At 58.5% G+C, this 922746-nt stretch carries 797 protein-coding genes, 11 tRNA genes, 1 other RNA gene, 23 pseudogenes and 1 riboswitch (2 of these 833 cut by a window edge); of the genes and pseudogenes, 344 read left to right on the forward strand and 488 right to left on the reverse strand.

Going from position 1 to position 922746, the window contains the following annotated elements:
* The 3 genes from ACYZT9_RS14920 to ACYZT9_RS14930 form a co-directional block, all read right to left on the reverse strand.
* A protein-coding gene (locus ACYZT9_RS14920; RefSeq protein ID WP_462006199.1) for a (2Fe-2S)-binding protein crosses the window boundary here: on the reverse strand, positions 1 to 318 show its 5' portion. Its footprint begins 138 nt before the window's first position; 318 of the gene's 456 nt are visible here — the first part of the coding sequence; it begins with the start codon at positions 316 to 318; the stop codon falls past the left edge of the window.
* 155 nt (positions 319 to 473) lie between these two features.
* The gene (locus ACYZT9_RS14925) at positions 474 to 1628 is read right to left on the reverse strand and encodes an NnrS family protein (protein ID WP_462006200.1); all 1155 of its coding nucleotides are present in this window, start codon (positions 1626 to 1628) and stop codon (positions 474 to 476) included.
* On the reverse strand, positions 1628 to 1876 hold the full coding sequence (locus tag ACYZT9_RS14930; RefSeq protein ID WP_462006201.1) for a transmembrane sensor/regulator PpyR: 249 nt from the start codon (positions 1874 to 1876) through the stop codon (positions 1628 to 1630). Before ACYZT9_RS14930 ends, ACYZT9_RS14925 begins: the two co-directional genes overlap by 1 nt.
* A gap of 260 nt (positions 1877 to 2136) precedes the next feature.
* Between ACYZT9_RS14930 and ACYZT9_RS14935 the strand changes: the two genes are divergently transcribed.
* Both ACYZT9_RS14935 and ACYZT9_RS14940 read left to right on the forward strand, forming a co-directional pair.
* Positions 2137 to 2640: a VOC family protein gene (locus tag ACYZT9_RS14935; RefSeq protein ID WP_462006202.1), complete on the forward strand. Its 504-nt coding sequence runs from the start codon at positions 2137 to 2139 to the stop codon at positions 2638 to 2640.
* A gap of 35 nt (positions 2641 to 2675) precedes the next feature.
* Positions 2676 to 3509 carry an AraC family ligand binding domain-containing protein gene (locus ACYZT9_RS14940; RefSeq protein ID WP_462006203.1) on the forward strand — a complete coding sequence of 278 codons (834 nt, stop codon included), beginning with the start codon at positions 2676 to 2678 and terminating at the stop codon, positions 3507 to 3509.
* Between the two features lie 169 nt (positions 3510 to 3678).
* On the opposite strand, the gene ACYZT9_RS14945 is transcribed toward ACYZT9_RS14940, so the two are convergent.
* Both ACYZT9_RS14945 and ACYZT9_RS14950 read right to left on the reverse strand, forming a co-directional pair.
* Complete coding sequence (locus ACYZT9_RS14945; protein ID WP_462006204.1) at positions 3679 to 4266, reverse strand: LysE family translocator; 588 nt, start codon at positions 4264 to 4266, stop codon at positions 3679 to 3681.
* 85 nt (positions 4267 to 4351) lie between these two features.
* Positions 4352 to 5683 (reverse strand): aminotransferase-like domain-containing protein, encoded by a 1332-nt coding sequence (locus tag ACYZT9_RS14950; protein ID WP_462006205.1) that lies wholly within the window; start codon positions 5681 to 5683, stop codon positions 4352 to 4354.
* A 103-nt stretch (positions 5684 to 5786) separates the two neighbouring features.
* Here ACYZT9_RS14950 and ACYZT9_RS14955 point away from each other — a divergent pair, with 103 nt between their 5' ends.
* From ACYZT9_RS14955 to ACYZT9_RS14980, 6 genes are all read left to right on the forward strand, one after another.
* On the forward strand, positions 5787 to 6686 hold the full coding sequence (locus ACYZT9_RS14955; protein WP_462006206.1) for a DMT family transporter: 900 nt from the start codon (positions 5787 to 5789) through the stop codon (positions 6684 to 6686).
* Between the two features lie 241 nt (positions 6687 to 6927).
* Positions 6928 to 7548: a LysE family translocator gene (locus ACYZT9_RS14960; RefSeq protein WP_462006207.1), complete on the forward strand. Its 621-nt coding sequence runs from the start codon at positions 6928 to 6930 to the stop codon at positions 7546 to 7548.
* 199 nt (positions 7549 to 7747) lie between these two features.
* Complete coding sequence (locus tag ACYZT9_RS14965; RefSeq protein WP_462006208.1) at positions 7748 to 8830, forward strand: bifunctional transcriptional activator/DNA repair enzyme AdaA; 1083 nt, start codon at positions 7748 to 7750, stop codon at positions 8828 to 8830.
* Positions 8831 to 8867: 37 nt separating this feature from the next.
* On the forward strand, positions 8868 to 9485 hold the full coding sequence (locus tag ACYZT9_RS14970; protein ID WP_462006209.1) for a DNA-3-methyladenine glycosylase family protein: 618 nt from the start codon (positions 8868 to 8870) through the stop codon (positions 9483 to 9485).
* 167 nt (positions 9486 to 9652) lie between these two features.
* A complete protein-coding gene (locus ACYZT9_RS14975; RefSeq protein WP_462006210.1) occupies positions 9653 to 10141 on the forward strand; it encodes a GFA family protein in 489 nt (162 codons plus the stop codon).
* Between the two features lie 456 nt (positions 10142 to 10597).
* The gene (locus ACYZT9_RS14980) at positions 10598 to 12097 is read left to right on the forward strand and encodes a trypsin-like serine peptidase (RefSeq protein WP_462006211.1); all 1500 of its coding nucleotides are present in this window, start codon (positions 10598 to 10600) and stop codon (positions 12095 to 12097) included.
* A gap of 76 nt (positions 12098 to 12173) precedes the next feature.
* Here the strand turns inward: ACYZT9_RS14980 and ACYZT9_RS14985 are convergent, their stop codons facing one another.
* Positions 12174 to 12791 (reverse strand): MiaE family protein, encoded by a 618-nt coding sequence (locus tag ACYZT9_RS14985; RefSeq protein ID WP_462006212.1) that lies wholly within the window; start codon positions 12789 to 12791, stop codon positions 12174 to 12176.
* Between the two features lie 160 nt (positions 12792 to 12951).
* Here ACYZT9_RS14985 and ACYZT9_RS14990 point away from each other — a divergent pair, with 160 nt between their 5' ends.
* Entirely contained in the window at positions 12952 to 13815 is an 864-nt protein-coding gene (locus tag ACYZT9_RS14990) for a universal stress protein (protein ID WP_462006213.1), read from the forward strand.
* Positions 13816 to 13943: 128 nt separating this feature from the next.
* Here the strand turns inward: ACYZT9_RS14990 and ACYZT9_RS14995 are convergent, their stop codons facing one another.
* Positions 13944 to 14414 (reverse strand): DUF1289 domain-containing protein, encoded by a 471-nt coding sequence (locus tag ACYZT9_RS14995; RefSeq protein WP_462006214.1) that lies wholly within the window; start codon positions 14412 to 14414, stop codon positions 13944 to 13946.
* Between the two features lie 408 nt (positions 14415 to 14822).
* On the opposite strand from ACYZT9_RS14995, the gene acnB reads away from it, so the two are divergent.
* On the forward strand, positions 14823 to 17432 hold the full coding sequence (gene acnB / locus ACYZT9_RS15000) for a bifunctional aconitate hydratase 2/2-methylisocitrate dehydratase (protein WP_462010228.1): 2610 nt from the start codon (positions 14823 to 14825) through the stop codon (positions 17430 to 17432).
* Positions 17433 to 17553: 121 nt separating this feature from the next.
* On the opposite strand, the gene ACYZT9_RS15005 is transcribed toward acnB, so the two are convergent.
* Together ACYZT9_RS15005 and ACYZT9_RS15010 are read right to left on the reverse strand one after the other, a co-directional pair.
* Positions 17554 to 18834: a serine/threonine transporter gene (locus ACYZT9_RS15005; RefSeq protein WP_462006215.1), complete on the reverse strand. Its 1281-nt coding sequence runs from the start codon at positions 18832 to 18834 to the stop codon at positions 17554 to 17556.
* Between the two features lie 149 nt (positions 18835 to 18983).
* Positions 18984 to 19199 (reverse strand): hypothetical protein, encoded by a 216-nt coding sequence (locus tag ACYZT9_RS15010; RefSeq protein ID WP_462006216.1) that lies wholly within the window; start codon positions 19197 to 19199, stop codon positions 18984 to 18986.
* Positions 19200 to 19225: 26 nt separating this feature from the next.
* Here ACYZT9_RS15010 and ACYZT9_RS15015 point away from each other — a divergent pair, with 26 nt between their 5' ends.
* The 5 genes from ACYZT9_RS15015 to ACYZT9_RS15035 all read left to right on the forward strand — a co-directional run bounded on the left by ACYZT9_RS15015 (position 19226) and on the right by ACYZT9_RS15035 (position 23305).
* Entirely contained in the window at positions 19226 to 19609 is a 384-nt protein-coding gene (locus tag ACYZT9_RS15015) for a tautomerase family protein (RefSeq protein WP_462006217.1), read from the forward strand.
* A gap of 29 nt (positions 19610 to 19638) precedes the next feature.
* Positions 19639 to 20223, forward strand: a complete 585-nt coding sequence (locus tag ACYZT9_RS15020; protein WP_462006218.1) for a TetR/AcrR family transcriptional regulator — start codon at positions 19639 to 19641, stop codon at positions 20221 to 20223.
* A gap of 112 nt (positions 20224 to 20335) precedes the next feature.
* Positions 20336 to 21301 carry a 2-hydroxyacid dehydrogenase gene (locus ACYZT9_RS15025; RefSeq protein WP_462006219.1) on the forward strand — a complete coding sequence of 322 codons (966 nt, stop codon included), beginning with the start codon at positions 20336 to 20338 and terminating at the stop codon, positions 21299 to 21301.
* Between the two features lie 143 nt (positions 21302 to 21444).
* Complete coding sequence (locus ACYZT9_RS15030) at positions 21445 to 22512, forward strand: phosphotransferase family protein (RefSeq protein WP_462006220.1); 1068 nt, start codon at positions 21445 to 21447, stop codon at positions 22510 to 22512.
* Between the two features lie 25 nt (positions 22513 to 22537).
* Positions 22538 to 23305, forward strand: a complete 768-nt coding sequence (locus ACYZT9_RS15035) for an SDR family oxidoreductase (protein ID WP_462006221.1) — start codon at positions 22538 to 22540, stop codon at positions 23303 to 23305.
* Positions 23306 to 23864: 559 nt separating this feature from the next.
* Here ACYZT9_RS15035 and ACYZT9_RS15040 read toward each other — a convergent pair.
* The 3 genes from ACYZT9_RS15040 to ACYZT9_RS15050 form a co-directional block, all read right to left on the reverse strand.
* The gene (locus ACYZT9_RS15040) at positions 23865 to 25001 is read right to left on the reverse strand and encodes a hypothetical protein (protein ID WP_462006222.1); all 1137 of its coding nucleotides are present in this window, start codon (positions 24999 to 25001) and stop codon (positions 23865 to 23867) included.
* Complete coding sequence (locus tag ACYZT9_RS15045; protein ID WP_462006223.1) at positions 24983 to 27079, reverse strand: hypothetical protein; 2097 nt, start codon at positions 27077 to 27079, stop codon at positions 24983 to 24985. The genes ACYZT9_RS15040 and ACYZT9_RS15045 overlap by 19 nt, the downstream gene beginning before the upstream one ends.
* A gap of 629 nt (positions 27080 to 27708) precedes the next feature.
* Positions 27709 to 28473 carry a hypothetical protein gene (locus ACYZT9_RS15050; RefSeq protein ID WP_462006224.1) on the reverse strand — a complete coding sequence of 255 codons (765 nt, stop codon included), beginning with the start codon at positions 28471 to 28473 and terminating at the stop codon, positions 27709 to 27711.
* Positions 28474 to 28770: 297 nt separating this feature from the next.
* Here ACYZT9_RS15050 and ACYZT9_RS15055 point away from each other — a divergent pair.
* Positions 28771 to 29067: pseudogene (locus ACYZT9_RS15055) on the forward strand (SDR family oxidoreductase); the annotation flags it as partial.
* Between the two features lie 288 nt (positions 29068 to 29355).
* Here the strand turns inward: ACYZT9_RS15055 and ACYZT9_RS15060 are convergent.
* From ACYZT9_RS15060 to ACYZT9_RS15080, 5 genes are all read right to left on the reverse strand, one after another.
* Positions 29356 to 30384 carry a hypothetical protein gene (locus ACYZT9_RS15060; RefSeq protein ID WP_462006225.1) on the reverse strand — a complete coding sequence of 343 codons (1029 nt, stop codon included), beginning with the start codon at positions 30382 to 30384 and terminating at the stop codon, positions 29356 to 29358.
* A gap of 514 nt (positions 30385 to 30898) precedes the next feature.
* Entirely contained in the window at positions 30899 to 31162 is a 264-nt protein-coding gene (locus tag ACYZT9_RS15065) for a DUF1652 domain-containing protein (RefSeq protein WP_462006226.1), read from the reverse strand.
* 176 nt (positions 31163 to 31338) lie between these two features.
* Entirely contained in the window at positions 31339 to 32835 is a 1497-nt protein-coding gene (locus ACYZT9_RS15070) for a PAS domain S-box protein (RefSeq protein WP_462006227.1), read from the reverse strand.
* Between the two features lie 193 nt (positions 32836 to 33028).
* A complete protein-coding gene (locus tag ACYZT9_RS15075) occupies positions 33029 to 34312 on the reverse strand; it encodes a Zn-dependent hydrolase (protein WP_462006228.1) in 1284 nt (427 codons plus the stop codon).
* Positions 34313 to 34452: 140 nt separating this feature from the next.
* Positions 34453 to 35937: an NCS1 family nucleobase:cation symporter-1 gene (locus tag ACYZT9_RS15080; protein ID WP_462006229.1), complete on the reverse strand. Its 1485-nt coding sequence runs from the start codon at positions 35935 to 35937 to the stop codon at positions 34453 to 34455.
* A gap of 549 nt (positions 35938 to 36486) precedes the next feature.
* Here ACYZT9_RS15080 and hydA point away from each other — a divergent pair.
* The 3 genes from hydA (at position 36487) to preA (ending at position 40729) form a co-directional block, all read left to right on the forward strand.
* On the forward strand, positions 36487 to 37926 hold the full coding sequence (hydA, locus tag ACYZT9_RS15085; protein ID WP_462006230.1) for a dihydropyrimidinase: 1440 nt from the start codon (positions 36487 to 36489) through the stop codon (positions 37924 to 37926).
* A 160-nt stretch (positions 37927 to 38086) separates the two neighbouring features.
* Complete coding sequence (locus tag ACYZT9_RS15090; protein WP_462006231.1) at positions 38087 to 39454, forward strand: NAD(P)-dependent oxidoreductase; 1368 nt, start codon at positions 38087 to 38089, stop codon at positions 39452 to 39454.
* A complete protein-coding gene (gene preA / locus ACYZT9_RS15095) occupies positions 39455 to 40729 on the forward strand; it encodes an NAD-dependent dihydropyrimidine dehydrogenase subunit PreA (protein WP_462006232.1) in 1275 nt (424 codons plus the stop codon). It abuts the gene before it with no gap.
* Positions 40730 to 40870: 141 nt separating this feature from the next.
* Here preA and ACYZT9_RS15100 read toward each other — a convergent pair whose 3' ends face one another.
* On the reverse strand, positions 40871 to 41491 hold the full coding sequence (locus ACYZT9_RS15100; protein ID WP_462006233.1) for a TetR/AcrR family transcriptional regulator: 621 nt from the start codon (positions 41489 to 41491) through the stop codon (positions 40871 to 40873).
* Between the two features lie 253 nt (positions 41492 to 41744).
* Between ACYZT9_RS15100 and ACYZT9_RS15105 the strand changes: the two genes are divergently transcribed.
* The 5 genes and pseudogenes from ACYZT9_RS15105 to ACYZT9_RS15125 all read left to right on the forward strand — a co-directional run.
* The gene (locus tag ACYZT9_RS15105; RefSeq protein ID WP_462006234.1) at positions 41745 to 43046 is read left to right on the forward strand and encodes an OprD family porin; all 1302 of its coding nucleotides are present in this window, start codon (positions 41745 to 41747) and stop codon (positions 43044 to 43046) included.
* Between the two features lie 332 nt (positions 43047 to 43378).
* A complete protein-coding gene (locus ACYZT9_RS15110) occupies positions 43379 to 44197 on the forward strand; it encodes an NAD-dependent epimerase/dehydratase family protein (RefSeq protein ID WP_462006235.1) in 819 nt (272 codons plus the stop codon).
* Between the two features lie 53 nt (positions 44198 to 44250).
* Complete coding sequence (locus ACYZT9_RS15115) at positions 44251 to 45138, forward strand: SMP-30/gluconolactonase/LRE family protein (protein WP_462006236.1); 888 nt, start codon at positions 44251 to 44253, stop codon at positions 45136 to 45138.
* Between the two features lie 68 nt (positions 45139 to 45206).
* A pseudogene (locus tag ACYZT9_RS15120) lies at positions 45207 to 45305 on the forward strand (aldose 1-epimerase); the annotation flags it as partial.
* Between the two features lie 2 nt (positions 45306 to 45307).
* Positions 45308 to 45427, forward strand: a pseudogene (locus ACYZT9_RS15125) (aldose 1-epimerase); the annotation flags it as partial.
* A gap of 3 nt (positions 45428 to 45430) precedes the next feature.
* Here ACYZT9_RS15125 and ACYZT9_RS15130 read toward each other — a convergent pair.
* Entirely contained in the window at positions 45431 to 46231 is an 801-nt protein-coding gene (locus ACYZT9_RS15130) for a sulfite exporter TauE/SafE family protein (protein WP_462006237.1), read from the reverse strand.
* Between the two features lie 163 nt (positions 46232 to 46394).
* Here ACYZT9_RS15130 and ACYZT9_RS15135 point away from each other — a divergent pair, with 163 nt between their 5' ends.
* The gene (locus tag ACYZT9_RS15135; protein ID WP_462006238.1) at positions 46395 to 47258 is read left to right on the forward strand and encodes an MBL fold metallo-hydrolase; all 864 of its coding nucleotides are present in this window, start codon (positions 46395 to 46397) and stop codon (positions 47256 to 47258) included.
* A 25-nt stretch (positions 47259 to 47283) separates the two neighbouring features.
* On the opposite strand, the gene bkdR is transcribed toward ACYZT9_RS15135, so the two are convergent.
* Positions 47284 to 47772 (reverse strand): Bkd operon transcriptional regulator BkdR, encoded by a 489-nt coding sequence (gene bkdR, locus ACYZT9_RS15140; RefSeq protein WP_025111414.1) that lies wholly within the window; start codon positions 47770 to 47772, stop codon positions 47284 to 47286.
* 185 nt (positions 47773 to 47957) lie between these two features.
* On the opposite strand from bkdR, the gene ACYZT9_RS15145 reads away from it, so the two are divergent.
* The 5 genes from ACYZT9_RS15145 (at position 47958) to ACYZT9_RS15165 (ending at position 54200) form a co-directional block, all read left to right on the forward strand.
* On the forward strand, positions 47958 to 49193 hold the full coding sequence (locus ACYZT9_RS15145) for a thiamine pyrophosphate-dependent enzyme (RefSeq protein WP_462006239.1): 1236 nt from the start codon (positions 47958 to 47960) through the stop codon (positions 49191 to 49193).
* Between the two features lies 1 nt (position 49194).
* Complete coding sequence (locus ACYZT9_RS15150) at positions 49195 to 50253, forward strand: alpha-ketoacid dehydrogenase subunit beta (RefSeq protein ID WP_462006240.1); 1059 nt, start codon at positions 49195 to 49197, stop codon at positions 50251 to 50253.
* A complete protein-coding gene (locus ACYZT9_RS15155) occupies positions 50254 to 51525 on the forward strand; it encodes a dihydrolipoamide acetyltransferase family protein (protein WP_462006241.1) in 1272 nt (423 codons plus the stop codon). It begins immediately after the preceding gene.
* A gap of 3 nt (positions 51526 to 51528) precedes the next feature.
* Entirely contained in the window at positions 51529 to 52911 is a 1383-nt protein-coding gene (gene lpdA / locus ACYZT9_RS15160) for a dihydrolipoyl dehydrogenase (protein ID WP_462006242.1), read from the forward strand.
* A 269-nt stretch (positions 52912 to 53180) separates the two neighbouring features.
* Positions 53181 to 54200: a branched-chain amino acid aminotransferase gene (locus ACYZT9_RS15165; protein WP_462006243.1), complete on the forward strand. Its 1020-nt coding sequence runs from the start codon at positions 53181 to 53183 to the stop codon at positions 54198 to 54200.
* Between the two features lie 54 nt (positions 54201 to 54254).
* Here the strand turns inward: ACYZT9_RS15165 and ACYZT9_RS15170 are convergent, their stop codons facing one another.
* The 3 genes from ACYZT9_RS15170 to ACYZT9_RS15180 all read right to left on the reverse strand — a co-directional run bounded on the left by ACYZT9_RS15170 (position 54255) and on the right by ACYZT9_RS15180 (position 57199).
* A complete protein-coding gene (locus tag ACYZT9_RS15170) occupies positions 54255 to 55097 on the reverse strand; it encodes a TIGR03915 family putative DNA repair protein (protein ID WP_462006244.1) in 843 nt (280 codons plus the stop codon).
* A complete protein-coding gene (locus ACYZT9_RS15175) occupies positions 55094 to 56314 on the reverse strand; it encodes a putative DNA modification/repair radical SAM protein (RefSeq protein WP_462006245.1) in 1221 nt (406 codons plus the stop codon). The genes ACYZT9_RS15170 and ACYZT9_RS15175 overlap by 4 nt, the downstream gene beginning before the upstream one ends.
* 117 nt (positions 56315 to 56431) lie before the next feature.
* The gene (locus ACYZT9_RS15180; protein WP_462006246.1) at positions 56432 to 57199 is read right to left on the reverse strand and encodes an ArsR/SmtB family transcription factor; all 768 of its coding nucleotides are present in this window, start codon (positions 57197 to 57199) and stop codon (positions 56432 to 56434) included.
* Between the two features lie 82 nt (positions 57200 to 57281).
* Between ACYZT9_RS15180 and ACYZT9_RS15185 the strand changes: the two genes are divergently transcribed.
* Positions 57282 to 58409 carry a cytochrome P450 gene (locus ACYZT9_RS15185; RefSeq protein WP_462006247.1) on the forward strand — a complete coding sequence of 376 codons (1128 nt, stop codon included), beginning with the start codon at positions 57282 to 57284 and terminating at the stop codon, positions 58407 to 58409.
* A gap of 35 nt (positions 58410 to 58444) precedes the next feature.
* Here the strand turns inward: ACYZT9_RS15185 and dmeF (ACYZT9_RS15190) are convergent, their stop codons facing one another.
* A complete protein-coding gene (gene dmeF, locus ACYZT9_RS15190) occupies positions 58445 to 59371 on the reverse strand; it encodes a CDF family Co(II)/Ni(II) efflux transporter DmeF (protein WP_462006248.1) in 927 nt (308 codons plus the stop codon).
* Between the two features lie 12 nt (positions 59372 to 59383).
* Positions 59384 to 59659: a metal/formaldehyde-sensitive transcriptional repressor gene (locus ACYZT9_RS15195; RefSeq protein WP_149661361.1), complete on the reverse strand. Its 276-nt coding sequence runs from the start codon at positions 59657 to 59659 to the stop codon at positions 59384 to 59386.
* 254 nt (positions 59660 to 59913) lie between these two features.
* Between ACYZT9_RS15195 and ACYZT9_RS15200 the strand changes: the two are divergent.
* Both ACYZT9_RS15200 and ACYZT9_RS15205 read left to right on the forward strand, forming a co-directional pair.
* A pseudogene (locus ACYZT9_RS15200) lies at positions 59914 to 61151 on the forward strand (S-type pyocin domain-containing protein).
* Positions 61148 to 61483 (forward strand): hypothetical protein, encoded by a 336-nt coding sequence (locus ACYZT9_RS15205; RefSeq protein WP_462006249.1) that lies wholly within the window; start codon positions 61148 to 61150, stop codon positions 61481 to 61483. Before ACYZT9_RS15200 ends, ACYZT9_RS15205 begins: the two are co-directional and overlap by 4 nt.
* Positions 61484 to 61585: 102 nt before the next feature.
* Here the strand turns inward: ACYZT9_RS15205 and ACYZT9_RS15210 are convergent, their stop codons facing one another.
* Positions 61586 to 61924 (reverse strand): FKBP-type peptidyl-prolyl cis-trans isomerase, encoded by a 339-nt coding sequence (locus ACYZT9_RS15210; protein WP_462006250.1) that lies wholly within the window; start codon positions 61922 to 61924, stop codon positions 61586 to 61588.
* Between the two features lie 144 nt (positions 61925 to 62068).
* Here ACYZT9_RS15210 and ACYZT9_RS15215 point away from each other — a divergent pair, with 144 nt between their 5' ends.
* The 5 genes from ACYZT9_RS15215 to ACYZT9_RS15235 all read left to right on the forward strand — a co-directional run bounded on the left by ACYZT9_RS15215 (position 62069) and on the right by ACYZT9_RS15235 (position 67859).
* The gene (locus tag ACYZT9_RS15215) at positions 62069 to 63133 is read left to right on the forward strand and encodes a M4 family metallopeptidase (protein WP_462006251.1); all 1065 of its coding nucleotides are present in this window, start codon (positions 62069 to 62071) and stop codon (positions 63131 to 63133) included.
* Positions 63130 to 63453, forward strand: coding sequence for a protealysin inhibitor emfourin (locus tag ACYZT9_RS15220; protein WP_462006252.1), 324 nt, complete (start codon positions 63130 to 63132; stop codon positions 63451 to 63453). Before ACYZT9_RS15215 ends, ACYZT9_RS15220 begins: the two co-directional genes overlap by 4 nt.
* Positions 63454 to 63538: 85 nt before the next feature.
* Positions 63539 to 64612: a diguanylate cyclase domain-containing protein gene (locus tag ACYZT9_RS15225; protein WP_462006253.1), complete on the forward strand. Its 1074-nt coding sequence runs from the start codon at positions 63539 to 63541 to the stop codon at positions 64610 to 64612.
* Between the two features lie 178 nt (positions 64613 to 64790).
* Complete coding sequence (locus ACYZT9_RS15230) at positions 64791 to 66599, forward strand: monovalent cation:proton antiporter-2 (CPA2) family protein (protein WP_462006254.1); 1809 nt, start codon at positions 64791 to 64793, stop codon at positions 66597 to 66599.
* A gap of 150 nt (positions 66600 to 66749) precedes the next feature.
* Positions 66750 to 67859: a DNA alkylation repair protein gene (locus ACYZT9_RS15235; RefSeq protein ID WP_462006255.1), complete on the forward strand. Its 1110-nt coding sequence runs from the start codon at positions 66750 to 66752 to the stop codon at positions 67857 to 67859.
* Here ACYZT9_RS15235 and ACYZT9_RS15240 read toward each other — a convergent pair.
* Positions 67840 to 68412 (reverse strand): cytochrome b, encoded by a 573-nt coding sequence (locus ACYZT9_RS15240; RefSeq protein ID WP_462006256.1) that lies wholly within the window; start codon positions 68410 to 68412, stop codon positions 67840 to 67842. The genes ACYZT9_RS15235 and ACYZT9_RS15240 overlap by 20 nt on opposite strands.
* A gap of 202 nt (positions 68413 to 68614) precedes the next feature.
* Between ACYZT9_RS15240 and ACYZT9_RS15245 the strand changes: the two genes are divergently transcribed.
* From ACYZT9_RS15245 to ACYZT9_RS15275, 7 genes are read left to right on the forward strand one after another with little or no spacing between them, the layout of a single operon-like run.
* Positions 68615 to 69292: a thermostable hemolysin gene (locus tag ACYZT9_RS15245; protein ID WP_462006257.1), complete on the forward strand. Its 678-nt coding sequence runs from the start codon at positions 68615 to 68617 to the stop codon at positions 69290 to 69292.
* Positions 69282 to 70763: an AMP-binding protein gene (locus ACYZT9_RS15250; protein ID WP_462006258.1), complete on the forward strand. Its 1482-nt coding sequence runs from the start codon at positions 69282 to 69284 to the stop codon at positions 70761 to 70763. The genes ACYZT9_RS15245 and ACYZT9_RS15250 overlap by 11 nt, the downstream gene beginning before the upstream one ends.
* Entirely contained in the window at positions 70760 to 71434 is a 675-nt protein-coding gene (locus ACYZT9_RS15255; protein ID WP_462006259.1) for a TenA family transcriptional regulator, read from the forward strand. Before ACYZT9_RS15250 ends, ACYZT9_RS15255 begins: the two co-directional genes overlap by 4 nt.
* On the forward strand, positions 71421 to 72230 hold the full coding sequence (locus ACYZT9_RS15260) for an SDR family oxidoreductase (protein WP_462006260.1): 810 nt from the start codon (positions 71421 to 71423) through the stop codon (positions 72228 to 72230). Before ACYZT9_RS15255 ends, ACYZT9_RS15260 begins: the two co-directional genes overlap by 14 nt.
* Complete coding sequence (locus ACYZT9_RS15265) at positions 72227 to 72871, forward strand: tetratricopeptide repeat protein (protein WP_462006261.1); 645 nt, start codon at positions 72227 to 72229, stop codon at positions 72869 to 72871. The genes ACYZT9_RS15260 and ACYZT9_RS15265 overlap by 4 nt, the downstream gene beginning before the upstream one ends.
* 11 nt (positions 72872 to 72882) lie before the next feature.
* A complete protein-coding gene (locus tag ACYZT9_RS15270) occupies positions 72883 to 73545 on the forward strand; it encodes a response regulator (protein ID WP_462006262.1) in 663 nt (220 codons plus the stop codon).
* On the forward strand, positions 73542 to 74918 hold the full coding sequence (locus tag ACYZT9_RS15275) for an ATP-binding protein (RefSeq protein ID WP_462006263.1): 1377 nt from the start codon (positions 73542 to 73544) through the stop codon (positions 74916 to 74918). The genes ACYZT9_RS15270 and ACYZT9_RS15275 overlap by 4 nt, the downstream gene beginning before the upstream one ends.
* Positions 74919 to 75020: 102 nt before the next feature.
* On the opposite strand, the gene ACYZT9_RS15280 is transcribed toward ACYZT9_RS15275, so the two are convergent.
* On the reverse strand, positions 75021 to 75917 hold the full coding sequence (locus ACYZT9_RS15280; protein ID WP_462006264.1) for a LysR family transcriptional regulator: 897 nt from the start codon (positions 75915 to 75917) through the stop codon (positions 75021 to 75023).
* A gap of 120 nt (positions 75918 to 76037) precedes the next feature.
* Here ACYZT9_RS15280 and ACYZT9_RS15285 point away from each other — a divergent pair, with 120 nt between their 5' ends.
* The 3 genes from ACYZT9_RS15285 (at position 76038) to lldD (ending at position 80927) form a co-directional block, all read left to right on the forward strand.
* Positions 76038 to 77684, forward strand: coding sequence for a GMC family oxidoreductase (locus ACYZT9_RS15285; protein WP_462006265.1), 1647 nt, complete (start codon positions 76038 to 76040; stop codon positions 77682 to 77684).
* 216 nt (positions 77685 to 77900) lie between these two features.
* Entirely contained in the window at positions 77901 to 79523 is a 1623-nt protein-coding gene (locus ACYZT9_RS15290; protein ID WP_462006266.1) for an MFS transporter, read from the forward strand.
* Positions 79524 to 79772: 249 nt separating this feature from the next.
* Positions 79773 to 80927, forward strand: coding sequence for an FMN-dependent L-lactate dehydrogenase LldD (gene lldD, locus ACYZT9_RS15295; protein ID WP_462006267.1), 1155 nt, complete (start codon positions 79773 to 79775; stop codon positions 80925 to 80927).
* Between the two features lie 36 nt (positions 80928 to 80963).
* On the opposite strand, the gene ACYZT9_RS15300 is transcribed toward lldD, so the two are convergent.
* Positions 80964 to 81332, reverse strand: a complete 369-nt coding sequence (locus ACYZT9_RS15300) for a DUF427 domain-containing protein (protein ID WP_462006268.1) — start codon at positions 81330 to 81332, stop codon at positions 80964 to 80966.
* A 288-nt stretch (positions 81333 to 81620) separates the two neighbouring features.
* Between ACYZT9_RS15300 and ACYZT9_RS15305 the strand changes: the two genes are divergently transcribed.
* The 4 genes from ACYZT9_RS15305 (at position 81621) to ACYZT9_RS15320 (ending at position 85401) form a co-directional block, all read left to right on the forward strand.
* Positions 81621 to 83570, forward strand: a complete 1950-nt coding sequence (locus ACYZT9_RS15305) for a DNA topoisomerase III (RefSeq protein WP_462006269.1) — start codon at positions 81621 to 81623, stop codon at positions 83568 to 83570.
* 53 nt (positions 83571 to 83623) lie between these two features.
* A complete protein-coding gene (locus ACYZT9_RS15310; RefSeq protein WP_462006270.1) occupies positions 83624 to 84127 on the forward strand; it encodes a GNAT family N-acetyltransferase in 504 nt (167 codons plus the stop codon).
* Between the two features lie 520 nt (positions 84128 to 84647).
* Positions 84648 to 84977 (forward strand): hypothetical protein, encoded by a 330-nt coding sequence (locus ACYZT9_RS15315; RefSeq protein WP_462006271.1) that lies wholly within the window; start codon positions 84648 to 84650, stop codon positions 84975 to 84977.
* A gap of 121 nt (positions 84978 to 85098) precedes the next feature.
* A complete protein-coding gene (locus ACYZT9_RS15320) occupies positions 85099 to 85401 on the forward strand; it encodes a hypothetical protein (protein WP_462006272.1) in 303 nt (100 codons plus the stop codon).
* 130 nt (positions 85402 to 85531) lie between these two features.
* Here ACYZT9_RS15320 and ACYZT9_RS15325 read toward each other — a convergent pair whose 3' ends face one another.
* The 3 genes from ACYZT9_RS15325 to glsB form a co-directional block, all read right to left on the reverse strand.
* Positions 85532 to 85819 carry a helix-turn-helix domain-containing protein gene (locus ACYZT9_RS15325; RefSeq protein WP_462006273.1) on the reverse strand — a complete coding sequence of 96 codons (288 nt, stop codon included), beginning with the start codon at positions 85817 to 85819 and terminating at the stop codon, positions 85532 to 85534.
* Between the two features lie 139 nt (positions 85820 to 85958).
* On the reverse strand, positions 85959 to 87461 hold the full coding sequence (locus ACYZT9_RS15330; RefSeq protein WP_462006274.1) for an aldehyde dehydrogenase family protein: 1503 nt from the start codon (positions 87459 to 87461) through the stop codon (positions 85959 to 85961).
* Positions 87462 to 87544: 83 nt separating this feature from the next.
* Positions 87545 to 88453 (reverse strand): glutaminase B, encoded by a 909-nt coding sequence (gene glsB, locus ACYZT9_RS15335; protein ID WP_462006275.1) that lies wholly within the window; start codon positions 88451 to 88453, stop codon positions 87545 to 87547.
* A 390-nt stretch (positions 88454 to 88843) separates the two neighbouring features.
* Here glsB and ACYZT9_RS15340 point away from each other — a divergent pair, with 390 nt between their 5' ends.
* Genes ACYZT9_RS15340 through ACYZT9_RS15350 form a run of 3 tightly spaced genes read left to right on the forward strand, consistent with a single transcriptional unit; the run spans position 88844 to position 90369 of the window.
* On the forward strand, positions 88844 to 89047 hold the full coding sequence (locus ACYZT9_RS15340; protein ID WP_046048963.1) for an HvfA family oxazolone/thioamide-modified RiPP metallophore: 204 nt from the start codon (positions 88844 to 88846) through the stop codon (positions 89045 to 89047).
* Positions 89048 to 89099: 52 nt separating this feature from the next.
* Positions 89100 to 89615 carry an HvfX family Cu-binding RiPP maturation protein gene (locus tag ACYZT9_RS15345; protein ID WP_462006276.1) on the forward strand — a complete coding sequence of 172 codons (516 nt, stop codon included), beginning with the start codon at positions 89100 to 89102 and terminating at the stop codon, positions 89613 to 89615.
* Positions 89616 to 89670: 55 nt separating this feature from the next.
* Entirely contained in the window at positions 89671 to 90369 is a 699-nt protein-coding gene (locus ACYZT9_RS15350) for a dienelactone hydrolase family protein (protein ID WP_462006277.1), read from the forward strand.
* A 78-nt stretch (positions 90370 to 90447) separates the two neighbouring features.
* On the opposite strand, the gene ACYZT9_RS15355 is transcribed toward ACYZT9_RS15350, so the two are convergent.
* Entirely contained in the window at positions 90448 to 91383 is a 936-nt protein-coding gene (locus tag ACYZT9_RS15355; protein ID WP_462006278.1) for a Ppx/GppA phosphatase family protein, read from the reverse strand.
* A 109-nt stretch (positions 91384 to 91492) separates the two neighbouring features.
* Positions 91493 to 92113: a cell wall hydrolase gene (locus ACYZT9_RS15360; protein WP_462010229.1), complete on the reverse strand. Its 621-nt coding sequence runs from the start codon at positions 92111 to 92113 to the stop codon at positions 91493 to 91495.
* A 199-nt stretch (positions 92114 to 92312) separates the two neighbouring features.
* On the opposite strand from ACYZT9_RS15360, the gene ACYZT9_RS15365 reads away from it, so the two are divergent.
* Positions 92313 to 93164 (forward strand): CAP domain-containing protein, encoded by an 852-nt coding sequence (locus tag ACYZT9_RS15365; RefSeq protein WP_462006279.1) that lies wholly within the window; start codon positions 92313 to 92315, stop codon positions 93162 to 93164.
* Between the two features lie 114 nt (positions 93165 to 93278).
* On the opposite strand, the gene ACYZT9_RS15370 is transcribed toward ACYZT9_RS15365, so the two are convergent.
* Together ACYZT9_RS15370 and pdxR are read right to left on the reverse strand one after the other, a co-directional pair.
* Positions 93279 to 96074: an amino acid adenylation domain-containing protein gene (locus ACYZT9_RS15370; RefSeq protein WP_462006280.1), complete on the reverse strand. Its 2796-nt coding sequence runs from the start codon at positions 96072 to 96074 to the stop codon at positions 93279 to 93281.
* 102 nt (positions 96075 to 96176) lie between these two features.
* Complete coding sequence (pdxR, locus tag ACYZT9_RS15375) at positions 96177 to 97649, reverse strand: MocR-like pyridoxine biosynthesis transcription factor PdxR (RefSeq protein WP_462006281.1); 1473 nt, start codon at positions 97647 to 97649, stop codon at positions 96177 to 96179.
* A gap of 148 nt (positions 97650 to 97797) precedes the next feature.
* On the opposite strand from pdxR, the gene ACYZT9_RS15380 reads away from it, so the two are divergent.
* The gene (locus ACYZT9_RS15380) at positions 97798 to 98556 is read left to right on the forward strand and encodes a sulfite exporter TauE/SafE family protein (protein WP_462006282.1); all 759 of its coding nucleotides are present in this window, start codon (positions 97798 to 97800) and stop codon (positions 98554 to 98556) included.
* 16 nt (positions 98557 to 98572) lie between these two features.
* Here the strand turns inward: ACYZT9_RS15380 and ACYZT9_RS15385 are convergent, their stop codons facing one another.
* Positions 98573 to 99496, reverse strand: a complete 924-nt coding sequence (locus ACYZT9_RS15385; protein WP_462006283.1) for a LysR family transcriptional regulator — start codon at positions 99494 to 99496, stop codon at positions 98573 to 98575.
* A gap of 142 nt (positions 99497 to 99638) precedes the next feature.
* Here ACYZT9_RS15385 and ACYZT9_RS15390 point away from each other — a divergent pair, with 142 nt between their 5' ends.
* Both ACYZT9_RS15390 and ACYZT9_RS15395 read left to right on the forward strand, forming a co-directional pair.
* Entirely contained in the window at positions 99639 to 100076 is a 438-nt protein-coding gene (locus tag ACYZT9_RS15390) for a RidA family protein (protein WP_462006284.1), read from the forward strand.
* Positions 100077 to 100141: 65 nt separating this feature from the next.
* On the forward strand, positions 100142 to 100636 hold the full coding sequence (locus ACYZT9_RS15395; protein ID WP_462006285.1) for a PaaI family thioesterase: 495 nt from the start codon (positions 100142 to 100144) through the stop codon (positions 100634 to 100636).
* A 50-nt stretch (positions 100637 to 100686) separates the two neighbouring features.
* Here ACYZT9_RS15395 and arsJ read toward each other — a convergent pair whose 3' ends face one another.
* The 8 genes and pseudogenes from arsJ to ACYZT9_RS15435 all read right to left on the reverse strand — a co-directional run bounded on the left by arsJ (position 100687) and on the right by ACYZT9_RS15435 (position 108582).
* A complete protein-coding gene (arsJ, locus tag ACYZT9_RS15400) occupies positions 100687 to 101907 on the reverse strand; it encodes an organoarsenical effux MFS transporter ArsJ (RefSeq protein ID WP_462006286.1) in 1221 nt (406 codons plus the stop codon).
* Positions 101908 to 101916: 9 nt separating this feature from the next.
* Positions 101917 to 102921 (reverse strand): ArsJ-associated glyceraldehyde-3-phosphate dehydrogenase, encoded by a 1005-nt coding sequence (locus tag ACYZT9_RS15405; RefSeq protein ID WP_462006287.1) that lies wholly within the window; start codon positions 102919 to 102921, stop codon positions 101917 to 101919.
* Positions 102922 to 103068: 147 nt separating this feature from the next.
* A pseudogene (locus tag ACYZT9_RS15410) lies at positions 103069 to 103143 on the reverse strand (arsenical resistance protein ArsH); the annotation flags it as partial.
* Positions 103144 to 103146: 3 nt separating this feature from the next.
* Positions 103147 to 104220 (reverse strand): ACR3 family arsenite efflux transporter, encoded by a 1074-nt coding sequence (gene arsB / locus ACYZT9_RS15415; protein WP_462006288.1) that lies wholly within the window; start codon positions 104218 to 104220, stop codon positions 103147 to 103149.
* A gap of 17 nt (positions 104221 to 104237) precedes the next feature.
* Positions 104238 to 104708 (reverse strand): arsenate reductase ArsC, encoded by a 471-nt coding sequence (locus tag ACYZT9_RS15420; RefSeq protein WP_462006289.1) that lies wholly within the window; start codon positions 104706 to 104708, stop codon positions 104238 to 104240.
* 27 nt (positions 104709 to 104735) lie between these two features.
* Complete coding sequence (locus ACYZT9_RS15425; RefSeq protein WP_462006290.1) at positions 104736 to 105107, reverse strand: metalloregulator ArsR/SmtB family transcription factor; 372 nt, start codon at positions 105105 to 105107, stop codon at positions 104736 to 104738.
* A 455-nt stretch (positions 105108 to 105562) separates the two neighbouring features.
* The gene (locus tag ACYZT9_RS15430; protein ID WP_462006291.1) at positions 105563 to 106960 is read right to left on the reverse strand and encodes an MFS transporter; all 1398 of its coding nucleotides are present in this window, start codon (positions 106958 to 106960) and stop codon (positions 105563 to 105565) included.
* 608 nt (positions 106961 to 107568) lie between these two features.
* On the reverse strand, positions 107569 to 108582 hold the full coding sequence (locus ACYZT9_RS15435) for a GlxA family transcriptional regulator (protein WP_462006292.1): 1014 nt from the start codon (positions 108580 to 108582) through the stop codon (positions 107569 to 107571).
* Between the two features lie 227 nt (positions 108583 to 108809).
* Here ACYZT9_RS15435 and ACYZT9_RS15440 point away from each other — a divergent pair, with 227 nt between their 5' ends.
* The 8 genes from ACYZT9_RS15440 (at position 108810) to ACYZT9_RS15475 (ending at position 120472) form a co-directional block, all read left to right on the forward strand.
* Entirely contained in the window at positions 108810 to 109235 is a 426-nt protein-coding gene (locus ACYZT9_RS15440) for a hypothetical protein (protein ID WP_462010230.1), read from the forward strand.
* Between the two features lie 637 nt (positions 109236 to 109872).
* A complete protein-coding gene (gene wecB / locus ACYZT9_RS15445) occupies positions 109873 to 111045 on the forward strand; it encodes a non-hydrolyzing UDP-N-acetylglucosamine 2-epimerase (RefSeq protein ID WP_462006293.1) in 1173 nt (390 codons plus the stop codon).
* A 41-nt stretch (positions 111046 to 111086) separates the two neighbouring features.
* Complete coding sequence (locus tag ACYZT9_RS15450; protein WP_462006294.1) at positions 111087 to 113300, forward strand: hypothetical protein; 2214 nt, start codon at positions 111087 to 111089, stop codon at positions 113298 to 113300.
* 12 nt (positions 113301 to 113312) lie between these two features.
* On the forward strand, positions 113313 to 115427 hold the full coding sequence (locus tag ACYZT9_RS15455) for a glycosyl transferase family protein (protein ID WP_462006295.1): 2115 nt from the start codon (positions 113313 to 113315) through the stop codon (positions 115425 to 115427).
* Positions 115424 to 117967: an NfrA family protein gene (locus ACYZT9_RS15460; protein ID WP_462006296.1), complete on the forward strand. Its 2544-nt coding sequence runs from the start codon at positions 115424 to 115426 to the stop codon at positions 117965 to 117967. Before ACYZT9_RS15455 ends, ACYZT9_RS15460 begins: the two co-directional genes overlap by 4 nt.
* An 8-nt stretch (positions 117968 to 117975) precedes the next feature.
* Positions 117976 to 118629: an alginate O-acetyltransferase AlgF gene (locus ACYZT9_RS15465; RefSeq protein ID WP_462006297.1), complete on the forward strand. Its 654-nt coding sequence runs from the start codon at positions 117976 to 117978 to the stop codon at positions 118627 to 118629.
* Positions 118626 to 119615: an alginate O-acetyltransferase AlgX-related protein gene (locus tag ACYZT9_RS15470; protein ID WP_462006298.1), complete on the forward strand. Its 990-nt coding sequence runs from the start codon at positions 118626 to 118628 to the stop codon at positions 119613 to 119615. Before ACYZT9_RS15465 ends, ACYZT9_RS15470 begins: the two co-directional genes overlap by 4 nt.
* Entirely contained in the window at positions 119612 to 120472 is an 861-nt protein-coding gene (locus ACYZT9_RS15475; protein ID WP_462006299.1) for an alpha-amylase family protein, read from the forward strand. Before ACYZT9_RS15470 ends, ACYZT9_RS15475 begins: the two co-directional genes overlap by 4 nt.
* A gap of 44 nt (positions 120473 to 120516) precedes the next feature.
* Here the strand turns inward: ACYZT9_RS15475 and ACYZT9_RS15480 are convergent, their stop codons facing one another.
* From ACYZT9_RS15480 to ACYZT9_RS15530, 11 genes and pseudogenes are all read right to left on the reverse strand, one after another.
* On the reverse strand, positions 120517 to 122286 hold the full coding sequence (locus ACYZT9_RS15480) for an ABC transporter ATP-binding protein (RefSeq protein WP_462006300.1): 1770 nt from the start codon (positions 122284 to 122286) through the stop codon (positions 120517 to 120519).
* Positions 122276 to 123433 carry a beta-glucosidase gene (locus ACYZT9_RS15485; RefSeq protein ID WP_462006301.1) on the reverse strand — a complete coding sequence of 386 codons (1158 nt, stop codon included), beginning with the start codon at positions 123431 to 123433 and terminating at the stop codon, positions 122276 to 122278. The genes ACYZT9_RS15480 and ACYZT9_RS15485 overlap by 11 nt, the downstream gene beginning before the upstream one ends.
* Positions 123434 to 123476: 43 nt before the next feature.
* Positions 123477 to 124658 (reverse strand): UDP-galactopyranose mutase, encoded by a 1182-nt coding sequence (glf, locus tag ACYZT9_RS15490; RefSeq protein ID WP_462006302.1) that lies wholly within the window; start codon positions 124656 to 124658, stop codon positions 123477 to 123479.
* Positions 124646 to 125821: a glycosyltransferase family 1 protein gene (locus tag ACYZT9_RS15495; protein WP_462006303.1), complete on the reverse strand. Its 1176-nt coding sequence runs from the start codon at positions 125819 to 125821 to the stop codon at positions 124646 to 124648. Before ACYZT9_RS15495 ends, glf begins: the two co-directional genes overlap by 13 nt.
* A 462-nt stretch (positions 125822 to 126283) precedes the next feature.
* Positions 126284 to 126493: pseudogene (locus ACYZT9_RS15500) on the reverse strand (alpha/beta fold hydrolase); the annotation flags it as partial.
* A gap of 267 nt (positions 126494 to 126760) precedes the next feature.
* Positions 126761 to 127708: an AraC family transcriptional regulator gene (locus tag ACYZT9_RS15505; RefSeq protein ID WP_462006304.1), complete on the reverse strand. Its 948-nt coding sequence runs from the start codon at positions 127706 to 127708 to the stop codon at positions 126761 to 126763.
* A 134-nt stretch (positions 127709 to 127842) separates the two neighbouring features.
* A pseudogene (locus ACYZT9_RS15510) lies at positions 127843 to 128145 on the reverse strand (isochorismatase family protein); the annotation flags it as partial.
* A gap of 288 nt (positions 128146 to 128433) precedes the next feature.
* Positions 128434 to 131589, reverse strand: coding sequence for an efflux RND transporter permease subunit (locus ACYZT9_RS15515; RefSeq protein WP_462006305.1), 3156 nt, complete (start codon positions 131587 to 131589; stop codon positions 128434 to 128436).
* Complete coding sequence (locus ACYZT9_RS15520) at positions 131586 to 133070, reverse strand: efflux RND transporter periplasmic adaptor subunit (RefSeq protein WP_462006306.1); 1485 nt, start codon at positions 133068 to 133070, stop codon at positions 131586 to 131588. Before ACYZT9_RS15520 ends, ACYZT9_RS15515 begins: the two co-directional genes overlap by 4 nt.
* Positions 133067 to 134323: a TolC family protein gene (locus ACYZT9_RS15525; RefSeq protein WP_462006307.1), complete on the reverse strand. Its 1257-nt coding sequence runs from the start codon at positions 134321 to 134323 to the stop codon at positions 133067 to 133069. Before ACYZT9_RS15525 ends, ACYZT9_RS15520 begins: the two co-directional genes overlap by 4 nt.
* Positions 134324 to 134422: 99 nt before the next feature.
* A complete protein-coding gene (locus ACYZT9_RS15530) occupies positions 134423 to 134764 on the reverse strand; it encodes a hypothetical protein (protein WP_462006308.1) in 342 nt (113 codons plus the stop codon).
* Positions 134765 to 135275: 511 nt separating this feature from the next.
* Between ACYZT9_RS15530 and ACYZT9_RS15535 the strand changes: the two genes are divergently transcribed.
* Entirely contained in the window at positions 135276 to 135845 is a 570-nt protein-coding gene (locus ACYZT9_RS15535) for a GNAT family N-acetyltransferase (protein WP_462006309.1), read from the forward strand.
* A gap of 39 nt (positions 135846 to 135884) precedes the next feature.
* Here ACYZT9_RS15535 and ACYZT9_RS15540 read toward each other — a convergent pair whose 3' ends face one another.
* Positions 135885 to 136841 carry a threonine dehydratase gene (locus tag ACYZT9_RS15540; RefSeq protein ID WP_462006310.1) on the reverse strand — a complete coding sequence of 319 codons (957 nt, stop codon included), beginning with the start codon at positions 136839 to 136841 and terminating at the stop codon, positions 135885 to 135887.
* Between the two features lie 97 nt (positions 136842 to 136938).
* Here ACYZT9_RS15540 and ACYZT9_RS15545 point away from each other — a divergent pair, with 97 nt between their 5' ends.
* The 4 genes from ACYZT9_RS15545 (at position 136939) to ACYZT9_RS15560 (ending at position 141325) form a co-directional block, all read left to right on the forward strand.
* Complete coding sequence (locus ACYZT9_RS15545) at positions 136939 to 137748, forward strand: helix-turn-helix transcriptional regulator (RefSeq protein ID WP_462006311.1); 810 nt, start codon at positions 136939 to 136941, stop codon at positions 137746 to 137748.
* Between the two features lie 167 nt (positions 137749 to 137915).
* Complete coding sequence (locus ACYZT9_RS15550; RefSeq protein WP_462010231.1) at positions 137916 to 138611, forward strand: tRNA (adenine(22)-N(1))-methyltransferase; 696 nt, start codon at positions 137916 to 137918, stop codon at positions 138609 to 138611.
* Positions 138612 to 138757: 146 nt separating this feature from the next.
* The gene (locus ACYZT9_RS15555) at positions 138758 to 139066 is read left to right on the forward strand and encodes a hypothetical protein (RefSeq protein ID WP_462006312.1); all 309 of its coding nucleotides are present in this window, start codon (positions 138758 to 138760) and stop codon (positions 139064 to 139066) included.
* A 132-nt stretch (positions 139067 to 139198) separates the two neighbouring features.
* Positions 139199 to 141325, forward strand: coding sequence for a TonB-dependent receptor family protein (locus ACYZT9_RS15560; RefSeq protein ID WP_462006313.1), 2127 nt, complete (start codon positions 139199 to 139201; stop codon positions 141323 to 141325).
* A gap of 58 nt (positions 141326 to 141383) precedes the next feature.
* Here the strand turns inward: ACYZT9_RS15560 and ACYZT9_RS15565 are convergent, their stop codons facing one another.
* Complete coding sequence (locus ACYZT9_RS15565) at positions 141384 to 141812, reverse strand: arsenate reductase ArsC (protein ID WP_462006314.1); 429 nt, start codon at positions 141810 to 141812, stop codon at positions 141384 to 141386.
* Positions 141813 to 142003: 191 nt separating this feature from the next.
* On the opposite strand from ACYZT9_RS15565, the gene ACYZT9_RS15570 reads away from it, so the two are divergent.
* Entirely contained in the window at positions 142004 to 142825 is an 822-nt protein-coding gene (locus ACYZT9_RS15570; protein ID WP_462006315.1) for a DeoR/GlpR family DNA-binding transcription regulator, read from the forward strand.
* An 80-nt stretch (positions 142826 to 142905) separates the two neighbouring features.
* Here the strand turns inward: ACYZT9_RS15570 and otnI are convergent, their stop codons facing one another.
* The 13 genes and pseudogenes from otnI to ACYZT9_RS15635 all read right to left on the reverse strand — a co-directional run bounded on the left by otnI (position 142906) and on the right by ACYZT9_RS15635 (position 156944).
* A complete protein-coding gene (gene otnI, locus ACYZT9_RS15575; RefSeq protein WP_462006316.1) occupies positions 142906 to 143688 on the reverse strand; it encodes a 2-oxo-tetronate isomerase in 783 nt (260 codons plus the stop codon).
* Between the two features lie 21 nt (positions 143689 to 143709).
* Entirely contained in the window at positions 143710 to 145170 is a 1461-nt protein-coding gene (locus ACYZT9_RS15580; RefSeq protein ID WP_462006317.1) for a GntT/GntP/DsdX family permease, read from the reverse strand.
* 188 nt (positions 145171 to 145358) lie between these two features.
* The gene (otnC, locus tag ACYZT9_RS15585) at positions 145359 to 145997 is read right to left on the reverse strand and encodes a 3-oxo-tetronate 4-phosphate decarboxylase (RefSeq protein ID WP_462006318.1); all 639 of its coding nucleotides are present in this window, start codon (positions 145995 to 145997) and stop codon (positions 145359 to 145361) included.
* Positions 145994 to 147286, reverse strand: a complete 1293-nt coding sequence (gene otnK, locus ACYZT9_RS15590; RefSeq protein WP_462006319.1) for a 3-oxo-tetronate kinase — start codon at positions 147284 to 147286, stop codon at positions 145994 to 145996. Before otnK ends, otnC begins: the two co-directional genes overlap by 4 nt.
* Before the next feature lie 10 nt (positions 147287 to 147296).
* Positions 147297 to 148202, reverse strand: coding sequence for an L-threonate dehydrogenase (gene ltnD, locus ACYZT9_RS15595; protein ID WP_462006320.1), 906 nt, complete (start codon positions 148200 to 148202; stop codon positions 147297 to 147299).
* Positions 148195 to 148356, reverse strand: coding sequence for a hypothetical protein (locus ACYZT9_RS15600; protein ID WP_462006321.1), 162 nt, complete (start codon positions 148354 to 148356; stop codon positions 148195 to 148197). The genes ltnD and ACYZT9_RS15600 overlap by 8 nt, the downstream gene beginning before the upstream one ends.
* 447 nt (positions 148357 to 148803) lie before the next feature.
* On the reverse strand, positions 148804 to 149667 hold the full coding sequence (locus ACYZT9_RS15605; RefSeq protein ID WP_462010232.1) for a methyl-accepting chemotaxis protein: 864 nt from the start codon (positions 149665 to 149667) through the stop codon (positions 148804 to 148806).
* A pseudogene (locus tag ACYZT9_RS15610) lies at positions 149662 to 150444 on the reverse strand (MCP four helix bundle domain-containing protein); the annotation flags it as partial. The gene ACYZT9_RS15605 and the pseudogene ACYZT9_RS15610, both read right to left, overlap by 6 nt.
* 193 nt (positions 150445 to 150637) lie before the next feature.
* Complete coding sequence (locus tag ACYZT9_RS15615) at positions 150638 to 151957, reverse strand: OmpP1/FadL family transporter (protein WP_462006322.1); 1320 nt, start codon at positions 151955 to 151957, stop codon at positions 150638 to 150640.
* A 162-nt stretch (positions 151958 to 152119) separates the two neighbouring features.
* Positions 152120 to 154021 (reverse strand): acyl-CoA synthetase, encoded by a 1902-nt coding sequence (locus ACYZT9_RS15620; RefSeq protein ID WP_462006323.1) that lies wholly within the window; start codon positions 154019 to 154021, stop codon positions 152120 to 152122.
* The gene (locus ACYZT9_RS15625) at positions 154021 to 154977 is read right to left on the reverse strand and encodes a fumarylacetoacetate hydrolase family protein (protein WP_462006324.1); all 957 of its coding nucleotides are present in this window, start codon (positions 154975 to 154977) and stop codon (positions 154021 to 154023) included. The genes ACYZT9_RS15620 and ACYZT9_RS15625 overlap by 1 nt, the downstream gene beginning before the upstream one ends.
* A gap of 175 nt (positions 154978 to 155152) precedes the next feature.
* A complete protein-coding gene (locus ACYZT9_RS15630; protein WP_462006325.1) occupies positions 155153 to 156244 on the reverse strand; it encodes a VOC family protein in 1092 nt (363 codons plus the stop codon).
* Between the two features lie 85 nt (positions 156245 to 156329).
* Positions 156330 to 156944 (reverse strand): TetR/AcrR family transcriptional regulator, encoded by a 615-nt coding sequence (locus ACYZT9_RS15635; RefSeq protein ID WP_462006326.1) that lies wholly within the window; start codon positions 156942 to 156944, stop codon positions 156330 to 156332.
* Between the two features lie 221 nt (positions 156945 to 157165).
* On the opposite strand from ACYZT9_RS15635, the gene ACYZT9_RS15640 reads away from it, so the two are divergent.
* The gene (locus tag ACYZT9_RS15640; protein ID WP_462006327.1) at positions 157166 to 158434 is read left to right on the forward strand and encodes an NADH:flavin oxidoreductase/NADH oxidase family protein; all 1269 of its coding nucleotides are present in this window, start codon (positions 157166 to 157168) and stop codon (positions 158432 to 158434) included.
* Here the strand turns inward: ACYZT9_RS15640 and ACYZT9_RS15645 are convergent.
* A complete protein-coding gene (locus ACYZT9_RS15645) occupies positions 158423 to 159070 on the reverse strand; it encodes a TetR/AcrR family transcriptional regulator (RefSeq protein WP_462006328.1) in 648 nt (215 codons plus the stop codon). The genes ACYZT9_RS15640 and ACYZT9_RS15645 overlap by 12 nt on opposite strands.
* Before the next feature lie 2 nt (positions 159071 to 159072).
* Positions 159073 to 160731, reverse strand: a complete 1659-nt coding sequence (gene mhpA / locus ACYZT9_RS15650) for a bifunctional 3-(3-hydroxy-phenyl)propionate/3-hydroxycinnamic acid hydroxylase MhpA (protein ID WP_462006329.1) — start codon at positions 160729 to 160731, stop codon at positions 159073 to 159075.
* 406 nt (positions 160732 to 161137) lie between these two features.
* Here mhpA and ACYZT9_RS15655 point away from each other — a divergent pair, with 406 nt between their 5' ends.
* The 7 genes from ACYZT9_RS15655 (at position 161138) to ACYZT9_RS15685 (ending at position 172372) form a co-directional block, all read left to right on the forward strand.
* Positions 161138 to 164035 carry an ATP-binding protein gene (locus ACYZT9_RS15655; RefSeq protein ID WP_462006330.1) on the forward strand — a complete coding sequence of 966 codons (2898 nt, stop codon included), beginning with the start codon at positions 161138 to 161140 and terminating at the stop codon, positions 164033 to 164035.
* Positions 164036 to 164159: 124 nt separating this feature from the next.
* Positions 164160 to 164375: a hypothetical protein gene (locus tag ACYZT9_RS15660; RefSeq protein WP_462006331.1), complete on the forward strand. Its 216-nt coding sequence runs from the start codon at positions 164160 to 164162 to the stop codon at positions 164373 to 164375.
* A 117-nt stretch (positions 164376 to 164492) separates the two neighbouring features.
* Entirely contained in the window at positions 164493 to 166010 is a 1518-nt protein-coding gene (locus tag ACYZT9_RS15665) for an efflux transporter outer membrane subunit (protein ID WP_462010233.1), read from the forward strand.
* 30 nt (positions 166011 to 166040) lie between these two features.
* Positions 166041 to 167159: an efflux RND transporter periplasmic adaptor subunit gene (locus ACYZT9_RS15670; RefSeq protein WP_462006332.1), complete on the forward strand. Its 1119-nt coding sequence runs from the start codon at positions 166041 to 166043 to the stop codon at positions 167157 to 167159.
* Positions 167156 to 170254 carry an efflux RND transporter permease subunit gene (locus tag ACYZT9_RS15675; RefSeq protein WP_462006333.1) on the forward strand — a complete coding sequence of 1033 codons (3099 nt, stop codon included), beginning with the start codon at positions 167156 to 167158 and terminating at the stop codon, positions 170252 to 170254. The genes ACYZT9_RS15670 and ACYZT9_RS15675 overlap by 4 nt, the downstream gene beginning before the upstream one ends.
* Before the next feature lie 448 nt (positions 170255 to 170702).
* Positions 170703 to 171767: an alpha/beta fold hydrolase gene (locus tag ACYZT9_RS15680; RefSeq protein WP_462006334.1), complete on the forward strand. Its 1065-nt coding sequence runs from the start codon at positions 170703 to 170705 to the stop codon at positions 171765 to 171767.
* Between the two features lie 185 nt (positions 171768 to 171952).
* Complete coding sequence (locus ACYZT9_RS15685; RefSeq protein ID WP_462006335.1) at positions 171953 to 172372, forward strand: short chain dehydrogenase; 420 nt, start codon at positions 171953 to 171955, stop codon at positions 172370 to 172372.
* 70 nt (positions 172373 to 172442) lie between these two features.
* On the opposite strand, the gene ACYZT9_RS15690 is transcribed toward ACYZT9_RS15685, so the two are convergent.
* Positions 172443 to 172823, reverse strand: coding sequence for a RidA family protein (locus ACYZT9_RS15690; RefSeq protein ID WP_462006336.1), 381 nt, complete (start codon positions 172821 to 172823; stop codon positions 172443 to 172445).
* A gap of 392 nt (positions 172824 to 173215) precedes the next feature.
* Here ACYZT9_RS15690 and ACYZT9_RS15695 point away from each other — a divergent pair, with 392 nt between their 5' ends.
* From ACYZT9_RS15695 to ACYZT9_RS15745, 11 genes are all read left to right on the forward strand, one after another.
* Positions 173216 to 173434 (forward strand): PLD nuclease N-terminal domain-containing protein, encoded by a 219-nt coding sequence (locus ACYZT9_RS15695; protein ID WP_462006337.1) that lies wholly within the window; start codon positions 173216 to 173218, stop codon positions 173432 to 173434.
* 794 nt (positions 173435 to 174228) lie between these two features.
* Positions 174229 to 175539, forward strand: a complete 1311-nt coding sequence (locus ACYZT9_RS15700) for a nucleotide sugar dehydrogenase (protein WP_462006338.1) — start codon at positions 174229 to 174231, stop codon at positions 175537 to 175539.
* A gap of 59 nt (positions 175540 to 175598) precedes the next feature.
* Positions 175599 to 177080, forward strand: coding sequence for a glycosyltransferase family 2 protein (locus ACYZT9_RS15705; protein WP_462006339.1), 1482 nt, complete (start codon positions 175599 to 175601; stop codon positions 177078 to 177080).
* A 115-nt stretch (positions 177081 to 177195) separates the two neighbouring features.
* The gene (locus ACYZT9_RS15710; RefSeq protein WP_462006340.1) at positions 177196 to 178410 is read left to right on the forward strand and encodes a PilZ domain-containing protein; all 1215 of its coding nucleotides are present in this window, start codon (positions 177196 to 177198) and stop codon (positions 178408 to 178410) included.
* On the forward strand, positions 178407 to 179807 hold the full coding sequence (locus ACYZT9_RS15715) for an alginate biosynthesis protein AlgK (protein WP_462006341.1): 1401 nt from the start codon (positions 178407 to 178409) through the stop codon (positions 179805 to 179807). Before ACYZT9_RS15710 ends, ACYZT9_RS15715 begins: the two co-directional genes overlap by 4 nt.
* Before the next feature lie 41 nt (positions 179808 to 179848).
* The gene (locus tag ACYZT9_RS15720) at positions 179849 to 181237 is read left to right on the forward strand and encodes an alginate export family protein (protein WP_462010234.1); all 1389 of its coding nucleotides are present in this window, start codon (positions 179849 to 179851) and stop codon (positions 181235 to 181237) included.
* Positions 181238 to 181321: 84 nt separating this feature from the next.
* Complete coding sequence (algG, locus tag ACYZT9_RS15725) at positions 181322 to 182839, forward strand: mannuronan 5-epimerase AlgG (protein ID WP_462006342.1); 1518 nt, start codon at positions 181322 to 181324, stop codon at positions 182837 to 182839.
* A gap of 11 nt (positions 182840 to 182850) precedes the next feature.
* Complete coding sequence (locus ACYZT9_RS15730) at positions 182851 to 184245, forward strand: alginate O-acetyltransferase AlgX-related protein (protein WP_462006343.1); 1395 nt, start codon at positions 182851 to 182853, stop codon at positions 184243 to 184245.
* Entirely contained in the window at positions 184245 to 185336 is a 1092-nt protein-coding gene (locus tag ACYZT9_RS15735) for a mannuronate-specific alginate lyase (RefSeq protein ID WP_462010235.1), read from the forward strand. Before ACYZT9_RS15730 ends, ACYZT9_RS15735 begins: the two co-directional genes overlap by 1 nt.
* 133 nt (positions 185337 to 185469) lie before the next feature.
* Entirely contained in the window at positions 185470 to 186891 is a 1422-nt protein-coding gene (locus ACYZT9_RS15740) for a mannose-1-phosphate guanylyltransferase/mannose-6-phosphate isomerase (RefSeq protein ID WP_462006344.1), read from the forward strand.
* A gap of 489 nt (positions 186892 to 187380) precedes the next feature.
* Complete coding sequence (locus ACYZT9_RS15745) at positions 187381 to 187812, forward strand: hypothetical protein (protein ID WP_462006345.1); 432 nt, start codon at positions 187381 to 187383, stop codon at positions 187810 to 187812.
* Positions 187813 to 187939: 127 nt separating this feature from the next.
* On the opposite strand, the gene ACYZT9_RS15750 is transcribed toward ACYZT9_RS15745, so the two are convergent.
* The 6 genes from ACYZT9_RS15750 to ACYZT9_RS15775 all read right to left on the reverse strand — a co-directional run bounded on the left by ACYZT9_RS15750 (position 187940) and on the right by ACYZT9_RS15775 (position 194204).
* On the reverse strand, positions 187940 to 188389 hold the full coding sequence (locus ACYZT9_RS15750) for an NUDIX hydrolase (RefSeq protein ID WP_462006346.1): 450 nt from the start codon (positions 188387 to 188389) through the stop codon (positions 187940 to 187942).
* 49 nt (positions 188390 to 188438) lie between these two features.
* Complete coding sequence (locus ACYZT9_RS15755) at positions 188439 to 188864, reverse strand: hypothetical protein (RefSeq protein ID WP_462006347.1); 426 nt, start codon at positions 188862 to 188864, stop codon at positions 188439 to 188441.
* Positions 188865 to 188910: 46 nt separating this feature from the next.
* Positions 188911 to 189459: a cupin domain-containing protein gene (locus ACYZT9_RS15760; protein WP_007946335.1), complete on the reverse strand. Its 549-nt coding sequence runs from the start codon at positions 189457 to 189459 to the stop codon at positions 188911 to 188913.
* 371 nt (positions 189460 to 189830) lie between these two features.
* A complete protein-coding gene (locus ACYZT9_RS15765) occupies positions 189831 to 191114 on the reverse strand; it encodes an NAD(P)/FAD-dependent oxidoreductase (protein ID WP_462006348.1) in 1284 nt (427 codons plus the stop codon).
* Positions 191115 to 191166: 52 nt separating this feature from the next.
* A complete protein-coding gene (locus ACYZT9_RS15770; protein WP_462006349.1) occupies positions 191167 to 192657 on the reverse strand; it encodes an aldehyde dehydrogenase in 1491 nt (496 codons plus the stop codon).
* 170 nt (positions 192658 to 192827) lie between these two features.
* A complete protein-coding gene (locus ACYZT9_RS15775) occupies positions 192828 to 194204 on the reverse strand; it encodes a glutamine synthetase family protein (protein WP_462006350.1) in 1377 nt (458 codons plus the stop codon).
* 279 nt (positions 194205 to 194483) lie between these two features.
* Between ACYZT9_RS15775 and ACYZT9_RS15780 the strand changes: the two genes are divergently transcribed.
* The 5 genes from ACYZT9_RS15780 (at position 194484) to ACYZT9_RS15800 (ending at position 199813) form a co-directional block, all read left to right on the forward strand.
* A complete protein-coding gene (locus ACYZT9_RS15780; RefSeq protein ID WP_462006351.1) occupies positions 194484 to 195245 on the forward strand; it encodes a gamma-glutamyl-gamma-aminobutyrate hydrolase family protein in 762 nt (253 codons plus the stop codon).
* A 351-nt stretch (positions 195246 to 195596) separates the two neighbouring features.
* Entirely contained in the window at positions 195597 to 196739 is a 1143-nt protein-coding gene (locus ACYZT9_RS15785; protein ID WP_462006352.1) for an ABC transporter ATP-binding protein, read from the forward strand.
* Between the two features lie 29 nt (positions 196740 to 196768).
* Complete coding sequence (locus tag ACYZT9_RS15790; RefSeq protein WP_462010236.1) at positions 196769 to 197650, forward strand: ABC transporter permease subunit; 882 nt, start codon at positions 196769 to 196771, stop codon at positions 197648 to 197650.
* Positions 197647 to 198531: an ABC transporter permease subunit gene (locus ACYZT9_RS15795; RefSeq protein ID WP_462006353.1), complete on the forward strand. Its 885-nt coding sequence runs from the start codon at positions 197647 to 197649 to the stop codon at positions 198529 to 198531. The genes ACYZT9_RS15790 and ACYZT9_RS15795 overlap by 4 nt, the downstream gene beginning before the upstream one ends.
* Positions 198532 to 198715: 184 nt before the next feature.
* Entirely contained in the window at positions 198716 to 199813 is a 1098-nt protein-coding gene (locus ACYZT9_RS15800) for a polyamine ABC transporter substrate-binding protein (protein WP_462006354.1), read from the forward strand.
* A gap of 251 nt (positions 199814 to 200064) precedes the next feature.
* On the opposite strand, the gene thpR is transcribed toward ACYZT9_RS15800, so the two are convergent.
* On the reverse strand, positions 200065 to 200604 hold the full coding sequence (gene thpR, locus ACYZT9_RS15805; protein ID WP_462006355.1) for an RNA 2',3'-cyclic phosphodiesterase: 540 nt from the start codon (positions 200602 to 200604) through the stop codon (positions 200065 to 200067).
* A gap of 60 nt (positions 200605 to 200664) precedes the next feature.
* Between thpR and ACYZT9_RS15810 the strand changes: the two genes are divergently transcribed.
* Entirely contained in the window at positions 200665 to 200859 is a 195-nt protein-coding gene (locus ACYZT9_RS15810) for a hypothetical protein (protein WP_462006356.1), read from the forward strand.
* Between the two features lie 15 nt (positions 200860 to 200874).
* Here the strand turns inward: ACYZT9_RS15810 and ACYZT9_RS15815 are convergent, their stop codons facing one another.
* Positions 200875 to 201228, reverse strand: coding sequence for a DUF1428 domain-containing protein (locus ACYZT9_RS15815; protein ID WP_462006357.1), 354 nt, complete (start codon positions 201226 to 201228; stop codon positions 200875 to 200877).
* Between the two features lie 16 nt (positions 201229 to 201244).
* On the reverse strand, positions 201245 to 202312 hold the full coding sequence (locus ACYZT9_RS15820; protein ID WP_462006358.1) for a hypothetical protein: 1068 nt from the start codon (positions 202310 to 202312) through the stop codon (positions 201245 to 201247).
* A gap of 390 nt (positions 202313 to 202702) precedes the next feature.
* Between ACYZT9_RS15820 and ACYZT9_RS15825 the strand changes: the two genes are divergently transcribed.
* Entirely contained in the window at positions 202703 to 202963 is a 261-nt protein-coding gene (locus ACYZT9_RS15825) for a hypothetical protein (protein WP_462006359.1), read from the forward strand.
* Here ACYZT9_RS15825 and ACYZT9_RS15830 read toward each other — a convergent pair.
* From ACYZT9_RS15830 to ACYZT9_RS15855, 6 genes are all read right to left on the reverse strand, one after another.
* The gene (locus ACYZT9_RS15830) at positions 202935 to 203882 is read right to left on the reverse strand and encodes an NAD-dependent epimerase/dehydratase family protein (protein ID WP_462006360.1); all 948 of its coding nucleotides are present in this window, start codon (positions 203880 to 203882) and stop codon (positions 202935 to 202937) included. The genes ACYZT9_RS15825 and ACYZT9_RS15830 overlap by 29 nt on opposite strands.
* A 2-nt stretch (positions 203883 to 203884) precedes the next feature.
* Positions 203885 to 205000, reverse strand: a complete 1116-nt coding sequence (locus tag ACYZT9_RS15835; RefSeq protein ID WP_462006361.1) for an HlyD family secretion protein — start codon at positions 204998 to 205000, stop codon at positions 203885 to 203887.
* Between the two features lie 6 nt (positions 205001 to 205006).
* A complete protein-coding gene (locus ACYZT9_RS15840) occupies positions 205007 to 205837 on the reverse strand; it encodes a hypothetical protein (RefSeq protein WP_462006362.1) in 831 nt (276 codons plus the stop codon).
* Position 205838: 1 nt separating this feature from the next.
* A complete protein-coding gene (locus ACYZT9_RS15845) occupies positions 205839 to 207167 on the reverse strand; it encodes a glycosyltransferase family 2 protein (protein ID WP_462006363.1) in 1329 nt (442 codons plus the stop codon).
* 4 nt (positions 207168 to 207171) lie between these two features.
* Positions 207172 to 208560 carry a TackOD1 domain-containing metal-binding protein gene (locus tag ACYZT9_RS15850; RefSeq protein WP_462006364.1) on the reverse strand — a complete coding sequence of 463 codons (1389 nt, stop codon included), beginning with the start codon at positions 208558 to 208560 and terminating at the stop codon, positions 207172 to 207174.
* A gap of 441 nt (positions 208561 to 209001) precedes the next feature.
* Positions 209002 to 209910, reverse strand: a complete 909-nt coding sequence (locus ACYZT9_RS15855) for a LysR family transcriptional regulator (RefSeq protein ID WP_462006365.1) — start codon at positions 209908 to 209910, stop codon at positions 209002 to 209004.
* Positions 209911 to 210046: 136 nt separating this feature from the next.
* Here ACYZT9_RS15855 and ACYZT9_RS15860 point away from each other — a divergent pair, with 136 nt between their 5' ends.
* Complete coding sequence (locus ACYZT9_RS15860; RefSeq protein WP_462006366.1) at positions 210047 to 211465, forward strand: MFS transporter; 1419 nt, start codon at positions 210047 to 210049, stop codon at positions 211463 to 211465.
* Between the two features lie 58 nt (positions 211466 to 211523).
* Here the strand turns inward: ACYZT9_RS15860 and ACYZT9_RS15865 are convergent, their stop codons facing one another.
* Positions 211524 to 211973 carry a cupin domain-containing protein gene (locus ACYZT9_RS15865; protein ID WP_462006367.1) on the reverse strand — a complete coding sequence of 150 codons (450 nt, stop codon included), beginning with the start codon at positions 211971 to 211973 and terminating at the stop codon, positions 211524 to 211526.
* Positions 211974 to 212283: 310 nt separating this feature from the next.
* On the opposite strand from ACYZT9_RS15865, the gene ACYZT9_RS15870 reads away from it, so the two are divergent.
* Together ACYZT9_RS15870 and ACYZT9_RS15875 are read left to right on the forward strand one after the other, a co-directional pair.
* Positions 212284 to 213660, forward strand: a complete 1377-nt coding sequence (locus ACYZT9_RS15870) for a pyridoxal-phosphate dependent enzyme (RefSeq protein ID WP_462006368.1) — start codon at positions 212284 to 212286, stop codon at positions 213658 to 213660.
* Complete coding sequence (locus ACYZT9_RS15875) at positions 213657 to 214835, forward strand: cystathionine gamma-synthase (protein ID WP_462006369.1); 1179 nt, start codon at positions 213657 to 213659, stop codon at positions 214833 to 214835. The genes ACYZT9_RS15870 and ACYZT9_RS15875 overlap by 4 nt, the downstream gene beginning before the upstream one ends.
* Positions 214836 to 214837: 2 nt before the next feature.
* On the opposite strand, the gene ACYZT9_RS15880 is transcribed toward ACYZT9_RS15875, so the two are convergent.
* Positions 214838 to 215920 carry an alkene reductase gene (locus ACYZT9_RS15880; protein ID WP_462006370.1) on the reverse strand — a complete coding sequence of 361 codons (1083 nt, stop codon included), beginning with the start codon at positions 215918 to 215920 and terminating at the stop codon, positions 214838 to 214840.
* Positions 215921 to 215953: 33 nt separating this feature from the next.
* A complete protein-coding gene (locus ACYZT9_RS15885) occupies positions 215954 to 216703 on the reverse strand; it encodes an SDR family oxidoreductase (protein ID WP_462006371.1) in 750 nt (249 codons plus the stop codon).
* Positions 216704 to 216820: 117 nt separating this feature from the next.
* Between ACYZT9_RS15885 and ACYZT9_RS15890 the strand changes: the two genes are divergently transcribed.
* Positions 216821 to 217750 carry a LysR family transcriptional regulator gene (locus ACYZT9_RS15890; protein WP_462006372.1) on the forward strand — a complete coding sequence of 310 codons (930 nt, stop codon included), beginning with the start codon at positions 216821 to 216823 and terminating at the stop codon, positions 217748 to 217750.
* A 47-nt stretch (positions 217751 to 217797) separates the two neighbouring features.
* On the opposite strand, the gene ACYZT9_RS15895 is transcribed toward ACYZT9_RS15890, so the two are convergent.
* A complete protein-coding gene (locus tag ACYZT9_RS15895; protein ID WP_462006373.1) occupies positions 217798 to 218898 on the reverse strand; it encodes a polyamine ABC transporter substrate-binding protein in 1101 nt (366 codons plus the stop codon).
* Positions 218899 to 220053: 1155 nt separating this feature from the next.
* Between ACYZT9_RS15895 and ACYZT9_RS15900 the strand changes: the two genes are divergently transcribed.
* The 9 genes from ACYZT9_RS15900 (at position 220054) to ACYZT9_RS15940 (ending at position 230348) form a co-directional block, all read left to right on the forward strand.
* Positions 220054 to 220353 (forward strand): hypothetical protein, encoded by a 300-nt coding sequence (locus ACYZT9_RS15900; protein ID WP_462006374.1) that lies wholly within the window; start codon positions 220054 to 220056, stop codon positions 220351 to 220353.
* 517 nt (positions 220354 to 220870) lie between these two features.
* Positions 220871 to 221299, forward strand: coding sequence for a nuclear transport factor 2 family protein (locus tag ACYZT9_RS15905; protein ID WP_462006375.1), 429 nt, complete (start codon positions 220871 to 220873; stop codon positions 221297 to 221299).
* Between the two features lie 231 nt (positions 221300 to 221530).
* Positions 221531 to 222661, forward strand: a complete 1131-nt coding sequence (locus ACYZT9_RS15910; RefSeq protein ID WP_462006376.1) for a PAS domain-containing protein — start codon at positions 221531 to 221533, stop codon at positions 222659 to 222661.
* Positions 222658 to 224085, forward strand: a complete 1428-nt coding sequence (locus ACYZT9_RS15915) for a sigma-54 interaction domain-containing protein (RefSeq protein ID WP_462006377.1) — start codon at positions 222658 to 222660, stop codon at positions 224083 to 224085. The genes ACYZT9_RS15910 and ACYZT9_RS15915 overlap by 4 nt, the downstream gene beginning before the upstream one ends.
* Positions 224086 to 224413: 328 nt before the next feature.
* A complete protein-coding gene (locus ACYZT9_RS15920) occupies positions 224414 to 225016 on the forward strand; it encodes a dimethylamine monooxygenase subunit DmmA family protein (RefSeq protein ID WP_462006378.1) in 603 nt (200 codons plus the stop codon).
* On the forward strand, positions 225013 to 225981 hold the full coding sequence (locus ACYZT9_RS15925; protein ID WP_462006379.1) for a PDR/VanB family oxidoreductase: 969 nt from the start codon (positions 225013 to 225015) through the stop codon (positions 225979 to 225981). The genes ACYZT9_RS15920 and ACYZT9_RS15925 overlap by 4 nt, the downstream gene beginning before the upstream one ends.
* A 17-nt stretch (positions 225982 to 225998) precedes the next feature.
* The gene (locus ACYZT9_RS15930) at positions 225999 to 227039 is read left to right on the forward strand and encodes a heme-dependent oxidative N-demethylase family protein (protein ID WP_462006380.1); all 1041 of its coding nucleotides are present in this window, start codon (positions 225999 to 226001) and stop codon (positions 227037 to 227039) included.
* A gap of 181 nt (positions 227040 to 227220) precedes the next feature.
* Positions 227221 to 228759: an APC family permease gene (locus ACYZT9_RS15935; protein WP_462006381.1), complete on the forward strand. Its 1539-nt coding sequence runs from the start codon at positions 227221 to 227223 to the stop codon at positions 228757 to 228759.
* A 164-nt stretch (positions 228760 to 228923) separates the two neighbouring features.
* Entirely contained in the window at positions 228924 to 230348 is a 1425-nt protein-coding gene (locus ACYZT9_RS15940) for a gamma-aminobutyraldehyde dehydrogenase (protein ID WP_462006383.1), read from the forward strand.
* A 118-nt stretch (positions 230349 to 230466) separates the two neighbouring features.
* Here ACYZT9_RS15940 and ACYZT9_RS15945 read toward each other — a convergent pair whose 3' ends face one another.
* Positions 230467 to 230703: a hypothetical protein gene (locus ACYZT9_RS15945; RefSeq protein ID WP_462006384.1), complete on the reverse strand. Its 237-nt coding sequence runs from the start codon at positions 230701 to 230703 to the stop codon at positions 230467 to 230469.
* 180 nt (positions 230704 to 230883) lie between these two features.
* On the opposite strand from ACYZT9_RS15945, the gene ACYZT9_RS15950 reads away from it, so the two are divergent.
* The 5 genes from ACYZT9_RS15950 (at position 230884) to ACYZT9_RS15970 (ending at position 237718) form a co-directional block, all read left to right on the forward strand.
* Positions 230884 to 232647 (forward strand): L-lactate permease, encoded by a 1764-nt coding sequence (locus ACYZT9_RS15950; protein WP_462006385.1) that lies wholly within the window; start codon positions 230884 to 230886, stop codon positions 232645 to 232647.
* A gap of 864 nt (positions 232648 to 233511) precedes the next feature.
* Complete coding sequence (gene glcD, locus ACYZT9_RS15955; protein ID WP_462006386.1) at positions 233512 to 235011, forward strand: glycolate oxidase subunit GlcD; 1500 nt, start codon at positions 233512 to 233514, stop codon at positions 235009 to 235011.
* Positions 235011 to 236075, forward strand: coding sequence for a glycolate oxidase subunit GlcE (gene glcE, locus ACYZT9_RS15960; RefSeq protein ID WP_462006387.1), 1065 nt, complete (start codon positions 235011 to 235013; stop codon positions 236073 to 236075). Before glcD ends, glcE begins: the two co-directional genes overlap by 1 nt.
* Before the next feature lie 3 nt (positions 236076 to 236078).
* Positions 236079 to 237320, forward strand: a complete 1242-nt coding sequence (gene glcF / locus ACYZT9_RS15965; RefSeq protein ID WP_462006388.1) for a glycolate oxidase subunit GlcF — start codon at positions 236079 to 236081, stop codon at positions 237318 to 237320.
* Positions 237317 to 237718: a heme-binding protein gene (locus tag ACYZT9_RS15970; protein WP_462006389.1), complete on the forward strand. Its 402-nt coding sequence runs from the start codon at positions 237317 to 237319 to the stop codon at positions 237716 to 237718. Before glcF ends, ACYZT9_RS15970 begins: the two co-directional genes overlap by 4 nt.
* Before the next feature lie 39 nt (positions 237719 to 237757).
* Here ACYZT9_RS15970 and ACYZT9_RS15975 read toward each other — a convergent pair whose 3' ends face one another.
* From ACYZT9_RS15975 to ACYZT9_RS15990, 4 genes are all read right to left on the reverse strand, one after another.
* Complete coding sequence (locus tag ACYZT9_RS15975; protein ID WP_462006390.1) at positions 237758 to 239260, reverse strand: bacteriocin immunity protein; 1503 nt, start codon at positions 239258 to 239260, stop codon at positions 237758 to 237760.
* Positions 239261 to 239324: 64 nt separating this feature from the next.
* Positions 239325 to 239600: a bacteriocin immunity protein gene (locus tag ACYZT9_RS15980; protein WP_462006391.1), complete on the reverse strand. Its 276-nt coding sequence runs from the start codon at positions 239598 to 239600 to the stop codon at positions 239325 to 239327.
* Between the two features lie 2 nt (positions 239601 to 239602).
* Entirely contained in the window at positions 239603 to 241177 is a 1575-nt protein-coding gene (locus ACYZT9_RS15985; protein WP_462006392.1) for an S-type pyocin domain-containing protein, read from the reverse strand.
* Between the two features lie 38 nt (positions 241178 to 241215).
* Positions 241216 to 242139, reverse strand: a complete 924-nt coding sequence (locus ACYZT9_RS15990; protein WP_462006393.1) for a hypothetical protein — start codon at positions 242137 to 242139, stop codon at positions 241216 to 241218.
* 175 nt (positions 242140 to 242314) lie between these two features.
* Here ACYZT9_RS15990 and yghX point away from each other — a divergent pair, with 175 nt between their 5' ends.
* From yghX to ACYZT9_RS16005, 3 genes are all read left to right on the forward strand, one after another.
* The gene (gene yghX, locus ACYZT9_RS15995; protein WP_462006394.1) at positions 242315 to 243202 is read left to right on the forward strand and encodes a YghX family hydrolase; all 888 of its coding nucleotides are present in this window, start codon (positions 242315 to 242317) and stop codon (positions 243200 to 243202) included.
* Positions 243203 to 243269: 67 nt separating this feature from the next.
* Positions 243270 to 244097 carry a glycosyltransferase gene (locus tag ACYZT9_RS16000; RefSeq protein ID WP_462006395.1) on the forward strand — a complete coding sequence of 276 codons (828 nt, stop codon included), beginning with the start codon at positions 243270 to 243272 and terminating at the stop codon, positions 244095 to 244097.
* A gap of 60 nt (positions 244098 to 244157) precedes the next feature.
* On the forward strand, positions 244158 to 244961 hold the full coding sequence (locus ACYZT9_RS16005; RefSeq protein WP_462006396.1) for a 2OG-Fe(II) oxygenase: 804 nt from the start codon (positions 244158 to 244160) through the stop codon (positions 244959 to 244961).
* 11 nt (positions 244962 to 244972) lie between these two features.
* Here ACYZT9_RS16005 and ACYZT9_RS16010 read toward each other — a convergent pair whose 3' ends face one another.
* On the reverse strand, positions 244973 to 245791 hold the full coding sequence (locus tag ACYZT9_RS16010; protein ID WP_462010237.1) for an aldo/keto reductase: 819 nt from the start codon (positions 245789 to 245791) through the stop codon (positions 244973 to 244975).
* A 443-nt stretch (positions 245792 to 246234) separates the two neighbouring features.
* On the opposite strand from ACYZT9_RS16010, the gene ACYZT9_RS16015 reads away from it, so the two are divergent.
* Positions 246235 to 247023 (forward strand): alpha/beta hydrolase, encoded by a 789-nt coding sequence (locus ACYZT9_RS16015; protein WP_462006397.1) that lies wholly within the window; start codon positions 246235 to 246237, stop codon positions 247021 to 247023.
* A 9-nt stretch (positions 247024 to 247032) separates the two neighbouring features.
* Here the strand turns inward: ACYZT9_RS16015 and ACYZT9_RS16020 are convergent, their stop codons facing one another.
* From ACYZT9_RS16020 to ACYZT9_RS16040, 5 genes are all read right to left on the reverse strand, one after another.
* Positions 247033 to 247362 carry a hypothetical protein gene (locus tag ACYZT9_RS16020; RefSeq protein ID WP_462006398.1) on the reverse strand — a complete coding sequence of 110 codons (330 nt, stop codon included), beginning with the start codon at positions 247360 to 247362 and terminating at the stop codon, positions 247033 to 247035.
* Positions 247363 to 247532: 170 nt separating this feature from the next.
* Complete coding sequence (locus ACYZT9_RS16025) at positions 247533 to 248573, reverse strand: GGDEF domain-containing protein (protein WP_462006399.1); 1041 nt, start codon at positions 248571 to 248573, stop codon at positions 247533 to 247535.
* A gap of 291 nt (positions 248574 to 248864) precedes the next feature.
* Positions 248865 to 249497, reverse strand: a complete 633-nt coding sequence (locus tag ACYZT9_RS16030) for a Vgb family protein (RefSeq protein WP_462006400.1) — start codon at positions 249495 to 249497, stop codon at positions 248865 to 248867.
* Positions 249498 to 249529: 32 nt separating this feature from the next.
* A complete protein-coding gene (locus ACYZT9_RS16035) occupies positions 249530 to 250750 on the reverse strand; it encodes a helix-turn-helix domain-containing protein (protein WP_462006401.1) in 1221 nt (406 codons plus the stop codon).
* 50 nt (positions 250751 to 250800) lie between these two features.
* Positions 250801 to 251001 carry a hypothetical protein gene (locus ACYZT9_RS16040; protein ID WP_462006402.1) on the reverse strand — a complete coding sequence of 67 codons (201 nt, stop codon included), beginning with the start codon at positions 250999 to 251001 and terminating at the stop codon, positions 250801 to 250803.
* Between ACYZT9_RS16040 and ACYZT9_RS16045 the strand changes: the two genes are divergently transcribed.
* A complete protein-coding gene (locus tag ACYZT9_RS16045) occupies positions 251000 to 251278 on the forward strand; it encodes a Rho-binding antiterminator (RefSeq protein WP_462006403.1) in 279 nt (92 codons plus the stop codon). The two genes, ACYZT9_RS16040 and ACYZT9_RS16045, sit on opposite strands and share 2 nt — an antisense overlap.
* Before the next feature lie 55 nt (positions 251279 to 251333).
* Here ACYZT9_RS16045 and ACYZT9_RS16050 read toward each other — a convergent pair whose 3' ends face one another.
* Positions 251334 to 251534: a YbdD/YjiX family protein gene (locus ACYZT9_RS16050; protein WP_462006405.1), complete on the reverse strand. Its 201-nt coding sequence runs from the start codon at positions 251532 to 251534 to the stop codon at positions 251334 to 251336.
* Between the two features lie 481 nt (positions 251535 to 252015).
* On the opposite strand from ACYZT9_RS16050, the gene katG reads away from it, so the two are divergent.
* The 8 genes from katG (at position 252016) to ACYZT9_RS16090 (ending at position 263258) form a co-directional block, all read left to right on the forward strand.
* The gene (gene katG, locus ACYZT9_RS16055) at positions 252016 to 254277 is read left to right on the forward strand and encodes a catalase/peroxidase HPI (protein WP_462006406.1); all 2262 of its coding nucleotides are present in this window, start codon (positions 252016 to 252018) and stop codon (positions 254275 to 254277) included.
* A 466-nt stretch (positions 254278 to 254743) separates the two neighbouring features.
* A complete protein-coding gene (locus ACYZT9_RS16060) occupies positions 254744 to 256177 on the forward strand; it encodes an NAD(P)/FAD-dependent oxidoreductase (protein ID WP_462006407.1) in 1434 nt (477 codons plus the stop codon).
* A complete protein-coding gene (locus ACYZT9_RS16065) occupies positions 256174 to 257025 on the forward strand; it encodes a HemK/PrmC family methyltransferase (protein WP_462006408.1) in 852 nt (283 codons plus the stop codon). The genes ACYZT9_RS16060 and ACYZT9_RS16065 overlap by 4 nt, the downstream gene beginning before the upstream one ends.
* A gap of 22 nt (positions 257026 to 257047) precedes the next feature.
* Entirely contained in the window at positions 257048 to 258319 is a 1272-nt protein-coding gene (locus ACYZT9_RS16070) for an aminotransferase class I/II-fold pyridoxal phosphate-dependent enzyme (RefSeq protein ID WP_462006409.1), read from the forward strand.
* A gap of 43 nt (positions 258320 to 258362) precedes the next feature.
* Entirely contained in the window at positions 258363 to 258698 is a 336-nt protein-coding gene (locus tag ACYZT9_RS16075) for a chorismate mutase (protein WP_462006410.1), read from the forward strand.
* Positions 258695 to 260764 (forward strand): aminodeoxychorismate synthase component I, encoded by a 2070-nt coding sequence (pabB, locus tag ACYZT9_RS16080; protein WP_462006411.1) that lies wholly within the window; start codon positions 258695 to 258697, stop codon positions 260762 to 260764. Before ACYZT9_RS16075 ends, pabB (ACYZT9_RS16080) begins: the two co-directional genes overlap by 4 nt.
* On the forward strand, positions 260761 to 261633 hold the full coding sequence (locus tag ACYZT9_RS16085; protein WP_462006412.1) for a prephenate dehydrogenase dimerization domain-containing protein: 873 nt from the start codon (positions 260761 to 260763) through the stop codon (positions 261631 to 261633). The genes pabB (ACYZT9_RS16080) and ACYZT9_RS16085 overlap by 4 nt, the downstream gene beginning before the upstream one ends.
* Positions 261634 to 261728: 95 nt before the next feature.
* Positions 261729 to 263258: an MFS transporter gene (locus tag ACYZT9_RS16090; protein ID WP_462006413.1), complete on the forward strand. Its 1530-nt coding sequence runs from the start codon at positions 261729 to 261731 to the stop codon at positions 263256 to 263258.
* 383 nt (positions 263259 to 263641) lie between these two features.
* Here ACYZT9_RS16090 and ACYZT9_RS16095 read toward each other — a convergent pair whose 3' ends face one another.
* From ACYZT9_RS16095 to ACYZT9_RS16105, 3 genes are all read right to left on the reverse strand, one after another.
* Positions 263642 to 264790, reverse strand: coding sequence for a carboxylate-amine ligase (locus tag ACYZT9_RS16095; protein WP_462006414.1), 1149 nt, complete (start codon positions 264788 to 264790; stop codon positions 263642 to 263644).
* A gap of 29 nt (positions 264791 to 264819) precedes the next feature.
* Positions 264820 to 266886: a maltose alpha-D-glucosyltransferase gene (gene treS, locus ACYZT9_RS16100; RefSeq protein WP_462006415.1), complete on the reverse strand. Its 2067-nt coding sequence runs from the start codon at positions 266884 to 266886 to the stop codon at positions 264820 to 264822.
* Between the two features lie 127 nt (positions 266887 to 267013).
* Positions 267014 to 268141, reverse strand: coding sequence for a GGDEF domain-containing protein (locus tag ACYZT9_RS16105; protein WP_462006416.1), 1128 nt, complete (start codon positions 268139 to 268141; stop codon positions 267014 to 267016).
* Between the two features lie 367 nt (positions 268142 to 268508).
* Between ACYZT9_RS16105 and ACYZT9_RS16110 the strand changes: the two genes are divergently transcribed.
* The 4 genes from ACYZT9_RS16110 (at position 268509) to ACYZT9_RS16125 (ending at position 276118) form a co-directional block, all read left to right on the forward strand.
* The gene (locus ACYZT9_RS16110) at positions 268509 to 270503 is read left to right on the forward strand and encodes a type VI secretion system Vgr family protein (RefSeq protein WP_462006417.1); all 1995 of its coding nucleotides are present in this window, start codon (positions 268509 to 268511) and stop codon (positions 270501 to 270503) included.
* Complete coding sequence (locus ACYZT9_RS16115) at positions 270500 to 271366, forward strand: DUF4123 domain-containing protein (RefSeq protein WP_462006418.1); 867 nt, start codon at positions 270500 to 270502, stop codon at positions 271364 to 271366. Before ACYZT9_RS16110 ends, ACYZT9_RS16115 begins: the two co-directional genes overlap by 4 nt.
* Complete coding sequence (locus ACYZT9_RS16120) at positions 271363 to 275004, forward strand: toxin VasX (RefSeq protein WP_462006419.1); 3642 nt, start codon at positions 271363 to 271365, stop codon at positions 275002 to 275004. The genes ACYZT9_RS16115 and ACYZT9_RS16120 overlap by 4 nt, the downstream gene beginning before the upstream one ends.
* A 463-nt stretch (positions 275005 to 275467) precedes the next feature.
* Positions 275468 to 276118 carry a hypothetical protein gene (locus ACYZT9_RS16125; protein ID WP_462006420.1) on the forward strand — a complete coding sequence of 217 codons (651 nt, stop codon included), beginning with the start codon at positions 275468 to 275470 and terminating at the stop codon, positions 276116 to 276118.
* A 107-nt stretch (positions 276119 to 276225) separates the two neighbouring features.
* On the opposite strand, the gene dapF is transcribed toward ACYZT9_RS16125, so the two are convergent.
* The 4 genes from dapF to mqo all read right to left on the reverse strand — a co-directional run bounded on the left by dapF (position 276226) and on the right by mqo (position 281296).
* The gene (gene dapF, locus ACYZT9_RS16130; protein ID WP_462006421.1) at positions 276226 to 277041 is read right to left on the reverse strand and encodes a diaminopimelate epimerase; all 816 of its coding nucleotides are present in this window, start codon (positions 277039 to 277041) and stop codon (positions 276226 to 276228) included.
* A gap of 49 nt (positions 277042 to 277090) precedes the next feature.
* Entirely contained in the window at positions 277091 to 278209 is a 1119-nt protein-coding gene (locus ACYZT9_RS16135; protein WP_462006422.1) for a glycosyltransferase 61 family protein, read from the reverse strand.
* A 39-nt stretch (positions 278210 to 278248) separates the two neighbouring features.
* Positions 278249 to 279403, reverse strand: coding sequence for a hypothetical protein (locus ACYZT9_RS16140; protein ID WP_462006423.1), 1155 nt, complete (start codon positions 279401 to 279403; stop codon positions 278249 to 278251).
* Between the two features lie 246 nt (positions 279404 to 279649).
* Entirely contained in the window at positions 279650 to 281296 is a 1647-nt protein-coding gene (gene mqo / locus ACYZT9_RS16145) for a malate dehydrogenase (quinone) (RefSeq protein WP_462006424.1), read from the reverse strand.
* A gap of 384 nt (positions 281297 to 281680) precedes the next feature.
* On the opposite strand from mqo, the gene ilvD reads away from it, so the two are divergent.
* Positions 281681 to 283363: a dihydroxy-acid dehydratase gene (ilvD, locus tag ACYZT9_RS16150; protein WP_462006425.1), complete on the forward strand. Its 1683-nt coding sequence runs from the start codon at positions 281681 to 281683 to the stop codon at positions 283361 to 283363.
* Between the two features lie 140 nt (positions 283364 to 283503).
* Here the strand turns inward: ilvD and ACYZT9_RS16155 are convergent, their stop codons facing one another.
* From ACYZT9_RS16155 to ACYZT9_RS16170, 4 genes and pseudogenes are all read right to left on the reverse strand, one after another.
* Positions 283504 to 284367, reverse strand: a complete 864-nt coding sequence (locus tag ACYZT9_RS16155) for a methyl-accepting chemotaxis protein (protein ID WP_462010238.1) — start codon at positions 284365 to 284367, stop codon at positions 283504 to 283506.
* Positions 284362 to 285117 (reverse strand): annotated as a pseudogene (locus tag ACYZT9_RS16160) (HAMP domain-containing protein); the annotation flags it as partial. The pseudogene ACYZT9_RS16160 and the gene ACYZT9_RS16155, both read right to left, overlap by 6 nt.
* A gap of 109 nt (positions 285118 to 285226) precedes the next feature.
* Complete coding sequence (locus ACYZT9_RS16165; RefSeq protein WP_462006426.1) at positions 285227 to 285973, reverse strand: DUF72 domain-containing protein; 747 nt, start codon at positions 285971 to 285973, stop codon at positions 285227 to 285229.
* Positions 285970 to 286401, reverse strand: a complete 432-nt coding sequence (locus tag ACYZT9_RS16170; protein ID WP_462006427.1) for an HhH-GDP family DNA glycosylase — start codon at positions 286399 to 286401, stop codon at positions 285970 to 285972. The genes ACYZT9_RS16165 and ACYZT9_RS16170 overlap by 4 nt, the downstream gene beginning before the upstream one ends.
* A 170-nt stretch (positions 286402 to 286571) precedes the next feature.
* Between ACYZT9_RS16170 and ACYZT9_RS16175 the strand changes: the two genes are divergently transcribed.
* Positions 286572 to 287381, forward strand: a complete 810-nt coding sequence (locus ACYZT9_RS16175) for a DUF1206 domain-containing protein (RefSeq protein ID WP_462006428.1) — start codon at positions 286572 to 286574, stop codon at positions 287379 to 287381.
* Between the two features lie 52 nt (positions 287382 to 287433).
* Here the strand turns inward: ACYZT9_RS16175 and ACYZT9_RS16180 are convergent, their stop codons facing one another.
* The 4 genes from ACYZT9_RS16180 to ACYZT9_RS16195 all read right to left on the reverse strand — a co-directional run bounded on the left by ACYZT9_RS16180 (position 287434) and on the right by ACYZT9_RS16195 (position 291754).
* The gene (locus ACYZT9_RS16180; protein ID WP_462006429.1) at positions 287434 to 288432 is read right to left on the reverse strand and encodes a bile acid:sodium symporter family protein; all 999 of its coding nucleotides are present in this window, start codon (positions 288430 to 288432) and stop codon (positions 287434 to 287436) included.
* A 326-nt stretch (positions 288433 to 288758) separates the two neighbouring features.
* Positions 288759 to 290267 carry a tripartite tricarboxylate transporter permease gene (locus tag ACYZT9_RS16185; protein ID WP_462006430.1) on the reverse strand — a complete coding sequence of 503 codons (1509 nt, stop codon included), beginning with the start codon at positions 290265 to 290267 and terminating at the stop codon, positions 288759 to 288761.
* A gap of 24 nt (positions 290268 to 290291) precedes the next feature.
* Positions 290292 to 290786, reverse strand: coding sequence for a tripartite tricarboxylate transporter TctB family protein (locus tag ACYZT9_RS16190; RefSeq protein ID WP_462006431.1), 495 nt, complete (start codon positions 290784 to 290786; stop codon positions 290292 to 290294).
* Positions 290783 to 291754 carry a Bug family tripartite tricarboxylate transporter substrate binding protein gene (locus ACYZT9_RS16195; RefSeq protein ID WP_462006432.1) on the reverse strand — a complete coding sequence of 324 codons (972 nt, stop codon included), beginning with the start codon at positions 291752 to 291754 and terminating at the stop codon, positions 290783 to 290785. Before ACYZT9_RS16195 ends, ACYZT9_RS16190 begins: the two co-directional genes overlap by 4 nt.
* A gap of 158 nt (positions 291755 to 291912) precedes the next feature.
* Here ACYZT9_RS16195 and chrA point away from each other — a divergent pair, with 158 nt between their 5' ends.
* The 3 genes from chrA (at position 291913) to ACYZT9_RS16210 (ending at position 294137) form a co-directional block, all read left to right on the forward strand.
* Positions 291913 to 293118, forward strand: a complete 1206-nt coding sequence (gene chrA, locus ACYZT9_RS16200) for a chromate efflux transporter (RefSeq protein ID WP_462006433.1) — start codon at positions 291913 to 291915, stop codon at positions 293116 to 293118.
* A 156-nt stretch (positions 293119 to 293274) separates the two neighbouring features.
* The gene (locus ACYZT9_RS16205) at positions 293275 to 293625 is read left to right on the forward strand and encodes a DUF6152 family protein (protein WP_462006434.1); all 351 of its coding nucleotides are present in this window, start codon (positions 293275 to 293277) and stop codon (positions 293623 to 293625) included.
* On the forward strand, positions 293625 to 294137 hold the full coding sequence (locus tag ACYZT9_RS16210; protein WP_462006435.1) for a DUF6644 family protein: 513 nt from the start codon (positions 293625 to 293627) through the stop codon (positions 294135 to 294137). The genes ACYZT9_RS16205 and ACYZT9_RS16210 overlap by 1 nt, the downstream gene beginning before the upstream one ends.
* 3 nt (positions 294138 to 294140) lie before the next feature.
* Here the strand turns inward: ACYZT9_RS16210 and ACYZT9_RS16215 are convergent, their stop codons facing one another.
* Both ACYZT9_RS16215 and ACYZT9_RS16220 read right to left on the reverse strand, forming a co-directional pair.
* Positions 294141 to 295229 (reverse strand): polyamine ABC transporter substrate-binding protein, encoded by a 1089-nt coding sequence (locus tag ACYZT9_RS16215; RefSeq protein WP_462006436.1) that lies wholly within the window; start codon positions 295227 to 295229, stop codon positions 294141 to 294143.
* Positions 295230 to 295280: 51 nt separating this feature from the next.
* Complete coding sequence (locus ACYZT9_RS16220) at positions 295281 to 296582, reverse strand: NAD(P)/FAD-dependent oxidoreductase (RefSeq protein ID WP_462006437.1); 1302 nt, start codon at positions 296580 to 296582, stop codon at positions 295281 to 295283.
* 144 nt (positions 296583 to 296726) lie between these two features.
* Between ACYZT9_RS16220 and ACYZT9_RS16225 the strand changes: the two genes are divergently transcribed.
* A complete protein-coding gene (locus ACYZT9_RS16225; RefSeq protein WP_462006438.1) occupies positions 296727 to 297632 on the forward strand; it encodes a LysR substrate-binding domain-containing protein in 906 nt (301 codons plus the stop codon).
* A gap of 3 nt (positions 297633 to 297635) precedes the next feature.
* Here ACYZT9_RS16225 and ACYZT9_RS16230 read toward each other — a convergent pair whose 3' ends face one another.
* Positions 297636 to 297857 (reverse strand): hypothetical protein, encoded by a 222-nt coding sequence (locus ACYZT9_RS16230; protein WP_462006439.1) that lies wholly within the window; start codon positions 297855 to 297857, stop codon positions 297636 to 297638.
* Between the two features lie 288 nt (positions 297858 to 298145).
* On the opposite strand from ACYZT9_RS16230, the gene ACYZT9_RS16235 reads away from it, so the two are divergent.
* The 3 genes from ACYZT9_RS16235 to ACYZT9_RS16245 all read left to right on the forward strand — a co-directional run bounded on the left by ACYZT9_RS16235 (position 298146) and on the right by ACYZT9_RS16245 (position 303494).
* Positions 298146 to 299330: an acetyl-CoA C-acyltransferase family protein gene (locus ACYZT9_RS16235; protein ID WP_462006440.1), complete on the forward strand. Its 1185-nt coding sequence runs from the start codon at positions 298146 to 298148 to the stop codon at positions 299328 to 299330.
* 127 nt (positions 299331 to 299457) lie between these two features.
* Complete coding sequence (locus ACYZT9_RS16240; RefSeq protein ID WP_462006441.1) at positions 299458 to 301845, forward strand: DUF3772 domain-containing protein; 2388 nt, start codon at positions 299458 to 299460, stop codon at positions 301843 to 301845.
* A gap of 224 nt (positions 301846 to 302069) precedes the next feature.
* Entirely contained in the window at positions 302070 to 303494 is a 1425-nt protein-coding gene (locus ACYZT9_RS16245; RefSeq protein ID WP_462006442.1) for an undecaprenyl-phosphate glucose phosphotransferase, read from the forward strand.
* A gap of 86 nt (positions 303495 to 303580) precedes the next feature.
* On the opposite strand, the gene ACYZT9_RS16250 is transcribed toward ACYZT9_RS16245, so the two are convergent.
* The 12 genes from ACYZT9_RS16250 to ACYZT9_RS16305 form a co-directional block, all read right to left on the reverse strand.
* Positions 303581 to 304723, reverse strand: coding sequence for a hypothetical protein (locus tag ACYZT9_RS16250; protein ID WP_462006443.1), 1143 nt, complete (start codon positions 304721 to 304723; stop codon positions 303581 to 303583).
* Between the two features lie 243 nt (positions 304724 to 304966).
* Complete coding sequence (locus tag ACYZT9_RS16255) at positions 304967 to 305701, reverse strand: WecB/TagA/CpsF family glycosyltransferase (protein ID WP_462006444.1); 735 nt, start codon at positions 305699 to 305701, stop codon at positions 304967 to 304969.
* Positions 305701 to 306888, reverse strand: a complete 1188-nt coding sequence (locus tag ACYZT9_RS16260; protein ID WP_462006445.1) for a glycosyltransferase family 2 protein — start codon at positions 306886 to 306888, stop codon at positions 305701 to 305703. Before ACYZT9_RS16260 ends, ACYZT9_RS16255 begins: the two co-directional genes overlap by 1 nt.
* Positions 306885 to 308087 carry a glycosyltransferase gene (locus ACYZT9_RS16265; protein ID WP_462006446.1) on the reverse strand — a complete coding sequence of 401 codons (1203 nt, stop codon included), beginning with the start codon at positions 308085 to 308087 and terminating at the stop codon, positions 306885 to 306887. The genes ACYZT9_RS16260 and ACYZT9_RS16265 overlap by 4 nt, the downstream gene beginning before the upstream one ends.
* A gap of 11 nt (positions 308088 to 308098) precedes the next feature.
* Positions 308099 to 309100 (reverse strand): DUF535 family protein, encoded by a 1002-nt coding sequence (locus ACYZT9_RS16270; RefSeq protein WP_462006447.1) that lies wholly within the window; start codon positions 309098 to 309100, stop codon positions 308099 to 308101.
* 7 nt (positions 309101 to 309107) lie between these two features.
* Positions 309108 to 310085: a glycosyltransferase family 2 protein gene (locus tag ACYZT9_RS16275; protein WP_462006448.1), complete on the reverse strand. Its 978-nt coding sequence runs from the start codon at positions 310083 to 310085 to the stop codon at positions 309108 to 309110.
* A 5-nt stretch (positions 310086 to 310090) separates the two neighbouring features.
* Positions 310091 to 310642, reverse strand: coding sequence for a serine O-acetyltransferase (locus ACYZT9_RS16280; RefSeq protein WP_462006449.1), 552 nt, complete (start codon positions 310640 to 310642; stop codon positions 310091 to 310093).
* Positions 310643 to 310650: 8 nt separating this feature from the next.
* Positions 310651 to 311607, reverse strand: a complete 957-nt coding sequence (locus ACYZT9_RS16285) for a glycosyltransferase family 2 protein (RefSeq protein ID WP_462006451.1) — start codon at positions 311605 to 311607, stop codon at positions 310651 to 310653.
* Complete coding sequence (locus ACYZT9_RS16290) at positions 311600 to 312217, reverse strand: acyltransferase (RefSeq protein ID WP_462006452.1); 618 nt, start codon at positions 312215 to 312217, stop codon at positions 311600 to 311602. Before ACYZT9_RS16290 ends, ACYZT9_RS16285 begins: the two co-directional genes overlap by 8 nt.
* Before the next feature lie 163 nt (positions 312218 to 312380).
* Positions 312381 to 313508 (reverse strand): glycosyltransferase family 4 protein, encoded by a 1128-nt coding sequence (locus tag ACYZT9_RS16295; protein WP_462006453.1) that lies wholly within the window; start codon positions 313506 to 313508, stop codon positions 312381 to 312383.
* Between the two features lie 63 nt (positions 313509 to 313571).
* Positions 313572 to 315014: an FAD-dependent oxidoreductase gene (locus ACYZT9_RS16300; RefSeq protein ID WP_462010239.1), complete on the reverse strand. Its 1443-nt coding sequence runs from the start codon at positions 315012 to 315014 to the stop codon at positions 313572 to 313574.
* 228 nt (positions 315015 to 315242) lie between these two features.
* The gene (locus ACYZT9_RS16305) at positions 315243 to 316619 is read right to left on the reverse strand and encodes an oligosaccharide flippase family protein (RefSeq protein WP_462010240.1); all 1377 of its coding nucleotides are present in this window, start codon (positions 316617 to 316619) and stop codon (positions 315243 to 315245) included.
* Positions 316620 to 316717: 98 nt separating this feature from the next.
* Between ACYZT9_RS16305 and ACYZT9_RS16310 the strand changes: the two genes are divergently transcribed.
* The 3 genes from ACYZT9_RS16310 to galE are packed head-to-tail and all read left to right on the forward strand — an operon-like array spanning position 316718 to position 321888.
* Positions 316718 to 318244 (forward strand): O-antigen ligase family protein, encoded by a 1527-nt coding sequence (locus ACYZT9_RS16310; RefSeq protein WP_462006454.1) that lies wholly within the window; start codon positions 316718 to 316720, stop codon positions 318242 to 318244.
* 4 nt (positions 318245 to 318248) lie between these two features.
* On the forward strand, positions 318249 to 320864 hold the full coding sequence (locus ACYZT9_RS16315; protein ID WP_462006455.1) for a glycoside hydrolase 5 family protein: 2616 nt from the start codon (positions 318249 to 318251) through the stop codon (positions 320862 to 320864).
* A gap of 46 nt (positions 320865 to 320910) precedes the next feature.
* On the forward strand, positions 320911 to 321888 hold the full coding sequence (gene galE / locus ACYZT9_RS16320; RefSeq protein ID WP_462006456.1) for a UDP-glucose 4-epimerase GalE: 978 nt from the start codon (positions 320911 to 320913) through the stop codon (positions 321886 to 321888).
* Between the two features lie 42 nt (positions 321889 to 321930).
* On the opposite strand, the gene ACYZT9_RS16325 is transcribed toward galE, so the two are convergent.
* The 5 genes from ACYZT9_RS16325 to ACYZT9_RS16345 form a co-directional block, all read right to left on the reverse strand.
* The gene (locus tag ACYZT9_RS16325; RefSeq protein ID WP_462010241.1) at positions 321931 to 322659 is read right to left on the reverse strand and encodes a CpsD/CapB family tyrosine-protein kinase; all 729 of its coding nucleotides are present in this window, start codon (positions 322657 to 322659) and stop codon (positions 321931 to 321933) included.
* A 68-nt stretch (positions 322660 to 322727) separates the two neighbouring features.
* A complete protein-coding gene (locus tag ACYZT9_RS16330; RefSeq protein ID WP_462006457.1) occupies positions 322728 to 324293 on the reverse strand; it encodes a GumC family protein in 1566 nt (521 codons plus the stop codon).
* A 20-nt stretch (positions 324294 to 324313) separates the two neighbouring features.
* Positions 324314 to 325369 carry a hypothetical protein gene (locus ACYZT9_RS16335; protein WP_462006458.1) on the reverse strand — a complete coding sequence of 352 codons (1056 nt, stop codon included), beginning with the start codon at positions 325367 to 325369 and terminating at the stop codon, positions 324314 to 324316.
* Positions 325370 to 325456: 87 nt separating this feature from the next.
* A complete protein-coding gene (locus ACYZT9_RS16340; protein ID WP_462006460.1) occupies positions 325457 to 326014 on the reverse strand; it encodes a polysaccharide biosynthesis/export family protein in 558 nt (185 codons plus the stop codon).
* Positions 326015 to 326335: 321 nt separating this feature from the next.
* Positions 326336 to 326833, reverse strand: a complete 498-nt coding sequence (locus ACYZT9_RS16345) for a hypothetical protein (RefSeq protein ID WP_462006461.1) — start codon at positions 326831 to 326833, stop codon at positions 326336 to 326338.
* A 385-nt stretch (positions 326834 to 327218) separates the two neighbouring features.
* Here ACYZT9_RS16345 and ACYZT9_RS16350 point away from each other — a divergent pair, with 385 nt between their 5' ends.
* Positions 327219 to 327620 (forward strand): hypothetical protein, encoded by a 402-nt coding sequence (locus ACYZT9_RS16350; RefSeq protein WP_462006462.1) that lies wholly within the window; start codon positions 327219 to 327221, stop codon positions 327618 to 327620.
* Positions 327621 to 327822: 202 nt separating this feature from the next.
* Complete coding sequence (locus tag ACYZT9_RS16355; RefSeq protein WP_462006463.1) at positions 327823 to 328104, forward strand: DUF3303 domain-containing protein; 282 nt, start codon at positions 327823 to 327825, stop codon at positions 328102 to 328104.
* 62 nt (positions 328105 to 328166) lie between these two features.
* On the opposite strand, the gene ligD is transcribed toward ACYZT9_RS16355, so the two are convergent.
* Genes ligD through ACYZT9_RS16370 form a run of 3 tightly spaced genes read right to left on the reverse strand, consistent with a single transcriptional unit; the run spans position 328167 to position 333161 of the window.
* Positions 328167 to 330764 carry a DNA ligase D gene (ligD, locus tag ACYZT9_RS16360; protein WP_462006464.1) on the reverse strand — a complete coding sequence of 866 codons (2598 nt, stop codon included), beginning with the start codon at positions 330762 to 330764 and terminating at the stop codon, positions 328167 to 328169.
* Positions 330765 to 330772: 8 nt separating this feature from the next.
* Positions 330773 to 331765: a methyltransferase gene (locus ACYZT9_RS16365; protein WP_462006465.1), complete on the reverse strand. Its 993-nt coding sequence runs from the start codon at positions 331763 to 331765 to the stop codon at positions 330773 to 330775.
* A 10-nt stretch (positions 331766 to 331775) separates the two neighbouring features.
* A complete protein-coding gene (locus ACYZT9_RS16370; RefSeq protein ID WP_462006466.1) occupies positions 331776 to 333161 on the reverse strand; it encodes an iron-containing redox enzyme family protein in 1386 nt (461 codons plus the stop codon).
* Positions 333162 to 333353: 192 nt separating this feature from the next.
* On the opposite strand from ACYZT9_RS16370, the gene ACYZT9_RS16375 reads away from it, so the two are divergent.
* The 4 genes from ACYZT9_RS16375 to ACYZT9_RS16390 all read left to right on the forward strand — a co-directional run bounded on the left by ACYZT9_RS16375 (position 333354) and on the right by ACYZT9_RS16390 (position 336199).
* Entirely contained in the window at positions 333354 to 333785 is a 432-nt protein-coding gene (locus ACYZT9_RS16375) for a cupin domain-containing protein (protein ID WP_462006467.1), read from the forward strand.
* A gap of 331 nt (positions 333786 to 334116) precedes the next feature.
* On the forward strand, positions 334117 to 334839 hold the full coding sequence (gene pcsA / locus ACYZT9_RS16380) for a phosphatidylcholine synthase (RefSeq protein ID WP_462006468.1): 723 nt from the start codon (positions 334117 to 334119) through the stop codon (positions 334837 to 334839).
* Between the two features lie 6 nt (positions 334840 to 334845).
* Positions 334846 to 335232, forward strand: a complete 387-nt coding sequence (locus tag ACYZT9_RS16385) for a DUF488 domain-containing protein (RefSeq protein ID WP_462006469.1) — start codon at positions 334846 to 334848, stop codon at positions 335230 to 335232.
* Between the two features lie 40 nt (positions 335233 to 335272).
* Positions 335273 to 336199 (forward strand): universal stress protein, encoded by a 927-nt coding sequence (locus ACYZT9_RS16390; RefSeq protein ID WP_462006471.1) that lies wholly within the window; start codon positions 335273 to 335275, stop codon positions 336197 to 336199.
* Positions 336200 to 336334: 135 nt separating this feature from the next.
* Here ACYZT9_RS16390 and ACYZT9_RS16395 read toward each other — a convergent pair whose 3' ends face one another.
* On the reverse strand, positions 336335 to 337147 hold the full coding sequence (locus tag ACYZT9_RS16395) for a class I SAM-dependent methyltransferase (protein WP_462006472.1): 813 nt from the start codon (positions 337145 to 337147) through the stop codon (positions 336335 to 336337).
* Positions 337148 to 337461: 314 nt separating this feature from the next.
* Complete coding sequence (locus ACYZT9_RS16400; protein ID WP_462006473.1) at positions 337462 to 338691, reverse strand: cytochrome c biogenesis protein DipZ; 1230 nt, start codon at positions 338689 to 338691, stop codon at positions 337462 to 337464.
* 65 nt (positions 338692 to 338756) lie between these two features.
* On the opposite strand from ACYZT9_RS16400, the pseudogene ACYZT9_RS16405 reads away from it, so the two are divergent.
* Positions 338757 to 338837 (forward strand): annotated as a pseudogene (locus tag ACYZT9_RS16405) (outer membrane lipoprotein carrier protein LolA); the annotation flags it as partial.
* A 33-nt stretch (positions 338838 to 338870) separates the two neighbouring features.
* Here ACYZT9_RS16405 and ACYZT9_RS16410 read toward each other — a convergent pair.
* On the reverse strand, positions 338871 to 339083 hold the full coding sequence (locus ACYZT9_RS16410; protein WP_462006474.1) for a hypothetical protein: 213 nt from the start codon (positions 339081 to 339083) through the stop codon (positions 338871 to 338873).
* Between the two features lie 32 nt (positions 339084 to 339115).
* Complete coding sequence (locus ACYZT9_RS16415) at positions 339116 to 339376, reverse strand: DUF2790 domain-containing protein (RefSeq protein WP_462006475.1); 261 nt, start codon at positions 339374 to 339376, stop codon at positions 339116 to 339118.
* Between the two features lie 306 nt (positions 339377 to 339682).
* On the opposite strand from ACYZT9_RS16415, the gene ACYZT9_RS16420 reads away from it, so the two are divergent.
* The 5 genes from ACYZT9_RS16420 (at position 339683) to ACYZT9_RS16440 (ending at position 344004) form a co-directional block, all read left to right on the forward strand.
* Positions 339683 to 340423, forward strand: a complete 741-nt coding sequence (locus tag ACYZT9_RS16420; protein WP_462006476.1) for a response regulator — start codon at positions 339683 to 339685, stop codon at positions 340421 to 340423.
* Positions 340420 to 341727: an ATP-binding protein gene (locus tag ACYZT9_RS16425; RefSeq protein ID WP_462006477.1), complete on the forward strand. Its 1308-nt coding sequence runs from the start codon at positions 340420 to 340422 to the stop codon at positions 341725 to 341727. Before ACYZT9_RS16420 ends, ACYZT9_RS16425 begins: the two co-directional genes overlap by 4 nt.
* A 114-nt stretch (positions 341728 to 341841) precedes the next feature.
* Positions 341842 to 342474: a CDP-alcohol phosphatidyltransferase family protein gene (locus tag ACYZT9_RS16430; protein ID WP_462006478.1), complete on the forward strand. Its 633-nt coding sequence runs from the start codon at positions 341842 to 341844 to the stop codon at positions 342472 to 342474.
* Positions 342461 to 343060: a lysophospholipid acyltransferase family protein gene (locus ACYZT9_RS16435; protein WP_462006479.1), complete on the forward strand. Its 600-nt coding sequence runs from the start codon at positions 342461 to 342463 to the stop codon at positions 343058 to 343060. Before ACYZT9_RS16430 ends, ACYZT9_RS16435 begins: the two co-directional genes overlap by 14 nt.
* Positions 343057 to 344004 carry a phosphatidate cytidylyltransferase gene (locus ACYZT9_RS16440; RefSeq protein ID WP_462006480.1) on the forward strand — a complete coding sequence of 316 codons (948 nt, stop codon included), beginning with the start codon at positions 343057 to 343059 and terminating at the stop codon, positions 344002 to 344004. Before ACYZT9_RS16435 ends, ACYZT9_RS16440 begins: the two co-directional genes overlap by 4 nt.
* 142 nt (positions 344005 to 344146) lie before the next feature.
* On the opposite strand, the gene ACYZT9_RS16445 is transcribed toward ACYZT9_RS16440, so the two are convergent.
* Together ACYZT9_RS16445 and ACYZT9_RS16450 are read right to left on the reverse strand one after the other, a co-directional pair.
* On the reverse strand, positions 344147 to 344905 hold the full coding sequence (locus ACYZT9_RS16445; protein WP_462006482.1) for an HvfC family RiPP maturation protein: 759 nt from the start codon (positions 344903 to 344905) through the stop codon (positions 344147 to 344149).
* Positions 344898 to 345752, reverse strand: a complete 855-nt coding sequence (locus tag ACYZT9_RS16450) for an HvfB family MNIO-type RiPP peptide maturase (RefSeq protein ID WP_462006483.1) — start codon at positions 345750 to 345752, stop codon at positions 344898 to 344900. Before ACYZT9_RS16450 ends, ACYZT9_RS16445 begins: the two co-directional genes overlap by 8 nt.
* A 322-nt stretch (positions 345753 to 346074) precedes the next feature.
* Between ACYZT9_RS16450 and ACYZT9_RS16455 the strand changes: the two genes are divergently transcribed.
* Complete coding sequence (locus ACYZT9_RS16455; protein ID WP_462006485.1) at positions 346075 to 347121, forward strand: class I SAM-dependent methyltransferase; 1047 nt, start codon at positions 346075 to 346077, stop codon at positions 347119 to 347121.
* Positions 347122 to 347250: 129 nt separating this feature from the next.
* Entirely contained in the window at positions 347251 to 348093 is an 843-nt protein-coding gene (locus ACYZT9_RS16460) for an NAD-dependent protein deacetylase (RefSeq protein ID WP_462006486.1), read from the forward strand.
* 122 nt (positions 348094 to 348215) lie between these two features.
* Here ACYZT9_RS16460 and ACYZT9_RS16465 read toward each other — a convergent pair whose 3' ends face one another.
* Positions 348216 to 349118, reverse strand: a complete 903-nt coding sequence (locus ACYZT9_RS16465; RefSeq protein WP_462006487.1) for a LysR substrate-binding domain-containing protein — start codon at positions 349116 to 349118, stop codon at positions 348216 to 348218.
* Positions 349119 to 349268: 150 nt separating this feature from the next.
* On the opposite strand from ACYZT9_RS16465, the gene ACYZT9_RS16470 reads away from it, so the two are divergent.
* From ACYZT9_RS16470 to ACYZT9_RS16480, 3 genes are read left to right on the forward strand one after another with little or no spacing between them, the layout of a single operon-like run.
* The gene (locus ACYZT9_RS16470) at positions 349269 to 349967 is read left to right on the forward strand and encodes a CoA transferase subunit A (protein ID WP_462006488.1); all 699 of its coding nucleotides are present in this window, start codon (positions 349269 to 349271) and stop codon (positions 349965 to 349967) included.
* 36 nt (positions 349968 to 350003) lie between these two features.
* On the forward strand, positions 350004 to 350669 hold the full coding sequence (locus tag ACYZT9_RS16475) for a CoA transferase subunit B (protein WP_462006489.1): 666 nt from the start codon (positions 350004 to 350006) through the stop codon (positions 350667 to 350669).
* Between the two features lie 11 nt (positions 350670 to 350680).
* Positions 350681 to 351862, forward strand: a complete 1182-nt coding sequence (locus ACYZT9_RS16480; protein ID WP_462006490.1) for an acetyl-CoA C-acetyltransferase — start codon at positions 350681 to 350683, stop codon at positions 351860 to 351862.
* Positions 351863 to 352179: 317 nt separating this feature from the next.
* Here the strand turns inward: ACYZT9_RS16480 and ACYZT9_RS16485 are convergent, their stop codons facing one another.
* Together ACYZT9_RS16485 and ACYZT9_RS16490 are read right to left on the reverse strand one after the other, a co-directional pair.
* Positions 352180 to 352710 carry a DUF3833 domain-containing protein gene (locus ACYZT9_RS16485; protein WP_462006491.1) on the reverse strand — a complete coding sequence of 177 codons (531 nt, stop codon included), beginning with the start codon at positions 352708 to 352710 and terminating at the stop codon, positions 352180 to 352182.
* Between the two features lie 9 nt (positions 352711 to 352719).
* Complete coding sequence (locus ACYZT9_RS16490) at positions 352720 to 353253, reverse strand: chalcone isomerase family protein (protein WP_462006492.1); 534 nt, start codon at positions 353251 to 353253, stop codon at positions 352720 to 352722.
* A gap of 207 nt (positions 353254 to 353460) precedes the next feature.
* Between ACYZT9_RS16490 and ACYZT9_RS16495 the strand changes: the two genes are divergently transcribed.
* Entirely contained in the window at positions 353461 to 354021 is a 561-nt protein-coding gene (locus tag ACYZT9_RS16495) for a DcrB/PsbP domain-containing protein (protein ID WP_462006493.1), read from the forward strand.
* A gap of 3 nt (positions 354022 to 354024) precedes the next feature.
* On the opposite strand, the gene ACYZT9_RS16500 is transcribed toward ACYZT9_RS16495, so the two are convergent.
* The 3 genes from ACYZT9_RS16500 to ACYZT9_RS16510 form a co-directional block, all read right to left on the reverse strand.
* Entirely contained in the window at positions 354025 to 354741 is a 717-nt protein-coding gene (locus ACYZT9_RS16500) for an alpha/beta hydrolase (RefSeq protein ID WP_462006494.1), read from the reverse strand.
* 191 nt (positions 354742 to 354932) lie between these two features.
* Positions 354933 to 356045: a succinylglutamate desuccinylase/aspartoacylase family protein gene (locus tag ACYZT9_RS16505; protein WP_462006495.1), complete on the reverse strand. Its 1113-nt coding sequence runs from the start codon at positions 356043 to 356045 to the stop codon at positions 354933 to 354935.
* A gap of 199 nt (positions 356046 to 356244) precedes the next feature.
* On the reverse strand, positions 356245 to 357024 hold the full coding sequence (locus tag ACYZT9_RS16510; RefSeq protein WP_462006496.1) for an ABC transporter substrate-binding protein: 780 nt from the start codon (positions 357022 to 357024) through the stop codon (positions 356245 to 356247).
* A 162-nt stretch (positions 357025 to 357186) separates the two neighbouring features.
* Here ACYZT9_RS16510 and ACYZT9_RS16515 point away from each other — a divergent pair, with 162 nt between their 5' ends.
* Positions 357187 to 357843 carry a type 1 glutamine amidotransferase gene (locus ACYZT9_RS16515; protein ID WP_462006497.1) on the forward strand — a complete coding sequence of 219 codons (657 nt, stop codon included), beginning with the start codon at positions 357187 to 357189 and terminating at the stop codon, positions 357841 to 357843.
* Positions 357844 to 357849: 6 nt separating this feature from the next.
* Here ACYZT9_RS16515 and ACYZT9_RS16520 read toward each other — a convergent pair whose 3' ends face one another.
* Complete coding sequence (locus tag ACYZT9_RS16520; protein ID WP_462006498.1) at positions 357850 to 358284, reverse strand: rhodanese-like domain-containing protein; 435 nt, start codon at positions 358282 to 358284, stop codon at positions 357850 to 357852.
* Positions 358285 to 358385: 101 nt separating this feature from the next.
* On the opposite strand from ACYZT9_RS16520, the gene ftrA reads away from it, so the two are divergent.
* Complete coding sequence (gene ftrA / locus ACYZT9_RS16525; RefSeq protein WP_462006499.1) at positions 358386 to 359360, forward strand: transcriptional regulator FtrA; 975 nt, start codon at positions 358386 to 358388, stop codon at positions 359358 to 359360.
* A 117-nt stretch (positions 359361 to 359477) separates the two neighbouring features.
* On the opposite strand, the gene cobF is transcribed toward ftrA, so the two are convergent.
* Together cobF and ACYZT9_RS16535 are read right to left on the reverse strand one after the other, a co-directional pair.
* Positions 359478 to 360233, reverse strand: a complete 756-nt coding sequence (gene cobF / locus ACYZT9_RS16530; protein WP_462006500.1) for a precorrin-6A synthase (deacetylating) — start codon at positions 360231 to 360233, stop codon at positions 359478 to 359480.
* The gene (locus ACYZT9_RS16535) at positions 360233 to 360805 is read right to left on the reverse strand and encodes a histidine phosphatase family protein (RefSeq protein WP_462006501.1); all 573 of its coding nucleotides are present in this window, start codon (positions 360803 to 360805) and stop codon (positions 360233 to 360235) included. The genes cobF and ACYZT9_RS16535 overlap by 1 nt, the downstream gene beginning before the upstream one ends.
* Positions 360806 to 361343: 538 nt before the next feature.
* Here ACYZT9_RS16535 and ACYZT9_RS16540 point away from each other — a divergent pair.
* From ACYZT9_RS16540 to hglS, 8 genes are all read left to right on the forward strand, one after another.
* Entirely contained in the window at positions 361344 to 362360 is a 1017-nt protein-coding gene (locus ACYZT9_RS16540) for an arginine N-succinyltransferase (protein ID WP_462006502.1), read from the forward strand.
* 55 nt (positions 362361 to 362415) lie between these two features.
* The gene (astA, locus tag ACYZT9_RS16545; protein ID WP_462006503.1) at positions 362416 to 363450 is read left to right on the forward strand and encodes an arginine N-succinyltransferase; all 1035 of its coding nucleotides are present in this window, start codon (positions 362416 to 362418) and stop codon (positions 363448 to 363450) included.
* Between the two features lie 154 nt (positions 363451 to 363604).
* Complete coding sequence (locus tag ACYZT9_RS16550) at positions 363605 to 364474, forward strand: isocitrate lyase/PEP mutase family protein (RefSeq protein ID WP_462006504.1); 870 nt, start codon at positions 363605 to 363607, stop codon at positions 364472 to 364474.
* Positions 364475 to 365030: 556 nt separating this feature from the next.
* Positions 365031 to 365810, forward strand: coding sequence for a hypothetical protein (locus ACYZT9_RS16555; RefSeq protein ID WP_462006505.1), 780 nt, complete (start codon positions 365031 to 365033; stop codon positions 365808 to 365810).
* Positions 365807 to 366475 carry a transposase gene (locus ACYZT9_RS16560; RefSeq protein WP_462006506.1) on the forward strand — a complete coding sequence of 223 codons (669 nt, stop codon included), beginning with the start codon at positions 365807 to 365809 and terminating at the stop codon, positions 366473 to 366475. The genes ACYZT9_RS16555 and ACYZT9_RS16560 overlap by 4 nt, the downstream gene beginning before the upstream one ends.
* Positions 366476 to 366599: 124 nt before the next feature.
* Positions 366600 to 368054 (forward strand): flavin-containing monooxygenase, encoded by a 1455-nt coding sequence (locus ACYZT9_RS16565; RefSeq protein ID WP_462006507.1) that lies wholly within the window; start codon positions 366600 to 366602, stop codon positions 368052 to 368054.
* Between the two features lie 22 nt (positions 368055 to 368076).
* Positions 368077 to 369033 (forward strand): alpha/beta fold hydrolase, encoded by a 957-nt coding sequence (locus tag ACYZT9_RS16570; protein ID WP_462006508.1) that lies wholly within the window; start codon positions 368077 to 368079, stop codon positions 369031 to 369033.
* A gap of 109 nt (positions 369034 to 369142) precedes the next feature.
* A complete protein-coding gene (gene hglS / locus ACYZT9_RS16575; protein ID WP_462006509.1) occupies positions 369143 to 370525 on the forward strand; it encodes a 2-oxoadipate dioxygenase/decarboxylase HglS in 1383 nt (460 codons plus the stop codon).
* Positions 370526 to 370603: 78 nt separating this feature from the next.
* On the opposite strand, the gene ACYZT9_RS16580 is transcribed toward hglS, so the two are convergent.
* From ACYZT9_RS16580 to ACYZT9_RS16615, 8 genes are all read right to left on the reverse strand, one after another.
* Positions 370604 to 371281 (reverse strand): type 1 glutamine amidotransferase domain-containing protein, encoded by a 678-nt coding sequence (locus ACYZT9_RS16580; protein ID WP_462006510.1) that lies wholly within the window; start codon positions 371279 to 371281, stop codon positions 370604 to 370606.
* A 550-nt stretch (positions 371282 to 371831) separates the two neighbouring features.
* Positions 371832 to 372218, reverse strand: coding sequence for a phosphotransferase (locus ACYZT9_RS16585; protein WP_462006511.1), 387 nt, complete (start codon positions 372216 to 372218; stop codon positions 371832 to 371834).
* 395 nt (positions 372219 to 372613) lie between these two features.
* Complete coding sequence (locus ACYZT9_RS16590; protein WP_462006512.1) at positions 372614 to 372787, reverse strand: hypothetical protein; 174 nt, start codon at positions 372785 to 372787, stop codon at positions 372614 to 372616.
* An 11-nt stretch (positions 372788 to 372798) separates the two neighbouring features.
* Complete coding sequence (locus ACYZT9_RS16595) at positions 372799 to 373041, reverse strand: hypothetical protein (RefSeq protein ID WP_462006513.1); 243 nt, start codon at positions 373039 to 373041, stop codon at positions 372799 to 372801.
* Positions 373042 to 373103: 62 nt separating this feature from the next.
* Complete coding sequence (locus ACYZT9_RS16600; RefSeq protein WP_462006514.1) at positions 373104 to 374168, reverse strand: lipocalin-like domain-containing protein; 1065 nt, start codon at positions 374166 to 374168, stop codon at positions 373104 to 373106.
* Positions 374158 to 376629 carry an FtsX-like permease family protein gene (locus ACYZT9_RS16605; RefSeq protein WP_462010242.1) on the reverse strand — a complete coding sequence of 824 codons (2472 nt, stop codon included), beginning with the start codon at positions 376627 to 376629 and terminating at the stop codon, positions 374158 to 374160. Before ACYZT9_RS16605 ends, ACYZT9_RS16600 begins: the two co-directional genes overlap by 11 nt.
* A gap of 1 nt (position 376630) precedes the next feature.
* On the reverse strand, positions 376631 to 377299 hold the full coding sequence (locus tag ACYZT9_RS16610) for an ABC transporter ATP-binding protein (RefSeq protein ID WP_462006515.1): 669 nt from the start codon (positions 377297 to 377299) through the stop codon (positions 376631 to 376633).
* Positions 377300 to 377579: 280 nt separating this feature from the next.
* Positions 377580 to 378386: a class I SAM-dependent methyltransferase gene (locus tag ACYZT9_RS16615; protein ID WP_462006516.1), complete on the reverse strand. Its 807-nt coding sequence runs from the start codon at positions 378384 to 378386 to the stop codon at positions 377580 to 377582.
* A 171-nt stretch (positions 378387 to 378557) separates the two neighbouring features.
* On the opposite strand from ACYZT9_RS16615, the gene ACYZT9_RS16620 reads away from it, so the two are divergent.
* Positions 378558 to 378953, forward strand: a complete 396-nt coding sequence (locus ACYZT9_RS16620; protein ID WP_462006517.1) for a hypothetical protein — start codon at positions 378558 to 378560, stop codon at positions 378951 to 378953.
* On the opposite strand, the gene ACYZT9_RS16625 is transcribed toward ACYZT9_RS16620, so the two are convergent.
* The 5 genes from ACYZT9_RS16625 to ACYZT9_RS16645 form a co-directional block, all read right to left on the reverse strand.
* Positions 378944 to 380374 carry a sigma-54-dependent transcriptional regulator gene (locus tag ACYZT9_RS16625; RefSeq protein ID WP_462006518.1) on the reverse strand — a complete coding sequence of 477 codons (1431 nt, stop codon included), beginning with the start codon at positions 380372 to 380374 and terminating at the stop codon, positions 378944 to 378946. The two genes, ACYZT9_RS16620 and ACYZT9_RS16625, sit on opposite strands and share 10 nt — an antisense overlap.
* Positions 380343 to 381839, reverse strand: coding sequence for a sensor histidine kinase (locus ACYZT9_RS16630; protein ID WP_462006519.1), 1497 nt, complete (start codon positions 381837 to 381839; stop codon positions 380343 to 380345). The genes ACYZT9_RS16625 and ACYZT9_RS16630 overlap by 32 nt, the downstream gene beginning before the upstream one ends.
* Before the next feature lie 96 nt (positions 381840 to 381935).
* Positions 381936 to 382946: an SCO family protein gene (locus tag ACYZT9_RS16635; RefSeq protein ID WP_462006520.1), complete on the reverse strand. Its 1011-nt coding sequence runs from the start codon at positions 382944 to 382946 to the stop codon at positions 381936 to 381938.
* A 17-nt stretch (positions 382947 to 382963) separates the two neighbouring features.
* Positions 382964 to 385771 carry a multicopper oxidase domain-containing protein gene (locus ACYZT9_RS16640; protein ID WP_462006521.1) on the reverse strand — a complete coding sequence of 936 codons (2808 nt, stop codon included), beginning with the start codon at positions 385769 to 385771 and terminating at the stop codon, positions 382964 to 382966.
* A gap of 182 nt (positions 385772 to 385953) precedes the next feature.
* Complete coding sequence (locus tag ACYZT9_RS16645) at positions 385954 to 387399, reverse strand: ATP-binding protein (protein WP_462006522.1); 1446 nt, start codon at positions 387397 to 387399, stop codon at positions 385954 to 385956.
* Positions 387400 to 387683: 284 nt separating this feature from the next.
* Here ACYZT9_RS16645 and ACYZT9_RS16650 point away from each other — a divergent pair, with 284 nt between their 5' ends.
* From ACYZT9_RS16650 to ACYZT9_RS16665, 4 genes are read left to right on the forward strand one after another with little or no spacing between them, the layout of a single operon-like run.
* Positions 387684 to 389030 carry a hypothetical protein gene (locus ACYZT9_RS16650; protein ID WP_462006523.1) on the forward strand — a complete coding sequence of 449 codons (1347 nt, stop codon included), beginning with the start codon at positions 387684 to 387686 and terminating at the stop codon, positions 389028 to 389030.
* A gap of 35 nt (positions 389031 to 389065) precedes the next feature.
* On the forward strand, positions 389066 to 391312 hold the full coding sequence (locus ACYZT9_RS16655) for an Ig-like domain-containing protein (protein ID WP_462006524.1): 2247 nt from the start codon (positions 389066 to 389068) through the stop codon (positions 391310 to 391312).
* A gap of 60 nt (positions 391313 to 391372) precedes the next feature.
* Positions 391373 to 391834: a curlin gene (locus ACYZT9_RS16660; RefSeq protein WP_462006525.1), complete on the forward strand. Its 462-nt coding sequence runs from the start codon at positions 391373 to 391375 to the stop codon at positions 391832 to 391834.
* Positions 391835 to 391861: 27 nt separating this feature from the next.
* Positions 391862 to 393307 (forward strand): curlin, encoded by a 1446-nt coding sequence (locus ACYZT9_RS16665; RefSeq protein ID WP_462006526.1) that lies wholly within the window; start codon positions 391862 to 391864, stop codon positions 393305 to 393307.
* 119 nt (positions 393308 to 393426) lie between these two features.
* Here ACYZT9_RS16665 and ACYZT9_RS16670 read toward each other — a convergent pair whose 3' ends face one another.
* The 21 genes from ACYZT9_RS16670 to ACYZT9_RS16770 form a co-directional block, all read right to left on the reverse strand.
* Positions 393427 to 393747 carry a DUF6124 family protein gene (locus tag ACYZT9_RS16670; protein WP_462006527.1) on the reverse strand — a complete coding sequence of 107 codons (321 nt, stop codon included), beginning with the start codon at positions 393745 to 393747 and terminating at the stop codon, positions 393427 to 393429.
* A 1158-nt stretch (positions 393748 to 394905) separates the two neighbouring features.
* Complete coding sequence (locus ACYZT9_RS16675; RefSeq protein ID WP_462006528.1) at positions 394906 to 395760, reverse strand: CsgG/HfaB family protein; 855 nt, start codon at positions 395758 to 395760, stop codon at positions 394906 to 394908.
* Between the two features lie 31 nt (positions 395761 to 395791).
* The gene (locus tag ACYZT9_RS16680) at positions 395792 to 396226 is read right to left on the reverse strand and encodes a curli assembly protein CsgF (RefSeq protein WP_462006529.1); all 435 of its coding nucleotides are present in this window, start codon (positions 396224 to 396226) and stop codon (positions 395792 to 395794) included.
* On the reverse strand, positions 396223 to 396612 hold the full coding sequence (gene csgE / locus ACYZT9_RS16685) for a curli production assembly/transport protein CsgE (RefSeq protein ID WP_462006530.1): 390 nt from the start codon (positions 396610 to 396612) through the stop codon (positions 396223 to 396225). The genes ACYZT9_RS16680 and csgE overlap by 4 nt, the downstream gene beginning before the upstream one ends.
* A complete protein-coding gene (locus tag ACYZT9_RS16690) occupies positions 396609 to 397148 on the reverse strand; it encodes a type II secretion system protein (RefSeq protein ID WP_462006531.1) in 540 nt (179 codons plus the stop codon). Before ACYZT9_RS16690 ends, csgE begins: the two co-directional genes overlap by 4 nt.
* Positions 397123 to 397497, reverse strand: a complete 375-nt coding sequence (locus ACYZT9_RS16695; RefSeq protein ID WP_462006532.1) for a type II secretion system protein — start codon at positions 397495 to 397497, stop codon at positions 397123 to 397125. The genes ACYZT9_RS16690 and ACYZT9_RS16695 overlap by 26 nt, the downstream gene beginning before the upstream one ends.
* Before the next feature lie 4 nt (positions 397498 to 397501).
* On the reverse strand, positions 397502 to 397975 hold the full coding sequence (locus ACYZT9_RS16700; RefSeq protein WP_462006533.1) for a type II secretion system protein: 474 nt from the start codon (positions 397973 to 397975) through the stop codon (positions 397502 to 397504).
* A gap of 2 nt (positions 397976 to 397977) precedes the next feature.
* Entirely contained in the window at positions 397978 to 399813 is a 1836-nt protein-coding gene (locus tag ACYZT9_RS16705) for a secretin N-terminal domain-containing protein (RefSeq protein ID WP_462006534.1), read from the reverse strand.
* Complete coding sequence (locus tag ACYZT9_RS16710) at positions 399810 to 400328, reverse strand: hypothetical protein (protein ID WP_462006535.1); 519 nt, start codon at positions 400326 to 400328, stop codon at positions 399810 to 399812. Before ACYZT9_RS16710 ends, ACYZT9_RS16705 begins: the two co-directional genes overlap by 4 nt.
* Positions 400328 to 400876, reverse strand: coding sequence for a GspMb/PilO family protein (locus tag ACYZT9_RS16715; protein WP_462006536.1), 549 nt, complete (start codon positions 400874 to 400876; stop codon positions 400328 to 400330). The genes ACYZT9_RS16710 and ACYZT9_RS16715 overlap by 1 nt, the downstream gene beginning before the upstream one ends.
* Complete coding sequence (locus tag ACYZT9_RS16720; protein ID WP_462006537.1) at positions 400863 to 401408, reverse strand: pilus assembly protein; 546 nt, start codon at positions 401406 to 401408, stop codon at positions 400863 to 400865. Before ACYZT9_RS16720 ends, ACYZT9_RS16715 begins: the two co-directional genes overlap by 14 nt.
* Before the next feature lies 1 nt (position 401409).
* Positions 401410 to 402213 (reverse strand): hypothetical protein, encoded by an 804-nt coding sequence (locus tag ACYZT9_RS16725; RefSeq protein WP_462006538.1) that lies wholly within the window; start codon positions 402211 to 402213, stop codon positions 401410 to 401412.
* A complete protein-coding gene (locus tag ACYZT9_RS16730) occupies positions 402194 to 403900 on the reverse strand; it encodes a GspE/PulE family protein (protein WP_462006539.1) in 1707 nt (568 codons plus the stop codon). Before ACYZT9_RS16730 ends, ACYZT9_RS16725 begins: the two co-directional genes overlap by 20 nt.
* Positions 403901 to 403984: 84 nt before the next feature.
* A complete protein-coding gene (locus tag ACYZT9_RS16735) occupies positions 403985 to 404515 on the reverse strand; it encodes a response regulator (protein ID WP_462006540.1) in 531 nt (176 codons plus the stop codon).
* A 219-nt stretch (positions 404516 to 404734) separates the two neighbouring features.
* A complete protein-coding gene (locus tag ACYZT9_RS16740; RefSeq protein ID WP_462006541.1) occupies positions 404735 to 405688 on the reverse strand; it encodes a peptidylprolyl isomerase in 954 nt (317 codons plus the stop codon).
* 15 nt (positions 405689 to 405703) lie between these two features.
* Positions 405704 to 407254: a cytochrome c/ABC transporter substrate-binding protein gene (locus tag ACYZT9_RS16745; protein WP_462006542.1), complete on the reverse strand. Its 1551-nt coding sequence runs from the start codon at positions 407252 to 407254 to the stop codon at positions 405704 to 405706.
* 9 nt (positions 407255 to 407263) lie between these two features.
* Positions 407264 to 407884: an SCO family protein gene (locus tag ACYZT9_RS16750; protein ID WP_462006543.1), complete on the reverse strand. Its 621-nt coding sequence runs from the start codon at positions 407882 to 407884 to the stop codon at positions 407264 to 407266.
* Positions 407881 to 408537 (reverse strand): SCO family protein, encoded by a 657-nt coding sequence (locus tag ACYZT9_RS16755; protein WP_462006544.1) that lies wholly within the window; start codon positions 408535 to 408537, stop codon positions 407881 to 407883. Before ACYZT9_RS16755 ends, ACYZT9_RS16750 begins: the two co-directional genes overlap by 4 nt.
* A gap of 13 nt (positions 408538 to 408550) precedes the next feature.
* Positions 408551 to 410503, reverse strand: coding sequence for a YncE family protein (locus ACYZT9_RS16760; protein ID WP_462006545.1), 1953 nt, complete (start codon positions 410501 to 410503; stop codon positions 408551 to 408553).
* Between the two features lie 80 nt (positions 410504 to 410583).
* On the reverse strand, positions 410584 to 416409 hold the full coding sequence (gene mnxG, locus ACYZT9_RS16765; RefSeq protein ID WP_462006546.1) for a manganese-oxidizing multicopper oxidase MnxG: 5826 nt from the start codon (positions 416407 to 416409) through the stop codon (positions 410584 to 410586).
* 376 nt (positions 416410 to 416785) lie between these two features.
* Positions 416786 to 417394, reverse strand: coding sequence for a lytic transglycosylase domain-containing protein (locus tag ACYZT9_RS16770; protein ID WP_462006547.1), 609 nt, complete (start codon positions 417392 to 417394; stop codon positions 416786 to 416788).
* 194 nt (positions 417395 to 417588) lie between these two features.
* Here ACYZT9_RS16770 and gspG (ACYZT9_RS16775) point away from each other — a divergent pair, with 194 nt between their 5' ends.
* The 3 genes from gspG (ACYZT9_RS16775) (at position 417589) to ACYZT9_RS16785 (ending at position 419930) form a co-directional block, all read left to right on the forward strand.
* Positions 417589 to 418038: a type II secretion system major pseudopilin GspG gene (gene gspG, locus ACYZT9_RS16775; protein ID WP_462006548.1), complete on the forward strand. Its 450-nt coding sequence runs from the start codon at positions 417589 to 417591 to the stop codon at positions 418036 to 418038.
* A 12-nt stretch (positions 418039 to 418050) separates the two neighbouring features.
* Complete coding sequence (locus ACYZT9_RS16780; RefSeq protein WP_462006549.1) at positions 418051 to 419238, forward strand: type II secretion system F family protein; 1188 nt, start codon at positions 418051 to 418053, stop codon at positions 419236 to 419238.
* Between the two features lie 149 nt (positions 419239 to 419387).
* Complete coding sequence (locus ACYZT9_RS16785) at positions 419388 to 419930, forward strand: hypothetical protein (RefSeq protein ID WP_462006550.1); 543 nt, start codon at positions 419388 to 419390, stop codon at positions 419928 to 419930.
* A gap of 90 nt (positions 419931 to 420020) precedes the next feature.
* On the opposite strand, the gene ACYZT9_RS16790 is transcribed toward ACYZT9_RS16785, so the two are convergent.
* Positions 420021 to 420917: a LysR family transcriptional regulator gene (locus ACYZT9_RS16790; RefSeq protein WP_462006551.1), complete on the reverse strand. Its 897-nt coding sequence runs from the start codon at positions 420915 to 420917 to the stop codon at positions 420021 to 420023.
* Positions 420918 to 421078: 161 nt separating this feature from the next.
* On the opposite strand from ACYZT9_RS16790, the gene ACYZT9_RS16795 reads away from it, so the two are divergent.
* Both ACYZT9_RS16795 and ACYZT9_RS16800 read left to right on the forward strand, forming a co-directional pair.
* On the forward strand, positions 421079 to 422098 hold the full coding sequence (locus tag ACYZT9_RS16795) for an alpha/beta hydrolase (protein WP_462006552.1): 1020 nt from the start codon (positions 421079 to 421081) through the stop codon (positions 422096 to 422098).
* Between the two features lie 206 nt (positions 422099 to 422304).
* A complete protein-coding gene (locus ACYZT9_RS16800) occupies positions 422305 to 423738 on the forward strand; it encodes a mechanosensitive ion channel domain-containing protein (RefSeq protein WP_462006553.1) in 1434 nt (477 codons plus the stop codon).
* Positions 423739 to 423802: 64 nt separating this feature from the next.
* On the opposite strand, the gene ycaC is transcribed toward ACYZT9_RS16800, so the two are convergent.
* The 4 genes from ycaC to ACYZT9_RS16820 all read right to left on the reverse strand — a co-directional run bounded on the left by ycaC (position 423803) and on the right by ACYZT9_RS16820 (position 427334).
* On the reverse strand, positions 423803 to 424429 hold the full coding sequence (gene ycaC, locus ACYZT9_RS16805) for an isochorismate family cysteine hydrolase YcaC (RefSeq protein ID WP_462006554.1): 627 nt from the start codon (positions 424427 to 424429) through the stop codon (positions 423803 to 423805).
* Between the two features lie 70 nt (positions 424430 to 424499).
* Positions 424500 to 426338: an amidohydrolase gene (locus ACYZT9_RS16810; protein ID WP_462006555.1), complete on the reverse strand. Its 1839-nt coding sequence runs from the start codon at positions 426336 to 426338 to the stop codon at positions 424500 to 424502.
* Entirely contained in the window at positions 426335 to 426925 is a 591-nt protein-coding gene (locus tag ACYZT9_RS16815; RefSeq protein WP_462006556.1) for an antibiotic biosynthesis monooxygenase, read from the reverse strand. Before ACYZT9_RS16815 ends, ACYZT9_RS16810 begins: the two co-directional genes overlap by 4 nt.
* Entirely contained in the window at positions 426918 to 427334 is a 417-nt protein-coding gene (locus ACYZT9_RS16820; RefSeq protein WP_462006557.1) for a DoxX family protein, read from the reverse strand. The genes ACYZT9_RS16815 and ACYZT9_RS16820 overlap by 8 nt, the downstream gene beginning before the upstream one ends.
* Positions 427335 to 427669: 335 nt before the next feature.
* On the opposite strand from ACYZT9_RS16820, the gene ACYZT9_RS16825 reads away from it, so the two are divergent.
* A complete protein-coding gene (locus tag ACYZT9_RS16825; protein ID WP_462006558.1) occupies positions 427670 to 431293 on the forward strand; it encodes a toxin VasX in 3624 nt (1207 codons plus the stop codon).
* The gene (locus tag ACYZT9_RS16830; RefSeq protein ID WP_462006559.1) at positions 431277 to 432407 is read left to right on the forward strand and encodes a hypothetical protein; all 1131 of its coding nucleotides are present in this window, start codon (positions 431277 to 431279) and stop codon (positions 432405 to 432407) included. The genes ACYZT9_RS16825 and ACYZT9_RS16830 overlap by 17 nt, the downstream gene beginning before the upstream one ends.
* A gap of 80 nt (positions 432408 to 432487) precedes the next feature.
* Here ACYZT9_RS16830 and ACYZT9_RS16835 read toward each other — a convergent pair whose 3' ends face one another.
* Entirely contained in the window at positions 432488 to 433411 is a 924-nt protein-coding gene (locus ACYZT9_RS16835; protein ID WP_462006560.1) for a LysR family transcriptional regulator, read from the reverse strand.
* 270 nt (positions 433412 to 433681) lie between these two features.
* Between ACYZT9_RS16835 and ACYZT9_RS16840 the strand changes: the two genes are divergently transcribed.
* Positions 433682 to 434098 (forward strand): helix-turn-helix domain-containing protein, encoded by a 417-nt coding sequence (locus tag ACYZT9_RS16840; protein ID WP_462006561.1) that lies wholly within the window; start codon positions 433682 to 433684, stop codon positions 434096 to 434098.
* A 60-nt stretch (positions 434099 to 434158) separates the two neighbouring features.
* On the opposite strand, the gene ACYZT9_RS16845 is transcribed toward ACYZT9_RS16840, so the two are convergent.
* The 3 genes from ACYZT9_RS16845 to ACYZT9_RS16855 all read right to left on the reverse strand — a co-directional run bounded on the left by ACYZT9_RS16845 (position 434159) and on the right by ACYZT9_RS16855 (position 437106).
* Complete coding sequence (locus ACYZT9_RS16845) at positions 434159 to 435601, reverse strand: catalase (protein ID WP_462010243.1); 1443 nt, start codon at positions 435599 to 435601, stop codon at positions 434159 to 434161.
* 73 nt (positions 435602 to 435674) lie between these two features.
* Positions 435675 to 436499 (reverse strand): alpha/beta fold hydrolase, encoded by an 825-nt coding sequence (locus ACYZT9_RS16850; protein ID WP_462006562.1) that lies wholly within the window; start codon positions 436497 to 436499, stop codon positions 435675 to 435677.
* Between the two features lie 31 nt (positions 436500 to 436530).
* Entirely contained in the window at positions 436531 to 437106 is a 576-nt protein-coding gene (locus ACYZT9_RS16855) for a flavodoxin family protein (protein ID WP_462006563.1), read from the reverse strand.
* A gap of 275 nt (positions 437107 to 437381) precedes the next feature.
* On the opposite strand from ACYZT9_RS16855, the gene ACYZT9_RS16860 reads away from it, so the two are divergent.
* Positions 437382 to 440186, forward strand: coding sequence for an ATP-binding protein (locus tag ACYZT9_RS16860; RefSeq protein ID WP_462006564.1), 2805 nt, complete (start codon positions 437382 to 437384; stop codon positions 440184 to 440186).
* Between the two features lie 123 nt (positions 440187 to 440309).
* On the opposite strand, the gene ACYZT9_RS16865 is transcribed toward ACYZT9_RS16860, so the two are convergent.
* Both ACYZT9_RS16865 and ACYZT9_RS16870 read right to left on the reverse strand, forming a co-directional pair.
* Positions 440310 to 441755: an ATP-binding protein gene (locus ACYZT9_RS16865; RefSeq protein WP_462006565.1), complete on the reverse strand. Its 1446-nt coding sequence runs from the start codon at positions 441753 to 441755 to the stop codon at positions 440310 to 440312.
* A 177-nt stretch (positions 441756 to 441932) separates the two neighbouring features.
* Positions 441933 to 442883, reverse strand: a complete 951-nt coding sequence (locus ACYZT9_RS16870; protein ID WP_462006566.1) for a GlxA family transcriptional regulator — start codon at positions 442881 to 442883, stop codon at positions 441933 to 441935.
* Positions 442884 to 443210: 327 nt separating this feature from the next.
* On the opposite strand from ACYZT9_RS16870, the gene ACYZT9_RS16875 reads away from it, so the two are divergent.
* Together ACYZT9_RS16875 and ACYZT9_RS16880 are read left to right on the forward strand one after the other, a co-directional pair.
* Positions 443211 to 443933 (forward strand): pirin family protein, encoded by a 723-nt coding sequence (locus ACYZT9_RS16875; RefSeq protein WP_462006567.1) that lies wholly within the window; start codon positions 443211 to 443213, stop codon positions 443931 to 443933.
* Between the two features lie 188 nt (positions 443934 to 444121).
* A pseudogene (locus tag ACYZT9_RS16880) lies at positions 444122 to 444271 on the forward strand (alpha/beta hydrolase); the annotation flags it as partial.
* A gap of 3 nt (positions 444272 to 444274) precedes the next feature.
* Here ACYZT9_RS16880 and ACYZT9_RS16885 read toward each other — a convergent pair.
* The gene (locus tag ACYZT9_RS16885) at positions 444275 to 446086 is read right to left on the reverse strand and encodes an ABC transporter ATP-binding protein (RefSeq protein ID WP_462006568.1); all 1812 of its coding nucleotides are present in this window, start codon (positions 446084 to 446086) and stop codon (positions 444275 to 444277) included.
* 60 nt (positions 446087 to 446146) lie between these two features.
* Positions 446147 to 447175, reverse strand: a complete 1029-nt coding sequence (locus ACYZT9_RS16890) for an AraC family transcriptional regulator (protein WP_462010244.1) — start codon at positions 447173 to 447175, stop codon at positions 446147 to 446149.
* 166 nt (positions 447176 to 447341) lie between these two features.
* On the opposite strand from ACYZT9_RS16890, the gene ACYZT9_RS16895 reads away from it, so the two are divergent.
* The 10 genes from ACYZT9_RS16895 (at position 447342) to ACYZT9_RS16940 (ending at position 457548) form a co-directional block, all read left to right on the forward strand.
* Entirely contained in the window at positions 447342 to 448193 is an 852-nt protein-coding gene (locus tag ACYZT9_RS16895) for a 3-hydroxybutyryl-CoA dehydrogenase (protein WP_462006569.1), read from the forward strand.
* Positions 448180 to 448782, forward strand: a complete 603-nt coding sequence (locus ACYZT9_RS16900; RefSeq protein WP_462006570.1) for a TetR/AcrR family transcriptional regulator — start codon at positions 448180 to 448182, stop codon at positions 448780 to 448782. Before ACYZT9_RS16895 ends, ACYZT9_RS16900 begins: the two co-directional genes overlap by 14 nt.
* Before the next feature lie 164 nt (positions 448783 to 448946).
* Positions 448947 to 449360 carry a VOC family protein gene (locus ACYZT9_RS16905; RefSeq protein WP_462006571.1) on the forward strand — a complete coding sequence of 138 codons (414 nt, stop codon included), beginning with the start codon at positions 448947 to 448949 and terminating at the stop codon, positions 449358 to 449360.
* A 338-nt stretch (positions 449361 to 449698) separates the two neighbouring features.
* A complete protein-coding gene (locus ACYZT9_RS16910) occupies positions 449699 to 451768 on the forward strand; it encodes a type VI secretion system Vgr family protein (RefSeq protein WP_462006572.1) in 2070 nt (689 codons plus the stop codon).
* Entirely contained in the window at positions 451765 to 452619 is an 855-nt protein-coding gene (locus ACYZT9_RS16915; RefSeq protein ID WP_462006573.1) for a DUF4123 domain-containing protein, read from the forward strand. The genes ACYZT9_RS16910 and ACYZT9_RS16915 overlap by 4 nt, the downstream gene beginning before the upstream one ends.
* On the forward strand, positions 452616 to 453389 hold the full coding sequence (locus tag ACYZT9_RS16920) for a hypothetical protein (RefSeq protein WP_462006574.1): 774 nt from the start codon (positions 452616 to 452618) through the stop codon (positions 453387 to 453389). Before ACYZT9_RS16915 ends, ACYZT9_RS16920 begins: the two co-directional genes overlap by 4 nt.
* Before the next feature lie 13 nt (positions 453390 to 453402).
* Complete coding sequence (locus tag ACYZT9_RS16925; RefSeq protein ID WP_462006575.1) at positions 453403 to 454197, forward strand: hypothetical protein; 795 nt, start codon at positions 453403 to 453405, stop codon at positions 454195 to 454197.
* A 12-nt stretch (positions 454198 to 454209) separates the two neighbouring features.
* Positions 454210 to 456396 (forward strand): lipase family protein, encoded by a 2187-nt coding sequence (locus ACYZT9_RS16930; protein WP_462006576.1) that lies wholly within the window; start codon positions 454210 to 454212, stop codon positions 456394 to 456396.
* Between the two features lie 341 nt (positions 456397 to 456737).
* Positions 456738 to 457085 (forward strand): DUF6124 family protein, encoded by a 348-nt coding sequence (locus ACYZT9_RS16935; RefSeq protein ID WP_462006577.1) that lies wholly within the window; start codon positions 456738 to 456740, stop codon positions 457083 to 457085.
* Positions 457086 to 457347: 262 nt separating this feature from the next.
* On the forward strand, positions 457348 to 457548 hold the full coding sequence (locus tag ACYZT9_RS16940) for a hypothetical protein (RefSeq protein WP_462006578.1): 201 nt from the start codon (positions 457348 to 457350) through the stop codon (positions 457546 to 457548).
* A gap of 70 nt (positions 457549 to 457618) precedes the next feature.
* Here the strand turns inward: ACYZT9_RS16940 and ACYZT9_RS16945 are convergent, their stop codons facing one another.
* The 15 genes and pseudogenes from ACYZT9_RS16945 to gspG (ACYZT9_RS17015) form a co-directional block, all read right to left on the reverse strand.
* A complete protein-coding gene (locus ACYZT9_RS16945; RefSeq protein WP_462006579.1) occupies positions 457619 to 459619 on the reverse strand; it encodes a peptidase U32 family protein in 2001 nt (666 codons plus the stop codon).
* A 246-nt stretch (positions 459620 to 459865) separates the two neighbouring features.
* The gene (locus ACYZT9_RS16950; protein ID WP_462010245.1) at positions 459866 to 461920 is read right to left on the reverse strand and encodes a TonB-dependent siderophore receptor; all 2055 of its coding nucleotides are present in this window, start codon (positions 461918 to 461920) and stop codon (positions 459866 to 459868) included.
* Between the two features lie 254 nt (positions 461921 to 462174).
* A complete protein-coding gene (locus ACYZT9_RS16955) occupies positions 462175 to 462372 on the reverse strand; it encodes a hypothetical protein (protein ID WP_462006580.1) in 198 nt (65 codons plus the stop codon).
* A 113-nt stretch (positions 462373 to 462485) separates the two neighbouring features.
* Positions 462486 to 463436 (reverse strand): peptidylprolyl isomerase, encoded by a 951-nt coding sequence (locus ACYZT9_RS16960; RefSeq protein WP_462006581.1) that lies wholly within the window; start codon positions 463434 to 463436, stop codon positions 462486 to 462488.
* Positions 463433 to 463903 carry a YbjN domain-containing protein gene (locus ACYZT9_RS16965; protein WP_462006582.1) on the reverse strand — a complete coding sequence of 157 codons (471 nt, stop codon included), beginning with the start codon at positions 463901 to 463903 and terminating at the stop codon, positions 463433 to 463435. Before ACYZT9_RS16965 ends, ACYZT9_RS16960 begins: the two co-directional genes overlap by 4 nt.
* Before the next feature lie 20 nt (positions 463904 to 463923).
* On the reverse strand, positions 463924 to 464553 hold the full coding sequence (locus tag ACYZT9_RS16970; RefSeq protein ID WP_462006583.1) for a DNA repair protein: 630 nt from the start codon (positions 464551 to 464553) through the stop codon (positions 463924 to 463926).
* Positions 464554 to 464570: 17 nt separating this feature from the next.
* Positions 464571 to 466271: a putative porin gene (locus tag ACYZT9_RS16975; RefSeq protein WP_462006584.1), complete on the reverse strand. Its 1701-nt coding sequence runs from the start codon at positions 466269 to 466271 to the stop codon at positions 464571 to 464573.
* Positions 466272 to 466310: 39 nt separating this feature from the next.
* Entirely contained in the window at positions 466311 to 467015 is a 705-nt protein-coding gene (locus tag ACYZT9_RS16980; protein ID WP_462006585.1) for an energy transducer TonB family protein, read from the reverse strand.
* Between the two features lie 2 nt (positions 467016 to 467017).
* A complete protein-coding gene (locus ACYZT9_RS16985) occupies positions 467018 to 467443 on the reverse strand; it encodes an ExbD/TolR family protein (RefSeq protein ID WP_462006586.1) in 426 nt (141 codons plus the stop codon).
* Between the two features lie 11 nt (positions 467444 to 467454).
* Entirely contained in the window at positions 467455 to 469263 is a 1809-nt protein-coding gene (locus ACYZT9_RS16990) for a DUF2341 domain-containing protein (protein ID WP_462006587.1), read from the reverse strand.
* Positions 469264 to 469282: 19 nt separating this feature from the next.
* Positions 469283 to 470878 (reverse strand): ShlB/FhaC/HecB family hemolysin secretion/activation protein, encoded by a 1596-nt coding sequence (locus tag ACYZT9_RS16995; RefSeq protein WP_462006588.1) that lies wholly within the window; start codon positions 470876 to 470878, stop codon positions 469283 to 469285.
* A gap of 53 nt (positions 470879 to 470931) precedes the next feature.
* Positions 470932 to 471543, reverse strand: coding sequence for a transposase (locus ACYZT9_RS17000; protein ID WP_462010246.1), 612 nt, complete (start codon positions 471541 to 471543; stop codon positions 470932 to 470934).
* Between the two features lie 369 nt (positions 471544 to 471912).
* Positions 471913 to 484524, reverse strand: coding sequence for a filamentous haemagglutinin family protein (locus ACYZT9_RS17005; RefSeq protein ID WP_462006589.1), 12612 nt, complete (start codon positions 484522 to 484524; stop codon positions 471913 to 471915).
* Between the two features lie 211 nt (positions 484525 to 484735).
* Positions 484736 to 485686 (reverse strand): annotated as a pseudogene (locus ACYZT9_RS17010) (substrate-binding domain-containing protein); the annotation flags it as partial.
* A gap of 9 nt (positions 485687 to 485695) precedes the next feature.
* Positions 485696 to 486154: a type II secretion system major pseudopilin GspG gene (gene gspG, locus ACYZT9_RS17015; RefSeq protein WP_462006590.1), complete on the reverse strand. Its 459-nt coding sequence runs from the start codon at positions 486152 to 486154 to the stop codon at positions 485696 to 485698.
* 147 nt (positions 486155 to 486301) lie between these two features.
* On the opposite strand from gspG (ACYZT9_RS17015), the gene gspI reads away from it, so the two are divergent.
* The gene (gene gspI / locus ACYZT9_RS17020; RefSeq protein ID WP_462006591.1) at positions 486302 to 486682 is read left to right on the forward strand and encodes a type II secretion system minor pseudopilin GspI; all 381 of its coding nucleotides are present in this window, start codon (positions 486302 to 486304) and stop codon (positions 486680 to 486682) included.
* Between the two features lie 44 nt (positions 486683 to 486726).
* On the opposite strand, the gene ACYZT9_RS17025 is transcribed toward gspI, so the two are convergent.
* Positions 486727 to 487158, reverse strand: a complete 432-nt coding sequence (locus tag ACYZT9_RS17025) for a type II secretion system protein N (protein WP_462006592.1) — start codon at positions 487156 to 487158, stop codon at positions 486727 to 486729.
* A 119-nt stretch (positions 487159 to 487277) separates the two neighbouring features.
* Between ACYZT9_RS17025 and gspH the strand changes: the two genes are divergently transcribed.
* Positions 487278 to 487745 (forward strand): type II secretion system minor pseudopilin GspH, encoded by a 468-nt coding sequence (gene gspH, locus ACYZT9_RS17030; protein ID WP_462006593.1) that lies wholly within the window; start codon positions 487278 to 487280, stop codon positions 487743 to 487745.
* Positions 487742 to 488350, forward strand: coding sequence for a PulJ/GspJ family protein (locus ACYZT9_RS17035; RefSeq protein WP_462006594.1), 609 nt, complete (start codon positions 487742 to 487744; stop codon positions 488348 to 488350). Before gspH ends, ACYZT9_RS17035 begins: the two co-directional genes overlap by 4 nt.
* Before the next feature lie 53 nt (positions 488351 to 488403).
* On the opposite strand, the gene ACYZT9_RS17040 is transcribed toward ACYZT9_RS17035, so the two are convergent.
* Genes ACYZT9_RS17040 through ACYZT9_RS17050 form a run of 3 tightly spaced genes read right to left on the reverse strand, consistent with a single transcriptional unit; the run spans position 488404 to position 490608 of the window.
* Positions 488404 to 489345 carry a FecR family protein gene (locus ACYZT9_RS17040; RefSeq protein WP_462006595.1) on the reverse strand — a complete coding sequence of 314 codons (942 nt, stop codon included), beginning with the start codon at positions 489343 to 489345 and terminating at the stop codon, positions 488404 to 488406.
* A 37-nt stretch (positions 489346 to 489382) separates the two neighbouring features.
* Entirely contained in the window at positions 489383 to 489928 is a 546-nt protein-coding gene (locus ACYZT9_RS17045) for an RNA polymerase sigma factor (RefSeq protein ID WP_462006596.1), read from the reverse strand.
* Positions 489925 to 490608 (reverse strand): TonB-dependent outer membrane receptor, encoded by a 684-nt coding sequence (locus ACYZT9_RS17050; RefSeq protein ID WP_462006597.1) that lies wholly within the window; start codon positions 490606 to 490608, stop codon positions 489925 to 489927. The genes ACYZT9_RS17045 and ACYZT9_RS17050 overlap by 4 nt, the downstream gene beginning before the upstream one ends.
* A 190-nt stretch (positions 490609 to 490798) precedes the next feature.
* Between ACYZT9_RS17050 and ACYZT9_RS17055 the strand changes: the two genes are divergently transcribed.
* Positions 490799 to 491146: a hypothetical protein gene (locus ACYZT9_RS17055; RefSeq protein WP_462006598.1), complete on the forward strand. Its 348-nt coding sequence runs from the start codon at positions 490799 to 490801 to the stop codon at positions 491144 to 491146.
* Positions 491147 to 491292: 146 nt separating this feature from the next.
* On the opposite strand, the gene ACYZT9_RS17060 is transcribed toward ACYZT9_RS17055, so the two are convergent.
* The 8 genes from ACYZT9_RS17060 to ACYZT9_RS17095 form a co-directional block, all read right to left on the reverse strand.
* Complete coding sequence (locus tag ACYZT9_RS17060; RefSeq protein WP_462006599.1) at positions 491293 to 491730, reverse strand: SRPBCC family protein; 438 nt, start codon at positions 491728 to 491730, stop codon at positions 491293 to 491295.
* Between the two features lie 110 nt (positions 491731 to 491840).
* Positions 491841 to 492227, reverse strand: coding sequence for a nuclear transport factor 2 family protein (locus ACYZT9_RS17065; protein ID WP_462006600.1), 387 nt, complete (start codon positions 492225 to 492227; stop codon positions 491841 to 491843).
* 59 nt (positions 492228 to 492286) lie between these two features.
* Positions 492287 to 492667, reverse strand: coding sequence for a nuclear transport factor 2 family protein (locus ACYZT9_RS17070; protein WP_462006601.1), 381 nt, complete (start codon positions 492665 to 492667; stop codon positions 492287 to 492289).
* Positions 492668 to 492738: 71 nt separating this feature from the next.
* A complete protein-coding gene (locus ACYZT9_RS17075) occupies positions 492739 to 493482 on the reverse strand; it encodes an SDR family oxidoreductase (protein WP_462006602.1) in 744 nt (247 codons plus the stop codon).
* A 74-nt stretch (positions 493483 to 493556) separates the two neighbouring features.
* Complete coding sequence (locus ACYZT9_RS17080; RefSeq protein ID WP_462006603.1) at positions 493557 to 494660, reverse strand: alkene reductase; 1104 nt, start codon at positions 494658 to 494660, stop codon at positions 493557 to 493559.
* A 57-nt stretch (positions 494661 to 494717) separates the two neighbouring features.
* Positions 494718 to 495299 (reverse strand): TetR/AcrR family transcriptional regulator, encoded by a 582-nt coding sequence (locus ACYZT9_RS17085; protein ID WP_462006604.1) that lies wholly within the window; start codon positions 495297 to 495299, stop codon positions 494718 to 494720.
* 120 nt (positions 495300 to 495419) lie between these two features.
* The gene (locus ACYZT9_RS17090; protein WP_462006605.1) at positions 495420 to 496679 is read right to left on the reverse strand and encodes a cation:dicarboxylate symporter family transporter; all 1260 of its coding nucleotides are present in this window, start codon (positions 496677 to 496679) and stop codon (positions 495420 to 495422) included.
* Between the two features lie 113 nt (positions 496680 to 496792).
* Positions 496793 to 497218, reverse strand: coding sequence for a VOC family protein (locus ACYZT9_RS17095; protein ID WP_462006606.1), 426 nt, complete (start codon positions 497216 to 497218; stop codon positions 496793 to 496795).
* Between the two features lie 347 nt (positions 497219 to 497565).
* On the opposite strand from ACYZT9_RS17095, the gene ACYZT9_RS17100 reads away from it, so the two are divergent.
* A complete protein-coding gene (locus tag ACYZT9_RS17100) occupies positions 497566 to 498444 on the forward strand; it encodes a LysR family transcriptional regulator (protein WP_462006607.1) in 879 nt (292 codons plus the stop codon).
* Here the strand turns inward: ACYZT9_RS17100 and ACYZT9_RS17105 are convergent.
* The 4 genes from ACYZT9_RS17105 to ACYZT9_RS17120 all read right to left on the reverse strand — a co-directional run bounded on the left by ACYZT9_RS17105 (position 498441) and on the right by ACYZT9_RS17120 (position 503275).
* Positions 498441 to 499079: a response regulator transcription factor gene (locus ACYZT9_RS17105; RefSeq protein WP_462006608.1), complete on the reverse strand. Its 639-nt coding sequence runs from the start codon at positions 499077 to 499079 to the stop codon at positions 498441 to 498443. The two genes, ACYZT9_RS17100 and ACYZT9_RS17105, sit on opposite strands and share 4 nt — an antisense overlap.
* Entirely contained in the window at positions 499079 to 500143 is a 1065-nt protein-coding gene (locus ACYZT9_RS17110) for a sensor histidine kinase (protein ID WP_462006609.1), read from the reverse strand. Before ACYZT9_RS17110 ends, ACYZT9_RS17105 begins: the two co-directional genes overlap by 1 nt.
* Positions 500144 to 500227: 84 nt before the next feature.
* Positions 500228 to 501532 (reverse strand): ABC transporter ATP-binding protein, encoded by a 1305-nt coding sequence (locus ACYZT9_RS17115; protein WP_462006610.1) that lies wholly within the window; start codon positions 501530 to 501532, stop codon positions 500228 to 500230.
* A gap of 12 nt (positions 501533 to 501544) precedes the next feature.
* The gene (locus tag ACYZT9_RS17120; RefSeq protein ID WP_462010247.1) at positions 501545 to 503275 is read right to left on the reverse strand and encodes an ABC transporter permease; all 1731 of its coding nucleotides are present in this window, start codon (positions 503273 to 503275) and stop codon (positions 501545 to 501547) included.
* A gap of 621 nt (positions 503276 to 503896) precedes the next feature.
* Here ACYZT9_RS17120 and ACYZT9_RS17125 point away from each other — a divergent pair.
* The 3 genes from ACYZT9_RS17125 to ACYZT9_RS17135 all read left to right on the forward strand — a co-directional run bounded on the left by ACYZT9_RS17125 (position 503897) and on the right by ACYZT9_RS17135 (position 505922).
* Complete coding sequence (locus ACYZT9_RS17125) at positions 503897 to 504610, forward strand: MgtC/SapB family protein (RefSeq protein ID WP_462006611.1); 714 nt, start codon at positions 503897 to 503899, stop codon at positions 504608 to 504610.
* A gap of 115 nt (positions 504611 to 504725) precedes the next feature.
* Positions 504726 to 504908, forward strand: a complete 183-nt coding sequence (locus ACYZT9_RS17130; RefSeq protein WP_462006612.1) for a hypothetical protein — start codon at positions 504726 to 504728, stop codon at positions 504906 to 504908.
* A 42-nt stretch (positions 504909 to 504950) separates the two neighbouring features.
* Entirely contained in the window at positions 504951 to 505922 is a 972-nt protein-coding gene (locus tag ACYZT9_RS17135) for a CorA family divalent cation transporter (protein WP_462006613.1), read from the forward strand.
* Positions 505923 to 506464: 542 nt separating this feature from the next.
* On the opposite strand, the pseudogene ACYZT9_RS17140 reads toward ACYZT9_RS17135, so the two are convergent.
* The 4 genes and pseudogenes from ACYZT9_RS17140 to ACYZT9_RS17155 form a co-directional block, all read right to left on the reverse strand.
* Positions 506465 to 507042, reverse strand: a pseudogene (locus ACYZT9_RS17140) (transposase); the annotation flags it as partial.
* 173 nt (positions 507043 to 507215) lie between these two features.
* Positions 507216 to 508178 carry a magnesium/cobalt transporter CorA gene (gene corA / locus ACYZT9_RS17145; protein WP_462006614.1) on the reverse strand — a complete coding sequence of 321 codons (963 nt, stop codon included), beginning with the start codon at positions 508176 to 508178 and terminating at the stop codon, positions 507216 to 507218.
* Between the two features lie 362 nt (positions 508179 to 508540).
* The gene (locus tag ACYZT9_RS17150) at positions 508541 to 509125 is read right to left on the reverse strand and encodes a TMEM165/GDT1 family protein (RefSeq protein ID WP_462006615.1); all 585 of its coding nucleotides are present in this window, start codon (positions 509123 to 509125) and stop codon (positions 508541 to 508543) included.
* An 88-nt stretch (positions 509126 to 509213) separates the two neighbouring features.
* Positions 509214 to 509339: riboswitch (yybP-ykoY riboswitch) on the reverse strand.
* A gap of 49 nt (positions 509340 to 509388) precedes the next feature.
* Positions 509389 to 509689: pseudogene (locus tag ACYZT9_RS17155) on the reverse strand (methyltransferase); the annotation flags it as partial.
* A gap of 199 nt (positions 509690 to 509888) precedes the next feature.
* On the opposite strand from ACYZT9_RS17155, the gene ACYZT9_RS17160 reads away from it, so the two are divergent.
* From ACYZT9_RS17160 to ACYZT9_RS17200, 9 genes and pseudogenes are all read left to right on the forward strand, one after another.
* The gene (locus tag ACYZT9_RS17160) at positions 509889 to 510164 is read left to right on the forward strand and encodes a metal/formaldehyde-sensitive transcriptional repressor (protein WP_462006616.1); all 276 of its coding nucleotides are present in this window, start codon (positions 509889 to 509891) and stop codon (positions 510162 to 510164) included.
* Positions 510165 to 510183: 19 nt separating this feature from the next.
* Positions 510184 to 511110, forward strand: coding sequence for a CDF family Co(II)/Ni(II) efflux transporter DmeF (gene dmeF / locus ACYZT9_RS17165; RefSeq protein ID WP_462006617.1), 927 nt, complete (start codon positions 510184 to 510186; stop codon positions 511108 to 511110).
* Positions 511111 to 511217: 107 nt separating this feature from the next.
* Complete coding sequence (locus tag ACYZT9_RS17170) at positions 511218 to 511592, forward strand: hypothetical protein (protein WP_462006618.1); 375 nt, start codon at positions 511218 to 511220, stop codon at positions 511590 to 511592.
* A 2-nt stretch (positions 511593 to 511594) separates the two neighbouring features.
* Complete coding sequence (locus ACYZT9_RS17175; RefSeq protein ID WP_462006619.1) at positions 511595 to 511777, forward strand: DUF1289 domain-containing protein; 183 nt, start codon at positions 511595 to 511597, stop codon at positions 511775 to 511777.
* A gap of 145 nt (positions 511778 to 511922) precedes the next feature.
* Positions 511923 to 513230: an MFS transporter gene (locus tag ACYZT9_RS17180; protein ID WP_462006620.1), complete on the forward strand. Its 1308-nt coding sequence runs from the start codon at positions 511923 to 511925 to the stop codon at positions 513228 to 513230.
* A 124-nt stretch (positions 513231 to 513354) separates the two neighbouring features.
* Positions 513355 to 513606: a hypothetical protein gene (locus ACYZT9_RS17185; protein WP_462006621.1), complete on the forward strand. Its 252-nt coding sequence runs from the start codon at positions 513355 to 513357 to the stop codon at positions 513604 to 513606.
* Between the two features lie 64 nt (positions 513607 to 513670).
* Positions 513671 to 513769, forward strand: coding sequence for a hypothetical protein (locus ACYZT9_RS17190; RefSeq protein WP_462006622.1), 99 nt, complete (start codon positions 513671 to 513673; stop codon positions 513767 to 513769).
* Positions 513766 to 513888: pseudogene (locus tag ACYZT9_RS17195) on the forward strand (IS66 family transposase); the annotation flags it as partial. The gene ACYZT9_RS17190 and the pseudogene ACYZT9_RS17195, both read left to right, overlap by 4 nt.
* Positions 513868 to 514136: pseudogene (locus tag ACYZT9_RS17200) on the forward strand (DUF1348 family protein); the annotation flags it as partial. The pseudogenes ACYZT9_RS17195 and ACYZT9_RS17200, both read left to right, overlap by 21 nt.
* Here the strand turns inward: ACYZT9_RS17200 and ACYZT9_RS17205 are convergent.
* Both ACYZT9_RS17205 and ACYZT9_RS17210 read right to left on the reverse strand, forming a co-directional pair.
* Positions 514136 to 515365 (reverse strand): nucleoside recognition domain-containing protein, encoded by a 1230-nt coding sequence (locus ACYZT9_RS17205; protein WP_462006623.1) that lies wholly within the window; start codon positions 515363 to 515365, stop codon positions 514136 to 514138. The pseudogene ACYZT9_RS17200 and the gene ACYZT9_RS17205 sit on opposite strands and share 1 nt — an antisense overlap.
* Positions 515366 to 515469: 104 nt before the next feature.
* Positions 515470 to 515562, reverse strand: a pseudogene (locus ACYZT9_RS17210) (DUF1328 domain-containing protein); the annotation flags it as partial.
* Between the two features lie 305 nt (positions 515563 to 515867).
* Between ACYZT9_RS17210 and ACYZT9_RS17215 the strand changes: the two are divergent.
* Positions 515868 to 517199 carry a tyrosine-type recombinase/integrase gene (locus tag ACYZT9_RS17215; RefSeq protein WP_462006624.1) on the forward strand — a complete coding sequence of 444 codons (1332 nt, stop codon included), beginning with the start codon at positions 515868 to 515870 and terminating at the stop codon, positions 517197 to 517199.
* A gap of 59 nt (positions 517200 to 517258) precedes the next feature.
* Positions 517259 to 518287, forward strand: coding sequence for a hypothetical protein (locus ACYZT9_RS17220; RefSeq protein ID WP_462006625.1), 1029 nt, complete (start codon positions 517259 to 517261; stop codon positions 518285 to 518287).
* Positions 518288 to 518300: 13 nt separating this feature from the next.
* On the opposite strand, the gene ACYZT9_RS17225 is transcribed toward ACYZT9_RS17220, so the two are convergent.
* The 4 genes from ACYZT9_RS17225 to ACYZT9_RS17240 all read right to left on the reverse strand — a co-directional run bounded on the left by ACYZT9_RS17225 (position 518301) and on the right by ACYZT9_RS17240 (position 521481).
* A complete protein-coding gene (locus ACYZT9_RS17225) occupies positions 518301 to 518900 on the reverse strand; it encodes a YagK/YfjJ domain-containing protein (protein WP_462006626.1) in 600 nt (199 codons plus the stop codon).
* 33 nt (positions 518901 to 518933) lie between these two features.
* Positions 518934 to 519401, reverse strand: coding sequence for a hypothetical protein (locus ACYZT9_RS17230; RefSeq protein ID WP_462006627.1), 468 nt, complete (start codon positions 519399 to 519401; stop codon positions 518934 to 518936).
* A gap of 273 nt (positions 519402 to 519674) precedes the next feature.
* On the reverse strand, positions 519675 to 521186 hold the full coding sequence (locus ACYZT9_RS17235; RefSeq protein ID WP_462006628.1) for a YfjI family protein: 1512 nt from the start codon (positions 521184 to 521186) through the stop codon (positions 519675 to 519677).
* 28 nt (positions 521187 to 521214) lie between these two features.
* Positions 521215 to 521481, reverse strand: coding sequence for a helix-turn-helix transcriptional regulator (locus ACYZT9_RS17240; RefSeq protein ID WP_462006629.1), 267 nt, complete (start codon positions 521479 to 521481; stop codon positions 521215 to 521217).
* Positions 521482 to 521856: 375 nt separating this feature from the next.
* Between ACYZT9_RS17240 and ACYZT9_RS17245 the strand changes: the two genes are divergently transcribed.
* From ACYZT9_RS17245 to radC, 5 genes are all read left to right on the forward strand, one after another.
* Positions 521857 to 522186, forward strand: coding sequence for a hypothetical protein (locus ACYZT9_RS17245; RefSeq protein ID WP_462006630.1), 330 nt, complete (start codon positions 521857 to 521859; stop codon positions 522184 to 522186).
* Between the two features lie 70 nt (positions 522187 to 522256).
* On the forward strand, positions 522257 to 523225 hold the full coding sequence (locus tag ACYZT9_RS17250) for a DUF932 domain-containing protein (protein WP_462006631.1): 969 nt from the start codon (positions 522257 to 522259) through the stop codon (positions 523223 to 523225).
* Between the two features lie 81 nt (positions 523226 to 523306).
* On the forward strand, positions 523307 to 524311 hold the full coding sequence (locus tag ACYZT9_RS17255) for a YqaJ viral recombinase family nuclease (protein ID WP_462006632.1): 1005 nt from the start codon (positions 523307 to 523309) through the stop codon (positions 524309 to 524311).
* A 106-nt stretch (positions 524312 to 524417) separates the two neighbouring features.
* Entirely contained in the window at positions 524418 to 525338 is a 921-nt protein-coding gene (locus ACYZT9_RS17260; RefSeq protein WP_462006633.1) for a recombination directionality factor, read from the forward strand.
* A gap of 53 nt (positions 525339 to 525391) precedes the next feature.
* The gene (radC, locus tag ACYZT9_RS17265; RefSeq protein ID WP_105523309.1) at positions 525392 to 525889 is read left to right on the forward strand and encodes a RadC family protein; all 498 of its coding nucleotides are present in this window, start codon (positions 525392 to 525394) and stop codon (positions 525887 to 525889) included.
* Between the two features lie 233 nt (positions 525890 to 526122).
* Here the strand turns inward: radC and brxL are convergent, their stop codons facing one another.
* The 12 genes from brxL to ACYZT9_RS17325 all read right to left on the reverse strand — a co-directional run bounded on the left by brxL (position 526123) and on the right by ACYZT9_RS17325 (position 542934).
* Positions 526123 to 528225, reverse strand: a complete 2103-nt coding sequence (brxL, locus tag ACYZT9_RS17270; protein WP_462006634.1) for a BREX system Lon protease-like protein BrxL — start codon at positions 528223 to 528225, stop codon at positions 526123 to 526125.
* Positions 528226 to 528237: 12 nt separating this feature from the next.
* Complete coding sequence (pglZ, locus tag ACYZT9_RS17275) at positions 528238 to 530745, reverse strand: BREX-1 system phosphatase PglZ type A (protein WP_462006635.1); 2508 nt, start codon at positions 530743 to 530745, stop codon at positions 528238 to 528240.
* A gap of 7 nt (positions 530746 to 530752) precedes the next feature.
* Entirely contained in the window at positions 530753 to 532489 is a 1737-nt protein-coding gene (pglX, locus tag ACYZT9_RS17280) for a BREX-1 system adenine-specific DNA-methyltransferase PglX (RefSeq protein ID WP_462006636.1), read from the reverse strand.
* A gap of 328 nt (positions 532490 to 532817) precedes the next feature.
* Entirely contained in the window at positions 532818 to 533351 is a 534-nt protein-coding gene (locus ACYZT9_RS17285; protein WP_462006637.1) for a hypothetical protein, read from the reverse strand.
* The gene (locus ACYZT9_RS17290) at positions 533348 to 534493 is read right to left on the reverse strand and encodes an AAA family ATPase (RefSeq protein WP_462006638.1); all 1146 of its coding nucleotides are present in this window, start codon (positions 534491 to 534493) and stop codon (positions 533348 to 533350) included. The genes ACYZT9_RS17285 and ACYZT9_RS17290 overlap by 4 nt, the downstream gene beginning before the upstream one ends.
* The gene (gene pglX, locus ACYZT9_RS17295) at positions 534490 to 536298 is read right to left on the reverse strand and encodes a BREX-1 system adenine-specific DNA-methyltransferase PglX (RefSeq protein WP_462006639.1); all 1809 of its coding nucleotides are present in this window, start codon (positions 536296 to 536298) and stop codon (positions 534490 to 534492) included. The genes ACYZT9_RS17290 and pglX (ACYZT9_RS17295) overlap by 4 nt, the downstream gene beginning before the upstream one ends.
* A 73-nt stretch (positions 536299 to 536371) precedes the next feature.
* Complete coding sequence (gene brxC / locus ACYZT9_RS17300; RefSeq protein ID WP_462006640.1) at positions 536372 to 539932, reverse strand: BREX system P-loop protein BrxC; 3561 nt, start codon at positions 539930 to 539932, stop codon at positions 536372 to 536374.
* An 11-nt stretch (positions 539933 to 539943) separates the two neighbouring features.
* Entirely contained in the window at positions 539944 to 540600 is a 657-nt protein-coding gene (locus ACYZT9_RS17305) for a DUF1788 domain-containing protein (RefSeq protein WP_462010248.1), read from the reverse strand.
* Positions 540597 to 541208 (reverse strand): DUF1819 family protein, encoded by a 612-nt coding sequence (locus ACYZT9_RS17310; protein WP_462006641.1) that lies wholly within the window; start codon positions 541206 to 541208, stop codon positions 540597 to 540599. The genes ACYZT9_RS17305 and ACYZT9_RS17310 overlap by 4 nt, the downstream gene beginning before the upstream one ends.
* Entirely contained in the window at positions 541201 to 541404 is a 204-nt protein-coding gene (locus ACYZT9_RS17315) for a helix-turn-helix domain-containing protein (RefSeq protein WP_462006642.1), read from the reverse strand. Before ACYZT9_RS17315 ends, ACYZT9_RS17310 begins: the two co-directional genes overlap by 8 nt.
* Positions 541405 to 541612: 208 nt before the next feature.
* Positions 541613 to 542665: an ADP-ribosylglycohydrolase family protein gene (locus ACYZT9_RS17320; protein WP_462006643.1), complete on the reverse strand. Its 1053-nt coding sequence runs from the start codon at positions 542663 to 542665 to the stop codon at positions 541613 to 541615.
* Positions 542666 to 542676: 11 nt separating this feature from the next.
* On the reverse strand, positions 542677 to 542934 hold the full coding sequence (locus ACYZT9_RS17325; RefSeq protein WP_047227874.1) for a hypothetical protein: 258 nt from the start codon (positions 542932 to 542934) through the stop codon (positions 542677 to 542679).
* 119 nt (positions 542935 to 543053) lie between these two features.
* On the opposite strand from ACYZT9_RS17325, the gene ACYZT9_RS17330 reads away from it, so the two are divergent.
* Positions 543054 to 543926, forward strand: coding sequence for a WYL domain-containing protein (locus tag ACYZT9_RS17330; RefSeq protein WP_010463608.1), 873 nt, complete (start codon positions 543054 to 543056; stop codon positions 543924 to 543926).
* Between the two features lie 156 nt (positions 543927 to 544082).
* Here the strand turns inward: ACYZT9_RS17330 and ACYZT9_RS17335 are convergent, their stop codons facing one another.
* The 5 genes from ACYZT9_RS17335 to ACYZT9_RS17355 all read right to left on the reverse strand — a co-directional run bounded on the left by ACYZT9_RS17335 (position 544083) and on the right by ACYZT9_RS17355 (position 550759).
* Positions 544083 to 545711 carry a GTPase gene (locus ACYZT9_RS17335; RefSeq protein WP_462006644.1) on the reverse strand — a complete coding sequence of 543 codons (1629 nt, stop codon included), beginning with the start codon at positions 545709 to 545711 and terminating at the stop codon, positions 544083 to 544085.
* A complete protein-coding gene (locus tag ACYZT9_RS17340; protein ID WP_462006645.1) occupies positions 545698 to 547557 on the reverse strand; it encodes a P-loop NTPase family protein in 1860 nt (619 codons plus the stop codon). The genes ACYZT9_RS17335 and ACYZT9_RS17340 overlap by 14 nt, the downstream gene beginning before the upstream one ends.
* A 6-nt stretch (positions 547558 to 547563) precedes the next feature.
* Positions 547564 to 548028, reverse strand: coding sequence for a hypothetical protein (locus tag ACYZT9_RS17345; RefSeq protein WP_047227872.1), 465 nt, complete (start codon positions 548026 to 548028; stop codon positions 547564 to 547566).
* Between the two features lie 12 nt (positions 548029 to 548040).
* On the reverse strand, positions 548041 to 548907 hold the full coding sequence (locus ACYZT9_RS17350) for a GTPase (RefSeq protein ID WP_052915314.1): 867 nt from the start codon (positions 548905 to 548907) through the stop codon (positions 548041 to 548043).
* A gap of 577 nt (positions 548908 to 549484) precedes the next feature.
* The gene (locus ACYZT9_RS17355) at positions 549485 to 550759 is read right to left on the reverse strand and encodes a DUF445 domain-containing protein (protein WP_462006646.1); all 1275 of its coding nucleotides are present in this window, start codon (positions 550757 to 550759) and stop codon (positions 549485 to 549487) included.
* Between the two features lie 314 nt (positions 550760 to 551073).
* Here ACYZT9_RS17355 and ACYZT9_RS17360 point away from each other — a divergent pair, with 314 nt between their 5' ends.
* From ACYZT9_RS17360 to ACYZT9_RS17380, 5 genes are all read left to right on the forward strand, one after another.
* A complete protein-coding gene (locus tag ACYZT9_RS17360) occupies positions 551074 to 551724 on the forward strand; it encodes a HEPN domain-containing protein (protein ID WP_047227870.1) in 651 nt (216 codons plus the stop codon).
* Between the two features lie 30 nt (positions 551725 to 551754).
* Positions 551755 to 552846 (forward strand): helix-turn-helix transcriptional regulator, encoded by a 1092-nt coding sequence (locus tag ACYZT9_RS17365; RefSeq protein ID WP_460112233.1) that lies wholly within the window; start codon positions 551755 to 551757, stop codon positions 552844 to 552846.
* 108 nt (positions 552847 to 552954) lie between these two features.
* On the forward strand, positions 552955 to 555570 hold the full coding sequence (locus ACYZT9_RS17370; protein WP_460112649.1) for a PD-(D/E)XK nuclease family protein: 2616 nt from the start codon (positions 552955 to 552957) through the stop codon (positions 555568 to 555570).
* Positions 555571 to 555572: 2 nt separating this feature from the next.
* On the forward strand, positions 555573 to 558758 hold the full coding sequence (locus ACYZT9_RS17375; protein WP_462006647.1) for a UvrD-helicase domain-containing protein: 3186 nt from the start codon (positions 555573 to 555575) through the stop codon (positions 558756 to 558758).
* Between the two features lie 85 nt (positions 558759 to 558843).
* Entirely contained in the window at positions 558844 to 559149 is a 306-nt protein-coding gene (locus tag ACYZT9_RS17380) for a hypothetical protein (RefSeq protein WP_047227866.1), read from the forward strand.
* Between the two features lie 338 nt (positions 559150 to 559487).
* Here the strand turns inward: ACYZT9_RS17380 and ACYZT9_RS17385 are convergent, their stop codons facing one another.
* The 3 genes from ACYZT9_RS17385 to ACYZT9_RS17395 form a co-directional block, all read right to left on the reverse strand.
* Positions 559488 to 560465: a hypothetical protein gene (locus ACYZT9_RS17385; RefSeq protein ID WP_462006648.1), complete on the reverse strand. Its 978-nt coding sequence runs from the start codon at positions 560463 to 560465 to the stop codon at positions 559488 to 559490.
* Positions 560466 to 560546: 81 nt separating this feature from the next.
* Positions 560547 to 560909 carry a hypothetical protein gene (locus ACYZT9_RS17390; RefSeq protein ID WP_230682624.1) on the reverse strand — a complete coding sequence of 121 codons (363 nt, stop codon included), beginning with the start codon at positions 560907 to 560909 and terminating at the stop codon, positions 560547 to 560549.
* Positions 560910 to 560983: 74 nt separating this feature from the next.
* Positions 560984 to 561865 (reverse strand): hypothetical protein, encoded by an 882-nt coding sequence (locus ACYZT9_RS17395; protein WP_047227863.1) that lies wholly within the window; start codon positions 561863 to 561865, stop codon positions 560984 to 560986.
* Between the two features lie 100 nt (positions 561866 to 561965).
* Between ACYZT9_RS17395 and ACYZT9_RS17400 the strand changes: the two genes are divergently transcribed.
* The 4 genes from ACYZT9_RS17400 to ACYZT9_RS17415 all read left to right on the forward strand — a co-directional run bounded on the left by ACYZT9_RS17400 (position 561966) and on the right by ACYZT9_RS17415 (position 568269).
* Entirely contained in the window at positions 561966 to 563039 is a 1074-nt protein-coding gene (locus ACYZT9_RS17400) for a helix-turn-helix transcriptional regulator (protein ID WP_462006649.1), read from the forward strand.
* A 241-nt stretch (positions 563040 to 563280) separates the two neighbouring features.
* Positions 563281 to 565083, forward strand: coding sequence for a DUF262 domain-containing protein (locus ACYZT9_RS17405; protein ID WP_462006650.1), 1803 nt, complete (start codon positions 563281 to 563283; stop codon positions 565081 to 565083).
* Positions 565080 to 567353, forward strand: coding sequence for a DUF262 domain-containing protein (locus ACYZT9_RS17410; protein ID WP_047227861.1), 2274 nt, complete (start codon positions 565080 to 565082; stop codon positions 567351 to 567353). Before ACYZT9_RS17405 ends, ACYZT9_RS17410 begins: the two co-directional genes overlap by 4 nt.
* A 586-nt stretch (positions 567354 to 567939) precedes the next feature.
* Positions 567940 to 568269, forward strand: coding sequence for a hypothetical protein (locus ACYZT9_RS17415; protein WP_137806499.1), 330 nt, complete (start codon positions 567940 to 567942; stop codon positions 568267 to 568269).
* 665 nt (positions 568270 to 568934) lie between these two features.
* Here the strand turns inward: ACYZT9_RS17415 and ACYZT9_RS17420 are convergent.
* From ACYZT9_RS17420 to thrS, 9 genes are all read right to left on the reverse strand, one after another.
* Positions 568935 to 569011 (reverse strand) — tRNA-Pro (locus tag ACYZT9_RS17420).
* 89 nt (positions 569012 to 569100) lie between these two features.
* Positions 569101 to 569457, reverse strand: a complete 357-nt coding sequence (locus tag ACYZT9_RS17425) for a MerR family transcriptional regulator (protein ID WP_003179985.1) — start codon at positions 569455 to 569457, stop codon at positions 569101 to 569103.
* Complete coding sequence (ihfA, locus tag ACYZT9_RS17430; protein ID WP_002553164.1) at positions 569438 to 569740, reverse strand: integration host factor subunit alpha; 303 nt, start codon at positions 569738 to 569740, stop codon at positions 569438 to 569440. The genes ACYZT9_RS17425 and ihfA overlap by 20 nt, the downstream gene beginning before the upstream one ends.
* 3 nt (positions 569741 to 569743) lie before the next feature.
* Complete coding sequence (gene pheT / locus ACYZT9_RS17435) at positions 569744 to 572125, reverse strand: phenylalanine--tRNA ligase subunit beta (protein ID WP_462006651.1); 2382 nt, start codon at positions 572123 to 572125, stop codon at positions 569744 to 569746.
* A 26-nt stretch (positions 572126 to 572151) separates the two neighbouring features.
* Entirely contained in the window at positions 572152 to 573168 is a 1017-nt protein-coding gene (gene pheS, locus ACYZT9_RS17440; protein WP_007905876.1) for a phenylalanine--tRNA ligase subunit alpha, read from the reverse strand.
* 109 nt (positions 573169 to 573277) lie between these two features.
* A complete protein-coding gene (gene rplT, locus ACYZT9_RS17445; RefSeq protein WP_007905879.1) occupies positions 573278 to 573634 on the reverse strand; it encodes a 50S ribosomal protein L20 in 357 nt (118 codons plus the stop codon).
* A gap of 28 nt (positions 573635 to 573662) precedes the next feature.
* Positions 573663 to 573857, reverse strand: coding sequence for a 50S ribosomal protein L35 (rpmI, locus tag ACYZT9_RS17450; RefSeq protein ID WP_002553160.1), 195 nt, complete (start codon positions 573855 to 573857; stop codon positions 573663 to 573665).
* A 60-nt stretch (positions 573858 to 573917) separates the two neighbouring features.
* Positions 573918 to 574469: a translation initiation factor IF-3 gene (gene infC, locus ACYZT9_RS17455; protein ID WP_176469887.1), complete on the reverse strand. Its 552-nt coding sequence runs from the start codon at positions 574467 to 574469 to the stop codon at positions 573918 to 573920.
* The gene (gene thrS / locus ACYZT9_RS17460) at positions 574469 to 576391 is read right to left on the reverse strand and encodes a threonine--tRNA ligase (RefSeq protein ID WP_462006652.1); all 1923 of its coding nucleotides are present in this window, start codon (positions 576389 to 576391) and stop codon (positions 574469 to 574471) included. Before thrS ends, infC begins: the two co-directional genes overlap by 1 nt.
* 373 nt (positions 576392 to 576764) lie before the next feature.
* On the opposite strand from thrS, the gene ACYZT9_RS17465 reads away from it, so the two are divergent.
* Both ACYZT9_RS17465 and ACYZT9_RS17470 read left to right on the forward strand, forming a co-directional pair.
* Positions 576765 to 577067, forward strand: a complete 303-nt coding sequence (locus tag ACYZT9_RS17465; protein ID WP_462006653.1) for a hypothetical protein — start codon at positions 576765 to 576767, stop codon at positions 577065 to 577067.
* A gap of 291 nt (positions 577068 to 577358) precedes the next feature.
* Positions 577359 to 577571: a cold-shock protein gene (locus ACYZT9_RS17470; RefSeq protein WP_003179963.1), complete on the forward strand. Its 213-nt coding sequence runs from the start codon at positions 577359 to 577361 to the stop codon at positions 577569 to 577571.
* Between the two features lie 72 nt (positions 577572 to 577643).
* Here the strand turns inward: ACYZT9_RS17470 and ACYZT9_RS17475 are convergent, their stop codons facing one another.
* Positions 577644 to 577964, reverse strand: a complete 321-nt coding sequence (locus ACYZT9_RS17475; RefSeq protein WP_462006654.1) for an I78 family peptidase inhibitor — start codon at positions 577962 to 577964, stop codon at positions 577644 to 577646.
* A 164-nt stretch (positions 577965 to 578128) separates the two neighbouring features.
* Complete coding sequence (locus tag ACYZT9_RS17480) at positions 578129 to 578434, reverse strand: hypothetical protein (protein ID WP_462006655.1); 306 nt, start codon at positions 578432 to 578434, stop codon at positions 578129 to 578131.
* A 132-nt stretch (positions 578435 to 578566) separates the two neighbouring features.
* On the opposite strand from ACYZT9_RS17480, the gene ACYZT9_RS17485 reads away from it, so the two are divergent.
* The gene (locus ACYZT9_RS17485; protein WP_462006656.1) at positions 578567 to 578779 is read left to right on the forward strand and encodes a hypothetical protein; all 213 of its coding nucleotides are present in this window, start codon (positions 578567 to 578569) and stop codon (positions 578777 to 578779) included.
* 31 nt (positions 578780 to 578810) lie between these two features.
* On the opposite strand, the gene ACYZT9_RS17490 is transcribed toward ACYZT9_RS17485, so the two are convergent.
* The 8 genes from ACYZT9_RS17490 to ACYZT9_RS17525 form a co-directional block, all read right to left on the reverse strand.
* Positions 578811 to 579839: a nucleoside hydrolase gene (locus ACYZT9_RS17490; protein ID WP_462006657.1), complete on the reverse strand. Its 1029-nt coding sequence runs from the start codon at positions 579837 to 579839 to the stop codon at positions 578811 to 578813.
* Between the two features lie 43 nt (positions 579840 to 579882).
* Positions 579883 to 580287: a D-ribose pyranase gene (gene rbsD / locus ACYZT9_RS17495; RefSeq protein ID WP_462006658.1), complete on the reverse strand. Its 405-nt coding sequence runs from the start codon at positions 580285 to 580287 to the stop codon at positions 579883 to 579885.
* Positions 580284 to 581201, reverse strand: coding sequence for a ribokinase (gene rbsK, locus ACYZT9_RS17500; RefSeq protein ID WP_462006659.1), 918 nt, complete (start codon positions 581199 to 581201; stop codon positions 580284 to 580286). The genes rbsD and rbsK overlap by 4 nt, the downstream gene beginning before the upstream one ends.
* Positions 581202 to 581253: 52 nt before the next feature.
* Positions 581254 to 582279: a LacI family DNA-binding transcriptional regulator gene (locus tag ACYZT9_RS17505; RefSeq protein WP_462006660.1), complete on the reverse strand. Its 1026-nt coding sequence runs from the start codon at positions 582277 to 582279 to the stop codon at positions 581254 to 581256.
* Between the two features lie 3 nt (positions 582280 to 582282).
* Complete coding sequence (locus ACYZT9_RS17510) at positions 582283 to 583260, reverse strand: ABC transporter permease (RefSeq protein ID WP_462006661.1); 978 nt, start codon at positions 583258 to 583260, stop codon at positions 582283 to 582285.
* Entirely contained in the window at positions 583257 to 584810 is a 1554-nt protein-coding gene (locus ACYZT9_RS17515; RefSeq protein ID WP_462006662.1) for a sugar ABC transporter ATP-binding protein, read from the reverse strand. Before ACYZT9_RS17515 ends, ACYZT9_RS17510 begins: the two co-directional genes overlap by 4 nt.
* A gap of 55 nt (positions 584811 to 584865) precedes the next feature.
* On the reverse strand, positions 584866 to 585822 hold the full coding sequence (locus tag ACYZT9_RS17520) for a substrate-binding domain-containing protein (RefSeq protein WP_462006663.1): 957 nt from the start codon (positions 585820 to 585822) through the stop codon (positions 584866 to 584868).
* Positions 585823 to 586005: 183 nt separating this feature from the next.
* Positions 586006 to 586455 carry a hypothetical protein gene (locus ACYZT9_RS17525; protein ID WP_462006664.1) on the reverse strand — a complete coding sequence of 150 codons (450 nt, stop codon included), beginning with the start codon at positions 586453 to 586455 and terminating at the stop codon, positions 586006 to 586008.
* Between the two features lie 350 nt (positions 586456 to 586805).
* On the opposite strand from ACYZT9_RS17525, the gene ACYZT9_RS17530 reads away from it, so the two are divergent.
* The 3 genes from ACYZT9_RS17530 (at position 586806) to ACYZT9_RS17540 (ending at position 589035) form a co-directional block, all read left to right on the forward strand.
* Positions 586806 to 587894 carry an asparaginase gene (locus tag ACYZT9_RS17530; protein WP_462006665.1) on the forward strand — a complete coding sequence of 363 codons (1089 nt, stop codon included), beginning with the start codon at positions 586806 to 586808 and terminating at the stop codon, positions 587892 to 587894.
* Positions 587895 to 588071: 177 nt separating this feature from the next.
* Positions 588072 to 588341 (forward strand): DUF1654 domain-containing protein, encoded by a 270-nt coding sequence (locus ACYZT9_RS17535; RefSeq protein ID WP_462006666.1) that lies wholly within the window; start codon positions 588072 to 588074, stop codon positions 588339 to 588341.
* Between the two features lie 4 nt (positions 588342 to 588345).
* Entirely contained in the window at positions 588346 to 589035 is a 690-nt protein-coding gene (locus tag ACYZT9_RS17540) for an endonuclease (protein ID WP_462006667.1), read from the forward strand.
* A 112-nt stretch (positions 589036 to 589147) separates the two neighbouring features.
* Here the strand turns inward: ACYZT9_RS17540 and ACYZT9_RS17545 are convergent, their stop codons facing one another.
* Positions 589148 to 589513, reverse strand: coding sequence for an SPOR domain-containing protein (locus tag ACYZT9_RS17545; protein WP_462006668.1), 366 nt, complete (start codon positions 589511 to 589513; stop codon positions 589148 to 589150).
* Positions 589514 to 589763: 250 nt separating this feature from the next.
* On the opposite strand from ACYZT9_RS17545, the gene csrA reads away from it, so the two are divergent.
* Positions 589764 to 589955, forward strand: a complete 192-nt coding sequence (gene csrA, locus ACYZT9_RS17550; RefSeq protein WP_059404395.1) for a carbon storage regulator CsrA — start codon at positions 589764 to 589766, stop codon at positions 589953 to 589955.
* Positions 589956 to 590134: 179 nt separating this feature from the next.
* Here csrA and ACYZT9_RS17555 read toward each other — a convergent pair whose 3' ends face one another.
* Together ACYZT9_RS17555 and ACYZT9_RS17560 are read right to left on the reverse strand one after the other, a co-directional pair.
* Entirely contained in the window at positions 590135 to 590590 is a 456-nt protein-coding gene (locus ACYZT9_RS17555; protein ID WP_462006669.1) for a DUF2214 family protein, read from the reverse strand.
* Positions 590591 to 590810: 220 nt separating this feature from the next.
* Positions 590811 to 590887, reverse strand: a tRNA-Val gene (locus tag ACYZT9_RS17560).
* Between the two features lie 183 nt (positions 590888 to 591070).
* Between ACYZT9_RS17560 and ACYZT9_RS17565 the strand changes: the two genes are divergently transcribed.
* Positions 591071 to 592354, forward strand: a complete 1284-nt coding sequence (locus ACYZT9_RS17565; protein ID WP_462006670.1) for an NAD(P)/FAD-dependent oxidoreductase — start codon at positions 591071 to 591073, stop codon at positions 592352 to 592354.
* Between the two features lie 216 nt (positions 592355 to 592570).
* On the opposite strand, the gene ACYZT9_RS17570 is transcribed toward ACYZT9_RS17565, so the two are convergent.
* The 19 genes from ACYZT9_RS17570 to leuC all read right to left on the reverse strand — a co-directional run bounded on the left by ACYZT9_RS17570 (position 592571) and on the right by leuC (position 611760).
* Positions 592571 to 592647, reverse strand: a tRNA-Asp gene (locus ACYZT9_RS17570).
* An 89-nt stretch (positions 592648 to 592736) separates the two neighbouring features.
* Positions 592737 to 592813: transfer RNA gene (locus ACYZT9_RS17575), tRNA-Asp, on the reverse strand.
* Positions 592814 to 592867: 54 nt separating this feature from the next.
* Positions 592868 to 592943 (reverse strand) — tRNA-Val (locus tag ACYZT9_RS17580).
* 254 nt (positions 592944 to 593197) lie between these two features.
* Positions 593198 to 593974 carry an SDR family oxidoreductase gene (locus ACYZT9_RS17585; RefSeq protein ID WP_462006671.1) on the reverse strand — a complete coding sequence of 259 codons (777 nt, stop codon included), beginning with the start codon at positions 593972 to 593974 and terminating at the stop codon, positions 593198 to 593200.
* Positions 593971 to 595182 (reverse strand): O-succinylhomoserine sulfhydrylase, encoded by a 1212-nt coding sequence (locus tag ACYZT9_RS17590; protein ID WP_462006672.1) that lies wholly within the window; start codon positions 595180 to 595182, stop codon positions 593971 to 593973. Before ACYZT9_RS17590 ends, ACYZT9_RS17585 begins: the two co-directional genes overlap by 4 nt.
* Before the next feature lie 64 nt (positions 595183 to 595246).
* Positions 595247 to 596752 carry an amidophosphoribosyltransferase gene (gene purF / locus ACYZT9_RS17595; RefSeq protein WP_007935163.1) on the reverse strand — a complete coding sequence of 502 codons (1506 nt, stop codon included), beginning with the start codon at positions 596750 to 596752 and terminating at the stop codon, positions 595247 to 595249.
* A gap of 41 nt (positions 596753 to 596793) precedes the next feature.
* Entirely contained in the window at positions 596794 to 597354 is a 561-nt protein-coding gene (locus tag ACYZT9_RS17600) for a CvpA family protein (RefSeq protein WP_462006673.1), read from the reverse strand.
* Between the two features lie 99 nt (positions 597355 to 597453).
* The gene (locus ACYZT9_RS17605; protein ID WP_462006674.1) at positions 597454 to 598119 is read right to left on the reverse strand and encodes an SPOR domain-containing protein; all 666 of its coding nucleotides are present in this window, start codon (positions 598117 to 598119) and stop codon (positions 597454 to 597456) included.
* Entirely contained in the window at positions 598103 to 599410 is a 1308-nt protein-coding gene (folC, locus tag ACYZT9_RS17610; RefSeq protein WP_462006675.1) for a bifunctional tetrahydrofolate synthase/dihydrofolate synthase, read from the reverse strand. Before folC ends, ACYZT9_RS17605 begins: the two co-directional genes overlap by 17 nt.
* Positions 599407 to 600327, reverse strand: a complete 921-nt coding sequence (gene accD / locus ACYZT9_RS17615) for an acetyl-CoA carboxylase, carboxyltransferase subunit beta (RefSeq protein ID WP_462006676.1) — start codon at positions 600325 to 600327, stop codon at positions 599407 to 599409. The genes folC and accD overlap by 4 nt, the downstream gene beginning before the upstream one ends.
* A 209-nt stretch (positions 600328 to 600536) precedes the next feature.
* Positions 600537 to 601160: a phosphoribosylanthranilate isomerase gene (locus ACYZT9_RS17620; RefSeq protein ID WP_462006677.1), complete on the reverse strand. Its 624-nt coding sequence runs from the start codon at positions 601158 to 601160 to the stop codon at positions 600537 to 600539.
* 64 nt (positions 601161 to 601224) lie between these two features.
* Entirely contained in the window at positions 601225 to 602049 is an 825-nt protein-coding gene (gene truA / locus ACYZT9_RS17625) for a tRNA pseudouridine(38-40) synthase TruA (RefSeq protein WP_462010249.1), read from the reverse strand.
* A gap of 303 nt (positions 602050 to 602352) precedes the next feature.
* Positions 602353 to 604980 carry a FimV/HubP family polar landmark protein gene (locus ACYZT9_RS17630; RefSeq protein ID WP_462006678.1) on the reverse strand — a complete coding sequence of 876 codons (2628 nt, stop codon included), beginning with the start codon at positions 604978 to 604980 and terminating at the stop codon, positions 602353 to 602355.
* 208 nt (positions 604981 to 605188) lie between these two features.
* Complete coding sequence (locus ACYZT9_RS17635; RefSeq protein WP_462006679.1) at positions 605189 to 606199, reverse strand: aspartate-semialdehyde dehydrogenase; 1011 nt, start codon at positions 606197 to 606199, stop codon at positions 605189 to 605191.
* 255 nt (positions 606200 to 606454) lie between these two features.
* The gene (gene asd, locus ACYZT9_RS17640) at positions 606455 to 607567 is read right to left on the reverse strand and encodes an aspartate-semialdehyde dehydrogenase (protein ID WP_046026895.1); all 1113 of its coding nucleotides are present in this window, start codon (positions 607565 to 607567) and stop codon (positions 606455 to 606457) included.
* Positions 607568 to 607635: 68 nt separating this feature from the next.
* Complete coding sequence (gene leuB / locus ACYZT9_RS17645) at positions 607636 to 608718, reverse strand: 3-isopropylmalate dehydrogenase (RefSeq protein ID WP_462006680.1); 1083 nt, start codon at positions 608716 to 608718, stop codon at positions 607636 to 607638.
* Between the two features lie 50 nt (positions 608719 to 608768).
* Positions 608769 to 609536, reverse strand: coding sequence for a class I SAM-dependent methyltransferase (locus ACYZT9_RS17650; protein WP_462006681.1), 768 nt, complete (start codon positions 609534 to 609536; stop codon positions 608769 to 608771).
* 149 nt (positions 609537 to 609685) lie between these two features.
* Complete coding sequence (gene leuD, locus ACYZT9_RS17655; RefSeq protein WP_462006682.1) at positions 609686 to 610330, reverse strand: 3-isopropylmalate dehydratase small subunit; 645 nt, start codon at positions 610328 to 610330, stop codon at positions 609686 to 609688.
* Between the two features lie 11 nt (positions 610331 to 610341).
* Positions 610342 to 611760: a 3-isopropylmalate dehydratase large subunit gene (leuC, locus tag ACYZT9_RS17660; RefSeq protein WP_462006683.1), complete on the reverse strand. Its 1419-nt coding sequence runs from the start codon at positions 611758 to 611760 to the stop codon at positions 610342 to 610344.
* A 148-nt stretch (positions 611761 to 611908) separates the two neighbouring features.
* Here leuC and ACYZT9_RS17665 point away from each other — a divergent pair, with 148 nt between their 5' ends.
* Both ACYZT9_RS17665 and ACYZT9_RS17670 read left to right on the forward strand, forming a co-directional pair.
* Positions 611909 to 612799 carry a LysR family transcriptional regulator gene (locus ACYZT9_RS17665; RefSeq protein ID WP_462006684.1) on the forward strand — a complete coding sequence of 297 codons (891 nt, stop codon included), beginning with the start codon at positions 611909 to 611911 and terminating at the stop codon, positions 612797 to 612799.
* 66 nt (positions 612800 to 612865) lie between these two features.
* Positions 612866 to 616144 carry a PAS domain S-box protein gene (locus ACYZT9_RS17670; protein ID WP_462006685.1) on the forward strand — a complete coding sequence of 1093 codons (3279 nt, stop codon included), beginning with the start codon at positions 612866 to 612868 and terminating at the stop codon, positions 616142 to 616144.
* 166 nt (positions 616145 to 616310) lie between these two features.
* Here ACYZT9_RS17670 and ACYZT9_RS17675 read toward each other — a convergent pair whose 3' ends face one another.
* The 11 genes from ACYZT9_RS17675 to uvrB all read right to left on the reverse strand — a co-directional run bounded on the left by ACYZT9_RS17675 (position 616311) and on the right by uvrB (position 624385).
* On the reverse strand, positions 616311 to 616757 hold the full coding sequence (locus ACYZT9_RS17675; RefSeq protein WP_462006686.1) for an Hsp20 family protein: 447 nt from the start codon (positions 616755 to 616757) through the stop codon (positions 616311 to 616313).
* A gap of 132 nt (positions 616758 to 616889) precedes the next feature.
* Positions 616890 to 617849, reverse strand: a complete 960-nt coding sequence (locus ACYZT9_RS17680; protein WP_462006687.1) for a tRNA dihydrouridine synthase — start codon at positions 617847 to 617849, stop codon at positions 616890 to 616892.
* A 154-nt stretch (positions 617850 to 618003) separates the two neighbouring features.
* Positions 618004 to 618459 (reverse strand): acyl-CoA thioesterase, encoded by a 456-nt coding sequence (locus ACYZT9_RS17685; protein WP_462006688.1) that lies wholly within the window; start codon positions 618457 to 618459, stop codon positions 618004 to 618006.
* A 48-nt stretch (positions 618460 to 618507) separates the two neighbouring features.
* Complete coding sequence (locus ACYZT9_RS17690; protein WP_462006689.1) at positions 618508 to 619341, reverse strand: alpha/beta fold hydrolase; 834 nt, start codon at positions 619339 to 619341, stop codon at positions 618508 to 618510.
* A 31-nt stretch (positions 619342 to 619372) separates the two neighbouring features.
* On the reverse strand, positions 619373 to 619912 hold the full coding sequence (locus tag ACYZT9_RS17695) for a TetR/AcrR family transcriptional regulator (protein WP_462006690.1): 540 nt from the start codon (positions 619910 to 619912) through the stop codon (positions 619373 to 619375).
* A gap of 182 nt (positions 619913 to 620094) precedes the next feature.
* Positions 620095 to 620170, reverse strand: a tRNA-Glu gene (locus ACYZT9_RS17700).
* Between the two features lie 80 nt (positions 620171 to 620250).
* Positions 620251 to 620326: transfer RNA gene (locus ACYZT9_RS17705), tRNA-Ala, on the reverse strand.
* A gap of 53 nt (positions 620327 to 620379) precedes the next feature.
* A tRNA-Glu gene (locus ACYZT9_RS17710) sits at positions 620380 to 620455 on the reverse strand.
* Between the two features lie 79 nt (positions 620456 to 620534).
* A tRNA-Ala gene (locus tag ACYZT9_RS17715) sits at positions 620535 to 620610 on the reverse strand.
* A gap of 170 nt (positions 620611 to 620780) precedes the next feature.
* The gene (gene gltX / locus ACYZT9_RS17720; protein ID WP_462006691.1) at positions 620781 to 622262 is read right to left on the reverse strand and encodes a glutamate--tRNA ligase; all 1482 of its coding nucleotides are present in this window, start codon (positions 622260 to 622262) and stop codon (positions 620781 to 620783) included.
* Positions 622263 to 622369: 107 nt separating this feature from the next.
* A complete protein-coding gene (gene uvrB / locus ACYZT9_RS17725) occupies positions 622370 to 624385 on the reverse strand; it encodes an excinuclease ABC subunit UvrB (protein ID WP_462006692.1) in 2016 nt (671 codons plus the stop codon).
* Between the two features lie 337 nt (positions 624386 to 624722).
* Here uvrB and ACYZT9_RS17730 point away from each other — a divergent pair, with 337 nt between their 5' ends.
* Entirely contained in the window at positions 624723 to 625919 is a 1197-nt protein-coding gene (locus tag ACYZT9_RS17730; RefSeq protein ID WP_462006693.1) for an amino acid aminotransferase, read from the forward strand.
* Positions 625920 to 626159: 240 nt separating this feature from the next.
* Positions 626160 to 626360 (forward strand): hypothetical protein, encoded by a 201-nt coding sequence (locus ACYZT9_RS17735; RefSeq protein WP_462006694.1) that lies wholly within the window; start codon positions 626160 to 626162, stop codon positions 626358 to 626360.
* Here ACYZT9_RS17735 and ACYZT9_RS17740 read toward each other — a convergent pair.
* Positions 626357 to 626587, reverse strand: coding sequence for a hypothetical protein (locus ACYZT9_RS17740; protein WP_462006695.1), 231 nt, complete (start codon positions 626585 to 626587; stop codon positions 626357 to 626359). The genes ACYZT9_RS17735 and ACYZT9_RS17740 overlap by 4 nt on opposite strands.
* A gap of 228 nt (positions 626588 to 626815) precedes the next feature.
* Between ACYZT9_RS17740 and ACYZT9_RS17745 the strand changes: the two genes are divergently transcribed.
* Positions 626816 to 626891: transfer RNA gene (locus ACYZT9_RS17745), tRNA-Asn, on the forward strand.
* A 96-nt stretch (positions 626892 to 626987) separates the two neighbouring features.
* On the opposite strand, the gene ACYZT9_RS17750 is transcribed toward ACYZT9_RS17745, so the two are convergent.
* The gene (locus ACYZT9_RS17750) at positions 626988 to 628505 is read right to left on the reverse strand and encodes a nucleobase:cation symporter-2 family protein (protein ID WP_462006696.1); all 1518 of its coding nucleotides are present in this window, start codon (positions 628503 to 628505) and stop codon (positions 626988 to 626990) included.
* A gap of 256 nt (positions 628506 to 628761) precedes the next feature.
* Between ACYZT9_RS17750 and ACYZT9_RS17755 the strand changes: the two genes are divergently transcribed.
* Positions 628762 to 629043 carry a BrnT family toxin gene (locus ACYZT9_RS17755; RefSeq protein WP_462006697.1) on the forward strand — a complete coding sequence of 94 codons (282 nt, stop codon included), beginning with the start codon at positions 628762 to 628764 and terminating at the stop codon, positions 629041 to 629043.
* 3 nt (positions 629044 to 629046) lie between these two features.
* Entirely contained in the window at positions 629047 to 629364 is a 318-nt protein-coding gene (locus ACYZT9_RS17760; RefSeq protein WP_462006698.1) for a BrnA antitoxin family protein, read from the forward strand.
* On the opposite strand, the gene ACYZT9_RS17765 is transcribed toward ACYZT9_RS17760, so the two are convergent.
* The 4 genes from ACYZT9_RS17765 to ACYZT9_RS17780 all read right to left on the reverse strand — a co-directional run bounded on the left by ACYZT9_RS17765 (position 629361) and on the right by ACYZT9_RS17780 (position 634691).
* Entirely contained in the window at positions 629361 to 630188 is an 828-nt protein-coding gene (locus tag ACYZT9_RS17765; RefSeq protein WP_462006699.1) for an arylamine N-acetyltransferase family protein, read from the reverse strand. The two genes, ACYZT9_RS17760 and ACYZT9_RS17765, sit on opposite strands and share 4 nt — an antisense overlap.
* Before the next feature lie 110 nt (positions 630189 to 630298).
* Entirely contained in the window at positions 630299 to 631093 is a 795-nt protein-coding gene (xth, locus tag ACYZT9_RS17770) for an exodeoxyribonuclease III (protein ID WP_462006700.1), read from the reverse strand.
* Between the two features lie 109 nt (positions 631094 to 631202).
* Positions 631203 to 632771 carry a sensor domain-containing diguanylate cyclase gene (locus ACYZT9_RS17775; protein WP_462006701.1) on the reverse strand — a complete coding sequence of 523 codons (1569 nt, stop codon included), beginning with the start codon at positions 632769 to 632771 and terminating at the stop codon, positions 631203 to 631205.
* A 180-nt stretch (positions 632772 to 632951) separates the two neighbouring features.
* Entirely contained in the window at positions 632952 to 634691 is a 1740-nt protein-coding gene (locus ACYZT9_RS17780) for a L,D-transpeptidase family protein (RefSeq protein ID WP_462006702.1), read from the reverse strand.
* Positions 634692 to 634772: 81 nt separating this feature from the next.
* On the opposite strand from ACYZT9_RS17780, the gene ACYZT9_RS17785 reads away from it, so the two are divergent.
* The 7 genes from ACYZT9_RS17785 to ACYZT9_RS17815 all read left to right on the forward strand — a co-directional run bounded on the left by ACYZT9_RS17785 (position 634773) and on the right by ACYZT9_RS17815 (position 641625).
* Positions 634773 to 635477, forward strand: a complete 705-nt coding sequence (locus ACYZT9_RS17785) for a murein L,D-transpeptidase catalytic domain family protein (RefSeq protein WP_462006703.1) — start codon at positions 634773 to 634775, stop codon at positions 635475 to 635477.
* 113 nt (positions 635478 to 635590) lie between these two features.
* Positions 635591 to 637291, forward strand: a complete 1701-nt coding sequence (locus tag ACYZT9_RS17790; protein ID WP_462006704.1) for a copper resistance system multicopper oxidase — start codon at positions 635591 to 635593, stop codon at positions 637289 to 637291.
* Positions 637292 to 637301: 10 nt separating this feature from the next.
* A complete protein-coding gene (locus ACYZT9_RS17795; RefSeq protein WP_462006705.1) occupies positions 637302 to 638189 on the forward strand; it encodes a copper resistance protein B in 888 nt (295 codons plus the stop codon).
* A gap of 48 nt (positions 638190 to 638237) precedes the next feature.
* Positions 638238 to 638609 carry a copper homeostasis periplasmic binding protein CopC gene (gene copC / locus ACYZT9_RS17800; RefSeq protein WP_462006706.1) on the forward strand — a complete coding sequence of 124 codons (372 nt, stop codon included), beginning with the start codon at positions 638238 to 638240 and terminating at the stop codon, positions 638607 to 638609.
* A 3-nt stretch (positions 638610 to 638612) separates the two neighbouring features.
* Positions 638613 to 639545, forward strand: coding sequence for a copper homeostasis membrane protein CopD (gene copD / locus ACYZT9_RS17805; RefSeq protein ID WP_462006707.1), 933 nt, complete (start codon positions 638613 to 638615; stop codon positions 639543 to 639545).
* 81 nt (positions 639546 to 639626) lie between these two features.
* The gene (locus ACYZT9_RS17810) at positions 639627 to 640442 is read left to right on the forward strand and encodes an alpha/beta fold hydrolase (protein WP_462006708.1); all 816 of its coding nucleotides are present in this window, start codon (positions 639627 to 639629) and stop codon (positions 640440 to 640442) included.
* On the forward strand, positions 640432 to 641625 hold the full coding sequence (locus tag ACYZT9_RS17815; protein ID WP_462006709.1) for a PAS domain-containing sensor histidine kinase: 1194 nt from the start codon (positions 640432 to 640434) through the stop codon (positions 641623 to 641625). Before ACYZT9_RS17810 ends, ACYZT9_RS17815 begins: the two co-directional genes overlap by 11 nt.
* Before the next feature lie 171 nt (positions 641626 to 641796).
* Here the strand turns inward: ACYZT9_RS17815 and ACYZT9_RS17820 are convergent.
* A pseudogene (locus ACYZT9_RS17820) lies at positions 641797 to 642015 on the reverse strand (hypothetical protein).
* Between the two features lie 420 nt (positions 642016 to 642435).
* Between ACYZT9_RS17820 and ACYZT9_RS17825 the strand changes: the two are divergent.
* From ACYZT9_RS17825 to tal, 5 genes and pseudogenes are all read left to right on the forward strand, one after another.
* A pseudogene (locus tag ACYZT9_RS17825) lies at positions 642436 to 642642 on the forward strand (hypothetical protein); the annotation flags it as partial.
* Positions 642591 to 643577, forward strand: a complete 987-nt coding sequence (gene dusA, locus ACYZT9_RS17830; RefSeq protein WP_462006710.1) for a tRNA dihydrouridine(20/20a) synthase DusA — start codon at positions 642591 to 642593, stop codon at positions 643575 to 643577. The pseudogene ACYZT9_RS17825 and the gene dusA, both read left to right, overlap by 52 nt.
* 142 nt (positions 643578 to 643719) lie before the next feature.
* The gene (locus tag ACYZT9_RS17835; protein ID WP_462006711.1) at positions 643720 to 643962 is read left to right on the forward strand and encodes an AbrB/MazE/SpoVT family DNA-binding domain-containing protein; all 243 of its coding nucleotides are present in this window, start codon (positions 643720 to 643722) and stop codon (positions 643960 to 643962) included.
* Entirely contained in the window at positions 643959 to 644354 is a 396-nt protein-coding gene (locus tag ACYZT9_RS17840; protein ID WP_462006712.1) for a PIN domain-containing protein, read from the forward strand. Before ACYZT9_RS17835 ends, ACYZT9_RS17840 begins: the two co-directional genes overlap by 4 nt.
* Positions 644355 to 644607: 253 nt before the next feature.
* The gene (gene tal / locus ACYZT9_RS17845) at positions 644608 to 645534 is read left to right on the forward strand and encodes a transaldolase (protein ID WP_462006713.1); all 927 of its coding nucleotides are present in this window, start codon (positions 644608 to 644610) and stop codon (positions 645532 to 645534) included.
* A 113-nt stretch (positions 645535 to 645647) separates the two neighbouring features.
* Here the strand turns inward: tal and rssC are convergent, their stop codons facing one another.
* The gene (rssC, locus tag ACYZT9_RS17850; protein ID WP_007935262.1) at positions 645648 to 646130 is read right to left on the reverse strand and encodes an anti-sigma factor antagonist RssC; all 483 of its coding nucleotides are present in this window, start codon (positions 646128 to 646130) and stop codon (positions 645648 to 645650) included.
* A complete protein-coding gene (gene rssB / locus ACYZT9_RS17855; RefSeq protein WP_461987902.1) occupies positions 646130 to 647311 on the reverse strand; it encodes a two-component system response regulator RssB in 1182 nt (393 codons plus the stop codon). The genes rssC and rssB overlap by 1 nt, the downstream gene beginning before the upstream one ends.
* Positions 647312 to 647587: 276 nt before the next feature.
* On the opposite strand from rssB, the gene ACYZT9_RS17860 reads away from it, so the two are divergent.
* Positions 647588 to 647887: a PilZ domain-containing protein gene (locus ACYZT9_RS17860; protein ID WP_462006714.1), complete on the forward strand. Its 300-nt coding sequence runs from the start codon at positions 647588 to 647590 to the stop codon at positions 647885 to 647887.
* A gap of 61 nt (positions 647888 to 647948) precedes the next feature.
* On the opposite strand, the gene ACYZT9_RS17865 is transcribed toward ACYZT9_RS17860, so the two are convergent.
* Positions 647949 to 648638 carry an MlaA family lipoprotein gene (locus ACYZT9_RS17865; protein ID WP_462006715.1) on the reverse strand — a complete coding sequence of 230 codons (690 nt, stop codon included), beginning with the start codon at positions 648636 to 648638 and terminating at the stop codon, positions 647949 to 647951.
* 199 nt (positions 648639 to 648837) lie between these two features.
* Here ACYZT9_RS17865 and ACYZT9_RS17870 point away from each other — a divergent pair, with 199 nt between their 5' ends.
* Both ACYZT9_RS17870 and ACYZT9_RS17875 read left to right on the forward strand, forming a co-directional pair.
* Positions 648838 to 649458, forward strand: a complete 621-nt coding sequence (locus tag ACYZT9_RS17870) for an HAD family phosphatase (protein WP_462006716.1) — start codon at positions 648838 to 648840, stop codon at positions 649456 to 649458.
* Positions 649459 to 649567: 109 nt separating this feature from the next.
* Positions 649568 to 649831, forward strand: coding sequence for a DUF4404 family protein (locus ACYZT9_RS17875; protein ID WP_462006717.1), 264 nt, complete (start codon positions 649568 to 649570; stop codon positions 649829 to 649831).
* Positions 649832 to 650004: 173 nt separating this feature from the next.
* Here the strand turns inward: ACYZT9_RS17875 and queF are convergent, their stop codons facing one another.
* Both queF and copI read right to left on the reverse strand, forming a co-directional pair.
* Positions 650005 to 650835, reverse strand: coding sequence for an NADPH-dependent 7-cyano-7-deazaguanine reductase QueF (gene queF, locus ACYZT9_RS17880; protein ID WP_462006718.1), 831 nt, complete (start codon positions 650833 to 650835; stop codon positions 650005 to 650007).
* Positions 650836 to 650896: 61 nt separating this feature from the next.
* Positions 650897 to 651418, reverse strand: coding sequence for a copper-resistant cuproprotein CopI (gene copI, locus ACYZT9_RS17885; RefSeq protein WP_462006719.1), 522 nt, complete (start codon positions 651416 to 651418; stop codon positions 650897 to 650899).
* Between the two features lie 155 nt (positions 651419 to 651573).
* On the opposite strand from copI, the gene ACYZT9_RS17890 reads away from it, so the two are divergent.
* Positions 651574 to 652254 (forward strand): heavy metal response regulator transcription factor, encoded by a 681-nt coding sequence (locus tag ACYZT9_RS17890; protein WP_462006720.1) that lies wholly within the window; start codon positions 651574 to 651576, stop codon positions 652252 to 652254.
* A complete protein-coding gene (locus ACYZT9_RS17895) occupies positions 652254 to 653603 on the forward strand; it encodes a heavy metal sensor histidine kinase (protein ID WP_462006721.1) in 1350 nt (449 codons plus the stop codon). The genes ACYZT9_RS17890 and ACYZT9_RS17895 overlap by 1 nt, the downstream gene beginning before the upstream one ends.
* 106 nt (positions 653604 to 653709) lie before the next feature.
* On the opposite strand, the gene ACYZT9_RS17900 is transcribed toward ACYZT9_RS17895, so the two are convergent.
* The 3 genes from ACYZT9_RS17900 to ACYZT9_RS17910 all read right to left on the reverse strand — a co-directional run bounded on the left by ACYZT9_RS17900 (position 653710) and on the right by ACYZT9_RS17910 (position 656961).
* The gene (locus tag ACYZT9_RS17900; protein WP_462006722.1) at positions 653710 to 654954 is read right to left on the reverse strand and encodes a lipoprotein-releasing ABC transporter permease subunit; all 1245 of its coding nucleotides are present in this window, start codon (positions 654952 to 654954) and stop codon (positions 653710 to 653712) included.
* Between the two features lie 65 nt (positions 654955 to 655019).
* Positions 655020 to 655703, reverse strand: coding sequence for a lipoprotein-releasing ABC transporter ATP-binding protein LolD (gene lolD, locus ACYZT9_RS17905; RefSeq protein ID WP_167362922.1), 684 nt, complete (start codon positions 655701 to 655703; stop codon positions 655020 to 655022).
* 7 nt (positions 655704 to 655710) lie between these two features.
* Positions 655711 to 656961 carry a lipoprotein-releasing ABC transporter permease subunit gene (locus ACYZT9_RS17910; RefSeq protein ID WP_462006723.1) on the reverse strand — a complete coding sequence of 417 codons (1251 nt, stop codon included), beginning with the start codon at positions 656959 to 656961 and terminating at the stop codon, positions 655711 to 655713.
* A 94-nt stretch (positions 656962 to 657055) separates the two neighbouring features.
* On the opposite strand from ACYZT9_RS17910, the gene ACYZT9_RS17915 reads away from it, so the two are divergent.
* A complete protein-coding gene (locus ACYZT9_RS17915; RefSeq protein WP_462006724.1) occupies positions 657056 to 657634 on the forward strand; it encodes a PilZ domain-containing protein in 579 nt (192 codons plus the stop codon).
* Positions 657635 to 657648: 14 nt separating this feature from the next.
* Positions 657649 to 658371, forward strand: coding sequence for a glycerophosphodiester phosphodiesterase (locus ACYZT9_RS17920; RefSeq protein WP_462006725.1), 723 nt, complete (start codon positions 657649 to 657651; stop codon positions 658369 to 658371).
* Between the two features lie 42 nt (positions 658372 to 658413).
* On the opposite strand, the gene sthA is transcribed toward ACYZT9_RS17920, so the two are convergent.
* The 3 genes from sthA to ACYZT9_RS17935 all read right to left on the reverse strand — a co-directional run bounded on the left by sthA (position 658414) and on the right by ACYZT9_RS17935 (position 662718).
* Positions 658414 to 659808, reverse strand: coding sequence for a Si-specific NAD(P)(+) transhydrogenase (sthA, locus tag ACYZT9_RS17925; protein ID WP_007984277.1), 1395 nt, complete (start codon positions 659806 to 659808; stop codon positions 658414 to 658416).
* A 207-nt stretch (positions 659809 to 660015) separates the two neighbouring features.
* Entirely contained in the window at positions 660016 to 661041 is a 1026-nt protein-coding gene (locus ACYZT9_RS17930) for an FAD:protein FMN transferase (protein ID WP_462006726.1), read from the reverse strand.
* A 213-nt stretch (positions 661042 to 661254) separates the two neighbouring features.
* Complete coding sequence (locus tag ACYZT9_RS17935) at positions 661255 to 662718, reverse strand: glyceraldehyde-3-phosphate dehydrogenase (protein ID WP_462006727.1); 1464 nt, start codon at positions 662716 to 662718, stop codon at positions 661255 to 661257.
* A 363-nt stretch (positions 662719 to 663081) separates the two neighbouring features.
* Here ACYZT9_RS17935 and mfd point away from each other — a divergent pair, with 363 nt between their 5' ends.
* Genes mfd through ACYZT9_RS17950 form a run of 3 tightly spaced genes read left to right on the forward strand, consistent with a single transcriptional unit; the run spans position 663082 to position 669810 of the window.
* Positions 663082 to 666531 carry a transcription-repair coupling factor gene (gene mfd / locus ACYZT9_RS17940; RefSeq protein ID WP_462006728.1) on the forward strand — a complete coding sequence of 1150 codons (3450 nt, stop codon included), beginning with the start codon at positions 663082 to 663084 and terminating at the stop codon, positions 666529 to 666531.
* Between the two features lie 10 nt (positions 666532 to 666541).
* Positions 666542 to 667108 carry a CsiV family protein gene (locus tag ACYZT9_RS17945; RefSeq protein WP_462006729.1) on the forward strand — a complete coding sequence of 189 codons (567 nt, stop codon included), beginning with the start codon at positions 666542 to 666544 and terminating at the stop codon, positions 667106 to 667108.
* An 11-nt stretch (positions 667109 to 667119) separates the two neighbouring features.
* Positions 667120 to 669810 carry an SNF2-related protein gene (locus ACYZT9_RS17950; RefSeq protein WP_462006730.1) on the forward strand — a complete coding sequence of 897 codons (2691 nt, stop codon included), beginning with the start codon at positions 667120 to 667122 and terminating at the stop codon, positions 669808 to 669810.
* 137 nt (positions 669811 to 669947) lie between these two features.
* Here ACYZT9_RS17950 and ACYZT9_RS17955 read toward each other — a convergent pair whose 3' ends face one another.
* From ACYZT9_RS17955 to psrA, 3 genes are all read right to left on the reverse strand, one after another.
* Positions 669948 to 670685: an S-methyl-5'-thioinosine phosphorylase gene (locus ACYZT9_RS17955; RefSeq protein ID WP_462006731.1), complete on the reverse strand. Its 738-nt coding sequence runs from the start codon at positions 670683 to 670685 to the stop codon at positions 669948 to 669950.
* Between the two features lie 12 nt (positions 670686 to 670697).
* Complete coding sequence (gene nagZ / locus ACYZT9_RS17960) at positions 670698 to 671696, reverse strand: beta-N-acetylhexosaminidase (protein ID WP_462010250.1); 999 nt, start codon at positions 671694 to 671696, stop codon at positions 670698 to 670700.
* A gap of 170 nt (positions 671697 to 671866) precedes the next feature.
* Positions 671867 to 672574: a transcriptional regulator PsrA gene (gene psrA / locus ACYZT9_RS17965; protein ID WP_462006732.1), complete on the reverse strand. Its 708-nt coding sequence runs from the start codon at positions 672572 to 672574 to the stop codon at positions 671867 to 671869.
* A 229-nt stretch (positions 672575 to 672803) separates the two neighbouring features.
* On the opposite strand from psrA, the gene lexA reads away from it, so the two are divergent.
* Both lexA and sulA read left to right on the forward strand, forming a co-directional pair.
* Entirely contained in the window at positions 672804 to 673412 is a 609-nt protein-coding gene (gene lexA, locus ACYZT9_RS17970) for a transcriptional repressor LexA (protein WP_462006733.1), read from the forward strand.
* A gap of 10 nt (positions 673413 to 673422) precedes the next feature.
* Positions 673423 to 673896, forward strand: coding sequence for an SOS-induced cell division inhibitor SulA (sulA, locus tag ACYZT9_RS17975; protein ID WP_462006734.1), 474 nt, complete (start codon positions 673423 to 673425; stop codon positions 673894 to 673896).
* Positions 673897 to 673982: 86 nt separating this feature from the next.
* Here sulA and ACYZT9_RS17980 read toward each other — a convergent pair whose 3' ends face one another.
* From ACYZT9_RS17980 to ACYZT9_RS18010, 7 genes are all read right to left on the reverse strand, one after another.
* The gene (locus ACYZT9_RS17980) at positions 673983 to 674216 is read right to left on the reverse strand and encodes a hypothetical protein (protein WP_462006735.1); all 234 of its coding nucleotides are present in this window, start codon (positions 674214 to 674216) and stop codon (positions 673983 to 673985) included.
* A gap of 156 nt (positions 674217 to 674372) precedes the next feature.
* Positions 674373 to 674897, reverse strand: coding sequence for a DUF6586 family protein (locus ACYZT9_RS17985; protein ID WP_462006736.1), 525 nt, complete (start codon positions 674895 to 674897; stop codon positions 674373 to 674375).
* A 138-nt stretch (positions 674898 to 675035) separates the two neighbouring features.
* On the reverse strand, positions 675036 to 677663 hold the full coding sequence (gene topA, locus ACYZT9_RS17990; RefSeq protein WP_462006737.1) for a type I DNA topoisomerase: 2628 nt from the start codon (positions 677661 to 677663) through the stop codon (positions 675036 to 675038).
* A 114-nt stretch (positions 677664 to 677777) separates the two neighbouring features.
* A complete protein-coding gene (locus ACYZT9_RS17995) occupies positions 677778 to 678014 on the reverse strand; it encodes a DUF1653 domain-containing protein (protein WP_046047845.1) in 237 nt (78 codons plus the stop codon).
* A gap of 99 nt (positions 678015 to 678113) precedes the next feature.
* A complete protein-coding gene (fadA, locus tag ACYZT9_RS18000) occupies positions 678114 to 679289 on the reverse strand; it encodes an acetyl-CoA C-acyltransferase FadA (RefSeq protein WP_008028488.1) in 1176 nt (391 codons plus the stop codon).
* A 29-nt stretch (positions 679290 to 679318) separates the two neighbouring features.
* Positions 679319 to 681466: a fatty acid oxidation complex subunit alpha FadB gene (gene fadB / locus ACYZT9_RS18005; protein WP_462006738.1), complete on the reverse strand. Its 2148-nt coding sequence runs from the start codon at positions 681464 to 681466 to the stop codon at positions 679319 to 679321.
* A gap of 526 nt (positions 681467 to 681992) precedes the next feature.
* The gene (locus tag ACYZT9_RS18010; protein ID WP_462006739.1) at positions 681993 to 682430 is read right to left on the reverse strand and encodes a hypothetical protein; all 438 of its coding nucleotides are present in this window, start codon (positions 682428 to 682430) and stop codon (positions 681993 to 681995) included.
* A 103-nt stretch (positions 682431 to 682533) separates the two neighbouring features.
* On the opposite strand from ACYZT9_RS18010, the gene ACYZT9_RS18015 reads away from it, so the two are divergent.
* Positions 682534 to 682974, forward strand: a complete 441-nt coding sequence (locus tag ACYZT9_RS18015) for a universal stress protein (protein ID WP_008028495.1) — start codon at positions 682534 to 682536, stop codon at positions 682972 to 682974.
* 193 nt (positions 682975 to 683167) lie between these two features.
* On the opposite strand, the gene ACYZT9_RS18020 is transcribed toward ACYZT9_RS18015, so the two are convergent.
* Positions 683168 to 685087, reverse strand: a complete 1920-nt coding sequence (locus ACYZT9_RS18020) for an ATP-binding cassette domain-containing protein (protein WP_462006740.1) — start codon at positions 685085 to 685087, stop codon at positions 683168 to 683170.
* 213 nt (positions 685088 to 685300) lie between these two features.
* Here ACYZT9_RS18020 and ACYZT9_RS18025 point away from each other — a divergent pair, with 213 nt between their 5' ends.
* The gene (locus ACYZT9_RS18025; RefSeq protein WP_462006741.1) at positions 685301 to 687229 is read left to right on the forward strand and encodes a transglycosylase SLT domain-containing protein; all 1929 of its coding nucleotides are present in this window, start codon (positions 685301 to 685303) and stop codon (positions 687227 to 687229) included.
* 70 nt (positions 687230 to 687299) lie between these two features.
* On the opposite strand, the gene ACYZT9_RS18030 is transcribed toward ACYZT9_RS18025, so the two are convergent.
* Together ACYZT9_RS18030 and ACYZT9_RS18035 are read right to left on the reverse strand one after the other, a co-directional pair.
* Positions 687300 to 688334 carry a Fic family protein gene (locus ACYZT9_RS18030; RefSeq protein WP_462006742.1) on the reverse strand — a complete coding sequence of 345 codons (1035 nt, stop codon included), beginning with the start codon at positions 688332 to 688334 and terminating at the stop codon, positions 687300 to 687302.
* Positions 688335 to 688401: 67 nt separating this feature from the next.
* Positions 688402 to 690168 (reverse strand): ABC transporter transmembrane domain-containing protein, encoded by a 1767-nt coding sequence (locus tag ACYZT9_RS18035; RefSeq protein WP_462006743.1) that lies wholly within the window; start codon positions 690166 to 690168, stop codon positions 688402 to 688404.
* 257 nt (positions 690169 to 690425) lie between these two features.
* Between ACYZT9_RS18035 and ACYZT9_RS18040 the strand changes: the two genes are divergently transcribed.
* On the forward strand, positions 690426 to 690605 hold the full coding sequence (locus ACYZT9_RS18040; protein WP_462006744.1) for a PA1571 family protein: 180 nt from the start codon (positions 690426 to 690428) through the stop codon (positions 690603 to 690605).
* A gap of 115 nt (positions 690606 to 690720) precedes the next feature.
* On the opposite strand, the gene pdxB is transcribed toward ACYZT9_RS18040, so the two are convergent.
* Positions 690721 to 691863, reverse strand: coding sequence for a 4-phosphoerythronate dehydrogenase PdxB (gene pdxB / locus ACYZT9_RS18045; RefSeq protein ID WP_462006745.1), 1143 nt, complete (start codon positions 691861 to 691863; stop codon positions 690721 to 690723).
* Positions 691864 to 692181: 318 nt separating this feature from the next.
* On the opposite strand from pdxB, the gene ACYZT9_RS18050 reads away from it, so the two are divergent.
* On the forward strand, positions 692182 to 693591 hold the full coding sequence (locus ACYZT9_RS18050) for an MATE family efflux transporter (protein WP_462006746.1): 1410 nt from the start codon (positions 692182 to 692184) through the stop codon (positions 693589 to 693591).
* On the opposite strand, the gene tusA is transcribed toward ACYZT9_RS18050, so the two are convergent.
* Together tusA and rlmM are read right to left on the reverse strand one after the other, a co-directional pair.
* Positions 693588 to 693839 carry a sulfurtransferase TusA gene (tusA, locus tag ACYZT9_RS18055; protein ID WP_054054315.1) on the reverse strand — a complete coding sequence of 84 codons (252 nt, stop codon included), beginning with the start codon at positions 693837 to 693839 and terminating at the stop codon, positions 693588 to 693590. The genes ACYZT9_RS18050 and tusA overlap by 4 nt on opposite strands.
* A gap of 104 nt (positions 693840 to 693943) precedes the next feature.
* On the reverse strand, positions 693944 to 695017 hold the full coding sequence (gene rlmM, locus ACYZT9_RS18060; protein ID WP_462006747.1) for a 23S rRNA (cytidine(2498)-2'-O)-methyltransferase RlmM: 1074 nt from the start codon (positions 695015 to 695017) through the stop codon (positions 693944 to 693946).
* 222 nt (positions 695018 to 695239) lie between these two features.
* Between rlmM and acnA the strand changes: the two genes are divergently transcribed.
* Entirely contained in the window at positions 695240 to 697981 is a 2742-nt protein-coding gene (gene acnA, locus ACYZT9_RS18065) for an aconitate hydratase AcnA (protein ID WP_462006748.1), read from the forward strand.
* 277 nt (positions 697982 to 698258) lie between these two features.
* A complete protein-coding gene (locus ACYZT9_RS18070; protein WP_462006749.1) occupies positions 698259 to 699824 on the forward strand; it encodes a methyl-accepting chemotaxis protein in 1566 nt (521 codons plus the stop codon).
* A gap of 204 nt (positions 699825 to 700028) precedes the next feature.
* Here ACYZT9_RS18070 and ACYZT9_RS18075 read toward each other — a convergent pair whose 3' ends face one another.
* On the reverse strand, positions 700029 to 700706 hold the full coding sequence (locus ACYZT9_RS18075; protein ID WP_462006750.1) for an alpha/beta family hydrolase: 678 nt from the start codon (positions 700704 to 700706) through the stop codon (positions 700029 to 700031).
* Positions 700707 to 700816: 110 nt separating this feature from the next.
* On the opposite strand from ACYZT9_RS18075, the gene ccoN (ACYZT9_RS18080) reads away from it, so the two are divergent.
* From ccoN (ACYZT9_RS18080) to ccoP (ACYZT9_RS18115), 8 genes are all read left to right on the forward strand, one after another.
* Positions 700817 to 702241: a cytochrome-c oxidase, cbb3-type subunit I gene (gene ccoN, locus ACYZT9_RS18080; protein WP_462006751.1), complete on the forward strand. Its 1425-nt coding sequence runs from the start codon at positions 700817 to 700819 to the stop codon at positions 702239 to 702241.
* A gap of 10 nt (positions 702242 to 702251) precedes the next feature.
* A complete protein-coding gene (ccoO, locus tag ACYZT9_RS18085) occupies positions 702252 to 702860 on the forward strand; it encodes a cytochrome-c oxidase, cbb3-type subunit II (RefSeq protein WP_462006752.1) in 609 nt (202 codons plus the stop codon).
* A gap of 3 nt (positions 702861 to 702863) precedes the next feature.
* Entirely contained in the window at positions 702864 to 703079 is a 216-nt protein-coding gene (locus tag ACYZT9_RS18090; protein ID WP_462006753.1) for a cbb3-type cytochrome oxidase subunit 3, read from the forward strand.
* On the forward strand, positions 703076 to 704029 hold the full coding sequence (ccoP, locus tag ACYZT9_RS18095) for a cytochrome-c oxidase, cbb3-type subunit III (RefSeq protein WP_462006754.1): 954 nt from the start codon (positions 703076 to 703078) through the stop codon (positions 704027 to 704029). Before ACYZT9_RS18090 ends, ccoP (ACYZT9_RS18095) begins: the two co-directional genes overlap by 4 nt.
* 481 nt (positions 704030 to 704510) lie before the next feature.
* Positions 704511 to 705953, forward strand: coding sequence for a cytochrome-c oxidase, cbb3-type subunit I (ccoN, locus tag ACYZT9_RS18100; protein WP_462006755.1), 1443 nt, complete (start codon positions 704511 to 704513; stop codon positions 705951 to 705953).
* A complete protein-coding gene (ccoO, locus tag ACYZT9_RS18105) occupies positions 705953 to 706561 on the forward strand; it encodes a cytochrome-c oxidase, cbb3-type subunit II (protein ID WP_462006756.1) in 609 nt (202 codons plus the stop codon). Before ccoN (ACYZT9_RS18100) ends, ccoO (ACYZT9_RS18105) begins: the two co-directional genes overlap by 1 nt.
* A 5-nt stretch (positions 706562 to 706566) precedes the next feature.
* Positions 706567 to 706752 carry a CcoQ/FixQ family Cbb3-type cytochrome c oxidase assembly chaperone gene (locus ACYZT9_RS18110; protein ID WP_003175465.1) on the forward strand — a complete coding sequence of 62 codons (186 nt, stop codon included), beginning with the start codon at positions 706567 to 706569 and terminating at the stop codon, positions 706750 to 706752.
* Positions 706749 to 707732, forward strand: coding sequence for a cytochrome-c oxidase, cbb3-type subunit III (ccoP, locus tag ACYZT9_RS18115; RefSeq protein ID WP_462006757.1), 984 nt, complete (start codon positions 706749 to 706751; stop codon positions 707730 to 707732). Before ACYZT9_RS18110 ends, ccoP (ACYZT9_RS18115) begins: the two co-directional genes overlap by 4 nt.
* A gap of 73 nt (positions 707733 to 707805) precedes the next feature.
* On the opposite strand, the gene ACYZT9_RS18120 is transcribed toward ccoP (ACYZT9_RS18115), so the two are convergent.
* Positions 707806 to 708819, reverse strand: a complete 1014-nt coding sequence (locus tag ACYZT9_RS18120; RefSeq protein WP_462006758.1) for a metallophosphoesterase family protein — start codon at positions 708817 to 708819, stop codon at positions 707806 to 707808.
* Positions 708820 to 709113: 294 nt separating this feature from the next.
* Here ACYZT9_RS18120 and ACYZT9_RS18125 point away from each other — a divergent pair, with 294 nt between their 5' ends.
* The 9 genes from ACYZT9_RS18125 (at position 709114) to ACYZT9_RS18165 (ending at position 718094) form a co-directional block, all read left to right on the forward strand.
* Complete coding sequence (locus ACYZT9_RS18125; protein WP_462006759.1) at positions 709114 to 709305, forward strand: hypothetical protein; 192 nt, start codon at positions 709114 to 709116, stop codon at positions 709303 to 709305.
* Between the two features lie 205 nt (positions 709306 to 709510).
* Positions 709511 to 710926 carry a cytochrome c oxidase accessory protein CcoG gene (gene ccoG, locus ACYZT9_RS18130; protein WP_462006760.1) on the forward strand — a complete coding sequence of 472 codons (1416 nt, stop codon included), beginning with the start codon at positions 709511 to 709513 and terminating at the stop codon, positions 710924 to 710926.
* Between the two features lie 11 nt (positions 710927 to 710937).
* The gene (locus ACYZT9_RS18135; RefSeq protein ID WP_462006761.1) at positions 710938 to 711477 is read left to right on the forward strand and encodes a FixH family protein; all 540 of its coding nucleotides are present in this window, start codon (positions 710938 to 710940) and stop codon (positions 711475 to 711477) included.
* Positions 711478 to 711651: 174 nt separating this feature from the next.
* Positions 711652 to 714102, forward strand: coding sequence for a heavy metal translocating P-type ATPase (locus ACYZT9_RS18140; protein ID WP_462006762.1), 2451 nt, complete (start codon positions 711652 to 711654; stop codon positions 714100 to 714102).
* Positions 714103 to 714126: 24 nt separating this feature from the next.
* Positions 714127 to 714345, forward strand: coding sequence for a cbb3-type cytochrome oxidase assembly protein CcoS (ccoS, locus tag ACYZT9_RS18145; protein WP_462006763.1), 219 nt, complete (start codon positions 714127 to 714129; stop codon positions 714343 to 714345).
* Complete coding sequence (locus tag ACYZT9_RS18150) at positions 714338 to 715021, forward strand: sulfite exporter TauE/SafE family protein (RefSeq protein WP_462006764.1); 684 nt, start codon at positions 714338 to 714340, stop codon at positions 715019 to 715021. Before ccoS ends, ACYZT9_RS18150 begins: the two co-directional genes overlap by 8 nt.
* Positions 715022 to 715223: 202 nt before the next feature.
* Entirely contained in the window at positions 715224 to 716606 is a 1383-nt protein-coding gene (gene hemN / locus ACYZT9_RS18155; RefSeq protein WP_462010251.1) for an oxygen-independent coproporphyrinogen III oxidase, read from the forward strand.
* Between the two features lie 125 nt (positions 716607 to 716731).
* The gene (gene fnr, locus ACYZT9_RS18160) at positions 716732 to 717466 is read left to right on the forward strand and encodes a fumarate/nitrate reduction transcriptional regulator Fnr (RefSeq protein ID WP_462006765.1); all 735 of its coding nucleotides are present in this window, start codon (positions 716732 to 716734) and stop codon (positions 717464 to 717466) included.
* A 79-nt stretch (positions 717467 to 717545) separates the two neighbouring features.
* Positions 717546 to 718094 (forward strand): adenine phosphoribosyltransferase, encoded by a 549-nt coding sequence (locus tag ACYZT9_RS18165; RefSeq protein ID WP_462006766.1) that lies wholly within the window; start codon positions 717546 to 717548, stop codon positions 718092 to 718094.
* A gap of 141 nt (positions 718095 to 718235) precedes the next feature.
* On the opposite strand, the gene ACYZT9_RS18170 is transcribed toward ACYZT9_RS18165, so the two are convergent.
* The 6 genes from ACYZT9_RS18170 to ACYZT9_RS18195 form a co-directional block, all read right to left on the reverse strand.
* Positions 718236 to 719384, reverse strand: coding sequence for an acyl-CoA dehydrogenase family protein (locus tag ACYZT9_RS18170; RefSeq protein WP_462006767.1), 1149 nt, complete (start codon positions 719382 to 719384; stop codon positions 718236 to 718238).
* A 173-nt stretch (positions 719385 to 719557) separates the two neighbouring features.
* Positions 719558 to 720160 carry a recombination mediator RecR gene (gene recR, locus ACYZT9_RS18175; protein WP_462006768.1) on the reverse strand — a complete coding sequence of 201 codons (603 nt, stop codon included), beginning with the start codon at positions 720158 to 720160 and terminating at the stop codon, positions 719558 to 719560.
* Positions 720161 to 720226: 66 nt separating this feature from the next.
* Complete coding sequence (locus tag ACYZT9_RS18180; RefSeq protein ID WP_462006769.1) at positions 720227 to 721261, reverse strand: NADP-dependent oxidoreductase; 1035 nt, start codon at positions 721259 to 721261, stop codon at positions 720227 to 720229.
* Positions 721262 to 721524: 263 nt separating this feature from the next.
* Positions 721525 to 721863, reverse strand: coding sequence for a YbaB/EbfC family nucleoid-associated protein (locus tag ACYZT9_RS18185; RefSeq protein WP_008028561.1), 339 nt, complete (start codon positions 721861 to 721863; stop codon positions 721525 to 721527).
* Positions 721864 to 721929: 66 nt separating this feature from the next.
* On the reverse strand, positions 721930 to 724008 hold the full coding sequence (gene dnaX / locus ACYZT9_RS18190; RefSeq protein WP_462006770.1) for a DNA polymerase III subunit gamma/tau: 2079 nt from the start codon (positions 724006 to 724008) through the stop codon (positions 721930 to 721932).
* A 199-nt stretch (positions 724009 to 724207) separates the two neighbouring features.
* On the reverse strand, positions 724208 to 725908 hold the full coding sequence (locus ACYZT9_RS18195) for a putative bifunctional diguanylate cyclase/phosphodiesterase (RefSeq protein WP_462006771.1): 1701 nt from the start codon (positions 725906 to 725908) through the stop codon (positions 724208 to 724210).
* A gap of 405 nt (positions 725909 to 726313) precedes the next feature.
* Between ACYZT9_RS18195 and ACYZT9_RS18200 the strand changes: the two genes are divergently transcribed.
* Positions 726314 to 726628: a helix-turn-helix domain-containing protein gene (locus ACYZT9_RS18200; protein ID WP_462006772.1), complete on the forward strand. Its 315-nt coding sequence runs from the start codon at positions 726314 to 726316 to the stop codon at positions 726626 to 726628.
* Between the two features lie 186 nt (positions 726629 to 726814).
* Here the strand turns inward: ACYZT9_RS18200 and ffs are convergent.
* The 6 genes from ffs to ACYZT9_RS18230 all read right to left on the reverse strand — a co-directional run bounded on the left by ffs (position 726815) and on the right by ACYZT9_RS18230 (position 736129).
* Positions 726815 to 726911: signal recognition particle sRNA small type (ffs, locus tag ACYZT9_RS18205), an RNA gene on the reverse strand.
* 160 nt (positions 726912 to 727071) lie between these two features.
* A complete protein-coding gene (locus ACYZT9_RS18210; RefSeq protein ID WP_462006773.1) occupies positions 727072 to 728238 on the reverse strand; it encodes a zinc-binding metallopeptidase family protein in 1167 nt (388 codons plus the stop codon).
* A gap of 166 nt (positions 728239 to 728404) precedes the next feature.
* Positions 728405 to 730762, reverse strand: a complete 2358-nt coding sequence (ligA, locus tag ACYZT9_RS18215; protein WP_462006774.1) for an NAD-dependent DNA ligase LigA — start codon at positions 730760 to 730762, stop codon at positions 728405 to 728407.
* Between the two features lie 103 nt (positions 730763 to 730865).
* Positions 730866 to 731720, reverse strand: coding sequence for a cell division protein ZipA (gene zipA, locus ACYZT9_RS18220; RefSeq protein ID WP_462006775.1), 855 nt, complete (start codon positions 731718 to 731720; stop codon positions 730866 to 730868).
* Positions 731721 to 731978: 258 nt separating this feature from the next.
* On the reverse strand, positions 731979 to 735467 hold the full coding sequence (gene smc / locus ACYZT9_RS18225; protein ID WP_462006776.1) for a chromosome segregation protein SMC: 3489 nt from the start codon (positions 735465 to 735467) through the stop codon (positions 731979 to 731981).
* Positions 735468 to 735469: 2 nt separating this feature from the next.
* Complete coding sequence (locus tag ACYZT9_RS18230; protein ID WP_462010252.1) at positions 735470 to 736129, reverse strand: GntR family transcriptional regulator; 660 nt, start codon at positions 736127 to 736129, stop codon at positions 735470 to 735472.
* 269 nt (positions 736130 to 736398) lie between these two features.
* Here ACYZT9_RS18230 and xdhA point away from each other — a divergent pair, with 269 nt between their 5' ends.
* The 4 genes from xdhA (at position 736399) to guaD (ending at position 742536) form a co-directional block, all read left to right on the forward strand.
* Positions 736399 to 737853, forward strand: coding sequence for a xanthine dehydrogenase small subunit (gene xdhA, locus ACYZT9_RS18235; protein WP_462006777.1), 1455 nt, complete (start codon positions 736399 to 736401; stop codon positions 737851 to 737853).
* Entirely contained in the window at positions 737846 to 740245 is a 2400-nt protein-coding gene (gene xdhB, locus ACYZT9_RS18240; protein ID WP_462006778.1) for a xanthine dehydrogenase molybdopterin binding subunit, read from the forward strand. Before xdhA ends, xdhB begins: the two co-directional genes overlap by 8 nt.
* Positions 740246 to 740370: 125 nt before the next feature.
* Complete coding sequence (gene xdhC, locus ACYZT9_RS18245) at positions 740371 to 741216, forward strand: xanthine dehydrogenase accessory protein XdhC (protein ID WP_462006779.1); 846 nt, start codon at positions 740371 to 740373, stop codon at positions 741214 to 741216.
* 15 nt (positions 741217 to 741231) lie between these two features.
* Positions 741232 to 742536, forward strand: a complete 1305-nt coding sequence (guaD, locus tag ACYZT9_RS18250) for a guanine deaminase (RefSeq protein WP_462006780.1) — start codon at positions 741232 to 741234, stop codon at positions 742534 to 742536.
* A gap of 177 nt (positions 742537 to 742713) precedes the next feature.
* Here guaD and ACYZT9_RS18255 read toward each other — a convergent pair whose 3' ends face one another.
* The gene (locus tag ACYZT9_RS18255; RefSeq protein ID WP_462006781.1) at positions 742714 to 743478 is read right to left on the reverse strand and encodes a GntR family transcriptional regulator; all 765 of its coding nucleotides are present in this window, start codon (positions 743476 to 743478) and stop codon (positions 742714 to 742716) included.
* Between the two features lie 358 nt (positions 743479 to 743836).
* Here ACYZT9_RS18255 and ACYZT9_RS18260 point away from each other — a divergent pair, with 358 nt between their 5' ends.
* Complete coding sequence (locus ACYZT9_RS18260) at positions 743837 to 745033, forward strand: benzoate/H(+) symporter BenE family transporter (RefSeq protein ID WP_462006782.1); 1197 nt, start codon at positions 743837 to 743839, stop codon at positions 745031 to 745033.
* Positions 745034 to 745085: 52 nt separating this feature from the next.
* On the opposite strand, the gene ACYZT9_RS18265 is transcribed toward ACYZT9_RS18260, so the two are convergent.
* The gene (locus tag ACYZT9_RS18265) at positions 745086 to 745430 is read right to left on the reverse strand and encodes a YggL family protein (RefSeq protein ID WP_007896965.1); all 345 of its coding nucleotides are present in this window, start codon (positions 745428 to 745430) and stop codon (positions 745086 to 745088) included.
* A gap of 233 nt (positions 745431 to 745663) precedes the next feature.
* On the opposite strand from ACYZT9_RS18265, the gene dacB reads away from it, so the two are divergent.
* Positions 745664 to 747124 (forward strand): D-alanyl-D-alanine carboxypeptidase/D-alanyl-D-alanine endopeptidase, encoded by a 1461-nt coding sequence (dacB, locus tag ACYZT9_RS18270; protein WP_462006783.1) that lies wholly within the window; start codon positions 745664 to 745666, stop codon positions 747122 to 747124.
* 164 nt (positions 747125 to 747288) lie between these two features.
* Here the strand turns inward: dacB and ACYZT9_RS18275 are convergent, their stop codons facing one another.
* Positions 747289 to 749679 carry a sensor domain-containing diguanylate cyclase gene (locus tag ACYZT9_RS18275; RefSeq protein WP_462006784.1) on the reverse strand — a complete coding sequence of 797 codons (2391 nt, stop codon included), beginning with the start codon at positions 749677 to 749679 and terminating at the stop codon, positions 747289 to 747291.
* A gap of 143 nt (positions 749680 to 749822) precedes the next feature.
* Positions 749823 to 752093, reverse strand: a complete 2271-nt coding sequence (rlmKL, locus tag ACYZT9_RS18280; RefSeq protein ID WP_462006785.1) for a bifunctional 23S rRNA (guanine(2069)-N(7))-methyltransferase RlmK/23S rRNA (guanine(2445)-N(2))-methyltransferase RlmL — start codon at positions 752091 to 752093, stop codon at positions 749823 to 749825.
* A gap of 530 nt (positions 752094 to 752623) precedes the next feature.
* Between rlmKL and rmf the strand changes: the two genes are divergently transcribed.
* Positions 752624 to 752839, forward strand: coding sequence for a ribosome modulation factor (gene rmf / locus ACYZT9_RS18285; RefSeq protein ID WP_003223300.1), 216 nt, complete (start codon positions 752624 to 752626; stop codon positions 752837 to 752839).
* A gap of 144 nt (positions 752840 to 752983) precedes the next feature.
* On the opposite strand, the gene ACYZT9_RS18290 is transcribed toward rmf, so the two are convergent.
* Entirely contained in the window at positions 752984 to 754012 is a 1029-nt protein-coding gene (locus ACYZT9_RS18290) for a quinone-dependent dihydroorotate dehydrogenase (protein WP_462006786.1), read from the reverse strand.
* Between the two features lie 389 nt (positions 754013 to 754401).
* On the opposite strand from ACYZT9_RS18290, the gene ACYZT9_RS18295 reads away from it, so the two are divergent.
* Positions 754402 to 755709, forward strand: a complete 1308-nt coding sequence (locus ACYZT9_RS18295; protein WP_462006787.1) for a hypothetical protein — start codon at positions 754402 to 754404, stop codon at positions 755707 to 755709.
* Positions 755710 to 755775: 66 nt separating this feature from the next.
* Here the strand turns inward: ACYZT9_RS18295 and ACYZT9_RS18300 are convergent, their stop codons facing one another.
* The 28 genes from ACYZT9_RS18300 to ACYZT9_RS18435 form a co-directional block, all read right to left on the reverse strand.
* Positions 755776 to 756219, reverse strand: a complete 444-nt coding sequence (locus ACYZT9_RS18300; protein WP_462006788.1) for a hypothetical protein — start codon at positions 756217 to 756219, stop codon at positions 755776 to 755778.
* Positions 756209 to 756925, reverse strand: a complete 717-nt coding sequence (locus tag ACYZT9_RS18305; RefSeq protein WP_462006789.1) for an oxygen-regulated invasion protein OrgB — start codon at positions 756923 to 756925, stop codon at positions 756209 to 756211. The genes ACYZT9_RS18300 and ACYZT9_RS18305 overlap by 11 nt, the downstream gene beginning before the upstream one ends.
* Entirely contained in the window at positions 756897 to 757466 is a 570-nt protein-coding gene (locus ACYZT9_RS18310; RefSeq protein WP_462006790.1) for a secretion system protein, read from the reverse strand. The genes ACYZT9_RS18305 and ACYZT9_RS18310 overlap by 29 nt, the downstream gene beginning before the upstream one ends.
* Entirely contained in the window at positions 757450 to 758172 is a 723-nt protein-coding gene (locus tag ACYZT9_RS18315) for an EscJ/YscJ/HrcJ family type III secretion inner membrane ring protein (protein WP_462006791.1), read from the reverse strand. The genes ACYZT9_RS18310 and ACYZT9_RS18315 overlap by 17 nt, the downstream gene beginning before the upstream one ends.
* Complete coding sequence (sctI, locus tag ACYZT9_RS18320; RefSeq protein WP_462006792.1) at positions 758169 to 758477, reverse strand: type III secretion system inner rod subunit SctI; 309 nt, start codon at positions 758475 to 758477, stop codon at positions 758169 to 758171. The genes ACYZT9_RS18315 and sctI overlap by 4 nt, the downstream gene beginning before the upstream one ends.
* Before the next feature lie 59 nt (positions 758478 to 758536).
* Entirely contained in the window at positions 758537 to 758797 is a 261-nt protein-coding gene (gene sctF, locus ACYZT9_RS18325; protein ID WP_462006793.1) for a type III secretion system needle filament subunit SctF, read from the reverse strand.
* 10 nt (positions 758798 to 758807) lie between these two features.
* A complete protein-coding gene (locus ACYZT9_RS18330; RefSeq protein ID WP_462006794.1) occupies positions 758808 to 759980 on the reverse strand; it encodes a PrgH/EprH family type III secretion apparatus protein in 1173 nt (390 codons plus the stop codon).
* 92 nt (positions 759981 to 760072) lie between these two features.
* Positions 760073 to 760585, reverse strand: coding sequence for a transglycosylase SLT domain-containing protein (locus ACYZT9_RS18335; protein ID WP_462006795.1), 513 nt, complete (start codon positions 760583 to 760585; stop codon positions 760073 to 760075).
* Entirely contained in the window at positions 760582 to 761817 is a 1236-nt protein-coding gene (locus ACYZT9_RS18340) for a winged helix-turn-helix domain-containing protein (protein WP_462006796.1), read from the reverse strand. The genes ACYZT9_RS18335 and ACYZT9_RS18340 overlap by 4 nt, the downstream gene beginning before the upstream one ends.
* A gap of 418 nt (positions 761818 to 762235) precedes the next feature.
* Positions 762236 to 763390: a hypothetical protein gene (locus ACYZT9_RS18345; RefSeq protein ID WP_462006797.1), complete on the reverse strand. Its 1155-nt coding sequence runs from the start codon at positions 763388 to 763390 to the stop codon at positions 762236 to 762238.
* A gap of 125 nt (positions 763391 to 763515) precedes the next feature.
* Positions 763516 to 763773: a phosphopantetheine-binding protein gene (locus ACYZT9_RS18350; protein WP_462006798.1), complete on the reverse strand. Its 258-nt coding sequence runs from the start codon at positions 763771 to 763773 to the stop codon at positions 763516 to 763518.
* A gap of 101 nt (positions 763774 to 763874) precedes the next feature.
* Entirely contained in the window at positions 763875 to 764963 is a 1089-nt protein-coding gene (locus tag ACYZT9_RS18355) for an IpaD/SipD/SspD family type III secretion system needle tip protein (RefSeq protein WP_462006799.1), read from the reverse strand.
* Between the two features lie 13 nt (positions 764964 to 764976).
* Positions 764977 to 766077: an IpaC/SipC family type III secretion system effector gene (locus ACYZT9_RS18360; RefSeq protein ID WP_462006800.1), complete on the reverse strand. Its 1101-nt coding sequence runs from the start codon at positions 766075 to 766077 to the stop codon at positions 764977 to 764979.
* A gap of 24 nt (positions 766078 to 766101) precedes the next feature.
* On the reverse strand, positions 766102 to 767865 hold the full coding sequence (gene sctE / locus ACYZT9_RS18365) for a type III secretion system translocon subunit SctE (protein WP_462006801.1): 1764 nt from the start codon (positions 767863 to 767865) through the stop codon (positions 766102 to 766104).
* 2 nt (positions 767866 to 767867) lie between these two features.
* The gene (sicA, locus tag ACYZT9_RS18370) at positions 767868 to 768350 is read right to left on the reverse strand and encodes a type III secretion system translocator chaperone SicA (protein ID WP_462006802.1); all 483 of its coding nucleotides are present in this window, start codon (positions 768348 to 768350) and stop codon (positions 767868 to 767870) included.
* A 117-nt stretch (positions 768351 to 768467) separates the two neighbouring features.
* Positions 768468 to 769502 (reverse strand): EscU/YscU/HrcU family type III secretion system export apparatus switch protein, encoded by a 1035-nt coding sequence (locus ACYZT9_RS18375; protein ID WP_462006803.1) that lies wholly within the window; start codon positions 769500 to 769502, stop codon positions 768468 to 768470.
* Positions 769477 to 770283, reverse strand: coding sequence for a type III secretion system export apparatus subunit SctT (sctT, locus tag ACYZT9_RS18380; RefSeq protein WP_462006804.1), 807 nt, complete (start codon positions 770281 to 770283; stop codon positions 769477 to 769479). Before sctT ends, ACYZT9_RS18375 begins: the two co-directional genes overlap by 26 nt.
* Positions 770284 to 770287: 4 nt before the next feature.
* A complete protein-coding gene (locus ACYZT9_RS18385; protein ID WP_462006805.1) occupies positions 770288 to 770542 on the reverse strand; it encodes an EscS/YscS/HrcS family type III secretion system export apparatus protein in 255 nt (84 codons plus the stop codon).
* A gap of 9 nt (positions 770543 to 770551) precedes the next feature.
* Positions 770552 to 771211: an EscR/YscR/HrcR family type III secretion system export apparatus protein gene (locus ACYZT9_RS18390; protein ID WP_462006806.1), complete on the reverse strand. Its 660-nt coding sequence runs from the start codon at positions 771209 to 771211 to the stop codon at positions 770552 to 770554.
* Positions 771204 to 772115, reverse strand: coding sequence for a FliM/FliN family flagellar motor switch protein (locus ACYZT9_RS18395; RefSeq protein ID WP_462006807.1), 912 nt, complete (start codon positions 772113 to 772115; stop codon positions 771204 to 771206). Before ACYZT9_RS18395 ends, ACYZT9_RS18390 begins: the two co-directional genes overlap by 8 nt.
* Positions 772112 to 772975: a SpaN/EivJ family type III secretion system needle length determinant gene (locus ACYZT9_RS18400; RefSeq protein ID WP_462006808.1), complete on the reverse strand. Its 864-nt coding sequence runs from the start codon at positions 772973 to 772975 to the stop codon at positions 772112 to 772114. The genes ACYZT9_RS18395 and ACYZT9_RS18400 overlap by 4 nt, the downstream gene beginning before the upstream one ends.
* On the reverse strand, positions 772972 to 773427 hold the full coding sequence (locus ACYZT9_RS18405) for a type III secretion protein (RefSeq protein ID WP_462006809.1): 456 nt from the start codon (positions 773425 to 773427) through the stop codon (positions 772972 to 772974). Before ACYZT9_RS18405 ends, ACYZT9_RS18400 begins: the two co-directional genes overlap by 4 nt.
* Positions 773411 to 774697 (reverse strand): type III secretion system ATPase SctN, encoded by a 1287-nt coding sequence (gene sctN / locus ACYZT9_RS18410; RefSeq protein WP_462006810.1) that lies wholly within the window; start codon positions 774695 to 774697, stop codon positions 773411 to 773413. The genes ACYZT9_RS18405 and sctN overlap by 17 nt, the downstream gene beginning before the upstream one ends.
* Positions 774694 to 775101: an InvB/SpaK family type III secretion system chaperone gene (locus ACYZT9_RS18415; RefSeq protein WP_462006811.1), complete on the reverse strand. Its 408-nt coding sequence runs from the start codon at positions 775099 to 775101 to the stop codon at positions 774694 to 774696. Before ACYZT9_RS18415 ends, sctN begins: the two co-directional genes overlap by 4 nt.
* 13 nt (positions 775102 to 775114) lie before the next feature.
* Positions 775115 to 777166, reverse strand: coding sequence for an EscV/YscV/HrcV family type III secretion system export apparatus protein (locus tag ACYZT9_RS18420; protein ID WP_462006812.1), 2052 nt, complete (start codon positions 777164 to 777166; stop codon positions 775115 to 775117).
* 23 nt (positions 777167 to 777189) lie between these two features.
* Positions 777190 to 778296: a type III secretion system gatekeeper subunit SctW gene (gene sctW, locus ACYZT9_RS18425; RefSeq protein ID WP_462006813.1), complete on the reverse strand. Its 1107-nt coding sequence runs from the start codon at positions 778294 to 778296 to the stop codon at positions 777190 to 777192.
* A complete protein-coding gene (sctC, locus tag ACYZT9_RS18430; RefSeq protein WP_462006814.1) occupies positions 778293 to 779948 on the reverse strand; it encodes a type III secretion system outer membrane ring subunit SctC in 1656 nt (551 codons plus the stop codon). Before sctC ends, sctW begins: the two co-directional genes overlap by 4 nt.
* Before the next feature lie 4 nt (positions 779949 to 779952).
* Positions 779953 to 780681, reverse strand: coding sequence for a helix-turn-helix domain-containing protein (locus tag ACYZT9_RS18435; RefSeq protein ID WP_462006815.1), 729 nt, complete (start codon positions 780679 to 780681; stop codon positions 779953 to 779955).
* A gap of 229 nt (positions 780682 to 780910) precedes the next feature.
* Between ACYZT9_RS18435 and ACYZT9_RS18440 the strand changes: the two genes are divergently transcribed.
* The 7 genes and pseudogenes from ACYZT9_RS18440 to cobA all read left to right on the forward strand — a co-directional run bounded on the left by ACYZT9_RS18440 (position 780911) and on the right by cobA (position 791144).
* Positions 780911 to 782122, forward strand: a complete 1212-nt coding sequence (locus ACYZT9_RS18440; RefSeq protein WP_462006816.1) for a CmpA/NrtA family ABC transporter substrate-binding protein — start codon at positions 780911 to 780913, stop codon at positions 782120 to 782122.
* Between the two features lie 15 nt (positions 782123 to 782137).
* On the forward strand, positions 782138 to 782713 hold the full coding sequence (locus ACYZT9_RS18445) for an ANTAR domain-containing response regulator (RefSeq protein ID WP_042558507.1): 576 nt from the start codon (positions 782138 to 782140) through the stop codon (positions 782711 to 782713).
* Between the two features lie 390 nt (positions 782714 to 783103).
* Positions 783104 to 784315 (forward strand): nitrate/nitrite transporter, encoded by a 1212-nt coding sequence (locus ACYZT9_RS18450; RefSeq protein ID WP_462006817.1) that lies wholly within the window; start codon positions 783104 to 783106, stop codon positions 784313 to 784315.
* A gap of 7 nt (positions 784316 to 784322) precedes the next feature.
* Entirely contained in the window at positions 784323 to 785993 is a 1671-nt protein-coding gene (locus tag ACYZT9_RS18455; RefSeq protein ID WP_462006818.1) for a protein kinase domain-containing protein, read from the forward strand.
* Positions 785994 to 786370: 377 nt separating this feature from the next.
* Positions 786371 to 787570: pseudogene (locus ACYZT9_RS18460) on the forward strand (NAD(P)/FAD-dependent oxidoreductase); the annotation flags it as partial.
* A 20-nt stretch (positions 787571 to 787590) separates the two neighbouring features.
* On the forward strand, positions 787591 to 790308 hold the full coding sequence (locus ACYZT9_RS18465; protein ID WP_462006819.1) for a nitrate reductase: 2718 nt from the start codon (positions 787591 to 787593) through the stop codon (positions 790306 to 790308).
* Between the two features lie 11 nt (positions 790309 to 790319).
* Positions 790320 to 791144 (forward strand): uroporphyrinogen-III C-methyltransferase, encoded by an 825-nt coding sequence (gene cobA / locus ACYZT9_RS18470; protein WP_462006820.1) that lies wholly within the window; start codon positions 790320 to 790322, stop codon positions 791142 to 791144.
* Between the two features lie 83 nt (positions 791145 to 791227).
* Here cobA and ACYZT9_RS18475 read toward each other — a convergent pair whose 3' ends face one another.
* From ACYZT9_RS18475 to ppsA, 8 genes are all read right to left on the reverse strand, one after another.
* Entirely contained in the window at positions 791228 to 792262 is a 1035-nt protein-coding gene (locus ACYZT9_RS18475) for an OmpA family protein (protein WP_462006821.1), read from the reverse strand.
* Positions 792263 to 792369: 107 nt separating this feature from the next.
* The gene (sigX, locus tag ACYZT9_RS18480; protein WP_017337463.1) at positions 792370 to 792960 is read right to left on the reverse strand and encodes an RNA polymerase sigma factor SigX; all 591 of its coding nucleotides are present in this window, start codon (positions 792958 to 792960) and stop codon (positions 792370 to 792372) included.
* An 87-nt stretch (positions 792961 to 793047) separates the two neighbouring features.
* Entirely contained in the window at positions 793048 to 793872 is an 825-nt protein-coding gene (locus ACYZT9_RS18485) for a mechanosensitive ion channel family protein (RefSeq protein WP_008027407.1), read from the reverse strand.
* A 2-nt stretch (positions 793873 to 793874) separates the two neighbouring features.
* Complete coding sequence (locus ACYZT9_RS18490) at positions 793875 to 794123, reverse strand: hypothetical protein (protein ID WP_007944521.1); 249 nt, start codon at positions 794121 to 794123, stop codon at positions 793875 to 793877.
* A gap of 63 nt (positions 794124 to 794186) precedes the next feature.
* Positions 794187 to 795182 carry a zinc transporter ZntB gene (locus ACYZT9_RS18495; protein ID WP_462006822.1) on the reverse strand — a complete coding sequence of 332 codons (996 nt, stop codon included), beginning with the start codon at positions 795180 to 795182 and terminating at the stop codon, positions 794187 to 794189.
* Between the two features lie 26 nt (positions 795183 to 795208).
* Positions 795209 to 795700, reverse strand: a complete 492-nt coding sequence (gene rraA / locus ACYZT9_RS18500; protein ID WP_258621015.1) for a ribonuclease E activity regulator RraA — start codon at positions 795698 to 795700, stop codon at positions 795209 to 795211.
* 121 nt (positions 795701 to 795821) lie between these two features.
* Positions 795822 to 796811: an alpha/beta fold hydrolase gene (locus tag ACYZT9_RS18505; RefSeq protein ID WP_462006823.1), complete on the reverse strand. Its 990-nt coding sequence runs from the start codon at positions 796809 to 796811 to the stop codon at positions 795822 to 795824.
* Between the two features lie 215 nt (positions 796812 to 797026).
* Positions 797027 to 799402: a phosphoenolpyruvate synthase gene (gene ppsA / locus ACYZT9_RS18510; RefSeq protein WP_462006824.1), complete on the reverse strand. Its 2376-nt coding sequence runs from the start codon at positions 799400 to 799402 to the stop codon at positions 797027 to 797029.
* A gap of 174 nt (positions 799403 to 799576) precedes the next feature.
* On the opposite strand from ppsA, the gene ppsR reads away from it, so the two are divergent.
* A complete protein-coding gene (gene ppsR, locus ACYZT9_RS18515; protein ID WP_462006825.1) occupies positions 799577 to 800395 on the forward strand; it encodes a posphoenolpyruvate synthetase regulatory kinase/phosphorylase PpsR in 819 nt (272 codons plus the stop codon).
* Positions 800396 to 800533: 138 nt separating this feature from the next.
* Here ppsR and prpD read toward each other — a convergent pair whose 3' ends face one another.
* The 6 genes from prpD to ACYZT9_RS18545 form a co-directional block, all read right to left on the reverse strand.
* A complete protein-coding gene (gene prpD, locus ACYZT9_RS18520) occupies positions 800534 to 802018 on the reverse strand; it encodes a 2-methylcitrate dehydratase (protein ID WP_462006826.1) in 1485 nt (494 codons plus the stop codon).
* A 213-nt stretch (positions 802019 to 802231) separates the two neighbouring features.
* Positions 802232 to 803422 carry a 2-methylaconitate cis-trans isomerase PrpF gene (gene prpF, locus ACYZT9_RS18525; RefSeq protein WP_462006827.1) on the reverse strand — a complete coding sequence of 397 codons (1191 nt, stop codon included), beginning with the start codon at positions 803420 to 803422 and terminating at the stop codon, positions 802232 to 802234.
* A gap of 56 nt (positions 803423 to 803478) precedes the next feature.
* Positions 803479 to 806076 (reverse strand): Fe/S-dependent 2-methylisocitrate dehydratase AcnD, encoded by a 2598-nt coding sequence (acnD, locus tag ACYZT9_RS18530; RefSeq protein ID WP_462006828.1) that lies wholly within the window; start codon positions 806074 to 806076, stop codon positions 803479 to 803481.
* A gap of 204 nt (positions 806077 to 806280) precedes the next feature.
* Positions 806281 to 807408, reverse strand: a complete 1128-nt coding sequence (gene prpC, locus ACYZT9_RS18535) for a bifunctional 2-methylcitrate synthase/citrate synthase (RefSeq protein WP_462006829.1) — start codon at positions 807406 to 807408, stop codon at positions 806281 to 806283.
* Positions 807409 to 807554: 146 nt separating this feature from the next.
* The gene (gene prpB, locus ACYZT9_RS18540) at positions 807555 to 808445 is read right to left on the reverse strand and encodes a methylisocitrate lyase (protein WP_008027432.1); all 891 of its coding nucleotides are present in this window, start codon (positions 808443 to 808445) and stop codon (positions 807555 to 807557) included.
* Positions 808442 to 809161 (reverse strand): GntR family transcriptional regulator, encoded by a 720-nt coding sequence (locus ACYZT9_RS18545; RefSeq protein WP_462010253.1) that lies wholly within the window; start codon positions 809159 to 809161, stop codon positions 808442 to 808444. Before ACYZT9_RS18545 ends, prpB begins: the two co-directional genes overlap by 4 nt.
* Positions 809162 to 809539: 378 nt before the next feature.
* Here ACYZT9_RS18545 and rloA point away from each other — a divergent pair, with 378 nt between their 5' ends.
* The 5 genes and pseudogenes from rloA to ACYZT9_RS18570 all read left to right on the forward strand — a co-directional run.
* The gene (gene rloA / locus ACYZT9_RS18550; RefSeq protein WP_462006830.1) at positions 809540 to 810076 is read left to right on the forward strand and encodes a retropepsin-like aspartic peptidase RloA; all 537 of its coding nucleotides are present in this window, start codon (positions 809540 to 809542) and stop codon (positions 810074 to 810076) included.
* Between the two features lie 5 nt (positions 810077 to 810081).
* Entirely contained in the window at positions 810082 to 811617 is a 1536-nt protein-coding gene (gene rloB / locus ACYZT9_RS18555) for an osmotic stress tolerance membrane protein RloB (RefSeq protein ID WP_462006831.1), read from the forward strand.
* A complete protein-coding gene (locus ACYZT9_RS18560; RefSeq protein ID WP_462006832.1) occupies positions 811617 to 812603 on the forward strand; it encodes an alpha-L-glutamate ligase-like protein in 987 nt (328 codons plus the stop codon). Before rloB ends, ACYZT9_RS18560 begins: the two co-directional genes overlap by 1 nt.
* A 216-nt stretch (positions 812604 to 812819) precedes the next feature.
* Positions 812820 to 814157: an aminodeoxychorismate synthase component I gene (pabB, locus tag ACYZT9_RS18565; RefSeq protein ID WP_462006833.1), complete on the forward strand. Its 1338-nt coding sequence runs from the start codon at positions 812820 to 812822 to the stop codon at positions 814155 to 814157.
* Between the two features lie 30 nt (positions 814158 to 814187).
* Positions 814188 to 814265: pseudogene (locus ACYZT9_RS18570) on the forward strand (outer membrane lipoprotein carrier protein LolA); the annotation flags it as partial.
* 11 nt (positions 814266 to 814276) lie between these two features.
* On the opposite strand, the gene thrH reads toward ACYZT9_RS18570, so the two are convergent.
* Positions 814277 to 814894, reverse strand: a complete 618-nt coding sequence (gene thrH, locus ACYZT9_RS18575; protein WP_462006834.1) for a bifunctional phosphoserine phosphatase/homoserine phosphotransferase ThrH — start codon at positions 814892 to 814894, stop codon at positions 814277 to 814279.
* 173 nt (positions 814895 to 815067) lie between these two features.
* Between thrH and ACYZT9_RS18580 the strand changes: the two genes are divergently transcribed.
* On the forward strand, positions 815068 to 815808 hold the full coding sequence (locus tag ACYZT9_RS18580; RefSeq protein ID WP_462006835.1) for a phosphoadenylyl-sulfate reductase: 741 nt from the start codon (positions 815068 to 815070) through the stop codon (positions 815806 to 815808).
* Between the two features lie 130 nt (positions 815809 to 815938).
* Here the strand turns inward: ACYZT9_RS18580 and ACYZT9_RS18585 are convergent, their stop codons facing one another.
* Positions 815939 to 816862 (reverse strand): LysR family transcriptional regulator, encoded by a 924-nt coding sequence (locus ACYZT9_RS18585; protein ID WP_462006836.1) that lies wholly within the window; start codon positions 816860 to 816862, stop codon positions 815939 to 815941.
* Positions 816863 to 816987: 125 nt separating this feature from the next.
* On the opposite strand from ACYZT9_RS18585, the gene ACYZT9_RS18590 reads away from it, so the two are divergent.
* Positions 816988 to 817734 carry a 3-oxoacyl-ACP reductase family protein gene (locus ACYZT9_RS18590; RefSeq protein ID WP_462006837.1) on the forward strand — a complete coding sequence of 249 codons (747 nt, stop codon included), beginning with the start codon at positions 816988 to 816990 and terminating at the stop codon, positions 817732 to 817734.
* 120 nt (positions 817735 to 817854) lie between these two features.
* Here the strand turns inward: ACYZT9_RS18590 and ACYZT9_RS18595 are convergent, their stop codons facing one another.
* Positions 817855 to 818550, reverse strand: a complete 696-nt coding sequence (locus ACYZT9_RS18595) for an HAD-IA family hydrolase (RefSeq protein WP_462006838.1) — start codon at positions 818548 to 818550, stop codon at positions 817855 to 817857.
* A 262-nt stretch (positions 818551 to 818812) separates the two neighbouring features.
* Between ACYZT9_RS18595 and ACYZT9_RS18600 the strand changes: the two genes are divergently transcribed.
* The 4 genes from ACYZT9_RS18600 to ACYZT9_RS18615 all read left to right on the forward strand — a co-directional run bounded on the left by ACYZT9_RS18600 (position 818813) and on the right by ACYZT9_RS18615 (position 825020).
* The gene (locus ACYZT9_RS18600) at positions 818813 to 823684 is read left to right on the forward strand and encodes an RHS repeat-associated core domain-containing protein (protein ID WP_462006839.1); all 4872 of its coding nucleotides are present in this window, start codon (positions 818813 to 818815) and stop codon (positions 823682 to 823684) included.
* Entirely contained in the window at positions 823681 to 824094 is a 414-nt protein-coding gene (locus ACYZT9_RS18605) for a hypothetical protein (protein ID WP_462006840.1), read from the forward strand. The genes ACYZT9_RS18600 and ACYZT9_RS18605 overlap by 4 nt, the downstream gene beginning before the upstream one ends.
* A 111-nt stretch (positions 824095 to 824205) precedes the next feature.
* Positions 824206 to 824607: a hypothetical protein gene (locus ACYZT9_RS18610; RefSeq protein ID WP_462006841.1), complete on the forward strand. Its 402-nt coding sequence runs from the start codon at positions 824206 to 824208 to the stop codon at positions 824605 to 824607.
* Positions 824604 to 825020, forward strand: a complete 417-nt coding sequence (locus ACYZT9_RS18615) for a hypothetical protein (protein WP_462006842.1) — start codon at positions 824604 to 824606, stop codon at positions 825018 to 825020. Before ACYZT9_RS18610 ends, ACYZT9_RS18615 begins: the two co-directional genes overlap by 4 nt.
* A 27-nt stretch (positions 825021 to 825047) precedes the next feature.
* On the opposite strand, the gene ACYZT9_RS18620 is transcribed toward ACYZT9_RS18615, so the two are convergent.
* From ACYZT9_RS18620 to ACYZT9_RS18655, 8 genes are all read right to left on the reverse strand, one after another.
* Entirely contained in the window at positions 825048 to 825242 is a 195-nt protein-coding gene (locus tag ACYZT9_RS18620; RefSeq protein ID WP_462006843.1) for a hypothetical protein, read from the reverse strand.
* Between the two features lie 105 nt (positions 825243 to 825347).
* The gene (locus tag ACYZT9_RS18625) at positions 825348 to 825536 is read right to left on the reverse strand and encodes a hypothetical protein (protein ID WP_462006844.1); all 189 of its coding nucleotides are present in this window, start codon (positions 825534 to 825536) and stop codon (positions 825348 to 825350) included.
* Positions 825537 to 825663: 127 nt separating this feature from the next.
* Entirely contained in the window at positions 825664 to 826092 is a 429-nt protein-coding gene (locus ACYZT9_RS18630) for a glycine zipper domain-containing protein (RefSeq protein WP_462006845.1), read from the reverse strand.
* A gap of 188 nt (positions 826093 to 826280) precedes the next feature.
* Positions 826281 to 826652 (reverse strand): hypothetical protein, encoded by a 372-nt coding sequence (locus tag ACYZT9_RS18635; RefSeq protein ID WP_017337435.1) that lies wholly within the window; start codon positions 826650 to 826652, stop codon positions 826281 to 826283.
* A 300-nt stretch (positions 826653 to 826952) separates the two neighbouring features.
* Positions 826953 to 827141, reverse strand: coding sequence for a hypothetical protein (locus ACYZT9_RS18640; RefSeq protein WP_462006846.1), 189 nt, complete (start codon positions 827139 to 827141; stop codon positions 826953 to 826955).
* 179 nt (positions 827142 to 827320) lie between these two features.
* Positions 827321 to 827641, reverse strand: a complete 321-nt coding sequence (locus ACYZT9_RS18645; protein ID WP_462006847.1) for a YbjQ family protein — start codon at positions 827639 to 827641, stop codon at positions 827321 to 827323.
* A 24-nt stretch (positions 827642 to 827665) separates the two neighbouring features.
* Complete coding sequence (locus tag ACYZT9_RS18650) at positions 827666 to 827848, reverse strand: hypothetical protein (RefSeq protein WP_462006848.1); 183 nt, start codon at positions 827846 to 827848, stop codon at positions 827666 to 827668.
* 141 nt (positions 827849 to 827989) lie between these two features.
* A tRNA-Ser gene (locus ACYZT9_RS18655) sits at positions 827990 to 828079 on the reverse strand.
* 307 nt (positions 828080 to 828386) lie between these two features.
* Between ACYZT9_RS18655 and ACYZT9_RS18660 the strand changes: the two genes are divergently transcribed.
* From ACYZT9_RS18660 to ACYZT9_RS18670, 3 genes are all read left to right on the forward strand, one after another.
* A complete protein-coding gene (locus tag ACYZT9_RS18660; protein WP_462006849.1) occupies positions 828387 to 829076 on the forward strand; it encodes a crotonase/enoyl-CoA hydratase family protein in 690 nt (229 codons plus the stop codon).
* Between the two features lie 212 nt (positions 829077 to 829288).
* Positions 829289 to 830011, forward strand: coding sequence for a 1-acylglycerol-3-phosphate O-acyltransferase (locus ACYZT9_RS18665; protein ID WP_462006850.1), 723 nt, complete (start codon positions 829289 to 829291; stop codon positions 830009 to 830011).
* Between the two features lie 158 nt (positions 830012 to 830169).
* A complete protein-coding gene (locus ACYZT9_RS18670; RefSeq protein ID WP_462006851.1) occupies positions 830170 to 831141 on the forward strand; it encodes a magnesium and cobalt transport protein CorA in 972 nt (323 codons plus the stop codon).
* 111 nt (positions 831142 to 831252) lie between these two features.
* On the opposite strand, the gene ACYZT9_RS18675 is transcribed toward ACYZT9_RS18670, so the two are convergent.
* The 3 genes from ACYZT9_RS18675 to ACYZT9_RS18685 all read right to left on the reverse strand — a co-directional run bounded on the left by ACYZT9_RS18675 (position 831253) and on the right by ACYZT9_RS18685 (position 835459).
* Positions 831253 to 831975 (reverse strand): amidotransferase, encoded by a 723-nt coding sequence (locus ACYZT9_RS18675; protein WP_462006852.1) that lies wholly within the window; start codon positions 831973 to 831975, stop codon positions 831253 to 831255.
* A gap of 95 nt (positions 831976 to 832070) precedes the next feature.
* Entirely contained in the window at positions 832071 to 834215 is a 2145-nt protein-coding gene (locus ACYZT9_RS18680) for a 3-hydroxyacyl-CoA dehydrogenase NAD-binding domain-containing protein (RefSeq protein ID WP_462006853.1), read from the reverse strand.
* A 38-nt stretch (positions 834216 to 834253) separates the two neighbouring features.
* Positions 834254 to 835459: an acetyl-CoA C-acetyltransferase gene (locus ACYZT9_RS18685; protein WP_462006854.1), complete on the reverse strand. Its 1206-nt coding sequence runs from the start codon at positions 835457 to 835459 to the stop codon at positions 834254 to 834256.
* 268 nt (positions 835460 to 835727) lie between these two features.
* Here ACYZT9_RS18685 and ACYZT9_RS18690 point away from each other — a divergent pair, with 268 nt between their 5' ends.
* Together ACYZT9_RS18690 and ACYZT9_RS18695 are read left to right on the forward strand one after the other, a co-directional pair.
* Positions 835728 to 835940, forward strand: a complete 213-nt coding sequence (locus ACYZT9_RS18690; RefSeq protein WP_462010300.1) for a hypothetical protein — start codon at positions 835728 to 835730, stop codon at positions 835938 to 835940.
* A 109-nt stretch (positions 835941 to 836049) separates the two neighbouring features.
* The gene (locus ACYZT9_RS18695; protein ID WP_462006855.1) at positions 836050 to 836868 is read left to right on the forward strand and encodes a c-type cytochrome; all 819 of its coding nucleotides are present in this window, start codon (positions 836050 to 836052) and stop codon (positions 836866 to 836868) included.
* Between the two features lie 119 nt (positions 836869 to 836987).
* Here the strand turns inward: ACYZT9_RS18695 and ACYZT9_RS18700 are convergent, their stop codons facing one another.
* The 8 genes from ACYZT9_RS18700 to ACYZT9_RS18735 form a co-directional block, all read right to left on the reverse strand.
* Entirely contained in the window at positions 836988 to 837797 is an 810-nt protein-coding gene (locus tag ACYZT9_RS18700) for a transglutaminase family protein (protein ID WP_462006856.1), read from the reverse strand.
* A complete protein-coding gene (locus tag ACYZT9_RS18705; RefSeq protein ID WP_095945245.1) occupies positions 837794 to 838744 on the reverse strand; it encodes an alpha-E domain-containing protein in 951 nt (316 codons plus the stop codon). Before ACYZT9_RS18705 ends, ACYZT9_RS18700 begins: the two co-directional genes overlap by 4 nt.
* A 12-nt stretch (positions 838745 to 838756) precedes the next feature.
* Positions 838757 to 840166 carry a circularly permuted type 2 ATP-grasp protein gene (locus ACYZT9_RS18710; protein ID WP_462006857.1) on the reverse strand — a complete coding sequence of 470 codons (1410 nt, stop codon included), beginning with the start codon at positions 840164 to 840166 and terminating at the stop codon, positions 838757 to 838759.
* A gap of 509 nt (positions 840167 to 840675) precedes the next feature.
* A complete protein-coding gene (locus ACYZT9_RS18715) occupies positions 840676 to 841017 on the reverse strand; it encodes a ribonuclease E inhibitor RraB (RefSeq protein WP_017337348.1) in 342 nt (113 codons plus the stop codon).
* Positions 841018 to 841234: 217 nt separating this feature from the next.
* Complete coding sequence (locus tag ACYZT9_RS18720) at positions 841235 to 841468, reverse strand: hypothetical protein (RefSeq protein WP_462006858.1); 234 nt, start codon at positions 841466 to 841468, stop codon at positions 841235 to 841237.
* A gap of 156 nt (positions 841469 to 841624) precedes the next feature.
* Entirely contained in the window at positions 841625 to 842500 is an 876-nt protein-coding gene (gene speE / locus ACYZT9_RS18725) for a polyamine aminopropyltransferase (RefSeq protein WP_462006859.1), read from the reverse strand.
* Positions 842501 to 842773: 273 nt separating this feature from the next.
* Positions 842774 to 842965: a PLDc N-terminal domain-containing protein gene (locus ACYZT9_RS18730; RefSeq protein WP_262169451.1), complete on the reverse strand. Its 192-nt coding sequence runs from the start codon at positions 842963 to 842965 to the stop codon at positions 842774 to 842776.
* A 67-nt stretch (positions 842966 to 843032) separates the two neighbouring features.
* Positions 843033 to 843563 carry a hypothetical protein gene (locus ACYZT9_RS18735; RefSeq protein WP_462006860.1) on the reverse strand — a complete coding sequence of 177 codons (531 nt, stop codon included), beginning with the start codon at positions 843561 to 843563 and terminating at the stop codon, positions 843033 to 843035.
* A 180-nt stretch (positions 843564 to 843743) separates the two neighbouring features.
* Here ACYZT9_RS18735 and ACYZT9_RS18740 point away from each other — a divergent pair, with 180 nt between their 5' ends.
* Both ACYZT9_RS18740 and ACYZT9_RS18745 read left to right on the forward strand, forming a co-directional pair.
* Positions 843744 to 845225 (forward strand): methyl-accepting chemotaxis protein, encoded by a 1482-nt coding sequence (locus ACYZT9_RS18740; protein WP_462006861.1) that lies wholly within the window; start codon positions 843744 to 843746, stop codon positions 845223 to 845225.
* Between the two features lie 226 nt (positions 845226 to 845451).
* A pseudogene (locus ACYZT9_RS18745) lies at positions 845452 to 845819 on the forward strand (terminase).
* Here ACYZT9_RS18745 and ACYZT9_RS18750 read toward each other — a convergent pair.
* The 3 genes from ACYZT9_RS18750 to ACYZT9_RS18760 form a co-directional block, all read right to left on the reverse strand.
* A complete protein-coding gene (locus tag ACYZT9_RS18750; RefSeq protein WP_462006862.1) occupies positions 845820 to 846617 on the reverse strand; it encodes an acyl-CoA thioesterase in 798 nt (265 codons plus the stop codon).
* 262 nt (positions 846618 to 846879) lie between these two features.
* Positions 846880 to 847647, reverse strand: coding sequence for a CHAD domain-containing protein (locus ACYZT9_RS18755; protein ID WP_462006863.1), 768 nt, complete (start codon positions 847645 to 847647; stop codon positions 846880 to 846882).
* Between the two features lie 43 nt (positions 847648 to 847690).
* On the reverse strand, positions 847691 to 847969 hold the full coding sequence (locus ACYZT9_RS18760) for a hypothetical protein (RefSeq protein ID WP_462006864.1): 279 nt from the start codon (positions 847967 to 847969) through the stop codon (positions 847691 to 847693).
* A 222-nt stretch (positions 847970 to 848191) separates the two neighbouring features.
* On the opposite strand from ACYZT9_RS18760, the gene ACYZT9_RS18765 reads away from it, so the two are divergent.
* A complete protein-coding gene (locus ACYZT9_RS18765; RefSeq protein ID WP_462006865.1) occupies positions 848192 to 849238 on the forward strand; it encodes a patatin-like phospholipase family protein in 1047 nt (348 codons plus the stop codon).
* A 58-nt stretch (positions 849239 to 849296) separates the two neighbouring features.
* On the opposite strand, the gene ACYZT9_RS18770 is transcribed toward ACYZT9_RS18765, so the two are convergent.
* The 6 genes from ACYZT9_RS18770 to kdpF all read right to left on the reverse strand — a co-directional run bounded on the left by ACYZT9_RS18770 (position 849297) and on the right by kdpF (position 857414).
* A complete protein-coding gene (locus ACYZT9_RS18770) occupies positions 849297 to 849995 on the reverse strand; it encodes a response regulator (protein WP_462010254.1) in 699 nt (232 codons plus the stop codon).
* Positions 849996 to 850057: 62 nt separating this feature from the next.
* Positions 850058 to 852709 (reverse strand): DUF4118 domain-containing protein, encoded by a 2652-nt coding sequence (locus tag ACYZT9_RS18775; RefSeq protein ID WP_462006866.1) that lies wholly within the window; start codon positions 852707 to 852709, stop codon positions 850058 to 850060.
* 145 nt (positions 852710 to 852854) lie between these two features.
* On the reverse strand, positions 852855 to 853400 hold the full coding sequence (gene kdpC / locus ACYZT9_RS18780) for a potassium-transporting ATPase subunit KdpC (RefSeq protein ID WP_462006867.1): 546 nt from the start codon (positions 853398 to 853400) through the stop codon (positions 852855 to 852857).
* A gap of 153 nt (positions 853401 to 853553) precedes the next feature.
* Positions 853554 to 855611, reverse strand: a complete 2058-nt coding sequence (gene kdpB / locus ACYZT9_RS18785) for a potassium-transporting ATPase subunit KdpB (RefSeq protein WP_462006868.1) — start codon at positions 855609 to 855611, stop codon at positions 853554 to 853556.
* A gap of 10 nt (positions 855612 to 855621) precedes the next feature.
* Positions 855622 to 857316 (reverse strand): potassium-transporting ATPase subunit KdpA, encoded by a 1695-nt coding sequence (gene kdpA, locus ACYZT9_RS18790; RefSeq protein ID WP_462006869.1) that lies wholly within the window; start codon positions 857314 to 857316, stop codon positions 855622 to 855624.
* 8 nt (positions 857317 to 857324) lie between these two features.
* On the reverse strand, positions 857325 to 857414 hold the full coding sequence (gene kdpF / locus ACYZT9_RS18795; protein WP_007899818.1) for a K(+)-transporting ATPase subunit F: 90 nt from the start codon (positions 857412 to 857414) through the stop codon (positions 857325 to 857327).
* A gap of 403 nt (positions 857415 to 857817) precedes the next feature.
* Between kdpF and eat the strand changes: the two genes are divergently transcribed.
* Together eat and ACYZT9_RS18805 are read left to right on the forward strand one after the other, a co-directional pair.
* Positions 857818 to 859182: an ethanolamine permease gene (eat, locus tag ACYZT9_RS18800; protein ID WP_462006870.1), complete on the forward strand. Its 1365-nt coding sequence runs from the start codon at positions 857818 to 857820 to the stop codon at positions 859180 to 859182.
* 124 nt (positions 859183 to 859306) lie between these two features.
* Complete coding sequence (locus tag ACYZT9_RS18805; RefSeq protein WP_462006871.1) at positions 859307 to 859474, forward strand: DUF2897 family protein; 168 nt, start codon at positions 859307 to 859309, stop codon at positions 859472 to 859474.
* 153 nt (positions 859475 to 859627) lie between these two features.
* On the opposite strand, the gene ACYZT9_RS18810 is transcribed toward ACYZT9_RS18805, so the two are convergent.
* Positions 859628 to 860479: an urea carboxylase-associated family protein gene (locus ACYZT9_RS18810; protein WP_462006872.1), complete on the reverse strand. Its 852-nt coding sequence runs from the start codon at positions 860477 to 860479 to the stop codon at positions 859628 to 859630.
* A gap of 15 nt (positions 860480 to 860494) precedes the next feature.
* Positions 860495 to 860602 (reverse strand): annotated as a pseudogene (locus ACYZT9_RS18815) (GntR family transcriptional regulator); the annotation flags it as partial.
* A 156-nt stretch (positions 860603 to 860758) separates the two neighbouring features.
* On the opposite strand from ACYZT9_RS18815, the gene ACYZT9_RS18820 reads away from it, so the two are divergent.
* Entirely contained in the window at positions 860759 to 861316 is a 558-nt protein-coding gene (locus ACYZT9_RS18820; RefSeq protein ID WP_462010255.1) for a TetR/AcrR family transcriptional regulator, read from the forward strand.
* Here the strand turns inward: ACYZT9_RS18820 and fabF are convergent.
* From fabF to mtnA, 30 genes are all read right to left on the reverse strand, one after another.
* A complete protein-coding gene (gene fabF, locus ACYZT9_RS18825) occupies positions 861313 to 862587 on the reverse strand; it encodes a beta-ketoacyl-ACP synthase II (RefSeq protein WP_462006873.1) in 1275 nt (424 codons plus the stop codon). The genes ACYZT9_RS18820 and fabF overlap by 4 nt on opposite strands.
* A 32-nt stretch (positions 862588 to 862619) precedes the next feature.
* A complete protein-coding gene (locus ACYZT9_RS18830) occupies positions 862620 to 863414 on the reverse strand; it encodes an SDR family NAD(P)-dependent oxidoreductase (RefSeq protein WP_462006874.1) in 795 nt (264 codons plus the stop codon).
* A 195-nt stretch (positions 863415 to 863609) separates the two neighbouring features.
* Positions 863610 to 863945, reverse strand: coding sequence for a ComEA family DNA-binding protein (locus ACYZT9_RS18835; protein WP_462006875.1), 336 nt, complete (start codon positions 863943 to 863945; stop codon positions 863610 to 863612).
* A 470-nt stretch (positions 863946 to 864415) separates the two neighbouring features.
* The gene (locus ACYZT9_RS18840) at positions 864416 to 866410 is read right to left on the reverse strand and encodes a polysaccharide biosynthesis protein (protein ID WP_462010256.1); all 1995 of its coding nucleotides are present in this window, start codon (positions 866408 to 866410) and stop codon (positions 864416 to 864418) included.
* A 177-nt stretch (positions 866411 to 866587) separates the two neighbouring features.
* On the reverse strand, positions 866588 to 867763 hold the full coding sequence (locus ACYZT9_RS18845) for a DegT/DnrJ/EryC1/StrS family aminotransferase (protein ID WP_462006876.1): 1176 nt from the start codon (positions 867761 to 867763) through the stop codon (positions 866588 to 866590).
* Positions 867764 to 867903: 140 nt separating this feature from the next.
* Complete coding sequence (locus ACYZT9_RS18850; protein WP_462006877.1) at positions 867904 to 868539, reverse strand: acetyltransferase; 636 nt, start codon at positions 868537 to 868539, stop codon at positions 867904 to 867906.
* Complete coding sequence (locus ACYZT9_RS18855) at positions 868536 to 869129, reverse strand: sugar transferase (protein WP_462006878.1); 594 nt, start codon at positions 869127 to 869129, stop codon at positions 868536 to 868538. Before ACYZT9_RS18855 ends, ACYZT9_RS18850 begins: the two co-directional genes overlap by 4 nt.
* Before the next feature lie 11 nt (positions 869130 to 869140).
* The gene (locus ACYZT9_RS18860) at positions 869141 to 870355 is read right to left on the reverse strand and encodes a glycosyltransferase family 4 protein (RefSeq protein WP_462006879.1); all 1215 of its coding nucleotides are present in this window, start codon (positions 870353 to 870355) and stop codon (positions 869141 to 869143) included.
* A gap of 17 nt (positions 870356 to 870372) precedes the next feature.
* Positions 870373 to 872142, reverse strand: coding sequence for a hypothetical protein (locus ACYZT9_RS18865; protein WP_462006880.1), 1770 nt, complete (start codon positions 872140 to 872142; stop codon positions 870373 to 870375).
* A 244-nt stretch (positions 872143 to 872386) separates the two neighbouring features.
* Positions 872387 to 873526, reverse strand: coding sequence for a glycosyltransferase (locus ACYZT9_RS18870; RefSeq protein ID WP_462006881.1), 1140 nt, complete (start codon positions 873524 to 873526; stop codon positions 872387 to 872389).
* A gap of 55 nt (positions 873527 to 873581) precedes the next feature.
* A complete protein-coding gene (locus tag ACYZT9_RS18875; RefSeq protein ID WP_462006882.1) occupies positions 873582 to 874844 on the reverse strand; it encodes a hypothetical protein in 1263 nt (420 codons plus the stop codon).
* A 132-nt stretch (positions 874845 to 874976) separates the two neighbouring features.
* Complete coding sequence (locus ACYZT9_RS18880; RefSeq protein ID WP_462006883.1) at positions 874977 to 876380, reverse strand: polysaccharide deacetylase family protein; 1404 nt, start codon at positions 876378 to 876380, stop codon at positions 874977 to 874979.
* The gene (locus ACYZT9_RS18885) at positions 876380 to 877339 is read right to left on the reverse strand and encodes a GNAT family N-acetyltransferase (protein WP_462006884.1); all 960 of its coding nucleotides are present in this window, start codon (positions 877337 to 877339) and stop codon (positions 876380 to 876382) included. The genes ACYZT9_RS18880 and ACYZT9_RS18885 overlap by 1 nt, the downstream gene beginning before the upstream one ends.
* On the reverse strand, positions 877336 to 878286 hold the full coding sequence (locus tag ACYZT9_RS18890) for a methionyl-tRNA formyltransferase (RefSeq protein WP_462006885.1): 951 nt from the start codon (positions 878284 to 878286) through the stop codon (positions 877336 to 877338). Before ACYZT9_RS18890 ends, ACYZT9_RS18885 begins: the two co-directional genes overlap by 4 nt.
* The gene (locus ACYZT9_RS18895; RefSeq protein ID WP_462006886.1) at positions 878283 to 879566 is read right to left on the reverse strand and encodes an oligosaccharide flippase family protein; all 1284 of its coding nucleotides are present in this window, start codon (positions 879564 to 879566) and stop codon (positions 878283 to 878285) included. The genes ACYZT9_RS18890 and ACYZT9_RS18895 overlap by 4 nt, the downstream gene beginning before the upstream one ends.
* A 4-nt stretch (positions 879567 to 879570) precedes the next feature.
* On the reverse strand, positions 879571 to 881412 hold the full coding sequence (locus ACYZT9_RS18900; RefSeq protein ID WP_462006887.1) for an acyltransferase family protein: 1842 nt from the start codon (positions 881410 to 881412) through the stop codon (positions 879571 to 879573).
* A gap of 69 nt (positions 881413 to 881481) precedes the next feature.
* Positions 881482 to 882561, reverse strand: coding sequence for a DegT/DnrJ/EryC1/StrS family aminotransferase (locus ACYZT9_RS18905; protein WP_462006888.1), 1080 nt, complete (start codon positions 882559 to 882561; stop codon positions 881482 to 881484).
* A complete protein-coding gene (gene wbpD, locus ACYZT9_RS18910) occupies positions 882558 to 883142 on the reverse strand; it encodes a UDP-2-acetamido-3-amino-2,3-dideoxy-D-glucuronate N-acetyltransferase (RefSeq protein WP_462006889.1) in 585 nt (194 codons plus the stop codon). The genes ACYZT9_RS18905 and wbpD overlap by 4 nt, the downstream gene beginning before the upstream one ends.
* Positions 883143 to 883145: 3 nt before the next feature.
* Positions 883146 to 884096 carry a Gfo/Idh/MocA family protein gene (locus ACYZT9_RS18915; RefSeq protein ID WP_462006890.1) on the reverse strand — a complete coding sequence of 317 codons (951 nt, stop codon included), beginning with the start codon at positions 884094 to 884096 and terminating at the stop codon, positions 883146 to 883148.
* 65 nt (positions 884097 to 884161) lie between these two features.
* Complete coding sequence (gene wbpA / locus ACYZT9_RS18920; protein ID WP_462006891.1) at positions 884162 to 885475, reverse strand: UDP-N-acetyl-D-glucosamine 6-dehydrogenase; 1314 nt, start codon at positions 885473 to 885475, stop codon at positions 884162 to 884164.
* Positions 885476 to 886346: 871 nt separating this feature from the next.
* Positions 886347 to 886643, reverse strand: coding sequence for an integration host factor subunit beta (gene ihfB / locus ACYZT9_RS18925; RefSeq protein WP_008031786.1), 297 nt, complete (start codon positions 886641 to 886643; stop codon positions 886347 to 886349).
* Between the two features lie 133 nt (positions 886644 to 886776).
* Positions 886777 to 887055 (reverse strand): hypothetical protein, encoded by a 279-nt coding sequence (locus ACYZT9_RS18930; RefSeq protein ID WP_462006892.1) that lies wholly within the window; start codon positions 887053 to 887055, stop codon positions 886777 to 886779.
* A 217-nt stretch (positions 887056 to 887272) separates the two neighbouring features.
* Positions 887273 to 888967, reverse strand: a complete 1695-nt coding sequence (rpsA, locus tag ACYZT9_RS18935; RefSeq protein WP_461951209.1) for a 30S ribosomal protein S1 — start codon at positions 888965 to 888967, stop codon at positions 887273 to 887275.
* Between the two features lie 119 nt (positions 888968 to 889086).
* Positions 889087 to 889776, reverse strand: coding sequence for a (d)CMP kinase (cmk, locus tag ACYZT9_RS18940; protein WP_462006893.1), 690 nt, complete (start codon positions 889774 to 889776; stop codon positions 889087 to 889089).
* Positions 889773 to 891980 (reverse strand): bifunctional prephenate dehydrogenase/3-phosphoshikimate 1-carboxyvinyltransferase, encoded by a 2208-nt coding sequence (locus tag ACYZT9_RS18945; RefSeq protein WP_462010257.1) that lies wholly within the window; start codon positions 891978 to 891980, stop codon positions 889773 to 889775. Before ACYZT9_RS18945 ends, cmk begins: the two co-directional genes overlap by 4 nt.
* A 28-nt stretch (positions 891981 to 892008) precedes the next feature.
* The gene (gene hisC / locus ACYZT9_RS18950) at positions 892009 to 893121 is read right to left on the reverse strand and encodes a histidinol-phosphate transaminase (RefSeq protein ID WP_462006894.1); all 1113 of its coding nucleotides are present in this window, start codon (positions 893119 to 893121) and stop codon (positions 892009 to 892011) included.
* Positions 893122 to 893131: 10 nt separating this feature from the next.
* Complete coding sequence (pheA, locus tag ACYZT9_RS18955; RefSeq protein WP_030128742.1) at positions 893132 to 894226, reverse strand: prephenate dehydratase; 1095 nt, start codon at positions 894224 to 894226, stop codon at positions 893132 to 893134.
* Positions 894226 to 895311, reverse strand: a complete 1086-nt coding sequence (gene serC / locus ACYZT9_RS18960) for a 3-phosphoserine/phosphohydroxythreonine transaminase (RefSeq protein ID WP_462010258.1) — start codon at positions 895309 to 895311, stop codon at positions 894226 to 894228. The genes pheA and serC overlap by 1 nt, the downstream gene beginning before the upstream one ends.
* Positions 895312 to 895557: 246 nt before the next feature.
* Entirely contained in the window at positions 895558 to 898209 is a 2652-nt protein-coding gene (gene gyrA / locus ACYZT9_RS18965; protein WP_462006895.1) for a DNA gyrase subunit A, read from the reverse strand.
* 447 nt (positions 898210 to 898656) lie between these two features.
* Complete coding sequence (gene mtnA / locus ACYZT9_RS18970; protein ID WP_462006896.1) at positions 898657 to 899733, reverse strand: S-methyl-5-thioribose-1-phosphate isomerase; 1077 nt, start codon at positions 899731 to 899733, stop codon at positions 898657 to 898659.
* A 107-nt stretch (positions 899734 to 899840) separates the two neighbouring features.
* Between mtnA and ACYZT9_RS18975 the strand changes: the two genes are divergently transcribed.
* From ACYZT9_RS18975 to ACYZT9_RS18995, 5 genes are all read left to right on the forward strand, one after another.
* Positions 899841 to 901175: a TRZ/ATZ family hydrolase gene (locus ACYZT9_RS18975; RefSeq protein WP_462006897.1), complete on the forward strand. Its 1335-nt coding sequence runs from the start codon at positions 899841 to 899843 to the stop codon at positions 901173 to 901175.
* A 57-nt stretch (positions 901176 to 901232) separates the two neighbouring features.
* Positions 901233 to 901931 carry a bifunctional 2-polyprenyl-6-hydroxyphenol methylase/3-demethylubiquinol 3-O-methyltransferase UbiG gene (ubiG, locus tag ACYZT9_RS18980; protein ID WP_462006898.1) on the forward strand — a complete coding sequence of 233 codons (699 nt, stop codon included), beginning with the start codon at positions 901233 to 901235 and terminating at the stop codon, positions 901929 to 901931.
* A gap of 4 nt (positions 901932 to 901935) precedes the next feature.
* Entirely contained in the window at positions 901936 to 902607 is a 672-nt protein-coding gene (gene mupP, locus ACYZT9_RS18985) for an N-acetylmuramic acid 6-phosphate phosphatase MupP (RefSeq protein WP_462006899.1), read from the forward strand.
* Positions 902608 to 902791: 184 nt separating this feature from the next.
* A complete protein-coding gene (locus tag ACYZT9_RS18990; RefSeq protein WP_008031809.1) occupies positions 902792 to 903532 on the forward strand; it encodes a YciK family oxidoreductase in 741 nt (246 codons plus the stop codon).
* A gap of 372 nt (positions 903533 to 903904) precedes the next feature.
* Positions 903905 to 904831, forward strand: coding sequence for a GGDEF domain-containing protein (locus ACYZT9_RS18995; protein WP_462006900.1), 927 nt, complete (start codon positions 903905 to 903907; stop codon positions 904829 to 904831).
* 48 nt (positions 904832 to 904879) lie between these two features.
* On the opposite strand, the gene ACYZT9_RS19000 is transcribed toward ACYZT9_RS18995, so the two are convergent.
* Both ACYZT9_RS19000 and ACYZT9_RS19005 read right to left on the reverse strand, forming a co-directional pair.
* The gene (locus ACYZT9_RS19000; RefSeq protein ID WP_462006901.1) at positions 904880 to 906754 is read right to left on the reverse strand and encodes an MFS transporter; all 1875 of its coding nucleotides are present in this window, start codon (positions 906752 to 906754) and stop codon (positions 904880 to 904882) included.
* A gap of 87 nt (positions 906755 to 906841) precedes the next feature.
* On the reverse strand, positions 906842 to 907993 hold the full coding sequence (locus tag ACYZT9_RS19005) for a TDT family transporter (RefSeq protein ID WP_462006902.1): 1152 nt from the start codon (positions 907991 to 907993) through the stop codon (positions 906842 to 906844).
* A 460-nt stretch (positions 907994 to 908453) separates the two neighbouring features.
* Here ACYZT9_RS19005 and ACYZT9_RS19010 point away from each other — a divergent pair, with 460 nt between their 5' ends.
* Positions 908454 to 911924, forward strand: coding sequence for a hybrid sensor histidine kinase/response regulator (locus ACYZT9_RS19010; protein WP_462006903.1), 3471 nt, complete (start codon positions 908454 to 908456; stop codon positions 911922 to 911924).
* A 97-nt stretch (positions 911925 to 912021) separates the two neighbouring features.
* Here the strand turns inward: ACYZT9_RS19010 and ACYZT9_RS19015 are convergent, their stop codons facing one another.
* A complete protein-coding gene (locus tag ACYZT9_RS19015) occupies positions 912022 to 913386 on the reverse strand; it encodes a DNA recombination protein RmuC (RefSeq protein ID WP_462010259.1) in 1365 nt (454 codons plus the stop codon).
* A 175-nt stretch (positions 913387 to 913561) separates the two neighbouring features.
* Complete coding sequence (locus ACYZT9_RS19020) at positions 913562 to 913885, reverse strand: sel1 repeat family protein (protein ID WP_462006904.1); 324 nt, start codon at positions 913883 to 913885, stop codon at positions 913562 to 913564.
* A gap of 985 nt (positions 913886 to 914870) precedes the next feature.
* Between ACYZT9_RS19020 and ACYZT9_RS19025 the strand changes: the two genes are divergently transcribed.
* The 3 genes from ACYZT9_RS19025 to ACYZT9_RS19035 all read left to right on the forward strand — a co-directional run bounded on the left by ACYZT9_RS19025 (position 914871) and on the right by ACYZT9_RS19035 (position 917267).
* Entirely contained in the window at positions 914871 to 915095 is a 225-nt protein-coding gene (locus ACYZT9_RS19025; protein ID WP_462010260.1) for a hypothetical protein, read from the forward strand.
* Positions 915096 to 915369: 274 nt separating this feature from the next.
* Positions 915370 to 915852: a hypothetical protein gene (locus tag ACYZT9_RS19030; protein WP_462006905.1), complete on the forward strand. Its 483-nt coding sequence runs from the start codon at positions 915370 to 915372 to the stop codon at positions 915850 to 915852.
* 146 nt (positions 915853 to 915998) lie between these two features.
* Positions 915999 to 917267, forward strand: a complete 1269-nt coding sequence (locus ACYZT9_RS19035; RefSeq protein WP_462006906.1) for an OmpP1/FadL family transporter — start codon at positions 915999 to 916001, stop codon at positions 917265 to 917267.
* Between the two features lie 91 nt (positions 917268 to 917358).
* Here ACYZT9_RS19035 and ACYZT9_RS19040 read toward each other — a convergent pair whose 3' ends face one another.
* The 8 genes from ACYZT9_RS19040 to cobU all read right to left on the reverse strand — a co-directional run.
* On the reverse strand, positions 917359 to 917910 hold the full coding sequence (locus ACYZT9_RS19040) for a glutathione peroxidase (RefSeq protein ID WP_462006907.1): 552 nt from the start codon (positions 917908 to 917910) through the stop codon (positions 917359 to 917361).
* Positions 917911 to 917965: 55 nt separating this feature from the next.
* On the reverse strand, positions 917966 to 918088 hold the full coding sequence (locus tag ACYZT9_RS19045; RefSeq protein WP_462006908.1) for a hypothetical protein: 123 nt from the start codon (positions 918086 to 918088) through the stop codon (positions 917966 to 917968).
* A complete protein-coding gene (locus ACYZT9_RS19050; protein WP_462006909.1) occupies positions 918085 to 919293 on the reverse strand; it encodes an MFS transporter in 1209 nt (402 codons plus the stop codon). The genes ACYZT9_RS19045 and ACYZT9_RS19050 overlap by 4 nt, the downstream gene beginning before the upstream one ends.
* Before the next feature lie 52 nt (positions 919294 to 919345).
* Entirely contained in the window at positions 919346 to 919750 is a 405-nt protein-coding gene (locus ACYZT9_RS19055; RefSeq protein ID WP_462006910.1) for a MarR family winged helix-turn-helix transcriptional regulator, read from the reverse strand.
* Positions 919751 to 919934: 184 nt separating this feature from the next.
* Positions 919935 to 920669: an adenosylcobinamide-GDP ribazoletransferase gene (locus ACYZT9_RS19060; RefSeq protein WP_462006911.1), complete on the reverse strand. Its 735-nt coding sequence runs from the start codon at positions 920667 to 920669 to the stop codon at positions 919935 to 919937.
* Positions 920670 to 920671: 2 nt separating this feature from the next.
* Positions 920672 to 921247 (reverse strand): alpha-ribazole phosphatase family protein, encoded by a 576-nt coding sequence (gene cobC / locus ACYZT9_RS19065; RefSeq protein ID WP_462006912.1) that lies wholly within the window; start codon positions 921245 to 921247, stop codon positions 920672 to 920674.
* On the reverse strand, positions 921244 to 922299 hold the full coding sequence (gene cobT, locus ACYZT9_RS19070; RefSeq protein WP_462006913.1) for a nicotinate-nucleotide--dimethylbenzimidazole phosphoribosyltransferase: 1056 nt from the start codon (positions 922297 to 922299) through the stop codon (positions 921244 to 921246). Before cobT ends, cobC begins: the two co-directional genes overlap by 4 nt.
* Positions 922296 to 922746: the 3' portion of a bifunctional adenosylcobinamide kinase/adenosylcobinamide-phosphate guanylyltransferase gene (gene cobU / locus ACYZT9_RS19075; protein ID WP_462006914.1), read on the reverse strand. Its footprint extends 71 nt past the window's final position; only the last 451 of its 522 coding nucleotides appear in the window; the start codon falls outside the window, past its right edge; its stop codon occupies positions 922296 to 922298. Before cobU ends, cobT begins: the two co-directional genes overlap by 4 nt.

The raw sequence follows: 922746 nt of genomic DNA on the forward strand, positions 1-922746 counted from the left end.
CATGATCTGCCCGGACTGACAATAACCGCACTGGACCACGTCGAGTTCGGCCCAGGCCTGTTGCACCGGATGCGATCCATCAGTGGAAAGGCCTTCGATGGTGAGGATTTTTTGTCCGTGGGCCACAGCGGTGGCGGGCGTGATGCAGGAGCGAAGTGGCGCGCCATCGACGTGCACGGTGCAGGCGCCACACTGGGCGATGCCACAACCGAATTTGGTACCTGTCAGGTGCGCGACGTCCCGCAGGACCCAGAGCAACGGCATGTCCGCGGGGACGTCCAGCTCCTGATCCTTGCCATTGATGTTCAAGGTCAGCATGGTGAATTTCCTCAGACTCACCGTATAGCTAAGCGCAAATTGCCGGGCGATACCGGTTCATCGACCACCGGTACTATCAAGACCGCCGCAAACTTATATCGGAGCAAACTCGCTTCTACAGGGTAAACACCCGGTGCATCGCCGAACGGGAGGCGCTAAACCCTCGGTTTGAGCAACACGCCGGTGTAGCGCACCAGGAACAGTCCGAACGCGGCACACCAGAACAGCGCGGACAGTGCCAGTCCATCCCCGGAAAACGGCACTAGAAACACCCGGCACCCGCCAGCGATCATCAGCAGAAAAAACCCGACAACAACCGTTTTCGGCGGCTGCAATAGCCGCCCGGTATGTCCGAGGCTGACACGCGCAATCATCGCCAGGATCAACCCGCCGATCCCGCCGACGGCCAATGAATGTGTGGCCAGACTCTGTTGTGGCATTGCACCCGCGTGCCACAGCGCCATGGCCAGTGCAGCAATCGCCAGCCACGCATACGCCAGATACATCGACCACAACAGCGGCACCCGCCAGATCCCCCTGTCATGCCAACGCCACAGGCGCAGCAGGTGCAAACCGCCGATCAACAGAAACAGCGCAGCGAGCCAGCCTCGGGTGACATCGTTCAAACCGCTGGCAAACGAAATGGCGGCCAGCAAACTGCTCGCCAACAACACTCTGGTTTGCATCGGATGTGCAGGGTTGGCCGCAGGACGATTCAAGCCGCGCTGGATAAAGAACGGGATGACGCGCCCGCCAATCACACTCATCAACGCGCCGATCAACCACACAGCAGCCAGCACACCGCGCCGTTGCAGACCGGCGTCATCAGTGGAAATCCCCCACAGCGTCATGGCCTGAGTCGCGGCCAGCAGCGCGACGACCAGCAGAATCGGATAATTGTCGCGTTTACCGGCGGCCACCAGATCCCGCCCCAGCACCCACGCCAGCAACGGCAGAAAAGGAATCTGCAGCGCAACCAACACGATCGCAGGGATCGGCATCAGCCACGCCAGCCGCGCCAACAGCCATACCAGCAGCAGACCGAACAGAGGCCAACCGTTAAGCCCGGGACGCCCGGTCCAGTTCGGCACCGCCGTCAGCAAGAATCCGGCGATGATTGCCGCTGCGAACCCGAAAGGCATCTCGTGCCGATGCCAGTTCAGCATGCCGCCCTCCGGTTGCGCGCCGGGCAAGCGCCCGTACAACCATAACCCCCAGACCGCCACGGCGATGGCCGCAAACCCGGCGCCGGCGAGAAAGAACGGACGAAAGCCGAGACTGAAAACCGGTGCAGCGGCGAACTTGCGCATCAAGCGGCCGCCCAGACTGGGTCAGTGCCGATCCGGTACTGGGCCAGCAGGCGCATGACGTAGCCGATCTTGATCAGGGTCGGGCCGATGATGGTCATGGCATGCATCGAAACCAACGCCACGATCGGCAGATGCCCCACGTGAAGATAAGCGCCGTAAATTCCCGCCAGCAGCAGCGCCAGGCCGGCGACCAGGACTTTGCTTGACAGGTGCAAGACATTTTGAGGATTGCTGAAGTAAGCGAACATTTTTTCGTACTCCTGAAGCAGACAAGTTGTACGTTCGTCACATCAGGTTTCGTGCCAGGATTGTCAGGCCTGTAAATCAACGAGTTAAATCGAAAGCAGTCAATTTGACCTAACCTGCAAATAGTCAATAGGACTGCATTAGAGGTCATATTGACTCGCGGCTGTCTGACCGGCAATTTGTCGATCTACGGTAGTCCCGGACGACGACAGGCTGGCTACGCTGAAAGCTCAGCATGATTCCCGAGTAGAGGAGCAGCGCCATGCAACGCGTTCAAAAACTCACGCCCTGCCTGTGGTTCGATAACCAGGCTGAAGAGGCCGCGAAGTATTACTGCGGCATTTTCGATCATTCAAAAATCACCGCCATCACCCATTACGGCAAGGCCGGTCAGGAAATCCACGGTCAACCCGAAGGCTCGGTCCTGACGGTCAGCTTCGAACTCGACGGGCAAAGCTTCACCTGCCTCAACGGTGGCCCGGCCTTCACATTCAATGAGGCGATCTCGTTTCAGGTCAATTGCCAGACCCAGGAAGAAGTCGACCATTTCTGGGGGCGGCTGTCGGCGGGCGGACCTGTCGAGGCCCAGCAATGCGGCTGGGTCAAGGACAAGTTCGGAGTGTCGTGGCAGATCGTGCCCATCGCAATGATGGACATGCTGAAAAGCCCCGACACGGTAAAATCCCAGCGCGCCATGGCGGCGATGATGCAGATGAAAAAACTCGACATCGCTGCACTGCAACGAGCCTTTGACGGCGAGAGCTAATACACTCCAACGCTGACCTGCCGAGGACAACGACGATGAAGCCCACCGCTGCCAAAGACGCTGACAAGGCCCCACGCTTCTGGCGCGACGACGCCCTGCCCTTCATCGAAGCCCGTTCCATCGCCGACGGCCGCGAGGTCTGCTACACCCGGCATGCTCACGAGCATTTTTCCATTGGTGCGATTACCGCCGGACGCAGTACCTATATCCATGAACAATCGGCGTTTGAGGTCAGCGCCGGCACGGTGGTGCTGATGAATCCCGGCGATGTCCACGCCTGCAACCCGATCGACGACCAGCCGTGGTCGTATTTGATGTTGTATGTCGACACGCCGTGGCTAACCGATTTGCAGCATCAACTCGGGTTCAGCCACGACCTGGCGTTTCGGCGGTTCTCTATCACCCATACGTGTGATGCCAGCCTGTTTACCGGCCTGAAGGCGTTGTACGAAATACTGGTCGACAGCGAGCAGGACGTACTGCGCAAACACAGCGCGGTGGTGGAATTTTTCACCGAGGTGCAGCAACGACTGAACCCCGGCGAACAACCGCTGCGCGAGCCCAATTTCAAACTGGAGCGCGCAGCGGATTTCATCCGCGACCACTGCACGCAACAGCTCAAGCTCGAGGACATTTGCGACGCCGCGCAACTGTCGCCGTCGTACCTGATCCGCGCGTTCAAGCAGCATTACGGCATGACACCCCACGCGTTTCTGGTCAATCGACGCATCCAGTTCGCCCAGGATCGACTGCGCAGCGGCCAACTGATCGCCGACGTGGCGCTGGAAGCAGGGTTCGCCGATCAGGCGCATTTTCAGCGGGCGTTCAAACAGCATCTGGCCGCGACACCGGGGCAGTATCGGGGTTGAGATCAGTGAGTTAGCTGATTTCTGTGGTGAGTGGGTAATCTGTGGCGAGGGGATTTATCCCCGTTGGGCTGCGCAGCGGCCCCAGCATTTTATCTGGCAAATCGCACATACAGGGCTTGCGACGGCTTCGCCGCCGAACGGGGATAAATCCCCTCACCGCAAAATCCGATTAGGGCAGCAACAGATAGATCGCACTCATCACCAGCAACGCCGCCATGATCCGGTTGAACAGGCGCATACCCGCCGGGTTGTTCAAGTAACCGCGCAAAAACGTCCCGGCGTACGCCCAACAGCCGATGGACAGGTAGCAGATCACCAGATACACCGCCGCAAACTGCCAGACCAACCGCGCTTCGCCGTCGGCGACAAACGCGCCCATGCCGGCAACGCAAGCCAGCCAGGCTTTCGGATTGAGCCATTGCATGACCGCGCCGTACACCATCGACGGCGCCCGTGCTGAATCCTTCGCATCGAGCTCACCGTTGTCCGCCGCCAGTTTCCACGCCATGAACAGCAAAAACGCCACACCGCCCAGTTGTACCACCCGCGTCAGCGCCGGCCATGCTTGCAACACCTCATGCAGCCCCAGCCCCATCAACACCAGCAACAACACAAAGCCCAGCGTCGCCCCAGCCACGTGTCGTTGACTGGCGCGAAAACCGAACTGTGCGCCGGAACTCAACGCCACAATGTTCACCGGCCCCGGCGTGATTGACGCTACCAACGCAAACGCCGCCATCGAAATAATCAGACTCATCGCATACCTTCTTCAATTCAGTTGAACCAGCGCTCAAGGTAAAGAGCGGTCCGGGCCATGTATTGAAGAAAACTGCCCACCCGCGTCAGGCATACGGGCCGACCACCCGTTTCACTTTGATCAGCGCTTCTCGAAGTGAAGCCATGTCCACCGACCCCAACGCCAACCGGATCGCATGCGGTACGTGCACAGAGGTTGCAAAAGGTTCGGCGGTTGAGACGGCGACTTGCTCGCGCATCAACTCCACCGCGATCTGGTCCGCCCGGGCTTCTTCCGCCAACGGTAACCAGAGAAAATACGAAGAGGGATGAGTCATGCAGCGCAACCCGTTCAGCAGCTCGGCGGCCATGAATTGCCGGGCCTGTGCGTCCGCACGTTTTTGCGCTTCCAGTTTGCTCACGGTTCCATCGTCCAGCCATGCGCAGACAATCGCCGTCATCACGCCCGGAGTGTTCCAGGTGGTTGCCCTGATTGCGCGCTCCAGCCCAGGCACTTTCTCGACGGGCGCGGCGACGAAGCCGACGCGCAGTCCCGTGGCGACATTCTTGGAGAACCCCGAAACGTAGACGGTCCGTTCCGGCGCCAACTCGGCCAAGGGTGCCGGGGCGTTTTCGACCAGGAAGGCGTACGCGGCGTCTTCAATGATCAACAGGTCATGCTGCCGCGCAATCGACACGAACTGATTGCGCCATTGCGCGTCCATGACCCAGCCCAGCGGATTATGCAGCGTCGGCATGGTGTAGACGGCCCGCACCGACCGGCGTCGGCAAAGCGCTTCGAGCGCCTCAAGATCAGGCCCGGTGTCCGTGGCGGGAATGGGCACGATTTCCAGGTGCAGCGAATCGGCCAGCACCTTGAAACCGGTATAGGTCAGCGCATCCGCCGCGATCACATCGCCCGGTTTCAGCAATGCCATCATCGTCACCGCCAAACCATGCTGAGCACCGCTGACGATCAACACCTGTTCGGCCTGTACGCTCAACCCGCGCGACGTCAAATGGTTCGCGATCGATGCCCGCTCATGCAGGCGCCCGGCATGGGGCTGATAGCGCAGATGGGATTCGAGGTCGCCGGACAAGGCGAGTTGGCGCAAGGCGATTCGCAACAGGTCGGCTTGACCGGGTAATGACGGGTAGTTGAAGTTGAGATCGGCCATGCCCACAGCCACCACATGCTGGCTGACGCCTTGGCCGAGCGGAAGCGAGGTCTCCCTGACGAATGTGCCCCGCCCGGTTTCGCCACTGACCAGTCCCATCGCCTCAAGCTCTGCGTATACCCGGCTGGCGGTGACCAGCGCCAACCCATGCGCAGCGGCGAGCTGACGATGGGTTGGCAGGCGCGTACCGGGCGGCAAATGTCCTGACCGGATGTCTGCGGCAAAGGTATCGACCAGCGACTTGTACCGTAGGCGAGGCATAGGGCGATGTATCCATGACAATTTTTTGATTGTCCCAATAGTCGGTCATACGATGCGTTCAAGGCAACCCGCCGCTTAAACCCTTTGTCGAGTGTGACCCGCAATGGAACGAGTATCGAATCTCAACACCCAGCCGCTGGAAAACACCACGAGCGGCTGGGTCAACGGACTGATCGGCGTGTTGATCTTCAGCGGCTCGCTGCCCGCCACGCGGGTCGCGGTGCTGGAATTCGATCCGGTTTTCCTGACGGTTGCCCGGGCAACCATCGCCGGCGCGCTGGCGCTGTGCCTGCTGTGGCTGTTCAAGGAAAAACGTCCTGCGCGCAACCAACTAGTGTCGCTTGTTATTGTGGCCATGGGCGTGGTGGTCGGGTTTCCGTTGCTGACGGCGCTGGCGCTGCAATACGTGACTTCGGCGCACTCAATTGTTTTCGTGGGTCTGTTGCCGCTCGCGACCGCCGTGTTTGGTGTGGTGCGCGGTGGCGAGCGGCCCCGCCCGGTGTTCTGGTTTTTCTCGATACTGGGAAGCTTGCTGGTGGTGGGATTTGCCGTGTCCCAAGGCCTGACCGCCTCGCCTGAAGGCGACATGCTGATGCTGGCGGCGATCCTGGCCTGCGGCCTCGGTTATGCCGAGGGTGCGAAGCTGTCCCGGACACTGGGCGGCTGGCAGCTGATTTGCTGGGCGCTGGTGCTGTCGCTGCCGGTTATGGCGCTTCTGACCTTGTGGCTCACGCCCGCCTCATTCGCCGGAATCAGCACGCCAGCGTGGTTCAGCCTGGGTTACGTCTCGCTGTTCAGCATGTTGATCGGTTTTGTGTTCTGGTATCGCGGACTGGCGCAAGGCGGGATTGCAGCCGTGGGGCAGTTGCAACTGCTGCAGCCGTTTTTCGGATTGGCGCTGGCGGCGACGTTGCTTCATGAGCAGGTCAGCATCGGGATGCTGGCAGTGACCGTGTCTGTGATCCTGTGCGTGGCTGGCGCGAAGAAGTTCGCGAAGAAGTGATCGATACAAGGAGTGCATGCGAGCTATCGGCACACCCAATCCTGTAGTAGCCGGCTTGCGGGCGATAGCAGTGGATCAATCGACATGTTTATCGCCCGAATCGACGCTATCGCCAGTAAGCCGGCTCCTACAGTTGATCGGTGTTATGACCGATTGCCGGGTCATTATTAGCTGCTGACTGTACGGGTCGTGCCGCACGGCACCTGTGTTAAAAATATCGCTCTGGTTACTGGAGCCGATCATGGACCTCGCCACCCTCACCCTCTTTCTCCCGGCCTGCTTCGCCCTGAACATGGCCCCCGGCCCGAACAACTTGTTGTCGGTCAGCAACTCGACGCGTTACGGTTATCGGACCGCTTGTGTGGCGGGGATTGGTCGACTGCTGGCGTTCGCCGGGATGATCGCCCTTGCCTCGGCCGGGCTGGCGGTGGTGCTGCAAACCTCGGAGTTGTTGTTCTACGGGATCAAGATTGTCGGGGCCGCGTACCTGTTCTACCTCGCCTGGCAATTGTGGCGCGCGGATCCGGGGACGGAAAGTGGTGTGGCCGGTGCGCCAGCGGGGATGCTGACCTTGGCGCGACAGGAGTTTCTGGTGGCGGCCGGCAACCCGAAAGCGATCCTGATCTTCACCGCCTTCCTGCCCCAGTTCGTCGACCCGAGCCAGGCCGTGACGCCGCAATTTGCAATGCTCGGCGCACTGTTCCTGATGCTGGAATGGATCGCCATCGGCGCATACGCCTACATGGGCCTGCACATGCGCCGCTGGTTCGCCAAGCCGCGGGGCAAGCGGATTTTCAACCGTTGCTGTGCAGGATTGTTGTCGGCGGCGGCTTCGGTGTTATTGATGGCGCGCCGCGCCTGAACACCCCCAACTTCCTGTAGGAGCGAGCTTGCTCGCGATGAATTCAAGCGCGCCGCGTGTAGCCAGAAAACACGCGTTATCCTTAAGACCATCGCGAGCAAGCTCGCTCCTACAGGGGCTAACCAGTAATGACAGACATCAAAAATTTCCTGTCGATTTTCCGGTGGAGGCCTGAGGCAGCGCATTCTATGCTCATCCCATGAACCTACAAAACGCCATGCTTCCGCCCCACGCCGAGATGGTTCGCGCCATGCTCGAACGAGACACCACCTACGAGGGGGTGTTTTTTACTGCGGTCAAAACCACCGGCATCTTTTGTCGCCCCAGTTGCACGGCGCGCAAGCCGAAACCGGAGAACGTCGAGTTCTTCGCCCATGCCGATGAGTGCCTGTCCGCCGGCTATCGCGCTTGCCTGCGTTGCAAACCGCTGGACGCCGCCGCCATCGCGCCTGACTGGGTGCAGACGCTGCTCAAGTCGGTGGACGCCGATCCTGACCTGCGCTGGACTGACGCCCAGCTGCTGGCCGAAGGCATCGAGCCGCTGACACTGCGGCGCTGGTTCAAGCAGCATTTCGGCATGACCTTCCACGCCTGGCTGCGCACCCGACGCCTCGGCATGGCGCTGGGCGGAATCAAGCGAGGCGATTCCATCGACCACGCCGCGTTCGATTCCGGTTACGAGTCCCTGAGTGGGTTTCGCGACGCCTTTCAAAAATCCTTTCACATCACCCCCGGCCGCGCGGTCAACAGTGAGCCCTTGCTGTTCACGCGCCTGACCACGCCGCTGGGGCCGATGATTGCCATGGCCGAACGGCGCGGGCTAGTGTTGCTGGAGTTTCTCGACCGGCCGGCGCTGACCCGGGAAGTCGAAGCGTTGCAGAACCGTCATGGCTATGCGGTAGCGCCCGGGCACAATGGTCACCTGCAGCAAATCGAAGAAGAGTTGGCGCAGTATTTCGCCGGCAAGCTGACTGAATTCAAGGTGCCGCTGCACTTGCCCGGCAGCGAGTTCTCCCGACAAGTCTGGGCCGAACTGGCGAAAATCCCCTACGGCCAGACCAGCACCTACGGCACCATCGCCGCGCTGTTAGGCAAACCCGGCGCCAGCCGCGCCGTGGGCCTGGCCAACGGGCACAACCGGATTTCGATAGTCTTGCCCTGCCACCGGGTGATCGGTGCGGACGGCTCATTGACGGGCTATGGTGGCGGACAACCGCGCAAGGCGTTTCTGCTGAGGCTGGAAAATGCTGCGGTGCAGGTCACCCGACAACTCGCGTTCTGACGCTCCGGTGTTTTTCATATTGAACGGTTGACCCGACATGCCCGATCCATATTTGCCCGCGACGGCGTTTCTCGCGTCCATTGATGAAGACTGGGCGCGCCACATCGCTGCCATCGGCCGCTGCCTGCACCAGCCGCATGCGGCGCGCGATCCGTATGAATCGCTGGTGCGGGCGATCGCCTATCAGCAACTGCACGCCAAAGCCGGGGATGCGATTGTCGGCCGGCTGCTGGCGTTGTTTCCTTCTACGGCGTTTCCGCAGCCTGAACAGATTCTGGCAACCGGGTTCGATCAACTGCGCGGGTGCGGCTTCTCCGCGAGCAAAATCGCGACCATACAAGGCATCGCTCAAGCGGCGCTGGATGGCGTGGTGCCGGATTACGCGACGGCGCTGGCCATGGACGATGAAGCGTTGATCGGACGGTTGACCACGTTGCGCGGGGTTGGGCGCTGGACGGTAGAGATGCTGCTGATCTACAGCCTTGAGCGGCCAGATATTCTGCCGGCCGATGATTTCGGGGTACGTGAAGGCTATCGGCGGTTAAAAAGACTGGAGGTGCAGCCGACGCGCAAGCAGATGGTGGAGATCGGGTTGGCGTGGAGCCCGTATCGGACGGTGGCAGCGTGGTATTTGTGGCGGATGCCAGCCAGATAGACCGCGTTATCGTTCTTCGTCGGAACGCCGCCCCGTGCAAGCCCGCACACACATTCGACCGAGCTCTCCCATGAGAATGCGGCCGAATGTGGGGGCTTGCTTGCGAAGGCACTGGCACCGCAAATCCTCCAGGCTGAACCGGACACTTCAATTCACCGGAGGTCCCCATGCTACTCGAAGGTTCGTGCCATTGCGGCGCCGTGTCGTTCAGCCTCACCAGCGCCCACCCCTACCCTTATCAACGTTGCTACTGCTCTATCTGCCGCAAGACCCAAGGCGGTGGTGGTTACTCGGTCAACATCGCGGGTGATGCCGTTAGCCTGAAAGTGCGCGGTCGAAAATCTATCGCGATCTACCACGCACGACTCAAGGATGAAGGCGACAAACGCGCCCACCGCAGCACGGCAGAGCGCCACTTCTGTTCAGTATGTGGCTCAGGGTTATGGCTGTTCAGCCCTGAATGGCCGGAGCTGATTCACCCGTTCGCCTCAGCCATCAATACGGCGCTACCCGTACCACCGGAGTACACGCACGTGATGCTCGAATCGAAAGCGTCGTGGGTGGAGGTTGTGGCGCATGCCAGTGATTGTCAGTGCGAGATCTGGCCCGAGGAATCCATCGCGCAGTGGCACGAACGCCTGGATTTGGTCCGCTGAATCCGGGAAAAACACGGACATCGGTTGAGAGCAAACCGGCTACAAAAGACGACGGCGTGCTATAACTGGATGCGAGGAATATCTCTGGCCAGGGCCTGGGCGAGACCACCGAGGATGTTCACCGACTGCGATGTCAGACCCATATGCGCGCACACCGGGATGCCGCCTGGCATGGATGCATCCAATCTCTTCCAGGGTGCATCATGTTGCGTTCGTTGTGTTTGTCGTTAGCTTCATTTTGCCTGTTTCTCCCTTTTTAAGATTTTTTTTAAAAACCCACATCGCAGTTCTCCGCACCAAACCAACTCCTTGCAAAAGCATGCAATCATTCAAATCGTCACCGCGCGCATTGCAACTTGCCGAGTTCGACTAAAGCTTTTACCTTTCAACGAAAAGCGCAACACAAACATTTCAATATCATAAGTTCATCACACCCAATACAACCAAGGACTGGTTATGAAAGACAAAAAAGTTACTACCTCATGTTTATTAGCTGGAACTTTATTTTTATCAGCATGCACATCCGCCTACGATCTTGGTGAAGACCTTGCCAATGAGTCCGATTCGGTATTACTAAAAAACCAAAATAATAACTACACACATTGGAATGGCATTGGAAAGATATTCTGGAACGCCGCGCCAGTCTGCACCGCAACCCTTCTGGACACCCGAGATAGTAACAACGAGGCCGCTGGCCCGGCTTATTTGCTGACAAATGCACATTGCGTAGTCGGTGTCAGTGGGCCGCGGCCTCCCCCACCGTTTAAAGAAGCCGTGACATTCAATTACTTCAATGACACGCCGGACACTCATAAAAGCTACACAATCAAAGAAACCGTGTGGAAAGATTATAAATATGCCGATCTGGCAATCATGGAGCTTGATGTTCCACTCGCTACGTTGCTAGAAGATGGAATTACCCCTTTGCGATTGGCCTCCGAACGAGCAAAGGAGCCTTCTGACATCCTGATTGTCGGCGCTCCCGGAGGTTTACCGCAAGCCGGGTTGCGGTTGGCAGCCTGCGCTCAGGAGCCTACAGCGGGTACATTGGTTGAACAAGAACGTGCGTATCAGACCACCCTGAAGAATCGCTGCAAGGAAATACGCCCAGGCTCATCGGGAAGCCCCGTACTTGACCGAAGAAGCGGTCACATCCTCAGTGTCCTGGCAACGAGTACCTACGGCGCGACGATTGACGAAAAATGCTTCAAGAATGCTCCATGTGAAGTGAAAAGCGGGCAACCCGAATGGTCGCCCGACACTCATTATTCCCACCCTGTCAATTATTTATCGAGCTGCTTTACCGGCGGTGTATTTAGCAGTGACTCAAACATGTGCACGACCGGCAGTAAATTAGAAGCGTATTTAAAATATTGGCCTACTCAATATATAGCCATGCCTAGAACCGCCACCAGTCCGGATCCATTTATAACTGCAGAGTTTTCGTTAAATAAATCGCACCTTCGATTCAAGACCGTACGAGACGTGGCGCACTGCGAGCTTCCTGACGATTACAGCGCCGCTATTGGTGCAACAGATGCAGAGATCAATGCTCTATTAAGCAGAGACCCTGGCATGCACTTTCTCTGTGTTGTTGGCGTAGAGTCCGCGAATCAGGAGCTTAGTGAGGCGGTTTTGAAAGACGCCTGGATAACTCCCGCGCAACTTGTAGAAAGAACACCAATCAGGATGCCGGAACCCACCATCACGCTGACAGCCCAGTGGAACTACGAAGTCAAATGGAAGTACCTGAGCCCGCTCTATTCAGGCACGCTGTATTATGCAGGCCCGACAAAAGATACAGACTGCAGCACAATAAAAATTGCCGACTACATCGACAATCACAACGGCGTGACTTTCAGAGCAGAACAGCTGCCCTTGACGCTGTGCAGTCGAAATCTGGATTCAAGTGATCGTTACTCGAAAGTCAGGACTGATCTGCTCGCATTGCCGTGAATGATCAGACTTCTCCGAGGTGTGCTAAACAATGTCACCCGTTAATCTCACAAGATTAACGGTGTGTGTGTCTTTATCAGCTCACGGGCATCAGCGTCGGTACACCGCTGTGAAAGCGGAACTCCACATCGGGTGATTCGATCAGTTCCTGCTCGGCAGCGCGAACCCGGTCGATCACCTGGGCGATATCCTTGGCGTCACCGTACTGATAAGCCAGTTTCAGATAACCCTGAAAATGCCGGGCCTCGCTTTTCAGCAAACCGAAGTAAAACTTGCCCAGTTCTTCATCCAAATGCGGCACCAGCGCCTCGAAACGCTCGCAACTGCGGGCTTCGATGAACGCGCCAACCACCAAGGTATCCACCAGTTTCACCGGTTCGTGACTGCGCACCACTTTGCGCAGCCCCGAGGCGTAACGCCCGGCGGATAGCTGGCGAAGCTCGATCTTGCGCTTTTTCATCAGGCGCATGACCTGTTCGTGGTGCACCAGTTCTTCCCTGGCCAGGCGCGACATCAGATTGATCAGGTCGACGTGGGAATGGTATTTGGCGATCAGGCTCAATGCCGTGCTGGCGGCCTTGAATTCGCAGTTCTTGTGGTCGATCAGCAGCGTTTCCTGATCGGCCAGCGCGGCCCGGACCCAGCCGTCGGGGGTGCGGCAGCCAAGGAACTCGTGAATTTCGGGAAGGATCATGGGGCTCACGGATAAAGGGTTCAAAACGAAGGGCGCCGATTATACCGGCCCGTCGCCAGACCACCAGCCGCGACCGTTGATATGCATCAAGTCCCGGATGCGCGACCAGCAACTATAGTTGTCCAACGCCAAGCGTTTTTACTCTCTGGAGATCCCGATCATGCAAGCCATTCGCAGCATCCTGGTGGTCATCGAACCCGAACACTCGGAAAGCCTGGCGCTTAAACGGGCCAAATTGATTGCCGGGGTAACCCAGGCACATCTGCATCTGCTGGTCTGCGACCGCAAACATGACCACAGCGGCATGCTCGGCGTGCTCAAGGCGGCGCTGCTCGCGGACGGCTACAGCGTCACCACCGAGCAGGCGTGGAACGAAAGCCTGCACGAAACCATTGTCGATGTGCAGCAGGCGGAAGGCTGCGGGTTGGTGATCAAGCAGCATTTCCCCGACAGCCCATTGAAAAAGGCCCTGCTGACCCCGGCGGACTGGAAACTGCTGCGTTATTGTCCGACGCCGGTGCTGCTGGTCAAAACGTCCAAGCCATGGACGGGCGGAGTCATTCTGGCGGCGATCGACGTAGGCAACACCGATGGTGAACACCGCACATTGCACGCCGCCATTGTCGATCACGGCTATGACATCGCCAGCCTGGCCAAGGCTCATCTGCACGTGGTCAGCGCCCATCCGTCACCGATGCTGTCGGCGGCTGATCCGACCTTGCAGCTCAGCGAAACCATCGAGGCGCGCTATCGAGAACAGTGCAAGGCGTTTCAGGCTGAATTCGACATTGACGACAAGCATCTGCATATCGAGGAAGGGCCGGCGGATGTGTTGATTCCGTTCATGGTGCACAAATTGGGTGCGGCGGTGACCGTGATCGGCACTGTCGCGCGATCCGGGTTGTCCGGGGCGTTGATCGGTAATACGGCGGAAGTGGTGCTGGATGCGGTGGAGAGTGATGTGCTGGTGCTGAAGCCGGATACGATCATGGATCATCTGGAGGAGATCGTTACCCAGCATTGAGACCTGTGGTGCCGATAGATGGCCTTCGCGAGCAAGCCCGCCCCCACATTGGGTCGATGTCGTTCACACATTCTGTGTCCGCATCAAATTCAATGTGGGAGCGGGCTTGCTCGCGAAGCTTTTAAGATTTAGCCGCCAAAGGCGTCCTTGAGGAAACCGGGCGTTATGTAGCGCTGGTAATGCGCCTCCGAGAGCAAAAAGAACTCCCGATCAATCGCATCCCGCAGTTCCGGCAGGTTCCAGTCGCGAAACTCCGGCAGCAGCACCATCCCGTAGGCCTCCAAATTATTGATCACCCGCGCGCCACGAGCGATCAACTGATACGCCCAGCAATATTCCGACTGATGCGGCACGAAGCGAATCTTGCGCTGTTCCAGCTGCAACCTCAGCAGCGACGGATCAAAAACTTCTACCTTGGCGGCCATCACCTGGGACAACAGCTGCTCAAGACGCAGCCAGACCGCGCGTTTTTCCTCCTCGTTGTAACCGTTCCAATGAATCACTTCATGGTGGAAACGCTTGCAGCCACGACAGACCAGGTCACCGTAAACAGTGGAGCAAAGGCCGACGCAGGGGGTCTTGATGGTCTGATTGGGCATAGGTCAGGAGAACACGGGAAAGCAGAACAGGTCGGCATGTTAGCCCTTTGTCTAACATTCATCACCCCTCAAAGTTTGGGGCCTAACTTACCTTTAATTTTTTTTTGCCGTAGAATCAGCCAGCCTTTTAAGGCGCCAATGTCCGTTAGAAGCTGTTTTCAAAGCGTCACGAGCACAGTCGTTCCTTCAGAGCGGTGTTGGCGAAGGGTTTTTCCAGCGGGGAAAAGCCCAACGCCAACCCTCATCAGCTCCCCGTTCTGCAGGCGTAAAACTTTGAAAGCAGCTTCTGTAAGGAATTGTCGGTAATTCTGGCTAAGCGGCCCAAAACGCCACGCAGCGCATGAGTACGGCAATTTCGGGATGAGCGTCCCGGACACCCATTTGGGACCACTGATGAGGGTAATAACTGTGCTTGAAGCCTACCGCAAACATATCGAAGAGCGTGCAGCACTGGGTATCGTTCCCCAGCCGCTTAACGCCGAACAAACTGCAGGCCTGGTCGAGCTGCTGAAGAATCCCCCGGCTGGCGAAGAAGCATTCCTCGTTGACCTGATCACCAATCGCATTCCGCCTGGTGTGGACGAAGCGGCCTATGTAAAAGCCGGCTTCCTCTCTGCCCTGGCCAAAGGCGAAGCCACCTCCCCTCTGATCGACAAGAAGCGCGCTGTTGAACTGCTCGGCACCATGCAGGGCGGCTACAACATCGTGACCCTGGTTGACCTGCTCGACAGCGCCGAACTGGCCCCTGTCGCTGCCGCTCAGCTCAAGCACACCCTGCTGATGTTCGATGCGTTCCACGACGTCGCGGAAAAAGCCCGCAACGGCAACGAACACGCCAAAGGCGTGATCCAGTCCTGGGCTGACGGCGAGTGGTTCCGCAACCGCCCTGTCCTGGCCGACAAGATCAGCCTGCGCGTATTCAAGGTCACCGGCGAAACCAACACTGACGACCTGTCCCCTGCTCCGGACGCCTGGTCCCGCCCGGACATCCCGCTCCACGCCCTCGCCATGCTGAAAATGGCCCGTGAAGGCATCGTGCCGGACGCCCAGGGCGTCACCGGCCCGATGAAGCAGATCGAAGAAATGCGCGGTCAAGGCTTCCCTATCGCTTACGTTGGCGACGTGGTCGGTACCGGTTCCTCGCGTAAATCGGCGACCAACTCGGTGCTGTGGTTCTTCGGCGACGACGTTCCTTACGTGCCGAACAAGCGTGCTGGCGGTTTCTGCTTCGGCAGCAAAATCGCTCCGATCTTCTACAACACCATGGAAGATGCGGGCGCACTGCCGATCGAATTCGACGTCACCAACATGAACATGGGCGACGTGATCGACCTGTATCCGCATGCTGGCAAAGTCTGCAAACACGGCACTGACGAAGTCCTGACCACCTTCGAAATGAAGACCCCGGTTCTGTTGGACGAAGTACGTGCCGGCGGTCGTATCCCGCTGATCATCGGTCGCGGCCTGACCGACAAGGCCCGTGCCGAGCTGGGCCTGGGCCCTACCGATCTGTTCAAACTGCCGGAAGCACCTGTCGACACCGGCAAGGGCTACACCCTGGCACAGAAGATGGTCGGCAAGGCTTGCGGCCTGCCAGAAGGCAAAGGCGTCCGTCCAGGTACTTACTGCGAACCGAAAATGACTACCGTCGGTTCCCAGGACACCACCGGTCCGATGACCCGTGACGAACTGAAAGACCTGGCGTGCCTGGGCTTCTCGACCGATCTGGTGATGCAGTCCTTCTGCCACACCGCGGCCTATCCAAAGCCGATCGACGTGACCACCCACCACACCCTGCCAGACTTCATCATGACCCGTGGCGGCGTTTCCCTGCGTCCGGGCGACGGCATCATCCACAGCTGGCTGAACCGCATGCTGCTGCCGGATACCGTCGGTACCGGTGGTGACTCGCACACCCGTTTCCCGATGGGCATTTCGTTCCCGGCCGGTTCCGGTCTGGTTGCGTTTGCCGCCGCCACCGGCGTTATGCCACTGGACATGCCGGAATCGATCCTGGTGCGCTTCAAAGGCGAAATGCAACCGGGCGTCACCCTGCGTGACCTGGTTCACGCCATTCCTTACTTCGCGATTCAGGCTGGCCTGTTGACCGTTGAGAAGAAAGGCAAGAAGAACGCCTTCTCCGGCCGCATTCTGGAAATCGAAGGCCTGGACAACCTGAGCATCGAGCAGGCTTTCGAGCTGTCCGACGCTTCGGCCGAACGTTCGGCTGCCGGTTGCACCATCAAGCTGTCGAAAGAGTCGATCACCGAGTACCTCAACTCCAACATCACCCTGCTGCGCTGGATGATCGGCGAAGGCTACGGCGATGCGCGTACTTTGGAACGTCGCGCTCAAGCGATGGAAGCCTGGGTCGCCAATCCTGAGTTGATGGTTGCCGATGCTGACGCCGAATACGCTGAAGTCATCGAAATTGACCTGGCCGATATCAAAGAGCCTGTGCTCTGCGCGCCGAACGATCCGGACGATGCTCGTCTGCTGTCCAGCGTTGCCGGCGAGAAGATCGACGAAGTGTTCATCGGTTCGTGCATGACCAACATCGGGCACTTCCGCGCTGCCGGCAAGTTGCTGGATCAGGTCAAAGGTCAGCTTCCAACCCGTCTGTGGCTGTCGCCGCCGACCAAAATGGACGCTCATCAGCTGACTGAAGAAGGCTACTACGGCATCTACGGCAAGGCTGGCGCACGCATGGAAATGCCAGGCTGCTCGCTGTGCATGGGTAACCAGGCACGTGTAGAGCCGAACTCGACTGTGGTGTCGACGTCGACCCGTAACTTCCCGAACCGTCTGGGTGACGGCGCGAACGTTTACCTGGCTTCGGCCGAGTTGGCGTCCGTTGCGTCCATCCTGGGTCGCCTGCCGACTGTCGAGGAGTACATGGAATACGCTGGCAAGATCGACAGCATGGCGGCCGATGTTTACCGCTACCTGTCCTTCGACCAGATCGCCGAGTTCCGTGAAGCTGCTGCGAACGCCAATATTCCGGTGGTTCAAGCCTAACGTTACAACGCAATAAAAAACGCCGCCATCGTGAGATGCGCGGCGTTTTTTTATGCCGTACAACGATCAAATGTGGGAGCGGGCTTGCCCGCGAAGACGGACATACAGCCCCGCAGATCAATCAGGCACTCAGCGAATAAATCAACGCTGAAATAGCCACCAAACCAACAGCCGTCACAAACACGTTGGACGCCTGACCACGAAAGCGTGCCATCGCCGGCACCTTGCGAATCGCGTACATCGGCATCAGGAACAGAATCGCCGCAATGACCGGGCCACCCAAGGTTTCGATCATCCCGAGAATACTCGGGTTCAGCGTCGCAACGATCCAGCACACCACCAACATGAACGCTGCAGTCATACGGTCCAGCGTCTTCGGTGCCGGACGCTTGCCACTCTTCACGATCAAGCCTTTCAAGCCTTCACTGGCACCGATGTAATGCCCAAGGAACGACTTGGAGATCGCCACGAACGCGATCAATGGCGCCGCAAACGCGATGGTCGGGTTGCTGAAGTGGTTGGCCAGGTACGACAGGATCGACAGGTTCTGCGCCTTCGCTTCCGCCAGTTGCGCCGGCGACAGGGTCAGCACGCAGCTGAACACGAAGAACAGCACCATCACCACCATCAACACGTGCGCGCGGGACAGGATCTGCGAGCTGCGCGCTTCGGCGTGGTCACCATAGCGGCGCTTCTGGTCCACCGCGAACGCCGAGATGATCGGTGAATGGTTGAACGAGAACACCATCACCGGAATGGCCAGCCACAAGGTGTGCAACAGCGCCGACGGCTCAGGCAGCGTCGATGCGGTGGACAGGATGCCACCATTCCAGTGCGGAATGAGGAACGCCGCCAGAAACAGCAAGGCCACGATAAACGGATAGACCATCAGGCTCATGGCCTTGACAATCACTTGCTCACCGCAACGCACCACCGCCAGCAAGCCAAGGATCAGTACAAACGACAACACAGCGCGTGGCGGCGGCATGATGTGCAACTGGTGCTCAAGGAAACTGCCTACGGTGTTGGTCAGCGCCACGCTGTAGATCAGCAGGATCGGAAAGATCGCGAAGAAGTACAGCAAGGTGATCAGCGCACCGGCCTTAATGCCGAAGTGTTCTTCCACCACTTCAGTAATGTCTGCGCCTTCGCGTCCGGACAACACGAAGCGGGTCAGGCCACGGTGTGCGTAAAAAGTCATCGGGAACGCCAGCAACGCCAGGATCAGTAACGGCCAGAAGCCGCCCAAACCCGCGTTGATCGGCAAAAACAGGGTACCGGCCCCGATGGCCGTACCAAACAGGCCGAGCATCCAGGTGGTGTCATGGCGACTCCAGCCCTCAAGGCTGACAGGGTTCGCCGCTACATAGCGTTCATTGACACTATTGGCCTGATCATTCATCCGGTGGGATCTCCGCATTCCGGTCAGTTGCTACCCGACCAAGGCGAGTCGGAAAAATCCGACAGGCAGCGCCATGGCCGAAACAGGGGCGCGATTGTCCGGGATTAATGAGCAGAAGCAAAGACTTAGCTGAGAAGTGGGTGTACGGATCAGATGATGATACGAATACGCCCCACCTGTGGGAGCGAGCTTGCTCGCGATGGCGGCGAGTCAGTCGACAGCAATGTTGAATGATTAACCGCAATCGCGAGCAAGCTCGCTCCCACAGGGATATTCAGCGCATTGGAGATTTGGGGCACCTGCGTTTCATCGTCAAACGCAGCTTCAGCTTGATAAAGGTCTGACGTCATGTATTTTAAAGTCATCTTCATGACTCATTGAGGGTAACGCCATGCCACTCGTTCGCGTCGACATCAAAAAGCATCAGGACCCCACGCACGCCAAACGCATCGGCCAGCTGATTTACGCCGCCATGCATAGCGCCATCGGTGTGCCGGAAAACGATAATTTCCAGATCCTCGCCGAACACGATGAGCAGCACTTCATCTTTGATCCGCAATACCTGGGGATCAATCGTACCGACCAACTGGTGGTGATTCAGATCACCCTGAGCGAAGGCCGAACCGTCGAGCAGAAGAAGCTGCTCTACAAAACCATCGCCGAGAGTCTGAACGCAGAGTTGGCGGTGCGGCTAGAGGACGTATTCATCAATCTGGTCGAAGTGAAAAAAGAAAACTGGTCGTTCGGCAACGGAATTGCCCAGTACGCCTTCTGACCGCCATCCTTCATCTTTGTGAGCCGCCAATGCCCCGTGTTTCCCGCAAGCAAGCCGAACTCAACCGCGAGATCATCGTCGAAGCGGCCACGCGCCTGTTTCGCGAACGGGGGGTTCACGGCATCAGCGTCATCGACGTCATGGCGGCAGCGGGCCTGACCCATGGCGGTTTCTATGGGCATTTCGAGTCCAAGGAAGCCTTGGCTCAGGAGGCCAGCGGCCGCGCATTCCAGCAATCGGCAGACCGCTGGAAGGAATGGATCGCCGCCAATGAAGACAAGAACGCCGCCCGCCAAGCCGTGATCGCACCCTACTTGTCGGCCGCCAGCCGCGACAATCCGGGCGACAGTTGCCCGGTGGCGGCGTTTGCCGGGGACATGTGCCACGAAACTGCGGAAAGTGGCCTGCGCACAACTTTCATGGAAGGCCTCGGCTCATTGCTCGACACGTTCGCTCCCCTGATGAACACCGGCGATGACGCCTGTGATCGTCGGCAGGCGCTGGTGCAATTTTCCCTCATGGTCGGCGCGCTGACCTTGGCGCGCGCCTCCCGTGGCGACCCGTTGTCCGATGAAATCCTGCAGGCTGCACGCACCTTTTTGACAGCTGAGTAACCTCTCGCTCCTGTTCCGCTATGATCATCTGGCAGTGCTGCGATCTTTGGTCGTCGCCAATGCGTTTTTAAGCCAGCAATCTCTAAGGATATTCAAGCCACAGGAGCCCAGCATGCCCGCAAACGTTCTGGTACTGGTCGAAACCATCAATGATTACTTGCCGATTCTCGAACATCAGGGCTTTCACCTGATTCTGGCGCCAACCCCCGCCGAGCGGGCGGAGGCCATTTCGACCCACGGCGCGCGTATCGATGCAGTGCTGACCCGCGGCCCGCTGGGCCTGTATGCCGATGAAATCGCTGCACTGCCGGCGCTTAAAATAATTTGCGTGATGGGTGCAGGTTACGAACAGGTCGACCTGCAGGCCGCTGCCGACCGGGGTATTACGGTGACCAGTGGCGCGGGGGTCAACGCCTCTTCGGTGGCCGACCATGCAATGGCCATGCTGCTTGCGATGGTGCGTGACATCCCCCGCTGCGATGCTGCCGTGCGCCGAGGCGAGTGGCCGAAAATCATGCGCCCTTCCCTGGCCGGCAAACGCCTGGGCATTCTCGGCCTCGGCGCTGTCGGAATGGCCATCGCCAAACGCGCGGCCAACGGTTTCGACATGACCGTCAGCTACCACAACCGCCAGCACCGCAGCGACGTACCGTACAGCTTCTGCTCGACACCGACGGAACTGGCCCGCGCCTCGGATTTCCTGGTGGTGGCCACGCCCGGCGGGCTCGGCACCCGAAGCCTGATCAACCGATCTGTGCTGGATGCCTTGGGGCCCAACGGATTCATCGTCAACATCGCCCGGGCCAGCGTAGTGGTGACCGCCGATCTGATCAGCGCTCTGGAGCAACGACGCATTGCCGGCGCGGCGCTGGATGTCTTCGATAATGAACCGCAGGTGCCGGACGCCCTGAAATCACTGAGCAACGTGATTCTCACGCCGCACGTCGCGGGCCTGTCCCCCGAAGCGACTCGGGGCACCGTCGAGCTCGTCGGGCGCAACCTGATGGCGTACTTTTCCGGCGAACCGGTGCTCACCCCCATCGACCTGCCGGTGTCCGAGAACAAAGCCGTTCTGTAGGACCATTCAAACAGGTGTATCAAAAGCAATGATTGCCCGGCAACACCCTCACCTATAAGGGGCGATCATGGTTGTGGGGGCCGGGTGTGCGCATTAGATTAGCCAATAGTTTCAGGCCTCCAGAATAAGCAGAAGGGATAAGCATGGCGCTTACTGACCAGTCCACCCGTATCCGCACCGGCGAAGAACTCGATGCCAGCCTGATCGATCCGTACCTGAAGGCCCACATTCCTGGCCTCAGCGGCTTGCCGCAGATCAGCCAGTTTCCCGGCGGTGCGTCGAACCTAACCTACTTGCTGGAATACCCCGAACAGGAATTCGTCCTGCGCCGGCCGCCATTTGGCCACAAAGCCAAATCCGCCCATGACATGGGTCGCGAATTTCGTATCCTCAATCAACTGCGCGACGGCTTTCCATACTGCCCTAAAGCCTACGTGCACTGTACCGACGAATCAGTGATCGGCGCCGAGTTCTATGTGATGGAACGGGTCAAGGGGATCATCCTGCGCGCCGAACTGCCACCGGAATTGGGCCTGGATTCGGCGAAAACCGAAGCCCTGTGCAAAAGCTTCATCGACAAGTTCGTCGAACTGCACCAGGTCGACTACAAGGCCTATGGCCTGGGCGACCTCGGCAAACCCGAAGGCTATGTGGCGCGGCAGATAAAAGGCTGGAGCGACCGTTACGAGAAAGCCCTGACCCCTGACGCGCCGCAGTGGGAAGCGGTCAAGGCCTGGCTCAACGACAAGATGCCCGCCGATCACCCGACGTCGAGCATCGTCCACAACGACTATCGCTTCGACAACGTGATCCTCGACCCGAACAACCCGATGCAGATCATTGGCGTGCTCGACTGGGAACTCACCACCCTCGGCGACCCGCTGATGGACCTGGGCAACACCCTCGCCTACTGGATCGAAGCCGACGACCCGGCGCCCGTGCAACTGATGCGCCGTCAGCCGAGCCACGCTCCGGGCATGCTGACCCGCCGCGAGTTCGTCGATTACTACGCCCAACGTTCGGGCATCCAGATCGACAACTTCGACTTCTACTACACCTACGGCCTGTTCCGCCTCGCCGGCATCGTGCAGCAGATCTACTACCGCTTCTTCCATGGTCAGACCCAGGACAAACGCTTCGCGCAGTTCATTCACATGAACAAATTGCTCGAGCAAATGAGCGTACAGGTCATCCAGAAATCCAGCCTCTGATCCAGGCCCTCTAAAAGGAAAACCCATGTCCAAGACTCAGTTGTTCGACCTCGACGGCAAAATCGCTTTCGTCTCCGGCGCCAGCCGTGGCATCGGTGAAGCCATCGCCAAACTCCTGGCCCAGCAAGGCGCCCATGTCATTGTTTCCAGTCGCAAACTCGACGGCTGCCAGCACGTCGCCGACGCGATCATCGCTGCCGGTGGCAAAGCCACTGCTGTCGCCTGCCACATCGGTGAAATGGAACAGATCAGCCAGGTCTTCGCCGGCATCCGCGAACAGTTCGGCCGCCTGGACATCCTCGTCAACAACGCCGCGACCAATCCGCAGTTCTGCAATGTGCTCGACACCGACCTCGGGGCCTTCCAGAAAACCGTCGACGTGAACATCCGTGGCTACTTCTTCATGTCCGTCGAAGCCGGCAAGCTGATGCGCGACAACGGTGGCGGCAGCATTATCAACGTGGCGTCGATCAACGGCATTTCACCGGGGATTTTCCAGGGCATCTATTCGGTGACCAAGGCTGCGGTGATCAACATGACCAAGGTGTTTGCCAAGGAATGTGCGCAGTTCGGGATTCGTTGCAATGCGTTGTTGCCTGGGTTGACGGATACCAAGTTTGCTTCTGCGCTGGTTAAGAATGAGGCGATTTTGAAGACTGCGCTGGCGCAGATTCCGCTGAAGCGAGTGGCGGACCCGAGTGAGATGGCGGGGGCGGTGTTGTATTTAGCGAGTGATGCTTCCAGTTATACGACTGGGGTTTCGTTAAATGTGGATGGGGGGTTTTTGTCCTGATTACCTCACAGGCTGAACAAATGGTTGGTTTGTGTGACCAATGCCAATCATGTGAAGCGTGTATATCGCGCTTTACATGTTATGAGCTTAGTGCGAAAAACGCGCTGCATTGATGAGCTAGGAGCAGCACCCTGAAGACTGGCTGAGAAAATAATTTTACAACCGCTCTGGCCGTTAATGCGGAATGATTATCCAACAAAACATTCATATCTGGCAGTGAAGGGGGAAGTCCTCAAAAAGGTATCTATTTAATGCACAGTGATCCGGCATTCACTATACATAGAAGTAGTTGCTCCATAATCTCTATCGCAGGCAATACTATAACTGCAGATCTTGCCCCGTAAACAAATAGAGATGCACCAGGCGAAAGTCTTGGCGCTCAGCGATCTAATTCATCAAATAGTTAAAAGGCAGCCAAGCCTGCCTTTTAACTATAACTTAACAAACCACCCATCACAAAAGTCAGATTAAACCTGCCCTGCATGACTTGACTGTGACGGAAATCCCTCACACCAACTATCACTATTTCAATACCCCACCTCAAAAGCTTCTCGCCCGATTATTTAAATTCAAAAACCATTTTGTACGAATCTGGATAGTCTTGACAAAAAAACTCCAAAATGAACGTCGTTGTATTATTGTTTGCGTCAAAATTCCATTTCAATCCGTTACTATCTATCGTTCTGAGAGTCTCTAACGCCGGGCTAAACACCGGAGCTGGAACCAGAGGAGAAATCCTAATCCCGACTTTTTTACCACTAACAACGTTTTCACCCACGTTCAAATCGATAATTAACACCCCCCGCATATTACGTGGCAGTAGATAATATCCCAAATGACTGAGAACAATTGGATAAGTGCCTATGTTCGTAAGTAGCAAATACGTGTTGTTTCGAAAAACCGAAGGATCAGGATTGGCACTTACTTCAAAATCATAAAAAACTACAACCGGATCATCCTCCGTTTTTACATTCGCGCGAACCTCCAGCGTATATGCTTTTGGTGTAGGCGGCCTTATAGGAATCAACGCGACGCCGTTACTGTCGACCGGAAAGCTTAAGGGAATACCCAAAACGACCGCTCTTACTTGAGCATTCTTCACAGGAAAATTAGGATCAGCTTCGAATACAATTCTCGCCTCGAAGGTTATAAGTGTTTTTGCAACTAACTCGTCCTCAGTGGATATAGAAGCTATTATAATACGGTGATAAGCCAAACTAAATTTCGATTCCAGCTGCTGGGCAAAACCCTCTATTGAAAACTTAACAGAAAACAATCCATCCCTAATATCCCCTCCCTTGACTTTCCATTCAGTGCGCTCCCTTAGAGTTACTTCAGTGCCGATTGCCGGTTCTAGAGTGACGCCCAGGTTGGCACCCGATGCGCCCCAGACGGGGGTGACTTTTTTCCCAATTAGCAGGCTGTCTTTCGGAAGTAATAGTCCAAATGTATACTCAACGCCTCGATACACTAAAGCAGTGGTGGTAGTCGGTATTTTCCTGCCATCGAACGAAAATTCAAACTCATCAAGACTACTTGATTTCACTGTAAAAGTAGGCAACGGCCATGGCGTCTTCATATTGTCGCCCGACAAGCGAAGAGCAAATGTTCCGTTTTTTGGTGCAGGCAGAATCGTCCAGCGATAAGTCGTCGTTTTAATATCAAATGCCGGGGTAGTTACGATATCCGCCTCCACCAAATCGACGCCCCCCCCCACTGCAACATCATCGGATGACCGACCACCGGGCTCCCGGCCTTGGGTGTTAGCGTGAGTGTCCTAGCTGTGCCTCCAGTGAACTCAACTCCTTCCTCTGGAATCAACACATTGTCGATTTTTGCGTCGAACTCATGAGCCGGATTGTCCGACAGCAACGTGCTCACTGGCCCAGTGATCGGGGTGGTCATATCCTTGCCCGCGAGGCTCAACTGAAAGGTGCCGCTCTTGGTGGACCCGGTCACGCCCCAGCGATACGTCGTTTGCGGGGTGCCGAAAGCTGGCGAACTCACGACGTTGGCAGGGTCCAGACCTGTTTTGATCGCACATCTCAGTGTGACGGGCCATCCAGCCACCGGACTGCCGGCGCGGGGTACAAATTCGACAGTCCGCGCTTTCCCCCTGAAGAATAGGTGGTTAGCTTCCGGGACCACGCCGTCGATTTTCAATACCCCCTCGTCTGTAAGATTCTGCGATAACACTCTGGTGTCGGGTAGCGTCAAGTCGCTTATTATGTCCGGCCCCGACACCACTATCTTGAAAATGCCGCTTTTGTTGACGACCTCAGCTGTCCAACTATTTGGATTGGCAGGAACCGGCGTAACCTTCATGTCGGCGGGTTGCAAATTGGAGACCGGAACAGCATTCGCCACATACGGATAGCCTCCCGCGGGACTGTTCGGTTTGAATTTCAAAGCGACAGTCCGAGGCTCGTCTCTGAAAAGCACTGCGTCACCTAGGTAGGGCTTATCGTCTAACAGAACCGACTCCACTTCATCTCCCACGGCGCGCGACATCACCTTGCAAACTGGCAGCGTGATGCCGCGGGTACCTTCAAGTCCTTTCAACTCCAATTGGAAGGTACCGCTGTCGGTGTGAGATTTAACGATCCAGGTATGATTGGGACTTTCTTCGGTTGGGGTCACTACCAGATTGCCAGGTTGCACTCCGGTGAGTGGCGTGCCAACCAATTGCAGCGGAAGACCATTAAGGGGACTGCCTGGCTTGTACGTCAATGCAACCGTCTGAGGCTCATTCCTGAAAAAAAGGATTTCGGCGGGCGGCGACGCGACACCATCCACCACAATATTTTTTACTTCGTCCGCTAGGTTGCCTGATATAACCCAACACGGAAGCTCCCATGGAATCAACACTTCGCGACTAAAAAAAACCAGTATAAGAAAGCCACTTATACCTGCGCCCGTTATGATCTGCCAAGTGAACTTGCCACCTTCTGGGTTGACGGGCGTTTCGAAGTCGGGAGATGCCTGGACGTTCAGGCCTCCCGCATCAGCCAGACCGAGCATCAGCTGCTGCGCAATCTCCAGAGGCGCTTCTACAGTGATCTCGTTTGCGACCCCGCGAATCAATCCGACAGGAGCGCCGAACTTCACTTCCTTACCGTTGATGAACAACTTGGCCTGTTCCCAAGGACTACTCGAATACCCCTTGAATGAAAACTCCTCCGTTTTTGTTTCGTCGTTATACGGGTTGTAGAGGGTTGCCGTGATCGTCTGCGTGCCCTCGTTGGCGACGGTGTGAGTGAACTCACTGACACCTGCTGAGGATGTTGGGACGGTGATCACCTGTTCTCCAATCGTCCACACAACATTGACGTTTTCCACCGCTGCTTTTGTGTAAAACGATTCGACCGTGACGGCTGCCGTCACTTTTTGCCCAATCACCGGAGCACCGATTGGGGGGCGCTTGCTCTTAAAGTCACAACGGTAATGCCCCAATTTCAAAGCAATCACGTAGGGCTTGGCCGTAAACTCGCTGCGCAATCGCAATTCCAAATCGCGATCCTGGCCATTCGCCGGGCAGTGGAGTTTCAATTCGGCCCCGGCCAGTGGGAAGTTTTGAAACTCACCGCGTTCAGGCTCCACCCTAATTAAGGACGACGGATCACCGACGATGTCATGGCAGCTGAATTGTTGATTGACCCAAGGGCTGTCGACGTCAGGCTTGATACTTAAGGTGTGGCATTGCTCGCCTTCGGCCCCGTGGCAGATATACATAGGAACGGGGGCGGATAATCCGGTATTGATTTTGATGGTCATGGCGAATCTCGATAATCGGGATGATGTGGGAAGGCTGACCACCCCACTATCGAGAAGAAAAAGAGATTGCATAACTGTCAGATTTGACAGTTTTATTAGAACGAATTGCGATAAATAATTGGGTACAGTATACGCACCGCCTATTAGCCGATCCCAACGGAACGGCTTGCGTCGGAATTGGATTTCATTGGGTGACGCAACGCGTCAACGTAGTTTTCCAGGACACCTGCCTTCAGTTCTTGCATCACCCAATACATCGGTATTTTCAGACGTTTTCCACGTGCGCTGGGGAACAGGCGGCGGCGCGGCTGGCGGCGGAGGCGGAGGACTGGCGCAACCGCCGAGAACGGCGGCACAGAAGGCTAACGACACTGGTAAGAAAACGCGGTTTCCAAGACAATTCATAGGCTGACGCGTGGCAAATGATGGTCAGGTATCTGTGACATTTCTGGATTTCCGCCATCTACGGTCCGATCACAGAGTAATACCCCACCTGTTTCTTATAGCTCAGCCAACCGCACACACCACCCATCCCGACATTACTTGCACAATCTGCCAGTAAAAATGCCTGCGGTCATTGAGGTGAGCACGCCATGCAGCAATCCTGGAATGCCCACGCGATTGTAGTTCTAGTCTCTTCGTGAACTCATAAACTCCTGAAGTACCGCTTGATAGTCCAACTCTCCAGAAGAGGCCATTTTCTCATTTGAGCTGGGAACAAAGGTGAATCCGGTTGACAAATCAACAGTAGGGCTCGTTATCACTACCGCTACCTGCGTGAGATCTGAAAAGTAAACTTTCCAGGCAATGCCTTCTGTTTTCATCACCTGAGGTGCCGTTGGCGTCACGACAGGCAAAACGCCCGTCCCACTCACTTTCAACACCATTTCTTTGCCTAGCAGACTATCCCCTTGCGGATGTAAAACGACTGTATAACTACTGCCATGGTTTTTAACGGGAATAATTGCCAAGTGAGGTATGGGCATGAACCAGCTCGGTCCAAATATGAAAAATGAAGAAGCAAAATACCAAGGGTGCGGAGGCGGCAAGACAATACATGGAAACTCCAATACCTCTGCAAAGCTCTGAGCATAGAGTATGAGCGTGGCTCCTCCGAAAAGACTTTTCGGAGTGACTGTAAATTCCGCTACGCCCTCGATTACACGCACCCAACCCTCGGGCTTTATTTCAATCCTGTCGCCTTGGCTGTCGACAACCGCCAGTCTAATGTCCTCGCCGTCCAAAGAGTCCGAAACAATTTCCAAAATGCTTGTTTTAGTAGAGTTAAATTGAATCGTCGTACCCGGCGGCTGCTCGTTGCCATCCTTGCGTATGGTTGCATCTTCCCACCCGTTAGTTTTTTTTAACGATTTAGAACCCGTTCCCGTTTTCATGATCAAAACCCCTCTGACAATAGCGTGCTAAAAGACACGGCCTACTATGAGAAAGGATGAACGAATTAGCTACTGTCAAACATGACAGTTCAACTAGATCAAAGTGCGATAACAAATTTCAATCTCGCTTAGCTCCTAGCTTAACTGTCAGATCTGACAGTGCACCTAGAACGTATTTCGATAAGGCGATTACCGTACTCCACACATCAGCGTCATAGCAAACCGCCGGCGCTTCATCTATGCGGAATGCGTTTCATCGGCGCATTTCGACGCTTATTAAAACGGACCGAGCTGACGATAACGCCGGGAATTTACCAGGGCATCTATTCGTGATTAAAGCGGCTGTAATAAACATGATTGGCAAGGAATGTGCGCAGTTCGGGATTCGCTGCAGCGCGTTGTTGACGGATACCAAATTTGCTTTCCGCACTGGTGAAGAATCAGGCAATTTTGAATATTGCGCTGGCGCAGATTCCGCTGAAGCGGGTGGCGGATCCAAGTGAGATGGCGGGGGCGGTTTTGTATTTTGCGAGTGATGCTTCCAGTTATACGACTGGGGTTTCGTTGAATGTGGATGGTGGTTTTCTGTCCTGAGAGCTGAGTTGAATTTATGACGACTCGACTTGCCGACGAATGGCCTTCAGCGCTTTTGTAGGCAAGCCGAGGTCGATCAGTTTTACGATGGAAAGAAGCTTTCGAACACCCGATTCGTAGCTAATTTCATATTTTCAGCATCGACCAAACCTCAACGCAACTGTTAACGATGACCATCCTGACAAAGCCACTAACAGTCTCATTGATCGTGAAATACGAAGTGAACTTGCGATCCAGGCATTCTATGTCTGTTCCCCACTCCGGAACTGCGTCAACTTTAATTGCTGACTAACCCCCTGTAGCTCTAACTAGTAACTTTATCGTTCGTTCCCCATCTGGAAGTGATGCCACCCCAACCACTTCATAAGTACGGCCGACGTCAGGTCTATCATTTACAAGAAAAATAACCGTCCTCCCAGTGGATTTCGTTTTCCAAACCATATTTTCAATATCTGGCTGCTGGACGGTTATAGTCACATCGCTCAACGGCACACCCCGCGAGTCCTTGATAATAGCTCCACAGCCCATAATCAAGGTCTTGTCAGGCCACAAAAGCTCGTCAGGGGGAACCGGAAGAATCTCAGCCTCGTCGCTGTCATAACTTTTCAAGAACTTAAAGTCCACCCTCTCCAACTCTCCCCGAATACAAATAGTCGGAGTTTGTAGCGAAGTCGTCGCATGTCTGCTGTACAGCTTAAGTTTGAACGATCCAACTTTTTCGGGAATTATTAGATCCCATTCATGCTCTACCGTTAACTCCCCGTGCTCTGGTTCACTGGGTATGTCATCGGGTACAAGTGGAGCATCAGGAACTACGCCCAACGCCAGGGGGAAGCCTTTCAACACCTCGCCGTTGAGGTACCGCAAGCTGAGTTTTATGGTTCTCCCCCCTATGAAGTCTTTCCCGGCTGGCGGTATTGGGTCACCATTTAACAAAACCTCCACTTGTTGATCTATATTCGATGGCAGCACATAACTCTTAAGCACCATTGGTAGTGATATATCCTTGCTCACAACGACCCAATTCAGCTGACCACTGACAGGGTCATCCTGTTTTATCGTCCATTTGGCAATACCGTCGATAAACTTTACCGAAGTACGATATGCCGGATCAGGCTCGACTAGCTCATCATTATTATCCGCATTATAGAGAGTCACCTCACGCCCATTCAAAGACTCCGACCTCAACTCCACGATGGTTGTCTGTCCACTTCTTAAATGTAACGGGGCGTCAATCGGTCCTTCTGTATCGTTGACGAACAGCTTTACATCATCCCAGGAACTGGGATTGGCTGACGATCTAATTTCGTTGGTCATGGAGTCGTCCCGATAATTGTAATGGCGAGAAAAAGGTTGGCCACTCGACTATCAAGACAAATCCATTTTTGTGGAACTGTCAGATTTGACAGTTCGATTAGAACAAATGGCGATAAAAAATTAGATTTGCACAGCGCACCTAAACTCCATGCCGAACTCGTATCGAGATCTGCCCGAAACGGATTATTGAGTTACGCAGCGGGTCAAGGTGGTCTCCCTTGTCACCTGCCCTTCGGCTCTTGCATCACCCAAAACATCTGTCTTTTCAGACGTTTCACAGGTGCGTTGGGGAACAGGCGGCGGTGCGGCTGGTGGCGGAGGTGGAGGACTGGCGCAGCCGCCAAGCAAGGCGGCGCAGAAGGCGAGTGATAACGGTGAAGAAACGCGTTTCCCAAGACTGTTCATTAGGCTGACCTGCGAGAAATGATGTACTCATTTTTTGTGACAACAAAACTACGCTGGAAAGTCCACGATCGGGCCACAGAAAAAATAATCTGCTCTTCCCGCTGAACTGTCAGTCATTTCCGAATGCACGGGGGGCACATTGATGCAGCGTGTTGCTTTCGAGTTCGTAGCGCAGCTCTTCGATCAATGCCTGCACGGCAACCGGGTTGCCGAGCGTGCTTACACTCAAACCGCTAACCACCAGATCCACCTGCCCCGACACCGGGTGATAGAGTTTAACGGTCAACGAATGATCCCCCGTGAGCGTGCACTCACAGGCCAGCGGCGAAAAACTGCTTTCCAGTTGCATACGCAATTGCGCCAGGGAAATCATTGCGACTCACCTTGACGGGGACGCGGAAGCCAATGCGCTCTGTAGGTGATCATGGGGGAGTTTCCTTTCGTGTTTCGAAGGCGACCTGAGGAATCGTGTCTCACCGCCACAGCTTAAGAACTACTGCCCACCACCTGAACATTAATTTGCACTGGTCCTGTTAGTGCATTTGCACCTTACGGCGTCCCTTTCTGCCGCCATTCGCCGGAGAACAATCCCCGCTCGCGCGCCCAGACGATCGCCTCGCTGCGACTGTGTACATCGAGCTTGGAATAAACCGTCGACACGTGGTTTCGCACTGTATTGGGGGCCAGTTTCAGGCGCGCAGCGATTTCCTTGTCGGCCAGGCCTTCACAGATCAGGCCAAGTACGTCGCGCTCCCGGGCGGTAAGCTCGGTGAAGGAAATGCTGGGCAACTTCGGCGAGTTGACGCTTTTCACGTTGGCGAGTTTTTCGATCAGCGTGCGACTAAACCAAGAGGCATCTTTCATCACCTCTTCGACGGCTGCCACCAACTCCAGCTCCGTGCGTTTGCGTTCGGTGATGTTCATCAACACCACTAGATAGCAAGGGTTATCCTGAATGTTCACGGTGTCAGCCGAAATTGAGCATTCGATCAGTTCGGAATCTTTTTTACGCACCCGAACATCGATGCGATCCAGGCTGCCGGTTTTCTCCAGCGTCGCGAACAGTCGTGTGCGTGCGCCCGCGTCATAGATGAAATCGATTTCGGCAATGGTCTTGCCAAGCACTTCTTCACTTGGATAAGCGAGGGTTTCGAGGAACGCTTCGTTGACGTCCAGCACCACCTGATCAACCGCGCTGCACACCAGTATCGGCATTGGCGTCAGGCGGAAAGCCTTGGCGAACCGTTCCTCGCTTTGGCGAAGGGCAACTTCGGCTTTATGCCGGGGTTCCATGTCGACGAAGGAAAACAGCATGCAGTCTTCGTCGTTGAGCTCAAGAGGCTGGCCCGCGACGATCACCTGTTTGCTGCCGCCTTCCGGCAACTTCAGCTCAGCCTGCATCTGGGGAATGGTGGCGTGTTCGCGCAAACGCTCGATCGCCAGCTCTTTCTTTTCGGCGCCTTCGAGAATGTCCAGCTCGTAAGTCGATACGCCGATGACCTGATCGCGGGTGTAGCCGGTCATTTCCAGAAAACCCGCATTGACCTTGATGTAGCGTAAATCGCTGAGGCGGCAGATCACTGCCGGAGCCGGGTTGGCGTTGAAGGTCCTTTCGAAGCGTTGCTCGGCGCTGGCCCACTCGGTGACATCATCCATGATCAGCGCCAGTAACTCCGGTTCGCCGTGACTGTCAGAGAGCACCATGCTGCGCACCTTGTGGACCCAAACGCGATCCTCATCTTCAAGCTGAGTCACTTCCACCAGCACATCGCTGAACGTCTCACCACGGGCCACACGATTGATCGGGTAGTTGTCGGCCGGGACCGGATGATTGTTGCGATAACGCAAGGCGAAGCGTTTTGCGTACTCCTTGGCATCGGCGCCTAACTCGCTGATCCGGCTGACGCCGTGCATGGCCAGCGCGGCTTTATTGGCCCACAGAATGGTCCTGTCGAGTTCCAGCAGAATCACGCCGTCGGATAGCCCGGCGATGATCTGCTGCAACTGACGGCGATTGGTTTCGGTGGTCAGGACGTCCTGGCTCATTGGGTCTCCACAATTGCGGTGGCGCCAACGGGTGGCGCCCTGTGAAGATTACGACCGCTGGCGTTGGTGATCGTGCAGAAGGAGATCAAAAGATCGCAGCCTTCGGCAGCTCCTACATAAACCGAATACACCCGTCATTATGCGGATGCATGCCGTTCTGTAGGAGCTGCCGAAGGCTGCGATCTTTTGCTTTTCAAGCCGCCAGTTGACCACCCGCAATCGCCGCCGAAGCCGCCAGCATCGCCCGCAACAGCACCGCACACCCCGCCGCCAGATCGTCCGGCGCGGCGTTTTCGATTTCGTTGTGGCTGATGCCGCCTTCGCACGGTACGAAGATCATCCCGGCCGGGCCGAGTTCCGCGAGGAAGATTGCGTCATGCCCTGCTCCGCTGACTATGTCCATGTGCGACAGGCCGAGCCCTTGCGCGGCACCGCGGACTGCTTCGACGCAGTCTTTATCGAAGTACAGAGGCGGGAAATCTGCAGTCGGTGTCAGTTCGAAGGTCAGGCCGTGTTCTTCGCAAGTGGTTTCGATGACGTCGCGGACTTCGGCGATCATCGAATCCAGGCGTGCCGGTTCCAGGTGACGGAAGTCGAGGGTCATGCGCACTTCACCGGGGATGACGTTACGTGAGCCCGGGTAGGCTTGCAGGCAACCGACGGTGCCACACGCGTGAGGTTGATGGCCGAGGGCGGCGCGATTGACGGCGCCGACGACCACGGCGGCGCCGACCAGGGCGTCCTTGCGCAGGTGCATCGGCGTCGGGCCGGCGTGGGCTTCGACGCCGCGCAGTTTCAGGTCGAACCATTTCTGGCCGAGGGCACCCATCACGACGCCTATGGTTTTATGTTCGTCTTCGAGGATCGGACCTTGTTCGATGTGGGCTTCGAAATAGGCGCCGACGGCGTGACCGCTGACCGCGCGTGAGCCGGCGTAGCCGATGGCATTCAGGGCTTCACCGACGCTGATGCCTTCGGCGTCGACTTTGGCCAGGGTTTCTTCGAGAGTGAATTTTTCTGCGAACACGCCGGAGCCCATCATGCACGGGGCGAAGCGCGAGCCTTCTTCGTTGGTCCAGACCACCACTTCCAGCGGTGCTTCGGTTTCCACGCCGAGGTCGTTGAGGGTACGAAGCACTTCGACGCCGGCCAGCACGCCGAAGCAGCCATCGAATTTACCGCCGGTGGGCTGGGTGTCGATGTGGCTGCCGGTCATCACCGGAGGCAAGTTCGGGTTGCGGCCGGGGCGGCGGGCGAAGATGTTGCCGACGGCGTCAATGCTGACGGTGCACCCGGCCTCCTCGCACCATTTGACGAAGATGTCGCGGGCCTGGCGATCGAGGTCAGTCAGGGCCAGGCGACAGACGCCGCCCTTAACGGTGGCGCCGAGTTTTGCGAGTTCCATGAGCGACTGCCACAGGCGGTCGCGGTTGATGTGCTGATGGGTGGATTGCAGAACGTCAACTGCAGCGTTCATGGTGATCTCCTCAGGCTGTTCTTATAGGTTTGTTCCGGCATTTTTTTGTGTTTTTGAGGCCGTCATCGCGAGCAAGCTCGCTCCCACAGGGAAATGCATTCCAAATGTGGGAGCGAGCTTGCTCGCGATGGGGGCATTCCTTACACCGCAGATTTTGCGACGGATGGACTGGGCCGCATCGAGCACAACCCGTAATAGATCAACCCGCCCAACAACGAGCCGGTGAACCAGCCATAGCTGTAAAACCAGCTGAAGGCATCGCTGCCGAGCGACAGCAGCGTCAACACCACCGGCACACCGAAGGCGATAAATCCGAACCAGTTCCACGCCGGATAAACGTCATCGCGATACAGACCGGCCAGATCCAACTGCTGTTTCTTGATCAGGAAGTAGTCCACCACCATGATCCCGGCGATCGGGCCGAGCAGGCTGGAATACCCCAGCAACCAGTTCGAATAGACCGTCTCCAGGCTCACGTCCGAGACAATCAGCCCTAGCTTTTTCAGCAGTTCATGGCCCATCAACAACAACCCCACAAGCCCGGTGAGCAATACCGCTTTGGTGCGGTTGATCACCTTTGGCGCGATGTTCTGGAAGTCGTTGGTCGGCGAGACAATGTTGGCGGCGGTGTTGGTGGAGAGCGTGGCGATGATGATCAACGCCATGGCCAGCGCGACCCAGACCGGGCTCTGGATATGGCCGATCAACGTCACAGGATCGGAGACAGTCACGCCCACCAGTTTCACCGATGCAGCGGTCATCACCACGCCCAGCGAGGCGAACAGGAACATGGTCAGTGGCAAGCCCATGATCTGCCCGACGATCTGGGCCTTCTGACTTTGCGCATAACGGCTGAAGTCCGGAATGTTCAGCGACAGCGTAGCCCAGAACCCGACCATCGCAGTCAAACCGGCGGCGAAGTAACTGACCACACTCGCCCCTTCGGGACGCTTGGCCGGAATCGCCAGCAATTCGCTCATCGACACGTTAGGCATCGCCCATACCAGAAGCCCGACACCTACCAGCACTAACAGTGGAGCGGAGAGCGTTTCCAGCCACTTGATCGACTCGGCGCCGCGGATCACCACCCACAGGTTCAGCGCCCAAAAGATCATGAAACCGATGACTTCGCCGGTGCCACCGAGGGATTTCCAGCCTTCGAACACGGAGCCCAGGAACAGGTGAATCGCCAGCCCGCCGAACATCGTCTGGATACCGAACCAGCCACACGCCACCAGTGCGCGGATCAGGCAGGGAATGTTGGAACCCAGAATGCCGAATGACGAGCGCAGCAGCACGGGAAACGGGATGCCGTACTTGGTGCCGGGGAAAGCATTCAGTGTCAGGGGGATCAGCACAATGATGTTGGCAAACAGAATTGCCAGCAGCGCCTCACCGACGCTCAGGCCGAAATACGCGGTGAGCACCCCGCCGAGCGTATAAGTCGGCACGCAGATCGACATGCCGACCCACAGGGCGGTGATGTGCCATTTGTTCCAGGTTCGTTCGCGCACCTTGGTCGGTGCCATGTCGTGGTTGTAACGGGGACTGTCGAGGACGTCGCTGCCGGCTTCGAGCTCGAACAAGCCGTTGCGCTCGGTCACTTGCGATCTGATCTGTTGCATGGCCGCTCCACTGTTCTTTGAATTATTTTTGCTCATCAGAGGCTGGCGGCATCAATAAACGTGCCGGGCTCCCTGATTGCGCATCGGGCAGTTCCATAAAAACTTTGTAAATCACTGATGTTTATCAGCTTTATTTATGTACCTAGTGAGTCCTCGGGGACTTGTCTGTTCACCCAGGCTAAAGGCCAGCCAAGTTGTCCGAACCGTCAGGACTCAATCTGGTGCATCGATCTTTTTTTTAAGTTGCGCATCAACCATAGACCATCCTCAAGCGGCTGATTTCACATAAGAAATCTTGACCATTTTTGGAACCTGTCAAGTGCGTCAAAATGGTTCGACGCCTAACCATTTTGGTGATTAATCATTTAAGTCTTTATATTTCAATTAGTTAATTAAGTTATATGTTTATGAAAAATATTCTTGCTGATTCTCATAACTCATACTAGCTTCTATTCCTGACAGCATTGACAGGAATATTCCTGTTACGTCTGCTTCATATAAAACATTTAGAACCGGCACCAGTCGGTCATTGCCTGCGAGGAACTCGGAATGTCTCTGTTGATCCGTGGCGCCACCGTTATTACCCATGATGAAAGTTATCGCGCCGAAGTCTATTGCGCCGACGGCGTGATCAAAGCCATCGGTGAAAATCTGGATGTTCCTGCGGGTGCCGAAGTGCTCGACGGCAGCGGCCAATACCTGATGCCCGGCGGCATCGATCCACACACGCACATGCAACTGCCCTTCATGGGCACCGTGGCCAGTGAAGACTTTTTCAGCGGCACGGCGGCAGGTCTTGCCGGGGGGACCACATCGATCATCGACTTCGTGATTCCCAACCCGCAGCAGTCATTGATGGAGGCCTTTCATCAGTGGCGCGGCTGGGCGGAGAAGTCGGCCTCGGATTACGGTTTCCACGTCGCGATCACCTGGTGGAGCGAGCAGGTCCGCGAGGAAATGGCTGAGCTGGTCAGCCATCACGGCGTCAACAGCTTCAAGCATTTCATGGCTTACAAGAACGCGATCATGGCGGCCGATGACACGCTGGTGGCAAGCTTCGAGCGTTGCCTGGAGCTGGGCGCCGTGCCGACCGTGCATGCGGAAAACGGTGAGTTGGTTTATCACCTGCAACGCAAGCTGATGGCGCAGGGCATGACCGGGCCTGAGGCGCATCCGCTGTCGCGCCCTTCTCAAGTTGAAGGTGAAGCGGCGAGTCGAGCGATCCGTATCGCCGAAACGCTGGGCACGCCGCTGTATCTGGTGCATGTCTCGACCAAGGAAGCCCTCGACGAAATCACCTACGCCCGCAGCAAGGGCCAGCAAGTCTATGGTGAAGTGCTGGCCGGGCATCTGCTGCTGGACGACAGCGTCTATCAACACCCGGACTGGCAGACCGCCGCCGGTTACGTGATGAGCCCGCCCTTCCGTCCTCGCGGTCATCAGGAGGCGCTTTGGCATGGGCTGCAATCCGGCAACCTGCACACCACCGCCACCGACCATTGCTGCTTTTGCGCCGAGCAAAAAGCCGCGGGGCGTGATGACTTCAGCAAGATCCCCAATGGCACCGCCGGCATCGAAGACCGCATGGCGGTGCTGTGGGATGAAGGGGTGAACACCGGGCGTTTGTCGATGCAGCACTTTGTGGCGCTCACCTCCACCAACACCGCGAAGATCTTCAACCTTTACCCGCGCAAGGGTGCAATTCGCGTCGGTGCCGATGCGGATCTGGTGCTGTGGGATCCCGAGGGTACACGGACGATTTCGGCGAAGACGCATCACCAGCAAGTCGACTTCAACATCTTCGAAGGCAAGACCGTACGCGGTGTACCGAGCCATACGATCAGCCAGGGCCGGGTGGTCTGGGCCGATGGTGATTTGCGCGCCGAGCGTGGGGCCGGGCGGTATGTCCAAAGACCGGCGTATCCGGCGGTGTTTGATTTGCTGAGCAAGCGGGCGGAGTTGAATCAGCCGGTTGCAGTGAAACGCTGACAGCGGCCTTCGGCCTATCGCGAGCAAGCTCGCTCCCACAGGGATCTCAGGCGTTCACAAAACCTGTGGGAGCGAGCTTGTTCGCGATGGGGCCGGTCCAGACAACAAAAAACCAATGCCCGATAGAGGCAGCACCTCAAATAACCGTGAGGCCAACACCGTGATCAAGACCCTGAACCACCTCCCGCACCCCTATGAAAATGCGGGCACCCTCGCCGGTCATTTCACCGATCTGGCGCCGCCGCTCAACGACCGCCAGGCGCATCTGGAAGCTTCGCGCTGCCTGTATTGCTACGACGCGCCGTGCGTGAATGCCTGTCCGAGCGACATCGACATTCCCTCGTTCATCCGCAATATCCATCAGGACAACGTGCAAGGCGCGGCGCAGAAAATCCTCTCGGCGAATATCCTCGGCGGCAGTTGCGCCCGGGTCTGTCCGACGGAAATCCTCTGCCAGCAAGCCTGCGTGCGCAACAACGCCCATGAGTGCGCGCCAGTGTTGATCGGCCTGTTGCAGCGCTACGCGGTGGACAACGCGCACTTTCGCGAACACCCCTTCCCTCGCGCCGCAGCGACCGGTAAGCGCATTGCAGTGGTCGGAGCCGGCCCGGCCGGTTTGTCCTGCGCCCATCGCAGCGCCATGCGCGGGCATGACGTGGTGATTTTCGAAGCACGGGAAAAGGCTGGCGGCCTTAACGAATACGGGATCGCCAAGTACAAACTGGTGGACGATTACGCGCAGAAGGAACTCGAGTTTTTGCTGCAGATCGGCGGAATCGAAATCCGTCATGGGCAAAAACTCGGTGAAAACCTGACCCTCAGCGAACTGCATCAGCAATTCGACGCGGTGTTTCTCGGCCTCGGCCTCAACGCCAGCAAACAGCTGGGACTGGCCCACGAAGATGCGCCAGGCTTGCTCCCCGCCACCGAGTACATCCGTGAATTGCGCCAGGCCGATGACCTGACACAACTGCCTTTAGCCGACCACTGCATCGTCCTCGGCGCCGGCAACACCGCCATCGACATGGCCGTGCAAATGGCCCGCCTCGGCGCACGTGATGTGAATCTGGTGTATCGCCGCGGTGTCGAGGACATGGGCGCCACCCACCACGAACAAGAGATCGCCAAAGCCAATCAGGTGCGATTGCTGACGTGGGCGCAACCCGAAGAAGTGCTGCTCGATGATCAAGGCAACGTGCGCGGCATTCGCTTCGCCCGCACACATTTGGTGGAAGGTCGTCTGCAAACCACTGGCGAAACCTTCGAACTGGCCGCCGATGCGATCTTCAAAGCCATCGGCCAGGCCTTCGACTCAAGCGCCCTCAGCGATCCGCTGGCTCGCGAGCTCAAGCGTCAGGGCGATCGGATTCAGGTCGATGAAAACCTGCGCACCAGCATTCCGGGCGTGTACGCCGGCGGTGACTGCACCAGCCTCGATCAGGACCTCACCGTGCAGGCGGTGCAGCACGGCAAACTGGCCGCCGAGGCCATCAACGCTCAACTGATGCTCAACGTGGAGGCAGCGTAAATGGCCGATCTTTCGATTGTCTTCGCTGGCATCAAAAGCCCCAATCCGTTCTGGCTGGCCTCCGCGCCACCGACCGACAAAGCCTACAACGTGGTCCGCGCCTTCGAGGCCGGTTGGGGTGGCGTGGTCTGGAAAACCCTGGGTGAAGACCCGGCGGCGGTCAACGTGTCGTCGCGCTACTCGGCGCACTTCGGTGCCAACCGTGAGGTGCTGGGCTTCAACAACATCGAGCTGATCACCGACCGCTCGCTGGAGATCAACCTGCGGGAAATCACCCAGGTCAAAAAGGACTGGCCGGATCGTGCTCTGATCGTGTCGCTGATGGTGCCCTGCGTCGAAGAATCCTGGAAACACATCCTGCCACTGGTGGAAGCCACCGGTGCCGATGGCATTGAATTGAATTTCGGCTGCCCGCACGGCATGCCGGAGAGGGGCATGGGCGCAGCGGTCGGTCAGGTGCCGGAGTATGTCGAGCAGGTCACGCGCTGGTGCAAGAGCTATTGCTCGTTGCCGGTCATCGTCAAGCTCACGCCGAACATCACCGACATCCGCGTCGCCGCCCGGGCGGCCCATCGTGGTGGTGCCGATGCGGTGTCGCTGATCAACACGATCAATTCGATCACTAGCGTCAATCTGGAGCGCATGGTCGCCAACCCAACAGTAGGCAGCCAAAGCACCCACGGCGGTTATTGCGGTTCGGCGGTGAAGCCGATTGCGCTGAACATGGTCGCTGAAATCGCTCGCGATCCGCAAACTCAGGGCCTGCCGATCTCTGGCATCGGCGGCATCGGCAGCTGGCGCGACGCGGCGGAATTCATCGCGCTGGGCAGCGGCTCGGTGCAGGTGTGCACGGCGGCGATGCTCCATGGTTTCCGCATTGTCGAAGAGATGAAGGACGGTTTGTCACGCTGGATGGACAGTCAGGGCTACGCCAGGGTGTCGGATTTTTCCGGACGGGCCGTGGGCAATACCACGGACTGGAAGTACCTGGACATCAACTATCAGGTGATTGCGAAGATTGATCAGGAAGCGTGTATTGGCTGTGGGCGTTGCCATATCGCCTGCGAAGACACCTCGCATCAGGCGGTGGCCAGCGTCAAGCAGACGGACGGCACACATAAATATGAAGTGATTGATGAGGAGTGTGTGGGGTGCAATTTGTGCCAGATCACTTGCCCGGTGCAGGATTGTATCGAGATGGTGCCGATGGAGAATGGCAAGCCGTTTCTGGATTGGAACCATGATCCGAGGAATCCGTATCACGTCGTAGTCTGAAATTTGCGGTGCCTTAACTCGCGCCATCGCGAGCAAGCTCGCTCCCACAGTGATCTCTGGTGTACACGGAATTTGTGTACGACATACAACCACTGTGGGAGCGGGCTTGCTCGCGAAGGGCCGGCAGCTACACCCGAGAAATCAAGGTTCCAACCCAATCCCCCGCAAAATCACACTCGTCACCGTCTGCACCGCCCGCTCGAACTGCATGTCCGACAGCGGCTGATGATCGTTCAGGATATTTATCTGATGGTCAAAGTCAGCGTAATGCTGGGTCGAGGCCCAGATCATGTACAACAGGCTTGAAGGCTCCACCGGCAGGATGCGTTTGTCGTCCACCCACTGGCGAATCTTCGCCTCTTTCATCTTGGCCCAGTCGTAGAGGCTGGCGTCCAGCGCTACGCCCAACGTCGGCGCGCCGTGGATGATTTCGTTGGCCCAGACTTTCGAGCCGTAAGGCCGGCTGCGGGAGTGGTTCATCTTGGCGCGGATGTAGCTGCTGAGTACTACGCGTGGGTCATCGAACATCTCGAAACACAGGGCATCCTGCTTCCACACCTCCAGCAAATCGAACAGCACGGCGCTGTACAACTCGGTCTTGGTGCTGAAGTAGTAATGCAGATTGGAGCGCGGCAATTGCACTTCAGCGGCGATGTCGGCCATGGCGGTGCCGCCGAAGCCTTTTTCGGCAAAGACCTTTTCGGCCCCGAGCAGAATTTTTTCGACGTTACTGCGGCGAATCTCGATCTTGTGATTGCCCATGAGGGCTCCCGGACACCAGCGTTGCTCAAGACTAGCATCCGCTCTACCTCGCGGCGACAGGTGCAAACGAAACTTCGTACAGCCGCGCGCGGGCGGCGGGCCTGCAAGCCCGCTTCACCCAGGTTGATACGTCACCGCCAAGTCATCGTACAACTTCTGATTGACAATCCCTGAAACCCTCGCAAATAATCGCCACAATGTTGTACGACGACGTATAACGAAAATAAAAACAAGAAACAACGGGAGCGTCACTGTGAGCAAGCACGTCCGTCATTCCTTCGCCTGCACCCCTCGCCCAACCTTCGCTCGCCGTCATACCCTGAGCCTGATCGGTTGCAGCAGCCTGGCCGTACTCGCCATGCCCATGACCAGCAACGCCGAAGGTTTCGTCGATGACGCCAAGGCCACGTTGAACCTGCGTAACGCCTACTTCAATCGCAACTACACCAACCCGGCTTACCCTCAGGGCAAGGCTGAAGAATGGACACAGAACTTCATCCTTGACGCCAAATCCGGCTTCACGCAGGGGCCGGTCGGTTTCGGCGTGGATGTGCTCGGTCTCTACTCGCAGAAGCTCGATGGTGGCAAAGGCACGGGCGGCACCCAGTTGCTGCCGATCCACGACGACGGACGCCCTGCCGATAACTTCGGCCGGATGGGCGTGGCGCTGAAAGGCAAAATCTCGAAAACCGAACTGAAGGTCGGGGAATGGATGCCGGTGCTGCCGATTCTGCGCTCCGACGACGGCCGCTCGATGCCGCAAACCTTTCGCGGCAGCCAGGTGACGTCCACCGAGATCAACGGCCTGACGCTCTACGGCGGTCAGTTCCGTCAGAACAGCCCGCGCAACGATGCGAGCATGGAAAACATGTTTATGAACGGCAAATCGGCGGCGTTTGCCTCGGACCGTTTCAACTTCGGAGGCGGTGAATATGCGTTCAACGGTAAGCGTACCCAGGTCGGGGTCTGGTACGCGGAACTCAGCGACCTCTATCAACAGCAGTATTTCAACCTGAGTCACAGCCAGCCGATTGGCGACTGGACCCTCGGCGCCAACCTCGGTTACTTCATCGGCAAGGAAAACGGCAGTGCCCTGGCCGGTGACCTCGACAACAAAACCGCGTTCGCCATGCTCTCAGCCAAGTACGGCGGTAACACCTTCTATGTCGGCCTGCAAAAACTCAGCGGCGACGATGCCTGGATGCGCGTCAACGGCACCAGCGGCGGCACCCTTGCCAACGACAGCTACAACTCCAGCTACGACAATGCCAAGGAAAAATCCTGGCAACTGCGCCATGACTACAACTTCGTGGCACTCGGCATTCCCGGTCTGACGATGATGAACCGCTACATCAGCGGCGATAACGTGCACGCAGGAACGATTACCGACGGCAAGGAATGGGGCCGTGAATCGGAACTGGCCTACACCGTGCAGAGCGGACCGCTGAAAAACCTCAACGTAAAATGGCGCAACGCGAGCATCCGTAAATCCTTCAGCACCAACGAATTCGATGAAAACCGCCTTTTCGTCAGCTATCCGATTTCGTTGTTGTAAAACTTTTGCAAGCTGACACAACTCGTGTGGAAGGGGTTTGCCTGTGGCAGGGATGAGTGTGGTAAAGGAGATCCCTGTGGCGAGGGGATTTATCCCCGTTGGGCCGCGAAGCGGCCCCCAAAAACGGACCTCCATTTCTTCAGGCAAACCGCGCAACCGGATTGACGACTGCTTCGCAGCCGAACGGGGATAAATCCCCTCGCCACAGAACCCTCCGTCATTTTCAATCAAAGTCGCGTTGACAAGACTTGAAGCCCTACCAATACTTCGACAAAGTCATACGACAACCTACAACGAATTCAACAATAATAATTTCGCGAACAGGAATTTCCATGATCACCACTTCCCAAGCCCCCTTCAATCGCCTGCTACTCACCGGCGCCGCCGGTGGCCTCGGTAAAGTCCTGCGCGAAAGCCTGCGGCCTTATGCCAACGTGATTCGCCTATCTGACATCGCCGACATCGCGCCCGCCATCGACGATCGCGAAGAAGTCGTGACCTGCAACCTCGCCGACAAACAAGCCGTGCATCAACTGGTCGAAGGCGTGGACGCGATCCTGCACTTCGGCGGCGTCTCGACGGAGCATTCGTTCGAAGACATCCTCGGCGCCAACATCTGTGGTGTGTTCCACATCTACGAAGCCGCGCGGCGCCATGGCGTGAAGCGCGTGATTTTCGCCAGTTCCAACCACGTCATCGGTTTCTACAAACAGGATGAAGTGATCGACGCCCGCTCTCCTCGCCGCCCGGACAGCTACTACGGCTTATCCAAGTCTTACGGCGAAGACATGGCCACTTTTTACTTCGATCGCTATGGCATCGAGACCGTCAGCATTCGCATCGGCTCTTCGTTCCCGGAACCGCAAAACCGTCGAATGATGAGCACCTGGCTGAGCTTCGGTGACCTGACCCAATTGATCGAACGTTCCCTGTACGCCCCGAACGTCGGCCACACCGTCGTCTACGGCGCGTCCGACAACAAGAACGTCTGGTGGGACAACCGCTACGCCACTGCTCTAGGTTATGCACCCAAGGACACGTCTGAAGTGTTCCGCGAAAAAGTCGAAACCCAACCGATGCCGGCTGCAGATGACCCGGCCATGGTTTACCAGGGTGGCGCCTTTGTCGCAGCCGGCCCGTTCGGCGACTGAACCACAGTGTTTCACTTGATCCCCATAACAAAAGCCCAAGGGAATGAGTCGCCATGCAAGCCGAATTGATTGTCGATGCCCGTAACACGGTCGGTGAGAGCCCGGTCTGGGTCGCCGAGGAAAACGCCCTGTACTGGGTCGACATTCCTGCCGGGGGTCTGCAACGCTGGAGCGCCGAAAGCGGCCATGTCGAGGCGTGGACCGCGCCGGAAATGCTCGCCTGCATCGCCCGTCACCGTGACGGCAGCTGGGTCGCCGGGATGGAAAGCGGATTTTTCCGCCTGCAGCCGCACAACGATGGCAGTCTCGACAGTGAACTGTTGGCCCACGTCGATCACCCTCGCACCGACATGCGCCTGAACGATGGTCGTTGTGACCGTCAGGGGCGCTTTTGGGCTGCCAGCATGGTCTTGAACATGGGCGCCAACGCGGCCAACGGCGCGTTGTATCGCTACAGCGCCGGTCAACGCGGGCCGCTCGATGCGCAGCTTTCTGGATTCATCGTGCCCAACGGGTTGGGATTCAGCCCGGACGGCCGGACGATGTACCTGTCGGACTCTCATCCCCTGGTCCGGCAAATCTGGGCCTTCGATTACGACATCGACAGCGGCACGCCTTCAAGCCGGCGGCTATTCGTCGATATGCATCAGTTTCCCGGTCGCCCCGATGGCGCCGCCGTCGATGCTGACGGCTGCTACTGGATCTGCGCCAACGACGCCGGGCTGATTCACCGTTTCACCCCCGAAGGGCGTCTCGATCGCTCCGTTGCCGTTCCGGTGAAAAAACCGACCATGTGCGCCTTCGGTGGCAGTCGGCTGGAAACGTTGTTCGTGACCTCGATCCGCCCCGGTGACGATCAGGACCCACAGTCACTGGCCGGGGGGGTGTTCGCTCTCGATCCTGGTGTAAAAGGTTTGCCGGAACCTCGTTTCAACCACTGACTGAAACCGCTCATGACGCCAACCCTGCTCGAACTCAACGACGAACTCACCCACCTCATCCTCGCCCCGGTGGTTTCGATCGCCCGGACGGCTGGCTGACAATCGAGCCCAACAGCCTCACCGATCCGCTGTCGATTCACGGCAGCGCCTGGCAGCAGCCGTGGCAGGCATCGAACCCGTAAGCCATCCAGTCAATGCGCACCATTTGCCCGGCCGTCCGGGGCTGGTGTTGCTGGAGCAGGATCAGTCCGCTGAACTGGCTTTCAGTCTGCAGTATCGCCCGTTGTAGACCTCAGGCCCGAACCAGCATATACACCGCGACGATCAGGCAGACGCTGGCGAAACCTACCTGCAACGCCCGGGCCGGTACTCGTGCGCAAAGCTGTCGACCAATGATCATGCCGACCACGCTCGCGATGATGAACGCCACACCTAGACCATCGATTCTGACCCCGGCCTGAAACGCGCCGATCACACCGATGGCGGAAATCAGACTGATCACCATCAGGGACGTCGCGACAATCCCGCGCATCTGTACGTCAGTCAGTTGCTTGAACGCCGGGACGATCAGAAACCCGCCGCCAACTCCCAGCAACCCGGAAACAACACCCGTCACCGCGCCCAATGCCGCCAGCGTCGCGGTGCATCTGGCGGTCCACGAAAAACGTCCGGTCTGGTGATCGAGCATGCAGTTTTTCTGGCCCCAGTTGGCGTGACCATGGTCGTTCGGGCCTTCTTCCTGTCGCTCGCGGCGCAGCATCCGCCAGGCCACCATGACCATCAGCAGGCTGAAGAGGATCATCAGAATTTTTTCCGGCAACTGATGGGCTAAGTAGATGCCGACCGGCGAAAAAATCGCCCCCAGCAAGGCAATCAACAGCGCTGCGCGATAACGCACCAAGCCGTGGCGCAAACCGTCAATCGCCCCGACCGCCGCCGCGCTTCCGACTGCAAACAAGGCAACGGGTGCTGCCTGAGTCATGGTCATACTTAACCCCAACACCAAGGCCGGAACAGCCAGAATACCGCCACCGGCACCGGTCAATCCGAGGACCAGCCCCATGACCAGGCCAAAAAAACTCGCCAGCAACATAAAACACTCATGATCCGCGGAAAAAGGCCGGGGAACGCCCGGTATCGATGACTGACAGGATAGAGCCCGCGCAGCTTTTTACATCAATTGAATTGTTGGGGGGCTGGTCAGCGCAGGGAAAATGACACTACCCTCAATGCCTGTCCCAGAAGAAACGGCCACCATGCCTGCCTTGATTGAAGCCTTCCTCGACCCTGCCTCGTCGACCTACAGTTACGTGATCCATGAAGCCGACGGCGGCCAGTGTGCGGTCGTCGATCCGGTGCTGGATTACGATCCGGCAGCCGGGCGCACCGCCACTTTCCAGGCCGACAGGATCGTGGCCTTTGTCCGCGAACACCGCCTTCAAGTGCAATGGCTGCTGGAAACCCACGCCCATGCCGATCACCTGTCCGCCGCGCCTTATTTGCGTCGGGAACTGGGCGGAAAAATTGCGATTGGCCAGTCAATCAGCAAGGTTCAGGGGGTATTCAAAAGCCTGTTCAACCTCGAACCGGAGTTTGCGGTGGACGGTTCGCAGTTCGATCATCTGTTCGCCCCGGACGAATCGTTCATGATCGGTAACCTTAAGGCCACGGCCCTGCATGTACCCGGTCACACCCCGGCGGACATGGCTTACCTGATTGACAGTCATGTGCTTCTGGTGGGCGATACGCTGTTCATGCCGGATGTAGGCACCGCACGCTGTGACTTTCCCGGCGGCAATGCCAATCAGTTATTCGCCTCGATCCAGAAGTTGCTGGCCTTTCCGGCAAGCGTGAGTCTCTACGTCTGCCACGATTACCCGCCCGAAGGCCGCGAATCCCGGTGCATGGCGACGGTGGGCGAGCAGCGCAAAAGCAACATCCACGTTCGCGACGGTATCAATGAAGCCGCGTTCGTCGCCATGCGCACCGAGCGTGATGCCGGATTGGGCATGCCGGCGCTGTTGCTGCCGGCGATTCAGGTGAACGTGCGGGCGGGGAATTTGCCGCCTCCCGAAGACAACGGTGTCACTTACCTGAAAATTCCGATCAACAAGCTCTGAAAATCGATCGTGCCCACGCTTCGCATTAAGCGCCCAACGTCAACCCATTCGCCGGCAACGGTAGCGCGGTTTTATAGCGCACTTGCTTGAGCGCAAAACTTGAACGGATGTTGGCCACGCCAGGGACTTTGGTGAGGAAGTCCATCATGAAGCGCTCCAGCGACTGAATGGTCGGCACCAACACCCTGATCAAATAATCCGGATCCCCGGCCATCAAGTAGCACTCCATCACTTCCGGGCGATCCGAGATCGCTTCCTCGAAATGCTGCAACGCCTCCTCCACCTGTTTCTCCAGGCTCACGTGAATAAACACATTTACATGCAGCCCGAGCAGATCAGCATCCAGCAGCGTCACTTGCTCACGAATCAGCCCCAGTTCTTCCATCGCCTTGACCCGGTTGAAGCACGGCGTCGGGGACAGGTTCACCGAGCGCGCGAGGTCGGCATTGGTGATGCGCGCGTTCTCCTGAAGGCTGTTGAGAATGCCGATATCGGTACGGTCCAGTTTGCGCATGAGACAAAACCACCTGCTTTTTATGTTTACGCAGATTTTTTATCCTCAAATGATCTCAAGCGCAACGAAACAGAGAGAAATATTCTTCTTGGCCGGGCCTATGATTGTTGTAGGACAAGATTTCCCCTACAGAGGAATGACGGTCAGCTCACTACAAGAAATTCACAAGATCGAGCGTAGAAGCCATGAACCAAGCGTACGAACCGCTGCGCCTGCACGTCCCCGAACCTTCGGGCCGCCCAGGCTGCAAAACCGACTTCTCCTACCTGCGTCTGACCGACGCCGGCACGGTGCGCAAACCCGCCATTGACGTAGAACCCGCCGACACGGCCGACCTGGCCAAGGGCCTGATTCGCGTGCTCGACGATGAGGGCAATGCCCTCGGCCCATGGGCCGAAGGCGTCCCGGTCGAGATCCTGCGTAAAGGCATGCGCGCCATGCTCAAGACGCGGATCTTCGACAACCGCATGGTCGTCGCTCAGCGTCAGAAAAAAATGTCGTTCTACATGCAAAGCCTTGGTGAAGAAGCCATCGGCAGCGCCCAGGCCCTGGCCTTGAACATCGACGACATGTGCTTCCCGACTTACCGCCAGCAAAGCATCCTGATGGCGCGCGAAGTCCCGTTGGTTGACCTGATCTGCCAACTGCTGTCCAACGAGCGCGATCCGCTCAAGGGTCGTCAGTTGCCGATCATGTATTCGGTAAAAGAGTCCGGCTTCTTCACCATTTCCGGCAACCTCGCCACTCAATTCGTACAAGGTGTGGGCTGGGGCATGGCTTCGGCGATCAAGGGCGACACCAAAATCGCCTCGGCCTGGATCGGCGACGGCGCTACCGCTGAGGCCGACTTCCACACCGCCCTCACCTTCGCCCACGTCTACCGTGCGCCGGTGATCCTCAACGTGGTCAACAACCAATGGGCTATCTCCACATTCCAGGCCATTGCCGGCGGTGAAGCAACCACCTTTGCCGGTCGTGGCGTTGGTTGCGGCATTGCCTCCCTGCGGGTTGATGGCAACGATTTCGTCGCGGTCTACGCCGCCTCTGCCTGGGCCGCCGAACGCGCCCGCCGCAACCTCGGCCCGACCATGATCGAATGGGTCACCTATCGCGCCGGCCCACATTCCACCTCTGACGACCCGTCCAAATACCGTCCTGCCGACGACTGGAGCTACTTCCCGTTGGGCGACCCGATTGCGCGCTTGAAGCAGCATCTGGTGAAAATCGGCCACTGGTCCGAAGAGGAACACCTCGCCGTCAGCGCTGAACTGGAAGCCGAAGTCATCGCCGCACAAAAAGAAGCCGAGCAGTACGGCACCCTCGCCGGCGGCCAGATTCCGAGCGCCGCGACCATGTTCGAAGACGTCTACAAAGAGATGCCGGAGCACTTGAAGCGCCAGCGTCAAGAGTTGGGGATCTGACATGAACGACCACAACAACAATATTCAGCCGGAAACCGCCATGACCACGACCACCATGACCATGATCCAGGCCCTGCGCTCGGCCATGGATGTGATGCTTGAGCGTGACGACAACGTCGTGGTCTTCGGCCAGGACGTCGGCTACTTCGGCGGCGTGTTCCGTTGCACCGAAGGCTTGCAGAACAAGTACGGCACCTCCCGTGTATTCGATGCGCCGATCTCCGAAAGCGGCATTGTCGGCGTCGCCGTGGGCATGGGCGCTTACGGTTTGCGCCCGGTGGCCGAGATTCAGTTCGCCGATTACGTTTATCCGGCGTCGGACCAGATCATTTCCGAAGCCGCGCGCCTGCGTTATCGCTCGGCCGGCGAGTTCACCGCACCGATGACCCTGCGCATGCCCTGCGGCGGCGGCATCTACGGTGGCCAGACCCACAGCCAGAGTATCGAGGCGATGTTCACTCAGGTCTGCGGTTTGCGCACGGTCATGCCGTCCAACCCGTACGACGCCAAGGGCCTGTTGATTGCGTCCATCGAAAACGATGACCCGGTGATCTTCCTCGAACCCAAACGCCTGTACAACGGCCCGTTCGATGGTCACCACGAACGTCCCGTCACCCCGTGGTCGAAACACCCGGCCGCGCAAGTGCCGGACGGTTATTACACCGTGCCACTCGACGTCGCTGCCATCACTCGTCCCGGCAAGGACGTGACCATCCTGACCTACGGCACCACCGTTTATGTGTCGCAAGTCGCGGCGGAAGAGACCGGTATCGACGCTGAAGTCATTGACCTGCGTAGCCTTTGGCCGCTGGACCTGGACACCATCGTCAAGTCGGTGAAGAAAACCGGCCGTTGCGTGATCGTTCACGAAGCGACCCGCACCTGCGGTTTCGGTGCCGAACTGGTTGCCTTGGTGCAAGAGCACTGCTTCCACTACCTGGAAGCGCCGATCGAACGCGTCACTGGTTGGGACACCCCTTACCCGCACGCGCAAGAGTGGGCGTATTTCCCTGGCCCGACCCGTGTGGGCGCGGCTTTGCATCGGGTTATGGAGGTCTGAATGGGCACGCACGTTATTAAGATGCCGGACATTGGCGAAGGCATTGCAGAAGTTGAATTGTCGGTGTGGCACGTTAAGGTCGGCGACATGGTCGTCGAAGATCAGGTGCTGGCCGATGTGATGACCGACAAGGCGATGGTCGATATTCCTTCGCCGGTGCACGGCAAGGTGATCGCGCTGGGCGGTGTGCCCGGTGAAGTCATGGCGGTCGGCAGCATCCTGATCAGCATTGAAGTCGAAGGCGCGGGCAACGTTAAAGAGTCGGCTCAGCCTATGGCTGCCGCCGTGAAAGAAGCACCGGCGCCGAAAGTCGAAGCCGTTGTCGAAAGCAAACCCGCCCCTGCCGCAGCGCCGCGAGCAACCGTATGCCAAGGCCCAATGGTGGCTCGTGAAGCCGATGAGCGCCCGCTCGCTTCTCCGGCCGTGCGCAAACATGCACTCGATCTCGGCATCCAGTTGCGTCTGGTGCGTGGGACCGGTCCTGCCGGTCGAGTTCTGCATGAAGATCTGGACGCTTATCTGGCACAAGGTCAGTCAAATGCATCGACCGCCCCCGCCGCTTACGCTCAGCGCCACGACGAAGAGCAAATCCCGGTGATCGGCATGCGTCGCAAGATTGCGCAACGCATGCAGGACGCCACTCAGCGCGCCGCTCACTTCAGTTATGTCGAAGAAATCGACGTCACCGCCGTGGAAGAACTGCGCGCGCACCTGAACGAAAAACACGGCGCGAGCCGCGGCAAGCTGACCTTGCTGCCGTTCCTGGTCCGTGCGCTGGTCGTCGCCCTGCGCGATTTCCCGCAGATCAACGCCCGTTACGACGACGAAGCCCAGGTCATCACCCGCCTTGGCGCGGTGCATGTCGGCATCGCCACCCAAGCCGACATCGGCTTAATGGTGCCAGTGGTGCGTCACGCGGAAGCTCGCAGTTTGTGGGACAACGCTCAGGAAATCTCCCGTTTGGCCACCGCCGCGCGCAAAGGCAAGGCCAGCCGCGATGAATTGTCCGGCTCGAGTATCACCCTGACCAGTCTTGGCGCGCTGGGAGGCATCGTCAGCACCCCGGTGTTGAACCTGCCGGAAGTGGCGATCGTCGGCGTCAACAAAATTGTCGAACGCCCGATGGTCGTCAAAGGCCAGATCGTGATCCGCAAGATGATGAACCTCTCCAGCTCCTTCGATCACCGCGTGGTCGATGGCATGGACGCGGCGCAATTCATCCAGGCCGTGCGCGGTTTGCTCGAACAACCCGCCACCCTGTTCGTGGAGTAGGAAATGCAAACTTTAAACACCACACTGCTGATCATCGGCGGCGGTCCTGGCGGTTATGTGACGGCGATCCGTGCCGGCCAGCTGGGCATCTCGACCATTCTGGTAGAAGGCGAATCCCTGGGCGGTACCTGCCTGAACATCGGCTGCATTCCCTCGAAGGCATTGATCCACGTTGCCGAGCAATTCCATCAGACTCAGCACCACAGTCAAAACTCGGCGTTGGGCATCAGCGTTTCCGCGCCGACCCTCGACATCAGCAAAAGCGTGGAGTGGAAGGACGGCATTGTCGATCGCCTAACCACCGGCGTCTCGGCGCTGTTGAAGAAAAACAAGATTCAAGTCATTCAGGGCTGGGCGAATGTGATCGACGGCAAGACCGTCGAAGTTGGCGACACGCGTATTCAGTGTGAACATCTGGTGCTCGCCACCGGCTCGAAAAGCGTAAACCTGCCGATGCTGCCGATTGGAGGACCGATCATCTCCTCCACCGAAGCCCTGGCGCCGACTTCTGTACCGAAACGGCTGATCGTGGTCGGTGGCGGTTACATCGGTCTGGAACTGGGAATTGCCTATCGCAAGCTCGGAGCCGACGTCAGCGTGGTTGAGGCTCAGGATCGTATACTGCCAGCTTACGACGCCGAACTGACCCAACCTATTCACGATGAGCTGAAAAAACTCGGCGTGAAGTTTTACTTGAAGCACAGCGTTCAAGGCTTTGATTCCAATGGTAATACATTGCAGGTTCTCGACCCGAGTGGCGACACCTTGAACTTGGAAACCGATCAGGTGCTGGTGGCGGTCGGTCGCAAACCGAACACTCAAGGCTGGAATCTCGAAGCGCTGAAACTGGACATGAACGGCTCGGCGATCAAGATCGACAACCGTTGCCAGACCAGCATGCGCAATGTCTACGCTATCGGCGACCTGAGCGGTGAACCGATGCTCGCGCACCGGGCCATGGCTCAAGGCGAGATGGTGGCCGAGTTGATCAGCGGTAAAGCCCGCGAGTTCAATCCGACCGCAATCGCCGCGGTGTGTTTCACCGACCCGGAACTGGTGGTGGTTGGTAAGACCCCCGACGACGTCAAGGCGGCGGGTCTGGACTGCATCGTTTCGAGTTTTCCGTTCGCGGCCAATGGTCGAGCGATGACGCTGGAGTCTAAAAGCGGCTTCGTGCGGGTCGTCGCTCGTCGGGACAATCATGTGATTGTGGGTTGGCAGGCTGTCGGCGTGGGTGTTTCGGAATTGTCGACCGCATTTGGCCAGAGCCTGGAAATGGGCGCTCGGCTTGAGGATATTGCTGGCACGATTCACGCGCATCCGACCCTGGGTGAAGCGGTGCAGGAAGCGGCGTTGCGGGCTCTTGGCCACCCGTTGCACCTGTAACGCAGGGGGATTGATGGGGTCAATGATGGCCTCATCGCGAGCAAGCTCGCTCCCACAGGGGATTTGTGGTGTTTGTAGATTTCAAGGCAGACCGGGATCAAATGTGGGAGCGAGCTTGCTCGCGATTTTCGAAGGCGACATTATTTATCTGCCAATCACCCGATAGTCCGGGCTGCGAAACAGGCCCGGAATGAAGTATTGTTGTCCCCATCCAAAAAACGTCAGAAGCCTTGAACCGTTTCGGCGGTTGTTAAGTGATAGAGGGTGTCATGGGTAACGAAAGCATCAATTGGGACAAGCTGGGTTTTGACTACATCAAGACCGACAAGCGCTATCTGTCGCACTATCGTAATGGTGAGTGGGACAAGGGCACCCTGACCGAAGACAACGTGCTGCACATCAGCGAAGGCTCGACTGCCCTTCACTATGGCCAGCAATGCTTCGAAGGCATGAAGGCCTACCGTTGCAAGGACGGTTCGATCAACCTGTTCCGCCCGGACCAGAACGCCCTGCGCATGCAGCGCAGCTGTGCACGCCTGCTGATGCCGTTCGTGGAAACCGAGCAGTTCATCGAAGCCTGCAAAGCAGTGGTCCGTGCCAACGAGCGTTTCATCCCGCCTTACGGCACCGGCGGCGCACTTTACCTGCGTCCGTTCGTGATCGGCGTGGGTGACAACATCGGCGTGCGTACCGCACCGGAATTCATCTTCTCGATCTTCTGCATCCCGGTCGGCGCTTACTTCAAAGGTGGCCTGACCCCGCACAACTTCCTGATCTCCAACTACGACCGTGCCGCCCCACAAGGCACCGGCGCGGCCAAGGTTGGTGGCAACTACGCTGCCAGCCTGATGCCAGGTTCCCAGGCCAAGAAAGCGCATTACGCTGACTGCATTTACCTGGACCCGATGACTCACACCAAAATCGAGGAAGTCGGCTCGGCCAACTTCTTCGGGATCACCCATGACAACAAGTTCGTGACGCCGAACTCGCCATCGGTACTGCCGGGCATCACCCGTCTGTCGTTGATCGAACTGGCGAAATCGCGTCTGGGCCTGGAAGTGGTCGAAGGCGACGTGTTCATCGACAAGCTGTCCGACTTCAAGGAAGCCGGCGCTTGCGGTACAGCTGCCGTAATCACCCCGATCGGCGGCATCAGCTACAACGACCACCTGCATGTGTTCCATAGCGAAACCGAAGTCGGCCCGGTCACTCAAAAGCTCTACAAAGAGCTGACAGGTGTGCAGACTGGCGACATCGAAGCGCCAGCGGGCTGGATCGTCAAGGTTTGATCTGACATCCGTGGCATCGAAGCCCTCCATTGCCTTGGGTGATGGCGGGCTTTTTTATGAGCCTTGACCGCGTTCGGCGCCCCCTGAAACAATGCGTTTTCCACTCCTGCCCTTGATCCCGCTGGCCTGACCGTCCTGTTGCTTGCCGGTTCGAGCCTGAGTGATCAACCCCGGAATCAGCGCGCCTTCAGGCAGGTTCTTCCAGAATCGCGTCGGCAAATGCCCCTGCATGACCTTCGGGTTCAGCCGCGCCGGGTTGAAGATGTGGCTGTAGTAGGTCAACCACATGTCGCCATGCGGATCATCAACGTTTTGCGCGAGCTGCTGCCATTCAACCGGGCACTGGCGATGGTGAATCAATTGCTCGCCATCATAGTAAACCCCGTCCCGTGGCGTAGCGATCAACCAGCGGTGGCGGCCCATTCGGCCAATGAAGTGTTCACTGGCGCTATGCAGTATGTCGTGGGCCGGTTCATGCCAGGCAACGTAGTGCGGCCCGTCGTTTTCCGGCAGAGCGACAAATCTAACGAATGCATGTAAATGATGAGCCTCTCGCTGTATCTGCTTGATTCTTCTCTGTAACTCACTGCCAAGCTTGTCACCTGCCATCATGGCAGTACGGTCGCCATGGCTGACCCGCCACAGCACCTCGTACAACACACTCCAACGTTGATCGCCGCGATAACGGGCTGCGCGCTCAAGGGTGTCGAGTAACGTTCGCGGGATTCGTGCCTGAAAGGGTCCTTGCGTCTCAGGCAGCGATTCGTCGCTGGCAAACAGATCGGACACGCCTTCACTGGCCCAACTCACCCGACTGGGATCAACCTCATGACTCAGCAGCCAACGTGCCTGTTGGCGCCAGATGTCGAACAGGTCATCGCAATCGAGATTGATCATCCCCACAACCCCATTTGCTGCGGTTGCGGCCGGTCGCGCAGTTGCTGGTACAACAGATGGCTGGTGACCTCGGCTTGCTGCGGGTGGTAGTCACTGGTGATGAAAAACGGTTTGGCCTTGGCCAGAACACAGCGCATTCGGGCCAGGTCTTCATAACGAATACGTCGCTGACGGCGAAGCTCCACCAATCGCTCGGTGGTGCGCAGGCCGATACCGGGAATACGGGCGATCAACGACGCCTCGGCGCGATTGAGATCCAGCGGGAAAACATCACGATTTTCCAGCGCCCAGGCCAGTTTCGGGTCGATGTCGAGCGCCAGATGCCCCGGTCCTTTGAACAATTCGCCCGCAGTGAAACCGTAACTGCGTAACAGGAAATCCGCTTGATACAAGCGGTGCTCACGCATCAGCGGCGGTGCGGCCAGCGGCACACTTTTCGGGCTGTTGGGGATCGGGCTGAACGCCGAGTAATAGACTCGGCGCAAGCGGAAGTTGCCATACAGCGCCTGGGCACTGTGGAGAATGGTGCTGTCGTCGGTGTCATCGGCACCGACAATCATTTGCGTGCTCTGCCCGGCCGGGGCGAATTTCCGTGCACGCGGTTCGTTGAGGACGGTTTGCTCGCCGGTGTAAATGGTGTGCATCGCTTGCTTGATCGAGCCGAGTTGCTTTTCCGGGGCGAGGGTCTGGAGGCTGGCGTCAGTGGGCAATTCGATATTGACGCTCAACCGGTCGGCATAGCGCCCCGCTTCCTCGATCAGCGCCGGATCGGCTTCGGGAATGGTCTTGAGGTGGATGTAACCGCGAAATTCATGGTCTTCGCGCAGCAGCTTCGCGACGCGGATCAACTGCTCCATGGTGTAGTCCGCCGAGCGAATGATCCCGGAACTGAGAAACAGCCCGCTGACGCAATTGCGCCGGTAGAAATCCAGAGTCAGCGTCACGACTTCTTCCGGCGTGAAGCGGGCACGAGGCACGTCGCTGGAACGCCGGTTAACGCAGTATTGGCAATCGTAGAGACAGAAATTGGTCAGCAGAACCTTCAGCAACGACACACAACGCCCGTCCGGCGTGTAGCTATGGCAGATGCCCATCCCATCGGTGGCGCCCAACCCGCTCTTGGCCTCGGAGCTGCGCTTGGGTGCGCCACTGCTGGCGCAAGACGCGTCGTACTTGGCGGCGTCGGCGAGGATGCCGAGCTTATCGATGAGTTCCATTGGGCGGACCTTTTACTGTGTGCATATACAGTATAGAGTCCGCCTCTGAGGCACAAGCCATAAACCGACCCTTGGTCGAGAAGCCCAGGATCAAAGGATCGCAGGCTTCGCCAGCCCCTACGTCGAACGCGTACCGCCCGTAGGAGCGGCCGAAGGCTGCGATCTTTCGATTTTGATCTGCTCAATGACGACAGGGAGAACAATCTCAAAACGCGCGCTGATTTCCTTGCGCCCCAGCGGGGACAAAGCTAACGCCCGGCTGTCCAGATCCTGTGTCACCCACTTACGCTTGATCGCCGTTTGCAGTAACGCCGCGCCCAACGAACCACCCAGATGCGGGCGGCGCATGCTCCAGTCCAGACACGGGCAGGCGAACCGTCGGCGCTGCGTGGTCAGGTCGTTGACTGCGATGCCCAATCCTTCCAACAACGCCTCGCCGCTGTCGCTCAACCGATAAGCCTGCTCATCGGTTTCCAGCAGCCAGCCTTTTTCCAACAGCCGGTCATGCAGTAACACTCCCAGCGTACCGGCCATATGGTCATAGCAGGTACGGGCAAATTGCAGGCGGTCCGGGGTGCGTGGGTTGAAGGTCGGCGCGGTGTTCTGGCCGATCACCATCAATGCTTCCAGCGCCTGGGCCACGCGTTTGTCCGCCAGGCTGTAATAGCGATGACGCCCCTGAACGTGCAGACGAACCAGCGCCAGGTCCTTGAGTTTGGCCAGGTGCGCGCTGGCGGTGGAAGCGCTGACCTCGGCAATCGCCGCCAGCTCGGTACTGGTGCGGGCGTGGCCGTCCATCAACGAGCACAACATTCTGGTCCGGGCCGGTTCGGCAATGGCGGCCGCCACGTGCGAAACCCCAAGGTCGTGTTGTTCTGCGTTCATATTTCGCTCCCGGACGAATCAAGGCCTTTTCGGACTGGGGATAGTAGCAACACTTTTCCCTCCACGAACAAGGCTGCCAACCATGGACCCGGTCATCGCTGCGACTCATGCCGACCCTTATCCCTATTACGCGCAGTTGCGCGCTCAAGGCGGACTGGTATTTCACCAGGGACTGCAACTGTGGGTTGCGAGTAGCGCCAAGGCGGTCGCTGCGGTGCTGGCGCATCCTGACTGTCACGTGCGGCCGACTCATGAGCCAGTGCCTAAGGCCATTGCCAGCGGTTGGGCCGGCAAGGTCTTCGGTCAGTTGATGCGGATGAACGAGGGCGAACGGCAGCGCTGCCCGAGGTCAGTGATTCAGCCGGGGCTGGCGCTGATTGACGTGGGGGAAGTCAATGCGTTGGTCGGCGCGCGTTTGCTCAGTCCGGACGCTGATGGGCTGCATAAGGCGATGTTCCATGGCCCGGTTTGCGTGGTCGCGGCGTTGCTGGGGTTCACGCCTGCCCAGGGCCGGGTTATCAGCGCGCTGACCGCAGACTTCGTCGCGTGCCTGTCGCCCCTCAGCGCTCAGGCACAAATGGACGCAGCCCACTTCGCGGCGGAGCAACTCAGCGGTTGTTTCATTGAATTACTGGATGACCCGGACAATCACAGCACCCTGCTCGCCGGTATTCGCCAGCGGTTTGCGGCGACATCCTCCGACAGCGATGCATTGATCGCCAATCTCATCGGTCTGTTCTCCCAGACCTATGAAGCCACCGCCGGCCTGATTGGTAACGCGTTGTTGGCGTTGATTCGAAATCCGCAGTGGCTGAACGATTCGATCAACATTGAGGACCTGTTGGCCGAAGTTCAGCGCTTCGATCCATCGGTGCAGAACACCCGCCGCTTCGTCGCCGCAGATTGTGAGATCGATGGCGTAAAGCTGAATGCCGGCGATGTGATCCTGGTGCTGCTGGCTTCGGCCAATCGTGATTCGCAGCTCAATGAACAGCCTGACACGTTCATGTTCGAACGTCCGAAGCGTCGCAGCTTCACCTTTGGCGCAGGGCGTCATCAATGTCCGGGGCAGGTGCTGGCCATGAGCATCGCCAGCGCCACGTTGACTCAGATTCTGGTGTTAAAACCCGCGCTGGACCGATTGGCCTGGTGCTACCGCCCTTCCCTCAACGGCCGGATCCCGCTGTTTTCCGTGAAGGTCACCTATTAGTTACGTCAGCAGCCGATCCCGAGTCAGCACCTCGCTCAAGCGTTACGATGTTCGACCGTCAGGTGGGACAATTCATGTACCGGTGCAAGACGTTTGCGGATGGCGTCGGCGTCCACACCCGGCGACGCCACCACACTGACAATCGCCGCTCGCGCCTGTGGGCCGACTTGCCAGACATGCAAGTCACTGATCCTCACATCACCGTTCGATTCCAGCAGGTCACGAATCTCCGCTGCAACTTGCTCATCGGTGGTGTCGAGCAGCACGGCGGCACTGTCGCGCATCAAGCCATATGCCCATCTTGCAATCACGATCGCGCCGACAATGCCCATGACCGGATCCAGCCAGACCCAGCCCAGATACCGGCCGGCCAGCAACGCGGCGATGGCCAGCACGGATGTCAGTGCATCGGCGAGCACATGGACGTACGCGGAGCGCAGATTGTTGTCGTGATGGTGATGATGTTCATTCGAGTGGTTGTGATCATGGTCGTGATGCCCGTGATTACCGGCCAGCAACACTGCACTGATGATGTTCACTACAAGCCCTGCCACTGCAATCAGCGTCGCTTCGGTAAAGGCGACGGTGGTCGGCTGAAACAGGCGCAGAACGGATTCTCCGGCAATCCCGAGCGACACCAGCCCCAACACCATGGCCGAGGCAAAACCGGCCAGATCACCGACCTTACCGGTGCCAAAACTGTAACGGGCGTTGTTGGCATTGCGTCGGGCAAAAGCGTAAGCCGCCGCCGCGATACCCAAGGCGCCGGCATGCGTTGCCATGTGAAAACCATCGGCCAGCAACGCCATGGACCCGGTGATGTAACCGGCAGCAATTTCGCCGATCATCATCACGAAGGTCAACGCCACGACCCATAGCGTGCGGCGGGCATTTTCATCGTGGGAATCGCCGAGGAACATGTGGTTATGGCTGAAGGATGCAGCCTGAGGTGTCAGTGTCATGGTGATTGGACTCTACTTCGAGTAACGGCGAATGGCTTGCAGCAACTCTTCAACGCCTTGCGCGCGTTCCTCGTTGCTGAGATCAGGGTGGGCCACGTGTTCACGGGCGTGGGCGTCGATGAACTGATCCATCAAGCCATTGACCGCACCACGGATGGCCGCGACCAGGTGCAAGGTCTTGGCGCAATCGGCGTCGGACTCGAGGGCCTTTTCCACCGCCTGAACCTGGCCGGCAATGCGCCGCACCCGGTTGAGAAGATCGTCTTTGTGTTCGTGAATGTGCGACATACCTATACCCCCTACCCCTATGTTGCGAGCATGATCAATGATTGGGCCGGCGGAGGCAAGTCTGGTTTGAGGTTCTTCAGGTTGGCCGCGTACTCAGGTGGATCAATTTGATCCAGCACCCAGTTCGCCGTGATTCCCTCAGCAACATCCTCATTTGTAACAACGCCGCGAATGTCAGACCTGTCGTACAGCCTCGAAATACCTTTTCAAGATAGCGTCCGCATCATTTCCAAAACGATGAAACAAGGACGCTCATATCTCGCAAAACAGACATCCCTCGGGTTCAAAACCCACCGTCAGGCGACGGGCACCACATCACCAGCCGCTACATGACCGCAACTGAACTGGCGGAGCGGGACGCCAGACAAAGATCCTATGACGACATGATGGCTCGACAGCAAGCATATGAAGACCGTCTTGTCAGGCAGCCGCGGCGGAAAAAACAAAACGCTAAGGGTTGCGTGTTTATCAAAAGCTGCAATCTCTCGGACGGGGTAATCAACCATGACAACCCTGCCGGGTTTGTCCCTGTCGAGAAACTGTCCGACTTCGGAAAGTTCTCGCTCTTGGGTGGTCGCGAAAGGGACGCAGCGGGGAATATTCCTCTAAAAAAAATCACTGGAAGCGCCCTACCTGGTGCCGTTGGAACGCTTCTCCTGGGCGGGGCAGGGATTGCTGGTTCCGGGGCCACCGTTGCCGGTGGATCAGCGGCAGTGACGGCTGGCGTTGCCGCCGGCGCTGTGGCGGGCGTAGTTGCATTGCTTTGGCCATCGAGTCTAGGGGACAGCTCGCTGTATTCGGAGTACAGCTCAATTCACTCAAGGAAGGTCGTACACGTGTCCGCCTGCATGTAGAACAACAGGCCGATGGCACCTTGAAAGGCTATGGGTACAACACTCAAACGCGTAGCGACTGGGAAATGATCCCTGTCGTGCAGTTTGTAGATCAAGGTTTTCAAAAGGTGGCTGACTTTGGTAACGGGATAACGCTGATATGGACACCAGCGGTAGATCCGTCCAGCACTTCGGGAATCCCTCCGCTGGAAAGTGCTCCACAAGTCCCGAATATCTGGATTTATCCGCCTACACCTGCCGCAGATAGCATCATCGTCAATCCGATCTATCCGCCTGAGTACAGGGATTTCATTCTTGTATTCCCGGCTGATTCCGGTATCAAGCCTCTTTACATTGTCTTGACCCTGGAATTCGATGCAGCCAGTTACCACGGAAAAACGAATACACCAGTGAAAAGCAAGGGACCCGCCAATGGACAGGAAGCGCTCGACAACTCGGTGCAGGTAAAACCTACATCGGCACGCCGGATTGGTGTTGACCCAGAGACCAAGGAGTTTGTCGTCTTTGATCGTACGGGAGGGGACGTTTACCACGGCCATGTCAGACCTTGGGATAAACTCCATCAAGATATGAAAAATGCTCTGGTCAAGGCTAAAAAAGCCGACAACAAAGGAAATATTCTGGGAGCTGAAAAGTGAGCCTTCTTTACCAAGACCCATCAATAAACCACGACGAAGCGGTCAATCTTCTTGATAGCGGCTTAGAAACGAATATTGTCACCGCGTTGATTTCAATTGGTTTGAATGAGCAGGACAGAATCTGGGCTCAGACCATTTGCTTGAAATACCTCGACAGCAGCACCGAACGGGTCGCGGCATCGGCTATCACGTCACTCGGTCATATAGCCCGCAGACACGGGACATTGGATATGAACGCTGTGATGCCCGCTCTCGATACTGCGAAGAAAAAATTTCCGGCACTTGAAGCGACTGTTGCTGACGCGCTTGATGATATTGAAGCTTTCATCTGACTCGCAAAATCACAATCAGAAATCTCCCACTCCAGAACAGGAAACCCGCCACCTCCTCTAACAGAGATGCCAGGTTTATCTTTTCAGGTCGCGACCAGCAAATCAATCATCCCGCGTCAGCACTTCCAGCAATTCAATCTCGAAAACCAGGTTCGAATTCGGTGTGATCTTGCCCATGGTGCGCTCGCCATAGGCCAGGTGCGCCGGCACCAATAACTTGCGCTTGCCGCCGACCTGCATCCCCATGATTCCCTGATCCCAGCCCTTGATGACCCTCCCCGTACCAATCACACATTGAAAAGGTTTGCCTCGGCTGTAGGAAGAATCGAATTCGGTGCCGTCTTCCAGCCAGCCGCGATACTGGGTGGTGATCAGTGCGCCTTTGACGGCGGCTTTGCCGTCGCCCTGTTCGATATCGATGATTTGCAGTTCGTCGTTCATGCGTCTACTCGTTTACGGTCGCCCGGGTCCGGGGCGGGGACGGAGGTTTTCGCAGAATTCGGCGCCGAAGGCAATCCATGGAACCGATGCCCTTGGCGCCCGATCACATGAGTATCGACCTCGCGCTCAGTAAAGGATGCTCTGATGACCGACCCACGATCACTGCGCAGTTTCATTCCGCCCTACATTCTCAATCGAATCATCGCTTACGGTTCCGAGCATCAGCGCTCCAGCGCGATGGTCACTCTGACCCATGTGCGCACGCTTCGGCACACGCCGGGCAAACCGGTGCCTTCTGCTGCGGCGACGATCCTGCCCCCCTCCGTCCAACCCGGCCAGGTTCAGCGCAGCATTCATGACGCGCAAGGAAAAATGCTTCTGCCGGGAATGCCCGCGCGCCTTGAAGGTCAGCCGGCGACGGGCGATCCTGCGGTTGACGAGGCTTACGATGCCTTGGGCGCCAGTTATGATTTCTTCTGGGAGGTGCTGGGCCGCGACTCCATCGACAATCAGGGTTTTGCACTGATCGGCAGTGTGCATTACGGCGTTGAATACGAAAATGCGTTCTGGAATGGTGCACAAATGGTCTTCGGGGACGGCGACGGCGAGATCTTCGAGCGCTTCACCCGCTCGCTGGATGTGATCGGGCATGAGTTGACTCATGGTGTGATCGAAAGCGAAGCCGGCTTGATCTACGCCAACCAGTCCGGCGCATTGAATGAGTCGATATCCGACGTTTTCGGCGTTCTGATCAAGCAACATGTACTGGGCCAGACAGCTGCTGAGGCAGACTGGCTGATCGGCGCCGACCTGCTGACGCCACGCATCAAGGGCATTGGCTTGCGTTCGATGGCCCACCCGGGCACGGCTTACGACGACCCGTTGCTCGGCAAAGACCCGCAACCGGACCACATGCGCAAGTTCGTCATCACTCAGGAAGATAATGGCGGTGTGCACATCAACTCCGGCATTCCCAACCGGGCGTTTTATCGGGTGGCTGTTGCATTGGGCGGCTTTGCCTGGGAGAAAGCCGGGCGCATCTGGTACGACACGCTGTGCGACAAACGTCTGGGCAGTGAAGCGTCATTCGAGCAGTTCGCGCAATTGACCTTCGCCCACGCTCGCAATCGTTTCGGCGCCGAAGAGGCACGGGCAGTTGCGCAGGGATGGGCCGGGGTGGGCATCAAAACGAGTCAGGAGGGTTCATGAAAACGCTGCCGACATTAGGCGATGAAGCAGTCGTTCGTCTCTCCCGCCAGGGCGGTTTCGCGGTGATTCACGCGTTGACCCGCCCCCGTGAAATCGAGTTCGCGCAATGTGATCTCGATCAGCGCGCGCGTATATGCACATTGCTGGAGAGTTGTCTGCCCCTGACCCGCGAGTCCTCCGGCCAGGGCGATCAGCGTTTTTATCAAATCGAAGTGCGTTACCGCCTCAATGAGCAAGACGACCGGCTGGTGCTGAAAGTGCCCGAGGATCAGGCGCCGGGAGACCTGGTGCATTTGTGGGATAAGGGAGAAGTTCTTTAGAGGCTAAGTGCTATTAAGCCGGTCTTTGAACTAACCTACGCACACCTTTCCCGGAATGATGGCTCGCCATGATGGCAAACCCTGAATGATATCCGTCTCGACCAGCGCAGCCCTCGGTTCGGTGCTGCTAGCCGCGATCGTCGCGCTGATTTGCCGCGAGCGCTGGTTGCGCAAGCGGCTGGCCGAATGTCGGACGCTGATTGCCAGCCTGTCCGAACGGCAAACCATTCTCCAGGACAGCGACGCCGAACGCTTCAAACGCAGCCAGTATTTCGCCCGAATCGGCACCTGGGACTGGGATGTCGATACTGAGCGGCTCTACTGGTCGGACGCGATCTACGGCATGTTCGGCTTCAAGATCGGAGAAGTGACGCCTTCCTACGCCTTGTTTTGTGCCTGCGTACACCCGGACGACCGGATCAAAGTGCGGGCCGGTGAGCTGCGGTGCCTGGAAACCGGTGACAACCATGATGAGGAATATCGGGTTATCTGGCCCGACGGCACGATTCGCTGGCTACGCGAGACCGGCAACGTGGTGAAGAACGACCACGATGAAACGATCAAGATGATGGGCGTGGTCCGCGACATCACCGAGGAAAAAGCTTCCGCCAGTTACCTTCAACACCTGGCCCATTTCGACCGGTTGACCGGCCTGCCCAATCGTCTGGTGCTCGAACAACGCCTGTCCGACGCGCTAGAACAGGCCCGAATCACCGCCACCCGAGTGGTGCTGGTGTTCGTCGATCTCAATGGCTTCAAGGCAATCAACGACCATTACGGCCATGCCGCCGGTGACCGGGTCCTCGTCACCACCGCCACGCGCCTGAAGCGAATCCTGCGTTCAACCGACACCGTCGCCCGCATCGGCGGCGACGAATTCGTGGTCATCCTCCAGGGCCTGCCTCAAGGCAGCAGCCTGCAAGACGAAGCCCGCAGCATCTGCCAGAAAATCTTCGTCGAACTCTCACCCCCCGTGACCATCGGCACCGACCAGCGCCACATCGGCACCAGCCTGGGCGTCGCGGTGTTCCCGGATCATGCGCCGAGCATGGACCGGTTGATTCATATTGCGGACCTGGCGATGTATGAGGCCAAGCGCAGCGGGAACAATCAGTATCGGTTGGGTGAGCAGACGTTGAGTCATAGTCGGGTGGAATGACGTGTTCTACTTGTGATCAAAGGTCTGACGCGCCACCGGTGTGATGTCCACTGCTTATTGTTGCGAGTGAAGTACGCAACGACGCTCCCTCCATACAATCATTGCCTGCAAGGCTGACGCCCGTCGTCGCAGCCTTTATCCTTGTGCCCCCCGCCGTGCCGAGTTCTGGAGTTTCCCCATGCCCCATGAAGGCAACCTGTTGCAAGCCGCTGTCGTGTTTCTGTTCGCGGCGGTGCTCACCGTTCCCTTGGCCAAGCGTCTGCAACTCGGGGCGGTGCTGGGTTATCTGTTTGCCGGGGTGATCATCGGGCCGTCGGTGCTGGGCCTGATCGGCAATCCGCAAAGCGTCAGCCATATTTCCGAACTCGGCGTGGTGTTGCTGCTGTTCATCATTGGTCTTGAGCTGTCGCCACGGCGCTTGTGGGTGATGCGCAAATCGGTGTTTGGCGTCGGCCTGGCGCAGGTGCTGCTGACAGGGTCGGTGATTGGCGTGGTGGCGCTGTTCGTGTTTGGCCAGTCGTTGAACAGCGCGATTGTGCTCGGCCTGGGGTTGGCCTTGTCGTCCACTGCGTTTGGCCTGCAAAGCCTGGCTGAACGCAAAGAGCTGACCAGTCCGCATGGGCGACTGGCGTTTGCGATTCTGTTGTTCCAGGACATCGCCGCGATCCCATTGATTGCCATGGTGCCGCTGTTGGCGGGAGGCGATCACACCACTAGCGGCGCCGAGGATTTGAACCACGGCTTGCGGGTGTTGGGCAGCATTGCGGTGGTGGTGATCGGTGGACGCTATCTGCTGCGACCGGTGTTTCGCGTGGTGGCCAGGACCGGTTTGCCGGAAGTCTCCACCGCCACGGCGTTGTTGGTGGTGATCGGTACGGCGTGGCTGATGGATCTGGTCGGCGTATCCATGGCCTTGGGCGCGTTCCTCGCCGGTTTGCTGCTGGCGGACTCCGAGTATCGCCACGAGCTGGAAGCGCAGATCGAACCCTTCAAGGGTTTGCTGCTGGGGCTGTTCTTTATCAGTGTCGGCATGGGCGCGAACCTGAGTTTGCTGCTCAGCGCGCCGATCACGGTGCTGGGGCTGACGCTGCTGCTGATCGCCATCAAGCTGCCGCTGTTGTTTGTGGTGGGCCGGTTGGCCGGCGGTCTGGGCAAGGTCAGTGCGATTCGCCTCGGCATCGTGCTTGCCGCCGGTGGTGAATTCGCGTTTGTGGTGTTCAAGATCGGCCGGGATCAGGGCTTGTTCGAGCCGCGCCTGTATGACCTGCTGGTGCTGACGATCACGCTGTCGATGGCCGTGACGCCGCTGTTGCTGCTGATCTGCGCACGACTGGTCAGCCCGAAAGTGCAGCCGGTGGTGGTGCCAGAGACATTCCGCGAGATCGACACCGACGAACCCCGTGTGGTGATCGCCGGCATGGGCCGGATGGGGCAAATCGTCGCGCGTATCCTGCGCGCGCAGAACATCAAGTTCGTCGCCCTCGACACCTCGGTGGAGACCATCGAGCTGTCGCGCAGTTTCGGCGGCGTCCCGGTGTTCTATGGTGACCCGATGCGCCCGGAAATCCTCAGCGCGGCCAAGGTCGAGCAGGCGGAATACTTCATCATTGCCACCGATGACCCGGACACCAACATCAAGACCGCCGAGGTCGTGCACAGGCTGTACCCGCACATCAAAATCATCGCCCGCGCCCGTAACCGTCAGCATGTGCACCGGTTAGTGGACCTGGGAGCCGAGGCGATTCGCGAAACCTATTATTCGAGCCTGGAAATGAGCCGGCGCACGCTGGTCGGACTGGGCTTGACCCAGGCTCAGGCCGATGCGCGGATCAAGCGGTTCAAGCATCACGATGAACAGGTGCTGGAAGCGCAGCACGCGGTGTATGACGATGCGGCGAAAGTATTGCAGACCGCACAAGAAGCCCGTGCGGAACTGGCGAAGCTGTTTGAGTCGGATCAGCTGGAAGAACAATCGGGCAAGCCTTGAGTCATGGGGCGATCTTCAGACCGTCATCGCGAGCAAGCTCGCTCCCACAGGGGATTTGTGAACGACACATATTCAATATGGGAGCGGGCTTGCTCGCGAAGAACGATAACGCGGTGTATCTGAATAAATAACGACTTCAAGGAATCCACAATGGCTGCCGACCAACCCGCCCCCGCCCTCAAGGAAATCTTCAACCCCGAGCGCCTCAAGCATATCGCCACGGAGATGACCGCGGTTTACCCGGAATTCAACGCCAGGGCGTTCCTGAAAATGGCCAACGAGGGACTGGCTGAGCTGTCGATCATGCAGCGCATGGCCCGGGTCAGCGAGTGCCTGCACGCGGTGCTGCCGCTGAGCTATGAAGCGTCGCTCGAGGTGCTGCGCGCCCTCGCACCGCGCCTGAACAGCGGTTTTGTCAGCATCTCGCTGCCCCATTACGTTGCGACCTATGGCGGCCACGCGTTCGAACAATCCATGGACGCGCTCAAATACTTCACAACCTTCGGCTCCGCTGAATTCGCGATCCGCTATTTCCTGCGCAGTGATTTCAAGCGCGCGTTGGCAGTGATGCACGATTGGTCGCTGGACGAAAACGAACATGTACGGCGTCTGGCCAGCGAAGGCTGCCGTCCGCGTCTGCCGTGGTCATTTCGACTGGAGCAGGTCCAGTCTGACCCGACCCTCGCCGCCGCAATCCTTGACAACCTCAAGGCCGACGACAGCCTTTATGTGCGCAAATCGGTGGCCAATCACCTCAACGACATCACCAAGGACCATCCCGAATGGGTGCTGGACCTGATCGAAGGCTGGTCGCTGGACAACAGACATACCGCGTGGATCGCCAGGCACGCCCTGCGCAGCCTGATCAAGCAGGGCAATCAGCGCGCGTTGGCGATCATTGGCGCAGGGGGCAAGCCCGAGGTCGAGATCATGGACGTGAAGGTTGATCCGGCGGTGATTGCGTTGGGGCAGAAAATCACCTTGTCCTTCACAGTTAAATCCACGGTCGAGAACAGTCAGCGCCTGGTGATCGACTACGCCATCGATTACGTCAAGGCTAACGGAAGCACCTCAGCGAAGGTGTTCAAGCTCAAGACCCTGACGCTGACCGGCCACGCCACCGCCCGCCTCAGTCGTGGACAGCACATCAAGGAACTCACGACTCGCAAGCATTACGCCGGCCGGCACGCCGTGCACATTCTGGTGAACGGGGAACGGCTGGCCGGCACGCAGTTCGACATTATCGCTGATGCTGATTGACCTTGTTGCCCGACCGGCCGGGCAGCATGCGCGTCAGGGTGTTGTCACGGACCCAATAGTGATGAAACAAACCCGCCGCCGCGTGCAATCCAATCAGCCAGTAACCGCTGCTGCCGAGCAGCTCATGCCAATGCTTGAACTGTTTGGCGAGGTCCGGATCCACTACCATCGGCGACGGCAGAAAGAAACCGAACCAGGGCATCGGCTTGCCACCGGCCGACAGCATCAGCCATGCCAGTAACGGTGTGCCGATCATCAGCACGTAAAGCGCCAGGTGCACCAGATGCGAAACGCCGACCTGCCATTTGGCAAGCGCCGGAGTGACCGGTGGCCGGGGCGTCAAGCGTCCGAGCAAGCGCAGCCAGACCAGCACAAAAATACTCAGCCCGAACAGACCGTGCAGGCCCAGGAATATTCCTCTCAACGTGTGCCCCTTGGGTAGCAGGCCCTTGATTTCGATACTGGCATAAACGCCGACAAACAACGCCAGCATCAGCCAGTGCAAGGTGATCGAGAGTTTTCCATACCGATGGACGACTGGGTTGGTGTTCATAGAAGGGCCTCGTGAAATCAATGATCGACTGCCGAGTCATTCGGGCAGCCTGACCCGGGTGGGTCACCGACTGGCGCCACCCTGCCCTGTCAGTCTTAAGGCAATCTGAAGACGGCCTCGCTGCAACCTTTTGCCACCTTCAGATTCCGTTAAGAAATGCCGCCGATACTCCTCCCGAACTCACCCTGGGAGGCCTCTTTCAATGCCCGATTACGACTGGAACATCCCTTTACCCCTGCATTTCGGCCATGCCGAAATTCCGCAGCTGAGTCTGGCCAGAGCCCTGCCGGACGAACCCCAGCGTCCAGTCTTCGAAGCCTTTATTCAACAACGATTCCGCAAGGCCCACGGGGCTGACATCCGTCATTTCATGCCGGAGCTGTTTGGCATGCGCAATGCTGCGGATGAACTCTGCGCGGTGGCCGGTGTGCGTCTGGCGGACAGCGGGCATTTGTTTTTAGAGCGTTACCTGGATGAACTGATCGATCCATTGATCAGCGTTGCGGCCGACCGCCCCGTGAACCGCGCCGACATCGTCGAAGTAGGCAACCTGGCCGCCAGCGACACCGGCAGCGCGCGAATGAGCATCATCGCCATCACCTACCTGCTGGCCATGGGCGGCCTGGAATGGGTGGCGTTTACCGGCAACATCGGGCTGGTGAACAGCTTTCATCGTCTGGGTTTGAAACCTGTGACCCTGTGTGCAGCCGATCCGGTGCGGCTCGGCGACGACCGCCACAACTGGGGCAGCTACTACGAGAGCAAGCCGTGGGTTCACGTCGGTAACATCCGCGCCGGTTTCATCCATCTGCAAAACACCGGGATGTTCAACCGCCTGGGTTTGCCGTCGTCCATGGAGGAATCCAGCCATGTCGCCTGAAATGGAGCGCTTCAGACAGACTCTGCGCAGCCATGCCGAACGCAAGACTAATGCCATCGCTCTGTGGGGCGATCAGTTGAAACTGGACTACGCCACGCTGTACGCCGAAGTCACGTATCGCCAGCAACGCCTGCGCGATGAAAACGTCAACGTGGTTGCACTGGCGCTGGACGATGGCGTCGAAGCCATGCTTTGGGACCTGGCCTCGCTGTTCGAAGGCCTGACCTGCCTGACGTTGCCACCTTTCTTCAGCCCGACGCAACGCCGCCATTGCCTGGAACAAAGCCAGGCCGAGCTGGTGATCGCCGAGCCGGAGCAGGAAGACGAACTGCCAAGCGCCGGCTACGAGAAGACCGGTGAATTCTGGCGCCGCCGTTTCAGCGGTCCGAATCGGCTGCCTGAAGGCACCGCCAAACTGACGTTTACCTCCGGCACGACGGGCACACCAAAAGGCGTGTGCCTCAGCGCCGAGAGCTTTTTGCGCGTCGCCCGTGAGCTGGATCAGGCCAGCCAATCCACCCACCCTCAGCATCACTTGGCCTTGCTGCCGCTGGCCATCTTGCTGGAAAACCTTGGTTGCTACGCCGCGCTGTACGCTGGCGCAACGTTGAGCCTGCCCAGCCAGAAAACCCTGGGCATCCAGGGCGCCAGCGGTGTTGATGTGGCACGCCTGCTCGGCTGCCTGGCCAGCCGAGTACCCGAAAGCCTGATCCTGGTGCCGCAACTGCTATTGATGCTGGTCAGCGCCGCCGAACAAAAAGCGTTCAATCCCTATGCGTTACGTTTTGTCGCGGTGGGTGGCGCACGGGTTTCCGAGGAATTGCTGCAGCGTGCACAGCGTATCGGTCTACCGGTTTACGAAGGTTACGGACTATCGGAGTGCGCGTCGGTGGTGAGCCTCAATCGACCAGAAGCACATCGCCCCGGCAGCGCCGGCCGACCCTTGTCCCATGTGCAAATCCGGCTGGCCGAAGACGGTGAAGTGCTGATCAAGGGTTCGACGCTGCTCGGTTATCTGGGTGAAGCACCGTACGTTGATGAATGGTGGCCCAGCGGCGATCTCGGCGAGTTCGATCCCGAGGGTTTCCTCTACCTCAAGGGGCGCAAGAAACATCAATTTGTCACCAGTTTCGGTCGCAACGTGAACCCGGAGTGGGTCGAGGCCGAATTGACCCAGCGCCGTCACATCGCTCAAGCCTTCGTCTACGGCGAAGCCATGCCGCGTAACCATGCGCTGCTCTGGCCGCATCGCCCGGATTGCACCGACGAAGAGATTGCCGCCGCCGTCGCCCAAGCCAACGAAGCCTTGCCCGATTACGCACAGGTCCATCACTGGACCCGCCTGGATCAACCGTTCACCGCCGCCACCGGCCTGCTGACCGCCAATGGCCGTCCACGCCGTGACGCCATCGTCGAACGTTATCGGGCGCAATTGACTGAATCCGCACTTTCCGAGGAATGCGCATCATGAGTTTTTTCGACACCCTGCAAGAAGCTACCCTGCAAGAACGACACGAACTGTTCAACCTTCCGATCATTCGCGATGCACTGGAGGGCAAGGTCAGTCTGGACAGCTACCGGGCCTTTTTGGCGCAAGCCTATTACCACGTGCGCCACACCGTACCTTTGATGATGGCCTGCGGCGCGCGTCTGCCGTCGCGTCTGGAATGGTTGCGTGAAGCCGTGTGCGAATACATCGAGGAAGAATACGGCCACGAAAAATGGATCCTCAACGATATTGAAGCCTGCGGCGGCGACAAGAATTCGGTGCGCGACGGTCGCCCTTCCCTGCCCATTGAACTGATGGTCAGCTACCTCTACGACCTGATAGCGCGGGACAACCCGGTCGGCCTGTTCGGCATGGTCAACGTACTCGAAGGCACCAGCATCGCCCTTGCCACCCACGCCGCCGGCAGCATTCGTGAGCGCCTGGAGCTGCCGGAAAGCGCCTTCAGCTACCTCAGTTCCCACGGCTCACTGGATATCGAGCACATGCAGACCTATCGCCGGCTCATGAATACCCTCGACGACCCGGCCGACCAGGCCGCGGTGATTCATGCCTCCCGGGTCGTGTACAAACTTTACGCCGACATGTTCCGCGGCTTGCCGTGCGACGGGGAGAATCCGCATGCGCCTGTCTGAGGCTCGCGTGGTATTGACCGGTGCCAGCGGTGGCATTGGTCTGGCAATCGCGACTGCTTTGTGTGCCAGCGGTGCCCGGTTACTGGCGGTGTGTCGACATCGGGAGCCACTGGAGCCGTTACTCGAACGCTATCCGCAACACCTTCGTTGGGTCGGCGCGGACCTTACCAGTGTTGCCGACAGACGCAAGGTGCTGGCCGCGGCCGAGGCCATCGGTGGTATCAACCTGCTGATCAACGCCGCTGGGATCAATCATTTCGCCATGCTCGAACAGCTGGATGACAGCGACATCAATGCGATGCTGGCGGTGAACATCAGCGCACCGATCTGCCTGACCAAAACCTTGCTGCCGCTACTCAAGCAAGCCGAGAGCGCGATGGTGGTCAACGTCGGTTCGACGTACGGCTCCATCGGCTACCCCGGTTACGCCAGCTATTGCGCCACCAAGTTTGCCTTGTGCGGTTTTTCCGAAGCGTTGCGCCGGGAACTGGCGGATACCCGCGTCGGTGTTCTGTACGTTGCCCCGCGCGCGACTCGCACGAGCATGAACAGCCCGGCGGCGCAGGCCCTGAATGACGCACTCAAGTCCAATGTCGACGACCCGCAAACCGTCGCCGAGGCCGTGATCCACGCCATTGCCGGCGACCGCCGCGACCTGTACCTGGGCTGGCAGGAGCGCTTTTTCGTGCGCCTGAACAGCCTGCTGCCGAACCTGGTGGACCGGGGATTGCGCAAGCAGTTGCCGTTGATCCGTCACCTGAGTCAAAAGCCCGACAATGAGAACCTCAAGCCATGAAAAAACTCACCGTTTGCCTGCTGCTCGCCGCTCTGAGCCAAAGCGTCTGGGCACTGGACGCTGCTGACCAGCAACGCCTGACAGGCATCCAGCAAAGCTGGGCACACATTCAATACGAACTGCCGGCAGATCAACGCACGACGGCGTTCGAAAAACTTGCCGCACAGACCTCGGCCTTCACTAAAGAGCGCCAATCGGTGGCCGAGGCCTGGATCTGGTCCGGCATCGTCACCAGCAGTTGGGCCGGTGCCCAAGGCGGCCTCGGTGCGTTGAGCAAGGTCAAGGACGCGAAGGTCGATCTGGAAAAAGCCCTGGCCCTGGACCCCAAAGCCTTGCAAGGCTCGGCCTTCACCAGCCTTGGCGCCCTGTACGACCGCGTTCCGGGCTGGCCCATCGGTTTTGGCGACTCGGACAAGGCCGAGCAGCTACTCAAACTGGCCTTGCAACTCAACCCGAATGGCATCGATAGTCTGTACTTCTGGGGTGATCACCTCTACCGTCAAAAGCGTTACGTTGAAGCCCGGACAGCGCTGCAAAAAGCCCTGCAGGCCGCGCCACGGCCGGGTCGGGAAATCGCCGATGCCGGGCGTCGCAAGGAAATCGACGCGTTGCTGGTGGACGTGAACAAGAAACTCGACTGACAGGAGACCGTGTGCGCTTACTACTGATTGAGGATGACGTGGCGCTTGGCGAAGGCATCCATCAGGCGCTGGGCCGCGAAGGCTATACCGTCGATTGGTTGCAGGACGGCAGCAGCGCGTTGCACTCGCTGCTCAGCGAAACCTTTGACCTGGCGGTACTCGACCTCGGCCTGCCCCGCATGGACGGGCTCGAAGTGCTGCGACGTTTGCGCGACAGCGGTTCCAACCTGCCCGTGCTGATCCTCACCGCACGGGATGCCACCGAGGATCGCATCGCCGGGCTCGATGCCGGCGCGGACGATTACCTGATCAAGCCCTTTGATCTGGCAGAACTCAAGGCTCGCCTGCGAGCCTTGTTGCGGCGCAGCGCTGGCCGCGCCCAAGTGCTGATCGAACACGCCGGCATCAGCCTCAACCCCGGTACTCAGCAAGTCAGCTATCAGGGTGACCCGGTGGCACTGACGCCCAAGGAATATCAACTGCTCCACGAGTTGCTCTCGCCACCGGGCCGGGTCATGACCCGTGATCATCTGATGCAGCTGCTCTACGGCTGGAATGAAGAAGCCGAGAGCAACACCCTCGAAGTGCACATCCATCACCTGCGCAAGAAATTTTCCACGGACCTGATCCGCACCATTCGCGGTGTCGGTTATCTGGTGGAGGAGCGTCGATGACGTCGATCCGTCGCCGTACGCTAACGTTGATCATCGGCCTGATGCTGGCCGGTCTGGCCGTGATCAGCGCGCTCAACCTGCATGACAGCAATCATGAGATCGCCGAAGTCTACGATGCACACCTCGCGCAAAACGCCCGTTTGTTGCAGGGTGTCATGCGCATGCCCTTGGCGAGCAAGGAACACACCGAGCTGTACCAGGCGTTCAACCAGGCCTTGAGCGAAGCGGTGCCGAGGGTCGACGGCCACCCGTATGAAAGCAAGCTGGCGTTTCAGGTGTGGAATCAGCAGGGCGAAGTGCTGGTGCACACCGCCAGCGCCCCCTCCTTCACCGCCCCCCCGTCGAAAACCGGATTCAGTGATGTCGTGGACCTGAACGACCGCCACTGGCGCGCCTTCCTGCTCGAAGACAAACAGAACCACCTGCGCATCTGGGTCGGCGAGCGAGACGATGTGCGGTCGGACCTGGTGGACCGGATCGTGCGGCACACCTTGTGGCCCAATATTCTGGGCAGCCTGATTCTGGCGGCGATGGTCTGGATGGCTATTGGCTGGGGCCTCAAGCCGCTGGCGGACATGGCGGAGACCTTGCGGGCGCGGCATAGCGGCTCACTCGAACCGCTGCAATTGAACCCACTGCCCAGCGAACTGGAACCGATGCAAGCGGCGCTCAACCGCATGCTCGCGCAGATTCAGGAAGTCCTCGGTCGAGAGCGCCGCTTCATCGCTGACGCAGCCCATGAAATGCGTACGCCCCTGGCGGTGTTGCGGGTGCATGCGCAAAACCTGCTGGAGGCCGGCACCGAACAGGAACGTCGCGAATCACTGCAATTTCTGATCGTCGGCGTCGACCGAACCAGCCGTCTGGTGAATCAATTGCTGACCATGGCCCGTCTCGAGCCCAAAGCCGTAGCGCCGGCGCTGCATCGCATCGATCTGACCGAAACCGTACGTGACAGTCTGGTTCAATTGACACCGTGGCTGTTGAGTAAAAACCTTGAGCTGGCCTTCGACGCCAACGACCAGCCCTTGCCCGTGGTGGCCGACGCCGCCGCTATCGACATTGCCCTGAACAACCTGATCACCAATGCCGCGAATTTCTCACCCATGCGGGGCGTGATTACCGTGCAACTGAGCCAGGCCGACGGGTTCTACAACCTCAGCGTTGAAGACCAGGGGCCCGGCATCGATGAAGCGGATCGCGGGCGATTGTTCGAACGTTTCTACAGCCGCGGCAATGCTCAAGGCGCCGGTTTGGGGCTGACGATCGTCAACACCATTGCCACTCGGCTGGGTGGCCGAATCACTCTGGTCAACCGACCGGAAGGCGGGTTGCGTGCCACGTTGTCAATTCCGGATCGCGGCAAACTGTAGGAGCAGCGGTCGTCGCTCGATTGCTCGCGATGGACGTTAACGATAACACTGCAAGCCTGATACCCCGCGGCGCTCTCGGGTTTTTCGCGAGCGAGCTCGCTCCTACAGGGATTCGGGGCCCAGCAGTAAGGTTTGCTCGCGTTCGCATAACTCCACCACGTAATCCCACAACACCCGCAGCCGCACGGATTTGTGCAGCTCGCGGCGGGTGCTGATCCAGTAGCTGCGCTGGAGGCTTTCATCCGGCAACAACGGCACCAGCTCTGGATCGGCACTGGCCATGTAGCACGGCAACACCGCGATCCCCAAACCCGAGCGCGCCGCCTGTTGCTGGGCGATGACACTGGTGCTGTGGAAGACCACCTGGGGGTTGCGGCAGAAGCTGTTGAGGAACATCAGTTCCTGGCTGAACAGCAAATCGTCGACGTAGCCAATCCAGGCATGGCGACCGAGGTCTTCGCGGCTGCGCAGCGCTGGCGCCCTGTCGAGATAAGCCTTGCTGGCATACAGCGCCAGGCGATAGTCGGTGAGTTTGCGCGTGACCAGCATGTCGGCGGACGGGCGTTCAAGGTGGATGCTGATCTCGGCTTCGCGGTTGAGAATACTGACAAACCGCGGCACCGCCACCAGTTCCACTTCCAGCCCCGGATAGCGTTCGAACAGCCCGTTCATGCGGCTGGCGAGGAACATGATGCCCAGCCCTTCCGTCACGCCGACGCGAATCTTGCCCAACGGCGCGGTCGATTGGGTGATCTCTTCCTGAGCCAGCAGCGCAACGTTCTCCATCGCCTCGGCGTGCTTGAGCAGCGCCTCCCCGGCCGGGGTCATCTCGTAGCCTTGGGCGTGCTGGACAAAGAGCGCCGTGCCCAGGCTCTTTTCGATCGCCTCGATGTGCCGGGCCACCGTGGCGTGGGTGGTGTTCAAACGGCGGGCGGCGGTGAGCAAACGCCCGCTGCGTTGCAATTCGAGAAAAAACCGCAGGTCATTCCAGTCGAACATGAACCGTCCTTAGGGCTACGCTGTTTAAAAACGCACAGCGGCTGCGCAAAAACTAACATTCTTTTGACGAAAGCTAACAACTAGGATGACCGGCAACAAGAACAACAATAGAGGTCAGGGATGCAGACTTCCCTTGATGGATACGATTACATCGTGGTCGGGGCCGGGCCGGCCGGTTGCTTGCTGGCCAATCGGTTGTCGGCCAACCCACAACACCGGGTGCTGCTGCTTGAAGCCGGCGGCCGCGATAACTACGCGTGGATTCACATTCCCGTGGGTTACCTGTTCTGCATCGGCAACCCGCGCACCGACTGGTGCTTCAAGACCGAAGAGCAACCTGGTCTGCAAGGTCGTGCGCTGAGCTACCCTCGCGGCAAGGTGCTCGGCGGCTGTTCCTCGATCAACGGCATGATCTACATGCGCGGCCAGGCCCGCGACTATGACGTCTGGGCCGCCGACGGCAATCCCGGCTGGAGCTGGGACGACGTGCTTCCGCTGTTCAAGAAAAGCGAAAATCACTTTGCCGGCGACTCGGCATTTCACGGCGCAGCCGGCGAATGGCGGATTGAGCGTCAGCGTCTTTCATGGCCGATTCTCGATGCTTTCCGCAGTGCGGCCGAGCAAAGCGGCATCGCCAGCATCGACGACTTCAATCAGGGCGACAACGAAGGGTGCGGCTACTTCCAGGTCAATCAGAAGGGCGGAATTCGCTGGAACGCAGCCAAGGCGTTTCTCAAACCGGTCCGCCACCGCTCCAATCTCACCGTGCTGACCGGCGTCGAAGTCGACCGCGTCCTGCTGGAAAACGGCCGCGCTTCGGCGGTCAGCACTCGTTGGCAGGGCCAGGCGAAAACGTTCGAGGCGCGCAAGGAAATCATCCTCTGCGCTGGCGCCGTCGGTTCACCGACCATCCTGCAACGCTCCGGCATCGGCCCTCGCCCACTGCTGGAAAAACTGGGGATCGGCGTGATCCATGAGCTGCCCGGCGTGGGTGGCAATCTGCAGGATCACCTGCAACTGCGGCTGATCTACAAACTGGAAAACGCCCGGACCCTGAACCAGATCGCCGGCAGCGTCTGGGGCAAGATGGGCATGGGGTTGCGTTACCTGTATGACCGCAGCGGCCCGTTGTCGATGGCGCCAAGTCAGCTCGGTGCGTTTGCCCGGTCAGGGCCGGAGCAAACCTCGGCGAACCTCGAATACCACGTGCAACCCTTGTCACTGGAGCGTTTCGGCGAGCCGCTGCACGCCTTCCCCGCTTTCACCGCCTCGGTCTGCGATCTGCGTCCGCAAAGCCGTGGTCGAATCGACATTCGTTCGGCCAATCCGCAGGAAGCACCGCTGATTCAACCCAATTATTTGAGCCACCCGGAAGACTTGCGCGTCGCGGCCGACGCCATCCGCCTGACCCGTCGTATCGTTTCCGCCCCCGCGCTACAAGCGTTCAAACCGGTGGAATACCTGCCCGGTGACAGTTTGCAGAGCGAAGAAGAACTGCACGAAGCCGCCGCCCGCATCGGCACGACGATCTTCCATCCGGTCGGCACCTGCCGCATGGGCAACGACGCCGAGGCGGTGGTCGATGCGCAACTCAAAGTCCACGGCCTACCCGGCCTGCGCATCGCCGATGCGTCCATCATGCCGCGCATCACCTCGGGTAACACTTGTTCGCCTACGCTGATGATTGCAGAAAAAGCCGCGCAACTCATTCTTGACCCCAACACAAGGAGCCTGAGCACACCCATGGAACTGGTGACGAATGCCTGAACGCAACACACGGACACTGTAGGAGCGAGCTCGCTCGCGATGAGCCTGAGGACGCCGCTGGGTGTCAGGCTTTCAGCGTGATTGTTCACGACCATCGCGAGCAAGCTCGCTCCTACAGGGAACGAGTACACCCGATGCATCGAAGTAGCGGCGCCCGCCTACAAGGCAGGCGCCGACAGTGGAACAACAAAAACAATCACTGTGAGGGATATCGATATGTCAGAACATGTACAGCCTCTGGAAATCACGCGCAGCGTCGACACGAGCCGCGACACCCGCAAAGTCATTTTCGCGTCGTCACTCGGGACGGTGTTCGAGTGGTACGACTTCTTCCTCTACGGCGCCCTCGCGGCAGTCATCAGCAAACAGTTTTTCGCCGGGGTCAACGACACCACCGCGTTCATCTTTGCGCTGATGGCGTTCGCCGCCGGTTTCATCGTGCGGCCCTTCGGCGCGCTGGTGTTCGGGCGGCTGGGGGACATGATCGGGCGCAAATACACGTTCCTCGCGACCATCGTGCTCATGGGCGTTGCGACGTTTTGCGTCGGACTGCTGCCGACCTACGCGAGCATCGGCATCGCCGCGCCGATCATCCTGGTGGTGCTGCGCATGCTTCAGGGTCTGGCCCTGGGCGGTGAGTATGGCGGGGCTGCGACCTATGTCGCGGAACATGCGCCCATCGAAAAACGCGGTTTCCACACTAGCTGGATTCAGTCCACCGCGACCCTCGGGCTGCTGCTGTCGTTGCTGGTGGTGCTCGGCTGCCGCTACTTCACCGGCGACCAGTTCGAAGTCTGGGGCTGGCGGATTCCATTTCTGTTTTCGATCGTGCTGCTGGGCATCTCGACCTGGATTCGTCTGAGCCTGCACGAATCACCCGCGTTCGTGAAAATGAAAGAGGAAGGCAAACTCTGCAAGTCGCCGCTGCGGGATTCCTTCGGCAAATGGGAAAACCTCAAAGTCGTGCTGATCGCCCTGTTCAGCATCAACGCCGGGCAAGCGGTGACGTTTTATGCGGCGCAGTTTTATGTGCTGTTTTTCCTCACCCAGTTCCTGAAAATGGACCCGGCACTGGCCAACAGCCTGTTGATCGTCAGCGTGATCATCGGCGCACCGTTCTTCATTTTCTTTGGCTGGCTGTCGGACAAGGTCGGGCGCAAACCGGTGCTGATGATCGGCCTATTGCTGGCTACCGCACTGTACTTCCCGATCTTCAAGACCCTGGCCCATTACGCCAACCCCGCCATCGATCAGGCCAGCCGTCAGGCGCCAATTACCGTCCTGGCCGATCCGGCCACCTGCACCTTTCAGTTCGACCCGGTGGGCAAGGCGAAATTTGACAGCCCTTGCGACAAGGTCAAAACCTTCTTGGTGAAACAGGGCCTGCCCTACCACAGCGAAGCCGCACCGGCCGGCAGCGGCGTGCAGGTCAGCGTTGGTGACGTCAAACTCGATGGCTACGACGAAGCGGCGTTGCGAGGTGCGGTGACCCTGGCCGGGTATCCGTCGCAAGCCGACACGCAGCAGATCAACAAGCCGATGATCGTGGCGCTGATCGTCGCACTGATCATCATCTCCGCCATGTGCTACGGCCCGCTGGCGGCGTTGATGGTGGAACTGTTCCCTACTCGCATCCGCTACACCTCGATGTCCCTGCCGTACCACATCGGCAACGGTTGGTTCGGCGGGTTCCTGCCGACGGTGTCGTTTGCGCTGGTGGTGTACACCGGGGACATTTTCTATGGGCTCTGGTACCCGGTGGTGATTACCGCGGTGAGTCTGGTGGTGGGAATGATCTGTTTGCGTGAGACCAGGAATGTGGATCTGGATACCAACTGAGGCCTGCCTGGTGGGCTAAGCGTGCGCATTTCCCTGTGGGAGCGGGCTTGCTCGCGAAGGACGACAACGATAACGCGGGCGGTCTGAATGAACGCGTTGTTCGGACGTTCTTCGCGAGCAAGCCCGCTCCCACAATGATTTCCGGGAGCAGCCGCCCCTCAAGTGAACAGAACTACCGCACACCCACGGCGTTTTAGTTACTCTGACTCGAAGCAACCACCGCCCCGCCACTCACCCGACCGAGGCACCATGATCATTTCATCCGCATCCGACTATCGCGAGGCAGCCCGTCGCAAACTCCCTCGATTCCTGTTTGATTACATTGATGGGGGCGCTTATGCAGAACACACACTGAGGGCCAACAGCACCGACCTGACGGGCATCAGCCTGCGTCAGCGCATTTTGAAAAACGTCGAAACCCTGAGCCTTGAAACCACCCTCTTCGACCAGCCCCTTTCGATGCCGATCATCCTCGCGCCAGTCGGCCTGACAGGCATGTTCGCCCGTCGGGGTGAAGTGCAGGCGGTCAAAGCCGCACAAAACAAAGGCATTCCCCTGTGCCTGTCAACGGTCTCGGTGTGCTCGATCGAAGAGGTGGCGAGCCAAAGCCAACAATCCATCTGGTTTCAGCTATACGTGCTGAAAGACCGAGGCTTCATGAAAAATGCCCTGGAGCGGGCCAAGGCCGCCGGGGTGCAAAACCTCGTATTCACCGTCGACATGCCCACACCCGGCGCCCGCTACCGGGATGCGCACTCGGGCATGTCCGGTCCGTTTGCGTCTTCGCGACGAATGTTGCAGGCCATGACCAGACCCGACTGGGCCTTCAACGTCGGCGTCATGGGGCGCCCCCATGACCTGGGCAACATCTCCAAATACCTCGGCAAAGCCGTCACGCTTGAAGACTACATGGGCTGGCTGGCCAACAACTTCGACCCTTCGATCAGCTGGAGCGATCTGGAGTGGATTCGGGATTTCTGGAAAGGTCCGATGATCATCAAAGGCATTCTCGATCCTCAGGATGCCCGCGACGCGGTCAGCTTTGGCGCGGATGGCATTGTGGTGTCGAACCACGGCGGAAGGCAGCTGGACGGCGTGCTCTCCACCACCAAGGCGTTGCCGCCTATCATGCAAGCCGTGGGCAATGACCTGACGGTACTGGTCGACTCGGGCATCCGCTCAGGGCTGGATGTCGTACGGATGCTGGCACTGGGCGCGAAAGGCGTATTGCTGGGGCGTTCGATGGCGTATGCGCTGGCCGCCGACGGCCAACGCGGGGTGGAAAACATGCTGGATATTTTCGCCAGGGAAATGCGCGTGGCGATGACATTGACTGGGGTGACCTCGATTGGTCAGATTAACGAATCGACGCTGGTGCAGGCTGTTCGCGAGCTGAATGCTTGATCGCAACAACGCCCCGCCAATACAGGACGTTTCCAATCACTCTACATTTTTGAGAATTTCAAATGTCACTTGATCGGGATAGAACGCTACGTAGTTCTTGATCTGCTCTACCGACACTTTGGGGTCTTCATAGCTCCACACCGCATTGGCGCCCTCATGCCCGGGAATCTGAAGGCTGAAATAGCTCGCGTCGCCCTTGTAGGGGCAATAACTCGTGTGATCGGTGCGGGCGAAATACTGCTCGGCGATGTCCTCCCGAGGCACGTAATACACCGGAGGATAATTGGCCTCCAACAGCACCAGAGCGCGCGTGGATGCAGCCACCTGGATACCATGAAACTTCACTAACAGGCAGCCGGGCTGCTCTGCGATGGTGATCACTGGACTGGGACCGGAGCTTTTCATGAAATGCGTTCCTCGGCACGATGATGGGTGATCGCAATTGTCAGGTATAACCCAGATTTCATCATCACGATGGCTTCGCAGCCGAACGGAAAGACATCGACGCCGATGGCCGCGGCGTGGACCCTCGACTTCGCCAAACTTCCACAGCCAGCGATTAACCCGAACGACTGAACCTAGTCGCAATTAATCGAAACGCACGAGCTGTACATCCATACAGATAAAGATTGCTCCATCGCTCATCAGCCGCCATTCTGTGCACCTCCCGGCAACTGATGAACGATGGTGGTTATGCGCTTGTACCTCTGTGAAAAACCTTCCCAGGCCAAAGACATTGCGGCCGTGCTCGGCGCCCGGCGTCGCGGCGACGGCTGCTGGCTGGGAACGGACGTCACGGTGACCTGGTGCATCGGCCATTTGCTGGAAACAGCACCACCGGATGCCTACGACGCACGCTACAAGCGCTGGGTGCTGGCGGATCTGCCGATCATTCCGGACAAATGGAAGATGACGGTCAAACCGCGCACCGCCAGTCAGTACAAGGCCGTGAAACGCTTGCTTGGCGAAGCCGATGAATTGGTGATCGCCACCGATGCCGACCGTGAGGGCGAAATGATTGCCCGGGAACTGGTCGAGCATTGCCGTTATCGCGGGCCGATCCAGCGGTTGTGGCTGTCGGCGCTGGACGATGCGTCGATTCGCAAGGCGTTGGCCGCACTGAAACCGGGCGCCGAGACGTTCAGCCTTTATCATTCGGCACTGGGCCGTTCACGCGCCGACTGGCTGATCGGGATGAACATGAGTCGCTTGTTCACGTTGCTGGGGCGTCAGTCGGGTTATCAGGGTGTGTTGCCGGTCGGCCGGGTACAAACACCGACCCTGCGGCTGGTGGTGGATCGCGACCGCAGCATTGCCGACTTCGTCCCCGTGGCTTACTGGGCCATCGACGTGCAACTGCTGGACGATGGCACGGCGTTCACCGCACAGTGGCGCGCGGCTTCCGACGCTTGCGACGATCAGGACCGATGCCTCGATCAGGTGCTGGCGCAAAAAGCGGCAGCGGCGATTGGCAGCGCGGCGAGTGCCAGGGTGATCAAGCTGCGCACCGAGCGGATGCGTGAAGTGGCACCGCTGCCGTTCGATTTGGGCACCTTGCAGGAAGTCTGCTCGAAGAAGCTTGGCCTCGGCGCTCAGGAGACGCTCGACATCGCCCAAGCGCTTTACGAAACCTACAAAGTCATTACCTATCCGCGCAGTGATTGTGGCTACCTGCCTGTCAGTCAACACAGCGAAGCGCCAGGTATTCTGACGGCGTTGAGGCAGGCTGATCCCGCCCTCAACGCGTTGCAGGATTATCTGGAACCCCAACGACGCTCACGGGCGTGGAACGATGCGAAAGTCAGCGCTCACCACGGCATCATTCCCACTGCCGCCGCGAAAAACCTTGATCGGCTGGCAGGCAAGCAGCGAGCGGTCTACACACTAATCCGGGCGCGCTATCTGGCGCAATTTCTGCCCAATCATGAATACGACCGGACTCAGGCCGACTTCGACTGTGCAGGTGAAGCCTTGCGTGCAGTCGGCAAGCAGATCATCGAGCCCGGCTGGAAGCGCGCCCTGCCCGAGGCCCTCGCACCGGCAAAGGGTCGCGAAACACCGGCGCCGCAAACATTGCCGCTTTTGGCCGAAGGCCGTGAGTGCGCGGTGGCCGACGCGAAGCTCAAAGACCTCTGGACCCAACCACCCAAGCCGTTCACCGAAGGCGATCTGATCAAGGCGATGAAGAACGTCGCCAAACTGGTGGAAGATCCCTTGCTCAAGCAGAAGCTCAAGGACACCACCGGGATTGGTACCGAAGCCACCCGCGCGTCGATCATCCAGGGCTTGCTCGACCGTGGTTACCTGATCAAGAACGGCAAGGCCCTGGCCGCGACGCCAGCCGCTTTCAGCCTGATCGATGCGGTGCCGCGCGCGATTGCCGATCCGGGTACCACGGCAATCTGGGAACAGGCGCTGGACATGGTGCAAAGCGGCGAAATGAGCCTGGAAGAGTTCGTCACCAAACAAGCCGCGTGGATGAGCAAGCAGGTCGCCCGCTGCGCAGGCCTCAGCCTGATCATCAGCGGCCCCGCAAGCCCTGCCGGACGCGGCGCCGCACCGTGGAAAAACAAACGCAAGCCGGCCAAGCGCAAACCCGCGACCGCTGGCAAACGCGCGGCAAAACCGGCGAGCAAGGCTTGATCGGGCGATGGTCTACTGTTCAACAGGTCCGGCAACATCAGGAGCGAACCCGCATGCCGACGATAGAACTGCACGCCGCACAACGCGATGAACTGGAAACCATTGAAAACCTGATGCAGTTCTACCTGCACGACTTCAGCGAATGGCTGCCGCTAAAACTCGGTGCAAATGGTTTCTTCAACATCCAGGTCCCACAAGACTACTGGCGAAACCCTGCCACCCGCCCCTGTCTGATCAAAGTCGAGGGGGAACTGGCTGGTTTCGTGACCGTGGATGACCACACCCATCTACCCGGTGCCGAGTACAACATCGGCTACCTGTTCGTCTGCCGCCGCTTTCGTGGCCAAGGTGTCGCGACGTTTGTCGTTTCCACCCTCTTGAGCCAGCTCCCTGGTCAATGGCAGATTTTCCACATCGACGCCAATCAGACCGCGCGATTGTTCTGGGCAGGTGTGATAGACGATCTCACCGGTGGCGCATACACACGGCATCAGCAGCCGGTGGACGACTTCCCCTGCACCTTTTACCGCTTCCAAAGCTCGCCGCCACCGTCCTGAGGGGCGCTTCCCGGTTTCTCTTTCTCATTCCAAACAGCTTTGTCCGACAATATGTAGTGCTTGAAAATAATCACTACAAAACCGTTGACGCCTCCGATTTGCCCTTGCATGATGCAGACATCTCCCCGATCGGGAGTACTGCAACATGTTTGAGCAAGCTCGTCTGACCGCCGAGCTGTTTTTCCCGGATACACGCTGCCCACAAGGCAGATTGAAGAAGCTGACCTGGCCTGAACGTCCAGTACAAGGACGAGAAACGCTGGCGATCAATCCTCATGAAGCTTGTGGCCGACCCTGAAAACGTCGGTAGTGGCCTGAAGGTTATCGCTGCTTCTCTTCGTTGTGACGCTATTGCGTAGCAGTTATTCAACACGACTACATGCAACAGACGCGGGATCCCGTCATTTCGACGACCGACCGCTGACGTCCTGGTTTCGGTGCCAGGGATCAACTAACCGATGGGCTACCTGTATTAGCGAATCAACTTTGAAAGATCACCAAATGGTCAAGGGGCTTTATTATGAATCTGAACAATCAACCAACCATCGATGAACTGGCTCGTATGTTCGCTGAGCAAAAAGACAGCCATGACAGCCATATCCTCTGGATCAGCAAGTCGGGCCAGGTGCATATCGACTGCCTGTCGCCGCATGCCCATGAAGCCGAGTTCGACCAGAACAACCAGAACCTGCTGGCCCGACTGAAAATGTACCGTCGCGGCCAGGGTTATGTCGGCAAGAAAGCCGCCGCCGACAAGGACTTCATCGGCAATGTTCTGCAAACGCTGAAACAGGCCTGGGCCGCGATGCAGAACCAGAATGAAGTTCGCGTGATTGACCGGTTCTACTGATCATCCAACAATGTAAAAAAGGCCCCGCTCGAGTGATCGAGCGGGGCCTTTTTGTTTAACTCCACTGCGCCAAACAAAGCTATTGTTAAGCGCATGCGCTGTTTGTCTCTGGAGACGTGCGATGAAAAGTAACCTGATATTCCTGCTGTTGCTGGTTATGACGAATGCTGCCCAGGCAAACAGCGTCGCCGGTGTCCCGTCATTCGCGGTGGAGTGCCCCGGTAATTTTCTCGTCCAGGCGGATCAAGACGGGCCGGTGCTGATCAACAACAAGGAAGCCGATACCAAAGCCATCAATGATCGCCGCTTCGAAGCCAAGGGGTCCGGCATCACGCTGTCCATCGTCCTCGCTGATGACGACTCGGTGGCAGTGTCCTCCACCGGCAAGGCGCCCAATGGGGTGTGCCAGTCAGTCGATGACTGACAGCATCAAAATAATGAAGGCGTTTGTAATGGCGTCAGTGAGATCGCCATCGCCGATACGAGCGCGTTTAGGAGGATCGTACTTCTTGAGAGCTATCGTCGAACCGACTTGAACCTGGAGGTGGGCGGGCTCATCGGGTGCCTCGTTTGCGTTTGAGATTCTTCAGCTCTTCGATAGAGCCTGGATGCGAGGGCTTGAAAAGTTTCATCACCGGGGTGAGCTCATCGAGCGCCGTAGCCAGCAGAATCATGGATTCAAGCGTAATCGAGCCAGAATGCTCAAAGCGCTTGATGGAAGACTCCGAAACTCCGGATTGCTCCGCCAGGGTTTTACGAGAAAGGTTTTTGGCTAAGCACAATGACTCGGCGTTCTTTCCCAGTTCGCGAGCGATTTCCGCAGGAGAGTATAGAAAATGCATGAGCTACACTGTCCACTCCAAATGCTATTGGTCATAATTGACCCACGGTAGCATCTAAACGTTAATTAATGGTCATATCTGACCATTAATTAAAACGCACGCACCAAGGACGGGACGTGCGTTAAATAACGCTCAAACCTCAGCGTTTAACCGCCAAATCAGTCTGGGTCATGCGACTGCGAATCGTGAACACACCATCTCCCGAGAGAATCGCGCTACGGGCAAACAGTCGCCCGCTCTCCCAGTTCGAAAGCCCCAGTTCCGGCTTGTTCAACGCGTACTGCCCGTCGACCCAACGGGTGATGCCGTTGCCGACAAAGGGCGCGTTGACCGCGTTGTAGAAATGTTCATGGGCCTCGGCATTTTCGCTGATCAACGACACGGTGAATTGCGGGCTGTAGCGATTGAACAAGGCAATTGCTGTGTCCAGGTCGTCGACGATTTTCAGGCTGACTTCCGGGGTTTCTTCCCATTCCCACTCGCGGCCTAATTGATCCTCGGGCAACGGCTCGGCCAACGCTTCAGTTTGATAACCTTCAGCGCGGCAGACGTCGACCGTCGCGTGTCGCCAGTCGAAAGGCAGATACGTTTCGCTGCCCTCCACGATGTGCAACTTGCAGCCCTCGTCCCGTGCCGCGCCAGCCTTTTTCAAGGCGTGCAGAAACAGCGGCACCAGTTCGGCGGCGCGGTCGCGGTGAATCAGACAAACGTTCAGGGTGTTGCAGACTTTGCGGTCCAGGGAATTGCGCACGACGGCGGCAAACCGCGTGGCGTCGGCGTCCTTGTCGGCGATCAGCCAGGCGCCACCGGTGCCATGCAGACTGACGGCGGTGCCGGCCTGTTGGGCGATGCTGCCCAGTTGGCTGACGGCACGCCCCGAACCACGAGCCACCGCCAGCGACAGGCGCCGGTCGGCGAACATCGCCCAACCGGCGGCGTGATTGACACTTTCCACTAGCGACACCGCGCCCTCCGGTAATCCGGCGTCATTCAAGGCCGGGTTCAACGCGTGGGTGACGATGGCTTGCGCCGTGCCCAAGGCATCGCTGCCAATACGCAGCACGGCGGTGTTGCCGGTACGCAGCACGCCCGCGGCGTCGGCAAAGACGTTAGGCCGGCCTTCAAAAACGAAGGCGACGATGCCCAGGGGCGACACCACCTGCTCGACTTTCCAGCCGTCATGCTCGACGCAACTGATCACCTTGCCGCGCGAGGCTGACGCATCGCGCCAGGCCCTGAGGCCCGCGATCATGTCGCGGCGCATGCGATCATCAGCCAGTAACCGTGTGGTCGAGCGTCCTCGCGATTTGGCCCATTCGATGTCGGCGAGGTTGGCAGCCTCGATCAAGTCCCAGCAGTCCTGATTTTCAAGGCGCTGGGCAAAGAAGTCGAAGAACGCGCTGATCGCCTGGTCGGAAACGGCGGACATCGCCGTAAACGCTGCTTCGGCCCGCTCGATCGCTACTGCCGCCGCTTTCTGGTCCGCGACCGGAATCAACAACAACTCACCGCTGACCTGCTCCACCAGAAGGTGGTCCCCGGGCTGAAAACGCAAAGCCAGTTCGGGGCTGACCACGGTGACGCGGTTACCAGCGAAAGGGATTGGCGTGCCAGCGACTAGACGTTCGAGCGCAAGAGACATGAAGCGGTTTCACCATGCAAGGGGCGGTCAGAAAATGTATAGGAAAATCCATGGAGCGTCATTAACCCTGCCACCGGTATGCCTTAAAACACCGACCAGCCAATCCGCTGGCTCAGCAGTTCCAGCGCCGCCATGCCCGCGAGGGAGTTACCGGCCGTGTTCAGCTCCGGCGACCAGACGCACACCGTGAACTGCCCCGGCACCACCGCGACGATCCCGCCGCCCACGCCGCTCTTGCCCGGCAAACCGACGCGATAGGCGAAGTTTCCGGCCTCGTCGTAAAGGCCGCTGGTGGCCATGATCGAGTTGACTTGCTGGGTCTGGCGGGCGCTGAGGATCTGCTCGCCGCTGTGCTTGCAAAAGCCATCGTTGGCGAGGAAGCAGAATGCCCGGGCCAGGTCCACGCAGTTCATGCGCAAAGCGCAATGACTGAAATAACTGCGCAAGACCGCTTCGACGTCATTGTGAAAATTGCCGAAAGATTGCATCAGGTAGGCCATGGCGGCGTTGCGCGCACGGTGCTGGTATTCGGAGTCGGCGACCTTGCCGTCCACCATGACTTGCGGGTTGCCCGACAGGCGCCGGACGAAATCGCGCATCGACAAGGCCGGTGCGGCAAAACGCGACTGGTTGATGTCGCAAATGACCAGCGCGCCGGCATTGATAAACGGATTGCGCGGGCGCCCGCGCTCGAACTCCAGTTGCACCAGCGAGTTGAACGGCTGGCCGGAAGGTTCGTGTCCCAGTCGCTGCCAGATGGCTTCGCCAGAATGGTCGATGGCCTGCACCAGGCTGAACACTTTGGAAATACTTTGCACCGAGAACGGCGTGTGGGCGTCGCCGGCGCAAAACAGTTCGCCATCGTTGCCATACACGGCAATACCCAACTGATGGGCAGGCACGGTGCCGAGGGCAGGAATGTAATCAGCCACCTTGCCCTGACCGATCAGTGGACGAACTGCGTCAAGAATCTCGTTCAACAGCGCTTGCATGCCGGGTTCCGAAGTCTCGCCCCATGGGATTGCGGGGACACTGACGCTAGACGCTGTCGGTCAGCAGCGGATCACAGTTTTGTAAAATCTGGCTGGGATGAAGCCAACCCCCAAAACACCACTGCCCCCTGTGGGAGCGAGCTTGCTCGCGATAGCGGTGTGTCAGGCAACATCAATATCGACTGTTAGTCCGCTATCGCGAGCAAGCTCGCTCCCACAAGGGATCGCCGGTTACGTATCAGAGTGTGTACAGCCCCGCCGTTGACACACCCCGCCCCTAAAACCCCGCCCCCGCGACACACCGCAGATACACCCGATTGATGAAATGTGCCTGTCGATTGGCCAAGCCGATCAAAGCGCTCAACTCACTCAATGCTACGGAGTATCACCATGTTCAAACTCTCGACTTCTTCCCTGACCCTCGGCCTGATCATCGCGGGCGGTCTGGCTCTGTCCAACGTCGCGTCGGCTTCCGAGTCCGAAGCATTCAGCATGAAACAACTGGCCCACGGCTACAGCCAGGTCCAGGCCGACACTGCGGAAAAACCGGCTGAAGGCAAGTGCGGCGAAGGCAAATGCGGCGCCAGCGAGTAACCCTGCCTGGGGCCGCAGGGCCCCGCATCCTGACTGAACGGAGACCACGTCCATGAACGCTGCAATCTCGTCGGCCGTGAAAGGCCTGCACCTGAACCTTGATCGTGCCGGTCGCTGGCTCGCCCCCCTGACCTTAAGGGTGTTCATCGCCTGGGAATTTTTCGAGTCCGGCCTGGAAAAGTGGAATGGCGAAAACTGGTTTGCCGACATCCAGGAACGCTTCCCCTTTCCGTTCGACCATGTGCCGGCCACGCTGAACTGGGGACTGTCGATGTGGGCCGAACTCATTTGCGCTATCGCCATTCTCGTCGGGCTGGGCACACGGATTTCCGCCATCGTGTTGATCGTCGTGACCGTCGTGGCGACCGCTGCCGTTCACTGGCCGGCCGATTGGTCTACATTGAGTGAGCTTGCCCAGGGTTATGCCATCAGCAACAAGGGGCACGGCAACTTCAAGCTGCCGCTGATCTACCTCGCCGCCCTGATGCCGCTATTGCTCTCGGGTGCCGGCAAGCTCAGCCTCGATGCGTTGCTGGCTCGATTCTTCTGGCGTCGCAACAATCGCTGAAATGTTAACGTGGCAAGCTGCACCTCCCACCTCACTTGCGTAGACAGGAGCCACCATGAGCGTGACCACCCAATGGATCGAGATTGACAGCGCCGAAGGTAAATTCGACGCTTACCTGGCCATTCCGCATACCCAAAAGGGCCCGGGGATCGTGCTGATCCAGGAGATCTTCGGCGTCAACGAACATATCCGCTCCGTCGCCGAACAGTACGCCGCCGACGGCTACCTGGTGATAGCGCCGGACCTGTTCTGGCGCAGCGGCCACCGTATCGAACTGACCTACGATGAAGCCGGCTGGAAACGCGCCGTCGAACTGATGAATGCCACCGACGTCGACAAGGCGCAGAAGGACATCGAACTGGCCATTGATGTTCTGAAAGCCCAGCCGGGCCTGGACGGCGGGATCGCTTCCATCGGTTACTGCTTTGGCGGCCTGCTTTCGTACCACACCGCCGCCAACGGGCTGGTGGACGTGGCCATCGCCTATTACGGTGGCGGCATCCAGAACCAACTGGACCGGGCCGATGAAATCGAAGTGCCGCTGCTGATGCATTTCGGTGAACAGGACAGCCACATTCCGCTGGAAGCCGTCGAAAAAATCGCCGAGCGCTTCGACAACAACGATAACGTGGAAATCGTCGTGTATCCGGAAGCCGAACATGGCTTCAACTGCTCGCATCGCGACAGCTACAACCAGCGTGCAGCGGCCGAGGCCCATGGCAATACGTTGATCTTTCTGGGTATGGAACTGTAAGGCCGATGCCCACGAAAAAGGCACCTTCATCCGACGATGAAGGTGCCTTTTTTGTTCGTGGCGAGTCGCGATGAACGATCAATGCCTGGTCATTAACCCATGCAACACACCGAACCGCAAACCCGGCTCGGAAGGTGTCATGTGCGAAACGCCAAAGACCTTGAACGCCGCCAGCATCAGCACCAGTCCGCCGGGCAGGATGCTCAGGCGATGGCTTTGCAAACCGGCAAGTCTGAGCTGTTTGACGTGCCCCACTTCCAGCAGGCGCAATGACAGGCGCAACAGGCCGCTGTAGGTGATACCGCTTTGGCCATCGTCGTTCAAGCCGTTGGCCTTGAGGACTTTTGCCAGCATCCGTGCGGTGCCTGAAGAACCGATGACCTGCTGCCAACCCAGCGTGCGATAACGGCGCGCCACGCGCTCGAACTGGAGTGTGGCGACACGCTCAGCCTCCAGCAGTGCCGGGGCCGTGATGCGGCCACCTTGAAAGTAACGCGCGCCAAAGGTGCCGCTGCCGATGGCGATGCTCTCGGTCAACAGCGGTTGAGCGCCCTGCCCCAGAATCAATTCCGTGGAGCCGCCACCGATGTCGATCACCAGTCGCTTGCGCTCGGTGCCGGGAACCGTATGGGCCACACCGGCGTAGACCAGCCGGGCTTCTTCATGCCCGGAAATCACATCAATCCGGAATCCCAGATGCCGCTCCGCGCTGGCCAGAAACAGCTGGGCATTGTCGGCTTCGCGCACTGCACTGGTAGCCACCGCCCGAACGCGCCCGGGCTCGAAGCCACGCAGCTTTTTGCCAAAGCGCGCGAGTGCCTGCCATCCGCGATCCAGCGCCATTTCGTCCAGCGCGCCGCCCTGAAACCCCTCCGCCAACCGAACCGGCTCACGTAGGGTCTTTACTTCCTGGATCACCAGTTGCTGGTTCCGTTTGACCGACTGGCCGATCATCATGCGAAACGCGTTGGAGCCCAGGTCAATGGCTGCAAACAGGGGGGCGTCTCCTTTCATGGAGTTATTCCTTGCAAAATTCATCTGTCAGCAGACCCGGGTCCGCTGAACGCTCAAGACGGTTTGCAAGAATTTTTACATGGGTTCGATGACACCCGGATGACACCCGCTACCGAGCGTCCCCACCCTTGGGCTTATAAAAGAGAAACATGCTGGTCTCGGTGGTCTTGATGTACTTCCTCGCCCAATCGGGTTTCACATGGCGGTCGTGAAAATATATCGCCCCGTTGGTTCGATCGTTGAGCTGCTTGTTGAGTGCCTTGCGCGCGATTTCCTTGGCGATCGCGTATTGGGTTTCTTCCTGGACCTGATCGGAACGCCCGTCACACCACCAGGAAAACTGGCAGTTCTTCGTTTCAGAACCCTGTTTGACCACCGCGCACACCGTGTCCGGAAAGCCTTCATGCCCCAGGCGATTCATGACTACACTGGCGACAGCTTCCATGTCGGCGGACGATTTGCCTTTGGCTTCCCAGTAGATCGAGCGCGCCAGGCAGGTGATTGCATCGTCGAGCGGTGACGCTCCGGCCGGATCGACCGCCTGCACTTCGGAGGTGGTGATGGCTTCGGATTTTGGCACCGGTGCATCGGCGCCCTTTTCCGCTGCTTTTTGTTCAAGGACCTCGGCTTTGTTTTCGGCCACTTCCTTTTTTTGTTCCTGTTCGGTCGCCGATGCCTGGCCGCCGAGTAGCGTGATCGCAAAGCAGGCTGCTATCCAAATAAATCGCATGATCGACCCTTCTTGGTGGACTGGATTCAAGCAACATAATGTCGGCGCACAACGCGTCTTCCGGGCGACATGGCTTGATTGTAGTTGCCAGATTTCATTCCGACAGACGGCCAACGAACTGTATTTCGATGCGAAAAGGCATTGCGCTCACGGGGGTGAAATCGCGCATCATGGGCGCAGTCAGATCAAGGAGATTTCCATGCGTGTCCTGTCATCCGTTTTGCGTCTTGCCACGTTGTCATTGGGTATGTTGTTCGCTGCGAAGGCGCTGGCGGTCGACGAGAAACAACTGATCGATTCGATCAACGACTACCGCAGTCAGATGCAGCGTTGCGCGGGCCAGGTATCGGCAGAACTGCCGCCGCTGGCGGGTGATCCACGTTTAGCGCTGTCCCCCACCAACCTTGGCAATCTGCAGCAGGCCATGGTGACCGCGGGTTATCCCATGAAGAACGTGCAGGCGATCAGCCTGTCCGGGCCGCGTGATGTGCCCTCGGCGATGAAAGCGATTCAGGAAAGCTTTTGCCAGATCGTGCTGGACCCGCAATTTGTCGATATCGGTGTAACCCGCCAGGACCGTGAGTGGCGCATCGTGCTGGCCCGCCCGCTGTTGAGCGCACGGTTGGGCGATTGGCAGGCCGAAGGCCAGAAATTGCTGGCCGAGCTCAACGTCGCACGCGGTCGGCCGCGCCAATGCGGCACACAATCCTTTGCCGCCGCCACGCCGCTGACCTGGAACGCTACCCTGGCCACGGCGGCCGAAGTCCACTCGCGGTCGATGGCCAACAACAACTATTTCGATCACAAGGACCGCGATGGCCGAACGCCGGGGGATCGGGCAGAACTGGCGGGTTACAGCGGCCAGCAGACTGGCGAGAACATCGCCGCCGGGCAAGACACCGTGCGCAAGGTGGTCGATGGCTGGGTCGCCAGCCCCGGTCACTGCGCCAACCTGATGAACCCGCAGTACCAGGAGTTGGGTGCGGCGTATGCGGTGGATCCAAAGAGCGATTCGGGGATTTACTGGACGGTGATGTTTGGTACGCCGTGAGCCTCCGGGAATTCACGCAGTTTGTCCGCCGTGGTGACGGCGGTCATCTGCGAACCACTATCAATCAGCGCCTGCTCGCAACCTGAACCACACCCTCTCAAAACCAGTCCTTACTCACGCCACCCGCTCGATCGTATCCGCAGTGGTTTTCTTCTTCCCCCTGTTCCAGCGCATCAAGACAATTCGAACCCCCTTGCTCCAGGCATAACCCACCCCGACGCCACCGACTATGGCGATGACGACCGCGAGGGCCGGCAGATCAACGATGTGGCGGGCAAGGGACCGGAATTGAAAATGCGTCAAATAGATGTACAGCGTTGACGAGGCTATTAACGCAAGCCCTCGCGCGATGATACCTGGCACAGGAATGGACTTGATCCAGATCACCGCGAGAACGGCAGGCAGGGCGATATCGATATACCCCCTCGCTTCCCCCCCGAAGATGACTTGAAGATCCTGCCCGCCCAGCAAAATGACGGTCACCGCACTGGCAACCCACTTCTGGACGTTTGAGTTGGCGTAATGAATGGCCATTCCGAGCACCATGATCGAAATAGTGTGTTGCGGCACTCTTTCATAGAGTGCCGTAGCATCAAACAAATACGCATTAATCAGAACATCAGCTATCGCCAATAGGCAGGACGCAATGATCAGATTCATAAACGGGTTTGACATGATCGTTTTTCTGACTCGCTCGAACGAGAGGGCGAATCCAATGATTATTATCATTTGCAGAAGAACTTCGATGTACCAATACGTAAAAACGCCTACTTCACTTTCTGAAAACCAATTTGAAACGAGCAACACCGTCTGCCAATGAATCCTGTCGAAGAGGAATTGAACCAACATGGCGTACAGTATGGTAGGTATCGCGATACTGACAATGGACTTTCCAAGTGTACGCACGTTACCACGCTCGATGATGGCTTGAAGTTGAAACCTTGCCAGACTGATGCCGGAGACGATAAACAACACCTTCGTCTCGCCTGCAATCACCCACTTTGAAAAAACATCAAGATGCCCGATAACAATAAAAAGAATGGACATGACGCGTAGAAGGACAGGAACTTCCATTGCCCGCAGTGAAAACCTGGACGAGTTGGCTTTATGGGTCAGCTCACACAAATCGCGTACCGGTATCATTTCCCATTGATCCGGGAGATGGCCACTCAGGTCTTCGAGTGCCATGGAAGCTTGTACGAACGAGAGCGAATCCCCACCCAGCTCAACGAACGACAAATTTGAATCTATGCGCGGGACTTCGAGTATTTCCGACCATGCGGCCACCAGCTTCAGTGTCAGCGGCGAGAGGGACTGGCCCAACTCCGGCGACGTTACATCCGTTTCAATCGAGGGCAACGCGCGCTTATCAATCTTTCCGTTCGGCGTCAGTGGAATGGCCTCCAGAAAAACGAACAACGCCGGGACCATATAGTCGGGGAGCTCCCTACTGACATGGTCACGCAGTTCAATTGATGAAACCGGCGCTGTCGCAACGCAGTAGGCAACCAGCCTGGCGAGCGACGTGTCATGGTTGGCGAGCACCACGCACTGCTTGATGCGGGGATGCCGTGAAAGTGCGCCCTCGATTTCCGTCAGTTCGATTCGATGGCCACGAATCTTGACCTGGCTGTCGCCCCGCCCCAGGAAACTGACACTGCCATCTGAAAGATAGGTGCCAAGATCGCCGGTTTTGTAACAAATGTCGTGCTCGACATTCGTAAATGGATTCACCACAAACTTTTCTCTGGTTTGCGAGGTGTCGTTCCAGTAGCCCAACGATAAATAAGGGCTGCGTATCAGTATTTCTCCGACATCGCCTTCACTGACCAACTGATTGGAGCCATTTACGACCAGCAGTTGTGCGCCTTCGATCCCTTTGCCCAGCGGAATTTTTACATTGGCGGCTTCCGGATCCAGATGATGGTACGCCATGGCCTGCGGTGTTTCCGTCGTGCCGTAAAAGTTGACGCTGACGGCATTCCTGGCGATCACGCATATTTGTTTGTAAAGCGTATTACTTAATGCATCTCCGCCCCAGAACAGATAGCGCAAGGCGTTGAATTCAAGCCCTTTAAGTTTCGCTCCCGTTTCAATCAGTTTCCCCAACGGGGGCGTCAGATGAATGATGGATAGGCCATTTTGATGTATCCACGTCGCCAACGCTGAAGGATCTATGACGATTGATTGCGCCGGAATAATAACTTTCGCGCCAATGGACAGCGGCGTAAATACGTCCCTGTAGACAGGGTCATGACCAAGTCCGGACAGTAAGGAAAAATGATCGTCTTTCGATAACGAATGACACTGGGTATGCCATTCAATGAAGTGAACCAAAGGCGCGTGGTGAGTCACAATCCCTTTCGGCTCACCGGTGCTGCCCGAGGTGAAAGTGACATAGGCCGGATCGGCCGGATTGACTTCAGGCAAGCTCGTTTGATCACAGGCGAACGCCCGCAGCGCATCGGTGGGACTTTCCGGTATTTGAACGATTCGAGGATTTGACTCAAGGCGCTCAAGCTGGAGTTCGACCGTCGCCTCGCCGCACACCAGCACAAAAGAGGGCTCAAGCGCCCGAATGATTTGACTTACACGCGCTGGCGGGTAGGCGACATCGGCCACCGTGAACATCAATCCGGCACGCGACACACCGAGCATTGCATAGACCAGACCCGCACAGCGACTCGAAACAAGAACAACCCGGTCGGATGGTTTAGCGCCATCCCTGATCAGGAAGGACGCAATGCCCCGGCTTATTTCCTCAAGTTGTCGATAGCTGCACATCGCATCTTGAGAGATGACAGCGATTGCATCAGGTGAACAGCTCGCCTGCTGCAAGAAGTCCATGAATATCGGGCGTTCGGCACAGTATTCCAGACTGAGCGTTGGGTCTGGGCGAAGTTCGTGCATTTATCCGTATGCTCCGCAGTTGACGACGAATGCATGAACGTTAGTGCAGAGTGGCCGGTGGCGCCGATAATTTTAAGGGCAACGAAGGCCGGTCCGGTGCAATCAATATCCGGCGATCACCAAGGCAAGAAGCCGAATGCCTTCATGAATTTCCTGCACCGTCAGGCCCGCGTAGCCCAATATGAGCCCTGCCGGTCGCTCGACCGCTGTCGATTCGGGGCGGGCAAACAGCGGCGAAAGCGGGTAAACCCCAACCCCGCATTCAAGCGCGGCTGCCTGCAACGAGGGCTCATCCTGAGCACGAAATCCCGGCAACAGCAGCACGCCATGCAGACCCGCCGCCATGCCCACCAGTTGCCCTTGCCCCACCAGGTGCTGTTCAACGGCATCCAGCAGCGCTCTTCGCCGCCGTTCGTTCTCTCGACGCAGACGGCGAACGTGGCGTTCATACATACCACTTTCGATCAACGAGGCCAGCACGTTTTGTTCCCAGCGCGGTGAGTGACGATCCGTCAGCCGTTTGGCTTCGCGGAAAACGTTAATCAACTCGCGCGGAAGAACCAGATAACCCAGTCTGAGTTGTGGCGACAGAGCCTTTGAGAACGTTCCGACATAAATCACGCGCGCCTGCGTGTCCATGGATTGCAGCGCATCGATGGGACGCTGGCTATAACGAAACTCGCCGCCGTAGTCATCCTCGATGATCCACGCACGTTGTCGGCTCGCCCACCTCAGCAGTTCCAGGCGCCGTGCAACGGGAATCACCGCGCCCATGGGAAACTGGTGCGATGGCGTCACATAGGCCAACCGCACGCTGTCTTCTTCAGGCAGCCCGCTGGTATCCAGCCCGGAGGCGTCGACGGGGGTTGGCAACGCCATCGCACCCGTGGCCTCAAAGCAGTATCTCGCCATGCGGTAGCCCGGTTCTTCGAAGACAAAGGTGTCCCCCGGGTTCAGCAAAAGCCGCGCGCACAGGTCGAGCCCCTGTTGCGAGCCATGCACCACGAGGATCTGGTCCGCATCGCAGGTCAGACCTCGCGCACGTCGCAGATACCCTTGAAGCGCGTTGCGCAAACGCTCTTCCCCTTGGGGCTGGCCGTAATAATGGTTGGGCTGACGCTTGACCAGTTCGGCGCGGTACGCGCGCTGCCAGCCCAAAGCAGGAAAATCTCTCGAGGCGACCGAACCGTATTTGAAGTCGATACGGGCAAGCGGTGTCGTCATGGCGTATGGCTTCAAAGCGGCGACACGCTGTCCGTACAGGGAAAGCGCGGGCGGCAAACTCTTCTTCGGCGCCGAGTCCGCTTGGACCGGCCCCGTCGGGATAGGCCTCACGACGCCTACCCGGGCGGCCTTTCCTGCCGATGTCACGACAAAGCCCTCGGCGGCCAGCTGCTCGTAGGCCGCCGTCACCGTGGTGCGTGACACGCCGAGCTCGGCCGCCAGTGCGCGGGTCGATACAAGCTTCGCGCCTGGTGCGAGCGTGCCGTCCTCTATTTGCGCGCGGAGCCTGGCGTAGATACGGCGTTCCGCGCCGCGTGCGGCTGCATCCGGGTTTGTTGAAAACTGGCCCATGGGAAAACCTCAAAACTGGCACTTTTTATCGGGCAGGTCGTGATTGAGATTATGGGTTCTCATCATTGTGAGTGAAATCCCCCATGTGTCCGCACCCGGGTCCAGCTCAAAAGGGTTTTCAGGCCGATAAACATTGGGAGGCAGCACCGTGGAACTGACCGCGACAACACTTCTCGTCACGTTCGCCGGCGTCTTTCTGATCTGTTTCATGAAAGGCGCGTTCGGCGGTGGCTTTGCCATTGTCGGTATTCCGCTGCTGTCGCTAGTGATGGACCCAATCACCGCCGGCGGCCTGCTCGCGCCGTTGTTCATCGCCATGGATTTGTACGGCCTGCGCTACTGGAAGCCGTCCACCTGGTCAAAACCGGACCTGAAGTTGCTTGTACCCGGCCTTGTCGTTGGTATCGGCGTCGGCTATCTGCTTTTTCGCGTGCTGGACCACCGCGCGATTGCCATCGTGATGGCAGCGGTCACGCTGTTGTTTGTCGGCCTTTGGTTCAAGGCTGGCGGAGAAGTCAGGGTACGGCCACGCTCATCGTCCAAGGCGGTCGCCGCCGGACTCACATCGGGCATCACGACCATGGTTGCGCATTCAGGCGGACCGCCGCTGGCGATGTATCTGCTGCCGCTCGGCCTGAGCAAGCAGGTTTATGCCGGAACGACCAGCCTGTTTTTCACAGTGGGCAATCTTCTCAAGGCCACGCCCTGGCTGCTGCTGGCCAGACCGACAGGCAACGTGCTGAGCCTGATGCTTATTTGTCTTCTCGCCGTTCCTTGCGGTGTCTGGCTGGGCTGGCGTCTGCACGCGAGACTGGACCAGCGTCAGATGTACCGCGCCTGTTACGGCTTGCTGGTCGTCACGGCCCTGAAGCTTCTGTGGGATGGTGTCGGTGGCTATATCGGCTGAATCGGGTTCGACGACTTTATCCTTGTCGGTTGCTGACCGGCGCATGGTGCGCCATCACCTCAACCACCCAATCGATGAACACGCGCAGCTTGAGGCTGATATGCCGGTTCGGCGGAAACGCCACGTAAAGCGGCATCGTTTCGAGGTTCCAGTCTTCAAACAGTGGCACTAACTCGCCGCGCGCCTCAAAGGCCCTGGACATGTACTTGGGCAACCAAAGAACACCCAGCCCGGCCAGACCGGCCGCAAGATAAGCATTGCCATCGTCGACGGCCAACACGTAGCGACCTTTGATCTGCACTCGCTCGCTGTGGTTGTGCATCGCATAGGGCACCGGTTTGCCGGTGCGCGCCCACAGGAAACCGACGATTCGATGATCCGACGCTTCCAGTTCCTGCGGATGCAAGGGCATGCCGACGCGGGCCAGATAACTCGGCGCCGCAAAAACGCCAAGCGGCAGATCAGCGACGCGCCGGGCCATCAGCGACTGATCCGTGAGCTCTCCGCCGCGCACCACGCAATCGACGTTCTCATCGATCATATCGACGATGCGATCACTGACGCCCATGTCGATCTGGATGTCAGGGTATCGCGCGTAAAACTCAGGCAATGCCGGCATCAGAATCATGCTCGCCAGCGGGCTCGGCACATCGACTCGCAGCCGACCCCGGGGTACCGCCGAGGCACCGGACAGACTGGTTTCAGCGTCGTCGATGTCGGCCAGCAGTCTTATCACCCGCTCGTAATAAACGGCGCCATCGGCGGTGACGTTGACCTTGCGCGTCGTGCGGTTGAGCAACTTGACGCGCAACCGCGCCTCCAGTTGCTGCACCAGTTGGGTCACGGTGGTCTTGCTCATGTGCAGTGTTTCGGCGGCCTTGGTGAAGCTGCCCGCCTCCACCACACGCGCGAACGCCTGCATCGCATCAAAACGGTCCATCGTCACCCCTTACATCAACCAGATTGTTTGGATTTACCAAACAGTGAACGCCAAGGTTGCTCGTTTATCGCCCGGGCGCAAGTCCTTACAGTCCCTTTAACGTTAGTTCCGGGTCAGCTCTGACCCCTTGATGGAGTACTTTATGACAACGCGCGATGTGGTTTTTCCGTCCGGGCGCCAGGCGCTTTATGAGCGCAATCGTTACTCGCCGGCGATTCGCTCCAATGGTTTTTTATTCGTGTCGGGACAAGTCGGCAGCAAGGAGGATGGATCACCCGAGCCCGACCTCGAGGCTCAGGTCCGGCTCGCCTTCAATAATCTGAACGCAATCCTGGCCGCAGCCGGTTGCACGTTCGACGATGTGATTGACGTCACTGTCTTCATCGTCGATCCCGAATCGACGTTCGAAACAATCTGGAAGATCGTGCCGGAGTTCTGGGGCAACGCGCCGCACCCGACGCTGACCGGGATTGGCGTCACGTGGCTTTATGGTTTCCAGTTCGAGATCAAGGTGATCGCCAGGCTTCCAGAAGCCAGCGAGGTTGATAATCTGTCGTCTACGGCGGGGATGAATTTCTAGCGTTCACTGTTATGGGTTCAGCGTTAGAATTCGCCAGTGTTCAGATTTTTAAGGATGATCCAGGTATGTCCACACTCGACACTTCCCTGCAAGACGCCGCCGCCCCTGACGGCGTGTGTTACGGCTGCGGCGGCAACAATCCGCACGGCCTGCACATCAAGAGTTTTTGGCATGAGGACGGCGTACATGTCATCGCCGAGCACATGCCCGAAGCCAGGTATTGCGGCTGGCCGGATCTGGTTTACGGTGGATTGATCGCGATGCTGGTTGACTGCCATTCCAACTGGACGGCGATGGCCTATCACTACCGGATGGACAACCGCGAAGTCGCCAGCCTCCCGCGCATCAACTGTGTCACTGGCAACCTGGGCATCAAGTTCATCAAGCCGACGCCGATGGGCGTACCGCTGACCCTGCGTGCGAAAGTCGAAGGTGAAGTCGGACGCAAGACCCGCGTTATCTGCGAGGTCTACGCGGGTGAGCTGCTGACGGCGGTTGGAGATTCCGTTTTCGTGCGCGTTGACACCGAGCAATTGGCGGCGGTTGCTCATGGTCGGTAGGCCTGCCTGGATTCACCGCAACCATTAAAGTGGAGCGGTCTCCAAAAGTGTCACACACGTTCGCCATGCCTCGGCAAACCGAAGGAAATCAGTGCGGCCAGCAACACGAATGCGCTCGATATCCACAAGCACGCCCCCAGCCCATACACCTGATAAACCCAGCCGGACAGCACCGTGCCGATCAACCGTCCCATGGCGTTGGACATGTAGTAAAAACCGACATCCAGCGACACGCCATCTTCCTTGGCGTAGGACACGATCAAGTAGCTGTGCAGCGACGAATTCACTGCGAACAACACGCCAAAAACCATCAATCCGCCGAGTAGCACCGCCTTTTGCGACAGCTCGGTGTTCAGCCCGAAAGCGATTGCCGCAGGCAGGCCCGCCAGGGCAATTGCCCAAAGAAACGCTGCACGACCATCCGGTACATGCCCACGTTTCTTTCCGGTGATGTGGGGGGCGAAGGACTGCACAATGCCGTAACCAATCACCCAGGCTGCGAGGAAGCCGCCAACCTTCCAGAAGTCCCAACCAAAGACGCTGCTCAGGTACACCGGTAAGGCCACCACGAACCAGACATCGCGGGCACCGAACAGGAACATCCGAGCCGCCGAGAGGATATTGATCGCCCGGCTCTTGGACAGGATGTCGCGAAACCTGGGCTTGGCTTTCGCTTTGCCCAGGTCCTTCTTCAACAGCATCAAGCTGCTGATCCAGATCAGCGCCAGGACACCCGCCATGGCCAGCAATGCACCTTTGAAGCCGATCAATGCCAGCAACGCTCCGCCGAGAAAGAAGCCAACACCCTTGAGTGCATTCTTCGAGCCGGTGAGGATCGCCACCCACTGATAGAGCTTGCCCTGTTGCCCTTCCGGAACCAGAAGTTTGATGGAGCTTTTAGCACTCATCTTGTTCAGGTCTTTGGCAATCCCGGACAACGCCTGAGCGCCCATCACCCAAGGGATGGTGAGCCAGGCCGCCGGAACCGTCAGCATCAGCAGCGCAACAACCTGCATGCCCAGACCGATGTTCATGGTTCGGTTCAGGCCCAGCCGGGCGCCGAGGTAGCCGCCTAGCAGGTTGGTGATCACGCCGAAGATTTCATAGAACAGAAACAACGCCGCGATTTGCAGTGGGCTGTAGCCCAACGCGTGAAAGTGCAGCACCACCAACATGCGCAAGGCGCCGTCGGTGAGGGTGAAGGCCCAGTAGTTGCCCGTCACGAGCAAGTACTGCCGCACCTGCGGGGCGAGGGCTGACAACGCTTTCATGACCGCTCCTTAAACTGCCAGCCCGACCATTTTGGCCAGCTCGACGGTGCGGTTGGCATAACCCCATTCGTTGTCGTACCAGGCATAGAGTTTGACCTGGGTACCGTTGATGACCATGGTCGACAGCGCATCGATGATCGATGAGCGCGGGTCGGTACGGTAGTCGATAGACACCAGCGGGCGCTCTTCAAAGCCGAGGATGTCTTTCAGCTCGTTCTCCGAAGCATCTTTAAGGAACTGATTCACTTCTTCGACAGTGGTGGCGCGCTCGACTTCAAAGACACAGTCAGTCAGCGACGCGTTGGCCAACGGCACGCGTACGGCATGACCATTCAGGCGTCCACGCAGCTCCGGGAAGATCTCGGCGATGGCGGTGGCCGAGCCGGTGCTGGTCGGAATCAAGCTCATGCCTGAAGCACGTGCACGCCGCAGATCCTTGTGCGGCTGATCGAGAATGCTTTGGGTGTTGGTCAAGTCGTGGATCGTGGTGATCGAACCGTGGCGAATGCCCAGTTTCTCGTGGATGACTTTCACCACGGGCGCCAGACAGTTGGTGGTGCATGAAGCGGCGGTGACGATTCGATGTTGAGCCGGTTTGAACAGTTGATGGTTGACGCCCATGACGATGTTCAACGCACCCTTCTCTTTCACTGGCGCACTGACCACAACCCGCTTCACACCTTGGTCCAGGTAAGCCTGGAGTGCCGCGACCGTCTTCATTTTGCCGCTGGCTTCGATCACCAGATCGCAACCTGACCAATCGGTATCGGCAATGGCCTTATTGGCGCTGACCTTGATCCGCTTGCCGTCGATGACGATGCTCTCGCCCTCGGATTCGGCCTGATAATTCCAACGGCCATGCACCGAATCAAAGTTCAGCAAGTGCGCATGAGTTGCCGCATCCCCTGCTGGATCGTTGATCTGCACGAATTCAAACTCTGGCCAGCTCCAAGCGGCTCGCAGAGCGAGGCGACCGATCCGGCCCAAACCATTGATGCCAACTTTGATAGTCATGTTGTTGTGCTCTGTACCTGTTGTCCGTGGGCGTTCGACGGGATGTCGAACTGGCCGATGTATTCAATATGGGCGGGATGCTGAATGACGCGTGGACGCAACCCAGGGCTGTAGGAAATAGGCGTGTCGTGGCACGGTGAAAAACCCTCAGATGGAGCGCTGATTGACACGTTTCATGAGTTCTTCCGCCGACTCCTTGCGCTCGCAATAGCGGTCGACCAGACATCAAACATAGTCTTTGTCCTGCGCAGCAGCGCTCTTGGATTCATCGAACCAGCGACGCTTCAGCCAGAGGGCAACACCAACCAGGGAAATCAGTACCGGCACTTCCACCAACGGGCCAATCACCGTGGCGAAAGCGACCGGAGAAGCCAGCCCGAAGGTCGCAATGGCGACGGCAATCGCCAGTTCGAAGTTGTTGCTCGCGGCGGTGAAAGCCAGTGCGGTGGTGCGTGGGTAGTCAGCCTTGAGCAGCTTGCCCATCCAGAAGCTGATGAAAAACATGACGACGAAGTAGATCGTCAGAGGAATCGCGATGCGCAATACATCCAGCGGCAATTGCAGCACCACGTCCCCCTTGAGGCTGAACATGGCCACGATGGTCAACAGCAGTGCCACCAGCGTCAGTGGGCTGATCTTCGGAATGAAGCGCTCCTGGAACCAAGCTTCACCTTTACGGGCGATGAGGATCCTGCGGGTCAGGAAACCCGCCAGAAATGGCACACCCAGGTAGATCAGAACCGATTCGGCAATGCTGACAAAACTGGTCTCAATCACACTGCCTTCCAACCCAAACAGCGGCGGCAGCAGACCAAGGAAGACCCAGGCATACACACTGAAAAACAGGATCTGGAAGATGCTGTTGAATGCCACCAGCCCGGCGACGTACTGATTGTTGCCACCCGCGATCTGATTCCAGACAAGCACCATCGCGATGCAACGCGCCAAGCCGATCAGGATCAGGCCTGTCATGTATTCCGGCTGGTCCCGCAAGAAGATGATCGCCAGCGCGAACATCAACACCGGGCCGATGACCCAGTTCTGGACCAAAGACAAAACGAGGATGCGCTTGTCCTTGAAGACTTCCGGCAGCTCCTCATAACGAACCTTGGCCAGAGGCGGATACATCATCACCATCAAGCCGATAGCGATGGGGATGTTGGTTGTGCCCACAGAAAGACTGTTGAGCCACTGCGGCCAGCCTTCGAACAGGCTCCCCAAACCGATGCCCAGGACCATGGCGAGAAAAATCCATAGCGTCAGGTAACGGTCCAGGAATGAAAGGCGGCTTTTACTCATGATCATTGCTCCTGAGATTACAGCGTGCCAATCAGGGCCAGCTCTGCCTTGAGCTGTTTGGCACTCAGTTGGGATAGCGGTAAAGCCAGGAAGGCTTCAATGCGGGTTTTGATCTGCTCCAACGTGGCTTCAAGAGCCGCCTCGATTTCTTCTTGAGTCCCGTGGTATTCCGAGGGGTCAGCCAGTCCCCAGTGGGCCTTGGTGGCCGGCCCGAAAAATACCGGACAGGCTTCACCGGCAGCCTTGTCGCACACCGTGATGACGAAGTCTGGTGCCAAATTCACATGGACATCGCTGGACTTACTGAACAGCCCAAGCGTCGACATACCTGCGTTTTCCAAAGTTTTGAGACTCAGTGGATGCACTTCACCTTTGGGCTGACTGCCCGCGCTGTAGGCTTTCAGGCCTTCCGGTGCCAAGTGATTGAAGACCGCTTCACAAAGGATGCTGCGGCAGCTATTGGCAGTGCAGAGGAACAGGATTTTCATCGAGCGGTCTCGTAGTCGAAAGCGGAATCAGGCGATCTGGCTTTCACAGCAAGCGAGTGCCCGCTCGGGACGGTCACCCATCTCATCCAGGCGTTTGGCATCAGGGCTCAACCAGTGCTTGTTGCTTTCGAGCACGGTGGTCAGTACGTGATGAACCCAATCCGGGAGATTCGGGTGCAGTCGGTAATACACCCATTGGCCTTGCCGACGGTCCGACAGCAAACCGCAACCGCGCAGCTGCGCGAGGTGTCTGGAAACTTTTGGCTGACTCTCATTCAACGCACAGGTCAGCTCGCAAACACATAGCTCTCCTTCGCGGGTGATGAGCATCATCGTGCGGACCCGAGTGTCATCAGCCAGGCATTTGAAAACAGTGGTCGGTGTCAAATGGTCAGCCATATCGTTTCTCAGTGTTTGTTTTTGACCAGGACGAACATCTTGATGCGCTCTGGGCCAGCTGAGAGCGGGCAGCGTTGGCGGTACAACGAACAGGACACGGGCTTTGCTGGTCATGATGAAATCTCAGCTCATATGCGGTTAGGCGAATATATGTGTTTCCGCATACAAGGTAAAGAATCGGCGGTAAATTCATCTATTGAAGGGTTGTGCTCCACCGACCACCTTCACTGGGTGGCATATTTTACGGCGCTGGATACGTGAATTGCTTAGCGCTGCTGCTCAAAATAATTGCGCCCTTCATATATGGATTTTGTAATGAGTCTCCCAGTCCGGGCGATGCATATCCGTTCTGCTCATGCGTTGCCCAGAGGATCGCTTGCTTCGCTTGAGCAGCCACGGGTGGCGAGGAACGACGAAATTGAACCTGGCCGGTTCAACTTCGTCGGGCGATTCATCTACAGGTCAGTGATTTCCTTATGACGTGGCACCAGCAGCTTCATGACGCTCCACGCCACCAGATAAGCCACCGCACAGATGGCGAACATGATCATGTAACCGGTGTGAATATCGTTGATCGATTTGTAGTAGTCGAACACCCAACCGCCAACCTTGGTCATCGCGACCCCGCCCATACCGCCAGCCAGACCGCCAATGCCGACTACGGAAGCGATGGATTTTTGCGGGAACATGTCAGACACGGTGGTGAAGATGTTGCATGACCACGCCTGGTGCGCCGACGCGCCTATGCCGATCAACAGCACCGGCACCCAGAAACTGATGTAGCCGAATGGCTGCGCCAGCAGAACCAGCAGCGGGAAGAAAGCAATCACCAGCATGGCTTTCATACGACCGTCATAAGGCGCGTCGCCACGCGCCATGAAGTAGCTGGGGAACCAGCCGCCGCCGATGCTGCCCACCATGGTCATGCTGTACAGCACGGCCAGCGGCCATACGATGGCCTGGCCCTTCATGCCGTATTGCGCCGACAGATAGGTCGGAAGCCAGAACAGGAAGAACCACCATACGCCGTCGGTCATGAATTTGCCGAAGGCGAACGCCCAGGTCTGGCGGTAGGTCAGCAGCTTGAACCACGATACTTTTTTCTCGGCGACGCCCGGCTCCGGGGTGGCGATCACCTGCGAATCACTGCGGATATAGGCCAGTTCCTGCGCCAAGAGGCGTTTTTGGTTTTCCGGTTTTTCGTAGAGCGCAATCCAGAAAGCCACCCAGACGAAGCCCAACCCGCCTATCACGATGAACGCCATTTCCCAGCCCCACAGGCTGGCAATCAGCGGTACGCTGATCGGTGCGAGGATGGCACCGACGTTGGCGCCCGAGTTGAAGATACCGGTGGCGAAGGAGCGTTCCTTCTTGGGAAAGTATTCGGCAGTGGCCTTGATCGCGATCGGAAAGTTACCCGCTTCACCAATCGCCAGCACCGCGCGAGACAGCATGAAGCCTGCGATCGAAACCGGGATAACGGCCAGACCGAAGGCACTGGATACCGCAGCGATGCCCTCGCCCATCGGCACTGAAAAGGCATGCATCATGGCGCCGGTCGACCAGATAACGATCGCGATGATGTAGGCCTTCTTGGTGCCGATCTTGTCGACGAACCGGCCGGCAAACAACATGGAAATCGCGTACACAAACTGGAAAACGGAAGCGATGTTGGCGTAGTCGCTGTTGCTCCAGCCAAATTGCGTCGACAAATCCGGCGCCAACAGGCTGAGCACCTGGCGGTCCAGGTAATTGACGGTGGTGGCAAAGAACAACAGCGCGCAGATGGTCCAGCGATATTTGCCGACGGCCTGGCCGACACGTTGCGCATTGATGGGCTCGTTCAGATTCATGGCATCACTTTATTATTGGATTAGGGTGATGATCTCTCGGTTTCAAGCGAGATCACTTCTTGCGCGCAGCACACTTTGCGGCGGCGCGAGCAGGACGGGCAATGCGTGTTATCGGGGGTATCGCAAGACAGCCGCGGACAGCAGCAATGACGGTGCTGACGGACAAGCAGTCAAGACCGGCCCGCAGGAAGCGGCATTCGGGGAGGTGCGTATGCGGATTGATTTCATGATGGGGTGCCGGTTTTTTATTTTTAGGATTTCAGTAGTTGTATCGTATGTCATCGTACAACTGTAGCTTTTATAACGAGTCCACTACCCCACTGTCAATTGGCAAAATCGCCGTTCGTCTTGGTTGAACGTCAATGCCGGCGCGGCGCGGTGAGCGGCACGGGGAAGCTGGCGAGTTTTCGGGCGACGTTGTTCGATCTGAAGCTTAGCGTAGTCATACGACAACGCAACTCTGTCAGTAAAATCGGATGGCGCGGACTTACACCGATTCCTACAGGTGATTGGCGTACATCCGGAGGAACGCGGTGTCCGTACGTTTTTCGCGAGCAAGCTCGCTCCTACAAGGGAGATGCGTACATCCGAAGCCAGGCGTGAAAAATCTACTTCACCAACCGCGTTTCCTTCGACGGTCGGTAGCCGAAATACGAGCTGTAACACTTGCTGAAATGACTCGGCGACACAAAACCGCACGCCACCAGCACATCCACTTGGGACAGCTCCGTGTGTTGAAGCAATCGACGCGCCTCGGTAATCCGCAGCTCCATGTAATAGCGCTGCGGCGTGGTGCCAAGTTGCTCCTTGAACAAGCGCTCGAGTTGTCGACGAGAACGACCTGCATAGACCGCCAATTGCTCCAGCTCCAGCGGTTCTTCGAGGTTGGCGTCCATCAGCTTCACCACCTCACGCAAGGGTGCGCTCACACAGACATTTTCCGTCGGTTTAATGCGCCGGTAGCGGGACTCTTCGAACGCGAGGATGTCTTCGATGCCCTCGACGAGCGCCTTGTCGTGCAAGCCCTTGATCCAGTCCAGCGCCATATGGAAAGCACCTGACGGACTGGACGCCGTCAGCCGGTCCCGGTCGATGACAAAAGGCTCGCTGGTGACGTGCGTGGCCTTGGCAATTTCCGCGAGCGCGGGGCGATGTTCGGGGTGAATCGCGCAACGGTACCCGTCAAGCAAACCGGCGACCCCGAGGAACCATGCACCATTCCACAATCCGGCCAGGCTGACACCGTGTTCGGCGGCCGCTCTCAACAGACTGATCAACTCATCCGTCGCTTTCAACTCGGTCCGGTAACCACCGCAAATGACCAGCAGATCGAGGTCGTTAATCACCGAGCAATCGATGCGCGCATCCGGCCGAATGACCAGCCCCAGATCACTGACGACCTCGCCGTCGTTCAAGCCGAACGTACGGGATGAGAACAACGTGGGTCGTAGCAGATTCGCGGTGACGATCGTGTCCAGCGCCTGTGTAAAAGCAGGCAGCGAGAAATGTTCGAGCAGCAAAAAGCCTGTCCGTGTCATTTGAACAGGCTCGTTGGGGTTGTCGTTCAGATAGCGAAGATTTTTCCCCTTCATGCCTCCGCTGAATTGGCGTCGTTCGATCAATGTTTTTTGGCACTCGGTTGCGTTAACGAACAGGGAGTCTGGTACATCAGGATATCGCAAAGGCCTACAGGCCTCCCATCGGTTCCCCAGGAGACAGCGCCATGATGCGCAGCTTGCCGGGCAGGCGACAGATCAAAAACGAATTGAACCCTGCGCCTCACCGTGTTTTCGAAACTTTATCAGCGCTCATCCCTGATCCGGCGAGGCGCATTGGAGAGGAAACCCCGATGAACAGTAAAGCTCTGCTTCTGATCGCCAGCCTCAGTCCGACCCTGGCTGTCGCTGAAGGCTGCGACGTGCTGACCCGCTCCCAAAGCCCTTCCGTGCCCGTGGTCGAATCCCACAGCTGCTATGAGTACGAAGGCATGCCGGTGAATTCCATCGATTGGTCATGCAGCAATGAAAGCAAGGAAATGATGACCAGCACCAAGAAAAAGGTCGAACAATGTGACGATCATTATCGGGCCACCTGCATCGCGACCTTGACTCAGGAATCGCTGGCCAATCCTCATTCCACCAGTAAAGACAAGAACGCCAAGTCGCTCAACATTCCCGACAAGGCTCAGGTCACGACGTATTACTACGATACCGAGCACTTAAGCCAGGTGAAAGTTGATTGCGAGTCTGGCGGTGGTCACTGGAAAGCGAAGTAATCAAGCAAGTTTTTTTCGAAGACCAACGCACTGGCCTTAGAGATGCGCAGTCGGGCATTTATATACCCGCTGTAACTTCGCAAACAAAAAATTATTGCGCACGACAATATACAGGCGTCACTAAAGTGACTATCACAGTCTATACTCCAGAAACCGACGGCTGACCGCGCAGGCCACGACTCTTATATGGCCGGAATGATTCATAAGCGCCGACGAACGGTTCGTAAGAATATTACATTCTTTAAATTCAAATACTTATGACGACTAAAACAAACAACACCCATATTGGCAAAATGACCAAAAACTACAAAAAGACCGGCCATAAATATAAAAGTTTCATACTTTTTAATTAAATAAAAAAACATAGATAACACTTTTAAATATTCTTTATGGATGCTAATAATCCGGGCGATTCCGGGTTACTGGCAATGCGCTCTATTGCATAAAGTGAACACCAGTTCACTCGCCGAGCACCGGACCCAACCTAAATTCAAATACCGCTAGCTTGCTCGGTTTCAATAAAACCGGGCCGCTGTTGCGTTGCGCACTGATACTGCGCAAGGAAGACATCGTCGTGCGCCATCAGTCAAAGATTAAAATTCTGTCGATCTTCGGAACCCGTCCAGAAGCCATCAAGATGGCGCCTTTAGTCAAAGCCCTTGCTGCGGAACCTGGCATTGATTCGCTGATCTGCATCACCGGCCAGCACCAAAGCATGCTGAAACAGGTATTGGATCTGTTCGACCTCAAGGCCAATCACACCCTCGATGTGATGACGCCGCACCAAACCCTCAATTCCCTGACGGCGGCGTTGTACGAGGCGATTGACCCGGTGCTGGAGTTGACGCGTCCGGACCGGGTGCTGGTGCATGGCGACACCTCTTCGGCCATGGTCGCTGCCATGGCGGCGTTCCATCGGCGCATTCCGGTCGGTCATGTGGAAGCCGGTTTGCGAACCGGGGATATCTATAGCCCGTGGCCGGAAGAAATGAACCGTCGTTGCATCGACCTCGGTGCGGACATGCTGTTTGCGCCAACCCAGGAGTCGCGTCAGAACCTGCTCGATGAACGCCTGCAGGGACGCAGCTTCGTGACCGGCAATACGGTGATCGATGCGTTGCAGATCACCGCGCGACGGATTGAACAGGACGCTGATTTGCGCGCCAGCCTGGACCAGCAGTTCTCGTTCCTGCAAACCGGCCGCAAGGTCCTGCTGGTCACCGGACATCGTCGGGAAAATTTCGGCGAAGGCTTCCTGGACATCTGCAAAGCCCTGAGCCATCTGGCCCGGCGCACGGATATCCAGATCGTCTATCCCGTGCACTTGAACCCCAACGTCATGGGCCCGGTCACCGAGCAACTGGGTGACCTGCCCAACGTGCACCTGATCAAACCGCTGGACTATCTGGCCTTCGTGCGTCTGATGCAACGCGCCCACGTGATCCTCACCGACTCCGGTGGCGTGCAGGAAGAAGCACCGTCGCTGGGCATTCCGGTGCTGGTCATGCGTGATGTGACCGAACGCCCGGAAGCGGTGGCAGCGGGCACTGTGCGTCTTGTCGGTACTTCACCGGACTCGATCATCGCGGGCGTCAACGCGCTGTTCGATGACGACCTGCTGTGGCGTCGCTGCTCCCAGGCAGCCAACCCTTACGGCGACGGCCATGCCAGCGTGCGCATCGTCGATGCGCTGATGGGCCGTCCGGTCGATGATTTCATCGTGGCTCGTTTGCCTTTGCCCGAGTTCATGCACTACCCGTCAGCGCTGCCTGTGTCCGAGAAAAGTTACCCGGCTTTCACCTCTCAATAAACCGAACCGCTTATCCCCTTATCAGCTCGAGATCTACCTGAATGAAGTCTTCCGTTGCCATCCATACGGGTGCGCTCAGCGCCCTTGCCTGTGGCGTGAGCCTGCTCGCGCTCATGCCGACCTTTGCCCTGGCCGCGGACAGTCCGCTCACCCAGGCGATCAACCGGCTCAATACCGACACACGCCAAGAGCGTGAGGTGAGTTTGCGCGATCTGGGAATCGACACACCGATCATCCTCGGCTCCACCGATGCCCGCCGCGAACTGTATCTGCCGGTGCCGGCAGGTGTGCCGCTGACGGATGCTACCCTGAATTTCGACGCCAGCTACCTCAATGGCGAAGGCGGTCGCAACACGCTGCTGCTGTCGCTGGACGGCTATCCGGTACGCGCCGAAGGGCTCAGCGAGCCTCAAGGTGATGCCAGCGCCACGCTCGGCGTGGACAAAAAAGCGCGTGACAGCGGCTCGCTACGTCTGGGCGTTGCCTGGTCGTCCATCGTGTCACGCGTGTTGTGCGAAGACGAACGCGCCATCGGCAATGTACTGCGGATCGAACCGGACACCCGCCTCACCTACAGCTACGACGCCAGCCAGTTGCAGGACGTCGGCGCCGCCTGGACGGCATTGCCCGCCAAACCGGGAATCATGGTCGCGTCCGGCACCTTGTCCGCCGAAAGCTACGATGCGGCCTGGCGCCTCGGCGTAGCACTGGAACGGATCGGCAAGCACAGCCGCATCCTGCCCTTCCCTGCCCTTCAAGACAGCGTTGATCTCAGCCGCCTGCGCATTCCGGCCGAATTGCTGAGCATTCCAGCGTTCGCCAGCCTCAACGGCAAAGGCCCGCATGTTCTAAAAGACCCGGCGCAAATCGGTGCGCTGTTGATGCTCGGGCAGACGCCGAACGTCCAGGCAGACCTGGCCATCAATGACCCGCAACTGCTCAAGGCCGTCAATGAATCCCTGGATGCTTTGCAGAGCCAGGTTCAAGGCCTCGATGCCACGGCAGCGAGCGCCTTCACGCAGTGGCGTGGCCGGCATATCAATGCAGGTCTGGCCGCCGCCGGGACCGACAATGTGCGTCTGGCATTGCTGGGCACACGCCCGGTGTTGATGATCGCGCCACAAGCCACCGGCAAGGCGTTAGCCTTGTTCAGTTCGGCTTGGAACACCCTGGCGCGCAGTCGCCAATTGACGGTCAGCGAAGCACAGTTGCCCTTGAGCGCCGACGGCCGCGTGGCCTTGTCGCGATTGGGCGGCAATTCCGGCGCCATCGACGTGCTGGCCAAATCCGACTGGAGCACTTCGTTTCCTCTTGGCAGCGTGGCCTATGACGGTCGCTTGCCGGTCAAGGCGGTGATCGATGTATCTGCCGCACCTGGCGCCTCGGACACTGCGCCGGTCGCCTCGCTGTTTCTCAATGATTACCTGATTGGTGCGCAACAGCTGGTGGCCAACGGTGAAAAGCAACGCATCGAAGCGCGGATCCCGCGTTATGCGGTGGGGGCGACCAACGTGTTGCGCGTGTCGTTCCAGCGCCAGCCCGTGAGTGATCGTTGCCTGGAAACGCCACAAGCGTTTCCGGTCTCGGTGCTGCCGACCAGCCACATCGTGCTGGAAAAAACCGCGCTGGATGATGACTTCTCCGGCATGGCCGCGCGCTTTGCCATGGACACGCAACTGCTCGTGCCCCAGTCCTACCTCGAGCATCCGGCCAGCAGCTTGCCGCAAGTGATTTCGGTCGCTGACGCCGCCGGCGTTTCGCCGTTGCGGGCGCAGCTGAAGATCAGTGCCGATCCAAAGGCCTCGGTCACGCCGGACAAGGCTTTCCTCGCCTTCGAACTGCCGGTCAAGGACAGCAAGGAATCGGTGCAAGTCGATGAGCAGGGTCGCCTGCGCATCAATCACAAGGATCAGCTGTTGCTCGACGTGCATCCCCTCAATCACCTGGCCTCGCTGCAAGTGGTGGATGCCGGCGGTCAACACGGTCTGGTCTATCGCACCTTGGGCAACGACGCACCGCGCTTCGCCAAACAGATTCTGCTGAGCCGCGGCGACGTGGCCATCCTCGGTGACAACGGTGCACTGACCACCTTCGACACCCAGGACCCAAGCGGCAGCCAATTGATCGACAACGAAGAACCCAAGGGCCTCGACGCTTGGCGCACGGTGTCGCTGTCGTGGCTGATTCCGGGTGGCATCCTGTTGGTTCTCATCCTGTTGCTGGCCGGCCGTAACGCCCGTCGCAATCGCCAGTAACGGTAACTTTCGATGACGTCGCTTTATTGGCCCTATTGGCTGGCCCACTACTACAGCTTTCTGGAGATCTCGACCATCGTGGTCGCGGTGCTGATCCTGATCTCCAGCCTGGACGATCTTTTCATTGACCTGTGGTACTGGTCTCGCCGCCTGTTTCGCAAGTTCACCGTGGACCGAAAATACCGGCCGCTGACCGCCGAGCAATTGATGGCCCGGGATGAACAGCCGCTGGCAATCATGGTCCCGGCCTGGCTGGAATACGACGTCATTGCGCCGATGATCGAGAACATGGTGTCGACCCTGGATTACCAGAACTATGTGGTCTTCGTCGGCACCTACATCAACGACCAGCGCACCATCGATGAAGTGGAGCGCATGCGTCGGCGTTACAAGCAGTTGCATCGCGTGGAAGTCCCGCATGCCGGGCCGACCTGCAAGGCCGACTGCCTGAACTGGGTGATCCAGGCGATCTTCCTGCACGAGAAAACCCATGGCATGACCTTCGCCGGCGTGGTGCTGCACGACAGCGAAGACGTGTTGCATCCCATGGAACTGCGTCTGTTCAATTACTTGCTGCCGCGCAAGGACATGATCCAGTTGCCAGTGGTGTCGTTGGAGCGCAACTGGTACGAGTGGGTGGCCGGCACCTACATGGACGAATTCGCCGAATGGCACGGCAAAGATCTGGTGGTGCGTGAAAGCATGACCGACACCGTGCCGTCCGCCGGGGTCGGCACCTGTTTCTCCCATCGCGCCCTGCAAGTGCTGGCCGGGGAAACCAACAACCAGCCGTTCAACACTGACAGTCTCACCGAGGACTATGACGTCGGCGCTCGCTTGGCCAAGGTCGGCATGAATGCGATTTTTGTGCGCTTTCCGGTGCAGTTTCGCGTGTTGCGCAAATCATGGTTTCGCAAGCCGTACGAATCGACCCTGAAGATGCCGTTGTGTGTGCGCGAATTCTTTCCCGATACCTTCCGCACCGCGTTCCGCCAGAAAGCCCGCTGGACGCTGGGCATCGGCCTGCAAGGCTGGGAACAAATGGGCTGGAACGGTTCGCTGGCCAACCGGTATCTGCTGTTTCGTGACCGCAAAGGCGTGGTGACGGCGTTCGTCAGCATCATCGCCTATGTGATTCTGGTGCAACTGCTGGGCCTGATCATTTTGCGCCAGAGCGGCCTGTGGGACGTGAGCTTCCCGACGCCGTTCGACACCAACGGCTTCATCAAATACTTGCTGCTGGCCAACGGTATCGCGCTGGCCTGGCGCATCGCCCACCGCTGCTATTTCACCACCGTGCTGTATGGCTGGCAGCATGGCTTGCTGTCGATCCCGCGCATGGTTGTCGGCAACTTCGTCAACTTCATGGCCGCGTCACGGGCCTGGCGCATGTTCCTGGTCGGTAAGGTGATGAACCGCAAACTGGTGTGGGACAAAACCATGCACGACTTCCCGTCCACCGACCTGGTCGCCATCGCACCGCGCAAGTTGGGCAGTGTGTTGCTGTCCTGGCAGGCGATCAACGACGCCGACCTGCAAAGCGCCCTCGCCGAACAGGAAATCCGGCACATGCCATTGGGGCGGATCTTGCTCAGCAACGGCTGGCTGGACGACGAGACGCTGGCGGAAGCCATCGCCTTTCAGAACGACCTGCCGCGGGTGTTCGATGTGGCCGCCAAGGCGCAGGATTCGAACCTGACGCTGGACGATGAATTCGCCCTGCGTTGGCGTGTAGTGCCACTCGGTCGCAATGCTGAAGGTCGCCCGCAAATCGCCGTGGCCAGCCCGTTGCCGGTTGAAGGTTTGCAACAGGTCAGCGATGAACTGGGCAGCGAGCCGGTGCAACTGATTGCCCGGGAAAGCGAAATTGTCGCGCAATTGCGTCAACTGAACGTGCGTGATGGCCAATCCGTGCCGGATGCCCGTGCGCCGCTACTGGGCGATCTGTTGATTGAAATGGGCCTGCTGGATCGCGAGGTGTTCAACCGCGTCATGTTGAAGTACCGACCTCAGCACCACGGACGCATCGGCGACTATCTGGTCGACAGCGGCGTGCTGCCCCGCTCCACCATCGAAAAGGCCGTGGCACGTCAACACAGCCACTACCCTGCGGAGCTTCCGGCATGAATCGCCCCTTTCTGACCCTCATGGCCACGGGGCTGAGTCTGATTGCCGTCGCGGTTCACGCCGAGACACTGCCGCTGCCATTGACCGGCCCCGCCTATGTCACAGCGAACGAGGCGTACAGCGCCTACGAGCGCAAAGACTACGATGTGGCGATCGCCAAAGCTCGCGAAGCCTTGCGTCAACGAGCCGATATCACCCGCTTGAATACGTTGATTGCCCTGGCTCAGCGCGACAAGGAATTGCGAGATCATCCCAAGCGTTACCCTCAGTCACGTCAGGCGCCAGGCTTCGGCGCTGCGGCCCAGGCCTTCAAGGCCTATGATCGCGATGACTTCGGCGCAGCGGCTCAGGCCGCACGCAAAGCCATCGCTCAGGCGCCCAAACGCATGGATTATCGGTTGCTGCTAATCGAGTCCTTGCAACGCCAGCAACAACTGCAAGAGGCGGATCAGGCCACCACCCAGGCGTTGGCCGTGTTCCCGGACGACGATACGTTACTGATGCGCCGCGAAGCGATTCGGCGTCAACTCGCGGCGCCGCTGGCGGTCGAGGGTTATCGCGCGCTGGAGCAAGGCCAAGTACCACTGGCCGTGGACCGGGCCCGAAAAGCCGTGGCCTGGGCTCCGGAAATCGGCGCCAATCAGCAACTGCTGATCAGTGCCCTGCTCGCCGCCAAGGATTATCGAGGCGCCGAGCTGGCCGCATCAGGCGCATTGGCGCAGGACGACGGGGAAATCGCACCGTGGATTCTGCGCAGTTACGCCCTTGATCGTCAGGGTAAAACCCAGGCGGCCCAGGCGGACCTGAATCACGCTCTGGCCATCGAGGGTCTTCTGGAAGCGGAAACCCGCGACATTCGTTTCTTCGCCGCCGACGCTGCCTTGGCCCACGGCGAGCCGCAGCAGGCGCTCGATCATCTGCAGCCATTGGCCGACGATGACAGCGGCGAAGTGGCTCGCCGACGCACCGCCGCCCGCCTGGCGCTGCGGCAGAAAAAAAACGGTCTGAATGCCGTTGCGCACTTTCCCGCACCGGCCTTGAACTGTCAGGAAACCGCCTTCGGCCTGGTCTGTGATATCTGGCCCGGCAATCAGCGCGATGGTGGAACCGACATGGCCGGCCAAGCCTACGCGGCCTTGGCCCGCAAGGACGCTGCAACAGCGGTTGCCCTGGCGCAACAAGCCATCGACCGCGCGCCGCAAAATCCTGCATACCGGCGCCTGTTGGTCAGTGCCCTGAGCGAGCAAAAACAAGTGCCTGAAGCCATTGCGGCGGCCAGTGACGGCCTCAAGTTCACGGGCGACGACGCCCGGTTGCTGGCCCAGCGTGGACGTCTGCGTCAACAATCGGGCAATGATGCCGGGGCGCGCAAGGATTTTACCCAGGCCCTCGCGGTGGGCAGCCTGCCCGCGTACGAAGAGGCCAGTCTGTATGCCGCCATCGGCCAGCGCCGGACCGCGCGCGAACGGTTGCAACTAGCGCGGGACACCGGCGAACTGGAGTCGATGAGTGATCTGCAAATCGCTTATTTGTCGGTCCAGGCCGGCGACGATGACGGCGCCCTCGGGTCGTTCCGCAAGGCCGATGCCGATACCCGGCTGACGCCGACGGCCACTCAGGATGCGGCCTACACCGCGATGCGCGCCAATGAAGACGAGCAAGCCGTCGCCTACTTCAAGCGAGTCATCGACGCGCAAGCCTCAGGCGACCTGGACATGCCCTCACAGCAACTGTTCGACACCCGCCGCGCGGTGGGTGATGTCTCGCGCAGAATCGGTTTGACCAGCACCACCAGTTATCGCGGCAACAATTCCAGCAGTGGCCTGAGTTCAGCGCCAAGCGGCGGCAGCAGCAGCAATGACAGTCTGCAAAACAGCACCGAGCTGTCCTGGCGCCCGCTGGGCTATCGCAACGCACGTTTTGTCGAACTCTACGGCCGCGTCACCGACACGCTGTGGAGCAAGAACGGCGATTCGGATACCGGTTTCGATGCGCTGCAAGGCGCCGTGGGGGTGCGGGTCAAACCGTTCACCTCGCTGAATGTGATGGCCGCCGTCGAACGCACATTCCCGTTGGGATCCTCGGACGTCGATGGCGACTGGCTGGTGCGCCTGGGTTATGGCTCAAGCGTCGGCACTGATCTGCGGGTCGATGCGTCCAGTTGGTGGACCTCGCAGTTCTTCGCTGAAGCCGGTCACTACATCAACGACTCGCGGGACTACTTCAACAGCGAATGGCAGGTCGGTCGCAGCTACGCCATTGGTGGCGCAGGTTCGCGCTGGGTGAGTTTCCCCCATGTCGTCGCCGCGTTCGACTACGACTCCAAGATGAACAGCGGGACCGATGCCGACGGCAGCGACGACTCATCATCGGGCAAGGCCGGTGGCGTTGGTGTCGGTAATAACGTGCGCTACTGGTTCCGCGAAGATGCCTACAACGCCCCCCGTTCCTACGTGGATTTTTCCCTGCAGTACCGCGTGAAGGTGCTGGGCGATGACCGGGCTCAGGGCGTATTCGGTCGCCTGACTTATTCCTATTGAGGACTTGCATGAACATTCGAATCTGTTTGTGGCTGGGGGCTGGTCTGCTCTCGACCGGCGCTCACGCGGCCCCTGAAATCGCCCAGCTGTACGCGCCGAAATTGCCCGAAGGCTCGGCGTGGGTGCGGGTGGTCAATCCGTCCGACACCGCGATGCAGGTTCAGGTGGGCCAAGGCGCCAGTTTTACACTGTCCGCCCAGAACGAGGTGGCCAGCCCTTTCCAGATCGTGGACTCGCGTCAGCCGCTGCAACTGAGCGTTAATGGCCGCGAGATAAAGGGCCTGAGCGCACCGAAAAGTGCGTGGGTCACGCTCATTCTCGACAAGGACCCGGCACTCGCGCCACGCCTGGTCATCGACCCGCCGCTGCGTGGCAAAGACCTGCGCGCCGAACTCAACCTCTATAACCTGAGCAGCGGGTGTGAAAAGGCTGAAGTCAAACTTGCCAATGGAGCCCCGGTCTTCAAACAACTGCCGTTCAACGGACAGGCCCAGCGCACGATCAATCCGGTGCAGGCGACGCTGGTTGCCAGTTGCGATCAGAACAGCAGCCTCCCGATGAAGCTGGCGCCTTTCAAGGCGGGCGATCGCTACAGCCTGTTCCTGATCGGCTCTCGCCAGGCGCCGCGCCTGATTGGCCTTGTCGACCAGAGCGCGCCATGAACCCCGCATTCCACTCCAAACGTTTTGTCCGCCGATTACCGATGTCCACCCTGATTACCGGCCTGCTGTCGGGCCTGTTGAGCACCGGCGTGCAAGCGGCCTCGGCGGTGATCACCGGCGACGACGGCTGGCTGTTCCCGGCCTGGGAAAGTCTGAGCAAGGTCGACAACCCCGGCACCGCCCGCAATATCGCGTTGGTGAAACAACTTCAGCAGCAACTGGAGCGCAAACACATCGGGTTGATCGTGCTGGTGGTGCCGATGAAAGCGCCGTTCTACGCCCAACGTTTGCCCGCCGCTCAGCCGCTGAGTCCTGCCGTGATCCAGCGCTATGAACAGGTGCAGAACGACCTGACCCGAGCGGGACTGACCACGCTGAACATCAAGCCGATTCTGCAACGAACCGAACAAGGCAAACAGACCGCGTTTTATCGCGCCGACTACCACTGGACCGCCTGGAGCGCCGAAAACACCGCAGACGCCACGGCGAAGCTGATTACCGAGCGTTACCGCCTGCAGGGCGATCCCGGTGGTGGCGCCGCGCTCGGCCAGTGGTTCGACCGCCGCGCATTCGGCGATCTGGCGAGCAACTTTCTGCCGGCGGTGAAGCGCAAGGCGATTGGCCGGGACATCTACACCGTTCGCCATCAGGCAGAAAAAGATTTGTTGATCGACGATGCACCAGCACCGGTGCAGGTCATCGGCAACAGCTTTGTCCAGCCGTACCTGGGCTTTACGCAGAAGCTTTCCAATGCGCTGGACCGCCCCGTCGCGCTGACCTGGAATCCCGGCGACGTCGGCCCATGGGCTACGCTGCTGCAATATCTGGAATCGGCGGATTTTGCCCAACATCGGGCGCAAGTGATCGTCTGGCAATTCAATGAAGGCCAGTTCCATCTCGGCCCTGACGCGGCAGGCAACTGGAATGCCAAGGGCGTCACCTCGCTGAGCCAATGGCATCTGCGCATCAACAAGGTACTTCCGTGAACATTTTCGGCTACACAGTCAGTCGTGCGACCCTGGCCGGTCTTTTGTTTACCGTCACCCTCGGTGCAGGGACCGGCACGCTCTACATGACGAACAAGCCTCTGGACCCAGGCATTGTCGGCATCGTCTGGCAGCCGGACAACAAGACGGTCGGCATCAACGGCCATTGGGAAAAACTCGGCGCTCGCGAACTGCTGGTGCAATGGACTGTCGTCGACGACCAGGCTTTCATCGCCGGTACGGGCCTGCCGAGCGTGCCGGTCATGCCCGATTGGGCACGCATCGCCAAGGCGCCTTGGGCGCAGGATGTGATCCTCGGCCTGGCGGGCTACTTCAGCGAAAATCGTTCGCGGGACAACATCGAGCAATTGGCCAAGGCGTCGGAGCGCATTGCCAGACTGCCGACGCCGTTACATGTCACCGGCTGGTATTTCCCTGCCGAAGTCGACCCCAGCTGGACCCGCGCCAAAGAGCTGCCCGCCCTGCTCGCCAAGCTGCCGCGTCCGTTGTGGATCAGCGTCTACGACGGCGCCAATATTGGCCCCGCCGCCACCGCCGACTGGCTCAAACAGTGGCTGCCGAATGACATTGGCGTGTTCTTCCAGGACGGCGTCGGTGTCTACGCCCGCACCGCCCCCGTCGCCAGAACCTACGCCGATGCCTTGCGCAAACGCCTGGGCAAAGATCGTGTGCGAATCATCGTCGAAGCCTTCCGCCCCAACTTCGGTGGCGGATTCCGCTCCGCCACCGCCGCCGAGCTCAAAAAGCAATTGGCGGCCTATGACGGTTATCCGCTCTACCTGTTTGACGGGCCGCACTATGTGACGCCTGAGTTGGTGGAACAATTGGGACGATAACGTATCGCGCCGCTTCGACATTGCAGGAGGTTTCTTGCTCGCACTCACTCAAAGCGCGATGCCATTGCCTGCGCCTGCCACAGCGCCTTGAAGGGACCGTCGCGTTTGAGCAAGTCTTCAGGAATGCCGTCCTCGACAATCTGCCCGTCGTGAAGAACGATGACCCGGTCAAAACTCGACAAGGTCGATAGGCGATGCGCAATAGCGACCACCGTACGACCACGCATCAGAGCCGTCAGTGCCGTGCGGATGACCGACTCCGTCTGCGAGTCAAGCGCTGACGTGGCTTCGTCCAGCACCAGAATCGGTGCGTTTTTCAGAAACGCCCGTGCCAGGCCAAGACGTTGACGCTGCCCGCCCGACAGCATGGCGCCGCGCTCTCCGATCAACGTGCCGTAACCGTGGGGCAAGGCGCGGATAAACACATCGCAATAGGCTTGTTTGGCGGCGTCCATGACTTCCTGGTCGGTGGCTTTCGGCTGGCCGTAAGCGATGTTCTCGAAGATGCTTCGATTGAACAGCGCCGCTTCCTGCGGCACCACGGCAATCTGCCGGCGCAGACTGTCCTGACTGACGGTGCGAATGTCGCGGTCGTCGATCAGGACGATGCCGCTGCGCACATCATCCAGGCGTTGCAGCAAATTGATCAGGGTCGATTTGCCTGCGCCGGAGGAACCGACCACGCCCACTGTTTGCCCCGCCGGAATGTCCAGGAACAAGTGCTTGAACACCTCGCGGCCATCGGGGTAGCTGTAGCTGACGTCGATGAATTTAATCGCGCCGCGTGGAGCCTGCATTTCCTCCGGCTCGTCGGACAAGGCATGGGGCTGGACGATGATGCGCAAAGTCTCGGCGATGTCCCCGAGTTGCTGCGAGGTGTCGACCAGCGCCAGGGCCAGATCCCGTGAGCCGTGCAAGATGCGAAACGTCAGCGCGCTGATCATCACCACATCGCCCGCCGTGATGCCGGCCTCACGCCAGAGGCTGATCGCCCAGATCAGCATCCCGCCGGCCATCAACGACAGGAAAATATCGTGCAGCACGCGTGCCTTTTCCAGGTAGATCCAGCTGCGTCGCTGGGCCTTGGCCTCGACGCCGATGGCGCGCTCCAGCCTTTGCCGTTCGCGGTTGCGGGCGGAGAAAGCCTTAATCGTCCAGACATTGGAGACCAGATCGACAATCTCGCCACCGACCCGCGCTGATTGCGAAGCAAAATCGATGTGCCGTTTGCGCCCGCGAATACCGAAAAAAGTGATCAGCAGGCCAACAACAAACACACAGCCAATCAATGCACCGGCCATACCGATGCTCACCGTGGACAGCACGATCACCGCACCGACAAAATCGACGCACGGCGGAATGATCTTCCACGCCAACCCACCGTAAATCGAACCGGCTGCCGCGCCCGCCGACGATATCCGGTTGGCCAGCGCGCCAGCGAAATGCTGGGAGAAATAACGCATGGGATGGCCCGTCAGGTGACTGAACAGGTCGACACGCAAATCCGCGCAACTGGCGACCACCGTGCGACACCCGAGCCAGCCACCCAGCCGCCAGAAGATGTTTTCCAGCACGATCAAACCGATGAACAGACTGAACGGAAACCAGATGTGCGCACTGGCCCGATCCCCCAGGGTCATGACATCCACCAGCAACTTCATCCCGTACTGCACAGCAACCGCACAACTGGCCGCACCGACGACCAGAAACAGCATCCCGCCAAAATGCAACGGGCGCCGACGCACGTAACGCCAAAGGAACGCGATCGGTTGGTCCGGTAAGGACTGCTCTTCGTCTTCCTCTTCACGTTCCATGGGAGTCAGTACCAAAAGGGGTTTCGGCGCGGGGTCGGCTGAACCGTTGCGTCAGCTGTTGCATCGCCACTCCCACCGGGTGGCACGGCGCGCGTCGCCCTTCGCCATCGGCATAACCGAACAGGCCGGCCGGGCAATACCGATCATTGTCCCAGCCGGGATAGTCGAGGATGGGGTACCAGCAGATGCCCTCGATCGGCACGCCACGGAGCATCGCCAGCTCGACTTGATCGCTGATATACGCCAGCCACGGGACACGTTCATCGCCTTCGGCACCGGTTTCCGAGAGAAACATGGGGCGCCTGTAGCGTTGATGCACTTCGCTGAGCATGCCGGCCAGCGGTCGGTATTCGCGAGCGCCTTGCGGGATTTTCGGGCCGTTGAGAATCCACTGATTATGCGGGTAGTAATTGACCCCGAGGATGTCCAGATTGGACTCCTGCCCGCCCAAGCCTGGCCACTGTCGACCGGTCAGCAAATCCCAAGCATCGAACTGGGACTGGCGATAATCCTCGGCGGCGTTGACCTGGTCCACACGGTGAGAACCGGCGATGACATTGATCAGCGGTTCGCATTGCACAAACCGCGCTGTCGGTGCTTGCTCACGGATGGCTGCGATGGCCGCAATGCTTGCGCGCACCAATTGATGCTTGAGCTCCAGTCCCCGCCCGTGCGCCGACGGATTGAAATACCCGACAGCACCACCCGCCCAGCTCCAGAATGAGATTTCGTTGAGCGGTGAGTAAAAGGGTAAATCGATCCCCTCATCCCGCACCAGCCGGGCGACCGCCGCACAGAATCTGGCAAACCGCTCGACGAACGCCGGCCGCCAGATATCCAGATCGTCGGGATACCCGTAATGGCACAGGTCCCAGATCACCTGCAAATTGCAGTCCCGGGCAGCGCGAAGCATCGGCAGGAAACTGCTCCAGTCGTACTGGCCCGGACGCGTCTCGATCAAGTGCCAGCGCAAGCCGTCGCGGATACTGCGAATGCCCGTCGCCGCCAGTTGCCGGTAATCACTCTGCACCCAAAGGGCATGGCCAGTGCTGGCAGACAGATCGAGGCGTCGCCCGTCACTGCGGCGATGGGAGGAGCATTCGTAGCCGGCCAACAGAAAGCTGTCGAACGTGCCCGGAGATTTCATAACGTACGGACCTAACCAGAGGTTACAACCGGCGTGCCGGTGGTCACGATTGCACTCCACCGGCGGAAACATTCGCGTCGACGGCAGCTTCGGCAATGCGCTGATAAAGTGCCAATGCCTGACCCACTACCTGATCCATGTTGTAGTACTTGTACGTCCCCAGCCGACCGAGAAAGGTCACGTTCGGCGTACGGTCGGCCAAGACTTTGTAACGCTTGTACAGCTCAGCGTTTTCCAGACGCGGGACCGGGTAGTACGGATCGCCTTCGGCACATGGAAATTCATAGCTGATGCTAGTCTGCGGATGCACTTGCCCGGTCAGGTGCTTGTATTCGGTAATACGCGTATAGGGCACCGCTTCGTCGGGATAGTTGACCACTGACACCGGTTGGAACTGCGGCTGGCCGATAGTCTCGTGTTGAAATTTCAATGATCGATACGGCAACTTGCCAAAGCAGTAGTCGTAATACTCATCAATCGGACCGCTGTACACCAGATGGCCGTAACTCACCCGATCACGTACGTCGGTAAAGTCGGCGCCGAGCAGGATGTCGATGTTCGGATGGTCGAGCATGCGCTCGAACATTCGCGTGTAGCCTTCAAGCGGCATCATTTGATAGGTGTCGCCGAAGTAACGGTCGTCGTTGTTAGTGCGTGTCGGCACGCGGGAGGTAACGGATTTGTCGAGTTCCGACGGATCGAGGCCCCACTGTTTTCGTGTGTAACCGCGAAAAAAAATCTCGTAGAGTTCGCGACCGACCTGATTGACCACTACATCTTCCGAAGTGCGAATGGTCTCCACCGGTTCCGCACGGCGAGTCAGAAACTCGGCGGCTTGCGACTCTGTCATGTTCAACCCGTACAAGGTGTTCAGCGTGGTCAGGTTGATCGGAATGGGTATGAGATGCTCGGCGACCTGCGCCAGCACGCGGTGCTCGTAGGGACGCCACTTTGTGAACCTCGACAGGTATTGCACGATGCGTTCGGCATTAGTGTGGAAAATGTGCGGCCCATAACGATGAACCATGATGCCCGCCTCGTTGTAATGATCGTAGGCATTGCCGCCAATATGCTCGCGACGATCGATCAGCAGGACTCGCTTACCGAGCCCGGCGGTCAGGCGTTCAGCCAGGACGCTGCCGGCAAACCCGGCGCCCACGATCAAGTAATCGTATGTATCCGCGAAGGAGCCAGAGAGGGCAGATTCAAGCGTTATCTGAGGCATTCGATTTGCTCCTTCATCACCGCGCAAGTCTTGTCCCAGGACATGCCGTCGAGCACGGCATCGACACGATGGGCGAATGCCGCCGGATCTTGATCGTCATTGAGAATGCTCTCGATGGCGGCAATGAACTCAACGACCGACGCAGCAATTTTCACCACGCCGCTGTCGCCATAAACCCTGACCACATCCGCAATGGGCGTCGATACAACGGGACATCCGCCCGCCAGGTATTCGGGTGTTTTGGTCGGGCTGATGAAACGTGTCGATTCATTGAGGGCAAACGGCATCAAGGCAACATCCCAACCGGCCAGATACGCTGGCAACTGCGAGTAATCCTTACTGCCCAGGTAATGGATGTTGGGATAGCGCGGCAGTGCCGCCGGATCGATTTTCACCACGGGGCCGATCAACACGAGCTGCCATTGCGGCCGCCGGCGGGCAAGTTCGCTTACCAGTGCAATGTCGAATCGTTCATCGATAACGCCGAAGAATCCAAGACGTGGATAGCCGATGCCGGCTTGATCCATAGGCTGTGGCAAAGACTGTCGCGCGGCACCGAAGTGCTCAAGGTCGACGCTGCTAGGAATGGGATGCGCATTGCCGTGGAGCTTGCGTTTGGCCTCCCAAAGGCTGAAACCGCCTGTGAAGACCACGTCAGCCCGCTGCATCAGCCTGCGTTCATTTTCCACCAGTTTATTGGGTGCCCCCTTGAAAGCCGACAGTTCGTCCATGCAATCAAAAATCGTGACCTGACCTTTTAGGTGAGAGGTGAAATCAAGGCTCATCGGCGTGAAATACCACAGCAGCAAAGGCAGCGGAGCCTGAATCGCCAGGTAATCGTCGAGCAATCGGCGCTGGGCAGTATTGGTTTGCCGAGGGTCGAGGCCCGCGGGCAAATGCGGCACTAGTACCGTCACACCGTCCGCAGGTTGGGTATGCTCCAGCCAGGGCTCGTCGATTGCGTCATGCACAGGCTCTTCGAAAAAAAACACGTCGTAGTCTTTTGCGAGGCGAGACATCACATGTTGCGGCCTCTGATAAACAAATCCCCAGCGCAAGTGAGACAGGCATAACAGAACAGGACGCTGAGATTGAGCAGGATGTGTTTCAGCGTCAAAACAGGTGGGGGTCAACAGCGAGTCGGGTTGCTCTATCAGGTTCATAATAATTTCCTTTCGGTCGTTACCAAAACAGAATTCAAAGCACATTGACGACTTGGCTTCGAAGCCAACTCATGCGGACACATCGCGTTGAGGGATGTCCTGTTTTGCTCGCTTCTAAGGCGTTGGAGATATGACATATCAAGGGCGTTCAATCGCGTTCCATCTAAGCCGATGAAGGGCATGTAACGCGAGCGAACACTCTGAACTATCCTGCAGCTTCGTTCCCGGAAAGGGTCGCTGTATTGGCGGGAAAATGACCAATCGTTTTAACGGCGATCTGCACTAACACTTGCAACTGCTCACCGCTTAAAGTGCCATCCCTAATCAGTGGATTGCCCACCAGAAATGGCTGATATCTCTCAAGGCAGTTGCCTTTGCGTCTCAGGCTGACATACCCAGCCTAAGGCTATCTCCTCGTCAGGCGCGTCAGTGGGCCGACGCGCTTGTTCGGCAATGTGCCTATCAAGACTGTACGAACGCCAAAAGGTCAGCATTCAATCTTTCCTTGTGTGTATCGGTTATACCGTGGGGCGCACCTTCATAGTCGATCAGCTTGCTGTTCTTGATCAGTTTCGCCGAAGCCCTGCCCGCTGCATCGATCGGGACAATTTGATCGTCGTCACCGTGAACGATCAAAGTCGGTATGTCGAACTTCTTCAGACCCTGCGTAAACTGACACGCGCAAAGCATGCGCAAATCGATCGGGGGCGGACTACGTAAATCCGGCAAGCTGGAAAGTTGCAGGGGATTTTCGGAGACGCACGATTCCCATGGAATATGCAGCACTGTCGATCGCTAATCCAGATACCGAGTCTGTCAGCCAGATCGCCCTGCGATTCGGTTTTTCCGACAGCGGATGTATGGCTTCCGATTATCACAGGCTATTCGGCGAATACCCCCGTCAAACGCTAATGCGGTCCCTGCCGTGAGCGCCTGCGCCTAGGGGTGCGGCAATGTCTTCGCGGTTTTGAGTGATTGCGCCGGCAACGTACCAAAAAACTGGCGGTACAGGCCGGCAAATCGCCCAAAGTCCCACACACCGAAGCGCGCGCAAATGCTGGTGATCGTATCTTCCGGGCCAGCATGACGGATGGCGGCACGGATCCCATGCAAGCGGCGGATCATCAGGTAACGATGGGGACTCATGCCCAGGTATTCGTTAAAGACATTGCGCACGGTGCGTTCCGAGGCGCAGGTCGCCTGACAGATGTCTTCGGTGTAAACGGACTGGATATCCAACGTATCCAGCAATTCAAGCGCTCGCTTGAGTATCTCTTTATGGTCCCGATGGTGCCGCGGCGCGGCTTGCAGCGGGTCGACGGGCAGGAGCGTGCGGAACACCACATCCATCACCTCCCGGCGTGCGGCCTCCTCCGCCCCCTCGGTGTGCAGAACCTCCGCTGCGTGGGCCTCGATATGGAACAGACGACGTGCCAGCCACAGTAACGGACCAAGGTTGCGCTGGGCGTTGCTGACCATGTTGCGATGCAAAACGAAAAAGTCGAACTCATCTTCGCGTACGGCTGCCCAGCGCAACACTAACTCACAGGACATCGCGACCGTCAGCCAACTGGCCGGACTTTTCGCGTTGATATGAAACATGGCATTGGGCACCATCCAGCCAATTCGCTGGCGATTGAATGGATGGCCGTCGACCACCGTCGACTCATGCCCCGTCAGCGGCAGGAAAATATTGAAATAACCTGGCAGGCCGATGCCCGTATACACCGTACCGGCGCCCTCTCGGCCACTCATCAGTGCCACGCCGTCCAGGTCAACGACGTTGAGTTGCCAGTCGCGCTGCTGCCGCGTGCGGAGCACGTAACGGCCCTGCACCCCGTACAACGCTTCTTCGAATTCATCGAACTCCGAGCAGATCAGCTGCATCGACGCACCTCACTGCCCCCGAACAGTTGAAGGCAGCCTCCCGGCCAGATCAGTCCAGGTAATCAGCGTAGCTCACAAAAACCGCAGGCAAATGAACGCGTATGGCCGTCCATCTGCCCAATCTGCGCAACAGATCAACGACTCAGGTATTCAGTGGTGGAAATGACCGGCGCATAACCGAAGCTGAGGGCGGCCATGAACGCCGCATGCACCTGCGCGGCGGGGACCTTGACCCCGTTAAACTCAAGGTCAAGGGTGGCGCACGCATCGTGCAGGACGGTGGTGGTATAGCCGAAATCCACCGCCGCGCGGGTCATTCCGTCCACGCACATGTGGCTCATGTTGCCGACGATGACGACCTCGTTGATCCCGTGGCGGTCGAGGGTTGCTTTCAACTCGGTTTCACGGAAAGAATTGATGAAATGCTTGAGCACCACCGCGAATTCGAGAAGTGACGTGACTGATATCGAAGCTCTCGATTGCTCGCAGCGCTCCACCGTCCGGCACTGTTCGAAGCTTCATGAACGAACGCATCATCTGAAAAATGCCGCAACGCAGACTACGTAAAACGGCAAATCGGGAGCGGAGATGGAGCTATGCGATGGGTAGAGTCAGTGACTTTGAGGACAACCTGCGCGCGGCGGATCGACGATGGTTGGGATGCAGCCCTTCGCGAGAGGCGGCAATCGGTTGTGGATTCAACCGGTCGACGCAACATCTCAGAGTTACCGGTTTCCTTGAAGGTTGATGGGTTCAACTGAAAGGTGCCGACGACGCATCAGGCGATAGGCTGCCGGAATGACAAAAAGAGAGAGCAAGGGGGCTGTGATCATGCCGCCTACCATGGGCGCGGCAATGCGGCTCATCACTTCGCTACCAGTCCCACTGCCCAACAGGATGGGTAACAGGCCGGCAATAATGACGGCCACAGTCATGGCCTTGGGTCGAACGCGCTGCACAGCGCCTTCACGAATCGCCGCGACCAGACCGCGTTCGGTGCTGTCGCCGAGGTCTTCTCGTTCCGCCCAGGCGTTCTTCAGATAGAGCAGCATGATCACACCAAACTCGGCAGAAACACCGGCCAAGGCTATAAACCCGACCCCGGTGGCAACCGACAGGTTGAAACCCAACAGATAGAGGAACCAGGCTCCGCCAGTCAGTGCGAATGGCAGAGTGGCCATGATCAACAAAGCCTCATCGAAGCGGGCGAAAGTGAGGTAGAGCAACACGAAGATGATCAACAGTGTGGCAGGCACCACCAGCTTGAGTCGTGCGTTGGCCCTTTCCAGAAATTCGAACTGCCCTGAGTAACTCAGACTCATGCCGGGCTGCAACTTGACTTGCTCATTGACGACCCTGCGCAGATCGGCGACCACCGAGGCGATGTCCCTTCCCCGCACATCGATGTACACCCAGCCTGAAGGCCGTGCGTTCTCGCTCTTGAGCATCGGAGGACCGTCCGTGACCTTGACCTTCGCCACTGTGCCGAGTGTGATCTGGCTCCCTAACGGGGTGTAGATCGGTAATTGCTCCAGGGCGCCGATAGAGTCACGCCACTCACGCGGATAACGTACGTTGATCGGGAAGCGTGCAAGCCCTTCAATGGTCTCCCCGACATTTTCACCACCGATAGCGCCAGCCACAATGGACTGCACATCGGCGATATTCAGTCCGTAGCGGGCGGCGGCGTTGCGGTCGATATCCACATCAATGTAGCGGCCACCGGTCAGTCGCTCGGCCAGAGCCGAACTGACACCGGGTACGCCCTTGGCCACACGCTCGACTGCCTGAGTAGCGGCATCGATCTCCGTTAGGTTGGTGCCGGCAACTTTCACTCCGATGGGACTCTTGATCCCCGTGGCAAGCATGTCGATACGGTTGCGAATCGGCGGAATCCAGATATTGGTCAGCCCAGGGACTCGTACCACTCGATCCAGTTCTTCCACCAATTTTTCCTGGGTCATGCCTGCACGCCATTGCTCATGTGGTTTGAACTGGATCGTGGTTTCGAACATTTCCAGCGGTGCCGGGTCGGTGGCGGTTTCGGCACGCCCCGCTTTACCGAAAACGTGTTCGACTTCAGGCACCGTTTTAATTAGACGATCAGTCTGTTGGAGCAACTGCGCCGCTTTCTGCGCCGATAATCCCGGCAAAGCAGAAGGCATATAGAGCAGATCGCCCTCGTCCAAAGGCGGAAGAAACTCACCACCCAGGCGCGACAATGGCCATAACGCACTGACAAAAACCAATAGCGCCACCAGCAGGGTGACTTTGGGACGACGCAGCACCGCATCCAGCGCTGGCTGATAGAGTCGAATCAACCACCTATTCAATGGGTTCTGTTGTTCACTAGGGATTCGCCCCCGAATCCAGTAGCCCATCAGCACTGGCACCAAGGTTACTGACAATCCCGCTGCTGCGGCCATGGCGTAGGTCTTGGTGAAAGCCAACGGGCCGAACAGCCGCCCCTCTTGCGCTTCCAGGGTAAACACCGGAATGAAAGACAGGGTGATGATCAACAAACAGAAGAACAGCGCCGGGCCTACCTCTGCCGCTGCTTCGGTCATCACATGCCAATGACGCTCACCCTTCAGCTCCTCTCCTGGATTGGCCACGTGCCACGCCTCAATTTTTTTGTGGGCGTTCTCGATCATCACCACGGCGGCATCGACCATGGCGCCGATGGCGATGGCAATCCCACCCAAGGACATGATGTTGGCGTTGATGCCCTGGTAGCGCATGACGATGAAGGCAATCAACACACCAACCGGCAGGGAGATAATCGCCACCAGCGATGAGCGCAGATGCCAGAGGAAGATGCCGCAGACCAATGCTACGACAATGAACTCTTCGATGAGCTTGTGGCTGAGGTTTTCCACAGCGCGGTCAATCAGCTTGCTGCGGTCGTAGGTGGTAACGATTTCCACCCCGGCCGGCAAACTGCTTTTCAGTTCGTCGAGTTTGGTTTTGACCGCTGCAATGGTCTCGCGAGCATTCTTGCCGCTGCGCAAAATCACCACGCCGCCGACAGTCTCGCCTTCGCCGTCGAGTTCAGTAATGCCACGCCGCATTTCCGGTCCCAACTGAATCGTGGCGACATCGCCAAGGGTCACCGGCACACCGCCCGAGCCGAGCTTGAGCGGGATCGCCCGAAAGTCATTGAGCGTCTTCAGATAGCCGGTAGCGCGCACGATGAACTCGGTCTCTGCCATCTCCAGCAAGGCACCACCGGTTTCCTGGTTGGCCTTGCCGATAGCTTCGGTCACCTCAGCCTGAGTGATACCGAGGCTGGCCAGTTTGAGCGGATCAAGCTGTACCTGATACTGCTTGACCATGCCTCCCACGGTGGCCACTTCCGCAACGTTGGGCAGGGTCTTGAGTTCGAACTTGAGGAACCAATCCTGAAGTGCGCGCAGCTGCGCCAGGTCGTGTCCTCCACTGCGATCCACCAGTGCGTACTGATAGATCCAGCCCACCCCCGTCGCATCCGGTCCCAACGCCGGCTTGGCGCTGGCCGGCAACCGACTTTGTATTTGGCTCAGATACTCCAACACCCGCGAGCGAGCCCAGTACAAGTCAGTACCGTCTTCGAACAGCACGTAAACGAAGCTGTCACCGAAGAAGGAATAACCACGCACCGTCTTGGCTCCCGGTACTGAGAGCATGGTAGTGGCTAGCGGATAGGTTACTTGGTTCTCGACAATCTGCGGCGCTTGTCCCGGATAAGGGGTGCGGATGATCACCTGAACATCGGAGAGATCTGGCAGCGCATCAATGGGTGTGCTTTGCACCGACCAAATGCCCCATGCCGTGACAAACAGAGTCGCCAGTAGCACTAGGAATCGGTTGGCCACTGACCAACGAATGAGGGCAGCAATCATGGCTGGCTCCCCGATTTATCCAGGCGCTCAACACGCAGACCATCATCGGTCTGGCTCACCGCAATCCGAACCTTGTCGCCCGTTTTTAGGCCCTGCATCAGCGCCGGACTGGCGAGTGGGAACGTCATCGTCATGCCAGGCATGCCCAGCGTCTTGAAAGGGCCATGGGCGAGCGTGACTTCTTTATCGTTGATCAAAACGATCTGCCCATCCGCTTCATGGAAGCTGGAGGCTGCTGCGCTGGGTGGTGACTCTTCCTCCGTGTTTACAACAATGCCCTTGAGACTGGCCTCCGAGTCCAGCAAGAACTGGCCAGAGGTAACCACCTTCTGGCCTTCTTCCAGTCCTTTCAAAATAGCAGTCTTGCCATCGCTCTCCTGCCCGAGTTGCACCTCCACTGGACGGTAGCGGCCGGCGTCTTCGGCGAGCATCACCAAGGCACGTCGGCCCGTGCGAATCACCGCCTCGCTCGGCACCCACAACACACTCTGCTCGGTCGAACGATTCAGGCGTACCTGCGCTGTCAAACCCGGCCTGAGGCGTGCGTCCGGATTAGGTATTTCAACACGTACGCGAAGGGTGCGGCTGTCCGGATTGGTCTCGGGCAAAATCGCGCTGATCGTGCTATTGAGCATTGTCCCCGGGAAGGCTGGCAGGCGCGCTTCGACCGCCTGCCCCACGGTGATCGATCCGGCCTCCGATTCTGGAACGGCCACGGCTAGCCAGACACTGCTCAGGCCATTGACGCGTGCCAGAGTATCGCCAGTCGCCACAGTCATACCCGCACGGACATTCAGTTCTTGCAGCACACCACTAATGGGGCTGGTGAGCGTCAGGTAGGGCTGAACCTTACCGCCACGCTCTACCTGAGTAATCAGTGTTGCCGGCATCCCTGTGAGCCGCAGTCGCTGGCGGGCCGCAGCCAACAGGTCAGCATCACTGTTGAGCTTGAGGGCAAGAAACTCTGTCTGGGCGGCGGCCCACTCCGGCACCAGGATATCCGCCAGTGCCGCATTGGCTTTGAGCACATCGCCTGGAGCATGGGCATAGACCCGCTCCACAAAGCCGGTGGTGCGTGCCTGAATCACAGCGACGTCACGTTCGTTGAACGCCAAGACACCTGTCACATCGAGGCTGGAGTCAAAGACTCCACGGGTGACTGTTGCAAAACGCAGACCGAGATTCTGGCTGAGGCTTGGATCGATAGTGACGGTCGCACGATCCCCTGCGCCACTGGCGTACTGGGGGACCAGTTGCATGTCCATGAAGGGGGACTTACCCGCTTTATCGAACTTTTGCTGCGGGTACATGGGGTCGTACCAATACAGAGCCTTGCGTTCATCCGATAAATTGAGGCTCTGATCTGGGGCGGTAACTGGTACTCCACTCATGCGCTGGTGAGCGAACCAGTAGCCACCGGCAACACCCAATGCCAGCGAGATGCCTACCAGCAATGCCCCGTTCCATTTTTTAAGGATCATTGGCTGGACTCCCCATATGCAAAATGCAGACGCGCACTGGTCAGTGCTCGCTGCTCCTCCACGTCGACCTGTTTGAGGCGGGCTTCGATGAGTTCACGTCGGGCGGCAACAACGGCGTTTAAATCGCCTTTGCCGGCACGATAACTGGCCATGCTGAGTTCGACCTTTTCCTCGGCCAGCGGCAACAGGCTTTCCTGGTTTCGACGCACGGCAAGATTCAGGCGCTCATAGTCAGCGAGTTCGTTTTCAAGTTGCTGTGTGTGCTCGCGTGACAGGGCTTCGCGCTCGGCCTCAAGTTGGCTGACTTCAGCCTGTTTGGCCACGATTTTGGGGTTTTGGCGAGAGTCAGGAAACAGCGGTAGGTCCCAGGAAAATTGCACGCTGACCATATCGCCAAACTCACGGCCACGGCGCTGGTAATCCAGTTCCCAGCTCCAGTCCGACTGCTTCTCCGACACGGCTTCACGAACCTTGGCTTGTGCTTCGCGGGTCATCGGCGCAAACGCTGCCAACTCGGGGTGGTTTTGCAGTTTATGAGGGTAGTTTGAGGAGTCGACGCTCCATTCAGGCAAGCTGCCCACAGGCTTGTCGTTGGCGGCGGAGCCAATCCAGCGTTTGAGGGCTGCTCGGGCCTGCGCTCTCTGGAGAATCAGATCGTCCTGTTGCTCCGCCAGTTGAGCCGCTTCTTGCTTAGGTGTCACCGCATCGACGGGTTGAGCGCGGCCACCGGCAATCTGTGCCCGGACGGTATCGGTCAGCAGGCGGTTTTCTTTGTAGAAGTCCTGGAACAGCGCATCTTTTCGCTCAACCGAGTAGCTGCTGATCCAAGCCAACGCCGTGGACTGGCGTACCTTCAGACGTTCGACTCGACGCTCCGCAGCGGCGCGATCAACGGCCGCATCGGCGACCTCGATGCGGGCTTTGCGTTTTTCGCTGTTCGGCATTTCTTGCCTGACTCCGACCATTTGCATGGTCATGAAGTCTTGGTCGATGCTCCAGCGATCCGGACCACCAATGGGGTAGTTCTGAACACCGAGCAACAGTTTGGGGTCAGGAAGCTCCCCGGCTGGAATAGCCGAGCTGCTGGCAGCCTGAATTTTGGCGTCTTGTGCGGTCAGCGAAGGTGCATTGTTTTCGGCCAGCCGCAACGCTTCATCGAGTGTCAATGCAGCAGCGAAGCTCGGCAATGCCAGTACACTTGCCGCCAGACCGGCCACGAGTGACCAACCTGTGCAATAGCACTTGGAGTTCATGTTTACGATTCCTGTGATCATCCACTGCACGCATCAAATGACATGCGCGCAGCTAGTCCACCCCGCTAATACGGAATGAGGCTCAATGTGGGACAGGAATCAAACGCGAGGCGGTCGCCATACCCCGGACGGGGTATGTACAGGTAGGGAATCTCTGAAAAAAGACAGCGCTACGGGACTGAACACGGTTACAGGAGGCTTGAGGATCGAGACTTGCAGCATCCCGCTCGACTTGCATTCCTGGCCCGGCTTACAAGGTTTGCCGTGCTCGGAAGGGCTTTCCATATCGTTGCAGCAGTCCATTCCCATGTCGTCCATCATCGCCATGCCCATCGTCTTCATTGGGCACGGTTCTGTCGGTGCCTGAACGCCCGCCATCCCACTAAGGGGAAGCGCCAAGCTGATCATGAAAATGATGCAAAACCGCAGATAGCGTTTCATGGGCTGGAGTGTAGTCGCTGGAAATGGCTCTTACAATTGGACTCGTGTCATCAACAACCTGTTGGCAGGCTCCGACGTCGGCGATAACACCGGACATGAATTAAGCCAGCATTATGTGTAAAAAATAGACGTTTATGCGAGCTGTTGACCAAACGCTTCGTAGTCATTATCGGTAGCGAGCAGGCTTGAGGTACGGAGCATTTCATCTCTACTACCAAGCGAATGGCTTCTGCTTTTTCCTCGGCGTTAACAACCCGATATCCCATGATGCTTCCTTAGGTCGATACTCCTGCATCATGGTCCAAAATCATTGAGCCACAACAGATTGCAGGCATCCGCGAAAGCGCCCTCCCATAACCTGCCGTCGTCACGACAAGCGATGCGTTCGAATTGATTGCCGGTGGCGATACCGGCTGTCCCTTAAACCTGTCAGTGAGCGGATAACGCTCCGGTCAACCTCGCACAAGACTAGGGTGAACAAGCAGTCCCATTAATTGCCGGAGTTCGTCGCATGTCTTATGACACAAGCATCAACAAGCGCTTCAAGGATGAAACCGATGGGCTGACCGGCGAATACTGGGTGGAATCCATGTCGGATGGTACTCCTATGCTGATTCGTGAGTTGGCAGAGGCGGATCGGGATCGGGATTTAGCCTTTTTCAACGACCTCGGCAAAAGCAAACCGCATTTTCGTTTTCTAGCCTCGTTCAGCAATCTGGTAGAACCCCACGACCAGCTCATGGACATCAATCTGCACAATCGCATGGCCTACATTGCTCTGGCATACGAGGGCAAGCAGCTCATTGAAATCGGTACCGCCCGTTATGGGGCGTACGAAGGCGATGCTCATTGCGAGTTCGCCGTTGCTGTTGGTGAACGGTGGCAACGACGGGGTGTCGCCACTGCACTGTTACAACATTTGATGGATACCGCATCACGCCAAGGCTTCAGCAAAATCTCGTCAATGGATTCGTCAGGTAATGAGGCGATGCACGGCTTGGCAGTGAGTATGGGATTTACCAGCAGAAACGATGACCAGCATGGGCCACAGATTTTTCATGAATATGTTTTAACGCCCTAGTTTCAAAGCGGCAGCCGAGGTCGCCGATGCGGCCATTGATCACCCAATCACTCTCGCATACACCGCTCGGTCAACATTCCCGCCGGACAAAATCACCCCCACCCTTCTGCCCACCATTGCTTCACGCTCCTGAATGAGCGCTGCCAGGGCCGCCGCGCCTGCCCCTTCAGCGAGGTTGTGGGTATCGGTGTAATACACGCGCATGGCCTCGGCAATCTGGTCTTCGCTGACGGATACGATTCGTGCCGCCGCCGCCCCGTAGAGGGCAAAGGCCTCGGGAATTGGCTTGCGCACGGCGAGGCCGTCGGCAAAGGTATTCGCCGAAGCGGTTTCGCATAGGGCTCCAGCCTCAAACGATAACTTAGCGGCCGCAGCCTCTGTGGAAACCACGCCCACCACTTGGGTGTTCAAGCCCAGCGCGTCGCGGGCAGCAATCACCCCACAGATTCCCGAGCCACAGCCTATCGGCACGTAGACGGTATCCAGATCCGGTGCAGCCTGGAACAGCTCCAGCGCATAGGTGGCCACGCCTTTGACCAACTCAGTGTGGAATGGCGGCACGAGGTAGAGGTCATGTCGTTTCGCCAGGCGTGCGGCCTCTTCGCGGGCCTCATCGAAATCGCGGCCATACTCAACCACTTCGCCGCCAAAGCCGCGCATGGCGTTGTTTTTTTCAACCGAATTGCCTTCCGGCACGACGATCAGCGCCCGCAACCCCAGCGCGCTGGCCGCCAGCGCCACGCTCTGGCCATGGTTGCCACGGGTAGCGGAAACAATGCCCTTCACGCCCGGGTGGACGCGTTTGAGCCAGTGCATGAAGGTAATGCCACCGCGCACCTTGAAAGCCCCCGTCGGGGTGTGGTTTTCATGTTTGACCCATACCGTGCAACCCAACCGCTCCGCCAGCAATGGCCAAGCGTACTGGGCGGTGGCGGGCATGACCTGGTATACGTGGCGAGCCGCTTGTTCGATTTCGTCGCGAGTCAGTCTGTACATAACGCAGCCTCCCTGAGATTTTGCCCAGTCTAGACAGCGGTGCAATACGCTGGCTTTCAAAAAACCGACCTGACTTTTGTGCCCGCTCTTCACTACTATGGTGTTTATGAGCCATCGAAACTGTCTGCAGCCATCGTTCGTTCCTGAACCGGTCCGCCGTGTCGAGGCCGGGCCTTGGGCGATCGAATTGTTGCCCGGCTCCGCCTACGCTACCCGGTACGTAGCGACTCATGCGGCGATTGGTTTTGCCTTCGACAGCCAGCGAGGCCTGCACGCCATCGGCAGCGACCGAGTGCAGCCCTTCGTTGCCACGCCCAACAGCCTGGCGTTCGTCCCGGTCGGTTGTGACGTGTTGTCCGAGTCATCCAGAGGCGGTGAATACCTGCGGATCATGCACGCAGACAGTAAGGAATTGAGGGGGGATCGTGCATTCAACAATCGCATTGATCCGCAGGCCATTACCCTCGCGCTCCGAATGCGCAGCGCGCTGTTGCATGCCTCGGTGGATGACGATTGGGAAGCCTGGGCACTCGCCCTGGCTGAACGGGCGAAGGGGCACCAGGCGATGCCGGCACCGTCCCAAGGGTCTATCACCGGCAGCCGGATGCGCTTGCTCGATGAGTTCATTGACGCTGGCCTTGATGGCCCGCTCAGTGTGCAGGCGATGGCAGGATTGCTTGAACTGTCCGAAGGTTTTTTCACGCGAGCATTTAAGAGTTCGACGGGTAAAAGCCCGCATAGCTACCTGATCGATCGACGGCTCGCCAAGGCCCGGGACCGTCTGCGCGACTCAACAGCCAACCTGTCGGAGATCGCCCTCATCTGCGGTTTCAACTCCCAGGCGCACATGACAACCACCTTCAAGCAACGCCTGGGCGTGAGTCCGGCGCAATTGCGTAAATCTTGAAGTTGCGCGGTCCATGTCCAGAGTTCGGGTTGGACGGATATGCGAGCGGTAGGACGGGTCGAACCATGTCCTGGTCGCAGTCATTTGAAATGTACAGCGTTCCTCGACACAATCGCGTCCCGATCCGGCCGAAGGCGCTGGACGTTCGTGGTGAAAAGGGGCAGCAGTTGAACGAACAGACATTGTCCATGCGCCTGGAGCGCGTGGCGGCGCATGTGCCAGCAGATGCGCGCCTGGCCGATATTGGCTCGGATCACGGTTACCTGCCGGTGGCGTTGATGCGCCGTGGCGCCATCGCCGCTGCGGTGGCCGGCGAGGTGGCGTTGACGCCGTTCCGCTCGGCCGAACGCACCGTGCGCGAGAACGGCCTGAACCAGCGGATCACCGTGCGCCTGGCCAATGGCCTGGAGGCGATCGAGCCGGGAGACGGGATCACGGCGATCAGCATCTGCGGCATGGGCGGCGAGACGATCCGCGACATCCTCGACAGCGGAAAGGCGCGCCTGAGCGGCCAGGAGCGTCTGATCCTGCAGCCCAACGGCGGCGAGCAGCCACTGCGCCAATGGCTGATGGACAATGGCTACCGCATCGTGTGCGAGGAACTGCTGCAGGAAAATCGTTTCTACTACGAAATCATCGTCGCCGAGCGCGACGGACCGGTGATGTACACCGCCGAGCAGTTGTACTTTGGCCCGCTGCAGATGCAGGCCCGCAGCCCGGAGTTCCTGTTCAAGTGGCAGCGCATGTTGCGCCAGAAGCAAAAGACCCTGGCCGACTTCGCCCGGGCGCGGCAGGCCGTGCCCGTGGAGAAGGCGCAGGACATCGCCCGACAGGCCCGATGGATCATCGAGCTGCTGGCTTGAGCCTGGTCCAGGGTTTCTCCAACCCTGGGCGCAACCGACAAAATGCGAAAAACGATGGACTGCGGTTCTCAACGTCAGCCTGGCGTCTAATCTGATGAGTACACGACTGCACAAACGCTGCTAGCCGCCTATTGCAGGAACATGCCATGACCGGACAATCAGCACGCCAATGCTCGTCATGGATTCTGTCCTCCCTGTTTGCCATTAACCTGGCATTGTTCGCGGGATGTTCAGGTAACGCGTCGACGGCTCGCTATTCAGCGTTGAGCACAGGCTCAAGCTGCTATGCCAAAGCGCTACCCACCTCCGGTGAGGGCGGCCTCGCTTGGGGGGACACCTTGAACATGGCGCGCCAGAAATCCCTGAGTAATTGCATTCGCTATGCCGGCCGTTCCGGCGGCACGCCGGATACCTGCCAGGTGGTGTTGGCCGAGTGCAGAAATCAGGCGCCGTGAGGCCGCTCGGTAATTTGATTTCTGCCGCCCCCCGTTTGCCCCGCCAAAATACAAAATCCCCATGTGTTCTCTTCGTTCTTGCCTGCGTCGCAGTTCTTCACTGCCCGTTCCTGTTCGTCTGGAGTTTTCTCAATGCCCTCGTCCAGATCCCTGCCCACTGCACTGCTGGGCCTGGCCCTTGTTTGCCCGGTAACGGCCGACGCACAGGGCCTGGAGCTCGGACAAGTGCTGATTGAGGCTGAGGACCGGAGCGGCGAAGACGCGTCGGTCGAGGACGCCAAGGCACGCCTTGCCGAAGTGCCCGGCGGCACCAATGTGGTTGACCTGCGCCGCCCCCTGCAGGGTCGCGTGGCCAGTAACCAGGATGTGCTGGCGTATCAGCCAGGGGTTTATGCCCAGTCTGCGGGTAACGAAGGCGTGAAGATCTCGATCCGCGGATCGGGGGTCAACCGTGCACCGGGCGCCCATGCCTCGGGGTTATACACCCTGCTCGACGGTCTGCCGCTGACCGGCCCGGGGGGCACGCCCTACGAATTGCTGGAACCACTGTGGCTCGACCACGTGGAAGTGCTGCGCGGCGCCAACGGTTTCGACAGGGGTGCCCTGGCTTTGGGCGGGGCGATCGATTACGTCAGCCACACCGGCTACGACGCGCCGCTGTTGCAGGTGCGCTATGCGATGGGGAGCCACGGTTACATGCAACGTCAGGTCAGCTCCGGGCAAGTGCTGGGCGACTTCGACTACTACGCGGCGACGACCGACGCACACTCCGATGGCTACCAGGATCACACGGCCAGCGAGAGCCAGGGCGTCATCGCCAACTTCGGTTATCGCTTTAACCCGAACCTGGAAACGCGTTTCTACCTGCGCTATCGCCAGACCGACAACGAGCTCGCCGGGCGGGTGAGCAAGCATTCCATCGAGCACAACTCTGTGGCGGCCAACCCCGCTTACGTGACGCGGGACGACAGCCGCGAGCAACCGGGCAGTACCTTCGTCGGCAACAAGACCACCTACTACATCGATGACGATTCGAGCATCCAGACCGGCCTTGCCTACCACGACTATCCGATGGAATTGCGCGAGGGTCCCAACCGTTTGAAGGTGGCGTATACAGACGTCAGCGGCACATTCGACTATAAGCGTCGCGACACGCTCTGGGGCCTGGAAAGCCATAGCACGCTGGGTTTGCGCACGACCAGACACCTGCCGAATGCCGGCGCCAGCGAGCTAGTGCGCATCCCCACCGGCAACACCGCTGGCTATGCGCCGGGCACGCACATACGCAACTTCACTTACCAGGGTTCGGACAACGTTCTGCACGTGGGCAATGATCTTAAGATTGCCGACGACCTGTGGCTGACGACCGGCCTCGCCGCCCTCTACACCCGCCGCGAAAGCGCCGTGACCTACCCGCAAGGAGGTGGCAAGACCAGCCTGAACGATTGGGACTATGCACCACGACTGGGCTTGCGTTACCAGCTGACACCTGAGGTGCAACTGTTCGGCAATCTCAGCCGCTCGGTCGAAGCGCCACACCCCTGGTCGCTGATCTACAGCTCCAACATTCGATTTCCGGCAGGCAGTGGCGTCGCCACAGGTGCCCAACGCGATCCGGTCAAACTGCAAAACCAGACCGCGACCACACTGGAAATCGGCGGCCGTGGCGACAGCGCGATGGGGCAATGGAGCCTGGCCTGGTACTTCGCCCAAGTGCGCCACGAATTACTCTCGGTGTTGCCGGACGCAAACGCCACCACACCCTACGAACTTAACGCCAGCCCTACCGTGCACCAGGGCATGGAAGCCAGCCTGCAGAGCAACCTGTGGACGCGGGACGATGGCGGCCAACTGAGCTTGCGCCAGAGCTATACCTTCAGTGACTTCCACTACCGCGACGACGACCGCTTCGGCGACAACCGCCTGCCGGGCCTGCCGATGCACTACTACCAGGGCGAACTGCGCTACGACTGGCCTCTCGGCTTTTTCGCCGCGCTCAACACGCAGTGGGTGTCCAGGGTTGCGGTGGATTACGCCAACAGCTATTACGCCGATCCCTACGCGCTGTTCGGCGCGACTCTGGGCTACAACGCGCCCAAGGGCGACTGGCAGACCTGGCTGGACATGCGCAACCTGACTGACAAACGCTACGCCGCCACCGTCACTCCCGGCTATGACGACAAAGGGCTGGACGCAGCACGATCCACACCGGGTGAGGGTTTCGGAGTCTATGCCGGGGTGTCGTGGAGTCTGCGCTGAGGCCTTGTGCGCAGACTCATCGACGGGTCAAAACTCAACTCAGCGATCGATTCGAGCCTCAAGCATCCGTGCTTGAATGTCTCATTTTCACAGTGACGAACATCTTGATGCGATCGTGAATTTCCTGGAGAGCGTGCCGAAAAGGCTCATGCCTTTCACTGGTTGCGGGATTCTCGAAATTCCACGTCATCACTTCCTCCGAGAACGGCATCTTGCCTGCCTCTTCCGATGACTTGTCACACAGCGTGATGACGTAGTCGAACGGCTGACCTTCAAACTCGCCGATTGATTTGCTGCGCAACCCGGTGGCGTCGACGCCGATATGTTCGAGCGACTCGAGCGTTCGCGGGTCGACCTCACTGGGTTCGAGACCCGCACTGAAGGCTTCGAAGTGCTGGGAGTCGGTATTTCTCAGGAGCGCTTCCGCCATCAGCGAACGAATGTCATTTTGCGCACAGACGAACAGCACCCGGGATTTTTCGGTCATGAACAAAGCCCTCTCTCGATACAATGAACGGGACAACGGTTGCTGTTATTAGAGCAGTGTTTTTGACTATGGGGAGTCTTGGCCGATGGGGAGCACCAATATCGCTGTACATTGGCACTACTGGTCGGGGAGTGGATTCGCTACTATGAGAGTCATTCGAACCTGCACGTTTTAGCCCTTTGGAGCCCCGAATGCCAAGTCAAAAGGACATCGCAGCCGACAGCGCCGCACCGGTAATTCCTGACCAGCGTCGTGAGCTTATTTTGCGGCAATTGCGCAAGCACCAAGTGCTGAGCGTTCACCAGTTGATGGAGATGTTCGACTGCTCGCACATGACCGTGCGGCGCGATATCGCCCTGCTTGAGCAGGAAGGACGCGCCTATTCGGTAACCGGTGGGGTGCGTATTGCCAGCCAACTTCACAGTGAGCCCAGCCATCAGCTCAAGGCAGTGGTCGAGTTGCCGCAAAAGCAAGCCATGGCCAGGCTCGCTGCCCGATTACTGCAACCCGATATGACGATATATCTGGATGCCGGTACCAGCACGCTGGAGATCGTTCCCTACATAAAGACACTGCCTGGCATGACCGTGGTGACCAACGATTTCGGGGTGGTACAGGCCTTGCTGGACGCGCCGCAGGTGACAGTGATTCACACTGGCGGACAGCTTGATCACTCCAACCATTCCTGTGTCGGCGGACTCGCAGTTGCCACCTTGCGTCAGGTGGTAACGGACATCGCTTTCATCTCCACCAGTTCCTGGGATCTACGGCGCGGTATTACCACCCCCTCTGCTTTGAAAGTCGAGGTCAAACAGGTGGCGATGCAATCGGCCTCGCAAGTGGTACTGGTTGCCAGTAGCTCGAAGTACGGAACATTCAGCATGTACAAGATCGCCGGGCTTGAGCAGTTCGACATCATCATCAGTGACGATGAACTGGCGGCGGCTGCGGCCGATGGGATTCGCAAGCAAGGTGTCGAGTTACTGTTGCCGGCTGATCAGAAACCGACCTGAGCAAAAGGCTACGGCACTGACCGGGGCCTCCCCCGCTGACATTGCCTCCAGGCAACGCAGCGGCAAATAAACATCGAGGGTCAGAGCGCCTTCCAGTCCCGCAACCACTGCAGACCCGCGGAGGTATCACCCTTGGGGCGGTACTCGCAGCCGACCCAGCCGTCGTAACCCAGCTGATCCATCAGGTCGAACAGGTAGGGATAGTTGATTTCCCCCAAACTTGGCTCATGCCGATCAGGTACACCGGCAATCTGAATGTGGCCGATACCGTCAACGTCGCGACGAAGCTTGGTGGCCAAATCCCCTTCCACGATCTGACAGTGATAGCAGTCGAACTGCACTTTCAGATTACTGGCGCCGACTTCCTTGCAGATCGCCTGCGCCTGATCCTGACGATTGAGAAAAAACCCTGGCATGTCTCGTGTATTGATCGGTTCCAGTAACACCGTGATGCCCGCCTGACTCGCCTGAGCCGCCGCGTACGCGAGGTTATTTAGGTACACGGCGTGGTGGCGTGGGCGGTCGCTTTCCGACGGCAGCAAACCGGCCATCACATGAATACGCGTGTTGCCCAGCACTGCGGCGTATTCCAATGCGCGATCGAAGCCGGAGCGAAACTCAACCTCGCGGCCAGGCAAGGTCACAACGCCCCTCTCCCCTGCCGCCCAGTCACCGGGCGGCGCGTTGAACAGGGCCTGAACCAGTCCGTTATCACTCAGTCGCTGCTTGAGTTCTTGCGCGCTGTAATCGTAAGGGAAGAGATACTCCACCGCTTCGAAACCGTCGGCAGCCGCCGCCGCGAAGCGATCCAGAAATTGATATTCCGGGTAGAGCATGCTGAGGTTGGCAGCAAAACGAGGCATGTTAACTCCTTGGAGAATGGGTCAGACAAAAGGCCAGATCACCAGCGTGATGCAGAAGCCGAGCGTTCCGAGCAGAGTAGTGATCACTGTCCAGGTGCGCAGACCGTCAGCCACATTGAGTCCGGCCAGTTTGGTGAAAATCCAGTAACCGGCGTCGTTGATGTGGGACATGGCCAGCCCGCCACCGCCCATGGCAAGGCATAGCAGTGCCATGTGATTAGGGGTCAGGTCAAGGGTGGCGATTAGCGGACTGATGATACCCGCAGTGGTTACCAGCGCCACGGTAGTGGAACCCTGCACCGCGCGCAGCAGCATGGTCAGTAGAAACCCCAGAGCCAGCACTGGCAACCCTGTGGTACGTAGCAGGTCTGAGACCACTGCGCCGATCCCGGTGTCCACCAACACTTTACCGAACACACCACCGGCACCGGCGATCAGGATCACCATGGCCACACCGGGCAACGCCGAACCGATGACATCGGACACTTGGGTGCGACTCCAGCCACGCCGGGAACCGAGCAACCAGGCGCAGAGCAAAGTATCCAGCAACAGCGCCACCAGCGGTGCGCCGAGCACGGTCAAAATTGCGCGCAGCGTCGATTCGGGCGGTAGTAATGAATTGGCCAGGGTACCTAAGAGGATCAGGACGATCGGCAACAGGATCAGACCTGAGATCAGCGCGAAACCGGGCGGCGGTGCGGGCGGCAGCTTGGCAACAATACTGCTGGTGGATTCCTCAAGCCCCATGTGAGCCACCGCAGCAGCGGCTTGTACGGTGTTGCTTCCATTGCCGTTTGACCAAGCAGCCAGGTCTTCGTTGGTCACATGGGGGCCATAGACTTCAGCGCGGATATCATCGGTCATTGGATAAAAGCGACGAGTCATGCGCCCCGCCACTCGGTAGCCGACGTAGCACAGGAATGCCGTGATCGGCAGGCCGAACATCAACACTCGACCGAGGTCGGCACCCAATTGACTGGCAGCGGCCACGGCCCCCGGATGAGGTGGCAGGAACGCATGCACGGTGAGCAGAGCCGCGCACATCGGCAAGGCAAACATCAGCAGCGGTTTGCGTGCTCTACGAGCGACTCCGTAGGCCAGCGGCATGAGAATGATCACCCCGACCTCGAAGAACACCGGTACACCGATGATAAAGCCGGCAACTGTCAGCGCCAGTGGCGTACGGCGATTACCGAATCGCTCGATCAAGGTTTTTGCCAAGGCCTCGGCGCCGCCCGAGAGTTCGATGATCCGTCCGATCATCGCGCCCAGGGCAATGATGATCGCGATGTGGCCGAGGGTCTTGCCCATGCCGCCTTCAATGGTGGCCACCAGATCCGCCGGTTTCACCCCGGCCACCAATGCCACCAGAATGCTCACCAGCATCAGGGCCACGAAAGGTTGAAACTTGTACTTGAGCACCAGGAAAAGCAGGAGTGCGATCCCAACCCCGGCGGTTATCATCAGAATGAGCGGGCTCATAGCTGCTGCCCTCCACGCCGAACCTGGGATAGGTGGTTGCCACTGAAAACATAAGAAGTACGGTCGGGGTACATCATGCTGGTAAGTCCTATTGTTTTTGTTTTTCAGGCAAGCCGATGCCCACGGGAGTGGTACTGCGTCTCCTGGGCATAGCCTGCGTTAGCGGTGTATCGGATAAATCCGGCGCCCTACCAATGGACGCCGAAAACCTCTCGCAACTCGTCCAGGGCGTCCTGATCCAGAGGCGCGGGACGCGGGTTGCTCATCAGCCATAGTCGCGCCGTTTCTTCAAGTTCTTCCAAGGCATAGCTGGCCCTGGACACGGAGCTTTCCCAAACCACCGGCCCGAGACGTTCGAGCATCACGCCGCGCACACTGTTGGCGAGTTGAGCGACTTGCTCGGCTACCTTGGGGGAACCGGGCCGTTGATAGCCAATCAATGGAATGTGCCCAACCTTCATCACCTGGTACGGCGTCAGCGGTGGCAGGATGTCATTCGGCTGCCAGACACTGGCCAGGGTCAACGCAACCAAATGCGTGGAATGGGTGTGCACCACGCCACCGACTCCCGGGTTGCGATCGTAAACCTGGCGATGCAGGGCCAAGGTCTTCGACGGCTTGTCGCCAGACACCCACTCCCCCGCCAGATTGACCTTGGCGATGGCAGTGGGATCAAGACGACCGAGGCAGGCATCAGTGGGGGTAATCAGCCAGCCATCGTCGAGACGGGCGCTGATGTTGCCCGCGCTGCCCACGGTATAGCCGCGCTGGTAGAGGCTGTGACCTACGTCGCAAATCTCTTCGCGCAGGGCATTTTCATGACTCATTTCGTACCTCCGGCCAGTTGCTTCAGTGCCTTGTCGAAGAATTCCCGACAACCGAAGTTGCCCGATTTAAGTGCCAGCGCCAAAGGCTCGTCGGTACTGCTGACGGTCGCGGGTACGCCCGGATCAATCTGCGCGCCAATCTGCAGCAGTTGCACCCCCAACGCCTGAACCACGGCGCCCGACGTTTCCCCGCCAGCAATCACGAAGCGACGTACACCACTTTGCAGCAGCCCAAGTGCGATTTCGCCAAAAGCGTGTTCCACCAAACTGCCTGCTTGCTCGACACCCAGCTTCTGTTGGACAGCCTTGACCTCATCAGGCGAACTGGTGGCGTATATCAGTACGGTCTGTTCATTGTCCTTGGCGAAAGCCAATGCGTGCGCAACAACCGGTTCGCCGACAGCCAACGCCAACGGATCAATCCGCAAAGCGGGCCGACCGGATTCAAGCCAGGCCGCGACCTGTCCGTTGGTGGCGACAGAGGCGCTACCGGCCAGCACCACTTCCCCACCCGCCACCTCAGGCAATGAAGAGGCATCCAAATCCCGTAGTTTGCCGGCACGGCGGAAGTTTTCCGGCAGCCCCAAGGCCAGACCTGAACCACCGGTCAGCAAGGGAAGATCGGCACAGGCAGTCCCGAGGGTGTAGAGGTCCTGGTCGCACAGTGCATCGGCGATAGCCATACCGATGCCTTGCGCCCGCAGTTCAGCGATCTTTTTGCGTACATGTTCAACGCCCAGAGCGATGCTGTCGTAGCGCAACAACCCGACGTTCAAAGTGGTTTGTGATTGCAGAACCCGCACCAGATTGGCATCAGTCATGGGCGTTAGCGGGTGGTGCTGCATGCCCGACTCATTAAGCAACTGATCCTGCACAAACAAGTGCCCGCGAAAAATGGTTCGACCGTTTTCCGGGAATGCCGGGCAGGCCAGCGTGAAATCACCGTCCAGCGCTTTGAGTAACGCCTCGCTGACTTGGCCGATGTTCCCGGCAGCCGTCGAATCGAAGGTGGAGCAATACTTGAAGAAAATTTGCTCGCAGCCTTGCGCCCGCAACCAGTTCAACGCAGCCAGAGACTCTGCGACCGCATCCGTGGTGGGTGTGGTGCGAGATTTCAGCGCTATAACGATCGCATCTGCGTCGAGACCGGCCGCCACTTCGCTGCTCGGAATACCGATGCTCTGCACCGTGCGCATGCCGCCGCGCACCAGCATGTTGGCTAAATCCGTGGCACCGGTGAAGTCATCGGCGATGCAGCCCAACAAGGGGCGTGCAATGGAAGTTTTCATGGAGCGTTCCTCAAACGGATTCAGGCTTGGCAGTCGGTAGCTCTATGCCCGGGAAAATCTTGATCACTGCCGAGTCATCCTCGCGTCCGAAGCCGGCACTGGACGCCTGCATGAACATCTGGTGCGCGGTGGCCGACAAGGGCAGCGGAAATTTGCTGGCCCTGGCGGTATCCAGCACCAGGCCCAGATCCTTGACAAAAATATCGACGGCGGACAATGGCGTGTAATCAGCCTTCAGAATGTGCGGCACGCGGTTCTCAAACATCCACGAGTTACCCGCGCTGTGGGTGATCACTTCATACAACGCATCGGCATCGACCCCTTCGCGCAACCCCAATGCCATGGCTTCAGCAGAGGCGGCAATGTGCACCCCCGCGAGCAACTGGTTGATAATCTTGACCTTGGAGCCCAAGCCATGAACATCTCCCAGGCGATAGACCTTCCCGGCCATGCCCGCAAGGAACGCGTCGGCCTTGGCATAGGCCGTAGCCGGACCGGATGTCATCATGGTCATCTCGCCGGCCGCAGCTTTGGCAGCTCCACCGGAGATCGGTGCATCCAGATACAGCAGACCGCTTTCAGCCAGGCGTTGGCCAAGATCCACGGCATAGGTCGGAGCGACGGTGGCACAGCCAATCACCAAGCTCCCGGGACGTAGTGCACTCACCGCTCCGCCTTCACCGAACAACACGGCTTCGGTCTGTTCGGCATTGACCACCACCGTGATGATTACATCGCACTGACCCGCCATGTGTGCCGGCGAGGTGCAGGCGACACCTCCCTCGCTGGCGAACTGCTGGGTGACGGCTTCACGCACATCACAGGCATGCACATCGAAGCCGCTACGCAACAACGAACGGGCAATGCCCAGTCCCATCGCGCCGAGACCGATAACGCCGACATTTTTGTTATTCATGGGGTGCTCCTGAGAAAAGCAGCGGTTGCGTCCACGCCAGAAAGGCATAGGCCACTGTCCACTTTAGAAAGAGGGGGATGCGGGGATCGATCGTGACCGAGATGCCGGTCCCTTGAGTGGGACGCAGTAAACCGGTGGGTGTCTTGTCGAACATCGTCGCAATCCTGTTTTGTCTTGTTTTCAGGTTGTCATACGGGTCGAGTAGATAATCCTCCAATGATCAGATTATGTGAAGCTGTTTTTTAAAAATAACATTTTTTAACACTGCTTCAATGGGATCGGATGAGAGCTCAAGTGAGAGAAGACCTCATCATCTGAGGCAGAACCATTGAGCATGGCCTCAAGCGCGGATCCCATGGGCTGCCGTTATTGGGGGGGGGGGAGACTGGAATGACGGAATGAATCGAGTTGGCGAACAAGGCCTTGGTGAGAGCGTATGGCGTGGCTTCTTCTGCTACGAGGTGCTGCAACTTTCTAGTACTGGTACACCGGATCGGCGGGCTGGATGTATCGCCTGATTGTCAAATCACTACTGGACTGACAACTCGGGTGCGGCCCCTGGACGCGGGCCAAGGGGTGACATAGACCCGTCCTCGGGCCCCTAAAGCTTGAACTGCGTTACCAGGGCATTGAAGGAGACGGCCAGCCGCGACAGCTCCTGGCTGGAAGCGCTGGTCTGATTGGCACCCGCAGCGGTCTGGGTCGAGAGGTCCTGGATGTTCAGCAGATTACGATCCACCTCGCGGGCGACCTGGGCCTGTTGTTCGGACGCCGAAGCGATCACCCGGTTGCGCTCGTTGATGGTGACGACACTGTCTGTGATCTTCTGCAGCGCCGCGCCGGCGCTCTGGGCCAGTTCCTGAGTGCTGGAGGCCAGCGACAGGCTCTTGCCCATGGCAGTGACGGCCCCGTTAGCACCCGATTGCACGGTACTGATCATACCTTCGATTTCCACGGTCGAGGCCTGGGTGCGGTGGGCGAGCGCGCGCACTTCATCGGCTACCACCGCAAACCCGCGCCCCTGCTCGCCAGCACGGGCGGCTTCAATGGCGGCGTTGAGCGCCAACAGATTGGTCTGTTCGGCGATGCTGCGGATCACGTCCAGTACCTTGCTGACTTCCCGAACTTGCCCGGCCAGCTCGGTCACCGTTTCGGTCGACTCGGTGATTTCTTCCACCATGGTGCTGATACCCATGAGCGTGTGATCGACCTGACTGCGGCCATGAGCAGCATCTTCGGTTGCGGTTTCAGAGGCCAAGGAGGTTGACATGGCATTGCGCGCCACTTCCTCGACTGCCGTAGTCATTTCATTGACTGCGGTGGCCGCCTGCTGGATTTCGTTATTCTGCCGCGTCAGGCCCCGGGTACTTTCCTCGGTCACAGCGCTCAGCTCTTCGGCCGCCGAGGCCAACTGATTCGAGGCATCGGCGATCTGCTGCATCGTGCGTTTCAAGCCGCCCTGCATGTCCGCCAAGGCGTTGAGCAGTTGCCCCGCTTCATCGCCACGGGCCGTGGAGATGCTCTGGGTCAGATCGCCAACGGCGATGCGCTGGGCGCTAGCGACCGCCACCGCCAGTGGGCGAGTGATCGTTCGTGTGATCAGAATGCCCAGAGCGACAGCCACCAGAAAGGCAATCACGATCCCGACCAGCAGGATCAGCGTCGAGCTGGCTTCGAGTTCCTGCGCGCCCTCGGCACCTTCTTTGATCTGCCGCTTGTTGGAATCGATCATAACCCGCAGGTAATCGCGGGCATGAATAAACACGTCAACCGACAGCGCGTTCAAGCGAATGCGTGCCTGAGCAAGATCGCCGGCGTCCACCGATTCGATGACCTTTTGGGTCCCTGCCACATAACCGGGCCACAGTTCCTGGTACTCGTCCCCCGCTGCCCGCTCATCTACCGCCAGAGGTGTGGCACGGTAGGTCGCAAAGGCATCTTCCGCCCGACCCAGGTCTGTCGCCAGGTTCTTGCGAACACGCACCTTGTCCGCTTCGGACACGTCGCCGGCGTGAGCATCCAGCAACCGGTAGAGCCCGCGGTTGTGAGCGACCAGGCTGGTCATGGTTTCGTTGATATTGCCCACTGAGACCAGGCTGTTGGAAAAGGTCAACGACAGCGCAGTGGCCAAACGGCTGATCCCCACCATTCCCAACCCACCCACGGCCAGGGTGATCAGGGCGCAGATGACGAACGAGGTCAAAAGCTTGGTCGAGAATCTGGTCTGGTTCAGAAAGGTCATGGGGCAAAACTCGATGGGTTGGGGGGTAAGGAACTGAAAAACCACCCGCTGCCGCGAGAGTACTCGCGGCAGTGGGTGCTGATCGAAAGGCTGAAGTGCTTCATGCTCCGTTGGAATTATTGATATCGATTAAAGGTGAACCATCAGGGGAGGCTCGTATCAATCGACTCTATTGAAAATGGAGTCCTGTCGCTTAGAACCGATAGGTTGCCTGCACGGAAACCCCATTCGCACTATTGTCGTAATTGGCACTGTATTCAGGTTGAAGACCAGAGTTGTTCGCCTGCTTTACCGAGACCTTGGAATCCCAGAGATACCCATAAGCAAAGTCTATTGTCAGGTCGGAATTCGGCGAATAAGCGCCGCCCAAAGTCACGGCCTGGCGATTGCCAACCGGAATGCGCACGCTGCGATCGGCATTCCTGATTGGCGACGGATCATAGGCGTAGCCTGCGCGCAGCAGCCATTGCTGGTTCACTTGATAGGAGGCGCCAACTGCGGTGCTCCAAGTGTCGCGCCAGTTCATTTCTTCGATCACCGTGCTCATGCCCATCGCCTGGCCCACGGGGGAAAGACCGCTGTTTTCTGCCTCGACCTTCTGGATCCGGCTCCAACGCTTCCAGGTGGTCCCCAGGTATCCCGTCCAACGATCATTGAAATGATGGGTGATAGACGTGTCCACGGATTCAGGCATCGTGAGGTCTATCTTGTTGTCATAATTTCCGTCCAGCGGGATAACGCTCGGGGAGCCAGAAACCTGAGTATGCCCCTTGAGTTCATAGTCCACCTTCGAGTGATAGTTAATCCCCCAACTGGTTGCCTCAGTAAAGTCAATCAGGATGCCTACGTTGTAGCCAAGTGCCGTGTCATCGCCTTTGATGGTGACTTGTGTGTCAACGCCATTGTTCAGGGCGCCGGTGGCCAGGTCATTCTGAAGCTTTGCAGTGAAACGGTTTATGGTCGGTCCACCACCAATAGACACGTAATCATTGATCCGATAGGCAATGGTGGGCTGAAGGGTTACTTCCTTGGTCGTGCTGTAGGAGCCATGGTAGCGGCCCTGAAAACTGCTCTCGTAATCATTGATCAGGCCACTCGGCGCATAGAGGCCCAGGCCAATCGAAAAACGATCATCAAGAGGCGTCGACATGTAAGCGAAAGGTACGACCCCCAAAGGTACCGAGTCCCCCTCATTCGTTCCTGGCGCACTGCTCTGCGCATCACTGATGTCGTCGCTCACCGAGACGACCGCTGCCCCGCCGGAGATCTCCGTGCGTTTCAACTTCGTCAGGCCTGCGGGATTTCCAAAAATGGTGCTGGCGTCCAGCGCGGAAGACGACCTTCCCGCATAAGCAGTCCCCGCACTGCTTGCACTTTGTTCGTTTAATGCAATGCCATTGGCGCTTGCGATTGTAGAGGCGCTGAGCAGTGCCATGGCACTGCTGAATTTAATCCAGACAGCACACTTTCGCTCAATAGAGAGACGCGGGATCACGAGGCTATTCCGTTTCATTTTTCCACCTATTGTTTATTGTTTTTGTAGATTTCACGCAGGCAAGGCTTCGCCATCCTGTGCACCTGCCAGTGCTGGCTGGAGTTGATCGAAGTTGTGTAAAAGACCCTGGCTTATCAGTGCCAGGGCATGACGCTGGACTTACAGATGTGAATCAGTGACTCATTTAAGCCATTCAATTTGAAAGCTATAGCGCCCCAAGAGCGGAGCCAGTACTTCCTGGTCAGTTCCGGCCCTGATGCAGGCGACATGCCCTCGGCGATTATCCTGAACAACCTCCACTGCTATATCCGAAAGTCCCAGACGTTCCACTTCCTGCTGGACTACTTTGGCAATCTCTCGCTGTTGCAATGCGGGCTTGAATATCTTGCCCACAGCGGTCAGTGGCAACGCTTCGAGGATTTCAATGCGCTTGGGAACCGCTGCCCGCTCGCTGATGTTGAGATGAGCAAACGCCTCAAGTTCTTCGGTGGTGCAAACGTGCCCCGCGCGCAGTTGAACGTAGGCAACCGGCACCTCGCCCGAGTACGCATCGGGGCTGCCGATTGCAGCGGCCAAGGCGACGGCGGGATGCGTCTGCAGAGCCTCCTCGATCTGCTTGGGATCGATGTTGTGGCCGCCGCGGATAATCAACTCCTTCTTGCGTCCGGTCAGCCAGAAATAACCCTGCGCATCCTCGCGACCCAAATCACCCGTGTTCAGCCAGCGCTGACCGTCAATATCGATCCAGAGGCCCTGGTTATGACGCTCCTCCAGATAGCCATTGAAGAGGTTCGGACCGGTGATCGTGATGAGGCCGATCTCATCCACGTTGGCATCGCGCAGGTACTCTCCAGAATCATTGAGCAAGACCGCGCGCATATTCTGGTAGGCGATCCGTATCCCGATAGAGCCGATACGGCGCTCGCCATGGGGCGGATTGACTGAGGAAGCACAGGCGCCCTCAGTAAGACCATAACCTTCAAGGATCTTCAGCCCGGTCCGGCGCTCAAACTCTCGGAAAAGCTCGGCCGGCATGGGTGCGGCGCCACACATTGCATAGCGAAGGCTTGAGAGGTCGTGGCCCTGACATTCATATTGCAGAAGTGCTGCATAGACCGTTGGCACACCGGAAAAGAAGTTGATGCCGAAGTGCTCGACCATCTCCCAGAATCGTGGGATCACTCCCTCGCCCCGATACCCATTTGGCGTCCCGAGGATCACATGGTCCCCTTGAGTCCAAGGCATCAGTCCGGTCACCAGTTGTCCATTGACATGAAACAGCGGCAGGCCACAAAAGATAACCTGGCCACTGCTGCGTGGCTGCAAGTGAGCGGCCATGGCCCATGCATTGAATACTTCCGAGCCATGGGTACGCGCGGCGATCTTGGGCAGCCCGGTGGTGCCGCCCGTACAGATGTAGGAGGAGCACTCATCCTGACGGATTTGCCGACCGCTTTTCAGATGTGTATGCGGCTGGGTACTCATCAGCGATGACCAATCGTGGATCGCGACGCCGCTGTGCAGGTCGCGTTCCTTTAGCGCCATGGCTTTCAACACACCACGCAAAGGTTCCGCGACGTAGGGATCCATGCTGACCCAAACGACAGACTTTACCGTGGGCAACTGGTCCAGTTGCGAAGCCAGTTTGGTCCACAGATCACTGCCCGGAGTCGGCGCGAGTGTCACCACCACGGATGCCTTCGCGGCGTTCAGCAAGCCAGCGATTTGCTTGGCTTCAAGCAGAGGATTGATCGCCATGACGATGCCCGCCGCTTCCCCGCCCCAAATAGTGAAGTGGGTTTCCGGCAGATTGGGCAGGATGAAGGCAACTACATCGCCCGGTTTTATACCCAAGTCATCGAAAGCATTTGCCGCGCGGGTGATATCCGCGAAGAGCTCGGAATAGTTCCACTCGCAGGTGCGTTTGAAATCCGCGGCATCGGAGAAAAAACTCAGCGCCGGTGCCTCAGGGGTGCGTTCGGCCGCCTGTCGCAGCGCTTCATAAGTGCTGGAAGCCAGGCCACGCTCCGACAAGGGGACTCGTTCGAGACTTTCGATGTCGCTCAGGGTCTTTACAACCATCAGGCTTCCCCCACGACTCGGTTGCGTTGCACGCCGAGGTCGATCACACCATCGGCGCTGCGAATGCGAGCCTCGACCACGTCACCGGCCTTGAGGTACTGCGTCCGGCCTTCCTGCGCCTTGAGGAAAAGCTTCCACTTGGTGGCTTCGGGCAGCATGGCGGCAATGCGCATTTTGGCAGGCGAAGGGATCGTCAGAGCACAGCCGGCAGGCGTACCGGTGGCGATCAGGTCTCCAACGGCGAGATCTTGCACACCGGAGAGCTCGGTAAGGGTTTCAGCGGGGCCGTAAACCAGGTTGGCCGTGCTGTCGTTCTGCCGCACCTGATCGTTGACCGTCAGGCGCAACTGCAAATCTTTCAGGTAATGAATGCTCTTGTCATCCAGAAGGCAAAGGTACGGGCCAACCGGACCGAAAGTGCGGAAGCTCTTGCCCTTGTAGAACTGCATCTGCGGAATCTGAATGTCACGAGCCGAGTAGTCATTGACAATGACGACGCCTGCAATGAACTCATGCAGATTGGCGTCTGTGACAGAAACAGAGCCAGTGATCGCGCGTTTCATCACCAGCCCCAGTTCGATCTCGTAGTCAAGGAAGCGCACGGTGCGCGGCTTGATCAAGTCACTGTCGGCTGCCACCAGGCAACTCGTCGCCTTGGTGAAGATCATGTTGAATTTCTTCGCATCAGGGTCCATGCCTGACTCGATCATGTGCTGACGGTAATTGGCGCCCTGGCAGACGAACTGCTGGTTACGGGTCACCGGCGACAACAGTTTCACTTCGCTAGCATCCAGCTCCGTACCTTTCAGTTGAGCGAGGTCGTCGATACTGTTCCGGCTGATGAAGTCACCGGTGGTATCAAAAGTACCGGGAACAACCGTGATACGGCCCTGGCGAAGTACGCCCCAGTGGATACCGTTCTGAAACTCAAAGCGAACTACGTGTACAGCAGACATTGAAGGTACTCCTGGAGCGGTGTTTGTCTCGCGCTCGGTGGCGCGGGAATTGTGGTGTTGTTCTGAAGTGGGGCTGACAACGGTGTAGACCAGCGTGCCGCCAGCAATCAAAGCGCCGGCTTTAAGCACGTCCCGCCGGCCATACCGGGTTGATTTTTCAGGCATGGCGGCAGCTCTACCCGAACATCCGCATGAGTGTTACCAGCTTTCGAATGGTCAGGTCCGGGCTGCGTCGCAGGTTGCGGACCAGCAGCAGCAGATTGGCCAGGCTCAGCTTGGGTTTTGTAAAACTCTTGGGCATGCGCTGCCCCCACTGGGCCATTGCCTCGGGACTCACCGGATGAATGCCCGTTGGCTGAGCGGCCGTGAAAACGTCGCCGTCGCAGTAATGCTCGTGCTTATCGCCCCAGGGGTCTTGCCAGTAATCGAAGATCTGACTGCCCAGAATGTGTCGGCCGATGCCCCATGAGTGTTCCCAACCGCGCTCGCGCAGGACGCGCTGCCCCATGCCTACGGCGTCGGTATCTACGACCTCGTAGGCGCTATGGCTATAGGTCGCCATGAACCCTTGCGCAATCGCGAGCGTATGGTGTGCCGCAGGCATGTCACCGAGATCCAGGCGCATGAAAGCGACGATAGGCGTTCCGTCGGGAAGCACCTGCACATCGCTGGGAATTAACCCGAAATGCTGCGTGTACCAGGCACAGGTCGCCTGATAGTCGGCCACTTCCAACACGATATGACCCAGTCTGAGCACTTCAGGCGGAGCAATCGGCGGGCGCTGTGTGGCGTTGATTCGCGGTTGATCCTGCACTAGATTCCAGGCAAGAGGCGCCCGGTGTGCCAGCGTTTTACCTGGGGTCTGGTCACAGACAGCTTCCACCATGAAACCGGACGGATCGGTCAGTCTGACGTAGTACCCGCCACCCGGATGGTCCGATTTCGCGACCGGCGACGCACCCGGGATTCGAGTGAGCTTTTCCAGATCCTCACGAGACTGCACTGCCAATCCGAATCCGATAAAACGTGCCTGTTCTGCAAGATGAATGCGGTAGCAGTATGAAGTAGGGTCGGTGGCGCGCAGGTAGAGCGTATCGGCATCCTGACGACTTACCGTCAGGCCGAAATCGGTCAGGAAACGCGCGGCCTCGTTCAAGTCCGGTCTCTGAAAGATCAGGTGAGTCAGCGCCTGGGCCTTGACCGTCGGCTGCGGATGCCGGGCAGGTTGTGGTGTCGCCAACCGGTGCAATTCATTTCTGTTGTTCATTGTTCTTGTTTTCCGGGTTTTTAGGGCAAAGCTGTCCCGAACCCCTGAAAAACCAGGGGCTTGTCTAGCCAAGTCAGTTACAAGCTCAGTCGAGTGCTGGAAGTGCCGGCAACTCTATGGTCGCCAATGCACGCGCCTCCTCTGGCGGCACACCCAATGCCCGCAGAATCAGCTCGGCGGTGTCCGAGCCCGATTCGCGCCACGTTCTGTGACCTTCCAGCACGAGAAAAATCGAGCCAAGGACACTGCTCGATATCAGCGTCATTACCGAGAGCAATTGCTCCTGCTGAAACCTGTACTGTCCACTGGAAAGCCCACTGAGAAGATCCGTGGTCGCCTGACTGCTGAACATTTCGCGTAACGCGGAATTGCTCATGGCGAACTTGTGTATGAACGCCCCCCACTGAGAGTCCTCGTGAGCTCGACGAATGAACAGACGAATACCATTGGCAAGGCGCTGTGCCGGATCGGAGATGGAATTGAAGCTCTTGTTGACGCGCTCATGCATCTCCCTCGCGAGATGGCTGGCGACCGCCTCGAACAGGCTTTCCATGCTGTCAATGTTGCTGTAGACCGTTCCGCGCGCTACACCCGCCTCTTGCGCGAGGTCGAGGATGTTCACTTGTGAAGTGCCTCTTTCAGCAAAAAGGCGAAAAGCGGCTTGATGAATGCGGCGCTGTGTTGGATTCAGGGATTCCACGGCTCTCTCCAGGATTACCTAATAACCCGATTGAACACGCGTGTTCTCTTGCCGTCAACTATGTTTTTTGAATAAGTACGTTCTCATCAATGAAAACCGCTCTGTACTTAAACAAAATCGACGGATGGATTAACGCTCACGGGCCAGGCGAGGGGTCTTTCATTGACATAAATGAACACGCGTGTTCAGCTCTGTAGTATTGCTTAGCTGAAGGACAGAACATGACCGGCTCAAATCTTTTCAAACCGCTTCGATTGCCTAACGGCACGGTGATTCAGAACCGAATCGCCAAGGCTGCCATGGAAGAGAACCTTGCAGATGAGAACCACGCTCCAGGGGACGCGCTCATCAAGCTCTATCGGCACTGGGCGGAGGGTGGTGCCGGTCTGATCATCACTGGTAACGTGATGGTTGACCGCCACGCCTTGACCGGACCCGCAGGCGTAGTGCTTGAGGACGATCGGAACCTGGGCAAATTCAGACTATGGGCCGAGGCTTGCCGCAGCCGTGGAGCTCAGGCCTGGATGCAAATCAATCATCCTGGACGACAGCTATTGGCATCCATGGGGCAGCCGGCACGGGGACCCTCCGCAGTTGCTGTCGACATTCCCGGACTGTCCAAGGCCTTTGTACTGCCCAGGGCCTTGAATGAGCAGGAGATCGAAGAGCTGATCGGGCGTTATACCCACGCCGCAGCACTGGCCGAGCGTGCCGGATTCACCGGCGTGGAGATTCATGCCGCGCATGGCTACCTGTTCAGCCAGTTCCTTTCGCCCTTGACCAACCGGCGTAGCGATCGCTGGGGTGGCAGCCTGGAAAATCGTGCGCACATTCTCCTGCAAACCATCGACGCAATACGTCAGCGAGTGACACCGAGCTTTTGCGTCGCCGTGAAGCTCAATTCCGCGGACTTTCAGCGCGGCGGTTTCGATGCCGAGGATGCGGCTCGCGTGGTGCAAATGCTCAACACCAAGGCGGTCGACCTGGTCGAGTTGTCGGGTGGCAGCTACGAAAGCCCTGCAATGCAGGGACAAACACGCGATGGCAGCCGACTGGCTCGAGAAGCCTATTTTCTCGAGTTCGCCGAGAAAATAGGAGAAATAGCGCACATGCCGCTGATGGTCACCGGCGGCGTACGTAGAAAAGAAGTCGCGGAGCGCGTAGTGAGCGGCTCGGTGTCGATGGTGGGGCTTGCCACTGCATTGGCAATCGAGCCGGCTCTACCCGGCCAGTGGATGGCGGGACAGGACACCGAAGTGGAACCCATCGTCGTCCGCTGGAAGAACAAGGCGCTGGCATCGCTTGCAGTGGCGTCGGTGATCAAGAAGCAGCTCGGCTTGTTGAGTCAAGGGAAACGCACAAAACCCGGAACGTCGCCACTGATGGCATTGATCGGCAATCAACTGAAGTCTCGTCGCCAGGCGAAGAGCTATCGGCAATGGATTGATCAAACCAGGCAGATCAAGGATGACATCGGATCAAACCGGTAGCGGCTTGCAGGCGATTCTCCTGGCTCTGGCAGGTGTTGCACCCAGAGCCTGGAGAATCATTTCGGCGACCCGCAGATCGTGCTCCGCCACTGCACGCCCCTCGACAACTGAGCGCATTGCTCCGATTGTGCACGAAAAGACTATATCCAGCGCGACCCCTTCGTCCCGGTAAGCAAAAGTACCCGCACGCACTCCCTCACGCAAATCGTCAAGTACATGGCCAGCCAGACGCGAGCGCATTGCCTGGTCGAAATGGATGATGCGCAACAGTGCATTCGCCCATTGGTGGTCGGCCGCGGCACGGCACACAAACATGCGCACGCCGATCGAAAGCCGCTGTGCCCCGCAGTGCACGTCCGTATTCACTGTGGAAATGGCATCGGAAAATTCGGCGGCCATGGCGATGCCCACCGCCTCCAGCACTTCGTCGCGCGTTCGAAAATAGTTGTAGATGGTACCGTTGGAAACCGCTGCTTCCGCGGCCACCTCGAGCAGTGCGATCTCCCCCACCTCCTTACGCGCGATCAGACGCAATGCCGCGTCCACCAGGCCGCGACGGGTGCGCTCACGTTTCTTATGACCTCGCGTGAGAGGTTGTGGCGTAGCAGCTTCTAAAGGAAGAGTGGGGGCATGCATTATCAAGCTCGCAATCTAGTGGGCTCGTTAATAGTAATGGAAACGCTCTCAGCAGTGGCGTCTTCGCTAGCCAGCAGGCCCCTGCACTCTCGAAGGAGGCTGCCTGCCTCGGCGCCAGGAGCGTGGTGCATGATGATACGGTCTGGACGAACCGCGACGAGCGTTCCTTTAGCCGCCAGCGGCAGGATGTCATGGTTAATGTCTTCGATGAAGTCACAGCGGCCGCCGGAGCGTTGGCCGCGTGTTCTGACCTCCAGGAAGTGGCCTCCCACTTTTTCCCAGGAAACGATCTGATCAGGGGTCAGCAGTGACAACGGGTCAACACCGAATCCAACCAAAGTAAGGTTATCTCCAAGCGCATCGTCGCTCAGTTTGATCTGCTTTTGCATATTGCGAATCCAGGCCTGGGGAAACAGGCTGCCACGTACCAGTTTGTCGCCACGACGATGCTTCACGAACAGGCCGTGTTTGAAGATGTTCTTCGGCTTGATATCCAGCTGTTCGAAGTACTTCCTGGTAGCGGGAGTCAAGCCCAGCGTACGCATCAGGCCGTGGATAAAGAAAGCCGCGATCTTGTTCTTGGGCATCACCAGGCGGCCCATGAGTTTCGCGAGATTGATCATCGCCTGGGCATGAGGGCGGCGCTCTTCGTCATAGGTCTCGAGTATCGCAGGCGAAGCATGGCCGCGAAGGACCCACGCCAGCTTCCAGGCCAAGTTGGCGCCATCTCGAAGTCCGGCTACGAGACCTTGCCCGACAAAAGGAGGCGTGATGTGCGCTGCGTCGCCAGCGAGAAAGACGCGACCCTGGCTGAACTTGTTGCAGCAGCGCGCGTGGAATCGATACACCGCCTTGCGCTCGATTTCCAGCTCCTGCGGGTTGATCCATGGCGCGATCAGCCGGGCTATGCTTTCCGGGCTTTCCAGTTCTTCCCGGGATTCGCCGGGGTGCAGCATGAACTCCCAACGCTCCCTGCCACCGGGTGCAGGCATGTGCGGCGTCGGGCGCCGCGGATCACAGATAAACTCAATGTGATCAATCGCGGACTTATGGCGGTTCATGACATCGACAATCAGCCAATCCTCCGCATAGGTCTGCCCTTCGAACTCCTGGCCAATCATTGCTCTGACCCGCGAGCTTGCGCCATCCGCACCGATCAGGTACTGAGCGCGAACGGAATGCGAGTGCCCATTTTGATCCCGTACCGAAGCGAAAACGCAATCCGACACCTCGACCAGACTCTCAAGCTCGAAGCCACCCAGGCTGGTGACGGACTGCAGCCGGGAAACCTGGCCGCGCATCGCTCGTTCGAGGTCGGGCTGATAGAAAGTCACCAGCTTGGGATGGCCGTCGATACATCCTTCAGTGTTGGCGCGACCGAACTGCCCGAGTACCGGTGAGTGCATCCTCACTTCAGGAATAGCGATCTTCTCAAAAGCGTCTTCCGACAATCCGGCGAGTTGCAGGATGCGCAGGGCCTCGTTGTCCAGAGCAATGGCGCGAGGCATCAGCAGGACGTCATGGACCTTGTCCAGCACCAGGGTCGTGACCCCATAGCGGCCGAGCAGCGCCGCGATTGTCGCACCTACCGGACCGTAACCGATGACCAGCACGTCGACCGCGGCGGGAGGTAATTCGGAAACTTTCTTGTTGTTGTTCATCTCGAGCCCTTGTTGTGATTGAAGTCGTGAGACGCGAAGTCCCATCGTCAGGCAAGGTGAAGGTATTAAAAATTGAGAGATATTTCAATATTGATGTTCTTGTCATTATTTTTTTGGGATCATTGCCCCGCCGCGAAAATGCCATGAGACATGAAGTCTGCGGTGTCAACTGAAGTTGCCCGTGTGCCAGTTTTCCGACAGGCGACGCTTGGCTTCAGAGCCGATCAGCGTTGTCATTGGGACAATGGCCCAAGACTTAAGCGCCAAGGCGCTCGAACCGAGGCTGGAGAGCCATTGCTTAAAAGGTTGGCCGATAAGACCAGGACGTCGGGCGCACCGGTTTCAGTATCAAGCCCATGTGAAGCTTCGCAGCACACACCCCTGTTTTTGTCTTTAGGAATCAACCGTGGCACGTCCGCAGCCCCATCCGAACCCAGTCCTGCTCTGCTTCGTCGAATTCGAGCTTGACGAGTCCAATGCCTGTTTGTCGCGTAATGGGGAAGCCGTGGCAGTGGCACCGACGCCTTTCACGTTGTTATGCGTGCTGGCACGCCAGCCAGGATCGCTGGTGACCAAGGATGCGTTGCTTGATGCCGTGTGGGGGCATCGGTTCGTCAGCGATTCGGTCTTGAAGACGGCCATCAGCGATCTGCGCAAGGTGTTGGGCGACGACCCCAGGCATCCTCGCTTCATCGAGACCGTGTCGCGGCGCGGCTATCGCTTCATTGCCCCGCCCTCCTCCGCAGTTTCGCGGCCACCTGCATCCGCGCCGGTTACGGCGAGCGGCACGCCTTTGTCAGCGTCATTCATCGGTCGCACCGACGAGGTCTCCAGGCTGCAACGGGCCTGGGAGCGGGCGTATGGCGGCCAGCGCGCAGTGGTCTGGCTCGCTGGAGAACCGGGGATAGGCAAGACCACGCTGATCGAACATTTCCTTGCCGGCCTTGGCGACATCGCCTGCGCACGCGGCCATTGCGTGGAGCACTACGGTACCGGCGAGCCGTACCTGCCAGTGCTCGAAGCGCTGGCTGATCTGTGCCGCAGCGACCCCACTCTGCCGGCGCTGATGCGCACCGTGGCACCGACCTGGCTGCTGCAACTTCCGTGGCTGAGTCCCACACAGGAGAGAGACGCATTGAGGCGCGAGCTTGCCGGCGTCGGTCCGGATCGCATGCTGAGGGAAATGGGCGAATTGCTGGACCGTTACACAGAGCAGCGCCCGCTAATGCTGGTGACTGAAGACTTGCACTGGAGTGATCGCGCTACGGTTCAGCTAATCAACTATATGGCGCGGCGACGTGGCCGCGCGCGGCTTATGTGGTTGTCTAGCTTCCGCCTTGCCGAGGTTGTGGCGCTCGAGCATCCGCTCAGCTCGTTGCGCCATGAACTGCGTCTGCAACGTCTGTGCGAGGAAGTGGTGCTCGATCCGTTCTCGGAAACCGAGGTCGCTGACTATGTCGCGTTGCGTTCAGCCTCGCTGGCAGGCGATGAAACCTTCGTGCGCGCCCTGCACGAGCGAACTGATGGTGTGCCGTTGTTTGTCTCCTCAATCATCAGTGAAGTGATGGACCCAGCGGACGACGACGCCACCATCGAGGCCAGGCTTGCGGGTGTGGAGGTTCCCGAAAACCTTGCGGCCATCATTGAACACTACATTGCCAGGCTTGAGCCGGAGCACCGCGAGCTGCTCTCGGCAGCGGCAGTGTGCGGGGTCGAATTCCGGGTCGAGACGGTTTCACTGGCCCTTGAACGCGATCTTGCTTCGGTGGCGCACGCCTGCGAGACGCTGATACGCGAGCAGATCTGGCTCATACGATCGCGAGCGACAGAAGACGAAGAAACGGTCGAGCTACCTCACTCATTCCGGCACGCTCTCTTTCGCCAAGTGCTGTACGACCGAACGCCGCGTTCATTGCGCGTCCACCTCCACCGGCAGGTTGGGGCTGCCCTTGAACGCGAGCGCGCGGCCGGTGTGCCGGTTGCGGCCTCGGAGCTGGCAATGCACTTCGACCGGGCTCGGCAGCCGATGATTGCGCTGCGTTACTACGCCGAGGCCGCGGAAGCGGCGCTGCTGCACTTCAGCCCGGTCTTGTGCATCGGTCTCACTGAGCGGGCGTTTGCCGTGCTGGCGCAGGCACCGGAAGGAATGGAGCGCGATGCGCTCGACATCACCTTGTCCACGCTGCGCGGGGTATCGGCTTTTCACACGCTCGGTGTCGGCAGCGAAGCCAGGAACGCGTTCGAACGCGCGTACGCGCTGCTAGCAAATGTACCCGAGCATCCCATGCGCGGGCGCCTGCTGCACGGATTTGGCTATCTGCTCGGTTTGCGTGGCGACTATGCGCGGGCGCTGGAGGTGGCGGAACGTGCTGAAGCCCTCTCGTCGGCAGCGAACGATCCAGCGCTCATGCTGGCGGCGTGCATCGTGCAGGGCGAGGTGCATCACCTCCAGGGACGCACTCAGACCGCCCGCCTTTTGCTGGAGCGCGCCCTCGCGATCGCCGAGCCACTGGACATCGGAGCGAACGAGATCTTTGCGACCGATCCTCAGGTCATGCTGCACGGCATGCTAGCCATAGAACTCGTGCGTTCTGGCCTGGTTGAGCAAGGCCGAACCCACATACAGCAGGGGCGGACCCGCGCGCAGGCCCTTCGCCAGCCGATGACCTGGCTGGTCGCGGCCTGGCAGGAGGTGTTGATCGAGGTGCGGCTGGGGAACCCTCTGCGTGTAGCAGCGCTGGCCGATGACATGCAAAAGTTGGTCGAAGAGTATTCACTTGCACTTGGGCGGACGGCTTGCCGCTGGTGGCGCGGCTGGGCTGACGCACGCAGCGGTGCGCCGTGCGCTGGCTACCGCCGCATTCGTGCGGCCTACGAAGAGCACACCGGGCTCGGCATGCACTCCGGCGCCAGCGAGGTACTCGGCTACGCCACCGAGGCGCTGCTGCTCGCAGGTGACTGCAATGCAGCGCAAGTGGAACTGCAGGAAGCACTGCGGGTGGGAGAGGACCTGGGCGAGCGCGTGTACCTGCCGCAACTGTTGCTGTTGGAGGCTGCGATCGCCCGAGCACAGGGTCGACCGGACGCCAGCAGCAACGCGGTACGGCACGCGGTGGCGGAGGCTCGCGCCCAGGAAGCACCGTGGCTGGAACTGCTCGCGCTGGTCGAACTGTGCGAGCACCACGACGTCGCGGCCGAGGACCACCAGGCATTGTCGACGCTGATTGACCAATTGCCCGAAACTCACGGAACCGAGCTGGCGAAACGTGCGCGCTCGCTGATTCACGCTGCCAGGTCGGCTTGAAGGGAGCAGGAGGCACCCTCCATTGACGAGTGCGGTCCCGACCGAATTCTGACCTTTCGCTTACGACTCGACTCAGGGGGCGGCTTACGCTGTTCGTCGAACTTTCCTTATCCCCTGGTCTGCCATGAGCCTGAACCCTGAATCCAAATACCCGAGCCGCCGCTCGTACGTAGTGAAGCTGCGCAGCGATGCCACGCCCGGGGCCCTCGTGGGCCGCCTCGAAAATCTGGTCACCGGGCGCCAGCTCGAGTTCTCGTCCGCCGAAGAATTGCTGGAGTCGATTAGCTCGGACCTCGCGTCCGCGGCCGGTGAGCACGCGGCAGATGCCGACGGCGAGTGACGTCTCCCATCTGAATGAACGCTCGATATGGCGACCGAACGGCGACGCTTCGCTGACGACTTCGCACACACCGGGCTCTACGCTGATGCCATCTCGAATCCACCCGAGTCTAATGCGATGCCGCGACTTCCTGTTTCCTTTTTACTGCCCCACCACACTGGCCGGACGACCTTGCAACGGGCCGAGCGCCCGGCAGGACTCGCCATTGCGGCCGCCCTTGCCATTTCGATCGCCCTCGCCCTGACCGGTTGCTCCACGCCGGTCGTCAAGCCGTCGGTCGACGTGCCCGGCAACTTCGCCGCGAGCACGGCCTCCGAGATGGAACCCGAGGCGGCATGGTGGGAGGTCTACCACGACCCGGTGCTGACGGATCTGGTGCGCCGGGCAGCGCGCGAGAACCGCGACGTCAAGATTGCCGCCGAGCGCCTGCGCGCCGCGCGTGCCGGCGAAACGGTCAGCCGCTCATGGCTGTTCCCGAGTGTCGGCGCATCCGCCTCCGGCAGCGATCGCAGCAGCGGCTACAACTCGACCACGAAACAAGGTTATCCGGACACCAAGACCACCAGTGTGGGCCTGGACGTCTCGTGGGAGCTCGACCTGAGCGGCCGCCTGCGCGCCGGCGCAGCAGCGGCCGACGCCGATGCGCTGGCCGCAGAGCACAGCATGCGCGGCGTGCGCCTGTTGGTGATGAGCGACGTCGTCAGCAATTACTTCACACTGGTCGGCGCGCAGCGCCAGGTCGCGACGCTGCGCGCCATCTCGGCGATGCAGGACGAGACGCTGCGTCTAGTCGCCGCGCGCCAACAGGTGGGGTTGGCATCCGCCTTCGACGTCGAGCGCGCGCAGACCGACGCCTTGTCGGCGCGGGCGCAGATTCCGCCACTGGAAACGCAGGTGGCTGTGGCGCGCCATCGTATCGCCGTGCTGGTCGCCGACCCGTCCTTCAATACCGCGAACATCCAGCCCGCGAGTGGCGATGTAGCGGCGGTGCCCCAGGCCAAGCCCGGTCAGCCCGCCGAGCTGCTGCAACGCCGACCTGACGTGCTGGCGCTGATGGCGCAGCTCGACGCAGCCAATGCGCGCCGTCAGCAGGCTGCGGCCGAGTGGTTCCCGCGGCTTTTCCTCGGTGCCTCCTTCGGTCGCCAGGGCCTGGAACTGAATGGCGTCGATCTCGGCGCTGCGCGCTACACCAACGTGGCGGGCCTGCTGGCGATGCCGCTCTTTAACGCCGGACGCACGCAAGCAATCAACGAGGCTGCCGAAAGTGCTCAACAAGAGGCGCTGCTACGCGCCGAAGACGGCATCGTACGGGCGCTCGAGGATGTGGAGAACGCTCTCGTCACGCTGGCGCAGGAGCGCCGCCGCGCCGGGTCGCTGCAATTGGCCGCCGCGTCCGCGGAGGCTGCGCAGAACCGCGCCCAGTCACTCTATAACCGCGGGCAGATCGACCTGTTGCCACTGCTGGATTCGCAGCGAGCGCGCCTGGCGGCACGCTTGAACTCCAACGAAAGCAACACCCGCCTGCTGCTCGATAGCGTGCAGCTCTACAAAGCATTGGGCGGAGGCTGGCAGGTGTTCGAGCAATCAGACAAATCCACCGCAGCCACTGACGCCAACCGTCCGCCACTTTCCTAAGAATCTGTCGCTTTCCAAAGAGGAACCGTCTTGAAGAACTCCCTTACTGCGGCCAGCGCCTTGGCCGTCGCCGTCCTGCTTTGCGCATGCAGCCCGCAGGAGCCGGCCGAACAGGCACCACGACCGGTACGCACCGTTGAAATCAGCTACGGCAATGTGCGTGAAATCAATCGATATGTGGGCGCCGTGCAGTCGCGGCATGAAGTCGACCAGGCATTTCGCGTGGACGGCAAGGTAGCCCAGCGCAAAGTCGATGTAGGCCAGCAAGTGCGCGAAGGCGACATATTGGCAGTGCTGGATGACAGCGACTATCGCCTTGCCGAAGAGGCGTCGCGGCAGCAGTGGACGGTTGCCGTCGAGCAGACGCGCCAGGCCGAATCGGACAGCCAGCGACTGACCGCGCTGAAAACTGATGGCTCGGTCAGTGCGGCCGACGAAGAACGCGCGCGCACCAATGCTCAGACCGCGCATGCGACTGCCGAGGCTGAGGCGCGAAAACTTGAACTCGCGCGCAACCGGCTCAAGTACACGGTGCTGCGCGCCTCGCGGAGCGGCGTCATCACAGCCGTACGCTTCGAGGCCGGGCAGGTCGTGGCGCCAGGCCAATCGGTTGTCTCCATCGCGAATCCGGGTGAGCCCGAAATCGTCGTCGATGTGCCCGAGGATAACCTTGCCGCTTTCAAGGAGGCGCGTTTCAAGGCTTCGCTGGCCAGCGCGCCGAACGAGTCCTTCGATGTCACGTTGCGCGAGCTGTCGCCCCAGGCCGCAGCGCAGACGCGCACCTATCGCGCGCGGCTGAAGCTGGTGAATGCGCGGGGGCTGCCGCTGGGCGCTACCGCCACGGTAACGGCCGAGCGCGTGACGGCAAACATCTCGGTGGCGGCCGTGCCGGCCACGGCACTGACGCAAAGCGGCGGACAGCCGGCGCTGTGGGTGGTCACGCCCACAGGCAAGGATCCGGTAGGCATCGCCGAGCTGGTGCATGTGGAGGTGTGGGGCTACCGCAACGACGAGGTACTCATCTCCGGCCCGCAGGCTGGCGCATTGGTCGTCACCGCCGGTGTGCAGAAAATGGCGTCCGGACTGAAGGTCGCGCTTCCCGGCGCAGCCATTGTTGACGCGAACTCCACTCAGCAGGCCGCCCGATGAACAACTTCAACCTCACCGACTGGGCGCTGCGCCATCGCGCCATCGTGCTGTTCATGCTCATCGTTGTCGCGCTGGCCGGCGCCTTCAGCTTCACCAAGCTCGGTCAACTCGAGGACCCGAACTTCTCCGTGCCCTCAATGACGGCCATTGTCATCTGGCCGGGAGCCACCGCCCAGCAATTGCAGGACCAGGTGCTCAACCGCATGGAGAAGAAGTTCGAGCAGATCGACAACTTCGAAAAGGTCGTCACCTACGCTCGGCAAGGCTACGCGGGCATGACGCTCACTGTCCGTGGCGGCACCTCCAAGGCCGACCAGCGCGAGGCCTGGTACCAGGCGCGCAAGAAACTCAACGACCTGAGTCTTGAGCTGCCTGACGGCGTGATCGGCCCCATCGTAAACGACGAGTATGGCGACGTTTATGGCCTGATGTACGCGGTCAAGGGCGACGGTATTGGCCACGCTGAACTGTCGGACGCGGCGGAGAACATCAAGCGCGCCATGCTGAAAGTACCGATGGTCAAGAAAATCGACCTCATCGGCAAGCAGGCCAAGCGCATCTATGTCGAGTTCTCGCAAGAGCGACTGGCCGCGCTGGGCATCACCCCACTGACCATCGCCGAGAGCCTCAAGAGCCAGAACGCGATGCTGCCCGCAGGTCAGATCGATACCCGCGGCGACCGCGTCATGGTACGCGTGAGTGGCCAGTTCGACAGCGTAAACGCCATCCGTGATTTGCCTATCGCCGCAGGCGGCCGGCAGATCAAACTCGGCGACATTGCGACCGTGACAAGTGGCTTTGAGGATCCACCGACCTACACAGTGCGCCACAACGGCCAGCCCGTGCTGATGCTCGGCATCACGATGACCAGTGACGGCAACATCGTCGACCTTGGCAAGGAGATGAACAAGGCAGTCACCCAGATCCAGTCGGAACTTACGCATGGCGTGGAGCTGGAGCTCGTGGCCGACCAGCCCACCACGGTGAAGGATGCCATCCTGGACTTCGGACGCGCGCTGGCCGAGGCGCTGATCATCGTGATCGCGGTAAGCCTGGCGAGCCTGGGCTGGCGCGCCGGCATCGTGGTCGCGACCACGGTGCCGCTGGTGCTGGGCGGCGTGGCGCTGGTAATGCTGGCGATGGGCTGGAACCTTGAGCGCATCTCGCTCGGCTCGCTGATTATCGCGTTGGGACTGCTGGTGGATGACGCCATCATCGCTATCGAGATGATGGTGGCGAAGATGGAAACCGGCATGGACCGCGTGAAGGCAGCCGCCTTCTCTTATCAGTCCACCGCGATGCCGCGCCTGACCGGCGCACTCATCACTGTGGTGGGCTTTCTGCCGATCGGCCTTTCGCAGTCCACCACCGGCGAGTATGCGGGCGGCATCTTCTGGATTGTCGGTGCAGCGGTACTGTTCTCATGGATCTGCTCCGGCATATTCACGCCTTACCTGGCAGTCAAGATGCTGCCGAACGACTTGGGCAAACACCAGCACGGCGCTGATCTGTACGACACCAAGTTCTACCGCACCCTGCGCCGCCTGATTGACACCGCCATCGAGCGCCGCTGGGTGGTCATCGGTGTGACGTTTGGCGCTCTGGCGCTTGCGCTGGCCTGTATCAAGTTTGTGCCACAGCAATTCTTCCCCAACAGTTCGCGTCCTGAACTGGTCATTGATCTGCGCGTCAAGGAAGGCGCCTCGTTCGCCGCGACGACCGAGCAGGTCAAGCACATGGAGGAGATCCTGGCGAAAGACGAGGACGTACGTTTCTATACCGCCTACACCGGCGCTGGCGCACCGCGCTTTTATCTCTCGCTCAACCCCGAGCTGCCGAATCCGGGCTTTGCACAGTTCGTTGTGATGACCAAGGACCTGGATGCACGCGAGCGGGTACGTACGCGACTGATGACCTCGGCGGACCAACAGTTTCCGCAGGCGTGGATACGCGTGACGCGGCTCGAACTGGGGCCGCCTGTCGGTTACCCGGTGCAGTTCCGCGTCGTAGGCCCCGACACCCAGGTGGTACGCAAAATCGCCCGCCAGGTGGAGCAGGTAGTCGCGTCCAGCCCGAAGGTGCGCGACGTCCAGCTCGACTGGAACGACCCGGTTCGCACGCTGAAGGTCGAGCTTGACCACGACAAAGCGAACCTGCTGGGACTCACGCCGACCGACGTGTCGCTGGTGACACAGACCGTCATGAATGGCGCGACCCTGTCGCAACTGCGTGAGCGCGAAGATCTGATCGACATCGTCGCCCGTGCTGTGCCCGAAGAGCGTCTGAGCCTCGACACGCTGAAAGACATTAACCTCTACACGCGCCAGGGTACGGTAGTGCCGCTGTCGCAGGTGGCGCAGGTGCGCAACGAACTGGAAGAACCCGTGCTTTGGCGCCGCAACCGCGACATGGCAATCACCGTGCGCGCCGATGTGAACGATGGCGAGCAAGGTGTATCGGTAACGCAGGAAATCCAGCCGTTGCTCAAGGATATCGAAGCGAAGCTGCCATCGGGTTACCGCATCGACGTGGGCGGTGCAGTGGAGGAAAGTGAAAAAGCCAACAAGGCGCTGCTGGCGGTGGCCCCGCTGATGCTGGTCAGCATCCTGGTGCTGCTCATGCTGCAACTGCAGAGCTTCTCTCGCATGTGGATGGTGGTGCTGACCGCGCCGCTGGGCTTGATCGGCGTGGTGCCGGCGCTGCTAGTGTTCCAGTCGCCGCTGGGCTTCGTCGCGATCCTAGGCATCATCGCGCTGGGCGGCATGATCATGCGCAACTCGGTGATCTTGATCGACCAGGTACAAACCGAGATCGCCGAAGGACGCGACTCATGGAATGCGGTGCTGGATGCCGCCATTCATCGGGCCCGTCCGGTGATGCTGACGGCCCTGGCCACTGTGCTCGCCATGATCCCGCTAACGCGCAGTGTGTTCTGGGGACCGATGGCCATTGCGATCATGGGCGGCCTGACCGTGGCGACGCTACTGACGATCTTCTTCGTCCCGGCGTTGTATGCTGCATGGTTCAAGGTGCGCCGCCAGACAGCCGCTGACACTAAACAGTTACGGGGGGATGCCGCGCTTGCTTCTGAGTGATGCAATCTCGGTAAGCGAAAGCTGACTCTTGTAGGAGCGAGCTTGCTCGCGATGGACGCCAACGATAACGCGTATTCTCTGGATACACGCGTCGTCCTGAAGTCCTTCGCGAGCAAGCTCGCTCCTACAAATTCTCTTAACTGACAGGCATCAGCCGTTTCGGCGCCTGACATTATCAAACGATCTTGATGATTACTTCCCCCCTGTCGAGCCTCTCGCAGGCTTCACGTGCCTGTTCAAACGGATACCGCACAGTAGCTCCGGATCGAAGATCAGGTGGCAGCGATCCTGTGTATCACAGTGTCTTTGGCTATCATCTTGATACATGAGTTTTCACCCGCCCGCCGATTCGACACAGGCCAGATACGTCGCCGCGTTCAAATGCACGCCAGGTTTCAAGGGGATCAGCCAGAACCCCTGGCCAACGGCTTGCAACGGAGACATCACGATGAAGATGGCACTGCACAACAACACCGGCGCTGGTCGCCGCCGTCTGGTCGGCTCGTCGATCCTCGCCTTTGCCCTGCTCGGCGCGGTCGGTGCAGCCCATGCACAATCGACCGCCGCCGCACAACCCGCCACGATCAAGGCTGACGCCGCCCACCAGACATCCTTGCCGTTCGGCCCGCTGAAGCATGTCAACGCCGGACTGCTGAACGTGGCGTATGCCGAAACAGGCCCGGCCGACGGACCGGTGGTGATTCTCCTACACGGCTGGCCGTACGACATTCACAGCTATGACGAGGTCGCACCGCTGCTGGCGGCGCAGGGCTATCGAGTGCTGATGCCGTATGCGCGTGGCTTTGGCGACACGCATTTTCTGTCCGAGAAAACCGTGCGCAATGGCCAACCGGCCGCGCTGGCCAGTGACGTCATCGACTTCATGGATGCGCTGAAGATCAAACAAGCTGTGCTCGGTGGCTATGACTGGGGCGCGCGCTCGGCCGCCATCGTCTCGGCGCTGTGGCCAGACCGGGTCAAGGCGCTGGTCTCGGTCAGCGGCTATCTGATCGGTAATCAGGCGGCCGGCAAGAACCCGCTGCCATCCAAGGCTGAGTTGCAGTGGTGGTATCAGTTTTACTTCGCCACCGACCGCGGTCGCGCCGGGTACGAAAAAAACACCCGCGACTTCGCCAAATTGATCTGGCAACTGGCTTCGCCGAAATGGGCCTTCGATGACGCCACCTTCGACCGCAGCGCCAAGGCGCTGGACAACCCCGACCATGTCGAGATCACCGTGTTCAACTACCGCTGGCGTCTGGGCATGGTTCAGGGCGAACCCCGATACGAAGCCTTGGAGCAGAAACTGGCCACGGCGCCGTCCATCAGCGTGCCGACCATCACCCTTGAAGGCGATGCCAACGGCGCCCCCCACCCGGCTCCCGAGGATTATGCCAAGCGCTTCACCGGCAAATACGAGTTCCGGCTGATCAGCGGCGGCATCGGCCATAACCTGCCGCAGGAAGATCCAAAGGCATTCGCCAAGGCGGTGATTGATGCGGATCATCTTTGAGGCTGATCTGACGTCCGGACGCTGTTCCCGATAAGCACCTTCACAACGACGTCAGCGTCACCGGCAGTTAGAAGCGCCTGCGCCCCGCGCTGCCGGGATTGAGGTACAGCCGTTCAGTCATTTCGATGGAACATTGGTTCAGGCTCATCCTCTATCGAAACACCAGCGAATGTGAGGATGTCACCATGATCAACTCATTGACCGGCATGAAGCCTGGCGAGCGATACGCTGTCGAGAACCTTGGGAGCGCACGGAGTTTTCCGGGGTTCTTTCTCGACGGAAAGTATTACCTGAAACCCGAACTGATGACGGCCGTCGGTTGGCTGGAGGGTCAGCATTTTTTGTATGACGAACTTGATCGTGCTGGTAAGCCGGTTTTTCCGGATCGGGTCGCCGGTATCATCGATGACCTGACGTTGATCCTGGTCGACGGTGCGCGCTTGAAACTGAACAAAGTGCGCTACAGCGCCCCAGTGGATCTTCCCACATCAGAACTGCAGCATCCGCGCGCTGGCAAATACCGACCTTCGTTACTGGTGGCGCTAGCCTCGACGTTATTGCTGGGTGGCAGCCTGTTTGCGCGTCAAAAGCGCCGCGATCGCTGAAGAGTGACGGAGGACTCCCGGCTGCCCCCGTGGGAGCACGAATTTGTGAATGTCGCAGGCTCTTGTAATCTCAGCCCTTAGCCGCCATCGCGGTCACTTCCACACGCATGCCTTCAACCGCCAGCGACGCCACACCCACTGCAGCGCGAACCGGCCACGGTTTGGCGAAGAAACGCTTGTAAACCTCGTTGAACGCAGCGCGATCAGCCATGTCGGTGAGGTAGATGGTCAGGTGCATCACGCGGTCCATGGAACTGCCCGCGCGCTCCAGTGCAATCTTCAATGCCTGCAACGTGCATTCGCTTTGCAAGGTGATGTCGCCCAGTTCCAGGCTGCCGTCAGCGCGGGTCGGGATCTGGGTGGAGACCAGGATGCCGTTGAAGCCGGCTACGTCGGAGGAGATGGAATCCGCATCGGGATCGGGGGTGAAGGCGATGTCTTGGTTAGCCATGGGGTTCTCTTGTTTGAGGGTGTGAAAGGGGCGGCCAGTTTACAGAATCGGGGCTCTGCCTCAGTTATTTATACTCAGATGGCAGCTTGATAATATAGGCAGCCGCAGTGGTTAACGGAGATTGATGTGATAGCGGTAATTCCCGAGTAGACCGAGTCGCGCCCTTCGCGAGCAAGCCCGCTCCCACAAGGGAATGTCGGCGAACGCAAAGTTTTTGAAACAACCTGGATCAAGTGTGGGAGCGGGCTTGCTCGCGAAGGCGCCAGAACAGACACCTCGTGCCAAGGCAAACCAAAGAGCAAAACCCCCATCGGGTCACCCCCTGCCCTCTGAAATTAAATGAACCCTGCCCACACCAGACCACCTAACGCCAGGACCTTAGGAGGTGACCCATGCAAACCGAAACCATCTGGATCGTTCTCGCCGCAATTCTCGTACTGTTCGAGTTATGGGCAATCAACAAAGTGCGTAAAGCTGAAGGCAAATCCAGCAACAAACTGGTATGGATGGTGGTGATCGTGTTTGTACCGCTGTTCGGGCTGATAGCGTGGGCATTGGCGGGACCGAAACACACCAATCACAACCCCCACTCACCGCAAGCCAGGCAATGACGTCGAAGGACCCGCGACAGCGATCTGACAACTGAACGATGTGAAACAACAAAGCCCCGATCATTCGGGGCTTTGTTGTTTTTGCGCCGGGTTGTGAGCGGTGTTGTCGAGTGATTGAGCCGCGTGGGTTTCGGGCTTTTTGCGGTAGTCGCCCCATCGAGAGGCCGAGTGCTTAAGTAAACAGCATTACACGCTGAAGCGGTTTGTTGTTCCAGAATGAGAACGGTTTATTGGAGGACCAACTACGGATCCAAGAGATAACTATGTTTTTCAAAACCAGAAACTACCACGCCCAACAGCAGCGCCAAAAAACAGTTATTGGAAAATTGACATGTCTTAAAAATTTTACAGTGCGAGAATAAATTTAGATCGTCGCGCTTGCAAAGTTGTAACGTTGGCGTTGCACCGCGACAGGGCATTATGCGTTGGCGTCAGAAAAACATTGTAAGTATTTGCCTGATTTTGGTGCAAATATGCGTCTTGTGCCTATATTTCTAATCGCAATAACACTTCTATGTAACTGTTTTTATTATTATTTTTTTATTATATTTTCAGCTCTTTAATCTGGCACTCACTTTGCTGGATCAAACTATGACGCTGTCGCTGCGAGGCGTTCGAAATTCTGTCAAAAAAAATGACAGTGCCTGATTAATGTTTGTCTACACTCTTAAATCTTCGGAGCTTGGTCGAGTTCAAGTTGTAACAAACAGCCGCTTAGTTGGCCCGACAGACAACTGTCGGCCTGCGCGGCATGCCATGGCCTGACTGAATCAGGGTATACGGGAGATTCACCGATGCGGATCAGCATATTTGGTTTGGGCTATGTAGGCGCTGTATGTGCGGGTTGTCTCTGTGCTCGCAACCATGACGTAATCGGGGTGGACGTTTCGCAAGTCAAGATTGACCTGATCAATCAGGGTAAGTCGCCTATCGTTGAACCCGGCCTGGAACCGCTGCTTGAGCAAGGGGTGAAATCGGGGCGCCTGCGGGGTAGCAGTGATGTGAAAGCTGCCGTGATGAGCACGGATATGTCCTTCCTCTGCGTCGGTACACCCAGCAAGAAGAACGGCGATCTGGATTTGGTCTACATAAAATCCGTCTGCCGCGAAATTGGCGAAGCCCTGCACACCAAGGACAGTTGGCATACGGTGGTGGTGCGTAGCACGGTGCTGCCGGGCACCGTGAAGAACGTGGTGATCCCTATTCTTGAAGACTGTTCCGGCAAGAAGGCCGGGGTCGATTTCGGTGTGGCGATCAACCCGGAGTTCCTGCGCGAAAGTACGGCGATCAAGGATTACAACTGTCCGCCCATGACGGTGATCGGCGAACTCGACCAGCGCAGCGGGGACATGCTCGTCGCGCTCTATCAAGAGCTGGACGCGCCGCTCCTGCGCAGGAGCATCGAAGTGGCGGAAATGATCAAGTACACCTGCAACGTCTGGCACGCGACCAAAGTGACCTTCGCTAATGAGATCGGCAATATCGCGAAAGCCGCCGGCGTGGACGGTCGCGATGTGATGGACGTGGTCTGCCAGGACACCAAACTCAACCTGTCGCGGTATTACATGCGCCCCGGTTTCGCGTTCGGCGGTTCCTGCCTGCCCAAGGATGTGCGTGCGCTGAACTATCGCGCCGGGCAAATGGATGTCGAGCATCCGCTGCTGGCCTCAATCATGCACAGCAACGCGGTGCAGATCCAGAGAGCCTTCGACATCATCACCAGTTACGGCAAGCGGCGTATCGCGCTCCTCGGCCTGAGCTTCAAGGCGGGCACCGATGACCTGCGCGAAAGCCCGCTGGTGGAGTTGGCCGAAATGTTGATCGGCAAGGGCTACGACCTGCATATCTTCGACCGCAACGTTGAATACGCGCGCATCTATGGGGCTAACAAGGACTACATCGAGTCGAGGATTCCGCACCTGGCTTCGCTATTGCGCGCTGATTTTACGAAGGTGATCGAGGAGGCGGAGGTGATCGTGCTGGGTAACGGTGACGAGTCCTTCAAAGCCCTTGCGCTTGAGGTGCCCGAAGGCAAGCAGGTGGTTGATCTGGTGGGCTTCATGGAACACGCCAGTGGCGATCGGCTCGAGGGTATCTGCTGGTAAGCGAGGCGCGGAGCTGGCGCGCCCTGAGCAATCCGGGTTTTCAAACAGGGGTCACATGCATGGCTGATTCCAGGGTTTACTTGCGTGAAGCGGCGGGGTGGCTGTTTTACCTCACCGCGCTGATGGGGCTTGCACTGTTGCTGCCACGCTCAGTGTTCGATCCCCAATCCAGGGACTTTCTCCTGTTGCTGGGGGCGGTCGGTATCTGGCGTTACTCGATGGGCGCGATCCATTACCTGCGGGGGTTACTGTTCCTTTATCTGGTGTTCCCTTACTACAGACGCAAAGTCACCCGGCTCGGCAGCAGTGCCGATCCATCGCACGTGTTTTTGCTGGTGACCAGTTTTCGTATCGAGGCATTGACCACCGCGCAGGTTTATCGCTCGGTGATCGAAGAAGCCATCGGTTGTGGTTATCCGACCACGGTGGTCTGTTCCATCGTCGAGCTGGCCGATGAACTGCTGATCAAAGCGCTCTGGGACAGCTACACCCGGCCGGAACATGTCAAGTTGAGCTTCGTGCGGATTCCCGGCACCGGGAAGCGCGATGGCTTGGCCCATGGTTTTCGAGCGATCTCGCGGCACGTGCCGGACGCCGATGCGGTGGTGGCGGTGGTCGATGGCGACACTGTGCTCTCCTCCGGACTGGTGCGTCAGACCGTGCCCTGGTTCAAGCTGTTTCCGAACGTCGGCGGGCTGACCACCAATGAGTTCTGCGAGGTGCGCGGAAGCTACCTGATGAGCCAATGGCACAAGCTACGGTTCGCCCAGCGGCACATCAATATGTGTTCGATGGCACTGGGCAAGCGAGTGTTGACGATGACCGGGCGGATGTCGGTGTTCCGCGCCCAGGTGGTGACAAACCCCGGTTTTATTCAAGACGTCGAGAGCGATTATCTGCAGCACTGGCGTCTGGGGCGTTTCCGATTCCTGACCGGTGATGACAAGTCCAGTTGGTACAGCCTGATGCGGTTGGGCTACGACACCTTTTATGTGCCTGATGCGGCGATCAACACCGTCGAGCATCCTCCGGAAAAGAGCTTCTTCAAGGCCAGCCGCAAGCTGATGTTCCGCTGGTATGGCAACAACCTGCGGCAGAACTCTCGGGCCCTGCACCTGGGCGTGCGGCGGTTGGGCTGGTTCACTTCGCTGGTGCTGTTCGACCAACGCGTATCGATGTGGGCCAGCCTGCTCGGACCGTCGATCGCAATCATTGCCAGCGTCAAATACACCGCGGCCTACCTGCTGATCTATGTGCTCTGGATCGGCGTGACTCGCTTGATCCTGAGTCTTCTGTTGATGGCGTCGGGGCACCCGGTGGGTCCGGCGTATCCAATGATTCTCTATTACAACCAGTTGGTCGGCGCCATCGTGAAGATCTATGTGTTCTTCCGTCTCGACCGGCAATCCTGGACACGCCAGAAAACCAGACTCGACCGCGGGCTGGCCAGCTATCAGCGCTGGTTCAATACCTGGTCGTCGCGGGCCATGACGTTTTCGGCCGGCAGTGTGTTTTGCGCGTTGCTGATGTGGATTGTGTAGCGCAGGTGCCAGGGCAAGGGACAAGCCGTGCCGTTTACATAGCGGTAACGGATAACAGTAACACCGGCTGTGATCTGCCGGATCGGTCTGAATCGTGGATGGGAAGGGACGCGTTATGAACACAGCCGTTATTGCTGTTGATGACAATGTCGTGCATGAGTCAGAGGTGCAGCGCCAGCATGCGCGGCTGAATCTACCGGCACGGATCAAGTTTAACGGGCCGGGTCGGGAGAAGTTCGATTGCGAGCTGATCGACCTGTCGGCCGGTGGCTTCAGCCTGAATCAGCCAGACACACCACTGATCGCGGGCCGCCATTACAAAGGCAAACTGGTGTTCCAGGTCGATGCGCTTGGGTTTGCCATCGACGTGGAGTTTGTCGTGCGCTCGATCAGTAGCGAGGAATTGCGGGTGGGTTGCGAGTTCCACAACCTGCGCCCGCGCGCGATCTCGGCATTGCGTTATGTGATCACCTCCTACCTCTCGGGAGGGTTGATCAGCCTGGGCGACATGCTCGCGACCCAACAGCGCGACAACTTTACCAGGCCGCGAAAACACGAACACGGCCACGGCATGGGCTTTTTCACTCGTTTGCGGGCGACCTCGGTGAGCCTGTTGATGTTCCTGGTGGGGCTGGCTGCCTTTGGCTATGTACTGCAGCAGTTGTATGGCATTTATTTCGTCACTCATGCCGAATCGGCACGCGTCAATGTGCCCGGCCAGTTGATCGGCCTGCCGCGCGACGGCAGCGTCAATTCGTTGGTCAAGGTCGGCGCGGTGGTGTCCAAGGGCGCCCCGCTGGCGACCTTTTCCGCCTCGCTGCTGGATGTGATGAAAGGCAACCTGCCGCCTGGGCAGGCGACCCCGGAAAACCTTGAGCGCCTGTTCAGCCGAACCCTGCAAGGATCGCTGACCAGCCCTTGCGATTGCCGGGTGGTGGCGCAACTGGTGCCGGACGGCCAGGTCGTCGGCAAGGGCACCACGGTATACGAGTTGATGCCGATCGACGGTCTGGCAACCATCGAGGCGCGCTTCCCCTACAAGAATTTTGCCAAGATCCAGCCTGGCACGTCAGTGAGCTTTCAACTGATGGGAGAAGAACAGCCGCGCACGGGCAAAATCGCCGCGGTAGCACTGGACAACGGCGGCCTGGCCTCCGACCTGCGCGTCACCATAGAGCCTGACAGCCCGTTGCGCACCGATCTGGCCGGGCGCCCGGTGGAGGTCAGTGTCAAAGACCTGCAGGACAATGTCTGGGTGCAGAGTGCCGTGGCGGCCAATACCTGGGTGAAGAACGCTTGGGAAAATAAAGTCATGGCGGCCGGAAAATGAACGGCGCATGGCGATCAGGGCTGCGGTTTTCTGCGCTGGCCGCTGCTCTGACAATGATCCACGGTTGCGGCACCCTGCCCGATCAAGGGTTGGCGCGCGAGGCCATGGCGCGCGGCGATTATGAAACGGCACGCAAGAACTACGCGGCGCTGGCCGAGGACGGCTATGCCGATGCCCAGGCCGGAATGGGCGACTTGACGGCCTCGGCGGGCGACCCGGCAAGCCTGAAAGAGGCTGAAGTCTTGTACCGGCAGGCAGCGCCGGAATCGGTCAAGGCGCAGGCACGTCTGGGCCGTTTGTTGCTGCGTCAGAGCCCGGGTGATCCCCGGCAAGTGCACGAGGCCCGGCAATTGTTGGAAGGCGCGCTGGATAAAGGCGAGTTCAGTGCGGTGGTGCCACTGACGTTGTTGTACCTGGGCTACCCGCGAATGGCGCCTGTGGTGGATCCGCAGCAGAAAGTCGACAGCTGGCGTGCCCAGGGCATTGTCGAGGCCGACCTGGCGCAGATTCTGATTTACCGCAATCAGGGCACCTATAACGCTCACCTGACACAGATCGAACAGATGTGCCGGGCTCGGTTGGCGGTACTCGATGCCTGTTATGTGGAGCTGGCCACCCTCAACCGAATGCGTGCCCAGCCCAAGGCACAAGCGGACCTGCTGGTGCAGTTGCGCCAGGGTTTGCGCGAGGGACGAGTAGCGCCCTTGCGGGTCGAGTCGGTGGCGCGCGTTCTGTCGTCGCCCGCCCTCGCAGGCCCGCCCGATCCGCAAAGCGCCCAGCGCCTGCTCGAAGAACTGGCACCGGTCTATCCGCCGGCCTGGACCAGCCTCGCACGGTTGATCAACGACTACCCCGTGCAAGGCGATGCGCCGCAATTGCTCTCGGCCTTGCAACGCGGACGCGAAGCGGGCGATCCACGGGCGGAACTGCTGACCGGTCGACTGTATTACCTCGGCAAATGGTTGCCACAGGATCCGCGCCTGGCTGAAGAGCATTTGCTCAAGGCGGCCGCGGCCGGTGAAGTCGGGGCGCATTACTACCTGGGCCAGTTGTACCGGCGCGGTTATCTGGGCCAGGTCGAACCACAGAAAGCGCTGCTACATTTGTTGCTGGCCGCCCGCAACGGCTCGCCCAACGCCGATCTGGCCCTGGCGCACATGTTTTTCGACTCCCGCGGTGTCAAGGTCAATCGGGTCAATGCTTTTGTCTTTGCGCAGCTCGCGCAACGCCAAGGCGTGGTAAATGCGGAGCCAGTGCTGTCGGCCCTGCAGTCGGGGCTGACCCCGGCAGAAAGGAAAATCGCGCAGCCCTTGCTTGAGGAAGAAGCCCAGGCCCGTCTGACGGGCGCTGCTTTAGCCAGGCTGCAAACTCCGGAAAATGGACAGGACTTACTATGAAGCAAGCATTGTTGGCTGGTTGTGGTCTTGGGGTTTCGCTGATGTGCAGCGTCGATTTGGTGCTCGCGGCGGAAGTGGCACCGAAGAACTTTGGTCTGGATGTGAAGATTACCGCTGAGTCGCAGGAGGACCGTGACCTGGGCACCGCGTCCGGTGGCACGGTCAACGGTATCGGCATCGACTTGCGCCCTTGGGCCTTTGGCCAATGGGGTAACTGGAGTGCTTATGCGATGGCGCAGGCGGTGGCCGCGACCGATACCATCGATACCGATACGATCAACAACGGTGTCGACGCCACTAACGCCCGTGAGACGGATGACAGTTACCTTGCGATGCGCGAGTTCTGGGTCGATTATTCCGGCATCACGGCCTATCCGGGTGAGCATCTGCGCCTCGGGCGCCAGCGTCTGCGTGACGACAGTGGCGAGTGGATGGACACCAACATCGAAGCGCTCAACTGGACCTTCGAAACCACCCTGCTGCGCGCCCACCTCGGCGCCGCTCAACGCTTTTCCGACTACCGCACCGATGTGGACGACCTGTCGCCCGAAGACGAAGACCGTTCCCATGCCTTCGCCGACATCTCGACGCAGTGGACGCCCAATAATTGGATAGGCCTGCGTGTCCATCACGCAGAGGACAGCGGCAATCTGCCCGACCCCGGCGAGCAGGTCGATGCCCTCGACAAGACCAACACCGGCAGCCTGACCTGGGTCGGCCTCGAAGCGAACGGTGACGGCTACAACTATCGCTCGACGATGCCAGTCAATTACTGGATCAACGCAACCTGGCTGACCGGCGATCGCGAGAACCTCACCAGCGTGGTCGACCCTGTCGGCGATCGGGTCGCGACGGGCCATACCAGTGGCGACGTCAACGCCTGGGCCGCGGACCTGGGCTTGCGCTGGAACATCGATGAAAGTTGGCGCCTCGGTGCTGCCGCCGCCCGCGGCGACGGCGGCGGTGACGACGATGAGAACCAGTTCCAGCAGACCGGCCTGCAGAGCAACCGCTCGAACTACACCGGCACGCGTTCGCGCGTACACCGTTTCGGCGAAGCGTTTCGCGGTGAACTGAGCAACCTGCAGTCGGCGACTCTGTTCGGCTCCTGGCAGATGCGCGAGGACTACGACGCCAGCCTCGTCTACCACCGCTTCTGGCGGGTCGACGACCAAACGGAAACCGGCGACGACGGGATCATCAATGCGGCACTGGTGGATGGTGAGAAGGACCTGGGCCAGGAAGTCGATCTGGTCATGACCAAGTACTTCAAACAAGGCCTGTTACCTGCGAGCATGGTGGACTGGGTTGACGAACCCTCGGCGCTGGTCCGCTTGCGCCTCGGCGTGTTCTTCCCGGGTGACGCCTACGCCAACGACACCGATTCGAGCATGCACCGGGCATTCATTGATTTTGTCTGGAAAATCTAGGACCAGGTGGTTGCCCGCGGTGATGCCATCGCGGGCAACGGCGCACTGCACACCAGGTTGCATTTATTTAGATGAGTGAGACTTATGGACAGTGTCGTCAAGATAGGGTTGTTGCTCGCCGGACTGCTGTTGATGCAGGCCGCAGGGGCCAATGCGGCAAATGAGATCCTGGCGCCGCGTTACACCATCAGCGAGGCACCAGGAAAGCCGTTGCTGATCAAGGAGCCGAAAATGCCCGACCTGTCGGGCTATACGGCCGAGGCAGTCGCAGCAAAGATTTCCTACAAGCCCGTCGGCCGCGCCTTGATCCAGCCGATGCTCAAGGAAAACGCGCTCGATGAGTTCATCGGCGGCGAGGATCGCCTGAAGGAATGGGTGGTTCGCCAGAAGCGAATGCCCGTGGCGATCTTCATCGACCGTGGCTACATGACCCTGACGCAACTGGCGCGCAGCCTGCCACCGACCGCCTTGCGTGAAACCGCGCCGGGGGTGTTTCTGGCGCGCCTGCCGATCGTCATACGTCCGGGCGGGACCCTGCATATCGGCAAGTCGGTCAAGGAGTTGCGATTGTCCCAGGAGGCCGGGTCATTCCTGGTCAATGACGGCAAGCTGTTTATCACCGACACCAAAGTCAGCGCCTGGAGCGAGAAGAATGACAGCCCGGCCTGGTACAAAAAAGAGGGTGAGTTCCGGCCCTTCCTGGTGTCTTGGGGGGGCACCGAAACCTACATCGTCAACAGCACCATCACCAGCTTCGGCTACACCGCGAGCAAGAGTTATGGTGTGAGTATTTCCCAGTACAGCCCGAGCATGGCGCCGAGGATGAAACGCAAGCGGCCGACTGGCTGGCTGCTCAATTCCGAGTTCGTCGACAACTGGTACGGCTTCTATTGCTATGAGGCCGACGACGTGGTGATTCTCGCCAATTCCTATCGCGACAACATCGTCTATGGCATCGACCCGCACGACCGTTCGCGCCGGCTGATCATTGCCCACAACGATGCCTTCGGCACTCGCAAGAAGCACGGCATTATCGTATCGCGCGAGGTCAATGACAGTTGGATCATCTACAACCGCGCCTACGACAACCACCTGTCGGGCATCGTCCTGGACCGCTCCAGCGTCAATAATCTGGTGGCCTACAACGAGACCTACAAAAACCTCTCCGACGGCGTAACCGTCTATGAGAGCAGCAATAACCTGTTCTGGCGCAACCGCGCGAGCGACAATGGCCGGCATGGTATCCGGGTTCGCAACAGTACCGGTGTGCGGCTTTATGAAAACGAGCTGATGGCCAATGCCCTGACCGGCATCTACGGCCACATCAAGGATTTGCGCGGCACTGACCGCGATCTCAAGGAAGATCCCTACGACGCCAGGCTGTCGCTCACCGTGGTCGGCGGCAAGCTGATCGGCAACGGCTCCAGCCCCATTACCGTGTTTTCTCCCTCGCGTCTGGAACTCTATGACTTGACCTTTCTGGCGCCGCAGAAACAGGACGGCCTTGCCTTCAGCGGTTTGCTGGGAGAGGTGCAAGGCGACTTGATAGACATTCTCCTGCGTCGCCGAGAAGCCGTATTGATTCTGCCGGTGAAACTTTGAGGAGCCTGCTGATGAAGACAATCCATGGATATGCCGCGCTATGCATTCTGTCTGTGCCGGCGTGGGTCCAGGCGCAGCCGGAGTACACGGCCGAGGCCTGCTGCAAGCTGTGCCCACAAGCGGCGCAGGCAACACTTTACGAGCAGCCGACGCTGAAAAACTTCGCGACCCTGGTGGAGACCAAGGACCAGTGGCTTTTCCGCACCCGCAGCGATTTTCGCACTGACTTCGGCCTGGATGAGAGCGGTTACAAGGCCCTCAAGCGCCTGCGCGATGGCCTGGCCCAGCGCGGGGTCGAGCTGGTGCTGGTGCTGCCACCGAGCCGCGGCTTGCTGCACGCCGACCGACTGACGCCGTTGGAACTGGCCAGCTTCGATCAGGCCGGGGCCCGGCAGAACTATTTGCAAACACTGGACCGGGTGCGCCACTTGGGAGTTCTGGCCCCCGACTTTACCAACCTGTTGAGTGCGCCACAGCCCGCCGGGCAGCCCTTCTACTTCAAGGGCGACCACAACTGGACGCCCTATGGCGCCGAACGCAGTGCCCAGTTGGTGGCCCAGACGCTCAAGGGCAACAATGTGCTCAAGGCGTTGCCGCATCAAGTCTTCGCCAGCCAGCCGGCCGGCCTGCTGGGACGCTCTGGCTCGTTGCAAAAAGCCGCTGCACAGATCTGCGGTAACGGCTATGCGGCGCAGTATGTCACCCGTTATCAAACCCGGGCCCAGGTCGATTCCAAGGTCCCCGCCAAAGTTGCCTTGATTGGTACCAGTGCCAGCGGCGAGGCGTTCAACTTTGCCGGTTTCCTCGAACAATATCTGGAGACACCAGTCAGCAATTTCACCGTACCGTCCGGTGGCTACGATGATTCGTTGATCGCCTACCTGCTCGGCGACGTCTTTCAGAAAGACCCGCCGAAGGTACTGGTATGGGAGACCGACAATCTCGACAGCCTCGGCAAATCCAGTTTCTATCGGCAGGCGATGGCGGCGCTGGGCGATGGCTGCGACAACCAGGCGCCGCTGCTCAAAAGCCAGTCGACCCTGCACAGCGGGCGCAATCAGGTGTTGTTCAACGGCGGTGGCGGCAATGTGCATCCGATCAAGGGCAATCGATATCAGGTCGACCTCAGGTTCGCTGATCCCGGCGTGCACATAATGAACGCGACCCTGACCTACATGAACGGTCGCCAGGAAAACATCAGCCTGAGCCGTTCGCCAACGGTCAATACCCAGGGTCGCTTCGCCTTCGAGCTGCGCGACGATCAGGACTGGGACGAACAGACTTTTCTTTCCATGGACGTGCAGCCACCGCCTGGAACGAACTCCATGGAGCTCTCGACCCGCTTGTGTGCCAAACCCGTCCTCACGGCACCTTCCCTGCGCACCGCGCAGACGGAGGTGCAATGATGCGTCAGGCGCACTGGGCCGCCTTCGGCGTGTCCTTCATTCTGGCGGCGACGAGCGTGCAGGCGGCCGCCTCTCCACTTCGTCCGCCGCAGGGCTATTACGCGCCGGCCGTGGACAAGAAAGGCGATGCGCCGAGCTGCCCGGCGGCGCCCAAACCCTATACCGGCGACCTGATGATCCCCAGCAAGTACGAGGGCTCGGGCAAGGCGCGTGATCAGCTCAACGTGGAGTCCAACAAACGCTACAAGCAATTGTCAGGCGATATCAACGAACTGGAAAAGGGTGTCAACAAGCAAGTCGCCGCCTATTTACGGCTCGGCCGCGCAGGTCATGTCGACTGCACCCTGAGCTGGCTGGGCGATTGGGCCAAGGCACAGGCACTGCTGAGCACCACTTACACCCATACCGGCAAGTCGATGCGCAAATGGGCGCTGGGCAGTATTTCTTCGGCCTGGCTGCGGCTCAAGTATTCGAGTTCGCAGCCGTTGAAGGGCCGCGAGGCGCAGACCCGGCTGATCGAGGCCTGGATCGGCCAGGTCGCCGATCAGGTGGTGCGGGATTGGCGCGACCAGCCGCTGGACCGACTCAACAATCACCAGTATTGGGCAGCATGGTCCGTCATGGCGGCCTCGGTGGTGGTCGACCGGCGCGACCTGTTCGATTGGTCAGTCGCCCAGTTCCGCATCGGCGCGTCCCAGGTCGATGCCGACGGCTATCTGCCCAACGAACTGGGCCGCGAAACCCGCGCACTGGCTTACCACAACTACGCGATGGGGCCGCTGATGATGATCGCTGCCTTTGCCCAGGCCAACGGCGTCGACCTGCGCGAAGAAAACCGTGGCGCCATGCGGCGTCTAGCGGCGCGGGTGGAAGAAGGCATCAAGGATCCCCGCTCGTTTGAACGCAAGACCGGCTACAAGCAAGAACTCGAGGACCTCAACGAGGATGGCAAGTTTGCCTGGCTGGAACCCTACTGCGCGTTGTACGCCTGCTCGGCGCAAACCAACCGCTGGCGCCAATCGATCGAACCGATGAAAACCTACCGCCTGGGCGGCGACATCACTCAATTGTTTGCTGACCAGAAGAAATGAATGCAACAGCCAACACGCCCTGGATACCGGTGAGGCCGTCCTGAGTTGCGCTTGTGTTTTAAATAATGGAAGGCAGTCCTTCGCTGTTCGAAGCGCCTTCATGTCGAGTGATGAAGGTGCGGGAGAACGTAAAATGATTCCAGTCATTCTGTCCGGCGGCAGCGGTTCGCGTTTGTGGCCTTTGTCGCGCAAGTTGTACCCCAAACAGTTCCTGAGTCTGGCAGGCGAAGGATCGCTGTTTCAGCAGACCCTGCAGCGCCTGACGTTCGAGGGTATCGGCAAGCCGATTGTGGTCTGCAATCAGGAGCATCGTTTCATCGTCAATGAACAGCTCGCCGCCATCGGCTGTACACCGCAGGCGATACTGCTCGAACCCTTCGGCCGCAACACCGCACCGGCAGTGGCATTGGCGGCCCTCAAGCTGATCGCCGAAGGCCGCGATGAGTTGCTGCTGGTGCTTCCGGCCGACCATGTGATCAGCGACGAGCCCGCCTTGCGCACCACGCTGGCCCACGCGCAGGAAGAGGCGCTCAAAGGCAATCTGGTGCTGTTCGGCATTCCAGCGACGCGTCCGGAAACCGGCTTTGGCTACATCAAAGCCGACTGCAGCGATGCAGGCGCCAACGCCTTCAAAGTCGAAAAGTTCATCGAGAAACCCGACACGCAAACCGCCAGCGAATTTGTCCGCTCCGGCGAGTACTTCTGGAACAGCGGCATGTTCCTGTTCCGCGCCAGCCGCTACCTCGAAGAATTGCGCACTCACGAACCGGACATGTACGACACCTGCGTACTGGCCCTGGAGCGCAGCCGCAGCAGCGAAGGCGTGACCAGCATCGATCGCGTCACCTTCGAATGCTGCCCGGACAACTCCATCGACTATGCGGTGATGGAACGCACCAGCCGCGCCTGGGTCGTCCCGCTAAGCGCCGGCTGGAATGATGTCGGTTGCTGGTCTTCGCTGTGGGATGTGCACGACAAGGATGCCGATGGCAACGTGCTCAAGGGCGATGTCGTCAGCTACAACAGTCGCAATTGCTTCGTGCATGGCAGCAGCAAACTGGTGACCCTGCTGGGGCTGGACGATCTGGTCGTGATAGAAACCCAGGACGCCCTGATGGTCGCGCACCGCGACACCGTGCAAGACGTAAAAAAACTGGTCAACGCCCTCGACGCCAAAGGCCGCTCGGAAACCCAGAACCACTGCGCGGTGTACCGCCCTTGGGGCAGCTACAACTCCGTGGACAGCGGTCTGCGCCATCAGGTCAAACACATCACCGTCAAACCTGGCGCGCAGCTGTCCCTGCAAATGCATCACCACCGCGCTGAACACTGGATCGTTGTCTCCGGCACCGCCCAAGTGACCTGCAACGAAAAGGTCTTCCTGCTGACGGAAAACCAGTCCACCTACATTCCGATCGCGTCGGTGCATCGCCTGGCCAACCCCGGGAAAATTCCGTTGGAGGTTATTGAGGTGCAGTCCGGGAGCTATTTGGGGGAGGACGATATTGAGCGGTTGGAAGATGTCTATGGGAGAAATCAGCAGATCAAGAGTTGAGCCTGTAACGATCTGGAAACTGCACGACCACTGTAGGAGCGAGCTTGCTCGCGAAGGACGACAACGATAACGCGTGCTGTCTGAATGAACACGTTATCAGGGCATTTTTCGCGAGCAAGCTCCCTCCTACAGAAAACGGGGCCTATGTCGTTTTTTGCCGCTCCGACTCATAATCTTGAAGTCCGAAAACCATGTAGCAAATCACACCTTGTGGCGAGAGGATTTATCCCCGTTGGGCTGCGAAGCAGCCCCAATACCTGCCCCCAATTTCCCAATACACTCCACCCCTCCCCCCGCGAAATAGCGTTAGAGCCCACAAACAGTGGCAATCAGCACCGGTAATGGTAGCTGCGTCCCATGCACCTGCACCCCGTCTTCCCCCTCGGAACCTTTCCATAAAATGATGTCAATTTGATAGCGCTCTACACCACCCATTCATCGTGGAGCACCCAGTACCAGGCTGCCCCTGGCAAACCATGGAAGTGTGATATGAGACTGATCCTCGCAGTGATGCTGATGTTCAGCAGCTACGTTTACGCCAGTTGCGAAAACATCAGCAACGATGACCAGCGTAACTATTGCAAGGCCCGGGAGGGCCGGGGCGGTTGTCAGAATATTAAAGACGACGACCAGCGCAATGCCTGCAAAGCCGAAACGGAAGGTACGGGTGATTGCGGAAACTTTCGCGACGATGACCAGCGCAATTATTGCAAGGCCAAGCAAGGCTGGGGCGGTTGCCAAAATATCAAGAATGACGACATGCGCAACGCCTGCAAAGCCGAAACGGGAGGCACGAGTGACTGTGGAAACATTCGCGACGATGACCAGCGCAACTATTGCAAGGCCAAGCAAGGCTGGGGCGGTTGCCAAAATATCAAGAACGACGGTCTGCGCAATCAGTGCAAATCCTTGGGCCACTAGTTGAACGACGCGCCGACAGGGGGCTATCGAACTGCCGTCGAGGCATCGTCTGATACCCGGGCGCTCAACGTAGCGTCCGGTTTGACTTCTTTTAAACCCAGGTCCCGTGCCGGGAATTCAATGTGGTTCAAGACTCCGGCAGCCCGACTTTTTTCAGCAGTTCGTGAAGCCCATCAGGAACCAACGGCGCTTCGTCAGTAAAGCTTGCGCACGGGAGCCATTTTGCGGTGAAGGTTGCGCCATCGCTTTCTTGAGCGTCCACGTGCGGCAACTCATAGACGCTGGCATCCACAAACTTCGCATCGTAGACCTGCACGATTTCGTGCCCTGGTGTGCCGGCATAGGTGAAGAGGCTTTCGAGCGTGCCTAGCAGGCGAACATCGGTGATGGATAAACCGAGTTCTTCTTCTACTTCACGCACAACGGCTTGGGCACTGGTTTCGCCGAATTCTATACCGCCACCGATTGGGCGGAAGAATCGCTTTCCAGTGATAGGGTCGCGAGCTTCGTTGACCAGTATCTTGCCATCGTGATGGAAGACGCAGAGTGTGATGGGGCGGATGCGGTGTGCAGTCATGAGGTGAAGTCCATTTACTGGGTGGGGAGCGTAGCGGTCAGGGCGCTAATCAATGTCTGCGGCCCGGCTTCCAGACATAGTGAGAAAAAACAGACACGGAACACGCGAAAACAAGAAACAAAATTCCAACGGAGCCCCAATGCGGCAACCCTCTCAAAAACCCGACTTTATCAATGACCGGAAAACTGAGAACGGTCCCAATCGAAGCCCCGACGACAATACCTACCCTCGAAGCCCACACACTCGTGTACCGACCCTCCTCGCCGAATTCAATCCGTTTCAACTTCGGCGCCACGTAACACACGCCGAAAATGCAAAAGACCACGAAAGAGACAAGTCCTACCGCGTTGAGATACGCGTCATCCACACCAAAAATTTGCTTCAGCCCCGCCACCAATATCACGGAGTAAAAACCTGAACTGGCAAAGACCATCGGCCATGCCCAGAGGTAGTAGCAAAACGTTCGAGCATCCATACGCAAACGATCCATTAGGGGGTACAGCGTTCAAGCCCCGGAGAAATCAGAAGTTCGCCGGGGTGTTGGCGCTGATGATTTCCGCTTCGTCCTGGCCGATGTTGCGGAACTTATGCGGCAAGGTCGTTGGAAAGTAGTAGCCGTCACCCGCGTTGAGCACGCTGATCTGGCCATCAACCGTCAACTCAACAGTGCCACGGGTGACAAGCCCACACTCCTCGCCTTCAGAATGCACAATCGGCTCTTCCCCCGAACTCGCCCCAGGCGCGTATTGCTCGCGCAACAAGCGCATCTGCCGACTCGGCACCGAAGCGCCAATCAACAACAACCGCAACCCATGACGCCCGAGATCCGGTTGTTCATTGGCCCGAAACACGTATTGATGTTCACGCGGCGGTTGGTCGAAGGTGAAGAAGTCCGCCAGGGACATGGGGATGCCTTCGAGCAGTTTTTTCAGGGAGCTGACGGAGGGACTGACACGATTCTGTTCGATCAGGGAGATGGTGGCATTGGTGACGCCGCTACGCCGGGCCAGCTCGCGCTGGGAGAGTTTGTAGCTTTCGCGTACTAGTTTGAGTCGTGAGCCCGTGTCCATGACAGCCTTATGCGAGGAAAACTTAAGGGTTATGGGGGTGGATGGCGGGCGACTTTTGGCCGCGAAAGTACCGCTTCCCTGTCCCGGATATTTGAAAGTCGGGTATTAAATCACGTTTGTGGGGGTTGCTGTAGGCGCATGCTTGCTTGTGACAGCGGTGTATCAGGCAGCATCGATTGTGACTGCTAGGGCCTCTTCGCGAGCAAGCCCGCTCCCACAGTTTGATCTGCGAAGGCCACAAATTTTGTGCCTGCTGTAGATCCTCTGTAGGAGCTGAGCTTGCTCGCGAAGGCGGTGTGTCAGGCTACATCGATGCTGGATGTGCCGGCCTCTTCGCGAGCAAGCTTTGCTCCTACAGGATTCTGCCAGGCCTAGATGCCGAACCGATCGCGCAGCGCGTAATACGCGGCGCCCATGGCGGTGAGTGGGGCCTGGAAGGTGCGGCCGCCGAGCATGGGCATATGCGGGAGCGAGGCGAAGGCGTCGAAGCGTTCGGCGTCGCCGCGGATCATTTCCGAAATCAGTTTGCCGGCCAGGTGTGAGCAGGTGACGCCGTGGCCGCTGTAGCCTTGCATGTAGTAGGCGTTTTTCTCGATGCGGCCGAATTGCGGCATGCGCGACATGGTCAGCAGGAAGTTGCCGGTCCAGCGATAGTCGATCTTCACGTCCTTCAATTGCGGGAAGGTCTTGAGGATTTTCGGTTTGATCAGCTGTTCGATGTCGTCCGGTTCCCGCGCACCGTAGACAACGCCACCACCATAGAGCAGCCGGTTATCGGCAGTGAGGCGGTAGTAGTCGAGCAAGTAGTTGCAGTCTTCGACGCAGTAGTTGTTTTTGATCAGGCTGCGCCCAACCTTCTCCGACAACGGCTCGGTGACGACGATTTGCGAGCCGCACGGCATGCTTTTGCTGGTCACGCGATTGTCGAGGCCCTGCGGCAGGTAGGCGTTGCCGGCGATCAGCAGGTACTTGGCGCGGACCAGGCCTTTGGCGGTACGTACGGTGATCGGTTCGCCGTAGGTGATTCCCACGGCGGCCGATTGCTCGTAGATTTTGCCGCCCAGGCCGATGATGGCCGAGGCTTCGCCGAGGGCGAGGTTCAGCGGGTGGATGTGGCCGCCCTGCATGTCGAGCAGGCCGCCGACGTAGTTGTCGCAACCGACTTCGCGCTTGATGTCGGCCGCGTCGAGCATTGTCAGGTTTTTGTTGCCGTAACGTTCCCAGCTGCTTTTCTGTTCAGCCAGGCCTTTGAGTTGCTTTTTGTTCAGCGCGGCGAAGATGCCGCCCGGGCGATAGTCGCACTGAATGTCGTAGTGTTGTATGCGCTGACGGATGATGTCGGCGCCCTCGAAGATCATGCTGCCGAGGACTTCAGCGGTCTTGTCGCCGTAGCGTTCTTCGATGACATCAACGTCGCGACTGTAGGAGTTGACCAGTTGGCCGCCGTTGCGACCGCTGGCGCCGAAACCGACTTTGGCGGCTTCGAGTACGGTCACGCTGTAGCCGGCTTCGGCAAGGAACAGCGCCGAGGACAAACCGGTGTAGCCGGCGCCTATCACGCAGACGTCGCAGTCCACCTCGTGCTCCAGCACCGGGAATTCGCCGATGCGGTTGGTGGTTGCGGCATAGTAGCTGTTTACATGTGCTTGTTTCATAGGTTTCTCCGATGACCGCCAGCACTTGCCGGGGGCCACCGTTGTAGAAGTATTAGAGCTTGATCCAGGTCGCTTTGAGTTCGGTGTATTTGTCGAACGCGTGCAGCGATTTGTCCCGACCGTTACCCGACTGCTTGTACCCGCCGAACGGCGCAGTCATGTCGCCGCCGTCGTACTGGTTGACCCAGACGCTGCCGGCACGCAAACCACGGGCGAAGGTGTGGGCCTTGCTCAGGTTGCTGGTCCACACGCCTGCGGCCAGGCCAAAGATGCTGTCGTTGGCGATGACCAGGGCTTCTTCTTCAGTATCGAAGGTGATCAGCGAGAGCACCGGGCCGAAAATTTCTTCACGGGCAATAGTCATGGCGTTGGTCACACCGTCGAAAATCGCCGGTTCCACGTACAAGCCGCCAGTGGCTTCGAGCGTGCGGCTGCCGCCCGCGATCAGTTGGGCGCCCTGGTCTTTGCCAACCTGGATGTAGCGCAGCACGTTGTCCAGTTGACGCTGATCGACAACCGCGCCGACGGTGGTTTGCGGATCGAGGGCGTGCCCCGGTTTCCAGGCTTGCAGCGCTTCCACCAGCAGCGGAATGAACTGCTCGCGAATCGAGCGCTCCACCAGCAAACGCGAACCGGCCGTGCAGACTTCGCCCTGGTTGAAGGCAATCCCGCTGGCCGCTGCTTGTGCTGCCGCGCGCAGGTCCGGCGCGTCGGCGAACACCACGTTCGGGCTCTTGCCCCCGGCTTCGAGCCAGACGCGTTTCATGTTGCTTTGCCCGGCGTAGATCAGCAGTTGCTTGGCAATCGCTGTCGACCCGGTGAAGGCCAGCACGTCGACGTCCATGTGCAACGCCAGCGCCTTGCCGACGGTGTGACCGTAGCCCGGCAGAACGTTGAACACGCCTTTCGGGATGCCCGCGTCCAACGCTAACTGGGCGATGCGGATCGCGGTCAACGGTGACTTTTCCGAAGGCTTGAGGATGAACGAGTTGCCCGCCGCGAGGGCCGGGGCGAACTTCCAGCTGGCCATGATCAGCGGGAAGTTCCACGGCACGATGGCGGCGACAACGCCGGCGGGTTCGCGGGTGATGAGGCCGAGTTGGTCGTGCGGCGTGGCGGCGACTTCGTCGTAGAGCTTGTCGATGGCTTCGGCGGTCCAGCGGATCGCGTTGGCGGTCGCCGGGATGTCGATGTTCATCGAGTCGTTGATCGGTTTGCCCATGTCGAGGGTTTCGAGCAGGGCCAGCTCTTCCTGGTTGTCCAGGATCAAATCGGCGAAGCGAATTAAGATGCGCTTGCGCTCGGCCGGCGCCAATCGCGCCCAGATGCCGGACTCGAAAGTGCGGCGTGCGACGGCCACGGCTTCGTTGGCATCGGCTTCATCTGTGCTGGCGACGTTGGCCAGGAAGCGGCCGTCTACCGGGCTGATGCATTCGAAGGTGTCACCGCTGAGTGCTGCGCGGTACTGGCCGTCGATGAAGGCACGGCTTTCGATGGTTAGAGACTGGAAGCGTTGTTCCCAGTCGCTGCGAGTGATTGTCATTGTTGTGACTCGACGCAGAGGAATAGGTGATCGTCAGTTAAAACTTGCAATGCGATTCCCTGTGGGAGCGCGCTTGCTCGCGAAAGCGGTGTGTCCGGCGACATTAATGTTGAATGTGCCACCGTCTTCGCGAGCAAGTCCGCTCCCACAGTTGATCGGTGTTGTTTGTTTTAGACCGTGTGCAAATACCAGTTGTACTCAAGGTCCGAGATGGAGTTCTCGAACTCCGCCAACTCGCTTTCCTTGCACGCCACAAACACGTCGATGTACAGCGGGTCGATGTAGCGCGCCATGACTTCGCTGTCGTCCAGCTCACGCAATGCATCGCGAAGGTTGTTCGGCAAGCTCTGTTCGTTTTGCTCGTAACTGTTGCCTTCCACCGGAGCGCCCGGTTCGATCTGGTGGGTCAGGCCGTGGTGAATACCCGCCAGCACCGACGCCATCAGCAAGTACGGGTTGGCGTCCGCACCGGCTACGCGGTGCTCGATACGCACGGAGTCCGCCGAACCGGTGGGCACACGGACCGCGACGGTGCGGTTGTCGATACCCCAGCTCGGCGAGTTCGGCACGTAGAACTGTGCGCCGAAACGACGGTACGAGTTGACGTTCGGGCAGAGGAACGCCATCTGCGCCGGCAGGGTCTCGAGCACACCGCCGATCGCGTGTCGCAGCGCGGCGTTCTGCTCGGGATCCTCGCTGGCAAAAATGTTGTTGCCTTCTTTGTCGAGAATCGAAATGTGCACGTGCAAACCGTTGCCCGCCTGACCCGGATACGGCTTGGCCATAAACGTGGTGTCCATTTCGTGGTCATAGGCGATGTTCTTCACCAGACGCTTGAGCAACACCGCGTAATCGCAAGCCTTGATCGGGTCGTTGACGTGATGCAGGTTCACTTCGAACTGCGCCGGGGCGCTTTCCTTGACGATGGCGTCGGCAGGAATGCCCTGCTCCTTCGCGCCTTCGAGAATGTCTTGCAGGCAATCGACGTATTCGTCGAGGTCGTCGATCAGGTAGACCTGGGTCGACACCGGACGCTTGCCCGATACCGGCGAACGCGGCGACTGCGGACGACCGTTCACATTGTCCTGGTCGATCAGGTAGAACTCCAGTTCGAACGCCGCGCAGATGGTCAGGCCAAGTTCGTCAAATTTGCGCACCACGTTGGCCAGCACTTCGCGCGGATCAGCGAAGAACGCCTCGCCCTCCAGTTCGTGCATGGTCATCAGCAACTGAGCGGTTGGGCGCTTTTGCCACGGCTCAATGCTCAGGGTGCCTGGGATGGGGAAGCAGATCCGGTCAGAGTCGCCGATGTCCAGACCCAGGCCGGTGCTTTCCACCGTGGAGCCGTTGATGTCCAGGGCAAACAGAGACGCCGGGAGGTTGATGCCTTTTTCGTAAACCTTATGAAGACTGGTGCGCTCGATGCGCTTGCCGCGCACCACACCGTTCATATCCGCAATCAGAAGGTCGACGTACAAAACCTCAGGATATTTCTTAAGGAATGCGTTTGCTTCGTTGAGTTGAACGGCACGCAGAGGGACCGACATTTTGCACCTATTAGCTGTTAATTATTATGTTCACCGCTGTTTCGCCGAGCCAGTCAACCCGAACGGCAAAGTGAAGTCAATAGCGAACACCCAGCCTCTCATCCTTTATTTTCCGGGCTTTTTGGGGCACGCGAGTGCCAGATCAGTCCCGTGCACCGCGTAAATACGGAAGATCGGACGCGCAGCGTTTAGAATTTTTTACATGAGAGTTGTTAATTAAAATCAACAAGGCTAAGCTCCGGAAAAGCTCGTTCAAGTGTGAAACTTCGAGGTGATAAAATGGCATTCAAGCCATTGATCGGCGTTACTGCGTGCGTCAAACAGATTGGCCTGCACCCCTACCACGTCAGCGGCGACAAGTACTTGCGTGCTGTCAGCGTCGCGGCTTTGGGGCTGCCCGTCGTTATTCCTTCCCTGGCTGAACTCACCGAAATCGAGGATGTGCTCGCGCATCTCGATGGTCTGTTGCTGACCGGCTCGCCGTCGAATGTGGAACCCTTCCACTATCAAGGCCCGGCCAGCGCTCCCGGCACGGATCACGATCCGGCGCGGGATGCCACTACCCTTCCTTTATTGCGTGCGGCCATTGCGGCGGGCGTTCCGGTGCTCGGCATCTGCCGCGGCTTTCAGGAAATTAACGTGGCGTTCGGCGGCAGCCTGCATCAGAAAGTGCATGAACTGCCGGGCATGCTCGATCACCGCGAAGCAGACAGCCCCGAGCTGGCGGTGCAATACGCCCCGGCGCATGCGGTGAAGGTGCAACCGGGTGGCGTGTTCGAGGCGCTGGAGTTGCCGGCCGAGTTCAGGGTCAATTCGATTCACAGCCAAGGCATCGACCACCTCGCTCCCGGTCTGCGCGCCGAGGCGATTGCGCCGGACGGTCTGATCGAAGCGATTTCGGTGGATCACAGCCCGACCTTTGCGGTCGGCGTGCAATGGCACCCGGAATGGCAGGTGCTTTCGAATCCGCCCTATTTGAGAATTTTCCAGGCGTTCGGCGATGCCTGCCGGCGACGGGCCGCGCTGCGTAAAACCCGCTGAGCTAAACACGAAAACCCAACTTACTGCCCCCGTGAGTCAGGCGGGCGTGCCTTTGCGCGTCCGAGACTCGCGACAACAACACACTGCAATAACAACAAGTACGACCCAGGCAGCCAGGACGGCGGCGCCGAATAAGCCCGAGCGGACCGGCAACGCAATTCCCTGTAGGAGCGAGCTTGCTCGCGATGGATGTCCGGATAACGCGGGCATTCAGACAGCCCGCGTTATCGTTGGCGTCCATCGCGAGCAAGCTCGCTTCTACAGGGGGTGGCAGCGCACGCCCCGGGCTTGCAATCCACTCTTAAGTCAGGCCGCGTTGGCCCGACGACTGAAACCTGTTGGGAGTTTCACATGGCAAACGCCTCCAGCATTTACAGGAAGGCTCTTGAAGGTCACCCGTCACCGAAAAAGGTGCTGGTGAAAGTCGACCGCGTCACCAAGAAATTCGACGAAACCACCGCCGTGGACGATGTCTCGCTTGAGATTCATCAAGGGGAAATCTTTGCCCTGCTCGGCGGTTCCGGCTCCGGAAAATCGACCCTGCTGCGCATGCTCGCCGGCTTCGAGCGCCCGACCGAAGGACGAATCCTGCTTGACGGTGTGGACATCACCGACATGCCGCCGTACGAACGGCCGATCAACATGATGTTCCAGTCGTACGCCCTGTTCCCGCACATGACTGTGGCGCAAAACATTGCCTTCGGCCTCAAGCAGGACCGCTTGCCCGCCGCCGAAATCGACGCCCGCGTTGAAGAGATGCTGCGCCTGGTGCACATGACTCAATACGCCAAACGCAAACCCCATCAACTGTCCGGTGGTCAGCGTCAGCGTGTAGCCCTCGCCCGCTCCCTGGCCAAGCGTCCGAAGCTGTTGCTGCTCGACGAACCGATGGGCGCACTGGATAAAAAGCTGCGTTCGCAGATGCAACTGGAGCTGGTAGAAATCATCGAACGCGTCGGCGTGACCTGCGTCATGGTGACCCACGACCAGGAAGAGGCCATGACCATGGCCCAGCGCATTGCGATCATGCACCTGGGCTGGATCGCGCAGATCGGCAGCCCGGTCGACATTTATGAAGCCCCGGTCAGCCGCATGGTCTGCGAATTCATCGGCAACGTGAACGCTTTCGACGGCACCGTGATAGAAGACCTTGAAGGTCACGCGATCATTCACAGCAAGGATCTGGAGCAGAAAATCTACGTCGGTCACGGCGTCAGCACATCGGTGCAGGACAAGTCGATCACCTACGCGATCCGCCCGGAAAAACTGCTGGTCAGTACGACCCAACCCGAAAGCCGCTACAACTGGTCCAGTGGAAAAGTGCATGACATCGCTTACCTCGGCGGTCACTCGGTGTTCTACGTGGAATTGCCCGGCGGCAAAATCGTCCAGTCGTTCATGGCCAACGCCGAACGCCGTGGCGCGCGCCCGACCTGGGACGACAAGGTCTACGTGTGGTGGGAAGACGACAGCGGCGTGGTATTGCGCTCATGAAAACACTCAATCAGCAGTTCATGCGGCTGATGCCGAGTGGTCGAAAGCTCGTCATCGGGATTCCGTTCCTGTGGCTGTGCCTGTTTTTCCTGTTGCCGTTCTTCCTGGTGATGAAGATCAGCTTCTCGGAAGCGGCGCTGGCCATTCCTCCTTACTCCGAGATCTACACCTTCGCCGAACAGAAATTCCAGCTGTTCCTGAACGTCGGCAACTACCTGCTGCTGAGCCAGGACGAGTTGTACATTTCGGCCTACTTCGGCTCGTTGAAAGTCGCGTTTTTCAGCACGCTGATGTGCCTGGTGATCGGCTTCCCGATGGCCTACGCGATCACCAAAGCGAGCAAGGAATCGCAAAACGTCTTGCTGCTGTTGATCATGATGCCAACCTGGACGGCGATCCTGATCCGCGTTTACGCGTGGATGGGCATCCTCAGCAACAACGGTTTGCTCAACGGATTACTGATGTGGACCGGGCTGACCGATCACCCGATCGAGATCCTCAACACCAACATCGCGGTGTATATCGGCGTGGTGTATGCCTACCTGCCGTTCATGGTGTTGCCGCTGTATGCCAACCTGGTCAAGCACGATCAGAGCTTGCTGGAAGCGGGTTCGGACCTGGGTTCGAGCAATTTCAACAACTTCTGGAAAATCACCGTGCCGCTGGCCAAGAACGGGATCATTGCCGGCTGCATGCTGGTGTTCATTCCGGTGGTCGGTGAGTTCGTGATTCCGGAACTGCTGGGCGGCCCGGAAACCCTGATGATCGGCCGCGTGCTGTGGCAAGAATTCTTCAACAACCGCGACTGGCCGGTGGCATCTGCCCTGGCGGTGGTGATGCTGTTGATCCTGATCGTACCGATTCTGCTGTTCAACCGTAGCCAGGCCAAAGAGATGGAGGGTCGGGGATGAAACGCTTCGGATTTTCAAAGTTCATGCTGATGTTCGGCCTGTCGTTTATCTACTTGCCGATGCTGATTCTGGTGATCTACTCGTTCAACGCTTCCAAACTGGTCACGGTGTGGGGCGGCTGGTCGTTAAAGTGGTACGCCGGTTTGCTCGACAACACGCAACTGATGGGCTCGGTGGTGCGCTCGCTGGAGATCGCCTGCTACACCGCGATTGCGGCGGTGGCGCTGGGGACGCTCGCGGCGTTTGTGCTGACGCGCGTCACACGCTTCAAGGGTCGTACGCTGTTTGGTGGTCTGGTCACAGCACCGTTGGTGATGCCGGAAGTGATCACCGGTCTGTCGCTGCTATTGCTGTTCGTGGCCATGGCGCAGCTCATCGGCTGGCCGATGGAGCGCGGCATCGTCACCATCTGGATCGCCCACACCACGTTCTGCGCCGCTTATGTGGCGGTGGTGGTTTCTGCCCGCCTTCGCGAACTGGACCTGTCCATCGAAGAAGCGGCCATGGATCTTGGGGCAAAGCCGTTGAAGGTGTTTTTCCTGATCACCATCCCGATGATCGCGCCATCGCTGGCGGCGGGCGGCATGATGTCGTTTGCCCTGTCGCTGGATGACCTGGTGCTGGCGAGCTTCGTCTCGGGACCCGGTTCCACGACCCTGCCGATGGAAGTGTTTTCGGCGGTGCGTCTGGGTGTGAAGCCTGAGATAAACGCCGTTGCCAGCCTGATTCTGCTCGCCGTTTCACTCGTGACGTTCATGGTCTGGTACTTCAGCCGCCGCGCCGAAGCCACCCGTAAACGTGCGATCCAGGAAGCGATGGACCAAACCGCCAGCGAATCCTGGCAACAACCGAAAAAACAAATGGCAGAAGCGACGGCTTAGTGCTGCCCCTGTAGGAGCGAGCTTGCTCGCGATGAACGTGAACGATGACGTGGGCTACCTGAATTAATGCGGCGTCCTTGAGTTTTTCGCGAGCAAGCTCGCTCCTACAAAGGAGTGCGCAAGCGTTCCCGCCACAAATGTTTGCCGTGTGATTTTGAATAAAAAGAAAATTGGAGTTGTACCGATGAAAATGTTTGGCAGGACTCTGCTGACACTGTCCTTATTGGGCGCGATCACCACCGGCGCCCAGGCCAATGACAAGGTACTGCGCGTCTACAACTGGTCGGATTACATCGCCCCGGACACGGTTAAGAAGTTCGAAGACGAGACCGGCATCCGCGTGATCTACGATGTGTTCGACAGCAATGAAACCCTTGAGGCACGTCTGCTCGCGGGCAAATCCGGCTACGACATCGTCGTGCCGTCCAACAGCTTTTTGGCCAAGCAGATCAAGGCCGGCGTCTATCAGGAACTGGACAGGTCGAAGCTGCCGAACTGGAAAAACCTCAACCCGGTGCTGCTGAAAAACGCCGCCGCCAGCGACCCGGATAACGGTCACGCGTTCCCGTATATGTGGGGCTCGATCGGCATCGGGTTCAACCCGCAGAAGGTCAAGGAAGTGTTGGGTGCCAACGCGCCAACCAACTCCTGGGACTTGCTGTTCAAACCGGAAAACGCGGAAAAACTCAAAGCCTGCGGCATCAGTTTCCTCGATTCGCCAACCGAGATGCTGCCCGCGGCCCTGCATTATCTGGGCTATCCGGTGAACTCCCAGGACAAGGCGCAGATCGCCGATGCTGAAGCGCTGTTCATGAAGATTCGGCCATCAGTGGCGTACTTCCATTCGTCGAAGTACATCTCCGACCTGGCCAACGGCAACATCTGCGTGGCGGTGGGTTATTCCGGCGACGTGCTGCAGGCCAAGGCCCGCGCGCAGGAAGTGGGGGACAAGGTGAAGATCGATTACAGCATTCCGAAAGAAGGCGCTGGCAGCTTCTACGACATGGTCGCGATCCCACGGGATGCGGCGAACGTCGAGAATGCTTACCTCTTCATGAACTTCCTGATGCGCCCGGACATCATTGCCGAGATCACCAACAACATCGGCTACAGCAACGCCAATTCGGCGGCGACGCCGTTGGTGGATGAGGCGATTCGCAATAATCCGGGGTCGTATCCGTCGCAGGCGGTAATGGCGACGTTGTATGCGATTCCGGACGTACCGATTGGTGTTCAGCGAGTGATGACCCGGGGCTGGACGCGGGTGAAGCTCGGGAAATAGCCGCTGAATCTGAAATCGCTATCGCGAGCAAGCTCGCTCCCACATTTGATCTGTTGCGATAACAGATCTTGTGTCCGACACAATTCCCCTGTGGGAGCGAGCTTGCTCGCGACGAGGCCATCACTGGCGACACAAATTTTACCGTTTTCCGTTCACGCAGCGCCTTACCACCGCTGCACTCCTCTCTGTCGAACGGCCTCACCTGGCTTCCTCGGTTAAGGTGAGTTTCGCGCCCTCCTCGGGCGCTTTTTTTATGCCGGAACGAGCGGCCATTCGGCCAGCGCTCGATAGCGCCCCTTGTGGGATTCAAACAGGAAAAATCGGTCAGCTCGCAGGAAAAACTCGGGTGGCGTGGCCGATTCAGGTACCGGTTCTCGATAATCGCGCATCAACGTCAAATGCGGCCGAAACTCCTTCGGCGCCTCCTCAAACCCGAGCGGCAACATCGCCTGCTCCAGCGCATATACCAACCGTAACAACGCCGGCGGCGCCTGCTCTGCCGCGAGCACCAACACCCCTGCCCTGCGCCAGACATCCAGCCGATCCAGGGCAACCCGCAACGCCACGCCCGGCACACGAACCTCAGCGGCCGCCGTACAGATGCCTGCCATCTGCGCCACCTCCACAGCCCCCAAAAACAACAACGTCAGGTGAAAGTTTTCAACCGGCACTGGCCGGCCCGTGCGCAACTGCAGCGCGCTGCGCCATTGGCCGATGGCTTTGCGTTGCTCGAGCGGGCAGTTCAACGCAAAAAACAGCCGTTTGACCGGCTCCGGGGTTTCGTCGCTCACGCCTGGCACCTCCTGACATGCACGTTATAGTTGAACCAACCGAATGAACGGGACAGGTCCATGCGAGAGATCATCAGCAGAGAGCCATGGTGGGCCATGCCACCGCAACCGGGTCAGGATGAGTCAGAGCTGGAATGGGGCTGGCTGGTTCACTATAGCGAAGGTGAGCCGCGTTTCGAGTTCGTCAGGGAGCGACCCACGCACAGCGAGATCCGCAATCGAAAAAGTTGCAGGATCACCCCGACGTCGGAGTGATCCCGTGGTTGATGTTCAAGCCTTCACGATCATTTCAAAACCACCAAACACCAGGCGCTGACCGTCGAATGGCATCGGATTGACGTCTAACTGCATTCGCGGGTCGTTCATGAGTTTTTCCATCCCCGCGTCGCGGGTCGTCTTGTCCGGCCAGATGATCCAGGAAAAAACGACGGTTTCGTCTTCCTTGAGTTTCACCGCCATCGGAAACGAAGTCACCTTACCGTCGGGCACATCGTCACCCCAGCACTCGGCAAGGCTCAGCGCGCCGTTTTCCTTGAAAATGGCTGCGGCGGTTTCAGCGTGTTTTTTGAATTTTTCGCGGTTGGCGGTGGGTACGGCTGCGAGGAAGCCATCAACGTAGGACATGGTCGTTCTCCTTGGGTTATGGGCCGATCTGCAGGTTAGTCGGTTCGGGCGGACTCCAATCGACAGCGCCGCTGCCCGAACTGACCGACGGTACTTCAGCGCTCCCCGCCAGGTTGCCCTCGATTTGCCCTGCCATGTACAACGTTCCCGCCATCACACCGGTGGTCGGGTTTTGCACCATTTTTATCCAGGCCTTGTCGAACGTGTTGCCCAGACTGCTGCGAATCAGCGCCTCGCTGTCGGGCCGATCGCTGGATTGAATCAGTGCGCGAATCCCCGCCACGCCCACGGTAATCAAACCGCCAGCGAGTTTGCCCGCCGCCGCGGCCACGGCACTGGCGGCACCGCGCGGGGCCATTTCGGCTTCCATCCGCTGGCTGGCGCGCTTGGCCACCGGAGCCATGGCGGTGTCGGTCGAATCAACCCCCTTGCTACCGCCGGCCTTGTGGATCTTGTCGATCAGCGCCGCGTATGCCGGCAGTGTGTTCAGCGGTTGGGTGTGCACAACCTGAAACAGCGACGCGTCCCGGGCAGGTGGCGGTCCCAGCGCGATGGCGGGGATTTTCTGGATGCGGCCGTTGAGCTGCGCCATCGGCACGCCGTGGCGCTGGGAGATTTTCTGCAGTTCTTCTTGAAGGATATCCACGTAGAACGCGGTCGCCAGGCCAAGGATCTGGTCGGGATCAATCTCTACCGCGACCGGTGCCAGCACGCGTTTCTGGTATTGCTCCAGCAGATAGGCCGCCAGGCGTTTCTCCGAAGCATCCTGCTCGCCTTTGGCACTGATGGTGTACCAGCTGACCTTCATCGACAGCCATTCCTGGGTCCAGTAACTGCTGAACCAGGGAATGAAGTTTTCTTCGGTCAGTTGATAGACCCGGCTTCGCCAGTAATCCATGGCACCGCGCGAGTAGATTTTTGCCTGTTCGGTGGCGGACTGGGACGCTGCCACGATGTCCCGATCCACCTGCTGCCAGGTGCTCTGGGAAATGATCACCGGCGGTGCTGGCGCCGGCGCGCGCGCAGGCATGGCGCATCCCGCCAACAGCAGCAGCACGGCGACGATCAGCGAACGCAGGTTCAAGATCGCAGTTCCCAGAGTTGAAATCAGATAGAAGGTTTCATCCCTGAGTATAGGTGCTGGACCGCAAGAGCATCGCGAGCAAGCTCGCTCCCACAGTGGTCCGCGTTGAAATGTAGTTTTGTGAACGTCGCTGCCCCCTGTGGGAGCGAGCTTGCTCGCGATGGGGCCTTCGAAACACTTCGAAACCCGACCATCACTCACATCGATACTCACCATCGCCGCGAATGCCTTCCGCTCAAAATCCGTCAGCGTAGGATCGACCTCAACCCGACACAAAACCCCGAACCGGAGGGGCAAAATCATGTTGATCCATCTGCTGACCTGCCTGGCCCTGACAGCCTTCACGCTGACCGTTTTTTCGTGGTACGTCCTGACCGAGGAGCGCACATCATGATCCACTCCGTCACCCTCGCCGTGAGCTTTCCGGTGTTCGGCAGCAACTACTACTCGCAGCAGGTTGTCTCGCGAAAAGAGCTCTCGCTGGTGTTCGACGAGAATTTCGAGGCGCTGCTGATGCCGGCCGCCGCCAACCACTTCAGCAACGAAGTAGTAGGGTTCAACGATCAGTTCCGGTTTCTCAACGATGTGTTGGCCGAGCATTTGCTGGAGACAGAGCTCGCCTCTAATGCCCCTCGGAATCAATACTTCTGAGCAGTTGACTCAGACCCTCTGCAAAACAGGTTGGAGGCCCCGAGGAAAAACACTCAAGCAAGCGACTGTTGTCGGCACGCGAATGCTTGATATCACCTGACCGCGGCGCATCGTAATTCAACTTCAGGGGCCGTCCCAAGAGCTCGCTTAACGTCGTCGCAAGATCGTTCACGCTGGTGGATCGATTGAACCCGACATTGACCGGTTTGACGCTCGGCGCTGACTCACCAACGGCCTGCACCAAGACCTTCACCAAATCATCGACGTAGACAAAATCCCGCGTTTGCTCACCGTCGCCATACACCGTGATGGGTAGATTCTTTTTGGCCCTCTCGCTAAAGATGCTGATGACACCGGAATAAGGCGATGACGGATCCTGCCGTGGCCCGTAGATATTGAAGAAACGCAGGGTTACCGGTTCAAGCCCGTGCTGACGGCGATAGAAATCAAGGCAATGTTCGCCCGCCAGCTTGTCGGCTGCATAGGGGGTCAGCGGGCTCTTGGGCGTGTCTTCGGTAATCGCTGCACCCTCGCCATTGTTGCCATAGATGGCCGCACTGGAGGCATACACCACTCGTTTCACGCCCGCTTGGCGCATGGCTTCGCAAATCGTCAGCGTACCGACGAAGTTGCTTTGATGAGTGGCGACCGGGTCATCGACAGAGGCCTGCACCGAGGCGACTGCCGCCAGATGAACCACCGCACTGCAATCTTTCATCGCCCTGGCCACCGTCACAGCATCCGCGACATCCCCGATCACCAGCGTCAAATGGCAGCGATCCACCGGCAGGTTCGACAATTTTCCAGTGGAAAGATTGTCCAGAACCCGCACGCTATACCCTTGTTCAAGCAGCGCTTCGACCAGGTGCGAGCCGATAAAACCGGCTCCGCCCGTCACCAGAATTCGATCAGCAGTCATGATTAGTGGTTCTCCTGGGCAATAGCAGTGGTCCGATCCAATGCGATGAGGGCCCCCAGTTGTTGGAGAAGTTCGCGGGGGCCACTGAACATCGCTTGCCAGTCAGTGGGAAAGCGCACGTTCAGCGGCAGTTGGTCGATTCGCCAGCGCGGCGGCAGGGGGTCGTCAAACCGGGCAGCGACCTGCAAACCCATTTCGCTGGCAGCGAAAGGGCCGCGCAATACCGTGGGGGTACGCCCCGCGCTGTCTACCGCCTGAACCACGTGGGCAGCAAGCCACTTGCCATCCGGCATGCGCACGCGAATGGGTTGGCCAATCGCGGCATAACTGATGTTCATCGGTTCCAGATAGATCCACAGCAGGGGGTCTTCCAGTCGCTCAACGCGCATCAGCAACGTGCCGGCACCCACGTTTTCGCCGGGCGTGACCAGTACTTCCGCCACTCGACCGTTCTGCGCGGCCTTCACCGATAACGCGGCGAGACGGGTTTTCAACCACTGTTGCTCGGCGTTCAGTTGAGCTATCTCACGTTCGGCGCTCACCGGTGATTGACGCGCCTGTTGCTCGCGACGCTCGTAAGCCAGCAAGTCCGCTCGAAACGCATCGAGTTCAGACTCGGCCGCCAACACTTCACCCCGAGAGACGGCGCCTCGAAATACCAGCTCTTCCAGCGTTCGCACCCGTTGCTCCGCCCTGCCGATTCGGGTCCTGAGCAGCTGACGCTCCCGGCCATCCAACTTGGGGCTGGCGACCAGCCCCTTGCTCGCCGGCATCGCCGCAATCTGCAAGAGCCGGGCTCGCCATTCCGGATTGTCCAGATTGACCAACGGCTGATCGGTCTGGACCTGGTCGCCTGCCGTGACAAACAGTTGCTCGACCCGACCGGCATCCCGTGCGCGCACCTCAAGAATCGGCAAGCGCAATTGCGCCGGGGCATCAATCATCAACATGCCGTAAGCCAGTTTGCCACCCAGCCAGATCAAGGGGCTTGCCACCAGTAGCAGGATCAAATACCAGCGTACCCGAAACGCCATGCGCTTCCCCGGTGCGTAGAGCACCGTCAATCCTTGTTCCTGAGTGGGGTTCAGTTCTTTGCGACTGTCGAAACGAATCTTCATGACGGCTCACCGTTTTGGAAAGTCTCGCCAGGCTTGCCAGTCAATTCCGGCAATTCCTAGTGGTTGCAGCTGCTCGCGCCAGACGCGGGTCTGATGTTGCAACTGTTCAGTGGAGGCGCCAGCCCAGGACTCCGTGGCGTCCAGTTGTGGCTCCGTGCTTTGCGCCAGACGAAATTGCAGCTCGGGCCAACGCTTGGCGATCTGCTCGGCCATGCGTGCGCTGTTTTTCGGGTTGCGGGTGTAAATCATCAGGCTCACCTGGCGCACACCCGCGTCAGGTAGCTTGCAAGGTAAACAGGTCTGACCGGGTCTGGCGTCAGCGAACCAGCGATGATGGCTGGAAATCTCCACCGGCCACGGGCTCGCTGCGGAGGCTGCTTTCAAGGTGGCTAGCAGGTCCTTCAGGCGTTGATCCGGGACCGGCACGCCCAGTTGCTCGAGTTCCAGGTCCAGGTGCAGGCTGGTGAAGGGCAGCCCCTTGAGGTTCGCCAGTAAATCGATGAGCTGATGGCGTTCCTGCGGCTCGATCCAGGCCGGATCGCCCAGCAACAGGCTGACCTGCAATTCCGCGCCGGTTGCAGCCTGCAACAGTTGCTCGAGCTGTTGGCGCGTGTTGCCCAGGTCCTTCAACTGAGCGGACGTGAGCCCCAGGTAGATCTTGTTCATCCCCGCGGTGTGCAAGGCCGCAAGCTCGCTCGCGCGGTGTTCGGGATCGAGCAATGCCTCACTGTCCCACACATAACTGGCCTGAGACCAATCACGGGATTGCGCCTCCAATACCGGAGCTATCAGCAACGGTACTACCATCAGTGTCAGCAACCTTGGAATCGGGCGCATATCAAAACCTCGTGGCTCGTTTAAGTACCCACCACGGCGCCATCGATGTTTCCTCATGACCCCGACGAAACATTTCGTTGAGCATGGCCACTGCGCTCCAGCAGCGCAGGAGCAGCATGAACAGAGGGAATAGAGGCACCAGTAACCCGAGGGTCATGTCCTGCCGAGGCCGGTCGGACACCATCATCAACATGGCGCCAAACATCAACAGGGTGATCATCAGGTAGAGCAGGTAGATGAGGACTGTCAAAAACAACAGGGTGTTGCCCGGCAGCACGAACATCGCGGCCAATGTGTAGAAGAAAATGAGAAAAGGCAGCACCAACTGAAAAAAGAAGCCGCTGACCAGGATCATCAGAAACGTCTTCCATCCCAGGAGACTGGGGCTGATGTTGCGGCTATGTTTTCTCATATAGAGAAAAAACAGGTCGCCATCCCAACGCAGGCGCTGCATCAGAAACTGGCTGAGCGTCGCCGGTGCGTCGGTATGGCCGATGGCTTCCGGCTCGAAGGGAATCCGCAAGTCGTGACGTTTGAAATAACTTTTGATGCGCAACGTCAGATCCAGATCCTCTGCGGTGTGGGTGTTCCAGCCACCGATCTTGACCAGAAAACTGCGGCGAAAAGCCCCGAAGGCACCCGAGACGTTATTGACCAGGTTCCACTCGGCGAGACCGATTTTCGACATGTGAATGGACAGCAGGTACTCCAGCGCCTGCATGGCGGTGACCCAGGAGCTCCAGACATTGCGCACCCGCAGGCTGCCGGCGACCGCAGGCACCAAGGGGTCCTCGAAATTCCGCACGATGGCGCTGACCATGTTGTTATCAAACGAAGTGTCACCGTCGAGCGCCATCACGATTTCACCGCTGGCCAGCGACAGGCCGGCGTTCAACGACGACACCCGCCCACCCCGCTGCCATTTGGCGATCGGGCGTAAATGCCGTCTGGGGTACAACTGGGGATCGACGCTAAAGCTGCGCACGGCACTGAGGGTTGGATGATTCGCCGTGGCCCCGTCCACCACCGGAATCATCTCGATGTGGCCGAGGTACGTCTGCTCGCACAGGCTTAACAGCGTGGTCTGCACATCCATCCCCTCGCTGTAGCAGGTAATGATGCAAGAGACTCTTGGCCGATAGGTGCTGACCTTCGGCACCGCTGTGCGCCGACGGACAAACCAGCGCAATACACCCAGCAGCACCATGATCATCATCGGCAGCTCAAAGATCAGGAATACCGGGAACAGCATGAAAAACACCCGGCTCAAGCCGTCGGGGCCCGTGATGACGCCGAGTGTGTAATAGAGTTGTTCTATTAATGGGCCCATGGTGTCACCCCAGTTCACTGGCCAGACGAGCCAGCAGCAGCTCACCGTCTTCCTGATCAAGCAGATCGTGAGGCGCCGTGATGCTGAGAACCCGCAGCGAAATATCACTGACTTCCGGGGCTGAAAACAGCTCGGCAACCTGACCCAGACGCTGTTTGACGCACTCCAGCCCCTTGCCTTCCGTGTGCGGAAGCATGATCCAGAAAAATTCTTCCGTGCTGCGGGAACAGCGATCCGTATCCCGAACCGATTCTTTCAAGCGTTCAGTCAGGCTATCGATGAAGGCATGACCTCGATGCTCACCCAGGCGAGCCAGCGTACCGGCCAGGTTGACAAAGCGCAGGCCGATCAAGGAGAACGCCGGTTGCGGGTAGCGCCGTACGACCTGAATTTGCCAACTCAGAAGGTCATAAAAATCCTTGCCACCTAACAGACTGAGTCGACCAAAGTGCTGAACCGATCGGTCATCGAACTCCTGACGGCAGCGGAAACGTCCGGCCTCGGCCAAGCGGAAATCCCGGACCTCGCGCACCCGCAATTTGTCGGGCGCGTGTGACAGACCGCAATCAAGGCAACGCGCCTGCACCTCTGCATCGACAAAAAACGCCTGACAGGACCGACACCGATAGTTTTCCATCGGTCGATCGTAATCAGTGCCAATGTGGCGCAAACGGTTCAGGCAGTTGGGACACAACAACACGTTGTCTTTGAGAAAGGATTCCTGCGGCCCCACATGGCCGCACGTGAAACAGTGCAACGAAGGCTGCCGCGAAATGTCCAGAGCGTGGCATTCGGTGCACACATCGATGTAGTTGAGTCGGCCTGAGCCGCAGTCCGAACAGAGGCGGACGCGATCGACCAGCACGCCTTCTTCCAGCCAGTTCTGTTGCACCATCAGGCTGAGCCAGACAAACGGATTGACCGGCTCGTCATCCGCCAGGGCATCCAGCAACGGATACCGGTAATGCTGAGGCACTTGCGGATCGCGCAGGGCAAAAAGGTGGGCTTTGTCGCGTAACCACAACCAGGAAAGCACCCGACTTTCGAACCGCTCGGGAACCGATCCCTGACTGAACGTGCGGAAGCGCTCCTTCCATATCCCCCACAGACTTTTTATCTCGGTGGATTCTACCGGGCACGCCCCGTCACCCAAGGCTTCACACCAGTCATTCTGATCACGGCAACAAAAAATCAGGGAGTAGCGATAGGCAGGCACCGTGCGCAGCTTTCGAAGCGCTCGCCCGGCATAAGCCGCCGGCATGTCGAGCAACACCACATCAAAAGCCCTGGCGGCCACCAGGCTGCTCAGATCAGAAAAGTGCTCTAACTCCGGAAGATTCAAACCTGTCACTCTATTACCCAGCACCGCAATTCGTGGATTTAGAATAGGCATGACGCTCGACCTGCAGGCAGTTAGCGTGGAGTTACCGAGAGACATGCAACATAGCACTGCAATGGCGAAATGCACTTGCTTTTGGCTCAGGTTTATTATTTACACGACGAACGCGATAGGCCGATCTGCGCCCACGCGCGAAGACATTCATTCAATTGAGCGCGCAAGTAAAAATAAATGCTTCTGTATTCAAATAGTTACAATGATAAGCCAGAACACTCAATAACTATTCAGCCTAACTTTATTTGCCATCAGCGATAGCGTTGAGCCACACTTCAAATCACCACGCTGCCCACACACAACGGAATACATTTATATGCCGAACAAGTTCAAACAATCTTTATACCAAAATAATTTATTATTATTCCCCTATTACAATTGACAGCCATACCGTCTCATAAACTTAACACTTTCGTAAGTATCGGACACTTTCAATTGATATCAATTTGATAACTTAATGCCTTCATTACAGACCTCGCGCATACAATTTCGCAACCAGCGATGCACCGGATCGGCGTCCATTCGAGGATGCCAGAGCAGCGCAACCGTAAACTCCGGCAAGGAAAACGGCAGCGCAAAGCCGTGCATGCCCGCCCGCAGGTTTTCGGTGTGGCGTTCGGGCACAGTGGCAATCAGGTCGGTGGCCCTGGCGAGCGCCAGCGCTGTCGAGAAGCCGGCGACGATGGTCACGACTTGCCGGTCCAGTTCCAACGCCGCCAGTGCTTGATCGACAGGCCCCTTGTCGAGCCCGCGCCGTGAAACGCTGATATGAGCACCCGCCGCATAACGCGCGGCGGTGATTTCGCCCTGGCTAAGGGGATGGTCCCCGCGCACCACACCGATGAAGCGGTCGCGAAACAACCCCTGCGTGCGCAGCTCTGGTCCGGTGGCCTTCCCCACCACACCGGTTTCCAGATCAATGGTGCCGTCACGAAGTGACGTGCTGTCTTTGTCAGGTTTGTGCATGAAGCGCAGGCGCACACCGGGCGCTTGTTCGGCAACGCGAGCAATGAGCGGTGCGCCGAAATTTTCTACAAAGCCTTCGCTGGTGCGCAACGTGAACGTGCGAACCAGTCGCGCCAGATCGGGCTGTTCGGCTGGACGCAACACCGCCTCTGCATCCTGCACCAATTGACCGACCCGCTCGCGCAGTTCCAAAGCCCTGGGCGTGGCGACGAGCCCCCGTCCGGCCCGGACCAGCAGCGGGTCGCCCGTGGTTTCCCGCAAGCGCGCCAACGCTCGACTCATTGCCGACGGGCTCAGTCGCAAGCGCTTGGCGGCGCGCGCCACGCTGCCTTCGGTGAGCAGCACATCGAGGGTGACCAGCAGATTGAAATCGGGAGTAGACATTGGATCGCCCCGCGGCAAGGTGAGATGGCGTCTAACGCACGAGTACAGTGCAACCCGTGCGCCTTCCGCCATGTTAGGCGCCGGCGTAGATTTGTGACAGCTCCGCTTCGGGAGTGGCCAGATCAAGAGAGACAACATGAAGCCGACTATTGCCCTCATGGACAGCGCACCACAGACACCCGCCGTGCGGTGGGTGCTGATCAGTCTTTCGCTGTCGATGCTGCTGTCTTCGCTCGGCACCAGCATCGCCAATGTGGGGCTGCCGACACTGGCGCAGGTGTTCGACGCGACCTTTCAGCAAGCGCAGTGGATCGTCATTGCCTATCTGCTGGCGATCAACACGCTGATCGTCAGCGTGGGCCGTCTGGGTGACCTGATCGGTCGTCGACGGTTGCTGCTCGGTGGCATCGGCGTGTTCACCCTTGCCTCGGCGCTGTGCGCGTGGGCACCGACACTGGGGATGTTGATTGGCGCCCGAGCACTGCAAGGGCTTGGTGCGGCAATCATGATGGCGCTGACCATGGCCTTCGTTGGCGAGACGGTGGCGAAGGCCAAGACCGGCAGCGCCATGGGGTTGCTCGGGACGATGTCGGCGATTGGCACCGCGATGGGGCCGTCGCTAGGCGGCATCTTGATTGCCGGTTTCGGCTGGCGGGCGATGTTCCTGGTCGCCGTGCCGTTGGGCCTGATGACGTTGCTGCTCGCGTATCGCTATTTGCCCGCCGACCGCCAGAAGCCAACCCGCGGGAGTGCCCGTTTCGACGCGTGGGGAACGCTGGTGTTGGCGCTGACGTTGGCGGTGTATGCGCTGGCGATGACCCTCGGGCGCGGCCATTTCGGGCTGTTGAATATGGGGTTGCTGTTGGCGGCGGGGTTCGGCGTGGGGCTCTTTGTGTTCGTCGAGACGCGAGTCGCCTCCCCGCTGGTACGGCTGGCGATGTTTCGCAACCCGGTGTTGAGCGGTAGCCTGGCGAGGAGCACGCTGGTAGCGACGGTAATGATGGCGACGCTGGTGGTCGGGCCGTTTTACCTTGCCCACGGACTCGGACTGGAAGCGGTTATGGTGGGCCTGGTGCTGGCGGTCGGGCCGTGTGTCGCGGCATTGACAGGTGTGCCCGCCGGCCGGATCGCCGACCGCTTCGGCGCACAACGGATGACGGTCGCCGGACTGATGGCGATGGCCATCGGTTGTCTCACGTTATCGGTGCTGCCACAGACATTCGGTATCGGCGGCTACGTTGCGCCGATGGTGGTGATCACGCTCGGCTATGCGGTGTTTCAGACGGCCAACAACACCACGGTCATGACCGACGTCGCGCCAGACCAGCGCGGTGTTATCTCGGGCATGCTCAACCTGTCGCGAAACCTCGGGCTCATCACCGGAGCCTCCGCGCTGGGCGCCGTGTTCGCGTTCGCCTCGCAGACCGCCGACGTCACCGCTGCGCAGCCAGAAGCCGTCGCCCGCGGGATGCAAATCACCTTTGCTGTAGCGCTGGGGCTGATCGTTGTTGCACTCGGCATCGCGCCGGACCGTCGAGCGCTGAAACCCTTGTAGGAGCCGGCTTGCTGGCGCCTACAAGGGATTTGCGGCGTCTTTGAATTCCGGCAGGGCCTTACGGCTTGATCACAACCAGCGGCTCGCCTTTTTTCACGATGTAGGTCGCCAGCTCAGAGGCTTTGGTTGTGCCGATATTCTTGGCGATATGTGCAGTGCCGGCCGGAATGTACAGGGAATCACCGGCCTTGAGCGTGACCGGAGGCTGTCCCTCAAGCTGGTATTCAAACGTGCCATCGATCACGTAAGCCACTTCTACCCCAGGATGAGTGTGATTAGGCGAGGTGACACCCGGCTCGAAATCAACCCGCACCTGGAGCACCTCACGCCCTTCGACGTCGAGATCCTTGCGCAGCAGATCCGTGCGGTGCAGGCCCGCCTGCCAGTTTTTGGCGGGAGCCTTCACTTCCTCGGCCTGAGACGCGCCCGAAAACGCGGCGAGGGAGACGGTGGCGACAGCAACAGCGCCGAGCATTCTGACGGTGTGACGAGCGTTGATGCGGAACATGACATTTCTCCGATTGATACCGTTGTGGTGCCCCATTAGGCGACCACCATGTATCGCGTTCGTGTCTCGGACGCCCCGGTTTGTAAGCGTAATTGGCTGTGGGCCCTGCGGATACGTAGCGATACAAACAGATCGCGTGTTGCCGAGAGCGGGTTCTCTCCAGCGGTAACGTGACCGGCTGGTCGCACAAGGTTGCGGACGACGCAATCGCGGCCTATGGTCCAAGCGATGCATTGCTGGCGACTGGCACGCGATGACTCGCCGCCGGTTGCTGTCCTTCCAGTGCGAAGTTTCCCAAAGAGGTGACTACATGCCGAACGACTCCCGCCCTGCCGTGCTTGAACTGATCGGCAATACGCCGCTGGTGCGCGTCAGCCGTTTTGATACCGGTCCGTGCACGCTGTTTCTCAAGCTCGAATCGCAGAACCCCGGTGGCTCGATCAAGGACCGCATCGGCCTGGCGATGATCGACGCCGCCGAGCGCGACGGTCGGCTCAAGCCCGGTGGCACCATCGTCGAAGCCACGGCCGGCAACACCGGACTCGGCCTGGCGCTGGTCGGCCGCGCCAAGGGTTATCGGGTGGTGTTGGTGGTTCCGGACAAGATGTCGACCGAGAAGGTCCTGCACCTCAAGGCCGTGGGCGCCGAGGTCCACATCACCCGCTCCGACGTCGGCAAGGGCCATCCCGATTATTACCAGGATGTCGCGGCGCGGTTGGCGCTGGAAATACCCGACGCGTTTTTCGCCGACCAGTTCAACAACCCGGCCAACCCGCTCGCCCACGAGTGCAGCACCGCGCCGGAGATCTGGGCGCAGACCCAGCATGACGTGGATGCCATCGTCGTCGGTGTCGGTTCGGCCGGAACGCTGACCGGGTTGACCCGTTTCTTCAAGCGCGTGCAGCCGGACCTGGAAATGGTGCTGGCCGACCCCATCGGTTCGGTGATGGCCGAATACAGCCGCAGCGGCACCATGGAGAAGCCCGGTTCGTGGGCCGTGGAAGGCATCGGTGAAGACTTCATCCCTTCGATTGCCGACCTGTCCAGCGTGCGCCACGCCTATTCCATCAGCGACGAAGAAAGCTTCGATCACGCCCGCCAACTGTTGCGCGCCGAAGGCATTCTCGGCGGTTCTTCTACCGGCACCTTGCTGGCTGCGGCGCTGCGCTACTGCCGAGAACAAACCGAGCCGAAGCGTGTGGTCAGCTTCGTCTGCGACACCGGCACCCGCTACCTCTCGAAGGTCTACAACGACCAGTGGATGAACGATCAGGGGTTGCTGGCACGCAAACCCTATGGCGATCTGCGTGACGTGATCGCACGGCGGTTCGAAGATGGCCGGGTGATCAGCGTCGGCCCGGACGACACCTTGCTGACGGCATTCCAACGCATGCGCCTGGCGGATGTGTCGCAATTGCCGGTGCTGGTAGACGGCCAGAAACTGGTCGGCGTCATCGACGAATCCGACATTCTGCTGGGCATGCAAGAAGACCCGACGCACTTCCGCTTGACCGTGGCCAGCGCCATGACCGACAAAGTAGAAACCCTGCCAGCCAGCGCCAGTCTCGCCACACTGCAGGCAGAACTCGATCGCGGGCTGGTCGCGATCATCGCCGACGCCTCGGGCTTCCACGGCCTGATTACCCGCGTGGACCTGCTCAATCATTTGCGGAGATCCCTCGCATGAGTGAACACGATGAAAACGCCGCGTCACGCGCCTTCGCCACGCGGGTGATCCACGCCGGGCAAGCGCCAGACCCGACCACCGGGGCGTTGATGCCGCCGATTTATGCCAACTCCACCTACTTGCAACAAAGCCCCGGGGTGCACAAGGGCTTCGACTACGGCCGCTCGCACAACCCGACGCGCTTTGCGCTGGAGCGTTGCGTTGCCGACCTTGAAAGCGGCACCCAGGCCTTCGCGTTTGCTTCAGGGCTGGCGGCGATTTCCACGGTGCTCGAACTGCTCGACGCCGGCTCCCACATCGTTTCCGGCAACGATTTGTATGGCGGTACCTTTCGCCTGTTCGACGAGGTGCGTAAACGCAGCGCCGGCCATCGCTTCAGTTTCATCGATCTGACCGACCTCGCTGCCTTCGAAGCGTCTTTGCAGGACGACACGCGGATGGTCTGGGTCGAAACGCCGAGTAACCCCTTGTTGAGCCTCACGGACCTCGCCGCTGTCGCGCGCATCTGCCGCGCGCGCGGAATCATTTGCGTCGCCGACAACACCTTCGCCAGCCCGTGGATCCAGCGTCCACTGGAACTGGGCTTCGACATCGTGCTGCACTCGACCACCAAATACCTCAACGGCCACTCCGACGTGATCGGCGGCATCGCGGTGGTCGGGCAGAACCCGGAACTGGCGGAGCGCCTGGGCTTTTTGCAGAACTCGGTGGGCGCAATCGCCGGGCCGTTCGACGCGTTTCTGACCCTGCGCGGCGTGAAAACACTGGCGCTGCGCATGGAGCGTCACTGCAGCAACGCACTGGAACTGGCGCAATGGCTGGAACGTCAGCCGCAGGTCGCGCGCGTCTATTACCCGGGCCTGCCTTCGCACCCACAACATGAATTGGCGCAGCGGCAGATGCGCGGTTACGGCGGGATGATTTCTGTCGATCTGAAGAGTGATCTGGCCGGCGCCAAGCGTTTCCTCGAGAGCGTGCAGATTTTCGCTTTGGCCGAAAGCCTCGGCGGCGTGGAAAGCCTGATCGAACACCCCGCGATCATGACCCACGCCACCATCCCCGCCGACACCCGCGCACAACTTGGCATTGGCGACGGGTTGGTGCGTTTGTCGGTCGGGGTCGAGGACGTCGAGGATTTGCGTGCGGACCTGGCTCAGGCCCTGCGGAACATCTGAACTCAGCGCGCTTCGATGCCGGGATAGTCGATGTACCCCTCAGGCCCTTGGGTGAACCAGTTGACCATCGCGTCTTCAGCCAGGGGCCGCCGCTGCGCCACGCGAATCGGCAAGTCCGGGTTGGCGATAAACGGCCGGCCGAAGGCGATTGCGTCGGCCAATCCGCTGGTCAACGCGGCCTCGGCCCGGACGATGTCATAGTCCGAGTTGAGGATCAGCACGCCGTTGAAGGCCTGGCGAATCAACGGCGCGATGGCTTCGCGCTCGCCCTTGCCGAACGTGCCGTCCAGCGGCGGTTCGCGCAGCTCCAGGTGCGCGATGCCGATGTCGGACAACACTTCGGCAATGCGTACAAACAACGGCTCCGGATCGCTGTCTCGCACGCCTTGATCGTAGCTGCTCGGGGTCAGACGCACGCCGGTTCGGTCAGCGCCGACGGTATCGACCACGGCTTGCGTGACTTCTTTGAGCAGGCGGATTCGATTCTCGATCGAGCCGCCGTAGCCGTCGGTGCGAAAGTTACCGCTGTCGCGCAGAAACTGATCGATGAGGTAGCCGTTGGCGGCGTGAATCTGCACGCCGTCGAAACCGGCTTCCATGGCGTTACGGGCGGCGTGGCGAAAGTCCTCCAGCAGCGCCGGAATTTCATCCAGCGGCAGCGCCCGCGCCTGGGTATACGCTTGTTTGCCGGCGTACGTATGGGCGTGGCCCGGCGCCGTGGTGATCGACGCGGAGATCGGCTGAGCGCCTTGAAGAAAACTCGGGTGAACGACACGCCCCATGTGCCAGAGCTGGGCGATGATCCGCCCGCCCGCCGCGTGCACCGCGTCAGTGACCAGACGCCAACCGGAGACTTGTTCCGCCGACCAGATGCCAGTGGCGTAGGGCCAGCCAAGCCCTTGCTGACTGATGCCGATGGCCTCGCTGATGATCAGCCCGGCGCTGGCACGCTGGGCGTAATAGTCAATCATGATGGCGGTGGGCAAATGGTCCTGAGTGCCGCGTGCGCGGGTCATCGGCGCCATGAAGATACGTTGGGGCGCGTCAATCGCGCCCAGGCGCAGGGAGTCAAAAAGCGTGGTCATAACGGTTTCCTTTCGAGGTAATAGAGTCGGGGATCAGACCAGGCGTGCGCCGCCGTCGATGTTCAGCGTGGAGCCGTTCATGAAGGTGTTGGTGATCAGGAACATCACCGCCGCCCCCGCTTCTGTTGCGGTGCCCAGACGATGCAGGGGCAAGGACTGCTCCAGCGCAGCGACGAAGCCGTCACGGTTGTCACCCAACGCCTTGCTCAGAATCGGCGTGTTGATCGGGCCGGGGGACAAGGTGTTTACGCGGATCGGCGCCAGCTCCAGCGCGAGGCCACGGGCCAGTGCTTCCATCGCGGCTGAAGCAGCGGCCAGCACCGCAGTGCCGTAGGCATTCGGCCGATCGGACAATGAACCGGAAATGAACGTGATCGAGCCGTCTTTCGACAAGCGATGACCCAGTGCGCGAATCGCATGCACCGACGCCCACATCCGCTCCTCGAATGCCCGACGCAGGTAATCGATATCGGTGCCCAGGACGGTGCCAGCGACGAAGGTTCCCGCCAGCAAAACCAGATGATCGACCTGAGGAATATCCGCCAGTGCGGCGTAAATCGCCTCGCTTTGGGTCACGTCAGCAGCGCGCCATCCGTCAAGGCCATGGTCAGCGGCCGCTTGCTGCGCACGATGGGCATCCGAGCCGATCACAATCACGCTCGCGCCTGCGGCTTTGGCTTGAATGGCCGCCGCTAGGCCGATGCCGGACGTTCCGCCGAAGATAACCACGGTGCGGCCATCAAGTACGGCGGGCAATGGTTGGGTGAATTGAATCTGGCTCATGCTGTTGTCTCCTTGAAACGCCGATGCGGCGTTGATGGGTAGAGACTAAAGCCTCGGGTGCCAGTTGATAATTGGGGCGGAAGTCGCTTTACTAGTGCCATGAAGGAACAAATAGGTTTGGACAGGCTGACTGGCCTGATTGCGTTTGCCCGCGCGGCTTCTCTGGGAAGCTATACTGCGGCGGCGCGCGCATTATCCGTCTCGCCCTCGGCGGTGAGTAAAAGTGTGCAACGGCTTGAAGAACATTTCGGCCTCAAGCTGTTCAGTCGCACCACACGCTCGTTGACGCTGACGCCTGAGGGGCGGGATCTCTACGAAAGGGCGTTGCGCATTTTGCGCGAGGTCGAGGACATTGATCAGGCCGCGGTGGCGTCCCGCGCTGAACCGTCAGGCACATTGAAAGTCACGGCGCCGTTGCCCATCGGCCTGAATATCCTGGCCCCGGCGCTGCCCCGATTTCGCGAGCGTTACCCGAAACTCGGCATCGACTTGCGCCTGGGCGATCAATTCTTTGACATCATCGAGCAAGGCATCGACGTCGCGCTCCGGGTCGGCAACCTGGCTGATTCGCGCCTTATTTCCCGTCCCCTCGCCCCCCATCGAATCGGCGCTTTCGCCTCACCGGACTATCTGGCCAGGCGAGGCACACCGCGCGAGCCTGCGGACCTGATGCAGCATGACTGCGTGAATTTTCGCTATCAGAGTTCGGGACAGATGCTGCGCTGGCCCTACCAGGCAGGCGAGCGCACCGCGGAAATCACGCCGGACGCGGCGATCGTGGTGGACGTCAGTGATGCCGTGGCTGCCGTGCTGGCCGCGGGCGGAGGGGTCGGCATATCGCCAAATTACGTGGCCGCGCCCTACGTCCAACGCGGGGAACTGATCCCGGTGTTGCCGCAGTTCGCGCTCGAACGTTCCACCATCACGGCACTTTGGCCTGAAAGTCGTCGAGGTAGCCCAAACGTGAAAGTCTTCGTGGAGTTTCTGCTGGAGCTGTTCCCCTCGCCCACTGCCTGGGACGAAGTCGTCAGGAACGCTTTTCAGTAGAAAGGTTGTACGCCCACACCGTTACGCCACAGGTGTGGGCGCACGCTTTACTTGTCGGACTTGATGCTGGTCCAGACCCGCGTACGAACCCGCTCAAGTTTTTGCGGCAAAGGCTGCACCACATAGAGCGTTTTCAATGCTTCGCTGGTCGGTGTCAGGTTCGGGTTGCCGGTGATGTCTTTGTTGATCAGCGCAATCGAATCCTTATTGGCGTTGGGGTAGCCGAGGAAGTCGCTGATGGGGGCGATGACTTTCGGGTCCAGCAGGGTGTTGAGGAACTCGTGGGCTTCTTCGACGTTCTTCGCACTTTTCGGGATGGCGAAAGTGTCAAACCAGATCGGCGCGCCTTCCTTCGGCAAGCGCCAATCGACCACCACGCCGTTGCCGGCCTCTTTGGCGCGATTGCCGAACTGGTAGAAGCTGCCGGAGTAGCCGATGGCGACGCAGATATCGCCGTTGGCGATGTCGGTCATGTATTTGGCGGAGTTGAAGTAGGTGACGTACGGGCGAACCTTCATCATCAGCGCTTTGGCTTTTTCGTAGTCGTCCGGGTTTTGACTGTTGGGGTCCAACCCGAGGTAGTGCAGCGCGATCGGCAGGATTTCCGTCGGGGAATCAAGCATGGCCACGCCGCAGGATTTCAGTTTCTCCATGTACTCGGGTTTGAACACCAGGTCCCAACTGTCCACCGGCGCATTCTCGCCCAGCGCGGCCTTGACCTTATCCGGGTTGAAGCCGATCAGCACGGTGCCGTACATGTAAGGCACGCCGTACTGATTGCCGGGGTCGTTCTTCTCCAGCAGCTTGAGCAGTGCCGGGTCCTGGTGCGACCAGTTAGTTAGCTTGGACTTATCCAGTTTCTGGAACACACCGGCTTTGATCTGGGTTTCGAGGAACTGATTCGATGGCACCACCAGGTCGTATCCCGAGTTGCCGGTGAGCAACTTGGCTTCCAGCGATTCGTTGGTGTCGAACGTGTCCCAGGTCACTTTGATCTTGGTTTTCTCGGCGAAGTCCTTGGGCACGGACGGCAGTATGTAGTCTGCCCAGTTGTACACCCGCAGTTCGCGCTGTTCGGCGTGCACGGCGCTGGCCAGTAGCGTCAGCCCACAAACGGTGGCGCCCAGTGTGCGTTTCATCGTGACCATGAATGAATTCCCCAAGTGTGTCGCTTGTTGGTTTTTATGTTCTGTACACGGCAGGCCTTGAAAACGGCTCGAGGCAAGGAAGACTGGATTCTAGTTGTGGTTTCGCGAGCGTGCTTGAACAGCAGTGCTGCTTTGATTCTTGCTGATGGTCTGGCTGGTTCACAGTGCGAGGTCGGCCAAAAGGGGATTGATATGGCCAATATCGGTGTCCCGGTGGATCCGGTTGATCGGGGTGATCCGGGTGTATATCCATTGCTGCGGCAAGGGCCGCAATTGGTTTCGCCCTTACGGCGAGTCACTTGGAAAAGCGCCAAGTAACCAAACGCTCTTGCCCCTTTCGTTCGGTGCCTCGCTGTGGCTCGGCATGCCCTCGCTCCGGTCCTGCTCCGTGGGCCCGCCGCGATCGGCCATCCTTGGCCGTGCGCAGCTAACCCGGCATCCATGCCGGGTTGCCCACTGCGCAGAACCTCCACTCGGCCTCTCGAGGGGGCGGTGCGTCAAAGTCAAAAGCTGCAGGCGAGCTAACGCTCGGCCTGATGAGTGGTGAAGAGCAAAAGCGTACGCCGATCCATTGTGGGAGCGAGCCTGCTCGCGAAAGACGTCAACGATAACGCGGGCTGTCTGGATGACGCGTTATCCTGACCTCCTACGCGAGCAAGATTCGCTCCTTGGAACAACAAAAATCCGGTGGGAGCGGGCTTGCCCGCGAAATGGCCGGCACATCAGCGAATTTCTCACCTGCCCCCCCGAAAAGGTTCCCCCAGAAGTCCAACGTATTGCACGTAGGAACGCCCCTACAGACATCTAGCGTTCAGCTCGCGAATAAACGCGAAGCATGGAGTCATCATTGTGCCGCGCACAACTTTTAAAGACGTTTCCTACAATGTACCCTGTTGCCGCGTTTCGGCATCGACCTCTATAGTTTGGGCTCGCGGAATACACCGCGGACGACCTTGGCCGGTCGATCATAGGAGCGCATTAGCGTCCAGAACATCACGTCGGAAGCTTTATTCCTGACGTGATTTTTATGGCGGCTTTGCGGGGGACACCTTCGGGTGTGCCGGGCTTCCTATGACCGGTCGGCCAACCCACGTACGGCTGCCACCTTTTCGTTTGGCCGCGAACGGTGGAAGCTCTGCTCATAGGAGTTACACAATGTTCCAAGTGATGCCACGCTATCTCCCAATCGACACCCACGACGCCGAAAATCCGGTGCTGTTCGTAAACACCCACAAGGAACTTAGCGAACTGGCCGCTTGCGCCATGCATCGTTTCACCGTGGTGCGCGATCTGATGGACACCTTGTCCAGCCTCAACCTCAAAAACACTTCTGACTGTGATCTAACTCGTATCACCCGTGCGGTGCATTTACTGACGCGCGAAGGTTGCGCCGTGCTGAACGTCGTTCAGGCGCGGGCGTTACAGCGGGAGAACGAGTACAAAACGCCGATTTAGCGGTGTGGCCGCCGGCCGCTTCGCGAGCAGGCTCGTTCCCACAATGGTGCCGAAAACATCCACAAGAAAAAGCCCGCTCAAGGCGGGCTTCGGGATTTGAGTAGGTGGCCGGTGCTGGTCTCCGGCTTACAAGGTTTATCAGGACTCTCACAGAACAGTTTTGTGCTCTTCTGCTTCACACGGCATAAGGGCTGGATCTCAGCGCGGAGATCTTTCTAACCGTGTACCCTTCGGAACGCGCCCCACGTGTCCTTGCCATCCGCTTGCGCATCAGTCTGCGTCTTCACCTACATTTTTAAGCGTAGTACACCGTCGGCGTTGCAGGTCAGGATTTTTTAGATCAATTGGGGCCAATGGGAAGCCTGGCAGAAAGCAAAGCAGCTAACCGGTTAAACACGCCATCATCCTGAATTGTCCTCGCATCAACTGCTTGAATGCACCGCCATAAGCAAAGCTATGGACCCATTGATATACAGTCGCTGCCAACGCTTGTAGAACAAAAACAACAGGAGTTGACATGTCAGAACTGAAGCTGCACCCCAACGCCGCCGCCTCCCTGATCCAATGGCACGCAATGATCCGCGAGGGTGACCTGCAAGCCCTGTCCACCTTGCTGGCCCCGAACGCCGTTTTTCGCTCGCCGATGGCGCACACACCTTATCCCGGCGCGCCGGTGGTCACGATGATTCTGAGCACGGTGTGCAAGGTATTTGAAGATTTCACCTACCACCGTGAACTGGCGACTGAGGATGGCTTGAACGTCGTCCTCGAGTTCAGCGCCAAGGTCGGCGGAAAAGAGCTCAAGGGCATCGACATGATCCGCTTCGACGAGCAAGGCAAAATCGTTGAATTCGAGGTCATGGTCCGGCCAATGAGCGGCTTGCAGGCCTTGGGCGAAGAGATGGGCCGTCGCCTCGGCGCTTACCTGGCCGCCAGCAAAGCCTGACGATGATCGGGTCACCAATCGGATTGACCCCACCAATCCCCGTCAGCGGACTACGCTCAACGTGAGCGCTGCAAAAATGCACATTCTGTTGCATTATCGCAGCGCTCTACGACCCGCTTTCCCTCGTGCGGCCCGGTTTATAACGCTTTTCGGTTGGCATGCGATATGCCCCGCTTTGACTGCCTGAGTGATGTCCGCCAGGTCCCATTAGCCAAATCGAGCGATCAACCGATGGATATCCTGAATTTACTGGCCAACAAGGCGCAGCCACTGTCCAGCACCGTCAGCGCTGACGGACAACTGATCAGCTTGTCCGCTAGCCTCAGCGATCAACTGGGCTATGCCCCCGAAGCGCTGCTGAATCAGCCGATCGAGCGCATCTTCAGCGTCGAATCGCTGCGCGTCGTGCAGTCGCTGTTTGCCAATCCGCCTGCCGATGAGCAAGTCCATAGCCTGGAGTTGACCCTGATTCGCCACAACGGCGGCCTGCTGCCAGTGGTCGCCTGCGGACTGCTGGAATGGCGCTCGGTGCAACCGGCACGTCTGCATTTGCTGAAAATCCCTCTCGGCGCGCTGGGCCATCGGCTGCGGGAAATGCACAACGCCAATGAAGTGATGAGCCAGATGCTGCAGAGCGCCAAGGTCGCGTACTGGTGCATCGAGTTTGCCGAGGCAGTGGACATCAACACCTCGCCGGACGAGATCGTGCGTCAGGTGTTCGAAAATGACTCCCACTGGCGCCTGTGCAATCGCGCCATGGCTGAGGTGTACGAGATGCCCTCAGATGTCGATTTCAACCAGCAACCCGTGCGCCTGTACTGGCCGCGCAGCCCGGCGAATGAAGAGTTTGTGCGGCGCCTGATCGAATCCGGTTTCCACGTGGACTGCGCGCTTTCCGTGGATCGCCGGCACGACGGCTCGCCGGCCTACGTCGAGAACGATGTTCGCGCGACCATCGTCAACGGACACCTGTTGCGCATGTGGGGCAGCATCCGCGATGTCAGTCAGGAACTGCGCATGCAGCACGACGCCGAGCAGCGCATCGACGCTTTGCGCCGGGTGTTCGATGCAGTGCCGGATGCGGTGCTGGTGATCGATGAGCACCTGCAACCGCAATGGCGCAACGCAGCCTTCGAAGAGACCTTTGGCATCACCCACGGCGACGGCATCGCTCGCCTGCTGCTGGATAAGGCCCTGCCCGAGCGTACTTGGCACAGTCTGCCTTTGCCGGACTTGAGCGGACGCCCTGTGAATTTCAATGTGCATTGCTCGCGCATTTTGATCCGTGAAGGCGTGGCCTGGCGCGTTGCAGTGTTTCGTGAAAGCCAGGGTGTGCGCCGCGCCGAAGAGTTGCACCCATGAAAGACAAGAATCTGCCGCCCACGCTGCAGATGGGCATGCGCTCTTCGGTCAACGTCAGCAGTGAAGTACTCGGCGCATTGCTGGAAACCCCCGCGCTGCACGCCTTACTCGACAGCTTCAGCGACGCGCTGATCGTGACGGACGGCGAAGGTCGGGTGCGCTTTCTCAACCTGGCCGCCGAGCGCGTCAACCGACTGTCCCGACAGCAAGCCAGCGGTTTGTCCGACAGTGAGTTTTTCCAGCGTTCGGCGTTGAACTACGAAGACTTTCAGGCGGCGCTGAATCGCGGCGGCAACAGTGCGCTGACCCGCTCCCGGGAAGGCCGGGTGCTGCTCAGTAGCACCCACGCCATTCCCACGGGAGCCTACGAAAAACCTTTCAGGATGCTGACTCAGAAAGACTTCGACGGCAGCCAGCCACAACGTCGAGCTTCGCTGGGTAACCGGCCTGTGGAGCCTCAAGGTCTGCGCGACCCTCAGGACAACGCCCTGCACCTTTCACCACAGCTCTCGAGCATTGCCGACACTGGCGTGCGTGCATTCCGGCGTCGCGCGAGGTTGTTGTTGCTGGGCGAACCGGGCGTCGGCAAGACCGCCATCGCGCGACATATCCATCGAGCCGCCGGCTGGGGCGACCGGCCTTTCATTCACGTCAACTGCGGGAGCATCCCGGAAAGCCTGTTCGAGTCGGAAATGTTCGGCTATGAACGCGGCGCCTTCACCGGTGCACTGCAGGGCGGCAAGCAAGGCTATATCGAAGCGGCTTCCGGGGGCACGCTGTTCCTCGACGAGATCGGTGAAATCCCCTTGCACGTGCAGGCCAAGCTGCTGAAATTCCTTGAGGACAGCACCATCCAGTCGGTCGGCTCACCGCTGAGCAAAACGGTGCAGGTGCAAGTCATTGCCGCCACCAACAAAGACTTGCGTCATCTGGTGAGCATCGGTGAGTTTCGCGCCGACCTCTACTATCGTCTGGCGGTCCTGCCGGTGGAAATCCCGCCGCTGCGCCAGCACCGGGATGACTTGCCGTTTCTCATCGACATCCTGCTGAGCCGCATCAACAGCGATCGCGAGCCGTCGCTGAGTCTGTCCGCGAGTTGCCGCAAGCGGCTGCTGGGTTACGACTACCCCGGCAACGTCCGTGAACTGGTGAACATCTTCGAACGGCTGGCGGTCCTCGCCGATGATGAAGCGCAGGAACATCATCTGCCGGCCGAACTGCTGGAACCGATGCGCCCTCAGGAACACGTAAAACCGGCGGCTACCTACGAAGATGATCCGGAGCAAAACCTCAAGCTGCAGGTTCAGCATTTCGAACGCCAGGTCATCCTCAGGGCCGTGCATCTGTGCGGCAGCAAACGCAAAGCCGCGGTGCACCTGGGCATCGACATCGGTACGCTGATTCGCAAACTCCAGCGCGATTGAGTTCAGGCCTATGTAGGAGCGAGCTTGCTCGCGATGTATTTGCGGGCGACGCGTTTATCCAGACTGTACGCGTTATCGTTGACGTCTTTCGCGAGCAAGCTCGCTCCTACCAGGGTTCTCGTCTCACCTACAAGCGCTGCAAAAACGCCTACATACCTAGTTACTTTTGCCTGCACCCTCCCTCCATAAATTCAACAAATCCTTTTATTTCAATAGTTTAAATAACTGGCACGACCTGTGCTCCTGCTATCTGCAACCCACCATCGTTGGGCTTTGCATCAGGGCCGGCTTTCATCAGCCGCGCCGGTAGCCAGGAGGAATAATAAAAATGTTGATCACCGGGATCAAAAGCCGGCCGGTTTATGACCGGTTGCAACCGCTGCCGGGAGGTATCCGGCACATCATTGCCGGGCAAGGCAGCGGCGGTCGCGCCATGTTGCGCTTGCTGGAAGAAATGGCTGGGCTGGATCGGCCGATCACTCTGCTGTACTCGCAGGAGTCTTTCTCCGGCCAGGATTTTCTGGCCGGGTTGCAGCAGTATCCACGTCATCAATTGAAGGTGTATGCCAGTAACCAGGCATTGATCGACGAACTGAATGACCTGCTTTTTGATGCGCGGATGGGCACTCGGTTGTACCTCGCCGGGTCCGAAAGCTTCCTGGGCAGTGCCATGCAAGTGGCCACCCGCTTTGACCTCAATCGCGACGAAGTCCTGCGGGAGCACTCCGGCACCCTGGTCCGCCGCGTCTGGTGCGTGCACTGCGACACCTACACCGAAAACGTTACTCAACGCGTCTATGACTGCCCGGGCTGCGGCTTGACGCTGGTGGTGCGCGATCACTATTCCCGTCGGCTGGCAGCGTTTCAAGCGGTCAAGGCCGATGCCGAAGTCCCGGGTGAACTGCCCGAAGCCGAGGAGCTCGACACATGAGCCAGAACAATGGGACGTTGAATCTGCGCGTGGCCCGAATCGAAGAGGTGACCCCGGAAATAAAACGCTTCACCCTGGTGTCGCCGACCGGCGCGCACTTGCCGGCCTTCTCCGGTGGCAGCCATGTCGTGGTGCTGATCGCCAATCAGCTGAACACCTTGCGCAACCCGTATTCGCTGCTGAGTTCGCCGTACGACACCAGCACATATCAGATTGCCGTGCGCCGCGTCGACAGCGGTCGCGGTGGTTCCGCGTCGCTGCATGACAACGTTGCTGAAGGGGATCTGATCGAGGTCACGCCGCCGGTGAACCTCTTCCCGCTGATCAAACAGGCACGTCTTCACCTGTTTATCGCCGGTGGCGTCGGCATCACGCCGGTGATTTCCCAACTGGAAGAACTGCGCCTGAGCAAGGTGCCGTTCGAGCTGCATTACGCGGTGCGCGGCGAAGAGCATGCGCATCTGGGCAAGGAGTTGCAGGCCACCTACGGCGAGCAGGTTCACCTGTACCGCAAGGGCATTGAATCGCGCATGGAGATCGGCCGGGTGCTCGCCGACCGTCCATTGGGCAGCCACGTCTATGTGTGCGGCCCGGACAGCATGATCGACGCCACACTGGCCTGCGCTCGCGACCTCGGCTGGACCGACAGCCACGTGCACTTCGAGCGTTTCCTCGAACAAAACAGCGGCGGCGAAGCCTTCAGTTTCACCCTCGGTCGCAGCGGCGCGACGATTGAAGTCTCGCCCGACCAAACCATGCTCGAAGCGGTCGAAGCGGCCGGCTACACAATGCCTTACTTGTGTCGTGGTGGCGCCTGCGGGCATTGCGAAACCGAGGTGCTGGAACTCGATGGCGAGCTGCTGCACAGCGATGACTGGCTGTCCGACGAAGACAAGGTCGGCTGCAAAAAAATCATGCCCTGCGTATCCCGTGCCAAGTGCAATCGCCTGGTCATCGACCTCTGATCGACGGAGACATAACAATGAATATCAAATTCAATCCCGACGAAACCTATCGCGACGACTACACCTTCGCCAACAGCCCGGAAACCATCGCACGCGCGCCCTTCCCGTTCCCCGATGACGACTACATGTACTCGATGAACCTCGAACCGCATGTGTCCGTGGGTGACGGTGCGTTTCGCGCCGCGTTCGATATCGACGAGCACTACATCAGTGAATGCCGGGACCGCGCCATCACCCTGGAGAAAGACCCGGGCATGCACTACGTTTCGGCGCCACACATGATGGAGGCGCAGTGGGATTTGCTGGAGCTGATCATGGAATCCTACGCCCGGGACTATCCGCAGTATTTCAGCCTGGCGCGCGAAGGTCGGCAGTGGCACTGGACCAACCGTTTGCTGGACATCGACGACCACTTCACCTTCGGCGACCCGGCCACCCTGCCCTACGAGCCGATGGAGTACGTGACCCGTCAGGCCCAGGGCGATTGGGTGTTGCAGGAAGAGCGCGATGGCACGCTGTACTGGGGCGCGGGAATTGCGACCCAGCGCGCCGATTATTCCCTGCGTTTCAATCTCGGCATGAGCTGGGAGGAGTTCCACGGGCCAGTGCCGCTGGTGAAAGAAATCGGCATGCTCGACCGCGCCTTGAAGTTCCTGCTGCGCCTGCGCACTGGCCATCCGGTGCGTCGTCTGAACTGGTCGCTGACCGTCAACCCGCGCCTTGAAGTCTCGGCCGAAAGCCTGCCGGAATGGGCGCCGGACCGGACCATCGTCACCGCGCAAAACGCCGGCAAACTGGTTTACCTGCGCATTGAATTGCAACCACTGCATCGGTTGCCGCGCAGCAACGCTATCGTCTTTCCGATCCGCACTTACTTGCTCAGCCTCGAAGACATCGCCACCAACCCGGCGTGGGCCCGGCGCATGCATCGAGTGCTGCGGGATTTGAATCAGCAACTGGTCGATTACAAGGGCTTCAGTCGCTACCGCGATGCCGCCGTTGAATGGCTTTCGCAGTACGACGATGGGCGCGGCAGCGAGACCAAAAAACAGGCTTGAACCAGCCAGACGTATATCCCTGTAGGAGCGAGCTTGCTCGCGAAGAACGTGAGGGCGCCGTGTTTATCCTGGCTGCCCGCGTCATCGTTAACGTCCATCGCGAGCAAGCTCGCTCCTACAAGAGCATTGGCGGGGCAACCCGTTAGCACTAATCCACTGCCATTGATAAAGAGGAAATAAAATGAGTGGCTCAACCAACGCGCGTGCAAGCGTCAGCGCCGATCAGGACGCGGAACAACTCCGCGCCCTCGGCTACAGTTCGGATTTCAACCGCAGCATGAGCCTCTGGGAGAACTTCTCCCTGGGCTTTACCTACCTGTCGCCGGTCGTCGGCGTCTACACCCTGTTCGGTTTGTGCCTGGCCGCCGGCGGCCCGCCGATGTTCTGGTCTTACCTGCTGATCGGCGCCGGGCAATTGCTGGTCTGCCTGATCTTCGGTGAAATCGTCTCGCAGTTCCCGATTTCCGGCGGTGTCTATCCGTGGGCCCGTCGCCTGGTGGGCAAGCGCTGGGCGTGGATGGTCGGCTGGGTGTATGCGTGGGCCTTGTGCGCCACCATCGCTGGCGTTGCCGTGGGTGCAGGTCCGTACCTGGCGATCATGCTGGGCTTCAATCCCGGCCCTGAAGCCAACATCTACATTGCCCTGACGATCATCCTGCTCTCGACCGCCCTCAACCTGGTGGGCACCAAGCTGCTGGCGCGGGTGGCGATGTTCGGCTTTCTCTGCGAGCTGGTCGGGGCGATTCTGGTCGGCGGCTATCTGCTGATCTTCGAGCGCCATCAACCGTTCAGCGTGCTGTTCGACACCTTCAACCTTGAGGTCAACGGCTCGTATTTGCCGGCGTTCCTCGCGGCCTCGTTGGCGGGTCTGTTCCAGTACTACGGTTTCGAGGCTTGCGGCGATGTCGCCGAAGAAACCCCGAACCCGGGCAAGCGTATTCCGAAGGCCATGCGCATGACCATTTACATCGGTGGCGCGGCGGCGATGTTTGCCTGCCTGGCGCTGATCCTCTCGGTGCCGGACATGGCCAAGGTTTTGGCCGGTGAAGACACCGACCCGGTGGCTACCATCCTCGCCAATGCTTTTGGCCCGGTGGGTTCGCGACTGGTCATGGCGGTGGTGATGGTGTCGTTCATCTCCTGCGTACTGAGCCTGCAAGCGGCGGCCAGCCGTCTGTTGTTTGCCTATGCCCGTGACGAAATGATCATCGGCAGCTCGCTGCTCAAACGCCTCTCGGGCAACCACGTACCGTCGTTCGCGCTGCTGATCAGCGGTGTGGTGCCAGCAGCGATCGTCTGCCTGGGTATGTTCATGGCAGACGCCGTGGCGACCATCGTTGGCTTCGCGGCGATCGGGATCTACGTGGCGTTCCAGTTGATCATCGTCGCGGCGTTGATCGCCCGCGCCAAGGGCTGGCGCCCGAACGGGCAGTTCACCCTCGGCGCCTGGGGTTTGTGGGTGAACCTCGCCGCGCTGATCTATGGCGTGTGCGCCATCGTCAACATGGTCTGGCCGCGCTCGCCGGACGCGCCGTGGTACATCAACTATTCGATGATCCTGACCACGCTGGTGGTGATGGGTGCCGGGCTGGTCTACATGCTGCTGGGCAAGCCGTACGACAAAGGCACGGCGCCGGCGGGTGATGCGTGGAAGTTCTCGAAACCTCTGGTTAAGGCAACTGGCGTCTCTGACGCAGCGGTCAACAGACCCACAATCTGATAACGACTATCCCTGTCGAAACCGAATCTAATGTGGGAGCGAGCTTGCTCGCGATGACTGACTGACATCCAACACAGATGTCGCCTGTCAGACCGCTATCGCGAGCAAGCTCGCTCCCACAGGGGCCGGTTTCAAAACAAGAAATGTTTGACGAGGACCATGCCATGCAAACCCAACTCTTGATCAACGGCCAACTCATCACCGGCGAAGGCCCCGCCCAACCGGTGTTCAACCCGGCCCTCGGCCGTGTGCTGGTGGAAATCAACGAAGCCAGTGAAGCTCAGGTCGATGCTGCCGTGCGTGCTGCCGACGCTGCCTTTGCAGGCTGGTCGCAAACCCCGCCGAAAGAACGCTCGCTGCTGCTGCTCAAACTCGCCGACGCCATCGAAGCCCACGGCGAAGAACTGGCGAAACTCGAATCGGACAACTGTGGCAAACCCTACAGCGCCGCGCTGAACGACGAGATCCCGGCGATTGCCGACGTGTTCCGCTTCTTCGCCGGCGCCAGTCGCTGCATGAGCGGGTCGGCCGGCGGTGAATACCTGCCGGGCCACACCTCGATGATCCGCCGCGACCCGGTGGGCGTGATCGCCTCGATCGCGCCGTGGAACTACCCGCTGATGATGGTCGCCTGGAAAATCGCCCCGGCCCTCGCTGCCGGTAATACCGTGGTGCTCAAGCCGTCGGAACAAACGCCGCTGACCGCGCTGCGTCTGGCCGAACTGGCGTCGGAAATCTTCCCGGCTGGCGTGCTCAATCTGGTGTTCGGCCGTGGTCCTACCGTCGGTAACCCGCTGGTCACCCACCCGAAAGTGCGCATGGTGTCGCTGACCGGTTCCATCGCCACCGGTTCGAACATCATTTCCAGCACCGCCGACAGCGTCAAACGCATGCACATGGAACTGGGCGGCAAGGCTCCGGTGATCATCTTCGACGACGCCGACATCGACGCCGCTGTTGAAGGCATTCGCACTTTCGGTTTCTACAACGCCGGCCAGGATTGCACCGCTGCCTGCCGCATCTACGTGCAGGCCGGCATCTACGAACAATTCGTCGAGAAGCTCGGCGCGGCGGTCAGCAGCATCAAGTACGGGCTGCAGGACGATCCGGCGACCGAGCTGGGGCCGCTGATCACCGCGCAACACCGCGACCGCGTGGCCGGGTTCGTCGAGCGCGCCGTGGCGCAATCGCACATCCGCCTGATCACCGGCGGCAAGGCGGTCGAGGGCAATGGCTTCTTCTTCGAGCCGACGGTGCTGGCCGATGCGCAGCAGGACGATGAGATCGTGCGCCGCGAAGTGTTCGGGCCGGTGGTGTCGGTGACCCAATTCACCGACGAAGCACAGGTGCTGGGCTGGGCCAACGATTCGGACTACGGCCTGGCGTCATCGGTGTGGACCGCCGACGTCGGCCGCGCGCATCGCCTGTCGGCCAGGTTGCAGTACGGCTGCACCTGGGTGAACACGCACTTCATGCTGGTCAGCGAAATGCCCCATGGCGGTCAGAAATTGTCCGGTTATGGGAAGGACATGTCGATGTATGGGCTGGAGGATTACACCGTGGTTCGGCATGTGATGTTCAAGCACTAAAAGCAAAGGCTTCGCGAGCAAGTCGAATCGTCGCACCGCCGCTCCCACAGTTAATCGCATTCCTCCTGTGGGAGCGGGCTTGCTCGCGAAGGCGTCACCGCCAATCCAGCGCCAGGCCCTACAACGTCCGCTGCCCATTGCCGATCTTTTTGGCCTCCTCGATCCCCCACTCCATCGCCGCCTCCATGTCGAGAAAATGCAGCGCTGGATGGTCATTCTCCTCAATGGCCGTGTCATCAGGTCGGTAGACACCTATGAACATTCCCAACGAACCGTCCCGCAGGATCTCGGCCTTGACCTTGATGTTGCATCCGTTCGACAGCGTTTCCGTGTGGACCAAATGGCGTTCAGTCATCGTTGCGTTCCTCCGGGTAGTGAAGTCGGTTAACGCGTACCGCAGTCCTTATTTCTAGTTCAACAAAACCGCCAAAGGCGTTATTTGTGGGGCACAAGACAGCGGCGCAATGCCACCTATACTACAAGCCACCGCCCCTTCGGGGTCTGCACTCCCAACAATAAAAAGCAGAGGTGGAACATGGTCTGGCAGCAAATCTACGATCCGTTCGGCAACCCGGTCTTTTCAACCATCATGGCAGCAGTGCCGGTCGTGGTGATGCTGGCGGCCCTGGCGTTCTTCCACATCAAAGCACATCTGGCGGCGTTGCTCGCCCTCGCCTCGGCCCTGGTCATCGCGATCTTCGCGTTCGGCATGCCGGCGAACATGGCTGGCTCGGCCGCCCTGTATGGCGCCGCCAACGGCTTATTGCCGATTGGCTGGATCGTGCTCAATATTATTTTCCTGCACCGACTGACCACCGAGAACGGTTCGTTCAAAGTGCTGCAGGACTCGCTGGCGCGCATCACCGACGATCGGCGCCTGCAATTGTTGCTGATCGCCTTCTGCTTCGGCGCCTTTTTCGAGGGAGCTGCGGGTTTCGGTACGCCGGTGGCGGTAACCGGGGCGATTCTGATCGGTCTGGGTTTCTCGCCACTGGCCGCGTCTGGTCTGGCATTGATCGCCAACACCGCGCCCGTGGCGTTCGGCGCCCTGGGCACGCCGATCATTACCCTGGCCAAGGTCACCGGCCTGGATGAAATGGAGCTGTCGATGATGGTCGGTCGGCAATTGCCGTTTTTCTCGGTGATCGTGCCGTTCTGGTTGATTTGGGCTTTTGCCGGCTGGCGCAAGATGCTGGAAATCTGGCCGGCCATTCTGGTCGCCGGCGTCAGTTTTGCCGTGCCACAGTTCCTCGTGTCCAACTATCACGGGCCGATGCTGGTGGACGTGATCGCCGCGCTGATTTCCATGGCCTGCCTGACCGGTTTCATCAAGGTCTGGAAACCGGCCACCATTCACACCTCCGCAGCGCTGTCTGGACGCGTAGACAACTCCAAAATAGACGATGAGCACGAGGTTGAACCGACGGCCACCTCGACGTTCAACAGCGAAAACCGCTCGGCGGTGATGCGCGCCTGGATGCCATGGATGATCCTCACTGTGTTCGTGTTCGCCTGGGGCACTCAGGGTTTCAAAAACATGTTCGACACCCGTGCGGCGATTGATCCGGTGACCCAATCGGCGAAACTCGACCCCCAGGGTAAACCGATGCGCGAGGCCAACCCGATCTTCGCCCCGACCGTGACCTTCACCACCATCCACCAGCAGATCGAGAAGGTCCCTCCGGTAGTGCCGGCTCCTAAAACGGAGGAAGCGATCTACAAGTTCAACTGGTTCACCTCCACAGGCAGCGGCATCCTGCTGTCGGCGATCATTGGCGGATTGCTGATGGGCTATTCCATCCCACAACTGATCCACCATTATCTGCGCACGATTTGGTTGGTGCGTTATTCGCTGATCACCATCGTCGCCATGCTTGCGCTCGGCTTCCTGACCCGCTACTCCGGTCTTGACGCCACCATGGGTCTGGCGTTTGCCGCGACGGGTATCTTCTACCCCATGTTCGGCACCCTGCTCGGCTGGCTCGGCGTGGCGCTGACCGGTTCGGACACGGCGTCCAACGTGCTGTTCGGCGGACTGCAACGAGTCACCGCCGAGCAACTGGGGCTCAGCCCGGTGTTGATGGCGGCGGCCAACAGTTCCGGCGGGGTCATGGGCAAGATGGTTGACGCTCAGTCGATCGTTGTGGCCTCAACCGCGACGCGCTGGTATGGGCATGAAGGGGAAATTCTGCGTTATGTGTTCTTTCATTCCATCATTCTGGCGATTCTGGTGGGTGGATTGGTGACGTTGCAGGCTTATGTGTCGCCGTTTACGCAGATGGTCGTGGGTGGGCATTGAGTTAAGTGGGCATATCCGTTTCTGCGGTAATGGCTGCTGGCGGTTTCGCTTTTACAGCGAGTCACTTTCGAAAAGCCGGAATGCCGGCCCAGGCGAAAGTAACCAAAGCGCTCTTGTCCCTTTCGTTCGGTGCCTCGCCCAGGCTCGGCATGCCCTCGCTCCGGTCCTGCTCCGTGGGCCCGCCGCCATCGGCCATCCATGGCCGGGGGCGGCTAACCCGGCATCCATGCCGGGTTGCCCACTGCGCAGAACCTCCACTCGGCCTCTCGAGGGGGCGTGTACCTCAAGATCAAAAGCTGAAGGCGAGCTAACGCTCGGCCTGATGAGTGGTGAGAAGCAAAAGCGTACGCGGATCCTTTGTAGGAGCAGCCGGTCGACGCTCGATTGCTCGCGAAAAACGTCCAGACGCCGCTTTCATCCAGACAACCCGCGTTATCGTTAACGACCATCGCGAGCAAGCTCGCTCCTACAGGGGAGATGCGTACGACTGAACAGCCAGGTCGGCTGGCAGGCCGCCTCGGCGGCTGTGGCGGTAGTCGCCCCCTCGAGAGGCTGAGTGCAGGTTCTGCGCAGTGGGCAAACCGGCATGGATGCCGGTTTAGCCGCGCACGGCCATGGATGGCCGATCGCGGCGGGCCCACGGAGCAGGACCGGAGCGAGGGCATGGCGAGCCTAGGCGAGCCACCGAACGAAAGGGGCAAGAGCGCTTGGTTACTTGGCGCTTTTCCAAGTGACTCGCCGTAAGGGCGAAACCAATAGTGGCCGTTACCGCAGAAATGGATATACACCCAAACGCTTGAACAAAGACCTAAGTGATACAGACCGCTGCCCGGACTTTCACGAACGGAGTATCGTAAAACGACTATGAACATCCTCTACGATGAACGCGTTGACGGTATGTTGCCCGACGTCGACAAGGCCGCACTGCTACAGGCCCTGCAAACCCGCTTGCCAGGCCTGGAAGTGCTGCACCAGCAGGAAGAACTCAAACCGTACGAATGCGACGGCCTTTCGGCGTATCGCACCACGCCGCTGCTGGTGGTATTGCCGCGCCATCTCGACGAGGTGCAAGGCGTGCTTCGGCTCTGTCATGAGTTGCAGATCCCGGTGGTCGCCCGTGGCGCCGGCACCGGTTTGTCCGGCGGCGCGTTACCGCTGGAAAAAGGCGTACTGCTGGTGATGGCGCGGTTCAACAACATTTTGCACATCGACCCCGCCGCCCGCACTGCACGGGTCCAGCCAGGCGTACGCAACCTCGCAATCTCTCAGGCTGCCGCGCCGTTCGGCCTTTACTACGCGCCGGACCCTTCATCGCAAATTGCCTGCTCCATCGGCGGCAACGTCGCTGAAAACGCCGGTGGCGTGCATTGCCTGAAATACGGCCTGACTGTGCACAACCTGCTCAAGGTCGACATTCTGACGGTTGACGGCGAACACCTGACGCTGGGCTCCGATGCCCTAGACTCGCCCGGCTTCGACCTGCTGGCACTGTTCACCGGTTCCGAAGGCATGCTCGGGGTGATCACCGAAGTCACGGTCAAACTGCTGCCCAAACCGCAGACCGCGAAAGTGCTGCTGGCGGCGTTCGATTCCGTCGAAAAGGCCGGTCGCGCCGTGGGTGACATCATCGCCGCAGGCATCATTCCCGGCGGCCTGGAAATGATGGACAACCTGGCCATTCGCGCCGCCGAAGACTTTATCCACGCCGGCTATCCGGTGGACGCCGAAGCCATTCTGCTGTGCGAACTCGATGGCGTGGAAGCCGATGTCCATGACGACTGCGAGCGCGTGCGCCAGGTGCTGGAACAGGCCGGCGCCACGGAAGTGCGCCAGGCCAGGGATGAGGCTGAGCGCGTGCGTTTCTGGGCTGGGCGCAAGAATGCCTTCCCGGCGGTCGGTCGCCTTTCGCCGGATTATTACTGCATGGACGGCACGATCCCGCGCCGCGAGCTGCCCGGCGTGTTGCGTGCGATTGCAGCGCTGTCCGCCGAGTACGACTTGCGCGTGGCCAACGTTTTCCACGCCGGTGACGGCAACATGCACCCGCTGATTCTGTTCGACGCCAACCAACCGGGAGAGCTCGACCGCGCCGAAACCCTGGGCGGCAAGATCCTCGAATTGTGTGTGAAGGTCGGCGGCAGCATCACTGGCGAACACGGCGTGGGCCGCGAGAAAATCAATCAGATGTGCGCGCAGTTCAACAGCGACGAGCTGACCGTGTTCCATGCGGTCAAGGCCGCCTTTGATCCGAGTGGTCTGCTCAACCCCGGCAAGAACATTCCGACCCTGCACCGCTGCGCCGAGTTTGGCGCCATGCACGTGCACATGGGCCAGTTGCCCTTCCCTGAGCTGGAGCGTTTCTGATGCGCAGTGAACGGGATATCGATGACAGCGCCGTGCTGCTGGAGCAGGTCAACCAGGCCCTGGAAAACGCTACGCCGCTGCGTATTCAGGGCTCCAACAGCAAGGCGTTTCTGGGTCGTATTGTGGCGGGTGAAGTGCTCGACACGCGCGCTCATCGCGGCATCGTCAGCTACGACCCGACCGAATTGGTGATCACCGCCCGCTGTGGCACACCCCTGTCAGAACTGGCGCAGGTGCTGGATGAGGCGCAGCAGATGCTGCCCTGCGAACCGCCCTCCTTCGGTGACGACGCGACGGTCGGCGGGATGATCGCCTGCGGGCTGTCGGGTCCGCGACGACCATGGTCAGGCTCGGTGCGCGACTTCGTCCTTGGTACACGGGTCATCACCGGGCATGGCAAGCACTTGCGCTTCGGTGGCGAAGTGATGAAAAACGTCGCCGGCTATGACCTTTCGCGTCTGATGGCGGGCAGCTTCGGTTCCCTTGGCGTGATCACCGAAGTCTCGCTCAAGGTTCTGCCAAAACCGCGGCAGTGTCTAAGCATCAGCCTGGAAATGGACAGTAATGGCGCCTTGCTGCGCCTCGCACAATGGGGCCAGCAACCGCTGCCGATCAGCGCCGCCTGCCACGACGGGCAGCGCCTGCACCTGCGGTTGGAAGGTGGCGAAGGTTCGGTGGCGGCGGCCCATGACCGATTGGGTGGCGAGCGGCTGGACAGTGCTTATTGGGCGGATCTGAACGAACATCGGCTGAATTTCTTCGACGAGGATCAGCCGCTTTGGCGCTTGTCCGTGCCGCACAACACCGCCCGGTTGTCCCTGCCTGGCCGGCAATTGATCGATTGGGGCGGTGCCCAGCGCTGGCTCAAGTCTGACGCCGAAGCGGCGTTCATTCGCAAAGTCGTCGATGAGGTTGGCGGCCACGTCACCTGCTATAGCCACGGCCTGATCGACAGCCCGTTCCAGCCATTGCCTGCCGCATTGATGCGCTATCACCGCAGCCTGAAGCAACAACTCGACCCAAGGGGCATCTTCAACCCCGCACGCCTGTACGCGGAGCTTTGAACCATGCAGACGACCCTGAGCGAAACCGCCCGGCACCTGCCCCGCGCTGAAGAAGCCGAAAGCATCCTGCGCACCTGCGTGCATTGCGGGTTCTGCAATGCCACGTGCCCGACCTATCAATTGCTCGGCGATGAACTCGATGGGCCACGGGGTCGCATCTACCTGATCAAGCAGGTGCTGGAAGGCAACGAGGTCACGCAGAAAACCCAACTACATCTGGACCGCTGCCTGTCTTGCCGCAATTGCGAAACCACCTGCCCCTCCGGCGTCGATTATCACAACTTGCTCGACATTGGTCGCGCGGTGGTCGATGCGGCGGTTCCGCGTTCCATCGATCAACGACTGTTGCGTGAAGGATTGCGCAGCGTTGTGCCCAATCCGGGACTGTTCAAGGCGCTGGTCAGCAGCGGTCAGGTTTTTCGGGCGCTGCTGCCCAACACCTTGCAGGCAAAGTTGCCTCGTCATGTTTATCGCGCCAGACCTCGCCCCGTCACGCGCCACGCCCGCCAGGTGCTGATGCTTGAAGGCTGCGTGCAACCAAGCCTGTCGCCCAACACCAATGCGGCGGCTGCGCGGGTGCTGGATCGACTGGGGATCAGTGTCACTTCGTGCAGTGAGGCGGGCTGCTGCGGCGCCGTGGATTATCACCTCGACGCACAGGCCGCCGGACTCGACCGCGCCCGGCGCAACATCGATGCGTGGTGGCCGAGAATCGAGAACGGCGCCGAAGCCATCGTGCAAACCGCCAGTGGCTGCGGCGCCTTCATCAAGGACTATGGCCATTTACTCGAACGCGACCCGGCCTATGCCGACAAGGCGAAAAGGGTCAGCGCGCTGGCCCTGGATCTGGTGGAAGTGTTGCGTGACGAACCGCTGGAAACACTCGGCATTCACAGCGACCAACGCCTGGCCTTCCATTGCCCCTGCACGTTGCAGCACGCGCAAAAACTCGGCGGCGCGGTGGAAACGATGTTGGCTCGCCTCGGTTTCAACCTCACGACCGTGCCCGACAGCCACTTATGTTGCGGTTCGGCGGGCACCTATTCGATCACCCAACCCAAACTGTCTCGGCAACTGCGCGATAACAAGCTGAACGCGCTGGAAAGCGGACACCCCGACGTCATTGTCACGGCCAATATCGGCTGTCAGTCCCACCTCGACGGTGCCGGCAGAACCCCGGTCCGGCACTGGATCGAACTGGTCGAAGCCGCGCTGCCCTCACCGATCACCGGAGAAACCCCATGAAAAGCAAAGCCGTTCTGAGTCAGGCCGAAGTCAGCCAGATCCTCGCTGCCGCACGCACCGAAGCACAGAACAACCAATGGGCCGTGACCATCGTGATCGTCGACGACGGTGGCCATCCCCTCGCCCTCGAACGCCTCGATGGTTGCGCGCCCATCAGCGCTTACATCGCCACCGAAAAGGCCCGCACCTCGGCTTTGGGCCGGCGTGAGTCCAAAGGCTATGAAGAGATGGTCAATGGCGGGCGCACGGCGTTTTTGTCGGCGCCGCTGCTGACGTCCCTGGAAGGCGGCGTGCCGATCATCGTGGAGGGTCAGGTGATCGGCGCGGTCGGGGTGTCCGGCGTCAAGGCCGAGCATGATGCGCAAGTGGCGAGGGTTGGGGCGCAGAGTTTGCATTGATCGATCGTTCCCACGCCCCGTGTCACTCGCTCAAACCTTTCAGGTCAACTGTCCGGTTCGATCGTTGAAAACGATGTAAAGCGGGTCAAGCCCTGACTCGACGGGAAATACGAGGATGTAATCGTCAAACCGGTCATGCGTCCGGTCTGCAAAGGCTTCAATGGTCGGTGCTGGCGCAGAGTGAACAAACCCTATGCGGCGCAGTTGGGCTGACTCCAGGGAAACCGGGGCCGACCAGTGAACGGCAACCGCTGCCGCACCCTCGGGGGTAAAACTGAAGCTCTTGAGGTGCTGATCCTGCTTCACCGCTCTGACCCTGACGCCGGAGATCGAAGGGCATCCCCTGCACGCTGTGAGGTAAACCTGCGACAGCGATTTGATCTCGCGCAACCCCTGGAACATTTTGCCGGGTTGGGCCGGGACTATCGCGGTGCTCATACGAAACGGTAGATCGACCTCGGCCCGGTTCGCGGCCAGGTGTTGCCAATCCTGACCTTCGATGGGCAGAAGCTCGGCCAGGGGCACGCTCAAACCGTAAACCTGAGTGTCTGCCCGACTGGAAAAGGCGAAACTCAATACGGCAGCCTGCCGGTTTCCAGTGTCCGGTTCGCCTGAGGTGTTCTGCCAGGAAAACTCCGCCACAACGGAGCGTATCGCTTTAAGCAGAGCCTCCCGTTGGGACACCAACAATGCGGGCGAACCGCCTGTCAGTAAAAGATCGGGACGCTTATCGGCAAAAGCGAGCGAAGCGCTGATCGTGTGCATCGTTTGTGAAGAACTACGCGAATGAATCAAGTGTTGCTGCGCCGCGGTCAGCAGTGCTTCCGCTTCATCATGCAGCGTGCGATGTCGTTGAGTAATGCTTGCCAGTCGGGTGATGTAGCGATCGTGGGTGGCGTTGATCTGCTGCACAAGGCTCTGCCATTGCGCTTGCCCGGATTGCGCATAAGTCAGGTTGCGCTGAGCGCCGCTTTGGACAAACGCCACTCTCATTTTCCAGAACTCAAACTTTCTGACGGCTATCAGTGCTTCATGCTGGGCATGTTCCAGGGTGCGGATACCTGCTTCCTGTTTGGGGATGTCCCGATGAGTGTTCTTTTGACTTTGAAGGTTCTTGATCTGCTGCTCGAAATGGCTGAAAGCCTCTTCAAGAACCTGCCCTGAGACCGCCACATCTGCCATGATTTTGTCGATTTCTGCCAGACTCCTGGCCAAAGGGGTTAGCGGCGCAACAGGTATTTTCGCGACTGGAACATCCTCGCCTTTGAAAGCCGGAATTCCTTGCTGGTGATGCCATGTCCTGACGTGGTGTAAAACGGCTTCCGGGCTGTTGGAGTTGTATTTGTCCGTCGGGTAGAACAGCAGATCTGCCCCTCGGGGATGACCGACGATCCGGTCGAAATGGTTGATCAGTTGGTCATGATCCGGTTTGGATAAATCAACGGCCCAGATTCTATTGACCAGTGCCTGGAATTCCAGTGCTGTGTAATCGTGAAGTGTTGCTTTAAGTTCCAGCTTGAGTTCTTCCTTGTTCTTTCGCACGACGAAGACAGTGCACCTGCTCACTCCTTATGAGCAGGTGCCATTTTAGTATTGCGGGTATAGGTTATTCCGGCTTGAATCCTGGTTTGTTGTTGGCTGCGCGCCATTCTTTGACTTCTTTCAGGATGCCTTCGGGGCTGTCTTCCTGGCCTTCCTTTGGGTAGAAGATGACGTCTGAACGGTCTGGATGTTCTGATACCACCTCAAAATGCTCCACGCGTTCAATCGAATATTTATCAAACTCGTCCCCTGTTAAACCTTCCCCTCCATCAAAAAGCTCTCTCAGGAACTCCAAAAATTCAGACTCTGTGTAATCTTCGAGACGTGTAGTGTTTTTCATAGTTAATTACCTCCTTTATGTACCAGAACATGCCGTCTCGGCGTCATCACGGCAATATTTTCCATGTCGTAAACCGCCCCTCCCTGTGCAATCTCCAATTGATGATGAAGCTCGAATTTGACTCGACCTCCATACTGGTCATTTACGCTCGGGTAAGGCGCCAGCCCCTTGCGCATAAACTTTAGATTTCTAGCACTGAATTGTGTGTTCAAGCTCATGTCTGCCGCGACCGCCATCCAAAATGCCTCCCTGAATCGATGGAAATTGGCAAACTCCTTTCCTCTTAATTGGTCCGCAATCTGCCCAGGTATTGGGGCTCCTGCCGCACGCGTGGCTTCACCTAACCATAATCCTGAAACCGGCATGCCGAACCCTGTCGCAACACCCGGATCATCCCGTCGATCAAGAAACAGAACATCCGGAGAAGGCAGATCCATATCCCCCGGAAACCCAGGAATACTCGCACCAGCCTCCCCTTCGTCAACCGCCGGAAACGTCTCGTTTTGCGGTAGGACCGGGATGGCCGGGTTGCCGGTATAGACCACTGGGACGGTGGGTGCGATTGGCGATGTCGTCGAACCCAGATGTTCGCTACCCGGCGGCACCAACGGTGTCCAGGTGCCAACAGGCGGAATCGGCCAGGGCACAACCGCTGGAACGATGCCCAACCACCCTTCGGCACTTTGCGGCGTTTTGATGCTGACTTTGTCGAGATTGAAAGGATCGGCCCAGAACTCCGGCCGCTCCTGATATCGCAGTTCGAACTCGCGGTTTTCACCTACCCAGGTGCTTTTCGGCGCGTACGGGGCGAAACCTTGTGCAACACGTTTTTTGTTCACCTCATCGAGTTGACTGGTGAGCGTCGCGTGTTCACCAAGCGTTCGCCACAACGCCTCATCAAACGCCCCGAACGACTTGAACTCCCTGCCCCGGAACTGATCGCCAATCTGATTCGGGATCGCTGCGCCTGCTGTCTGGCCTACGCCTTTCCACCAATTAGCCGTCGGCGGTTGACCGGTTCCGGTGACAACACCAGTGCCCATGGGCGGAACGTTGAAGGACAGGTATGTCGGCGGCAGACCAGGAACGCAGACAATGCAATCCTGAATGCGCCAATCAACACCCGTCGGAATATCCTGAATCTGCGGTTCCGTGACGGTCAGACGAGTCTCGCTGACCAAGGTCGCTTGAGGCGTGACGTCTGGGGTGAACTGCACATGCCTGGCCGGCGATCCAGGAACCTCGGCGGTGTAGACGCCTGTCTGCGGGTCGAGCACTGCATTCACGACCGGGACGCGAGCGTCGATATCGCCACCCGTCGCGGCGACAACGATCGCGGTTCCTTGCGGTGTCGCTACAGGTTTGAGCCGGTATTCAACCTCTACCGAGCCGCCTGCGTCGGCAACGGACTGCAGTTCTTGAGGGTCATGAGGTTCGAGTGCGTGAGCGGGGACTGCGACAGCCTCAAACAATCGATGTCGTTGCTCGGGAGTCAACTCGCCGTTGCCCAATTCTCGAGTGGGATAAAGCACTCCCGCCATAAACAACGCAGCATGCGGCCGCGTGACCGTGCTCAAGACGCTGCCTATGATGGTGGTTGCGCGCGTTACAGCGGTCACCAGCTTTTGTACGTCAACCCATTCGACGCCGTGGCTGGGCAATACCCCGGCAGAAAGCGCTGACGATGTGGCAGGTAATTGAAAGGTGTTGGCCTGCCTGCCCCGTTCGAGGCGAGCATCTTCGTCAACCTGTTGCTTGAATCGAACCCGCGCGTCACGTTGCTCGGCGTGCTGTCGATGACGTCCCAAAGTGCCTCACGCTCACGCCAGACGATGCTCTGTTCTGCATGGTGAGCAGCCAGCACGTTGGACTTGTCGTGGAGCGCGTCGAGTTGCGTTGACAGCAACCGGGCTTCATGAGCCGCGTTGTAGGCGGCTTCCCAAAGCTGATGGCCACTCTGGAGCGCATCACCGAACTGCTCGAGTCGGGTCAGGTAATCGTCTGCGGTGCGCGTGAGTGGATCGTGCCCGTCGAATGCTGCGGCAATCGCGTTTCTGTCGTTGAGCTGTGCGGTTTTTTGGGTGATCAGGCCATCGATTTCGTTCTTGTCTTTTGTGATGAGATAAAGCTGCCAGCGTTCACTGTGCTGACCGTCATGGTGGCGTCTGGCCCCAGAGATTTCGTGTTCAAGTGATTGCGTGAGTTGTTCGGCCTTGGCTGTAAAGCTTCGGTCAAGCTCGGTGCTGAAAGTGCTGTGACGTTGTGCCAGTGCCGCGAGCAGTTGCTGTCGCGACTGGATGCGGGCTTGTTCCTGCGCTAGCGCCGCAGCGTCGGCCTTGCCTTTCGCTGCCTTTTCTTCGCGTGCCTTGTTGGCGGCTTTCCTTAGCGCTTTGGTCTTTGAACTGACGCCACCAAAACTACCGGAAGCGCCAACCCGATTACCTCCGCCACTCCCGCCACCCCAGCCGCCGCCGGAAGCAGGTGGGCCGGACCTGATGTTGACGTCACCTGACGTTCCATCGTTGAATCGTTGTGCCATACAGTCTCTCCTTGTCTGTAGGGCACAGCTTGTAGATGGGGGAATGGCGAGGTGCGGTACATATTTATCGCGCGGAATTTATTTCGAGGATTGGCGCTTTCTGAACGCCTACAAAAAGACCTGTTCGTACGCTTAACTGACAAGGGATCGTCAATGTCAAAGAGGAAGCGCACCGATGACCCGTCTAACTGCGAAAGACTTAGCCCCGGAACTGCTCGAACTCTACGACTATTACGCCCACGGCAAGATCAACCGCCGCGAATTCCTCGACCGTGCGGCGTTGTTCACCCTGGGTGGTTTGACGGCCAGCGCGTTACTCGCTGCCCTGAGTCCGGATTACGCACTGGCCGAGCAGGTTGAATTCACCGACCCGGACATCCTCGCCGAGTACATCACTTACCCTTCCCCCAAAGGCAACGGCCCGGTCCGCGGTTACCTGGTGCGCCCGGCCAAAACCACCGGCAAGGTGGCGGCGGTGGTGGTCGTGCATGAAAACCGTGGGCTTAACCCGTACATCGAGGATGTAGCGCGGCGTGTGGCGAAGGCGGGTTTCATCGCCCTCGCTCCGGACGGACTGACATCGGTGGGCGGCTATCCCGGTAACGATGACAAAGGTCGGGAGCTGCAGGCGACCGTTGACCCCGAAAAACTCATGAACGATTTTTTCGCGGCCATCGAGTGGCTGATGAAACACGATGTTACCAACGGGAAAGTCGGGATCACTGGTTTCTGCTACGGTGGCGGCGTGGTCAATGCTGCGGCCGTGGCCTACCCGGAACTGGGCGCTGCCGTGTCCTTTTATGGCCGGCAGGCAGAGGCGAAGGATGTCGCTCGAATCAAGGCGCCGTTGATGCTCCATTACGGCGAACTGGATACGCGCATCAACGAAGGATGGCCGGCCTATGAGCAAGCTTTGAAGGCGGCAGGAAAGACCTATGAAGCCTACATCTACCCTGGCGCCAACCACGGATTCCATAACGACTCCACGCCTCGATACGACGAGGCCGCGGCGAAACTGGCCTGGGACAGGACGCTGGGGTGGTTTCGGCGTAATCTGGTTTAGCGTGGGCGCGTTGAGTGGACATTGGTTTTTATAGCTGCTCCCAAACCTTTACAAAGAGTCGAGTGCCATGAGCGACACTGATTTTTTACCGGCAATGCCTCCACCCTTCAGCATTGTTCTGGTCAACTACAAAACCATCGAAATCACCCGAATTTGCCTGGATTTGTTGCGTCAGCACCTGGCCGGCAGCAACATCCCGATCTGGGTGGTCGATAACGATTCTGCCGATGAAAGCACCGAGTATCTGCGGACACTGGACTGGATCAATCTGATCGAGCGCACCGCTCCCGGACCGGAGCACGGTCATATAGCGCATGGCAAGGCACTCGACCTGGTGCTGGAACGCGTCGAAACCGACTATTTGTTTCTTCTGCACACGGATACGTTTATTTTCGACAAGAATGTCTTTTCGATGATGTTGAACAAATGCACCAAGGACCCGAACGTTGTCGCCGTCGGCTGTGTAGAACAGATCAACCGCGGCACTGCGAGAACTCTCTGGCGCTTTGGTTCACGACTGGTAAAACACCATGTCAGACGCCTGAAGCTGTCCCTTGGATTACGTTCCAGAGAACCAAAGCCCTACAGGGAAGTGTATTTGAAAAGCTTCTGTACCTTATGGAACTGCAAGCTGATGAAACAGCACGGCATGCACTTCCTGATGGATGATCGCGTACCCGGTTATACCCTTCAGGACCGCATGACCGAATTAGGCTACGTTGTTGAAATGCTGTCGGCGCGCCAGATATTCAGCTACCTCGACCATATTCAGGCCGGCACCGTCGCGGCCGCTGGCGGCTACGCAACAACGCATCGACGTACGAAGATGTACAACGACATTCTCAAGCGCTTGAACAACGACAGCGGTCACGTCTCGTCATCACAAAGCAAGTAATGCGCGCGACGCTGCCGGAAGGTATCACCAGGTCGTTATGAACAATTTATTGGAGCGTTAATGACACCCATCACGCAGACACTGCCCATCGTCGTTACCCCGGAGCTTGATTTCGACCAACAGGCCGCCACCTCATTGGGTCAGTCACTGGCGGAGACTTACAATACGGCCACCCCCTTCCCGCACATCGTCATCGACGACTTCTTGCCGCAAGAGCTGATTGCAAGTATCTGCTCGCACTTTCCCGTCGAGCCGACCAGCAACGAAATGCTCTACGAACGCGGCTACAAGGGGCAACACAAACGGCAAATCAGCCCCAACGAATGCGACCCCTGTTTGAAGACGATTTTCAATGCCTTCAACTCGGCGCCCATGTTGCAGTTTCTTGAAAAACTCACCGGAATCGACGGCTTGATACCCGACCCCTACTTTACCGGCGGCGGACTGCATGAAACGAAAAAGGGTGGTTTTCTGGGGGTACATTCGGATTTCAGACTCAACAAGAAGCTGAACATCGAGCGCAGACTGAATGCGATTATTTACTTGAACAAGGATTGGCAGGAGGCGTATGGCGGCAACCTGGAACTATGGGATGTCGAGATGAAAACCTGCCTTAAAAAAGTCCTGCCGATTTACAACCGTTGCGTCATTTTCAACACCGATAAAGACAGCAACCACGGCCACCCGGAGCCTTTAACGACGCCGGACCACATTACTCGCCGGTCCATCGCGCTTTACTATTACACCGCGGCGACTGTGGCGGCCGATCCCACGCAAAGAAACAAGACCCACTACAAGCCAAGGCCCAAGGATCGTTTGAGCCTCAAGTACTACCTCAACAAACTCATCAGGAAAAAGAACTGACAACTGCGGCGCTACCCCACCACATCAATCAACTGCTCGCGCTGCGCGCCGGTCAGCATCGGGCCGAACCCGGCACCGGCGTTTTCCGCCATGTAACGCGGATTGCCGGTGCCGGGAATGACGCAGGTCACCGCTGAATGGGCCAGTAAAAACTTCAGCGCCAGTTGCGCCCAACTGGTGACGCCCACTTGCGAGGCCCAGCCCGGCAGCGGCTTGCCTTTCAACCGGGCGAGCAAATCACCACCGCCGAACGGCCGATTACAGATCACCGCCACACCACGTTCGCGACACAGCGGCAGGATGCGCTTCTCGACGCCGCGATCGTCCAGCGCATAGTTGATCTGCAAGAAATCCAGCGGCTCGGCTTTCAGCACCGCTTCCACTTCGTCATAAGCCGACGCGGTGTAATGGGTGATGCCGATGTAGCGAATGCGCCCTTCTTCCTTCCATTTGCGCAGGGTCGGCAAATGGGTTTTCCAGTCCAGCAGGTTGTGAATCTGCATCAGGTCGATCCGGTCGGTCTGCAGCAGTTTGAAGGATTGCTCCATTTGCGCGATGCCTTCTTCGCGGCCACGGGTCCAGACTTTGGTGGCAAGAAACGCATGGGAGCGCGGCTTGTGGATCGACAGCAGTTCGCCGGTGGTCTGCTCGGCGCGGCCATACATGGGCGAGCTGTCGATCACCGTCCCGCCTTTTTCGAACAACGCGCTGAGGACGGCGTGCAGGTTCTTGTAGGCCGGATCGGAAGGCGCGACATCAAAGCCGCGATAGGTGCCGACGCCGACAATCGGCAATGGCTCGTTGCTGGAAGGAATGGCGCGGGTCAGCATGTTCTTGCCTCCTGTTTCCTTTGACGGCTCGGTAGCTGCAAAGGCCGGATCGAAAGTGAGCACCGCCGAAGCACCGGCAGCCAGCGTGAGTATATGTCGACGTGTGTATCCGTCAGTGTGGCTCATGGTTGTGTTCTTCCACAGCTGGCTAACGTGAACCCGATGCTTGAGACGACACCGATCAACTGTAGGAGCGAGCTTGCTCGCGAAAAACGTCAGGACACCGCGTTCATTCTGACTGCACGCATTAACGTTGACGTCCATCGCAGGCAAGCCAGCTCCCACCGGGAACGCGTACACCTGAAATCAGGTCGGCTGGCAGGCCGGCAGTTACTTGGGGCTTATCCAAGTGAGTCGTAAAAGCAAAACCAGGTGCGGCGCTGTCGTTCAACTACACTCTGACAGCGAACAAGCCGATACGGTTTTCAGGCCCTGTACAGTCAATGCCACCCACTAACGTTAGCCGAATGTCGCGCCTCCTGATGTATCTCATCGTCATCGTTGCCGCGCTATACCTGGCGCTGTGTCTGGCGCTGTTCGTGTTCCAGCGCGCCCTGATCTACTTCCCGCAACCCGCCGCGATCGTGGCGCCCGAAACGCTGCTCACGCTATCGGTGGCGGACACGCAGGTGCAGGCCACCGTCAGACCGCACGACGGGCCTAATGCATTGATATATTTTGGTGGCAACGCCGAGGACGTTTCGCGAAACCTGCCGGTATTCTCGAAGGCGTTCCCCGACCACGCGCTCTATTTGCTGCACTATCGGGGTTTCGGCGGCAGCACCGGGTCGCCTTCCGAGGAAGCGATTTCACGCGATGCCATGACGTTGTTCGACAAGGTCTACGACACACATCCGCACATTGCAGTGGTGGGTCGCAGCCTCGGTTCGGGCGTCGCCGTGCGCCTCGCCAGCCAGCGTCCGGCCACGCGCTTGATCCTCATCACACCCTACAACAGCCTTGAAGATCTCGCTGTTCGCCAGTACCCGATTTTCCCGGTGAAGTGGCTGCTGCAGGACAAGTTCGAATCGTGGAAATACGCCGCGCATATCTCGATACCGACACTGCTGCTCGCGGCCGGGCAGGACGACATCATCCCGCGTTCGAGCACGGAAGAACTCTACGGACATTTCGCCAAAGGTGTGGCGACCCTGAAGGTCCTTCCGGACGTGGGGCACAATTCGATCTCCGACAGTCCCGAGTACTTGAAGCTTATAGAGGACGGGTTGTAGGTCACCCGATCATTTGCGCGCCAGCTTATAGCGCACGCAATCTTCGTAGAAGCTCTGCCGCAGCGCCGCGGGTTTGATCCGAGAGGGGCTGTCGTAGGTTTGTTCGGTAATGCCCATCGCCATCATGCGCATCCAGGCCTTGCTGAACTTGTAGGTCTGCAATTTCTGACGAGCGGCGTACAGTGAAACGCCCGCAAGCTTGAGTTCCTGGGCTCTTGCTGCGGTGCCCGCGCCCCAACTGCACATATACCGGTCATTGGTTTGAAGCTCTTTGGCTTGGGCCGAGATGGCGATGCCTGCCAGGCCCAACGAAATCAGTGCAATCCATACATTGCGCATTTAAAGCCAGCCCTAACCACCTGAAAGTAAAGTGATTTTGGCGTTAACTTTGCGGGTCCGGGGCCAGCAAAATGCCTTACATCCATTACGGGAGCTGTCGCTGCCGTCAGGCGCATGGCAATCAGGCGCTCGAAGACACTTTTACTCGCAGTACGAGAAGGCGGAGTGCGCTAGTGATGCACCCGGTTACGCCCATTACGCTTGGCTTGGTAAAGCGCGTCATCGGCACGGGTCAGGAGGCTGTCCGGGCTCTCACCGGATTGCGCGAAGGCCACGCCGAAGGACGCCGTGATCGTATCGAGCACCTTGCCGTCGACACGCGCCTTGATCCGCAACGACTGGATTTTCACCCGCAGTTGCTCGGCAAAAACCCCGGCACTCGCCAGGTCGGCGCAGGGCTCCAGAATCACGCAGAATTCTTCGCCACCGTAACGCGCGGCCGTGGCGTGGGGTGGCAGCGAGCTGCGCAGTACCTGCCCGACATGTTGCAGGACACGGTCGCCCAACGGGTGACCGTACTGATCATTGAATTGCTTGAAGTGATCGATATCCAGCATGACCAGCGCCACGCCTTGGGCGGTATTGCTCAGCGCCTGCTCCAGCAAACGGGTGAAGGCGCTGCGGTTGAGCAGTTCCGTCAGGCCGTCGAGTGTCGCCGCCAGTTGTGCACGTTCAAGTTTGCTGCGCAGGCTTTTTATCTCGCTCTGGGCCGAGTGCAACTGGGAGAGGAAGCGTTCCTGCTGGTTTTGCATGAGCTGGGTGCTCTCTTGCAGTTCACTCAAAATATCCGGCAAACGCTCGTTGCTGGGCAACTCAAGCAGCTCCAGGCAACGTCCCAGGCTGCTTTGAAAGTTGAGATTGCCCTCAACGCTGCGCGACACGTCGCGCTGCATGTCATCCACCAGATTGATTGCCTGTTGCTGCCCGGCGCTGGCTTCCGCCAGTTCGTCGCGAATAATGTACTCGCGAAACAGCCGGGCAGCGGATTCCGGCGGAAAACCATCGAAGTCTTTGACGACCCGATCCAGGTGACGATTGAGCTCGGGGTCCAGGCCTTTGCTGTAGGTGTACCAGAGCGCGTAATGCACGGGATTGGGTGGGATGTTGTGACGAACCATCAGCGGGATGGCTTGTTTGAGCAGCGCCGCGGCCTCGCGGGAATCTTCCGGATACAGCGCCAGGGCAGTCGCACGCGTCTCTATTTGGCTCATGACATCACTGTGATTGTTTTATGAATGGCAAATGCAAACGCTGTGAGCATAACCAGACGCGTGGCAAAGGGCTATGCCCGTGTGCAGTGAAATGCAAAAGCCGCGGCGCTATGCCTCACATTCCCCTGTAGGGGCGAACTTGCTCGCGAAAGACGTAAACGATAACGCGTGCTTGCTAAATAAACGCGATGTCCAGACGTCTTTCGCGAGCAGGCTCGCTGCCACAATGGTTCGGTGTACATCGTAAGAACAGGGTTGACTGTAAGAAAGCCATCCATTTCAGGCATTGCTTCATTCTGGCCGCCGCACCGCCCTCACCTTTCCACTGCCACCACCGCCACAAAAGAACTGATCACCGCCATCGGATTCAAGTCCCGACACGCCGACACCGACCGGCATCCTGATGCTATGCAGCACTTCCCCGGTTTCGCAATCAACGCGGCGCAGTTCGCTTTCTTCTCCTTCCCACGTGCCGTGCCATAGCTGCCCTTCAACCCAGGTCACTCCGGTGACAAAACGGTTGGACTCGATCGTGCGCAAAATCGCTCCGGTTTCGGGATTGATCTGGTGAATTTTCCGATCGCGATAGCGGCCGACCCACAGCGTTCCTTCAGCCCACGTCAGCCCGGAATCATTGCCACCGCCGGGTGCCGGGATGGAGTTGAGCACCTTGCCGGTCTGCGGGTCGATTTTCTGGATGCGGTCGGCGGCGATCTGAAACAGATTTTGGCCATCGAAAGCCGTACCCGCATCCGCGGCGACATCAATTGAACGCAGGGTCTTGCCGCTGGCCGGGTCGAGGGCCATGAGTTTTTCGCCACTGGCAAACCAGACGCGCTCACCGTCCCAGGTCACGCCATGCACGCTGTCGACACCGGTAAACGGGCCGTACTCACGGAGGATTTCTGCGGTTGAGTGTTTCATCTCGGTTTCCTCTTCTGGGGTTCGCACTCATCCTAGTCACTCGGCAGGAGCGCCGGGAGTAACAACGTCGTCGTGCAACCCGGCACCGGAGGTGCCATCCAGCGCCGTGTGCGTCCAAGCCCGAATGACTGCACCTTGCCGGCTGCCGCCAGCGCGTCGAGTGTGCGTTGCACGGTGCGCTGACTGGTGCCGAGCGCCAGCGCCAGAGCCGAGCTCGACCACGATTCACCGTCGGCAAGGAAGGCAAACAGCGCCGCGTACTTCTCTTCGACGGGTTGCGCCAGCACCACAACGTCGGATGAAACCAGTGCCACCAGGGCAAAGCCATGTCGGGTGGCGATGACGCCGGCCAAAGGTTTCAACGCCGCGCGCAACCGCCCGATCTCAACGCGCAACCGCGCTCGATGGGATTCATCAGAGAGCTTCAGGCGGAACGCCCGGTAAATCAGGTTTTCCCTTGATACGTCACTCGGCCAGGCTTCGGCCAACGCCCGAGCGAGGGTGAACAACACCGGTCGCGTGGCGAGAGAGACCGACATGCCGGCGCCGCGCACGACGTACCGGCACGCGTCCACCACCAGCGAGGTTGAACCGAGCAAGGTTTCAACTTCTTCCAGCAGTAAAGGTCGCTCTTCACCATGGACAATCAGGCGCGCTGCCGGAGTGTTCAGGACGAGGAATGCGTTTTCGACCTCTGCAGTGAGCGCCGGGATTGCGGCCTCACGCGCAGCGTGCCCGGCCCTCGTCAGGGCATGACGTGCCGTCTGTGATTGCAGACGCCGGATGGCAATCCCCGCCACCACCAGTTCATGGGCAGCGCGCAGTGCCGGTGGCATCGGTGCAGGATCAAGCGTGACCAGCAGAACGTGAGCCTCATCGAGCCGCCCGATCAACAACAATCGTCGAATCTGCAGATAGCGTGCATGAGCCGCGTTGACGCGGTCACCGCGCGCCTCAAGTGTCACCCGCGCCGCCTCGAGCGCCTTCACCGGCCAGCTCAGGTTTCGCGATGCCAGCGCGATTTCCGCCTCGGCCACCACGCACCGCGCCCGCGCCAACGTCTCCTTTGGCCCGAAGGCACGCGTCGCACGCTTGATCAGGACCTTCGCCCGAACCAGATCGCCGAGCTGCGCCATCGCGATGCCGCGCAACGCAAGCGCTGGCGCATCGTCGCGCAACGCCACCCGGTCCAGCGCCCCGAGCGGATCACCTGCCGCCAGTGCTCGCGCTGCTACAGTGATCAATGAGTCCATGGGAGTGGCGCCACGGTTGTCGCTCCTGCCGTTTGATAACCTTGGTTAGTCTAGTCGCGCGGCGTGATGAGGACGGGGCCGGGATTTTCTACGCACGTCGGTTCCTTGATGAACAGGGCTTTCAGGAACAAGATGTTTCCCAGAATAAATGGCGGTTCCGCCACGTCGAACCGACGAACACCGTCGTGGCCGCGATCAGCAAGCAACGTCACTGCATCATCAAACTGCAAGGTTTTGAGGAGAAATGACATGAACGCGTATCAGCCTTTGAATTGTGATCTGCACGACTATCTGGAGATCGCCTGCCTGCGCGGATATCGACTGCATGTCGAGTTGATGAACAGCGAAAGCCTGACGGCCAAAGCGCTGACGACGCGAACTTCCAGCGATAAGGAAGAGTTTCTCTGCGTTGAAACGGCTGACGGTCAACAGGAGATCCGCCTGGATCAACTGCTGGCCATAACGCCGCTGGACGACAATGCGCAGTTCGGGCGCATCGTGTTGCAGGGCACGGTCTGCGCCTTCTAGCCTCGGGTTGCTCGGCCCTGAGTTCGGGTCGAGCAAACCGCCGATCAACCGGTGTTCAGCAGCAACGCGTCGTGCAGCTGCGTTTGCCGTAGCGTGCTTCCTGACGCTCGCGGAAGAACGCTGAATAACTCATGACCGGCTGGCCCGGGTGATTCAGCGCCATCTGCGCGACGTAATTGTCGTAATCCGGAACGCCGACCATCAGGCGCGTGCTCTGGCTGAGGAACCTGAAGGCATGTTGCAGTTTGCGGAACATGGCAAAAGTCTCGTGTGGTGTTGGGACGGTCCCATGAAACCGCGCTTATGTATCTGCAATGTGTCCACGCTGGGGCTATTTGTAGCCTGGACATGCTGCACGTAGCGTATGCACGACCCCGGAGCGGTCATAAGCCGCGTCATTTCTACGAGTCCAAAGAAAGATTTTGCCTATCAAGCCCTAACACTCCCCCTATTAGCTGACTTCCCCACTGGGGTCTAACCTTAGTCTGCGCTGGCGTCACAAGCCGGCCGGATCAGCGCTGGAAAGGAGACAGGAATGAGCCCGAAGCTTGACTAGGCCCCCGTGGGTCACCGCGCAGGCAATCTGATTGCCGCTGTTCAGAATCCCCCGCGTGGTCACCTCAATCAGTTGATCCAACTGCTGGCCCTTCAGCCTATGTCATTGATCTCGCTCATCGCTGTTTAACGCCCGCTTCGGGCCCGATAGCCGGATGAACACGACCGAAGGTAGCTCGCACATGGCAAATGAATCGAAATGCCCGTTCAATCACGCCGCTGGCGGTGGCACGACCAACCGTGACTGGTGGCCGAACCAGCTGAATTTGAAAATCCTGCACCAGCACTCGTCGCTGTCGGACCCGATGGACGAGGGCTTCAACTACGCCGAAGCGTTCAAAAATCTCGACTTTGCGGCGGTCAAGCAAGACCTGACTGCACTGATGACCGACTCGCAAGACTGGTGGCCGGCGGACTTCGGTCACTATGGCCCGCTGTTCATTCGCATGGCCTGGCACGCCGCCGGCACTTATCGCACCGGCGACGGGCGTGGCGGCGCCGGTTCCGGCCAGCAGCGCTTCGCCCCGCTCAATAGCTGGCCGGACAACGTCAGCCTGGACAAGGCGCGCCGGCTGCTGTGGCCGATCAAGCAAAAGTATGGCCGCAACCTCTCCTGGGCGGACCTCATCGTCCTCACCGGCAACGTCGCGCTGGAATCCATGGACTTCAAGACCTTTGGTTTTTCCGGCGGCCGTGCCGACGTTTGGGAACCGGATGAGGACGTTTACTGGGGTTCGGAAAACAAATGGCTGGGTGGCGATTCCCGCTACGGCAAAGAAAACGAACCGATGCAAGAGCCAGGCGAAGGCCCGCTCGTGGCCGAGCCTGGGGAAAACGAGGAAAGCCGTACCGAACAGGGGCGCAACCTGGAAAACCCGCTCGCCGCCGTGCAAATGGGCCTGATTTACGTCAACCCGGAAGGCCCTGAAGGCAACCCGGACCCGGTCGCGTCGGCCAAGGACATTCGCGAAACGTTCGGACGGATGGCGATGAACGACGAAGAAACCGTGGCCCTGATCGCCGGCGGCCATGCGTTCGGTAAAACCCATGGCGCCGGGCCTGCCGACAATGTCGGCGCCGAGCCCGAAGCGGGGGGTCTCGAAGCCCAGGGCTTTGGCTGGAAAAACAGTTTCGGCACCGGCAAGGGCCCGGACACCATCACCAGCGGACTGGAAGTGACCTGGACTACCACCCCCACAAAGTGGAGCAACAACTACCTGGAAAACCTGTTCGGCTTCGAGTGGGAACTGAGCAAGAGCCCGGCCGGCGCGAACCAGTGGATCGCCAAGAACGGCGCTGGCGCCGGGACCATTCCGGATGCACACGACCCGTCCAAGCGGCGTAATCCAACGATGCTGACCTCGGACCTGGCCCTGCGCTTCGACCCGATCTATGAACCGATTGCGCGACGCTTCCTCGAGAACCCGGATCAGCTCGCCGACGCGTTTGCCCGCGCCTGGTTCAAGCTGATCCACCGTGACATGGGCCCCCTCTCCCGCTACCTCGGCCCGGAAATGCCCAGCGAAGAACTGCTGTGGCAGGACCCGATTCCGGACGTTGACCATGCACTGGTCAACGACAGCGACGTGGCCGCGCTCAAGAGCAAAGTCCTCGCCTCGGGCCTCAGCGTCGCGCAACTGGTATCAACAGCGTGGGCGGCGGCTTCGACCTTTCGTGGCTCTGACAAACGCGGCGGCGCCAACGGCGGCCGCCTGCGCCTGGCCCCGCAGAAATTCTGGCAGGCCAACCAGCCTGAGCAACTGGCCAACGTGCTGGGGAAACTCGAAAGCATTCAGAGCGAGTTCAACGGCCAGGGTGGCGGCAAGAAAATTTCGCTGGCCGACCTGATCGTGCTGGCCGGCAGTGCCGGTGTCGAGCAGGCCGCGAAAAATGCAGGGCACAGCGTGACGGTTCCGTTCACACCGGGACGGATGGACGCCTCGCAAGAACAGACCGACGTGGAATCCTTCGGCTTCCTTGAGCCTATCGCCGACGGTTTCCGCAACTACACCAAATCCCGCTACCGCGTATCGCCCGAGCATTTGCTGATCGACAAAGCGCAACAACTGACCCTCAGCGCACCGGAAATGACCGCGTTGATCGGCGGCCTGCGTGTGTTGAACACCAATGTCGGACAAACGAAGCATGGCGTTTTCACCCAGCAGACGGAGGCGTTGACCAACGATTTCTTCAAGAATCTGCTCGACATGGGCGTGGAATGGAAACCGGTCTCGGAGGCTAACGATGAGTTTGAAGGGCGGGACCGCAAAACCGGTGAGGTGAAATGGACCGGGACGCGGGTTGATCTGGTCTTTGGCTCGCATGCGCAATTGCGTGCGTTGGCTGAGGTCTATGCCTGCAGTGATGCGAAGGAAAAGTTTGTGAAGGACTTCGTGGCGGCTTGGACCAAGGTGATGAATCTGGATCGGTTTGATTTGAAGTGACATCGTAAAAACTGCAACGCCTCTCAAGTCAGATTGTGTGAATACGCATTCTGAAGGCCAAGAAAATGCCCCGACTTGTTCGGGGTGTTTTCTTTTTGTGGGTGTAACATTCGGCGGAAGTGCGCCAACACCAACCGCCTTTCGGTAAGTGCAGCAATCGCCAGCAAAAATGTGGAGCAACTTATCAGCAGCGTCCTTTAATCGGGAGTTAGCTTTCAATAAAAAATGTTTCCCCCAATCGCTCGTTGCCTGAAATGACCAAAGTCGCCTTTTCTCGACTGCTCATCGAGGCTCATCTCCTGATATCTGAAGTCTTATTCCTACGTTTATCTCGACGACGTTTCGAGTTGTTTCACGGGAATAATATGAAACAAATTGTCAATTGAACTGTGATGGCGCGAAATTATAGAAAAGAATTGTTTTCTAATTGTGAGAATAATCCTCTACAAATTTCTGGAGGTCGGGAATGGAATTCGACGTCATTGTTGTAGGTGCAGGAGCAGTGGGTGGGTCAATCGCGTATGAATTGTCCACCCGAGGGCTGAGTGTCTGCCGGGTCGGTGAGATTGATCGTACAAATGCAGCGTCAAAGGCTGCTGGGGCGATGAATGGATGTTTCGGGGAAGTAACCAGCGGTCTACTTGCAAGTGATTTTGGTCGATTGAAATTAGACATGGATCGAAAAGCCCAACGCCTGTGGTCAAGTTGGGCGCAGCGCCTGGCAATTTCTTCAGGTGATTCTAGTTCGTTATTTACCGCTATCGGGACCCATGTGCTGCTCAATACCGCCGGCATGGATGAGGTGGACAGCGTTAACTACGACACCATCGAGAGTACCCTACGTGAGTATGGTGAACCGTTCGAAATTGTTGATCCACGCCAGATGGAGTGGCTTAAGCCCAACCATCTGGTTCGTCCTCTGAGAGGGTTGTACATTCCAAACGAACATTCAGTGAATTCGCATCTTTTACTGGAGAAACTGGATGCTGCATTTGTCACCGAAGGCGGCACTCTGAAAAATGAAAATGCTAAGCGAGTGTTGGCTGAGGGTGGTGTAGCAACGGGTGTCGAGTTGTGCAGTGGGGAGGTTCTCTGGGCAAGGAAGGTTGTGGTTGCCGCAGGCGTTCAATCTCTGGATTTGCTCAGCGATTTCGACGAACTCGTGAAGAAAATACCACCGCTGTTCAGTGGTTACGGCGTTTCCATTCTCGTAAAGATGCCAGAAGGGGTCGATTTGCCGAGTTCGGTCATACGGACGCCAAATCGTGCCTTTGCATGCGGCTTACACTGCGTCCCTCGTGGGGATGGAGTCTTGTATCTGGGGGCAACTAACATTATTTCGGAGCGGCCAAAGCAACAGGCTCTTATATCAGATGTTCAGTTTTTGCTTGATTGTGCTGTTGACCAATTGAACCTGGACCTTCATGGCGCTGACATAATTTCCATACAAGTTGGCAACAGACCAATTCCAGCAGATGGTTTCCCATTGATTGGTGAGTGCCGCATCGAAGGTCTTTGGCTTGCAACAGGTACCTACCGGGATGGCCTGCACCAATCGCCATTGTTGGCGCGGTATATAGCTGATTGTCTGACCGATATAGAGACTCCCGATCTAGATCTCAGCCCTTTCAAACCAGTCCGTGCGCCGTTATCTGGGTTTGCCCGCGAGCATACGGTCAGGGAAACGGTGCAGCAGATGTTTGCCACTGGATATGAGTATCGTTGGGATATAAAGCCTTATTGGTTTCCTCTGCTGGATGAAGGGCTGTCGCGTAATTATGAAAAGCTGATAAATGACTTGCATCCGTCATTTACGCCTCCGCCGGAGTTGGTGGCATTCTCCTATCTTTATGAGTCAATCTTGAAAAGACTTTCGCAGTATTACAAGGAGTGGTCATGAGTCTTACTGATCGTGAGTATCTTGCTATTAGTCAAGCGCGGACCTTGTTGCAGGAATCTGGCATCTGGGACTTGGAAGAAGATTTAAGTTGTCTTATAGATCGCTATATCGAACGGGTGGATAAAGGTCGTGCGCTCGAAGAATTTATGTTGGCGGTTCAAGAGCGCTGTAACCGAATTCCTCTCGGGCATATTGTTGGCATGGTGGAGTTTGACGAAATGCCGCTGGTGGTAGGTAGCGGCGTGTTTATCCCTCGTCCTCACAGCCAAATCATTCACAAGTGGCTGGAGACCAGCGGCGCGCTGCGATCGGGAGCGAGTGTTCTCGATTTGTGTGCTGGAAGTGGCGCGATTGGCCTGGCGATCGCACGGCGCAGACCAGACCTGAAAGTGACATGCGTGGAGTTTGATGATTTAGCGGTGCAGTACCTCAAGCGCAACATCGACCGGCTTGCCTGCAAAGGGATACGAGTCAATCACTTGCAGGCAGACATTCGCGACGAACAGGCATTTAGGCGATTCACACATGAAGTTGGTTTGATTGTCGCTAATCCTCCGTACGTCCCACAGTCCCAAGAGTTGCTGCCTGAATGGAGTGATCACCATCCACAGGCGTCAGTCTATTCCGGGGCCGATGGTCTTGAACTGATACGGCAAATCATCTCACTCGCGAACCAGCTACTAAGTCGCGAAGGTTGGCTAGTCATTGAGCATGGCGAAGAGCAGGCCCAAGTGGTACGCGAACTGTTTAAGCAGAATCAGCTGACAAATATTCAGACGATAATCGATACGGAAGCGTCCGATGCGTCGGGCAGTTCAGTAATGACTGTCGGATGCAAATCTCGTTGATTTTCATAAAGGAGTTTTAGCAATGGATGCGCAAACTAAACAAGACTGGATGAGCGTTCGTCGCGGTAACACTACTGGTGCGCTGGCGAAGGCTTACGAGGAAGGACTGACAGGTTTTACCGTTGCGCGTCGTGTGGGTAAGGACATTACCTTGCAAGACGGAGGTACGTTCACAGAGTTCGTTTCCTGTTCGTACTTGGGCTTAGAAACCCATTCGGCATTGATCGACGCCGCACACCACGCTATGGAAACTTCCGGACTGCACCTGTCGGCTTCTCGAAGTGCAATGCGCCCGAGTTACCTGCCTCAACTAGAAGAGTTGCTTGGTCAGGTTTACAGAGGTAGCGGCGTCGCGGTGTTTACCTCTACCAGCAGTGTCCATTTAGGTGTTTTACCGTTGCTGGGGAGTGGTTCGTTGAGTAGGTATCCGGTCAAAAAACGAATCCACTGGCTGATGGACAAAACCGCCCATGCTTCGATGCAGGTGCTTAGGGGGATTTTGGAGCAGTTCGGTTCTGTTTCTAGAGTTGAGTCCACCAATCCAGAATCGCTGACAAGAGCGCTGAAGGACTGCACCGACAAAGATGAGACTCCTGTGCTTTTGATCGATGGAATTGGTTCGATGAGTGGTCTTGTACCCATCGCCGAGCTCTCTCGGCAGCTAGAGTCGGCGCGGGGATACCTATACGTAGACGATGCTCATGGTATTTCGATCGTCGGACGTCATGGTGCGGGATATGCCTTTTCAGCGGTTGATCACTCGTTACCAGCAAATATTATTCTGGCGGGGTCTCTCTCCAAGGCCTTTGGTGGCTCGGGTGGTTTTGTCGTGGTTTCGGATCCACGGGATATTGAAGTTATTCGAACCCTGGCGAATCCACTGATATTTGGTCATTCCATTATGGTGCCCATGCTGGCGGCGAACGTTGCCTCGGCGAAAATCCATCTCAGTGAAGAGCTCGATGTACTGCAACAGCGACTTTGGGAAAACGTCAGCCTTTTAGATTCCCTCACCGATAACCGGTTGCTCAACGCAGGTATTCAGTCACCTGTCAGAGGAGCCTTCTTTGAGACAGAGGAGGCCGGTCTGCAGGCTGCGAGAATCCTGCGTGACCAAGGCATGCTGCTCTTCCCGGTGTTTTATCCAATTATTGCCAAAGGCAAAGCGATGCTGCGTTTTGCGATATCAGCAAGCCACAGCGACAAAGACATCAGGTTGTTAGGGGGGGCTCTGGAGGCTATGACGAGCAAAGGGTTATGGACGCCTGCTATCAATGAACTGGATCACGCCTGACTGACAACTCTCTTCCAGAAATTGGCTAACGGAGGTGCAAAAGATGAAGCAACAGGGACAGTTATCACAGACAGGCACGTCTAACATTTTGCAGCCGCAGCGGGAGCGGCTTGACTTGATAAATTTGCAAGTTGTCGACCTGCTTTCTGAGCGAATGAAGGTATGTATGGGCATTGCCGAACTTAAAGCCGTCCATGGCATTGCGATGATGCAACCCGGACGAATTTCCTACGTGCTCGATATGATTAAGGCTAGATCGGAGGCGGTGGGATTGAGGCCGGAATACACCGAGTCGATATTCAAACTGATTATAGAAGAGACGTGTATTCAGGAAGACGTTGTGATCAATCAGTGTCTGGCCCCAGGGCAATCCTCATGAAAATACTGCTGATTGATAACTTCGATTCCTTCACCCAGAACATCGCTCAATATTTGTATGAGGTGACAGGAATTTGCGCAGATGTAGTCAAAAATACCGTTCGGTACGATGACCTGGGCATCGGAAAATATGACGCTGTAGTTCTGTCGCCCGGTCCAGGGCACCCCGGAGATGAGGGGGATTTCGGGGTTTGCGGTGACGTTATTCTCCATTCTCCTGTCCCGTTGCTCGGGATTTGTCTGGGACACCAAGGTATCGCTCAATTTCTTGGGGGGACCGTGGGGCACGCCCCCAATCCTGTGCATGGCTACCGCAGTCGCATTACTCATTCAGGTAAAGGGCTCTTTCGAGATTTGCCGGATCAGTTCGAAGTGGTCAGATACCATTCGTTGATGTGTACAAGCCTACCAGCAGAGCTCCAATGCACGGCCTGGACGTCTGAAGGTGTGGTCATGGCAATCGAACACGTCACCAGACCGGTTTGGGGGGTCCAGTTCCACCCTGAATCCATCGATTCAGAATATGGCCATGCGCTATTGAGCAACTTCATACGCATGGCACTAAAGCATAACGACAGTATTAGAACTCGCTTAGAGTCTGGCACAGAATGTACGTCGTCAAAAAATGCATACGTCGCAGTAGGGGGGATGCTGAATATGCAGCTTGCTTATCGCGAGTTCTCCGAATGCACGGATCCACAATCAGTATTTTCAACGCTCTATGCAGATGATCGTCATGCTTTTTGGCTAGACAGCGAGAAGTCGGAAAGACCTAATGCTCGGTACTCGATCATGGGAAGTGGGGAGACTCAAGGAGCGATAAGGCTTGAGTACGATGTCAACGATGAGTGCCTGAAACTTGAGGGCCCTAAGGGTAAAAAAAGCATCAAAGGAGACTTTTTTACACTGACTGCACAGATCTTCGAATCTGTGCAGGTGGCAACCCCTCAGTACTTGCCGTTTGTTTTCAAGGGTGGTTTTGTCGGCTACCTCGGTTACGAGTTAAAAGCACTAGCGGGTGGATGCAAAACTTATCGTTCGGTTTATCCGGATGCTTCATTCATGTTTTCACCACATTTCTTTGTCTTTGATCATCATGAAGGCAAGGCCTATGAATGCATGATGACTGCGACTGGCGATGCTGTTGTTTGGCCGTCCTTGCCTGATTTTCTCAATTGTGATGAAGAGTCATCAGGTCATTGCAGTACTTTTATTCCAGGTGCTGTAGATCAGCTGAAGCTCTCGCTTGAGGACGGGCCAGATGATTACATCAATAAGATCAATCAATCTCTCAAGTACATCACCGATGGAGAGTCGTATGAGATCTGCCTGACCAACAGGGCAAAAATGGCGTACGGCGGTGCGCCTTTGAGTGCTTATCGGCGAATGCGCCAGGCCAGCCCCGTACCCTACGGCGCCTATCTCTCGTTTTCAGGATTTTCAGTATTGAGCGCTTCGCCCGAAACCTTTCTCAGGATCGATGACAGCGGCTTGATCGAATCCAGACCGATCAAGGGAACCCGTCCCCGTAGTGAACAATTCGCTGAGGACCAAATACTGCGCGATGAGCTATGCAGCTCGGCCAAGGACAGGGCCGAAAACCTGATGATTGTTGATTTGGTGCGCCATGATTTGAATCAAGTGTGCCGTCCAGGGAGCGTTCATGTTCCTGAGATTTTCTCGGTGGAAAGCTTTTCTTCGGTTCATCAACTGGTCTCAACAGTTCGTGGGCACCTTCGCTCGGATGTTTCAACGATCGAAGCTATTCGAGCCTGTTTCCCGGGCGGCTCAATGACGGGAGCTCCGAAGAAACGCACGATGGAAATTATTGACGTATTGGAGTCTTCTGCCCGTGGTGTCTACTCAGGCGCATTAGGCTGGTTATCTTTCAGTGGTGGAGCGGAACTGAGTATTGTCATCCGAACAGCAGTGCTCCAGGGTAACGAGGCGAAATTTGGAATTGGTGGCGCGATTGTTGCGCACTCCGATCCACAGCAAGAGCTTGAAGAAACTTTGGTCAAGGCTAGCGTGCCTTATTACAGTTTTGTCGCTGGGAGCGAATCATGATGAGCGACACGGTTGTCGTATTGGGTGGGGCGGGTTTGGTTGGCTCGTTGATCAGCCGAATTTTTTTGCAATATGGATACGATGTCCGGGTGGTGGATCGCAGGCCTTCGGAACAGGAAAGTGGCTTCTATGAAGTTGATGTCACAAGTCCGTTCAGCAGCACCGAATACATCTTCCAAGGGGCGGTTGCAGTAGTCTTTGCGCTACCCGAAAGCGTGGCTATCCGGGCAATACCTTGGGTTGTTGGCTCTGTTTCGAGCGATGTTGTGTTTATACCGACTTGTTCTGTTCAGGAGCCATTTTACAGAGCATTGAAGGATGCCTCGCCCCAGCAGCCTTTCGTCGGTGTCAATCCGATGTTTTCACCCAAGCTCTCCGTTCAGGGACGCACCGTGGCAATTTGCCTAGAAGACGGCGATTCGCCTTCGACCTTCATCGAGCAACATCTGATGGGGGCTGGGATGAAGATAAAGCGAATGACACCGGTGGCCCATGATGAACTCATGGCTCTCTGTCAGGCACTGCCCCATGCCGCAATTCTCGGGTTCGGTCTAGCGCTGGCAAGGTCTTCGCTGGATCTGGAAAGCGCTCTTGAGGTGATGCCGCCTCCAATGCGCACAATGATGGCGTTACTGTCCCGGGTTCTGGTAAATCCGCCTGAAGTCTACTGGGACATACAGCTAGAAAATGACCAGGCCAGCCATCAGCGCGCTGCGCTAGCGGAAGGGATGGAGCGATTGATAAAAAATGTCCGTAATCAGGATTACGACGAGTTCAGAAATGACCTACAAGGCATTTCAAATACATTGGGCAATCGTTTGAATTCTGGAGCTGTCGATTGTCAGCACGTTTTTTCATTGCTGAACTGATTAAATCCTCGCCAAGGAAGCGCGTAGGAAACGTTTCACGGGCGCATTGAAAAATGTCCCGTGAATTTTTTTGTGTGCAGTAAGGAGTTTTACCCATGGCATTCGTAAGTGAGGCGACACACCGCGGATCGAGATCAAAACGTTGGTTAGGCTTAAGTGTGCTGATGCTGCCAGTGTTGCTGGTGACCGTTGACAATACGGTACTTGGATTCGCGTTACCAAAGATTGCCGAGGCCCTGCGTCCGAGCGCTAGTCAGCAGCTGTGGATGATCGATGCATATTCGCTGGTGTTGGCGGGATTGCTGGTCTCGATGGGTAGCCTAGGAGATCGAATCGGTCATCGTAAGTTGTTGCTGGCTGGGTCTTTGGGTTTTGCCCTCGTGTCAGTACTTACCGCGTATTCCGACACCGCTATCCAACTGATTACTGGTCGAGCGTGTATGGGCGTTTTCGGTGCGATGCTAATGCCCTCAACGTTGGCGTTGATACGTTCGGTGTTCGAGGATCGAGAAGAACGGAGACTAGCAGTCGCGATCTGGGCCACGACGTTGACGGTAGGATCGGCACTTGGCCCCTTGGTGGGTGGAGTGTTGCTGGAGTTCTTTAGTTGGGGGTCGATTTTTCTGTTGGCAGTGCCCGTGCTGGTGCCACTGCTGATATTGGGACCGGTGTTGTTGCCTGAGTCCGAGCGAGACGCTTCGGGGCCGCTGGATCCGATCAGCATTCTGCAATCGATGGTAGCCCTTGGAGCTATTGTTTACGGCATTAAACACAGTGCCAGTCATAGTATCGATTGGATGGCTGTGACAGCCTTTGCAGCAGGCACAGTCGCGGGCTGGCTGTTTGTGCATCGGCAGCTACGTCTGCCAGTACCGCTCATGGATCTGAGTCTGTTCCGCAACGGCACCTTTAGCGGTTCAGTGCTGATCAATCTGATGAGCCTCGCATTCCTCATAGGCTTCGTATTCTTCACCACACAGTTCCTGCAGATCGTCCTTCAGATGTCGCCATTGAGTGCCAGTCTTGCTTTGATACCGGGTCAGATCATGGCGATTATCGTGGGGATGGCAGTCGTGCCTGTCGCGCAGCGGTTACAGGTACATGTGCTGATACCGATTTTGATGGCGTTTGCTGGAGCGGCATTTTTGCTGGTCGCTAGCATGGGCAGTAGCCTGACCGTTCTAGTGGTGGCTTTTGCCTTGCTGAACATTGGCGTGGGCGCGATCGCGACGGTGTCCAATGATGTGATTTTGTCGGCGGCGCCACCGGCAAAGGCCGGTGCCGCGTCGGCCATTAGCGAAACGGCCTATGAAGTGGGCGTAGTTTTGGGGACGACCGTGCTTGGCGGGCTTGTCACTGCCTACTATCGCAGTGCATTGCAGCTTCCGGAGTTTCTGAACGAAGTGCAGACCATGCTGGCGAGTGAGACGCTATCGGGCGCGCATAATGTGGCCGCAGACTTGTCGAGTGACCAGGCGAGAGAGCTGATGGCGCAGGCGGCATGGGCATTCGAAGGCGGTATCGGTTTGGTTTCGTGGGTCACTTTCGGTTTGGCATCCATGGCGATGTTGATAGCCTGGTGCTCTTTGCGGATACCGGCGAGACAGCTTGCGGACGGGCACTGAAAAAAACCGAAAGGGGCGTCTGTTGCGGCCGCTTTTGCTAGCGCGAAAAAATCTGATCAGGCTGGAAAACTGCAACGCCTCCCAAGTGGAGGCGTTGTGCTTTTGCGGACTGGAGAAATGGACTAAACGGGAGAGATCGTCGCCAAGGCACCGATCAAAAGGGTTAACACCAGAAAACCACCCAGGAAAAGGGACATCTTGGCCATGGAGCCTCCTACGGAATGAGAGTGCGGTGCAAGCGCTACTGCGAATGCGGACCGTGCTGTCATTGTGAGGCGCACGCCAGGTACGTAACAGATGCAGATCGCGCAGAAAAATACGGATCAGAGCACCTGCACTGTCAACGCCCTGCCGGGATTGCCGCTGTTGGGATGAAGGCGGGGTCACGGCCCACCTTGATCGAAACACGGCGCTTGCGACGTTTCCATCAGCAACTGGTCCACCACTTGCGACAGTGCAACATGAGCATCTTCCCTACTGCGCAAGGCTCGCCGGTAGACGCCAAGTTGTCGCTGTGCACTGGTCCCTTCACGGAGCATTTGCCTGATGTGAGCAAAAACGGACTCTGCGCCCAGTGTTCGCGCCGCATCGCTCAATATCTGTTCAGCCATGAAAAGCCACTGCTCCATTGAGAACGGCCGGTCGTAACCTTCAATAATGAACGACGCCTGAGTTCCATAGCGTTTCGCACGCCAGCGGTTTTCCTTGAGAATCCACTGGGATGATTGCGAATAGGCCGCTCCGGGATGCGCTTGATCAATGGCATATGCCACCAGCAAGCGAAAAAAAGAGGCGATGCACAAAGCATCACCCAACCGTGGACACGCATCCGTCATTCGCAATTCCAGTGTCGGATACTTCGCCGCAGGTCGCAAACCCCACCAGATATCGCCCGCCTGCCGGACAGCGCCACTGCGGATCAAAAGTGCGAGGTAAGCGTCATAGGCGGATTGGTCTTCAAGAAACTCCGGAATGCCCATCCGCGGCCATTCATCACAGGCCGTTTGCCGGTAGCTCGCAAAACCGCTGTCGGCGCCCTCCCAAAACGGTGAAGAGCTGCTCAAGGCCAGCAAAAACGGCGTCCACGGCAAGACCTCGTTCATCACGTGGATACGGTCCAGGTGACCCGGAATTTCAACATGCACATGCAGACCGGACAGCAGGCTACGGCGGGCTACGCGCTGGTAGTCTTCGAACAGTTGAAGAAAATGGTCCTGCTCTGTGGCCTGTTGCAGACGCCAGTCCGCCAGCGGATGGCTGCCGACACTGAGCAGTCCCAGGCCATAAGGATCAAGCGTTTGTCGCAAGGTTTGGCGAACGGTGCCCAGATACTCCGCAGCTTGCGCAACGTCAGTAAAAACGGGAGAAGCGACCTCGACCTGCCCTTTAAACATTTCATAGGCAAAGCACGGGCCCAATTCAATCTTGCAGGCTTCAATCGCTGCGCCGGGCGGCCCCTCCGACATGCGCCGAGTGCGCAGGTCAGTGATGAAGTATTCCTCTTCAATGCCGAACGTCAGATCTGAATTCATCGAAGCCCTCCCGGCGTCCGCAAAACGGGCTAGATCATCGGCGAGCTACTGACCACGCGCAGCGCCAACCCCTCATAGGCATCCAGCGTGATAGTGAATTCGCCCTCGGGCGTGAGATCGCCTTCGACCCGCTCATTGATGATGTCGACAACCGGTCCCGGGGCAATATTGGGCAGGTGCAGGGTTTCGGTGATCGCTGTCGAGCCGAAGTTCAGCGCGGTGATTTGGGTGCCTTTGCCGGCCGGCAGTTCGTGGACCATGATCAGCAACCCCGGATGCTCGACATCCGGGACCAGAATCTGGCGACTGGCGGCAATATCGTAGGAACGGCGCGCCGCCAGGATACGCTTTAACTGCGAGGCAAACGAGTCATGATCTTTCAGTTGACTGGTCAGGCTGCCGTACAACGTTTTCGGGCGCGGCATCTGCCCGTCCGACAGCTCCGCTTCCGGATTGAGGTCAACCAGATCATAGGCGCCGCGATGAATCCAGCGGGTATCGCCATCGAGCATCAGGTGCGCGATCTGTTCTGCCGGCAGCGGCAGTGCGCCGACAAGATCCCAACCCGACAACGCGAAAACGCCCGGCTGCATCGCGTTGTACATCACCAGCAGCACATGAATCTGGCGTATACGCTGAATATCCGCCGGGGTAATGGCATCGAGGTCGCGAATCCCCAGCGCTGCGGTGATGATGCTGGCGGTGGTGCAGGACACGCCGTTTGTGACAAATTTCAGGTTGTACGGCGCGTGCTCGCCGGCCAGGCGTTCGTACATCTGCTCGCGAATGTGCTCACGCAAAATGTTGCCGGGGAACGTCTGCCCCTGATAGAGGAAGTTGTCATGGGCGTGCAGGGTCCAGAAATGCACCAGTTCGAGGGTCAGTTCGTCATGGTTCTGCAACGCATGGATCAGCGAGCCCGGATCGATGCCGAGGGTATGCATCTGACGCAGCATCAAGCGCAGGAATTCGGTATCGCCCATCAGCAACGCATGCTGGTACGCGGGTCGGGTGATGAAGTCATAGGAAAGGTCGGCGCCGCCGTGGGACATGGCGGCAATATCGTCAACGGTCAAGTTCAGTTCCTGAAAACTGAAACCGCCGGCCTTGCGAATCGCGCCGGCCAGTAACTGGTTACCGGTGATCGACAAGGGATGGCTTTCCGACCAGGCGGTGCCATCGAGCTTGCGTTCAACGCCGAGAAACCCGTTGGCGTCCAGACGCAGGATTTTCGCGCCCATGACGTCGATGGCATGCAGCGCATCGCCGATAATCATCTGCTGCGCGGCGAAGGTCGGGTCCAGCCAGTTCAGCGACGGCTGCCCTTCCTTGAAGTAATGCAGATAAACCCAGCGTCGCGGCTTGCCGTCGACCCCGATCACGATCGGCGTCGCGCTCCAGTCGGTTTCCTTGACCCCGGGCTCGAAGAAGATCACCCGTTGCAACTGGCCGACAATGTAATGCTTGTCGCGCAGAACATCGACCTGCTGCGGACTGAGGTTTTGGGCGTCGCGCCCTTCGGTAACCTCGGGCAGCAGCGGCCAGTCTTCCTCGCGGATTTCCACCATGTGGTAGAGCCCCGGGTAGTCTTCATACGCCATCTCGGCCAGGCGAAAATCCGCGCCTTTGCCGGTATGCGACGGAATGACGTCGTCGATGATCACCGCGTTGTGCGCGGCGGCCATGCGCGTCAATGCCTGAAGTTGCGCCTCGGTGCCCAACTGCGGATCGATGTCGAAACTGATGCGGTCGAAGTTGCCGTCAATGGTGGGCGTGTGCCTGGCGCCCGAAAGGCCGCCAGACCTTTTCAGCGGGCCGTTGTGAATGCCCTGGATGCCGATTCTCGACAAGGCGTGCCATAAGGTTTCTTCCCCCAAGGCTTCGAGCACCGTGCCATTTTCACGGGTGACGATAGACGCCGGGTACGCGGTGAACCACACCGAAGCCAGCGCCGAGGCGTCACGGGGCCGGGTATGAGCGAAGGGCTGTTGCCACAGGCGACCTTGCCCGGAGTAGAGCTTGGCCCGTTGTCTCGCGGCATGAAGCATCGATTGTTCGACCAGCCAGTCCACATGGTTTTTTTCAGCAGCCGTCATGGAAACAATCACCTCTCGTCATGAAAAAATGGCATCCGCCCTTCTGCATTAAAGGCGCCGCTCGTTTTCATATGAGGCCATGACGTGGCATTCGTTGCATCGTGCTGCTTTTCGAGGGCTTGCGGGCTTATTCGGAAATCACGACCTGGTTACGCCCGCGTGCCTTGGCGCGATACAGCGCCTTGTCGGCGTTGTTCATCAAACTGTGCAGATCGTTATCCTCGGTATTCATTGACGCCACGCCGACGCTGGCCGAGATGCGGTGAACCGGACCGGTCATCAGTCCCGCGATCGACTGGATGAGTTCCTCGGCAATGTTCTGCGCGACCTCGATCGAGGTGTCCGGCAACAAAACAGCAAACTCCTCCCCACCCAACCGGCCATAAACGTCGGCTTCGCGGAAAGACCGGCTGATAACCGTCCCCATTTGCCGCAATACCTGATCCCCGACCTGATGCCCGTAGGTGTCATTGATCAGCTTGAAGTGATCCATGTCCAGCATCACGGCACACAGCGGCAATTGGCGGGTCTTACAGTGGGCGTACAGTTGCTGGGCGTGCTCGAAAAAAGCCCGGCGATTCTTCAGACCCGTGAGTTCATCAGTCTGGGCGGCACGGGTGGAAACACTGTGGGCCTGCTCCATTTCACGGGTTAAACGAAAAGCGGTTTCCAGAGCGTCGGACACGCTGCGCGTCGCGCTGAACACAAAGGAGGCGAACACGAGGACCGCAACGCCCATACCCACTTGCAGGGAAGTGGGTTGAAACAACAGCCAAATCGTACAAGGCAACAGCACCAGGCCAATCGACACCATCGTCATGTAGCGATAGGCCGAGTAACAGGACACCGCACTGACAGACATCCCGACGCAAAAAAGCATGACCAGTGCCTGGGCCAACAGGTCATCGGCCGGCATGACCGCCAGCGCGCCGCCGCCCCAGATACCGGCGGACAAGACGAGCGTCCCCCAATAGATACGCTCCCAGCGCACAGGGGTGCGTTCACTGTCCGGGCTGCGGAAATAGGCAATGAACATCGAGACGCGCAACAACGACGACGCCGTCAGCAGCGCTATCCACCACGCAATCACCGTGTGATCGAAACGGTCCCAGCACAACCAGCACAGCATCAGCACCGCGAGAAAGCTGCCAAATACCGCCGAAACCGACTGGCGGAACAGCTGGTGCAGTCGGTCCGAGTGCACCTGCCTTACGATTAAATCTTCCGTTTCGTACCGCAATCCAAGGCCATCCATTTCATCCGCCTGATCATCATGCCGCGACGATGGCGATTGTGGCACATTGCTGATGGCCGTTCGCCATTGATCCTTGCAGAAACAGGTCAGTGCTTAAATATCACTGGCTACTTCGGGGGTGAGAAAGTACGCCTCGGGCAGGCTCAGACGCCGGGTTCAATGCACAGGCCGGCAGTGACGCGTCGGCGTTGCTCATCCCTACAGATCGTTCTTACAACCAGGTGGTTTGTGATGAAGGCAGTTCGCGCCTGAGCACAGATTGCAACTTAACGGACCCGTCCTACGCCAAATATCGATTCGTCTGACATCGCCAGTTTGCAGATTTCCGGAAAGTGCAATGTCTTGAAATAGACACAAGGAAATGTGGATGTTCAGCGCAGTCGAACCTGTCGTTTTCACACTCGACATTGAAGGTTGCTCCCGCAACTTTCAGGTACTCGAATTCCGCGCCAGGGAAGCGCTGAATCAAACCTACGAAGTCAAACTCGAACTGGTCAGCGACCCCCAGCCTGACCTTGAGTCCCTGATGCATCGCTCGGCTTTTCTGCGCTTCGGATCTGACGGCGCCGGCATTCACGGGCAGGTCTATGCAATTGCCGAAGGTGATTCAGGCAAACGCCTGACCCACTACCAGATGACTCTGGTTCCCTACATCGCCTATCTCTCTCACTGCCACAACCAGCGCATTTTTCAGAACCTGAGCGTGCCGCAAATCATTGCCAAGGTACTGAAAGATCAAGGAATGCAGGCCGATACCTGGCGCTTTCAACTCAGTACCGAGTACCGGCCCCGGCTGTATTGTGTTCAGTATGAAACCGACCTGCACTTTCTTCAAAGGCTGTGTGAAGAAGAAGGTTTGCACTTCCACTTTGAGCACAGCCCCGATGGGCATGTGCTGGTGTTCGGCGACGACCAGACCAGTTTTTCGAAACTCGACCAGCCAACCGCGTACAGGCAAGCCAACGGCATGGTCGCCGAAGCGCCGGTCATTGATCAATTCAAGCTGAAACTGAATACCCGCCCGACCCACGTCAGCCGTCGTGATTACGACTTCGAGAAACCGCGCGTGCAACTCGACAGCGAGGCTAAAAAATCGCTGATGCCGCACCTCGAGGACTACGCCTTTCCTGGGCAGTTCACCCATCGCGACCGTGGTAAACACCTGGCCAATCGGGCACTGGAACGCCACCGTGCCGATTACCAGCTTGCCAACGGGCGCAGCGACCAAAGCGCCCTGCGTAGCGGCCATTTTTTTGAGATGACCGAGCACCCACTCGGCGGTAATGGCCTGTGGTTATTGACTGAAATCAAGCATGTCGGTTTGCAACCCCAAGTGCTGGAGGAAGCGATTACCGACACCACTGCACAAGATGGTTTCACTCAGGGTTACCGTAACCACTTCGTCGCCACACCGTGGGACGTGATATTCCGGCCGCCCCTCGAACACCCTAAGCCTCGAATGACGGGCAGCCAGCACGCAGTGGTCACCGGTCCGTCAGGTGAAGAGATTTACTGTGACCAGTACGGCCGGGTCAAAGTCCAGTTGCTCTGGGACCGAGAGGGTGAACACAACGAACAATCGAGTTGCTGGTTGCGAGTTTCGACTGGCTGGGCCCATGACGGTTACGGCAACGTGCAAATCCCCCGAGTCGGCATGGAAGTGCAGGTAGGTTTCACCGACGGCGACCCAGACAAACCCTACGTTCTCTGCTGTCTGCCCAACGCCTCGACCCCCGTGCCACTGGATTTGCCCGCTGAGCAAACACGCAGCATCTTCCGCAGCCAAAGCAGCCCCGGCGGTGGCGGCTACAACGAGCTGCGCATCGAGGACAGAAAAGGCGCCGAGGAGATTGCCCTGCGTGCGCAGCGCGATTTCGTGCAGCACGTTCTGAACGATGAACGCATTCAAGTCGACAATCAACGCTCCGTCCTGGTCGGCGGTGTCTCCAGCCACGACCTGCGCGGCGAAGAACGCCACTTGACTTATGGCAACCGCCTGACCGAACTCAAACAGGATGACCACCTGTTGGTCCTTGGCGATCAGCATGTTCGCGTCGCCAGTCAACTACTCAGCGCCCTGCAAAAAATCCACCTGAACGCCAGGCAACAAATCGTCGTCAATGGCGGAACCTACCTCGGGCTGATAGGTGGGGGCCAATGGCTGGTGATGATGCCGGAAGGCATTTTCAGCAGCGTACCCATTCTGCAGGGCGGCACCCCGCCTGTGTGTCTGACGGCGGAGCCGCTGATGCCGGGCGCCCTGCCCTTGCTGAAAGTGACGTTCGATGCGGCGCGGCAACGCCATGCACTGATTTCAACCCGCGCCTCGCGGTGCCTGATCTGTGAGGGTGCCCAAGCATGAGCCTCTCGACTTCCCTGCCTGAAGACCTGCCCTGGAGCGAGCAACAGGCGTTTGTGTTGCTGGACGGTGCGACGCTGAGCAATTTGCCGGAGCGCCTCAAACAACTGAGTCCAGGTGCAAGCAGCCTTGCGCTGTATGACTGTGCGCCCTTCACCGCGTTGCAGGATATCTCACCGCTGTTGGTGGCGATCCAACGACCTGACGAAGCAGTTTTCCAGTTCTATCTGCATCAGGCGCACGAAGAATGCGGTGTGCTGTTGTTCAGCCCGGCGCATGCGCACGATGTCGCACAACACCTGCGCCAACTGCTGACCGTTGAATTGCCCGACGGTCAGCCTGTTGTCCTGCGTCTGGCCGATGCGGCCGTGATGAATGCACTGTTCGGCAGCGGTGATCAGCGCTTATTTGGCCCGCTGTCTTGCGTTGTCATTGCCGATTGCCTCAGCGCGAATTGGCAGCGTCACAGCCCCCGGTTGCCTGAATGCCCTGAATTACCGACGCCCTATCGCTTAAGCCCTGAGCTGAGCGCCGCGCTGGACAGCGTTGACCGACGCCGTGCACTGCTGGAACTCGACGCCCATTTGCTCAAGTATTTTCCCGAACACCATGGCGGTGAAACTGTGGCCCAGCGTTGGCCGATGCTGGTGCAACGGGAGACCGAAGCGAGTGCTTTGGGTCTGAGCAGCCAATCCGAGCTCTTCTATTACGCCAACCTGATGGCCTGGCTGGGCGGTACTGCACTCGAACAACACCCCGCTATCGCCCAACTACTCCACTCGCCATCCCTGCAACCACCCGGCGAGCGCGTGGCGCTGGCCGCTGATCTGGCCCACCGCTCGGCCATCCAGCGGGGGCGCCCATGACGCATCCCGCCAACCTCGCGGCGGCGGCCGCGTCGAAAACCGCCATCGGCTCACTTGGTGCCTGCCCGCTACAGAAAACCCATGTGCAGCTGTTGCCTTTGCGTTATGGACTGGTGGAAAAGCCCCTCGACCCCAGTGCCAAACTGAAGCTGCCCTACGCCCTCACCACGCGTCCGTTGGGCATTCGATTACTGCGCGATGGCTGGTTGTATGTCATTGACAGCGTTACCGGCCACCTTCACGAATACCAGGTCCTCAACGGGCTGATCAGCGCTCTGCTGCACAAGGGCGCCAAGGTCGATGATGATCAGCGCACGCCCATCGAGGAGCGGCCGGCGCTGGTGTTTTCAAGGCGCAGCACGCTGTATGTGACCTTCGCGGAAGTGCAATGGACGGCGGCGAAATGCGCGCAAGTGTTCGACAGTCGCGAGGAACGCGAGCACTTCATGCAGGTTATCGATCTCGGCCCGGTGGATTGTGAAACCGGGGGTACGCATTTGCTCACGGTCGGGCAAGGCAAACAGTGGCTGGCGGAGATCGCGACCGTTCCGGCGCAACAGGCGCAACAGGCGCAAGCCGCGCAAGACCGTGCCGAGCAGGAAGCCGCGTCGCCGCCAGACGCGGTTCGGCTGCCGACGGTGCACGTCAGCGACACCCCCGCGCACGAACGTGAACCTTACTTGTGGGAACAACCAAGACGTTTTCGCGAGGCGCACATGGGCGAGTTGCTGGGTCAGGTGCGCGGGCCTTATCAGGACGACACGCTGTTTCTCGTGGTGCAGGATGACCTCGGCGTGTTGCGTGATCTGGCCGAGTATCAAGACACTGTGGTCGGCTGGGTCGATGAGTGGAGCAATGCCGGCACCCACGAACGTGATTATTTGCTGGCCTGTTACATCGAATCCCTCAGCCAGCTCAGCGTGGCGGACTTCGGCAACCTGGGCGACGCTAGTGATCACCCGGCGAACAAGGGGTTGTTCGCCGATCTGGAACAGTTGCGGGAACCGGATCGGGAACACACCCGTCAAGCCTTGCTGGATTATTTGAACAAGGGTGGCAAGACCGAGTCGCGGGACGCCCCTGTGCCCGCGGAACTGGAGCAGTTGCGCAAAGAAGCCCATGCCGAGGCGTTTAAATTCGCCAAATACCAGGGCGCCGCCCCCGACTTCACCGCGCACAGCCGCGCCAGTGACGAGGCCGACCGCCGTTACTACACTCGCCAGCACTTCAACGTGGCACCTGACGACTTCGTCGAACGTCACCTTGATACCCTGATAAAGCTCGGCCAAGAGCAGGACAAACGCATCATCGATGTGCTCGAAGGTTCCAGTTTCAGTGGCAAACGCGGGATCAATGATTTCATCGACCGCCCGGCCATGGACGCGGCGCTGTCGCAGCATCGCGACAACCTGAGTCGCTGGAACCGGATGCTCGATCGCCTCACCGCCGACCGCACGATGCTGGTGGTTGCCGGTCGCTTCCACCGCTCGGCCTGGTACTACGACGCGCAAGATCAACAACAACTGCACCAGGCCTTGACCGCCGAATACGCCTGCCTCAAGGACATCTGCCGCAGTGACCACGCCAGCGAAGTCCTGCTTGGGTATCTGGAGAAACACCCGGAACTGACCCGACCGCTGTTCTACACTTTGCCCTTGCGCCTGCAGCCTGAGAAAGCCGCGCAATACGCCACGCTGTTCAACGCCGGCATGGGTATGTTCAACAACCTGGCGCACTGGTTGGCCGAGTTGGAGAAAATCGAACAGCCGGGATTGCCGGCGCTCGACGACTTGCCCGATCACACCCGTGTCGTCGCCGACGCCGCCCAGCACAGCCTCAGCCCCGCGCTGAACCTCGGCCTGAGTCGGGCGCTGCAAAGGTTCGATCTGACGGGCGAGAAAATACCCGACCTCGACGAGCTGTTTCGGCAACTGCCCAAGGCCTTGTCGGTGCGGATCCTCGACGCCGCGAAAACCACCGGCGTGACCTTCACCGTCGCCAGCCCGGCGGAGCACGCGGCGTTGCAAACCACCCTCAAGGAACTGCTCAGGGAGCGCGACTACCTGAAAACCCTGATCCGCGAACGCAACCAGCTCACCCACAACAAAAACCGCCAGGGTCACAAGACGCCACGGGCGGTGGAGTTGCAGGGCGAGATCGTGCGGGTGCGCGGGCAGTTGAAGCAGCTTGAAGGGCGACTGGCGGGGGCGTTGAGTCCGATTGCGGAACTGCCGGATCAATCGGTGCGGCTGTACGGCGCGACGCAAGCCCGGGCGGGGGTGACGGCGCTGTTTCCGCCGGCGCAGCAGCTGGAGGTGCGGAGTTTGTTGAAGGATATTCGGATTGGGGTGAGTTCGGTGCCGAATGGGAAGTTGATAAGAAGTGAAGGGATGGGGTTGTTGGTGTTTTTGGTGCAGGGGGTGAATTTGGTTTCGGTGTATCGGGAGATGCTGCGACAACCCGGTAACAAGCGAGTATGGACGCCATTTTCGAATGCGGCGGCGGCTACCGCAGCGGCTGGATTTACGGCCGCGCAAAGTCTGGCGGATACCGCTCTGAAGGCGCGCAGCGTGGAGCTCGTCGCGGGGCTTCAACACCATGCTTTGCAGAATGTGCATGTGCAGTTGGGGAAGATGCATGTGGGGTTGGGTTTCTTCACCTACCTTTTTGGTTTTGCATCCTCATGGTTCAGCTTCAATTCTCAACAGGAGAAATGGCAAGAGGCGACGCGCAGTGGGAATCACTCGGCACAGAGCAGCGCCGCGTTGGCCACACTGGGTGCAGGCGGTATGACGGCTGCTAACGCCTACGGCCTAAGCCACACCGTGCATGCCACCTTCAAAGTACTGACGGCACGGGGTGCCGCAGCCCGAACAGCTGCCTGGGCGGCGGCGGGAACGAGACTATCCACGGTGTTTTTCCGCTTCAATCTGGCCGGCGCCCTATTCACCGTATTGGAACTGGGGGGAACCTGGCTGTACAACCGCTACAACCTCAGCGCCCACGACAAATGGCTGAAAACCACGCCATGGAGTCTGGATGCCGATGAGCGCGGCAACCACACCCTGGATGAATATCAGCGCTATCTGGACTATTTACTCAACGCGCCGTATGCGCAACTCGGCCCGAACGAACATGACTCGTGGCTGAAAAACTTGCTGTTGAAAGCCAAACCCAGTGAGATTCATCTGGTCCTGCCAAGGTTCAATCTCAGTGACTTTCAGCCACCCCTGAATGGAAAACCAATACACCGTCTGGGGATCGGTGCCCGGCGCCTTGCCGTGCCCCTCCACAGCCGGAGTGTGGCACAGGAGCGCAAAGACGTCATCAGCGATGAAGTGCTGGCCAGCCTGCGCATCGTCCAAGCAGAGCCGGATCGGCTGGTGCTGTGTCTGCGCTATCCCGTGAATCCTGACGCTGAGTTTACCCCGGCGTCTGAAACGCTGGAGTTGGCGGTCTGTGTCGAGACCCTGAGCGCCAATGGGGCTTGGGAGCCAAGGACTCAAGTCATTCGAATCAACCCACGCGGTAATGGGCGTTTCCCGGTACTGCCACTTCGATCCGTCAGCGAACATCCGCCGCTGTTGCTGGTTGAGACTCATCTGTTGGAGATGGCCGACCATGCCCACCAAGAGTGATGCCCCCATGCCTGACCCGGTTCCCGAGCAGTCCCGCAACGCCGGTGATGTCGAGCCGTTTCCCAGCGGCAGGGTCACCTATCTCGCACCGTTACCCTTGCCAACAGCAATGCCGCCGCATGGACCTCACATTGGAGAACTGAATAATGTGTACATGGACTTTGGGCTGGGATCGCCGCAGATATTTTCATGGCAGGTCATATTAGGAGGACCATTCAGCGGCACCTGTATGGTTGCATTCCTATTTCCGTTGCTTGGAGGTTTTCTTGGGTTAGTACTTGGATATGGTTGGGAGGATATTTCTGACTCAATAGTAGGGATCTACCACGCGTCCTACCCACTCGCCTTGCAAACCGGCTTTTGCTCCCTACTCATCGGCCTAGCCGTCTGGCACCACAACCACAAAAAACGCCTCACCATCATCCCCACCCGCTTCAACCGCCAACGCCGCGAAGTCTGCTTCATGCCCGAAAACGCCACCGAACCCGTCTTCGTCCCCTGGGAGTCCCTCTCCGCTTGGGTCATCGAAGCCCAAGGCGCCACCCAATACGGCATCCACCGCCAATACGGCATGGGCATCGGTTTCCAGCACGGCGAGACCCTGACCAGCGTCGAGTTCCCCTGTTTCGGCCTCTCCATCGCCATCAGCCACTGGGAAGCCATTCGCGGCTACATGGAATACGAAATCCACGACCTCAAATCGATCCAGGACCCGCAAGACCTGCAAGGCCCCGACGACCCACCCCGCGAAGGCCTGCACACCTTCCACAACGCCCGAGCGCGAATGCACCAGCAAATACGCGACGGCCAGCGCAACCGGATCTCGGGATTTTTCTGGTACCTGTACCACGTCATGACGTTGTGGACGATTCCCAACCACCTGGTCGAATGGGAGGTCCGCCGCCTTCAGAAAATCGGCCCGCAGGCCATGCCCGACGTGATGCGTGAATGGTCCGAGCCGCTGCCGAAGGAACAATGGGCGAAACCGAGCGAAGAGTTGCTGCACCTGAGCGAACAGGTCCGAGCCCTGCAAAAACGTCAGCCACGACGGCCGATCACTGAGATTTTTGTTGAAGTGCAGCGTTTGAATCCTACCGACAAGCGTCGCGCATGAGTCGCTTTCCAGCACCCGCGCCGTCGCAATCTGAGGTTGCGACGAAGCGGCTAGCTGCCACTTTCACGAATGGACACTTTCAATTTGTAATCGCCACGACCGTCGCCTTATCCCTTCAACAAGCCATCCGCGATTGTCCCCGAAAAAGTTTTCTCCACCGGCCCAATAAGAAATACCGGCCCCATCCCATCCCATTGAACCGTCACCACTCCGCCATCGCATTCAACCTCAACGGTACTGTCCAACAAGCCACGACGAATCCCGTTAACAACCGCGCCACAAGAGCACGAACCCGAGCCGAGTGGAATACCGCCCCCGCGTTCCCAGATCCGCAGCCGGATGTGCTTGCGGTCAATGATCTGGACGAAGTGCACATTCGTTTTGAGTGGAAACAGGGGGTTGGTTTCAATAGTCGAGCCGAATGTTGCGATATCAATCGCCGTCAGATCATCGACGAAATAAGTGCAGTGTGGATTGCCCATGCTGCACGCTGTCGGACCACCCTCAAGGGGCAACTCAGCCGTATCCAGCTCCAGAGCCAGGGGAATATCCGACCAGCCGATAAGCGGCGCCCCCATGTTGACCGAAATGGCGCCGGTTGAGGTTCGTTCGCAGGTGAGTAGTCCGCGGCTGGTGCGAAGTGTTATCGAAGTAGAATTCGATTCGCGCATCAACATGTCCGCTGCACCGCGCGTTGCGCTGCCACAAGTCTCCAGCGGGGAGCCATCGGCGTTCCAGAACATCAAGCGCGCCGCTGCGTCATCACAGTCGAGCAGCACCGCGAGTTGATTGAATCCGACGCCTCGGTTGCGATCGCCCATTCGCCGAGCCAGGGTACTTGTCACCGGATTGACCGAGTTTCGCGCGTCCACAACAACGAAGTCGTCGCCATTGGCGTGCATCTTGTGGAAGCTCAACGGCATTAACAGATCCTGCGACGAGAAATACGGACGATTAAAGGCGATTCAGCCATCACGACGGCAACAGATCCAGTGTGCGCTCCACCTCGTCAATGTCGATTTTGAAGCCATCGCCCTCAGGCGTTCCGACCACAAAGCCAAAATTCTGCTGGTCGCGATCCGTCAGGTACTTGAAATAACTGACGAAGCGGTTCGGTGGCTGCAGCGTCAGCAACGAACCGCCCTGCTTCAGTACATTGACACCATGTACGAGCTGACTGCCTTCGACCCCGATGACGGTCTGCGCGCCGGCACAGGTCGCCACAATGGTGGGAACGTCTGTTTTCAGAGGATCGAGTACTCGAAACCCCCGAGTCGTGTGCAGATGTTCGGCGATCTCGAGTTCGTTGCGCAAAAGGCGCAAGTCACCGGCGCTACCGCGAAGAATGAACACGCCAGGGTGATCCTCATGGCTCACGTGCGACAACAGTTTTTCACCCATGGCGCGGTAACGCAGGTGCCTGCTTTGGTTGTTGCTGAAATCGTCGAATAGCACGAGTTCATGAAAAAACGCGCCGTTCAAGCGAACCGGCTTCATGCCAAGCCAGTCTTCGTACGCGAGGGTTTGGGCAGACAGAGGAAATCTGGCGGATGGCGCGGTGGTCACCGGGACGCCTTCGTCGCAGGCCAATGAATAGGTCGGGAAGTCTTCCATCAACCGGGTACCAAACCAGGTATTGCCATTTTGCGTGCAGAAGACGGCCGCGCGGTCTATTTCGTTCTCCACGATAACGCGCGGAAACATACCAGGCTTGAGAGACAACCAGAAACTCGCCTTGTCCTTGTAGAGCGCCCCATCGATCAGCCAGACATTTTCGAGCAAGTAACCCCGTGTCGGGCCTTGTACCACGTCACCCAGCCCTTCCATGGTGCGCGCGGGATGTTCGAACGGAAAAAAACGCTTCGCCTCCCAACCGGTCACACGATCCATTTGACCGGGCAGGAAGAAAGCCGGCGGAGAATGCGACATCCCACCCGGTGCAACGTCCCAGCGTTTCACCGCCAGGCTTTTCAAGTTGATCTCTGCGTTGCGTGCGAGTCTTTTTCTTGCCATGTACCTGTAAGCGGCAAGGGTCCATTTCTTTCGATGACCAGCGGTTGAAGTGCTGATTTGCGAGACATCGCTTTCCATGAAAAGTCCTCCCTTCGGGACAGAATGTCCTGAAAATATTCAGCTGGATGGAATCCTTTCCATAACGGGTGGGGTCTGCAAGTTAGCGTAGCGAACGCGCAAGGTTTCGAGAAACTGTTCGCCCGAATTGTTTGCGCAATAGAGGTAAATCTTGTGCAGTCCGCCAAATACCATTTCATGGTAACGGCTGGCGACCTCTTCATCGCTTGGCCCGTCAGGCAAGCCCAGGTGAAGGGTCAATTCCTTTCCTTCGGCAGCGAAAAGCGGCGTATCCCAAAGGAATCGGGCTACACCGGACTTGGGGAGTCGCAGAAACATGTAAGCGTGGTTTCCCAGGGAATCAACGTCACCGCCGCGCCTTCTTTTCCATTTCAGCAGTCCGTCATCCGGCCGTGCCACGCACAGACCGATGTCGTAATAATCGAAGCCGTTATCGATCGCGGATTCAAGCGCCATGAAAGTGGTAATCGCGTTGACTTCGCCCAGTCGTTTGGCATCTGAAAAAACCGCCTCGGTGTATCCGAAACGCAGCGTGCTCCAGTAGCGCTTTCCCCCGCGCGTTATGACGCAGCCAAGGTGACAGGCAACCACCTCGTCACCGCGCATGATCAGGTCGAGACGCCCGACAGTCCTGGCTAGCCTGAACACTTCCTCGGTAGGAAATTGCGCGACGTGGATGCCTTGCCTTGCTGCCGCATAAGGGCGAAGCATTTCCCTGTCGGCCTTTTCTATGTCTTCATCCAGCAGCGCCTGTCTCATGTGATAGAGCGGTCGGTTCTTGCGAATGTTTCGACGCAACTCACTATCGTATTTTGCGGTGATGTCCGCGATGGATCGCCCCAGCGGCACGACGGCACTCAGATACAAGGGGACAGACAAGGCTCCCGGGGTCCGCACTTCACTGACCACCACCACATGCTTCGACGCGGCAGGTTCGGGCTCGCCCTCGGCCATGGAGATATTCCCCAGAGACTTCCCGCCGATGAGCAGCTTGGCCATCTCCCGCTGCTGTTTCCTTCCGATATAGAGGATCTCGTAAGAACTGTCCTTCTGCAGCCTGAACCTGGCAATTTCCCAACGCCAGACACATGCACGCCCAAGAATGTCTCGCCACCAGTTTGAAGCTTGTCTCATCTCATAGCGCATTGAAGGAGAGATGAGTTTTCGGATAACGGCCGCCACGTTCTCTTTCATTGCTTCGTCATCCTTGTGAATTTTCTGTTGTGCAGATCAGAAAAAGATCATGGCTGAACTTCAAGAGGCGTACTTAGACCTTGATATTTAAGACATATTTGGTGAGACAAGGCTTGCAGATTCAGTACTATTAAAGATCAAGGCCGTGGGTTTGCAAGCGGCACACCGGTAATTGTGATTGACACCGCCCACAAAAAAGCCCACTGACCGTCACCGGATCAGTGGGCTTTTCGATCAAGCCCCTGGTTACAGAGCCATATCACTCGCGGCATTAGCCTTCGGCGCCTTTGGCGCTTGCGCCGGAACAGCAGCCGGAGCCGCCACCTGACCAATCGCTGGCGGCGGAGTCAGCTGCAGCACCTTGGCGGTGTAAGCCCACTCTTGAGCCACTTTTTCAGGGCTACCGTTCAGCTGAGTGCCATAGCTCGGCACGATCTGATGCAGTTTTTCCTGCCAGGCAGGCGAAGCAACCTTGTCCTTGAACACTTTCTGCAGCACGGTCAGCATGATCGGCGCAGCAGTCGAGGCACCCGGCGATGCGCCCAGCAAGCCGGCGATGGTGCCGTCAGCGGAAGCAACGATTTCAGTACCCAACTTCAGCACGCCACCGGCAGCTTCATCACGCTTGATGATTTGCACGCGCTGGCCGGCTTGCCACAGGCGCCAGTCTTCAGCCTTGGCGTTCGGGAAGTATTCTTTCAGGGCGTTGAGGCGGTCTTCGTCAGACAGCATAAGCTGGCCCGCGAGGTACTCGACCAGCGGGTATTCCTTGATGCCGACCTTGGTCATTGGCCACACGTTGTGTGTGGTGGTGGTGGTCAGCAGGTCCAGGTACGAGCCTTCTTTGAGGAACTTGGTGCTGAAGGTCGCAAATGGGCCAAACAGGATGACGCGCTTGCCGTCCAGGACTCGGGTGTCCAGGTGCGGAACCGACATCGGCGGTGCGCCGACGGAGGCTTTGCCGTAGGCCTTGGCCAGGTGTTGCTCGGCGAGGGTCGGGTTCTCGGTCACGAGGAACGAGCCGCCTACCGGGAAGCCTGCGTATTCCTTGGCTTCAGGAATGCCCGACTTCTGCAGCAGATGCAGTGCACCGCCGCCCGCGCCGATGAACACGAACTTGGCGTCGGTTTCGGTTTTAGTGCCGTCTTTCAGGTTTTTGTAGCTGACGCGCCAGGTGCCGTCGTCGTTCTTGGTGATGTCTTGCACTTCGCTAGACAGTTTCAAGTCGAATTTCGGGGTGGTCTGCAGGTGCGCAACGAACTGACGGGTGATTTCGCCGAAGTTCACGTCGGTGCCGATCGGACTCCAGGTGGCCGCGATTTTCTGGTTCGGGTCGCGCCCTTCCATCATCAGCGGTACCCACTTCTTGATCACAGCCGGGTCTTCCGAATACTGCATGCCGGCGAACAGCGGGCTCGCTTGCAGGGCTTCGTAGCGCTTTTTCAGGAACTTGATGTTGTCGTCGCCCCACACAAAGCTCATGTGCGGCGTGGAGTTGATGAACGAACGCGGGTTTTTCAGCACGCCCTGCTGAACCTGCCAGGCCCAGAACTGACGGGAGATCTGGAACGCTTCGTTGATTTCAACGGCTTTCGGGATCTGAACGTTGCCCTTGTCGTCTTCCGGCGTGTAGTTCAACTCGGCCAGGGCGGAGTGACCGGTACCGGCGTTGTTCCAGCCGTTGGAGCTTTCCTGGGCGACGCCATCGAGGCGCTCGACCATTTCCATCGACATGCCGGGTTCCAGCTCGTTGAGCCAGACACCGAGGGTCGCGCTCATGATGCCGCCGCCGATAAGCAGCACATCGACTTTCTTTGCCTCTTCCGCGTGAACGGACGTGATCCCCATCGACAAAGCCAGCCCCAGCAGGGCTGTGTTCATTTTCTTAAACATCTGTAGCACCTATGATAAAACGCCATCCGCCCTTCCATCCCGATGACGAAACCCTTTCTCACACGGCATTCAGGCAGGATGTCGTGGGTCTCGCACATAAGAACCGGAGGGTGGGCACACAAGGCCGACGTGTTCCATCGACCTCAGTTTATATGTCCCTTCTGAACTGACTTTTTATCTTTATTGGCTTCAGCTACTTGAGCGACAGTGATTCTGTTGGCGCGTCTCGAGGACACGCAAACTGAATAGTTCAAACCAAGTTGCTGCGAAGAATATCACGACATCGCAAACCCGCGCGTCTGTTGCCGACCTGATAGTCCGAACACGCGTGCCGGGGACACTATACTGATCCTGATTTTTTCGACGAGCCGGTGAGGAGCAGTTATGAGCGACACAGACAATCTGCGCAAATATTCCTCGCAAGTGGTCGACGGCGTGGAGCGCGCGCCCGGCCGCTCGATGCTGCGAGCCGTGGGTTTTACCGACGAGGATTTCAAGAAGCCACAGATCGGCATCGCCTCTACCTGGGCGATGGTCACGCCGTGCAACATGCACATCGACAAGCTTGCGCTGGAAGTGGAAAAAGGCGCGAATGCCGCCGGGGCCAAGGGCGTCATTTTCAACACCATCACCATTTCCGACGGCATCGCCAACGGCACTGAGGGCATGAAGTATTCATTGGTGTCGCGCGAAGTGATCGCTGATTCTATTGAGGTGGTGACCGGTTGTGAAGGTTTTGACGGTCTCGTGACGGTGGGCGGCTGCGACAAGAACATGCCGGGGTGCCTGATCGGCATGGCACGCCTGAACCGCCCTTCTATCTTCGTCTATGGCGGGACGATCCGGCCCGGCGCCGGCCACACCGACATCATTTCCGTGTTCGAAGCCGTGGGACAGAACGCGCGCGGCGACATCAACGAGATTCAGGTCAAGCAGATCGAGGAAGTGGCGATTCCCGGACCCGGTTCCTGCGGCGGGATGTACACCGCCAACACCATGGCCTCGGCCATTGAAGCGATGGGCATGAGCTTGCCCGGTTCCAGCTCTCAGGACGCCGTCGGCAGCGAAAAGGCCTCGGACAGTTTCCGCGCCGGTCAACAAGTCATGGAGCTGCTGAAGCTGGACCTCAAGCCGCGGGACATCATGACCCGCAAAGCGTTCGAAAATGCAATTCGCGTGGTGATCGCCCTCGCCGGCTCGACCAATGCGGTGCTGCATCTGTTGGCCATGGCACACGCGGTGGACGTCGAGCTGACGCTGGATGATTTTGTCGAGCTTGGCAAAGTGTCGCCGGTGGTGGCCGACCTGCGCCCCAGCGGCAAATACATGATGAGCGAGCTGGTCGCCATCGGCGGCATTCAACCGCTGATGAAGCGCATGCTCGCGGCCGGCATGTTGCATGGCGATGTGATGACGGTGACCGGTAAGACCCTTGCGGAAAACCTCGAAAACGTGGCGGATTACCCCGAAGGCCAGGACGTGATCCTGCCGTTCGACCAGCCGGTGAAAAAGGACTCGCACCTGGTGGTGCTGCGCGGCAACCTTTCGCCCACCGGCGCGGTGGCCAAGATCACTGGCAAGGAAGGCCTGCGCTTCGAAGGCACGGCTCGGGTTTATCACGGTGAAGAAGGTGCGCTGGCCGGCATTCTCAACGGCGAAGTGAAGGCGGGCGACGTGATCGTGATCCGCTACGAAGGGCCCAAGGGCGGCCCCGGCATGCGCGAAATGCTCTCGCCGACGTCGGCGGTCATGGGCAAAGGCCTGGGCAAGGACGTTGCGTTGATCACCGACGGCCGTTTCTCCGGTGGTTCGCACGGTTTCGTGGTGGGCCACATTACGCCGGAAGCCTTTGATGGCGGGCCGATTGCGTTGATTGAAGACGGTGACAGAATCACCATCGATGCCGAAACCCGGCAGATCACGGTCGATGTTAGCGACGCTGAACTGGCCGAGCGCAAAACCCGCTGGGTGCGGCCGGAATCCAGATACAAACGCGGGGTGTTGGCGAAGTATGCGAAGACGGTGTCCAGTGCCTCGGAGGGGGCGGTTACGGATAAGTATCTTTAACTTTGGATCTGTTGCGTCTGAGTGATTGCCATCGCGAGCAAGCTCGCTCCCACAGTTGATTTCAGCGTTCACACAATCAATGTGGGAGCGAGCTTGCTCGCGATGGCGTCCTGTCAGCCAACATCAATGTTGAATGGGCTTCACAGTCGAAAGCGATCAACCGATTGCGACAACTCACCCGCCAACGAGGACAACTCGTCAGTCGTCGAAGCCGTCCGGCCAATCACCTTGCTGTTCCCTTCAGACATCCCCGCAATCATTTCCACCTGATGCGCGATTTCATTACTGGCCAGGCTCTGCTCGCCGATCGTGCGGGAGATATCATTCACCAGTTGCGTGGTGTTCAACGTGGCCTCGAGGATTTCGCGGATGGCGCGCTCGACGTCGGCGGTGACGGCCATGCCTTTGTCGACCTGAGCCACGCCCGCCTCCATGCTGGTGACCGCCTCGCGGGTGCTTTGCTGGATGCGCGCAACCATGGTGGCGATTTCCTGGGTGGAGGCGCTGGTGCGCCCTGCCAGACTGCGGACTTCGTCGGCCACCACGGCGAACCCGCGGCCCTGCTCACCGGCACGCGCGGCCTCGATGGCGGCATTCAGCGCCAGCAGGTTGGTTTGATCGGCGATGCCCTTGATCACCTGAATGATGCTGAAAATGCCTTCGGATTCCTTGTCCAGCGTGCGAATGACCTGGGCCGACTGCTGCGCCGAACGCGCAATCCCGTCCATGTCGTTGACCACTTGATGGATCACCCGACCGCCATCCTTGGCCAGAGCCTCAGCCTGGTTGGCCATGTTCAGCGCGCGCTCGGCGTGGCGGGTGATTTCCTCGATGCTCGCGGTCATTTCGCTCGCAGCGGCGGCCATAGTGCTGGCGGCGACGCTTTGCTGCTGGCTACTCCCCGCGACTTCGTGGCAGCCATTGCTCAACTGCTCGCTCATGCCACTGACGCCATGGGCGTTGCTGCGCACGACTTCGATCATGCCGCGCAAATCGCGCTGCATGGTCGCGAGGCTGCGGATCAACGCACCGGCTTCATCCTTGCGGGTGGACTCGGCAATCGGTTCGCTCAAGTTGCCGTGGGCGATGCTCTCGGCAATGCGGCTGGCGGTTTGCAACGGCCCCAGGATGCTCAAAATCACCCAGCGGCCTTGGGCGAGCAGCAGCAACAGGCTGGCGATGAGCACGATACCGATTGTGAGGTTGGCGTTGCTGATGGCCTGCTGAGTGCTTGCGCTGGTCTGCTGGGTGTTGGTCTCGATCAACTCGCTGAGGTCGGCCATCTGGTCTTCCAGTTGGCTGAACGCAGTGTTGAACTTGCCCAGTTCTTTTTGCGCGGCATCCGGGTTTTCCAGGGCCAGCCCGATAATGCGCTCGGCGGCGCTGATGTAGGTATCGAGGCTGGGTTTGATCTTGTTCAGGCCCGCCTTGATGGTGTCGTTGACCGGCAGCTTGAGATTCTCACCCAGCACTTCACGAAAATGCGAGGCGTGTTCCTCGATGGAACTGCGCACCTCAGCGGGAGTACTGGTGCTTTTTCCCAGCCCGACCAGCATGGCGGACAGGACGTCTGCGCGCAACGCGTCGTGCATCATGTCGGCTTCGAGATGATTGCGCAGCGCGGCCATGCTGACCTCGTTGTCATTCACTGCGGTCGCCATTTTCGAATTGCCCAGGTAACTGACCAGGCTCATGATCAAGGCCGTGAGCAGACCAGTGCCAATCAGCAGGATCAAGCGTAATTTTATCGACACTCTGTGGGTCTCCTGTCAGTTGGGTACAACCATTCGCGCGGATGGCTTCTGAACAGGTTATCGACTGCTGAAAGCAGGAATTGAAGGCGAAATCCGTATACGCCGTTTTTTACGACATGCGGTAATTCTCGCCCAGCAATGCTTGCAACGTCAGCGCATTGCCCACTGCAAAACCACTGGCGGTGTTATCAAAGATGCACCAGTTGACAGCGCCCGCCTGCTCCGCGTTGTGCACGTGCCGTGCCAGCACTTCCAGTCGGGTCGGGTCGTAACTGCTGTGATAAATGCGCGGTGAGCCGTGCCAGCGCCAGTAATGGATCCCCGGCCAACCACCCGGCCTGTCGCCACCGGTAATCGCCGATGGATCGGCAGCCACCCGGCCGATTTTCTGCTCGATCAACAAAGCCTCAGCGTCCAGCCAGCTTGCATGCCGGGGCTCAAGCACCACCGGTCCGGTGTATCGTTGACGTAGCGCCATGAAAAACGCCGAAGCGATCTCCTCCTCATAAGCCAGCGACGGCGGCAGTTGAATCAGAATACAACCCAGGCGCTCACCCAGCGCCGTGCACTGGGACAGAAACTCGTCCAGCAAACACTCGCAGCCCTGCAAGCGTTGAACATGGGTGATGAGCTTGGGCATCTTCACCGAAAAACGAAAGGCAACCGGCACCGACTGCGCCCAGCGCAAATAGGTTTGTGGCCGATGAGGACGATGAAACGAGCTGTTAATTTCAACCGCCGTCAATTGCGACGCATACCGCTGCAAGTGCGTGCCATCGACAGGAAACTGCGGCCAGTGGTCGCGAGGCAGGTTCCAGCCAGCGCAACCGACGTAAATCTGATTCCCCTCGTTCAATAGAGCACTCCGGCAGCATCGCGCATGAAAATCTCCACGGTCTTGGGCCCTACGCCGTCGAACTCGCGCAAGCGCTGTTCAAAGGCCTCGCGATCCTCGCTGGCCTCGCGGATGTGTCCGATCTTGCCTGCATACTCGTCGCAGAGCTTTTTACTCAGGTTCAACAAGCGTGTGGCGGTGGTTTCGTCGTATCGAACGTAGTGAGCTTCGCCCAACATCATCACCAGTTCGCGATGGGTACAGCTTCCAAGCTTGCGCGCAGTGTCACGGCCGTGCTTTTCCACGATGACGCGGTAAGCCTGCGCGGCGATTTCAGCCTGGATGCGTTTACCCATCAGGAAGCTGGCGATTAACCATTTGAACATGGCGCTTTCATCATCCCGTTGAACATGAATGCCGAGGTCGCTGGCGTTGATCGTTTTGCCCATGAGCGGCGTCCCCGTCCGGAACAAGATGCGGTTCCTTAACTTCGAGAAACCCTCGCCCCGCAAGTTCGATCTGGAGGAGGCAAAAGGGCAAATGGCTGCTGGTCCGGCAAATCGAACCCCTCCCGCCTGGATAGGTCTGTTCCTGTATGACTTCTCGGGAATACGATCCTATGTCCACCCATCACAACCTTGTCGTACTCGCTCGGGGCGGATATGCCGCTCGAGGCGTTCTTTATCTCGTCATTGGTATCTTCGCTCTGCTGGCGGCTCTCGACTCGACTAAACCGAAAGATAGTCAAAAGAGCTTGGAGGCGTTGTTAAGCCAGCCATTCGGTTATGTTTTAGTCGGGCTGGTGGTGGCTGGTCTACTCGCCTTCGCCGGTTGGCGAGTGTTGCAAGCAATACGCGACGTTGATCATCACGGTAAAAAACTCAAGGGATTGGTCATTCGTGCAGGATTGTTGGTGGGAGGCATCGTCAACGGTGCCCTAGCGTTTTTTGCCTTGGGCCTACTCATTAGCGGCATCAGAAGTTCGGGCAATACCGGAGGTGGGCAAACCAAGGATTTACTGGCGCATCTGTTGTCCTGGGAGCATTCGGATTTAATGCTGTACCTCGTCGCACTCGTACCACTTGGCGTAGGCATTGCTCATATCATCAAGGGTTGGAAGGCGTCGTTCGAGAAGTATTTTGAAGCTGACGAAGACGTTATGCGGTACGTCCGTCCGGTGTCTCGGCTTGGCCTTATAGCTCGTGGAATCGTCTTTATCGAGATTGGCCTGTTGCTGATATTCAGTGGCTCGAATTACAAAGCCCTGGATCCACCGGGTATGAAGGACGCCCTCGATGCTCTGCAGAACCTGCCGGCTGGAGGTATGGTCTTGATGGTAATGGCCTCGGGGCTGATCGCCTTTTCGGTTTACAGCTTTGCTGAAGCCGCCTGGCGCAAGATCAATATGGATGTGCCGGGCATAGCCTGAGGCATTGCGCGAGCGCAACCCGCCTCGCCTTGTGGACGGGCGATAACCGTCTTCAAGGATCGACTTGAGTCATCAGTTCAGCGACCGTTTCCGGGCGGTTGGCGAGGCGCTGCGCAAGCACTGCGCAGACCATCAACTGAATCTGGTGGAACAGCATCAACGGCAGGATCAATACGCCAATGGTGCTGCCGGCGAACAACACCTGAGCCATCGGCACGCCGGTGGCCAGGCTCTTCTTTGAACCACAGAACAGGATGGTGATGCGGTCTTCCTGATTGAAGCCAAAGGCCTTGCCCAGCACGGTGGATGCCAGCAAGACCAGACCCAGCACGATGCAGCAAACCACCACCAACCCGGCCAGTTCCCAAAGCGGTATCTGCTGCCAGATGCCTTCGATCACCGCCTCGCTGAACGCACCGTAGACCACCAACAGGATCGAGCCGTGGTCGACGAACTTCAGCCAGCTCTTGTTGCGCGCCACCCAGGCGCCGATCCAGCGTCGGGCGATCTGCCCGGCAACGAAAGGCAACAACAGTTGAATACTGATTTTTACGATGGCATCAAGCGTCGAGCCACCCTCGCCGTGTACGTCGAGGAGCAACGTCACCAACAACGGCGTGAGGAAAATCCCGAACAGGCTAGAGGCCGCCGCACTGCAAATCGCTGCCGGAATATTCCCGCGAGCCAAGGACGTGAAAGCAATCGCCGACTGCACGGTGGCGGGCAGCGCGCAGAGGTAGAGCATGCCCATGTACAGATCGTCGCCGACCAGCGGCGAGAGCAAGGGTTTGAGCGCCAGGCCGATCAGTGGGAAGAGGATGAAAGTAAGACTGAACACCAGCAAATGCAGGCGCCAGTGTCCGGCACCGGCGATGATCGACTCGCGCGACAGTTTAGCGCCATGCAGGAAAAACAGCAGGGCAATAGCGATGTTGGTCAGCCAGCCAAAACCGACCGCGACCTGGCCGCTGGCGGGCAGCAGGCTGGCGAGAACCACCACGCCGATCAAGGTCAGGGTAAAGTTGTCGGGCAAGAAACGGGGGCGGGTCATCGGTATCATCCGGCGGTGGCGAGGAACGTTGTGTCAACTCTAACGCGCCTGCCGAATGCCGACCAACGCAAATAGGCCAGTAAATGTCGTCTAACAGACATAACGCTGAGGCGAATGCATTCGTTAATAAACACAACGGCAGCGGCAACTTCATCCGAACGCGGTACTCGCCATTACACAAATCAATTGTAGGAGCCGGCTTGCTGGCGATAGCGGCCGAAAGGGCAATGCAAGGCTCGAGGCCCAATCGCCAGCAAGCCGGCTCCTACAGGGGAACGAGTACATCCGAAGAATCAGCTCGGCTGTCAGGTATTCACCGCGCCTGCTCAATCATCCTCATGCAACTTGATGCCCCGGGCGTGTAGCAGATGCGGTACCGCCAGCACCAGCAGCGTCAATGCAAGTAACGCAGCGGAAATCGGTTGCGTCAGAAACACCGTCCAGTCGCCCTCGCTGATCGACAAGGCGTTGCGCAGTTGTTTTTCCGCCATCGGCCCTAGCAACATGCCCACGATCACCGGGGCGACAGGGAAGTCGAAACGACGCATCAATACCCCGCCCCACCCGATCGCCAGCATCAGCAACAGGTCGAAGGAAGAGTGGCGCATGCCGTAGACACCGATGGTGGCGAACACCAGGATCCCGGCGTTCAAGTACGGCCGGGGGATTTGCAGCAACTTCACCCAGAGCCCTACCAACGGAAGGTTCAATACCAGCAGGATGACATTGCCGATGTACAGCGATGCCACCAGGGTCCAGACCAGTTCCCCCGAGGTTTCAAACAGCAGGGGGCCCGGCTGCAAGTTGTAATTCTGGAACGCGGCCAACAGGATGGCTGCCGTGGCCGACGTCGGGATACCGAGGGTCAGCAACGGCACCAGAGAACCGGTCGCACTCGCGTTGTTCGCCGCTTCAGGACCGGCGACACCCTCGATGGCGCCCTCGCCTTTGCTGGCGGCAAATTCTTTCGGGTATTTGCTGAGTTTGCGCTCGGTCGAATAGGACAGAAACGTCGGAATCTCTGCACCACCGGCCGGAATGGACCCGAAGGGAAACCCGATCAGCGTGCCCCGTAGCCACGCCGGAACCGAGCGTTTCCAGTCGGCGCGCGTCATCCACAAGGAGGTCAGGCGATGCTGGCCCGTCGCCTCTTCTTTATGATAAAGCAGGCTGTACAACGCTTCGCCCACGGCAAATAACCCGACCGCCACGAGCACGACTTCTATGCCATCGACCAACTCCGGTACGCCCAGGGTGTAGCGAGCAATACCCGAGGTCGAGTCCAGGCCAATCAAGCCAATGGTCAGGCCTATACCCAGCGATGCAAAGCCGCGCAACATCGACGCCCCGAGCACGGCAGACACCGTCGTGAACGACAGCACCAAAATCGCGAAATACTCCGCAGGACCAAAATTGAGCGCCAGCTTGGCCACAACGGGCGCAAACAAGGTCAGCATAATCGTGGCAATGGTGCCGGCCACAAAAGAGCCGATGGCCGCCGTGGCCAAAGCCGGTCCCGCTCGGCCATTGCGCGCCATGAGGTTGCCTTCCAGGGCCGTCACCATGGAAGACGATTCCCCGGGCGTATTAAGCAGAATGGATGTCGTAGAGCCCCCAAACTGAGCACCGTAATAGATACCGGCGAACATGATCAGGGCTCCGGTAGGGTCGACCTTCGCGGTGATCGGCAGCAGCAGTGCCACCGTCAGCGCCGGCCCGATGCCCGGCAAGACACCGATGGCGGTGCCGAGCAGGCAGCCAATAAACCCCCACATCAGATTGATCGGCGTCAGGGCCGAGGAAAAACCCATTGCCAGGCTTGCGAGAATGTCCACCCTGTTGATCTCCTTCGGCCCGGATCAGATCCAGGCGTTGACAAGCGGCGGAAGGGAAACCCCCAGCCCGGCATTGAACAGCCAGTAAATCGGCAACGTCAGGGCGATGCCGATGGCGAGATCGCGCAGTGGCTGGCGACTGCCAAAGCCCCGCGCCGCACAGACAAACAACAGCGCGGCGGCCAGGACGAATCCGATCAGATTGATCAGCACAGCCACCCCCAGCAGCCCCGCCGTCACCCAGGCCACACCCGCTTTGCCACCCGGCAACACTTTGGCGGACTCGTCATCGTGGTCGGCCAGTTCGCGAAAACCGCCGGTGACGGCTTGATAGCACAGCATCACGCCCACCCCGGCCAGAAACACCGCAACGGCATAGGGATAGACATGCGCGCCAAGGATGACGAATCCCATCTCTTCGGGAAACAGAAAGGCGCCGTACGCCAGCACGGCGCTGATGGCTATCACACCGACGCCTATCGTCAGTTGCACCGGCAAGATGCGCTGCGATCGAGTCATGGCTTGACCAGCCCGACCTCGACCAGCATTGCACGCAGCCGCACGTGTTCCGCGTCGACGAATTTGCCGAAGTCGTCACCGGTCAGAATGTTGGGTGACCATTTGTTGGTTTCGATGTTGTCTTTCCAGACTTTGCTGTTGGCTGCAGCCACCACGGCATCGGTGACTTCCTTGCGCTGTTCTGGAGTGAGGCCCGCAGCACCATAGACGCCACGCCAATTGCCGATGACCACGTCATACCCGGCTTCCTTCAACGTCGGCGCGTCGATGCCTGCAACGCGTTCAGGTGCGCCGATGGCGAGCACACGGAACTGACCGTTCCTGATGTATTGGCCAAGCTCGGCATAGCCGCCGGTGATCACCTTGATCTGCCCGCCCAATGCCTGGGCAACCACTTCGCCGCCACCGGCGAAAGCGACGTAATTGACCTTGTTGACGGGAACGCCCATCTTCGCGGCCAATTCGGCGATGCCGATGTGATCGATCGACCCTTTCGAGCCACCGCCCCAAGCAATGCTGGTCGGTTTCTCTTTGAAAACTTTCAGCAAGTCCTCAAGTGTTTTGAATTCGGACTCCTTGCGCACGGCGAGCACGTTGTACTCAGTGAAAAGCCGGGCAATCGGCGTCACCTCCTTCAAGGTAATCTGCGGGGCGTTCTGCTCGATGCCGGTGACCATGATCGCGCCCATGGTGAGGAGTGCATTCGGATCGCCTTTGGTGCTGTTGGCAAACTGCGCCAGCCCGAGCGTGCCCCCCGCCCCACCCTTGTTTTCGAAGGTGGCGGATTTGGCTGCCTTGGCTTCGATCAAGGCTTTGCCCAGGACGCGAGCGGTCTGGTCATAACCACCGCCAACCGAACCGGGGGCCATGAACTTGACGGTATCCAGCGCAAAGGCAGGTGTCGTGAGCGCGGCGGTAATGGCTACAACCGCTAGATAACGGGTGGATCGACGTAACAAAGCGAACATGCGTTTTCTCCCGAGACTTTTGTTTTTATGGGCCACCGGTTGAACGTCGATCGGGACGTCTACCCCGATCAATGGACATCCATCTCGAGATAAGCGTAGGCCATGGTTAGAATGGCGGCATACAACAGTGAATCACTTCTTTTCAGGAAGATGCCTACATGGATGACCCTCGTGCCGGCAACCGCAGCAGCGCGTGGTCGGTGTTTATCATTTTCCTGCGCCTTGGGCTGACCTCTTTCGGCGGCCCCATCGCTCATCTGAGCTACTTCCGGGATGAATTCGTCACACGACGGCGCTGGCTGACGGAACGCAGTTATGCTGATCTGGTCGCGCTATGCCAATTCCTGCCGGGGCCAGCGAGCAGCCAGGTCGGCATTGCACTGGGCATGTCTCGATCCGGGTACCTCGGGGCACTCGCCGCGTGGGCCGGTTTTACCCTGCCTTCGGCCATCGCGCTGGTCCTGTTTGCACTGGGCATTTCCCGATACGGCACGGCCCTGTCGCCCGGTGCGCTGCACGGGCTCAAAGTGGTGGCTGTCGCGGTGGTTGCGCAGGCGGTGTGGGGCATGGCGCGAAATCTGTGTGCGGATGGACTGCGCGTCGCCCTCATGATGATTTCGGCCTGCGTCGTCCTGCTTGAACCGTCCGCCTGGGCACAGGTCGGCGTGATGGTCGTCGCTGGCGTCTGCGGCCTGCGGTTGTTCAAACCCGCGCAGAGTGGCGGGCACGATCCTCTGCCCATCCCCCTCAGCCGGCGAGCCGGAGCGAACTGGCTGTCGCTGTTTCTGGCATTGCTGATCGGTCTGCCGATCTTGAACCAACTGATGCCGAGTCAAACCCTGGCGCTGGTGGATGCCTTCTACCGGGCCGGTTCACTGGTTTTCGGTGGCGGCCACGTCGTACTGCCGCTGCTGCAAGCCGAGGTGGTGCCTTCGGGTTGGGTCAGCAATGAAGCGTTTCTTGCCGGGTATGGCGCTACGCAGGCCGTACCGGGCCCACTGTTCACGTTCGCCGCGTTCCTTGGCGCGTCAATGAGTTCGGCTCCGTCCGGCTGGCTCGGCGGACTGATCTGCCTGCTGGCGATCTACGTGCCGTCGTTCCTGTTGGTCCTGGGCGCCTTGCCTTTTTGGGAACGGTTGCGCAGCAGTGTGCGCACGCAGGCTGCACTGGCCGGGGTGAATGCAGCGGTGGTCGGCCTTTTGCTGGCCGCGCTGTATCAACCGGTGTGGACGAGTGCGATTTTCACAGCACAAGACTTCGGCCTGGCGCTGGTCGCCCTCGTTGCGTTGATGTTCTGGAAGCTACCGCCGTGGCTGGTGGTGCTCGGCTGTGGAGTTGCGGGGTGGCTGTTGAGTGCCGGGTAATTAAACTGGACAGTAACCGTCTGATTTTCGCGCAGTTACTCTTTCAGAAACATTAATCCTGAGACTCTCGACGTAGCACTGAAAATGGCCGGGCTATTCTAAAAAGCCAACTGTACGACTTGAGTTTTATTGATGGAGCGCATCAGGAGACAGAGTATGAAAAGCATGTTCGGCGGCATTGGTTTGTCACTGCTACTGGCGGCAACCACGGCGTTCGCCCACCACGGCTGGAGTGAATACGACTCCGGCAATCCCTTGCAGTTGAACGGCACGATCGAAGATTCGGGTTACTCCCATCCCCATGGATTCGTGCGCCTCAAAACAGCGGACAAGACCTGGAACGTGGTGTTGGCACCGCCCTCGCGCATGGAAAACCGTGGCCTTTCCCGGGAGATGCTCAGTGTCGGTAGCAGCGCCAGCGTGGTCGGCTATCAGAATCGCAACAAACCGGATGAGCTGCGCGCCGAGCGCATCACGGTTGGCGGCAAAACCACAGAGTTACGCTGATGCAAACCTTCACTACTGGCGCTGGTCCGGGTGCGGATACTTGGCTGGACTGGCTGGGTGACTCGCAACTGGGGGCCGCCATGCGGGGCGACCTGTGGTTGTATCCGATGGTGGAGGTGGTTCACATCATCGGGTTTATAGTGCTGGTCGGCTCGGTGTTGATGTTCGATCTGCGGGTGCTCGGGTTGTCGAAAAACATTGCCGTGAAGGATCTGGCCCGCCATCTCCTGACCTGGTCAGCCGCTGCACTGCTGTTGATCGTGCCCGCAGGATTGATGATGTTTTCAGCCCACCCCCATGACTTCGCCTCCAACGGCGTTTTTATCCTCAAGCTTTGCCTGATTGCGACGGCAGGCCTCAATGCAGCGCTGTTCCACGTTGGTGTCTATCGTTCAGTCCATCAATGGAACACCGTCGTCGCGGCGCCCGGCATCGCAAAATGCCAGGCGCTGCTTTCAATCGCGTTATGGCTCACCGTGGTGTCGTGCGGTCGGCTGCTGGCCTACACCTGATCATCAGGTATTGGTTTTCAGCTTGGTCCACAGACGCGTACTCAACCGTGCAATCGCCGCCGGCAATTCCTCGACGGTAAACAGCTTGTCCAGCACGCTCATCGGTGGGTAGATCGCCAGGTCCTGCTTCACGGCCGGGGTCACATAGTGATCCGCGGCGAGGTTGGGGTTGGCGTAATGAATGCTGTTGCTGATGTTCGCAATGACTGGCGGCGTCAGCAGGTAGTTCATGTAGGCGTAGCCGTTCTTCTCGTGCGGCGCGCTTTTAGGCATGACCACCATGTCGAACCACAGGGTCGAGCCTTCGTCAGGAATCGAATAGGCGATGTCGATGCCGTTGTTGGCTTCCTTGGCGCTGGCGGCCGCCTGAACGATGTCGCCATTAAACCCGATCACCGCGCAGACATTGCCGTTCGCCAGGTCGCTGATGTATTTGGAGGCGTGGAAATATTGCACGTATGGCCTGATTTTCAGCAGCGCCTGCTCGGCTTTTTTGTAATCCGCCGGCTCGTGGCTATGGGGCGGCAAGCCCAAATAATTGAGGGTGATCGGCAGTATCTGCGTCGGGTTATCGATAATCGCCACGCCGCACTGGCTGAGCTTCTTGATGTTTTCTTCAGCAAAAAACAGTTTCCACGAATGGGTGACATCGGTGTTGCCAAAAATCGCCTTGATCTTCTCGACGTTGTAGCCAATACCCGCTGTGCCCCACATGTACGGATAGCCGTACTGGTTGCCCGGATCATTGACTTCGAGTTTTTTCATCAACGCCGGATCAAGGTTTTTCCAGTTGGGGAGCTGGCTCCTGTCGAGTTTCTGAATGGCCCCGGCCTTGATCAAGCGCGACAGAAAATGGTTCGAAGGGCTGACCACGTCGTAGCCGGTGTTGCCGGTCATCAGCTTCGATTCCAGCACTTCATTGCTGTCATGGATGTCGTAAGTCGCCTTGATCCCGGTTTCCCGGGTGAAACCGGGCAGGGTGTCGTCGGCGATGTAGCCGTTCCAGTTGGAAATATTGACGACTTCGTCCGCGTAAGTGGCGGCCGACAACGTGGTCAGTACAACCATCAGGGGAATTGTGTTCACGCGCATGTTCAATCACCTTGTTGATGAGCTTTTGTTGTTTTTTGATTGCCGGGGTTTCTAGATTTCTGTTCTGGCCCTGACCGCCTCCACGCGCATTCGAAGCATGGCACCGATATCGAGCAAGGGGCGTGGCGGCAGCCAGCCCGGTTGCGCCCTGCGTATGACCGACTCGAGGATTGGCGAGCTGGCACCCGAGGCCATTTCGGCAAGCAACCGGCCCCACAGCGTGCCGCGCGCAACGCCGGAACCGTTGCAGCCGGCCACCGCAAAAACACCCTCTTCGACCTTGCCGAAATAGGGTTGCCCGGTGCGCGAGGCGCTCAAATGTCCGGTCCAGGTGTACTGGATGTCCTGTTCGCCCAGAAACGGAAAGCGCCGTTGCAAGCCGAGTACATGGTGTTTGCGCCGACGCAGAAGCTCGCTGTCGGTCAGGTCTCGGGAACGGTATTCCGCGGTGTTGCGGATCATCACGCGACGATCCGGTGTCAGTCGCACCGTGGCGCCGAGCGGCCGGGTGGACAGCACGCCCCACGGCTCGACAGCGCCTATGGCTTGGAACTCTTCATCTGTGAGGGGCCGGGTAAGACTGGCGCTGAGCTCCATCGGGAAGGTGCCGCTGTCGTCTATCCCCGAGCGAGGAATGAACGCGTTCAAGCACACCATGACTTGCTTCGCCTCGATGCTGCCGACGGCGCCATTGGCGCGAATACGACCGATGCCCGAACGCTCAAGGCCGGCGATGTCGGTGTTCTCGAAGACGGTCACGTTGTCCGGCAGCGCATCCAGCAAGCCCTTCACATAGTTCGCCGGTTGCAGCAACGCATTGCCGTGACCGCACCAGATCGCGGCCTGGTAATGACGGGTGCCGAGTCTTTCGTTCAGCTGTTCACCTTGCAGAAACTCCGCAGAAGCGCCGACGGCACGCAACGTCGCCAGTTTGTCCTCGACAGCGGTCAACTTGCCTGGATCGCTGACGGCGAAGAAATAGCCGGAATCCCGGAAATCGCATTCGATGCCGTGACGCGCAATGCGCTGGCGTACTTCGTCACTGGCGGCGCGTGAAATCGAGGTGTCCACTTCATAACCGGCAAAGCCGCGGTTACCGATCAGTTCATCCCTTGTCGGGTGTTCGTGGCCCACCACAAAACCCGAATTACGCGCCGAGGCGCCTTGCGCTGCGCGCTGCCGGTCAACGATCACGATCCGCGCCTGAGGGTGCATTTGCGCGAGAGAGTGCGCGGCACTCAACCCGGTGATGCCGGCACCGATAATCAGCCAGTCGGTCTTTTCCTTGCCTTTGAGAGACCGGCGAGCGGGGGAATTTCCCGCCTGCGCAATCCAGCCACATTCATTGATCATGCCTCACCTCATTGGACTGTCGTTCTGCGAGCGCATGCTGTAATCGCATGATCGTTTCCCGAAAACGCTCGCCAGAGCTAGAATCTATAAGGCCTGCAGTGATACAACCAACGTTATAAAATCATCGAGTCATTCAGAATACGCATGGATAAACTTCGCCACGTTCCCTCGCTCCAGGCCTTGCAGGCGCTGGTGGAGGTGTCCGACTCGGGCAGCTTCACTCAAGCGGCGCTCAAGTTGTGCCTGACCCAAAGTGCAGTGAGCCGAAAGATCCAGCTGTTGGAGAGCCACTTCGGCGTGCCGATGTTCGCGAGGAACAGCCGCAATGTCCGACTGACACCGGAAGGCGAACAGGTGCTGGGCACCGCCCGCAATATCCTGGCGCAACTGAAAACACTGGAGGACCGGCTCGCACCGCAGGAACGCCCCTTCCGCATCCGCATGCACGTATCACTGGCGGTACGCTGGTTGTTGCCGAAATTGAGCGAGTTCTATCGAAGTCACCCGCAGGTTTCGCTGTCGATCGAAACCGTGGCGACGGAAGTGGTAGAGCCCGCCAGCGACAGTGATGCCTACATCCTCTATCTGCCTGAACCGTCCCCTGATCCGGATTGCCTGAACCTGTTCAAGGAAGCATTGGTGCCGGTGTGCGCCCCCGGACTGGGCAACTCGACACAGCCACTGGCAACGGTGGAAGACCTGGTGAGCTTCCCGCTATTGCATCGCTCGGCGGACCGGTATGACTGGGTCCAGTGGCTGTCAGCCAATGGCGGAAGACCACTGGAGGATTACCGCCACATACCCTTCAACCTCGACGAACTGGCGCTCGACGCCGCAGCGCGAGGATTGGGCGTGGCGATGACGGACAGGACGCTGGCAGGGGAATCGATCGAACGGGGCGTGCTGGTCATCCCGTTCGGCCGCCCGTTGGAAACACGAGGTGTATATGCGTTGAATCTGCAGCCTTCAGCTACCTCCCATCCGGCCTGCGCGCTGATCCTGCAATGGTTCGCGCAGCAGGCCGAAAAGGAAGCCGACGGTGTCGATTGAGCACTAGGTGCCTCTGCCTACTCCTTCTGTCGCATTGGCAAAAGCCACACCAGCCTCGCGCACCAATGTTCGCCATTCCGCACTGCTGATCAGCCCTGCGCGCTCCATCTCATCGGCAGCCTTGAGCAACTCGTCGTACTGCTCTTCCACATCCATGCGAATCTCGGGTTGTGAAAGAAGCTTGTACCAGGCCGCCAGGGCATCCCGTCTCAGATCATCGGTCATGGTCGAACTCCCAAGGATTGTTTTCGTTTGGAAGTTCATGAGCGTGTGGCCGTTCCGGGCTCCCGACATACGGCAGAGGCAGCACGCGTTATCGTTGACGTCCATCGCGAGCAAGCTCGCTCCTGCAAGTGAATGCGTACGATCAAAAGCCAGGTCTGCACTAAACCCAATGGCAAAAAACACCACCCCCCTTGAGCACTTTCGACATAGGCCAACACCCCCGCCCCCCCTAGACTCTGTCCCCAATAACAGCGCCAACGCGCAACAGACTAAACCAGGGAAACCCTCATGAACCCATCCGACATTTTCGTTATCAGCGCCGTCCGTTCCGCCATCGGCAGCTTCGGCGGCTCGCTCAAGGATGTGCCTCCGATTCAACTGGCCACCGACGTCTGCCGCGCCGCTATCGAGCGCTCGGGGCTGGCGCCTGAACATATTGGCCATGCGGTAATGGGTCACGTGATCCCGACCGAAGCGCGTGATGCCTACATTTCCCGGGTGGTGGCGATGAATGCCGGGCTGCCGAAAGAGACGCCAGCCTTCAACGTCAACCGCCTCTGCGGTTCCGGTTTGCAGGCGATCGTCAGTGCCGCGCAAAGCCTGATGCTGGGTGATGCCGGGGCGGCGCTGGCCGGTGGCGTCGAGTCCATGAGCCGTGGCGCTTATCTGCTGCCGCAGGCGCGTTGGGGCGCACGCATGGGCGACATGCAGGCCATCGACTATATGCTCGGCGCCCTGCAAGACCCGTTTGCCGGGTTCCATATGGGCATCACCGCGGAAAACATCGCCGAGCGTTACGGCATCACTCGCCAGCTCCAGGATGAACTGGCCATGGTCAGCCAACAACGCGCAGCGCGGGCGATTGCCGAAGGCCGGTTCAACAGTCAGATCGTGCCGATCGAAGTGGCGTCGCGCAAAGGCACCGTGACCTTTGCGACCGACGAACACGTGCGCGCCGAGGTCAATGCCGAACAATTGGCCAAGATGAAGCCAGCCTTCAAGAAAGACGGCAGCGTCACCGCCGGCAACGCCTCCGGCCTGAATGACGGCGCGGGTGCGCTGATCTTGGCCACCGGTGAAATGGTGCGCGCACAAGGCCTCAAGCCGATGGCCAGGCTGGTGGGTTATGCCCATGCAGGGGTGGAGCCGGAGTTGATGGGTCTGGGTCCGATTCCCGCCACCCGACTGGTCCTCAAGCGCGCCGGTCTGACCGTGGCCGACCTGGATGTCATCGAATCGAATGAAGCCTTCGCCGCGCAAGCCTGTGCCGTGGCGCAGGAACTGGGCTTCGACCCGGAGAAGGTCAACCCCAACGGTTCGGGCATCTCGCTGGGCCACCCGGTGGGCGCCACCGGCGCGATTATCGCGACCAAAGCCATTCACGAACTGCACCGCGTTCAGGGCCGTTATGCCTTGGCGACCATGTGCATCGGCGGCGGCCAGGGCATCGCCGTGTTGTTCGAGCGCGTCTGATACGTCCACCCTGCCCCCCGTTCAGCGGGGGCAGGGTCGCGTGCCGTCGACCAAACTATTTTTCAAAGGTTTACCTGATGACCTAACCTCATAGGCTGAATGTCTAAAAACAGAGTCGGACACTCTTATGCGTCATGCACTGAAAGCCATGATCCTCGTCGCTTTCACGCTTTTCGGGGCAGGTCCCGGAATGCTGTCGGCGGCCGATCTTCCAGACGCTTCAGCGCCAAGGGCCGCAAACGCGACCCTCGCCGTTTCCCACAGCGATCTCCAGGCGCTGCAACTTCGGCTGGACAGCCTCAAACAGCAGATTTCGCTGGTCGATAACTTCAACCAGCTTGAGGGCCCGCAAGACCTGGTCCAGATGTTCATGCTGGATGTAGATCGCCTGTCGGCCTCCCTACTTCCCCTGCAGACGCAACTCCACACGCAATTGAGCGTGCTGGGACCTGTCCCTGTCGATGATGCCGCGTCCGAGCAACCCGATATCGCTGCGCAACGGACGGCGCTTACTGAGCAAAAAAACAGGATCGACACCCTCCTGAAAAACCTGGCCGCACTGAAAGCGAGTGCTACCGACCTGATCACCCAGATCGCCGTCCTTCGCCGCAACCTGCTGGAAAGCGAACTGACCCTGAGCACCCGAAGCATCCTGACCCCTGATTTCTGGTCACCGATCATCAATCCCTCACTGGACGACCGGCTGCGTTTCGGGACTTTTTTCGATCAGGCCAAAGAGGTCGTCAAATCCATCTGGCAGCCGGGCGAACGTCTCTACACCTGCACATTGTTGCTGCTGACCCTGCTCATCTGGACGCTGGGCCGCCGGATCACCGAACGAGGATTGACCTGGCTGTGCATTCACCGGATGCCGGAGGGACGCCTGCGCCGCAGCTCACTCGCGTTCGCCTCTGTTTTGGCCACGGTGCTAATGGTCGGCCTCTCCCTGCAACTGCTGTTTTATGTCTTCACGCGCCAGAGTCCGCTGACGCCGATGTTGACGACGTTCTCCCAAGAGTTCGAAAAACTCGCCTATACCTGCGTCCTGATCACCGCGCTGAGCAGCGCCCTGCTGTCCACGCAACACCCGTCCTGGCGACTGCCCGCACTGGCTGATCCGGTGGCACTGGCGCTGAAACCGTTTCCGCGGATTCTGGCCGGCGTCCTGCTGGTGCTAGTGACGCTGGTCCAGATCACCAACGCAACCGGTATGAGCAGTGATGTGGTGATCGCCGGCCGAGGAGTCGTTGCACTGGTGGTCGCGTGCATTTTCATTGTTTTGTTAGTACGCACCGGCAAAGTCCGGCGATCCGTTGTCGAGGCCGGTGCCGCCGCCGAAGCGGGCACCACGTTCGCCGGGCTGACCTACAGCTTTGCCAGCCTCGCGATGTTTGTGTGCCTGATTGCGCTGCTGACCGGCTACGTGTCCCTGGCCAGATTCATCACCTATGAACTGGTCTGGGGATTCATCATCCTCTCCGGTTTCTACCTGCTGATACAGTGCTTCAGAGACGCCTGCGAGTACCTGTTTTCAAACAAAAGTCCCAGTGGCAAGGCGCTCAAACAATCGCTGGGCATTGAAGACCAACGCCTGGAACAGATCTCAATCATCCTGTCGGGGGCTGGCCGGGCCGGACTGTTGCTGCTGGCGGTCATCACACTCTTCGTCGGCGGCATCGGCACGACCCTGGAACAACTGCTCAGCAACGTCTTTGCCATTCTCGGCGGCGCCGGGCTGCGCAAGTTCAACATCATTCCCGGTCACTTGCTCAACGCGGCACTGGCCCTGCTGATTGGCATCTACCTGATTCGCACCCTCGGTCGCTGGCTGGACAAGGAGTTCCTGCCGAAGACCGACATGGACCCGGGCATGCGCGCCTCGCTCACCACGTTGTTTGCCAACATTGGCTACGCCCTGGTCATTCTGATGACGCTGTCATCACTGGGCGTACAGTGGACCAACCTAGCCTGGATCGTCAGTGCGTTGTCGGTGGGAATTGGCTTTGGTTTGCAGGAGATCGTCAAGAATTTCGTGTCCGGCCTGATTCTGCTGACCGAACGTCCGGTGAAAGTCGGCGACCTGATCAGCATCAGCGGGGTCGAAGGCGACATCCGCCGGATCAACGTGCGGGCCACCGAAATCCAGCTCAGTGACCGCTCGATCGTCATCGTCCCGAACTCGCAGCTGATCTCGCAAAACCTGCGCAACGTGACGTTGGGCGGCAGTGCCCAAGGGGTCGCGACACTCGAACTCACCTTCCCCCTGGACATCGACCCCGAACAAGTGAAAAACCTGCTGTACGACACGTACTGCGAGCACGAAACCATTCTCGACAAACCGGCGCCGATGGTTCGGTTCAGCAAACTGACGCCCGAAGGCATCACACTGACCATCACTGGCTATGTCGGTAGCCCGAGGATTGTCGGTGTCACCAAAAGCGACTTGTTGTTTGAAATTCTCAAACGATTGGGCGCCGCCGGTATCGAACTGGCGAAGCCGGCGCCCGCAGTGTAATTGGCAGTGAAGAAACGCAAAACCTCAGCGATTCAGTGAAGGATTACAGGGTGGTGCTAGAGTGAAAGCACCCGTCTTCGTCTCACCAGATTTACACATTGGAGGATGAAGACCTGTTACGAGTATGCGTAGTTTGCCGATGACGCCTACGCTATCAAACGAGGGCTGCTTTGACCTGAATCCCGTCATTATCGAGCGCAAGGGAAAGCAAATGAGGTCTAAATATGGTATTTGAGCCCAACAGTACCCGTTCCGTTCTCCAGCGAAGAAGCAGCACCAGTATCGTCGTTCAGGCCGGTCTCGATTGCGTTGCAGTAACCGGTGTCGCGTGGTTCTTGATCAATTATCATATCGGCTTCATTTCACAAGACTACGTCATCATGCTCCTGCTACTGCTCGGGGCATTAGCCGTTGTGTATGACCATTACGCTATTTACCGCAGCAACGTTGGTTTTACCGTCAAAGCCTTCAAGCTCCTAAAGGCGTGGACTGCGACGTTTGGCTTTCTCGTGGCCATGGCTTTTCTGACCAAAACAAGCGAACAGTATTCGCGGCTGTTGGTTGGGGAGTTATTTGTTCTTGGTTACTTTGCGCAGCTGCTGTTGCACCTGGCGACACGCGAAATGCAGAAGAAGTTTCTGGCTCATCCGACGCAACTGGAAAATTCGCTGATTATTGGCTCTGGCGAACTGGCCAATTACCTTCACAAGAAAATCAGCAATAACCCTTGGCTGGGTGAGCGCATCGTCGGATGTGTGTTGATTGGCGCGAACGATGATCGGGGAAAGGAAGGTCCGGAAGGCGCCCACCGGTTATCGATACTGGGCAATATCGCCGACCTTGATGAGCTGGTTGTCAAACACGCCATTCGTACCGTCTACTTTGTGACCCCTGTCGGTGGCTCAGAAGTTATCCAGGATGTTTATTTAAGGCTGTTCGATAAACACATCGCGGTTAACTGGGTGCCTGACATTTTCGCCTTGCAGTTGATCAACCACAGTGTTCGCGAGATTGCCGGCATCCCCGTGCTGACGTTGTCTGAAACTCCGCTGATGGGGATGCGACTGTTTCTGAAGAATCTTGAGGACAAAGTCGGGGCTTTTCTCATCCTGCTTTTTGCGGCACCCGTGCTTGCGCTTGTCGCCCTCGCGATCAAGATCGATAGCCCTGGCCCGGTGTTCTTCCGTCAGGAACGCATGGGATGGAGTGGGGAGTCGTTCCGGATCTGGAAGTTCAGAAGCATGGTCGTCCATCAGCCGTCAGACGGCACCGTCAAGCAGGCGCAAAAGAATGATCCACGCGTGACCCGGGTTGGCGCCTTTATCCGACGGACCAGCCTGGATGAGCTACCGCAGTTGTTTAACGTGTTAATGGGAGAAATGTCGCTGGTGGGGCCTCGCCCGCACGCGATTCAACACGACGTGCAGTACTCGCCCGACGTCTCGGGCTACTTCGCTCGCCACAACATCAAACCCGGCATCACAGGCCTGGCTCAGGTCCGTGGCCTGCGCGGTGAAACCAGGGATATTGAGCAGATGATTCGGCGAGTTGACTCGGACATCGAATACATCAACAACTGGTCACTCTGGCTTGATTTCGTGATTCTGGTCCGGACAGTGTTGGCCTTCTCCGGCAAGCATGCCTACTAGTCCAGCCTGCTTGCGATGGACGTTAACGATAACGCCTGTTCCCCTGGATAACACGCCGCTCCTGAGTCCATCGTCGGATTGTGTTTTCAAGTGGAAACAATAATTTCGAAGACAGGGGGCAGGTTCAGATGAGAGTAGCGACTGCGCAAAGTACCGAGCAGCGCGTCTCCCGGCTCGCTGCAACAATGCAGATAGACTTTGGCAAGTCCACCAAAACCCATTTCACGGTATCGGCTTGCGACTTCTTCGTCACTCCGACCATCCGGAAACCCAAGATGAAGGGTCAGGTTTTTTCCTTCGACAGCAAATAAAGGCGTCTCCCAAAGAAACTGCGCAGCGCCTGATTTTGGAAGTCGAATAAACAAGTAGCCATAATTACCCAGCGTATCGACATCACCGCCACGCCGTCTTTTCCACTCGAGAAGTCCATCGTCCGGGCGCGCCAGGCAAGTTCCGATATCGTAATAGTCGAAGCCGTTTTCTATCGCCCACTCAAGTGCCATGAACGTCGTAATCGAGTTAATTTCACGTAACTTTTTAGTGTCCGTAAATACCGTATCAGGGTAGCCGAAACGCACCGTACTCCAATAACGCTTGCCGGCGCGAGTCACTACGCAACCAAGATGGCAAGCAACAATTTGGTCTTCCAGCAATACAAGATCGAGTCGCCCGGCAACTTTTGCCACTCTTTGAACTTCATGTGATGCAATTTGCGAGGCGGCCGAACCATGCCTTGCCGTGGCGTAAGGTTGAAGCATGTCACGGTCTGCGCTGCCTATTTCGTCATCGTTCAGCGCTTGCTTCATGCGATAACGCAGACGGTTCTTGCGCAAATTTCGACGTAACTCTGCGTTGTATCTCGCAGTAATTTCGTCAAGTGATCTGCTGAGCGGCACCACGGCACTTAGATAGTGCGGCACATATAACGCCCCAACAGTCGGGATTTCACTTACAACAACAGTGTGGTCTGACCTGTGTAGTTTCAACTGGCTATCAGGCGCTTTAGCATCAACGCCCAGTAGAACTTTCACAAATTCACGCTGGCTTTTCCTGCCCGCATAGAGAATGTCGTAATTGCTGTCTTCCTGCAGTTTGAATCTGACAATTTCCCAACGCCAAAAGCACGCTCGCCCAAGGCTGTCCCGCAGCCATGCGGCCACTTTCCTCAGTTCAAATCGCACCGAAGGAGATAAGAGTTTACGCAGTGACCCTGCCACAAATTCTTTCATTTGGTTTTCAGCACGATTAGAGGTGAGTCAATTGTGTCTGTAAAGTTACAACCAAGTGCAGGAAAACTTTCATTGGCTCGATAGTGTTCGACACCCTCAATCCAAATCAAAGAAAACAACGACGCCTATGCTCGCGACGTTGCCATTTCCAACCTGAGTAAAGGTAGAACATCGAAGTTTTGCAAGATATTTCATGAGTGTTTTTTATGACGCCAGAAGACTAGCGAAGTGTCTATGCCGGCGTCAGGAATCTCTATAGATAAGCGAGCGCAGCAAGAACATCGGATTACCCACCACATAGCGATGAAATAACCGCTTTGGTTCACTGATCAGTCTGAACACCCATTCACAGCCCAGACGTCGCATCCATTGCGGAGCGCGAGTCACCTTGCCACCGAGAAAATCCAGAATCGCTCCGCCGCACACAATCACGCATGGCGCGCCAGTGGCGGCCAACCTGACGGCGACGGCTTCCTGTTTGGGCATGCCCATCCCCAGCACAATCAGTTCGGGCTGCGACTGCCGGGCAAGATTCACGTAGACGTCCACCGGTGCGAATCCATGATGAGCAGACACCACGTTGACCGAATATTGCGCTTGGCTGTGGTGTACCGCATTGGCCAAAAAAGGCTCTTCGGTGCCCCAGAATGCCACGCGCCGCCCGCTGAAGGCTGCCAATACTTTGGGAATAAAATCGGTGCCATTCATATTGAGCCCCGGCTCCAGGCCGAGTCGACGAAACAGCACGGCCATGCCGGAACCATCCCGTAATAACACGTCAGCTGACGACAGCGCGTTGCAGTAATCCGTGTTGCGCGTCACCAGATTCATGGCATGGGCGTTGACGAATCCAAGCACTGTCGCCCCTTCTGCTCTGGACAACGCTGCAAGCAACGCCTGTTCATCACCCGAATCACGGACTACCTTGAGTTTCTGAATAAGCGTCTGCCAACTGTGCTGCCAGGACGACGCGTGCATTAGCTGTCATCTCTCTTCGAACGCACCCACCCAACCTGGCGCTTGAGCACAAAGCCTATGTACAGGGGAATTTTTTTCAACGCGTAGAACGGTGCATACAACAATGTGGAAAAAGCGATGATCCCCCGACCAAACCGACTCCATGCCAACAGGATCGTCACGCCCAAGGTTGCCAGCCCCGCCGTCGCTATCAATGCCGGCGCCAAGGGTCCGCCCAGCAGGACGAACAGCCACGACAAACCAAAGGCAGCCACCAGTATCAACGTCAGCAACGCCAACGGCGGAACCACCAAATCCACGGTCATCGCCAGCAGGTTCCCGTTGAACCGGCCAAGCGACTCCACGAACAGCTTGGGCGCATCACCGAGGATGACCCCGAGATGACCATGTTCCCAGCGCGTGCGTTGCGTACTCAAGCCTTCATCGCTGCGTGGAAAATAACTGCTCACGAGCGCATCGGGGCAAAACAACGGCGGCTTGCCGCTACGGCAGAAATCCAGACCCATCTTCAAATCTTCGACAATATGGCCACTGGCCAAATCGATCAACGCCAGGTCCCTCCACACGAATGCCATGCCCGTACCCATCAACGGACAAGGCAATCCGAGCCGGGCCCAACCCAGCGCCCGAACCCGATTCTTCACACACCAGGCAAACTCGGCAATCTGCACTTTCAGTCCGGAACCCTCGGGCGCATGCATCAAATTAAGCGCCTGCGTGGGCCGCCCCGAGTCGATGCAGCACATTGCCAGACGCTCAATAAAGCCTTCACTCACCACACAATCCGCATCGACGATGATCAAGACGTCCGGCGCATTGGCGGCCAGATGACGCACGCCAAAGTCCAGCGCATAGCCTTTGCCACGTAGTTGATCATGGTGGCGCTCCACCGCTTCGGCACCAGCAATCAGGGCCTGGGCGGCGGTGTCGTCAGAGCAGTTGTCCGCCACCACCAACAGACGATCGCCTTCTACCAACTGCGGCCGAATACTGTTTAACGTGGCGACAATGAGCGAGGATTCATTGTGGGCCGGCACCAACACCGCCACCCGCGGTCGCGGTCCCTGCGCCAGCGTGCGGGGCCGCGCAGGCAGGCACGCGAGCAGCACCTGCGCAAACAGCACCAACACCGGCAGGATGATGAGCACCAGCAGCGCACTGAACAACCAACCCAATAACGTGATCATGCGTGCGCCCTCAACAAATTGGCCAACTTGACCGCTTCGGTATCGATATCGTGGCGCTCCAGCACTTTCTGATAAGCCGACTCGCCCATCCGCTGCAACACCTCGGCAGGTTGCGCGAGGCAGTCCTTCATCGCCACTGCCAACTCATCCACGGCGCCAGCAGGAACCAACCAGCCGTTTTCATTCTGAATCACCAGCTCGGGAATGCCGGCCACATAGGTCGTCAACACCGGCCGGCGCAACGCCATGGCTTCCATGATCACCACCGGCAGTCCCTCGGCGAAGCTCGGCAACACCAAAGCGCGCGCCGCAAGGATTTCTGCCCGCACTTGCTCGCTGCTGATCCAGCCGGTAATGCGTACCCGCGTCTGCAGGCCATGCAGGGCGATGAGGGCCTCGATTTGTCCACGCATTTCCCCATCACCGGCCAGCACCAGCTCGAACTCTACGCCTTGCACCGCCAGAATGCGCGCGGCCTCGAGCAACAACAGCTGGCCTTTCTGCTCGCACAAGCGACCGACACACACCAGTCGCGGTACGGACGAAGGAGCAACAGCCAGCACATCGTGAAACGCCCGCTCCAGCCCGCAATGCACCACCTTGACCTTTTCCCAGTGCGTATGCGCCACCCAGCGAAACAACTGGCTGCGCCCATAAGAGCTGATCGCGACGACAAACGCCGCACGCCGGACTTTCTCGCCCAGATAAATGGATTGAGGTTTGTCGAATTCTTCCGGGCCATGCACGGTAAAACTGTACGCAGGCCCGCCGAGGGCATTGGCCAGCATCACCACCTCGGTTGAGTTGGTGCCAAAATGCGCATGCACGTGCTTCGCGCCAAACGCCCGTAACCAGCTCAACAGAAGGCACGCTTCGGCCAGATAGATCAGATGGTAGGGCCACGGCCGATCAGCTCGCCGCCCCATGCGCAGTGCAAGCCACAATGCCGAGAAAAAGCGTCGCGGCTGGGCGCGCACCACCTCTAGCACAGGCACTGCCAGCCCTTTGACTCCGCCCTGCAGCACATACTGGGTCTTATCGCGTTCGGACACATCCTCGGCATCCACCAACTCGGCGTCCCAACCGCGCAGGGCGATGCGCTGCACCTCAAAGCCCTGACGCTCCAACGCCAATATCTCGCGACGAATGAAGCTATGGCTGACCTTGGGGTACTGATTGATGAAATAAGCGATGCGCATAGGGACCAGGTTCAGTTGTCGTTTGGGGAAATGGACACTGCAGGCGATACTCCAGCAGTAAACGTGTCAGGAACGTCAAAACCCGCATCGCGTGGTCGGCTATAACTGCCCTTCAAGACGCTGTCTATCTTGTTAAATGTGCTTTCGAGCAGCTCATAGCGTCTGCGGTACATGGCGCGTTTTTTTGCAGCAATACTCTCGAGCGGCTTTCGGGACGGGCTCATCGGAATGTCAAAAAAGTCTGCGCGCTCTGACGGCGTCGCACCATGCTCCAGCCAGATCACATCGTAATTGGCCGCCAGCTCCTGAGATTTTTCAGCGCCAAAATACGGATGACGGTGGTGGCGACAGCCGTCCCCTACCGCATATATTTTTTTAACGCCGATGTTTGCAGCGATGTATTTCATCACTTCAATCAGAAAGCTTCTTGGCCGAAGTCCTTCGAAATCCTTGGTCAGGTCCCTGTAGATCGTCAATGACAGATCACTCTCGACACCTTTGTGAATCCCTTGGACGGCGCCGATGAAAATACACAATTCAGTGTCCGTGCGGCTCAAGGTGAACGCCAGAGAGGCAATGCGTAAATCCCCTTGGAACAGGTTCAGTACCAACTCCCCTTCACGCATGAACCAGATCGGGCGATCCAGTACCAGTGAGCAACCCGCGGAAAACGCCGACAAGTCACTCAACACCAGACGTTCACTTCGCCCGAAGAGCAGTAACGGCGGGCAGTTTTTTGTGATCACTTCGTAATGCGAGGCCAGTACATCCAACCTCTCCTCGGCGGTCCAGTGGCTACTGATATAGGGCCAATGAACAACGCCTACGGAATCGCCGCCCAACTTCTCGACGCCGGATTGACCCAAAGTGTTCGACATACGCCGCAAAAACACATTGAGCACCGACCAGTTCTTTCCAACCAGCGCCAGAAACTTGAGCTTGTTTTTCAACGCCCTGAATGAATAGCCTGGATGGAGGAAAAGTACGCTTTTGATGATCAGCCGAGTATTCATGGAAGGCTCACTTGTATTCGATCAACGCGGTCTTGCCGTTGCCGAATCTGTTCAAAAGAAACCTGAGTTGCCCGAGCATCTCGGGGAATTTTCCCAGCACGAGAAAGAACGCCAGCAGCCAGTTTTCGCGGACCGATCGATCGCCTCGACGCGCCAGGCGCAGCACTTGCAATGGATAAACCAGTAGCAAAAGCAGCCCAGGCCACCCCGCCATCAAAGTCGCGATAACTGTCGCCAGCGGGATTCCCAACCCCCAGAACCAGGCTCGTCGCGACTCACGTTGCCAATGGTGTTCCGGGGCGGCCCCGTGCAAAAATGCGCCCTCGGCAAAGGCATGACCGCCGCGCAATGTCCGCCGCCACCATTGGCCAAAGCGGGTCATGGCCGCATCGTGCAGGGTCATTTCCTCAGCCAGGCGCCAGACCTTCCATCCTCGCGCCCGCAGACGCACACACAACTCGGGCTCTTCCCCGGCAATCAGATCCGATCGAAACCCGGCCACAGCAGCAAAGGCGTCCACCCGCATCAGCGCATCACCGCCACAAGCCTTGGCCTCACCGATCGGCGTGTCCCATTCAAGGTCGCACATCAAGTTGTAAACCGAGCGCTGCGGAAAGCGCTCACGGCGCCGTCCACACACCACCGCAACGTCGGGCCGCGCGTCGAGAAAAACCTGCGCCCGGGACAGCCAGGTATCGACTACTTCGCAGTCACCGTCGACAAATTGCACATGGCGCATCGTCGGCAACAAGCCCTGCGCGCGGACAAATCCTTCATTGCGCGCGCGCGCCGCCGTAAACGGAATCGTCATATCCAGCTCGACTATCTCAACCCCGAGGCCCAGTGCCAGAGACACCGAACCGTCCGTTGACCCAGAGTCGACATACACTACTTTGTCCGCTGCACCGACCAGCGAAGTCAGGCAACGCTCAAGCCGCTGGCCTTCATTGCGACCGATCACCACGACGCCAATGCCCGTGTCCATGGGGCTCACTTGGCGTCGAAGTCGGAGGTTTCCAATGGGGCAGCCTTTGCTCCCGCGGACTGCTTTCGCTTGATAATCGCGGGCACACCCACTGCCACCGAATCATCCGGCACATCGGTCAGCACCACGGCATTGGCACCAATGATCACATTGTTGCCAATGCGGATGTTGCCCAGCACCTTGGCCCCGGTACCGATATCAACGTTGTTCCCGATCACCGGGGCGATCGGCTCGTTCACATTCTTCAGGCCCACGACCACGCCATTGCGGATACGGCAATCATCGCCGAACTGCGCATAACCGCTGATGATGATGCCGCCGAAATGATCGATGACAAAGTTGCGCCCGACCACCACTTCGCACGGCAGCTCGATACCGGTGACGATTTGCACCAGTTTGAACAGCACTTTGTAAATGAAGGAGAACAGTTTGCGTAACGGCGCCGGGCGCACGGTGTAGCGCCAGCGTCCAAAGCGATAAACCAGCATCACCCAGAATCCCTGAGCGCCCCAATCACCCGCGTAGGCACGCAAGTCTGCACGTATGTTTTCGAACATGAATGGCTCTACCGTGTGGGTTGGGTAGCGAATTGGGTATCACGCAGCAGCGCCCAGGTCGCGCGAGTATGTTGCCAGCATGCGCCAATGGCAGCACGACCGCGGCCCTTCAGTAATGCCTTGAGTGCCAGAATCAGGTCACCCAGCACCACCAGTAGCATGTGGAAGACCAAACCCGTCAAGCCGTGATGCTTGCGGAAATACAACAGCTCACTTTCGATTTGCATCTTTGGTATCTGCCGACTGACTGCATTGAGCTGGTCAACTGATTTGGCACTCTCACCGCCGATATGCACCACGGTGGTATACGGGTAATACACCACCTTCCAACCGGCCTGCTTGACGCGTTTGCAGTGGTCTATTTCCTCGTAATAAAGGAAGTAGCGCGGATCGAACAAGCCAACCTGGTCGATAACTTCTCGGCGAATCAGGTAATAGCAGCCTGGCACCCAGTCACATTCACGAACCGAGGCATGATCCCACTCCATGTCATCGACTCTCTTTACCACCGGGAATAAACGTTCTAGTCCGGTGCGTGAAAGAAAGATATTCAACGGCGTCGGAAAATAGCGACAGGACGGTTGCAAATCCCCGTCTCGCCCGACCAGCCGGACGCCGAGAACACCGCAATCCGGCTGCGCCTCCATGTAGTCGAGGGTTTTTTTCAGGGTGTCTGCGGCCACGAAGGCATCGGTATTCAGGAGCAACGCGTACTTGCCCTGCAAGTGTTCGACCAATTGATTGTTGGCACGACCAAAGCCGACATTATCTTCATTGGCCAGCAACAACGCTTGCGGACAAACAGTTGCCAGACACTCCAACGAATTATCGGCGGAGGCATTGTCCACTACCAAATAGCGCGCTTGATCCGCACCGTTCGGCTGGCGCAACGCGTTGAACATGGGCTGCAACAGACCTGCGGTATTGTAATTAACGACCAACACATCAAGGGGAGCACTAACCATTGGGTTGTTCGCCAAAAAAATAAGCCGACCTCATTGCTTGCAGCTTCGGTTCAAGTTCCGGGTCATACACCCCCTCGCGCTGTCGAATCAGGTCAATCCACGGATAAGTGGCGCTACGCTCCTCGATATTCTTCAACAGCGTTTCCATCGTACAGATAACTCTGGCTGGATTACCCCCGACCACCACCCCGGGCGGAACGTCTCTCAGTACAACCGCGCCAGCGGCCACAAGTGAATCCGGGCCAATCGTGACGCGCGGCATGACTATAGCGCCATGGCCAATAAAGGAATTATCACGGATATCGACGGGGCCGACAGAATCGAGTTTCAGTCCATCACGCGCATTAAATAACGCGACGCTGCCATCGTGGCCGAATATTGTGCAATCGGATAAACCTACGTTGTTCCCACATCGAAGCATCGAAGGGTCGGTGATGTTGCAACCGAGATTGATCCATACGCCTTTACCGATGGAATGCAGCCCCCCCCATCGCGCCAGATGCTCAGCCCATTCATAACCGTTTGGTTTACAAAGCTTTTTGTAGAGCGAGGTTCCACGTCCTGTCGTTTTGGCGTAGTGAGCAATAGCGCGCTTAAGTAGACTAATCATCCTGTCAGCCTCGAAAATTCAAATAGACGTCTGTGCCAAGGTCAGGTCCACCCTGATTCTTGCTTACCGCGACCTTTAGCGTAGCCTCCTCCCTGAAATCCGACACGCCGATAATCTACAAATGCTTCCACTCAGGACTAATGGCCCACCAAGGGCCTGATGCTCACTGCGTGTGCCCGGCAACCCCCACTGGCGAACTGCTGCTCCCACGACTCTTCGCAAAAGCATCGGCGAGGGTAGTCTCAAATAATTGTGCAGAGCTCTCCCAAGTACTTGAGGCTACGGTTTGATAAGCCATCTCCGAAACCGCGCGCCACTCCAAATCGTCTAGCGTCAAAAGGTATTCAACCCCACGAGCCAAGCCATCAAAGTCATCAATATCGGTGAGTACACCGTTTTTGAAATTAACTATCGCCTCTACAGGCCAGCCAGTACGCGTTGAAACGACTGGCGTCCTGCACGCCATTGCTTCCATCGCCGTCAGATTGAAGCCTTCACTCCGGCTTGCGGTGAGCCATACATCACATTGCGAATAAAAATCACGAATAGAATCCTGGTCAGGAGACAGATAAAACTCAAGATTCTTGGGGAACGTGTAAGCACCCGTAGGAGGGAAACTCCCGAAGGCGATAACTCGAAGCGTGGGAAATTTTTCTTCGAGCGAAGAAATCACCTGAAGCGCAACATCGACCCCCTTTAACGGTGTTTCATGGTACAAAATTCCGATTGTTGGCCGAGGCTGTTTCCCCCTCGGCGCGGCGAAAAACTGCTGATGATCAACACTGTTTTCCACCAGGGCAACATCAGCATCGCCATACTCCACGCGCATTAAATCTGCCAACCACTTCGAAATGATTATTTTATGCAAAGGCATTTTGTACGTTGCCACAACCCTATCCACCGGGCAGAACGGAAACACTTCATGCCCCTGTATAAAATACATTTTTACACCCTTGGCCGGACTCAGAGCATTGACCCACTCAGCCGTTTCCCACCACGTTGCAATGACAACATCAGCATCTGGAATATCCGATTCCACCATTGGCCTGTATTTGTCTATCATCCGGTGATCAAGGCCAAGACCGTCTAAATGCGATGGAATTGTCGGGATTGGCGGCCAGCCCTTTCCCGTGACGAAACTCTTTATCTTCTTGCGCAGCGAAAGAGAAGGCATAGGCTGGGAAACCAGTTTCACCTCATGCCCCCTTTCAGCCAATGCCTTGGCGTAAATCGCAACGGTGCGAATCCCGCCAGACAGGCTCGCCACAGATAATACAAACGTCACTTTCATTAGAACCACTCCAATCCCCCCCCTGAAAATCAGAGGCGACCTATTCAAATCCGATCCGACACACTAACTTATATTATTCAAATGCTCAGCCAACCTGAGAGCAAGCTGCAAAAGAGGCATGGTGGGATTAGAGGCGCCGCCGGTAGCAAAAACACTACTCCCCGCAACATGAAGATTCTCGACACCAAATACCTTGCAGTTTTCGTCGACCACCCCAAATTCCGGCGCCGTCGCCATCCGCGTGGTCCCCATGTGGTGAGCATGGGGGTTGAGCTTCAGTGGCACGGACACGTCATAAACGCACTCTTCCAACCTGACTAAACCCAGTCCCGTTTCGGCAAAACACTTGGCCATTTCCAGCCCTATGCATTTGACGGTATTGCGGTCTGCCGGGCCCAGTTCCCAATGCACCGTTGCCTTGCGCATCCCTAATGCATCGCGCTCTGCGAGCAACGAAACGCGGCTAGCGGGGTTGGGAAACTGCTCGATCAACGTGCCGATTACGCCATCCCCAGGGCAATCGAACCGGGTAATGAATTCAATTTTTTTCTCCCAGCCTACCTCGCAAACGAGATTCTCGAAAAAACTCTTGATGGCAGCTGTTCGTCCATAGGCTCGCACTTCAGCTAGCAGTGAGGCACTCACGTTTCCTTTTCCCGACCCATACTCCATCACGAATGCATCGGTCGTGAAGTACTGGCGAGCATCCGTTTCCTGCCCCTCTCGGAGGATGAAGGTGCCGAGCTCAACATTCAGATGCTCCATGAAACACCTGCCGACCAAACCATCCTTGCTCACGATGCCGCCCGCTGCCAGCGACTCACTGTTGAGCAGTTGCCTGGCATTCTCGATTGCGCCTGTCGCCAGAATGAACTGTTTTGCCGCCACTCGTTCTCGGTGCAACTCGTAGTCCGAGACGACTATCGTCGCTATGCGGCCGGTCTTGCTGTCGAATTCAAAATCGACGCAGTTGCAGTTGATGAAGACATCAAGCCCCTCAGTCTCATTGAGCTCCTTGGCATATTTCTGTGCAAAACGCGTCGGCGGACTGAGCAGGAAACGATCAGCGTTAAACTCGGCACCGTCCAAAGAAGCATTGGTCGTCTTGAATCCGGAGTCCGGTGACAGATCCAAAATAGCCATGGCCTGCGGTAAATGACGCTCCATCTCGGGAAACGCGATGGGCCAACCGGGCAAGTGCACAGGAGGGCCCACGGTGAAGTCGGACGGTTCAAAGGGACGGCAGCGACCGGCCCAGTGATTGGAAGTCCCGCCAAGATAGCGCAGGCGTGTTCCCTCTGCGTAGACCTCGAGACCTGTCGATGGGCACTGGTAGAGGCTTTGCGAGTTCTGCGAATACTCGTGTCCCCCGCCCTCAAGAAGCAGCACGCGCCTGCCGTTGCCGGCCAAACGCAAGGCCAGCGTAATGCCGGCGGGCCCTGCGCCGATGATGCAGACGTCATAAAAGTCGCGGAGTTCTTTGTGCGTTTGGTAGTCTTTGATCATGCTGGCGTTGGCCGAAAATGCCGGGCAGGCAGCACCCATCCGTTGATCACAACGTACGCCGACTTATCGACGGATTTAACAACAGAAGGCCGCGCAACGGCTTCTGAAAATCCAGCTATGAGCCCCCCGAGACTCAACAGGGCAAACGCCTCGAGAAAGACCCTGCGGCCCATATTAGAAGTATTCAAATCAAGTTCGTGCATGATTTAAAGCTCCCCGACATTAAAGTCAAAACCCGTTAGCAAGTCCCAACACTAATTCCCCGCACAACACCCCTACCAGCACCATCGGCAGCACTATCAGTTCACGCTTGATGTCGAACAAACCCACCTTGCAATTGACATACACCACCAGGACCAGCGTAGGAACGGCATGCAGGGCGACACCCCAAATCGCATATTCCACGCCGCCAATCGCCAGCAGAAGTGGCAGTAACACCCATAACGAGACGACACGAATAATGTTATCCATGGCTTGGTACTTCGTAAGTCCCAAGGCCAGCCAGGCTTGATGCGCCACGACGAAGCGATACGTGAAAAAGGACAGTGAAAGAATCGCCAGCATGTTGCCCGCATCGGCATAACGCTCGTCGTACAAGAGGCTGATGAGCAGTGGACTGCCGGTCCAGAACAGCCCGCAAAGAAACAGCGAGGCCAGATCGAACATCAACTTGAAGCGGTAATACAAAGCGTGGAGCCGTGCGGTGTCATTGGTTCGTGCGGCCTCACTGAAGGCCGGCAGGGCCACGGCCCCGACCAACCTTTGCATGCCCTGTTGAAGAGCGCCCAAAATCAGCACGGCAATGGAGTAGACACCCAGTTCCGTGGCCGACATGCTGCCGCCGAACCAGATACGATCACCGTTCATGGCCAGTACGCCCACGGCCGAAGACAACAGCATCCAGCGCCCGAAGACCATCACCTCCCGGAGCGCCGAACGATCCCAGTGCAGACGGTTAGGCGACCCCGCAAACCAGACATGACCCAGAAGTGTCATGACCAAAGCCGAGGCCAGGCCGGCCCCCACCAGCGACCAGATAGACCGGGTGAAATAACCGATGACCAACATTAGCAGCAGGCCGAAAAGCTGGGACACGAACTCGGCGAGCACGACTTTTTTCTGCTGGAAGTCGCGAACTGCCACGTCGACTTTGGTCGACTGGAAACCATAGATGAGCGCGGAAAAACCAGTGAAGGCCAGCACCAGTGGCAACTCCGGTGCTGCATAAGTGGAATGGGCCGACCACACATTGATAACTTGAGCGAACCAGGCAAAGCCTGCGATCAGCAATGTCGAGGCAAAAAGGATAAAGCCGCGGATGATCTGTACCGTCCACACGGTATTGAGAAACGCCGGATCGTCACCCCGCGGGCTCTGAACGATGTTTTGGCGCAAGCCGACATCGGAAAGCAGATGAAGCACCACCGAAACGGTGGTGGCGATGACCATGATGCCAAACATTTCCGGCATCAGCAGCCGAGCCATGATCAGGTTGCCACCCAAACGAATGGCTTGAGACGTCACCAGCGCCCCCAGATTCCATGCACCGGCGGATATCGCTCGCCTGCGCAGGCTCAACGATGGCAACAAATCAGCTGGCGGCATCACAACAACCCCGGACTCAACGACACGAAAGGTACTATAGTCGCAATTTGCCATTCCACTAGTACCTGTCATTCACCCACCAATAAGCCTGACAACCCATGCCTGAGCACTTTCGCGCGTTAGTCGTCATCCTGGTTCTTGCCGGCGTTGTTTTCGCCATGGCACGCCGAGCTGCACGAGACCTGATCCCTTACAACGACTTCACCCGTCGGCGTAATCTGTGGTTCGTGCTGACCATTCTGGCCTTTGTCTCGCACAGCTTCTGGGTGTATGTGGCCGTGACAGTCGTGGTGTTGAGTGTCGCAAGAAAGCGCGAGCACAATCCCGCGGCCCTGTTTTTTATTCTGCTGTTTCTGGTCCCGCCGGCCTCGGCGCAGGTGCCAGGCTTCGGTCTGATCAATTATTTTATCGACCTCAACTATGTTCGCCTGCTGTCCTTGTGCGTCTTGCTGCCGGCTTTTTTCGTTCTGCGCGGGCGAGCAGATACGCGTGCGTTCGGGCGGACCTGGCCGGACAAACTGCTCGCCGCGTACCTGATACTGACCAGCCTGCTTTTACTGCGCGAAACCACCGTCACCGACACGTTGCGCCAATCGCTCTACCTGTTCACCGACATTTTTCTGCCTTACTACGTCGCCAGCCGGGCACTGAAAAACCTCAGCGACTTTAAGGACGCCCTGCTGGCTTTTGTCCTCGCGGCCATGGTGATGTCGCTTATCGGACTCTTCGAATTTTCCCGCAGCTGGCTGCTCTACAATGGGCTGATCAGCGCCATGGGCATGCACTGGGAAATGTCCAGCTACTTGAACCGGGGTGGCTTGCTACGTGCCAGTGTCACCACCGGCCAGGCCATTGCGCTGGGAATGGTGATCAGCGTGGCCATCGGTTTTTACCTGTTTTTGCAAGAAGGTGTGCGCAGTAAATTCCAGCGCCTTCTGGGTGCACTGCTGCTCGCCGGCGGTCTGTTTGCACCGCTGTCGCGCGGCCCGTGGATCGGCGCAGCCAGCATGCTCATGGTGTTCGTCGCCACCGGCCGGAGCGCGATCAAACGCCTGATGCTGTTGGCGCTCGCCGCAGTGCTTGCCCTCCCCCTGCTGCCCATCGTGCCGGGCGGGCAAAAAGTGCTGGACCTGCTACCGTTCATCGGCACGGTAGAAGTCGAGAACATAACCTATCGCCAGCGCTTGATTGATAACTCATTGATCGTGATCCAGCGCAACCCTTGGCTCGGCTCCGTTGATTTCCGTAACACTCCAGAAATGCAGGCCATGATTCAGGGCGAGGGGATCATCGATATCGTCAACACCTATATCGGCATAGCACTTTCGTCCGGACTGATTGGATTGACGATTTTCGTGGCTTTTTTCGGCACTGTTCTGTTCGGTATCCGCAAGGCGATGCGTACGTTCCCCAACAAAGACGATGAAGCGCGTCGACTGGGACGCGCACTCCTCGCGACACTGGCCGGAATTCTGGTGACCATCGTCACCGTCAGCAGCATCACGGTGATCCCCGTGGTGTACTGGTCAGTCGCCGGACTGGGCGTCGCCTATGCTCAGATGGCCCGCAGCCTTAAACATACCTCCAATTCAGTCACTGCGAGTGCCCACCTCCAACTCCGGTAACCCCATGGCCAGTTTTTTTCGCCGCACCCGTTTGCTGATTCCGATTATGTTGCCTTTTGTTCTTTGGCCGTTTAGCACCTGGGCGTCTGACTGGGTCGCCAGCGTCGATGATAAAAGCGGTCTGCCAGTGCTGGTGCGTGGCGGTAGCCCCGTCGTTGCTTCTTCATTCGTCTTCTTTGGGAGCAATTGGGGCTGGACGTATTTTCCAACGGAGTTCAAGACAAACGCCCCCTACAGTTACTCGCTCGCAGGCCAGAACAAAACGCTGGATTTCGACCTGACTGCAAAAATCCAGAAGGAAGGCGAGCAGAAAATAACCTGGGATTTTGCCCTCGAGGCACACAGCACGAAGCCCGGCGTGATGGGTGGGGGGGTCGTCTTCAATTTCGACCCGGCCCTTTTCTCGGGAGAAATGGGCGAGCCGGTTTTGCTTCCTGGCAACACAGGCTGGTCCTGGGGAAATGCGCAAGGGCGACAAATTGAGATGCGTTTCGAGCCTGCGCTGGCGGGTGTGTACTTTGAACCGGGTGATAAATCTGAAGTGCGCGCTTTTTTCTACAAGAACACGATCAAGCCCGGCCGTCAGAATATCAAAGCTACCTTGACCCTATCCGGCGATGTGGCACTGGGCCCCACGACTACCGAGCGCTTCGGCATGGTCGACCCGAAGAGCTGGCCGAGTGACAAGCTCGACTGGAAAACCTCCCCGGTCGATCTGTCCTTCCTGAACGCCAATGAAAAACCTGCCGGCAAACGCGGCTTCGTCAAAGCGTCCGGCGAGCAGTTACTGTTCGCAGACAACACCCCGGCGCGCTTTTGGGGTACTAACATGTCCGCTTATGCACTGTTCCGCACGCCGGACGATGACATCAAGCTGCAGGCCAAACGCCTGTCGGCACTCGGTTTCAATCTCGTGCGCCTGCACCACCATGATTCTCCATGGGTCAGCCCCAATATTTTTGGCGACCCTGCCCTCCCTCATGACACCCAACAGCCCAGCCCGGAATCACTGAAGAAAATCGACTGGTGGATAAAGTGCCTGAAAGACGAGGGCATTTACGTATGGCTCGATCTGCACGTCGAACGCGCCTTGACTGAAAAAGACAATATTTATGGCTTCGAAGAGATGCCGAAAAACAGCGCCAACAGCGCCGATCTCAAGGGCTATGCCTATGTGAATATCACCATTCAGCAGGCGATGAAGCGCTTTGCCGCCGCCTATCTGACCCACGTAAATTCCTATACCGGACTAGCCTACAAAGACGATCCGGCGATCGCGGCGGTACTGATTACCAACGAAAACGACGTCACCCATCACTTCGGCAATGCCTTGCTACCAGACAAGAACGTTCCAAAACACAGCAAGATCTACATGGCCGAAGCCGAGGCGTTTGCCAACCAGCACAACCTGCCCGCAAGCAAAACCTGGCGTTCCTGGGAGCATGGCCCCTCCAAACTGTTCCTCAATGATTTGGAGCGACGTTTCGACGTAGACATGATCAAGCACCTGCGTGATGTGGGCGTGAAAGTCCCCATCGCCACGACAAGCAGTTGGGGCGGCGATGGCCTTAGCTCCCTGCCCGCTCTTACTTCCGGCGACGTCATCGACACGCATAGCTACGGAGGCTCCGGGCAGTTGGAGAAAAACCCGCTCAGCAGCGCCGGCATCGTCGACTGGATTGCCGCAGGGCAGGTCACAGGCAAGCCCCTGACCGTCACCGAGTGGAACAGTGAGCCCTTCCCGACACCCGACCGCCACTCGCTGCCTCTCTATGTAGCCGGCACCGCCAGTCATCAAGGCTGGGATGCGCTGATGCAATATGCCTACAGCCAGGAACCACTTTCCGGAGGATGGATGACGGGCGGCAACTGGAACGCCTATAACGACCCTGCAACCCTGGCCACGCTCCCGGCCGCCGCCCTGCTTTATCGCCGCGCCGACGTCAGCGAAGCCAGCACGACTTATGTCTTCGCGCCGACGTCAGCAACCCTGTTCAACCAATCCATCACACCGGCCAATTCTGCTCTGCTGCGCACCGCCAGGGAGAAAGGCAAGCTGCAAATCGCCATGCCTCAAACGCCGGAATTGCCCTGGTTACAGACGGGCGCCAGCGCCAGCAATGCGCAGGTGTTTCATGACCCTGACCAGTCGCTGCTGGACGCCAATGCCAGCGAGGCCACGACCGATACCGGTGAACTGAAACGCAACTGGAAACAAGGCATCTACACCATCAATACGCCGCGCACCCAGGCAGCAACGGGATGGATCGGCGGCGAGGCGATCAGCCTCGGCAACGTTCAGGTTCAAGTGAAGACCCCTAATGCGAGCGTGGTGGTGCAAAGTCTGAACGACACACCGATCGGCCAATCGCAGGATCTGATGATTTCGCTGGGCACCCGCGCCATCCCCAAAGAAGACGAAAAAACGCCTTTTCATGTGGAGCCTATTGCAGGCACGCTGGCTATCCAGGCGCCGCCGGGTTTGACACTGTTCACCCACGGCACCCTTGCACAAATGAAGAAGCTGCCGGCTACCTACCTTGATGGCCGTTATACGATCAAGTTCGACGACCTGCAGGCTTCCAATTGGTTGTTCTTAAGAAAGAGTGCCACTCGCTGACGGTACAATCTGCGTTTGCACAGCGACAGTTTTCCAGGAGGACAGGATGAATTTTCTGGTGGTTGGCGGTGCAGGCTACATCGGCTCGCACATGGTTAAACAGCTGCTGCGCGCCGGTCACGATGTAGTGGTCGCCGACAATTTTTCCACGGGCTACCGCAGCGCCTTGACGGGCGGGAAGCTGGTCGAACTGGACATCGCCGACGCGCAAGCCCTGGATGCCTTGTTTGCCACTCAGCACTTTGATGCGGTGTTCCACTTTGCCTCATTCATACAGGTCGGCGAATCCGTTACCGAGCCGGCCAAGTACTACCAGAACAATCTGGCCGCCACCCTGACGCTGCTACAAGCCATGGTTCGCGCCGACATCAAGCACTTCATTTTCTCCTCGACGGCCGCTGTCTATGGCGATCCGGTGTATGTCCCCATCGACGAAGAACATCCCAAGGCGGCGATCAATCCATATGGTCGCAGCAAGTGGATGGTGGAACAGATGCTTGAAGATTTCGATCGCGCCTACGGACTGAAATCCGTCTGCCTGCGTTACTTCAACGCTGCCGGAGCAGACCCGGAAGGACAGTTGGGTGAACGCCATGAACCGGAAACCCATCTGCTGCCACTGATCCTGCAAGCGGCCTCCGGTCGGCGCGCGAGCATCACCGTCTACGGCCGCGATTACGACACGCCCGACGGCACGTGTATTCGCGACTACGTCCACGTTGTCGATCTGGTGACCGCTCATGCACTGGCCGTGGATTATCTGTTGGCCGGTGGTGCAAGCACGGCGTTCAACCTCGGCAATGGCCAGGGTTTTTCAGTGCAGGAAGTGATCGAGACCGCACGCCGGGTGACCGGTCAGCCTATCTCTGTGTGTGACGCGCCGCGCCGTGCGGGTGATCCCCCACGCCTTGTGGCCGACCCTGAACGGGCGTACTCGTTACTGGGCTGGCGACCACAATTTGCCTCACTCGAACAGATCGTGAAGCACGCCTGGAGTTGGGAAAAGAAACACCCTTGGCATTGAAGTCGGCGCTAGCAATAGCACCGACAACCTGAGGAAGCTGCTCTAGTAGTAGGTGCGGTTTTGGGGTTCGGCCTTGTTCAGCACCGTGCCAATCAAATTGGTCGCGCCAAGCAGATACAGGCTTTCCTCGATCTCTTTCTTGCTGTTCAAGCCGTTGGCGACTACGAGCAGGACACAGTCGAACTTGGGCAGGACGTTGATCGCATCATCGGAGCTCAACAAGGGCGGCAAGTCGGCAATCACGATGCGCGAGCTGTAGCGGTCGCGCAGGTCGGCAATCAAATGACTGACCTTGGGCGATGACAACACCTCGGTGGAGAGCGGAATTGGCTTACGCGTCGGCAGGACCACAAAGCGCGGCAAGGTCGGATTGACCAGTACCTCTTGCAGTTCAGCTTCATCTGTAAGGTATTCGTTGAGTGATTTGTCCATCGGCAGCCCCAGATACGCGCCCACCTTTGGCCGACGCAAGTCGAAGTCGACCAGCAACGCCGTCTTGGTAGTGTGATGCGCGATACTCATTGCCAGGTTGATCGCCAACACCGTCTTGCCCGCCTCCGGCGTCGGCGAGGTGATGGCAAGCGTGCGCCAGCCATTTTCTTCCATGGCCTTCAGAACTTGCGTGCGCAGCAGATCGAAGGCGCCGCCCATGTTCGAATTCTTGTTGTACGCCACAATGCGGTTGCGCTCGAGATGGTCCGGACGCAACGGTACAACCTTGGTTTGCACATAACTGAGCGCATTCAGACCTGACTTCGCGGTGGGTGTCATGGCTTTTGACGAGGTCTGTGGCTCGTTGTTTTCGGTATCAGGCTTGATTGTTTCCATGGCTGTATTCCTTATGCGAACCGGCCCAGCGCTTTGAACGCCAGAAGATCCAGAGGCATGTAGAGGAAGTGCACGAGCACCAGAAGGAGCACGAATAGCACGACTCCACAGAGGATCAACCGCGTTCGCAACTTCCTGCGGCGCGCCAGTTCGGCCTTTGTGTGAATGTAAGGAATGGAAACCAGTACGCGTCTGCCAAGCACACTGGCCAGGGCTTCAGCACCGCGCACACGCGAACTCATCATTTCGAGAAGCATTACCAGTGCGCCAGCGCCGACCGGGGCAAGCACGAAGCCCATGGCAACCACCTTTTTACGGTTCGGCCGTACCGGCTTTTCAGGCATCATCGGCGATTCCAGGAGAACAAAACGCTCCGCTTTGTTTTCCTGTTCCAGGCTTTCGGAAATCCTCGCACTCATCTCCTTGGCGCGCATCTCCTCATACTTCTTTTTGGCGTTTTCATGGTCGCGCATCAAAGTGATCAGGCCGCGCTCGACTTGTGGTGTTTCAATAATCTGCGCTTCGTATTCGGCTATTTTCCTGAGCGTCTGCTGCTTCTGATCGGCCAGTGACTTGATACGTGCCTCGGTCGCGGCGATCTGCGCCTGGGCCTTCGCTACATCCATGTTGACAGGGACTGCCGCACTTCCCGCCACCGCCTTGTTCGCCTTAAGTGCCGCAATCTTGCGCTTCACTGCACGCACATCGGGGTGGGCTTCGGTATACAGCGTCTGCAAACGGGCGTACTCCGCCTTAAGGCTGCCCAGATCCTGCGGCTTGTCAGCGGCTGCACCCACCACGCCAGGCTTGGTCGCTATGCCAGCATTGGCAGCGACAAGCTCCAACTCGTTGAAGCGCAATTCCTCACGAGCAGCCTTGTAGTCACGGTCAACCTCCTTGAGCTCGGTTTCGGCGCGCGTCAACATGTTCATGCGCAACTCCTGATGCTCGGGCAGCGCGTCACTGTGCTTCTGCTTGTAGTCCGCCACGAGATTATCCTGGGCATTCAGGGCAGCCTCGAGCTTGTCTGCCTCCTGCTTTGCGAACTCTGTGTTTTCATTGGCGCGCTCGGTGCGCTGTCTGATGTTTTCATTCAGGAACAGCGTCACCAGCTCGTTGGCTACTTTGTTGGCAATCTCTGGCTGGCGGTGCTCAAAGGAAAGACGAAATGCAATCGTCACTTCCCCGCGCCCCTTGATCGCAGCGCTGACCAGGGTGACTGCAATCGCATTGCGCATCTCCTCGATCTTATCGGAAACGCTCAACTGCCGGCCTTGCGCAGCGAACAAATCGTATTTATCGATGATCGCTGCCAGATTCTCACGGGTCATCACACGCTGGCGAATGACTTCGATGCGCTCATCGGCATAGGTGCTGTTGTTCACCGCGACCAGGTCAGGTGAGACCTGCTGAGACTCGATGAGAATCGTGCCGGAGGACTCGAAAGTAGGCGGGAGAGAGATTGCGACCGCCACGCACACGCCGAGAATGACCATGGCACTCACGATCAACAGCAGCGCATGGTGCTTGACGATAGCAATGTAGTCGTTGACCGACATTTCGTATTCAGAGGCCATATTTCTCACACAAGAGAATTTCAGAGACCGGGATAACTATAAGTCAGTGTAAGCCCGACTATGTTTGCAGTTGCATCCGGCAAGTCATCTTGCTGGCGTTGTTTGTATGTGTAGGATAGGCGCGCAATCCAAAAAGGCGAGAGTTCCTGACTAAACCAGGCACCGTAATTTCGCAGGGTATTTGGCGTCTGGCCTTTCGTGTCTTGCCAGGAGCCTTCAAAACCGGTGCGCCGGGTCTCATCGATGGCATAACTCCAAGTACCCCTCACGCTGTCGACCTCGACAAACCCACCGTCCCCGCTGGCGAGAGTGGTACGACCGGCGTCGATGCCCGTATCCACACGTTCACCGGTGTAGTTCAGGGTAAAACCGCCCTGAGCACTCGGACCACCGTCAGAGCCGGAGACTTCATTGGCGCCCACGTATACCGAACCCCTGAGCCGCTCGGATAATTGGTAGTTCATGCCAATATCGGGGGTGTAGCTGTTCGAGGAAGCCAGTGTAGATCCTTCTTCGGGCTCATAACGCTTCACGCCCAAACGCGTGAATAGCTCCACACGCTCGCTCCATGCATAGGTATAGCTCAAGCGGTTCGACAACTCGTCATAGTCAGTCAGCGTATCGATGTCGTAAGTGACATGGTTGTAGTCAATCTCGTTAAGCAGAGCACTGCGCTCACTCAGGGCTATCCGCCAGTTGGCGCCCAGCGATGCCAGCTTTTGGGTGGCATCAGGGGCAACTACGCCGGTTTCCAGGACCGTCGAGGAAAGCGTGGAGCTTTCTTCATACCTTGCCGTGAGCCCAAAAGCGCCTGTTTCGGTCTCGCGCTGCCACCCCAATCTCAGTCGTGGATCTTCACGATCCGAGACGATTGATGTATCAGACGAGCGCACGACGTACACGCCGAGACCGAACCTGAATTCATCCGGTCCAGAAGTACCCACGAGGCTGTAATCAGGAGCGATGATGGTACGGGTCACACCCTTCTCGCCGTTGCCAATTAGCGTAGGGTTGCTGTCGTACTCGACCGTCGAAGGCACCGCAATAGCCGATTGCCAACTGGCAGCGTAGGCCATACCGGAGCACGGCAGAATGAAAATTGCCGTCGCAATCCCGGTGGTTCGCAGCGTAAACACTATATTCCCCAATGTATTGCGCACAGGCTAAGGCACCACCAGCGTATCGCCGGCCTTGAGTAGAAAATTGGTGGACATGTCATCCCCGGACATCAACTGGCTGTAGTCGACGCGAAGGATCTGTTGGGTGGTGCCAGTGAGTCGCACGACCTTGATGTCATCCGTGTCGGCGAATTTGTCCAGCCCGCCCGCCTGGCTCAACACCTGTAGCACTGTAGTTTTACCTGACAGATGGACACTGCCGGGCTTCAGCACTTTGCCTTGCACGTACACGAGATTGCCATCGGTGCCCGTGACAACCACGCTCACCTGCGGATCAGGTATGAACTTTACAAGCTTGGCGGCAATTTTCTCTTCGACTTCGGTGGTATCGAGACCCGCCACATCGACCTGCCCTGCCAGCGGGAAAGTGATACTTCCATTAGGAAGAACGATCACGTCTCGCAGGAGCTTCTCTTCGCCCCAGACAGAAACATTGAGCTTATCGCCCGGACTCAACCGGTAAGCTGCATCACCTTCCGCGGCACTCGAAACGCCAGGCCAAACAACCAGCGCGCAGACTACAGGTAGCAAGATACGTAACATCGGGATCCCTCCGCTTAAACAGCCTTGAAATGAGTTTCACATAAAAGCCGAGGCAAATCACGCCCGCTCGCTTTCATTTCAATGGAAGGTTCAAAGAGCAATTTCCCGAGCTTGCGGGCTGCCCATTTTGGTCTACCGGGCGTCTCGGTGGCCCGTTGTGTAGTCTCTGATGCGGGAAGATTTTTAGTTAACAACAACTTAATGTTAAACATACCGCCCCCGATGTCTGTCCGCCAAATTAATAGCACTTCCTTATTCAGCGACACTCGCCTAACAGGTTTTTGCTATACGTGTTAGCGCATGCAAAAACAACAACATTCCTTACACCTTCCGCCGATTGGCGACCACGATGAATCCTAGCAAAGCCGACGAAAACAGCCAGGCTGCCGCCGATAGCGGAACGGCAATGGGTTGATGAGCATCAGTGTTCGTTACCGCACCCAAGACTTTATTCTGGGCGTCCGGATCAACTACAGAGTTATCAATGGTAACTTCCGCCATTAAACCGTCACAGGCAGAAGTATTGACGGCAGCCACTGCTCCAGAAGCTGATTGAATCAGGTTGCCAAGTTGGGCTGCCGGGGTATTTTGCAAGTAACGTTCGTCGATGGAGGCAGATGAACCCGCACTGCTTCCGACCGTAGAGGGTGCACCGCCCTGATCTTCAGAGGCTTTGCCATGTTGCGACCGAGCTTCTTCGCAAGAACTACCTATGCGACTAATTTCATAGGCCAAACTGCTCGCCTGCGCGCTGGAAAACGCTGCACCCTGCGAGAACATCAAAAACAAGACGTATCTGACGAGACGTGTTGAGCGCATGATGCCGCCTCCCTGCACAGGTTTTTTATTCAGTCATCGAATGATGGTTTTGTGACCCGGCTAATTGAGCCTATAAGCACATCGCCATTACGTCAATGGTCCGTCACCACATTAAATAAAAATAAAAATTCGCAGAGAATGACGTCAAATAAACGACATAAAACGCCTATCCAGACCGCGCGCTCTATCTCCATGAAACGCCTTGGATAGCGACGTCAGCGATCCTGTTTACAGGCCCTAACCGTTTTTTTGCCTCCCCTGGCCAACTGCCGACGACAAAAAACCAGCAACTCTTCCCGCAGCTTTTTACTACTGGCGAACATCGGAAAACAGCGCCCACCACCCTATGGGCAAACAATCCCGGGGCGCTCTATGATTGAATCCTATGACGACCTCGCTGCCGATCCGCCAACCCTGCCCGCCCGGTGCCTGCATCTGCGAGCGTGAACCGCTGCTGGAAACACCGGGCGCGGACCTGCGCATCCTGTTTCTGACCAAAATCGAGGAAAAGCGCCTGATCGAACGGCTGGAAAACCTCCAGAGCCTGAGCGACCTCGAACGACTGCAGCAGCGGATGTACGAGCAACTGGGTATCCGCATGGAAATCGCCCCCGGTTTCAACGAGGTACGCACCATGCGCGGCATCGCCATCTCCATCGGCGAATTGCCGGGGCTGTGCCGCAAAACCCGTCAGGCGATCCCGGCTGCGATTCGCCGCGGGCTCGAGAAACGTCCAGAGATCGCCTACGAACTGCTCAACGCCAACGACCTGTTGCGCGACGCCTGACGGAAAAACGCCCTAAACAATTCCGAATCGACGAAAGAGGATCAGCGGTCGTACGCGAATCTCCGCGCCCTGCTATGCCTTCTCATGGGAGAAAGGGTTTCGAGCCCGTCAGGATGAAACGGGAAACAGGCGTGGCCGTGGTCACGGCGCCAGCACGGCGCGCGAAAAACAACAGGCGCCCATCCGCAACAGGAGGTGGCAAATGTTATTCATGGTCAGTTGGTCGATCTGCTCGGAAAACCGTAATAACGTGATCAAGCGTTTCCTCGAGACCAAAGGAGCACCGCCCCCAGGCGTAAAGATGCTGGGGCGCTGGCATGCCGTGGGTGGTTCGACCGGTTTTGGTATCGCAGAGACCGATGATGTCGTACAGATTCAGAAGTGGGTCCTGCAATGGAATGATCTGATGGAGATGCACGTCCATGCAGCGCTGACAGATGAGCAGGCGGGGCCGCTGCTGGCAGCGGCTGTCGGCAAGCAATAAACGTCGAGGCGGCGAGTACAGCTCGCCGCCCGATGCCTGTGATGTCAGCGTTTTCACCGCTATTACTTCATGCCTACGCGCCGTCGCATCTGGGCGGTGATTGCCTGTTTCGTTTTCTTCAGATCAGCCCAAGGTTCGTTCCCGACTTCGGCCAGACGTTCATGCACATTGTGAACGTTCCATTGATTGCCGCCCTTGAGTTCGGCCACCTCCTCGCGAAAAATCGGCACCGACACCGGCAGCCCTTCGCGTGTGCGCGCGGCGTAAGCACAGATCGTCGTGGCGCCGAGGCCGTTACGCAGGTAGTCGATGAAGATCCGCCCCACCCGGTTCTTCGGACCCGACACCGCGGAAAACCGCTCCGGCAGCAGTTTGGCCATGTGGCTGACGATGGCGTGGCTGAACTCCTTCACTTCATCCCAGCCCAGCTTGCGGGTCAGCGGCACCACGAGGTGAATGCCTTTGCCGCCGCTGGTCTTCAGAAACGCCTTGAGCCCCAGTTCATCCAGCACAGACAGCGTCAGTTGAGTGGCCTCGACCATGCTTTTCCACGGCAGCGACGGGTCCGGGTCGAGGTCGAGAATAAAGCGGTCGGGCTTGTCGAGGTTGTCCGAGGTGGCGTTCCAGGTGTGCAGCTCCACGGTGCTCATCTGCACAGCCCCGATCAGTGCATCGGCGCTGTTGATGATCATGATCGGCTGGCCGGTAAGCTCCTTGTCGAGGGTGGTGATCTCTGGAATGGCCAGTCGCTCGGCGTTTTTCTGGAAAAACAGTTCACCGGCAATGCCGTCCGGCGCACGAACCAACGCCACTGGACGGTCTTTCAGTTCTGGCAGAATCCATTCAGCGACACAGGCGTAATACTCCGCCAGTTGCACTTTGGTGGTGCCGCTGCTGGCATCGATAACCCGGTCCGGGTGCGTGATCCGCACCTTGCCTTCGCCCAGACCGAGCTGCGAAGGTGCCGTCGCGGCTTTTTCCGCGCTGCTCTTTTTACTAGCGGCCGTTTTACTGGCGGCAGGTTTCTCTGAAGTTCTTTTGTTCACCACTTTGGGAAGCTCCTCGGTGATGTCTTCGGCCGGTTTGTCGTCGCGCAGGCCATGGAACACGGCATGGCGCACCGAGCCTTCCTTGGTCATTTCCGCGAAGGCTATTTCAGCCAGCAGAGTCGGTTTGAGCCAGTGCACACCTTTGGCGTCAAAACCGGTGGGTGGATTGACCACCGACGGCTTCCTGGTCTGCAACGGTTTCAGTTGTTCGTAAATGCTTTTAAGCGTCGTCTCGTTGAAGCCGGTGCCGACCTTGCCGGCATAACGCAGCTCTGCGCTGTCCCGGTCATGCAGGCCCAGCAGCAACGCGCCAAACGCATTGCGCGAACCTTTCGGATCGGTGTAGCCGACCACTACAAACTCTTGGCGGTGCTTGCACTTGAGTTTGATCCAGTCGCTGCTGCGTCGCGACACGTAAGGCGAGCCCAGACGTTTGCCAATCAGCCCTTCCATCTGCATCTGGCAGGCGGTGTTGAGCAGGGCGTCGGGTTCTTCGGCGAACGCGTCGGAGAACCGCAATAACGGATCTTCGTTTGGTTTGAGCACCGTCGCCAGCGCGACCCGTCGCTCTTCGACCGGCACCTCGCGCAGGTCTACGCCGTTGAGGTAAGGCATGTCGAAGAGGTAATAAAGAATGTTGCCGCTGCGACCCGAGTCAAAAGCGTTTTGCAGCGCTTGAAAGTCCGGAACACCCTGCTCGTTGGCGACCACCATCTCACCGTCAAGCCAGGCTGATTCCAGTTGCAGCGAGGCCAGCGCCTCAACTTGTTTTGGCAGTTTGTGGGTCCAGTCGTGACCATTGCGAGTGAAGAGTCTGACTTCGCCATGATCGATCCGGGCCATGATCCGGTAACCGTCGAATTTGATCTCGTAGCTCCACTCCCCGCCCGGCGCTTTTTCGACCAGTGTCGCCAGTTCGGGTTTGATCAGGTCCGGCAGTTTCGCTTTGTGCGCACCGGTCAGTTGCGCCGACTGTCGTTTAGCCGCGACTTTGCGCGCCGGTTTCTTGATGGGCTTGGGTTTGTCCGTCGCTTTTGATTTTTTCGCAACGATGGTCCGGTCACTGATCACGCTGTCCGGCTCGGCCGAAACGACGTCGTAATCGCATTCGGGTTTGGCCGCGCTGTCCTGATGCTTGATCAGGAACCACTGTTCCTGCTTGCCCGGCATGTGCGTGCGCACCAGGTTCCACAGGCCGCCGAGCTTCTCGCCTTGCAGTTCGAACTTGAGCTTGCCCTTGGCGTAGGCCTTGGCCGGATCTTCCTGTGGAATCCACACGCCACGGTCCCAGACAATCACATCACCGGCGCCGTAATGCCCTTCGGGAATGCTGCCCTCGAAGGTCGCATAATCAATCGGATGATCCTCGACATGCACCGCCAGGCGCTTGACCTTAGGGTCCAGCGATGGGCCTTTCGGCACCGCCCAACTCTTCAGCGCGCCATCGAGTTCAAGACGAAAGTCATAATGCAGGCGCGAGGCGTCATGCTTCTGGATGCAGAACTGCAAGGCGTGATCTTTCGCGGCTTTCTTGCCCGAAGGTTTGGCGGCCGGTTCAGCGGTCGCCGAAAAGTCGCGCATGCGGTTGTAGTCGTCCAGATTCTTGTTCATGGCTGACTTCACTCACTTCCAGCTGATTCAACACGTCCCCCAAGGCCCGGAGCGATCCGCGTAACGATCAGCGCGACCACTGCAATTCGCTCCACCCGCTGATAGCCGGGCGTCAACAGTTCTTCGCCGAACACGTCGGGATCGATTTCTTCATAGGTCCAGCCGAAGCGCGCCGAATCCAGGTACGGCGCCAGCGCGTCCAGAAACGGATCGCAGCCATCGATCATCGCCACGCCGGTGTACAGCACCAGCGAACCGCCGGGGGTGAGTCGGTTCAGTGCCTGCCCGACAATGCGCACCGACAATTGCGCGCCGAACGCCCCGCCGCCGTGGCGATAGGCACGCTCGGCCGGATCAGCCATGTAGGGCGGGTTGGCGACGATCAAATCGAAGCTGCCATCGACATCCTGCAGCACATCACTGGCCTCGATGCTGACGTTGGCCACTTCGGCAAGCGCAGCGTTGACGGCCGTCAGGCGTAACGCAGCCGGGTTGATGTCGACCGCCAGCACCTCGGCTTCACGGCGTGCGCGAGCAATCACGATGGCACCGACACCCGCGCCGCAGCCGATGTCCACGGCGCGTCTGACCGGCGCGAAGCTCTGTTGCAGATGGGCGTGAATCAACCGGGCAAAACGGTAGGTGTCCGGGCCGAAGAACACCGCGTCAGCCGCCTCCGTGGGGAAACCCGAATGCACGAACAGCAGGTCATCGAGGCTGGACCAGCGTACGTGGCTTTTCAGCCGTCCATTGCTCTCTTCGAGAACGCCCGCCTGTTGCAGCTGACGCTGTTCGTCCGCTGATAGCAGGCCTGGCTCGAACGGCCGCGACCAGCCGAACACCTCGCGAAGGGTTCGGGCGCTTTGCCCGAATGAGCGGTCATTGACCCGCTGATGGGTCAGAGGCGTTGGCGTGATGAAGCGGTAACCATCCGCCTGCAAGCGGCGCCCCAACTGCAGCAAGGCCAGATCCGCGGCACCCAGTTGTTCTTCCTGATTCATGCCGTGCTCCCTAGCGAAGGCTGGATTTGAGTTCAATGAACCGCCGCGTGGCCATCAGGCCGGCAGGATGGGCGTGTCGATGGGCGGACAGCCACGGAATCAACACCTGCATCTGCTCGCTAGCCGGCAATTCTTCCAGGGCGGCTTGCAGGCTCTGGATATCCGGGTCGCTGGCGGGTAACGGCGGTTCGATTGCACCACTGCTGAAGCGGCGAGCCGCTGGCGTTGAACGCTCCGGTGTCCAGTCACCCGAGATCCAGTCGCTCAACAGTTGCTTTTCATAAGGGCTGAACACACCGAACATCGCCGCGCCGTCACCCTCGATCAATTGCCAGAAGCGGCTTTGCTGCGGATCCTGGTGACGTTTGATCCAGCCCTTGGTTTCCAGGGCAGCGAGAAAGCCCGGCAACTGCTCCGGCGAGGACAGCCATTGATTGACGGTCTTGCCTTCGAACCGACAGTAGTCGGAATGCATGTGCTGGCCGAACGGGCGTTTGCGCTCCAGCATGTTCAATACTTCAGCGTAAAGGTCGAATGACTCGATGATCGCGCAACTGCCCTGCCCCAGGTCATTGAGGCGATAACCCAGGGCGACCCTGCGTAAGAAGTCCTCGCGATCACCTTCGATCGGCAACAGTTGCAGCACCGCCTGCACGGCTTTTTGCGCGTGCCCGGTGCTGGCGTTGTCGATGGTCACATGCAGGGTGAAATAATACGGATCGATGCCCAGTTCGCTGAGCTCGTACGCACTGATCAGCAAGTGCAGCGGCAGTTGTTCGTAACCTAGGTTGTAGCCGATCACCTCTGGCAAAAACGCGTCGGCGCATTCGCCCAGTGCCAGTTGAATCGCGCCTTGCAGGTAATGCTCATCGGCGATTACACCGGTGTCCTGCAAACCTAGCTCGGCGAGAAGCTTGCGGTAAATCACCACGTGATTTTGTGCCGGGTTACCGTCGCCCAACTCTTCCAGATAGGTGCAGATCAGCCCCTCGAAACGCGGGTCGCGCCAGTGCTGCAGCAGGCCGTACAACCAGGCACCGTCCACCAGTTTGGTCGGGCTGACGGCTTGCAGGAAGAACAGCGCGTGCGCCTTGTTGCTGAAGTACTGCCGGGCCCCACCTTCCTTGCGGGCACTCAGATAGTCAGCGTATTGGCGCGCCACTTCAGTGCTGTGCTGTTCGACGAAGGTTTGCAACGCCGATACATCCTCCGGCAGCTCTTCAGACAGGTCTGCCGCTCGTTGCAGTTGCGCATCAAGGAAGGTTTTGCCGAGCGCGCGGCGTTGCTCGGCATCGTCGCCCAGCAGCAACTGTTCATAGCATTGTTTCAGGCTGCCGGCAGTCGTAATGGCGTGCTCGTGGGCGGGCCGGGATTCGAGTCGTGTCAGGGCAGTCATGGGCGCATCTCTCGGTCTGTGGCCAGTGGCAGGACGCTGAATCAACGCGTCTCTACATCAGCAGAGCGATTTGCCCGGAGAAAAATTCAATCGGGGTTGAAATTGCCCTGACAAACGGGCCTGCGACGCTGCACCTTGCGTGCGTTCGAGTGAATATACTCAACTGGTGCGGACATCCTCGGGAGACCAATCATGCGAACGGTTCACGTCATCGGGCCCGGAAAAACCCCCAGACCGGTCAATGTCGTGGGTGAGGTGATCACGATTCTCGCCGGCGGCGATTTGAGCAAACCCTTTGAGATGCATATCCAGGAAGGCGTGCAAGGCGGCGGGCCGCCACTGCATTTTCATCCGTGGGACGAGGCGTTTTACGTGATTGACGGGCAGGTGGAAGTGACGGTCGAGGGCACCTCCACCACTGTCTCGGCCGGTGGTTACGTGCATATTCCCGGAGGGTCCATCCATGCCTACAAGAACATCAGCACCACGGCGAAGATGATCGGCGTGGTGTCAGATCCGCGGGGCGGCCAGTTCTTTGCGGCGGTGGACCGGCTCAAGGTGCCGGAGGATTTGCCGCGGATACTGGAGATTGCCAAAGCGCACGAGGTGACGTTTCTGGTGTAATCCATCTGTCAGGCCGCCCCCTCAAGGGGTGTAGGAGCGAGCTTGCTCGCGATGGAGGACAACGATAACGCGGGCTGTCTGGATGAACACGTTGTCTGCACGTTTTTCGCGAGCAAGCTCGCTCCTACAAGGGGTCGCGCGCGCCACACAAAACCAGGCGGGACAGGCCCAGGATTAATCCGCAGTATTTTTTGACGACCCAGCTAAGATTCATGAGTGGTGAACCTTATCCCCCGATTTCCGGTCGATACCTGCAACCCGACCCGGTTTGCCGCCGCCCTCGATCTACGAGGGTGATGACTGGCTTGCTTCACTTTTTGGAGAACGCCCCGTGATTTCGACTCTACACATCGCCAGGCTCAAAGCATGGGGCGCCCATGGTTTTACCGCCACTGGCGTGGTGACAGCCTTCCTTGCCACCCTCGCCCTGCTGGAAAACCAGCCCACCAATTGCCTGCTGTGGCTGGGCGTCGCTCTGATCGTCGACGGGCTGGATGGTGCATTGGCGCGCAAGGTCAATGTCCAGTCGGTGCTGCCGAGTTTCGACGGTTCGATCCTCGATCTGGTGATCGACTACCTGACGTATGTGTTCATCCCGGCGCTGTTCATCTATCGCTATATTCCGTTGCCGGATTACACGCTGCTGCTGAGCGTGTCGCTGATTCTGGTCTCGTCGCTGTTTTGCTTCTGTAACGTCAACATGAAAAGCAAGGACAACTACTTCCAGGGCTTCCCCGCCGCGTGGAACGTGGTTGCGTTGTGCCTGTACATCATCGCCCCGCCGCCGTGGGTCACCCTGCTCACCGTCATCGGCCTCGCGCTGCTGACCGTGACCCGGATGAAGTTCCTGCACCCGTTCCGCGTTCGCAGATTCATGCCGATCAACATTGCCGTGACGGCCATCTGGTTGTTGTGCAGCTTGTCGCTGGTGATCAACCACCCGGTGATCAACCCGATGGTCATGGGGCTTTGGCTGCTGATGTCGGCGTACTTCCTGGGGATTTGCATCTGGCGTACGGCGATGGAGTGGTTTGACGGGTCGCGACATCGGTAAGTCGTCATGCCCGTCCATATCGTGCGACTCGGTTCTCCCCGCCTACCCGATGAAGGCCTGCGCCTAGGCACGGTGCGCCGCCCGCCTCGCGGCGTGCCGAAAGGCGAATTCGCCAGCCGGGATTTCTATGATGTGTGGCAGCCGCTGCTGTCGCCCAGCGCGGAACTGGTTGCAGAGGCAAAAGCGGCGGCCGATGTGAAAGCCTGGGAGGCTTTTCGGCGCAAGTTCAAGGCTGAGATGAATCACCCTGCCGCCAGCCAACTGCTCGATTTGTTGGCAGCGCTGTCTCACCACACCTCGATGGCCGTCGGATGTTATTGCGAGGATGAAGCGCACTGCCATCGCTCCGTCTTGCGCGAACTGCTGGAGGCACGCGGCGCCAACGTTATATAGGTGGCGCTAATACCAAAAATCCCCCTGCGGGAGGTTTGTCATGTCTGAGCAACCACGTTTCATGCTGGTCGCCTCGCCCCTGATGGAACACAGCCCCGCCTTCGACCGGGCCGCGGCGTTGGCCAGGGCCGAAGACGCGGCGCTGCACATTGTGGCGTTCGATTATCTGGAAGGCCTGGCCACCGCCAGCCTGGTCAACGAAAAGGCCCTGGAGCAAATGCGCCTGGGCTATGTCGATCGACACCGGCAATGGCTTGAGGAGCAGGCCCGGCCTTTGCGCAAGATCGGGGTGCAGGTCACCACCGAAGTGGCGTGGGTCGAACGTCCGCTGGAGGAAATCCTGATTCACCTGAAAGAGCAGCCGATGGACGTGCTGATCAAGGCGCTGGAGCCGCATTCGATGCTTTCAAGACTGATGTTTACCCCGCTCGACGTGCATTTGCTGCGTGAATGCCCGGTGCCGCTGCATTTCGTCAGCCATGCCGTGCATGCCCTGCCCCGCAGGATTGTCGCGGCGGTCGACCCGTTTCATCGGGATGATCAGTACAAAAGCTTCAACGACCGGATCCTTCACGAAGCGTCGAAACTGGCGAGCGCCTGCAATGCCCAGCTGGATGTGGTCTACGCCTACGACCTGTCATCCATCAGCGCCGACGAATTCGGCTTCGACAATGGTTCTGCGTTTTTCTCTTCGGCCAAGGCCAGAACCCTGTTCGACTACCAGGAGGAAGCCTTCCACGAGCTGGGCGAACGCAACGGCATCGCGCCGCAACAGCGGCACATGATCATGGGCAACCCGGCCAAAGTCCTGACCCGTTACGCCGATGCCTTTGACGTCGACGTGATTGTCATGGGCCGGATCGGCCATCGCGGCCTGGGGCGGCTGATCGGCAGCACGGTGGAGCATTTGCTGTACAAAATGCCCTGCAGCGTGTGGGTGGTGTACACCGAGCGGCTGGATGAGTAACGAGGTCAGTCAATCACGCACGAAACCTGTGGGAGCGAGCTTGCTCGCGATGGCGGACATTGAGTCAACATCAATGTTGAATGTAAGGCCCTCATCGCGAGCAAGCTCGCTCCCACAGGTTTTTGTGTGGGCAGTTCAGCGCCTTGTGATCACCACTTCAAGGTATTCACTCGGCACCACCAGTGACGTATCTCCCGCCCGGTTCATGCTGTTTATCAGCGCGGTCAGGTCGTCTTCAAAGGCTTTGCCACCTTCCGGAGGCAGCGCCGCGAACGCCTTGTGGACCGGGCCGTACCAGGTGCGGAACGTGTCGATGAAATGCGCCGCCGAACGGTAACGAAAGTTGAAAAACCGCCGGGTGACCTGGAGCAGAAAATTCCGCTCATCGAAGTGCGAGTGTAACCAGGCCTCAGTGCCCCAGTTCGACGGCGGTTGTGCGCCCGGCGGTGGCGGCAGGTGGCGGCCCAGGGTTTTGAACATCTGGCCGACGAAGCCTTCGGGCGTCCAGTTGGCCAGGCCGATCCGACCACCGGGCCGACAGACCCGCGCCAGTTCCGCAGCCGCTTTAGCCTGGTCCGGCGTGAACATCACACCGAACGTCGACAGCACGGCGTCGAAACTGGCGTCCTCGAAGGGCAGCGCTTCGGCGTCGGCTACTTGGAAGGTCACCTCCAGTCGTTCAGCGCGGGCCCGATCTTCGCCGCGCTCAAGCAACGCGGCCACATAGTCGGTTGAGGTGACGTGAGCGCCACGCCGTGCGGCCGCCAGCGTCGCATTGCCGTTACCGGCGGCAACATCCAGCACACGCTCATCGCAGAGCAGGTCGCAGGCTTCGGCGAGCTGTTCGCCGACAATCTGTAAGGTGGTGCCGATCACGGCGTAGTCGCCACTGGCCCAGGAGGCCATCTGACGGTTTTTCAAGGCAGTAAGATCAATGGGAGTACTCATTAATTCCGCTCCGTTACGGGTTGGAACATCCTCGGCTTGTTCTTCCGTGGTGGGATCGATGATGGTCGTGACCCGGGAAATGCTGTTGGCCGGCGCCCGGAATCTCGCTTTCGATCACGAACTTCGGCATGGCAACCTCTCATTCTTGTTACTGATGACAGGGTCGGCAGACCCTGTTTGACAACTATCGCGCTGCTGGCCGAGGGCGTCCTGCCCGATCGTCGGCCAACCCTGTCCGATCGTCCGGAGGTTTTGCATTGGGGAAAAGAACAATGGCTCATGGTGCGAGACCTGTGAGCCATTGATTTGCACAGTTACGCGGCTGGCGCGGGGGCTTTGGCGTCTGCCTGGGCCTCTTCCAGCAGCTGCTGGATCATCTTCTCCTGAGTTTCATAGCGACCTTCTCCGAAGTGGGTGAAACGCACCTGCCCCTTGGCGTCGATCAAGTAGTGAGCGGGCCAGTACTGGTTTTCAAAGTTGCGCCAGATCGCGTAGTTGTTGTCGATGGCCACCGGATAGGTGATGCCCAGCTTCTTCACCTGATCCTTGACGTTACCGATGATGCGTTCATAGCCGTATTCCGGGGTGTGGACGCCAATCACCACAAGGCCATCCTTCTCGTATTTCTTTGCCCAGTCCTTCACGTAAGGCAGGGTGTTCTGGCAGTTGATGCAGTCGTAGGTCCAGAAGTCCACCAGGACGACTTTGCCTTTGAGCGAATCGTTGGTCAGCGCTGGCGAGTTGAGCCATTCGACGGCGCCGGACAGCGACGGCATCGCACCGTGGGCATTTTCCAGGCTCGTGTCGGCCTTGACCTTGGTGACCAGGTAATCCACCACTTTTGGCACGGTTTCCAGCACGCGTTTTTCGAGGCTGCTGACACCTTCGGACGAGGTGCCGGCCAGCAGTGTCTTGTCGGCGCCGGTGGAAATCCCCACCGCAGCGGCCAGGACAGCGAACCCGGCACCCCGACGCAGCCAAACGGTGACCGGAATCGACGCTTTCAAGCGATTGACCAGGCCGCGGCCGGCGAAAATCAAGGTCCCCAGCGACAATGCGCTGCCCAGGCCATACGCTACCAGCAAAAGACTGGTTTGCGCGTTGGCGCCTTGCAGCATGGCACTGGTGAGGATCACGCCGAGGATCGGCCCGGCGCACGGTGCCCAGAGCAGACCGGTAGCGACGCCGATCATGACCGAACCCAACGGACCGGACATCTTGCGGGTTTGCGGGTCGAGACGATTGCCCAACAATACGAATGGGCGCGCCAGCCAGTCACCGACCCGCGCCGAAATCAGCGACAGGGCAAACAGCCCCATTACGATCAGGGCAACGTGACGACCGGTGTTGTTGGCTTGAACCACCCATTCGCTGCTGACCACGGCCAGACTGGAAATCAGGGCGAAGGTCAGGACCATGCCGCCGAGGGTGAGCAGGATCGAGGAGCGCGTGCGGTCAACGCCGGCGAACAGAAACGGCACAACCGGGAGGATGCAGGGGCTGAGGACGGTCAATATGCCGCCCAGGAAAGCGATGAGGAACATGAGATCACCTTGAAAATAGAGTGAGCGACACACCGCGATCCACTGTAGGAGCGAGCTTGCTCGCGATGATCGTCAACGATTACGCGGGAAGACTGGATCTCCGCGGTGCTCTCAGGTTCATCGCGAGCAAGCTCGCTCCTACAGTGGATGCATGGTGTTCACAGAAACCGTGTTTGACCTCAGGCCGTCTGGTTATCCAGCAACTGCCCATGCGGCGTGCGGTCTGAGCCGTCCTGCACCAGCAAGGCATTGGCGCCCTGCCCGGTCACGGGCGTCAGTTGGAAGCAAGTGCTGCTGCCGCAGGTGTTTTGTTCAACGGCAGCGTTGGCGTGGGCAGCGGCGCCGGCCAGGGCGAAGGCCGTGGCGGTCAAAAAGCGCGTGAGGTTGTTCATGGCGTTTTTCCTGTAGTGGGAGTGGCAAGGACTCAGTTGTCTGAGTTGCAGTCAGCAAATTTGCGGTAATCCAGGACCTGGGTTTTGCCTTGGGAGTCCAGGTAGGTCAGCTGGGCGTCGACAATCCCGCAGGAATGGGTAGCGTCCTGTGTCAACGACACCACTTTCTTGATGTCCAGGTGCGTGCCGTAGTTGTAGGTTTTCGAGGTGACGTCTGCTTCGGCACGGGCCGACAAGGTGCAGATGTTCAGTGCGGCAAACAGGCAAGCGGCGTAGATGGCTTTGGTGTTCATGGCGATTTCCTCAAGGCTTCAATGGGTAGGTCGTTCAATTGAGCCGAGGCGGTTGGGTTTGCCTCGATGGAACCTATTAGAAGCCTGTGAGGTATCTCGTCTGTGTCGAAAACAGGTGCGTGTAAATCGGTACGTATCAAAGCGGCCTGCCGATACACAGCGATACAAAACCCTTGGAATCTGGTGTTTTTGCGTCCATGTGTATCCGCCGACACAGCGGATACACTGCAATACAAAGGGCGGCGGGCAAGCGGGCCAAGGCTCGATAGACTGTGCGTCATCCCCCATTTGAAGAGGCTTGGCCCCATGGAACACGTCGATCACATTCTCATCGTGGACGATGACCGCGAGATTCGAGAGCTGGTAGGCAACTACCTGAAGAAGAATGGCCTGCGCACCACCGTCGTCGCGGACGGCCGGCAGATGCGGGCGTTTCTGGAGACCACGCCGGTGGACCTGGTCGTGCTCGACATCATGATGCCGGGCGATGATGGCCTGATGCTGTGCCGCGAGATCCGCGCCGGCAAACACAAGGCCACGCCGGTACTGATGCTCACCGCCCGCAACGACGAAACTGACCGCATCATCGGCCTGGAAATGGGCGCCGACGATTACCTGGTCAAGCCGTTCGCCGCCCGTGAACTGCTGGCGCGGATCAACGCGGTGTTGCGCCGCACGCGGATGCTGCCGCCGAATCTGGTGGTTACCGAAAGCGGACGCCTGCTGGCCTTCGGTCGCTGGCGCCTCGACACCTCCGCTCGCCACTTGCTCGATGGCGACGGCACCATGGTTGCACTCAGCGGCGCGGAATACCGGCTATTGCGGGTGTTCCTCGATCATCCGCAACGGGTGCTCAATCGCGACCAGTTGCTGAACCTGACCCAGGGCCGCGACGCCGACCTGTTCGACCGCTCCATCGACTTGCTGGTCAGCCGCCTGCGTCAGCGCTTGCTCGACGACGCGCGCGAACCTGCCTACATCAAGACCGTGCGCAGTGAGGGCTATGTGTTTTCCCTGCCGGTGGAAGTCCTCGGTGCGCCATCATGAAGCGCTCGTTGCGCTGGCCTCGCACCCTCGCCTCGCGGCTGTCGCTGATCTTCCTGATCGGTCTGATTCTGGCGCAGGCGCTGTCCTTCGGCGCGCAGTATTACGAGCGTTACGAAACCGCGAAAACCACCATGCTCGGCAATCTGGAAACCGACGTCTCGACCTCCATCGCCATCCTCGACCGCTTGCCGGCCGAGGAGCGCATGAGTTGGTTGCAACAGCTGGACCGGCGCAACTATCGCTATTTGCTGGATGAAGGCTCGCCGGGCACGGCCATGAGTGACACACCGATTGCGGTGACGTCGATCAAGGACGCGATCGGCAAGGATTACCCGATGACCGTCACCGACATTCCCGGTCCGATCAAACACTTCCAGGTCCATCTGAAACTGGCCGATGGCAGCCCGGTGACTATCGACGTGCGCCCTTCGATGGTGCCGTTGTCGCCCTGGTTGCCCATCGTCTTGCTGGGCCAACTGTTGCTGATGATTCTCTGCACCTGGCTGGCCGTGAGAATCGCCATCCGCCCCCTCACCCGCCTTGCACAGGCCGTGGAAAACCTGGACCCCAACACCCACCCGGTGCATCTGGATGAAAAAGGTCCGACCGAAGTGGCCCACGCCGCCATGGCGTTCAACGCCATGCAGGCGCGCATCGCTGCCTATTTGAAAGAACGCATGCAACTGCTGGCCGCGATTTCCCACGACCTGCAAACCCCGATCACCCGGATGAAACTGCGCGCCGAGTTCATGGACGACTCCAGCGAAAAAGACAAACTCTGGAACGATCTTGGCGAAATGGAGCACTTGGTGCGTGAAGGCGTGGCCTATGCCCGCAGCGTCCATGGCGCCACCGAGGAAAGTCGCCGTACCGATCTGGATTCGTTCCTCGACAGCCTGGTGTTCGACTATCAGGACATGGGCAAGGACGTTCAACTCAGTGGCAAAAGCGACGCCGTCATCGACACCCGGCCGCACGCATTGCGCCGCGTGTTGGTAAACCTGACGGACAACGCGCTCAAATTCGCCGGCGCGGCGCAATTGCAGGTGGACTCGCAGCCAGGCGGCAGTTTGTCGGTGAAGGTGATGGACCGCGGCCCCGGGATCGCCGAGGCGGAACTGGCCCACGTGATGGAGCCGTTCTACCGCGTGGAGAATTCGCGTAACCGCAGCACCGGCGGAACCGGTCTGGGCCTGGCGATTGCCCAGCAACTGGCGCTGGCGCTCGGCGGGTCGTTGACGTTGAGCAACCGTGAGGGCGGCGGGTTGTGTGCGGAGCTGAGGTTGCCGGCTCGACCTCTGTAGGAGCGAGCTTGCTCGCGATGGACCAAAGAGCGCCGCGTTCATTCAGAAAAAACGCGTTATCGTTATCGTCCATCGCGAGCAAGCTCGCTCCTACACTTGATATGGATATTGCACATGGATGAAAACAGAAGACCCATCAAGACGCGTTCTGCGGGGTGGGCCAAACGCATCACCGATGTTCTGGTGAAAAAAGACTTCTCCCCCAATCAGATCTCCGTCGCCAGCATCGCTTTTGCGCTGGCGGGCATCTTGGCGCTCAATATCGATACCGGCATCATCGGGTCAATCCTCTGCGCGACCGGCATTCAGTTGCGCCTGCTGTGCAATCTCTTCGACGGAATGGTGGCGATCGAAGGCGGCAAGAAATCCGACATCGGCAGCCTCTACAACGAATTCCCGGACCGGATTGCCGACAGCCTGCTGATTGTCGGGTTGGGGTATGCCATCGGCTACCCGGACCTTGGCTGGTTTGCGGCACTGGCCGCGGCACTGACGGCTTATGTCAGGGTGTTTGGCGGTTCGATCGGTCTCAAGCAGAGCTTCATCGGCCCGATGGCCAAGCAGCACCGGATGGCCGTGATGACCGCAGGCCTTCTGCTGAACGCTGTCGAAGCGAGCGTTTATGGCAGTCATTACGTACTGTTGATCGCGCTGGTCATTGTCGCCATCGGCTCCGTCGCCACCTGCGCCACGCGAACGCTGGACATTTCCAGGCAACTGAAAGGTGCCCTCCATGTGGATCAGTAATGCGCTGATTTCTGTTCTTCGCTTTCTTATTGGCGTCACGGCGAGGTGGGAAAGCCCTCCAGATCTTTCACGCCAGCGCATCTATTTCGCCAACCACACCAGCCATATGGACACCCTGGCAATCATCGCCGCCCTGCCCCCCGAAGCCCGGGTGAATGTGAAACCGGTGGCCGCCGCTGATTACTGGGGCAAGAACCGGTTTCTGTCGTACATCTCTCAGAAAGGTCTGAATGCTGTGCTGATTGACCGCAACCCGGCGCCAGGCGTCAACGTGCTCGAGCCGATCTTCGATGTGGTGCGCGCCGGTCATTCGATCATCATTTTTCCGGAAGGCACACGATCCAGCCAGGCATTGCCCGGGGAATTCAAATCGGGCTTGTACCGGTTGAGCGAGACTTTCCCCGATGTCGACCTCGTGCCCATCTACCTGGAAAACCTGCACCGCTCCATGCCCAAAGGCAAACACGTGCCGCTGCCGATTATCTGCACGATCCGGATCGGCAACCCGTTGGAGCGGATTGCCGGCGAAGAAAAACAGGTGTTTCTGGAGCGCGCGCGTGACGCGATTGTGAGGCTGTCGAAATGAGTCTTGAAGCAAAGTTCCTGTGGTTCTTTTTTGCAATCGCCTGCCTGCTGGCGGTGGCGTCGCTTACCGGTCGACTGCTGGCCCGGCGAGCAAAAACGGAAAGCTCGGTCTCGACCATCGAAAACCTCAATCAGCGCGTGAATGCCTGGTGGGGGATGGTGATCATCTTCTTCGTATCCTATCAATTGGGTGGCCATGCAACGGTCGTGCTCTTCGGCTTCATTTCGCTGTTTGCGCTCCGGGAATTCATCACCCTGACACCGACCACCCGAGGCGATCACAACGCGCTGTTTTCGGCGTTCTTCATCCTGATTCCGCTGCAATATGTGCTGATCGGAACGCACTGGTATTCGATGTTCACGCTGCTGATTCCGGTGTATGCCTTCCTGCTGCTGCCGGCGATTGCGGTGCTGAGCCAGGACACCGAAGGCTTTCTGGAAAGGACCGCCAAGATTCAGTGGGGCGTGATGATTTGCATCTATTGCATCAGCCACGCGCCTGCGCTGTTGCTGCTGGATCTGGAAGGCTTCCAGGGCCAGAACGCGCTGCTGCTGTTCTACCTGGTGTTCGTCGTTCAGTTGAGTGATGTGTTGCAGTACGTGTTCGGCAAGCTGTTCGGCAAGCACAAGGTTGCGCCGCTGGTGAGTCCGTCGAAAACCGTGGAAGGCCTGGTGGGTGGCGGTTTGTCTGCCACGCTGATCGGCGGCTGCATGTTCTGGATGACGCCGTTCAGTTTCTGGCAGTCGCTGATGATGTCATTCGTCATCGTGGTGATGGGTTTCCTGGGGGGGCTGGTGATGTCGGCGATCAAGCGCAGCCTCAGCGCCAAGGACTGGGGCACCATGATCAAGGGCCACGGCGGCATGCTCGACCGGATGGATTCGATCTGCTTTGCAGCGCCGATCTTCTTTCACCTGACGCGGTACTTCTTCTCCGCCCAATAAGAACGGGCACCACCCATCCCCTGTGGGAGCGAGCTTGCTCGCGATGAGGCCGGCACATCCAACATCGATGTGACTGACACTCCGTCATCGCGAGCAAGCTCGCTCCCACAGGGTTAATAGGTGTTTGGGGGATTGCGTTCGATCAGGCGGCGACGCCAACCACCCCTTCCCCACGCATCTGCCGCAACAGCGCCGCCCCGCTGTCCAGGAAATCCTGCGAACCGGCTGTTCCTGCCTCGACGGCCAATCCTTCCAACTGCTCACGCCCGCTCAGCGCCGGAAACTCGCCGATCCGCTGCAACAACCGCCACGCCAACGGACTCAGCTCGGAAAACTTCACACTCCAATCCTCCTCCCGACGAACCAGCAGCAACGTTGGCTGAGCCGGTGTAGCGTCCGGTCGATAATCCGGGCCGACCAAGTGCACCGGCCAGGCATACGCCAACGGCAAGGCCAGCGGTGAAATCTGCAACGGTCGATCCAGCAGTGCCCCGGCATCGCTCGCCGGCAAGGGCTCGGCTTCGGACTGCTGCAACGCCATTTCGACCCATTCGTAATGCGCCAGCTCCACCATGAAGGGCGGCCACGGCCCGTCGCTCAGCGCTGGCGGCTGTGCGGCAAGAAACTCGACAAATTCCTGGGCGATCTCGCCGAATTTCGGCGTGCGCGCGCGGTAGTCCCGCAGGAAGATTCGCACCAGCGAACGCCAGTGCTCATCGCCGAGAATCTTGATCAGCACCGGAAAGGTGCCGCTGAGCAACATCGACAGGTTGTTGAAAATCAGGTCGCGATAAACCTGAGCCCGCGCCACATCCATTCCGGCCGACGGAGCGCAGTGATCAGGGTCGCGCAGGTAAAGCCCTAATGTGGTTTGCTGCTGAAACAGGCCTGATTTATCCACGGTTCACCGCCTCGGCCAGGCGGCGGATGGTCTGCAATTCGGCGAGCAGCTCCGCGAAAGCCGGGAAATTGAAGTCGCGCTCAAGCAGCGTCGGTTGCGCGCCGAATCGAGCGTATGCCTCGGCCAGCAACGACCAGACCGCCGGTTTCACCGACGCGCCGTGGGTGTCGATTTTCAAGGTGTCGGACTCATCGAAATGCCCGGCCACGTGCATCGCCACCACCCGGCCCGAATCGATACCGGCCAGAAAGGTCTGCGGATCGAAACCGTGGTTGATCGAGTTGACGTACACATTGTTGACGTCCAGCAGCAGGTCGCAATCGGCCTCGCGCAGCACCGCATTGGTGAACGTCAACTCGTCCATGTCTTGCTCTGGAGCCGCATAGTAAGAGACGTTCTCCACGGCCAGACGCCGACCGAGAATGTCCTGGGACTGACGAATGCGCGCGGCAACGTGATGCACCGCTTCTTCGGTAAAGGGCAGCGGCAACAGGTCGTAAAGGTGACCATCATCGCTGCAGTAGCTCAAGTGCTCGCTGTACAGCGGCACGTTGTAATGATCGAGAAAAACCCGAACCTCCTGCAAAAAACCGACGTCCAGCGGCGCCGGCCCGCCCAATGACAGCGACAAACCGTGACAGGACAACGGATACCGCTCGGCCAGCGCCCGCAATGCCGCGCCATGGGCGCCGCCGATGCCGATCCAGTTCTCCGGCGCGATTTCCAGAAAGTCGAAATCGCCCGCCGAGGCGGCCTGAAGGTCCTTCATTAAACCGCGACGCAGGCCAAGTCCTACGGTGGCTGCGGCTGCAGGCTTCAGGTCGTTTTCAGACAGGAGTGTGGTCATTGTTGTCCCCTTAAGGTGGATAGGGTGCCAGACGGCCTCAGCAGTTCATCGCAGGTTTGTATCTGGGCTGTGTTCGGCAGTGGCCCTGAGTTAGAGGACTCTGTATCGAAAAGGGAGCTAGATACAATGCGATACACACACCCCTGCAGGAGACGGGTAAGGCGCTTTCGTCGCTAGAGGCTGCGGGACACGGCACCCGGACTAAACTTAGAGCACTCAGGACGCACTCATCGTCCTGTTCATTCCCACGACCACCGCCCAGAGCTGAATACCTCGAACCACAATGCCCCTGAGCCGTGGTCCTGTTGAAGGAGCACACATAATGGACGAAGCCAGACTCAACGATTTCATGGGCAAACTGGTGAACGACATGGGCGGCGCGGCCATGCTCGCCAACGTTATCCTCGGCGAAGAGCTTGGGTTGTACCGGGCCATGGCCGACAGTCAGTTGATCAGCCCTGAAGCACTCGCCGACAAGACCGGATGCAACCCCCGCCTGCTGCGCGAATGGCTCAGCGCCCATTCCGCCTCCGGCTATATGGAACACATCGACGGCCAGTTCCGTCTGCCCGAAGAACAAGCACTGGCCTTGGCCATCGAAGACTCGCCGGTCTACATCGCCGGGGGTGTCGGGGTGGTCGCGTCGTTTTTCCATGATAAGGACAAACTGGTCAACGCCATGCGAGGAAACGGCGCCCTGGCCTGGGGCGATCACCATCCGTGCATGTTCAGCGGCACAGAACGATTCTTCCGCCCCGGCTACAAAGCGCACCTGATCGCCGAGTGGCTACCGGCCCTCGACGGCGTTGTCGCCAAACTGGAAGCGGGCGCCAAAGTCGCCGACATCGGCTGCGGCCATGGCGCATCGACGGTGATCATGGCCCAGGCGTTTCCGGATTCGCGGTTCGTCGGCTTCGACTACCACGCCCCCTCCGTCACCGTCGCCACTCAAAGGGCCGAGGAAGGAGGCGTGTCTGGCCGGGCACGATTCTTTCAGGGCACAGCCAAAAGCTACCCCGGCGACGACTACGATCTGGTCTGCTATTTCGACTGTCTGCACGACATGGGCGATCCGGTGGGCGCGGCAAAGCACGCTTATGATTCGCTGAAACCGGACGGCACGGTGCTGCTGGTGGAACCGTTCGCCAACGACAAGCTTGACGACAATGTCACCCCGGTTGGCCGGTTGTTCTACGCGGCCTCGACCTTTATCTGTACGCCGAACTCCCTGTCCCAGGAGGTCGGTCTCGGACTCGGTGCCCAGGCGGGTGAGGCGCGGTTGCGCAAAGTGTTTACCGAGGCGGGTTTCAAGACGTTCCGACGGGCCACGGAAACGCCGTTCAACTTGATTCTGGAGGCCCGCAAATAACTTAATGCAGGAGCACAGCTTGCTGGCGATGGCGTCCTTGAAATCGCCATCGCCAGCAAGCTGTGCTCCTACAGGGGTAAGCGGCAAATGCTACCCTGCACACACTCAAGATTTTCCGGAGTGGTGATCATGCTCGACAGCCGCACCCGCGAACAACTCGACCGGCTCCGGCAGCTCATGGCCGACCAACCGTTTGTGGTGCTGACCGGTGCCGGCATCAGCACCCCGTCGGGCATTCCGGACTACCGCGACAATCAGGGCGTACGGCGTGGCCGGCAACCGATGATGTATCAGGAATTTCTCTCTGCCCCGGAATCCCGGCGCCGCTATTGGGCGCGGGCGATGCTCGGCTGGCCGCGTGTGCGCCTGGCACAGCCGAATGTGGCGCACGAGGCGCTGGCCAGCCTGCAAAGCGCCCGACAGATCAGCGGGTTGATCACCCAGAACGTCGACACCTTGCACGATCAGGCTGGCAGCCATGACGTGATTGAACTGCATGGCAGTCTGCACCGGGTACTGTGTCTGGACTGCGGACAACGCAGCGAGCGCGATTCGATCCAGCAATTGATGGAAGCGCAGAACCCTTACCTGGCCGGTGTCGACGCGGTACAGGCACCGGATGGCGATACCTTGCTCGATTCGGCGTTCGAGGCGCGGTTTCAGGTGCCGCAATGCCCGCATTGCGCGGGTGAACGGATGAAACCGGATGTGGTGTTTTTTGGTGAGAACGTGGCACAGCAGACGGCGGCCAAAGCGATGGCTGCGGTGGAAAAAGCTGCGGGGTTGTTGGTGGTCGGGTCTTCGTTGATGGCGTATTCCGCGTTCCGGTTGTGCCGGGCGGTGGCGGATCAGGGCAAGCCGTTGCTGGCGATTAACCTGGGGAAGACACGGGCGGATGACATTCTGGATATGAAAATAGAAGCGTCCTGCGAACAGCTTTTGCCATTGCTGGCTCAGCGACTGACAAATTAGCAACTGAAGAAAATCAATAACTGTGGGAGCGAGCTTGCTCGCGATGAGGCCAGCACATTCAACATTAGTGTCGCCTGACACACCGCTATCGCGAGCAAGCTCGCTCCCACAGGAGACCGTCTTCAGTGCAGTGAAATTTGTAGCCCCAGGTTTTCCTCTTTAAGAATATCGAACAACGCTTGCGCCGCCGCCGACAGCTCAACCCCTGGCTTGGTCAACACGCCAATCGCCCTTTCCACCACCGGATCGCGCAAGGTAATACACCGCGCGCCCAACTCGCGCATCTGCCCGGCACACAATGCCGGCACCGCACTGACCCCAAGGCCGCTGGCTACCATCCTTCCGACCGTCGCCAGTTGATGACTTTCAAACTCCACCGGCAACTTCATCCCGCGCGCTTGCAGGTGCTCTTCCAGCATCACCCGCACCGTCGACGGTCGTTGCAAGGTAATGAACGGCTCCTTGAGCAGCGCTGGCCAATCAATGTCTTGCCGCTCAGCCAACAGAGAATCTTTTGGCACCACGGCAACGAAACGGTCGATATAGAGCGGCGTGAACGCCAGCGACGAACTCTGCGTCGGCTCAAACGCCACCCCCAGCTCGACCTGCCGATCACGCACCATTTCCAGCACCTGTTCGTTGATCACGTCATTTACTGTGACGTTGACCTTCGGATAGCGCGCACGAAACGTTTTCAGGATGGGCGGCAACAGGTTGCCGGCAAACGACGGCATCGCCGCCAGCGTCACCCGTCCGCGTTGCAGGGTAAAACGCTGGCGCAGTTCGTCCTCGGCATTGTCCCAGTCAGCGATCAGTCGACGGGCCAACGGCACCAGCGACTCACCTTCAGCGGTCAGCGCCACATTGCGCGTGTTGCGCGTAAACAGCCGCCCGCCCAGCCCCTCCTCCAGCGCCTTGATGGTCAGGCTCAGCGCCGATTGCGACAGGTGCAACCGCTCGCAGGCCACGGCAAAACTCAGGCTCTGGGCCACGGCCAGAAAGGCGCGGATTTGCTTGACTGTCATGACCTGTGACTCCAACGTAGTACGGACAAATGATTGGTGAGTTTTATCTATCAATCAACCTTAAAAATCAACTTAACAAATTAATTCACCGGCGAGACACTTCATCCCATACGGCTAGCCAGCCGCCCACAAAGAATAAAAGAGGTGCATATGGCAGGTTTCGACAAGCGCGTGAGTTCCTACGAGGAAGCCCTGGCAGGTCTTGAAGACGGCATGACCGTGATTGCCGGGGGCTTTGGCCTGTGCGGGATTCCGGAAAACCTGATCGCCGAGATCAAGCGCAAAGGCACACGCGACCTCACTGTGGTCTCCAACAACTGCGGCGTCGACGGTTTTGGCCTCGGCGTGCTGCTGGAAGACCGGCAGATCAGCAAGGTGGTGGCGTCCTACGTCGGCGAGAACAAACTGTTCGAAGACCAACTGCTGAAAGGCGAAATCGAAGTCGTCCTGACCCCCCAAGGCACCCTCGCCGAGAAAATGCGCGCGGGTGGCGCCGGCATCCCGGCCTTCTTCACCGCCACCGGCGTCGGCACTCCGGTCGCCGAAGGCAAGGAAGTGCGCGAATTCCATGGCCGCCAGTACCTGATGGAAGAATCCATCACCGGTGACTTCGCCATCGTCAAAGGCTGGAAAGCCGACCATTTCGGCAACGTCATCTATCGCCACACCGCCCAGAACTTCAACCCGCTGGCCGCCACCGCCGGCAAGATCACTGTGGTCGAAGTCGAAGAAATCGTCGAACCCGGCGAGCTGGACCCGTCGCAGATCCACACCCCTGGCATCTACGTCGACCGGGTCATTTGCGGCACGTTCGAGAAGCGCATCGAACAGCGCACCGTGCGTAAGTGATCCCCTGCCCCCGGACCGAATGAAGGAATAACAACAATGGCTCTTTCCCGCGAACAAATGGCTCAACGCGTCGCCCGCGAAATGCAGGACGGCTTCTACGTGAACCTGGGCATCGGCATCCCGACCCTCGTCGCCAACTACATTCCTGAAGGCATGGAAGTCATGCTGCAGTCGGAAAACGGCCTGCTCGGCATGGGTCCTTTTCCTACTGAAGAAACCATCGATGCCGACATGATCAACGCCGGCAAGCAAACCGTGACCGCGCGTATCGGCGCTTCGATCTTTTCCTCGGCCGAGTCCTTCGCGATGATTCGCGGTGGTCATGTCGACCTGACCGTGCTGGGCGCCTTCGAAGTAGACGTGCAAGGCAACATCGCCTCGTGGATGATCCCCGGCAAACTGGTCAAGGGCATGGGCGGTGCCATGGACCTGGTGGCCGGCGCAGACAATATCATCGTCATCATGACCCACGCGTCCAAGGACGGTGAGTCCAAGCTCTTGTCCAAATGCAGCCTGCCGTTGACCGGCGCCGGTTGCATCAAGCGCGTACTGACGGACCTGGCTTATCTTGAAATCGACAACGGCGCGTTCATTCTCAAAGAACGTGCGCCGGGCGTCAGCGTCGAAGAGATCGTCGCCAAAACAGCCGGTAAACTGATCGTGCCGGACCACGTTCCGGAAATGCAGTTCGCTGCCCAGTGAGGAATCATTCCATGCAAGAAGTCGTCATTGTCGCCGCCACCCGTACCGCCATCGGCAGCTTCCAGGGTTCGTTGGCCAATGTGTCCGCCGTTGACCTGGGCGCCGCGGTGATCCGTCAGTTGCTGGCGCAAACCGGTCTGGACCCAGCTGAAGTCGATGAAGTGATCATGGGCCAGGTGTTGACCGCCGGCGCCGGCCAAAACCCTGCGCGCCAGGCCTCGATCAAGGCCGGCCTGCCCTTCGCTGTGCCGGCGATGACCCTGAACAAGGTCTGCGGCTCAGGCCTGAAAGCCCTGCACCTGGGCGCCCAGGCGATTCGCTGCGGCGACGCCGAGGTGATCATCGCTGGCGGCCAGGAAAACATGAGCCTGGCCAATTACGTCATGCCCGGCGCGCGCACCGGTCTGCGCATGGGTCACGCGCAAATCGTCGACACCATGATCAGTGACGGCCTGTGGGATGCGTTCAACGATTACCACATGGGCATTACCGCCGAAAACCTGGCTGAAAAGTACAGTCTGACTCGCGAGCAACAGGATGCCTTTGCCGCCGCCTCGCAGCAGAAAGCCACGGCGGCCATCGAGGCCGGGCGGTTTGCCGATGAAATCACGCCGATCCTGATCCCGCAGCGCAAGGGCGATCCGCTGTCCTTCGCCACCGACGAGCAGCCACGGGCCGGCACCACCGCCGAATCCCTGGGCAAATTGAAAGCAGCCTTCAAAAAGGACGGTTCGGTGACCGCCGGTAACGCCTCGTCGCTGAATGACGGCGCGGCCGCCGTGATCCTGATGAGCGCGGAAAAAGCCAAGGCCTTGGGCTTGCCAGTGCTGGCTAAAATCGCCGCTTACGCCAACGCGGGCGTAGACCCGGCAATCATGGGCATCGGCCCGGTATCGGCCACGCGCCGTTGCCTGGACAAGGCCGGCTGGTCCATCGATCAACTGGATCTGATCGAAGCTAACGAAGCGTTCGCCGCGCAATCCCTGGCCGTGGCCAAGGACCTGGAATGGGACTTGAACAAGGTCAACGTCAACGGCGGCGCCATCGCCCTGGGCCACCCGATCGGAGCCTCGGGTTGCCGGGTGCTGGTGACCTTGCTGCATGAAATGATCAAGCGTGATGCCAAGAAAGGCCTCGCCACCCTGTGCATCGGTGGCGGTCAGGGCGTGGCGCTGGCGCTCGAACGGGCATAAAGCGTTCTACAGACGGCGCGGTGGCCCACGAAGATCCGCGCAGTCTGGTAACAACCCCGGTGTTTCTGTAGAGGCTTGCGAGCTTTTGTGGCGAGGGAGCTTGCTCCCGCTAAGTTGCGAAGCAGCCCCAAAATCTCGGCAACTGTCGTAGATTTTGCGAGCGCTTCGCACTCGAGCGGGAGCAAGCTCCCTTGCCACAATTGGTCAGTGTCTATAAGAACTGACTGTCATCAGAAACATCGGGTTCTTTTTGCCGGGACTTCTGGCAATTTCACCAGGTTCAAGGCCGGTGCCAGCTTCACCGCGTCCATCGCGGGTTATCCGGCGCCTTGTCGACGGAAGAACAAAGTCACCTGGCCTACCTCAAAGCCAAACTTGGTCATGGCTGAGCGATTGGCCAGGGTGTTTTCATCAATCAGGTACATCCAGTCATCCAGATGCACCTGATAGACCTTGTCGTCCACCGGCAGGTTCAGCACATAGCGCCAGTGCAGGGCGTTGCCGGCCACCTCACCGCTGGACTCGCCGACCACATCGCCGGCCGTGCCGCGCCAACGGCCAGGGCCGTCAGGGCGCAACGTCCAGACGCGGGTCTGTTTAGTGCCATCGCTGTAGGTAAAGTCTTCATGCATGATCAGGTTCTGGCCTTCCATACGGCTGTTGATCAGCACATGAAAGCGCTTGATGACCTCCCCCGAACGTTTCTGGAACATCCCCCAACCGTCCACCCGGCCGACAAAGAATCCGGGCAAATCAAGCTTGGGATTTTGTGCACTGTACTGCTGCACATCGACGCCCCCGCAACCGGCCAGGCAGACGAACATTACCAAAAGCAACTTCTTCAGCATGACATTCCCTCAATTTTTGGCATTGCCCAGCAACTGCTGGCGCAACTCGGGATTACGCGTACGCGGGTCGAGCCAGATATCGAAAAACGCCTTGGCAAATTGCGGGTCTCTCACTTCATGTTGCTGATGCTGGCCAACAAAAAAACGGGCACCCTGCTCCGGTAAATACATACCGGTGATCCGGGTGCCGGCGTGCACATCGACAAACGACTGTTGCATCTGCACCCTCCAGCGATCGAGTTGCTCGGCGCTGACCGAGGCGCCGGACAATCGCTTGATTTCGTCGACGCTGGCCTGCACCAGATCGTCCCGGGAAATGCTGCGCTGGTAGATCAGTTCCAGCGCGAACGGCTGGCCGGGCGCTAATGGCCTTGTTGCACTCCAGAGCCGAGCGTTGTAAACCCCAAACCCAAATACCCGAAACTCACCGACCCCAATGATCTGCGCGCCAGGCAATGCCTCCTGCCAATTGGCCAAAGCTTGCGTGCACAGCAATCCCAGAAGCAGCAAAGCGTGATGCAAGCGCCATCGTGGTCTGTTCATGGTGTTTGACTCAGGTTAAACACTTACTAAAAACTTATACGCAATGGAGGTATTTGTACAATTTTTTGAAAAGCAATTTTTGTATACCATATTCAGCATCCCCGCCTAGCTCACATGAACCTGACCGTCCGTTAGCCCACGCTGGAATGCGTCGCAAACTCCATGGGATGATCGCCCCCCACCGCGAGACCACCCTGGAGATTTTGAATGTCACTGTTGAGTAAAAAAGCCGTCGTCCTGTTGCTGGTAGCGGTTTCCAGCCTGGGGGCTTTGAATGCACAGGCGGCCAAAGAGGCGGCGTCGACGCAGAAAGTCTCGATGCTGGGCAACAAATTCACATTCACCCTGCCTAAGGGTTTCATTGCCAACCCTCTCCCACCGGGTCCGACCGGCGCGAGTGGCACCATGTACACCAATGAAACAACGAAAACCGTAGTCATTGCCGCTGAAAACGCCATCCCCGGCGGCGTCAACGCCAAGGACAACGACGGTCCGTTCCTCGACGCCACGGCATCCGACTTCGCCACTGAGCAAGCCAAGGCACTGCCGGATTTCACCAGGCTCAGTGAAAAAAGCATCACTCAAAAAGGCACCGGCCTGGGGTTGCGACAGATTGACAGCATCGCCACACAGGGCGGCGGCAAAACCCTGGACACCACGCTGATGGCCGCCTCGGGCACGCGCATGGCGCTGGTTCAGGTGATATCCCGCCTCAGCGACAATGCCGGCCACGAAGCGTTGGTTAAACAGATCGTCTCCGGCAAATAAGGCTCAGGGATTGAGTCGCTGCAACCAGGCGCTCAGGTCCTGCATCTCGGTGGCACTGATGCTGTGACCGACGCCGGGATAGGCATGGAACTCAGGCTTGAGTGAGAAGCTCTGCAACAGGCTGTCAGCCTCGGTGCCATCGATATAGGGCAGGCGTTTGTCAGCCGTGCCATGCCCGATGAAAATAGCCAGTTTTTGTCGCTTTTCATCCGGTTTCAGCTCGGACTTGAGCACCGGCAGGATCCGCCCGCTCAACGCGGCAATCCCGCCCACGGCCTCGGGGTGACGCAACGCCACCTCGTAGGACATGATCGCGCCCTGGCTGAAGCCCACCAGAAAAACCTTGTTCGGCTCTGTGAGATATTTCTTCGCAGCCTGTGCGACGAAATCCAGCAACACTCGGCCGCTGGCCTTCAGATCATCCGTCTCACCGTCGTAGGCACCTGTGCCTTTCTGGCGAAACCACTGATAACTGCCCTCTTCCATCACTATCGGTGCCCGCACCGACAAGTAGTTGTATCGGGCCGGCAATTCATCCTTGATGCCGAACAGATCCTGTTCGTTACTGCCGTAGCCGTGGAGAAAAATCACCAGAGGCTGATTGACGGATTCGGGGTTGGCCTGCTCCAGGTACTTGAGCGGCAGATCAGTGTGCAGCGGGGTTTGAGCGTGGACGGCGGCGGAGGCCAGGAGTGTCAGTAGAGCGAGAACCTTAAACATAAGCCTTCCTTCACAAAGCGCAGGATTCGGGGCAGAGCCTAACACCGTGAAGCTAGCCGAGGACATTCGGTGCTGCTGATGCCGCTTTCGCGAGCAAGCCCGCTCCCACAGAGGTTGTGTAGACAATGGAGATCTACTGTGGGAGCGGGCTTGCTCGCGAAGAGACCCTATGAGACACCGACAATTCCAGGTCAGTCGTTGATCAACTTCCCGACCCGAATCGGCTCGCGCCCGGCGACCTTCGCCTGCCAAGTGCCCGGTTGCGTATACCGCCCGCGATCGATGGCAAACAACACGCCACTAGTCCCGGCACGCACGATCGTCACCCGGTCGCTCAACGGATCAACCACTTCAAACAGCGCATCACCCTGTTCCACCCACTCACCGGCCTCGCGCAGAAAACTGACCACGCCATGATGCGGTGCAAACAGATACTCCGTGCCTTCGAACGGCATGCCTTCACAACATTCACTCGGTGCCGCTGGCCAGGTGCCTTTGATGAAACCCTGCTCGGCGAGGAACCCGAGAATGGCCTCGCAATTGGCCTGGGCCTGATCGACGCGAGTATCCCCCATGCTGCCCAATTCCAAGGTTGTCGCCAGGTTGGCCGGTGGAATTGCCGCCTCAGGGAAAGCCCTGGCCAGTCGCAGCCACGGTGAAGAACAGGACTCGTCGAACGAACTGCCGCCAGAATCTTCACACAGCAGCGCAACGCCCGCCTTCAAGCGCGCCGCCAAAGGTTTCCACTGCGGCCAGTGTTGCGGCAAGGCATAAATATGAATCGCCGCCTCGAAATCGCAATGCAGGTCGAGAGTGATGTCGGCGTCACAGGCGTGTCGCAGCAACAAGCGGTGCATGGCTTCCAGTTGCGACGTTGGTGCAGGCAAATCGTCGAGCACCTGGCCCATGGTCTGACGAATCAGCGCGATATTGGCTTGTGCATCGCCACCTAACTGATTGCCGATCAGCTCACCTACCGGCGCGCCCAGTTCGACGAATGATCGGTTGAAATTCTTGCCGCTGCCAATTTCGAAACGGCCCATGTGGCTGCCTTGCAGGTGTTGATCCAGACCGATGGGATTGGCCACCGGCACCAGTTCGATCACACCTTGCAACTGGCCTTGGTTTTCGAGTTCGGTCAGGCGTTTCTTCAGTTCCCACGCCGTGCGCATGCCCGGCAGTTCATCCGCGTGCAGGCTGGCCTGGATGTAGACTTTGCGTGTGCCCGCACCATAACGAAAAACGCTGAGGGTGCGTTCGGTGCCCAGGTGGCTCCAGGGCAGTGGATGGTCGATGCGTTGCATGAGAACTCCTGAAATTCAGAACACTGAGGCCCCCTGTGGGAGCGAGCTTGCTCGCGATAGCGACCTGTCAGTAGACACTAATGTTGAATGTCAGTCCGCCATCGCGAGCAAGCTCGCTCCCACAGGTTCCTTGTCAAACATAGAAGGCAAAAAAAAGTGGCAACCGCATCAACGGTTGCCACTTTTTTGCACAGCGTGATTACTTGCCGTAAACGTCAAAATCGAAATACTTGTCCTGCACTTGCTTGTACTTGCCGTTGGCGCGGATTTCAGTGATGGCGGTGTTGAATTTGTCCGCCAGCTCTTTATCACCCTTGCGCACCGCAATACCGGCGCCGCCGCCGAAGTACTTGGCGTCTTCGTAGGTCGGGCCGACAAACGCGAAGCCTTTGCCGGCGTCGGTTTTCAGGAAGCCGTCGTCGAGGTTGACCGAATCGGCCAGCATCGCGTCGAGGCGGCCAGCGACCATGTCCAGGTTGGCTTCCTGCTGCGAGCCGTAACGCACCAGAACAATACCCGCCGGTTGCAACACTTCAGTGGCGAAGCGATCGTGGGTACTGGCGCGCAGTACACCGACTTTCTTGCCCTTGAGTTCGGTCAGCGGGTCTTTCACGTCGGTGCCTTCCTTCATCACGAAGCGCGCCGGGGTGTGGTAATACTTGATGGTGAAATCGACGTTCTTCTTGCGGTCGTCAGTGATGGTCATGGACGACAGGATCGCGTCGATTTTCTTGACCTTCAGGGCCGGGATCAGGCCGTCGAACTCTTGCTCGACCCAAGTACATTTCACTTTCATCTGCTCGCACAGCGCGTCGCCGATATCGACGTCGAAACCGGTGAGTTTGCCGTCAGGGGTTTTCATCGAGAATGGCGGGTAACCGGCTTCGATACCCATGCGGATCGGCTTGGCGTCATCGGCCACAGCGGTCAGGGACAACATCGACAGTGCCAGGGCACCAAACATCACTAGCTTCTTCATTTACAACTCCTGTGTGCGGAGGTTTTTATTGGCAGCGTTCGATTGGTCGCGTTCGGTCAGCGCTTTGTAATTGGAAAAGACCGAAGTCGCGGGCAGTCTAGAGCGGCTTCAGGCGCGCCAATTGTGCATAGGCGACAAATACTTATAAAAAAGGCGAGTTGAATGAACGATGTAATTTGCGGGTTGAACCTGATCCAGCACCACCCTGCCGAAGGGCCGGGCGCAATTGCCGAGTGGGCCGAGTCGCGGGGATTGCCATTGACTGTCTTTCGGGCCGACCTTGGCCAGCTACCGCCAGTGAGTGCGCAACCGCTGATTTTGTTGGGCGGGCCTTATGAGTCCAACGCCGGGCCGGCGTGGCTGGAGACCGAACGGCAGTGGCTGGCGGGCAACCTGGATCAGGGCGCGCCGGTGTTTGCGATTTGTCTGGGAGCGCAGTTATTGGCGCTTGGTCTGGCCGGAAATGTGCGGCGAATGGACCGGATCGAAACCGGTTGGACCTCAGTGACATTTGCCGATGGTCAGAAACTGAACGTGCTGGAGTGGCACGAAGACGCGATCGACTTGCCGCCCGGTGCGCAGTTGCTGGCCAGCAGCGATAAGTGCGAGCAGCAGATGTATTGCGCAGGGCCAACTCGGGTGGGAGTGCAGTTTCATCCGGAGTGGAATGCAGCATCGGTGGCAACGCTCAATGCACACTTTGCCGATGAGTCGCCGCTGCCGCGGGGTGAACCGGACAGCGTCGCTCATGCGGCCGTTTCTGAATGGTTGCGGGCGACGCTGGACGCGTGGTGGGCAGTTTCAACCGCTACTGATTAATGCTGATCAGCACTCACAACCGATGACGGTCGCGGCAGGTCGTTGCGACACTGTGCTCAACTCAAACCCTTCATCCAGCCACCCAATCACCCCGCCGATCATTTCCTTGACCGGGTAACCCAGCGCCGCCAGTTTCACCGCGGCCTTGTTGGCACCGTTGCAATGCGGCCCGGCGCAATAGACCACGAACAGCGTGGATTTCGCGTAGCCCGCCAACCCTTGCGCGGTGAGCGACCGTCCCGGCAGGTTGATCGCGCCCGGCACATGGCCGCGCTGGAACGCCTGCGAACCGCGCACGTCCACCAGGACAAAATCCACGTCCCCCGCCTGCTGGCTGCCATAGACGTCGGAACAGTCGGTTTCAAAGGTCAGACGGTTGCTGAAATGCATCAGGGCAATAGCAGATGGTGCGGCGGGGACATTGCGGACCAGGCTGGTCATGGGCTGTACTCCAGAGTCTCGGTGGGTGTGAGAAGACTTTATCCGCCGCTCGCTTGCGGCTAAAGTGGCGCACAAGACACTCACCGGGAACTTTCCGCCAAATGCAGCCCACCCCTGGATTGGTCGCCATTCTGGCCTATGACGGCCTGTGCACTTTCGAGTTCGGCATCGCCGTGGAGATCTTCGGCCTGGCACGGCCGGAATTCGATTTCCCTTGGTACGAACACCGTATCACCGCCGTCGATCAGGGCCCGATGCGTGCTACGGGCGGTATTCAGGTGCTGGCGGATGGCGGCATGGAACTGCTTGGCGATGCCCGCACCATCATCATTCCCGGCTGGCGCGATCGCAGCGCCCCAGTGCCCGAAGCGTTAATCGCAGCCCTGCGCCAGGCCCATGCCCGGGGCGCACGGTTGCTGTCGATCTGCTCGGGCGTGTTTGTGCTGGCGGCGACCGGGTTGCTCGACGGTCACGGTGCTACCACGCATTGGCGCTACACCGCGGAACTGGCCGAGCGATTCCCGAACATTCTGGTGGACCCCGACGTGCTTTACGTCGACTCGGGCCAACTGATTACCTCGGCGGGCAGCGCTGCCGGTATCGATGCCTGCCTGCACCTGGTGGCGCGGGATTTCGGCACGCAAGTGGCCAATTGCGTGGCGCGGCGGCTGGTAATGTCGCCGCAACGCACCGGCGGCCAGGCGCAGTTCATTCCAACACCGGTCAGTCCTGCGCCGCGCAGCGATCTTTCACGCGTGATGCAATGGGCTCGGGAGCGCTTGCATGAACCACTGGAAGTCCGCGACCTGGCGAGCGAGGCGGCCATGAGTGAACGAACGTTCCTGCGCCGGTTTACACAAGCCACGGGCATGCCGCCCAAGGCCTGGTTGCAGCATGAACGCCTGGCGCGGGCGCGGGAGTTGCTGGAAAGCACGGGCCAGAACACCGACCGGATTGCCGAACAGTGCGGTTATCGCTCAGTGGAAAGTTTCCGGGTGGCGTTTCGCAACGTGGTCGGCGTGCCGCCGTCTGTGTATCGGGAGCGGTTTGGCCGGGCGTTCAAAGCGACGATTTAAGGTGCGTTCAAGGGCCTCATCGCGAGCAAGCTCGCTCCCACAGTAGATCTCTGATATTCACGAACTCCTGTGGGAGCGAGCTTGCTCGCGATGGCGTCAGGTTAGACACCTGATCTCTCAAGGCTTACGCAACAGGTAGGTATCCATAACCCACCCATTTGCCAACCGCGCCGCCTTGCGCACCCGTTCGATTTCATCCCCGACATCCTTGAGTTTGCCGCTGATGAGAATTTCATCCGGCGTCCCCAGATAAGCGCCCCAGTAGATCTCTGTCTCCTGATCCGCCACCTGATGGTAGGAATCTTCCGCATCGAGCATCACCACCAGGTTGTCGGCATCACTCACCTGCCCGGCCGCCAACCGCCGGCCAGTGGTGATTTCAATCGAACGACCGATACCGTTCAGCGGCACCTTGTGCTGCGCCGCCAACGCCTGAACGCTGGTGATGCCGGGGATCACGTCAAACTCGAAGACACATCGGCCCGACGCCAGAATCGCCTGCAGGATCCGAAGGGTGCTGTCATACAACGCGGGATCGCCCCACACCAAGAATCCGCCACACTGGCCGTCGGACATTTCCTCATTGATCAGCCGCTCGAAGGTCAGCTGCTTGGCAAGGTTCAGCGCTTCCACACTGACCTTGTAGTCCACATCACCGCGCTCACGCTCCGGGCTGTGCGCTTCAACGAAACGGTAATCGTGGCCGCTGATGTAGCGTTCACACATCTCGCGACGCAGGTCGATCAGCTTGTCCTTGCTCTGGCCTTTGTCCATCAGGAAAAACACATCAACCAGGTTCAGCGCCTTCACGGCCTGTATCGTGATGTAGTCGGGGTTGCCGGCACCGATGCCGATGACCATCAGTTTTTTCATTAACAGGCTCCCTCAACGCCAGTGCCCGACAAACGCAAGCGCCAGCAACCGTTGAACCGCAATTCGATGGCCGACAGCGGTTCGACGTCAACCAAATTAAACGACGGGCTTTGCAACACGTGGGTCAACGCCGCACGAATGACAAATGGATGGGTGATGGCAACGACGTGCCCCGATGTCGCTTCCAGTGTTGCGATCCATGCGGCCACCCGTTCACCAAGTTGCGCAACCGACTCGCCACCATGAGGGGTTGAGTGCGGATCATCGAGCCAGGCCTGCATTGTCTGCGGATCGGATTTCTGCAAGTCGTCGATTCGCAGGCCATTCCAGCGCCCGAAATCGCAATCCCTCAGCGCCTCGACAATTTCCACATCGCTGCCAAACAACCCGGCGGTTTGCCGGGCGCGACGTTCCGGACCGCTGAACAGGCGCGGCATCCCCTTGAACCGTGAACGAAGGGAACCCTGCGCCGATTGCCAATCCATCTCTACAGGCTCATCCGTAGGAAAGCGCGCCAATTTTTGTGCGACGGTTCGAGCGTGGCACATCAGGGTCAAACGGGTTGCCTGCACTAAAGATCACTCGGTTATATGAAGAGAAAACGCCATGAAGCCACCATCCATGCGCAATTGTGCCGCAAGAAATGGGATCGGGGGCGTTTCATTACGCCGATCCTCATTAAAAAACAGCTATCTCTGACACCACTGTCAGCGAGTGCCTACAGGGCTGATCGACATCCGTGTAGCCCCGAACCTACGGGCATTTCGCCCCATATTGGGGCTGACCAGGACCGTGCAAAAATTCACTAGACATGGGACGCGGGATAAATAAATACTGCTGTAACGGATTATGAAATGTAAACAACACGCCCCATCCAGCAGGAGCCCGGATGCCCTTCCCCAGTGACATGAACCACCGCCTCCGCTGCCAAAACCCCGCCCGGTCTCTCGATACATGGGACGCCGAAACAGTGCTGTCCCGAATAACGGCTGACTAGAAACAGAGCGGCGCTGGCAAGCCTTCAAGCGACCGCCGATTAAACGCGTGGAAACCGACAGTGATAGTCAGGTTCGAGCCAATCGCCGAACCCTTTGATACAGGAGTGCATCCATGCTGGTCTTACGCCCAGTGGTGTTAACCGACCTGCCCCAGTTGCAGCGACTGGCGCGCGAAAGCCTGGTCGGCGTCACGTCCTTGCCGGATGATACCGAACGCTTGCGCGAGCGGATTCTCGACTCCTGCGCCTCGTTCGATAAAGACGTCCAGGGTCATGGCCCGGAAAACTACTTCTTTGTGCTGGAGGACCTGACGAACAAGCGCCTGGCGGGTTGCTCGGAAATCCTCGCCACGGCCGGTTTCAACGAGCCCTTCTACAGTCTGCGCAACCGCCATTTCACCAGCGCCTCGCGAGAACTGAACATCGAGCATGGCGTGCCGGCGCTGTCGTTGTGTCATGACCTCAGTGGTCATACCTTGCTACGCGGTTTTCACATCGATGCGGCGCTGGTGCGCTCGCCCTCCTCCGAACTGCTGTCACGGGCGCGACTGATGTTCATCGCCACTCATGCGCAGCGCTTTGCCGAAGCGGTGATCACCGAGATCGTCGGCTACAGCGACGATGAAGGACGGTCGCCATTCTGGGATGCGCTGGGCAAGCACTTCTTTGACCTGCCCTACGCCGAGGCCGAGCGCCTTTGCGGTCTGGAAAGCCGGACGTTCCTGGCCGAACTGATGCCCCAATACCCGATCTACGTGCCGATGCTGCCCCAAGCAGCACAAGACTGCATCGGCCGCATCCACCCCGACGGCCAAGAGGCCTTCGATATCCTTGAACGCGAGGGGTTCGAGACCAACAGCTACATCGACCTGTTCGACGGCGGCCCGACTTTATATGCGCGCCTCGCCGGCATCCGCTCCATCGCGCAAAGCCAGACCGGCACGGCAACACCGGGCGACATCATCGATGCTCGCGGGCGCTACCTGGTGAGTAACGATTCGTTGAAGGACTACCGCGCCATCGTCGCCGATCTGGACTACACCGCCGGACATCCCGTGGCCCTGAGCGCCGAGATGCGCACGGCCCTGAACGTGACCGAAGGCAGCCCGATCCGGTTGGTCGCCCTGTGAGCATCATCCGGCCCCCTGTCCAACGACTGCGTCGGCCCGTAGAAGGAGCTGCACCATGATTGTCCGCCCGGTTCACGTCACCGACCTGCCCGCCCTGCTGGCACTGGTGCGGCACGCCGGCCCGGGGTTTACCACCCTGCCCGCCAACGAGGAACGCCTGGCCCACCGGCTGCGCTGGGCGCAACGCACCTTCGCCGAACAGGTCGAGCGGGCCGACGCCGACTACTTGTTCGTGCTGGAAGACGACGACCAGCAAGTGGTGGGGGTCAGTGCCCTGACGGGGGCCGTCGGGTTGCGCGAGCCGTGGTACAACTATCGGGTCGGGCTGACGGTCAGCTCATCACCGGACCTGGGCATCCAGCGGCAGATTCCAACACTTTTCCTGAACAATGAAATGACCGGGCAATCGGAGATCTGCTCATTGTTCCTGCGACACGATCAACGCCAGGGCAGCAATGGCCGATTGCTGTCGCTGGGACGTTTGTTGTTTGTGGCCGAATTTGCCCACCTGTTTGGCGAGAAGCTCATCGCCGAACTACGTGGCAGCGCCGATGAGCAAGGCTGTTCACCGTTCTGGGACAGCCTGGGCCGGCACTTTTTCAAGATGGACTTCAGCCACGCCGATCACTTGTCGGGGCTGGGCAGCAAAGCGTTCATCGCCGAACTGATGCCACGCCAACCGCTGTACACCTGCCTGCTCACCGAACAGGCCCAGGCAGTGATCGGCAAGGCTCACCCCAACACCGAGCCGGCGCTGAAAATTCTCACGGCCGAAGGTTTCACCCACAAAGGCTACATCGACATCTTCGACGCCGGCCCGGTCATCGAGGCACCGCTTGCGAACATCCGCACCGTGCGCGACAGCCAGGCGCTGGTGCTGGCCATTGGCACCCCGGACGACGAGGCTCCGGTCTGGCTGATCCACAATCGTCGACTGGAAAACTGCCGCATCACTGCCGCCCCGGCCAGGCAGGTGGGCAACAGTCTGATGGTCGACCGGATCACCGCCAAACGCCTGCAACTGCAACCCGGCAACTCCGTACGCGCAGTGCCACTGCTCAATCGACAACAGCAGGCAGCGGCGGCCTGAAAAACTTGTCTCCCGGCGTACAGGATGGGTTTCGATCAAGACCGTCCTGCAAATTCGTCATCATTCTTCCCCCTGTTGCGTGATAGCCTTTTATATCTTCGGCGTTGACACTCTTGCTCAAGCCCTTCCATTCCTTTGTATTGGTGGAACTCATATGTCCAGGCTTTCCCATCAGGATTTGCGCCGTAACTTCCGTGAACTGTTCGTTTCCAAAAAGTGCTATCACACGGCGTCGGTCTTCGACCCGATGTCGGCACGCATCGCGGCGGACCTGGGTTTTGAAGTGGGGATTCTGGGTGGTTCGGTTGCTTCATTGCAGGTTCTGGGCGCCCCCGACTTCGCCCTGATCACCCTCAGCGAATTCGCCGAGCAAGCCACTCGTATCGGCCGCGTTGCCCAATTGCCAGTCATCGCCGACGCCGATCACGGCTACGGCAACGCATTGAACGTCATGCGCACCATCGTCGAACTCGAACGCGCCGGCGTGGCGGCCCTGACCATCGAAGACACGCTGTTACCCGCACAATTCGGCCGCAAGTCCACCGACCTGATTGGCGTCGCCGAAGGTGTCGGCAAGATTCGCGCGGCGCTGGAAGCCCGGGTCGACACGGAGATGGCAATCGTTGCTCGCACCAATGCCGGGATTCTGCCGGTGCAGGAGGTCATCAGCCGCACCCAGCAGTATCAGAAAGCCGGGGCGGACGGGATTTGCATGGTGGGCGTGCGCGACTTCGATCACCTCGAACAGATTGCCGAACACCTGAGCGTGCCACTGATGCTGGTCACCTACGGAAACCCGCTGTTGCGTGACGACAATCGCCTGGCCGAACTGGGCGTGCGCGTCACCATCGACGGGCATGGCGCCTATTTCGCGGCGATCAAGGCGACTTACGACAGCCTGCGGGAACAGCGGCAGATTTTCACTCAGGCGTCGGATTTGAGCGCGACTGAACTGACGCATACGTACACGCAGCCTGAGGAATACATTCGCTGGGCGGAAGAGTTTATGAGCGTCAAGGAGTAATTTCACCTGGTCTGGTGTGGCTATTGTTAATAGCCACACCAGGCAACATTTCAACTAACTTGATTAATAACGATACACCCTCTTAAAGCCCGCATTTAAAAGCCACCAATTCATATTTTCTTACAGCATCTACCTTGCCCTTTCCCCAATGGCGATGCAACTATACTTACGTCATCAAGACAAAAAACTTATCACTAAAAACAATATCTGAGAGATCAACATGCACACAACAATAAATAATTGGAGCAATACACCACTCTTTCACGCTGCAACCAACGTGATTAATACTTCGACTCATGTGCTAGCTGCAGCATCTTGCCTCGTCGCATACACCCCTCGCCTGAACGTAGGTAACATTCACGAAATCAAGCGCTATTGGCAACTGACGGACATTCCACAGCGCACGAAGTAATGTCACGCACAAAGGGATGATCAGGTGCCCACCTCAATATTCGCGAGGCCGGGCACCCGTTTTAACAACCACCCCCCCTTTGTAAGTTGCCTTTTCGTCAAAAATAATAACAAGTCGCACCTGCTTAAATTCATGAGCAAAATTATGATAAAGACCCTTGTGAGCGCCAACCTGCCTCCCGAACAAATATTAGCAGCTCTCAAAAATATTGATCTGACCGCCGAAATCAAAAAACTAGCCAAATCAATACACCAACAAGTCGTCAACAGTCCTGAACTTCTCAGGGCCTCTACGATCTTGAACTCGACCAACATCCAAACCGGAACAATGACACTTTACTGCAACGAAAGTGGCAATATAAGTCTCAAAGCGCCCGATAACGCGCCAGCGTCACCACACCTCTATTCTGTTCCCGGAAACAGCATTTTATTTGCAATAAACGCGGAGTCGTATTGCGTTAGGCTTTACGAAATGGCAGATGACAATTTGACTCCCGGGGCGACGATCATCATTGACGCAAAAAACCCCTTGCTCATCGATGGCACAAAGTTTCTGTACGACAGCGATCCCGAAGGCAACGGGCATCCTTCCTTTAGGGGCAGCATCAATTTCCCGGACAGGAGTGCCGACATCAAAGTTTTCGAACGGGAGTCTTTACGCAAAATCGCCTGGTTTCCCCACGACAATAGTGCTGCACGCTACCTGGTCGCTCTCGGGTTGCTTGAGGCAGTAAAGGACCCAGGTACCAGCAAAGTGGCCGAAGAATTGATTTATCACTACCATCCAGCCGTAGCGTGGAAGACGTTCCAGATCCTGCAGGAATCCGATCCTCAAACAGCGCAGGGGTATGTGCCCCAACTGAGGAAATTGCAAAGCATTCCCCTTGACCGCCTGCTTGACCAGCATCTGGGTGAAGTCGCATGAAATTGAAGACCTTTATCGAGCGCATGGACGGGTACGACCTGGACCATGACAAATCACAGATCATCGCTGACCTGCGCGAGCTCGCCACCAACAGAACATTGTTGAGCGAGCATCTTTACAACACCCTTCAACGTGACGGGTACAGCACCAAAAACAGTTTGTACAACGCCTACGCCTTTGTGCTGCATTACTCGGATGCCTACACCGTCCGCCTCGGTTTCTGGGCTCCGGTGTCTAGCCAGGACGAAAGCGAAACGTTTATCTACCACTTGAACCACACCCACGATTTCGAGATTTATGCGGTGGGTTACAGCGGCGACGGCTACACCACCGTCAAGCGCAAAATCCTTGATCACACGCCATTACGCGCTGGCATTCGCCCTCACTTTGGCGACGAAACAACACTTAAACTCGCCCAAGGCGAAGTGCTGCACATGCAACCTTATTACGAAGTACATCGACAACTGCCGCCCAGGTACATGTCTTCTTCATTAAGCCTGATCATTCATGCGCAGCCGTCAACGACCACCGCCCAAGCCTGGTGTTTCGATAAGGATTACTTGCCCACGTATCCGGGCATAGCGACGCAGGAAATAGCATTTTATGAACACACGTTGTCGTTGCTGGGTCTGGCTAGCGATCAGACCGAGTCGAGGACTTCATGACGGGGCTTGCCATCACCGCAACATATCACTCGATTGCGCCCGTTAGTCTTGGCTTCAGCGAAGCGGGCGTCGAATGTTTGGCTATACAGAGGGTTCAACAGAACAACGATAAAAAAGGAGGCCCATGCAGACTTTTCAAGTGTTGATCATCGGCAGCGGTTTTGGCGGACAGTGCGCGGCGATCAATTTGCTCAAGGCCGGCATCGATGATTTTCGACTGCTGGAACGGCGAGACTTCTTCGGCGGCACCTGGTGCCAGAATACGTACCCCGGCGCGGCGGTCGATGTGCCCTCGCCGCTGTATTCGCTGTCCTTCGCTCCCTACCAATGGACACAAATGTTTGCCGATCAGGCCGAACTGCACCGCTACACGCTGTACGTGGTGAAGCAATTCGGTCTGCGCGACCGAGTGGAACTTGACGCGAACGTCGAACGCATCGAGTGGGACGATGATGGCAAACGTTGGGCGGTGCACACCGCGAGCAAAGGCATGTTCTATGCCCGGTTCCTGATCAATGCCACGGGGCCGCTGAGCCAGCCCGTCATCCCACACTTCGAGGGCCAGGAGCGCTTTCGGGGCAAGACTTTTCATACCAACAACTGGGATCACGCCTACGACTATCGGCAAAAACGCGTCGCCATCGTCGGCAGCGGCGCCAGCGCGGCCCAGGTAATTCCGGCCATTGCTCCAGACGTCGAGCATTTGCACGCGTTCCAACGCACGCCGCACTGGGTGCTGCCACGGGCGGATCGCGCCTTTGGCCCCTTCCAGCGCTGGTTGCTCGGCCTCAAACCGGCCTACAAGCTGCTGCGCTGGATGATTTACTGGCAATTCGAAACCCGGGTGATTGCCTTCAAATACTCGAAACCGGCGATCCGCATGGTTCAGCAACACGCCCTGCGCTTCCTCAGACGCCAAGTCCCCGACCCTGAACTCAGACGAAAACTGACACCGGACTACACCATCGGCTGTAAACGGGTCATCGTTTCAAGCACCCTGTACCCGGCACTCGGTCGCAGCAATGTGACGTTACACAGTCGCGAACAGGGCATCGCGTCCATCGACGAAACCGGCATCGTCACGCAGGACGGTCAGCACATCGACTTGGACCTGATTGTCTGGTCCACCGGTTACGACGCCACCGACGGGGTGATTTCCTACCCGGTCAGCGGAAAAAACGGTAAACAACTCAGGGAATTCTGGGCGACCTACCCACGCGCCTACCTCGGCACCAGCCTGCCGGACTTCCCCAACCTGTTTATCGTCACGGGGCCCAACACCGGCATCGGCCACACTTCGGCGCTGTTCATCATCGAATCCCAAATGAACTACATCCTCGATTGCATTCGCACGCTGAAAAAACAGGGTTTGCGCAGCATCGAAGTTCGCCCCGAGGCAGAACGTACCTACACTGAAATGATCCACCGGGAAATGGAACGCACGGTGTGGAAATCCGGAGGCTGCCACAGTTGGTATCAAAGCAAGAGTGGTCATGTGATTGCCATGTTTCCCGGGTTCAGCTTCAGCTACCACCGATTGACCCGGACGCTGAAACCCGCCGATCACATCATGTCCTGATCAGAAAGAAGGGAGACGCCTGATGCTTTTGTTGGTTGTCGCAATCGCGGTTTTCGTGGCCTGGAGCTGGTTGAGCTATCCGGCCATCGGTCACTGGCTCTATGACTTGAACATGGCGGCCGAAGCCAGGCTGTATCGGCTGCACAAGATCGTCGTGCCGATTGCCGAAATGACCGTTTCGACCTGGCAAGGCGGGCCGTACGAAGCTTCGAGCAGCGTGCTGATGCTTCACGGCTACAGCGCCGACAAGAACATCTGGCTGCGCTTCGCCCGACATTTTGTCGGCACTTATAGGGTGATCATCCCCGACATCGCCGGGCATGGCGACACGGGCTTCAAGGCCGGCGGCGGTTACGACATTCCCTTGCAGGCGAAGCGGATGATCCAGTTGCTCGATGTCTGCGGCGTCGAGAAGGTGCATGTAATCGGCAACTCGATGGGCGGCTACATGGCGGCGTGGCTCGCGGCGACTTACCCGGACCGCATCGCGTCGCTTGCCCTGATCGACCCGGCGGGTGTCACCGCGCCCGAAGTCAGTGACCTGGAGCGCCACTTGGCCAAAGGCCACAACCCGTTCCTGATTAACTCCCGAGAAGAATTCCGGCGTTTCTACGCCATGACCATGGCCGAACCTCCGTGGGTGCCCGGGGTGGTGCTGGACGCCATCGCCCAACGTTATGAACAGTCCCGGGATGAGCTGGAAGAAATCTTCAGGGACTTTCGTGCGAGCCCGCCGATGGAGCCGAAACTGGCCGACATCAAGTGTCCGGCGCTGTTGCTGTGGGGGCGCAAGGACCGCCTGATCGACGTCAGCAGCGTGGCGATCTGGAGCAAAGGCATCGAAGATCTGCGGGTGGAGATCTGGGAAGGTGTCGGCCATATGCCGATGGTCGAAGCACCGGCGGGCACGGCGCGGCTGTATCGTGAGTTTTTGGCATCCCGGCGCCTGGAAAGCCCTCAGGATCAGCGAATGCATTGACGATGCAGTCCTTTGCAGAATGAAGTCCGTAAGATTCTTCGTTTGTCGGCGCCGCTGAAGGCTGCGATCTTTTCCCCATCCTTCACGTCACCGCGCCTGGAATTCTTTCATGAGCCACCCAAGCTTTATCAACCCTGACCTGATCCGCCAACGCTTCTCCAAAGCGATGTCCGACATGTACCGCGAAGAAGTGCCGCTGTACGGCGCGTTGATGGAACTGGTGGAACAGACCAACCGGCATGTGCTGGACAGCGAGCCGCAGATCGCCCGGCAGTTGAACAGCACGGGCGAAATCCAGCGACTGGACCTGGAACGTCATGGCGCTATCCGCGTCGGCACTGCCGCTGAATTGGCGACCCTCGCCCGGCTGTTCGCGGTGATGGGCATGCAGCCCGTCGGCTATTACGATTTGACCCCGGCCGGCGTACCCGTGCATTCCACGGCGTTCCGCGCGGTGCATGAGGCCGCGTTGCAGGTCAGCCCGTTTCGGGTGTTCACCTCGCTGCTGCGTCTGGAACTGATCGAAGACCTGGAACTGCGTGCCTTTGCGCAATCGGTGCTGGATAAACGCTCGATCTTCACGCCGACTGCGCTGGCCCTCATCGCACGCGCTGAATCCGAGGGAGGCCTCAACGAACAAGACGCGCGGGACTTCGTTCTGCAGGCACTGGAAACCTTCCGCTGGCATCACAGCGCCACCGTCACCGCCGAGCAATACCAGAAACTCAGCGCCCAGCATCGCCTGATCGCCGATGTCGTGGCGTTCAAAGGCCCGCACATTAACCACCTGACACCGCGCACCCTGGACATCGACATTGTGCAGGCGCAAATGCCTGCCCACGGCATCACCCCCAAGGCGGTGATCGAAGGCCCACCCCGCCGTCAGTGTCCGATCCTGTTGCGCCAGACCAGTTTCAAGGCGCTGGACGAACCCGTTGCGTTCACCGATCAAGCGGACAGTCACGGCAGCCATAGCGCTCGTTTTGGCGAAATCGAGCAGCGCGGCGCCGCACTCACACCCAAGGGCCGGGCGCTTTACGACCGCTTGCTGAATGCCGCCAGGGACGAACTCAAAGACTTCCCGAATGAAGCCAATGCCCCCCGCTACAACGCGCTGATGACGCAACACTTCAGCGAATTCCCTGACACCCTTGAGGGAATGCGACAGCAGAAACTGGCGTACTTTCGCTATGTCCTGACGGAAAAAGGGCTGGACTCAGAAGCGCTTAAATCTTTGTCGCTGGAAGATTTGCTCAGCAACGGCTACCTGCGAGCGGAACCGCTGGTGTACGAAGATTTCCTGCCGGTCAGCGCGGCGGGGATTTTTCAGTCGAACCTGGGGGATGCGGCGCAAGCCCACTATGGCGAGCATTCGAACCGGCAGGCATTCGAGCAAGCGCTGGGGCGATCGACCATTGATGAGCTGGGGTTGTATGCCGAGACGCAGCGGCGTTCGATTGAAGAGTGTTTCGCAGCCCTCAACGCACCTTGAACCGTAGGAGCACGGCTTGCCGGCGAAAGCGATCTGACGTACGCCATCGCCGGCAAGCCGTGCTCCTACAGCTCGGGTTTATTTCAGCTTCGCCAACAGCGCTTCAGCTACGGCCTCCGACGACGCTGGATTCTGCCCAGTGAGCAAGTTGCCATCCGTCACCACATAACTCGCCCAGTCATCACCCTTGGAGTAAATCCCGCCCTTCTCCTTGAGCATGTCTTCCACCAGAAAAGGCACAACCTGGGTCAGTTGCACCGCTTCTTCCTCGGAGTTGGTGAAGCCCGTTACACGCTTGCCTTTGACCAGCGGTTGGCCATCCGCACCTTTGACGTGACGCAACACACCTGGCGCATGACAAACCAGCGCGACGGGTTTATCCGCCTTGTAAAACGACTCGATCAGCGCAATCGAAACCTTGTCTTCAGCCAGATCCCACAGCGGGCCATGGCCGCCCGGGTAGAAAACCGCATCGTAATCTTCGGCCCTCACGCTGCTCAGCAGCGCGGTCGACGCCAATGCCGACTGGGCCGCGGAGTCTTTGCGGAAGCGGTCAGTGGCCGCGGTTTGTGCGTCCGGCTCGTCGCTCTTCGGGTCAAGCGGCGGTTGACCACCCTTGGGCGACACCAGCGTCAGCTGAGCGCCGACGTCTTTGAAAGCGAAATACGGCGCGGCGAATTCTTCCAGCCAGAAGCCGGTTTTCTTACCCGTGTCACCCAATTGATCGTGGGACGTCAGAACCATCAGGATTTTCATGTCGCGCTCCTTGAATTCGGGGAATGTTCGGTCACCTCGGCGCTGGATTTGACCACCGGGCTGCGCAGTTCGTTGCACTTGTAAACCGGCTCTCGCGAACCATGGCCAGTTTTCGCTCTGGGCTCCAGCGGCGCCGCCGCTCCTGGCCCAAATGCTCCCCACTCTTATCGTTGCTGTTAGTCATAAGCATAACCGTTTGCCTATCCCTTATCGTAAGGGGGAAACGGTAACTAGCGACTCCCTGCAGTTGACTAACCCGCCTACATACTGAGTAGCGGAATGGGACCACCGCTACAGCATTAAGTCACTTCCTGAATCAATTGCTGAGTGGTCCAAACCTTTACCGCCTGAGCAATGGGCAACACCGAACTGACCTTTGAACGAGCAAACCGCGAAGATCGAAAAAGCCTTGCGCAAGGTCAGGATTTCACGACGTACTTCAAGGCGATCCTAAACGAAACCAAGACAGAAGAATCAACAAATAGCTGAACTATGCAAGTGTGAAACATCACGTAGCCCACTTTCAGTCCGCCAAAAGCAAAAACAACTTCTAGTCACAGAGATCGCCGTGACTGAATACCGTCTCCTCTCTTGGTAGCGTGGAGTGCAGGCGGACCAGTAGTTCCTCAGGTGTGCTCAGGTTCGACCACTGTTGGAGGTCGTACTCTTTCTCACACAGATCACGCGCGAACAGATACTCCAACTCATTCAGGCGAAACGAAGCACTGGAATCGAACGGGCAATCGGTGATGGGTACTGCTTGTAACTGAAGGAGCGCCTCGCGAAACAGTTCTAACACGGCGCCCTGATGAGGGCTGCGAGCCTGGATCGGTTTACCTGGCACACAGCGTGTGATCATGAACTCGCCTTCAGTGCTCTCGGCATGTGGGGCATCGCCAACAAATCGAGAAATGACCATGGGTACTTCGAATGGCATTTGCAATGACATGTGCTCGATACGGTGAGTTCAAGGTGACACGTAAACACAGAAGGTGTTCGCCCAGTGTAATGGCCTCGGCAATCCATGCACTGGTAAAGAGCCCTGCCACTGGGCGAACGGAACGTATATTAATTGAAGTTTTTGAACATGTCCGCGCCTGTTACATGAAATTTTATGAAAATTATTAAATGTCAGGCCAAATACCATTTACATACACGGCTTAAACCCACCAGTTCGGCCATTAAACCTGATTATTCTTGTACAAACAGTTGTACAAGAATAATCAATATATAGAGCTAATACTCAAATCCGATTCTGACGGGCCACCGTTAATATATCGATGCAGTTAACTTTCACGCGCTAATTCACAACTTTGGCTCTATAAAAGCCACTCAGGGCGTGTCCGCCGTTTCCTGCGCGGTGGATTCGCCGCTGTCAGTGCCTTTGCCACTCTCCTTGCGGCGGGTCGGATCGGTGGGGCGCAGGGCGTCGTTGTCGCGCTCGACTTCTCCGGGTGGACGCGGTTCGTCGGGGTGTACCGAGGTGTCAGGCGATTTGCGTTTCACGATGGTTCTCCTCAGGCTTCGGGGTCGTCGACCTCGTGGGCGACGTTCACGGCGGGCGAGTCTTTGTGGGATTGTTCTGCTTTGGCCTTCAAGGCCTGCCATTGGGCGAGGTCGATGGCGCCCTGCCCCAACAAATCGTCGGCCACTCGCAGCAGTTCGGCGTAATGGGCGTCGGGGGATTGCTGCCAGTAGGTCTTGTCTTCAAACAGGCGCTGCCACGAGGCAAGATCGGGTGGTTTGAGGTCGTCGATCATGGCGCGCTCCTGTGAACGGGATTCATAGCGTAGGAGGACGGCGTTCTGCCGAGAGTTCCGACTTAATACCCGGTCATTTCCAGATAGCCCTGCCCCGCGTGACTGCCGCTCAGGCGCACGGGGCCTTCCCAGTACGGAATGCGCAAATTCATCCAGGCATTGGGGTTGAGCGCGCTGATGACGATATCGAGGTGCTTGGCGGGAATTTTGATCGACCAGCTCACGGGCATCGAACGCCCGGCGACTTTCGCGGTGTCTTGCGGTGTGAGGCTGATATCGGCGGCTTGAAGTAACTGTGTCTGGCCCTGAGCGTCGATCCAGGTGCCGGTGAGATACGGTTCGCCGTTCTTCTGCCGCATGCGGTAAAGCATGACCTGTTCGCCGCTGTCCAGGTGCAGGGAGAACCAGTCCCAACCCGTCTGGTTGGCGGTCAGAGGCTGGCTGCTCCATTCGCGGTCGAGCCAGGCCGGGCCGCTGACCTGATAAGTCTTGCCATCGATGTCCAAGGTACCGCTGGCCTGAAAAAACGGCTGGCTGTAGTAGTACGACGCCTGGCCCTGTTCGGATTTCTGGCTGAAACCTTTGTCGCCTTGCAGCACCGGCGGACGTGTGGACGTGAGCCGCAGTTGGTAGCTGAATAGCTTGTCGCGGGCGCTGAGTTGAAGATCGGTCAGCGCATCGCCCCCCTGACTGCTGAACCGCCAATCATCGATCCACGCATTGAATGGTTGCACGCTCACTCCTGCTTGCCCGACGCCGCCACGGGCATAGCGTTCCGCCGCGTGATGCGCCGTCGCCGAGGTCGCGGCCGCATGGCCCAGCCAGATCGTCTGGTTACCCCAACCCGCCACCTCGGGCGCGGCTTTCAACGCACTGCGAAACAGCGTCCATTGCACACCGAACTCGCGACCCTGATCGTCCTTGAGGTTGGCGGTGACGTACCACCACTCGATGCGAAAACCGTCGTGAGGTCCGTGATCCGCCGGAAATCTGAATTCCCGTCCAGGCGCCACCGGAGTAAAGGTGACGGCTTCACCACCGAGGCCAGCGAAGCCTTTCTCGACAGGTGCCGAGTTGTCGCAACCACACAACACCATACACACCAGCAAAGCGACCTTAATCCTCATGAGCAAACGTCCTCAGCAGATCAGCCGGTTGCGAGCGATACAGCGAGTACAACGGCCATGCCGAGGCGAGCAAGGTCGCCAGCAACGCCAACCCCATCAACTGCGCCAACTGCAACGGAAACACACGCAACGGCAGGCGCCAGCCAAATGCCTGAACGTTGATGACCGTGTTCAGGCACCACGCCAGCGCAATGCCCAACGGCAACGCCAGCACCAGCGTCAGCACCGCAAGCAACCAGGTTTGCCCGAGGTTGAGCAGCATCAGTTGCCGGCGCGTCACGCCCAACGCCCACAGCGGCGCCAGTTGCCCGAGGCGGCTTTGGCTCTGGGTCAGCAGGCTGATGAACAGCGCCACGCCCGCGACACCAAGCGTCAGGCTGTTCAACGCGGCAGTGGCGGCGAAGGTGCGTTCGAACACTTGGGTGGACCAGCCTTTGAGCCGGGCCTGATCGACGATGCGGCTGTCGTCGAGGGCGAAGCGTGTTTGCAGCGTTTTCAGGAACGCCGGGATCAGCGGTGGCTCGATGCGCAGGTTGAAGCGGTTCGGCGTCAGTTGCGGCCAACCAAGTAGCAAGTGGTCGACGTTGACCAGAATGTGGCCTTTGGGATTGCCATAATCAGCGTAGATTCCGACGATTCGCGGCGACCACGGGCCGGTCGGTGTGGGGAGTGAGAGGTGGTCGCCGAGACGCACCCTCAGTCGCCGCGCCAGTTGTTCGCTGAGCATCAGCGCGTCGTCCCTGGCCAATCGGTCCCACGGGTTATCGCCCATGGCTTCCAGTAACGGCCAATGCTGGCGATAGCCAGGGTGGTCGATCACGCCAGAAATGTCCGCCGGCCAACCCTGCAACTGGATCGACACCTGCCAGTTGGGCAACACTGCCGTAAGTGACGGCTGCTGTTTGAGCCAGCTCTGCAGTTCTCTGGCCTGCGCCGGATTTTGCGGGTTCACGTACAGCTCGGCGGTCAGCCGTTGTTCGAGCCAGTCGCTGAAGGTCTGGCGAAAACCGGCGGTCATGCTGCCGGCGCCAATGTTCGCCGCCAGTGCCAACAACAGCGCCATCAAGGCCAGGCTCAAGGCCGGCAGTTGCTGGCGGCAATCGGCGAGAAACCATTGGCCGAGCACCGAACGGCTGCGATGCGGCACCAGGTTCAGCACCGTATCGAGCACCACCGGTAGCGCCAGCGCAGCGCCGATCAGCAGCGCAGCCATCAGCACGAATCCACTGGCGAGGCTGTCGCCGAAGATCAACGCCAGCAGCGCGATCACACCCGCAATCGCCGCGACCCAACCCTGGCGCCGCAGCCAGCGCGCGTGGGCCTGATGCCAGGCTTGCGAATCGGCCAGGGCCAGCAATGGCAAACGCGCTGCACGCAACAGGCTGTTGGCACCGGCCAGCAACGCACCCAGCAGACTCAAGCCAACACCGCTGAGCCACCACCCTGGGCTGAGGCTCAACTGTCCCGCCACTTCGGCGCCGTACAACCCGCGCAGACTGGCGGCGACGTCTGGCAACAGCACGCTGGCCAGCAGGTAGCCGCTCGCGACGCCGAAGAGACCGCCGATCAGCGCCAGCGCACCCAGTTCAATCGCGAGACCGGCGATCAGCATCCGTGCACTGACACCACAAGCACGCAAGGTTCTGAGCAAGCCACGACGCTGCTCCAGTGCCAACCCGATCGCGGCATGAACGATGAACAGGCCAACGACAAAGGAGAGAAAACCCAAGGCATCGAGATTCAGGTGAAAGCTTTCGGTCAGGCGCGCGAGATTGTTTTCTTCGCCGCTGCTCTTGAGTTGCAGTTGCCCCTTGAACTGATCCGGCAAGGTCGCGGTGAAATCCTTGGGCAACAGCAGCCGCGACAGTTGATCCGGTAACCCCAGAATCTGCTGAGCGAAGCCGATGTCCACCAGCAAAACGCCGGGGGCCATGTCGGCTTGCACCTGCAATGGCGGTAGCGCCACACCGTTCAAACCGGAAGGACGCTCGCCTTCGCGCAACCCCAACGCCTGCAAGGTTTGTGGCGAAACCCAGGTGCTACCCGGCGGGCTGAAAAACCCGACGATCTGCTCGATCGCCAACGCCCGCCCCGCTATGGAGGAACCGGACGGCAACGAAACCGGCTCAATGCCCATCAACTGCAATCGCTGCTCTTCATGGCCCTTGAGCGTCACCCGCCCCTGCAACACTGGCGACACCGGCCAACCCGCACGCCGCAGCTCGACAAACAACGCCTGGGAAAACGTCCCGCCACCCGGCGCACTGAGGCTGGCCTGGGGTTCGCCGCCGATCAACTGACTGGCCCGCGCGTAGCTTTCCCGCGCCTGGCTGTTCAGCGCCTGCACGCCAGTCAGCAGGCTGGTGGCTAGCCAGAGTCCGGTCAGCACACTGAAAAACTGCACCGGGTGCTGCCGCCAATGACTGAGCAGCGCCCGCAATGTTTCACGAAAAACCCGCACCTCAGCGTTCGTCCGCGCCAGCCAGACGACCACGGTGCAGCACCACTTTCTCCGCCAGTCGCGCCGCCACTCTCGGGCTGTGAGTGACCATCAACAACGTCGTGGGACTGTCATCGAGCAACTCCAGCAACAATTTCAGCACGTCATCGCTGGTGGCTTCATCGAGGCTGCCGGTGGGTTCGTCGGCCAGCAACAGTTTGGGTTGCGAGGCCAGCGCCCGGCCCAGCGCGACCCGCTGCTGTTGACCGCCGGACAGTTGCTCCGGGTAACGCTGTAGCAAATCAGCCAACCCCAGACGCTGCACCAGATACGCCTGCCAGCGCGGATCGTGCCGCCCGGCCAGTCGCGCCTGAAACGCCAGATTGTCCTCTACACGCAAACTGCCGATCAGGTTGAACTGCTGGAACACCAGACCGATTTCAGTCCGCCGCCAGTTCGCCAGTTGCCCTTCACTCATCCGTTCAAGCTGATGCTCGCCGCTGCGAATGCTGCCGCTATCAACCCTGTCCAGCCCGGCGATCAGGTGCAGCAAGGTGCTTTTGCCACTGCCTGACTCACCCATCAGCGCCAGGCTGCTGCCGGGCTTCAGCGTCAGGTCGACACCTTGCAACACCGGCAGCGGACCTTGCGGTGTGGCGTAGCTTTTGAAGACGCCTTGGACCTGAAGCATGGGTGAACCTGATTGAGGGGCGTGGGGCAAGGATAGCGGGCCTGCGTGGATTTTGTCCGTTGGGGATTGCGTCCCTTCTCCGCCGATGAAGAGGTCCTGGGGTCGATGTGGTTCATTGGCGAAGAGGAGGGAAGCCTAGGGATTTTAGGTGAATCGGCCGCCGCCATCGCGAGCAAGCTCGCTCGCTCGCTCGCTCCCACATTGGATCTTCGTCATGTCACAGATCCATGTGGGAGCGAGCTTGCTCGCGATGGCGTCAACTCATTTTCGGCTCAAAACCTTAGCGCTTTACCGCCACCCACGTAAAACACAACGGCAACTGCGCTTCACGCTGCTGATACTGATCATAAAGCTCTTCACGATTGGAATGCGGATACTCCTTGAAATGGCTGATCTGCAACCCCGCCTCGATGGCGCCGGTGAAGATCGCGCCCAACGTGTGGACGAACCAGTAGGACGTCGCGGCCTGCTGCTCGACTTTGCCTTCGTAGACGATCGGCTGGTCCTGCACGAAAGGCTCACTGCGAAAGTACGAACTGGCCAGACGGTAAGGATCATCAGACTCAGGGTCGAACATTTCCAGGAACGGGTGAGTTTCGTACACCACCAGCGCGCCGCCGGGCTTGAGGGTTTGTGCGACGTGGCGGAAGAATTCGCCGATGTCCGGCATCCAGTTCAAGACGCCGATGGTGATCAGCGCCACGTCGAAACGCTTGTGCAGCCCGCTTGGCAAATGATGAATGTCGGCCTCGATGAATTCAGGCGCGTGCGGCGAACGGGACACCAGTTCCCGCGCCTGGTCGAGAAACGCCACGGACTGGTCGACGCCCACGACGCTGCGGGCACCCAACGCGAACAGTGAAAGACTTTCGCGACCATTGTTGCAGCCCAGTTGCACCACGTCTTTACCGTCGACGCCTACTTGCTCCAACACACCGCGCAAGGTGTCGTCGATGCAGCAAAAATCGCCATGAGTGACGGCCGTCACTAGTGACGGCCATTCGGGATTGTCTTTGTGGTGTCGAGCAGAGTCGTTCCAGGCATCGCGGTTGCTGGCGATGGCGGTTTCTTTTGTCGGCATGTCCATTGCACGCTCCAGAGTTCGGGTCTTGATTGACCGGCCCGAGTCTAGATCAGCGTTTTTGAAAAACCCATGTGGCGTTTGTTGGAATGTTGTAAGCCCGGCATCGCCCACGTCCGGCAGCTATAGTTAATGTCCTTGGGGAAATGCAGGAAAACCGATTTCGCAGGTACAGCCATGAAACACACCAATCTGCCGCTGTTGTTCGCCCTCTGCCTGACCGCCGCTCCCGGCGTTCTTGCGCAAGACAGCCTGACACCCACGTCCGAGTACAGCAGCGAGTTCAACTATTACGGGGAAAACCAGCCCTTCGCCCACCCCGTTCCGCCGACCCTGAGCACGGTGCCGCCGCGTTCGTACATCCCGACACCCCCTCTGGATTTCATCCCGATCGCCAGCCAGCATGAGTTTTCCGACTCACGGTTGCCGACGGTCGCGGACGCCACCGTCCGGGTGTTCATCCGATCCTACGATCCCGAACGCGGCGTGTACGTCAACGAAGAAGTCGTCGACCCGACTTGCCTGCTGGCCTGTCTCAGTCGCCAGGGGCCGGCGACGCCCGTTTACCACTGACGTCTGTCCGGGCGCGCGAGGCCGAGTTTTTCGATGCGGTAACGCAGCATGTCGCGGCTCAGGCCCAGCAGCCGTGCGGATTTGGTGACGTTCCAGTCAGTCTTGTCGAGCATTTTGCGCACCATGTCACGTTCCACCTCCGGCAGGTTCATCGACTCGTTGCCGTTGCAGGTCTGGCGCGACTCGCTGTGGTGTTGCGCATGCGGCATCACCGGCGGGTCATCCACCAGGCTCAGGCAAACGTTCAACTGGTGCGCGGCGATCGTGTCGGTCTGGGCCAACAGCACGGTTTGTTCGAGCATGTTGCGTAATTCGCGGACGTTGCCCGGCCAGCTATAGCTGAGCAGTAATTCTTCGGCCAGATCGCTGAAATGCAGGTTCGGTTTCCCATAGCGTTTGCCATGGATCGCCAGGAAATGCCGGGCCAGCAGCAGGATGTCCTCGCCACGGGCGTACAGGCGCGGCACTTTGATCGAAATGATGCGCAGTCGGAAGAACAGGTCGCGGCGGAACTTGCCCTGCTGGACCATTTGCTCGAGGTTGCAGTTAGTGGCGCTGATCACCCGCAAATCGACCTTGCGCTCTTTCACCGAACCCACACGGCGAATAGTCCTGTCTTCGAGCAGCTTCAGCAGTTTGGCTTGCAGCAGCAAGTCCATTTCACCCACTTCATCAAGAAACAATGTGCCGCCATCGGCCGCTTCCACCAGGCCGACACGACGATCCTTGGCGTCGGTAAACGCGCCCTTTTCGTGGCCGAACAACTCCGATTCCACCAGGTTGGAAGGAATCGAGGCGCAGTTGAACTCAATGAACGGTCCCTTGCTGCGCGGACCATCAAAGTGAAGTGCACGGGCCACCAGTTCCTTGCCGGTGCCGGTCTCGCCCTCCACCAGCACGGGCGGCAGATCGGTGTTAGCCATCCGGCGCTCGGCGTCGAGTAGCTGCGCAATGGTGCCTTTGAGATAGAGCATCGGCTCCGATTCGCCGATCAATGCCTGCACCCCCGATTTCTGCGCTTCGCGTTCCTGATAGAACGACAGCGTGCGCTCCATCCGGTCGGTGGCCAGGGCCTTGTCCAGCAACAACTTGAGCTCCGGCAACGCCACCGGTTTGGTCACGTAATGGAACGCGCCCTCCTTCATCGCCACCACGGCGTCTTCGACATTGCCGTAGCCGGTCATCATGATCACTTTTAGGTCCGGCGCGCTGATGCGCAGCTTCTGGATCAAATCGTGACCGCTCATGCCCGGGAGCGAGTTGTCGGTGAGCACCACGTCCGGAGCAAACGTGCTCAAACGCTCGAGCGCCTGTTCAGCCGAGTGGCAGACCGTCACCTCGTAGTCTTTGCGCTCAAGGAAAGTCTGAATGTTCTCGGCGAGGAGTTCGTCATCCTCGACCAGCAGAATGCTGTGCTCCATATTCCCCTCCCGTTGCCACTTTAAAGTTAAGACTGACGCAGGTTCCTTCCAGCTCCTGACTGGTCAGTTCGACCGAGCCCTCGAAGCGTTCCATGATTCTTTTGACCAGGGCCAGACCCACGCCCAACCCACCTTGTTTGGTGGTGAAGAACGGCTTGAAGACCATTTGTTGCTGCTGTTTTGTCATGCCCTTGCCGGTATCGCTCAGGGTCATGCGCACGAGCCCGGACGGCGTCGATTCAATGTCGATGCTCAACACACCGCCTTTGGGCATGGCCTCCAGGGCGTTGGCAAAGAGGCTATTGAGAATTTGCGTCAGCAGCACTTGTTGGCTGACGACCCGCGGGCAGGCTTTGGGCGTAAATCGGACTTCAACACCGGAACGTTTGATCAGCGCGTCGAAGGCACTGAGGGTGTCGTCGATGGTCAGTACCAGATCCACCGTTTCGAACTCGTCATTCATTGGCCGCAACGACACCAGCAGCTCGCGAACCCAGCGCGACATGCGATCGACCTGATGGATGATGTCACCGATGTTTTTCTGCGCGTTCTGGCTGGCGATGTCATGGGCCAGTTCGGCGCTGGAGCGAATGTTCGCCAGCGGATTGCGCAAACTGTGGGCCACGGCCGAAGACATTTCCCCCAGGGCCACGAAGGTTTCGTTGGCGATCAGCTGTTTCTGCTGGCTCTCCAGCAGCCTGGCCGCACGCCGCACGATCCAGAACAACCCGAGGTAGATGGCCGCACCGCCGAGCGCGGTCGCCAACCAGATGGCCTTGAAGCCGCGCTGAATGCGCTCCACCAGGTCCGTCGGCTCCTTGTAGACCTCGACCATGGCGATCACTTTGCTTTTGTCGGCATTGAACATCGGAATGTAGTTCTCGATGAAGAGGTACTGAGGCTCACGCAGCAGCCTTTGCTCGGGACGCTCTTCATCGATCTCGTGGTAGCTGGTAGACACCAGTTCCTTCATTTTGAAGGATTCATCCAATTCATCGTCGTCTTCGATGCGGATCCCGATCAGTTCCAGGTTGGTCGACCAGACCACGGTGCGATCCTGCGCATACACGGTGGCCAATAGCAGGTCCGGCAGATGTTCCACATGGTCGAGAAACTCGGCACGCGAAGCGGCACGGGTCCCCGGATCAACATCGGGGTAGGCATTGTCCTGGCGTGGGTCGAGCATCTCGCCCATGGTTCTGTTGGGGTCAATTGAAGCGTGACGGATCTCGGCATCGCCAATGGCCTGGATAAATTGCGCGGTCAGCATGGAATCGCGCTCGATGCTCTCCTCGACCACGAAACGCGTGGAAATGTAGCCCAGCCCCAACGCCACGGCGGCAATGATCAAAAAGCTGCCGAAGGAGAACCAGCGCAGAAGATTGAACTGTCCACGCCAGGCCGTACCTCGTATTGCCGGTATATTCGGCGGCGCAGGTACTTTTTGTTGTACCAGTATCTGCATGGCGGGTTCCTGGATGATGAAGCCTATTCAGTGGTATTCGGGATCAGTGTAGGTGCCAATGATCGAGTCCGACTGCTCAATGATTTTATTTAACCGCTATGGCACCTGCGCTGCCTGCAAGGGTTGCTGACGATCGGTTTCCTCCTGCAAAAAATCCATGATGGACTGCGCCGCGTTCTCATCCAGACGCAGGTTGGGCATCGGCACTTTGTCAAAGCGTTCAAACAGTTCCAGCGCAATCGGGTCCTTTTCGGCGAGCATGCGGTCCGGTTCCCGGATCCAGCGATTGAGCCAGGCGGAATCCCGCAGACGGGTTACGCCGATCAGGTCCGGGCCGATACTGCGCATGACGATGCCCTGTCCGTCTTGCGGCCCGAGGCTGTGACACGACGCGCAACGGGTGCGAAACAACTCTTCGCCGTTGCTCGGCGGGCGGATCTCGGGCGCATTGGCGTAGCTGTCTTCGGTACTGGGCTGCTTCCAGTTATGCAAGGTGTTGGCCAGTTGATCCGCGAGGATCCACGGGTTTTCGAACGGTGAGGCTTTCATCCAGCGGCCAGTGGCCTGGTTGCCGATGATCAGGCTCAGGTTGTGGTCCCTGTTGCGGCCGTTGTCGACGCCTTCGATGAACAGCCCGAGTTTTTTGCGCAGGTCGGTGACAGCTTCGAACTCCCCGGTGAGGAACTGCCACCCTGGCCCGACCTTGAAGCGTTGCGCGTAGGCTTTGAGCACTGGCGGTGTATCGCTCAACGGGTCGATGCTGATCGAGTAGAAAAAGATGTCCTGGCCGACCCGGTCCCCCAGCAACTGTTGCACCTGGCGCAGGCGCGCGGTTTCCAGCGGGCAGGAGTCGCTGCACGTGGTGAAGACAAAGTTGATCACCACCACTTTGTCCTTGATCAGGTCATCGAAAAAACGCACCTGCCGACCGTCCTGATCGGTCAGCAACGTGTTGGGGAAGTAATCGCCGCCCCAGGGTGTCGCCGATTCCGTCGGCGACGGTGTACCTTCATGAGCGAGCAGCACCCAAGCGGCCAGCCCACAGGTGACCAGCAGCAAAATCAGGTGCATGCCCAGGGCGCGGGAGCGCGGCGTACGGGATGTCATGCCGGCGCCCCTGCGAATCATGGTTTGACCTCTGCTTTGGTGCCGTAGCCGTCGCCGGTGCGGAAGGTCGGCAGCGCAGCAGAGTTCACGTAGCGCACGCCATCCCAACTCGGCAACGGAGTCGGCATCAACTGCATTTGCCCCGGTTTCTCAAGGTCCCACCGCAGCAACATGGAGTTGTCCTCATGTTGCGTGTTGTGGCAGTGCTCCATGTAGGTGCCGGCGAATTCGCGGAACTGGATCGCAATCTCGACATTGTCCGTACCATCCTTTTCCGAACCGACGCGATACACGTCCTTGCGTGCCCATTTTTCCCATTCCGGTGGTGGCTTGCCGCCACGGCTGAGGATGATCCCTTCCTCGAAGTGCACGTGCACTGGGTGGCCCCAGCCCGTGTCATTGCCCTTGATGAGCCACACTTCCAGCGTGCCGAAACCCGTGACGCCGGCGTCGGTCGGACCGCTGGCCAGTTTGGTCGAGACGTTCAGGCGGCGCGGATCCATGCGATACCCGAAACCGCCGTCGGTCTTGACCGTCCAGGGCGCTTCATCGGTGCCATCGGAACGGCCAAAGGTAAAGGTGCGGTGGCGGGCTTTGGCCAGCAGCGCCTTGTCGGCAGGATTGTCGTGGTGAATCTTCAGCGGGATCATAAACAGGCCTTCAGCCTTGCCCGGTTTGGCCGGTTCATAAGCGGCCGGGTCCATGGCCAGGTCCTGACCGGTGTAAGCCTTGACATTGAATTGCAACACCTTGCCTACCGCCGGATCACCGTCCTCCCATTTCGGCCCTTTGCTGGTTTGCTTGATGATCGCCTTGTATTTCTCGGACAGCACGTCAGCCAGGGCGACGGGTTCTTCAGGACCCTTGCCGTCTTGGTGCACCAGCAGGTTGACGAAGAACAGCTTGTCGCCCGGTTTGATCCCGTGTTTCGAGAAGTTAACGATGATGTCGTGACGCTCGGCAATGCCCAAGGTTGGCAGGACCGCATTGTGGTTTTGTTTATCACCGTCGGCATCCAGGTCCATGCTGCCGTCGAACGGTACGCTGTGTTCCATGATATTGCCGTCGTTGGCAATCATGTGGAACGGCACGCGGGCATACGACACGCCCGACCCGGCAGGCCCTGGAAACTCACCGGTGGCGCCCTTGATCTCGCGCACCAGCGCCATTTTGAAATAGCGCGACACGGAACCATTGAGTACGCGCAAGCGATAGCTGCGGGCGCGCACATCCAGGACCGGTTTCCATTTCCAGTTGACCAGCACCTGGTCACCGAGGAAGCCGTCAGTGTTGAAGGGGTTGAACCACAGTTGACCGTTCTTGTCCCACGCCTTGTCCGAAAACATCAGATTGACGTCGTAGTCGCGGTTACCCCAGGGCAAGGCGCTGCCGCTGGGGAGGCGCAGGTTGACGCCGTCATTCACCGATTCATTGCCGCGGTCCAGGGCGCTGTAGTAGTTCATCATCGCCGCGTTGCCCTTGTAGACGTTCTGCGCGGTGAAATCGAGCATGTGGTCGTGGAACCAGTGGGTGCTCATGGTTTCGCGCCAGTCGCCGCGGATTTTGATGGTGCCGTTGTCGCAGGTCTTGCGGCTGGGGTTGAGGTCGTTGGTCCACAGGGTTTCGCCCGGCGTGCACGGGAACGCTGCACGCGGGTCTGCAGCCGTGGTGTTGATGCTGTCGTAGCCCGCCAACTGGATCGGCCAGCGATAGTCGTAAAATTGCCCGGGAAAGAAAAACGCGTTGGTATAACCGTCGCTTTCCGCTGGCACGTGGCCGTTGTGTTCGTGGGTGGTGATGGTATGCAAGCCAAACCCCATGTTCGCCGACGGGTCGATTGGCAAGCCGTTGTAATGGCGCATCAGCAGCGGTTGCCCATAACGCACCATGAGCAATTTGGGCGGCAGGGTGCCGTCGAAGGTCCACATCGACGTGTGTTTCTGCACCGGCATTTTCGGGTGCAAACGCGGTTCGACGCCTTTGGCGGTGCCAGCGGTCGCCGGCACGCCAGCCACATTGTAATAGAGGCCATTGGGTCCAAACTCGCCCATTGCATAGCGGTGCATCTGACGACTGTCACGCAAACCGGTATTCACCCGTGCGCCGGTTTGCACGGTCTTGTAGGCCACCTGCGGGTAAAACTCGTTCCAGCGCTGGTGCGACCAGCCTTTTCCTGGCGGACGGCCTTCAGCCGACGATCCGATACGGCGGTTGAGGAAAAATTCAATCTGCTTCTGCCACGGGTTGCGGTCGACCACGTTGGAATACTGGCTCGGGAACGGGGTCAGGCCCGGCTGACGCAAGAACGCGTCGAGCGCCGCACTTGGCGGGGCGCTGCGAGCGACGCTGGTGGGGTCTTGTTGCGGCAGCGGACCGATGGCGGCGGGTGGAAACGGCAACATACCCGCGGGTGTCGTTGGGTCGAGTTTTTCCAGACCGAATTCTTCGAACAGCATCAGCGGCTGAGTGAACGGAAGAGCACCGTACAGTGGGCTGGGTTTCCCGTTACTGGGGTAATTGAAACTGGTCTGCAGCGCCGGCGGCAGGATGTTTTCCTGGAGCGGGGTTTTTCGGTTGCCTTTGACGCCCCCCGGCAAGTCGAAGGAATCCAGGTTAGCCGGCGGCATGGTCAAAATGGCGTTCAAGGCTCCTGCTTTGTCAGCCGGTTCGTCGTGATACGCTGAAGGGTCGGACGGTTCGGGCTGTCGTTCGTCGTCGATCGGAGCGGCGCGCACGCTCGTTGTGCCGAGCGTCATTGTCAGAAGTACGCTCAGGGGCGTCAGAAGGCCAAACCATTTGCAGGGGTGCCGCGCTTTTTTGTCCATCACCAGCCGCCTCGAAGTCGTGAAGGGGGTAATGGGGTTTTGCAAGGAGCTCGCCAGACTTGTAATAGCCTTGAAAAAAGCATCAACACTCAAGGAAACAATGGCTTATCAACATCAATTTGCCATAGCCGAAAATACGACTGGGGCATGACACCCGCTACCGGGGAAAGTTCATCCCCGCTTCAGGGAATCCGCTTGAACGAAAGGAGGACACTCGTGCCCTCGCCCTCGCGACTTTCCAGGCTGACTGCACCGCCGCACCGCTCCATCAATCGCTTGACCAGCACCAGGCCGACACCCAGCCCACCTTGTTTGGTGGTGAAAAACGGCCGGAACGCTATGCTGCATTGCTCATCGTTCATGCCTTTGCCGGTGTCGCTCACCACCACGCGGACGCTTCGGGCATCGGCGGGTTCCAGGGTGATGGTCAGCGTGCCGCCCTCGCCCATCGCTTCCAGCGCATTGGCCAGCAAACTGTTGAGGATTTGTGACAGCTGCACATGCTGGTTCAGGACCATGGGCGTTTCCATCGGCTCGAACACCACGTGAACCCCGGCCGTGGCAATCTGCTGTTCGAAGGCCATGAGGCTGTCATGCAATGCCGCCACCAGGTTCACCGGTTCAGGCTCATCATGGAGCGGGCGCAACGATTGCAGCAGTTCCCTGACCCATTTCGACATGCGATCTACCTGGCCGATGATGTCGGTAATGTTCCTGTGCGCCGCGCCGCTGTCAAACTCCAGCGCCAGCTCGGCGCTGGAGCGAATGGTCGCCAACGGGTTACGCAAACTGTGAGCCACCGCTGACGACATCTCGCCCAAGGCCACGAAAGTCTCGTTGGTGATCAATTGTTTTTGTTGCACCGCTAGCAGAATTGCCGCTTGGCGCACGATCCAGTACAGCCCCAGATAAATCAGCCCGCCACTCAGAGCGGTGGTCAGCCAGATCAACACAAGACCCCGCTCCATGCGGTCGATCAGGTCCTCGGGTTCCTTGTAGATCTCCACCATCGCGGTGACGTTCCTGCCATCGGCATCGAACAACGGGACGTAGTTTTCGATAAAGATGAAATCCGGCGGCGTGACGAACTTCTGCTCCATGCGTGTCTTGTCGACATTGTGGTAGCTGGCCGACACAGGTGTCTTGGAAGAAAACGCCTTGTCCAGGTCTTCGTCGGCGTGGATCGTCGTACCTGTCAATGCCGGGTTGGTCGACCAGATCACCCTGCGATCGGGTGCATAGATGTTGGCCAGGATCACGTCCGGCAGGTGCTCGATATGATCAAGAAATTCGTCCCGGGCAATGGCCCGGGCCATCGGGTCAACGTCGGGAAAATCCCGGTCCTTGCGCGGGTCCAACAGCTCGCCCATGGTTCGCACTTTCAACATCGACACACGACTTACCTCGGCCGCGGCAATCGCCTGAATGAACTGCGAAGTCAGCAACGCATCGCGCTGCACGCTTTCGGTAATCACGAATCGCGTGGACACAGCGCCCAGCGCCACCGCCACCGTGCCGATCACCGCCATGCTGATGAGTGAAAACCAGCGCAGCAGGTTTAACGTCTGCTTACTCGAGTTCAGGCGAGTGCCCTCCTCGGACTGGAGCGTTTTTGTCGGCATGTTCATGCGCGTACTTCTCGGCGATTCCCCCCTTTCGTTATAGCCCACTCAAGGCTATTTGCCCGACATTGGGTCCGCACTTCGCTCGAACGTCCCGCCCTCCCCATCTACCCCCAATGCTGGGGACAGTCGCCCGCATGCTCTGTCGGCACGGAACGTCTGCCTGAGCTTGGAACACTTTGGATCCGGACTTTTCCCGGCGTTTTTCAACGCTTGGTACGGAAGTTGCCGAAACCCCCGTCAACTGACCCATCTCCCACGCGAAAGGGTCTCCGATAGAGGGAACACTCATGCACCCTTTACTGTTCAAAACCACGATCGTGCTGGTCGTGTCCACTCTGGCTCAAGGCGCCGTCCACGCGGCAATGTTTGCTGTAGACCCCGGCCCTTACCTGCCGGCCAACGGTTCGTTCGCTGCCTGGTATCAGGACACCCATGGTCGAACCCTCGACCTTTGCCTGTCGAAGGCAGTCAGCTCAAGGGTGCCCAGTGCGCCGGGCGCACCGACCTACATGTGCAACCTGCTGCCGACGCCGGGCGTATTCGACGACGCGCAACCGGTCGTCTTCCCGAGCAATTTCCCCGATGAAGCGTTCTGGTTCACCGGCGACGGCACAATTGTCGACGCGGCCCGGGGTATCGACCTGACCTATGTCAGCGCCGTTGAAGCCGCCTTCAGTGGTGGAGATCCGCTGGAAGGTGACCAGATCAGCTTCGCCCGTATCCGTATTCGCGTCGACGTGCCCACCGCTGGCACCTATGTCATCACACACCCCTACGGCGTCGATGTATTCAACGTCGACACCCCCGGGCGGCGCGCGATCAACATGACGCGGGACATCGGAATCGGCCTGCCGAAAACCTATGACGGCGCGCTCAAAGGCGATATCGGGCCGTTCCTGCGTGCCGTCAATGGCCCCTACACTGAGACCAATCCGGTCACCGGTGCGGCAGAGCAGTTCGTCGGCGATCCGAACCTGACGGAAGCGTTCACCGGCAGCCCTTTCAACACCAACTACATCCGCATCGAAGGCCCCAACGGGCTCGACTTGCGCACGACGGTCATGGCCATCTCCGGCAAACTGTCGACCGTGGTTCGGCCGACTCCAATGATTACCCAGCGCGGTACTTACTCGCGGCGTGTCGGCACCAGTGCACCGGTGGCGCAACAGGACGTTTTCGTCACGGCCCCACCACCTCCCGCCACCGTCACGCTGGACAGCAACAACCCGGTGTTGAATCTGCGGGAGGCCGACACCACCGGCAACTGGTACGCGCAATCGGCGACCAACCCGAGTTTGCCGAGCACTTTGCAGGTGACCGCTGACAATCACCTGGCCATCCCCAGTAGCACGCCAACCACCTTGTCCATGCCGCTCACGGACCTGGTGGTGATCTCCCGTGCCGAGTACAGCTTGAGCACCGGGCAGATCACGGTGGAGGCTTCGACCAGTGATGAAACATCGCCACCGATACTCACCGCCACCTCTGGCACCGGAGCCGCCATTGGTGCGCTCAACGGTGACGGCGCGTTGAAAAGCCTGGCCACCGGGATCTCGCCGATTCCACCGGCCAAGGTTCAGGTGACTTCATCCAATGGCGGCAGCGATACCGAAGAAGTGGTCATCGTGCAATGAACGCAAACATGCCCAGATCCTCATCAGGAGGCATCATGAACAATTGGCCACGCCTGGCGCTCAACGCCCTGGGACTGACTCTATCGCTGTCCGGCAGCGCGTACGCGCAACTCGCCGCCGTCGACCCGGGCCCTTATACCTTTGCTTCGGGGAAATTCCCGATCTGGTATCAGGACAACAACTTGCTGTCGATGGAACTGTGCCAGTCCCGAGCCGCGAGTTCGCGGGTGCCAGCGACCGTTCCGCCGGCCTACATGTGTACCTTGCTGCCGGAACCGGGCATTTTCGACGACACCTTGCCGATGGTGTTCCCGGATAACTGGCCGCCGGAAGCCTTCTGGTTCCTCGCCGAAACCGCCATTCCCAACAATGCTGCCGGCTATGGAATGGATTCCTACGTAGCCGGGATGGAGGCCGCCTTTGCCAGCGGGAATCCGCTCGATGGTGACCAGGTCAGCTTTGCGCGGATTCGTATGCGGATCAATGTGCCCGTCGCCGGAACCTACACCATCACTCACCCCTATGGTGTCGAAACCGTCACTGTCACCACCCCCGGTCGTCGCGCAATCAACATCACCCGTGACGTCGGCGTCGGCGCGCCAGGCGTTTTCACCGGTGCATTGAACGGCGCGATCGGACCCTTCCTGCGCAGCGTCAACGGTCCGTACACCGAAGTGAACCCGGACACCGGCGCAATCGAAACCTTCATCGGCGACCCGAACCTCACCGAACAAGTGACCGGCAGCCCCAACAACACCAACTTTGTGCGCATTCAGGGGCCGGCCGGGACGATCGAGTCCAACCTGTTCACCCTGTCCGGCAAAGTCCTCGATAATCGCGCACAAACCCAGGTGGACCTCAGTCGCGCCACCTACCGGCGTACCACCTCGGGCACCGGCATCAGCACCCGCATCGAAGTCTTTGGCAAAGCGGACAACAGTTCGACGTTGTGCTTCCGCGAAACCGTCGCCCTTGTACCCGGCCCGCCGCCTACGCCTTGCCTGACCAGCATGATCGGCGACAACAACGGGTTGTTCTTCGGCCAGCATCTGATCACCGGCCCCGTGCCGCCGGTCGTGGTGCTCACCGCCACCAATCCGACCGGCACCACCCGGCCGACAGCGGTGTCGAGCAAGCTCTCCGATGTGGTGAAAATCAAGACCGCTCGTTACAACTGGAGCAACCACAGCCTGTTGATCGAGGCTTCCTCGACTGACGAAGTGACGGTGCCGGACATGGTCGCTCAGGGCTACGGTCGTCTATCGAAAACCGGCGTCCAGCAACAAATGACCGTGGCCGACTTGCCGCAGCCACCGGCCAGCGTCACGGTCAAATCCGCCGCGGGCGGCAGCGACACCGAGCCGGTGGTGGTCGTCGGCACGGCACCGGATAGTGGTGAGAACCAGGCGCCACTCGCCGTGGCCGACACCGGCGGCACCAGCTTCGGCGTGCCGATCACCCTCAACCTGCTGGCCAACGACAGCGACCCGGACGGCAACACGCCGCTGAGTATCGCCGCGTTGACGCAACCGGCCGCCGAGCAAGGCACCGTCGCGTCGAGCGGCTCGACCGCCGTGGTCTACACCCCGCCCGCCGTGGTCAACACGCCGCTGACGACGACCTTCACCTACAGGGCTCAAGACGCCAAAGGCATGGCCTCGACCACCCCGGCGACCGTGACCATTACCGTGGCGCCTAACCAACCTCCGGTGGCAGTCGCCGACAGCATTGCAACACTGGGCGTGGCGGTGCCGATCAACGTGCTGGCCAACGACACCGATCCGGAAGGCAACGTGCCGCTGGCCGTCGCCAGCTTCACTCAACCACCGGAAAATCGCGGCGCTGTCAGCAGCAACGGCACGGTGATCACTTACACCCCACCGACCACCGTCACCACGGCGTTCACCACGACCTTCACCTACATCGCCCGGGACAGCTTCGGCGCCCTGTCGGCGTCGCCGGCCACGGTCACGGTGCAAGTCTCGCCAAGACCTGCCGCGGAAACCTTCGCGGTGACAGCCGCTACGGTGACGGCGCGTTCCAACAACCGTTTCAACTGGGACTTCACCGGCACTTCATCGGTGACCACCGGCAACACCATCACCATTCAGGTCACCACCCCGACCGGGCTGGTGACGCTGGGCAGCACCACAGTGCCGCTGACCGGACGCTGGAGGTTGACGGTGAGCAACAGCACCACGGTGATTCCGTCAGCGAATCCGACGGCGACGATCCGCTCGTCCCAAGGCACCGTGCGCACGGTCGCTGTCACCGTGCAATAAGCCCTCGCCCCACTGATTCGGCCGATCGGTGGGGCAGGCCTTTTCTCAAAGGACAACACCATGAAAACGCCGACCGCCGCCCTGCTCTGCCTGCTTCTGCTCTGCAGCAGCGCGGGCGCGCGCGCCGACGATTTGTTGGACAACGATGACTTGGCCCCTGGCGCCGACCTCGGCGAATTGCCACCGCCGATTGGCCAGCACGCGCTGATCGACCAGAACGGTCAAGCCAACGTAGCGCTCGTGCAACAGAACGGCCAGTCGTTGCTCGGCACCATCGTCCAGTCGGGGAGCAATCAGGAAGCCTACATCCTGCAGCAAGGCAGCGACCTGATGGCGATGATCACTCAGCAAGGTTCCGGTAACGCCGCCTCGATCACTCAGGCCGGCAGCCAGAACCGCGCGCAGATTTCCCAGAACGGCAACAACAACGACGCCAGCATCGACCAGGCCGGCACGGGGCTCTCAAGCGCCGTGACCCAGTCGGGAAACGGCATGAGCGTTTCGGTCAAACAATACCGCTAAAGCACTGCACTCTCTGGAGGTTTCATCATGTTCAAACTGACGCCCCTTACCGCCGCCATCCTGGTCATTGTCAGTGCCCAGGCAATGGCCGACGACAGCGTTTCCATGCAGGACCAGACCGGCACCGCCAACGTCGCCGATGTGAAGCAGACTCTCGCCCCGTTCAGCACCGCCACCCAGCAGCAACTCGGCGAGGGTAACGACGCGGCGGCGGTGCAAGACACAGCAACCGGCACCATCGACCAGAATCAGGTCGGTGATTACAACGCCGGTTACGCCGAGCAGCTGTTCGAAGACAACAGCAAAATCACCCAGCAACAGACCGGCAGCTTCAACACCAGCCACGCCAGCCAGTCGATCGGCCTGGGCGGCAATGAAGCGCTGCAGCAGCAGCAAGGCACCGGTAACTTCTCGTTCATCTATCAGGAAGAACAGGAAGGCAACACGGCTCACACCTTCCAGTTCGGTGACAGCAACGAGGCCAATGTCGAACAGCTCGCGCTGGGCAGTGGCAACAACGCAACGGTGACTCAGTTCGGGACCGCCAACTACGGCACCGCCGAGCAGGTCGGGCACATGGCCGGCCAGATCGACATCAACCAGACGGGCGAAGGCAACTACGCCTATGCCGATCAGAGCTTCGGCGACGGCGGCAGCGCGACCATCAACCAACTGGGCGAATTCAACGGCACCGAAATCTGGCAAGACTCCCAGCTCGCCAGCCAGGTCACTGTTGATCAGATCGGCTCGACCAACGAAACCGTGGTCGACCAGAGCTTCGGCGAAAACAACGTCGCGCAGGTATTCCAGGTTGGCGACCTCAACGCCATCTACGCCGACCAGTTCGAATCCGTCGGTTCGACCCTGGCGCTGTACCAGACGGGCGCGGGCAACGTGCACTTCACCTACCAGACCGGCGAAGGCCATTCACTCACCGCCACTTCGGTGGGTAACGACAACAAGGTCCACGCCAGCAACTGGAAAGGCCCGGAAAAAGGTGGCCAGTTCGGCAGCAACCAGCACGCAACCATCAACCAGACCGGCAACGCCAACATCGCCAACTTCACGCAGGACGGCGTCGGCCACATCATGACCACCCACCAGACCGGCACCGGTAACAAAACCACGGTCAGCCAGGCCGACAGCTACAACGAGCTGTACTTCGACCAGAACGGCAGCGACAACATCCTCATCGCCGACCAGCGCGGCAGCACCAACCTGGTCGAGGGCAGCAGCAACGGCACGGCCAACCGCAGCGAATTCGACCAGTCCGGCACCGGCAACCAGGCGTACACCACCCAATGGGGCAGCGACAACCAGATCACTCTGAAACAGGCTGACACCATGAACGTGGCGTATGTGACCCAGGGCGGAACGGGGAACATTGCCAATGTCGATCAGAGTGGTGTGACGCAAATGGCGACGATTCAACAGCTGGGGACGGATAACCGGGCGACGGTGTTGCAGCAGTAATTGGGGGGCAATAAAAAACCGCGATCATCGGAGGATGGGCGCGGTTTTTTTACGTGCTGAGCGCAGTGCGAGCCTGCTCGCGAAGAACGATAACGGGGTTGCGCTGCAAGGTTCAGTGCCTAAGACTGCGGATCGATGTTATCCAGCGCTCGATTTACCGCTAGATCGGCCAGCATTATGAGCTGCTGGATACCCAGCACCATTCTTCGCTGTGGCCCATTCACAAACACCGAAAAATCACTGGCCATGACACTGGCTGAAGCCAGCGTTTCGCAGGCGCTCGCCAACAGGCTTTCAGTGTCGATGCCTGGAGTGATTGAATACATTGTTTTGGGGGAGGAGGTTTTTAAATCGGAGGAATCTAAACCGAGGTTGGAAGCGGAATTGGCTGAATCGTTTTGGGGGGATGATTCTGGGGGATTGGGGGTAGGTTTTGGCATGGTGAAAGCTCCTTGATCAATGGAGCCGCCAAATATTGCTGCTAAACAAAGAGGTAGCGACTGTACGCGGGTTAGCAGACCAGGGATCAAGGAACCCGGCGCACCGAAGTGCCCCACGCACAGCCACCATAAACGCAGACCTGCCGCGCAACATCTGCGGAATAGGGTCAGGGGCGACACTGCGTGCCTTGAAATTGTCCGAGCTGCTAAACCCGATCGCTGAATTGGTAGCGACGCGGAGAACGATAGAGCTCAGAGACAAGGCACACAAGCCGGCGGATTCTGGCGTAGTTGTAGGCAAAGGCGCAAGGCGATGTAATTGTGGATTAGTCCTACAGGTGAAAGCCCTTTCTCAATCATCGGGTGACTGTCCCGTCATCATCGCCTTGCCCTGTAGGGGCAGCCGGTCGACGCTCGATTGCTCGCGAAGGACCGTCTAGACAACAGGTTTATCCAGATAGCCCGCGTCATCGTTAACGTCCATCGCGAGCAAGCCCGCTCCCACAGGGTTACGGGTACAGAAAAAAAACAGGTTGGCTGTCAGGCCGCCTTCGCAGCGATGCGGCGACCCGACAAGCCAGCTCCCACAGGGGGTCGGGTACATCCGCGAGAACCGGTCGGCTGTCAGGCCGCCTTCGCGAGCAGGCTCGCACACAAAAAGCAAATTCGCGTACACACACCTACCAAACCACAAGGCCGAGCGTTAGCTCGCCTTGCGCTTTTGATCCGCCCGCCCCTTCGGGAGGCTGAGTGGAGGTGTTCATCCGGGGAGTGGCGCGTAGCGCCGTTCGACGCAGTCGAACACGCTGCATGTAGGTCGTCGCGAAGCAGACCGGAGGGCAGTGTCCCCGGATGGATACCGGAGCGAAGGAACGCCGAGCCTTTTTGGGTACTTTTTTGGCGTCTGAAAAAAGTGCCTCGCCGTAAGGGCGAAACCATAAGTGGCCGTTACCGCAGCAATGGATATGTACACCCGCAAAAGACAGGTCGGCTATCAGGCCGCCTTCGCAGCGATGCGGCGACCCGACAAGCCAGCTCCCACAGGGGCTTGGGTACATCCGCGAGAACTGGTCGGCTGTCAGGCCGCCTTCGCGGGCAAGTCGGATCGCCGCACACGTACATCAGGGAAAACCAGGTCGGCCCGAAGGCCGCCTCGGTTCACTCATCCTCAGGAATTTTGTTCTGGGTCAGATAGTGATCAAGCGTTTCACTGTTCTGCGGCGAATTATCCCCCGCCACCTGCCACAAATGCCGCTCAATCCCCTGAGCCAGAAGGTGCCCCACCGCCGCCTCGATCGCCGACAACACACACAACTGCGCCGGCTCGTTGGTGGTATAGCCAACCTCCGCCTCGAGCAACTTCTTGAACTCGATAAACTTGAACACCCCCGCACTGCGACCGACCGAATAAATGGTCTTGCTGGTCATCACATTGGCCAACACCTGCCCGCTGCGCACATCCACCGCCCGCAGGTTCACCGTGACCTGATCCACGCGATACTCCCGGGAAATGTCGATGCCCAAATAACGCGCCCCTTCCCCGCCGCTTTTCACATTGGTGTCGTAGGCGATGATCCCGCCCTCAAGCATCATGTTCGCCGCTTGCAGCGGGGGCAATTCAGCCTGGATGTTCACCGGGGTGTTCTGTTTTTTTTGCGAGGCGCGAATGATCTTGCGCTCGGTCAACAGGTTCTGCAGCCCTTCGCGTTCCAGTACCACAAACCAGCCACTGGCCTGCAACGCATCCATCAGCATGCTCGCCGCGCCCTGGGTCACGCTGGTTGAAAACGAGCTGGCCGGCGTTGGTTTGTACTGACCGGTCTGGTCGCGAAAACCATACACCACCGCCATCAACCGACCCTTGGGTCGCGGCATGTTGATCAAGTCGTAGTAGGTCGACGCCCTCGGGGTCAGCGTCGGGGTTTCGGTGTCCTGCTCAGCCCCGATCGGATCGCGCAGACTGCACCCTTGTAAAGCCGCCAACATCAGCCCTAACACCATTATTTTTTTCATGTCCCTGATTCCCCATCAACCCGAATCCCCGTCAAGGGGCCAGGCCGCTCACCTGAATTTCGGAGACCTCACCGGTCGCTCGGTCAGTCACGACGATGGTCAATTGCCCGGAGTCGTCGACGACGTTGACGATAAAGGCGTCGGTGGTCAGGCTCCCCGTATTGCCCGCGGAAATGCTGTCGAGCAACTGCCCGAGCAACCGCGACTGCAACTGACTGCTGAACCGCTCCAGCGCCGATGTACCGGCCGCAGCGGTGCGTTTTTTCAAGTCGGGATCGTCGTAGTCGTTTTGTGCCTGGGCGTTGTTGAGCAGCCAGGTCCCGTTCAGCGGGTTACCGCCAAACGACGGGTTGATGGGCGTGTAGACCAGTTCCGTGGCCTGAACCAGGCCACAACTGCCGAGCCCGAACAACCAGATGCCCGCCCTGGAAAACAGGGGGCGCTGCGAGAACGCTTTTGTTTTCATAATTCGTCCTTCTCAAGGTCCGTTGTGTCCTGCAACATGGCTTCCAGCTTGCGCTGGACGATCTGCCCGCGAACCCAGTCGGCGGCGCTATAGGCCTCTTCCTTGAGGTCCACGGTGTTCGGCGGCAGGAACCGCCGATAAACCAGACGCTGTTGATATTCCACCGTCACCAGGGCGCCCCAGCGCGCCGAAGGTCGTTCGCGCACTACCAGATTGAAATCCATCGGGCTGGTGGCGCGCAGGCGTTCACTGAACGAGTAGTAAAAGTCATGGCCGATGTGCGAGATCGTGTCATCGACGATGAACCCCATCATTTCGTCCTCTTCGCTCGCCGGGGCGGCAATGGACATCAACATCAGGATCGCCGCCACACAGAATCTGTTCATGGCTGCAACGCCTGAGGCGATGTCGACGGGTCCTTGGCAGGTCCCGATGTGCCATCGAGAAAGGCTTTCTCAGCCACGAACTGCCAGTCCTTGTAACTGGCCATGCCGGCAAAGTCCGACCACTGGGTGGGAAAATCCGCCTGCTTCAGCGGCTTGCCCGTCGAAGCGCTACTGAGGCCGGTAATGCGCCCGTCGAAACCACGCATCAAGGCCCATTCGCCGCCGCCAATCGGATCCGGGTACAGTTGCCGCAGATGGCGTTTGGGGCTGGGAAAACGCTCGTCCTGCAACAGGTCTTCGAGGGCTTGCGGGTACTGCGCCAGCCCTGGCGAACTGCGGTAATAGCTGCGCAATGCCTGGGCGTATTGCGTGCCGACCCAGAGTAACTGGCGTTCCCGGTCACGGCGCGACGCGGTCGACCACAACTCGCCGGCACTGGCCAGGCCCATGCCCATCACCACGATCAGGAACAGCACACCCAGGTAGGTGAAACCACCCTCGCCCGCAGGCTTACCACTCGGAATACAGGCTGCCATCACGCGCCCTCCCTGTGGCTCCGCTCTTGATATCGGCGACCCCGCCCGGTACGCCGTCGGGCGGCGCGACCATGACCCAGAGGTCCTTGCGCTCGGCAATCGGGTCCATTGGCGGGTTGCGCAGATAACGCTGCTCCACCAACTGCTCGATCGAATCGGGATAACGCCCGGTGTCGCCGTAGTAGTGATCCAGTGCTTCGCGCATTGCCGACAGGCTCTGACGCAGCGTGGTCTCTTTCGAGGCCTCCAGGCTGTTGAAATAGCGTGGCAGGGCAATGGTCATCAGGGTCGCGATGATTGCCATGACCACCATCAATTCCAGTAGGGTAAAACCCTTTTGCCGGCGCATATACTCACCACTCCCGGTACGCGATGCCGTTGAGTCCCTTGCCGCGCGCTGTCGAATAAACGTCAAAGACGTCCACCCCTTCCCGCGGGTTTTGAGCCGTACTGTCATAGGCGCGCAAGCCCCAGCCGCCGTCGTCGTCACGCTTGACCGGCTTCAGCGGGTCATGGGGTACGCGGCGCAGAAAATAGAACTTGGCGCCCTTGGCGCTGCGCACATCGCGCACGCCCTCTACCAACACTTTCAGGTTCGGTGGATAACCACTGCTGTTCAGCGATTTCTCGATGTAACCGGCATCGAACGCACGTTTGTAGGCGTCGATGGCATCACGTATCTGGTACAGCGCCGTGCGCAGCTCCTGCTCTTTGCCCCGGCGCACCACGGTCTCGGTTAGCGGCGCGGCCATGCCGGCCAGCAGGCCGATCAGGGACAGCGTCACCACGACTTCGATCAGGGTGAAACCACGTTGCGAGGCGTTCATGATCAAGGCTTTCCAATGGAAACCTGGGTAGACGCAGCCGCCACCGGCCGGTCGACGGGTGGGTTCTGAACCGACGAATCCAGCCGACGATCCGGTGCCTGAATGTGCATGCTGGTTTCGGTGCCGGTCGGGAACTCCATGTCCGACGGGCTCTGGTACGGCAGGTTGCGCACGATTCGCGGGGTGATCGACAGCACCAGTTCCGATTTGCTGACGTTGTCCTTATTGCTGCCGAACAACCGGCCCAGGCCAGGGATGTCGCCAAGGCCCGGAATCTTGTTGCCGGTGGAGCCATGGTCGTTGCGCATCAGCCCGGCGAGGATCTGGGTTTCGCCGTCATGCAGGCGCAGGGTGGTCTGGGCGTTACGGGTGTCGACCTGAACCGGAATCGTGCCTTGACGAGTGGGTTCCAGCGGCGTGGCGTTACTCACTTCCAGCGCGATCTTGATCGCCACTTCGTTGTTCAGGTGCACGGTCGGTTGCACTTCGAGTTTCAGGCCGACGTCCAGGTAAGTGACGCTTTCAGTGATCACGGGGCCTTGGGTTGACGGCACTGAGGTGGCACTGATGATCGGCACACGCTGACCGATGTGGATGCGCGCCTGCTCGCGGTTGCTGACGCGAATCACCGGGCTGGCCAGGGTGTTGATGTCGTTGTCCTGGGCGTTGATCTTGAGCTGGGGCGATGGCGAGATGGTGATCCGGTTGGAGTTGATGCCTTTCAATTGATCGAGAATTGTCACCGCCGAACCATCGCTGTTGACCACGCCAAAGGTGTTCGGCCATTGCAGGCCAAGGTCGAGAATCCGCTGGGTCGCGACTTCCATCACCTCCACTTCCAGCACCACTTCAGGGTTGGACTGGTCTTGCGACTGCAAAAGTTTTTCCGCCATGCGGATCGCGTCTTCGGTGTCGCGCATGGTCAGGGTGTTGAGGCGCTCGTCGACAAACACGTCGCGGGTCTTGAGCATGGTCTTGATCATGTTCAGCGCGGTGTTGGCATCGATGCTGGTCAGGTAAAAGGTGCGCATCACCAGTTCCTGGTAATCCTTGAGTTTTTGCGGTGAATCCGGGTAGATCAGCAAGGTATTTTCGTTCACCACTTTCTGATGCAGCTGGTTCTGCTGCAGCAGCAGTTCCACGGCGTCTTCGATGCGCACGTCACGCACGAAAATGGTGGCTTTCATGTCCGGACGCAGGTCCTTGTCGAAGATGAAATTCAACCCCGCGACCTGGGACAGCACTTCGAAAATGGTCTTCAGGTTGGCGTCGCGAAACTCCAGGGTCACAGGCCTCTCCAGGCGGGTGCGCAGCTGTGGATACGGAATCACGTTGCGGCTCTGGACCAGACGGATGCTGCTTTGCAGTTCCAGCGCCCCCTCATTTTTCGGGTCCAGCTCGAGGATCTGTCTCACCTGACGGTCGGCACCGTAGATGTCGCCGCGACGCAGGTCGCCACGGGCCAGTTCAAGTTTTTCATCCAGGCTGCGCATGTAGTCGAGTTGGCGCATCGCATCCTGGGCGCGACGGTTGTTCGGCTCGATGGTCAACACCCGGCTGTAGGCCATCCGTGCCTGGGGAAAATCACGGTGTGCACGGTCCGCATCGGCCTCGGTCAGCAGCGCGGTAATCGCTTTGGCGCGGGCGGTATTGAGGGCCATGTGCAGTTCGGTATCACGAGGGTTCTCGCGCAATCCTTCCTCGATACGCGCCAGGCCCGCTTCGTATTGTCCCTGCTCGATCAGCTCGGAGGCCTCCTGGTTGGCCACCTGCGCCGAACTGCACGCGGCCAGCGCTGTACACAAGCACAGGCTTGTCAGCAAACGGGATCTGTTCATGGCGCGCTCCCCACAGACAAGGTCTGGGACACATGCAAAGGCAGGTAGACGAAGCTCAGTTCCACATCGGAAATGCCCTCGATCCGCCAGGTTTCGTCGATCACATCCCCTTTGCGTACGACGTATATTTTTTCCCCATTCTGCAAAAACACTTGCAGGTCAGAACGGTCATCCATCCGCCCGACAAACTGGAAAGGCATCGGTGGTGCGCTGGGGACTTGCACCACCGGGGTGACGTTGACGGGTTGTTCGGTGACGCTGGCGAGGGTCGGCGCCGGTTTCCAGCTGCGGGCGGCGAACAGGTCGCCCGCCGGGCTCAAGTCCTTCACCACTGCCGGTTTGCCAGAGGCTGGCGCGGCTGGCAGGGCGCCGCGGGTTTTGCTGTTGGCCGGCGTGGCGACGACGGCGACAGAAGCATCGCCCTCGTCCGCCGGCATAAAGTAATCGGGCAACCAGGCCAGTGCCGCCGCGACGCCTAAGAACCCCACCCACCCCGCTACGCGCTTGCTATTCATCATGACCTCGACAGGTAAAGGGTCATGCGGATCCGCCCGGTCAGGTCGGTGTCGGCGATTTTCTTGCGCTGGAACTCCACGTCCTCGACCACCACCGCCGGCAACTGGCCGAGCAAGGCATGCAGGAAACGCCGCAGTTGCGGGTAGCTGCCGCGCACCGGCAGCAGAATCTGATAGCGGGCCAGGTGCGTCTTGGGGTCGATGCCCAGCGCATATTCACCCCGTGCCAGGGTGATGTGTTCCTGCGCCGCCAACGCATAGATCTTGTCGATGGCCACAGTGGCTTGAGGTTGCGAAGGCAGCTTGCTGCGGAAGTCGTCAAGCTGACGTTGTGGCACCACCGGGGCGGCGACGCTGCCGTCCTCAACCCTGGCCAGGTATTCGCCCGCTTCGCGGGTCTGCTGGCTGAGCTGTTGCAGCGACTGCCAATCCGGCACCAGGCCCGCCAAGCCATAGACCAACGCCAGCGCCAGCATCGCCAGCCCCGCCAGACCGGGAATGCCCAGGCCTTGCAGATATTCGTGGACGATCAATCTAGGGATTTGCATCGCCAATCTCCCAGGTAGCCGACAAGTTGAATTGCACCGGATGCTCCGGCACGTTGGCCACGATTTCGTGGCTGAGCAGCGACACATCGGACAGTTCTTCGCTAGCCTCAAGGTGGCGGTGGAAGTCGAGCATGGCCTCCAGATCTTTCGCCTCGGCGCTGATGCGCACCTGGCCTTTGCGGGCGTCGGGCGTCAGGGTCAGCAAGGCGATGTTGTCGCGAGGCATGGCTTCGAGCATGGCGAACAGGTTTTCCCAGGGCCGGCGCAATTGCTGCGAGACCTTGCGCATTTCGGCGAGGTTTTGCGCCTGCTCGCGGATTTGCGCCGGGGTCAGGCTGACCTTGCCACCGGTGTCGCCGGTGAGGACGCGTTGAGCGGTTTGCAGATGGCCATGTTGTTGCGCGGTTTCAGCACTGAGGTGCTGCTGAACCAGGGCGCAACTCAGGGTCAGCAGTACGCCCACGACCAGCAGGCTCCAACCCATCGGGCCCGAGCGACGGCGCGGCTGAAAATCGAGGTTCAAGGCGCGCATCTCAAGCCACCGCCCGGGACATGACGTACAGGCAATCGCGTACGGGTGTCCGGCCTTCTTCGAGCGTGCGCAAGTGCACGTCGGGTACGTCAGGCTGCACGTCGATGCGCGCAGGGGCATGCAGGTAAACGTTCAACGGCCGCTCGCTGGTGGAAGCCTGCAGTTGGCTTTCGCGGCCGATCAGCGCGGTCAGTGCGGCGTCACTGTCGCTGCTGCCCACCGAACGCACCGATGCCCAGCGGCCTTCCCGAGCCACCAGTAACACGCTGCGCACCGGCTCGGCGACCACGAACAGGAAGTCGCCTGCATCGAGGCTTTTGTCGAAGTGGTTGAACGCTGCCATCAGGTACGGCTGCACCGAACGCAAACGCAGGCCACGGGCGCTGGCCAATCCGCGCAAACGGGCCAGCAAGTCCTGCGGCAAAGCGGCGGCAATCCGGTCGTGGCCCGCCGGTTCCGCCGAGAGCACCAGGCTCCAGGGTTGAGCCGGCGCACCGTAAAGGTCTTCGAAGCACAGCCGGGCATAGCCGAGTAATTCGTCGGGGCTGCTGATCTGTTCGCTCCAGGGCACCAGGCAGAAGCGGCTGAAGTGCCCGGAAATCACCACGCTCAACTCGGCCCCTGCACGGGTGTGGTCGGTCAGCAGATGGTCGAGGGTCTCTAGCGCCACTGCCCAGGCATGAAAACCTTCGTCGATAAAACCGACGCTGCCCAGCCACAGGTCTTCGCTGCCACGGCGCTGGCCGAGGCCGACACCACTGGCGCCGATGACGGCGACAAAACGATCACGAGACAAAAGTGACACGATTGATCTCCTCGAGCGTGGTGCGTCCATCCGCAACCAGTTCCAGTGCTGACTCGCGCAGCAGGCGCAAGCCGCGTTTGCACGCATGGGCCTTGATTTTCGAGATCGATTGGCGCTCGACGATCATCTGCCGCAGTTCGTCGTCCAGGTGCAGCAACTCGGCAATCGCCGTGCGACCGCGATAACCGGTGCCCCGGCAATGACCGCAGCCTTTGCCGTGAACAAAGTGGTAGTGATCGACAGCGTTCGGGTCGAGTCCCGAGGCGCGCAGCTCGTCGTCGGTCGGGTGGCTCGGCGCGCCGCACGTGGTGCAGACCAGGCGAATCAAGCGCTGGGCCAGCACGGCATTGAGCGCGGAGACGAGGCTGTAGGGGTCGATTTCCATCTGGGTGAAACGGCCGATCACGTCGAACACGTTGTTGGCGTGGATGGTGGTGAAGACCAGGTGTCCGGTGAGCGCCGACTGCACGGCGATCTGCGCGGTGTCGGGGTCACGGATTTCACCGACCATGATCTTGTCCGGATCATGGCGCAGGATCGAGCGCAGACCACGGGCGAAGGTCAGGCCTTTCTTCTCGTTGACCGGTATTTGCAGCACGCCCGGCAATTGGTACTCCACCGGGTCTTCGATGGTGATGATCTTGTCCACGCCGTGGTTGATTTCGGTGATCATCGCGTACAGCGTGGTGGTCTTGCCGCTGCCGGTGGGGCCGGTCACCAGCACCATGCCATAGGGTTCAGCGGCCAGCCTGCGCAGTTGACGCAGGGTTTCGTCTTCGAAGCCCAGGGCTTGTAACTGAACGCCGCAGACCTTGTCCGCCAGGTCCTGCTTGTCGAGGACCCGCAGCACCGCGTCTTCACCGAATATGCTCGGCATGATCGACACCCGGAAGTCGATCTGCCGGCCACTGATGCCGATCTTGAAGCGACCGTCCTGCGGCACGCGTTTCTCGCCGATGTCCAGTTCGGCCATGACCTTGACCCGTGAAATCACCTGTTCGGCGAACTCGCTGCCCTGGATCTTGCTGATGTTGTTGAGCACGCCATCGATGCGGTACTTGATCACCAGACCGCTGCCGGTGGTGCCCAAATGGATATCGCTGGCGTGCATTTTCAAGGCGTCGTACAGGGTCGAGTTGACCAGTTTGACGACCACGCTGGCGTCTTCGCTGATGCTGGTCAGGGACAGGCTTTGCAGGGTGTCGGTTTCGATGTTGGCGTCAGCCTGGGCGTTGAGCGACTCCACGGCGTGGAAGCTCTCTTCGTGGCGCGCCAGATAAGCCTTCAGGTCGTCGGCATGCACCAGGTACAACGGCGCGCCGTGCAGACAATCATCGATCCAGGCCAGACGCGAAGTATTGAAGGGGTCGGCAAACACACCAATGACTGCATCGTCATGGCGCAGCAGGATGAATTCGCGCTTGAGGCATTGGGCCAGGGTGACCCGGTCGAATACCGGGGTGGCCTTGAACAGGCTGTCGGTGTCGAGCACCGGGTAATGCAGGGTTGCGCCGAGGCACTGGATGAAGGGCATCGGGGCCAGTTCGCACAGCTCTCCAAGGGCTTCAAGAATACGTTCGCCGGAACTGACGGCCAGCGATCGTGCCCGGGCCAATTGCTCACAGGTAAAACGGGACGGTACAGATTCCAGCTGCGCCGGCTCGACGGCAAGGGATAGACGGTCCATGGCTTGCTCTCCAACGCCGGGGGCTTTAAGCCCTGTCGACGCGGCGAGCAATTACGGTGGTTACCGGAACGGCTTGACGCGCCACTACTCCCCGGTGAGCAATTGTTCGTCGTCCGGTGCCATGGAGGTCGAATTGCGTCGACGATCTGCCAGCACCCAACTGCCGTCGTACAACTGCAGCGGGAAACTCTCGGTCCTGCTCTGGCGTCGTTCGACAAAACCTTCGGATGTGCTCATGCCTGCTTTGAGTTCGCGCTCCACTCCCAGAAGGTCACAGACTGCACGGGCCAGTTCCGCCAATGGAAAGGGTTTGAACAGGATATGGCTGACTCCCAGCTGCCGGGCCCGCTCACAGACTTCAGCGGTCGGGTGCCCGGTAATCAGCACAAAATGGCAGTTCCTGTTCCGGCGGACGGCATCGAGCACCTCAAAGCCTTCCATATCGGGCAAGCGGTAATCGAACACCATCACATCCGGTGCAAACCCTTCGGCTTCGCCGATACCCGTCGCACCGTCATGTGCAATCCGGACGTCCAGCGTTTGCGCCTGAAGGTAATCCTTGAGGTTTTGTGCAAGCAGCTGTTCGTCTTCGACAACCAGTACTTTGTTTAACAAGGTGGACTCCTTGAAACCGCAGGTCCGATTTCCGAACCTGGCAGAGAGCGCCTTACTGAGGCTAACGCACACTTCATGCCAGGCTGAGCGGCGGTTTTTTACCGCTGCATGTAATTGATTTCCATGGAAAAGCCTTTTCGTCCAGACACCTCGCCCCCCAAAGTCGGGGAAGCGCACGGTTTTGCACTGAAGCTTTTCCCCACTATTGGGGAGAAACCTTCAATCATCGTCAGTCCGTTCGATTCGATTGCGCGATCGCAGCTGCGCAAGCACCTGCAGACGAACTTTGGCCTGTTGCTGTCGGGCAAGGTACGCCCGAACGCTGTCAAGTCCCTGTTGCTCTGAGACATCGGCCGCCTCCATGTGGTTCTGTACGCCGATCAAGTGCCAGCCCAGCGGTGTGCGAACAGGTTCACTGACCTCGCCGGGCGCCAGGGCAAAGGCTGCCGTTTCGAATTCGGGCAGCAGGCGTCCACGAGGAAAATAGCCCAGGTTTCCGCCTTCGCTGGCGGACGCATCTTCTGATCCGGTCCGGGCCACGTCGGCAAAGTCGGCGCCTTGTCTGATTTTCACCTGCATCTCCACTAAGCGTAGTCGTGCCGCTTCGACGGCGGGGGCATCGGCGTCCTGAGCTACTTTGATGAGAATGTGCCGCGCTTGCACTTCTTCGGGCCGGCTGACTTCGGTGCGGTGTTCCTCGTAGAACGCGCGAACCTGTTTTTCATCCGGTGCGTCCACCTTGGTCAGCTCGGCAAACACCTGCTGAGCCCCGAGCTCACGGCGGGTGTACTCGACAAAACCGGCCTCGTCGAAACCGGCGTCTTCCAGGCGTCGGGCGAATTTCTCGGCACCACCGATGGCTTGCCGGGTCTGTTCAACCTGGCGTTGTACCGTGGCGTCGCTGATCACCACCCCGCGCTTGACCGCTTCCTGCCACAGCAACTCGCGGTCGATCAACGCGTCCAGCGCCTTCTGGCGCAGTTGCTTGTACGCGTTGGGATTGCGAATGCTGCCCAGCGCCCGACCCTGATCTTCCAGGTACTCGGCGAAATAACGCTCGAGGCGCAATTCGGAAATCTCCTCGCCATTCACCCGCGCAGCGACCGGGCCGTTGCTGCCGAAGGCCACGGGCATCCACAGTATCAGCAGGATAAGCAGAGTCTTGAGCTTCATGATCGAGGCCTCCGGTCAGGGTGTCACGGCAATCGGTTTGTAAGGGGCGACCAGGTAGAAGCGCTGGTCGGACAGGTCCACGGTGACGATATGCGCGCCGCTCAAACCCAGACGACGACTGGGTCCGAAGCTGATCAGCGGGGTCAGCCCGGTATCGAAGTCATGCAGACCTTCCAGTGCATTGATCAGCTTCTCGCGGCTGGCGTCGCGCCCGGCTTGTTTCATGCCTTCGCTGAGTAGCAGCATCGAACTGAACGCGCCGACTTGCAGCACCGCATGCTGGCCGCCGAGCCCCTGTTGCTCACGAAGTTGAGTCAGGGCCCGGCGTCCGGCCAGCGTCCAGTCACTGGGCACGAACGGATAGGACAGAAAGACCCGCCGGGAAAAACCGCTAGGCACCTGCAACAAGTCACTCGCCACCTGATTCGACGTGGCGAACAGGTAAGGCACTTGCCCCGCGGTCTGCAAACGTTCGGCGAGCCGAATGAAACCGCCGCCGCTGCCCAGGTAAAACACCGAGCGCGAGCCCAGCGGCAGTTCGTCCAGCGTCGGGTCGTAGGCTTTCAGGCTGACCTTTTCCCAGGCGCGATCTTGCAGGTACTGGCTGAGGTTTTGCGCCGCCTGCCGCTGGCCGGGTTCATCCGGGTAGGTGATCAGCGTCGGGCCCTGGAGCACGCGCAAACTGTCGGTGGCGTAATCGGCCAGGGCCATTAGTTGTTCGCGTAACCCTGGCATCGGTTCAAAGATCTGCCGACTGCTTTGGGCCGTGCCCTGTAACGAGAGCGGACCGATCAGCGGTATGCCCGCCCGCTCCAGACGCGAGACCAGTTGCGTGTCGAGTGCCGGTGCCAGGGGTGCGATCAGGGCGAACACTTGCTCCTGCTCGATCAACCGGTCCAACGCCTGGCTGGCACTGGCAAGGTCCGGCCCCGGATCGAGGATGGTCAGGCGCAACCGCCGACCATGAATACCGCCCGCCTCGTTGATCCGCGCCACGCTGCCGTTGAGCACCGCCTCCACCGTCGCGCCCTCCTCGGCCAACGGTCCCTGGCCCGGCAACAAGGTGCCCAGGTGCAGGGTGTCCGGCGTCAGGCCGGGGTCGCGCTCATCGACCAGGCGTTTGAGGTAGGCCGTGAGGTTGCGCTGATCATTGATCGACAGCACGAACCGTGGCATTGCCGGGTCGAGACGATTGTTGCCGGGATCACGTCCTTCCTGGACCGCCCGCGCCAGCGTACCTTCGGTGTACGCCGGATAGTTGCGGCCATTGATTTGCTGCTGGCCGTGGGTGCTGGTCAGCCGCGACCAGCTCAGGTCCGGCGGCCGCACCCCGCCCTCGGGCCTGCCGAGACCATCGGCGCCGTGACAGTTGACGCACGGCAGGCTGGTGGCCGGCAGCAACATTCCCGCCGCCCCGACCCGCGCCATGATCGGCTCCCCGCTCCCCGACACGCCCTCTCGGTACAGCCGCTTGCCGGCACTTTCCTCAAGACTCAGGGGTACTGCATCGGCGGCAAAATGAAGGCCGCCAATCAGTAGCAAGCCTAGGGGGAGGGAGTTTTTCATGGCGCAGGCTCAGCGGCCAGCCACGGGCATTGTCAGCAACTGCAAGCGCTGGGCAATGGCGGCGGCCGGGGCATCGGGACGGATTTTGCTCCAGCGTTTGTTGGCCACGTCACCCACGATCAGCTGCGTTGAATGTTGCTCGGGGGTCGGTACGATCTGGCCGATGCGTCCCAGCACCAGGTCCATTTGCGCCTTGTCGCCAGTGAGAAAAAGCCAGTGGGGGCCATCGACGCCCTGCTTCAAGGTGTAAGCCTTGAGTACCGCCGGGGTGTCCCGCAGCGGATCACTGGTAAGGGAAATAAAGGTGATGCCGTCCGCCTTGTCGCCCAGCAACTCACGCACTTCCTTGAGCTTGCGGGTGATCAGGGGGCAGGCATCGTTGCAACGGGTGAATATCACGTTCAGCAGCACCACGCGGTTTTGCAGGGCGTCGCTGTAGAAACGCAGCGTTTCGCCGTTCTGGTCCTGTAACGGTGTGTCGGTAAACCAGGTTTTCGCATCGCGCGTGCCGCTCGCCGGTTGTTCGGTAGCCACCGCAGGCGCAGGTTCTTCGTGGCCTTCGTGGGCAAATGCCGTCGAGCTGAAAATGCAGAAGCACATCGTCAAGGTGATCCAGTCGATGGCTTTCATGGCTGTTGCTCCATGGCGATGGCGGTGTGCTTGGCGTGTACGTTGCGCTGGCCGCTGAGTTTTTCCACTTGACGTGTCAGCACGACCGGGTCGGTGAAGCCGTAATAGCGTGTCCAGTGGCGGCTATTGCCGTCGCCGACAAGGATCAGTGGCTGATGGTTTTGGAAGTCACCACTGAAGTTGCCGAGGCCTTTGAGGGTGGCGTTGATCGACTGCGAGCTGCCGGTCAGCCAGCTCCAGCCCGGACCGTTCTGGAAATTGCGGGCGTAGTCTTTCAGACGCTTGGCATCATCGCGCTGTGGATCGATGCTGATCGACACCAGCTGCACTTCGGTACCCACCCGCGCGCCCAGTTGTTTCTGCACCTTGCCCATGATCGACGACACCACCGGACACACCGTCGTACAACTGGTGTAGATGAAACTCATGACCACGATTTTGTTGGTCACCAGGTCTCTTTCCAGACGCACCGGTTGGCCGTTCTGATCCACCAGCGCCACGTCGGCGAATTTGACCCGGGTACTTTCCGGGCTGGCGCTTTTGGCCGGCATGTCATGCCCGGCATGTTCATCCGCCGAGTGCGCCAGGGCTTGTCCGATACCGGCGGCCAACAGGCAGAAGGTCAGCAGTCCACGGTGTGCGAATCGGTTCATGTCCATTTCCTTTTCAGTGGGCATCGCCGGGCAGGACCCGAACGCTTGCAAAAGTCTTGTCATCGAAACTCGCGCCGAGGGATGCGGCCCGCACATGCAGGTACCAGGCACCGTTCTGGTCGAGGGTCACCGGAGCCTCATAAACCCCGTTGCCGACCTCCCTTGCAGCGACTTCCCGAGCTCGGGACGTCGGGGCGCGGAAGTAGCGCACCTGGACGTCTTTCACGCCGCTGCGCAGGGTCTTGTGCTGGCCTTGAACGATGCGAAAGCGCACGGTGTATGGACTGCCGAGGGCGGCGATGGACTTGTCGAGCATGAACTCGACTGTCGCCACGCCGGGGGGGTGGGCGAGGCTTCTATCCGGCTCGACCCGTGCCGTGAAACAGTGAATGATGTTCGGTTGGTTGAGCAGGAACGCCACGTCGAAACGCCCGGCGCTCGGCAGTTTGATCCGTGCGCTGTACACCCCCGGCTCCACTTCACGCAAACTGCGGTCGATGACCATCGCCGCTCGAGCGACCTGCCCGCGATTGGGGTAACCGGACATCGGCGCGTTCATGCCTTCGGCGTAGAAGTAAGTCGTGTTGTCCACCGGGTTGACCACGAACACCGCGTTGTCGTCTCGCGATACCGCGAGGCTCGACGCCAGTGGCAAATCACCGGCCAGCCGTGGCGCCTGCGGCCCTGCTTCAAAGCCCTGACTGATCGGCGTGCGGCCTTCACCGAGGGACGACAGGTTGATCATCGTGACTTTGGCCGAGGCCAGTCCGCGTACGTAGGCGTAGGCCTTGGTGAACACCACCTGATAAGGTTCTGCAGACACGTCTAGTTCATGGATAAGTACATCGGTGGCGACATCGATGACGGCAGCCTGGTTCTCCAGGGTGTTGAGGACGATGCCGAAACGACCGTCCGTGCTGAAGCCCATCGGGCCCAGGCCCTGTTTGATTTTGATCACTCGGCGCACGTCGTGGCTGGCGCCATCGACCACCGTAACGGTCCCATCCTTGCCGTCGGCGACATACACCGCCTGGGACAGCGCCGAGTACGCCACCGACAACGGGTTCGAGCCGGTCTTGAGTTGCTTGCTGATCGTCAGGCTGGCAATGTCGATGATGCTCAGCGTGCCGTCGTCGCGGTTGCTGACGAAGGCAAAACGGCTGTCCTTGCTGAAGGCGATTTCGTGATGCCCGCGGCCGGTGGCCAGATAGGTGAGAGGTTTCAGGCTGTGGCTGTCGATCACGCTGACGCCGGATTCCTCAGCCTTCGAGGCGTTGTTGCCGACCCACAGCAGGCGCTCGTCCGGTTGCAACGCCACGCGCACCGGGTGGTTGCCGGCGGTTACCGAGTCGATCAACTTGAATTGCTCGCTGTCGATCACTGCCACTTCGCCGGCGGTGGGCATGGAGATGAACACGCGTTTGTTGTCCTTGGGGGTGACCCAATCCATCGGCGGCTGCTTGATGTCGATGCGGGCCCTGGTGCTGGTGATGCCGCCCACCGAGACCGACGGGTCGACCACGGAAACGCTGGCATCGCGGTTCATCACCAGCAGGAAATAGCTGTTCAGGTCGAGCAGCGGCCGCGCGCCGATGCTGGATTTGAGGAACACCCCGACCCGCGATTTGCAGCTCCGCTCCCTGCCCTGGGCCTGGTCGGCGGCGACGGCTTCCGGGTCCAGCCAGGCTCCGGGATTGACGCCGGACAGCGGTTGGCCCGACGTGCTGTCACTGACCCGGAAACGTACGTCGGCAAACTCGCCTTCACGCAGTACGCCGTCTTCGGCCAGCGGCCGCACTTCCAGTGCCACGGACACGCCGTCGCGTTCAAGCTTATGGCTGCTCCAGGTGTCCGGCAGCGCCACCTCGCTAAGCAACGTCGGCGGCGCCGTCCGCCAGACGCCCAGCCAGACCAGCGCCACGCCGACTACAAACGCACACCCGGCAATCCCGATGGTCCTGCTCATATCACCTTCTCCTTACAGATCTGTGCCTGTCTGAGGCATCGCCCTTGCGGACGCGAACCTTGTGGTGAGGTGGATCACCCCTACGGCGCCGGTTCGGGTTCGTTGGTCACCCGCAGCAATCCCCACAGCCCGGCGGTGTTGCCGTACGCGCCGTAGTCGCGGAACAGGTAGTCGCCCGGTATCGCATTGCTGCCCCCGGCGCTTGGGTGCATGAAGCTGAAGTGCGCCGCCGGCAGGATGCTTTCGCGGGCGCCGATGTACATCGACATCGGGTTGTAGCCGAACCGCACCGAACCCACGCCCGGCGTACCCATCGGGTAACCCCCGGCGTCGCTCTTCTCCGACTGGAACGGGTTGACCGACCACACGTGTCCGTCCAGCTGGAAAGTCGTGCCGCGACTGCCACCGCTAGGCATCAGGATGTGGGTGCGGAACGGTTGCCCCGGTTTTACATACAGCACCGGCGTTTGTGGATCGCCCCCGATCAGCGCATTGCTGTAGGCCATGTGCGCGTTGGGCACGTCGCCGTAGCCGGCACCGTCGGCGTGGCCGAACGGCGCGTCCGGCGCCAGCCCGAAGCGGAACCACAGCGGCTCGGCCTTGTAGTTGATGGCCATGCTCGAGTTGTCCTGTGGATCGGTCGGCACACCCATGCCTTCGGCAGCGATGCCTTCCACCGGCCGGCCATTGGCCCAGCGCATGTTCAACGCTTTCTGCCAGACCATCGCAAAGTCTCGGTAAACGGCCTGCCCTGGCGCCGTGACGGTCGCGTTGGTTTTGCGCGCATCTTCGACCCAGGTGGCGCCGATGGGCAGGATGCTCATCGCACCGCCCAAGCCTTTCTGCGGTTGTTTGATCAGGTCCGCCGGCGTGATATTCAGCCCGCCGAATTCCACCGCCGTGGCGTTGATATTGTCGACGCTGCGGCCCAGTTGCGTGATGGGTTTTCCTTCGCGCTCCAGGTGCCCGGCGTAATACTGATACGTACGTGTCGGATACGCGCCGCTGTTGCCGACCCGTGGTGGCACGGTCTGGATCGGGTTAGCGCCGACGTTGGTGCCGTCGGATTTGGTGATGTCATAGGACAGCAGTTGTGCATGGAAACCGACGTGACTGGACGGCCGGATCAGGTTGTTGGTGAAGATGGTCGAGCCCTGACCACTATTGCGATCACGCTTGACCAGGCCTTGCATCACGGCGGTCTGTGTCAGGTCCGGCATGATCAGTGGCAAGCGGTTTTCCAGGGTGACGTTGATGCAATCACCCGCTGCCGCGCGCAGCACCAGCGGCTCTACCGGAACGCCCGCTTTGAGTTTGCCGGTGTTCGGATCGAGATCAGACTTGCGCACGTACAGGATCGCGGTCGGATCATGCAACGGCCCGCTTTGCCCGCCGATGGTGATGGTCTCGCCATCTTCCGGATCGGTCACGCTGACCTGTGGAATATTCACCGCCCGCGAGTTGAACACCAGGGTGCCGCCCGCCGGATTCAATGGCCCACCGACGTGTTGCCCGACGCCACCCGGATCGCCGATGACCAGGTTCAGCGGGTTGCGCAGGATGTCGTTGGCGAGGGCCGCCACCACCTCATAGTTGCGTTGCACCGTCGGCCGGGTACCTATGCCATTCGGGTTGGCGCTGTACCGTGGGCAGGAGCCCTCGAACGCCACGGTGTTGCGCATGCCCGCCGGTTTCGGGTTGTTTGGCACGGCGAACAGGTCGCTGCGCTGGGCCGTGTAGTTGCGCATCACGCCCCAGATGCCGTTCCAGTAACCTTCGATGGAAGCGTCCATCGAGTACAGGTAATCCCCGGTGGTCGCGGCCGAACTGGAGAGCATCGAAACAGGCGCGTTGAAGCCCATCTGTTCGGAGATACCGACCATCTGCGACGCCCGCCAGCCGGAGTTGGAGCTGTTGCCGAAACCGGACCCGCTTTGTAGCCATTTGACGCCGTGCAAGGTCACGTTGTGCTCTTCTTCGTGACCGCCGGCATGCACCCGCAACCGCACGTTGTCACCGGTGTAGGTGCGCAGCATCGGCGTGAACGGATCGCCCGGTTCGGCGCCGCCACGGTTGATGTGCGGCGGAAACAGCGTGGTGCCACCCGTGGGGCCAGTCGCCGCGGTGACGAGATTAGGCGCCAGGTTCATCGCCGGGATGGCACGGTCGGTACGGCTTTGCATGGCGTACGCAAGGTCGCCGCCCAGGCCGTCGGCCTGCATGCCGCGCTTGCCGTCCGGGCCGACCTTGTTCGGGTCATACACCCGCAGGGCCAGCGGTTCGTTGCGGTAATTGACCACGAACATGCCCGGGTCATCGACCGAGATTGCCTGCGGGCATGGCCGGGTCGGGCAACCCGGCACCAACCCGCCCTGCACTTCGATGATGCCATCGAGCAAGTTGCTGGCATTGTTGCGCACCGGTGGGTTGATCGCGTAGCGGAAGCTATCGGCAGTGGCCGGGAACGCTTGTGCGTTCGGTATGCCGTTGGGTCCGGCACCCACGTAAACACCGGCTTCATAGGCGTGCTGGAAGTCGCTGTATTCGAGGAAGAATTCACGGAAGCTGTCATTCTTGCCATCGCCGTCCAGGTCTCCCGTGGAGATTACCGCTTGCCATGAAGTCGGGCCGCCGTCCTGCCGTGCGCCGCTGTACAACGGCTCGCCGGTTTCAGCGTGAAACCAGGTGGAACCGGCCGGCTCAGCCAGTACGGTGGCGTACAGACCAATCTGTTGGTGCGTCGATGGGCCGAGGTGGTCGTGGGTGAAGATGGTCCCCAGGCCACGGTCGATGCCTTTGGTGTTTACCACCGGGTCGACAAACCAGCGCTGCATCGCCGTGCGCGCCCCGACCCAGTCGGCCCGGCCAAACTGACCGAAGTACGGGTGATTCTTGGCTTTCGGGCAGGCCGGCGTGCCGTCACGCGGATCAGCGCTTTCACACTGGTTGAACTCGCGTATGGCGAGGATCCGTTCCTGCACCGCGCCGGGAGAAAGCACACCGTCTTCGTAGTTCCAGCCGTTGGCCGAACCGTCGGCCGCCGTCAGGTCCCATTTCGGCAAGTGAATGTGCTGGCCGATCACGTCGGTCGGCGTGCGCACCTGATAGTCGTCCATCTCGTAGATGGCCGGCACCAGGTTGGTTTGCTGGTACTGCACGCAGTCGAAAGTGTTCATGCGCATCACCAGTGGTTCTGGCGGACGCTGCTTGGTGATCACTGGCCAGGCGTCTTCCCACAGTGCCAGAATGCGCGCTTGCGGGAAGTGATAGCCGACCTTGTTGTATACCGCATCGAACTGGATGTTCGCGGCTTTGTAGACCCGTGGACGGTCGGCAGTGAAGGTCGACGAACCAATAAAGGACATGCCGTCGATGCGTTCGCCACTGGCGAACTCGCCGCTACCGGCACTGCTGGTCAGGCGTTTTTGCCGGTCATCCATGCAAGGTTCGTAGTAGGGGGCACCGGGCACCGGCAAGGCGCCGTTGGTGCGAAAGTTGCGCGCCACAATCTGGTTGCCCGGCAGCAAGGCGAAACTCGGGTGTTCTTTTTTGGCGTGGAAGGCCATGGCGGCCTGTTCGACTTCGGTGCCCTCTTCCGGCAGGTAAATCGGCTTGGCGCGGGTCACCTCCTTGGAGAAGTCCAGCGACGTGGTCACGGTGCGCGCTTCGCCACCGGAGGAGAACCCGTCCAGGGAATGTCGCCCCAGGCCACCGTCCCAGCCACCGGATTGCGCCGGGTCGAGATTCGCCCACAAAGCATTGCCGCTGCCTTTTAACACTTGCGCCGTGGCGGCGTCGAGCATGTCCAGCGGTGGGGTCGGTGGGCGTTGGCCGACCGAACTTTCCATGCCGCCGATCCAGAACGGATAGCCAGGGTTTTTCAAGCTGCCGTCGGCATTGCGATTGGCCTCGCTGCGATCCACCAACGCCAGGGAACCGATGGCCCGGATGCTTCCGCTGCCGCCATGGTGTTCACCGTTGTCGTCGTCTTCTTCATCGTCGTCATCATGACCGGCCACCAGGGTCTCACCGATTTTCGGCACGACCGCGACTTTGCCTGGCATTGGTGGCATGGCTTTGCCGGGCAGCGGCACCACCGCCGGAATCGGCGTACCAGCAACGATTTCGCCATCGGGCAAGGCTCGTGCCCCCGCCGCCGGTTTACCGCTGCGCAGGGCGAAAGGTTCGCTGTGGAAGCCGTCGTCACCCTGTTCCGAAACTTCAAGTTTGGTGCCTTCTTCAAACACATCATGCACCCGCCACATGGCCCACATGCCCTGGGCAAAGTGCGGGTAGAAGTGGCAGTGATAGATCGCATCGCCGGCAACACGATTGCGGTTACCCGATCCGCCGTTGGCGATTTCATAGGTGTAGCCGGCGCCCGGACCGATGCCTTGGGCGTCCACATAGTCGGAGTTGTCGTCATTGGGATTGAACAGCCACTGATGGCCGTGCAGGTGGAAGATGTGTTGCTCGTGGCCGTTGTGGGTGTTGCGGAATTTGACGAAATCGCCGATGTAGCTGTGATTGACGTTGGACGGCTCGGACGGATACAGCGCCATGGTCGCCTTGACCCCGACCTGATCGGCGCGTGGCACTTGGCCCGGCAGAATGCCTTCAAGGCCAGCGTTGGCTGGTACGTCTACCAGCATCGCCACATCACCGACGGTATGGGAACTGAGGAAAAATTCTTCATAGGCGCAGGACAGGCAATCGTGCATCGGCCCGACGCCCAGACGGTTGGCCACCACCTCGGCGCCCATGCCACCGGAGCCGTAGTTGATCATGAACGAATCGCGAGTCGGCTCCAGCACATGGGCCATGACCGGGTCTGCCCAATACGCGGGGAATGCCTGGGTCGCGGCGGTTTCATCCTGGAACTGTGATGCGAAATCGCGGAATGGTTCCAGCCGGTTGGGCAGCGCGGGGTTGCGTTTGCCGATGGCTTCCAGCGGATAAGTCGACGGCGGGAAGCTGCCGTCGGCGTTGCTGCCCATCACAATCGCATCGCTTTCGCTGGATATGATTTCGTTACCGTCGACCATGCTGATGATCGGCGTACCGGCTTTGCCTTCACGGATCCACGGCTCGCGCTGCGGGTAGCGCGCCTGATAATCCACGATCGGTTGACCGGCCGGGGTACGGCCGCTGCTGGCCAGGCGCATTTCTTCTTCGGTGATGGTGTTGCGATAGGTGCGACCGCCCTTGGGCACCACCACCACTTCGCCGAACAGTCCGTTGGCGACGTTGCCCGCATCGCCTTCACCGCCGAACGTTGCACCCCGGCTGCTGGCGGCGAATGCGCCTTCACGTTCGGCGTACAAGGTGTAGGAACGGGTTGCGCCAGGAGCGATCAACGTATTGGCATTGCGCCCGGTGTATGACGCAATGTCGTCAATGCTGTTGACCGCTTGCAGGCCGTTGACCTGGAAGCCGACGTGGCGGTCGGTGACCTGCTCATCGACTTTGAATTCGTCTGCGTCGCCAATGGCGACTTCACCTTCTATCTCACCCTCTTCTCCACCGTCTTCATGGCTGCCGGGGTTGGCCTGATACGCCAACAGGTTTTGCAGATTGATGGTCAGGCAGTCACCGGCAGCAACACGCAGCACCAGCGGACGCGGACGCTTGTCAGGCCGCAGCGAGACCTTGCCCGGTACCGCCGCGCCACCATGGGCCAGAGACATGTCATGGTCATCGACCACGTCACGACGCAGGGCGAACATCATGCCGTTAGCGTTCTGCGCACCGAGGCGGTTGAACATCAGCGGCTGATCCAGCGCCACAACGTTTGCCACCAGGTTGCGCTCGCAGCGTATGGCCGCTTCGGCCATCTCGACGCCCAGCATCGGCGCCAGAAACAGCAGCAGGTTAACCAGGTGATGAGCGTGGGGTTTGCCGTTCATGATCGCGGGTCTCGCTGTGGGTGCTCACAGGGAATAATTCTCGATAAATCCCGAAGAGCAATCCGCATGCCATAAATATTGTTGTTATTTTTTAGTTAGTTACGTAAACGACTTGATAACTCGGGGGATATTCCCCCACCCATTCCCCACACATTCCGGGCCGACGCCAACTCCCCGCCAAACGCATATCCCTGTAGGAGCCGCGCTGTCAGACGTACGCATTCCCCCTGTGGGAGCGGGCTTGCTCGCGAAGGACGACAACGAAAACGCGGGCTGTCTGAATGAACGTGTTGTCCGGACGTCCTTCGCGAGCAAGCCCGCTCCCACAGGGGGAACGCGTTGGCGTCGTTGCCCCATTTGTGGGGCAACCCCCAATTCATAGCGGAGCATCCACGGCCAGGCCCTGCAAGCGGCGGTATTGGCGAAGCACGCTGGGTACATAACGCTGGGTTTCGGCGAACGGCGGGATCACACCGCCACGGCTGAGCACCGCTTGCGGCCCGGCGTTGTAGGCCGCCACGGCGAGAGCGATGTCGTTGTCGAATAGCGTCATCAGACGCTTGAGGTATCTGGCGCCGCCCTGGATGTTGGCCTTGGGGTCATAGACGTTGGTCACGCCCATCTCCCGGGCGGTGTCGGGCATCAATTGCATCAGCCCTCCCGCCCCTTTGGCCGACCGTGCGCGGGAGTCGTAGGCAGACTCGGCCTGGATCACCGCATGCAACAGCGCCGCCGGTAGTTCATTGGCCGTGGCGGCCGCCGAGACCAGCTTGGCGTAGGGCTGCCGGGCAATCATCTGCGGCTGTTGATCAAGGCTGACCAGCGACGATTCGGGTTCGTGAATCACCCGTTCATAGGTACGACCGGGACGGTGGACATTGGACAAAACGTAGGTGCCCTTGCTGTCCACGGAAACGAATACATCAGCCTGAGCGGTGCCTGCCAGCAGCACACAGCCGAGCAGTCCTGTGGTGAGTGTTTTCATTATTCTGTCTCCCCGACCGGCCCCGAAAAATGGGGCTATTGCCCCAATGACCGGTAGTGAAGCAGTGCTACGCAAGCACTGTGCCGGATGCGCAAAGGCCCGTCATTCAGGGGTTGCAGAAGGACGTCCGACGGTGAGCATGGCAATTGCATGAGCCGCTGTGGCGACCCTTCTGCCGACTGTGTGAGGTCATCATGAATCAGCGTCTGTGTAATGCCCCGCGTAACTGTTCACCGCGAGCTCAGCGCGGGTTCACGTTGCTCGAACTGTTAGTGGTGCTGGTGGTGCTCGGGTTGTTGGCCGGCATCGTTGCACCGAAGTACTTCGCCCAGTTGGGCCGCTCCGAAGTGAAAGTGGCCAAGGCGCAAATCGAAGGCCTGAGCAAGGCCCTGGATTTGTACCGTTTGGAAGTTGGCCATTACCCGTCGACCGAACAGGGTTTGCAGGCGCTGGTCACCGCGCCGAGCGACGAAACCCGCTGGACCGGTCCGTACCTGCAGAAAAAACTGCCGCAGGATCCGTGGGGGCGCAACTACACCTACCGCCACCCCGGCGAAAACGGCGAATACGACCTGCTGTCCATGGGCAAGGACGGCCAACCCGGCGGCGAAGGCGAAAACGCCGAAGTCACCAGTTGGCAATGACGGGAGCCGACCATGCGCTTTCACCTGAAAGCTGTCGGCAAGGCTGGCGTAGTCTCAATGACCGTCGAAGCGCAAGGGGATAGCGAAGCCCGACGCATCGTCGAAGACCAGGGCCTGCGAGTGGTCAGCCTGCATGCCGAACGGCATTGGCGCGCCTTGGGGATGCGCCAGCGCGAGCATTTCAATCTGGTGCTGTTCAGCCAGGAACTGACCACGCTGCTTAACGCGGGCCTGCCGTTGATCGATGCGCTGGAAAGCCTGGCGGAAAAGGAAACCGCGCCACAGGCTCGCAAAACCTTGAGTGAACTGGTGCGCTTGCTCTACGAGGGCAAATCGTTCTCCCAGGCGTTGGGCCAGTTGTCGGCAGTGTTCCCTCCTCTGTACGTGGCGCTGGTCCAGTCCAGCGAGAAGACCGGCGCCGTGGGCGAGGCCCTGGGCCGCTATGTGAGCTATCGCCAGCGCATGGACGAGGTTCGCCAGAAGATCCTCAGCGCTTCGATCTACCCCATGCTGTTGCTGGTGGTGGGCGGTGGCGTGGTGTTGTTTCTGATGGGCTATGTCGTACCGCGATTCAGCCTGGTGTTCGAAGGGCTGGGCAACAACCTGCCGTGGCTGTCACAAGTGCTGATGAGCAGCGGGATGTTTCTTCACGCCCATCAAGGCGAATTCTTCGGAGCCCTGGCGGCGATCGTCATCGCCCTCGCCTTTCTCCAGCGCCAGCCGGCCTTTCGCCGCAGCGTGGACCGGGTGATCGAGAAACTCCCGGCGGTCCATCAACGCATCTTCATGTACGAATTGGCCCGTTTCTACCGCTCGCTGGGGATTCTGCTGCAAGGCGGCATCCCCCTCGTCACCGCCATGGGCATGGTCCGCGGCCTGCTCACCGTCGCCTCACGCGTACGCCTGGACCAGGCCTGCGAACGGGTGCGCGAAGGGCAATCGCTGTCCACCGCGCTGGAACTCAATCACCTCGTCACCCCGGTGTCCCTGCGCTTGCTGCGTGCCGGCGAACAGTCCGGCAACCTCGGGCAAATGATGGAACGCAGCGCCGATTTCTACGACGAAGAAATCAGCCGCTGGATCGAATGGTTCGTGCGCTTGTTTGAACCCTTGCTCATGACCTTCATCGGCCTGTTGATCGGGGTCATCGTCATCCTGATGTACATCCCGATATTCGAGCTGGCCTCGAGCATTCACTGACCGCTGAAACGGGGTCGAGCCGTACCGTTCATCGTTCATCGCCGTTGCAACTGAATAAATCAGTACGTTGCGGTGTTTATCCACTGAATCGAGCAGCACGTTGCATTGTTCATCAACGTTCCAACCTGAATAAAAAGACGGAGAACGACATGCACATCAACAAGCTTTTACTTGCAGTAGCTATCGGCGCAGTTCTATCGGCGTCTACCGTACTGATTCCGGACAGCCTGTCCAGCGTGTCGAGCGCTCAGGCCAAGGATGGAGGGAGTGGTGGTAGTGGGGGCGGCGGAGGCAGTGGCGGAGGTGGTAACGGTGGCGGTGGTAATGGCGGTGGAGGCAGTGGCGGAGGTGGGAGCGGTGGCGGTGGTAATGGCGGTGGCCACGGTGGCAGCGGCGGCGGACACGGCGGTAGTGGCAGTGGACACGGTGGTAGCGGCGGTGGTCACAGCGGCAGCGGTCATGGCGGCGACGGCAGGGGTCACAGTGGCAACGACCATGGCTCAGGGCATTCCGGCAACTCCGCCTCATCGTCATCCGGACGCAGTGGCACCCACGCCGAGCCTGGTGACGATCATGGGGTGCACCGTTCCGGTGAAATGGGCGATGACCACGGAGTCCATCGCTCCGGTGAAGTTGGCGACGACCACGGCGTACACGTCGGTGGCGAACCGGGTGATAACAAAAGGTCCTGACCACTCTGAACTCAGGAACCCCATTAATCCAATGTGGGAGCGGCGGTACGGCGATCCGACTTGCTCGCTCCCTCAGTGATCGCGTGAAACCTATAGAACGCTATCATTCCGATCCAGCCGTTCACGCAAAAACTCGATCAACGCCTGCACCGGTCTCGAGCTCTGGCGATGCTGCGGGTACACGGCCGACAGCGTCAGCGGTTCCGGGCGAAACCCATCCAGCACCGGCACCAGCCTGCCCTCCCTCAACGCCGCCCCGACGATGAACGTTGGCAGGTAAGTAATCCCCATCCCCGCCAGCGCCGCCTCCTTGAGCAACTCCCCGTTGTTGACCCGCATCCGCCCGGTGACATTGACCGTCAGCGGCTTGCCCTGCCCTTCAAAACGCCATTGCACCTGACGCCCGTGGCCATACGGCAGGCAGTCATGCGTGTGCAAATCTTCAGGTTTGAGCGGCGTACCACGCTCGGCCAGGTAAGCCGGGCTGGCGCAATACACGCGCTGGATGGAAGCGATGCGGCGGGCGATCAGCGTCGAGTCTTCCAGTTTGCCGATGCGCAAGGCCAGGTCGTAGCCCTCGCTGAGCAAATCCACCGGACGATCGCTCAAGTCCACTTCCACCGTGACATCGCGATAACGCTGCAAGAACACCGGCAGCAAACACCCCAGATGCGCCAACGCAAACGACAACGGCGCACTCACGCGAATGGTGCCGCGCGGCTCGATGGTCTGGCCAGCGATGCCCTGTTCCACTTGCTCGACTTCGCCCAGCAGGCGCAGCGCCGACTCGTAGTAACTCTGGCCCAACGGCGTGACGTCCAGCCGCCGCGTCGAACGGTTGAGCAAACGCACGCCCAGACGCTCTTCAAGTTGCATCAAGCGTCGGCTGACGAACTGCTTCGAAAGCCCCAATTGATCGGCGGCCGAGGTGAAGCTGCCGGAGTCCATCACCTGGCAAAAAATACGCATGTCTTCGAACGGGTTCATTGTCACACCTTAGTTGACAGTCAAACGCTTTATAGCCGCTTTTTCCCTTGGGGGCATCCCATTAATCTGTGTCCACGGTGTTGCTGAGGCCTGAACCCCAGCGCCAGCAGCAACCTGACCCTTAGGTAATCGACGTCTAACTAACTAAAAAGGATTTCCCCATGAACATCGTCAAAAAAACCCTGACCGCTTCCCTCCTCGCCCTTGCCGTAGGCAACGCATTCGCCGCGGGCAGCCCGGGTGTCGAACACAACACCCAGGCTTTCCTCCAAGCCCTCGCCGCCGGCGGTGGCAAACCGCTCGAGCAATTGAGCCCGAAAGAGGCCCGCGCAGTGCTGACGGGAGCGCAAAACTCGGTGAAGGTTGACCTGTCGGGTGTAGACGTCAGTGACCGTGCGATCAAGGTCGATGGGCAAACCATCAACCTGAAGATCGTGCGGCCAGCCAAGGTCAAAGGTGAGTTGCCGGCGTTCATGTTCTTCCACGGTGGCGGGTGGGTGTTGGGCGACTACCCGACTCACCAGCGCCTGATCCACGACCTGGTGGTCGGCTCCGGCGCCGTCGCGGTGTATGTCGATTACACGCCATCGCCGGAAGCCCACTTCCCGACCGCGATCAACCAGGCTTACGCCGCGACTCGCTGGGTGGCTGAACACGGCAAGGACATCGGCGTCGACGGCAAGCGCCTCGCGGTGGCCGGCAACAGTGTCGGCGGTAACATGGCAGCGGTCGTGGCGTTGATGGCCAAGGAACAGAAAACCCCGGCGCTGCGCTTCCAGCTGTTAATGTGGCCGGTGACCAACGCGAAGTTCGATACCGGTTCGTACCAGCAATTTGCCGAGGGTCATTTCCTTACCAAAGGCATGATGAATTGGTTCTGGGACAGCTACACCACCGACCAGGCCGAACGTGCGCAAATCCATGCCTCGCCGTTGCAGGCCAGCACCGAGCAGCTCAAAGGCTTGCCCGCCGCGTTGGTGCAGACTGCCGAATTCGACGTGCTGCGTGATGAAGGCGAAGCCTATGCCCGCCACCTCGATGCGGCCGGTGTGCCGGTCACGGCGGTGCGCTACAACGGCATGATTCACGACTTCGGCCTGCTCAATCCGCTGAGCCAGATTCCGGAAGTGAAAGCGGCGGTGCGTCAGGCGGCACTGGAACTCAAGACTCATCTGAACTGAGTACCCTGGCTTCGCCACACCGCAATGTGTGGCGAAGCTGCTTTTGTGGCGAGGGAGCTTGCTCCCGCTGGGTTGCGAGGCAGCCCCAAAATCGTCGTGACAACGCAGATTTTGGGAGTGCTCTGCACTCCAGCGGGAGCAAGCTCCCTCGCCACAGTTAGTGGTCAGTCAACAAGAATAGTTAGCCCCTCCTGCGGAGTTCTCCCATGTCTTTCATCTACGCCCATCTGCTGTCCTTGAGCGCCCTGCTGCTGGTGATCGACGGGCTGCTCTGGCACCTCGCGCCGTTCCGGCACCGCGTCACGCGGGTCGGTGTGCGCCTGGGACTGTTCGTGATGTTCAGCGCGCTCATCATCAACGCTGGCGTCAGTCCTTTGCAGGCGCCGCTGTTCGCCGACGACCGTGTGGCACAACTGGGCGCCACGGCGCTGGGGATTCTCTGGTGGCTGTACGCAGCGCGGGTGCTCACCGAAGTCATCGGTCTGGTGCTGATGCGTCGCATAGGGCACAGCGGTCGGCTGTTGCAGGACGTCATCGGCGCGCTGGTGTTTCTGATCGCCATCGTCGCGGCGGCCGGTTATGTGCTGGAACTGCCGGTGAAAGGTTTGCTGGCGACGTCCGGCGTGGTGGCCATCGTTGTCGGTCTGGCGTTGCAAAGTACCTTGAGCGATGTGTTTTCCGGGATCGTGCTCAACACCACCAAGCCGTATCAGGTGGATGACTGGATCGTGATCGACGGCGTCGAGGGCAAAGTGCTCGACATCGACTGGCGCGCCACCCACATGCTGACCAGCACCGGCAGTACCGCGGTGGTGCCGAACTCGGTGGCGGCGAAGGCGAAAATCGTCAACCTGAGCCGGCCGAACAACATGCACGGCGTGTCGATCAGCATTCAGGTGCCCAATCACATTCGCCCGCGCCGGGTGCTGGATGCACTGGATCGTACGCTTCAAGGCAGCAGCCAGTTGCTGCTCAACCCAGCGCCGAAAGCGGTGTTGAAAGAGGCCGGCGAAACCATGTCCGAGTACGTGGCCAGCGGGTTCATCGCCGAGCTCGGCAAAAAAAGCGAAGTGCGCAATCAGCTGTTCGACCTGGCCCATCGGCACCTTGAAGCGGCGGGTATATCCCGGCAACTCGATGGCGTGATCGAACCCACGACCCGCGCACGGGCGTTGCTGGACGAAGTGAAAATCTTCCGCTCCCTGAGCGAGGACGAACGCGATCAACTGGCTGCATCCATGGTTGCGCAGCAATACGCGGCAGGCCAGGTGGTACTGGAAGTGGGGGACGTGCCGGACAGCCTGATGGTCATCGCCACGGGCGTGGTCAGCGCGACAGTGCCGGACGGTGCCGGGCAAACCGAAGCAGGCCGCATGGGCCCGAGCGAGGTGATGGGTGAACAGAGCATCCTCACCGACACGCCGTCGCAAGCGACGTTCACGGCATTGACCTCGTGCATCATCTACCGGATCGAAAAATCACTGACCCGCCACTGCATGGAACAGCGGATTGAAGTGGGTCGGGCGTTGAACAAGTTGCAAGCGGTAAGGCAGCAGAACAGTCGGTTGGCACTGATGGCCAAGCCAATGCCGATCAAGAAAGGTGGCTTCCTGAGCTGGCTGCAAAAACGCCAGGCATAAACACATCTCAATGTGGGAGCGGGCTTGCTCGCTCCCACAGGTTATGCGTGTTGCTTGACGGGACTTACTTCGCGGAGAGCACCGAATAGCTGTTCATCAGATTGCGATAGTTAGGAATACGCGGCGACAGCAGGTTCGCCAGGCCTTCCATGTCGTTGCGCCAGTCGCCCTGCAACTCGCAGGCCACCGAGAACCAGTTGACCAGTTGAGCACCGGCCGCCGCCATGCGCGCCCAGGCGGCTTGTTGCACGGTTTCGTTGAAGGTGCCGGAAGCGTCAGTGACTACAAACACATCAAACCCTTCAGCCAGTGCCGACAGCGTCGGGAAGGTTACGCAAACGTCAGTCACCACACCCGCGATGATCAGTTGCTTACGGCCAGTGGCTTTGACGGCCTTGACGAAATCTTCGTTGTCCCAGGCATTGATCTGGCCAGGGCGCGGAATGTACGGCGCGTCCGGGAACTGCTCTTTCAACTCCGGAACCATCGGGCCGTTCGGGCCGTTTTCAAAACTGGTGGTGAGGATGGTTGGCAGTTTGAAGAACTTGGCCACATCGCCCAGGGCCAACACGTTGTTCTTGAATTCATTCGGCGAGAAATCCTGAACCAGCGAGATCAGACCGGTCTGGTGATCGACCAACAGGACAACAGCATCGTCTTTGTTCAGGCGTTTGTACGGAACGTTGCTCATGTGAAACTCCTAGAGGGATGGGTGTTACTGATGGCGCCGACAAGCGTGTGCCGGCGCTGTTTGTTGATCGTCAGAACGCGAAGCACGAGCAGCCAAAAGCACCCCAGAAACCGGCAAAATCGCTGACCGGCGCGTTCGACAGGCGGGCCTTTTCATGACGGTGAGAATGCACACCGCACGGACCGCTGCAATGGTGGACCTGCGCCTGCATCGGCGACGTCGGGCGCCAGTGACCCGGCACCTTCACCACCGGCGACCAGTCCGGCAGCACCGGCACGCTGGCCGGTCCGAGTTTTTCGAAATCACCGGCGGCATACACCACCTTGCCGCCGACCACGGTCAACACCGACTCGATCCACTTGATCGCTTCTTCGTCGACGCTGAAAAAGTCCACGCTCAGGGCCGCGACGTCAGCCAGTTGGCCGACCTTGATCATGCCTTTCTTGCCCTGCTCGGAAGAGAACCAGGCGCTGCCGTGGGTGAACAGCTCCAGCGCGGTTTGGCGCGACAAGCCTTCGGCGTGCAGCTCCAGCCCGCCGACGGTGCGCCCGCTGACCATCCAGTACAGCGAGGTCCATGGATTGTAGCTGGACACCCGCGTGGCGTCGGTGCCGGCGCCGACCGGTACGCCTTCGGCCAGCATGCGTTTGATCGGCGGCGTCGCTTCAGCCGCTTTGGCGCCGTAACGCTCGACGAAATATTCGCCCTGAAACGCCATGCGGTCCTGAATCGCAATACCGCCGCCCAGCGCCCTCACCCGCTCGATGTTCTGCGGCGTGATGGTTTCCGCGTGATCGAAAAACCACGGCAAGCCGTTGAACGGAATGTCGCGATTGACCTTCTCGAACACATCGAGCATACGGCTGATGGATTCGTTGTAGGTGGCGTGCAAACGGAACGGCCAACGCTGCTCGACGAGGTGGCGGACCACTGGTTCCAGTTCGTCTTCCATGGTTTGCGGCAGGTCCGGGCGCGGCTCGAGAAAGTCCTCGAAATCCGCCGCCGAAAACACCAGCATTTCCCCGGCACCGTTGTGCCGCAGGAAGTCATCGCCCTGGTGCAGGGTCACGCTGCTGGTCCAGTTCTTGAAGTCGGTCAGCTCTTCCTTGGGCTTCTGGGTGAACAGGTTGTAGGCAATGCGGATGGTCAGTTGCTGGTCCTTGGCCAACTGTTCGATCACCTGGTAATCGTCCGGATAATTCTGGAAACCGCCACCGGCATCGATGGCGCTGGTCAGGCCCAGACGATTGAGTTCACGCATGAACTGACGCGTGGAGTTGACCTGATACTCCAGCGGCAGCTTCGGTCCCTTGGCCAGCGTCGAGTAGAGAATCATCGCGTTGGGACGCGCGACCAGCATACCGGTCGGCTCACCGTTGGCATCACGCACGATCTCGCCACCCGGCGGGTTCGGCGTGTTGCGGGTATAACCGGCCACACGCAATGCGGCGCGGTTGAGTAAAGCGCGGTCGTACAAGTGCAGCACGAACACCGGGGTATCCGGCGCGGCCTGGTTCAGCTCTTCCAGGGTTGGCATGCGTTTTTCGGCGAACTGGAATTCGTTCCAGCCACCGACCACCCGCACCCATTGCGGCGTTGGCGTACGGTCGGCCTGCTCCTTGAGCATGCGCAGGGCATCGGCCAGCGACGGCACCCCTTCCCAGCGCAGTTCGAGGTTGTAATTCAAGCCGCCACGGATCAGGTGCAAGTGCGAGTCGTTAAGGCCGGGGATGACGCAGCGACCCTTGAGGTCGATGATCTGAGTACCCGAGCCACGCAGGGCCATGGCTTCAGCATCGGTGCCGACCGCGACGAAACGACCATCGCTGATGGCAACGGCGCTGGCGAGCGGGTTTTCACGGTCAACGGTATGAAACTGGCCATTGAAGAGAATCAGATCGGCGTTCATCGCGTTTCCTTAGGCTGAGTGGAGGGGGACAGCCAAGGCGCGAACAAACGCGTCGCCATCGGCATGAACAGGTACACCACCGAAACGACGATGGTCAGCGTGATCAGGAACGTGGCAACCACGTAATTGGACAGGAACGCGTTGAGCCGCAACAACGGGCCCCAAATCAGCGGCACCAGCAAGGTGTGCGGCAGAATCACCAACAACGTCACCACCGCCTGCTTCCAGCGCGGGGGCGGTGAACTGGTTTCAGCCTGCGGGGCGAACCAGAATTCATTGACCGGATTGACCTCGGTCTGGTCGCCGTCCGCCAGCATCGGCGTGGCTTCGTTGACCAACGCCAGCCGCTGCGACGAATCGAGCCAGCGCTGCATGGCATCGGTGGAGCAAAAGCGCAGCACGCAGGTGTACGTGTCGAGGCCGTCATTTTTACCGCGCATTACGTCCACGCCCAAGTGCCCATCCTGCTGCCCGGCGATGCTGACGATGTTGCGCAACCAGGCTTCGTAAGGCACTTCAAAACCAGCCTTGACCCGGTGTTTGATCACCAGGGTCACGACTTCCTCGAAACGATGGGATTCAGGCATAACGCAAAGCTCCGGCGAATCTGACATTGAGCGCCAGCCGTCCCGGCCCGGCGATAAGAATGCTGGTGAACAGAATCAACAGCAGCCAACCGAACTGCCCTTCATCAAGGCTCCATTGCGGGTGCACCACCAGCAACGCGATCAGCAGCACAGACAAAATCGGCAGGCACGCCAGACGCGCCAACACCCCGCTGATGATCAGCAGCGGACACACCACCTCGGCAAAAATCGCCAGCATCAGCGTGATATTCGCGCCCAGGTGAAAAGGGTCTTCGATGACTTGCAGTTGAGCGCTGTAGTTAAGCAGCTTCGGCAAACCGTGCACCCACAGCAGAAACAAACCGCCGCTGACCCGCAAAAAAAGCAGCCCGATATCTTGGACCCGTCGATCCCATTGCGAATTATTCATGAGCATCCTGCACAAATGAAAAACCACCGGCGTCAATGCACCGGGACGTCATTCGATAGTGCCGGGATGGCGGTGTGGGAAATTGGATGTACGTGCTCTTTTTCGGCCAACTCTGCGGCAAGGCTTACGGCCTCTTCCTACATGTGGATGCCAGAGCTTGCCACACGCTCAGTGCGGCCCCGGACGCAACGACTTAACGGAGCCGTCCTACACCAATTATCGATTCGTCTGACATCACAGCGGAGTAGATCCAAGCAAAGTCCTCGGTCTTGAAATAGACACAAGGAAATGTGGATGTTCAGCGCTATCAATCCAGTCGATTGCGGGGGGCGCCCATGACGCATCCCGCCAACCTTGCGGCGGCGGCCGCGTCGAAAACCGCCATCGGCTCACTTGGCGCCTGCCCGCTACAGAAAACCCATGTGCAGCTGTTGCCTTTGCGTTATGGACTGGTGGAAAAGCCCCTCGACCCCAGTGCCAATCTGAAGCTGCCCTACGCCCTCACCACGCGTCCGTTGGGCATTCGTTTACTGCGCGATGGCTGGTTGTATGTCATCGACAGCGTTACCGGTCACCTTCACGAATATCAGGTCCTCAACGGGCTGATCAGCGCTCTGCTGCACAAGGGCGCCAAGGTCGATGATGATCAGCGCACGCCCATCGAGGAGCGGCCGGCGCTGGTGTTTTCAAGGCGCAGCACGTTGTATGTGACCTTCGCGGAAGTGCAATGGACGGCGGCGAAATGCGCGCAAGTGCTCGACAGTCGCGAGGAACGCGAGCACTTCATGCAGGTTATCGATCTCGGCCCGGTGGATTGTGAAACCGGGGGTACGCATTTGCTCACGGTCGGGCAAGGCAAACAGTGGCTGGCGGAGATCGCGACCGTTCCGGCGCAACAGGCGCAAGCCGCGCAAGACCGTGCCGAGCAGGAAGCCGCGTCGCCGCCAGACGCGGTGCGGCTGCCGACGGTGCACGTCAGCGACACCCCCGCGCACGAACGTGAACCTTACCTGTGGGAACAACCAAGACGTTTTCGCGAGGCGCACATGGGCGAGTTGCTGGGTCAGGTGCGCGGGCCTTATCAGGACGACACGCTGTTTCTCGTGGTGCAGGATGACCTCGGCGTGTTGCGTGATCTGGCCGAGTATCAAGACACTGTGGTCGGCTGGGTCGATGAGTGGAGCAATGCCGGCACCCACGAACGTGATTACTTGCTGGCCTGTTACATCGAGTCCCTCAGCCAGCTCAGCGTGGCGGACTACGGCAACCTGGCCGACGCTAGTGATCACCCGGCGAACAAGGGGTTGTTCGCCGATCTGGAACAGTTGCCGGAACCGGATCGGGAACACACCCGTCAAGCCTTGCTGGATTATTTGAACAAGGGTGGCAAGACCGAGTCGCGGGACGCCCCGGTGCCCGCGGAACTGGAGCAGTTGCGCAAAGAAGCCCATGCCGAAGCGTTTAAATTCGCCAAATACCAGGGCGCCACCCCCGACTTCACCGCGCACAGCCGCGCCAGTGACGAGGCCGACCGCCGCTACTACACTCGCCAGCACTTCAACGTGGCACCTGACGACTTCGTCGAACGTCACCTTGATACCCTGATAAAGCTCGGCCAAGAGCAGGACAAACGCATCATCGATGTGCTCGAAGGTTCCAGTTTCAGTGGCAAACGCGGGATCAATGATTTCATCGACCGCCCGGCCATGGACGCGGCGCTGTCGCAGCATCGCGACAACCTGAGTCGCTGGAACCGGATGCTCGATCGCCTCACCGCCGACCGCACGATGCTGGTGGTTGCCGGTCGCTTCCACCGTTCGGCCTGGTACTACGACGCGCAGGATCAACAGCAACTGCACCAGGCCTTGACCGCCGAATACGCCTGCCTCAAGGACATCTGCCGCAGCGACCACGCCAGCCAAATCCTGCTCGATTATCTGGAAAAACACCCGGAACTGACCCGGCCGCTGTTCTACACCTTGCCCTTGCGCCTGCAACCGGAGAAAGCCGCGCAATACGCCACGCTGTTCAACGCCGGCATGGGGGTGTTCAACAACCTGGCGCACTGGTTGGCCGAGTTGGAGAAAATCGAACAGCCGGGATTGCCGGCGCTCGACGACTTGCCCGATCACACCCGTGTCGTCGCCGACGCCGCCCAGCACAGCCTCAGCCCCGCGCTGAACCTCGGCCTGAGTCGGGCGCTGCAAAGGTTCGATCTGACGGGCGAGAAAATACCCGACCTCGACGAGCTGTTTCGGCAACTGCCCAAGGCCTTGTCGGTGCGGATCCTCGACGCCGCGAAAACCACCGGCGTGACCTTCACCGTCGCCAGCCCGGCGGAGCACGCGGCGTTGCAAACCACCCTCAAGGAACTGCTCAGGGAGCGCGACTACCTGAAAACCCTGATCCGCGAACGCAACCAGCTCACCCACAACAAAAACCGCCAGGGTCACAAGACGCCACGGGCGGTGGAGTTGCAGGGCGAGATCGTGCGGGTGCGCGGGCAGTTGAAGCAGCTTGAAGGGCGACTGGCGGGGGCACTGAGTCCGATTGCGGAACTGCCGGATCAAACGGTGCGGCTGTACGGCGCGACCCAGGCCCGGGCGGGGGTGACGGCGCTGTTTCCGCCGGCGCAGCAGCTGGAGGTGCGGAGTTTGTTGAAGGATATTCGGATCGGGGTGAGTTCGGTGCCGAATGGAAAGTTGATAAGAAGCGAGGGGATGGGGTTGTTGGTGCAGGGGGTGAATTTGGTTTCCGTCGTGAGGGAGCTGACTCATCAATCGAGGAACAAGCGGGTATGGATGCCTTTGGCCAACGCGCTGGCGGCTACCGGTGCTGCGGGATTCACGGCGGCGCAGAGTCTGGCGGATACAGCATTGAAGGCGCGTACCCCAGAACTCGTTGCGGGGCTTCAATACCATGCTTTGCAGAATGTGCATGTGCAGATGGGGAAGATGCATGTGGGGTTGGGTTTTTTCACCTACCTTTTTGGTTTTGCATCTTCAGCCGTCAGCCTCCATTCCCGTCAGCAGAAATGGCAAGAAGCGACGCGTACCGGAAATCGCGCCAAGCAGAGTAGCGCAGCGCTTGCCACACTGGGTGCGGGAGGTATGGCGGCCGCTAACGCTTACGGCCTAAATCATACCGTTCGCGCTACTTTCAAAGTGCTGACGGCACGAGGTGCCGCGGCCCGAACAGCCGCCTGGGCCGCAGCGGGTACGCGTCTATCCACGGTATTCTTCCGCTTCAACCTGGCCGGCGCGTTGTTCACCGTATTGGAGCTGGGGGGAACTTGGTTATACAACCGCTACAACCTCAGCGCCCACGACAAATGGCTGAAAACCACGCCATGGAGTCTAGGTGCCGATCATCGCGGTAACCACACCCTGGATGAATATCAGCGCTATCTGGACTATTTACTCAACGCGCCGTATGCGCAACTGGGTCCGAATGAACATGACTCGTGGCTGAAAAACTTGCTGCTGAAAGCCAAACCCAGTGACATTCATCTGGTCCTGCCAAGGTTCAATCTCAGTGACTTCCAGCCGCCTCTCAGCGGTAAACCGGCTCATCGATTGGGGATTGGTGCCCGGCGCCTTGCCGTGCCCTTCCACAGTCGAGGTGTGCCACAGGAGCGCAAGGACGTCATCAGCGATGAGGTGCTGGCCAGTTTGCGGCTCGTGCAAGCAGAGCCCGATCGGTTGGTGGTGTGCCTGCGCTATCCAGTCAATCCTGACGCCGAGTTTACCCCGGCGTCTGAAACGCTCGAGCTGGCGGTTTGCGTCGAGACCCTGAACGCCAATGGGGCTTGGGAGCCACGGACCCAAGTCATTCGGATCAACCCTCGCGGTGCAGGGCGATTCCCGGTACTGCCGCTTCAATCCGTCAGCGAGTATCCACCGCTGTTACTGGTTGAACCCCATCTGCTGGAGATGGCTGACCATGCCCACCAAGAGTAATGCCCCAATGCCTGAACCAGTTCCCGCGCAGTCCCGCAACGCCGGTGATGTCGAGCCGTTCCCCAGCGGCAGGATCACTTATCTCGCACCGTTGCCTTTGCCGACAGCAATGCCGCCGAATGGGCCTCACATTGGGGAACTCAATGACGTATTCATGGACTTCGGGCTGGGATCGCCGCAGATATTTTCATGGCAAGTCATATTGGGTGGCCCCTGTAGCGGCGCCTTCATGATTGCATTTTTATTCCCACTAATTGGCGGCTTCCTGTTTTTTTTGTTTGGAATGGGTTGGGACGATATCTCTCACGCCATCGAAGGGATCTTCCATGTGTCCTACCCGCTCGCCTTGCAAACCGGCTTTTGGACGCTACTCATCGGCCTAGCCGTCTGGCACCACAACCACAAAAAACGCCTCACCATCATCCCCACCCGCTTCAACCGCCAACGCCGCGAAGTCTGCTTCATGCCCGAAAACGCCACCGAACCCGTCTTCGTCCCCTGGGAGTCCCTCTCCGCCTGGGTCATCGAAGCCCAGGGCGCCACGCAATACGGCATCCACCGCCAGTACGGCATGGGCATCGGTTTCCAGCACGGCGAGACCCTGACCAGCGTCGAGTTCCCCTGTTTCGGCCTCTCCATCGCCATCAGCCACTGGGAAGCCATCCGCGGCTACATGGAATACGAAATCCACGACCTTAAATCGATCCAGGACCTGCAAGACCTGCAAGGCCCCGACGACCCATCCCGCGAAGGCTTGCACACCTTCCACAACGCCCGAGCGCGAATGCACCAGCAAATACGCGACGGCCAGCGCAACCGGATCTCGGGATTTTTCTGGTACCTCTACCACGTCATGACGTTGTGGACGATTCCCAACCACCTGGTCGAATGGGAGGTCCGCCGCCTTCAGAAAATAGGCCCGCAGGCCATGCCCGACGTGATGCGTGAATGGTCCGAGCCGCTGCCGAAGGAACAATGGGCGAAACCGAGCGAAGAGTTGCTGCACCTGAGCGAACAGGTCCGAGCCCTGCACATACGCCAACCGCACCGGCCGATCACTGAGATTTTTGGCGAAGTGCAGCGCTCGAATCCGACGGACAATCGCCGTGCATGAGATACATTGCCAACACAATCAGCGAAGCACTCAACGACGAACAGTTCAGACCGCCGAGAACAAGATCAAAAGAGCACTTCCTACAGGGTTGGAACGTTCAAAGGCCTCGACATGAACTCACTGATCCGCGACCGCAACCAACGCTCCGCCGGATCATTATCATGCACCCCACTCCAGGCCATCGACAGCTGCGCAGCTTCAATCGGAAACGGCGGATCCTCCGCCCGCAACGCACAGCCCTCAACCAGCGCACACGCCGCATAATCCGGCACAGTGGCGATCATCTCAGTGCCAGCGAGTAAAGCGCGCAACCCGCTGAACTGCGGAACGCCCAGCACCACACGTCGACTGCGCCCGATCTTGGCAAGGTCCAGATCGATATTGCCACTCAAGTCGCCGGAGAACGACACCATCGCATGCGGCCGTTCGCAATATTCGTCGAGCGTGAGCGTCCCCGGCCGCTTGTCCCCGCGCAACACTTTGCAGGGAATGTCCCGCAACTTCTTGCACTTGGCATTCGCCGGCAAATCCGTGGTGTAGCTCACACCCACTGAAATTTCCCCCGAAGCCAGCAATGCCGGCATCAGCAGATAGTTGGCGCGGCGCACCACGACGACTATCCCCGGCGCCTCTTCTTGCAGTTGCCGCAGCAACGGCGGAAACAAGCCGAACTCAGCGTCGTCCGACAAGCCAATACGAAAGACATCGCAGCTGGTTGTCGGATCAAACTCTTTAGCTCGGCTCACCGCCCCGGAAATCACATCCATCGCCGGCTGCAACTCCTTGAGAATCGCCAGCGCCCGCCCGGTCGGCTCCATGCCGCGACCGTTGCGCAGCAATAACGGATCGTCGAACAGGTCCCGTAACCGTCCCAGCGCAGCGCTCACCGCCGGTTGGCCCATGAACAGTTTTTCAGCGACACGGGTCAGGTTCTTTTCGAACATCAACGCCTCGAAAATCACCAGCAGGTTCATGTCGACGCGGCGCAGGTCGTTACGGTTCATAGGCACGGTTCCCTTATGTATGTGGCGAACTTTACTCGATCAACGGTACTTTGGCCGCACGTTTGTAAGGACCGTATTCCACCGGCACCACTGGAAGTGCTCGCCCTCCGCGGCGAGTCGATTGTGCACGGACACTGGCGGCAGAAATTGCAGCAATGTGCTGAGTTAGCGCCGTGGCACGCTATTGTGCAGAGGCAGAATTAACAACGTTTAACTCGCCCGCCAGAACCCCGCGACCAAGAATGAAGCTCACCGACACGGACATTTGTCATGGCCCATTCTCAACAAAACATCGCTTGCGCAACGGTCACGCAAACGCCAAAAAAGAACACGGGCGGCCTGACGCCGTGGCGCGAAAGCCTGGCCAAGCAACTGATCCTCGAGCGCCTCGGTGAAACCATTGAAGTGACTGAACTGGCGCGCGCCTGCGCGCTCTCCCGCAGCCATTTTTCCCGCGCGTTCAAGTGCAGCACCGGCCTCTCGCCCCAGGACTGGATTCGTCACCAACGCATCGCCCGGGCCAAGCAACTGATCCAGAGCACCGATCTCAGCCTCACGCAAATCAGCCTCGAATGCGGTTTCTGCGACCAGGCGCATTTCTGCCACATCTTCACCCGTAGCGAAGGCATCAATCCGTTTGCCTGGCGTTGCCGGGCTGTGCGTTCCCTCCCCCGCATAAACCTGTAGGAGCACGGCTTGCCGGCGATGGCGGACATGAATTCGCCATGGCCGGAAAGCCGAAATGGTTTACCGCAACGGAACCAACCGCTCCAACGCCTCGGCCACACCAAATCCATACGCCGGATCAGCCTTGGTGCAGTTGTCGATATGGCGCTGACGAATCGCCTGAGGCACGCCATTCATGGCCCGTGCGGTGTTGTCGAACAGCAGCTGTTTACGCGCAGAGTCAAGCAAACGAAACAGATTTCCCGGCTGCTCGAAATGATCTTCTTCCAGCCGATGATCGTAGTGCTGGGCAAAGCCTTCCAGCGGCAACGGCGGCTCGGCGAGTTCCGGCGAATCCTGCCACTCGCCGACGCTGTTCGGGAAGTAACTCGCGGTGCCACCCAGGTTGCCGTCCGTGCGCATGGCGCCGTCGCGGTGGTAACTGTGATGCGGGCAGCGCGGTGCGTTGACCGGGATGTGATTAAAGTTCACCCCCAAGCGATAGCGCTGGGCATCGCCATAGGAAAACAGCCGCGCCTGGAGCATGCGGTCCGGCGAAAAACTCACGCCCGGCACTACGTTGGCTGGCGAAAACGCCGCTTGCTCGATCTCGGCGAAATGGTTCTCGGCGTTGCGATTGAGCTCCATGATGCCCACTTCAATCAGCGGAAATTCACCGTGCGGCCAGACCTTGGTCAAGTCGAACGGGTTGTGCCGATAGTTGAGCGCCTGCTGTTCTTCCATCACCTGAATGCACAGTTTCCAGCGCGGAAAGTTGCCCTGCTCAATGACTTCGTACAGGTCGCGCAGATTGCTTTCGCGGTCCTTGCCAACCACTGCTTCAGCCTCGGCGTCGGAGAGGTTTTCGATGCCCTGCTGGCAGACAAAGTGAAACTTCACCCACACCCGCTGGTTGTCGCGATCGATCAGGCTGAAGGTGTGACTGCCAAAACCGTGCATGTGACGGAAACTGGTGGGAATCCCGCGGTCACTCATCACAATGGTCACCTGGTGCAGCGCCTCGGGCAGCAGGGTCCAGAAATCCCAATTGCTGGTGGCGTTACGCAGGCCGGTGCGGGGGTCACGTTTGACCACGTGGTTGAGGTCGGAGAAACGCAACGGGTCGCGAAAGAAAAACACCGGCGTGTTGTTGCCGACAATGTCCCAGTTGCCTTCGTCGGTGTAGAACTTCACTGCGAAGCCGCGAATATCGCGCTCGGCATCCGCCGCGCCGCGCTCACCCGCCACCGACGAAAAACGCACGAACAGCGGCGTTTCCTTGCCCACGGTGTTGAAAATGCTGGCCTTGGTGTAGCGGCTGATGTCGTGAGTGACGGTAAACGTACCGTAGGCGCCTGCGCCCTTGGCGTGCATGCGTCGCTCGGGGATGAGTTCGCGGTCGAAGTGGGCGAGTTTTTCCAGCAACCAGATGTCTTGCAACAGCGCCGGTCCACGAGGTCCGGCGGTCTGGATGTTGAGGTTGTCGGCCACGGGCGCACCGGTGGCGTTGGTCAGCTTTTTCATGGTGATGTACTCAAAGGATCGGCTCATCAGGAGCAAAAAAACCGGCGCGAATCGACGTCCGCGCCGGGGCACATCACCCCTTGAGGAACGCCAGCAGGTCGGCGTTGAGCTGATCCTTGTGGGTGTCAGTCAAGCCATGGGGCGCGCCGGGGTAGACCTTCAACGTAGAACCTTTGACCAATTTTGCCGAAGCAATGCCGGCCGCCTCGATCGGCACCACCTGGTCCGCGTCGCCGTGCACCACCAGCGTCGGAATGTCGAACTTCTTCAGGTCTTCGGTGAAATCGGTTTCGGAGAACGCCTTGATGCAGTCATAGGCGTTTTTGTGGCCGGCGGTCATGCCTTGCATCCAGAACCAGTCGATCGCGCCTTGTGACGGTTTGGCGTCCGGCTTGTTGAAGCCGAAGAACGGACCGCTGGCGAGGTCGATGTACAGCTGAGAACGGTCGGCCAGGGACGCCTGACGAATGCCGTCAAACACCTCGATTGGCAGCCCGCCCGGGTTGGCTTCGGTCTTGAGCATCAGCGGCGGTACCGAGGAAATCAGCCCGGCTTTGGCCACGCGTCCGGTGCCGTGGCGACCGATGTAGCGCGCCACTTCGCCACCGCCGGTGGAGAAGCCGAACAGCACGGCGTCTTTCAAGTCCAGCAGCTCGATCAACTGCGCCAGGTCATCGGCGTAGGTGTCCATGTCGTTGCCGGTCCACGGCTGGCTGGAGCGGCCATGACCACGACGGTCGTGTGCGATGACCCGGTATCCTTTGGAGGCAAGGAAGATCATCTGCGATTCCCAGCTGTCGGCGTTCAGCGGCCAACCATGGCTGAAGACGATGGGCTGACCGGTGCCCCAGTCCTTGTAATAGATCTCGGTACCGTCTCGGGTGGTAAACGTGCTCATGCGATGTCTCCTTAGCGAGTGGTGGGATGAATCAAACCGGTGAGTGGCTCATGCGTTCGGCCAGCCGCGCCACGCGTTCGCCCAGATGGGCGGCGGTGCAGCGGTCTTCGGCGGGCGGTGCGAGTTCCGGGGGTTGTTCGACATTCGATTGCGCCATGGCGCCCAGCGAGCTGCCGAGGCGGTTCAGTTGCCCATCGAACATGCCGGTGCCAGAGCGCGCAGGTAGGAGGTCAAGGCCGACCCAGATCATTGAATGCTGCGCGGCGAACACCGCCATTTGCAGCAAGGTATTGAGTTTGTCGCCGCACAAGCAGCCGGAATTGGTGAAGCCAGCGGCGAGTTTGTCGCGCCAGGGCTGAGCCAGGTAGAACGCCGCCGAGGCGTCCATGAACCCTTTGAACGGCGCCGAGGCACTGCCCATATAGGTCGGCGCGCCGAAGATAATCGCGTCGGCGCTGTGCAAACGGTCCCATTGCTGGTCCACGTCCTCGACCGAAATCAACAGGCAGGTGCTGCTCAAGTGCCGTTCCACACCTTGGGCCACGGCTTCGGCCATGACCCGGGTGTGTCCGTAGCCACTGTGATAGACCACCACCACGTTGCTCATTTCGGCGTCCTCTTGACGAATAAATCCCTTTGCAACAATGCCCCCTGTGGGAGCGGGCTTGCTCCCAAAGGTTGTCTACTGCCCTGACCGGTGGAAGTTGAAGGGTGAGAGTTTTGGGCGTAGACCGGAGGCAGCACGAGTTAAACGTTGTTAATTTTTTCACTGGCGCCTGCTGCACATGGACTGTGAGCTCTCCGGTGTATTGCGCTTATCGGAAAACCTGACGAATATGCTCGGAAACCGCGTATCAGACGGCTGCAAGCAGGAGCGACCCGTTGACCCTTCCCCCTGAACAGGCCATCCATTTCGGCCCCTACCGGATCTATCCCGGACAACGTCTGGTGATGGAAGCCGACCAGCCGTTGCGCCTGGGTCGGCGCGCCATGGACATTCTGTTGATCCTGTTGGAACACGCCGGCACAGTCGTCAGCAAACAAGCGCTGATCGCCGGGGTCTGGCCCAAAAGCGTAGTCGAGGACATCAACCTGCGGGTGCACATGGCGGCATTGCGCAAGGCGCTCGGTGACGGCCAGGCTGGCCAGCGTTACATCATCACCGTAGCCCAGCGCGGCTACAGCTTTGTGGCACCGTATTCGCTGGAACACGTCGAGCAGCAGCCAGCGCGCGAAGCCGTCGAGCCACGCGGCCACAACCTGCCGGTGCGTCGTACCCGCATGATCGGCCGTCAGTCACTGGTCGATAGCCTGGTGGTCCAACTGCCACGCCAACGTTTCATCACGCTGGTCGGTCCGGGCGGGATCGGCAAGACCACCGTGGCCCTGCGCGTCGCCGAACAGCTGATCGGGCATTACCGCGACGGCATTCGCCTGCTGGATCTGGCGCCGATCAACGATGCGTCGATGATCTCCGCTCACCTGGCAACCTTGCTCGAACTGTCCTTGCACGACGCGGAACCGATGAGCGGCCTCGCCGCGTTCTTGCGCAATCGGCATATGCTGCTGGTGATCGACAACTGCGAACACCTGATCGACGCCATCGCTCTGCTGAGCGAAAGCCTCTTGCGTGCCGCGCCCGACGTGCACATTCTGGCCACCAGCCGCGAAAGCCTGCGGGCCGAAGGCGAATGTGTCCAACGCCTGGATTCGCTGGACTGCCCGCCTCCCATCGCCGTGCTCGACCGCGTTCAGGCGCTGACCTTTTCGGCCCTTCAGCTGTTTGTCGAACGGGCGATGGCCAGCCATGACAGTTTCGAACTGACCGACGACGAACTGCCGTTGGCGATTGAAATCTGCCGGCGTCTGGACGGCATTCCACTGGCAATCGAATTGGCGGCGGCGCAAGTCGGCGGCCTCGGCGTAAATGGATTGCTCGCGCAATTGCAAGGCAGTTTTAGCCTGCTCACTCAGGGCTGTCAGACCACCTTGGCCCGGCACCAGACCCTACGCGCCACACTGGACTGGAGCTTCGAGCTGCTGAGTGCCTGCGAGCAAACCTGTCTGCGCCGACTGGGTGTGTTCAGGGGCGGCTTCACCCTGGAGTCGGCGGCAGCCGTGATCGTCGGCGAACACGTCGATCCCAGTGAGGTGTTCGGCTCGATCACACAACTGGTGGCCAAGTCGCTGCTGAACGTCGAAGTCGGCGATGAAGAAGTGTTCTACCGTCTGCTCGACACCACCCGCAGCTATGCCCTGGAAAAACTCGACCAGGCGGCCGATATGCCGGGTACCCGGGAACGTCACGCCGAACGCTGCCTGGCCTTGATGCTTCAGGCGCAACACGACTGGGAGCGGGTCCAGACGGGGACGTGGATCGAGCGTTACGCCCGTAGCCTGGAAGACATTCGCGCGGCCCTCGACTGGGGCTTGAACGCACAAGGGCCGCAAACTTCGGCGATCCGCCTGACCGCGACGTCGGCGCCGTTGTGGCAGGAGCTGTCGTTGCTCAAGGAGCACGGTGCCTATGTACGCAAGGCGTTGACGCTGCTGGACGCCGCGCCAGAGGCCTGCCCTCGGCTGAAAATGGCCCTCATGCTGGCCCTCGGCAGCGCCTGTTACCACACTCAGGGTGGCACGGCGGAGACCATTGAAGCGTTCGTCAGCGCCCGAAACCTGGCCAGGCAATGCAACGATTTGGCCGGTCAACTGCGGGCGGTGTCCGGGCACATGGCGGTCAACCTCAGTTGCGCTCACTATCAAACAGCGCTGGAACAGAGCCAACAATTCGACCGACTGGAGCTGCAAGGCGATGCGCTGTTGACCCTCAGCTCCCATCGCTTGCGGGTGCTGGCGCTGCATTTTTCCGGGGACCAGCAACAGGCCCGGGTCGATGCCGAGGAGGTCCTGCAGCGCATGGCCCAGAGCGGGCACCTCGGCCGCTTCACCCACGGCTTTGGCGTGCACTATGATCAGAGCGTCGCTGCGCTGACGGTTCATGCGCGCATCCTCTGGCTGCAGGGTCAACCGGAGCGGGCCTGGCACACCGCCCGGCAGGCGCTGGACATCGCGACCCAGATCAACCACGGCACATCCATCTGCTACACCCTGGCTCTGGCCGGCTGCCTGATCGCTCATTACAACGGAGACAACCGCACGGCTCGCGAACTCCTGCGCCTGTTGTTGGAGCAAGCGCAGAAACACTCGGTGCTGCTGTTCTACACTTGGGCCCGGCACTATGCGCAGGTGATCGACCGCGCCGAAGCACACTTGCCTCTTCAGCCAGGGATGGGTCTGATCAAGGACATCATGGTCACGCTGGACACCGGCTTTCTCGATGACGCCTTGTTGCAACGGGCAGACACCGGCAGGGCCGGCTGGAGCACGGCAGAAATCCTGCGAGCCAAGGCTGATGCGCTGGTGGCTGAAGATTGCCCGTTAAAAACCGAAGCCGCCGAAGCCGTGCTGATTCGGGCCTTGAACGTGGCAAAACATCAAGGCGCCCTTGCCTGGGAATTGCGTAGCGCCACTTCGCTGGCACAGCTTTGGCAGCGACAAGGACGGTACCGGCAAGCGCACACGTTGCTGGCGCCGATTTACAACCGGTTCACCGAAGGTTTTGCTACGCCGGACCTGAGGAAAGTTCGCCAACTACTCGACGAGTTGCAGCGCAACCTGCCCAGTTGAAACCAGCGCGTCCCGCTCCCCTTGTAGGAGCGTGCTTGCTCGCGATGGTCGTTAACGATGACGCGTGTCTTCTGGATAAACGCGTTGCCCTTAAATCCATCGCGAGCAAGCTCGCTCCTACAATTAGCGCGCCTGACTGATGTAGCGGGCGTAACGCATTTCAAAGGCCCGCAACTCACCACTGTATTCAAGTTTTTCCAGGGCATAGGTGTGCGTGGTGTTGAGGAAGCGGTAACGGCTCAGTCCGCCGCTTTGCTCCAGCGACAGCAACGACTTGAGCGCCAGACTTTCCACCACCTCGACCAGACGGCCGGGCAATAGCGCGGCGCAACCGAGTACGCCAATCGCAGCGTCCAGCGTAAAGGCCATTTTGAATACCGCCAGACGCTGTAACACGATTTGCTCCAGTGGGCTAAGTTGCTCGTAGCTCCAGTCCAGCGCCGCTTTCAAGGTTTGATGTCGGGGCACGGCGGTACGCCGGCCTTGAGTCAGCAGTTGAAAACAGTTGTCGAGTTGGGCACGCACGCCCACCAGTGCCAACGCATCAATTTGCGCAGCGGCCAGCTCAATGGCCAATGGCAAGCCATCGAGCCGGCGACAGATTTCGCGCACCACGTTCAGGTCTTGTTCACGCAGGGCGAACCCTTGCTGACGGGTACGGGCATGACTCACGAATAGCTGTACCGCCGAATAGCCCATCGCCTCGGCCACACTGTTCAGCGCCGATGCCGGCGGCACCGCCAGGGGTGGCAAACGCTGGACCGTTTCCCCCAATGCCTGGAGCGGCTCTCGACTGGTGACAAGGATCGACAGCCGTGGCGCGGATTTCAGCAGATCCTCGACCAAACTGCGGCAGCGCTCCAGCAGGTGCTCGCAGTTGTCCAGGACCAGCAGCGCATGGCGTTGCGTCAATGTGTCGAGTGGCGTCCCCACCTCCAGTTCAAGCGTGCGGGTCAACTGATCGACCACCTGCGCGGGATCATGGATTGCCGCAAGGTCTACCCGCCAGACGCCATCCTGATAATGCTGCAACAACAGTTCCGCCACCCGCACCGCCACGGTGGTCTTGCCAATGCCGCCAGGACCGACCAGGCTCATGAAGCGTCGCACCGGTAATTGCCGGACCAGGCTGCCGACGATCGAGTCGCGACCGATGACCGGTGTGAGACGCGTGGGCAAGTTGTGTTGAAGTTTTTGAACGGCCTCGACCGGCGCCAGCGAACACGCAGGCACCCGCTGCACTGCCGCGATAAAGCTGTAACCGCGCTGGGGAATGTTGACGATGTAGCGTCGCCCGTCCTGCCCGTCGCCCAAGGCACGGCGCAGCGCCGCGATGTGCACACGCAGGTTGATTTCCTCGACCACCGAAGTCGGCCAGACGAGCGCGATCAGTTCATCCTTGCTGACGACAGTACCTGCGCGCTGGACCAACACCTGCAAAATATCCAGGGCTCGCCCGCCCATACGCAGGGGCCGATCACCGTCCAGGATCAGCCGTTGCCGCAGGTGGAAGGCGTAGGGGCCGAATTGCACCACCGCATCGCCGTTTGAAACTCCGAGGCTGTTCATGCTCATTCACGTGCGCAAACTCGGGGCGGCTCAACGGACGGCGAAATCCATTGCGCGCCAGATTCGCACACCTCCCTTGAAAAGAGTTCACTGTATCTTGGCAGGCCTCGATGACGGAGCAACTGGCACGGTGGGAGCGTCACAGCCATCACGGTGCGCAAAACGGACAAGATGGCTCTAGCTGAATTGTTCGCGGTACTGGGACGGGGTCAAACCCAGTTTTTCACTGAACAGGAAGCGCATGTGCCGGACACTGCCGAAGCCACTTTTGAAAGCCACGGTCTTGAGCGGCAAGTCAGTGGTTTCCAGGAGACTTCTGGCGCAGTCGATGCGGGCGCTTTGCAGAAATTCCATCGGGGTCATGTTCACTTCCCGGGCAAACACCCTGGCGAAATGACGGGGACTCATGGTGGCGAGCGCGGCCATGCGTTCGATACTGAACGCCTCATCCGGATGCTCAAGCACATAGTTCTGCACGCGGGTCACCGGCGTTTCGTGGGGCGAAACAGCAGCCATCAACGGACTGAATTGCGCCTGCCCGCCCTGGCGCTTCATCACCACCAGCAACACCTTGGCCACGTCCTGAGCGACTTTCTTGCCGTGGTCTTTGGCGACGACGGACAACGCGAGGTCGATGCCGGCCGTGACGCCGCCGGAAGTGATGAGGTTGCGGTCCTGCACGTAAATCTGGTCGGTCTCCACCATTGCCTTCGGGAAGCCCTTGATCAGCCGCTCGGTGTAATGCCAGTGGGTGGTCACGCGATAACCATCGAGCAGACCGGCATGTCCGAGCACGAATGCGCCGGTGCAGATCGAGCCATAACGTTCGGCCCGGCTGACAGCGCCTTTGAGCCAGCCGAGCAACGGCGGGTGTTTTTCGTTGTAGGCACCGGGACCGCCCGGTACCAGCAACAGGTCATACGCTTGATCCGCCTGATCGATGTGCACGTCGGTGTGAACGCTGACGCCGTTTGACGCCCGCAATGCCCCGTGTTCGGTGCCGATGGTCGACAGCTCGTACCGATCAGCCGGAGCCAGGTAGCGATTGGCAATGGAAAACACTTCCATCGGACCGGCCATGTCGAGCAGGAGAAAATCAGGGAACAGCACCATAGCCACGGTTTTCATGGATTCACATTCACTGAGGTCAAAAAAGGATTACTGGCTAAACAACAAACTCTGTAGGAGCTGAGCTTGCTCGCGATAGCGGTGTGTCAGTCGCCAACCCTTTCGGCTGATACACCGCTATCGCGAGCAAGCTCGGCTCCTACAAGTTACGCGCACGGCATCAAGACAGTGCTGTGCATTATGGCCAAATGTAACGGGAACAGCCTGTCCATTATTGTCAACTTGAGAGGGACAGTATTTCAATTTCCACCTACTTATTGCACCCAACGATAAACATTAACCTTCTCCTCACTCGGACGAATCAACGTCCCAACAGGAGATTTCATCATGCTGACCCTTCGCAAAGCTTCCGATCGCGGCGCGGCCAATCACGGTTGGTTGAAGTCGTTCCACACCTTTTCCTTCGCCAACTACCGCAACCCGAAAGAGCAGGGTTTTTCCGATCTGCTGGTGATCAACGATGATCGCGTCGCGGCCGGCAAGGGCTTTGGCCAGCACCCGCACCGCGACATGGAGATTTTCTCCTATGTGCTCGAAGGTGCCCTGGAACACAAGGACACCCTGGGCACCGGTTCGGTGATCCGCCCCGGTGACGTGCAATTGATGAGCGCCGGCAGCGGCGTGGCGCACAGCGAGTACAACCACTCGGCCACGCGTGGCGTGCACTTCCTGCAAATCTGGATTGTGCCGGACGTCAGCGGCGCCAAACCGCGCTATCAGCAAGAGCATTTCAGCACGCAGAAAAAACGCGGCCGTCTGCAACTGATCATCTCTCCCGAGGGGACAAACGGTTCACTGAAGGTGCGTCAGGATGCACGGGTGTATGCCGGGCTGATCGACGGCAAGGAAACCGCCACGCTGGAACTGACCGCCAATCGCTATGCCTATGTGCATGTGGCTCGCGGCAGTGTCGAACTCAACGGCATGCAATTGCAGGAAGGCGATGGCGTGCGGGTTCGGGATGAACAGCTGCTGAGCTTGAGCAACGGCGTGGATGCCGAAGTGCTGGTGTTCGACCTGCGTGCGCAAGAACTGCCTGAAATGCCATAACGCTGAAACACCGCCCTTGTGGGAGCGGGCGGCGCACCAGCAGGCCCGAACTCCGGCTCGAGACGATTCGCCCGCGCCCCAGCGGTTCCGAGACCAGGGCGCGGATGGAAGGTGGTGATCACATTGGCAAGATTGTGTTGCGGTTCCTGTAGGAGCAACGCTTGCTTGCGAAGGCGGAGTGTCAGACAACACGCCTGCTGCTGGTGCCGGGTGGTACGCACAACAACAGCATGAGTCTGGGCAGCACCCAGTATCGCCAGGCACTCGAGGGTTTGATGAGGGCAAAACCGCCGCAGATGGCCGGACCGCCAATGACTCGCGGTGCTCAAGACTCCTGATGGCTATCGGTAACCTTGCGCCTGCAGGTGGAACAACTGCGCGTATCGCCCGCCCGCCGCCACCAGACTGTCGTGGTCGCCGCGCTCGAGGATCGTGCCCTGATCCAGCACGATGATGTGATCGGCATTGCGCACACTGGAGAACCGGTGGGAAATCAGCAGCGTCATGCGACCTTCGGTGTGTTCGCTGAAATGCTCGAACACCGCCGCTTCCGCCGCCGGGTCGAGGGCTGAAGTCGGCTCATCAAGAATCAGTATGTCGGCATCACGGCGCATGTAAGCGCGCGACAAGGCAATCTTCTGCCATTGCCCGCCGGACAGTTCCTGCCCACCCGCAAACCAGCGGCCCAATTGCGTCGCATACCCACGGTCCAGGCGCTCGATGAAAGGCGCGGCCATGCCCTCGGCGGCGGCTTCCTGCCAACGTTGTTCATCATTGAACGCCAGGGTGTCACCGACGCCAATGTTCTCGCCCACGGAGAACTGGTAACGGATGTAGTCCTGAAAAATCACACCCATACGCCGACGCAGTGCGCCTTGTTCCCACGCCTGCAAATCGCTGCCGTCCAATAGAATGCGGCCCTGATCGGGACGGTACAGACGAGTCAGCAGCTTGATCAGCGTGGTCTTGCCTGAACCGTTCTCCCCTACCAGCGCCACACTGCGCCCCGGTACGAGGTGCAGATCGATCCCCTCCAGCGCGGCACGGCTCGCCCCCGGATAGCGGAAACCGACATTCTCGAAGCGCAAACCATCACCGGGCACCGCACCCTCGGTGAGGTGCCCGGGATCCGCGACGACGGGCTCAGCCAGGTATTCATAGAGGCTCGACAGGTACAAACCGTCTTCATAAAGACCGCTGATGGCACTCAAGCTGCTGCTGACCGCCGTCTGCCCCTGCTTGAACAGCACCAGGTACATGGTCATCTGACCGAGGCTGATACTGCCGTGAACGGTGGCGACCACCACCCACGCGTAAGCCAGGTAAAACGCCCCCGTGCCCAGCAACCCCAGCACAAAACCCCAGCCATCCCGGCGCAAGGTCAACCGACGGTCCTCGGCGTATAGACGCGCGAACGTGTCGCGATACCGCTGCAACAGCAGCGGCGCGAAACCGAACAACTTGACCTCTTTGATGTAGGCCTCGTGGGAGAGCAGCGTCTCGATGTAGTTCTGCCGCCGACTCTCCGGCGCACGGCGAGTGAACAGCCTGAAAGCGTCACCGGAGAAATGCGCTTCGGCAAAAAACACAGGTAAGGCACCGACCAGCAACAACACCAGCGCCCAAGGCGAAAAATGCACCAGCAACACACCGAAGCTGATCAGCACGATCAGGTTCTGGATCAGCCCCAGTGACTTCATCACCAGCGCCAGCGGCCGCGTCGAGGCCTCGCGCCGGACCCTGACCAGCTTGTCGTAAAACTCCGAATTTTCGAACTGCACCAACGACAACGTCTGGGCCTTCTCCAGAATCATCGTGTTGACCTTCTGCCCCAGCTGCACCCGCAACAGCGATTGCTGAACCGACAGGGCGCGCTGGGTCGCGGAAAGCAACGCGAGCACACCGGCCTCAAACAGCACGTAACGCAAGACTGGCCACATTGGCGCGCTGCCTTGCTGCGCGTGCAACTGCATGGCGAAGACCACCGCGTCGACGATGCGCTGGCCCAGCCAGGCAGCCAGCGCCGGGAGCATGCCTGCGATCAGGGTGGCCAGCACCAGGCCCAGGAACAACCCGCGAGAAGTCGCCCAGACAAGGAGCAAGGCGCGTCTGGCCTGGTCAAGTAATGAGGTGACGCGGGATAGGGCAGGCATGTTTATCGATTGCGCTTGCGCGGTCTCTCGAATTCTCTTCTTGAAGGTGGAGGACAAGACTCAATCCAGATCCGACATCATCTGCTCCTGAAACCGCGCCCGATACCGCCCCGGACTCTCCCCCGTCCACTTCTTGAACGCCCGATGAAACGCACTCGGTTCCTGAAAACCCAGTTGCTCGGCAATGTCGCCAATGCTGGCCGTGCTCTGTCTCAACTGCTCAAAAGCAACTCCGCGCCGCACCTCATCCTTGATCTCTTGATACGAACACCCCTCTCGCTCCAGCTTGCGGCGAAAGGTGCTGGGACTGAGGTGTTGTTCCAGGGCAAAAGCCTGCAAGGTCGGCCACTGGCTGTAATGACTGTTGCGCAGGCGCTGGTGGACTTGCGACGCGAGGCCATGTTGATTGCGGAAGCGGATCACCAGCCATTGCGGGGCGGTTCGCAGAAACACTTTCAGCGTAGCCAGGTCCTGAACCACCGGCAAGCGCAGGTAGTGGCTGGCGAATTCGATTTCGGTGCGCTCGGCGCCAAAGGTCAGGTTCGGCCCCCAGAGCAAACGGTCATCGCTGAGGGACACGCGCTCGTGACGGAAGTCCGCGCGGTCGATCGGGATGCGTCGGCCGCCCAGCCAGCACATCAGGCTGATCATCAGCACCAGAAAGGTTTCTTCGCCCAAACGCGCGACATCGTCGTCCTGCGCGCGGGTGTCCAGGCTGATCACGGCACGTTTGCCGCGCACCGTCAGCGTGCCGCGAAAGTCGTGGAGGAACAGGGCGAAGTTGTTCAGGCACTGGCGCATGGCTTTATGCAGGTCGGGTTCCTGAATCAAGGCGCGGCAGATCAAAGCGAAGGCGCCAGGCGGCATGCCGTGGGAATCGAGTTTGAAAAATTCGTCGTCCAGTTCGCGAATCTGGATCAACCACAGCGCGGCAAACGCATTGGCAGGCACCCGTGCCACTGGCTGCTCGATCAACGCGGGATCGATACCTGCCTGTTCCAGCGCAGCTCGCCGCCGCTGAGAATTGTCCCCCAGCCCATGGATCATCGCCTGCACAAAGTAGGCGGCCACCGAGTCCTTTTCCCGCATCTGAACGCTTCGCTCCTCATCACCCGAATGGCCAAAAACACCAGCACCGTTGAACAGTTTCGGCATAGGACAACCGCCCTGCCAGTTCTAGACTCGCGGCCAATAGTACGCCTTCGGCCGTTGCATCGGCCAAGGTATCGCAGGGTTTGACCGGAAGGATGTGTACATGAATCTGCAAAATATCGGTGTGATCGGCGCAGGCACCATGGGTAACGGCATTGCGCAAGTCTGCGCCCTGGCCGGCTTCAATGTGACCTTGATCGACATCTCCGAAAGCGCCCTGCAAAAGGCCCTTGCGACGGTCGGAAAAAACCTCGATCGGCAGATCGCCAAGGAAACCCTGACCCAGGAGCAAAAGCTCGCCGCCCTCGACAAGATCCGCATCAGCACCGATTACAGCAGCCTGCAGAACGTGCAACTGGTCATCGAAGCCGCCACCGAAAACCTCGACCTGAAACTGCGCGTGCTGCAACAGATCGCCGCGCAGGTCAGCTCCGAGTGTGTGATCGCCTCCAACACGTCGTCGCTGTCCATCACGCAGCTTGCCGCCAGCGTCAGCCAGCCTGAGCGTTTCATCGGTCTGCATTTCTTCAATCCGGTGCCGGTGATGGGCCTGATTGAAGTGATTCGTGGCCTGCAAACCAGCGACGCCACCCACGCCTTGGCGCTGGACATGGCGACCACCCTCGGCAAAACCGCGATCACCGCCGGCAACCGTCCGGGATTTGTGGTCAACCGGATTCTGGTGCCGATGATCAATGAAGCGATCATGGTACTTCAGGAAGGCCTGGCCAGCGCCGAAGACATCGACGCCGGCATGCGCCTGGGTTGCAACCAGCCCATCGGCCCGCTGGCGTTGGCGGACCTGATCGGCCTGGACACCGTCCTGGCGATTCTCGAAGCCTTCTACGACGGCTTCAACGACAGCAAATACCGCCCCGCGCCACTGCTCAAGGAAATGGTCGCCGCCGGTTACCTGGGCCGCAAAACGGGGCGCGGCTTCCATGCCTATGCTTGAGCGATGCTCACGTTTTGCCGAATACCGGGACAAGGTGCTGGAGCTGTTTGCCAGCAAGGGTTTCGGGCAGGTCGGCATACGTGAGCTCGCGACGTGCCTGGGGCTTTCCCCGGGCTCGTTGTATCACCATTACCCCAGCAAGCAGCACTTGCTGCTCGATCTGATCGAGGAGTTCTACGAAGAGCTGCTGTCGACGCTCGGGCGGATCGACCAAAAGGCTTCAGCGAAACGCGACAAGCTGCAAAACCTGATCCGCGCGCACTTGAACCTGCATCAGGAAATGCCTTGGCATTTTCGCCTGGTGGAACGCGACAGCGGTTGTTTGAATGACGAGCAGCAGGAACGTGTTAGCCACTTGCGTGAGCAGTACGAACGCAAATTGCTGCTGATGCTCGGAACAAAACCCCGTCTGAGCGAACAAGCGCAACGTGCCGCCGGACACGCTATCGCCAACTTGCTGAACAGCGCACCGAGCTGGCTGGCGCAGCATTCGCTGGATGCGTGCGAGCGTGATGAACTGCTCGAAAACCTTGTGGGTGGCGCCATTGAGCGTTTGCTGCGGCCGGCGGCGCCACGCGCAGCGGCCTGAATGCACAGGCGCGAGCCATAAGCCGAACCTCCGCAATAGGAAAAACATCTAAACGAATGTTGCCAATCCTCACCTCTAACGCTTTGCTGATGGAGTCCAACTGCCGCGCAGAGCCAGAGGTGAAATCGTCGACCTCTGCTTCCTTTATCACCGGGAGCAAAACAATGAAAATCAATCCCTACCTCATCTTCAACGGCGACTGCAAAGCCGCGTTCACCTTCTATGCCCAGGCCCTGCAAGGCCAGATCGAGCTCATGATGACCTTCGGTGAAAGCCCGGCGCGCGAGCACTTTCCGGCGGACTTGCACAACCTGATCATTCATACCCGCCTGTCGGTGGGCGATCAGGCGATCATGGGCTCGGACACCACGCCCGATCGCCCCACAGATGACATGGCCGGCTGTTCCGTCTCGCTGAATGTCGACAGCATTGCCGAGGCGGAGCGAGTGTTCAACGCGCTGGCGGAAGACGGCAGCGTGCAAATGCCGCTGGAAACGACCTTCTGGGCGGCACGCTTCGGGATGCTGGTGGACCGCTTTGGCGTGTCGTGGATGGTCAATTGCGAGAAGGATCAGTGACGTCCGAGGCATGAAAACGCCTAGCCTGAAAAAACCTAGCGTTGTTCAGTCAAGCAAATCTCGTGCGGGCAAGAAATCTGTGGTGAGGGGATTCATCCCTCGCCACAGACGTGCCTTCGCAAGAAGCCAAACTCCTACAGATTGAAACCGGACGGGGTAGGAAATTTCCGAAAACGCATAAATGGGCAACTCCTCTGACAGCAATTCATGCCGGCCCTTGGTAGCTTCGCTACTGACCCGGCTCCGGACGTTTTGTGGTGATGGCCATGGAAGGTCGTTTGCACCTGTTACATCAACGTTCCGGAGCCTGTGCCAAGCCACAGGAAAAGGAACCCTGAATGCTCAATGCAAACGCTCACGCCCGTTTCAGCCTCACGATCGACGACGTTCAACATGACCTTCAGGTGCTCAAGTTCACCGGCGAGGAGTTCATCAGCCAGCCTTACGCCTTTGAGATCGAACTGGTCAGCGACAAGCGGGACCTGAACCAGAATGACCTGCTGCACAAACAAGCCTTTCTCGCGTTCAACGACGCCGGCAACGGTGTTCATGGGCAAATTCATTGTGTAAGCAAAGGCAGTCTCGGAAATGGCCTGACGCATTACAGCGTGACGCTGGTGCCTCGACTGGCCTATCTGGACCACCGCACCAATTGCCGCATTTTCCAGCAAATGACCGTCCCGCAGATCGTTGCGCAGGTGCTGGAAGACCACGGCATCCACCGTGATTTCCATCAGTTTCAGTTGGGCAACGCTTATCCGGCCCGTGAGTATTGTGTTCAGTACCGGGAGTCAGACCGCCAGTTCATCGAGCGCCTCTGCCAGGAGGAAGGCTTGCACTACCACTTCCAGCACAGCCGTGAAAAGCATGTGTTGGTGTTTGGCGACGATCAGACCGTTTTCCCCAGACTTGACCGTCCGACACGCTACAAGCATGACAGTGGCCTGGTCGCCGAAGAGCCTGTGATCAACCACTTTGACGTGCATGTGAAAGCCGGCACCAGCCGCACCACTCGCCGCGATTATGACTTCAGCAAAGCGCGCATTGTGCTGGAGGCCGAGAGCAGGTCCGATGTTTCCAAAGCTCAGCCGGATCTGGAGGATTACCAGTACCCCAGCCGGTTCACCCAGCGTGATCGCGGCAAGCTGTTGAGTCGACGCGCGCAAGAACGTTATGGCGCCGAATGCCAGGTGGCGCGGGGTAAAAGCGATCAACCCACACTGCTCTCGGGATACTTTCTGCCACTGTCCGAACATTCGGAGGAAGAATGGAACGACCTCTGGTTGCTGACCGAAATCAAGCACGAAGGTACGCAACCTCAAGTCCTGCAAAAGTACGCGGCGTACACGCGTACCGAAGCTGACAAAGATTTTCAGGGTTATCGCAACCAGTTCGTTGCCACCCCTTGGGACGCGATCTACCGCCCGCCACTCACCCACGAAAAACCGCGAATCGCCGGCACTCAAGCCGCCGTGGTCACCGGCCCGAAAGGCGAGGAAATCCACTGCGACGAGTACGGTCGGGTCAAGGTGCAGTTCTTCTGGGACCGCGAAGGTCGCTTTGACGATAAAAGCAGTTGCTGGCTGCGGGTCTCCTCCCTCTCGGCCGGCAATGCCTTCGGCGGCGTTGCCTTGCCGAGAGTCGGCATGGAAGTACAGGTCAGCTTTCAGGACGGCGACCCTGATCATCCCGAAATCATCGGCTGCCTCCCCAACAGCGCCAACCCGGTGCCCTACGAACTACCTGCCAACAAAACCCGCAGCGTCTTCCGCTCCCACAGCTCGCCCGACAGCACCGGATTTAACGAACTGCACGTCGAAGACCGTGCCGGCCAGGAATTGATTTACCTGCGCGCGCAGCGGGACATGGAGCAGCGAATAGAAAACGACAGCCGTCTGGAGGTCGGCAACGAGCTGCGCACCACCGTCAAAGGCGACAGCGTTACCGTGTTGCAAGCCACGGAGCATCGCACCACCAGTGGTGACCGGTATGTACAGCTCAAGGGCAACGATTTCCTGCAAGTTGCCGGCAATAGCCACACCCAAGTTGATCAAACGCTGGCGTTCAGCGCAGGCCGGGTAATTGTTATTGAAGCCGATCTGATCATTCTGAAAGCCGCGGCCAAGTTCTCGATCGAAGCCGGCGGTGAACATTTTCAGGTAGGCGGCGGCGGAATATTCGGCAGCAGCGCACTCCAGATGGGTGGTGCGCCCATGCGCGTGCCAGCCGCTTCAGTCGCTGCGCCTCGGTCAGTTGATGGCTTGTCGGTACCGCCCGAGCTGCCACCAATGTTCGCGTCTTCCCAACCCGCACTGATGGCGGCAAGCAGTGCGTTGGCGGCGGATTTCTGCCCGATCTGCGAAGCCTGTCGAGAAGGCGTCTGCCCAACGGAGGGAGCTGCCGCATGATCAATACACTCCCCCGCCCATGGATGAACGAACAGCGCCGCTTGGGCCTTGAACTGTGCCTGGTGCTCGACTCCCAGAGCGAACGCGAAACCCGTCAGCTGTTGATGAAGTCCAGCGGACATGACCAATACTTGAGCGTCTACAACGGCACCACCCTCGTAAACCTGGCCGACGCCGGCCCTTACATGTTCACCCTGGAACAATCCGGTGACAGGCGCCTCGACGACCTGCTGGATCATCCCGAACGCAATTGGGGCTGGCTCGCGAGCGTGGAAAAAGGTGCATTGTGCGAATGTGTCAAACACTGGCAAGAGCGCTTGATCGTAGGCACGCGTCCTTATCAGGCGCTGTATCGCTTTCACGATAATCGGGTGTTGAGTCGTGCGCTAAAACATCTGCCGACTGAAGAATATCCGGCCTTCCTCGGGGCGGCGATCAGCGTCTGCTACTGGGACGGCACAGCCTGGCAAACCACTAAAAACCCTGCACCCGGTATGTACCCCGTACCGGAAAGCCCACTCTGGCTGCGCACTCCCTTTCCCCAACCCCAGGCCTCGGAAATTCGCCGGCTCAATGCCCATCGTTACTTGCTGGCCGAACACGTGGAGGTCTACGCCAACCTCGCCGAAGTGCATGACCCTGACACGTGGTTGCGCAAGCGTTTGGCGCTGGCGGATGAGTGGGGTTGGACAGAGCCGGAACAGTTGGAATTTCTGTTGATTCAGAGCTTGCAGGCGCCGGGGTTCGCGTTGTCGCCGCAGTGGGGAGTGCGGGGTGATGAGAGTTCGGTGGAGCACTTTGAACGGGTGCGGCAGTTGGTGGGGTTTTGGCGGGGGGAAGCGCCGATATGAGCTATGCATCACGCACCGCGAGTGTGGGCTGTTGCCTTGCGCTGACCATGGGCTGCTCGACTGGGCAGCCGGACACATTCACCTTCACCGCCGATTTACCGCCCGACTTTGCCTACAAGGCCATCGCCGAGTATGTGCCGGCCAAAGGTGAAACCTGCACCGTGCCTGGGGGAAGGAATACGGCCGTCGGGTACAACATGAAATGGCGTGAAAGTTACACACCGAATTCTGAAATTGCCATGTTTCGGACGGTCAGTGGCTGTCCGCTGGTGATTAGGCGCATCAAGTTGGATATCAATGCCTCCTATTGGACACATCGGGGGGATATCGGTGGGGACAGCGCAATGGTCATCATCCGCGATGACTTGGAGGAACAGGACAAGGGCACGTTCAATAAAGCGGGTGAAAGCACTTTCTACGGCCATTGCCAGTGGCTGTTTCGCACTTCGGGTGCACAGCGACGCATTGTCAAAATCCTTGATTGCAAGAAAGTGAGCGCACAAGGCGAGCCGGAACGTGGCCGCCCAGTTTCGGGGTACAGCCTCGATCAACTACCGGGTAAGACCGTGAAGATGAAAATTACGTTGGCCGACGAGGAAAGGCCTGGTTGGGGTGATACCTGGGTGGAAGTTCCCGGTGGATGGAAGCGATGCATGGGAAAAGGCTTTGAAGATCAGGATGCGTTCTGTTTTGGAAATCATTCCGACTTCAGCACTTTCAAAATGCCAGATGGCCGTATCTGCACTATTTACCCCGGCTGCACGGAATAAGGAGATTCATCACATGCCAATCTTTTCTACACAGCAGAACTTGCTGCTGAAAATTTCAGCTTTGAGTTGCTGCCTCACATTAATCACTGGCTGTGCCAAGAGTCAGCCGGACACATTCACCTTCACCGCCGATTTACCTCCCAACTTTGCCTATAAGGCCATCGCCGAGTATGTGCCGGCCAAAGGTGAAACCTGCACCGTGCCTGGAGGCAGGAATACGGCCGTCGGGTACAACATGAAATGGCGCGAAAGTTACACACCGGACTCCGAAATCGCTATGTACAGGATAGTCAGTGGCTGTCCGCTGGTGATCAGGCGCATCAAGTTGGATATCAATGCCTCCTATTGGACACATCGGGGGGATATCGGTGGGGACAGCGCAATGGTCATCGTCCGCGATGACCTGGAGGAACAGGACAAGGGCACGTTCAATGAAGCGGGTGAAAGTACTTTTCATGGTCATTGTCAGTGGTTGTTTCGCACTTCGGGTGCGCAGCGACGCATTGTCAAAATCCTTGATTGCAAAAAAGCGAACGCACAAGGCAAGTCGGAACGTGGCTGCCCAGTTTCGGGGTACAGCCTCGATCAACTACCGGGTAAGACCGTGAAGATGAAAATTACGTTTGCGGATGAGGAGCGCCCGGCCATTGGCGACACCTGGGTCAATGTAAATGGTGGCTGGAAACGCTGCATGGGAGACAACTTTGAAGACCAATACGCCTTTTGCTTTGGAAATGACAAGAACTTCAGCAGTTTTCGCATGCCGGATGGACGGCAATGCACCATTTACCCGGGCTGCACAGAATAAGGAGATTTTGAAATGACGTCATTCGAGAAAGAGTTGGAATCACGCTTGAGCAGTCGCGTGCTCGCCTGTCCGTTACAAAGCAACTGGAGCACTTTTCAGCTGGTCGATGAATTCGGATCAGGTGAGCCTTATGCTGGTTTACTTTTTACAGCGACTGACTCGGAGGGCATTAAATACAGCGGCCACTTGGATATTTCTGGTTCAGCCACAATCACGGATCACTCTGCGGGACCTGTAGCAGTTTTGCTCAATCAACCGTACGAAGGTAGTGAAAAAAACTATGTTTTTCTACAGGCTAGACCTCACTATCCGCTCAAGATCACTGAACTTCAGGTCCGAGCCGAACAAACCCGCTATCTGAACCAAAACTCAACCCGCACCCGGACAAACCCCGCACAAGACTGCGCAGACGAGTTCCTCCAAGTAGAAGTGCGTCATTTGGTCAGGCATGTTTCACACCTGCCGCCCGAGGTCTATCGTCATTATCCCCATAGCCCGAATAGAGCGAGAACCATGGGTGAACATGGGAAGCTCGGCGTTGCGCTGATGCCCCTCAAACACACGGTTCTGGAAGTGCGACCTCTGCGAGCGTTGCGCCCCATGCTGTCGACCGACCCGGCGTTTTGTGCACTGAATCTCTACCAGCTCGCGCTGATGGCGACGCTGAGTTATTGCCCTTTCGGGCAGCAGCCCGACGGTCATACGGTTGAAACGACGACCGTAACCTTCCCGGTACAACCCAGCGTGGGCAATTGGTTCGGCGATGCGTTGGCCAAGGGTGATGAGTTGTGGCGTGTCGACGCGGCGCAAAAAAGCGCCTTCTACCCTCTGTATGAGGATGTGCCGTACTCCAAGCGTCTGGAGATCGTGCCCTTCGATCCAGGCCTTTACAAGGTCAACGCAGTCGATCAAGAAAGCGTTCAGGAACACCCTGCCAAAATTCACTTTCTCGATGACAGAACACTTGGCGCAGAGTCGACCGATACTCAAGCATTCATTACCCACAATGACGAACTGATCTTGATCGCGGTACGCGGCACCTACGAACTTATAGCGGATGGACTGCGCGATGCCGACGCATTCCAAGTGCCGTTTGAAGGCACCGACAGCAAAGTGCATCGAGGTTTCTACGAGTCTGCGCAGACAGCCTACGAATTCGTTGTTAACTACCTCGAAAAGTTTTACGCCGGACAGAAGCTCATGATTTGCGGACACAGCCTCGGCGGTGCCGTTGCGTTGCTGCTCTCCGAAATGCTGCGTCGTCGCCCAGGCTTCGACTATTCCCTCCAGCTTTACACCTACGGCGCCCCCCGCGCGGGCGATGCCAATTTCGTCGCCGGCGCGAAGGATTTGGTGCATCACCGCGTCGTCAATCACAACGATCCGGTGCCGAGCGTGCCGGGCACCTGGATGGACACCAAGCCCGGTGTCTTCACGACGGGATTGGCTTTGACGCTTGCTAACGTGCCGGTCGGGATGTCGGTGTTTTTTACGGGCATCACGAACTGGACGGGCGAGCCCTACGATCACCATGGCAAGTTGCAGCACTTCATGCCGGTGCGATTGAGTGGTGGGGAAAAGTCCGCGTTCATGTGGGAACCCGGTTGCGACACCATCACCCAACATGCGGCGTGCACCCTGGCGATTCAGCAGAAAAACGGGCTGCCGGATCGGCCGCCCTTGCTGGCGCAGATATTCCAGGCCGGCAATCATTCGATGACTGGTGGTTACGTTCCGGCGTGCTGGGCGGTTCTGCTGCGATGGAAGCAGGCGCACGACGAGAAACGTACGCGTATCACTGAAAGCGAGTTCAATTGGGTCAAGGATTCACTGGCACAAATCACCACCGAGTTACGAGCGATAGAGCGTAATTTAAGCGTGCGTTCGCAGGCTTACGCCAGAACCCAGACGAACAACATTCGCGCACTGGACCTTGAAAAGAGCAGGGTTGAGACCACAGTCGCACGCCTGAAAAGCATTCATCCTCAGAGGATTAGCGCACAAGCGCTTTACGGATCGCTGTCGGAACAGCCCGAATTGAAGAAAAACGTTGATCGTTGGCTGGCGCACCCAGAGAACAAGGTCAAGAACCCGTTGGCCGTGGCGCCCGAGGAACCGGATCAGGACGCGCTGACGGCTTCGATCTACGGGCACACCGTCGGGGCACCGTACACGCTGGATATCGATTCCTACACTTAAACACGCCTGTGTTTAAAAGCCTCGCCGGTTACTTCGCGAAAGCTACAGCGCCTTGCGTCATTGCCTACGGTTACGCCAGAATCCGCCGGCTTGTGCGCCTTAAGCCCGGGGCTTATCGTTTTCCGGTCGCTGAAAAAAACAGCGATCGGGTTTGGTAGCCCGGATTTTCCAGGCGCATCGCGCCACCTCTGCAGAGTTGTCTCTGCGTCTTATGGTGGCCATGCGCGGGGCGTCTTCGGATGCGCCGGGTTCCTGGACCGGTCTACCAACCTGCGTATGGCTGCCACCCCTCGTTTGGTAGCGAAGGGGTGATGGCTCCTCATATCCCAGGAGTGTCATCAATGCCCAAGCCAACACCCAATCCACCCGAAACAGATCCAGCCTCCACCCACGAAAACATCCATTCAGAAAAGCTTCACGAAGAGCCCGACCGCATCCCCTCCTACGCCGACATCCGAGCCACCCCGCGCACACCGAGCACGATGTATACCCTCGATCCGCACATCAACACAGAAGACCTTCTGGGACACGCTTGCGTATCACTGGCCTCAGCCCATGTTATGACCATGGATCTGGCGGACCTCACGCACGGGCCGAGTCGCAATACCCTGCTGGGCATCGCCCAAGTCATCATGCTGGCTGAACTGAATGTGAACCGCGCGCTGGATCAACTCGACCCGATCGAGTAACCGCCGGCCTGTGGCGAGGGCTTGCTCCCTCGTCACAGACTCTGCGCTCTCTGACCCTGGTTCGGCAGCTATTCACGTCGTCAGGAAGAGGCGCCGCCGCTCGTCGCCTGCGCACCGCTGCACCACCATTAGCGTCAACGTCTGGCTCAGCGTTTGCACACGCTCGTCGTAGCAGCTCAAAAACGACGTAATTCTGACGCTGCGCCTACCCGATCATTTAAAGGACCAGCGTCGCGCTGAGTCAGTCACCTGGAGATGTAACGTGTCAACTCTCAATGAAATCGCAGCGAATCACGCGAGAATGGCGAAAATAATGGCAGGAGAGTCGACCGAAGTGAGTGTGCGACAACCCCAGGTGGTGGGTGGTTTCGAGGTTTCAACCGTTGATGAACAACCCCACATGCCTCTGCATCTCATCGCGAGCGTGCAGGACAACCCACTCGGACAGGCTGCTGCTTACTGATTCTGAGTACTTCGGCTACGGACGCTTGCCCCAGCCACAGCATCGCCTGTGACTGGAGGCTCGCGCCGCCTTAGTGGGGCGCGCGAGGAATTGTCTTGAGCAGGTCTTCAGGACTGATGTGACCGACGATCGGCTGCTGGACGCTGCCCGGTTGCGGCAGGTCAAGGATGTGGCCCTTGATCTTGCCGATCACGTGCATTTCGCAGGGCTTGCAGTCGAACTTCAACGTCAGCACCTCGTCACCGTGCACCAGTTGCATCGGCGCGACCTTGGTGCGAACTCCCGTAACCCCTTTTGCCTGTTTAGGGCAAAGGTTGAAGGAGAAGCGCAAGCAGTGCTTGGTGATCATCACCGGCACTTCTCCGGTTTCCTCATGGGCCTCGAAAGCTGCGTCGATCAACTTGACGCCGTGACGGTGATAGAAGTCGCGAGCCTTTTGGTTGTAGACGTTGGCGAGGAACGACAGGTGCGAGTCCGGGTACACGGGCGGCGGAACGGTTTCGGCTTTGCGACCACCTCGAGGATGGGCCAGCAGACGGGCCACGGTCAGCGCTTCGATCACTTCGCGGCGCAAGGCTTTGAGCTGCGAGTTAGGGATGAAGAATGCCTGGGTGGCCTTCAGCTCGATGGCGGTGGCGTGGTAGTCCGTGGTGCCCAGTTGACCGAGCAGATCACGCAATTGCTCCAGGGCCTGCTCCGGCTTGTTGGCCAGACCAAACGGGCCGTCCAGCGACAAGCTGGCGCTGACGCCCTCCTCGCTGGTGGCGGTCAGTTGCAGGCGCTGCTCGTCCAGCTGTGCAATCCAGCTCAGTCCGATGCGGCGCTCGGCGGAAGTTTTCTGCAGGGCTTGCTGCCAGTTATGGTCCAGGTTGCGACTCAATGGATGGTTGGGCCGCAGCTTGTACATCCCTTCCGGCATCTCGTTGGGCTCGACGCGGTAGCGATAGCGCTTCTGGCCATCCTCTTCGAACTCACCCTTGGGCTCGGCGATGTTGGCGCGAAAACCCACCACCTCGCGCTTGATCTGCACGTTGAGGCCGTCGCCGTTGGACAGCGGATCGAAGGTCACCACCTGCAAGTCACGCTTGCCAACTTTCTCCACCACGCCGACTGGCAGGCCGGTAAAAGTCGGGGAGTCGAAGGCGCCAATGTCGATCTTGCGATCGCTGACGAAGTAGTCGGTGCTGCCACGGTGGAAGGTTTTGTCCGGGTCGGGCACGAAGAAATGCGCGGTGCGACCACTGGAGGCACGCGCCAGGTCCGGACGGTCTTCAAGCACGTCGTCCAGGCGCTGGCGGTAGTAGGCGGTGATGTTCTTCACATAGCCCATGTCCTTGTAGCGCCCTTCGATCTTGAATGAGCGAACGCCGGCTTCCACCAACGCGCGGATGTTGGCGCTCTGGTTGTTGTCCTTCATTGACAGCAGGTGTTTTTCGTAGGCGACGACGCGACCCTGGTCATCCTTGAGGGTGTACGGCAAACGACAGGCCTGGGAGCAGTCGCCACGGTTGGCGCTACGGCCGTTTTGGGCGTGGGAGATATTGCACTGGCCGGAGAACGCGACACACAACGCGCCGTGAATGAAGAATTCAATCGCTGCATCGGTCTCGTCGGCGATGGCGCGTATCTCTTGCAGATTCAGCTCGCGAGCCAATACCAGTTGGGAGAAGCCGGCCTGATCAAGGAACTTCGCCCGCGCCAGGGTCCGAATGTCGGTCTGGGTGCTGGCGTGCAGTTCGATCGGCGGAATATCCAGCTCCATCACGCCCAGGTCCTGGACGATCAACGCATCGACCCCGGCATCGTACAGCTGGTGGATCAGCTTGCGGGCTGGCTCCAGCTCATTGTCATGCAGGATCGTGTTGATCGTGGTGAATACCCGGGCGTGATAGCGACGGGCGAACTCAACCAACCCGGCGATCTCACTCACCTCGTTGCAGGCGTTGTGGCGGGCTCCGAAGCTCGGGCCACCGATATACACGGCGTCGGCGCCATGCAGGATGGCCTCGCGGGCGATGCTCACGTCACGAGCGGGGCTGAGCAATTCCAGGTGATGTTTAGGCAGAGACATGTTTTTTATCTGGTTTATCACGGTCGAGGCACGCATTGTAACGGCCAAATGCGTGACCGACACCCGTGGGCTGCAAGTAGGGCGACCCGCTCATCGATTGATCAACATCCGGAGCAGTGTCAGCACGCTTCTGCCTCCCCTTTTGCCGTCAAGTGGCGCCGAGCGATTGGCAAGCGTAAAAACGCTAAAAGAAAAAGGGTCGCGAGATAACCTCTCGCGACCCTTTTCTTTTTCAAGGCCGGCGGATCAGAACGTCACACTGGCGCTGAGGCGCGCGGTGCGCGGCTCGCCGACGTTGACCGCCAGTTGGGTACCGGTGGAGGACGGGTAGTACTGCTTGTCGAACAGGTTATCGACGTTGAACTGCAGCGAGGTCTTGTACCCGAGCATCGGCAACTCCCAACGCACGAAGGCATCGGCCACGGTGTAGCTGCTCATCCAGAAATCGTTGGCGTTATTGGCGGCGCGCTCGCCGACGTAACGGGCCCCGCCGCCGGCATGCCAGGCCCCAAACTCCGTAGGGACATTCAGGTGATGCGTCAGGTACAGGCTGGCGGTGTGCTTCGGCGCATCGGCCAGGCGATGACCTTCGTCGTCCGGATCGTCGAGGATTTCCGTGTGGGTGTAGGCGTAGGTGCCGATCAGGTCCCAGCGTTCGGCCACACGCCCGGTGACATCCAGCTCCAGGCCTTGTGAACCGACCTTGCCCGCCGCCTCTGCGAGACTGATGCCATTGACTGTCTGCGAGGTCACGACGTTTTTCTTCTCGATGTCGAACAGCGCCAGATTGAAGTTCAGCCCCGGCAGCGGATCGTACTTCGCGCCGATCTCAAAGCTGCGACCCTCCTCCGGATCGAAGGTGTGGCCGGCATCATCGACCTCGGTGTTGGGTTTGAACGAACGACTGTAGTTGCCGTACAGCGACAGCGTCTCGGTGGCTTTGTAGACCAGACCCAGGAACGGCACGAAGGCATCGCCGTTATCGTCGCGATTGACGGTATAGCGGCTGCCCCGCCCTTGATCGCTGTACTGATCGTAATGCTGCTGACGACCGCCGAGTACCAGGATCCAGCGATCATCGAGGTGCCAGTTATCCTTGAAGTACACGGAGCTGGAGGTCAGTTGATTGCTCAAGTCGCTTTGGGTGGCACTGACCAGACTCGGCTCGGCCAGACGCCCGTAAACAGGCGAGGTGATGTTGAAACCCGCTTGCGCGGTATTCCGGTAGGTTTTGCCGCGAAACTGGTCGGACGCTTCAGTGTCTGCGCCGATCAGCAGGTCATGGCGCTGACCGAACAGGTCTTGCTGGCCTATGAAATCCCAGCTGGCATAGCGAGTCTCGTCGTCGTAGTGGGCACCGTTGGCAGCCCGTCGCAGAGTGTTGCCGGTCAACAGGGTTGGCTGGGCAATCGAGAGGCTGTAACGGTCGTTGTTCCAGCCGTAGGTGATGCGGGTTTTCCAATCGTCACTCAACTGATAGTCAAACCGCGCAGTCGCCAGTTCACGGGTGCCGACGCTTTTCGCCCAGCGTTCGTCGAGGCGCTTGTCGTAGTCGATGTCGGCGGGATGACCGTTGGTGAACACGGTGCCGCGGTCGAACGGGCTGGAATACTCGTTGTACTCATAACTCAGGGTCAGGCTGGCGCGGTCGCCGGTCCAGGTCAGCGATGGCGCGATCAGCGTGCTTTGATTCACCCCGTAGTTGCGCCAGTAATCCTCGTTTTCCCGTTCGGCAATCAGACGATACGCGAGGCCGGTATCGCCCAGCGGCCCGGTGGTGTCCACGGCCAGGGCGCCGCCGCCTTCGCTATAGGCCGAGCCGCTGAGGGTCGTACTCTGGGTGTATTCGGGCTTTTTGCTGATGACGTTGATCAATCCGCCAGGTTCCAGCGCGCCGTACAGCATCGACGCAGGTCCTTTGAGCACTTCGATACGATCGGTCGTGGCACTGAAGTTATGCCCCAGATTGGAACGCACACCATCGCGCAGGATCGAGCCATCATCGTTGGTGCCGAAACCGCGCTTTACCAGCGAGTCCCGAGAGTTGCCCAGCGTATTGCTCTGGCTGACGCCGCTGACGAACTTCATTGCATCGTTAAGCGAGCGCACCTGATAGTCGGCCAGCGTCTGCTGGGTGACCACATTGACCGATTGCGCTTCCTCCTTGATCGGCACATCGCTCTTGCTCGCCGTACTGGCCTGCGAAGTCGTGTAGCTCGCGTCCTGGTTGATGCCGGTGGCCTGAATATTGGTGCTTGGCAGTTCGATAGGTGCCTGTGCCCATGAATGACTTGCGAACATGACGCAGGAGAGCGTTGGCAACGTGTGTTTCAGGAAAGCCTTACGGCGGATGCAGGAGGGAGGAAGGTTCAAGACGTCGCACTCAATGAGTTAGTAGCAATGATTCTCATTGTATGTTGCGAATTGTTTCCAGTAAATACCTGCGCGGGCACAGATGCGCTATCCAGCGCAGACGCTCAGGTCCGCTGTCTGGCTGTAGTGAATCCCAGGAACAAAAAACCCGGCACTGTCGCCGGGCTCATTGACTGGAAACATCAGGGGGCGGGGTGCTCGCTCGCCACTGAATTGCTGGCATCCACATCTGCCATTTCTTCATCGACAGGCGCTTCGTCGTCCGCCGGCAACGGAACCTCGGTTTCATTGCGCTTCGGATCATGGCCTGCTTCGTTGTCCGTACTGCCCGTCACGCCCGACTGAGAAATATTGCCGGGCGCGTTCTCATCAATGTCCATGGTGACTCTCCATTCTGAGGCGCGGGATTTCCGTGCTTGAACGTTGGAGGTGACGAAGGCATGCAAGTGCCGGGCTTTGGACGGACGGCGGAACGTTAGGTTGTGCCACTACCCTATTGCTTGTCCTCCAACACGTTGTTCAACACCGCGAAGTCGATACTCAGCGTAGCGGTGTTGAGCATGCCTTCCAGGTAGGCCTTGGCGATCTGCTCCTGTCGCTGGGCACGCAAGGCCTGTATCAGGCGCTCGCGCAATTCGTCCAGGGTTGCGACCCGTGCCGGTTGTAGCTCGGTAAGTTTGATGACATGAAAACCAGCGCTGCTCTGCACCGGTTCCGACACGCCACCAACCTTGAGGCGCGACACGGCGCCGCGTACTTCAGGCAACAATTGCTGGAGGGGTTGCATACCGGTGTCGCCGCCCTTTTCGGCGCTGGCGCGGTCCTGCGAATACTGACTCGCCAACGCGGCAAATTCCGTCGGTGTCGCCTGGGCTTTCTTGCTCAGCTCCAACGCCTGCTTGCGTATGCTTTCAAGATTTTGTGGATCGGCTATCCCGAGGAAAATCTGGCTGACCCGGTACAACGACGGCGTCATCCACTCGGACTTGCCCGCTTCATAAGCCTGCTGCAATTCGACTGCACTGGGGTAGTCGGCCGGTACTTGACTGACCGACTGCAGGTAGTCGCGAAAGATGATTTGCTCGGTGGCGGCACGGGTTTGCCGTTCGACCTCCGGCCGCTGGCGCCAACCTTGGGCATCGGCCTGTTCGAGCACCGCTTTCTCGGCCAGACGTGAGCGAATCCACCCTTCCAGCGCTCCACGATTGGCCCGTAGTTGCTCCCGTGACTCCGGCGGCAACGTTGCCAGCAAGGCTTTGAGTTCTTCGGGTGCGACCTGCTGATTGCCCAGTCGCGCCACTGCAGGTTCACTCGCCGACAGTGCCGTCGATGACGTTGGCTGTTGAGCCGCGATAGGGTCATTACCCGGGCGCACCCCCAGCGCAACGGCAACCACCAGCACGGCCAACGCACCCGCGCTGGCTACTACCGTACGTTTTTTCACAGGGTTGGAACCTCTTCATTGGTGGTTTCAGCCTGAGCCTGCAATTGCCCGGCGTTCTGGCTGTATTCGCGCAGGTAAACGATGAATTCCTGAAGCAAACGATCCCAGAGTTCCAGGTTGCCTCGCAGGTGATCGTCGCTCACCCCGGCGGCAACCACGACGTCCATTTCCATGACCAGGAATTCGCCCTGCACCGACAACCGGGCAAAACGTCGCGAGGCGTTCCACAGCTCTGCCAGCCCGGCCGGCAAGGCACCCTGCACCCGCAGGGCGCAACTGAAAGTGAAGTCGACGTAGCTGCCTTGCTCGACGGCAGGGTTGCCAAAACGCACGGCGTAGCCGATACCCTGGCTGGCACTGAGTAACTGCACAATGCCGTTCTGTTCAGTCTGGTTGACCCGGTAGCCGGCGGCTTGCAGCACGTCGGTGAGGGATTGTGGCGATACGTGGCTGATCAATTGAGTCATGTGAAGTTCTTCCCTGGTGTTCAGTGAGTAACCGCAGCCTGGGGCGCGTCGAATTGGGTCTTGTAGAGCTCGTCGCCAAAGCCTTGGGCCAGCTCTTCGAACTTGACCCGAGCGGTCCCGGCAAACGGTTGGCGAATCTTTATCACCTCGGCGACGTCGATTTTTTCGTACGCCGCGAGAATCTCTTTGGCCACGCCATACATCTGTTGATTCTTGACCGTACATTGCTGCATTTGTGTGTCACGTTCGGCCAATTGTGCCGCCAGCTTCGAGCGCTCGGTTTCTTTGCCGCGCGCCATCACCAACAGTTCTTCATAGGCCTTTTTGAATTTGCCGATCTGCTCGCTGCTGGCCGCCGCTTGCGCCTGAGCCTGGCTTTGCAGGCTGTCGTGCTGACCGGCCAACTGTTCAGCCACACCTCTGACCTTGGCCAGCTCGGCAGTCAATTGCTTGATTTGCGCCTGAGCAGCCTTGGCCTGACTCTCGGCCGCCACTTGTGCGGCGCTGGCCTGAGCCTGTTGGCTTTGCAGGGCCTGCAACTGCTGGGTGGTGCTGCGCAGTTGCGTGCGCAGACGTTCCTCCATGCCTTCGGCGCTCACCCCTTGAGACACCAACACCCCCAAGGCCAACAGCAGGATTTTTGTGTTCATGAAGCTCTCCCGGCGCTTTAGAAGCGCGTGTTGATTTCAAGCTGCAAGACATCGATGTCGAACGGCGCGCCATACACCGCTTCGGAACTCAACCAGCGACCAGTGGCGACGACGTTCTTGGCCAGCCCGTAATTACCGCCAAGGAAGTAGCCCTTGGCGTTGGTGCCGCCCAAGTGAAACGACGAGTCGTTGAAGCCATCAGGCAAGGCGTCCGGCTGGATGTATTTGTAGCCCGCGAACATGTTCCAGTCGCCCTGCTTCTTCAGCTCCAGTTCGCTGCCGAGGGTGAACTGAACCATCCAGGCATTGGCGCCACTTTCGATATCGCCATTGCTGTCGAGGTTGTTGACGATCTGTCCGGCCGAACGCTTGCGCATCTCGCCTTCGTCGTACCCCAGGTTGTGTACGTAATTACCCTGGCTGCGCAGTTTGAAGTCTTCAGGCAAGTCGGCGTCCCACATGACGTTCAGGTCCAGCAGGTTGAACTCCGACGCCAGGCCGACGAATTGCGGTTGCGCCGTGGTGGCCGGGTTGAGCGGGTTTGGCGTGATGTCGCGCAGCAGGAACACACTGTTGCCCTTCTGCATGAACGCCGAGCGACTGCCATCGGTGTCACAACCTGGCGCGCCGGCCCACGGCTCGCAAGGACTGGAGCGCTGGCCTTCGATGTCATCGAAACGGTAATAGGCCAACGCGCCCTTCAGGCGGTTGCTGGAGTTGATCGCCCAGTTGGCGCCAACCTGCGCGCCGTATAGCCATTTGTTGTCGCTCTCCTCCTTGTCGAAACCGTTGCTGGAGCTGGTGTCGTTGGTGTACTCCACCGGGAACGCGCCGACGGTACCGAACAGGCCCCAGTCGCGGCTTAGCTTGCGGTCGAAAATCGCTGCCACGCCGTCGAAGTTCAGGTCGTTGGAATAGAGCATGTCGGTGGACATGAACGGGTTGGCAATCCGCCCGCCAGTCAGCGTTAACTCCTTGGACGGTTTCCAGGTCAAGTAACCCTGATCGAGCCAGATGTCTTTCTTGCCGAAACCGCCCCCCAGGGATTGGGTGGTACTGACCGGGTTGTTGTCCGAACCGGTGGCGATTCGGATACCCGCGGTCCATTCCGGCGAGATCACCGCTTTCATGCCCAGACGTGCTCGCAGGCGGAACAGGTTTTCGCGGTCTTCACGAGTGTTGAGCAACGGTGGCAGGCTGGTGCTGCTGTTGGGGTTCACGTCGTACGGGCCGTTGTTGTTGAGCTTGGCGAAGTCGACGATCTCGTTACTGTTGGTCCCCGAGTAGTAGCGCGACTCGTCACGCAAACGAATGTCACCGTCGAAGCTGATGCGTGAAATCCAGTCCGGGAACGTGTTGGGCTGGGCCCAGTTTTCCTGTTTGGCGGTGGCCATGACTTCAGCCTTGACCTGATCGCGGATCTGATCGCGTACCGCCGTCGGTACGTATTGCACCCGAACATCGCCGGGGCCGGCAGCAGGCCCGGTCGCCACCGCGGTGCTCGCGCTGGCCGCCTTCTGTGCCTGCACGGCTTCGTTCTGGGCCTGGGCAATCAGCGCTTCGGCCTTGTCCTGTTTCAATACGCCTTGCTCTACCAGCAAGCGGATCAGATTGATCGTGGCGTTTTCCGAGGGCGCAGGGGCTGCCGCTGCGTGCCCGACCAGGGTCGCAATGACCATGCCGACCGCCAGGGACAATCGATTCACGTTGGAAATCATCTGCACACAACTCCTTTTGGCAAAACTTGAAATGTTCGGTTAACCCGGACGTCGCCCTTGCAGGGACAGGCGCACAGGCAAAGTCAGGGAGGTCGGTGGCCGCTCGCTCAAGTGCTGGGCATTGCGCAACGCGGCGAGGACCTGGGTGTCTACTTCAGGGTTACCGCTGGACTTGACCAGTTCCACCCGGGTGATCTCGCCCACACTGCTCAGCCAGACATCGGCCTGCAGCGAAAACGCCAGGTTGCGCAAGTCCGGGTTCTCCCGTAGCAAGCGCTGGAAGGTGAACGCCAGGAACTGGCTGTAGGTGCCATTGCCCACACGCCCGCCTCCGGCACCGGCCATGCCGCCACCCTTGCCGGCGCCGACGTTGAAGGCGTCGTTGCCGGACTGTGCGTCGCCGTCCATCTGCATCGGGTTGGCCAGATCCTCCGCCGGACTCGGCGGCGCCTCTTCTTCGGGTTTGACCTCTTCCGGCTCCGGCGTCGGTTCGGGCTCGACCATCTTTTCTTCCACGGGCGTTTCCGGCTCCGGTGGTTTTTCCGGTGGCGGAGGTGGCGGTGGCGGCAACGGAATGATCGTCGGCACCTTGGGCGCTTCCCGACGCACGCCGCTCATGTCGTTGGCCCACTGCCAGAGAAACCACGCGGCCACGCCGGCGATCAGCAAACCGGCCCCCCACTTCACAAAGCGCAGGGGCGAGGGTTTCACCGGTAACGGCTTGAAGGGTTGTTGTGCGGTCATAGTCAGCCCTGGCTCGATTTGCCGGTGACAAGACCGACCTGGGACAGTTCCAGCCGACGCAACAGGTCCAGCACCTCAATGACTTTCTGGTATTGCACCGTGGCATCACCGCGCACAATCACTGGAAAGTCGGGGTTTTGCGCCTTCTCGATGCGCAAGCGATCCTCCAGCTCGGCCAGCGTCACCGGATACGCATCGAGGAACACTTGACCGCCGTCGTTGACCGATATCGCCTTGGTCTTGGCTTCGGACAGCGACACCGAGGCACTGGCCTTGGGCAGATTGATCTGGATACCCGAGACCTGAGCGGTGGCGGTGAGGATGAACATCACCAGCACCACCATCAGCACGTCCACCAGGGGCGTGATGTTGATGCTGTCCACCGCGGCATCATCGTCATCGTCGTGGGAGGCATTTACGGAAGCCATGTCGGTGTTCCTCAGGCCGGTACGGACGGATGGGTGTGATTGCCACGGCGATGGGCCGCTTCACTGAACTGGCCTTCGCCGTGCATCTCCGCCAGACGGGTGATGAACTCATCGACGAACACCCGCATGTCGGCACTGACTTCCTTGTTGCGCGTGATCAGCCGGTTGTAACCGAACAGCGCGGGGATCGCGACGAACAGCCCCATGGCCGTGGCCAGCAAGGCGGCGGCCATACCCGGGGCGATGGCGTTGATGTTGACGTCACCGGCCATGGCCGTGCCGAGGAACACCACCATGATCCCCAGCACCGTACCGAGCAGGCCGATGTACGGGCCGCCGGCGATGGCGTTGGAGAGGGTCGAGAGTTTTGAACTGAGCGCCTGATTTTCGCGGGTGCGTACGCCGTCCATGGAGCAGCGAATGGCTTCAATGGTGGCGGCCGAGACCGACGAGGTGTCGGCGCCCTGCTCGCGGCGGGTGCGGATTTCCTTCACCGCCACCTGATACAGGCGCCACAGTGACGAGTACTGCAAGCGCTGGGCGAGTTCCTGATCGTCGGCGAACATTTCCAGACGCGTACCGACATTGGCGAACTGCTCGCGGAAAGCTTCGTTGGCGGTGCTGACGCGGCTGACCATGCGGTTCTTGCGGATCATGATGACCCATGACTGGAACATCATCAGCACCAGCACCGCGATGATCACCCAGGCGTCAATCGGCACCGCATTAAGCAGGAAGCCAAGACTGCCAAAACCGTAGCCCGACTGCTCTTCGTCGACACCGTAGACCACCAATTTCGACTCGGCGCCCTGGGCGTTCGCATCGGCCATCAGTTGGGCAGCAGGTCGGACGACTTTGGACAAGCGCAGTTCATCCATCGCGCCGCCGAATGGCTGATACACACCGGCAGTTTCGCTCGGCAGATCGGCGCCGATGGCCATGATCGAATTGAAGACCGGCATGGCGACCGCAAGGCTCGCGGTTTCCCGGCCGTTGACGTACAGCGAGACCTTGCTGCCTTCGGCGGTCAGAGCCAGGTGTTGCCATTGGCCGGGGTTCAGCGGCTGAGTCGATACCGCGCGCTGACCGTCGATCTCGACAAACGGCATGCCCTGGGTCAAGCCCAGCAGCAGGCTGCCAGCACCTTCGCGGCGGGTCAGGACCAACTGCTCGCCACTGGCCTGATCCAGACGCAACCAGGCACTGAAGGTGAACGCACTGCCCGCGTTGTGTTGCAGCGAAGGGCTGGCCGGCAGCAGCAATGGCTGGCCGTTCCACTGCAATGCCCGACCGATCACGCCATCAATGCTCGCACCGGTAGCGTTTTGCGCGGTATTGCCGTAGGCCGTGGTGTCTTTGGCCGGCGTGCCGTTGGCACCGTCGAAATGGTAAAGCGCGGTGTAATTCGGGTCGAAGGTCAACTGACCGTTACCGGTGGCCGGGGCTTTCTGGTTGCCGTAATACATCCAGATGTCCTGACGCTGACCGCCCTCGACTTTCGGTACATCGACCCAGATCAGCGCCATGCCCATCAGCGGATCGAAGCTTTCGATCTGGTGGTTGAGCACGGTCTTGTCATCGGCGGCGACAAAACGCAGGTCCGAACCGTCTTCCTTGACGCCGTCGAAAGTGAAGTTGCCAGTGTGTAGACGCACCAGCAACGCCGTGCGGCCCAACGCCTCATTGATCGCCGCGCCCTGGGGCGTGGTGTCGACCGAAATCTGTTTACGGTAATGCCAGTCATCCTGCCACCAGGCCTGGGCGGTGGCCGGGAGCACGAGGCCCAGGCAGATCAGGAAAGCGATGAATAAGCGCTGCATGAAAAATTACTCCGTAGGTTCAGAATGTCGCTTGCAGGTTGAAATGCAGACGCGATTCCTGTTTCGAGGTGTTCGGCCCTTCGAGCAACGGGTAGCCCCAATCCAGGCTGCCGGAAAGCCATTTGCTCAAGCTCGCGCGGGTGCCCAGGCCAACACTGGCCAGGGCGTAATCCGCGTCCTGATCGGGAAGCTCGTCACGCAGGTACAACTGGGCGCCTTCGGCGAAGGTATAGAAGCGCCACTCCTGGACGTAACTGCCCAGGTACTTGGCCAGGGAGGGCGTGCGCAGTTCCTGGCTCAGCAGGTAGCCGTCGTCGGCGGTGCGCTCGGCGGCCAGGTAGCCGCGCACCGAAGTCGCCCCGCCGGCGGAGAACTGCTCATTGGAAACCAGCGGACCGGACGCAAGTTGGAACGCGGCTTTGGTCGCGGTCTGCCAGTCGTTGCCGAAGGTGAAGGTGTAATTGCTGTCGCCCTTGAGCACTGCGAAGCTGGGGCTCGCGCGATAGCGTTTGTAGTCGAAGTCTTCGTCATCGCTGCCATAACCGAGGACGCTGCGCGTGCTGGCGACCAGGCTCAGACCGAGACCCAACTGGGAGCTTTCGGTGTAGCGAAAGCCGTTGTAGGCGAAAGTGAATGGCGCGTACTTGAGCGGCACCTTGTCGCTCTCGCCACCCAGGTCCAGTTGCTCGTCAAAATCCTTGAAGTCGATGCCGGCCGACAGCGAGTTGGACCAGTTGCCGCTGGACGGCAATGTGTAGATCGCCGACACGCCATACGAGTGTCCCTTGCCCAGCACGTTGCTGCCGCCGATGGTGGCGACGTTGCTGTCGGATTGGTAACCGGAGAACTGCACACTCCAGCGTTCGCTGAGGGGCGCGGTATAGGAACCCGACCAGACCTTGGCGTTGGCCGTGTCCTCAGGCGCGGTAAAGAACGTCAGCGAGGCGCTGTGCCCCAACTGCCAAAGGTTGTTGTAGCCGAGACTGGCTACGCTGCGCAGCTTTTCGGTGTCGGCGCTGTAGTCGTTGTTCAGGCCCAGGCTAGCTTGCCATGGGTTCTGGTCTTCCACCTGCAAGTCCACATCCATGGTGCCCGGCCGCAGCCCTTCGCGCACCAGCGGCATGACCTGCCGGCCCGGTGTCTTGTTGAGCTGCGCCAGTTCGGTCTGGACCTTGGCGAAGTCCGGCACTTCGCCTTCTTTCAGCGCCGGCACGTCCTCACGGATTTCCACCGGTGAATAATGCTTGGCTCCCACCACGCGCACGCGGCCGACCTTGGTTTCGCTGACTTGCAGATAGACGATGCCGTCGTCGACTTTCTGCTCCGGCAGTTCGACGAATACCGACTGATAACCGCGGGCCTGATACACCTTCTGCAAGGCATCCCGGGCGCCTTCGATATCACTCAATGTTTTTTGCGGACCGAGAAACGGATACACCGCTTCTTCGATCGCACGGGCATCAAGCACGGTGTTACCGCGCACGAAATACTCGTTCACATCGACCGACTTTGTCGGTGCCACCGGTGCTGTTTCTTCGGCGAATACCGGTTGCGCGCCAGCCGCCACCAGCAGCCAGCTCCACAGCACCAGCCGTGACTTGAAAAGATGCTCCACACCACCCCCTGAATTCGAAATGACCGTCGCTGTTTGCCCAGCGTTTGGCCCACTCAATTGCTTGCTGTCGATGACGCGGTGTGTTTGCCCAGCCAGGTGTGCAGCAGCGCAAAGTTCAAGGAGAACTCCGGCATTTGCAGCAAGGCTCCACAGAACACTTCACCAATGATTTTCTGGATCAGTTGAACCGCCCGGGGGTTGCTCAACAACGTGGCGATGTCGCGGCTCAATACGTTGAAGCTCCAGACCTTCTGATTCAGGTCCAGGCCAACGAACCAGCGGAACAGCAGGTTGTAGTTGAGTTGTTCGTAGAGTTGCTGTTCGCTGGGGACCGAATAGAGCAATTGCAGCAACAGGATGTGCATGACGGTTTGCGGGGCGATGAGCATGCCGGGCTCGGCGCTGAGGCCCTGCAGGACGTCGCGATGATCGTCGAGCAGGTCGTCGATTTGCGGCCGCAGCAGCACCAGCGAATGACCCGGAGGGATGTAGCTCGACGCTTCTTTCAAGGCGCCCTGCCAGTCATCCTGGGACACGATCCAGACCCATGGCGCACCGTAGCGATAGACCGAAACCGGTTTTTTACGCGCGGCCTCGACGATCTTCGACAGGCGTTGATCGAGTTCCTGCATACCCACTTTCGAGTAGCGTTCCATAGTCCCCATAGTCCCCATTGCCTCACTCCCGGTGTCCCGCCTCGGCTGGAAAAGCGACCTCGCGGCCCCCTCAAGCGCGTTACATAGGCATGACCGGAATGGCGATGTGCTACCGAACTTTTGTCATAAAAGCTTCATTTCAGGAGTGGGTTTCGAAGGTCGTTAACGATGACGCGGGTTGTCTGAATGAGCCGGTCGCCCGGACGTTTTTCGCGAGCAAGCTCGCTCCTACAGAAATACGCCGACCCCTGGAGCTGGCTTGCCTGCGAAGATCGTTAACGATGACGCGGGTTGTCTGAATGAGCCGGTTGTAACGGCTACGTACACCCCAAAAAAAATGGGCGACCAAAAGGCCGCCCCACACTTACAACGAGAGTCTTATAACGTAAGGTTCCCCCGCTCCTCCTCAGTCAATCGCTGGCGCGCCGACTCATCCAGCATCCCCGCGCCCAGCACCTGCACCGGACTGTCAGGGTTGTACGCCGGCGAAGGCGCACGACTCGCGCCATCGCGGGTCGGTGCCAGTTGCTCGGAACCAAAACTCAACACCTGCACGGTAAACACCGACGCCTGATTCTTGCGCGACGCTGCCTGCTGCTGGCGCGACACGTCCTCCGCTGCTTGCGAGGCTGACGATGCCGCCGAACTGGCCGAGGTAATCGCGCCCGTGTTCACCGATGCCGTGATCGGCACCCCGGACGACTTCCCTTGGGTTTGAATGTTCGCCGCGTTCACCACCCTCAACGCGCTAATGTTAACGTTGCGCGACGACCGGATCCCCGCTTCGCCCGCATCGACGGTGCCCAGCGGTGCGATCAGATCGATGTCTCCCGGTTCGACCTCGGGAATCGGGTTGAGCGTCGCGATCCCCGCCCCGGTGCTCGGCACCGACGGCGACAGGGTGACGTTGCCCCAGGTGTCATACAGACGTTTGGGTGGCGTGTAGACCACGGTGGTTTTCGAACCGCGACCGGCGTTGATGTCGCCTTCGGCCGACCAGCCCAGGATCGAACCGCCGAACGTGGTCATGATCCGGCTCTGACCGAGCAGTATGCTGCCTTTGGCGTACAGCTCGATGTCGCCCTTGCCTTGGGTAATGATGCCCGCCGTGGAGGGCGGCGAAACGCCTTCGATGCCAAAAATCTGACCACCGCCCGGAGTCAGCATCTGGATGCCGCCACCGAAATCGGTGTGCACACCGGCGCCGCCGTACAGTGTGATATCACCTTTGTAGCTGATCGGGTTACCCGCCACATCCTTCTCGGGGAACAATGCCGCAATCGCCTCGCGACCACGCAGGAAGCTGCCCTGACGCGGACCGCCCTCTTCGTTGTACTCGCGGCCACCGGCCTTGAGTTCGGCGAAGTACACCTCACGGGCAAACACCCGGCGCTGTTCGGCCGGCAAGGCGGCGTAGTAGCTGCGAGCCTGTTCTGCGTTGCCGCTGAAGCCATAACGAGCGGCCAGCCAACTGACCAGTTCGGTTTCGTAGGTCTTGGCGACTTTGCCGTCCTGACCGGCCAGAGAAAGGCCGGTCTGGGCCAGGTTCGCGGATGACAGATAGGGGGTGATGAAGCGATCGTAATCGGGTCCACCGGCACTCACCCCGGCCTGCATTACAATGCTCGCCCCGGCTCGGGAATCCCCGGGCACCACGGCACCTATGCTGGTCACACTGACCTTGTCTTCCATCAGCACATTGCGCCCGGCGCTGATCTCCAGCGTGCCGGGCCCGGCGACATTGAAGTTGCTGTAGAGAATGTCGCGGCCGGCGGAGACGAGGGAGATGTCATTGGGGTTATTGTGGATGAACAGGTTGCCTGCATGGTTGAACTCCGCCAACAATAAATCACCACCGACCCCGCCACTCAGCCCGGTACCGCTACTGACGATGTCCCGCCCGGCCATCATCCAGACCGGCCCGCCGCCCTCGTACCAGGTTTGCCCCAAACGCGCATCACTGGTTGTGGTGAACGTCATCGCTCGTCCACTGCTGACTGCCAGCAAATCGCCGTTCGCCGCATAGAACCTTGCAGGGTTGACGTTGGCGGCGCCTTCACCGGCCGCGCTGTCCGGACCAAAGGCAAACAATGGGTGGCGATTAGAGAGGGCTCCATAACGATTGCCAGTTTCGGATAGATTGCTGCCGACTATTGCCGTAGAGACCGTTGCCACAAATGCAGGTCGTTGAGGTGTCGCCATCGCACTGCCGGATGCACTCGTTTGAGAGACGGTCAAGTTACCGCCGTAGATGGAATCACCGGCAAGGAACTGCAATTCCCCGTTCGCCGACGGCGCGAGTACCAATGCAGGGCGGCTATTGCTCGCGCCACCACCCACCCCCAGCCTGCTGGCTTCGCCATAGTAAAGACTGCCGCTGGCCGCAACGGCACGAAGAATGGACGGGTAAACCACCGCCAGGTCCGTCTCCACGCCTTGGGTGTAAGGCGTGAGATTACCGCCCGCCGAGAACAGATCGATGGCGGTGCGCTCTGTCCACAGCGTGAACCAGCTGCGCCCCAGCCCCTGGACGCCAGCGTCCGAGGTAAACGCCGAACCACTCATCAACGGCGCACGCCCCGGGTCCGCGACATCCTGAACCACCAGATCTCCCAACGTCGACAGCGCAAAGGTCGCATCGCCGGGCATCAATGTCAGCCCGCCCGCCGCAAGACCACGGGTCGCACGGAATACGTCATAGGCACGGGTTTCACCAGGAGACTGGTCGTTCAACTCACGGCCGTAATGAAGGTTGAGGCTGCCCATCGACGCACTGTCGAGTTGAGCATGGCCGCGCAGATCGATCACTGCTCCGTTGAGATGCCCATTGACGATCGCGCTGGCCGGATTGGCTGCGCCGCTGACGCGCAGGTCAAGGTCGCCACCGCCGGTCAGTTGCATGCTGCCATCGGAGGCAACCCGACCGGTGCCACCCACGGCAAGGACCAACCCTTGGCTGCGCGGATTGATATTTGAGTTGAACGTGCTGCCGGCCAACGTATTCAAGATCCCGGCATCGCCCGCCACCCGCACATTCAGGTCGCCACCGCCCAGGGTGCCGAAGCCGGTGAAGCCCACCATCTGATCGGCACCACCTGGGTCCATCGAAGCGGTGTAGCTACCGAAGTTGATCCACCAGGCCGTAGGCTGCGCCGCGCCGCCGGTTGCAACGCCACCATTGCCCTGGCGCCAGAGCCAGTTGCCGACGTTTGCCGAGTCATAACCGACATCCTTGCTGTTGGGCCGGCCGAGCGCATTGGCCGGTGCGGTGATGTTGCCGGTGAGGTTACCCCCGACCTTGAGCGTCAGGTTACCGCCAGCATTCGGGTACCACGCCCGATAGACGCTGTCTGTACCGCCATTCACCAGATGCTCGTAACTGCCATTCGCGTCGTTGAGTACTTTGCCACCACGGCTCCTGGCCTGGTTGTACGGGTCATTGGCCTGTGTCGGCCCCGACGAGCTGCCGGCGGTGTAGACGCCAAACAGCGAATCCATGCGCAGGTCGCCCGCGCTTAACAACTCAAGGTCGCCGGTACCCGTGCGCAGCACGCTCAAGCGCGTGCTGCCTGGGACTAACTCGTAGGTCGTGCCACCCGAGGCCACGCACCAGGACGGCAGATCCAGGCACATGGCCTCGATGGTGTCGTAGCCGACTTGGTTCTTGACGTAATCCAGGTCGATGGGGGTGTTGATCAGCGACGGATCGCCAATTTCATTACCCCCGGCGTCGGTCCATTTGAAACCCGACTGCTCAGTACACCAGCCTGGAAGATCGGCGCACATGGCTTCAATCGAGTCGTAGCCGACCATTTCCTTGACGTAGTCCAGATCGATCGGCTGGCCCAACATCGAGGAGTCGCCGAGCCCGTCCGCACCCTCTTGGCTCCAGATCATCGCACCGCCCTTGGCCTTGCCGAACATACCGTAATGACTGTCGGCCAGACGCAGGTCGCCGTGGGTCGCTTCTGGCTGAACAACGCGGCTGTCGGCCGCCTCGGTGTCCGCCCCGGCAACCAGCCGTAGCGACCATGACTGTGAGCCCGGCTCCAGCATTGAGGCGATGGCCCAGATCCGCCCCTGTCGCCCCGCGACTTCCGGACGCAACTGCACCGAATCCACTCCGGTGGGCAGTTTCACATCGGTGCCGGACGGAATCAGCGCGCCACGGGCCAGCGCCAGATCGCCGATGAGATTCAACACATTGGTCTGAGCATTCATCGCCCCCGCGACGCTCGGCAACGGCACCCCCTTGGGCCAGACAAAGTCTTGCAAGGACGCGGCGCTGGTCAACAGGCTCCCGGCGCCCAGTTGAGAATCGGCGGCCAGGGTCACGTTTTGCTGCAACAAGGTACCGGCAGCGAACAACAGGTTGCCCACGTTATCGCGCACGTCGGCCGCCAGAACGGTGCCCGCCGACAGTTCCAGCGGCTGAGCGAGTGTCACGGCCATCGGTAAACGAGTACCGGCGACCACCGTCACGCCTTTGAGCGGTACGTCGTAGTTCAACGTCGTACCGGCCGGGAACGTAGTGCCGTCGGCCAGGGTAATGCCCGCGCCCGGCACGACGATATCGCCTCCGGTGAAATCAATCCCCGGCAACAGCACCCAGCCCTTGTCGTCCTGGGTGTCCGGCGGTGGTGCAAAACCGTCGTTGATACTGCCGTAGATATTCAGGTCGCCGCCAGCACGCAATGTCAGGCTACCGGCCTCGCCGGAGCCGTAAACGGAAGTCTGCTGCGTATGGGGGTTGACGCTGGCGTAGCGGTAACCCGACAGGTCCAGGTCACCCTGCACCACAAGGTCACCGTCGGCGGTGGCGCTGACAATTTCAACGCCAGGGCGCAGGTGGAAGGCATCGGCATAGCGGGCATTGTTCAAGCCGGCCAGTTTACGTTGCATCAAATCATTGTTGTCCAGGGCGGCGTTGATGAACTGCACGCTCTGCAGGTGCTTGCTGTCCAGATAGGCCTGATCGATCACCTGATACGGTCGACCGCTGGCCGCCGGGTCAGTGCCCAGCGGCGCATCGTTGTAATGCCACGTCCCGTTCACGGCGATGGAGCGGGCGCCCTGAATATCCAGATTGCCGCTGGCATCAATGGCAATGTCACCGTAGACCGCATCGGGTGCCGCGACACCCATACGCCGGGCGTTGAGTTCAAGCGTTCCGCGCGCGCGACCGTCGTTCTGCCCTGACTCGCTGCCGACCGCCACATCAGTGCCGTGACGCAGGTCGATGCGCGCGCCGCCCGCCAGGGTCAACACGCCTTCGCGTGAAGTCAGGTCAACCATGGCGCGGTTCGGCGAGTCGATGATCCTGCCGTAGCTGTCTACCCGCAGACGGTTGCCATGGGCATCGAGCACCGCGCCGCTGCCCAAGGTCAGGTTGTTTTTTGCCGCCAGGCGAATACTGCCGACCCGCTCGCCACTGGCGTCCACGGTGCCGCTCACCCACAGGCTGCCGTTATCCAGCGATACCGTGATGTTCGAGGCCTTGAGGTCATCGCCGATCACCAGATCGCCTTGCTTGAGCTGGAAGCTGCGCGAGCCGAGCACTTCACCCTGATTCAAACGCTGATTGAGCGCCGCGAACTGTTGACTGAGGTCGCCGCTGCCGCCCAGGCGTTGCGCCTGAATTTCTACCCCACCGGCCTGATACGGCATGTAGGTGCCACCGGCGTCGTAATCACCGCTGCTGCTCCCCAGAATGCTGCCTTGCAGATCGACCAGCCCGGCCGTCGCGTCCAGCGCCACGGCACTGAGTTGACCGGCGCGATTGTTACGCGCCGACAGATCGATGCGCGAACCGGCACTCTGACGAATGTTGCCGTTTCGGCTCTGCAAAATGACTTCACCACCGCCGCTGTATTGGGTCAGGTCGTTGAAGACAATGGCACGCCCGGCCACGTCGATCAGCGCGCCGTCGGTCAGGGTCAGGTCGTTGGTAGCGTCAAGGGTCAGCTTGCCGCTGGGCAACACCACCGCACTGGCCAGATTGATGCGGCTGGCGCTCAGTGACAATTCAGCCCCGAGGCCGACAGCACTGGCTGCGGCGTTGGCCGTGCCGCTGACGTCAATGGCGCCGCCGGCAGTGATGCGATTGACCGAACCGGCTTCACCGGTCATCAATGGCGTGACGATATTCAGGTTGCCACCGCTGTAACTGAAACCCTTTTGCGCATCGAATGCACCCTGGGTCTGGTATACCGCGAGGCTACCTTTGTGATTGGCGGTGATGCGCTCGCTGGCCGTCAGATTGACATTGGCAAACCCCAGCGCCAGACGGTCCAGACTATCGACAGAACTGGGCTGGGCGAAATCGCCATAACCGAACTCGATGCGTCTGACCTGAATGTCCAGGCGTCCGCTGCCGGTGCCGGCACCGCCAGCGATCACGACGCCGGGGTCGCCTTTGGCACCGTTCCAGATTAGGTTGGAGGTGCGAATGGTCGCCACATCGTTGGTACCGCCAGCGCCATACATGGCAGGGGTGGTGAGCATCAGGTTGTTCAGTCGCGAGCGACCGGTCAGGGCGTCGTAAGTGTCGAGGGTGACGCTTCCGTAGAAATTCATCGCCTCGCGGGCAGACAGCTCGAGGGTTTCCAGCGCCGGTGCGCCGTACTCGGTATCGCCCCGCAACAAGCGTTCAAGCACTGGCTGGCTCAGACTCAAACCAGCTGGTAATACGTTGCGTGCCGCTGCATCGGTCAATGCCTGGTTACTGCCTACATTGATGTTGCCCAGAGCCAGCGTCAGGTGGCGGGTGCCATAGCGAACCTGATCGCCCAGTTCCAAGGTCGTGCCCGTCGACGCGACGATGCTGCCTTCGGAGTAAAGCCGTGTTTGGCCGGTGCAGGTGCTGTCGCATCCGCCTACGCTCATGGCACCACTGACGGTTCCGCCGGGAGCACGCACGTTTTGCACGTTGAGCAAGCCATTGGAAACCGCGAGCAGATTAGTCGCCTGATAAATGAAACCGTCGCGCGCATCATAGGCCGCCGCGCCACGGCCAATGCTGTTGATCGACGCCCCCTGCTCCACCACCAGATTACCGGTGGTCGTCACCAGGAACACTTCCGGTGCCGAAAGGTTCGCACCGCTGCGCACGGTAATATCGGAATTGGCGCTGGCACCAGTGAACTGGATGTAGTTACCCCCCTGACCGTAGAAAACAAAAGGCAACTGACCGACCATTAACCGCGTCGCCTGCAAGCCATTCAGGCTGTCAGCTTTAAGTGTGACGCCGGCAAAGCCGGCAGTGGCCTGTTGGCCTGTCCCGACGATTTCGATGTCTGCTGACGACTGCGCCACCACGGTGCCACCGTATCCGCCCGGTGCCGCGTCGAACTTACCGATGCCGTTGAACGAAAACGCCTCTTCTTTGGCGCCCTTGAGCAACGCCAACTTGAGTGTTTTTGCATCCACCGGCAGCATCGCTCGCGGAACATTCAACCGAGCGGCATCGGCCACCGCGAACTGGGCGTAAGTGGTTTCGTTGTATTGCGAATAACGCCGCAACACATCACCGGAGGTCAGGATCAATTGACTGGCAATGCTATCGCGCAGCCCGGTATTGGCCACCGAGAGCGTACCGGCGGTGGTCCACGAACCATTGCGCATCCGTTGCGCGCCAGCCACGCTACCCAATCCCGCCAGCCCGTTGACCTCGACCCGGAACGCCCCCGGCAACAAGGCATAGGTGGAAGGCATCAACGTGTAGGTGCCGGCTGCCAACCCGGGCACGCCCGCGCCAATGGTGACTTGGCGACCGATCACCGGGTCGACCGCACCGCCTTCGGCTGCCACTGGCGCGTAAACACTCTGATTGCCCGGCACGATGGCGTAGACCGGGTTGGTGGCAAGGCCCGGCAAGGTAAAGCCTCCGTTGGCGCCGATTTGCACCAACGGGTTGTAACGGGCGTCGGTCGAACCGCCACGGCCGGAGATAAACCCGGTCCCCAGCAGATCGCCACCGCCAGACAGATCCAGGACGGCCCCTTCCTGGACCGAAATCGACTGCCCGCCCAAAATCACCCCGACCGTCAGGTCACCGTTTCCATTGAGCACGGAGCCTTGACCGACCAGTGCCACATTCTTGCCCCCGTAGCGGTAGGTCTGACCATCGACGGTGCCGCCATAGGGCAAGGTCAATCCCTTGCCGCTGACGGAGGTCAAGCTGCCGGGTAGCAGCTCGACAGTCGTCGTTTCGCCGGGCGCATTGCCCACCGTTCCGACTTCAATCAACCCCAACGGCGCGCGCACGACGCCACCTTGTTCGATTCTCCCTGCACCCAATTGCAATCGACCGAAAGCTGAATAGGGTACATCGGGCGTCACGCTGCCTGTGCGACCGATGACCAGGGTCCGCGTCGGGTTATAGAGCGCCACTGCCGTCCCCAAACCCGCCAGCACCCGCGCGGCGACTCCGGTGGCCGGGTATAACTGCGCAGCGCGCAAGGTCATATCGCCAGGGGTGATCAATTGCGTGGTAATGCCGGTCGGCATTCCTTGCCCCTCAATGCCAGCGAGGAAGCGCAGATCGCCTTGGCTGTTTAGCTCGACCTGGTCGAAGCCCTCGCGCTGGACGGTGACAATGGAGTTGTCGGCGCGCTTGAACGTACCTTTGCTGCTAAAGCGTACGCTGCCTTGAACATCCAGCAGATTGGCATTGACTGCGAACAACGCCTGGTTGTTCGCCGTGGACACAGTGGCTTCGAGCACCGGTCGGACGTAAACAGTCTTGTTTGGGTCATCCGGGGTAAGTATCCCCGCCAACAGTACATGTGGCGCGTTCAGCTCAACCCGGCTATGGGCCGCAGCGTTTTTGGCCAGGCCAATGCCCCGGGAATACAGGCTCAGGCTCTGGCCGGTGGTCAGCGACACATCGCCGGCCATGCTCAACAAACCATTGCTGAGCAGCACCACGTTGTCGAAACCGCCCGCCTGGATTTGATCGACACCCAGTTGGCCGCGACCGTAGACCAGCGAACCGGCGGCTTCGTCAGGCGAGCCTTCCACCGTGCCGGGCACATGCGTCTGGCTGAGGATCAGCTCACGAACCTGTAGCACCCGATCAGTGACGGTGGTTTTCAGGTAATAAGGCGTCTCCAGCGCGACCGACAAACTGCCACCCGCCGCCCCCGCGCCGCCCGCTTTGGCGTTGAAGCTACCGTCCAGGTACAAGCCATTACTGGAGCCCAGGGAAATACTGCCGCCATTACTTGCCACCCAGGTTTTGCCCTGGCCGGAGATGTCCAGCTGCGCCCGGGTGCCCGAGGCTTCCAGGCGCGAGCCTTCGCGCAATACCACAAACAGGTCGGACGCCGTCGCCATCCCGGTTTTGCTGTCAATCTGGCCACCGATCACAATCTGGCCGCCGTTGCGCACCTGTCCATAAGTCTGGCCACGGGCATCAACCGCCGTCGCCGCGCGGGCCGCGACATCGATCAACGCGTGTTCACCGAGCCAGATGGAACGACCATGGCCGATGGCGTTGATATTCTCGGCCGCCTGCCCGGTAACACTCAGTCCACCCAGCGAGACCTGCCCGCCCCAAGCATTCAACGTACCATTGGCCGTCAGTTGGCCGATGCTGCGCAGGTTGATTGACTGACCAGGGTCTACGCTGATCACCGAGCCTTGACCAAGGGTCAACGCGGTAGTGGTCATGTCGGCAGGAGTGGATTGTGCAGTGCCGGCATTCAAGCTCAGGCTGGCGCCTTTACGCTGGGTCAGCACGCCTTTGAGCGGATTTTCCTGATACAGGGTCGGCAGCCAACGCTCCAGCGCCGTCGCCGCTTGCGCGCCAGTGGCCGTCTTCGCGGCGTCTTCGCCAAAGCGATAAACCGGCGTGGTCACCTCGACCTGAGCGCCATCCGCGACGATCAAGCCTTCATTGCCGGTGATGTCGTAGGCCGAAAAACCCTTGTTGAAAAAGTCTGCAGCCAATTGCAGTGTGTCGCTTGCAGGTACAGTGCCCGCCTCGCCGATCTGCACCTTATGCGACTGGATTTTCAAGGTGCCGCCACCTGTCACGCCTTCACCGCGCAACTCAGCCCCCAGGGTCAACGAAGCCGACCCCGATGAGCTACTGTCACCCGCCGCCAAGGTCAGATCACCGCCCTTGCCGCCGCGGGTCTTGCCGTCGGCCATGACCGCGCCGCCAGAAGACACATCGATCAGGCTGCCCGCCTGTAAGTCGATATCCCCGCTGCTGCGCAGCGACACGGTGCCGCCATTGAGGTACGGCAAACGAGAACTGTCGCTGGCATCAAGCAGCAGGTTGCTCCACAGGCCTGCGGTGTTCAGCTGAACGCCATCGGCCACTGTTACCTGGGCCTTGAAATCACTGGTGGGTGCCAGAATCACATCGCCAACGACGAAATTGCTGTCGATATTGACCTGTTTGAGCACGTTGCCCAGACGAATGCTACCGCCGCGTGCAGTGAGGTCCGCGTTGGCGCTGATTTGCGGGGCATACAGGGTGATTTCGCCGCCGTCAGCCACGGTCAGTGCGGCGTCGACCTGAACCTGTTGCCGGGCCGCGACCTTCAGCGCCCCGAGTTGGAACCCACTGAGTTGATCGCCGTCCAGTTGCAGTTTGCCTTGCCGGTCACTGGTCACCGCCGAGGTCAGGTCGAGACCGGCGGCGATTTTCTGCTCGACATCGCCGATCAACACTTGATCCAGGACCGGACTCAGGCCGCTGTTGATCACCCCCGTGGTTTTGTCGTAAATCGGCGTGTAATTGCCGACCAACAATTGTGCGCGTCGAGCCATGGCGGTCTGCGTTTGCTGGTAACCGTCGAGGTTGATATTCGGCGCTTGCGTCTGGCGCTCGCCCTTGAATACATCACCGACAATCTGACCTTCGAGCACCGCGCTGCGGGTAGCGACCACCAGTTTTCCGGCGTCGCGCCCTACGGTGTAACCCTGCTCGTAGCGCTGCCTGGGAGCGATCAACGGGTTGTAGTAATAAGAGGTCTGGCCCCAGCGCTGGCTCGAGTCTTCGTAGCCGTTGTAGAACCCGGAATAAAGAATGTCCCCTGGCGCCCGCGACAACTCATACAGGCGGCCATTCGGCCCTCTGAGCCAGGACTGGCGAATATAGCCGCTCTGCACATCCAGGGTGCCGCCCGACAAGTTGATCTGCGCGTTCTGCTGCGTCACCACGTCGTTGCCGGTGAATGTCACGGTGCCGCCCTGGGCCATCCACTCACCGGCGCTGTGACTTTGCGTGCCCAGATAGCCCCCGACTTCAAGCAAACCCCCACCGGTGTACCAACGATCGGTGGCATAACCATTGGTGCCGGCCGGCACGAACACCAGGTCCCGCCTGTCGACCCACACGTCACTGTTGTTCAGCAGACCACCGTCGCGGTTGACCGGAGCGTCCCGTTGCTCGTTGCCCTGGATGTTGATCTTGATGCCGTTGGCTTCCATCGCCACCTTGACGCCAATTGCACCGGACACGTCGATCACCGCGCCATCGCGCACCAGGCTGCGCCCGCCCGCACTGACCGCGACCTGGCCACCAGTGGCCAGCGTGATGGAACCCTTCTGGAAATCGACGCCGCCGCCGCTGACAATCTCGACCCGCGACTGATCGCCGCGATCAGCCACACCACTGAGGTTGTTGAAACGGCCGGTGTTCAAGGTGTTGGGCGAGCCGTCGAGGCCGGCCAGGGCGGCATTGCGCTGACTGTCGAGGGCCGAGCCGCTGGCGGCGTCGATCAGAATCGCCGTGGTACTGCCCTGACCGAGCGTCACGCTGCCCGTGCTGTCAGTAATCGAATTCAGCAGGTGCACCGTACCGCGAACGTCGACTGAGCTGCTGGCCACCGCCACCGCGTTTTGTTGCACCTGATGCCCGGTCAGGGTGATATCGCCGGTGGAGGCCTGGATCAAGCCATTGTTGATCACCGTACCGGCGCTGCTGCCGGTTTTCAGCGTCGTGGCCACTTCGTTGCCACGGGTGGTCGAACGCTGGTTGCCACTGGTGCCGACACCACGGCGGATGTAAAAGCTGTCGCCGGCAGCCAGGGTGGCCTGGCCTTTGGCGGTGACGATGGAACCAGCGTTTTCCACTTCGGTGCCGAGCAGCAAGGCATAACCGCCGGCGTCGGTGGACGAGGTCGCCTTGTGGGTTTCAATCAAGGCGCCACGTTCCACCAGCACCTTGCCGGCGGCCTCGGTGAAGGTCGGCTGGCTGCCCGTGGCGTCGACATACAGGCCGCCCTGGTTGAACTGAACATCGGTAATTGTCGCGGCAGCGGCGACCAGGTTACGTACGTTGACCTGGCTGGTGCCGCTGAACACCACGCCGTTGCGGTTGATCAGCATCACCGTGCCGTTGCCCTTGATCTGACCCTGGATCTCACTCGGGCGCGCACTCGGGTCGTTGACCCGATTAAGCACCGCCCAGTTCGATTGCTGCTGGAAATCCACGGTGGTGTTGCGCCCGACGTTGAAGGTTTCCCAATTGAGAATCGCTTTGTCGGCGGTCTGTTGGATATTCACCGTGGTCTTGCCGTCGGCCTGGGTTTGCACCGGGGCGTTGGCGTTGGTCCAGCCTTGGGTCAGGCTGTTGTCGACCTTCAGACCGCCCTCGCCCAAACCATCCGGCACCGTTTGCACCCGCCCGAACGCAGCCTGTCGGCCGGCCGCTTGCGCGGCTTGCTGGGCGGCGATTGCGGCCACGGTGTTGTTGAGGTTGGTCAGTGAACGCTGCAACTGTTGATTGGCCCGTTGCTGCTGCGCCAGCGGTGGCGGCATCCCCGGCACTGCCGCCCCTGGCTGCGCCGCGCCGGCAGACTGCACCGCCCCTTTGGCGGCAAACCAGCTTGAACTGAATGCCGTGGCCGCGTGGGCATTGCCGGCAACCATCAACAGCGCAATGGCCTGGGCCAGCGGCTTGAGCCGCAGTATCGACAGTTCGCCATCACGACGCGGGGCACTCGGTTTTGCCAGAGGTTTGCAGCGCAGCATCACTACTCATCCTTTCGAATTGCGGAAGGTCTGCAACGCAGTGCTATCAAGCGGCCAGCGTTGCTTATAGGGGATAGTCGGTTACACCAGTGCGCGACCGAACCGATGTCACACAATGTTCATCTGCCTGTTTTGCGCAGGTCACACGCAAAAAAATCAGCAACGGCTCGCGCCGTTGCTGATCGGGTAGTGCGGGTCGTGGAAGCAGGGGTTACAGCGGACGACCGATGGCGTTGCACACGTTGGTATTGCCGATGCTCTGAGCGCTAGAAGCGGTCAGGAAGGTGTTACGGATGGCGGTTTTCCACAGCGCTGGCAGCGGCACGAACCGGTTGGCGGTGATGGCGGTGTCGTTGTTGCTGGCAGCGTTGGCACCGTAGTGACGGGTAAAGAAGTCACGAACCTGAGTGCTTTGAGTGCCATCGGCATAGCACTGGCTGAAGATTACGTTGGTGAAACCCAGAATCGGGTAGCCAGTTGCTGGGTAAGCCACAACACTTGGATCAGTCGGGCTGGAGGTGGCGGCGAATACCGGTACCCAGGCGTTAGGGTTGGCACGATTGGCAGCGGCAGGCACGGCGACGGCACCGATAGCGGCCGACACGTTGGCTGGCGCTGGCGATACACCGGCTACCTTGGCAACTTTGGTGGCATCACTCAGGCCAGCCAGGGTAGTGGCCGCGTAGTCCGGGCTCATGTAGGTGATACGGCCTGCTTCTGCGGGCACGGTTGAGTTGACCAGATCCATGACGGCTTGGCTGCCGGCAGCGGATATAGCGTTGGCTGGCAGGCCGCCCGAGTAGCTGGAGGCGAAGCTGGTGGTCACGGCGAAAGTGCCGGTCTCGGCGCACTTGGCGTTCAGGAAGCGGGTGAATAGCTCGGTGGTGCCGCTGCTTTCGCTGCGGTAAACGACAGTGATGGCGCCGGTACGGCCCGAACCTGTGATCTGGCTCCAATCGGTCAGACGGCCGGAGAACACGCCGCACAGTTCGTTGACACTCAAATCCACGTTGGCAGTGCCGGCTTTGTTAAACGGAATGGCAACCGAAGTGGCCACCGAAGGCACCTGGATCAGCGGACCCCAGGCAGCGCCATGCGCCGACACGTAGTTGCTCAATTCAGTGGTGCTGAGTTTGGAATCGCTACCGGCCCAGTGCACATTGATCCGCGCTTACAACTGCCAGGAGCCGATATCGGCATTCACGCCGTCGCCGTCAGGCTGGCCGTCGGCACCGAGGGAGAAGATGTCGATTTCGCCATTCGCACCCGGATTCAGATAGTTGTAAGGACGGCCCCAAGGGTCGTTGGGCAAGCGGTCCAGATACGAACGCCAGGTGCTGTTCTTGGCATCCGCCGGGCGCTCGACCAGCACTTTCAAACCCTGGTTCATGTTCGGATAAGTGCCGTGGTCGAGGCGATACAGCTTCAATGCCTGCATCAGCCCGCCGATGTCCTGTTTGGCGGCGGTGGCCCGCGCCTGGTCCGGACGGTCCAATACCTTGGGCACCACCATCGCCGCCAGAATCCCGAGAATAACCACCACCACCATGATCTCGATCAAGGTGAAACCTTGCTGTCCGCGAGGTGAACGAAGCGTGTGATCCAGCAACTTGAAGTGCGCGATATCCATCTCGACATTCCCTGGCTTGATTCGATTCGACGCGCAGTGTTGCAAGAAGATATGTCAGTGGTGTTGAAAATGCTCGGGAGCTTTGGTCGTCAAGCGGTCAAGCCCGGGGGCTACATTCAGGCGGTGTTCAGACCGCGCGAGTGCCTGATGCGTCACCCTCCCCGACAGACCGGTTTTACCTTGATCGAAGTGCTGGTGGCACTGGCGATTATTGCGGTCGCGATGTCTGCCGCCGTGCGGGTCGCCGGCGTGATGACCCAGAGCAATGGCTTGCTGCGGGACAAATCGATCGCGCTGCTGGCGGCACAGAGTCGCCTGGCCGAGCTGCGTCTGGAGGGCCGATCGACACCGGGGACAAGCGCATTGGAATGCGATCAGGGTCGGCTGCTGTTGCGCTGCGAGCAAAGCATTGGCGTCGCTGAGAATGGCCGGTTATTACGGGTCGATCTGCAAGTATTCGACCGCAGCCGCGAGGCACCGCCACTGGCCCGGCTCGGCACCCTGATCAGTCGACCGATCGCGAAATAAAGACAAGGCCCACCACACTCCCTGTAGCGGGGATCGTGGCGGTTTCAAGGTTGAGTCAACACCGGCAGCAACGGCGAGTCCGGCAGTTTGGCGAGCAGCAGACGGGTCTGCTCCGCGCCACGTTCGATCACAACGGCATCGCCTTCGATGGCGAGGACTTTCACCCCTTGGCTCACCCGTTCGCCCACCAGAAAACTGCGTGGCGGGCCGTCGTTGAGACTCAGGATCGCCACTGCTCCACGGGTGCCGGCCCACACCCCGCTGACCTTGATATCCACCGGTGCCGGCTGGTTGGAAAACCACTGCAAGACCGGGCTGTCGGAGCGTGAAACCGTAAGTGGCGGCGCGACATCCGGCGTTCGGGATTCAGCAGAAGTCAGCAGCAGCGATGACCAGGTGACGATGCCAGCCAGCGCCGCCAGCAAGGCGATTGCCTGGACACACTGCGCCGGGGAAAACCGATCGATAAACGACATGGGCTGAATCTCCTTTTAGTCCCTGCCATGAGCCTACAGCGCAATTCTCACGTTTTTATTTCATATGCTCGCCATCTTCAGCCGTCACGATAAAAACGATGCAAAGGAGCTCGCACTCAATGAATGGCTTCAAACAACAGCGCTTTAAGCAACAGGGCTTCACCCTGATCGAGTTGATGGTCGTGCTGGTGATCATCGGCATTGCCAGCGCGGCGATCAGCCTCAGCATCAAACCGGACCCGCTGCACTTGCTGCGCAAGGACGCCGACCGAGTCGCGCAATTGCTCCAGGTCGCGCAAGCAGAAGCCCAGTCCGATGGTCGACCGATCACTTGGCGAGCCGACGCCAAAGGATTCCGCTTCAGTCGCCGCAATGACAACGGCGAAGGCGTTGATCGCTTTCAGAACGACTCGCAACTACGTCCTCGTCTCTGGGAGACACCGGGGATGGAAGTGCGTGTGGAACCCAGGAAAAGCGTTGTGTTGAACGCCGAATGGATCAATCCGCCCGTGCAGCTGAAACTGTCGGACGGAATCAACAGCATCATTGTGCAGCGCAGCCCCACCGGACAAGTGAGCGTCCAATGACGGCTCAACGCGGTTTTACCCTGATCGAAGTGATGGTGGCGATCATGCTGATGGCGGTGGTCAGTGTGATTGCCTGGCGCGGCCTTGACAGCGTCACCCGCGCGGATGCGCATTTGCAGGCCAGCACCGAACAGACCCAAGCCCTGTTGCGGGCACTGAACCAGCTGGAGCGCGACGTCGCGATGCGCGCCAGCATTGAACTGACCGAGCCCGCGAAGCCCGGCACCGTCGATGAACCGTCCAGCGCGCCCCCGGCAGTGACCGTGCGCAACACCAACGGCACAGGCTTTCGTCTGGATGTGATCCGCGTCGCTACCGGCCAGAACGGTGAACTGCAGCGCGTGCGCTGGTGGCTGAAGGGCGACACACTCTACCGGGCTCAGGCCGAATCCCGCAGCCGCTATCCGCTGCCGACACCCAACGCAGGGGTCGCAGTGCTCAATGAAGTCAGCGACGTTGCGGTTCGGGTTTGGGAGGTGGACAAGGGCTGGCGCAAGCTGAGCGGTAACCGCAAGGAAAATCCCGTGGGAATCGAGGTCAGCCTGTCGCGGCAGACGCCTCAGGGGGTCGAGAAGTATCGACAGGTGATGGGGCCTTTGGAGTGAATCCGGGGACCGCGATAGCGCCAATCGAGACACCCCATGCCCCAAGCCAGCCGTCAGCTGAGCACCACCACCCCACCCGGCAACTCAGTGCACTTGACGCCAAACGCATCACGAATCAGCAATGCCACGCCCGCCAGTTGATCCAGGCTGAACCGCGCCTGCACCTTGCGCTTGCCCAACTCGCTGTTGAGCAGCAACAACATGCCGGGCCGGTAGCGATTGATTTCGTCGATCACCGTCGCCAGCGTGGCGTCGTTGAACACCAGCACCTGTTGACGCCAGGCAATCACTGTCGAGGTGTCGACCGCTTGCGGTGTGCCGACTTGCCTGGCGTCATAGGTCAGTTGCTGGCCTGATTCCAGATGGACGCTGCGACCGAGAATGTCGACCAGCAACACACCCTCCAGACAGGTGACGCACACGCTCTGGTCGATATGCCGCAGATTGAACCTGGCCTGACGTGCGTTCAACCACCCTGCCCCGGCCTGCACTTTCAGCGGCGCCTGAGCACGGGTCACGACTTCGACTTCGCCGCTGAGCAGCTCGAAGCTGCGGGTGCCATCGGCACTGGCGCGCTGGTTGATACGCGTCTGGGTGTTGAGTTCCAGGCTCAGCCCCTCCGCCAGATCGACCCGCCGCTGCTCACCGACTTCAGTGATGTAATCGGCGCCCAGCCCCGAGAAACCGCCCGGCACCGTACCGCGAATCAGAAAAAAGGCGGCCGACGCCGCGATGGCTCCGCCGAGGAACGCTCGACGGCTCAAATGCCGGGGGGTCTGCAATCGTTCGGCAGCAGGCTGCAACTGCTGCCACAACCGCTTGCTTTGTTCGAAGGCACGCGCATGTTCGGGGCTTTGTGCGCACCATTGGCGTAACGCCCGGGCATCGGCGACGGTCGCCCGGCCTGAGGTCAAAAGGATCAACCAGTCCTGGGCTTCACTCTGTAGCCGGTCCTGAGGTTTCGCCTCAGAGGCTGAAATACGGAAGATGTTCAAGCGCGCGGATACTCACGGATTAATCTGGACTCTTCTATCAAGACGGTTTTCCCGCGCCGGGACCGAACCGCTGAATGACTTTTCTTTCCAGGCGCTCGGCGCAATGGCCTAGAGCGGCTTTGATTTCCTTCTCGACCATCCGTGTCGAAATGCCGAAGCGCTGGGAAATGTCCAGGTGTGGAGCCTCTTCCAGGCGAGCGGCGATAAAGATTTGGCGTCGACGCGCCGGCAGCTCGTACAGCGCGTTGAGCAGCAATTGTATTTCCTTTTGCCCGCCCACCACGCGGGCCGGATCGAGCGCTTCATCCGAGACTTGCAGCAACTCCTCCACTTCGGTGCCTGTCAGCAACCGGGCATCCGACTGACGACGGTCCGCCGCGATGTTCAGGGCCATGCGATAAAGGTACGCATTGGGCTGGGCAATGTTCGGCGGTGTTTCCATGCGGTCGACCCGCAGGTAAGTTTCGTGCAGGACGTCGTTGGCCAGATCCTCCGAACCGAGGCGCCGGCGCAAGCGCACCTTGAAATCGTCGTAGGACGTCAGGAACAGCCTGACCATCGAACTTTGTCCGGTGTCTTTCATCCCCCGGAAACTCCTTCCCATTGAGTGCATTCCATGCGCTTTCCCGACGACTCCGGTAGCAGAAGCAGCGTGACCGGCTGACCCAGGGAACTGGGCGCCGGACGTTCGATGTTGAGGTTGCGTAATCTTTCCACCAGCGCCGAGTCGCGCTGAGCATCACCTGTAGAACTGACAAGACGGCTGTACTGCACAACCCCGTCACGGCCGATCCACAGTTGCAGCAATGCCCGAAAACTGCCTGGCCGGATCGAAGGCGAGCGGCAAAGGCTGCGCTCGATCGCCGATTGAATCGCCGTTGCGTAATTGCTGCCAGCCAGCGGTGCACTGGTTGCGACCGAGCCTTGCGTCGCGGGCACCTCGGTGACCTGCGCCACTTGCAACGTGAAGGCATCCGCCCGGGCATACCGAGCCATCAGTCCACTGCCACCGAGCATCAGGCTCAAGGCATCGGCGGCATTCACCCGCCCTTTGACTGCGATCGAACGACGACCACGGGTCAACTGGCGATCGACCAACACTGCCATGCCGGTGGCACGACTGAACCGTTCAAGTGCGCTGGCCAATTCCTGGGCCGGGATATCCAGCTCCAGTGGAGTATGCGAATCAGTCGGACCGGCAATCACTGCCGACGACACCAACCAAAACAGCAACGCCAGGCAAGTCTGGCGGACGTGAGTCATTGAAACCTGGCACCCGTCTCTGACTCTGCCTCGCTGCACGGCGACGCACCCCTGAAAACCGTCATCCTGAGGGCTGTTTATGACTCTGGTGTGACGGCCGGTGCAAAAAAACCATCATGAGCCGCCTGACCGCTTTGCTCTAGACTCACGCTTCAGAGCGGCCCGTTCGTGGCCGGCCAGGAGGCCTTCAATGAAATATCTGTGGTGTGTTGCAGCCGGCGTGCTGTTGTTGAGCGGACTGACAGCGGTTCAGGCCGAGCAACCCCGAGGCTGCGTCGAAGTAACGGTCGGAGGGTACAAGGCACCGGATTACAATTGCCTGAGCCAGCAAATGGGCAATAACCCCGAGGGCGCGACCGCTGCGCAAAAGAATCAGGAAGCCATGAACGTACCGGTGAACAAACGGCCACCCAACCAAGTCGGCCTGGCAACACCGGCCGCGACCAGCACGCGCATGGGCAATACCTTCGGTACCGGCGTCAAACCCCAACGCCCCGCCCCTCCTGCCAGCGGATTGCCGCTGAACAAAGCGCCGTGAGTGCCGGGCGTCTGCAGTGAGATCTCTTAAGCACTCCACGTCGGTCAGCGTTGCATCGGCGAGTTGCTCAGTGAAAACGTCAAAGGCACCCGGGGCAAGAATCAGGACCACCCTGTCTTCCTCTCCCCCTGCCCTTGGAGGCTGCTCTACTGCATAAGAAATGACTGGAGACTATTGTGGCCGTCCACGATCAAGCTTCGAATGAGCTCCTGATAGTATTCAGCGGTAGTCGGGTCTTGCAGATCGAAGCTTGCAGACCAATTGATGAATGTCTTGGACTGCCCTGTCAGAGAGACCAACTTCACGGTGGCCACATAGTTATCCAGCGGGAGTTGAGCCTGCTCGAAACGATAGGACAGCGTTAAGTAGCGGTCATCCACTGACATCAAACGTTCTCTGACCACTGCGCCATCGGCCAGTGTGAGTTTGCGAATACAGCCAATCATTCCGTCAGGTTGGTTGTCCTCAATGCTGCTGTCGACAATCGAGGGATGCCATTTTTTTATCTCACCAAATTTCTTCAATACGCCCCAGGCGTGCCCTGCATCGCTATCCAGGACAGCGGAAAACTCAACCATCGGCATCGTGTATCTCCCTTAACATTATCTACTTTAAAAACACCTGACTTCGGCCCCGCATAAGCTGCGCCATGAACTCCGACCCCGGCATTGATTCAACCGGGATCGGTGGACGCTCAACCTTCGAACTGGTGATAAACCTTGGCGATGACCTTCCAGGTGCCATCAATTTTGATCAGGGTCAGGTAGTCGTTGTAGTCGGCACCGATCGCATCCTTCTCCATATCAACCCGTACCACGGCGGTCGTTGGCGTGATCGCCAGTACGTCGAGTCGGGTTGTGATTTCCGGGGCATCGCCGTTCTTCTGAACGAAATCAAACAGATTTTTGATCGGGCCGCCAAGCAGCTCGCCATTGGTGAAGCCATACATCACCGCGTCTTTATGGAAGGCTTGCGCGACACCTTCTGCGCTACCTGTCCGGAGACCTTCAACATACTGATTGGCGGTTGCGATGACAGCGTTGTACTCGCAGGTCGGTACTGCCTTGATGTTCTTTGACATGGTTCTCTCCTTTCATTGAGGGCGAGGTACAGCACACCTCGCCAGAGGCGTTCGAGGGATCAATCGTTCGGGTGGGTGTGGTAAATCTTGCTGACGATCGTCCACTGGCCTTCTACCTTCAGCAGGTTGAAGAAGTCGGTGAAGCGAAATCCGGAAACGTTGTCGGTATCAACCCGGGCACTGGCGGCAGTGCCCACGATGTCGATGCGAACGATCGCGGCTTTAGCTTCGGGCGATGGGCGGAACGAGTTGTCGATGACGTCGTACAGATTCTGGATCGCGCCGCCGACAAGCTTGTCGCTGTCGACCCCAAACATAGTGGCCTGCTCGTTGAACGCGGGCTTCATCAAAGCGCTGACAGCCTTTGCACCACCTTCGTTGTACTGGCTAAGCACGTCGACGATTGCGTTGTATTCCTGGACGTAAGTTGGATTGCTCATGATGGATTCCTAATTAAATGATTTTCCGATGACAGTCAGGTTTGAGTGGGCGCGGCATGGCTAACCGACGGTCACCAATCTTGGCGAGTCGGCGAGATGATCAGATCGTTGACGGTGACGTTTTCCGGCTGGTTAAGCGCGTAAATCACGGCACGGGCGATGTCGTCAGGCGCGATGGCAATCCGGTTCAGCTCCTGAGCAGCCTTGCGTCCCTGTGGATCGCTGACCTTGTCCGCCCAACCGGTGTTGATGACGCCAGGGCTGACTGTGTTGACGCGAATGCCATGCTGCACGCCCAATTCCTTACGCATGGATTCGGTCATGGCCTGGACGAAAAACTTGGTGGCGCTGTAGACACCTGCCGCTGGCCCTACCTGGTGACCTGCAACAGAGTCCATGTTGAGAATCTGCCCGGACTTCTGTTTCAGCATGAACGGCAGTACCGCAGCAGTAGCGTTGAGGTATCCCCTGATGTTCACATCGATCATCTTTTCCCAATCTTGCACGGCTAGATCGACCCAGTTGGAAAAAAGCATCAGACCGGCGTTGTTGACCAGGATGTCCACGGCGCCGTAAGTGTCTTGTGCAAACTTCGCCAGCGCTTTGGTTTGATCCAGATGGGTAACATCTGTGGTGAAAGCAACCACATCGCTCCCTGACTCACGCAGTTCTGCAACAAACGCTTCCAGTCCTTCCTGATCGAGTGCTGCCGCTACCACGCGGACACCCTGTGCGGCGAGTGCACGAGTGGTGGCGGCACCAATGCCGGAAGATGCGCCAGTGACGATGGCAACCTTGTTTTTCAGATAATTCATACTCAGTACCTCTTGCGGTGAAATGCTTTCGCGACGGAGCCTCCCTGCGCCGACCTGACGAGGGGGGAACCCACTCAATAGTTGGCCGTTGGCCAATCGGTGTAGCCCTTGGCGCCTCCCCCGTAGTAGCTCTCACGGGGCGCGATGGTCAGCTCGGCACCACGACGTAAGCGCTCTACAAGGTCGGGGTTGGAAATGAACAAGCGGCCAAACGCTACCGCGTCAATCCAGCCTTGCGCCCGGCGCTCAAGCGCCATTTCGAGGTCATAGTTGTTGTTGCCAATGAACGGCCCTTCAAACTGAGCACTCAACGCGTCCAGATCCACACCTTCAGGTACGGTGCGAGAGGTGGCGGTGGCGCCTTCCACGAAGTGCAGATAGGCCAGATTGAACTTGTTGAGCTGCTGAATCAGGTAGCCATAGGTCGCCATGACGTTGCTGTCAGGGGGCGTATTGCCTGCGTCAGGTGTCACCGGCGAAAGACGGATACCGACACGGTCACTGCCCCAGATCGCTACCACAGCTTCCGTGACTTCAAGCGTCAGCCGCGTCCGGTTTTCGATGGAGCCACCGTACCGGTCAGTGCGCTGGTTGGTGGAATCACGCAAGAATTGGTCGAGCAGGTAACTGTTGGCGGAATGAACTTCCACGCCATCGAAACCGGCTCGCTTGGCGTTTTCTGCCGCGTGCCTGTACTGCTCGATGATTCCGGGAATCTCTTCAATTTCCAGCGCGCGAGGTACCGATACTTCGACAAAGCCGTTTTCGGTGTAGGTACTGCCTTCGGCCTTGATCGCCGATGGAGCGACAGGCGCTTCACCGTCAGGCTGTAAATCGACGCTGGAAAAACGGCCAACGTGCCATAACTGGCTAACGATCTTGCCACCTGCCGCATGTACAGCATCGGTAACTGTCCTCCAGCCTGCCACCTGTTCTTCCGACCAGATACCTGGTGTCATGGCATAGCCACGGCCCTGAGCAGATATGTTCGTGGCTTCGGCGATGATTAAACCTGCACTGGCACGCTGGGCGTAATAAGTGGCATGCAGTTCATTCGGCACGCCATCCTCTGCCATCCGACTGCGCGTCACTGGAGCCATGACAATACGGTTTGCCATCTCGATGGCGCCCATTCGAGTGGATGAAAAAAGGTCGGTGTTAAGACTGTTATCAATCACGCTGACTACCTCAAATATTAGACCGGTCGTCTAGTAAACCGACCAAAAAAAATGCCCCTATGCCAGCAGGCGTTTGCTCGTGATGAGTGCGGTTTCAAAGGGGAGCGTCGTCTTCTTGACTTTGACCAACAGCGAGGCGCCAAGCCATAGTTGATAAAGCGATTCCGCCAAGATCGTTGCATCCTGGGTCAATGAGATAGAACCATCAGCCCTACCCTGCTCAACACAACGAGTGATCCGTTGGATGATGAGCGCGGTACCTTCTTCCAACACCGTGCGCATGTCTTCCGACAAATCGCAGACTTCGGCGCCCAGCTTCACCACCAGACATTTCTCTTCAGGATGGTCGAATGCTTGCGTCTGCGCCCAGTAGCGTAGATACCCCAAAAGTCGCTCAGCCCCCGTTCCTTCCGCTGCCATTACGATATCGACGCGACCGATGTACTCCTGAAAATACTCTTCAAGCAGCGCCTGCCCGAATTCTTCCTTCGAGCGAAAGTAGTGGTAGAACGAACCTTTGGGCACGCCTGCCGTTGCTAGCACTTCCGCCAGACCTACTGCGGTGTAGCCTTTATGGGTCATCAGCGACTTAGCTACATCGATAATGTGCTGTCGCATGTCTTGAATAGGTTTCTTCATAGGGAAGGCACTCTATACAAAACTAGACCGGTCGTCTAGTGGCTTGACTCAAGACTCGGTTCACCTTCGGAAACTAAAGGAGCCATAGGATTTTGATGACCGATGGCTCCCCATGGGTCGCTATGCTTTCTGTGCCATCCGCTCGACTTTTGAAGGCTCAAGAGCTGCCTTTTCCCATTTGGCGATAACCAAGGGGGCAACCGCATTTCCCAGTACGTTCAGCGTGGTTGTTCCGCTATCGATAATCCTGAAGATCCCCGCGATAAGCGCTACCCCCTCCAATGGAAGACCGGCAGACGCCAACGTGGCAGACAAAATAATGATGGCAAATCCAGGTACCCCGGCAGCACCTTTGGAGGTCAGCACCATCGTGACCACCAGCAGAATCTGCTGAGACAGCGACAGGTCGATACCATAAAGTTGTGCGACAAAAATCGTCGCCACTCCAAGGAAAATCGACGCGCCATCCAGGTTGAATGCATAACCCACCGGCACCACAAAGCTGACGATTCGGCGCGGAACACCATAGCTCTCCAACTTGCTCATCAACTGCGGCATAACCGCTGCCGATGCGGCACTCGAGAACGCAAGAATCAGCTCATTCCGGAAATACTTGATCAGCTTGAAAATGTTCTCACCGATCAGATAGCAGATTCCGCCAAGTACCACCAATGCAAAGACGATCAGTGCCAGGTAGACCACACCAATCAGCTTTAGCAAGGGCAACAGCGAGGCAAAGCCAAAGGTCGCAACGGTCGCGCCGATCATGCCAAATACACCTATCGGTGCGTAAGCCATGACGATTGAGACAACTTTGAACATAGCGTCGGAGATGCCTTGAACCACCGCAACCACCGGCGCGCTTTTCTCTCTCGGTAGCGAGTTCAATGCCAGGCCGAACAGCACAGCGAAGAACAACACCGACAGTAGCTTCGCTTCCGACATCGCCACAATAACGTTATCGGGGACGATGTTCTGCAGGATCACCAAGGCGCCTTTGGAGGGTTCCAGGTTAATCGAAGCGGCGCTGTGCGAAACTCCCGAAATGTCAGTGCCCGTTCCGGGCTCGAAAATGTTCGCAAAACACAACCCCATCACAATGGCCAGGCCGGTAATCGCAAAAAAATAAGCCAGCGACTTTACGCCCATGCGGCCAAAGGACTTGTTATCCCCGCCTCCTGCGATGCCCAGAATCATGCAACAGAACACAATCGGAACAACAACCATCTTCATCATCTTAATGAAGATATCGCCAAGTGGTTTCAGGATTTCGGCACTGACCCACAATTGATACTGTGGATGTGTATTGAAGTACCAACCGACGAGCACGCCAAGCAAAAGCCCGGCAATTATTTGCCACACCAAGGGAATACGTTTCATGTCTAGCCTTTTTGTTGGAATTAAAGGACTGCGTTACATGGCAGTTGCTAGAGTCATGAGCTTCCAGCTCACTTGAAATCAAATGGCCCAACAGCGCTGGGCCAGTATCTTTATCATTTTGCGAAAAGCTGGCTCATATCCTTGAAGGCCTTGAATTCAAGCGCATTGCCGCAAGGGTCGAACAGAAACATAGTGGCTTGTTCGCCCACCTGCCCTTTGAATCGAATGTAGGGTTCAATCACAAACTCGGTGCCGAAGGATTTCAGGCGTTCGGCCAGTGCTTCCCACTGTTCCCAGCCCAGGATGATGCCGAAGTGAGGAACAGGTACATCGTGTCCGTCTACCGGGTTGCTATGGACACTCTCTTGGGAGGCGGTCTTTGGATGTTCATGAATAACCAGTTGGTGGCCATAAAAGTTGAAGTCGACCCACTGGGCACTGGAACGACCTTCTTCCAGCCCAAAAACTTCACCATAAAAGGTGCGTGCTCCAGCGAGGTTGTAAACAGGGATTGCGAGGTGGAAAGGAGAGAGGCTCATCAGAACTCCAATTACAGTATTTTTGTTGGTGAACAACGAAACAGCGTATTAATGCCGCCCGATGGTTTTCGCACCGCCCACAACCTTTAGCGTTTTGAGCGGAAGTGAATCTCAACAATCAGCTCAGTTGCTCGCATGCCAAACGTATGCGCACGCACGCCTGCTCAAGTTATTCAGTGGATGTCGCAAACGACATCCGTAAATAAAAAGCTTCACAGCTTGCAGAAGGTTCCCAAGCAGTTGCATACCCTGACCCTTATTGTTTTTGAAGATGGGGCCATCGTAGAGCTGCAATTCAAGTAAAAAAATCAATATATTTTTCTTAGAAACACAATTAATATTTGTGAATGATCAAAGAACTCAAGACACTCATTGCCGTAGCACGGGAAGGCACTTTCGCCGCTGCCGGGAATAAGATCGGACTCACCCAGGCGGCAGTGAGCGCACAGATTCAACGTCTGGAGGCCGAGCTTGGCTTCGAGATATTCGACAGGAAGGGACGCTCAGCTCACCTCAACAGGATGGGCCACCAAATACTCCTGCAAGCGCAAGAGCTGCTTCGCCTTTATGACAATCTGGGTTCGACCACGGGCGGACTTCCTGCAAGCGTCTTGGTGAACATCGGTGCTATCGCTTCCGTGCAGCGATCCTTTTTACCGGACGCGTTAGCCAGGTTTCACCAACAATGCCCACAGTGCCGCACACGTGTAATCCCAGGGCTATCGATGGAGTTGGTCAACCTCGTGGATGCCGGCGAAATCGACATGGCGGCAATTATTCGCCCGCCCTTCTCGCTTCAAAGCGATCTGCGTTGGACGACCTTGGCGCTTGAGCCCTACCGTCTGATTGTTCCGCGCGAAGTGCCGGGGGAAGATTGGTCAGAACTACTTTCCAGCCAACCGTTCATTCGGTATGACCGATCATCATTCGGGGGAAGGCAAGTCGACCGATTCCTGCGGCAGATGCACTTCACCTTGCATGAGGTTTGCGAGCTGGATGAACTAGGGGCCATCATCAAGCTGGTTGAAAATGGTGTTGGTGTAGCGCTGGTGCCACAGACAGCAACACATCAGGAATGGCCAACAGGTGTACGAGTGCTGGACCTCGGACAGCGCACGTTTCATCGTGATATCGGCCTCGTTCATCGGTCTCGGCAAAGCTTTACCGAACCTGTACGGATACTGGCCCAACTCATTAGTGAACAAGTTTCCCATGCTGGAGCCTAGCGATCTCCCGCCTTAAGACGTTCGGACAACTTGACCAGTTCGGCCAGGGAGTCGGCTTTCATCTTACGCATCAAGGCGCCGCGCCGTACTTTCACCGTGACTTCGCTGACTCCCAGCCTTGCGGCGATCTGTTTATTCAAAAGTCCGGTTACCACCAGATTCATGACATCACGCTCGCCTTCGGAGAGGCTGGCATGGCGGCACTGCAAATCAGTCAGAACCGCGACCGCCTCACGCCTTTCGCGGTCATTGCGCAGGCCCCGTTCAATGGCGTCGAGCAGGTCCTGCTCGCGAAACGGCTTCGTCAAAAACTCTAGAGCGCCGGCTTTCATGGCCCTCACCGACATGGGAATGTCGCCATGGGCCGTGATGAATATCACCGGCAGCAAGATCCCGGAACGCAACATTTCGTCCTGAAAGTCCAATCCGCTCATACCCGGCATGCGCACATCCAGAATCAGGCAGCCGGGTGCGTCCGGACGTCGAGCCTCGACGAATTCGCGAGTGGAACCGAACGTCATGCTGCTCAACCCGACCGAAGCCAGCAGGTCTTCCAGTGAGGCGCGTACCGAGACGTCGTCGTCGACGACATAAACCATGGATTCAACCGTGGCCAGAACGACAGCATCTGTCATCAGTTTTCCTTGTAGCCACAGGGCAAAGTGAAGTGGAAAGTGGCGCCGACCTCCGGATTGACGCAGGCCCAGATACGGCCGTCATGGGCTTCGATAATAGAGCGGCTGATGGCCAGCCCGATACCCATGCCGTCGTGCTTGGTGGTGTAGAAGGCATCGAAGACCCGCTCGCAATTCTCCTGGGCCAAGCCACTGCCTTGGTCACAGATCGAGAAGTGCAATTGATCGCGTGGATCGTGTTCGACATGCAAATCCAAAATGCGTCGATCGGAGTCGACGTCGCGCATGGAATCCGCCGCATTCATGACCAGGTTTAACAACACCTGCTGGATTTGTACCAGGTCTGCCAACATGGGCGGCAGACCCTCGTCGATATGCAGTCGCAACGTGATGCCTTGCTCGTCCAGTTCGCTACGCAACAGCTGCAGGCTACCAGTAACAGTGTCGGTGACATTCAACCACTGTTTGGTGGGCGGTTGACGTTGGGCCATACCGCGTACCCGGGCTATGATTTCGCTGGCGCGATGGGTATCGGCGACAATCCTCTCCACCGCCTGCCGGGCCTTTGGAAGGTTTGCCGGTTGCGCCCCCATCCACCGCAGGCAGGCGTTGCCGCTGGTGGCGATTGCCGCCAACGGCTGATTCACTTCATGGGCAATAGAGGCTGTGAGCTCACCCAGCATGTTCATCCGGGCGACATGGGCCAGGTGCTCGCGGGTCTGATGCACGGCACGAATCGCCGCAGACATGCGTAACGCCAGGTAAGTGGTGCAGGCAATGACGGCCAGGCTGATCAAACAGTTGATCAACCCCGCCTCGGCGTCACCGGAGGGCGTGAGCCGGTAACTGACCACCGTCAACATCATGCAGATGGCCGCGACGCCGATCACCCCACGCGATGGCAGAAAACTCACGGCGATGAGCACCACCATGATCTGGAACACTCCCGCTGCAATTTCCAGGTCGGTGACAGTGTCGGCCACCGCGATGCACAGCGCCAGCCCAAGCAGTAACGTCAGGCGAATTGCCAGTTTGGCCCTTTCCACTCTGTTCTTCTCTCGCATCGCTCCTCCTGTCGGCGTCGTCGACTGACATTACTACCCGCCACAGCACGGTGACGTGCTCCAGGTTACAGAGCGCTTGTTGACTCAGGACGGGTTGTCCAGGCTGAACAGGTCGGCCACTTCGTCGTAAGCGTACAGCTCAGCATAGCGCCCCCATTGTGTGACACAGTCCAGGGTTGCGACAGCATCTTGCTCGGACATGAAGTCTTCCAACTGGTCACGAAACCGCCGGGCCGGCGCGGTGCGGGTGGAGCGATCGTCCAGTACCCGGCGCACATGAGCAACCAGGGGTACGTAACTGAGCAGATGCTGGGCGAACAGCTGCTTACGCCCATCGACATCGGATCGGGCGTAACTGCGAGCGGCCGGCAGCAGCTTGATGTCGCCGCCCTGCAGTTCGGCAAAGCGCAACAGTTGCAGTACTTCGGCAATCGGGAACAACTCATCGGCGGAGTAGTGCAGCGTACTGGCCAGCGCTGGTAAGTCGGCACGACCATCATAAGGATGCGCATTCACCGCCTCGATCAATCCGGCCAGGGCGTTGGTCGACACCGGCGGCAGGACCATGCCCACCCCGGTCCCAGGGAACAACCCCTGGCGTTGCGTATCCACCTCGCCGCCCCCAGTCATCTGCACGTAAATTTGCTCGACCAAAGCCTGGAACGCCGGGTCCAGGCGGTTACGAGGCTGTGCCAGGTCTACCACGATTTCACTCACCACTCGCCCTGGGTTGGAAGAGAACAACAAGATGCGATCACACATCAGCACGGCTTCTTCAATGTTGTGAGTGACCATCAAGATCGACTTGATTGGCATCCGCCCCTCGCACCAGAGATCCAGAAGGTCGGTGCGCAGGGTTTCGGCAGTCAGTACGTCCAGCGCCGAGAACGGCTCGTCCATCAGCAACACATTAGGGTCGACCACCAAAGCGCGGGCCAGACCGACGCGCTGACGCATACCGCCGGACAGTTCCTTGGGGTAGGCACTTTCGAAACCGTCCAGGCCGATCAGATCGATGGCAGCCAATGCCCGCTTGCGTCGCTCAGGTGCAGGCACATTACGCGCCTCCAGGCCCACTTCGACATTTTGCAGCACAGTCAGCCAGGGGAATAACGCAAAGCTCTGGAACACCATGCTGACCGAACTGGGCAAACCGTGAGGGCCGGCAGGAAAATCCACCACGCCCGAGGTCGGCGAAATCAGGCCGGCAATGGAGCGCAGCAAGGTTGATTTGCCAGAGCCTGAACGCCCCAACAGTCCGACGATCTCGCCGTCGTTCAAGCGCATGTCGACATTGTCCAGCACCAGGCGTTCGGTCCCGCCGGGAGTGCCATAGACATGCCGTACTTCACGCACATCCACCAGGCAACGCTTCTTCATGACATTCATGTAATTCACTCCTCAATCAAGACGCAGACGGCGTTCGGCATACCGGTACAAAGGGCGCCACAACAAGCGGTTGAAACTGACGACAAACACCGACATCACCACAATGCCCAACGCCACGCGTGGGAAATCCCCTGCTTCGGTGGCGTGGGCGATAAAAGAGCCCAGCCCGTATGCCTGCAAATGTTCATCTCCCCAGGAAACCGCTTCAGCCACGATGCTGGCGTTCCACGAACCGCCAGCGGCAGTGAGCGCACCCGTAACGTAATAGGGGAAGATTCCCGGCAAGGCGACTTGGCGCCACCACTGCCAGCCTCGCATGTCAAACATCCGCGCGGCTTCGCGCAGATCGGTCGGCAACGCGCTGGCGCCGGCGATCACGTTGAACAGGATGTACCACTGGGTGCCCAGCACCATCAGCGGCGACAACCAGATATCCGCATTAAGCTTCAGACCGACGATGGCGATCACGGCGAACGGGAACAGGACGTTGGCCGGAAACGCAGCGAGAAACTGCGCCATGGGTTGCAAGCGCTCTGCCCATACCGGGTTCAATCCGATCCACACGCCGATCGGCACCCAGATCACGCTGGCGATAACGATCAGCACCGCGACCCGTGTCATGGTAGTGAGCCCAAGGCCAAAGGCACCCAGCACGTCCTCCAGGCCCAGTGTGCTGCCAATGAAACGCGCCAGATACAAACTGCCGACGGCACAGGCAGCCAATACCAGACCCAGCCAGATCAGGTCGGTAGCACGGCTAAAACGGGCACTGGGCGTGAGTTTCAACAGCGGCCCAAGCTTTGGCATATTCACCAGCATCAAGACGCTTTTAATGTTCGCACACCCGCGCATCAGAACCGGTACCAGCCGGGTGGCCCTGACCAGGTCGTACACCCAGGAGCGCGGACGCTTTTGCGATGCAGTCTGCTCGAAACGAAACTTGTCGGCCCACGCGACGATGGGGCGGAACAGCAACTGATCGTAGGCCAGAATGACCACCGCCATGATCGCCACCGCCCAGGCGATGGCGGCCATGTCTTTCTGGGCAATCGCCAGGGCCAACCACGAGCCGATACCGGGCAGGTTGACCGTGGTATCGCCTACGGTAATGGCTTCGGATGCCACCACGAAAAACCAGCCGCCGGACATCGACATCATCATGTTCCATACCAACCCTGGCGTGGCGAACGGCAACTCCAGCCGTACGAAGCGGTGCCACGCCGAGAAGTTGAATTGGCGGCTCACGTCATGCAGATCGTTGGGCACCGTGCGCAGCGACTGATAGAAGCTGAACGTCATGTTCCACGCCTGGCTGGTAAAAATGGCGAAGATCGCCGCGCACTCCACCCCCAACTGACCGCCGGGGAACAGGCCCATGAAGAAGCTCACGGTAAAGGTCAGAAACCCCAGCACCGGCACCGACTGCAGGATGTCCAGCGCTGGCAGGATAATCAGCTCGGCCTTGCGGCTCTTGGCCGCCAAGGTGGCAATCACCAGGGTGAACACCAGCGAAGCGGCAAGGGCCACGAACATGCGCATGGTGGTGCGCAAGGCGTATTCGGGTAAGTGGGCGAGTTCCAATGACACTGGCGCCGAATCGAGCACCGTTAGCGATTGACTCATTTGCTCGACACCGTGAACGATCAGTATCGCCCCAAGCGCCAACAGGATAAAAAAGCCGATGTCTGCCCACCAGGAAGAGCCGGTACGCGGTAGCGAGCCTCGGGTGAGAGATCTGGCAATGGGAGTTGCAGATGGAAGACGCATGATTCACCTCGTCATAGTCCCCAAGCCGAGGCCAGCTCGCGCAACCTGACCTGCGGTCGATAGGCGGACCGCATTAACGGGGCATGAAATATCAATGTGCGACCGCTGCGAGAGTGTCACAGTCGAACGCGAAGACAGGGCTAGGTTAGGGACTGAAAGTGGTGTTCGCTACAACGCAAAAGGGCGAAAAACTATACCTTGGTATAGCCGTATTCGTTACGCCGGACAGGGTGGGAGACTTTGCTGATACCCGAGGAATCGAACGTTTGACTTCTCCAGCGAAAGAATTTACCTTCGCCCCGCTTTTTTAGTCCACACAGGAGACCAGTCTTGGACAGTTGCCCCAGTCGATCACGACAGGCTAAAGCGGCGAGCTAGTTCAGCAGAGTTCCTTCTCTGCCACTGTCTTGCCGTATTACGGCGGATAGTGGTATTTCGCTCCCATCCTGGGATTCGAGCCCCCATTTCCCCCTGAGCTTTCCCCAACGCACGCAGGCGAGTGCTTAAACGCGTCTGTGGGTTTTCGCTCATGCCTTTCGCGATCCATCCCCGTAACCCTGTTCGCTCAGCGAACAATCGTCGGTATGGAAGTGAATTATGGATTGGAAAGTCTTCTTTTTGCGCGTGACCGTCGCGCTCGCTCTTGGCGCCCTGGTGGGTGCCGAACGTCAACTGCGCCAGCGCCTGGCTGGATTGCGAACCAATGCCCTGGTTTCAACCGGTGCGGCTTTGTTCGTCATGGTGTCGCTACTCACCTCGGAGGGCGACCACTCCGGCGCCGCCCGGATCGCCGCGCAAGTCGTTTCCGGAATTGGTTTTCTTGGCGCTGGCGTGATCATGCGTGAGGGTCTCAATGTACGAGGTCTCAACACCGCAGCCACTCTCTGGTGCTCTGCTGCGATAGGCATTCTGTCAGGCATGGGGCATATGTTAGAGGCTGCCATCGGCACGCTGGTGGTGCTCTGCGCCAACATCCTGTTGCGCGAAGCCGCTCAGCGCATAAACCGCCAGGGTGCAACCGCAGCAGTGGAAGTCGACCAGCGCTTCACCTTCAACATCGTCTGCCGGGCCGAGGACGAGGTGCATGTGCGCACCCTGGTTCTGCATGGTTTGAACGGTAGCGCACTACGCTTGCAATCACTGCACAGTGAAGATCTGGCCAACCCGGACAAGCTCGAAGTACGCGCTGAACTGGTTGGCACGCCTGCAAGCCCAGCCCAACTGGAACAGTTGGCTAGCCGAGTGAGCCTGGAAAAAGGCGTGAGCTCCGTCCGTTGGCAGTTGCTCAACAGCAATCAGCAAGACGAGTAATCACTTTGCCGATATGCGTATCACCTTCGGCTTCAGCACTCACCGGAGACACTATGAACTCATTCGCTGATCTTTCGATTTTTTCCTCTCGTAGAGACGAACCCAGGAGCTTGCCATGAAAAAGAAGCCGCCAAACCGCACCAGCCTTGAGAACGAAGTGATCGTTGCGGTGATCGTGTTGTACCTGCTGCTCGCCATTGTCATGACGGCGGTGCATTACATGCAGCCAGCGGATCAGGAAACCACGACATCATCAACCTCGCCTTCCCATAGCGAGCTCAAGCCAGAGAGCAAGTAAGGGCAGTTGCCCATCTACCGGCCAGCATTCGAGTAATCAAACATGATCCGCAGCATTATCAAGAATCACGCAACGCTTTCTATCGCTCAGGGGCTACCTCAGCCGGAGCATGATCGTGACGTCGTTTGGCTTGAGGTAAACGCGCCTACGGTCGAAGAGCGCGCGAGCCTCCAGCAGCGCTTCGGCATTGAAACATCCCCGAAAATCAGTAGCGTCGTCGAGGACGGCCACTTTCTGTATATGCGCTCCAAACTGCTTGCATTGGATGTGAACGGAGCTCCGCATTTTGGAGGTGTGACCTTCGTCTTGGGTGAGCAGGTGGTAGCGATTCTCTGCGATGACGCGGACTTCCGCCCGTTTGATGTCGCCCTGCAACGCTTACGCCGCAAACCTGCCAATACGCAGAGCCCGAAAGCAGTGCTGCGGGTATTACTGCAGATGGCCAATGACGGTGCTGATGCTGTTATCGACCGTATTGCCGACGAGCTGGAAAAGAGTGCCGAGGAGATCTCCGAAATATCCGATGGCTACAACGCGAGTGGTAAGGAGTTGGGGGTGCCGGACTTGATCGACACGATGCGCGCGCTCAACGACAAGGAAGAACTGATTTCACTCTGTATTGAGGCGCAGCTATCTCTTGCACGTGCTGTGCGCTACCTCAGTGGTGAGGTGGATAACGTAACCGAAGCGGATGTGCAGGGTTTGGTAAATGAACTCACCGCCGACGTTGCCGGCGTCAAGGAGCATGCCTACTTCGAACACGAGAAGGTACGGTATCTGCAAAACGCCGTGACGAACATTCTCAACATAAAACAGAACCAAATCGTCAAAGTGTTCACCATCATTACGGCTGTCTTCCTGCCGCCCACACTGGTCGGCACGTTCTACGGCATGAACTTCGCGGTGATGCCAGAACTTTCGTGGGAGCACGGCTTCATCTACTCGATGGGACTGACACTGTCGGCTGCGGTTCTTCCACTGGTTTACATCAAGCGCAAGGGATGGCTGCGCTAATTGAGAATGCGCACTGGTGCGTCGAAGGATTTGAGCCGGCGGCAGTCTCTGCCTCCGGCCTTCACGTTGGGTGTTAACGCCCTTCGCTACGATGGTTAGCCTTCGCAGGCCTCTGGACTACCCGGTACCTTTCTGGTCAGGTTGAATGCAAATGGGTGGTCAGATGCAATGCAAATGGATGGTCAAGTCCATGCAATTACACAGCCGGGAGATTGCATTCCACTTGACCACCCATTTGCATTGCCACTGACCAGCCAATTGCATCCGTACTGACCAACCGTTTGCATTCGACTTGACCAACAGGCGCCGCAGTGACGACCGACAGAGAACGGCCAATAGCGGCCCTAGGCAAGCAATTATTTCGGTGCTTGGACTTAACGTGTTCTACTCCGCGCCGAGCACGAGTAAACCTCGTGCTCGCGCTTCCTCACCACATCTCTAGCAATTTCAAGGTCATTGCTTCGATGGCATCGTTAGGCAGCAGACTCTGAGCAAGGAAGTCTTTAACTCCTAACATATGGCCTTCATGAAGGCGATACCCATCGCCCCCGACGCAGTAATCCCCAGACACGACGGTAGCCATAGCTGGGCAACTCGCTGACCTGTTGCTGGATCTCAACCACCAACTCAGCGTCGTCCACAGGTCTGCTTCGCCGTACTTTGGGCGATACCGATTGCTTGATTCGAACCGTTAATTGCGAGCGCGCCACACCGAGACATTCGCTGACCAGCTTCACTGGTCGTCCCCCGGCAACAAGGGTGAGTGCGCAATCCATTTTCGCGACCGGGCGATCTCCACGGCCTCTTTGAGGATTTCTGCTTCCATCGTTTTTTTGCCCAGCATCCGTTGCAGTTCACGGATTTGCTTGAGCGCATCGCTCAGCTCGGAGGCCGGCACTACGGCCTCACCAGCACTGACCGCCGACAGGCTGCCGTCCTGATACAGCTTGCGCCACAGGAACAGCTGGTTGGCATTGATGCCGTTACGCCGAGACACCACCGAAACGCTTTGTCCCGGCTCAAGGCTCTCGTGAACCATGGCCAGTTTTTGCTCCGGGCTCCAGCGGCGGCGCCGCTCCTGGCCCAAAAGCTCTCCACTCTTATCGTTGCTGTTAGTCATAAACATAACCGTTTGCCTATCCCTTATCGTAAGGGGGAAACGGTGTCCTGTCTTTCATGGGGCTCGTTCATACCCCGCATTGAGGAAACCCTTTTTATACGACTGTTTAACAGGTCGGGCGGTAGTTTTACTGCTGCGTAAGTCCTTTCCTTCCACGATACGAGAACCAAACTTTACTTCAGCCAGCCTTTGCGCCGAAAAAAACAAAACGGTACAACCACACTTATGAGCATTAGAGTAAGAGACATCGGGTATCCCCATTTTTGGGTCAATTCCGGCATGTATTCGAAGTTCATGCCGTAGATGCTAGCGATCAGCGTGGGCGGCAGCATGGCAACAGCGGCTACCGAGAATATCTTTACCACCTTGTTCTGGTTGATGTTGATGAAGCCGATGATGGCGTCCATCAGGAAGTTGATCTTGTCGAAGATAAAGGCAGTGTGACCGTCCAGTGATTCGATGTCGCGCAGGATCTGCTGGGCCACCTTGGTTTGTGTCTTGCTCAAGCGTTGCTCGCGCGACAGGTAGGACAAAGCCCTACGGGAGTCCATCAGATTGCGGCGGATGGTACCGTTGAGCTCCTCTTGGCGGGCAATGCGCGCGATAAAATCAGCCGCCTCGGCGTCGGTACCGCGCCGCTCTTCCAATACCCCTGTGCTGATCTCTTTTAATTCTGCGTGGACGGACTCCAACACGTCCGCTGAGTATTCCACGTCCATGGAGAAGAGATCGATTAGTAGCGACATGCCACTTACATTTGAGGCATCCCGGCTTCTACTTCGCATGCGCAGCAGGCGGACGATGGGCACATCCTCGTCATGCAGGCTGATCAGCAAGTTCTGAGTGACGATGAGCTGGGCTGGGACGATTTGGTAACCCTGCTGCCGTCCGGTGAGGAAGTCAGCACGCAGGTAGAGGTGGCTGTGTTCTTCATACACCCTGGCACTGGCTTCAATGTCCTCCGCCTTATCGGGAGCCTCTGCGTCAATGCTGAAGGTGCTACGTATCCAGCCGAGTTCTTCTTCGGACGGGGCCACAACGTCGATCCAGAGCACGCCAGGGGCGACAAGATCCTGGACAGAATCGATTTGATCATGGTGTAGGCGCGCGTTGTCGACGCGGAAGAGATGAATCATAAACACTCCTCAAGGCTAAAAAGGGGTACGTAAGGTGGGTCGAAGCAGAACAGACCTGTGCTCAGAAGCGGCTTAGGGTGGAAATGACCGACTCATGCCTCCGATGCCTAGCATGCGAGAAATTGAACTGGTCAAGTAATTCTGGCCACCCGTTAAGGTTTTCACGCCGGCAGTTTCTCGATAGCTACCGGCGTTCGGTAATTGTTGTAGCTATGGAGTATTGCTGCCTTGCAGGCGGCGATTCCAAAAGTCATGCCGCTTTACAACAGCAACAGCAATAACCTGCAAGCTGCAAGTTTGAAGCAAAAGCAGATCTGCTCCGCTTCAAACTTGCGACTCATAACGAGTAGCATGCCGCTGCGTCAAACCCACCCGCTGCTCTGCATCGCCTTGTACACCGCGACGATCGCCAGGACGAAGAAAGCCGACGCCGCCAATCGGCGAATCAAGGTCAACGGCAGTTTGTCCGCTGCAAAATTGCCCACCAGCACCACCGGCACGTTGGCAATCAACATCCCAACCGTGGTGCCGATGATCACCAGCCACAGCTCCGGGTATTGCGCGGCGAGCATCACGGTCGCGATCTGGGTCTTGTCGCCGATTTCCGCGATGAAGAACGCGATCAGCGTAGTCAGGAACGGGCCGAACTTGCGGGCGGTGCCGACTTCGTCGTCATCCATTTTGTCCGGCACCAGGGTCCACAGCGCAGTCGCGGCGAAACACGCGGCGAGGATCCAGTGCAGCATCACATCGGAAAAGAAGCTCCCGACCCAGGCGCCGACTACACCGGCCGCCGCATGATTGGCCAGGGTCGCGGCGACGATGCCGGCGATGATTGGCCAGGGTTTGCGGAAGCGGGCGGCAAGAATGAGTGCGAGCAATTGCGTCTTGTCACCGATTTCGGCCAAGGCAACGATTGCGGTGGGAACGAGTAAAGAATCCAGCATCAGGGTTTTCCTAAGGGGCGGGTCGACACGGCTATGACACGTACAGCCTTCCCGCCCCGGGTAAGGTGTTCGTGTCATAGGTCTTGTCAAACCCTGGCGATCCGTCTGATGCGGTCGCGTGGGTCGCATACGCCATGGTCTGAGGACCAAGTATGTTGACGTACGCCGGACGAGCATGGCGCTCGTGGGAGACTACTCCCCTAGGACGGAGCGGATTCTGCCTAGGCAAATCCGATTGGGCAAGCCTCTTTTTTAAAGAAGTTTCAGCCGCGCTTGGCCCAGTAGATTCTGAAACTCTGCCATTCAGCCTTGATTGCGCCCAACCCCGAGGTGCTCTTCAATCAGCGGCTGGTACTTCAGGAAGATGTTCGCGACCAAGTGAAGTTCGCCGCCGTTTTTCAGATGTTTGGCTGCTTTTCGCAGCAAGTTTTCCGTGGCGAAATAGTCTGTGTGTATACCGACATGGAAACGGTGGGTTCCTTAGGATTGCACTCAAACCCATCGGCGCGGTGTCAATTCCGTCAAAGGTAACACCTCGGCCTCCAGACCATTGGTCGCCAGGGTCTAGCGTCTTCGACATACAGGGTCTTCGCTGCGGCGGTTTCGGCCAATGGCGAACATTTTCTTGGCCATCCCGTTCCCCCTCGCACTGTAAACCTCACTTTCCAGCAAGAAACTGTGGATGACCTTTCGTCAAACGGCTCTTGCATAGGGGTAGGGGGTATGCCTATTATTCGAAATGCATAGCTAAGGGGGGTATCCCATGGGCCATATCGCTTCCAACAAAGACGATCTTCTCAAACGCGTAAAACGCATCGCAGGACAAATCCAGGCCGTTGAACGTGCGCTGGAATCAGATCTCGATTGCGCAAAAACATTGCATCTAGTCGCTGCCACACGTGGAGCTATCAACGGATTGATGGACGAAATTATTGAGGATCACGCCAGAGAGCATGTAGCGAATTCAGCGCTCAGCGATGAAGAGCGCAACAAGGGTGTCGAAGAGCTTCTTGAAGCCATCCGTCGCTATTCCAAGTGAAGTAATCAGGTACACGTTTATGAGTAGCAGCACCCATATCGACATTAATCACATACACGACCACGTATTCCTTGGGTCAGCGCACGAAGAGAATGCCAAACGTACGCTTTGGGTCGTGGCGCTAACGGTGGTGATGATGATTGGCGAAATTACCGCCGGTTATATCACTGGCTCAATGGCTTTACTTGCCGATGGCTTTCACATGGCGACCCATGCCGGCGCTTTGGGCATCGCTGCGGCTGCTTACGGATACGCAAAGCGCCACGCCTCAAGTAAGCGGTACAGCTTCGGTACGGGAAAGGTTGGAGACCTGGGTGGATTTGCATCGGCGCTCATTCTCGGCATGGTCTCCTTGGCAATCGGCGTAGAGTCCGTTATGCGCCTCTTGCAGCCAACGGAGGTTCAATTCGGAACCGCTACGCTAATTGCGATTGTGGGTTTGATCGTAAACATTGTGAGCGCGCTTCTGCTTGGCCACGGTCACAGTCATGGGCACGATCATGATCATCATGGCCATGGACATCACGGGAACGATAACAACCTGAAGGCAGCGTACGTCCATGTCATAGCGGACGCTCTGACCTCCGTCCTAGCAATTGCGGCACTGCTCGCTGGCCGGTACCTCGGATGGGTATGGCTGGATCCCGTAATGGGTATTGTGGGTGCCATTGTTATCGCGCGTTGGGCATGGAGCTTGATAGGTGTCACCTCTGGTGTATTGCTGGATCAAACTGATGCGCACGTTGCAGAGGAAATCCGCGACCTGGTTGAGAAGCCAGGCGATGCAACCATCACAGACTTGCATGTCTGGCGGATTGGGCCAGAAGCGCATGCGGCTATCGTCAGCGTCCTTGGCGAAGCCTCTGCGAACCCCGAAAGCATTCGTGAACGTCTCAAGCCTGTTCACGAAGTCAGTCATCTGACTGTCGAGTTTCGACCTGTCTGATCTGTCTGATTTCTCGGGCAAGGGCTCTCATTGAGCCCCTTCGCTACCGTCTCCCTACTCGCCCGGTGCAGAGCGCCTCCCTTTTTTTGACTCCAAAGGAGCCCGCAATGCCCTTAAGCAAGCGTGAACTTGCGCGGATCGAGCGCCGTTTGATTGCAACTCTCACCGAGGCTTGCGAAACAGCAACAGTTGAAATTAAAGGCTTTTCCTGGCTCACCCATAAAGTTGACTTAAACGCCCTCCCGGAAACCCTGAAAGTGATCTGGGTGTTCAAAACGTTGGCAGACAAAAAGCTTGCCCAGGCCAGCGCGCAGAAGACGCGCATATTGGAACTGACGGCCAAGGCGCTGAACGATGCAAACACTGATCTGCGCCCATCCGATAAAAATGTAAGGTTTGATTCTGAGGAGGAGTGCCAACGAAGTCATGGTGGTGATTGGCCGAAGCGCCTAGCGCAATCACATATGACAAGGGGCAATTGACGATGGCTAAGGAAATCGAAAATCCATGCATTTCAATTTGCCAGTTAAGCGGCGATCTGTGTGTGAGCTGCGGGCGAAGTAAGGAAGACATCAGGAAATGGAAACGCATGAAGCGGCCTGAAAAAATGGCCGCTGTGCAAAGGGCGAATATGCGTTTGAAAGGACTGAAGAAAGCACACGGATAGCTGGGGTTGCACACTGAGCTCGCGCGCAGCGCTAACAAATCAGTCACTCGACCGACAACGATGAGCGCAGGCTCTGAATCCGACACCTTTGAACGTTTTTACCATGAAAACCGTAGGCCCATGCCCCGGTTACCTGAGGTCTCTCATGCTGAAAATCCTAGCCAACCGCACCTACCGTCATCTCTTTCTCGCCCAAGTGATTGCGCTCATAGGAACCGGTCTTGCCACTGTCGCGCTGGGCCTGCTGGCGTTCGACCTTGCGGGCGCCCAAGCAGGTGCTGTCCTCGGTACAGCGCTGGCGATCAAAATGACGGCTTACATTGGCGTAGCGCCCATTGCGGCGGCTTTTGCAGAGCGCCTGCCTCGTCGAGCGATGTTGGTTTCTCTGGACTTGGCGCGCGCCTTGGTTGCACTTGCGCTGCCGTTCGTAACGGAAGTCTGGCAAATCTACGTGCTGATCTTCGTCCTTCAATCGGCCTCGGCAGCGTTTACCCCGACGTTCCAGGCAACCATTCCGGACATCCTGACGGATGAAGATGACTACACCCGCGCCTTGTCACTATCACGCCTGGCCTACGACCTTGAAAGTGTCGCCAGCCCGATGCTCGCCGCTGCGCTGCTGACCGTGGTCAGCTTCCACAACCTGTTCGCCGGCACTGTCATCGGGTTCCTTGCCTCAGCAGCCCTGGTCGCCTCAGTGTCGCTGCCAAAGGCGAAGCAGGCACCACGACGCAGCATCTACGAACGAACCACCCGTGGTATGCGCATATTCCTAGCCACGCCGCGACTGCGTGGGCTGCTGGCTCTCAACCTGACGGTAGCTGCCGCCAGTGCCATGGTCATCGTCAACACGGTGGTGTTGGTGCAGTCGCGCTTTGCTCTGCCGCAGAGTTCTACGGCATTGGCGCTGGCCGCGTTTGGCGGCGGCTCCATGATCGCTGCTCTGGTCTTGCCCCGGCTGTTGAAAAACATCAAAGACCGAACAGCCATGCTGTTGGGCGGAGGAATACTGGTCGCAGGTTTGGCCGTTGGTATCAACCTGACCACCTACAACTTCCTACTGCCGCTGTGGATGGTGCTCGGCGTGGGATATTCGCTGGCCCAGACCCCGAGCGGTCGGCTACTGCGTCGCTCGGCACATGCCGAAGATCGCCCGGCATTGTTTGCCGCCCAATTTGCACTGTCCCATGCCTGCTGGTTGATTACCTACCCATTGGCGGGATGGCTGGGTGCCAACATCAGCCTCACTGCGTCGTTTGTTGGGCTCGCTGTCGTGGCCGGTAACGCACTGGTGGTCAGCATTGTGATCTGGCGTCCGGCTCATGACCAAGAGACGATCAAACACACCCATGAGAACCTGCCGAACGATCACACCCACCTCAACGGACACGAAGGTGTAAATCACGAACACCCTTACGTCATCGATGACCAACATCGTCGGTGGCCGAATTGATGGGGCGCAGGGCGTTCAAGATCTGCTGAGTCTGATAGCAACCTATGCCACAAGACTCTGATTTACATTCTGCCTGCGTGACGTCCAGACAACAGGGTGATGCGCAGAAACCATTGGAACAATCATGAATCTCTCCCTGTTAAAAGAAGTTTTAGCGAGTTTCCTTCGCACCCGCCGCATCGCCCGCCACTTCCGGCGACTTGCAATGCTGGAATCGCTATCCCAGACCGGTGTCAGCCGCAAAGTGCCAGCTACGCTTGCGCAAGCGCGTGTTGCAGCTGCCAAAAGTGACACGAGCTCACTGCTCAAAGCGCTTGAGACCCATGCTGCTGGCCTGACCGAAAGCCAAGCCGACACGATTCGCGAGCGAGGTTGAGCACGAAAACCAGTGGCTGCACCTGCGGTGCTACTATCTGGTTCGCCACCGCCGCGCCAATCGTATGAAAGTGTTGGTGCATGACGGCGTGGGGATCTGGCTTGCAGCCCGGCGTTTGAATCAAAGGGCGCGTCTTTTGGCCAGGGGGGCGGCACGGCGCTGAAGTCGAGTTGGATGCAGAGCAAGTTCGCCGACCATCTGCCGCTGTATCGGCAAGAGAAAATCTTCAGCCGAGCCGGACTGCCCATTGCTCGTTCTTCCCTGGCGCAGTGGGTGGGCAAATGCCTCGGCGCCCGGGAGTCAGCCACCTTAAAAGTCCGCCTTGCCGAAGATGGATGGAACAGCCGCGATGCGGCAAAAGTGGCCCAGGCTTATACCCGGATACGAAAAGGTGTAACCGCGCGGAGTTCGCTACGAGCCGTGCTGAGGCGCAGGCGTTTCTGCAGCACAAATGGAACAAAGAGCTTGAGTACCGCCTGATCAAGGAGCTTTGGGCGTTTACTGACAATCGAATCGCTGTGCGCTATGCCTAGCCGAAAAACCAGTAGCACACCACAATCGAGGCCACCACCCCGACCAGATCCGCCAGCAGGGCGCAGCCCACGGCATGGCGGGCGCGTTGCAGGCCGACCGAGCCGAAGTACACCGCCAGTACATAAAAGGTGGTCTCGGTGCTGCCCTGCATGGTCGCGGCGACCAGCGCCGGGAAGCTGTCGACGCCGTGGGTCTGCATGGTCTCGATCAGCATGGCGCGCGCCGCGCTGCCGGAGAAGGGTTTGACCAGGCCGGTGGGCAGCGCCTCGACGAAGCGCGTATCCAAGCCTAGGCCCTCGACCAGCCAGCGGATGCCGTCGAGCGCCAGGTCAAGGGCACCGGAGGCGCGCAGTACGCCCACGGCGCAGAGCATGGCGATCAGGTAGGGCAGCAGGTTTTTCGCCACCTCGAAACCTTCCTTGGCGCCCTCGATGAAGGTCTCGTAGACCGCCACCCGCTTTAACGCGCCCAGCAGTAGGAAGGTCAGGATCAGGCCAAACAGGGTCAGGTTGCCGAGCAGCGAGGAGAGCGCCGCCAGCGCAGTCGCCGAGAGCCCGGCGAGTATCGCCATAAAGCCACCGAGCAGCAGCGCGCCGCCGCCAAACCAGGCCAGCAGCACCGGGTCCCAGAGTTTCAGACGCTGCATCACGGCCACCGACAGCAGCGCGCTGAGGGTGGAGACGCTGTTGGCCAGCAGGATCGGCAGGAACACCATGGCCGGCTCCGCCGCCCCTTGCTGGGTGCGGTACATAAAGATCGACACCGGCAGCAGGACGAAGGACGAGGCGTTCATCACCATAAACAGCACCTGGGCGTTGCTCGCAGCGATGTTGCTCGGGTTGAGTTCCTGCAAGGCCTTCATCGCCCGCAGGCCGATGGGCGTGGCGGCGTTGTCCAAGCCCAAGCCGTTGGCGGTGAAACTCAGAGTGATCAGGCCTAAAGCCGGGTGGCCGCGCGGCACTTCCGGCATCAAGCGGGCGAACAGCGGGCTCAGCAGGCGCGCCAGCACATCGATCAAGCCAGCCTTCTCGGCGATGCGCAGGAAGCCGAGCCAGAGCGTCAGGGTGCCGAACAGCAGAACCATGACGTCGACCGACAACTTGGCCATGGCGAACAGACTTTCGACCATGGCGGCGAATACCGCCGGGTCATCCCCCAGCAACCAGCGGGAAAAGCCGGCAATCGCCGCCACCACGAAAAACCCCAGCCACAAGCCGTTGAGCATAGTTATCCCCCCCCCCGTTTTAATGGGCGGGATAATAGCGCGGCTGGGCTGGCCGCGGTGTGCTTATAAGTCTAAGTGGCGGCTCGCTGGCTGGCTGGCTTCGATCAGAGCCGTTGGCGACGGCACATGATGAACGAGACGACAAACATCACCAGGAACACCGCGAAGAGAACCTTCGCGATACCCGTCTTTGCGCCAGTTTTGCGCGGGTTTTGCGCAAGCTTGAAAGGAGAAAGGGGACCAAGCCGCTAAGTGCTTGATCCCCTTACGAAATATGGTCGGGACGGAGTGATTCGAACACTCTACCCCTAGCACCCCATAAAGGTAAACCGCATTCCAAACCAGTCTTAATAAATCCAACAAAATCACCTAAAGCACTGTATTCATTGGATCATTACAGTTTACACAGTCCAACCGCGTCCGATAGCATTCTACCAAAGCCAGCGAGAAACGGTGACCCAACGGTGACCATCTGGAGCCTGGCCTTTCTGGGGAAGCGAAAGTGGCGACGATCACCGACAAACAGATGAACGCAAAACCAGCCAAACCTACCTGGCTGATCGAGGATGCTCCTCGCGGCTGCGGCCGATTCATGGCACGTCTTCGCCCAGATGGCGAGCGCCTGTTTTACTTCAGGTATACCGACACCAGCGGTGGAAGGGTGTTTCTGCCCATAGGTGCATATGACGCCACGGGCACTGATGGGCTTACCCTTAAGGAAGCAAGAACTAAAGCTGGAGAGTGGTCACGCCTCTACCAAAGTGGAACTCGCAACTTACGTGAACATCTGGATGCCGAGGAAGCTGCCCGTATCGCAGCCCGAGATGGTGAATTGGCACGACTCACCGCCGAGAAAGCAGAAGCCGAAGCCGAGCAAGCTCGCCAGGCGGCACGCAAGACTGTTACCGACCTATTCGAGCACTGGGCTAGGGTTGATCTCATCAACCGCAAGGACAAGGGTGCAGAGGCTCGTCGGATGTTTGAAAAGGACGTTCTGCCCTTCTTGGGCGACTTGGCTGTCGCTGATGTGAAAAAGGGTCATATCACCGAGGTGACAGATGCCCTCCTCGCTCGCGGTGTAAACCGTATGGCCAAGATGGTTTTTTCGCTTATGCGCCAAATGTTCCGCTTTGCCGTAGACCGCGACCTGATCGAGCACGATCCCAGTGCCAGTATTCGAAAAGCTAAGATAGGTGGCAAAGACACCGAGCGCGATCGAGTGCTGAGTGATGATGAAATCAAGCTGCTTGCTAAGAAAGCCCCTGATGCGGGGCTGCTGGTCACCACCGAAGCTGCAATCTGGATTGCCCTATCGACCTGCTGTCGAATTGGTGAGCTCCTGAGTGCCCGATGGGAGCATATCGATCTAGAGCAAAGCACTTGGCTGATTCCGTCCGAGCATAGTAAAAACGGTAAACCGCACAGCATCATCCTTTCAGACTTTGCCATTAGCCACTTCAAGCGCGTAAAGCAGATTAATAGCCTGTCACCTTGGTGCTACCCGAACACCTACATAACTGACCACGTATGCCCTAAAACGGTAACCAAGCAGCTTGGCGATCGCCAGCGCCTTCCGGAACAAGGCTCCTTGAGCCGACGTAGCGCAAAAGCCCAAGCACTGTTGCTACCAGGCGGAAAGTGGACGCCTCACGACCTGCGGCGTACAGGCGCGACGATTATGACTGCTATTGGCGTGCTTCCTGAAGTGGCTGAGCGTTGCCTCAACCACACCGAGGAAAACAAGGTAAAACGCACCTATCAACGTCATAGCTATGCTAAAGAAATGGCGGAGGCTTGGGAGGTTCTCGGCAAACATTTATCCAGCCTGATATAGACAGCCACTCCAACAGCCCTGAAAAATGACTAGCACCGCTAAACAAGGACACGATTAAAATGAAAAACAAAGGGCTTGTTATTTCAGCAACTGAATTTCTTGAGGAGCACAGTATCTCCGAAAGTGAATTCAAAGACAAAATCAAAAAGCTGCAGATCCCCCTTCTATGCCGCTGCCCGAAAACAGTTGCAGTTTACGTATCCGGCTCGGCTATCGCTCTAAATGATAATGAGCTCAGAACAGCACAAAGCCTATCAAAGTTGCACAAAGGCACGCCTTTTGGCGAAGATCACGACTATTACTCAAAATTAGATTTGGATATAAAATTTCTTTCCATAAGCGTGACCGACTGGGAGGAAATAGCAGATTACGACAAGCTTTCAAAATATAATTTTAACTTACCAGTTTTTTACGAAAGCGGAAAAGACCTCACGCAAACTTCAGCACATGAGCTCTTAAAGTCTAGCTTAAAGCCACTTCCGGCCCTCATAATAGATGCAGCTTTCTTCACAACCTCAAAAAGCTCACTCAACAAGCCGGAAGAAATAACAATTAGAGAAGCCGATATACTCATAAGAACAGAGGACTCAAATAGAATCCTAGAAACAATAGCAGAACCCGATAAAAACATCGAACAGCTTGAATGGATATCAGACAAACTTTTCGAATTAAACAGATCTTCGGAAAAATTCGTCCACAAGATAATTATCACCTCAGAAGATGAGCGGAAAAAGCTTATCGAAAAAATAAAAAAACATCTACAAGAGAAGTGCGGATACGAGGGTAATGATTTACTCGAGCAGGCGGCCTTCGCAATTCTACCGAACGGACATTACCACGCAAAGGTATCGAAGAAAATACTCAGTGACGAAATTATAAGCCAGTACCCAGAACATGCATCAACCACACTAATACTTATCAATGAAGCGGCAAAACACTTCTGGCAGGCGACTCAAAAAACAATTCAAAAAGTTCCAGCCAAAAGAACAGACATGATAAAAGACCTAAAAAAACCAGACTGGGGATTCACGGCAAGGCTAGCCAGCGCAGCAGCTACCATAATCAGCCTAAAAGCCAGAGACCGTTAAGCTATGGATGTGTCTAGGCGACGGTGCGAGGAACCGCCTGAGCAGGACTGTGGACCCTGGGGCGCCCTCTCTTCACAGACTTCAGCTTAGGCATATTCCCTCTGAAAAATGATCTGCCACTTTCAGGGGAGAGGCGTATCCAATAGTCCACCTTGGTCAGGTAGGACGCCACCCTATTCTTCAAAGCGCTTACCCTATCCGGTTGATTAAAACTAATCATGCCTATTCCAAGAAATCTATATTTATCCTTGACTGCATTGCAATTGAAGTAGCGTCCTGCTCCTGCCGTAACTGAGTCTCGCCAATACTCACCAATAACTCTAGCCAAAACCCCATCCTGGCGATGATTTGATCCATTATAAAAAAGTAACAAATGAAAGTGAAACCCCTTTAGCTGACCATACTCCAGCTTACAAGCAAACCCTAACAACCCATCAACTGGAATGCCCTTATGTAGATCTTTCTGCATTTTTGCCCAATGTACCTTGACCTTTTCAACATCGCCATAAAAATCCTCACGACCACTTACAAATCCTGACTGATAAGACAAATCAACACGTACAACAAGCATCCTAGAGTGCTGGGAAAAAAGAGCATCTATATAAACTTCCAAGCTATTAACTCGCTTAAGGGACGCTTTACGGAATCATTTCAAAACGGCTTTAAAAGCATCGCTGGACAGCTCCAACCGTGCAAACTCTACGAGATCATTCATTAGACCTAAAAAAGCTTCAGCGGCTCCACTGCGTAAAGTCCGCCAGACTCTGAGCGAATGAAGATCATCGACTCGATCAACACATTTGAAAAAAACCTCCACATAAGGATTAACTTCATGAGATGGGAAGTACCGCTCAAACATCCACTTCCCCCGCTTCAGTTTGTCAACAAAATAGCGACCAAGCCTCTCAACCTTAACCTTTACCCCGTCACGCTTATGAGTACACGAAGAGAATAAAAAGCCCTTACTACCAGCAAGCTCACACATTAATTTTTCAATAGAACGCAACTCCAAAACCAAGCTTTCCTCCACCCTTAAAACGGGAAGCCCTCCGACTTCCTCAACCATTAGATCTAACGCACCTTCATTATCGATCCAATCAACTTCACCTATCACTCACTACCCCTCAAGAAACCAGCAGCATGGCTTTGGGGAGCCATACTACTGACAAATAATCAATTGACATCATAATCGCCAACCACTGCACAACTGATTGGATTTATTATCCAACCTAAATACCAGCCAATTAATCAAATCAAATTGAATAATCAAATTACAAACCTAACAACCTAATTAAATAGTAATACATAATCAAGCAATAGCCACCTTGCATACACCTCCTATAAAACCAAGGCGAACAAACTCACGCAACTCGCAAAACACCTAATACTAAATATCTAAAGAACCCAAAAAGTTAGTACTCCGAGAAGAGTCTGGCATTATCTGCACACCACCCTGCCAAGGACAGAGATCGATATAAACAGTTTTGTCACCAGGATAATTAAAAATCCGGACAGCACTGTTGTTCACTAGACGCAAAAGAACATGTTCAAGAGCAGCTTTCTTTCTAAACTTTCCAGGCCCGCATTGCAAAATATAATTTTTCTTAACAAACCGTTTGCCCACCGTGCGAAAACTATCCAGCCAGCAATTTAATTCCTGCTCTTCATCCTTCTCTTTAGAGTTTTTCCCAAACAACTTTATAAATTCATTGGAGTACCATTTAGCAAGGTCAGTCGCTGCCTGCAAGGTTGACATCGAAATACTCCCCTCAAACCCTTCAAAACAATGAAGCAATGCAGCCAACCTAGAAATCACTTCCATTAACTTTGAGCCATGATCACCTAGCCCATAAAGTATTCCACCTTCACACATCCTTGACTCAATATCATTCGCAATCTCCACCCAAAGCCGAGCCGCTTCGGAGTCGAATCCGATCACTTCTTTTTCTTTTTTATTTCCTCTGAAACAAATAAGGCCCGCCTCAAGAAAGTGCTCCAACCGCGAAGCAAATTGTGTTTGATGATACCAGGACGGTGCCTGAGTGCTTACATACCTAGTCCCCTGTGTTGAAGCCGGGCGACAGATTAGAAAACGCGCCCACAAACCAGACCCCCTAGACACCCCGCCTTTATGAGCCATGTACTTCGAAAATACGCTTTCCTGGACCATAAGAGCGACTGTCAGCCGTGCGCCAACAAGTTCAAAGCTTTCCGCCGTCTTACGATCAATTGTGATTGAGTCACCACTCCAAATCGCATTTTGCTTTGATAGGTCATTAAAGGCGCGCCCTTCTAAAACACCGCCACCTTCACTTGAAATCAAACCAGCCGTAGGTAAGTTTTCGTACATCCCATGAAACAAAGCCTCAGAGGTTGAGTCTTCATACAAAATCTTAAATTCTTTTGGTTTAACTGGAGCTTCTTTCTCCAAAGCCAATAGGACCTTCTCCTCTTCGTCAGCAGGAAGACCTTTTGATGCTTTTTTCATAATCGCTTTTAATACTCCATTACGTCGAACCGTCCAAGTATCGTACTTAATCTTCCACACCGACTGACTCTCCCTCACCTCCTCGTACTGCTTAGCCTGAAAGGCTCTAATCGGCTTCAAAAAAACATTCTCAACCGTTGATTTCCTTTCACCCGAGTCAGCAATAGCAAGAAGCATCAGCGAGGTCGGAGAGACCGGACCAGTAGGTGTACGAACATCTACACGGCCCTGCAAGACAGCAGAAATAGCGGTTAGGGCCGCATTTTGAATCAATCCCCGTGGGGCCTGAATATTAGCTTGAGCCTCATTTATTGCAGCATCCAACAAGGGAAACTGCGACAAACTCGGATATGAATCATCTCCGAAATTAGATTTTTTTGTATATTGCTGTCTAAAAAAATTAAAATACATAGCTCACCACAAATACAAACAACCAATATCAAACAACCATTGCAGATATAATTTCCGCCATTGAGCCATGACCTTGCCTAGACAGTTTCACATACTCTTCCATCCACGAATTTATTTCACTCTCAATCCAACGTACAGATGTTTTCCCAACACGTATCTGCCTTGGGAATTTCGCATCATAATGTTTAGATCCCACCTTAAGCTTATTATAAATAGTTGACCTAGAAAAACCTGTGCGCTTTAAAACATCTTTCAAGCGAAGCATAACCAATGTTTCTGATTTTTCATTAAACATCATTGCACCCTTTAGGACTGGACGAGGCAATCCTATAAGAAGCAACTCAGCACTCAAAGAACGTGAGCGTAACGTTTACTAACGTTACGCTTTGGAACATGCCACTTTGACTACAATTCTGTTCTGTCACTCGAAACAGAATTCTGATCCCCATTAGCCAGTACTATTCCAGCTATTAATAGCCAAAATAGCAGTCCATAACGCCAAGCCTCACATCCCGATACCGCCCACAACGCCCCTCCGGGGGACGTTGTTTCGGCAAGCCTCATTCAAAAAAATCTCAGATCTATATCACCCAGATGAACGCTCAACGATGAGCGCGTCATTCAGCATTTCTGCGTGATACGTGGACTCAGTAATAAGAGAGGAATTTTTATGTATACGCCTTGCCCAAGCTGCAACTCTGGTCGTGTGGTTACTAAAAATGTGGGTAAACAAGCGGGTGGTTTGATTGGTGCAGCAGGAGGTGCGGCCAGTGGAGCCGCTGGAGCCCTAACGGGGGCGGAGGCCGGTGCCATACTGGGAGTGGTCGGTGGGCCGGTAGGGATCGCCATTGGCAGCATTGCCGGTGCTCTGCTGGGCGGTCTGTTTGGCGGAGTGGCTGGCGGGGTCGCGGGGGCCACGCTGGGTGAGCAGATTGATGAAAAAATCCTTCACAACTATCAATGCCTGCATTGCGGTTACAGATTCAGCGTCAACCGTTAAACCGTTGTGAACAGGTGTCGCTTGTTGATGAAACATCGCTTTTACCATTCATTCGCAAGGAATCATTCCCATGGCTCATCTCGTCGAAACTATAGCTTTCGCTGGCAGCACTCCCTGGCATGGTCTGGGCAGTCGCCTTTCCCCGAAACAACCGCTCGAAGTCTGGCAGCGTGAAGCGGGTATGGACTGGAAGATCCAAGACAGCCCCGTTCATTTCAAATCCGAGAGCATCGGTGCTCTGGGCTCAATTCACTCTTTCCCTGAACAGAAGGTGCTGTATCGCTCCGACACCAAGGCCCCCTTGTCAGTGGTCTCCAACCGCTACCAGGTGGTGCAGCCCCGTGAAGTGTTGGAGTTCTATCGCGATCTGACTGAGGTCTCGGGCTACGAGCTGGAAACCGCCGGAGTGCTCAAAGGCGGTCGCAAGTTCTGGGCTCTGGCCCGTACTGGGCAAGGCACGGCGTTGAAGGGCAACGACCAGGTGAATGGCTACCTGCTGCTGGCCACCTCCTGCGATGGCACCTTGGCCACCACCGCAACCCCCACCACCGTACGTGTGGTCTGCAATAACACGCTGACCATCGCCCTGGATGGCACCACCCGCGTGATCAAGGTGCCACATAACACCCGCTTCGATCCGCAGGCAGTGAAAAAGCAGTTGGGCATCGCCGTCTCCCAGTGGGACGAGTTTATGTACCGCATGCGAGCACTGGCTGAACGCAAGGTGCAGTGGCATGAAGCGATGGGCTTTTTCATGAACGTGCTGTGTGACGTAACCCCCAATAGCAAACTACCCGAAGTCCTGCCGAACGAGCGCGCACTGCGCAAAGTCCAAGGGCTGTACGAAGGCGAGGGTCGGGGAGCAACGCTTGAATCAGCCCAAGGAACTGCGTGGGGCTTGCTCAACGCCGTGACCGAGTATGTCGATCACGAGCGACGCGCCAGGAGTGCTGAATACCGCATGGATTCGGCCTGGTTTGGCCAAGGCGCTGTGATCAAACAACGCGCCTTGCAGGCCGCACTGGAGCTCGCCGCCTAGCTCCACTCACTTACTCGACTATTAAAACGCCTGGTCAGCTTCTGCTGGCCGGGCGTTTTTTATGCCGCACAGGAAAACATCATGGGCACGCAAACTCTGCAACAAACCAGGAGCAAACTACGGCCTGCGCTGCGCCTAGTGGGCACCAAACAATTGCCGCGAGAGGAATGGTTGGCCGTACGCAAACAAGGCATCGGCAGTTCGGATGCCGCCGCAGCCGTGGGCCTGAGCCCGTACAAATCCCAGCTGGAGCTGTGGCTGGAGAAAACCGGCCGTGACACCTCACTGCCCAAGCTCGATCCGCAGGATGAGGAAAGTCCGGCTTATTGGGGCAATATCCTGGAGCCGATTGTCGTAACACATTACACCCGGCGCAGTGGTCATCGGGTCCGCCGGGTCAATGCGGTGCTGCAGCATCCTGATTCCAAACTGGCCTGGATGCTGGCCAACATCGACCGCGAGGTCATCGGTGCGCCAGAGGTACAGATCCTTGAATGTAAAACTGCTGGCATAAACGGCGCACGCCTCTGGAAAGAGGGCGTGCCGGAGTATGTTCAGTTGCAAGTGATGCACCAACTGGCCGTGACTGGCAAGCAGGCAGCCGATGTGGCAGTGCTGCTGGGAGGCCAGCACCTGGAGATCCATCGCATCGAACGGGACGAGTCGCTGATTGCTCGGCTGATCGACCTGGAGCGGTTGTTCTGGGATTACGTGGTCAGTGATACCCCACCTCCGGCAGACGGATCGGCCTCGGCGGAGCAGGCGTTGCGCTGCCTGTATCCACAGGACAGTGGGCAAAGCCTGGACTTCAGCCAGGACGCGCTGCTCTGTACGACCTTTACCGAACTGCAGAGAGTGCGAGGATCGATTGCTCTGCAGGAGAAGCAGGAAGCTCAGCTCAAGCAAACGTTGCAACAGGCCATGGGTGATGCCAGTCGGGCGACCTTCGCAACCGGCAGCATCACGTGGAGGAAAGCCAAAGACAGCGTGGCACTGGATATCCCCCGCCTGCTGAAAGAAAAGCCCTACCTGCAAGTGCGCTACTCGACCACAAAAACCGGCTGTCGGCGTTTTCTACTGGCCTGAACGCTCGTTCGCGCTTCCCTTATTCCCATGCCCTTTCTCTCCAACGCCACCCTGGCCGTTTACGCGGTCTCGGTGGCGTTTTTATTTCAGATACAGGAGAACTCCCATGCTCAAAGGTTTAGCCATCACTCCGCCGATTTTGGGCCGAATATCCATTGGCAAGCTCGTCGAAAAGAACGGAAAGCGTCTACCGGAAAAGGACGATCAATTCACCCTTACCTCCCAAGTACAGAGCCGTGACGGCTGGCTGCTGCACCCCCTCAATGAGGAGCTGCGTAATGGCCAGGACGGCAAACTGCGCAGCATTCCAATCCGGCTGCTGTTCAACGAGCCTGACCTGAACTTTCGGGCTGACTACAGCCTGTTCGACCGCACCACTGGCCGACCTTTATGCGTCGGCAACGGCCTGACCTGCAAGCGTTTGACCGAGGACGGCATTCAGGCATTGCCCTGCCCTTCTCCGGATGGCTGCTCACTGGCGCAAGGCGGAGCCTGCAAGCCTTACGGCCGGCTCAACGTGGTGATTGGCGATGACGATCCGCTGGGCAGTTTTGTCTTTCGCACCACAGGCTACAACAGCATCCGCACTCTGGCAGCGCGTCTGCATTACCTGCAAGCCATCTCCGGCGATCGCCTCGCCTGTCTGCCGCTGGAGTTGCGTTTACGCGGTAAATCCACCCGGCAAAGCCATGGCACGCCGATCTTCTACGTGGACATTACGGTACGCAATGGACTGACCCTAGAAGACGCCTTACTGGCAGCCAAGCAATTGGAGGAAACCCGGCAAGCCGCGGGCTTTGACCAGAGCGCCTTGGATCACGCGGCCCGGCAAGGCTTTAACAATGGGGCATTTGAAGACAGCGAGGAGGACACCGGCGCCATCGTCGAAGAGTTCTTCCCCGCCATTGAAGATCAGCCCAGCGATGTAGAGCCAAAAGCCCAACCGGCAGCGCCTGCCAAACCCTCACTCGGTCAAAAGTTGGAGTCGCAAGCCACGCGGCACAACGGCAAGCCCACCGTCCAGTAACAGGGTTTCTCAGATCCCTCCGTTTTCTCACGCATTCGTACAGGAAGACCCACATGAAATATCACAAGCTCAGAGCCGGTGAAGATACCGGTACCTATGTTATGGAAGCCCCGGTCACCGAAGCTGACATCCTGCGTATGGCTCAACAACTGGCAATGAGTCGTCTGTCTAAAGGCCGGGCATTGACTGAGCCGAAGCAGGTCTTCAGCCACCTGCAAACACTGCTGCAGTACCATGAGCACGAAGTCTTTGCTCTTCTGCTGCTCGACACCAAGCACCGGATTATCGGATTTCAGGAGCTGTTTCGCGGCACGCTGGACGGGGCCAGCGTTTACCCAAGGGAAGTGGTCAAGATCGCCCTAGAGCACAACGCAGCAGCCGTGATACTGGTGCATAACCATCCTTCTGGAGATCCCGAACCCAGCCAGGCCGATCGCACGCTGACCACCACCCTCAAGAACGCACTCAACATGATTGGCACCCAGACGCTGGATCATATCGTTGTAGGCCACGAAGGCTGCGTATCGTTGGCTGAACGAGGTTACCTATAACGCCTAGGCTCACACCGCCCGATAGACTGCCCTTGGCTGATGCTAGGGCGGTCATCGGCAGGGTACTCCCCTCACTTATTTTTTGTCGTGATCCAGCGGTTGTAGTCAGCTCCTGCTGCAGCCGAAACTATGACTTCCCCACGCCTAAGGGCATCCGCAGTCGGCCTTACTTTTTTTAGTCGTGCTGCGAACACAAATCAGAGTGCCTCTGCCTCTGCCTAATCGTCGTAAACCTACGAACAAGCTGCCGGGCCAATTCGCACAAAGGTCACACTGAATTCTTTGCACTGCCGATGCTGCTGGAGCCGATTCGCAAAGCTGAAGGCATCATTCAGCTCAAAGCGCTGAAAAACATCCAAACCACGACCAAGCACTATCTTCCAACCCGTGTCGGTTGTGATGTCTCGATCATGCTTGGTGCCGCTAGTGTCGTAGGCCCAACTGAACTGGATGCCAACACCGGTACAAGCATCAGCGATCTTCTGCAGGCTTTCGGTCTGACGATCACCATTGGAATCATCCTCAACGGTCACCACATGAACCACCACCTCATCTTCCGGGCCTTGCAGCTTGCTAATGGTCTCCATCAGTTCCATCAAGTTGCGCAACTGGTGGAACATACGAAGATAGGGGTCTGTGATGATGATGCGCTTGGCACCTACCAGATAGGGACTGAACAACTTGTCAAAACTCAGTCCTCGCTGATTTTCGTGGAAGACCAAATGCTGCTCTTTCAGCACTGGTTCCATCGGCACAGGATTGCTTGGGCGTGAAGCTGGCCCTTGCATGGCTGGCGCTGCCTCGATAAGCGCCAAAGAGTCAGTGCCGACTTGGGGTAAGTCTGCAGTAGAAACTTCAGTCGCTCCCCTACGATGGTATTGATTAGGATACTCATCCTCTTCCAGAGTGCGCACCAAACGCTCCTGAGCATCCGCCCCCTGGTAGGCAAAACGAACTGCCGGATAGGTCGCGTCAATGCGTAGCAACTGATCCTTCACCCGCTTGCGCCCTTCAATTGCAGTGCGCAATACGTCTTCCACTTCGGCGTCTGTCGCCTCGCCATGCGGGTACAGGATCTTCATCAAACCAGAAAAGGTTTTGTTGATGCCATCGCGGTCGCGCGTCGAAATATCGTCGGATAGCGTGAACTGGCCCTTGTAGCGATCTGAGTAGTCATGACTACGAAGCGAGCGCAGGATCTCGGCCAGGTAGTCCACCACGAAGCCGTAACCACTGGAGAACATCTCGCCACGGATGACATCCACTTCCCAACCGGGGATGTAGCTGTGAATGCGATCGAGAAAGGCTGAATCGTGGAACTTTTCCGGCAGCGGGTCGAACAGGTCCGTGTGCTTAAGCATGTACGGCACGGTGTGATCGGTATTACCCACAAACACCATGCTGGCCTCTGCTCCCAAGGTTTCCACTCCCCGCGAGAATGACTTGTTGGCCATGTAGTTCTTCATGATGTCCACCAGCGCCTTGTCCACTCGCTTTTGCTTGCCGGCGAACTCATCGAAAGCCACTACATCCCAGTAACCCACCAGGCCGAGCTTACCCGTGCCGTTATGGACGAACAGCTTGGGAACTGTCACTTCGCCACCGGAGATAAGAATGCCGTGGGGTGAAAACTCGGAATAAACGTGCGACTTGCCGGTGCCCTTCGGCCCCAGCTCGATCAGGTTGTAATTGCGCTCGCAGAACGGGATAAGGCGGATAAGCTGAGCGAGCTTATTGCGCTTGCCGAACATCTGCGGATTGAAACCTACGCTCTGGATCAGCACGTCAATCCACTCATCAGTGGTGAACTGCTTACGTGCTTCCAGATAGCCGTCGAAATCAAAACGGGAAATCTGAATTGGCTTTAGCGAGGCCAGAATCCAAGGTGAGGCAGACTTGTCCTCGGTGTATTCATACTCCACATCCGCAATGCACCAAACACCACCTACCAGCAGCTTCTGGTGGGCCTTGACGGTGCTGGAGTCGATCAGCACCTTCTTGATACCCAGGTTGGCGAACTCAGCCTCGTACACGTCATCCTTGTCGTTTAATGAGACGCTAATACGGTCAATAACCTTATGCCGACCCTTCTCCTTGATGGTCGAACGCACCAGCCCTGCTTCGTTGCGGTGGACATAGTGCTTACGCAGGATCTCCTTGACGGTCTCGATACCGGTCTGGATCGTCGCTTCGTCATTGGTCGCGCAGTACTGGCCCAGCAAGTACTCCAGCACATACGACGGCACAATGGCGTTGCCCTTCACCGCTTTGACCAGGTCTTTGCGCACAACTAGGCCGGCAAAGTGCTGGTTGATCTTGTCGTCGAGCTGACTCATTGGAGCTCCTGCTTAAAAATCAAATTCGCTGCTGAACGAGCGGCGAATGGTGTAACGCGCGGCTTTGTACCGTGTGAAGTGTGAAGTGCCGTCCACGGTCTCTTCAAGGAGCAGTTCCACCTGCTGATTATTTGCCTCATCGGCCTTGCGGCTGAGAATGAAGCGCACCGGCAGCTCCCGTTCACGCGGGTTAGCAGAACTGAAGTCGAACAACAGCTCATGCTGATCGGATACCAGCTCACCGTCCAGAGTGAACAGACCTGCACGCAACCGGCGCGACTGCAGTTTCTCGGTCACTGCCTCGGTTTGATAGAGCACCACGGCCAACTGCCCGGTGGTAATGGTCTTGCCACCGCCACCGATGAACTCCACCTCCACCCGACCCACATCGCTCTGGCGCTTCTTGTTAATGCGGATGACCGGGATCACAACCTCTTGCAGGGTGGCACCGCCATGCACAAAGCGGCTGCCAGAGCCTTTCAGCCGCAGACGGTTGATGGATTTGGGAATCTGCACCATAAGCGTACCCGTCAGGCCTAACTGCACCGGGTTGAAGGTTTTAAAGCTGGCGCCTTCGCGCAAGCTACGACCCAGAACAAAACGCCGGTCGCGGTAGAGGACCTCATCGCCCTCCGGCTCACCGCTGAGGAAATCACTCTCCTGCAGCGGATGATTCTGATAGATGAAGCCATGATCGGCAGTGATCAGCAGGTTACTGGCATTGGCGTTGGTCAGCTTCTTCACCAGACGGACCAGCTCACTGAGCGTTTCCTCGGCCGCCGCAAACACTCGCTCTTCGGTATCACGGGTGTCGCCGGTCTTGTCGATCAGGTTGTGATAAACGTAAACCACCTCATTGTCGCGCAGCAAGGCACGAGAGTCGGCCTGGTTCATCGCCAGGAGATCCTTGGCTCGTACCACCTGGGATGCTGGCACCCTGGTCGCCAGAATCTTGCCCCGGTTGACCGAGCCTTGAGCGCTCTGACCATCCACTATGGCATCGCCACTGTCGTTGTCGGCCAGTTGCAGGCTGCTGTTGGGTAGCAGCGCCGCCATGCCCAGCTGGGTATAACTCGGCAACATCGACAGCATCGGCTCCAACTCGGCCTCGAAGCGATCTTCCTGACGAATCAGACTTTGCAGTTCCTCGCCTACCTCATAGCGGAACGCATCGGAAATCAGCACGCACACCTTGGTTTTGCGCTCCACAAAAGGCTGCACATAGCGGCTGAAGAAATTGCGCTGCAATACTACGGGCGCTGCCTCCCACTGCTGAGCTGCATCCACATGCTGCTGCCAGCGGTCGTTCAGACGGCTCAGGTAGTTGTTGCCGTACAGATTCTCGACCTGCATAGCCAACTCACCCAGCAACGAAGCCTGGCCGGATTCGCGCAGGTGATAGACGAACTTGCGGTAACGCTGATCCAGCCTGAACCACTGGCTGGCGTACTTTTGCACGCCATCAGTCAGCGACTCCATTTGCAGCTGCGTTATGTCCAGCACCTGGATGAACTGCGCCGCATGCTCCAGCGCCAAGTACACATCCTTGAAGCGCTCAAACCAGTGGCCCTGACGGCGCTGGCGGACCCACTGCTCCACCTCCTGAGCGGTCACTGTACGGGCCTCCACGGCACGTACCAACTCACTGAGGATCTTGCGGTCGATCAGCTCGAAATAATCCAGCTCCAGCAGGCTACGCCAGTCCAGAGCTTGCAGCTTGTCGTCAATCTGCAGCACCGCCGCGCATTGCTCAGACAGTGTCTCGAAACTCTGCTCATGCGAACGACTGTCCTTCCAGCGTTTGAGGAACACCAGCGCCTCAGCAGACAGTCGCGCCTTGTAAGCCGGATCGATCCCTAGCATGAAACAAGCCTTAAACAGCTCGATAACGAAATCGTGTAACCCTGCTTGCTCGGAGCTATAGCCATAGGCGCGCTTCACCTGCTCCCACAGATAGGCATTCAAGCCGCTGCTTTCGATTAACTTGATCCGCACATCTTTGCCAGCGGCTAGATCACCCAGCAGGTTTTCCAGAATCACATCCAGGCGCGGCTCGTTGCCGGCACACACGGCGAGCATCTTACGTTGCAGCATGCTCTGCGAATCCCCCGGCTCAAGTAACTTGCACAGGGCCTCGCGGCGCTTGGCTGATTCGAAAAACGCCACATGGGCTTCCAGCAATGGATAGCAGTCCGGCCCCAACTCCAGCTCAGCCAGCCACAAGGCAACCTGATCGGTACGGAAGCAATTGCCACTGGCCAGTTGCACATCCAGCAGCCAGTTATCCAGATGCGCGGGCTCCGCTCCTTCGCGGTAGAGCAGAAACTTCTGCTCTGGCTGCTCGCGCAACAAACGGTGCTTCACGCCAAATTCATTATTAGCTAGCTCGATCTTCTCGACGCCCGGCAGCTCCAGCGTCTCGAAATCGACGCGGAACTCCATGCGAGTGTCATACCAGAAGACGATGCGCTGCTTGTCGAATAGATTCGTTAGTGCCTGGGTGATCTTGGTATTACTCATAAAAGGATCAGTCCTCACCCTTGGCTTCCAGTCCTGGAATCTTCTTCAGTGCGGCACCCAAGTTGAGGTAATTGTCCTTAACGCCGTTATCAAGGTCCAGGCTCAGCTTCCCGGAAGTAGCTTTTTGCGCCAACGGGTAGAGGGTTTCGCTCTCGTAGTCGTCCAGTTCCAGCAGCTGCTTCTTGACGGTTTCTGCTTCCTTGATGGCCTTGGTCTTTTCGCTCTGGCTTGCAGAGGGGTTAATGGCCACTTGCTGCAGATAATCCAGGCGCGAAGCGAGCTTTTTGCGGAAATCTCGCAAGTAATTGAGCACAACACTCACGGTATCTGGGCGGTAGCGGTGCAAATAAACCAGTGCACTGAACGTACCCTTCGGGCTGCTGAACAGCCAGTAGATCGGGCGCTTCTTGTAGCGTTTCACATGGTCGGTATAGAAATCGCCTAGGAAGTAGTCGCGCAGGCCATAGTTGCGCTTGCCCTTGACGTTAAGCCCCTGCTCGATAAAAGCCAGGTTGTCCTCGTAATGCGCATCGCCAAAGGCCACGCGCAGAAATTGACGGAAACGCAGCGTGATGTCGTCCGGGAACCAGTCGCCATCGAGCAGCGGGATCACGTTATCGTCATCGGCCGGGAAGGTGGGCTGCGGTACCTGGGTCAGATAGTCCGCCAGCGTTTCACCCTGGTTGGCCAGGATCAGCCCAGGCTTATCGAGACTGTAACGGCCAAACATACAGCCCACGGCATAGGACACCAGTTCGCGTATGGTATCGGCCAGCAGCAGGGCTTCCAGCTCTTCCTCGCGCTTTTCACTGCCGTAGCGGTAGTGCGGGTTGCAGGTGAGAGTGATTTCGCTCAGCGGCACCTCGGGAGTCAGCTCCCCCTGCAGGTCGTAGGAGTCGATGAAGATGCGATTGTTCTCCTCCTCCAAGCGTTGCATTTCCATCGCCATTTCGCGCCAATGGACGCGGAGCTTCTCGTAGCTGGCCTTTAACGTAGGCTGGCGGAGGCCGGGGAGCAACAGCGGGAGGCTGGTGAAGCCCCAAGAGGTTTCATATGCATCCCAATCATCTTTGCTTATTTTCAGTAGGCTCTTTGCTGTTAAGCGCGTGCTATCCGAAATGTAGGCTGGAGCCAATGTGAGCTTTCTAAAATCACCTGACTGAAAATGCAAAGTTGGGTTCAGAACCTTCGACAAAGAATCAGCAAATTTTGTATTTAGCAAGGCCAAACCAACATAAGTCAGGCTTGGGTCTTTGAAAAAGGCGGACGGTCCTGATGCGTCAAATAGAAAGCCCTCGGGAAGAATCCTTCCAGAAAGCTTTCCACTTGTTATGTCAGACCAAGTTATGCCCAAGCTTAAATAATACTCCTCACCTCTCGCACAAAAATTCTTCTCAGACTTAATAGCCTCCCCATCATTCTCCCAGTTAACCAAGAAGTCGAAGTTTCCGTACCACCGCCTGAATGAACCGCCTTTGTTATATGGAAACCAGCGGCTATTTACCTTGCTCGCTGAAACCTCACTCCACAGGCGTACGTACTTGGCATTATTCCCCGTCTGGACGCCATTGGATGAAACGGCAAACTCCGAAAGCTTGGGAAATTTTTCGAAGCATTCAAATTGCCTGCCGCTAACCCAATACCCAATCGGCCCCCCCGGGATCTTCTTGAAATTCGCAGCCGAGGCCCGGAAAAAATACTTCTCCTCTATCTGCTCAGTCCTTCCGGCTTGGCTGTTACTCATCGCTGTTCTCCAAATTTTATTCATGGACTGGCACATTGATCTGCTGCCAGTCGCTCGCAATTGTTTTCAATCCACTGAGCGCTCGATTATCCGGCCTGCTCTGTCTCGGCCTGACCACACGCTCCAGAAGTCCGGATCATCTGATTTGGGTCGATGCTGCTCGGGCAGTGCGTTCATTTGTACCAGTACCGGCAGCTCCGAGGCTCAGCCGCGTAGGATGGCGTGGCGGGAAGCCAGTGAGGGCAAATCGCGTAGCAAGCCACGTAGGTTAAGTCATCCCGAGTTTTGAGCGTATTGATTGCCATAGCTACTCACTTATCCTCTTGCGCTAAGCAATTCCCGTAGGCGCGATACGAATCGCGGGCCATTTCGGGAAAACCTCATTCCATTTTTCGAGGTTTACTACCTGACAGCTTGTAGCCAGTGGCTGGGTCCAGCGTCTTGCTTTCTTTCCGACAGGCAACTCACGCTTCAGCTCCTTCAGCATCCTGCTATTCAGTGCATTATCGAAGGTCAGGACGCAGATATAATGAACAGGCTTATCGACTTTGCCCTCAGCAAAGCGATATAGATAGGAGTCTCTGAATTTGTACTTCAGGTAGTTCTTGAGCCACTTGAAGCTATCCTGACGCGCCTCACGCTCATCGTCGTTTGTCGGCTTTGTCACGTCGTAACCCGAGGGATCGTCATAGTCTTTCAGCTCGACGTAGATATAGGCTTCCTCGAACTCCGCGACAATGTCGACTCCCTTCATCGGTGCACCGTGAAAAGTAGGCTTAGTACTGTCCTTTTCATCAAATACATAGGCGTCTATTGCATCAGAGAAACGAAACTCAAAGCCATCAGCGATCACGATTTTCACTTGCCCAGTCCCCCCATATCGTTCTCGATCTCTTGGTTGATCAGGTAGCCGAAAGCGTCATCTATGGGATTTGGGGTAATAGACAGATAGTCATCAGTTCTCGTGGACATGACTTTATGTGTGGCCGCATCGCGGTAGAGGCTAAAGAACAGCAGCTCATCACCCTTATCTTTGTCCATTAGAAGATCAAACCATTTAAGCAACACGTAGTCGTGGGTGGCGAGAATCACTTGCTGGCCGTTTCGAGCGATCTCCAGCAGTATCTGCACGAGATCCTTCATAAGTTTTGGGTTGAGGTTGGATTCAGGCTCGTCCCACAATAGCGGGCCTGCCGTGCCGGGATTCAGACTGCCGTTGCTGAGCAAACGCTGCAGTACGCCTATCTTGCGGAAACCTTCGGCGGTCATAGTGCTGGAGAGGTGCTTCTTGCTTGCGGGGATGAACTTCCACTCAGTGCTGTCTTGATACATCTGAGCATGCCTGCCCCTGCTGTGAGACGGCGCATTCCTCTCTTCATACCGCCCAGACTGAAAGACAAAACGTCCACTATCCAAGAGGTATTGCCCGCCAATCAAATTAGCCAATCGGGGGACAATATTTGAAAAGCGCGGGTTGAGCTGTACCTTGCTGCGTAAGTCCTCTACGCCCTCTTTCGTTAGCTGTTTTGCCAAGTCTAGATAACCATCATCGAAGATCCGCTCGATGGAGGCTAAGTCAGATTGTTCGGCGGTGAGGCCGCGCACGAGGGAAAGCACTTCCTTGGTCGGAAGGAATGTAGCCGGTGCGATAGCAGGGCCTAGTGCCGTGGGAATCTTTACCGCAGAAGCACCACCATTGAAGCGCACTGTGAGCTGCTGCCCCTGTGCAAACTCTGCATGCAACATGGCTTCACCACGAGCGCCACTGCGGCGCAACTCCCCAACCTTCCCACTAAGCGGCTGGTAAAGGCGGCAGAGTTTACTGGCTAGCTGTTCACTCGGCTGGTCTGCACGGACCTCTGGCCCGCATAGGGCCAGAATGGCCTTGAGCAGCTGAGTTTTACCCGTACCGTTATCACCGATGATGATGTTGATCCCCGGTGAGAAGTCCATGGTCAACTCGGTGAAGGCCGTAAAGTTCTTGAAGTGCAGGTTGGTGATCATGCTGCACTGCCTTGTGCAATGGCCTTGGCCATCATCTCCATCTTTTCCGCTTCCGAATTGCCATCCACCAAGCGCATATAAGCGCCCTGGTAATCGGGTTTGAGTGCGTTTTCAAGCACAAAAGCCGTGGTCGAGACAACCTCACCACCAATACTGTCAAAGGCCCGCGCACCTAAGTGCGCCATAGAAAGAATCGTGTTCTGATTAAGGATACGGCTGCGCAAAGCTTCGAATGAGGAAAGGAACATCCAGCTTTGCATTGTGATCATGGCAACAGCCCCGCCCTTCACCGCCAGATCCAGATTGCGCTCGATGAACATCGCAAACAGGTCGGATTTGCTACTGGGAAAATTCTCTTTGGCCCAAGTGCTCAAGCGCGGATTCATGCCCTTACCACCCATGTAAGGCGGATTGGCCACAACCACAGCGTAGCGAGGGCTCAAGACTTCAGCCATGCGCAGGACACTCAGTACTTTTTTATGCGTCTCGGCAAGGAACAGGTTACTGCTCATGTCCTTGCTCTCCAGCGTAGCCAGCACATCGACCACGTTGGCTACCTTGGGCACGATCAGCGAGCCAAAGTTATCGGCCTCGCTGAACTGCTGCAGCGTTTCATGAAGCCCATAGGTAAACAGATCACGGCCCACTGCGGTCATGTATTCGTCCAGCTCTTCGCCGCTGAAACTCACCTTTTCCAGCACGCTGATGTTGGGCTTAACACGTTTATTGAAAAAGCGACGTTGACGAGATCGGGCTTTCATGGTGAGCGCAAAGGCGGCAAGCTCTCCAGCGCGCTCATCCAATTCGATGCCAAAAAGATTGTGGGTGAGGATCTTTTCCGGAATCTCAGCCGGGTCATATCCCTCCTCTTCGTATATGGCATAGAGCAGGTCGAAGGCGTAAGTAAGCATATGGCCGGAGCCGCAAGCAGGGTCGCAGACCTTGATGTCCTCTGGGCCGTTGATCTTGAGGAAATTGGCTTCTGGCCTCTTAGGCGGTATGTAGTACTCCATCTGCTCTGCCAGCCGAGAGCCTGGCCGATTGAGTAGCCAGAGACGGCCCAGAGAGTTGTCCACTAGGTAACGCACGATCCAATGCGGAGTGAATAGCTGAGTGGCGGCGGGGATGTTCTCTGGCGTGATCTTCTGATTTTTCTTCAACCCCTCAAACACAGCGTCTTTCTTTTCGGAGATGTAGAACTGGTATAGCCAGCCGATCACCTCGACGTCTTTGCAGGCGTCTGGAGTCATGGCCTCACGCGTGTAGGCAAGGATGGAATTACCCGAGAGCAAATCATCCGGCATCAGTAACTCGGAGTAATCGTCGATGCGCTCAAACAGAAAGGGCATGGACTCGTGCCAGGCATTACACACTGCAACCAGCAGCAGCCGGTAGGCTTCGCCTTGAGAGTCATTGCTTGGTGCGCGACCGGCGAGTAGATCTAGGACCTCCTTACGAACCTGGACCGACACCATCTCTTCGTCGATATGCCCCATCTTCGCTTCAGCCAGGATCTCGGGCTGGAACTGGCCCTCAGCGGGTGACACCACGCCGATGCGGGTGTAGCGGTTGACGTCCATAAAGCGCAGTGCGCAAAAACGGTTAAACCAGATGTAGGCAACACGCTCTTCCACATGCACGCGACCGGAGCTATTGATCAGCTTCTCCAGCTCAGCCACAACTTGGGCCCTCTCGCGGCGTGCGGCACTGTGCGGCGCTAGTACCACATTTAATTTGCCTTTCACCTGTTCCAGCAAAGTGCGACGGGCGAATTGGGCAAATTTCTTGAGCTTGCTGATATCCATCATTTTTCTCTTTCTATGGGCCCGCTCGATCATTTGCGTAACACCACGCAAATGATCGAGGCGCTTGTCCGTTTTAGATCTGCACGCGGTTGCCGGCCTGAATTTCTTTCAGCCAGGCTTCGCGCTGCTGCTGCAGGTAATCATCCAGCTCGGCCTCACTGGCCAGCCAGGGCTTGCTGTAGCCCACCTTGATAGTGCGTGCTGGCACCAGACGCGGTTCAGCAACTTTTGGTTGATGCTCGACTGGAGCAGGTGAGCTATCGATACTCGATTTACCCGCTGCAGGGGGCACCTGCACTGGCGGCACGGGAGCCGGCATTGGTTGCGGACGCGCCATTCGTTCCAATTTGAGGAGCAACTGTGCGTATTGATTTTCCTCAAAAGCACGCAATTGATCACGGATCATGGCAATGCGCTTCTGCCCATGTATTGATTGCTGAGCTTCAACAAAAGGTGTTGCGAGCTGAACCTGCTGCTCGGGCTTAAGGCCGCTGTACTCGTCACTACCCTGCAGGCGCAGTTCCAGCTCGGCAAGCCGACTGACTGCAGTGGCTTTTTCGCTAGCTAGCTGATTAGCGATAGCTTGTTGCAGGCCCTCCAGCTGTGGCTTGGCCTGTTGTATGCGGTTGCCCTGCCAGGGCTTACTTTCGATGAGTAACGTTTTGATGGCTTCAACCTCACCTATGTCGACATAGGCAAAATTGTCTTCCTGCTCCTGCACCAACTGGCGAGCCTGGTCGTAAATATCTTTTTGTGGGCTGCCCATAAAGCGGCGCAGTGGTTCAATGATCTGCTCTTTGCTGTCAAGCATGGCATCGGAGGCGCGGGATAAATCGGTGAGAAACCAGCTAGCGTTTTTGCTGGCGACTTCTTTGAGGGTAGCCATCACGCCATCCAGCACACTAAGGAACCCATAAAGGGCTTTTTGTCCGTGCAGGTCAGCCAGCTCGATCTCGAGCTCTTTAATTGCGTCGATAGTTTCACGTGCCAGGGAACGGGCTTCGTTGCTGCTTGCTGGTCGGTCAAAAAAGTCGGCAAAGAACTCTTTGAGATGGCGAACCTGGGAAGCGCTGAACTCGATTTGCGGCTCCAATACCAGGCTGCTGTGGGCATTGGTGTTGCGCAGGCTGCGCTCCAGGTTGTCGCCTTCTAGTGCGTTGCTGTCTTGCCGAACTTCTACCTTGCCACGGGCGCAAAGCAAGGCGAGGTTGCAAAGAATAGCGGCGTAATACCAACCGTAGTTTTTACGCTCGAAGCGCTCCAGCAGCGTTTTGACCGTGGTGCGCACACCGCTGCGGGCGTTGCTCTGAATATAAGCCAATAGCTCTTGTTCCGGTTCGGTCAGGCTGGTGACATCGTTACCCAACAAGCCATCCTGGGCCTGGCGCAGGTGTTTACCGATGTCGTTTTCACTGTACAGGACGTCGCGCAGCATGCGCAGGTTCGGGTAGGTCGTTTCGATCAGCAGATAGAAGCCCTTGAGAATACGAGCCTGACCGTCGGCACTGGTAGCCTCCACGTCGGCGGCGTTAATTATCAAGTGTGCTTTGCCAAGCAGCTCCTTGGCACGATCCTGCAGATCGGCCAGACGCTCCGTGTTCTGGAAACCCTTGGCATCGATGATGCGTTTAACTGCTTCCTGCTGAGTACTACTGTTCTGGCGAATGTATATCTCGGTACGTTTGTGCAGGGTGAGATCCTGCATAAAGCGGGCATCGGCCGGCAGCACTATACGCAATTCATCACGGCCCATGCTCTGCATTCGCTGCACGGTGAGGTTGTCGAAGTTGTCGCTTAACGGAGTGACGATGTGGATGGCCAGCTCAGACTCGCGGCTCAGTGAGCGGTCGTCCATCTTGCGGGTGTAGGCATAGTCCTGGCCGTTTTCGTAACGGATTTTGCGCTGCTTGATCACTCCTTCGAACAGTAGGGTTTCCAGCTCCTTGATGACATCGGCGGATTCGATCTCGGTACTCTTGATCTCTTCCTCGATGTCCTTCTCTTCGTCGGTCAGGTACTCGTAAAGCTCAGCATTGCGCTGGATATAGGTTTGCTGTTCCAGCAGGTTGAGTGCCGCTTCCAGTTTCTTGCGTTGGGCTGGAATGTCTTCTCCAAAACGCTCCAGCATCAGCACATTGAGGTTGCGGAGAGTGGCCTTGAATTCCTTGACGTACTTGACCAAGAATAGGGCTTTGAGCACGCGCACCGCGTATGCATCGCCAAGGTGCCGCTCGGCATTGTTGATGGCGCTTTGGATAGCGCTTTTCAGTGCGCCGCGAATGCCTTCAAACATGCGGTCGAAAGTCGCCAGCTGTCCGACTGGCTCATTGTCGATGGCCATGGCTACCTCGCGGAATACGCCGAGCATCGAGCGCTCCCCCACCGAGTTAGCCTTGCCCTCAAAGCCGTTGTGCATGGAGATGCCACGAATAGCCGACTGAAACAGAGGGAACTGATACGGCACGAAGGGGTAGCAATAGGTGAAGTGCTCCAGATCTCGGAAGTTCTGGTAGTGCTGGCCACCCTCGGTAAAGTCGAATAGGGTTTTGAAATTGTTGAACTGCTGGTCGTAAACGGTTTTCAGCAGGTCGGCACCGGTATCGTTTTTGGTCAGCAGGCGCTTCTGTATCACCTCCGCAACGTCGGCACTGGTGAGCTTGAGACGATTAGCAAAGCGCGCCTGGATCTTGGTGAAGTCGTTGCTTTGCTGCTTGCTCATGTCACCCATCACGGAGTCCATGTCCTCCTGCGCGGTGACGATGATCCACGCCCGGCCCTGGCACTTGGTGGCCAAGCTTTCAGCCACGGTCTGCAGGTTGGTCATGAGCTTGGTGTTGTCAGCAATGTACTGACCAACCTCATCGACAAAGAAGTTCAAGCGGAAATTAGACGGCTGTTTATCCAGCCACTCCTTGACCTGGTTGCCGAAGTCCTCAATGGAGACGCTGTGCTGGGCGCGGTATTTTTCAAGGATACCCTTGGCCAGCGCCAGGTCTTCACCCGTGATCTGGGCGTAGGTCTTGGCGATGTTGCCAGACTCCAGCAATGCCTGCTCGCGACCGCGCTCCCAGGGCTTGTCGGCGATGCTCTGGTAGGCTTCCTTGAACGGCTGGAACAGTTCACGACTGTCCAGATCGCGCTCAAACTGGGCGATATAGCCCTGTTTGCCGTAGTAACCGCACATCTCGTTAAAGACTTTGACGAACACCGAGAGTAAGGCGTCGATTTGAGTCTTGCTGATGATGTCGGCCTTCTGGTCGATGTTAAACAGAATGCTTTTCGAGGGAATGGCGACGGCTTTCTTGAGCTGGGCACGCAGCAGCTCATCATCTTCCTTGATTTTGGGAAGGAAAATATCCAGCGCAGAACTGCCGTCGACCTGGCGATTTTCCAGCAGCAGGGCGAGCATTTTCAGCAGGTGCGACTTACCCGAGCCGAAGAATCCGGACACCCAGACGCCATTGGCGTGGTGGTAATCGGTATAGGCATCAAGGAAGTGTTCCAGACGTTTGGCGACTTCGTCAGTAAGGACGTATTCACTGAGTTCGTTGAACAAACTAGCTTCGTCGTCGGCCTTGATGACGCCTTCAATCGGGCGCCTGACTGGGCTCTTGAAAATTCCGTTGAGATTCATCGACTGCTTCCTTACACCTGAGACTCGAAAATATTGAATGCGCGGTAATACTTGTCATCGTGCAGCAAGCCAAACAGCTCCAGAGATGCGCCTTGCTCCAACGAATGTCGATACTCACCGGGGAAGAACAGAACTGTGGGATTGTCCTTGGCCGTGCTTTGCAGATTGTTGAGTACGTTGTGCGAGCGGATATAGGGGAACACTTCACCGATGCCGGAAAGAAACAGCACGTCGTAATCAGCTTGAGCAATACGCTCGCCAATGGCCGGGATCAGGTGCTCCTTGATGTCGAGTACTCCCTGCAAAAGCTCCAGCAGAGCTTCTTTTTCATAGCCCTGCTCGTCTCTCTGTACTTGATCCCAAACACTCATGCCAGGCTCACTGCCTTCTCGGGCCTTGAGCAATTCGATGGTCAGGTCATACAGGTTGATCTCCAGCACCGTTACACCACGCCCCTGTAGGCAATCGACACGTAAACCTGCCAGCGTGTTGATCAGCTGCCGCTGCATGCGTTGTATCTCAAAGGCCTCAGCCGCCTTGAATTCGCAGATGTAGAAGGGCAGATCATTATTCAGCCCCCTCATTTCCAGAAAGCGCTGACCGCTCATGACGCTCACCAGGTGCTCAAAGCGAGCTGCCAGCGGCTGCTGACTAATTTTTTGGCTCATTGCAGCCACCTTTTAATTTCATGGTCGGTTGCCGGGAATATCAGCAATTGCTCGTTACCGTGGAGGACCAGTAAATGGGCCAGCGCTGGAGTTATCAACACAGGCTGAATCTGGCTCTGCGCGCTGATCAAGTCGGCATCTCGCAACATGCGGAACAGATTTTGCCGCAACTTGCTTTGCGTGGATGCAGCCAGTTCATCCAGCTCGACATGCCACAAAGCTTTGGCATTGAAGAAGGCATCGTAATCGCTTGTCGTGAGTTGGCGGCGCATGAGCAGGTAATGCTCGCGCAGAACTTCGCGTGCAAAGTCTCGGATGAAAGCATAGCGCCGGCAAGTTGCAGCCCACAGGAGGTAGCCTTGCTCGCGCAGGCTTCCGTCCACCATGAACTCCAGCTCCTCTGGATCCAACAGCTCCAGTCGCGCGATCAACTCCTTACTGATACGTGTCGCAGCAGCTGATGTACGAACTTGCAACAGGTTCTCAGCACGCACCTGCTCCCGTGTTTGCTTCCAATCACGCAGCGTTAGATAGCGCTCCACAACCAGCGGTGCTTCCTGCAAAAACAGGCCACCCGTGGTGAAAGAAAGACGATAACGCTCAGGCATCACTTCGCGCCTGCTGAGTTTCGTCACTGGCTCCGCCAGCCTTGACCCAGGTATCGACCTCAACCTTCTGGAACTTCCACAACCGACCGACCTTGTGTGCTGGCATGTTGCGTTTGGCGATCCATGCATAAACGGTGTCCTTGCTGACGCCGAGGTGTTCGGCAATTTCATCAACACTGTGCCAACGATCAGTCATAGCCAAATCTGCCGATAAAAAAAACGTGCTGATATTAGCCGTTTTTGTCGGTTTTAATAAGGTTAAAGCTGCTTCTCAGGATTAATACCTGACAAATGCCTGTGCCACTTCAAGATGGCGTCAAAGGGCAGTCTAGCGAGTTTGCTTTGGTAAGCCTACGCAACGAATAGCTCAGTGGCGAAATGAAAATGCGTCGCCATCAGTTCCCTCACCCGCCGGGATACATCTGCTCGATCAGCTGATCGAACTCTCCGCCATACCCACAGTAATCACGCGGAACGCGCTCAATATCCTCGGCAATCTGCGCAATCACTTCGCGCAGTTCCAATTGTCCATACCACCGAGCAGGAATCGCCGCAGCGCCATACTGAACACCAAGTATGTGTCCAGTGATCAGCCCGGAGCCGTCGCTGTTGCCACCGTGATTCACCGCTGTTATGACGCCATCCTCGAACGAGCTCGCCGTCAGGGCACACCAGAGGCCAATTGCCAGCGCTTCTTCAGCGACCCAACCGCCACCGAGTTCGCCGATGCGTTGCGGGGTGGGCTTGTAGCCTTCATAGAAGAAAAACAGTACACGCTCGATAAGGCTGCGGGCTTCTTCCATGCCGGGCTTTTGCCCATATTTGGCCAGGCTTTCGCTAACTGCATGCTCGAGACTGCCCTCCCTGTCGACCATCCGCTGGAGGATGTCAGCGAACAGCCCTGCCGTCAGGTAGCCTGTAGGATGCCCGTGAGTAAGGCGCCCTGACTGGGCAGCGTAGTCAAAGGCGTTAGCAAAGAATGCAAAGGGAGCAACGCGCATCAAGGCGTCGCAGCCCTTGCTGTTGTTCTCGGCGACAGCACCAAGCCGCTGGGTGGCCTTGAGGGCCGTGAGACATGTGGTGCCAGGGGCGCGGCGAGACCAGAGTTCTCGCTGTTCGATCAACCACCCGTCCCTGCTGACAAGTATCGCAGTAGGGTAATCCTGGGTCATCAGCCAGCGCAGCAACGCATGGTGGATAATGCTGGGAACGTGGCAAATCCCTCGCGAACTACTTCGCACATAAGCCCGCAGCAAGCCTTCGGCCGTGAATAGCATCATCTGCGTGTTGTCGGTGATGACACCGGAGATACCGAAAGCAGGGGCAAAATCAACGATACCCTGCGAACCGAACTTAGCTTCGATTGCAGGCCATTCGAGGAACTCCACCGGGGCACCCAACGCATCGCCGACTGCACCGCCCAGTAGGCAACCTTTGATCCGTTCAAGTCTGTTCATATCCTTCGCCCTTATCCCTCTGCTGGAATCAATTCCTGCAAAATCACCAGCTTTCTTTGCAGCTGCTCGATGTGCGCTTTCTCTGCGCGCAGCGCCGAGCGCAGTTCCCGGTTTTCCATTTCCCAGATCCGTGCCCAACGCGCGCTCTTTTGATAGCCAAGAGCCATTTGCCAGAGTTCACGCAACCTCAGGTACTGCAGCAGAAGCACCAGCAGGATTGCCCCCATCATCAGCAAAGCACCTGTCGAAACCGCTTCCGACATACTCATGTCCACTTCCTTCCGTGAGTTCGATAAATCTCGAAGACAGACACAAGATATGTAGTGTTAAACGACAGGTCCAGAATGTAGACTTATACAGGTAAAGTATTCACGCACATGGAGCGGTCATGAAACGCAAGCAAGACATCAAGCAGGTTCGTTGGGATCTGGCACTTCGTTATCGCTTGATCGAGACCGTCGCCTGGTGGGAAGGCCGGCTGACCACGGTGCACCTGATCCAGAGCTTCGGGATCAGTCGTCAGCAGGCGTCCAAGGACATAAACACTTACATCACCGAACATGCGCCTAAAAACCTTACATATGACAAGCAGCTAAAGGGCTACGTCCCCAGCAAACAGTTCAAGCCACTGTTCATCGACGACAGCGCCAGCGCTTATCTGCACCTGCTGAACCAGACCCATTCCCGTGCGCCGCATGTGGAAGGGTTGGCCTTGGCGTATGCCCACACCATGGTGCTAGAGGTGCCGGACCGGACGATTCGACCTGAAGTATTGCGTCCATTGCTTAAGGCATGCCGCGACAGCGAGGTTATTGAAGTCGCATACGTTTCACTCGCTAACCCGGCTCCAGAAACTCGCTTGATTGCACCACACACACTGATTTACACCGGTATGCGTTGGCATGTGCGGGCGTATTGCGAGAAGAATCGTGAATACCGGGATTTTGTGCTGAGTCGTCTGCGCGGCCAACCGGAGTTCGAACGCAAGACCGAGAACCTCATCGACGAGGATGAAGATTGGAACACCAAGGTAGCCGTGATCATCGAACCCGACTCAAGGCTCAAGCCAGAACAGAAGGCAATCATCGAAGCCGATTTCGGCATGGAGGATGGTGTGCTGGTCATTCCGACACGCCGCGCCTTGGTCAAGTATGTGTTGCAGCGTTTTCAAATCGATCCGAAAAAGCTCGACCCCAAAGCGGCGGCGCAGCAGATCGTGGTGAGGAATCTGGATGAGTTGAAGCCTTGGCTTTATGAGTGACTCAACCCTGCATTTTAATTTCGTGACGCACTGCATCACGAATTAATTGAACCTCCGAGATGGAAGAATAATAGGCGTGACTCTGGGATCTCTGGAAGCATTCGCCCCGTCCTATGTCCGGAGCGAATGTTGAGATGAGATGCGTTAATGACCAGATCAGTCTTGCGGGCGCAGTTCAATCAGTGCCTGTTCGAACAGAATTCTATCGTTCTCTGCGGCCTTGTCTTGTTGCACCAGAGCCTGGCTTTGCGCGTCGATCCACTCATCCATAGGTTTGAACACCTGCTCAACCACCAGAGTTATTTGGAACCGGTAGGCCTGACGCAAATCGTGGACAAACGAACTGGCAGAGTCGTCGATGGCTTTGGTACGACGAGCTTGCGCTGCCTTCTCCGCATTCTCTGTACGAATAGCCTGGTAGATGTCGTACAACGCCACGCCGACCTGTACCAAAGGCCCCGCCCAGCGACCCGCTGTACTGGCCCAGCGTCCCATGGTCTTGGGACCAATACCTTTGAACAGTTTGGGCAGAAACTCTTTTCCTAGCTCCAGTGCCGCTTTCACTCCCTGTTCAGTCATGTCCTTGACATTACCCATGGGGACTTTCTTCAAGGCATCCTTGATGGCTGGCGACAGGATGCTTTCACCAGCATCCTGCGGCGCATCCAGATCCGCATTCAGCATGGCGTCAGCGTGTCGGAGAGTGGACTCGGCCAATTTCTCACCGATTTCACCCAGGCTCTGCTGAGTCTTGGGCAGCTCGTACTCCAGCGTGCGCATCAGTTTGTCGCCCAGAGACTGGACAACTTCTGCCGCCCCCTCTTCCATCGCCTGGTTGGTGTCACCCCTGACTTGTCCTTCTGCTACTGAAGTAATCAGATTGACAATTGCCTGCTTTGCGCTACGACAATCGCGATCCAAGTGATCGTTCAGGCTTGCAGTCAGACGGCTGCGCTCGTTTTCAATCTGCAGTTTGGCTTTCGTCAGCGCTTCAGCCTGACGGTCATTGCCGGCCTGTACCAACCGCAAATTGGCTTGTTCGATCGCAACCACCAGATCTTTGCGACAAGCCGCGAAGATTGTCCCGGTGTCGCTTTGCTCCAGGAAGTCGCCCAGCGCCTCCTCCAGGTCAAGAATGCCGCTGGCGCCTATCAGCGGCGCCTTGTCCTCGAGTCGTCCTTTGAGGGCGCTTCTGGCATTGACCCATTGCACCGGGACCTTGTCCAGAATGTTTTCAATACCGCGCTCACTCGCCGCACGTTGCAGATGAATACGCAGGCGATCGGTGATGCCGACATAATCGCGATCGCCGACCGTAATGCCTGCCTTGTTGTTGACGATGAGCATTACCCGGCGCTCTGAGGCGACGATATCGACCAACCGCTCCCAGGTTTTCGCTTCGTCGGTGGCACCGCCTGCAGCGACCACGAACAACACCACTTCGCTATTGTGCAGTTGGTTCTCAGCCACCTCTTCATGCTCAATCGGTGCGTCGATGCCAGGTGTGTCGAGCAGCGTGTAATTGCCCCAGCGGTACTCAGTTATCGCGGCCGTTTCCGGTCGATCCGCCATCTTGGCATCTGCCCGCCCCATCAAGGCATTGAGCAGGGTACTTTTGCCAGCGTTGTAGTTGCCGTAGACCATGATTCGAGGGTGTAACTGCTCAGCCTTGGTCTGCAACCGGGCTCCCAGCTCATCACGTTGTTGTTCGGACAGCCAACGGCCCAGCGGGGTGCTGACCCGTTCATAGGTGTGGATAACCCGTGCGAAGTCAGGCAATGCCATGGGACAGCTCCTTTTCGATTTCCTGAATTTGAGTAAGCGTGTGCTGGCGCATCTCTTTTAATGCGCTGTGGAAGTTTTTCAACCAGTCGGCAATGTCGATAAAGCACAATTGGTCCAGTTGCTCATACAGGACATTCAGCCGGTTCTCGGCAAGCTCAAGCAACTGTTCGCGGGTCCCCAGTGAAACTTCGTCGCGGTTGTCGCCCACAGCCACTTCGATTTCTTCAGTGGTATTGAAGTATTCGCCCGCTGCGCCCCCAGCCTTGTTTCCCGCCCAGGCTCCAAGTGCGCCACCGATCAGGCCACCGATGACCGTCCCCACACCTGGCATAATCAAAGTGCCTAGAGCTGCCCCACCTTCAGCGCCCCCCCAGGCACCGAATCCTGCCCCGCCGGCCCTGCCGAATGACTCATTGCGGCGGGAGTCGAATTTGATCTTTTCAACGCGCTCTGAAAACTGAGGGGCCTCTCGGGCGACAGGTCCAACCGCCTGGTCGTGAATTTCAATGTTTTCGAATTTCTGGCCAATCGAATCACACAGTTCGCTGGCGTAATGCTGGAAAGCATGATCGAGCAATTTACGGCAGGCTTCAGAAAAAGCCTGATCGTTCATCGCATATTGATCGGCATACTTTTCGATCTGACCCGGTAATTCTTTTCTGAGCTGGCTCAGAATATGATCGACGCTCAGTTTCAGGTCCTTACGCGCGGCGCTCAGCCCTGTTCTGATATCAACCAGCTCTTTTTCCAGCTGATCCGTCGATTCGGCCAGCTTGATGCAGAACGCCTGCAGATTCTTCAAGGGTGTCTGGCGCTTGAGGGCGAGCCCACTGGAACGGGCTATGTTGCCAATATCTGCGGCGAAGTCGGCCAGCCCACTGTCCTGCCAGCGTTGCGCCTGCTCCTGGGGGCCACCTTCCTCGGCAAAACGCACCGAAATCGAGTGAATATTGATTTGATTCAGGAGCGATTGTGCTGATGGGTCAATCTTGGCCAGCTCCGACCCGACGTAACCAATCTGGTCATCACGATCGGATCGCGCCTTCATTACCCGTTGGTTAACCAAGTTACCCAAGTCATCAACATCCTCCTCAATCACATCGCTGCCAGTGATAAGCACCATGAGGTTTTTCTTTTTCTGGAGCAGCCCGACGACCTCATTCATATCGGAGTGCCGGCCAGGACTGCTGGAGTTGCTCAGGAATACGATCAGGTCGGCACACGCGACATAGTCGTCGGCCAACCGGCCGTTGACGCTGTTGACCGAGTGAACCCCAGGGGAATCGACCCAGGTCATGCCCGGCAACCTGAAACCCTGGATAGAGCTGGTCGCTTCCACCACGTCGACGCCAAAGCATCGCTGCTTGCTCATCAACTCTGCGGACATGGTTTCTGCAGTCCCGGTACTTTCGCGCCAGAAAAACTCGGGGCGAGGGGAAGCGCTGTCGATCAAGGCCGCGTCCGGAGCAGAGTTCCCGTAGGCGAGATAATTCCCCAGGGAGGATTTTCCAGCTTTGACCTTGCCGTAGACAAAGATCAGTAGCGAGTCATCGAAGTCCTTGCGAAACGAAGTATTGCGCTCATAGTTTTCGACATTCCTGATCCAGGCATCAAGCTGACTGTCGAGCCCCTGCTGACAGCGCTCAGCCATATCCTGCAACGGGTGACGCTGCTCAAGCGGGCTTTCACGCCAAGGCGAAGTCTTGCGCGCGTCGTCAAGCTTCTTCAGCTGAGCCTTGAGGACATTTTCCCGGCGATCGATCTGGCGTTTGACCTGATCGAACTCACCGGCAATCCCGGCGAAGACATTTAACAAATCATTTCTGTTGGCGTGGCGGTCTGTCATCGTGACTTATCCCAGCAATTCTTCTTTCAGGCGCTGAAGGCCCGTGATTTCTTTCTGAAGCGCGTGCGCCTGGACAGCTTGCTTGACCCAGATCGGGCTGAAGGTTACACCGGGGGCAATTGCCTCCAGGTGCTTCAACATGGTTTTTGGTTTGCTCGGCACCTTCTTGATTGCAAAGGCACGAAGGCTGTCAACGCTGACGTGCAACGCGCCCTGGTCGGCTCGATAGAGCACGGCGGGGTGCGTCGCAAACAAATCGTTCAGTTGGCCATCAACGTCGGCAACCAGTTGAGCCTTACGTTTTTCCAGGTCTGCCTGTTTGCGACGAGCAATGGCCTGTGCTTCGGCCTCACGGGCCTCACGGGCCTGAATGCGTCCCCGGCGTTCAGCCTCTTCTTTTTCTTCATCGTCGGAGCTGGTGAGGGCCGCAGCCACGGCGCCGATCACGGGTACCACCAAAAACCACCACATAGCAATGCTCTCTCAATCGGATTCAAGGGTTTCGTAGCGACTGATGCGTTCTCGGGTCGTGCTGACCAACTGATTCACACTCTGGCTCAACACTAGAAAAGCTTGTGATTGTTTGGCTTCGACGGCAGCAAGTGCGCGTTCACGCTTGGCGATGGCCTTATCGACAATGGCCTCCAACTTACCCAGACGCTGCTGATCTCGCGTACGGCGGACGGCGTGCAGTTCGCTTTCGGTGCGCTCGACAAATGCCTTCAAGTGCTGGTGCAGCAGGTTGATACCACTATGTTCGATAAGGGCGGGCTTTTGCTCCAACACGCCTTTGCGGTATGTCGTGAACGAGGTCGGGATCAACGTGCGAGGCGCCTTGAACAACGCCGAGAGGATGGCGCTGATTGCGTCCAGGCGATCCTGCCTTTGCTCCGACGCACTTTCGGCATGGGTCAGAACGACCAGTAAGCTGTCTTCGATATCAGGACGCCGCCGTTTCAATTCCTTAAGGAAGTTGATTTCTACGGTTTCCAGAGTGCCCGTGCCCAGGTTGTGGGCGAACAGGATAATGTCGGCAGTCGCCAAGCCACGCCAGGCGTGCTGGTCATCCTCGTTATTGGCGTCAATACCCGGAGTGTCTACGTAAGTAATCCCTCCATGGGTTAAGGTTTGCACCGTCTTAGTCGAGCGCACTGCTTTGGTTTCGAAGAATTCGTTTTCAAGATGGCCGGTCAATGCATTGAGCAGTGCGCTCTTGCCAGCGTTCATCAGACCACAGACCGCTATACGCAAAGTCCGGTCGACGGTCTTTCCCTCTTGACGCTCCTGATACAAACGCGCGAATTCAGCTGACTCGCGATTGAGCTGAATCAGCCAATTTTCAGCTGGCATGAAATGTCCTTATTGCAGTGTCGGAAGCGCTGGCGCATCCGGGATCAAACACAAGTTGCCCCCAAGTCATAACGTTCAGCGCGCACTCTAGCGCCTGAACACCTGCAACCCGGATCATCCTTCAAGCGATATCACTTTGCCATGCTTTGGTAACCTGTCAATCAAACGCAGATCTACAAGCAGCAATAAGGCGATGGGATGGACACTAAACCGGCCCCTGCCCCTTTCGCAAAAACTCGTTTTCCGCCTCCATTGACTTGTAAGACCGATACACCTCGTACCCTTTCTTGGCGATAACGACGAGGCCAACTGCGGCGAGAAAGTTTTTCAGCATGATCCATACTCCTGATTATTGGCTGGTTTGAGCATGACCATGCCTCGCGACAAATTGCGTCGCCCCGAGAAAATCCATTTTAAATCGCCGAACCCGCTGTGACGGACAGGCTGATAACTTCATTGAAGGTTCAGTCGTTGGTCGCCTCAGCCTTTTGTTTTGTCGGCCTTCGCCTGGAAATCTTTAAGCGGCAAGCTCACTGGGGATTTACACTCTTCTGAGGACCACGATTCAAAGTGCTTCTCACATCTGTAATGCAAACTCAGTCCCAAGATGAATGATCACCCCCACCAGCCCTCCCACCAATGTTCCGTTGATACGAATAAACTGAAGGTCTTTGCCCACGTGTGACTCCAGTTGCTCCACCAGTTCCTTCTCGTTCCAGGCTTCGATGCGTTCAGCGATGTAGCGGCCGATCTCTGAGCGATAGCGCTCAACCAATGGGCCCGCCATTGCCAGAATCTGGTCGTTTATCCAGCCCTGCATCAAAGCGTCTTCGCTCAATGCTTCACCAAGCTTGCGAGTACCCTCCTCCAAGCGCTGGCGCGTTGTGGAATCGCTTCGAGTAATGTCTTCCTCGAACCAGTTCACTACATCGTCGACCATGTCAGTCAGGTAACTGTGCAGTGCCGGGTGCTGAACGAGTTGAGCGCGCAGTTGCGCCGCACGCAAACGAAAAGCTGGCTCCTCCTTGAGCTTATGCACCAAGGCTCCCAACTGCTGGTCGAAATGTTTGCGCAACGGGTGTTCAGTGTCGTGGTTGACCTCGCTGATCACGTCAGAGATTCGCTCGACTAACTTTGCCGATGACCAGTTGCCGGCAACGTTGTGCAGAGGCAGTTCCTTGCCGAAAACGTTGAACCGCAAGAACTCGAACTCCGTGGCCAGAACGTCGGCGATGCGTTTTTTTGTCGCTTCGCCTTGCAGTGAAATATCGACTTGATTCAATACGGCGTCGAGTACCTCCTGTGCCCTCCCATCATCGGTGAGCACCTCCAGCAACTGACCACTCATTTTTGCCAAATCAACTTCTTCCAGGCGCGCCAGAGCAGTGCTGCGTACAAACTGGCGCACACGCTCGTCACGCAGGGCGCCAATACCATGCCCAGCCAGCTTGACGGCTAAACCCGACAAGACTGCGGCGTTGTCTTCCTTCGACAGCCATTGCGCCAACCGCCTGGCAGTATCAAATTCGCTGACCTTCTGAAGTACCTGCTCACGTGAAAGAAAGTGAGTACAAATAAAGTCCCCCAGGTTGGCGCCAATACGCGCCTTGTTGCGCGGGATGATGGCCGTGTGAGGAATAGGCAATCCCAAGGGGCGTCGGAACAGGGCAGTAACGGCAAACCAGTCGGCGATAGCGCCAACCATCGCGGCCTCGGAGAATGCTTTTATGTACCCCCCCAGCACTGGATGGGAGTGAACCAATATTAAGGCTGTGACATAGAGCGCTGCCGCCAACAAGAACAACCCGGAAGCTAATGCCTTCATCCGCGCCAACGGTGAATCGATTTTCAATATCAAAACGCCTTAAATGTAAGTAAGCAATGGAGGTCTTCGACACCCGCTTCCGCGACCATCGGCCTAAATTTTTTGTCTGGGGCCTAGATATGAGCCTGCGCTGGATGGACACGCAATGCGTCATCCAAAACACCTGCCCTATAACGTATCAGTGAATGGATACAGAACTTTATTACGTGATAGCTTATCGCCACATAGCGTCATAATGTGTCGCAGGGGGTCATTAAATGCTCAAACCCGCCCCTCATCCGCCGATAAAACCATGATCCTCAAGGTCCCGCGGATCCACTCAGCCAAAGGAAGCACCTGGAATGGATTACCAGTCACTCAAGACACGCCACCGTAACGAACGCGACGCGCACCACCCCAACCTTGCGCTACGGGTTCACCGAGCCCTGAGCTGGCTCAATCGTGCGGAACAGGCAGAGGACGTGGACGGTCGCTTCATCTTCCTATGGATCGCTTTCAACGCGGCCTATGCCACCGATATTGATGAGCACCATCGTTTGTCCGAGCAGGAGGCGTTCAAGGGCTTCCTGCAAAAACTCTGCATGTTGGACAGCGAGCACCTGATCGAGAAACTGGTGTGGTCAGAGTTCTCTGGGAGCATACGTGCGCTGCTGGATAATCCTTATGTGTTTCAAAGCTTCTGGGACTACCAGAACGGCAAAATCACTGAGGCTATGTGGGAAGAGCGTTTGCGCAGTGGCAAACGCAGCGCGCATGCAGCTCTCGCCGACCGCGATACGGCAAAGGTGCTCGGAGTGATGTTCAACCGCATCTATACCCTGCGCAACCAACTAATCCATGGCGGCGCCACCTGGGACGGCAGCGTCAATCGCACACAATTGCGTGACTGCTCCAACCTGCTGGCAAAGCTTGTGCCCCTAGTGATTCTGCTTATGCTCGACAACCCGAAAACACTTTGGGGCGATGCTTGTTATCCCGTGATCAAGTCATAACTCGCCTCTCGCCTGCACAAGGAAAATCGCGTGCCGTCAGCCAAATCGCACTCCACTATCAGCCGCCAGTGGGAACTGCTCAAACACCTACCCAAACGTGAATCAGGTATTACAGTCACCGAGTTGCTGGCACGACTGGAATCTTCCGGCTTCAAGATTAGCCGGCGCACCATTGAACGTGACTTGATTGATCTGTCGCTGGTTTTCCCGTTGCAGTGCAGCGAAAACATCACGCCACAAGCCTGGTACTGGACTCCTGGCGTAAATGTGGAATTGCAAGGCATAACGCTGACCGAAGCCTTGAGCCTTACACTGGTTGCAGACGCGATCCGCCCGTTGTTGCCCTCTAGCATGCTCAGCGTACTGGAGCCGCGCTTCGTGCATGCACGGCAGAAGCTCAAGGGATTGGAGGACGATAACCCGGCTGCCCGTTGGCTGGAGAAGGTCGCCAGTGTGCGACCGGACCTAAACCTGCAGGCGCCGGATATCGACCCACTGTTGCTGGAAACATTGCAGAAGGCGCTGATTAATGAACGTCAAGTGCAATGCCAGTATTACTCGGCACACACCGATAAACTCAGTGAACTGACACTCAATCCATTAGCCATGGTGCAGCGTGGGTTGGTGACCTATTTGATCGCCACAGCGCATCCATATACCGATGTGCGCCAGTTTGCGGTGCATCGTTTTCGCAATGTAGATCAGCTCGATAAACCCGTAGAGGGATTACAGGCATTTGACTTATGTGCGTACTTGGCCAGTGACGCCTTGCAGTTCGGCACCCCCGAAAAGATTCAGTTTCAAGCTTGGGTTAGTGAGCGTCAGGCGCGGCTGATTCGTGAGACACCATTGAGTGCGGATATGACGCTGGAGCCGTTGGAGGATGGCTTTCGAGTACGCTCGACACTGAGCAACACCTGGCAGTTGCACTGGTGGATTTTGTCCCAGGGCGACTCAATGGTGGTGGAGCAGCCGCCCGAGCTGCGGGCTCAGATTGGCAAAACACTGCATCGTGCGGCGGCAGCCTACCGGCCACTGGATTCAGTGACGGATGCAACAGATACCGTGGTTTCGCTACAAAACCTGGCAGGCGCGACACAAACCGTCGCACCAGGTTCGTAGGGTAGCGCCACGTCGCTGATCAGCAGTCTATTTTTCCCCATTGCAACAACGCGCCAATCACGGTGCGTTGAACCATCAGCGTTCACAAGGAGCGTCAACGTGTCAGAAATGCTTATCACGTTCGGCATGCAACTCGATGGTCAGCGGGCAACCCGAGCCAGTAATCGATTAGGGGTGTTGACCGTCGGGCCGCAGGGACTGCTGGATATTCTGGAGACCCAGCTTGGCCTAGTGGCACGTCAGCCTTGTGCGGCACAACGTACAGCTACGTACCGCGATTGCCTGGCGCACTGCAATAACCCACTGCGCTTCTATCATGCCAGTTTTTCCGCCGATGAATTGGGGGTGGCTGCTGCATTGCTGGCCTGGCGGGATGATTTGTATTTGCACGGTTGGGATGGGCGCGTCGATGCCGACGCCAGCCAACGTCTGAAGGACCTTGCCGAGATCGAGACACAAGCTCGCGCGCAGGTCGCCCCTTCCATGGGACAGCGCTTGGAGAATGTTGCCAAGGCGTTGGACTCTCGTCGCCCCCCGATCAAGACCGTGCTTTTGGCTGACGCTTTCGAGTTTTATCCACTGGCCTGGCAAATGGTGCTGAATCACCTGCCTAACGAGCGCCTGGAGATACCGGAGGGTACGGCGCAAGGTTTTCTGGGGCAGTTGCAAATGCAATTGCGCCAGAGCATTGCCGGTGTAGAGGTCACGCCCATTCAATGGCAAGAAGATGGCACAGTGCAAGTTGTTCAAGCGCAAACTCGAGCATTGGCCGCCAGCTGGCTGAGCCGCTCACTGGGCCAGGACACCCCCACCTTGCTGGTGACGGGTGGCGAGGGTGGTTGTCTTGATGGTCATTTTATCGGTGCCGGCCAGGCTCGCCATGGCCTCAATGGCAGCAGCAATCTGCGCCCTGCCCTGCAGGTATTGCCACTGGCCATGGAGCTGCTTTGGGCACCAGCCAACTACCCGGCACTCCTGCAGTTTTTGACCCACTCGATATGCCCGATTCGTTTGTTTGCACGTCGGCGCTTGGCAACCAAAATAGCAAGCTCACCCGGCCTCGTCGGGAGCAAGTGGGAGGATGCACTGGAGGAAATCGCAGCGCATTACGCTGCAGATGCGCCCGACGTACTTGCCTCGATTGACGTGTGGCTGAATATGCCCACTTTTACGACTGACGACGGTGTGGCGCCCAGTGAGGTGCTGGTACGTGTCGAACGGTTGCTGAAGTTTTTTAAAGCACGCCTGGGGCACCAAGAGCCCGCGCATAGATTCGCGGCTCAGGCAGGTTATGCTCAGTGTGAAGCGGCACTAGACTCCCTCAAGACCTTGCATCTTCAAGGTGTGGAGCGGTTAAAACCGCGGCAGTTGCAGCAGGTCATCGAGCAAGCCACAGCCAGCGGCGTGGATAATCCATTGCTGGCCGCACAAGTCGGCGCCTACTTGAGCGTCTCGCGTCCAGGTGCGGCCATTGAGCAAGCCGACACAGTGATCTGGTGGCACCTGAGCATGCCGGTGTTACCGCCCCTGTCGCCCTGGTCTAAGGCCGAACGCATTCAATTGGCCGATGCCGGGGTGGCGCTACCGGACGGTGCCACACTGCTGACTCAAGCAGCCCGTGACTGGCTGCGACCAGTCCTGGCAGCAAACTGCCGGCTGATACTGGTACTCGCGCCACCACGGGAGGAAAGCCACCCGCTCTGGCAAATGATCGAAGCCGTTGCGCAGCAGCCAAAGGTGCATATTCTCGAGGAGCTTCTGCATACCCCCGGCCCGCTTTGCCAAGCCCAAGTATCGGCGCCACTACCACTGCGCAAACGCTGGTGGCGCCTGCCACCCGACATCCCGATCGAGACGCCTGAGAATGCGTCTTTCTCGAGCCTCAACCTGTTGCTGTTCAACCCTTATCAATGGTTGCTGCAATACGGAGCCAAGATTCAGGCGTCCAAAAGCCAGAGCCTGAGCGACGGTTTTTTGCTCTATGGTTCGTTGACCCATCGCCTGGCTGAGCATTTTTTCACTCGGCCGGACGCGCTGAGCATGAGCACCACAGATTTTAACAGCTGGTTCTCGACCCACTTCCCCCGCGTGGTACGTGAAGAAGGCGCGGTGTTGCTGATGGAAGGACGCGGTGCCGACCTGGCAACACTGCGCCATCGTGCGCTGCGTGCTTTGACTCGACTGCGATCGCACTTACTCAATGCTGGCATCATGGTCATAACGTCTGAACAGGAGCTGGCCGGTTGTTTCGCGGGTGGCACATTGGGCGGCTCAGCTGACCTCGTATTGACCACTGCGTCAGGACATCGTGGCATCGTCGACATGAAGTGGTCGGGGGGCAAGAAGTACCCGGAGCAGCTCAAGGCAAACCGCCACCTGCAATTGGTGATTTATGCCGAGCTGCTTCGTCAGGACAACGGTTCATGGCCATCCGTAGCCTATTTCATCCTTGAGTCCGCGCGCCTGCTGACCCCGGATGACCATATCTTCAGAGATTCAGAGCAAGTGCCGGCCAATCCGCCAAGCACAATGCCTCAGCTGTGGCTCAGCTTTACCGAGGCCTGGAAGTGGCGGAAGGCGCAACAGGCAGAGGGGCGGTTTGAAGTTGCGCTGCAAGGTATTGAAGAGGATGAGGACTCGATCCCTCCCGATCAGGCGATGCTGATGGAATACCTTAACGAAGCCTACAACGACTACCTGGCCTTGGCCGGATGGGAGCAATGACAATGTCGACCACCGCACACATCATATTTATCAGTGCTGGCGCCGGCAGCGGCAAAACCCACCGGCTTACTGAAATACTGCACCAGGAGTTGCTTGATCAGCAGGTCCAGCCTTCGGGTGTGATTGCCACGACCTTTACCCGAAAAGCCGCTGCCGAGCTGCGCGAGCGGGTCCGTAGCCACCTTCTCAAGCAGGGCCAAATCAACCTAGCCACAGCCATGGGCCAAGCCCGTATCGGGACCATCAACAGTATTTGCGGGCAATTGCTTGAGCGTTTTGCATTCGAAGCAGGCATGCCACCCGAGCAACGTGTGTTGGAAGAAAACCAGGCAGCCCTGCTACTGAACAAAGCGGTTGACCGGGTCCTTGATGGTGAACGCCTGGATAATCTACTTGCCGTCGCCCGACGTCTGGGCCTTGAAGACACCAATCAACAAGGCGACTTTGCTAATACCAACTGGCGCGATGAGTTGCGCAAGCTTCTGAGTCAGTTGCGCACCAACGACATTGATCTTGAACTGTCTCGTGGTTTTGCTGCCCGAAATGCCGACGACATGCTGAAGCATTTCCCCAAACCGACCACAGCCGACTTGAACGGCGAGTTGTTGCACAGCATTCCCAAGGTATTGGATCTGTTACAGGCAGCTGGCAGCGATAAAAAGAACACTGAAGCCTACATAACGTTGCTTACCCGCTTCCACTATGAACTGCAGCATGGCAACGCGCGCTGGAGTGATTGGGCGAAACTGGCGAAGGAAGCTCCTGAGGCAAAGCTCAAGCCATTGGTAACAACCCTCTCTGAAACCATAGGCCGCTACGCCGAACACCCGGATCTACATGGCGACATCCGCGCCTACCTCGAACAGGTTTTCGGCCTGGCCATAGATGTATTGAAAGTGTACGAACACAGTAAACGTGAGTTTGGCGTGCTGGACTTTGCCGACCAGGAACACGCCTTGCTCAAGTTGCTGGACAACACAGCCGTGGCGCAAGTGCTTGAGGATGAGCTTGATCTGATCATGGTCGACGAGTTCCAGGACACCAGCCCTATGCAGTTGGCGATTTTTCTCAAGCTTTCACGCTTTGCAAAAAAGGTTTACTGGGTCGGGGATATCAAGCAGGCAATCTATGGTTTTAGGGGCAGCGACTGTGCGCTGATGCAAGCCATCCTCAAGGCTTTGCCCGATATGGGTGGCAAGAAAGAGGTATTGCCTAACTCTTGGCGGTCACGAAGCGAACTGGTCGAACTAACGAACGATGTGTTCAACAAAGCCTTCTCCAATAGCCTGGAAACAAAGGACATTGAGCTGATACCGACCCGTACGGATCAGCTACCTGGCCCAGCCTTCGCCAATTGGGTACTGGATGGCAAAAATGCCGAATTGCAAGTCAACGCATTGGCCGAGGGGATTAGCCAACTGCTGGCCAGCCGTTATCAGGTATTCGATAAAACCCGCCAGGAAGCCCGTGCGGTGCGTTTGGCCGATATTACGGTGCTTTGCTACTCCCACAGTAACGTCGCGAAAGTAACCGCCGCCCTCGCGACTCTGGGCATTCCCTGCTCCACAACCCAACCCGGGTTGCTGGCAACCGCTGAGGCAACTCTGGCACTGGCGTGTTTGCGCCGATTGAACGACCCGACCGACACCCTGGCAACGGCACAGATTATCTCGTTAACCGAAACCGAAGGGCCGGAAAGCTGGGTTGCCGAGCGCCTGCGTTACCTCAATGCCGGACACCCCAAAGCCCAGTGGCGTGAACTGAGCCTCGGCGAGTATTCGCAACACCCGCTTGTGGCGGCCGTTGCACAACTGCGCACAGATCTGCCGGTGCTGTCACCGGTAGAGGCATTGCAACGGCTGATCGCAGAGTGTGATTTACCAACGCGTGTCACCGGCTGGTCAACCTCGACAGCGCTGGCGCAAAAGCGTTTGGCCAACCTGGATGCTTTGATCGATCTGGCGCAGCAATATGAGGATCTCTGCCAAAATGGATTAGGAGCGGCATCCATCTCTGGGTTGTTGTTGTGGCTGGACGACGTCGCCAACGCCAAAAGCGATGCACTGGCCACTCCTGCGCTGGATGCCGTTCAAGTGATGACTCATCACGCCAGTAAAGGTCTGGAATGGCCGGTCGTGATTTTGATGGATCTGGCACGCGATATCAGCGACCGGTTATGGTCAGTCTCGGCTCAGTCCAATAGCGCATTCGATCCACATAAACCGTTGCATGACCGCTTTATCCGCTATTGGCCATGGCCACTGGGCAAACAGAAAGCGGTTCCGTTGAGCGAAACCTTCGAGCAGACTGCCATGGGCCAGGCGTGTCGGGCTGAAGCTGCTGAAGAAGCAAAACGCCTGCTCTACGTGAGCATGACCCGCGCCCGAGACCTGCTGGTCATTGCCCGTTCTAGTAGAAAGATCACAGGAGAGTGGCTCGACACTGTCCAGGCACCCTGGTTGATGACGCCTCCCGGGCTGTCGACTTTGAAGCTGCCGAATGGAAAAGAGTTGCGCGCCGATTGCCAAACGCTCACTGCCAGTGACTCACCTGTGCCCGTGGCGGTGATTGAGCAGCGTCTGCACTGGTTTGCCCCGGCACAAGCGATCCAGCCTCGTTTGCCACTGGGCTTCCAACCGTCCAGCAGTGGCGCTCGCACCAGCACCACAACCCGTAATACATACCGAATCGGCACTCGCATAGCCTTCCAAGGCAGCCCGGAAATGAGTGCATTGGGGACGGCCATTCATGCCAGTTTGTGCCTTTCATTCACTGACCCCAACTGCCCCCTCACCTTAGACGAAGTGCAGGACCTGTTGCAGAGCCACGCAGTGCACGAGCATGTGAATGCGAGTCAGGTCATCGCACAGCAATTGGCCTTGCACGCCTGGATCGAATCCCGCTGGCCAGAGGCCAAAGCCATGGCTGAGTATCCGGTGCAACAGTTGCTGCGCTCGGGTCAGGTGCTCAATGGTCGGATCGATCTTCTGCTGGACACAAAAGATGGCTGGGTGCTCATTGACCACAAATCCAACCCGGCGCCCGAAGCCCAATGGGAACGATTGGCCGAGGAACATGCGGGTCAGCTCGATGCTTACGCCCAAGCGATTGAGGCGGCATCGGGTCGGACTGTCATCGCCGCATGGCTCTTTCTGCCGGTGGCCGCGGGAGCGATTCAGGTTTTTTAGCCGCCGACGTGATTCCACATTCGTATAAACGACCAATCACGGCGGTCGGGTTGATCTCGGCCGCCGACATCACAAGGAAAAAAGCATGACGCTGTATGAATCAATCCTGCTGGAAGTGCGCAACGGTGCGCTGAGCGAACCCTTTGAAGTGCAGGAACTGACTAGCGAACGTCGTCGGGTCATGTGCTCTATAGAGCAGAAGCTGGTTGAAAAATATCGTATCGGATTCGAGTTCTTTATGGAATCGACGATCGGGACGACCATCGCCAACTACGCGCAGGACGAGCAGACGGGAGCCGGCGGCTACAATGTCGAACAGGGTGCTGAAGCAAAGTACCTGCGAGTCAAGCCTGGCGTATACAAAGTAAAAGAACTGAATGGTCCGCTATAGCCGCCAGGCAAAGTTTCAGGCTCAGGACTAACCAAATAATCGCTTTACTTTCGCCACGGCCACTTCCAGGGCCGTGGCTTGTTCCATATTTACATCCCGACTTTTACAACGCGGGCAAACCTCAGGACAGTCTTCGAATCGCAAGACATCACTGAGCGGGATAACCGTTTGGCTCCAGCCACAATCTTTGCAACGCATGGTGAAAGGACGCACTGGCCTGACCATAGAAACTCCTCAATCTGTTGGCACTTATTCCAGACTACAGCGTGGTGCGACAAGATGAGTCGTTAGCCGAAATCAGATCCGAGCCTAGCGATGCCGTTCATTGACAGGATGTCTTAGAAACCTCGAGCAATATGGCTTCGCGTCCATAGATGCCGGCAGTCCTTGCACTCGAAATCCTGACTCACCTCATGGTCCGTCACGGTCACCTGCCGCGACTTGCGCTGCCCTGTCAATCTGTCGATGACAAGACGCTCCACGGATCGGACTTGATAAACCGCCTCATGAGAGCGGACCATCTTTATCGCTCTATGGTGACAACTGGGGCACTCTTTGTTTTTCTGGTGTTCGATCCAAAGGATCTGAAGATGGGGAATTAGCCAGCTTGAGGCGCTGAGCACTCCAGCGATGATCAACTGGTCCGCCGACTTGGCCGAGAACATGATGATCTCGAACGCGCCAAGCACGCACAGCCCACCAAAAAAACTGCCCCAGAGTACAGCCCAGAACAGTCGATACCTGCACAATTGCCGATAGCGCGACTCGCGGCTGGCAATCTGTTCAGCGAACGTTGTGTCTTCTGTCCGTACGGCTATGCCACTGACGGCTGACAAATACTCGTCACCATCGAAAGCGTTGTTATAGAACTGCTGAGCCTGCAACTGTAGCTGGGCACAAAACTCGTCCGGAAGAACCGTGTGCTCATTTTTCTCGTCAGATTGAAGCTTGAGCTTCAGTACTTTGGCATCACACAGGCAGCGAAGAACCTTTTGAGATGGCTCGATGAAAAACATACCGATGTCGAAGAAGCTACTCCCTCGAAATTCGCTGCTTCTGCCTGTCAGGTACTTCAACTCGATCCGTCGACCATCGACCAACAAGGTCAATTGAGAGGGCAGCCAGCCGCCCGAGCGCGAGGTCTTGATCTCAACATCAAGAATCATGCGGTCTGAAGCAGGACGAATATTGCGGCGCCACGAGAAGGTGATTTCATTCTTGCCAGAACGATACCGGCAGTGACGCAGGTGCTGAATCGTGGTGAGACCATCGAACTCATCTCGTTCGACGGACACAAAATCGGACTTGATGTCCATCAAGACACCCCTTGCTGACTGATACACTGTTGATGTTCGTTAAACACCGCATCCGTATTGAATACTGGGCTGCCGGGTGTTTTACGGTCCTGTGTCCGGTTTCTTGGCGCGTGCCTTTGCCAGCATCTCGTCCAGTTGAGCCAGCAAATCATCTGCGCTGATCTCTACAAATTCCCCGCATGATGCGGCCAAGATCTTCTCGGCAAATTCAGCGCTGTACTCCGGGTGAGGGTAGTCCGGGTCAGTTTTATCGATTGCGGTGAAGCACCACTCGCCGCCCACTTCCTGGCCCATAAGGCTATCGGCCTCCTGCAGGCCAAATAGCGTGGATTGATACTTCGCATCACAAAGATTTGGGTATGCCTGCATCACGGCCTTTCTCAAGTCACCAGCACTGATGCCGTCAGCGGCGAGCTGCATAATCAAAGCCTGCAACGGATTCATGTCACGCATCCTGCACCTCACTCATTCAGAATGACCTCCCCGTCAAGCAACGGGAGGAAGTTGTCGATCAGGCCTTAAGCCGCTAAAGCTAGACGCTGATCACCCAGGTCGTAGCCAATCATGAAGAGTGCAGCCTCCAGGGCACGCAGCGGGTCATTCGGAGTGGGCACCAAATGGAAGGGGCTGCCGGCGGCGCTTGGATGCGCCAGGACCGCACTCAGCACCCAACTGGCGCGCATATTCCACATTGCGTGATGATGGCCTGAGCGCAAGACCTTGAACTTGAGCCCGCCGGTACCAGGGTCGCGGCGCTTGGGAGCGAGCGTATTCTCTCCTTCCTTGGCAGCGGCCCAAGGGAAGCACAGCCCTTCAGGAACCTTGGACAATCCGTATGCAAGGCAATACTTTACGACCATCCAGCCCAGACCTGCGGCAACGCGGCTGTCGTAGATGATGAAGTCTTTGCAGAGCAAGGAGTACACCTTGGTCATCCCAGAGTTGAAACGAAGGTTTTTCGAACGCAAGACAGGTGCCTGGCTGTCGCCGGCGACTATCGCAGCTCGTACGTCTTGCAACATGCGGCCAAGCCCGACCTCATTCTTCTTCAGCCAATCCACATTGTGGGCAGTCACACCGCCCCAGCGCATCACGTCGGCGGTTGCATCAAGAGTGCGTGAGTCGCTCCCGCAAGCATTCACCAAGTCCTGACGCAGGGCAGATAAAGCGATACCGTTGCTGCTGGAGCAAACCCCTGGATTGAAGCCTAAGCGGGAATTACCCGGATGGTTCCAATGGTAGTTTTCGAAGGCGTTGTACAGGCTGCTGCACGACCATTTCTCATTAGTCTTGCGATTGACGTATTGATGATTAAAGTGCGCTTGCGAATCGAGATCAGAGGCCAGCCAGCTGATGAACTCAGAAACACCAGGAAGGGCTAGATAGGTTTGGTTGTTCATGAAATGCTCCTGTGGGCTGATACATGTAGTCGCAGGATTGCTTGTCAGCCAGTACATAGTCCCAGCAGATAAACCCACTTTTTGTCCCTGAGCTTCAGCAATGATAAATCATCACCGACGCCGTACCGCTTTGCGCAAAATTCTTCAACGCGAAGGCAAGTCCCTGTCGACGGCGGATATCCACACTGAACTATGTCGGTGGTTCAATGATTTCAGCCTCCATGTAAAAACCACACTGCGCGACCTCGAGGCTCTGACCGAAGCCGAGTTGGTAACTCAGGGTGAAACCGGCTCAGATAAGAAATCAAAATATTGGAAAACCGGTCGGGGCAGCTTCGACTTGACGCTCTCTCCCACAGAGGCAATGACGCTGGCCGCTATTTTCGACCACGCAGAGCGCTTCGGCTTCCCACCACATACGGAACAACTGACCAAGCTACGCGAATACGCAACCACGGAAATAACCAAGCACTCCAAGCGGACTGTCGCCTGGACGCAGCGAATCACTTCGGGGACCCGTTTTACGCTGCTCAAACCCGGTAAATATGACCCTGCGCATCTCGACCTTATCCAAGGGGCGATTCTGGACGATGCTTCGCTTGAGGTGACCTACCTTCCAAGAGACGCCGGCGGCGTTGAGTGCATTTACCTACTTAAACCCTTGGCACTTTCCTATCAGGATTCAAACGTCTATCTGTCTGCCTACGTGCTCGAGGAGCAGTGGCCGCAGTCGGATCCACCCGCGCCAGACACCTCCCGCGGCAAGTACAGCAGTAACGGCCCCAAGTCGATGTGCGCCCTCATGCTGCATCGAATGGTAGAGGTCAAGACGAGTTGGCAGAAAATACCTGGCCCGGCCAGCTACGACGTCAACTCCTTTGAGGCCCAAAAGCACCTCATGACGATACACGGCGAAAGTCCCATCCAACTCAAACTACGTCTTAGCCCCAACCTGCAAAATCGGCTTACCGAGAACCCGCTGGCTGAAGACCAGGTTGTAGTGCAATACGCCGACGACCGATGGGACTTGAGCTGCACCCTCCACGACACCCAAGGCTTGCGCCTGTTCCTGCTCAGTAATGCTGGCGACATTGAAGTGCTCGCCCCTCCAGTAATACGAGCACACGTGCGCGAAACGCTTCGTCGAGCTGCGAGTGTATACGCGGGCGATTAATTGCTCGGACCGCAGATCCGATGCAATTGCGTAAGTGCATTGGACATGACTACCCCAACGTGCTGCCACTGACCAGACATAGGCATTCGCGATGTCGGGTGGACGCCTGGAAGGCTGAGTTTCATGGATTTTGCCCATCCGCCAGTCAAAATGATGGCAATGAGCCTCATTGGGTGATTGAATCCACGCGAAGCGCCAAACATCCCATGCCTACCCAGCACCCGATTCGAGATCGTAAATCATGGAAGAACTTTGCTTGGACTCACACAGTGTCGATTTGACCGCAGCAACGCTGGCTAGCAAATTCGTAGGCGATATTTCTGGTGTTTTCAGGGTGCCTGGATACCAACGTGGCTACCGTTGGGACACAACGGATGTGGACCGCCTGCTGAACGACATCTGGCAGGCGTTGAAAACCGCAGAACTGGACCAGCCCTATAACCTACAGCCCATTGTGGTCAAACAGCACTCACGAGGCTCTACGGTGCAGACATGTCAATGGGAATTGGTCGATGGGCAGCAGCGCTTGACCACGATCTACCTGATACTGCTCTACATGCATAAAACGGGTTTGAACAAGGCCCCGCTGCCCTATTCACTGCACTACGAAACCCGCCCAGGGAGCGCAACATTTCTCGAAAGGCTCGGCGATGAGGAGCTGGACGACTACGACAGCAACATCGATTACTTCCACTTGCACAGGGCGTACCGCTGTATTGGCAAGTGGTTCGATGCCCACGGCGCTCGCATTCAATTCGCGGCTAACAAATTCTATGAAGCGCTGTTCGAGAAAGTAGCGGTGATCTGGTACCAAGCCCCTCAGGACATGGATGCCACGGCCCTGTTCACTCGATTGAACGTCGGCAGGATACCGCTGACGGACGCGGAGTTGGTCAAAGCGTTGCTACTGTCCAGGATCAAGGTCAAGCATGCCCATCGAGCCGCCGAGGTCGCCAGCCAATGGGACATCATCGAGCGCGATCTCCATGCTCCCGAGCTGTGGGGTTTCATCTGTGGCAATTCGCCGAAGGTTGCCGACCGCTACCCAACCAGGATCAGCCTTTTGCTCGATTCCCTGGTACCCGGCAGCCAGTCACGCAATTCAACGCGCTACCATACCTTCGAGTCTCTGCGGCAGGATATCGAAGCCGACCCTCTAGCATTCTGGCTGCAGGTTCTCAACCTTCATGACCTGATGCTTGGCTGGTTCAACAACCGCAACCTGTTTCATAAGGTGGGTTATCTGGTACTCACAGGGATGGACTTCGGAGAACTGGCTCGCTTGTCCGCAAATCAAAGCAAGCGTCAATTCGAACAGGACCTGGATCACCGCATCAGAAAGTCGTTGGACCTCAAGGCTTCGGACGTGGAAGCGCTCAGCTATGACGACCGAAAGGACTACGACAAGTTGCTGCACCTGCTGTTACTGGTGAATGTCGAAACCATGCGCCGGGTGCCACACGCCAACCAACGCTTCCCCTTCCACATGCACACCGATACTGCATGGTCGCTGGAGCACATCCATGCGCAGGATGCCGAGAACCTGACCAAGGCCGAACAATGGCAAACCTGGTTAAGGCTGCATTTGACCGCGCTCAATGAGCTGGCTCCCAATACCGTCCCGCAACAGTCGCAGCTGCTGGAGGATCTAAAGATAGCGCTTGAGCAGGTCGGCACTGCGCAGAACTTCGGCAATACCTTTCAAGACTTGGCCAGTCGTGTCGTCGCCGCTTTCAATGCGCCCGACGAGCAGACTGCCTCCGCTCATGGCCTGCATTCCATCGCCAACCTAGCCCTGCTGTCGAGGTCGGACAACAGCCTGTTGAGCAACGCGGTGTTCGAGGCCAAGCGGCAAATGCTACTGGATGTAGACCGCAAGGGAGGCTACATACCGGTCTGCACGCGCAATGTCTTCCTCAAGTACTACACCCCGGCGAACGCGCACCAGAACCATTTCTGGGGCCCACAGGATCGCAATCATTACCTCGATACAATCCTCGAGATCGCAAAGCCCTATTTCCTGAACGAAGAGAAAATGGCATGAACCACACGCTCACGTCGTACATTTCACTCTTCGACAATAACTTGCATGCAACTCATGGAATCCGAAGAATCGAAATTCCGCTGATCCAGCGCGATTATGCACAAGGCCGCCATGGTGCATCGGTGGAGCGAATCCGCAAGGACTTCGTCGATGCCTTACATGATGCCGTCATGCATGACGACCGCCCTATTAGCCTGGATTTCATCTATGGCGATGTCGTGGACGGCACCCTCTACCCCTTGGATGGCCAACAGCGCCTGACCACGCTGTTCCTGCTGCACTGGTACCTGAGCTGGCAGGCCGGCGAACCCATCGAAGGGCAAGCATGGCGCAACTTTACCTACGCCACCCGCGCCAGTGCCCGTCAGTTCTGCGAGGCATTGGCCAACTATCGACCACCCGCCAGCGAAACCGACCTGAAGGGTTGGGTTGTCGATCAGCCTTGGTACTTTCACGGCTGGCAACATGACTCCAGTATCCGCGCCATGCTAGTCATGCTGCAGGCGCTGGAACAGCGCTTTGCCGGCGCCAGCAGCGAAGCATTCGCTGCTGCCTGGGAACGTCTTGCCGCGACCGACCATCCGGCAATTAGCTTCCACCTACTGCCGGTGGTGAAGAACAAGCTCAATGACGACCTCTATATCAAGATGAACTCTCGCGGCAAGCCGCTGACACCGTTCGAAAACTTCAAAGCGCATTTCGAGACGCTGCTCAAAAGCGCTTGTCCTGCACAAGCCGACGATTTCGCACACAGGGTTGATACCGTGTGGACGGATGTCATCTGGGATTACAAGGACGCTGATCAGCTTATTGATGATCAATTCATGCGCTACTTCCGTTTTGTGTTTGACCTTTGCGCCTGGCGCGAGGGCAATCGCACCGACAGCAAGGCTAGCCTCGATCAATTGGCACAAAGCCTGTTTGCCAGCGACCAAGCGAAGGCGGTCGAGCACCTGAACTTCCTGTTCGCAGCCTTCGATGTCTGGGTCAAACTGGACACGAGGAATGCCTTTAACAGCTGGCTGCGTACAGCCGACGCTCGATCCTCATCTGCCCTGCTGCTGTTCAATCCTCTGCGCTCCCAGCCCGACCAGAGCCGCATCGACCTCTTCGGTGGTTGCTGCCGGCATTACGGGGATGCCGAGTGGAGTCAATCTCATAGCCTTCTGCTCTACGCAGTGCTATTGCATCGCATGCACAAAACCGCTGATTTCCCTGAACAGTTACGTGTCGTGCGCAACCTGATCGAAGCGTCCGGTGGCGGTGAAATGCGCGCACAGAACATGCCCGCCTTATTGGAAGATGTGCGCCGTGTCATCGTCGACGGAACCCTGGACGGCGTATCGACCTTCAATCAGAAGCAGATAGCGAACGAAAAGGACAAGATCAGCTTCCTTGCCGCCCACCCGTCGCTGCGCGAAGTGGTCTACCGACTGGAAGACAACATCGTGCTGCACGGCGCACTGGCCGTGTTTGACCTCGACCCAGCCCAGGACCCTGCAATTTTTGCCCAACGTGCCTTAGCGTTTCTCACCTTGTTCGAAGATGTGCACTGTTGGCCACAGTTGACCGGCGCACTTCTCTCGCTGGGCGATTATTCGCGCAAGCAGGATCGTTATGGCGGCTACCGTTTTTTCGATTTCGGCTCGCCGCGCAGCGAAGCAGTCTGGCGAGATCTGCTTGCGAACAGAAAAAGTCCCGAGTTGGTACAACCCCTTACCCAACTACTCGATCAGGTCGCGCAAAGCGGTAACGATCTCGCCGTGCTCAAAGAGATTCAGCAGGCGTTCCTCGCCGCGTGCGAACGCGACCATGTGCTGGACTGGCGTTATTACCTGGTCAAGTACCCGCGCATGCGTGAAGGTAACTCGGGCCGCTATGCCATCAGCCAACGTGGCTACAGCATCTGCATGCTGAACTTGACAGTCATGCGCAGTTACTACCGCGACCCCTATCTCTCGGCGGTGGCGACCACGAGCGGCTTGAAGATTCCAGACAACAACCTCTGGTTTATTGGATACGAAACCCTGCGTCGCTGGCTGGAACGAACGGGTGGTACTGTCGCCATCGAAAGTGTCGACGATGGCTGGAAACTCGAAAACTTACCTGACGACCCTGAACTCGTACGGAATATGGAGGACTTACGCGCAAGCTTCGACATCGGCAGTGACCAGATATATCGAGTGCCACAGGAAAACGGCATAGATGCTACTGACCGGATCATGCTGGGTGCCAAGTTGCTCCTTGCACTGGATGAGCTCGGTCTCTAGCGGCAGGATCGGCTCAAGGGTTAGCCGGTTTCTGATTAGTAAGATTGTTGACGATGGTTGTCCAAATGTCTGCTTTGCCAAAAGCCGACATCTGCCCCCGACTGATCAGGGACAGAGCAAGTGGACTTTCCGCACCGGAGATTCATTGGTCACGTTGGTGCTATAACGTAGCAATGTTGCTAGGGGCCTCCCGCCCCATTACTAATGAGGATAGATTGATGACCTGGCCCACGAAGCAACGTCCCCTGCGCGGTAGAGCAGCCCTGACTCAATCAGGGGTTTGAAATGTAGGTAACGTCATTGCACAGCTCGCCGTTGCAGCCCTCAGCTAATGGAATTCCAAACAGTATTCCAGCATAAAAATATTAAATTTCCCTTTTAAATCAACAACATGAAACACAAGATCAAATTACCCCGGCCCATCAATTCAACGGTGGGTTGGCGCCAGCTCAGGCCGAGAAAAACTTAACGTCATGTCCGGAATTAGCTGACCACTACAAACCGGCTTGAGTACCAGTTTTCGAAATACTGGCTTGACCCATTGATTCACCATTACAATTCCACTCTAACCAAGGAGTGAAATCGGATGGCGTTTTACATCGAAGGTATGGGTGAGGCTGTGATTAGCCTTCAAAATGAGGAGTTTCGAGTTGACTCCGACACCTTGAAGCAAGGTGATACTGTTCAGACAAGTCAACAAGCCTATGATGAGGACGACGTCGACTTCGAAACTTCGTTCTTCGCTATATCGCGGGGTGAAAACACCGAAGCAAAGCAGCTCTTCACATGGAGGGTGGAGTACACCCAACACTTCAGCACTGGCAAGCTATTTATTAACGCCACTGAATGTGTAACTCCAGGCGCGCTAATGATAAAAGACCTCGGCTTCAGTGTAGCCGTAGATGAAAATGAGTAATTAAAAGGAAGTTTGCACCGGGCGCTTTACTTTAAGCGCCCATAGCCTCAGCCATTACATGCACTTACGATGGATGGGCGCACAGCTACATCGAGTCTATTCAATGTGACGAGCTTCGAGAAAGCTTACTTTGCCAGTCGCTTCGAGCTTTGCCTGACTACCCAGTTCGGGCCTGCCTCCGAACACCAGAAAAATCGACCTCCCACAACGCTCATCATGCGACGATCTCCGCTCAAGCAATGCAACGTGATGGGTTCGCGCTTGCGCCGCCTCCTGAGACCATCTGACTGGCTCCACCCACCCTCACTGCTGCTACAGGTACGGGAACTCTGCCAGATGCAGGACGAAAACACCCACCGTAAGCAGTTGGTGATCGGCCTCGCCCTAATTTGTCATATCCTTCTGGTGGTGATCAGAAAAAATCTGAAGACAGCTAGTCGTGTCGATGTCAGCTAGCGCCCTCCAAGAGAAAATTCGCGAAAAGGAAAAGATCGCAGCCAATACAATCAGAACTGATCAGCCTTGACAGGTTTCAACGCGACGAAGCCCCGAATGGCACTTTAAGAGCTTTTTGCTAACGGTGACCCAACGGTGACCAAAATGACCAAAGCCCAGAAACAACAAAACCCGATCGTCTCCGAACCGGGCTAAGTCATTGAATTATATGGTCGGGACGGAGTGATTCGAACACTCGACCCCTAGCACCCCATGCTAGTGCGCTACCGGACTGCGCTACGCCCCGACTAGGCGTGAAACTCGCTCTTCATCTCGAAGAACGCTCAAGAATATATCGCAAGCTTTTGAAAACTGGAAGTATTCAAACGCATGAATTTATTTCTTGAGCACCACCAGCACATCTTCCAGCTCGGCAATCATCTGCCGAATCATCTGTTTGTATTGTGTGGTGTCGTCTTTGGCTTCATCGCCGGACAAACGCAAGCGTGCGCCGCCGATGGTGAACCCTTGATCGTAAAGAAGCGCGCGGATCTGCCGGATCATCAGCACGTCCTGTCGCTGATAATACCGGCGGTTTCCGCGCCGTTTGACGGGGTTGAGTTGAGGAAACTCCTGCTCCCAATAGCGCAGCACGTGCGGTTTTACCGCACACAGCTCGCTTACCTCACCAATGGTGAAGTAGCGTTTGCCTGGGATGACGGGTAGCTCGTCGTTATGACTTGGTTCCAGCATAAGCCTCAACTCGGGCCTTCAACTTCTGCCCTGGACGAAAGGTGACCACACGGCGAGCCGTGATCGGGATTTCTTCACCCGTTTTCGGATTGCGGCCAGGCCGCTGGCGTTTGTCCCGAAGGTCGAAATTGCCGAAACCGGACAATTTGACTTGTTCGTTGTCTTCGAGAGCGTGCCTGATTTCTTCAAAAAACAGTTCGACCAATTCCTTGGCCTCCCGTTTATTCAGGCCCAGCTCTTCATACAGACGTTCCGCCATCTCAGCTTTCGTCAGAGCCCCCATACGTCACTTCCTTAACGTGGCGTTCAACCTTTGTTCGAGCGAGGTGAGGATGTTTTGCGTCGTGGTATTCACCTCATCGTCATTAAGAGTGCGCGATGGATGCTGCCAGGTCAAGCCAACTGCAAGGCTTTTTCTATCAGGATCAATGCCTTTACCCTGATACACGTCAAATAGCCTGAGGTCTGTGAGCCATTCGCCTGCATTTTCACGGATTACGTCCAGTACGGCACTGGCTGCAACGCCGGTATCGGCTATCAGTGCCAAGTCACGACGCACTTCAGGAAAGCGCGATAACTCCTGGAATTTCGGCATTTTGCCCAACGCCACTTCGGCCAGAACCAGCTCGAAGACGAAGACCGGTCGGTCAAGACCGAGGGTTTTCGACAATTCGGGGTGAATTGCGCCAACGAAGCCGACCAACCGACCTTCACGTTCGATGCGCGCGGTTTGACCCGGGTGCAACGCAGGGTGTTTGCCCGGCCCGAATGTGAACGAATCCAGTGCACCGGCAAAGCCCAGCACCGCTTCCACATCGGCTTTAACGTCGAAGAAATCCACGACATCGCGACCTTGTGCCCAACCTTCCGGCAGACGGCTACCGCAAACAACGCCGGCCAGCATCGACTCTTGCTTCAAGCCATCCAGCTGTCCAACAAAACGCAGACCGCTTTCGAACAGACGGACGCGATCCTGCTGACGATTCAGGTTGTGTTGAAGCGCCTTAACCAGACCTGGCCACAGGGACGAGCGCATGGCCGCCATGTCGTTCGAGATCGGGTTAGCCAGCAGCAGCGGCTCGACACCCGGATTAAACAACTCGAATTGTTTCGGATCGATGAAGCTGTAGGTAATCGCTTCCTGATAACCACGGGCTACCAGCAGGCGGCGCAGTTCCGGCAGGTCGCTACGCGCTTCTGCCTTGGCTTGCGGCGCCAGACGGGCTTGCGGGTAACGAACCGGCAGACGGTTGTAGCCATACAGGCGCGCCAGCTCTTCGATCAGGTCAACTTCGAGGCTGATGTCGAAGCGATGGCTTGGCACTTCAACCCGCCACTGCCCTGCCCCGTCGGCAGAAACGGTCAGGCCCAAAGCGTTGAGCAGACGCTCGACTTCGGCCGAATCCATTTCCAGACCCAGCATCTGGGTGATGCGTTGCGCGCGCAGAGTCACCGGCGCAATCGAAGGCAGGTGCTGTTCGCTGACGGTTTCGATGACCGGACCAGCTTCGCCACCCGTGATTTCCAGCAGCAGGCCAGTGGCGCGCTCCATGGCTTCACGGGCCAGTTGCCAATCCACGCCACGCTCGTAGCGGTGCGAGGCGTCGGTGTGCAAGCCGTAGGAACGGGCCTTGCCAGCGACGGCAATCTGATCGAAGAACGCGCTTTCAAGGAAAATATCGCGGGTGGTCGCGGTGTTGACGCCGCTGTGCTCACCGCCCATGACGCCGGCTATTGCCAGAGCACGGGTGTGGTCGGCAATCACCAATGTATCGCTACGCAGGCTGACTTCCTGACCGTCGAGCAGCACCAGCTTCTCGCCTTCTTCGGCCATGCGCACACGGATGCCGCCATTGATTTCGGCGAGATCGAACGCATGCAGCGGCTGGCCCAGTTCCAGCATCACGTAGTTGGTGATGTCGACGGCAGCGTCGATGCTGCGCACGTCAGCACGACGCAGACGCTCGACCATCCACAACGGGGACGGTTTGGACAGGTCAACGTTACGGATCACACGACCCAGGTAACGCGGGCAGGCGGCAGGCGCCAGCACTTCAACCAAACGCACTTCATCGTGCACGGCTGGAACGGTAGCAACGACTGGACGCGTGACTTTGGCGTCGTAGAGCGCGCCGACTTCACGAGCCAGACCCGCCAGGGACAGGCAGTCGCCGCGGTTCGGGGTCAGGTCGACCTCGATGCTGGCGTCGTCCAGTTGCAAATATTCACGGATGTCCTGACCAACCGGCGCATCGGCCGGCAACTCCATCAGGCCATCGTTGCCTTCGCCGACTTGCAGCTCGGCTTGCGAGCACAGCATGCCGTTGGACTCGACGCCACGCAGCTTGGCTTTCTTGATTTTGAAGTCGCCGGGCAATTCGGCACCGATCATGGCGAACGGAATCTTCAGGCCCGGGCGCACGTTTGGCGCGCCGCAGACAACCTGAAAAGTTTCCGAGCCATTGCTGACCTGGCAAACACGCAACTTGTCCGCGTCCGGGTGTTGCTCGGTGCTCAGCACTTCGCCAACGATCACACCGGTGAATTCGCCGGCGGCCGGCGTAACGCTATCGACCTCAAGGCCGGCCATCGACAGACGAGCAACCAGCTCATCGCGACTTACCTGCGGGCTTACCCAGCCGCGCAGCCATTGTTCACTGAATTTCATCCTGCTCTCCTAAGAATTCGTTACGACTAGCGAAATTGCGCGAGGAACCGCAAGTCGTTGTCGAAGAACAGACGCAAGTCGTTCACGCCGTAACGCAGCATGGCCAGACGCTCAACGCCCATGCCGAAGGCAAAGCCCGAAAACTCTTCCGGGTCGATCCCGGACATGCGCAGCACGTTCGGGTGAACCATGCCGCAGCCCATGACTTCCAGCCAGCCAGTCTGTTTGCAGACACGGCAGCCTTTGCCGCTGCACATCACGCATTCCATGTCGACTTCAGCGGATGGCTCGGTGAACGGGAAATACGAAGGGCGGAAACGCACGGCCAGTTCTTTTTCGAAGAACACGCGCAGGAACTCTTCGATGGTGCCTTTCAGGTCGGCGAAGTTGATATCGCGATCGACCAGCAGGCCTTCGACCTGGTGAAACATCGGCGAGTGGGTGATATCGGAGTCGCTACGGTAAACACGGCCGGGGCAGACAATACGGATCGGCGGCTGTTTCGATTCCATGGTGCGGACCTGTACCGGCGAGGTATGGGTGCGCAGCAACATGTTGGCATTGAAATAGAAGGTGTCATGCATCGACCGGGCCGGGTGATGGCCAGGGATGTTGAGCGCTTCGAAGTTGTGGTAATCGTCTTCGACCTCAGGGCCTTCGGCGATGCCGTAGCCGATGTGGGTGAAGAACTGTTCGATACGTTCCAGAGTACGAGTAACCGGATGCAGACCACCCGAGGTCTGGCCACGGCCAGGCAGGGTCACGTCAATGGACTCGGCAGACAGTTTGGCGGCCAGGTCGGCCTCTTCAAACAGAGCCTTGCGGGCATTGAGAACCTCTGTGACACGCTCCTTGGCGACGTTGATCAGGGCGCCGACTTGCGGACGCTCTTCTGCCGGCAAATTCCCCAGGGTCTTCATCACCTGAGTCAATTCACCCTTTTTGCCAAGGTAGTGAACCCGGATTTGCTCCAGGGCATTGATATCTTCAGCGCTTTGCACAGCCTCTAATGCTTGAGAGACGAGCGCATCCAGGTTTTCCATGTACAGACTCCAGATACAAAATAGGGGAAGAGCTTGAAGGCTCTTCCCCTATTTATGACGTTTAACACCTGGCCCCACAGAGGTGAGGCCGGGTGACTGTCGGGGGTACTTAAGCCAAGGTGGCTTTAGCTTTCTCGACAATCGCAGCAAACGCCGCTTTTTCGTTCACTGCCAGATCAGCCAGAACCTTACGGTCGATCTCGATGGACGCTTTTTTCAGGCCGGCGATGAAACGGCTGTAGGACAGACCGTTGATACGTGCACCAGCGTTGATACGAGCGATCCACAGAGCGCGGAACTGACGTTTTTTCTGACGACGGTCACGGTAGGCGTATTGGCCTGCCTTGATTACCGCTTGCTTGGCAACACGGAATACGCGCGAGCGAGCGCCGTAGTAGCCTTTAGCAAGTTTCAGAATTTTTTTGTGACGTTTACGGGCAATGACGCCACGCTTTACACGAGCCATGAGTTACTTCCTCTATTCTTGACTAAAATTAACGAAGGCGCAGCATGCGCTCGACTTTTGCCACGTCAGACGGATGCAGCAAGCTGCTACCGCGCAGTTGACGCTTACGCTTGGTCGACATTTTAGTCAGGATGTGGCTCTTGAAAGCGTGCTTGTGCTTGATACCGTTAGCAGTTTTCAGAAACCGCTTAGCAGCACCACTTTTCGTTTTCATTTTTGGCATGTTCGGATACTCCGCATTCAGTTGATAAACATAATCAGAAGGCCTGCCGTGCCCTGTTGATTACTTCTTCTTTTTCGGGGCGATGACCATGATCAGCTGGCGTCCTTCCATCTTAGGATGCTGTTCGACCGAACCGTACTCGAGCAAGTCACCTTCAACTCGCTTGAGGAGTTCCATCCCCAGCTCCTGGTGGGCCATCTCACGGCCGCGGAATCGCAAGGATACCTTGGCCCTGTCCCCATCACTCAGGAAACGTACCAGGTTGCGCAGTTTTACCTGGTAATCCCCTTCCTCCGTCCCTGGACGAAACTTGATTTCTTTAACCTGAATCTGCTTCTGGTTTTTCTTGGCCGCGGCAACCTGTTTCTTCTTCTCGAAGATCGATTTGCCGTAGTCCATCAGTTTGCAAACAGGGGGTACTGCATCGGCGGAAATTTCCACCAGATCCAGTTTGGCCTCTTCAGCCTTAAGAAGCGCGTCTTCAATTGACACAATCCCAAGCTGTTCACCTTCAGCCCCAATTAACCGAACCTCGCGTGCCGAGATATTCTCGTTGATCGGGGCTTTCGGTGCAGCTCGTTTATCTTGTCTCATTTCACGCTTAATAGTAATTACTCCGAATCTGGGCGACCACGCCGGGAAACCGCTTGCGCGAGAAACTCAGCGAACTGGGCGACGGGCATCGAGCCCAGGTCAGCACCTTCACGAGTACGCACAGCGACAGTCTGCATCTCGACTTCCCGATCTCCGATAACCAAGAGATAGGGAACCTTGAGCAAAGTATGCTCGCGGATTTTAAAGCCGATCTTTTCATTTCTCAAGTCAGACTTGGCACGAAATCCGCTTTCGTTGAGAGTTTTTTCAACCTCGGCGGCAAAATCGGCCTGTTTGTCAGTGATGTTCATGATCACTGCCTGGGTCGGAGCCAGCCACGCAGGGAATGCACCCTCGTAGTGCTCGATCAGGATGCCGACGAAACGTTCGAAGGATCCGAGGATCGCCCGGTGCAACATGACCGGGTGCTTGCGACTGTTGTCTTCGGAGACGTATTCAGCTCCCAGACGGACAGGCAGGTTAAAATCGAGCTGCAGGGTACCACACTGCCAGACGCGGCCGAGGCAATCTTTCAGCGAGAACTCGATCTTCGGGCCGTAGAACGCCCCCTCGCCCGGCTGCAGATCGTACGGCAGGCCAGCGCTGTCAAGGGCTGCAGCCAATGCTGCTTCAGCGCGATCCCACAATTCGTCGGAACCGACGCGTTTTTCCGGACGAGTGGACAGCTTCATCTCGACGTCTTTGAAGCCGAAGTCGGCATAGACGTCCATGGTCAGCTTGATGAACGCGGCAGATTCGGCCTGCATCTGCTCTTCGGTGCAGAAGATGTGGGCGTCATCCTGAGTGAACGCACGCACACGCATGATGCCGTGTAGCGCACCCGATGGCTCGTTACGGTGGCAAGCACCGAATTCGGCCAGGCGCATCGGTAGCTCGCGGTAGCTTTTCAGACCCTGATTGAACACTTGCACGTGGCAAGGGCAGTTCATTGGTTTGATGGCGTAGTCGCGGTTTTCCGACTGAGTGGTGAACATGTTGTCGGCGTAGTTGGCCCAGTGCCCGGACTTCTCCCACAGGCTACGGTCAACGACCTGCGGAGTCTTGATCTCCAGATAGCCGTTGTCACGCTGAACCTTGCGCATGTACTGCTCGAGCACCTGATACAAAGTCCAACCGTTCGGGTGCCAGAACACCATGCCCGGCGACTCTTCCTGGGTGTGGAACAGGCCCAGGCGTTTGCCGATCTTGCGGTGATCGCGCTTTTCAGCTTCTTCGATGCGCTGGATATAAGCAGCCAGCTGCTTTTTGTCAGCCCACGCGGTGCCGTAAACGCGCTGCAATTGCTCGTTCTTCGCATCGCCACGCCAGTAGGCGCCGGACAACTTGGTCAGCTTGAAGGATTTCAGGAAACGCGTGTTCGGCACGTGCGGGCCGCGGCACATGTCGACGTATTCTTCGTGATAGTACAGGCCCATGGCCTGCTCGTTCGGCATGTCCTCGACCAGGCGCAGCTTGTAGTCTTCGCCGCGGGCCTTGAACACTTCGATCACTTCGGCGCGCGGAGTGACTTTCTTGATCACGTCGTAATCTTTTTCGATCAGCTGCTGCATGCGCTGTTCGATGGCGGCCAGGTCGTCCGGGGTGAAGGGACGTTCGAAAGCGATGTCGTAATAGAAGCCTTCGTCGATGACCGGGCCGATGACCATTTTGGCGGTCGGGTACAGCTGTTTGACCGCGTGGCCAATCAGGTGGGCGCAAGAGTGGCGAATGATCTCCAGCCCCTCTTCATCCTTTGGCGTAATGATTTGCAGCGTAGCGTCGGCGCTGATGATGTCACTGGCGTCGACCAGCTTGCCATCGACCTTGCCGGCCACGGTGGCCTTGGCCAGACCGGCACCAATAGATGCGGCGACCTCGGCTACGGAAACCGGGTGATCGAATGAACGTTGACTGCCGTCGGGAAGAGTAATAGTTGGCATGGCGCCTCCTCTCCTAGTGGTGACCCCTACCAAAGGTCACGTGGGTTGGGATGAGCCAGTACAAGATCCGGTCCAGGCCATTCAATGACGAACGCCTGCCTTACAGCGGCAGGAGCCTTGCGGCCAACCGGAAAACCGAACCAGAGTGACTGGGATTCAAATCAGGGTTATTCGAACATCTGCCGCTACCGTGACTGAAGGTCATCCGGAGCTTGCAAATACCCGAGCGGGGCATGCTAGCACAGATGAACGGTCGTCGCCGTGCCGGGTTATCTGCGGGGGCAGACCAGGTGTTTTTATGCCAGAGTGCTGAACTTGAACCTTGCTTTACCCCTCAGATAAAAAGACATTGACCCACAAGGAGCATCCCAGCATGCATCTGAATCGTTTGTTCGCAGTCATCGCCCCCATCGTCCTGCTGCTGCCACTGGCCGCCCATGCCGATTGGCCGAAGGGCGAGCGCGAGAAATACATGGCTCAGTGCACCCAGGCAGCCACCCCACAGATCGGCGCTGCTGCTGCCAAATCTCACTGCGCTTGTGGTGCCGATGCAATCAAATCGTACCCGGCCAGCGACATTCAAGCACTGATGGACAACAAGGCCAGTGACGCACTGAAGCAAAAAGCACTGACCCAGATTGCGGCATGCAAGGCCGATAACAAGGCGAAAAAATAAGCTCGATAGAATGCGTTGAAGGCTGCATCAATCGATGAAAATCCCCTGAAAAGCGCTTTTTCGTACAATTTATGCAGGAATTACAGCTTTTTTTATCGTCTTTACTTTCGGCTGAAAGCCTTTTAAATCGGGGCTTTCAGCCATAATGAGCAACAAAGAACGCATGACTGTAGGGCAAACAGCACGTCCGGGGGGCTCCCAAAGCGAACATTTCGACTATGATACCCCGGTGTGCCCAGTTGGCCTGAGCAACACAGTACTGAAAAAATATATGTTTCTTGGAGATACACCATGTCTAATCGCCAAACCGGCACCGTTAAGTGGTTCAACGATGAAAAAGGCTTCGGCTTCATCACTCCTCAAGGTGGCGGTGACGACCTGTTCGTACACTTCAAAGCTATCGAAAGCGACGGTTTCAAAAGCCTGAAAGAAGGCCAGACTGTTTCCTTCGTGGCTGAGAAAGGCCAAAAGGGTATGCAAGCTGCTCAAGTTCGCCCAGAGTAATTTCCAGGCGCACTAAAAAAACCCCGTCCATGTGACGGGGTTTTTTATGGGTGAAGCAAAAGCCTGACAGTATCAGCCGCAGTTGATACGCGTGATCACCAGCTTGTCATCGGTGTTCAGGTTCAGGCGATCAGAGCGGTACTCCAGGGTCACCATATCGCTAGGCTTGAGGATGCGTGCATTCTGCGCGCCGGCACGAATGCGCGCCTGCTCCAGCAGTTCGGGCGAAGCCTTTTTGCCAAGGGTGAATTCGGCAGCCTTTGCTTCGCAACGGCTGTGACCGGAATCAGTCGTCGTGACAGGGTCTGCTGCGGATTCGGTGGACGTACTGCTGCAGCCTGCCAGCAGACTAGCGGCCAACAAAGTACCCAATGACGCGAGCTTCCAAGGCATGAAGCCTCCTTTTTTCAATAGTTGAGCTGAGATCGTGCGACTGCCAATCTTGTGTTTGGTTTTACAGGCAGCGCTTCCACCCTGCCCTCGATCCGGAAATCGGCGAGTTTGCCTGAGCATTGCCAGCCGTTCATCCATCAATCGTGACTGAATATGAACAGCACTCAATAAATGTCGATGTAGTCGAACGGTGGTGTCGGCCAGTTCTCTTTCAGCGCATTGAAGATCTGCATCACCCAAACCTCGTCACTGGCCGCGACCAATCCCACGTACCCGGAGCCCTTGGCCCATGTTTCCAGACGGAACAGCAGGCCGTCGATATCGGTGCCGCCCACGACGCCCGATGAAATGTAAGCGATGCCACGCTTGGTGACCCGCAACTGAGTGTGCTCATCATCGCTCGCACTGGCCAGTAGCTGACGCACCGCTTCAAGGGTCAAGCCGTCAGGAGTGTTCAAATCGATCTGCACAGCGCTGTCCTTGAAAACTTCATTAAAGACCAAGTGTCGCATAGCCCTTCTCTCATGCCTAAGTCGGAGTGCCAAACGTCCGGCAAAATGGTTAACTCGCACTCAGACTTTCCCGAATTCACGAGCGCCACCATGACCACCGTAAGCATCGACGCCGACATCAAAGCCAAATGGCCCCAAGGTCATAGCTCCTACAGCCCGGGCAGCCCGGAAGAATTGGCAATCATTGGTATCGATCTATTGGTCAAGGAGCTGGGAACTGAAGCGGCGCAGTCCTTCATCGCGCAGGTGTTCGAAAAGTACCCCACCGACTACAAAGGCGTTGAATACAACGAAAGGGAGTAAACCCGCAGGCTGGCACCTGCGGGTGTGACACTTACTTCAGGCGCGCCAGACGTTGGGTCAGCAGGTCGAAGAAACCCTGAGCGTCGCCGCTTTCAACCCAGAAAGCATTCTTCGGCGCTTTCAGGCCGTCATACCAGTCGACGATGGTTTGGCCAAAAGTCGGGCCCTCGCGACTATCAATCACCACGTTGACCGAACGACCGGTGAACAGGTCTGGCTTGAGCAGGTAGGCAATGACCGTAGCGTCATGCACCGGACCTCCCGGAAGACCGTAGTGCTCCATGTCGCCTTTGACGTATTCGTTGAGAATATCGCCTACCAGCTTGCTGGCATTGTTGTTCAGTGCGGCGATCTGCTTCAGGCGTACTTCGCTGGTGAGGACCTTGTGTGTGACGTCCAACGGTAGATAGGTCAGCTTGACGCCACTTCTCAGCACCACTTCCGCAGCTTGCGGGTCAGCGAACAGGTTGAACTCGGCCACTGGCGTGATATTGCCGCCATTGAAGTGCGCACCGCCCATGATCACCACTTCCTTGATGCCCTGCACGATTCCAGGCTCCTGGATCAGTGCCAGAGCCAGGTTGGTTTGCGGGCCGAGCATGGCGATGGTGATGCTGTGAGGCTTGGCGGCTTTCAAGGTATCGATCAGGTAATTGACCGCATTGTCCTTGGCCAGGCCTTTCTTCGGCTCATGCACAGCGACAACCGACAGGCCTTCCTTGCCATGGATGTTCTCGGCATAGATCGGCGTGCGCATCAGCGGCTTCGGCGCGCCGGCATACACCGGCACCTCTTCGCGCCCTGCCCACTCACGGGCCAGCCGCGCATTGCGCGAGGTCTTGTCCAGACGCACGTTGCCGGCGACGGTGGTCAGCGCAAGGATGTTCAACTCTTCCGGCGACGCCAGGGCGAATAGAAGGGCCACCACGTCATCGGCACCTGGGTCCGTGTCGATGATCAAGTCGATCTTTTCCGCCGCCTGGGCGCCAGTTGCGGTAATCAGGGACAAAAGCAGCAGACTCCAGAGCAGATGGTGCAGTTTCTGAGCATAGCGGTGCATAGCGCACTCCTTGTGCGTGGGAAAGCAGAGAGACAACTTCGAATCAGAACGTTACCCCGGCCACCAGCACGATGTTGCAGTACGGCTGACATTCGCCTGTACGAACAATCGCCCGTGCCTGTCGGCTCAAGACCTTGAATTGATCATGACTGAGGAGCTCACGCTGCCCCAGCGCGCCTTCGGCAGTCAGCTCGTCCAGCGTGCAAAGCGAAGACGGTTGCTTGTCCAGAATTTCCTGGGCCAATACGTGGCTTTCGACCTCCATTTCGCTGAGCACGACCTTCAAGGTGCTGATGAAATCAGGAATGCCGTGGGTCAGGGCCAGATCGATCAGTTCGACGCCCGGCGGCACTGGCAGACCGGCATCGCCAATCACGACCATGTCGCCGTGCCCCAGGGAAGCGATCAGTCGCGACAACGCGACGTTGAGCAGAGGTGTCTTCTTCATGGTGCTTTAAAGGCCTGTACATCAGACAAATCAGGAATCGAGGGTTGCGCGCCAGCACGGGTCACAGACAGCGCGGCGGCCACCTGGCCGAAACGGATCGCATCGCCCTCTTTTTTGCCGGCCGCCAGCGCAGCGGCGAAACCACCGACAAAGGTGTCGCCAGCCGCCGTGGTATCGACAGCCTTAACTTTCGGTGCCGGAAAGTGTTTGAAGCTTTTACCATTGGCAAACAAAGAGCCCTGGGCGCCAAGGGTAATGATCACCTTGCCGGCGCCCATGGCGATCAGTTGGGTCGCTGCGGTTTCGGCGGTTGCCAGTGAGTCCACTGGCAATCCGCTCAGTGCCGAGGCTTCGCTCTCGTTCGGGATCAGGTAATCGATGGCCGCATACCAGTCGGGCGGCAGCGGACGACTGGCTGGCGCCGGGTTGAGAATCACGGTTTTGCCCAGCTCACGACCACGCTTGAGCGCATGTCCGACCGTGGCATCCGGGACTTCCAGCTGACAGATGATCACATCCGCTGCCTGCAACACCGTATCAAAACGATTAATCACGTCTGGCGTCAGCGCACCATTGGCACCGGCGACAATGACGATCGCGTTCTGGCTGTTGTCATCGACCACAATCAACGCCACGCCGCTGGCACCGTCGACGGTGCTGACCGCCTGACAATCGATTCGGTCAGCCAACAACGCCCCGCGCAGTTCCTCGCCATAGGCGTCAGTCCCCACGCAACCGACCATCGACACTTGCGCACCCAACCGCGCAGCAGCAACTGCCTGATTCGCGCCCTTGCCGCCGGAGACCGTGGTAAATGAATCGCCGATCAGCGTTTCACCGCCACGGGGCAACCGCGACGCGCGGGTCACCAGGTCCATGTTCAAGCTGCCTATTACCACTACTGTTGCTGGCATACACGACTACTCATCAATTCTGTTTCAGCGGTACTTTTGGTTTAACGGCTTTCTATTTTCCACGGAAGTGGTCAAACACACCGGCCAGCGGCGCAGTCGATTCACGCAAGACAATACTGGGCGTCACGATCCGCTGATCGGTGGCCATATCCGGTGTGGCGATCCGGCGCAACAGCACGCCGGCCGCCATCTCGCCGAGCTGCAGGATCGACTGTCCCACGGTAGTCAGCGCCGGATAGACATAACGGCTCATCTGGATATCGTCGAAGCCGATCACCGACAGCTCGGACGGCACACGAATATTGCGCTCGGCGGCGGCTCGCAGCACGCCGATGCCGATCATGTCGTTGCCGGCAAAAATGGCGCTGGGCGGGTTCTTTTCGAGCAGGATTGCGGCGGCGCTATAACCACCGGTACTGGTGAAATCGCTTTCGAGCATGCGTTCGCGGGGCACTTCGACGCCCGCCTCTTTCAGCGCGCGGCAATAACCTGCCAGACGCATCTGCGCCACGCTGGTACTGGCCGGCCCGCCAATGGTGGCGATGTCCCGATGCCCCAATTCCAGAAGGTGCCGGGTCGCCAGATAAGCGCCGTACTCATGATCGATGCGCACCAGATCGGCATTCACCCCTTCCAGCCCGCGGTCGACGATGACCATCGGCGTACGCACGCCTGCCAGACCTTCAGCCAGCCCCGCATCACCACCGGCCGATGCCACGATCAACCCATCGATGCGCTTCTCCAGCAGCACGCGCAGGTAGCTGCGTTGCTTATCCGGGTTGTCGTCGGAGTTGCAGAGAATGACGCAATAGCCATTACGCTCGCAGTAATCCTCAATGCCGCGCGCCAGCTCGGCGAAGTACGGGTTGAGGCTGTTGGGCACCAGCAGGCCGATGGTCGCCGTGGTCTTGGCCTTCAATGAGCGAGCCACGGCGCTGGGCACGTAGTCGAGACTTTTGATGGCGGCCTCGACCTTTACCCGCACTTCCTCGCTGACCGGCCGGGTCTTGTTCACCACGTGGGAAACGGTGGTGTAGGAAATCCCCGCGAGCGCTGCCACATCCTTGATTGTTGCCATGACTCAGGTCCGCCGGCTTGCGCGCTGACTGCGATAAGTATCAAGCACCACCGCCACCACGATGACTGCGCCGGTGATGATGCGTTTGGTCGGTTCGGTCGCCCCGATCTGCGCCAGACCGGCCGCCAGTACGGAAATGATCAGGACTCCAAAAAAGGTGCTGATGACCGAACCGCGTCCGCCCATCAGGCTGGTACCGCCGATCACCACTGCGGCGATCACTTGCAGTTCCAGGCCAGAACCGGCATTCGGGTCCGCCGCTTCAAGGCGCGAAATCTGGAACAGCGCGGCGATACCGGCCAGCAGCCCCATCAGACTGAACACCAGGATCTTGTAGGGCTTCGGATTGATCCCTGCCAGACGCACGGCTTCTTCGTTGGTGCCGATGCCGATCAGGTAGCGACCGAACACCGTGCGGGTCAGCACGGCCTGCGCAATGAAGATGATCAGCAAGGCAATGATGAACGATGGCGAGATACCGAAAGCGATCGGGTTGGACAGCCAGGCAAAGGCATCACCGATGTAGGCCGTGCGTGAACCGGTCATCTGATAGGCCACGCCGCGCGCCATTTCCAGCACACCGAGGGACACGATGAACGACGGAATCCGCCACGCCACCGTGATCGAACCGGTGATGGTTCCGGCCAACGCTGCTGCCGCCATGCCGAGCAATGCCGCCGGCAGTACGCTCCAGCCCCAACCGAGAATCGCCACGCTGACCGTCGACGCTGCGAGTGCCAGCACCGAGCCCACCGACAGGTCGATGCCGCCGATGATCAACACGAACGTCATGCCGACCGCCAGCACCATCAAGTCCGGAATCTGGTTGGCCAGGGTGCTAAAGGTGTCGTAAGACAGGAAATGGCTGCTCAGAATTGAGAACAGCGCGACCATCGCCAGCAAGGCACCGGCCAGGCCCAGATAGGTGCCGAGGCCGTAAAAATTGTCACTGCGTTTACCGGCAGACGTTGCAGTTTTCATTGAGGATCCCTAGGCGCTGCTTCATTGAGCAACGCATCACGTTTTTGATAGCCGGCAAAAGCGGCGGCAAGCAAGTCATCCTGGGTCCAACTGTCGCGGTCGAACGTCTCGATCAGGCGCCCCGCCGACAGCACGCCGATGCGGTCGCAGATCAACATCAATTCGCGCAGATCGCTGGACACCACCACCAGCGCCTTGCCCTGGCGAGTCAGTTGACCGAGCAGTGCATAGATGTCGAATTTGGCGCCGACGTCGATGCCGCGAGTCGGCTCGTCGAACAGCAACACCGAACAATCCCGCTCCAGCCAACGGCCGATCACGACTTTCTGCTGGTTGCCGCCAGACAGCTCCGAGACCAATTGCGTCGGGCTCGAGCTGCGGATGCTCATCGCGTCGATCTGACGCTGGGCCAGGGACATCTCGTCACCATTGCTGACGAAACCACCGCTGGAAATCTCCGGCATGTTGCCCAGAGCAATGTTCGCGCTGATCGATTGGGTCAGCAGCAAGCCTTCACCCTTGCGGTCCTCGGTGATCAGGGCGATGCCATGACCGACCGCGTCCGCCGGAGACCGAATACTCACGACCTGTGCAGGCGACCCCAGCGCAACCGTGCCGCTGTCCGCTGTGTCGGCGCCGAAGATCAGGCGTAGCAACTCGGTGCGCCCTGCCCCAATCAAACCGGAAATCCCGAAAATCTCGCCGGCACGCACTTCGAAGGACACGTCGCGCACCTTGTCCGAACGTGTCAGACCTTTGACCGTCAACGCTGGATTGCCGATCTGGCGCGGGCCCATGTCGATATGTTCGCCAAGCTCACGGCCGACCATCAGCGTGACCAGTTGTTCACTGTTGTAATTGGCCATCGGCTCGACGCAAACCAGGTTGCCGTCGCGCAACACCGCAATGCGCTGAGCTACACGGGCCAATTCCTCGAGGCGGTGCGAGATATAGATGATCGACACGCCACGCGCTTGCAGACGCGTGATCTGCTCGAACAGCATTTCGACTTCACGGGCCGTCAGCATCGCGGTCGGTTCGTCGAGAATCAGTACATGGCAATCGCCGATCAGGTTGCGGGCGATCTCGACCATTTGCTGGTGACCGATGCCCAACTCGCCGACCAGGGTGTCCGGATCAATGGCGTCGAGCCCGACCTGAGCCATGGCTTCGATCGCAGCCTTGCGCAGTTGCTTGCGACTGATCCAGCCAGCGTTGCTGGGCAGATTGTCGAGGAACAGGTTTTCCGCCACCGACAGGGTCGGCAACAGATTGAGTTCTTGCATGACCATGCGGATGCCCAGGTCTTCAGCCTGGGTGCGACTGCCGGGGCGATAATCCTGACCCTGGAATTGCATACGGCCGGTGGTCGGCGTGACCAGACCGCCGATGATCTTCGACAGCGTACTTTTGCCGGCGCCGTTCTCGCCGGTCAGCGCCAGCACTTCACCGCGCATCAACGTCAGATCGATGCCGGCAAGGACAGGTTGCGCATAGGTCTTACCGATGCCGCTGACCGAGAGGACAGCGTTCGGAGCGGAAACTGACATAAAAATCTCCATGCGCTCGCCCGGACGGACGAGCACCGTTGTGTCGCCAGAAGGACTACTTGGTAACCAGCTCTACCGGAGTTTCGATGACGCCGTTGGTGCCGCTGTCGACTTTCTCGCCCTTGATGATTTTCAGCGCCGTCTCGATACCGAACACGGCTTGTCTGGCGGCAAACTGGTCAGCGGTGGCCAGGACACGGCCATCCTTGAGCATCGGCTTGATGGCATTGATGTTGTCGTAGCCGACCACTTGAACCTTGCCGGCCTTGCCTGCGGCACGCACGGCAGACACTGCGCCTACGGCCATGCTGTCGTTGCCGGCCAGCAGGGCTTTGATATTCGGGTATTCGCTGAGCATGGAAGAGGCAACCTGGTTGCCTTTGTTGATTTCCCAATCGCCGGATTGCAGGGATACGACCTTGATCTGCGCCGCTTCCATCGCATCCTTGAAGCCGGCGGTTCGGGCCTGGGCGTTGGTGGTGGTGGACACGCCTTCAATGATGCCGACTTCGTCACCGGCCTTCAGTTGCCGGGCCAGGTATTCGCCCACCAGCCGCGCGCCTTTGCGATTGTCCGGACCTACAAACGGAACGGTGATGTTCTTGCTTTTGACGACGGCCGGATCCAGCTGGTTATCGATGTTTATCACGGTGATACCGGCATCTACCGCTTTCTTGATTACCGGCACCATGGCTTTGGAGTCAGCTGGCGCGATGACCAGCGCATTGACCTTCGAAACGATCATCTGCTCGACGATGCGGATCTGGTTGGCCGTGTCCGTTTCGTCCTTGATGCCGTTGGAGATAAGTTCAAAATCGCCGGAGTGGTCTTTCTGGTAGGCCTTGGCGCCGTCTTCCATGGTCAGGAAGAATTCATTGGCCAGGGATTTCATGACCAGCGCGACTTTGGGTTTTTCAGGCGATTCGGCGAAGGCCGAGGAGACAGGCAACGCGGCGGATGCGGCAGCCAGCATAGCGACAGCGAGAAGACGTCCAGCGAATGGCAGCTTCATGGGTTCACTCCGATCTTATGATTATTCTAAGCAACGCTTGCGCTGGCGTAAGCTTCACCGCATTCGCTGAGGGACAAGCCATCAGCGAAGCCGCGCAAACGTTTGCGTAGACCGAACTATGCGAACCCTGTCGTCATTTGTCAACGCCCGGAAAAGCAGTTTTTTGTTCCGGCGGACGTACTTTTACGCCGTGGTGCTGACCAGTCCGCCGGCGCTGGACCCCTTGGCCAGTTCCTTGACCAGGTTGCCGGTTACTTCTGCCAGCGCGCCGGTGGTGTCGGCGACCTGCCCTTGAATCGACATGACCACCGCAGTCTTGGCTTCCGGTGTCGGGTAAGACGCAGCCTGAGCCGCCGCCAATTGCTGTTGTTGCTCGCGCAGTTGCTGCTGCAGTTCTTGCATACGTTTTAGCAACATCTTCACCACAAGGCTTTGGTCGCCGCCACTTTCTGCTTTGGATTCGGCCGGGGTGCCGCCACCCGTCCGGACCTGGGTCGCGTCACCCTCTTCCTCGTTACCCAGCGCTAGCGTCGAAGCCTCGGAAGTCGATTCGCTCACGGTGCTAATCGTGGCCGTGGACTTGCCACCGACGGTGATTGCGCCTGCATTGGGGAAACCAACCGAAAACGACATGTGAACTCCTGGTAGAAAAATCCTTTGAAGGGCATCGACCTGCGCGCGAGTTTCTTTAAGACGGATTTGCCAACGGGCATGACGAGTTGTTTAAGAAATCGAAGCCTTTCTCGGGGAACCGAACGCAAATGCCAAACATATTCGGAAACCCGGACAACACGCTGTTTAAGCGTCACTCTGACGAAAACCAGATAATTGATACAAATCATTAGGTTGAAGGCATTTTTTTTATTCCGGATATGAATGGTACAGATCCTGCTCCATCTCCTCCACCCCAGGCGTTCAGATCAGCCTGGGGCGCATCTAGATGAACCTGCATCCGCACCGTCTCACAACTAGAGAGAAAAATAATGACATCTGCTTTCAAGACTTTTGTTCCGGGCGCCTTGGCCCTCCTGCTGCTCCTTCCGACCGCCCTTCAGGCAAAAGAAGTCGAAACCCAACAAAAACTGGCGAACGTCGTGATCCTCGCCACTGGCGGCACCATTGCCGGCGCAGGCGCCAGCGCCGCCAACAGCGCGACTTATCAAGCGGCGAAAGTCGGCATTGAACAATTGATCGCCGGGGTTCCGGAACTGAGCCGATTGGCTAACGTTCGCGGCGAACAGGTCATGCAGATTGCGTCGGAAAGCATCACCAACGACAACCTGCTGCTACTGGGCCGTCGCGTGGCCGAACTGGCCGACAGCAAAGACGTCGACGGCATCGTCATCACCCACGGCACCGACACCCTGGAAGAGACCGCCTACTTCCTGAACCTGGTCGAAAAAACCGACAAGCCGATTATCGTCGTGGGCTCCATGCGCCCGGGGACCGCTATGTCCGCCGACGGCATGCTGAACCTGTACAACGCCGTCGCCGTGGCCAGTAGCAAAGATGCTCGCGGCAAAGGCGTGCTGGTGACCATGAACGATGAAATCCAGTCGGGTCGCGACGTCAGCAAGACGATCAACATCAAGACCGAGGCGTTTAAAAGTGCCTGGGGCCCTCTCGGCATGGTGGTTGAAGGAAAATCCTACTGGTTCCGCCTGCCAGCCAAGCGCCACACCATGGATTCGGAATTCGACATCAAGAACATCAAGAGCCTGCCTGACGTCGAAATCGCTTATTCCTACGGCAACGTGAGTGATACCGCCTACAAAGCGCTGGCTCAGTCCGGCGCTAAAGCCATTATCCACGCGGGTACCGGCAATGGCTCGGTGTCTTCGCGGGTCGTTCCAGCCCTGCAGGCCTTGCGTAAGGATGGCGTGCAAATCATTCGGTCTTCCCACGTCAACGCCGGTGGTTTCGTACTGCGTAACGCTGAACAGCCTGACGACAAATACGACTGGGTCGTGGCGCATGACCTGAATCCACAGAAAGCTCGCATCCTGGCCATGGTCGCGCTGACCAAGACCACTGACAGCAAAGAGCTGCAGCGGATGTTCTGGGAATACTGATTCACCCTCGCCCGACCGGTTCCGGTCGGGCACCGTTGTCACCACTCGCCAACCTTGGTGAGTGGCCTCTCTTCCGATAAAAAATTTCCTTCTTCCTACACCAAACGGAAAAAAACGCTGTCAGAGGATTTTCTTGGATTTTAAGCAGTTGCGAAAATTCTTACAGTTAAATACTGTATGCACGTACAGCTTAATAAGGATAATTCCGTGGCTACCACCTCTGCCTCTCCTGACGCCTATGAACGCATGGGCATGCGCGTTCAAAAAATCATCAATTCCCCCGCTGCGCAAAAAGCCAAAGCTGCGCTGATCTTTCGTCTTCCGGACGAGCCAGTAAATGAGTGGGAACAGTTGCTCGACGAAATCGATGAGAACGACAACGTCACCCTCGCCTATCGCGACGATGGCGGCGTGCAGATTTTCTGGGTTGTGCCGAAGGAAGATTGAGTCAATGAGTGTCCGTTGTTTTGTTTTGCTGTTTCTGTTCTTCGCGATGGGCGCCCAGGCTGACGCCCCGCGCACGTTCAATGAAGCCAAGAAAGTCGCCTGGAAGCTGTATGCCCCGCAATCCACCGAGTTTTACTGCGGGTGCAAGTACACCGGCAACAAAGTAAACCTCTCCGCCTGCGGTTACATACCGCGTAAAAATGCCAAGCGCGCTTCGCGTATCGAATGGGAGCACATCGTCCCTGCCTGGCAGATCGGCCACCAGCGTCAGTGCTGGCAGGAAGGCGGACGCAAGAATTGCACGCGTTACGACCCGAGCTATCAGAAAGCCGAGGCCGATTTGCATAACCTGGTGCCGAGCATCGGCGAAGTGAATGGTGATCGCAGCAATTTCAGTTTTGGCTGGCTACCGGAGCAACCCGGTCAATACGGCTCGTGCCTGACTCAGGTCGATTTCAAGGCGAAGAAGGTCATGCCCCGTCCTTCCATTCGCGGCATGATCGCCCGGACTTATTTCTACATGAGCAAACAGTACGGCTTGCGCCTGTCGAAGCAGGATCGCCAACTGTACGAAGCCTGGAACAAAACTTACCCGGTACAAGCCTGGGAACGGCAACGCAACCAAAGTGTGGCGTGCGTGATGGGGCGCGGTAACGAGTTTGTAGGGCCTGTGGATATGAAAGCCTGCGGTTAAGCGTTGGCTGAACACAAAAAGGCCTGAGGTTGAATGCCCGAGGCCTTTTTTGTTTTTTACCGCGCTCGTAACACCAAGGCGCTCGACCCGACGGGCGCCAGCGATAATGCTATTACTGAGTCACTGGACGCTCGATGACCAGCAACTCGATGTTCTGTTTTTTCGCTCGGGTCAGCGCCGCGCGTACCTCTGCCTGTTTGGCTTCAGCCTCGGCTTTGGAATTGAATGGCCCCATAAGGATGCGGGTCTTGCCATTTTCCTTGACCACACTGGAAACGAAACTGTGCTCAATCAGCCAGCCACTCAGATCGCTGACAGCCTGAGTTATTTCACCTCGCACCTCCAGATCCCACTGCGGTGCGGAGGCCACCGCAGGCGCAGCAGTCGCTGCCGGCTGCGGCTTTTGCGCGTCACCGCTCTTGCCTTCACCACATCCCGCCATTGCCAGTACTGCGATTACCAAGGCCATTTTGCGCACAACGCTTCCCTCTGAATGCTGAAAGCGGGGATTTTAACATCCATGAATACTTCCCGAGTGCCGCAAAATGGGCTCAAAACAACGAGAATCATGGATGCAGCCTCTGTATAGTTACGCCTTGGGAATTAATGCAGCATCTGCGCGTCAGAAACAGGCACCCAAACCGCGAGACTTCGCACTAATCTATACATACCACCGACCTCTGCACTGTCCGAAACAGGTGCCCCACGAAGCAATCAAGGAGAAGACCATGCTGATACTCACCCGCAAAGTCGGTGAAAGCATAAATATTGGCGATGACATTACGATCACCATTCTGGGCGTAAGCGGCCAGCAAGTCAGAATTGGCATCAACGCCCCGAAAGACGTTGCGGTGCACCGCGAAGAAATTTATCAGCGCATTCAGGCAGGCCTGACCGCCCCGGACAAGCCACAAACCTGAATCCTGCTGCAGTCAGTAGCCAGCCCGTTCGCCCTGAATCACGGCTGGCTAAGATTCAAGCGTCGCCTCACCACCACAGACACCCACTCAAAACCTGAAGCCGATACTAGCGGCATATCTCACATCATGACTGTCGGACGTTTCGGATAAGTCATGGGGAAGTGCGCAATCGCACTCGACTAACCAAACGTTACACCCCGCGCCATGCCCGTAGCTGCCACGACCATCAGTAGTACCAGCAGCGCTTCGATATGACTGAGCCGTGCAAACAGCGTCGCCCGTCCGGAATTGATGGTCCCACCCCGCGCCCGCGCAATTCGCCATTTGATCAGCGTCACCATCGGTGCAACTTCAAGCAACAGGATCAGAACGAACAGCGTCATCTTGAGGTGGAACAGCGGCTGGTGAAGATAGTAGTCAGTGCCCTTTTCGTACCCGCCAAAAGCTCGCATCCCACCGGTGACCAGCAGGACGACTGCAGAAATTCCCCACAGGTTGTCCGCGATCAAAACGCTGCGAGCCTCCCCTACGCCGGCAGCCAAGCGCCGAAAAGCCGTACCGCGGGACAGGACTGCCCAGAAACCCAGCGCAAAAGCCAATAGATGGATCGCAGCAAGAAACCAGTGCACAAGCATCGATATACTCCCGTCAGGTCAACGTTCGAATTAGCCTGAAAGTAGTAGCCCAAAAAGCAGGAAATTGCGCCTCTCCAACCTCAAGGCAAGACAAACTGGCTCCAACAAATCAAGAGAAGCGACATTCGGGATCCGCAAGCGATTTGCAAATCGAAGACAACAAAAAAGGGCCCACCTTTCGGTGAGCCCTTCCAGACCGCCCAGCAGAGCGGATTTTGTTTGGTAGGCGCGATTGGACTCGAACCAACGACCCCCACCATGTCAAGGTGGTGCTCTAACCAACTGAGCTACGTGCCTGCTGTGAGGCGGCATTCTACGGAATTCCGGAGGGGTGTCAACACCTTTTTTCGAGCTAACCCTATGAATATGCAAAATATTTAATTTCGTTGCCGCAAAGAAGATTTTGCGATGGCTGGCGGTCGATTTTTAACTCGGGTAGGATCGGGACACTCGTAAAATATATTAAACAGAGGCTGCAGGATGGCGAACACTCCCTACCCAGAGTCCTATTACGCTGCATCGGCCAATGCGGTTCCGCCGCGCCCGGCGTTACAGGGTGACGTAGAGACTGATGTCTGCGTGATTGGTGCCGGCTACACCGGTCTGTCCTCTGCCCTGTTTCTGCTGGAGAACGGTTTCAAGGTCACGGTGCTGGAAGCCGTCAAAGTGGGTTTCGGCGCGTCGGGCCGCAACGGCGGCCAGATCGTTAACAGTTACAGCCGTGACATCGATGTGATCGAGCGTACCGTCACTCCCAAGCAGGCTCAGTTGTTGGGGCAAATGGCGTTCGAGGGCGGACGGATCATTCGTGAGCGGGTCGCAAAATATAACATTGAGTGCGACCTGAAAGATGGCGGTGTGTTCGCCGCCATCACCGCCAAGCAGATGGGCCATCTGGAATCGCAGAAGCGTCTGTGGGAGCGTTTCGGTAACACGCAGCTTGAGCTGATGGATCAGAAGCGCATCCGTGAAGTAGTGAACTGCGATCAATACGTGGGCGGCATGCTCGACATGAGCGGCGGTCACATTCATCCGCTGAACCTGGCACTCGGAGAAGCAGCGGCGGTCGAGTCGCTAGGCGGAACCCTTTATGAGCAGTCGCCGGCAGTGCGCATCGAGCGCGGCGCGAACCCGGTGGTGCACACGCCTCTGGGTAAAGTCCGGGCCAAGTTCATCATCGTGGCGGGGAACGCTTATCTCGGCAGTCTGGTGCCGGAACTGGCCGCCAAATCCATGCCCTGCGGCACACAGGTGATCACCACCGAACCCTTGAGCGATGAGTTGGCGAAAAGCCTGCTGCCACAGGATTACTGCGTCGAGGATTGCAATTACCTGCTCGACTACTATCGCCTGAGCGGTGACAAGCGCCTGATTTTCGGTGGCGGTGTGGTGTACGGCGCCCGGGACCCGGCGAACATCGAGGCGATCATCCGGCCGAAGATGCTCAAGGCGTTCCCGCAACTCAAGGACGTGAAGATCGATTACGCCTGGACCGGCAATTTCCTGCTAACCCTGTCGCGTCTTCCGCAGGTCGGGCGCCTGGGCGACAACATTTACTATTCCCAGGGCTGCAGCGGCCACGGCGTGACGTATACGCACCTGGCGGGCAAGGTAATCGCCGAGGCGTTGCGTGGTCAGGCTGAGCGTTTCGATGCGTTTGCCGATCTACCGCACTACCCATTCCCCGGTGGACAGCTGATGCGAACGCCGTTTGCGGCGCTGGGCGCCTGGTATTACGGGTTGCGGGACAAGCTCGGGCTCTGACTGACGTGCAAAGGGCTGCGTTATGCAGCCCTTTTTTCAAACAGCAATAATCCATTTTCACTGCCATTGCCGATGCATCTTCTCAACCATCTTTCACGCCAAATTTCAGACACAAAAAACCCCGGTCTTGCGACCAGGGTCTTTGCTATCGACTAGAAGACAAACCAATGGTTTGCTTCGTAGCTTCAAGGCGTTCAGTGGGCCTTGAAGCAGATATGGCGCAGCGGACGGGACTCGAACCCGCGACCCCCGGCGTGACAGGCCGGTATTCTAACCGACTGAACTACCGCTGCGTATCGCTTTGGACTTGCATCCTAACTCGTCTGACTGGAAGCTTCGAAGCTTTCAATCTCGAACCAGAATAAACCTGATCCGGAAAATATGGCGCAGCGGACGGGACTCGAACCCGCGACCCCCGGCGTGACAGGCCGGTATTCTAACCGACTGAACTACCGCTGCGCGTCGGTGGAGGCTTTTCAGCTTCCATCTTGCTTTCGCAAGACTCTCAAGAAGTGGTGGGTGATGACGGGATCGAACCGCCGACATTCTGCTTGTAAGGCAGACGCTCTCCCAGCTGAGCTAATCACCCTTTGCTTCTCTGAGGCCGCGAAATTTACGCACCTAGCGAAGCTAAGTCAATAGCCCGCTTGAAGTTTTTCTGAAAAAGACAAAAACATGTCATTCGGGACAACGTTGGCAATAGTGAGACCGCCTTCGCGAGCAAGCCCGCTCCCACATTAGAACGCATGTTGCCTGAGGAAACGCGGTCCACTGTGGGAGCGGGCTTGCTCGCGAAGGCGGCGGCAAATTCAACATCAATGCCGCAGACAGCACTCCGTCCTATCAGTCGCTGTAAATCATCTTCTTGGTCATGCCACCATCGACCACGAACTCCTGGCCCGTGACGAAACCTGCATTCTTCGACAATAGCCACGCCACCATCGCCGCCACGTCTTCGACCGTCCCTACCCTGCCCGCCGGATGCTGCGCATGGTCAGCTTCGGTCAGCGGTTCGGCACGGCGCACCGAGGAATCCCGCGCATCAATCCAGCCAGGACTGACGGCATTGACGCGAATTTCCGGACCCAGGCTGATCGCCAACGCGTGAGTCAGGGCCAACAGCCCGCCCTTGCTCGCCGCATAAGCCTCCGTGTCGGGCTCCGACTGCCCGGCGCGAGTCGAGGCCAGGTTGACGATCGCCCCGCTGTGAGCGCGCAGGTACGGCGCACAGTGCTTGGCCAACAACATCGGCCCACTGAGATTCACCGCCAGCACCCGATTCCAGTAAGCCAGATCAAGGCTCTCCAGGGTGGTGTTGTGCGGATCGGCCACTGCCGCGTTGCACACCAGCGCATCCAGACGCCCGAACTGTCCAAGCACTTCGGCAACGCCCAGCGCCACCTGCCCCTCGTTCGAGACATCCATGGCAATGAACCAGGCGTTGTCGCCCAGCACCTTCACCACTTTCGAACCTCGCACCTGGTCCAGGTCCGACAGCACCACTTGCCAGCCTTCGCTGATCAGCCAGGCCGCAATTCCCAGGCCAATGCCGCGCGCGGCACCGGTCACCAGTGCAACACGACCATTGGAACCGGTAGTCGGCGTGGACAACTCGATCACAAGGCCGCCAACCCACGCGCCAGATCGGCTTGCAGATCTGCCACGTCTTCCAGACCGACCGCGATGCGGATCAGGCTGTCACGAATGCCCGCCGCCTCACGCTCTTGCGGCGCCAGACGACCGTGAGAGGTCGTGCTCGGGTGCGTAATGGTGGTCTTGCTGTCGCCGAGGTTGGCGGTGATCGAAATCAACCGGGTCGCATCGATAAAGCGCCACGCACCCTCTTTGCCGCCCTTGACCTCGAAACTCACCACCGCACCGAAACCTTTCTGCTGACGCTGAGCCAACTCATGCTGCGGGTGGCTTTTCAGGCCGGCGTAATGGACTTTCTCGATACCGTCCTGCTGCTCCAGCCACTCGGCCAGTTGCTGGGCATTGGCGCAGTGCGCCTTCATGCGCAGGCTCAGCGTTTCCAGGCCCTTAAGGAAGATCCAGGCATTGAACGGGCTCAAGGTTGGCCCGGCAGTGCGCAGGAAACCGACCACTTCTTTCATCTGCTCGCTACGACCGGCCACAACGCCGCCCATGCAACGGCCTTGACCGTCGATGAACTTGGTCGCCGAGTGCACAACAATGTCCGCGCCCATCTTCAGTGGCTGCTGCAACGCCGGCGTGCAGAAGCAGTTGTCGACCACCAGCATCGCGCCTTTGGCGTGAGCGATTTTCGACAGCTCAGCGATATCCACCAACTCGGCCAGCGGATTGGAGGGCGACTCGACGAACAGCAATTTGGTGTTGGCCTTGATCGCCGCATCCCAGCCGGACAGGTCAGCCAGAGGCACGTAATCGACTTCGATGCCGAAGCGCTTGAAGTACTTCTCGAACAGGCTGATGGTCGAACCGAACACGCTGCGCGACACCAGTACGTGATCGCCAGCGCTGCACAAGCTCATCACGACGGCCATGATCGCGGCCATGCCGGTGGCGGTCGCCACGGCTTGCTCGGCGCTTTCCAGCGCAGCAATGCGCTCTTCGAACGCGCGAACGGTCGGGTTGGTGTAACGCGAGTAAACGTTGCCCGGTACTTCCCCGGCAAAGCGGGCGGCCGCGTCGGCAGCGGTACGGAATACATAGCTGGAAGTGAAGAACATCGGATCACCGTGTTCGCCTTCCGGCGTGCGGTGCTGACCGGCGCGTACGGCCAGGGTATCGAACGCTACGCCTTCGAGGTCGCTGTCCAGCCGACCGGCATCCCAATCCTGACTCATGCTGTCACTCCTTGCCTTGCTTTCGCGGTAGATACAAAACCGGCCCCTCAGGGCCGGTAGTTACTCAGTTGTTGTACAGATCAATAATCGCACTGACTGCCTGCGTCTTGACCTTGGAGGCATCGTTACGTGCCTGCTCGATCTTGTTCAGGTAAGCCTCGTCGACATCGCCGGTGACGTACTGGCCGTCGAACACCGCACAATCGAACTTGTCGATCTTGATCTTGCCGCCACCGACCGCTTCGATCAAGTCAGGCAAGTCCTGATAGATCAGCCAGTCAGCGCCGATCAGGTCAGCGACGTCCTGAGTCGACCGGTTGTGAGCGATCAGCTCGTGAGCGCTCGGCATGTCGATGCCGTAAACGTTCGGGTAGCGAACGGCCGGTGCGGCGGAGCAGAAGTAAACGTTTTTGGCGCCGGCTTCGCGGGCCATCTGGATGATCTGCTTGCAGGTGGTGCCGCGAACGATCGAGTCATCCACCAGCATCACGTTCTTGCCGCGGAATTCCAGCTCAATGGCGTTGAGCTTCTGACGTACGGATTTTTTCCGCGCAGCCTGGCCCGGCATGATGAAGGTCCGGCCGATGTAGCGGTTCTTCACGAAGCCTTCGCGGAACTTCACGCCGAGGTGGTTCGCCAGCTCCAGGGCCGCGGTGCGGCTGGTGTCCGGAATCGGGATGACCACGTCGATGTCGTGATCCGGACGCTCGCGCAGGATCTTCTCTGCCAGCTTCTCACCCATGCGCAGGCGGGCCTTGTAGACCGACACGCCGTCGATGATCGAGTCCGGACGCGCCAGGTAGACGTGTTCGAAGATGCACGGGGTCAGGGAAGGGTTGGTCGCGCACTGACGGGTATGCAGCTTGCCGTCTTCAGTAATGTAGACCGCTTCGCCCGGCGCCAGATCGCGAATCAGGGTGAAACCGAGCACGTCCAGGGACACGCTTTCGGAAGCGATCATGTACTCGACGCCTTCGTCGGTGTGACGCTGGCCGAAGACGATCGGGCGGATGCCGTGCGGGTCACGGAAACCGACGATGCCGTAACCGGTCACCATCGCGACGACCGCGTAACCACCCACGCAACGGTTGTGCACATCAGTCACAGCGGCGAATACGTCTTCTTCGGTGGGCTGCAACTTGCCGCGCTGGGCCAGCTCGTGCGCGAACACGTTCAGCAGCACTTCCGAGTCGGAGTTGGTGTTGACGTGGCGCAAGTCAGATTCGTAAATCTCCTTGGCCAGCTGTTCAACGTTGGTCAGGTTGCCGTTGTGCGCCAGCGTGATGCCGTAAGGCGAGTTGACGTAAAACGGTTGAGCTTCGGCCGAGGTCGAGCTGCCAGCGGTCGGGTAACGCACATGACCAATGCCCATGTGGCCGACCAGACGCTGCATGTGACGCTGATGGAACACGTCACGCACCAGACCATTGTCCTTGCGCAGGAATAACCGGCCGTCATGGCTGGTCACGATACCGGCAGCGTCCTGGCCGCGGTGCTGGAGGACGGTTAGCGCGTCATACAGCGCCTGATTGACGTTCGACTTACCGACGATACCGACGATGCCACACATGCGACGCAACCCCTACTTAATGGATCTGAACTGAACACAACTCACTGAGGCGTTTTGGCCGTTGGCAAGAGGTGCTCCTTGAACGGTATTTCAGCGGGTACGCTGATACCGCTGGCAAGCCACTGACTGCTCCACCCGAGGATCAGGTTTTTGGACCAGTCTGCGACCAATAGAAATTTTGGCACGAGCTGCGACTGTTGCCACCACCCGTCCTGCTGTACCGGCCCCAGGCTCAACAGCCCGACCGCCACGACCACCAGCAATACGCCACGCGCGGCGCCGAAGGCCATGCCGAGGAATCGATCGGTCCCGGACAACCCGGTGACGCGAACCAATTCGCCGATAAGATAATTGACCATTGCGCCTACGATCAGCGTGGCGACAAACATTATTGCGCAGCCCGCGATCACGCGAGCCGATGGCGTTTCGATGTATCCGGCGAGGTTCTCGGACAATGCACCACCGAACATCCAGGCGACGACTCCTGCGATGATCCAGGTCACCAGCGATAATGCTTCCTTGACGAAGCCGCGGCTCAGACTGATCAATGCGGAGATGGCGATGATTGCAACGATCGCCCAGTCAACCCAGGTAAATGGCACAGTGCAGCCTACAGACGGATAAGGCGGCGCATTTTAGCAGAGCCCATGCTTATCGGTAAGCTGCGATTGTCAGTGCATTTCAAATCGGGGCGATAGTTTTTAGCCGCGCTCAGGCTGGAAGCGCACTACAAAACCCTTGAGGTTCTGCTGGCGGTTCAACAAGTCACGCAGGCGATCGGCTTCTGCACGCTCGATCAGTGGCCCGACGAACACCCGATTCTTGCCGTCAGCCGTGCGAATGTAGGCGTTGTAACCCTGGCTGCGCAGGGTTTTTTGCAGGTTTTCTGCGCTGGCACGGTTCGACAGGCTGGCCAGTTGCACCGACCAACTGACCGACAGGCCATTGGCGTCGACGCGGCTTTGAGTAGTGTCCGGTTTGCCCGGTGCGGCGGCAATCGGCTGGCTGGGTGCAGTCGTTGGCTTGTTGACCGGCGCGGGTGCCGGAGGCGGCGTTACCGGTTTCGCAGCAGGCGCAGGCGCGACGGGCGCAGTCGGTGCGATCGGCGTCGATGGCTCTTCCTGCTGTGCGATGTCGTCATCACTCGGCACGGGTTCTTGCGGCAAGGCTTGAGGTTCGGGCACGACCACCGGCTCAACCTGCACCTGCGGCACTGAAGGTGCCTGCGGCGCGGCGGGCGCCTCGACCGTGACCTGACGTTGTTCATCCTGACGGGAAAACAGCATCGGCAGGAAAATCACTGCCAGCGCCACCAGTACCAGGGCGCCGACCATGCGTTGTTTGTAGGCCTTATCCAGCAATGCCATTTGCCGCTTCCTCCGTGGAGCGCCGGGCCAGCCATTCAAGGGCCTCGGCAACACAATAAAATGATCCGAACAACAGAATCTCGTCGTCGCTCGTCGCCCGCGCGCACTGCCCTTCCAGGGCGGCGACCACACTGTCATAGGACGTTACCGAAGCACCAAGGTTCTGTAACGCCCCATGCAAATCGGTAACCGGTCGCGCCCGCGGTGAATCCAGCGGTGCAACAGCCCAGTGCTGGACACTAGCATTCAATTCACCGACAACACCATCCAGATCCTTGTCCGCCAGCAATCCAAATACTGCCAGACGCTTGCCCACCGGTGATCGGCTCGCCAGACGGCGCGCCAGATATTCGGCCGCATGGGGGTTATGCCCCACATCCAGCAACAGGTTCAGACGCTTGCCCTGCCAGTCGAACTGTCGGCGATCGAGGCGCCCGACCACTCTCGTGGCTTTCAAGGCATCAACGATTTGCGCATCCACCCAAGGCAAACCAAGCAGTAGATAAGCCTGCAATGCCAGCGCGGCGTTTTCCATAGGCAGATCGAGCAACGGCAAATCATGCAACTCGACGACTTGCCCTTGAGCATCAAGACCGCGCCATTGCCAATTGTGATCGGTAACACCGAGGTCAAAATCGCGCCCACGCAGGAAAAACGGGCAAGCCAGTTCGCTCGCCTTGTCCAGCAGAGGCTGAGGTGGATTCAGATCGCCACAGAGCGCAGGCGCGCCCTGACGGAAGATGCCGGCTTTTTCGTAGGCCACGGATTCTCGGGTGTCGCCCAGATAGTCCGCATGATCAACACCGATGCTGGTCACCAGCGCCATGTCGGCATCCACCACGTTGACCGTGTCCAGACGCCCGCCCAGACCGACTTCCAGCACCACGGCATCAAGCCCGGACCGTTGAAACAGCCAGAACGCCGCCAGGGTGCCCATTTCGAAATACGTCAGGGAAGTCTCGCCACGGCCAGCCTCCACCACTGCAAAGGCTTCGCACAGCTCAGCGTCAGTCGCTTCGACGCCGTTGACCTGCACCCGCTCGTTGTAACGCAGCAGGTGCGGAGAATTGTAGACACCGACTTTCAGGCCCTGCGCCCGCAGCAACGAAGCCACAAATGCGCAGGTAGAACCCTTGCCGTTGGTGCCGGTGACCGTAATTACCCGAGGCGCCGGCTTGCCCAGCCCTAAGCGGGACGCTACCTGCTGCGAGCGCTCAAGGCCCATGTCGATGGCCGAAGGATGCAACTGCTCAAGGTAGGCGAGCCACTCGCCAAGGGTACGTTGGGTCATAGGTTGGCTGGCACCGGCGGCACCACGATCGGTTCGATCGGCGCCGCGACGAATTTCGGTGTCGGCTTGCCGGTCAGTTGCGCCAGCAGGTTACCCAGACGCGGACGCAGCTCCTGACGGTGAATGATCATGTCGATCGCGCCGTGCTCCAGCAGGAACTCACTGCGCTGGAAACCTTCCGGCAGTTTTTCGCGAACGGTCTGCTCGATCACGCGTGGACCGGCGAAGCCGATCAAGGCTTTCGGCTCACCGACGATCACGTCGCCGAGCATCGCCAGACTGGCGGAAACGCCGCCATAAACAGGGTCGGTCAGCACGGAAATGAACGGAATGCCTTCTTCACGCAGACGCGCCAGCACCGCGGAGGTCTTGGCCATTTGCATCAGGGAAATCAGGGCTTCCTGCATCCGCGCACCACCGGAAGCGGCGAAGCAGATCATCGGGCATTTGTTTTCCAGGGCGTAGTTGGCGGCGCGCACGAAGCGCTCACCGACGATGGCGCCCATGGAACCGCCCATGAAAGAGAATTCGAAGGCCGAGACCACCACCGGCATACCCAGCAGCGTGCCGCTCATGGAGATCAGCGCGTCTTTCTCGCCGGTCTGCTTTTGCGCAGCGACCAGGCGGTCCTTGTACTTCTTGCCGTCGCGGAATTTCAAGCGATCGACCGGCTCCAGGTCCGCACCCAGTTCGACACGACCTTCGGCGTCGAGGAAGATGTCGATGCGGGCGCGGGCGCCGATACGCATGTGGTGGTTGCACTTTGGGCAAACGTCCAGGGTTTTTTCCAGCTCCGGACGATACAACACAGCCTCGCAAGACGGGCATTTGTGCCACAGACCTTCAGGCACCGAGCTCTTCTTGACCTCGGAACGCATGATCGAAGGGATCAGTTTGTCTACTAACCAGTTGCTCATGCTTTCTTTCTCCAGTACCGGCGGCCCGAACGCTCTGGTTCGCAGCCCCACGTATGCCCTTGAGCTAAATTCATGTGTGTGGCGATGATCGGTGGATGGCCGGGTCAGTGAAGCGTGACCTGCGTACAACCCATCAATCCTCAGCCGTGCCTGCTTTGTGCAGCGCAGTGCATTTTGGGACGGCGGCAGTCTGCCAGCCGTCACATCAACTACGTGCTACTGCGTACAGCCTTGATGAAAGCCTGAATCTTTGCGTGATCCTTGATGCCCTTGCTCGCCTCTACCCCGCCACTGACGTCCACGGCGTAAGGCCGGACCCGGTTAATTGCCTCGGCGACATTGTCAGGCGTCAAGCCGCCCGCCAGGATGATCGGTTTGCTCAAGCCTTGCGGTATCAAAGACCAGTCGAATGCTTCGCCGGTTCCGCCAGGTACGCCTTCAACGTAGGCGTCGAGCAGGATGCCGCTGGCGCTGGGAAATGCATCGCATGCCGCCGCGATATCGTCGCCGGCCTTGACCCGCAGCGCCTTGATATAGGGCCGATTCCAGCCTTCACAGTCGGCTGCGGTTTCGTCACCATGAAACTGCAACAGATCCAGCGGCACCGCGTCGAGCAGCTCGCCCAGCTCGCAGCGGCTGGCATTTACAAACAGCCCCACGGTGGTCACGAACGGCGGCAGCGCTTTGATGATGTCGCGCGCCTGCTGGAACGTCACGGCCCGTGGACTCTTGGCGTAAAACACAAACCCGATGGCATCAGCCCCGGCCTCGACCGCCGCCAACGCATCTTCTATGCGGGTAATCCCGCAAATCTTGCTGCGAACGGCTGACATGTCGATAAAAACCTCAGGGCAAATCCGGGAAAGTCCCGGATGGTAACAAATGCGTTCGAGGGCGTCAGCCGTCAAGTTCGGCGAAACCGGTGAGGAAGTGTGGGCCGATGTAACGCTCAGGCAATTCAAACTCGTCGCGGTACTCGACCTGCACCAGATACAGGCCGAATGGATGCGCTGTCACCCCGCCAGAACGGCGAATCCGGCTTTCCAGCACTTCTTTCATCCACTCCACCGGACGCTCGCCAGTGCCGATGGTCATCAATACACCCGCGATGTTCCGCACCATGTGGTGCAGGAAGGCGCTGGCGCGTATATCCAGCACGATCATCTTGCCGTGACGTGTGACGCGCAGGTGATGCAGTTCCTTGATCGGCGACTTGGCCTGGCACTGACCCGCACGAAAAGCGCTGAAGTCATGGGTGCCGACCAGGTATTGCGCGGCCTCGGCCATGCGCTCGACGTCGAGGGGGCGGTGATTCCAGGTGATTTCTTCGTTCAGGTGCGCCGGGCGGATCTGATCGTTGTAGATCACGTAGCGATAGCGCCGGGCGATGGCCTTGAACCGCGCATGGAAATGCGCCGGCATGACCTTGGCCCAACTGACGCTGACGTCGTGGGGCAAGTTGATGTTGGCGCCCATGACCCAGGCTTTCATCGAGCGCTCGACCTGTGTGTCGAAATGCACCACCTGACCGCACGCATGCACGCCTGCGTCCGTGCGCCCGGCGCAGAGCAGCGACACCGGTGAGTCGGCGACTTTGGACAAGGCCTTTTCCAGGGTTTCCTGCACCGTGAGCACACCGGACGCCTGGCGCTGCCAGCCGCGAAAGCGCGAGCCTTTGTATTCAACGCCCAAGGCGATGCGGAAAAAGCCGTCGGCCGCCATTTCGGCGGCCGGGTTATCTATATTTGCCAAGGAGTGAAGGCCTGCTGATGTAAGCAAAGGTCGGCATTATAAGGCTGTGGGACGGGGATGCCAGCACAACAGAAAGTAGGATGTCGAATGTTAGGGCCTCTTCGCGAGCAAGCCCGCTCCCACATTTGACCGAGTTTCCTTCAGGACAAACGCGGTTGGAATGTGGGAGCGGGCTTGCTCGCGAAAGCGGTGGGACAGACAACACCGCAGCAAAGCGCAAACAAAAACGGCAGCCTCTATGGGCTGCCGTTCTTTTTACAACTTGCTTACTCATCAAGCCAGACGCGCAAGCATTTCCTTGGCTTCGCTCTTCTGACCGGCATCACCCTCGGTCACGACCTCGTTGAGGATGTCCCGTGCGCCGTCGGCGTCGCCCATGTCGATGTAGGCCTGGGCCAGGTCGAGTTTGGTGGCGACTTCGTCGGTGCCAGCAAGGAAATCGAATTCCGGCTCATCAGCAGCGGAGGCCAGGGCGTCCTCTGCGGTGAAGGTCGGTTCGCCAATACTCTGGGACAGACGATCCAGCTCGGCGTTGACATCATCCAGCTCAGCCGCGAAGGCGTCCGGAGCATCCATTTCATCGGCCAGCGACAGGTCGAAATCGGACGGCAACTCCAGATCGTCCAGGACAACTTCAGGCACAGCCGGCACGTCAGCGGCAGGCAGATCCTTGACGTCATCCTCCAGGCTCAACAGGAAATCGTCTTCGGCCAGCATCCCCGACGAAGGCTCGGCACCGAGGTCCATGTCCAGATCGAAGTCCGACAAGTCGTCGAGGTTTTCCTTGATTTCAGTCTGCTGCTGCAAAACCGCCTCAAAGCTCAGGTCGTCGTCCAGCGGGAATTCATCCAGTTCGGCCACAGCCTCTGGCGAAGGCGTCGGCTCAGGTGCAACCACCGCAGGAGAGGCCGTTTCCAGATCATCCAGACTCAGATCGAACGCGCTGTCGAAGTCGTCATCGGCCAGTGCCGGTGCCGGTTTTTCGGGCTCGTCCATCAACAGGTCCTTGACGTATTGGGCGTCCAGTTCGGCAGCGACTGCCGCGGCAGCGAGGCCACCCGCCGCGACGACAGCCATGGCCGGGAAGCGGCTTTTCAGTTCTTCGACACGGGCGAAGTTTTCGCCGTTAGCCACAAGCTGACGCTCCTGGGCCACGAACGCATCGCGGTCGCCCTGCTGTCCGTAGACTTCCATCAGCTTCAGACGCAGGTCACTGCGCTGAGGCTCTTGTTTGATGCCGTCTTCCAGCAACGCAGCAGCCTGATTCAGGCGGCCGGCGGTCATGTGCGACTGCGCCTTGGTCAGAACGTCGTCATCATGATCAGCGGCAGGCGCGACCAGTGGCGCGGCGATCGGCGGCGTTACCACCACGGGAGCAATCACCGGAGCCGGTGCTGGGGTCGGCGCTGGCGCAGGAGTTGGTGCGGTCGCGAGCTTCACGCTTGGCGGCGGAACTTCCAGACCCTCGAAGCTGCTTTCAGGCAAGTCCTGATCAACCGGGAAGTCCTGCTCTTCGGACAAGGCGCGGGCCATGCGCAGGTGTTTCTCGGCTTCCTGCCTGGCTTTGCGGCGACGGGCCAGCAACAGCAGCAACAGCAGCAGAACCACCGCCCCGCCGCCGACCAGACCCAGCAGCACCGGATTGGTCAGCAAGTCATTGAACTTCTGCTCATCGGATGTTGCAGGCGTCGGCTCGATTGGCGTCTCGGCCACGGCCGGCGTTGCTTCAGGGGCCGCCGCAGGTGCTGGCATTGCCGGCGTAGCTTCGCCAGGCGCAGTGCCCGGCGTCAATTCGGCCGAGATGGCCGGTGCCGTCGTCGCAGCAGCCGGCGCACCCGCAGCGCCTTCAGCCTGCAACTTGGCCAGTTGATTGTTCTTCAGTTCGATCAGGCGTTGCAGCTTATCCAGCTGGCTTTGCAGATCGGTCATGCGGCTTTTCAGTTCAGCGTTGTCACGACGGGTCGTGTCGAGGCTTTCCTGAGTCACGGCCAGCTTGTTGCTCAACGATTTGGCATCACCTGCTGCACCTTTGCCACCGGCTTTGCCGGACTCGCCAGACACCAGGCTCAGATTATCCTTGGCGGGCTGCGCAGGAGCGCCTTCGCCCCGGCCGCGCTTGGTCGCATCGAGTTGCTGCTGACCGGTACCGGGCTTCGCTACGTAGCGACGCCCCTGGCGCCACGCGGTGTTCTGCGCAGCGACTTCAGCGATCGCCTTGGGTTGCGGCACGCTGGCGCTCTGCGTCTGATCCGGCAGGCGCAGGACCTGACCCGTTTTCAGCAGATTGATGTTGCCGTTGATGAACGCGTCCGGGTTCAGCGCCTGGATGGCCAGCATGGTTTGCTGAACCGAGCCGCCATTACGCGCCTTCGCGGCGATTTCCCACAGGGTATCGCGTGGCGTGGTGGTGTATTGGGTCGGCCTGGTGGCGCCGGTCACGGGTGCAGTGACCGTCTGAGTCGGTGCCGGTTGCGCAGCCGCGTCCGCGGTTTGCGGCGAGAATTTGGACGGATCGAGCAGCACGCTGTAATCGCGCAACAGGCGGCCGTTGGGCCACGTCACTTGAACCAGGAATTTGAACATCGGTTCGGACAACGGCTTGCTGGACGTCACACGCAGAATGCTTTTGCCGCTGGCGTTGAGCACCGGTGTGAAACTCAAATCATTGAGAAACGCCTGACGGTCGACACCGGCCCTGATGAAATCTTCAGGATACGCCAGGCTCGGCACCACTTCGGCAGCGGTGAGGTCCTTGACGTCGAGCAACTCGATTTCCGCCTCTAACGGCTGGTTCACCGACGACTTCAGGGTCAGCTCCCCGAGTCCGAGGGCATGCGCCATACCGGAGGACAGCGCCGAGGCGGCCGCTATTGCTAACACCAGTTTGCGAACTTGAACCATAGCCTCATCCTTTGTTTGAACATTCCTCGGCCAGCGAGAAGGTGTTGGTAGTCGCTGCCGTAAGGCATTGCGCGCGGCGGCGAAGGGTCGTCGCGCGCGATCATTTCTTTCATGCCCCGGAAAGCCTCGCAGGGTGGCTCGCCTTCAGCAATCCGGCCAAGCATAACGCTCAGCCAGAATCATTCTTCAAATAGTTGCCAAGTATCTTTTACAGCAGGTCTTTTATCAACAATTCAGCCACCTGCACAGCATTGAGCGCCGCGCCTTTGCGTACGTTATCTGACGTCAGCCACAAATTAAGTTCCGACGGGTCGTCGATTCCAGCACGAACCCGACCGACGTAGACCACGTCCTGCCCTACCGCGTCGCCTACCGGGGTCGGATAATCGCCGGCTTCCACCAACTCGACTCCGGGAGCGTTTTCCAGCGCTTGGTTGATTTTCGCCAGGTCCACAGCGCTTGCCGACTGCAGGGTCACGCTAAAGCTATCGCCAAAAAACACCGGGGCTTGAATGCAAGTGACGGAAATCTTTAATGAAGGCAAAGCCATGACCTGACGCAATTCACGCACCAGACGTTTTTCCAGCAGCGTATGGCCTTGCTCATCCGCCTTGCCGACTTGCGCCAGCAGGTTGAAAGCCATCTGCCGATCGAAGAAGGTTGGCTCCAGCGGCCGCACATTGAGCAGCTCGGCGGTTTGCCGGGCCAGTTCGGTGACAGCTTCGCGGCCCTGGGCAGAGACGGCCAGACTGGCGGTCACGTTGACACGTTGCAGGTCAAGCAGACCGCGCAAGGGTGCGAGCACCACAGCTAATGTGGTGGCCGATGGGCTTGGGCTGCTGACCTGGAACGGTTTTTCCAGAACGGACAGAACCTGAGCGTTGGCTTCCGGCACCACTTGCGGCGCCTGTTCAGCGGGCAAGGCGCCGGACAAGTCGATCAGCGAGCAACCGGCCGCGGTGGCGCGCGAGGCGAAACTCAAGGTTACCGCCGGGCCTGCGGCGAAGAACACCAACTGCACTTTGCTGAAGTCGAACTCGTCAACTTCCCGCACCCGCACGTTCTTGCCGCGAAACGGCACAGAATGCCCGGCGGATTCGCTGCTGGCCAGCAAGTGAAGGTTGCCGACCGGAAAGTCGCGCTCTTCAAGGATCTGCACCAGCGTTTCGCCGACAGTTCCGGTGGCGCCGATCACGGCAATATCAAAGGACTGGCTCATGGTTTTATCTCTGGCGAAACGGGGGAGCGGCACTTTACCGGGTGGTTGGCGTGCAGGCAATTCGGCGGGACATGTGTAGCGTCTGTGCCGGCCTCATCGCGAGCAAGCTCGCTCCCACAAGGATTGCGTTTAACACTGTGGGAGCGAGCTTGCTCGCGATAGCGGAGCATCAGGCAACCGATCACCCTCAGGCTGTCGCACATAAAAAAACCCGCGCCCCTTTCAAGGCACGGGTTCTTTCATTGCTTCAATCAATCAACGCTCAAGCAGAATCCGCAGCATACGACGCAGCGGCTCGGCCGCGCCCCACAGCAGCTGGTCGCCGACCGTGAACGCGCCGACGAACTGCGACCCCATGTTCAATTTGCGCAGACGACCGACCGGCACATTCAGGGTGCCGGTGACCTTGGTCGGGCTCAGCTCCTGCATGCTGATGTCGCGATTGTTCGGCACCAGTTTGACCCACGGGTTGTGCTGGCTGATCAGCCCTTCGATGTCGGCGATCGGCACGTCTTTGTTCAGCTTGATGGTCAACGCCTGGCTGTGGCAGCGCATGGCGCCGATGCGCACGCAGATGCCGTCCACCGGGATCGGGCTCTTGAAGCGACCGAGAATCTTGTTGGTCTCGGCCTGGGCCTTCCACTCTTCGCGGCTCTGACCGTTCGGCAGTTCCTTGTCGATCCACGGGATCAGGCTGCCGGCCAGCGGCACGCCGAAATTTTCGGTCGGGTACGCGTCGCTGCGCATGGCTTCGGCGACACGGCGGTCGATGTCGAGGATGGCGCTGGCCGGGTCGGCCAGTTGATCGGCGACAGCAGCGTGGGTCGCGCCCATTTGCTTGATCAGTTCACGCATGTTCTGCGCGCCGGCACCGGAGGCCGCCTGATAGGTCATGGCGCTCATCCACTCCACCAGACCGGCTTCGAACAGACCACCCAGCCCCATCAGCATCAGGCTGACGGTACAGTTGCCGCCGATGTAGTTCTTGGTGCCCGCGTCGAGTTGCTGGTCGATGACCTTGCGGTTTACCGGGTCTAGCACGATCACCGCGTCGTCCTGCATGCGCAAACTGGAAGCGGCGTCGATCCAGTACCCCTGCCAGCCGGCTTCGCGCAGTTTCGGGAACACTTCGCTGGTGTAGTCGCCACCCTGGCAGGTCAGAATCACGTCGAGGGTTTTCAGCTCTTCAATGCTGTAAGCGTCCTTGAGCGGAGCAATGTCCTTGCCCACGGACGGGCCTTGCCCACCGACATTGGAAGTGGTGAAAAACACCGGCTCGATAAGATCGAAATCCTGCTCTTCCAGCATCCGCTGCATGAGCACGGAACCGACCATACCGCGCCAACCGATCAGACCTACACGTTTCATCGCAACTACACCTTATTGAAAAGTGGGCCGCTGCTGTCGAAGTTGAAAGTGGCAGCGGGCCCGAGAGATTACAGATTCCGCAGCGCGGCGACTACTGCGTCGCCCATTTCCTGCGTACCGACTTTAGTGCAACCGGTCGACCAGATGTCGCCCGTGCGCAGGCCTTGATCCAGTACCAGACTAACGGCCTGTTCGATCGCATCCGCCGCGCCCTGTTGATTGAAGCTGTAACGCAGCATCATCGACACCGACAAAATGGTCGCCAGCGGGTTGGCGATGCCCTTGCCCGCGATGTCCGGCGCGGAGCCGTGGCACGGCTCGTACATGCCCTTGTTGTGGGTGTCCAGCGATGCCGATGGCAGCATGCCGATGGAACCGGTGAGCATCGACGCCTGGTCGGACAGGATGTCGCCAAACAGGTTGTCGGTAACGATCACGTCGAACTGCTTCGGCGCCCGCACCAGTTGCATGGCGGCGTTGTCGACATACATGTGGCTCAGTTCGACTTCAGGGTAATCCTTGGCCACTTCTTCGACGATTTCACGCCACAACTGGCTGGAAGCCAGGACGTTGGCCTTGTCCACCGAGCACAGCTTCTTGCCACGCACCATGGCCATGTCGAAACCGACACGGGCGATGCGGCGAATTTCGCTTTCGCTGTATGGCAGCGTGTCATAAGCCTGACGCTCGCCATTCTCCAGGGTGCGCACGCCACGCGGCGCGCCGAAGTAGATACCGCCGGTCAGTTCGCGGACGATCAGGATGTCCAGACCCGAAACGATTTCAGCTTTCAGGCTGGAAGCCTCGGCCAGTTGCGGGTACAGGATCGCCGGGCGCAGGTTGCCGAACAGGCCCAGTTGCGCACGAATCTTCAGCAGGCCGCGCTCAGGGCGAATGTCACGCTCGATGGTGTCCCATTTCGGGCCGCCCACGGCGCCCAGCAGGACAGCGTCGGCTGCGCGAGCACGCTCCAGGGTTTCGTCGGCCAGCGGTACGCCGTGCTTGTCGATGGCCGCGCCACCGATAACATCGTGACTCAGTTCGAAGCCCAGGCTGTACTTGTCGTTCGCCAACTCCAGCACTTTGACCGCTTCGGCCATGATTTCCGGACCAATACCGTCACCCGGGAGAATCAGAATCTGCTTGCTCATGCTTTCCTCATGTCATCAGTCGGTGTGCCCAGGGCACTCCCGTAAAAATTCTATCGTTCAGCCATCAGCACCAGCACATCAGTACTGAACGAACCATCGGCCTCAATCTCGAAATATTCGCGCACTTCATTGCCCATCGACTGCTGCAACTCGCGGATCGCTGCGCGCATCACTGGCGGTGTGCGCATGCGCTCGACCCAGGAGCTGTACTCCAGCCGCAGGCGTTGACGCGTCGTACTGCGAGTGTGCAACCCCGCCTCGCTGACCTGACGCAACCACTCACCGGCGGAATAATCACGCACATGGCTGGTGTCGCGCAGCACTTCGACGCTTTGCAGGTAAGTGTCGAACAACGGACTGCCCGGTGACAACACGTCGATGAACGCCGCCACGCCGCCCGGTTTCAGCACCCGCCGCACTTCTCGCAGTGCCATGCCCAGATCGCTCCAATGGTGCGCCGAATACCGGCTGAAGACGAAATCGAACTCGCTATCGTCAAACGGCAGGCGCTCGGCCGCACCGTTGACGGTGGACACATTATTCAAACCACGATCAGCGGCGGCAGTGGCGACCACGTCGAGCATTTGCTGCGACAGGTCATAAGCCACCACCTCCTTGACCAGCGACGCCACGTGAAAACTCACATGACCGGCGCCGCAACCCAAATCCAAAACCCGGGCATCGCCCTGCCCGGCCAGTTCAGCTTGTAGCAGGGTAAATTCGGTGCCTTGAGCGTGGACGGCGCTGCTCAGGTAGGCCGAGGCCTGTTCGCCGAATTGCTTTTGGACAACCTGAGTGTGCTGAGCGGTGCTGGTCATGGGGACTTCCTTTTGGGGTTTAGCCTTGTGTTGTCCGGGCTGCCGTCTTCGCGAGCAAGCCCGCTCCCAAAGGGGTGTGGTGTACACCGACAATCCAATGTGGGAGCGGGCTTGCTCGCGAAGAGGCCGGAATTGCCTACATCAATTCCTCAGGCATCGCGAAACAACCAAGGCTGGCTCGCCCGGTGCTTGGCTTCAAACGTGGCAATCGCCTCGTGATCCTGCAAGGTCAGGCCGATATCATCCAGACCGTTGAGCAGGCAATGCTTACGGAATGCATCGATCTCAAAACTCAACACTTTGCCATCTGGACGGGTCACGGTCTGGGCCTGCAGATCAACCTGCAACTGGTAGCCAGGATTCGCCTCAACCTGCTCGAACAGTTCATCTACTTCAGCGTCGCTCAGAATGATCGGCAGCAAGCCGTTCTTGAAGCTGTTGTTGAAGAAGATGTCGGCGTAGCTCGGCGCGATGATACTGCGGAAACCGTACTCTTCCAGCGCCCACGGCGCGTGTTCACGGCTGGAGCCGCAACCGAAGTTTTCGCGGGCCAGCAACACGCTGGCGCCTTGATAACGCTCGGCGTTGAGGACGAAGTCCTTGTTCAACGGGCGCTTGGAGTTGTCCTGGTACGGCTGGCCCACATCCAGATAACGCCACTCATCGAACAGGTTCGGGCCGAAACCCGTGCGCTTGATCGACTTCAAAAACTGCTTCGGGATGATCTGGTCGGTGTCGACGTTGGCACGATCCAGAGGCGCGACAAGACCAGTGTGCTGGGTAAAAGCTTTCATGCTGCGCTCCTTTAAATCAATTCACGGACATCGACGAAACGACCGTTCACCGCCGCCGCTGCGGCCATCGCCGGGCTCACGAGGTGGGTACGACCACCGGCGCCCTGACGACCTTCGAAGTTGCGGTTGGAGGTGGAAGCGCAATGCTCGCCCGACTCCAAACGGTCCGGGTTCATCGCCAGGCACATCGAGCAACCCGGCTCGCGCCATTCAAAACCGGCGTCGAGGAAAATCTTGTCCAGGCCTTCCGACTCAGCCTGCGCCTTCACCAGACCCGAGCCCGGCACCACGATGGCCTGCTTGATGGTCGAAGCCACTTTGCGGCCCTTGGCGATAACGGCAGCAGCGCGCAAATCTTCGATCCGCGAGTTGGTGCAGGAACCGATGAATACGCGGTCCAGTTGAATGTCGGTGATCGCCTGATTGGCGGTCAAACCCATGTATTTCAACGCACGCTCGATGGAGCCGCGCTTGACCAGGTCCATTTCCTTCGCCGGGTCCGGCACGTTCTGATCGACGGCCAGCACCATCTCGGGCGAAGTGCCCCAGCTGACTTGCGGTTTGATCTGGGTCGCGTCGAGTTCAACGACGGTGTCGAACCTGGCGTCTTCGTCTGTCACCAGGTCTTTCCAGGCTTCGACGGCCAAGTCCCATTCCGCACCTTTCGGAGCGAATGGACGGCCCTTCACGTAGGCCACGGTTTTTTCATCCGCAGCCACCAGACCCACGCGAGCGCCGGCCTCGATGGACATGTTGCAGATGGTCATGCGGCCTTCGACCGACAGATCGCGAATCGCACTACCGGCGAACTCGATCGCATGGCCGTTACCGCCGGCGGTGCCGATCTTGCCGATCACGGCGAGCACGATGTCCTTGGCGGTCACGCCGAACGGCAATGTGCCTTCGACCGACACCAGCATGTTCTTCATTTTTTTGGCGACCAGGCACTGGGTGGCGAGCACATGCTCGACCTCGGACGTGCCGATACCGTGAGCCAGAGCGCCGAATGCGCCGTGGGTCGAGGTGTGGGAGTCGCCGCAGACCACGGTCATGCCCGGCAAGGTCGCGCCCTGCTCCGGGCCGATAACGTGCACGATGCCTTGACGCACGTCATTCATCTTGAATTCGACAATGCCATATTCATCGCAGTTGTCGTCGAGGGTCTGAACCTGCAGACGCGAGACCTGGTCGGCAATGGCTTCGATGCCGCCCTTGCGCTCCGGCGTGGTCGGTACGTTGTGGTCCGGGGTCGCGATGTTGGCATCGATGCGCCAAGGCTTGCGCCCGACCAGTCGCAGGCCTTCAAAGGCTTGCGGCGAGGTCACTTCGTGGATGATGTGACGATCGATGTAGATCAGCGCAGAGCCATCGTCGCGCTGTTTGACCAAGTGCGAATCCCAGAGCTTGTCGTAGAGCGTTTTGCCGGCCATCAGACGGTTTCCTCATCAGCTTGTTTCTATGCCCCGGGCTCTGACTATTTCAATAACCCTTTGGCTTGTGAGGTCGATCCTAGGGGGTTACATTAAATAACTCAAATTCATATTTTTTATGCTTTGGATAACCAACTGGAATACAGCAATGGACCTCGCCAACCTCAATGCCTTTATTGCCATCGCGGAGACAGGAAGCTTCTCCGGCGCCGGGGAACGGCTGCACCTGACGCAACCGGCAATCAGTAAACGCATTGCCGGGCTGGAGCAGCAATTGAAGGTACGCCTGTTTGATCGCCTGGGCCGCGAAGTCGGCCTGACCGAAGCCGGTCGCGCCCTGCTGCCGCGGGCTTATCAGATTCTGAACGTGCTGGACGACACCCGCCGCGCCTTGACCAACCTGACCGGAGAAGTGAGCGGCCGCCTGACCCTGGCCACCAGTCACCACATCGGCTTGCACCGTTTGCCGCCCTTATTAAGGGAATTCACCCGCCGTTACCCACAAGTCGCGCTGGACATTCAGTTCCTCGATTCGGAAGTGGCCTACGAAGAAATCCTCCACGGCCGCGCCGAACTGGCTGTCATCACCCTCGCGCCCGAGCCGCATGCTCTGATCAAGGCCATGCCGGTGTGGGATGACCCGCTGGATTTCGTGGTCGCCCCGGAGCATTCATTGATCAGCAATGGTGCCGTCAGCCTGGCGGACATCGCCCTGCATCCAGCCGTGTTTCCCGGCGGCAATACCTTTACTCACCACATCGTCCAGCGCCTTTTCGAAGCCCGAGGCCTGACGCCGAACATCGCCATGAGCACGAATTATCTGGAAACCATCAAGATGATGGTCTCGATCGGTCTGGCCTGGAGCGTGTTGCCGCGCACCATGCTCGACGATCAAGTTGCACGAATACCTTTGCCGGGCATACAACTGTCTCGCCAGCTAGGCTATATCTTGCACACCGAACGGACGCTGTCGAACGCAGCACGGGCTTTTATGGCCCTGCTGGATGCACAAATCGATCGGCCAGGGACTCAGGGCTAACTTGTGCTACGCCTATAGAGCCGCGAATTCCTGTGCCCAATGCCCAATTCAGCCCAAGGCCTGCCAATGCCGAAATCTGTTGACCGTATTCCGCCGATGCCACGTATTCAGGCGCTTGACCCGAAACGGTCCGAGCAAAGCTGGGAAAACGCACCACAGCTGCTGGCCGCCCTCAACGGAGCACGGCTAGGCGCCTGGTATTGGGACATCGAGCGCGGCCAGATCAGTTGGTCGCGAGGCACGCAGGCTTTGTTTGGGTTTGATCCCCGGCAGCCGCTGCCGGCCGATCTGGAATACCTCGACCTATTGCCGCCCGAAGACCGGGCCAAAACCATTCGCGCGTTCCACGCCGTGATTGCCGGCGCCCCGCTGGAACAAGCAATGCACCACCGCATCCGCTGGCCGGACGGCAGCCTGCACTGGCTGGAGATCAATGGCAGCTTGCTGCCGGATAAACAGGGTCGGCCGCGCATGATCGGGGTGATCCGAGAAATTACTCATCAACGCCAGCGCGAACAGGCGCTGAGCAGCTCGGAAAAACGCTTCGCGACGCTGTTTCATTTGTGCCCGAACATGGTGCTGCTGACCCGCCAGGAAGACGGCCTGATCACCGAAGCCAATCAGTATTTCGAAAGCCTGTTCGGTTGGCCGGTACAAAACGCGATTGGCCGCACCACGCTTGAGCTGGGCTTGTGGGTGCACCCGGAGCAACGGGAGACACTGGTCAAAGCGACCAAGGCCAAAGGCGAGCTGGTCAGCATGGAAGTCCAGTTTCGCGCCAGTAATGGCCAGGTCCACGACGGCATCCTCAGCGCGCAAAAAGTCGAGCTCGAGGGCCAGCCCTATCTGCTCAGCACTTTCCTCGACACCACCGAGCGCAAAGCCGCCGAGCACGCACTCAAAGACAGCCAGGAACGTCTCGATCTGGCTCTGGACTCGGCGCAGTTGGGCACATGGGACTGGCACATTCCGAGCGGCATGCTCTATGGCTCGGCCCGGGCCGCTCAGTTGCACGGACTGGAAGCCATACCGTTCCATGAATCGTTCGACGCGTTTTTCGAAGGCGTGCCCGGCGAAGAACGCGACGGTATGCGCGACGCCTATCGCAGCCTGCGCGAAGGTCCGGCGGGCAACTATCAACTGACCTACCGCGTGCAGCTGGAGGATGGAAGTTCGCGTTATCTGGAAAGCCGCGCCCGTCTCTACCGCGACGAGAACGGCACCCCTTTTCGTATGGCTGGCACCTTGCTGGACATTACCGATCAGGTCGAGCGCGAACAGATGCTGGTTGCCTCCGAAGAGAAATTTGCCACCCTGTTTCAGGTCAGCCCAGACCCGATCTGCGTGACACGCCAGGACACCGGCCAGTTCATCGAAATCAACTCCAGTTTTACCCAGACCTTCGGCTGGAGCACCGCCGAGGTGATTGGCCGCAGTGCCGACGAAATCGGGCTGTGGGACGCGTCGCCGAAAAGCCTGCGACGGATCGAACAAGTCATCCGTGAACAGGGCCTGAACAACGTGGCGATCCTCGTTCAGCACAAAAATGGCCAATCACTGACCTGCGTGATCTCCAGCCGCCAGATCAGCGTCGGCGATCAGCCGTGCATCGTCACCACCTTGCGCGACATCACCCAGCAACAACGTTCGGAAGCGGCACTCAAGGCCAGCGAAGAGAAATTCGCCAAGGCCTTCCACTCCAGCCCCGACGCCATCACCATCACGGAACGCGACACCGGGCGTTATCTGGAGGTCAACGATGGTTTCTGCCGGCTGACCGGCTACCGCGCCGATGAAGTGGTCGGCCGCACGGTGTATCAGGTCGGCATCTGGGCCGAAGAAAAACAACGCTCGGCGCTGCTGGCCGAGCTACAGATCAAGGGTCGGGTGCATCACCAGGAGATGCTCGGCCGCAACAAGCGCGGCGAACTGTTGACCGTCGAAGTGTCGGTGGAACCGATCACGCTCAACGAAACCGCTTGCCTGCTGCTGACCGCGCGGGACGTCAGCCTGCTGAAAAACGCCGAAGCGCAGATCCGTCACCTGGCTTACCACGATCCGTTGACCAACCTGCCCAACCGCGCGCTGTTGATGGATCGCCTGAGCCAGCAGATCGCCCTGCTCAAACGCCACAACCTGCGTGGCGCGCTGATGTTTCTCGATCTCGACCACTTCAAGCACATCAACGATTCGCTCGGTCACCCGGTGGGCGACACCGTGCTGAAGATTATCACCGCCCGCCTTGAAGCGAGCGTGCGCATGGAAGACACCGTTGCGCGGCTGGGCGGCGATGAATTCGTGGTGCTGCTCAGCGGCCTGGAAGGTTCGCGCAATGAAGTCAGCGCACAGGTCCGCGACCTTGCGGACACCTTGCGCGAACTATTGTCTGAACCGATGTTCCTTGATGGTCAACGCCTGCAAGTGACGCCGAGTATCGGCATCGCGCTGATTCCCGATCACGGCTCGACCCCGACCGACCTGCTCAAACGCGCCGACATCGCGCTTTATCGGGCCAAGGATTCAGGTCGCAACACCACGCAGATGTACCACAACACCATGCAAAAGGCCGCCAGTGAACGCTTGCGCATGGAAACCGACTTGCGCCTGGCCCTTTCCCGGGGGGAGTTCGAGGTGCATTACCAGCCTCAGGTGGACGCTCGCGACAACCGTATCGTCGGCGCCGAAGCGCTGGTGCGCTGGAATCACCCGAAACTCGGCGCACAGTCGCCGACCGAATTCATCAAGGTCCTGGAAGACAGCGGGTTGATTCTGGAAGTCGGCACCTGGATCGTCGACGAAGTGTGCAATGCCTTCAAACAATTGATCGCCGAGGGCAGGATCGACCCGTTGAATTTCAGCCTGTGCGTGAACATCAGCCCGCGGCAGTTCCGCCAGAACGACTTCGTCGAGCGCATCGAGCACAGCCTCATCAGCCACGGCCTCCCCTGCTCGCTGCTGAAACTGGAAATAACCGAAGGCATCGTCATCCAGAATCTGGAAGACACCATCAGCAAAATGCGTCGCCTGAAAAAGCTCGGTGTGAGCTTTGCCATGGACGACTTCGGCACCGGTTATTCCTCGCTGACCTACCTCAAGCGACTGCCGGTCGACACTCTGAAAATCGACCAGTCATTCATCCGCGACGCCACCACCGATCCCAACGACGCCGAGATCATCCGCGCTATCGTCGCCATGGCCCGCAGCCTGGAATTGAAGGTGATTGCCGAAGGGGTGGAGACGCCGGAGCAACTGGAGTTTCTGCAGGGGCTGGGCTGCCATTTTTACCAGGGGTATTTGCACAGCTCGCCGCTGCCGGTGGAGGCGTTTCAGAAACTCCTCAAGTAACACGCCCCCACTGTAGGAGCGAGCTCGCTCGCGATGAACTGGAGAGCAACGCGATTTTCCAGAAAACACGCGTTATCGTTGACGTCTTTCGCGAGCAAGCTCGCTCCTACAAAGGGGCAAGGCAAGAAAAGGGCGCCGTTGGCGCCCTTTTCTTTTTTGCCCTGCCTTAGTGCTGCAGAGCTGGGTTTTGCGTCCCGTTGATCGGGATGCGTTTGGCTTTTGCCTCTTCCGGAATCACCCGTAGCAGGTCGATACTCAACAGACCGTTGCTCAGGCCAGCGGCCTTGATTTCGATATGGTCCGCCAGACGGAAGGACAGCTTGAAGGCTCGCTGTGCGATGCCCTGGTACAGATAAGTAACGTCTTCGTTCGCGTCACGTTTGCCGCCACTGATCGTCAGCACACCTTTTTCCACTTGCAACTCCAGGTCTTCTTCCTGGAAACCGGCGGCCGCGATCACGATGCGGTATTGGTCGTCGCCGTGTTTTTCAACGTTGTAAGGTGGATAAGTGCTGCCTGGCTCGTTGCGCAGTGCGGTTTCGAAAAGGTCGTTGAAACGATCGAAACCGACTGAGGAACGGAACAGTGGTGCCATTGAAAATGCAGTGCTCATGATTCAAATCTCCTGAAAACATATCAGCAAGTTTTTTTGTCTCCGCGACCCGATTTCGGCATCGCGTAATCCTTAAATAAGGATCGCCTATTGCTTTTCAAGAGATTATTTTCTGTTTTTTCAAAAAAAGTTTCAGGCCGCCTCCGACACCTGCAACCCCAGCAAACGCGAGACCTGATCCAGTTCGGTTTCACGGCGCAGGACAGTGAACAGCTCAACCGCTTCGGGATAATTGCGCGTTAGCATCGCCAGCCACTGCTTCAGACGGCCCGGGGATTGACGCGGCGTCATCTGCGCTTTGGCCTGCAGCCAGAAATCCTGGACCAGCGGCAGCAGCTCGGCCCAAGTCATCTCGACCACATCTTCACCAGCACGCGCAGCTGCGATCTGCCGCGCCAGGTCCGGGCGCGACACCAGCCCGCGTCCGAGCATGATGTCTTCGACGCCGCTGATTTCACGGCAACGACGCCAGTCTTCGACACTCCAGATATCACCGTTGGCAAACACCGGCACCTTGACCACGTCCTGCACCCGCGGAATCCACTCCCAATGCGCCGGTGGCTTGTAGCCATCAGTTTTGGTCCGCGCATGCACCACGATGTGGGCCGCGCCGCCTTCGGCCAGGGCTGTGGCGCAAACCAGCGAGCCGTCCGGGCTGTCGAAGCCGAGGCGCATTTTCGCAGTGACCGGAATATGCGGGGGAACAGCGCGACGGACATGCTCGACGATCTGGTTCAGCAGCTCGGGCTCTTTGAGCAACACCGCGCCACCGCGCGACTTGTTGACGGTTTTGGCCGGGCAACCGAAGTTCAGGTCGATGACTTCGCTGCCCAGTTCGCAGGCCAGCGCTGCGTTTTCCGCCAGACACACCGGATCGGAACCCAACAGCTGCACGCGCAAGGGCACGCCAGACGCGGTGCGCGCACCCGTCAGCAATTCGGGACCGAACTTGTGGAAATAGGCAGGCGTGAGCAACTGATCGTTGATCCGGATGAACTCGGTCACGCACCAATCAATACCGCCCACACGGGTCAGCACGTCCCGCAGGATGTTGTCGACCAACCCCTCCATGGGCGCCAAAGCAATTTGCATGAAAAACACACTCGACGAAAAACGTGCGGCAGTTTACCGGATTAAGCAGGAAGTCGCAGGACACCTGTGGGAGCGGGCTTGCTCGCGAAAGCGGTGTGTCTGTCAAATCCCTGTTGGATGTGCCGCCGCTTTCGCAAGCAAGCCCGCTCCCACATTACATTTGGGTGGTAGTCAATTCTTGCGCAAGTAACGCTGGGCCGTAGCCCTCGATAAACTCCGCTGGCATGCGCTTCGGCTTGCCGGTGGACAATTCGATACAGACAAACGTCGTCTGCGCTCGCAGCAACGTCGTGTTGTCGCTCGGGCGCTTCAGCTGGAAATGGCGGGTCATTTTCAGACGCTGGTCCCAATCGACGATCCAGGTCGCCAGTTGCAGCTGATCGCCTTCATATGCAGCGGCAAGATAATCGATCTCGTGCCGCACCACCGCCATCGCCCGATCAAGCCGCCGATACTCGACCAGGTCCAGACCGAGTCGCTGAGAGTGTCGCCAGGCGCAGCGCTCGAGCCAAGTCACGTACACCGCGTTATTCGCGTGACCCAACCCGTCGATGTCCTCGGCGCCCACTTCAAGATCAATGATAAATGGCGTTGCCCGATCCCAGCCCATGCCCCACTCCCGGTCAGATTATTTCGACCGGGGCAGTGTAACGGATGCTCAGGCCGATTGCCGCGACTGCAGGCTGCGGCCAGCCAGCAGTGATAACACGCCATCAATCACCCGAGGGTCAGCCAGTACCCGCTGATGACCGCCTTCCTCCAGTTGCAGCAGACGGCTATCGAACCAGGCCTCGTGGATCAGCCGGGATTCCTTGACCGAGACGAAGCAGTCGTCTTCGGCGTGAACGATCAGACCGGGCATGTCGAGTTGATAATGCGAGACATCCAGTGCAGCCGCGCGCATGCCAACGTCTTTCTCCACCTGGCGAATGAATGCCGAACGGGCTTTAGGCGGCAGCCGCACGTAGCGGGCAAAACCCCGCAGCACGCCGAGAATTCGCGCCGGTGCGGCAATCGTCACCAGGGTTTCGGTGCGCAAACCCAGCTGTACGGCAAGCATAGCGCTGGCACCGCCCATCGAGTGACCGATGACCGCCTGCAGCGGCGGCAACTCGGCGGCAGCTTCGAGCATGGCTCGGGCGAACAGCACGACGTTTGCTTCGTTGCCCGGTGAACGACCATGCGCAGGGCCGTCCAACGCAACGACGGAGTAACCGGCACCCACCAACGCGGTGATCAGACTGGCAAACTGCGTCGGCCGGCCTTCCCAACCGTGCATCAGCAACACTGCAGGGCCTTGCCCCCAGCGCAGCGCCGAGAGACCGAAGCGCAAGGTGATGCGTTCGGATTTCGCCAGTAACGGCAATTCCCAATCGCGTAGCGGCAGATCCCGCGGCGTCATGAATGCCAGCCGCATTTTGCTCGCGACCAGTTTCGGTGCAAACCAGCCCAAGGTGCCATTAACGCCACGAACCCACTTTAACGTGCTCATCGCTCTCACTCCTCAGGCCATGGCCTTCAGGTCATAGCACCGCCGACTTGGCGGCACGCAGCAATCGATCGGACAATTCTCCAGGCCCCAGCGCCCGCGCCAGAGCCAGACCACCCACCATCAAGGCCATGTCGGCCAAGGCTTTGTCGGTGTCTTCAGGACTGGCCGCCAACTGCGCGACCATCATTTCCACATGCTCATTCAACGCCACGCGAAACGCGTCCGCCAGGCGCCCCAGCTCACCGACGGACGCCGGGATCGGGCACGCCGACTCAGAGGAATCACGGTGCTTGCGTGACAGATAAAACGCAGCGACCAACGCGCGACGCTCTTCGCCGGTCAATTCGGTGTCCATGTCTGCGATCAGGCCACGGCGATGACCGAGCAATTGCTTGAACGCTTCCAGCATCATTGCGTCCTTGCTTTCGAAGTGCGCATAGAAGCCGCCAACCGTCAGGCCGGCTGCGCCCATCACTTCGCCCACGCTCGGTTCGGCCGGGCCACGCTGAATCAGCGCTACGCTGGCGGCCTTGAGGATGCGTTCGCGGGTTTGAGCTTTTTTATCGTTCATCGTTGCCTCCGAATATTACGACTAGAATATTATTCTCATAATAATTTTTCGCAAGTCGTGAGTATGACCGCTGGTCTGAAGCACAGTTTGAAAGAAATGGGGATTTGGCCAAACGCCAGACAAACAAAAGGGCCATTCAATAATTGAATGACCCTTATAAAATCCCGCAGAGCGGGTAATCGTGGCGTCCCCTAGGGGACTCGAACCCCTGTTACCGCCGTGAAAGGGCGGTGTCCTAGGCCACTAGACGAAGGGGACGCAAAACCTTCTATACAACTGATCAGTACTGAGTGCTGATCGATTCAAGGCCGGTGTGGCCAGACCTTGAACTGTAAAATTGGTGGAGCTAAGCGGGATCGAACCGCTGACCTCCTGCATGCCATGCAGGCGCTCTCCCAGCTGAGCTATAGCCCCGGATTTTTCGCCTCGCGGCGGAGCGATATCTTGCAACATCGCTTCTGTAAAACTGGCGTCCCCTAGGGGACTCGAACCCCTGTTACCGCCGTGAAAGGGCGGTGTCCTAGGCCACTAGACGAAGGGGACGCAAACCCTTCTATACAATTGACCAACGCTGAGTGTTGATCGCTTCGAGGCCGGTGTGGCCAGACCTTGAAGTGTAAATTGGTGGAGCTAGACGGGATCGAACCGTCGACCTCTTGCATGCCATGCAAGCGCTCTCCCAGCTGAGCTATAGCCCCTCATCGCTGAGGACGGGGCGAATCTTAATGGCGCTTCGGAAACGTGTCAAATTTATTTTTAACAATTTCCAAACTTTTTTGCCGACATAACAATCACTTACCGCCCTCCCCCCGGATTACGGGGGGTGCACCGAAAGGCACGATCAAAAGATCGCAGCCTTCGGCAGCTCCTACGCGATGTTGCCCAGGAGTTTTTCCCACTCCTTGTTTTCCTTCTTCGACACGCCACCGAGCAAGTCGATAGCCTGACGCAGACGGAAACGCGTCAGGTCCGGACCGAGGATTTCCATCGCATCGAGCACCGACACCGAACTGGCCTGACCAGTGATCGCGGCGAACATCAGCGGCATGGCGTCACGCAACTTCAACTCCAGGGATTCGACCACCGCTTGAATCGTCGCGGTGATGCTGTCTTTCTCCCACTGACGCAAGCTTTCCAGTTTCCACAGAATCAACTGCATCAGCTGACGAACCTGATCGCCCGACAGCTTCTTCGATTCGAACAGCTTGGCATCCGGGCTCACGCCACCGGCAAAGAAGAACCCGGCCAGCGGTGCAACCTGACTGAACGTTTCAACGCGGCCCTGCACGTGCGGCGCGATTTTCATCATGTATTCCGGGTTCAGTGCCCAGGTCTGCAATCGGCTGGCGAACTCTTCCACCGGCAGGTCACGCAGCCACTGGCCGTTCAGCCAGGACAGTTTCTCGATGTCGAAAATCGGCCCACCGAGGGAGACTCGGCTCAGGTCGAAGTGATCGACCATTTCCTGCAGCGAGAACTTCTCGCGCTCGTCCGGCATCGACCAGCCCATGCGTCCGAGGTAGTTGAGCATCGCTTCCGGCATGAAGCCCATACGCTCGTAGAAGGTGACCGAGGTCGGGTTCTTGCGCTTGGATAGCTTGCTCTTGTCCGGGTTACGCAGCAGCGGCATGTAGCACAGCTCCGGTTGTTCCCAGCCGAAGTATTCGTACAGGAGAATCAGTTTCGGCGCCGAGGGCAGCCATTCTTCGCCACGCAGAACGTGGGTGATGCCCATTAGATGGTCATCCACCACGTTGGCCAGGAAGTACGTCGGCAAGCCGTCGGTCTTCATCAGCACTTGCATGTCCATGCGATCCCACGGGATCTCGACATCGCCACGCAGCATGTCCGGCACCACGCACACGCCTTCGCTCGGCACTTTCATGCGGATCACGTGCGGCTCGCCGGCGGCCAGGCGGCGCGCGACTTCTTCCTTGGAGAGCAACAACGCACGGCCGTCATAACGCGGGGTTTCGCCACGTGCCATTTGCTCGGCGCGCATCTGGTCCAGCTCTTCGGCGGTGCAGAAGCAAGGGAACGCGTGGCCCATTTCAACGAGCTGCTGGCAATACTTCTGATAGATCTCGCCGCGCTCGCTTTGACGGTAAGGACCATGCGGGCCGCCGACGTCGGGGCCTTCGCTCCAGTCGATGCCCAACCAGCGCAGGGCGTCGAAAATCTGCTGTTCGGACTCGCGGGTCGAACGCAATTGGTCGGTGTCTTCGATCCGCAGGATGAACTCACCGCCGTGCTGCTTGGCAAAGCAGTAGTTGAACAAAGCGATGTAAGCGGTACCTACGTGGGGGTCCCCGGTAGGCGATGGCGCGATGCGCGTGCGGACGGTGGTCATGGCAAGTCTCGAAATGAAGATAAAACAAAGGGCGAATGGTAACAGGCGTTGCCCGCCCGGCTCCAGTGAGCTGGGGATTTAAGGGGACTGTACATTCACCGCAAATCTCAAACGGCGATTAACCGCTCGCGCAATTTGCTGATTTCGTCGCGCATCTGCGCCGCCGCTTCGAATTCCAGATCACGCGCAAGCTGGTACATCTTCTCTTCCAGCGCCTTGATACGCTTGGCGACTTCGCCGGGCGAGCGCAGTTCGGCTTCGTACTTGGCGCTTTCTTCGGCGGCCTTGGCCATGCCTTTGCGCTTCTTGCTGCGCGAGCCCGGGACGGTGGCGCCTTCCATGATGTCGGCAACGTCCTTAAACACACCTTTTGGCGTAATGCCGTTGGCCAGGTTGAAGGCGATCTGTTTGTCGCGACGACGCTCGGTTTCGCCGATCGCCCGCTCCATGGAACCGGTGATCCGATCGGCGTAGAGAATTGCCCGACCGTTGAGGTTACGCGCCGCACGGCCAATGGTCTGGATCAGCGAGCGTTCGGAACGCAGGAAGCCTTCCTTGTCGGCATCGAGGATCGCCACCAGCGAGACTTCCGGCATGTCCAGGCCTTCACGCAGCAGGTTGATCCCCACCAACACATCGAAGGTGCCCAGGCGCAAATCGCGGATGATTTCGACGCGCTCCACGGTGTCGATGTCAGAGTGCAGATAACGCACGCGTACGCCATGGTCGGCCAGGTAATCGGTCAAGTCTTCGGACATGCGCTTGGTCAGTGTGGTGACCAACACCCGCTCTTCGAGTGCGACACGCTTGGTGATTTCCGAAAGCAGATCGTCGACCTGGGTCAGCGCCGGACGGATTTCGATTTGCGGGTCCACCAGACCGGTCGGCCGCACCAGCTGCTCAACCACGCGACCGGCGTGTTCCGCCTCGTAATTGCCCGGCGTGGCCGAGACAAATATCGTTTGCGGACTGATGCTTTCGAACTCGTCGAAGCGCATCGGCCGGTTATCCAGTGCCGATGGCAGGCGGAAGCCGTATTCCACCAGCGTTTCTTTACGCGAGCGGTCACCTTTGTACATCGCGCCGACCTGCGGCACGCTGACGTGGGATTCGTCGATCACCAGCAAGGCATCGGCCGGCAGGTAGTCAAACAAGGTCGGCGGCGCCTGACCGGAATCGCGACCCGAGAGGTAGCGCGAGTAGTTTTCGATGCCGTTGCAGTAGCCCAGTTCGAGGATCATCTCCAGGTCGAAACGAGTGCGCTGTTCCAGACGTTGCGCTTCCACCAGTTTGTTGTTGGAGCGCAAGTAATCCAGACGCTCCTGCAACTCGACCTTGATCCCTTCGATGGCGCCGAGCAGGGTTTCTCGTGGCGTTACGTAGTGGCTTTTCGGGTAAAACGTGAAGCGCGGCAGCTTGCGAATCACCTCGCCGGTCAGCGGATCGAAGGCCGAGAGGCTCTCGACTTCGTCATCGAACAGCTCGATGCGGATCGCTTCAAAATCGGACTCTGCCGGGTGGATGTCGATCACATCGCCGCGCACTCGAAAGGTCGCGCGGGCGAAATCCATGTCGTTGCGGGTGTATTGCAGGTCCGCCAGGCGACGCAGCAAGGCGCGCTGATCGAGCTTGTCGCCGCGATCCACGTGCAGCACCATTTTCAGATAAGTTTCCGGACTGCCCAGACCATAGATGCACGACACCGTGGTTACGATGATCGCGTCCTTGCGCTCCAGCAACGCTTTGGTCGCCGAGAGTCGCATCTGCTCGATGTGGTCGTTGATCGAGGCGTCTTTCTCGATGAAGGTGTCCGAGGACGGCACGTAGGCTTCGGGCTGGTAGTAGTCGTAGTAGGAAACGAAGTACTCGACGGCGTTGTTCGGAAAAAACGCTTTGAATTCACCGTACAACTGCGCCGCCAGGGTTTTATTCGGCGCCAGCACCAGCGTCGGGCGCTGAACCTGGGCGATAACGTTGGCGATGCTGAAGGTCTTGCCCGAGCCGGTCACACCGAGCAACGTCTGGTGCGCCAGCCCGGCTTCGATGCCCTCGACCATCAGGCGAATGGCTTCCGGCTGGTCGCCGGCGGGCTCGAAGCGGGTGACTAGCTGGAATTCAGACATGAAATACCCTCTGGGTCGCGCCCGTCCGGGCAAAACGGACGGCAACGAGAAAGACCACAAACGACCGACGTCGCCCGAGGAAAAAACTGGATTATGCTCAATGTGGTGGCGATTGCCCCAGCTTTCAAGGCAAACGTCCTACATCCCTTGAAGTCATTGACGCAGGCAATCGACTATTGATCGAAAAATAATCGGAAAACTTACGCTAAAAGCCGAATAGTCTGTCGCCATCAATCGCAGATGGCCTCTATACTAGCTCCCCGTTTGTGCACCGCTCTAGTGCATTCGGCTGGAGCGCGACACGTCCCTCCACTTTCCATTCAGAGCCGCCGCAAAAATGAGCCTGTTCTCCGCTGTCGAAATGGCACCACGCGATCCAATCCTGGGCCTCAACGAAGCATTCAACGCCGATACCCGTACCAACAAGGTCAATCTGGGGGTCGGTGTTTACTGCAACGAGGAGGGGCGAATTCCACTCCTGCGTGCCGTTGTCGAAGCCGAGACGATTCGCGTCGCTCAACACGCTTCCCGTGGCTACTTGCCAATCGATGGCATCGCAGCTTACGACCAGGCCGTTCAGAAACTGCTGTTTGGCAATGACTCGCCGCTGATCGCTGCTGGCCGTGTCATCACCACTCAGGCCGTTGGCGGTACTGGCGCGCTGAAAATCGGTGCCGACTTCCTCAAGCAATTGCTTCCGAACGCCGTCGTGGCGATCAGCGACCCAAGTTGGGAAAACCACCGCGCGCTGTTTGAAACCGCCGGTTTCCCGGTCCAGAACTATCGTTACTATGACGCCGCGACCCATGACGTTAACCGTGTCGGCCTGCTGGAAGACCTGAACGCCCTGCCGTCCGGTTCGATCGTTGTGCTGCACGCGTGCTGCCATAACCCGACCGGCGTGGACCTCAGCCCGGAAGACTGGAAGAACGTTCTGGAAGTGGTGAAAGCCAAAGGCCACGTACCGTTCCTCGACATGGCCTACCAGGGCTTTGGCGATGGCATCGACGAAGACGCCGCTGCCGTGCGCCTGTTCGCCGAATCGGGCCTGACCTTCTTTGTCTCCAGCTCGTTCTCCAAATCCTTCTCGCTGTACGGCGAGCGCGTTGGCGCCCTGTCGATCGTCAGCGAGTCGAAAGAAGAAAGCGCGCGCGTGCTGTCGCAAGTCAAACGCGTGATCCGCACCAACTACTCCAACCCGCCAACCCACGGCGCAAGCATCGTCGCCGCCGTACTGAACAGCCCGGAACTGCGCGCCCAGTGGGAAGCGGAACTCGCTGAAATGCGCCTGCGGATTCGCGGCATGCGCACCCAGATGGTTGACCTGCTGGCGAAACAGGCTCCGCAACGTGACTTCAGCTTCGTCGGTCGTCAGCGCGGCATGTTCTCCTACTCCGGCCTGACGGTTGAGCAAGTGACCCGTCTGCGCAACGAGTTCGGCATCTACGCCCTGGACACCGGCCGCATTTGCGTCGCCGCGCTGAACCAGAGCAACATCGATGTCGTGACCAAGGCTATCGTTGCAGTGATCTGAGTCGAGCGGTGATACGAAAAACGGGAAGCCAAAATGGCTTCCCGTTTTTTATTTGTTTCAGATAATTCTCAAAGCGGTGGCTGCGCCCTCTAAACTCCACACAAAATCAAATGTGGGAGCGGGCTTGCTCGCGAAAGCGTCAGTTCAGGCATTGATGTGTTGAGTTCACTACTGCTTTCGCGAGCAAGCCCGCTGCCACATTTGATTTATGTACACCCTGGAATTACTACGAGAACTGACATGAAAATCGATGACCTGCGCGCTGACCGGGATGACCTGGATGCCTTCATCCCCCGCACACCCGCCAAACGCAGCAATAACCTGGTGCTGCAAGTGGCTGCCGGTGTGTTTCTCGGCGGCCTGGCCTTGTGGCTGGTGCAACTTGGCGCAACGATGCTGTACGCCAAACTGATCCTCGGCACCGTTACCTTCGGCGGTTAAGCCAGTTCGTTCGCGCGCTGGCTGGCCGCATCGTCATAAGCGACGTACAGCGACTCAGCGACCTGGCTTTTGATGGCCTTGGTGCTTTCCAGGCCCAGGACAAAACCTTCGGCCTTGCCACCTGCGCGGTTCAATTCGTCAGCGGTGCTGGCCTGAGTGATGGCGTCGAACAGTTTTTCGGCGTGGGGGCCGACCCCTTTGGGCAGGCTGATCTGAGCGATACTCATGCGAACACCCCGTTGCTTCGGGATGCGAGGGATGGGTCATTCATGGCGCGTACCTTTTTCGGCGAATGGCCGGCAGCGCGTGTAACCACTTCCGGGCGGCCATGGTAGACCGCTGATGCGGTTCTGGTAACCGCCAATCGCCGAGAAACCACCGTCCGTCCCGATGAATCCCTCAAGTTGTTAACAGGTGCTTGACTTCTCTTTTCGAATCAGTAACATACACGCCATTCCGCGATAGCTCAGTTGGTAGAGCAAGTGACTGTTAATCACTGGGTCCCTGGTTCGAGTCCAGGTCGTGGAGCCAGACAGCAACAACGAAAAGCCCCTGAATCAAACGGTTCAGGGGCTTTTTTGTGGGCGTTTTTGTAGGAGCGAGCTCGATCCTACAATTTTCTTCTACTCAGACATGTTCACTGCTTTTCGCATGCACCGCCCGTGACTCCCCATGCCCAGGGTCCGCCTCTATCACCGGAATCTCTTTCCCTTCACAGTCGCGCAACTTGCCTTCGCTGAAGTAATCCCCTTCGCGCAACGCGGCCAGGTCCTGATAACGCAACACCCGCTCAGTACCGGCCGCAAACACCGACTGCTGATCAGAGTTGCCGGCAGTGAGGTGGTTGAAGGTCAGGTTCAGCACGATCGCCATGATCGCGGAGGAGCTGATTCCCGAATGGAAAATCGTCGCGAACCAGCTTGGGAAGTGGTCGTAGAAATTTGGCGCGGCGATGGGGATCATGCCGAAACCGATGGAGGTGGCGACGATGATCAGGTTGACGTTGTTGCGGTAATCGACCTTGGACAGCGTGCGAATTCCGCTGGCCGCCACGGTGCCAAACAACACGATTCCGGCGCCGCCGAGTACGGAGGTGGGCACGGCGGCGATGACCCGCCCCATGAAAGGCAGCAGGCCGAGGATCACCAGGAACAACCCGCCGGTGGCTACCACGAAACGGCTCTTGATCCCGGTCACGGCCACCAGCCCGACGTTCTGGGCGAACGCGCTTTGGGTGAAGGAGCCGAAGATCGGCGCGATCATGCTCGACAGCATGTCGGCGCGCAAACCGTTGCCCAGGCGTTTGGAGTCGACCTTGGTGTCGATGATTTCGCCGACGGCGAGAATGTCCGCCGAGGTTTCCACCAGCGTCACCATGACCACGATGCACATCGACAGGATCGCGGCGAAGTGGAAGGTTGGCATGCCGAAGTGGAACGGCGTCGGGAAGCCGAACATCGGGCCTTGGGTGACCGACGAGAAGTCTGCCATGCCGAGAAACACCGCGATGATCGTACCGATGACCATCGCCAGTAGGATCGACAAACGGGAGATGGTCGCGCTCCCGATCTTGCTAAGTAGCAAGACCAGCACCAGCGTGACCGCTGCAAGGCCGATATTGGCCATGCTGCCGAAATCCGGCGCATGGCTGTTGCCGCCCATGGCCCAGCGCGCGGCCACCGGCATCAGCGTCAGGCCAATGGTCGTGATTACGATGCCCGTTACCAGCGGCGGAAAGAATTTGGTGATTCGCGAGAACACCGGCGTGATCAGCAAACCGATCAGGGATGCGGCAATCACCGCCCCGAGAATCGACTGGAATCCGCCCTCCCCGCCGCTGCTGACGATCGCCACCATGGTCGCGACGCCAGAGAACGAGACACCCTGTACCAGCGGCAACTGGCAGCCGAAAAACGGTAAACCGAGGGTCTGCAGCAAGGTCGCCAAGCCCCCCGCAAACAATGAAGCAGCAATCAACAAACCGATGTCCGCCGGCGAGAGCCCGGCCGCCTGGCCGATGATCAAAGGCACCGCGACGATACCGCCGTACATGGTCAGAACATGTTGCAGGCCGTAAGCCATATTCGCGCCGACCCCGAGGTTTTCATCCTCAGGCCGTTGGTGTGAAACATGGGGCGTTTTCATGATTGGGGGGTTCCCTGGTTTTTGTTATGCGCACACTGTATGCAATACTCAGGACAAATGTCTATAGAGTTGTATACAACTATTCAGCCGGATGATGGACATGTGTCCATCCCCGCCCAGTGACCACCCACAGCATCCTTCAATAAAACTTGAAATATATCCCTCCCAAGCCCCCTCACATCTCCCGCTAATCTTTTGAGTTCCTGGCGACCACCGGTAGGGTCGCGCTCTTTTTTATACATATAAAGTATGCATAATGAAGTCATTCGAAATTCAATATCACAAGGCTAAAAACGCGGCGAACAAACTGAAGCATCAAGGCATCAGCCTCGCAGAGACTGAAGCCGTGTTCCATGACGAACGAGCACTGACGTTTCAGGACGATCATCACGATGAACAGCGATGGATCACCATGGGGCTGGACGCAAAGGGACGCTTGCTGGTCGTCGCGTACACTTACCGCGATCCGAATTTCGTTCGAATCATTTCGGCGCGCATCGCCACGAAAAATGAGCGTCGCCGCTATCTGGAGGCTTGATTAATGAAAGATGAATACGACTTCAGCAGTGCCAAGCGTGGAGCAGTTGCCTCCAGCAAAGGCAAAACCCGCATTACCATCATGCTGGACGAAGCGGTCATAGAAGCTGCTCGCTCACTCGCTGAAAGCGAGGGATATGGCTACCAGACTGTGATCAACAACACGCTCCGTCACGCATTGCTCAATGAAAAAGGCAAACCTGCCGAAACCGGGCATCTCAAAAAAGGGATAACGCCCACTGACCTGAAAAGTCTGGAGGAAAAATTGCTGGACGCCGTCAGCGAAATCCATCGAATGATGGAGCCTGACGCTCGCCCCTAGGCGGGCTCGATCAACCGCCCAAGCACTTGCCTCAACCGTGCATGCTCCGGCACCTGAATCCCGAATTCGCTCTTCAGCAACGCAACCAGATCCTCCACATCCGCGACCTGTCGCCGCTCGCTCTCGCTGCCTATCCGGTGGATCGCAAAACTGCCGTTGTTCAGCGTGCGCCGCCAGCCTTCACCTGTGCGCGCCACCATCAGCTGTTTGGCAAAAGATGATTCGGGATGGGTCGATACGTACCAGTTACCGACGGCGTAATCGATACCTTCCTGGCGCTGCAGGTCGAAGATGTACATCGCCCGCCATTCACCGGCGACGTTGGCGCGCAAGGTGTAGCCGTCTACGTGCTGTTCGATGCGATAGGGTTCGTGAGGTGTGAGTTGCTCGTGCGGCGTGTCGAGCACCAGCGGCGTGGTGGGGACCATGCCGCCGAAACCCACATCGGTGATGTAGCGCACGCCCTCGAGGGTGACCAGGCTCAACCGGTGCGTACGCGCGGTCCAGGCGCCCTCGGGCTGGCCCATGACCACGCGGCCGGAGATTCCGCGAGCGTCGAAACCCAACGCCTGAAGCAGCGTCAGGAACAGGTTGTTGAGTTCGTAGCAATAACCACCACGGCCATCGTGCAGGATTTTTCGCTCGATGGATGGCAAGTCGATGAGTACCGGCTCACCGGATAACGTGGTGAGGTTCTCGAACGCGAAAGCACCGGTGTGACGAAACTGCAATTGGCGCAAGGTTTCCAGGGTTGGTGCCGGTGGCGCATCGAACCCCAGACGTTGCAGGTATAACGCAAGGTTGCTCAGACGTGGCTCGCTCATTGCTCGGTCCTTAGGCACGGGGCCGCGGATCTCTCCGCTGATGGGCGCCATGTATAAAGGATAAAGCGGTGCGACCGACAATTGATTTCGCCAATCGCCACTCACGGAGATCAACGCCGCTTGCGCGAACCCAGTTGAATCCACGTCGGTGCATGGTCGCTGGCATGCGGCTCGTTGCGCACCCAGGCATCGACACCGGCCTCTTGCAGGTAAGGACTCAGCGCCGGGTTGAGCAGCAGATGATCGATTCGCAACCCGGAGTTTTTCTGCCAGTGTTGTCGGAAATAGTCCCAGAACGTGTAGAGCCGATCCTCCGGATACAGATGACGCAGGGAATCAGTCCAGCCCTGATCCAGCAACCGTTGATAGCACTCGCGGCTTTCCGGTTGCAGTAGCGCATCCTTGAGCCAGGAGCGCGGGTTGTAGATGTCCAGGTCGGTCGGCACCACGTTGTAGTCGCCAGCCAACACCACCGGGTGATCGCTGCTCTGGAGATCCTTGGCGTATGCGATCAACCGCTCGAACCAGGCCAGTTTGTAATCGAACTTCGGCCCCGGCTGCGGATTGCCATTGGGCAGGTACAAACAGCCCACCAGCACGCCGTGCACGGCGGCCTCCAGATACCGACTGTGGGTATCGCCGTCGTCGCCCGGCAGACCGCGGCGACTCTCCAGCGGTTGCGCGTCCCGCGCCAGAATCGCTACCCCGTTCCACGATGACTGACCCTGCCATATCGCGCCGTAGCCGGCCGCCTCAAGTTCTGCGGCGGGAAACGCACTGTCCACCGACTTGAGCTCCTGCAGGCAGGCAATGTCCGGTTTCTCCTTCTCCAGCCAAGTCAGCAGGTTCGGCAGTCGGGCGCGCATGCCATTGACGTTGAACGTTGCAATTCGCAAATTCTTCATGAGCCAGCGCTCCGGAAAAGTGTGTTCTGCGTGTGACATCCACACATTCCAGTGGTTGCGTTAGGCAGCAGCTGGATTATCAAATCACGGGGCGCTAGAGCCGACGTCATCAGCGATCAGAGCGCATTAACTCCCCGACGCCACCGTCCATTGACAGCACCGCCGAACGGTTTCGCCCGGAATGCTTGGCGTGATACAACGCCGCGTCCGCGCGCTCGATGAACACTTCGGTGCTGTCCAGGCGCGTCGGTACGAAGGCATAACAGCCGAGGCTGACGGTCACGTAACCGCTAGGCGCACCGCTATGGTTGATGTTGCGGGTCATGACGCTGTGGCGGATCTGCTCGGCAATGACCAGCGCGCCATGAATATCTGTATCCGGCAGCAACACGGCGAACTCCTCACCGCCGTAACGCACCGCCAGATCGGCTGTTCGATGGCAGCAACTCTTCACCGCCCTCGCCACTTCTGCCAGGCAATGGTCACCCGCAACGTGGCCGTAAGCATCGTTGTAGCGCTTGAAGTAATCGATATCGAGCATGATCAGGCTGAGCGGACTCGATTGCCGGGCGCCACGGCCAAACTCGATGTCCAGCGCCTGCTCGAACAGTCGGCGATTGCCCAGGCCCGTCAGGCTGTCATGGGTCGCGATCAGCTTCAGCGCCTCCTTGGCCTTGCGCAAATCCTTCTCGACCCGTTCACCGAGGCGCACCTGGCGCACGAAGACCCAACCGAACAGCCCCACACCCAGCACAACGAGGGCCACAATGAGGCTGGATTGAAATGCTGTTTCGTACCAACCCTTGAGAATCGATTCCCTGGACGAGGCTGCGGACACCACCAGCGGATACGCATCGAGTTGCCGGTAGCTATGCAAGCGAACTGTGCCATCAAGTACAGAACCAATCATGGCGTTGCCGGACATGGCGCCAGCCAGATGGCTGAAAATCTCCCCTTTGGCCAGTGACTGGCCGATCTGCGATTCCACGAACGGTCGCCGTGCCAGCAGTGTTCCGTCGGTCAGCGCCAGGAAAATAGAGCCATCGTCATCGATGCTGAAGCTTTTGAAAAACTGATCAAAGTAGGACATTTTGATGCCGGCCAGCAAAATGCCCTGAAAATGGCCGTCCTTGTCATTGACCCGTTTTGAAACCGGGATGATCCACTCGCTATTCACGCGACTGCGAATCGCTGGTCCGATGTGCGCCACGGACGATACGTTCTGCTGGTGAAACAGGAAATAATCGCGGTCTGCCACGCCGGGGCCACGGGGTAAATCCTCGAATGAGGTGACAACCCATTGCCCCTTTTGATCGAACAGGAAGATCCCGTGCAACTGACTGAGCGTCTGCACCCGCCGGGCAAACGTTTTCTGTAGACGCGGGATCTGTGTCGGGGCGAACCCGTCGAGCTGAATCCAGTCCGCCAGACTGGTCAACACCAGATCGGCTTTCATGAACGTGTCTTCGGCCTGTTGAGCCATGGCGCGCGTCAGGTTCGATGACGCCACTTCGGCCACCGCGAGGTCGTGTCGGCGCGATTGCTCCAGTTGCAGGTAGAGCAAACCGCAAAGGCACAGACACACCACCATAATAAACAGCACCGCCGCCTTTCGCAGGGGTAGCCGTTTCAAAGCGACACCACTGGCGTGGCGCGGGTCGTCATGGGAGATAGGCAAAAGCTCGTCCTGCAAGGGCAAGGCATGGGCGGAGGCCCAAAACCCTTAATGTTTGCGAGCTTAGTCTACGGGATGATGTTGGGCAATTGTCCTTTGGACAGGCGTCGCTTCCACTGTGCAAACGGGCTTGTGCGCAGGCAGAACAACAGGATGGATGCGCCGAACGTTCATTTGACCCAGTTACTGCCCTGTCCTTACCGAGGCCGTCGCCGCCTGTAGATTCAACACAGGCATTTGCGCAGGTCGGTTCAACGCTCGCAGCACTGGCGCATCGTAGCCGTACACATCTGGTTTGAATGCCACACGCCCGTCACTGCCCAAATCCACTGTCCAATAAGCCAACAACACTGGCACTTTCACCGGCAGCCGAATGTTCTCGGTCTTGCCGTTAGCCAGCTGTTTCTGGATACCGGCGCTGTTCCATTTAACCGGGTCGTTGAACAGCAGCTCCACCAGTTGCAGCGGGTTTTCCACCCGGATGCAGCCCGAACTGGTCGCGCGGACAGTCTTGGCAAACAATTCGCGATGCGGCGTGTCGTGAAGGTAAATCGCATAATCGTTGGGGAAGCGGATCACCACCTGACCCAGCGAGCTGTCCGGCCCGGCGTCCTGACGCAAGCTGATGCCACGCGGGCTGGTCCAGTCGACGGTCGATGGATCCAGCTCGGTGCCTTCGCGATCAATTACGCGGATATGGTTGGCGGCCAGGTAGCCCGGATTGGTCTGAATCTTCGGCAGCACATCTTCCTTGAGGATAGTCGGCGGCACCGTCCAGGTCGGGTTAAACGTGATGTAGGTAATCTGCGCCTGAAAGATCGGCGTATTGCGCGCCGCCTTGCCGACCTGCACCCGGGAACGCCAGATCGGCTGACCATCACGGTACATCGCCACTTTGTAGCCGGCGATATCAACGATAACGAACGTACCTTGAAGTTTGTAAAGCAGCCAACGCGCCCGCTCCATGTTCACCCGCACCTGGTCAATGCGCGCGTCAACGGGCACATTCAACGCCGCCAGCGTCGTCGCCCCCGCCATGCCATCTGCGCCGAGGTATTGCTCATTCTGATACTTCTTCACCGCCGCGGTGACGGCGCCGTCGTACTTCGTTCCGTGGATCAATCGCGGGTCGAGAAATCCTGCTGCGACCATCCGGGCGCGCAACTGCGCGACAGCCGGTTCGTCCATGCCAGGTTTGAGCGAATGATCTACAACCACTTTTGGCCAACCGCCACGATCGCGAACACTGCGCAATTGCGCCAGCGCCTGGCGTAACCCCACGTACACCGCTTCTTGCGGCGGCGCTTGAGCAAAAGCCTTCGCTACATCGTGATTGTCGAGCGCCGCGAAGAAAGCATTGACGTCGTCGCGCGGGTCGACGCCGTCAGCGTCAAAATTCCAATGGATGTCGAGCCGCGAAGGATCGACCTTGCCCCGCCGCAATTGCAGCAGCGCGGTAATAAAGGTATGCGTCGTCGCCATATCAAAGGCCGCCCGTTGCTCGGACGTGACCGGCATGGTCTGCATCGCGGCGTGAGACCTGACCAACTCATCGATATGAAAATCCGTCGGGTTCAACCCATCGGCTTCAGTCGCGCTCAGGCTGGCGATCAATTGTGCGACGTCACCGTCATTCGTCCACGCGGCGCGATAGGCGCGATGTGCGTAGAAATCCATGACCAAACGACTGACATCCACCCGCCGATTACGCGGTGAAGTCAGCATCGGCGGAAATGCGGTTTTCAGCGGCTCAAGGGACGCTTGAATCGCCTGGCCGACGTTATCGTCCGCTGCGGCCGTGATAACGGAGCTTGGCGCAATTATCGGCTCAATCGGCGAAGTTTCTGCAAACACGCTGCCGCTGATCAGAAAGCCCATAAAAAATACGCGGCTTATGACGAATAACCTTGTTAAAAGCACCATGAATAATCCTTAATCTCCCGCATTCAACGCCTGGCTTTCAACACACTGCTAGACTCGAACTTAACATGATGAGACATCCATATGGCGCCACTACGTTTTGGCTATCTACTGCCGGCCTTGCTACTGACTGCAATGTCCGTACCGTCAGCCTACGCCGATTCGCTCGCGGCCGCCCTTATCAAAGCGGCCCCGAAAGCCAACGCCAACGTCATAAACCTCGCCGTTCGCGCCTCGCGATGCAGCATCGCTCAAGGCGCGGCTCCTGTCCAAAGACTTGCAGTTATTGATTATTCCCTGCCTTCGACCGAACAGCGGCTTTGGGTGTTCGATTTAAAGAAGCGCAAGTTGCTGTTTCATGAACTGGTCGCCCACGGACGCAACAGCGGCGAGAACATGGCCGTCAATTTTTCCAACCAAAACGAGAGCTTTGCCACCAGCCTCGGGTTGTACCGCACGCAACAGAGTTACGTCGGGCAGAACGGTTATTCGTTGCGCATGGAAGGTCTGGAGCCGGGCTTCAACGACAATGCGTTTGACCGCGCGATCGTGATTCACGGCGCGCCGTACGTCAGCCCGGTGCTGGCGCGGGCGAATGGGCGAATTGGTCGAAGTCTGGGCTGCCCGGCCGTGCGACCGGCGATTGCGCACAAGCTGATTGATTCGATGAAAGATGGGCAGTTGTTGTTTTCGTACTACCCGGATCAACGCTGGTTGAAAAAATCTTCATATATCAATTGCGGGAGCGGGACGGTGGCGTCGGCCTCCAAACTTTCCACCAACCGCTGAAAGCCGCGTGAACCTGTCAAAACTGTAATCTGCGCCTCAGCCTTCTGAAAGGCATCATCCGCTAGCCTCGTCTTCAAGTTGTCTCCCAACTGGCAGATCGGGAATAAAACGGCATGCACTCCAACACTTCAAGACGCACCTTCGTAAAGGGGTTGGCCGCGGGCGGACTGCTTGGTGGCCTCGGGTTATGGCGTACGCCTGTGTGGGCGGTCACCAGCCCTGGCGAACCTCAGATGTTGGCGGGCCGCGATTTCGACCTGTTCATCGGCACAACCCCGGTTAATATCACCGGCAATCCGCGCACCGCGATCACCATCAACGGCGGCATTCCCGGCCCGCTGCTGCGCTGGCGAGAAGGTGACACGGTCACGTTGCGGGTGAAGAACAGACTCAAGGAAAACACCTCCATTCACTGGCACGGCATTTTGCTACCGGCCAACATGGACGGCGTGCCAGGCCTGAGTTTTCACGGCATCGAACCTGGCGGTCTGTACGTCTATCAATTCAAGGTCCGGCAGAACGGCACTTACTGGTATCACAGCCATTCGGGCCTTCAGGAGCAGTCCGGCGTTTACGGCCCTTTGGTCATCGACGCCAAGGAGCCGGAGCCCTTCCAGTACGACCGCGATTACGTAGTGATGCTGACCGACTGGACCGACGAAGACGCGGCTGGTCTGATGAAAACGTTGAAAAAACAGTCGGACTACTACAACTACAACAAGCGCACCGTGGGTGATTTCATCCACGACGTCAGCGAGAACGGTTGGGCTTCCACCGTCGCCGATCGGAAGATGTGGGCCGAAATGAAGATGAATCCCACAGACCTCGCTGACGTCAGCGGCGCCGCTTACACCTATTTGATGAACGGCCAGGCACCGGACTCGAACTGGACGGGCGTGTTCCGGCCGGGTGAAAAACTGCGGCTGCGCTTTATCAACGGCTCCGCCATGACCTACTTCGACGTGCGCATTCCTGGGCTGAAAATGACGGTGGTCGCGGCGGACGGGCAGTACGTCAAACCGGTAAGCGTCGACGAGTTTCGCATTGCGGTGGCGGAGACGTTTGATGTGATTGTCGAGCCGACTCTGGACGCTTACGCCTTGTTTGCCCAGTCGATGGATCGCACCGGCTACGCATGCGGCACGCTTGCGGCGAAAGCAGGTTTGTCTGCACCGGTGCCTGCACTTGATCCGCGACCGTTGGTAACCATGGATGACATGGGCATGGGCGGGATGGATCACGGCAGCATGGGCGATATGGCCGGCATGGATCACAGCGCCATGGGCGCGATGCAATCGCATCCCGCAACTGAAAATGACAACCCGCTGGTGGACATGCAAGCCATGACCACTGCCCCCAAACTCAACGATCCCGGCCTGGGTCTGCGCAACAACGGCCGCCGCGTTCTGACCTATTCCGACCTGCGCAGCACCTTCGAAGACCCGGACGGTCGCGACCCGAGTCGAACCCTCGAGCTGCACCTCACCGGTCACATGGAGAAGTTCGCGTGGTCGTTCAACGGTGTGAAGTTCTCCGACGCCGAGCCGCTGCGCCTCAAATACGGCGAGCGCGTGCGCATCGTGCTGGTCAACGACACAATGATGACCCACCCCATCCACTTGCACGGTATGTGGAGTGACCTCGAAGACGAGAACGGCGAGTTCATGGTGCGCAAACACACCATCGACATGCCGCCCGGAACCCGACGCAGCTATCGGGTGACCGCCGATGCACTCGGCCGCTGGGCCTATCACTGCCATCTCCTGTACCACATGGAAATGGGCATGTTCCGTGAAGTCCGCGTGGAAGAATGAGGCGCTACCCATGACCAGTCTTACTTCGTTTTTTTTGACCATTTTTACGGTGGGCCTGTTAGTTTCTTCGGCGATGGCGGCCACGGCTGACATGCCAGGCATGGATCACAGCCAGATGCCGGGTATGGACGCTGGCCAGATGCAAAGCATGGACGACGGTCAGATGCAGCCCGCCGCGCCAACCGAAAGCCGCACGCCGATCCCGCCGTTGACCGACGTAGACCGCGCCGCCGTGTTCGTCGACCCCGGCGGCCATAACGTGCATGACTCCACGCTTAACCACTATTTTCTCGCCGACAAACTCGAATGGCAGGACGCCAACGACGGCAGTGCGCTGGCCTGGGATTTATCGGGCTGGATCGGCGGTGACATCGATCGCCTTTGGCTGCGCTCCGAAGGCGAGCGCACCAATGGCAAAACCGAAGACGCTGAAATCCAGGCGCTATGGGGACACGCCATTTCCCCATGGTGGGACGTGGTGAGCGGCGTGCGCCAGGACTTCAAGCCCGGCGCGCCGCAGACGTGGGCCGCGTTCGGCGTGCAAGGCGTGGCGCTGTACAACCTTGAAACCGAAGCCACGGCGTTCATAGGCGAAGGCGGCCAAACTGCGGCGCGGCTGGAAGGTGACTACGACATCCTGCTGACCAACCGGCTTATTCTGCAGCCAACTGCCGAGCTGAATGTTTACAGCAAAAACGATCCGCAACGAGGCATTGGTTCCGGACTGTCCAACACCGAAGCCGGGCTGCGGTTACGCTATGAAATTCGCCGGGAAATCGCCCCATACATCGGCGTGACCTGGAACCGCACCTACGGCAGAACCGCCGATTACGCCAAGGACGATGGCGAGGATCGCAGTGAAACACGCCTCGTTCTCGGCGTTCGGCTGTGGTTCTAAACCTCAATCATCAAAAACCCGCCGCTTCGAGCGGCAAAGAGGCCTTGCATGCGCACAACAAAAACCACCGCTGTTGTCTTCGGCGTACTTATGAGCACGCTGGCTCAGGCGCACCCGAAACTGCTCTCATCCACCCCGGCCGAAGGTGCTGATGGCGCGGCACCGAGCAAGATCGAACTGCACTTTTCCGAAAGTCTCATGACGCAGTTTTCCGGTGCAAAACTGGTCATGACGGAAATGCCTGGTATGGCCCACGCCCCGATGCCAATGAAGGCCAAAGTTACCGGCGGCAGTGATCCGAAAACCATGGTCATCACCCCGATCTCGCCGCTGCCTGCCGGCACTTACAAAGTCGAATGGCGTGCGGTGTCTTCGGATACACACCCGATCACCGGCAACGTCACGTTCAAAGTGAAGTGATTGATGAGTGACTGGGTCGGCATTGCCCTGCGGTTTGGGTTGTATGTGGATTTGATGGTGCTGTTTGGGCTGGGTTTGTTTGGGCTCTACAGCCTCAAGGGCCAGGAGCGCGTGTCCGGAGCAATACTGCCGTTTCGGTCGATGCTCGTGGGGACGGCGATGCTGGGTGTGTTGTTGTCGATCGCCAGCATGGTGATGATGGTCAGCGGCATGAGTGGTGAGTCGGATTTCACTGAGTTGCGCCCGCACATCGAAATGATGGTGTGGGAGACGGACGTGGGACTGGCCTGGCTCGTGCGCATCGTCGCGCTGGTGCTGGCCGGTTGGGCGCTGATGCTCAACCACCGCGCACCTGGCATCAGTTTGATCATCGCCGCTGTTGCTGGCGGCATCGCCCTCGCTTCCTTGGTGTGGAACGGTCATGGGGCGATGGAAGGCAGTCGTCGGTATTGGCATTTGGCGGCGGACATTCTGCATCTGCTGGCGGCGGGAGCGTGGCTAGGGGCGTTGGTCGCGTTCGCGTTGATGGCGAAAATCGATGCACTGCAAACCGAGGAACGCATCAGATTGCTGGCTCGGTCTGTCAATCGATTTGAATGGGTGGGCGCGGTGATCGTGGTCGTCATCACGGTCACGGGCGTCGTGAATTACCTGTTCATCGCGGGGCCGAAGCTTGATGCCGTGCTGCTCACCACCTACGGGGTTTTGCTGTTCATCAAAGTGGTGTTGTTTGTCGGGATGCTGATGCTTGCAGCGTTGAACCGGTTCCACCTTGGGCCGTTGTTGGAGCGGTCGTTGCGGGAGGGGCAATACGTCTTTGCCGCCAACGCTTTGCGACGCAGTATGTTTGCGGAATTGGCGGCAGCGGTGTTAATTGTGGGGTTGGTGGCTTGGCTGGGAACGCTGAGCCCGGAAATGGGCAGGACTGATCTTTAAAGGATGCGTGACCGGACGTCTTTGACTATCTAAACTGCCGAGGACGCCAGAAATACCTTTGGCTCGCCCGGGACAAGACGCATGGACCTTCAACATCGCAACAACGTCAACGTAATGGGCGAGGGTCCGGCAACGCTGATCTTCTCCCACGGCTTTGGCTGCGATCAAACCATGTGGCGTTATCTCGTCAACGACTTTACGGGTCGTTTCAAGGTCGTGCTGTATGACCTTGTCGGTGCAGGCCAATCGGATCTTGGCGCGTACGACCGAGAAAAATACAATTCGCTGAACGGCTACGCCCAGGATCTCGGTGAAATCATCGATCAGTTCGCCAGCGGCCCGGTGATTGTGGTCGGCCACTCCGTCAGCGCCATGATCGCTGCGTTGGCGGATCGCCAGTCCCCCGGCACCATCGCCGCCCACGTGATGATCGGTCCTTCGCCCTGCTACATCAATTCCGACGACTACGTCGGCGGCTTCAAACTCGAAGACATTCATTCGCTGCTCGACACCCTCGACAGCAACTACCTCGGCTGGTCCAGCACCATGGCCCCCGTCATCATGGGCGCGCCCGGCCAACCGGCGTTGGGCGAAGAACTCACCAACAGTTTCTGCCGCACCGAACCCGAGATCGCCAAGCAATTCGCCCGAGTGACATTCCTGTCGGACAACCGCCAGGACGTCGCCGGCCTGACCACGCCGGCGCTGATTCTGCAATCTACCGACGACCTCATCGCCCCGATTGCCGTGGGTGAATACCTGCACGGCGTACTCCCCAACAGCACGCTTTGCATGGTGGACAACGTGGGCCACTGCCCACACATGAGCGCGCCCAGCGCCTGCTCTGAAGCCATGAACAGCTTCCTGTCGCCGTGGGCAGGCGCGCATGTCGACTGATCAGCCAGACCCGCAGATATTGTTCGAAGAAGCGCCCTGCGGATTGGTGGTGACTAAAGAGGACGGCACGATTCTGCGCAGCAATCAGACGTTCAGCAACTGGATCGGCTTCAGTCAGCTCGAACTGTGCGGCAAGCGATTTCAGGACCTGCTGACCATGGGCGGACGGATTTTCCATCAAACCCACTGGGCGCCACTGATGCGAATGCAAGGCTCGGTCGCCGAAGTAAAACTCGACCTGGTTCATCAAGACAAACACACCGTCACCATGCTGCTCAACGGCGTCCGGCGCGAGCACGCCAACGGCGCGTTCAACGAACTGGCGCTGTTCGGCACGACCGACCGCGACAAGTACGAACGTGAACTGCTGAACGCGCGGAAAATCGCCGAGGGCCTGCTGCGCGAAAAAACCGCCGCCGAAAACGCTCTTCAGCAAGCCCAGGCCGAACTGAACCTGGCTTATGAAAAAGCCCAACGCCGCGCGTCCTTCGCCGAGCAAATGGTCGCCATCGTCAGCCACGACCTGAAAAACCCGCTGACCGCGATCAAAATGGCTGCCGACATCCTCGCCCGTACTGATCGCACAGCCAAAGAAACCAAACTGCTCGGCCACATCGGCCAGTCGGCAGGCCGCGCCCAACGCATGATCGCTGACCTGCTTGACTTGGCGCTGGCCGGGGTCGGGAGCGGCATCGCGATCTCCCTTTCATCACAGGATTTGCATGCATTCGTGAGTCGCAGCGTCGACGAACTGCGTGTGGCGTTTCCGCAAGCAACGCTGCTGCACCTGTCCGTTGGTTCCGGCCCGGCTTCCTTGGACGCTGATCGTGTGCAGCAAATCATCGGCAACCTCGTGGCCAACAGCGTGGCTTACGGGGATTTGAAGCAGCCGATCACAGTGACCTCCCGCCGGGAAGAAGACCAGGCCGTTGTGTCGGTGCACAACTACGGGCCGGTCATTCCGCAAGCGTTGATGGCCGTGCTGTTTGAGCCGATGACCCGCGGCACAGAGGCTGACAGTGATGTGCGCAGCGTCGGGCTTGGGTTGTTTATTGTCAGGGAAATCGCCAAGGCGCATGGCGGGGATGTTTCAGTGAGTTCAAGTCTGGAAGACGGGACGGTGTTTAGTGTTTATTTTCCATTGAGCACCGCATCAGCTTCAGGTGTTACGCCAAGCGACTAATCAAATCCACCATGGAAGCGGGATGAGCACCACGGGTGACTACAAGCCCTATACCTTCAAGGCCAGCCTGGGTGTAGGGTCGAGTGGGTGCAGAATAGCCGCACCACCCCTAAGCAGGAGCCGATCATCTGAACGTGCAACGGCATGAACAACTCGCCGTTGCGTCACACCTCAATCGTCGTGCAACAACCCCGAACTGTACTCGCCGAAGCTGCTACCAAGCGCACTGCCATGGAAACTCAACTTACTCGGGTTGTGGGTTGGGCCCGGGCCAAAGCCGGCAGACGGCTGGAGGTCTTCCGAATAATTGCTTTAGGAGCTCACACCCGAGCACGCACTCAACAGCAAAGCACCGGCGATCATCACGACTTTGAAGAGGTTCGGGGTCATATTTCAGTTTTCCTGTGGGCAGAGAGCGTGGTGATGCGGCCGTTAGTCCTCATCGTAGACCGCGAACCCGCGGGGATTTTGAAACTTCGCAGGGCGACAGCATTTGTTCAGCTTTTGTGGTTTCTTTCTGCAAAAAATCACGTTCCCTTGAAAAACTATCAAAAGAGCAACGTCCTACACGACACTCGGAACGGTCCGTACGTCTGGCCATTGCAGCGTTTTTGTCATGAAGCTTATAGTCCCACCAGCGCTGGAATAGCGTTACGGTTTGGCGACTCGTTGCAATTGGAGTGATAGATCCCTTGAGTTAACGGAGCTTCACTTATGAATGAATACATGGCTCTGGATGTTCGAGAAGCAGCGCATGATGGGCAAAAAATGTTCGATTTATTTGTGATCACTGGCAGGAACATGCGTAGCAACTACATCGAGCACGAGCGAACGTTGACTGCGCAGATCAAACTAGCGGTAAAAGAAGGCTACCAAGGTAAAATCACTACCGAAGAACAGGTGTCAACCCGCCACCTCATCCCTGATAAACTGCGGCCCTTCGTCTTCCTGATTCAGATTCCCCAATGTCCCAACAAACAGCTTCACTCTCCCGCCGCTTTTCCGTCGCCCCGATGATGGATTGGACGGACAGACATTGCAGGTATTTCCTGCGCCTGCTATCCAAAAACGCCCTCCTCTACACCGAAATGGTCACCACCGGCGCACTCCTGAATGGTGACCACGACCGCTTCCTGCGTCACAACGAAGCCGAACACCCGCTTGCCCTGCAACTCGGCGGCAGTGTTCCGCTGGACCTGGCCGCTTGCGCGCGCATGGCGCAGGAGCATGGTTACGACGAGGTAAACCTGAATGTCGGCTGCCCGAGTGATCGGGTGCAGAACAACATGATCGGCGCGGTGCTGATGGGGCATCCGCAGTTGGTGGCCGATTGCGTGAAGGCGATGCGCGATGCGGTGTCGATTCCGGTGACGGTGAAACATCGTATCGGGATCAATGGGCGGGACAGCTACGAGGAGTTGTGTGATTTCGTCGGCACGGTTCGGGATGCCGGTTGCACCAGTTTTACGGTGCATGCGCGGATCGCGATTCTGGAGGGATTGTCGCCGAAGGAGAACCGCGACATTCCGCCACTGCGTTATGACGTGGCGGCGCAGTTGAAGAAGGACTTTCCAGAGCTGGAGATTATTCTCAACGGCGGGATCAAGACGTTGGAAGCCTGCCACGAACATCTACAGACGTTTGACGGCGTAATGCTGGGTCGTGAGGCGTATCACAATCCTTATGTGATGGCTGAGGTGGATCAACAACTGTTCGGCAGCACGGCACCGGTGATCAGTCGGGCCGAGGCGCTGGCGCAGTTGCGGCCTTATATAGCGGCGCATATTCATACGGGTGGTTCGATGCACCATATCACGCGGCATGTGCTGGGGCTGGGCACCGGTTTTCCGGGGGCGCGCAAGTTTCGGCAGTTGTTGTCAGTGGATATTCATAAGGCTAAAGAGCCTTTGGTGTTGCTGGATCAGGCGGCGGAGTTGCTTGAAGGACGCTAACGAATCGGGAAGCAAAAAATAGGAGGTAAGCCTTGTTTCTTCATTGAAAACCTGATGCGTTTCATCGCAACATCTCCTTGAGCGTTGATTTCCAATCTCCCTTACCATAATGTAAGGAAAACTGAGTTACGGAGCATCTGCGATGGCAACCGCCACATTGACCTCGAAAGGACAAATCACCATTCCGGCACAAGTCCGAGCGTCCCTTGGACTCGACACTGGCGATCGTATTGAGTTTGTTGCCTTAGGCGACGGTCAATTCGCCATTATGGCCGCGACGCATACCGCTCGAGACCTTAAAGGGCTCATTCGCAAGCCCGCGAAAGCTGTAAGCATCGAAGACATGAACCAGGCTATCTCAGCACAAGGATCCAAAGCTATATGATAGGTCTGGATACCAACGTATTGGTCAGGTATGTCGCACAAGATGATCAAAAGCAGTCAGCTAAAGCCTCCGAACTTGTTGAATCGCTGACGACGACCTCTCCCGGCTTCATCACGATGGTTTCAATTATCGAATTGGTCTGGGTACTTCAATCCTGCTACGAGAGCGCAAAAAGCGAAATCATTACCGTCCTTGAAACGCTTTTGCGAACTCGAGAATTTACGGTGGAAAACTCCGAAATTGTTTGGCAGGCATTGCGCAGGTACTCACAGGCCAACGCCGATTTCGCAGATTGCTTGATTGAGCGCAGCGCCAACGCAGCGGGTTGTGAGTACATCGTCACCTTCGACAGCAAGGCCGCCAAGACGGCAGGTATGCGTCGCTTGAATTAAATTGAGAGGCTCAGCTCAATCGCATTGCATGTAAGGCCACGCAGTCTCAGTTCCTTAGTTGCTAAGCCGCGCTAACCATCAGACCGGTTGAACCTGCGCCCGGATTTGGCATCGTATTTACGGACACCGCGCCCCGCCATTCAAACAGCCGTTCTCAGGTTGTTGCCGCTGGGGCCTTCGATACGTACATGCGCCCTTGAGTGGCTGTCAGCGCTCGGGTAATGTCATTAGACCCATAGGACAGAGCACGCCCATGACTTCCAAGCTGGAACAACTCAAACAGATGACCACCGTGGTCGCCGACACAGGCGACTTCGAAGCGATCGCTCGCGTTAAGCCGGTGGACGCTACCACCAACCCTTCCCTGCTGCTGAAAGCCGCGGCCATCCACGGCTATGCCGAGTTACTGAACGCCTGCGTCAGCGACTGCAAGGGCGATGTGGGCCTGGCCAGCGACCGCTTTGGCGTTGCGGTAGGGCAAGAGATTTTGAAGGTGATTCCGGGCCGTATTTCCACAGAAGTGGATGCGCGCCTGTCGTTCGACACAGACGCCGTATTGAAGCGCGCGCACCGTCTGATCGAGCTGTACGACAAGGCCGGCATTGGCCGCGACCGCGTGCTGATCAAGATCGCTTCGACCTGGGAAGGCATCCGCGCTGCCGAAATACTGGAAAAAGAAGGCATCCAGACCAACCTGACGCTGCTGTTCTCGTTCGCTCAAGCGGCAGCGTGCGCCGATGCGGGTGTGTTCTTGATTTCGCCGTTCGTGGGTCGGATCTACGACTGGTACAAAAAGGCTAACGGCAACGACTACACCGGCGCGGATGATCCGGGCGTGCAGTCGGTGACGCGCATTTACAACTACTACAAGGCCAATGACTACAAGACCGTGGTCATGGGCGCGAGCTTCCGTAATTTGAATCAAATCGAGCAGTTGGCCGGTTGCGACCGCTTGACCATCAGCCCGGATTTGATCGACAAGCTGGCGGCGGATACAGGCAAGCTCGAGCGTAAACTGGCACCGGGTCAGGCCGGCGAGGCGCGTTTGAGCCTGAATGAAGCGCAGTTCCGTTGGTTGTCGAACGAGGATGCGATGGCGACTGAGAAACTGGCTGAGGGTATTCGTCAGTTTGCGCGGGACCAGGAGAAGCTTGAGGCGCTGTTGCAGGCCAAGTTGTGATCTAGTTCATAGCAGCGCAAAAAAGGGCGAACCTTGAGGGGTTCGCCCTTTTTTTATGTGATTTGGGATTGCTTCGCAATCCAGCGAGAGCAAGCTCCCTCGCCACAGGGGGATCAATGCCGCTCTAACGCATTCACCAGATCATGGAACGCTTCACGATTCGAATCGTTCAGCCCCATGAGGATCTTGTGCGCTTCGAGCACTTTGATCCGCACCACTTCCTCGGACTGATCCTGGTCTGGCAGGTCGGTCAGGCATTCAGGGCACGGGATCGGGCGGTCAACGATGTTGAACACTTGCTCGAAGCCCATGGACTGCAGCAGACGGGTGATGTCTTCGTGGGTGGTGACGACAGTCGGCAGCAGGCCGACCTTTTGCCGCGACAGGATCGACAGTTTGGCCAGCAGGCCAAGGGTGGTGCTGTCGATGCTGCGGGTTTCGGTCAGGTCGATCACGATCGCGTTGAAGTTCAACGCCGTGAAGATCCGCTCAATAGTCGCATCCAACGCCGAACACAGGGTCAGGCGAACTTCACCGACGAACTTCAGGACGAAGGTGCCATCCTGCTCGGCGAACTGGATTCTACCGGTACTCATTAAAGATTCCTGCTCAACACCAACAGGGCGATATCATCCGGCATCTCCCCTAGCGTGGCCAATCCAAAAACCTGCCGCAACCCATCCAGGGTGCCGCCCGCTGCCTTGACCCGCTGGGGCAAAGCCGCTTCTTTTTCTTTGAGTGTAGGCTCTGGCAAAAGATCCAGAATGCCATCAGACATCAGCGTCAGGCTGAAGGTTGGCGGCAGCTCCAGCACGTGGTCTTCGTAGGTAGCTTCATTGAAGAGGCCCACCGGCAGACCACGACCTTCCAGATAACGGACACTGTCTGGCGTGTACAACACGGGCAACGGCAAATGACCGCCGATGCTATAGGTCAACAAACCTGTCTCCTCGTCGATGACTCCACCGACCATTGTGACGTGTTTTCCCAGCTTACAACTGATCAGGCCTCGGTTGATATGACCAAGGACCTCTGAAGGCTTGAATTCCGGCAATGTGCCGTTGCGCTTGGATTCGAACAGCAAGCGCGTGGTCATGAACTTCAGCAGCACCGTGACGAAGGCTGAAGAGGCGCCATGTCCGGAAACGTCCGCCAGGTAGAAGGCTACCCTACGCTCGTCGACCCGAAAGTAGTCGACGAAATCACCTGACAGGTACAGCGACGGAATGATCTGGTGCGCAAACTGGAACTCGTCAATGGTCCAGGGGCTGACCGGCAGCATGTTCATCTGCACCTGGCGACCGGCGTTCTGGTCTTCCTGGAGCAGGTTCAGGCTGGCTGCGAGCTCTCGGTTGGCCTTTTCCAGCTTCTCACGGTAGCGCTGGTTTTCCAGCAGCAGGCGCGCGCGATCCAGGGCCCGGCGCACAGAGTGCTCGAGCACGGCCAGATCTTCGAGAGGCTTGATCAGGTAATCCGCCGCGCCCAGGCGCAGCGCTTCGACCGCGTCGTTCATCACGCCGGCACCCGACACCACAATAACCGGGGTTTGCGGTGACCGCTCGGTGACCTGGCGGATTAGTTCGAGTCCGCCCATCTGCGGCATGCGCAGATCGCAGATGACCAAGTCGGGCTTGTCTTGCTCGAATACCTGAAGACCCTGCTGGCCATTGCTGGCCTGCAAGACGCTGAAACCACTGTCTTCCAAATAGGCGGCGAGGCTCGCGCGCACTACCTCGTCATCATCGATTATCAGCAGCGTGGCACTGGTTTTTGGCATGTGGGCAAACGGCGCCAGAATTAGGTTGGCGTAGCTGGCTGGGGGTTTTTCCCGGCTCTCACTACTGGATTCGCTTTCTAGCCTCTCTGTTGCACCGCTTTCGGGCATTCACCTTACTCGCAGGCACACCAGAGGTGCCCTTCTAAGGCGCAGACGGTACTCCCATCCGCGGGGTGTTTCAAGCTCACGCCGATGGTCGCTTGACCTCTTTACTTGTCAAATCACCGGGAGTTATAAGAACAGGCAAAACCGTAACCCAATGGAAGGACGAAGCCCATGAGCCAAACCGATCGGGACTACAGCGAAAAGCGTGATTTCATCCGCATGCGGGTTGATGCCGATGTCGCGTTGATTCATGAAGGCGACGAGGTTGCAGCCGTCTGCATAGACCTTTCCAGCAGTGGCATGCAAGTCCAGGCGCCTCGTTTGTTCAATGTCGGTGACCGCCTTAGCGTGCGGATAGATTCCGATCACGCGGCACTGAAAGGCCTTGAGGCCGATACCGAAGTGGTGTGGGTGAAAGAACAGGACGGCGGCAGTCAGAAACTCGGCCTTACAATACTGAAGATGAAATAACCCGGATACAAAACCAAAGAAGGCGGCCAACTGGCCGCCTTCTTCGTTTTACCGGTCGAGATCAAAAATCGTCTTCGACCTGGCCATCCTGGACTTTGAATTCGCGGTTCTGCAAGTACGCATTGCGAATGAAGGTGTACTTGTCGCCGCTGATCAGCTTCTCGGCCGACAGCAGGCTGGCGCGGGTGTCGATGATGTTCAGGGCAAAGATCGAGTTACGCACCGGCACATCGTGAATGTATGGGTATGGGGCGGTGTAGCCATCGACGTACTTCGCCGGAGCATCGCGCAAAGTGCTAGGACCCAGCAACGGCAGCATCACGTACGGACCGCTTCCTACACCCCAGTAGCCCAACGTCTGACCGAAATCTTCGTCGCTACGGTTCAGGCCCATCTCAGTGCCCACATCGAAGAAGCCCAGCAGGCCGAACGTGGTGTTGAAGATCAGGCGCGCAGTATCGGTCCCGGCAGCGGCCGGTTTGGCCTGCAAGATGTTGTTGGCAAGGTTGGTGACATCCCCGACGTTGCGGAACATGTTATGGATGCCGTCTTCGAGAAACTGCGGGGTAACAAACTGGTAGCCCTGCGCCAATGGCTTCAGCGCATAGGTATCGACCACATCGTTGAACTTGTAGATCGGACGGTTGATGCTTTCCCAAGGGTCGTCTTCCGAAGCTGCCTGAGCAACGAACGGAACCAGCAACACACTGGCGCACACGCAAAGCTGAGCTAGATGATTGCTCCAGCGCATAGAAAACTCCTAGGATTGTACTGGCGCGGACGTCTTGGCCCGGGCATTAAGCTGGCTAGTATAAGGTGGAAAAGCCGCTTTAGGCAGTATCATGCGAGATGGCCTACGGATGATTCGCCCTGCTGTGAGTGATTCACATCAATGTCATTCAACTGTCACTGGCGACGCATAGCCTTGTCGCTATTTCAGGGACGTTGATATGCCCCACGCCGAAGCCTTGCCCCTCGCCGCACCCAGCCTGACCGCCGTCCTGTTCGGCCTCAGCGGTTGTCTGGTGGATTTCGGCGCACGCACGCGCCAGCACAGCGCACATTCTGCCGAGCACGCCGAGGTCACGCCGGGTGCTCTGGACAGTTTGCTCAGCTTGCAACGTCAGCAGATTCCCTGCGCGTGGCTTGACGAACTCGCCCCTGCCCTCTGCCATTCCCTGGCGGCCGCTCTGCCGGAGTGGATCAAGCCTTCGCAACACCCCGCAACAAACAATCCCTGGCCCGCGCCAAATGCGTGCTGGCAAGCCTTGATGGCGCTGAATGTCGAGCGCCTGGATGGCTGCGTGCTGGTCAGCGGTGAACCGCGACTGTTGCAATCCGGACTGAACGCCGGGCTATGGACGATTGGCCTGGCCTCCTGCGGCTCGCTCTGCGGGCTGGCGCCCAGTGAATGGCAAGCCTTGAGCCAAAAGGAACGCGAACATCTGCGCGGCAAGGCAACCGTGCAACTGTTCAGCCTGGGCGTGCATTCGGTGATCGATCACCTCGGTGAACTCGGGACCTGTCTGGCCGACATCAGCCTGCGCCGCTTCAAGGGCGAAAAGCCCTGACTGAGGTCATGCAGGTTTTGCGCGAGTGGATTAATCTAAAGGTCAGCCATAGACCTTTGGCGCGGTGCCGCTGTCTATGCCAGTGCCTATCGATAAAAGGAAGAACGCCATGCCTGCCCGCGAACTGCAACAACAGCTCAACACTCTGCGCGAGCAACTGGAACAGAATCCACCACTGACTGAAGTGGAGCGCGAAGACCTGCACGCGCTGATGCAACAGATCGAACTTGAGCTTGAACTGGAAACCAAAACCCAGGACTCCAGCCTGTCCGACAATGTGAACCTGGCTGTCGAACGCTTCGAACTCGAACACCCCACCCTGGCAGGAACCTTGCGCAACATCGTGCAAACCTTGGGCAATATGGGAATCTGAATCCTGCGGATGCAAAAAAAGCCCTGCTAGCGGTAGCGGGGCTTTTTCATATCTGCAATTTGCAACGCAATACCCTGTGGGAGCGGGCTTGCTCGCGAAAGCGGATTATCAGTCAGCAATGATGGTGCCTGATAAATCGCTTTCGCGAGCAAGCCCGCTCCCACACTGGATCTTTATTGGCGGACCAGGCGGTGATTTGGCAGTTGAACGGTTTCAGTGCTGCGATACGGGTTGATGTCCAACCCGCCACGACGCACATAGCGCGCGTACACCGTCAGCTTCTCTGGTTTCAACAACCGTTGCAGGTCAAGAAAGATCCGCTCCACGCACTGCTCATGAAAGTCCGAGTGCTGGCGGAAGCTCACGATGTATTCCAGCAAACTTGCATGATCCAGCGCCGCGCCACGGTATTCCACCGCCACGCTGCCCCAGTCCGGCTGGCTGGTCACCGGGCAGTTGGATTTGAGCAAATGACTGTGCACGCTCTCCTCGACAATGCGTGACGCGTCGCAACGCAGCAGCTCCGGACGGGGATGCTCATAGTTGCTGACGCTGATGTCCAGATCATCGATGCACACGCCCGGCAACGCCACGACGCCTTCGGCTTCAACGTCTTTCAGGCTGCGAACCCGCACGCCAACCGGTTTACCAGCCGCAGCGGACAGGTCTTTCACCAGCGTCGCCTCAAGGCTCGCGGTATCGGCAAACGGAGTCTGGTTCAGCGAGTTCAGGTACAGCTTGAACGACTTGGATTCGATGATGTTCGGCGAATCCGCCGGGATGCTGAATTCGCCGATCGCCACCACAGGTTTGCCGGACGGCAACAGCCACGACAGCTCGAAGCAGTTCCAGAAATCCACGCCCTTGTACGGCAGGGTTTCAGCCGTCAGGCCCAGCTCGGCCCATTTCGCGGTGCGCGGGATCGGGAACAGCAAGGACGGCGTGTAGGTGGCGATGTATTCGCTGGATTTGCCCAGCGGCGAGTGTTCGGCTGCGGGATGCATGGCGGAAACCTGACTGAAGAATCAGCGGATTCTACCAGCCTTTGCGCGAGCCTTTGAGTGCTTACTGACTGACAGTCATCTTGCCGACCATACCCGCTTGATAATGGCCGGGGATATTGCAGGCAAATTCCAGGCGGGTGGCCTTGGTGAAGGTCCAGGTCAGTTCGGCGGTTTTGCCCGGCTCGACCAGCACGCTATTGGGGTCGTCGTGCTTCATACCATGATCCATTCCTGGCATCGCGCCGTGATCCATTTCCTTCATCCCTGTAGGCGTCATCATGCCGCTCTGCTGCATCTTCATCATCTCCTGCTGATGTTTCGCATGCATCGCCGCGTCGCCGAGGTTAAATTCGTGCAATAACTGGCCTTTATTTATCAGCACAAAACGAACCGACTCACCGGCCTTGATATTGATGTTCTGGGGCGTGAACGACATGTCACCCATCACCACTTCGACGCTGCGCTCAGCCATGGCGGCCGGGGCCGGTTGACCGAAGTTGAGGGTGTGTGTCGGCGATGCCCACGCCGGCGAGCTCAGCGCCACAAAACACGCGAATAGCGCCAGCGGTTTGCGCAAAAACATAGTCGTACTCCAACAAGATAAGGTTCAGCGTGTGGAAAACTTTAAACTGCGGCCACTGCCCACAACCTGACGGCCAGATTACAACTTTGTCAGGTTGGCCTGTACTGACGCTGCCCACGGTATAAAGCGTCCGTTCCACTTGCCTCGAGTCGCCCATGAAACTGCTGATCGTCGAAGACCAACCGAAAACCGGCCAGTACCTGCGCCAGGGCCTGGCTGAGGCCGGGTTCAACACCGACCTGGTGGCGGACGGCAGCACTGGCCAACAATTGGCGCTGAGCGGCGAGTATGCGTTGTTAATCCTCGATGTGATGCTGCCCGGGCGCGATGGCTGGCAAATCCTGCAAGCGGTGCGCGGCGCCGGTCTCGATACGCCGATCCTTTTTCTGACGGCGCGAGATGCGGTAGAGGACAGAGTCCACGGCCTCGAACTTGGTGCCGACGATTACCTGGTCAAGCCATTCGCCTTCTCCGAACTGCTGGCCCGGGTTCGCAGCCTGTTGCGCCGTGGCAGCGCCCAGCCTCAGGAGACTAGCCTGCAGCTGGCCGACTTGCGTCTGGATTTGATCCGACGCAGGGTCGAACGCAACGGTCAACGCATCGACCTGACCGCCAAGGAATTCGCCCTGCTGGAAATGCTCCTGCGTCGTCAGGGCGAAGTGCTGCCCAAATCACTGATCGCTTCCCAGGTCTGGGACATGAATTTCGACAGCGACACCAATGTCATCGAAGTGGCGATCCGTCGTTTGCGCCTGAAGATCGACGACGAGTTCCCGAACAAGTTGATTCACACTGTGCGCGGCATGGGTTATGTCCTTGAAGAGCGCCCTGCCTGATGCGCCGCCTTTCCTTGAGCAGTCGTCTGGCGCTGCTGTTTGCCGCCTGCGCTGCCGTGGTGTCGCTGTTCGCCGGCGTATTGTTCAGTCGCGCCAGTGAGGCGCATTTTGTCGAACTGGATCAGCAGTTGCTGGATGGCAAGTTGATGGGTGTGCGTCGGGCACTTCACGATATCCAATCGAGTGAAAGCGAATTCAAACTGGCAGATGAATTGAGTCGCCAGGCCGATCTTTCACTGCGGATTACCGGTAGCGACGGCAAGCGTTGGTACGACAGCTCGGCGCGCCTGCCCGACAAGCTTCCGCAAAAGCCGGGCTTATCGACCATCAACGACAACGACACCGACTACCGCGTACTGAATGCGCCATTGTTTGTCGACAAGCCTGAATCACCGCAACTGACGCTGCTGCTGGACATCACCCATCACCAGCATTTTCTGCAACGCATGCAGCGCTTGATCTGGCTCACCGTGGGTTTGTCAGCCCTGGCCACGGCGCTGCTCGGTGCCTGGGCGGCGCGCAGTGGGCTGCGCCCATTGCGACGCATGAGTGCGGTCGCCCGCGGTATTTCGGCGCAATCGCTCAACGCTCGCCTGCCCGAAGAAGACATGCCGCCGGAACTCGCGGAAATGGCCCACCACTTCAACGCCATGCTCGGACGCCTTGACGACTCTTTTCAGCGGCTCTCGGCGTTTTCCGCCGACATCGCCCATGAACTGCGCACGCCGCTGTCGAACCTGCTGACGCACACCCAGGTCACCCTCACCCGCCCGCGCCCCCTCGAGGATTACCGCGAAGCGCTGCACAGCAACCTCGAAGAACTGCAATGGATGGCGCAACTGGTCAATGACATGTTGTACTTGGCCAAGGCTGATCATGGGTTGTTGATGCCCAAGCGTGAACCGCTGGAACTGGCGGAGGAAGCGAATGTGTTGCTGGAGTTTTTCGCGCCATTGGCCGAAGACGCGCGGGTGACGTTGAGCCGCGAAGGCAGCGCGCACATGCAAGGTGACCGGAGCATGCTCCGGCGGGCGCTGTCCAATTTGCTGGATAACGCATTACGGTTTACGCCGGCCGAAGGTGAGGTGCGGGTGAGGATTATCGAGCTGCCTGAAGGTTTGAGTCTGACGGTTGAGAACAGTGGCGAAGGCATTGACGGGACAATACTGCCGCGCTTGTTTGATCGCTTCTATCGGGCGGATCCAGCGCGGCAGGAAGGCCGCAGTGAACATGCAGGGTTGGGATTGGCGATTACCCAGTCGATCATTCGTGCCCATGGCGGGCAGATTCGTTGTGAATCGGATCAGGGGTGGACACGGTTTGTGATTGAGTTACCAAAAGGAAATTAAGGCCAGCAGGACTGGCCTCATCGCGAGCAAGCTCGCTCCCACATTAAATCTGAGTCGCCTCGGTCAAATGTGGGAGCGTGCTTGCTCGCGATAGCGGTATCAGGGCTTACGAATACCGCAACGCGTGAGCCGGCTCGATCTTCGCCGCACGCCAAGCCGGGTAAACCGTGGCCAGGAAGCTCAACACGAACCCCGCCGAGCAAATCAATAACACATCCCCGCCCTGCAATTCCGAAGGCAGGTTGCTGACGAAATACACATCAGAACTGAAGATCTGCTGCCCGCTCACCCGCTCCATCCAACCCACCAGCTCACTGACGTTCAGCGCGGCAATCACGCCGAGCACGCCGCCGATCAAAGTGCCGACCACCCCGATCACCGTGCCCTGGACCATGAAGATCGCCATGATCTGCCGTGGCGTCGCACCGATGGTGCGCAGGATCGCAATGTCCGCGCCCTTGTCGTTCACCACCATGATCAGTGTGGCGATGATGTTGAACGCCGCCACCGCAACGATCATCAGCAACAGCAGGCCGATCATGGTCTTTTCCATTTTCATCGCGCTGAACAGGCTGCCCTGGGTGTGGGTCCAGTCGTCAGCCTTGTAAGCCGTGCCCAAACCGCCGGCAATGTCGCTGGAGACTTTCGGCGCCGCGTACAAATCCTTCACCGCCAGGCGCACGCTCTGCACCTGATTCGGTTCCCAATGCTGCATCTGCGCGGCATCGGCAACGTGGATCAACGCCATGGAACCGTCCAGTTCAGCGCCGACCTTGAAGACGCCCACCACGTTCAGCCGCTGCATGCGCGGGGTAATTCCCCCCGGTGCAGTGCTGACTTCCGGCACGATCAGGGTGATTTTGTCGCCGACATTCAAGCGGAAACGTCGTGCCGTGATCTCGCCGATCACCACGCCGAACTCGCCCGGTTTCAAGGCATCGAGACGTCCCTGGACGATGTGCTGGGCAACGATCGAGACCTTGCCTTCCAGCGCCGGATCGACGCCGCTGACCTGAATCGGCTGCATCGTCCCTTTATAGGAGAGCATGCCTTCCATCTCGGTGAATGGCACGGCGGCGGTCACTTGCGGATTTTTCATCGCGGCTGCAGCCACCGGTTGCCAATCATCGATCGGATTGACGCCGACAATGGTCGCATGGGGCACCATACCGAGGATGCGCGAGCTCATTTCGCGCTGGAAGCCGTTCATGACCGACAACACCACGATCATGGCCAATACACCGAGAGCGAGGCCGATCATCGAGGTCATCGAGATGAAGGAAACAAAGCGATTGCGGCGCTTGGCGCGGGTATAGCGCGTGCCGATAAAGATCGATAACGGTCTGAACATTCGCTGGGGCACCGTATAAAAATAAAAGACCCGACGCACTGTTCAGTACGCCGGGTTTCGGTCAATCAGATGGGCGTCAGGCAACCTTCCTGCAAATGCAGGACGCGATCCATCTGGCGAGCCAGGTTCATGTCGTGGGTCACCACCAGGAACGCCGTGCGCATCGAGGTGCTGAGTTCCAACATCAAATCCTGAATACCCTGAGCGGTGTGGGAGTCGAGGTTGCCGGTCGGCTCGTCGAGCATCACCAGGCCTGGTTTGTTCACCAGGGCCCGGGCAATGGCCACACGCTGACGTTCGCCACCGGACAGTTCTGCCGGTTTATGCTCCAGTCGATGACCCAAACCTACCCGCTCCAGCAATGCCGTCGCACGCTGACGTGCTTCCGGTATTGCGGTCTTGCCGATCAGCAGCGGCATGCAGACGTTTTCCAGCGCGGTGAATTCCGGCAGCAAATGGTGGAACTGGTACACGAACCCGAGGGAACGGTTACGCAGCAGGCCACGATTCTTCTCGCTCAGTGCCGACAGTTCTTCGCCGTCGAGCCAGACGCTACCCTTGGTTGGCGTATCGAGACCACCCAACAGGTTGAGCAACGTACTTTTGCCCGAACCCGAGGTGCCGACAATCGCCACGCGCTCACCCGGATGCAGCTCCAGCTGCAGACCCGCCAGAACTTCTACCGACTCCGGACCTTCCTCGTAGGATTTGCCCAGGTTGCGGCAGCTCAAGATTGCTTTATCACTCATGCCCGACTCACTCATAACGTAGCGCCTCCGCAGGCTGGGTGCGCGCGGCACGCCAGGCTGGATACAGGGTGGCGAGGAAACTCAGGACCAACGCGGCCGCGCAGACCATCAACACATCCTGGCTCTGCACTTGCGACGGCAGGTAATCGATGAAGTACACGTCGGCGTTGAGGAATTTGTGCCCGATCAGCCCTTCCAGGGCCGAGATCGCGGCGCTGACGTTCAGCGCGGCGAAGATCCCGACCACGGCGCCGATCAGCGTGCCTACCACGCCAATGACTGTGCCCTGGACCATGAAGATCGCCATGATCGAACGCGGTGTGGCGCCGAGGGTACGCAGAATCGCGATGTCGCCCTTCTTGTCGTTCACCACCATCACCAGCGTGGAAATGATGTTGAACGCCGCAACGGCAACGATCAGCAGCAACAGCAGACCGATCATGGCTTTTTCCATGCGGATCGCCTGATACAGATTGCCGTGGGTGCGGGTCCAGTCGCGGGCGTAGTAATGGTCTTCGCCAAGCTGCTGGGCGATGTTCCACGCCGTGCGCGGTGCCTGGAACAAATCGTCGAACTTCAGGCGGATGCCCTGCACCTGATCCGGTTTCCAGCGGTGCAGCTTCGCCAGATCCTGCAGGTTGGTGACGCCCAGATAACCGTCGATCTCGCCGGCGCCGACATGGAAGATGCCAACCACGGTAAAGCGTTTCATGCGCGGGAACATGCCGGCCGGGGTCACGGTGACTTCCGGTGCGACGAAAGTCAGCTTGTCGCCGATGGCCGCGCCGAGCTTGGCGGCCGCCTTGTCGCCGATGACGATGCCGAAACTGCCCGGCGCGAGGTCGTCGAGTTTGCCCTGCAGCATGAACTTGTCAATGATCGACACCTGGCGCTCCAGCGCCGGGTCGATGGCATTGAGCAGCACTTTGGAGACCTTGCCGTTATTGGTCAGCAACCCCTGCATCTGAGTGAACGGCGCTACAGCCGTCACCTGCGGGTTCTGCTTGACCTTGGCGGCCAGGCCTTGCCAGTCGCTGATCGGCTCACCGGACTCGATGGTCGCATGGGGCACCATGCCCAGCACGCGGGTGCGCATCTCATGATCGAAGCCGTTCATCACTGACAGCACCACGATCATCACGATCACGCCGAGGGCAAGACCGATCATAGAAGTCAGGGAAATGAACGACACAAAATGACTGCGGCGCTTTGCACGGGTATAACGCGTGCCAATAAATACGAAGAGAGGTCTGAACATGTCGGGGCTTGTTCGGAGGGAAAAGGAACGTCCTTGTGGCGGGGGTCGGTAACCAGCTTTACACTCAGACCACCGCCGCTACCATGGGTTCGCCATGTCGACATTAGATGAAGAAGATCGCCGCGAATACTACCGTATCGAGGACACGATCGCACTGGAAATTCGGCCCCTGTCCGCTCCCGAAGCCGCAGGCCAGGAAGTGTTGCAGGATGCTTCCCCTCTCTTCAACCTGCTCAGCGAACTGCACCTGAGCGAATTCGAATCGCAACACCTGTTGCGCCAGATCAGCGAGCGCGACCGCAACCTCGCGGCGTTCCTGAAATCCCAGAACAAACGCATCGATCTGCTCAGTCAGGTGACTGCAGTCACCGTACTCGGGCAAATCGGCAAGCCGCAGCCCGTGATCATCTCCGAGGGTGGCATCGAGTTCCAGCACCCGACACCGGTTGCCACGGGCACGCACCTGTCGGTGAAAATGGTGCTGATGCCGCAAGCCCTCGGCCTGCTGCTGCGGGCGCGCGTTACCCATTGCGATCGCAAGGGTGACGGCTACGATGTCGGCACCGAGTTCGAACGCCCGACCGATGCGCAGCGCCAACTGCTGGCCCGCTACATTTTGCAGAAGCAGGCCCAGGAACGACGGCTGGCCCGCGAAAACGAATCAGGCATTTAATTTAAGGAAGAACCGTGACCCTCATTTACGGCCATCGCGGCGCCAAGGGCGAAGCACCGGAAAACACGCTGACCAGCTTTCAGCAATGCCTCAAGCACGGCGTGCGCCGTTGCGAACTGGACCTTCATCTGTCCATGGACAACGAGTTGATGGTCATTCATGACCCGACGCTCAAGCGCACCACCGACCGGCGCGGCAAGGTGGTCGAGCACTCGGCGGCCGAGCTGAAGACCTACGACGCACGCACGGGCGGCCCGGGCTGGATCAAGCCGTGCCCGATTCCGACGCTGGAAGAACTGTTCGAGAAATGCGACTTCGAGCACTGGCAGCTGGAAGTCAAAAGCGCTTCACGCACCCGCGCCGCGACCACGGTGCTGGCGATTCGTGAAATGGCTCAGCGTTTCGGCATGCTCGACAAGGTCACCATCACGTCCAGTTCAAGGGAAGTGCTGAAAGCCGCGCTGGACCTGGTGCCGGACGTGTCCCGCGGCCTGGTGGCCGAGTACGCCTGGCTCGACCCGCTGAAGGTCGCGCAAAGCTACGGCTGTGAAATTTTGGCGCTGAACTGGACACTGTGCACGCCGGAACGGCTGCAGAAGGCGCAGCGTCAGGGGCTGCATGTGTCGGTGTGGACAGTCAACGAGCCCGCGCTGATGCGCAGACTCGCCGACTTCGGCGTTGACAGCCTGATTACAGACTTTCCCGGTTTGGCCACTGCCACGCTCGAGAATTGCTGAAATCGGTCTCCCCGGCCGGCTCAGGCCACCGGCCGGAGCCGCTCAAAAAAGCCGGTTGAGGCCGTCGTAAGCCGCTACCCGATAGGCTTCGGCCATGGTCGGGTAGTTGAACGTCGTGTTGACGAAGTACTTCAGCGTGTTCAGTTCGCCCGGCTGGTTCATGATCGCCTGACCGATGTGAACGATCTCCGACGCCTGATAACCAAAGCAGTGAACGCCCAGCACTTCCAGAGTCTCGCGGTGGAACAGGATCTTCAGCATGCCCTGAGGCTCGCCGGCGATCTGCGCACGCGCCATGCTTTTGAAGAACGCCTTGCCGACTTCGTACGGCACCTTGGCCTGCGTCAGCTCCTGCTCGTTCTTGCCGATCGAGCTGATTTCCGGAATGGTGTAAATGCCGGTCGGCACGTCGTTGACGAAACGCCAGCTACCGTTATCAACGATGCTGCCAGCGGCCGAACGTCCCTGGTCGTGGGCGGCACTGGCCAGGCTTGGCCAGCCGATCACATCACCGGCGCCGTAAATGTTCGGTACGCAGGTGCGGTAGGCTTCGTCGACTTCGATCTGGCCACGGCTGTTGACCTTCACGCCGATGTTTTCCAGACCTAGCTGATCCGTGTTACCGGTCCGGCCATTGCACCAGAGCAAGGCGTCGGCCTTGATCTTCTTGCCGGACTTGAGGTGCAGGATCACGCCGTTGTCCACGCCTTCGACGCGGTCGTAGTCTTCGTTATGGCGAACCGTGATGTTGTTGTTGCTGAAGTGATAGCTCAGCGCCTGGGAAATTTCCGAGTCGAGGAAGCTCAGCAACTGACCGCGGTTGTCCACCAGCTCAACCAGAACCCCCAGACCGCTGAAGATCGAGGCGTATTCGCAACCGATCACGCCAGCGCCGTAAACGATGAGTTTGCGCGGGGTGTGGCCGAGGCTGAGGATGGTGTCGCTATCGTAGATACGCGGGTGATGGAAATCGATGTCCGCCGGGCGATAAGGGCGCGAACCGGTGGCAATGATGATGTGCTTGGCCACCAGTTTTTCGACCACGCCGTTGGCGCAGACCACTTCGATGGTTTGCTCGTCGGCGAAACTACCGGTGCCGAAAAACACGTCGACGCGGTTACGGGCGTAGTAGCCGGTGCGCGAAGCGACTTGCTTGGAAATGACTTTCTCGGCGCTTTTCAGCACGTCCGGGAACGAGAACCAGCGCGGTTCACCAATGGCCCGGAACATCGGGTTGGTGTTGAACTGCATGATCTGCCGGACCGAGTGACGCAGTGCCTTGGACGGGATGGTGCCCAAGTGGGTGCAGTTGCCGCCGACCTGGCGACGGCTATCGACCATCGCCACCTTGCGCCCTGCTTTGGCGGCGTTCATTGCCGCGCCTTCTCCCGCCGGACCGGAACCCAGCACCACCACGTCGTAGTTGTAGACAGCCATGCGTACTCCTCAGAACAGGCCGCGGCGCCCTCGGCACCTGCGGCTAAATCACGCCGATCTGCGGCGTGAAGGAACAATTTGGGGCCAGTGCAGAACCCGGACACAGTCTATAGAAGCGTCAACGCCGGGCACATTAACCCTTGGTCGCGTCGTAGGCTACTTTTGCGTGCACTACAACGCCAGTCTTTGCTGCTTGAATCGCCTTGCTCACTCGGTTTTTCCGCCACTGAGGCGTTCAAAAGCGTGACTGGTGCGCGTGACGAAACCTGTATCGGCACGCATCACAAAAAATGCACCGATGTTGTGAGTTTCGGCATAGTCCCAACCCCGCTCAGGACCGAGAATCAGCAACAGCGTCGATAAGCCATCGGCCATCAAGGCTGAAGGATCAATCACCGTGACTGACGCCAGGGTATGTGAGACCGGCGCACCGGTGCGGGCATCGAAGGTGTGGGAATAACGCCGACCATCCTGCTCGAAATAATTACGGTAGTCGCCGGAAGTGGACACGCCGTAGCCGTCCACATGGATGATGCGCTGCGCCACTTGCTGATCGTCGCGAGGCTCCTCCAATGCAATCTTCCAGGGTGAGCCGTCGAGTTTCTTGCCCGCTGCCTTGAGTTCTCCGGTGGCTTCGGCGAGGTAGTTGCGGATGCCCATGGCTTCGAGTTTTTCGGCAATCCTGTCAACCGCGTAGCCTGCAGCGATGCTGTTGAAGTCGACTTCGACGGCAGCGTCCTTGCACAGCAGATCGCCTTGAATGCGCAGATGTTGATATCCGACTCGCTGGCGCACGTCCGCCAGCGCTTGGGCAGCGGGGACTTTTTCCTCACGCGCCTGCGGACCAAACCCCCAGAGATTGAGTAGCGGTTCTACCGTCAGGTCGTAGGAGCCTTCGCTTTGTTCTGATAGCTGCTCACCAACGCGGACTAACTCGAGGACCGGCGCGGGCATTTTCTGACAGCGGTTAGCGGGAAGATCGTTAAATCGTTCGATGTCCGAATCACTGCGGTAGGTGGACATTTGCCGGTCCACTTCAGCGAGGATCTTTTCGACTTCGACGCGGACCTCGGCGGCTGCGGGAAGATCGGCGTGGCGCAGGTATTTGATCGAATACGTACTGCCCATGGTCGGACCGCTGATGGTTTCCATGGAATCGCCGTTGCCGCAGCCGGACAACGTGCCGAGCAGCAACCAAAAAATGCTCCGCCACCTGCTCGACAAATCCCACATTTTCCTGCCCCCCCCCCTGACACAATGAAGTCCGCCATTATGCACGCCCCCTTTGTAGGAGCGAGCTTGCTCGCGATGGACGCCAACGATAACGCGTATTCTCTGGATACACGCGTCGCCCTGAAGTCCATCGCGAGCAAGCTCGCTCCTACAGAGAGGCACAAACAAAAACGCCCCGACCAAAGTCGAGGCGTTTTCATGTGCAGCTAACGTTTAGCGCGGGAACGATGGCGGGTTTACACCAGCCATGTCTTCCATCACGCGCACTACCTGGCAGCTGTAACCGAATTCGTTGTCGTACCAAACGTACAGAACAACGCGGTTGTCTTGGGTGATGGTTGCTTCAGCGTCCACCACGCCTGCGTGGCGCGAGCCAACGAAGTCGGTGGACACCACTTCCTGCGAGTTGACGTAGTCGATTTGCTTATGCAGATCGGAGTGCAGCGCCATGTAGCGCAGGTACTCGTTCATCTCTTCGCGGGTGGCGGCTTTCTCAAGATTCAGGTTGAGAATGGCCATCGACACGTTTGGCGTCGGAACACGGATCGCGTTACCGGTCAGCTTGCCGGCCAGCTCAGGCAAAGCCTTGGCAGCAGCAGTGGCGGCACCGGTCTCGGTGATGACCATGTTCAGCGCGGCGCTACGGCCACGGCGGTCGCCTTTGTGGAAGTTGTCGATCAGGTTCTGGTCGTTGGTGTACGAGTGAACCGTTTCTACGTGACCGTTGACGATGCCGAACTTGTCGTTGACCGCTTTCAGCACCGGCACGATGGCGTTGGTGGTGCAGGAAGCGGCCGAAACGATCTTGTCGTCAGCGGTGATTTCGCCGTGGTTGATGCCATGAACGATGTTCTTCAGCTTGCCTTTGCCAGGCGCGGTCAGAACAACGCGGTCGATACCCGGGCAGGCCAGGTGCTGGCCCAGGCCGTCAGCGTCACGCCATACACCGGTGTTGTCCACCAGCAGCGCGTCTTTGATGCCGTACTGGGTGTAATCCACCTCAGTCGGGTTTTTCGCGTAGATAACCTGGATCAGATTACCGTTGGCGGTGATGGTGTTGTTGGCTTCATCAATGGTGATGGTGCCATCGAACGGACCATGAACCGAGTCACGACGCAGCAGGCTCGCACGCTTGACCAGATCGTTCTCGGCGCCCTTGCGGACAACGATGGCGCGCAGGCGCAGGCCGTCGCCACCACCGGTTTTTTCGATCAGGATGCGCGCCAGCAGACGGCCGATACGACCGAAGCCATACAGAACAACGTCGGTGCCTTTGCGCGCGGCAACGTTCTGCTGGCCGACGACATCAGCCAGTTCTTCACGGACGAACTGCTCGGCAGTGCGGCCATTGCCTTCAGCCTTGAACTTGACTGCAAGCTTGCCCAGGTCTACCGAAGCAGCGCCGAGCTTGAGCTCGCTCATAGCCTTGAGCAGAGGGAATGTTTCGTGGACGGACAATTCGCTGTCATCGGACTGGCGATGACGAGCAAAGCGGTGAGCTTTGAGAATCGCGATGACTGAACGATTGATCAGGCTGCGGCCATAGATCGAGCTCACCACGTTGTTATTGCGGTAGAGCTGACCGATAAGCGGAATCATCGCTTCTGCGAGTGCTTCACGGTCGATCCATTCACCAAGACACTGGTCGGGCTTCTGAGTCACGGGAACCTTCCACATGTAGGGGCAGAAAAAAGGGGCTACATTATGCCGCCGAGTGCCCTCGGTAGCAATGCGCGCCTGTCGTGCGATCCGTAACAAATTCCAGTTCAAAAAAATTACGCGCAACCGAAGCCCAGTAAAACCGCGGCTTTCAGCGAAGTCAATTTTTTGGAGACATGGCTGCCCTGTCCGTAACCCTCCGCAACACTCGACCGTTATGCCACTACATAATCAAAGATTTTCAGTAAAAAACAGCCGGATTTTGTCTTTACCACTACATTTCGCCAAACCTGAGTAATAGGCTCAGTCAGCAACTGACAGGCGGCACCCGGGGCCGCTACAATTACCGACTTTGTCGCAACGCTTGGAGCTCAACCTTCCGTGCCCGTTCTGCGTCTACCGCTTCTCCCTGCCGCGGCAGGTAAACAGCACTGGGGCAATCTGCCCGGTGCCGCCCTGAGCCTGGCCATCGCCGAGGCCGCCAGCGCTGCCAAGCGCTTTACCCTGCTGCTGACCGCCGACAGCCAAAGTGCCGAACGGCTGGAACAGGAGCTGAGTTTCTTCGCCCCGGATTTGCCGGTGCTGCATTTTCCGGACTGGGAAACCCTGCCGTACGATCTGTTTTCGCCGCACCAGGACATCATTTCCCAGCGCATCGCCGCCCTCTATCGGTTGCCGGAGCTGAGCCATGGCGTGCTGGTGGTGCCGATCACCACGGCCCTGCATCGCCTGGCGCCGACCAAATTCCTGCTCGGCAGCAGCCTTGTTCTGGACGTCGGCCAGAAGCTCGATGTCGAGCAGATGCGTACCCGGCTGGAGGCCAGCGGCTACCGCTACGTCGACACCGTGTACGAGCATGGCGAATTCACCGTCCGCGGCTCGCTGATCGATCTGTTCCCGATGGGTAGCAAGCTGCCCTTCCGGATCGACCTGTTCGATGACGAAATCGAGACGCTGCGTACATTCGATCCGGAAAACCAGCGCTCCATCGACAAGGTGGACACCGTTCGCCTGTTGCCGGCGCGGGAGTTTCCGCTGCAAAAAGACGCGGTCACCCGCTTCAAGGCGCGCTTTCGCGAACGCTTCGATGTCGACTTCCGTCGCTGCCCGATCTTCCAGGATCTGAGCAGCGGGATTACACCGGCGGGTATCGAGTACTACCTGCCGCTGTTCTTCGACGAAACGTCCACACTGTTCGATTATCTGCCCCAGGACACCCAGGTGTTCTCGCTGCCGGGCATCGAGCAGGCGGCGGAAAACTTCTGGAACGACGTGCGCAACCGTTATGAAGAGCGCCGTGTCGATCCCTCTCGTCCTTTATTACCGCCAGCCGAATTGTTCTTGCCAGTGGAGGATTGCTTTGCCCGCCTGAAGAACTGGCCCCGTGTGGTGGCCAGTCAACAGGACGTTGAAACCGGCGTCGGCCGTGAGCGCTTCCCGGCGCGGGAGCTGCCAAACCTGGCCATCGAGGCCAAGGCCACTCAGCCACTGGCGGCGCTCGCCGGTTTCCTCGACGAATTCCCTGGTCGCGTACTGTTCACCGCCGAGTCCGCGGGCCGTCGTGAAGTACTGCTTGAACTGCTCGAACGCCTGAAGCTGCGGCCGAAAACCGTCGACAGCTGGCCGGACTTTGTCGTGAGCAAGGAGCGCCTGGCGATTACCATTGCGCCGCTCGACGAAGGCCTGGTGCTTGATGACCCGGCACTGGCACTGGTGGCTGAAAGTCCGTTGTTCGGTCAGCGCGTGATGCAGCGCCGACGTCGAGAGAAGCGCGCCGATGCCAACAACGACGCCGTGATCAAGAACCTCACCGAGTTGCGCGAAGGCGCGCCGGTGGTGCACATCGATCACGGCGTCGGTCGGTATCTGGGTCTTGCGACGCTGGAAATCGACGATCAGGCGGCTGAGTTCCTGACCCTGCAATACGCCGAAGGCGCCAAGCTTTACGTGCCGGTCGCCAACCTGCATTTGATCGCCCGTTATACCGGCAGCGACGACGCCCTGGCTCCGTTGCACCGTCTCGGCTCGGAAACCTGGCAGAAAGCCAAACGCAAAGCCGCTGAACAGGTGCGCGACGTGGCTGCCGAATTGCTCGACATCTATGCCCGCCGCGCCGCTCGCGAAGGTTATGCCTTCGCAGATCCGAAAGCCGACTACGCAACCTTCAGCGCCGGTTTCCCGTTCGAAGAAACCCCGGACCAGCAAACCACCATCGACGCCGTGCGCGCCGACATGCTCGCGCCGAAACCGATGGACCGTCTGGTCTGCGGCGATGTCGGTTTCGGCAAGACCGAAGTGGCGATGCGGGCCGCATTTATCGCGGTGCACGGCGGTCGTCAGGTCGCCATTCTGGTGCCGACCACCCTGCTCGCCCAGCAGCACTACAACAGCTTCCGCGACCGCTTCGCCGACTGGCCGGTGACCGTGGAAGTGATGAGCCGTTTCAAGTCGACCAAGGAAGTGAACGCCGCTGTCGCCGATCTCGCCGAAGGCAAGATCGACATCGTCATCGGCACACACAAATTGCTGCAAGACGACGTCAAGATCAAAAACCTCGGGCTGGTGATCATCGACGAAGAACACCGTTTCGGCGTCCGTCAGAAAGAACAGCTCAAGGCCCTGCGCAGCGAAATTGACATCCTTACCCTGACCGCGACGCCAATTCCGCGCACGCTGAACATGGCGGTGTCGGGCATGCGCGACCTGTCGATCATCGCCACGCCGCCGGCCCGTCGTCTGTCGGTGCGGACCTTCGTCATGGAGCAGAACAAGAGCACGGTCAAAGAAGCCTTGCTGCGTGAGTTGCTGCGTGGCGGGCAGGTCTACTACCTGCACAACGACGTGAAGACCATCGAGAAATGCGCCGCCGACCTCGCCGAACTGGTGCCGGAAGCGCGGATCGGTATCGGCCACGGGCAGATGCGCGAACGCGAACTCGAACAGGTCATGAGCGACTTCTACCACAAGCGCTTCAACGTGCTGATCGCCTCGACCATCATCGAGACCGGCATCGACGTGCCGAGCGCCAACACCATCATCATCGAGCGTGCCGACAAATTCGGCCTGGCGCAGCTGCACCAGTTGCGCGGCCGCGTCGGTCGCAGTCACCACCAGGCTTACGCGTACCTGCTGACACCGCCGCGCCAGCAAATCACCCCGGATGCAGAAAAGCGTCTGGAAGCCATCGCCAACACTCAGGACCTCGGCGCGGGCTTCGTGCTTGCCACCAACGACCTGGAAATCCGTGGCGCCGGCGAACTGCTGGGCGACGGTCAGAGCGGTCAGATCCAGGCCGTTGGTTTCACGCTGTACATGGAGATGCTCGAGCGCGCGGTGAAGTCGATCCGCAAAGGCGAACAGCCCAATCTCGATCAGCCGCTGGGCGGTGGTCCGGAAGTCAATTTGCGCGTACCGGCATTGATTCCGGAAGACTACTTGCCGGACGTGCATGCCCGACTGATTCTCTACAAACGCATCGCCTCGGCCACCGATGAGGACGGCCTCAAGGACCTGCAAGTGGAGATGATCGATCGTTTCGGTCTGTTGCCGGAGCCGACCAAGAACCTGATGCGCATCACGGCGCTGAAGTTGCAGGCCGAGGTGCTGGGCATCAAGAAAGTCGACGGCGGCCCGCAAGGTGGCCGGATCGAGTTCGCCGCGCAAACGCCAGTCGACCCGCTGACCCTGATCAAACTGATTCAGGGCCAGCCCAATCGCTACAAATTCGAAGGCGCCACGATGTTTAAATTCATGGTGCCGATGGAGCGCCCGGAAGAGCGCTTTAATACAGTAGAGGCACTGCTTGAATGCCTCATTCCGAAAACTGCTTGAAGGACGCCGCATGCGCCTGTTTCGCTCACTGACTTTGCTGATGACCCTGGCTGCCCCGATGGCGTTTGCCGATGACCTGTATCAGATTGAAATGATTCTGGTCCGGCAAAATGCCGTGCCCGCCATCGTCAGTCGCGCGGCACCGGAAGACTGGGCCGGCGGCGCCCAGCGCATCAGCCCCGACAGCCTGCGCACGCCCAGCCTGAATGGCGAAGTGGAAAAACTCACCGCCAGCAACGAATACACGGTGTTGCTGCACAAGGCCTGGCAACAGAACCTGGGTGAAGAAGCCACCAAAATCGCGATCAGCGACGGTAAGGAACAGTTCGGCCAGTTCCCGATCGAGGGCACACTGAGCCTGAAGCTGGGACGCTTTACCGATGTGGACGCCGACTTCTGGGTCAACCAGATCGACACCAATGGCATGGTCACCGCCAGCGAACGCCTGAAGCAGGAAAGCCACACCAAGAACGGCCAGCTGAACTTCCTCGACAACGGCCACCTCGGTTTGCTGATCAAGATCACCTCGCTCACCGCCCCTGCGCCTCGGCCAGTCCCCGATGAAATTCCGGACTGATTGAAGTCCATATGCCCGCGACTCTTAGCAAACCGCTGGCCCCCTCGTGGGTCAGTCGATTCAAGGAACAAAGCCTGGAGCGCGGGCGTCGCTACGCCCTGGAAAACCGAGTCCGGATTGTCGAGGTGGGTGACGCAACCATCACTGCCGCGTGCGAGGGGTCTGGGGGTAACGTTTACCGTCAGACCATTCGCCTGCGCGAGTCGGCTAAAGCCACCCTGCTGATGGTCGATGCCACGTGTACGTGCCCGGTCCGCAGCAACTGCAAACATTGCGCAGCGGTGCTGCTGAAGGTGCAGGAAACGCTCGATTATCCCGCCGCCGCGCAAGACGCCGAATTGCTCGAGAAACTTCAGGCCGTCCTGGAAAACCGGGGCCCGAAGGCGCCGCCGCAAGTACTGATTGATAACGTGCAACCGGTGCCACGCCTGTGGCTGGCGAGTATCGAGTTCAGCGCCTTCGAACCGCGTAACGGCAAGATGCAGCGCTACATCCAGCATCGCGCGGCGCTCTCTTTCAGTTACCTGGATGAATACGTCAGCGGACAAAAAAACGCCGACGTGCTGATTCGCCAGGAGACGCAAACTTTACGGATAAAACGCCATCCGGAAGTCGAACAGGCCTACAGGGAACAGCTACGAATCCTCGGTTTCAAGATCGCCACGCGGCAAAGCAAGGCCTTGCCGGAAAGCGCCGGCGAACTGTATGAGATGGTCAACGACAGCGCCTGGCTGACCTTCACCCTCAATGAGCTGCCGAAGCTGCGCACTCAGGGCTGGGAGTTGCAGATCGATGAGGATTTCGGTTTCGACCTGACCGCTGTAGACGACTGGTACGCCACTGTCGAACAGGCGCCGGAGCGCGACTGGTTCGATCTGGAACTGGGGATTATCGTCAACGGTGAACGGTTGAGCTTGCTGCCCATTCTGCTGAACCTGATGCGCTCCCACACGGAGATCCTCAACCCGGAACGCCTCGCCCGCCGTCGCGACGACGAGCTGATTCTGGTGAACATCCCCAATCGCCCGAACTCCGAATATGGCCCGCTTCAGGTCGCCCTGCCCTTCGGCCGCTTGAAACCGGTACTGGCAACTCTCGGCGAGTTCTATCTGCAAGGGCCCGGCGAAACCACGTTGCGCCTGAGCAAGGCCGACGCCACTCGCTTGAACCCACTGGAAGGCATGCCGCTGCTCTGGGAAGGAGGCGAGCAGCTCCGCACCTTTGCCCAGCGGCTACGGGACGTCAAGGACTACACCGCGACTGCACCGGAAGGCTTGAACGCGACTTTGCGCCCTTACCAGCTTGAAGGCTTGAGCTGGATGCAGTCGTTGCGGCAACTGGAGGTCGGCGGGATTCTCGCGGACGACATGGGACTGGGCAAAACCTTACAAACACTGGCGCACATTCTCAGCGAGAAAAACGCCGGACGCCTCGATCGGCCGTGCATGGTGGTGATGCCCACAAGCCTGATCCCGAACTGGCTCGATGAAGCAGCGCACTTCACGCCGCAAATCAAAGTGCTGGCGCTGTACGGTGCCAGTCGCAAGAAGCATTTCGACACGCTGACCGATTATGACCTGATCCTGACCACCTACGCGCTATTGCCCAAGGACGTCGAACGTCTGGCCGCACAGCCGTTGCATGTGCTGGTACTGGATGAGGCTCAGTACATCAAGAATCCGAACAGCAAAGCTGCTCAAGCCGCGCGCGAACTCAACGCACGCCAGCGCCTGTGCCTGAGTGGCACACCGCTGGAAAACCACCTGGGTGAACTGTGGTCGCTGTTTCACTTTCTGCTGCCCGGTTGGCTTGGCGATATGAAGAGCTTCAACCGCGATTACCGCGTGCCGATTGAAAAGCGCGCCAGCGAGGTACGCCTTGCGCACTTGAACGGTCGGATCAAACCGTTTCTGTTGCGCAGGACCAAAGAGCAAGTGGCAACGGAGTTGCCGCCGAAGACTGAGATCATCCACTGGGTCGAACTCAACGAAGCCCAACGCGATGTTTACGAAACCATGCGACTGGCCATGGACAAGAAGGTGCGCGATGAAATCACCCGCAAGGGTGTAGCGCGCAGCCAGATCATCATTCTTGAGGCGCTGCTGAAGCTGCGTCAGGTGTGCTGCGATTTGCGCCTGGTCAACGATGCCGCGCTGCCGGCTCGCGGCAGCACTTCGGGCAAGCTCGACAGCCTGATGGAGATGCTGGAGGAGTTGTTCGAGGAAGGTCGGCGGATTCTGCTGTTTTCGCAGTTCACTTCGATGCTGGCGTTAATCGAGGTCGAATTGAAGAAACGCGGCGTTGAATATGCGTTGCTGACAGGACAGACCCGTGATCGCCGCTCGTCGGTGAAAGACTTCCAGAGTGGTAAGCGTCAGATCTTTCTGATCAGTTTGAAGGCCGGTGGTGTGGGCTTGAACCTGACGGAAGCGGATACAGTGATTCACTACGATCCGTGGTGGAACCCGGCGACGGAAAACCAGGCGACTGACCGTGCTTACCGCATTGGTCAGGAGAAGCCAGTGTTCGTCTACAAGATGATTGCCCGGGGCACAGTGGAAGAAAAGATTCAGCACCTGCAAAAGGAAAAATCCGACCTGGCGGCCGGCGTGTTGGATGGGCGCAAGACTGGGGACTGGAAACTGCAGAGTGATGATATTGAGGCGTTGTTTGCGCCGTTGCCGGAGAAGCTCGAAAAATAGCGTCGAGAGATAGAACGCCTTCGCGAGCAAGCCCGCCCCCACAGGAATTTTTTGTTGCCCCATCATGGTGGGGTCTGCACAAATCCTCTGTGGGAGCGGGCTTGCTCGCGAAGGGCGCGACTCGGTAGATGGACTGCTTAACCCCTAAGCACCCGTGCCAACGTCGACTTCACCTTACCCATCCCGTCATGCAGCGCCTGCTCGATCTCGGCCATCGTGATCACCGCCGTCGACTTGCCCGCCGCCGGGTTCACCACCAGTGCCAGACAGGCATAATCCAGTTCCAGCTCACGCGCCAATGCCGCTTCCGGCATGCCGGTCATACCGACGATGTCGCACCCGTCACGCTCCAGACGCGCAATCTCCGCCACCGTTTCGAGACGCGGCCCCTGGGTGCAGGCATAAACCCCATGACTGCTGTAGCCAACGCCCTCAGCCGCCAGCGCCGCGATCAACTGCTGACGCAGCGGCTCGCTATAGGGATAGCTGAAGTCGATGTGGGTGACGTGTTCCAGATCATCGGCAAAATAGGTGTGTTCGCGACCGCTGGTGTAGTCGATCAGTTGATGTGGCACGCAGAAATGGCCGGTGCCCATCGCGGCATGAATCCCACCCACCGCGTTGACCGCGAGAATGGCTTCGGCTCCGGCTTGTTTCAGCGCCCAGAGGTTGGCGCGGTAGTTCACCTGATGCGGAGGAAAACGGTGCGGGTGCCCGTGACGAGCGAGGAACAACACTTCCTTGCCGGCGTATTCACCGATCTGCACTTCGGCTGAAGGCGCGCCATAAGGAGTGTCCACCGCCAATGACTGGCGAATGCTCAGGCCTTCGAGTTGAGTCAGGCCGGTGCCACCAATAATCGCGTAAACCGTCATAACGTGAAGTCCTTATTCAATCAGTTGAGCATCTTTAAGCGCACCAATGGCTGTCAGCCAGCGCGGATCCTGGCGGTACTCAGTGCTGGCGTACGACTGGCCGCGCATCCGCGCAATGCGCTCGGACGGCTTGACCTTCAGACGCTGGGCGGCACTCAAGGCGAGTTCAGCAGCGGCGCGGTCGTTGCACACCAGCCCCATGTCACAACCGGCAGACAACGCGGCTTCAATACGGCTGGCAGCATCACCGACCACATGGGCGCCGGCCATCGACAGATCGTCGCTGAAGATGACGCCATCGAATTGCAATTCGCCGCGCAGGATGTCCTGCAACCAGCGCCGGGAGAAGCCCGCGGGTTGGGAATCGACTTGCGGGTAAATGACATGGGCCGGCATGACGGCGGCCAATTGCTTGCTCAACCGGGCGAACGGCACCAGATCGTTGGCGCGGATTTCGTCGAGGCTGCGTTCGTCATTCGGGATCGCGACGTGCGAATCCGCCTCTGCCCAGCCGTGGCCGGGAAAGTGCTTGCCGGTAGCGGCCATTCCCGCGCTGTTCATCCCACGGATAAATGCACCCGCCAGAAGCGCCGCGCGCTCCGGATCACCTTCGAATGAACGAGTGCCCACCACGGCGCTGCGCTGGTAATCCAGATCCAGCACCGGGGCGAAGCTCAGATCGAGACCGACAGCCAATACTTCGGTGGCCATGATCCAGCCGCACTGCTCGGCCAGGTACTCGGCATTCGGATTGTCAGCAATGGCGCGCATGGCCGGCAGCCGCACGAATCCCTGACGCAAGCGCTGAACGCGACCGCCCTCCTGGTCCACTGCCAGCAGCAGCTCAGGGCGAATGGCGCGAATCGCGGCGCTCAGTTCGCGCACCTGACGCGGGTGCTCGATGTTGCGGGCAAAAATGATCAGGCCGCCCACTTCGGGCTGGCGCAACAATTGGCGATCTTCAGCCGTCAGCCAGGTACCGGCGACGTCCACCATCAACGAGCCTTGCAAGCCAGCAGTCATAGAGATTCCTTGAAAACGATAAACCCGGCTCGTGCGCACTCGCTGCCCGGGACGGTGCCCGGCAGATCGGCGATACCTAGTAGGAGCGGGTTCAGAACGAGAGTCGGCATGGGCGGCTAGCTTAGCGGATGTCAGCTGCCGCGCCCACCCGTGTACAGTTAAACCTTGGCGGCAACCTGTGTCGATTTGCTGCGCGGACGCAACTGCGCGGTGGCCATGGCCGTGTCGGTCACGCCGGTTTCGGCACGCATGCCGGCTGCCAGGAACGGCACCATCAGGCGCATCACTTGTTCAATGGACGTGTTGACGCCGAAATCGGTTTCAGCAATCGCGCGCAAGGCCTTGATACCGGACATGCTGAACGCCGCAGCACCCAGCATGAAGTGCACACGCCAGAACAGCTCGATCGGCGGAATGCGCGGCGCGGCTTCGTTGACCAGCATCATGTAGCGGCGGAATACCTTGCCATACATGTCTTCGAGATACCGACGCAAGTGACCCTGGCTCTGGCTGAATGCCAGTCCCAGCAATCGCATGAAGATGGAGAGATCGTTGCCGCTGCGTGGCTGCACCACCAGAGCCTGCTCGACGAGGATTTCCAGCAGCTCTTCCAGTGTCGGCTTGTGCTCGGGTTTGGCCTGGCGCCGCTCCAGTTCTTTATCGAGACTCAGGCAGAACGGTCCGAGAAAGCGCGAAAAGACGGCTTGAATCAGTGCCTTCTTCGAGCCGAAGTGATAGTTCACCGCCGCCAGATTGACCCCGGCCTTGCTAGTGATCAAACGCAACGAGGTTTCAGCAAAACCTTTTTCCGCGAACAACTGCTCGGCAGCATCGAGAATGCGTTCAACGGTTTCCGACTGGGCCATGGCTACTCCGCCTGACAAACACTTGTTTGAAACATACGTTTCAGCCTTAGCCTTGTCAAGCCTCCCGGTTCGTTCCGGGAATTGCCCGTCAGCTATTTAACCATACATCTGCGCCGTGTTAATCAGCACGCTGATTGACCGTCTGGCGGCCGGCAAAAAAAGGGGCATTGCCAAGATGTTTTCACTGTATATAATCCCAGTCACTGTATAAAAAGACAGAGCGATCAATATGCTAAAGCTGACGCCACGCCAAGCCGAGATTCTGGCCTTCATCAAACGCTGCCTGGAAGATAACGGTTACCCGCCGACCCGCGCGGAAATCGCTCAGGAACTGGGTTTCAAGTCGCCCAACGCGGCAGAAGAACATCTCAAGGCATTAGCCCGTAAAGGCGCCATCGAGATGACACCCGGCGCCTCCCGCGGCATCCGCATCCCCGGCTTCGAAGCCAAGGGAGACGAGTCCACCCTGCCAATCATTGGTCGAGTCGCTGCCGGTGCGCCGATCCTTGCCCAGCAGCACATCGAAGAGTCTTGCAACATCAACCCCGCCTTCTTCCATCCTCGCGCTGACTATTTACTGCGCGTTCATGGCATGAGCATGAAGGACGTAGGCATTTTCGACGGAGACCTGCTGGCGGTCCATACCACCCGTGAAGCCCGCAACGGCCAGATCGTGGTGGCGCGTATCGGCGACGAAGTGACGGTCAAACGCTTCAAGCGTGACGGCAGCAAAGTCTGGCTGATTGCCGAAAACCCTGAATTCGCCCCTATCGAAGTGAACCTGAAAGATCAGGAACTGGTGATCGAAGGCTTGAGTGTCGGCGTCATTCGCCGCTAAAGGAGGCGTTATGCAGTTTCCACACACATCACAGCAAGCCCAACTGCCGTTGTTCGAGGCGTTCATGGTGCAGCCGATGGCGCCGATTCTGAAAGACGTGGTCGAGTCGCCCTGGAGCGCCGAACCTGAAGTTTTCAGTGAGCTCTCACTGCGTGGTGCAACCGGGAACTGCCTAAGCCTTCTGGCGCCGATCCTCAGGGAGTTGAGCGAGGATCAGGACGCGCGCTGGCTGACACTGATCGCTCCGCCCGCCAGCCTGACCCAAACCTGGTTGCGAGACGCCGGCCTTAATCGTGAACGCATTCTGCTGTTGCAACCGCGCGGCACCCAGAGCGCACAACAGTTGACCTGCGAAGCCTTGCGCCTGGGCCGCAGCCACACCGTCGTCAGCTGGCTCAACCCATTGAGCACTGCGTCTCGGCAACAGCTGATCAGCGCCGCCCGGACCGGGGACGCACAAAGCCTGAATATTCGACTGGGTTAACGAAGGGTACACTGAGCAACGCGGGGGCTTCTCCAAGGATAGAGAAGCCGATCAATAGCGGTATCAGTCAAATGCGACGAACGGGATCAATGAAGGACCCGAGCACTCTCATCGGTATTGAAATCGCCTTCGACCAGGCGACCAGCCATCTGAACACCCACGCTCAACATCGCCTTGGCGACTTCCACGTGCTGGCCTTGCAGGAACGTCTTGGCATCCTCGGAGAAATCCAAAGTAACCAGAGAACCCTCGTCCTCAGCCCTACGCAGCTCGATTCGGCCGTCTGGTAACTCAACAATTTCTAGAAAGGACGTTGGCATAAAGGTCTGTTCTCCACGAAAGGCGGGGATTATATAGGCATCGGTCAGGCTTCGCTCGGGATCTTGACCAGATGCCACTACGAAGAGAAATTTCTGACAGCACGCTCATCCCTGACCGGGCAGTCTCTCGCAACCGTCCGTCGAACACTCAATCATTCAGCACTCGTTCAAGCCTTCGCGAAACCGGATCGCCAGACCTTTGAGATTCTGACGCCAACTCTCCAGCTCTTCGCGACTCAGCTCTTCCGATACATCTTCTTCATTCAGGTTAACGGCCAGGATCAACGGCTGTGTCACATCCCCCTTGGGTTTGTGCGGTGCTCGCGGAGGCTGAAACAGCGCCGCATGTGCCGACAGCAACCTGGCCAACCAGGTTTGCGAATTACTCGCCAACTCGATCATCTCAGCCAATTCTGGAATGGCGATGGCTTCCAGCACATCCGGGGTCAGCAGCATTTCCGCACGGGTCGCATTGGCCTGCGGCAAGCGATAGAAACCAGCGATTTCATGGCACAGCCCCAGCAACGCACCGTACAAGTGAAACAACGCCGATTCTCGTCCGGCCTGAATCAGCGCCAGGGAGTTCATCGCCCGACCCTCTTCGGCCATCGCGAGCGCTTCCAGCGACAGGCCGGCGAAATAAATCTTCTGGTTGGTACGGGTATAGAGTTCGTGGGCCATGACGGCAGCCTCCACAACGAAATAATTGCTCACGCAGGTCTGACAGTGTCGTGGATCACCCAAGCTCACCGCAAGCCCAAAACAAAAAGGCCGCATGAAAACCCGAGGGTTGCCACGCGGCCTTTTTAACAGCGCTTTTTAAGCTTTGGCTGCTGGACGCTTGTCTTCAACTGTCCACTTGCCGCCGTCGTAGAACGCCTTCCACCCAGTCGGCTTACCATCGACTTCGGTCTGAACATACTGCTCTTTGGTTTTTCGGCTGTAACGGATCACCGCCGGGAGGCCGTCCGGATCTTTCTTCGGCGCTTCACAGAGGAAGTGATACTTCGGATCGATCTCATCCTTGTGCGGCACGATTTCCAAGACCAGCGGAGCACGGGTCTCGCGGTTTTTCGGGAACTGGCTCGCCGCCAGGAACAGGCCGGAAGCACCGTCGCGCAGGATGTAGGTGTCGTTGACCTTTTCGCATTTCAGCTCGGGCATCTTCACCGGATCCATCTTCGGCGGCGCCGCGTCACCGCTTTTCAGCAGTTTGCGGGTGTTCTTGCACGTTGCGTTGGTGCAACCGAAGAATTTTCCGAAACGGCCAGTCTTGAGTTGCATCTCACTGCCACACTTGTCGCATTCCAGGATCGGACCTTCATAGCCCTTGATGCGATAGGTACCCTCTTCGATTTCATAGCCGTCGCAATCCGGGTTGTTGCCGCAGATGTGCAGCTTGCGCTTCTCGTCGAGCAGGTAAGCGTCCATCGCGGTGCTGCAGATCGGGCAACGATGCTTGCCGCGCAGAACCAGCGACTCCGATTCACCCTCGTCGTCCGCCGCAATTTCGTCGCCCGGCACCAGGTTGACAGTGGCTTTGCAGCGCTCTTTCGGCGGCAGGCTGTAACCCGAGCAACCGAGGAATACGCCAGTCGATGCAGTACGAATCTGCATCGGACGGCCACAGGTCAGGCACGGAATGTCGGTCATCACCGGCTGGTTGGCACGCATGCCGTTTTCGGCGCTTTCGGCTACCTCAAGCTTTTTCTTGAAGTCGCCGTAGAACTCGTCCAGCACGTTTTTCCAGTCGCGCTCGCCCTGAGCCACGTCATCGAGGTTCTCTTCCATGCCGGCGGTAAAGCCGTAGTCCATCAGGTTGGAGAAACTCTCGGACAGCCGCTCGGTAACGATGTCACCCATCTTTTCCGAATAGAAACGACGGTTGTGCAGCGCCACGTAGCCGCGGTCCTGAATGGTCGAAATGATCGCCGCATAGGTCGAAGGACGACCGATACCGCGTTTTTCCATTTCTTTGACCAGGCTCGCTTCCGAGTAACGCGCCGGCGGTTTGGTGAAGTGCTGGGTCGGATCAAGCTTGATCAGCTTCATCGCGTCGCCCTGGGCCATGTCTGGCAGTACGTCGTCATCGCCAGGCTTGGCGATTTGTGGCATGACGCGGGTGTAACCGTCAAACTTCAGGATGCGACCCTTGGCGCGCAGTTCGAAGTCGCCGGCGCCGACGGTAACCGTGGTCGACAGGTATTGGGCCGGCAGCATCTGACAAGCGAGGAACTGGCGCCAGATCAGCTCGTAGAGCCGCTCTGCATCTCGCTCCATGCCCGAGAGCTTGCTTGGCTCGGTGTTGGCATCGGACGGTCGAATCGCTTCGTGAGCCTCTTGTGCGCCTTCCTTGCTGCTGTAGACGTTCGGGGTTTCCGGCAGGTACTTCTTGCCGAATTCGCCTTCAATATAGGTACGCGCCATCGTCACGGCATCGGCCGAGAGGTTGGTGGAGTCGGTACGCATATAGGTGATGTAGCCCGCTTCGTAGAGACGCTGGGCCATCATCATGGTTTTCTTCACGCCGAAACCCAGGCGGTTGCTCGCGGCCTGTTGCAGGGTGGACGTGATGAACGGCGCCGACGGCTTGCTGCTGGTCGGCTTGTCTTCGCGTTTGACGATGCTGTAGCTGGAAGCCTTGAGCTTCTCCAGCGCGGCCATGGCCTGGGCTTCGTTCAGCGGCTTGAAGGCCTCCCCTTTCTCGCGAGCCACGTCGAAGCGCACGGTGGCGCCCTTGGCGGTGCCGAGGTCGGCGTGGACTTCCCAGTACTCTTCCGGATTGAACGCACGGATTTCTCGTTCACGCTCGACCACCAGCTTCACGGCAACCGATTGCACGCGACCGGCGGACAGGCCACGGGCGATCTTGGCCCACAGCAGGGGCGAAACCATGTAACCCACCACGCGATCGAGGAAGCGACGCGCCTGTTGGGCGTTGACACGATCGATGTCCAACTCGCCCGGCTTGGAGAAGGCTTCCTGAATCGCCTTCTTGGTGATTTCGTTGAACACCACGCGCTTGTAGCGGCTGTCGTCACCACCGATGGCTTCGCGCAGGTGCCAGGCAATGGCTTCCCCCTCGCGATCCAAGTCGGTTGCGAGATAGATGGTGTCAGCATCCTTGGCGAGCCGGCGCAGCTCTTCGATGACCTTTTCCTTGCCCGGAAGGATCTCGTACTTGGCTTTCCAGCCATGATCGGGATCGACACCCATGCGAGAGACCAACTGTTTGCGCGCTTTCTCTTTCGGCGTGAGCACCGGACCTTCACCCGCGGCAGCCTTGCCACGCTTGGCGGCTGGCTCTTTGCTGGCGCTAGCCGAACCGCTGGTGGGCAGGTCTCGGATATGGCCGATACTCGACTTCACCACGTATTGGTTACCCAGATACTTGTTGATGGTCTTGGCCTTAGCCGGGGATTCCACAATGACCAGCGATTTGCCCATGGATCAGAAAATTCCTGAATTCTAGAAGTGAAAGGCGGTTGGCGCCTGACGCGGCACCGCTATATATAGTGGCTACAAGGTGAGGTCAAGCGCAGGGTTTTGCGCGCACTCAGCTTATGGCTTCGAAAATAGGCTCGGTTCGGCTTGCACTAAAGCAAAGCGTGGCACCTGTTCGCCGTCAACCTCGACCGACTCCAGGAACATGCTCAAGGGACGCACCCAAAAGCCGTAATCGCCATACAGGGCTTGGTAGAAGACCACTTCTTCTTCGGTTTCCGAATGACGCGCAATGCTGAATACGCGGTACTGCGGACCTTTGTAATGTTGGTAGAGCCCAGGTTGTATCGGCATGGTTTGGCCCTCACTCAAATCTTTTCAAAATAAAAACAAAAATAAATCCGGAAAAACAAAAACCGGGGCACTTGGCCCCGGCTTCCATCAACGGAACGCTTAAACGCGTTCGAAGACGGTGGAGATGCCTTGGCCGAGACCAATGCACATGGTGGCTACCCCGAAGGTGCCGCCATTTTGCTTCATCACGTTCAGCAGGGTGCCGGAAATACGCGCGCCGGAACAACCGAACGGGTGACCCAAGGCGATCGCGCCGCCGTGCAGGTTAACCTTCTCGTTCATCTTGTCGAGCACTTTCAAATCTTTCAGCACCGGCAAGGCCTGCGCGGCGAAAGCTTCGTTGAGCTCGAAGAAGTCGATATCGTTGATGCCAAGGCCCGCGCGCTTCAGTGCTTTCTGCGTCGCTGGTACTGGACCATAACCCATGATTGCCGGGTCCACACCTGCCACTGCCATCGAGCGAATCACAGCCAGAGGCTGAATGCCCAGGTCCTGTGCACGCTGCGCCGACATCACGATCATGCACGAAGCACCGTCAGTGATTTGCGACGAAGTACCGGCTGTCACGGTGCCGCCCTTCGGGTTAAACGCTGGCTTCAACGCCGCCAGGCTTTCCAGGGTGGTTTCCGGACGAATGGTTTCGTCGTAGTCGAACAGTTTCAGGAAACCGTTCTCGTCGTAGCCCTGCATCGGGATGATTTCGTCCTTGAACTTGCCTTCCACGGTCGCCTTGTGGGCGAGTTGGTGGGAGCGCACGCCGAAAGCGTCCTGTTGCTCGCGAGTGATGCCGTGCATTTTGCCGAGCATTTCAGCGGTCAGACCCATCATGCCCGAGGCTTTCGCCGCGTACAGCGACATGTGCGGGTTCGGATCGACACCGTGCATCATGCTCACGTGGCCCATGTGCTCAACGCCGCCGACGACGAATACGTCACCGTTGCCGGTCATGATCGCTTGCGCGGCAGTGTGCAGTGCGCTCATCGACGAGCCACACAGACGGCTGACGGTCTGGCCGGCAGCAGTGTGCGGGATCTGAGTCATCAGGGACGCCATGCGGGCGATGTTCCAGCCCTGCTCCAGGGTCTGGTTTACACAGCCCCAGATCACGTCTTCGACTTCGTTCGGGTCGACCTTGACGTTGCGTTCCAGCAATTTGCTGATCAGGTGCGCCGACATGTCCTCGGCGCGGGTGTTGCGGTGCATGCCGCCCTTGGAGCGGCCCATCGGAGTACGACCGAAGTCGACAATCACGACGTCTCTAGGATTCAAGCTCATATATTCACTCTCACTCTAGTTGGGGGCGCTTAACCGAAGAAGCTCTGGCCGTTTTTGGCCATTTCACGCAGCTTCGCGGTCGGGTGGTACAGCGCGCCCAGATCAGCGTACTGGTCAGCCAGGGCAACGAACTCTGCAACACCGATCGAGTCGATGTAGCGCAGCGCACCGCCACGGAATGGAGGGAAGCCAATACCGTAGACCAGACCCATGTCGGCTTCGGCAGCAGTTTCAACGATGCCGTCTTCCAGGCAACGTACGGTTTCCAGGCACAGCGGGATCATCATCCAGTTGATGATGTCTTCGTCAGTGACTTCGCGCTGCTCGAAAACGATCGGCTTGAGCACTTCCAGCACCGAAGGATCGGCGACTTTCTTCTGCTTGCCTTTCTTGTCGGTCTCGTAGGCGTAGAAGCCCTTGCCATTCTTCTGGCCCAGGCGCTTGGCTTCGTAGAGCACGTCGATAGCCGAACGGCGGTCGTCTTTCATGCGGTCCGGGAAACCTTCAGCCATTACGTCGCGACCGTGGTGGCCGGTGTCGATGCCGACCACGTCCATCAGGTACGCCGGGCCCATCGGCCAGCCGAATTTTTCCATGATCTTGTCGATACGGACGAAGTCCACACCAGCGCTGACCAGCTTGGCGAAACCGCCGAAGTACGGGAACAGCACACGGTTGACCAGGAAGCCTGGGCAGTCGTTGACGACGATCGGGTTCTTGCCCATTTTCTTGGCGTAGGCAACGGTAGTGGCAACCGCTTGCTCGCTGGACTTTTCGCCACGAATCACTTCAACCAGCGGCATCATGTGCACCGGGTTGAAGAAGTGCATGCCGACGAAGTTTTCCGGACGCTTGAGGGCCTTGGCCAGCAAGGTGATGGAAATGGTCGAGGTGTTGGACGCGAGGATGGTGTCCTCTTTGACCTTGTCTTCGACTTCAGCCAGGACGGCTTGCTTGACCTTCGGGTTCTCGACGACAGCTTCTACGACCAGATCCACGTGACCGAAGTCGCCGTAGGACAGGGTCGGACGAATGCCGTTAAGGACTTCAGCCATTTTCGCCGCGGTCATGCGACCTTTATCAACGCGGCTCACCAGCAACTTGGCGGCTTCGGCCAGGCCTTGCTCGATGCCGTGCTCGTTGATGTCCTTCATCAGGATCGGCGTGCCTTTGGAGGCCGACTGATAAGCGATACCGCCACCCATGATGCCGGCGCCCAATACGGCAGCCTGCTTCACGTCCCTGGCGATTTCGTCGTAGGCCTTGGCCTTCTTCTTCAGTTCCTGATCGTTCAGGAACAGACCGATCAGGCTCTGCGCGGCAGAGGTCTTGGCCAGTTTGACGAAACCGGCGGCTTCGACTTCCAGCGCTTTGTCGCGACCGAAGTTCGCGGCTTTCTGGATCGTCTTGATCGCTTCGACCGGCGCCGGGTAGTTCGGGCCAGCCTGACCGGCGACGAAACCTTTGGCGGTTTCGAAAGCCATCATTTGTTCGATGGCATTCAGCTTCAGCTTTTCCAGCTTCGGCTGACGCTTGGCTTTGTAATCGAATTCGCCGGAGATAGCGCGCTTGATCAGTTCCAGAGCGGCTTCCTGCAGCTTCTCAGGAGCAACCACTGCGTCGACGGCGCCGACTTTCAGCGCGTCTTCAGCGCGATTTTCCTTGCCGGCGGCAATCCACTCGATGGCGTTGTCGGCACCGATGAGGCGCGGCAGGCGCACGGTACCGCCGAAGCCCGGGTAGATGCCCAGTTTGACTTCCGGCAGACCGATCTTGGCCGTGATGGACATGACGCGGTAGTCCGCCGCCAGGCACATTTCCAGACCGCCACCCAGGGCGATGCCGTTGATCGCGGCGACAGTCGGGACGTTGAGGTCTTCGAAATCACTGAAAATCTTGTTGGCTTCCAGATTGCCAGCAACCAGCTCCGCATCCGGCAGCTTGAAGTTTTCGACGAATTCGGTGATGTCGGCGCCGACGATGAATACGTCCTTGCCGCTGCTGACGATCACACCCTTGATCGAAGCATCTGCCGTGATGGTGTCTACAGCCTGACGCAGTTCGTTCAGGGTTAGACGGTTGAACTTGTTGACGGACTCACCCTTGAGGTCGAATTTCAATTCGACGATGCCACTTTCAAGAGCCGTAACCGTGATGGCTTTACCTTCGTAAATCATCAACTGATCTCCACGATATGGAAGCTGAACCGTACACGTCGGACGCAGGCGAATGGCTGGGCAGGGACGTTATCGTCGATGCTACGCCAATCCACCCGGCACACCCGCCAACGCGATAGTCGGGATTCTGTAGGAGCAGTCTGCAATGCAAACGCTCAATTCATACGCCCGTTTGATTTGGGGTACGCCACCTTCACGGAATTTCCGACAATTGTCAATCGCCCAAAATGCGGGTTGAAACGCGACTTTCCGGTCATTTCCGTACCACGAGTACCTGCAACACACGGATGCATGTGAGGCCATTCATAGAATCAATAGTTAGAAAAGTCGCCCTAATTCGCGGCAGCCTTTGTTTAAAAGGCTACGCTGGGCGTGAGATTGAGAAAAAAACATCAACGCGTCGGCGAATGCTTGGCGCAAGATCAGTTCACAGCGGTTTACCGGCCTGCCTGGCCAACTCCAGCCCGATGATGAATGTCGGGCTTTTTATTGCCTGCGCAAAAGGCACGCCTACAACGGATCGTGATCAGGCTAATGCTTTGAGGGTGGCATCGATTTGTAGCAAAACTGTCGCTTCACCCTTCTCGCCCCAATACAACGTGATCATCTGCTTGTCCGCTTCGACCTTGTAGACGTTGGCCGGCAATTTTTCGAAATGATTCAGCAGCGCTTGATCCTCGCAAACCTCCTGCCATTGATTCACCCACACACCCGGTGACTTCTGCCAGTAACTCCAGCACGCTGGTTGATTGCCGCGACGCGGTCGATGGTACTGCGCGCAGGGACTCGGCGGCTCCTGACTCAACCAGTGCGGCCAGTCCTGGGGCGCCAGCTGCATGGCCAGCCCGATGCGTCGCGCCTCCATGCGCAGGGCCATGCGCCCGCTCTGACCACGGGACGGCCGCAACCATGCCAGCGGGCTCAGCACCACCAACAGGATTGACACCACTATCCAGACCGTCATATCTGTACTCCCGAATCTTGATGAGCGCTTTGGGTCACTTTGAAAACAATGCGCTTGAAACCAGCCATACTTACCAATATTGCATCCTCAGGAGGAGCACCTCATGCCCTACAACCACATTCTGGTCGCTGTAGACCTCACCGAAGAGTGCGACCCTGTCATCCACCGCGCTCGCGAACTGTCGGTGAGCAATGGTGCGAAGTTGTCCTTGGTGCACATTGTCGAACCGATGGCCATGGCTTTCGGCGGCGACGTGCCGATGGACCTGTCACAACTGCAACAACAGCAGTTCGATCAGGCCAAAGAGCGACTGGACCGATTGATCGTGAAGTACCCGGAGCTCTCCAAAGAGTACAGCCACCTGACCTACGGCCAGCCGCGCCAGGAAATTCATCACCTGGCCAAGGAACAGACCTGTGACCTGATCGTGGTAGGTAGTCATGGCCGGCACGGTCTGGCGCTATTGCTGGGCTCCACCGCCAACGATGTGCTGCATGGTGCGCCCTGCGACGTGCTAGCGGTGCGCCTGCAAAACAAAAGCTGACAACGCTTTTCCAATGTGGGAGCGAGCTTGCTCGCGATGGCGATCTAGCATTCAGCATCTTTGTTGACTGTCAGTCCGCCATCGCGAGCAAGCTCGCTCCCACATTCGATCTGCCCCGGTCTGCAGATCGCGTTGCATACGAAAAGCCCGGCGCTCATCACGAGCGCCGGGCTTATTTTTATTACAGGATCAATCAGGCATCCAGCTCGGCCCAACGCTCGACCATCACGTCGTGTTCAGCCTGCAATTGCTCGAGCTGTGCGATCACCGCAGCGGTCTCGGCAGCTGGTCGCTGGTAGAAACCGCCGTCCGCCATCTGCGCTTCAACGGCGGCGATCTGCTGCTCCATGGCTTCGATCTGAGCCGGCAACATTTCCAGCTCGCGCTGCAACTTGTAGCTCAGCTTCTTCTTCACCACCGGTGCTTCGACGGCTGCCGCGACTGGCGCAGGCTCGGCTGAGACAACGGCAGAGTTCAGGTCGGCCTTGCCGGACTTGCTCTCGGTCACGCCCAGCAGGCGCGGCGAGCCGCCCTGACGCAGCCAGTCCTGGTAACCACCGACGTATTCGCGAACCTTGCCTTCCCCTTCGAAGACCAGGGTGCTGGTGACCACGTTGTCGAGGAATGCCCGGTCGTGGCTGACCATCAGCACGGTGCCGTTGAAGGTCAGCAAAACCTCCTCCAGCAGTTCGAGTGTTTCCACGTCGAGGTCGTTGGTTGGTTCGTCGAGGACCAGCAGGTTCGCTGGTTTGCTGAACAGTTTCGCCAGCAACAGACGCGCACGCTCACCACCCGACAGCGCCTTGACCGGCGTGCGGGCACGCTGCGGGCTGAACAGGAAGTCACCGAGGTAACTCAGCACGTGACGGCTTTGACCATCGATGTCGATGAAGTCGCGACCTTCGGCCACGTTGTCGATCACCGTCTTTTCCAGGTCCAACTGATGGCGCAACTGGTCGAAATAGGCCACGTCGATGCGCGTCCCCTCTTCCACTTTGCCGCTGGTTGGTTGCAAACCGCTGAGCATCAGCTTCAGCAGTGTGGTTTTGCCGGTACCGTTGGCGCCGAGCAGACCGATACGGTCGCCGCGCTGCAGAACCATCGAGAAATCCTTGATCAGGAACGGGCCGCCCGGGTGAGCGAAACTCACGTTCTCGAGGACCATCACCTGCTTGCCGGACTTGTCAGCGGTATCCAACTGAATGTTGGCCTTGCCGGTGCGCTCGCGACGCTCGCTGCGCTCGACGCGCAGGGCTTTCAATGCACGAACACGGCCTTCGTTACGGGTGCGGCGGGCCTTGATGCCCTGACGAATCCAGACTTCTTCCTGGGCCAGTTTTTTGTCGAACAGCGCGTTGGCGGTTTCTTCAGCCGCCAGCGCGGCTTCTTTGTGCACGAGGAAACTGGCGTAGTCGCCGTTCCAGTCGATCAGGCCGCCGCGATCCAGTTCGAGGATGCGGGTCGCGAGGTTCTGCAGGAAGGAACGGTCGTGCGTGATGAACAGCACGGCGCCCTGGAAGTCCTTCAGGGCTTCTTCGAGCCAGGCAATGGCACCGATGTCCAAGTGGTTGGTCGGTTCATCGAGCAGCAGCAAATCCGGTTCGGAAACCAGCGCCTGCGCCAGCAGGACGCGGCGACGCCAGCCACCGGACAATTCGGCGAGGGTTTTGTCGGCCGGCAACTGCAGACGGCTCAATGTGCTGTCTACCAGTTGCTGCAAACGCCAGCCATCGCGGGCTTCGAGGTCGTGCTGGACGTGCATCAGTTTGTCCAGATCGGCATCGGTGACGATGTTCTGGCTCAAGTGGTGATACTGCGCAAGCAGCTCGCCGACACCGTCCAGGCCTTCAGCCACCACGTCGAACACGGTCCGCTCGTCGGCTACCGGCAATTCTTGTGGCAATTCGCCAATCTTGAGGCCGGGCGCACGCCAAACGGAGCCGTCGTCGGGCTTCTGGTCGCCCTTGACGAGCTTCATCATGCTGGACTTGCCAGTGCCGTTGCGGCCGATGATGCACACCCGCTCACCACGGGCGATCTGCCAGGACACCTTGTCCAACAACGGCATAGCGCCGAAAGCAAGGGACACATCGCTGAATTTGAGCAGGGTCATGAGCTTCTCCAAAAACCGGGCGCGCATTCTACCTGACTTGAGGCTTCAGAAGGCCGGCAATTTCACCTTTGCAGCACTCTGCAGGACAAATGTTGCGAACTGATGCTGACAGGCCTGCAAAGCTTTCGCCCGTTGCTGGCAAAAGGCTAAGCTACAGATTATTCAGTGCGGGCATTGCCGGCACTTGTCATGATTTCTCTGCCCGGACGTCTCATGCGCAGTCGCCTTTTCGGTTTTTTATCCTGTTTTCTTCTTTCTGCTACTGCCGTTCAAACCGCCCAGGCGGTGGACTTGTCCACCCAGCGCCAGTATTACGATGAAGCCAAGCGTGCGCTTGCCAAGGGCGATACCGGCCCTTATTTTCGTTACAGCCAGGCACTCAGTGACTACCCGCTGGAGCCGTATCTGGCGTATGACGAACTGACCGCGCGCCTGAAAACCGCGAGCAATGCCGAGATCGAGAAATTTCTCGCCGAACACGGTGACCTGCCGCAAGCCAACTGGATGAAACTGCGCTGGTTGCGCTGGCTGGCCGAACGTGGTGACTGGGCGACCTTCGTCAAATATTACGACCCCAAGCTCAACTTCACCGAGCTGGACTGCCTGAACGCGCAGTACCAGATCGGGCATAACCAGAAATCCGAAGGCTACGCCAACGCCAACAAACTCTGGCTGACCGGTAAATCCCTGCCCGACGCGTGCGACGGCTTGTTCGGCGTCTGGGCCGCCGAAGGTCAATTGACCGAACAGAAACGCTGGGAACGGACCAAGCTTGCCGCCCAGGTGCGGAACTATCCGTTGGCCAACAGCCTGATCAACGGCCTCACCACGCTCGCGCCACGCGGTCGCTTGCTGGTGGATGTCGCACAAAAACCTGAACTGCTGAACCAGCCTTCGCGCTTCGCCCCGGCCGACGAGCCCATGTCTGACATCGTCAGCCTCGGCCTTCGCCGCCTCGCCAAGCAAGACCCGGAAAAGGCTATGGCTTTGCTCGACGGTTACGCCAGCAGCATGCACTTCTCCCGCGATGAAAAAGTCGCGATTGCCCGGGAAATCGGCCTGACCCTGGCCCGTCGCTTCGATCCACGCGCCCTTGACGTGATGACCAAGTACGACCCGGAACTGCGCGACAACACCGTGTCCGAATGGCGCTTGCGCCTGCTGTTGCGTCTGGCCCGCTGGGACGATGCGTATCAGTTGACCCGCCGCTTGCCTCAGGATCTGGCGACCACCAACCGCTGGCGCTACTGGCAGGCCCGCAGCCTGGAACTGGCGCAGCCACAGAACCCGGAGGCACAGACGCTTTACAAAGGCCTCGCCCGCGAGCGTGACTTCTACGGATTCCTCGCCGCCGATCGCTCGCAGCTGCCGTACTCGCTGAACAACAAACCGCTGGTGCTCAGCCAGGCGTTGATCAACAAGGTTCGCAACACACCGGGTGTGCGTCGCGCTTTGGAGTTCCACGCACGCGGACAGATCGTTGACGGTCGTCGCGAGTGGTATCACGTCAGCCGCCACTTCAGTCGCGATGAAATGGTCGCCCAGGCGAAACTGGCCTACGACCTGAAATGGTACTTTCCGGCGATCCGCACCATCAGCCAGGCACAGTATTGGGACGACCTCGACATCCGTTTCCCGATGGCCCACCGCGAAGCCCTGGTGCGCGAAGCCAAGGTCCGTGGCCTGCACTCGAGCTGGGTGTTCGCCATCACCCGCCAGGAAAGCGCCTTCATGGTCGACGCGCGTTCCGGCGTCGGCGCCAGCGGCCTGATGCAACTGATGCCCGGTACCGCCAAGGAAACCGCGCGTAAGTTCCGCATTCCACTGGCCTCGCCACAGCAGGTGTTCGATCCGGAAAAGAACATCCAGCTCGGTGCCGCTTACCTCAGCCAGGTGCACAGCCAGTTCAATGGCAACCGCGTCCTGGCCTCCGCCGCCTACAACGCCGGCCCGGGTCGCGTGCGCCAGTGGCTTCGCGGCGCGGATCACCTTAGCTTCGACGTCTGGGTGGAAAGCATCCCGTTCGACGAAACCCGCCAATACGTGCAGAACGTGTTGTCGTACTCGGTGATCTACGGCCAGAAACTCAACTCGCCACAGCCGTTGGTGGATTGGCATGAGCGCTATTTTGATGATCAGTGAGGCTAGTTTGAGGCACTGATAAAAATGCCCGCATTGAAAAATGCGGGCATTTTTTATGGCGCTCGAACGTCTACGTAGATCGACTCCTTGCCGCAATGAGTTCGCCACGCGCGGTCAAACGATATCGTTGAACCGGACTGCGAGGTGAGTCAGGGTTAGTCATCTCAATCAAGCCGACTGCCAACGCAGGCTTGAGATAGTTAGCTCGAAAGGTCGGCTTGTGAGCTAATCCGACCGCTGCCATCAGATCGTTAACCTTGAGTGGAACACTTCCACGCAATGCACAAAGTAATCTCGCTACTTGATCGGTTACTTGGTCGGTTACTTGGTCGATCCCTGGTTCGCTCCGAGTTGCTTCCTCAAGTGCAAGGCTTAACGCTTGCAACATAAACTCGACAAATGGCGTCGACTCAGCCAGTTGGTCGGCTGCCGACAATGCAGCGTAATAGGCGTCCTGCTGCTCTCGAATCACAGCTTCCACCGGCAAATAAGCCAACACCGGCCGCCACTGACTAAGGATCAAAGTCTGCCATAGCCGACCCATGCGCCCATTGCCGTCAGCGAAAGGGTGAATGAACTCGAACTCATAATGAAAGACACAGCTGATGATCAGCGGATGCCAATCAGAAGCGCCGAGCCACGCCAGCAAATCATCCATCAAATGCGTAATGCGACTCGGTGGCGGCGCCATGTGGACCAACTTCTCGCCACGATAAATGCCCACACCGCCTCGGCGAAACTGCCCACAGTCGTCAATCAATCCACCCATCAGCAACTCATGGGCCCGAAGCAAGTCGGTTCGGCTACTTGGTTGCCAATCCGGCATGGCTTCGTAAGCCGCAAAGGCATTACGCACTTCCTGGATTTCCCGAGGTAATCCCAGCACTCGCTGCCCCGCCAGAACAGCAGTCACCTGTTCGATGCTCAGGGTATTATTCTCGATCGCCAGAGAAGCCTGAATCGTACGAATACGATTACCCCGCCGCAGTTGAGGCGTCTGCCGGCGATCATCCACAGCCGAAAGCTGACCGATTTGCTCACTGATCCCGGCAATCAACGCCAGCATTTTGGTAGTCAGGGTCAACGGTGGTTGATAACGGCTCATATCCTCATCCCTGCTCGCATTGAGGCCGACATAATGCCCGAACCCGGCAGTATTCAGCAGCTCTCATTCACGCCGCTTCATGCCCATCACTGAACTGCAACGCCGCCAGTCGCGCGTACAGCGCATTGCTCGCAATCAACTCCAGATGCGTCCCCACCGCCACCAGTTTCCCTTGATCCATTACCGCGATCCGGTCGGCGTTTTTCACCGTGGCCAGGCGGTGGGCGATGACCAGGGTGGTGCGGTTTTTCATCAGGCTGGGCAAGGCTTGCTGGATCAGGTGTTCGCTTTGAGCGTCGAGGGCGCTGGTGGCTTCGTCGAGCAGCAGGATGGGCGCGTCCACCAGCAACGCGCGGGCGATGGCCAGCCGTTGGCGCTGGCCGCCGGACAAACCGAGGCCTGCGTCACCCAAATGAGTTTGATAAGCGTGGGGCATCGCCTCGATAAAATCGTGGGCGTAGGCGATTTTCGCCGCCTCCTGAACCTGTTCCAGCGTCGCGTTCGGGTTACCGTAGCGGATGTTTTCTTCGATGCTGCCGAAGAACAATGCCGGGGATTGCGAGACCAGGGCGAAGCAGCGGCGCAAATCCAACGGATCGAGTTGAGTCAGCGGCACGCCGTCGAGCAGAATGCAGCCTTCGGCCGGGTCGTAAAAACGCAACAACAAGTCATACACCGTTGACTTGCCCGCGCCGGAAGGTCCGACCAAAGCCAGGGTTTCGCCGGCCCTGATGGTCAGGTTCAAGCCATCGATGGCATAGCTTTCAGGACGCGACGGGTAGGTAAAACGCACGTCTTGCAGCACCAGATTCCCCGTCACCCGCTCCGGCAATGTCACCAGCCCCGTCGTCGGTGACTGAATGATGTTTTCCGAGCGCAGTAACTCGGCGATCCGTTCGGCGGCCCCGGCGGCTCGCTGCAACTCGCCGATCACCTCGCTCAGCGTGCCGAACGCGCTGCCGACGATCAGGCTGTAAAAGACAAACGCTGCCAGTTCACCGCCAGAAATCCGCCCGGCCATCACATCCATGCCGCCGACCCACAGCATGACGCCGACCGCGCCCAGCACCAGCACGATTACCAGGGTAATCAGCCACGCACGCTGGAAAATCCGTTTACGGGCGGTGTTGAATGCCTCCTCCACGGTCACGGCAAATCGCTGTTCGTCCTGGACCTGATGGTTGTAGGCCTGCACGGTTTTGATCTGGCCGAGGGTTTCGGACACGTAGCTGCCGATATCGGCAATCCGGTCCTGACTCAGGCGCGACAGGCTGCGTACCCGTCGGCCGAAAATCAGGATCGGCGCGATCACGAGCGGCAAAGCCACAACGACGATGCTGGTGAGTTTGGGGTTAGTGATAAACAGCAATACAATCCCGCCGATCACCATCAGCAGATTGCGCAGGAACAATGACAGCGAAGAGCCGATCACCGATTGCAGCAACGTGGTGTCGGCGGTCAGCCGCGACTGGATCTCGGAGCTGCGATTGTCTTCGTAAAACCCCGGATGCAGGTAAACCAGATGGTTGAACACCTGACGGCGAATGTCGGCCACGACACGCTCGCCGATCCACGACACCAGGTAAAAACGCGCAAACGTGCCGACCGCCAGGCCAAGCACCAGCAGCATGAACAGACCAATGGTCTGGTTGAGCAAATGCGGTGACTGGGTCATGAACCCCTGATCCACCAACAGCCGAATCCCCTGCCCCATGGACAACGTGATGCCGGCGGTGACAATCAGCGCGAGCAAGGCACCGAAGGCCTGCCAGCGATAGGGCACCAGGAAACGACTGGCCAGGCGAATCGCGCGGCGGTGACGGGCAGAAAGCATCGGGTTCATCCAGTTACACAATGGGGGGGGCTTGCCTGACTGCTTAATGGGGCGGAACTTTGTAAATCACAATGAGTCAGGTTAATTATGACCGCAATGCCCCGCCCCTAGACGCTATTGGTCTAAAGTTCGGGTGGCAACATTACGGTATTTCTGATGGACTGGTATTGCCGCTTCGAAAAGATCGCATGGAGTTGTCACAGCCCGGTCACTTGGCGGTTCTACACTAAGTACACAACCTGATGAGGAGACAGGCCATGTCCTTGCAACACAGCAGCGATGACAAGATTCAAGTGATCCGCACGCAGCCAGATCAGTCTCTGGGTTGCTCAATCATTGACGAAAAAGGCCGCGAAGTACCGATCACTGAAGACATGATCCAGGACGCCTGCCGCGAACTGGAACAGCGATTGGTCAAGCCTGCCAAACAAGATTGATATAGCCCCGTCTTCTTGACCCGGCCCTGATGGCCGGGTTTTTTGTGGGTGCTGATCCGGAATTGCGGTGCCCCCATCGCGATCCGACTTGCTCGCGAAGGGGCCGACTCGATGCCTAGATTAATGTTGCCCCCAACGCCGACACGATCCTCAGCAGCTCAGGCGAATCCCCCTCAATCCGCACCCGCAATCCATCTATCTCCCGCCGCGACGGATAATTTTTGCGCAACGCATCAAACGCCGCACGCTGTTCGCTCACACTGCCTACAAGGCTACGGCGGAAATCCGCGTCGTCACGGCGCGGGTCGTAAACGCCACGGCACAGCATCGCCAGCGCCCAGGCCGGATCGCTGTCAGCATGCAAGGTCACTTGCGACAACCACGGCGCGGGCAGCAAATCACTAAGCCTGACTCGCGCCGGTTGCCCGAGAAAATTGCAATACGCCTGATGGATCTGCTCCGTCCCGCGCTGTCTGCCGTCGAGGCTGTAGCCAGCAATGTGCGGCGTTGCCAGCACGCAGAGTTCGGCCAGCGCCACGTCGACTTCGGGTTCGCCTTCCCAGACGTCCAGCACCGCTTGCAGGTCTTCGCGTTGCAGCAGCACCTCGCACAGAGCGGCGTTGTCCACCACCGGGCCGCGGCTGGCGTTGATCAGCCAGGTGCCGGGTTTGAGCTGGTTCAAACGGTTTTTGTCGAACAGATGCCAGGTCGATCCGGCACCGTGTTTCTTCAGCGGGGCGTGCAGGCTGATGACGTCACACCGCTCAATGATCTGCTCGAGGCTGACGAAATCGCCGCCTTCAGCGGCTTGTCGTGGCGGATCGCAGACCAGCACGTTCCAGCCCAGCCCTCGCAGAACCTTGACCAAACGGCCGCCCACTTCACCGGCGCCGACCACGCCGTAAGTGCGCTGAACAAGGTCAGCGCCTTCGATTTCGGCGAGGGTCAGCAAACTGCCCAGCACGTAGTCGACCACGCCACGGGCATTGCAACCGGGGGCGCTGGACCAGGTGATGCCGGCCTGCTGGAAGTAATCGAGGTCCAGGTGATCGGTGCCAATGGTGCAGGTGCCGACAAAGCGCACCTTGCTGCCTTCGAGCAAAGAGCGATTGACGTTGGTCACCGAGCGCACCAGTAATACATCGGCCTGTTCGACGGTGGCACGGTCGATGGAACGTCCCGGTACCCGGCGGATTTCACCGAAACTTTCGAAAAAAGCATCGAGCAGCGGAATATTTTCGTCGGCAACAATCAGCATGGCAGGCTCCTTTGGCGGATCGGCAGTGTAGGCGGAGAAGGATGTGATGGGCCAGCGGGCATTAATGATCACGCCCCCGTGGCGAGGGAGCTTGCTCCCGCTCGACTGCGGAGCAGTCGTAAATTCTGCCGATGCGATGCGCCTGATAAATTGCCGGGGGCCGCTTCGCGACCCAGCGGGAGCAAGCTCCCTCGCCACAGGGGGTGTGGCATGTTCGAAAAATGATTACAAATCCCTAACACAGGACTTTTCCTGACCACTGCGTCAACGCGTAGAATGCGCCGCCTCGCGCATGAAAACCCTTTGGACGTTTTGCCCTTGAATTCCGTGACTGACCGCCCCGCTGCCATTCCCCTCACCCACCCCGCCCGGGTTCGCCTGGAGCTGAAAAACCTGCTCGGCCTGGCGCTGCCGATCATGATCGCGCAGCTTGCCACCACGGCGATGGGCTTCGTCGATGCAGTGATGGCCGGCCGTGTCGGGCCGCGGGATCTGGCGGCGGTGGCGCTGGGTAACTCGATCTGGGTGCCGGTGTTTCTGCTAATGACCGGCACCCTGCTGGCCACCACCCCAAAAGTCGCTCAGCGCTTTGGTGCCGGGACGCACAGCGAGATCGGTCCGATTGTTCGTCAGGCGCTGTGGCTGGCGTTGGTGGTGGGTTTGATGGCGACCGGCATGCTGTTCAGCGCCGAGCCGATCTTGCACATCTTGAAGGTCGACCCCGAACTGATCGGCCCATGCATGCAATACCTGCACGGGATCGCCAGCGGTTTGCCCGCCGTCGCGCTCTACCATGTGCTGCGCTGTTTCAGTGATGGCCTGGGGCGCACGCGTCCGGCAATGGTGCTGGGGCTGTGCGGTTTGGCGCTGAACATTCCGCTGAACTACGTGTTCATTTATGGCCACTTCGGTGTGCCGGCCATGGGCGGTGTCGGTTGCGGCTGGGCCACGGCGATTGTGATGTGGGTGATGGCGCTGGGCATTGCCGGCTGGGAACGCTGGGCGCCGGTGTATCAGTCAAGCCAGTTGTTCAGCCGTTTCGACTGGCCGCAATGGTCGGTGATCAAACGCCTGCTGGGCATCGGTCTGCCGATCGGCATCGCGGTGTTCGCCGAGTCGAGCATCTTTGCAGTGATCGCTCTGTTGATCGGCAGCCTCGGCGCCACCGTGGTGGCCGGGCATCAGATCGCGCTGAACTTCAGCTCGCTGGTGTTCATGATCCCCTACTCCCTCGGCATGGCCGTGACAGTGCGCGTCGGCCAGGCGCTCGGTCGTCAGGAACCCCGCGAAGCGCGCTTCGCCGCCGGGGTCGGCATGGGCACGGCGCTGGCTTACGCGTGTATTTCAGCAAGCATGATGCTGTTGCTGCGCGAGCACATCGCAACGATCTACACAGCTGATCCGACGGTGATTCGAGTGGCCGCGATGCTGATTGTGTATTCGGCGCTGTTCCAGTTTTCCGATGCGATCCAGGTCACGGCGGCTGGCGCATTACGCGGCTACCAGGACACGCGGGTGACGATGATCCTGACGCTGTTCGCGTACTGGGGCATTGGTTTGCCGGTGGGTTACGCGCTGGGCCTGACCGACTGGTTCGGCACGCCGAGTGGCCCGAGCGGGCTGTGGCAGGGTTTGATTGTCGGCCTGAGTTGCGCGGCGCTGATGCTGTCGATCCGCCTGACGCGCAGTGCACGCAAGCGGATCCGCATCAGTCATTCGGCAGGTTAAGCGAGCTTTTTGCGGATCCAGTAGAGGTAGGTGCCTGCCTCTTCGTGCTGCGCGACCAGTTCGTGGTCGAGGAACACGCAAAACTTGGGAATGTCGCGACGGGTCGACGGATCGGTGGCGATCACCTTGAGCAGGCCGCCGGGCGCCAGGTCGCGTATGTGCTGGTGCAGCATCATCACCGGTTCCGGGCAGTTGAGGCCGGTGGCGTCGAGGGTGCCGTCTACCGGCGTATCAAGCATTTCACTCATGATTCACTCCTGAAACTGGTCGGCATTGTCGCGCAATGCCGGGTATTCGGTCATCTATAGCAACACCGTACCGCCCTTGCTCCTACAAGGGCGGTGCGGTTTGTTCAGCGGGATTTCGGTTTCTTTACGTCCAATCGACGCAAGTGGCACGTCACTTCTTCCCGGTCGTGATACAGCTGCTTGCAGCCAATCTCGACGCGAACCCCGCGCTCCTTGAAACCCTCGGCAATGCGCTCCAGCAAGCGTTTCACTTCGGCGTAACGCTGTTTCATCGGCAGCTTGAGGTTGACCACCGCTTCGCGGCAATGCCCCTCACCAATCCACTCTTCCAGCATCGCGGCATTGCGCGCCGGCTTCTCGACGATGTCACAGACCATCCAGTCCACCGGCTGCCGGGGCTTGTAGGTGAAACCGTCGGCCATCAAATGTTGTACCAGCCCGGTGTCCATCAGGCTTTCAGCCATCGGGCCGTTGTCGATGGCGGTCACCAGCATGCCGCGGTTGACCAATTGCCAGGTCCAGCCACCCGGCGCTGCGCCGAGGTCGACGCCGGTCATGTCGCCGTGCAGGCGCTCGTCCCACTGGTCGCGCGGGATGAAGTGGTGCCACGCCTCTTCCAGCTTCAAAGTCGAACGGCTCGGCGCCTCACGAGGAAACTTCAGGCGCGGAATGCCCATCGGCCACATCGCCGAGTTGTTCGACTCGGCCAGGCCCATGAACACTTCGCGACCGCTTTTGAACGTCAGCAGCAAACGCGGCTTGTGCGCGTCTTCCACCAGTTTGCCGGCGGCCATCAGCGCCTTTCGCAGGTGCACCTCGAATTTCTTGCAGAAGTTCGACAGTTCCTTGCCATCGTTGGTGTCGACCATTTCCAGCCACAGACTGCCGCACAACGGGAAGTCCGCCATGTGCGCGAGGATCACGCTGATACGGTCGGTTTCCGGCAGGTCGATGAAAATCCCGCGCGCCCACTGACGCGGAAATATCAGATCGGCAAAACGCTGGCCACGCATCAGGCGCTCGGCGCCGTCTTCTTCGGTGCAGATGAATTCGGCACAGGCGCTGGCGGTTTTAGCCTTGGCATAACCGGCCACGTTCAGCCGCGCGGCATGTTCGGAAATCTCGGAACAAACTTCGCCTTCGAAGCCCGGCCGGCAATGCATAAAGAGGGTGTTCATTCTTACTCCTGGGCAGATGGCGAAACATTCAACCACTGCGCGATGCCCAGGCTTGCGTTGAAGCAAAGCCTGTCACGAAAACCGGCGCATGATAGCCGAGTTCGGAACCTCGGACTTGGCCATAGCGTCCGGTTATTAGCTTTAACGTTCAAACGGGGCTAGGTTAAAAGCTCTGTCCGTCCCCTCAGTCCGTAGCCGTGCGGACTTAAAGGAGTGATCGCAATGCCGTCCCTCGATAGCCTGAAAACCCTTAAAACCCTGCAAGTCGACGACAAGACCTACCATTATTTCAGTCTGCCCGACGCCGCCAAAAGCCTCGGTGATCTCGACAAACTGCCCATGTCGTTAAAAGTGCTGCTGGAAAACCTGCTGCGCTGGGAAGACGAAAAAACCGTGACCGGCGCCGACCTCAGGGCGATTGCCGCCTGGCTCAAGGAGCGTCGCTCCGATCGTGAAATCCAGTACCGCCCCGCTCGCGTATTGATGCAAGATTTTACCGGTGTTCCTGCGGTGGTCGACTTGGCCGCCATGCGCGCCGCCATGTCCAACGCCGGCGGCGATCCGCAGCGGATCAATCCGCTTTCGCCGGTGGATCTGGTGATCGATCACTCGGTGATGGTCGACAAGTTCGGCAGTGCAAGCGCCTTCGGGCAAAACGTTGACATCGAAATGCAACGCAACGGTGAACGTTACGCCTTCCTGCGCTGGGGCCAGAGCGCCTTCGACAACTTCAGCGTGGTGCCGCCGGGCACCGGCATTTGTCACCAGGTCAACCTCGAATACCTTGGCCGCACGGTCTGGACCAAAGACGAGGACGGCCGCACCTACGCCTTCCCCGACACCTTGGTCGGCACCGACTCCCACACCACCATGATCAACGGTCTCGGCGTGCTCGGCTGGGGCGTCGGCGGGATCGAAGCGGAAGCGGCGATGCTCGGCCAGCCGGTGTCGATGCTGATTCCGGAGGTGATCGGCTTCAAACTCACCGGCAAGTTAAAAGAAGGCATCACCGCCACCGACCTGGTGCTGACCGTGACGCAGATGCTGCGCAAGAAAGGCGTGGTCGGCAAATTCGTCGAGTTCTACGGTGACGGCTTGGCCGACCTGCCGCTGGCCGACCGCGCGACCATCGCCAACATGGCCCCGGAATACGGTGCCACCTGCGGCTTCTTCCCGGTGGATGAAGTGACGCTGGATTACCTGCGCCTGTCCGGCCGCCCGCTTGAAACCGTGCAACTGGTCGAAGCCTATAGCAAGGCCCAGGGCCTGTGGCGCCTGCCGGGCAAGGAGCCGGTGTTTACCGACAGTCTGGCGCTGGACATGGGCAGTGTCGAAGCCAGTCTCGCCGGGCCGAAACGGCCACAGGACCGGGTGTCGCTGCCCAACGTCGCGCAGGCATTCACAGATTTTCTCGGCCTGCAGTTCAAGCCCGCCAGCAAGGACGAAGGGCGGCTCGAAAGTGAGGGCGGCGGTGGTGTCGCGGTGGGCAACGCCGATCTGGTCGGCGAAACTGACTACGAATACGACGGCCATACCTATCGACTGAAAAACGGCGCGGTGGTGATCGCCGCCATCACATCCTGCACCAACACCTCCAACCCGAGCGTGATGATGGCCGCAGGGCTGGTGGCGAAAAAAGCCGTGGAGAAAGGCCTCCAGCGCAAACCTTGGGTGAAAAGCTCACTCGCCCCCGGTTCCAAAGTGGTCACCGACTACTACAAGGCGGCCGGCCTGACCCAGTACCTGGATCAACTTGGTTTTGATCTGGTCGGCTATGGCTGCACCACCTGCATCGGCAACTCAGGGCCATTGCCGGAGCCGATCGAAAAAGCCATCCAGAAAGCGGACCTGGCCGTCGCGTCGGTGCTGTCGGGTAACCGCAACTTTGAAGGCAGGGTACATCCGTTGGTGAAAACCAACTGGCTGGCCTCCCCACCGCTGGTGGTCGCTTATGCGCTGGCCGGCACGGTGCGCATCGATATCAGTAGTGAGCCTTTGGGTGAGGACAAGAACGGTAACCCGGTTTATCTGCGCGATATCTGGCCGAGTACCCGAGAGATTGCCGACGCGGTGAATCAGGTCAACACCGCGATGTTCCACAAGGAATACGCCGAAGTGTTTGCCGGCGATGAGCAATGGCAGGCGATTGAAGTGCCGCAAGCGGCGACGTATGTCTGGCAGGACGATTCGACTTACATCCGGCACCCGCCGTTTTTCGACGAAATAGGCGGCCCGCCGCCCGTAGTCAAGGACGTCGCGGGCGCTCGGGTTCTTGCGCTGCTCGGCGACTCGGTGACCACCGACCACATCTCCCCGGCCGGCAACATCAAGTCCGACAGCCCGGCCGGCAACTACTTGCGCGAAAAAGGCGTGGAACCGCGGGACTTCAACTCCTACGGCTCCCGTCGTGGCAACCATGAAGTGATGATGCGCGGTACCTTTGCCAACATCCGGATTCGCAACGAGATGCTCGGTGGCGAGGAAGGCGGGAATACGATTTACATGCCTACCGGGGAAAGAATGGCGATCTACGATGCGGCCATGCGCTATCAAGCGTCGGGCACGCCGCTGGTGGTGATCGCCGGGCAAGAATACGGCACCGGTTCGAGCCGCGACTGGGCGGCCAAGGGCACCAATCTGTTGGGGGTAAAAGCGGTGATCGCCGAAAGCTTCGAGCGGATTCACCGGTCCAACCTGGTGGGCATGGGCGTGTTGCCGCTGCAGTTCAAGCTGGATCAGAACCGCAAGAGTCTGAATCTGACGGGCAAGGAGATCCTGGATATTCTTGGTTTGACGGGGGTAGAGTTGACGCCGCGGATGAACCTGACGCTGGTGATCACCCGTGAAAACGGCAACCGCGAGAAGATCGAGGTGTTGTGCCGGATCGATACCTTGAATGAGGTTGAGTACTTCAAGGCGGGGGGGATTTTGCATTATGTGTTGCGGCAGTTGATTGCTTCGTAAGTTCGGCTGGTTTGGGTTTGGCCTGCCTCTTCAACCGTAAACATTCCCTGTAGGAGCGAGCTTGCTCGCGATGGTCGTTAACGATACCGCGTGCTGTCTGAATAAACGCGTTGTCTGGACGTTTTTCGCGAGCAAGCTCGCTCCTACAGGGGAGCGACGAATGCACACTAACGCAGCGGCCTTTTTGCGACACACCTCTGAATATTGAAAAAAATATTTCAATAAATCCCTGCCAACGCCGACAACCTCTCAAAGCCTTGCGGATTGAAAAATAGCCATGCGTAACAACCAGCCCATTACACAACGCGAACGGACCTTCCCGGCTCAGCAACGGTTGATTTCCACCACCGATGCCAAGGGTGTGATCACTTACTGCAACGACGCGTTTGTCGAAATCAGTGGGTACTCCCGTGAGGAACTGATCCGTGCGCCGCACAACCTGGTCCGTCACCCCGACGTTCCGGCTGCGGTGTTCGCGCACATGTGGGGCACACTGAAACAAGGCTTGCCATGGATGGGCATTGTCAAAAATCGCTGCAAGACCGGTGATCACTACTGGGTCAACGCCTATGTCACACCGGTTTTCGAAGGCAATCAGGTCGTCGGTTACGAGTCGGTGCGGGTCAAGCCCACCGCCGAACAAATCCAGCGTGCCGAAGCGCTTTACCAACGCATCAACCAGGGCAAGTCAGCGATTCCTTCCACCGATAAATGGCTGCCGGTTCTTCAGGATTGGCTGCCGTTCATTCTGGTCAGCCAACTGAGCTTCATGATCGGTGCCACGCTCAACTCCCAATGGGGCTTTGCGCTGGCCGCCGGACTTTCTGTGCCATTGGGCCTGCTGGGGTTGAGCTGGCAACAGCGCGGCCTCAAGCGCTTGCTGCGCCTGGCCGAGCAGACCACGTCCGACCCGCTGATCGCGCAGATGTACACCGACAGCCGTGGTGCGCAGGCACGTCTGGAAATGTCGATCCTCAGCCAGGAGGCGCGCCTGAAAACCTGCCTGACCCGTCTGCAGGACACCGCCGAGCATCTGAGCGACCAGGCGAAACAGTCCGACACCCTGGCTCACAGCAGTTCCACCGGCCTGGAACGTCAGCGCGTGGAAACCGAACAAGTGGCCACCGCCGTCAACCAGATGGCCGCTACCACTCAGGAAGTCGCCAGCCATGTGCAACGCACGGCGGACGCGACTCAGGAAGCCAATCGCCTGACCGGGCGCGGTCGTGACATCGCCGGTGAAACCCGCGAAGCCATTCAGCGCCTGTCGGTGGTGGTTGGTGAAACCGGTCTGACCGTGACGCAACTGGCCAAGGACAGCGACGAAATCGGCGGCGTGGTCGATGTGATCAAAGGCATCGCTGACCAGACCAACCTGCTGGCGTTGAACGCGGCCATTGAAGCGGCCCGTGCCGGTGAGATGGGTCGTGGGTTTGCGGTGGTAGCCGATGAAGTTCGTCAACTGGCGCAACGCACCAGCGAATCCACCGGGCAGATTCACGCCCTGATCGCCAAGCTTCAGCAAACCGCCAGCACAGCAGTGCAAACCATGGAAGCCGGGCATCGCCAGGCGGAAGAAGGTGTAGCACGGGTACTGGAAGCGGACCAGGCATTGGTCGGGATCAGCGAAGCGGTGGCACACATCACCGACATGACCACCCAGATTGCCGCCGCGACCGAAGAGCAGAGCTCGGTGGCCGAAGAAATCAGCCGCAACATCAGCAACATCTCGCAACTGGCGGATCAGACGTCGGAACAGGCGCAGCACTCGGCGTTGTTGAGTGAGGAGCTGACCAAGACGGCGAATACACAGTATTCGTTGGTGGAGCGGTTTAACCGCTGATTGATTTTGGAAAGTCAAAAACCCGGACCGTGAAAGCTTCCGGGTTTTTTATTGCCAATCTGATTGAGATGTCGCCTGTTCGGACCTCTTCGCGGGCGAGCCCGCTCCCACAGTGAACCGGGGTGTGGTTAGATTTTGTGATCGACACGAAACCCTGTGGGAGCGGGCTTGCCCGCGAAGGGGCCAGACCCGGCACCCATTCCTTCACTGAAGAAATGCGGCTACTCGACTCGCTGCCGAAGCCAAATGCTGCTCATGCGTAAACCCCGAAGCTTTTAACGGTTTCAAATCATGATCCCCCGCCACCAGCCAAAACACCTCGATGTTCGGTGACAACGTGTAAGCCTCGACCGTCTCACGATTCCCCAGCGCATCCCGCTCGCCCTGCACAATCAACGTCCGCGTCTTCAAACCGACCAAATGCTCGACACGAGGTTTCTGCGGCTTACCCACCGCATAAAACGGATACCCCAGACACACCAGCGCATCCGCCCCCAGCTCATCCGCCAGCAAACTGGCCATCCGCCCACCCATGGACTTGCCGCCAATGGCAAGACGCCCAGTGACATAGCGTCGCACCACGGTGTACAGCTCGCGCCAGGATTCCAGCAGTTTCGGCGCCGGGTTCGGTGGACGTTTTCCGCCATCGACACGCCGTTGCGCCATGTACGGAAACTCGAAGCGCAACACGTTGACGCCCTGCGCAGCAAGGCGCGCAGCCATGTCGTTCATCCAGCTGCTGTCCATCGGCGCACCGGCGCCATGGGCGAGAATCAGCGTCGCCGATGCCGGAGTAACGGCGGCATTCCACAACCAACCATGATCCCGCACACACCGCGGCCATTGATCCTCGTCAATACTGGCCTTGTGCTCTTTGTCCATGCTTGCCTCGCTTTTAGTCTGCCTATAACTCCAGGCGAAGGGAGCGTCTGCCTTCGCGGCTTACTCGCGAAGACGGGCGTTCACTTCGGCTGAACCGTGGATGGGGAACCATGAACACTTCTATCAGTACCGCCTACAACTACAAGGTGGTCCGCCAATTCGCCATTATGACGGTGGTGTGGGGCATCGTCGGCATGGGGCTCGGGGTTTTTCTCGCGGCCCAATTGGTCTGGCCTGAACTCAACTTCGATTTGCCGTGGACCAGTTTCGGCCGTTTGCGCCCGCTGCACACTAACGCGGTGATCTTCGCCTTTGGCGGCTGCGCCCTGTTCGCCAGTACGTTCTACTCGGTCCAGCGCACCTGCCAAACCCAGCTGTTCGCGCCGAAAATCGCCGCGTTCTGCTTCTGGGGCTGGCAACTGGTGATTCTGCTGGCGGCCATCAGCCTGCCGCTGGGCTACACCACTTCCAAGGAATACGCGGAACTGGAATGGCCGATCGACATCCTGATCACCATCGTCTGGGTGGCCTACGCCGTCGTGTTCTTCGGCACGATCATGAAGCGCAAGACCAAGCACATCTATGTGGGCAACTGGTTCTTCGGCGCGTTCATCATCACCGTGGCGATTTTGCACCTCGTCAACAACATGGAATTGCCGGTGAGTTTCACCAAGTCCTACTCGCTGTACGCCGGTGCGACGGATGCCATGGTGCAGTGGTGGTACGGCCACAACGCCGTAGGCTTTTTCCTCACTGCCGGTTTCCTCGGGATGATGTACTACTTCGTGCCGAAACAAGCCGAACGCCCGGTGTATTCCTATCGCTTGTCGATCGTGCACTTCTGGGCATTGATCACCCTGTACATCTGGGCCGGCCCGCATCACTTGCACTACACCGCGCTGCCGGACTGGGCGCAGTCGCTGGGCATGGTGATGTCGCTGATCCTGCTGGCGCCGAGCTGGGGCGGGATGATCAACGGGATGATGACCCTCTCGGGCGCCTGGCATAAGTTGCGCAGCGACCCCATCCTGCGCTTCCTCGTGGTGTCGCTGGCGTTTTACGGCATGTCGACCTTCGAAGGTCCAATGATGGCGATCAAGACGGTGAACGCCCTCTCCCACTACACCGACTGGACCATCGGCCACGTTCACGCCGGCGCACTCGGTTGGGTGGCGATGATTTCCATCGGCGCGCTGTACCACATGATCCCGAAAATCTTCGGTCGTGCGCAGATGCACAGCATCGGCCTGATCAACGCACACTTCTGGCTCGCCACCATCGGCACCGTGCTCTACATCGCGTCGATGTGGGTCAACGGCATTGCCCAGGGCCTGATGTGGCGTGCGGTAAACGAAGACGGCACGCTGACCTATTCCTTCGTCGAAACCCTGGTGGCCAGCCACCCAGGCTTCGTCGTTCGACTGGTGGGCGGTGCGATCTTCCTCAGCGGCATGTTCCTGATGGCTTACAACACCTGGCGCACCGTGCGGGCTTCGCAGCCTGACGAAGTCGCCGCCGCCGCGCAGATGGCCTGAGGAGTCCGCCATGAAACATGAAACCATCGAGAAAAACGTCGGCCTGCTGATGCTGCTGATGGTCCTGGCCGTGAGCATCGGGGGGCTGACCCAGATCGTCCCGCTGTTCTTCCAGGAGGTGACCAACAAACCGGTGGAAGGCATGAAACCCTACACCGCGCTCCAACTGGAAGGTCGCGACATTTACATCCGCGAAGGCTGCGTCGGCTGCCACTCGCAGATGATCCGTCCGTTTCGCGCCGAAACCGAGCGCTACGGTCACTATTCGGTGGCCGGTGAGAGCGTTTGGGATCACCCGTTCCTGTGGGGCTCGAAACGCACCGGTCCAGACCTGGCCCGGGTCGGCGGCCGCTACTCCGAAGACTGGCATCGCGCGCACTTGTACAACCCGCGCAACGTGGTGCCGGAATCGAAGATGCCCGCCTACCCATGGCTGGTGGCCAATCCGGTCGACAGCAGTCACACCGAAGGCAAGATCAAGGCAATGCGCACCCTGGGCGTGCCGTACACCGACGACGACCTCGCAGGCAGCGTCGAATCGCTGAAGGGCAAGACCGAAATGGACGCGCTGGTCGCTTACCTGCAAGTGCTCGGCACTGCCATCAAGAGCAAGAGGTGAGTCATGGCCATGCCCTTTGAAATAATGAGCGAAATGAGCAGTGGAATGATCCGCGGCCTGGGCACGGTCGTGGTGTTCGTGGCCTTCGTCGGCCTGACGCTGTGGGTGTTCAACGGCAAGCGCAACGCCGAATTCGCCGAAGCGCGCCTACTGCCGTTCGCCGATGAGCCACAACCCGATAGCACCCAAGAACCTGTCACAAGGAGTACCCGGTCATGACCACTTTCTGGAGTACGTGGATCTGCGTACTGACCATCGGCAGCCTGATCGGTCTGACCTGGCTGCTGATCGGCACCCGCAAGGGCGAAACCAAGGGCAGCGTCGACCAGACCATGGGCCACAGCTTCGACGGCATCGAGGAGTACGACAACCCGCTGCCGCAGTGGTGGTTCATGCTGTTCGCAGGCACGCTGGTGTTCGCCGTGGGTTATCTGGTGCTTTACCCGGGCCTGGGCAACTGGAAAGGCATCCTGCCCGGTTACGACGACGGCTGGACTGGCGCGCACGAATGGGAAAAGGAGATGAACAAGGCCGACGCGAAGTTCGGGCCGATCTTCGCCAAATTCGCCGCCATGCCCGTTGAAGAAGTGGCCAAGGACCCACAAGCGCTGAAAATGGGCGGTCGTCTGTTCGCATCTAACTGCTCGGTGTGCCACGGCTCGGATGCCAAGGGTGCTTTCGGTTTTCCGAACCTTGCCGACAGCGACTGGCGGTGGGGCGGCGACGCTGCAATGATCAAGACCACGATCATGGGCGGTCGTATGGCAGCGATGCCGGCCTGGGGTGAAATCCTCGGTGAGGCTGGTGTGAAAAACGTTGCCGCCTATGTGCGTCATGAACTGGCAGGCCTGCCGTTGCCGGCCGATAGCAGTGCCGACCTGCAAGCCGGACAGCAAGCGTTCAGCACGATGTGCGTCGCCTGTCATGGGACGAATGGTCACGGCACTGAAGCCATGGGCGCGCCGAACCTGACGCAACCGGCCGGTTTCATCTATGGAACAAGTCTGGCGCAACTGCAACAAACCATTCGCCATGGCCGCCAGGGTCATATGCCGGCGCAGAACGAACTGCTCGGCAACGATAAGGTGCAACTGCTGGCCGCTTATGTGTACAGCCTGTCCCACGGGCTGAATACAGAACGTTTGCAGGCGGAAGGCAAAAGCGAATAATTCTTGACCGTTCTGCTGCCGCATTTCACCGGATGCGGCAGTTCCCTGCCCCTTTGCGACCCATTGTCGCACCCTCCGTTAGTCCTCCTTTCGATTCCCCGGATTCGGGTCTAAGCTTGTTCCGATGCGGACTGGCATGAGCCGGTTCCAGGTCGACCCAACCCGATGTGTTTGACGAATTTGTTCGATGACAGGCCGCAAAGGCAGGTAAAGACCGGCTGTTGTGCCAATTGCCATCGGTCACCATTGGTTACGATTGAACACACCTCGTTACATCTGACCTGACCCCCTCGCTTTTTTCATCCGCAGCGACATTTTGCCCACGAGCAATTTTGTCCTTACGCGGCATATGGAAAGGCCGCAGAATCAGCATTTGAAAGCATTGACCCAGGTCATGGCGCGTTGCAATGACCCCCCGCTTTCTCCATACTTGCGGCCGATTTTTACTCCTAATAAAACACCCAAACCGTGGAACCTTAGAATGAGCACAGCAATCAGTCCGACTGCTTATAACTATAAGGTAGTCCGCCAGTTCGCCATCATGACGGTGGTCTGGGGGATCCTTGGCATGGGGCTCGGTGTCTTCATCGCCTCGCAACTGGTCTGGCCGGAGTTGAACTTCGGTCTGGCATGGACGAGCTTTGGACGCCTGCGCCCGTTGCACACCAACCTGGTGATTTTCGCCTTCGGTGGTTGTGCACTGTTTGCCACTTCTTATTACGTCGTGCAGCGAACCTGCCAAACGCGACTGATTTCCGATAGCCTCGCGGCCTTCACCTTCTGGGGTTGGCAAGCGGTGATCGTCGGCGCCATCGTTACCTTGCCGCTGGGTTACACCACCACCAAGGAATACGCTGAGCTGGAATGGCCTCTGGCTATTTTGCTGGCCATCGTCTGGGTCACTTACGGTCTGGTGTTCTTCGGCACCATCACCAAGCGCAAGACCAAGCATATCTATGTGGGTAACTGGTTCTACGGTGCCTTCATCGTCGTGACGGCGATGCTGCATATCGTCAACCACGCCTCCCTGCCGGTCAGTTTCTTCAAGTCCTACTCGGCCTATGCCGGTGCGACCGATGCGATGATCCAGTGGTGGTACGGTCACAACGCGGTAGGTTTCTTCCTGACTACCGGATTCCTGGGGATGATGTACTACTTCGTTCCGAAGCAGGCCGAACGTCCGATCTACTCCTATCGCCTGTCCATCGTGCACTTCTGGGCACTGATCACCCTGTACATCTGGGCCGGTCCGCACCATCTGCACTACACCGCACTGCCGGACTGGGCTCAGTCGCTGGGCATGGCGATGTCGATCATCCTGCTGGCTCCGAGCTGGGGCGGCATGATCAACGGCATGATGACCCTGTCGGGCGCCTGGCATAAGCTGCGCACCGACCCGATCCTGCGCTTCCTCGTGGTATCGCTGGCGTTCTACGGCATGTCGACCTTCGAAGGCCCGATGATGGCCATCAAGACCGTCAACTCGCTGTCCCACTACACCGACTGGACCATTGGCCACGTACACGCCGGCGCTCTTGGCTGGGTAGCGATGATCTCGATCGGCGCGATCTACCACATGATTCCGAAACTGTTCGGCCGCGCGCAGATGCACAGCATCGGCCTGATCAACGCGCACTTCTGGCTCGCGACCATCGGTACCGTTCTGTACATCGCTTCGATGTGGGTCAACGGCATCACCCAGGGTCTGATGTGGCGTGCAATCAACGATGACGGCACCCTCACCTACTCGTTCGTCGAAGCGCTGCAAGCCAGCCACCCTGGTTTCATCGTTCGCGCCCTGGGCGGTGCGTTCTTTGCCGCCGGTATGCTGTTCATGGCCTACAACGTATGGCGTACCGTACGCGCCTCGAACCCGGTTGAAGCCAAAGCCGCCGAACAGATTGCTGTAGTTGGAGCTCACTGATGAAGCATGAAGCAATCGAGAAGAATATTGGCCTGCTGGCCTTCTTCATGGTTATCGCCGTCAGCATCGGCGGCCTGACCCAGATCGTTCCGCTGTTTTTCCAGGACGTGACCAACAAGCCCGTCGAAGGCATGAAACCTCGTACCGCCCTTGAACTGGAAGGCCGCGACGTCTACATCGCCCAGGGTTGTGTCAGCTGCCACTCGCAGATGATCCGTCCGTTCCGTGCTGAAACCGAGCGTTACGGCCACTACTCGGTTGCCGGTGAAAGCGTCTGGGACCATCCGTTCCTGTGGGGTTCCAAGCGTACCGGTCCGGACCTGGCCCGTGTCGGTGGTCGTTATTCCGATGACTGGCAACGTGCGCATTTGTACAACCCGCGCAACGTGGTGCCCGAGTCGAAAATGCCGGCCTACCCGTTCCTCGTGGAAAACAGGCTCGACGGCAAAGACACCGCCAAGAAAATGGAAGTCTTGCGCACGCTCGGCGTCCCTTACACCGATGAAGACATCGCCGGCGCCAAGGATGCAGTGAAGGGCAAAACCGAAATGGACGCGCTGGTGGCCTATCTGCAAGGCCTGGGCACCATCATCAAAAGCAAACGGTGATTTAGATGGATATCGGGATGATTCGTGGCCTGGGCACCGTTGTCGTGATGGTGGCCTTCATCGGTCTGGCGTTGTGGGTGTTCAGCCCCAAGCGCAAGTCGGAGTTTGAAGACGCGACCTTGCTGCCTTTCGCGGATGATCCCGAAGCCATCAAGCACGTCGAGCAAGCTTCTAGGAGTAACAAAGAATGACTACGTTCTGGAGTCTGTACGTCACAGTCCTCAGTCTCGGCACCATCTTCGCCCTGACCTGGCTGCTGCTGTCCACCCGCAAGGGTCAGCGCGCCGAGCAGACAGAAGAAACGGTTGGCCACTCCTTCGACGGGATCGAGGAGTACGACAACCCACTGCCGAAATGGTGGTTCATGCTGTTCGTGGGCACCATCATCTTCGCCCTGGGCTACCTGGTTCTGTACCCGGGCCTGGGCAATTGGAAAGGCCTGTTGCCGGGTTACAACTACCTGGATAACGAGAAGCAGACTGCGTTCGCCAACGGCCAGTCCGGCTGGACCGGCGTTCACGAATGGGAAAAGGAGATGGCCAAGTCGGACGCCAGGTTCGGCCCGATCTTCGCCAAGTTCGCTTCCATGCCGATTGAAGAAGTTGCCAAGGACCCGCAAGCCCTGAAGATGGGTGGCCGCCTGTTCGCCTCCAACTGCTCTGTCTGCCATGGCTCCGACGCCAAAGGCGCCTACGGCTTCCCTAACCTGACCGACGCCGACTGGCGTTGGGGCGGCGAAGCGGAAACCATCAAGACCACCATCATGGGCGGCCGTCACGCGGTAATGCCGGCATGGGCTGAAGTGATCGGCGAGCAAGGCGTTGCGGACGTAGCCGCGTTCGTACTGACCAACCTCGATGGCCGCAAGCTGCCGGAAGGCACCAAGGCTGATCCGGTTGCCGGGCAGAAACTGTTCGCCGCCAACTGCGTGGCGTGCCACGGTCCTGCCGGCAAAGGTACGCCAGCAATGGGCGCCCCCGACCTGACCCACCCGGCCGGGTTCATCTACGGCTCAAGTTTCGCTCAGCTGCAGCAGACCATCCGTTACGGCCGTCAGGGCCAGATGCCTGCGCAAGAACAGCTGCAAGGCAACGACAAGGTCCACCTGCTGGCCGCTTACGTCTACAGCCTGTCTCACGGTGAGAAGGCTCCGGCGGCAGACGCTCAGTAACGCGAAAGCCTGATGCAAAAAACGGCCCCATCATTTGACGGGGCCGTTTTTGTTCAGGCCTGCAGTGTATTCGCTATTTGACCTTGATCGTTGCGATCTCTTGGCGACTTGGCCAATTGTTGCCATTGACCTGATGAACCGTCAGTGCCTTGCGATCCTGGGCAAAACTGGCAATCAGGTAAGTCTGGTTGGACGCCCCGCCGCTCAGGAAAACCGGAACGTCGCCAAAATAATCTCGTTGGTTCCAGCCGGTATATTGACCCGGCCTGTTATGAAAATGCCCGGCAAATATCGCTGTCACCTCGTAACGCTCGATCATCGATCTAAAGCGTTCAATCTGATCGGCGCCTCCCTTCCAACGCTCCGGCTTGTGCATATTAAGCAAAATGATCTTGCCCTGATGACGTGCACGTTGCAGGTCGCGCTCGAGCCAGTCCAGCGCATCTGAAATTTCAAAGTTCACTCTGTTAAACAGAAACCCCGACGAGAAACTTACCGAATAAGTTGGCTCGTTATTTAACTGAACCAGATGAACATCACCAAAGGTCCGAGAATAGGCGAGACTACCATAAAATACTTTGGTTAGACCTTCGCTCCTCGCTGCCAAATCAAAAGTCCCCACCACCCCCCAATACCTGTTTTTTAAATCGCCAATACTGCCGGCAGCACAGTTGTTTTCGGGAAAGCTGCACTTGTCAATGTTGTTGCCATAGTCATGATTGCCAAGTCCGTAGTCATAGACGCCTCCAAGTCGCTCGTCCAGAATCGATCGCACAGTGGCTCGCTCGCCACTGTGACCGAACGCCGTCATATCGCCGTTTATCATGACGGGGACGTGGCTCGGATTCTGGCTAAAGTTACGCCTGAAGTTGGCCACGTCCGAATACTGGCTTTCTATCAACCAACGCGAGCGCTTGTCTCGATCCGAACTGGATTCGTCCCAATCGTTATCAGAACTTTCGGTCCAGGGAAACTGCGGATCCGACGTAAAAATCAGATGCCGAGGCGAATCTGCACCCTGCGAGGTAGACATGAACGACAAGACAGCAATGAAACTCAACACCTTTACAGATTCAAACAGAAACATGGGATTCCTTCTCCTTAAATACAACATAACTATTAATCTGGAGCAGTCAACGCTACCCCGAACCCACCTCAAACTAACTCCTTAAAACGGGAGCAGGCAATCATCGCCACAATAAAATATATTACAAACAACAGCCTCCACACCTCACAACTTGAAACCAACACCCAACAGATCCAACAACTAACAAATGATAACTTCCTAACCAGCTGAACAGCGACTATCAAATACATCTAAGCCGCAACGCTCACACCAACAAAACAATCCAAACAAACAAACAAACAAGGAAATCATTAAATGAACGAAGAAAATACTATTGGCAATATTGAACAACCCGCGAGCGATCCCGTGACGCAAGTTGGTAACAATGCAAACATTCTGAAACCAAAGGCACGCAGCCTTAATGTTGAAAGCGTTGCTGACAAACAGCGCGGCTCTGGTGGATTGGACTCGCTGGGACAAGGCTACCTTCTTGTGACTGACGAGTGACCAAGGTAGATCGTCTATAGTCAATTGACCTGCATCATGATTTGTTACATTCGCTACACCATCCGCGGATTTCCCCCAACGCGACCAAAGGTCGCACCCTTGGGCTAGAACGACAGGCGTATCATTGCGCCACTGCAGCACCTCTTTTTGACCTCGGTCGGCATGTACTGACCGAGGCATTTTTCCACTGCCGTGGGATGCAACGATGAGCAACCAAATTCCGGTACACGACGTTACCCCGCCTGCCAAAAACGCGAACAACAGCGTCGACCTCTACGCTTCTCGAGAAAAGATCTACACCCGTGCCTTCACCGGCCTTTTCCGCAACCTGCGGATGATGGGCGGAGGCCTTCTTTTTTTGTTGTATTTCGGCACGGTTTGGCTGAACTGGGGCGGTCATCAAGCCGTCTGGTGGAACCTTCCGGAGCGCAAATTCTTTATTTTTGGCGCCACCTTCTGGCCCCAGGACTTCATCCTGCTCTCGGGAATTCTGATCGTCAGTGCCTTCGGCCTGTTTTTCATTACCGTGTACGCCGGTCGCGTCTGGTGCGGCTATACCTGCCCGCAGAGTGTCTGGACCTGGATTTTCATGTGGTGCGAAAAGGTCACCGAGGGCGACCGCAACCAGCGCATCAAGCTCGACAAGGCGCCGATGAGCGCCAACAAATTCCTGCGTAAATTCAGCAAGCACGCGATGTGGCTGTTGATCGGCTTCGTGACTGGCATGACGTTCGTCGGTTACTTCTCGCCAATCCGCGAACTGACCCTGGATTTTTTCACCGGCGAGGCCGATGGCTGGTCGTATTTCTGGGTTGGTTTCTTCACCCTGGCCACTTACGGCAACGCCGGCTGGTTGCGCGAGCAAGTGTGCATTTACATGTGCCCGTATGCGCGCTTCCAGAGTGTGATGTTCGATAAGGACACGCTGATCGTCTCCTACGATCCGCGTCGCGGTGAAAGCCGCGGCCCGCGCAAGAAAGGCGTCGACTACAAGGCTCAGGGCCTGGGCGATTGCATCGACTGCACCATGTGCGTCCAGGTCTGCCCGACCGGCATCGACATCCGCGATGGCCTGCAAATCGAATGCATCGGTTGCGCCGCGTGCATCGATGCCTGCGACAGCATCATGGACAAGATGGATTACCCGCGCGGTCTTATCAGCTACACCACCGAGCACAACCTGTCGGGGCAAAAAACCCATAAACTGCGCCCTCGGCTGATCGGCTACGCGGCGGTGTTGCTGGCAATGATGGCGTTGCTCGCGGGGGCGTTCTTCATGCGTTCGCTGGTGGGTTTCGACGTCAGCAAGGACCGCGTGCTGTACCGCGAGAACGCCGAAGGCCGGATCGAAAACGTCTACAGCCTGAAGATCATGAACAAAGATCAGCGCGACCACACCTACGTGCTGGAAGCCGCCGGCCTGCCGGACCTCAAGCTGCAAGGCAAGCGCGAGATCAAGGTCGCTGCGGGCGAGATTTTCAGCCAGCCGGTCGAACTGTCCATGGCACCGGAAAAACTGCCGTCGAGCACCAACGAGGTGAAATTCATCCTCAAGGACGCCGATGACGAAAGCATCCACGTTGAAGCCAAGAGCCGGTTCATCGGCCCACAAATTCGTTGAGAGAAGTGATCATGCCCGCAGCAAACGCCGCAAGTCCCTGGTACAAGCACCTTTGGCCGTGGATCATCATTGCCATCCTGGCCTGTTCGGTGACGTTGACCTTGTCCATGGTGACCATCGCGGTTAAAAACCCGGACAATCTGGTCAATGACAACTACTACGAGGCCGGCAAAGGCATCAACCGCTCCCTCGACCGCGAGCTGCTGGCGCAGACCCTGCTCCTGCGCGCCAGCGTGCACCTGGATGACGTGACTGGCGAAGTCGACCTGCGCCTGAGCGGCAACAGCCAACCGAAAACCCTGGAGCTGAACCTGATCTCGCCCACGCAGCCCGAGAAGGATCGCAAGATCACCCTCGCCCGCAGCGAAACCGAACAAGGCCGTTACATCGGTCAGTTGAGCGACAAGGTCGATGGCCGTCGCTTTGTCGAGCTGCTGGGCACTCAGGACGACCACATCTGGCGCATGTTCGAAGAAGAACAGGTCAGCCATGACAAGGATCTGCTGCTGGGTGACGAACCGCTGCAGGGCGCCGAAGACTTGAAGAAGTAAGTTCCAGCGAATACGGTCAAATGTGGCGAGGGAGCTTGCTCCCGCTGGGGTGCGAAGCGCCCCTGAAACCAGCAAACCGGTTCTTTCAGGCATAGCGAGTTCGCAATAATGCGACTGCTTCGCAGCCGAACGGGAGCAAGCTCCCTCGCCACAATGGTTCTCATGGCAACAGACATGACCACACCAACCCCCTGCTACCACTGCGCCCTCCCCGTCCCGACCGGCAGCCGCTTCACCGCTGCCGTCCTCGGTGAAACCCGCGAGTTCTGCTGCCCGGGTTGTCAGGCTGTGGCCGAAGCGATTGTCGCCGGCGGGCTGGAAAGCTATTACCAGCATCGCAGCGAGGCCTCGGCCAACCCCGAAGCGTTGCCGGTGCAGTTGGTGGACGAGCTGGCGCTGTACGACCGCGCCGACGTGCAAAAACCCTTTGTCCGCCATGATGGCGAGCTCGCCGAAACCACCCTGTTGATGGAGGGCATCAGCTGCGCGGCGTGCGGTTGGCTGATTGAGAAACACCTGCGCGGCTTGCCGGCCGTGGCGGAAGCGCGGCTGAACCTTTCCAACCATCGCCTGCACGTGCGCTGGGCCGACGCGCAATTGCCGTTAAGCAAGGTGCTCAGCGAATTGCGCCACATCGGTTACGCCGCGCACCCCTATCAGGCCGACCGCGCCAGCGAACAACTGGCCAGCGAAAACCGCCTGGCCCTGCGCCAACTCGGGGTCGCCGGGCTGCTGTGGTTCCAGGCGATGATGGCGACCATGGCCACCTGGCCGGAATTCAACATCGACCTCAGCCCCGAACTGCACACCATCCTGCGCTGGGTCGCGCTGTTCCTCACCACACCGATCGTGTTCTACAGCTGTGCGCCGTTCTTCAAAGGCGCAATGCGAGATTTGCGCACGCGCCACCTGACCATGGACGTTTCGGTGTCGCTGGCGATTGGCAGCGCCTACATCGCCGGGATCTGGACTTCGATCACCGGGGTCGGGGAACTGTATTTCGATGCCGTTGGCATGTTTGCCCTGTTCCTGCTCGCCGGGCGTTATCTGGAGCGGCGCGCCCGGGAACGCACCGCCGCCGCCACGGCACAACTCGTCAATCTGCTGCCCGCCTCGTGCCTGCGATTGAGCTTCGACGGTCAGAGCGAGCGGATCCTGCTCAGCGAATTGCGCGTTGGCGATCAAGTGCTGGTGCACCCCGGCGCGATCCTCCCGGCCGACGGCAAGATCCTCGACGGCCAATCAAGCATCGACGAGTCTCTGTTGACCGGCGAATACCTGCCGCATCCGAGAACGCTCGGCGATGCCGTCACCGCCGGCACACTCAACGTTGAAGGCGTGTTGACCGTGGAAGTCCTCGCCCTCGGCCAGGACACCCGGCTGTCCGCCATCGTCCGCCTGCTGGATCGCGCTCAGGCTGAAAAACCGAGACTCGCAGAAATCGCCGACCGCGCTGCGCAGTGGTTCCTCTTGCTGTCGCTGATGGCTGCCGCCGTCATCGGCCTTGTGTGGTGGGAACTGGATTCATCGCGGGCCTTCTGGATTGTCCTGGCGATGCTCGTCGCGACCTGCCCGTGCGCCTTGTCGCTCGCCACGCCGACCGCCCTCACCGCCGCCACCGGCACGCTACACAAGCTCGGGCTGCTGCTGACGCGCGGCCATGTGCTCGAAGGCTTGAACCAGATAGACACCGTCATTTTCGACAAGACCGGCACGCTCACCGAAGGACGTCTCGCGTTGCGCTCGATCCGCCCCCTCGGCGCAATCGACAGCGACCAGTGCCTCAGCCTCGCCGCCGCCCTCGAAAACCGTTCCGAACACCCGATCGCCCGCGCGTTTGGCCGCGCGCCACTGGCCGCCGAAGAAGTCCTCAGCACGCCGGGGCTGGGCCTGGAAGGTGTGGTCGGTGAGCAACGCCTGCGGATCGGCCAGCCGGGTTTTGTCTGCGAACTCAGCGGCGCCGCCATCCCTTTGATGCCTGAGGAGGCCGGCCAGTGGCTGTTGCTCGGCGACAGTCAGGGGCCGCTGGCGTGGTTCGTCCTCGACGACCGTTTGCGCGCCGATGCACCGGCATTACTGCAAGCCTGCAAGGCGCGCGGCTGGCGCACACTGTTGTTGTCCGGCGACAGCTCGCCGATGGTCGCCAGCGTCGCTGCCGAACTGGGCATCGACGAGGCCCGTGGCGGTTTGCGACCGGACGACAAGTTGCGAGTCCTGCAACAGCTACACAAGGAAGGTCGCAAGGTGTTGATGCTCGGTGACGGGGTCAACGATGTACCCGTGCTGGCCGCCGCTGACATCAGCGTCGCCATGGGATCGGCCACCGATCTGGCGAAAACCAGCGCCGACGCCGTGCTGCTGTCGAACCGTCTCGACGCGCTGGTGCAAGCTTTCAGCCTCGCCCGACGCACCCGTCGGGTAATCATTGAGAACCTGCTGTGGGCCGGGCTGTACAATGGCCTCATGTTGCCGTTCGCCGCCCTCGGCTGGATCACGCCGGTGTGGGCCGCAGTCGGCATGTCCATCAGTTCGTTGACCGTGGTGCTGAACGCCCTGCGCCTGACTCGCCTGCCGAGCACGCCGACCGCCAGCGCCACGCCAGAAACCCGCCCGCTGCCGGCCTGAGCCGCGCGGGCATGGAGCCTCCCCATGCCAGCTCTTTACGTGATGATCCCCGCCGCGCTGCTGATCGTGGCCATCGCGGTGTACATCTTCTTTTGGGCAGTCGACAGCGGTCAGTACGACGACCTCGACGGCCCGGCCCACAGCATTCTGTTCGACGACCAGGATCCGAATCACACCGCTGCGGTGGACGAAGCCAGCGGCCATCCGGTCAAACCGGATGACAAGGTGCCCCCGCATGTTTGAGCTGGCGCCACTGTTGGTGTCTGCGGTGATCCTCGGCCTGCTCGGCGGCGGTCATTGCCTGGGCATGTGCGGAGGCTTGATGGGCGCGTTGACCCTGGCAATACCCAAGGAACAACGCAGTCGACGCTTTCGCTTGCTGCTGGCCTATAACCTCGGGCGAATTCTCAGCTACGCCACGGCCGGCCTGCTGATCGGCCTGGCGGGCTGGGCAGTGGCGAACAGTCCGGCGGCCATGGTGATGCGGATCCTCGCTGGATTGCTGTTGATAGCGATGGGGCTTTATCTTGCCGGTTGGTGGAGCGGTTTGACCCGCATTGAAAGCCTCGGTCGCGGTCTGTGGCGGCATATCCAGCCGGTGGCCAACACATTGCTGCCGGTGTCGAGCGTTCCCCGCGCATTGTTGCTAGGCGCGCTCTGGGGCTGGCTGCCGTGCGGACTGGTTTACAGCACGTTGCTGTGGTCGGCGAGTCAGGGTAATGCGCTGGACAGTGCATTGCTGATGCTCGCGTTCGGCCTCGGCACCTGGCCGGTCTTGCTCGCCACGGGGCTGGCGGCCGAGCGTGTCACCGCGCTGTTGCGCAAGCGCAGCGTGCGAATGACCGGTGGCCTGCTGGTGATGCTGTTTGGTCTCTGGACCCTGCCGGGGCCGCATCAGCATTGGTTGATGGGGCATTGATCCTGTGGCGAGGGAGCTTGCTCCCGCTGGACTGCGTAGCAGACCCGTCTTTTAGGGCCGCTTCGCGGCCCAGCGGGAGCAAGCTCCCTCGCCACAAAACCAATCACGCCACCCGTCACCCTTGATGCAAATCAAGATGCCCCAGCGCCGCCCCCCATAGACTTGCGAACACTGCCAGCCTATCCGGGGGAATGCCCGCATGATGCTCGACGCCATTCGTTGGGATACCGATCTGATCCGCCGTTATGACCTGGCGGGACCGCGTTACACCTCCTACCCGACCGCCGTGCAGTTCGACGGTCATGTGGGCACTTTCGATCTGTTCCACGCGCTACGGGAAAGTCGCAAGGCCCTGCGACCGTTGTCGCTGTATGTGCACGTGCCGTTCTGCGCGAACATTTGTTACTACTGCGCCTGCAACAAAGTCATCACCAAAGATCGCGGCCGTGCCCTGCCCTATTTACAGCGCCTGGAGCAGGAAATCCAGCTGATCGCCTGCCACCTCGATCCGGCGCAGAAGGTCGAGCAATTGCATTTCGGCGGCGGTACGCCAACCTTTCTCAGCCACGACGAATTGCGCCAGTTAATGGCCCAGTTGCGCAAAAGCTTCAACTTGCTGGACGACGATACCGGCGACTACGGCATCGAGATCGACCCGCGCGAAGCCGACTGGTCGACCATGGGCCTGCTCCGTGAACTGGGTTTCAATCGGGTCAGCATCGGTTTGCAAGACCTCGACCCGGCGGTACAACGGGCGGTGAATCGCCTGCAAAGCCTGGAAGAAACCCGTGCGGTGATCGACGCGGCGCGGACGCTGCAATTCCGCTCGATCAACATCGACCTCATCTATGGTTTGCCCAGACAGACACCCGACAACTTCGCCCGCACCGTCGAAGAAGTCATCAACCTGCAACCGGACCGGTTGTCGGTGTTCAACTACGCGCACTTGCCGGAGCGCTTCATGCCGCAACGGCGAATCAACAGCGACGAACTGCCGACGCCGGCGCAGAAACTGGAGATGCTCCAGCGCACCATCGAACAGCTGACCACCGCCGGCTATCGCTACATCGGCATGGACCATTTCGCATTGCCCGACGATGAACTGGCGATTGCCCAGGAAGAATCGACCCTGCAACGCAATTTCCAGGGCTACACCACCCATGGCCACTGCGATTTGATTGGCCTGGGCGTCTCAGCCATCAGCCAGATCGGCGACCTGTACTGCCAGAACAGCAGCGATCTGAACCAGTACCAGAACGCTCTGGCCTCCACGCAACTGGCCACCAATCGCGGCCTGCTGTGCAACGCCGATGATCGCGTACGACGGGCGGTAATTCAGCAGTTGATTTGCAGTTTCAACGTGGAATTCGCCGACATCGAGCAAGCATTCAACATCGATTTTCGTGGTTACTTCGGCGAGTTGTGGCCGCAGTTGCAAGGCATGGCCGAGGACGGACTGATAGAACTGAACAATGAACGGATCACCGTGCTGTCCGCCGGACGATTGCTGGTGCGTTCGGTGTGCATGGTGTTCGATGCGTACCTGGCACAGCAGAACCAGCAACGGTTTTCGCGAGTGATCTAGCGTTCATCATCAGGGAGGCGGTCTTCAAACGCGGCGATGTGACAATTCTGCATACCGCTGGCCTGAACATCTTCTCGTGGGTTACCCTTACGTCTTATGTGTGTTTTCCCACAAGGATTTAAGAAATGTCCGAGCCAGTAAAGCAGCGCGCTCATAACCAGGCTCATTGCAAGGATTGCAGCCTGGCTCCCCTCTGCCTGCCACTTTCTTTGAATCTGGAAGACATGGACGCGCTGGACGAGATCGTTAAGCGTGGCCGCCCGTTGAAAAAGGGTGAATTCCTGTTCCGCCAGGGCGACGTTTTCGATTCCGTTTATGCAGTACGCTCTGGCGCCCTGAAAACGTTCAGCCTCAGTGATGGCGGTGAAGAACAACTCACCGGCTTCCATTTGCCGAGCGAACTGGTCGGGCTGTCGGGCATGGACACGGAGAAGCACCCAGTATCGGCGCAGGCACTGGAAACCACCTCGGTCTGTGAAATTCCGTTCGAACGCCTCGATGAACTGGCGCTGCAACTGCCGCAATTGCGCCGTCAGCTGATGCGCGTGATGAGTCGCGAAATCCGCGACGACCAACAGATGATGTTGCTGCTTTCGAAAAAAACCGCCGACGAGCGCATTGCCACGTTCCTGGTCAACCTGTCGGCGCGTTTCCGCGCTCGCGGCTTCTCGGCCAATCAGTTCCGCCTGAGCATGTCGCGCAACGAAATCGGCAATTACCTGGGCCTGGCGGTAGAAACCGTGTCGCGGGTGTTCACGCGCTTCCAGCAAAACGAACTGATTGCCGCCGAAGGCAAGGAAATTCATATCCTCGACCCGATTCAGCTCTGCGCCCTGGCCGGTGGCTCGATCGAAGGCTGATTCCGACGATCGCGGCTGAGCGAAACGGTTCAGCCGCCGTTATACTGCGACGTTTGCAGCCTGCCAGGACAACTCGACGATGGTCTTCGACTCCTTCGACATCAAATCCCTGATCCGCCCTGTGATCGACTTCCCGAAACCGGGCGTCATCTTTCGCGACATCACCCCGCTGTTTCAGTCGCCCACCGCCCTGCGCCGGGTGATGGACAGCTTTGCTCACCGTTACGTCGAAGCTGACTTCACCCACATCGGCGCCATGGATGCTCGTGGCTTTCTGATTGGTTCGGTGCTGGCGTATCAGTTGAACAAGCCGCTGGTGCTGTTCCGCAAGCAAGGCAAACTGCCGGCCGACGTACTGTCCGAAGGGTATGCGACCGAGTACGGGGAAGCCTTCCTTGAAGTGCACGCCGACAGTCTTTGCGAAGGCGATTCGGTGGTGATGTTCGATGATCTGATCGCCACCGGCGGGACGCTGATTGCGGCAGCGAACCTGATTCACCGCATGGGCGCTCGGGTGCATGAAGCGGCGGCGATTATTGATTTGCCGGAACTGGGCGGGTCGCAACGGCTGGAAGACATGGGGATTCCGACGTTTTGCCTGACGCAGTTTGCCCTGACCGATAAGTAAGCGGCGCCTGTATTGACGCCATCGCGAGCAAGCTCCCACAGTTAATCTCCGTCGTGCACAAAACTTGTGTACACCTAGAATCCCCGGTGGGAGCGAGCTTGCTCGCGATAGCGTCAGTCGCAGCAACATCAATAAAACTTGTTACAGCCCCATCTGCTTACTGATGATCTCGTTCATCACTTCCCGCGTCCCGCCGCCAATCGACAGAATCCGATTGTCGCGATAAAGCCGCTCCACCAGACTTTCGCGCATATACCCCAAGCCCCCCAGAATCTGCACCGCATCGGTCGTGATCCGATCAGCCGTGTCAGTCGCAAAATTCTTGGCCATGGAAATCTCCTTGATCACACTCTGCCCGGCGGCCATTTTTGCTGCTTGGCGATAAGTGAATTCCCGTGACACTTCCAGCGTCGTGGCCATTTCTGCGAGGCGATGCTTGAGCACCTGAAACTTGCCGATAGGTTTGCCGAATGCTTCGCGTTGACGGGCCCACTTCAGGCTTTCTTCCAACGCCAATTGCGCGGTCATGTTGGCCATCAGCGCCAAGGCCAGGCGTTCACTCTGGAAGTTGCCCATGATGCAGGCGAAGCCCATGTTTTCGGCGCCGATCAGATTGCCTACAGGCACGCGGCAATCGTCGAAGAACAACTCCGCCGTGTCGGACGCCCACCAGCCCATTTTCTTCAACTGGCGGCCGACGGTGAAACCCGGCGTGCCCTTCTCGATCAGCAACAGGCTGATGCCACCGAAACCGGGCGCACCCGTGCGCACCGCGACGGTGTAGTAATCCGCGCGTACGCCGCTGGTGATAAAGGTTTTGCTACCGCTGACCCGGTAAACATCACCGTCACGCCGGGCGCGGGTTTGCAGGTTGGCCACATCGGAGCCACCGCTGGGCTCGGTCACGGCCAAAGCGCTGATCTTCTCGCCGGCCAGCACAGCCGGCACGACGCGATCGCGAACGTCCGGCCTGGCCCATTTGAGGATTGGCGGCAGACCGATGTCCAGTGAACCCAAACCGGCGACCAGACCGCCAGAGCCGCAGCGCATCAACTCTTCGCTGGCGGCGATCTTGGCGAACAGATCACCTTCGTGGCTGCCACCCAGCGCTTCGGGGTAACCGATCCCCAGAATCCCCGCCGCACCGGCCTTGAGGTAAAGATCGCGGGGGAAGCTTTCGGCTTCTTCCCACTGGTCGATGTCTGGAAGGATCTCGCGCTCGACGAAACGTCTGACGCTGGCGCGGATCAATTGGTGGCTGTGGTCGAAGTATTCCTGAAAGGCAGGCATCGGCGAACTCCACTGAAGGGTTCAGCGAAGTTAACCGAGCGCTTGCTTGGTTTTCAACAGGATTGTGTGAAACAGGTAAACCGAGGCGCGGCCTTCGCGAGCAAGCCCGCTCCCACAGGGGAATGCGGTCAACTGTGGGAGCGGGCTTGCTCGCGAAGGCGTCAGCTCAAACACTACAGGGCGATCGGCTTACGTCCGGCAAAAGAGTGCGCCAACGTCCCGCCATCCACCAACTCCAGCTCGCCACCCAAGGGCACGCCGTGTGCAATGCGCGAAGCGATCAAGCCTTTGTTGCTGAGCAACTGGGCAATGTAGTGCGCCGTGGCTTCACCTTCGACCGTCGGGTTGGTCGCGAGGATGACTTCGGTAAACGTGCCCGCCTCTTCGATCCGTGCCAGCAACTGCGGAATCCCGATGGCTTCCGGCCCGAGCCCGTCGAGCGGCGATAGATGGCCCTTGAGCACGAAATAGCGACCACGAAAACCGGTCTGCTCTACCGCGTAGACATCCATCGGCCCTTCCACCACGCACAGTAAGGTGTCATCGCGACGAATATCGGCGCATTGCGGGCACAGGTCGTCTTCGGTCAGCGTACGGCACAAACGGCAGTGACCCACCCCTTCCATGGCCTGGCTCAACGCCGACGCCAGGCGCGAGCCACCGCTGCGATCACGTTCGAGCAGCTGTAAGGCCATGCGCTGGGCAGTTTTCTGACCCACACCTGGCAAAATTCGCAGGGCATCGATCAGTTGGCGAATCAAAGGGCTGAAGCTCATTGGGGAAACGTCCGACAAAACAACGAGACGCGGTTTATACCCGCGCCTCTCTTTAGCGTCAAATACTCAGTCTTGCGCGACCCGCACCACCAGTTTTCCGAAGTTGCGTCCTTCCAGCAGACCAATGAACGCTTCGGGTGCATTCTCCAGACCATCGACCACGTCTTCGCGGAATTTCACTTTGCCATCGCGCACCCACGGTGCCATGGCGCTGACGAATTCCGGCTGACGATCACCGTAGTCATCAAACACGATGAAGCCCTGGATGCGCACACGCTTGGTCAGCAACGTGCGCTGCAATTGCGGCAAGCGATCCGGGCCGGTCGGTGCCTGGTGGGCGTTGTAGGACGCGATCAGGCCGCACAAGGGAATCCGCGCCTTTGCGTTCAACAGCGGCAGTACCGCATCGAAAATTTTGCCCCCCACGTTCTCGTAATAGATGTCGACGCCCTGTGGACAGGCCAGCGCCAGTGCTTCGGCGAAATCCGGGCGCTTGTGATCGATGCAAGCATCGAAGCCCAACTCATCGATTACATAGCGACATTTATCCTCGCCGCCAGCCACGCCGACCACACGCAGGCCTTTGATCTTCGCCACCTGGCCGACCACCGACCCCACCGCACCCGACGCAGCGGCAACCACCAGGGTTTCTCCAGATGTGGGTTGACCGATGTCCATCAACCCCATATAGGCGGTCATCCCGGGCATGCCGAGTACGCCCAACGCCATCGACGGGCTCGGCAGCCCGGACGGCACCGGAATGACGTTGCGACCGTCGCTGATGCTGTGGCTCTGCCAACCCGTAGCGCCGACCACCAGATCACCTTCCTGAAACTTTGGATTCATCGAGCGCTCGACACGGCTGACAGCGCCACCGGTCATCACTTCATCGATTTCCACCGGTGCCGCGTAGGACGGAGCGTCACTCATGCGCCCGCGCATGTAAGGGTCCAGTGACAGAAAAAGGGTCTTGAGCAGCACCTGACCGTCGGCCAGGTCCGGCAGCGCTTCCCTTTCGAGGCGGAAATTCTCCGGCGTCGGCGCGCCAACCGGGCGGGACGCCAGGACGATACGTTGATTGAGGGTCAATGCTTCTGGCATGTGAGCGTTTCCTTGTATCGATGAATTCGGCGGTATAGGGGAGCAGACCTTTGTGGCGGTATGGCGTTCGATGTTTCTGCTTCGGACCGAGTGGACTTCATCGCGAGCAAGCTCGGCTCCTACAGGATTAACGCGGTTCCCTGTAGGAGCCGAGCTTGCTCGCGATGGCGATCGCCTAGACGCTACATCCATCAGACAGAAACAAAAATGCCAGGCGCGATGCCTGGCATTTTTTTGTAGCTCATCCGATGCGCTCTGGCGAATCAGAACGGTAGTTTCATGCCCGGTGGCAGTTGCATGCCAGCGGTCATGCCGGACATTTTGTCCTGACTGTTGGCTTCGATCTTGCGCACGGCGTCGTTGACGGCGGCAGCGAACACAGCCTCCAGCATCTCCTTGTCGTCTTCGCTCAAGCCTTCGACCAGGCTTGGGTCGATGGTCACGCGCTTGACGTCGTGACGACCGGTCATCACCACGGTGACCATATCGCCACCGGCCTTGCCGGTGACTTCGGCGTTGGCCAGTTCTTCCTGCATCTTGGCCATTTTTTCCTGCATCTGCTGCGCCTGCTTCATCAGGCCGGCCATGCCACCTTTCATCATGGGAATCACCTCAAAGTGCTTGGATAAAAACAGCGCCCGGGCCTTCCGGCCGAACGCCTTCAGTTATTAGCCCTGACTGGCCAGGGCATCGACAGGTTCAATTGTATCGTTACGGACCACCGCACCGAACTGCTGCATCATTTGCTGGATGAACGGATCACCGTGGATCGACTCCTCGGCCTCGCGCTGACGGTTGGCGCGGCGCCGGAATGCGGCCTGGGCCGGGGTTTCCTGCTCGGGCTTGATCAGCTCCATGCTCAGGGTCAGCGTGCGCCCGTGAAACTGGTTCAACGCATCGTTCAGACGACGCTGCTGGGTCGCATTGAACAAGGCGCTGTGGGCCGGATCCAGGTGCATCAGCCAATGGTCGCCCTCCACCGAGATCAGCGTGCAGTTGGCGGCGATACTGCCGGTCATGCCGGAAATCGGCAGCTTCGGAAATAGCTCCAGCCATTGCAGGGCCAGACCGGTGGCGGGCATGGCGGCCGGTTCAGGCTCGGGCTCCGGCGCTGGCTCGGCGGCATGTTCACTGGCCAGTTCGTCGAGATAGCTGTACGCCGAATCCATGTCCGGTTCGATGTAATCCTCATCAAGCGGCGGCTCGTCGTCGAGGTCAATGCCGGGCGTTGCGGCATCGACGTCGGCCACGGACGGCTCGGGAATCGGCGCAGCGGCCCGCTCCGGCGCATCCGGCACAACGCTGTCCGGCGTCGGCAACGGCATCGGTGGCAACTCGGGTTGCACAGCGATGGTTTCCAGCACCGGCTCGACGGCTGGATGCTGGACGACTTCGGGCTCTACCGGGTCGTTCCATGGCAGATCGACGACGGCTTCAACCGCGACAGGCTCGGGGATGACCACCGGCTCAGGCACGGCAACGGTCGCAACCGGCTCGGGAGCGGGGGCGACAACCTCTGCGACCGGCGCAGGGACAACCGGTGCAACCACCGCAGCGGCTACCGGCGAGGCATCCCGCGCGGCAGCCACTGAGTTTGCGGAATCAACTGTGGCCTGGCTGATCCCCACTGGCTTTAGCAGTTGCCTCGGTGCGTCCTCGGTGTCTGCCGGCCGGAACGCCAGCATGCGCAGCAGAACCATTTCAAAACCACCGCGAGGGTCCGGTGCCAGCGGCAAATCGCGGCGGCCGATCAAACCCATCTGGTAGTAGAACTGCACGTCTTCGGCCGGCAAGGCCTGAGCCAGCGCAAGCACCCGGTCACGGTCGCCGTGGCCGTTGTCGACGCCTTCAGGCAAGGCCTGGGCGATGGCGACACGGTGCAGCACGTTTAGAATTTCCGAGAGCACGCCGTTCCAGTCCGGGCCTTGTTCGGCCAGGTGACGGACGGCTTCGAGCAACGCCTTGGCGTCACCTTCGATCAGCGCATGCAACACGTCATACACCTGACCGTGGTCGAGCGTCCCGAGCATCGCCCGCACGTCGGCGGCCATGACCTTGCCTTCACCAAAGGCAATGGCCTGGTCGGTCAGGCTCATGGCGTCGCGCATCGAACCGTCGGCGGCGCGGCCCAACAGCCACAGCGCATCGTCTTCGAACGGCACGTTCTCGACGCCCAGCACGTGAGTCAAATGCTCGACCACGCGTTCCGGGGTCATGTTCTTCAGGGAGAACTGCAGACACCGCGACAGAATAGTTGCAGGAAGTTTCTGCGGATCGGTGGTCGCCAGGATGAACTTGACGTAGGGCGGCGGCTCTTCAAGGGTTTTCAGCAGCGCATTGAAGGAATGGCTGGAGAGCATGTGCACTTCGTCAATCAGGTAGACCTTGAAGCGCCCGCGACTCGGGGCGTACTGCACGTTGTCGAGCAGCTCGCGGGTGTCCTCGACCTTGGTCCGGCTGGCGGCGTCGATCTCGATCAGGTCGACGAAGCGCCCTTCATCGATCTCACGGCACACCGAGCACTCGCCACAGGGCGTCGAAGTGATACCTGTTTCACAGTTCAGGCATTTGGCGATGATCCGCGCGATGGTGGTCTTGCCGACCCCGCGCGTCCCCGTAAACAGGTAGGCGTGGTGCAGCCGCTGGCTGTCCAAGGCATTGATCAGAGCCTTGAGCACATGGGTCTGGCCGACCATTTCGCGGAACGAGCGCGGACGCCATTTACGTGCAAGAACCTGATAACTCATCGAAAACCGTCGCCACGAAGGAACACAAGCGGCTAATGCTAGCGGAGCAAGGCCAAAATTGCATCCGGCGCGCTCATTTTAGAAAACCACATGGTCTGAGACTGTGGGAATTCGGCTGCCCTCTGGTCAATCTTCAAAATAAAAGACATCAAGACAGTCGCTCCCACATTTGATCTTCACAAGCCAGTGAAGACAAGCCTCAGGCGGGCTGATCAAGCCCCCGCCATTGCAACGGCGCAACAAACCCTCCGACCCAGCCCGGCACCTCCGTCGCCGGCATCGGTTGGGCGATGAAATAGCCCTGGGCAACATCGCATCCCAGCTGCAACAGCAGCTCACCGTGCTCTATGCTTTCCAGCCCCTCGGCGATCACCTGCCGGCCAAACGCCCGGGCCAGGCCAATGACCGCCGTGGTCAGGGCCAGATCGTCGCGGTCATGAAGAATGTCGCGGATAAACGACTTGTCGATCTTGATGGTCTGGGTGCGCAAACGCTTGAGGTAGTTCAATGACGAATACCCGGTGCCGAAGTCGCCCAATGAAAACTGCACACCAAGCGCCTGACAGGCCTGCAGACAGGCGCTGACATGCTGGATGTTTTCGAAGGCCACCGACTCGACGATTTCCAGATCCAGCATCTGCGGAGCGACGCGGGCATGGCGGGCGAGCACCTGTCTGAGGCGGTCAACGAAATCCGCCCGCTGAAAATGCCGGGCGGCAATGTTGACGCTGATCGGCCAACCCTGCCCCGCTTGCTGCCAACGGTCCAGCTGCAACAACACCTGATCCATCACCCATTCACCGATATCGATGATTAGATCCGTCTCTTCCACCAACGGCAGAAACTCCCGGGCCGGCACCATGCCGTCTTGCGGGTGCTCCCAGCGCAACAGCGCTTCGAACCCGACGACGACACCGTGGCGCATATTAACCTTGGGCTGGAAATACAGGCGCAACTCGCCGGCGGCAAGCGCTTGCCGAACCCGTTCGACGGTCTGGTGAGTGGCTTTGACCTCTTGATCCCGGAGCACATCGAACAAATGAAAACGATTGCGCCCGCTCTGTTTGGCCACGTACATGGCTTGATCGGCGTGACGCAGCAAGGTTTCGGCATCTTCGTTGTCGAGGGGAAACAGGGTGACGCCAATACTGGCATATACATTCAGGGCCTTGCCCTGCAGCGCATACGGTGCGGAAATCGCCCCCAGCACACGGTTCAGTGCCGCACGCAACTCCGGCACATCATGCACATAACGCAACACCAGCACGAATTCGTCACCGGCCAGCCGCGCCACCACATCCTCGCCGCGGACGATGTCGCGCAAACGCCTGGCCACTTCCACCAACAGCAGATCGCCACTGGCATGCCCGTAGCCGTCGTTGACCGCTTTAAAGCCGTCAAGGTCGAGCATGCACACCGCCAGCGGAATGTTTTCCTGGCGGGAGAAGTCTAGCGCCTGGTCCAGCAAATCCGAGAGAAACGCGCGGTTGGGCAGCCCGGTCAGCACGTCATGACCGACCCGCCATTGCAAGGAATGCAGCAGTTGGCGCTTTTCGCTGATGTCGAATCGAATTGCCAGGTAACGGTGAATCCGCCCGGAGGCGTCGTCCACCACCGGCACCAAGGTGCTTTCGACCCAATACAGACGGCCATCCTTGGCGCGATTACAGATCTCGCCCTTCCAGACATTGCCCAGCACGATGGTGCGCCACATCCCGGCAAAGAAATCAGCGGAGTGCAGGCCGGAGTTGAGCAGGCGATGGGTCTGCCCGAGCAGTTCGTCGCGGCTATAGCCGGAAACGGCGCAAAACTGATCATTGACGTAGGTAATCCGGCCGGTCAGATCCGTCTCGGAAAAAATCGCGGCGGCATCAACGGCCCTTCGGTATTTCTCATCCATGAGTCAGGCTCAATGTCGCTAGCGGTGGTACCGCTCGACCAGCGCAGAATGCCCGGAAGAGGTGTTTTGAATCGTACTGCGCAGAGCCACGTGATCACTCCCTATACGCGATTGGTGGCCCATTGGCAGCCGAAGTTCGACTAGTCTCTAAGCCCCGGGCAACAACGATTTCGGTCATATTTTGCAAGGCTACACGGTCACTTCAGCGCTCCGAACACTGTCCGGGGGAGCGCAATGCTGGCTCTTCCAGATCAGCCGAACTTCCGAAAACAGGTCACCGAATACCCCTTTTGATCGGCAATTCTACGAAATGCATCACATTTTGCAAAGCAAGGTGATGGATCATGCGGTTGTCTAATGCAAAAATCTATCGTTAAGTTCTTGATTCTAAATGGGAATTAAGCGATGCAAATTTCAAGTTTGGGTCCAGCCATACGGCGTTACCGCAAGGTCGCGGGGCTTACTCAGGCTGAACTCGGCGAAAAAACCGGTTTTGACCCCAAAACCATCAGCCGCTTCGAAACCGGCACCTACACTCCCAGCGTGGAAGCTTTGTTCCTGCTTGCCGATGTGCTGGGCGTGAAGCTGAAAGCCTTTTTCGCCGACCTGGGCGACGAAGATGAACAGCGGGCGTACCTGTTCGCAGTCATACATAAAGCCACCCCAAAGGATCTGGGAAAGCTGATTGCAGCGGTTGACCAGGCCTTGTCCAAGCCTTAGTGGCAGAAATGAAAAAAGGAGGCCGACTTGTCGTGGTTCGACAGGTCGGCCTCCTTTTTTTCATGCACCGCTTTCAGAACCGGAAACGACAAGAATCCGCCGCTGGACAAGGTCCAAGGCAGACAAACAAAACGGTTTTTTAAATGGAGAACGCGAGAGAAGGCTCACGGTGCGTTATGGAGGCAACCCCACCAGCCACACCCCGGCACACAATGTTCCCGCTGTGGCTGCTTCCTTCCGGATCTGACCAGGTTCACGGGTAATCGTTGCGGGGGGACCGATGGGGTCACCATAACGACGCTCACCTGACGGCGAGCCGCGCCATTGTACCTGTCTGAGACGAAGTTACAACCGTTCGCGCGGATTAAAAAATATGAGCGGCTTCAAGGACATGCGTCGCGCCTGAAAACAGAGTCCGATCGCGGCCGAGCCATCGGCAGGGCCTACAGGTCCTGCAACACCTCATCCGCCCTGCCGCCTTCCTGCTGGATCACCAAATGAATGAAGTGCAGCTTGGCGATTACGGCCGGTGGTAAAACGAACGGGTAGAAATCCGGTTGACCCATGCTGCGTGACAGTTCGTTGAGCATGCCCGCCAGCTCGATCCATGCATTGACGAAGGATAGGAACGCCGCGCCGCCGGGATGCTGCGGATCGTAGAGCGTTGTGGACGGAAATGGCGGGTAGTCGAAATCCATTTCCCGCGCGCTCATGCCGAAACCGAGTGCAGTGTCCACCGCGTCCATCATGTGCAGGTAGTGCGCCCAGGTTTCCGCCCAGTCTTCCCATGGATGCATGGTGGCGTAGGCGCTGACGAACTGTTGCTGCCAGTCGAGCGGCGCGCCTTGCTGGTAATGGCGATCAAGGGCGTCGGCGTAACTTGCGCGCTCGTCGCCGAAAAGGCCGCGAAACGGCTCCAGCCACTGGCTGTCGGCAATCAGCCGATCCCAATAATAATGCCCGACCTCATGACGAAAATGCCCGAGCAACGTGCGGTAAGGTTCGTGCATTTTCACCCGGACCTGTTCGCGGTGGGCGTCATCGGCCTCTTTGATATCGAGAGTGATCAGGCCGTTGGCGTGGCCAGTGGTCGGGGGTTTGCCTTCGAGGTCGGCGCCGATGAAATCGAAGGCCAGTCCGTTCTCTTCGTCCACGGTTTTGGGGATGACCTGCAAACCCAGGCTGACCAACTGCGCGACCAGGCGACGCTTGGCGGTTTCGACCTTGCGCCAGTGTTCGTGATTCTCAGGAATCGACAAGTCAGGAATGGTGCGGTTCAGGCTGCAGGCAATACACAACGCATCATGGTCGTTGGCTGGCAACAGCCAATTGCACGCGGCAGGGGAATCGAGATTGGCGCAGCGGCGTAACACGCCCGCGTCGGGATCGGCGTCCAGCAACCAGGTATCCGCCAGCAAGCCGGGTTGCAGCGACGACAAACGACTGTGTTCAGGCTGATAACCCAACGCCGCTGAACAGGCCAGGCACTGGCTGTTGCGAAAGAACAGCGACTGCCCACAGCGGCAATGCCAGACCTTGCTGTTGCGCGAGCTTTCACTGACGAAGGGTGCGGCGATGCGTGAGCTGAGCTGTTCGAAGAAGCGGTACATGACGATCTCTCCCTGGGGCTTGCCAAGACTAGATCATTCGCTGACGAAGATCGTTCCGTTGACTGTGGCGAGGGCGCTTGCTCCCGCTCGACTGCGCAGCAGGCGCCAATTCAAGAGGACCGCTTCGCGGTCCAGCGGGAGCAAGCTCCCTCGCCACAGGTTTGTGTCAGACCGGGATGCCGTGCTCGTTCAGAAACGCGACAAATGCCTCCTCATCCAACACTTTCAACCCCAGCTCATTGGCCTTGGCCAGCTTCGAACCCGCACCCGGCCCGGCTACCACGCAATGGGTCTTGGCCGACACCGATCCGGCCACCTTGGCACCGAGGCTTTCGAGTTTGTCCTTGGCGATGTCGCGGCTCATCAATTCCAGCGAGCCGGTCAGCACCCAGGTCTGTCCAGCCAGCGGCAGCCCTTCGACGACCTTCTTCTCGCTCTGCCAGTGCATGCCGAAATCACGCAGCTGCTTTTCAGCGGCCTCAGCGATCTGGCGATTCTGCGCAACCGCAAAAAACTCGCGGACCGAATTGGCCTGTTTCTCCGGCAGCGCCTGACGCATGTCCAGCCAGTCAGCACCGAATACGCCTTCCAGCGAACCGAATCGATCCGCCAGTTTTTGCGCCCCGCCCGGCCCGACCGAAGGAATGTGCAACTTGTCGAGGAAGCCGCCCAGTGTGGTGCTCGCCGCAAACTCGGCACCCAGGTCGCCCTGATCCTGAATCTGCAGGCCATGCTTGAGCAGATCCGCGATCACCTGTTGGTTATGCGCATCTTCAAAAAAGCTGTGAATCTCGTGAGCCACTTCCAGGCCGACATCCGGCAAGTACGTGAGCACGTGCGGCAACGCTTGCTGAACCCGCTCCAGCGAACCGAGAGAGCGCGCCAGGACCTTGGCCGTCTCTTCACCGACATCGGGAATGCCGAGGGCGTAGATAAACCGCGCCAGGCCCGGTTTCTTGCTGTCTTCGATAGCGCCGAGCAACTTCTTGCTCGACAGCTCGGCAAACCCTTCCAGATCGACAATGTCGTCAAACTTCAGGGCGTACAGATCGGCCGGCGAGCTCACCAGGCCTTCATCGACCAGTTGTTCGACGCTCTTATCGCCCAGCCCTTCGATGTCCATCGCTCGACGCGAGACGAAGTGAATGATCGCCTGCTTGAGTTGCGCACCGCAGGCCAGTCGGCCGACGCAGCGATACACCGCGCCTTCGCTGACGGTCTCGCGCCCCTTGCTGCGCTTGACCAGTTGCGTGCGCTCGACATGGGAACCGCAGACCGGGCATTGCTCGGGAATCTGCACCGCGCGCGCGTTGTCGGGACGGCGCTCGGTGACCACTTGCACCACTTGCGGAATCACGTCGCCGGCGCGGCGGATGATCACGGTGTCGCCGATCATCAGGCCCAGACGCGCCACTTCGTCCATATTGTGCAACGTCGCATTGGCCACCGTGACCCCGGCGACCTTGACCGGCTTCAAACGCGCCACGGGGGTCACCGCACCGGTGCGGCCGACCTGGAATTCCACGTCGAGCAATTCGGTCAGTTCTTCCATGGCCGGAAATTTATGGGCGATCGCCCAACGTGGTTCGCGAGCACGGAAACCCAGCTCGCGCTGGGAGGCGATGCTGTTGACCTTGAATACCACGCCATCGATTTCATAGGCCAGTCTGTTGCGGCGCTCACCGATGTCCCGGTAGTAATCCAGGCACTCATCGATGCCGTGCGCCAATTTCAATTCGCGACTGATCGGCAGGCCCCACGCTTGAAGCTGCTTCAAATTGCCGATGTGCGTATCGGCGATGTCCGCCGAAATCTGGCCGATGCCGTAGCAGCAGAACTCCAGCGGACGGTTAGCGGTGATCTTCGAATCCAGCTGCCGCAAACTGCCCGCCGCCGCGTTGCGCGGATTGGCGAAGGTCTTGCCGCCGACTTCCAGCTGTGTGGCGTTGAGGCGCTCGAAACCGGCCTTGGACATGAACACTTCGCCGCGCACTTCGAGGGTCGCCGGCCAGCCGCTGCCTTGCAGTTTGAGCGGGATGTTGCGCACGGTGCGCACGTTGACGCTGATGTCTTCGCCGGTGGTGCCGTCGCCGCGCGTCGCGCCACGCACCAGCACACCGTCCTGGTAAAGCAGGCTGACGGCCAGGCCATCGAGTTTCGGTTCGCAGCTGTATTCCACCGCTGCGCCGCCGCCAAACAAATCGCCGACCGGCAGATCAAGACCTTCCGTCACACGGCGATCGAACTCGCGCATGTCGGTCTCTTCAAAGGCGTTGCCGAGGCTGAGCATCGGCACTTCGTGGCTTACCTGCGTGAATGCCGACAACGCCGCACTGCCGACGCGCTGGGTCGGCGAGTCGCTGGTGATGAGGTCAGGGTTGGCCGCTTCAAGGGCCTTGAGCTCATGGAACAACCGGTCGTATTCGGCGTCCGGAATACTCGGCTCATCCATCACGTGGTAGCGATAGTTGTGCTGATCCAGCTCAGCGCGCAGCTCTAGAATGCGGGTTTTGGCGGCAGTCATGGGTGTTCTCTCATAAAGCAAAAGAGCAGCCGAGGCTGCTCAATCTGTGGTGCGGCGTACACAGTCCGGGAGTCGCGTCACGATCTCCCACACGTTGCCAATATCAGCGCTTCTGGGTTAGCGCGCGACGTTCGAATTCAACAATGCGCTGACGGTAATGCTCGATCGTCTGCGCGGTGAGGACGCTGCGCTGGTCGTCTTTCAGTTCGCCGTTCAGCTCCTGGGACAATTTACGCGCCGCCGCCACCATCACGTCGAAGGCCTGCTTCGGATGACGCGGGCCTGGCAGACCGAGGAAGAAACTGACGGCCGGCGTGCTGAAGTGGTCGATGTCGTCCAGATCGAAGATGCCCGGCTTGACCGCATTGGCCATGGAGAACAGGACTTCGCCGTTGCCGGCCATGCTTTCGTGGCGGTGGAAGATGTCCATCTCGCCGAAGCGCAGACCGCTTTCGAGAATGTTCTGCAATAACGCCGGCCCCTTGAAGCCGGCCGCATCACGGCAGATCACGCTGATCACCAGCACTTCTTCGGCTTGCGGTTGTTCCTTCTCGCTCACCGAAGGTGAGGATTTGGTGTCATCCGGGAAATCGTCGTCACGGCTGCTGAAGCTCGGGCCGCCGTCCAGATCGAGGCTGAGGTTCATATCGCCCTGGGAAGGTTCGCCATGACTGCGCTTGCCGCGTTTGGAGCCCGATTCACGGGGCTCGCGGGCCGGCATGCTCACCGACGGCAGATCGTGCTCGTCCAGCTGCGGTTCTTTGTGGGTATCCAGAACGCGGGGCGGCCCCAACAGTTCGGCGCTGGTGTCCTCGTCCGGCAAATTGGACAGGTTTCTATCAAGACGGAACTTCAGTTTTCCCTTGCCGCCGCGCATACGGCGCCAGCCATCGAAAAGAATACCGGCAATGACAATAATGCCGATGACGATCAGCCACTCGCGCAGACCGATTTCCATGTAATCCCGTGCCTCTATAAAAAATGCTGAAAAATAAGGGGTTTACAACTCGTAAACCGCTTTAAAACGTGGCGCCAACTCTATGTTCTGACAGGCGTTTTGCCCACGTATACGAAAAATTGACATTAAACTAGCACGACCAAAGGCAACTTTACACCGTCTGTCACCACGGCTTGCGCGAATATGTCGATTGGCCAGCAAGTACAGGGAGGTAAAAAAGTCCTACAGACTAAAAATACGTGCCCTACAAGCGCTGACTCAGGCATCCACCATCGCCATCGCCTCCTCGACATCCACTGCCACCAGACGCGAGCACCCCGGTTCGTGCATCGTCACCCCCATCAATTGATCGGCCATTTCCATGGCGATCTTGTTGTGGGTGATATAGATGAACTGCACCGTCTGCGACATCTCTTTCACCAACCGTGCGTAGCGCCCAACGTTAGCGTCATCCAGTGGTGCGTCAACTTCATCGAGCATGCAGAACGGCGCCGGATTCAACTTGAAGATCGCAAAAACCAGGGCCAATGCGGTCAGGGCTTTTTCGCCGCCGGAGAGCAAATGGATGGTGCTGTTCTTCTTTCCGGGCGGCTGCGCCATGATCGTCACCCCTGTATCGAGTAGATCTTCGCCCGTCAGTTCCAAATACGCGCGACCGCCACCGAAAACTTTTGGGAAAAGCGCCTGTAAACCGCCATTGATCTGATCAAAGGTATCTTTGAAACGGTTGCGGGTTTCCTTGTCGATCTTGCGAATCACGTTCTCGAGCGTGTCCAGCGCTTCCACCAGATCGTCGTTCTGCGCATCCAGATAACGTTTACGCTCCGACTGTTGCTGATATTCGTCGATGGCCGCGAGGTTGATCGCACCGAGGCGCTGAATGCGCGCGGCAATGCGTTCCAGTTCTTCTTCGGCGTCCTTCTCGCTGGCCTCGGCCACCAGCGTGGCGAGTACGCCGTGCAGGTCGTAACCGTCTTCGAGCAACTGCTCTTCAAGCGCCTTGCGCCGCACGGTCAGGGCTTGCCATTCCATGCGTTGCGTTTCCATCTGGCCACGAATCAATTGCGATTGCTGCTCGGCCTGGTTGCGGCGTTTCTCGACGTCGCGCAGTTCGCGGTCGGCATCTTCCAGCGCGATTTGTGCGGTCTTCAGCTCTTCGTCGACGGTCATGCGTTTGTCGAGCAACTCTTCGAGTTTCAGACGCAGCTCTTCCAGCGGCGCCTCGCCCTCCTCCAGATTGAGGCTCAACTGTTCGCGTTTCTCGGTCAGGCGCTCGGACTGCATTTCCAGCCGTTCCAGCGCCTGGCGCGTCGAGTCGTGTTGCGCCTTGAGCGAACCCAGTCGCACCGCCAATTGATGCGCGTGATCCTTGTGTTGCCGGGCTTCCTGACGCACGCGATCCAGTCGCTCGCGCAGGCTGTCGCGCTGAGCCAGCAGCAACTCACGCTGCTCGGTGTCCAGCGCCATGGCGTCTAGGGCGTCCTGCAATTGCAGACGCGCTTCACCGATGTTTTCGTGCTCCAGCGCACGTTGTTCGGCCAGTTCGGTGAGTTCTTCATCGAGCCGTGTGCGACGCAACGTCAACTGTTCGACCTTGGCCTTGCCCGCGGACAACTGGGCTTTCAATTCACCTTGCTGACGCGCTTCGTCCTGCAGCAAACGGCGCAAATGTTCGCGACCGTTTTCCTGCTGACGCTGTTGTGCCCTGAGATTCTGAAGTTGGGTTTCGAGGGTTTCGACCGTGGCTTCGCGCTCTTCGCGTTCGATGCTCAGACGCTGGATTTCCTGACCGCGCGCCAGCACGCCGCTTTCCGCTTCGCTGGCCCGGCGCACACGTAAAAAGTGGCGACCGACCCAGTAACCGTCGCGGCTGATCAGGCTCTGGCCGGCGCTCAACTGACCCCGCTGAGCCAAGGCCTGTTCGAGGCTTTCAACCGGTTTGACTTGCCCCAGCCATGGCGACAGATCAATTTGCGCCTCGACCTTGTCGAGCAGGCTGCCGGGCACACGCACGCCATCGCTGGCGGGACTGAGCAAACGCAAATCGCCCTGGGCAAAACCGGCCAGATCAAAATCGCCGAAGTCATCCACCAGCACGGCCTGCAGATCGGCACCGAGCACGGTTTCCACTGCCAGTTCCCAACCGGCTTCTACTTTCAAGCCTTCGGCCAGTCGCGGGCGGTCAGCCAAGTGTTGTTCGCGCAGCCATTCAGCAGTGCCGGTGCCTGGATCGAGTGCGGCTTGCTGCAAGGCTTCAAGCGAGGCGAGACGCCCGTTGAGACGCTGCAAATCACCCTGCGCCTGTTGCTGAGCCGACAGCGCTTGCTGCAGTTCCTGACGCAGTTGCTCAAGGCGTTCGACCTGCGCTTCTTCGCTGGCCTGCAAATCTTCCAGCGTCGCTTCGCTAGCGGCGAGTTGCTCGCTGAGTTCCATGATTGCCGCGTCTTCCGGATCCGCCGAGAGCAAGGCGCGCTCTTCGCCAAGGCGCTTCTGACGATCGGCCAGGCGTTCCATGCTGGTTTCCAGCTGCTGGATCCGCGACTGCTGGACTTCGGATTGACGACGCGGTTCGGCGGCCGTCAGGTTGAACGTGTCCCACTGCTCCTGCCAGGCGTGCATGGCGGTTTCGGATTCTTCCAGCGCAGCGGCGGCCTCTTCGGCGGCGGCGCTGGTGATTTCCTGTTCCGGCGTGAGCATATCCAGCTCTTCGCCAAGGGTCTGCAGCAGGGTGCGGTCGAGGCCCAGATGAGACTCGGTTTCCAGGCGCGCACGTTCGGCTTCCTTCAAGTCGTCCTGCAACTGACGCAGACGCTGCTGGCCGTGCTGGATGCTCTGCTCGACCCGGGCGATGTCGCCCCCGACCGAATAGAAGCGCCCCTGCACCAGATTGAAGCGTTCGGACAAGTCATGGTGCCCGTCACGCAAGCGTTCGATGGCGGCGTCGGCGTTGCGCTGCTCGGCCACCAGGGCTTCGAAGGTGACTTCCTGATTGCCGATGACCGCTTCGCGCTGGCCGACCTGCTCGTTCAACGCCTGCCAGCGCAAGGCCGACAGTTGCGCCTTGAGCTGACGCTCCTCGCCCTTGTATTCCTGATACTTCTTGGCGGCCTCGGCCTGGCGGTGCAAGCGTTCGAGCTGACGCTCAAGCTCTTCGCGCAGGTCAGTCAGGCGTTCCAGGTTTTCGTGGGTGCGGCGAATACGGTTTTCCGTCTCGCGCCGGCGCTCCTTGTACTTGGAGATGCCCGCCGCTTCTTCGATAAAGTTGCGCAAGTCTTCTGGCTTGGACTCGATCAGCTTGGAAATCATCCCTTGCTCGATGATCGAGTAGCTACGCGGGCCCAGGCCGGTACCGAGAAAAATGTCGGTGATATCGCGGCGGCGGCATTTGGTGCCGTTGAGGTAATAGGTGGTCTGGCTGTCCCGGGTCACTTTGCGGCGAATGGAAATTTCCGCATAGGCGGCGTATTCGCCGAGCAGGGTGCCGTCAGAGTTGTCGAACACTAGCTCGATGCTGGCCTGGCTCACCGGTTTGCGGCTGGTCGAACCGTTGAAGATGACGTCGGTCATCGACTCGCCACGCAGGTTCTTGGCCGAGCTCTCACCCATCACCCAGCGCACGGCGTCGATAATGTTCGACTTGCCGCAGCCATTGGGCCCGACCACCGCCGCCATGTTGCTGGGGAAGTTCACCGTGGTCGGATCGACGAAGGATTTGAACCCCGCCAGTTTGATGCACTTGAGCCGCACGCTTAAGCGTCCGTCAGGGCAGAGACCACCAGATCGCAACTGCGCTGGGCGTACGCCGTCAGCACCTCGCGGATCTGCGGAAAGTCTCGGGCCAGCACCGCCGCGAGCAAGCGCTCGAACAGCTCGAGGAACTCGCTCATCGAGGCCTTGCGCTGCTCAAGGGCGAGAAAATACGCGCGACTCATGGCCGGCTGCAGGTTCTCGACGGTTTCCTGCAAGTACGGGTTATCAGCGAACGGGTACGCAGCGCGCATCACATTGAAGCTGTCGTCGACGAAGGTGCGAATGTCCTGGCGCTCGTAACTGTCGGTCAGGCGCTGCTGGATCTGCACGAACGGCGCCATGTCGGCCTGGACTTGCCAGCCTTTGGCCACGGCGTTGCCGAGCAGGATGTACAGCTCACTCATCAGCGTGCACAGGCTCTGTACCTTGTGGACGGTGAGCTCGGTCACGTGGGCGCCGCGTCGCGGCAGGATCGCGATCAGATGGCGACGCTCGAGGATCAGCAAGGCTTCGCGGACCGAGCCGCGGCTGACATTGAGGGCCAGCGTGACCTTCTGTTCCTGGATGCGCTCCCCCGGCTTCATTTCGCCACGAATGATGCGTTCGGCGAGGTGGTGAGCTATTTGCTCGGCGAGGCTGTCCGGCGCCTTGAACGTCATGGTTGTCCCTTCAAACTCTTCGATCTGCACAAGCGGCGCAGTGTAACGCACATGAAGGGTCATGGCGGAGTGCCCACTCAGCGGTTTTTGGCACGAATCCAGCAAAAAAAGCAGGCGATCCCGCGAGGGTCAATAATGAAGGAACGAGTCGTTGATCGACATAACAGCAGTTCTTGACCTTAAAGTCAGAAAATCATTGACCGGAAAGTCAGACCTGATAAATTCGGTTCAAGTCGGTTAACAACAATAATGAGTCTGCGAGGCCTTCCGTGATCCAGTTTTTACTAAACCAGGAACTCCGTAGCGAGCACGCCCTGGACCCGAACCTGACCGTGCTCAATTATCTGCGCGACCATGTGGGCAAACCCGGCACCAAAGAAGGCTGCGCCAGCGGTGACTGCGGCGCGTGCACCGTGGTGGTCGGCGAGTTGCAAACGGATGACGATGGCCGCGAACACATTCGCTATCGCAGCCTCAACTCGTGCCTGACGTTCGTTTCGTCGCTGCACGGCAAACAACTGATCAGCGTCGAAGACCTCAAGCACCAGGGCGAGCTGCACAGCGTGCAAAAAGCCATGGTCGAGTGCCATGGCTCGCAGTGCGGCTTCTGCACCCCCGGTTTTGTGATGTCGCTGTTTGCGCTGCAGAAGAACAGTGATCAGCCGGACTCGCATAAAGCCCATGAAGCGCTAGCCGGCAACCTCTGCCGCTGCACCGGCTATCGGCCGATCCTCGCTGCCGCCGAACAGTCCTGCTGCGGTCCGCAACCCGACCAGTTCGATGCCCGCGAAACCGAGACCATTGCGCGCCTGAAGGCCATCGCCCCCACCGACATCGGCGAACTCAACACTGGCGACAAGCGCTGCCTGGTGCCACTGACCGTCGCCGATCTGGCCGACCTCTACGACGCTTACCCACAAGCCCGGCTGCTGGCCGGCGGTACGGACCTGGCGCTGGAAGTCACCCAGTTCCACCGCACCCTCCCGGTAATGATTTACGTCGGCAACGTTGCCGAGATGAAGCGCATCGAACGCTTCGGTGATCGCCTGGAAATCGGCGCCGCCACCGCCCTCTCCGACTGCTATGAAACCTTGAAGGCCGAGTACCCGGACTTCGGCGAATTGCTGCAACGCTTTGCTTCCTTGCAGATCCGCAACCAGGGCACCCTCGGCGGCAACATCGGCAACGCCTCGCCCATTGGTGACTCGCCACCGCTGCTGATCGCGTTGGGTGCGCAGATCGTTTTGTGCAAGGGCGAAACCCGCCGCACCATGGCCCTGGAAGATTACTTCATCGATTACCGCGTCACTGCGCGCCAGGAAAGCGAGTTCATCGAGAAGATCATCGTGCCGCGTGCCAGCGTCGAACAACTGTTTCGCGCCTACAAGGTTTCCAAGCGTCTGGACGATGACATTTCCGCGGTGTGCGCGGCGTTCAATCTGCGCATCGACAACGGTTTGATCGCTGATGCCCGCGTGGCGTTTGGCGGCATGGCTGCCATCCCGAAACGAGCCAACAACTGCGAAGCCGTGTTGCTCGGCGCGCCCTTCAACAATGCCACCGTCGAACGCGCCTGCGCCGCACTGGCCGAAGATTTCACGCCGCTCTCGGACTTCCGCGCCAGCAAGGAATACCGCCTGCTCAGCGCTCAGAACCTGTTGCGCAAATACTTCATCGAACTGCAAACGCCGCACATCGAGACTCGGGTGACTGCTTATGTCTAATCATCACGCTGTAGAGAAGACCCAAGCCGAACTGGCTGAACTGTTCGCCAAGGACCTGACTACCGGTGTCGGCCGCAGCGTCAAGCATGACAGCGCCGCCAAGCATGTGTCCGGTGAAGCGCAGTACATCGATGACCGCCTGGAGTTTCCTAATCAGCTCCACGTTTACGCTCGGCTGTCGGATCGCGCCCACGCGAAAATCATCAGCATCGATACCAAGCCGTGTTACGCCTTTGAGGGCGTGCGCATCGCCATTACTCATGAAGACGTGCCGGGGTTGAAAGACATCGGTCCGCTGCTGCCGGGTGATCCATTACTGGCCATTGATGACGTGCAATTCGTCGGTCAGCCAGTACTTGCCGTCGCGGCGAAAGATCTGGAAACCGCACGCAAAGCCGCCATGGCCGCAATCATCGAATACGAAGACCTCGAACCGGTTCTGGACGTGGTCGAAGCCCTGCGCAAGCGCCACTTCGTGCTCGACAGCCACACTCACCAGCGCGGCGATTCAGCCGGCGCACTGGCAACAGCTGAACATCGCATTCAAGGCACGTTGCACATCGGCGGCCAGGAACACTTCTACCTTGAAACCCAGATCTCTTCGGTGATGCCGACTGAAGACGGCGGGATGATCGTCTACTGCTCGACGCAGAACCCGACCGAAGTGCAGAAACTGGTGGCCGAGGTTCTGGACGTTTCGATGAACAAGATCGTCGTCGACATGCGCCGCATGGGCGGTGGTTTCGGCGGTAAGGAAACCCAGGCCGCGAGCCCGGCCTGCTTGTGCGCCGTCGTCGCGCACCTCACCGGCCAGCCGACCAAAATGCGTCTGCCGCGCGTTGAAGACATGCTGATGACCGGTAAGCGTCACCCGTTCTACGTCGAGTACGACGTCGGATTTGACAGCACCGGTCGCTTGCACGGCATTGCACTGGAACTGGCCGGCAACTGCGGCTGCTCGCCGGACTTGTCGGCGTCGATTGTCGATCGCGCGATGTTCCATGCCGACAACTCGTACTACCTGGGCGATGCGACCATCAACGGTCATCGCTGCAAGACCAACACCGCGTCGAACACCGCTTACCGGGGTTTTGGCGGCCCGCAAGGGATGGTCGCCATCGAAGAAGTGATGGACGCGATTGCCCGCCATCTGGCCCTCGATCCGTTGGCCGTGCGCAAGGCCAACTACTACGGCAAGACCGAGCGCAACGTCACCCATTACTACCAGACCGTCGAGCACAACATGCTCGAGGAAATGACCGCCGAACTGGAAGAAAGCAGCCAGTACGCCGAGCGCCGTGAAGCGATCCGTCGCTATAACGCCAACAGCCCGATCCTGAAAAAAGGCCTGGCGCTGACGCCAGTTAAATTCGGTATTTCCTTCACCGCCAGTTTCCTTAATCAGGCCGGCGCTCTGGTCCACGTCTATACCGATGGCAGCATCCACCTGAACCATGGTGGCACCGAAATGGGCCAAGGCCTGAACACCAAAGTCGCGCAGGTTGTGGCGGAAGTTTTTCAGGTGGAAATGGACCGCGTGCAGATCACCGCGACCAACACCGACAAGGTGCCGAACACCTCGCCGACCGCCGCGTCCAGCGGCGCTGACTTGAACGGTAAAGCGGCGCAGAACGCGGCTGAGATCATCAAGAAACGCTTGGTGGAATTCGCCGCGCGCCATTACAAGGTCAGCGAAGAAGACGTGGAATTCCACAACGGTCACGTGCGGGTACGCGATCACATCCTGACCTTTGAAGCGCTGATCCAGCAGGCATATTTCGCCCAGGTTTCGTTGTCGAGCACAGGGTTCTACAAGACACCAAAAATCTTCTACGACCGCAGCCAGGCGCGGGGCCGGCCGTTCTACTACTACGCGTTCGGTGCAGCGTGCTGCGAGGTGATCATCGATACCCTGACTGGCGAATACAAAATGCTGCGCACCGACATTCTCCACGACGTCGGCGCCTCGCTGAACCCGGCGATCGACATCGGACAGGTCGAGGGTGGCTTCATCCAGGGCATGGGCTGGCTGACCATGGAAGAGCTGGTCTGGAATGCGAAGGGCAAGCTGATGACCAACGGACCGGCGAGCTACAAGATCCCGGCGGTTGCGGACATGCCGCTGGACCTGCGGGTGAGGCTGGTGGAAAACCGCAAGAACCCGGAGGACACGGTGTTCCATTCCAAGGCGGTAGGCGAGCCGCCGTTCATGCTCGGCATCGCGTCGTGGTGTGCGATCAAGGACGCCGTGGCGAGTCTGGGTGATTACAAACATCAACCGAAAATCGATGCGCCGGCGACCCCGGAACGGGTGTTGTGGGGGTGTGAACAGATGCGACAGTTGAAGGCGGCGAAGGCTGCCGAGGTTGAGCCGGAGTTGGCTTCGCACTAAGACCGAGGCGCGGCTATCGCGAGCAAGCTCGCTCCCCAAGGTTTTTGTGAACGCCAACAATCCAATGTGGGAGCGAGCTTGCTCGCGATGGCGGACTGACAGACAACAGAGATGTTGAGGTGAATATGTACAACTGGATCGACGCCCTCGCCGACCTGCAATCCCAAGGTGAACCCTGCGTGTTGGTGACCATCATCGAAGAGCTCGGCTCGACGCCACGCAATGCCGGTTCGAAAATGGTCATCAGCGCCGCTCAGACCTTCGACACCATTGGTGGCGGGCATCTGGAATACAAGGCCATGCAGATCGGTCGCGAGATGCTCGCCAGCGGCAAACAGGACACCCATTTGGAGCGCTTCAGCCTCGGCGCCAGCCTCGGCCAGTGCTGCGGTGGCGTGACCGTGTTGCTGTTCGAACCGATGGGCCAGATGCAGGCGCAGATCGCCGTGTTCGGCGCCGGCCATGTCGGTCGCGCACTGGTGCCGCTGCTCGCCAGCCTGCCGTGCCGGGTACGCTGGATCGATTCGCGGGAAGACGAGTTCCCGGAACAGATCCCCCACGGCGTACGCAAAATCGTCGCCGAAGAACCGGTGGATGAAATCGACGACCTGCCCGCCGGCAGCTACTGCATCGTCATGACCCACAATCACCAGCTCGACCTCGAACTCAGCACCGCGATCCTCAAGCGCAACGACTTCGCCTACTTCGGCCTGATCGGCTCGAAGACCAAACGGGTGAAGTTCGAACATCGCCTGCGTGACCGCGGTTTTGACAGCGGCGTGCTGCAACGCATGCGCTGCCCGATGGGCCTCGGCGAAGTCAAAGGCAAGTTGCCTGTTGAAATCGCCATCTCCATCGCCGGCGAAATCATCGCCACCTATAACGCGAATTTCGGCCAGCAAACCGCCAGTGCCGGATCGTCGATCGCCAAACTGCTGCCTGCCTCACGCCGCAGCCAAGCCTCGAACTGACAAACTGAGAGCCCCATGCCTTTGACTCGCAAAGCCTACCGCGCCGCCATTCTGCACAGCATCGCCGACCCCGCCGAAGTGGGCATCGAAGCTTCCTTTGAGTATTTCGAGGACGGGTTGCTGGTGGTTGATAACGGCCAGATCAGTGCGCTCGGCCACGCCAGCGAATTGCTGCCGACCCTGCCCGCCGATATCGAGATCACTCATTATCAGGACGCGCTGATCACCCCGGGCTTCATCGATACCCACATCCACCTGCCGCAGACCGGCATGGTCGGCGCCTACGGCGAGCAGTTGCTGGACTGGCTCAACACCTACACCTTCCCGTGTGAAAGCCAGTTCGCCGACAAGGCGCATGCGGATGAAGTCGCCGACATCTTCATCAAGGAGCTGCTGCGCAACGGCACTACCACCGCGCTGGTCTTCGGCAGCGTGCACCCGCAGTCGGTGAACTCGTTCTTCGAAGCCGCCGAACAGCTGGACCTGCGGATGATCGCCGGCAAGGTGATGATGGACCGCAACGCACCGGACTACCTGACCGATACCGCCGAATCCAGCTACGTGGAAAGCAAGGCGCTGATCGAGCGCTGGCACGGCAAGGGTCGGTTGCACTATGCGGTCACCCCGCGCTTCGCCCCGACCAGCACTCCGGAACAGCTTGCCCTGGCTGGACAGTTGCTGAGCGAATATCCGGACCTGTACATGCAGACCCACATCAGCGAAAACCTCAAGGAAGTCGAGTGGGTCAAGGCGCTGTTTCCGGAGCGCAGGGGTTACCTCGATGTCTACGATCACTACCATTTGCTGGGCGAGCGCTCGGTGTTCGCCCACGGCGTGCACCTGTGCGACGATGAATGCGCACGACTGGCGGAGACCGGTTCTGCAATTGCCTTCTGTCCGACCTCTAACTTCTTCCTCGGTAGCGGTCTGTTCAATCTGCCGATGGCCGAGAAGCACAAGCTGAATGTCGGTTTGGGCACGGACGTCGGTGGAGGCACCAGTTTCTCGCTGCTGCAAACCCTGAACGAAGCGTACAAGGTCATGCAGATGCAAGGTGCTCGCCTGAGCCCATTCAAATCGCTGTACCTGGCGACCCTCGGCGGTGCGCGTGCGCTGCGGCTGGAAGACAAGATCGGCACGTTACTGCCGGGTACTGATGCGGACTTCCTGGTGCTGGATTACAACGCTACGCCGTTGCTGAGCTATCGCTTGAAGCAGGCGAACAACATTGCCGAGACGCTGTTTGTGTTGATGACGCTGGGGGATGACCGGACTGTTTTGCAGACTTATGCGGCGGGAAATCAGGTGCATCAGCGGTAATTTTTACAGGCAATAAAAATCCCCCGTTGCTGTTCAACCCGGGGGATTTTTATTGCCTGTCAGATTGCTATCGCGAGCAAGCTCGCTCCCACCGAGTTCGAGGTGGAATGCAATTTTGCGACCATCATCAGACACTGTGGGAGCGAGCTTGCTCGCGATGGCGCGGTTCGGTCTTACTTAGAGCTTGGCGGTCGAGCGCCCAGGCTTCTTGGTCTGCAACAAATGCGAGAACACCGCGTGCAGATCATCCGAAGCACTTTCTTCGTCGAGGTTGAGTTTGCTGTCGATGTGGTCCATGTGATGCATCATCAGGTTCACTGCCAGCTCGCCGTTGCGCGCTTCAATGGCGTCGATCAGTTGGGTGTGCTCGTCGTAGGAACAATGTGAACGGTTGCCACTTTCGTACTGCGCGATGATCAACGAGGTCTGGGAAACCAGGCTGCGCTGGAAGCTGATCAGCGGCGCATTCCTCGCCGCTTCGGCCAGTTTCAGGTGAAACTCGCCCGACAGACGGATACCGGCACCGCGATCGCCACGGGAGAAGCTGTCGCGTTCGTCGTTGACCATCTGGCGCAATTCGGCGATCTGCTCGGCGGTGGCGTGTTGCACCGCCAGTTCAGTGATCGCACGCTCGACCAGACGCCGGGCGAGGAACACCTGCCGCGCTTCTTCGACACTCGGGCTGGCAACCACGGCGCCACGGTTCGGACGCAGCAGAACGACGCCTTCATGGGCCAGGCGCGACAGTGCGCGGCGAATGATGGTGCGACTGACCCCGAAAATTTCCCCCAGCGCTTCTTCGCTCAACTTGGTGCCGGGCGCCAGGCGCTGTTCGAGGATGGCCTCGAAGATATGCGCGTAGACAATATCGTCCTGGGTGCCGCTGCGGCCGGCTTTGCCTGCTCGCGGTTGTTTCTTGAGGGGCTGCAACTGTTCGTTCATGGGCACTCGAGTCGGGAGAACTGCGGCGAATTGACCGTGACTGTAATACGCCACAGTGGGTCGCTGGCAAGTATCGCGTAAAAAACACCGCGATTGTACACAATGGTCGGTGGCAACACGACTGTACGGCCGTTTGCCGCCTCGGCTGTATCGCAACGATTGCTTACGTTTGAGTTTAGGCTTTAACCCAGAATCCGCAGCCTGAACGCAATTCCGTGTAGGAGCTGAGCTTGCTCGCGAAGGCGGCTTAACATTCCACATTCATGTCGACTGATCCACCGCCTTCGCGAGCAAGCTCTGCACTTACAGGGTTCAGCGTTGATTCGACATCTTTATCAGAACAAGGAACACCGCTGTCATGAACGACGCCACGCACTCGCAGCTCCGCCCACTGGCCGACACCTCGCCCTCGGCCATCGTCGCCGGGTTCATCGCGATGATGACCGGCTATACCAGCTCCCTGGTGCTGATGTTCCAGGCCGGACAAGCGGCAGGGCTGACCAGCGGTCAGATTTCGTCGTGGATCTGGGCGATTTCCATCGGCATGGCGGTGTGCTCGATCGGCCTGTCCCTGCGTTATCGCACGCCCATCACCATCGCCTGGTCGACACCCGGCGCAGCCTTGCTGATTACCAGCCTGGGCGGTGTGAGCTACGGCGAAGCCATTGGCGCTTACATGACCTGCGCGGTGCTGGTGACTGTTTGTGGTTTGACCGGCAGCTTCGAGCGCCTGGTGAAAAAGATTCCAGCGTCATTGGCCGCGGCGTTGCTGGCGGGGATTCTGTTCAAGATCGGCAGCGAAATTTTCGTCGCCGCCCAGCATCGCACCGGGCTGGTCGTGGGGATGTTCTTCACGTATCTGGTGATCAAGCGCCTGTCGCCCCGCTATGCAGTACTCGCTGCATTGCTCATCGGCACGGCGTTGTCAGGGTTCATGGGGCTGCTGGATTTCAGCGCATTCCACCTGGAAGTGGCGACACCGGTCTGGACCACGCCGCACTTCTCCCTGGCCGCGACCATCAGCATCGGCATCCCGCTGTTCGTGGTGGCGATGACGTCGCAGAACATGCCGGGCATCGCCGTACTGCGCGCAGACGGTTACACCGTGCCGGCCTCGCCCTTGATCACTACCACGGGCATCGCTTCGTTACTGCTGGCGCCCTTCGGTTCCCACGGGATCAACCTGGCCGCCATCAGCGCGGCGATCTGCACCGGCCCGCATGCGCACGAGGATCGCAACAAGCGTTACACAGCGGCGGTCTGGTGCGGGATTTTCTACGGGATCGCCGGGGTGTTCGGCGCGACATTGGCGGCGCTGTTTGCCGCGTTGCCCAAAGAACTGGTGCTGTCGATTGCAGCGCTGGCGTTATTCGGTTCGATCATCAATGGCTTGAGCATTGCCATGGCGCAAGTGAAGGAACGTGAAGCGGCTCTGATCACCTTTATGGTCACGGCGTCGGGGCTGACGCTGTTTTCCATCGGTTCGGCATTCTGGGGGATTGTGGCGGGGGTGTTGACGCTGGTGATTCTGAACTGGCGGAAAACGCAGACATAAAAAAACGGCGACCCTCGGGTCGCCGCTTCTTTTTTCACATCAAGCCATGACATCAAGCTACCGGATTGATCGGCTTTTCCGGGTACCAGACGTCGATCAGCGGGCTGACGGTTGCTTCAGTCAGTTCGCTGCGGCCTTTGAGCCAGGCTTCAACAGCAGCACGCTGCTCTTCGGACACCGAGCCGCGTTTCTGCAGGCAAACCAGACCGAAGTCGTCGCCGCCAACATAACCCAGACCGTTGGCTTCCATGGCTTCTTTCAGGAACGCGTCGAGGAAAGCATCAATGGCTTCATCAGCCAAATCTTCTTTGAAATCCAGGTTCAGCTCGAAACCCAGCTCTTGAAATTCATCGACGCACAGTTTTTTGCGCAGACGCTGGGAACGGTTAGTCGCCATTGGAACAATCCTCATAAGTAATAACGGGCGGCACTTTAGCAGTTTAAGCTGCCAATTGCCCGATTCTCTGGGCGCGACACGCTACCGTCGGTAAAAAATAGCGGATTAGACGACCCGGGCACGGCACAAGCCGCTACACCTTGGGGCATAATGCCGACACTTTCATGACCACTGAGGGAAATTATCTTCATGCCCTCGTCTTTTTCCCCCTCGGCTGTAGGGTTTTATTTCAGATGATCAAATCTTTGCGTCCACTGTTGCTGGCCAGCCTTCTTCTCCCCCTGGCCCTCCCCGTTTCTGCCGCTACCATCAACACCGCGCTGTCGCCCAACGTTGAAAAAGCCCTCAAGGCCAGCAAGTTGCAGGACAACGCCCTGTCGCTGGTGATGATCCCGCTCAACGGCCCCGGCACCCCGACCGTTTTCAACGCTGACGTCTCGGTCAACCCCGCGTCGACCATGAAGCTGGTAACCACGTACGCCGCGCTGGAAATGCTCGGCCCGAACCACCAGTGGAAAACCGAGTTCTACACCGACGGCACACTCAGCGGCGGCATCCTCAACGGCAACCTCTACCTCAAGGGTGGCGGCGATCCGAAGCTGAACATGGAAAAACTCTGGCTATTGATGCGCGACCTGCGTGCCAACGGCGTGACGCAAATCACCGGTGACCTGGTGCTGGATCGCGGCTTTTTCGTGCAACCGCAATTGCCCGAGTTCAACGATGACGGCAATGACGAGAACAAACCGTTCCTGGTCAAACCCGATTCGCTGCTGGTCAACCTCAAGGCCTTGCGCTTCGTCGCGCGCAACGACAACGGTCGGGTGCTGATCTCGGTCGAACCGCCGATTTCCAGCATCCGTATCGAGAATCAGGTCAAGGCCGTCAACTCCAAGCAATGCACGGGTGGCGTGCGCTACAACCCGGTGACCCAGGCCGATGGCACCGTGAACGTGACCGTCGGCGGTCAGTTGGGCGATGGCTGCAGCTCCCAGACTTACCTGTCGCTGCTCGACCACGCGACCTATACAGCGGGCGCGGTCCGAGCGATCTGGAAAGAACTGGGTGGCAGCATTCAGGGCAAGGATGTTCTGGCACCTACGCCAAAAGACGCCAAGGTGCTGGCTCGCGCCTTCTCGCCAGACCTGGCGGAAATCATTCGCGACATCAACAAATACAGCAACAACACCATGGCTCAGCAGCTGTTCCTGAGCCTGGGCCAGAAATTCCGCACCGATGCCGACGGCGACGACGCCAAAGCGGCCCAGCGTGTGGTGCGTCAGTGGCTGGCGAAAAAAGGCATCACCGCGCCGCACCTGGTAATGGAGAACGGTTCCGGCCTGTCTCGCGCCGAGCGTGTGAGTGCGCGGGAAATGGCCGCGATGCTGCAAGCCGCGTGGCGCAGCCCATACGCCGCCGAGTTCATCAGCTCGATGCCGATTGCCGGCACCGACGGCACCATGCGCAAACGCCTGAAGACCACCGCGATGCGCGGTGAGGCGCACGTCAAGACCGGCACCCTGAACACCGTGCGCGCGATCTCCGGTTTCAGCCGCGACGTCAATGGCAACACCTGGGCGGTGGTGGCGATCCTCAACGACAAGGCCCCGTTTGGTGCGTCGTCGGTGCTGGATCAGGTGCTGCTGGACCTGTATCGCCAGCCGAAACTGCCTGATACCGCCTCGGTGTTGTAAGACACTGCAGATCCCCTGTAGGAGCAGCCGGTCGACGCTCGATTGCTCGCGATGGATGTTAACGATGACGCGGGAAGCCTGACGTCCCGTGGTGTCCTCAGGTTCATCGCGAGCAATCGAGCGTCGACCGGCTGCTCCTACAGGGGATCGGCGTACAGCCCTTTTTAACTCATCTCGCCCTGAACCCGATCCCGTCCCGCCTGCTTCGCCGCATAAACCCCCGAGTCTGCCCGCAGCAGCAGCGCATCCGCGCCCTCGTCGACCCGCCAACTGGCGATCCCGAAGCTTGCGGTGACGATTCCGACGTCGTCGATCGGCGAACTGCGCAAGCCTTGCCACAACTCCAGCGCCAGTACATAGGCCTTTTCGCCGTCGATGTCCGGGCAGAGCACCATGAACTCCTCACCGCCCAAGCGACAGAACACGTCGGTGCGCCGCAACCGATGGCCAATACGCTCGCAAACCACTTGCAACACCTGATCGCCCACCGCATGACCGTGCTGGTCATTGATGCGTTTGAAGTGGTCGATGTCGAGCATGATCACCGACAACTCGCCGCCACCGCGCTCGACCCGGGCCATTTCGGTGGTCAGGCGCTCCTGGAAGTAACGGCGGTTGTAGATCCCGGTCAGCGAGTCAGTAATCGACAGCGCCCGCAACTCTTCTTCCACCCGTTTACGGTCGGAGATGTCCGAAATGTAGCCATGCCAGAGCACGCCGCCACCGGGCAGTTCCTCCGGGGTCGCTTCGCCACGGACCCAGCGCAGCCCCCGAGTCGGCAACTGCACTCGATATTCCTCGCGCCACGGGCTGAGCGTGTCCGCCGAGGCGCGGATGGAGGCGCGAACCCGGGTGGTGTCCTGGGGATGAATCCGGGTGAAAATCGCTTCAGCGTCGAGCAGCATCACATCCGGTTCGAGCTCATAGATTTCGCGAATGCCATCACTGGCGTAGATCACACTGAAGCGTCCGTCGAACTCCATCTTGAACTGGTAAATTCCGCCGGGCACATGGGCGCTGAGTTTCTTCAACAGCAAATCCCGTGCGGCGAGCGCCTCATACACCCGCTTGCGCTCGGTGACGTCGATGCAGATCGCCAGGTGCCCGACCCACAGCCCTTGCTCGTCAAGCACCGGTGTCGCCAGCATGTTCACCGTCAAATGGCTGCCGTCGGCTCGAACCAACGTCCACTCCCGCGCCTCGTGACCGCCCTCCTCGCCGCCCTCGACCAACATCGCCTGGCAGGTCGGGATCGGCTTGCCGTATCGCACGCTCAATTCCGCCGAGCGCGCCAGCAGCTCCCCGGGCAGGTGCAGGTTTTCCAGAGTCATGTGCCCCACCACTTCCAGGCTGGAATAGCCGAGCATCTGCTCCGCCCCGGCGTTGAACGTGCGGATGATGCCGCGCAGATCGGTGGCGATGATCGCCACCTGAGTCGCGGCATTCAGCACGCCGCGCAACTGACCATGGGTGCCGCGCAGTTCCTGCTCACGGGCGCGCAACTCCTGGGTCCGTTGCTCGACCATTCTCAACGCCCGTTGACGCTGACTGACCAGCACATAAAGCAGCGCACTGAGCATCAGGCTGAGCAAGCCACCCAGTACCACCACGCTGGTCACCGAAGAGTGGTTGGCTCGCAGGAAGGCCTCGCTGGGCTGGATATCGACTTGATAGTTGTGATCGGCGAGCCGCAGCAGCCGGGTCGCGGCCAACTCACTGGCGGCAGGCCCGTTGGGGGATTCATAGAGCACTTCGTGCTGATCGTCGGTGGACAAGTCGAGTATGCGCACCGACAGATAATCGCGGCTCGCCTCCGGCAGGCCGTCGGCCAGCAACTGACGCATGCTGATCACCGCCATCACGTAGCCGTAGGGTTTAGTCTGCGGACTGTTGCGCGATACCACCGGTGCAACCAGCAGCACGCCCCGTGCATAGGCCGGCTCGATACTGACCAGGTGCATCGGCTGCGACACCGCCATCCTGGCATTCTGGTCGGCCCGTTCGAGGGTGGAACGGCGCAGCGGTTGCGCCAGCAAGTCGTAACCCAACGGCGCGCCGAGCCGGCTTTGCGTCTGGCTGTACAGCACCACCACGTACTCATCCCGCTCGGCCGCCAATTGCAGCTGGCCGTCGGCATTGAGCTCACGAATGCTGAAATCGGATAAACCTTCTTCACGTACCTGGCGTTCGAATTCTGCGCGCTCGGCGGCGCTGACCCGCCGGGCAAACGAATAGGCCTGGGTTCGGTGCAGGAGAGGTTGGGAGTAACCGTTGAATTCCTCGCGGTCGACCGTATCGGAATTGGTGAAGAACCGGCGCAGGCCGTCGAGGCGCTGCTCTTGATCTTCGAAACGCTCTTCGATACGGCTGTAGCGTTCGCTGGCCAGCAGCTGGAAACGTTGGCGCAATTGCTGGTGAAACAGATTCAGAGTCGACCAGGCCAGCAGCCCCGTGAGAACTCCGCCGACGATCAATACCAACAGCGCGACCAGCCAGGCCGAGACGTCTTCACTGATAAAACCCAGGATCTTTGGGCGCACGGCGTGCAACGACATAGAGGCAACTCAAAACGCCAGGTGCCGGAAAAGCCCATTGGCCATGGGTTGATTTATAGCTATTAGCCATCAATTTGACCAGCACTGAAAGAAGCCAAGAGCCTTTAAAAATCAAGGCTCTGTGGATCCAATGCTGGAAAGTGTCAACGTGCCGTGATTTTCCAGGCGCGGTGGATCTTGCTGTTGCGAGCAAAATCCGGATCAATGGTCTGGGCCGTGATCTCCTCGACCGCATAACGCTCGGTGAGATTTTCCTCAAGGGTGAACTTGCGGAAGTTGTTGGAGAAGTACAGCACGCCCCCCGGCGCCAGTCGTGCCATGGCCAGGTCGATCAATTGCACCTGATCACGCTGCACGTCGAAGATCCCTTCCATGCGTTTGGAGTTGGAGAACGTTGGCGGGTCGATGAAGATCAGGTCGTACTCGTCACGGCAGGCGTCGAGCCAGGCCATCACGTCGCCCTGCTCCAGACGGTTCTTGTCGGAGAAACCGTTCAGCGACAGGTTGCGACGCGCCCAGTCGAGGTAGGTTTTCGACAAGTCGACGCTGGTGGTGCTGCGCGCGCCACCCTTGGCGGCGTGGACGCTGGCGGTCGCGGTGTAGCAATACAGGTTGAGGAAGCGCTTGCCGGCCGCCTCTTTCTGAATGCGCATACGCATTGGCCGATGGTCGAGGAACAACCCGGTGTCGAGGTAGTCGGTGAGGTTGACCAGCAGCTTCACACCGCCTTCGTTGACCTCGACGAACTTGCCCTGCGCCGCCTGTCGTTCGTACTGCTTGGTGCCACTCTGACGCTCGCGGCGCTTGACCACCACGCGGCTCTTGTCGATGTTCAACGCCTGCGGAATGGCCGCCAAGGCATCGAACATGCGGGCCGAGGCTTTTTCCGGATCGATGGATTTCGGCGCGGCGTATTCCTGGACGTGAACCCAATCCTGATACAGGTCGATGGCCATGGAGTATTCCGGCATGTCGGCATCGTAGACGCGGTAGCAGTCGATACCTTCACGCTTGACCCACTTGCCCAGCGCCTTGAGATTCTTTTGCAGGCGATTGGCAAACATCTGCCCGCCCTCGCTCAAGCGCGGTTGCTCGATCACCACCGGAGCCGGTTTGATCGGGTTGCCGTTCTTGTTGTACTTCTCGTATTTGCCCGGCGTGACATCGTTGTCGGCGACTTCGATTTCAGCTTGCTCGCGCTCGACCTGACGCTGTTCCGGGGTGCGACGCTCGCCAGTGACGAACTGGTCCGGTGTGACCTTGATCAGCAACAGTTTGCACGGCAGCGCGCCGTTCCAGAACGAATACTGTTTGTGGCTGCGGATGCCCATGCGCTTGCCCAGATCCGGGGCGCCGGTGAACACCGCCGCTTCCCAGTTCAGGCAGGCCTGACGCAGGCGTTCGCCGAGGTTCTGATAGAGGTAAAGCAGGCTCGCCTCGTCGCCCAGACGCTCGCCGTATGGCGGGTTGCAGATCACCAGGCCTTTCTGGTTCTGATCCGGGCGCGGTTCGAATGTACCGACTTCGCCCTGGTAGATCTTGATCCACTCGCTCAGGCCGGCACGTTCGACGTTGTTGCGGCCCGGTTGAATCAGGCGCGGGTCGGCTTCGTAACCACGAATCCACAGCGGTGGCTTGGCCAGACCGGCCGCGGCGCGTTCGGTGGCCTCTTCATGCAGCTTTTTCCACAGCGCCGGTACGTGACCAAGCCATGCAGTGAAGCCCCACTGCTCGCGACGCAGGTTCGGCGCCATGTCGGCGGCGATCATCGCCGCTTCGACGAGGAACGTACCGACACCGCACATCGGGTCAGCCAATGCGCCGCCATCGGCCGCAATGCGTGGCCAGCCGGAACGGATCAGGATCGCGGCCGCAAGGTTTTCCTTCAGCGGCGCTGCGCCTTGCTGCAAGCGGTAACCGCGCTGGTGCAGACTGTGCCCGGAGAGGTCGAGGGAGAGGATCGCTTCGCCACGGTCCAGACGCAGGTGAATGCGCAGGTCCGGATTGAGTTTGTCGATGGACGGACGATCGCCGTGCGGGGTGCGCAGTTTGTCGACGATGGCGTCCTTGACCTTCAAGGCGCCGAAGTGAGTGTTATCGATGCCCGAGCCGTGACCGCTGAACTCGACGGCCAGGGTGCCGTCGTTGAGCATGTGGTCTTGCCACTCGATATCGAGCACGCCGTGGTACAGGTCTTCGGCATCCTTCATCGGGAAGCGCTTGAGCACCAGCAGCACCCGGTTCGCCAGACGCGACCACAGGCACAGGCGATAAGCGGTTTCCATGGTCGCCATGCCGCGCACGGCAGAGGTGTGCTCGCGCGCTTCTTCAAGGCCAAGCCCGATGGCTTCCTCGATCAGCAGGCCTTCAAGACCTTTGGGGCAAGTGAGGAAGAGTTCGAAACGATCGGACATGGTAATTCCAGAGCCTTTGGCTAAGTGAACCGGCAACGCATTGCCGGCCCGGTTTTCAATCAGGCGCTTTTCTAAAAGAGCGCCCGCGTGGCACGAAGGTGTGCCGTCCCACCCGTGCTGCTCAGGTTAGAAGAGCTTAGATGCACGGGCAGATAAAAAAGTTGATGCAACAAAATGTCATAAGGCGACCCTTCGTCGAATAATGCCTCGACGCAACACGAGCCATTCTCACCAAAGGATTAACCCCACCATTCTGTGGGGGGCCGATCATACAGGGCTTTGACCAATTAATACGGGGCAAACATCGTGTTACTTATGGCCATAGCATCTTTATGGTTACGTTCTTATGACAAAAAGATCATTCCCTCGATGTGACGCATTGGTTAGAACTCAACACAGGTTGGCGTCACAACGGACGTCAACACCTTGGCTCGCCACGCCGGCAGCGAGCCCCCAACGGCAGACATTTCTGCCAGACCTCGATTGAGGTCAACGCGATACATACAGTCAACAAGTGAGGGCAATACCCTATGAGAAGACTTAAGCGTGATCCGTTGGAAAGAGCATTTTTGCGCGGATATCAATATGGCGTTGGTGGCAAATCCCGCGAGCTTTGCCCATTTACTCTACCGTCGGTACGCCAAGCCTGGATCAACGGCTGGCGAGAAGGACGCGGCGACAACTGGGACGGTATGACCGGCACTGCGGGAATCCATAGACTCAACGAACTTCACGCCGTCGGCTGACACGGGGCACACTCCGACACAACAATCTTATTACGTAACGACTTACCACGCACGCCCCATCCGGGCGGCGGGCTCCGGCCCAGGGGCTCCTTCGAGGAGCCCTTTTTTATCGCTGCAAAAAACCAATTTCGACCTGCACACAAATCAACTGTGGGAGCGCAGGGCGGCGATGGCGTCGACGGATTCGCGAATCAACGCCGGGCCTTTGTAGATGAAGCCAGAGTAAATCTGCACCAGGCTCGCACCTGCGGCGATTTTCTCGGCTGCGTGCCTGCCTTCGGTGATGCCGCCCACGGCGATGATCGGCAGGCGACCGGCCAACTCTGCGGCCAGCACCTTCACGGTGTGGGTGCTCTTGTCGCGAACCGGTGCGCCGGACAAACCGCCCGCCTCGTCACCGTGTTCCATGCCTTCGACGCCGACGCGGCTCAGGGTGGTGTTGGTGGCGATCACCGCGTCCATCCCGGTTTCGATCAGCGCTTGCGCGACTTGAGCGGTTTCTTCGTCGGTCATGTCCGGCGCGATCTTGATTGCCAGCGGTACGTGCTTGCCGTGGTGCAACGCCAGTTCTGCGTGACGGGTCGCCAGGTCAGCCAGCAACTGCTTGAGCGAATCGCCGAATTGCAGGCTGCGCAGGCCAGGGGTGTTCGGCGAACTGACGTTGACCGTCACGTAGCTGGCGTGGGCGTAAACCTTGTCGAGGCAGATCAGGTAGTCGTCAACCGCACGTTCCACCGGCGTATCGAAATTCTTGCCGATGTTGATGCCCAGCACGCCCTTGTACTTGGCCGCTGCCACGCGGGCCAGCAGGTGATCGACGCCAAGGTTGTTGAAGCCCATGCGGTTGATGATTGCCTCGGCTTCCGGCAGACGGAAAATCCGAGGTTTCGGGTTGCCCGGCTGCGGACGCGGCGTGATAGTGCCGATTTCGACAAAACCAAAACCCAACTGGGCAAAACCGTCGATGGCCGCGCCGTTCTTGTCCAGACCGGCCGCCAGCCCTACCGGGTTCGGAAAGTCGAGGCCCATGACACTCACCGGCATGTTTGCCGGCGCCTTGCACAGCAAGCCGTTGAGCCCCAAACGCCCGCCCGCGCCGATCAGGTCCAGGGACAGATCGTGGGAGGTTTCCGGGGAAAGTTTGAACAACAGCTGACGGGCCAGGTTGTACATGGGCGGGTTTGACTCTGGGCAATGAAAAGTGGCGGCGATTATAGCCGGGTGGAGGGGCAGCGGCGAGAACCAAGGGATTTATTCCCCTCGGCGGTGCGGAGCGTTTTTTGATAGTTGCCGCCGCACGGCGGATGAATGATCGATTCGACTGCAATAACGCAGAGCCCCGTGGAAGACAACAGATGCCGGTTTCCCCGACACTACCAATGACCTCCCAGTTTCATGGAAATGCCGCCAGTTCGGCCCCTCCAGTTCGTTCAAATCACACAAATGCTGAAGTGGAAGGCTGCGCATATTCTCGAACAATCGACGAGGCCCTGAGTCAAAACGTGCCTCGCGGACACGTCGCTCGACTGCGTCCAGATACCATAATAACCGTGAGTGAGGGTGTGGTTCAGGAACTCGACCATGTGATGATCGAGATGCCCAGCGATGAACACTCAAGAAACCTTTGTCAGGTTATTCAATACGTTCTTTCGGGTGATTTTGACGCTGCAATAGCCGCTGCGACGCCTGGATCTCTGGCAGAACGACTTATTCAGGCGTGCATGGCAACAAAGTCACTAATCGGAAGCCCAGTGGACGCAATGATACAACGCACCCACACGATCGTTGACCTATGCGGCGAATTCCTGACCAAGTTGGGACGCAACGAATTCGAAGGTGATCTCGGACGGTGGGCCAGCAACCTGACGATTGCCGGTCTGCGGACGGGCTTGGTTGCCGCCTCTCTCACAACGTGCAGGCAGCTGATTGGTTTCGCCCTGGAAAAAAACTTGCTCACCAATGCCGCAGCGCCGCTGACACGTAACGTGATGAGCGCAATCGCCCTGGCAGTCGGCCCCGTGTTGAACATGTTTGGCGCGTTAAGAGACGAGTGGAACGGTACGGCAAACCTGCAAACGCGTCTCGCCCGCTTGGCCACACTTACCCTGTCGATGGCGGCTGTAGCATTGATAGCGACAGCGCCACAGGCGTTACCGGCATTTGCCGCCTACGGTACGCAAATGGCTTTCTACAGCTTCGTCACTGATCTGGTGAACCTGTTCTTCCCAATACCTGACAACGCAAAAGCCAACCTTGGAGGCACAAATGCCAGCGGAGTACTGAACGGTGTCCTTCAGTTTCTGGCCTTTACAGGGATGAACTATACCGCGCCCTATTCCGGTCCCGGCTATGTCATGTCGCAGGGCCGCGAGCCGCCACCGAGCGAGGCTCAATCGTTCGCCCATCAGCTATCAGTGTGGGCGGAACAGAACACCGACACGGCTCTAGGTTCAAATCTATCTGTCGAAAGTCGGGCTAACGAGATTGTCGAATCCCTCGTACCGGTGGTTGGACATGATTTTCTGCGTGGCGCCTACAACGGCGTTGCCGATGTTGCCAGCCAAGTGATTGGCGGCGAACTGATGCACGCTTTCCAGAGTGAAAAAACAAAAAAAGGTTTTCGGATCGCCCCCCTGACAGGACGGATACCCACCTTTGAACAAGCGGCCAATCAATTCCTCTCCACTAATGCGATTCGAATCTCGGTGAGCGAAGTAATCATCGCCGTCGTCATCGCCGCAACCAGATTTTTCTCGACCCTGCCAATTTCCAAAGAAAACGTAGACCATATCGTCAATGCTTTGGTCGGAGGAGTGGTTTACGCGGCACGCTTTGGCACCGTGTACGTCAATGAGAGAACCCCTGCCTAAACAAATCCCTATAGAGGTGTGAAAACAGTGAGCGCCAGGCTGTATGCAGCCCGGCGCCCCCCTATCTCACCACTCACTCTTCTCCCAACTATCGTCCCCCATCGGCTGAAACACATCGCGCATGAAACTTGAGATGAATATCTCGATGCTGAAAGCCCGGCCATTGACGCCCATGATTTCTTTGTAGAGCTGCGTTTTATCCAGTTGCTCGTCTTTCAAACGCAGCAGCAACTTATGCGTGACGGCAATAATCGCCTTGGCATTGGGATACACGTGCGTGCCATCGGGATGAAGTTGTGACTTGATGAACTGGAAGAGGGCCTTCTCGCCCTGCCCTTCCATCGCCAGCAACTGTTCATACAGCGCATCAAAAACGGGGTCCGGCCCCGGGCGCTTGCTGGCGTTGACGTCGGACGCAGTGCCGGACGCTTGCAACACGCGCGACTCAAGGGGCTGCACCGCAGACATATCTTCCAGCCTGCGGGTGCTCATCATCGTTTCAATCTTCATCCTGCACCTCCGGAAGAACGGCTGGATTTACCGGTACAGGGATCGCACCGAAACTCGAACACAGCTCACCCAATAGCTTCTTCGAGGCCTGATCGAGGCATCGAACCGACTCGGGCAGATTCGCCAGCCGAACCAACAACTGAGGCTCCAAACGTTGGCAGACCGACTCGGTATCGAATTCGAGCAATTGGTCAGCCAAACGGAATACGTAGCGCTCCTCGGGTTGGTAGTCGAGCTCCAGCCTTCCGGGCCACAGCGTCTGCAACCGCTGGCGCAGCGCTTGACCTTGAGGTTTGCAGCGCAGTGGCAGCAACACCTGCAACCGCGCCTCGGTGTCCGACTGCGCTGCCAGCCACCGTTCGAGCATTTCATCCAGCCATTCGTTGCGAGTCAGCAAGTCCTGAAGCAACTCGCGCGCGGCCTGCGCCAGATCCTTGCGCAACTGCACCCCGAGCGCCTGCGACTCGAACAAACCGTTCGCCAGGTTTTCGGCGACCCGGACAATGCCGCTGGCATAGCCCTCTTGAAACGCCTGAGCACGAATCGCCTCGGCTTCGGATTGAGCCTGTTCGACACACTCACGGGCCCGACGCTGGGCCTGTTGTTGTAACAAGCGTCGCTGACGCGCCGCGACGAGGTCTGCGCAAGCCACGTGCGCATCACTCGATGCCGGCACGTCAGTCAGGGTTCGGATGGAGTCGAGCATGCTGCACCGCCAAAAAGAAAAGAGCCGTATCGGTTTCTGCCACCGGCCACTGTGTGTGCAGTTCGACAGCATGGGGAGAGAATTGCAGGGACAGCCGTTCGAACAGCGGCGGCGGCAGGAACCCGGAAAAGCTCGACAGTGCATTGAAACCGGCGGCTTCAACCTGTTGCAGCGGCACCGCTGACGGCTCAAGCGGCACGCTGGCGCGAGGCTCCGATCGGCAACTGGCGAAGTGACGTAGTGACCTCGGCAATTGCTGCAATGCCCCGCCTCGTGCCAGCTGTGGAAACAGTCGCCAGGCTCCCATAAGGCTTGCGATGTAAGGCAATAGTCGCCACTGCCGAATCCACTGAACTGCGACGGGAGTCAGCGGCGCCGGCGGCCACGGACCTTGCTGGCCCAGTCCTTCGAGAAGGATTTGATTGAGTACGCGCCGTGCATCAGGACTGTCAAACCCCGGCGGCACGCTCAACCGCTGAGGGTGCACATAATCCAGCGGCTCGGCGAGAATCCGCCGCAGGCGCTCAGCGCACGATGTCACGCTGCACCCCATTCAACAGTCGATAACCCACAACCGCGCAGCCTGCCAACAGCACTGCTGCCAACGACGCCAGCAGCCAGACCCAGCGCGTATCCGTCTGCGTCGCAGACACCGACGGCGCGACATGCTGCGTGGGCGAGCGCTGCGACAGCACCACCGAGATGTTTTCGTACTCGACGGCGGCAAAACTGTTCTTGAGAAAACGCTTGATGTCGGTGATCAGCAGCTGCGGCTCAATGTCTCGCTCATGCACAGCCACGGCCGACAAGTGAATGGGCGCGGCTTTGCGTCCGCCTTCACCGGCATCCAGGTCATAACTGACATGCACCCGCGCCGACACCACACCTTCGAGCAGGCCCAGGGACTGTTCGATTCGCTGTTCCAGCGCCGAATAAAGCCGGGCCTTTTCGGCCCTGGGTGAAGCAACCAGCGAATCGCTGGGAAACATCTCCGCCACTTGCAGTCGTGGGCTGGACGGCAACGAATAGAGGTTGAGCAAATCGACAGCGGCGGAGAAATCGACCGGGTTGATTGTCACTGCGTAACCGGCTTTACCGGCGTCGACTTTCGTCGCCGCGATGTTGTTGCGCTGCAATACCGAAAGCACTTCGTTGGCCTGCTGCTGGTCCAGCCCCTCCAGCAGACTCGGCTGGCGGCAACCGAGCAGCGCCACACACAGGAACATCAGCAACGCAGCCGCCTTCATGACGCGCGCAACAACGTTTCGGCGGTGCTCACGGCCTTACGGATCAACACGTTGAGCAAGTTGATGTCCACGTTGTATTGCCCCACCTGCTCCTGCAGCTGCGTCAACACTTCGGGACTGGTGATATCGGGACTCTGCATCAGTTGATTGATCGCCGACACTTCCTGCCCGCTGTTGACCGCCGAACCGGCGAACGCTTCGATCAATCGACTTTCAAGAGAAACGATCGGGCCTTCCTGCGGGCTGCGCAGTTCAGTGGCGGCAGTGCGTTCAATGAACGAATGGGAAATGCTTTGTATAGACATGCAGTGCACTCATGAAAATGGCCATCGCCAGACACGACGACCAGTCAAAGGAAACGGAATCAGCGAGCCGCCTGGATGATCGCCATGTCGATGTCCTTGAAGCCCTTGATCGTGTTGGTCTGGGCGTTACGGAATACCGTGTAGGACGAGAATGCGGTCTGGTAAGCCGCCAGCTTCCCGGGATCGGAGGCATCCGCCTTGAGATCCTCCAGTGCCTTATCCAGAGCAATCTTGAGATTGACCGCACCCGTTTCGAATGCTTGAGCTTGCTTGCCGAGAAAATCATCGGGAAACGTAATAGGGATACCAATACCGGACATGTGTCACCTTCTAGATTTGCTTGGGAAAATGCCAAGACGACGACGTCATCTTGATGTAGCCCTGAGGGCCGGTTTGAAACGACTTGCCCTTGAGCGAGTCATCCTTGAGCTCGACAGCGAAGTGCACGTAGCGATCACCCCACTGCCGATAAAAGCCGTCGACGTATTGGCGCGCCGCCGCCAACTCGGAATCCTGCAAATCGCCTTCGATGGCGAACGTGACACTGTCTGCGTTCCCGACCCGGCTGAACGCCAGTGAAAGGCGTCGCAAGCCTTGTTCAGCCAGATCGGCCAGCAGGTTGTCATCCTGTACTTGCACCACCACTTCTCGGGCATACGGCGCAGCCTTGAGCAAGACCTCGTGCAATTGCGTCTGCATCTGCGGCGTGAGCAGATTGCGCTGCGTGCTGAGCAGCAGCCGTGGCACCGAAGGGTCCTTGAGATCAAGGAAGTGCCAGGCCAGTTGCGGGTCATGGTCCGCCAGCAGTTTCTCCAGCCGACGACGCTCCTGATCGATCACCAACACCTTGCCGGACACCCCGTTGTTGCGCATCAGCACCTGCCGGCTCCAACCGGCGTCGCGCTCGGAAGCGACGAATACGTAAACCGTATGATCCCGACCCTGCACCACTTCGACCTCGGCACTGGCACCGTCCACCAGGGTGCGCACATCGGTTTCGGGAGCCGGATCAGGTATCGACCAGAAACCCGCCGAAGCAACCAGCAGCACAAGGACTAAACCTGCGCCGGCCCATTTGCCGACGGTTGGCGGCGACCAGGAACGAGAGGCCGCGTCGGGCAATGGAAGCTGCTGCTTGCCCAGCAGCTCGGGCGCCCAGAATTGCTCTGCACTCCGAATGGCAATCTGCAAGCCACCGATCTGCTCCAGGCGCTGGAATTCAAAAGGCCGGGTTTCTGCGTGTTCGTTGAGCAGCCGCACCGTCACACCACCCTGCTCGCCCTCTGCCAGCAGCACCTCGAAATTGCAGCCGCCGGTATCCAGTGGAATGAAGATGGCATCCTCGGGAACGCTGACGGAATGAGCTTCCCGGCCCAACAGATCGAGGGACGCAACAATGAACAACGTGCGGGGCTCATAGAGAGGAAATTCGCACCCCTGAAGCGGGCCGTTCAGTACCCGCAGGACACAGGGTTGTAGAGGGGGGACTGACAGGTCTGTCACCGATCACGCTCCAGGCAGTGAATGAAAACCCATGCTAGGAGCGCTGCCCGGGAAGTTCCTGATCGAATTCTGCTGATCTCCCTCGAGCGGCATCAGAATCCCCCGAATACCCGAATGTTGGCGAGATTTTCTGCTGTTGTTCCCAAGGCTGCGCGAGGGGTGTGTGGCGTCAAGGTTTTGTAGCGTTGCCACACCTTGCGCGCATAACGAAGACGGGCTGCTTGCCGACCCGGAGCATTTCCGGCGTTGTAGGCACCGACGGCCGTCCAGTTATAGCCATAAACCGATACAAACCCGGCCAGCACCGAAGCCCCGACCTCGACCGACAGACAGGGCTCACTCAACAGACGCTGCTCGGTAATGCCCTGAGCGCGGAGTCGGGGTAGATGACTGCTGTTGATCTGCATCAGTCCGATATCGCGCGTGCCGTCCTTGTTGTGATTCATCGCGTCCGACACCTGCCCTGACTCCACGTCGGCAATGGCCTGAAGCAATTCGGGCTCGATGGCATGCTGCTGCCCCGCCGCTCCCCAACAATAGGCATATGCCGGCGTCGCGCCCAAACCCAGCAGCGTCAGAACAATGCGCAAAGTCCACCGGCTCATGCCTGTTGCCTGCCGCTGTCGAGTGGCGCCACTTGCCGAATGCCTTGTGTTGCACGGAGCATCATCACGGCTTCTTGGGGATCATCGGCTAGCGTGATACGTACCCGCAGAAACTGCGCCCGCACGCAGTACGAGTTGTAGCGCAAACATTTGTCGATGCTCTGTACCGCCAGATCGTTGCGTCGCCAATACCAGTGATGCCAAGCGTGAAAATAATGAACATCTGCTGGGTCGGCGCTGAATAAGCAGCGCTGAAAAAGCACTTGCGCAGCCTCTTCACAACCGCGAAGGCTGGTCAGCAAGGCCAGCCGTGCGATGGCCGGCGTGCTCCCCGGGTCCAATGGCAATGCCCTGGAGATCGCGTAACGGGCTTCATCGATTGCATCTCCCCACTCACACAACCCGAGCATCGCAAGCCCCAGCCAGACATCGGCCAGGCCACACCAGGCAGGGGCATAACGGTCATCCAGTTGGAGGCTGTGTTGAAACTGCACCAGCGCGTCGCGCAGACTTTGCGGCGTGTGCCGCTCTACGCTGCACACGCCGTTGAGGTAGGCGACCAGCGCCGGATAGGAAGAACTGGAATCGCCAGAAGAGCGTAATCCCGGAAGGTGTTGCGCAACGACACAGCTCAACTCCCCGAGCAATTCTCCCCGTTCGCCGCCCAACATCTGCCCGTGCAGCAGCGCATGATCACTGCCACGGATCAACTCGATGGACCACTGCTGCGGGTCATCCCGGTGGGTGCAGCGACCACTCAGGTAAAAGTCTGGCTTTAAATGCGCAATCAAACACGGGGCATTGATTGGCTGAACATAAGCGGCCATCAGGCCCGCCGGAATGACATGCAGCGCCCTACCGAACGCTGTGTTCAGCTGCCGAATCATTGCGTCCTGCAAATCCAGAGATTGTGCCTCCCCGGCCCCGCGAAACGGCAGAACCGCCAGCGACGGCACCCTGGCTGGCGGTGGCTCGGAGAGATCGAGCTGAACCACCGGACAGGTAAATCGGTAACCCTGTCCGTACACCGTCGCAATGAATTCCTTGTTGTCCTTGAGCAGCTTGCGCAAGGCGTAAATGCAGCGAGTCAAAGACTCTTCGGTGGCGTCGGCATGCGGCCAAACCGTGTCGAGCAAATGACCCTTAGTGATCACCGTGCCGGCCGAACCTAGCAGCAGGCGCAGTACGTTCAACTCTTTGGGGGGGACGTGTACTCCATGTCCGTCTCGCATCAGCGTTCCATCGCTTTGCAATAGCCAGTGGTCGAAAACGAATGACCGGACTGGCGGTTGATCAGTTGCACTGTCCATATTTTGAGACATCTCTATAGAAAGGTACTGAAGCGCGATTAAGCCTTTGATCGAAAAGGCTTAAAGATGACAAGCAGCAGGACTATAGGAAGTTGAGCAAGGCTATTCCGTCAGACAAAGCCTGCAGAAACCAGAGAAACGTCAACCGAAGATGTAGGCAATTTCTTTTCTCCCACAAAATTAATAACTTGCTCACCTACACCCACGTTTTTTTCAAGTCCTATGAACCCGAACACACCTTGCAAACAATCGAGCAAGTCACACTCAGATAAAAATAGCACAGAGCAATAAGCCACTTAGTGACCATGCTCCACTACCAGAAGAAAATTACAAAAACATACTATCTGTCAAAAGACTGATGCAAAGTCAAAATGTAAGGATTTTTTGTTGCCCCTAAGTTTGGAACTCCCTGAATAGATCCAATTGTATCCGTTACCGGTATAAAATATTTTCCTTCATTTCTTTGCAGAACCATATTTGCAATCGTTCCACCAAGTTTCAGATTTTCGATTATGTCATCAAGCTCGAAAGATCTGGCATTATTAAGTGGATGATCCGCTTTATTTACCCAAACATGGAGGTGCAGTGTTGCTGTTTTTTCTGCCACTGGAAAATGAAAAAACAATTTAACCTTGTTCAACCCCGGCTGAACTCCATAGATATCGGACAGATGTTTAAAAACATCACCCTTAAGCTTCTCCAACATAGCGATATCGCTTACATCCAGATCAAGTATCGACGAAAGATATTTCACGTTAGTACCAGCCTCTATCTCATAAAGGGTGCGGGTATTATCAGCGTAATCATCCTTCCGCTCACCTCGGACGTCCCCCACAGTTTCGAGGTTTTCTATGAGCGAGAAATTTTGATTAGGGTGTATAGCCCATGCTCCCAATGTAATTCCCGATTTTTTTTCTTTCAAAGATGAGCGATCTTCTGTGTAATCATGAAAATCTACATAAGGCAGATTGGGAAAAATCAAAAAACCGTTAGACCCATTATTTTCAGGGCGAAAATATGAAAAACACTCAGGAGCAAGTTCATTAGCATCCATATCTCTGCACGGAGTTAAATCCAGAAACTCTCTTAAAAACTGCGTAACCCCTCTGACTTGATGGTAAGTGTCTTTCAACGCTTCCAGACTATGCACATCAAAAGCCAAAACATTGCATTCCGGAGACTGATACTTTACCGCCCCTACCCCTGAAAAAAACCTAAATTCCCCAAATCCATCCCCGCTCGTTAAGTCCGAAATAAACAGACCTGACTCAAGCCTATATTCCCCATCCGTCGTCTTATGTGAAAATACAACAGGTTCGGTACTACTACTTCGGCCCATATTTTTCTTCAACGAATGCTCCACGCCAAGTTCATCGAGTCGGCGTAGTGTAGATGACGAAACAGTAGCGAAAACCAGCGATGAACGAACCCGCCCTTCAACTTTCGCTTTCGAAGGTTCTTGACCAATAAAACACGCCCCATTCAAAGCGCCCACAGAAACTCCAGACAGCCCCATACAACCCCTCACCTACAATCTAAATACTAGAAATACACGGTTATTTGACTACTGACAAACGCTCAAAAAATTCTTTATAAAACAGTTATACACTCCAGAACCATCTACCCCCTACTACATCGCACCAAACTGCAGATATCAGCCACTGTTCTCCATTCTCTTACCCCGGCTTCAGGCAACTGAATACCGAATGCTTGATTTAAATCCATAACAATCTCGATCAGGCTCATAGAATCGACATACAAATCATTTACCAATCGCGAGTCGTTATCAATTTTTTGAAGACTTGGCGGTAGATGAAATGACAAAATCCCGATCACCCGAAATTTAACCTTAAGTTTAGCACTCAATGCAGCAGCCATTATCCCCTCAACTTTTTACAGGCATAATGCCGATTCAACCAAACCAGCATTACACCAATTCCCATAAACAACTTATCGACCTTACTCCTTTTACATTCACTTTAAAAATTCAACATCGCCTTAAGCATGTCCGCATACTGACTAAGATGCGAAGACAACGTCTTGTTAAAATTGTCATGATAAGAATTAGCGTTGGAGTATTTCTGCGTGAAGGATTGCAGCATGTTCTTCAAACGTTCTTCCTGGGCGTTGAAACCGGTTTGCCAGGCCTGGAATTTTGCGGTGTCCCAGGTAATCCAGTAAACGCCCGGGGGCAAGCTGCCCATCATGGTCGTCAAGGGACTGAGGTCCATGACCACACAAAAAGTACCGTCGGCGTTTTGCTTGAGACAACTGGCAGGCAGGCCCAGTGCCTTGAGCCATTTCTCTGCTTCTTCCTTGCTGGCGCCGTTCATACCTGGGGCTGGGAACAATACTGCCGCAGGATTTGGATGTGAGTACTTCTTGATTAGTGCTTGCAGAGCAAGTCTGATCTCGCCTGCATTTAACTTGACTTCTTTACCGTCATTCGCGCCTTGAATCCAGTCTTTCAACTTTGCGGTAATTGCGTCGTTGAAATCCTTAAAAAATTCCGAGTAAGCCGCAATGATATGTTCATAACCGGCCAGGTAGCCGTTTTTGATCAGGTCGATCAATTCGAGCAGTTTGTCGAAGAAGTCATCCGACGAATAGAGGCTCTGGTTGAACCTCTCGGCGACTTCCGCTGGCAGCGGCTCCCCTGTTTGCAGGTCGAGCAGAATAGACTCCTGCGCAACATCGAGACGCTGACGCCGCTCCATGGGTAGTGTTTCCCGGCAATGTGTCATCACCGCACCACACTGGCGCAGTTGCTGTGACCACATTTGCCAGCGAATGCGTTTGGCGTGAACCTTCTCGACAAACTCTGCAATGAGGGTTTCCGCCGCTCCGCCTTTAAGCAACATCTCAATCATTTTTTCAGTGGCCGGTTGGCACTTGAGCATATTTCCAAGATTGCGGTTCAATGCCGTTACCGAACGGTCCAGCAATTGCGCGAGGGAAAAAGCGCCTTGAGTCCCGATGGGCATTTCAGGTGGTAAAGGTGCGTCGGTGACAACGTTACAATCGACCAATGGTTTAACCGATGGGGGTGTGAAATCCGGAATTCTCATTTTATTTCCCTATTCAAGCCATTTTGCCAATGACTTCAATCCGCGATTGAAACAGCTGCATCACGAGGTCCATGAGCTTTTGCAGGAGCGCCGCATCCGCCGAATCTTTTTGGCCAACTTCATCGCTCAGGCTTTTCTGCGTATTCTGCGCACTTTGTTGCAGTACCTCTTTCTCCCGCGCCGCATGCTCGGACATGCGAACCATGCTGGAGACCACCTGACTCATGCCCATCGACATCGCGTTGAGCGCACGGCCGATTTCGAGTTTCTTCTCAATGCCTCTGCTACCCATCTGGCTAAGCCAGTCCGACGTCTGGCCAACCTTTTGCGCCAGCAGGATTTCACCGTCGAACCATGCCTGCTCCTTGGGAGTCAGCGTGGAGCCCTTGGGCGTGAAATCGACTGATGTCGAGCGGCCGAAGTCGTCGAAGGTCTTGATCTGGTAGGTTGTTTGCGGATTCCAGTCATCCCTCGCGCGATCGCGCTTGAGGTCCCGTTCGATGTTGCCGGCGTCCAGGGAATTGCGCTTGTGCAGGTTGATATCGGCGTGTTTGAGTCCTTGCCCCTGGAAGGTCTTGACCATGGCGAAGCCGGCGATTGCACCAGAGACGACAGCTGCCGTGACAGCGCTGTATATCGCCGCCTTGCCAGACTCCACAATGGCAGCGCCCTGCGATTTGGCTGCATCGGCGGCCATGACACTGAAATGCCCGCGCAATTGAGCATTGGCGACCCGCGCAATGTTTAACGCAATGATCGCGGCGACCAGTACGTTCGCGTGTTTTTCCCAGGCACCGGGATCGAAGATCAGATCGTTACGGGCTTCGTCGTTCAGCGCCAACGCTGCATAGAAGTCCTGCCTGTCGGACTCACTGGGCTGGTAGACATTGATCGCGCTTTCAAGCTCCTGCGCTGTTGGAGATGTTGAGTCACTGGCTTGGATTATTTGCTTTGCGAAAACTCGATCTGGTAGCGCCGCGTCCAGAAGCCTTTTGCCTTTGAGGTCCTTGGAAAACTGCTCCTGAGCAATCAACTCGCTCAGGCCGGTATCGTTAAACGGATCGTGTGTAATGACCGAAGGTGTGGTGGCGTGCGTAACGTTAATCGAGGCCATGAGAAATACCTTTTACGAGTGGATTCAGACGTGTCGAACCATTTGCAGGCTGACCGAATGACTGCGTTGCATATCGGCAAAAACATGTTCGATCTGCCGGGTGCGGTCCTGCATGGCCTTGCCGTAGTCTTCGACCAGTCGCGTGAGAAAGGAGGTGATTTCCTCGCTGATCGCCATGCGTACTCGCACATCCGCCAAGTGTTCGGCCGCCTGCGCCTGATGCACGCCGCTGCGGATCCCCAGCACGCCCTGCGCTGCTACGCTGCCGAACTCGGTGAGGGCTTGAGCGATTTCGAGATTGGCCGCATAGCGGGCGAGGGTCACGGGATCGGCGCCGTTGGTGATGATGTTGCGCAGCTGGGTCAGCATTTGCGTCAGCGTGTTACCGACCGAGGAAGCCAGCTGTTTCATTGCTTGCATCGCTGCAGGGGCTGCCTGCGCCACGACAGATGCGAGTTTCGAAGCGACAGCGCCGACTATCGGCCCAATCACCTGAACCCCGACGATGGCCGCCAGTGCAACGGCTGCAAGAGTTGCTGCGATGCCCTGGATCATGCCGGCGATCTGCGCGATATCCTTCGCCGTCTCAGGATCGACACCCAACGCGATCAACAACCGGGTGTAGAGATCGGTAAACAACTTGATCGCTTCCTGCATGACCGTCATCAGCGGCTTCATCGCTTCAGCCATGAACGACACGCCGGTCGCTTCCTGGATCGCCGCGTCGGAAATCATCACCGCCGCACCAATCACGCCCACCGCAATGAGCACAGGGTTGGCGGTCAGGACGCCGGCGGCGATGGTCGCGACGGTCAACAGCGCGCCAACGATCTTGCCGATGCAGCCCATGGTCTTCTGTAACGCTTCGGCTTTACGCACTTCTTCCAGGTACTTGTCCGACTCGCGCTGCATTTTTTCCTGCAGCTTCGCCTGCAGCTCCATGAAGAGCTCCTGATTGAGCTCCTCCTTGTTCTGCGCCGCGTCACCCAGCAACTCGATGATCTTCAAGCGGTTCAGCAGCGCCAGTGCGCTGCTGCTCAACGCCTTTTCATCCGATTGCTTGACCTGGGGTCCACCGTTTCCCGACTCCAGGACTTTGTTGGTCACAGCCGCCAGGGTTTTAGCGACGGTATTGGCGGTTTCTATCAGTTTCAGATGGGCATCAGTGGCTTTTTGAAAGATCTGAGTATGAGCCGCCAGTTCACCTTTGAGCTGATCCCGGCGTGCCAACTCGCTCGCATATTCGGCTGATTCAGGATCCAGCTCCGTCAGGCAGGCCTCACTTTCGTTCAGCAAGCCCTGGAAATGCTGGACTCTCTCGCGCAGCTTCTCCAGGTTTTGCTGACTACCGCCAACAGCCCCCTCAGCGACCTCGAGTGCCGCGACGGCCTCAGCGTATTCAGCCGAGAGTTTTTCATGACCCTGCTGTTTGGCACCGGCCATGTTCTGCAACATCGCCAGTCGATTTTTCAGCTTGTTGACATCGAGCTCGCCGATCAGCTCGCTGATCATCGCCATCAGCAGCGTGAACAGATCACCTTCCGACTCTTTGCCGTTAGTGCGTGCCAGTGGCGGTTGCAGCTGCGGCCGTCCCGGAGCAGCAGTGGACTTGCCATGCTCACCGTCGTAGTTCACCGACATCAGACCGGCCAGCGCCTCTTGGCCCGCCATCTGGTAATCCACCGTTCTGGCAGCCTGGCTTGCGGCTTGGCCGTAGATCTCAAAGGCTTCGCTACGGCTGAGCCCTCCCGTGTAAACCGGGTTAGATGTACTTCTGATTTCACTCATGTTCAGTCCTCCGAACAGTCCTTTTCAATGTGAGCCAAGGTGTCGAGATACACCTGGGCCTGTTTGCGCAGATCCTCTTCCGTGGCCTGCTCAAGTACGTACTCGAAACACAATCGGGCCTTGCCGATCTTGCCCAGCGCGAGCTGGCACTGACCGCTGTAGAACATCGGCCGGTAGTCGTTCTTGCCTTGGGCGAAGGCAATGGCGTACAGGTCGATCGCTTTCTGATGGTTTTGCTTGAGCTGGTACACCGCCGCCAATCCCATCCAGTATTGGCTGTTGTAGAAGTCGTAGATGCACAGGAAGTGAAAGAACTTCTCGGCATCGTCCAGCCGTCCCTGTTCATAGAATTGGTAAGCGAAGGCATAAAGACTGCTCATGTGTTCGTCGCTGACGCCCTGCACATCCTTCAATGGCGCGCCCGCGAGTACCGCATCCACGATATCCAGAGCGACTTGCTCGTCTTGTTGGTTGTTGCGACTCATCAGCCCCACTCCTGAAAAAACGTCAGCGCCGCTGACGACTGCATTGAGCCAAAGCGCTGGCGGGCACGCTGCCAAATTGCGCTCATGCCAACGATGGGATGGATAAAGAAAGGGGGATCAGGCCTGCTCGACCTGCTCGAGCCAGATCAGCAGACGCAGGACTTCCTCGACTTCCTGCACCTGGAGAAAGCTGTAGCGCTGATGGGTCTTGAAGATGCGTCGGGCCAACGCGATGTCGTTGATCACCGGCACACCGACCTCTTTGGCATACGCTCGAACGGCCAGGGCGCGCTGATTGGTTTCCATCAGCGAGATGAACGGCAGCAGGGTTATTTCCGGACGGAAATACACGCCGATGGCAATGTGGGTCGGGTTGGCGATGATCATCCGTGAGCTGCGCACATCGGACTTGATCTGCTCCGACAGCAGCTCCCGATGCAGGTCACGACGCCGACCCTTGATTTCAGGATTGCCGTCCTGCTCTTTGTGTTCGCGCTTGACCGAGTCCTTGTCCATCATCTGGTCTTTCATGAACAGCCAGTATTCGCTGAGTGCATCGAGCACCACGATCAACAGTACGCACGCCAGAAACGCCAACACCAGCACCAGCAGCAAGTGCCCCCAGATCGCGAACAGCTCCGGAGCCTGGGTAAACAGTTGGGCAAATAGCAGTTGCCGTTGTGTGATCCAGACAATCCACAGCGCCATGGCAAAACTGCCCAGGTACAACAGCGCTTTGACCGTGTCCTTGACCGTGCGCAGGCTGAACAGTTTTTTGAAGCCATTGATCGGGTTCAATGCACCGAGATTCAGCTTCAAGGCTTCGCTGGCCAGGGCGAAACCGCTTTGCAGCAACGCCGGTACTGCGCTGGTCAAGACGCACACCAGCAACAGCGGCAGCAGCGCCTTGAGTCCAACGACCACCAACATCGCCGAGTACTTTTGCAGGTCGGCGTTGAAGTCACTGGCGATGATGCGCCGATAAACCTCCATGACTTCCAGCAGCGAACTGTTGAACACCATGTAGGCGATGCCGCACAAGGTCAGGCAGGTGACCACCAGATCCTTGGCCTTGAACGTCTGCCCCTTGCGTGCTGCATCCCGTAATCGTTTGGGTGTGGGCTTCTCAGTCTTCGAGGCGCTGGACGACATCGGCCCCCTCCCCGTCGATATCCAGATAGTGCTCCAGTGCCTGGGATTTGGTGCCCATGCGCAAGACTTCATCGGGCAGATGCACGCCGAAATACAACATCAGCACCACCAACGCCACGAGGCTCTTGACCGTCAGCGACACCGAGAACGCGTTCATTTGCGGCGCGTACCGCGAGAGCAGGCCAAGCAGCGCTTCACTGACCAGCAGCGTCGCCACCACGGGCGAGCTGATCACCAGGGTCTTGCTCACCAATGCATCCAGCAAGCTGAAAATCGCTGAAAAGTGCACTTCGCAGCCGTTTACCGGTGCGCAAATGCGATAACTGTGGCCGACGGTTTCGAGCATTAACAGCATGCCGCCGCCTTCGAGATAAACCGCAGCAGCGAATAACTGGAGAAAATTCGCCAGCTCCGAAGTGTCGACGCCGTTGGCCGGGTCCACCGTGCTGCTGAGCATCGCTCCGCGCTGGTTGTCGATCAGGTTGCCCATGGCGTGCAACACCCAGAACGGCCAGCACAACAGGCAGCCCAGCAGTACGCCTATACCGGCCTCGCGCAGCAAAAGTCCAAAAAATGCCAACCCGTCAAGCCGCGGCAGCGGCACGCCGACATAGGTCCAGAACCCCAACGCAACCAGCACGATGACGGCCTGACGCGGCGCCCCGGTCAGCACCCCGCTGTTGAGAAACGGCAACATGAAAAAAATCGGCGCCAGGCGTGCGAACCCCAGAATCGCGGCGGCGAATAACCCGTACAAATCGAAGAACAGCGTCACCGACATCGGCCTAACCCAACGCCAGGCGCATGACTTCACGGCTGAAATCGAGCAGAGTTTCGCCATACCAGCCCGAGAGCAGAAACAGGCATGCCGCGACCGACAGCAGCTTGAAACCGAACGGCAGTGTCTGCTCCTGCAGCTGGGTCACGGTCTGAATCAACCCGACCACCAGACCGACCACCGTGGCGACAATGATTGGCCAGGCCACCATCAACAGAATCAGGTACAGGGTTTTATTGCCGGCATAAACCAGATCGTTCATTCGACGCCCCTATGCCAGTAATGTCAGGTATTGCTTGACCAGCCCGGTCGACAGCAGCGCCCAGCCATCCAGCGCGACAAACAACACCAGTTTGATCGGCACTGAAATGATCACCGGACTCATCATCATCATGCCCAGCGCCAGCAGGATGCTGGAGATCACCAGATCTACAATCACAAACGGCAGATAAAGATAAAAACCGATCTTGAACGCGCTTTTGATTTCACTCAGCGCATAAGCCGGCAACAGCGCAAACAGTGAGGGTGTGAGTTCTTCATCCGCAGGCACGCCCTCCAGGGAATCACTCTGAACCGCTTGTGCACGCTCGAAGAAAAGGGCCAGTTCGGGATCGGTGTACTTGCGCAGGTAATCCTTGTAGCCACCCAGACCGTTCTCGGCGAAGTTCACCACCGACGCGATATCGGTGAAGGCCACCGCTTCTTCCTTGTAATAGCCGTAGCCCTGCTTCATGACCGGCGTCATCACGAAAATCGCCAGCATCAAGGCGATCGCATTGAGGGTCATGTTCGACGGCACTTGCTGCAAACCCAACGCGTTGCGCACGATGACAAAGACGATGGAAAACTTGATGTAACAGGTGCCGGCGGCCACCAGAAAAGGCAGCAGTGAAGCGAACGCCAGCAGCGCAATCAGCGAGACGTCATTCATCGCCAGTGTTCCGAAAAACCTCTAGCAACTCGACGCCCAACTGATCGTCCAGCTGCACCAGTTCGCCACGGGCCACGCGTTTGCCATTGGCGCGTACCTCAATGTGCCGGGCGGCATCGGCTGCTAACGGAATGAGTTGGCCATCGATGATCTGTGACAGCGTGCCCAGGTCGATCTCTTGGGTGGCGAGCAGGAATTCCACCCGCACCGGCACAGCACCGAGTTCGACTTCCGCGTTGGCTTGCGTGGCGACCTGTTGATTTGAATCGGCAACCGTCGATTGCATGTTTACTCCCTCTTCAGTGAACGTGAACACACCGATGCATTGATCTGCCAACAGGCACTGGTCGGTCCGGTGTGTGATGCGCAAGACGTCGCCCTGCCCCAGCCGCACCTGACGCAGGTGGCTGAAGCCCAGCAACAGTTGCAGGCAAAGCGGCAAATCCGCCAGCCATGAGTCCGGTCCTAGCGAACTATTGGTGGTCCCCATCGGTGGCAACTGCGTCAACCACACTCGCCCACCTGACATGTCGAACCAGGGCAAGTCATGCGTCGGCAGTTCTGTCGGAGCGGTCAACTCGATGTCCACCAACGCTTGGTAAGCCAGCTCGTCCACCCTAGGCAGAGGTCGCGGCACGGCACGGAACAACTCGACGATGCTCGTCAGCGGGCACTCGATCGCCAGCAATGCGCGCAACTGCGGCAGCGAGTGATGCAGCCAGTCACGGGCCAGGATCAGCCCCCGCCAGTCCCCTTCCTTGCTTCGTGCGCGAAACCGCAAATACCCGGGCAGCCGATCAGGTCTGCCCAAACCTGCGCGATGACCGGCGCGGCGCCAGCGTTGCACCGCTTGTGTGCGGGCGTGTGCCAAAGCGTCGACCCGGCGCAACATCAGCGCTCTCATGCAGGAACTTCCTGCTGTTCGGTTTGCTCTTCCTCCGGCGACTGATGGGTGCCCTGATGCTGCTGCTCGCTACTGTCGTCGTTCAGCCGCCAGCCGGGATCTCGAACGAGTTCAAAAGGTGCCTTGAGTTGTTCGAAGACCAAGGCGTTGCTCGGACTCAGCAGCAAGTTGCGAGTGGACTCATCGGGCTCTCGGGTAATCGTCACTTGTCCACTAACGGTGCCTTTGTTGAAGGGAATCTGCAGCAGGCCGCGGCTCGGATCCGGCGGCATTTGGACCTTCATGTCGAACGCGGGCCGGGGCATTGGCGCCGAGGGCAAGTGGATGGGGGGCGGTGCCACAGAGGGTGCAAGGTGCAGGGCTTGAAGGTTGTGCAGCACTTTCGGCACTGACGCGGCAGCGAATGTTTCCGCTGGCGCTGCCTTGGAATCGATCGGTGCTAGTGAGGCCGCCTTCGTGGGCAAGCCCGCTCCCACAGGGTCCAGCGTCGCAGCGGTTGTCGGAGTCACTGCAAATGGCACCGGTGCTACCAGCGTCGTCGTTCTGTCGACGACTGGGGCAACAGACTCCCGCCGTTGCAATAAGGGGTGTGAAACCGGCTCAGGCGGCCGTTGTGAAGACGGCCCGAACGTCGCTGGCATTGGCCCCGGGGCCTTGCTTTCAGAACCTGCGAAGCCCTGAACAGCACTGACTCTGGATCGATGACGCACGCTCAACGTCGCCAGCAAATCCTGCACACCTTGCGGTAGTTCATCTTCTTGCGCCGGTACAAGCGTGTCGCGCATGTCATCCACGGAACCCTCGGTGACGGGTTCCAGCACTTGAGTCGATACGGGTGGAACCGCAGGAACATTGTTCATCGTCGTACTCCGGTCATCTCTTCTATTTCCCTTTCTTCCCGGCGCACCTGCTCAAGCCGTTGCGCGCGCGACAGCTGCTGCACCGACCGTTGGTATTTGTGGTGTTTGTGCTGCAAACCGCGCAGTTGTTTGCGTTGCTGTTGCAACGACTGCTCAAGCTGCCTGCATTGCTCCTCCACGCAGTCGCGCTCAAGGCGTACCCGATCAATCTGCCGCCGGATGACCGCCTGGGTTCGCAGCAACGCCAACAATTGCCCGTGATCCAGAACACAATCGGTGGCGCGATGGCTGGCCAGCAGGTTTTGCAGCGATGCCACTTGCCCCTCGAAACCGGTGAGTTCCCGCCGCAGCGACTGCAACTGTTGTTGTGTGCGCAGCACGGCCAGTTCACCGCGTTGCTGGCGGAACTGGCTGAATGCCAACAGGCGTCGCCGGTCAGGCAAGGAGTTCATTCAGGCTCCGCAGGGTTTCGTCAGGCTCGCAACATTCGTCCGTGGGCTGACGCAGCCAGTGAGCCAAGGCTTCGCGGCGCTGCAGGGCCTGATCGTTGGCGTCATCAGCACCGTGGGTGTACTCGCCCATGTCGAGGAAAATCTGCATCTGCTCCAGGCGCGTCAGCATTTCCCGAGTCGACGACGCCAGTTGCTGCACCTGCGCAGTGGTGACTTGCGCCGCCACGCGACTGACGCTGCGCAAGACATCGATTGCCGGGTAATGACCTTTGGCCGCCAGGGCACGGCTGAGGTAAACATGACCGTCGAGAATGGAGCGAATCTCTTCGGCGATCGGGTCTGGCTCATCGTCACTCTCCAGCAGGACCGTGTACCAGGCGGTGATACTCCCGGAAGCCGTCACACCGGGTCGCTCCAGTAAACGTGGCAAGGCATCGAACACCGACGCCGGATATCCACGCCGGGCGGGCGCTTCACCCGCGGCCAGCGCCAAGTCGCGACGAGCCCGGGCATAACGGGTCAACGAGTCCAGCAACAGCATCACACGCTGCCCCTTGTCGCGGAAATATTCGGCGATGGCGGTGGCCTGCAACGCCGAGTTGCAGCGGTCCACCGAGGAAAAATCCGAAGTGGCATACACCACCACGCAGCGTGATCGCTTCGTCGATTGGCGCAGATGTTCAATGAACTCGGTGACTTCACGCCCGCGTTCGCCGATCAGGCCAATGACGAAAACGTCTGCTTCGGTGTGGCTGATCAGCATATTGATCAGCGTCGTTTTACCGGACCCGGCCGCGGCAAAAATGCCGATGCGCTGGCCGACTCCGCAAGTCAACAAGCCATCGATGACGCGCATTCCTGTTCGCAGCGGTTCTGCGACCGGCCGCCGCTGTTGGTACGACGGTGGGTCGGCATCCACCGGATAGTCCTGCTGCTCAAAGGCTGTCGACGGTGCCAATCGCTCAACGATATGGCCCTGGGGATCGACCACACTGCCCAGCAAGGCATCGCTGCAGCTCAGCCGCAATGTCGAGCCCGTCGGAACAATCATCGACTCCCTGGACAATCCCTTGGCGTCGCCAAGCAAACTGAGCAAGACGGCACCGGGCATGAAGCCGATGACTTGCGCCTTGGCCGCCACGTGCGGCGATCGCCAATGGCGACGCACTTCGCAGACTTCACCGACCACCACATTGTCCAGCGCCGCTTCGAGCAAAGGACCGCTCAAACGCAAGGGATGGGCCGCACGCCGTTCCAGCCGGATGCTCATCGGCGCAACAGTTCGCACAGCGTTTCGATCGACTGCACAAACGCATCCAGGGCTTGTGCGAAATGCTCGGCGTCACCCAAAGCGTGGTCATTGGCCATCAAGCGCAGTTCGAGCTGCCCCTGGACTTCGCACAGGTGCACCTGCCCGGTGCGAGAGAAAGCATTGCCTTCCAGCAAGAACTGCATCAATTCGAAGGCGCAATGGTTCATGACGTGTGGGGTCGCTTGCGCGACCGCCGCCCAGATCCACACATCGCCCTCCACGACGGCCACGTTGATATCGGGCAGTTTTTTCATCTGCATTTCAATGGTGCTGTGGCTGTCAAAGTGCCCAATCTGGCTGTCCACGCAACCGCTGTGTCGCAGTGCTTCACGCAACAGGTCGGCAATATCGATCGGTATCATTTACAGGGTTTCCTCAGACAGTCTGGATGACATTGACCGAGATGGTCTCGGAGATTTCGCCGAACGACATCACGTCCAGCTCCCGGAACCGCCCCTCGATCAGCTTCTTGATGTAGCGCCGCACATCGACCGAACACAGCAGCACCATGTCCTTGTGCGCAATGTGCAGGCTGTCCAGGCCGACACTCAGGCGGTCCATCAGGTCTTCCGACTCGGCCGGTTCCAGGTTGATGAAACTGCCGCCCGAGGTTTGCCGGATGCCTCTGCGTACCACCTCTTCGAATTCCGGCGATAACAGCAGGACGCGCAAGTCATTGCCGTGAGCGAACTTGTTACTGATGTAGCGCGCCATCGCCCCGCGAACGTGTTCGACCAGCGCCAGCACGTCCTTTTCCCGCGACGCCCAATGCGCCAACGACTCCAGGATCAGTTTCATGTTGCGCACGGAAATGCGCTCACCGATCAGACGCTGCAACACCTCGGCAATCTTCTGCACCGTGACGTGGCGATACACTTCTTTGAGCAGGTCGGGATACCGGGTTTCCATTTCGTCGAGCAGTTGCTTGGTCTCCTGCACGCCGAAAAACTCCTGGATATTGCGCGCCAGCAACGTGACCAGGCAGCGATAACATTCTTCGTCTGCCGGGCGCAGTTGATAGCCCAACTGTTGCACCCGCTCCCTGTCGACGGCGTTGACCCAGACGCCGCCCAGGCGATTGCTGTCGTTGCCGCGCACCAGGTCAAAACCCAAGGGCTCAAGGTCCGGCGAGTAATCGAGCAGGCGCCAGTGATCGAAATGGATATCGAACTGCTCGGCCCGCACTTCATTGATCAGCACCGCCACTTGATGAGCCGGCAACGCCTCGCTGGCGCGAAATTGCGGTTCGGGTATGCGCAACCCGTAGTCGACGAAAAACTGGCTGCGAAAGCGCGCCGCCCATCGAGCTTTGTTGAGCGCGTTCAGTTGCGACGTGGGCACCAGGATCATCAAGGCGATGGTTTCGGTGGCGATGTTATCGACGTCATCGAGCAATCCCGACCCGGTTTGCAGCGCGCCTTGCTCGGTGGCTGCGGCACGGCTTTCACCGTCGCCGGCCGCCCTGGAGGCCTTTTGATGCCGGGTAAACACCACCAGCGCCAGCACCGCGGCGATGGGCAGAAAAGTCATCAGCGGAAAACCCGGGAGCAGGCCGACACCCACCGCCAGCAGCGCAGTGACGCCCATCACGAACGGATTGCCCAGCATCTGCGCCAGCATGTTGCGCCCCAGGTTGCTGTCGTCACCGTTGACGCGGGTCACGATAAAACCGGCGCCGATGGCGATCAGCAACGCCGGAATCTGTGCGACCAGGCCATCGCCGATGGTCAGTAACGTGTAGGTCGACAAGGCCATGGACATGTCCATGCCCATTTGCCCGACACCGATGGCCATGCCGCCGATGAAGTTGACGAAGATAATAATGATGCCGGCGATCGCATCGCCCTTGATGAACTTCATCGCGCCGTCGAAGGCCCCATACAGCTGGCTTTCACGCTCCAGCACGCTGCGTTTTTCCTTGGCTTCCTCGGCGGTGATGGCGCCGGCCTTGAGGTCACCGTCGATACTCATTTGCTTGCCCGGCATGCCGTCCAGCGAGAAGCGCGCCGCGACTTCGGCGACCCGCTCCGAACCTTTGGTGATCACGATGAACTGGACAATGGTGACAATGGAAAAAATCACGAACCCCACCACCAGGCTTTCGCCGATCACGAACTCACCGAAGGAGGCGATGATGTCCCCCGCATCGGCCTGGCTCAGGATCAGGCGACTGGTACTGATCGACAGCGCCAGGCGAAACAGCGTAGTCAGCAGCAGCAATGCCGGGAACGTCGAAAAGCTGAGGATGCGTTCGATGTAGAACGAGCCCATGAACACCAGCAGCGAAATGACGATGTTCAGGCCAATGAGAAAATCCACCAGCACCGTCGGCAGGGGAATAATCAGCATGGCGATGATCATCACCATGAGCGTCAGGATCAGCAGCTCCGGGCGAGCCCCGACGTTGCGCAAAAACACATTGAGCATCGCTGGTCAGCTCCGGGGAAAAATCATGAGCAACCGCCGAGACGTCGCTGTTCAATACATTCGTGGGTATAGGCAATGTCTGCCAGACGCGAAAACTGTTGCGCCAGGCGCAGCGGCGCCTCTTCATCGGCAAACAGTGGCAGCGGCAATTGCAGGCTGAACCGGCGCACGGTCTGCAGCAGCGTCGAACGTTCACGGTGCAGGCTCAACAACAGGCGTTCACCGAGCACGCCGAGCAGCAACTGATCGAGTTCATCGGGCCAGGTCAACAGGCCAAACAGAAACACCAGCCATTCGGATTCATCGGGGTTGTGCTGGCAAATCAGTTCATCGCCGAGCAGGCCGCCGATGAACACGGCATCGGCTGAACGCAGGCGCTTGAGGTCGGTCAACCGGGCCAGCAGTTGACCAAACTCTGCGCGCGAGCAACTTGGGTCCTGGGCGCTGATATCGGTGAGCAGTGCCGCTTCGATAAAGGCCAGCACGTTGGTGCGTCGGGGCGGGCCGTACAGCGCAATCCAGTCTTGATAACAGCTGACCGGTCCTTCATCGGACTCGAGAAAATCCCGGTACGTCTCGCGCAACAGCGCGGCGCGCACGGCCATGCTCGCCCCGAACATTCGAGCCTTGAGCGCGGCATTGATGCCGGCGTTCATGCGTTTTGGGGAAGCCTGGGCGACTATCGTCTGCAAGAGCGTTTCCAGCCGCTGACGGGTGTTTTTCTCCAGCTTTTTACGGCGCAACAGTTCTCGCAGCACCAACACCAGATCGCTGTCATCGGCAAACAGCTTTCGCGCCATCTGCAGCAACCAGGCAATGGGTTTGTCGGCGAGCCGTACCAGGCCGAGAATCTGCCGCACCTTGGGCACGGTGTCGTCGTCCAGAACCCTGTCGAAGTTGTCAGTCAGGGTGTCGGACTTCAGTTCGAAATGCCGTCGAGCGCGAAACTGCGCCAATGCCGCTGACATTTCATCGCTGATCTGGACGAAACGCTGCAGGACGGCAGCCGTGCCGGTCTCATCAAGATCAGTTTGCGCAGTCGTCTGAGGCTGCGGATGCTCGGCGGCCTTCTCGGCATTCAGCCGCGCCTGGGCGGCGCGCCCGCCGGTGGACATCGTCGGCAGGATCATTTTTCTGCCGACCGGAAATACGAGCGCCGCACACGTTCGTGTTGTTGCGGGGTGAGCAATGGCGGTGCCGGCTCAACGATATCCGGCTCAAGCGCGTCGCGAATTTCCTTGGGTTGAATCAGGAACACCCGCACGGTATTGGCCGAGCGGTTCTGCCGATAACTGAACAGCCGTCCGATCCACGGAATCGCCCCCAGCACCGGTACCCGTCCGATCTGCTCGCTGTGGTCATCGCGGGTGAAACCGCCCACCAACAGGCTCTTGCCCGGCGGCACCCGCGCCACCGTACTGATCCGGGTGCGGCCGACCGTCGGCAAAGCGCTCGCTCGTTCGCCCTGACCAGGGTTTTCGATTTCGTTGCCATCTTCGATATTGAGCGACATTTCAATTTCGTCCGACTGGGCGAAACGCGGCAACACGTTCACCAGCGTGCCGTAGGTCACGTGCTGCAAATCAACACTGCGCTCGCCCACCAGAGGCGCATAAAACGTTCGGTTATTGTCGAAAATCGCCGGCACATTCTCTTGGGTCAGGATCACCGGTCGCGACACCACATTCGCCCGGCTCGTGCGCTCCAGCGCCATGACCTGGGCCACGAACGACTCGCCATCGAGCGTGGTCGCCGAGCCGGCGTTGAGCGACGCGCTGAATTTTCCGCCCGAATTCACTACGCCTTGCCAATTGACGCCCAACTGATTGAGTTCATCCTTGTGCAGATCAATGATCCACAACGACAACTCAACGTGACGTTTGGGCGTGTCCAGCGCACTGACCAGGTTCTCGATAAAACGCACTTGCTCCGGCAACCCCTTGACCAGCAGGCTGTTGGTATCGGGATAGGCCACGACCCGAATGTTTCCGGCAGCTGTGTCGCGCGCGAGAATTCTCGGCGCGGACGGGTCCTGATCCGACGGGGGACTAGCCAGGCCTTCCAGTGGGAACGCCGGCATCAAGCCCTGCGGTCGCTGTGCCGGAACTTGCGCCACTGCGGGCTCGACGCCGTTGCGCTCGCCGCGCAGCAAGGTCTCAATCACGGTCGCCAGCCCGGGAATCGTCACTTTGTCATCCCGCAACTCGTATTGGCGGTCGCTCACAAAGGTGTTTCGCACCTGGATCACGCCGATCTGCTGCTTGCCTAGCAACAGTTCCGAGCGCTGGTTATCCATCAGCCCAGCCGCTTGCGTGATCAGATCGACATACATCGGCGGGCCGGACACATGGAACGTACGCAGACCATCGTGGCGCAACGGATAACGGCGATCGTGCAACCCGGAGCGCTCGAGGAACGCCTGAAGCTTCGCCACGGTCAGGGTCTGCAGCGACACCATCGCACTTTTGAGTTCCGGGGCGTCATACAGATAAATCGCCTGACCATCGCTGTACCAGATCAAGCCCATTTGCGCGCTGACTCGCTCAAAGGTTCGTTGCGGCGCGAGCAGATCGAACGTTCCCGAAATCCGCTTGGCCGCAGCCGCCTTGCTGACGATGACCGGCTTGCCCAGTGGGCCGGACAGTTCGCTGAAAAAAGTGCGCACGCTTTGTTCGCGGGCCTCGAAATTGTAGAGAGCGGCCTGCCCGGCAAAGGGTGTGAGCAGCAAGACCGTGCTCAAGCAGACGGGCAAAAGGAATAAGGAGAACGATCGGTGGTTCATCGGCTCACTTGCCTGGAAGGTAGGTAATGTCGGCGAGGCTGCTGGGCGTGCAGCCCACCAGCTCGCGGATTTCCTTGGAGAAATGCGAAGAAGAGGCAAAGCCGGACTCCAGCGCGACATCCGTCAGCGAGCCGTCCCGCAAACTCATGTTCAACAGCGCTTGAGCCGTGCGCCAGCCGCGCAATGCAGGCTTGGCTGCACTGCCCAGCGCCTGCCGGCACAATCGACGAAAATGCGAAACGGAAACACCATAGCGTTGCGCCAGGTCGGTCAGTTTTTCACTGCGGGTGCCCTGCTCCAGCAGGAATCGCACGAGCCCGTAACTCTCGGTATGACGCAGCACGTCGGCAAAGGCCTGGTAGGCCGAACTTGCGCTCATGGCCTGCTCTATGTACCAGCGTTCCAGCGCGCGTTCCGACTGAACGGTCTCGTATGCGACCGGCAATATTGCCCACGGGGCATGGCTCGGCCGCTGACCGATCAACGCATCACTCAGGTCGAAAAAGACCTGTAGCTTCACCAGCCGTGTTTCGGACAGCGGCATCACCTGCACACAGCCGCCGCTCATTTGCAGCGCCTCGCTGACCGCGATCAGCCCTTCCCAATCGCCGGGTAACCGATGGCGGTGTGCCGAGCCTAGAAGTTCGGTCGATTCGCTGACACGCAGATGCAACACCCGCCCGCCGGAACGAGCCTCCGGGAATGTGGTGGCACGAAGTGATTCGGTTTGCACGCCAACCTCCTTTTGCAGCCTGACGATGAAGGGTCGGCAGGATGAAAGACATGGCGCGGGAAGTCCTGATGGAAAGCTGATGAAACCCGGGCTGGCATATGCCTTGCACCCCAAGAGGTATCAGCACTCATGTCAACGGCGGGATGAGTGCCAGGACAATGGCGTCGTCACCCGGCCTTGCTCATGCGAGGACCCGCGACGACGCTTTTTTTTGCAAGGTGAAGACGCGATGAACGAACCATCAGCCGGCCCACTGGCCTGGGTCAACGGCAGCGATGCCCCGGAAAAGACCGACATCAACCTCGGCTTTATGGCCCTGAGCGACTGCGCGTCGGTGGTGGTCGCCGCCACCCAGGGTTTTGCCCAGCCTTACGGGCTGACCTTGAACCTCAAGCGCCAGTCCTCCTGGGCCAACCTGCGAGACAAACTGGTCAGCGGCGAACTCGATGCCGCCCACAGCCTTTACGGTCTGATTTACGCCGTGCACCTGGGCATCGGCGGCATCGCGGCCACCGACATGGCAGTGCTCATGGGCCTGAACCAGAACGGTCAGAGCATCAACCTGTCGCACGGGTTGCAGGCCTTGGGCGTGATCTGTCCTGAAGCACTGGATCGTCACGTGCACCAAACTCGCCCAAAACTCACCTTCGCGCAGACGTTCCCGACCGGAACGCATGCCATGTGGCTTTATTACTGGCTGGCGAGCCAGGGCATTCATCCGTTGCACGACGTCGACAGCGTGGTGGTGCCACCGCCGCAGATGGTCGCGCACCTGCAAGCAGGCCGAATCGACGGCTTCTGCGTCGGTGAGCCCTGGTCCGCCAGCGCGGTGAAACAGAATCTCGGCTTCACGATGGCGACAACCCAGACCCTCTGGCCCGACCATCCGGAAAAAGTCCTCGGTTGCACCCGCGCATTCGTCGAGCAGTACCCCAATACCGCCCGGGCGCTGGTGATGGCGATTCTGGAAGCCAGCCGTTTCATCGAAGAAAGCACCGAGAATCGTCGCAGTACGGCGCAGCTATTGAGCGCCCCGCAATACCTCGATGCACCGCTCGATTGCATCGAACCGCGCCTGCTCGGCGATTACGCCGACGGTCTCGGCAATCGCTGGCAAGACCCGCATGCTCTGCGCTTCCACGGAGGCGGCGAAGTTAATCTGCCTTACCTGTCCGATGGCATGTGGTTCATGACCCAGTTTCGCCGCTGGGGCTTGTTGCGCGATGACCCGGACTACCTCGCGGTGGCTCGTCAGGTCCAGCAACTAGACTTGTATCGAGAGGCCGCCAGCGCTGTTGGTGTTGCCTCATTGGGCAAGGAAATGCGCAGCAGCCAGTTGATCGACGGCAAAATCTGGGACGGCTGCGACCCGGCCGGTTATGCCTGCAGTTTCAAGCTGCACGCCTTGAGCGACAGCTCATCCCGACTCGCCAGCCGCTGACAGGAGACTGCGAACATGTTGCGTATCCTGCTGATCAACGACACTGCGAAGAAAGTCGGCCGCCTGAAAGCGGCCTTGACCGAAGCCGGATTCGAGGTAATCGACGAATCCGGCCTGACCATCGACCTGCCTGCTCGCGTCGAAACGGTGCGCCCGGACGTGATTCTGATCGATACCGAGTCACCGAGCCGCGATGTGATGGAGCAAGTGGTGCTGGTGAGTCGTGACCAGCCACGACCGATCGTGATGTTTACCGATGAACATGATCCCGGTGTGATGCGCCAGGCGATCAAGTCCGGGGTCAGTGCCTACATCGTCGAAGGCATTCACGCACAACGCTTGCAGCCGATTCTCGACGTGGCCATGGCCCGCTTCGAAAGCGACCAGGCCCTGCGCGCGCAACTGCACGCCCGTGACCAGCAACTGGCCGAGCGCAAGCGCATCGAGCTGGCCAAGGGGTTGCTGATGAAGATGAAAGACTGCAACGAGGAAGAGGCCTACACCCTGATGCGCCGCCAGGCCATGAGCCGGCAGCAGAAGCTGATTCAGGTGGCGGAGCAGATTATTGCGATGAGTGAGTTGCTGGGCTGAATCCTTCCACTTGTGGCGAGGGAGCTTGCTCCCGCTGGGCTGCGAAGCGGCCCCAAAAGCCAGCCATCTCGGTGAATCAGACACAATACAGTTGCAGGGTTTACGACTGCTGCGCAGCCGAGCGGGAGCAAGCTCCCTCGCCACAACAATCTCCTTAGCCCCCACTACCGACTGTTGGCACAAATCTCGCTAAGCATTCACCACAGGTAACCAACGGCGGTTGCCCCACCTACGACAAAGACGTCGCTCACCTCATTTGCCCAAGGCGAATCCGGTGGCGGCGTTTTTTTGTTTTGGCCCCACAGCCCGGGGCCGGTGGTGCGGCCGTTGCGGCGCCCCACCTGCAAGCTCATGACTCCTTCTCGAGACGATCAACAGCTGAGGTGCGCAATGAATTCAAGCTTCTGGAAATCCGGCCATACCCCGACACTGTTCGCGGCCTTCCTCTATTTCGACCTGAGTTTCATGGTCTGGTACCTGCTCGGCCCGATGGCAGTGCAGATCGCCGCCGACCTGCACCTGACCACCCAACAACGCGGGATGGTGGTCGCCACGCCGATTCTGGCCGGTGCCGTGTTGCGCTTCATCATGGGCATGCTGGCGGATCGCCTGTCGCCGAAAACCGCCGGGCTGATCGGCCAGGTGATCGTCATCTGCGCCCTGTTCGTCGCCTGGAAGCACGGCATCCACAGTTACGAACAAGCGCTGCTGCTGGGCCTGTTCCTCGGCATGGCCGGTGCGTCCTTCGCCGTGGCCCTGCCGCTGGCGTCGCAATGGTATCCGCCACAACATCAGGGCAAAGCCATGGGCATCGCCGGTGCCGGTAACTCGGGCACCGTGCTCGCGGCCCTGATCGCCCCGGTGATGGCCGCCGCGTTCGGCTGGAGCAACGTGTTCGGCTTCGCGTTGATACCGTTGATCCTGACTATCATCGTCTTCGCCTGGCTGGCCAAAAATGCGCCTGAGCGGCCGAAGGCCAAGTCGATGTCGGACTACCTCAAAGCCTTGGGTGACCGCGACAGTTGGTGGTTCATGTTTTTCTACAGCGTGACCTTCGGCGGCTTTATTGGCCTGGCCAGCGCCCTGCCCGGCTACTTCAACGACCAATATGGCCTGAGCCCGGTGACCGCCGGCTATTACACCGCAGCCTGCGTGTTTGGCGGCAGTCTGATGCGTCCTTTGGGCGGGGCGCTGGCGGACCGTTTCGGCGGGATTCGCACGTTACTGGCGATGTACACGGTCGCAGCGATCTGCATCGCGGCGGTGGGCTTCAACTTGCCAAGCTCCTACGCAGCACTGGCACTGTTCGTCTGCACCATGCTCGGTCTGGGTGCGGGTAACGGTGCTGTTTTCCAACTGGTCCCACAACGTTTTCGTCGTGAAATCGGTGTAATGACCGGATTGATCGGCATGGCCGGCGGTATCGGCGGTTTCGCCCTCGCGGCGGGCATGGGTGCGATCAAGCAAAGCACCGGCAGCTACCAACTGGCCTTGTGGTTGTTCGCCAGCCTCGGCGTCCTCGCCTGGTTCGGCCTGTACGGCGTGAAACGTCGCTGGAGAACCACGTGGGGCTCGGCTGCCGTCACCGCGGCGCGGGTGTGAGGGCTGAATGAGCCTGCAACTGAGTTTCGCCGAAGCCAGCGCCATTGGCCCGCGTGAGGAGAATCAGGACGCCCTGCGCCTGGTCACTCCCGCGCCGGCGCTGGCGGCGAGCAAGGGTTACCTGTTCGCCATCGCCGACGGCGTCAGCCAGTGCGCCGATGGCGGACTCGCGGCGCGCTCGACTTTGCAGGCGCTGGCGCTGGACTATTACGCCACCCCGGAAACCTGGGGTGTCGCCCAGGCACTGGACCGCCTGCTGCTGGCACAGAATCGCTGGTTGCAGGCCAATGGCGGTGGGCAACCGCTGCTCACCACTGTCAGTGCTTTAGTCGTACGCGGCAGGCGATTTACCCTGGCGCATGTCGGTGACTGCAGAGTTTATCGCTGGCACGCCAATCAATTGCAGCGGATCAGCGAAGACCACGTCTGGGATCAGCCGGGCATGCAGCATGTGCTCAAACGGGCGCTGGGACTCGATCAGCATCTGGTGCTGGATTTTCTCGATGGCGAGTTGCGCCTCGATGAGAGTTTCGTGCTGCTCAGCGATGGCATCTGGGCCGTGCTGGGCGACACCGCCATTGCAGCCATTCTGCGCGATCAACCGGATCTGCACAGCGCGGCGCACACCTTGGTGACTGCGGCGCATCTGGCGGGCAGTCAAGACAACGCCAGTGCTTTGCTGGTGCGGGTCGACGCCCTCGGTGAAACGAGCATCGGCGATGCGTTGATTCATTTGCAGCAATGGCCGCTGCCGCCAGCGCTGAAACCAGGCCAGAATTTTGAGGGTTGGCAGGTCGAAGGGATACTCGCCCAGAGTCAGCAATCGCTGCTTTATCGAGTACGCGACGTTCAGCAACAACCCTGGTTGCTGAAAACCTTGCCTGTTGCATTGCGCGACGATCACCTGGCCGGACAAGCGTTGCTGTCGGAAGAATGGTTTCTCAAGCGTGTGGCCGGGCGGCATTTCCCTGAAGTCCACGCCGCCAGTCAGCGTCAGCATTTGTACTACGTGATGCGTGAATATTCCGGTTCCACCCTGGCGCAACTCGCCGAACGAACCGCAACACTGCCGCTGCCCCACTGGCAGGACCTGGCGGAACGCCTGCTGCGGGCGGTTGGCATGCTGCATCGACGGCAAATTCTCCACCGTGACATCAAACCGGAGAATCTGCTGCTGGGGGACGACGGTGAGCTGCGCCTGCTGGACTTCGGCCTCGCCTACTGCCCCGGCCTGTCCGAAGATCAGCCCTCGGCCCTGCCCGGAACGCCCAGCTATATTGCGCCGGAAGCCTTTCGCGGTGACCCGCCGTCCGCGCAACAGGATCTTTATGCGGTCGGCGTGACCTTGTATTTTCTGCTGACCGGGCACTACCCCTACGGCGAAATCGAAGCGTTCCAGCGGCCGCGGTTTGGTGCACCGGTCAGTGCCAGTCGCTACCGGCCCGACTTGCCCGAATGGATCGCGCAAAGCCTGGAACGTGCGGTGGCGGCGGATCCGGGCGAGCGGTTTGAAACGGCGGAAGAATGGTTGCTGGTGCTAGAGCAAGGCGAGCGGCGCAGTTTGAGTGTGCGGCCAAGGCCGTTGCTGGAGCGCGAACCAGTGAAGGTCTGGCGGACGTTGGCGCTGGGGTCGTTGCTGGTGAACCTGGTGCTGTTGGTTCTGGTGTTTCATGGCTAGACCGTGTCGCGCCTTTCGCGAGCAAGCCCGCTCCCACAGTTGAAATGCGTTCCCCCTGTGGGAGCGGGCTTGCTCGCGAAGACGTCTGGACACTTACTGCAAATCCTTCGGCAACCCGCTCCATTAACGGGCAACACGCTTCTATTCGGTGCAATAGCGTCGTTTGATCTGTCGATCAAAGCCAGTGAAACCGGGCAATGGACAACTTGGCACAACCACTGCATTACCTCTCTCAACGAACATAAAGCCCAGCCTTCAACGACGAAGGATGCGCTCCCCGAAATGACGGGACCAGGACAAAGGCGTCCTCGCTAGGCAACTAGCGGGACGCCTTTTTTTGTTTGCGCGAAATGTGTTCCGAGCCCCCGGAGAACCTGATGAAAAAACTCAAACTGGTGATGATCGGCAATGGTATGGCCGGGGTTCGGACCCTAGAAGAGTTGCTCAAACTGAGCAGCGATCTGTACGACATCACCGTCTTCGGCGCCGAACCGCATACCAACTACAACCGCATTCTGCTGTCGCCCGTACTGGCCGGTGAACACACCTTTGAAGAGATCGTGCTCAACGACCTGGAATGGTACCTGGACAACAACATCAAATTGCTGCTTAACCGCAAAGTGGTGGAGATTGATCGGGTCAAACGCCGCGTCGTTGCCGAAGACGGCACCGAAGCCCATTACGATCGCTTGCTGATCGCTACCGGTTCGAACCCGTTTATCCTGCCGATTCCCGGCAATACTTTGCACGGCGTGATCGGCTACCGCGACATCGCCGATACTCAGACCATGATCAACACCGCCAAATCCCACAAGCACGCCGTGGTCATCGGCGGCGGCCTGCTGGGCCTGGAAGCGGCCAACGGCCTGATGCTGCGCGGCATGAACGTCACCGTGGTGCACAACGGTGAGTGGTTGCTGGAACGACAACTGGACACCATCAGCGGCCGGCTGCTGCAAACCGCGCTTGAAGCTCGCGGCCTGCACTTTCGCCTTCACGAGCAAACCCAGGCCCTGCACGATGCCGGTAATGGCCAGGTCAGCGCGGTTGAGTTCAAGAACGGTGACATCATCCCTGCCGACCTGGTGGTGATGGCCGCCGGCATTCGCCCCGCGACCGAACTCGCGGAGAAGTCCGGCCTGCCGTGCAATCGCGGGATTCTGGTCAACGACACGATGCAAACTTACGATCCACGGGTCTACGCGATCGGCGAATGCGCCAGCCACCGTGGCATCGCCTATGGTCTGGTCGCGCCGCTGTTCGAACAAGCCAAGGTCTGCGCCAACCACCTTGCCCAGCTGGGTTTCGCCACTTACAAGGGTTCAGTGACCTCGACCCAACTGAAAGTCACCGGCATCGACCTGTTTTCCGCCGGCGACTTCATGGGCGGCGAAGGCACCGAAACCATCACCCTCTCCGATCCCGATAGCGGGATTTACAAAAAACTGGTCATCAAGGATGACGTGCTGGTCGGGGCCTGTCTGTATGGCGATACGGCCGATGGCGGTTGGTATTTCGAGCAGATTCGTGAAAACCATGACATCGGCGAGATTCGTGATCACCTGATGTTCGGTGAAGCCCTGCGGGAAGCCAGCTGATGAATCACCAGATTACCGCTTCCACCTGCTGCTACTGCGGGGTTGGCTGCGGCGTGCTGATCGAGCATGACGGCGAGCGCATTCTCGGCGTCAGCGGCGATCCGGCTCACCCGGCCAACTTTGGCAAACTGTGCAGCAAGGGTTCGACCCTGCATTTGACCGGCGACCTCACGGCCCGAGCGTTGTACCCGGAACTGCGCCTCGGCAAAGGCCTGGCCCGCAGCCGCACCGACTGGGACACTGCCCTGGATCACGCCGCCAGCGTCTTCGCTGAAACCATCGTCGAACACGGCCCCGACAGTGTGGCGTTTTATATCTCCGGGCAACTGCTGACCGAGGATTACTACTGTTTCAACAAACTGGCACGAGCGCTGGTCGGCACCCACAACATCGACAGCAATTCGCGGTTATGCATGTCATCGGCGGTGGTCGGCTATAAGCGCAGCCTGGGCGCCGATGCGCCGCCGTGCAGCTACGAAGACCTGGAATCGAGCGACTGTGTGATGATCGTCGGCAGCAACATGGCCTACGCCCACCCGGTACTGTTTCGTCGTCTGGAAGAGGCCAAATCCCGCCGGCCGCAGATGAAAGTCATCGTAATTGACCCGCGCCGTACCGATACCTGCGATCTGGCTGACCTGCACCTGGCGATACTTCCGGGCACCGACGTCGCGTTGTTCCATGGGATTTTGTACCTGTTGCTGTCGGAAGACTGGATCGACCGCGCCTTCATTAAGGCTCACACCGAAGGCCTGGCCGAACTGAAAGACCTGGTTCGCGATTACACGCCACCGATGGTTTCGCAGCTGTGCGGGATCAGCGTTGAACAGCTGCAACAATGTGCCGAGTGGGTGGGCACTTCGCCGAGTTTCCTGTCGTTGTGGTGCATGGGCTTGAACCAGTCCACCGCTGGCAGTGCGAAAAACAGTGCGCTGATCAACCTTCACCTCGCCACCGGACAAATCGGCCGCCCAGGTGCAGGGCCTTTCTCCCTGACCGGTCAGCCGAATGCCATGGGTGGTCGCGAAACCGGCAGCCTGTCGAACTTGCTGCCAGGCCATCGCGAAGCGGCCAATGCCGAGCACCGCGCGGAAGTGGCGGCTTACTGGGGCGTGGATCAACTGCCCGAAAACACCGGGCTCACCGCGATCGAATTGTTTGAGCAGGTTCGTAGCGGAACCATCAAAGCCCTGTGGATCGCCTGCACCAACCCCGCGCAATCAATGCCGGACCAGACGGCCGTGCGCGCGGCGCTGGACGCCTGCCCTTTCGTGGTGTTGCAGGAAGCCTTTCGCACCACCGAAACCGCCGCGTTCGCCGACCTGCTGTTGCCGGCCGCCAGTTGGGGCGAAAAGGACGGCACAGTGACCAACTCCGAACGACGGATTTCCCACGTCCGCCGCGCGATTGTCGCCCCCGCGGAAGCACGCTCCGACTGGGCGATTACGGTGGATTTCGCACAGCGCCTGGAAAAACATCTGCGCCCTGAGCGTGCCAGTCTGTTTGCGTTCGAAACGCCGGCGCAGATCTTCGATGAGTACAAGCAATTGACTCGCGGCCGTGATCTGGACCTGTCCGGCATCAGTCATGACCTGATCGATCGTCTTGGTCCACAGCAATGGCCTTTTCCGACAGGCGCCAGTGAAGGTACGGCCCGATTGTACGTGGACGGGATTTTTCCGACCGCCAGCGGACGCGCCCGGTTCGTTGCCGATCTGTATTGCGCCGCCAAGGAACAATGCGATGCGCAATTCCCGCTGACCTTGATCACTGGCCGCCTGCGCGATCAATGGCACGGCATGAGCCGCACCGGCACTGCCGCGCAGTTGTTCGGTCATGTCAGCGAAGCCGTGTTGAGCCTGCACCCGGATGAACTGCACCGCCATGGACTGCAACCGGGCGAACTGGTCAGCCTGAAAAGCCGTCGCGGCGCGATCATTGTTGCGGTCGGCAGCGACGACAGTGTAAGTCCTGGCCAGGCCTTCCTGCCCATGCACTGGGGCGATCGCTTCCTGAAGGGTGGTGTCAACGCGATCACCCAACCGGCGTTTGACCCGCTGTCGAAACAGCCGGAACTCAAACACACCGGAGTAAGACTTGACCCAATAAACCTGCCCTGGAACCTTTTCGCCTTGGTCGAGGGTGATATCCAACAGCATTTTGAGACGCTACGACCACTCTGCGAGGCATTTTCCTACGTCAGCTTCAGCCTCGCTGGCCGTGAACGCCCTGCGCTGCTCATACGCGCTGCCAGCGCCGCCGCGCCTGATCCGCAATTGCTGCGTGATCTCGATCAATGTCTGAGGCTCAACGACGGTCCGGTATTGGCTTACGACGACCCTCGGCGCTCCATCGGCAAACGGGTGCGGATCGATAACGGCCGAATTACCGCGATTCGTCTGGCCGGCGAAACCCTCGCCCAGCATTGGCTGCAGGACTTATGGCTCGAAGGTCGTGTCGACCAATCATTGCGGCGCTGGCTGCTCGCACCGCTGAGCGCGCCCCCAGGCAACGCCCGCGCGCCAGCCGCCGGCACCAGAACCCTGTGTAACTGCAAAAACGTCAGCCAAAACGCGGTCTGTGCTGGCATCCGCCGAGGCCTGGACTTGCAAGGCTTGAAACAAGAATTGGGTTGCGGCACGCAATGCGGCTCCTGCGTTCCGGAAATCAAGCGTTTGTTGGCCGCCACTGCGCAGCCGATCGCCGTCATCTCGTGAGGAAAAACACCATGAACACAAAAGTCTGGCTGGTGGGTGCAGGTCCTGGCGACCCGGAATTGCTGACCCTGAAGGCCGTTCGAGCATTGAGCGAAGCCGATGTAGTGTTGATTGACGATCTGGTGAACGAAGCAGTGCTTGAGCATTGCCCCCAGGCGCGGATCGTTGCCGTGGGCAAACGCGGTGGCTGTCGCTCTACGCCTCAGGCGTTCATTCATCGATTGATGCTGCGTTATGCCCGCCAGGGCAAATGCGTGGTGCGGCTCAAGGGCGGCGACCCGTGCATTTTTGGTCGTGGCGGTGAAGAGGCGCAGTGGTTGCGCGAGCGCGGGGTCGATGTTGAGCTGGTCAATGGCATCACTGCCGGGCTCGCTGGCGCGACACACTGTGATATTCCGTTGACGCTGCGGGGTGTCGCACGCGGTGTGACGCTAGTGACGGCCCACACACAAGATGGCAGTCGCCTGAACTGGCAGGCACTGGCCCAGGGTGGCACGACGCTGGTGGTCTACATGGGCGTGGCGAAGTTGAACGAAATACGCGAGCAACTGCTCGCCGGAGGAATGGCGGCGGATACGCCTGTGGCAATGATTGAAAACGCTTCGCTGCCGTATCAACGGGAATGTCGGAGCGATCTGACGGCGATGGAAGAAGATGCCTACGCCTTTGAGCTGAAAAGTCCGGCTATTTTGGTAATCGGGGCGGTGGCAGCACGCGCTGGAAACTGCAGGAGCGAGCTCGCTCGCGAAAATCCTGAGAACGCACTGGAGTGTCAGGCTCAACGCGTCATCGTTGACGACCATCGCGAGCAAGCTCGCTCCTACAGAATGTCGTAATCCTGTGGTCCGATGACCAGAACCCAAATAGCAGGCAAAGAAAAGCCCGGCCTAAGCCGGGCTTTTCTCAGAGCTGCGGCTAATTACTTAGCGTTAGCTTCAACCTGCGCTTCTACGCGACGGTTTACAGCGCGACCAGCGTCAGTTTTGTTGTCAGCAACTGGGCGGGATTCGCCGTAGCCAACAGACTGAACGCGGGACGATTCAACACCGTACTGGTTAGTCAGAACTTGCTTAACGGCGTTTGCACGACGCTCGGACAATTTCTGGTTGTAAGCGTCAGGACCGACGGAGTCAGTGTGACCTTCAACAGTAGTGGAGGTGGATGGGTACTGCTTCATGAAGTCAGCCAGGTTCTTGATGTCGCCGTAGCTGTTGGTTTTAACAACAGATTTGTCGAAATCGAACTTAACGTCCAGTTCTACACGAACTACTTCAGCAACTGCTGGGCAGCCATCAGCGTCAACAGTTACGTTGGCTGGGGTGTCCGGGCACTTGTCGACGTTGTCGCAAACGCCGTCGTTGTCGCTGTCGGAGCAGACTTCAGCCGGTGCTGGAACTGGAGCGGCAGCAGGCTTGGAGCCGCCACCGAAGTTCACACCGATACCGACGCTAGGAGCCCACTCGGTGTCGCCCTGGTCGATGTTGTACTGAGCTTCAACGCCGGCACGGGCGTAGAAGTTCTCGGTGAAGTACAGTTTTGCACCGCCGCCAACGTTGGCGAAGGTGGAACGGTTACGACCGTTCGAACCGTTTTGGTCGATGCTCTGGTCGGAGAAACCGGCCGAAACGTAAGGACGCAGCATGTCGCCAGGGTTGTTGAAGTGGTACAGAGCGTCCAGGGCGGTGTTTGCGCCTTTGACGTTTTTGCCATCTTCAGTGCGAGCGTTGTGCACTTCGTCGTAAGCCAGACGCAGTTCAACATCGTCGGTCAGGAAGTAACCAACGGAACCGCCGAACAGGTTGCCGTTGTTCTTGAAGTCACGAGCGCTATCGAACATTTCTTTCTTAGCGAAGCCTTCGATTTCAACTGCGCCTTGGCCTTGTGCCAATGCGCCGAACGAAGTGGCCGCAATAAGAGAACCAATGGCCAAGCCCAAGGTGTTTTTCAGTTTCATCCGTTAAATCCCCATCTGGTGATTGTGAAGCAGTCCCGCAAACCGGGGGACAACTCGGCGGCAAGTCTATCAGAACTTGCCTACACGTAAGAGATATTTGCGCCGAACTAAGTTTCAGCAATGCCTGCAAATTTCTCACGCAATTTATCTAGAGCGCGTTTGTAACGCATTTTTGTCGCACTCAAACCCATGTGCATGATGTCTGCGATCTCCTGAAATTCCAGCTCTGCGACAAATCGTAGCACCAGAATTTCACGGTCAATCGGGTTCACATACACCAGCCAGCGATCAAGTCCGCCCTTCTCCTCGGGTTTCGGCGCCTTTTCTTCAGACGCTTCCTCGAGGGGGTCCAGACTCAAAGCGTCCATCAAGCGACGCTTTCGCCGTTCTTTCCGATACTGCGTGATGCATTCGTTGTACGTGATGCTATATAGCCATGTCTTGAACTTCGATTTCCCCTCGAAGTTCTTCAGGCCATACAACACCTTCAACATCACTTCCTGACAGACATCGTCTGCATCGCGATCGTTCCCAAGATACCGTGCACAGACGTTAAATAATGTTCGTTGGTAACGCCGCATCAATTCTTCATAGGCGCGCGTTACGTGAAACAGCTCGGTATGCGAGCGCGCGACCAACTCCTCATCAGAGAGCTCGCGGGGGTCGTAGCGCGTGGAGAGCGATTGAGCTTTATTCAAAACAAGTCGGGCCGACAGTCAGGTCAATGTCCGCCGCAGCCCTATCAGGGCATTTTGCGGCGGCATACATTAGCAGGGTTTGCCGAGTTAGCGGCTACTCACATGCTGCTCCAGGAGGATCCGATTGGAGAGAGAGACTAGCTCACCTTCATCGGTCAGCAATGTGGTTTTAACCGTGCCAATCTCTTCGATCTGACCTTCGACCTCACCAACACGCACTTGTTGCCCAACCTGATACAACTCACGCACATAAATTCCCGCAAGAATCTGACCGGCAATTTCCCGGCTTCCCAACCCCATGGCCAGCGCAACCGCCAGACCAACGGTAATCAATACGATCACGATCACATGGTTGAGCAGGTCAGTCTTGACCTCCAACTGGCTGATCGCGACCGAAATGCTGATGATGATCACCAGGCCTTGGGCAATTCGCCCCAGCCCGGCGGCATAATCCAGCCCTACGCCCTCCGCCGCACCACGCACCAGCCCATTGGCCAGTTGCGCCAGCAGCACACCCACCAACAGCACCAGCGCGGCACCGAAAACTTTCGGCAAATACAGCGCAAGCATGTCCAGCGTAGCTGAAACTCGTTCAAGCCCAAGGGATTCTGCGGCAGAAACCAGAAATATCAGCAGAACGAACCAATAGACGATTTTGCCGATCAGCGTCGAAATCGGCACTTGAAGGCCGGCCCGGGACAGCAATTTTGTCAGACCGGTACCGCCCATCAGGCGATCAAGACCCAACTTGGCAAGCAGCTTGGACAGCAAAGTATCCAAAAGTTTCGCCACGACAAAACCCAACAGCAGCACGACCAGCGCGCCGAACAGGTTCGGAATGAAGTTAGCGACCTTTGTCCATAACGCAGTCATTGCAGTGACGAGGCTCTGAGTCCAGAGATCAAGTTCCATATTCAATCAGCCTTATCAGCAGTGCGAACGGTAGGTTTTCGGTGACGGGAAACCGGCGAGACATGGGCCGATCCGTTGTTCAAAGCGATCATCAGCGCGGGCAACCAGCGGCCCAGCAGGCTGAACAGATCACCGGCGCCGACCTGGCGATTGGCGGTTTTCAAGACACGGCCGAGGCACGCATCGTCGTCACGGGTGGACGGCGAAGCGTTCAGCATGTCGCGCAAAGACTGTTCAAACGGATCGTGCATACGCACCTCTCGTGATGTCTGTGAAAGACGCGGTCAGATTTGCACGGGTCACATGGTTCATCGTCAGACCCAGCGCAAACGTCGGTATAACCACCACTGACCCAAGGCTACCGAGACCATCATCAGGCAGGCAATCGGAAAGCCATAAGGGCTGTCCGAGAACGGTATTCCGCCGACGTTGATGCCCAAGAGACCGGCCAGGAAGCTCATCGGCAAAAAGATCCCGGTGATGATCCCGAAGCGGTACATCGTGCGGTTCATGCGCACGCTCAAACGACGGTCTTCAGCCTCCAGGACCAGCCCCACGCGCTCCCGCGTCAATTCCAGCTCCTCAAGATAGCGGGTCAGGCTGTTGTTCAATTCATTCCAGTAATCGCCATCATCTTCAACAAACCAGGGCAGTTTTATCCGCGTCATCTGACCGAAAATATCCCGCTGCGGGGCAAGGAAACGTTTCAGCGCCGCGGCCCTTCGGCGGATCTGCAAGATGGAGCCATGTTCGGGCGTGTACCGTTCGTCGGCATCGAGCTTTTCTTCCTCATCATCGACCACTTCCGAGAGGCAACTCACCAGATCCTGCACCTTGTTGGTGAGGTACTGCGCCATATAAAGGACGAGTTCGGAAGCAGTTTTCGGGCCTTTGCCTTCGGCGAGCTGCACCAGCAACTCGTCAGTAGCGCGCAGAGGACGCAGGCGCAGGGAAATCACTCGCTGTGCGGAGGCGAAGATTCGCACCGAGACCATGTCTTCCGGCTCTGCACCCGGGTTGAGATTGACCCCACGCAAAAATAGCAGCAGTTCGCTGTCGGAAAGCTGTAAGAGACGCGGACGGGTGTTTTCTTCCAGCAGCAGATTACAGCTGAATTCGCTCAGACCGCTGGATCTACGCAACCAGGTCTGGGTTTGCGGGTGACTGCGATCCCAGTGCACCCACAGGCTTTCATGCGCCTGCAGCTGCAAGTCATCGAGTTCAGTCCGGGCTATCGAACGCGCACCGCCTTTACCATCCAGCACCAGGGCATGCACCAGCCCCCACTGCGCGTTTTCTTCCTCGAACATCCTCACCCCTTTTTGGTCCGGCGCTTCTATTCAGGCATCTTCAGCGGGCTTGGCGAGATGATCACGCCGTTGTTGTCCGCGTAGATGTATTCGCCTGGACGGAACGTCACGCCGGCAAAGGTCACAACAACGTTGAGATCGCCGAGCCCGCGCCGGTCGGATTTTCTCGGGTGGCTGGCGAGGGCCTGAACGCCCAGATCGGTCTGCGCGATGATATCGACGTCGCGGATGCAACCGTAGATCACCAGCCCTTCCCAACCGTTTTTCGCGGCTTTCTCGGCCAGCATGTCACCCAGCAACGCATGACGCAGCGAACCGCCACCATCGACGACCAGCACCTTGCCATTCCCCTTGAGCTCGACCTGCTCCTTGACCCGCGAGTTGTCTTCGAAGCACTTGATGGTCACGATTTCGCCGCCGAAGGAATCACGGCCACCGAAATTGCTGAACATAGGCTCCAGCACCTGCACCAGTTCCGGATAGGCGTCGCACAGGTCGGGCGTAAGGTAATGGTTCATCGAGAAACTCCTGTAAAGAGGAAGACAATCGAGGATGTCGCAAAGTGACCGGAAAAGCGTAATGCGTCGTATCTTAGCCGCATGCCGATCAGAGCGAAATGCCCTTGATAGAGCATCCAGCTTAGATCGCCGCAGCCAGATCCGGTTTGTCACCGAGCAACGGTGTTTGCTGATCCGCCAGCCAGCGCGCCACCAGCGGCCAGACTTCGGCTTGAGCAGCCTTGCTGACCAGCATTTCAACGTGACCAAAATTGTCGCCAAAGCCCTGCTCGCGGCCAAGGTTGATGAATTGCTTGTGCCGGGCACCGATCTGATCAAACAGCTTACGACACGCCCACGCTGGATCCTGATGGTCGCTGACTGCGCTTACGGCCAGCACTGGCATCTGGACGCTGGCCAGTCCCGCCCACCAATCCTTGTCGGCATCGCCAAAGCGCCCGAACAAGCCATACCAGCGCATGCTTTCCAGCGCCAGGCCAATCGGCTCGTCCTCCGGGCCGCGCTTGAGCCGCGAACCGGACAGTTGGGCAAAACGCTTGAGTATGAAGCGTCCGCTCCACTCCACCGGCGGAAACTTCAACGGCCAATAGGTGCGGCTGACTTGCGTGCCGAAGAATGCCGCAGAGGCCACCACTGGCTCGCCGATGTATTCGCCACCCAGCGCCGCCGCCAGGGTAATCCCGCCCAGCGAGTGGCCGATCCAGTGCGGGACCTGGCCGCTCTGCTCACGCACGAACGCACCAATGGCTGGCAGATCGTAACGAGCGTAGTCGGCGACGCTGTTCTTGCGGTAGTTCTGGTTGCGTTGGGACAGGCCATGACCGCGCATTTCCGCAATCCACACATCGAACCCCAAGCGCGCCAGGTAAGCCCCCAGGCCCAGACCTTTTGGGGAAAACCAGAACCGGCGATTGGAAAAGCTGCCATGTAACAAAATCACCGGAACACCGCGCACCGTCGGCTCGTCCGCCATGCCCAACCGGGTGACGGCCAACTCCACGGTGCCGTCAGGGCTGTTACCGGGTTTCAAACGATAGACGTCTTCGCTCAGATCGCCGCGTCGCTCGGCGCTGATCAGGGCGACAGGAAATAGGTTGCTGCTGCTTTGCATAATGCTCTTGCACAAAAAAGGGCGGCATCCAGAGGAGCACGCCCTGCTTGAATCCAAAAAGCCGGTCACTGACGCTACGTCGATCCCTGTAGGAGCGAGCTTGCTCGCGAAGGACTTCAGAACACCGCGTTTCTTCAGCAGAAACGCGTCATCGTTAGCGTCCATCGCGAGCAAGCTCGCTCCTACGGAGGCGTATGACCGGCCGTCTCACACCATCAAGCCGACGCTTGACCTTCCGCCAGGAAGAACCAGGTTTCCAGTACGGAATCGGGGTTCAACGAAACGCTTTCAATGCCCTGTTCCATCAGCCATTTGGCCAGATCAGGGTGGTCCGAAGGGCCCTGACCGCAGATGCCGATGTACTTGCCGGCCTTGTTGCAGGCCTGAATCGCATTGGCCAACAGCTTCTTGACCGCCGGATTACGCTCGTCGAACAGATGCGCGATGATCCCGGAGTCACGGTCCAGACCCAGCGTCAGCTGAGTCAGGTCGTTGGAGCCGATGGAGAAGCCGTCGAAGAACTCGAGGAATTCTTCCGCCAGAATCGCGTTGGACGGCAGTTCGCACATCATGATCACGCGCAGACCGTTGTCGCCACGGGACAGACCGTTTTCGGCCAGCAGGTCGACGACCTGGCTCGCTTCGCCCAGGGTACGGACGAACGGCACCATGATTTCGACGTTGGTCAGGCCCATCTCGTTGCGCACACGCTTGAGGGCGCGGCACTCGAGTTCAAAACAGTCACGGAACGATTCGCTGATGTAACGCGAAGCACCCCGGAAGCCCAGCATCGGGTTTTCTTCTTCCGGCTCGTAGAGCTTGCCGCCGATCAGGTTCGCGTATTCGTTGGACTTGAAGTCCGAGAGACGCACGATGACCTTTTTCGGGTAGAACGCGGCAGCCAGGGTGCTGATGCCTTCGACCAGTTTTTCGACGTAGAAGCCGACCGGATCGTCGTAACCGGCGATGCGCTTGTCGACGCTGTCCTTGATTTCCTGTGGCAGGCCATCGTAGTTCAACAGCGCTTTGGGGTGCACCCCGATCATGCGATTGATGATGAACTCCAGGCGGGCCAGGCCCACACCGGCGTTCGGCAACTGCGCGAAGTCGAAGGCGCGGTCCGGGTTGCCAACGTTCATCATGATCTTGAACGGCAGGTCCGGCATGGCGTCGACGGAGTTTTTCTTGATGTCGAAGCCCAGCTCACCTTCGAAGATATAACCGGTGTCGCCTTCAGCGCAGGAAACGGTGACGCCCTGGCCGTCGTTCAACAGTTGGGTGGCGTTACCGCAACCGACCACGGCCGGGATCCCCAGTTCGCGAGCGATGATCGCCGCGTGACAGGTACGGCCGCCACGGTTGGTGACGATGGCGCTGGCGCGCTTCATGACCGGTTCCCAGTCCGGGTCGGTCATGTCGGAAACGAGAACGTCGCCTGGCTGGACTTTGTCCATCTCGGACACGTCCTTGATGATCCGCACCTTGCCGGCGCCGATGCGCTGACCGATGGCGCGGCCCTCAACCAGCACGGTGCCGGTTTCTTTCAACAGGTAACGTTCCATGACGTTGCCCTGGGTTCGGCTTTTCACGGTTTCAGGACGGGCCTGAACGATGTAGAGCTTGCCGTCGTCGCCGTCTTTGGCCCACTCGATGTCCATCGGGCACTGGTAGTGCTTCTCGATGATCATCGCTTGCTTGGCCAGTTCGCTGACTTCGGCGTCGCTCAGGCAGAAACGTGCGCGATCAGCCTTGTCGACATCGATGGTCTTGACCGACTTGCCGGCCGTGGCAACTTCGCCGTAGATCATCTTGATGGCTTTGCTGCCCAGGTTACGGCGCAGGATGGCCGGACGGCCGGCCTCGAGGGTTTGTTTGTGGACGTAGAATTCGTCCGGGTTCACCGCGCCTTGCACGACGGTCTCACCCAGGCCGTAGGCGCCGGTGATGAACACCACGTCACGGAAGCCCGATTCGGTATCGAGGGTGAACATCACGCCGGCAGTGCCGGTTTCGGAGCGGACCATGCGCTGCACGCCAGCCGACAGGGCGACCAGTTTATGGTCGAAGCCCTGGTGCACGCGGTAGGAAATGGCGCGGTCGTTGAAAAGGGAGGCAAACACCTCTTTGGCGGCGCGAATGACGTTTTCGACGCCACGGATGTTCAGGAAGGTTTCCTGCTGACCGGCGAATGAAGCGTCCGGCAGGTCTTCGGCGGTAGCGGAAGAACGCACGGCCACGGCCATGTCAGGGTTGCCGGCCGACAGCGTGGCGAACGCGGTGCGGATCTCGGCGTTGAGCTTCTCGGGGAACTCGGCTTCCATGATCCATTGACGGATCTGGGCGCCGGTCCTGGCCAGGGCGTTGACATCATCGACGTCCAGGGCGTCGAGGGCGGCGTGGATCTGATCGTTCAGGCCGCTCAGTTCCAGAAAATCGCGATACGCCTGAGCTGTTGTGGCGAAGCCACCGGGCACCGAAACACCGGCGCCGGCCAGGTTGCTGATCATCTCGCCCAGGGATGCGTTCTTGCCCCCCACGTGCTCAACATCGTGTTTGCCGAGCTTATCGAGGGAAACTACGTACTCTACCAAGGTGATCTCTCCACTAACTGTGTTGGAAAAGCTCAGAAGCCGGCGCTCTAAATGAGCATTTGCCTGCTGTATGGCCTGGACCTGGAAAATAAGTGAGAATGCGGGCCACTGGCGGCCGGCAAATCGCGCCTATCATATCCAAGAATGCTCATTAGCTTAAGGCCCAAGGTGCAAATGAAACGATCTGCTTTCTTTATCTCCGATGGCACCGGCATCACAGCCGAAACCCTGGGTCAAAGTCTCCTGGCGCAGTTCGAAAACATTACCTTCAGCAAAGTCACGCGGCCGTACATCGACAACGTGGACAAAGCGCGGGCCATGGTACAACAAATCAACAAAGCCGCCGAAATCGACGGCTTTCGGCCAATCATCTTCGACACCATCGTCAATCAGAACATCCGTGAGATCCTCGCAACGTCCAATGGTTTCATGATCGACATTTTCTCGACTTTCCTGGCGCCGCTTGAACAGGAACTGACCGAGCATTCTTCCTACACGGTTGGCAAGTCCCATTCGATTGGCACCAATTCCAATTACATGGAGCGCATCGAGGCGGTGAACTTCGCCCTCGATAACGACGACGGCGCCCGCACGCATTATTACGATAAGGCCGATTTGATCCTAGTCGGCGTCTCGCGATGCGGCAAGACGCCGACGTGCTTGTATATGGCCATGCAGTTCGGTATCCGTGCGGCCAACTACCCGCTCACCGAAGACGACATGGAGCGCTTGACCCTGCCCAGCGCCCTGCGCGCCCACCAGCACAAGCTGTTCGGCCTGACCATTGACCCGGACCGTCTCACCGCGATCCGCAACGAACGCAAACCTAACAGCCGCTATTCGAGCTATGCGCAGTGCGAGTTTGAAGTGCGCGAGGTGGAGAACCTGTTCCGTCGCGAGAACATTGCGCACATCAATTCCACGCATTTTTCGGTGGAAGAGATTTCGGCGAAGATTCTTGTTGAGAAAGGGGTTGAGCGGCGGTTCAAGTAGGTTTGTAGCGCCTGCCAGGCCGCCTTCGCGAGCAAGCCCGCTCCCACATTAGACCGAGTCGCGGGAACGGTATGCGGTCTAATGTGGGAGCGGGCTTGCTCCGGGCGGCGTTCCGACGAAGAACGATGCCACGGTCCTTCAGATCACAAACAAATCCACAAACCGGTTCACCGGCGTCGCCTCAAGCCGCGCCTGATCCTTGCACAGCTCGAAAATCTCCGCACTGCGCTGCGCCGTAAATCGCGTCGCCAGGTTCGCCTTGAACTTGTCCTCCAGCAACGGAATACCGTCCGCGCGACGACGGCGATGGCCGATCGGGTATTCAACCACTACCTTCTCGGTGCTTGAGCCGTCCTTGAAAAACACCTGTATCGCATTGGCAATCGAGCGCTTGTCCGCCTCCAGGTATTCGCGGGTGTATTGCGGGTCTTCGACGATAACCATTTTCTCGCGCAGCACATCGATAACCGGATGCGCCGCATGGAAGTCGTCTTCGTACTGCTCGGCCACCAGATTGCCGAAGGCCAGTGGCACAGCGGTCATGTACTGGATGCAGTGATCGCGGTCCGCCGCATTGGCCAGTGGGCCGACCTTGGAGATGATGCGAATTGCCGATTCGTGGGTGGTAATGACGATTTTGTCGACTTCGTGCAGGCGATTTCTGACGTGCGGATGTAACGTCACAGCCGCTTCGCAGGCCGTTTGTGCGTGGAATTCGGCCGGGAAGCTGATTTTGAACAGCACGTTTTCCATCACGTAGCTGCCATACGGGCGGGTGAAACTGAAGGCACGCTTGTCTTCGGGCTTGAGCGCGAGGTCGTTGTTGGTGTGACTGAACAACACGTCGTAGAAGCCCCACTGTCTGGCGGTCAGTACGCCGGGAATGCCCATCTCGCCACGCATCGCGATGTCCGCCAGACGCACGCCTCGACTGGTCGCATCACCCGCCGCCCAGGATTTGCGCGAACCGGCATTTGGCGCATGCCGATAGGTGCGTAACGCTTGCCCGTCGGCAACGGCATGGGACAACGCGGACAGCAACTGCTCGCGATGGGCACCCATCAGTTTGGCGGTAACGGCGGTCGAGGCGACTTTCACGAGGATGACGTGATCAAGGCCTACACGATTGAAGGAGTTTTCCAGCGCCATGACGCCTTGAATTTCGTGGGCCATGATCATGGCTTCCAGTACGGCGCGAACGGTCAGCGGCGCGTCGCCATTGGCCAGGCGCTTTTGCGACAGGTGATCGGCCACCGCGAGAATGCCGCCGAGATTATCGGACGGATGGCCCCATTCGGCGGCGAGCCAGGTGTCGTTGTAGTCGAGCCAGCGAACGATGCAACCGATGTCCCACGCGGCCTTGACCGGATCGAGACGGTAGCTGGTGCCGGGGACGCGGGCGCCGAACGGGACGACAGTGCCCTCCACAATGGGGCCGAGGTGCTTGGTGCATTCGGGAAACCGCAAGGCCAGGAGGCCGCAGCCGAGGGTGTCGATCAGGCAGTTGCGGGCGGTGTCCAACGCTTCCCTGGACTCGATCTTGAAGTTGAGGACGTAATCGGCAATGTCTTGCAAGACCGTGTCGTAGTCGGGGCGGTTGTTCTGGTCGACGTTGGTGCTCATGTTCGATTCACTCTTGAAGTGGTTCGTTGATGGGACCTCGGTTCAGGGGCAATCTCAATCGGTTACTGCTTTCTTATTCTGGAAATGGAGATCAAATGTGGGAGCGGGCTTGCTCGCGAAGACGGACAGACATTCAACTTTGATGTCGACTGATACGCCGCTTTCGCGAGCAAGCCCGCTCCCACAGGGTTATGCGTTTAGTTCGGGCTTGGGTTAGAAACAATCCCCCGGCACGCGGACGAAGCCCTCCATCAACACCCGCGCACTGCGACTCATGATGGCTTTGTTGACGGTCCACTCGCCGTTGACCTGGCTGGCTTCGGCGCCGACGCGCAAGGTGCCCGATGGATGACCGAAGCGCACAGCGTTGCGCTCGACTCCACCCGCCGCGAGGTTCACCAAAGTGCCGGAAATCGCCGCCGCCGTACCGATCGCCACCGCAGCGGTGCCCATCATCGCGTGGTGCAACTTGCCCATCGACAATGCGCGAACCAACAGATCGACATCACCCGCCGCAATCGCTTTACCGCTCGACGCCACGTAATCCGCGGGCTTTGCGACAAAAGCAACCTTCGGCGTGTGCTGACGTTTCGCGGCTTCATCCAGATTCGAAATCAGCCCCATGCGCAAAGCACCGTACGCACGAATGGTCTCGAACATCGCCAAGGCTTTCGGATCACCGTTGATCACGCCCTGCAACTCGGTGCCCGTGTAGCCGAGGTCTTCGGCATTGACGAAAATGGTCGGAATACCGGCATTGATCATGGTCGCCTTGAAAGTCCCGACGCCGGGCACTTCGAGGTCATCCACCAGATTCCCGGTAGGAAACATCGAACCGCCACCGCCCTCTTCCTCCGCCGCCGGGTCCATGAACTCGACCTGCACTTCGGCCGCAGGAAAGGTCACGCCGTCGAGTTCGAAGTCGCCGGTTTCCTGCACCTCACCGTTGGTGATCGGCACGTGGGCGATGATGGTCTTGCCGATGTTGGCCTGCCACACGCGCACCACCGCTACACCGTTGTGCGGAATGCGGCTGGCGTCGACCAGACCGTTGCTGATGGCGAACGAACCGACCGCCGCCGACAGGTTGCCGCAGTTGCCGCTCCAGTCCACGAATGGCTTGTCGATGGAGACCTGGCCGAACAGGTAATCGACGTCATGATCGGCCTTGATGCTTTTCGACAGAATCACGGTTTTGCTGGTGCTGGAGGTCGCGCCGCCCATGCCGTCGATTTGCTTGTCGTAGGGGTCGGGGCTGCCGATCACTCGCAACAACAACGCATCGCGCGCCGGGCCAGGAATTTGCGCCGCTTCGGGCAGGTCTTTCAGGCTGAAGAACACGCCTTTGCTGGTGCCGCCACGCATGTAGGTGGCGGGGATTTTGATCTGCGGTGCGTGAGCCATTGTTGCTCCTTCATAGCAGGCAAGGGACTTGAAATCCCCTGCCCGCACATCGTGTTTTAGACGGCGACCGCCGATTCTTCGAGGAAATCCTGCGCGAAGCGCTGCAACACGCCGCCCGCCTCATAGATCGACACTTCTTCAGCGGTGTCGAGGCGGCAGGTGACCGGCACTTCGACGCGCTCACCGTTCTTGCGGTTGATCACCAGCGTCAACTCGGCACGCGGCGTGCGCTCACCGATAACGTCGTAGGTTTCACTGCCGTCGATGGCCAGGGTATGGCGGTCGGTGCCCGGTTTGAACTCCAGCGGCAACACGCCCATGCCCACCAGGTTGGTGCGGTGAATGCGCTCGAAACCTTCGGCGGCAATCGCTTCCACACCCGCCAGACGCACGCCCTTCGCCGCCCAGTCGCGGGACGAACCCTGACCGTAATCAGCGCCGGCGATGATGATCAGCGGCTGCTTGCGCTCCATGTAGGTTTCGATGGCTTCCCACATGCGCATGACTTGGCCTTCCGGCTCGACACGGGCCAGCGAACCCTGCTTGACCTTGCCGTTTTCCTGGACCATTTCGTTGAACAGTTTCGGGTTGGCGAAGGTCGCGCGTTGCGCGGTCAGGTGGTCACCACGGTGCGTCGCGTAAGAGTTGAAGTCTTCTTCCGGCAGGCCCATTTTCGCCAGGTATTCGCCGGCCGCGCTGTCCAGCATGATCGCGTTCGACGGCGACAGGTGATCGGTGGTGATGTTGTCCGGCAGCACCGCCAGCGGGCGCATGCCCTTGAGCGGACGTGCGCCGGCTAGCGCACCTTCCCAGTACGGCGGACGGCGGATGTAGGTGCTCATTTCGCGCCAGTCGTACAGCGGCGTCACTTTCGGGCCGGTGTCTTCGTGGATAGCGAACATCGGAATGTAGACCTGACGGAATTGCTCCGGTTTGACCGAGGCTTTCACCACCGCATCGATTTCTTCATCGCTAGGCCAGATGTCTTTCAGGCGGATTTCCTTGCCGTTTGCGTCCAGACCCAACACATCCTTTTCGATGTCGAAGCGGATAGTGCCGGCGATGGCATACGCGACCACCAACGGCGGCGATGCAAGGAACGCTTGCTTGGCGTACGGGTGAATCCGCCCGTCAAAGTTGCGGTTGCCGGAGAGAACCGCCGTGGCGTACAGATCGCGGTCGATGATCTCTTGCTGGATCACCGGGTCCAGCGCACCGGACATGCCGTTGCAGGTGGTGCAAGCGAAGGCCACGACGCCGAAACCGAGTTGTTCCAGTTCGTCAGTCAGGCCCGCTTCATCGAGGTACAAGGCCACGGTTTTCGAACCCGGCGCCAAAGACGATTTGACCCACGGCTTGCGGGTCAACCCGAGCTTGTTCGCGTTACGCGCCAGCAGGCCGGCGGCAATCACGTTGCGCGGGTTGCTGGTGTTGGTGCAACTGGTGATGGCGGCGATGATCACCGCGCCGTCCGGCATCTGTCCGGGCACGTTGTCCCACTGGCCGGAGATGCCTTGCGCGGCCAGATCCGAGGTCGCCACGCGAGCGTGCGGGTTGCTCGGGCCGGCCATGTTGCGCACCACCGAGGACAGGTTGAAGGTCAAGCCACGCTCGTATTGCGCGCCCTTCAGGCTGTCGGCCCACAGACCTGTGGTCTTGGCGTAGTTTTCGACCAACTGCACTTGCTCGTCTTCACGGCCAGTGAGTTTGAGGTAGTCGATCGTCTGCTGGTCGATGTAGAACATCGCCGCGGTGGCGCCGTATTCCGGGGCCATGTTGGAAATGGTTGCGCGGTCGCCGAGGGTCAGCGCGGAGGCGCCTTCACCGAAGAACTCCAGCCAGGCGCCGACGACTTTTTGCTTGCGCAGGAATTCGGTCAGCGCCAGCACCATGTCGGTGGCGGTGATACCCGGTTGCAGCTTTCCGGTCAGTTCGACGCCGACGCTTTCCGGCAGACGCATCCACGATGCGCGGCCGAGCATCACGCTCTCGGCTTCCAGACCACCGACGCCGATGGCGATCACGCCCAGCGCATCAACGTGCGGGGTGTGGCTGTCGGTGCCGACGCAGGTGTCGGGGAACGCCACGCCGTCGCGCACCTGGATCACCGGTGACATTTTCTCCAGGTTGATCTGGTGCATGATGCCGTTGCCGGGCGGAATTACGTCAACGTTCTTGAACGCTTTTTTGGTCCAGTTGATGAAGTGGAAACGGTCTTCGTTGCGACGGTCTTCGATCGCGCGGTTCTTCTCGAACGCTTCCGGGTCGAAGCCACCGCGCTCAACGGCCAGGGAGTGGTCGACGATCAGTTGCGTCGGCACCACCGGGTTCACCTGCGCTGGATCGCCACCTTGCAGGGCGATGGCGTCGCGCAGGCCGGCGAGGTCGACCAGTGCGGTCTGGCCGAGGATGTCGTGGCACACCACGCGGGCCGGAAACCAGGGGAAGTCGAGGTCGCGTTTGCGCTCGATGAATTGCTTCAGGGATTCGGTGAGCGTGGCCGAGTCGCAGCGACGCACCAGGTTTTCCGCCAGCACGCGGGAGGTGTACGGCAGAGTGTCGTAGGCGCCGGGCTGGATGGCGTCGACAGCCGCACGGACGTCGAAGTAATCCAGATGGCTGCCGGGCAGCGGTTTACGGAATTCAGTGTTCATCGTCAGGACTCGGTCACGGTGATAACAAAAGGTGGGGCCTGGTATCGGGTCGGAATTCAACACACTCCACTGCGGGAGCGAGCTTGCTCGCGATGACTGAGTCACATCCGACATTGATGTTGGATGACCCACCGCTATCGCGAGCAAGCTCGCTCCCACAGGGATCCAGCGTGAATTCAGATCCCGTAATCAGCCCCCCACCATTCAGCGTTGTTCGATTGGCACGAACTTGCGCTGTTCGACGCCGGTGTATTCGGCGCTCGGGCGGATGATGCGGTTGTTGGCACGCTGTTCGAACACGTGCGCCGCCCAGCCAGTCAGGCGCGAGCAGACGAAAATCGGCGTGAACAACTGGGTCGGAATACCCATGAAGTGGTACGTCGACGCATGGTAGAAGTCGGCGTTCGGGAACAGTTTTTTCTGCTCCCACATGGTCTTGTCGATGGCTTCGGACACCGAGAACAACACGGTGTCGCCCACTTCGTCAGCCAGTTTTTTCGACCAGCCCTTGATTACCTCGTTACGCGGATCGTTGTCCTTATAGATCGCGTGGCCGAAGCCCATGATCTTGTCCTTGCGCTCGAGCATGTCGAGGGTGCCTTTGATCGCCTCTTCCGGCGATGAGAAACGCTCGATCATTTCCATCGCCGCTTCATTGGCGCCGCCGTGCAGCGGACCGCGCAGAGAACCGATGGCCGCGGTGATGCAGGAGAACAGGTCGGACAACGTCGATGCGCACACCCGAGCGGTGAAAGTCGAAGCGTTGAACTCGTGTTCCGCGTAAAGGATCAGCGAAACGTTCATCACTTTGACGTGCAACTCGCTCGGCTTCTTGTCGTGCAGCAGGTGCAGGAAGTGGCCGCCGATGGATTGTTCGTCGCTCACGCAGTTGATGCGTTTGCCGTCGTGGCTGAAGCGATACCAGTAGCACATGATCGCTGGAAACGCGGCCAGCAGCCGGTCGGTTTTGTCGTGCTGCTCGGAGAAGTCTTTCTCCGGTTCGATGTTGCCGAGGAACGAGCAACCGGTGCGCATCACGTCCATCGGATGAGCGTCGGCGGGGATGCGCTCCAGCACTTCCTTGAGCGCTTGCGGCAGGTCGCGCAGCTTGCCCAGTTTGCTGATGTAGGCGTCCAGTTGCACCTTGGTCGGCAGTTCGCCGTACAGCAGCAGGTAGGCCACTTCTTCGAACTGGGCGTCAGCCGCCAGTTCGCGAACGTCGTAGCCGCGATAGGTCAGGCCTGCGCCCGACTGGCCCACGGTCGACAGTGCGGTTTGCCCGGCAACCTGGCCACGGAGCCCGGCACCACTGAGTACTTTTGCTTCGGCCATTGCTGTCTCCAGTATTTTTGAATTTGTTGAGGAAACTTGTAGGAGCGAGCTTGCTCGCGAAAAACATCAGATCGCTGCGGGGCATCAGGTTTCCCGCGTTATCGTTGGCGACCATCGCGAGCAAGCTCGCTCCTACAGGGATTGCGTTACTTTTTGGCGGCGAACAACGCATCGAGCTTCTGCTCGAAGGTGTGGTAGTCGATGCGATCGTAAAGCTCCATGCGCGTCTGCATGGTGTCGATCACGTTTTGTTGCGTGCCGTCGCGGCGGATCGCGGTGTAGACGTTTTCCGCGGCCTTGTTCATCGCGCGGAAGGCCGACAGCGGGTACAGCACTAGCGACACATCCGCTCCTGCAAGCTGCTCGGTGGTGTACAGCGGCGTCGCACCAAATTCGGTGATGTTGGCCAGGATCGGCGCTTTCACGCGGCTGGCGAACAGTTTGTACATCTCGAGTTCGGTGATGGCTTCCGGGAAGATCATGTCGGCGCCGGCCTCGATGCACGCCGCAGCGCGATCCAGTGCGGACTCCAGACCTTCAACGGCCAGGGCATCGGTACGGGCCATGATCACGAAGCTGTCATCGGTCCGCGCATCAACCGCCGCTTTGATGCGGTCGACCATTTCCTGCTGCGAAACGATTTCTTTATTAGGCCGGTGACCGCAGCGCTTGGCGCCGACCTGGTCTTCGATGTGAATCGCCGCCGCGCCGAACTTGATCATCGACTTGACGGTGCGCGCGACGTTGAACGCCGAGGAACCAAAACCGGTGTCCACGTCCACCAGCAGCGGCAGGTCGCAGACGTCGGTAATGCGACGTACGTCGGTCAGCACGTCATCCAGGCCGGTGATGCCCAGGTCCGGCACACCGAGGGAGCCGGCAGCCACCCCGCCACCCGACAGATAAATCGCCTTGAAACCGGCGCGCTTGGCCAGCAACGCGTGGTTTGCGTTGATCGCGCCGACCACTTGCAGCGGATGTTCGCTGGCGACCGCATCGCGGAAACGCTGGCCTGGAGTGCTCTTGTTGGAACTCATGACTCACCTCGTTCAGTGGCTGTCTTAGTGGCGCCGTCCTGGTAGTGACGGGCGATATTGCGTTTGGAGGCGCCGATGTGGCGGCGCATCAACAACTCGGCCAGTTCACCGTCACGATCGGCGATGGCGTCGAGAATCCGGTGATGCTCGGCGAAAGCCTGGCGCGGACGATTGGGTGTGGTGGAAAACTGGATGCGGTACATGCGCACCAGTTGATAAAGCTCACCACAGAGCATCTGAGTCAGGGTGCGGTTACCGCTGCCCTGGATGATCCGGTAGTGGAAGTCGAAATCGCCTTCCTGCTGGTAGTAGCCGACACCGGCCTGAAATGCCGCATCGCGCTCGTGGGTTTCAAGGACGTGGCGCAGTTCGTCGATTTCTTCGACGGTCATGCGTTCCGCCGCGAGCCGACAGGCCATGCCTTCGAGGGATTCGCGGATTTCGTAGAGTTCCACGAGTTCGGCGTGGTTGAGCGAAACCACTCGTGCGCCGACGTGCGGTATGCGAACCAGCAGGCGCTGCCCTTCCAAACGGTGGATGGCTTCGCGCAATGGACCGCGGCTGATGCCGTAGGTGCGCGCCAGTTCCGGCTCGGAGATCTTGCTGCCCGGGGCGATCTCGCCCTTGACAATAGCGGCCTGAATGCGTCGGAAGACGTTTTCGGAGAGTGTTTCCGAATCGTCCTGGGCAATGACCGGGGGATCGAGTTGATCCAGCATATTGTTGACACCTTGAAAGCTGATGCGGCAAAAACTAGCTAATTAAGCGGCTTTAGTCAAAGTAAAATTAGTTATTGTCGACAATCAGCTTAAAAGGTTTCCTGTAGGAGCCGGCTAGCTGGCGATAGCGGCCATTCTGTCGACACGTCTATTAACTGCCCCACCGAGATCTCCAGCAAGCCGGCTCCTACGGAACGCCCACGTTGAACACACAGGCCAGCGCTGGCGCCATAAAACCACCGTGCTAGAATGCCGCCCGCATTTGTTTGTGACATCTGCACGACTTGTCATAAATAGTTGATAGGCATACGAGGGAGCTTGCGCAGCGATGCCAGGGCCTTGAATCGAAACACGGACCGCTGCGCACCAGGATTTATGAGACTCAAGCCCTTCCCTACCCTCCTTTATCTGCTTTGCCTGCCCGGTGTCGCCGCCGCCGGGGAAAAGACTGTGTACGGTCTCAACGAGTACGCTTCGCTGGACGGCATCAATCTGGAAGTCGCCGCCAAACTCGACACCGGCGCGAAAACCGCATCCCTGAGCGCCCGCGACATCAAACGCTTCAAACGCAATGGCGAATCCTGGGTGCGTTTCTATCTGGCGATCGACGCGGCGCACTCGCACCCGATCGAACGACCGCTGGCCCGCGTCAGCAAGATCAAGCGCCGGGCCGGCGACTACGATCCGGAAGAAGGCAAGAAGTACACCGCTCGTCCGGTGATCGAACTGGATATCTGCATGGGTTCGGCTTTACGCAGCATCGAAGTGAACTTGACCGACCGAAGTGCCTTCCAATATCCGCTCCTGATCGGCTCCGAAGCGCTCAAACGCTTTGATGCGCTGGTCGATCCCAGTCTTAAATACGCTGCTGGCAAACCCGCCTGCGCTACCGACGCACATACCGCAGAGTAATTCCAATGCGCTCTCTTACCCTCCATCTGAAAATGCTGATCGCCGTCCTGGTGATACTGGGCATTTCAGTCACGGCCTATCAGATCTTCGTGCTCGGCATTCCGGTGACCGAAGACGCCACCGACGACTTGTGGAACATCGACGCCAAGGTCGAGTTCGTCGCCAGCGCCAAGGATCCAGTCAAGATCCAGATGTTCGTGCCGCCGCTGAGCCGCGACTACGTCAGCCTCAATGAAAGTTTCATCTCCAATAATTACGGCGTGGCCGTGAACCGTGTCGACGGTAACCGCAAGGTCACCTGGTCGGCGCGCCGAGCCAAGGGCAATCAGACCCTTTATTACCGTCTGGTGCTGACCAAGCGTTACACCGGCGAAAAATCCAAGGTCAAAGGCCCGACGTTCCGCGACAGCATCGCCGTAGAGGGCGCAGAGAAAGTCGCCGCCGAAGCCCTGCTTGCACCGATTCGCCAGCACTCGGCCGACGTCGAAACCTTCATTGGCGAAGCGATCAAGCGGGTCAACAACCTCAATGACGAAAACGTAAAACTGTTGCTTGCCGGCGATCCGTCCATCGGCCATAAAGCCAGGATCGTCGAATTGGTGCTGTCCATCGCCCACGTGCCAGTGGAAAAAGTGCACACCATCCGTCTGGTCGCCGACCAGCCGCAAACACCTGAACTCTGGCTACGCAGCTTCAACGGCGCAGACTGGCTGTATTTCAACCCGGAAACCGGCGAGCAAGGCCTGCCGACCGACCGTCTGCTGTGGTGGACCGGTGAGGAAAACCTGATCACCGTCGATGGCGGCAAGAAAGCCAACGTGACGTTCAGCCTGAACAACAGTGAAATGAACGCCATACGCCTGGCCAAACTGACCGACGAAAACACCGACGCCAATTTCCTCGAATACTCGCTGTACGGCTTGCCGCTGCAAACACAGCAGACCTTCATGATCATGGTGATGATCCCGATCGGCGTGCTGGTGATCCTGATCCTGCGTAACCTGATCGGCTTGCAGACGCTCGGCACCTTTACCCCGGTGCTGATCGCCCTCGCCTTCCGCGAAACCCAGCTCGGCTTCGGCATCATGCTGTTTACCATCATCACCGCGCTGGGCCTGTCGCTTCGCTCGTACCTTGAACACCTGAAACTGCAAATGTTGCCAAGACTGTCGGTGGTGCTGACCTTTGTGGTGGTGCTGATCGCGACGATCAGTCTGCTCAGCCATAAGCTCGGCCTGGAACGCGGGTTGTCTGTGGCGCTGTTCCCGATGGTGATTCTGACCATGACGATCGAACGCCTTTCGATTACCTGGGAAGAACGCGGTTCCGGGCATGCGATGAAAGTGGCGATCGGCACATTGTTCGCCGCCGCCCTGGCGCACCTGATCATGAGCGTGCCGGAACTGGTGTACTTCGTGTTCACCTTCCCGGCGATCCTGCTGATCCTGGTGGGCTTCATGCTGGCAATGGGTCGCTATCGCGGATACCGCCTGACCGAACTGATCCGTTTCAAGGCGTTCCTGAAGAAGGCTGACGCCTGATGTTCGGCTTCTGGAAAACCTGGAAGGCCCTGGAAGCCCGGGGCATCATGGGGATCAATCGGCGCAACGCGGACTACGTGCTCAAGTACAACAAGCGCAGCCTGTACCCGATCGTCGATGACAAGATCATCACCAAGGAACGCGCCATTGTCGCCGGCATTCACGTGCCGGAACTGTATGGCGTGATCTCCACCGAGAAAGAGATCGACAACCTCGACGCGATTATCGGCGGGCGCAATGACTTTGTGGTCAAACCGGCGCAGGGCGCGGGTGGCGATGGCATTCTGGTGATCGCCGACCGCTTCGAGGGCCGTTATCGAACCGTGTCCGGCAAGATCATCAGCCACGAGGAAATCGAACATCAGATTTCCAGCATTCTCACCGGCCTGTATTCACTGGGCGGTCACCGTGACCGCGCCCTGATCGAATACCGCGTGACCCCGGACCAGATTTTCAAAAGCATCAGCTACGAAGGCGTGCCGGACATTCGCATCATCGTGCTGATGGGCTATCCGGTGATGGCAATGTTGCGCCTGCCGACGCGCCAGTCCGGCGGCAAGGCCAACCTGCACCAGGGCGCCATCGGCGTCGGTGTCGACCTCGCCACCGGCCTGACCCTGCGCGGTACCTGGCTGAACAACATCATCACCAAACACCCCGACACCACCAACGCGGTGGACGGTGTACAACTGCCCTACTGGGATGGCTTCATGAAACTCGCCGCCGGGTGCTATGAGCTGTGCGGACTGGGTTACATCGGTGTCGACATGGTGCTGGACCAGGAGAAAGGGCCGCTGATTCTCGAGCTGAACGCCCGGCCGGGGTTGAACATCCAGATTGCTAATGATTGCGGCCTGACGTTGCGTACCCACGCGGTCGAGGCGCGGCTGGAGGAGCTGAAGGGTCGCGGGATGACCGAGACGGTGCAGGAGCGGGTTGAGTTTGTTCAGGAGATGTTCGGGCATATTCCTGCGGTTGAGGGCTGATCTGTGGCAAGGGGATTTATCCCCGTTGGACTGCGCAGCAGGCCTGATTTTTGGGCCGCTCTGGGGCCGCTGCGCAGCCCAACGGGGATAAATCCCCTCGCCACAGGTCTCTCACCAGTTGCCCCCAACCTGCCAATCCCCGACATCCCCTCTAGGAGCAATTCCCCGAGGGGACTACAATCGCCACCCCGCCTCAATGGCTGATCTGCCCCGCCCATGTTGACCTGTACCGTACATCCGCTGCCCTATCGCGCCAACCCCGCCGAGTACTTCGCGGCGATTCGTCATGCCCCCGGTGCCGTGCTGCTCGACAGCGGCCGGCCGAGTGCCGAGCGCGGTCGCTTTGACCTGCTCAGCGCCTGGCCACTGGAGCAACAGGCGGTACTGCCTGACGAAAGCGGCAGCGATTTCCTGCAACGCCTGCGCGACAACCTGACACGACTCGGTAAAGCCGACGTTCCTTATGAACTGCCCTTCGCTGGCGGCCTGATCGGTTACCTGAGCTACGACTTCGGACGGCATCTGGAACACCTGCCGAGTCAGGCGCAGGACGACCTGCACTTACCCGATGCGCGTTTCGGTTTGTATGACTGGGCGCTGATCAGTGATCACCAGCGGATGACCAGTCAGTTGGTGTTCCACCCGTCACTGATCGACAGCGAACGTCTGCGCCTGATCGCGCTGTTCAGTCATCCCGTGGCTGAAGCAATCGAATCGTTCAAGTTGAAAGCGCCGATGAGTGCCGACCTGAGCGCTGATGAATATCGCCGGGCACTGGAGCGCATTCAGCAGTACATCCAGGCGGGCGACTGCTATCAGGTCAATTTTGCCCAGCGCTTTCGCGCCGAGTGCCAAGGTGATCCGTGGGCGGCGTACTGCGCGTTGCGCGCGGCGTGTCCGACGCCGTTCTCCGGTTTCCAAAGCCTGCCCGACGGTGGCGCGGTGTTGAGCCTGTCGCCGGAGCGTTTCGTCAAAGTCAGCGACAGCTTTGTTGAAACCCGCCCGATCAAAGGCACCCGCCCTCGCGGCCTGACCGCCGCCGAAGACGCGACGAACGCTGCCGAACTGCTGGCCAGCCCCAAGGACCGCGCGGAAAACCTGATGATCGTCGATCTGCTGCGCAATGACCTCGGCCGTACATGCCGCATCGGCTCGGTGCGGGTGCCGGAGTTGTTCAGCCTGGAAAGTTATCCGAACGTGCATCACCTGGTGAGCAGCGTGACCGGCGAACTGGCGGATGACCGTGACGCCCTGGACCTGATTGCCGGCAGCTTCCCGGGTGGCTCGATTACCGGCGCACCGAAAATTCGCGCGATGCAGATCATTGATGAGCTGGAGCCGACCCGACGTGGATTGTATTGCGGCTCGTTGCTCTATCTGGATGTGCGCGGCGAGATGGACAGTTCAATCGCCATTCGCAGTTTGCTGGTCAAAGATGGGCAGGTGTGTTGCTGGGGCGGCGGCGGGATTGTCGCGGACTCCGAGTGGCAGGCGGAGTATCAGGAGTCGATTACCAAGGTGAAGGTGCTGCTGGATACGCTGCAAAACCTGTAGGAGCAGCCGGTCGACGCTCGATTGCTCGCGATGGTCGTCAACGATGAACGAAAAAACCAGACACCCCGCGGGGCTCTCGAGTTTTTCGCGAGCAAGCTCGCTCCTACAGAGAATTGAGTTTACAGGCTTAGAGCCCGATTCGAGGCCTTGATGAACTCCTGCTTCAGCTCCTCGAAACTGTGCACCGCCGGGAATTGCGGAAACTCGTGAATCACATTATCCGGCGCATGAAACAGAATCCCCGCATCCGCCTCGCCCAACATTGTAGTGTCGTTGTACGAATCCCCCGCCGCAATCACCCGGTAATACAGGCTCTTGAACGCCAGTACCGACTGACGCTTCGGATCTTTCTGACGCAACTGATAGCTCGTCACCTGCCCGGCATCGTCGGTAATCAGGCGATGACAGAGCAAGGTCGGGAAGCCCAATTGGCGCATCAGCGGCTGGGAGAACTCGTAAAACGTGTCCGACAGAATGACCACCTGAAAGCGCTCACGCAACCAGCTGACGAACTCGATGGCGCCGTCCAGCGGCTTGAGCGTGGCGATCACTTCCTGGATGTCGGTGAGTTTCAGGCCATGCTCGTCGAGAATCCGCAGGCGCTGCTTCATCAGTACGTCGTAATCGGGAATATCCCGAGTGGTAGCCCTGAGGGATTCGATCCCGGTTTTTTCGGCGAAGGCGATCCAGATTTCCGGGACCAGCACACCTTCCAGATCCAGACAGGCAATTTCCACAAGACACTCCCATTTGTATTGATTATTGAGTCGAGCGAGCAAAAGGACTGCCGAACTCTAGCGACTCGGGCGGGCCTGCGCAACGCGGAGGACGCGCCAGCCCCTGCAGGATTTTGTTACCATCAGGTCCATATAGAGCGCCCAGCGCCACCGACCTGTAGGAAGCCGCCCTGATGAGCCCATCGTTCGATGTCGTGGAACTCGCCACGACCTATGCCAACAAATCCGCCCAGGACATCCTGAAACTCGCATTTGCCGAATTCGGCGATGACCTGTGGATATCTTTCAGTGGCGCCGAAGACGTGGTGCTGGTGGACATGGCCTGGAAGCTGAACAAGAACGTCAAAGTATTCAGCCTCGACACGGGCAGACTGCACCCCGAGACGTACCGCTTCATCGATCAGGTGCGCGAGCACTACAAGATCGATATCGAACTGGTGTCGCCGGACTACACGAAACTTGAACCCTTCGTGAAGGAAAAAGGCCTGTTCAGCTTCTACAAGGACGGCCATGGCGAATGCTGCGGCATCCGCAAGATCGAGCCGCTGCGCCGCAAGCTTTCAAGCGTGACCGCCTGGGCCACCGGCCAGCGTCGGGACCAGAGCCCTGGCACTCGCAGCGCCGTCGCGGTAGTGGAAATCGACACGGCCTTCTCCACGCCGGAACGCACCCTGTACAAATTCAACCCGCTGGCGCAAATGACCAGCGAAGAGATCTGGGGTTACATCCGCATGCTTGAACTGCCGTACAACAGCCTGCACGAACGCGGATTCATCAGCATTGGCTGCGAACCCTGTACCCGCCCGGTGCTGCCGAACCAGCATGAGCGCGAAGGTCGTTGGTGGTGGGAAGAGGCAACGCAGAAAGAATGCGGGTTACATGCGGGGAATATCATCAGCAAATCAAAAGCCTGAGAACAGATCGCTATTTGTCTGTCAGACCGCATTATCGTTCTTCGCAGGCAAGCCACGCTCCCACAAACGACGCAGAACCTGTGGGAGCGTGGCTTGCCCGCGATGGCCACGACTCGGTCTCAAGCCCGACTCAAACCGCACTGAACCGCGACCCTAGCCCCTGCTCCGCAAACTGCTCGATAACAAAATCCACAAACGCTCGGGTCTTGCCCGGCAACAATTTGTGCTCCGCGTAATAGATAGAAATGTTGCCATCGTCGACGTACCACTCGGGCAATACTCGCTGCAAGCTCCCCTCCTCCAGATACCCCACGGCGAACGGCATGCTCACCAGCGCAATACCCAAACCCTGAGTCGCGGTTGCACAGGCCGCTTCCGAATCGCTCATCGTCATCCGCGCCTTGAGCGTCAGAGGACTGTGTTGCCGAGTGCGACTGGTCAACTGCCAGGAACGCACGCGACCCGTCTGCGGCGACCGAATGAGGATGCCGTCGTGATGCTTGAGATCATCGGGCTCGACGATCGCCTCACGCCTCGCCAGATAGTCGGCCGAAGCCACCAATACCCGATGGGCCGGCGTCAGCTTGCGCGCCACAACGCCTTGCGGCAGCTCGAATCCCCCACCTATCGCGGCATCGAAACCCTGAGCGATCAGATCAACCTGTCGGTTATCGAAATGCCAATCCGGGTTGATCGCGGGAAACCTCCGCAGAAACTCGCCCAGCAACGGCACGACATACAAACGTCCAAACACCGTGCCCATGCTGACTTTCAGCGTACCGGCCGGTCGTCCTTCGGCGCTGGCGAGGTTAGCCACCGCGTTCTGGATCGTGAGCAGACTGGTACTGACTTCGCCGAGAAACAGCTGACCGGCTTCGGTCAACCTCAGGCTGCGGGTGCTGCGCTGAAACAGCCGCACGCCGAGGCGCGCTTCAAGTTTTGCCACACTCTTGCCCACCGCTGCGGGCGTCAGGCTCAGTCGCCGCGCGGCTTCGGCAAAGCTGCCGACTTCCGCACTGCGCACGAAGCATTCGATACTGCTGAAGGTTTCCATAGGCGCCACTATAAACTTATGGTTTACACAGACTATCGCAATGACCGGCTACTCAGCATGTAACCCGGAATCGATACTAGGCTCCATCAACCGAGGCATCTCGCCTCGGGACTTTGGAGATCGACATGACTACTCAGAACCTCAGCGGCAAAGTGGCTTTGATTCAAGGCGGGTCTCGCGGCATCGGCGCCGCCATCGTCAAACGCTTGGCCGCTGAAGGCGTAACCGTTGCCTTCACTTACGTTAGCTCTACGAGCAAAGCCGAAGAACTGCAAAACACCATCACCGGTAACGGCGGTAAAGCGCTGGCCATCAAGGCTGACAGTGCCGACGCCGAGGCCATTCGCAACGCCGTGAGCGCCACCGTCAAAGCCTTCGGTCGCCTGGACATCCTGGTCAACAACGCGGGCGTGCTGGCCATTGCCCCGCTGGAAGATTTCAAACTCGAAGATTTCGACCAGACGCTGGCGATCAACGTACGCAGCGTGTTCATCGCCACCCAGGCCGCCGCGAAACACATGACTGAAGGCGGTCGCATCATCAACATCGGCAGCACTAACGCCGACCGCATGCCGTTCGCCGGTGGTGGCCCGTACGCCATGAGCAAAGCGGCCCTGGTCGGCCTGACCAAAGGCCTGGCCCGCGACCTCGGCCCACGCGGCATCACCATCAATAACGTGCAACCCGGCCCGGTCGATACCGACATGAACCCGGCCAGCGGTGACTTCGCCGAGAGCCTGATCCCGTTGATGGCGGTGGGCCGTTACGGTACCGCGGACGAAATCGCCAGTTTCGTCGCCTATTTGGTAGGGCCGGAAGCCGGCTATATCACCGGCGCAAGCCTGACCATCGATGGCGGTTTCGGCGCCTGATGGGTTAAACGCAATATAAAATGTGGGAGCGGGCTTGCTCGCGAAGGCTTCGTCTCAGTCGACATGAATGTTGCCTGAAACACCGCCTTCGCGAGCAAGCCCGCTCCCACATTTCCGCCTTTAAGCCCATTCAAGCGCGGGCAAACCGCAAGCGCTGGGCGTGAACGCTTTGAGCGTACGAAGAATGCCATCGGCGTGTGCGTATTTTTCGTCAGCCATCGCTGCGTCAGGGATCGCAATCGCCGTCATTCCCGCCGCTTTCGCCGCCGTGACACCGAACGGCGAATCTTCGAACACCAGGCAATGCTCAGGCGCCACACCCAGGCGTCGTGCTGCCGTGAGGAAGATATCCGGCGCCGGTTTGGCCGCGCCAACTTCCGGGTCGTCAGCCGTCACGATGAAGTCGAACAGTGCAAACCAGTCACGGTGCAAGGTGGTTTTCTGGCCGAACGATTGACGCGAAGAACTGGTGCCCACCGCAATCGGAATGTTGTTGGCCTTCAAGTGCCGGACCAGTTCCTCTGCTCCGGGCATCGCCAACGCTGCAGGAAAACGCTCGCGCATCAGCGGCTCGCGGATCATCAGAAATTCTTCGGCGGTGATCGGCAGTTCCAGCGCCTCGACCACATAACGCGCCAGATCGCCCGCGCCACGGCCGATGATGTTCTGTTTGACGCTCCAGTCGAAGGTCCGGCCATAGCGCCCGGCAATGATGGACGTGACCTCGGTGTAAATGCCCTCGGTGTCGAGCAGCAAGCCGTCCATATCGAAAATCACGGCCTTGATCGGGCCGAACTCCTTCAGCGGTGCATTCATCGCATCTGATCCGTTTTTAATGACATCCGGACCGACCCAGGTACAACTGAGTCGCGGATTTGATTAAAGGGTTCAGCAGCATAACGAGCGCGGTCGACATAGAGCAACGAGCAATATTCCGACGCTGACAGAACCTGTTCCGAGATGCTGTCCATGATTTAGCGATTCGCCCTACACCAAACGCCTCCTTTCCCGACTTCTTTCCCTGTTGATCCCCCGCAAAGTCTCGCGATCCAAATCGATCCGCGCGAGGGACTGCGAAATGTTCAACCCCGACAAGGTCTTGGCCTTGAACAACGCCATCGGTCTGCTCGTGGTCGCCGCCATGCCCCCCGGGCAACCGAACGTCGAAGCGCTGCTCGGGGATTTTCGCCTCTGCCTCAACGACTACGAAGCCTGGGCGGAAAACTTCTGGACCGGTTGGGCGCTGGACGTCGAGCAGGTGTTCAAGGTCGGCAACGACGTTCGTTTGAGCGCACCGAAGGATTCCCGCGCCCCCGTCAGTTCGACACTCGCTACATGCCCGGCCAGTGGTCCGTTGACCTTGGTGCACATGTTTGAAGCCGCGCGTTTCGTGCCGATCGGCGATACGCCGGTGATGCTCGAACCCCTGACCGAAGACAACGGCATCCCGACATTCGGCGAGCCAGTCCACAAAGTCATCGGCCCCAGCGGCATTCTCGAAATCCCTGAATGCTGGCGTGGCCACCGTTACCGCATCACCTTTTTCCCCGACGTTTCCACCGATCACGTCAAAGCGCTTTACGCCTCTTATCAAAGCGTGATCGGCGAACTTGAAGGATGGTTGTGCAACGAGTGGACGACCGAGTTCAAGCCCCTGTGGGCGGAGTTTTCCGAGGCGGGGTTCACTGAGCGCTATGGCCAGCTGCAACGGGCCGATTGGCGTGGTTTCGAGAAATCGCTGCACGGTTTGTGGGATGACGTGAAGCAGTTATTTGCCCTGATGGCAGACCTGCAAGTCAACAGCGAAAAACTCCTTGAGTACCTGACCGAGCTTGAACTCGATACGTTGCTGAGCGCTTCCTCCGACGCCATCGCCAATGTGCTGCTGGTGTTGAGCGATGAGCCGTTGATGTTCATTCATCTCGCGGCCTTCACCACTTGGCTGCGCATGTTGCCGCCGCAGTATATCGCCGAGGTGGTGGCGGAAATTCGCACAGAGATACTGATCGGTTTCCTGCTGGTGCGCCTCACGGGTCCTGCCGGCCTGAGCGTGGGCATGAGCGCCAAAGTACTGGGCAAGATCAACTCCGAGCGAGCCCGACAATGGTTGGCGGGGGCGAGTTTACGACTCGCCAGGCTTCCGGCGGGCGCTGACCTTACCCGTCACGCGGACGCGCTTAAACCTTTGATGGTCAGCGCCCGGAATGCGCCGATTACACCCGCGCCGGCAGTTCCGTTGCACATCACCACCGCTGAATCTGCGATGGTACAGGTGAATAATCCGCTCGCGATTGCGCGCGACAAGTCCAAAGCCAGTACCCGCCTGAGCCGGCAGGAACATCGCGATGATGCCTCTGTCCCGGCGAAAAATCTAAACGGCGACAGTGTCGATTCAGCGGACAACACCGCGACCAACGGCTGCCCGGTGTCGATGGTCACCGGCGAAGAACTGCTGACCCTGATCGATGGCTCGCTTGATGGTCTGTTGCCCTTCGAATTCACCCGCGTGTATCGCACCAGTGCCGTCGAAATCGACGGCGGGCTCGGATTTGGCTGGAGTCATTCCCTGGCGCATCGGCTCGAAATCGATGGCGACAACGTCAGCTGGATCGACCACGAAAACCGCTGCCTCACTTTCCCGCTGCCCAACAGCGAACGACCGGCCATTCACAACAGCCTGTCGCGGGCGGCGATCTACCTGGGGGAAGCGCCGGAAGAACTGATCCTCGCGCTGGCCGGCGAAGCAACGCGCTTTTACCACTTCCGGACAGGACGATTGACGGCCATCAGCGACGCCTATGGCAACCGCCTGACGGTGAGGCGCGACAGATCCGACAGAATCATGCGCCTCGACAACGGCGCCGGTCGTTCACTGCGATTGCGCTATGACCGCCGACACCTCGCCGCTGTCGACTATCAGAGCTTTCATCCAGCCGACACGCTGGAAGACGCCTGGCGTACCGAGCAGACACTGATTACCTACCGCTACGACGCCTGCCATCGCTTGATCGAAGCGACCAACGCAGCCGGCGAAAGTGAACGCTACGACTATGACGACCAGCAGGTCATTTTGCAGCGGCAACTGGCCGGTGGCGCGAGTTTCTTCTGGGAGTGGGAAAGGTCCGGGAAGGCTGCGCGATGCGTCCGGCATTGGGCGTCGTTTTCGCAAATGGACACGCGGTATGCCTGGGATGGCAACGGTAGCGTGTTGGTAAAAACCGTTGACGGCAGCGAAGAAGTTTATGAGCACGATGACCGGGCGCGGCTGGTGCGCAAGGTCGATCCGGAGGGCGGTGAAACTCGCAGGGCCTACGACGATAAAGGCCGATTGATCACCGAGCAGGATCCGCTCGGGGCAGTGACCGAATATCGTTATGACGAAGTCGGACGGCTGACGGCCCTGATTCCATCCGAAGGTGAGCCAACGTCCTACGAGTATCGCAACGGTTTCCTGCATGCGCGGTACCGCGGCGAATCGGTGTGGAAGTACCAGCGCAATGCACAGGGTGACGTCACCGAAGCTACCGATCCTGACGGTCATGTCACCCACTGCCACTACGACGGAAAAGGTCGGCAGCTGTCGATCCGTTATCCGGACAACAGTCGGCATCTCTTCGTCCGGAATGCCTTGGGCCAGTTGATCGAAGAGACCTTGCCGGATGGCAGTCAGCGGCGGTTTTCCTACGACATGCTGGGCCGGCAGGCTACCCGTCAGGACGAACACGGTGACATCACCCGGTACGAATGGGACGCCGTCGGACGATTGATCCAGACGACGTTTCCTACAGGCGCCAGTCGCGCCTTCAGCTACAACGCCTACGGCAAGATCGTTGCCGAACGTGATGAGCTGGGCCGCATCACCCGTTTTGAATACGCCGATGATCTGCACCTGATCAGCCGCAGGATCAATCCCGACGGCACGCAACTGCTTTATCGCTACGACAACGCACAGTTACTGCTGACCGAGATCGAAAACGAATCCGGTGAAAAATATCAGCTGGACTACACACCCAATGGATTGATCCGACAAGAAACCGGATTCGATAGCCGCCGCACGGCGTATGCGTACGACCTCAACGGTCATCTGCTGGAGAAAACCGAGTTCGGTGATGACGACTCGAAACTGATTACCGCTTATCAACGTGATTCTACTGGACGGTTGCTGGTCAAGACGCTGCCGGATGGCGTCAACGTAGGGTATCGCTATGACAGCATTGGCCGGTTGGTCAGCGTTGATGACGGCCACGACCGCCCTCTGGAGTTCGAGTACGACCGGCAGGACCGGCTAGTCACCGAACACCAAGGGTGGGGCACGTTGCGCTATGGCTACGATGCCTGTGGACAACTCAATCATCTGCGTCTGCCAGACGCCAGCAAACTCGATTACCACCATGCCAAGGGCGGCGCACTGACGGCCATTGACCTTAATGGCGCCCGCCTGACGTCGCACACCTTCGTTGCCAATCGCGAGCAAAGCCGCCGACAGGGTCTGTTGCTCAGCGATTATCAGTACGACGACCAGGGGCGCCTGAAAGCCCACGCCGTGAGCCAACAGCAGCAAACGCTGTATCGCCGCGATTATGCCTACAGCGCCAATGGCAATCTCGACAGCATCGCCGACACCCGCCACGGCCAGCGCAGTTACCACTACGACGCGCTCGACCGCCTGATTCGCGTCCGTCACTCCCGGGATCAGCAACCGGAAAGCTTCGCTCACGATCCGGCCGGAAATCTGCTGATGCAGGATCGCCCTGGCGTAGCGAAGGTTCTTGGCAATCGTCTGCTGACGCAGGGCGATCGACATTACGACTACGATGCCTTCGGCAACTTGATACGCGAGCGACGCGGTACCGGGCAAAAAATCGTCACCGAGTACCGTTACGACTGCCAGCATCGGCTGATCGGTGCCACCCTGCCCAGCGGTAGCCAGGCAACCTACCGCTACGATGCCTTTGGCCGTCGTATCAGCAAAACCGTCGATGGCAAAACCACCGAGTTCTTTTGGCAGGGCGACAACCTCGTCGCCGAAAGCAGCCGCGAGCATTACCGCAGCTATGTCTACGAACCGGGCAGCTTCCGCCCGCTGGCCATGCTCGACGGCAAAGGCCCGCGCAAAGCCTGTCCGTTCTACTACCAACTCGACCATCTTGGTACACCGCAGGAACTCACCGACTACAGCGGCGACATCGTCTGGGCCGCCCTATACACCGCCTACGGCCGCCTCACCCGCCTCAATCGCGACACCCACCAGATCCTCGACCAGCCGTTGCGGTTTCAGGGCCAGTATTTCGACCCGGAAACCGGGATGCATTACAACCGTCATCGGTATTACCAGCCGGAGGTTGGACGGTATCTGACACCGGATCCGAGCGGGTTGGCGGGTGGCTTGAACCCGTATCAGTACACGCGGAGTCCGACGGGGTGGGTTGATCCGTTGGGGTTGAGTGAGTGTCCGGGTCCAGGGAAGTGTAAGGGGGCTGAGAGGGTTGAGGATCCTGCGGGGAAGGTGAAGGTTGATGAGGTTGTTCCCGTCCAACCTAAGCCTAAAAGTGAAGCGGATTATTTATATCGGGGAGACCAGCTTGATCCCGGCCATGTATTTGAAAATGGCTTTAAGAGTAAAGGCAAAAGCAACGACTTGTTGCTTCATTCCATTGATAGCAGTCATCCGCCGAGCAACTATATAAGCACCTCGCCTTCAAGAGAGGTTGGCAGAAATTTCGCCACCGGCTTTAATACTAGAATGGGATATTTGTATTCACTAAATAAAATATCAGGATATGACCTCAAACAAGAGCTCGGCAGCTTGTATGAATTTGATCGGGAACAAGAAGTAGCTATCAAGGGCCGAATAAAAAACGAGGACGTACTAGGCGCGACACTGATACTCGAGAACGGCAAAGAATTCGGCTACTCGATCGTTAATCCAAACAGGAAAACAAAAAAATGATAACAACCGTTCAAATTAAAATAATTAAAGCAGGCAAAAAGCAAACCGTTCAGCTGATTTGTGATAACAGCGCGGTATCCATCACGTTTACGACCCAACCTGGGATAAACAAAATCTATAGCGATAGCGATTTTTATCAATGCTTCGGAAAACTTCGAAAAGACAACCCAGACTTACAGTTCCTTTGCAAAGGGGCGAAGTTAAATGTTCATCCGTCCAGCATGTCCTCACAAATGACACTTGGTCTCAAAGCGTATGAATTGGTTCTAGGTGAAGCTGCCGAGCTTGGGGACTTGGTTTATATTTTTGATTATGAGGAGGACAACCTCACCAACAAGCCGGAGGACCAGCGAGCATTTTTTATGAAATGGATTAAGTCAGAAAAAGCTCCAAAGATTGAGGATCTCTAGACTTCATAAAAAATATTTTTTGGCGCACTAGTCCAGACATAACAATCGAAATTGAGGAGATCCCATTTTCCATGGTGACGACTTTAGGCCACTAACGTTAATGAGGAAGTCATGAAACTGATCGAGATTTCTATTTACTATCAGAGAGAAATTCAAAAGACACTAATTGAAATTGACCGTAGACGAGGAAAAATTACTTTTACGACGAAAAATGGACCAAGGGCAACTTACGAATCTCACGACATGTTTACCTGCTTCGGGTTATTGCGAGCCGATTTCCCCCATATTAAGTTTCTTTGCAAAGGAGCGAAACTCAATGTCTACCCTTCTCGCATGTCGTTCCAGATGTCTGCCGGCTTAGTAGCCTATGAGCAGCACATGGGAAGGCCAGCAGAACCAGAAGACTTAGTTAGGATTTTCGACTATGACGATAAAAACATCACAAGTAATATTCAGCACCAACGACAGTTTCACGACCGATGGCTTGATTCATTCATGGACTTTGAAAAATGATGGTCATCAGGAAAATATCTGTAATAAACGCAAAACGATTAGAAACGGCTGTCCTAGCCTACAACGAACATCCGCCTCTAATACATATCTCTTTGGAAGGCGGCTTTAAAAAGGAATACCAGGCTAGCGACGTATATGAATGCCTAGGAAAAATAATCACAGATCCGCCTGAAATCTCCTTCCTTTGCAAAGGAGCCAAATTGAATGTTCGCCCCTCCTCCATGCTCTCCCAGATGACCTCGGGAATCATAGCTTACGAACATAAAATGGGCACCCAGATGACAAGAAACGATACCGTCAATATCTTCGACTATGACGATCAAAACATCCTTCACGATCCCGCTTTCCAGAAGGCGTTTTTCTTTGAGTGGTTAGAGTCGCTCAAATCGCATACTAAAAAAACGCAGCATTAAATGGGGAGTGATGAAAGGTGACAATAATCAAACAGCAATGTCCGGGTCATCGGGGAGCGCCTCAACGTCAGTGTCAGTGATCTCTTCATCAGCGCCAGGCATCTGCTCCACGCCCTCCTCATCATCCGGCGGCAGCTGGTCACGACTCAGCGAATCGGTAGGCGACGGCAGTGGGTATTCAGGGGTGTCATCAAAGTCGGAGTCTTTCGGGTCAGCGTCCATAACGCACCTTTCAATGGACCCGAACAGGTCCTGAAATTTCGATGACACCCTCACGGGAACAGTTCGATCAAGGAGACGATCGGTAGCAGTGGTCAGAAGCCCCAGCTATTGCTCGTCCTCATCCACATCCTCGTCTTCAAACTCTGTCTGTCCCACATCTCCTGCGTCATCGGCGTCATTAAGCGGCACAGTCGCATCATCCATCAGCGACCCCGGGTCTTCATTCCCCGGATCATTGATAAACGGCAGTCCGCTCGGGCCTTTTTCTTCCTTGCCTTCGGTTTCAGGTGTCATGGCATACCTCTAAACATTCAGGTCTGTATGAAGTTCGAGGCAGCCTGCGCTCAAACGTTCCGAAAGCGTGCCGACAGATACAAAAAACCCGGCTCGATGCCGGGTTTTTGCGTTATTCGATATCGTATTAGTGATGTTTGTTTTTGTGCTTATTTTTATGCTTATGTTTGTGCCCACTGCCGGAATGGGAACTGCCGCTGTCGGTGCCCAGATTATTGCCCACCGCACCGCCCGCAGCACCGCCCAGGCCTGCACCGATAGTGGAACCGGTCGAGCCACCTAGGCTGTTACCAATCACCGAGCCACCCGCCGAGCCCAAACCACCGCCGATGGCGGCTTCGGTTCGGCTGCCTTTAGGCGCGCCAACCGCACTGCCAGCCGCGCCCCCCACACCTGCGCCAATGGCTGCACCTGTGCTGCCGCCCATTTGCTGGCCGACAACGTTACCCAGTGCGCCGCCAATACCACCGCCAACTGCGGCGGTACCATCACCGGCGGCCATTGCACCTTGAGCGACCAAAAGTCCCAGAACCAACGTGGACAATGTCAAACGCATGATATGAACCTCTAATTCCGCATCGGAAGGATAGAACGCGCTGCGGATGGGCGGAGTCTAGCATCTACCCCCACTGAATCCGGCCAGCGTTAAGCGTTGGACCGCTAAAGACTCGAAACCAGCGCAGGAGAAACAGGCAGATACAAAAAGCCCGGCGTCAAGCCGGGCTTTTGAGCTGATCCTCAGGATCAGTGACGCTTGTGACCCTTGGCCAGGTTGCTGCCAACGCCACCGCCCAATGCACCGCCCAAACCAGCACCGATGGTGGAACCGGTCTTGCCGCCCAGGCTGTTGCCGATCACCGAGCCACCAGCTGCCCCTACACCGCCGCCGATCGCCGCTTTGGTGCGGCTGCCTTTACGTGCTGCCACAGCACTGCCGGCTGCGCCCGCTACACCGGCACCAATCGCTGCGCCGGTGCTGCCGCCCATGCTTTGGCCGACGACGTTACCCAGCGCGCCACCCAGACCACCGCCCAGCGCTGCCGTGCCATCGCCAGCAGCCATTGCACCTTGAGCAACCAAAAGCCCCAGAACCAGGGCGGGCAGTGTTAAACGCATGACAAAAACCTCAAAAATAGGGGGAAATCAAAAAGGGCCAAGATTGAATGCCTTAGCGGCGAGAAAGTGCAGACGCACAACCCAACCTCACCAGCGGCGACGATTGGACAACGTTTATGGAAAAGGTTTTATGACAGACAAAAAAAAGCCCGCTGGGGAGACGGGCCAGGTGTTGCTTTCTAACGGATGAGTTGAGATTACGTAGGACCTTGTGAAAACTTTGTGAAAAAAAAACCGCCCCCGCAGAAATCGTCCGGGCATAAAAAACCCCGTTTGATGACGGGGTGTATGGGAGATTGATTACTTCCTGACCGGTGCCGCGACCTTGGGCATAAATTTCGCCTTTGGCCCTTGGCGCACCATGGTTTTCATCTTGCCGAGCTTGACCTTGTCGTCACCAAAACCCGAAACATAATCTGTCTGGCCACACTGCACACAATTGTTGATCGGAAACTCAGCCCCGTCGTCTTCGATATACGGATCAGCCATCTTTTTTCACCCCTCTCAAATACGGGATCGACACCGGCAAGCCCTATTTGCCTGAAACATATCGACCACCAAGCTTTTGAGACTAGCCGGTCATTACCGGACTTGTAATTCAGATTATCAATGCCCGACGAATGGCTTCCACTGCGCCCTAAAAACCAACACGTCAATTTCCACCGGACTCACCTCAGTTTAACGGCCGTCCCGGTGACAAAAACCACCACCATCCCGCCCTTCCCGGCTGGCATGCTGATCTCATAATCGAGCCCCACCACCGCATCGGCCTGAAGCGCTCGCGCCCGTTCCTTGATCTCATCGGTTGCCTGAATCCGCGCCTCCTTCAACGCACGCTCCAATGTCTGAGAGCGCCCGCCGAAAAAGTCCCGCACCCCGGCGAACAGGTCCCGAATTACGTTGACGCCCTGCACCGACTCCGCGCTGACAATGTCCAGGTAGGCGGTGATGTGTCGGCCTTCGATGGCGTGGGTCGTGGTGGTAATCATGATTTTCCTTTTTTCATGGCCTTCTTAAAAGAGTTTGACCAACAGAGTCGTGACGGTGGCCACCGTACCAATCAACCCGGTCGCAACAGCCACCGGATACCAGAAAGTCTCGCGAGTCATCTTACCGGCCTCAGCGTTCAGCTTGCGCTGTTCGGCTATCAGCTTGACGATCTCCACATGAACCTTTTCCAGTTCGGCCTGCTTCATGGTGAATTCCTGCATAACGTGCCTGTGTCCATTCCGGGATTATGAGGGTGGTGCGTGACTGACGCCAACCGTTGACCAGATCCCAGAAACCACAAAACCCCTGACTTCTCTCGAAATCAGGGGTTCTGGTTACATCGAATTTGGCGGTGAAGGAGAGATTCGAACTCTCGATACAATTTCTTGTATACACACTTTCCAGGCGTGCTCCTTAAGCCACTCGGACACTTCACCGTATCTCGCCAAACATGTTCTGTCTGTCGAGGCGCGCTAATGTAGTCGAAAGCTTTTCTGATGGCAAATTTTTTTTGCAGAATTTTCATGCGGTTAGCGATTTAGACGTTCTGCGGGTTTCGGGGCATGGCAAAGCTGCCAATCTTCGGCTTTGCGCCCTCTTATCTATAGAAGGCCATGCACGGCTGGCGTGGTTGGACAGGCTTGTCCGACGGGAAAAGTGTGACTGGCGGGTCAGTCACGGCGCTTTACCTGGCCTGCAGCGGTGAGTAACGTCTGCCTCAACTTTCATACAAGGAATAGCGTCATGAGTGAGTTGATTTCCTACCACCTCGAAGACGGTATCGCGACCCTGACCTTAAGCAACGGCAAGGTCAATGCCATCTCCCCGGACGTGATTGCTGCATTTAATGCTGCGCTGGATCAGGCGGTGACTGATCGTGCAGTGGTGATCATTACCGGTACACCCGGGATTCTGTCGGGCGGTTATGACTTGAAGGTGATGACAGCCGGCCCTAAAGAAGCCGTGGCGCTGGTAACGGCCGGTTCGACCCTGGCCCGTCGCCTGCTGTCGCACCCGTTCCCGGTGATCGTTGCGTGCCCGGGGCATGCGGTGGCCAAGGGTGCGTTCCTGTTGTTGTCGGCGGATTATCGAATTGGTGTCGACGGCCCGTTCAGCATTGGCCTGAACGAAGTGCAGATTGGCATGACCATGCACCACGCCGGTATTGAGATCGCGCGTGACCGTCTGCGGAAATCGGCGTTCCACCGTTCGGTGATCAATGGCGAGATGTTCAATCCGCAGAGTGCCGTGGACGCGGGCTTCCTCGACGTGGTGGTATCGGCCGAAGAGTTGCAAGGCGCAGCACTGGCGGCGGCTCGGCAACTGAAAAAAATCAATATGACCGCACACAAGAACACAAAGCTGAAAGTGCGCAAGGCACTGCTGGAAACGCTGGATAACGCGATCATCCTGGATCAGGAACATTTGGGTTAAAGCCCCGCGCGCTCCCACGAAAGCCCGACCGTCGTGTCGGGTTTTTTCGTACACGGGATGTTGAGAAGCCTGCAACCGCTCTAAAACAAGTCTGACCAACAAGTCGGAAACATGCGTTCAAACATCGGCCATTTCCTGCCTCTTTAGCGGCAATTGCCGAAAACAGTGCACATACGTACACTGCGCCACCTTTTTCCCGGTGGGGCCTGAAGATGCTGTTCGTGTTTCGTATGTTCCTGATGGGCTTGCACTTTATCCTGGCCGGTGTGCTGGGGGTGATCCTGGGTCTGTGTCGGCCGTTCAACCCGGACAACAGCCGTTTGTGCGCGCGCCTGTATGCGTGGCCGGCAATGTGTATTTTGCGTTTGCGGGTGAAGGCAGAAGTCGGTCCGTTGATGGACAAGCCTGACAGCTGCGTGATCATTGCCAACCACCAGTCCAACTACGACCTGTTTGTGTTCGGCAACGTAGTGCCTCGCCGCACCGTGTGCATCGGCAAGAAGAGCCTGAAGTGGGTGCCGCTGTTCGGTCAGTTGTTCTGGCTGGCCGGCAATGTATTGATTGACCGTGGCAATGCACACAAGGCGCGCCATTCCATGCTGACCACGACCCACACCTTGCAGCATGAAGACACTTCGATCTGGGTATTCCCGGAAGGCACGCGCAACCTCGGTGAAGAACTGCTGCCCTTCAAGAAAGGCGCGTTCCAGATGGCAATCGCGGCCGGCGTGCCGATCGTCCCGGTGTGTGTCAGCAGTTACGTTAAACACATGCGATTGAACCGCTGGCGCAGTGGGAAAATTCTGATCCGTTCGCTGCCGGCAATTCCTACGGCTGGACTGAGCCTGGACGACATGCCCCTGCTGATCGCCCAGTGCCGCGAGCAGATGCGCGAGTGCATCGCCTCGATGGATCGGCAACTGCAAGCCGCGTGAAACGAAACCTGCCCTGTGCGTGTTTTCTTTAGTCTGCGAGCTTTTGCCTTCGAACTCTGCAGATTTCACTGACTCTCAAGCAGCAGACAAGGCTAAGCTGAGCACTGCCTGTACGTTTTTGCTAACGAACACCTGCTAATAAGAAGTGAACCAACATCATGGGTAGAGTTGTTGCTGCTGCGGTTTACAGCGCCGGGAAGAAAGTCACCAATATCACCCTCGACGAAGGCGCTGCCTGGGCTGCCAAGCCTGACCACTTCGTCTGGATCGGCCTCGAAGAGCCGGATGCTCAGGAGTTGTTCAACCTGCAACGCCAGTTCAACCTGCACGAACTGGCCATTGAAGACGCATTGGAAAAACACAGCCGTCCGAAGCTCGAAACCTTCGGCGATGCGTTGTTTATCGTCACGTATTCGCCGATACGCGAACACGGCAAGCTGCAGTTCATCGAAACCCACATCTTCGCTGGCAACGGTTACATCATCACCGCGCGCAATGGGCATTCGGCGTCCTACGCCTACGTCCGACAACGGTGTGAGGCGCGTCCGCTGCTGTTGGAGCACGGGGAAGATTTCGTTCTGTACGCCCTCCTCGACTTCGTGATTGAAAATTATCAACCGGTGGGCGAAGCCATCCATGCCGAAATCGATGAGCTGGAGCGCAACGTGTTGTGTAGTGCCCTGAATGAGCATGACATCCAGAAGCTCCATGGCCTGCGCCGCGACGTCGTGCGTTTACGCCGTTACGCGGCGCCGATGGTGGAGATCAGCGAGGAGTTGCAAAAGCTCAAATTTCCGTTCATCGACAAGAATATGCGCCCGTATTTTCGCGACGTGCAGATCCACGTGACACGGCAGATGGAAGACCTGTCGACCCTTGCGGATATCGCCAGTCAGACCATTGAAATCGGAGTGTTGCTGGAGGCATCACGGCAGAGCGTGGTGCAGCGCAAGTTTGCGGCGTGGGCGGCGATTCTGGCGTTCCCGACGGCGGTGGCCGGTGTTTACGGGATGAATTTCGAGAACATGCCTGAGCTGACCTGGCATTACGGGTATTTCGGGGTATTGGGGTTTATTGCGGTGGGCTGCGTGGGTTTGTGGACGAGTTTCAAGAGGTCGGGGTGGCTGTAGCCACCACCGAGTCGCCTATGAAATTCGCGAGCAAGCCCGCTCCCACATTTGAACGCATTTCAAAGGTGGTAGCGGGCTTGCTCCGGATGGCGTTCCGACGAAGCTTTTGCTTTAAACCGTCTGAGGTTTATGCGCCACAAACCGCATCATCCATTCCGCGACGGTGGTGCCGTGATGTTCATGCTCAAGGCTAGCCATACCTTTCGAATAAATCTGCTGGCCCAACACTTCCTGTCGAATATCCAGCAACGCCCGCGAATAATCGTGAATGAACTCCGGATGCCCCTGGAAGCACAGCACCTGATCGTTGATGTGGTACGCGGCAAACGGACAGAATTCGCTGGAGGCGATGACCGTGGCGTTTTCCGGTAGCGATGTCACCTGGTCCTGGTGACTGATCAACAACGTCAATTCTTCACGCAACGGGCTCATCCACGGCGCCTTGGCCGCCAGTTTGTAGCTGTGCGTGCCGACGCCCCAGCCCTGAGTTGCGCGCTCGCTTTTGCCGCCCAGCAGCAACGCCAGCAACTGATGGCCGAAGCACACGCCCAGCAGTTTATCGCCGCGCTCATAACGGGTCAGCAGGTAAGCCCTGAGGGTTTCAATCCACGGGTCGGTGCCAAAGGAATCGGCCTTGCTGCCGGTGACGAGATAGGCGTCAAAGGTTTCATCATCGCTCGGGTATTCGCCCTGCATCACGTTGTAGACGGTGAACTCGGCCGCGATGGGTTGCTGGGAAAACAGACGCTGGAACATCTGCCCGTAACCCTGATATTGATCGACCAGTTCCGGACGCAGGATGTCGGTTTCCAGAATGCAGATGCGTAACGACATAAAAAATACCTGACACATGACGGGAATAATGCACACCTCAGAGCCTGCCTCGAAACAGGGTGACTAGGCAAGCCCCGGCGTGCGTCATCGGTCCCTTAAAACGCCTCCTCTCTGGCGGCTTTTTGCAGCAGCAACGCCGGCGGCGCAAACCGTTCGCCGTACTGTTCGGCCAGGTATTGCGCGCGGGCGATGAAGTCTTTCACGCCGTACTGGTTGATGAATTGCAGCGCGCCGCCGGTCCAGGCCGCAAAACCGATACCAAAGATCGACCCGACGTTGGCGTCTGCCGTCGAGGTCAGCACGCCCTCCTCCACGCAGCGTACGGTTTCGAGGGCTTGTACGAACAGCAGGCGATCACGCACATCCTTTGGCGAAATCTGCCCGTCGGCTTTCTCGAAGCGGGTTTTCAGCTGCGGCCACAAATGCTTCTGGCCACCGGCCGGGTACTCGTAGAAACCACCTCCAGCGGCTTTGCCCGGACGCTTGTACTCGTTGAGCAGCAAGTCAATCACGGCAAACGCGGGGTGCTCTTTCGGCGGTTTCCCTTCTGCTTGCAGGTCTTTGGCGGTTTGCTGGCGGATATGGTTCATGAGGCTGAGGGAAACTTCGTCAGAGATCGCCAGAGGCCCGATGGGCATACCGGCCTTGCGGGCTTCAGTCTCGATCATCGCTGCGCTCACGCCTTCGCCGAGCATGGCAATGCCTTCGTTGGTAAACGTGCCGAACACTCGCGAAGTGAAGAAGCCGCGGCTGTCGTTGACCACAATTGGGGTTTTGTTGATTTGCAGGACGAAATCAAAACCGCGGGCCAGGGTTTCGTCGCTGGTGCGGGCACCTTTGATGATTTCCACCAAGGGCATTTTTTCCACGGGGCTGAAGAAATGCAGGCCGATGAATTTGCTCTGATCCGGTACAGCGGTGGCGAGCCCGGTGATTGGCAAGGTCGAGGTGTTGGAAGCGATCAAGGCGTCCGGGCCAGCGACGTGTTGCGCGGCGGAAGAGACCTTGGCTTTCAGTTCGCGGTCTTCGAACACGGCTTCAATGATCAGGTCGCAACCGGCCAGATCGGCGTCATGCTCAGTGACTTTTATCCGCGCGAGCACCGCATCGCGCTGCTCGGCGCTCACCTGTCCGCGAGCGACTTTCTTGTCCAGCAACGCCGCTGAATGAGCCTTACCCTTCTCCGCTGCCGCGAGGTTGATATCCTTGAGCACCACTTCGATGCCCGCCGATGCGCTGACAAAGGTGATGCCGGCGCCCATCATCCCTGCGCCCAACACACCCACACGACGCGTCACGTAAGGTGCAAACCCTTGAGGTCGTGAGCCACCCGCATTGATCTCGTTGAGCTGGAACCAGAAGGTGCCAATCAGGTTTTTCGAGATCTGGCCGATGGTCAGCTCGGTGAAGTAACGGGTTTCGATCAGGTGCGCGGTGTCGAAATCCACCTGCGCACCTTCAACCGCGGCGCAAAGGACTTTCTCCGGCGCGGGCATGCAGCCCTGGGTTTTAGTGCGCAGAATCGACGGCGCTATCGCCAGCATTTGCGCGACTTTTGGATTCGATGGCGTACCGCCTGGAATCTGATAGCCCTTCACGTCCCAGCGCTGTACAGCCGCTGGATTGGCGATGATCCAGGCCCGAGCTTTGGTCAGGAGCTCCTCGGTATTGGCTGCCAGCTCATCGATCAAACCCGCCTGCAATGCTTGCTGCGGGCGGATCTTCTTGCCTTCAAGCAGATACGGCAAGGCTTTTTCCAGGCCGAGCATGCGCACCATGCGCACCACCCCGCCACCGCCCGGCAGCAGGCCGAGAGTGACTTCGGGCAAACCGAGCTGCACCGATGAAGTGTCCAGCGCCACGCGGTGATGGCATGCCAGGCAGATTTCCCAGCCACCACCCAGTGCCGCGCCGTTGATCGCGGCGACCACCGGTTTGCCTAGAGTTTCCAGCGTGCGCAATTGGCCCTTCAGCGTCAGCACCATGTCGTAGAACGCTTTGGCTTCAGGCTTGCCGACCTTGATCAATTCATTCAAGTCGCCACCGGCGAAGAACGTTTTCTTGGCCGAGGTGATGATGACTCCGGCGATGCTTTCTTTTTCAGCCACCAAACGGGCAACGCAAGCAGCCATGGCCTCGCGGTAGACCGCGTTCATGGTGTTGGCGCTCTGGCCTGGCATGTCGATGGTCAGGACGACGATCTGGTCCTGCCCTTTTTCGTAACGAATCACTTCGGTCATGCTCTTTTCCTTAGAATCAGTTTCCTGGAAATCGGGGTTCAGAGGCGTTCGATGATGGTGGCAATGCCCATGCCGCCGCCGACACACAGGGTCGCGAGGCCATAGCGCAGGCGCCGGGTTTCCAGTTCATCGAGCAGCGTGCCGAGGATTGCGCAGCCTGTCGCGCCGAGCGGGTGACCCATGGCGATGGAGCCGCCGTTGACGTTGACCCTGTCCGGGTCGATGGCCATGTCCTTGATGAATTTCAGCACGACAGAGGCAAACGCCTCGTTGACCTCGAACAGGTCGATGTCTTCATTCCGCAACCCGGCCTTGGCCAGCGCCTTGCGCGTGGCCGGCGCCGGGCCCGTGAGCATGATGGTCGGGTCGGTGCTGGTGACCGCCGTGGCAACGATGCGCGCCCGTGGCTGCAAGCCCAGCGCTCGACCCTTCGCCTCGGAGCCGATCAACATAAGCGCTGCGCCATCAACGATCCCGGAGCTGTTGCCCGGTGTGTGCACATGATTGATTCGCTCCACATGGCTGTAGACCCGCAGCGCCGTGGCGTCGAAGCCCATTTGCCCCATTATCTCGAAGCTCGGCTTGAGTTTGCCCAAGCCTTCCAGGGTGGAATCGGCGCGGATGAATTCATCGTGATCGAGCAGGATGATGCCGTTCTGATCCTGCACAGGCACCAGCGATTTGCTGAACGAACCATCGGCCCGCGCCCGCGCGGCTTTCTGCTGGGAGTGCAGCGCGTACGCATCGACGTCGAGACGGCTGAAACCTTCAAGGGTGGCGATCAGGTCGGCGCCCACGCCTTGCGGGGTGAAATGGCTGTGCAGATTGGTTTCCGGGTCCAGCGCCCAGGAGCCGCCGTCGCTGCCCATCGGCACTCGGGACATTGATTCGACGCCCCCGACCACTACCAGTTCTTCGAAGCCGGAACGCACTTTCATCGCCCCGAGGTTCACCGCCTCCAGCCCTGATGCGCAGAATCGATTGATCTGCACACCCGCCACGCTGACGTCCCAATCGGCCACTTGTGTCGCGGTTTTGGCGATGTCGGCGCCTTGATCACCGACCGGCGTCACGCAGCCCAGCACCACGTCATCGACCTGACTGGTGTCGAGCGAAGTGCGCTGCTGCAGCGCCTTGAGCAGCCCGGCCACCAGGTTCACAGGTTTGACGCTGTGCAAGGCGCCATCGGACTTGCCTTTGCCACGGGGCGTGCGTAACGCGTCGAAAATCAAAGCTTGGGTCATGTCGTCCTCGAACCTGACGGTGAAATACCGGACCCTCACCTTATGCCGAGCCACCGCCGATTCAATGACCGCAATGCTCACGGACATTGACGGACACGCTCAGACGGACGGTAGTGGGCTACCGGATGAACCGTTTCAGGACACCGAGCTGTCTAGCAAAAGGGCGGCGAAGAAGCTGGCAATAGGCCTCATGCTTTTTTAAAGCGATATGTATGTACTCCATACGAAAGGGATCTAAGCCACGAGTGACGCGGGCCCTAAGGTGAACATGTACGAAGTTGTCGTCGGGTTTTGCCGAGGCGCTCGTGCTACAGGGAGTGCAACGCCTGCCGTCATGGAGAAATGCAGGCAGGCATCAGGAAATAACAAAAAAGGCGGTCAAGCCATGTTCAAACATTCGAAAGTACGTCAAGCCGGGCTCATTCTTTTCGCCACAACCCTGTTGTTGATTTTGCCGAACCTGACCAAGGTGATCGGCTGAGTCTTTATTAAAGATACGGCGCAAGGTTTATTAACGCCTCATCAAAAATGTGGCTGGCTCGCTACCCGGGCCAGCGTGGGTGTGCCAACCTTTGTGGCACTTCCACGACATGGACGGCTCTTTGAAAACGCTCATTTTATTCGGGGCCTTGCTGTTCGGCTCGCCCCTTTATGCCGCACAGCTGAACCTGGAGCTGGGCGCCAACAGTCGCACCTGGCAGACCGAGGAATTGCTCAAGCATCCTCAGCTGCAGACCATCACGATTGCCAACGACGTTTCCTATAAACGGGACATGAGCTATCGCGCCGTGCCCTTGGCGGCGTTGTTGACCGGCATCAAGCCTGACGATCACCTGCAAGCCGTGGCGCTGGACGGTTTTGCCGCTGAACTGGCGGCTGCGCCGTTGCTCAATGCCAATGGTGCGCGGGCCTGGCTGGCGATTGAAGACCCGGCCAAACCGTGGCCAGCGCTATCGGCAGATAAGCGGAGTGCGGGGCCGTTTTACCTGGTCTGGACTGATCCGCAGGCTGGCAACATCAGCCCTGAACAATGGCCGTTCGAAGTGGCGAGCATCAAGCGTCTGGCCCCTGTGGCCGAGCGCTTCCCTGCCCTGTTGCCTGATCCGGCGTTAAAGGCGGACGATCCGGTGAACCGAGGGTTTGCGCTGTTTCAGAAGAACTGCCTGGCGTGTCATCGACTCAATGGTGCCGGGGATGCGCAGTTCGGGCCGGATCTGAATATTCCGTTTAATCCGACCGAGTATTTTGGGGCGGATTTCCTGAAACGTTATATCCGTGATCCGCAGAGTTTGCGGCAGTGGCCGCAGGCGAAGATGCCGGGGTTTTCTGCGCAAGTGTTACCCGACGGCGATCTGGAGCGGTTGGTGGGGTATTTGAAGCATATGGTGGGGCGGAAGGTTAAACCCTGATCGCATCCCTGTGGGAGCGAGCTTGCTCGCGATAGCGGTGTGTCAGTAACAGAAGTGCTGACTGAAACGACGCTATCGCGAGCAAGCTCGCTCCCACAGGAGGCCTGCGCTGTTCTCGCCTATTGCTGCTGAACGGAGATAACCGGCATCGGCGTCGGCGACACAAACACCTTCGCATGCATCTGCTCACACCCGCCGCCGCGACGCATCCCGCGCACCGGACAGGCATCCAGGTAATCCAGACCCACCGCCAGCTTCAAATGACGCTCCGGCCGCGCCAGTTCATTGGTCACGTCAAAGCTGTACCACGCGTCATCCAGCCAGGCTTCCGCCCACGCGTGACTGGCCAGGTGCTCGCAGTTCTCGCTGTACAAATAGCCCGACACATAACGCGACGGAATGCCCAGGCTGCGGGCGCAGGCAAGGAACGCGTGAGTGTGGTCCTGGCACACGCCGGATCGCCCGGCGAAAGCCTGGGCCGCACTGGTGTCCACTTCGGTAGAGCCCGGCGTGTAGGTCATGTGCTGGTTAAGGCCGTGCATCAAATCGATCAGCGCCGTGCGGTCCCGGCGTTTTTTGCATTCCTTCTCGGCGAACGCGCGCAAGGCTTCGTCGGCTTCGGTGAGACGCGTGAAACGCAAAAACGGCAGCGCCGACTGACTCTCGTGCTCGGCTTCGCGAAGGTCGTCAATGTCGACCTGGCCACGGGCGCCAATGATGATCGCTTCGTGCGGTTCGTCCATGGTCAGCACATGCAGGATGTTGCCGAACGGGTCGAGTTGCGCGCGCACCGGGCGCGGCAGGTCGAGTTGCCAGCTGAGCACGTGCTGACGCTCGCTGTCGTGTGGGGTCAGTCGCAAATACTGGATGCTCGCCCGCACCTGATCCTCATAGTGATAGGTGGTTTCGTGACTAATGGAAAGTCTCATGCAGCCTCCAGGTAGGAACTGTGAATGGCGTTGCCCAACTGGCGCACCAGCGGGATGAACTCGGTCAGCCAGGCGTGCAGGCCTTCGTCGAGAATTTCGGTGATACCGGTGTAGCGCAGGCGCGCGTCCATTTCCGCCGCAAGGCGTTGAGCGGGGCGGCCGTTGGCACCCGGCAACTGGGCGAGGATCTGGTCGATTTCTTCGGTGCAAGCCCGTAGCGAACGTGGCACATCAGCACGCAACAGCAGCAACTCGGCCACATGCCGGGCACCGGGAGCGTCACGGTAGATTTCGGTGTAGGCCTCGAACGACGACAACGCCCTTAACAACGCACTCCACTGGTAATAGGCGTGGGCCGTGCCGTCGCTGACCGCTTCAGCCTGATCGCCGGCCATTTCGTAACGGGCGTCGAGCAAGCGCAAGGTGTTGTCGGCCCTTTCGATAAACGTGCCCAGTCGAATGAAACGAAACGCGTCGTTTCGCATGATGGTGCCGTAGGACGCGCCACGAAACAGGTGGGAACGTTCCTTGATCCACTCGCAGAAACGGCTCATGCCGTAGCGACTCAAGCCCTGCTCGGCGATCCCGCGAATTTCCAGCCAGGTGGCGTTGATGTTCTCCCACATGTCAGCGGTGATGCGTCCACGCACCGCATGGGCGCTGGCCCGTGCGGCGCCGAGGCAACTGTAGATGCTCGCCGGGTTGGCCGCGTCGAGAGCGAAAAAATGCAGCAACCGTTCGGCATGCAACTCGCCGTGGCGTTCCAGGTAGTCGTCCAGGGTGCCGGTGATCAACAAGGGCATCGCAAGTTCATGCAGACCGTCACCGCGACCATCCTGTGGCATCAACGACAGCGAATAACTGATGTCGAGCATCCGCGCGAGGTTTTCCGCCCGCTCCAGGTAACGCGACATCCAATACAAATCCGAGGCAGTTCTACTTAACATGGCAGGCTTCCTTTAATCCTCGACCACCCAGGTGTCCTTGGTTCCGCCGCCCTGTGAGGAGTTCACCACCAGAGAGCCTTCACGCAGGGCGACACGGGTCAAACCGCCGGGCACGACCCGGGTTTCGCGGCCAGACAATACAAACGGACGCAGGTCGATGTGGCGTGGAGCGATGCCGTTTTCGACAAAGGTCGGACAGGTCGACAGGGACAACGTCGGTTGCGCGATGTACGCGTGGGGCTTGGCCTTGATGCGGGCGCGGAACGACTCGATTTCCGCCGCTGTCGCCGCCGGCCCCACCAGCATTCCATAACCGCCGGAGCCCTGGGTTTCCTTGACCACCAGATCCGGAAGATGGGCCAGTACGTGGGAAAGCTCGGAAGGATTACGACACTGGAACGTCGGAACGTTCTTCAGAATCGGTTCTTCATCGAGGTAGAAACGGATCATGTCCGTGACAAACGGATACACCGACTTGTCGTCCGCCACCCCGGTGCCAATGGCATTCGCCAGCACCACGTTGCCCGAGCGGTAGGACGACAGCAGCCCCGGAACGCCGAGCATCGAGTCCGGATTGAACGCCAGCGGATCGAGGAACGCATCGTCGAGGCGACGGTAGATCACGTCGACCGCTTTCGGTCCGCCCGTGGTGCGCATGAACACCTTGTCGTCACGCACGAACAGATCCGCGCCTTCAACCAGTTCGACGCCCATTTCCCGAGCGAGAAACGCATGCTCGAAAAACGCGCTGTTGAAACGGCCTGGCGTCAGCACCACCACGCTTGGGTTATCGATCGGGCTGGAGCTTTTCAGGGTGTCGAGCAACAGGTTGGGATAGTGATCGATCGGCGCGATGCGCTGGGCCGAGAACAGTTCAGGGAACAGGCGCATCATCATCTTGCGGTCTTCGAGCATGTAGCTCACGCCGCTGGGTGTACGAAGGTTGTCTTCGAGCACGTAGTACGTGCCGTCGCCATCGCGCACCAGATCGACACCGGAGATGTGGGAATAGATATCCCGGTGCAGATCCAGACCTTGCATCGCCAACTGGTACTGCTCGTTGGCCAGCACTTGTTCGGCCGGGATGATGCCGGCCTTGATGATGCGCTGCTCGTGATAGAGGTCGGCGAGGAACATATTCAACGCCTTGACCCGCTGGATGCAGCCGCGTTCGACGATCCGCCATTCGCTGGCGGGGATGCTGCGTGGAATGGTGTCGAAGGGAATCAGGCGCTCTGTCCCCTGCTCGTCCCCGTAGAGCGTGAAGGTAATCCCGGCGCGATGAAACAACAGATCGGCCTCGCGTCGCCGCTGGGCCAGCAGTTCGTCAGGCGTCTCCGCCAGCCAACGGGCAAACTCCCGATAATGCGGGCGGACCTGGCCGCCGGCATCGTACATCTCATCAAAATAGGTGCGGATCATGCCGTACTCCTTGTCACCCGGACTTCCAAGCCTTCGCAAGGCCCGTGCCATCGGCATAAACGCTTTGATATCAATCGGTTGGATATTCGTCCCGGCTGTACCGCACCATTCCTGTGCGGTAAATCCCCCAACCTGATCGCCCCCGCTTCATTGCGAAGCAATGCTTTCGCCTATCACCAGCATAGCCAGAGTTAATTTCACTGCCCGACAGTGGATGCGGATAATCCGCGCATTCGCTGAAAATGCTCACCAAACTTCCCATTTAGCCGCCTCATCAGGCGGCTTTTTTTATGTTTCCGAATTTGTGGTCAATGGCCTGCCCCTCCGTAGGAGCGAGCTTGCTCGCGAAAAACGTCTGGACAAAGGGTTCTTCCAGACAGCCCGCGTTATCGATAACGACCATCGCGAGCAAGCTCGCTCCTACAGGGGATGCGCATTTCTCATCTGCGCAAGCAAAAACGGCCAACCCGAAGGTCAGCCGTTAGTGGATGTTGTCGCTGTTCATAGTGTTATGCGAGTAGCCCTCGTACCTCCTGTTTGACGCCCCATCCTTCGATGATGCCGCCCAAAGGCTCGACCACCGCCTCGAAGTCCTGCTCAAAGTCGCCGATGCCGTCGTAGGTGGCGGACATTACTTTGCTCAGTTCCAGCGCCCAGGCCCCGTCGTCGCGCACACTGATTTGTGCATTCATGGATTCGCCAGAATAGTGCCCTGCTGCTCTGCGTGCCCGCTCCTCGTCCGGGAAAATGGCGTAAAACTCGATCGGATGGAATCGTGAAAAGTCGAAACCGCCTTCTTTCATGCGGCGCAGCACCGAGCTGCTGATGTCTTCTTGATAGGCTGTGCTCATGAAACGTCCTCCTGAACTGATGGATAGACTTTCCGTACTCCCGACGCCCGCGACCGAATGGTGCGAGCTATGCGGCAATTCAATTGCCGGTGGGAAACAAGCATGTAGCTGACAAGACCAGACCTTAGCGATCCATTCGCTGATCTCGCTTGCAGAGTACCCACAAGTGAGAGGCGCTGCCAAGGCCTGGTTGTTTCACGAGAGTGACACGAGGTATTCAGACGGGGGTGATGCCGAGGATTTGTATGCTGTTCTGGGACTTGAGATTTTTGACGCTCGCATCAGTGGTCCGCCCTTCCAGATCGTTCAGATCCAGTTCGGCGGCGACGGGGAAAAGCCGCTCTTTAAGCAGTTTGGCCGCGTGTTCGTTGTCCGGACACTCGTCGCACTCAAAGATTTCGTCGACTGTTTCGCCGTGATCATCCACGAAAGTGATTTTCCACTTTTGCATCAGTGCCTCCTCGAACAAACCCGCAAATGGGCTTACATCTATCTGGACTTTTGCCCTTATTGATCGTTCAAACGGATAACGACGCACAGACATGAAAAAACACAGAACCTTGTGGGAGCGGGCTTGCTCGCTCCCACACGGGGCAGTGCGTGGACTTCAGTCGTTACTTGGCTTGTTCACGGCTTGCAGAACGTATTGCGGCAAGGCAAACGCGCCAATGTGTATCTCCGGATTATAGTAGCGGGTGATGATGCCGCTGCCGGCGAATCGCTGCTGCAGGGTTTCGCGGGACAGTTTGCGATAGGCGGTATTGGTCGCGCCCCAGGCAAATGTCATCGAGCCGCCGATGTAGGTCGGTACGGCCGCCTGATAGAAGTGCCAGTCCGGGAACAGGCTGCGTAGGCGCCCGGCAGTGGTTTTGACTTCGTCGATCTGCATGAACGGCGTGCCGTTCTGGGTCACCAGGATACCGCCCTCGTTCAGGCAGCGACGGCAGGCCTGGTAGAAGTTTTCCGAGAACAACACTTCGCCCGGACCGATCGGGTCGGTGGAGTCGGAGATGATCACGTCGAATTTTTCGGTGGTGGTGGCGACGAAGCGCATGCCGTCATCGATCACCAGGTTCAGGCGTGGATCATCGAACGCGCCCTTGGAGTGGTTCGGCAGGAATTCCTTGCACATGTCGACCACGGTGCCGTCAATCTCGACCATGGTGATGTGCTCGACGCTGCGATGCTTGGCCACTTCACGCAGCATGCCGCCGTCGCCGCCACCGATGATCAACACACGTTTGGCGCTACCGTGCGCCAGGATCGGCACGTGGGTGAGCATTTCGTGGTAGATGAATTCGTCGGCTTCGGTGGTCTGGATCACGCCGTCCAGCGCCATGACACGACCCATGCGCGGATTTTCGAAAATCACCAGGTGCTGGTGTTCGGTGCGCACTTCGTGCAGCAGTTTCTCCATGCGAAAACGCTGGCCGTAGCCTTCGTAAAGGGTTTCCAGGTATTCGCTGGTGGGGGTGTTGCTCATGGGAAGTGCTCCGATGAATGCGGGTGGCAACGGACGGTTACCCGCCCATGATGGCCAATCGATCTGTTCGATTGCCCGGGAAAGGCGCGCATTCTACGTCGCGGAAGATGACAGGTCGAACGTCAGTTGATGGCCGACGCAATCTCTTGTGGGAGCGGGCTTGCTCGCGAAGGCGGCATATCAGTCGCCTTCAATGTTGCCTGACACTCCGCCTTCGCGAGCAAGCCCGCTCCCAGAGAATCAGCGTTTACAGAGGGAGCTGCGGTAAACCCGTCAGATCCGGACGTTGCCTCGAGGCCCGGCGATGGCCCAGATGATCAGGCCCAGCACCGGCAGCAACAGGATCAGCAGGACCCAGACGATTTTCATCCCGGTGGTGGCGCCACTTTTCAGCACGTTGATGATTGCCCAGATGTCCAGGGCAAGAATGATCAGGCCAATCAGGCCGTTGAACGTGGAACCCATGGTGTCGCTCCCTAAGAATGGTGTGCATTCTTAGGATAGCCGGCCCTTAGGGTTCCGTTTTATTCCCTCAAACGTGGATGGCCACTTTCAACGCTTCCAGGGACGGTGCCGCCGCAATGCCGACTTCGGCGCACAACTCGAGCACACGCGGCACGTCGTTGCCGTAAACCAGCACCACTTGCAGTTCGTCGTCGAGCAACTGGCTGAAGTTCATCAGCGTGTAACCGCCGTTTTCCTTGTTCATGCTGCCCATCTGCACCTGAATGCGATTGAGCGCGGTCAACGCTTCGGTCTTGGCCAGTTGCTTGGGCTTGATGTTGAAATCCACGCCCGGGCCGAACGACGCGACAATCTGTGCGAACAGGTCCATGTAGGTGTCGGCCTGGAACAGCACGGTTTCCGGCAGGCTGCCGACGACGACCCACTCGCCCAACGGAATCGGGAAGGAGTCGTCGTAGTTGATGTCCGGATTGGCCGTCAGAAAAGTCTCTGGATCGGCGAAGGCCTGGGCCGCTTCGTCAGCGACTTTGACGATTTCATCTTCGCTCATGCACCCGGAGCTGATTTTGCTGATGAGTTCGACGAGTGCGGCTTTCATGGGGGCGGAATCCTGTAGCGAGGGAATTTTGAAGGCGCGAAGGATAGCGTATTACGCCCCGCAATTCCTGCGCGGGAACCCCGATCGGGAATGTTGACGCACATCAAGATCCGGCGCCTCCGGCAGCGGCACAATGCTGGCACCTTGCCAATGCTGTTTCCGCTATCAGAGAAGACCTCCATGGGTGCCTGGCTTAGCAACATTTCGCTGAAATATAAATTCTGGGCGGTCAACGCTGTCGCCTTCGTCACCACCCTGTTGTTGGTGTTGTACGCCGTACAACTCGAACAACAGGCCCGCAGTCATGCGTCTCAGGCGTCCGCTCAAGCGCAGGCACGATTGCTCAGTGCCTGGCCTGCCGGGCAAGCGCTGCCCAAAGCCGATAACCTGCTGACGTTCAGTCGCGGGCAAGCGCCGTTGCTGCACGAGCAACCTGTGCCGGACCTGGCGGATGCCAACGGCTGGGTCGAGATCCAATCGATGCCGCTGTTCGGCGACAACCCGCTGATGGGCGCTGAAGTGTTCACGCGCACGGGTGGTCAGCAGGTGGCGGTGGTCGCTTACGGCCCAAGCCTGAGCCAGGTGTTTGGTGAGCGTTTCGCCAACTACGCGGTGGCGGTGTTCATCCTGATGCTGGCGATGCTCGGAGCGTCGCAATTGTTGATCCGTTTCCTGCTCAGCCAGCTCAACACCTTGAAAGACGTGATGCTTCACGTCGAAAAAACCGGCGACCTGTCCGCCCGCGTGCCGCTGGCCTGCACTGACGAAGTCGGGCAGATGGCCGGCGCGTTCAACGCCATGCAGGCCGGTTATCAACGGGTGGTCAACACCGTCGCCAGCACCGCCCGGCAACTGGATGTCGGCGCAGCGCGCCTGGCATCGAGCATGAACGAGGTGCGTCACGGCATGCTTGGCCAGCAGAGCGAAACCGACCAGGCCGCCACGGCGATCAACGAAATGACCGCGACCGTCCATCACATCGCCCAGCACGCCGGTGCCACCCGTGACCTCTCGCAAACCGCCGACACCTTGGCCGGCAGCGGTCAGGAAGTGGTCAGCCGCGTGCAGAAGTCGATTGCCGGGTTGTCCACAGGCGTACAACAGACGGCCGAGATGATCCAGCGTCTGGCCGAGGACAGTCAGAAGATTAACGGCGTGGTCAATGTGATCCACAGCATCGCTGAACAAACCAATCTGCTGGCGCTGAACGCCGCCATCGAAGCAGCCCGTGCCGGGGAAATGGGCCGTGGCTTTGCGGTGGTCGCCGATGAAGTGCGCAACCTGGCCAAACGCGTGCAAACCTCCACCGACGAGATCACCCTGATGGTCTCGGCGTTGCAGGCCGGAACCCGGGATGCAGTGGATTTCATGCAGGAAAGCTCGTTCAAGGCCGACGATTGCGTGCAACAGGCGCAAGAGGCCGGTGCCGCGTTGGTGGAAATCACCAGTGCCGTAGCGCAGATGCGCGAAAGCAACACGCAGATCGCGGTGGCGGCCGAGCAGCAGAGCCAAGTGGCGGAAGAGATGAACCGGGCGGTGGTGAGCATTCGCGATGTGACCGAGAACACCGTGCAGCAAACGGTGAGTTCGGCGACGACCAGTCAGGAGTTGGCGGCGTTGGCTGGGGAGTTGAGCAAGGCCATTGGACAGTTGAAACTTTGAGGCCCTCTTCGCGAGCAAGCCCGCTCCCACAGGTTATGCGTCGTGCCCAAATGTTGTGAATGACATGAATCCTGTGGGAGCTGGCTTGCCAGCGATAGCATCCGCTCAGTCAACATCAAATTTGCCCATGACACCTATCACTCCGATAGCCAACCTCGATTCGCCGCCCGCCAGTGCCGCGCCTATTCTTCAATCATGTGTTCAACATGGATCGAGGATCAGCACCATGGGCAAACGTCACCCCAACCTTCCCGCCTGGCGATGGCGCGCGTACCCGGACAACCACCAGCACCCGGCGAATCAGGTGCCGCACATGATTGCGGTGCCGCTGTTCATCGTGGCGTTTCTGCTGCTGGTCTGCGGGGTGTTCAGCCTGAGCTTTGCGAACTTCGCGATTGGCACCATTGGCCTGCTTGCGGCATTGGGCCTGCAACGCCACGGTCACAAACTGGAGGCGTGAGCCCCAGAACCGTTCAGTGATCGCAAAGATGCGATGTCGCGTCTGTTGGTCGAGCAGTTCCTGACCTTTCCGCGGTTTTTTTCCTCAGCGGCGGCTGGTGGCGCGCCTGGCGGGAGCACCACCGTCGTCACTGATCAGGCGAAAATCGTCACGGTCTGACGGCTTATAGCAATGAGCTTACCGTCTGCGCTCCACAGTTTCGCAGCCGCGTGACCGTAGCCGTCAGCGGCATGCTCGATTTCAACCAGGTATTTGCACCAATCCAGGGTGCTCAGTTCGAGTAACGGCTGGACGAATTCAATGGTCCAGGTCAGCGTGCTGCCCATTGCGACTTTCTTCAAGTGCGGCAACAACGCCGGTGGCCATGCATCCACCAGCGCCAGAATATGCGACTCAGTGACCGCCTCTTCCTTCACATCCCCCCGCAAGCGCACCCAACCGCCCATGTCGCGGGATTTGTTGCCGGTGAATGGCAGGCCGCCAACGCTCCAGCGCATCGCCATATGGCGCATGAATTCCGGGGTCACGCCTTTGATGTAGGGCAATTCCTCGCAGTCATCCCAGTGCTTCATTTCGGGAGCAGGTGTAGCCGACACGGCCACTTCGGAAGGTCGCGAGGCGCCGAAGCTGCCCTGGACCAGTGTTACTACTTGCCCCTTCTGCATCGCCCGGCCCAACACCTGGCTGACCGCCTTGCCTTCGCGCAGGACATCGACTTCAAAGCTGACCGGCACCTCGGGTTCTACCGGCCCGACAAAGGTGATCGCCAGCGAGCGCACGGGGCGATCCGCCGGCACCCGTGCGCGCATGACTTCGTATTGCAAAGCCGCGACCAGGCCGCCGAAGCTGGCACGCCCCTGCGCCCATTCGGCCGGAATAGACAGCTCCAACGGCTGGCTGCGGACGGCGTCGAGCAGATCGGAAAAACGCATGAACACCTCAAGGGCAGAAAAAGATGAAGGGATGTTAAACAGCCAGCGAGGATGGCACAGCGCTTATTCTGGCCAAAATCACTGACAGAAGGGCCGCACTTGGCTCTGCTCAACACTAACCAGTGTGGGAGCGAGCTTGCTCGCGATAGCGGCCATACATCCAACGTCAATGTTGAATGTAATGGCCTCATCGCGAGCAAGCTCGCTCCCACAGGGTTTTGTGTCGCCCACCAAATAGTTAACCAAGCCCGTATTGGTGGTTTCAGGATTTGAAACAGGTGGCACTGAGTTTGTCGAGGACACGGTCGGCGTTGACTTCGGCCTGGGCCATGGTGGTTTTCCAGGCGGCCACACACGGTTGCAAATCGGCTTCCTCTTCAGCCCGGGCCAGCCATTGCCAACTGTCGTGCCAATCACCCAAGGCAGCCTGAGCCGATTTGAGCCTCGGCAGGGCCGGTTTCGGCAAACGGTCCAGTTCGGGGTAGGCCTCGATGCCGTAACGCACACGCTTGATCAACAAGCGCAGTCGATGGCGATCATGGGCAGGATCGTGCAAGGCCTGGTCGAGTTTCTTCCATTGCCTGGCCAAGCGTTTTTTGATGAGTTTTCGCAATCCCTTGAGCAACCCCTGACGCTCGGACGCCCGCAGAAAACGCGGAAAGGCGTCGAAAATCATCATCAACTGCGCCAGCTCGGAACTTGCCGCGACCGCCGGATAGGCCTCGGCCATCTGCGTCATGCGTCGTTGCGCCGCCTCGGGTTGATCGTGTTCGAGCAAATAGACCGCCAGCACTTCGCGATCGCGCAACGGTGTGGTCAGGTCGCCAACCCGGGACGCCGCCACTTCCAGCTGTTCGACCCCGGGCAAACCGCGCAACGGCCGCAACAGACTGCGCAAACGGCGAACCGTGGTGCGCAGATCGTGCAACGCTTCCGGGTCGGTGCGGGCATTCAAACGTGCCTGACAGGCCAACAAACGGACTTCCAGGCCCAGGACATGGGCCACCAACCGATCAACCAAGGCAGACATCGTTTTATCCCTGAATTGAATTTCTGATATTTCGAATCATGCCTCAACGGCCGGCGCGTGACTCACGAATATAGAAGCGCGCCTTCTCGGCTTTTTTGGTGCAGCCTTCGAACGCTTCGAATTGCTGCTGGGTCTTGGCACCGGTCAGCAACGACAACGCCTTGGAGTAACTGACATTGCCAGCAAAACCTTCAGCCTTGGCCAGGTCCAGCTCACGCCACGCCGCATCGATTGAACTACCGCAGCTATCACGGTAAGCCGTCTTGCCGGCACAACCGGCGAGCGCCAGCGCAATCAAAGGTACACAAATCCAGACTTTCATCACTCACACCTCAAATATAGGTCAACAGTCGTGCAGGTAGGACGGTCCGGCGCGTAAAAAGTGCCTTGGCGTCGCTGCGCAAACTATAGCGCTCGCGAGAATAACCATCTGCCGCCCCTGGAGTGTCGAAAAAACGACGCGTTTACCCGTCGAGCGACCTTAGCGATTGAAGCGTGCCCCTCGATGGGTGCATTGTTGACCCTTGTCAGACGAGGGCGATTCATGAAAAAGCGTGTCGCACTGGTGCTGGGTTCCGGTGGAGCCCGGGGCTATGCCCATATCGGTGTTATTGAAGAGATTGAGCGGCGTGGCTACGACATCGCCTGCATCGCCGGTTGTTCGATGGGCGCCGTGGTCGGCGGGATTTATGCCGCCGGCAAGCTGGATGAATACCGCAACTGGATCGAGAGTCTGGATTACCTGGACGTATTGCGTCTGGTGGACGTCAGTTTTCGACTGGGCGCGATTCGCGGGGAGAAGGTGTTCGGGCAGATCCGCAAGATCGTCGGCGAGATCAATATCGAAGACCTGCGCATCCCCTACACGGCGGTGGCCACTGACTTGACCAACCAGCAGGAAATCTGGTTTCAGGAAGGTTGCCTGCACCAGGCGATGCGCGCCTCGGCGGCCATTCCGAGCCTGTTCACCCCGGTGATGCAGGGCAATCGCATGCTGGTGGACGGCGGTATCCTCAACCCGTTGCCGATCGTGCCGGTGGTGTCGAGCCATTGCGACCTGATCATCGCGGTCAACCTGAACTCCACTAACCAGCGCCACTATCAACTGCCGGTAATCCAGCGGCCGGCCGCGTTCAAGTCCCGGTTCGACAGCCTGATCAATTCGGTAGGCTCGAAGTTGCCATTCCGCCGCAAACCAGCGGAAAAATTGCTGCTGCTGGAAAAGGAAGCACTGATTGCAGAAGCGGCCGAGATCAACCCCTGGATCGAATCCGCCGAACCCGAAGCCCAGCAACCGGCGGCCGCACCGGAACGCGATGGCGCCCCGAAGTCGGCCACGGGTTCGTTCATCATCGACAACGTGGGGCCGGCATCCTTGCTGGATTTGATCAACCAGAGTTTCGAGGTGATGCAGACGTCGTTGGCACAGTACAAGATTGCCGGTTATCCACCGGATATCCTGATCAACGTGCCAAAGCGGGTGTGCCGGTTTTTCGAATTTTACAAGGCGCCGGAGTTGATCGCGCTAGGGCGCGAGATTGCGCGGGATACGCTGGATAGATACGAAAGCGAGCGCGAGCGCGATTCCTGAAGTTCTTGAGTGAATGCGAGGGCTTGCTCGCGAAAGGGCCAGATCAGACAAAACAATACTAAAGACCACCCTCACTCAAAAGCCGATACCCAACCCCCGCCTCGGTCACGATAAACCGCGGCTGCGTCGGGTCATCCGCCAGCTTCTGCCGCAAATGTCCCACCACAATCCGCAAGTAATGACTGTCTTCGGTATGGGTCGGGCCCCAGATGTCCTTGAGCAATTGCTGCTGGGTGATCACGCGCCCAGGATGTCGCGCCAGTTGCGCCAGCACCGCGTATTCCTTGCGGGTCAACGCCACTTCGACGCCGTCGAGCAGCACCCGGCGATAGGCCAGGTCAACGGTCAACGGACCAAACGTCAACGCCGCTTGCTGCGCCTCGCCCACCGGCGCCTGACGCAACAAGGCACGCACCCTCGCCAGAAATTCCTGGATACCGAACGGCTTGGTCACGTAGTCATTCGCACCGCCATCCAGCGCTTCGACCTTCTGCCCTTCGGCGGCGCGCACCGACAGCACCAACACCGGCACCGTCGACCATTCACGAAACTCGCGCAGCACTTGCTGGCCGTCCATGTCCGGCAGACCGAGGTCGAGCACCAGCAGATCGGGTTTGTTCAGCGCGGCTTGCGCCAGCCCCTCGGTTCCGGTGCCAGCCTCCAGCACTTTGTAGCCCTGGGAAGCGAGGCTGATGCGCAGGAATTTGCGGATCTGCGGTTCGTCGTCGATGACCAAAATGGTCGCGGTCTGGCTCATGTTTTCTGATCGCGGCATGGAGAGATCCAAAGGGTATCAGGCTTCACTGTCAACGCTCATTTTCAACTCTCATTTTCAACTTCAGGTTGTTCCTGCAATGGCAGGTGAAGGGTGATGCAGGTGCCACGCCCTTCGATACCGTCGCCGACGCTGATCCGCCCGCCATGTGCACCGACCATGCCCTGACAGATCGCCAGCCCCAGCCCGGTGCCCTGCCCGCCACGATCACCACGCGCGGCGGTGTAGAACATGTCGAAAATCTTCGCCCGCTCATCGATGGGAATCCCCGGCCCTTCATCGCTCACCGAGAAAAACAGCTCGTTGTCTTCGACTCCGGCTCGCAATTGCAGAAGCCCGTGAGCGGGTGAAAAACGCGCGGCATTTTCCAGCACATTGACCAGCGCCTGTTCAATCAGCGCGGCGTGGACGAAGAGCAGCGGTAACTGCGCTGGCACATCGGTGCTGACCTGCAACGGCCCCAGCACCGCGCGCAGGCGATTGAGCGAACTGCCGACAATGTCAGCGGGCGACACCCAGTCCCGCGCCAGCTTCAGGGCGCCGTGGCCGAGGCGGGTCATATCCAGCAAGTTTTGAATGTAGCGATCAAGGCGCTCGGCCTCGTCGCGCGTGCCTTCGAGCAGTTCGCGGCGATCCTCCAGCGGGATGGCCTCGCCGAGGGCCAAGAGGCTGTCGATGCTGCCGCGCATGGAGGTCAGCGGCGTGCGCAAATCGTGGGACACCGAAGCCAGCAAGGCACTGCGCAGTTGCTCGGTTTCCCCGTGCAGCCGCGCCGCTTCCAGGTCTTCGGCCAGTTGCGCGCGAGCCAGGGCCTGGGCCAGCGGCTGACTCAGCGCGGTCAACAACCGCCGACGCTGGCCGCTCAAGGTCTGACCCTCCTTGGCAGAGACGCCGAGCAGCGCCAGCGGCCCGTCTTCCAGGGACAGCGGCCACCACCACCAACGCCCGAACGGCAGCGTGCCGGTGCCCGCGCCCGCCGGTTGATCGTGTTGCCAGGCCCAGTCGGCGGCAGCGCGTTCGGCTTCGGTAAACTCCAGCGGACCACCGGTTTCGACTTTCCAGCCGGCCTGGCCGTCGCGATTGAGCAGGCACAATTTCAAGTCGCTCCAGCCGTTGAGGTGCTGCGCGGCGGCGCTGACTACGGCCTGACGGTCGGTGGCAGCCGTGAGTTTGCGCGACAGGTCGAGCAGTTCTGACGTCTCCTCCTGAGTATCGCGCAGCGCCTGCAATTGCCGGCGCTGGCGCGCCGCGAGGTTGCCGGTCAGCGCCGCCATCAGCAGGAAGAACAGCAAGGTCAGGACGTCTTCTTCGCGCTGGATGCGGAAGGAGAAGGTCGGCGGGATGAACAGAAAGTCATAGGTCAGAAACGACAGCCCCGCGCAGGCCAGCGCGGGGCCGAGACTGCTGCGCACCGCCACCAGCAACACAGCGGCGAGGAACACCAGCGAGATGTTCGGCAGCGGCAAAACACTCGCCACGGCCCAGGCCAGCGCACTGGCCAAAATCGTAGCGACAACGGCCAGCGCGTAGTCGAACCACACCAGCGCCTGCTCCGAACGCTGGCGCGGCTGATGCTGTTCGTGATCGCTGTCGAGGACGTTGATTTCCAGCCCGCGCGCATCACGCAGCAAGCGTGACGCCAGGCCGCCACCGAAAAGTCGACGACGCAAACGCTGCCGGGACTGGCCCACCAGCACCAGACTGGCGCGGCGTTCGGCGGCATGCTGAATCAGGGTTTTCGCCACTTCGCCAGCGCGCAGCAACACCACTTCACCGCCCAGTCGCTCAGCCAGTTGCTGGGCACTTTGCAGGCGCAGACGCGATTGCTCGTCGCGTACGCTGCCGTTGTCCACGTGCACCAGACTCCACGGCAGATGCCGACGCTGGGCAACGCGGCTGGCGTGACGCACCAGACGTTCGGCCTGCGCATCGCCATCGACACCGACCAGCAAGCGACCCCGTACCGCCGGTGCCGCCTGACCGAGCTGGCGATAACCCTGGGCCAGATCGTTATCGACCTGGGCCGCCGCCGTTTGCATCGCCAGCTCACGCAGTGCGGTGAGATTGGTCTGGGAGAAGTACGCATCGATGGCCGCCCGCGCCTGCTCCGGTACGTAGACCTTGCCGTCGCGCAAGCGCTCAAGCAATTCCCGCGGCGGCAGGTCAATCAACAGCAGTTCATAGGCTTCCTGCAACACCCAGTCCGGCAGGGTTTCACGGACCTGCACGCCGGTGATGCCGCGCACCTGATCGTTGAGACTTTCCAGGTGCTGAACGTTGACGGTGGTGAACACGTCGATGCCGGCGGCGAGCAATTCCTGGATGTCTTGCCAGCGTTTGGCGTGACGACTGCCGGGGGCATTGGTGTGGGCCAGTTCGTCCACCAGCACCAGTTTCGGTTTGGCGGCGAGCAAGCCGTCGAGGTCCATTTCTTCGAGCATCACGCCACGGTATTCCGAGCGCACCAGCGGCAGCTGCGGCAATCCGCCGAGCAGCGCTTCGGTTTCGGCGCGGCCGTGGGTTTCGACCACGCCGGCCATGACCTTTACGCCCTGACGCAGTTGGGTGTGAGCGGCTTGCAGCATGGCGTAGGTCTTGCCGACACCGGGTGCGGCGCCGAGGAAAACCTTGAGCCGGCCACGGCCGTCGCGGGGCAGGTCTGCTAACAGCGCGTCGGCGCGGCCGGAGTCGCTCATGCTTGGGGATCTCTTTATTCAGGTGTTGATGTGGTGATTGTTATGCCGCCTTCGCGAGCAAGCCCGCTCCCACATTGGAATACAGTCTCCTGTGGGAGCGGCGGTGCCACGATTCGACTTGCTCGCGAATGGCCGCGCCACCGATTTACAGGTTTTCCAGCGCAATATTCAGCGCCAACACATTTACCACCGGCGGTCCCACCAGCGGCTGCTCGATGTGCGCATTCATCAATTGCTGGAGCGTAGACACCGGCAGATTGCGCGCCGCCGCAACACGCGCCAGTTGATAGGCAATTGCGGCCGGTGGCAAGTGTGGATCGAGGCCGCTGCCAGAAGTAGTCACCAGCGCCAACGGCACCGGACCTTGCCCTGGCACCAGCAGTTTATTGGCATCGTCGATCACCCGGGTGGCCAGCGCCGGGTTGCTCGGCGCCAGGTTGCTGGCGCCGCTCGACACCGTGGCGAAAGCACCGGCGGACGGCCGTGAATGGAACCAGGCGTCACCGACGAAATCCTGGGCAATCAGCGACGAGCCACGGACCTTGCCGTCAGCGTCGCGCACGAGGCTGCCGTTGGCCTGATCCGGGAACGCGACCTGGGCAACACCGGTGACGACCAGAGGGTAAGCGACGCCGGTGATCAGGGTCATCAGCACCAGCAGGCTCAGGGCGGGGCGTATCATTGTGGACATTTCAAAATCCTCGAATTCGGATAACCAATACAGTGTTCAGTCATATTCACAGTGGCGATCCCATCGCGAGCAAGCCCGCTCCCACAAAAGCACCACATTCCCTGTGGGAGCGAGCTTGCTCGCGATGGCGGTGTGTCAGGCACACCGCACAGGTCAAACCAAATGCAACGCCGTAAGCAGCATGTCGATCGCCTTGATGCCCACGAACGGCACCAGAATCCCGCCCAAGCCATAGATCAGCAGATTGCGTCTCAGCAACGCCGCTGCACTCGCCGCCTGCACCCGCACGCCGCGCAAGGCCAGTGGAATCAGCACCACAATGATCAAGGCGTTGAACACGATCGCCGACAGAATCGCGCTTTGCGGACTGCTCAGCTGCATCACGTTGAGCACACCCAGTTGCGGGTAGATCGAGGCGAACAGCGCTGGCAGGATCGCGAAGTATTTGGCCACGTCGTTGGCGATGGAAAAGGTCGTCAGCGCACCGCGGGTCACCAGCAATTCCTTGCCGATCTGCACCACGTCCAGCAACTTGGTCGGATCGCTGTCGAGGTCGACCATGTTCGCCGCCTCGCGCGCTGCCTGGGTGCCGTCGTTCATCGCCATACCGACGTCTGCCTGGGCCAGGGCCGGGGCATCGTTGGCACCGTCGCCGCACATCGCGACCAGACGACCGTCGTTCTGCTCGTGGCGAATACGCGCCAGTTTTTTCTCCGGCGTGGCTTCGGCCAGTACATCGTCGACGCCCGCTTCAGCTGCAATCGCCGCCGCGGTCAGCGGGTTGTCGCCGGTCACCATGACGGTGCGAATCCCCAGTTTGCGCAGCTCGGCGAAACGTTCGCGGATGCCGGGCTTGACCACGTCCTTGAGGTGAATCGCACCGAGTAATTTACCGTCGGCGCAGACCAGCAAGGGTGTGCCGCCGCTCTGGGCGATTTTGTCGATTTCCCGGGACAGAGCGGGTGCGAGGTCAGCGCGTTTCAGGCCGACGAACGCCAGCAACGAATCCACCGCGCCCTTGCGATAGACGCGACCTTGATAGTCGACACCGGACAAGCGGGTTTCAGCACTGAACGGTACGACGGTCAACAGTTCGGTACTCGGCTCAGACTGTGGATGCAGGCCCCGCAGGTACTCGACGATGGACTTGCCTTCTGCCGTCTCATCGGCCAGCGAGGCGAACAACGCGCCCTCGGCCAGCTCCTTGGCGGTCACACCTGGCGTGGCGTATACCGCGGTGCAGCGACGGTTACCGAAAGTGATGGTACCGGTCTTGTCCAGCAACAGGACATGCACGTCCCCCGCCGCTTCCACGGCACGGCCGGATTTGGCGATCACGTTCAGGCGCACCAGACGGTCCATACCGGCGATACCGATAGCCGAGAGCAAACCGCCGATGGTGGTCGGAATCAGTGTGACCAATAACGCTACCAGGAACACCAGCGGCAGGCTGCCGTTGGCGAAGTGGGCGAACGGTTGCAGGGTCACGACCACCAGCAGGAAGATCAGCGTCAGGCCGATCAGCAGGATGTCGAGCGCGACTTCGTTCGGGGTTTTCTGGCGTTTAGCGCCTTCGACCAGCGCGATCATGCGGTCCAGTGTCGACTCACCGGGATCAGCGGTAATGCGCACCAGCAGCCAGTCGGAGACCAGGCGGGTGTTACCGGTGACAGCGGAACGGTCGCCGCCGGATTCGCGGATCACCGGTGCGGATTCACCGGTGATCGCCGCCTCGTTGACCGCCGCGATACCTTCGATCACCTCGCCGTCACCAGGGATCATTTCCCCGGCTTCGACGCGCACCACATCGCCCTTGCGCAGGCTGGTGGCCGGCACCACTTGAAAGGCGCCGTTGCCGGTTTTGCGGCGCGCGCTCAAGCCTTCGCTACCGGCCTTGAGGCTGTCGGCGCGGGCCTTGCCGCGACCTTCGGCCAAGGCTTCGGCGAAGTTGGCGAAGAGCACGGTGAACCACAGCCACAGCGCGATTTGCACGGCGACGAACGTCGGCACGGCGTTGTCGGGAATGAAGCACAGCACGGTGGTCAGTACGGCGGTCAGTTCGACCACCAGCATCACCGGTGCACGCTGCAATTGCCGTGGGTCGAGCTTGACGAAGGCTTGCACCAGCGCCGGGCGCCACAGGGCCGACATTGCGGTTTTCGGTTGTTCCGGCGCTTTCACGGCGACCGGTTTGGTTGCGGGCATATTCATCAATTAGTCCTCAGAAGCCCAAGCTCAAATGTTCAGCAATCGGACCCAGCGCTAATGTCGGCAGGAAGGTCAGGCCGCCCACCAGCAAAATGGTCACGGTCAGCAAGGTCACGAACAGCGGACCGTGGGTCGGGAAGCTGTTCTGGCCAATCGGCGCGGTTTTCTTCATCGCCAGGCTGCCGGCCAGGGCCAATACCGGAAGGATGTAACCGAAGCGACCGATCAACATGCCAAGACCGAGCATCAGGTTGTGGAACGCCGTATTGGAGGTGAAGCCACCGAATGCAGAACCGTTGTTGGCGCTGGCCGAGGTGTAGTTGTAGAGCAATTGGCTGAAACCATGGGCGCCGGGGTTACTCACCGAGGCCACCGGGACTGGCAGGCTCGCGGCAATCGCACCGAGCACCAGCACGCCGACCGGCATCACCAGCAAGGTCACCACCAGCAATTGCACTTCCTTGGCTTGCAGTTTCTTGCCGAGGTATTCCGGCGTGCGGCCGATCATCAGGCCAGCGAGGAACACCGCGATCAGCACGTTGAGCAACATGCCGTAGAGCCCGGCGCCGACGCCGCCGAAGATCACTTCGCCGACCATCATATTGACCATTGCAACCATGCCGGTCAGTGGGTTGAGGCTGTCATGCATGCCGTTGACCGAACCGTTGGACGCGGCTGTCGTGGTCACCGACCACAACACCGTGGCCGTGGTACCGAAGCGCGCTTCCTTGCCTTCCAGCGGCGCGGTCTGTTCGACGGCGACGTTGTTCAGGGTCGGATTCGGTTGGTATTCAGCCCACAGCGAGGTCGCGCCGCCAATCAAGAACAGCGCCAGCATGCACGCGATGATCGCGCGGCTCTGACGCAGGTCTTTGACGTAGTGGCCGAAGGTGAACACCAGCGCGACCGGGATCAGGATGATCGAGGCCATCTCGAACAGGTTTGCCCAAGCGGTCGGGTTCTCGAACGGGTGCGCCGAGTTGACGCCGAAGAAACCGCCACCGTTGGTGCCCAATTGCTTGATCGCAATCTGGCTGGCGGCCGGGCCGAGCGGGATCACCTGATCGACGCCTTGCATCGTCACCGCATTCACGTACTGCGCGAAGGTTTGCGGCACACCCTGCCAGACCAGATACAGCGCCAGCAGCAAGCACAGCGGCAGCAGGCCGTAGAGGGTGGCGCGTGTCATGTCGACCCAGAAGTTGCCCAGGGTTTTGGTCGATTTGCGACCGATGCCGCGACACAGCGCAACCAGCACAGCGAGGCCAGTGGCGGCGCTGACAAAGTTTTGCACGGTGAGGCCGGCCATCTGGCTCAGGTAGCTCAGCGAGGCTTCACCGCTGTAGGCCTGCCAGTTGGTGTTGGTCATGAAACTGATGGCGGTGTTGAATGCCAGCGTCCACTCCTGACCCGGCAGGTTTTGCGGATTCAGCGGCAGATGGTCCTGGAACAACAGGATCACGAACAACAGCAGGAAACCGGCAAGGTTGAAGGCGAGCAAGGCCAGGGTGTATTTCTGCCAGCTCTGTTCGACCTGCGGATCCACACCGGCCACCCGATAACAGCCACGCTCCACCGGTCCGAGGATCGGTGTCAGCCACGTGCGCTGACCTTCCATGACCTTGTAGTAGAACCGCCCGAGAAACGGTGCGGGGATCAGCACCACGGCGAAGAAGGCCAGGATCAGCCAATAGTCATAACTGTGCATAGCCGCTCCTAGTTCCGGTCCGCGCGCAACAGCGCAACCAACAGATAAATGAACAGCCCCACTGCCAACAGCAGTGACACCCCGTCAAGAACGCTCATGGAAGTTCTCCGTGTTACGGCGTATTGCCGCGTGTGGAGTCATTGTCGGAAGGAAGGCTGTAAAGGAACGAGATCGAGGGGTGTGGCGGAGGATAAAGAATGTGTAAAGAGTGGGTTTATACAGGTGTTTCAGCGGTGTCCGGGCGGGCCTCTTCGCGGGCAAGCCCGCTCCCACAGGGGAATGCGTTTGCTCAAGCAATGCAAAAACCTGTGGGTGCGGGCTTGCTCGCGAAGGCGGCATGACAGGCACCAACGCCCCCAACTGAGGCACGAAATCTGTACATCCAGCGCCGAACATCCCCGATACGACGTCTTTTCGCCTTTTACGACGACCATCACAACACTGGCACGCCCACTGCACACGCCCTCCCCGAGCTTTCCAACCGTTCAGGGAGCAAAACGCATGAATACACAACTCAAACCCACGCTCGGCACACTGCACCTGTGGGGCATCGCGGTCGGGCTGGTGATTTCCGGTGAATATTTCGGCTGGAGTTACGGCTGGGGCGTGGCCGGGACACTTGGATTTTTGGTGACCTCCTTCATGGTCGCCACGATGTACACCTGCTTCATCTTCAGTTTCACCGAACTGACCACCGCGATTCCCCACGCGGGCGGTCCCTTTGCTTACAGCCGACGCGCCTTTGGCGAGAGAGGCGGGTTGATCGCCGGGCTGGCGACGCTGATCGAATTCGTCTTCGCTCCTCCGGCCATTGCCTTGGCGATTGGCGCGTATCTCAACGTGCAATTCCCGGCACTGGATCCGAAGCACGCGGCGGTGGGCGCCTACATTGTGTTTATGGGCCTGAACATCCTCGGCGTGAAACTCGCCGCGACCTTCGAACTGGTTGTTTGTGTTCTCGCGGTCGCTGAGTTGCTGGTGTTCATGGGTGTGGTCGCCCCGGCGTTCAGCTTCAGTAGCTTCGCCCTCAACGGCTGGGCCGGTTCCGATGTGTTCGGTGCACCCGCGATTGCCGGGATGTTTGCGGCGATTCCGTTTGCCATCTGGTTCTTTTTGGCCATCGAAGGCGCCGCCATGGCGGCCGAAGAAGCCAAGGACCCGAAACGCACGATCCCCAAGGCGTACATCAGCGGCATTCTGACCCTGGTGCTATTGGCCATGGGCGTGATGTTCTTTGCTGGCGGCGTCGGCGACTGGCGCACTCTGTCGAACATCAACGATCCCCTGCCACAAGCGATGAAAACCGTGGTCGGCGAAAGTTCCGGCTGGTTGCACATGCTGGTGTGGATCGGCCTGTTCGGCCTGGTGGCGAGTTTCCACGGAATCATCCTCGGTTACTCGCGGCAGTTCTTCGCCCTCGCCCGTGCCGGTTACCTGCCGGCGTCGCTGGCCAAACTCTCGCGCTTCCAGACGCCACACCGGGCGATCATTGCCGGTGGCATGATCGGCATCGCGGCGATCTACAGCGACGGTTTGATCAACCTCGGCGGCATGACGCTGACAGCGGCGATGATCACCATGGCGGTGTTCGGCGCAATCGTGATGTACATCATGAGCATGCTCAGCCTGTTCAAGCTGCGTAAAACCGAACCCAACCTGGAGCGCACTTTCCGCGCGCCGTGTTACCCGATCGTACCGGGGATCGCGCTGTTTCTGGCGGTGGTGTGCCTGGTGGCGATGGCCTGGTTCAACACGCTGATCGGGTTGATCTTCCTCGGTTTCATGGCGGCGGGTTTCGTGTACTTCATGCTGACCGCGCAATTGCGTGCGGATGCGCCGGCGGATGCGATGCTGACCGGGCTTTAAACAGTCGCAGTGCGACGGTCGTATAAGGCATAGAATGGAACCACTGCGAAAATTAATCGCTCAAAGTGGTATGCACGATCGGTCGGCGAAATTCGTCAGCCGGCCTGCCCTCAAGGAGAGCCCTATGCCCTGGTATGCCTGGTTGATTCTGGTTGTTGCCATCGGCTCGATCGTTGGCGGTTTGATGATGCTGCGAGACACCGCCCACAAGGTCGAACTGACCGATGAGCAACGTAAGCGCATCGCGGAACGCAACGCGGAAGCGGATGCCAAGGATGCGCAGGACCGCTAGATCAAAAACCCCGCTTTTATGAGCGGGGTTGGTTTTTCAGCCTGTAGGAGCGAGCTTGCTCGCGATGGACGTTAACGATAACGCGTGTTTACTGGCTAAAAGCGGCGCTCTTTAGTCCATCGCGAGCAAGCTCGCTCCTACAAGTGACTTGGTTTATTTTTCCCATTCGGCCTTGGCAATGTGCAAGCCATGCAGCCCTTTGTACGCCGCGCGCTCCGGCTGGCTCCAGCCTTCAAGCAACGACTCCTCCAACGTGTAAATCTCCACCCCCAACGGACGACAGACGCTGAGCGGGTCCTGCGCATCCGGCCCCCACATGGCCAGCGACAGATCGCCGCCCGGACAGGTCGACAGCGCACACAACAAATCAATCTCGGCAAAGAACTCCAGGTAATCGCCCTTCTGCGCCGGACAGGCTTTCATGAAGTACATGTCGTCGTGGTTGAGGCCCGTGCACTGGAAAATGTTCAGCACGTCATGCACGTCGAATTCGGTCAGGCCATGCGGCAATACGGCGCGTGTCAGGTTCGAGTGGCAGTGATGATGGAAGTCTTCGCCGGTGAGCATTTTGTTCACATAGGGATCGCAGCGAGTGCCGAGCAGATCGTGCAGGCGACCGCCATGTTCGTCGATGCCGTAGCCGGCCAGGCTGTCATCGGTGATCGTCACCAGCGGGCGCAAAAAAGGCAGGTTCGACCAGAGCCGGTCATGGGTGCTGACGTGCGCGCCCTGCAACTGCCGGGTTCGTGCCGCCCACAAGCGTTCACGCGGATCGTTGGCATTCCAGACGTTGAAATCGCCTACTTGCGGGCCAACAGGCGTCGTGACCCTGAACACATGCCCGGCCGGGACTTTCCAGGCGCGACCGGTGCGGATCGGCACTTCGAACTGTTCAATCAGCGTGCGACTGTCCTTGTTGTCGCGGATCCGTTCGTAAAAGGCTTTGTCCACCTGCAAGGCCGAGCCTTTGCTGACTTGATAAGCCGCCGGATAGTCTTTGTACATGGCACGAACCCTCGATCAGTGATGCGCGTTTTGGGCAAGCATTTGTAACAGGAGCAGTTCGGAGTCGTCGAGATAATGCCTCATGGCGTGCTTGTCGCCTTCGGCGAGCAATTCATGGATCTGCCAACAGTTTTCAGCGAGTGAGTAATCACTATCCGTGCGAGCTCATTCAATGCGCCATGACGGAGTTAGACGTATCTGCATGCTTTTTAGAAGTAGAAGTACAATCACCATCCCATTTTCATTGGTTAAGATGGCGCATCGTTGCGGAGATTCATGATGCGTTACTCGCAGGACCATAAAGCCCAGACCCATCAACGCATCATCAAGGAAGCCTCAGCGCGATTTCGCCGTGACGGTATTGGCGCGACTGGCCTGCAACCTCTGATGAAAGCGCTGGGCTTGACTCACGGTGGTTTCTACTCGCATTTCACATCCAAGGATGAACTGGTAGAAAAAGCCCTGCAGGCTGCTGGCGACCAATGCGACGTCGTTTGCGCCGAGCTGTTCGCCCAGGAGCACCCGCTTGAGGCGTTCATCGACACCTATTTGTCCGAATGGCACCAGACTTCACCCGATCAAGGGTGTCCGCTGCCGACCATGTCATCGGAACTCGGCTTGCGTGGACAGCCAAGTCCGACCTCGGATGTGGTGCTCAATGCGAGACTCGAACAAATACAAGGCACCCTAGAAGGCGAGGACGCCGCCGACCAGAGCGTCTTCATCATGTCCGCGCTGGTCGGGGCGTTGCTGCTGTCTCGCAGTGTCGAGAGCCCCGAACTGGCCCAACGGATTCTCGACGTCACACGCGAACTTCTCAAACAACCCCGGGATTAACCCTGCCAGCGTTTGAACAATACGCTGGCGTTGACCCCGCCAAAGCCGAAGCCATTGGACAGCGCGTACTCGATAGCCATCGGCCGCGCCTTGCCGTGAACGATATCCACACCTTGCGTGGCCGGGTCCGGGTTATCGAAATTGAGGGTGGCCGGCACGACCTGATCGCGAATCGCCAATAGAGTGAAGATCGCCTCGATCCCGCCCGCTGCGCCGAGCAAATGCCCGGTAGCCGACTTGGTCGAGGTCACTGCGATCTTGCTATCCGTGCCGAACAGCGACTTGATCGCCGCCAGTTCTCCCAAATCCCCGACCGGCGTCGACGTGGCGTGAGCATTGAGATGCTGCACCTGTGCAGGCGAAATCCCTGCCTGAGCCAACGCCAGTGACATCGCCCGTCGCGCACCGCTGCCATCCTCGGGCCCCGCCGTCAGGTGATAAGCGTCGGCGCTGGTGCCATAACCGACCAGTTCTGCCAGCGGTTGCGCGCCACGAGCCAGGGCATGTTCCAGGGATTCGATCACCAAAAGACCTGAGCCCTCGCCCATCACAAAGCCATCGCGATCACGGTCAAACGGCCGCGAAGCACGTTCCGGGGTCTCGTTGAAACCGCTGGACAAGGCGCGAGCAGCGGCGAACCCAGCGAGACTCACGCGGTCGATCGCCGCTTCCGCGCCGCCGCACACCGCAATGTCTGCTTCACCGCAGCGAATCAGCCGCGCCGCATCGCCAATCGCTTGCACCCCGGCCGCACAGGCCGTTACCGGAGCACCCAAGGGACCCTTGAATCCATGCTGGATCGACACATGGCCGGCGGCCAGATTGACCAGAAAAGAAGGAATGGTGAATGGCGACAAACGCCGCGGACCACGACTGTCCGTAGTGCGCACCGCATCGGCAATCGCGCCGAAACCACCAACGCCCGAACCGATGATGGTTGCTGTGCGCTCCTGAGTATCAGCGGTTTGCGCTTGCCAACCAGCTTGTTCGAGCGCCTGACGCGCCGCTTCCATGGCGAACAAAATGAAGCGGTCCATCTTCTTCTGCTCTTTCGGTGGCGTCGCGAGGTCCGGATCGAAACCCGCCTCGGCATCATCGGCCGGCGTCGGCACTGCACCGCCGACCTTGGCCGGCAGATCGGCCACCACATCGTCCGGCAAATTGCGCAACCCGGAACGTCCAGACAACAGACGCGCCCAGACTGCTTCGACACCAGTACCCAGCGGCGACACCAGACCCATGCCCGTTACAACCACTCGACGATCATTCATACCGCAATATCCTCATGGCGACTGCTTGGGCTTTATTTGTAACGCGCAGCCGCTTTGCTTTTGGAAAGGTTAGGCGCCATTACATGACGCGCCGCGACAAACGCATTCCATTCAGAGGCATCCGGCAATGAAGGAATGGTGACCAGCTCGCCCTGGTCCAGGCCTGACAAGGCTGCGTCGACCATTTCACCTGCGTCCATGGCCATGTCGGCAGGAATCTGGTTGAGATCCATACCTGCGCGTTCCCAAATTTCAGTGCGTGTAACTCCAGGCAGCACGGCTTGCACTTTGACGCCGGTGCCATCGAGCTCGGCGTTCAACGACTGAGTCAGGCTTAACACATACGCCTTGCTGGCGCTGTAAGTGGCGTTGAAGCGTTCAGGAAACAATGCCACCACTGAGCCAATATTGATGATCGTACCCCGGCCCGCTTTGGCAAAACTGGCGGCTGCCGCCGATGCGAGACGTGTGACGGTGGTGACGTTGAGCTGAATCAGCTTTTCCAGCTGATCCATGTCCGAATTGGCCAGTAAGCCATCCGCCGCGACACCTGCGTTATTCAGCAGCAGGCTGATGCTGGAGTCGCTGCGTAGGCGCTGTTCGAGCTTCAGTACATCGTCTTTCTGCGTCAGGTCTGCCTTGAGCACTTCGACTTGGATGCCGTGGTCCGCGCGCAGCTTGGTTGCCGCGGCGTCCAGCCGCTCCTGATCACGAGCGACCAACAACAAATCAAAACCGCGCTTCGCCAAGCGGTCCGCGTAGATGGCGCCGATGCCGGAGGAGGCGCCGGTGACGAGGGCTGTGCCTTGGGTTTGGATGGAGTTCATGGCAGTGCTCCTGGAGAAATTTGAGGGAAGACGAACGCCGGAACGCACAGGGAGTCAGAATAATTATAGGCATAATCTAATAGCAATATGATACCCGTAATTTTTATTTCGCCGACGGAAGGCCCCGACTTATTGCAGTGGCCAGAAAGCAAAAAGGCCGGTCAATGACCGGCCTCATAGGGCTGACTTACAAGCTTAGTTCACCTCGAGCTTTTCGCGGTTCTTGTCCAGAATGGCTTTGCCGATGCCTTTCACTTCGAGCAGTTCGTCTACCGAGGCGAATGGCCCATTACTCTCCCGATACGCAACAATTGCCTTGGCCTTAGACTCCCCTATGCCAGCCAGCTCCCGTTGTAGCGTAAGGGCGTCGGCCTGATTCAGATCGACTTTGTCAGAATGAACTTTAGGTGACATCTCCATGACCAGAGGTGCGTTATCAGCCCCGGACTTGGCCGTCGGTGCAGCAATAGTTGCAACAGAGCAGCTGGTGAGCAGGGCAAAAACCAGAGAGTAGAAGTAGCCAGTACGCATTAATGACGCTCCATGACATCGATTGGGAAAGCAGCTTTTCCGAAGCTGCTTTTCAAATTTAGGCGATGAGTGGAGGTTGTCAAAAATGGGGTCGTTACGGGATGTGAAACAAACGAAGCGATCCCATCACCAGTCGATAAACAGATGCTAATCTTTCAGAGACTAAGTCGGCTGAGGATTTTTGTGAGATGTGTTTGCAGTGCCAGTTCTCCAGAAACTAGTAGATCAGCGAGCATGGTTTTATAAATCTGTTACAAATATTCGCAGCACACAAACGAGAAATTCAGGCCAAGGAATACGTAAAATAATCTAGCGAGAAGTAGCTTACGGCTTTTTCGACTTTGGCATCGGGCCGTATCGTGGAGGCTGGCTCCGGAAAGAAATCGGGAGTCAGCATTGAACGGCTGGCGGTGAATGTGGGGCTCATGGGGCGGATACAGGACATCCATGCTAAACCCGCCTATCTTGCCTTAGGGCTCCAATCGCCGTTTTTGATAAATCCAGTCAACGATCTCTCCGTCCGGGGAGTACCCGCTTACGGTCTCCCTCAGAAGTAGCCGCACGCGGGCATAGTCGTCAGTCGATACGGCGGCCAGTAACAGAACAAGCCGCTCCTTGAGTATTTCCCAAGCCAGGCAGTCCTCGTTTGCGCTCATGATCATTGGGTGTTGGGTGGCCTCGACATTGTCGCCGATGAGCAGCTCCTCATAGAGTTTTTCGCCTGGACGCAGACCGGTGAATTCAATAGCGATGTCGCCGAGCGGGTTACGTTCCGTGCGAATGCTCAAGCCCGACAGGTGGACCATCTTTTCTGCCAACTCGACAATTTTTATCGGTTCGCCCATGTCCAGTACGAACACGTCACCACCCTGCCCCATGGAACCGGCTTGAATCACCAGTTGCGCAGCCTCGGGGATGGTCATGAAGTAACGGGTAATCTTCGGATGCGTCACCGTCAACGGGCCGCCAGCCTTTATTTGCTGGCGGAACAGTGGAATGACAGAGCCGGACGAGCCAAGTACGTTGCCAAACCGGACCATGGTGAAACGGGTCGAATTTATGTGCGAGATATTTTGGGTACCATACAGCGGCACAAGTGAACTTTCCCTGCTCAGCGCCTGCAGGATCATCTCGGCCAAACGCTTGCTGCTGCCCATGACGTTGGTAGGCCGCACCGCCTTGTCAGTGGAAATCAGCACAAAGTTGGCTACGCCGGCCTGCAGCGCCGCCTGTGCTGAATTGAGGGTGCCAATGACGTTGTTAAGCACACCCTCTGCAATGTTGTGCTCGACCATTGGCACATGCTTGTAGGCAGCAGCGTGATAAACAGTGTCTACCCGCCAGGTCTTCATTACATGCAAAAGCTTGCCAGGGTCACGAACCGAACCCAAGATCGGTAATAGCACTACGTTCAACGCCCCTCTCTGACCACGTTGCTCGAGTTCGCTGAGGATGCTGTAGAGATTGAACTCGCTGTGCTCGAACAGCAACAGCGTGGTCGGCCTGAGGCTCATGATCTGCCGGCAGAGCTCGGAGCCGATGGAGCCACCCGCACCAGTCACCATGACCACCTTGCCCGTCACACAACGCTCGAGCAATCCTGCCTGCGGTGGCACTGCGTCTCGACCGAGCAAGTCAGCGATATCGACTTCTTGGATATCATCGACCTTGACCCGTCCACTTGCCAGGTCCATTAGGCCCGGCACGCTGCGCACGTGCACCGGAAAACCTTCCAGGTAGCTTAGGATCTCGCGTCGACGTGCTCGGGTCGAAGACGGAATCGCCATCAGTACTTCCTGGGCTCCCGACTCATCGATCATTCGCTGAATACTTTGTGATTTGTAGACGTGCAGACCGGAAATCATGCGACCGGCGATATCTGGATCGTCATCGATAAAGGCCACCGGACGCATCGTGCGGCCCATACGCAACGCCGCTAACAGCTGATTGCCGGCGGCACCGGCCCCATAAATGGCGACACGCGGCAAGCCATTGTCAGGATTGGCAAAAGGCACGTGCTGCACTGCAGAGAACCAATCCTGCATGAAGTAATGGCGCATCATCAGGCGCAACCCGCCCAGCATTACCAGGCTCAGCCACCAGTAGTTGAAGATGATCGAACGGGGTACCAAGGTGGCATGATTGCTGTACCAGTAGACCACGAGCGCCAACAACAACGACGACAGGCCAACCGCTTTAAAGATGGCCATAAGGGCATCGTTACCAAAATAGCGCATGACCGCCCGATACATGCCGAAACGAACAAAGATCGGTATAGCGATCACCGGTGCGGCGAAGAACAACCACGAATGGTCGAATATCGGACTAACCGGGTAGTCGAACCCCAAACGCACTATGAACGACATCCAAAGCGCCAACCACACCAACAGCAAATCGACTACGACCTGCAGTGCACGTTTGTAACGACGTGGCAGAGCCAGAAGGCCTGCTCTCAATTCATCCATCATCAGTATTGGTCCCGCCTCCGCTTCCCGCGGATGTGAGGTCTGTATAAAGTAGATACAGTGTTTGCTTGTATCAGAGGCTGCCGATGACATTGCCTGTTACTGTAGCAGCGCCAAGAGGGCTGCTACAGTAACAATGGCGCAGTGCCATGACAGGGCCATCACAGGTCGAACAGCCTAGGCAACGGCTTGTACCATGACCTCTCGCAGTACCGTGCAAGTCTTGGCAATCTCTTGCTCAGTGAGGGTCGGGTGCACCAGGAACATCATGCTGGTCTCACCCAGTTCCTTGGCAACAGGCAAAGGTTCCGCCGGACGCCAATCGGTACCGTCGAATGCTTTTTCCAGATACACCTCGGAACAGGAACCTGAGAACGCCGGCACACCACGGTCGAGAATTTCCTTGAGAATGCGATCCCGGCTCCACCCTTCTTTCAAGGACGCAGGCTCGACAAACACATAGGCCTTGTAGGCGGCGTGCAAAATGTCTTGCGGTACAGCGGGGACACGCAGCGCCGGTGACTCGCCAGCTGCGGCCCAGATGCATTCGGCATTGACCAAACGGCTGGTTTGCCAGCTTGCCATCCGCCGCAACTGGATACGACCGATGACCGCTTGTGCCTCCAACATCCGCCAGTTGGTGCCAAAGCTTTCGTGCAACCAACGGAAACCGGGGGCATGCTGCCGTTCGTAGACGGCCTCCCAGCTTTTGCCATGATCCTTGAACGACCACATCCGCAACCACAGTTCTCTATCGTTGGTGGTGACCATACCGCCCTCGCCACCCGTCGTCATGATCTTATCCTGGCAGAAAGACCAGGCGCCCACGTGACCGATGGAACCGACCATGCGATCTTTGTACTTGGCACCATGGGCCTGCGCGCAATCCTCGATAACCTTGAGGCCATGCTCATCGGCCAGTTCCATGATTGGGTCCATATCACACGGCCAACCTGCGAGGTGCACGCAAATCACCGCTCTTGTGCGGGGGCTTAATACTGCACGAATGGAGTTGGCGGTAATGTTCTGCGAATCGCGATCAACCTCAGCAAATACCGGCACAGCACCGGCATTGACAATTGATGAGACAGAGGCGAGAAAAGTTCGGGGGGTCACCACCACTTCGTCACCGGCACCGACACCCAAGGCCTTGAGCGCAAGATCCAACGCCACGGTGCCATTAGTAAGCGCAACGGCATGCTCAGTACCAATCCAGGCCGCAAACTCCTTTTCAAATTCTCGACACTCTTGCCCCGTCCAGTAATTGACCTTGTTGGAAAGAATGACGCTACGCACGGCATCGGCCTCTTCCTCAGTAAAGGAAGGCCAAGGGGAGAAAGGAGTATTCAACACAAATAAAGGCTCTTCACAAAGGATAAAGAAGCATTGGTGGCTAACGAGAAAGACCACCAACCGCAGTAAACTGAAATGACATGGTGAGGCCCGGGAAATGGACTGTCGAGTGCAATTTTGCCTGATGCGAAAGTTCGGGCCTAAGTTGCTTGTTTGTTGACCAAAGCGCGAGCAGGCACACCGACGACAGTCAGTGCATCAGCCACATCGGTGGTCACTGCCGCACCTGCGCCGACAACCACCTTTGCACCGATTCGCACCATTTGCCGGACACTGGCACCGATACCCACCCAGCTTAAATCGCCAACACTGACACCGCCGGCCAGTCGTGCGCCAGGGCTTATATGTACCGCAGCACCCAAGACACAGTCATGGTCGACACTGCAGCCGGTATTCAGAATACTGCCCAGACCAATACGCACATCAGCGTTGATCACCGCCTGGGCGAACACCACGGTACCCTTTTCGAGCACGGCATAACGGCTGACAGTTGCCGCAGGGTGTACCAGGCTGCAAATGCAAGCACCAGCGGCCTCGAGCTCCAGCAACTTGCTGTAGCGAATAGCGTTGTTGCCAATCGCGACGACAATGCCGTCAAACTCCTCAAGACGCTCACGCAGTGCAGCGGTATCGCCGACCACCGCCCAAGGGCCATTATGCTGACGCTCTGGCCAGGCATCGTCGAAAAATTCGATAGTCTGCCAGCCACAGCACTCAGCGGTATCGGCTACAACCTTGCCGTGTCCGCTGGCCCCTAGAATCGCCAACCGCTTCACGACGGGTTACCCGTGAACTTCGACATGGTCGCCTCGCCTTCGGCATTGATACCGTCGCGAACCACCACCTTTTTCAGGGTTAGGAAAATCACCTTGAAATCCAGCCAGATCGAACGGTTATCGACATACCAGACGTCCAGTTTGAATTTTTCATCCCAGCTCAGGGCGTTACGCCCGTTAACTTGCGCCCAGCCGCTAATACCCGGCCTGACTTCATGTCGACGGTACTGCTCGGCATTGTAGAGTGGCAAGTACTCCATGAGCAGTGGGCGCGGGCCAACAAGGCTCATATCACCCTTGAGCACATTCCATAGCTCCGGCAATTCATCCAGGCTACTGGAGCGTAGGAAGCTGCCAAACGGGGTCATTCGCTCGGTATCCGGTAACGGCTGACCATTGGCATCGAATGCATCTCGCATGGTGCGAAACTTGACCATCCTGAACGGCTTGGCATTCAAACCCGGGCGTACCTGGGAAAAAATGACCGGAGAGCCCAGTTTCTTCCTGATTGCCCAAGCAACAACGATGATGACAGGAGCCAGCGCAATCAAGCCTATAAGCGCAAGCACAAAATCAACGATCCGTTTCAATTTCCATCACCTTAAAACAGTATCGACAAGTAATCTTGGGCAAGCTTCGAATAACGCCTGTTCTCCAGCAACCATTGGCGACCTCGCTCGCCGACCAAGGAACGCTCTCCAGCGCTCATTGATTTAAGGTCCCGTATTGCTGTCACCACGGCGTCGACATTCGCCGCAGGCACAAACACCCCGCAGTCAGACTCGTTGATCATCGAGGGATAGCCACTGTAGGACGCGACAACGGGTTTGGCTGCCAACATGTAGTCAATGACTTTGTTCAGAGACTGGCCATAATCCCAAACTTTCGAGTCATGCACGGAAAAGTACAGAACACTGCCCTGAGCCAGAACAGCCTGCACCTGGTTGCGAGACACTTTTGGCGCAAATACCAGATTGGGAAGATGACTGTATTTTTCCTGATAACTCTGCTTGAGGGCCCCGTCACCCACGATCACGAACTCGACGTCCGCATCATCACGCATGGCCTGCGCGGCGTCGAAGAAAACATCCAGGGCGTTGGTGATACCAATGGTGCCGGCGTGAACAACCTTGAATTTATCACTCGACAAGTAGCGCTCGACATAATCGCCGGGAAGCGCTGCCTCATCGGTAAGATGGTCCTCGCTAACCCCCATCGGGATGCAGAATACCGGACGGTCCATACCGGTTTCATTCCTGACATGTTCCGCGAGGTTAGGCATGGTGCCTACGATCGCATCAGACTTTTTGTAAGCCAGGCGCTCCAGCCAGGACAACCCCTTGACGAAGATATTGCTTTTGTCGAAGCCACCCTCCTCGACGATCGTCAGCGGCCAGATATCACGCACCTCGAACACCAGGCGACATTTATATCGGGAGCGCAACAGTAGCCCGTTGAGGATGGTCAACAAAGACAGGCTGGAGACAATGATCACATCCGGGCGTTCGAGGGATTTTTTGTCGAGCCGCAGCAGATTCCACTCGAAGTGGAACCAGCTCATGATTCTTCGCAACGACTTGGCCACAGAGTACTTCATCGTTTTCAGCCAAACGATTTTCACCCCACCGGTATCCACGACCGTGACCCGGTCCTTTAAAACAGGCAGATCCACGAGATTGTTGGAGTCCGATGTGATCACCACCACCGGATGCCCCGCACGCTTCATCTCATCCACCAGGAACCAGCCGCGTCCACCGGGGCTGGTTGCTGTCTTGGGCGAAAAGTACTTGGTCACGTACCAAATCGTCTTGTTCATTGACTCAACGCGCCCATTCAATCTTTATACAGTCGGGGGATCGAGTTGACAGTTTTGATCACCTCGGTGAAGTCCATGCCCAACGTATCGAGGTACCAGCGAATATTCTGGTAACGCGGTCGGTTTTCTTCTCGCACCAGTTCCAGCGCACGCTCCCGGGTCATTTCCCCTTCGCGCACCTGATTACTACGGAAGGTATCGTGCTCGGAGAAACCTGCCACGAGGTAGTAGATGTAGTTGTACAGGCCGGCCGTACCGTCACCGATACGCCAGGTGGTGGGGGTATCAATGGCGGTTTCCCAGCCGTAGTCATTGATCAGCGTGTCGTCGATGGTTTTTTCGTCCCAACGCCAGTAATCGAAGATGTGGTAATAGTCTTTCTTCTCGGTGAAGCTGCGGTAGTACTCGCCGGACAAGGTATCCCACAGCGAACTGTTGAAGTAACCCGGGCTCTTCAGCATGGCTTTGAAACGCAGGCTTTGATATTCCAGCTGCTTTTGCCAGCCGTGCATGTAGACGCGCTTTTCTTCGAAGGCAGGTGGAACACCGAGGAAGCCAGCCTTGAAGTGGGTGACTTCCAGTGGGTTGACCCCCCACAGGTTCAAGCCCACGCCGGTCTGCTGCTTGATTGTCTCGATGTGGCGGAAGAAGTGTTTGTCGCCCGACGTCAGAATGCTGATCATCCCAAGATGAGGAGCCTTGAGCCACGCTCGGAGGTTGACTGCGATATTTCTGCGCTTTTTGGCAATATCGTCGGCGACGATGATATTTTCCACACCCAGCTCAGCACTCATACGACTGATGTTCCGTCGTCCGAGGTCGGTCACCATTCCCCAGTCATAGGTGTAGGTCACCGCATTCATCTTCAATTCTTTAACAATCAGGTGCAGACCATAGCAGCTGTCTCGCCCGCCCGAAAACGGCACGATGCAATCCGTTGCCCCCGCCCGGCGGTAGGACTCCACAAGATTGAACAGCTCTTCCTTGGGTTTGGGCACATTACGCGGAGTGTAGGTGTGGCAATAGTTACACACACCTTGCGAATCAAAGTCGATAAACGGCATTGTCTCGGGAAGAATGCACCGAGTGCAACGACGCAAATTGGGCTGAGGGAATTCGAGGAGATTTTCTTCCGCTGTAATAAATTTGAAGGGCGGAATCAGGTCATGCACGCGCTGATTGTCATCAGTCACCGTGATCTTCGATGCAATGGGCAAGTCCAGAACGACACCCGCCTTTTTGATCTGCTGAATGCCCGAACACCCGATCTGCGACAGAGGGAACTTTTCCGACGAGAAACAAACCCCTTCTTTGGCCGTGCCCAGATAAAGACTGCCATTGTTCGAGAACAGCAGCGCTTTACCCAGTCGAGGAACAACGATCGCACACGCGATTACGCCCACACAGAGGGAAAGTATCTTGTCTGCCAGACCGTCCAGGCTATCGCCATTTTCTTCGAGGTACTGCTCGGTAATAGCGACAATCACTTCGCTGTCGATTTCAAGCGTGCGCTGAGGTTTGATCTGTTTCCAGACTTCCGCATCATTAACAATAATGCCGTTGTGAATAACGCAAATCCCACCCCGAACAACGGGTTGATTGTCGGAGAGACCATTGGTAATCAAGCGGCTGTGGCCCAGCACAAACGGAGACTCAAACGGCTTGACCTTCGAGATCAGTTTCTTGATGTCGTAGTCAGCCCGCTTGACCTGATAGCCAGCCTGATCAGCATAAATAAGACCACTGGAATCACGGCCACGCTGCCTGGCATGCAAAGCCAACGTCATCAGGCTCTCTTTATTGACCTTGTTCCCCGCAATAAACCCAAAAATTCCACACATAAAACACAGCCCGTAAATTAATTGATTTTCCCACGGCAAAGCGGTGGGTGAGTGCCTGGTTGGAATACACGGCCGGTCGAAGTCAACGGTGCGCCGCCGAGCACATTGCACCGGGGGGAGTTAAACCCGTCCAACAACAGCACAGAGCGGAGCGCAGTGCCCCACACCCATGGTATGCCAACCCAGGATGTCAGCGTTTTCCTGTTGGCAGACACTGTTCGTACAGGTCTAGCAATTTTTGCTCCTGCGCTTGCCAGCTCAGCGGAGCCAGATCGGCAAATGTATAGGTTTTTTCCGAGCGTTCAAGCGCGAGAATGGCCTGTCGGATTTCGTCCAACGCAAGCTTACAGCACTCGCCTATCCCATACTCCGACAGCACCGCGCGAATATCGGGGAAATCCGAAGCCAGCACCGGTACACCCGCGAAACAGTATTCGAAGAGCTTGTTCGGCAAGCAGTAGTAGTCGCTCAACGAGACATCCTGGACCAGGCACAAGCCGAAATCGGCAGACTGCACGATCGGCACGACCTGCGAATGCGCCACCGCGTCGTGCACATGCATGTTCGGATGCTCGGCGGCCAGGCGCTTGAGTTCAACACTCAACTCACCATACCCCAGGAAGACGATGTGCGACGCTACTTCCGGGTCCTTGAAGGCCTCGCAGAGCAGGTCGATGCCACGCCCATGCCCCAGGATACCCACGTAGATGAACACCTTGCTGTGCGCGGGGATCGAGAATTTCTTTCGAAGGTAATCGTCCTCCTGGGAAACTGCCTCGGAGAACAACGGCGAATTGAGAATGACCGCGGAACGTTTCGGTCCAATCGTCTCCCGGTACCAGTTCTCGATCGAAGGGCTGACCACGATCAGTGCATCGACGAAGCGCCACAGCAGCTTTTCGGCGCGCAGGGTGAGGGTCCCCTGGAGCTTGGTGAGACCGTTGCGGTTGGACTCAAGCTCATGCGCGTCATAGACGAGCTTGGCGCCGGTGAAGAGTTTTACGATGACACCCAACGGCAGTGCCAACGTGTCGTGGCAATGGATCACGTCGGGACGCTGGCGAATGGCACGTGGCAGCATTTTCACGACCAGCTCGAACAGCGTCGCGACATGCCTCAGGGTCCTTGGCAAGAAGTTAAGCTTGCGTGAACGCAGGGTCAAGGCCTCGATATCTGCCTCGAACGGAACCGCTGACTTCTGCGCCCCTTCGTCAAGTACGACACCGATGCCACTGACTGCGTAGCCAGCGCGGGCCAATGCGCCCATTTCCTTGAGAATCCGGGAGTCGAACTCAATGTCGGTATGAGTCAAATGCAAAATTTTCTTCATGCTATTAAATATTCATCTGCGTTCAGCTGATTGGTCGGTATTGAGAGACGGTAAATCACGAAGTTCTCGGCGCATTTCTTCGCACAGAACTCAATGCTACAAGCATACAAGCAATACAGATTGGCAAGGAGAAAACTGTATCTCCAGATATCAAAGAATAAGGCAACGCAACTACAAACAGGGCAATAGGCAAAACGCGTTTCCCGCGCCAAATCAACGAGAATGGCCACGCATAAAACGCAATAGCCACGAGCCCGAAAATCACACCCCCAATTATCCACTCCGTCATAATCGACATATGCGGATAATTAAATTCTGAACAAGGAGAAAAAGAGCACGAAAAAACCTCGTGATAACCCCACCCTTGCGGAAGCCAACTTAACATGGACGCACCGAGCTTCCAGAAATCCAAGCGAGATCCCGTGCCCAGCGTTCCATCTGCCATAGTACCAAGCATGGCCATGGGGGCTGACCGATTTATCTTAGTAGTGACATGAGTACTCTCAATACCCTCGACGACCTCGGCATCAAATTTAAACTCCAGCACCTTGTAAGGCTCACCACCAAACCTATAGCGCTCAAAGGAGACGGGGTCTGTAACAACATAGACTAGGACCGTAGAAAAAAGCGCTATGAATAATGACTTAGCCACTGCAGATCGCCCTTCAACCAGTACCCACACAACAGGTATGAAGACCATAAGCACAACAAAGCGGCGAGAACCTGACAATGCACCTGCGGCAATGAGAAGCGGCAAAAGCCACCAGAAGCGTTTATTTAAGCAACCGAGGACTCCCACAAGCCATATAAGACCCAAGTTGTTATAGTTAATGCAAAGTGCTGAACCTGGCGGATAGTATGAACAGCTTTCGCTTAGAATTCCAACTAGATACCCCCGGTCCAGCAAACCGGCCTTAATCAGACCTAGCAGCGCACTAACTAATGCCAACGGAACCAGAAAGTAAAAAAAACCGACCGATGTATCTTCATCAGCTAATAAGTAGATAAAAAGAAGGAAAGAGGCGACGATTAAATCTTTGACCACCTGCGATTCAAATAAGGTATCGGTTAAACCTAATGCAATCGTATGAAGCAAAATTAAGGCTATCATGGGCAAAACCGCCGCATGCGGGCACTTTACTTTCTCTCGATGTATGAGCACGAACAAAAGAAAAGGAACAACCAGTAATCCAGCCCACCACCAAGAAAAAAACTCTGCATAAAAAGGGGCAGACATCGCAACCCCGCCCCAAAACCCTTTACTCAGGGGAAGATTCATATTTCGGCGAATGCCAAGTTCTTTAATAGAACTAATCACGAAAGGCCTACCTATTTTTCACCCTAACCATACCACGCCCGATAAAACACGCAGCACACCAGAATAATATAAAAACCATTCAAACTCAATACACAGCAACCATCTTTTTTTGAATATTTACGAGCAAGCCTCTCATAATTCGACAGCGCCAATTGAATAATCCAAGCCACCATCCTGCATTACACTAGAATACATATTCCGCAAGTCAGACTTATTTAGACAAGAGTTATGCCACAACAAAGTAAAACAACCATCAACTTTTGCACAAACCTCCTTCAAACTATTAAACTTTTCTCGCGCCCGCCCACTTAGCCCTAGACCGAGATAAATATCATCAATAATTGTACATTCCATGGCGATCAGAGGACGAATGCGCAAAGAGAGCATTTCACATGCCACCGGATCAAACGCGGGATACTCATAGCAAGTACCACAACGAAAACCCGGCCGATCCGCGTAACCTAGAGTGCTATCATAATTCATACCCGCATCTGCCCAGGCACGCAAAGTAGCAGGATGCTCCCAACGCAAGTAATGCATACGCCCACCCCATTCAGCCTGCGTAATACCCTCTTCTTGCGCAATTTGACGCAGTCGCCGGAACTCGGCAGCGATAATTGCAGGGTCTCGATAACTAGCATAGCTCGGATGCAAACCGATTTCATGACCGCGAGCATGAATACGACGCATAAGCTGACGAATAGCAGGATGTTCTGGCTCATAATCTGCGTCACGACTCGCATCAGTACGACCACAGATGAAATAAAAGGCACTTTGCAGATTGTTTGCTTCTGATTGATCCATGATCCAATCAAACGTATTGTATGGATCAGCAGCGTGTAGCGCGGAGGAAGTACCTAACTTGACAATGGGGGCGGTAGCAAACGCACGCATATCGTGACGTTTCAGAAGATCACCTGCCATCATACGGCCAACCGTATACCACGATTTGAAGCCATATAGACTAGGAGTATCAACATCATGTGAAACTTTGATAGTGAACTTATGACTGTTGAGTTCCAGATGAGGCCAAACCTGGCGGACCACCAGCTTAAGCACATGCAGCCATTCATCGACAATGGGACGCTCCAAGTAGTTGTGCTTGAAAGCGTGAGAGGATGTAGCAGGAAATCGCCCATGAGCGTCCAGATCGGTACGTCCAACCTCTTCTTGACGCGTTAACATCCAGTACACCAAACCAAGGATGTCGTAATCAACGTGATAACCACCATCGGTAGTCTTGATCAATGGCAAATGCAGATTCGAAACACCAGGAGCCGGTAAATCAGCGGACAAAACGGTGCTCCACCCCTCAGCCACTCCACTCCAGTGCGCGCAAGGCAAATCAGCGTCGGTACGATTGAAATTAGCGCCATTCAGCGCAAAAGTAATGCAACGCGCATCACCTAAACGACCAATTGCCAGCGTATCGTCAGACTTTATAAGAAGCGTGAACAACTGGCCAAAACGCTCTTGGAGAAGGATCTGCAGCCACGCAAGCGCAGCAGGGGTGCACCAAGATGGGAGTTCTCGCATTAGCCGTCCTTGAGCTTTCGTAAGAATTGAACTGTTTTGACGATTTTGGAGTTGGTTTTAGATATGACAGAGTAAGGCGTCTGAGTAGCACCAAAACCTCGGAAAAATCGCTCAACGGGCTCGATCATAGAACCTTCAAAGTCGAATTTTTTTGTCACAGTTGCCGCAAATTGGATAGCATACCACATGCAAAGACTGGTTGCTCCGCTGTTGCGAAGGTCGGGATCACCACCACCAAGTAAGTAATATGCACTATTACTATCCCATATAATGTATACACCAGCATGATGCCGGCCTTGATCATCTACTGCCACAAAAAGCTGGCCAGCCTGTTGCCCTGTTGCCGCGGCATGAATACCTAAAACCACATCTTCGCCATATGGTAAGTCCATAGACTGACGAGAAAATACTTTCTTATTTAATGTTAAAAAGCTTTCAATGGATATTTCAGAATGAATCTGAATGCCAAATTTATTTTCTGCCTTTCTAATATCAGTACGGATATTGGTATCAAAACCATCCCACACCGTTTTCAAATCATCTAGCTTCTCAAGGCGATAAGTATAGCGCGTGCTCTGCTCATAACCCATCCAATACAATGGCAACCAATTAGTTCGTTCGCAGTACCAGTTCTGACTATATTGAGCAAATGCGGGCAATTGGTTATAGAGCGCCTGCAAAAGATTTTTTTCTTGCCCCAATCGCCGGGCATTTCTTGCACTACTCACTCGAAGCCATGGCCCGAGATTTGGAGTAAGTACTGGCTGACCTATTACCTTTAGACCAAAACGCTCCCTGGTCACAAAGGGCAGCGAAGCCGTTATAACCCCATCATTTTCCAGCAGTACGACATCCCATGCGTCACCAGCGACCGCGTCTAGCCACCATGCCTGGCTAAAAACAGGTATGCTCGACTCCTCGGCGCACAACTTACGATATTTAGATTTATTAGCATTCATTTCTGTAAAATACCAATAATCATTTTTTTAAGACTAAAGTTGCGCGACAAAAAAATAAAGCCATCTTTAGTTGCAACACAATGTCTGCCCCTGAACTTAACCAATGTACCGGACCGCTCTGAATTTTCAGCTTTAACAAATTCATCGACAATCCACCTCTGCCCGGTATATAGCCCCTTCGGCGGAGAGATGGCATTCAACCAAAGCTCTGTTCCACGCAGAACATGCCAAATTCTTTCAATAGGCCAATGCTGCCAGTCGATGATAGTAGCATGCTCATCCATACTTAGGTTCCTTGCCCTCCTTGTTGGACTTATCTCAGGCTGCTTAATACGCGGCGCTTCACCACGCTCGATTGCATCCAGCGCCTTTAATACAAGAGAAACACCGACACCGCCAATCAACTTATCTAAAACGACCGGCGACTTCTCCCCCAACGCAATCGATATACGTTCTTGAAAAACAATATCGCCCGTATCTTCTCCGGGATCAACATAGTGCACAGTAACACCAGGATTCAGGTCCATATCATAATATTGCCAGAAATCGGGGTTCGCACCACGATACGCCGGCAACCAAGATGGATGCATATTAATCACACCATATTTTGGTATATTGATAATTTCCCTTTTAAGCAATTGCGACATACTAAAAACCACAACCAAATCCGGTCGCAGGCCTTTTATCCACTGGGCGACCTCAACATCACGACCAGTACAAATAAAATTGTAAGGGATGCCTTTTGCCTGACAAAGAGACTGCAAATCAACCGCACGGGGTCTGAAAAGTTTATATAGGAAACTAAACAAACGAAATAACAACCCATGCGATTTTCTATTATGGAAGTCCCGAGGCATGGACTCTACAACACCCACCACCTGATGACTTGAGTTGAACAACGGATCTACCAGGCGCGAAACACCTTGAGTAATCAAAACAACCTTCATTTTGACTTCAACTCTTTATTAAATACGCCACAGGACAAGCGATAAGAGATAAATAAATTTACTATAAAACAGAATGAGTAAGCCGCCGAAAAAAACATCAAAGCCAACCGGACCTCACCTAGCAAGTATCCAAAAAACAATGCGACAACCACCATTACAAACAACATAATTTGCCACACCAGATCGAGCCTTTGAGCTTCTGCCACCATAAACACTGAGCTCAACGGGCTAACCACAAATCTTAGAAAAAACATTGGCGTCAGAATTCGCGCATATTCACCCGCCACACTCCACTGACTTCCAAACACCCACGAAAAAAATTCAGGTGCAATAAAATAAAACACCGTGAACGGCAATACCGAAATTACAACCAGACGGAGCAACGTCCTCAAATAAACATCTCGACAATTACCATTATGAATATAGGCATGACTGGCCTCCTGCCTAAATACATCCCCCAGGGCGCCTGAAACTAACGTTATCGGAGCTCCCAGCACCCGCTGAGTAAGGGTATAGAAACCTGCGCTACTCGCATTGAACAACGCACCAAGTAGCATTACAGGCATTTGACTGGAGGCCGTATTAAAACCGTGCGCAACGATCAAAAACTTAGGAAAGTTGATGTATTTTTTCGCCAAAACCAGAATGCGTCTTCTACTGATACTATTGATAAATTTCCGGTCTTCGTACCAGATCATACGTGCCAGCACCAACATCGATAGTAACTGTCCCGCCAGCTGCCCCCACACCAAACCACCAGTACCGGCACCCGCCGCACCGCCGGCCAATTGCCCACCAGATGAACAACCACTTTGCAAGGTACGACTAATTGCAAGACGCTTATATTGGCTTTTTCGGTTACTCCAATAATTCAAACTCTGGTACACACCCGTCAACATAATTGAGAATGGCACCCAGTACAGCCAGGGTGCCAAATCTGAATTACCAAAAAAATCGACGATTGAACTGTTGAAGAACACCACAATAATCAATAAAAAGCAGCTCAATACAACGCTGAGCAGCACAGACAGAGCAACTACCTGCATAGCATCACGATCCTGCCTAGGCAGAAGTATTGCTTGCTCATAGCGTCCGGTGACTAACACCCCGGCAATAGATACCACTGCCATAAAAAGTGCAAACAACCCAAACTGTTCGGGACTGTAAATCCGAGTTAGTATCGGGCTAACAGCAATAGGTATGGCTTGCGCAATGCTAGTACCAGTCATTAGGGTAATGACATTGCGGGCGTAAGCGCTTTGAGGCAGGAACTTAAGCATTCGCTTATTCCATTATCCTTTTAAATTCATTCCTTGCCGCTTCGCTATATTTCTCGGCCCCAATCTTATTCAAGTGATGTTCATCCAGGTAGATTAACTCACCGTTAAAAAACGGCGCGATTGTAAAAAAACCAGAACGCTCAAAATTCAAATAAGTTACACCTTTATATTTTTCTGCATACCCCTTCAACCTGATATTAGCATTGAGGTAGCTATTATCAATTCCCACGTTAAACGGCAAACCAATATCCCTGAAACGTAAAGCCCGCAAAGGATTCTGAGCCAGTCGTGGCTCTTGTGCCATTAGGTATATTTTTTTACCAGCTTGAGTTTGCTCCTGTAGAAACTCACTCAAAGCGCGCTGAAACTCTAGAGACTCAAACTGCCAGCTCCAGCTGGCAGCAAGAAAGATTACAGAAGCATCCCGAATTGGAATTCGGGCGCGCTCAATCTGTGCCAAGCATGATGATCGAGACCATTCGTCAATTCGGTTATAGTCAAAATTTGGGATTGTAACGCAACTACTGGCAGTTATGATCCTAGCCTTAAAGCCTAGTTCCTTGCCCAGCGGATCAAAAAAATTGTTGAGCATGGCCGCGTGAGAGTCACCAAGTACTAAAACTTCTTTTTGACTATTTAAATCGCCTTTCAAACAATCTCCCACGATTTGCCCGTGGCAAATCGTGGAGGGGTCGGCATATCGCTGATACTCAATAGGGAGTTGCGTTGGCGAGACCACTTCGTTGAGCTTACTTATGCCTTTAACGGCTGCTAGCATCACCAGAGCTAAAAAGCAATACGCCAGCGCCTGCTTGATGTGGGCGCGCTGAGCCCTTAGTGGAGTCTCTACCCAGTAGTAAGACATTACAGACAGCACAAAGGTGAGCGCAAAAAACAACAAACTAAAAGGCAAGCTAAGTACTTCGACGCCTGTGTAATAACGCAGCAAAGCCAACACAGGCCAATGCCACAAATACAAAGAGTAGGAGAGCTCCCCCAGCCGAACCATAATAGGACTAGCCAGTAACCTCCGAGAAAAGCCTTGAGCCGGGTGCATCAATATCAGCGCTGTCGCGATTACAGGCAGCAACGCCGGGAGACCAGGAAAATGGCCTAAATGGGGTTGGGTTATGGCGGCAAAAACAATCAGTGACAAGCCCAATGCATTGAGCCATGGCTTATTCCCCCACCCAATTGTATAGACATAAACAGCAACCAAACCGCCAGCGAAAAATTCTGGCAGTCGCGCGTAGAGACTATAGTAGGTTGCTTGTTCAATACCGAGTATGCGCAAGCGATAATCAGCAATTGCCGTGAAGCCTATCAGCAGAGTAGCTAACAGCCACTTAAGCGCCTTGGTGGGCACCACCAAAACCAACATGGGCACCAATAGGTAGAACTGGATTTCTACAGCCAGCGACCAAGTGTGTAACAAGGGCTGCTCACGGTTAACCGGAGCGAAGTAGTCACCGAACCCAGCAAAATAGTCATTACTATTGAAATACGCCGCTTTACTAAGACTCTTTTTATAAACATCCAGATCTTGCGGCAAAAACAGCACCGAAACCATTAAAGACACTAAAACGAGCATAACAAAGTATGCAGGTGCAATGCGCTTGAGGCGACTTCCGTAAAAGTACCTCAACGTCCTAATTAGCTGGTAATCCGGCTGCGCCTTTTTGTGCAACAAGATGCTGACGATAAGAAAACCTGAAATAACCAGAAAAACGTCAACACCGACAAAACCGCCGGAGAGCCAAGCAGGGTTGAAGTGAAAAAATATTACGGCCAATACGGCAATGGCCCGAAGGCCTTGTATATCAGTACGGTAGCCTATTGACCCCACCTTGCTTCTCCACCACGTCTACTATGCATGCAAACTTTTACGAGTTTCGGCAATCGCTTTTAGTCTAAATTAACGCAATGCATGCACAATAAATTCTATGCTAGCCTCATCCATATAAGGATGCATCGGCAAGCTCAATACTCGCTCAGCAATCGCATCCCCGACCGGTAGGTTGGCGTTCTCATCTTTTACCGCTGGCTGGCGGTTTAGCGGGATCGGGTAATGAACAGCAGTAGGAATACCTGAAGCCTTGAGCCGCTCTTGTACTTCGCTACGATCACTCACTTGAATAGTATATTGGGCATAGACACTGGTATTACCCGGCTCAATATAAGGTGCTGAGTGATTCCCTACTGTTTCCAGTAGATGATCGTACCGTTGCGCTACCTGATGACGTAGTCGAACTTCTTGTTCAAAAATCTCTAGCTTGGGTAGCAAAATTGCAGCTTGAATCGTATCCAGGCGGCTGTTCACCCCGACACGAACATGGTGATAGCGCCGATCCTGGCCATGTCGAGCGATCTGGCGCATAACCTTGGCCAGTTCTTCGTCACTGGTGAAGATCGCACCACCGTCTCCATAGCAGCCAAGCGGCTTGCTGGGGAAGAAGCTGGTGCAAGCGATAGTCGTCAGATTGCACGAACGCTTACCCTTGTAGGTAGCGCCAAAACTCTGCGCTGCGTCTTCAATTACCGGAATGCCATATTTGGCAGCGATCGCGTTGATGGCATCGTAGTCAGCGCACTGACCATACAGTGAGACCGGAATGATCGCCTTGGTGCGCGGAGTAATCGCGGCCTCGAGCAGCAGCGGATCAAGATTGTAGGTGCGCGGATCGACATCGACGTAGACCGGCTTGGCCCCCATCAGTGCGACGGTTTCCGCCGTGGCAATATAGGTAAACCCAGGCGTGATGACTTCATCGCCCGGACCAATCCCCAGTGCCATTTGCACAATCTGCAGAGCGTCGGTACCGTTGGCAACAGTAATGCAGTACTTGGCTCCAACGAAAGCCGCCAGCTTCTCTTCCAGTTCCGCGACTTCCGGACCCAGGATGTATTGGCCGTGTTCGAGCACGCGCGCAATACCCGCATCGATTTCCTTGCGAATCAGCGCTTGCTGGGTCTTCAGGTCGATAAATTCAATCATTGTGCGTCTTCCTTGCTCAACGCCTTGCCTCTGAGGACATAGCGCACACCCGTATGAATGCAATGCGTACTGGCCTCTCCTTCCAGAGGCAGGTCCAATTGCTCACCGAACTCACTCATCCAACCGATCTGCCGAGCAGGCACGCCGACCATCAGTGCATAGGCCGGTACGTCTTTGTTGACCACCGCGCCCGCACCGACAAAAGAGTACTCGCCGATAGTGGCTCCGCACACGATGGTGCAGTTCGCACCAAGCGTGGCGCCCTTCTTCACCAGCGTATCGCGGTACTGATCCTTGCGCTCGACCAGGGAGCGCGGATTGTAGACGTTGGTGAAAACCATGCTCGGACCACAGAAAACGCCCTCTTCGAGCGTGACGTTGTCGTAAACCGACACGTTGTTCTGGATCTTGCAGTGATCCCCGATAACGACCTTGTTGCCGACGAACACGTTCTGGCCGAGCGAAACGCCGACGCCGATGCGGGCGCCGCCACAGACATGAACAAAGTGCCAGACACGCGACCCTTCACCGATTTGCGCACCGTCATCCACGATGGCACTGGAGTGCTGGTAATAGCTCATGGGTCAGCCCAGCAGGTGTGCGAGGATGGGGTGACCTTCACCGTTCTGGGCGCGGCCTGGGGTCATGGTGCGAATGGTCTCTACGGTTTCCACGCAGTGACGAGCATCCTCGATGCCATAGCCTTTGCCGTCGAGAATGGCCTGGTAACTGACTGTGTGCAGATCAGTGAAGCCTTCGGAAAACTCGATCTCAGCACCGTCGCAGGTAATCGAACGATAGGTTGGCTTCTTGCCCTTGACCGAATCTGGCAGGTCATTGGCATCGATTGACAGGAACCAGCGCACCCGAGCGTTTTCGTATTCCAGGTAACCGGCCGCCTTGGACTCATTGACGAAGTGAACGACGTTGCGCTGCAACTTGCCGAAGATGAAGTGCAGCATATCGTAGAAATGCACCCCGATATTGGTGGCGACACCGAACGACTTGCGCGGGTCACCCTTCCAGCTCTCCATGTACCACTTGCCTCGGCTGGTAATGTAGGTGAGCTCGACCTCATGCTTGTGGTCTTGCGCGCCGCCCTGGACCTTCTCTTTCAGATCAATGATGGCCTGATGATGACGCAGCTGAAGAATATTGAACAGGCGCTTGCCGGTTTCGCGTTCAGTCAGTGCCAGGTCATCCAGCATCGCAGCGGTGGGCACCAGCGGCTTCTCGCAGATTACGTCACAACCAAGACGCAGGCCCGCAGTGATATGCGAGTGATGCAGGTAGTTGGGCGAGCAGACCGAAACAAAGTCCAGTGCCTGCCCCGGATCACGCTTCAAGCGCCAGGCGTGATCATAGAAGCGCTCGAATTCGGTGAAGAATTCGCTCTGCGGAGAGAGGCTGTCGATGATGCCGACCGAATCATTGATGTCGTAGGCACAAATCAGTTCGTTGCCGGTGTCCTTGATAGCGCGCATGTGGCGCGGCGCGATATAGCCGGCAGCACCGATGAGGGCAAAACGTTTCATGGAAGATCTCGAGAAGACGGTTGAGCAGGAGCGTCGCCGAACAATCCCGAGCGACGCCATCCAGGTTAGGCTTTAATGACGTTGGCCGCGGGCGTGCGGTATTTGCCGCGACTATCGACGATCAATCGCGAATGCAATTTGATCAACTCGTAGTCAAACTTTTCGTGATCCGTTGCCAGCACCACGGCATCGAAGGACGCCAGGTTCTCGGCTGTCAACGACTCGCTGGACAATGTGAAATGGTGCTCACGCATTTCCGGGAAGACAGGCACATGCGGATCGCTGTAGGCCACTTCGGCCCCTTTGGCTTCGAGCAGCTCCATGATCTCGACGGATGGCGACTCACGCATGTCGTCGACGTTCTTTTTATAGGCGATACCCAAGACGAGTACGCGGCTGCCCTTTAGTGCTCGACCCTGCTCGTTGAGACCGTCCACCAACTTGCCAACCACATACTCAGGCATGGCCTTGTTGATTTCACCCGACAATTCGATGAAGCGAGTATGCAGACCATACTCACGCGCCTTCCAGGTCAGATAGAAAGGATCGATTGGAATGCAGTGGCCACCCAGGCCCGGGCCCGGATAGTAGGCGGTGAAACCAAACGGCTTGGTCGCCGCAGCATCGACCACTTCGAAGATGTCGATGCCCATGCGATCAGCCACGACTTTCATTTCGTTGACCAGGCCGATATTGACCGCACGATGGATATTTTCCAGCAGCTTGGTCAGCTCTGCGGCCTTGGTCGAGCTCACTGGCACGACTTGGTCGATCGCCTGCTCGTAAAGCGCAATACCTACTTGCAGGCAATTCGGGGTATGGCCGCCGACCACCTTGGGAATGGTGCGAGTCTCGAAGTTGGGATTGCCCGGATCTTCGCGCTCGGGCGAGTAGATAAGGAACAGGTCCTCACCGACCTTCAGACCACCTTCCTGCACGCGAGGCAGGAGCTCTTCCTCGGTCGTGCCTGGGTAGGTGGTGCTTTCCAGAGACACGACCTGGCCGGCACGCAGGTAAGGTTTGATTGAGTTGGTGGTATCGATCACGTAGCTCAAGTCCGGCTCGCGATACTTGTTCAACGGCGTTGGCACGCAAAGGATCAGCGCGTCGCATTCACTGACACGACGAAAATCAGCAGTGGCCTCAAAACCCGAAGCACGCGCCTGGGCAATACTCTCATTAGAGATATGCTCAATCTCACTTTCACCCGCATTGAGCATATCAACTTTATTAAGATCAATATCAATGCCCAATACACGAAAACCGATAGCGTTATAACGCAGCATCAGCGGTAGACCAACATACCCCAGACCCACTATACCGATGATGGCTTCCTTGCTTTTGAATCTGGCAATACTGGATTGGGTTTGATCGGACATGTACGACTCCAAATACACTACTTATACTTATACAGCTCACGCCAAACCTTCAAGCTTGGCGCAAAAATTCTGTCAGGCGCGGAATAATAAATGATCGGAGCTCCATAGCATAGCGCTTATTGCTCACCGCAGGACTGCAGACCCCCGCCAGAGCTGACGGCGCGCGACAGCGGCAGCACGACATCCCCCTACGGAAACCCTGAACAAGACACCCAAGACCTCTCCCGCTCAATTTTTGAGCAGGAAAACATAGGGTGAGCAGCATAGAAATGACAGACAAAAACCCGACGAATGTATTTTTGCGACAAGCTGTCGACGAATCAGATAGCCGAGCGTGCGGGACTGTCGAGAAACACCATTCGAAAATGGGTCAGAGATTGTGCAATCGCAATTAATGTGCAATCGCAATTAAGACATTCTACATCTTCAATCTTTGAGGAAACATTTGATACTTGCGAACGCCACAGCAAAAAGCATAACAACCAACGTAATCGCGCCAACCAACTACTTTTGTGACCTCAACACGTTAAAAAGCTCTAACCAACCATTCTTATTTTAACAAGGTTTAGCTACAGCATTGCCTTGCATAGGGAGCTGCGCTTCATTAACACCATTTCGCTCAAGCTATTCTAGCTTCGGCGCCTCAACCTAGCACCCACAAACCAGGTCACAGACCCTACACCCCAACCTAACAGCAACGCTATGATCATATAGGCTGCGAATGGCAACTGTGGAGCCGACCAACCGAGCATAGTCATAGTTGCGGGCTGATTGTTTTCCAGTACGAACACAACCACGAGCGCAGCAACAAACAAGACTGAAGTGAGCGCTACCATGCGCATGATCCTACTCATCTACGCCCCGCCAACGATCAAAGATCATTCTCTTCATCCTCATTCACCCGATCCCGCAGCTCCTTCCCCGGCTTGAAGTGCGGAACAAATTTCCCATCAAGACTCACCGACTGCCCGGTCTTCGGATTACGCCCCACACGCGGCGCGCGGTAGTGCAGGGAGAAACTGCCAAACCCCCGAATCTCAATCCGATCACCGGTGGCCAGACATTGGGACATCTGTTCAAGCATAGTCTTGATAGCCAACTCCACATCCTTCGATGAGAGCAGCCCTTGATGGGTGACAATTCGTTCGATCAACTCCGACTTCGTCATATTTTTCCCTTCTTTTTCAAGCAGCTAGGAAAATCGCTTCAAAGGTTTTAGCATGCCCGGAGGAATTTGAACAGCCCGTGTCCTGACATATCTTTAACGATATTCAGCGTGAACATTGGCCTCCTTGACCTGTTCATCTGCAGATAACCAGCATGGTGCGCGTCAGGTAACCCGCAGGATTGAAGCCGAAAAAATATTCATCTTCATCCTTGGCATCATCAGATCGAGTGACCACCTTGTAACCTGCCCCCTTGCACTCTTTGGCAGCGCGCTTGCGACACTTCTCCCAACCCGACCCCAATCCCGAGCAATCCACCTCGATGCCACTGACACCACGAACGGCATGAGTTTTAGCACTAGTGGCACAACCCGCCAATGTCAGTACCGCTATTGCGACAATGAGCTTGTTCATTCACTTCCTTATGCCAGGCGCGCTGCCCGACTGCCGTTCGCTTCTGGCTGAAGACTAGCTGCAAATAAGCAATTGATCCGATTAAAGAAAGAGACAGCTTCGCGGGACTATTGGTTTCATGGGCGGACAACTCACGCCATTCGATCCTTGGGCGCATCAAATCGCGCCCACAAAAAAGGGCGACCGAAGTCGCCCTTTTTCTATGGTCTGACAGAACTTAGTTCTGTTTTTCCATTTGTGCACGCAACAGGTCGCCCAGAGTGGTAGGACCAGCAGCAGGAGCATCCGAAGCTGGCTTGTCGCGCAGGCTCTGGATTGCTTCTTTCTCTTCTTCAACGTCTTTCGACTTGATGGAGAGCTGGATTACGCGGCTCTTGCGGTCAACGCTGATGATCTTGGCTTCGACTTCTTCGCCTTCTTTCAGAACGTTACGCGCGTCTTCAACGCGGTCACGGCTGATTTCGGAGGCCTTCAGAGTCGCTTCGATATCGTCGGCCAAGGTGATGATGGCGCCTTTAGCGTCAACTTCTTTCACGATGCCTTTAACGATTGCGCCTTTGTCGTTCTCTTGAACGTACTCGGAGAACGGATCGCTTTCCAGTTGCTTGATACCCAGGGAGATGCGCTCGCGCTCTGGGTCAACCGACAGGATAACGGTGTCCAGCTCGTCGCCCTTCTTGAAGCGGCGAACGGCTTCTTCGCCCACTTCGTTCCAGGAGATGTCGGACAGGTGAACCAGACCGTCGATGCCGCCGTCCAGACCAATGAAGATACCGAAATCGGTGATCGACTTGATGGTGCCGGAGATTTTATCGCCCTTGTTGAACTGGCCAGAGAAATCTTCCCATGGGTTAGATTTGCACTGCTTGATGCCGAGGGAGATACGACGACGCTCTTCGTCGATGTCCAGAACCATGACTTCCACTTCGTCGCCGACTTGTACGACTTTCGAAGGGTGGATGTTCTTGTTGGTCCAGTCCATTTCGGAAACGTGTACCAGACCTTCAACGCCTTCTTCCAGCTCAGCGAAGCAGCCGTAGTCGGTCAGGTTGGTTACACGAGCGGTAACGCGAGTGCTTTCTGGGTAACGGGCTTTGATAGCAACCCATGGATCTTCGCCCAGTTGCTTGAGGCCCAGGGAAACACGATTGCGTTCGCGATCGTACTTCAGAACCTTGACATCGATCTCGTCGCCAACGTTGACGATTTCGGAAGGATGCTTGATACGCTTCCAAGCCATGTCGGTAATGTGCAGCAGGCCATCGACGCCACCCAGATCGACGAATGCGCCGTAATCGGTGAGGTTCTTGACGATACCTTTGACTTGTTGACCTTCCTGCAGGGATTCCAGCAGAGCTTCACGCTCGGCGGAGTTCTCGGCTTCGAGGACACTGCGACGGGAAACGACAACGTTGTTGCGTTTCTGGTCGAGCTTGATGACCTTGAATTCCAGCTCTTTGCCTTCCAGGTGCGTGGTGTCGCGCACAGGACGGACGTCAACCAGGGAACCTGGCAGGAACGCACGGATGCCGTTAACGTCGACAGTGAAGCCGCCTTTAACCTTACCGTTGATAACGCCCTTGACCACTTCCTCGGCTGCGAAGGCAGCTTCCAGAACAATCCAGCATTCAGCGCGCTTGGCTTTTTCACGGGACAGCTTGGTTTCACCAAAGCCGTCTTCAACCGAATCCAGCGCTACGTGAACTTCGTCACCGACGTTGATGTTCAGTTCGCCAGCGTCGTTGTAGAACTGCTCAAGCGGGATGAGTGCTTCAGACTTCAGGCCAGCGTGAACGGTTACCCAACGAGCTTGGTAATCGATATCAACGATAACACCGGTGATGATGGAGCCTGCCTGAAGGTTCAGGGTTTTTAGGCTTTCTTCAAAGAGTTCCGCAAAGCTTTCGCTCATTTTAATTCCTGAGTATAAGGGCGAAGAATACGCCCATCTCCACATCCCAGACGACGTGGGTTACGTTCATTTAAAGAAACAGCGCAGGACTATGACTGGTCCCCTGCGCAGCTTCTTGGTCACCCGGCGATATCGCGGATTGCGATCTCGCTCATGATGCGTTCCAGCACCTGATCGATGGATAATTCCGTGGAATCCAGCTGAATGGCGTCAGCCGCCGGCTTGAGCGGGGCTACCGCTCGCTGGGTGTCACGCTCGTCGCGGACACGTATCTCATCTAGCAGACTCGACAGACTAACACCATCGACTTTGCCCTTCAACTGCAAGTAACGACGGCGCGCACGCTCCTCGGCACTGGCAGTGAGGAATATCTTAAGCGGCGCATCAGGGAAAACCACGGTGCCCATGTCGCGACCATCGGCCACCAGACCCGGTGGCTCCTGAAACGCCCGCTGACGCTGTAGCAGAGCATCGCGCACCGCCGGCAGAGCCGCCACTTGCGAGGCCCAAGCGCCGACCTGTTCGTTGCGCAAATCGTCGGTGACATCGTCGCCTTCGAGGATGATGCGCTGCGGATGACCTTCGGTCGCCCCGACGAACTGCACGTCCAGATGAGCCGCAAGCAGCTTCAGCGACTCTTCATTGGTCAGATCGACGCCATGGTTACGCGCGGCAAATGCCAGCAATCGATACAACGCACCGGAGTCCAGCAGACACCAACCCAGACGCTTGGCCAGAATGCCGGCAATCGTGCCTTTACCCGACCCGCTCGGGCCGTCGATGGTGATGACCGGTGGCTTGATATTCACGACTGAGCCTCTTGTGCAACACGGATACCGACCTGAGCGCACAGCGCCAGGAAGTTCGGGAACGAGGTCGCGACGTTGGCGCAATCATGGATGCGGATCGGCGCGGTAGCACGCAGCGATGCAACGCTGAACGCCATGGCAATCCGGTGATCACCGTGTCCATGCACTTCGCCACCACCGATCAGACCGCCGTCGATGATGATGCCGTCCGGGGTCGGTTCGCATTTGACGCCCAGTGCCAGCAAGCCGTCGGCCATGACCTGAATGCGGTCCGACTCTTTGACTCGCAGCTCTTCAGCGCCGCGCAGGATGGTGCGCCCTTCGGCACACGCGGCCGCCACGAACAGCACCGGGAATTCATCGATGGCCAATGGCACCAGCGCTTCCGGAATCTCGATGCCCTTGAGTTTAGCTGCACGGACGCGCAGGTCTGCTACCGGTTCGCCGCCGACTTCACGCTGGTTTTCCAGGGTGATGTCCGCCCCCATCAGGCGCAGGATGTCGATTACGCCGGTACGGGTCGGGTTGATGCCGACGTGCTCGAGTACCAGTTCAGAACCTTCGGCGATCGACGCCGCCACCAGGAAAAACGCGGAAGACGAAATGTCGCCCGGCACTTCAATGTGGGTCGCGGTCAGCTTGTGCCCGGACTCTACCGATGCGGTCGCGCCGTCGACGGTCACCGGATAGCCGAAGCCGCGCAGCATGCGCTCGGTGTGATCGCGAGTCGGTGCAGGCTCGGTGACGGCGGTCTGGCCTTCGGCGTACAGACCGGCCAACAGCAGGCAGGATTTAACCTGAGCGCTGGCCATCGGCATGGTGTAGGCCAGGCCTTTTAGCTTGTTGCCGCCACGAATGGTCATCGGCGGACGGCCTTCTGCAGCGGTCTCGATCTCGGCGCCCATTTCGCGCAGCGGATTGGCCACGCGATTCATCGGACGCTTGGACAGCGAGGCGTCACCCGTCAGGGTGCTGTCGAAGTTCTGCGCAGCCAACAGGCCGGACAGCAGACGCATCGAGGTGCCGGAGTTGCCCAGATAGATCGGACCTGGCGCAGGCTTCAAGCCGTGCAGACCGACGCCATGGATGGTCACGCGCCCGTGGTGCGGTCCTTCGATCACGACGCCCATGTCACGGAAAGCCTGCAAGGTCGCCAGGGCGTCTTCGCCCTCGAGGAAGCCTTCGACTTCGGTGACGCCTTCGGCCAGGGAGCCGAGCATGATCGAACGGTGGGAAATCGATTTGTCGCCCGGTACACGAATCCGCCCAGTCAGGCGGCCACCAGGTTGTGCCAGGAAAATCAGGTCGTTGGAGTTCATAGCGTCCACATAAGCCCGGCGGGCCAGGATTTTACTGAAATGTTCGCGGGCAACCCGGGCGCGAGTGAAAACGCCCAACAATTGGTGCCCATCCCCTGCATCGACCGCGTCGCGCAAGGCGTCGAGGTCGCTGCGAAATGTATCGAGTGTGCGCAGGACAGCTTCGCGGTTGGCGAGGAAGATGTCGTGCCACATGACCGGGTCGCTTCCCGCGATTCTTGTGAAATCACGGAAACCGCCGGCAGCGTAACGGAAGATCTCAAGATTTTCATTGCGCTTGGCCAGTGAATCGACCAAACCGAACGCCAGCAAGTGCGGCAAATGGCTGGTCGCCGCCAACACTTCGTCGTGGCGTTCGACCTGCATATGCTCGACATCGGCGCCCAGTTCACGCCACAAACGGTCGACCAATGCCAGTGCGACCGGATCGGTTTGATCCAGCGGTGTCAGAATCACTTTATGGCGATGAAATAGTCCGGCGTTGGAGGCTTCCACCCCGCTCTGCTCGGAACCCGCAATCGGATGGCCCGGTACGAATCGCGACGGCATGCCGCCAAAGGCTTCGGTTGCGGCGCGCACAACGTTACCCTTGGCGCTGCCGACGTCGGTCAGAATAGCTTGCCCAAGGTCCATGCCAGCCAAGCGTCCGAGCATCTTTTCCATGGCGAGGATCGGCACGGCGAGCTGAATCACGTCAGCGCCCTGGCAGGCTACCGCCAGGTCTTCTTCACAGCGATCGACCACACCCAACTCAACCGCGAGCTTGCGCGATTGCGGATCGAGATCGACACCGACCACTTCGCGGCACAGGCCGCTTTCACGCAAACCCTTGGCAAACGAACCGCCGATCAACCCCAGACCGACCACCACCAGGCGACCGATCATAGGTTCCGCAGATTGCAGAGCAGTGACATCAACCACGAGCCAGAACCTTGGTCAGCGCCTCAAGGAAGCGGCTGTTTTCCGCCGGCAGGCCGATGGTAATGCGCAGGTGGTTCGGCATGCCGTAGTTGGCCACCGGACGCACGATCACGCCTTCGCGCAACAGGCCCAGAAAGACCGGGGCAGCAACACGGCCCAAATCGACGCAGATGAAGTTGCCCTTGGACGGAATCCAGCTCAGCCCCAGATCACGGAAACCCGCTTCCATTTGCTGCATGCCGGTTTCATTCAGGCGACGGCTTTCAGCCAGGTAATCGGTATCTTGCAGTGCAGCGCACGCAGCCGCCAGGGCCAGGCTGTTGACGTTGAACGGCTGACGAACGCGGTTCAGCACATCGGCAACCACCGCGGTGGACAAGCCATAACCGACCCGCAACGCCGCCAGGCCGTAGGCTTTGGAGAAGGTGCGCGAGACCAGCAAATTCGGGTAAGCCGCCAGATAGTCGAGACCATCCGGCAGGTCGCTGCCTTCGGCGTATTCGATGTAGGCTTCATCCAGCACCACCAGCACGTGTTCCGGTACGTCCTGCAGGAACTCGTCCAGCGCTTCCGCGCCAAACCAGGTCCCCGTCGGGTTGTTCGGGTTGGCAATGAACACCACGCGGGTATCAGCGTCGATCGCGGCCAGCATGGCCGACAGATCGTGACCCCAGTCTTTGGCCGGAATCACTTTTGCCGTCGCACCGACGGCTTGTGTAACGATCGGATAGACCGCAAAAGCATGCTCACTGAACACCGCGTTCAGTCCCGGTGCCAGATAAGCGCGAGCGACCAGCTCCAGAATGTCGTTGGAGCCATTGCCCAGCGTCACCTGATTCAGCTCGACGCAGCATTGATCGGCCAGCAGCGTCTTGAGCGCAAAACCGTTGCCATCCGGATAACGGGTCAGCTCGGCCAGCTCTTCGCGAATCGCCGCCAAAGCCTTGGGACTGGCACCCAACGGGTTTTCGTTGCTCGCCAGTTTGACGATGCTGGCCGGGTCGATCTTCAGCTCGCGCGCCAGTTCGTCCACGGGTTTGCCCGGCACGTACGGCGAAAGTTGTTGCACGCCCGGCTGTGCCAGAGCGAGGAAGTTGCCACTCATTTGCTACCCCTTAGAGAACGGCTTTCGGGTAGGAACCCAACACTTTAAGTGCTACTGCTTCCTGGCTGATCTTTTCCAGCACACCTTTTATCAGCGGATCGCGGTGGTGGCCGACGAAGTCGATAAAGAACACGTAGGTCCACTTACCGCTGCGCGAAGGACGCGTCTCGATTCGTGTCAGGTCGATGCCATTGTCGTGGAACGGCACCAACAGCTCATGCAGCGCACCTGGCTTGTTGCTCATCGACACAATGATCGAGGTCTTGTCGTCGCCGGTCGGCGGCACTTCCTGGCTACCGATCATCAGGAATCGCGTGGAGTTGTCCGGACGATCCTCGATTTTCTCGGCCAGACGGGTCAGCCCGTACAAGCCTGCGGCCATGTCGCCAGCAATGGCCGCCGAGTTCCACTCACCCTTGACCCGCTTCGCCGCCTCGGCATTGCTGGAAACCGCGACGCGCTCGACATTCGGGTAGTGTGCATCCAGCCACTTGCGGCACTGGGCCAGCGACTGGGCGTGGGAATAGATGCGGCTGATGCTATCGGTCTTGGTGTTTTCACCGACCAGCAAGTGGTGGTGAATCCGCAATTCGACTTCGCCACAGATGACCATGTCGTGTTCGAGGAAGCTGTCGAGGGTGTGGTTGACCGCGCCTTCGGTGGAGTTTTCCACCGGGACCACGCCAAAATTCACCGCACCGGCCGCCACTTCGCGGAACACTTCATCGATCGCCGCCATCGGCTTGCTGATCACGGCGTGACCGAAGTGCTTCATGGCTGCCGCTTGAGTGAAGGTGCCTTCCGGGCCGAGGTAAGCCACTTTCAGCGGCTGCTCGAGGGCCAGGCACGAGGACATGATTTCGCGGAACAGCCGCGCCATCTCTTCGTTGCCCAGCGGGCCCTGGTTGCGCTCCATCACGCGCTTGAGCACCTGAGCTTCGCGCTCAGGACGATAGAACACCGGCACTTCGCCTTCGGCCAGCGAGGCCATCTTTACTCGCGCAACTTCCTGGGCGCAGCGTGCGCGCTCACTGATCAGCTCCAGGACTTTTTCGTCCAGGGCATCAATGCGCAGGCGCAGTGCCTTGAGTTCTTGCTCAGACATCAGCCGTGCTCCTTCTCGAACTCTGCCATGTACGAAATCAGTGCGTTGACCGCAACGATGTCGACGGCGTTATAGATGGAGGCGCGCATGCCGCCCACGGAACGGTGCCCCTTGAGGTTCAGCAGGCCACGCTCGTCGGCACCGGCCAGGAACGGCTTGTCGAGACGGTCGTCCGCCAGGCGGAAAGGCACGTTCATCCACGAGCGGTCGGACTTGTTGATCGGATTGCTGTACAAGCCGCTGGCATCGATGAAGTCGTACAGGGTGCGCTGTTTCACTTCGTTGAGCTTGCCAATGGCTTCGACGCCACCCTGCTCTTTCAGCCACTCGAAGACCAGACCGGACAAGTACCAGGCCAGGGTGGGCGGCGTGTTGTACATCGAACCGTTATCGGCGGCGACTTTATAGTCGAGCATGGTCGGGCACAGCGAACGGGCCTTGCCCACCAGGTCTTCGCGAACGATGTTGACGACGATCCCGCTCGGGCCGATGTTTTTCTGGGCGCCGGCGTAGATCATGCCGAAGCGCGAGACATCGATTGGACGCGAGAGGATGTCCGAAGACATGTCGGCGACCAACGGAACGTCACCGGTTTCCGGAATCCACTGGAATTCCAGGCCGCCAATGGTTTCGTTCGGCGCGTAGTGAACGTAGGCCGCGTCTTTCGACAGCTTCCATTCGTTCTGACCGGGAATCGCGAAATAGTCGTAAGGCTTGGCGGTGGCGGCGACGTTGACGTGGCCGTAGCGCGACGCTTCTTCGATGGCTTTCTGCGACCAGATACCGGTGTCGATATAGTCGGCAGAGCCGCTTTCCGGCAACAGGTTCAGCGGGATCTGAGCAAATTGCTGGCTCGCGCCACCTTGCAGGAACAGCACTTTATAGTTCGAGGGGATATTCAGCAGATCACGCAGATCCTGCTCGGCCTTGGTCGCGATGGACACGAACTCATCACTGCGATGGCTCATTTCCATGACCGAGAGGCCCTTGCCGTGCCAATCAAGGAGTTCACCCTGGGCGCGCTGCAGGACAGCTTCGGGAAGTGCCGCAGGACCGGCACAGAAGTTATAGGCTCTCTTGCTCACATCCAATCTCGCTCTGATTTGGTGGTAGTCACGCAATATTTCGGTGTGATCGTCCCGCGAATGGCTGGAGCGATCAACTGTAGGAGCGAGCTTGCTCGCGAAGTACTTGAGGGCGCCGCGTTTAATCAGAAAACCTGCGTCATCGTTGACGTCCATCGCGAGCAAGCTCGCTCCTACAGGGGCATCAATATTCCAAAGGGACAAACAACAAGGGGGCGAATTTTCATCCGCCCCCTGTTTGCCCGCTTACTCTTGCGGTTCTTCGTCAGCGGCGGCGTCGAGCTGCTGGTCTTCGACAACGTTGTCGTCGATCACGACTTCACCGTCGAACACCGCGCCCTCTTCGAGCTCTTCGCTTTCGACTTCCGACGGCTCCTGAACCCGTTCCAGACCGACCAGCGTTTCATCGCTGGCAAGTTTGATCAGGGTCACGCCTTGGGTGTTACGCCCCAGGCTGGAGACTTCATCGACACGGGTACGGACCAAAGTACCCTGGTCGGAAATCAGCATGATTTCCTCGCCGTCGAGCACTTGAACCGCGCCGACCAGACGGCCGTTACGGTCGTTGCTGACCATGGCGATAACGCCCTGACCGCCGCGCTTGTACTCAGGGAACTCGGTGATCGCCGTGCGCTTGCCGAAACCACGGGCCGAAGCGGTGAGGATCTGGCTGCCTTCTTCCGGGATCAGCATGGAAATCAGCTTCTGCCCTTCCGGCAGACGCATGCCGCGAACACCGCGAGCGGTACGGCCCATGGCGCGAACGTCGGTTTCCTTGAAGCGAGTGACCTTGCCGCCATCGGAGAACAGCATGACTTCGCGCTCGCCATCGGTAATGGCGGCAGAGATCAGTACGTCACCTTCGTCGAGCTCAAGCGCGATCAGACCGACGCTGCGCTGACGGCTGAAGGATTCCAGCGGGGTCTTCTTCACGGTGCCTTTGGCAGTGGCCATGAAGATGAAGTGACCTTCGGTGTATTCCTCGACCGGCAGCATGGTGGTGATGTATTCATCACTGTCCAGCGGCAGCAGGTTGACCAGCGGACGACCACGAGCCGCGCGGGACGCTTCCGGGATTTCGTAGGTTTTCAGCCAGTACACCTTGCCTTTGCTGGAGAACAGCAGCAGCGTGGTGTGGCTGTTGGCGACCAGCAGGTGAGCGATGTAGTCCTCATCCTTGACGCCGGTAGCCGATTTGCCTTTACCGCCACGACGCTGAGCCTGGTACGCAGCCAATGGCTGGGTCTTGGCATAACCACCGTGGGAAATGGTCACGACGCGCTCTTCTTCCGGGATCATGTCACCCAGGGTCAGGTCGAGACGGGCATCGAGAATTTCGGTGCGACGCACGTCGCCGTATTCGGCGCGGATCACTTCCAGCTCTTCGCGGATCACTTCCATCAGGCGCGTGGCGCTGCTGAGGATGCGGATCAGTTCGCCGATCTGGTTGAGGATCTCTTGATACTCGGCCAGCAGCTTCTCGTGTTCCAGACCGGTCAAACGGTGCAGACGCAGCTCCAGAATGGCTTGCGCCTGTTCCGGCGAGAGGAAGTATTTGCCTTCGCGCAGACCGTATTGCGGGTCCAGAGTCTCTGGACGGCAAGAGTCGGCACCCGCGCGTTCGACCATCGCGACCACCGCGGACGATTCCCACGCCGTCTTGATCAGCGCTTCCTTGGCTTCCGACGGCGTTGGCGAGGCCTTGATCAGGGCGATCACCGGGTCGATGTTCGACAGGGCAACCGCTTGACCTTCCAGAATGTGGCCACGTTCGCGGGCTTTGCGCAGTTCGAACACGGTACGACGGGTAACGACTTCGCGACGGTGACGAACGAAGGCTTCCAGCAGGTCCTTGAGGTTCAGGATCCGCGGACGGCCGTCGATCAGCGCAACGATGTTGATACCGAACACCGCTTGCAGCTGGGTCTGGGCGTAGAGGTTGTTGAGGATCACCTCAGGCACTTCGCCGCGACGCAGCTCGATCACGACGCGCATACCGTCCTTGTCGGACTCGTCGCGCAGTTCGGTAATGCCTTCGAGCTTTTTCTCTTTGACCAGCTCGGCGATCTTCTCGATCAGACGGGCCTTGTTCAACTGGTAGGGGAGCTCGGTGATGACGATCTGCTGACGACCACCAACCTTGTCGATGTCTTCGATCATCGAGCGGGCGCGCATGTAAATGCGGCCACGACCGGTGCGGTAGGCTTCGATGATGCCGGCGCGACCGTTGATGATCGCAGCGGTCGGGAAGTCCGGACCGGGGATGTATTGCATCAGCTCATCGATGGTCAACTCGGGGTTGTCGATGAGCGCCAGGCAACCGTCGATGACTTCACCGAGGTTGTGCGGCGGAATGTTGGTCGCCATGCCCACGGCGATACCGCTGGAGCCGTTGACGAGCAGGTTGGGAATACGGGTCGGCATGACCGCCGGGATCATTTCGGTGCCGTCGTAGTTCGGCACCCAGTCCACGGTTTCTTTATGCAGGTCAGCCAGCAGCTCGTGCGCCAGCTTGGTCATGCGCACTTCGGTGTATCGCATGGCCGCGGCATTGTCGCCGTCCACCGAACCGAAGTTGCCCTGACCGTCTACCAGCAGGTAACGCAGCGAGAATGGCTGCGCCATCCGAACGATGGTGTCGTACACCGCGGTATCACCGTGAGGGTGATACTTACCGATCACGTCACCGACAACACGGGCAGATTTCTTGTACGGCTTGTTGAAGTCGTTACCCAGCTCGCTCATCGCGAACAGCACACGCCGGTGCACGGGCTTCAAGCCATCGCGCGCATCCGGCAGTGCCCGCCCGACAATTACGCTCATCGCGTAGTCGAGGTAGGACTGCTTCAGCTCGTCTTCGATATTGACCGGGAGGATTTCTTTGGCCAGTTCGCCCATGAGAAGCCTGATTCCTTTTTCTGGTGAAACTTCGTCACATCCATATGGGACGAACGAAGCTCGCCGATGCAGGCTGAGTGCCAATGCACCGACTTACGACAAATCAACGAGTTATGCCATGGATCTGCGCAGTAAAGGCAGCCACGCCGGGCTACCTTGGAAACCGCCGGATGTTATCACAAGAGCCGCCACGCACCTATCCCCCAGATGCGCATGGAGTGTAGTTAGTTGACTGGTGGCAGGCTGATAGGGGACGAGAGAGGCTTAGAGGGTTTCTGAATGAAGAATCCAAGCTGATTTATTGACTGTGCGGGCCTCATCGCGGGCAAGCCCGCTCCCACAGGGTTCGTTGTATGCCCGAGATTGTCGGCAGGACATAGAACTTTGTGGGAGCGGGCTTGCCCGCGAAGGCGATTAAGAAGGCGATTAATCAGACGCCAGAAATCTTCAATGCAGACGCTTACGGCACATTAACTGCGCCATCTTCGCGGTATCCGGCCGCTCAACGATGCCTTTTTCGGTGACGATCGCATCGATCAAATCCGCCGGCGTCACATCGAACACCGGGTTGAACGCATCGACATCCGCCCCGACCCGCTTGCCGCCCACTTCCAGCAACTCGCGGCCATCACGCTCTTCAATTGGAATGTCGTCACCACTGGCCAGGTTCATGTCGATGGTCGAACTCGGCGCCACCACCATGAAGCGCACGCCATGGTGCATGGCGTTGACCGCCAGTTGATAAGTACCGATCTTGTTGGCCACATCGCCATTAGCGGTGATCCGGTCGGCGCCGACGATGACCCAGGTAATGCCTTTGGTCTTCATGATGTGAGCCGCAGCGGAGTCGGCATTGAGGGTCACGGGAATGCCTTCGTTGGCCAACTCCCACGCCGTCAGTCGCGAACCTTGCAGCCACGGTCGGGTTTCATCGGCATAAACGCGCTCGACCATGCCTTCGATGAACGCCCCGCGAATGACGCCCAGCGCCGTACCGAAACCGCCAGTGGCCAGCGCGCCGGTGTTGCAGTGGGTCAGGATCGCCTGGGCGTTGCCCTGGTGCTTGCGGATCAGATCCACACCCAGTTGCGCCATGGTCAGGTTGGCTTCACGATCACTTTCGTGAATGGCAATGGCCTCCGCCTCCAGCGCCGCCAAAGGGTCGGCATCACCCTTGAGACGATCAAGGCGGTCACGCATGCGACTCAAGGCCCAGAACAGATTCACCGCCGTCGGACGGGAATCGGCCAGCAACGCGTAATCCTCCTCCCACGCCGCCTGCCAGTCACCGCCCTCGGCAATTCGGACGCGGGCTGCCAACACCATGGCATAGGCAGCACTGATGCCAATCGCCGGCGCCCCACGCACCACCATCGAACGAATGGCTTCGGCCACGCCAGCCGCGCTGGTGTAGCCGATCCAGGTTTCCTCGAAAGGCAAAACACGCTGATCCAGCAGGTACAGGGCGCCATCACGCCAATCGATGGCCTTCACCTTCTCCGCAGCCAACAGTCGATTGCGCATCCCACACCCCGTGCTCAGTAACAAAGCCGCCGATTATAGCGATCCCCCCGCGAAGACGCTCGGGTATACTTCGCCATCCTTTACAAAAGCACTGGAACCGACCTTCGATGCCGAACACTGCCGCTGCGCTCGACCTGTTATTGCTGCCGACCTGGCTGGTACCCGTCGAACCCGCTGGCGTTGTCCTCAAAGAGCATGGCCTGGGCATTCGCGACGGGCGCATTGTCTTTATCGGCCCGCGCGCGGCTGCGCTGAAGCTTGACGCAACCGAAGTCCGCGAATTGCCGGACATGCTGCTCAGCCCCGGCCTGATCAATGCCCACGGACATGCGGCGATGACACTGTTCCGCGGCCTCGCCGACGATCTGCCGCTGATGACCTGGCTGGAAAACCACATTTGGCCGGCCGAAGCCAAGTGGGTCAATGAAGCCTTTGTACGCGATGGCACCGACCTTGCCATTGCCGAACAGATCAAAGGCGGCATCACCTGCTTCTCTGACATGTATTTCTTTCCGAAGGTTGCCAGCGAACGCGTGCATAACAGCGGCATTCGCGCGCAGATCGCGATTCCGATCCTCGACTTCCCCATTCCTGGCGCCAGTTCGGCGGATGAAGCCATTCGTCAGGGCGTTGAACTGTTCAACGATCTCAAGCACCACGAGCGCATCAAAGTTACCTTCGGCCCCCACGCGCCTTACACCGTGGGCGACGAAAACCTTGAGAAAATCAGGGTGATCGCCGAAGAGCTGGACGCCTCGATCCACATGCATGTCCACGAAACCGCCTTCGAAGTGCAGCAGGCCGTTGAGCAGCTTGGCGAACGCCCACTGGCCCGACTCCAGCGTCTGGGCCTGCTCGGGCCACGCTTCCAGGCTGTGCATATGACGCAGATCAGCGATGAGGACCTGGTGATGCTGGTAGAAAGCAACACTCATGTGATTCATTGCCCTGAGTCGAACCTGAAGCTGGCCAGCGGTTTCTGCCCGGTGGAGCGTTTGTGGCAGGCGGGCGTCAACGTGGCCGTCGGCACCGATGGCGCGGCCAGCAACAATGACCTCGACCTGCTCGGCGAAACCCGCACCGCCGCATTGCTCGCCAAAGCCGTCGCCGGTTCGGCCACCGCACTGGACGCCCATCACGCGCTGCGGATGGCCACGCTCAACGGCGCCCGGGCGCTGGGGATCGAGGCGGAGGTCGGCTCGCTGGAAATCGGCAAAGCCGCGGATATGGTCGCATTTGACCTTTCGGGCCTGGCGCAGCAACCGGTCTACAACCCGGTTTCGCAGCTTATATACGCCACCGGTCGCGACTGCGTGAAACACCTCTGGGTGGGTGGCAAGCAACTGCTCGACGACCGTCGCCTGACCCGTCTGGATGAAGAACAGCTTTGCGCCACTGCCAAGGCCTGGGGCCAGCGCATCAGCGGCCACACCGAATTGTAAGCACCCCTAGGCCAACCGCCGGGGCGACAGGATTTTTCAAGTTTTAGAGGATGAACCATGAGTAACGTCGACTACGCCGAAATCGCCAAATTCGAAGCCCTGGCCCATCGCTGGTGGGACCGCGAAAGCGAGTTCAAACCGCTGCACGACATCAACCCGCTGCGGGTCAACTGGATCGACGAACGCGTCAATCTGGCCGGCAAGAAGGTCCTCGACATCGGCTGCGGCGGCGGCATCCTCAGCGAAGCCATGGCTCAACGCGGCGCGACCGTGATGGGCATCGACATGGGGGAAGCGCCGCTGGCGGTCGCTCAGTTGCATCAGCTCGAATCCGGCGTAAGCGTTGAATACCGGCAGATCACCGCCGAAGCCCTGGCTGAAGAAATGCCCGAGCAGTTCGACGTGGTGACTTGCCTGGAAATGCTTGAGCACGTCCCGGACCCGTCTTCGGTCATCCGCGCCTGCTTCAAAATGGTCAAACCGGGCGGCCAGGTGTTCTTCTCCACGATCAACCGCAACCCGAAGGCGTACCTGTTCGCCATCGTCGGCGCCGAATACATCATGAAGCTGCTGCCACGCGGCACCCACGATTTCAAGAAATTCATCCGCCCTTCCGAGCTCGGTGCCTGGAGCCGCATGGCCGGCCTGACCGTCAAGGACATCATCGGCCTGACCTACAACCCGCTGACCAAGCACTACAAACTGGCCTCCGACGTGGACGTCAACTACATGATCCAGACCCTGCGCGAGGAGTAAGCCGATGCGTATCAGAGCAGTTCTTTTCGACATGGACGGCACGCTGCTCGACACCGCGCCGGACTTCATTGCGATCTGTCAGGCGATGCGTGCCGACCGCGGCTTGCCGCCAGTGAACGACAAACACATTCGCGACGAGATCTCTGGCGGCGCGAAGGCGATGGTTGCCGTGACGTTCAGCATGGACCCCGAATCTCCAGGCTTTGAAGAGCTTCGTTTGGAGTTCCTCGAGCGCTACCTCGCGGGTTGTGCGGTTCACAGCAAGCTGTTCGACGGCATGGCCGAAGTGTTGGCCGACATCGAGAAAGCCAACCTGATCTGGGGCGTGGTCACCAACAAGCCATTGCGGTTTGCCGAGCCGATCATGCAGCAACTGGGGCTGGCCGAGCGTTCGGCGCTGTTGATCTGCCCGGATCACGTGAAGAACAGCAAGCCGGACCCGGAGCCCTTAATCCTCGCGTGCAAGATGCTCGACCTTGATCCGGAGAGTGTGCTGTTTGTGGGTGATGACCTGCGCGATATCGAGTCTGGCCGCGATGCCGGCACCCGGACGGCCGCCGTGACCTATGGCTACATTCATCCGGACGATAACCCGCGGCATTGGGGTGCGGATGTGGTGGTCGATCATCCGTTGGAGTTGCGCAAGGTCTTGGATAGCGCGCTCTGCAGCTGCTGAGCCAGAGGCTTTTGCGGCGAGGGAGCTTGCTCCCGCTGGGCTGCGAAGCAGCCCCACTTTCTATGAACACATTCTTTCAGGTACACCGCATTTATAGGCTTTACGACTGCTTCGCAGCCGAGCGGGAGCAAGCTCCCTCGCCACAGATGTGATGCCTGTCTACAGAAATGTTGTGAGGTTTTTTATGTTTGATTATTCCGCCCGCCCTGAACTGCTCAAGGACCGGGTCATCCTGGTCACCGGCGCTGGTCGCGGCATCGGCGCTGCCGCTGCGAAAACCTATGCCGCCCACGGCGCCACCGTACTGTTGCTGGGCAAGACCGAAGCCAACCTGACTCAGGTCTATGACGAAATCGAGGCTGCCGGCCATCCACAACCGGCCGTGATCCCGTTCAACCTGGAAACCGCCCTGCCCCATCAATACGATGAGCTGGCGGCGATGATTGAAACCGAATTCGGCCACCTCGACGGCTTGCTGCACAACGCATCGATCATTGGTCCGCGCACGCCGATCGAGCAACTGTCCGGCGAAAACTTCATGCGTGTCATGCAAGTCAACGTCAACGCCATGTTCATGCTTACCAGCACGCTGTTGCCGCTGCTCAAACTGTCGCAGGACGCTTCGGTGGTGTTCACTTCCAGTAGCGTCGGCCGCAAGGGCCGTGCGTATTGGGGCGCTTACGGTGTCTCCAAATTCGCCACCGAAGGCCTGATGCAAACACTGGCCGACGAGGTCGACACCGTGGCCCCGGTGCGCTCCAACAGCATCAACCCCGGTGCCACCCGCACCAGCATGCGCGCCCAGGCTTATCCCGGTGAAAACCCGCTGAACAACCCGACGCCCGAGGAGATCATGCCGGTCTACCTCTACTTGATGGGCCCGGACAGCACCGGGATCAACGGCCAGGCGTTCAACGCCCAGTAACGCCGTGCGTCGCTTTTGTGCCGTGGCGAATTTCCGTCACGGCACTCAACAAGCGTCACAACCGCGCTTAATTTCAGTCAAACAAATGTCATGGCGCAACCCTGATCCCGCCAAAACCCTATCAATATATTGATTAATAACGCTTTTAATTCGACTGAACCGAATGGCACGACTTTCGCTCTAAATTTGCTAACACACGCCGTGTGGAAGCAGACGGGGCGACCCTCGAGTCGATGGTTTACTAATCTTCGACAAAGCAGATTAGACTTGCGCCAAATGTCCTACGGGACTGATGGACCAGTATGATTCGCAGCCCAGTGCCGCTCTCACCCAGCCTGTAAGACAGCCTTACTGCTTAGGGGCGCACGCCATATGAAATCACCTTCCCAGACCAACGCAATTGACTTCGACAGCGCCAAATTGCAACGCCTGGGCTTTGGTCAGCAGCCCCCTCTCCTGAAGAGGCCGGTCAGTCTTGCGCAAGTGTGCCAGCAACTGAGCCAGCAGCTGCAAACCAGTCTGGAGCCGCAGCGCATTCTTGGGCTCTTCTTCCGCGAAATTCAGCGACTTGTTCCGCTCGACGCCCTGAGCTACCAGCACGAGGCCAGCGACTTGCGACTTGAGTTCGGTCAGCGCGGTCATCATTCGATCAGCTACACCCTCAGCCATGAAGGCGAGCACCTGGGCGAACTGGTATTCCGCCGTAACCAGCGTTTCGACGAGATGGAGCAGGGCAATCTCGAGTCAGTGCTGTCCGCATTGCTGTACCCGATGCGCAATGCCCTGCTCTACCGCGCCGCCACTCAGAGTGCCTTGCGCGATCCCCTCACGGACACCGGCAACCGCATTGCCATGGACCAGACGCTGGATCGGGAAGTCGAGATGTCGCGCCGGCATTTGCAACCCCTTTCGTTACTGATGCTGGACATCGACCACTTCAAACACATCAACGATAACCACGGCCACAGCGCCGGCGATGACGTGCTGAAAGCCGTTGCAGCCTCGATCAAAAGCCAGCTGCGCAACGTCGACATGGTGTTTCGCTTTGGCGGCGAAGAGTTCCTGATTCTGCTGTCCAACACCGGCCGCGAGGCGGCAGCCTTGGTCGGCGAGCGACTGCGGTTTGCTGCGCAGGCCAAGGATTATCTGGCTGACGGCAAACGGATCGAGCTGACCGTCAGCCTCGGCTGTTCGACCCTGCTGCCTGGCGAGTCAGCCGAAAGCCTGTTGCGACGGGCCGACAGCGCGCTGTATGTGGCCAAGCGTGAAGGACGCAACCGATTGGCGATGGCGGGCTGAAGACTCGCTAGCGGGCTCGCAAACGTAGCGGCCCGCATCGACAGGGGATTAGCGCACAGCGCCGCGCAACTCCCCGACCAACCCTTGCAACCTGGCTGGCTCTGCCGCCTCGACCGTTACCACCGGACCCGCCACCAACGTCACCCGCGACCACAACCGACGGAATACGCCTTTGTCGGGATCGCGACTGAAGAAACTCCCCCACAACCCCTGCAATGCCAGCGGAATCACCGGCACCGGTGTCTCTTCGAGAATCCGCGTCAGCCCGCCTTTGAACTCGTTGATCTCGCCATCGGCGGTCAATTTGCCTTCGGGGAAGATGCACACCAGCTCACCGTCCTTCAGGTATTGGGCGATGCGCGTGAAGGCCTTTTCGTAAATCTGAATGTCTTCCTGACGTCCCGCGATAGGAATCGTCCCGGCCGTGCGAAAGATGAAGTTCAACACCGGCAGGTTGTAAATCTTGTAATACATCACAAAGCGAATCGGCCGACGCACTGCGCCGCCAATCAGCAACGCATCGACGAAGGACACGTGATTGCACACCAGCAGCGCCGCGCCTTCATCCGGAATCGCCTCCAGGTTGCGATGCTCGACGCGGTACATGGAATGGCTGAGCAGCCAGATCATGAAGCGCATGCTGAACTCGGGGACGATTTTGAAGATGTAGGCGTTGACGCCGATGTTCAGCAGCGACACTACCAGGAACAGTTGCGGGATCGACAACTTGGCCAAGCTCAGCAACACGATCGAAACAATCGCCGAGATCACCATGAACAGCGCGTTGAGAATGTTATTGGCGGCAATCACCCGCGCTCGCTCGTGCTCCGGGGTGCGTGACTGGATCAACGCGTACAGCGGCACAATGTAGAAACCGCCGAAAACCCCGAGACCGAGAATGTCGATCAACACGAGCCAGGTGTGACCAAAGCCGAGGATTTCGATCCAGCCATGGCCGTTGACGCTGTCCGGAATTCCCCCGGAATGCCACCACAGCAGCAAGCCGAACACGGTCAGGCCAAACGAGCCGAACGGCACCAGCCCGATCTCGACTTTGCGTCCGGACAGTTTTTCGCAGAGCAGCGAACCCAGCGCGATACCCACCGAGAACACCGTAAGAATCAGCGTCACCACGGTTTCGTCGCCGTGCATCCACTCCTTGGCATAGGCCGGAATCTGCGTCAGGTAAATCGCCCCGACAAACCAGAACCACGAGTTGCCGACAATCGAGCGCGACACCGCCGGCGTTTGCCCCAGACCCAGTTTCAAGGTGGCCCAGGATTGACTGAAGATGTTCCAGTTCAGGCGCATTTCCGGCGATGAGGCCGCCGCCCGTGGAATGCTGCGACTGGCCAGATAACCCAGCACTGCAATGCCAATGATCGCCGTGGAAACGATGGGCGCGTAATGTGCAGACGACATCATGACCCCGGCGCCAATGGTCCCGGCGAGGATCGCCAGAAACGTGCCCATCTCCACCAGACCGTTGCCCCCCACCAACTCTTCTTCGTGCAAGGCTTGGGGCAGGATCGAGTATTTCACCGGCCCGAACAGTGCCGAATGTGTGCCCATGGCGAACAGCGCCAGCAGCATGAGCCACAAATGATCGAACACAAAACCCACCGCGCCGACCGCCATGATGGCGATTTCCCCGAGCTTGATCAGCCGAATCAGCGCGTCCTTGGCGAACTTCTCGCCAAACTGCCCGGCCAGCGCCGAAAACAGAAAGAACGGCAGGATAAACAGCAGCGCGCACAGATTGACCCAGATCGAACGATCACCCGAGAGGGTCAACTTGTACAGAATGGCGAGGATCAGCGACTGTTTGAAGACATTGTCGTTGAACGCCCCAAGGGACTGTGTCACGAAAAACGGCAGGAAACGCCGAGTGCGAAGCAAGCTGAACTGTGAGGGGTGACTCATCTTCCGTGTGTCCCTGATGATGGTGTGGATACTGTTGTTGGAATGTCGATCGTCGATCCAGGCCACACATTACCTAATCTTCGCAGGTTATTTCTTTAATCCTGCAATGCACGGCGAGACAAACAACTCGCCCCGCCATGCGCCCTGCAGCGTGCGTTTGGCGACGATCAGCCACATCACCGCCAGCAACGCCACCAGCACACAGCCAAAGGCACTGAAAAACGTCAAACTCAAAGTGCTGGCCAGTTTCAACGTTGCCAGAGAATAGACGCCCAGCGGAAAGGTGAACCCCCACCAGCCGAGGTTGAAGGGAATCCCGGCGCGCAGGTAACGCCCGGTAATCAAAAATGCAATCAGCATCCACCAAAGACCAAAGCCCCACAGCGTGATACCGGCCATCAACCCCAGCCCGGCGGCGATCTCACCGACGCCTGGCAAACCGTTGGCGGCAAAAATCGCCGACGCGTCGGCTCCCAGCAGCAACATGCCCAATGCCCCGGTGCCGATCGGGCCAAGCGCCAGCCAGCTCGAAGCAGCCATGTTTTCGTGGGGCAGCTTGTGCAACGCCATGCGCAGCAACAGGATCGTCAGAATGCTGAACGCCACCGGCAGGGAAAATGCCCAAAGCACGTAGCTAGTGATCAGAACCACCAGTTGCGAATGGGCATCGGCCAGATGCGGCGCCAGCAGGCCACCGCTGGCAGCCGCCACTTCCGCGGCCACCACCGGCAACAGCCAGACGGCGGTCATCTGATCGATGCTGTGCTCCTGACGGGTGAACATCATGTAAGGAATCAGCACACCACACGCCAGCGACATCGCCACATCCAGCCACCACAACAGCTCGGCAACATGAATCACACCTTCGCCCCAGCGCGGCAGACCGAACAACAAAAAACCGTTGATGATTGTCGCCAACCCCATGGGAATGGTGCCGAAAAACATCGATACCGTGGAATGTCCGAAAATCCGCCGCGCCTCATCGAAAAACAGCACCCAACGTGCCGCGTACAACGCCGTGAATAAAGCGAACAGAACGATGTTGAAGAGCCAAAGGACTTCGGCAAATGCGTGCAGACCGGAGCTCGCGTTTGGCAACTGCGCCAGCGCCAACGCCAGTACGCCGGTGCCCATCGTTGCCGCAAACCAGTTCGGGGTGAACTGACGGATGACCTCGCGCGGATGCTGCAGGTGAGTGAATGGTTTGAGGCCGGGCTTGGCGGTGTCAGGGCATGTCATGTCGAACTCCTCTCCTCTTTTGAGGTGAAGTCCATGGTAGATCCCAATCAAATATCGATATAACGGGTAATATCTCTAACTGTTATCTGTTTTGCAGATATAACGTTAAACACTGCCTTCCGATTCGATCACCAGTATTCTCGCTACACCGGGCGGATGCGCCACATGCCTAGGCTAGCGATCATTAGGCATCGGCGCTACAGACTTGGTCAGTCAGTGACGATGCCTTCGCGAGCAAGCCCGCTCCCACATTCGACCGCATTCTTATGGGAGAACCCGGTTAAATGTGGGAGCGGGCTTGCTCGCGAAGGGGCCCGAAGAAACACCTAAGGTTATAAATGACACACCGCCTGCGACACCCCGCCGCGCCACGACCTTGGTCGACACTGACTAACGCAGACGGTCATGCGAGACTGTCTGTCCGGGCGGGAGTCCCGGGTGCCTTTTGTCTGGAGTTCCCATGTCGCTGTCCAGCGGGCTGATCGCCGCCGTTGCCCTGGCCTATATGGCCATCCTGTTCGCCATCGCCTTCTACGGTGATCGTCGCAGTGCGCCGTTGCCGCCGCGGGTGCGCGCTTGGGTGTACAGCCTGTCGCTGGCGGTCTATTGCACCAGCTGGACGTTCTTCGGTGCCGTCGGTCAGGCCGCCGAACAACTCTGGTCGTTCCTGCCCATCTACCTCGGGCCGATCCTGCTGCTGGTCTGCGCGCCATGGGTCCTGCAAAAAATGGTGATGATCAGCAAGCAGGAGAACATCACCTCCATTGCCGACTTCATCGCCGCCCGTTATGGCAAATCCCAATCGCTGGCGATTGTCGTGGCGCTGATCTGCCTGGTCGGCGTCCTGCCGTACATCGCGCTGCAGCTCAAAGGCATTGTGCTCGGGGTGAACCTGCTGATCGGTGCCGGTGCCGACGCCATGGGCACTCGCGCCCAGGACACGGCGTTGATCGTGTCGCTGGTGCTCGCGTTGTTTACCATTGTGTTCGGTACCCGCAACCTCGACGCCACCGAACACCACCGTGGCATGGTGCTGGCGATTGCCTTCGAGTCGCTGGTCAAACTGTTCGCGTTTCTCGCGGTCGGGGCGTTCGTGACTTACGGCCTGTACGACGGTTTCGAAGACCTGTTCGATCAGGCGATGCTCGCTCCGCGTCTCGAAGAGTATTGGAAGGAAACCATCAACTGGCCGTCGATGGTGGTGCAAACCGGCGTAGCGATGATGGCGATCATCTGCCTGCCCCGGCAGTTTCACGTGACGGTGGTGGAAAATATTGACCCACAGGATTTGCGCTTGGCCAAGTGGGTGTTCCCGGCGTACCTGGCGTTGGCAGCATTGTTCGTAGTCCCGATCGCTTTGGCCGGTCAGATGTTGCTGCCCAGTTCAGTGTTGCCGGACTCGTTTGTCATCAGCCTGCCCCTGGCGCAAGCCCACCCCGCGCTGGCAATGCTGGCCTTTATCGGTGGCGCCTCGGCCGCGACCGGCATGGTGATTGTCGCCAGCGTGGCGCTGTCGACCATGGTCTCCAACGACATGCTGTTGCCGTGGTTGTTGCGCCGCAATAACGCCGAGCGGCCGTTCGAAGTGTTCCGCCAGTGGATGCTTTCGGTGCGTCGCGTCAGCATCGTGGTGATTTTGCTGCTGGCCTACGTCAGCTATCGCTTGCTGGGCTCAACCGCGAGCCTGGCGACCATCGGCCAGATTGCCTTCGCCGCCGTGACCCAACTGGCACCCGCCATGCTTGGCGCGCTGTACTGGAAACAGGCCAACCGGCGCGGCGTGTTCGCCGGCCTCGCCGCCGGGACATTCCTGTGGTTCTACACCCTGGTTCTGCCCATTGCTGCGCATAGCCTGGGTTTGTCATTGAGCAGTTTCCCCGGCCTCGGTTGGCTGCACAGCAACCCGCTGAACCTGCCGCTCACCCCGCTGACCCAAGGCGTGGTGTTGTCGCTGGCGGCCAACTTCACGCTGTTCGCCTGGGTGTCGGTGCTGTCGCGCACACGGGTTTCGGAACACTGGCAAGCCGGCCGTTTCATTGGTCAGGAAATCAGTGCCCGCCCCAGCGCCCGCTCAATGCTGGCGGTGCACATCGACGATCTGCTGCAACTGGCCGCACGGTTTGTCGGTGAAGAGCGCGCCCGTCAGAGTTTTATCCGTTTCGCCTACCGCCAGGGCAAAGGCTTCAACCCGAATCAGAACGCCGATGGTGAATGGATTGCCCACACCGAACGTTTGCTGGCCGGTGTCCTCGGCGCTTCTTCGACACGCGCGGTGGTAAAAGCCGCTATTGAAGGTCGGGAAATGCAACTCGAGGATGTCGTCCGAATCGCCGACGAGGCCTCGGAAGTGCTGCAATTCAATCGCGCGCTGCTGCAAGGCGCGATCGAGAACATTACGCAAGGCATCAGCGTAGTCGACCAGTCGTTGCGATTGGTGGCGTGGAACCGGCGTTATCTGGAACTGTTTAACTACCCGGACGGCTTGATCCGCGTAGGCCGGCCGATTGCCGACATCATTCGCTACAACGCCGAGCGCGGTCTATGCGGTCCTGGAGAAGCCGAAGTGCACGTCGCCCGTCGTTTGCACTGGATGCGCCAGGGTCGTGCCCACACCTCCGAACGACTTTTCCCCAATGGCCGTGTGATTGAGCTGATCGGAAACCCGATGCCGGGCGGCGGTTTCGTCATGAGTTTTACCGACATCACCGCGTTCCGCGAAGCCGAGCAGGCGTTGACCGAAGCCAACGAAGGCCTGGAGCGGCGGGTCACCGAGCGCACTCATGAGCTGTCGCAACTCAACGTGGCCCTGACCGAAGCCAAGGGCACCGCCGAGTCGGCCAACCAGTCGAAAACCCGTTTTCTCGCGGCGGTCAGCCATGACCTCATGCAACCTCTGAACGCCGCGAGGCTGTTTTCCGCGGCCCTGTCCCATCAGGATGACGGCCTGTCCAGCGAAGCGCAGAAACTGGTTCATCACCTGGATTCGTCACTGCGCTCGGCCGAAGACCTGATCAGCGATCTGCTGGACATTTCCCGCCTGGAAAACGGCAAGATCAACCCGGATCCGAAGCCGTTCGTGCTCAATGAGCTGTTCGACATTCTCGGCGCAGAATTCAAGGCGCTGGCCCGGGACCAGGGGCTCAAATTCAGGGTTCGAGGCAGTACGTTGCGGGTCGACAGTGACATCAAACTGTTGCGACGGATCTTGCAGAACTTCCTGACCAACGCCTTCCGCTATGCCAAGGGGCCGGTGCTGTTGGGGGTTCGTCGGCACAAGGGCGAACTTTGCCTGGAGGTCTGGGACCGTGGGCCGGGGATTCCGGCAGACAAACTGAAAGTGATTTTCGAGGAATTCAAACGCCTGGATAGCCATCAGACCCGTGCCGAAAAAGGTCTGGGCCTGGGCCTGGCGATTGCAGACGGGCTGTGTCGCGTTCTGGGCCACACCTTGCAAGTGCGCTCCTGGCCGGGTCGCGGCAGTGTGTTCAGCGTCAGCGTACCGTTGGCCAAAGCGCAAATCGCGGCGCCAGCCAACGTCGCCGAGCTCAACGGCAAACTTCTGAGCGGCGCGCAAGTGCTGTGCATCGACAACGAAGACAGCATCCTGATCGGCATGAACAGCCTGCTCACCCGCTGGGGCTGTCAGGTCTGGACGGCGCGCAACCGCGACGAATGCGCGGCGTTACTGAGCAATGGCATGCGTCCGCAACTGGCGCTGGTGGATTATCACCTGGACGATGGCGAGACCGGGACGGACTTGATGGCATGGTTGCGAACCCGCCTGGGCGAGCCGGTGCCAGGCGTGGTGATCAGCGCCGATGGGCACCCGGAAACGGTGGCCCGGGTACATGCGGCGGGGTTGGATTATCTGGCCAAGCCGGTGAAACCGGCGGCGTTGCGGGCGTTGTTGAGTCGGTATTTGCCGTTGTAGCGTGCCATCCGAAAAAGATCGCAGCCTTCGGCAGCTCCTACGGGATCGGGTTTTCACGCGGTCAATGGAGCTGCCGAAGGCTGCGATCTTTTGATCTTTATTCAGGCAATTCGGCCAAGCCATCGACATCGGTCATCGCCCGTTCCAGCAGGTCCGCCGGCAGGCTCTTGCTCGCCCGCGCGCCGAGCAACTTGAGCTGCTCACTGCGACTGACCAGATTGCCGCGGCCTTCTGTCAGCTTGTTACGCGCAGAACTGTAGGCCTTGTCCAGTTGCTGCAAGCGATTACCGACTTCATCCAGGTCCTGAATGAACAGCACGAACTTGTCGTATAGCCACCCTGCCCGCTCGGCGATTTCACGGGCGTTCTGACTCTGACGTTCCTGCTTCCACAGGCTGTCGATAACACGCAGGGTGGCCAGCAACGTGGTCGGGCTGACGATCACGATGTTGCGGTCGAATGCCTCCTGAAACAGGCTCGGCTCCGCCTGCAGCGCCGCAGAAAATGCCGCTTCGATGGGTACGAACAGCAAGACGAAATCCAGGCTGTGCAAGCCGTCGAGGCGCTTGTAATCCTTGCCGGCCAGGCCTTTGACGTGAGTGCGTAGCGACAGCACGTGCTGCTTGATGGCTAGCTGGCCGATGGCATCGTCTTCCGCCGCCACGTATTGCTGGTAAGCCGTCAGGCTGACCTTGGAGTCGACCACCACCTGCTTGTCGCCCGGCAAATAGATGATCACATCTGGCTGGAAGCGTTCACCGTCCGGGCCTTTGAGGTTGACCTGAGTCTGGTACTCGCGGCCCTTCTCGAGACCGGCGTGTTCAAGCACCCGCTCAAGAATCAGCTCGCCCCAGTTGCCCTGGGTTTTCTGGCCTTTCAAGGCGCGGGTCAGGTTGGTGGCTTCGTCGCTCAGGCGCAGGTTCAGCTGTTGCAGACGCTCGAGCTCCTTGGCCAGCGAGAAGCGCTCGCGCGCTTCAGCCTGATAACTTTCCTCGACGCGCTTTTCAAACGACTGGATGCGTTCTTTCAAAGGATCGAGCAACTGCCCCAGGCTCTTCTGACTGGTTTCGGCGAAGCGCTGCTCGCGCTCGTCGAAAATCTTTCCCGCCAGTTCGGCGAACTGGGCACGCAATTCGTCCCGCGAGCCTTGCAAGTCGCTGAGGCGCTGCTGATGGCTTTCCTGCTGTTCACGCAGCTCTGCGTTGAGGGAGGCGGCCTGGGCGTCCAGGCGACGTAACTCAACCTCTTTGCCGGCACGTTCGATGTTCCAGGCGTGGGCGGCATCGCGGGCGTCATCGCGTTCGATCTGCAACAGTTCGACTTCACGGCGCATCGCGGCAAGGTCTGCCTGTTTGGCGGCGTTGGCCTGCCCCAGATCAGCGATTTCGTCGCGACAGCTTTCGAGTTGAGCGTTCAATCCATCCTGGGTCAGTTGCGCCATGACCAGACGCTCTTCCAGCAGGGCAACGTCAGTTTGCGTGACGCTCGCCCGGCGTTGAAGTTGCCAGGCCAATGCCAACAACGGCAGTGCTGCGCCCGCCAGACCGAGCACTATGCTGGTCAAGTCCATCGCCATCGCCATTCCTGCCCGTTCGATAAAACTTGAAGGTTAACCAAGGTGTCAGGTCTTGGACAGCTCAGTCTTCGATCAGCCCCAGTTCCTGTTGCGCGCGTCGATCCCCTGCCCGCGCGGCCTGACGCAAAAGGTCCTGGCCGATACGACGATCCCGGGCATTTCCGCATTCGCGGCACATCAACTGACCGAGACGGCTTTGCGCGGCCACTACGCCTTCGCGGGCCGGTTGCTTGAGCAAACGCCCGGCGAAGTGTTTGACGTTGCTGTTTTCGCCCAGGCGCGGGCTGTCCAGCAGCCATTCGGCCACACGCATCGAAAAACGCTTGGGTGGGGTAACACTGGAAGGTGTCGAGGTTACGGAAACTGATACTGAGCGAAACTTCATAAAGCACTGTGGGGCAGATCGGAAGGCGCGCCACTCTACTCTTTTTTTCTTACAGGTAAAGTCTAAAAAACTCGGCACGCCCGTCCTAGAGCAAGCGCTCGGGACAATCCACAGAAGCTGTGGATAACTCAGTGGACAACCGTCCTTGAACTCTCGCAAAGCCGTGTGGAATGGGGCTCGCAGTCAAACTGACGATTTTTTCACCAGTAAAAAAAAGCGATGTTTTTCATTGACTTAAATTTTGGTTACAGGCACCCACTGCGTTTGAGGGCAAGATGACACTGGGATGACAACTCGCGCAACTTATGTGCACAAGTACCTTCGAGGCCGTTATATCGATGCGCTATTTCGGCGCATTTCGTTACCCGGTCTGGGGATAAACCCTGTCGAACCCTTGATCCAGGCTGACCCTGGCCCGATGAACGGAAACGACCGACTGTCGGATTTTTGTGCCATTGCAGGGCAAACGGCGGGTCATAATGCCAATGAGCACCTGAGTATTGACCCTCAAAAAGATGTTTTTTGGCTAACACACTTCCCTTTCGCAGTTCAATCCGATAGTATCCGCGGCGTTAGTACCAAGCTGAAAGTCAATTCTGGTCGAACAAATCCCCCCGGTCTGCCTTCCCACAGGAAGCTTCAACCGAACAAGCGGGATCGACCACCTCGATGGTTTCCAGGTAAACCTTGCGTCGGCACTGCCTTTGAATCGAAAACAAAGGGTGTTGCGAAGTCCACTTACTCTGACCGAACCAGCCTGCAAATTGATCAGGATCTTCACCCCGGGCCCAGAACCTTTGCCCTTGATGTGTTGCCTGCCCTCCTAAGTACCTACCTGCCAGCCCAAGCGCGCCAATTTATTCAGCGCTTCAAACTGGCTGCTTTGTTCCAGTTGGGTTCTTCGTTCGACCAATGGTGGTCGTCGTCACTGGAACGTTTTAACTTTGCACGGTTCTTATCCGTGTCGCTTGTAGGAACACCATTAATGACTACTCAAATCCACACCCAGGATGCCATCCGCACCCTAACCAACGCTTTTGCACCAATGAACTGCCTGATCATGGCCGCTCGCAAAGGCTGCTTCAGTTTCACTCTGGTCAACGAACACGGCATCGCTCGTCACAGCGAACGCCTCTACCCCGATCAATACTCCAGCGCCGCGCCGCTGCAGGCCGTGATCGAGCGTACCCGTCAGGCACTGGTTGCCTGATACGCCAGAAGGTAAAACCTCAAAAGCCTCGCTTGAACAGCGGGGCTTTTTATTGCCCGATATTTCTCTTTTCGCGGCCACCGCCTAAGCACCAACCGATATAACGGTTATAACTGGCTGCCGGAAATATTTTAAAAACAGTCCTTTACAGCGCGAATATGACACTACACTTCAACTCAAGCGGCGAAATCCGCTTCCGGCGAGCCTGATTCGATCCACCCGCTGCCAACGCTCCCTTCAGGACTCGCCGACCCACTTCACGTTCGAGGGTTTTATGGGTATCGCTGCCAGCGAACTGTGCCGTTATGTGATACGTCCGACATTGATTTACCTTGGGCGCCATAGCGCAACCGCCGAATCCCTGCTGCTGGGCATCGCCGCCAGTCAGTCAGCCCTTGGGTCCGCCCTGCACGATCGCCGTGGACACGGCTTGTACCGAATCGCCGAACACCGCCACCAGGCACTCTGGGACCATTACCTGGCACTTGATCCCGAACGCGCCAGCCTGGTTCGCGGCTTGGCCAGCCAACATGCATTTCTGAGTGGCCCGCACCTCGAACTGACCGTCAACCTGCGTTATGCCACCGCCATCGCCTGGCTGCTGGTCGAAGAACAGAACACTCCGCTCCCCGAAGCAGACGACCTGCTTGGAATGGCCCGCATCTGGCGCCAGACCTTCCAGCCTCAAGGGCGCCTGAGAGACTTCACCTATGCCTGGCAAACCTGTGTTTCATCGCTGAATCAGGTCGCCTGCTGATCCGTCTCTTTCAGAAGATCGCGCAACGCGCCGCGAATTTGGTCTGATTGTCCTACAAAACCGCTCTAACTCAAGCCATACAGCCTATAGCGCTGGGGCGAAAATGTTGGTAATTTTCGCCCCGCTGATTACCAAGAGTTCTAATAATGAAAAAAGTAATGCTCAAAACCACCCTTTGCCTCGCCGTTTCCCTGGCATCCACCCAGATCTTCGCAAGTGGCTTCGCCATCAACGAACAAAGCATCAGCGGGATGGGTACAGGTTTTGCCGGGCGATCTTCATCTGCCGATGACGCAAGCACCATTTTTGGCAACCCTGCCGGCATGTCGCGCCTCAAGCGCGAACAAGTCACCGGCGGTGCTGCATTTCTAGACGCACACACCGACATCAGCGACGCCAGCTCTACCCCAAGGAGCGGCAGCAACGACGGCGACATGGTCCCGTTCATCGCCGTACCCATGGGCTACTACGTCAAGCCAATCGACGACCAGTGGGCATTCGGTGTCGGTGTATACGCACCGTTCGGCTTGGTGACTGACTACGAGAACGGCTTTGCCGGCCGTTACTTCGGCAGCAAGAGCGAAGTCACAATCGTCACCCTGCAGCCAACCGTCAGCTACGCCTTCAATGACAAGGTGTCTATCGGTTTCGGTCCGACCATCAACCGTATTGACGGCAAACTGGAATCGAATCTGTCGCTGAACCCGCTCGCCGCAGACGGTACCGTCAAGATCAAGGGTGACGACACCGCACTGGGTTACAACGTCGGGATCCTGGTTCAAGCCACCGACAGCACTCGCGTCGGCCTGACCTATCACTCGAAAGTGAAGTACAAGCTCGAGGGTGACACCAAGGTCAATTACAACCTGCTTGCCGGGCTGGGTCAGAACCCAAGCCAGAAGTACGACGCTTCGCTGGACATCACCACGCCTGAGGCGGTCGACTTCTCGGTCACACATCAACTGGACGACCAATGGACTCTCTACGCAGGCAGCACTTGGACTCGCTGGAGCCGCCTGAAAGAAATCAGCGTTGAGAACAGTGGCGTTCCTGCTGCTCTGAACAGCCGGTTTGGCACCATCACCGAAGAGCAGAACTGGCACGACACCTGGGCTCACGCCATTGGTGCTTCGTATCAAGTGAACAAGCAATGGGTCCTGCGCACCGGTTTCTCCGTCGATCAGGCTCCGACCAACAACGAAAACCGTTCCCCTCGCATCCCGACTGGCGATCGCAAGATTTTCAGCCTGGGCGCTGGCTGGAGCCCGACCGACGATCTGACCATCGACGTCGCGTATTCGTACCTGGTCGAAGAGTCGGTCAAGATCAACGACGACAACCGCCGCCAGACCTACAGCGCCAAGTATGAGAACTCGGCAAACGGTTTGGGTATCGGTGCGACCTACCGCTTCTGATGATTTTTTTGGCGGACCTGAACCACTCGCCGCATGCATCGAAAAAGCCCCGCTCTCTTGTACAGAGGCGGGGCTTTTTAGTGGGCGCCGATCAGGGTTGTGAGGCCAGTGCTTTTTCCACTGCCTCGATAAATTCGGGGTCGTCGGGTTTGGTGAGGCTGGAAAAATTGGCGATCACTTTGCCCTTGCGATCGACTACGTACTTGTAGAAATTCCACTTCGGTGCATCGCTCTGCGCAGCGAGAACCTGGAACAAGTGTGTCGCGTCATCACCACGAACGTTCTGCGGCTCGGTCATGGTGAAGGTCACGCCGTAATCCACGTAGCACACCTTGGCGGTCTCTTCGCCGTCCTTGGACTCCTGCTTGAAGTCGTTGGAAGGCACACCGATCACCTCCAGCCCCTGCGCCTTAAAACGCTGATTCAGAGCCTCAAGGCTTTTAAACTGCGGGGCGAACCCACAAAAGCTCGCGGTATTGACCACCACCAGCGGTTTACCGGCGAAGCGCTGGCAAAGGTCGATCGTTTCCTTGGCGCGTAGCTTCGGCAACGAGCCTTGCAAAAGCTCCGGGCATTCAGCGGCTTGCGCCAAGCCGGTAAACGCCATCAATAACGCGGGAACGGCGAGCCAGCGCATCAGCATGTACATGCCTCCTTGAGAAGTCGTCTGAAACCAACTTACTCGCCCTCACACCGTGCTAGCAAGCGCCCATGCCCAATTGCATCAACGCCAGCCCGCCCTGATGCCAGCCCCACCATGCCAGAACCAGCAGCAAGGCTCCGGCCGCCGCGACAGCGATTTGTGACCAGAGACTGTTCATGTCGCACTCAACCGGGTTTGCAGGCGCACCACCGGCTGCTCACGCACCGGCCAGTTCAGGGCAGCAGCCAACAGACTCAATAGAATCGCTACCTGCCAGATCAAGTCATAGCTCCCGGTTCGGTCATACACCACCCCGCCCAACCAACCGCCGAGGAACGATCCGAGCTGGTGGAACAGGAAAACGATCCCACCGAGCATGGACAGATTTCGTACGCCGAACAAGGTCGCCACGGTGCCGTTGGTCAAAGGAACGGTCGACAGCCACAGGAAGCCCATGGCCATGCCAAACAGATAAGCAGTAGTTGTCGTGACCGGCGCCCACAGAAACAGCGCAATTACCACGGCCCGCAGCAAATACAGACCGGTAAGCAAGCGCGGCTTGGACATTCGTCCACCGAGCCAGCCCGCCGTGTAAGTGCCGAAGATGTTGAACAACCCGATCAGCGCTAGCACGGTGGTACCCACGGTAGCCGGGAGGTGTCGATCCACCAGATACGCCGGCAAGTGCACGCCGATGAACACCACCTGAAAACCACAGACAAAAAAGCCGAACGACAGCAACCAGAACCCCGAATGGGAACAGGCTTCGCGTAGCGCTTCGGTCAACGTTTGCTCATGACCGAGGACCGGCAACGGCTTGTCCTTGAGCATGCTCACCAGCGGCACAATCAGCGCAACGAGCAGGCCCAGAGCCAGCAATGCCGCCGACCAGCCGAGCCATCCGATCAAACCCAGCGTGCCGGGTACCATGGCGAACTGGCCAAAGGAGCCGGCAGCACTGGCGATGCCCATGCCCATACTACGTTTCTCTGGCGGCACCACGCGGCCTACCACGCCGAGGATCACCGAAAATGAGGTTCCCGACAGCCCGATACCGATCAATAGACCGGCGCTAAGCGACAGGGTCACTGCCGAATCGGACAAGCCCATGAACAGCAGACCCAATGCGTAGAGCACGCCACCGATCAGCACCACTTTCGCCGCGCCGAAGCGGTCGGCAAGCGCACCGGTAAAGGGCTGCGCCAACCCCCAGATCAGGTTCTGCAGGGCGATGGCGAACGCAAACGTCTCGCGTCCCCAACCGAATTCGGCACTCATTGGCGCCAGGAACAGCCCGAAGCCGTGTCGCACACCCAGAGACAACGCAAGGATCAGCGCACTCCCCACCAGAACCCAACCGCACGTACGCCACATCGATGTCATTCTTATTCTCCGGTAGCGGGTATATACCCGCTTAAGATCGGAAAAACCGGCGTCAGGCCAGTTCGTCCAGCAGCTTCAACAAGGTTTCGCGTTTTTCGGCGCCCAGTCGATCAACCAGCCGCTGCTGCGCCGCCTCCCAGGCTGGCAAAGCCGCTGTCAGGCGATCCGCGCCGGCCTCGGTCAGCTTGACGATGCGATTGCGCATGTCTTCGCCCTCGACCAGCGTGACCAGGCCTTCTCCCTCAAGCACTCGCAAGTTTCGCCCGAGGGTACTGCGATCCAGCCCCATGGCTTCCGCCAGGGTGGAAATACTTGGTTGGTTCAGACGCTGCAGATTGCACAACAAAGAATACTGGGCAACGTTAATTCCGAAGCCGTCGAGAGCGCCGTCATAGTGCCTGCTGACGCCACGGGCGGCGCGACGCAGGTTGATGCATAAACATTGGGAGTCGAGCATGGTGCGTGTATATACCCGCGAGTGTGTTAAATCAAGTTACAGATTGAAATTATCGGGAGTTATCCGCTTTCGCGAGCAAGCCCTCTCCCACACTTGATCGGCGTCGAACGCAAGTTCCATGTCCGCAGCCGCTCTACTGTAGGAGCGGGCTCGCTCGCGAAGGGGCCAGAATTCATCACATTGATCATCTGACCAACACCCACCCCACTAACACCCCGACCTCCAGCAATTCCAGCAACGCCCCCGCCGTATCGCCCGTCGTCCCGCCCAATCGCCGCAACATGACATGCCGCAACCAGACAAACACCAGCGCTGCCAACACCACCGCAAAAACACCGCTAAGACCTGCAATCAGAACACAACCCAACGCACTCGCCGCCAGCACCCGCTTACCCGCCAAACGCGGCAGATGATCCGCCAGCGCCTGCCCCAAACCACCGGCACGCACATAAGGCGTGGTCAGGAACAACCCCAACAACGCACTGCGGCCAATCAACGGAACGATGATCAGAAATACGCTTTGCTGCTGCTCGATCAATGCCAGCAACGCGGCGAACTTGAGCAGCAATACCAGCACCAACGTCACCACCGCGATCGGGCCGCTACGTGGATCTTTCATGATCGTCAGTGTGCGTTCACGGTCGCCGAATCCACCGAGCCAGGCGTCCGCGCTATCGGCCAGACCGTCGAGGTGCAACGCCCCGCTGAGCGACACCCAAATGCTCAGCAACAGTGCGGCGTGCAGCAGCAACGGCGTGCCTAGCAACAGCCAGTCTAGCGCCCACAAGATCCCGCCGAACAGCAGCCCCACCAGCGGATAGAACAGCAGCGAACGCCCCAATTCCTGTGGCGCCGGCATGCCCGGCAGACGAATCGGCAGGCTGCTCAAAAATTGCAGGGCGATCCAGAACGGCAGCATGATCAGATCGCTTCCTTGAGGATGACGCCAGTCTCGACGCTCAGAGAAAACAGCGCACCATGCGCGACTTCAACGTTGAGCAATTGCTCACGTGGCAAGCCCCGCGCCTGCGCCAGCAACAAACGCAGGACGCCGCCATGGCTGATCAGCAGCAAACGCTCGCCCGCATACGCCACATGCAATCGAGCGACAGCCGCCAACACCCGCGCCGAAAAATCCTCGAGTCGCTCCCCTTGAGGTGGCGTAAACGAATAAGGGTCGGCCCAGAACAGGCCCAGCGCTTCGGCATCGGTTTCCATCAGCGCCGCCGCACTCTGCCCTTCCCAAGCACCAAAATGCAGTTCCTGCAGATCTTTATCCAACTGCACCGGCAGCCCCAGTTGCGCACCCAGTTCTTCGGCGAATCGCGCGCAGCGTTGCAGCGGCGAACTGATCAAACGATCCCAAGGCCCTTGCTCGACCACCGCCGTGCGCATCTGCGCCCAGCCTGTGTCGGTCAACGCATCGTCGAGGCTGCCGCGCAGGCCGCCGCCGAGTTCGGTTTCGCCGTGGCGCAACAGGTCGAGACGCAAGGTCATGCCGGACGATCCGCCACGGCCGCTTCGGCGAACGTCGCCATTTGCCCGTGAAGGTCGCAGGCCAGACGCAACAACGGCACGGCCAACGCGGCGCCGCTGCCTTCGCCCAGACGCAGACCGAGGTCCAGCAAAGGTTCGGCGTTCAGGGTTTCCAATACGTGTCGATGACCCGGCTCGGCGCCGCGATGACCGAACAACAGCCACTGGCGGCAGTCAGGATTCAAACGCACCGCCACCAACGCGGCGACGCTGCAAATGAACCCATCCACCAGCACCGCGACGCCTTCCTGGGCACACGCCAGATACGCGCCGACCAACGCTGCAATTTCGAAACCGCCGAGGTTAAACAGGGTTTGCAGCACGTCTCCACGCTGAGCGCTGTGCAAGGCCAAAGCGCGTTCGATGACCAGGGCTTTATGGCTGACACCCGCCGCGTTCAGGCCGGTGCCCGGCCCGGTCAAGTGCACCACCGGGCAATCCAGCAACGCAAAGGCCAACGCACTGGCTGCCGTGGTGTTGCCGATGCCCATCTCGCCACCGATGAACAACTGCGCGCCCGTCGCGAGGGCACGCTGCACGCTGTCACGACCGGCCTGCAAGGCAAGTTCACCCTGGACTTGAGTCATGGCCGGGCCGTCGACTAAATTCGCGGTGCCCGCACCGATATTCAGGTGAAGCACGCCCGGCAGATTCAACGATGGCGTCACCGTGCCGAGGTCGACCACCTCAAGCGGAGCCCCGAGCTGGCGCGCCAACACACTGATCGCTGCGCCACCGCTGACGAAGTTGTGCAGCATCTGCCCGGTGACTTCCTGGGGAAACGCCGACACGCCTTCAGCGACGACGCCATGGTCACCGGCAAAAATCGTGATCCACAGCTGATCCAGGCTCGGCTTCACTTGCCCCTGCAACCCGGCCAATTGCACCGCCAGCGACTCGAGCCGCCCAAGGGAACCGGCGGGCTTGGTCAATTGCTGTTGCCGTGCTTCAGCCTGCTCGATGGCTCGGGCGTCAATCGGCTTGCACGGGTTCAGCCACCAGGATTGAGTCATAACGCAGTTCCTTTCAAAGTCAGGGGCAGGCCGGCGACGGTCAGGACGACTCGCTGACAACGTTCGGCCAGAGCTTGATGCAGCCAACCGGCTTCATCGACGTAGCGGCGAGTCAATTCGCCCAGCGGCACGACACCCATTCCGGTCTCGTTGCTGACAAAAATGATTTCACCCGGCAATTCAGCCAGGCAGTCCAGCAAGGCTTCGCGCTCGGCAGTCAGTCGCTCGGTGTCGTTGAGCATCAGCAGATTGGTCATCCACAGGGTCAGGCAATCCACCAGCAGGCAACGATCGGCGCGGGCGGTTTCGCGCAGGACACGGGCGAGTTCCACAGGCTCTTCGATCAACGCCCACTCAGCCGGACGACGGACGCGATGATGGGCGACCCGTTCGTTCATTTCCCAATCCAGCGGTTGGCTGGTGGCGATGTAGGTCACGGGCAGACCG

Source organism: Pseudomonas sp. ZT5P21 (genome assembly GCF_054897785.1).

Bases quoted from the DNA above. Each gene is read 5' to 3' on its own strand.
- ACYZT9_RS14925 (WP_462006200.1), bottom strand. From the start codon at position 1,628: ATGCGCAAGTTCGCCGCTGCACCGGTTTTCAGTCTCGGCTTTCGTCCG.
- ACYZT9_RS14930 (WP_462006201.1), bottom strand. From the start codon at position 1,876: ATGTTCGCTTACTTCAGCAATCCTCAAAATGTCTTGCACCTGTCAAGC.
- ACYZT9_RS14935 (WP_462006202.1), top strand. From the start codon at position 2,137: ATGCAACGCGTTCAAAAACTCACGCCCTGCCTGTGGTTCGATAACCAG.
- ACYZT9_RS14940 (WP_462006203.1), top strand. From the start codon at position 2,676: ATGAAGCCCACCGCTGCCAAAGACGCTGACAAGGCCCCACGCTTCTGG.
- ACYZT9_RS14945 (WP_462006204.1), bottom strand. From the start codon at position 4,266: ATGAGTCTGATTATTTCGATGGCGGCGTTTGCGTTGGTAGCGTCAATC.
- ACYZT9_RS14950 (WP_462006205.1), bottom strand. From the start codon at position 5,683: ATGCCTCGCCTACGGTACAAGTCGCTGGTCGATACCTTTGCCGCAGAC.
- ACYZT9_RS14955 (WP_462006206.1), top strand. From the start codon at position 5,787: ATGGAACGAGTATCGAATCTCAACACCCAGCCGCTGGAAAACACCACG.
- ACYZT9_RS14960 (WP_462006207.1), top strand. From the start codon at position 6,928: ATGGACCTCGCCACCCTCACCCTCTTTCTCCCGGCCTGCTTCGCCCTG.
- ACYZT9_RS14965 (WP_462006208.1), top strand. From the start codon at position 7,748: ATGAACCTACAAAACGCCATGCTTCCGCCCCACGCCGAGATGGTTCGC.
- ACYZT9_RS14970 (WP_462006209.1), top strand. From the start codon at position 8,868: ATGCCCGATCCATATTTGCCCGCGACGGCGTTTCTCGCGTCCATTGAT.
- ACYZT9_RS14975 (WP_462006210.1), top strand. From the start codon at position 9,653: ATGCTACTCGAAGGTTCGTGCCATTGCGGCGCCGTGTCGTTCAGCCTC.
- ACYZT9_RS14980 (WP_462006211.1), top strand. From the start codon at position 10,598: ATGAAAGACAAAAAAGTTACTACCTCATGTTTATTAGCTGGAACTTTA.
- ACYZT9_RS14985 (WP_462006212.1), bottom strand. From the start codon at position 12,791: ATGATCCTTCCCGAAATTCACGAGTTCCTTGGCTGCCGCACCCCCGAC.
- ACYZT9_RS14990 (WP_462006213.1), top strand. From the start codon at position 12,952: ATGCAAGCCATTCGCAGCATCCTGGTGGTCATCGAACCCGAACACTCG.
- ACYZT9_RS14995 (WP_462006214.1), bottom strand. From the start codon at position 14,414: ATGCCCAATCAGACCATCAAGACCCCCTGCGTCGGCCTTTGCTCCACT.
- ACYZT9_RS15005 (WP_462006215.1), bottom strand. From the start codon at position 18,834: ATGAATGATCAGGCCAATAGTGTCAATGAACGCTATGTAGCGGCGAAC.
- ACYZT9_RS15010 (WP_462006216.1), bottom strand. From the start codon at position 19,199: ATGACTTTAAAATACATGACGTCAGACCTTTATCAAGCTGAAGCTGCG.
- ACYZT9_RS15015 (WP_462006217.1), top strand. From the start codon at position 19,226: ATGCCACTCGTTCGCGTCGACATCAAAAAGCATCAGGACCCCACGCAC.
- ACYZT9_RS15020 (WP_462006218.1), top strand. From the start codon at position 19,639: ATGCCCCGTGTTTCCCGCAAGCAAGCCGAACTCAACCGCGAGATCATC.
- ACYZT9_RS15025 (WP_462006219.1), top strand. From the start codon at position 20,336: ATGCCCGCAAACGTTCTGGTACTGGTCGAAACCATCAATGATTACTTG.
- ACYZT9_RS15030 (WP_462006220.1), top strand. From the start codon at position 21,445: ATGGCGCTTACTGACCAGTCCACCCGTATCCGCACCGGCGAAGAACTC.
- ACYZT9_RS15035 (WP_462006221.1), top strand. From the start codon at position 22,538: ATGTCCAAGACTCAGTTGTTCGACCTCGACGGCAAAATCGCTTTCGTC.
- ACYZT9_RS15045 (WP_462006223.1), bottom strand. From the start codon at position 27,079: ATGACCATCAAAATCAATACCGGATTATCCGCCCCCGTTCCTATGTAT.
- ACYZT9_RS15050 (WP_462006224.1), bottom strand. From the start codon at position 28,473: ATGAAAACGGGAACGGGTTCTAAATCGTTAAAAAAAACTAACGGGTGG.
- ACYZT9_RS15060 (WP_462006225.1), bottom strand. From the start codon at position 30,384: ATGACCAACGAAATTAGATCGTCAGCCAATCCCAGTTCCTGGGATGAT.
- ACYZT9_RS15065 (WP_462006226.1), bottom strand. From the start codon at position 31,162: ATGATTTCCCTGGCGCAATTGCGTATGCAACTGGAAAGCAGTTTTTCG.
- ACYZT9_RS15070 (WP_462006227.1), bottom strand. From the start codon at position 32,835: ATGAGCCAGGACGTCCTGACCACCGAAACCAATCGCCGTCAGTTGCAG.
- ACYZT9_RS15075 (WP_462006228.1), bottom strand. From the start codon at position 34,312: ATGAACGCTGCAGTTGACGTTCTGCAATCCACCCATCAGCACATCAAC.
- ACYZT9_RS15080 (WP_462006229.1), bottom strand. From the start codon at position 35,937: ATGCAACAGATCAGATCGCAAGTGACCGAGCGCAACGGCTTGTTCGAG.
- hydA (WP_462006230.1), top strand. From the start codon at position 36,487: ATGTCTCTGTTGATCCGTGGCGCCACCGTTATTACCCATGATGAAAGT.
- preA (WP_462006232.1), top strand. From the start codon at position 39,455: ATGGCCGATCTTTCGATTGTCTTCGCTGGCATCAAAAGCCCCAATCCG.
- ACYZT9_RS15100 (WP_462006233.1), bottom strand. From the start codon at position 41,491: ATGGGCAATCACAAGATCGAGATTCGCCGCAGTAACGTCGAAAAAATT.
- ACYZT9_RS15110 (WP_462006235.1), top strand. From the start codon at position 43,379: ATGATCACCACTTCCCAAGCCCCCTTCAATCGCCTGCTACTCACCGGC.
- ACYZT9_RS15115 (WP_462006236.1), top strand. From the start codon at position 44,251: ATGCAAGCCGAATTGATTGTCGATGCCCGTAACACGGTCGGTGAGAGC.
- ACYZT9_RS15130 (WP_462006237.1), bottom strand. From the start codon at position 46,231: ATGTTGCTGGCGAGTTTTTTTGGCCTGGTCATGGGGCTGGTCCTCGGA.
- ACYZT9_RS15135 (WP_462006238.1), top strand. From the start codon at position 46,395: ATGCCTGCCTTGATTGAAGCCTTCCTCGACCCTGCCTCGTCGACCTAC.
- bkdR (WP_025111414.1), bottom strand. From the start codon at position 47,772: ATGCGCAAACTGGACCGTACCGATATCGGCATTCTCAACAGCCTTCAG.
- ACYZT9_RS15145 (WP_462006239.1), top strand. From the start codon at position 47,958: ATGAACCAAGCGTACGAACCGCTGCGCCTGCACGTCCCCGAACCTTCG.
- ACYZT9_RS15150 (WP_462006240.1), top strand. From the start codon at position 49,195: ATGAACGACCACAACAACAATATTCAGCCGGAAACCGCCATGACCACG.
- ACYZT9_RS15155 (WP_462006241.1), top strand. From the start codon at position 50,254: ATGGGCACGCACGTTATTAAGATGCCGGACATTGGCGAAGGCATTGCA.
- lpdA (WP_462006242.1), top strand. From the start codon at position 51,529: ATGCAAACTTTAAACACCACACTGCTGATCATCGGCGGCGGTCCTGGC.
- ACYZT9_RS15165 (WP_462006243.1), top strand. From the start codon at position 53,181: ATGGGTAACGAAAGCATCAATTGGGACAAGCTGGGTTTTGACTACATC.
- ACYZT9_RS15170 (WP_462006244.1), bottom strand. From the start codon at position 55,097: ATGATCAATCTCGATTGCGATGACCTGTTCGACATCTGGCGCCAACAG.
- ACYZT9_RS15175 (WP_462006245.1), bottom strand. From the start codon at position 56,314: ATGGAACTCATCGATAAGCTCGGCATCCTCGCCGACGCCGCCAAGTAC.
- ACYZT9_RS15180 (WP_462006246.1), bottom strand. From the start codon at position 57,199: ATGAACGCAGAACAACACGACCTTGGGGTTTCGCACGTGGCGGCCGCC.
- ACYZT9_RS15185 (WP_462006247.1), top strand. From the start codon at position 57,282: ATGGACCCGGTCATCGCTGCGACTCATGCCGACCCTTATCCCTATTAC.
- dmeF (WP_462006248.1), bottom strand. From the start codon at position 59,371: ATGACACTGACACCTCAGGCTGCATCCTTCAGCCATAACCACATGTTC.
- ACYZT9_RS15195 (WP_149661361.1), bottom strand. From the start codon at position 59,659: ATGTCGCACATTCACGAACACAAAGACGATCTTCTCAACCGGGTGCGG.
- ACYZT9_RS15210 (WP_462006250.1), bottom strand. From the start codon at position 61,924: ATGAACGACGAACTGCAAATCATCGATATCGAACAGGGCGACGGCAAA.
- ACYZT9_RS15215 (WP_462006251.1), top strand. From the start codon at position 62,069: ATGACCGACCCACGATCACTGCGCAGTTTCATTCCGCCCTACATTCTC.
- ACYZT9_RS15220 (WP_462006252.1), top strand. From the start codon at position 63,130: ATGAAAACGCTGCCGACATTAGGCGATGAAGCAGTCGTTCGTCTCTCC.
- ACYZT9_RS15225 (WP_462006253.1), top strand. From the start codon at position 63,539: ATGATATCCGTCTCGACCAGCGCAGCCCTCGGTTCGGTGCTGCTAGCC.
- ACYZT9_RS15230 (WP_462006254.1), top strand. From the start codon at position 64,791: ATGCCCCATGAAGGCAACCTGTTGCAAGCCGCTGTCGTGTTTCTGTTC.
- ACYZT9_RS15235 (WP_462006255.1), top strand. From the start codon at position 66,750: ATGGCTGCCGACCAACCCGCCCCCGCCCTCAAGGAAATCTTCAACCCC.
- ACYZT9_RS15240 (WP_462006256.1), bottom strand. From the start codon at position 68,412: ATGAACACCAACCCAGTCGTCCATCGGTATGGAAAACTCTCGATCACC.
- ACYZT9_RS15245 (WP_462006257.1), top strand. From the start codon at position 68,615: ATGCCCGATTACGACTGGAACATCCCTTTACCCCTGCATTTCGGCCAT.
- ACYZT9_RS15250 (WP_462006258.1), top strand. From the start codon at position 69,282: ATGTCGCCTGAAATGGAGCGCTTCAGACAGACTCTGCGCAGCCATGCC.
- ACYZT9_RS15255 (WP_462006259.1), top strand. From the start codon at position 70,760: ATGAGTTTTTTCGACACCCTGCAAGAAGCTACCCTGCAAGAACGACAC.
- ACYZT9_RS15260 (WP_462006260.1), top strand. From the start codon at position 71,421: ATGCGCCTGTCTGAGGCTCGCGTGGTATTGACCGGTGCCAGCGGTGGC.
- ACYZT9_RS15265 (WP_462006261.1), top strand. From the start codon at position 72,227: ATGAAAAAACTCACCGTTTGCCTGCTGCTCGCCGCTCTGAGCCAAAGC.
- ACYZT9_RS15275 (WP_462006263.1), top strand. From the start codon at position 73,542: ATGACGTCGATCCGTCGCCGTACGCTAACGTTGATCATCGGCCTGATG.
- ACYZT9_RS15280 (WP_462006264.1), bottom strand. From the start codon at position 75,917: ATGTTCGACTGGAATGACCTGCGGTTTTTTCTCGAATTGCAACGCAGC.
- ACYZT9_RS15285 (WP_462006265.1), top strand. From the start codon at position 76,038: ATGCAGACTTCCCTTGATGGATACGATTACATCGTGGTCGGGGCCGGG.
- ACYZT9_RS15290 (WP_462006266.1), top strand. From the start codon at position 77,901: ATGTCAGAACATGTACAGCCTCTGGAAATCACGCGCAGCGTCGACACG.
- lldD (WP_462006267.1), top strand. From the start codon at position 79,773: ATGATCATTTCATCCGCATCCGACTATCGCGAGGCAGCCCGTCGCAAA.
- ACYZT9_RS15300 (WP_462006268.1), bottom strand. From the start codon at position 81,332: ATGAAAAGCTCCGGTCCCAGTCCAGTGATCACCATCGCAGAGCAGCCC.
- ACYZT9_RS15305 (WP_462006269.1), top strand. From the start codon at position 81,621: ATGCGCTTGTACCTCTGTGAAAAACCTTCCCAGGCCAAAGACATTGCG.
- ACYZT9_RS15310 (WP_462006270.1), top strand. From the start codon at position 83,624: ATGCCGACGATAGAACTGCACGCCGCACAACGCGATGAACTGGAAACC.
- ACYZT9_RS15315 (WP_462006271.1), top strand. From the start codon at position 84,648: ATGAATCTGAACAATCAACCAACCATCGATGAACTGGCTCGTATGTTC.
- ACYZT9_RS15320 (WP_462006272.1), top strand. From the start codon at position 85,099: ATGAAAAGTAACCTGATATTCCTGCTGTTGCTGGTTATGACGAATGCT.
- ACYZT9_RS15325 (WP_462006273.1), bottom strand. From the start codon at position 85,819: ATGCATTTTCTATACTCTCCTGCGGAAATCGCTCGCGAACTGGGAAAG.
- ACYZT9_RS15330 (WP_462006274.1), bottom strand. From the start codon at position 87,461: ATGTCTCTTGCGCTCGAACGTCTAGTCGCTGGCACGCCAATCCCTTTC.
- glsB (WP_462006275.1), bottom strand. From the start codon at position 88,453: ATGCAAGCGCTGTTGAACGAGATTCTTGACGCAGTTCGTCCACTGATC.
- ACYZT9_RS15340 (WP_046048963.1), top strand. From the start codon at position 88,844: ATGTTCAAACTCTCGACTTCTTCCCTGACCCTCGGCCTGATCATCGCG.
- ACYZT9_RS15345 (WP_462006276.1), top strand. From the start codon at position 89,100: ATGAACGCTGCAATCTCGTCGGCCGTGAAAGGCCTGCACCTGAACCTT.
- ACYZT9_RS15350 (WP_462006277.1), top strand. From the start codon at position 89,671: ATGAGCGTGACCACCCAATGGATCGAGATTGACAGCGCCGAAGGTAAA.
- ACYZT9_RS15355 (WP_462006278.1), bottom strand. From the start codon at position 91,383: ATGAAAGGAGACGCCCCCCTGTTTGCAGCCATTGACCTGGGCTCCAAC.
- ACYZT9_RS15360 (WP_462010229.1), bottom strand. From the start codon at position 92,113: ATGCGATTTATTTGGATAGCAGCCTGCTTTGCGATCACGCTACTCGGC.
- ACYZT9_RS15365 (WP_462006279.1), top strand. From the start codon at position 92,313: ATGCGTGTCCTGTCATCCGTTTTGCGTCTTGCCACGTTGTCATTGGGT.
- ACYZT9_RS15370 (WP_462006280.1), bottom strand. From the start codon at position 96,074: ATGCACGAACTTCGCCCAGACCCAACGCTCAGTCTGGAATACTGTGCC.
- pdxR (WP_462006281.1), bottom strand. From the start codon at position 97,649: ATGGGCCAGTTTTCAACAAACCCGGATGCAGCCGCACGCGGCGCGGAA.
- ACYZT9_RS15385 (WP_462006283.1), bottom strand. From the start codon at position 99,496: ATGGACCGTTTTGATGCGATGCAGGCGTTCGCGCGTGTGGTGGAGGCG.
- ACYZT9_RS15390 (WP_462006284.1), top strand. From the start codon at position 99,639: ATGACAACGCGCGATGTGGTTTTTCCGTCCGGGCGCCAGGCGCTTTAT.
- ACYZT9_RS15395 (WP_462006285.1), top strand. From the start codon at position 100,142: ATGTCCACACTCGACACTTCCCTGCAAGACGCCGCCGCCCCTGACGGC.
- arsJ (WP_462006286.1), bottom strand. From the start codon at position 101,907: ATGAAAGCGTTGTCAGCCCTCGCCCCGCAGGTGCGGCAGTACTTGCTC.
- ACYZT9_RS15405 (WP_462006287.1), bottom strand. From the start codon at position 102,921: ATGACTATCAAAGTTGGCATCAATGGTTTGGGCCGGATCGGTCGCCTC.
- arsB (WP_462006288.1), bottom strand. From the start codon at position 104,220: ATGAGTAAAAGCCGCCTTTCATTCCTGGACCGTTACCTGACGCTATGG.
- ACYZT9_RS15420 (WP_462006289.1), bottom strand. From the start codon at position 104,708: ATGAAAATCCTGTTCCTCTGCACTGCCAATAGCTGCCGCAGCATCCTT.
- ACYZT9_RS15425 (WP_462006290.1), bottom strand. From the start codon at position 105,107: ATGGCTGACCATTTGACACCGACCACTGTTTTCAAATGCCTGGCTGAT.
- ACYZT9_RS15430 (WP_462006291.1), bottom strand. From the start codon at position 106,960: ATGAATCTGAACGAGCCCATCAATGCGCAACGTGTCGGCCAGGCCGTC.
- ACYZT9_RS15440 (WP_462010230.1), top strand. From the start codon at position 108,810: ATGAACAGTAAAGCTCTGCTTCTGATCGCCAGCCTCAGTCCGACCCTG.
- wecB (WP_462006293.1), top strand. From the start codon at position 109,873: ATGGCGCCTTTAGTCAAAGCCCTTGCTGCGGAACCTGGCATTGATTCG.
- ACYZT9_RS15450 (WP_462006294.1), top strand. From the start codon at position 111,087: ATGAAGTCTTCCGTTGCCATCCATACGGGTGCGCTCAGCGCCCTTGCC.
- ACYZT9_RS15455 (WP_462006295.1), top strand. From the start codon at position 113,313: ATGACGTCGCTTTATTGGCCCTATTGGCTGGCCCACTACTACAGCTTT.
- ACYZT9_RS15460 (WP_462006296.1), top strand. From the start codon at position 115,424: ATGAATCGCCCCTTTCTGACCCTCATGGCCACGGGGCTGAGTCTGATT.
- ACYZT9_RS15465 (WP_462006297.1), top strand. From the start codon at position 117,976: ATGAACATTCGAATCTGTTTGTGGCTGGGGGCTGGTCTGCTCTCGACC.
- ACYZT9_RS15470 (WP_462006298.1), top strand. From the start codon at position 118,626: ATGAACCCCGCATTCCACTCCAAACGTTTTGTCCGCCGATTACCGATG.
- ACYZT9_RS15480 (WP_462006300.1), bottom strand. From the start codon at position 122,286: ATGGAACGTGAAGAGGAAGACGAAGAGCAGTCCTTACCGGACCAACCG.
- ACYZT9_RS15485 (WP_462006301.1), bottom strand. From the start codon at position 123,433: ATGAAATCTCCGGGCACGTTCGACAGCTTTCTGTTGGCCGGCTACGAA.
- glf (WP_462006302.1), bottom strand. From the start codon at position 124,658: ATGCCTCAGATAACGCTTGAATCTGCCCTCTCTGGCTCCTTCGCGGAT.
- ACYZT9_RS15495 (WP_462006303.1), bottom strand. From the start codon at position 125,821: ATGAACCTGATAGAGCAACCCGACTCGCTGTTGACCCCCACCTGTTTT.
- ACYZT9_RS15505 (WP_462006304.1), bottom strand. From the start codon at position 127,708: ATGCAGCTGATCTGCTCGGAGTTCGATGAATTCGAAGAAGCGTTGTAC.
- ACYZT9_RS15515 (WP_462006305.1), bottom strand. From the start codon at position 131,589: ATGATTGCTGCCCTCATTCGTTGGTCAGTGGCCAACCGATTCCTAGTG.
- ACYZT9_RS15520 (WP_462006306.1), bottom strand. From the start codon at position 133,070: ATGATCCTTAAAAAATGGAACGGGGCATTGCTGGTAGGCATCTCGCTG.
- ACYZT9_RS15525 (WP_462006307.1), bottom strand. From the start codon at position 134,323: ATGAACTCCAAGTGCTATTGCACAGGTTGGTCACTCGTGGCCGGTCTG.
- ACYZT9_RS15530 (WP_462006308.1), bottom strand. From the start codon at position 134,764: ATGAAACGCTATCTGCGGTTTTGCATCATTTTCATGATCAGCTTGGCG.
- ACYZT9_RS15535 (WP_462006309.1), top strand. From the start codon at position 135,276: ATGTCTTATGACACAAGCATCAACAAGCGCTTCAAGGATGAAACCGAT.
- ACYZT9_RS15540 (WP_462006310.1), bottom strand. From the start codon at position 136,841: ATGTACAGACTGACTCGCGACGAAATCGAACAAGCGGCTCGCCACGTA.
- ACYZT9_RS15545 (WP_462006311.1), top strand. From the start codon at position 136,939: ATGGTGTTTATGAGCCATCGAAACTGTCTGCAGCCATCGTTCGTTCCT.
- ACYZT9_RS15555 (WP_462006312.1), top strand. From the start codon at position 138,758: ATGACCGGACAATCAGCACGCCAATGCTCGTCATGGATTCTGTCCTCC.
- ACYZT9_RS15560 (WP_462006313.1), top strand. From the start codon at position 139,199: ATGCCCTCGTCCAGATCCCTGCCCACTGCACTGCTGGGCCTGGCCCTT.
- ACYZT9_RS15565 (WP_462006314.1), bottom strand. From the start codon at position 141,812: ATGACCGAAAAATCCCGGGTGCTGTTCGTCTGTGCGCAAAATGACATT.
- ACYZT9_RS15570 (WP_462006315.1), top strand. From the start codon at position 142,004: ATGCCAAGTCAAAAGGACATCGCAGCCGACAGCGCCGCACCGGTAATT.
- otnI (WP_462006316.1), bottom strand. From the start codon at position 143,688: ATGCCTCGTTTTGCTGCCAACCTCAGCATGCTCTACCCGGAATATCAA.
- ACYZT9_RS15580 (WP_462006317.1), bottom strand. From the start codon at position 145,170: ATGAGCCCGCTCATTCTGATGATAACCGCCGGGGTTGGGATCGCACTC.
- otnC (WP_462006318.1), bottom strand. From the start codon at position 145,997: ATGAGTCATGAAAATGCCCTGCGCGAAGAGATTTGCGACGTAGGTCAC.
- otnK (WP_462006319.1), bottom strand. From the start codon at position 147,286: ATGAAAACTTCCATTGCACGCCCCTTGTTGGGCTGCATCGCCGATGAC.
- ltnD (WP_462006320.1), bottom strand. From the start codon at position 148,202: ATGAATAACAAAAATGTCGGCGTTATCGGTCTCGGCGCGATGGGACTG.
- ACYZT9_RS15600 (WP_462006321.1), bottom strand. From the start codon at position 148,356: ATGTTCGACAAGACACCCACCGGTTTACTGCGTCCCACTCAAGGGACC.
- ACYZT9_RS15605 (WP_462010232.1), bottom strand. From the start codon at position 149,667: ATGCAGGGCGGCTTGAAACGCACGATGCAGCAGATCGCCGATGCCTCG.
- ACYZT9_RS15615 (WP_462006322.1), bottom strand. From the start codon at position 151,957: ATGAAACGGAATAGCCTCGTGATCCCGCGTCTCTCTATTGAGCGAAAG.
- ACYZT9_RS15620 (WP_462006323.1), bottom strand. From the start codon at position 154,021: ATGGTTGTAAAGACCCTGAGCGACATCGAAAGTCTCGAACGAGTCCCC.
- ACYZT9_RS15625 (WP_462006324.1), bottom strand. From the start codon at position 154,977: ATGTCTGCTGTACACGTAGTTCGCTTTGAGTTTCAGAACGGTATCCAC.
- ACYZT9_RS15630 (WP_462006325.1), bottom strand. From the start codon at position 156,244: ATGAACAACAGAAATGAATTGCACCGGTTGGCGACACCACAACCTGCC.
- ACYZT9_RS15640 (WP_462006327.1), top strand. From the start codon at position 157,166: ATGACCGGCTCAAATCTTTTCAAACCGCTTCGATTGCCTAACGGCACG.
- ACYZT9_RS15645 (WP_462006328.1), bottom strand. From the start codon at position 159,070: ATGCATGCCCCCACTCTTCCTTTAGAAGCTGCTACGCCACAACCTCTC.
- mhpA (WP_462006329.1), bottom strand. From the start codon at position 160,731: ATGAACAACAACAAGAAAGTTTCCGAATTACCTCCCGCCGCGGTCGAC.
- ACYZT9_RS15660 (WP_462006331.1), top strand. From the start codon at position 164,160: ATGAGCCTGAACCCTGAATCCAAATACCCGAGCCGCCGCTCGTACGTA.
- ACYZT9_RS15665 (WP_462010233.1), top strand. From the start codon at position 164,493: ATGCCGCGACTTCCTGTTTCCTTTTTACTGCCCCACCACACTGGCCGG.
- ACYZT9_RS15675 (WP_462006333.1), top strand. From the start codon at position 167,156: ATGAACAACTTCAACCTCACCGACTGGGCGCTGCGCCATCGCGCCATC.
- ACYZT9_RS15680 (WP_462006334.1), top strand. From the start codon at position 170,703: ATGAAGATGGCACTGCACAACAACACCGGCGCTGGTCGCCGCCGTCTG.
- ACYZT9_RS15685 (WP_462006335.1), top strand. From the start codon at position 171,953: ATGATCAACTCATTGACCGGCATGAAGCCTGGCGAGCGATACGCTGTC.
- ACYZT9_RS15690 (WP_462006336.1), bottom strand. From the start codon at position 172,823: ATGGCTAACCAAGACATCGCCTTCACCCCCGATCCCGATGCGGATTCC.
- ACYZT9_RS15695 (WP_462006337.1), top strand. From the start codon at position 173,216: ATGCAAACCGAAACCATCTGGATCGTTCTCGCCGCAATTCTCGTACTG.
- ACYZT9_RS15700 (WP_462006338.1), top strand. From the start codon at position 174,229: ATGCGGATCAGCATATTTGGTTTGGGCTATGTAGGCGCTGTATGTGCG.
- ACYZT9_RS15705 (WP_462006339.1), top strand. From the start codon at position 175,599: ATGGCTGATTCCAGGGTTTACTTGCGTGAAGCGGCGGGGTGGCTGTTT.
- ACYZT9_RS15710 (WP_462006340.1), top strand. From the start codon at position 177,196: ATGAACACAGCCGTTATTGCTGTTGATGACAATGTCGTGCATGAGTCA.
- ACYZT9_RS15715 (WP_462006341.1), top strand. From the start codon at position 178,407: ATGAACGGCGCATGGCGATCAGGGCTGCGGTTTTCTGCGCTGGCCGCT.
- ACYZT9_RS15720 (WP_462010234.1), top strand. From the start codon at position 179,849: ATGTGCAGCGTCGATTTGGTGCTCGCGGCGGAAGTGGCACCGAAGAAC.
- algG (WP_462006342.1), top strand. From the start codon at position 181,322: ATGGACAGTGTCGTCAAGATAGGGTTGTTGCTCGCCGGACTGCTGTTG.
- ACYZT9_RS15730 (WP_462006343.1), top strand. From the start codon at position 182,851: ATGAAGACAATCCATGGATATGCCGCGCTATGCATTCTGTCTGTGCCG.
- ACYZT9_RS15735 (WP_462010235.1), top strand. From the start codon at position 184,245: ATGCGTCAGGCGCACTGGGCCGCCTTCGGCGTGTCCTTCATTCTGGCG.
- ACYZT9_RS15740 (WP_462006344.1), top strand. From the start codon at position 185,470: ATGATTCCAGTCATTCTGTCCGGCGGCAGCGGTTCGCGTTTGTGGCCT.
- ACYZT9_RS15745 (WP_462006345.1), top strand. From the start codon at position 187,381: ATGAGACTGATCCTCGCAGTGATGCTGATGTTCAGCAGCTACGTTTAC.
- ACYZT9_RS15750 (WP_462006346.1), bottom strand. From the start codon at position 188,389: ATGACTGCACACCGCATCCGCCCCATCACACTCTGCGTCTTCCATCAC.
- ACYZT9_RS15755 (WP_462006347.1), bottom strand. From the start codon at position 188,864: ATGGATGCTCGAACGTTTTGCTACTACCTCTGGGCATGGCCGATGGTC.
- ACYZT9_RS15760 (WP_007946335.1), bottom strand. From the start codon at position 189,459: ATGGACACGGGCTCACGACTCAAACTAGTACGCGAAAGCTACAAACTC.
- ACYZT9_RS15765 (WP_462006348.1), bottom strand. From the start codon at position 191,114: ATGAAACAAGCACATGTAAACAGCTACTATGCCGCAACCACCAACCGC.
- ACYZT9_RS15770 (WP_462006349.1), bottom strand. From the start codon at position 192,657: ATGACAATCACTCGCAGCGACTGGGAACAACGCTTCCAGTCTCTAACC.
- ACYZT9_RS15775 (WP_462006350.1), bottom strand. From the start codon at position 194,204: ATGTCGGTCCCTCTGCGTGCCGTTCAACTCAACGAAGCAAACGCATTC.
- ACYZT9_RS15780 (WP_462006351.1), top strand. From the start codon at position 194,484: ATGGCATTCAAGCCATTGATCGGCGTTACTGCGTGCGTCAAACAGATT.
- ACYZT9_RS15785 (WP_462006352.1), top strand. From the start codon at position 195,597: ATGGCAAACGCCTCCAGCATTTACAGGAAGGCTCTTGAAGGTCACCCG.
- ACYZT9_RS15790 (WP_462010236.1), top strand. From the start codon at position 196,769: ATGCCGAGTGGTCGAAAGCTCGTCATCGGGATTCCGTTCCTGTGGCTG.
- ACYZT9_RS15795 (WP_462006353.1), top strand. From the start codon at position 197,647: ATGAAACGCTTCGGATTTTCAAAGTTCATGCTGATGTTCGGCCTGTCG.
- ACYZT9_RS15800 (WP_462006354.1), top strand. From the start codon at position 198,716: ATGAAAATGTTTGGCAGGACTCTGCTGACACTGTCCTTATTGGGCGCG.
- ACYZT9_RS15810 (WP_462006356.1), top strand. From the start codon at position 200,665: ATGCGAGAGATCATCAGCAGAGAGCCATGGTGGGCCATGCCACCGCAA.
- ACYZT9_RS15815 (WP_462006357.1), bottom strand. From the start codon at position 201,228: ATGTCCTACGTTGATGGCTTCCTCGCAGCCGTACCCACCGCCAACCGC.
- ACYZT9_RS15825 (WP_462006359.1), top strand. From the start codon at position 202,703: ATGATCCACTCCGTCACCCTCGCCGTGAGCTTTCCGGTGTTCGGCAGC.
- ACYZT9_RS15830 (WP_462006360.1), bottom strand. From the start codon at position 203,882: ATGACTGCTGATCGAATTCTGGTGACGGGCGGAGCCGGTTTTATCGGC.
- ACYZT9_RS15835 (WP_462006361.1), bottom strand. From the start codon at position 205,000: ATGAAGATTCGTTTCGACAGTCGCAAAGAACTGAACCCCACTCAGGAA.
- ACYZT9_RS15840 (WP_462006362.1), bottom strand. From the start codon at position 205,837: ATGCGCCCGATTCCAAGGTTGCTGACACTGATGGTAGTACCGTTGCTG.
- ACYZT9_RS15845 (WP_462006363.1), bottom strand. From the start codon at position 207,167: ATGGGCCCATTAATAGAACAACTCTATTACACACTCGGCGTCATCACG.
- ACYZT9_RS15850 (WP_462006364.1), bottom strand. From the start codon at position 208,560: ATGCCTATTCTAAATCCACGAATTGCGGTGCTGGGTAATAGAGTGACA.
- ACYZT9_RS15855 (WP_462006365.1), bottom strand. From the start codon at position 209,910: ATGTCTACTCCCGATTTCAATCTGCTGGTCACCCTCGATGTGCTGCTC.
- ACYZT9_RS15860 (WP_462006366.1), top strand. From the start codon at position 210,047: ATGAAGCCGACTATTGCCCTCATGGACAGCGCACCACAGACACCCGCC.
- ACYZT9_RS15865 (WP_462006367.1), bottom strand. From the start codon at position 211,973: ATGTTCCGCATCAACGCTCGTCACACCGTCAGAATGCTCGGCGCTGTT.
- ACYZT9_RS15870 (WP_462006368.1), top strand. From the start codon at position 212,284: ATGCCGAACGACTCCCGCCCTGCCGTGCTTGAACTGATCGGCAATACG.
- ACYZT9_RS15875 (WP_462006369.1), top strand. From the start codon at position 213,657: ATGAGTGAACACGATGAAAACGCCGCGTCACGCGCCTTCGCCACGCGG.
- ACYZT9_RS15880 (WP_462006370.1), bottom strand. From the start codon at position 215,920: ATGACCACGCTTTTTGACTCCCTGCGCCTGGGCGCGATTGACGCGCCC.
- ACYZT9_RS15885 (WP_462006371.1), bottom strand. From the start codon at position 216,703: ATGAGCCAGATTCAATTCACCCAACCATTGCCCGCCGTACTTGATGGC.
- ACYZT9_RS15895 (WP_462006373.1), bottom strand. From the start codon at position 218,898: ATGGTCACGATGAAACGCACACTGGGCGCCACCGTTTGTGGGCTGACG.
- ACYZT9_RS15900 (WP_462006374.1), top strand. From the start codon at position 220,054: ATGTTCCAAGTGATGCCACGCTATCTCCCAATCGACACCCACGACGCC.
- ACYZT9_RS15905 (WP_462006375.1), top strand. From the start codon at position 220,871: ATGTCAGAACTGAAGCTGCACCCCAACGCCGCCGCCTCCCTGATCCAA.
- ACYZT9_RS15910 (WP_462006376.1), top strand. From the start codon at position 221,531: ATGGATATCCTGAATTTACTGGCCAACAAGGCGCAGCCACTGTCCAGC.
- ACYZT9_RS15915 (WP_462006377.1), top strand. From the start codon at position 222,658: ATGAAAGACAAGAATCTGCCGCCCACGCTGCAGATGGGCATGCGCTCT.
- ACYZT9_RS15920 (WP_462006378.1), top strand. From the start codon at position 224,414: ATGTTGATCACCGGGATCAAAAGCCGGCCGGTTTATGACCGGTTGCAA.
- ACYZT9_RS15925 (WP_462006379.1), top strand. From the start codon at position 225,013: ATGAGCCAGAACAATGGGACGTTGAATCTGCGCGTGGCCCGAATCGAA.
- ACYZT9_RS15930 (WP_462006380.1), top strand. From the start codon at position 225,999: ATGAATATCAAATTCAATCCCGACGAAACCTATCGCGACGACTACACC.
- ACYZT9_RS15935 (WP_462006381.1), top strand. From the start codon at position 227,221: ATGAGTGGCTCAACCAACGCGCGTGCAAGCGTCAGCGCCGATCAGGAC.
- ACYZT9_RS15940 (WP_462006383.1), top strand. From the start codon at position 228,924: ATGCAAACCCAACTCTTGATCAACGGCCAACTCATCACCGGCGAAGGC.
- ACYZT9_RS15945 (WP_462006384.1), bottom strand. From the start codon at position 230,703: ATGACTGAACGCCATTTGGTCCACACGGAAACGCTGTCGAACGGATGC.
- ACYZT9_RS15950 (WP_462006385.1), top strand. From the start codon at position 230,884: ATGGTCTGGCAGCAAATCTACGATCCGTTCGGCAACCCGGTCTTTTCA.
- glcD (WP_462006386.1), top strand. From the start codon at position 233,512: ATGAACATCCTCTACGATGAACGCGTTGACGGTATGTTGCCCGACGTC.
- glcE (WP_462006387.1), top strand. From the start codon at position 235,011: ATGCGCAGTGAACGGGATATCGATGACAGCGCCGTGCTGCTGGAGCAG.
- glcF (WP_462006388.1), top strand. From the start codon at position 236,079: ATGCAGACGACCCTGAGCGAAACCGCCCGGCACCTGCCCCGCGCTGAA.
- ACYZT9_RS15970 (WP_462006389.1), top strand. From the start codon at position 237,317: ATGAAAAGCAAAGCCGTTCTGAGTCAGGCCGAAGTCAGCCAGATCCTC.
- ACYZT9_RS15980 (WP_462006391.1), bottom strand. From the start codon at position 239,600: ATGAAAAACACTACACGTCTCGAAGATTACACAGAGTCTGAATTTTTG.
- ACYZT9_RS15990 (WP_462006393.1), bottom strand. From the start codon at position 242,139: ATGGCACAACGATTCAACGATGGAACGTCAGGTGACGTCAACATCAGG.
- yghX (WP_462006394.1), top strand. From the start codon at position 242,315: ATGACCCGTCTAACTGCGAAAGACTTAGCCCCGGAACTGCTCGAACTC.
- ACYZT9_RS16000 (WP_462006395.1), top strand. From the start codon at position 243,270: ATGAGCGACACTGATTTTTTACCGGCAATGCCTCCACCCTTCAGCATT.
- ACYZT9_RS16005 (WP_462006396.1), top strand. From the start codon at position 244,158: ATGACACCCATCACGCAGACACTGCCCATCGTCGTTACCCCGGAGCTT.
- ACYZT9_RS16010 (WP_462010237.1), bottom strand. From the start codon at position 245,791: ATGCTGACCCGCGCCATTCCTTCCAGCAACGAGCCATTGCCGATTGTC.
- ACYZT9_RS16015 (WP_462006397.1), top strand. From the start codon at position 246,235: ATGCCACCCACTAACGTTAGCCGAATGTCGCGCCTCCTGATGTATCTC.
- ACYZT9_RS16020 (WP_462006398.1), bottom strand. From the start codon at position 247,362: ATGCGCAATGTATGGATTGCACTGATTTCGTTGGGCCTGGCAGGCATC.
- ACYZT9_RS16025 (WP_462006399.1), bottom strand. From the start codon at position 248,573: ATGAGCCAAATAGAGACGCGTGCGACTGCCCTGGCGCTGTATCCGGAA.
- ACYZT9_RS16030 (WP_462006400.1), bottom strand. From the start codon at position 249,497: ATGAAACACTCAACCGCAGAAATCCTCCGTGAGTACGGCCCGTTTACC.
- ACYZT9_RS16035 (WP_462006401.1), bottom strand. From the start codon at position 250,750: ATGGACTCATTGATCACTGTAGCAGCGCGAGCACTGGCGGCAGGTGAT.
- ACYZT9_RS16045 (WP_462006403.1), top strand. From the start codon at position 251,000: ATGAACGCGTATCAGCCTTTGAATTGTGATCTGCACGACTATCTGGAG.
- ACYZT9_RS16040 (WP_462006402.1), bottom strand. From the start codon at position 251,001: ATGTCATTTCTCCTCAAAACCTTGCAGTTTGATGATGCAGTGACGTTG.
- ACYZT9_RS16050 (WP_462006405.1), bottom strand. From the start codon at position 251,534: ATGTTCCGCAAACTGCAACATGCCTTCAGGTTCCTCAGCCAGAGCACG.
- katG (WP_462006406.1), top strand. From the start codon at position 252,016: ATGGCAAATGAATCGAAATGCCCGTTCAATCACGCCGCTGGCGGTGGC.
- ACYZT9_RS16060 (WP_462006407.1), top strand. From the start codon at position 254,744: ATGGAATTCGACGTCATTGTTGTAGGTGCAGGAGCAGTGGGTGGGTCA.
- ACYZT9_RS16065 (WP_462006408.1), top strand. From the start codon at position 256,174: ATGAGTCTTACTGATCGTGAGTATCTTGCTATTAGTCAAGCGCGGACC.
- ACYZT9_RS16070 (WP_462006409.1), top strand. From the start codon at position 257,048: ATGGATGCGCAAACTAAACAAGACTGGATGAGCGTTCGTCGCGGTAAC.
- ACYZT9_RS16075 (WP_462006410.1), top strand. From the start codon at position 258,363: ATGAAGCAACAGGGACAGTTATCACAGACAGGCACGTCTAACATTTTG.
- pabB (WP_462006411.1), top strand. From the start codon at position 258,695: ATGAAAATACTGCTGATTGATAACTTCGATTCCTTCACCCAGAACATC.
- ACYZT9_RS16085 (WP_462006412.1), top strand. From the start codon at position 260,761: ATGATGAGCGACACGGTTGTCGTATTGGGTGGGGCGGGTTTGGTTGGC.
- ACYZT9_RS16090 (WP_462006413.1), top strand. From the start codon at position 261,729: ATGGCATTCGTAAGTGAGGCGACACACCGCGGATCGAGATCAAAACGT.
- ACYZT9_RS16095 (WP_462006414.1), bottom strand. From the start codon at position 264,790: ATGAATTCAGATCTGACGTTCGGCATTGAAGAGGAATACTTCATCACT.
- treS (WP_462006415.1), bottom strand. From the start codon at position 266,886: ATGACGGCTGCTGAAAAAAACCATGTGGACTGGCTGGTCGAACAATCG.
- ACYZT9_RS16105 (WP_462006416.1), bottom strand. From the start codon at position 268,141: ATGGATGGCCTTGGATTGCGGTACGAAACGGAAGATTTAATCGTAAGG.
- ACYZT9_RS16110 (WP_462006417.1), top strand. From the start codon at position 268,509: ATGTTCAGCGCAGTCGAACCTGTCGTTTTCACACTCGACATTGAAGGT.
- ACYZT9_RS16115 (WP_462006418.1), top strand. From the start codon at position 270,500: ATGAGCCTCTCGACTTCCCTGCCTGAAGACCTGCCCTGGAGCGAGCAA.
- ACYZT9_RS16120 (WP_462006419.1), top strand. From the start codon at position 271,363: ATGACGCATCCCGCCAACCTCGCGGCGGCGGCCGCGTCGAAAACCGCC.
- ACYZT9_RS16125 (WP_462006420.1), top strand. From the start codon at position 275,468: ATGCCCGAAAACGCCACCGAACCCGTCTTCGTCCCCTGGGAGTCCCTC.
- dapF (WP_462006421.1), bottom strand. From the start codon at position 277,041: ATGCCGTTGAGCTTCCACAAGATGCACGCCAATGGCGACGACTTCGTT.
- ACYZT9_RS16135 (WP_462006422.1), bottom strand. From the start codon at position 278,209: ATGGAAAGCGATGTCTCGCAAATCAGCACTTCAACCGCTGGTCATCGA.
- ACYZT9_RS16140 (WP_462006423.1), bottom strand. From the start codon at position 279,403: ATGAAAGAGAACGTGGCGGCCGTTATCCGAAAACTCATCTCTCCTTCA.
- mqo (WP_462006424.1), bottom strand. From the start codon at position 281,296: ATGTTTAAGAAAATGAACACAGCCCTGCTGGGGCTGGCTTTGTCGATG.
- ilvD (WP_462006425.1), top strand. From the start codon at position 281,681: ATGAGCGACACAGACAATCTGCGCAAATATTCCTCGCAAGTGGTCGAC.
- ACYZT9_RS16155 (WP_462010238.1), bottom strand. From the start codon at position 284,367: ATGCAGCGCGATTTGCGCGGCATGATCGAAGTCGTGCGCAGCAACGCC.
- ACYZT9_RS16170 (WP_462006427.1), bottom strand. From the start codon at position 286,401: ATGGGCAAAACGATCAACGCCAGCGACCTCGGCATTCATGTTCAACGG.
- ACYZT9_RS16175 (WP_462006428.1), top strand. From the start codon at position 286,572: ATGTCCACCCATCACAACCTTGTCGTACTCGCTCGGGGCGGATATGCC.
- ACYZT9_RS16180 (WP_462006429.1), bottom strand. From the start codon at position 288,432: ATGACCCGCCCCCGTTTCTTGCCCGACAACTTTACCCTGACCTTGATC.
- ACYZT9_RS16190 (WP_462006431.1), bottom strand. From the start codon at position 290,786: ATGACTCGATCGCAGCGCATCTTGCCGGTGCAACTGACGATAGGCGTC.
- ACYZT9_RS16195 (WP_462006432.1), bottom strand. From the start codon at position 291,754: ATGTTCGCTTTGTTACGTCGATCCACCCGTTATCTAGCGGTTGTAGCC.
- chrA (WP_462006433.1), top strand. From the start codon at position 291,913: ATGGATGACCCTCGTGCCGGCAACCGCAGCAGCGCGTGGTCGGTGTTT.
- ACYZT9_RS16205 (WP_462006434.1), top strand. From the start codon at position 293,275: ATGAAAAGCATGTTCGGCGGCATTGGTTTGTCACTGCTACTGGCGGCA.
- ACYZT9_RS16210 (WP_462006435.1), top strand. From the start codon at position 293,625: ATGCAAACCTTCACTACTGGCGCTGGTCCGGGTGCGGATACTTGGCTG.
- ACYZT9_RS16215 (WP_462006436.1), bottom strand. From the start codon at position 295,229: ATGCGCGTGAACACAATTCCCCTGATGGTTGTACTGACCACGTTGTCG.
- ACYZT9_RS16220 (WP_462006437.1), bottom strand. From the start codon at position 296,582: ATGATCAATGAATGTGGCTGGATTGCGCAGGCGGGAAATTCCCCCGCT.
- ACYZT9_RS16225 (WP_462006438.1), top strand. From the start codon at position 296,727: ATGGATAAACTTCGCCACGTTCCCTCGCTCCAGGCCTTGCAGGCGCTG.
- ACYZT9_RS16230 (WP_462006439.1), bottom strand. From the start codon at position 297,857: ATGACCGATGATCTGAGACGGGATGCCCTGGCGGCCTGGTACAAGCTT.
- ACYZT9_RS16235 (WP_462006440.1), top strand. From the start codon at position 298,146: ATGAACCCATCCGACATTTTCGTTATCAGCGCCGTCCGTTCCGCCATC.
- ACYZT9_RS16240 (WP_462006441.1), top strand. From the start codon at position 299,458: ATGCGTCATGCACTGAAAGCCATGATCCTCGTCGCTTTCACGCTTTTC.
- ACYZT9_RS16245 (WP_462006442.1), top strand. From the start codon at position 302,070: ATGGTATTTGAGCCCAACAGTACCCGTTCCGTTCTCCAGCGAAGAAGC.
- ACYZT9_RS16250 (WP_462006443.1), bottom strand. From the start codon at position 304,723: ATGAAAGAATTTGTGGCAGGGTCACTGCGTAAACTCTTATCTCCTTCG.
- ACYZT9_RS16255 (WP_462006444.1), bottom strand. From the start codon at position 305,701: ATGCACGCGTCGTCCTGGCAGCACAGTTGGCAGACGCTTATTCAGAAA.
- ACYZT9_RS16260 (WP_462006445.1), bottom strand. From the start codon at position 306,888: ATGATCACGTTATTGGGTTGGTTGTTCAGTGCGCTGCTGGTGCTCATC.
- ACYZT9_RS16265 (WP_462006446.1), bottom strand. From the start codon at position 308,087: ATGCGCATCGCTTATTTCATCAATCAGTACCCCAAGGTCAGCCATAGC.
- ACYZT9_RS16270 (WP_462006447.1), bottom strand. From the start codon at position 309,100: ATGAATACTCGGCTGATCATCAAAAGCGTACTTTTCCTCCATCCAGGC.
- ACYZT9_RS16275 (WP_462006448.1), bottom strand. From the start codon at position 310,085: ATGGACACGGGCATTGGCGTCGTGGTGATCGGTCGCAATGAAGGCCAG.
- ACYZT9_RS16280 (WP_462006449.1), bottom strand. From the start codon at position 310,642: ATGTTCGAAAACATACGTGCAGACTTGCGTGCCTACGCGGGTGATTGG.
- ACYZT9_RS16285 (WP_462006451.1), bottom strand. From the start codon at position 311,607: ATGGTTAGTGCTCCCCTTGATGTGTTGGTCGTTAATTACAATACCGCA.
- ACYZT9_RS16290 (WP_462006452.1), bottom strand. From the start codon at position 312,217: ATGATTAGTCTACTTAAGCGCGCTATTGCTCACTACGCCAAAACGACA.
- ACYZT9_RS16295 (WP_462006453.1), bottom strand. From the start codon at position 313,508: ATGAAAGTGACGTTTGTATTATCTGTGGCGAGCCTGTCTGGCGGGATT.
- ACYZT9_RS16300 (WP_462010239.1), bottom strand. From the start codon at position 315,014: ATGATCAAAGACTACCAAACGCACAAAGAACTCCGCGACTTTTATGAC.
- ACYZT9_RS16305 (WP_462010240.1), bottom strand. From the start codon at position 316,619: ATGCCGCCAGCTGATTTGTTGCCATCGTTGAGCCTGCGCAGGCGAGCG.
- ACYZT9_RS16310 (WP_462006454.1), top strand. From the start codon at position 316,718: ATGCCTGAGCACTTTCGCGCGTTAGTCGTCATCCTGGTTCTTGCCGGC.
- ACYZT9_RS16315 (WP_462006455.1), top strand. From the start codon at position 318,249: ATGGCCAGTTTTTTTCGCCGCACCCGTTTGCTGATTCCGATTATGTTG.
- galE (WP_462006456.1), top strand. From the start codon at position 320,911: ATGAATTTTCTGGTGGTTGGCGGTGCAGGCTACATCGGCTCGCACATG.
- ACYZT9_RS16325 (WP_462010241.1), bottom strand. From the start codon at position 322,659: ATGACACCCACCGCGAAGTCAGGTCTGAATGCGCTCAGTTATGTGCAA.
- ACYZT9_RS16330 (WP_462006457.1), bottom strand. From the start codon at position 324,293: ATGGCCTCTGAATACGAAATGTCGGTCAACGACTACATTGCTATCGTC.
- ACYZT9_RS16335 (WP_462006458.1), bottom strand. From the start codon at position 325,369: ATGGCCTACGCTGCCAGTTGGCAATCGGCTATTGCGGTGCCTTCGACG.
- ACYZT9_RS16340 (WP_462006460.1), bottom strand. From the start codon at position 326,014: ATGTTACGTATCTTGCTACCTGTAGTCTGCGCGCTGGTTGTTTGGCCT.
- ACYZT9_RS16345 (WP_462006461.1), bottom strand. From the start codon at position 326,833: ATGCGCTCAACACGTCTCGTCAGATACGTCTTGTTTTTGATGTTCTCG.
- ACYZT9_RS16350 (WP_462006462.1), top strand. From the start codon at position 327,219: ATGACGACCTCGCTGCCGATCCGCCAACCCTGCCCGCCCGGTGCCTGC.
- ACYZT9_RS16355 (WP_462006463.1), top strand. From the start codon at position 327,823: ATGTTATTCATGGTCAGTTGGTCGATCTGCTCGGAAAACCGTAATAAC.
- ligD (WP_462006464.1), bottom strand. From the start codon at position 330,764: ATGAACAAGAATCTGGACGACTACAACCGCATGCGCGACTTTTCGGCG.
- ACYZT9_RS16365 (WP_462006465.1), bottom strand. From the start codon at position 331,765: ATGAATCAGGAAGAACAACTGGGTGCCGCGGATCTGGCCTTGCTGCAG.
- ACYZT9_RS16370 (WP_462006466.1), bottom strand. From the start codon at position 333,161: ATGACTGCCCTGACACGACTCGAATCCCGGCCCGCCCACGAGCACGCC.
- ACYZT9_RS16375 (WP_462006467.1), top strand. From the start codon at position 333,354: ATGCGAACGGTTCACGTCATCGGGCCCGGAAAAACCCCCAGACCGGTC.
- ACYZT9_RS16385 (WP_462006469.1), top strand. From the start codon at position 334,846: ATGCCCGTCCATATCGTGCGACTCGGTTCTCCCCGCCTACCCGATGAA.
- ACYZT9_RS16390 (WP_462006471.1), top strand. From the start codon at position 335,273: ATGTCTGAGCAACCACGTTTCATGCTGGTCGCCTCGCCCCTGATGGAA.
- ACYZT9_RS16395 (WP_462006472.1), bottom strand. From the start codon at position 337,147: ATGAGTACTCCCATTGATCTTACTGCCTTGAAAAACCGTCAGATGGCC.
- ACYZT9_RS16400 (WP_462006473.1), bottom strand. From the start codon at position 338,691: ATGTTCCTCATCGCTTTCCTGGGCGGCATATTGACCGTCCTCAGCCCC.
- ACYZT9_RS16410 (WP_462006474.1), bottom strand. From the start codon at position 339,083: ATGAACAACCTCACGCGCTTTTTGACCGCCACGGCCTTCGCCCTGGCC.
- ACYZT9_RS16415 (WP_462006475.1), bottom strand. From the start codon at position 339,376: ATGAACACCAAAGCCATCTACGCCGCTTGCCTGTTTGCCGCACTGAAC.
- ACYZT9_RS16420 (WP_462006476.1), top strand. From the start codon at position 339,683: ATGGAACACGTCGATCACATTCTCATCGTGGACGATGACCGCGAGATT.
- ACYZT9_RS16425 (WP_462006477.1), top strand. From the start codon at position 340,420: ATGAAGCGCTCGTTGCGCTGGCCTCGCACCCTCGCCTCGCGGCTGTCG.
- ACYZT9_RS16430 (WP_462006478.1), top strand. From the start codon at position 341,842: ATGGATGAAAACAGAAGACCCATCAAGACGCGTTCTGCGGGGTGGGCC.
- ACYZT9_RS16435 (WP_462006479.1), top strand. From the start codon at position 342,461: ATGTGGATCAGTAATGCGCTGATTTCTGTTCTTCGCTTTCTTATTGGC.
- ACYZT9_RS16440 (WP_462006480.1), top strand. From the start codon at position 343,057: ATGAGTCTTGAAGCAAAGTTCCTGTGGTTCTTTTTTGCAATCGCCTGC.
- ACYZT9_RS16450 (WP_462006483.1), bottom strand. From the start codon at position 345,752: ATGACCACACTCCTGTCTGAAAACGACCTGAAGCCTGCAGCCGCAGCC.
- ACYZT9_RS16455 (WP_462006485.1), top strand. From the start codon at position 346,075: ATGGACGAAGCCAGACTCAACGATTTCATGGGCAAACTGGTGAACGAC.
- ACYZT9_RS16460 (WP_462006486.1), top strand. From the start codon at position 347,251: ATGCTCGACAGCCGCACCCGCGAACAACTCGACCGGCTCCGGCAGCTC.
- ACYZT9_RS16465 (WP_462006487.1), bottom strand. From the start codon at position 349,118: ATGACAGTCAAGCAAATCCGCGCCTTTCTGGCCGTGGCCCAGAGCCTG.
- ACYZT9_RS16470 (WP_462006488.1), top strand. From the start codon at position 349,269: ATGGCAGGTTTCGACAAGCGCGTGAGTTCCTACGAGGAAGCCCTGGCA.
- ACYZT9_RS16475 (WP_462006489.1), top strand. From the start codon at position 350,004: ATGGCTCTTTCCCGCGAACAAATGGCTCAACGCGTCGCCCGCGAAATG.
- ACYZT9_RS16480 (WP_462006490.1), top strand. From the start codon at position 350,681: ATGCAAGAAGTCGTCATTGTCGCCGCCACCCGTACCGCCATCGGCAGC.
- ACYZT9_RS16485 (WP_462006491.1), bottom strand. From the start codon at position 352,710: ATGCTGAAGAAGTTGCTTTTGGTAATGTTCGTCTGCCTGGCCGGTTGC.
- ACYZT9_RS16490 (WP_462006492.1), bottom strand. From the start codon at position 353,253: ATGAACAGACCACGATGGCGCTTGCATCACGCTTTGCTGCTTCTGGGA.
- ACYZT9_RS16495 (WP_462006493.1), top strand. From the start codon at position 353,461: ATGTCACTGTTGAGTAAAAAAGCCGTCGTCCTGTTGCTGGTAGCGGTT.
- ACYZT9_RS16500 (WP_462006494.1), bottom strand. From the start codon at position 354,741: ATGTTTAAGGTTCTCGCTCTACTGACACTCCTGGCCTCCGCCGCCGTC.
- ACYZT9_RS16505 (WP_462006495.1), bottom strand. From the start codon at position 356,045: ATGCAACGCATCGACCATCCACTGCCCTGGAGCCACCTGGGCACCGAA.
- ACYZT9_RS16510 (WP_462006496.1), bottom strand. From the start codon at position 357,024: ATGAAGAAGCTAGTGATGTTTGGTGCCCTGGCACTGTCGATGTTGTCC.
- ACYZT9_RS16515 (WP_462006497.1), top strand. From the start codon at position 357,187: ATGAACGATGTAATTTGCGGGTTGAACCTGATCCAGCACCACCCTGCC.
- ACYZT9_RS16520 (WP_462006498.1), bottom strand. From the start codon at position 358,284: ATGACCAGCCTGGTCCGCAATGTCCCCGCCGCACCATCTGCTATTGCC.
- ftrA (WP_462006499.1), top strand. From the start codon at position 358,386: ATGCAGCCCACCCCTGGATTGGTCGCCATTCTGGCCTATGACGGCCTG.
- cobF (WP_462006500.1), bottom strand. From the start codon at position 360,233: ATGAAAAAACTGATGGTCATCGGCATCGGTGCCGGCAACCCCGACTAC.
- ACYZT9_RS16540 (WP_462006502.1), top strand. From the start codon at position 361,344: ATGCTGGTCTTACGCCCAGTGGTGTTAACCGACCTGCCCCAGTTGCAG.
- astA (WP_462006503.1), top strand. From the start codon at position 362,416: ATGATTGTCCGCCCGGTTCACGTCACCGACCTGCCCGCCCTGCTGGCA.
- ACYZT9_RS16550 (WP_462006504.1), top strand. From the start codon at position 363,605: ATGTCCAGGCTTTCCCATCAGGATTTGCGCCGTAACTTCCGTGAACTG.
- ACYZT9_RS16555 (WP_462006505.1), top strand. From the start codon at position 365,031: ATGATAAAGACCCTTGTGAGCGCCAACCTGCCTCCCGAACAAATATTA.
- ACYZT9_RS16560 (WP_462006506.1), top strand. From the start codon at position 365,807: ATGAAATTGAAGACCTTTATCGAGCGCATGGACGGGTACGACCTGGAC.
- ACYZT9_RS16565 (WP_462006507.1), top strand. From the start codon at position 366,600: ATGCAGACTTTTCAAGTGTTGATCATCGGCAGCGGTTTTGGCGGACAG.
- ACYZT9_RS16570 (WP_462006508.1), top strand. From the start codon at position 368,077: ATGCTTTTGTTGGTTGTCGCAATCGCGGTTTTCGTGGCCTGGAGCTGG.
- hglS (WP_462006509.1), top strand. From the start codon at position 369,143: ATGAGCCACCCAAGCTTTATCAACCCTGACCTGATCCGCCAACGCTTC.
- ACYZT9_RS16580 (WP_462006510.1), bottom strand. From the start codon at position 371,281: ATGAAAATCCTGATGGTTCTGACGTCCCACGATCAATTGGGTGACACG.
- ACYZT9_RS16585 (WP_462006511.1), bottom strand. From the start codon at position 372,218: ATGCCATTCGAAGTACCCATGGTCATTTCTCGATTTGTTGGCGATGCC.
- ACYZT9_RS16595 (WP_462006513.1), bottom strand. From the start codon at position 373,041: ATGATCGACGACCTCAAACCACCCGATCTTGCCTCGTGGCAGCGCCTG.
- ACYZT9_RS16600 (WP_462006514.1), bottom strand. From the start codon at position 374,168: ATGAGGATTAAGGTCGCTTTGCTGGTGTGTATGGTGTTGTGTGGTTGC.
- ACYZT9_RS16610 (WP_462006515.1), bottom strand. From the start codon at position 377,299: ATGCTTCAGGTCCAAGGCGTCTTCAAAAGCTACGCCACACCGCAAGGT.
- ACYZT9_RS16615 (WP_462006516.1), bottom strand. From the start codon at position 378,386: ATGGACATGCCGACAAAAGAAACCGCCATCGCCAGCAACCGCGATGCC.
- ACYZT9_RS16620 (WP_462006517.1), top strand. From the start codon at position 378,558: ATGAAACACACCAATCTGCCGCTGTTGTTCGCCCTCTGCCTGACCGCC.
- ACYZT9_RS16625 (WP_462006518.1), bottom strand. From the start codon at position 380,374: ATGGAGCACAGCATTCTGCTGGTCGAGGATGACGAACTCCTCGCCGAG.
- ACYZT9_RS16630 (WP_462006519.1), bottom strand. From the start codon at position 381,839: ATGCAGATACTGGTACAACAAAAAGTACCTGCGCCGCCGAATATACCG.
- ACYZT9_RS16635 (WP_462006520.1), bottom strand. From the start codon at position 382,946: ATGACATCCCGTACGCCGCGCTCCCGCGCCCTGGGCATGCACCTGATT.
- ACYZT9_RS16640 (WP_462006521.1), bottom strand. From the start codon at position 385,771: ATGGACAAAAAAGCGCGGCACCCCTGCAAATGGTTTGGCCTTCTGACG.
- ACYZT9_RS16645 (WP_462006522.1), bottom strand. From the start codon at position 387,399: ATGAACATGCCGACAAAAACGCTCCAGTCCGAGGAGGGCACTCGCCTG.
- ACYZT9_RS16650 (WP_462006523.1), top strand. From the start codon at position 387,684: ATGCACCCTTTACTGTTCAAAACCACGATCGTGCTGGTCGTGTCCACT.
- ACYZT9_RS16655 (WP_462006524.1), top strand. From the start codon at position 389,066: ATGAACAATTGGCCACGCCTGGCGCTCAACGCCCTGGGACTGACTCTA.
- ACYZT9_RS16660 (WP_462006525.1), top strand. From the start codon at position 391,373: ATGAAAACGCCGACCGCCGCCCTGCTCTGCCTGCTTCTGCTCTGCAGC.
- ACYZT9_RS16665 (WP_462006526.1), top strand. From the start codon at position 391,862: ATGTTCAAACTGACGCCCCTTACCGCCGCCATCCTGGTCATTGTCAGT.
- ACYZT9_RS16670 (WP_462006527.1), bottom strand. From the start codon at position 393,747: ATGCCAAAACCTACCCCCAATCCCCCAGAATCATCCCCCCAAAACGAT.
- ACYZT9_RS16675 (WP_462006528.1), bottom strand. From the start codon at position 395,760: ATGAAAAAAATAATGGTGTTAGGGCTGATGTTGGCGGCTTTACAAGGG.
- ACYZT9_RS16680 (WP_462006529.1), bottom strand. From the start codon at position 396,226: ATGAAAACAAAAGCGTTCTCGCAGCGCCCCCTGTTTTCCAGGGCGGGC.
- csgE (WP_462006530.1), bottom strand. From the start codon at position 396,612: ATGAACAGATTCTGTGTGGCGGCGATCCTGATGTTGATGTCCATTGCC.
- ACYZT9_RS16690 (WP_462006531.1), bottom strand. From the start codon at position 397,148: ATGGCAGCCTGTATTCCGAGTGGTAAGCCTGCGGGCGAGGGTGGTTTC.
- ACYZT9_RS16695 (WP_462006532.1), bottom strand. From the start codon at position 397,497: ATGCGCCGGCAAAAGGGTTTTACCCTACTGGAATTGATGGTGGTCATG.
- ACYZT9_RS16700 (WP_462006533.1), bottom strand. From the start codon at position 397,975: ATGAACGCCTCGCAACGTGGTTTCACCCTGATCGAAGTCGTGGTGACG.
- ACYZT9_RS16705 (WP_462006534.1), bottom strand. From the start codon at position 399,813: ATGAACAGATCCCGTTTGCTGACAAGCCTGTGCTTGTGTACAGCGCTG.
- ACYZT9_RS16710 (WP_462006535.1), bottom strand. From the start codon at position 400,328: ATGAATAGCAAGCGCGTAGCGGGGTGGGTGGGGTTCTTAGGCGTCGCG.
- ACYZT9_RS16715 (WP_462006536.1), bottom strand. From the start codon at position 400,876: ATGCAAATCCCTAGATTGATCGTCCACGAATATCTGCAAGGCCTGGGC.
- ACYZT9_RS16720 (WP_462006537.1), bottom strand. From the start codon at position 401,408: ATGCGCGCCTTGAACCTCGATTTTCAGCCGCGCCGTCGCTCGGGCCCG.
- ACYZT9_RS16730 (WP_462006539.1), bottom strand. From the start codon at position 403,900: ATGGACCGTCTATCCCTTGCCGTCGAGCCGGCGCAGCTGGAATCTGTA.
- ACYZT9_RS16740 (WP_462006541.1), bottom strand. From the start codon at position 405,688: ATGAAGCTCAAGACTCTGCTTATCCTGCTGATACTGTGGATGCCCGTG.
- ACYZT9_RS16745 (WP_462006542.1), bottom strand. From the start codon at position 407,254: ATGAAAAACTCCCTCCCCCTAGGCTTGCTACTGATTGGCGGCCTTCAT.
- ACYZT9_RS16750 (WP_462006543.1), bottom strand. From the start codon at position 407,884: ATGAAAGCCATCGACTGGATCACCTTGACGATGTGCTTCTGCATTTTC.
- ACYZT9_RS16755 (WP_462006544.1), bottom strand. From the start codon at position 408,537: ATGAACCGATTCGCACACCGTGGACTGCTGACCTTCTGCCTGTTGGCC.
- ACYZT9_RS16760 (WP_462006545.1), bottom strand. From the start codon at position 410,503: ATGAGCAGGACCATCGGGATTGCCGGGTGTGCGTTTGTAGTCGGCGTG.
- mnxG (WP_462006546.1), bottom strand. From the start codon at position 416,409: ATGAACGGCAAACCCCACGCTCATCACCTGGTTAACCTGCTGCTGTTT.
- ACYZT9_RS16770 (WP_462006547.1), bottom strand. From the start codon at position 417,394: ATGAAAACACTCACCACAGGACTGCTCGGCTGTGTGCTGCTGGCAGGC.
- gspG (WP_462006548.1), top strand. From the start codon at position 417,589: ATGAATCAGCGTCTGTGTAATGCCCCGCGTAACTGTTCACCGCGAGCT.
- ACYZT9_RS16780 (WP_462006549.1), top strand. From the start codon at position 418,051: ATGCGCTTTCACCTGAAAGCTGTCGGCAAGGCTGGCGTAGTCTCAATG.
- ACYZT9_RS16785 (WP_462006550.1), top strand. From the start codon at position 419,388: ATGCACATCAACAAGCTTTTACTTGCAGTAGCTATCGGCGCAGTTCTA.
- ACYZT9_RS16790 (WP_462006551.1), bottom strand. From the start codon at position 420,917: ATGAACCCGTTCGAAGACATGCGTATTTTTTGCCAGGTGATGGACTCC.
- ACYZT9_RS16795 (WP_462006552.1), top strand. From the start codon at position 421,079: ATGAACATCGTCAAAAAAACCCTGACCGCTTCCCTCCTCGCCCTTGCC.
- ACYZT9_RS16800 (WP_462006553.1), top strand. From the start codon at position 422,305: ATGTCTTTCATCTACGCCCATCTGCTGTCCTTGAGCGCCCTGCTGCTG.
- ycaC (WP_462006554.1), bottom strand. From the start codon at position 424,429: ATGAGCAACGTTCCGTACAAACGCCTGAACAAAGACGATGCTGTTGTC.
- ACYZT9_RS16810 (WP_462006555.1), bottom strand. From the start codon at position 426,338: ATGAACGCCGATCTGATTCTCTTCAATGGCCAGTTTCATACCGTTGAC.
- ACYZT9_RS16815 (WP_462006556.1), bottom strand. From the start codon at position 426,925: ATGCCTGAATCCCATCGTTTCGAGGAAGTCGTGACCCTGGTGATCAAA.
- ACYZT9_RS16820 (WP_462006557.1), bottom strand. From the start codon at position 427,334: ATGAATAATTCGCAATGGGATCGACGGGTCCAAGATATCGGGCTGCTT.
- ACYZT9_RS16825 (WP_462006558.1), top strand. From the start codon at position 427,670: ATGACGCATCCCGCCAACCTTGCGGCGGCGGCCGCGTCGAAAACCGCC.
- ACYZT9_RS16830 (WP_462006559.1), top strand. From the start codon at position 431,277: ATGCCCACCAAGAGTAATGCCCCAATGCCTGAACCAGTTCCCGCGCAG.
- ACYZT9_RS16835 (WP_462006560.1), bottom strand. From the start codon at position 433,411: ATGAACCGTAACGACCTGCGCCGCGTCGACATGAACCTGCTGGTGATT.
- ACYZT9_RS16840 (WP_462006561.1), top strand. From the start codon at position 433,682: ATGGCCCATTCTCAACAAAACATCGCTTGCGCAACGGTCACGCAAACG.
- ACYZT9_RS16845 (WP_462010243.1), bottom strand. From the start codon at position 435,601: ATGAAAAAGCTGACCAACGCCACCGGTGCGCCCGTGGCCGACAACCTC.
- ACYZT9_RS16850 (WP_462006562.1), bottom strand. From the start codon at position 436,499: ATGAGCACGTTTACCACCCGAGACGGTACCGAGATCTATTACAAGGAC.
- ACYZT9_RS16855 (WP_462006563.1), bottom strand. From the start codon at position 437,106: ATGAGCAACGTGGTGGTGGTCTATCACAGTGGCTACGGACACACCCGG.
- ACYZT9_RS16865 (WP_462006565.1), bottom strand. From the start codon at position 441,755: ATGAACAGCCTCGGAGTTTCAAACGGCGATGCGGTGGTGCAATTCGGC.
- ACYZT9_RS16870 (WP_462006566.1), bottom strand. From the start codon at position 442,883: ATGAAAACCGTGGCTATGGTGCTGTTCCCTGATTTTCTCCTGCTCGAC.
- ACYZT9_RS16875 (WP_462006567.1), top strand. From the start codon at position 443,211: ATGCTGACCCTTCGCAAAGCTTCCGATCGCGGCGCGGCCAATCACGGT.
- ACYZT9_RS16885 (WP_462006568.1), bottom strand. From the start codon at position 446,086: ATGCCTGCCCTATCCCGCGTCACCTCATTACTTGACCAGGCCAGACGC.
- ACYZT9_RS16890 (WP_462010244.1), bottom strand. From the start codon at position 447,175: ATGCGGGAAAAGGACTCGGTGGCCGCCTACTTTGTGCAGGCGATGATC.
- ACYZT9_RS16895 (WP_462006569.1), top strand. From the start codon at position 447,342: ATGAATCTGCAAAATATCGGTGTGATCGGCGCAGGCACCATGGGTAAC.
- ACYZT9_RS16900 (WP_462006570.1), top strand. From the start codon at position 448,180: ATGCCTATGCTTGAGCGATGCTCACGTTTTGCCGAATACCGGGACAAG.
- ACYZT9_RS16905 (WP_462006571.1), top strand. From the start codon at position 448,947: ATGAAAATCAATCCCTACCTCATCTTCAACGGCGACTGCAAAGCCGCG.
- ACYZT9_RS16910 (WP_462006572.1), top strand. From the start codon at position 449,699: ATGCTCAATGCAAACGCTCACGCCCGTTTCAGCCTCACGATCGACGAC.
- ACYZT9_RS16915 (WP_462006573.1), top strand. From the start codon at position 451,765: ATGATCAATACACTCCCCCGCCCATGGATGAACGAACAGCGCCGCTTG.
- ACYZT9_RS16920 (WP_462006574.1), top strand. From the start codon at position 452,616: ATGAGCTATGCATCACGCACCGCGAGTGTGGGCTGTTGCCTTGCGCTG.
- ACYZT9_RS16925 (WP_462006575.1), top strand. From the start codon at position 453,403: ATGCCAATCTTTTCTACACAGCAGAACTTGCTGCTGAAAATTTCAGCT.
- ACYZT9_RS16930 (WP_462006576.1), top strand. From the start codon at position 454,210: ATGACGTCATTCGAGAAAGAGTTGGAATCACGCTTGAGCAGTCGCGTG.
- ACYZT9_RS16935 (WP_462006577.1), top strand. From the start codon at position 456,738: ATGCCCAAGCCAACACCCAATCCACCCGAAACAGATCCAGCCTCCACC.
- ACYZT9_RS16945 (WP_462006579.1), bottom strand. From the start codon at position 459,619: ATGTCTCTGCCTAAACATCACCTGGAATTGCTCAGCCCCGCTCGTGAC.
- ACYZT9_RS16950 (WP_462010245.1), bottom strand. From the start codon at position 461,920: ATGTTCGCAAGTCATTCATGGGCACAGGCACCTATCGAACTGCCAAGC.
- ACYZT9_RS16955 (WP_462006580.1), bottom strand. From the start codon at position 462,372: ATGGACATTGATGAGAACGCGCCCGGCAATATTTCTCAGTCGGGCGTG.
- ACYZT9_RS16965 (WP_462006582.1), bottom strand. From the start codon at position 463,903: ATGACTCAATTGATCAGCCACGTATCGCCACAATCCCTCACCGACGTG.
- ACYZT9_RS16970 (WP_462006583.1), bottom strand. From the start codon at position 464,553: ATGAACACAAAAATCCTGCTGTTGGCCTTGGGGGTGTTGGTGTCTCAA.
- ACYZT9_RS16975 (WP_462006584.1), bottom strand. From the start codon at position 466,271: ATGATTTCCAACGTGAATCGATTGTCCCTGGCGGTCGGCATGGTCATT.
- ACYZT9_RS16980 (WP_462006585.1), bottom strand. From the start codon at position 467,015: ATGACCGCACAACAACCCTTCAAGCCGTTACCGGTGAAACCCTCGCCC.
- ACYZT9_RS16985 (WP_462006586.1), bottom strand. From the start codon at position 467,443: ATGGCTTCCGTAAATGCCTCCCACGACGATGACGATGATGCCGCGGTG.
- ACYZT9_RS16990 (WP_462006587.1), bottom strand. From the start codon at position 469,263: ATGCAGCGCTTATTCATCGCTTTCCTGATCTGCCTGGGCCTCGTGCTC.
- ACYZT9_RS17000 (WP_462010246.1), bottom strand. From the start codon at position 471,543: ATGGGGACTATGGAACGCTACTCGAAAGTGGGTATGCAGGAACTCGAT.
- ACYZT9_RS17005 (WP_462006589.1), bottom strand. From the start codon at position 484,524: ATGCTGCGCTGCAAACCTCTGGCAAAACCGAGTGCCCCGCGTCGTGAT.
- gspG (WP_462006590.1), bottom strand. From the start codon at position 486,154: ATGGATATCGCGCACTTCAAGTTGCTGGATCACACGCTTCGTTCACCT.
- gspI (WP_462006591.1), top strand. From the start codon at position 486,302: ATGCGTCACCCTCCCCGACAGACCGGTTTTACCTTGATCGAAGTGCTG.
- ACYZT9_RS17025 (WP_462006592.1), bottom strand. From the start codon at position 487,158: ATGTCGTTTATCGATCGGTTTTCCCCGGCGCAGTGTGTCCAGGCAATC.
- gspH (WP_462006593.1), top strand. From the start codon at position 487,278: ATGAATGGCTTCAAACAACAGCGCTTTAAGCAACAGGGCTTCACCCTG.
- ACYZT9_RS17035 (WP_462006594.1), top strand. From the start codon at position 487,742: ATGACGGCTCAACGCGGTTTTACCCTGATCGAAGTGATGGTGGCGATC.
- ACYZT9_RS17045 (WP_462006596.1), bottom strand. From the start codon at position 489,928: ATGAAAGACACCGGACAAAGTTCGATGGTCAGGCTGTTCCTGACGTCC.
- ACYZT9_RS17050 (WP_462006597.1), bottom strand. From the start codon at position 490,608: ATGACTCACGTCCGCCAGACTTGCCTGGCGTTGCTGTTTTGGTTGGTG.
- ACYZT9_RS17055 (WP_462006598.1), top strand. From the start codon at position 490,799: ATGAAATATCTGTGGTGTGTTGCAGCCGGCGTGCTGTTGTTGAGCGGA.
- ACYZT9_RS17060 (WP_462006599.1), bottom strand. From the start codon at position 491,730: ATGCCGATGGTTGAGTTTTCCGCTGTCCTGGATAGCGATGCAGGGCAC.
- ACYZT9_RS17065 (WP_462006600.1), bottom strand. From the start codon at position 492,227: ATGTCAAAGAACATCAAGGCAGTACCGACCTGCGAGTACAACGCTGTC.
- ACYZT9_RS17070 (WP_462006601.1), bottom strand. From the start codon at position 492,667: ATGAGCAATCCAACTTACGTCCAGGAATACAACGCAATCGTCGACGTG.
- ACYZT9_RS17075 (WP_462006602.1), bottom strand. From the start codon at position 493,482: ATGAATTATCTGAAAAACAAGGTTGCCATCGTCACTGGCGCATCTTCC.
- ACYZT9_RS17085 (WP_462006604.1), bottom strand. From the start codon at position 495,299: ATGAAGAAACCTATTCAAGACATGCGACAGCACATTATCGATGTAGCT.
- ACYZT9_RS17090 (WP_462006605.1), bottom strand. From the start codon at position 496,679: ATGAAACGTATTCCCTTGGTGTGGCAAATAATTGCCGGGCTTTTGCTT.
- ACYZT9_RS17095 (WP_462006606.1), bottom strand. From the start codon at position 497,218: ATGAGCCTCTCTCCTTTCCACCTCGCAATCCCTGTTTACAACCTCGCT.
- ACYZT9_RS17100 (WP_462006607.1), top strand. From the start codon at position 497,566: ATGATCAAAGAACTCAAGACACTCATTGCCGTAGCACGGGAAGGCACT.
- ACYZT9_RS17105 (WP_462006608.1), bottom strand. From the start codon at position 499,079: ATGACAGATGCTGTCGTTCTGGCCACGGTTGAATCCATGGTTTATGTC.
- ACYZT9_RS17110 (WP_462006609.1), bottom strand. From the start codon at position 500,143: ATGCGAGAGAAGAACAGAGTGGAAAGGGCCAAACTGGCAATTCGCCTG.
- ACYZT9_RS17115 (WP_462006610.1), bottom strand. From the start codon at position 501,532: ATGAATGTCATGAAGAAGCGTTGCCTGGTGGATGTGCGTGAAGTACGG.
- ACYZT9_RS17125 (WP_462006611.1), top strand. From the start codon at position 503,897: ATGGATTGGAAAGTCTTCTTTTTGCGCGTGACCGTCGCGCTCGCTCTT.
- ACYZT9_RS17130 (WP_462006612.1), top strand. From the start codon at position 504,726: ATGAAAAAGAAGCCGCCAAACCGCACCAGCCTTGAGAACGAAGTGATC.
- ACYZT9_RS17135 (WP_462006613.1), top strand. From the start codon at position 504,951: ATGATCCGCAGCATTATCAAGAATCACGCAACGCTTTCTATCGCTCAG.
- corA (WP_462006614.1), bottom strand. From the start codon at position 508,178: ATGATTCATCTCTTCCGCGTCGACAACGCGCGCCTACACCATGATCAA.
- ACYZT9_RS17150 (WP_462006615.1), bottom strand. From the start codon at position 509,125: ATGCTGGATTCTTTACTCGTTCCCACCGCAATCGTTGCCTTGGCCGAA.
- ACYZT9_RS17160 (WP_462006616.1), top strand. From the start codon at position 509,889: ATGGGCCATATCGCTTCCAACAAAGACGATCTTCTCAAACGCGTAAAA.
- dmeF (WP_462006617.1), top strand. From the start codon at position 510,184: ATGAGTAGCAGCACCCATATCGACATTAATCACATACACGACCACGTA.
- ACYZT9_RS17170 (WP_462006618.1), top strand. From the start codon at position 511,218: ATGCCCTTAAGCAAGCGTGAACTTGCGCGGATCGAGCGCCGTTTGATT.
- ACYZT9_RS17175 (WP_462006619.1), top strand. From the start codon at position 511,595: ATGGCTAAGGAAATCGAAAATCCATGCATTTCAATTTGCCAGTTAAGC.
- ACYZT9_RS17180 (WP_462006620.1), top strand. From the start codon at position 511,923: ATGCTGAAAATCCTAGCCAACCGCACCTACCGTCATCTCTTTCTCGCC.
- ACYZT9_RS17185 (WP_462006621.1), top strand. From the start codon at position 513,355: ATGAATCTCTCCCTGTTAAAAGAAGTTTTAGCGAGTTTCCTTCGCACC.
- ACYZT9_RS17190 (WP_462006622.1), top strand. From the start codon at position 513,671: ATGAAAGTGTTGGTGCATGACGGCGTGGGGATCTGGCTTGCAGCCCGG.
- ACYZT9_RS17205 (WP_462006623.1), bottom strand. From the start codon at position 515,365: ATGCTCAACGGCTTGTGGCTGGGGTTTTTCGTGGTGGCGGCGATTGCC.
- ACYZT9_RS17220 (WP_462006625.1), top strand. From the start codon at position 517,259: ATGAAAAACAAAGGGCTTGTTATTTCAGCAACTGAATTTCTTGAGGAG.
- ACYZT9_RS17235 (WP_462006628.1), bottom strand. From the start codon at position 521,186: ATGTATTTTAATTTTTTTAGACAGCAATATACAAAAAAATCTAATTTC.
- ACYZT9_RS17240 (WP_462006629.1), bottom strand. From the start codon at position 521,481: ATGTTTAATGAAAAATCAGAAACATTGGTTATGCTTCGCTTGAAAGAT.
- ACYZT9_RS17245 (WP_462006630.1), top strand. From the start codon at position 521,857: ATGTATACGCCTTGCCCAAGCTGCAACTCTGGTCGTGTGGTTACTAAA.
- ACYZT9_RS17250 (WP_462006631.1), top strand. From the start codon at position 522,257: ATGGCTCATCTCGTCGAAACTATAGCTTTCGCTGGCAGCACTCCCTGG.
- ACYZT9_RS17255 (WP_462006632.1), top strand. From the start codon at position 523,307: ATGGGCACGCAAACTCTGCAACAAACCAGGAGCAAACTACGGCCTGCG.
- ACYZT9_RS17260 (WP_462006633.1), top strand. From the start codon at position 524,418: ATGCTCAAAGGTTTAGCCATCACTCCGCCGATTTTGGGCCGAATATCC.
- radC (WP_105523309.1), top strand. From the start codon at position 525,392: ATGAAATATCACAAGCTCAGAGCCGGTGAAGATACCGGTACCTATGTT.
- brxL (WP_462006634.1), bottom strand. From the start codon at position 528,225: ATGAGTCAGCTCGACGACAAGATCAACCAGCACTTTGCCGGCCTAGTT.
- pglZ (WP_462006635.1), bottom strand. From the start codon at position 530,745: ATGAGTAATACCAAGATCACCCAGGCACTAACGAATCTATTCGACAAG.
- pglX (WP_462006636.1), bottom strand. From the start codon at position 532,489: ATGAGTAACAGCCAAGCCGGAAGGACTGAGCAGATAGAGGAGAAGTAT.
- ACYZT9_RS17290 (WP_462006638.1), bottom strand. From the start codon at position 534,493: ATGATCACCAACCTGCACTTCAAGAACTTTACGGCCTTCACCGAGTTG.
- pglX (WP_462006639.1), bottom strand. From the start codon at position 536,298: ATGGATATCAGCAAGCTCAAGAAATTTGCCCAATTCGCCCGTCGCACT.
- brxC (WP_462006640.1), bottom strand. From the start codon at position 539,932: ATGAATCTCAACGGAATTTTCAAGAGCCCAGTCAGGCGCCCGATTGAA.
- ACYZT9_RS17305 (WP_462010248.1), bottom strand. From the start codon at position 540,600: ATGAGCCAAAAAATTAGTCAGCAGCCGCTGGCAGCTCGCTTTGAGCAC.
- ACYZT9_RS17310 (WP_462006641.1), bottom strand. From the start codon at position 541,208: ATGCCTGAGCGTTATCGTCTTTCTTTCACCACGGGTGGCCTGTTTTTG.
- ACYZT9_RS17315 (WP_462006642.1), bottom strand. From the start codon at position 541,404: ATGACTGATCGTTGGCACAGTGTTGATGAAATTGCCGAACACCTCGGC.
- ACYZT9_RS17320 (WP_462006643.1), bottom strand. From the start codon at position 542,665: ATGAACAGACTTGAACGGATCAAAGGTTGCCTACTGGGCGGTGCAGTC.
- ACYZT9_RS17325 (WP_047227874.1), bottom strand. From the start codon at position 542,934: ATGAGTATGTCGGAAGCGGTTTCGACAGGTGCTTTGCTGATGATGGGG.
- ACYZT9_RS17330 (WP_010463608.1), top strand. From the start codon at position 543,054: ATGAAACGCAAGCAAGACATCAAGCAGGTTCGTTGGGATCTGGCACTT.
- ACYZT9_RS17335 (WP_462006644.1), bottom strand. From the start codon at position 545,711: ATGGCATTGCCTGACTTCGCACGGGTTATCCACACCTATGAACGGGTC.
- ACYZT9_RS17340 (WP_462006645.1), bottom strand. From the start codon at position 547,557: ATGACAGACCGCCACGCCAACAGAAATGATTTGTTAAATGTCTTCGCC.
- ACYZT9_RS17345 (WP_047227872.1), bottom strand. From the start codon at position 548,028: ATGTGGTGGTTTTTGGTGGTACCCGTGATCGGCGCCGTGGCTGCGGCC.
- ACYZT9_RS17350 (WP_052915314.1), bottom strand. From the start codon at position 548,907: ATGCCAGCTGAAAATTGGCTGATTCAGCTCAATCGCGAGTCAGCTGAA.
- ACYZT9_RS17360 (WP_047227870.1), top strand. From the start codon at position 551,074: ATGGATTACCAGTCACTCAAGACACGCCACCGTAACGAACGCGACGCG.
- ACYZT9_RS17370 (WP_460112649.1), top strand. From the start codon at position 552,955: ATGCTTATCACGTTCGGCATGCAACTCGATGGTCAGCGGGCAACCCGA.
- ACYZT9_RS17375 (WP_462006647.1), top strand. From the start codon at position 555,573: ATGTCGACCACCGCACACATCATATTTATCAGTGCTGGCGCCGGCAGC.
- ACYZT9_RS17380 (WP_047227866.1), top strand. From the start codon at position 558,844: ATGACGCTGTATGAATCAATCCTGCTGGAAGTGCGCAACGGTGCGCTG.
- ACYZT9_RS17385 (WP_462006648.1), bottom strand. From the start codon at position 560,465: ATGGACATCAAGTCCGATTTTGTGTCCGTCGAACGAGATGAGTTCGAT.
- ACYZT9_RS17390 (WP_230682624.1), bottom strand. From the start codon at position 560,909: ATGAATCCGTTGCAGGCTTTGATTATGCAGCTCGCCGCTGACGGCATC.
- ACYZT9_RS17395 (WP_047227863.1), bottom strand. From the start codon at position 561,865: ATGAACAACCAAACCTATCTAGCCCTTCCTGGTGTTTCTGAGTTCATC.
- ACYZT9_RS17400 (WP_462006649.1), top strand. From the start codon at position 561,966: ATGATAAATCATCACCGACGCCGTACCGCTTTGCGCAAAATTCTTCAA.
- ACYZT9_RS17405 (WP_462006650.1), top strand. From the start codon at position 563,281: ATGGAAGAACTTTGCTTGGACTCACACAGTGTCGATTTGACCGCAGCA.
- ACYZT9_RS17410 (WP_047227861.1), top strand. From the start codon at position 565,080: ATGAACCACACGCTCACGTCGTACATTTCACTCTTCGACAATAACTTG.
- ACYZT9_RS17415 (WP_137806499.1), top strand. From the start codon at position 567,940: ATGGCGTTTTACATCGAAGGTATGGGTGAGGCTGTGATTAGCCTTCAA.
- ACYZT9_RS17425 (WP_003179985.1), bottom strand. From the start codon at position 569,457: ATGCTGGAACCAAGTCATAACGACGAGCTACCCGTCATCCCAGGCAAA.
- ihfA (WP_002553164.1), bottom strand. From the start codon at position 569,740: ATGGGGGCTCTGACGAAAGCTGAGATGGCGGAACGTCTGTATGAAGAG.
- pheT (WP_462006651.1), bottom strand. From the start codon at position 572,125: ATGAAATTCAGTGAACAATGGCTGCGCGGCTGGGTAAGCCCGCAGGTA.
- pheS (WP_007905876.1), bottom strand. From the start codon at position 573,168: ATGGAAAACCTGGATGCGCTCGTCTCTCAAGCATTAGAGGCTGTGCAA.
- rplT (WP_007905879.1), bottom strand. From the start codon at position 573,634: ATGGCTCGTGTAAAGCGTGGCGTCATTGCCCGTAAACGTCACAAAAAA.
- rpmI (WP_002553160.1), bottom strand. From the start codon at position 573,857: ATGCCAAAAATGAAAACGAAAAGTGGTGCTGCTAAGCGGTTTCTGAAA.
- thrS (WP_462006652.1), bottom strand. From the start codon at position 576,391: ATGCCAACTATTACTCTTCCCGACGGCAGTCAACGTTCATTCGATCAC.
- ACYZT9_RS17465 (WP_462006653.1), top strand. From the start codon at position 576,765: ATGCATCTGAATCGTTTGTTCGCAGTCATCGCCCCCATCGTCCTGCTG.
- ACYZT9_RS17470 (WP_003179963.1), top strand. From the start codon at position 577,359: ATGTCTAATCGCCAAACCGGCACCGTTAAGTGGTTCAACGATGAAAAA.
- ACYZT9_RS17475 (WP_462006654.1), bottom strand. From the start codon at position 577,964: ATGCCTTGGAAGCTCGCGTCATTGGGTACTTTGTTGGCCGCTAGTCTG.
- ACYZT9_RS17485 (WP_462006656.1), top strand. From the start codon at position 578,567: ATGACCACCGTAAGCATCGACGCCGACATCAAAGCCAAATGGCCCCAA.
- ACYZT9_RS17490 (WP_462006657.1), bottom strand. From the start codon at position 579,839: ATGCACCGCTATGCTCAGAAACTGCACCATCTGCTCTGGAGTCTGCTG.
- rbsD (WP_462006658.1), bottom strand. From the start codon at position 580,287: ATGAAGAAGACACCTCTGCTCAACGTCGCGTTGTCGCGACTGATCGCT.
- rbsK (WP_462006659.1), bottom strand. From the start codon at position 581,201: ATGCCAGCAACAGTAGTGGTAATAGGCAGCTTGAACATGGACCTGGTG.
- ACYZT9_RS17505 (WP_462006660.1), bottom strand. From the start codon at position 582,279: ATGGCAACAATCAAGGATGTGGCAGCGCTCGCGGGGATTTCCTACACC.
- ACYZT9_RS17510 (WP_462006661.1), bottom strand. From the start codon at position 583,260: ATGAAAACTGCAACGTCTGCCGGTAAACGCAGTGACAATTTTTACGGC.
- ACYZT9_RS17515 (WP_462006662.1), bottom strand. From the start codon at position 584,810: ATGTCAGTTTCCGCTCCGAACGCTGTCCTCTCGGTCAGCGGCATCGGT.
- ACYZT9_RS17520 (WP_462006663.1), bottom strand. From the start codon at position 585,822: ATGAAGCTGCCATTCGCTGGACGTCTTCTCGCTGTCGCTATGCTGGCT.
- ACYZT9_RS17525 (WP_462006664.1), bottom strand. From the start codon at position 586,455: ATGTCGTTTTCGGTTGGTTTCCCCAATGCAGGCGCAATCACCGTCGGT.
- ACYZT9_RS17530 (WP_462006665.1), top strand. From the start codon at position 586,806: ATGACATCTGCTTTCAAGACTTTTGTTCCGGGCGCCTTGGCCCTCCTG.
- ACYZT9_RS17535 (WP_462006666.1), top strand. From the start codon at position 588,072: ATGCACGTACAGCTTAATAAGGATAATTCCGTGGCTACCACCTCTGCC.
- ACYZT9_RS17540 (WP_462006667.1), top strand. From the start codon at position 588,346: ATGAGTGTCCGTTGTTTTGTTTTGCTGTTTCTGTTCTTCGCGATGGGC.
- csrA (WP_059404395.1), top strand. From the start codon at position 589,764: ATGCTGATACTCACCCGCAAAGTCGGTGAAAGCATAAATATTGGCGAT.
- ACYZT9_RS17555 (WP_462006669.1), bottom strand. From the start codon at position 590,590: ATGCTTGTGCACTGGTTTCTTGCTGCGATCCATCTATTGGCTTTTGCG.
- ACYZT9_RS17565 (WP_462006670.1), top strand. From the start codon at position 591,071: ATGGCGAACACTCCCTACCCAGAGTCCTATTACGCTGCATCGGCCAAT.
- ACYZT9_RS17590 (WP_462006672.1), bottom strand. From the start codon at position 595,182: ATGAGTCAGGATTGGGATGCCGGTCGGCTGGACAGCGACCTCGAAGGC.
- purF (WP_007935163.1), bottom strand. From the start codon at position 596,752: ATGTGTGGCATCGTCGGTATCGTCGGTAAGTCGAACGTCAATCAGGCG.
- ACYZT9_RS17605 (WP_462006674.1), bottom strand. From the start codon at position 598,119: ATGGCATTGCTGGATAAGGCCTACAAACAACGCATGGTCGGCGCCCTG.
- folC (WP_462006675.1), bottom strand. From the start codon at position 599,410: ATGACCCAACGTACCCTTGGCGAGTGGCTCGCCTACCTTGAGCAGTTG.
- accD (WP_462006676.1), bottom strand. From the start codon at position 600,327: ATGAGCAACTGGTTAGTAGACAAACTGATCCCTTCGATCATGCGTTCC.
- ACYZT9_RS17620 (WP_462006677.1), bottom strand. From the start codon at position 601,160: ATGTCAGCCGTTCGCAGCAAGATTTGCGGGATTACCCGCATAGAAGAT.
- truA (WP_462010249.1), bottom strand. From the start codon at position 602,049: ATGGCGGCCGACGGCTTTTTCCGCATCGCCTTGGGCGTTGAATACAAA.
- ACYZT9_RS17630 (WP_462006678.1), bottom strand. From the start codon at position 604,980: ATGGTTCAAGTTCGCAAACTGGTGTTAGCAATAGCGGCCGCCTCGGCG.
- ACYZT9_RS17635 (WP_462006679.1), bottom strand. From the start codon at position 606,199: ATGAGCCAGTCCTTTGATATTGCCGTGATCGGCGCCACCGGAACTGTC.
- asd (WP_046026895.1), bottom strand. From the start codon at position 607,567: ATGAAACGTGTAGGTCTGATCGGTTGGCGCGGTATGGTCGGTTCCGTG.
- leuB (WP_462006680.1), bottom strand. From the start codon at position 608,718: ATGAGCAAGCAGATTCTGATTCTCCCGGGTGACGGTATTGGTCCGGAA.
- ACYZT9_RS17650 (WP_462006681.1), bottom strand. From the start codon at position 609,536: ATGACCAGCACCGCTCAGCACACTCAGGTTGTCCAAAAGCAATTCGGC.
- leuD (WP_462006682.1), bottom strand. From the start codon at position 610,330: ATGAAAGCTTTTACCCAGCACACTGGTCTTGTCGCGCCTCTGGATCGT.
- leuC (WP_462006683.1), bottom strand. From the start codon at position 611,760: ATGGCCGGCAAAACGCTCTACGACAAGCTCTGGGATTCGCACTTGGTC.
- ACYZT9_RS17665 (WP_462006684.1), top strand. From the start codon at position 611,909: ATGGACCTCGCCAACCTCAATGCCTTTATTGCCATCGCGGAGACAGGA.
- ACYZT9_RS17670 (WP_462006685.1), top strand. From the start codon at position 612,866: ATGCCGAAATCTGTTGACCGTATTCCGCCGATGCCACGTATTCAGGCG.
- ACYZT9_RS17675 (WP_462006686.1), bottom strand. From the start codon at position 616,757: ATGAGCACTGCATTTTCAATGGCACCACTGTTCCGTTCCTCAGTCGGT.
- ACYZT9_RS17680 (WP_462006687.1), bottom strand. From the start codon at position 617,849: ATGCAAATTGCTTTGGCGCCCATGGAGGGGTTGGTCGACAACATCCTG.
- ACYZT9_RS17685 (WP_462006688.1), bottom strand. From the start codon at position 618,459: ATGGGCTGGGATCGGGCAACGCCATTTATCATTGATCTTGAAGTGGGC.
- ACYZT9_RS17690 (WP_462006689.1), bottom strand. From the start codon at position 619,341: ATGAGCACGTTAAAGTGGGTTCGTGGCGTTAATGGCACCTTGGGCTGG.
- ACYZT9_RS17695 (WP_462006690.1), bottom strand. From the start codon at position 619,912: ATGAACGATAAAAAAGCTCAAACCCGCGAACGCATCCTCAAGGCCGCC.
- gltX (WP_462006691.1), bottom strand. From the start codon at position 622,262: ATGACCACCGTCCGCACGCGCATCGCGCCATCGCCTACCGGGGACCCC.
- uvrB (WP_462006692.1), bottom strand. From the start codon at position 624,385: ATGTCTGAATTCCAGCTAGTCACCCGCTTCGAGCCCGCCGGCGACCAG.
- ACYZT9_RS17730 (WP_462006693.1), top strand. From the start codon at position 624,723: ATGAGCCTGTTCTCCGCTGTCGAAATGGCACCACGCGATCCAATCCTG.
- ACYZT9_RS17735 (WP_462006694.1), top strand. From the start codon at position 626,160: ATGAAAATCGATGACCTGCGCGCTGACCGGGATGACCTGGATGCCTTC.
- ACYZT9_RS17740 (WP_462006695.1), bottom strand. From the start codon at position 626,587: ATGAGTATCGCTCAGATCAGCCTGCCCAAAGGGGTCGGCCCCCACGCC.
- ACYZT9_RS17750 (WP_462006696.1), bottom strand. From the start codon at position 628,505: ATGAAAACGCCCCATGTTTCACACCAACGGCCTGAGGATGAAAACCTC.
- ACYZT9_RS17755 (WP_462006697.1), top strand. From the start codon at position 628,762: ATGAAGTCATTCGAAATTCAATATCACAAGGCTAAAAACGCGGCGAAC.
- ACYZT9_RS17760 (WP_462006698.1), top strand. From the start codon at position 629,047: ATGAAAGATGAATACGACTTCAGCAGTGCCAAGCGTGGAGCAGTTGCC.
- ACYZT9_RS17765 (WP_462006699.1), bottom strand. From the start codon at position 630,188: ATGAGCGAGCCACGTCTGAGCAACCTTGCGTTATACCTGCAACGTCTG.
- xth (WP_462006700.1), bottom strand. From the start codon at position 631,093: ATGAAGAATTTGCGAATTGCAACGTTCAACGTCAATGGCATGCGCGCC.
- ACYZT9_RS17780 (WP_462006702.1), bottom strand. From the start codon at position 634,691: ATGGTGCTTTTAACAAGGTTATTCGTCATAAGCCGCGTATTTTTTATG.
- ACYZT9_RS17785 (WP_462006703.1), top strand. From the start codon at position 634,773: ATGGCGCCACTACGTTTTGGCTATCTACTGCCGGCCTTGCTACTGACT.
- ACYZT9_RS17790 (WP_462006704.1), top strand. From the start codon at position 635,591: ATGCACTCCAACACTTCAAGACGCACCTTCGTAAAGGGGTTGGCCGCG.
- ACYZT9_RS17795 (WP_462006705.1), top strand. From the start codon at position 637,302: ATGACCAGTCTTACTTCGTTTTTTTTGACCATTTTTACGGTGGGCCTG.
- copC (WP_462006706.1), top strand. From the start codon at position 638,238: ATGCGCACAACAAAAACCACCGCTGTTGTCTTCGGCGTACTTATGAGC.
- copD (WP_462006707.1), top strand. From the start codon at position 638,613: ATGAGTGACTGGGTCGGCATTGCCCTGCGGTTTGGGTTGTATGTGGAT.
- ACYZT9_RS17810 (WP_462006708.1), top strand. From the start codon at position 639,627: ATGGACCTTCAACATCGCAACAACGTCAACGTAATGGGCGAGGGTCCG.
- ACYZT9_RS17815 (WP_462006709.1), top strand. From the start codon at position 640,432: ATGTCGACTGATCAGCCAGACCCGCAGATATTGTTCGAAGAAGCGCCC.
- dusA (WP_462006710.1), top strand. From the start codon at position 642,591: ATGTCCCAACAAACAGCTTCACTCTCCCGCCGCTTTTCCGTCGCCCCG.
- ACYZT9_RS17835 (WP_462006711.1), top strand. From the start codon at position 643,720: ATGGCAACCGCCACATTGACCTCGAAAGGACAAATCACCATTCCGGCA.
- ACYZT9_RS17840 (WP_462006712.1), top strand. From the start codon at position 643,959: ATGATAGGTCTGGATACCAACGTATTGGTCAGGTATGTCGCACAAGAT.
- tal (WP_462006713.1), top strand. From the start codon at position 644,608: ATGACTTCCAAGCTGGAACAACTCAAACAGATGACCACCGTGGTCGCC.
- rssC (WP_007935262.1), bottom strand. From the start codon at position 646,130: ATGAGTACCGGTAGAATCCAGTTCGCCGAGCAGGATGGCACCTTCGTC.
- rssB (WP_461987902.1), bottom strand. From the start codon at position 647,311: ATGCCAAAAACCAGTGCCACGCTGCTGATAATCGATGATGACGAGGTA.
- ACYZT9_RS17860 (WP_462006714.1), top strand. From the start codon at position 647,588: ATGAGCCAAACCGATCGGGACTACAGCGAAAAGCGTGATTTCATCCGC.
- ACYZT9_RS17865 (WP_462006715.1), bottom strand. From the start codon at position 648,638: ATGCGCTGGAGCAATCATCTAGCTCAGCTTTGCGTGTGCGCCAGTGTG.
- ACYZT9_RS17870 (WP_462006716.1), top strand. From the start codon at position 648,838: ATGCCCCACGCCGAAGCCTTGCCCCTCGCCGCACCCAGCCTGACCGCC.
- ACYZT9_RS17875 (WP_462006717.1), top strand. From the start codon at position 649,568: ATGCCTGCCCGCGAACTGCAACAACAGCTCAACACTCTGCGCGAGCAA.
- queF (WP_462006718.1), bottom strand. From the start codon at position 650,835: ATGCATCCCGCAGCCGAACACTCGCCGCTGGGCAAATCCAGCGAATAC.
- copI (WP_462006719.1), bottom strand. From the start codon at position 651,418: ATGTTTTTGCGCAAACCGCTGGCGCTATTCGCGTGTTTTGTGGCGCTG.
- ACYZT9_RS17890 (WP_462006720.1), top strand. From the start codon at position 651,574: ATGAAACTGCTGATCGTCGAAGACCAACCGAAAACCGGCCAGTACCTG.
- ACYZT9_RS17895 (WP_462006721.1), top strand. From the start codon at position 652,254: ATGCGCCGCCTTTCCTTGAGCAGTCGTCTGGCGCTGCTGTTTGCCGCC.
- ACYZT9_RS17900 (WP_462006722.1), bottom strand. From the start codon at position 654,954: ATGTTCAGACCGTTATCGATCTTTATCGGCACGCGCTATACCCGCGCC.
- lolD (WP_167362922.1), bottom strand. From the start codon at position 655,703: ATGAGTGATAAAGCAATCTTGAGCTGCCGCAACCTGGGCAAATCCTAC.
- ACYZT9_RS17910 (WP_462006723.1), bottom strand. From the start codon at position 656,961: ATGTTCAGACCTCTCTTCGTATTTATTGGCACGCGTTATACCCGTGCA.
- ACYZT9_RS17915 (WP_462006724.1), top strand. From the start codon at position 657,056: ATGTCGACATTAGATGAAGAAGATCGCCGCGAATACTACCGTATCGAG.
- sthA (WP_007984277.1), bottom strand. From the start codon at position 659,808: ATGGCTGTCTACAACTACGACGTGGTGGTGCTGGGTTCCGGTCCGGCG.
- ACYZT9_RS17930 (WP_462006726.1), bottom strand. From the start codon at position 661,041: ATGTGGGATTTGTCGAGCAGGTGGCGGAGCATTTTTTGGTTGCTGCTC.
- ACYZT9_RS17935 (WP_462006727.1), bottom strand. From the start codon at position 662,718: ATGTGGAAGGTTCCCGTGACTCAGAAGCCCGACCAGTGTCTTGGTGAA.
- ACYZT9_RS17945 (WP_462006729.1), top strand. From the start codon at position 666,542: ATGCGCCTGTTTCGCTCACTGACTTTGCTGATGACCCTGGCTGCCCCG.
- ACYZT9_RS17950 (WP_462006730.1), top strand. From the start codon at position 667,120: ATGCCCGCGACTCTTAGCAAACCGCTGGCCCCCTCGTGGGTCAGTCGA.
- ACYZT9_RS17955 (WP_462006731.1), bottom strand. From the start codon at position 670,685: ATGACGGTTTACGCGATTATTGGTGGCACCGGCCTGACTCAACTCGAA.
- psrA (WP_462006732.1), bottom strand. From the start codon at position 672,574: ATGGCCCAGTCGGAAACCGTTGAACGCATTCTCGATGCTGCCGAGCAG.
- lexA (WP_462006733.1), top strand. From the start codon at position 672,804: ATGCTAAAGCTGACGCCACGCCAAGCCGAGATTCTGGCCTTCATCAAA.
- sulA (WP_462006734.1), top strand. From the start codon at position 673,423: ATGCAGTTTCCACACACATCACAGCAAGCCCAACTGCCGTTGTTCGAG.
- ACYZT9_RS17980 (WP_462006735.1), bottom strand. From the start codon at position 674,216: ATGCCAACGTCCTTTCTAGAAATTGTTGAGTTACCAGACGGCCGAATC.
- ACYZT9_RS17985 (WP_462006736.1), bottom strand. From the start codon at position 674,897: ATGGCCCACGAACTCTATACCCGTACCAACCAGAAGATTTATTTCGCC.
- topA (WP_462006737.1), bottom strand. From the start codon at position 677,663: ATGGGCAAATCGCTGGTCATTGTGGAATCCCCGGCTAAGGCCAAGACC.
- ACYZT9_RS17995 (WP_046047845.1), bottom strand. From the start codon at position 678,014: ATGCCGATACAACCTGGGCTCTACCAACATTACAAAGGTCCGCAGTAC.
- fadA (WP_008028488.1), bottom strand. From the start codon at position 679,289: ATGAGCTTGAATCCTAGAGACGTCGTGATTGTCGACTTCGGTCGTACT.
- fadB (WP_462006738.1), bottom strand. From the start codon at position 681,466: ATGATTTACGAAGGTAAAGCCATCACGGTTACGGCTCTTGAAAGTGGC.
- ACYZT9_RS18010 (WP_462006739.1), bottom strand. From the start codon at position 682,430: ATGACGGTCTGGATAGTGGTGTCAATCCTGTTGGTGGTGCTGAGCCCG.
- ACYZT9_RS18015 (WP_008028495.1), top strand. From the start codon at position 682,534: ATGCCCTACAACCACATTCTGGTCGCTGTAGACCTCACCGAAGAGTGC.
- ACYZT9_RS18020 (WP_462006740.1), bottom strand. From the start codon at position 685,087: ATGACCCTGCTCAAATTCAGCGATGTGTCCCTTGCTTTCGGCGCTATG.
- ACYZT9_RS18025 (WP_462006741.1), top strand. From the start codon at position 685,301: ATGCGCAGTCGCCTTTTCGGTTTTTTATCCTGTTTTCTTCTTTCTGCT.
- ACYZT9_RS18030 (WP_462006742.1), bottom strand. From the start codon at position 688,334: ATGAGCCGTTATCAACCACCGTTGACCCTGACTACCAAAATGCTGGCG.
- ACYZT9_RS18035 (WP_462006743.1), bottom strand. From the start codon at position 690,168: ATGCTTTCTGCCCGTCACCGCCGCGCGATTCGCCTGGCCAGTCGTTTC.
- ACYZT9_RS18040 (WP_462006744.1), top strand. From the start codon at position 690,426: ATGTCCTTGCAACACAGCAGCGATGACAAGATTCAAGTGATCCGCACG.
- pdxB (WP_462006745.1), bottom strand. From the start codon at position 691,863: ATGCTGATTGTTGCCGACGAAAATATTCCGCTGCTCGATGCTTTTTTC.
- tusA (WP_054054315.1), bottom strand. From the start codon at position 693,839: ATGAGTGAAATGCTTGATACGCCGGTAGACGGCACCCTCGACGCCACC.
- rlmM (WP_462006747.1), bottom strand. From the start codon at position 695,017: ATGAACACCCTCTTTATGCATTGCCGGCCGGGCTTCGAAGGCGAAGTT.
- acnA (WP_462006748.1), top strand. From the start codon at position 695,240: ATGCCGTCCCTCGATAGCCTGAAAACCCTTAAAACCCTGCAAGTCGAC.
- ACYZT9_RS18070 (WP_462006749.1), top strand. From the start codon at position 698,259: ATGCGTAACAACCAGCCCATTACACAACGCGAACGGACCTTCCCGGCT.
- ACYZT9_RS18075 (WP_462006750.1), bottom strand. From the start codon at position 700,706: ATGGACAAAGAGCACAAGGCCAGTATTGACGAGGATCAATGGCCGCGG.
- ccoN (WP_462006751.1), top strand. From the start codon at position 700,817: ATGAACACTTCTATCAGTACCGCCTACAACTACAAGGTGGTCCGCCAA.
- ccoO (WP_462006752.1), top strand. From the start codon at position 702,252: ATGAAACATGAAACCATCGAGAAAAACGTCGGCCTGCTGATGCTGCTG.
- ACYZT9_RS18090 (WP_462006753.1), top strand. From the start codon at position 702,864: ATGGCCATGCCCTTTGAAATAATGAGCGAAATGAGCAGTGGAATGATC.
- ccoP (WP_462006754.1), top strand. From the start codon at position 703,076: ATGACCACTTTCTGGAGTACGTGGATCTGCGTACTGACCATCGGCAGC.
- ccoN (WP_462006755.1), top strand. From the start codon at position 704,511: ATGAGCACAGCAATCAGTCCGACTGCTTATAACTATAAGGTAGTCCGC.
- ccoO (WP_462006756.1), top strand. From the start codon at position 705,953: ATGAAGCATGAAGCAATCGAGAAGAATATTGGCCTGCTGGCCTTCTTC.
- ACYZT9_RS18110 (WP_003175465.1), top strand. From the start codon at position 706,567: ATGGATATCGGGATGATTCGTGGCCTGGGCACCGTTGTCGTGATGGTG.
- ccoP (WP_462006757.1), top strand. From the start codon at position 706,749: ATGACTACGTTCTGGAGTCTGTACGTCACAGTCCTCAGTCTCGGCACC.
- ACYZT9_RS18120 (WP_462006758.1), bottom strand. From the start codon at position 708,819: ATGTTTCTGTTTGAATCTGTAAAGGTGTTGAGTTTCATTGCTGTCTTG.
- ACYZT9_RS18125 (WP_462006759.1), top strand. From the start codon at position 709,114: ATGAACGAAGAAAATACTATTGGCAATATTGAACAACCCGCGAGCGAT.
- ccoG (WP_462006760.1), top strand. From the start codon at position 709,511: ATGAGCAACCAAATTCCGGTACACGACGTTACCCCGCCTGCCAAAAAC.
- ACYZT9_RS18135 (WP_462006761.1), top strand. From the start codon at position 710,938: ATGCCCGCAGCAAACGCCGCAAGTCCCTGGTACAAGCACCTTTGGCCG.
- ACYZT9_RS18140 (WP_462006762.1), top strand. From the start codon at position 711,652: ATGACCACACCAACCCCCTGCTACCACTGCGCCCTCCCCGTCCCGACC.
- ccoS (WP_462006763.1), top strand. From the start codon at position 714,127: ATGCCAGCTCTTTACGTGATGATCCCCGCCGCGCTGCTGATCGTGGCC.
- ACYZT9_RS18150 (WP_462006764.1), top strand. From the start codon at position 714,338: ATGTTTGAGCTGGCGCCACTGTTGGTGTCTGCGGTGATCCTCGGCCTG.
- hemN (WP_462010251.1), top strand. From the start codon at position 715,224: ATGCTCGACGCCATTCGTTGGGATACCGATCTGATCCGCCGTTATGAC.
- fnr (WP_462006765.1), top strand. From the start codon at position 716,732: ATGTCCGAGCCAGTAAAGCAGCGCGCTCATAACCAGGCTCATTGCAAG.
- ACYZT9_RS18165 (WP_462006766.1), top strand. From the start codon at position 717,546: ATGGTCTTCGACTCCTTCGACATCAAATCCCTGATCCGCCCTGTGATC.
- ACYZT9_RS18170 (WP_462006767.1), bottom strand. From the start codon at position 719,384: ATGCCTGCCTTTCAGGAATACTTCGACCACAGCCACCAATTGATCCGC.
- recR (WP_462006768.1), bottom strand. From the start codon at position 720,160: ATGAGCTTCAGCCCTTTGATTCGCCAACTGATCGATGCCCTGCGAATT.
- ACYZT9_RS18180 (WP_462006769.1), bottom strand. From the start codon at position 721,261: ATGCCAGAAGCATTGACCCTCAATCAACGTATCGTCCTGGCGTCCCGC.
- ACYZT9_RS18185 (WP_008028561.1), bottom strand. From the start codon at position 721,863: ATGATGAAAGGTGGCATGGCCGGCCTGATGAAGCAGGCGCAGCAGATG.
- dnaX (WP_462006770.1), bottom strand. From the start codon at position 724,008: ATGAGTTATCAGGTTCTTGCACGTAAATGGCGTCCGCGCTCGTTCCGC.
- ACYZT9_RS18195 (WP_462006771.1), bottom strand. From the start codon at position 725,908: ATGGATGAGAAATACCGAAGGGCCGTTGATGCCGCCGCGATTTTTTCC.
- ACYZT9_RS18200 (WP_462006772.1), top strand. From the start codon at position 726,314: ATGCAAATTTCAAGTTTGGGTCCAGCCATACGGCGTTACCGCAAGGTC.
- ACYZT9_RS18210 (WP_462006773.1), bottom strand. From the start codon at position 728,238: ATGTACCGCTTCTTCGAACAGCTCAGCTCACGCATCGCCGCACCCTTC.
- ligA (WP_462006774.1), bottom strand. From the start codon at position 730,762: ATGACTGCCGCCAAAACCCGCATTCTAGAGCTGCGCGCTGAGCTGGAT.
- zipA (WP_462006775.1), bottom strand. From the start codon at position 731,720: ATGGAAATCGGTCTGCGCGAGTGGCTGATCGTCATCGGCATTATTGTC.
- ACYZT9_RS18230 (WP_462010252.1), bottom strand. From the start codon at position 736,129: ATGACGTTCAAGGCGCCGGACAGCCTCGCCGAGCAAATAGCTCACCAC.
- xdhB (WP_462006778.1), top strand. From the start codon at position 737,846: ATGTCTAATCATCACGCTGTAGAGAAGACCCAAGCCGAACTGGCTGAA.
- xdhC (WP_462006779.1), top strand. From the start codon at position 740,371: ATGTACAACTGGATCGACGCCCTCGCCGACCTGCAATCCCAAGGTGAA.
- guaD (WP_462006780.1), top strand. From the start codon at position 741,232: ATGCCTTTGACTCGCAAAGCCTACCGCGCCGCCATTCTGCACAGCATC.
- ACYZT9_RS18255 (WP_462006781.1), bottom strand. From the start codon at position 743,478: ATGAACGAACAGTTGCAGCCCCTCAAGAAACAACCGCGAGCAGGCAAA.
- ACYZT9_RS18260 (WP_462006782.1), top strand. From the start codon at position 743,837: ATGAACGACGCCACGCACTCGCAGCTCCGCCCACTGGCCGACACCTCG.
- ACYZT9_RS18265 (WP_007896965.1), bottom strand. From the start codon at position 745,430: ATGGCGACTAACCGTTCCCAGCGTCTGCGCAAAAAACTGTGCGTCGAT.
- dacB (WP_462006783.1), top strand. From the start codon at position 745,664: ATGATCAAATCTTTGCGTCCACTGTTGCTGGCCAGCCTTCTTCTCCCC.
- ACYZT9_RS18275 (WP_462006784.1), bottom strand. From the start codon at position 749,679: ATGTCGTTGCACGCCGTGCGCCCAAAGATCCTGGGTTTTATCAGTGAA.
- rlmKL (WP_462006785.1), bottom strand. From the start codon at position 752,093: ATGTCCGATCGTTTCGAACTCTTCCTCACTTGCCCCAAAGGTCTTGAA.
- rmf (WP_003223300.1), top strand. From the start codon at position 752,624: ATGAGAAGACTTAAGCGTGATCCGTTGGAAAGAGCATTTTTGCGCGGA.
- ACYZT9_RS18290 (WP_462006786.1), bottom strand. From the start codon at position 754,012: ATGTACAACCTGGCCCGTCAGCTGTTGTTCAAACTTTCCCCGGAAACC.
- ACYZT9_RS18300 (WP_462006788.1), bottom strand. From the start codon at position 756,219: ATGAAGATTGAAACGATGATGAGCACCCGCAGGCTGGAAGATATGTCT.
- ACYZT9_RS18305 (WP_462006789.1), bottom strand. From the start codon at position 756,925: ATGCTCGACTCCATCCGAACCCTGACTGACGTGCCGGCATCGAGTGAT.
- ACYZT9_RS18315 (WP_462006791.1), bottom strand. From the start codon at position 758,172: ATGAAGGCGGCTGCGTTGCTGATGTTCCTGTGTGTGGCGCTGCTCGGT.
- sctI (WP_462006792.1), bottom strand. From the start codon at position 758,477: ATGTCTATACAAAGCATTTCCCATTCGTTCATTGAACGCACTGCCGCC.
- sctF (WP_462006793.1), bottom strand. From the start codon at position 758,797: ATGTCCGGTATTGGTATCCCTATTACGTTTCCCGATGATTTTCTCGGC.
- ACYZT9_RS18335 (WP_462006795.1), bottom strand. From the start codon at position 760,585: ATGAGCCGGTGGACTTTGCGCATTGTTCTGACGCTGCTGGGTTTGGGC.
- ACYZT9_RS18340 (WP_462006796.1), bottom strand. From the start codon at position 761,817: ATGCGAGACGGACATGGAGTACACGTCCCCCCCAAAGAGTTGAACGTA.
- ACYZT9_RS18350 (WP_462006798.1), bottom strand. From the start codon at position 763,773: ATGGCTGCTGCATTGAGTGCTAAACTTAAGGTTAAATTTCGGGTGATC.
- ACYZT9_RS18355 (WP_462006799.1), bottom strand. From the start codon at position 764,963: ATGAGAATTCCGGATTTCACACCCCCATCGGTTAAACCATTGGTCGAT.
- ACYZT9_RS18360 (WP_462006800.1), bottom strand. From the start codon at position 766,077: ATGGCCTCGATTAACGTTACGCACGCCACCACACCTTCGGTCATTACA.
- sctE (WP_462006801.1), bottom strand. From the start codon at position 767,865: ATGAGTGAAATCAGAAGTACATCTAACCCGGTTTACACGGGAGGGCTC.
- sicA (WP_462006802.1), bottom strand. From the start codon at position 768,350: ATGAGTCGCAACAACCAACAAGACGAGCAAGTCGCTCTGGATATCGTG.
- ACYZT9_RS18375 (WP_462006803.1), bottom strand. From the start codon at position 769,502: ATGTCGTCCAGCGCCTCGAAGACTGAGAAGCCCACACCCAAACGATTA.
- sctT (WP_462006804.1), bottom strand. From the start codon at position 770,283: ATGTCGGTGACGCTGTTCTTCGATTTGTACGGGTTATTCGCCGCCGCG.
- ACYZT9_RS18385 (WP_462006805.1), bottom strand. From the start codon at position 770,542: ATGAACGATCTGGTTTATGCCGGCAATAAAACCCTGTACCTGATTCTG.
- ACYZT9_RS18390 (WP_462006806.1), bottom strand. From the start codon at position 771,211: ATGAATGACGTCTCGCTGATTGCGCTGCTGGCGTTCGCTTCACTGCTG.
- ACYZT9_RS18395 (WP_462006807.1), bottom strand. From the start codon at position 772,115: ATGAGAGCGCTGATGTTGCGCCGGGTCGACGCTTTGGCACACGCCCGC.
- ACYZT9_RS18400 (WP_462006808.1), bottom strand. From the start codon at position 772,975: ATGAACAATGTTCCTGCGGTTCCACCCGTATCGACTCAAGTGCTGGAA.
- ACYZT9_RS18405 (WP_462006809.1), bottom strand. From the start codon at position 773,427: ATGAACTCCTTGCCTGACCGGCGACGCCTGTTGGCATTCAGCCAGTTC.
- sctN (WP_462006810.1), bottom strand. From the start codon at position 774,697: ATGAGCATCCGGCTGGAACGGCGTGCGGCCCATCCCTTGCGTTTGAGC.
- ACYZT9_RS18415 (WP_462006811.1), bottom strand. From the start codon at position 775,101: ATGATACCGATCGATATTGCCGACCTGTTGCGTGAAGCACTGCGACAC.
- ACYZT9_RS18420 (WP_462006812.1), bottom strand. From the start codon at position 777,166: ATGCTCAATGTGTTTTTGCGCAACGTCGGGGCTCGCCCGGAGCTGCTG.
- sctW (WP_462006813.1), bottom strand. From the start codon at position 778,296: ATGATCCTGCCGACGATGTCCACCGGCGGGCGCGCCGCCCAGGCGCGG.
- sctC (WP_462006814.1), bottom strand. From the start codon at position 779,948: ATGAACCACCGATCGTTCTCCTTATTCCTTTTGCCCGTCTGCTTGAGC.
- ACYZT9_RS18440 (WP_462006816.1), top strand. From the start codon at position 780,911: ATGAACGAACCATCAGCCGGCCCACTGGCCTGGGTCAACGGCAGCGAT.
- ACYZT9_RS18445 (WP_042558507.1), top strand. From the start codon at position 782,138: ATGTTGCGTATCCTGCTGATCAACGACACTGCGAAGAAAGTCGGCCGC.
- ACYZT9_RS18450 (WP_462006817.1), top strand. From the start codon at position 783,104: ATGAATTCAAGCTTCTGGAAATCCGGCCATACCCCGACACTGTTCGCG.
- ACYZT9_RS18455 (WP_462006818.1), top strand. From the start codon at position 784,323: ATGAGCCTGCAACTGAGTTTCGCCGAAGCCAGCGCCATTGGCCCGCGT.
- ACYZT9_RS18465 (WP_462006819.1), top strand. From the start codon at position 787,591: ATGAATCACCAGATTACCGCTTCCACCTGCTGCTACTGCGGGGTTGGC.
- cobA (WP_462006820.1), top strand. From the start codon at position 790,320: ATGAACACAAAAGTCTGGCTGGTGGGTGCAGGTCCTGGCGACCCGGAA.
- ACYZT9_RS18475 (WP_462006821.1), bottom strand. From the start codon at position 792,262: ATGAAACTGAAAAACACCTTGGGCTTGGCCATTGGTTCTCTTATTGCG.
- ACYZT9_RS18485 (WP_008027407.1), bottom strand. From the start codon at position 793,872: ATGGAACTTGATCTCTGGACTCAGAGCCTCGTCACTGCAATGACTGCG.
- ACYZT9_RS18490 (WP_007944521.1), bottom strand. From the start codon at position 794,123: ATGCACGATCCGTTTGAACAGTCTTTGCGCGACATGCTGAACGCTTCG.
- ACYZT9_RS18495 (WP_462006822.1), bottom strand. From the start codon at position 795,182: ATGTTCGAGGAAGAAAACGCGCAGTGGGGGCTGGTGCATGCCCTGGTG.
- rraA (WP_258621015.1), bottom strand. From the start codon at position 795,700: ATGAACCATTACCTTACGCCCGACCTGTGCGACGCCTATCCGGAACTG.
- ACYZT9_RS18505 (WP_462006823.1), bottom strand. From the start codon at position 796,811: ATGCAAAGCAGCAGCAACCTATTTCCTGTCGCCCTGATCAGCGCCGAG.
- ppsR (WP_462006825.1), top strand. From the start codon at position 799,577: ATGAAACGATCTGCTTTCTTTATCTCCGATGGCACCGGCATCACAGCC.
- prpD (WP_462006826.1), bottom strand. From the start codon at position 802,018: ATGAGCACCAACGTCGACCAGAACAACCGCCCCGACTACGACACGGTC.
- prpF (WP_462006827.1), bottom strand. From the start codon at position 803,422: ATGGCTCACGCACCGCAGATCAAAATCCCCGCCACCTACATGCGTGGC.
- acnD (WP_462006828.1), bottom strand. From the start codon at position 806,076: ATGAACACTGAATTCCGTAAACCGCTGCCCGGCAGCCATCTGGATTAC.
- prpC (WP_462006829.1), bottom strand. From the start codon at position 807,408: ATGGCCGAAGCAAAAGTACTCAGTGGTGCCGGGCTCCGTGGCCAGGTT.
- prpB (WP_008027432.1), bottom strand. From the start codon at position 808,445: ATGAGTTCCAACAAGAGCACTCCAGGCCAGCGTTTCCGCGATGCGGTC.
- rloA (WP_462006830.1), top strand. From the start codon at position 809,540: ATGAGACTCAAGCCCTTCCCTACCCTCCTTTATCTGCTTTGCCTGCCC.
- rloB (WP_462006831.1), top strand. From the start codon at position 810,082: ATGCGCTCTCTTACCCTCCATCTGAAAATGCTGATCGCCGTCCTGGTG.
- ACYZT9_RS18560 (WP_462006832.1), top strand. From the start codon at position 811,617: ATGTTCGGCTTCTGGAAAACCTGGAAGGCCCTGGAAGCCCGGGGCATC.
- pabB (WP_462006833.1), top strand. From the start codon at position 812,820: ATGTTGACCTGTACCGTACATCCGCTGCCCTATCGCGCCAACCCCGCC.
- ACYZT9_RS18580 (WP_462006835.1), top strand. From the start codon at position 815,068: ATGAGCCCATCGTTCGATGTCGTGGAACTCGCCACGACCTATGCCAAC.
- ACYZT9_RS18585 (WP_462006836.1), bottom strand. From the start codon at position 816,862: ATGGAAACCTTCAGCAGTATCGAATGCTTCGTGCGCAGTGCGGAAGTC.
- ACYZT9_RS18590 (WP_462006837.1), top strand. From the start codon at position 816,988: ATGACTACTCAGAACCTCAGCGGCAAAGTGGCTTTGATTCAAGGCGGG.
- ACYZT9_RS18595 (WP_462006838.1), bottom strand. From the start codon at position 818,550: ATGAATGCACCGCTGAAGGAGTTCGGCCCGATCAAGGCCGTGATTTTC.
- ACYZT9_RS18600 (WP_462006839.1), top strand. From the start codon at position 818,813: ATGTTCAACCCCGACAAGGTCTTGGCCTTGAACAACGCCATCGGTCTG.
- ACYZT9_RS18605 (WP_462006840.1), top strand. From the start codon at position 823,681: ATGATAACAACCGTTCAAATTAAAATAATTAAAGCAGGCAAAAAGCAA.
- ACYZT9_RS18610 (WP_462006841.1), top strand. From the start codon at position 824,206: ATGAAACTGATCGAGATTTCTATTTACTATCAGAGAGAAATTCAAAAG.
- ACYZT9_RS18615 (WP_462006842.1), top strand. From the start codon at position 824,604: ATGATGGTCATCAGGAAAATATCTGTAATAAACGCAAAACGATTAGAA.
- ACYZT9_RS18620 (WP_462006843.1), bottom strand. From the start codon at position 825,242: ATGGACGCTGACCCGAAAGACTCCGACTTTGATGACACCCCTGAATAC.
- ACYZT9_RS18625 (WP_462006844.1), bottom strand. From the start codon at position 825,536: ATGACACCTGAAACCGAAGGCAAGGAAGAAAAAGGCCCGAGCGGACTG.
- ACYZT9_RS18630 (WP_462006845.1), bottom strand. From the start codon at position 826,092: ATGCGTTTGACATTGTCCACGTTGGTTCTGGGACTTTTGGTCGCTCAA.
- ACYZT9_RS18635 (WP_017337435.1), bottom strand. From the start codon at position 826,652: ATGCGTTTAACACTGCCCGCCCTGGTTCTGGGGCTTTTGGTTGCTCAA.
- ACYZT9_RS18640 (WP_462006846.1), bottom strand. From the start codon at position 827,141: ATGGCTGATCCGTATATCGAAGACGACGGGGCTGAGTTTCCGATCAAC.
- ACYZT9_RS18645 (WP_462006847.1), bottom strand. From the start codon at position 827,641: ATGATTACCACCACGACCCACGCCATCGAAGGCCGACACATCACCGCC.
- ACYZT9_RS18650 (WP_462006848.1), bottom strand. From the start codon at position 827,848: ATGAAGCAGGCCGAACTGGAAAAGGTTCATGTGGAGATCGTCAAGCTG.
- ACYZT9_RS18660 (WP_462006849.1), top strand. From the start codon at position 828,387: ATGAGTGAGTTGATTTCCTACCACCTCGAAGACGGTATCGCGACCCTG.
- ACYZT9_RS18665 (WP_462006850.1), top strand. From the start codon at position 829,289: ATGCTGTTCGTGTTTCGTATGTTCCTGATGGGCTTGCACTTTATCCTG.
- ACYZT9_RS18670 (WP_462006851.1), top strand. From the start codon at position 830,170: ATGGGTAGAGTTGTTGCTGCTGCGGTTTACAGCGCCGGGAAGAAAGTC.
- ACYZT9_RS18675 (WP_462006852.1), bottom strand. From the start codon at position 831,975: ATGTCGTTACGCATCTGCATTCTGGAAACCGACATCCTGCGTCCGGAA.
- ACYZT9_RS18680 (WP_462006853.1), bottom strand. From the start codon at position 834,215: ATGACCGAAGTGATTCGTTACGAAAAAGGGCAGGACCAGATCGTCGTC.
- ACYZT9_RS18685 (WP_462006854.1), bottom strand. From the start codon at position 835,459: ATGACCCAAGCTTTGATTTTCGACGCGTTACGCACGCCCCGTGGCAAA.
- ACYZT9_RS18690 (WP_462010300.1), top strand. From the start codon at position 835,728: ATGTACGAAGTTGTCGTCGGGTTTTGCCGAGGCGCTCGTGCTACAGGG.
- ACYZT9_RS18695 (WP_462006855.1), top strand. From the start codon at position 836,050: ATGGACGGCTCTTTGAAAACGCTCATTTTATTCGGGGCCTTGCTGTTC.
- ACYZT9_RS18700 (WP_462006856.1), bottom strand. From the start codon at position 837,797: ATGAGACTTTCCATTAGTCACGAAACCACCTATCACTATGAGGATCAG.
- ACYZT9_RS18705 (WP_095945245.1), bottom strand. From the start codon at position 838,744: ATGTTAAGTAGAACTGCCTCGGATTTGTATTGGATGTCGCGTTACCTG.
- ACYZT9_RS18710 (WP_462006857.1), bottom strand. From the start codon at position 840,166: ATGATCCGCACCTATTTTGATGAGATGTACGATGCCGGCGGCCAGGTC.
- ACYZT9_RS18715 (WP_017337348.1), bottom strand. From the start codon at position 841,017: ATGAGCACAGCCTATCAAGAAGACATCAGCAGCTCGGTGCTGCGCCGC.
- ACYZT9_RS18720 (WP_462006858.1), bottom strand. From the start codon at position 841,468: ATGCAAAAGTGGAAAATCACTTTCGTGGATGATCACGGCGAAACAGTC.
- speE (WP_462006859.1), bottom strand. From the start codon at position 842,500: ATGAGCAACACCCCCACCAGCGAATACCTGGAAACCCTTTACGAAGGC.
- ACYZT9_RS18730 (WP_262169451.1), bottom strand. From the start codon at position 842,965: ATGGGTTCCACGTTCAACGGCCTGATTGGCCTGATCATTCTTGCCCTG.
- ACYZT9_RS18735 (WP_462006860.1), bottom strand. From the start codon at position 843,563: ATGAAAGCCGCACTCGTCGAACTCATCAGCAAAATCAGCTCCGGGTGC.
- ACYZT9_RS18740 (WP_462006861.1), top strand. From the start codon at position 843,744: ATGGGTGCCTGGCTTAGCAACATTTCGCTGAAATATAAATTCTGGGCG.
- ACYZT9_RS18750 (WP_462006862.1), bottom strand. From the start codon at position 846,617: ATGCGTTTTTCCGATCTGCTCGACGCCGTCCGCAGCCAGCCGTTGGAG.
- ACYZT9_RS18755 (WP_462006863.1), bottom strand. From the start codon at position 847,647: ATGTCTGCCTTGGTTGATCGGTTGGTGGCCCATGTCCTGGGCCTGGAA.
- ACYZT9_RS18760 (WP_462006864.1), bottom strand. From the start codon at position 847,969: ATGAAAGTCTGGATTTGTGTACCTTTGATTGCGCTGGCGCTCGCCGGT.
- ACYZT9_RS18765 (WP_462006865.1), top strand. From the start codon at position 848,192: ATGAAAAAGCGTGTCGCACTGGTGCTGGGTTCCGGTGGAGCCCGGGGC.
- ACYZT9_RS18770 (WP_462010254.1), bottom strand. From the start codon at position 849,995: ATGAGCCAGACCGCGACCATTTTGGTCATCGACGACGAACCGCAGATC.
- ACYZT9_RS18775 (WP_462006866.1), bottom strand. From the start codon at position 852,709: ATGAGCGACTCCGGCCGCGCCGACGCGCTGTTAGCAGACCTGCCCCGC.
- kdpC (WP_462006867.1), bottom strand. From the start codon at position 853,400: ATGTCCACAATGATACGCCCCGCCCTGAGCCTGCTGGTGCTGATGACC.
- kdpB (WP_462006868.1), bottom strand. From the start codon at position 855,611: ATGAATATGCCCGCAACCAAACCGGTCGCCGTGAAAGCGCCGGAACAA.
- kdpA (WP_462006869.1), bottom strand. From the start codon at position 857,316: ATGCACAGTTATGACTATTGGCTGATCCTGGCCTTCTTCGCCGTGGTG.
- kdpF (WP_007899818.1), bottom strand. From the start codon at position 857,414: ATGAGCGTTCTTGACGGGGTGTCACTGCTGTTGGCAGTGGGGCTGTTC.
- eat (WP_462006870.1), top strand. From the start codon at position 857,818: ATGAATACACAACTCAAACCCACGCTCGGCACACTGCACCTGTGGGGC.
- ACYZT9_RS18805 (WP_462006871.1), top strand. From the start codon at position 859,307: ATGCCCTGGTATGCCTGGTTGATTCTGGTTGTTGCCATCGGCTCGATC.
- ACYZT9_RS18810 (WP_462006872.1), bottom strand. From the start codon at position 860,479: ATGTACAAAGACTATCCGGCGGCTTATCAAGTCAGCAAAGGCTCGGCC.
- ACYZT9_RS18820 (WP_462010255.1), top strand. From the start codon at position 860,759: ATGCGTTACTCGCAGGACCATAAAGCCCAGACCCATCAACGCATCATC.
- fabF (WP_462006873.1), bottom strand. From the start codon at position 862,587: ATGAATGATCGTCGAGTGGTTGTAACGGGCATGGGTCTGGTGTCGCCG.
- ACYZT9_RS18830 (WP_462006874.1), bottom strand. From the start codon at position 863,414: ATGAACTCCATCCAAACCCAAGGCACAGCCCTCGTCACCGGCGCCTCC.
- ACYZT9_RS18835 (WP_462006875.1), bottom strand. From the start codon at position 863,945: ATGCGTACTGGCTACTTCTACTCTCTGGTTTTTGCCCTGCTCACCAGC.
- ACYZT9_RS18840 (WP_462010256.1), bottom strand. From the start codon at position 866,410: ATGGATGAATTGAGAGCAGGCCTTCTGGCTCTGCCACGTCGTTACAAA.
- ACYZT9_RS18860 (WP_462006879.1), bottom strand. From the start codon at position 870,355: ATGAACAAGACGATTTGGTACGTGACCAAGTACTTTTCGCCCAAGACA.
- ACYZT9_RS18865 (WP_462006880.1), bottom strand. From the start codon at position 872,142: ATGACGTTGGCTTTGCATGCCAGGCAGCGTGGCCGTGATTCCAGTGGT.
- ACYZT9_RS18870 (WP_462006881.1), bottom strand. From the start codon at position 873,526: ATGAAGAAAATTTTGCATTTGACTCATACCGACATTGAGTTCGACTCC.
- ACYZT9_RS18880 (WP_462006883.1), bottom strand. From the start codon at position 876,380: ATGCGAGAACTCCCATCTTGGTGCACCCCTGCTGCGCTTGCGTGGCTG.
- ACYZT9_RS18885 (WP_462006884.1), bottom strand. From the start codon at position 877,339: ATGAATGCTAATAAATCTAAATATCGTAAGTTGTGCGCCGAGGAGTCG.
- ACYZT9_RS18890 (WP_462006885.1), bottom strand. From the start codon at position 878,286: ATGAAGGTTGTTTTGATTACTCAAGGTGTTTCGCGCCTGGTAGATCCG.
- ACYZT9_RS18895 (WP_462006886.1), bottom strand. From the start codon at position 879,566: ATGCTTAAGTTCCTGCCTCAAAGCGCTTACGCCCGCAATGTCATTACC.
- ACYZT9_RS18905 (WP_462006888.1), bottom strand. From the start codon at position 882,561: ATGATTGAATTTATCGACCTGAAGACCCAGCAAGCGCTGATTCGCAAG.
- wbpD (WP_462006889.1), bottom strand. From the start codon at position 883,142: ATGAGCTATTACCAGCACTCCAGTGCCATCGTGGATGACGGTGCGCAA.
- ACYZT9_RS18915 (WP_462006890.1), bottom strand. From the start codon at position 884,096: ATGAAACGTTTTGCCCTCATCGGTGCTGCCGGCTATATCGCGCCGCGC.
- wbpA (WP_462006891.1), bottom strand. From the start codon at position 885,475: ATGTCCGATCAAACCCAATCCAGTATTGCCAGATTCAAAAGCAAGGAA.
- ihfB (WP_008031786.1), bottom strand. From the start codon at position 886,643: ATGACGAAGTCGGAGTTGATCGAACGAATTGTCACCCATCAAGGGCTG.
- ACYZT9_RS18930 (WP_462006892.1), bottom strand. From the start codon at position 887,055: ATGAACAAGCTCATTGTCGCAATAGCGGTACTGACATTGGCGGGTTGT.
- rpsA (WP_461951209.1), bottom strand. From the start codon at position 888,967: ATGAGCGAAAGCTTTGCGGAACTCTTTGAAGAAAGCCTAAAAACCCTG.
- ACYZT9_RS18945 (WP_462010257.1), bottom strand. From the start codon at position 891,980: ATGATCGGTCGCCTGGTGGTGGTCGGTCTGGGGTTGATCGGCGGTTCG.
- hisC (WP_462006894.1), bottom strand. From the start codon at position 893,121: ATGAGTGGCAACTTCCTCGCTCTGGCACAGCCGGGCGTGCAACAACTT.
- pheA (WP_030128742.1), bottom strand. From the start codon at position 894,226: ATGTCTGAGCAAGAACTCAAGGCACTGCGCCTGCGCATTGATGCCCTG.
- gyrA (WP_462006895.1), bottom strand. From the start codon at position 898,209: ATGGGCGAACTGGCCAAAGAAATCCTCCCGGTCAATATCGAAGACGAG.
- mtnA (WP_462006896.1), bottom strand. From the start codon at position 899,733: ATGCGCAATCGACTGTTGGCTGCGGAGAAGGTGAAGGCCATCGATTGG.
- ACYZT9_RS18975 (WP_462006897.1), top strand. From the start codon at position 899,841: ATGCCGAACACTGCCGCTGCGCTCGACCTGTTATTGCTGCCGACCTGG.
- ubiG (WP_462006898.1), top strand. From the start codon at position 901,233: ATGAGTAACGTCGACTACGCCGAAATCGCCAAATTCGAAGCCCTGGCC.
- mupP (WP_462006899.1), top strand. From the start codon at position 901,936: ATGCGTATCAGAGCAGTTCTTTTCGACATGGACGGCACGCTGCTCGAC.
- ACYZT9_RS18990 (WP_008031809.1), top strand. From the start codon at position 902,792: ATGTTTGATTATTCCGCCCGCCCTGAACTGCTCAAGGACCGGGTCATC.
- ACYZT9_RS18995 (WP_462006900.1), top strand. From the start codon at position 903,905: ATGAAATCACCTTCCCAGACCAACGCAATTGACTTCGACAGCGCCAAA.
- ACYZT9_RS19000 (WP_462006901.1), bottom strand. From the start codon at position 906,754: ATGAGTCACCCCTCACAGTTCAGCTTGCTTCGCACTCGGCGTTTCCTG.
- ACYZT9_RS19005 (WP_462006902.1), bottom strand. From the start codon at position 907,993: ATGACATGCCCTGACACCGCCAAGCCCGGCCTCAAACCATTCACTCAC.
- ACYZT9_RS19010 (WP_462006903.1), top strand. From the start codon at position 908,454: ATGTCGCTGTCCAGCGGGCTGATCGCCGCCGTTGCCCTGGCCTATATG.
- ACYZT9_RS19020 (WP_462006904.1), bottom strand. From the start codon at position 913,885: ATGAAGTTTCGCTCAGTATCAGTTTCCGTAACCTCGACACCTTCCAGT.
- ACYZT9_RS19025 (WP_462010260.1), top strand. From the start codon at position 914,871: ATGACTACTCAAATCCACACCCAGGATGCCATCCGCACCCTAACCAAC.
- ACYZT9_RS19030 (WP_462006905.1), top strand. From the start codon at position 915,370: ATGGGTATCGCTGCCAGCGAACTGTGCCGTTATGTGATACGTCCGACA.
- ACYZT9_RS19035 (WP_462006906.1), top strand. From the start codon at position 915,999: ATGAAAAAAGTAATGCTCAAAACCACCCTTTGCCTCGCCGTTTCCCTG.
- ACYZT9_RS19040 (WP_462006907.1), bottom strand. From the start codon at position 917,910: ATGCTGATGCGCTGGCTCGCCGTTCCCGCGTTATTGATGGCGTTTACC.
- ACYZT9_RS19045 (WP_462006908.1), bottom strand. From the start codon at position 918,088: ATGAACAGTCTCTGGTCACAAATCGCTGTCGCGGCGGCCGGAGCCTTG.
- ACYZT9_RS19050 (WP_462006909.1), bottom strand. From the start codon at position 919,293: ATGACATCGATGTGGCGTACGTGCGGTTGGGTTCTGGTGGGGAGTGCG.
- ACYZT9_RS19055 (WP_462006910.1), bottom strand. From the start codon at position 919,750: ATGCTCGACTCCCAATGTTTATGCATCAACCTGCGTCGCGCCGCCCGT.
- ACYZT9_RS19060 (WP_462006911.1), bottom strand. From the start codon at position 920,669: ATGCTGCCGTTCTGGATCGCCCTGCAATTTTTGAGCAGCCTGCCGATT.
- cobC (WP_462006912.1), bottom strand. From the start codon at position 921,247: ATGACCTTGCGTCTCGACCTGTTGCGCCACGGCGAAACCGAACTCGGC.
- cobT (WP_462006913.1), bottom strand. From the start codon at position 922,299: ATGACTCAATCCTGGTGGCTGAACCCGTGCAAGCCGATTGACGCCCGA.